The sequence below is a fragment of the Pseudomonas sp. A2 genome, from assembly GCF_023100865.1.
GTDB lineage: Bacteria > Pseudomonadota > Gammaproteobacteria > Pseudomonadales > Pseudomonadaceae > Aquipseudomonas > Aquipseudomonas asiatica.
Window position 1 is genome coordinate 3,136,974 of record NZ_CP039127.1, and the last position, 912,501, is coordinate 4,049,474.

Here is a 912,501-nt window from a genome sequence, read left to right on the forward strand (position 1 = left end):
GTCCGGGGTGGTGCACATCAACGTGGCGGAGGCCAGGTCGGCACAGGCGCGGGTCTTCAACGGCGCACCGCTGCGCCAGGCGCCTTCCGGCGTTCCGACAAAGCGTTCGCCGGTGAACGGCTGGTTCATCAACCCGACCACCGGGCGCGTGCCGTCGTTCAGGGCAATCAGCGTGCCCCACAGCGGCAGGCCCGTGATGAAGGCGCGGGTGCCGTCGATCGGGTCGAGCACCCAGGTCAGCGGGCTGCTGCCGACTGCCACGCCGGCTTCTTCACCGAGGATGCCGTGGTCGGGATAGCGGGCCTGGATCAGCTCGCGCATGGCGTCCTCGGCTGCCTTGTCGGCCACGGTCACCGGGTCGTACAGGCGCCCACCCTTGTCCTCGACGTCCAGGCTGGCGCGAAAGTATGGCTTGATCGCCACGGCAGCGGCATCGGCCAGCTGCTCGGCAAAGGCGCGGAATTCGCCGATCTGTTCAGCACTCAGGGACATGGGGCGGGCCTCGTGAAAATGATGGGGCCCGCATCATACCCGACACGCCGTGCCGCGCCAGCCTCCGCCAGGCTGCTCATGCGCCCTGCGCGGTCTAGACTGAACAAGACCAGATCACCGGGGGGCTGCCACACGTGGAGGTGTGAGATGAGCCAGTTCAAGCGTCTGTTCGTCATGCTCGGCCCGCAGATGCGCCACACGCCAGCGCTGCAACGCGCTGCGGCGCTGGCGGAATCCAGCGGTGCGTTGCTGGATATCAACGTGTTCGTCGACGATGTCGATACCTTCGGTTTGATGAGCGATAGCCGCGAGCGGGAACGGCTGCTCAGTGACAACCGCCAATGGCTGGCGGACGAAGCCGAGCAACTGGCCAACGCCGGCCTGGATGTATCTACCGAACTGCTGCTGACCCGCGACCCGTTGAGCAGTGTGCTGGAACGGGTCGAGCGCCTGGGCTGCGACCTGCTGATCAAGGATGTGCAGCACGAACCGGTGCTCAAGCGCCTGCTGGTAACGCCACTGGACTGGCAGTTGCTGAAGGACAGCCCGGTCGCCGTGCACCTGGTCAGCGATATCCGCCTGCCCCTGCCCCGGCAGATTGCCGCCGCGGTGGACCTGAACAGCCATGGCGCAGGCGAGCATCTGGATGAGCAGGTGATCCGCTGCGCCCATGCCTTGGCCCTGCAGTGCAATGCCGAGTTGCACCTGCTGCATGTGTGCGACGCGGCCAAGACGCACATTGCCGACTTCGGCGCTGGCACGGTGACCATGCCCGGCTTCGATGTCAGCGTGCGCACCGCGCAGCGGGCGGCGTTCAACCGGCTGGGCGACCACCACCAGATCCCGCTGGAACGCAGGCACTTTCTGGAAGGGGCCGCGATCAAGGCGATTGCCCAGTTCGTCGGGCACAGCCGGGCGGATGTGATCGTGATGGGCAGCCACCGGCATGATGCCATGCAGACGTTCCTGGGCGGGACCACGGCGCATGTGCTGGAGCATCCGCTGTGCAATGTGCTGGCGATCAAGGCGGTTCGGTGAGTACTGGTATACCTGCACCGGCTTCTTCGCGGGTGAACCCGCTCTCATTGAACAACACATGACTCATTGGTTCGGCGAGGTTCTGTAGGAGCAGCCTTCTGCTGCGAAGAGGCCGGGGCTGACAAAGCCTGTCTATTGGCTGTACCGGCCTCTTCGCAGCACAAGGCTGCTCCTACAAAGGACGCGTCAGACGAGCGATATTGGTTCTCTGCGCGAAAGCGCAGCCCAAAGGGTTGGGCAATCTCCCACAGGAATTCCACTGACCTCAGGCTTGGTGAAACCCCTGTGGGAGCGGGTTTACCCGCGAAGAAGCCAACACGGATTCTACCCTTGGCATCTGGCACACCAGTTCCACATAAAAAGAATGCATTTGATAATGATTCGTAGTAGTTTCTCGGCGCTTGCCCACCCTACCCTCAGCGCCCTACTCCAGGATCGTACCGTCGATGCGTCGCACGTTCGTTTCGCTTTGTGTGCTTCATGCTGTCTCTCCGCTGGCCTTTGCCGAGCCTGAACCGCTCAGCGAACCCACCCAGATCGAACTCCAGGCCCTGAACATCACCAGCAGCGCCGACAGCGAACGTGCCGATGGCCCGGTCGAGGGTTACAAGGCTACCCGCTCGGCCAGCGCCACTCGCACCGACACTGCCCTGCACGAAACCCCGCAATCGGTCAGCGTGGTGCCCAAGGATGTACTGGAAGACACCGGCGCCACGCGTCTGCAGGACGGCCTGGACTACGCCGGCGGCGTCGGCCGCGCCAACAACTTCGGCGGCCAGGGCCTGACCACCTTCACCGTGCGTGGCTTCACCACCGGCGAGTTCTACCGCAACGGTTTCCCGATCAACCGCGGCTACCCCAACGCCCCCGACGCCAACACCGTCGAACGCCTGGAAGTGATCCGTGGCCCGGCCAGCAGCCTGTACGGCCGTGGCGACCCAGGCGGCACCTTCAACGTGGTCAGCAAGCAGCCGCTGCCAGAGTCGAAAGTCACCCTGGGCAGCCAGTTCGATGACCAGGGCATGCACCGCGCTACCCTGGACGCCACCGGGCCGCTGAACCAGGACGGCTCGCTGGCCTACCGCCTGAACCTGCTGGGTGAAGGCGGCGAAAGCTTCCGTGACGATGTGGAAAGCGAGCGCTATGACGTGGCGCCGGTGCTCAGCTGGCAGGTCAACGATAGTACGAAGATCGTCTTCGAGGGCGACTTCATGCGCAACAACCATCCGCTGGACCGTGGCCTGACCCGCCTGCCCGGCCAGCTCGGCACAGCTTCGCGCGACACCAACATCTGGGAAAAAGGCAGCGACAACCTGCTGCACAACGACAACAACATGGCCCAGTTGCGTTTCGAGCACCTGCTCAACGACAACTGGACGCTGGGCGGTGGCATGCAGTGGCTCGACGGCTCGCTCAAGGGCAACGCCGTGGAGGCCAACGCATTGCAGGCTGACGGTCGCACGCTGGGGCGCAACTTCAACCACCGCAAACTGGAGTGGACCGACCGCGACTACCAGCTCAACCTCACCGGCCACTTCGACACCGGCGGCTACGCTCATACACTGCTGACGGGCATCGAGTACGAAGACTACGACTACAACTCGATCATCCAGCGCTCGGCCAGCGGTGCCGATAAGTACCCGATTGACATCTTCGACCCGGTACTGGGCCAGCCACGCCCTGCCCTGACCCGCACCACCACCCATGACAAGGAAAACCTGAAGACCTGGGCGGCATTCATCCAGGACCAGGTGGCCCTGACCGAGCGACTGAAGGCGCTGGCGGGTGTGCGCTTCGAGCGCTTCGAGCACGATTACGACGACAAGCTGCCGACCAACCGCGACTTCAGCAAGGGCGAAAACGGCGTCACCCCACGCTTCGGCCTGATCTACGACCTGACCGATACGGTTGCGGTCTATGCCAACACCGCGCGCTCGTTCAAGCCCAACACCGGCACGCCAAGCGGAGGCGGAGGCTTCGACCCGGAGAAAGGCAAGTCCTACGAACTGGGTGTGAAATGGGAGGCACTCGACCGCCAGCTGAGCATCGACGCGGCGATCTATCACATCGTCAAAGAGAACGTCCTGGCGCGCGACCCGAACGACTCAACCGGTACCTACAGTATTGCGGCCGGTGAAGTGCGCAGCCGTGGCCTGGACATCAACATCGCCGGCAACCTGACGCCAGAGTGGCGCGTGATCGGTGGCTATGCCTACGTGGACGCCGAAGTCACCCAGGATACGACCCTGCCCAAGGGCACGCGCCTGGCCAACATCCCGCGCAACAGTTTCAGCCTGCTGAACACCTACGAGTTCCAGGATGGCCTGGCCAAGGGGCTGGGGTTGGGGGTCGGGGTGAAGTACGTGGATGATCGCGCCGGCCAGACGGCAGCCACGACCTACACCATGGAGCGCTACAGCGTGGTGGACCTGCTGAGCTTCTACAAGGTCAACGAACACGTGCGGCTTAACCTGGACGTGAAGAACGTGTTCAACAAGGGCTATGACGAGGGCGCGTTCAACAACTACGTCTACCCGGGTGCGCCGCGGACGGTGCAGGCTGGCGTTTCGTATACCTTCTGACCGTTCCTGGGGCTGCTTTGCAGCCCATCGCGGCACAAGGCCGCTCCTACAAGGAAACCGCGATCTCCTGTAGGAGCGGCCTTGTGCCGCGATGGGCCGCAAAGCGGCCCCCGGGGAGTCAGAACCCTTTGCTGTAGAACAGCGAGTACGACTCGATGCCGTCGTTAGGCTGCTTGAGCCCCGCGTTGGAGTAATGCATCGCGCGGATCCCCACCTTCTGCTCCCCCGGCAGTTTCAGGCCGAAGCCGATGCGGTCTTCGAAGTTGACCGACGAGCCCAGGCGCTGGTCGCCCACGTCGGTCTTGGAAAACGCCGCCAAACCAATGCCGGCCTCGATGTACGGGGTGTAGGTAAAACCGCTGAACTCGTAGGTGAACACCGGGCTGAACGACAGCGAGTGTGCGCCACTGGCCTCACCGCCTTCCCAATAGGTGTAGGCCGCATCCCAGTATCCGGTCAGATGACCGGTGCTGCTTTCCAGCCATTTCTTGTCCCAGTCAAACGACAGGCCAATACGGTAGGTCATGTCACCTTGGCCAGTGGCGCCAACGGCACCGCTCACCTGCGCTGCCTGGGCCAGATTCGCCCCGGCAAAGGCCAGCACTGCAGCAGCCAGCGAAGCTGCTAGACGGGTTTTCATCAATGACTTCTCCTGATGGTCTATACGGCAAGCGGGGGCTTGAGCCCCTCGATCTTATGCGGTGACCGGATGCATCCACACCGGTCACAGGAAGTAATACTTTTCTGATTATCGTCCAGATAAACAGAAAGTTGAAAGTGAATTGCCACCATTGGCTAATACCCTGCGCCAGCATCTGCCATGCCGAGCAGCAGCACTCAGTCGTATTCCGCTTCTTCGTGCTCGCCCAACAGGCGCCTTTGCCTGGGTGTGGCCTCCTCCAGTACCTGCGGGTTGAAACGCCAGTTCAGGTATGGCGAAAACTTCTGCGCGACCATGCGCCGGCCATAGTGCACTTGCAGCATGTCGCGCTGGCTTGATTGGGTGCAGTTGGCCCCGCCGCTATGCCAGACATCGCTGCGAAACACCAGCGCGTCCCCGGCCTTGCACAGCACCGGCTGGGCCTTTCGGCCCTGCCAGTGTTGCTCGCCAGCCTGCGGTGGCCGCGCCGCGCGGTGGCTGCCGGGCACAATCCAGGTCGGCCCGATGTGATGGTCGATATCGCTGAGGTACAGCTGCGCAGTCAGGATTTGCGGGGGCTGGGTGAAGTCGCCGCGCTCGCTGAGCCAGTCGGGCAACTGCATGGGCAGATGGTCCAGGTGCAGGGCCATGCCGGGGTAGCCCGGGTGGCTGCGCCAGGCAGTCTGGCCGATCACATGGCAGTCGGCGCCCAGTGCCGCTTCGGCCAGGGCAATCAGCGGCGGCAGGTCGAGAAAGGGTAACCACAGCGGGTTGCGGTTGAATACGCACTTGTAGTGTTCCAGCAGACCCTGGTAATCCCAGTGGATGGGCTGCAGGTCATCGATGGCGCAGCGCAGCAAGGCGATACGCAAGGGTTCGAGCACACCGGGGAGCAAAACATAGCCCCGCTCGCCCAACATCTCCAGCTGAAGATCCAGGCTCATGGCGATGTGCTCCTTTTCAGGCAGGAGCACATCCGTACTCCTGCCCGTTTTTCCATCAACGCCAGTTCAGGTTCACGGTCGCGGGGGTCTTGCCATTCACGGTCACCAATTGCTGCACCGTCTCACCCTGGGCGTTGCCAGTCACTTTGTATTTGCCGGGAGGCAACTGCACGTACAGCAGCGGCCCGGCATCCGTAAGACTGAGCACGGGCTGGCCCTGTGCATTCTGGATGTCGACGGTAGCACCGCTCTGGAACTTGCCTTCCGGGCCGGTGGAGAGTTCTACGTGCAGGTCATAGCCCGGGGTCTTGCGCAGGGCGTTGGCTTCATCCTGGCCGATGCCGCCTTGCAGGTAGCGGACGCCGTTCTGCTCCTGCTGTTGCAGTTGCACGGCCTGCATGTCGATAGGGGCATTGAGGTCGGCGGCGGCCGCCAGGGTCCATGGCAGTGCCAGGGCGATCAGCAGCGCCGCGCCGAGGGCATAGTGATGGTTACGCATGGTACGACCCTCCTTTCGAGGATGGCTTACCTATTATCTGATCCTTCGGGCGTAACGGCGTTCGTGCTGATGCGTGGTCGTGTGGATGAAATTCGCTTCATCGGGGTAAATATTGCGCAGGAACATCATGTTGCACGGCCTTCCTCAAGCAGTTTCACGAACATGCTCAAACTGCGCGAAAAGGTGCCACGTCGCCATACCAGCCAGGTTTTCAGGTAGCGGAAATCCTCCGACATCGGCCAGGCACTGACGGTGCTGCAACCGGGCATGTTGTCGAGCATGCTGCGCGGCATCATGGCCAGGCCGGCGCCGGCGCTGACGCAGGCCAGCATGCCGTGGTACGACTCCATTTCGTGGATCTTGCCCGGTACCGCCTGGTCCTGCACGAACCAGTTCTCGAAGTGATGCCGGTATGAACAGTTGGCGCGGAAGGCGTAGATGCTTTCGCCGTTGACGTCCTGGGCGCGGGTTACCGGGGCGTGGTTGAGCGGCGCGATGACCATCATTTCTTCCTCGAACACCGGCATGCCCTCCAGCGTCGGATGCAGCACCGGGCCGTCGACGAACGCCGCTACCAGGCGCCCCGACAGCACGCCTTCGAGCATGGTCCCGGAAGGCCCCGTGGACAGGTCCAGGTCGACCTTGGGGTAACGCTGGTTATAGGCCGCCAGCAAGGCCGGAATGCGCACCGCCGCCGTGCTTTCCAGCGACCCCAGGGCGAAAGTGCCCTGCGGGTCCTCACCGGCCACTGTCAGCCGCGCCTCGTGCACCAGGTCAAGGATGCGCCGGGTGTACTCGAGGAAGTTCCAGCCTGCGGGGGAAAGACGCAGGCGGCTCTTTTCACGTATGAAAAGCTCCACGCCCAGGTCCTCCTCCAGTTGCTTGATACGCGTGGTCAGGTTCGACGGCACCCGGTGGATATGCTGCGCAGCGGCACTGATGCTGCCCTGCTCTGCCACGGCCTTGAAGATCTCGAGTTGCACCAGGTCCACAGCCATTCTCCAAACGTGAATGTTTCGCTCATTATTATTCAGTTTTCATTAAAGCCATAGCCCACTAGTCTGGCGTCACGGATCAATTACAACGAGAGTGTCCCGCCATGAGTGCGATCAGCAGCCTGACCCACGCCATCTCCCTCGACCCGTACAGCGGCGAGCAGATCGGCGCCTACCCGTTCGACACCGACGCCGCACTGGAAGCGGCGCTGCAACGCGCCAAGGTTGGCTACCGCCAGTGGCGCCAGGTGTCGCTGGGTCAGCGCAGCGAGTACCTGCTTGCCTTGGCCAGCACCCTCGAAACCAAGGCCGAAGCCTTCGCGCAAATGATCAGCCGCGAAATCGGCAAGCCTGTCGCCCAGGCCCGTGGTGAAGTCAGCAAGTGCGTCGGCCTGTGCCGCTGGTACGCCGAACATGGCCCGGCCATGCTCGCCGCTGAGCCGACCCAGGTCGAGAAAGCCCGCATCGAATACCGCCCGCTGGGCCCTATCCTGGCCGTGATGCCTTGGAACTTCCCGGTCTGGCAGGTATTGCGCGGCGCCGTGCCGGCGATCCTGGCCGGCAACACCTACGTACTCAAGCACGCGCCGAACGTGATGGGCAGCGCCTACCTGCTGGGCGAGCTGTTCAAGGATGCCGGCCTGCCGGAAGGCGTGTTCGAAGTGCTGAACCTGACCCCGGACGGCGTCACCCGCGCCATCAATGACCCGCGCATCGCCGCCGTGACCCTGACCGGCAGCGTGCGTGCCGGCATGGCGATTGGTGCGCAAGCCGGTGCGGCGCTGAAGAAGTGCGTGCTGGAACTGGGCGGTTCCGACCCGTTCATCGTGCTGGCCGACGCCGACCTGGATGCCGCCGTGAAAGCTGCCGTGATTGGCCGTTACCAGAACACTGGCCAGGTCTGCGCTGCGGCCAAGCGCCTGATCGTCGAGGAAAGCATCGTTGACGAATTCACCCGCAAGTTCGTCGAGGCCACTCGCGAGCTGAAGGTCGGCAACCCGCTGGAAGAAGGTACCTACATCGGCCCTATGGCCCGTTACGACCTGCGCGACGAGCTGGATGGCCAGGTCCAGGCGACCATCGCCGAAGGCGCCACCCTGCTGCTGGGCGGCCACAAGGTCGATGGCGTGGCCAACTTCTACGCGCCGACCGTGTTCGCCAACGTCACCCCGCAGATGACTGCGTTCAAGCAGGAGCTGTTCGGGCCGGTGGCGGCGATCATCAGCGCACGTGATGCGGAGCATGCGGTGGAGCTGGCCAACGACAGCGAATTCGGCCTGGCCTCGACCATCTACACCGCCGACTACGCGCTGGCCGAACGCATGACCGCGGCGCTGGATACCGGCGGCGTGTTCATCAACGGCTATTGCGCTTCCGACCCCCGCGTAGCGTTTGGCGGGGTGAAGAAGAGCGGCTTCGGGCGTGAACTGTCGCACTTTGGTGTGCGTGAGTTCACCAATGCCCAGACTGTGTGGCTGGACCGTAACTGATTCGATGCTTAGGGGCCGCATTGCGGCCCTGTGGGAGCGGGTTTACCCGCGAATCAGGCGACACGGTGCCCGGCACCGCGTTGGATTTTTCGCGGCTAAAGCCGCTCCCACACGGTACGAGGATCGCTTGCGAATTCAGTTATCTGGGCTGGGCAATCTCCCACAGGGACTTTGAAGGGCTGAAAAAGCAGCCCGAGGGGCCTCAATCCCGAACCTGGTCCTTGACCCAGTCCAGCATCCCCCCCGGCACGATCAGTTCATGCCGCGCCCGCGAACAGGCGGTATACAACCCCGCCAGCATCCGCGCCCGTTCATTGCGGTTCCCCGCCACCTGTGGCGCTACCATCAGCTCCGGCGACACCATCACCCGGGCGAACTCCATGTTCTTCACATCGCGCACCCGCCCCAGGAACAGTTTGGGCGCCTTGTCCCAGCGATAACGGCTCTTGGCCCTGGCAAAGTGCTCTGGCGTGTAGCCCTTGCGCAGCATGTTGGCCACGGCGACGAACGCCTTGTCATCACCCTTGTCCTGCTCCAGCGCCTGCCAGCTGGCATAGCGGAACAGCATCGGGTGACGCGGCCGGGTGCCATGGCGGTACAGCTCGATGCAGTCTTCGACGAACAGCTCGAAGTCCTTGCGCGCGCTTTTCAGCAGCACGAACGGCACGCCCTGGTGGGTCAGGCGCTGGAACCAGCCAAACAGGCCCCACTCATCGTCGACGATCAACGCCGTGGGCTGTTCCGGCACCGTTACCGCATCGAAAAAGCTGACCCGGGTGTAATGCTCGGCGCTGCCGCTGAAGGCTGCCTGGATCGCCGCAGGGTGGGCCTGGATCAGCGGGTTGAGCACGTTGTCCATCGCCGGCCCGGCCCGCAGCGAGTGGTCGATGTAACGCTGGCGGATAAAGCCGCCATGGTGCGCGCTGAGGCCGTTGAGGTTCTGCAGCTCGTCACCCAGGGCAATGATCGACTGCGGGCTGCGGTCGAGCACGGCAAGCATCGGTGCCGACAGCTCGTGGGCCTCGTCGACGATGACATGGGTGTAGCGGCTGTCGATCACATAACCAGTCAGCGACAGCAGCTTGACCCGGTGGTAGTCGCGCACCGGCAACTGGATTTCCCGTGCCGACGGGCGAATCAGCTCCTGCCAGTACAGCCGTGCCTTTTCCAGCAACACTTCCTGGTCCAGTGGCGTGGTCCCCGGCCCGGCCCAGGGCAGGTGGTGCAACTGCAGCTGGGTGTCGGCGCTGTGGCAGAACGTGCGTACCGCGCGGATGCACAAGGCAACCACATCGCGCGCGGCGAGCGGGCCGATGTCGGGAATGGCCAGCCAACGTACCACTTGCGCATCCTGCGGGCGCCACGACAGCTTGGTGCGATACGGGTCGCGCAGGCGCCAGCCATTGCTGGTGAGGTCGCGGTTGAGCAGCTCGTCGGCCAGCTGGCCGAAGGTCAGCGCGGTGTAGGCGGCGGCGTCCTTGACCCGCGCCTGCAGGGCGCGCAACTGGCCTTCGGTCAAGGCCAGCAACAGCGTGCGCTGGGGCTCGAGCAGGCGGGCGAACTGGTGAATCAGGAAGGTCTTGCCGGTGCCGGCAAAGCCCTGCACCGCCACCGACTCATCGATACCACTGAGGAATTCGCGCAGCAGGCGGTTCTGCTGGTCGCTGAGCATCAGGTCGCTGGCCAGGGAAGGCAGGTACACCGGGTGCAGCGGGGTTGCCCGCTGGCGGTAGCTGTCGGCGAACTGGAAATTCCACTGGCCCTCGGCGTCCAGCAGCTCGTCGGCCTGGTACTCCACCTCGGTCGACAGCAGTGCAATCCCGTTTTCGCCCAGCATGCCCAGGCCCATGGCGAAGGCTTCGCGATCGAAGTGCTGCGCCACCTGGCCCTGGAAGCGCCCCGGCGCGGCGCTTTCGACCTCGTTGGCAATGCGCACTATTTCGGCAAAGCGGCGTTCCTGCGCATCCGCCGAGGCGGTGGCGGGCTGGCGCGGCAGGTTCTGCACGAACAGCACGGCGGCGGCGTCGAGGACGCTGGCGGTGGTGAAGAAGTCGGTGGTGGGCTCGCTGGCGAGGCGGTCGGCCTGGTCGCTGGGCAAAGGCAGGTAGAACATCGGCACCTCGGGTGGAATCAGGGCGGCACGATAGCAATTTTTGCTGTGGAATGCTGGGTTGTGTATTGCCTGGGCCGGCCTCTTCGCGGGTGAACCCGCTCCCACAGGGACCTCACAACGCCTGGCACTGAGGTGATCCTGTGGGAGCAGCTACACCACCAAATTCAGCCCCTGCCCCGCTTCAAGGTCTCGCTGGGAAACTCCTTGAACAACTGCCGGTAACTCTCTGAAAACCTTCCCAAATGCCAGAACGACCAACGCATCGCCACCTCGGCCACGGTCACTCCACCGCCATGCAGTAGATCGCGCCGCGCACCGTTCAGCCGGCGCAGGCGCAACCAGTGCGCCGGCGGCATCCCGGTAAACGCCTTGAAGGCCTGTTGCAACTGACGCAAGGAAACCCCGGCAACATCCGCCAGCTCCACCAGGTTCAGCGTCTCCTCCGGGCAGTCGGCCGCCCACTCGCTCACCCGGCGCATGATCGCCCGCTCCTCGTCACGCCGGCCCAACGCCACGCCCTGCAGGCGCTGGCAGGCGTTGTCGAGGATGAACAGGCAGTCCTCCAGCAGCTGCTCCGCCAGGGCCTGCCCCTGCAGCGGGCAATCCGCCTGGCCCAGGCGGGTCAGCGTCGCGCTCAGCCAGCTGCCGAACAGCGCGTTCTGGCCGCTGCCCAGCGGCACCATGAACAACCCTTCCAGGCGCTGCGGGTCCAGCCCATGGCGGGCCAGGAAGGCCTGGTCGAACACGACCGCCACTTCCTGGTAGTTCTCCGGGGTGATCCAGATGTTGCGGCTCTGTTCGTTCAGCAGGTACAGGCTGTTCTCGCTGCGGTCGAAGCAGAACGCCAGCGAACCGCTCGGCGCGCGGAAAAACTGCTCCACCCGGGTGTTCAGCCGCTCCTCGTACACCTCCACCCCGTCCAGCCCCAGGCAACGCAGCTCACCGCTGAAATGCCCGGGCGACATCTGCCGGTACTGCTGCTGCCAGCCAGGGGTGGCACGTACTTGTTCGGTTACGTCGGTGGTGTGGTAAGCCTGGACTTGCAGGGCATTGGCGGTTGTCACGCTCGGTCCTAGTTGCACTCTTTTGGTGCATTCATTGCCGGAGAAAGTGGATAGATCAGCCTTGCGGGCTGCGACCAAGATAGTCTCCAGCGCGTCACCTGGGAAGCGGGACGCCTTCGAAACCGTAGAACGGTTTACGCTGGCACGCTTGCTCCCACACCAAAACCCAACCAAGAGGTCTGTATGAACGCCCCCTTCGATCAGCTGTCCGCCTGGCTGAAAGAACACCGGATCACCGAAGTCGAATGCGTGATCAGCGACCTGACCGGCATCGCCCGCGGCAAGATCGCACCCACCGCCAAGTTTCTCCACGAGCGTGGCATGCGCCTGCCCGAGAGCGTGCTGCTGCAGACGGTCACCGGCGACTATGTCGACGATGACATCTACTACAACCTGCTCGATGCCGCCGACATCGACATGGTCTGCCGCCCAGACCCGAGCGCCGTGTACCAGATCCCGTGGGCGATCGAGCCGACGGCGATCGTTATCCACGACACCTTCGACAAGCAAGGCAACCCCATCGAACTGTCACCGCGCAACGTGCTGAAGAAAGTGCTCAAGCTTTATGCCGACAAAGGCTGGCAGCCGATCGTGGCACCGGAGATGGAGTTCTACCTGACCCAGCGCTGCGAAGACCCGGACTTGCCGCTGCAGGTGCCGCTGGGGCGTTCCGGCCGTGCCGAAAGCGGCCGCCAGTCGTTCTCGATCGATGCCGCCAACGAGTTCGATCCGCTGTTCGAAGACGTCTACGACTGGTGCGAGATCCAGGGCCTGGACCTGGACACGCTGATCCATGAAGACGGCCCGGCGCAGATGGAGATCAACTTCCGCCATGGCGACGCCCTGGACCTGGCCGACCAGATCACCGTGTTCAAGCGCACCATGCGTGAAGCCGCGCTCAAGCACAACGTGGCCGCCACCTTCATGGCCAAGCCGATCACCGATGAGCCCGGCAGTGCCATGCACCTGCACCAGAGCGTGGTCGACATCGCCACCGGCAAGCCGATCTTCGCCAATGAAGACGGCAGCATGAGCCAGCTGTTCCTGTACCACATCGGCGGTTTGCAGAAGTACATCCCCAAGCTGCTGCCGATGTTCGCGCCCAACGTCAACTCGTTCCGCCGCTTCCTGCCGGACACCTCGGCACCGGTGAACGTCGAGTGGGGTGAGGAAAACCGTACCGCCGGGCTGCGCGTACCCACGTCAAGCCCCGAGGCAATGCGCGTGGAAAACCGCCTGCCGGGCGCCGACGCCAACCCGTACCTGGCAATCGCCGCCAGCCTTCTGTGCGGCTACCTGGGCATGGTCGAGCGCATCGAGCCCAGCGCACCTGTGCAGGGCCGTGCCTACGAGCGGCGCAACCTGCGCCTGCCGATCACCATCGAGGACGCGCTGCAGCACATGGAAGACTGCGAGACCGTGCAGCAGTACCTGGGCAAGCAATTCGTCCAGGGTTACGTGGCGGTCAAGCGTGCCGAGCACGAGAACTACAAGCGCGTGATCAGCTCCTGGGAGCGTGAATTCCTGATGTTGAGCGTGTAATCACCTTCCAGGGCATGCACTGGACCTGTAGGAGCAGCCTTGTGCTGCGAAGGGGCCAGTGCCGCCACAGCTGATCTTTTGCCCTACCGGCCTGTTCGCAGCACAAGGCTGCTCCTACAAGGTGATGAGTCACCTGTGGGAGCGGCCGCCATAAACCGAACGCCAAGAACAATACCAACGAGGTGTCCCCATGCGTCATCTGCAAGCCCTGATACCCGCCGCATTCACCCTGCTGTTCGCCACCACTACCCAGGCCACTCCCTCGGTCAGCGTGTACAACTGGACCGACTACATTGGTGACACCACCGTGGCCGACTTCCAGGCCAGCAGCGGGATCAAGGTGGTCTATGACGTGTTCGACTCAAACGAAACACTGGAAGGCAAGCTGCTGGCCGGGCGCACCGGCTATGACGTAGTGGTGCCATCCAACCACTTCCTCGCACGCCAGGCACAGGCGGGTGCCTTCCTGCCGCTGGACCGCAGCAAGCTGCCGAACTGGCAGCACCTGGACCCCAAGCTGCTCAAGCAACTTGAACAGAACGACCCAGGCAACCAGTACGCCGTACCCTACCTGTGGGGTACCAACGGCATCGGCTACAACATCGACAAGGTCAAGGCGGCCCTGGGCGTCGACCATATCGATTCATGGGCGGTGCTGTTCGAGCCCGAGAACCTGAAAAAGCTCAAGCAATGCGGCGTGGCGTTCATGGACTCGCCCGATGAACTGTTCCCGGCCGTGCTCAACTACCTGGGCATGGACCCGCGCAGCGAGAAACCGGCCGACTACGCCAAGGCGGAAGCCCGCCTGCTCGAACTGCGCCCCTACATCACCTACTTCCACTCCTCCAAGTACGTTTCCGACCTGGCCAATGGCAATGTCTGCGTGGCCTTCGGCTACTCCGGCGACGTGTTCCAGGCCGCCAACCGCGCCGTGGAAGCGAAGAACGGGGTAAAGATCGCCTACAGCATTCCCAAGGAAGGCAGCAACCTGTGGTTCGACCTGCTGGCCATCCCCAAGGACGCCAACAACCCCGAACAAGCCCTGGCGTTCATCAACTACCTGCTCGACCCCAAGGTGATCGCCAAGGTCAGCGCCACGGTCGGATATGCCAACGCAAACCCCGATGCCCAGGCCTACATGGACGCATCGCTGGTAAACAACCCCGAGATCTACCCACCCCAGGACGTGCTGGACAAGCTGTACATCTCCAGCACGCCGAGCCCGAAAATCATGCGTGTCATGACTCGCTCCTGGAGCAAGATCAAGTCCAACCGCTGAGTCGAGAACGCCCATGTCTTTCACTACCCAACACACCGCTTCGTACTATGCCGCCACGGCACGCGATGCGGCGCCCTACCCCAGCCTGGACGGCGAGCTGAGCGCCGATGTGTGCGTGGTCGGCGGCGGGCTGACCGGGGTCAATACCGCCCTGGAACTGGCCGAGCGCGGCCTCTCGGTGGTGCTGCTGGAGGGCCGACGCATCGGCTGGGGTGCCAGCGGCCGCAATGGCGGCCAGCTGATTCGCGGCATCGGCCATGACGTCAGCGGCTTTGCCCGGCATGTCGGCCAGGACGGTGTGCACTACCTGAAACAGGCCGGCATCGATTCGGTAGCGCTGGTGGCCAGCCGTATCGCCCGGTACGGCATTGCCTGCGACCTGCGCTGGGGCTTCTGCGAACTGGCCAACACCCCTGCGCAGTTCGCCGCCTTCAAGGACGAACAGGACGATCTCGACGCACTCGGCTATCGCCCTGAAACCCGCCTGGTCAGTGCCGACCGGCTGCATGAAATCGTTGCCAGCGACCAATACGCCGGCGGCCTGGTAGACATGGGCTCGGGCCACCTGCACCCGCTTGACCTGGTTCAGGGCGAAGCCCGCGCCGCCCACGGCCTGGGCGTACGCATCTTCGAGCAGAGCCCGGTGCTGCGCATCGAGCACGGCCCCCGCGTGACACTGCACACCGCCCGTGGCAAGGTGCGGGCAAGCAGCCTGGTGCTGGGCTGCAACGCCCACCTCGATGAACTGGAACCACGCCTGAGCGGCAAGGTGCTGCCGGCCGGCAGCTACGTGGTGGCCACCGAGCCATTGCCCGAAGCGCTGGCCAACAGCCTGATCCCGCAGAACATGGCGCTGTGCGACCAGAAAGTCGGCCTGGACTACTACCGCCTCACGGCAGACCGGCGCCTGCTGTTCGGCGGCGCCTGCCACTATTCCGGCCGCGACCCCAAGGACATCGGCGCCTACATGCGGCCCAAGGTGCTGAAGGTGTTTCCGCAACTGGCCAACGTGCGTATCGAATACCAGTGGGGAGGCATGATCGGCATCACCGCCAACCGCTTCCCCCAAGTCGGGCGCCTCAGCCAGCACCCCAATGTTTACTACGCCCAGGGCTATTCCGGGCATGGGCTGAACGTGACGCACTGGACGGCGAAACTGCTGGCCGAAAGCATCGCCCTCGGCCACAGCCAGGGGCTGGACGTGTTCAGCGCCGTGCCGCACCTGACCTTCCCCGGTGGCAAGGCACTACGCTCACCGCTGCTGGCGCTGGGGATGTTGTGGTATAGACTGCGGGAGGTGCTGGGTTGACCTGGCAGCGGGCTTGCCTGCGAATCGGAAGTTAAAGGAAATTTTTCAAAAAAATTCCGTAATTCACTGTTTTGAAAGAATTTTTCAAAAACCAACCAAAGGACTCAAAGAAGAACCTGTAACCCTTTGTTTTTAATGATATTCAGCAGCTTCAAAGCCGGTCCGGACGGGCGCGTCTCGCCCTGCTCCCATTTGCGCACTGTCGATGCGCTCGTGTGCAAATGCATCGCAAAGACCGGCTGGCTGAAGTTGAGTGCCTCGCGCAAACGGCGTATGTCCAGTGCGCTGAAATCTCGCACCGGTGCAGGGCACAACGCTTCGTAATCCCGAAGCGTGACCTTGCCGATCGCTCCGGCCTCGTGCAGGGCGACAAGGTCCTCGCGTAACGATTCAATCAGTTTGCTGCTCACAACATACCTCCATCAGCACACCCGCCTGCAACGCCCGGCAGAGCGCTAGCGGTGATAAATCCAGAAAGACTTTGCCAGCGAATCGCAGTGCTTTCTGTTCCTCCAAGGTGATATTTGCCCTGCCACTTTTGGCAAAGCCATGCAGGAAAACACATCGATTGCCGATACGGGCGGAAAGAAGGGTTCGATAACCGCCGCGCTTTCCCGCACCATGCGCTGCCACGCGTTTTTTGAACAACTCACCACCCAGGCTCGCATCGACCAGGCCCCTGCACATCTCGTCCACTGCTTTACACAGCACTTCGTCGCTGAGCCTGTGAGCGGCTTGCCAACGCGCGAAATCCTTGCGCTTGAAAATTTCCATCACCGAACCCCAACCATACCCTTAACGGGCATAGTTTTCCAAGAGCGGCAGAAACTCAAAAGCCGGCGAGGTCCCAAGACACTGTAGGAATTTGCGCGCCTGGGAACGTGACCATAGCCACTTCCCACTACAGATTGAACCAGCCCACTGGCCAACTGCCCTGCACCTGCTAGCGTTGTTCTGGCCGACCTATCATGGATGCATCTTCATCATGAAATCATTGCCCCGCATTACCCTGTTGTGCGCCGCACTGCTAACCATGGCCGCCTGCTCCAGCAATCGCGTGGACCCGAAGGACTACTCCGGCTTCCTCAAGGATTACAGCCGGCTGCAGGAAGCCAAGAGCCCGTCTGGTGACCCGGTGATGCGCTGGATCGACCCCAAGGTCAACGTCAACCAGTACAGCCAGGTGTTCATCGAGCCCAGCCAGTTCTACCCCAAGCCGCAGCCGACGCCGGTCATCTCGGCGCAGACGCTGCAGGAAATCACCCGCTACTTCAACGAAGCGCTGCGCCGTGAAATGGGCAGCGTGGTACCGCTGGCCAAGGGCCCCGGCCCGGGCGTGATCGTGGTGCGCCCGGCCATCACTGCGGTGTCCACCAGCAACGAGGGTCTCAAGCCTTATGAGGTCATCCCTATCGCGCTGATTTCAGCCGGTGTGAACACCGCCATGGGCGGCCGTGACCAAGAGGTGGATGTCGGCGTGGAAGCTGCGTTCCTAGATGGTGCCAGCCAGAAAGTGCTGGCCCAGGTCGTGCGCAAGGGCACGGGGCAGGATCTGGAGAACAAGACCACGCAACTGACCCTGAATGACGTCAAGCCGGTGCTGGATGGCTGGGCCAAGGACATGCGCGCGAGCTTCCTGGAAGCGAAGCAGAAAGCCCGCTGATACCGACCGGACACGGAACCTGTGGGAGCGGCCTTGTGTCGCGAAAGGGCCGCAGAGCGGCCCCGGGATCTCAGCTCAGGCGTATGAATGGGGCTGCTTCGCAGCCCTTTCGCGACACAAGGCCGCTCCCACAAGACCGCGCTGACCGTTGCGGTGACTCAGCATTCGACGAAGGCAACGGCCAGGCCGCCGCGCGAAGTCTCCTTGTAGTTTGCATGCATGTCCGCCCCGGTATCACGCATGGTGCGGATCACCCGGTCGAGCGAGATGAAGTGCTCGCCATCCCCCCGCAACGCCATCTGCACGGCGTTGATCGCTTTCACCGCAGCAATCGCGTTGCGCTCGATACACGGCACCTGCACCAGGCCGCCGACAGGGTCGCAGGTCAGGCCAAGGTTATGCTCCAGGGCAATCTCGGCGGCATTTTCCAGCTGCGGCGGCGTAGCGCCCAGCACCTGGGCAAGGCCGGCAGCGGCCATCGAACAGGCCGAACCTACCTCGCCCTGGCAACCAACCTCGGCCCCGGAAATCGACGCATTCTTCTTGCACAGGATACCGACCGCCGCTGCCGCCAGCAGGAAGTCCACCACGTCCGCGTCGCACGCCCCCGGGTTGAACTTCATGTAGTAATGCAGCACCGCCGGAATGATGCCGGCCGCACCATTGGTAGGTGCTGTGACCATGCGCCCGCCGGCGGCATTCTCTTCATTCACCGCAAGGGCGAACAGGTTGACCCATTCCATGGCGCTGAGGGTGGAACCGATCACGTTGGGCTTGCCCAGCTCCTGCAGGCTGCGATGCAGCCGCGCCGCACGGCGCTTGACGTGCAACCCGCCCGGCAGGATGCCTTCATTGCGCAGGCCATTGTCGACGCATTCACGCATGGCACCCCAGATCCGCAGCAGGCCCTCGCGTACCTCGGCCTCCGGGCGCCAGGCGCATTCGTTGGCCATCATCAGCTGCGCCACACTCAAGCCATGGCCCTTGCACAAGGCCAGCAATTGCGCAGCGCAGTCGAACTCGTACGGCAGCACCACCGCGTTCGCTTCGAGCGCTGGCGCATCGATCTCGGCTTGCTCGACGATAAAGCCACCGCCCACCGAATAGTAGGTCTGGCGCAACAGGCTGCCCTGCCCGTCCATGGCTTCCAGGCTCATGGCATTGGGGTGGTACGGCAGGTTCTCGTCGAGCAGCAGCATGTCGCGGCTGTACTCGAACGCTAGCGGGTGGCTGCCATCGAGCATCAGGCAGTGCTCCTGCATCACCTGGCCAATGCGCGACTCGATGGTGGCCGGGTCGATGCGGTCCGGCCACTGGCCCATCAGGCCGAGCAGGCAGGCGCGATCGGTGGCATGGCCAACCCCGGTGGCCGACAGCGACCCGTACAACCGCACCTCGACACGGCTTGCCCGGGCCAGCAGCCCCTGTTCGCGCAGGGCCTGGGCAAAGGTAGCCGCCGCCCGCATCGGGCCGACGGTGTGGGAACTGGACGGCCCGATGCCGATTTTGAAAAGGTCGAAAACACTGATAGCCATGCTAATGCCTGACCGTGCCCGGGTATGAAACCGCAGGACGGTTATCTGGAGAAATTGAGCGATATTGCGATTTTGCGCGATACTGCCGCGCTGGCTCACGGATGACCAACGAAACTTCCTAAGCAAGGCTTTAGTGGTACTAAACGATGCGACGACAACTCAATGGCCAGACGTTCGTCTGGCTACACGTGTTCGCCTGTGCGGCCCGGCACTTGTCCTTCACCCGCTGTGCCGAAGAGCTGCACATTACCCCGGGCGCCGTCAGCCAACAGATGCGCCAGCTGGAGGAACGCCTGGGCTACCAGCTGTTCCTGCGTCGGGCACGTGGTGTGGAACTGACCGCCGAAGGGCAACGCCTGGCACAGACGGTGACCGAAGCCTACGGCAGCATCGAAGCCGAACTGCTGCGCCTGGACGCGGGTGAAATCCGCGGCACCTTGCGCCTGCGCTCGATCCCGTCGTTCCTGGCCAAATGGCTCACGCCTCGCCTTCCGCGCTTTCAACAACGCTACCCGGACATCGAGCTGCGTCTGGTGGCCGAAGACAGTGCCCAGGCGTTGACCCCGGGCGATTTCGACCTGGCCATCGACCTGAACGATGGCAGCTACCCCGGCATGCTCTCGACACCACTGCTGGACGAGCAGATCTTCCCCGTGTGCTCCCCCACCTTGCTGCGCGGGCGCCCGCCGCTGCACGGGCCGGCGGACCTTGTGCACTACCCGCTGCTGCACGACATAACGGCCTGGCGCGGCAGTTCGGAATATGCCGAATGGGAGTTCTACCTGGAGGGCATCGGCGCCGCCGGCCTGGATGTGCGGCGCGGGCATACCTTCAATCGCAACCACCTGACCATCGAGGCGGCGATTGCCGGCATTGGCGTGGCGATTGCCCGGCGCACGCTGCTCAACGACGAACTGGAGCGCGGCGCACTGATCGTGCCGTTCGGGGTGCCTATCGCCAATCACAAGCGCTATGTAGTGCATTACCCGCCGGGCGGGCTGAACCAGCCGGGGGCGCGGGCGGTGCATGACTGGCTGGTGGAGGAAGCGCGGGGGTTCAGGGAGTTGCACCCGCTGAACAAGGACTAGGCCAACCAATTGCGGCTGCACGAAATCGCTCCCACAGAACAGTACATGAATCATTGATTCGGCAGGTCCTGTAGGAGCAGCCTTGTGCTGCGAAGAGGCCGGTACAGGCAACAGATATGTAGTGTCAGTACAGGCCTATTCGCAGCACAAGGCTGCTCCTACAAAGGACGCGCCAAGCGAGCGATATTTGTTCTCCGGCGACAGCGCAGCCACACCTGGGGAGGTCTCAATAAGCCTGCTTGCCGGTAAAGGCGCTAAGTGTGCGCACCAGAATCACGAAATCCAGCCACAGCGACCAGTTGTTGATGTACTCGATGTCCGAGTCCACCCGCTGGATCATCTGTTCGATATCCCTGGTTTCGCCCCTGAACCCACGCACCTGCGCCAGGCCGGTCATGCCAGGCTTGATATTGTGGCGAGCGAAGTAGTCGACGATGTCCTGCGAATACAGCGTGTCATGCTGCAACGCATGCGGCCGCGGCCCTACCAGCGACATCTCCCCGGTCAGCACATTGAACAACTGCGGCAGTTCATCGAGGCTGGTGCGGCGGATAAAGGCGCCGACCCGGGTCAGCCGTGGGTCATCCCTCTGCGCCTGCTTCACCACGCCATCTTCCGGCTGGTGGACATGCATGCTCCTGAACTTCCAGATGCGGAACGCTTCCCCGGTCCAGCCGGTGCGTTCCTGGCGGAAGAACACCGGGCCGCGGCTATCGAGCTTGATGGCCAGCGCAATGGCCAGCAACACCGGCGATGCCAGCAACAGGATCAGCGCCGCCAACACCCTGTCCTCGAGGTTCTTCAAGAACAGGCTCATGCCCGTCAACGGTGTTTCCGACAAGGTCAGCACAGGTATGCCGGCAATTTCCCGCACGCTGTGATTGATCAGGCGCAACGAGAAGATATCCGGTACCCAGTTAACCGCAATGCATTTGTCGAGCAACTTGAGATACACATCGTTGATGACCTCGGAACCGCCCAGCGGGGTCACCAGGTACACCGTGCGAATGCCATGGCGGGCCACGATATCGTCGAGGTCGGCAATAAGCCCGAGCACCGGCATGCGCTGCTTTCCTTCGGCACTTTCGCGCCCCGGCTCATCGGCATTGTCGATCAGCACGCAACCCAGCACGCGTTCGCCGAACCAGGGGTTGTTGCTGATTTTCTGATACAGGAAGTTGGCCAAGTCACCGGCGCCAATGATCAGGGCGTTGTCCAGGCGTGCATGGGCGGTAAAGCGCTTTTGCAATTCGCGCACGGCAAAGTGCAGGAACAACTGGGCGATGTAGCCAATGATGAACAACTGCACGACCAGCAGTCGCGAATAGGTTTCGCTCTGTTTGGCCAGGAAGGCCATGACCACCAGGAAGCAAAAGGTTGCCGACCAGGCCTTGAACAGCCGGAAAGCCTTGATGGAAAGCCCGACGTTGGTACGGTAGATCGCATAGTGATCGTAGATGACTGCCAGTGCGCCAACCAGCAACAGCAGCATGATCACGTAATCGGAAGTGATGTAGCCGAACTGGTCGTAGATCAGGTACCACGCAATACCGGTGACTGCAATTCCATCGAGGCCGGCCTGAATGGCGTTACTTACGCTGCTTCTTCTCTGCAGTAAGGAACGACTGCTTCTGGGCTCTAAGACCATTTCAGACCTCATCAATCTGCGCGCAGCAAATGCCTTCCACCAACAAGCAAGCCTTGACAACGGCTCATGCAAAGCCCGTGGAGCAAAATCCTGCAGCCGCAAGCCATTGATCAAACTGTAGCAGCCATCCGCCATCAGCGTGCCCGGAATCACCGTTCGTGCGGATTCTGGCGCTCATACGGTGTGCCTGGCCGTCCGCCGTCGCGGCGGAACAGCAGGGTACGCACGAGGAACAACGGGTTGCCCACGACATAGCGAATGAACAAACGCTTCGGCTCGCGCAACAGCCGGTACAGCCACTCCCCACCCAACCGCCGCAACCACTCGGGCGCCCGGCTGACCTTGCCGCCGAGAAAATCCAGGATCGCGCCACCGCACACGATCAGGCACGGCCCCCCAGCGGCCGCCAGCCTTGCCGCCACAACCTCCTGCCTGGGCATTCCCATGCCCAGCACGATCAGCTCAGGTTGCGACTCCCTGGCCAGTTGCAGGTAGGTATCGACGCTGGCAAAGCCATCGTGGACCGACACCGGCACCACCCCGAACGTGGCTGTGCTGCGCTGCACGGCCTGGTCCAGGTAAGGCTGTCGGGTGCCCCAGAACGCAACCCGCCGCCCGCGGTAGGCAGCCAGAAGCCGAGGAATGAAGTCGGTGCCATTCATGTTGAGCCCTGGCTCAAGCCCCAGCCGACGATACAGGATCGCCAGGCCGGAACCGTCGCGCAGCAGCACGCCGGCCGCCGACAATGCCTGGTAGCAGGCGCCATCACGAACCACCAGGTTCATTGCATGGGCATTGACGAAACCCAGCACGGTCGTGGCTTCCGGGGCGCTGAGCCTGTCCAGCAGGCGCTGCGCGGCAGTGGCATCCGGCACCACTTCGAGCTTGCCGACAAGGGTGTTCCAGCGTTCTTGCCAATGAGCCATCAGTCTTCATCCCGTTTCGAACGTACCCATTCAACCTGTCGCTTGATCAGGAACCGCAAATACAAGGGGAGCTTCCTTGCAGCGTAGAACGGCGCGTACAGCAGCACGGAGAACGGGATCAGTTCGCGACAGAAACGCGCCCAGGCCACTGCGACGGCAAGGCCGAGCAAGGCCAGCGCGCAAAGGGCGATCCACGCAGGTGCCGCCAGGCCGAACAGCAGGTACGCCAGCCAGGCCACCAGGTTTAGGCCGAGCAAAGCCAGCACCAGCAACGCCAGCGGCGGCACCAGCAGGTCCAGGGTCATGGCCAGCAAGCTGCCGTTACGCTGGGTGATTGCCGCCAGCGCACGCTTGGGCGCATCGGCCAGCATCAGGCTCAGGTGCCCATGTTCCCAGCGGGTGCGCTGGCTGCCCAGGCCTTGCTGGCTGGCAGGGAAACGGCTGCTGACCACGGCCTCGGGGCAGAACACTGGCGGCTTGCCCTGCTGGCACAGGTCCAGGCCCAGCTTCACATCCTCCACCAGGTGCCCGTTGGCCAGGTCGATCAAGGCCAGGTCACGCCAGCCGAATGCCATGCCGGCGCCCATCAGCTGGCATGGCAGGCCCAGCCGCGCCCAACCACGCGGGCGCACCAGGTTCTTGACCCGCCAGGCGAACTCGGCAACCTGCACTGTCAACCCAGCCCCTGCCGGTGCGTACATCAGGTACAGCGCCTGCACCGGGCGAGCGACTTCTCGGTAGCGCCGCGCCAGGCGCTCGATCGCTCCCTCGCCCACCTGGCAGTCGGCATCCACCACGATCACCACCTCGGGCGGCTGGTTGGCCAGGTGACGCACGCCGAAGTCCAAGGCGTAGCCCTTGCCGCGCAACCGTGCATCGTGGCGCTCCACCACTTCGGCGCCCGCCTCGCGCGCCAGTTGCGCGGTGTCGTCAGTGCAGTTGTCCGCCACCACCAGCAAGCGGTCGCCAGGCCGCAACTGCGGGGCAATGCTCGCCAGCGTGGCACCAATTATCGAAGCCTCGTCGTGAGCTGGCACCAGCACTGCCACCTGCGGACGGGCGGTGTTGCCCATCGGCTGCGCGCGCGCAGGCAGGCAGGCCATCAGTACCTGCACCAACAGCAGCAGCACCGGCAACAGGACGATGGCCGCCAGCATGCCCAGTAGCCAAGCCAATACACTCATCATGCGGATGCCTTGAAATAGCTGGCCAGCCTGGCCGCCTCGGTATCGATGTCATGCCGTTGCAGGACACGCTGGCGTGCCGCCTCGCCCATGCGCTGCAGCACTTCGGCAGGTTGTGCCAGGCAATCGGCCATGGCCGCTGCCAGCTCGTCCACGGCGCCGGCAGGGAACAACCAGCCGTTTTCGCCCGGCCGCACCAGCTCGGGAATGCCTGCCACATAGGTGGTCAGCACTGGCCTGCGCAAGGCCATCGCCTCCATGATCACCACCGGCAAACCCTCGGCAAAGCTGGGCAGCACCAGCGCACGCGCCGCCAGGATTTCCTCGCGCACCTGTGCGCTGCTGATCCAGCCGGTGATGCGCACCTGCTGCTGCAAGCCATGCCGTGCAATCAACGCCTCGACCTGGCCACGCATTTCACCGTCGCCGGCCAGCACCAGTTCGAAGGCGATCGACCGGGCGGCCAGTACTCGCGCGGCCTCGAGCAGCAGCAGCTGGCCTTTCTGTTCGCACAGGCGGCCGACGCACACCAGGCGCGGCGCCGTGGGCACGCCAACCGGCGCCACCTCATGGAAACTGCGCTCGAGGCCGCAATGCACTACCTTCACCTTGGCCCAGTGGTCGTGTGCCACCCAGCGAAACAACTGGCTGCGCCCGTACGAGCTGACCGCCGCGACAAATGCGGCACGCCGCACCTTCTCGCCCATGTGCAGAAACTGCGGCTTGTCGAACTCCTCCGGCCCGTGCACGGTAAAGCTGTAGGCCGGCCCGCCCAGCACATTGGCCAGCATCACCACCTCGGTGGAATTGGTGCCGAAATGTGCATGCACATGTCTTGCCTCGCCAGCCTGCAACCATTGCAGTACCTGGCAGGCCTCGGCCAGGTAGACCAGGTGGTAGGGCCAGGCGCGGTCGGCCCGCAAGCCAACGCGCATGGCCAGCTGCAGCGCCTGGAAAAACCGGCGCGGCTGTGCCCGCAGCACTTGCCAGGCCGGTGCCAGCAAACCCTTGATGCCACGCTGCAGCACATAGCGGGTCTTGGCCCGTTCGCTCGCGTCGTCGGCATCCTGCAACTCGGCGTCCCACCCGCGCAGGGCAATACGCTGCACCTCTACCCCCTGGCGCTCCAGCGCCAGGATCTCGCGGCGGATGAAACTGTGGCTGACCTTCGGGTACTGGTTTATGAAGTAAGCAATGCGCATAGAAATCCAGATCAAGACCCGCGTAGTGAACATTCAGACCTGCCGCGGCAGGGCTGGCGATTACTTCAGGCTGTCGACTACCGGCGGCCGGCGCCCCGCCGATGGCACCTCGTCAGATGCATCCCCCTGTTCCCCTTGTAGCCCAAGGTTGTGACCGCTGCCTGGCAACACGGCCTGCAAGCGGGCGAAAACATCGTCGAGCAGCACCTGGCGGCGGCGGTACATTGCCCGTTTCTTCGCCGGAATATCCTGTTCCGCCCGCTGTACAGCAGCCAGCGGAAGGGCGAAGAAGTCAGCATGGTTCGATGCAGTAGCGCCGTGCTCCAGCCAGATCACATCATAATTGGCCGCCAGGTCGTGGCCTTTGTCGTTGCCAAAATACGTGTGCCGATGGTGGCGGCAGGCGTCACTGACGGCATACAGGTGCGCCACGCCCAGGGTCCTGGCCAGGCACTTCAATGCCTCGATCAGCAGGCTGCGAGGGCGCAACCCTTCGAAGTCCTTGGTCAGGTCGCGGTAGATGGCCAGTGAGGTTTCGCTGTCGATCCCCTTGTGGATGCCCTGCACGGCACCGATGAACAGGCAAAGCTCGCCCTGGCTGCGGCATAGGCTGAACGCCAGGGATGCCACGCGCAAGTCGCTCTGGAACAGGTTCAATACCAACTCGCCTTCGCGCTTGAACCAGATCGGCCGGTCCAAAACCAGACGACAACCCGGCGAATGGCTGGACAGCTCGCACAGCGTCAGGCTTTCGTCCCGCCCCAGCAGCAACAGCGCCGGAAACTGCCCGGCCAGCACTTCGAAGTGCGAAGCCACCACCTCCAGGCGCTGCGGGGCTTCCCAGCATTTGCTGAGGTAAGGCCACTGCACGACACCGATGCAATCCACCCCTAGCCGCTGCAAGCCTTGCTGGCCCAACGCCGCCGTCATGCGCTGCAGAAAGGCATTCAGTTCAGGCCATTGCCTGGCAATCTGCAGCGCCAACCTGCACTTGTTGTTCAGCGCCCGCAACGAGTAGCCCGGTTGCAAGGTAAACACGCTTTTGACGATCGTGCCGAGCATCATGGGCCTCTCTCACTTGTACTCGATCAACGTCGATTTGCCGGCCGCGATGCGGTGGCGCAGGAACTTCAGTTGCCCGAGCATTTCCGGGAACTTGCCCAATACCAGAAACACCGCCTGTAACCAGTTCTCCCTCACCGACTTGCCACCACGGCGGGCCAGGCGTACGGCCTGCAGCGGGTAGACCGCCAGCAACAGCAGGCCCCAGCCGCCCAGCAGCAGGCACGCCAGCACGATCACCACGGGGATGCCCAGACCCCACAGCCAAGCGCGGCGCGATTCGCGCAACCAGTGCCGCTCGGGCGGCTGACCATGCAGGTAAGCCCCTTCGGCATAGGCGTGGCCAGCGCGCAGACTACGCCGCCACCACTGGCTGAAACGGGTCATGCCGGCGTCGTGCAGGGTCATCTCGGCGTCCAGGCGCCAGACTTTCCAGCCCTTTGCCCGCAGGCGCACGCACAGCTCGGGCTCCTCTCCGGCAATCAGCTCGGGGCGAAAGCCGCCGACGGCGGCAAAGGCATCTGCTCGCATCAGGGCATCGCCACCACACGCCTTGGCCTCGCCAATGGGGGTGTCCCACTCCAGGTCGCACAACAGGTTGTACACCGACCGCTGGGGGAAGCGCTCGCGTCGGCGGCCACACACCACGGCCACGTCGGGGTGGTCGTCGAGAAACGCCTGCGCCGCGGCCAGCCAGCCGCCATCCACCTCGCAATCGCCATCGACGAACTGCACCCGTTGCAGCGACGGCAACAGCCATTGCAAGGCGAGAAAGCCTTCGTTGCGCGCGCGTGCGGCAGTGAACGGGGTGTCCATGTCCAGCGCCAATACCTCTACCCCCAGGCTGCGAGCCAGGTGCGGTGAACCATCGGTAGAGCCGGAGTCGACGTACATGATCTTGTCCGTACCCTGTAGCAGCGAACGCAGGCAACGCTCCAGGCGCAGGCCTTCGTTGCGGCCAATCACCACCACTCCGATGCCGCTCGCCATGGGCCTCACTCGACGGGCGCCGTGGCGGCCGGTTGCCTGGCCTTGATGATGGCCGGCACCCCCACCGCCAGCGAATTGTCCGGCACATCCACCAGCACCACGGCGTTGGCACCGATGATCACGTCGTTGCCGATACGGATGCTTCCCAGCACCTTGGCCCCGGTGCCAATATCGACGTTGTTGCCGAACACTGGTGCAATCGGCTCATCGACGTTCTTCAGGCCCACCACTACCCCGTTGCGGATGCGGCAGTCATCGCCAAACCGGGCATAGCCGCTGACTACGATGCCGCCAAAATGGTCGATGACGAAGTTGCGGCCGATCACCACCTCGCACGGCAGCTCCACACCCGTGATGATCTGCACGAACTTGAACAGGACCTTGTAGATGAGCGAAAACAGTTTTCGCAGCAGTGCCGGGCGCACCCCATAGCGCCAGCGGCCGAAGCGGTACACCAGCAATACCCAGAAGCCCTGGGCGCCCCAGTCGCCACCATGGGCACGCAGGTCGGCACGTATATTCTCGAACATGGCTCCACCTACCTTGTCGGTTGGCTGGCGTACCGGGTCTTGAACAACAGAGACCAGGTCGCCCGGCAGTGACGCCAGCAGGCCTGTATTGCGCCCCGACCGCGTCGTTTCAACAGCGCCTTGAGTGCCAGTACCAGGTCGCCCAAGGTGACCAGCAGCATGTGCAGGGCAAGGCCCGCCAGCCCATGATGCTTGCGGAAGTACAACAGCTCGCTTTCGATCTGGTATGACGAGATCTGCCGGCTGGCCGCCTCCAGTTCGGCCACCGATCTGGAGCTTTCCCCTCCGATGTGCACCACCGTGGTATGCGGGTAGAACACCACCTTCCAGCCTGCAGCCTTCACCCGCTTGCAGTGGTCGACCTCCTCGTAATAAAGAAAGTAGCGCGGGTCGAACAGGCCCACCTGGTCGAGCACTTCGCGGCGCACCAGGTAGAAGCAGCCAGGCAGCCAGTCGCACTCGCGGACCGAAGCGTGGTCCCAATCCATTTCGTCGACCATTTTCAAGCCCGGGAAGAAACGCCCCAACCCGGTACGCCCGACGAACACGTTGAACGGTGTGGGGAAGTAGCGGCAACTGGGCTGCAGGGCGCCGTCGCGTCCCTCCAGGCGTACCCCCAGCACACCGCACTCCGGGTGGGCTTCCATGTAGTCGAGGGTTTTCTGCAGTGAATCGGCGGCGACAAAGGCGTCGGTGTTCAGCAGCAAGGCGTACTTGCCCTTCAGGTGCGCCAGCAACTGGTTGTTGGCCCGGCCGAACCCCACGTTCTGCTTGTTGCTCAGCAGCAGCGCCTGCGGGCATACCTCGGCCATGCGCTGCAGCGAGTCATCGGCCGAGGCATTGTCCACCACAAGGTAGCTGGCCAGCCGTTCGCTGTCGGCCCGACGCAGTGCATCGAACATCGGCTGCAGCAGCCCGGCCGTGTTGAAGTTGACCACCATGACGTCCACAGGTTTGCTAGCCATTGTTGCCGTCCCCGAAGAAATACTGGCGCCTTTGCGCCGTCAGCTGCGGCTCCAGTTGCGGGTCGTAGGCTCCATTGCGCTGCTTGACCAGGTCGATCCATGGGTAGGCTTCGCAACGTGCCTCAACCCGCTTGATCAACGCCTCGGTGGTGCATATGAACTCTGCAGGGTTGCCACCGAACACCGTGCCCGGCGGCACATCCTTGGTCACCACGGCACCGGCGGCCACGATCGACTCAGGCCCGATGGTGACGCGAGGCATGACGATTGCACCGTGGCCGATGAAGCAGTTGTCCTTGATGTCGATGAAACCGACCGAATCCAGGTGCTTGCCGAAGCGATGTTCGATCAGCAATACCACCCCGTCATGACCGATCAGGGTGCAATCGGACAGCCCCACACTGTTGCCGATGCGAACCAGCGAAGGGTCGAGGAACTTGCAGCCTGTATTGACATAGAAGTTGCTGCCTACCGAGTGGAAGTTGCCCCAACGGGCAAGGTAGGCCCCCCACTCAAGCCCCGAAGGCTTGCAGAACCTCCTGTAGAAGGCGCTTCCTCGCCCCGTTGCATGGACATAGTGCGCCACTGCCTTGCGTATCCATCCCTTCATTCTGCCAGCCTCGCAATCAAAGCCATCTGGACTGTCCCTGAGGCGCATCCGGTCTCGTTCTTGTGGGTGCTGACCGTCGCGCACTCAACCCGTTTACAACATGCATCACCCCACGGCGTCGCTGGCCGCGCTCAGCCTGGCATCGAGGTGGTCGGCCAGGCGTACCGCAAACTGCAGCAGCGGCATGGTCGGATTGCAAGCGCCGCCCGTGGCAAAGATGCTGCTGCCGGCGACATAAAGATTTTCGGTACCGAACACCTTGCAGTTGGTATCGACAACACCAAACTGCGCTGAAGACGCCATGCGCGTGGTACCCATGTGATGGGCATGTGGCGACAACTTCAGCGGTATCGAGGTGTCGTAAACGAAGTCATTGAGCTTGATGTAGCCCAGGTCCATGGCAGCCCACTGCTTGGCCAGCTCGCTTCCGATGCACTTGACGGTGTGCCGGTCATCAGCGGTCAGGGCCCAGTTGACATTGACCTTGGCCACGCCCAGTGCGTCCTTCTCCTCCAGCAGCGAAATGCGGCTTTGCAGGTTGGGAAACTGCTCGATCATGGTGCTGATGACGCCATCACCGGGGCAGTTGAACTTGGCCACGAAGGCGATCTTGCTGGCTACTCCCATGTCGCAGGCCAGGTTCTCCAGAAAATGCTTCACCTCGGCAGTACGACCATAGGTTTGCACATCAGCCAGCAAGGCGGCCCTGACGTTGCCCTTGCCTGCCTTGTACTCCTCAACGAAGGCATCGGTGGTGTAGTACTCGCGCGGGTCAGGGGCCAGCCTCGAATTGAGGATAAAGGTGCCAAGATCAATGTTCAGATGCTCCATGAAGCACCCGCCGACCAGCCCGTCCTTGCTCACGATCCCCGCCGCCGCCAACGACTCGCTGTTGAGCAGTTGCCGGGCATTCTCGATGGCACCTGTAGCGAGTACGAAGTTTCTTGCAACCAGGCGCTGGCGATTGCACTCGTAATCGGAAAGCACGACTGCAGCCAGGTGACCGGAGGCCTGGTCGAACTCCAGGTTCACGCAATTGCAGTTGATGAATACGTCCAGGCCCTGGGTCTGCTCCAGGGCCGTGGCGTACTTCTGCGCAAAGCGCGTTGGCGGGCTGAGCAGAAAGCGGTCCGGTTCGAAGTCACCGCCGTCGAGGCCATCATTCAACGCGCGAAAGTCCGCCCCTGGCGGCAGGTCGACGATATCCATGGCAGCAGGCAGGTAGCCTGCGATCTCCGAATAAGGAATGGGCCAGCCAGGCAAGTCGCCAATGGGGGGAACTGCGAAGTCCGAGGGGCTGAACGGCCGGCAACGGCCGGCCCAATGGTTGGATGTGCCGCCCAGGTAACGCAGGCGAGCTTCCCCGGCATACAGCTCCAGGCCAGTGGATGCACAGGCGTACAAGGCTTGCGAGTTCGCCGAGTACTCGCGCCCGCCACCTTCGGCAAGCAGGACGCTCCAGCCGGCGGCGGCCAGGCGCAGGCCCAGGGTGATACCGGCCGGGCCGGCGCCGATGATGCAGACATCGTAACTGTCGCGCAGCGCCTTCTGCTGCTGATAGTCCCTGATCATGCGTGCTCGTTCCGGAAGTAACGGGACGGCAGTACCCAGCCGTTGATCACCACGAACCCAGGCCTGCCAGCAGGTTGGCTGGCGACGGCTGGCGTAGCAGCGAACACCACACCACCTACACCCAGCAAGACACAACTCTGGAGAAACCCCCTACGACCCAATTGCGCAGTACAAAACGTAAGTTTCCCCATGATCCAATGACCTGCACCTTAGAAAGTTTCACCCGACAAGCCGAATTACAGCCAGTTGAAAAAGGCTGTCAGCAGCGCCCCGCAAAGCGCCCCGACCAGTAGCATCGGCAGTACCACCAGCTCACGCCTCAGGCTGAACATATCCAGCTTGCGATTCACGTACACGATCAACACAAGGGTTGGCACGGTATGCAGGGCAACCCCCCAGATCGCCCAGTCAACGCCACCGATCGCCAGCAACAGTGGCAGCCCCCCCCACAACGAGACCAGGCGGATGATGTTATCCATGGCCTGGTACCTGGTCAGGCCCAGGGCAATCCACACCTGATGAGCCAAGGTATAGCGCAATGTGAGGAACGACAGCGAAAGAATGGCCATCATCGGGCCAGCTTCACGGTAGCGATCGTCGTACAGCCAACCGATCAGCAACGGGCTGGCGGTCAGGAAGCCGCCACAGATGAACAGCACCAGCAGGTCGACCAGCAGGCGGAAGCGGTAATACAGCGCCTTGAGGCGCTCCTTGTCATCGGCCCGTGCCGCTTCGCTGAAGGCGGGCAGCGCCACCGCGCCGAAAACCTTCATCAGCGCGGTCTGCACGGCACCCAGGATCAACACGGCAATCGAGTACACACCCAGTTGTGCCGCCGTCATGCTGGCGCCAAACCACATGCGATCACCGTACATGGCCAGCACGCCGACCATCGACGACAACAGGATCCAGCGGCCGAACACGATCAGTTCGGTCAGCGCGCTGCGGTCCCACTGCAGGCGGTTGTCATGCCCCTCCAGGGCGGTGTGACCGAGCAGGGTCCAGGCCACGGCAGACACCAGGCCGGCGATCACCAGTGCCCACACTGAATGGGTCAGGTAGCCCAGCACCAGCATCACCACCAGGCCGACCGCCTGCGAGGCCAGGTCCACCAGCACCACGCGCTTCTGTTGGAAAGTCCGTACCGCGACATCTATCTTGGTGGACTGGAAGCCCCAGATCACCGCCGACAGCCCGGTTGCCGCCAGCACCATCGGCAACACCGGTGCGGCATAGGTGGAGTCCGCCGGCCACAGCTCGGCGAGCTGGGCGAACCAGGCCCCCAAGGCCAGCAGCAAGGTCAGGGCAAACAGCACGAAGCCGCGGATGATCTGCACGGTCCATGCAGTATTGAGAAAGTCCGGGTCGTCACCGCGATGGCTCTGGATGATGTTCTGCCGCAGGCCGACATCGGACAGTAGATGCAGGAGTACCGAAACGGTGGTGGCGATGACCATCACCCCGAACATTTCCGGCAGCAGCAAGCGGGCCATTATCAGGTTGCCGCCAAGGCGCATCACCTGTGACGCCACTTGTGCAACCAGGTTCCATGACCCGGCCCTCAGGGCCCGCTTGCGCAGGCTCGCGGTGGCAGACACATCAATCGACGGCATGAGAGCAATCTCTGACTGACTGGCTAAAAGGTCACTATAGTTTCAATCAGCCACGACGCTAGCCGTTGCCCACCGATGCAAAGGTGCACATAGCCAATGCCTGAACATTTTCGTGCGTTGATCGTCATCCTTTTTCTGGCGAGCGTGGTCTTCCTGCTGGCGCGGCGGCCTGCCACCGACCTGATTCCGCTGAGCGACTTCAAGCGCCGACGCAACCTGTGGTTCCTGCTTACCCTGCTGGCCTTCTTCTCGCACAGCTTCTGGCTGTACCTGGGTGCTGGCGCCGTCATCCTGTACATCGCCGGGCGCCGCGAACACAACCCCATGGCGCTGTTCTACATGCTGCTGTTCCTGATCCCGCCGGCTTCGGTGCAGGTGCCCGGGTTTGGCGTGGTCAATTACCTGGTCGACCTCAACCATATCCGCCTGCTGGCCCTGTGCGTGCTGTTGCCGGCGGCGCTGGCCCTGCGCCGGCAAGGCGACACCCTGCGCTTCGGCCGCACCTGGCCCGACAGGCTGTTGGCGGCCGGCCTGCTGCTGATGAGCGTGCTGTACCTGCGCGAGACCACCCTGACCGACACCCTGCGCCAGACGCTGTACCTGTTTGTCGACGTGTTACTGCCGTATTACGTGGCCAGCCGTGGCCTGCGCCAGATCAGCGATTTCAAGGACACCCTGCTGGCCTTCGTGCTTGCCTCATTCGTTCTGGCCCTGATCGGCGTGGCCGAGTACGTGCGCCACTGGCTGCTGTACAGTGCCCTGGTCGACGCCATGGGCGTGCCGTGGAGCATGTCCGGCTACCTGAGCCGTGGCGGTTCGCTGCGCGCCAGCGTCACCACCGGGCAGGCGATTGCCCTGGGCTATGTGATGAGCGTGGCCATCGGCCTGTTCCTGTTCGTCCAGGGTTACGTGCGCCGCCCCCTGCAGCGGGCCCTGGGCGCCCTGCTGCTGGCCGCAGGGCTGTTCGCGCCACTGTCCCGCGGCCCGTGGATCGGTGCCGTGGTCATCGTGGTGGTGTTCATCGCCCTGGGCAAAGGTGCGGTCAGGCGCCTGGCGCTGCTCGCTGCGGCCGGCATGCTGGCCCTGCCCTTGCTGACCATCGTGTCCGGTGGCGACAAGGTACTGGACATGCTGCCGTTCATTGGCAACCTCGAGAAAGAGAACATCACTTACCGCGAACGGCTGATGGACAACTCGTGGATCGTCATCCAGCGCAACCCGTTGTTCGGCTCGTTCGACTTCCGCAACACCCCGGAAATGCAATCGATGATCCAGGGTGACGGCATCATCGACATCGTCAACACCTACATAAACCTGGCACTGCGGGTCGGGCTGGTCGGGCTGGGCCTGTTCGTGGCGTTCTTCGCTGCCGTACTGCACGGTATCCGCAAGGCCATGCGCAGTTTCCCCGACAAGGACGACGAGCGACGCCAGCTCGGCCGGGCATTGCTGGCGACACTGATCGGCATCCTGGTGATCATCTTCACCGTCAGCAGCATCACCTTCATCCCGGTGGTGTACTGGACTGTCGCCGGACTGGGCGTGGCCTATGTCCAGATGGTTCGCAAGCTGCACAACAGCCAGGCCATCGCGCTGGCCGACCCCGCCCTTCAACCCAGGTGACACCTATGAACCTGCTCCCCCTGCGCCGCTGGGGTTTTCAAACCCTGCTGCGGGTTTCGGCCATCGCCGGGCTGGCCTCACTGCCGCTCGCCGGCTGGGCCTCAGCGTGGCAAGTCAGTGTCGATGAACAGAACGGCCTGCCCTTGGTGACCCGCGGTGGTGGGCCAGTGATGAAAGCCAAGTTCGACTTCTGGGCGGCCAACTGGAGCTGGACCGGTTTTTCCACCACGTTCAAGGTAGTTGGCCCCGACCACTACATGCTGCAGGGCAAGAACAAGGAACTGGACTTCGATCTGGCGGCGGATATCCGCAAGGAGCAGGCGCAAACCCTGGGCTGGGCCTTCGACCTCGAGGCCCACAGCCGCCAGGCCGGAGTAATGGGCGGTGGCATGGTGTTCGAGTTCGACCCTGCGCAAATTGCCGGGGGCATGGGTGCACCGCAGCTGCTGCCCGGCAACCGTGGCTGGTCATGGGGCAAGGCTGACCAGGGCCGCCGCATCGAAATGCGCTTCGACCCGCCGCTGGCCAAGGTGTATTTCGAGCGCGGCAACCCGTCCGAACTGCGTGCGTTCATTTACAGCGACCCGATCAACGCTGGTCGGCAGCAGATCAAGGCGGTGCTGAACATCACCGGCGACATCGACCTGGGGCCCACGCCCAGCGAACGCTTCGGCCTGGCCGACCCCGCCGGCTGGCCCGACGACCAGCTGGACTGGCGCACCTCGCCCGTGGACCTGTCATTCCTCAACGCCCCGGAAAAGCCTGCCGGCAAGCATGGCTTCGTCAAGGCTGTCGGCGAGCAGCTGATGTTCGAAAACAACACCCCAGTGCGCTTCTGGGGCACCAACCTGTCCGCCTATTCGCTGTTCAAGAGCCCCGACGAAGAAATCCGCCAACAGGCCAAGCGCCTGTCGGCACTGGGGTTCAACCTGGTGCGTTTGCATCACCACGACTCGCCCTGGGTCAGCCCGAACGTGTTCGGCGACGGCACCCTGGTGCGCGATACCCAGCAGCTCAGTGCCGAATCGCTGCGCAAGCTCGACTTGTGGATCAAGGCGCTCAAGGACGAGGGCATCTATATCTGGCTGGACCTGCACGTGCAGCGGGCGCTTACTGCCAATGACAATATCGATGACTTCAAGGAGCTGGCCAAGGGTGAGAGCCATGTCGACCTGAAGGGTTACGCCTATGTGAACCGAAGCATCCAACAGGCGATGACACGCTTTGCCGAGCAGTACCTGACTCATGTGAATGAATACACCGGCCTGGCTTACAAGGACGACCCCGCCATCGCTGCCGTGCTGCTCACCAATGAGAACGACCTCACCCAGCATTACGGTAACGCCCTGATGCCGAACAAGGACGTGCCGCGCCATAGCGAGCGCTACATGGAAGCGGCCAAAGCCTTCGCCAAACAATATGACCTGCCCACCGACCTCACCTGGCGCGCCTGGGAGCATGGCCCTTCGAAGCTTTTTCTCAACGACCTGGAACAGCGCTTCAACACCGACATGATCACTCACCTGCGCGGCCTCGGCGTGAAAGTGCCGATCGCCACCACCAGTACCTGGGGCGGCAATGGCCTGAGCGCGCTGCCGGCACTGACCACAGGCGATGTCATCGATGCCCATGGCTACGGTGCCAATGGCCAACTGGAGAAGAACCCGTTGACCAGCGACGGCGTGATCGACTGGCTCGCTGCCGCCCAGGTAGTCGGCAAGCCGCTGACCGTCACCGAGTGGAACGCCGAACCCTTCCCGCTGCCCGACCGCCACTCGCTGCCGCTGTACGTGGCCGGCACCGCCGCCCACCAGGGCTGGGACGCCATGATGCAGTACGCTTACAGCCAGCAGGCCTTCAACCCTGGCTGGCGCACGGCGGATAACTGGCACGCGTACAACGACCCGGCGATGATCGCCACCCTGCCCGCTGCCGCCCTGCTCTATCGCCGTGCGGATGTGAAGCCGGCCACTACCCGATACGTGTTCGCGCCGACGCCCGCCACCCTGTACAACCAGGAGATCACCCCGCGCAACTCGCCACTGCTGCGCACGGCCATGGAAAAGGGCCAACTGCAAATCGCCCTGCCACAGACGCCGGAGTTGCCCTGGCTGAAACCCGCCGCCATCCCTGCCGGTGCGCAGGTACTGCAGGACCCGGAGCAGTCCTTGCTGCCGGCCGACGCCACGGAAGCGGTCAGCGATACGGGCGAACTCAAGCGCAACTGGCAACAGGGCATCTATACCATCGATACACCGCTGACCCAGGCCGCCACCGGATGGCTGGGAGGTCGCTTGATCAGCCTGGGCGCCATCCAGGTGCAAGCACGAACGCCGTACGCCAGCGTCGTGGTGCAAAGCCTGGACGGCAACCCTCTGGGCCAGTCGCGTGAACTGCTGCTGTCGCTGGGTACCCGGGCCGTGCCGAAGGCCGATGACAAGACACCGTTCAACGTAGAGCCGTTTGCCGGCACCTTGAACATCAAGGCGCCTGCTGGCCTGAAGCTGTTCGCCCGGGATGCACAGGCCCAGTTGAAACCCTTGCCGATGGCTTACCAGGATGGACGCTACAGCATCACGTTCGACGGCAAGTACATGTCCAACTGGCTGTTCTTGAAATAGGGCATATGGCCATCTACCCTCACAACAGTCCTGTAGCTGAAAAGCGCAGCTGTACAACAGCAGAGTCCAGGAGGCATGGATGAAGTTTCTGGTTGTCGGTGGCGCAGGCTACATTGGCTCGCACATGGTCAAGCACCTGCTCGGTACGGGCCATGAGGTGGTGGTGGCGGACCTCGTCTCGCCCGGCCCCGGCGTCCAGTGGGCGAAACTGGACATCGCCGACGAGCCCGCCCTGGATGTGCTGTTCGGTGTTTGCCGCTTCGATGCCGTGTTCCACTTTGCCTCGTTCATCCAGGTGGGCGAGTCGGTCAGCGTGCCCGGCAAGTACTACCAGAACAATGTCGCGGCCACCCTTTCCCTCCTGCAGGCCATGGTGAATGCCGGTATCAGGCACCTGGTTTTTTCTTCCAGCGCAGCCGTCTACGGCAACCCGCAGTACGTGCCGATCGACGAAGCGCATGCCAAGGGGCCGATCAACCCGTATGGGTTGAGCAAATGGATGGTCGAGCAGATTCTCGAGGACTTCGACCGGGCCTATGGCTTGAAGTCGGTATGCCTGCGTTACTTCAACGCAGCGGGCGCAGACCCGGAGGGCCAGCTGGGAGAGCGTCATGACCCGGAAACCCACCTGATCCCGCTGATCCTGCAGGCCGCTTCGGGCCGCCGTGATGCGGTAACGGTATTTGGCCGCGACTACGACACGCCGGATGGCACCTGCATACGCGACTATGTGCATGTGGCCGACCTGGCGGCGGCTCATGCACTGGCGGTGGATTACCTGCTGGCGGGTGGCGAGCGAACCGCGTTCAACCTGGGCAACGGGCTGGGCTTTTCGGTGCAGCAGGTGATCGATACGGCCCGGGCGGTGACTGGCCGGCAGATCCGCACCCTCGACGCCCCCCGCCGCCCCGGCGACCCGCCCCGGTTGGTGGCGGATGCTGGCAAGGCCATGCACATGCTGGGCTGGCGGCCGGAGTTTGCCTCGCTGGAGTCGATTGTGCGGCATGCGTGGCAATGGGAGTTGCAGTACCCCTGGGCTCGCTACCCCACCCGCTGAAAGAGTGCGCCATACCTGTGGCAGCGGCCTTGTGTCGCGATGGGCTGCGAAGCAGCCCCAGAATACCGAGACTCAATAATAGGTTCGAGGCTGCTCGTCAGCTTTGTTCAATACCGTTCCCACCAGGTTCACCCTTGCCAGGTGATGCAGGCAATCCTCGATCTCCTTCCTGTTGTTCATACCGTTGGCCACCACCAGCAGCACACAGTCGAACTTGGGTATCACGGTGATCGCATCGTCAGAACTGAGCAATGGCGGCAAATCGAAAATGCAGATGCGCGACTCGTAGCGGTTGCGTAGTTCGCTGATCAGGTTGTTCACTTTGGGCGACGACAGCATTTCGGTGGACAACGGCACCGGCACCCGCGTGGGCAGCACCACGAACCGAGGCAAGGTCGGGTTGACCAGACAGTCCTGCAACTCGGCCTTGTCCGTCAGAAACTCGTTCAACGCCTGGTCCATGGGCAGGCCCAGGCTGCTGCCGACCTTGGGTCGACGCAGGTCGAAGTCCACCAGCAAAGCGGTCTTGGTGGTGTGGTGGGCGATGCTCATGGCCAGGTTGATCGCCAGCACCGTCTTGCCCGCTTCAGGGGTTGGCGAGGTGATGGCCAGGGTTCGCCAGCCATTCTCGTCCATGGTCCTGAGCACTTGCGTGCGCAGCAGGTCGATCGGCCCGTTCATGTTGGAGTTCTTGTTGTAGGCGACGATACGGTGACGCTCCAGGTGCTCCGCGCGCAACGGCACCACCTTGGTGTTCACGTAGTCGAACTGGCCAGGCACTTCCGCCAGTGCCGTACCAGGGGCGGGTGACAAGGCCTGGGGGGTACCCGGGGTAACCTGGTGAAGATTATTGCCGACAGCCTGCTTGGTCCTGTCCATCACTGCTTCCCTATGCAAACCGAGACATGACTTTGAACAACAGCACATCCAGTGGCATGTAGAACACGTGCACCAGCACTACCATGATAGCCGCCAGCGCCAGTGCCGCCACGATCAGCCAGTTGCGCCAACGCTTGCGCCTGGCCACATCGGCCTTGGTATCGATGTATGGCAGCGCCACCAGCACCCGCCTGCCCAGCAGGTTCTCCAGTGCACCGACGCCGCGAATGCGCTGGTTGAACATCTCCAGCAGCATCACCAGCGCACCGCCACCTGCCGGTGCCAGCACCAGGCCCAGCGCAGCGATCTTCTTGCGGTTGGGCTTGATCGGTTTCTCGGGCATCAGCGGTGGTTCAAGCAGTACAAAGCGCTCGGCCTTGTTCTCCTGTTCCAGGCTTTCGGTAATCTTCGCGCCCATTTCCTTGGCGCGGATTTCCTCGTACTTCTTGCGCGCGTTGTCGTGGTCACGCATCAAGGTAACCAGGCCACGCTCGACCTGCGGCGCCTCGAGGATCTCGGCCTCGTAGCCTTCCATCTTGCGGGTCAACTCGCGCTTTTGCTCGGCCAGCGAAGCAATGCGCTCCTGTGCCGCACTCATCTTGGCGCGCACGCGGGCGACATCGAGGCCGACCGTGGAGGCCGCTGCCGTGCGATTGCCACTGGCTTCGAGCGCCTGGATCCTGCGCTTGACCGCCACCACATCGGGGTGGGCTTCCTTGTAGCGGCTCAACAGCCGGGCATATTCGGCCTTCAGGCTGGGCAGGTCCTGGGGCTGCTCGGCACCGGCCGCCCTGGGGCCTTCGCCGGCCTTGGTTGCCAGCCCGGCATTGGCCGCGGACAGTTCCAGCTCAAGGTAACGCAGTTCTTCCTGGGCGGCCTTGTAATCACGGTCGACCTCGCGGAACTCCAGCTCCGACCGTGACAGCATGTTCATGCGCAAGGTCTGGTGCTCGGGCAAGGCGTTGGCGTGGGCCTGCTTGAAATCCGCCAGCTGGTTTTCCAGGTTGGCCAGCTCGGCACCCAGCTTGTTCGCCTCCTGGGTGAGGAACTCGGTGGTTTCGTTGGCCCGCTCGGTACGCTGCTTGAGGTTCTCGTTGAGGAACAGCGTCACCAACTCGTCGGCGACTTCCTTGGCCACCTCGGGCTGCTTGTGCTCGAAGGACACATTGAACGCCACGGTCGCTTCACCCCGCCCGCGCACGTATGTGGTAAGGGTTTCGACGACGATGGCGCTGCGCATGTGGTCGATCTTGTCGCTATCGCTGAAGCGCTTGTCGGGAAACAGGTTGTACTTGTCGATGATGCGCAGCAGGTTCTCGCGGGTCATCACCCGCTGGCGAATCACTTCGATGCGTTCATCGGCAAAGCTGGTGTTGTTGGTCGACACCAGCTCAGGGGAAATTTGCTGCGATTCCACCAGGATGGTGCCGGTCGATTGGTAGATCGGCGGCACCATCACCGCGACTGCGACGGTCGTGGCCAGGATGACTACGATGCTCACCCCCAATAACAGGGCCCTGTCCTTGATTATGGCAATGTAATCTCTGAGGGAGAGCTCGTAGTCAGACTTCATGGGGCCACCTGCCTGAAGTTCAGATGTCGGGGTACCTGTACGTCAACGTCAAACCCACGATCGTAGCGTTCGCATCAGCTTCGTTATCCTGCTGCCGTTCCTTGTACATCAGCGACAGGCGCAGGTCCCAGTACGGCGAAAACTCGCGGCTGGCCCACACGCTGTAAGTCTGCAGGGTGTTGGGGGTCTGCCCTTTGCTGTCTTGCCAGGCAGCGTCCGCGCCCACCCGGGTCAATTCGCTGACGGCGTAACTCCACACACCGCGCACCTGGTCCAGCTCGGCGAAGCCGCCTTCGGCGCTGGCTACCGTGCTGCGTTCGGCGGTGAAGCTGGCGACGGCGCGCGCACCGGTGTAAAGCAGCGCAACCCCACCCTCCCCGCGTCGGCCACCTTCGTCACCGGAAACCTCGGTGACACCCACATGCGCATCGGCGCTGAGGCTTTCGGAAAACTGGTACTTGACCCCGACCGCGGGGCTGTAGCTGTTGGACGCCGTCGCCGTCTGGTCCTCCTCGGGCTCATAGCGCCGGGCACCAAAGCGGCTGTACAAATCAGCCCGCTCGCTCCAGGCGTAGGTCCAGGTGAACACGTTGCCCAGTTCTTCGTAACCCGTCAGCGTACTGATGTCATAACGGGCACGGTTGTACGTGGTTTCGTTGCTCAAGGTGCTACGCTCGGTAACCGCCTGGCTCCAGTTGCCGGTCAGCGTATACAGCTTTTGCGTGCCATCGGTGGTGACCACACCGGTATCCAGCACCGTTCCCGACAGCGTCGAACTTTCGTTGTAACGCGCCAGCAGGCCAAACCGCCCGCGCTCGGTCTGACGCTGCCAGCCCAGGCTCACGTCAGGGTCCTCACGGTTGTCGACCACCGCCGTGTCGGACGAGCGCAATACATTCATGCCCAGCCCCAACCTCAGTTCGTCCCGGTCGAAGGTACCGATCAGGGTGTAATCCGGCGCGATGATCGTGCGCGTTATGCCCTTTTCACCCGACGACAGCAGCAAGGGGTTGCTGTCATGTTCGACGGATGTCGGTACCACTACCGTAGACTGCCAATTTGCTGCCAAGACCGTGTTCGTAAACGGCAACACCAAGATTGCCGTTGCAATACTAGTTGTTCTGAGAAGAGGCATTAAGTGTTCTTATTAAAGGCAAGATCAAGGGACGACCAGCGTATCGCCAGCCTGAAGTTGGATGTTGGTGGACATATCCCGGCCAGACACCAGGTCTCTATATCGCACGGGCAGGATTTTTTGGGAAGCGCCAGTGCCGCGCACCACTTTGATTTCGCTTTCATCTGCAAACTTGTCCAGGCCGCCAGACATGCTCAGGGCCTGCAACACTGCGGTAGGGCCCGCCATCTGTACCGGCCCGGGCTTTATCACTTTGCCTTGTACATAGACCAGGTTGCCGGCGATGCTCTTGACGACAACGCTGACGTTCGGGTCGGGGAGGAATTTCTCGAGTTTGGCAGCCACTTGTTTTTCAACGGTCGTCACATCCAGCCCGGCAACATCGATGCGACCTGCCAGGGGGAACGTGATACTTCCATCGGGAAGTACGGTGGCTTCCTGGCGCAGGCTATCTTCCTGCCACACCGAAACCATCACCACATCGCCGGGGCTGAGCAGGTAGGTAGCACTGCTCGGGTCGGCCTTACCGGCACCAGACCACACCATCAGCATGCAGAACGCGGCAAACATTGAACGCACCATGAGGGTCCCTCCGGCCGAAAAGGCCCGACAAAGAGCACTGAATGAGAACAGCACACCAACTCTCGCTCCGCTTCGCGGCATACGCCAACCGCGATAACCTCGATCTTTACGAGGCCTTGCCTTGACGCTGTGCAGCCTGGGCTTTGCTGCCTGCAACCGTGGACCTGCACGGGCTACTGGCAATATAGCAACGGCTGGGGAATTGACAAGCGAGGCCCCGGGCCGCTGGCGTCAAGGTTAGAACCCAGGCTGGCGGATTCAGATCTTTCTCCTGTTGGCGACAGCTACAAAGCCAACGACAGCAAATGCAAAGAACCACCCTGCCGTTGAAACAGGGACGATACTGTTCTGATTGATATACATATCCGCGGCACGCGCTGCGCCACTTAACAGCGCCAGCAAAGACATCGATTTGATAATCAGAGCCGTGCGCATACGCCCTCCTGAAGAGGAAAATCAACTGTTTGTTGGCGTGGTGTTCGGGAGTTGTTTCACCGTTGAGATGAGCTTATGAACACAATGACATTGCGTCAACGATTCGACACTATAATAAAATTCAATGGGCGCCGGACAATATAGTCAAAATATCGACGCGCAAATTGAGCATAGGGCGCTGCATTGGTGGCGCCATAGTTTCATCGCTGAGAAAGGCAAGGCCGTGGGGCGCTTTGGCGCCCCGGCATGTTATTCGTCTGTGTGATGCACCACGACCAGCAACTGCGCCGGCAGCGGCCCCACCGACCTTAGCCGGTGTGGTGTCTGGGCATTGAAATGCAAGGCATCGCCTTGCTCCAGCAGTACCCGCTCGCTCATGAAGTCCACTTCCACCTGGCCGGCGTGGACGAACAGGAATTCTTCGCCCAGGTGCTCCTTGAACGTAGGGTCGCTGAACTCGGTCGGCGGCTGGATCAGGAACGGCAGCAGGCTGCGCTGCCCGACCTGGCTGGTGAGGGCCGAGTACCCCGGCCCTGCCCCGTCACCCACCAATGCCTGGCGCTCGCCATGGCGTACCAGGCTGTAGCGGTTCTGGCCGGTCTGCTCTTCGGCGAACAGTTCTTCGACATTGACATTCAGTGCCCGCGCCAGCTTCAGCGCGGCGGCGATCGAGGGGGTGTTCAGGCCACGTTCGACCTTGGACAGGTAGCTCTTGGTCATGCCGGTCTTGTCGGCCAGCAACTCCAGGGTCATCCCCAGTTTCTTTCGCAGCAGTTTCAATCGGATAGACATGTGACGCGGATTTCCCAGGCGAAGGCAGCCTGGTAATGATACGTGGACTGCTCAGGAAATGCTGGGGCTGCTGCGCTGAGTCTTGTAGGAGCGGCCTTGTGTCGCGATGGGGCTGCAGAGCAGCCCCGGCAATTTGTGCACTATTGCTGAAACCCTGGGGCCGCTTTGCGGCCCTATCGCGACACAAGGCCGCTCCTACAAAAAGCCAGCGCAGGCCCAGGGTTACGGCATCACCGGCGGCAGGTACTGCAACGTCGTACCCAATGCCCACAGCAACACCAGCACCAGCGGCACGTGCACCAGCAACTGCACGAACGAGAAGCCGATCAGGTCGCGTGCCTTGAGCCCCAGTACCCCCAGCAGCGGCAGCATGTAGAACGGGTTGATCAGGTTCGGCAAGGCTTCTGCGGCGTTGTAGATCTGCACTGCCCAGCCCAGGTGGTACTGCAGGTCATTGGCCACCAGCATCACGTACGGGGCCTCGATGATCCACTTGCCACCACCCGATGGGATGAAGAAGCCCAGCACCGCCGAGTAGACGCCCATCAGCACGGCATAGGTGTCATGCGTGGCGATCTGGGTGAAGAACAGTGAAATGTGGTGGGCCAAAGTCTGCTCGTCGACGCCCTTCACCTGGGTGAGAATGGCAGCGATCGAACCATACAGCGGGAACTGGATCAGCACCCCGGTGGTGGTCGGAACCGCACGCGCCACCGCATCGAGGAAGCTGCGCGGGCGCCAGTGCAGCAAGGCACCGAGCATGATGAACAACAGGTTGTAGGTGTTCAGCCCGGAAATGGCGGTAATCGCCGGTTTGGTGGCGAACTCCTGGTACAGCCAGCCGGCGGCCAGGGCCACCAGCAACAGGATCAGGATGGGGCTGTGTTCCAGCCACTCGCCCGGGCGGGTACGCTGGGGTGCCGGTGGCGCGGTGAAGCTGGGGTCGACCCCGCAGTCCTGGGCGCTGCGCGCGCTGTTCGGGCCCGGCGCCGTGGCGTAGGCGATCACCAGCGAGACCACTACCAATGCCGCCAGCATCACGCCGGACTGCCAGAGGAAGATGGTCTCGGTGAACGGGATCACCCCGGTAATCGACAGGATCGACGGTGGCAGGCTGGCCGGGTTGGCCTGCAGTTGCGCCGCCGACGAAGACAGGCCCAGCGCCCACACGGCGCCCAGGCCCAGGTAGGCGGCGGCGCCGGCGGCGCGGTAGTCCATCTTCAGTTCGGTGCGTCGGGCCAGGGCGCGCACCAGCAGGCCGCCGAACACCAGCGACAGGCCCCAGTTGAGCAGCGATGCCAGCATCGAGATCAGCGCCACCCAGCACACGGCCGAACGGCCATTGCCGGGGATGCGCGCCAGGCGGTCGATCAGGCGCGCGGCGGGCGGCGAGCTGGCCACCACATAGCCGCCGATGACCACGAAGGCCATCTGCATGGTGAAGGGGATCAGGCTCCAGAAGCCATCGCCAAAGGCCTTGGCAGTGTCGGTCGGCTTGGCGCCCATGGCCAGGGCGCCGATGCACACCAGCAGTACTGCCAGGGCGGCAAACACCCAGGAATCGGGGAACCAGCGTTCGGCCCAGTTGGAGCAGCGCAAGGCAAAGCGCGCGGAACGGCTGTCTTGGATTTCAGCGGCCACAGTTCAATTCCTTTTATTGGTTTTATCGGATACATCAGCAAAAACGCAAAACCCCTGTAGGAGCAGCCTTGTGCTGCGAAGCGGCCAGTACAGACAACACATCTCGTGCATGCCTGCGCTGGCCGCTTCGCAGCACAAGGCTGCTCCTACAGGGGCGTGACGCTAGCGATCTTAGAAGGTCATTTCCTTCACATCATCCGGCACGATCAGCTTGCCGGCGGTTTTCTCGATGATTTCCTCGATGCTCACCCCAGGCGCGGTCTCGCGCAGGATGAAGGCGCCGTCTTCGATTTCCAGGTAGGCCAGGTCGGTCAGCACCTTGCGAATGCAGCCAGCACCGGTCAATGGCAGGCTGCACTGCGGCAGCAGCTTGGACTCGCCGTCCTTGGAAGCGTGGGTCATGGTGACGATGATGTTCTCGGCACCGGCCACCAGGTCCATGGCGCCGCCCATGCCCTTCACCAGCTTGCCCGGGATCATCCACGAAGCGATGTTGCCTTGCACATCCACTTCGAAAGCGCCGAGCACGGTCAGGTCGACGTGGCCGCCACGGATCATGGCGAACGACTGCGCCGAATCGAAGATCGAGGCACCGCGGCGGGCGGTGACGGTCTGCTTGCCGGCGTTGATCATGTCGGCATCGATGGTGCCTTCGGTGGGGAATTCGCCCATGCCGAGCAGGCCGTTTTCCGATTGCAGCATCACATCCATGTCGGCGGGTACGTAGTTGGCCACCAGGGTCGGAATGCCGATGCCCAGGTTTACGTAGTAGCCGTCCTTCAGTTCACGGGCGACGCGTTGCGCCATCTGTTCGCGGGTCAGTGCCATGGTCAGGATCTCTTTGTTGTTCTGGTGGATGGCGCTCAGGCCTTGACGGTGCGCTTTTCGATACGCTTTTCGAAGGTGCCGACGATGACGCGGTCCACGTAGATGCCCGGGGTGTGGATCTCGCTGGGCAGCAGCACGCCAGGTTCGACGATCTCTTCCACTTCGACCACGGTGATCTTGCCGGCGGTGGCCGCCAGCGGGTTGAAGTTTTGCGCGGTGTTGCGGTACACCACGTTGCCGTAGTGGTCGGCCTTCCAGCCCTTGACGATGGCGAAGTCGCCGGTGATGGATTCTTCGAGGATGTACTTGCGGCCGTTGAATTCGCGCACTTCCTTGCCGTCGGCAACCGGGGTGCCGTAGCCGGTGGCGGTGTAGAAGGCCGGGATGCCGGCGCCACCGGCGCGCATTTTCTCGGCGAGAGTGCCTTGCGGGGTCAGCTCCACTTCCAGCTCGCCGCTCAGCAGCTGGCGTTCGAACTCGGCGTTCTCGCCCACGTAGGAAGCGACCATCTTGCGGATCTGCCGGTCTTCCAGCAGCACGCCCAGGCCAAAGCCGTCGACACCGCAGTTGTTGGAGACTACGGTCAGGCCCTTGACGCCACGGCGCTTGATTTCGCTGATAAGGTTTTCAGGGATACCGCACAGGCCGAAACCACCAGCCAGTACCGTCATGTTGTCGGTCAGGCCTTCGAGGGCCTGTTCATAGGTTGCAACGCGCTTGTCCAGTCCGGCCATGCTGATCCGCCTTTTGTAGTTGTTGAACCGACGAGGCTGTCGGTGAGCGTGTGGGGACATCTTCACCGCAAGCGACTGATTTGTTAATTTTGTTTTCATCATCGATTGATAACTTTTGCAAAACAACCAACAGGCCTGTCATGAACGTCAAGCAACTGCGCGCCTTTGTCGCTGTGGCCAAGTACCAGAGCTTCGCCCAGGCCGGTGAACACCTGCATGTCTCGCAACCGGCACTGAGCCTGACCATCAAGGCCCTGGAAGAAAACCTTGGCGGCGCCCTGCTCAGCCGCACCACGCGCAGCGTCAGCCTGACTGCCGAGGGCGAGGTGCTGCTGCCGCTGGCACGGCGCCTGCTGGCCGACTGGGACGACACCGAAGAAATGCTGCGCCAGCGTTTCACCCTGCAACTGGGCCGGGTTTCGGTGGCGGCCATGCCGGCCTTTGCCGGCAACCTGCTGCCCCACTCGCTGAAGGTATTTCGCCAGCGTTACCCGAAGGTCAACGTCACGGTGCACGATGTGATCAACGAACAGGTGCAGGAACTGGTGCGCCATCGCCGCGTCGAACTGGGCATCGGCTTCGAACCGGACAACAACGATGGCCTGGATTTCCACCCGTTGTACATGGACCGTTTCGTCGCCGTGGTGCCCGCCGATTCGCCCTTGGCGCAGCTGCCCCAGGTCAGCTGGGCACAATTGCTGGCCGAAGACTTCGTGGCCCTGCAACGCCCTTCGGCGGTGCGCCTGCTGATGGAGCAGAACGTGGCCGCCCGCCACGGCAAACTCGCGGTGGCTTTCGAGAGCCATCAGTTGTCTACCGTCGGGCGCATGGTCGCCAGTGGGCTGGGGGTCAGTGCCGTGCCGGCACTTTGCATCAATCAGATGCAGGAACTTGGCGCCCGCTGCGTGCCCTTGGTCGAGCCCACGGTCGAGCGCCGCATCGGTGTGATTGCTCTTAGCGAACACAAGCTTTCCACGGCAGCGCAAGCGCTGCTCGAGGTACTGCTTTCCAATACCCGCATCCCGGAGGTGACATGCGTTACGTGAAACTGGCAGGTTCGAGCGTTCCGGCCATCGGCCAGGGCACCTGGTACATGGGTGAAGATCCGGCTCGCAAGGCGGCCGAGGTGGCGGCCCTGCAACAGGGTATCGAACTTGGCCTGAGCCTGATCGATACCGCCGAGATGTATGCCGAAGGTGGCGCGGAAGAAGTGGTTGGCCAGGCCATTGCCGGGCGCCGCGACCAGGTGTTCCTGGTCAGCAAGGTGTATCCGCACAATGCCAGCCTGCGCGCCATGGCCGCCGCCTGCGAGCGCAGCCTCACCCGCCTGGGCACCGACTGCATCGACCTGTACCTGCTGCACTGGCGCGGCCAGCACCCACTGGAAGAAACCGTCGAAGCGTTCGAGCGCTTGCGCGAGCAAGGCAAGATCAAGCGCTGGGGTGTTTCCAATTTCGATGTCGACGACCTGCGCGAACTGCACAACCCCGATTGCGCCACCAACCAGGTGCTGTACAACCCGGCCCAGCGTGGCATCGAGTTCGACCTGTTGCCGTGGTGCGAAAAGCGTGCGCTGCCGACCATGGCCTACTGCCCGCTGGCCCAGGCCGGGCGCCTGCTGCAGCACCCGGTGCTGGCGGAAATCGCCGAGCGCCATGGGGCCACGGTGGCCCAGGTCAGCCTGGCGTGGGTGACACGCAATGACGGGGTGATAGCCATCCCCAAGGCCGTGACGCCCGAGCATGTGCGGCTGAATGCCGCTGCGGGTGCGCTGACCCTGACCGGCGAAGACCTGCGGGCGATCGACCGGGCGTTCCCGGCACCGACGCGCAAGCAGCGGTTGGCGATGGTGTAGCGAAGAGAACTGAATTCGCAAGTAATCCTCGTACCCTGTGGGAGCGGCTTTAGCCGCGAAGAATTCAACGCGGTGCATGGCACCGGCTGCGCCGGTGTTCGCGGCTAAAGCCGCTCCCACAGGGACCGCGCAAAAATCAGGGTTTTGCGTGAGATGCCGGGGATCAATGGAAGTCCCGGCTGCGTACATCCAGCCCTTGCAACAACGGGCTCACATCCTCCAACCGCCGTGCTATCAGGTGGCGCACGCCATTCTCCTGCTCCAGCCGCCCGCTGACCTTGAGCAACTGCGCCCCCACCAGTGCCCGCCGCTGCCGTTCGGCAAGCGCCCGCCACACCACCACATTGACCATGCCGTGCTCGTCCTCAAGGGTGACGAAGGTCACGCCGCTGGCGGTCTGTGGCCGCTGGCGGCCCACCACCAGCCCGGCCACGGCAATGTTGTCACCATGCCCGACATCTTGCAGCTCGCGCGAACTGCGACAGCCCAGGGCCCGCAGGCGTGAGCGCAACAAGGTCAGGGGATGCGGCCCAAGCGTGGTACCCAGGGTCTGGTAATCGGCCATCAGGTCTTCTGCCACACTGGGGACGGGCAGTTCGACGGTACGTTCCGGCAAGGCTTCGATATCGGCGAACAAAGGCAGCTGCGGCTGCACCGCCGCCACCTGCCAGCGCGCCTGGTGCCGGTCGCTGGCCAAGGCGCGCAACGCGCCGGCATCGGCCAGGTGGGCGCGGGCACGCGAATCGAGCCCGGCACGCAGGCACAGGTCTTCGACATCGCGCCATGGCCGCTGCGCCCTCGCCTGCTCCAGGCGCCTGGCATCAGCCTCGGCAAGGCCGCGTACCAGGCGCAAGCCCATGCGAATGGCCAGCACCTCGCCAGGCTCAGGCTCGAGCGTGCAGTCCCAGTCACTGTGGCACACATCGACCGGCCTGACCTCGATACCTTGGCGCCGGGCCTCTTGCAGCAACTGGTCGGGGCTGTAGAAACCCATGGGCCAGCTGTTGACCAGCGCGCAGGTGAAAATCGCCGGTTCATGGCACTTGAGCCAGCTGCTGGCATAGCACAACAAGGCAAAACTGGCCGCGTGCGATTCCGGAAAGCCATAACTGCCAAAGCCCTTGATCTGCTCGAAGATGCGCTCGGCAAACGCCAGGTCATAACCATTGCGCAACATGCCCTGCACCAGCCGCTCGCGGTGCGGTTCCAGGCCGCCGTGACGCTTCCAGGCGGCCATGCTGCGGCGCAACTGGTCGGCCTCGCCCGGGGTGTAGTCGGCCGCGACCATCGCCAGCTCCATCACCTGCTCCTGGAACAGCGGCACACCCAGGGTGCGCTCGAACACTGCCTTCAGTTGCGGCGAGGGATAGGTCACCGGTTCCTGCTTCAGGCGCCGGCGCAGGTAAGGGTGGACCATGTCGCCCTGGATCGGCCCGGGGCGGACGATGGCCACCTCGATGACCAGGTCGTAGAACTTTTCCGGCCGAAGCCGCGGCAACATGGCCATTTGCGCGCGCGACTCGATCTGGAACACGCCCATGGTCTCGGCACGGCTGATCATCGCGTAGGTAGCCGGGTCTTCGGCGGGGATGGTCGCCAGGGTCAGGTGCTGGCCACGGTGGCGTTGCAGCAGGTCGAAGCAACGGCGCAAGGCGCTGAGCATGCCCAGCGCCAGCACGTCGACCTTGAGCAGGCCCACCATGTCCAGGTCGTCCTTGTCCCACTGGATCACCGTGCGCTCCGGCATCGCGGCATTCTCCACCGGCACCAGCTCGTCCAAGGGTTGCTGCGAGATGACGAAGCCGCCCGGGTGCTGTGACAGGTGCCGAGGGAAGCCGATCAGTTCGCCGGCCAGCACCAGCACCCGGCGCAGCGAAGGGCTGCCCGCCTCGAAGCCGGCCTCGGCCAGGCGCTGGTCGTCGGGTATGCGATCGCTCCAGCGGCCACAGCATTTGGCCAGGGCGTCCACCTGGTCGGCGGGCAGCCCCAGCACCCGCGCCACATCCCGCACCGCACCGGCGGCATGGTAGGTGTTGACCACCGCAGTGAGCGCCGCCCGGTGCCGGCCATAGCGGCGGAACACATACTGGATCACCTCCTCGCGCCGGTCGTGCTCGAAGTCCACGTCGATGTCCGGCGGCTCGTTGCGCTCGCGCGACAGGAAGCGCTCGAACAACAGGTGGTGTTGCATGGGGTCGAGCTCGGTGATGCCCAGCACGAAGCACACCACCGAGTTGGCTGCCGAGCCCCGCCCCTGGCACAGAATGCGCTGGCTGCGGGCGAAGGCGACGATGTCGTGCACAGTCAGGAAGTAGCTTTCGTAGCCCAGCTCCTCGATCAGCGCCAGCTCCTTGGCCAGCACATCCCGCACCTTGCTGCTCGGCCCGTTTGGCCAGCGCGACGGCAAACCCTGCTGGCACAACTCGCGCAACCAGCTCGCCGGGGTATGCCCCTGGGGCACTAGTTCGCAGGGGTACTGGTATTTCAATTCGCTCAGCTCGAACTGGCAGCGCGCAGCGATGGCCAGGGTCTCGGCCAGCAAGTCGGCGGGATAGAGTTCGCCCAGTTGCGCCTGGCTGCGCAGGTGCCGCTCGCCATTGGCAAACAGGAAGCGCCCGGCCTCGGCCACCAGGCAATGCTGGCGAATGGCGGTCATGCAATCCTGCAGGGCGCGGCGACCGCGCACGTGCATGTGCACGTCGCCACAGGCCACGGCGCGGATGCCGACCCTGGCCGCCAGGCTACGCAAGCGTTCAAGGCGCAAGGTATCGTCACTGCCGCGGTGCAGGTGCACGGCCAGCCACAGGCGCTCACCGAACACGCCGTGCAGCCACTGCCCGGGGGTGGCATCGCCGCTGTCATCGGCTACCCACAATGCCAGCAGGCCTTGATGGTGCTGCTGCAGGTCATCGCGAAACAGTTGGTACTCGCCCTTCTGCGCCCGCCGCCGGGCCCGGGTGATCAACGCGCACAGGTTCTGGTAGCCGGCCAGGTCCTGCACCAGCAGCACCAGCCTGGGGCCGTCCTGCAACTGCACTTCACTGCCCACGATCAGCCGCAGCTGGTGTTCCTTGGCCGCCTGCCAGGCACGGACGATACCGGCCAGGGTGCATTCGTCGGTGATCGCCAGCGCCTGGTAGCCCTGTTCACGCGCGCGCCGGAACAGCTCGTCGGCGCTCGACGCGCCGCGCTGGAAGCTGAAGTTGGACAGGCAGTGCAGCTCGGCATAACCCGGGGTGTTCATGCGAACCAGCCCTGCAGCCACAACGGGCCGGCCTTGCCCAGGTCGCGGTAGGCCCAGCCGCGCAGGCCGTCACGGGTTTCGATACGGTAATAGTCGCGGCGCACATCGCCGCCATCCCACCAGCCCGATTCGATGCGCTCGGCATGGCCTTGCAGGCGATAGCCGCCTTCGTCCAGCGCCATGGGGGCCGACAGCAGCCAGCCAGGGCGGCTGCCAGGAACGACCGGCATGCTGCCCTGGGCACCCTGCTCTACCGCTTGCCAGGCGCATTCGGGGCGATGATCGGCTGCCGCGCTCAGGCCCTTGACCGCCTCATCCCCCAGGCGGGCGCGTAGCCGTTCGCGCAATTGTTCCCAAGGTTGCGCCTGTTGCGCACGCGGGTCGAACAATGCCTGGTGTTGCGGCACGAAGGGTGGCAGGTCCTCGGCAACCAGCCGCAGGTTGCGCACAGGTGCGGGAATGCGTAGCGGCTCCAGGCGCCCGCGCGCCAGTTCGAACAGCATCGCAGCATCGCGTTCGGCGGCCAGCAGGCCCACCTTCAGCAAGGTATCCGGCCCTTCGGCATGCTCCAGGTGCAGGCAGAAACGCTGCACGCCACAGTCACGCCCGGCGAGGAACGCGGCAAGGTCGTTGAGCATGCGCCGCAGCGGGAACAGCAGGGCCTGGTGTGATTCGACGTCGAAGTTCAGCTCCAGCCGGGTCTCGAAACGGTCCGGGGGATGGTAAAAGCCCAGCCCCAGGTTGCGCAGGCCGAGCAACTGGTCAAGGTGCAGCTGCACCTGGGCCGGAAAGCGCCTGGCCAGGCTGTCGCGGGGCAAGGCCAGCACCTGGCTCAACTGGCGCAGGCCCATGCGGGCAAAGGCCTCGGCAGCCTGCGCAGGCAGGCCGATACGCTCGATGGGCATGCCCAGCAGCGCCGCACGGGTGGCATCGGCATCCATCACGGCCAGGCCATCGTGAGCATTGGCAAGCATGCGCGCCGCCACCGGGTTGCTGGCCAGGACGATGCGTTGGCGCAAGCCCAGCTCCGCCAGCTCCTGGCGCAGACGGGCCTCGAACAGCGGCCAGGGGCCGAACAGCTGCAGGCTGGAGCCCACCTCCAGCAACAGCGCCCGTGGGTAGTGCAGGCTGACCTGGGCACTGAAGCGGTAGGCCCAGGCTGCCAGCAACTGCTGCACCTGGTCGATGCGCCTGGGTTCGGCTTCGACGCAGCTGAAGCCATCGGCCAGCGCACGCGCCGCCGTCAGGGTTTGCCCGGCCCGCAGGCCGAGCGCGGCCGCCGCCGGGTTGACGGCCTGCAGCACGCGTCGCTGGGTCGGCCCGCCAAGCAGCACCAGGGGGGTATCGGGGTCGTCACGCTCACGCAGGACCGTGTCCAGCGCCAGCTGCGGAAGCAGGATGCAGGCCCAGAGCATGTTGCATCAGCCCCGCCCCGGGCAGGCGATGGGCAGCGCCGGTGGCATGCCACCACGGCTTTTCAGCACGCGCCATTGTGCCGGGCGGGTGTCGACGGCAATGCGCAGCGCCGCGGGTGAAGGGTTGTGCGCCGCCTGTTGCGGCCGGCAGGCGAAGGCCAGCGCCTGCCCGGTTTCGGCAGCCACCTGCAAGCGCCGCAGGGCGCGGTCATCGGCACGTTCCGGCCAGCACAGCACCGCCGCGCAACTGCCGGAGCGCAGGCACTGCTCGGCGGCCCACAGGGCATCGGCAGGTTCGGCGTCCACCTGTACCAGCCAGCGCAGGTCCACCCCCGCGGCCTGCCAGGCCGGGGCGTAAGGAATGAATGGCGGTGCCACCAGCACGATTCGGCTGGCTTCAGCGCTCAAGCGGGCCAGGGTCGGCCACAGCAGCTGCAATTCGCCACAGCCGGGGCTGGCCAGCAACAGTTCGCTGAGCGCAGCCGCCGGCCAGCCACCTTCCGGCAGGCATTGGTCAAGGGCGGCATGGCCCGTGGGCTGCAGGCCGAGCGGCCGCGCCTGGGCCTGCCGACCGCGCCATACCCGGCGCTGGTCGAGCAACCTGTCGAGGTCGACCACCGCGCCCATCAGTCACGCCTCAGCAAGCCGCAGAACACGCCTTCGATGAAGAACTCCTGTTCAGGCCGCACATCGATGGGCGCATAGGCCGGGTTGCGTGGCAACAGCCGGTAATTGCCACCCTGGCGCTGCAGGCGCTTGATGGTCACCTCGCCGTCCAGGCGGGCGACCACGATCTGGCCATCGCGGGCGTCGGCCTGCTGGAGGATGCCGACCAGATCGCCATCGAAAATGCCGTCGTCGATCATCGAGTCGCCACGCACCTTCAGCAGGTAGTCGGGGGTACGGCGGAACAGGCTGGGGTCGAGCAGCAACTGCTCGTGAATGTCGAGGTCCGGGCCGATGGGGGCGCCTGCCGCCACCTGGCCCAGCACCGGCACTTCGAGGATTTCCGGGCGGCGCAGCCGTTCGGCCAGGCGTATGCCCCGCGCCTGGTTCGGCGTGACGTCGATGTAGCCGGCCTGGCACAGGGCGGTGATGTGCTTGCGCGCCACGCTGCGCGAGGCAAAACCGAAGCGCGTGGCGATATCGGCCAGGCTCGGCGGCTGGCCGTGGTCGGCGATGCGCTCACGGATGAACTCGAAGATGGCGCGGCGTTTTGGGGTAAGATTGTCCATGGAGCACATTTGTACTCTTTTCGGAGCACGCTGAACAGCCCCCTTCGTCGACGGCTTGGCGGCTGCGTTCAATAGCTGGGCTGATACTCCAGGGAAAAGGCTGATGCGTTTGGATGGCGAAATGGGTTTACCCCTGTTTCACCCAGCCACAGGTGCATGCTCGGCCATCAACTCGATCATCCAGTCGATAAATACCCGCACCTTGGCGCTGACATGGCGATTCGGCGGGAATGCCAGGTACATCGGCATTGGCGCCATCTGCCAGTCTTCAAACAGCGGCAGCAGCTCGCCGCTGGCCAGGTGCGGTCTGGCCATGTACTGCGGTAGCCAGATTATCCCCAGGCCAGCCAAGCCGGCGGCAAGGTACGCATTGCCGTCGTCGACCATCAGTTGCGAGCGGCCTTGGGCTTCCATGCGCTCCTCGCCCCGCTGCATCGCGTAGGGCAAGGCTTTGCCTGTACGAAACCAGAGGAAGCCGACGGTGTTGTGTCGGCTCTCTTCTAGCTCACGGGGATGCACCGGCGTACCGAAGCGCTGCAAATAGCCGGGCGCGGCATAGATGCCGAGTTTCAAATCGCCCACGTGCCTTGCCACCAGGGATTGATCGGTGATCTCGCCGCCACGCACCACGCAGTCGACGTTTTCACCAATGATGTCGACGATACGATCGCTCACGCCCACAGTCAGCTGAATCTCTGGATAGCGTGCAAAGAACCCTGGCAAGGCTGGTATGAGCAGCATTCGCGCCAGTGGGCTGGGGACATCCACTCGCAGCCGCCCGCGTGGTGTCATCGACGCGCTGGACAAACTGGTCTCGGCGTCGTCCATGTCGACCAGCAGCCGGACGACGCGTTCGTAGTAGGCCGCACCGTCGGCGGTGACATTCACCTTGCGTGTGGTGCGGTTGAGCAGGCGCACACGCAGCCTCGCTTCCAGTTGCTGAACGAGCTGCGTCACGGTGGTCTTGCTCATGTGCAGCGTGGCTGCCGCCTTGGTGAAGCTGCCGGTTTCCACCACGCGGACAAATGCCTGCATTGCATCGAAACGGTCCATTCCACGTCTCACTCGCGCCTGGATTGTTTGGATTATACAAACAGTCATGGCCAGCGCTGCCCGTTTATTCAGGCCGGCGGCCTTTCTTATAGTGGCTTCACCCTAATCAACGGGCCGCCAGGGCCCCGAACGAGGTATGCAATGTCCAGCAAACGTGATGTCGTCTTCCCGCCTGATCGCCATGCTTTGTATGAGCTCCACCGCTACTCGCCAGCGCTTCGTTCCAACGGTTTTCTGTTCGTTTCCGGCCAGGTAGGTAGCCGCAAGGACGGCTCGGCCGAGCCGGACCTCGCGGCGCAGGTTCGCATGGCCTTCGCCAACCTCAATGCGATCCTGGCCGAAGCCGGCAGTAGTTTCGAGGATGTGGTTGACACGACCATCTTCATGGTCGACCCCGACTCGAAATTCGAAACCATCTGGGAGGTGGCGGCCGAGTATTGGGGTGAGGCTCCCTACCCGACGGTGACCGCTATCGGCGTGACCTGGCTGTCGGGCTTCGACTTCGAGATCAAGGTGATCGCGAAACTGCCGCAATGATGCTGAAGGCTTATATGGCTGGTCCGGCAACCTGAATGCGGAGGACGTCTGCCAAGGCTGCCGTACTCCAGTACACTCAGGAAGTCGCGTAGGTGACGTGACTCCAAAGGCAAAGAATCTCCCTTCTGGCCCGCCCATGATTTTGGACCTGGATACCCAATGCTGACTGCCCTGCTGTTCGACCTCGACGGAACCCTCACCGACACTGACACCTTGCATCTGCAGGCCTTTCGCCAACTGCTGCGCGAGCATGACGGCCGCGAGCTGAGCCAGGCGCAGTTCGATGCCCAGGTCAGCGGCCGCGCCAACGGCGAGCTGTTCGCCGAGCTGTTTGCCGGTGCCAGTGCCGAGCAGTGCCAGGTGCTGGCCGACCGCAAGGAGGCGCTGTTCCGCGACATGTCGCCGGCTCTTGAGCCGATGCCGGGCCTAGTGCGCCTGCTGGAACATGCCCAGGCTCGTGACATCGGCATGTGCGTGGTGACCAATGCACCGCGGCTGAACGCCGAGCACATGTTGAACGCCATGGGCCTGGGCCAGCGTTTCGCGCACGTGCTGGTGGCCGAGGAACTGGCACGGCCCAAGCCGGACCCGCTGCCTTACCTGACCGGGTTGCAGCGGCTGGGTGCCGAGGCCGGGCAGGCACTGGCCTTCGAGGATTCGCTGCCGGGGGTGGCAGCCGCGAGTGGCGCGGGGATCTTTACCGTGGGCGTGGCCACTACGCAGACGCCGGAGCGGTTGCTGGCGGCGGGGGCCGGATTGGTGATCGATGATTTCAACGACCCGGCGTTGTGGGCGTTGATCGAGCGTCGGGCTTGAGGTATGTGGTGGATTTGAGATCGAGCGCCGCCCGCGCGGCGCTTCGCAGCACAAGGCTGCTCCTACATCTGTTTCGGGCCAGTTATTCCTGAGGCGAAAGCGCGCGGTCCCTTGGCGTCCACCTCGATATCGTGCCGGGCAAACAAGGCGGTCGCGTGCATTGGAACAGGCGATACTGGCCCGAAACAGATGTAGGAGCAGCCTTGTGCTGCGAAGCGCCGCGCGGGCGGCGCTCGATCTCAAATCCACCATAACCCCCAAGCCGCACACCCCAGGCCCCCATGCTGATCGACGAAGAACTGACCCTCAAGAAGCTGGAAACCTTCCTCGCCTTCATGCGCACCGGCAACCTCGGCCGCGCCGCCGCGGAGCTGGCCACCAGTGCTGTCAGCGTGCACCGCGCCATCCACTCGCTGGAAAGCGCACTGCGCTGCCCGTTGTTCAAGCACGAAGGCCGCCAGCTGATCCCGCTGGAAAGCGCCTACGTGCTGGAAAAGAAAGCCCGCCAGCTGATCCAGGACGCCGAGCAGATGGTTCGCCTTACCCGCGAGGCCGCCGGCTTCTACGCCGAGCGCTTCCGCCTGGGTGCGCTGTACTCGCTGACGGTGAAAACCGTACCCAAGCTGGTCATGGGCCTCAAGCTGCGCCGCAGCGAACTCAACATCGACCTGACCCTGGGCTCCAACGTCGACCTGCTGCAGCGCCTGAAGAACCACGAACTGGAGGCCATCCTCGTGTCGCTCGACGAAAGCGTCAGCGACCCGGCCTGCGAGCAGTTGCCGCTGTTCTCCGACGACATCTTCCTTGCCGTCCCCATCGATTCACCCTTCGCCGAGCAGGCCGAGGTGGACCTGGCCGACCTGGCCGACTCCACCTTCATCACCCTGACCCAGGGCTTTGCCACCCACCGCGATGGTGCCCGGGTGTTCCAGCAGGCCGGCTTTGAACCCAAGGTAGCCATGCAGGTGAACGATATCTTCACCCTGCTGAGCATGGTCAGCTCGGGCGTGGGCTTTGCCTTGCTGCCTGGGCGGATCGCAGCGGTGTATGAAAACCGGGTCAGGCTGATTGCCCTGAAGCCGCAATATCGCTTGCAGCAGCATATTGGCGTGGTGTTCCTCAAGGCGCGGGAGCGGGAGCCGAACCTGCTGGCGTTGCTGGCGGAGTGCCGGATGTACAGCCTGGAACGTTGAAGGGCTGCGGACACAGCTTCTTTTGTTGTTTGCTGCACTGGCCTCTTCGCGGGCTCGCCCGCTCCCATAGAACAACACATGACTCATTGGTTCGGCGAGGTTCTGTAGGAGCAGCCTTGTGCTGCGAAGAGGCCGGTACTGACAAAGCCTGTCTGTTGCTTGTACCGGCCTCTTCGCAGCACAAGGCTGCTCCTACAAAGGCCGCGTCAGACGAGCGATATTTGTTCTCTGCGCGACAGCGCAGCCCAAAAGGGCTGGGTTATCTCCCACAGGTACCGAGCAAGCCTCGGGCAATGCACTTTCCCTGTGGGAGCGGGTTTACCCGCGAAGAGGCCGGTACAGGCTGACTCAAACAATCAGGGCCCGCTGCACCTCGCCCACCGTTGTAGCCAGGCTGTTCAGGTGCAGGTTCAACACCCGCTCCACCGGCGCCTGGTCCAGCGGCCAGTGCAAGGCAATGCTCCCGGCCAGGCGCCCTTCGGCATGCACCGGCAGGGCAATGGCGCGGATCAGGAACGGCAAGCGCACCGGATACTCCCAGTGCCCTTCGGTGCGCTGGCCGAACCCCTTGTTCGCTTCCTCCTCGATGTCGCGCAGCACCGTCTCGTCGCCCACCCGCTCATGGGCCGCCAGGCGCTGCACTTCATCGACCGCCAACTCACCCAGGCATGCCCGCCCCATCGCCGAGTGGAACAGGCTGGCATGATGCCCGACGATCTGGCAGGTGTGCGGGTAACGCTTGCGCAATACCTGGGGCACAGCGCTTTCCATCACCTCCAGCCGCTCGCCGTCGAAACACGACAGGTCGGCCACCAGCCCGGTGCGTTCGCTCAATTCCAGTAGCATGGGCGCGGCGTGTTCCACCAGGCGCCGTTTGAAACGCAGCTGGCGGTCACCGAACAGGCGCCGCGCGCACAGCCGGTAACGCCTGTCGCTGAGGCCGCGGTAAACCCAGCCCTGCTCCTGCAAGGTGGCGAGCATGCGCGACACCGTGGCCTTGGGCAGCGCCGTCAGGTAATGCAGTTCTTCCAGGCCCAGCGCCTGGTGTTCGCCAAGCAGGTCGACGATGGCCAGCGCCCGTTCCACCGAACGCACGCCGCCACTGTCTGCCGTGATGCCCATGAGTGTGACCTCCCTGTAACTGGATGGTCAGGATAGCCAGCAAGATCCGCGCCTGCCCAGCGGTTTCATGGCGCTTGCAGGCTCCGGGGTGGGCGCCGCGCTACCCAACGGGTGAGCTGTTCATGGGCATGGGCCAGCTGCAACACCGCATGGTCAGCCTGGGCCGGGCCGATGATCTGCAGGCCCATGGGCAACCCGGCAGCGTTGAAACCGACCGGTACGCTGATGCTAGGCAAGCCGGCCAGGGTCGGCCCAATCACCACTTCCATCCAGCGGTGATAGGTGTCCATCGCCCGCCCACCGACCACCGTTGGCCACGGTTGCCATGCATCGAATGGGAACACCTGGGCCGATGGCAACAGCAGGTAATCGTAACGCTCGAACAGCTTGCCCAGCGCGCGGTACCAGTCGCTGCGGGCCACCGAAGCCTGGTACACCGCTGCCGCGCTCAGTTGCAGGCCACCCTCCACCTCCCACTGCGCCTCGGGCTTGAGCAGCGCGCGCTTGCCCGGGTCGGCATAGGCCGCAGCGAGGTTGCCGTGCACCAGGAAGTGGCGATGGGTCAGCCAGCACTGCCACAAACGCGCCATGTCGAACGCCGGCTGGCAGGCCTCGACCCGGCAGCCAAGTTCGGCGAAGTCTGCCAGGGCCGCTTCGCACAGGCCCAGTACCCCGTCATCCATCGCCAGGTAACCGTCGTAGTCGCCCAGCCAGCCAACCCGCACGCCGCGAAAATCGCGCTGCAACCCGGCGGCAAAATCGCGCCGGCCCTCGCCCAGCGACAACGGCGCCCGCGCATCGAAGCCCGCCTGGGTCGACAACAGCCGCGCCACATCCACCACACTGCGGCCCATCGGCCCCTCGGTGGCCAGCTGCTGCACGAACAGTTCCGGCGCCGGCCCGTGGGGAACGCGGCCCTGCGACGGGCGCAGGCCATACACGTTGTTGAACGCCGCCGGGTTGCGCAGCGAGCCCATCATGTCGCTGCCATCGGCGACCGGCAGCAGGCGCATGGCCAGCGCCGCCGCCGCCCCACCGCTGCTACCCCCGGCCACCTTGCCCGGGTCGTAGGCGTTGGTGGTGGTGCCGAACAGGGTGTTGTAGGTCTGCGAACCAAGGCCGAATTCCGGCACGTTGCTCTTGCCCACGATCAGCGCACCACTGGCCCGCACCCGCGCCACACTGATCGCGTCCTGCTCGGGCACCTGCTCGGCGAACAGCGGCGAGCCCAACGTGGTGCGCAGCCCGGCAGTGGCAGCCAGGTCCTTGATCGCCTGGGGCATGCCATGCATCCAGCCGCGCGAATGGCCACGGGCCAGCTCGCGGTCACGCTCATCGGCCTCGGCCAGCAGTGCCTCGGCCGGGCGCAGCGACACCAGCGCGTTTACCTGCGGGTTGAAGCGTTCGATATGCGCCAGATAAGCCTGCATCACCTCCCGGCACGACATCTGGCGGGCATGGATGGCCCGGGACAATGCCTCGGCATCGAGGGCAACGATGGGGTCGATGGCTAGCGGCATCACGGTTTCACTCCAAGGTTGAAAGCGGCAGGCTTGCCCGCACGTGGGGCTTCTTTCAGGCAATAGGTGCCCAGCAGTGTCAGCAGGCAGGCGAACAGCACATAGAACGATGGCGCCACCGGGGTACCGAGCGCCTTGCTCAGCCAGGTGACGATCAACGGGGCGAAGCCGCCGAACACCATCACCGCCACGTTATAGGCCACCGACACACCGGTAGAACGCACCTCGACCGGGAACTGCTCGGCCAGGGCCGTGGGCGCCGGCCCGAAGAAGCCACCGATGGCGGTGCACAGCAGCAGTTGCATCACCAGCAGGCGCTCCAGCGACGGCGCGGCAGCCACCCACACATACAACGGGTAGACCATGACGAAGAACGCCAGGGTGAAGGCCATCAGCACCGGGCGCCGCCCCAGCCGGTCAGACAACGCCCCGGACAGCGGGATCACCACGGTCATCAGCCCAACCGCAAGCATCTGCACCAGCAGCACCTGGTCCAGCGGCAGGCCGAGGTTCTTGTGGGCGAAGGTCGGCATGTTCACCAGCACCACGTAGAACGACACCGTCGCGCCACAGGCCAGGCCCATCGATACCAACAGGCTGCGCCGATGCTCACGCAGCACCTGCCACAAGCTGGGCGACTGGCCCTTGGCCTGGCGGCGCGCCTCGATGAATTCCTCAGGCTCTTCCATGTGCTTGCGAATCCACAGCCCCACCGGGCCGATCAGCAGGCCGAGCACGAACGGGATACGCCAACCCCAGCTGTCCAGCGCCGCAGGCGTGCACAGGTGGGTGACCAGGGCCACCATCGCCGCCCCGGAGAACACCGCCAGGCACTGCCCCACCAGCTGCCACGAGCCATACAGGCCCTTGCGGTGGGCCGGCGCGCTCTCCACCAGAAAGGCCGTGGCGCTGGCGTACTCGCCGCCGGTGGCAAAACCCTGCAGCATGCGCGCCACCACGATCAGCATCGGCGCGGCCATGCCGATGGCCAGGTAGTCGGGGGCAAAGGCGATCATGGCAATGGAGACGGTTATCAGCCGGATGATCATCTGCATCGCCGCCTTGCGGCCTTTGCGGTCGGAATACATGCCCAGCAGCACGCCGCCCACCGGGCGCATGAAAAAGCCGACGCCGAAGGTGGCCAGGGCCATCAGCAGCGAGGCGTATTCGTCGTCGGAGGGGCAGAACTGACGGGCGATGATGCTGGCCAGAAAGCCGTACACGATAAAGTCATACCACTCCAGGGCGTTGCCGATGACGGCGGCGACCACTTGCCGGGTACGCGACACGCCGGTGCTCGAAGTCTGCATAGGAAACACTCCACACAATGATTGGGTGATCGCCCAGGCGCGGTCGCGCCCGGGTTCCAGCGGCAGTCGTCAAAAGGAAAGGTCAGGCGGGCGCGAGCCAGCGCTCTGCCAGCGCGCCCCAGTAGGCGGCGCCGGTCAGCAGGATGTCATCGTTGAAGTCGTAGGCCGGGTTGTGCACCATCGGCCGCGATACACCATTGCCGATGAACAGGTAGGCGCCGGGGCAGCGTTGCAGCATCCAGGCGAAGTCTTCGCTGCCCATCAGCTTGCGGGTGTTGCCATCCACTGCCTCGGCACCGAGCAATTCCACCCCCACCTGCCGGGCGAAGGCGTTTTCCGCGGCATGGTTGACCAACACCGGGTAGGCCGGGCGGTGTTCTAGGGTGGCGCGGCAACCAAAGCTTTCGGCCTGGCTGACGATAATGGCCCGCACCCGCTCCAGGGTCTGCGCCCGCACCTCGGCGTTCAGCGCGCGCAGGCTCAGGCGCAGCAGCGCCTGCTGCGGAATCACGTTGGCCGCTTCGCCGGCCTGCAAGGCGCCGACGGTAACCACCGCCGCCTCCTGTGCATCGATATTGCGCGCCACCACGGTTTGCAGGGCCATCACCACACTGGCCGCCGCCACCAGCGGGTCGACGGTCAGGTGCGGCATCGAGCCATGGCCGCCAACCCCGTCGAGTGTCACCGTGAGCAGGTCTTGCGAGGCCATCATCGGCCCCTCGCGAAAGCCCAGGTGCCCGGCCGGCAGCCCGGGCATGTTGTGCATGCCGAACAGTGCATCGCAAGGGAAGCGCTCCAGCAGGCCGTCGGCCAGCATCGCCTCGGCGCCACCCTGGCCCTCCTCGGCCGGCTGGAAGATCAGCGTCAGCGTCCCGTCGAACTGCCGGGTGGCCGCCAGGTAGCGCGCGGCGCCAAGCAGCATGGTGGTATGCCCGTCATGGCCGCAGGCGTGCATGCAGCCTTGGTGCTGGCTGCTGTACGCGGCGCCGGTGGCCTCGTGGATGGGCAACGCGTCCATGTCGGCGCGCAGGCCCAGGCGGCGTGGGCTGCTGCCATTGCGCAGTACGCCGACCACGCCGGTCTTGCCGATACCGGTGTGCACTTCATAGCGCCATTCTTCGAGCAGCTGGGCAACCAGCGCCGAAGTGCGGCTTTCTTCGAACCCCAGTTCCGGGTGAGCGTGGATATCGTGACGGATTGCGTGCAGGTCGCTGGCCACATCGTTCAGCCAGGCCAGGATGTGCTGATGTCGGGACATGTAGAGTCTCCTCGCGCGGGTGGTTTCCCGTTCTTGTTGTTCGCCTTGAGGTCACGACGGGTGAGGCAGGTCGTGCTTGGCTGACAGATAAGCGCGAGGAGCGATGAAGCACAATCGAATCTGGTTTCGCACGGTGGAACCGAAACGTGGCTTGCCGGGGAGGCAGTCACTTTGGCGGCCCTACCTGCTGGCCGTAACCATCTCATCCAGACGCACGAGATGGCCGCCAGTGTTCCAGCTGAAGCGCCGCGCCACTTTTGAACCCCCAAGGCATGGGCAATCCAGGGTGTTCCACCACAGGTACTTGGACTTGTAAGTCGCATCGATGATGGTGTGCGGCAGGCCGTCATCGCTGTTCAGGTACTCGGTCATCTGGCCGCGGGCATCGAATTCGGCGAGCAGGTTGCCCTTGTCGTCATAGCGCGCTTGCCAGGTGCTGCCATCCGGTTAGCTGACCTGGGTCACCAACGTGGTCAGGTGGTGATATTCGTAGGTGGTCTTGCGGCCCAGCGGGTCGGTTTCTTCCAGCAGGCGGGCTACCCAATTTGAAATCTGTGCGAATCTCAAACCGGCAAGTAAAAAGTTTAACCAATACCTCGGCAAAGCCCCATTCGAAAAGCCCCAATGCTCAACGAAGCTTGGCAATTAACTCATCACGAGGTTTGGTGTCTTCCAAAAATGTTGCCATCCAAGTATCCATTACCTCAAATATATCAATCCCCAACTCTGGAACCATAGGATCTTCATGCCACCAAATCAAACCCTCTGTATCATTATCCTTGTCACCATCTACCGCGACATAGTCTCCGCCACCGTTTGAAAACACCGTAATCCAACGTTCAGCAAAAGAGTCATCCTCCTCATCAACCAAATTCGAAACACGTGATTGGTCACCAAGACTTTGCGGCCCCATTGAACGAGCAGGAAAAAACGTGTACCCATTGTGCACGTCCCGATAAAAATCTTGAAACCTGGCTGGAAGATGCTTGAACTCTCCATTATCAGTAGCGCCACCCTCCACAGGCACCCCGCCCACGTAATAATAGAAGCCGTTTACATCGTGAAAAACATATACTAATTCAATACTATCACCTAGCATCAATACCGTGCCCAGCAAGCTATCGTTGAGCAGCGAAATTACGGACGGGAATTCACTTGAAAAAGACTTCCAACCTTGAGGATATACAGGCGAACCCTCAAGGGCCAACCCAAACTGCTCCCAGCTTTTAGGCAATGCGACATCTGAGGGAACATCCATGCGACTAAAGCATATTTTATAATCAGAAAAAGTATTACCGACGTCTTGAACAATATCATTAAGCGTAATCATTTCATTCTCCTAGAAGAACCCAGAAATCATTTCCTGCAATTCAACCTCTAATTTCGCAGCCCGCTCCATCATACTACTTCTGAAGCCAAAATGCAGGAAGTGGCCGAGGGCGTTTTCGATGCGTTGCAGTGGCACTTCGCTGTTGGTGTCTGGCACTTCGCCGAAATAGAAGAACAGGTTGTCGAGGGTTTGCAGGATGTAGTGGCCGCCCTCGGTGCATACAGGTACACCTGTTCGTGCGGGTTGTAGATGCGCCCGGCGGCACATGCAGTGAAAGAATATCGGCTCTACCTATACTTTGGCAGAGCCAAATAAACTATTAGTTATTAAAGACCGAATCCTTATTACCATAATACTCACAACAAAAACTTTAAATTAAAAACAACACATAACCGCACATCAAAAATCAGATCCAAACACTAAAAATGTTGACGCAGAGCGCCAATTCCAGGTTCCTCTGGACCTTCGTCGAACTTATTCGCCCTCATATAACCCAATATACTTCAAACCATTATAATTCGACTTTAGCGGTTTGGAAATTTCCGTGCCACCATCAGAGTACCAGAAAATAGCATTAGCCTTAGTAATTCCAAGTCTCAAACACTCCGTCTTTAGATCCTCAATGCAACTGGAATCAACCGCAGATTCAAGCATGATCTCCTCTAAATTCACCTCCTCCGCTTTTCTTGGTATAATCCCTATGAAATCTTCGTCATACCATCTCACACCAATATCTTTGCAAAACCCACAAACCTTATATGCTGGATCATCCAAATCCACAGAATAGTCCAATTCAAAATACTTTAGATATTCATCCTCCGAAGAGAAATTTGCACCTACCCAAACATGAACTTTTTTATACCGATCAATATCATAAGAGTCCATTTAGCATGCTCCTAGCTTCATGTGTTTGCTGTGATGTGAATCGATCACGCTAAGCGCTTGGCTTTGCGCACCATTCAGGTCTTTAATTAAATTATTATGGAACAGCCTTCCAGCCCTACTACCATGGTGCGGACCGTCCGGCACAGGATTACCATATTTGTCTGCCACACCCACAAAAGTAATATCTTTGGTTGGCACTGTCATTTTTTTAAGCTCTTGAGCGGTAAAGCCAAGTTCTTTTGCCTTCGACGCTATAGAGACAGGGAACATCTCATGTTTACCTCCCGGATTTCTAAGGGCGGCTTCTACAGCTTTTTTATTATCAACAATATCTTGAACTGAGGCGCTATTAAACCAGCTATCAAACCCGTTTTTCTCCCAAGGCACCCAACCCAAAGGGTCAACCCAAGTAGTCGGCGCCGGCACATAAACATATAAACTAGCACCGCCTCTGACACCTATTGGATCCTGGGTGACAAATCGCCCAATTTCTGGATCATAGAACCGAAAAGTATTGTAATTCAGGCTCGATTCGCAATCAAAATACTGACCTTGGAACCGTAGGTTTTGCTCGACTTCCTTGACCGGCAGACTATCTATCGCCCCCCAAGAACGATACGTCGCCTGCCAAACGATCTTGCCATTGCTGTCCGTCAACTCCAACGGCGTGCCAATCTGGTCAGTATGGAAGTAATAAACCTTCTGCTCCTCTCCTTCCGCCTGATCGACCCGCGCCAACGGCGCATAGCTGCCCGGCTCGTACAGGTACAAGATGCTCTGCCTAGGCGTCTCCTCACGCAGCATCCGCAAGCCTTGCCAGAGGAAGCGCTTCTGTTCGACTTCGCCGTTGATCTCCGCCTGCTTGGCCACCCGCCGCCCCAGGCTGTCGTAACGGTAGTGCCCGGTACTCTCGAGCTTGCCATTGACCAATGTCTCCGCCCGCACCAGCCGGTTCTCGCAGTCATAGGCAAAGCTCTGCAGCTTGCTGTGCCCCAAGCGCTTTTCGATCAGGTTGCCCCACGGGTCGTAACGGTACTCCTGATCCCGCCACTGCCTGATCCGGTTGTCCTTGACCTTGGCGAACTGTCGCGCATTGAAGCCCAGCCGGTTGGCTGCCGCGTCGTAGCGGAATTCCTCGCTGCCCACCAGCGAGCCGGTATCGCGGCTGCGCAACTGCCCGTTAGCTTCGTACTCCTACTTGATCTCGCCACGCAGCTTGTCCAGCGTGCGTACCAATTCACCCGCCGGGTCGGATCCACCAGCAGCGAGGTATTGATACCGGTGTTGTGCACTTGCGACAGCTTGTCGGCGGGCAGCATCGAGGCGTATTGCCAAGCATTACGCCCCATCGCGTATAACCAAAGCAGTTAGTTAACTTTCTTTGCTCGGCGGACCTCTAGATGCAGTCAAACAATAAAACTAGGCAATTAATCAGAGACATAGGCATGCATTAAAATCAGCCACCTCTTCACTTTTCTCACACCCAGCCGACATCAAATCCTGGAGAATTCATGGCAATAACTTAGCTTTCCTTGAGGGGCGTAAAGGTTTCCAAGAGATCAAAAGACCCTCCCCCCCAAGTTCTTTATTAACATGCTCCAAATTCTTACCCTCAACCATCCAAACCCAAATATCATTTGCACTTAATTTCAGGACACCATGCCGACTATCGCTTAAAATCCAATCTCGGAGACTATAGGAGCCCACCTGCAATTTCAGATGCCCCTCATTTACAACATTTATGGGATATACCATTCTTAGCATTTCATTCTTATATCGCTCTGCCCCCTTGAATCTGCCACCTGTCTCCCTGCTAAACAGAGTAGGATTCTCATAGTCATAGACACTGATTAAGTTTTCGCCGCCTGCGTAATAAAGCCCCTCAGAAACATCATCCACAGAATAAAATATTGCATAATCCAACGAGCCGGACAAACAAACACCATCAATAAACTCTAAAAAACCCTCCTCCCCAAAGCTTGAGGGCAAGCCCTGCGCATCAATATGGTAAAAGCCCCCAAAGTCCGTTGTCGAATATCCAAAAGATGCATCCCAAAGAAAACCATTTTCACTTTCGCAATAGAGCCTGAACGATGTAGCCCTCCCGGACTTAACCTCCCTGCTCAAATCAGCCAAAGAAACTTCCACAAAGTCAATATCTTCTTCCGATCTATCTTTTCGATATTTATAATACCCTGATGCCGTAATGTCCAACCCTATAATTTTAAAGAAAAGCACGCCCAATTCATATACGAATTCGGGAGTGATCTTTTCGATGCCGTAAATTGCCATCGCATTGGCCGCACACATATCATCGCACCTATATGCTATCAGTTAAGCTATCTAGAACACTTTTTATCTTTGAAGCATTATAATGATGCTTCAACACAATAATGTTTCCTTGGTCGAAACTCGGCAGATTACCCATCGCAGTCTGATTCCGCACCGTCAATGAAGGTAACTTTTTCCCCATGTCAGTCTTAGAGGCCAGTTCGATTGCATAAACTTTTCCAGAATTATCAATAGCCATAATATCTGGGCGCCGCCCTGAAACCCCTTTACCATTAGCGAAACTGTACGACCTATTCAAATATATCTCTTTGAACTTACCGCTCATTGCCAGCTTATTAGCAATGGCCTCGGAGAACTGATCATGCCCCGGAGTCCCATCTTTTTGACCTTTGCCGAATATTTTTGCTCCATTAACCTCTCGCATAGGGCATGCAGCGAGCCCAAGGGGGTCAATCCATGTGATCGGGCTCGGAACATAAGCGTAGAGGTTGTTCCCCCCTTCTAACCCGATAGGATCTTGCGTGACGAAACGTCCAACCTCAGGATCGTAATAGCGGAGCGTATTATAATGCAGCCTAGTTTCGTTATCGAAGTACTGTCCCTGGAAGCGCAAATTTTGCTCGACCTCATCGATAACCAGATGCTCAATACCCCCCCACGAACGATACGTAGCCTGCCAAACAATCTTGCCATTGCTGGCCGCCAGCTCCAGCGGCGTGCCAATCTGGTCAGTATGGAAGTAATAGAGCTTCTGCTCTTCCCCCTCCACCTGATCGATCCGCGCCAACGGCGCATAGCTACCCGGCTCATACAGGTACAGAATGCTCTGCCTCGGCGTCTTCTCCCGCAGCATCCGCAACCCTTGCCAGAGGTAGCGCTTCTGCTCAACTTCGCCATTGATTTCCGCCTGCTTGGCTATTCGCCGCCCCAAGCTGTCGTAACGATACTCGCCTCGGCTCTCCAGCTTGCCATTGACCAAAGTCTCAGCACGCACCAGCCGGTTCTCACAGTCATAGTTAAAGCTCTGCAGCTTGCTGTGCCCCGAGCGCTTCTCGATCAGGTTGCCCCACGGATCGTAGCGGTACTCCTGATCCCGCCACTGTTTGATCCGGTTGTCCTTGACCTTGGCAAACTGCCGCGCATTGAAATCCAGCCGGTTGGCTGCTGCGTCGTAGCGAAACTCCTCGCTGCCCACAAGCGAGCCGGTATCACGGCTGCGCAATTGGCCGTTGGCTTCGTACTCGTACTTGATCTCGCCACGCAGCTTGTCCAGCGTGCGCACCAGTTCACCCGCCGGGTCGTACTGATAGCGACGGTGGATCGGGTTATACGCATGCTCCACCAGCAACGAGGTATTGATCCCGGTGTTGTGCACCTGCGAAAGCTTGTCGGCCGGCAAGTTCGAGGCAAACTGCCAGGCCTTGCGCCCCATGGCGTCATAGCCAAAGCAGCTGGTGAGCTTGCCCTGGGTCCGGTACACCTCACGGTGTAGGTCGTCACGCTCCATGTCGCTGATCACCTGGCCGTCCAGGTTCAGCTGGTGCAAATGCCCGCTGCCGTAGTACAGGTGGTTGACCTTGCGGCCATCCGGCAGGGTCAATGTGGTCAGGTTGCTGAGAGCATCATACTTGTAGTCCAGCGCTCCGCTCGGACTCAGTTCCTGTGTCAGTCGACCCAGCAGGTCATAGCTGTAGCAGAGCTTTTCATCGGTGATGCCCAACCGTTTGCCAGTAGCTGTCGGCTGGCGCTGAATGCTCAGCAAGCGGTCAGCATCGTCGTAGGCGAAGTCTTGCCGCGCATCGCGGTTGACCTTGGCCAGTAAACGGACAATTGCGTCGCGCTCGAACAGCGTGCTGCGCTCTGGCCGCTCGCCGTTGTCGCCGTAGCCAATCTCGTCCCGCCAGCGTCGTAGCCGAAGCGCCGGGCCAGGTTGTCGACCCGCACTTCTTCGCTCAGGCGGTCCGAAGCGTCGTAGGCAAAGCTGTAAGTAGTGTTGTTCTCGTTGACAAGCGCCGTCAGGCGCAGCGCCTTGTCGTATTCATAGCGAACCCACTCGCCCTTGGCATCCTGACGGCTGCTTGCGATTGCCCAGTTCGATCAGTTGAAAATGAGACGACTGAGGCACAGCAGGCAGCCATCACAAACCGGAATGTTAAAGAACCTTATGCTATTGAATTGTTATTTGGCCAAGCACTAAAAACCGCAAGAAAAAATACAACCCAACCAAGATTCAGCCCCAAGGGGCATAAATGAAATCGCCATCAATTTTCGTAAACTCTAGCCCTGCAAGATTTCTCTCCAAGTAACCGCGCATGAATTCTGAAGAGCAGACCATTTGTTTTATCTCCTCACAATAAAAAAGATCCTCATCAATACCCCCCCTTATAACGAACTTCTCGATCCTATCATAAACCACAGGCATGCCTTGGCGCTCGCTCTCAGGCCTCAACAGCCCCTCATCCATGAGAGCAAATTTGGATTTTTCCACATCTAGAATTGAACATCTGCTCTGGACAAAAAACAGACTATAACCCTTACTTGCCTCACGCCCTTTGCGCAACTCAATCGCCAAAGGCACACTAAAATATTTGCAATTATACAAATCACAAAGATTCACAAAATCTAAAGACACGATGTATTGTTCAAAGAATGCATCGCCATAAAATACATCCAGATCAATTTTAGCTTGATATGCATCTCCAAACATATCTCTACTGGGATTCTCTAAAACCTGATTAAACTCCGGCAGTTTAGGAGTCCATTCAATATCAAAAAAAAGCGGAACCCCATGACCTTCATCAGCATTAATCATATAAAAATCTTTCATAACACCTCACAACAACCTACCCGAAACAGGATCGACTTTAAATAGACCATTCTGAAGACCTGACCTTGCCCAATCCTGAATATTTTTTATACCCAAAATTAGTTGCGTATCGCTCAATTGAGGAGCCAGTTTGTTAAGCTCAAGTAGCTTTTTACCCACTGCCGTTGTATACGCATCATGATTCGTCCAATGCCCAGGCAAATCAATATACTGAACGTTCTTCTTGTCCGGCAAAAAAATTCCGTTTGATGCGCCGTCACCATCAAAACCCAAACCCTTTAAACGCTTAAACATAGATCCAAATATAGGCTTATTCATCAATTGCTCAGGTATGAGATGGTGATTAGCCATCCCATCACCTGTTCTATGCCCCATATTCTGACCTAGCTTAGTAGAACACCACCCCAGCGGATCAATTTCTAAGGTAGGGTTTGCAGCGTACAAATAAATATTAATTCCACCTGCAAGTCCTATCGGATCTTGCGACAGGAACCGTCCTACCTCTGCGTCGTAGAAACGGAACGTATTGTAGTGCAGCCCTGTTTCAGAATCGAAGTACTGCCCCTGGAAGCGCAGATTCTGCTGGACCTGATCGATTACCAGCCTTTCAATTGTCCCCCACGAGCGATACGTCGCCTGCCAAACAATCGTGCCATCACTGTCCGTCAGCTCCAGCGGCGTACCAATCTGGTCAGTATGGAAATAATAGAGCTTCTGCTCTTCCCCTTCCGCCTGATCAACCCGCACCAACGGCGCATAGCTACCCGGCTCGTACAGATACAAAATGCTCTGCCCAGGCGTCTCCTCACGCAGCATCCGCAAGCCTTGCCAGAGGAAGCGCTTCTGTTCGACTTCGCCGTTGATCTCCGCCTGCTTGGCAACCCGTCGCCCCAGGCTGTCGTAACGGTAGTGCCCGGTACTCTCGAGCTTGCCATTGACCAATGTCTCCGCCCGCACCAGCCGGTTCTCGCAGTCATAGGCAAAGCTCTGCAGCTTGCTGTGCCCCGAGCGCTTTTCGATCAGGTTGCCCCACGGGTCGTAGCGGTACTCCTGATCCCGCCACTGCCTGATCCGGTTGTCCTTGACCTTGGCGAACTGTCGCGCATTGAAGTCCAGGCGGTTGGCTGCCGGGTCGTAACGGAACTCTTCGCTGCCCACCAGCGAGCCGGTATCACGGCTGCGCAACTGCCCGTTGGCTTCGTACTCGTATTTGATCTCACCCCGCAGCTTGTCGAGCGTACGCACCAGTTCACCCGCCGGGTCGTACTGATAACGGCGATGGATCGGGTTGTAGGCATGCTCCACCAGCAGCGAGGTATTGATACCGGTGTTGTGCACCTGCGAGAGCTTGTCGGCCGGCAAGGTCGAGGCAAACTGCCAGGCCTTGCGCCCCATCGCGTCATAACCGAAGCAGCTGGTGAGCTTGCCCTGAGTCCGGTACACCTCGCGGTGCAGGTCATCACGCTCCATATCGCTGATAACCTGGCCATCCAGGTTCAGCTGGTGCAGATGCCCACTGCCGTAGTACAGGTGATTGACCTTGCGGCCATCCGGCAGGGTCAATGTGGTCAGGTTGCCGAGCGGATCGTACTCGTAGCCGAGCGTGCCGTCGGGGATGATTTCTTTGGTCAGCCGCCCCAGCAGATCGTAGGCGTACTCCAGCTTCTCTTCCGTGATCCCAAGCTGCTTGCCGATCCCGGTCGGTTGCCGCTCGATGCTCAGCAACCGGTCGCCGTCATCGTACGCATAGTCTTGACGCGCATCGCGGTTGATCTTGGCGACCAATCGGCCAATGGTGTCACGCTCAAACAGCGTATGCCGCTCCGGCCGCTCGGCATTTTCGCCATAGCCAATCTCATCCAGTCGCGTGAGATGGCCTCCGACGTTGTAGCTGAAACGCCGGGTCAGGTTATCCACCCGCACTTCTTCAGTCAGCCGGTCCGAAGCGTCGTAGGCAAAGCTGTACGTGGCGTTGTTCTCATTGACCAGCGCGATCAGGCGCACGGCCTTGTCGTACTCGTAGCGTACCCGCTGGCCCTTGGCATCCTGGCGGCTGCTCGGCAGGCCACGCGCCGTACGCATCAGGCGTGTGGTCTGGCCCTTGCCGTCGGTGTGGCTGATTACCTGGCCGTAGACGTTGTAGGTGAAGGTTTCCGCGGTACCGTCCGGGTGACTGATGCGCAGCACTTCGCCGTCGGGCTTGCGCTCCAAGGTGGTGGTCTGGTTCAGCGCATCGGTTACCGCGACGAGGTGCTGGCGTTCGTCGTAGCGGTACCAGGTGCTCTTGCCCGAGCAGTCCTGATAACGCTCGACCTGGGCCAGGGTGTTCCACCACAGGTACTTGGACTTGTAAGTCGCATCGATGATGGTATGCGGCAGGCCGTCATCGCTGTTCAGGTACTCGGTCATCTGGCCGAGGGCATCGAATTCGGCGAGCAGGTTGCCCTTGTCGTCGTAGCGCGCTCGCCAGGTGCTGCCGTCCGGATAGCTGACCTGGGTCACCAACGTGGTCAGGTGGTGATATTCGTAGGTGGTCTTGCGGCCCAGCGGGTCGGTTTCTTCCAGCAGGCGGGCGTATTCATCGTACTTGAAGGCGAGCCGGTTGCCGTCCGGCAAATCCAGGCCAACCATGTTGCCCTGCTCGTCCAGCTCGATGGCGTAGCGTTCGCCACCGTAGTCACGGCTGGCGAGCACGCGGTGGTCGGCGTTGTACTGCACTTCCAGCTCGCGGCCGAGCACGTCGGTGGCCCAGCTGGTGCGGGCGTCGAGGTCGTAGCGGAAGTGGTAGTGCTCGCCATCGCTGGTCCAGTGCTCGACCACCCGTGGTTTGCCACCCTGGGTTTCCCAGCGGTAGTGGCAGCCCAGGCCCAGGGCTTTGCTGTGAGTGACCATCAGGCCTTCGGCGTAGCTGAAGTTGCGCACGGTGCGTGCCGTAGCGGTTGATTACCGTCGTCAGCTAGCCGTGCTCGTCGTAGCGGTACTTACCACGCGCTTGATGTCGGTCGGGCCAAGGGCATTCTCGTCGCGGTGCAGCGGTATCTCAGCGTTAATGTCTTGTACTTCGTCAATAGGACTGAGGTTTACGCCTCAGTCCTTGACACTCTGGGTTTTTAAGGAGCATTTGGATACACAATCGCCTTCACGGCGTGAATCAAACTGCTTCAACTTCCTTGAAATCCAAACCTTTCAAGCCTATCCGCTTTGCCGCCTCTAAAAACCTATCAGACACATAAATAGAAAGTGGGTTTTCAGCTACGCGAAAAACGTCGAACCCCTGTACTGCCTGATGATTCAATACTAGCTTGTAAACAACCAGGCCGTTAGGGTACTCATCAAATTCCGACAGTTCTTTATTAAGTGCGCCATCAATTTTCGCATCAACCACTACACCTAAATGATCTGGGTTTGGGGATAGAACATCTACATCCACAAAAGAGTCAGAAGCTATAGATTGAAGAAGGCTTTTAGCCTTGGACGTCAAAACAAGCACGGGACTGAAGAAAGTAAACACATCAGAGCCATCCTTTTTTCTCTTGTCGTCAGAGTTAAACTCTAACTCATACTGCCTGGAAAACACAGCACTGGAATCTTTACCAAAGGCATACTGCTGTGCGGCATCATACAAGGCCAGTTCGTCTCCCTTACCGACAAGTGTTTTAAATTCATCGCTCTGAGTTATATAATAATATTTCATAATCATCCAAAAATGTCTTTCCAGCTGGACTCTCTAGGAGCATTCAATAATTTTTGCCGGATATTTCCTATCGCTTTGAGCACTGCATCCTTACCACCTGCGGCATCGGCATTTGCTATAATTTTATTGACAGATTCAAAGTAACTATTAGGATGCTTCCCGTTGTGCAGTATCCCTGGCACACTGATATCAGTGTTAAATCTATTTGGCAAGAAAACCCCGTTAGCCGCGCCGTCAACGTCAATTCCATGCTTATTCAAAATTGCCCTAGCAGGGGCGGCGAGTTTTGCGCTATCTCCGACAATATGGTGGGCCGCGGTGTTTTGAGGTCGCGCCACACCGCTACTTTCCAGATTTTTCCCCAGCGCTTTTGAGCACCAGCCCAAGGGGTCTATCCAGCCAATAGAATTCGGAGCGTAGCTATATAAGTTTCTCCCACCAGACAAACCAATTGGATCCTGAGTGATAAACCTACCAACTTCCGGATCGAAATACCTAAAGGTGTTGTAATGCAGCTCCGTTTCACAATCTAGATACTGCCCCTGGAAACGTATGTTCTGCATGACCTTGTTGACCGTCAGCTGCTCTATCTCGCCCCATGAGCGATAAGTCGCTTGCCAAACGATCTGCCCGTCGCTATCGGTCAATTCCAGCGGCGTACCAATTTGGTCGGTATGGAAGTAATAAAGCTTCTGCCCTTCCCCTTCCGCCTGATCTACCCTCGCTAACGGCGCATAGCCACCCGGCTCGTACACATACAAGATGCTCTGCCCAGGCGTCTCTTCTCGCAGCATCCTCAAGCCTTGCCACAGGAAGCGCTTCTGTTCAACCTGGCCGTTGATCTCTGCCTGTTTAGCCACCCGCCGTCCAAGACTGTCGTACCGGTATTGCCCAGAGCTCTCTAACTTGCCGTTGACCACCGTTTCAGCCCGAACCAGACGGTTCTCGCAGTCATAGGCAAAGCTCTGCAGCTTGCTGTGCCCCGAGCGCTTCTCGATCAGGTTGCCCCAAGGATCATAGCGGTACTCCTGGTCCCGCCACTGCCTGATCCGGTTGTTCCTGACCTTGTCAAATTGGCGCGCATTGAAGTCCAGACGGTTGGCTGCCGGGTCGTAGCGGAATTCTTCGCTGCCTACCAGCGAGCCGGTATCGCGGCTGCGCAACTGGCCGTTCGCTTCATACTCGTACTTGATCTCGCCCCGCAGCTTGTCGAGGGTTCGCACCAACTCTCCAGCCGGGTCGTACTGGTAACGGCGGTGAATCGGGTTGTAGGCATGCTCCACCAGCAACGAGGTATTGATCCCGGTGTTGTGCACCTGCGAGAGCTTGTCGGCCGGCAAGTTCGAGGCAAACTGCCAGGCCTTGCGCCCCATCGCGTCATAACCGAAGCAGCTGGTGAGCTTGCCCTGAGTCCGATACACCTCGCGGTGCAGGTCATCACGCTCCATATCGCTGATAACCTGGCCATCCAGGTTCAGCTGGTGCAGGTGCCCACTGCCGTAGTACAGGTGGTTGACCTTGCGACCATCCGGCAGGGTCAATGTGGTCAGGTTGCCGAGCGGATCGTACTCGTAGCCGAGCGTGCCGTCGGGGGTAATTTCTTTGGTCAGCCGCCCCAGCAGATCGTAGGCGTACTCCAGCTTCTCTTCCGTGATCCCAAGCTGCTTGCCGATCCCGGTCGGTTGCCGCTCGATGCTCAGCAACCGGTCGCCGTCATCGTACGCATAGTCTTGACGCGCATCGCGGTTGATCTTGGCGACCAATCGGCCAATGGTGTCACGCTCAAACAGCGTATGCCGCTCCGGCCGCTCGGCATTTTCGCCATAGCCAATCTCATCCAGTCGCGTGAGATGGCCTCCGACGTTGTAGCTGAAACGCCGGGTCAGGTTATCCACCCGCACTTCTTCAGTCAGCCGGTCCGAAGCGTCGTAGGCAAAGCTGTACGTGGCGTTGTTCTCATTGACCAGCGCGATCAGGCGCACGGCCTTGTCGTACTCGTAGCGTACCCGCTGGCCCTTGGCATCCTGGCGGCTGCTCGGCAGGCCACGCGCCGTACGCATCAGGCGTGTGGTCTGGCCCTTGCCGTCGGTGTGGCTGATTACCTGGCCGTAGACGTTGTAGGTGAAGGTTTCCGCGGTACCGTCCGGGTGACTGATGCGCAGCACTTCGCCGTCGGGCTTGCGCTCCAGGGTGGTGGTCTGGTTCAGCGCATCGGTTACCGCGACGAGGTGCTGGCGTTCGTCGTAGCGGTACCAGGTGCTCTTGCCCGAGCAGTCCTGATAACGCTCGACCTGGGCCAGGGTGTTCCACCACAGGTACTTGGACTTGTAAGTCGCATCGATGATGGTATGCGGCAGGCCGTCATCGCTGTTCAGGTACTCGGTCATCTGGCCGAGGGCATCGAATTCGGCGAGCAGGTTGCCCTTGTCGTCGTAGCGCGCTCGCCAGGTGCTGCCGTCCGGATAGCTGACCTGGGTCACCAACGTGGTCAGGTGGTGATATTCGTAGGTGGTCTTGCGGCCCAGCGGGTCGGTTTCTTCCAGCAGGCGGGCGTATTCATCGTACTTGAAGGCGAGCCGGTTGCCGTCCGGCAAATCCAGGCCAACCATGTTGCCCTGCTCGTCCAGCTCGATGGCGTAGCGTTCGCCACCGTAGTCACGGCTGGCGACCACGCGGTGGTCGGCGTTGTACTGCACTTCCAGCTCGCGGCCGAGCACGTCGGTGGCCCAGCTGGTGCGGGCGTCTAGGTCGTAGCGGAAGTGGTAGTGCTCGCCATCGCTGGTCCAGTGCTCGACCACGCGCGGCTTGTCGCCGAGGGTTTCCCAACGGTAGTGGCAGCCCAGGCCCAGCGCGTTGCTGTGGGTTACCATCAGGCCTTCGGCGTAGCTGAAGCTGCGCACCGTGTCGCCGTTGCGGTTGATCACCGCGCTCAGCTGGCCGTGTTCGTCATAGCGGTACTGGGTGAGCGTTTCCACCGCTTCGTTGTTCACCACGCGCTTGATGTCGGTCAGGCGACCCAGCGGGTTGTCGTAGTGCAGGTGCACGCGGGTGCCACCAGTGGCGCTGATGTCGGTCAGCGTGCCGTCTGGCGTGCGGGTGAAATGCAGGAAGTGGCCGAGGGCGTTTTCGATGCGTTGCAGCGGCACTTCGCTGTTGGTGTCTGGCACTTCGCCGAAATAGAAGAACAGGTTGTCGAGGGTTTGCAGGATGTAGTGGCCGCCCTCGGTGCATACCAGGTACACCTGTTCGTGCGGGTTGTAGATGCGCTGGCCCGGTTGCAGGGTCACGAACGGGATTTCGCGGCCCTGGTTGTCGGTGAGGTAGATGAACGAGCCCTGGCGGCGCAGGCTCTGCTCCCAGGGCAGCACCCAGCCGCGACCGAGCACGCTATCGACAGTCAGGTCGCTGGCGTAGAAGCGTGACCACTCGATCGGCATCAGGCCAGGCAGGCTGAAGTCGATTTCGTCGGGGATCAGTTTGCGGCCGGTGGTGAGGTCGACCGGGTTGCCGACCAGGCCGCCGATGGCCCTGCGGGCGACGGGTTCGACCACGTAGCGGCTGGCCACCTCGCCGGCGACGAAGCCGGCGGTGAACTTCAGGGCGCAAGGCATGACGGCTTTCATGCCGGCTTGCGTACCGGCCTTGATCAACTGCGCGATACCACCCGCGGCACCGGCGATGGCCATCAGCACATCCACGGTGGTGCGCAGCCACTCCGGGATCTCGTCATCCACTGGCAGATAGCGGTAGGTGCCACCGCCGATGATGACGTTGTCCGACCCACCGGAAATGGTCGCGCCGCAGGTCAGCTTGTCGCCCTTGCGTGCAGCCGCGACGCTGTTGATGAAGACATTGGTCGAGCCTTCGGCGATCTGCACCGGGCCAGGGTGCTTGTCGCAGGCACCGATGCTTTTTTCGACGCGGGCGGCCTTGCGGCTGTTGATGAAAACGTTGGGTGAGGCAGTGGTTATCGTCCCTGAGGGGGACGAGAACATACTGCCTATCGCCTCTCCGGCGGCGGTCAGCAAGCTGCCTCCGATGCCGGCTGCGAGGCCGGCCAGCAAAGCCACGCCGAACCCACAGGTGAAGGTGGCGATGGCCACCGTGGCCACCAGCGCGATGCCCAGGGCTGCCCCGATCAGGAAGCCCCCCAGCGCGCTGGTGTGCGATATCTCGTCGCCGAACCTGGCCGCTTCGAACATGAGGGATTACTCCTGTTCGCCGGACTCGGCGCTGGTTACGGACGGGGCTCGTGGGGTGAAGCTGGCCAGCAAGTTGTCCCAGTCCTGGTTCTGCTGGGCACTGAAGTCGGCCTGTGCGGTGGTGGAAAAGATCAGGGCACGCCCGGGGCTGATGATGAAGGCGGCCTGGCGCTGATACAGCGGGCGGCCCTGGTTCATGTAGTAGGCGTCGATCTGGATGCCGGCAATGGGTGCGGTAGCCGAGAGCGAGACGGCCTTGTTGCCCATGCGGGTGTAACCACGCAGCTTGGAGGTGAGCATCTTCACCTGGCGATCGACATAGGCCTGCAGCGCTTCGTCCGGCAGCAAGGTGTCACGCGAGATGGTGATGCTCAACGGTGCTGGAACACTGGCACCCAAGACGAACATGTTGACCGTGCGGTCCTCGAAACCTGCCGGCAGCGCGATGCCGCCTTCCTGCAACTCGTAATCCATGCGATGAAAATTCCTGATAGCGAAAAAATCGGGTGTCAGCCCTGCGCGAAGCCATCGAGCATGCGGTCGAACTCGGCCAGCCACTGGCTCAGGCCCGGCTTGCTTGGGTCGATCACGCTGGAAATATCCAGCCATTGCAGCGACTCGCTGCCGGCGATGGGCACCAGCGCGCCGACCAGGCGACCGTGCCGGGGCTCGTGGCCAGCATTGAAGTGGAAATCCAGGACCTTGGCCGGGTTACCAGCCAGGTGGGAATCACGTTGACGAATCACGCGCAGTTGCGGGTTCAATTCGCGCAAGGCCTGGATCGCGCCCTCGAACAATTGCTCCAGCGGTTGCCTGGCGCGTACATCACGGCGGCGGATGCTGAGGCTGATCGGCTCGCCTTCATGCTCGATGGTGGTCTGGATGTCGCGAAAGCGAAAGCCGATCGGAAACTGCAGAGTGAAACCTGCGAAGGTGAAACCGCTGCCCACATCCTGCAACGCGGCTGGCACCGGTTCCGGCTCGGGCACAGGCTCAGGCACATGAGCGGCTTCCGCCAACCTGGCCAGCCGCGCAGCCTCCTCTTGCGCTTCGCGCCTGGCAGAGATTCGGTCGTAGATCGAGGGCTTGTACATGAACCTTGCCTCAGTCGTTGATCCGCACTGCAGCGCCAGTGATCTGGGTGGTGTCGGTGCTGGTGGTCACGATGACCTTGCCTTTGATCTCGATGCCTTCCGGGGTCAGCGTGATGCTGCTGTCGCCCACCTGCAGGATGATGTGCTGCTTGGCAGCCACCTGTATGAACTGGTTGTCGACCTGCAGGGTGTAGGAACCTTCGGTCACTTGCACCATGGTGTCTTTCTTGACCGTTTCGGTGTGCGTGCCGCCCACCGTAATCGTGCGGTTGTTCCCCACATCATGGGTCTCATCCAACTCGATCTCGGTATCCATGTTGCGCTCGGCATGCATGATGATCTGCTCGGCGCCAGCCTTGTCCTCGAAGCGGAAGAAGTTGGCGGTACCGCCGTCGCCCTTCATCGACCGGGTCAGGAAACCACTCTGGGTCTTGTTCGCCGGCAGCGACCATGGCGGGGTGTTGGTGCTGTTGTACAGGCTGCCCATGATCAGCGGGCGGTCGGGGTTGCCATCGAGGAACACCACCACCACTTCGTCGCCCACGCGTGGGATCTGGATGCTGCCGAAGCCACCGCTGGCACCAGCTTGGGCGACGCGTACCCAGCAGGAGCTCTGGTCGTTGAACTCGCCGTTGCGGTCCCAGTGGAACTGTAACTTCACCCGGCCCAGTTCATCGGTGTAGATCTCTTCGCCGGGGGGGCCGACGATGATGGCAGTCTGCGGCCCGCTGATGCCCGCCCTAGGCGTGTTCAATGCAGGGCGGAACGGAATTTTCCGGCGAATGCAGCTGAAGCTGTTGCGGTAGCCCGCCTCACCGTCGTTGGTGTAATTGTTCTGCCCCCAGTGGGTAACCGAAAGCAGCAGAAACTGTCGGTCATCCGGGGCGTCATTGTCGTGATCGTAATGCTGACTCAATTCAAAGTAGTAGCCAGGCTCCATGACGCGACAGTTGCTCTCGCCATGGAAGGTCTTGCCGTCCACTTCCATCGCCTCCAGCCGACGCCGCGCCTTGCGCACGCCTTCATCGGCATCGGCGTAGCCGTAGAGACCTTCGTATTCGAAGACTTCATACTGGCCGACCTCGCCCTGCTGGTTGACGGAATTCAACTGCACCAGGTGTGGGTTGCCCGGTTGCTTGTAGTCGAAGGATTTCAAGGCCAGGCGCGTTGGTTGCATCCGCCGCGCCGAAGACCATTTGGTGATCGAGTCTGCGGTTTCGGTGACTGAAGCACTGTGGTAACGAATCAGCGGTTGGCGCTCCAGCTGCGGAAGCATGCTGCTGTCATCGCTGATGATCATGCGATGGCCTTCCTGGGAGTGCTCGAAGGTGAAAAACAGCCCTTCTTGCTCGAGCAGGCGCAACACGAAGTTCAGGTCCGACTCCTGGTACTGGGTGCAGTAGCTGATCGGTTTGAGCGGTTGGCTCAGACGAAACTCGTAATCGGCCAGGGTCAGGTAGTACGCAAAGACGTCCTTGACGATCTGCTCGGTGGTCTTGTCCTGGAATATCCGCGAATCGCGGCGACGGCTGAGGATCCATATCCACGGCACGAGTTCGGCAGTGTAATTGGCAATGCCGCCGTCGGCACCAGCATGGACGAAGTCCGACACGTGCGCGCTGATGTAGCGTGTGCTGCCATCAGCCAGGGCGATCCCTACCGTCACTTTCTTGCCGATGAGCTTCTTGAGCTCGATGCGCGCATCCTGGGAGATAAGCTGCACCTGGAAACTGAACAGCTCCGAAATCCCCTCGCGGCCGCTGAAGCTCAGCAGTTGCAGTTCTTGTTCGGGCGGCAGCGGCGAGTCGAAGGTAAACAGACGTTGATGCTGCGTGAGGATCGATTCGAGGGCGTCCGTAATCATGTCAATGCATCCTGCATCAAGCTGGAAATCTTGCAATGAAAACGCGCTTAAAAGAGGCTGTCAAATGATGGCGATACGCCAGATTCCATCAAGCTGACGTCAAAATGCTTCTACGGGAAGCAGTATCGCGGACTGTAGAGCAGCAGGCGGTTTTTTGGTTAATTGCATCGTATTGTGTCCATCGGTTTGATCAGTCGGTCATCGGGGGTGTACGCTCCTTGCGCTCAGCCGAGAGGCAATACACTGCGAATTTCAGGGAGAAGAATCGCCATGAGCGTGAGTGAAAACCAACTCAGCCAACTGGACCGGGAGATGGACCAGAATCACCGGGAGATGGTGATCATGTCGATCGAGGACTTTCAGGCACAAGCCCAGTTCGCCCAGAGAACTCACGGTGCAACGCAGGCTCCACAAGTGTGCACACGCACCCAGGGCGACATGCTGACCGGCACCTGGCAGAGCGTGAAATCCACCTACAACGGCCTGCCCCACACCTTCGTCAATACGACCTGGGGCGTGCCCACGGCCATGGCCGCATGGGACATGAAAAATACTGCCGGTTTCATTCGCGACATGAACGGGCTGGGCACAAAGGTGCGCTACACCATACGCAACGGCAAGCAGTACGTGATCCTCACCGGCTACCCAGGCCTGCGCAAGACGCTAAATGCTCCCCGTTATGGCATCCAGAACGCCAAGCTGGTCAGCATGGGCATCGGCAAATACGGTGTGCGCGGTTCGTCGATCAAAGGCTTCAAGCTTTCGTGTTATGTGGCGGTAGCCATCGAAGTCGCAGAATGGGTATTTGCCGACGAGCATGTGATGAGCGACCTGTTTGGCGGTATTGGCGTTGAGCTGATCAAAGCCGGTATAGCTTCGGCGATCGGGTATGCTTTCGGGCTGGCCATTGGCTCAATGGCCACTTTCGCCGCCGCACCCGTCATCCTGGGGGCTGCCGTTGTATTCGCAGTTGGCGTTGGGCTTAACGAGCTTGATGTCCGCTATGGAATAAAAAACTCGGTTAAAGCGGGCCTTCGGTATGCCGTGGACCAAATTGAATATTTGGGCCAGCAGGCCATGCAGATTAGTACCAAGGACTTGCAAAAATACGCAGAGAAACAAATCACCAATATTGCTAGCGAGGTGGCAGACACTCTCTATAACGAGGCCAAGCGCTGGGCACTGCAAAAACTTCGGCCAGGAGACCTCAATCTGCCTGGATGGCCTACTGTGCCTGAACTTCCCTCTATGCCCTCACTCCCGACGTTCAACTTTCCAAAGTTTTAACCATGACTATTCAACCTCATGAGCTCCACGAGCGCTCTCCCCACCTGTTTCGTCTCATGGCCCTCGCGACTGGCCTAGCAACTTCGATATTGGGCATTCTGTCAGCTTATTGGCTTGGGAGCAATCTACTCTCCTTGTTCGGAAGGCTCTTAACGAATGCCCCAATCGTGGTGACGCCCTATCTGGTGTTTATGCTCATCGCCATGTGTACGGTCACCCCAATCATAGTTGTTACATCACTGCATGCCTGCTGGCGCGCGAAAAAATTCGACCCGCCCCCCCATTCCCGGATGTTCCGCTTTCAACATAACTCATACAAATTGACACTTTGGTCAATGATCTATATTGCGCCGGCGCTGGCATTACTCGTGACTTTTGGCCTGTGGTCGAAGGGGTACACCCCGTGCCAGAAACTCCTGATTTCAGGGTCGGCCTGGAAGGTGTACTGGGTCAATGATGTGCGATATTGCTTCAAACCTGATTTTTACAACAGCGACGAGCAACCCTGCAAGCGTGTTGGCAATCGAGCTATTTGCACGAAAGCTGATGGACAGCAGTGAGAAACACTAGTACAGCAGGGCTCTATAGATGAAAATTCGATACTCATAAACTTCATCTGTATCATCGCCCCTTAATATCAGACTGCTGGCTGTCGGCATGATCATCGCCATGCTGTTGGTCGCGGCCTTCTCGGTCTACGCCTACATCAACTACCTGTTCCCGCTGTACGGCAGATTACTGCGTGGCGCGCCTGTCGTGGAAACACCTTACCTCGCGTTCGGCCTGCTCATGGCACCGCCGGCGGTGGCAATTCTGCTGGTTGGTTGTGCGATATGTGCCTGGACCGGGAAAAAATTCGACCCGCCCGCAGGCACACGACTGCACCGCTTCCAGGCGCTGATGTTCGGGCTTTCCCTGAAGACGCTGCTCTACGTCGTCCCTGCCGTTATGGTTCTGACGACCCTTGCGCTGCTTGGCAGAGGCTACTCGCCCTGCCCTAAGCTGGTGATATCGGGCTCTGCCTGGCAATTGTTCTGGGTCAACGATGAGCGCATTTCACGCACCAGCAGAACGTCATGACTGTCGCCACTGCCATGGGCACGAAGACAATTTTTGGCGCCACCCCCAGCATGAACACTGAAATCATCAGCAGCAAAAACCAGAACGCCCAAATGCCCCCAAAAAAACGTTCAGTAGTGATCATGGAACTCGACTCTACCCGTCACTTTTCATTAGCCGACGTAGCGTGGCCATCAATGGCTGTCGCAAGCCAGCTCGTCGAGTTCATCCACCTGGCGCGAGGTGGAAAGGCCCACCGCAGACCATGTCACTGACCTGCCCCTGCGCGACCGGAGCAGGCGGCCATCCACCGCGTCGCCTGCTTCGCGGGCGTGCCCGCTCCCATAGTGATCATGCTCGTTTTCAAGGTTATTGACCAGACCGTTGCCTCTGCAGGTACGGCATAGGCCATCCAAACGGATGGACCACGCTTGATAACACCCTTGCGCGCGGCGCATTCCGTCGCGCTGCCATCATCCAGACGTGCTTTGGCAACACCTCCGGAGAATACGATCCGCGCAAAAAATGAGACCGGATTCACTTTTTGCAAAAAACTTTTGCAAAGAAATTTTCTCACGCTCATACCCCTCGCACACCCAAATTTTAGGGCTTGAACTCCCATTTCCCGCGCCCGAAACCCCAGTCAATATCACGACGCCATCATTGCGTCACATCACAAAGCGGGGAAAAAATTGCCTTCCTCGCCGGAACTTCTTCCGCAGCGAGGTGCCCTACTCGGCATTGCTGGCAACACGATATTCATGTGCCAGCACTCAAGTTTGCCGCCGTCGAGAGGCGCAATTTCAGGTCCACGCCATTGGCGTTTCAGGACGATCAAGCAGGCACATGGACGATGCACCGATGACACAGACATTCGATGTCGAAGCACTGATCAAGCTGCGTAGCCAGACGCGGGCGATCTCCGATGCGCTGAAGGCGCAGGCGGCGGATTACCTCGCCACGGTGGCACCGCTGATCCGTCCGCAAACCCTGTTTGGCGAATACCTGCAAGGCGCCCAGCGCAGCAGCGGGCGCGAAACCCAGGGCCACTTCCAGGCCCTGGTCGAACTCTACGAACGTATCGGCTCGGCCGCGCCGTTCCAGCTGGTCACCGAGCTGGAAGTACCGCTGAACCTGATCAGCACCACCCCCGAACTGTTCCCGCTGGAATACGACAAGGCCCTGGAACACAGCGGCCAGGTCATCCGCATCACCAGCCCGACCCGCTGGGTGGTGGGCTTCCACGCCTTCGACCTGGCGCGGTTTCGCAACGTCATCAAAGACCCCAACCGCAGCAGCGCCGAGCTGTACCGCTTCGTGGTGCACTACCTGGTGCTGTTCTACTGCCTGAGCAAGTCGCCTGGCCTTGGCCGGCTGTTCGAGGGCCTGCGCTACAACCTGAGCTTCGAGCGCCTCGAGGGCTTTGGCGACCTGCCGTTCTGCGTCATCAGCTCGCCGGTGCGCTCTGAACTGCCCGACGACTCGGTCATCCGCAGCAGCACGCAAATTGCCGGCAACACCAGCTTCGAAGAGCTGGTGGGCCGCGACAACATCCTGGAAATGAACGACGAAATCCGTCAGCGCCTGCTGCTGACGATCGAAGGACTGTAACGCGCAGCGCCCGGCAACGGGCCGCGCAATGATTCGCAGCGAATTGCTCGCACTGGAGAACACGATGGCGAAGAAGGAAAGCACTCAGCACAAACTCGACCGCGTTCGCGCGCCTCGGGTCCATATCACCTACGACGTGGACATCGGCGATGCCATCGAGAAAAAGGAGCTGCCCTTCGTCGTCGGCGTACTGGGCGACTTCTCCGGCAACCCGCTGGAGCCCCTGCCCAAGCTCAAGGACCGCAAGTTCGTGTTCATCGACCGCGACAACTTCAACGGCGTGCTCAAGGGCATCAAGCCACGCCTGACCTACCGCGTCGACAACACCCTGGCCAAGAACGGCACCCAGCTGGGCGTGGAGCTGAACTTCAACAGCCTCGAAGACTTCGAGCCACAGAACGTGGTCAAGCAGGTCGAACCGCTGCGCAAACTGCTGGAAGTGCGCAACAAGCTGGCCGACCTGCGTAACAAGATGGGCGGCAACGACAAGCTCGAAGAGCTGCTGATGGACGTGCTGCAGAACACCGAGAAGCTCAAGACCCTGGGCAAGGAATTCGGCCGTGAAGCCGAAGTGAAAGACCCATCCAGCAGCGATCGCGCCTGAGCAGGAGCCCGAACATGACCGACAAGCAAACCGCACCGCAACAGGCCGGCGAACTGGTCGAAGTGGAAAACTTCGCGCCACAGGCATCGTTGCTCGACAGCATCATTTCGCAAAGCCGCGTGGCCCGCTCCGACACCGAGCGCAACCGCACCCGCGACCTGATTGGCGAACTGGTGAACCAGGTGCTCGAGGGTGAGATGACCCCGAGCAAGGACCTGATCGCCGTGCTCGATTCGCGTATCGCCGAGATCGACGCGATGCTTTCCGAGCAGATGAACGAAATCATGCACGCCCGTGAATTCCAGCAGCTGGAAGCCTCCTGGCGCGGCCTGAAATACCAGGTAGACCAGACCGAGACCAGCACCACGCTGAAGATCCACCTGCTCAATGCCTCGAAGAAGGACCTGGTACGCGACCTGAAGGCCGCCAGCGAATTCGACCAGAGCGCGCTGTTCAAGAAGGTCTACGAAGAAGAGTACGGCACCTTCGGCGGCGCGCCTTTCGGCATGCTGATCGGTGACTACGAGTTCAACCGCAACCCCGAAGACATGTACCTGCTGGAGGAGATCTCGCACGTCGCCGCGGCCGCCCATGCCCCGTTCATTTCGGCCGCCTCCCCCGAGCTGTTCGGCTGGGACTCCTTCACCGAGATGTCCGGCCCGCGTGACCTGGCAAAGATCTTCGACACCGTCGAATACGCCAAGTGGAAGTCGTTCCGCGCCTCGGAAGACTCGCGCTACGTCGGTCTCACCCTGCCGCACGTGCTCGGTCGCCTGCCGTATGGCCCCGATACCACCCCGGTGGAAGAATTCAACTTCGTCGAAAGCGTCGATGGCCGCGACCACAACAAGTACCTGTGGATGAACGCTGCCTACGCCCTCGGCACCCGCGTTACCGATGCCTTCGCCCGCTACGGCTGGTGCGTGGCCATCCGCGGCGTGGAAGGTGGCGGCCTGGTCGAAGGTTTGCCAACCCACACCTTCAAGACCGACGACGGCGAAATCGCCCTCAAGTGCCCGACCGAAATCGCCATCACCGACCGCCGCGAAAAAGAGCTGTCGGACCTGGGCTTCATTCCCCTGGTGCACTGCAAGGGCACCGACTATGCCGCGTTCTTCGGCACCCAGTCGGCGCAGAAGCAGAAGCAGTACAACACCGACATCGCCAACGCCAACGCGCGCCTGTCGGCCCAGCTGCAGTACATCTTCGCCACTTCGCGCATCGCCCACTACATGAAAGCCATCATGCGCGACAAGATCGGTAGCTTCGCCTCGCGCATGGATGTCGAGCGCTTCCTCAACCAGTGGCTGGCCAGCTACGTGCTGCTCGACGACACCGCCAGCCAGGAAGCCAAGGCCAAGTTCCCGCTGCGCGAAGCCCGCGCCGAGGTGTTCGAAGTGCCGGGCAAGCCAGGTGTGTACAAGGCCGTGACCTACCTGCGCCCGCACTACCAGCTGGATGAGCTGACCGCTTCGCTGCGCCTGGTTGCCGAGCTGCCACAGGGCGCGCGCGGCTGACAGGCCGGTGTGTACAGGGATGACACATGAGTAACCAGGCCCGCCTGCTGCCCTCGCTGCTCGACCGACTGCTGGACGACCGTCCGTACCAGTCGGCCGAGCCAGCCGTGCAACGCACCTGCTCGTTGAGCGAGTACAAGGCCAGCATCGTCCGTGACCTGGAGGTACTGGTGAACACTCGCCAGAGCCTGGTCGCCGAAGAGCTGGAGGGCTACAGCCAGCTCGGTGGCTCCATCCTCGAATACGGCATGCCCGACTTCATCAGCCGCAGCGTGCTCGACCCGCATGATCGGCGCCTGATCCAGCAGCAACTGGAGCGGGCGATCAGCACAGGGGACCGACGTTTTCGCCGGGTCCGCGTGCAGCTGCTGGCCCAGCAGAACGGCCACCGCATGTTGACCTTCCGCGTGGACGCCGTGTTGCGTCTGCAGGACATCAGCCGCCAGGTGTCATTCGACGCCGTGCTGCAGGTCAACACCCAGGAATACAAAGTGCAGAACCTCAACTGATGCTCGACGAACTGCTGCCCTACTACGAAAAGGAACTGTCGCACCTGCGCTTCCTCGGCCAGGAGTTTGCCGCGCAGTACCCGAAAATCGCTTCGCGGCTGTTGATCGAGGGCGACAACTGCGAAGACCCGCACACCGAGCGCCTGATCGAGGCGTTCTCGTTCCTGTCTGCGCGGGTGCACAAGAAGCTCGATGACGAGTTTCCGGAAATCGTCGAATCCTTCCTCGAGGTGCTGTACCCACACTACCTGCGCCCTACCCCATCGATGTCGATTGCCGAGCTGAGCCTGGGCAAGCACGAGAAAGTCACCGAAGCCTACCGGGTGGCGCGCCATACCGAGATGCATGCCAATGCCGTAGAAGGTGTGGTGTGCAAGTTCCGCACCTGCTACCCGGTTGAGCTGTGGCCGATTGCCGTGCAGCAGGCCTCGTTCGCCGAACTGGAGCGTTCGGCCTTCAACGGCCACAGCGCCGACCTGGTCGCACGCCTGCGCATCCGCCTGGCAGCCACCGGCGATGCCCTGTTCGGGCAGATGGAACTGGACCGCCTGCGGTTCTTCCTCGACGGCGAGGCGACCCTGATGCTGCAGCTGTACGAGCTGCTGTTCAACAACCTGGCCAAGGCCACCCTGAGCTTCCAGGACCAGGGCCGCAGCCGCGAAGTGGCCTTGCCGGCCGATGCCCTGAAAGCCGTGGGCTACGCCCGTGACGAAGGCCTGGTGGACTACTCCGAGCGCTCGTTCCTGGGCTACCGCCTGCTGCACGAGTACTTCACCTTCCCCGACAAGTTCATGTTCTTCGACCTGAACGGCTTTGCCCGCATCCTGCAGGGCAAGGCCATCGAGCAGGTCGAGATCAACTTCTATTTCTCCGACTACGACCTCAGCGAGCGCCTGGCGCGGCTGACACAGAACATCGGGCGCAACAACTTCAAGCTCAACTGCACACCGATCATCAACCTGTTCCGCCAGCAAGCCGAACCGATCAAGCTGACCCACACCCAGCACGAATACCCGGTCACTCCCGATACACGGCTGCACAACGCTGCCGAAGTCGTCTCGATCGACCGCGTACGGCGGGTGCGCAAACTCGGCGGCATCGACCAGGTCGCCACCTGCCACCCGTTTTTCGAACCCCGTGGCGAGCAGGACCCGCACAGCAGCTTCTGGGTGGCGCGCCGGCGCATCCAGGGTGACGCCACCGCCATGAGCATCCGCGTGGTCGACCGGGACCTGGAGCTGATCGACGCCAGCAGCGACACCCTCAGCATCGGCCTTACCTGCAGCAACCGAGATGTACCGCTGATGCTGCCGTTCGGGGGCGAACGTGGTGACTTCAACATTCCCGCCAACTCGGTGATCAAGGATATCCGCTGCCTGCGCAAGCCTACCGCCACGGTGCGTGTGCCCCTGGGCAAGGGCCTGATCTGGCGGTTGATCGCCCACCTGTCGCTGAACCATATGTCGCTGGTCAGCCAGGGCCGCGAAGTGCTGCTGGAGCTGTTGTCGCTGTACAACTACCGCAATGTTTCCGCCATTCGCAAACAGATCAACGGCATCAAGGCGATCAGCAGCGAGCCGGTGGTCGCACGCATCGGCCACCCGCGGCCGAACTTCGTACGTGGCGTCGGCATCACGCTGACCCTGGATGAAAGCCAGTTCATCGGCAGTGGCGTGTACCTGTTCGGCATGGTGCTGGACCACTTCTTCGGCCAGTACTGCTCGATGAACAGCTTCACCCAACTGACCCTGCGCACCCAACAACGAGAAAAGAGAGTCGTCCAATGGCCAGCACGCACCGGCGATCAGCCCCTGGTCTGATCGATCAGGCCCGAGCCGAGCCGCACCGATTCGAATTCTTTCAATTGGTGCGCCTGCTCCGCCTGCACTACAGCCGTACCGGGCGCATGGACCTGGCAACCCGGCCGCACGAAGACCCGCTGCGTTTTCGTACCCAGCTGTCGCTGGCGTTCCCGGCCAGCGAGGTCAGCGACCTGCACTTCGAGCGCGAAGGCAAGGTGTCGCCGGCCGGCTTGCCGCTGTCGGAAGTGCAGGTCACCTTCATGGGCCTGGTCGGGCCGTCAGGCGTACTGCCGCGCCCGTATACCGAGCTGCTGCTGGAGCGCCACGTGCAGTATCGCGACGATGCCGCCCACGCGTTTCTCGACATCTTCTCGCACCGCATGACCACGCTGTTCTACGAAGCCTGGCAGAAGTACAAATTTCATATCGAGCACGAGCGCAATGGCACTTCGGGCTTCGATGGCTACCTGCTCAACCTGGTCGGCCTCGGCCCGCGCGCGCAGCAACTCAAGTTCGAGCAGCAACCAACCGCGCTGCGCCGCGAGCTGTTCAGCTACTTTGCCGGCCTGCTCAGCCAGAAGCCGCGCAACGCGCTGAACCTCGAACGCATGCTCGGCTTCTATTTCTCGCTGCCGATCAAGGTCCGCCAGTTCGCCGGGCGCTGGCTGCACCTGCAGCCCGAACAATGCACCCAGCTCGGCCGCCGCAATGCCCAGCTCGGCCACAGCGCCGTAGCCGGCAACCGGGTCTGGGACTACCAGTCGTGCATCCGCATTGAGCTGGGCCCGCTGAGCCTGGCCGATTACCAGCGCTTCCAGCCGGGCACCGCGTGCTACCGCAAGCTGGTCGAGCTGGTGCGCTTCTATATAGGCGCCGAACTGGATTTCGAAATTGCCCCGCGCCTCAAGCGCGAGGCGGTGCCACGCGCCCAGCTGGGCCGCAGTGGCAATGTCGCCCTGGGCTGGCTGGGCTGGCTCAAACGCCCTGGTCGTGACGCGGAGCCTTCGCGTTGCGCCGTCTTCCACATTCCTTACGATGGGGTCGCCTTGTGAACCTGAAGTCTCTGTTCGCCAAGCTCAACGAAACCAGCCGCACGGCCACGGAAAGCGCGGCGGCCCTGTGCCTGTCGGAGCACCATTACGACGTGGAGGTGGAGCACCTGCTGCTGCAGTTGCTCGACAACAGCGACAGCGACCTGGCGCCAATCCTGCGCCACTACGAAGTAGTCGCCGAGCGCCTGCAGGCGCAGTTGGTCACGGCCCTGGGCACCTTCAAGAAAGGTAATACCCGCACCCCGGCGCTGTCGCCGCACATCACCCGCATGATCGAACAGGCCTGGTTGCTGGCGTCGATCGAATACGGCGTCGGCCAGGTGCGCAGCGCTCACCTGCTGCAGGCCCTGCTCGATGATGCCGAACTGCGTCGCGTGGTGATCGCCTCGGCGCCGGAGCTGGAGAAAATCAACGCAGATGACCTGCGCCTGAACCTTGCGGCGCTGGTGGAAGGCAGCGCCGAGTCCCGGCAGGCCAGCCCGCTGGCCAGCCCTGCGGCGCCAGTGAACAGTGCGAGCAAGGCCGGCGGCAAGACTCCGGCGCTGGACCAGTACACGGTCAACCTCACCCAGAGCGCCCGCGAAGGCCGCATCGATCCGGTGCTGGGCCGCGAGTTCGAAGTAAGGCAGATGGTCGACATCCTCACCCGTCGCCGCCAGAACAACCCGATCCTCACCGGCGAAGCCGGGGTCGGCAAAACCGCCGTGGTCGAAGGCCTGGCCCTGCGCATCGCCCAAGGTGACGTGCCGGCGGTGCTCAAGGATGTGGCCCTGCACACCCTCGACCTGGGCCTGCTGCAGGCCGGCGCCGGGGTCAAGGGCGAGTTCGAGAACCGCCTCAAGGCAGTGATCGAAGAGGTCAAACGCAGCCTGCACCCGATCATCCTGTTCATCGACGAAGCCCACACCCTGATCGGTTCCGGTGGCCAGGCCGGGCAGAACGATGCCGCCAACCTGCTCAAGCCGGCCCTTGCCCGTGGCGAGCTGCGCACCATCGCGGCCACTACCTGGGCCGAATACAAGAAGTACTTCGAGAAGGACGCCGCACTCGCCCGCCGCTTCCAGGTGGTCAAGGTGGAGGAACCCGACGAAGACAAGGCCATCCACATGCTGCGCGGCCTGCTCGGCAAGATGCGCGAACACCACAAGGTAGCGGTGATGGACGAAGCGCTGGTGCAGGCCGTGCGCCTGTCCAACCGCTACATCACCGGCCGCCAGCTGCCCGACAAGGCGGTCAGCGTGCTCGACACCGCCTGCGCACGCATCGCCCTGGCGCAATCGTCGCAACCTGGCGCCCTGGAAGACTGCCGACGCCAGATCGACAACCTGCAGGCCGAAATCGCCGTGCTCGGCCACGAAGCAGTCAAAGGCCACGACCACACTCGCCGCCTGGGCGAGCTGCAGGCTGCCCTGCAGGCCGAGCAGCAGCGGGAGCAGCAGTTGAACACGCAGTGGCAACAGGAGCTGGAACTGGTCGAACAGCTCAAGGCGCTGGACGCCGCCAGCGAGGCCGATGCCGAGCAGCTCAACGCCCTGCGTGCCGAACTGGCCCGCGTGCAAGGCGACCAGCCCCTGGTCCATGCCCTGGTCGACAGCGGCGCCATCGCCCAGGTCATCAGCGGCTGGACCGGTATCCCGCTGGGCAAGATGCTGCGTGACGAGATCGACACCGTGCAGCGCCTGCCGGCCCTGCTTGGTGAGCGCGTGCTGGGCCAGGACCACGCCCTGCACGAGATCGGCAAGCGCATCAAGATTTCCCGCGCACGCATGGAAGACCCGAACAAACCGATCGGTGTGTTCCTGCTGCTCGGCCCCAGCGGCGTCGGCAAGACCGAAACCGCGCTGGCCCTGGCCGATACCCTGTACGGCGGTGAACGCAACCTCATCACCATCAACATGTCCGAGTACCAGGAAGCCCACACCGTTTCGAGCCTCAAAGGCTCGCCTCCTGGCTATGTCGGCTATGGCGAAGGCGGCGTGCTGACCGAGGCGGTGCGCCGCAAGCCGTACAGCGTGGTGTTGCTCGACGAGGTGGAAAAAGCCCACCCCGACGTGCTCGAACTGTTCTTCCAGGTATTCGACAAGGGCGTGCTGGACGATGGCGAAGGCCGCGAGATCAATTTCCGCAACACGGTGATCATCCTCACCTCCAATACCGGTACCGAGCGCATCATGCAGACCTGCCTGAACGCCACCGAGCTGCCGACGCCCGCAGCGATCGTCGAAGACCTGCGTGACCAGCTCAACAATGTGTTCAAGCCGGCCTTCCTCGGCCGCCTCAGCATCGTGCCGTTCTACCCGGTGCAGGACCAGATCCTCGAGCGCATCGTCGCCCTCAAGCTCGAACGTATCGCCAAGCGCTTCGCCCGCAACCACCAGGCCGAGCTCAGCTACGACCAGGCGTTGGTCAAGGCCATCGCCGCGCGCTGCACCGAGGTCGACAGCGGTGCGCGCAACATCGACAACATCCTGTCCCAGACCCTGATGCCCGAGCTCGCCCAGCGCGTGCTTGAGCGCATGGCCCAGGACACGCCGATCCAGCGTCTTGCGATCGAGCTGGGCAGCGATGGCGATTTCGCCTATCGCGTGGCCTGACCAGTACACGGAGGTTTTGCCGTCATGCAACACAAGCACACCGCCCTCAAACGCCTGACCACAGCTGCCTTGCTGGTGGCGCTGGCCGGCTGCGGGGTCACCGACCGTATCGGCAAGCGCATGGAAGACAGCTGGGCGGCCGACATGCTGGCCGACAGCGAAAAGGTCATCCTGACCTCCGACGGCGGCAACCAGCTCAACCCCGATGCCGAGGGCAAGCCGCTGTCGGTGGTGATGCGCGTGTACCAGCTGACCGACCTCGAACGCTTCGCCGCGACCGATGCCGAGACCCTGTGGGATACCCCTGAAAAGGCCTTGGGCAACACCCTGGTGGAAGCCCGCGAGATCACCCTGCTGCCGGGCATCGGCCAGATCGACCAGTGGCCACTGGCCAAGAGCGCTCGCTACGTCGGCGTGGCAGCGTTCTTCCGCAACGAACAGGACGCGCGCTGGAAGGTCGCCTTCGACGCCAACTCGCTGCGCAAGGACGGTATCTGGTTCTCTTCCGACGGCCTGCGGGTGCTGGTGGACAACACCGAAATCAGCGCCATGCGTGGCGTCGACGTACTGAACAAACCGCCGACCGCCGACCAGCTGGCAGCCGCGCAGAAGGCCCGGGACAACGCACCGACGCTCACCGACAAGGTGCAGGACGCCGTGCTCGACAAGGCCAGCGATGCCGCCGGCAAATCGGCACAGAACACCATGGATTCAACCTTCAACTCTTTAGTGGATAGCGTCAAATGAGCAAGCAGAGCCGGGTGATGTGGTCGGAAGGCATGTTCCTGCTGCCTCAGCACTTCCAGTACCAGGATGAGTTCCACCAGCACCAGCTGGCCGAGGCGACCTTGCGCACCACCCCATTCCATTGGGGTGTGCAGGTACTGCAGGTGGATGAGGACGCCCTGGCCAACGGTTCGCTGCAGCTCAAGCGCCTCAAGCTGGTGTTCCCTGACGGCAGCCTTTACGACGCACCGCAGCACGACCCGTTGCCGGCCGCCCGCGATCTCAAGGACCTGCTCAAGGCCAACGACCTCAAGGTCCATGCTGCCTTGAAGCTGCCCGAGCCATTCGGCCTGAACTATGTCGAGGACGGCCAGGAACACAAGGCCGCGCGGCGTTTCCGCAAGCAGTTCGATACCCTGCCCGACCTCAATGAAGGCGAGCTGGAAAACGAAATCACCAGCCTGCGCCTGAACGTGGTGCTGCTGGTGGACGGTGACAGCCTGGACGGCTACAGCCACTGCCCGCTGGCCAGGCTGACCCGCAACAGCATGGGCGGTTTCAATCTCGACCCGCATTTCGTCCACCCCACTCTGCATCTGGGCAGCCACGAGACCCTGGCCGGCATCGGCAAGCGCCTGCTCGGCGCCCTGCAGGCCAAGAGCAAGGCCCTGTCCGGCCGACGCCGCGAACGCGCCGACCAGATCGCCGAGTTCGGCTCCAGCGACGTAACCCTGTTCTGGCTGCTGAACACCGTCAACCGCGCCCACCCGCAGCTGGCCCATCTGCTGGCGCACCCGCGCCTGCACCCCGAGCGCCTGTACCTGTTCCTCGCCGACCTGGCAGGCGGCCTGCTGACGTTCACCCTGGACACCCAGCTCAGCGACATCCCCGAATACGACCATCACGACCCGGCCGCGTCGCTGGTCAAGCTCGACGAGATGATCCGGGTGATGCTCGACAACGTCGTGCCCAACCAATGCATCGTCATCAACCTCAACCAGACCAAGCCGTCGTACTGGCAGGGCCAGTTGCACGACCCGCGCCTGACCGAGGCCGACTTCTATATCTCGGTCCATGCCGACATGCCTGGTGCCAGCCTGCTGGAGCTGGTACCGCGGGCATTCAAGGTCGGCTCGCCGGAAGACATCGAGGTGGTGGTCAACAGCGCGATGCCCGGCGTCACGCTCAACCATGCCGCACGGCTGCCCAACGCAATTCCGGTGCGCCTGGACAACCAGTACTTCGCCATCGAGCCGCATGGCCATGTCTACGAGCGAATGATGAATGCCCAGACCATCTGCTTCTACGCGCCCAGCGCCTTTACCAACCTCAAGCTTGAACTGATGGCGGTGCTCAAATGACCGAAGCCGTATTGCAACAGGGCGCCGTCGCGGCCGCCAACGACAAACCAACGCTCAAGGACCTGGTCCAGGACTTCATCAGCATGGCCCTGATCGTGCGGCGTGGTCGTCAGGTCACCTCGGTGCCGGCCTTCGAAGCCAGCGTGGAACGGTTCTTCGCCAACCTGGAACGCGACGCCCGCGCCGCCAACTACAGCGCCGAACAGGTCAAGGACACCCAGTACGCGCTGTGTGCCTTCCTCGACGAGAGCGTGCTGCGCGCGAGCGACAACCAGCTGCGCCAGCACTTCGAGCTGCAGCCGCTGCAGTTCCGCTACTTCGGCGTGCACCTGGCGGGTGAAGGCTTCTTCGAGAAGGTCGATGCGCTGCGTGCCGACGTCAAGCAGAACATCGATGTACTCGAGGTCTACCACCTGTGCCTGGCCTTGGGCTTCGAGGGCAAGTTCAGCCTCGGCCAGAAAGACCAGCTGCGCTACCTGGCCAATACCCTGGGCCAGGATATTGCCCGCTACCGCAAGGCGCCCAAAGCACTGTCACCGGACTGGGCACTGCCCGACCAGGTGTCGCAGATGCTGCGCCACGAGGTGCCGCTGTGGGTTTACCTGGCGCTGATCGCGCTGGTCTGCGTCGCCGTGTACCTGACGCTGGACTGGTTGCTGGACAAGGACGTCGCCGCCCTTTCCGAACAAATCCGCCAGCTGTTCAGTGCCTGAGCAAACGTCAGGTAGCCGAGTCAGGAAGACATGAAAACATTACTGCGCCTTTTGAAGAATTTCTGGTTTCTCCTGCTGCTGCTGTGGCTGGCGAGCCTGTTGACCTGCTGGTTGGTCGCCCCGTTGCTGCCATGGCTGCAACAGCACCTGCCCGAAGCACTGGCAATCATCAGCGCCTGCTTCCTGCTGGTGATCGTGCTGCGCCAATACCAGCGCATTCGCGCCGAGCACAACCTGGAGAACCTGCTGCAGATCGAGGTTGATCGTTCGTGGAATGCCACTGGCGAGTTCCGTGACCAGCAGGTGCTGCGCGAACGCCTCAAGCATGCCATTGCCATGTTGCGCACCGACCGCTCCGCTGGAGGCGGTGGCAAGGCGGCACTGTCCGACTTGCCCTGGTACCTGGTGGTCGGCATGTCGGCAGCCGGCAAGACCTCGCTGCTGACCCATTCCGGCCTGTCGGCCAGCATTGCCACGGCCAACGACAGCGAAAGCGGCACCCAGCACTGCGACTGGTACTTCAGCCCCGACGCGGTAATGATCGACACCGCCGGCCGCTATCTGCGTGATGACCAGTCGGCCAGCGAGTTCTCGGCCTTCCTGCGCATGCTGCGCAAGCAGCGCGGCAAGGCGGCGATCAATGGCCTGGTCATGGTGGTCAGCCTGCCCGAGCTGCTGGCGGCCAACAGCGACGAACGCAATGCCCTGGCGGCCCAGCTGGTGGCGCGGGTGGAAGAATACGCCGAGTGCCTCGACGCCAACCCGCCGGTCTACCTGATGCTGAGCAAGACCGACCAGTTGCCGGGCTTCAGCCAGGCGTTCGACGGCCTTGACCTGCATGAACGCCAGCAACCGCTGGGCATGACCTTCGGCCTGTCGGAAATCCGCAACAACGGCCTGCACGCCGTGCTGCAGACGCGCCTGGGCAACCTGCAGAACCACATTCGCCAGCATGTCGACGCGCAGGTGATCGCCCTCGGTGCCGAAGCCGACAGCACCCTGCTGAACTTCCCGCAATACTTCGCCGCACTCAGCGGTGTCCTCGAGCAGTTCCTGGAGCACTTCACCCGCGGCCATCGCGGCGGTGCCCCGCTGCTGCTGCGCGGCCTGTACTTCACCAGCGCCCTGCAGACCGGGCAGCATTTGGGGCAGGTATACGAAGACGTCATCGCCGACGAATTCGCCCTGCAAGCCGCCTACGATGAGCACACCGAGAACGTCGGCAAGGCCGCGGGCAACCGCAGCTACTTCATCACCGACACCTTCCGCCAGGTGATCTTCCCCGATCGCGACCTGACCCTGTACCAGTCGCGCCTGGGCCGCCAGGCTGCGTTCAGCCCGCTGCTGCTGGGCCTGGCCGCCGCCACCGGGTTGCTGTTCATCGGTTGGCAGGCACTGTCGTTCACCAATAACCGCCAATGGCTGGACAGCCTGCGCGGGCAACTGGCGCAGATCGAGCAGGCAGAAGACCGCGAGCAGCAGCTGGCCGCTGGCAAGGGCCTGGAAGTGCTGCGCGAACAGATGGCCCGCGTCGAAAACCATCGCCTGCAGGGTGTACCCCTGCAGTTGGGGGGTGGCCTGTACCATGGCGAAGCCATCCACCAGGTGACTCGCACCGCCTACCTGGCGCAACTGCGCAGTCAGGCGCTGGAGCCGATCGCACGCAGCCTGCAAGTGCAGATGCGGGCCTTCAACACCTTCGCCAACGGTATCAACCAGGAGCTGGAATTCACCCCGGCCCCGACACCGAAAAAACGCAATGGCAAGCCGCTGGCCCCGGCCATTGCAGCCAAGGCCCAGGCTGCGCTGGGCAACAGCCGCGCCGGTGCCTATGCCGCCAAGGTCAACCTGGCCACCGCCAGCGATGCCGCCGAGCTGTCTGCCACCACCGGTGGCCTGTCACTGTCCGAAGAAATGCTCGGGCGCCTCGACGAACAGCAGGTGGCCTCGATCATCGATGCCTACAACACCCTCAAGCTGTACCTGTTGCTGACCGAGCCCCAAGGCCATCCGGACCCGGCCTTCGTCGCTGCCAACCTGCCCCAGGCCTGGGCCAGCGCCGCCACCGAAGGCACTCCGGCCGACGCAGCCGTGATCGCAGAAAATGCCCCGCTTTACGTACAGTTGCTGGAACAAGGCCAGGCGCCGTCGTTGCCGCGTAACGAACAGCTGATCAACGAAACCCGGCAGAACCTCAAGTCGTTCATGATCTCCAGCTCGCTGGTCGATCGCGAGTACCTGCGCCTGCAACTCGAGTCGAGCCGCCAGTTCCCGGCACTGAGCCTGAACGACCTGGTGCCGCAACCGGGCCGCGCGTTGCTGTATGGCTCTGCTGGCGTACCGGCAATCTATACCCACCAGGGCTGGGACACCTTCGTCAAGCCCGAACTGATCAAGCTGGTGTCGGGCAACCTGCGCAACGAGTCGGACTGGGTGCTGGACGGTGAAGGTGGCGATGCCATCGTGCAAAAGGCCAACTTCGTGCGCGAGTTCATGACCCGCTACAAACGCGACTACACCCAGGCCTGGTACAAGATGGTCAGCAGCGTGGGGGTACGCCACTTCGCCGACCTGGCCTCGGCCACCCAGCAGCTGGGGCTGCTCAGCGATGTGCAGAACTCGCCGGTAAAGAACCTGCTGGCGGCGGTCAATGACAACACCCAGTGGGACCTGCCGGTCAAGCACGCCATCCCGGCCCCCGGTAGTACCCGCGATGACGGCTTCTGGAGCAAGGTCTCCGGCCTGCTCGACACCAAGGACGCCCTGCCCGCCAATGTCGCCCCGGCCCTGCCGGCGGTGGACGACGGCAGCCTGGCCAAGCGCTTCGAACCGGTGGCGCGGGTATTCGCCGAAAACAACGCCGAAGGCGCCGACAGCACCATCATGGACCGCTACCTGGCCGCCTTGCGCAAGCTCAAGGTACGCATGAACAACATCCAGCGTTCGCAGGATGTGGGCAAGAGCAGCAAGCAGCTGATCAGCGAGACCCTGGAAGGCCAGCCGAGCGAGATCACCACCGTGCGCAACTACGTGGAGAGCAGCGTCGACACCAGCCAGGACGGCCTGTCGCGCTCGCTGCAGGGGCTGTTCAGCCTGCCTATCCAGTATGCCTGGGCGACCCTGCGCGACCCGGCCGGCCAGCAAATCGCCAAGGCCTGGGCGCAGCAGATCGCCAAGCCTTGGGAACAGGTCATGGCGCACCGCTACCCGATTGCCGGCAGCAGCCGCAACGAGGCGTCGGTAAAGGACCTGCAGCGCTTCGTCGACCCCGACAGTGGCCTGCTGCCGGCCTTCAAGCGCAACGAAATCGGCAACCTGGCCGGGGGTGAAGGCCTGGGTGTGGGCGACGGCAAGGCACCGGCGCTGGTCAACCCAGGCATGCTCAACAGCATCGACAAGGCCAGCTCCGTGGGCCAGGTGATCGCCAGCCTGTCGGACCGTGACAACGGCTTCGAAATCATGCTGGAACCTTCTGCCAACTTCACCGACATCGTGTTCACCCTCGATGGCCAGGAACAGCACTACCGCAACGGCCGCAGTAGCTGGAACCGCTTCGCCTGGCCGGGCACCAGCAACGCTCCGGGGGCCCGCCTGGATGTGGTCACCCTCAGTGGCGCGCGGGTCACCGTGTTCGACTTCCCCGGGCGCTGGGGCCTGCTGCGCATGAACGAAAGCGCCCGGGTCGAGGACCTGGACGGCATTCAGCAACGCTTCAGCTGGAACACCGCCAGCGGCCGCGTGAGCCTTGTAGTGCGTAACTTCGGTGGGGTGAAACTGACCGACCTGGGTGATGTCAAGGCGCTGAGCGCCCTCAACGACAGGGGCGCCCAATGATCGGTTGCTTCGGCAAGCTGCCGTCGAGCGCAGACTTCGTCAGCCTGCATGGCGCGGCGGAAGAAGTCTGCGAGTTCGACGCCTGGCTGCAGTCTGCGCTGGCGGCCATGCGCCACCGCGAAGACTGGCAGGCATTGTTCGACGCACTGCCGATGTGCTTCTTCAATTACCGCGCGAGCAACGGCAACTGGCTGCTGGGTGGCCTGCTCAGCTCGCGGGATGCCAGCCAGCGACGCTACCCGTTCTTCATCTTCCAGTTGCTCAAGGGCGAGGGAGCCACGATGCTGGTGAACCCGTTCACCCTCGGCGAGCTGTTCAGCGCGCAGATCAAGCCGATGCTGCACCAGGCGGTGCAGGGTGCTGACTGCGCCAGCCTGTTCGAACGCATCAAGGCCCTGCGGCCGCTGCAGGCCCAGGACCTCGACCTGTTCCGCCAGGTGCACGCCAAATTCCTCAAGGATTTCAGCTTGGCCGATGTCGCCCGCGCCCTGCTGCGCTCCTGGCCGGACTTCAAAAGTGACAAGGCGCTTGCGCTACTGCAGGCAAGCCGAGCCGTGCTGCACAACGATTTCGCCGGTGGCATCGAGCTGCCCTTGCCGGCCGAACGCGGGCTGAAAAACCCTACCGCCGACCTCTGGCTGACCTGGCTGACCCGCATGAGCCGGCAGCCCGGCGTGCCGGCGGTGAGCCTGCTGGCCGACGACTTCATGAAACCACGGCTGTACTGCCTGCCGTCGCGCCACGCCAACTGTGCCTACCGCCTGCTCAGTGGTTGCGCCGAAGCAGGTCAGCATCTGGAGCCGCTCGACCCGCTGACGGTAGCGCCACGGCTGCACGATTACGACCGATCTCTTGAACATGTCATCGACCAGTTCGTCGATGCGCTGGATGCGACACCTGTATGAACAAGATCAAGTACTACTGCCTGCGCTACCAACCCTACCTGCTGGGGGTAGCATTCTTCCTGGCGATCTTCCTGGTCTGGGCCATCGGTTGCGCCCTGGGCTTCGCCTCGCTGCATAGCCTGCTGGCCGGGATCGGCGTGTTTCTGCTGCTGTCGGCGGGCTATGTACTGCTGCTGTACCGCGGCGCCGGCCAGCACCACAACCTCGAAGGCCTGCTGCGCGACGACGCCGACCAGGCGGTACTCAACGCCACCCCCGCCGACCGCGAAGAAGTAAGCCTGCTGCGCGAACGCCTGCTGCAGAGCATCGAGCGCCTGCGCAGCAACACGCCTCGCGGCACCTCGGCCAAGGACGCGCTGTACGCCCTGCCCTGGTACCTGGTGATCGGCCAGCCGGCCGCCGGCAAGAGCACGATGATCCTGCAGTCGGGCCTGAACTTCCCCTATGCCGAACGCGAAGGCGCACGGGTTGCGGGGCTTGGCGGCACGCGCAACTGCGACTGGTTCTTCAGCTCCGAAGCCGTGCTGCTGGATACCGCCGGGCGCTACATGAACAGCCCCGAAGAAGCCGGCAAGTGGCGCGGCTTCCTGCAGCTGTTGCGCCAGCATCGCCAACGCCGCCCTCTCAACGGCTTGATCGTCAGCGTCAGCATCGCCGACATCCTGCATGGCTCGGCCGAGGACCAGGACCGCGTGGCCAAGCGCCTGCGTGAACGGATCCAGGAAAGCTGCGCGCTGCTGGAAGTGCGCCTGCCGATCTACCTGGTGTTCACCAAGTGCGACCTGATTCCCGGCTTCACCCCGTTCTATCGCCAGCTGGACGACGCCGCGCGTGGAGAGGTGATGGGCAAGACCTTCTCGCACAAGGGTTACGCGCAGGCCGACTGGGGCCAGCGTTTCGGCAAGGCGATGGACGAGCTGACCGGTTACTGGCAGCAAGTGGCAAACCAGCAACTGGTGCAGCAAGACATTCAGGTAACCCGGCAGAACAATGCGGCCTACCGCTTCCCGCTGGAGCTGGCCGCACTCAAGCCGCGCCTGCAACAATTCGTCGACAGCCTGCTGCGCGCCAACCCGTACCAGAACGCCGAAATGCTGCGCGGTTTCTATTTCACTGCCGCACTGCAGGCCGACGAAGCCCTGTGGGGCAGCCACGGCCAGCATGTGGCCGAACGCTTCGCCCTCGAACATGCCGAAGGCACCGCCACTGCCGTCAGCCAGCCGGCGCCGCTGTTCATCAACAGCCTGTTCCGCAAGGTGATCATCCCCGACCAGCACCTGGTGGCGCTGTACACCAGCAACACGCGGGAGCGCCGGCGCAAGGCGGGCTGGGTTGCCGCCACCGGCCTGGCAGCCCTGGTGCTGTGCAGCCTGTGGGGCTGGTCGTACCTGAACAACCGCGCCACCCTGGCCAACATCGCCGGCGAACTGGCCCAGGCCAAGGCCGACGACCAGGCTGCCCGCGGCCAGTACGCCGCCTGGCATAGCCTTGACCGCTTGCGCTTCTGGGCCGAGCACTACTATCGGCAGCACCGCGAACAGGGCGTGCCGCTGGGCATGCGCCTGGGCCTGTATCAGGGCCACGAGGTCGAGCCGCTGCTGCGCAGCCGTTACTTCGCCACGCTGCAGAACGTGATGCTCAAGCCCACGGCAGACAACCTGACCCGCACCCTGTACCTGCTGACCACGATCAAGGTGTACCAGCGCAACACCCGCGAACTGCAGCCTGTGAGCGGCGTGGACAGCGTCGAGGCCGAGGCGCTGCCACATGACAACCGGGCGCAGTCGATCGCCGACTTCGGCAAGGCGGCGCTGGATACCTACGTGATGCTCTCGCCGGCCCGACGCGAAAACGCCGACCCGGCGTTTCTCAAGGCGCACCTGCCCGACTACTGGTACCCGGCCATCGCTCGCCATACCGGCAAGAGCATGGCCGCGGCCGCCAGCGAGGCCGGCGGCAACCAGGACTACCTGTACGCCAGCCGCCAGATCACCTTCTACAGCGACCAGATTCGTGAGCCGGATGTGCCGCGTATCCTCGACAACGCCTTCCTGATGTCCAGTTCGCGCAATTACATCGACAGCCTGCGCGCCCAGTCGCTGCGTTCGATCGAGACCATCACGCTGGAGTCCGACACCCTGTTCGCCTTCGGCCGCGCAGACTTCCAGAGCCTGAAGAGCGAAGGCCAGAGCCAGCTGAGCGCGATCGCCAGCAAACTGCTGAACACGCCCAACATCGGCAAGATCATCATTTCCGGCCACGCCGACCAGCTCGGCGACAGCCAAGGCAACCTGCAGGTTTCGAAACAGCGGGCGCAGACCATTCGCACCTACCTGGTCGGCAAGGGCGTACCTGCCGAACTGGTGGTCGCCCAGGGCGAAGGCAGCCGCAAGCCGCTGGTCAACTGCGACCTGCAGCAACCGCGGGCGCAACTGATCAAGTGCCTGGAGCCCAACCGCCGGGTGGAAATCGAAGTACGCGGGCTCAACTGAAGCCCTCTGCAAGAACCGGCTACCCGGGCCTCACAGGAGGAGGCCCGGGTAGCGGAAAGCTACCTCTGCCGACAGGTTCGGCGAGGTCAAAACCAAGGGGCGCATGAGCAACCCTTTAAATGTTGTTAATGGAGAGTTTCACAATGGCATTTGACGCGTATATCCAAATCGACGGTATCCCGGGCGAAGTACTGGATGACAAGCACAAGGACTGGATCGAAGTGCTGGGCTACGAGTACGGCGCCACCCAGGCCACCTCGGCTACTGCCAGCTCCTCGGGCGGTGCATCTTCCGAGCGTGTTGCGCTGAGCGACTTCAAGATCCGCAAGGCAGTGGACAAGGCTTCGGCCAAGCTGTTCGAACACTGCTGCACCGGCAAGCACATCGCCAAGCTGAAGCTGAACGTGAACCGTGCCGGTGGTGACAAGGTCACGTACCTGACCATCGACATGGAAGAAGTCGTGGTCTCCTCGGTGCGCTTCATCGCCGGTGGCAACCAGAACGGTGAAGACAAGGCTGTGAGCGACCTGCCGGTCGAAGAAATCAGCTTCAACTTCGCCCGCATCAAGACCACCTACACCCAGCAGAACCGCACCGACGGCCAGGCTGGCGGCAACATCGTCGGCGGCTGGGACCGCACCGCGAACAAAGTGTTTGCCTGATAACCTGCGTACCCGGGGGCCGCTACGGCGGCCCACATCCCACAGCGTGCCAGGTGACCTGGCACGCTGTTCATCTGCCATGACCAGAGTGTTTTATGCCTGAAATCCTCAATGACCTTTCGCTGGCAACGCTGACCGCACCCATCGAGGGTGGCAGTGGCGAAGACTTGAGCTTCTCTGCCTTGTTCGACCAGATCAAGGAGGCGCGCCGGGCAGACCCTGACTACCTGACCCAGGGCGACTGGCAAACTGACCTGAAGACCGCCGACTGGGAGCAGGTGGTCAACCTGTCAGCCCAAGGGCTGGCGCAGCAAAGCAAGGACCTGATGCTGGTAGCCTGGCTCAGCGAAGGGTTGGCCCAGCGTGAACATTTCGAAGGCATCACCTTTGGCCTTCGGCTGACCGAACAGGTACTGGAAGCATTCTGGGACACGCTGTACCCAACACTCGAAGATGGCCTGGACGAACGCGCTGCGCGGCTGTCCTGGCTGAAGACCACGCTCACCGACATTGCCGGTGGCTTGCCCATTACCCAAGGGCAGAATTTTGGCGTGTTGCGCTATGACGAATCACGCTACGTAGAAAACCTTGCCTTGCAGAACCCCAAGGCAATGCAGACCGCGCTGAACGAAGGCAAGATCAACGCCGAAATCTTCCAGCGCTCGGTGGCGCTCAGCGACACCGAACACCTGCGCACCAAGGCCCTGCAGATCGCCGCCAGCCTGGAGGCCTGCAAAGCCCTGCAAGCCAGTGCCGACCGCCTGTTCGGCCATGAGGCGCCCAGCTTTGCCAGCCTTGCCGACATGCTGTCGCGCGCCAGCCAGCTGGCTGAAAAACTGCTCAAGGACCGCGGTGTCGAACTGCACCCCGCCACTGTGGCAGCGGCAGAACCCGAAGCCACTGTTGCCCCCACCAGCGAAGCAGGTGAACCGATGAACACACCCGTCCAGGCCACCACGCCTGCGCCGATGCGCACGACGCCACTGACCCGCGACGAAGCCTTCACCATGCTTGCGGGTATCGCCCAGTTCTTCAAGCAGAGCGAACCGCAAAGCCCGGTGCCTTACCTGATCGAACGCGCCATCAAGTGGGGCAACATGCCGCTGGAAGGCTGGCTGAGCGATGTGATCAAGGACAGCAACGTGGTGGACAACATTCGCGACGTGCTGGGCACCCGCGAGCCAAGATCCTGATGCTGTATCGGCTACACCGGCCTCTTCGCGGGTAAACCCGCTCCCACCCAGGTTGTACGCGGTCCCTTTGGGAGCGGGTTTACCCGCGAAGAGGCCGGTACAGCCACCACAAATACTGCTAACGTGAGTGCTCTCAACCGCCAAGGACCGCTCAGATGCCGCCACGTTCACCCGCCCCCACCGGCTTCATTCGCGTTCGTGGCGCCCGCGAGCACAACCTGAAGAACATCGATGTGGATATCCCTCGCGACGCGCTGGTGGTATTCACGGGGGTGTCCGGCTCGGGCAAGTCCTCGCTGGCCTTCTCCACCCTCTACGCCGAAGCCCAGCGCCGCTACTTCGAATCGGTGGCGCCCTATGCCCGGCGCCTGATCGATCAGGTCGGCGTGCCGGACGTCGACGCCATCGAAGGCTTGCCGCCGGCCGTGGCCCTGCAGCAGCAACGCGGCACGCCGAGTGCACGTTCCTCGGTGGGCAGCGTGACTACCCTGTCCAGTTCGATCCGCATGCTCTACTCCCGCGCCGGCAGCTACCCGGCCGGGCAACCGATGTTGCATGCCGAGGACTTCTCGCCCAACACCCCGCAAGGTGCCTGCCCGGAGTGCCATGGGCTGGGGCGGGTCTATGAAGTGAGTGAAGCGACCATGGTCCCCGACCCGTCGCTGACCATCCGCGAACGGGCCGTAGCGGCCTGGCCGATGGCCTGGCAGGGGCAGAACCTGCGGGACATTCTGGTGACCCTGGGCTATGACGTCGATACCCCTTGGCGCGACCTGCCCCAGCAGCAACGCGACTGGATTCTCTACACCGAAGAAACACCCACGGTGCCGGTGTATGCCGGCCTGACCCCGGCGCAGACCCGCGCTGCGCTCAAGCGCATGCTCGAGCCGAGTTACCAGGGCACCTTCAGCGGTGCCCGGCGCTACGTGCTGCACACCTTCATGCACTCGCAGAGCGCGCAGATGCGCAAGCGTGTGTCGCAGTACATGCGCCCCAGCCCATGCTCGCAGTGCCAGGGCAAGCGCCTCAAGCGTGAGGCGCTGGACGTAACCTTCGCCGGCTGCGACATAGGCGAGCTGTCGCGGTTGTCGTTGCAGGCGCTGGCCGAGGTGTTCCGTCAGGTTGCTGCGCCAGGTTATCTGGAGCAGCACGACGGCAACCTGACCCTGGAAAAACGCCTCGCCGCGCAACGCATCGCCAACGAACTGCTCGAACGCATCGGCCCCCTGCTCGACCTGGGCCTGGGCTACCTGGCCCTGGAGCGCAGCACCCCTACCCTTTCCTCTGGGGAGCTGCAACGCCTGCGCCTGGCCACCCAGCTGAACTCGCAATTGTTCGGTGTGATCTACGTGCTGGACGAGCCGTCGGCCGGCTTGCACCCGGCCGACAGCGAAGCCCTGTTCCAAGCGCTGCAGCGCCTGAAGCAGGCTGGCAATTCGGTGTATGTGGTGGAGCACGACCTGGATACCATGCGTCGCGCCGACTGGCTGGTGGATGTAGGGCCTGCCGCTGGCGAGCATGGCGGCACCATTCTCTACAGCGGGCCGCCCGCCGGCCTGGCCCGGGTCGAGCAGTCATGCACCCGGGCCTACCTGTTCAGTACATCGGCCCAGGCCACGCGCACACCACGCCAGGCCCGCGACTGGCTGAGGCTCGAAGGCATCAGCCGCAACAACCTGCACGACCTCAGTGCCGCATTCCCGCTGGGTTGCTTTACCGCCGTCACCGGTATTTCCGGCTCGGGCAAGTCGAGCCTGGTCAGCCAGGCTCTGCTGGAGCTGGTGGGGGCGCACCTGGGCCATGCCGACCTGCGCAGCGGGCCTGAGGAGCAGAGCCTGGAAGATGAACCCGAACAGGCCAGCGGCGGGTTTGTCAGCGCCGGCCTTGGCAGCATCAAGCGCCTGGTGCAGGTCGACCAGAAACCGATCGGCCGCACGCCTCGTTCCAACCTGGCCACCTACACCGGCCTGTTCGACCATGTACGCAAGCTGTTCGCTGCCACCGAACAGGCCAAGGCACAAGGCTTCGATGCCGGGCGTTTCTCCTTCAACGTTGCCAAGGGGCGCTGCGAGAACTGCGAGGGCGAAGGCTTCGTCAGTGTCGAGTTGCTGTTCATGCCCAGCGTCTATGCGCCCTGCCCGACCTGCCATGGCGCTCGCTACAACCCGGAAACCCTGGCGGTGAGCTGGCAAGGCATGAACATCGCGCAGGTGCTGCAATTGACCGTCGACCAGGCCCTGCAAGTGTTCGCCGAGCAGCCAGCGGCGCGCCGCTGCCTGCAGGTGCTGCAGGACATCGGCCTGGGCTATTTGCGCCTGGGGCAGCCGGCCACCGAACTGTCCGGCGGCGAGGCGCAGCGCATCAAGCTGGCCACCGAGCTTCAGCGCATGGCCCGCGGGGCGACGCTGTATGTACTTGACGAACCTACCAACGGCTTGCATCCGCAAGACATCGACCGGCTGCTGGTGCAGCTCAACCGCCTGGTCGATGGCGGGCACAGCGTGGTGGTGGTCGAGCATGACATGCGGGTGGTCGCGCAGAGCGACTGGGTGATCGACATCGGGCCTGGGGCCGGGGATGCCGGGGGCCAGGTGGTGGTCAGCGGCACGCCACAGGTGGTGGCCGGGTGTGCTGAAAGCCGCACTGCGGCGTTTCTGGCCAAGGCCTTGTAGCGCCTGCACCGGCCTCTTCGCGGGTAAACCCGCTCCTACAGGTACTTACACAGCTTGCAAGATCTGTGGTGACCCTGTGGGAGCGGGTTTACCCGCGAAGAGGCCAGCGAAGCACATGCAGAGATGCCGTCTTGCCATGATTGCGCCGCTCTAGCCCGTAGGTTCTAATCGCGCACGACCCGTTTGCCTTTGTCACTCAAGGAAGTGTCACCATGTACAGGAAGATCGTGCCGCTGGCGCTGTTGGCAACCCTGGCCGGTTGCTCGAACAGCGAGGAAACCAGCGAGGCCAGTTTCCAGAAGGCCGCCCAGGCCTACCTCGATACCCAGTACCCACACTGCTTCGTCATCAGTTCATTCCCCACCAGAACCCAGGACTTCGACGTCCATGGCACCAACAAGGCGTTGCATGCCCTGGCCCAGGTAGGTGTGGTCAGCGAAAAGGAGATCTCGCGCACCGAGGTGCCCGCCCGCCTGTGGCAAGCGGCACGCACGGACATCTACTACGCCTATGACCTCACCGACGAAGGCCGCAAGTATTACAAGGCAGATAACGGGCTGTGCTTCGGCAAGGCTCAGGTCACCGCCATCGAGCAGTTCAGTGAGCCGAGCGAGGTGACCGGGCAGAAGATGTCGAATGTGACCTATGCCTACAAGATCACCGGGTTACCGGCTTGGGCCGGGGATGACGGGGTCAAGGCCAGCATTGCCGAACTGGGCAAGGCGGTGGCCAGCAATGAAGCACCGCTCAAGGAAACCCGGGCGATGGTGCTGACCAGCCAGGGGTGGCGGTTGCAGGAGAAATAGCCGTTTGCCGTGCCGGCCTCTTCGCGGGTAAACCCGCTCCCACAGGTCCATCACAGGCCTTGAGACCTGCGCAGTACCTGTGGGAGCGGGTTTACCCGCGAAAGGGCCGGTACAGACTTACATCCACCAGGCCAGCACCACCGGCAACCAGGCAAACGACAGCACCGTGGAACACATCACCAGGTTCGCCACCTGCTCCGGCTCGCGGTTGGCGCGCACCGCCATCAGGTAATTGAACACCGCCACCGGCATCGCCGACTGCACCACCAGCACCGCACGCTCCAGGTTGCCCATGCCCAGCGCCGCACCTACCGCCCAGCCCACGGCTGCCCCCAGGCCAATGCGCAAGCCGCCCAGCAGCATGCCGCTGCCCACATGGCGCAGGCGAATGCTGGCCAGCGACACGCCCAGTGTCAGCAACATCAGCGGGATGGTAATGCCGCCCAGCAGGTCTGCGGTATTGGCCAGCCAGCGCGGCAACTCGAAATCGAGAAAGATGATCGGCATGGCACCGGCCAGGCTGATCACGATAGGGTTGCGCAGCAGTGCCTTGAACGAAGCCGCAGTACCGGAAATGGCCATGCCGAGGGTGAACTGGACGATCGACAGTGTCAGGAAGAACGCCACGGCCAGGGCCAGCCCGTGTTCGCCAAAGGCATAAAGGCTGATCGGCAGGCCCATGTTACCGGTGTTGGGGAACATGAACGCCGGCAACAGCACACGCCAGTGCATGCCCGAAGCGCGGCACACCAGCAAGCCGGCCAGGGCCATGCCCAAGGTGCACAGCAGGCAGGCCATGGCCATGCTGGTGAAAGCGTTCGGGTCCAGCTCGGTGCGGCTTAGCGTGGACAGCACCAGCGACGGGGTGCCGACGGTCATCACCACCCGGGCGATGAATTCGGTGGGGTAGTCCAGGCCCTTGCGGGCCCAGGCATAGCCGATGCCGGCGACGATGAAAACCGGGGCCAGGACGGCGAACAGCGAAGCGAACATGGGGGGCCTTCCTTGGGGGTGGGCCCCGCATTATGCCGCAGTCTTCGGGATTGCCGGGGCTGCTTTGCGGCCCCGGGATGTCCGCCCAAGACGCATTCGTGTCGCCCACAGGCTGCGGCGTCTCGTCGCACACCCAAGCCCCTTGGGCAAAACCGCGCAAGCCCGTAGAATCGCGCTTCCTTTTCGCCCGTCGCCTTGAACGGTGGCAACCGGCAACGTCGCATCCAGCCCAGGCACATCCGTGCAGCCACTCGGCCCCGTTCGGGTCGAGCCGGTGTGCGCGTCCGAAAAGGCGCTCATTCCGCTCATCCAACTAGAGGTACCTATGTCTCCGCGTTTGCTGGCCATGGCGCTGGCGCCCCTGCTCGGGCTGTTCATCATTGCCCTGGGCAACGGCTTCATGTCTTCCCTTACCACCCTGCGCCTGGGCGCTGCCGGCGAATCAGCCACCACCATCGGTGTGGTCTCCTCGACCTACTTCATCGGCCTGACCCTGGGTGCCATCTTCAACGACCGGCTGATCCTGCGCATCGGCCATATCCGCGCCTACACCAGCTTCGCCTCGCTGATCGCCGTGACCATCCTGCTGCAAGGCCTGTTCTACGACGTCACCTGGTGGTCGGTGCTGCGCCTGATCAACGGCTGGGCGGCAGTGGGCGTGTTCCTGGTGATCGAAAGCTGGCTGCTGCTGGCCGGTGACGCCAAGATCCGCGGCCGCTTGCTGGCGCTGTACATGATCGCCTTCTACGGCGCCGGGGTCATCGCCCAGGCCGGCCTTGGCGAAATCACCCAGATGGGTGACACCGCACCGTTCATGCTGGCCGGCGTACTCGCCGCCCTGTCGGTACTGCCCATCGTGATCCTGCCGCGGGTGTCGCCACTGCTGGACCAGGTCGAACCGCTCAAGCCGCGCCAGTTGCTGGGCGTTGCGCCGTCGGGCCTGGTCGGCTGCTTCGGTTCGGGTGTGGCCATTGCCGGCATCTATGCCCTGCTGCCGCTGTACCTGCAGCGCATCGGCCTGGATGTGGGCGAGGTCGGCAACATGATGGCCTGGGTAATTCTGGGTGCCATGCTGCTGCAATACCCGGTCGGGCGCTGGTCCGACCGCAAGGACCGCCAGGATGTGCTGATCGCCCTGGCCGGGCTGTGCGTGCTGCTGTCGCTGGTCACGGTGTTCCTGCCGTCTGACTCGATCCTGCTGCCGGCGATGCTGTTCCTGCTGGGTGGTGGCGTGTTCACCCTGTACCCGGTGGCGGTCAGCCATGCGGCCGACCGCGCGCCATCGGATGCACTGGTGCCGATGATCCAGGGCCTGCTGCTGATCAACTCGCTGGGTTCGGCCATGGCGCCGGTGGCCATTTCGCCGATGATGACCGAGTTTGGCGAGGCCGGGTTGTTCTGGGCCTTTGCCGTGGTCAACCTGGCCATGGTGTGCTTCTTCATGTGGCGCCGAGGCAAGCGCCCGGCGGCAGAACACCCGGCTCCGTTCACAGCTTCGACCACCTTCTCGCCGACCGGTGCGGAGCTGCGGGTGACCGAAGACCTGATGCACGCGGCGCAGGAGCACCCACCGCTGGAGCCGGTGGAGAGTGCTGTGCCAGCGCAGGCGCAGCGTTCAGAATCGCATTGACTCCGGGGCTGCCCTGCAGCCCTTTCGCGACACAAGGCCGCTCCCACAGAAACCCCACCTGCTGAAGGAATGCGCCATACCTGTGGGAGCCGCGCAGGTTTGTGGACCTGGCTTTAGCCATTCACCAGGTTGGCCGGGCGCTCACCAGCCAGGGCACTGAGCAGGTTGTCCACCGCACAGCGCGCCATGGCCTGGCGGGTTTCCTCGGTCGCCGAGCCGATATGCGGGGTCGCCACCACGTTGTCCAGCTGCAACAACGGCGACTGCGCCGACAGCGGCTCCTGCACGAACACGTCCAGGCCGGCGCCGCGTATGCGCCGGGCACGCAACGCTTCGATAAGCGCTGGCTCATCCACCACGCGCCCGCGGGAAATGTTCACCAGGATTGCCTGGGGCTTCATCAGCGCCAGCTCCCGCGCGCCGATCAGGCCTTCGGTGCTGGCACTCAGCGGTACGGTCAGGCAAACGAAATCCGCCTGCTGCAACAGCTCATCCAGGCTGCATTGACGCGCAGCATGGCGCGCCTCCACCTCTGGCTTGGCACGCTGACTGTGATACAGCACACGCATGCCAAAACCGGCCGCGGCGCGCCGGGCCAGGGCCTCGCCGATGCGGCCCATGCCGACGATGCCCAGCGTCTTACCGTGCACATCACTGCCGAAATGCGCCGGGCCGAGGTTGGCCTGCCAGTTCCCGTCTCGCACCCAGTTCGCCAGCTCCACCACCCGCCTGGCGGTGGCCAGGATCAAGGCGAAGCCCGTGTCGGCGGTGGTTTCGGTCAGCACGTCGGGCGTGTTGGTCAACATCACGCCACGCCGGCTGAGTTCGGCGATGTCGTAGTTGTCGACACCGACCGAAACGCTGGACACCACTTCAAGCTGTGGCGCCAGGTCGAGCAGGCTGGCGTCCAGGCGCAGGCTGGCTCCCAGCAGCCCGTGCGCCCCCGGCAAGGCATCGCGCAGACGGGCCAGGCCATCGGGCTGGGAGGTATCCACCCAGGTCACCTCGACGCGCTCTTGCAGGCGTGCCATCAAGTCGTCGGACAGGCGTTTGTACAGGACGATTCGCTTCTTCATTGCACAGGTTCCTAATGGTTCATGGCCAGACGCGAGTTGCCGCGCTTGGCCCGGCCGGATGTCTGGGAAGTATTGAGTGCGGCGGTAAGCGCCACTGCGGCCAGCAGCGCACCGCACATGAACAGGTAGGAGGCACCAGGCCCGCCGGTGACGCCATTGAGGTAACCCACCAGCCACGAACCGCCGAACGAGCCCAGCGCGCCCATGCTGTTGATCAGTGCCATGGCACCACCGGCGACGTTGGCCGGCAGGATCTCGGGCACGATCGCGAAGAACGGGCCATAGGGTGCGTACATGCAGGCGCCGGCGACCACCAGCAACGCGTACGACAGCCAGAAGTGCTCGCTGCCCAGGGCGTAGGAGCCATAGAACGCAACGGCGGCGATCAGCAGTGGCGGCCAGACGAAACGCTTGCGCTTCTGCAGGCGGTCGGACGCCCACGACACACCCACCATGCCCAGCACCGCCGCCAGGTAAGGTACCGACGACAGCCAGCCGGCCTGCACGATGTCGAGGTTGGCCGCCTGCTTGAGGATCGACGGCAACCACAGCACGAAGCCATACACACCGATGCTCCAGCAGAAGTACTGCAGCGAAAGGATGATCACCTGCGGCGAGCGGAACGCCTCGCGGTAGTTCTTCACCGGCTTGATACCTTGCTGCTCGGCAGCCAGCGCCTGCTCAAGGGCGGCCTTTTCCTGCGCGCTCAGCCAGTTCACCTGGGCCGGGCGGTCATCCACCAGGCGCCACCAGAAGAACGCCCAGATGACGGCGGGCAGGCCTTCGATGATGAACATCCAGCGCCAGTCGTAATGCTTGACCAGGTAGCCCGACACCACCGACATCCACAGGATGGTCACCGGGTTGCCGAGGATCAGGAAGGTATTGGCGCGCGAACGCTCGGCGCGGGTGAACCAGTGGCACAGGTACACCAGCATGGCCGGCATCACCGCCGCCTCCACCACCCCGAGCAGGAAGCGGATGGCGATCAGCATGTAGACGTTGCTGACCACGCCCGTGAGCGTGGCAAGGCCGCCCCAGAGGATCAGGCAGACAAAGATCAGCTTCTTCACACTGCGCTTTTCGGCGTAGATGGCGCCAGGCACCTGGAAGAAGAAGTAACCAAGGAAGAACAGTGCCCCCAGCAGCGAAGACAGTGCGGGGGTGATATGCAGGTCTTCAGCCATGCCGGAAGCGGCGGCGAACCCGTAGTTGGCACGGTCCAGGTACGCCAGGCTATAGGTGAAGAACACGATCGGGATGATGTACCACCAGCGGCGAGGTGCCAGGCTTTGGCTTTGCATGGTTCGTTTCTCCTGAGCTTGTTGTTTTTGTTGCAACAGGTGTTTCGGGGTCAAGTGTTCAGGCGCTTCTGCGCAGGTCGTGGGCTTGCAGCTCATGGCGCAGCGGCAGCCCTTCCATGTCGCCACGCGACTGCACGGCGCGGCTGCCGCACCAGTTGCCACGCGCCACTGCCTCGGCTACCGGGTGGCCCTCCAGCAGCGCACTGAGCACGCCGACGGCAAAGGCATCGCCGGCGCCAACGGTGTCTACCACCTGGCTGACCGGCACTGGCGCCACCTGGCCTTCGCCCTTGGCGGTGCGGAAGTAGGCACCGGCGTCGCCCAGCTTGATCACCACCAGTTCCACCCCTTGGTCGAGGTAGAAAGCGGCGATGTCTGCCGGGGTGTACTGCCCGGTCAGCAGGCGGCCCTCTTCCAGGCCTGGCAGCACCCAGTCGGCCTTGGCCGCCAGGGCATTGACTTCGCGCACCATGCTGTTTTGGTCAGGCCATAGCGAGGGACGCAGGTTGGGGTCGAACGAGGTGCTGCGCCCGGCGGCACGCATGGCGTCCATCAACGCATGGGACAGCGCCCGGCAGCCGTCCGACAGCGCCGGCGGGATGCCGGTGGCGTGCAAGTGGCGGGCCTGCAGAGAACCCGGGCGCAGCAGCGCCGGCGACAGCCGGCTGGCCGCCGAGCCACGGCGGAAGTACTCCACCGCCGGGTCGCTGCCGTCATCGCAGCGGGCCTTGAGCTGGAAGCCGGTGGGGTAGCTGGCATCCACCTCGACGCCGGAGCAGTCCAGCCCTTCGCGGCGCAGGCTGTCGAGCACGAAACGGCCCAGCGAATCGTCGCCCACCCGGCTCAGCCAACGGACCTTGAAGCCCAGCCGCGCCAGGCCGATGGCCACGTTGCTGTCGGCGCCGGCGATGCGCTTGCCGAACTGGCCGACACTGGCCAGGTCGCCGGCCTGCTCGGCGACGAACATGGCCATGGTCTCGCCGAAACACAACACGTCATGCTCATGCATGGCTCAACTCCTCACTCGATACGCCCTGCCCCAGCGCTGCCAGGTCGCGCACCTGGGCTCGGGTCAGCGCCAGCAGATCGTCGCTCACCAGCGGGTACTCGACAGCGCGTACCACGCCAGGGGTGAACTCGGCCATCAGCTCGGCCCACTCCTGCAGGTCCGATGCCTCTGGCGGTACGGCAACCAGGCGCCCATCGGCCCGGCGCTGCACGGCCTTGCAGTGCACATAGCGCACCCAGCGGCCCAGCTGGCGTGCGGCATGTCGGGCAGGCTCGCCCTGCCACTGCCAGTTACCGATGTCGAAGGTCATGCCCAGGGTCAGCCCGAGCTCGTCGGCGCGCTGGAAAAACTGCTGCAGGGGTTCGATCCGTCCACCTTGCGCGGTCTGGTCGTTCTCCACCAGCAGCAATGGCCCATGCGCCGGCAACAGCGTCGCCAAGGCCGCGACGTCACAGCCCGCATGGTAGTGGCCCAGGGAAACCTTGAGCACGACCGCGCCAAGGGCGCGGGCGGTTTCCAGCTTTTGCGCCAATTGCGGGTCAGGCACGCCTTGTGCTGTCCACAGCTCCAGGGGCGAGGAATACAGGCACTCCAGGCGCAGCGCGGCAATGGCTGCAGCCAGCGCTGCAGTGTCCGGCGCACAAGTGAACAGTTCTTCGCGCAGCTCCACGCGGGTAACGCCGGCGGCAGCCAGCAGGTCAAGGAATTGCTCCTGGCCACGCTGCCGGACAAAGTCGGCACCGTAGCTGGAGAGGCTGATGGAAACGGGGTTCGAGTGCATTGTTCTTGTCCTTATGAAACCGGTTTCATTTTTTGATGACAGCAGGCACGCAGGCGCCTGCCTGTGATTACTGTGGCTGGGTTGAACCTCGGATGATCAGCTCGGCCTTGAAGTCGATGCGCCGGGCTGCCCCGCTGTCGCCGCGCAGGCGGCCAAGCAGGCTCTCGAATGCCGCCACGCCGATTCGCTCGGTGGGCTGGGCCAGTGCAGTGATGCCGCTGCCGACCAAGGGGTACCACTCGAGGTCGTCGAGGGCGATCAGCCCGACGTCCACGAACAGATTGCGCCCTGCTTCGTGCAGGGCCCGGGTCACGGCCAGGGTGGCGACACCGTTGAAGGTGAAGATGGCCTGCGGGCCATGACCCCCGCCGGCGAGGAACGAAGCCAGCTGGCCATCCAGCCCGGCGCCGATTTCCAGCACCTGCTGGCGCATGCCGGGGCGACGGCTGACCGAGGTGCCGAACGCCTGTACTCGCTCCAGGCGCGAGCTGGTGCCATCGAGGGGTTCGGTTACCGCCAGGATGTCGCGGTAGCCTTGAGCTTGCAGGTGGTTGAGGGCCTGCTCGACCGCGTCGGCATTGTCCAGGCCCACCAGGTCGACATTCAGTTCGGGCAACTGGCGGTCGACCAGCACCATGGGGATGTCGCGCTGCAGGTTGAGCAATTCGCCGGGGTGATGGCCAAGCGTGTTCACGATCAGCCCTTCGACGTTGTAGGACTGCAGGGCCACCAGATGGTGACGCTCCTGCTCGTCGTCGCGGTTGGTGTTGCACACCACCAGGCTGTAGCCATGCTGGCGGCAGGCTGTTTCCACGCCATGCATCACGGCCACTGAATAGGGGTTGAGGATATCGGCCACCAGCATGCCGATCAGGCGCGTCTGGCCGCGCTTCAGGCCACGGGCCATCTGGTTGGGGCGGTAACCGAGGCGCTCGATGACCTCTTCCAGGCGCTTGGCGGTGGCTTCGGCGAGCAACTGGCGGTCACCGCCGATGTAACGGGAGACGGTGGCCTTGGAAACGCCAGCGACACGCGCTACTTCGCTGATGGTGACCCGTTCGCGGGCATGGGCAGGCGCGTCGGTCATGGGCTGTCCTTATGATTGTTGTGATCGCGATGAAACCGGTTTCAATACAGCAAAAACGCACGCGTTCGTCAACATGCCGTTGGTCGGGAGTGCGATATCCATGCATAGTAAATGTAATAAGAATTCTCTTTAACTAACTGATAAATATAGAAAAGTAAATGCAAAACCCTGTGGGAGCGGGTTCACCCGCGAATGCGATTTTGGATGTGCCGACGCATTCGCGGGTAAACCCGCTCCCACAGTGGATCGGGGGTGCAGACAGAGGGATGCAGTTAACGGAGGGATTTCACGTCACTGGCAGTGACGGCACTGCCCTGGTTACCCCAACTGGTGCGAATGAAGTTCACCACCTCGGCGACCTCCTGGTCACTCAGGCGCCAGCCGAACGCCGGCATGTTGAAGTTCGACGGTGCCGCGTGCGTCGCCGGCACCGTGCCCCCCGCCAATACCACGTGGATCAGCGATGTGGCATCCGCCGTCTGCACCACCGGGTTGCCGGCCAGGGCCGGGAACACGCGGGTATAGCCCTGGCCATCGGTACGGTGGCAGGCCGCGCAATTGTCGATGTACACCACCGCCCCGGGCTTGCTGTCGTCACCCTTCCATAGCGCATCCGCCACCTGTTTGTCGTACACGTGCGGCTGGTCGTCAGGGTTGCTTGGCGGCAACGTCTTCAGGTAGCGGGCGATAGCGGTCAGGTCGGCGTCGCTCATGTGTTGCATGCTGTGCTCGACCACGTCGCTCATGCCACCGAACACGGCGCTGCGGTCGCTACGGCCAGTCTTGAGAAACTGCACCAGCTGCTCTTCGCTCCAGCTACCCAGGCCGTCCTTGTGGTCGCCACGCAGGTTCTTGGCAATCCAGCCTTCCAGCGGTGCACTGCCGGCCAGGAACTGCTCGCCATCCTGTGGGCTCAGTGCCTTTTCCTGCATGGTCAGCGCCCGCGGCGTATGGCACGCACCACAGTGCCCCAGGCCCTCGACCAGGTAGGCACCGCGGTTGACCACCGGGTCGGCTGCCGCCGATGCCTGCCAGGGCTTGGCCTCTGGCGCGAACAACCCGCGCCAGACCGCCAGCGGCCAGCGCATGCTCAGCGGCCAAGGGATATCGGTGGCCTTGTTCGGCTGCTCGACCGGTTCCACGCCCTTCATGAAGTAGGCATACAGCGCCTGCATGTCCTGCTCGTTGACGCGCGCATAGGACGGGTATGGCATGGCGGGATACAGGGTGCTGCCATCCTTGCCGATGCCCTTGCGCACCGCCTGGTCGAAGTCTTCGAAGCTGTACTGGCCGATACCACTGGCCGCCGGGGTGATGTTGGTGGAGTACACCGTGCCGATCGGTGTTTCCATCGGCAGCCCACCGGCGAACGGCTTGCCGCCCTTGGCGGTATGGCAGGCGACGCAGTCGCCGGCGCGGGCCAGGTACTCGCCCTGGCGCACCTGCGCATCATCATTCGGCGCAGCCTGTGCAGCCACGCTGGCACCCAGCAGGGTTGCGATCAACATTGTCTTCATGCGCATCGCTCCTCAAGCCTGAACCAGCGGGCCAGGGTTTCTCAGGTACTGCTCGCGGATGGCGCGGGCCGACCAGTAGGTCAGCGCAGCCACCAGCCCGGTCGGGTTGTAGCCCAGCCCTTGGGGGAACGCCGAGGCCCCCGGAACGAACACGTTGTGCACGTCCCAGCTCTGCAGGTAGCGGTTCAACGCACTGGTTTTCGGGTCGGTGCCCATGATCGCGCCGCCGTTCAGGTGGGTGGTCTGGTAGCTGGCGGTGTTGAAGTGGTCCTTGACCTTCTTGCCCAGCACGGCAATGGTCTTGGGGTTCATCGCCTGGGCGATCTTGCTCAGCTTGTCGACCATGAACTGGTTCATCCTGATGTCGTTTTCCTGCCAGTCGAAGGTCATGCGCAGCAGCGGCTGGCCATAGGCGTCGCGGTAGGTCGGGTCGAGGTCCAGGTAGTTGCCACGGTAGGACTGGTGGGCGCCGTGGGCGTCCATCGACACCTGGTGGGTGTAGTAATCGGCGGTGGCCTTCTTCCAGGCGCTGCCCCAGGCCGGTGTGCCAGGCGGGGTGGCGCCGCCGGCAATCGGCCGTGTGCCGGCCTGGTTCACCCACATCGGCGAGCCACCGACGAAGCCGTGCGGGCCATGGTCGAAGTTGTCGGCGTTGAAGTCATCGATGGCGATGCCGTTGCCACCGGCGCCGATGAAGTTGTTGGTGTAGGTGTCCTTGTCGAAGAACGCCTTGACCGTGCCCATGTTCTGGTAGGCGAAGTTACGCCCGACCACGCCTTCGTTCCTGATGGGGTCGTACGGTTTGCCGATGCCGGACAGCAGCATCAGGCGCACGTTGTTGAACTGGAATGCCGCCAGGATCACCAGGTCGGCCGGCTGTTCCACTTCACGCCCCTGGGCGTCGATGTAGGTGACGCCGGTGGCCTTGCGCTTGCTGTCGTCCAGGTTCACCCGCAGCACATGGGCGTTGGGCCGCAATTCGAAGTTCGGCACCTGCCGCAGCGCCGGCAGGATGTTCACGTTGGGCGAGGCCTTGGAGTACATGTAGCACACGTAGCCGCTGCAGAAACCGCAGAAGTTGCATGGCCCCATCTGCGCCCCGTACGGGTTGGTGTACGAGCCGGAGGTGTTGGCCGAGGGCAGGTTGTAGGGCTTGTAGCCCAGGCTGGCCGCCGCCTTTTCGAACAGCCTGGCCGACACCACGTTTTTCTGCGAAGGCAGCGGGAACGGGCTGGAACGGTCTGGCGCATAGGGGTTGCCGCCCTTCCCTTCGCCAACGACCTGGCCGTTGACGGTCCAGGCTTGGCCAGAGGTACCGAACACCTTCTCGGCGAAGTCGAAGTGCGGTTCCAGTTCTTCATAGCTGACCCCGAAGTCCTGGATAGTCATGTCTTCGGGGATGAACTTGCGCCCGTAGCGTTCTTCGTAGTGGCTGCGCATGCGCAGCTCCATAGGGTCTACCCGGAAATGCACGCCCGACCAGTGCAGGCCTGCGCCACCTACACCTTTGCCCGGCAGGAAGGCACCGAGCTGGCGATTGGGCAGCGCCACGTCGTTCATGCCGTGGCGGATGGTGACGGTCTCTTTCGACACATCGACGAACAGCTTCTTGCGCACGCTGTAGGTCAGCTCGTCGATCACCTGCGGGTAGCTGCCTTCCGGGTAGGTGTCCTGCATCGGCCCCCGCTCCAGGGCCAGCACTTGCAGCCCCGCCTCGGTCAGTTCCTTGGCCATGATCGCGCCGGCCCAGCCGAAGCCCACGATCACCGCGTCCACTTTCTTCATCACGGTCGTCATGCCTCAGGCCCTCTCGCCACGGATCGAAACAGCGGGGAACGGGTAAGGCTCGTTGCGCTCGACCCAATCCATGAAATCGGCACGGGCGCCGGGGAAGCCGATCTGGGTCCAGCCGACCATGCCTTTGTTGCCGCCATGGATCGGGTCGCAGAAGAACCCTTCACGGGTGTTCTGCACCAGCAGGCTGAAGAACACCTTGGCTGGCACGGCGTCGAAAACCAGCTCTCCAGCCTCGACCTTGCTGAGAATGCGGTCTCGGGTAGCGCTATCTTGCGCAGCAAAAACTTGCCCGGAATTGGCCTTGCACCAGCCATCCACGGCGGCGATGCCCAGGCGGTAGATCTGTTGCGGGCTGAGTTGCAGCTGGTACCCCAGTTCGGGCGCGGCGTCGGCCTTGAAAGGGCCTTGCATGTACCACTGCGCGCCAGTTGCGTAGGGGGTGTTCATCTGCCGGTCGATGAATTCGGCAGCGCCGGCTTCAAGTGCGCCAGGGCCAAGTTCGTCGGCCGGGATGATGCGCGAGACGGCAGCCTGCACGAAGGCCCACTCCTCGGCAGTGAAGAAAGTCGGCTGGTAGTTGCCTGCTGGCGGCGTGGCCGGCACTTTGGGCTCGTGTTGCGGGGCCGCAAGCAGCTGACTGGCACCCACGCCAAGCCCCGTGCTGGCCACGGTGACCACAGGGATCAAGGTCAAGGTCTTGCGCAGAAAGTCCCTGCGCGGATTGTCGGGGGCATGCTCAGGCATTGCGAATCCTCATCGGCTGTGTGCGGCCTTGAAAAGCGCCATCTGATTTTCAATATGGGGGGTGGTCTTGATGGGCCATCAAGAAAACAGCCGGATAATCTAGCGCGTTCAGAAATGTTTTGAAACCGGTTTCAGGCTTGATTTCAAAGGGCTGGCGGGCTTTGCGGCCGACCTGCCTTGGCTGGCTACATGGGGTATTCGCCGCAAGACAGCACCTACAGGGCCGCGTTCAATTGATTGGGTCGGTACCACCTGCCCCAGTCCCCAACCTTGGGGACACGGTGCCCAACGCCCCCCCCTGCAATCGCCCTTGCACGAGAATTGGATCCCTTGCCCTGCAAGGGCTGCAGCACATTTTTTCTGCCTTGGCACGCCTATTGCCGATCTCCTGCCAGACGCCCCAAGTCCATGGGCCCGTTTGCAGGAGGAAATGTCTCATGCACCGACCGATACCCCACCCGCTGGCATTGGCCATTTTCGCCGGCATGCTCCAACTCCCGGCGCAGGCTGCCTTGAACGCTGTCGATCCAGGCGCCTATGTTCCCGCCAACGGTGGCTTCCCAGCCTGGTACCAGGACAGTCACGGTCGTACCCTCGACCTGTGCCTGACAAAGGCGGTCAGCTCGCGTGTGCCTGGCGCACCCGGCGCACCTTCGTACATGTGCACGCTGCTGCCCACCCCCGGCGTGTTCGACGATACCCAACCCATTGTCTTCCCCACCAACTTCCCTGACGAGGCGTTCTGGTTCACCGCCGACGCCGCCATCGTCGACGCCACCCGCGGCATCGACCTCAGCTACGGCACCGCGATCGAAGCGGCATTTGCCGCCGAAGAACCGGTCGACGGCGACCAGGTCAGCTTCGCCCGGGTGCGTATCCGGGTCGACGTGCCAACCGCCGGCACCTACGTGGTCACTCACCCCTACGGCGTCGAAGTGTTCGACGTACCTGCGCCCGGGCGCCGGGCGATCAACATGACCCGCGACATCGGCATTGCCGGCGCAGGCGACTTCACCGGCGCCCTGAAAGGCGATGTCGGGCCGTTCCTGCGCAGTGTCAACGGCCCCTACACCGAAGGCAGCGAGCGCTTCATCGGCGACCCGAACCTGGAAGAACGGGTGACCGGCAGCCCCTTCAATACCAACTACGTGCGCATCGAAGGCCCCGGCGGCATCGACCTGCGCACCGAGCTGTTCGCGGTTTCGGGCAAGCTTTCCGAAGTGACCCTGCCAACCCCGCTGATGCCGCAACGCAGTACCTACTCGCGGCATACCGAGAACGGCGACCTGCGCGCCCAGCAGGACATCTTCGTGATGGCCCCGCCGCCACCGGCCAGCGTCACCCTGACCAGCCAGACACCCAACCTGAACCTCACCGAGGCCAACGGTACCGGTGCCTGGTACGCCCAGTCGGTGCTCGACCCGGCCGCCGGGACGATCCTGACGCTGACCGCCGACAACAGCGTGGCGATCCCTGCCAGCAGCCTGACCACCACCAATGTACCGCTGACCGACCTGGTCGTTATCACCCAGGCCCAGTTCCGTCTGTCCACCGGCGAGCTGACCCTGGTGGCCAGCACCAGCGACGAAACCTCGCCGCCAGTGCTCACCGCACACACCGGCAACGGCACGCTGATCGGCAACCTGAGCGGCACAGGCGCCGTGAAGACGCTGAGCACCAGCCTCTCGCCGATCCCGCCGGCCAAGGTGCAGGTCACCAGTACCAACGGCGGTAGCGACACCGAAGACGTGGTGCTGGTGCCATGAACAGACAAAGGCTCAGCCTTCAAGGAGGCAGCATGAACACTTGGTCGCGCCGTGCGCTGTTGGCCGCCGGTTTCTCCCTTACCGTTACCAGCGCCGCGTTTGCCGCGCTGTCCGATGTCGACCCGGGGCCCTACACCTTCGCCACCGGTGGCTATCCGATGTGGTACAAGGACAGCCTCGACCAGTCCCTGGAGCTGTGCCAGTCCCGTGCTACCAGTACGCGTGCGCCAGGCGCGCCGGGGGCACCGGCCTACATGTGTACCTTGTTGCCCGAGCCCGGCATCTATGACGATACCCTGCCGCTGGTGTTCCCGGACAACTGGCCTCCCGAGATGTTCTGGTTCCTGGCGGAAACCACCATTCCGCAGGTCGGCAACAGCGGCTATGAACTGGAGGTTTATGTAGCCGGGGTGGAGGCTGCCTTCGCCGCCGAAAACCCTGTCGATGGTGACCAGCAAAGCTTCGCCCGGATCCGCATCCGTGCTTCGGTTCCAAGTACCGGTACCTACACAATCACCCATCCCTACGGGGTGGAGACGGTCAACGTCACCACGGCGGGGCGTCGGGCGATCAACATCACCCGGGACATTGGCATTGGCGCACCAGGCAACTTCCGGGGAGCGCTGGCGGGGGCGATCGGCCCTTGGCTGAAGGGTGTTGGCGGGCCTTACACCGAGGTCAACCCCGATACCGGCGCCATCGAAACCTACATCGGCGACCCCAATATCACCGAGGCGGTGACCGGTAGCCCCTTCAATACCAACTTCGTGCGCATTCAAGGCCCCGCTGGCACCATCCAGACCAACACCTTCACTGTTTCAGGCAAGGTACTCGACCAACGGGCCCAGACCCCGGTCAGCCTGGAACGCGCCACCTATTCGCGCAATGCCACCGGCACCCGTACGGAAGTGTTCGCCAAGGCGCCCAGCGCAGCCAGCCTGTGCATGCGCAATGGCATTGCCCTGGTCGGCACCCCGCCTTCGCCGTGCCAGTACACCCTCACCGCCGACAACAACGGGCTGTTCTTCCACCAGCAGTTCGGCCAGGAAGCACCGCCTGCTGTGGTGGTGGTCACCGCCAGCGACAGCGCCGGCGGTACCCAGCCAACCGCGCTGTCGAGCAAGCTCACCGACGTGGTCAAGGTCGGCACCGCACGCTACGACTGGGCCAACAAGCGCCTGTTGATCGAGGCCAGCTCCAGTGACGAAGTGGCGGTCCCGGACCTGATCGCCCAAGGCTACGGTCGCCTGTCCAAGGCGGGCACGCTGCAGAGCCTGACCGTCAACGACGTGCCGCAGCCACCAGCCACCATCACGGTGAAGTCGGCACGCGGCGGCAGCGATGTCGAACCGGTAGTCGTGGTCGGCAACGCGCCGGTCGAGGCGGCCAACCAGCCGCCGCTGGCCCAGGCCGATACCGGCAGTACCAGCGTGGGCATCCCGATCACCCTCAACCTGCTGCAGAACGACAGCGACCCGGATGGCAACGTACCGCTGACCATCAGCGACCTTACCCAACCCGGTACCGGTCTTGGCGGCGTGGTGATGAACGGCACCACCTCGGTCACCTACACCCCGCCAGCCGGGGCCACGCAACCCGTGGTGGCCACCTTCAGCTACCGGGCGGTGGACGCCAAGGGCCTGAAGTCGGAACCGGCCACGGTCACCATCAACGTGGCGCCCAACCAGGCCCCGACCGCCAACCCGGAAACGGTCGCCACCCTGGGCGTGCCTTTGACCATCAACGTGCTGGCCAACGACACCGATCCGGAAGGCAACGTACCGCTGAGCGTTGCTGCCGTCACCCAGCCGGCTGCCGGCCGGGGCACCGTCAGTACCGACGGCACCACGGTGACCTACACCCCACCGGCCACGGTGACCACGGCCTTCACCACTACCTTCACCTACCAGGCTCGTGACTCGCTGGGGGCCCTGTCCAACGCCGGCACCGTCACCGTCAACGTATCGCCACGGCCCGCCGCCGAAACCTTCGCGGTCACGGCAGCCACGGTCACGGCGCGCTCCAACAACCGTTACAACTGGGACCTCAGCGGTACCTCGTCGGTCACCACCGGCAATACCGTCACCGTGCGGGTAACCACCACTACCGGCGTGCAGACCCTTGGCACCGCCACGGTGGCGCTGACCGGCCGCTGGCGCCTGGCGGTGAGCAACAGCACCACGATCATCCCGACTGCGGCACCGACGGCGACGATCACCACCAGCCAGGGCACCACACGCACCGTCAACGTAACCGTGCAGTAAAGGCCGGAGGTTGCAATGAGACGCCTGTACTCCCTGCTGCTCGGCCTGGCTGTGGTGGGCCAGGCCTGCTGGGCCGAGGACCTGCTGGACAATGCCGACCTCGCACCCGGCAACGACCTCGGCGAACCGGTGATCATCCGCCTGCTGCCGGCCAGCGCCGGCCAGGCTGCGGTGATCGAGCAGCAAGGCGCGGGCAACCGCGCCGCCCTCGACCAGAACGGCCAGGCCCTGTTGGGCCGCATCGTCCAGGCCGGTGGCGCGCAGGAAGCGTACATCTTGCAGGAAGGCAGTGACCTGATGGCCCTCATCAGCCAACAGGGGAATGGCAACAGCGCGTCGATCCGCCAGACCGGCAGCAGCAACAGTGCGGCCATCGAGCAGATCGGCAACGACAACAGCGCCAGCATCGTGCAGTCCGGCACCGGCCTGAACAGCTCCGTGACCCAGGCCGGCAATGGTCAGCACGTGCAGATAACCCAATACCGATAGACCTGGAGGCACCCCCATGTACAAGCTCGCTCCGTTAAGTGCCGCTATCGTCCTGGCCCTCGCAGGTCAGGCCATGGCTGCTGACAGCACCTCGTCCCAGACCCAGGATGGCAAGGAAAACATCGCTGAAGTCAGCCAGTCCCTGGCGCCATTCGCTTCGGCCACCCAGACCCAGACCGGCAAGGGCAATAACCACCTGGCGGTGCAATCGGATAGCACCAGCGATATCCAGCAGAGCGCCAACGGCCAATACAACGCAGGCTACGCCGACCAGCTGTTCGAGAACGGCAGCCAGGTCACCCAGCACGCAAGCGGCAGCTACAACGATGCCTTCGCCAGCCAGTCACTGGGCTTGGGCAACCAGTCGCTGCAAACCCAGCAAGGCGCGCAAAACGCCTCGACCGTATGGCAGGAAAGCCAGGAAGGCAGCAAGGCCACCACCTGGCAATCCGGCCAGCGCAACGAAGCTTTCATCGAGCAGATCTTTGGTGGCAGCAACAACCGCAGCAGCATCAACCAGACCGGCCAGGAAAACTACGCCGCCGCCGAGCACCTGAGCTACGTCGATGGTGATATCCAGGTCTACCAGGACGGCACGGGCAACTGGGCGTATGGCGACCAGCGCGACGGCACCGGCGGCACCATCGGCATTGGCCAGTACGGTGGCGGCAACTCGGTGGAAGTGTGGCAGGACAACCAGACCGCCAGCCAGGCATCAGTGACCCAGTCCGGCCAGATGAACGAAGGCTATATCGACCAGAGCTTCGGCATGAACAACAAGGTCAGCCTGTCGCAACAGGGCACGGCCAACGCCAGCTGGTCGGACCAGTTCGAGACCAGCAACTCCACCACCACCATCACCCAGACTGGTAGCAACAACGTGCATTTCACCTACCAGAACGGTGAAAACCTCAACCTGACCATCAACACCAAGGGCACTGGCAACAGCGTCACCGCCAGCAACTGGAAAGGCGCCAAGATGGGCGGCCAGTTCGGTACCAACCAGACTGCCACCATCAACCAGAATGGCAATGGCAACGGCGCCAACCTGACCCAGAACGGTGACAACCAGCTGGCCACGCTGACCCAGAAAGGCACCGGCAACCAGATGGAGACCAAGCAGGCCGACATGAACAATGAGCTGTACTTCGAACAGAACGGCACCGACAACATCCTGATCGCCGACCAGCGTGGCACCGACAACTATGCCTACGGCAACAGCCAGGGCAACGGCAACGTCATCAACCTGGACCAGTCCGGGTACAGCAACCAGAGCTACACCAACCAGCTGTACGGTAGCGGCAACGAAGCCAACATCAAGCAGGTTGACAGCTACAACATTGCCTACGTGACCCAGGGAGGCCAGGGCAACAAGGCGTATGTCGACCAGAGCGGTGTGACCCAGACCGCGACCATCAGCCAGCTGGGCAGCGCGAACGTGGCCACTGTGACCCAGCAGTAGATCGCTCCCCCCTTGAACCGCGGTGCTCCTCTCCCTGGTGCCGCGGTTCCTTTTTATTCCTGTCAGAACTTCTTTTCTTGCCGACCTGTTCGCGGGCACGCCCGCGAATAGGCCAAGCCTGCCAAGCACATTACAATGGTCCACACCCCAACCGATGCCTGACCCATGATCCAGTCCGACCTCGACCTGTTCGGCACCCAGCCGCAACGCCTGGCCAGCCACACCGTGCTGCTGCCCGGCTTCGCCCTGGCCGAGATCGAGGCCCTGCTCGATGCCCTGCGCCCGGTGCTGCGTGCCGCGCCGTTCCGGCACATGCACACCCCGGGCGGCCTGCGCATGGCGGTAGGGCTGACCAACTGCGGCACGTTGGGTTGGGTCAGTGACGAACACGGCTACCGCTACAGCCCCTGCGACCCGCTCAGCGGCAAACCTTGGCCCGCCCTGCCCCCCGTGTTGCTCGAACTGGCCGCCCGCGCTGCGAGCATGGCCGGGTTCGACGGTTTCGTGCCGGATGCCTGCCTGGTCAACCATTACCTGCCGGGCACCCGCCTGAGCCTGCACCAGGACCGCGACGAGCGGGACTTCGGCCAGCCGATCGTGTCGGTGTCGCTGGGCTTGCCGGCGGTGTTCCTGTTCGGTGGCCTGCAGCGCACCGACAAGACCCAGCGCATCCCGCTGAGCCATGGCGATGTGCTGGTCTGGGGTGGCGAGGACCGCCTGCGCTTTCACGGCGTGCTTCCGATCAAGCCCGGCGTGCATCCGCGCCTGGGCGAACGGCGGATCAACCTGACCTTGCGCAGGGCAGGCTGAGAACAATCAAGACCGATGATTTCAGGGTAAGCGGGTGAGCGGGCCAATTTATGTATTGAATGCATGCCACAGAACAGCCTATATCGCTAAATTTGCTCCCCTTTCCTGACGCTACGGAGCACGACCCTTGTTTCCATACTATGAATTTTCGCCCTAAAAGTGTTCAAAGCGCTTTTGTCTCCAGGAAACGCTTTTTCAACATAACCGCTTAAATCCCCTGCATTTTCTACCGCATAATACATGGCCTGCCGAAGATGCTCGGTTGTATATTTGGTGGTTCTTTGGGTTGGTGCGGTCACCACGTCGTTCGCGGCAATCAGAAGATCCACCGATTGCTTTGAACTGCGCCATCCTCCCTCTACATATTTCGACCCATCTACAACATTGAACCGAACATTTTGTTTTGGCTGACTTTGAGAGAAAGCGAGTGCACTTCCTCCCTGCTTCCTTGAAGTCCCGGCAACGCTATTTTCAGAACCAATTATCTTCGAGTGCCCAGATATCTCCTTTAATGCATAGGGCTTCGCTGGAACCCATGGAGAATGAGGCACCGGGTTGAATATTCGAGTCCTTGCGCGACCACTCTTATCACTAAAATTCACTGGATCATTTTCACAAAATGCGTATGAGTTCACTCCTCCTTGCGCAAACGGACTCAAACTATCTGGAGAGATGAATCTCATCATGAAGGGACAAAAAGCACGTAAACCATTACCCAGGAGATAGCAGCGTGTAATGAAGTCCTGGCGCTCGCCTTTGAAGCCTATCAGCGAAGCACCAGAGTTGTTACTTCCAACACCATAAGCACTGTAAGCGATAGGCACGACATCATGGGCAAGCGTGGCATCGCGAAAAGTGGCGAGCAACAAGCTGTCGCCCAGCTTACCTGATCGAAGCTGGACAAGTCTCAAAGCTTCGAAGTCCAACCAATTACAACACTCACCGCCACTGCAAACCGATGACAACCAGTTTAATTTGTAGAAAAAACGAGTTATAGACATGTAATCCTCGATATACATAGATTTCGAAGACACTATTAGCATCACGAATGCATCTGCTTCACAACTGGCATTTTTAACAGGCTAACCCTCGAATTGCGGGACGAGTGCTGGCCAGCCAGCTGCACCGTTACCCCACAGTTCCGATTGGAATGAAAAAAAGGATGAACGCACATGAAACACGTTGAACATCTTGGCCAGGCAAGCTTCAAACGATAAGCCACGCCCTCTTCAGCCTGGAGCCCGCCATGCCCTACCAGCCCTGTTACCCGCCCTCTCAAAGCGGAGCCGCGCGCCTATGAAAATGCCCTGCCGCGCGCCCAATGCCTCACTACAGCTCGATTACGTACGCGACACCCTGTTCGGCCCGGTGGCGCAAAGCGTGGAGTGCCAGTGCCAACTCGCCGCCCTCGACCTGCAAGGCCGCCCCGGCCTGCGCCTGCACATTTGCCCGCCCCTGCCCGACAAGGTCGACCGCGCCCACAGCGTGGCCTTCGTCTGGGACGGGCGCAGTTACCACGGAGTGGTCCGCGACCAGGGCAAGTGCGGTGATGGCGGCCTGAACCTGCTGCTGGAACTGCTGTAAGACGATCAACGGCGATCAACCCGGCTGAACCCACCGGGCGCGTCACGTCTCCATAGCAAAAGGGCCCATGCCTGCCGGAGAACGTCAATGAACAGTCCGTTGCTCAAGCTCTTCACTCACCCCGCCGACGCCTGGCTGGAAATCCGCCGGGCCGAGGAAGACCACCCGCAGCAATATCTGCCGCGCCTGTTGGCCCTGGCACTGATCCCCGCTGTGTGCCTGTTCGTCGGCACGACCACCTTCGGCTGGAGCCTGGCGGCCGAGGAACGGGTGCGCCTGAGCATGACCAGCGCCGCCCAACTGGCGGGCTTGCTCTACGCCACAACGGTCGTCGGGGTAATGTTGATGGGCACGATGATCCGCTGGATGTCGCGCGGTTTCGATGCACAGCCCAGCCTCAACCAGTGCATCGGCTTTGCCGCCTACTGCGCCACACCATGGTTCTTTGCCGGGGTGGTCGGCCTGCTACCGATCCGCTGGCTGGCGCTGGCGGCACTGCTGGCTGCCTCGGCGTATGCCAGCGTGTTGCTGTATGGCGGATTGCAGACCTTCCTGCGGCTGAAGAAGGAACAGGCCATGCTGTTCGCGACCTGCGTGTGGGGGGTGGGGTTACTGCTGCTGGTCACCATCCTGGTGGCGATGATCCTGTTCTGGTTCAACGGCCTGATGCCGGAATATGTGCGCCCGGCCAGCGTGGGCTGACCGGGGCGCGGCAGGCGCCTCAGGCAATCGCCTTGAGTGTCGCCGGGTGGCTGTCACGCAGCGCGTGCAGCTGCCCCACCAGGTTGACCAGATCACGGCAACTGTTGAGGCTTTGCAGGGGGACCCCGCTCAGGGTCACGCCCTCGTCGAGGCTCTGGCCCTGACCCAGGCGTATGGTCAGGTTGGCGCCATCCGTGCAGCTGACTTCGCAACGGTCGGGCAGGCAGGCCTGCTCGATCATCTGCCGCATTTCTAGCATCGAAACTCCTATCAACGACATGGTACGACCCTCTCTTTGGGATGGCCTGTTGTGTGAGTACGCCTTTGTCGGGCGAGGTGCCAATTGATATTGCGCATGCCCGGGCAGGCGCTCATGCGCCTGGGCAATGATCATGCAGGGAATCCTCTAGCACCTTAGTGGAAGATTGCCTGCGCGGGCTGCGCGTTCGAACGCAATGGCAGACTTAGCGACGAGCGGTCCCGGCAGGCCCCAGCGATGCCCAAAGGTGCTGTGCCGCATAGGCTCGCCACGGTCGCCATGCAAGGGCTCGTTGCGCAAGTTGGGCGTCCTCGCCTTCGAGCAGGCGCAACGCCTTGATCAACGCCACATCGCCCAGCGGCAAGGCATCGGCCGCGCCGGCCTGGCGCAATGCCAGGTAGTGCGCACTCCAGGGGCCGATACCCTTGAGCTGGCACAGGTTGCGCAGCAGTTCATCCAGCACCTGCCCGCGGCGCAGCAACCTGGGCTCGGCGAGCAATGCATTGGCCAGCGTGCCCAGGGTGGCGGCGCGCGCTCGCGGCATGCCCATGCCATCGAACTTCGCAACTGCCAATACCGGCAACGCCGGGAATACGTGGCTCAGGCCGGGTGCGGGCCAGCGCAAGGGCACGCCATGGCGTTGCACCAGGCGGCCGGCCAGGGTCATGGCCCCGGCCACACTGACTTGCTGGCCCAGCACAGTGCGCATGGCCTGTTCGCAGACGTCCCAGCCTTGTGGCACGCGCAGGCCTGGGCGCTCCTGTAGCAGGCGGGCCATCAGCGGATCGCGGGACAGTTCGGCATTGATGCGCGCGGGGTCGGCATCGAGGTCGAAGACCCGCCTTAGCCTGGCGGTCAGGCCGGGTAGCGCGTGGGCCGGGACGCCTTCAAGGCGGACCCGCAGGTACTGGCTGCCCGAAGGTTTGGCGTGCAAGACGGCGTGGCGGCCGGCAATTACCAGGGTACGGCGGTAGGTGCCGTCGAGGCAGGTCTCGATGCCGGGGATGCAGCGGGCAGCGAGGAAGGCCAGGGTCGAGGGCCAGTGGTAAGGGGCACGGTAGCGCAGCCACAAGGTGTGGTGGCCGGGGGTGGGCAATGATCGGCGTACGGCGTGCAGGGGGGTGAGCTTTGGCATGGCTGCATCATGCCAGCAAATGTAATAGCTGTACCGGCCCTATCGCCGGCAAGCCAGCTCCCACAGGTACAGCGTTGCTCTCGAGATTGTCGCTGTACCTGTGGGAGCTGGCTTGCCGGCGGTAAGGCAGGACAATCCATTCAATCAGCCAGAATCAATGCGCCGCACCGTCCCGCGCTTCCTGCATCTGCCCGAACCGCCCGGCATGGAAGTCATCGAACGACTCGGCAATTTCCGCCTGGCTGTTCATCACGAACGGGCCATAGCCCACGATCGGCTCGTCGATCGGCTCACCGCTTAGCAGCAGAAAGCTGGCACCTTCCAGCGCTTCGACCGCGACGTCCTCGCCGCCCCGGTCAAACAGCACCAGGCTGGATGGGCCGGCTTCTCGCTCGCCGTTGATCCGCACGTTGCCGCGCAACACCACCAGCGCCGCATTGCGCCCGGCGGCAACCGGCAGCTGCAAGGTTGCACCGGCATTCAGGCGCAGGTCCCAGACATCCATCGCAGTAAAGGTCCGCGCCGGCCCCGAATGCCCACGATAGTCACCGGCAATCACTCGCAGACTGCCGCCCTCGCCGTCCAGCGTCACCACCGGGATGTCCTCGGCCAGCAGCGTCTGGTAGCCAGCCGCTGCGCGCTTGTCCCGCGCCGGCAGGTTGACCCACAGCTGTACCATCTCCAGCGTACCGCCAGTACGGGCGAAACCTGGGGAATGGAACTCTTCGTGGATGATGCCATTGGCAGCAGTCATCCACTGCACGTCGCCAGGGCCGATCAAGCCGCCAGCGCCGGTGGAGTCACGGTGTTCCAGTTCGCCCTGGTAGACGATGGTCACGGTCTCGAAGCCGCGGTGCGGGTGCTGGCCAACGCCGCGCCGCGCACTGGTCGGGGTGAAGTCATGAGGGCCGGCATAGTCCAGCAGCAGGAACGGGCTGATCTTGCTGGCCAGGTTGTCGTAGGTGAACAGGCTGCGCACCGGGAAACCATCACCTACCCAGTGGGCGTGGGGGCTGCGGTGAATACCCAGAATCGTTTTCATGAGAAGGCTCCTCTCTTGGTTGAGATAACCTTACCAGTGAGACCAATCAGGCAATAGCCGGCTAAAATGGCATGCATCGTCTCATTAAAAGGACAATCCACAGCCAGCTGTCTGGAAAAACTATCCCGCCGGTCCCTGCAGCAGGAAGGCCTGCACTTGTTCGGCGCACGCCTCAGGATGCTCTTGCATGAAGCAGTGCCCACCTGCAACCTGCCTGCCGCTGACCTTAGGGTTGAGTGCCACCAGGCGATTCACCGAATGCGGTACGAAGGGGTAGGTGTGCTCGCCGTACAGCACCCGCGTGGGCGTACGGATTGCCGCCAGGCTCGCCCACATGCGCTTGGGGAACGAACTGAATATTTCTACTTCGCGGCTGGGCCGGCACTTGAGCACCACCGCTTCGCCACAGTCGCCAATGGCATGCTCCACGTAGGCCCGCAGCGCCGCATCGGTCCACCCCTTGAAGATACCCCGCCCATGCAGTGATGCCAGGGCTGCCTCGCGGTCGGGCCAGTGGCTGCGACGGCTGGCAGCCTTGCGCGCCAGGGCATGGCGCTGGTGCAAGCCGACCAGGGCTGCCATCCCCATCACGCTCAGCATGCGCCGGCTGAACAGTACCGGGTCGAGCAGCACGGCACGCGCGAACAGTTGCGGTTCACTGGCCAGGATCAGGCCGGTGAGCACGCCACCGAAGCTGTGCCCGACGGCAAAGCGCGGTACGTCACCATACTCGCCTACCCCGGCTGCAAAAGCCTCCACCGCCAACGCAGCGGTCCGGTTCCAGCCACGGAACACCCCGCCATGGTCGCTGTCACCATGGCCCTGCACATCGCTGAGCCACAGGTCGAAATGTTCGCCCAGGCGCAGCAGCAATGGCTGGTAGGCCAGGCAGCAGAAGCCGTTGCCGTGCAGAAAATGCAGCAACGGCTTGCCACTGGCCGGGGTTCGCCAGCCCCGCAGGGTGAAGCCTTCGGCGCATTCGTGAGACCAGGGGATCAACTGCATCGGCTTACTGTACTCGCGGGGTCAGGAAAACGCTGATTCTACAAACAGCAGCGGGTACAGTGAAATCACCAGCAACAAGGCCATCAGGACATTGAACAGCATCAGCCAGCGCGGGTTCTGCAACAAGTTGCGCAGGGCGCTGCCGAACATCACCCACACCCCGACGCTCGGCAGGTTGACCAGGGCGAACAAGGCGGCAATGACAATGACGTTGGTCACATAGCCCTGCGCCGGCGTGTAGGTGGTGATTGCCCCGACTGCCATCACCCAGGCCTTGGGGTTGACCCACTGGAATGCCGCTGCTCCCCAGAAGCCCAGCGGTTTGCGGGCACTGGACGAAGCTGTGCCGACCGGCCCGGAGGTGGCGATCTTCCAGGCCAGGTACAGCAGGTAGGCGGCACCGGTGTAACGCAATACCGTATACAGCGCCGGCCAGGCTTTGAACACCTCGCCCAGGCCCAGGCCGACAGCCAGCACCATCACCATGAAACCGACACTGATGCCCAGGGCGTGGGGAATCGAGCGACGCACACCGAAATTCACCCCAGAGGCAAGCAGCATGGTGTTGTTGGGGCCAGGAGTAATGGAAGACACGAAGGCGAACAGCACGAAGGCGGTCAGCAGGTCGGCAGAGGCAAGCATGGCAGGCAATCCACTTTTTTTATGGGTGCTGTCACACTAACGGAGTCGCCCTCCTCTGCGACCGATACAGTTTCACTAAATTGTGTAGATACACATCGCTGTACCGCTACCATCAGATCAAGGAAGCCGTCCCATGAGCCTCACCATCCGTCCTGCCGTTCGCGCCGACGCCGAGCAGATACTTGCCTTCATCACCGAACTGGCAGAGTACGAACGCGCCCGCCACGAGGTAATCGCGAGCGTTGCCGATATCGAGCACAGCCTTTTTGGCGAGGGCAGCACTGTGCATAGCCTGATGTGCGAGCGCGATGGCCGGGCAATCGGCTTTGCCGTGTATTTCTACAGCTACTCGACCTGGCTCGGGCGCAACGGCATCTACCTGGAAGACCTGTACATAACGCCCGAGCAGCGCGGCGACGGTGCCGGGCGGCAATTGCTGCGGCACATCGCCCGCGAGGCGGTGGCGAAGAATTGCGGACGGCTGGAATGGAGCGTACTGGACTGGAACGAGCCGGCTATCGGCTTCTATCAGAAGCTGGGGGCCGAAGCGCAGGATGAGTGGGTGCGCTACCGGCTGGATGGCGAGAAGCTGGCGGCGTTTGCCCGGGGCTGACCGGGTGGATGCTCACGGCATAGACCACTACAGGCCGAACCGGCTTACATGAGGGCTTGAGTGTGCATGCCTTGAGCTTTTCAGCGCCTGTGAGATCGAGCGCCGCCCGCGCGGCGCTTCGCGGCACAAGGCCGCTCCTACATCTGTTTCCGGCCAATTACTCCTGTGCCAAGTGGGTTGCCGCCTTGGTGCTTGGCTGAAGATTGATGAGGAGCAGTCGTGCGCCCTTCGATATCGAATGGAACAAACAAGACGGACAGAGGTGAACTCACAGGAGTAACTGGCCCGAAACAGATGTAGGAGCGGCCTTGTGCCGCGAAGCGCCGCGCGGGCGGCGCTCGATCTCACAGGCACTGCAAAACCAAAGCCCTACCATCAAGGCAATTGACGCCAGCCCCGCCCCATGGTCTCCTTATGCCTCGCGTTCAGGTGCCCCCGATGGGGGTGAAACGGGAAACCGGTGCGTCACAGGCCCTCCAGCAGGGCAGGACAAGGCCGGTGCTGCCCCCGCAACGGTAAGCGAGCGAAGCGTCTGTACCACTGTGCCTGATCCCCGGCATGGGAAGGTGACGCTTTCCAGGAGCCTTGCTCCTCCTCGCAAGCCCGGAGACCGGCCTGGCGTTCATGAACACCCCGCGGTGGGCGGGCGCTGTTGCATTCCCCTGGGCTGCCACGCTCGGGGCTGCCGCGCTTGCCCGTTGCCCACAAAAAGCAGAGGAACGCGTCATGCCCGTCACCAGCGCCAAGCAACACAGCATTACCACCCCCGTCACCCTCAGCCAGCGTGTCGTCATCGCCATCGGCGCCAGCCTGCTGGGCCTGTGTCTGGTGTACTTCGCCGGCTTTTCGCACATCGAGGCCGTGCACAACGCCGCCCACGACACCCGCCACAGCGCCGCATTCCCCTGCCACTGAGTACGCCCGATGATCACACGCATTGCCCGCACCGCGGGCTTCAGCGGGTTGCTGGCGGCCTTGCTGCTGACCCTGCTGCAGAGCTTTTGGGTCGCCCCACTGATTCTCGAGGCAGAAACCTACGAATCCTCGGCCCCCGTCGCCGAGCACGAGCATGCTGGCGAAGTGGCAGCGCATGAACACAGCGCCGAAGCCTGGACACCTGAAGACGGCTGGCAGCGAGTGCTGTCCACCACCGGCGGCAACCTGGTGGTCGCGGTCGGCTTCGCCCTGATTCTCACCGCCCTGTACAGCCTGCGTGAACCCAAGCGAGCCGGCACCGGCGCACTCTGGGGCCTGGCCGGCTTCGCCGTGTTCTGCCTGGCCCCGACCCTGGGCCTGCCGCCGGAACTGCCAGGTACTGCCGCAGCCGACCTGGGGCAACGCCAGGCTTGGTGGATCGGCACCGCCAGTGCCACCGCGCTGGGCCTGGCCCTGCTGGTGTTCGCTCGCCACTGGTTGCTGAAGGCGCTGGGCGCTGTGCTGCTGGTCATTCCCCATGTGATCGGTGCGCCGCAACCCGAAGTGCACGAGAGCCTGGCCCCCGCCGCCTTGGAAACCCAGTTCAAAGTGGCCTCCTGGCTGACCAACGCCGCATTCTGGCTGGCCCTGGGCCTGCTCAGCGCCTGGCTGTTCCGGCGCTCCAGCCAGGCCTGATGCCTGCCTTCTACGCCGGTTTCGGCTGTCGTCGGGGTTGCCCGGCGGATACGCTGGAAATCTTGCTACGCCAGGCCCTGGCCACCCAGGGCCTGGCGTTGGCCGACCTGCAAGGCATCGCCAGCATCAGCCTGAAGGCCGACGAGCCCGGCTTGCAGCAACTGGCCGAACGCCTCGGTCTGCCTTTGGTGTTGTACGATACCGCGCAGTTGCAACCCTACGAACCCCGACTCAGCCACCGCTCCGCCGCTGCCCATGCCCACTGTGGCTGCTGGGGCGTGGCGGAGAGTGCGGCACTGGCCCTGGCCAGCCAGCGAGTTGGCACCGCCAGGTTGCTGCTGACACGCCAGGTACTGGGCCCGGCTACCCTCGCCCTGGCCTGTTGAACGTTTCCCTTCTTTCCTGCAAGGACTTTCCATGACGGTCTACTTCATCGGCGCCGGCCCCGGCGACCCGGAACTGATCACAATCAAGGGCCAACGGCTGATCCGCCAGTGCCCGGTGATTATCTATGCCGGCTCGCTGGTGCCGGCCGCCGTGCTCGAGGGCCACCAGGCCGAGACCGTGATCAACAGTGCCGAACTGCACCTGGAACAGATCGTTGCCGCCATGCGCAGTGCGCATGAGCAAGGCCAGGATGTGGCTCGGGTACACAGTGGCGACCCCAGCCTGTACGGCGCCATCGGCGAGCAGATCCGCCATCTGCAGGCGCTGGGCATCGATTACCAGATCATCCCCGGGGTCACCGCCACGGCGGCCAGCGCCGCCCTGCTCGGCTGCGAACTGACCCTGCCCCAAGTAGCTCAGACCGTTATCCTCACCCGCTATGGTGACAGCTCGCCGATGCCGCCCGGCGAGCAGCTGGGCGAGCTGGCGCGCCATGGCAGCACCCTGGCGATTCACCTGGGGGTCAAGCACCTGTCGCGTATCGTCGAAGAACTGCTGCCGCACTACGGCACGCACTGCCCGGTGGCGGTGGTGCATCGTGCCACCTGGCCGGACCAGGACTGGGTGCGCGGTACCCTCGGCGATATCGTGAAACGCGTCGCGGCCAAGGATTTCCGGCGCACGGCGCTGATCCTTGTGGGCCATGTGCTGGGCGACACACCGTTTGCCGAATCGGCCTTGTATCGCGCCGGGCACGCCCACCTGTATCGCCCTGGCGACTGAGCATTGCCAGGTTCGCCGCAGGCGTAGCAGACTCCGGTTTCCCGCCTGCAAACAGGAGTCATGCCCATGCTGGACCTACGCCCAAACTGCGAGTGCTGCGATACCGACCTGCCGGGTGGCAGCCCCGATGCGCTGATCTGCTCCTTCGAATGCACCTTCTGCCGCACCTGCGCCGAAACCCGTTTCCAGGGCCGCTGCCCGAACTGCACCGGCCAGTTGGTGGCACGCCCGACACGGGTCGGCCAGGCACTGGCCAACAACCCCGCCTCAACCCAGCGCGTGAGCAAATCACACTCCGCCTGCGCATGACGACTACAAAAACAAGCATCGCCGCTTTGCCAGGGTGATGTCTTTCCCTCTTTTTGTAGGACTTTTCAACAACAAGCACGTGGACTTTCAACACTTCTATACTCGGCATTACCAAATTTCGGGAATGGTCGTATCGTGCAGCGCTTCCAATAACCCCACTTGCAGACGTATTCCTGAGTGATCCAGGAAGCGGACCACATCCTGACAGGAGTTTTCTTCATGACTACCGTGCTGATCGTCGACGACCACCCCATCGTCCGGCTGTCCTTGCGCATGTTGCTCGAACGCGAGCGCTTCCGTGTTGTCGGCGAGGTCGGCAATGGCAGCGAGGTGGCGCAGGTGGCCCGCGACCTGCGACCGGATGTGGTAATTCTCGACATCGGCCTGCCCGGCCTGGATGGCATGGAAGTGATAAAGCGCCTGCAATGCCTGGAGCCGGCGCCCAAGATCATGGTGCTGACCGGCCAGGCCACGGATTTGTATGTGCGGCGCTGCCTGGATGCTGGTATCGGCGCTTTTGTCACCAAGGAAGAAGACCACGAGGCGTTGCTGTTTGCCCTTAAAGCGCTGGTCAAGGGCTACTCGACCTTCCCGCAGATGTCGGTCAACAGCAACTCGCTGGAAAGCGAGCCAGTGCGCCTGTCCAGCCTGTCCAACCGGGAAATGGAGGTGCTGCGGCGCCTGGCGCGCGGCGAGAACAACAAGAATATCGGCACCTGCATGAACCTCAGCGCCAAGACCATAAGCACCTACCGGGGCCGCATCATGGAAAAGCTCAAGACCGAATCACTGGTTGAAATGGTCGACCTGGCCAAGCGCAACAGCGTCTACTGAGCGCTCGATGACAATGAAGCGCCTGCTGGCAAGCGCCCTACTGGTCATCGGCCTGGCCGGTTCCGGCGCGCTGCTGGCAAACAGCGAACCTCGCCAGTTGCTGGCACGCTCGGTCAGCGCCGCGGCCCCGCTTGCGCTGTCCACCGAAGAGCGTCATTGGCTACAGCAACGCCAGCACCTGGTACTTGGCAGTTCGCGCCCCGACTACCCACCGCTGGAGATCAATGTCAGCCAGCACGACTACGAAGGCCTCAGCGCCGATTACGCTGGCATCATCGCAGAACAGCTGGGTACCACCATCGAAGTACGACGCTACGACAGCCGCCACGAAGCCATCGCTGCGCTACGCGACGGCCGTATCGACCTGCTAGGCAGCTCCAACGCCTTCGAGGCAGCGGATGCCCAGCTCAGCCTCAGTTCAAGCTACGCCGACGATCTGCCAGTCATCGTCACACGCGAGGGGCGCAGCCTGAAGAACACCCCCGACCTCGCCGGCCTGCGCCTGGCCATGGTCGATCATTACCTGCCGGCCAGCAGCGTCCGCCGCCTGTACCCCAAGGCGCAATTGAGCCTGTATCGCTCGACCCTGGCCGGGTTGGCCGCCGTCGAACTGGGCGAGGCCGACGCCTACCTGGGCGATGCCATCAGTACCGACTTCGCGATTGGCAAGAGTTACCAGGGCACACTGAAGATCGACCACTTCTGTCAGGTTGCCCCTGGCGCGTTTGCCTTTGCCATGGCCAGTGACAACCCGCGCCTGCAACAGTTGGTCAACAAGGCGCTGGCGCGTATCAGCGAAAGCGAACGCCTGAATATCCTGCGCCGCTGGAGCAGTGGCAACACCAGCCTGCTGCTGCAGCGCCACCTCACCGCCCTGACCGCCGAAGAAGAAGCCTGGATAGCTGCCAACCCCAACGTCAGCGTGCTGGTCAACACTTCGCTGGCGCCACTGACCTTCAACGACACCAAGCACCGCCCCAGCGGCATCACCCTCGAGCTGCTCAAGCAGATCTCGCTGCGCACGGGGCTGCATTTCAAGCCGGTCGAAAGCCCGTCGGCGCAAGCAATGATCGAGCGCCTGGCGCGCGGGGATGCGCAGATGATCGGCGCATTGGGTTACGGCACAGACCGTTCGAAACAACTGCGTTATACCCGTCCCTACCTGGTCAGCCCACGCGTGCTGGTCACCCGTGGCGACAATGCATCACCGCCGCAGGCCATGGCGCTTGATGGCATGCGCATCGCCCTGGTACGCGGTTCGCCGCAACGGGCCGTGCTGCAACAACGCTATCCGCAGGCCAGGATGGTCGAGGTGGACAACCCGCTCGGCCTGATGGAGGCCGTGGCCAACGGTGCCGCCGACGTCGCCCTGAGCAGCCATATCAATGCCGCCTACTACATCAGCCATGTGTTCAAGGACCGCCTGCGCATTGCCAGCGTGCTCGACGATGACCCGGCCATCGCCGCCTTCGCCGTGGCCGCGGACCAGCCACAGCTGCAGGCAATCCTCGACAAGGCGCTGCTGAGCATTCCACCCGAAGAGCTGGACCAGCTGATCAACCGCTGGCGCACCACCACCCTGGTCAGTGACAGCCCTTGGCGCGACTACCGCACGCTGGCCTTGCAAGTGCTGGTGCTGTCGGCCTTGCTGCTGGCCGGGGTGGTGTTCTGGAACAGCTACCTGCGCAAGCTGATCAACCAGCGCACCGAGGCCCAGCATGCCCTGCAAGCGCAACTTGCGCTTAGCCGCGGCCTGCTTGAACAGCTGCGCCAGGCCAAGGACGACGCCGAACAGGCCAGCCAGACCAAAAGCACCTTCCTGGCCACCATGAGCCATGAAATCCGTACCCCGATGAATGCCGTGATCGGCCTGCTGGAGTTGGCCCTGGAAGACAGCCGCGGCGGCCGCTGCGACACCCAGACCCTGCAGACCGCCCACGATTCGGCCATTGGCCTGCTTGAGCTGATCGGCGATATTCTCGACATTTCCCGTATCGAATCCGGGCATATCACCCTGCAGCCAGTGCCCACCAACCTGGTAGAACTGGTACGCGCCACCGTGCGGGTGTTCGAAGGCAATGCAAGGGCCAAAGGCCTGCACCTGCACAGCGAACTGCCCGTAGCGCCGGTGTGGGTGCTGGCTGATCCGCTGCGCCTCAAGCAGGTCTTGTCCAACCTTATCAGCAACGCCATCAAGTTCACCGACAGCGGTGAAGTCCAGGCCAGCCTGCTACTGCCCTCGCCCACCGACACTGACAGCCTGACAGTGGAGCTGAGTGTGCGAGACACCGGCATCGGCATCAGCCAAGCCGACCAGGCCCGGCTGTTCAATACGTTCGTCCAGGCCGACGGCCCCCGGGCACGCCAGGGCGCCGGCCTGGGACTGGTCATCAGCCGCACGCTAGCCGAGTTGATGGGCGGTACCTTGAACTTGCAGAGCGTCGAAGGCCTTGGCACCAAGGTGCAGGTCAGCCTGCAGCTGCCCGCCTGCGCTGCACCGGTGCAGGCCGACCAGCACGACCCTGTGCTGGAAACAAGCGGCGGCCCTTTGAACATACTGGTGGTCGACGACTACCCCGCCAACCTGCTGCTGCTGGAGCGGCAACTGCATACCCTGGGGCATCGGGTCACGCTGGCGGAAAACGGGGAAATCGCGCTGGCACGCTGGCAGGCTGCGCGCTTTGACCTGGTAATCACCGACTGCAGCATGCCGGTCATGGACGGCCACGAACTGACCCGCCGTATCCGCAGCCTGGAGGGCGAACGCGGCCTGGCGGCATGCCGCATTCTCGGCGTCACCGCCAACGCCCAGGCCGAGGAGCGTGCCCGCTGCCTGGCCAGCGGCATGGACGAATGCCTGTTCAAACCCATCGGCCTGCGTACGCTCAAGACCCACCTGCCCCACGCCCACCCCCGGCAGCAGCCGACAGCACGGCGCGCCAGCGGGTTCAACCTTGGCGAACTGCGCCACCTGACCCAGGACGACGAACAACTGACGCGGAACTTGCTGCAGCAGTTGTCACAAAGCGTCAGCGAAGACCTGGCCACCTTGCGGGCGTTGCCAGCAGACGCCCCCGGCGAAACTTTGCGCGCCTTGGCTCACCGGATCAAAGGAGGGGCGAAGATGCTCAAGGTACGCACGCTGGTCAAGGATTGCGAAGCCATCGAGCAGGCCCACGACCAAGGCCTGCCGACGGTTGACCTTCGCCTGCAACTACAGGCCAGCCTGGAGACCCTGCTGGACGAGCTGGGCGATGTGCTCAGTGCAATTGCAGCGTCGAACTGATCTGGCTGATAGCGTTTACCACGTGCCGTGAACCCTGCTGGATTTCCATGATCACCGTACCGGCTTCGTTGGCCAGCGCCACACCATGGCCGGTACGCTTCAGGCTCGACTGCATGCTGGCCACGGCCAACAGCGACAGGTCGTGGTTCTGCCGCACCACGTCGACGATTTCCAGGGTAGCCTTGCTGGTGCGCGCCGCCAGGCTGCGCACCTCGTCGGCCACCACGGCAAAACCGCGCCCGTGCTCGCCGGCGCGGGCCGCCTCGATGGCTGCGTTCAAAGCCAACAGGTTGGTCTGGTCGGCAATGCCACGGATGGTCAGCACTATCTGCCCGATCACATCCGACTGCTTGCTCACCGCATCGATACTGCGTGCCGCGTCGTTGAGTTCATGGGAAATCTGCTCGATCACCTGTACCGCCTGCTGTACTACCTCGGTGCCCTTGCGCGCGCAGGCATCGGTCTGTACCGAACTGGCATGGGCAGCATCGGCCGCGCTTTGCTGAGTGCTGACCTGGCGGGTGATGTCGCTGGCGAACTTCACCACCTTGTACAAGCGGCCCTTGCTGTCGAAGATCGGGTTGTAGGAGGCCTCCAGGTAGACCGTCTGGCCATGTTTGTCGACACGCTCGAAACGGTGCGAGTGGTACTCGCCGCGGTTGAGCGATGCCCAGAACTCGCGGTACTCGGCCGATTCGCGCTCGTGCGCCAGGCAGAACAGCCCGTGATGGCGACCGACCACCTCGTCCAGGCGATAGCCCATGGTGTCGAGGAAGTTCTGGTTGGCTTTGATCACCCGGCCTTGCGGGGTGAATTCGATCACCGCCATGGAGCGGCTGATGGCCTTGAGCAGGCTTTCGCTCTCGTGCTCCTCCATCACTCGCTGGCTGATGTCGGATGCCACCTTGATAACGCTGGTGACCTGGCGCTGCTCGTCCAGTACCGGCATGTAGCTGGCTTCCAGCCAGACTTCGCGGCCGGCCTTGTCGATGCGCTCGAAGGTACCGCTGATGGCCTTGCCCTGCCCCAGTTCACGCCACAGTTGCTGGTATTCGGCGCTTTTCGCGTAGCCAGGGTCGCAGAACAGCCGATGATGCTTGCCGCGCAACTCCTCGGCGCTGTAGCCCATGGCTTGGCAGAAGCGCTCATTGGCATCGAGGATCGTGCCGTCGGGGGTGAACTCGATCATTGCCATGGAGCGGCTGATCGCCGCCAGCTTGGCCTGCAAGCTGGCCAATGCCTGATGACTGCGCTGGATTTCGACCAGATCGGACTTGCGGTGGAAATCGAACATGACGCCGGGCTCCTGTATGCGCGGTGTCCTGAGCATAGATCGCCTGGCGTAAGTCGTGGTTTTTGTGGTGCCTGTGAGATCGAGCGCCGCCCGCGCGGCGCTTCGCAGCACAAGGCTGCTCCTACATTTGTTTCGGGCCAATTATTCCTGTGAGGTTTGTGCGCGAACGCTTTGGCGCATGGCTCGATATCGCGTTGTACGAACAAGGCGGTCGCGTGCACTGGCATAGGCATTACTGGCCCGAAACAGATGTAGGAGCAGCCTTGTGCTGCGAAGCGCCGCGCGGGCGGCGCTCGGTCTCGAAACCACCACACCACTCAAGACAAACTCAGGAACTCTCCCGCACCATCAACTCGAAGCCCAGGTCCTGCTGCGCATTCGGCACCCGCTTGCCATCGAGCAACGCCAGCAGCGCCTGCGCAGCACCGCGCCCCACAGCGGCGCGAGGCGTGCGAATCGAGGTCAGCCGCGGCACCATGTGCGCCGAAGCCGGCAGGTCGTTGAAACCGACCATCGCCACCTGCCGCGGCACCTCCACCCCTTGGCGCAATGCCTGCAGCACCGCGCCCTGGGCCAGGTCGTCGTTGCAGAAGAAGATACCGTCGACATCCGGCGCCTGCCGCATCAGTTGGCTGAACAACTCGCTGCCCAAGGCAATGGAAGAAGGCTCCGGCGTCAGCACTTCCAGCTCGGTCGCCTGCAAGCCGGCTTCGGCCAACGCCTGGCGGAACCCTTCGGCACGCTGCATCACTCGTGGGTCCAGCTGTGCGGCAATGAACCCCAGGCGCTTGCGCCCGCGCTCGATCAGGTGGCGGGCGGCGGCGCGCCCGGCCTGCTGCTGCGAGAAGCCGACGGACAATGCACCAGCTTCGCCATTCAGTTCCATCATGTGCACACAAGGTACGCCACTGGCCGCCAGCATCTGCCGCGATGCCTCGCTGCGCTCGAAACCGGTCAGCAGCATGCCGCAGGGCTGATAGGCCAGGTAGTTGCGGATGAGGTTCTCCTCTTCGGCAAGATCGTAGTGATAGTTGCCGATCAGCACCTCGAGCCCGCGCGGGCGCATGACCTCATGAATGGCTTCCAGCGTATCGATGAACAGCTGGTTGGACAGCGACGGGATCAACACCACCACCGACTGGCTGCGCGCCGAAGCCAGGGCACGGGCCGCCGGGTTGGCGACATAACCGAGGCTCGCCGCGGCAGCAACGACCTTTTCCACCAGCTCCGGCGCAACAGTGCTGACCCCGCGCAGGGCGCGCGACGCGGTAATCGGGGAAACCCCGGAAAGCCTGGCAACTTCTGCCAGGGTGGGACGACCTGTGGTACGGGAGCCGGTGCGGGACATGGATGTTGTAATTTTACTACTTGCAAGGAAAGGGAACGGCCACTAAGGTAGCGCTGTCTCAGGACGCAGGCAATGTAATCTTTGGTAGCAGCCAACGCGCGCTCGCCGCCAAGCGTCCATACTGCGTAGGGACAAGACCAATAACACCGGGGAGGTTGCTGTTCGTCGACAACGAGACAGCGCTATCTCACCCGCAGGAGGTACTGATGAATTCTCCCCTGTCCGCCATCGTGGTGATGGGCGTGGCCGGTTGCGGCAAAAGCTGCATCGGCGCTGCCATCGCTGCCAGAAGCGGCGGCCGCCTGATCGAAGGTGACGCTTTCCACCCTGCCGAAAACATCCGCAAGATGAGCGCTGGCATCCCCCTGGACGACAGCGACCGTGCCGGTTGGCTGGTGCGTCTTGGTCAGGAGCTGCAAGCCACGACCCAGGCCGGGGAACGTCCGATCCTGACCTGTTCGGCCCTCAAGCGCCGCTATCGCGACTCCCTGCGCGACGCCATGCCCGGGCTGGTGTTCGTGTTCCTCGAGCTGTCACCCGCCGAGGCGGAGAAACGCGTGCTGGCCCGCCCCGGGCATTTCATGCCGGCGAGCCTCATCGATAGCCAATTCGCTGCCCTGGAGCCGCCACACGGCGAACCCCTGACCCTGGCGCTCGACGCCACCCAGCCCATCGAAGCGCTTGCCGAAGCGGTGGACAGCTGGCTAAAGGGCCGCAGTGAGCCGGGCCTGGCACAAACCGCCTGACCCAGGCGGCTTTCCCGGCCCAACCGAGACAGCGCTACCCTGCCCCTCAAGCGCAAGCAGATTTGCAAAAAAGCTACGCCAAAACAACGATAAGACCGAGGCCTTCAAACCATGTTCGGACTGGCTACTGATACCTTCCTGCTGCTCGACGCGCTGGTTACCATCGTCGGGCTGATCCTGCTGATCACCCACTTCAAAGTCCATCCCTTCGTCGCACTGACCATCGCGGCCGGCTTCCTTGGCCTGACCTCCGGCATGCCGGTGGCCAAGGTCATGAAATCGTTCCAGGACGGTTTTGGCGGTGTTCTGGGCTTCGTCGGCATCGTGCTCGCCCTGGGCACCATGCTTGGCAAGCTGATGGCCGACTCCGGGGGGGCCGATCAGATCGCGCAAACCCTCATCCGCGCCTTCGGCAAGAAGAACGTGCACTGGGCGATGATGTTCGCCGCCTTCCTGGTGGGTATCCCGCTGTTCTTCGAGATCGGCTTCGTGCTGCTGATCCCGCTGGTGTTCATCGTCGCCCGACGCTCCGGCGTATCGCTGATCAAGATCGGTATTCCACTGCTGGCCGGTCTGTCGGTGGTGCACGGCCTGGTGCCCCCGCACCCGGGCCCGCTGCTGGCGATCGGCATCTTCCATGCCGACATCGGCAAGACCATCTTCTATGGCCTGATCGTGGCGCTGCCTACCGCCATCATCGCCGGCCCGCTGTTCGGTAATTTCATTTCCCGCTACATCCCGGGCACCCCGTCCCAGGAGCTGATGGACCAGATCGCCAAGGAGTCCGACCAGGGCAATCTGCCGAGCTTCACCATCACCCTGGTCACCGTGCTGCTGCCGGTGGTGCTGATGCTGCTGAAGACCTTCGCCGACGTGGTGCTGCCTGCCGAGCACATCGTGCGCCAGTGGATGGACCTGATCGGCCACCCCATCACCGCGCTGCTCGCTGCCCTGCTGCTGGCCTTCTATACCTTTGGCTCGGCCCGTGGCTTCAACCGTCAGCAGATCATGAAGATGCTCGACCAGAGCCTGGCCCCGACTGCGGCGATCGTGCTGATCGTGGGTGCCGGCGGCGGCTTCAAGCAGATGCTGGTAGACACCGGCGTGGGCAACGTGATCGGGCAGATGGCCGTACAGGCGGAGATTTCGCCCATCATGCTGGCCTGGCTGGTAGCAGCGGTAATCCGTATCGCCACCGGTTCCGCCACGGTCGCCACCATTACCGGTGCGGGCATCGTTGCACCGGTGATCGACCTGGTGCCGGGGGTCAACCGTGAGCTGCTGGTGCTGGCCACCGGCGCTGGCTCGTTGATTCTGTCCCACGTCAACGACGCAGGCTTCTGGCTGGTGAAGCAGTACTTCAACATGACCGTGGCGGAAACCTTCAAGACCTGGAGCATGATGGAGACCATCCTGTCGATCGTCGGCATCATCTTCATCATGTTGCTTTCGCTGGTGGTGTAACCGTTGATCGGGGTAATGGCACCTTGAAGCTTCGGGTAGGGCCGAAGGGAAGTATCAGCCCTACCAGAAGCAAAGGAGCCTGCCATGCCCCGCTCAAGCATCCTGCTGATTGCCCTGCTCGTCGCGCCGTTGGCCATTGCTGCCGGCACCGGCCCCACCTACCCCGACGACCCGCACAACCCGGCGCCCAAGCCGGGTGCGGACAGCACCCTCAACCCGATCGAAAAGCCCTTGCCGCGGGACACAGACCCACGCATAAAGGGCAACGACCCGGACAGCCCGCCAGCTGAACAGAATGACAACCGGGATTTGCCAGGGATGGATGGCAGTGGCTCGGAAGGTACCGGGCGGCAGGGAGCAGCCGATAATCAGCGTTGATCAATGCGCTCAAATTCTAAAAGTTGCCGCAATCCCTGTAGGAGCGGCCTTGTGTCGCGAAAGGGCTGCAAAGCAGCCCCAGCAATTTCAACTGTTGCGCATCAATCCCGGGGCCGCGTTGCGGCCCTTTCGCGACACAAGGCCGCTCCTACAAACGCCGCTCCCACAAAGGGGGCTCACCACTGGCGCTTGTCCGGCCTGGTCAGCCCCAGCTTCTCGATCCGGTAACGCAGCATGTCCCGCGACAGCCCGAGCATGCGCGCCGACTTGGTCACGTTCCAGTCGGTGCGGTCCAGGGTCTTGCATACCAGGTCACGTTCCATGTCCGGCAGGCTGGTGCCGGGCTCCGGTTCGTGCCGAGGCATTTCGAACACCGCAGGCGCCGCCTGCTGCACCAGCGGCTCGTCGATCAAGGTCATGCACAGGTTGAGCTGGTGCGCCTGCACCACCTCGTTCGGCGCCAGCAGCACGGTCTGCTCCAGCATGTTGCGCAGTTCGCGCACGTTGCCTGGCCAGCTGTAACCGAGCATCAGGCTTTCCGCCTCGGCGGAAAAGCGCAGGTTCGGCTTGCCATAACGCCGGCCATGATGGGCCAGGAAATGCCGCGCCAGCAGCAGCACGTCCTGCCCGCGGGCATACAGGCGCGGTACCTTCAGGGCAATGATACGCAGGCGGAAGAACAGGTCGCGGCGGAACTTGCCCTGCTGCACCATCTGCTCCAGGTTGCAGTTGGTAGCGCTGATCACCCGCAGGTCGACCTTGCGCTCCTTCACCGCGCCAATCCGGCGGATACTGCGGTCTTCCAGCAACTTCAGCAGCTTGGCCTGGAGCACCAGGTCCATCTCGCCAATCTCGTCGAGGAACAAGGTGCCCCCATCGGCAGCCTCCACCAGGCCCACCCTGCGCTCCTTGGCATCGGTAAAGGCGCCCTTCTCGTGGCCGAACAGCTCGGCCTCCAGCAGGTTGGCCGGGATCGAGGCGCAGTTGAACTCGATGAACGGCCCCTTGCTGCGCGAACCATCGAAATGCAGGGCGCGGGCCACCAGCTCCTTGCCGGTACCGGTCTCGCCTTCGATCAGCACCGGTGGCAGGTCGTCGCTGGCCATGCGCCGTTCTGCATCCAGCACTTGGCGCAGGGTGTGCTTGAGGGTGAGCATCGCCGGTGATTCACCGATCAATGCCTGCAACCCGGACTTCTGCGCCTCGCGCTCCTGGTAGAACGACAACGTGCGCTCCATGCGCTCGGCAGCCAGCGCCTTGTCCAGGGTCAGCTTGAGCTCGGCCAGCACCACGGGCTTGGTCAGGTAATGGAAGGCGCCCTCCTTCATTGCCTGCACGGCATCTTCCACGTTGCCATAGCCGGTCATCATGATCACTTTCAGGTCCGGCACCTGCGCCACCAAGGTACGCAGCAGGTCGTGCCCGCTCATGCCCGGCAGCGAGTTGTCGGTCAGCACCGCATCGGGCTGGCCCCGTTTTATCTGCTCCAGCGCCAGCTCCGCGCTGTGGCACACGGTGACCTCGAAGCCCTTGAGGCCGAGGTAGGTGCGAATATTGTCGGCGAGAATTTCATCATCCTCGACTACCAGGATACTGTGCTCCATGGTCCCCTCCCGCTGCGATATTGAATGTGAGGCTGACGCGGGTTCCTTCCTCTTCGCGGCTGCTCAGGCTGACCGAGCCGCCAAAACGCTCCATGATGCGTTTGACCAGGGCCAGGCCTACACCCAGGCCGCCCTGCTTGGTGGTGTAGAACGGCTTGAACACCATCCGTTCCTGCTGTTGGCTCATGCCCTTGCCGGTGTCACAAAGGACGAACTCGGCACGCTGCCCATCCTGCACATTGACCTGGGCGCACAGCATGCCACCTTCAGGCATGGCTTCCAGGGCATTGGAGAACAGGGTGTTGAGAATCTGCGTGAGCTGTAGTGGCTGGCTGGCCACCCATTGTGACCGGGGGCCTTCGTAGCAGAAGTGCACACCGTTGCGTTCGATCTGCTGGGCGAAGGCCAGGTGGGTGTCCTCGATGGCCGTCACCAGGTCCACGGCCTCGGCATCGTCACTGGTCGGGCGCAGCGACACCAGCAGGTCACGCACCCAGCGCGACATGCGGTCGACCTGGCTGATGATGTCGGTGATGTTCTTCTGCGCCGCGGGGTTGGCGATTTCCTGAGCCAGTTCGGCGCTGGAGCGAATGTTGGCCAGCGGGTTGCGCAAGCTATGCGCCACGGCCGAGGACATCTCGCCCAGGGCCACATAGGTTTCACTGGCCACCAGCCGGTCCTGCTGCAGGTGCAGCAGCTGCGCGGCGCGGCGCACGATCCAGAACAGGCCGAAGTAGACCAGCGCCCCGCCCACCAGGGTAGAAGCCCAGATCAGCACATAACCGCGCTGGATGCGCCACACCAGGTCCTGCGGCTCCTTGTAGATTTCCACCATGGCCAGCACCTGTTCGCCCTGGCTGTCGAACAGAGGGATGTAGTTCTCGATGAACAGATAGCGCGGTTCACGCTGGAACTTCTGCTCTTCGCGGTCATCCTCGGCCTGGTGGTAGCTGGCCGATACCGTCTTGCGCGAGCGGAAGGCGCGGTCCAGGTCACCATCGGCCTCGATTCGCTTGCCGATCAGCTCCCGGTTGGTCGACCAGACAATGGTGCGGTCGCGGGCATAGACGTTGGCCAGCAAGGTGTCCGGCAAGTGCTCCACATGGTCGAGGAACTCGACCCGGGTCGATTCGGCCAGCTCCGGGGTGAACTGCAAATGCTGCTGGTCCAGGCGCGGGTCAAGCAACTCGCCCATGGTGGTGCCCGGCGGCAACTGCGAATGACGTACTTCGGCCTGGGCCATGGCCTGGATGAACTGGGCGGTGAGCATGGCATCGCGCTCGACGCTGTCGCGCACCACGAAACGCGTCGACACATAACCCAGCCCGCCCGCCACCGAGGCGATGATCAACAGGCTTATGACCGAAAACCAGCGCAGCAGGTTGAATTCGCGCAATGGCACGGCCACACCATTGGCGGTAGTACTGGCCTTGTCAGAAACTTCTTTATCCAGCATCTGCATCGCGTGCTTCCCGCCCAGGGCGTCCATTCAGAAATGCATCAAGGCGACAAATAGTAGCCAATTGATAGCACTCCACCCGTGCAGCCGCAGCCGCCATTTGTCGTGTGTTGCGCTCTGCCTGTCACATTGCAAGAACCCAGCCAGCCAACATGCCAATTCAATTTATCTTTGATTATCAATAGTTTGAAGACACATCTTAAATTAACTTGGAGGGCTATCCCCCACATTTGGGGGTTTTCACCCAAAAAACCTTAAATCCTTTATAAACAATTAGATACGAGCATTTATTAATGTAAGTCAGGAGCTCTTGACCAGCCGGAAACTCAGCGAAACCCGAGTGCCATGGCCTTCACTGCTGCTGAGGCGGACACCGCCCCCGAAGCGTTCCATGATGCGTTTCACCAACACCAGGCCTACGCCCAACCCACCCTGCTTGGTGGTGAAGAAAGGCCGGAAGGCCATACGCTGCTGCTGTTCGGTCATGCCTTTGCCGTTGTCGGACAGGCGCAGGGTCAGGTTACGCCGGTCATGGCGCACCACCTCGACACGCAACCGCCCACCCTGCTCCATCGACTCCAGGGCATTGGCGATCAGGCTGCTGAAGATCTGCCGCAGTAACACCGGATGCCCCAGCACCTGCACTGCCGGTATCGGTTGCAGGTCAAGGCTCACTCCGCCGCGCGCCAGCGGCACTGCGTAGGTCTGCAGGCTTTCCTGCAATGCCAGCGGCAAATCCACCGCCACGGCCTCATCGTTGAGCGGGCGCAAGGACTGCAACATCTGGCGGATCCACTGCGACATGCGGTCGACCTGGCTGATGATGTCGTTGACGTTGCGCTGCGCCGGGCCATCGTCGAACGCCTGGGCCAACTCGGCACTGGAACGGATGCTGGCCAGCGGGTTGCGCAGGCTATGGGCCACCGCCGAGGACACCTCGCCCAGCGCCACGTAGGTTTCGTTGCTGATCAGCCGCTTCTGCTGCACCGCCAGCAGGCGCGCGGCGCGGTGCATGATGCCGTACAGGCCTACGTAGACCAGCGCGGCACCGATGGTGATCGCCAGCCAGATCAGGATCAGCCCATGCTCGATGCGCACGATCAGGTCATGGGGCTCCTTGTAGATCTCGACCATCGCCGTGACCTGCTCGCCATCGGCATCGAACAGCGGAATATAGTTTTCGATGAACAACTGCTCGGGTGGGATGACGAACTTCTGCTCGACGCGGGCCTGCTCGAAGTTGTGGTAACTGGCCGAGACTCGCATCTTGTACTCGAAAGCCTGCTCCAGGTCCTCGTCGCCTTCGATCAGCTTGCCGACCAGGGCCGGGTTGCTGGACCAGATCACCGTACGGTCCGGGGCATAGATGTTGGCCAGCAGCATGTCGGGCAGGTGCGCGATGTGGTCCAGGAACTCGCCACGCGCCCTGCGCCGGGCGTCCGGGTCGACATCGAGCAGGTTGGCGCGGTCGATGCGCGGGTCAAGCAGTTCACCCATGGTGCGCACATTGGGGATCGACACATGGCGCACTTCGGCATCGGCGATGGAGGTGATGGACTGCGCGGTGAGCAAAGCATCGCGCTCGATGCTCTCGTCGACGATGAAGCGGCTGGAAATCAATCCCAGCCCGACCGCTACCGAGAGGATGATGGCCAGGCTGACCCAGGCGTACCAGCGCAGCAGGTTGAACGGCTTGCGTGGGGTAGCCAGTTCGTTACCGGCGGGTACTTCAAAAGCGTCGGAACGAGGGGCGATGTCCATGGCGGACTCCACAACTGGGCACCTTCAGAAGGTTATAGCCCAGAGTTGGGGAAACCATCGGGTCAGCTTGGTGGCATCCGCCGAAGGGTATTGTCTTGTTTCCCGTATTGAACGCACCTGCCTTGCAAAAATCCTGATGCTCACACGGCCCCTGTGGGAGCGGCTTTAGCCGCGAACACCGGCGCAGCCGGTGCCATGCACCGCGTTGGATTCTTCGCGGCTAAAGCCGCTCCCACAGAGGTCGCACCAGCGTTGAAAGGGGCTACAGCGGCTAATCACCCGTCACCCCCTGCAAGCGGCGGTACTCTCGCAGCACATTCGGCACATAGCGCCGGGTCTCGGCAAACGGCGGTACCGCACCACGGCGCAGCACCGCGTCCGGGCCGGCGTTATAGGCCGCCACGGCCAGGGTGATGTCATTGTCGAACAAGTCGAGCATGCGCTTGAGGTAGCGGGCCCCTCCCTGCACGTTGTCTTCCGGGTCCAGGCGGTTTTCCACGCCCATCTCGCGGGCAGTATCCGGCATCAATTGCATCAGCCCCACCGCGCCCGCTGGCGAACGCGCCTTGGGGTTGTAACCGGACTCGGCCTTGATCACCGCATGCAGCAACGCCGGGGGTACATCGTGGGTGCGCGCCGCGGCGGCGACCAGCTTGGCGTAGGGGCGGCCGGTGATGAGCTGCGCGTTGGCCGGGCCGGCCTGGGCCTTCGGCTCGCTGATCACCGTTTCATAGAGGCGCCCGGGTCGATGGACGTTGGTCAGTATGTAGCTGCCTTTGGCGTCGATGGAAATGTACACATCGGCCTGGGCAGCACCTGCCACCAGCCAGATCAAACCGAGAATGAGTCCACGCATGTCGGTCGCCTCTTCGTGGTCTCCCCCGATGTTGGGGGATATACCCCGGAAAACCCGGAGTCGATGACCACGACGCAAGCACTGTGCCGCTTCGCGTGCCGCATGGTGCAAGGCGCCAGCGCAGGCGTGCACGGCTGTTGCATGGAGCCTGCAAAAGCTTGTCCCCATGCAGCGGAGGGCTTCACCATGCAGCGCAGAACCAACCCTCAACGTGGCTTCACCCTGCTCGAACTTTTGGTGGTGCTGGTGGTGCTCGGCCTGTTGGCCGGTATCGTCGCGCCCAAGTACTTCAGCCAGCTCGGCCGCTCCGAAGCCAAGGTGGCGCGGGCGCAGATAGAGGGGCTGAGCAAGGCCCTGGACCTGTACCGCCTGGAAGTCGGCCACTACCCCAGCAGTGAGCAGGGCCTGCAGGCCCTGGTGGTCGCCCCCAATGGCGAAGCGCGCTGGACCGGCCCGTACCTGCAGAAGGCCGTGCCGCAAGACCCGTGGGGCCGCGCATACATCTACCGGCAACCCGGCGAGAACGGCGGCGAGTACGACCTGCTGTCGATGGGCAAGGACGGCCAGCCCGGTGGCGACGGGGAAAACGCCGAAATCACCAGTTGGCAGTAGGGAGAACGGCCATGCGCTATAGCCTCAAGGCCCTGGGCAGGCAGGGTGTGGTGCAGTTGCAGATCGACGCCGAGGACGCCGACCAGGCCCGCCGCCAGGTCGAGGACCAGGGCTTGCGCGTGCTCAGTCTGCGTGGCCACGGCGGCGCCTTGCGCGGCATGGCCTGGCGCCGCGAAGCAAGCTTTGACCTGGTGCTGTTCAGCCAGGAACTTTCGACACTGCTCAACGCCGGCCTGCCGCTGATCGACGCGCTGGAAAGCCTGGCGGAAAAGGCCCCCGCAGCCGCAGCGCGCAAAGTGCTCGCCGAACTGGTCCGCCAACTGTACGAAGGCCGCTCGCTGTCCCAGGCCCTGGGCCAGCAGCCACGGGTGTTCCCGCCGCTATACGTGGCGCTGGTGCAGTCCAGCGAGCGTACCGGCGCGCTCGGCGACGCCCTCGCCCGCTACATAAGCTACCGCCAGCGCCTGGACCTGGTCCGGCAGAAGCTGGTGGGTGCCTCGGTCTACCCGATGCTGCTATTGCTGGTGGGCGGTGGCGTGGTGCTGTTCCTGCTTGGCTACGTGGTGCCGCGTTTCAGCCAGGTGTTCGAGGGCATGGGCACCGAGTTGCCCTGGCTGTCTCGGCTGCTGATGCAGATCGGGCTGTTCCTGCATGCCCAGCAACTACCGCTGGCATTGGGCGCCCTCGGTGCGGCCACTGCGCTGTGGCTGCTGCGCCGCCAGCCATGGGTACGGCGCTGGGCAGCCTGCCAGCTGCGGCGCCTGCCGGCACTTCACCAACGCCTGATGATGTACGAACTGGCGCGCTTTTATCGCTCATTGGGCATCCTGCTGCAAGGCGGTATCCCCATCCTCACCGCCATGGGCATGGCCCGCGGCCTGCTCGGCAGCGCGGCGGCCGAGGGCCTGGAGCACGCCAGCCAGCGGGTCGCCGAAGGGTTGCCGCTGTCCGATGCACTGGAGGCCGGGCAACTGGTGACGCCGGTATCGTTGCGCCTGCTGCGCGCCGGCGAGCAGTCCGGCAACCTGGGCGAGATGCTGGAGCGCTGCGCCGACTTCCATGACCAGGAAATCGGCCGCTGGGTGGAATGGTTCGTCAAGCTGTTCGAACCGCTGCTGATGACCTTCATCGGCCTGCTGATCGGCCTGATCGTGATCCTGATGTACATGCCGATCTTCGAACTGGCCTCGAGCATTCACTGAAATGTCAGGCCCAGGATGAAAGCCCACGACCGAGCTGGCCATGTCTGCAATCGATGAATGATCTGCTCATATCATTCATCGTGATAATAACCTTCGTCCCGTTCGATTCGTGCCTCACGCGCAAGACACTCACACTCCGCCCACTACTAATACATTGGCGGAGTTCTCCATGGAACAATCATTCAAACCCTTGCGCTTCCCCCTCGCTGCCTTGGCAGTGGTGGTGATCAGCGCTTGTGGCCGAACCCCAGACGCAGTGCAGGCTCCCACCGCGCCGAAGGTCAGCGTGGCCAAGGTGATCGAGCAACCGATCAATGAATGGGACGAGTTCACCGGCCGCCTCGAAGCCCCGGAAACCGTCGAGGTACGCCCACGGGTCTCCGGCCAGATCGACCTGGTCGCCTTCACCGAAGGCGCCCAGGTCAAGAAAGGCGACCTGCTGTTCCAGATCGATCCACGCCCGTTCCAGGCAGAGGTCCGCCGCCTCGAAGCCCAACTGCAGCAGGCCAAGGCCACCGCCATTCGCAGCGCCAACGAAGCCCGCCGTGGCGAACGCCTGCGTGACAGCAACGCCATTTCCGCAGAACTGGCCGAATCGCGTAGCAGCGCCGCCGCCGAAGCCCGCGCCGGGGTCGACGCGATCCAGGCCCAGCTCGACCTAGCACGCCTGAACCTCAGCTTCACCCGTGTCACCGCGCCCATCAGCGGCCGTGTCAGCCGCGCCCAGTTCACCGCCGGCAACATCGTCACCGCCGATGTCACCCCGCTGACCAGCGTGGTCTCCACCGACAAGGTCTACGCCTACTTCGACGCCGACGAGCGCGTGTACCTCAAGTACACCCAGCTGGCCCGCGAAGGCCAGCGCGGCCAGAGCACCCCGGTGTACCTGGGCCTGACCAACGAAACCGGCAACCCGCACCTGGGCCAGATGAACTTCGTCGACAACCAGGTCAACCCGCGCACCGGCACCATCCGTGGCCGTGCGGTGTTCGACAACAGCGACGGCCAGTTCACCCCAGGCCTGTATGCACGCCTGAAGCTGGTGGGCAGCGCCCAGTACCAGGCCGTGCTGATCAACGACGAAGCCGTGGGCACCGACCTTGGCAAGAAGTTCGTGCTGGTCATGGACAAGGACAACAAGGCCGCCTACCGCGCCGTGGAGCTGGGGCCGAAGCTGGAAGGCCTGCGCATCGTGCGCAGCGGCCTGGGCAAGGACGACCGCATCGTGGTCAAGGGCCTGCAGCGTGTGCGACCTGGCTCACCGGTCACCCCGGAAGAGACACCGATGGCCAGCGAACAGACCCTCGCCGCCCTCGCCCAGCAGCGCCAGGCCCTGGAGGCCAGCAACCCGGCGCCGAAGGTGGCGGGCAACAACGTGAAAGTCGCCAGCGCCCAGGCGCCACGCGGTTAAGGGACCACACCGATGAACTTCTCGAAATTCTTCATTACCCGGCCAATTTTCGCCGCGGTGCTGTCGTTGGTGCTGCTGATCGCGGGTTCGATCTCGCTGTTCCAGCTGCCGATCAGCGAATACCCCGAAGTGGTGCCGCCCACCGTGGTGGTGCGCGCCAACTTCCCCGGCGCCAACCCCAAGGTCATCGGCGAAACCGTCGCCGCGCCACTGGAGCAGGCGATTACCGGCGTGGAGAACATGCTGTACATGTCCTCCCAGTCCACCGCTGACGGCAAGCTGACGCTGACCATCACCTTCGCCCTGGGCACCGACCTGGACAACGCCCAGGTGCAGGTGCAGAACCGCGTCACGCGTACCCAGCCCAAGCTGCCCGAGGAAGTGACCCGCATTGGCATCACGGTCGACAAGGCCTCGCCCGACCTGACCATGGTCGTGCACCTGACCTCGCCGGATAACCGCTACGACATGCTCTACCTGTCCAACTACGCCATCCTCAACATCAAGGATGAGCTGGCGCGCCTGGGCGGCGTGGGCGATGTGCAGCTGTTCGGCATGGGCGACTACTCGCTGCGCGTGTGGCTGGACCCGAACAAGACCGCTTCGCGCAACCTCACCGCCAGTGATGTGGTGGCTGCGATCCGCGAGCAGAACCGCCAGGTGGCCGCCGGCCAGCTGGGCGCCCCACCCGCCCCGGGTTCGACCAGCTTCCAGCTGTCGATCAACACCCAGGGTCGCCTGGTGAATGAGGAAGAGTTCGAGAACATCATCATCCGCGCCGGTGCCGATGGCGAAATCACCCGCCTGAAGGACATCGCCCGGGTCGAACTCGGCTCCAGCCAGTACGCCCTGCGTTCGCTGCTGAACAACCAGCCGGCGGTGGCCATTCCGATCTTCCAGCGCCCAGGCTCCAACGCCATCGAGATCTCCGACGAAGTGCGGGCGAAGATGGCCGAGCTGAAGAAGGACTTCCCCGAGGGCATGGACTACAGCATCGTCTATGACCCGACCGTGTTCGTCCGTGGTTCCATCGAAGCCGTGGTACACACCCTGTTCGAAGCGCTGGTGCTGGTGGTGCTGGTCGTCATCCTGTTCCTGCAGACCTGGCGTGCCTCGATCATCCCGCTGATGGCGGTGCCGGTATCGCTGATCGGTACCTTTGCCGTGATGCACCTGTTCGGCTTCTCGCTCAACGCGCTGTCATTGTTCGGCCTGGTCCTGGCCATCGGTATCGTCGTGGACGATGCCATCGTCGTGGTGGAGAACGTCGAGCGCAACATCGGCCTGGGCCTGAAACCGCTGGAAGCCACGCAAAAGGCCATGGGCGAAGTGACCGGGCCGATCATCGCCACCGCCCTGGTGCTGTGCGCGGTGTTCGTACCTGCTGCGTTCATTTCCGGCCTGACCGGGCAGTTCTACAAGCAGTTCGCTCTGACCATCGCGATCTCGACCGTGATCTCGGCGTTCAACTCGCTGACCCTGTCGCCGGCCCTGGCTGCCGTGCTGCTGAAGGACCACCATGCGCCCAAGGACCGTTTCTCGCGGTTCCTGGAAAAACTGCTGGGCAGCTGGCTGTTCGCCCCGTTCAACCGCTTCTTCGACCGCGCTTCCAGCCGCTACGTCGGCGGCGTGCGTCGGGTCATCCGCTCCAGCGGCATCGCCCTGTTCGTCTATGCCGGCCTGATGGGCCTGACCTACCTCGGCTTCTCGTCCACCCCGACCGGTTTCGTGCCGGCCCAGGACAAGCAGTACCTGGTGGCGTTCGCCCAGCTGCCTGACGCGGCCAGCCTCGACCGCACCGAAGCGGTGATCAAGCGCATGAGCGAAATCGCCCTGAAACAGCCTGGCGTGGCCGACTCGGTAGCCTTCCCTGGCCTGTCGATCAACGGCTTCACCAACAGCCCGAACAGCGGCATCGTGTTCACCCCGCTCAAGCCGTTCGACGAGCGCAAGGACCCGAGCCAGTCGGCGGCGGCCATCGCTGCTGCGCTGAATGCCCAGTTCGCCGACATCCAGGACGCCTACATCGCGATCTTCCCGCCACCACCGGTACAAGGCCTGGGCACCATCGGCGGCTTCCGTCTGCAGATCGAAGACCGTGGCAACCTGGGCTACGAGGCGCTGTACAAGGAAACCCAGAACATCATCGCCAAGAGCCACAACGTGCCGGAACTGGCGGGCCTGTTCACCAGCTACCAGGTCAACGTGCCCCAGGTCGATGCCGCCATCGACCGGGAAAAGGCCAAGACCCACGGCGTGGCGATCACCGACATCTTCGACACCCTGCAGGTCTACCTGGGCTCGCTGTACACCAACGACTTCAACCGCTTTGGCCGCACCTATCAGGTCAACGTCCAGGCCGAGCAGCAGTTCCGTCTCGATGCCGAGCAGATCGGCCAGCTGAAGGTGCGCAACAACCTCGGCGAGATGATCCCACTGGCGACCTTCCTCAAGGTCAGCGACACCTCCGGGCCTGACCGGGTGATGCACTACAACGGTTTCATCACCGCCGAGATCAACGGCGCCGCGGCACCGGGCTACAGCTCCGGCCAGGCCGAAGCTGCCATCGAGAAGCTGCTGAAGGAGGAACTGCCCAACGGCATGACCTTCGAGTGGACCGACCTGACCTACCAGCAGATCCTTTCGGGCAACACTGCGCTGTTCGTGTTCCCGCTGTGCGTACTGCTGGCCTTCCTGGTGCTTGCCGCCCAATACGAAAGCTGGAGCCTGCCGCTGGCGGTGATCCTGATCGTGCCGATGACCCTGTTGTCGGCCATCACCGGGGTGATCGTGTCGGGGGGTGACAACAACATCTTCACCCAGATCGGCCTGATCGTACTGGTGGGCCTGGCGTGCAAGAACGCGATCCTGATCGTCGAGTTCGCCAAGGACGAACAGGCCAAGGGGCTCGACCCGCTGGCTGCGGTACTGGAAGCCTGCCGCCTGCGCCTGCGGCCGATCCTGATGACCTCGATCGCCTTCATCATGGGTGTGGTTCCACTGGTGTTCAGCTCCGGTGCCGGTTCTGAAATGCGCCATGCCATGGGCGTGGCGGTGTTCTCGGGAATGATCGGGGTTACCGTGTTCGGCCTGTTCCTGACCCCGGTGTTCTTCTTCCTGATTCGCCGTTTCGTCGAACGTCGCCAGGCCCGCAAGGCCGAACGCGCCCACTCGCTGGAGAGCCATGCATGAACCTGCTCAAACCCTTGACCCCGAGCTTGCTGGCGCTCGCCCTGGCGGCCTGTGCAGTAGGCCCGGACTACCAGGCGCCAGCCACCGAGCCCGCGCAGCTGGCCAGCGACATACAGACCAAGGCCTACGACCGTAGCCGTTTCGAAAGCCTGTGGTGGAAGCAGTTCGACGACCCGGTGCTGAACCAACTGGTGCAGGCTTCGCTGGATGGCAACCGTGACCTGCGCGTGGCCTTCGCCCGCCTGAAGTCGGCCCGTTCGATCCGTGAAGACGCCGAAAACGATCAGTTTCCGGTGGTCACCAGCCGCGCCAGCAGCGACATCGGCAAGGGCCAGATCCCCGGCCAGACCACGCAGCGGGTAAACAGTGAGCGCTACGACCTGGGCCTGGACATGGCCTGGGAGCTTGACCTGTTCGGCCGCATCCAGCGCCAGATCGAAGCCAGCGAAGCCCAGGAAGCCGTAGCCGCGGCCGACCTGCAGCAGCTGCAGGTCAGCCTGATCGCCGAACTGGTGGATGCTTACGGCCAGCTGCGTGGCGCGCAGTTGCGCGAGAAGATCGCCCTGGCCAACCTCAAGACCCAGCAGGAATCGCGGGCCATCACCGAAACCCTGCGCGATGCCGGCGTGGGCAACGACCTTGATGTGGTGCGGGCCGACGCGCGCCTGGCCGGGGTCGAAGCCACCGTACCGCAACTGCAGGCGGAACAGGCACGGGCCCGGCATCGCATCGCCACCCTGCTCGGTCAGCGCCCCGAGGCGCTCAGCGTCGACCTGTCGCCCAAGGCCCTGCCGGCCATCGCCAAGGCGCTACCGGTGGGTGACCCGGGTGAACTGCTGCGCCGCCGCCCGGACATCCGCAGCGCCGAACGCCAGCTGGCGGCTGCCACCGCCAACGTTGGCGTGGCCACGGCCGACTTGTTCCCGCGCGTCAGCCTCAGTGGCTTCCTCGGCTTTACTGCTGCACGTGGTTCGCAGATAGGTTCCTCGGCAGCCAATGCCTGGGCGCTGGGCCCGAGCATAACGTGGGCCGCCTTCGACCTGGGCAGCGTGCGCGCCCGACTGCGCGGTGCCAAGGCCGATGCCGAAGGGGCACTGGCCAACTATGAACAGCAGGTGTTGCTGGCCTTGGAAGAATCGGCCAACGCCTTCAGCGACTACGACAAGACCCAGCAGCGGCTGCTGTCGCTGATGCGCCAGAGCGATGCCAGCCGCAAGGCGGCGGAACTGGCCTCGATTCGTTATCGCGAGGGTACGGTGGACTACCTGGTGCTGCTCGATGCCGAGCGTGAGCGGCTGAGCGCTGAAGATGCGCAGGCCCAGGGTGAAGTCGAGTTGTACCGCGGCATCGTCTCCATCTACAAGGCCCTGGGCGGCGGCTGGCAACCGGAGAGCGTAGCCAGCGCGCGCTGATACACCCGCTTCAACGACTCCTTTGGTTGGCCCCTCCCCCAACCGTTTGCCCCGCAGGCCTTGGTCCGCGGGGCTTTTTTATGTTTTTTGGGGGTGTTTTTGGGGGGCTCGCCACGACATCATCGTTGTCGTCGAGATCGAGCGCCGCCCGCGCGGCGCTTCGCAGCACAAGGCTGCTCCTACATCTGTCTCAGGCCAGTAACGCCTGCGCCAGCGCGCGCGCCCGCCTTGTTTGTCCGACACAATATCGACGTGGACGCCAAGGGGCCGCGCGCCTCTACCTCAGGAATAACTGGCCCGAAACAGATGTAGGAGCAGCCTTGTGCTGCGAAGCGCCGCGCGGGCGGCGCTCGATTTATGCCCCACCGCAAAACCCGAGGCAGGCGCCACGCAACCCACACTCGGTTGCATTTACCCCCCGGCTAGCCCAAGCTCTGCCCTTCCCGCCGCCCCGGATCGTCCGATGCCCAGACGCAACCGCTACCTGATCGCCCTGCTGCTGTTGATCCTGGTATCGGCCCTGTTCGACTACCTGTGGCGCGACGCTCCGCCAGCCCCGCCTACCCTGCCTGCGCACAGCTACGCCAAGGCCCTGCGCCAGGCCCATGAGGGCCAACCCGGCGCTGCACGGGTGCTGTACCAGCAACTGCAGCGCACCGACCTGCCGCCCATTCGCCGTGCCGCCTTGTATGCCGAACTGCCAAACTACCCTTCGCCCCAGGCATTGAAACTCGCCCGTCAGGACCTCGAGCATGCCGACCCGCAGGTGCGCCGTGCAGCCATCGCCGGTATTCGCCGCCTGCTGCCGGCGGCGCAACGCAGCCTGGTACTCGGCCCACTGCTGGACGACGACGAGCAAAGCGTGCGCTTTGCCGCGGTAGATGCCCTGCTCGGCCTTGCTCCGGATGACATCGGCCTTTATTTCGGCCCGCTACAGGTCGCCCTGGAGCAATACCAGCAGGCCCTCGAGCAACAACCCGAAGACGCCGACGCCCAAGTCCACCTGGCACGCCTCTACCTGCACGAAAACGACTACACCCTGGCCGACACCGCCCTGCAGCGAGCCCTGGCGGTAGCGCCAGGCAACCTCGACGCACTGGCGACCCAGGTACGCCTGCTGGAGCGCCAGGGCCATCACGACGCCTCGCGTCAGATACTGGGCAAAGCCCTTGCGCTAAGCCCCGATTCGGCGTTTCTGCAGTTCGAACTGGGGCTCTGGCTTAACCGTCACGAACAGCGCGAATACGCACTGCTGGCCTTGTCCCGCGCCGTCGAACTGGACCCGGACAACGCCGACTACCGCTATACACTGGCAGTCACCCTGCATGAACTGGAACAACTCGACGCCGCGCAAAAGCAACTGGAAATCGTGCTCAACCGCCAGCCGGCCAATCGCCGGGCACGGGTGTTGCTGATTAAGTACTGGAAGGAAACCGGCCAGTTGCAGAACGTGCAGGTGCTGCTGGCCGAGCTGGAGCGGCAGAACCCGGACGACCCAGTGTTGCAACAGGGCCTGTAGGCAACGTCCGAAAATTTGTTGAACCCCAGGGCTGTGCCCAGGGTCCAGTGGATATCGGACCACCCTTCAGGAGAATGTGTTGTGGCCAGTTCGTTGGCGCTGGACGAACGTGCATTGATCCTGGCGCCCCCGCCAATAGCCGCGGATACTGCTCGCCTGCTCGCTTCTGCGGGCATCGACAGCCTGTGCGCGGTCGACCTGGCCAACCTGCAAGCCTGCCTGGCCGAAGGCGCAGGCCTGGCGATCATTGCCGAGCAAGCGTTCAAACAGGGCCCAAGTGCATTGCTGCAAGACTTCATCGACCAGCAACCGTGCTGGTCGGACCTGCCCATCGTGCTGCTCGGTCAAGGGAGCCAAGCGGCCAAGGGCTCGACCAACCTCCCGGTGGGCAACCTGGTCCTGCTGGTCGCACCATACGAAAACGCCCAGCTGCTGCGCATGACCCAGTCCGCCCTGCGCAACCGGCGTCGGCAGTATCTGGCACGCGACCAGTTGCAAGACCTGCAGCAACGCCTTGACGCCAACGCCGCAACTCCCGGCGAAGAGCAGCAACGCAGCGAGTTCGCCCGCCACCAGACGCGCAAGATGGAGGCCATCGGCCAACTGGCCGGGGGGGTCGCCCACGACTTCAACAACCTGCTCACCAGCATTGGTGGCAGCTTCGAGCTGATTGACCGGCGCTTGCGCCAGGGTCGCAGCGATGGCCTGGACACCGTGCTGCGCATGGGCCGCGAGGCGGTGTCACGCGCTGCGCGCCTGACCCACCGCCTGCTGGCCTTCTCTTCTCGGCAATCGCTGCAGACCCAGCAGGTCGACCTGCACGACCTGCTCCAGGCAAAACGCCTGAAGGCCTGCGTGACACCGACCGTGACCCTGCAGGTGCAAATCGCCAAGAACCTGTGGTCGGTCGAAGCCGATGACCAACAGTTACAGGAGGCCCTCGATAACCTGTTGCTCAATGCCTGCGAAGCCATGCCCAATGGCGGCCAGCTGCGCATCGAGGCAAGTAACCAGCACATCGGCGCCGGGCAATTCGCTGGCGGTGCCCTGTGCGCCGGCGACTATGTCCGCCTGCGAGTCATCGATGACGGCCAGGGCATGGCGCAAAGCACGCTGGAGCATGCCTTCGAGCCGTTCTTCAGCACCAAGGCGATCGGCCAGGGCATCGGCCTTGGCCTGTCGATGGTTTACGGCTTCAGCAAGCAATCCCACGGACATGTCACCCTGCACAGCCAGATCGACCAAGGAACCCGGGTGGACCTTTATCTGCCGCGCCACGTCGACCAGGGCCAGGCACCTGTCAAACCCGTACAACCCGTGCGAGGTTACCAGGGCCATCACGTGCTGGTAGTCGAGGACGACCCCCATGTACGCCAATTGCTCTGCCAGGCCCTGCGCGAGGATGGCTTCGCCTGCCACAGTGCTGCCGACGCCAATGAGGGCCTTAAGGTACTGCGTTCGACACAACCGGTGGATCTGCTGATCAGCGATGTCGGCTTGCCCGGCATGAATGGCCGCCAGTTGGCCGAGATTGCCCGCAACCTGCGCCCACGCTTGCCAGTACTGTTCATCACCGGCTATGCAGAAACCGCCATGGCCCGCGAGGGCTTCCTGGAGGTGGGGATGCACCTGATCAGCAAGCCCTTCGAGCTAAAGCAGCTGCAGGCCCAGGTGACCCAGATACTGGGCAAGCCCTGAACCGCTTCACTCCTCGAGCATGCGTAGCGCCTCATCCACCAGGTCCGCCAGCGGGAACGGCTTGTTCATCAATGCCGTGCCCGGCTGCTCGAGCAACTGCGCTTCGATCGGCTGACCCGCATAGCCGGTGATGAACAGGATCTTCTGCAGCGGCAGCTGCATGCGCATGGCCTTGGCCACCTGGCGGCCACTGAAACCACCCGGCAAGCCGATGTCGGTGATCACCAGGTCGAACGGGCCGTCATGGCGGAAGCGCTCCAGTGCGCTATTGGCGTCGCCCACATCAATGACTTCGAACCCACGTTCGGTCAGGTACTCGCACATCACAGCACGCAAGCCGAGCTCGTCATCGACCAGCAACAGGCGCTGCCTCCCGGCCATGCGCTGCGTCCGGTGCACAACCGCAGGCGCCTCGGGTACCGGGTCATGCCACCTTGGAAACAGCATGCAGACCTTGGTGCCCTGGTTCGGCGCCGACTCGATCCAGGCGTAGCCCCCCGACTGGCCGACAAACCCGTATACCATCGACAAACCAAGGCCTGAGCCACGCCCGACCGGCTTGGTGGTGAAGAATGGTTCAAAGGCCCTGGCAATGTCCACGGCCGGCATGCCATGGCCATCATCCTCCACATGCAACGCAACGTAGTCGCCTGGTGGCAGGCCGCTCTCATCCGGGAAACACGTTGTCAGCCGCTGGTTGATGCTGCGCAGCGTGACGTTTCCACGATCAAGGCACGCTTCGCGGGCGTTGGTGCAAAGATTGATCAAGGCATTTTCCAGCTGGGAAACATCAAGGTTCACCGCCCACGGCGTGACATCCAGCTGCCAGTGCAAGCGCATCTCGGCGCCCAGCGTGCTCCGCAGCAGTGGTTCGCTCAAGCGCAACTGCCGGTTGAAGTCCAGTGGCCTGGGCGCCAAAGGTTGATGACGGGAAAACGCCAGCAGGCGATGGGTCAGCTCCATGGCACGCTGCACCGAATCTCGCGCGACCTCGACATACGCCTCCACCCGCTCCAGCCGTCCTTCCTGCACGCGCCGCTGAAGCAGTTCGAGGCTGCCACCGATGCCGGACAACAAGTTGTTCAGTTCATGGCCCATGCCCCCGGCCAACTGGCCAACCACCTCCAAGCGCTCGTTGTTGCGCATCAGCGCTTCGGATTGACGAGCAGCCTCCTCACGTTCCCCGGTGATATCCCGGCCAACGGCAGTCAGCAGGCTGCCATCGAACCGTGCACTCCAGCGAAAACAGTGGTAATGGCCATCGCGGTGGCGCAGGCGCGTCTCTATCTGCTCGGTATCCTGGTACTGCAGGCACCCGGAAACGGTCACCTCAACCTCGGCGCGATCTGCCGGATGTACCAGATCCAGCACCGGAGTGCCCAGTACCTGCTCTTCGGACCAGCCCAGGATGCGATACCAGGCGGGGTTGGCGGCACACACCTTCAGCTCGGGAGTGACCATCATCATCGCATCACGCGACAGCCCCCAGAACTGCTCGCGCTCCACTAGGTGTCGCTCGACCTGCCGCTGGAATGCTTGCGCCTGCTCCCGCCAGTGGCGATGCGCCTCGACGCTGGCCGTGGTTTCGATCACCGCGTGCAGAAACCCTGCCACGTTGCCCAGTTCATCGTGCAACGGTGTGTAGCCGAACGCACACCGCAACGGCTCCCCGCCTTGGCCGCAGCCAATACGCAGTGGTGGGTCTTCGACAAAGCTCGAGCGCCCCTCGAGCGCCTTGAACACCCACGGTCCCATCGCCGGCCACTCATCGCTCCACAGCGCATCGAAGGCCATGCCCAATGCATCCGGGGCAACCCGCCGCAATGCCCGATAGCCTTCATTGTGGACCACGCTGAGGTCTGGTCCCCAGACCACGGCACACGGGAACGGTGACAATTGCATCATGTCGACGGCAATGCGCAACGAAGCCGGCCAGCGCGGCAGCGGCCCGAGCGGTGTACGCCCCCAGTCGAACCGTGCAATCCGTTCGCCCATGAGGTCGACCGGTGCCAGCACAGACGGCTTCAGGATGACCATCGACGCAGGCTCGCGCGGCGTACCATTTGTGACCACTGTCGTGACTCCAGCATGATTCAGAAAAAGTACGGGCGCTGCGTGAATGTGGTTCACGTTAGCACAACACACGCCACGCAATATGGCGTACTGGCACCTGAGAGCTATGCTCATTAGGTTTTCCCTCGGGCCGGGGGAGCAACGGCCCATTCAGGTTGCCGACGGGAGCATGGTCATGAGCAAGAAAATGCTGGTGGTGCTGACCAATACAGCCAAGTATCCGACCCTCAAGCGGGCGACCGGCTTGTGGCTGGGGGAAGCGGTGCACTTTGTCGAAAAAGTCGAAAAAGCCGGTTACGAGGTCGATTATGTCAGCCCGCTGGGCGGCTACGTCCCTGTCGACCCGCATAGCTTGCAGATGGCCCCCGACCTGGACTGGCTGTGGTATGACGACAAGCGCTTCATGACCCGCCTGGGCAACACCTTGAGCCCTGGCCAGGTGAAGCCAGAAGAGTACAGCGTCATCTACTACACCGGCGGGCACGGAGTGATGTATGACTTTCCCGACAACCAGCCGCTGCAAGAGCTGGCCCGCCGGGTGTACGAGCACAAGGGCATTGTCGCGGCGGTTTGCCATGGCGTTGTCGGCCTGCTGAACATCAAGCTCAGCGACAACAGCCTGTTGCTTAAGGACCGTCAGGTGACCGGCTTCTCCAATACCGAGGAGAAACTCGTCGAACTGGACAAGGTGGTCCCCTTCCTGACGGAAACCGAGCTGGGTGCCCGCGGTGGTGCTTACAGCAAGCATGAAGACCCGTGGCAGCCGTTCGTGGTGGCCGATGATCGGCTGATCACCGGGCAGAACCCGGCCTCCACGGCCCAGTTGGCCGAAAAAGTGCTCGCCAGGCTGAAGCGAGGCTGACAACGAGGTTCTGCTTTTCTGTAAAACCGCAACACTTTTGGCCTACAGCCGGAGCATCATCAAGCACATAGGATCAGCGCTGACCTGTTCAACCCGAACAGCAAGGTTCAACGGAGCGGCGGTCCTATGGCAGCAATACCGAGTCTCGGCATCAACTGGCGGAAGTTACTGTTGATATTGTCCATCGGCGCAATACCGGTACTGTCCGGGTTACTTATGATGAACTATCAATTGGACAGAAAACTTGAGGAGAATGCCAAGGTTTCTGTTCAAGAGGCTATTTTCAGCATCGACCAGGCACTGGGCCGCATGGAAGGCGATCTGGACCTGATCCTGCCATTGGCAGGCAAGCCCTGTGACGAAGTGCTCGGTACGCTGGAGCAGAGAGTCGCCAACAGCCAGCACCTTCGCTCACTGATACTCACCCGCGACCAACAAGCGTATTGTGCGACGGACATGGACCCTTTGGCGTATAACTCGGCTTTTGCCCTGTCCGGACGGCAGACAGAGCTGGCATTCGACGCTCCATCGTCGCCTAACGCGGCGATCATCAAAGTCCAGAGACCGAACAGCAACCCTGGAATAATCGCAACAGCGTACGGTCGGCAGCTGCGTGACGAACTGCGTGCTTTCCAGGACGGCCTGATATTGCTTCTGGAATTCGGCGACCTGTATATCTGGAGCGAGGGAGACAGCCGCGACGCACAACGGCCCTCCCAGGTCGAATTCACCGAGCGATCGGTTTCCCAGAAACATGGTTACGTGGTGATCGGCGGTTACCCCAAAGGATACGCCACCCAGGAGTTTCGCCTATCCCTGCATCAGGTACTGCCCTCGCTGGTATTGGTCGGGGTCGCCAGCATGTTCATCATGTACCTGGGCCTGACCATTTCGGGCAAGAGAAGGGTTGATACCGCCGCCATCGAATCGTGACGGCGGTACCCTGGGGTTACTCGGTGCTCAGCACACCACGACGTACCTGGTCGCGCTCGATGGATTCGAACAGGGCCTTGAAGTTGCCTTCGCCAAAGCCGTCATCCCCCTTGCGCTGGATGAACTCGAAGAACACCGGGCCGAGCAGGGTCTCGGAGAAGATCTGCAGCAGCAGGCGCTTGTCGTCAGGCTGGGAGGCACCATCGAGGAGGATACCGCGTGCTTTCAACTGGTCGACCGGCTCGCCATGACCTGGCAGGCGCTCTTCGAGCATCTCGTAGTAGGTTTGCGGCGGTGCAGTCATGAAGCGCATGCCGAAGCCCTTGAGGGCGTCCCAGGTCTTGAGCAGGTCATCGGTCAGGAAGGCGACGTGCTGGATGCCTTCGCCGTTGAACTGCATCAGGAACTCTTCGATCTGCCCGGAGCCCTTGGACGATTCTTCGTTCAGCGGGATGCGGATCATGCCATCCGGTGCGGTCATGGCACGCGAAGTCAGGCCGGTGTACTCACCCTTGATGTCGAAATAGCGGATTTCGCGGAAGTTGAACAGCTTCTCGTAGAAGCCGGCCCAGTACGACATGCGCCCGCGATAAACGTTGTGGGTGAGGTGGTCGATGATCTTCAGGCCAGCACCCACCGGGTTGCGGTCCACACCCTCGATGAACTTGAAGTCGATATCGTAGATCGAGCTGCCTTCCTCGAAACGGTCGATCAGGTACAGCGGCGCACCGCCGATGCCCTTGATCGCCGGCAGGCGCAGTTCCATCGGGCCGGTTTCGATTTCCACCGGCTGGGCTCCCAGTTCCAGGGCGCGGGCATAGGCCTCATGGGCATTACGCACGCGGAACGCCATGCCGCATACCGACGGGCCGTGTTCGGCAGCGAAGTACGAGGCGATGCTCTTGGGTTCGTTGTTCAGGATCAGGTTGATGTCACCCTGGCGATACAGGTGCACATCCTTGGAACGGTGGGTAGCGACCTTGGTGAAGCCCAGCATCTGGAATACCGGCTCGAGCACGCCAGGGGTCGGCGAAGCCAGTTCGATGAATTCAAAGCCCATCAGGCCCATCGGATTGTCGAAGATATCAGCCATGTTCGTGTCCTCATCTGCAGCGAAAGATTATTGATTGCGTGGGATGTGGAACGGAAACGGCGGGGAGCACGGGATACCCCGCACGCTGCGGGCGAGGAAATCACCTATTATCAGCTTGAACCCATGGTATGTCATATGGACCCATTTTCGGCGGGCTTGATCCTTCGGCATCGAAGGACCTTATTGTTGTATTCGTAAATGGATTCTACATTGCGTAAAATGGTTTGTCGCCCTTTAGTTGCTCACCGGTTCCGACAAGCGGCTATCCTCTCGTAATCCTTTATACAGATCAGGTCAGCATGCCCCTTACCGTCAAACGCCGCGCCGGCCTCGGCTGGCGCACCCTGTTGCCCTGGGTCGTCGGCGTGCTGCCCGTGGCATGCGGCCTGGCCGTGATGAACTGGCAGATCGAGCGTGAAATGCACGCCAGCAGCCAGGCTACCACCCGCCAGGTGGTGGAGCACGTCGAGCGCATTCTCGACAACCTGTCCAGCGCTGCCCATGCTCTGCTTCCGCTTGTCGACAGCCCATGCGACGAGGCCCAGCTCATGCTGCGCGCCCAGGTCACGCGCAACGCCTTCGTACGCTCGACCAACCTGTTCCGGCACAACGCCCTTTATTGCACCTCGCTGTTTGGCGCATTCGACGAGCCGGTCAACCCCGGCGACTACATCGACGGCAAGCTGTGGCTGATGGACGGCAACTCGGTCACCCCTGGGCACCCGCTGCTGGTGTATCGGGCCAGCGACGGCGACCGCGGCGCGATCAGTACGGTCGATGGCGAACACCTGCTGACGGCGCTGCGCCTGATCGGCCCCGATGAAGAGCTGCAGATCCGCGTGGGCGATGCCTGGCTGGGCAAGGATGGCATCGTGCACAAGGGCGTGCCACCTGCCGCGGCCAGCGCGAATGTGCAGCTGGGCTCGACCCGTTACCCGTTCAGCGTGCATGGCGGCTACGGCGCCGACAAGCAGGGCCAGCTGTGGCGCAGCCACTATCCCGCCCTGTTCGGTCTGCTGCTGATACTGGGCGCGGTGGCCGGCCTGGTGTGCCGCTGGCAGGTTCGCCGCGCCACCTCGCCCCGTGCCGAACTGCGCCGGGCCCTGGAGGCCGACGAGTTCCTGCCGTACTTCCAGCCGGTAGTGCGCAAGGGCGACTACCGCTGGGCTGGCGCCGAAGTGCTGATGCGCTGGAACCACCCGCGCGAAGGCCTGGTGCGCCCCGACCTGTTCATCCCCTACGCCGAACACAGCGGGCAGATCGTCGCCATGACCCGTGCGCTGATGATGCACACCGCGCAGAGCCTGGCACCCTTTGCCGGGCTGCTGGAGGACGGTTTCCATATCGGCATCAACATCACCGCCGACCACTGCCGCGACTTCAGCCTGCTGGACGATTGCCGAACCTTCCTCCAGCACTTCCCGCCAGGCCGGGTGGTGCTGACCCTGGAGCTGACCGAGCGCAAGCTGATCGAGCCCACGCCGGTGGCCCTGGAACTGTTCGAGAAGCTCGACGCCATGGGTGTGAAGATCGCCCTGGACGACTTCGGCACCGGCCAGTCAAGCCTCAACTACCTGCGCCAGTTCAAGGTCGACTACCTGAAGATCGACCAGAGCTTCGTCGCCATGATCGGTGGCGATGCACTGTCGGTGCACATCCTCGAGACCATCATCGAGCTATCGGCCAAGCTGGGCCTGGGCATCGTTGCCGAAGGCGTGGAAACAGAAGCCCAGCGCGACTACCTGGCCCGTCATGAGGTGGACTTCCAGCAAGGCTACCTGTTCGCCAGGCCCATGCCGGCTGCCCAGTTCCTCGAAGCGCTGGCCGCACGCCCGGCTGCGTCGCGGTTGCCGCAAGCCGCGCCCCCTGAGATCATGCGCGGCTGATCCACCTGCTCAATTCCCTATTCGAGGCATTCGTGTCAAAAGGCATTCTTTCGTCGGTCATGGCGTCCTGTCTGTTCGCCGTGATGTACTTCTATACCTCTCTGCTCACGCCGCTCGATGGCGAGGAGATCTTTGGCTGGCGCACCCTGTTGACGCTGCCCTGCCTGACCCTGTTCATGCTTGTCTCGAAAGACTGGAAACGGGTGGGCGAACTGCTCGCCCGGGTAAAACATGCGCCGCTGCTGTTGCTGGGCATGGTCGGCACATCGTGGCTGATGGGCGTGCAGCTGTGGCTGTTCCTCTGGGCGCCCCTGCACGGGCGCAGCCTGGAAGTGTCGATGGGCTATTTCCTGCTGCCGCTGGCCATGGTCCTGACCGGGCGGCTGGTGTATGGCGAGCGCCTGTCACGGCTGCAGAAGGTGGCCGTGGCCTGCGCTGCTCTGGGCGTGGGCCACGAGCTGTATCAGCATGGCAGTTTCGCCTGGGAAACCCTGGTGGTGACGATCGGCTACCCGATCTATTTCGTGTTGCGCAGGCGCTGCCGCACCGACCATTTGGGCGGCCTGTGGTGCGACATGTGCCTGCTGTTGCCATGGGCGCTGTATTTCGTGATCCAGGGTCCGCTTTCCGCTGCGGATCTGCAGGCGCACCCTGGGCTGTATGCGTTGATCCCGATCCTCGGGGCGATCAGCGCCTCGGCCCTGATCGCCTACGTGCTGGCCAGCCGCCTGCTGCCTTTCAGCCTGTTCGGCCTGCTCAGCTACGTCGAGCCAGTGCTGCTGGTAGGCGTTGCGCTGTTGCTGGGCGAAACCATCGGCCCGGATCAGTGGCTGACCTACCTTCCTATCTGGGCCGCGGTGCTGGTGCTGGTGATCGAGGGTTTCAAGCACCTGCTGCGTCAACGTCGCCGTTCGGTGTAAGCCGAACCTGACGCACCCGCCGCTCCTCGACCGCCTCCACGGTCAGCGTCCAGCCATTCCAGGCCAGGCGGTCACCAACCATAGGCAGGCGGTCGAGCAGGCTCATCACCAGGCCCGCGAGGGTCTGGTAGTCCTCGGTGGCTCGGGCGCAGAAGCCGGTACGCGCCTGCACCTGGCTCAGGTTCAACGCGCCGCTGACCACAAAGCCTTCACCTTCCTGAACGATGCCCGGGCCTTCGACCTCGCTGGCATCCGGTAACTCGCCGGCAATCGACTCCAGGATATCGGTCATGGTCAGCAGGCCGGTAAAGTCACCGAACTCGTTGACGACGAAAGCAATGTGCGTCGACTGGCCTCGCATCTGCTCCAGGGCATTGAGGATGCTGAAGCTCTCCAGCAGGTTCAGCGGTACTCGGGCCATGCCTTCCAGATCGGGCTGGCTGCCCGACAGCAGCTCCTTGAGCAGTTCCTTCTTGTGCACGAAGCCCAGTGGCTCGTCCACGCGGCCATCGCGGATCAGCGGCAGGCGCGAGTACGGCGAATTGGCCAGGGCCTGGGCAATGGCGTCGGCCGGCTGCGCCAGGTCGATCACATCGACCTCGGCGCGGGCGGTCATCACCGTGCGGATAGGCCGCTCGGCCAGGTTCAGCACGCCACTGATCATCACCCGCTCACGGCGGTCGAACAGCACCTGCTCCTCACCGCCTTCGACCAGGTCAGCGATTTCCTCGCCCACCTCGTCAGCCTCGACCCGGCGGCCACCCAGCAGGCGCAGCACGGCATGCGCGGTGCGCTCACGCAGCGGCCGGTGCTGCTGCAGGCTGCGCTTGCGGCGGGCACGGGCCAGCTGGTTGAACAGCTCGATCAGGATCGAGAAGCCGATGGCCGCGTACAGGTAACCTTTGGGGATATGGAAGCCCAGGCCTTCGGCGGTGAGGCTGAAGCCGATCATCATCAGGAAGCCCAGGCACAGCATGATCACCGTGGGGTGGGCGTTGACGAAGCGGGTCAGCGGCTTGCTGGCAACGATCATGATGCCGATCGAGAAGATCACCGCGATCATCATCACCGACAACTGCTCGACCATGCCAACCGCGGTGATCACCGCGTCCAGCGAGAACACCGCATCAAGCACCACGATCTGCGCGACGATCGGCCAGAACGCAGCGTGGCGTACCGTGCCGCTGGCCTGGGCCACGTGGCCTTCCAGGCGTTCGTGCAGCTCCATGGTGGCCTTGAACAGCAGGAACACGCCACCGAACAGCATGATCAGGTCGCGGCCCGAGAAGCTCTTTTCGAACACCTCGAACAACGGCGCGGTCAGGGTGACCATCCACGAGATACTGGCCAACAGGCCAAGGCGCATGATCAACGCCAGGCTCAGGCCAATGACCCGTGCGCGGTCGCGCTGATGCGGCGGCAGTTTGTCGGCGAGGATGGCGATGAACACCAAGTTGTCGATACCCAGCACCAGCTCGAGGACGATAAGCGTCAACAGGCCCAGCCAGGCCGTGGGGTCGGCTAGCCATTCCATTAGCGGGTACTCACGAGGGCAGCGTCACGAGGACGGGTGAAAGAAGGCCGGGAAGACCGGGGACTGGGGGGCTCCGCGAAGGTGCTCATATAGACCTTGTTAGCAAATTGGGAAAATGATCCTACAAGCACAGCAGCTTTCCGTAATAGCGCAAAACTATTACAAAACCTGTAACAACCTTGTAGGAGCGGCCTTGTGTCGCGAACGGGCCGCACAGCGCCCCCCAGGTTTCAGGAGCGCTGCATCAACAGCTGGGGCCGCTCCGCGGCCCGATCGCGACACAAGGCCGCTCCTACACAAAAATGCGCAGGCCGTGCGTGAGGTACTTTTCTTCAATACCGCAGGCTGTCAATGCCCGAGCATGAAGGCCCACCTCAACCAAACGGATCCCCCTCATGAGCCTGTCCCTGTCCATGGCCGCTTTCGCACTTGCGGCCTCGATCTCCCCCGGCCCGGTCAACATCGTTGCGCTGGGCAGCGGTGCCCGCCATGGCCTGCGTGCCAGCCTGGCACATGTGGCTGGCGCCACGCTGGGCTTCTGCCTGCTGCTGGTGCTGGTCGGGCTGGGCCTGCATCAATTGTTGCTGCGCTGGCCTTTGCTGGGCCTGATTTTGCACTGGGGCGGCGTGGGGTTCCTGCTGTACATGGCATGGAAGCTGGCCAGCGACGATGGGCAACTGGGCAGTGCCCATCCCACCCAGGCTCCCTCGGCCTGGCACGGCGCGGCGATGCAATGGCTCAATCCCAAGGCATGGCTGGCAGCGGTGGCCGGGGTTGGTGCCTATACCGGCGGTGAGCAGCAGCTGCTGTGGCTGTTTGCCTGGATCTACGGGCCGATCTGCTTCATTTCAGTGGCCAGCTGGGCGTGGGCCGGGAGCGTGGTTCGCCAGTACCTCGGCAACCCACGGCACATGCGCCTGCTGAATCGGGGCTTGGCGCTGCTGCTCGTGGGCAGCGCGGTCTATCTGGTCATTTGAGCCTGGCTGCACCGGCCCTATCGCTGCCCTCAAGGCCTGCGCAGTATCTGTGGGAGCTGGCTTGCCGGCGATAGGGCCGCCACCGCCAAAAATGGCAATTCAGCCGAATGCATTGCGGTAATGCCCCGGTGTCGCCGCCAAGTGCTGCTTGAAGGCCCGCTGCAGGTGCGCCTGGTCGGCAAACCCGGCCTCCTGCGCAACCTCGGCAATAGCTCGGCCCTGACGCAACTGCGCCCTGGCCAGCTGCACGCGCTGGTCGAGCAGGTAACCATGCGGCGTCAGGCCGAAGCGTTGGCGGAACGCGCGAATCAGGTAGGAACGCGACAGGCCGCACGCCGCGCAGATGTCGTCCAGGCTCAGCGGGTCGCCACGATGGGCGCGAATGAACGCTGCCGCCGTGTCCAGTCGTGGGTTGCCCTCGTCGTTGACGCTGGCATCGCCGCCAAGCAAACCTGGAAGTGCGCCAAACAGCGCCGCCAGGCGCCCTTCCCGGTCTGGCACGCCGGCGTCGAACAGGTCGGCAAAGGCCTGCAACAGGCTCCGGTACAACACCGGCGAGCTACTCCAGGGCCGGGCCGGCAAAGTGAACCCCAGCGCCTGCAACCAGGGCATATCGACGAACATCATCAGGTAGGACCAGTGTTCCCCGTCGATGGGGTTGCAGGCATGCACCACACCTGGGTTCATCAGCACCGTGGTACCAGCAGCCACCTCTATGCACTGGTCACCGTACAGATAGGAGCTGCGCCCACCCGTTATCACTCCGATGGAAAAGCTCTCATGGGAATGCGCGGCGTAGCACACCTGGCGCCCGTCCCCTACCCGCCGGGCCTCGACAAAGGGCAACGACGGGTCGCGCCAGAACCGTGATACCTCGATCATCCCTCACCCCGCTCGCCGCTGCCATGCGCCTGAATACTACACGCCTATCGCGGAAACAGGTCCAGCGTCCGCTCAACTTCGCCGACATCGATCGTGAAACCATCGCCGTCCGGTATCCCGACCACAAAGCCGAAATGCTGGTGGTCTCGGTCCGTCAGGTACTTGTAGTAGCTGACAAACCGATTGGGCGGCTGCAACGTCAGCAGGCAACCACCGGCCTGCAGTACGTTGACCCCATGCACCAGCTGGCTACCCTCCACACCGATTACCACCCTCGCCCCGGCGCAGGCCGCGACGATACTCGGCACATCGGACTTCAGCGGGTTGACGATGCGAAAACCGCGGGTGGCGCGCAAATGCTCCGCCAGCGCCAGCTCATTGCGCAGCAGGCGCAGGTCACCATCGCCACCACGCAGCAGGAACACCCCCGGGTGCGGCGCATGCGGCACATGCGACAGCAACTTGTCGCCCATGGCCCGGTAGCGGGCATGCCGGCTGCGGTTGTTGGCCTGGTCATCGAACAGCACCAGCTCACGGAAAAACGCACTGCGCAGGCGCAGCGGGTTCATTTCCAGCCAGTCTTCATAGGCCGGGGCCTGGGCAAACAGCGGGAATCTGGCCGAGGGCGCGGTGGTTACCGGTATGCCTTCGTTACAGGCCAGCGCATAGGTCGGGCAATCCTCCATCAGCCAGGTACCGAACCACGTGTTGCCGTTTTGCGTGCAATAGATGGCAGCGCGGTCGATTTCGTTTTCCACGACGATGCTCGGAAAGGGGCCCGGCTTCAACGACAGCCATTGGCTGGCCTTGCCCTTGTACAACGCCCCGTCGACCAGCCATACCTCCTTGATCAGGTAGCCCCGGGTTGGCCCTTGCAGCGTGCTGATGCCGCCTTCCATGGTGCGCGCAGGGTGCACGTAGGGATAGAAACGCTTGCCTTCCCACCCCGTTACTCGCTCCAGCTGGCCTGGCAGGAAAACGGCCGGGGGCGAAACCGTGACTTCTCCCGGGGCAATGTCCCAACTTTTGTCCGCCACGCTCTTGAGGTCGATGCCGCTGTTCCTGCCTAGCCGTTTGCGCGCCATGTAGCGGTAGGCGGCCAGGGTCCAGGTGTGCTGCCTGGCCGCAGGCGATGCACTGAACTTCGAGATGTCGCTTCCCATGAAGCGTCCTCCCTTGATGACAAGGTCAAAAGCCTGGCGCAAGGCGCCAGATCAACGCCTCCTGGCAACCGCTCAGCTGCACGTGACCCTTTCCATGGTGGGTGGTGACCGCAGGTTGGCGTAACGGTGACGCAGGCTTTCCACGAACGTTTCGCCCGTACCGTTGCCCCCATAGAAGTAGATCTTGTGCAGGCCGCCAAACACCATTTCCTGGTAGCGGCTGGCAACTTCCTCGTCACTCGCGCCCTCGGGCAACCCCAGGTGCAGCGTGAGCTTGTCGCCTTCGACCGCGAACATCGGTGTATCCCAGAGGAACTTCGCCGTGCCGGTTCTGGGCAAGCGGACAAACAGGTAGGCATGGTTACCCAGCGAGTCGATATCGCCACCGCGGCGGCGCTTCCACTTCAACAAACCGTCATCCGGGCGCGCCAGGCAAAGGCCGATATCGTAATAGTCGAAGCCCTGCGCCAGTGCCCACTCCAGGGCCATGAAGGTGGTGATCGAATTTACCTCGCGCAACTTCCGCGCATCGGTGAACACCGCCTCGCAATAGCCGAAACGCAGGGTGCTCCAATAACGCTTGCCACCGCGCACCACTTCACAGCCCAGGTGGCAGCCGATCACTTCATCACCCCAGGTGATCAAGTCGAGCCGACCGACGCCCCTGGCAATGCGGAACACTTCTTCAGTGGGAAACTGCGCGGCGTGGATACCTTGCCTGGCGCTGGCATAAGGGCGCAGCAGGTTGCGGTCGGCCATGGCGATCTCGTCATCCGACCGGGCCTGGCGCATCTGGTACAGCGGCCGGTTCTTGCGGATGCTGCGCCGCAACTCGCTGTCGTAGCGCGCGGTGATATCCTCCAGCGAGCGCCCCAGCGGCACCACGGCGCTCAGGTAATGCGGTACCGACAATGCCCCCGACGTCGGCATTTCGCTGACCACCACCACGTGATTGGCCGCTACCGTCGCGCTTGCGCTGTCAACAATTGCAGCATTGCCCGAACCCTTGCCGGCAATCAGCAGCTTGGCCATTTCCCGTTGCTGCTTCCGGCCGATATAGATGATTTCGTAGGGGCTTTCCTGCTGCAACCTGAACCTGGCGACTTCCCAGCGCCAGAAACAGGCACGCGCCATCACTTCAGATACCTTGCTGGCCAGGTGTCTGATTTCGTAGCGTATGGAGGGCGAGACGAGTTTCCTCGCCGCTGCCGTCAAGGTCGCTTTCATTTCTTCTTCGACGTCCTTTGAGACACAGCATGGTCAATCGGAAAAGGACAGCAATTCAGTAAAAAGCACGTATCATGTTGATATTCTGAAATTATCCAGAAACCCTCATATCAATTAACAATTTAAGGTGCGCCCAAACACTTTATCAAGTGGCACTTTGATTGCATTTCCTTAAAGCTTCCTCACGCCATGTAAAGTTTCATGACGTCAAATTTCCTGCATGAATGACCGATTCAGACAGCGAATTTCCACCGATATATCCAAGCCGCGTTATCCCATTACCACTCGCCTGTCTGGAATTGACGTTTGATGCCCCCTTTTGCATGAAAGGAGCATCGACATGCCAGCCATCAATCCCCATCAACCCCTGCTTCAGGCGCAGTTGCCGCACTGGGCTCGCCAGGTAACGTCCAATCAGTGGGCCGCGTTGAAGCGAACCCAGGTCGCCCCGTGGAAGAGGCAGGACTGGTTCGCCAATACTGCCCCCGACCTGCGTGAAGCAGCGTGCGCCAGCCAGGCGCGCCTGATGCAGGCGCAAGCAGCCTTGGCCAACTCACTCAAAGGCCTGAAACAAATCACAGAATTCGCCGAGCCATTGCTGCAACGGCGTCTTGCCGAACACGGCTTTCACGCGCAGCTGCGCAATAGCCAGCTATTGCGGGTCGAGCGCAACTGGCACTGGGCCGCCCTGCGCTATCTATTCAGCCATCGACGCGACAACTTGCTGCAGGCCGCGCTGCAGAACTTCGCCAGTGACGAGGTGTTCACTGCTGAAAGTGCCATTGCCCTGGGCGATAACATTCATGTCACGCCGATTCAGATACAAGGCGCCGTCCCTGTCGGCATGCAAGTACCCGTCGCACACTTTCCATTGCAGTCGGAGCACTACCAGGTGGAACGGCTGCCACTCGCACCGGCCGCTTTCGCCACCCTGTGCCGTGACCTGGACCTGGGCAAGGCTTACCAGGCCCACCTGGAACAGCACCTCGCCCAACCCGCCACACGGGGCTTGGCCATCAGGGTGCAGAAAGACCGCCTGCGCCTGGCGGCCGACCTTGCCTATATGCGGCACCTGCTTGATGGCAGCACCCTTGACCAGATCGAACGGCTGTTGCAGGGTGGCACCGTACCGTGCTGGCAACTGGCGCTGTTCGGCACGCCCCTGCACGAGGTCATGCTGATCGATGCCGGCGGTGCGGGGCTGGCGCTGTATCTGCCCGGCCATGACCCGGCCCTGCGCCAATGCAGCAACCTGGACGCGGTACACGACACGCTGGCGACCTTGCTGCTGGAGCCCGATGCCCGCCAAGCCTTCACGGCCTACATCAGGCAGGACCAGCGCACGCACTTTCTCGACCTGTTGCAGCAGAACCTCGACGCAACAGGCAATACTGCCTATGACCGCCCTTGGCAGCGTGCAGCGCAAGCGGACCTGCGTCCCACACGCGTGGCTATCACAGCCGAGCCTTTCGGCCATTACCAGGACCTGCACCTGGCCCGCCTCAAGCACGAAGCCAGCCTGCTCGCGGTCCCCACCGCGATGGCCGATGCCAACGCGCGGGCCAGGCGCCTGGATGAGTGGGAAAACCTTGGCCTGGATGCTCTGAATATTGCTGCGTTCTTCATTCCAGGTGCTGGCACACTGATGCTGGCCGTCACGGCCTGCCAACTGCTCGGCGAGGCCTTCGAAGGCTACCAGGCCTGGCATGAAGGCGACCGTCACCTGGCGCTGCGCCACCTGGAGGCGGTCGGCCTGAACCTGGCCCTGATCGGCGGCTTCGTGGCGGCGGGCAAGGTGGTACCCAAGCTGTTCAACAGCCCGTTGATGGAAAGCCTGCAGCAGGTACGCGGCAGCGACGGGCGCTACCGGCTCTGGAATGAAGACCTCGCGCCCTACCGCAGTGCCGTGACACTGCCGCAAGCCCTGCAGCCCAATGCACTTGGCCAGTACCTGTACCAGGGCCGGTATTTCATCCGCATGGACGGCCAGCTCTTCGAACAACGCTTTGACCACAACCTGCAGCAATGGCGGGCCATTCACCCCGACACGCCCGATGCCTGGCAGCCACCGCTGGCGCACAATGCCCAAGGTGCCTGGCGCGGCCAGCATGAACAGCCCGGCCAGTGGCCATTCGCGAAGCTGGCGCGCCGTCTTGGCGAGGCGTATGCCGCGTTCACACCAGAACAGCTGGCCAAGGCAGGGCGCCTCTGCGGCATCGACACCGCGCGCTTGCGCCGGGTGCACCTGGAAGGCCAACCAACGCCCCCGCTGTTGCTCGATACCCTGCAACGCATGACGGCACAGGCCGAGGTAGAGGCGTTGGCCGACAAAGCCCCGCCAGGCCTGTTCGAGCGGCTCTACAATGGCAGCGCGCCCGCCACCCCGGCAACGCAGAAGCTGCTCGACGCCTATGCGCGGCTGTCCCCAGCCTTGGCCAGACGCTTGCTGGCGCCGCTGAGCGAGGCCGAAACGTTCGCCTGGCAAGAGCACGGTCAGTTGCCCACACAGGTTCGCCAGTTGCTGGAGCAGGTGCACAGCGAGCTGCCGCTGGTACGTGCACTGGAAGGTGTGCTTCAGCCAGCCCGGGCCAGCAGCGACAGCGAACGCTTGCTGTTCAGCGCCCTGGATGCCATGCCCGACTGGCCCGCGGACCTGCGCCTGGAGCTGCACGGTGCAAGCCCCATAGGCCCTTTGCTGGAGCACGTCGGCCGCGAACAGGCCGGTACCCTGCGCCGCGTGATCAAATCGGTCGAAGGCTATGAGGTCGACCGGGGCGAGCGCCCTGCACCTGCACCGCTTGATCCAGACCTCTGCCGCGCCATCGAGCAGGCACTGCCGCGCCCGCATCGCGATACGCTGGGCATCACGACGGCCAATGGCAGCTCGCTACGCCAGCGCGTACTGGGTTGGGTCGACCAGCACAGGGAGGCACTCGCCCAACGGCTCTGGGGGTACCGCGCGCTGTTGCGCAAGCCCATGGGCAGCTTGCGCGGCGGTCGGCCGCTTGACCCCGAACCGCCTCAGCCGCGCCTGGCAAGCTCCCTGGCCGGGGCTTATCGCCGCTTGTTCCCTGACGCCACCGACTGGGAATTCGAAAACTGGCTAGGCAACGACGAGGACAACCTGTACGTCGATGACATTCGCTCACCCACACAGCGCCTGCATGACCTGCAGCAGCGTCTGGAAACTTTGCGCCGCGACCTGCATGAATGGGCGCGGCCCGATCCCCAGCGCCCTCACCAGCGACACCTGGCCATCCGCCCCATCCTCAACGCCTGGCGACGGCTGTCGACAATAGCGCTTGAAGGGGGTGGCCGCCTGCACAGCCTGGACCTTTCCGGCCTGGACCTGGACAACCAGGCCCTGGCCAGCCTGGCCTTGCCGGACGACTTCACCCATGTGCAGCACCTGTCGCTCAGCTACAACCGTTCGCTCAGCCAGTTGCCGGCCGAATTCCACGAACGCTTCCCCAACCTCAATCGCCTGCTGCTGACCGACTGTCGGTTCGACACCGTGCCCCACCTGGGCCGCCCTGAGCAGCTCGCCTGGCTGGACCTGGAAGGCAACCGCATCACCTGGAGTACCCAGGCCCAGCAGGCCCTGGACCGCTACCCCGGGCTCAGCGTGCTGGACCTTTCGGGCAACCCGCTGCTAGAGGCCCCGGACCTGCGCGGGCTGGCCTACCTGAGGACGCTGTTCCTGAACGACTGTGCGCTAAGCGAATTGCCGCAAGGCCTGGACCAGATGATCGAGCCCATCATCCTGGACATTGGCGACAACCAGCTGCTGCGGCTGCCTGACGGTTTCAACGTACCACGGCCAGTCGCAAACGCCCTGCGCCTGGAAAGCGAATGGCTGGGTTCACCAGTGCTTGCGCAGATCGAGGCCTACAACGCGATGCACCAAGTGGACCTGCTGGTGTGCGAAGGCGACTACCTGGAATTCTTCGAACAGACCGGCCCGGCCGAACTGGCCCTGTGGCAGCGATTGCCGCTGCAGTATCGGCGCGACCTCAGGCCCTTGCTTGAACTTGAACCGTTCGTGTCCCACCCACGGCAAGCCCGTGCAGAGTTCTGGCGGCGCCTGGCCCTGATCGACGCAGACCCGGCCCTGCGCCAGCAATGGTTGACGCACCCACCCTATGACCTGTTCAACCTCCCGCTTTGACAGGGATACCGTTGCCTGCCTGTCCAACAGGCAGGCGCGGGTGGGCATGTTAAGCCAGACTGGTGTTTTTCCAGCGAGCGGTGCATGCTCGCTGCTGAAGCGTTTCACCCAGCTCGAAACCCACCCAGCAATGTGAGGTGCAGTACCCATGGACCGTCTGCTCGATTCACTCTTCCCCAGCGCCGAGGACATCCCGGAAACCTGGCGCCTGGAAGCCCCCCTGGAACAACGCGACTACCTGGTGAACGGTGAGCTCAGGCGGTGGGACGGCCCACTGGCCACAGTGCGCAGCCCGGTCTGGCTCAAGGAAGGCGACGATGAGCACCAGGTTGTGTTGGGCAGCGCTCCACTGCTCGATGCCGACACCGCGCTCACCGCCCTCGATGCCGCCGTGCAGGCGTACGACAAAGGCCGTGGCGCCTGGCCGAACATGCGCGTGGCCGAGCGAATCCAGCATGTCGAAACCTTCCTGGCGCGCATGCGCGAGCAGCGCCAGGCCGTGGTCAAGCTGCTGATGTGGGAAATTGGCAAGAACCTCAAGGACTCGGAAAAGGAATTCGACCGCACCTGCGACTACATCGTCGATACCATCAACGCCCTCAAGGACCTCGACCGCCGTTCCAGCCGCTTCGAGCTGGAACAGGGCACGCTCGGCCAGATCCGCCGAGCACCGCTGGGCGTGGCCCTGTGCATGGGCCCATACAACTACCCGCTGAACGAGACCTTCACCACGCTTATCCCGGCGCTGATCATGGGCAACACCGTGGTGTTCAAGCCGGCCAAGTTCGGCGTGCTGCTGATTCGGCCGTTGCTCGAAGCCTTCCGCGACAGCTTCCCGCCGGGGGTGATCAACGTCATCTACGGCCGTGGCCGGGAAACGGTGAGCGCGCTGATGGCCAGCGGCAAGGTCGATGTGTTCGCCTTCATCGGCACGCACAAGGCCGCCAGCGACCTGAAGAAGCTGCATCCGCGCCCGCACCGGCTGCGCGCCGCGCTGGGGCTGGATGCCAAGAACCCGGGCATCGTGCTGCCCCAGGTGGACCTCGACAACGCCGTCGAAGAGGCCGTCACCGGTGCGCTGTCGTTCAATGGCCAACGCTGCACGGCGCTGAAGATCCTGTTCGTGCACGAGGATGTGGTCGATGCGTTCCTCGACAAGTTCCAGCGCAAGCTGGCCGCGCTCAAGCCTGGCATGCCTTGGGAGCCTGGCGTGGCGCTGACACCGCTGCCCGAGCCCGGCAAGGTCGATTACCTCGATGGCCTGGTCGCCGATGCCACCGCCAAGGGCGCACGCGTGCTCAACGAAGGTGGTGGGCACAGCCGTGGCTCGTTCTTCTACCCCGCCGTGCTGTACCCCGTGAAGAGCGACATGCGCGTGTACCACGAGGAGCAGTTCGGCCCGCTGGTGCCGGTAGTGCCCTACCGCGACCTGCAGACGGTGATCGACTATGTGCTGGACTCCGACTACGGCCAGCAACTGAGCCTGTTCGGCAATGACCCGGCGACCATCGGCAGCCTGGTCGACATCTTTGCCAACCAGGTCGGGCGCATCAACATCAATGCGCAATGTCAGCGCGGCCCCGACACCTACCCGTTCAACGGCCGCAAGAACAGCGCCGAAGGCACCCTGTCGGTACACGACGCCCTGCGAGTGTTCTCTATCCGCACGCTGGTCGCGACGCGCTTCCAGGAGGCCAACAAGGAACTGATCAGCGAGATCATTCGCAACCGGCAGTCGACCTTCCTGACCACCGACTACATCTTCTGACCGCCACGCTTATAGAAAATCGATCTATCACCCCTGTCGATTTTCCATCAGCGCAAACGACTCTAAGCAAAAGGGCGCCAACCGGCGCCCACTTCCAAGGAGAGTCGAACATGGCAGCCAAACCCATTCCCGAAGGCCAGCACAGCATTACGCCCTACCTGGCCATCAACGACGCCGCCAAAGCCATCGAGTTCTACAAGAAGGCCTTTGGCGCGGTGGAAATGTTCCGCCTCGATGCCCCTGGCGGCCGCGTTGGCCATGCCGAGCTGAAAATCGGCGATTCGTCGCTGATGCTGGGCGACCCCTGCGACATGGAAGGCGGCCTCACCGCCAGCCAGAAGCTCAGCGGCGCCAGCGTAGGTCTGCACCTGTATGTCGAGGACTGCGACAAGGTCTATGCCCAGGCCCTGACGGCCGGCGCCACCCAGCTGCGTGCAGTGACGGACCAGTTCTACGGCGACCGCAGCGGCACCCTGAAAGACCCCTTCGGCAACATCTGGTTCGTTTCCACCCACAAGGAGGACCTGACCCCCGATGAAATTCGCGCCCGTGCTGCGAAGATGTTTACTGGCACTGCGCAGTAAGTTGAAAGCGGCGCCACTTTGCTTGAAGCTTGGGGCTCGTAGCTGGGAGCTGCTTCATGCGAATCATCGACAAAACCGCCGCACAGGTCCGTAGCCTGACCCCTGCAGAAGAGGAGCTGCTGGTCGGCTTTGCCACCGGCAGCCTCACCGGCCCGCGCCTGCTGCAGGCCAACCAGTTGCTGATGAAGGTGCGCAACGCCAACCAGTGGCTGGCCTGCGATTGCCGCAACGATGCCTTGCCGGTGCTGAATGTCACCCTCAACGGCAGCACCGGTACGCTGTTTCTCAAGAACAACCCGGGAACTGCCGAACACGCGCCTGGCTGCCCGTTCACCAAGGACGAGCGCGAAGCGACCGAGCGCGAGAACGACCCCGCGCCACCTGCTGCCTGGCTACCGCCCGACACACCGTTGCGCCTGATTGGTGATTTCCGCAGCAGCACCACCAGCAGTGGTGGCGACGGCAGCGAACGGCGTGAACAACAGCGCCTGCTGTCACTGTTGCTGACCTGGATCGAGACCAGCGGCCTGAACCTGTATGCCACGCACCTGAAAAAGGACCTGACCGGGCAGTTTGCCGAGTTGCGCAGCGTTGCCAGCCGCTATCCGCTGCTGGAACGGGTGCCCGCAAGCAACTACCTGGAAACCCGCCTGGACATGAAGCACATGATGATGCTCAAGTCCCGCCTGCGTGAAGCCACGGTGTTCGGCAACCACCGCCGCCACGGCCTGCTGCTGGATTGCGTGGACCAGATCAAGGGACGCAAGCTGTTCAATAACCGAAGTGAAGACGGCTTCGACTTCCAGGGGCATCACCTCTACTGGGGCGGCAACCGCACCAGCGGGCCATTGCTGGCGCTGATGCTCTATTCACCGACCAGTGCCGGCAGCCATTACTACGAACTGATCCATGTGGCCAGCGTGCCGGTGCTATCGCGTGCTCATCTGTTCCCTGTTTACCGCGATGAAGAACGCGAGCCGCTCAAGGCCCTGGTGTCGCTGGTCGACTGGATGGCCGGCAAAGGCGTGAAAGTGCAGATGCGCCGGCCGGTGATCGGCGGCCAGGTGATGGACGAACTGGTAATGACCTCGGACCAGGACCGGGTGTTGTCGGTATCGTTGCTGGAGCAGCCCATCGGCCCCGAACCGGATACCGAGAACTTCAAGCGCTACGCCGACTTCAAGAGCCTGGAAACCTTCCGCAAATTCGTTGCCGGCTTCTTCATGCGTGAGCGCTGAGGGCCGTGGGCTCGCCTTGATCTTTGTAGCGCCTGTCAGATCGAGCGCCGCCCGCGCGGCGCATCGCGAGCTGCGCTCGCTCCTACGTTTGTTTCGGGCCAATTATTCCTGTGGGATTTGCGCGCGAACGCCTTGGTGCATGGCTCGATATGGCGTCGTACGAACAAGGCGGTCGCGCGCGCCTGCACAGGCATGACTGGCCCGAAACAAACGTAGGAGCGAGCGCAGCTCGCGATGCGCCGCGCGGGCGGCGCTCGATCTGCCAGGCGCTATAAATCTCGTGGTGCACCGAAATCACCCCAGGAACAGCTTGTAAGCCGGGTTGTCGGTCTCATCCCAGTAGCAATACCCCATCTCATCCAGCGCCAGCGGCAACCCCGCCAACTCATCCCCCGGTACTTCCAGCGCCGCAAATACCCGTGCTTCTGCCGCGCCATGGTTGCGGTAATGGAACAGGCTGATATTCCAGCGCTTGCCAAGCCGCTCCAGAAAGCCCAGCAAAGCCCCCGGGCGCTCGGGGAATTCGAAGCGCAGCACCCGCTCGTCAGCCCCGGGCGCGGCATGGCCGCCAACGGTATGGCGCACATGCAGCTTGGCCAGTTCGTTGTCGGTCAGGTCCAGCACGCTGTAGCCCTGCTCACGCAGGCTGGCCAGCAACTGCTCACGCGGGTCGTGTAGTGGGTGTGTCTGCACCCCAACGAACAGCCGCGCCTCCTTGCCAGGGTAATAGCGGTAGTTGAACTCGGTGATCTGCCGCTTGCCCAGGGCCTGGCAGAAGGCGCGGAAACTGCCCGGCTGCTCCGGAATGGTGACAGCGATGATCGCCTCGCGCTGCTCGCCGAGTTCGGCACGCTCCGCCACATGGCGCAGGCGGTCGAAATTGACGTTGGCCCCGGAGTCGATGGCCACCAGGGTCTGCCCCTGCACGCCGTCGCGCGCCACATATTTCTTGATCCCCGCCACGGCCAGGGCGCCTGACGGCTCGGTGATCGAGCGGGTATCGTCGTAGATGTCCTTGATCGCCGCGCACAGTTCGTCGCTGCTCACGGTCACCACTTCATCAACGAAGTGCCGGCACAACTCGAAGCAATGGGCGCCGATCTGCGCTACCGCCACGCCATCTGCGAAGGTGCCGACCTGCGGCAGGATCACCCGCTCACCGGCCGCCATGGCAGCCTGCAGGCAGTTGGAGTCCTCCGGCTCGACGCCGATCACCTTCACCTCCGGGCGCAGGTACTTCACATAAGCGGCAATACCCGCGATCAGACCACCACCGCCCACTGGCACGAAGATGGCGTCCAGCGCACCCGGGCGCTGGCGCAGGATTTCCATGGCCACGGTGCCCTGCCCGGCGATCACATCCGGGTCGTCGAACGGTGGCACGAAGGTGGCGCCTTCGCTGTCGGCCAGTTTCAGCGCATGGGCCAAGGCATGGGGGAAGCTCTCGCCGTGCAGTACTACATGACCACCGCGCGAGCGTACACCCTCCACCTTCAGCGACGGCGTGGTGGTAGGCATGACGATGGTGGCCTTCATGCCCAGGTGCGATGCCGCCAGGGCCACGCCCTGGGCATGGTTGCCCGCAGAGGCGGTGATCACCCCGCGCTCGCGCTGCACGGTACTCAGCCGTGACAGGCGGGTATACGCACCGCGGATCTTGAACGAAAAGGTAGGCTGCAGGTCTTCCCGCTTCAGCAATACCTGATTGCCCAGGCTGGCAGACAACGCAGGCGCAGCTTGCAAAGGCGTTTCGATGGCCAGGTCGTACACCGGGGCGGCAAGAATGCGCCGCACCTGCTCCGACAGCAGTTGCTGGGGGGTGACGGTAGAACGAGGGCTGACGAAGCTGGTCATCGATGACTCCTTGGCTGTGTTCACGTTGCCCAGGAGTCAGAGAGAAGAAACCCGCCTCCAGGGCGGGTTCGGTGCACGTACGCGCTAGCCCGCCAAACTGATAATGGCGGTAATAATAATGGCGTTGACGTGCTGGAAAGTTTTCATGGGGTAGGAACTTAGCCGGTAGCGCAGCACAAAGTCAACACTTGGCCTGCTGCGCCGAAAGCGGCACATCGAATACCTTGTCGAAGCCCCACTGGAAGACAAACGCATAAACGAAGAAAAACACGAACAACGCCAGGTTGGTCAGCAACGCCGCCCACAGGCTGACATCCAGCCAGTACGCCACCAGCGGCAGCAGGATCAGCACCAGCCCGCCCTCGAAGCCCAGCGCATGCAGCAGGCGCCGCAGGAACGTGCGCTCACGCCGGTGCTGGCGCGCTTCCCAGCGTTCGAACACCCAGTTGTAGGCCATGTTCCAGCTCATCGCGATGCCCGACATCAGCACCGACAGCACGGTCGACTGCGCCATGCCGGCACTGAACGCCAGCTCCAGCGCGGGCGCCACGCAGGCGACGGCGATGGCCTCGTAAAGGATGGCCTGGACGATCTTGCGTGCCTTGCCTTGCATGTTCAGCTCCCTGGGTAAACGACCTGTAAAACTACAAGAAGTGGCCCACAAGAAAAAGCCTGAAATTTGGACAACCCCGCGTTCGGCTGCTTGTATCTATCCAGTACAAACGGCAGCAAGTCGTACAACTTCGTCCAGGGAATCGAACGAGGATAAAGACGATGGCCCACCCCTTCCTGTCGGTGACCGGCAAATGAGCCTGGTATTCATCGACTTCCTCACCTACGTGCTGTTCGGCCTGAAGATCCTCGCGATCATCCTGGCCTCGCTGATGTTCCTGCTGGGTCTGGATGATCTGTTCATCGACCTGTGTTACTGGGGCCGCAAGCTGATCCGGCGCTTTCGCATCTACGACAAGTACGAGAAAGCCGACGAAAAACGCCTGTTCGAGGTACCGGAGAAACCGCTGGCCATCATGGTCCCGGCCTGGAACGAAGTGGGCGTGGTGGGCGAGATGGCGCGCCTGGCTGCCTCGACCATCGACTACGAGAACTACCAGATCTTCGTCGGCACCTACCCCAACGACCCGCAAACCCAGGCCGATGTCGACGCCGTGTGCCTGCACTACCCCAACGTGCACAAGGTGGTCTGCGCCCGCCCCGGCCCCACCAGCAAGGCCGACTGCCTGAACAACATCATCGACGCGCTGCTGCGCTTCCAGCAGGACGCCGGCATCGAGTTTGCCGGTTTCATCCTGCACGACGCCGAAGACGTGATCTCGCCCATGGAGCTGCGCCTGTTCAACTACCTGCTGCCGAACAAGGACATGATCCAGATCCCGGTCTACCCCTACGCACCGGAATGGAAAGGCTTCACCGCCGGCCACTATGTCGATGAGTTCGCCGAAAACCACGGCAAGGACGTGATCGTGCGCGAGGCCCTGACCGGCCAGGTGCCCAGCGCCGGGGTCGGCACCTGCTTCAGCCGCCGCGCCATCAGCGCGCTGCTCGAGGACGGCGACGGCATCGCCTTCGACGTACAGAGCCTCACCGAAGACTACGACATTGGCTTCCGCCTGAAGCAGAAGGGCATGAAGTGCATTTTCGCCCGCTACTCCATCACCGACCCGGCGCTGACCCTGAAGCAGGAATGGCGCCCGGGCATGAGCCGCGAATTTTCCCAGGTGATCTGCGTGCGCGAGCACTTTCCGCGCGACTGGCAGCATGCCATCCGGCAAAAGTCGCGGTGGATCGTCGGCATCGTGTTCCAGGGCACCAGCAACCTCGGCTGGAGTCGCAAGGGGCGCGCTCAACTACTTCCTCTGGCGCGACCGCCGCGGCCTGTTCGCCTACCTGCTGAGTTTCCTGGTCAACCTGTTGCTGCTGGTGTTGCTGGCCATGTGGCTGGTCACGGTGATTGCGCCAGAGTCGTGGCGCTTCATGTCGATCCTCAGCGACAGCTGGCTGCTGACCACCTTGCTGTGGCTGAACGGGCTGATGCTGTTCAACCGCCTGTTCCAGCGCGCCTGGTTCGTCACCCGCTTCTATGGCATCGGCGAAGGGCTGCTGTCGGCACCGCGGATGATGTGGAGCAACTTCGTCAACTTCTTCGCCAACCTGCGTGCCCTGCGCCAGGTGATGGAAATGGGTGACTCGCGGCGCGTGGCCTGGGACAAGACCACCCACGAATTCCCCGCCATCGCTGCCCCCGCCCGCACGCCGCTGGGTCAGCGCCTGGTGGCCAAGGGCCTGATCAGCGACGAACAGCTGCAACAGGCGATCACCAGCCCGGTACGCCGGCGCCTGGGCCGCGAGCTGCTGCTGCGCGGCTGGCTGAACAGCGAACAGCTGGTCGCCACCCTGGCCGAGCAGATGGACCTGCCCTGGGCGCCGCTGAACCCGTTCAAGCTCGACCCGCAGCTGATCGCCAAACTGCCACGCAAGCTGGCTACGCACTACGGCGTGCTGCCCGTGGCCGAAGACGGCGACACGCTGGTGCTGGCCAGCGAAAGCCCGGTGAGCCAGGTGTCGCTAGGGGTAATCAGCCGCCACCTGAAGCGCCCGGTCAGCGCCCGCCTGGCGCCCCAGGGCCGGGTGACCCTGGGCCTGCGCTACCACTACCCAAGCCCCTGGCAGAAGGCGGAAACCCGCGACATGCTGGCCATTCTCGAGCGCCACCAGGACGACGAAGTGCTGCTGGAACAGGTCAGCCATCACCAAGTAATGCTCGGCGCCCTGCTGCAGGTGCGCGGCATGGTCCCGGTCACTTTGTTCAACCAGGCGCTGATCGACTTCGACCCGGAACACCAGAGCCTCGGCGAGCACCTGATCGCCCGCGGCATCATCACCGAGCAGGTGCTGCAGCAGGCCCTGATCGAACAGGCCAGCGAACAGCAGGCCGCCTTTGACCTGACCCGGGAGGTGGCATGAAGCCGCGCTTTTCCCTCACCTTCACTGGCTTGTTGCTGTGTTCCGCCGCACTGCCCTGCGCCGCTTCGGCGCCGATGACCGACTTTCAGCGGTTCACCAGCTACCCGTTCATGGAGCGCAGCTACCGCGAAGCGAAGAAGGACAACTGGCCCGAGGTCGAACGCCTGACCCGCCACGTGCTAGGCCGGGTGCCGAACAACGACGAAGCCCGTGCGCTGCTGGTGGAGGCCCTGGCTCACCAGCGCCGCTACAAGGAGGCCGAAGCCCTCGCCGAACAGTTGGGCGACAGCCCTGAATACGCCAACGCCCTGCTTGAACTGCGCCTGACCTGGATCGAACAAGACCCGCCGCCGGCCAGCCAGGTGGAACAATGGCTGGCCAACAGCGACGGCACCCACCGGGTGCGCCTGTGGCAGGCCTATAGCCTGAGCCTGGCCAAATTTGGTGGTGCCGCCAAGGCGCTGGACTGGCTCAACCATCTGCCGCCTCAGGGGGACGGCCAAGTGCTGCGCCTGGCCCGGGCCAACTTCGCCGAGCAACTACGCAACTGGAAGGAAACCATCGAACAGCTGCAGCCGCTGGCCGACCAAGGCCAGTTACCTGCGCAAGACTGGCAGCGCCTGGCCAATGCCTACATCCAGCAAGTGGATGAAAAAGGGTTGAACGCGCTGCTGCCCAGCGCCCCTTCCCCCGAAGCAGCCAACCAGGCCCGCCTGGCCATGGCCAACCGCGCCATCGCCGTCGGCCAGAACCAGCAGGCCCGGCATTGGCTGCAGGCACTGCCCGCCGAGCAGTTGAACCAGCCCGAGCAGCGCCAGCAACTGTGGGAGCTGGCCCGCGCAGGCGACGAGGCGCCGCTGGTGCAGCGCCTGAGCAACGAACTGCAACGCCCCTGCCTGGAAACCGTCGACTGGCTGTCGCGCCGCGACCCGCAGTTGGCGCGCGAGCAGTTCAAGGGCTGCACAGCCAGCACTGACCCCAAGGCCTACGCCGTGCTCAAGCAACGCCTGTACGGCGACCCGCCCCAGCCCCCGCAACCACGCACCGCCGCCGAGTGGGAGCAACGCTATCGACAGAGCGGCGATATGGCCGCACTGGAGCAAACCACCTTCCTGCTGATGCAGCAAGGCCATGATGAACACGCCCGGCAATTGCTGGAGCAGGCCTACGACCGCCACCAGGGCCGCCTTGCACCGTCGCTGCTGCAGCGCCTTGGCAACCTGTATGCGCGTAACGACGGCCCGCTGGACGCCCGCCGCATGCTCGGCCTAGTCCCTCGGGTCGACGCCACTACCCGGGCCCAGTTGCTCGGCCGCCTTGCCGAGGCTGGCCAGTGCGACGCCGTGCGCCAGGCAGTACCGGCCACCCCGAGCGAACCTGGCCAGTACCGCGCCCTGGGCCGCTGCGCCATGCCCGACCAGCCAGGCGAAGCGGTGGTCTACTACCAGGCCGCCGAGCGCCTGGGCGACAGCGAGAGCCGCCTGCCCCTGGCCTATGCCCTGGAAGCCGCTGGCGACTCCGAAGCGGCCCTGCCCATCTGGCGCACCCAGCCCGACAGCGCCTGGACCGACAACGCCCGCCTCACTGCCGCTCGCGGCGCGTTGAACGCCGGCGACGCACAAGCGGCCCGGCGCTATTGGGACGCCGCCGCACACCATAGCGCCGACGATTGGGCCCTGGGTGCCGCCATCGCCCACCGCCAAGGCGATTACCAGGCGGCGCTGGGCTTCCAGCGCCAGGCCCTGGCACACAACCCGCGGGCCGACCACTACTACGCGGCCTCCAGCACCGCGCAACTGGCTGGCGACAGTGCCCAGAGCAGCGCCTGGCTGGCAGAAGCCGTGCGCCTGGCTCCCGACCAGCCACGCTACCGCGCCGACTACGGCATGCGCCTGGCCGGCTCGACGGACAAGGCCCAGCGCCGCCAGTCGATTTCCTACCTGGAACGCGCCACCCACGACTTCCCCGAGGACTACCGCCTTGGCGAGACGCTGGCCTTGCGCTATGACGAAGCCGAAGACAGCGCTTCGGCGCACCGCGAACTGCGCCGCATCCTCGATGTGGAGCAGGACCTGGTCGACGGCGACGACGAATACGGCAGCCTGGAAGCCCGCAAGTACCGCCAGCGCCGCGCCCACGAAAGCCTGTCGCGGCGCGACACCATCACCCTGGCCAGCACCTGGTCGCCGGCCGGCACCTCGACCAACGACAAGTTCCTCGACAATGGCCAGCGCAGCGGCACTTCGCGCCGCGCGCAATCGCAGAACGTGCAACTGGCCATGTGGGACCACGCCTTGGGCGAAGAGCCCAGCCGCAACGGCAGCACCCTGTCTGTGTATGGCCGCGTGCTGTTCGGTGGGCAAAGCCGCACCGACTACGCGCAAAGCATGGGTACCGGTGTCGGCCTGCGTTACAAACCATTCGGCCAGGCCAACCTCAACCTGTATGCCGAGCTGTACCACCAGCGTCAGATCGACGAGGAACACTACCGCGGGCTGAGCCTGGGCCAACTGCTTAGCCCCGCCAAGGTCGGCGGCAACTGGGGCGACCTGCGTCACCACGCCGAATCGAGCAACGACCTGCTGTTGCGGGCCACCGCTTCTTTCCTCGACCAGGGCGACTGGCGCAACGACTGGCGGGTCGATGAAGACGACTGGAACGAACGCTTCCTCTACCTCGACGCCGCCTGGTGGACCCGTGCCGGCGACCACGCCTGGCTGTCGCGCTACCAGCAAGGCCACGCCTGGAAGCTGCCGGGCAGCTCGCCGCAAACCATCATGCCCTATGGTTTTTTCGAGTTTTCCAGCCAGGACCCGAGCAACGACTGGCGCCAGGACGCCCGGGCCGGGGTGGGCGTGCGCTGGCAGTGGTGGTTCGATGATGACCGCTACAACGCCTACCGCGGTTCGCTGAAAGTGCGTGCCGAGTACCAGCAATCGCTGGGCGGCAATCTATACGAGCGCGCCAATGGCGTGCTGGTCGGTGCGGAGATGACCTTCTGATGCGTACGTTCCTGGCCCTCTGCCTGCTTGCCCTGTGCCTGCCAGCCAGCGCCGACCAGCGCCTGTTCTACCAACCCCTGAACCGCGACGCCAATGTCACCCCCGCCCAATGGCAGCAACTGTGGCACGCCACCGTGGCCCAGGGCGGCAAAACCCTGATCGTGCAGTGGAGCGCCTATGGCGACAGCGATTTCGGCGGTGCCCGGGGGTGGCTGGCCGACAGTCTGCGCAGCGCGCGTGCCCAGGGCCTGCAACTGGTGCTGGGGCTGTACATGGACCCGGCCTATTACCAGCGCATCGACGAGCTGGACGGTGAAGGCCTGAACAGTTACTGGAAGGCGCAGCTGGGGCGCTCGCTCAGCCAGTACCAGCAACTGCGCCAGGCGTGGCAGTTGCCGGTGGACGGCTGGTACCTGCCCATGGAGCTGGACGACCATCACTTTCGCGAGGCCGAGCGCCGGGATGCCCTGTACAGCCAGTTGCAGGCCTTCAACCGGCAACTGGACAAGCCTTTGCACATCAGCGCTTTCAGCGCCGGCAAACTCTCACCGCGGGTCAATGCCGCATGGCTGGATCAACTGGCCGGGTTGGGCTTGACTGTGTGGTGGCAGGATGGCGCCGGGACCGGGCGCTTGCCCGCGTTGGTGCGCCAAGGCTACGAGCAGGCCTTGCCGTGCCGGGTTGGCGTAGTGCGCGAGGCGTTCCGCCAGGTGAGCGCGCCTGGACAGGCGTTTCGGGCTGAGCCTGCCCAGCCGAAGCTGGGCGGCGGGTGCCATGCCGAGGCGGTGTTCGACCTGCGTTACCGGCCATGGGCCCGGGGTGTTCTGCCCACCAATTGAGTCTTCAGGCCTGGCCTCTTCGCGGGTAAACCCGCTCCCACAGGGACCGCACAGATTTCCAGCGCTGTGGAAGACCTGTGGGAGCGGGTTTACCCGCGAAAGGGCCGGGCCTGGCATAGCAGTACTCACAGGAGCCCGCATGTTCAAGACCATCGAAGCCCACGTTCGCAAACAGGTCGCCCCCGCCGCCCTGCGCGCCGAATTCCGCCAGCACGAATTCGAGGTCATGCGCCCGTTCTGCCTGTTGGTATTCTGCGTCAGCATCCTGATCTGGCTGGTGTTCGACCTGATCGTCAGCTTCCTCGGCGGCCAGGGTTTCACCTGGCTGTCCTATCTGTTCATCACCCTGCTCGGCAGCCTCACCGTGGTGCTGCGGTTCACCCGTCGCAGCCATCACTTCGATGTACTCAACCTGCTGTTCATCGCCGCCATCACCCTGGGCATGCGCCTGGTGATCGAAGGCATCCCGGTGGCCCAGCGCCCGGTATGGCTGGTGCTCGGGGTGTCCACCGTGCTGTATGCCGTTTCGGTGCTACCGGTGCGGCGCTGGTCGTTCTTCTGCGCCATGGCCATCACCTGGGTGGTGCTCAACCCGTTCTACCACACCCGTATCGAAGCGGACGCACTCGAAGGCGCCATGCTGTTCAGCTACGCGGTGTTCCTCAGCGGCCTGGTCATCTACAGCTACCTGCAGATGCGCAAGGCCAAGCTGCACAACTTCTACCTGTCCAAGGTGCTGCTGGACCAGGCCTATGTCGATGCCCTGACCGAAATCCCCAACCGCCGTTCGTTCATGGCCCAGGCCGACCGCCAGCTGCGCCTGGCCACGGCCGAGCAGTACCTGGCGATGATCGACATCGACAACTTCAAACGGGTGAATGACCGTTTTGGCCATGACGTGGGCGATGAAGTACTCAAGCGCGTGGCCCTGCATATCAAGGCGAGCATGGCCGGTTACGAGTTTGCCCGACTGGGTGGTGAAGAATTCGCGATCTTTTTCCAGGGGCTGGACCAGCAAGGCGCCGAGCAACGAGTGGCGGCGCTGTGCCAACGAGTACGTGAAGATGTTGGCGAACACCCGGTAACCATCAGCATTGGCCTGGCCCGGGTGGACCAGGGCGACAGCCTGACCACGGCGCTGGTGCGCGCCGACCAGGCGCTGTACGAGGCCAAGCACAGTGGCAAGGACCGGTTTGTGCTGTGGTCTGCCCGGCTGGCAGAAAGTGATTAGCAGGCCCGGCCCTTTCGCGGGTAAACCCGCTCCCACAGGTGCTCCACAGTGTGTGAAATCTGTACGGCCCTTGTAGGAGCGGGTTCACCCGCGAAAGGGCCGGCACAGGCAGCCCATCACCCGGCAGGCAAGCGAATCCGGAACTGCGCGCCACCCAGCGCCGACTGCGCCACGGTCAAGGTGCCACCCTGCCCCTCGATCGCCCGCCGGCTGATCGCCAAGCCCAGGCCAAACCCGCCGGTATTGCGGTCACGGCTACGGTCCAGGCGGTAGAACGGCTGGAAAATCCGCTCGCGCTCCTCCACCGGAATACCGATCCCGTCATCCTCCACCGTCACCAGGCAGGCACCATCGTCTTCCAGGCGCAAGCGCAGCAACAGGCTCTCGTCGCAGTAACGCATGGCATTGCGCACCAGGTTCTGCACCGCCCGTGCCGTCAGCCGTGGGTCCAGCACAAAACGCGGCAAATCTCCCTCGGCCCGCACCTCCCACTGGATACCCCGGCCATCGAGTTCCTCGGCAAAGCCGCCGAGCACGCTGTCGACCAGCTCCAGCAACGACACCTCGACCCGCTCGCGGGCCTGGTCGGCGTTGTACAGCCGGCTGTAGGACAACAGCTCCAGTACCAGCTCATCCAGCTCACGCACATGCCCCACCAGCTCCAGCAGGCGCTTGCGGCTGGCCGGCGGCACTTCGTCGAACAGTAGCACCAGGCCGAAGTCCAGCCGGGTCAACGGCGTGCGCAACTCGTGCGACACCGCATTGAGCAGCTCGCGCTGCTGGTTCACGTGGCGTTCCAGGTCACTGGCCATGGTGTCGAACACCCCGGCCAGTTCACCGATGTTGGAGTGCGGCGAGATGTGCGTACGCTCGGCCATCTGCCCCTGGCCCAGGCGCCGGGCGGTCTCCTTGAGGCGCTCCAGGTCGCGCCAGTGCGGCCATACCCACAGCAACAGGCAACCGAGCATCGCTGCACCGATCAGGACGGTCACGCCCCACGACAGCACGTTGATATCCAGCGGGTCTGGCGGTGAGTGCAGGCGCACCAGCCATTCCTTGTCCAGCGGCGCCAGCACCGTCTCGTAGTAGCCCCATTCGGCGATGCGCACGGCGTACAGGCCGTGCTCCAGGCGCGCCTGCTCGTCCTCGCTCAGGTCAGCCTGGTCCATGCGCAGCAGTTGCAGTTCCAGCGGTGCGAAATCACTGGCCAGCTCTTGCTCCACCGCCGGCCACTGCTCGCGCGGGGCCTGGCGGAACTGGCGCACGATCAGCGACTGCACGCCCTTGGCCTGGTCCAGGTTGTAGGCCATGAAGCGGTCCTGGAACAGGCCGACGATGCTGTCGGGGATGAACAACAGCGCACCGGCATAGGCAACGATGATCACCAGGTACAGCCGCACCAGAATCTTCAGCATGGGCGGTCAACACTCCCACTCGACACGGCTGAACAGGTAGCCCTTGCCCCACACAGTCTTGATCTTGCGCGCTTCGCCGGCGTTATCGTCGAACTTGCGCCGCAGCTTGGAGATGGCCACATCCACCGAGCGGTCGGTGCCGTTGAACTCGATACCCCGCAGTTGCTGCAGGATGCGGTCGCGGTTCAGCACTTCGCCGGCATTGCGCGCCAGTACCACCAGCAGGTTGTACTCGCCGCTGGACAGCTCCACCTCTTCGCCGCGCCAGCTCACAGTGCGCTCGGCCAGGTCGATGCGCAGGCCACCGATCAGGATCAGGTCGTTGTCCAGGCGCGGCTCGTTGACGCTGCTGCGACGCAGCAGGGTACGCACGCGGGCCAGCAGTACGCGCGGTTCGCAGGGTTTGGTCACGTAGTCGTCGGCGCCCATTTCCAGGCCCAGAACCTGGTCGTGGCTGTCGTCGCGGGCGGTCAGCATCAGGATCGGCAGGCCCTGCGACTCCTGGCGCAGCAGGCGGCACAGCTGCAGGCCGTCGATGCCCGGCAGCATCAGGTCGAGGATGACCAGGTCGGGCTTTCGCCGGCGGTACTCGTCAAGCACATGATCGCCACGGGCGATCACCTGGACATGGAAGTCGTTGCGTTGCAGGTAGCTGGCGATCAGTTCGGACAGGGCGCTGTCGTCTTCGACCAGGAAAATATTCGGCATAGGTGCTTGGAAGTCTGGGTTGTGGTAGGCCTTGCCGGCCTCTTCGCGGGTAAACCCGCTCCCACAGGGACTGCACAGGTTCCAGATGCTGTGCGGTCCCTGTGGGAGCGGGTTTACCCGCGAAGAGGCCGGTACAGGTACACGCAGAATATAGAACCCTACAGGTCGAGAGGATTGTTCTTCACACTTTTTCACACTCGTCCTACAGGTATTAACAGCCACGCAAGGAACGCCTGCCGTAGCATACCGGCGGTCATCATCGGAAGATCCGTATGTCTACTACCCTCCCCCCACGCTTGCGCCCGTTGGCGCTTCTGGCGTTCCTGAGCCTGTCCCTGGCCGGCTGCGACGACAGCGCCGAACAGGAAGAACAGGCCCCCACCCCGCAAGTGCGGGTGGAAACCCTGCAACTGCAGCCACTGGCCATCAGCAGTGAGCTCAGCGGCCGTATCCTCGCGCCGCGCACCGCCGAAGTGCGAGCACGTGTCGCGGGCGTTGTGCTCAAGCGGGTGTACCGCGAAGGCAGCGACGTCAAGCAGGGCGATGTGCTGTTCCTGATCGACCCGGCGCCGTTCAAGGCCGACCACGACAGCGCCCGCGCCACCCTGGCCAAGGCCGAGGCCACCCTGTACCAGGCACGTCTGCAGGAGCAGCGCTACCGCGAACTGGTCGACGACAAGGCCGTCAGCCGCCAGGAATACGACAACGCCAAGGCCAGCTACCTGCAGGCCGATGCCGCAGTGGCCGAGGCCAGGGCCGCCCTGGAACGCGCCCGCCTCAACCTCGGCTACGCCACCGTGACCGCGCCGATTTCCGGCCGTATCGGCCGCGCCCAGGTCACCGAAGGTGCGCTGGTCGGGCAGAACGAGACCACGCCCCTGGCGACCATCCAGCAGCTGGACCCGATCCACGCCGATGTCTCCCAGTCGACCCGCGAGCTCAACGCCCTGCGCCGCGCCATGCGTGCCGGCGAGCTGCAGCAGGTGGGCGACGGCCAGGCCCGGGCCACGCTGATCCAGGACGATGGCAGCACCTACCCGTTGCCGGGCAAACTGCTGTTCTCCGACATCAGCGTCGACCCCAGCACCAACCAGATCACCCTGCGCAGCGAGTTCCCCAACCCGGACCTCGACCTGCTGCCCGGCAGCTACGTGCGCGTGCGCCTGGAACAGGCCGTGCAGCCCAGGGGCCTGAGCGTGCCGCAGCGCGCCATCCTGCGCGACAGCGCTGGCGTGCCCAAGGTGCTGGTGGTCGACCCGCAGGCCCGGGTCAGCGACCGCCAGGTAGTACTGGGCAGCGCCCAGGGCGACCGCTGGATCGTCAGCGAAGGCCTGGCCCCCGGCGAGCGGGTGGTGGTGGAAGGCCTGCAACACGTCAAGGCCGGTGACCAGGTGCAGGTCGACAACGCATCAGGGGCATCGCCCATCGCACAGCACACTGGCCAGTGAGGGCCTGATTCATGCCGCAATTCTTCATCGACCGCCCGGTATTCGCCTGGGTGGTCGCCTTGTTCATCCTGCTGGCCGGTGCCCTGGCCATCCCACAACTGCCGGTGGCCCAGTACCCCAACGTGGCCCCGCCGCAGGTGGAAATCTACGCCGTGTATCCGGGCGCTTCGGCGGCGACCATGGACGAGAGCGTGGTCAGCCTGATCGAGCAGGAACTCAACGGCGCCGACAACCTGCTGTACTTCGAGTCGCAGAGCAGCCTGGGCAGCGCCACCATCACCGCCACCTTCGCCCCGGGCACCAACCCGGACCTGGCCCAGGTCGACGTGCAGAACCGCCTGAAGGTGGTCGAGTCGCGCCTGCCGCGCCCGGTAACCCAGCAAGGCCTGCAGGTGGAAAAGGTCTCCACCGGTTTCCTGCTGCTAGCCACCCTCACCTCCGAAGATGGCAAGCTCGACGAAACCGCCCTGTCGGATATCCTTGCGCGCAACGTGATGGACGAAATCCGCCGCCTCAAGGGCGTCGGCAAGGCCCAGCTGTACGGTTCGGAACGCGCCATGCGCATCTGGATCGACCCGCGCAAGCTGATCGGCTTCAACCTCACGCCCAACGACGTGGCCGAGGCCATCGCCGCGCAGAACGCCCAGGTGGCCCCCGGCAGCATTGGTGACCTGCCCACCCGTGGCACCCAGGAAATCACCGCCAACGTGGTGGTCAAGGGCCAGCTGAGCACCCCCGAGGAGTTCGCCGGGATTGTCCTGCGTGCCAACCCGGACGGTTCCACGGTGACCATCGGCGATGTCGCCCGGGTCGAGATCGGTGCCCAGGAATACCAGTACGGCACGCGCCTGAACGGCAAGCCGGCCACCGCCTTCAGCGTGCAGCTGTCGCCGGGCGCCAACGCCATGGAAACCGCCACCCTGGTGCGGGCGAAGATGCAGGACCTGGCGCGCTACTTCCCGGAAGGCGTCAAGTACGACATCCCCTACGACACCTCGCCATTCGTCAAGGTGTCGATCGAGCAGGTCATCAACACCCTGTTCGAAGCCATGCTGCTGGTGTTCGCGGTGATGTTCCTGTTCCTGCAGAACCTGCGCTACACCCTGATCCCGACCCTGGTGGTGCCGGTGGCCCTGATGGGCACCTTCGCCGTAATGCTGGCCATGGGCTTCTCGGTCAACGTGCTGACCCTGTTCGGCATGGTGCTGGCCATCGGCATCCTGGTCGACGATGCCATCGTGGTGGTGGAGAACGTCGAGCGGATCATGGCCGAAGAAGGCCTGCCGCCCAAGGAGGCCACGCGCAAGGCCATGGGCCAGATCAGCGGCGCGATCGTCGGCATTACCCTGGTGCTGGTGGCAGTGTTCCTGCCCATGGCCTTCATGCAAGGCTCGGTGGGGGTGATCTACCAGCAGTTCTCGCTGTCGATGGCAGTGTCGATCCTGTTCTCGGCGTTTCTCGCCCTCAGCCTGACCCCGGCGCTGTGTGCCACCCTGCTCAAGCCGGTGGCCAAGGGCGAGCACCACGAACGCAAGGGCTTCTTCGGCTGGTTCAACCGGCGCTTCGAGGGCATGAGCAACGGTTACCAGCGCTGGGTGGTGCAGGCGCTCAAGCGCAGCGGCCGCTACCTGCTGGTATACGCGCTGTTGCTGGCAGTGCTGGGCTATGGCTTCAGCCAACTGCCCACGGCGTTCCTGCCCACCGAAGACCAGGGCTACACCATCACCGATATCCAGCTGCCGCCAGGCGCCAGCCGCATGCGCACCGAACAGGTGGCGGCACAGATCGAGGCGCACAACGCCGAAGAGCCCGGCGTGGGTAACACCACCTTGATCCTGGGTTTCAGCTTCTCGGGCAGCGGGCAGAACGCGGCACTGGCCTTCACCACGCTCAAGGACTGGTCCGAGCGCGGTGCTGACGACAGCGCCCAGTCGATCGCCGACCGCGCGACCATGGCCTTTACCCAGCTCAAGGACGCCGTGGCCTATTCCGTGCTGCCACCGCCAATCGACGGCCTTGGCGAGTCGACCGGCTTCGAGTTCCGCCTGCAGGACCGCGGCGGCATGGGCCACGCCGAGCTGATGGCCGCCCGCGACGAGCTGCTGGCAAATGCCGGCAAAAGCAAGGTGCTGACCAACGTGCGCGAAGCCTCGCTGGCGGAAAGCCCGCAGGTACAACTGGAAATCGACCGCCGCCAGGCCAACGCCCTGGGCGTATCGTTTGCCGATATCGGTTCGGTGCTGGACGTGGCCGTGGGTTCCAGCTACGTCAACGACTTCCCCAACCAGGGCCGCATGCAGCGGGTGGTGGTGCAGGCCGAAGGCGACCAGCGCAGCCAGGTCGAAGACCTGCTGAAGATCCACGTGCGCAACGACAGCGGCAAGATGGTGCCACTGGGCGCCTTCGTCCAGGCCAGGTGGGTCAGCGGCCCGGTGCAGCTGACCCGCTACAACGGCTACCCGGCGGTGTCGATTTCCGGCGAACCGGCAGCCGGCTACAGTTCGGGCGAAGCCATGGCCGAAATCGAGCGCCTGGTGGCCCAGCTGCCGGCCGGTGCCGGCCTGGAATGGACTGGCCTGTCGCTGCAGGAGCGGCTGTCCGGCAGCCAGGCACCGATGCTGATGGCGCTGTCGTTGCTGGTGGTGTTCCTGTGCCTGGCAGCGCTGTACGAAAGTTGGTCGATCCCCACCGCAGTACTGCTGGTAGTACCGCTGGGCGTGCTCGGTGCGGTGCTGGCGGTGACCCTGCGCGGCATGCCCAACGACGTGTTCTTCAAGGTCGGCCTGATCACGTTGATCGGCCTGTCGGCGAAGAACGCCATCCTGATCATCGAGTTCGCCAAGAGCCTGGTCGACCAGGGCGTCGATGCCGCTGACGCCGCCGTGCAGGCCGCGCGCCTGCGCCTGCGGCCGATCGTGATGACCTCGCTGGCGTTCATCCTCGGCGTGGTGCCGCTGGCCATTGCCAGCGGCGCCAGCTCGGCCAGCCAGAAGGCGATCGGTACCGGGGTGATCGGCGGCATGCTCAGCGCCACCCTGGCCGTGGTGTTCGTGCCGGTGTTCTTCGTGGTGGTGATGCGCCTTGCCGGGCGACGCCAGGCGGGTAATGCCGACACGCAGGCCGTGACCAGCGACAGCTGACTGGACAAGCCCCGCGTGAAATGGGAGGGTTCCCGGCATTGACTGCCCGGAACCCTTTTTCATGCCTGATGCCCTGCCCCCCTGCTCCATCCTCATTCTCGCCGGTGGCCGCGGCCAGCGCATGGGCGGGCGCGACAAGGGCCTGGTCGACTGGCAGGGCGAACCGCTGGTGGCGCATGTGCAGCGCGTGGTACGGCCGCTCAGCGATGACCTGGTGATTTCCTGCAACCGTAACCAGCAGGCCTACCAGGCGTATGCCGACCAGTTGGTGGGCGATGCCGAGGCGGACTACCCCGGGCCGTTGGCGGGGGTGATTGCCGGGCTCAAGGTGGCGCGGCATGAATGGGTGGTGCTGCTGGCCTGTGATGCACCGCTGGTTGACCGGGGGTTGATCGAGGACCTGCTGCACCTGGCAGTGACCAGTGACAGTGCGGCCATGGTGCGCCAGGGTGGGTACTGGCAGCCGATGTTCAGCGTGCTGCCACGCCGGGTGTTGCCGGTGCTGGAACAGGCCTGGGCGGCGGGAGAGCGGAGTTTGCAGAAGGCCTTGCTGCGTGAAGCGGTGCAGGGGCTGGAATGTGCCGACGATGATCGCAGGTTGAGCAACTTCAACAGCCCGGAGTTGTTGCAAGGCTGAGGTCATCTGCTGCCCTTGAGGCCTGTGCAATACCTGTGGGAGCGGGTTTACCCGCGAAGAGGCCAGTACAGGCAGTAGATGCTCCCCACAGGTTCTCCACTGCCCTTGAGGCCTGTGCAGTACCTGTGGGAGCGGGTTTACCCGCAAAGAGGCCGGTACAAGCGACACCTCACCCGGCAGACAGCTCCTCGACACTGATCTCGCGCATGCGGAACTTCTGCACCTTGCCGGTCACCGTCATCGGGAACTCATCGACAAAGCGGAAGTACCGCGGCACCTTGAAGTGCGCGATCCGCGCCTTCGCCCAATCGCACAGTTCCTCCGCGCTGGCCGTATGCCCCGGGTGCAGCCGCACCCAGGCCACGATCTCTTCACCGTACTTGCTGCACGGCACACCAATCACCTGCACATCGGCCACCGCCGGGTGGGTGAAGAAGAACTCCTCCAGCTCGCGCGGGTAGATGTTCTCGCCGCCGCGAATGATCATGTCCTTGCTGCGCCCGACAATACGCACATAGCCCTGCTCGTCCATCACCGCCAGGTCGCCGGTGTGCATCCAGCCGTCCTCATCGATGCTTTCGGCCGTGGCCTTGGGGTTGTTCCAGTAGCCCAGCATCACGCTGTAACCCCGCGTGCACAGCTCGCCGATCTCACCACGCAGCAGCGTGTTGCCATCGGCATCGATCACCTTGTTCTCCAGCCGCGGCTGGGTGCGCCCGACGCTGGTCACGCGGCGTTCCAGGTCGTCGCTGGCGCCGGTCTGCAGCGACACCGGGCTGGTCTCGGTCATGCCGTAGGCAATCTGCACCTCGGCCATGTGCATCTCGCCGATAACCCGGCGCATCACTTCGATCGGGCAGGTGGCGCCGGCCATGATCCCGGTGCGCAGGCTCGACAGGTCGAACTCGCCGCGCTGGGGGTGGTCCAGTTCGGCGATGAACATGGTCGGCACACCATACAACGCAGTGGCCTTTTCTTCCGCCACCGCACGCAGGGTGGCCAATGGGTCGAAGGCGTCGTTGGGGTAGATCAGGGTGCTGCCGTGGGTCATGCAGCCGAGGTTGGCCATGACCATGCCGAAGCAGTGGTACAGCGGCACCGGCACCACCAGCCGGTCATGCTCGGTCAGGCCCAGGCTTTCACCGACCATGTAGCCGTTGTTGAGGATGTTGCTGTGGCTGAGGGTGGCGCCTTTCGGGAAACCGGTGGTGCCCGAGGTGTACTGGATATTGATCGGGTCGTCACAGCGCAGCTGTGCCTGGCGCTCGGCAAGGGCTTCGCGGCTGACGGCCGCGGCACGGGCCTGCAGGTCGTGCCAGGCGAGAAAGCCCGCCGGTGGCGCGACGGCCAGGCTGACCACACCGCGCAGTTCGGGGAAGCGTTCGCAGATCAGGGCGCCCGGCTGGCTGCTGGCCAGGCCCGGAACCAGGCCCAGCAACATGGCGTGATAGTCGGATGTCTTGAACGCGTCGGCGCAGACCACCCAGCGGCAGCCGGACTGGCCGAGGGCGTAGTCCAGTTCGCTGGAGCGGTAGGCCGGGTTGATGTTGACCAGGATCGCGCCCACCTTGGCGCTGGCGAACTGGGTGATACACCACTCTGCGCAGTTGGGTGCCCAGATGCCGAGGCGGTCACCGGGCTGCACGCCCAGGGCCATCAGCGCACGGGCGTGCTGGTCGACGGCGTCGGCCAGCTGCTGCCAGGTGTAGCGCAGGGCCTGGTGGCGGACGACCAGGGCGTCACGGTCGGGGAAGCGGGCGACGGTGGTGTCGAAGGCATCGCCGATGCACTGGGTAAGCAGGGGTTTGTCCTGGTTGCCCTGGGAGTAGCTTGGCTGGGGCATGGGCGGTCTCTTGTTGTTCTTGTGTTGATTGAGCGGGCCTCTTCGCAGCACAAGGCTGCTCCTACATTGGAGTGCAGTAGCCTGTAGGAGCAGCCTTGTGCTGCGAAGAGGCCAGTGAAGCCATCCTGGAGCTAACGGATGAACACCTGCGGCGTGGTGGTGGACATGTCCCCACCCGGCAACTTGATGTTCTTCACTTTCTCCAGCGTATCCGGGTTGAACACCGCCAGGTCGTTGAAGGTGCCGCCCAGGTACAACTTGTCGCCTTTCTTGTCGAAGGCCACGCAGTAGTAAGTGTGGTCCAGATTTGCCGCCTTGATCAGCTTGCGCTGTTTGAGGTCGTACTTGGCCAGGCGGTTGAGCACGCCGTAGATCTGGTTCGGGTCTTTCGGCGAACGCAGCCCGGTGAAGTACAGCTCGGTCAGGTCGGCAAACTCCTGGGTGTGGGTCTTGCCGGTCTTCAGGTCGACGCTCAGGTAGCCATACAGCAGATCGGCGGTCGCCGGGTCCTGCTTGTCATCCTTGAACCTGGCAATGGTGTACAGCATCGAAAACTCGTGGCGCGGGCTCTGGTGCGGCCAGAAGTACAGCACGTCCGGGGCGCTGTAGCCTTTGCGGTTCCAGTTGCGCAGCGGCAAGGCCACCGTGTACTTGCCGGTCTTCACGTCCATCTTGTAGATGTCCGGCCCGGCGACGTACAGGCTGCCATCGTCCGCCGCACGCATCAGGTACACCTGGCGCGGCATCGGGAAGGTGCGCACCGGCTTGGCCTCCAGGCCATCGGCGGTGCTGAACACCTCCAGCCGCGGTGGCTTGACCACGTAGTGGTCGTTTAGGCGCTGGGTCGGGTTGACCGTGGCGTACACTTCCTTGCCGTCCGGGCTGATGGCGAACGAGTACATCGACCGGCCCACCTCACCCGGCACACTGGACAGGTTGGCGTGGAAGGTGTTCTTGCAGGTGTCCAGGTCGATGCCGTAGATGTCGCCGTAGTGGTTGTTGAGCACGTAGGCGGTGCGGTTGTCCGGCGCCATCATCGCGGTGCCGGGGCCGAACTTGTCGGGCATCACGCAGCTCTTGTACACCGTGTCACTGGCCACATCGACCACGTGCAGGTTGTTCGGGTAGTTGGTCACGATCATGTATTCGTGGCCAGCCTTCAGCGCCGGCCCGGTGTCGGCGGCCTGTACCAGCCCGGCACAGGCCGTGGCGGCGATGGTGAGCGCGAGTGACGCGCAGCGTCCAGCTTTCATGCGGTTTCCCCTTGTCATTCTTGTTGGGCCGGTCACTTGTCTTTCGGGAACACGGTGCCGAGGTTGCGCCAGTCTTCCGCCGAGTTGCTCGCCTGGGCGTTCCAGTCCTGGTAGGTGCTCATCATGTCCGGCACCTGGGCCGGCCACCAGCAAGGGTCGGAGCAGCCATACAGGTCGGCCTCCATCGGCTGGCACAGCGAGCTCACGCCACCAAAGGCGTCCACTTCCCAGCCCGGGTCGGTGGTGGCGGTGCAGCCCGCCACTGCGCTCATGGCCATGACTTCTTCGACGCGATCTTCGGCGGCGGCCTGCTCGAGGATGCGCGCCTTGTTGTTCAGGGGCTTCAAGTGCTTCATGTCAGTGCGCCTTCCGCGGGGTGATGTAGCGATCGATGAAGGCCGGGTTGGCGGCCATGATGCGGCTGTAGACTTCGATGCCGAAGTCGACCCAGTCGCGCATCAGTTCGCAATAGTGGTAGGTCGGGTGCTGCGGGTCGCCATAGCGGGCATAGCTTTCGTGGTAGCAGCCGCCGGAGCACAGGTTGCGGATGCGGCAGCTGTCGCAGCCGGTGTTGCTGCGGTCCAGGCGCTGCGACAGGAAGTCGTTGAGCTGCGCCTGCTTCACGCCCTGGTGCACATTGCCGAAGGTCGGCAGGCTGGAGCCGGTGAAGCGGTGGCACAGGTTCAGCTCGCCCTCATGGTCCACGGCCAGCATCTTCAGCCCGGCGCCGCACGGCAGGGCCTTCTTGTGGCCCTCGTGGATGTCGGTGATCAGCTGGTGCAGGTTGGAGAAACCGATGTTGCGGTGCTCCAGCGCAGCCTCCAGGTAGCGCCGGCCCAGCGCCTTCATGTTGGCGAACACCTGCACCAGCTCTTCGCCGGTCAGGTTGAAGTTGGCCATGTCGCCGGAGGTGACCGGGGCAAAGCCGACTTCAGCGAAGCCCAGTTCGTTGAACAGGTGGTTCCAGATGGTCTCGACATCGGTGATGCCACGGGTCAGCGTGACCCGCGCGCCCACCGGGCGGCTGTGGTAGCGCGACAGCAGCATGTCGACCTTGCGCCGCACCACGTCATAGGTGCCCTGCCCGCCCACGGTGATGCGGTTGCGGTCGTGCACGGTCTTGGGGCCGTCGATGCTGATCGACAGGCCGAAGCGATGGGCATTGAGCCAGTCGACGATCTCTTCGTTGAGCAAGGTGGCATTGGTGGTCATGATGAATTCCACCTGCTTGCCCGCCTCGGCGAAGCGCCGCTCGCAGTAGGCGACCATGTGCTCGATCAGTGGCCGGTTGGACAGCGGCTCGCCACCAAAGAACACCACGCTGTAGCGCTGCTCGTCGGGCGACTCCTTGAGCAGCATCTCCACCGAAGCCTCGGCGGTGGCGGTACTCATCTTCTTGCCCGCGGACGGTTTGTCCAGGTCTTCCTTGTAGCAGTAGGTGCAGCTGAGGTTGCAGCCGGTGTTGACGTTGAGCACCACGGTGTTCAGCGCCGTGCGCTCGACCTGCTTGAGGGCGATTTCCGGGGTCAGCGGCGAGCCGTCGCTGACCAGTTCCAGCGCGATCAGCTCGCGCAGGGTGTCCTGGATATCGCTGCCGGCAAACCGCTGGCCAAGGCGCTGCATCAGCTCCTCGGCCGAGCAGCCTTGCTGGCGCAGGGTGTCGATGATGCCGCCGGTCACCGCGTCGGCGGTGAACAGCGAACTGCTGGGGATATGGAACAGCATGCGGTCGGCGTCGACCTGCACTTCATGCAGGTTGCGTTCGACCAGGTTCAGTAGCGCGCCCATGGCGACCTCCCGATAATCGATCCGTTGGAAAACCGTAAGCCCCCTGCCGTTACGGCAGCGGCGGGTTGTTCCAGCGCTGTACGGTGACGATCATGTGCCCCTCGCCAGTCTGGCCACCGTCGGCCAGGGTGGCGATGACCTTCAGGTTGCCGGCGTTGTTGGTCATCATCTTGCGCTCCGGGTTGGGGCCGGCACCGCCTGGCACGAACACGCCATCGGCCTGCATCTTCCCGGCGAACTTGACGTCTTCGTCCTCGACCGCACGCTCGTTGAAGGGCTCGACCTTCCAGCTGGCCGGCAGGTAGCCGATGCGCAGCGGCTGGCCATTGGCGTCCTTGCCCCAGGCTTCGGCCTCGAAGCGGCCCTGCACCTTGGGCACCGAGGCACCGTTTTCGCCGATGCGGGCGATGGAGAACGCCGGCACCACTTTCACTTCCTCGACTTTGTCGTACACCGCCAGGTTGACGCCCTTGAGCGCCCCTACGGCGACTTCGCGCTGGCCAGGCTTGGCATCGGCCGCGGCGCGGGCCTTCACCCGTACCAGGGTCGGGGTCTGCTCCAGCACCTCGGTCACTTCCACGCCAGCGCCCAGGTCCGGTTTGCCGGCCAGGCCGCTGCCGACCAGGGTGATCTCGCTTTCGCCACCGGCCTTGATGAATGCCGGTTGTACCGCCAGCAGGCGCGCCTTGCCCTCCTTCACTGCGGTGAAGTCCAGGCCACGCTCGTCGTGCTCGGCCTCGAACATGCGGCCCTTCATTTCGCCATCCAGCGCGGCGAACACCTGGCGCAGGTTGGCGTCGCCGACCTTGACGTTGCCACGCCATTCATAGCCGTTGTAGAGGATCGCCGAACCGCTGCCATTGAACGGCGTGCCGTCGGCATAAGCGCCCTTGACCTCGACCTTGAAGGTGTCACCCTGGTCAGGCGTGACGCTCATCACCCCGCGTACATCGCCCTTGGCCAGCATGTGGCCGCTGAATGCCCACTGGCCCGGCAGCGCATCGGCCTTGGGCCTGGCTTTCTGCCATTCGGCCCACGCCGCGCTTTCCAGCGGGTAGCGCTTGGCCAGGTCCGGCACCACTTGTTGCAGGGCGATCGGCAGCCAGTCGCGGTCACGCGCCTGGGCCTGGTATTCGAGGGACGGCCACTGGCCGAGATGGAAGTTGACCAGGTGCTCCCACTCCTTGGCCGGGCGCCGCTGCAAGGCGACACGGGCACCGGAGTGGCAACGGCCACAGGTTTCGCTGAGCTGGGTGTCGAACTGCTCGACAGTGTTCAGCCGGCGCTCCATGGCATACCGCACGCCATCGGTTTCGCTGGGCGCCAGGCCCTGCTTGTCGGCCAGGTACTTGACCAGGGTGCGGCGGTCGTCGTCGCTTATCTGCAGGCCGTGCATCACCTGCATGCGGGCGATGCTCATCAGCCAGCCTTCCGGCGTCTTGCGCTGGTGGCTGATGCGGCTGTAGGTGTCGTTGCCTTCGGGGATATGGCACCCCATGCACTTGTTCTGCAACAGGCTCGGGCCCTGCTCGGCCGCCATGGCCTGGGTGCTCAGCAGCGCGGCGGCGACCAGCGCCAGTTTGCCCGCATGCCGCCGGAGTCGAGTCGTCTTCAAGGTCAGACCTCCACGGTTGTTGTTCTTATCGTTTTCGCACGCTTTGGTACAGCAGGTGTGCATGTGACGGTTGTGATACAGGAACTGTGCCAGGTGCTGTAAAAGCGTTTTCTTTCAACCTGTTAGCCGGTTTTTCGGCCTTGGCCAGCAGCAGGTATGGCCAATTGCAGCGTGCCATTTCGCGACAGGGTGTTTCATCCTGAGACAGGGGCCTGCCCGCTCCCACACGCCGGGGCCAGCGCTGTACCGGTGGGAGCGGGCGTGCCCGCGAAGAGGCCGGAACAGCCACTGTTTCACCACCGTCTCACACCGTCTCAATGTGCAACAGCGCAACCCTGCAATCCCAACCTTGCAACAGGACAAAACCCAACCCGTTCAACGGTTTGCAGCCATCTACCGACCTTGGCACGCCCATTGCGCCTATGCCTGTCACATCCAATGACAAGAGGCACCGTCCCATGCTTTCCGAACTGCCCATCCTGCCCGCCACCCGCGCCTTTCTCGAACGCAAGCTGAAGATGCGCATCGGCGCCGACTGGCAGGACGCCGCCAGCGGTCGCACCCTGTCGTTCCGCAACCCGGCCACTGGCGAGGTACTGGGTGAAGTGCCCGCCGCCGAGGCCGAAGATGTCGACCGCGCCGTGCGCGCCGCTCGCCAGGCCTTCGACGATTCGCCGTGGAGCCGCCTGCGCCCACGCGAACGGCAGAACCTGCTGTGGCGCCTGGCCGACCTGATGGAGCGCGACGCCCGCCAGCTGGCCGAACTGGAATGCCTGAACAACGGCAAGAGCGCCGCCGTTGCCCAGGTGATGGACGTGCAACTGGCCATCGACTTCCTGCGCTACATGGCCGGCTGGGCCACCAAGATCGAGGGTAGCACCGTCGAAGCCTCGATGCCGTTGATGCCCAACGACCAGTTCCATGGTTTCGTGCGGCGCGAGGCAGTGGGCGTGGTCGGCGCCATCGTCGCCTGGAACTTCCCGTTGCTGCTGGCCTGCTGGAAGCTCGGCCCGGCCCTGGCTACCGGTTGCACCGTCGTGCTCAAGCCCGCGGACGAAACACCGCTGAGCGTGCTCAAGCTGGCTGAACTGGTGGACGAAGCCGGCTACCCGGCGGGCGTGTTCAACGTGGTCACCGGCACCGGCCTGAGCGCCGGCGCCGCACTCAGCCGCCACCCCGGCGTGGACAAGCTGACCTTTACCGGCTCCACCGAGGTCGGCAAGCTGATCGGCAAGGCAGCCATGGACAACATGACCCGCGTCACCCTGGAACTCGGCGGCAAGTCGCCGACCATCGTCATGCCCGACGCCAACCTGCAGGAAGCCGCCGCCGGCGCCGCCACGGCGATCTTCTTCAACCAGGGCCAGGTGTGCTGCGCCGGGTCCCGCCTGTACGTGCACCGCAAGCACTTCGACAACGTGGTGGCCGACATTGCCGGCATCGCCAACGGCATGAAGCTGGGCAGCGGCCTGGACCCTGCGGTGCAGATGGGCCCGCTGATCTCGGCCAAGCAGCAGGACCGCGTCACCGGCTACATCGAGCTTGGCCGCGAGCTGGGCGCGACCATCGCCTGTGGTGGCGAAGGCTTCGGGCCTGGCTACTTCGTCAAGCCGACAGTTATCGTCGATGTCGACCAGCGCCACCGCCTGGTACAGGAAGAGATCTTCGGGCCGGTGCTGGTGGCGATGCCGTTCGATGACATCGACGAAGTGATCGGCATGGCCAACGACAACCCCTATGGCCTGGGTGCGAGCATCTGGTCCAACGACCTGGCCGCCGTGCACCGGATGATCCCACGCATCAAGTCGGGGTCGGTGTGGGTCAACTGCCACAGCGCCCTCGACCCTGCCTTGCCGTTTGGCGGCTACAAGATGTCCGGCGTCGGCCGTGAGATGGGGGCGGCTGCCATCGAGCACTACACCGAGCTGAAATCGGTGTTGATCAAGCTCTGATCATTTTCCTGTACCGGCCTCTTCGCAGCACAAGGCTGCTCCTACAAAGGTAGCGCGGTCCTTGTAGGAGCAGCCTTGTGCTGCGAAGACGCCGGCACAGGCAACCCGAAAACAACAACAAAAACATGGAGCACACCATGAGGCACAAACTCGCCTGCACATTGGCCCTGCTGTTCGCCGCCCCCATCACCCAGGCCTACGAGCTGTACAACCACGACGGCACCACCCTCAACGCCGACCTCGAAGCCCTGTTCGGCGCCTTCCACAGCGACGAAAGCTTCAACCTGGCCGGCAACCGCAAGCCCGGCAGCACCGCTTGGCAGGAAGGCTACGTCAAGTATGGCCTCAGCGGCAGCCAGGCCCTGGCCGACAGCGGCGCGCTATACGGCGCCTTCAACCTGCTCAGTTCCGCCACCTGGGGCGACGGCGATGCCGCCGGCCTGACCCTGGGTGACGAGCGCCGCACCGCCATCGAAGACCTGTACCTGGGCTGGCGCTCGGCCAACCTGTTCCCGGCCCTGGGCGAAGACGGCGTGGACATTTCCGGCGGCCGCCAGGTGGTGACCCTGGGCGACGGCTTCCTGATCCAGGGCGACCCGGTGAACCTGGGCAAGGTCGACCTGGGCGCCAACTTCGACCGCGGCGGCGCCTACTACCTGGCCGCACGCAAGGCCTTCGACCGCACCGCCGTGCTGCGCCTTGGTGGCAATCAAGGCTGGCGCAGCGACCTGATGTGGCTGAAGTCCGACAACCACTACCAGGCCGACACCTCGCTGGCGGTGGCCAACCTGGAGCACGTCGCCGACGCCGGCACCGTCGGCCTGAGCTGGATCCGCGGCCTCGACGTGGACCAGCGCTACGCGCAGATCATGGGCCTGGAACACCGCGACGGCATGGACACCGCCAGCCTGCGCGGGCGTGGCAGCCTGGGGGTGAAAGACCTGGAGCTGGCCGCCGAGTACGTGACCCAGGACAAAACCGGCGGGCGGGAGAACGCCTGGTACCTGGAAGGCAACTGGACCTTTTCCGAACTGCCCTGGTCCCCCACCGCCACCTACCGCTACAGCCGCTTTTCCGAAGACTTCGACCCGCTGTTCTATGGCCTGAGCCGTGGCTATGGCACCTGGTTCCAGGGTGAGGTGGCGGCGAACTATGCCGGGCCGTTCAACAGCAACAGCCAGGTGCACCACGTGGCACTGAAGGGCAAGCCACGGGACAACCTGACCGTCGGCGCGCTGTACTTCGACTTCGATACGCTGGACACCGACCAGGGCAACCTGGGCGGGCGGGAGCTGGACCTGTATGTGGAATGGATGGTCAACGACCACCTGCTGATCAGCCCGCTGGTAGGGTTCTACAAGCCGGAGCGCGGCGCGGCCAATGGCGGGACGCAGCTGGGTGGGCGGGATACCGGCACCTATATGCAGCTGATCGTCGGGACTTTCTTCTGATTCGAAATCCTGGGGCTGCTACGCAGCCCATCGCGACACAAGGCCGCTCCTACAGGTACCGCACAAGCATCATGGGCATCACCGAACCTGTAGGAGCGGCCTTGTGTCGCGAAAGGGCCGCAAAGCGGCCCCGGCAATCTCAAACCAAGCCCTGCTCCAACAACCACCGCCGCACCATCATCTGCTGCTCCCCTGGCAGGCCTGACAACACTGACTCGAGAGGTCGGCCGCTACGCAGCCCCCGCACCACCGGCGCCAGCTCCACCCCCTGCAAATGCCACACCCCCAACGGCTGATCCGCCGTCACCACCACCTCGGCCTCATCCACCAGCCCGTCACGCAACACCGGCCGCCGCTCGACCCTCACCGCGCTCCAGTCCGCCGCCACGTGCAATGCCTGCATGTCCGGCCAACCCTGCCGCCGCGCCCAGAACGGCTGCCCCACCCGACCCTGCTCTTGCCCATAAAAATCCCGCCCGATCCGGGCAAAACGCAAAAACAGCTGTTCGATCCGCTGCTGGTGAAACTGCCGCGCCAACCCGGCCCGCTCGGGCCTGCGCAGCAAGGTATTGATCACCACCGGCGCCTGCAGCGCCGAAGACAGCGACTGGAAGATCCCGTTACCCGATAGCGGGTCAACGGCCATCGCAGCATCGCCCACGCGTATCCAGTCCTGCCCGACGCACTCACCGGCCAGAATCGCGGTGCTGCTGCGCGCATGCACCTCTGCCGGCGCCAAGGCCCTGGCATCGAACAGCTCGGCCACCAGCACGCTCCCGGCTCGCCGCGCCGCACAGTAATCCGCCAATCCGGCCTTGCCCGGCAGCCCGACGGCGTCCAGGGTGACTTGCCAGTAGCAGCGGCCGTCTTCCAGGCGCGCCATCCACGCCCAGCCATCCGCCAGGCTCTCCACCGCCGACGCGGGCGCCCCGGGGGCGGCCTGCCAGACATTCAGCAAGCTGACCGTCTCCGGCCCGCGCAGGCGGTCGGCGGCCAACGGGGCCTGGCGGCCTCGGGCTTCGACCAGGAAATCGGCCTGCAGTACCTGCCCGTCGTCCAGGCGAATACCATGAACGACTTGGCGAACCACCTCACGCACCCGCCCCTCGACCACGCTCACACCCGCACGCTGAAGGTCGTCGCGCAGCGCCCGGTCAAACCTTTGCCGGTCGAGTAGAAACTCCTGGTTCAGTTGCAGCTGCTGGCCGTTCCAGTGCACTTGCCGAGTCGCCGGCATCGCCGCCTGGCGCAACGCCCCGCCAAGGCCGGCGTGGCGCAGCCCGTCCAGCACCCGCTGCGAAACCCCTTCGACCGCCGCGAACCGGCGCCACTCCGACACGACCGTCACCGCATAACCCAGCCGCCGCAGGCCAATGGCCGTGGCCGCACCCGCAGGGCCTGCCCCCAACACTACAATGCGCGGTTCAGCCATGGCCGACACCTCGTCGCTCTGGGCCGGTAAACGCCGCGTGGTGGCGCAACCAGTCATGAACCTGCTGCTGGCCCATGCCCGGCTCGTCACGCAGCAACGCAGCGATCCTGCCACTCAGGGCCGCGCAGCCCAGGCTCGCGCCTGCCCTGCCGCCCGCCCCCACATAACCGCCAAAGTCCGCCTGCCGGGTACCAAGCCAGGACCACTGGCCAGGCGCACAGCGGGCGTCGCCTGTGACCCGTATCACCCCGGGGTAGCTGGCCGGATACACTGGCCCGCCCTGGGCCGGGCTGGAGGCGCACAACAGCACACCCGCGGCCAAAGCCTCGGCGCAGGCCTGGTGCAGCACAGGCCGGTCCTGCTGCAGGCCAAGGCTGAGGTTGACCAGCGTAACCCCCGCCTCCACCAGCCACAGCAGCGCGGCCGCCACCTGCAAGGCACTGGTGCTGGCCTGGGCGCCGAAAACCTGGGCCAGCAGCACGGGCACCGGCCCGGCCTCCCGCTGCAAGCCGGCGAGCACCGCGCTACCGTGCCCAAGCTGGTCGGGCAGCATGTCACCTTCGCGCAACTGGCCGTCCTCCAGCCAGAAGCGGCGCGCGCCCAGCAAGGCGCTGGCCTGCTCCGGCGTGCAACCACTGTCGATCACGCCAACACGCACGTCAGTGCCCATGCCTGATCACCTCCTCGGGCAGCACCTGCAACTGGCCAGCTTGCAACTGCAGGTGCAGGTCGGCATCGGCCAGGGTCGAAGCACGGTGGCTGATCAGGATGCGCGTGCGGCCGGCGAACAGCTGGTCGATGGCCGCGATCACTTCGCGCTCGGTGGCTTCGTCCACCGCCGAGGTGGCCTCGTCCAGTACCAGGATCGCCGGCGCCTGCAGCACCGCGCGGGCGATGGCTATGCGCTGTTTCTGCCCGCCGGACAACTGCTGGCCACGCTCACCCAGCAGGCCGTCCAGGCCCAGCGGCAGGCTGTCGACCAGGCTGTCCAGCCGCGCCAGGCGCACCACCCGCTCCAGTTCCTCACGGCTGGCCTCGGGCACGCCATAGGCCAGGTTCTGTGCCAGGGTGCCGCGGAACAGCACGATATCCTGGCTGACCACCGCAATGCGCCGGCGCAGCGCGGCCAGGTCCAGTTCGCGCAGGTCGGTGCCGTCCAGCAGGATGCGCCCGGCGTCCGGGTCGTAGAAGCGCTGCAGCAGGTCGATCAGGGTCGACTTGCCCACCCCCGAGGCACCGCTGATGGCCACCTTCAGGCCACCCGGCACGCACACCTGCACGTCGTTCAGCACCGCGCCCTGGCGCCCTTCATGAGCAAAGCTCACCCCCTCGAGGCGCAATTCGCCCGGCCCGTCGGGCACCGGCTGCGGGTTGGCCGCCGGGCGCACGGCCACGGCCTCCTGCTTCAGTTCCATCACCCGCCCCAGGCTCACCGCCATGCGCTGCACCGCCACGTACAGGCCCAGCAGGCTCTGCACCGGCCCTACCGCCATGCCCATGTAGGTGGAAAAGGCGATCAGCGCACCTAGTTGCCAAGTGCCCTGGATTACCCACCAACCGCCGACCAGGAACGCGCAGGCGCGGCACCAGGAGGTCAGCGTGCCGGGGATGGCCTGGGTGAAGAATTCGGTCACCTGCACCTTGAGCAGCTGGCGCATGTAGCCCTGGCCCAGCTGGTCCAGGCGCCCCGCCTCGCGGCCTTGCTGGCCGGCGGCCTGGATGAACTTCATCGCCGGCAGGGTTTCGACCAGGAATGACGACACATCTGCCGAGCGTTCGCGCAGGTTGCGTACTTCGCGCTCCACCTTGCGCCGCATCCAGCGCAGCCACAGCACTTCGATCGGTACCAGCAGCGCCAGCAGCAGCGACAGTTGCCACGAAAGCATCAGCATCAACACCACCGCGCCCACCAGGCCGATCACCGCCGACACCGCCGAAAACAGCGAATCCACGGCAAAGCGCTGGATTTCCGCCACATCGCCATCCAGCCGCGAAAGGATGTCGCCGATGCGCCGCCGCCCGTAGAACGTCGGCGACAGCTGCTGCAGGTGGCGGTAAAGGTTGTCGCGCAGGGCAAACAGGATGCGCCCCGACAAGCGCGTGTGCAGGTAGCGGTTGACCCCGGCCAGCACGGTACCCAGCAGGCCCGCGCCGATCATGATCGCGGCCATGTGCCAGAGGGTCTGGTAGTCCTTGGCCAGCAGCCCCTCGTCGATCAGCGTCTTGACCAGCCAGGGTTGCGCCAGCGCCAGCAACGAGGCGCCCAGCGACAAACCGAGCAACAGGCCGATGGCGCGTCGATGGGGGCGCACGAAACCATACAGCCAGGCCAACGCCTGGCGCATGAGCACAGGGTCGCTGGACTCCACCAGCCGGGCGAACAGGCCGCCCACGTCAGCCGCGCAACTGTTTGAGCTTGCGGTACAGCGTCGCCCGGCTGATACCCAGCGCCTCGGCCGCCGCGGACACGTTGCCCTGATGGCGCGCCAAGGCGCCACGGATCAGCTCCAGCTCGTTGTCCTTGAGGCTGCCGGAAGGCGCCGTGCCACTGGCCAGTTCGTCCAACAGGCAGTCGGTGAGGTGGTCGAGGGTCAGCACCTGCTCGCCGTCCTCGCGCATGGCCAGCGCGGTGCGCACGACCATTTCCAGCTGGCGGATGTTGCCCGGCCAGTCGAAGCCTTCGAGCAACGCGTTCAGGGCCGGGTCCAAGGTCACGCCCCGGGCATCGGACTTGTCCAGCAGCCCCTGGATGATCACCGCCAGGTCATCACGCTCGCGCAGTGCCGGCAGGCGCAGCGACACGCCGTTGACCCGGTAGTAAAGGTCTTCGCGGAAGTGCTGCTCCTGCACCAGGCGCTTGAGGTCGCGGTGCGTGGCACAGATCAATGCCACATCGATGTCCTGCTCGTCGCCCGCCCCCAGCGGTGCCACGCGCCGTTCCTGCAGTACCCGCAACAAGCGCGCCTGCAGCGCTAGCGGCATGTCGCCGATTTCGTCGAGGAACAGCGTGCCGCCGTGGGCCTGCATCAGCCGGCCGACCATGCCGCCCCGGCGCGAGCCGGTGAACGCACCTTCACGGTAGCCGAACAGTTCGGACTCGATCAGCCCTTCGGGGATGGCCGCGCAGTTGACGGCCACGAACGGTTTGTCGGCACGCGGGCTGGCCTGGTGCAGGGCCCGTGCGACGACTTCCTTGCCGGTACCGGTCTCGCCCAGCAGCAGCACCGGCAGGCCATTGCCCAGCCCCTGGCGGGCCATGCGCAGGTTGCGCGCCAGGCGCTGGTCGCCACCGGCCAGGGCGTCGAGGGCGGGTGACTGCTTGCCCGGCGCCAGCTTGCTCACCGGCGTGCTGCCGTTGACCCGGCCATGGCGCGGCAGCTGCAGGGCGCGGAAGTAGAACTCGCCCTTGGCCGTCTGCACACTGCTCACCCCGCCCTGCCACAGGCGGGCGATGAAGGCCGGTGACCGTTCACCCAGCAGGTCGCTGCTGCGCCGGCCCAACAGCTCATGGCGCGGCACCTGCAACAGCTGGCAGGCACTGTCGTTGGCAGCCAGCACTTCACCGTCCAGGCTCAGCGCCAGCAGGCCATGCCAGGCGCTGTTGAGGTATTGCGGGCGGCTGTGGAAGGCCAGCACCAATTGCTCCGGATGGCACAGGCCAAACATACGGCTTTCGATGTTGCCGGCCGCCAGCATCAGCGTCGACAGGCTGTCCTGTGGTTGCGCCATCACCCCTTCACGGGTGATGTCGAGCACGCCGATCACCTCGCCGCGCGGGTCGCGCAGGGGTACCGAAGTGCAGGAGAACGGGCTGAGGCGGTCGAGGTAATGTTCGCCGCAGTTGATCAAGGTCGGCCGGCCTTCCACCACTGCCGTGCCGATCGCGTTGGTGCCACGCAGCGACTCGCTCCAGCAACTGCCCGGGTGCAGGTCGCGCAGGCCCTCGCGCTGCAGCACGTGCGTTTGCCCTTCGATGGCCAGCACGTTGGCCTGGGCGTCGCCGAGGATGACGATGCCGGCCTTGCCCTGACGCGCGACCAGGTAGTCCAGTTCCGGGGTAACGGCGTCGACCAGCAGGCGGTTGCGCTCCAGCAGCATGCGCAGGTCGTGGCCCTGCTCCAGGCCCAGGCCGACCTGCTCGCCCTGCAGGCAATCCAGGCCATGGCCAAGGCTACGCCGCCAGGAGGCATCGATCTCGTCGCGCAGCATGCCCAGTGGCAGCTCGCCTTCGCTGGCCAGCTTCAGGCGGGCCTGGCGGGATTCGTGCAGCGGGTCGTGGGCGTTTGTTATTAGTTGTCGCGCCATTTTCTACTCCGGCTGTACCCCGCAAGGTGGCGGGGAACGGGCTTGGGAATTTTCCGCAGTGTGCGGGAGAAATCCCTGGCCGTCATCAGGCTGCGGTAGAAGGTGGCATATGGTGACGTTTACGTAAAGGGATACGCAGGAGCATCGCCTTGCCCAAGATCTGGAAGCTTGCACAAGCTTTGTGGGAGCGGGCATGCCCGCGAACACCGGCAAAGCCGGTGCCATCCACCGCGTCGCCTGCTTCGCGGGCGCGCCCGCTCCCACAGGGACAGCGCGGGCTTCGAGTTGACGCTGAACCTGTGGGAGCGGGCATCCCCGCGAAGAGGCCCTCAAAGCCAATCACGGCTGCTGATTCTGGCTCAGGTACTTGTCCACCTTAGCCTGCCCTTCCCCGCATCCCCTGCCACTTGCCACAACCGCCGTTCAATCCCCTTCGCCAGTAAATGCCCCACCGCCGCTTCGATCGTCGACAGCATGCACAGCTGTGCCGGTTCGTTGGTGGTGTACCCCACCTCAGCCTCCTGCAACTTCTTGAACTCGATGAATTTGAACACCCCGGAATTGCGGCCGACCGAGTAGATGGTCTTGCTGGTCATCACCTTGACCAGCAGTGGAATCACAACTATCAAAGTAAACTCAGCCTCAAGCGTAATCGACCGCCAAGATCTGCGAGTCGGCCTGTACCGCATAAAATGAATGCGGGATCCAAGAATCAATGAAAATCGAATCTCCAGTCGACAGTACATCAGTGCGGCGGTGCCCCGCTCTGCCGGACCACAGGACGCCAACCACACCTGAAAGGACGTACACAAACTCTTTCACCTGATGGCCGTCGTTTAGCGGGGCATCATCGACTCTGGTGAAGAGTGGAGAGGTTCGGAGCACCATCAGATGCTTGTCTGCCATCGTTTTCATCACATGCCGATACAAGTAGGCAGGCTGATCTTGCACACCCACAACCCTCAGGCGCTCGAACTGCGCCTGTTTGCGACAAATTTTCACTTTGTCCCGTAGGTCATCACCCTCTCCGTCGAGCTCATGAACGGCATGTGCCAAGGGAATATCCAGCATCTTAGCCAGACGAGTGAGTTGGCCAAAACCGATGCGAACCATGCTGCCTGCGTCATGATAAAACTCCTGGGCGTTCTCCAGCGTCATCTTGCGGGTTTGCAACAGCAGGGCCAACGCCTGCCTACTGACCGTTAACGTGGCTTGCATCAGGACTCCTTCAATTCAACGTCGAATGCAACAGTGCCACATCATCAAAGCTCAAAGCGCGCGACTTGATCATCGATACCTCGCGCACTAACTGCAGCAGTCTTGGAAGCTCATCCTCCACATAAGCGACTTGTAGATAATCCAACGCATATTTCAATGAGGCCCGCCCAGAATGCTTGCCCACCACGATCTGCCTATCACGCCCCAATAGCTCCGGCGCGAATGGCTCAAATGCACCACCGTTGTTGATCGTGCCGTTGGCATGAATACCCGACTCGTGGGCGAAGACATTGGCACCCACCACAGGCTGCCAAGGGTAAATGCGAGAATTAGTGGCCTCAGCTACGACCGCGCTCAAATGCTGCAGTTTTTCAAGTTTGATACCGAGATCGACGCCATATTGTACCTTCAAGGACATCAGCACTTGGGCAATATCAGGCATACCTGCCCGCTCGCCGACACCATTGACAGTGACATGGAAGTACCGCGCGCCCGCCAACAACCCAGAAATCGTGTTGCTGACTGCATAACCGAAGTCATTGTGCGCATGACACTGCGTGTCAATAGACGTCTGCGTCGAAACAACCTTGACCACATGATGGTACTGCTGCGGCGTCATCACGCCAACGGTATCGGACAACCGAAGCCTATCAGCCCCGGCCGCCTGAACATGCCCGGCATATTCAACAACGAAGGAAAGATCGGAACGCCCTACATCCTCGGCACTGATCGAGACGAAGGCGCCCCGCTGCTTTGCATAATCGATCAAGTCACAGGCCTGCTGGATCAGCCAGCTTTTTGACTTGTTGATACTGTCCTTGAGGTGGACATCCGAAGTTGGCAGACCGATATGAACGTACTTGTACCCCAGATCCAAAGTTTTCCTGATATCTTCCTTCACCCCTCGATTCCAACCGACCAGGTTGATGTCCGTCGCCTCGGTTCGCTCCAGCATCTCGCGCAGGGTACGAGTCTCACTGCCACCCATAGCGTTTATACCACCCTCAATCCACCTGACCCCCGCGTCCACCAGTGCATCAAAGATTTTCAGCTTAGTTTCTCTGTCGAAAGAAACGCCTGGGGCCTGCTCGCCATCGCGTAACGTAGTATCCTCGATGATCACATCATTGCGAATATTCATGACGCCCTCCTTGCTTTGTTGTTGGATAGAATGAGAAATACTGGCACTGGTCTCCTTGCTCACCGCACACCTGCTTAACCTTGTGAAAGGTCGTCATCGCCAAGTTTGAAAACGGATATTCCTGACCGCTCGGCAATCGCTCCTGCGCCAAGTCTAAGTCCTTGCAGCGCACGGCAAGGCTGACATTACTGGTTGCACCACCCGACAGTGCATAACCTAGCGCGACATCCATATACGCAGACCGCCCTCGACAGGACGTGAAAACTTCTGCCATGGACTTCAGATCTAGTCCTTGGGCCAATCCTTGGCTAATGACCTCTATAGCACCTGCAAGGTTGATGCTTTCAGCCAAGTTATTCAGGATCTTCAGACGCTGCGCCTTACCTGGCTCCGTCACATAGGAGACCGTCGCACAGAAGACCTTGAGTAGCGGCTGCACCAACTCATAAGCCTCTGCCCTGCCCGATACTATGGCACTCAATGTCCCTGCGAGCGCTCCCTCCACACCGCCTGAAACTGGGCACTCGATGTAATCTGCCCCCTGCTCGATAAAAGCAGCATGCAAAGCTTTGGCTGCTTCGGGCGCAAGCGTGCCGATGTCAACTACTACACTGCCAGCTCTCAGACAAGAAAGCAGGCCCAGATCGCGAGCATAGTAAACGTCCTGCACCGCCTCGCTACCGGATGTGCAGATGAACAGGAGTCGTACTTCTCTCACCAGAGCAACCATATCCGTTGCCCAAATTGCACCCTGCCGTATCAGATCAACAGACTTTTCCTTCGTTCGATTATGAATGTGCACGGGCACCTGGTTGGCCAGCAACCGTTGACAGATAGCCTGCCCCATACGCCCCAGTCCGATGAGACCCACTGAGCGATTCATCAGCAATCCCTCAGTAAGGGAATCAGAAATTCCATCAGGGCAGCGGAGACGATGGGCTCTGACTGGTTGGCATCGATAATCGTCCAGCCCATACTCTTCGACCATCGATCCATCAATCCCTTCAGCGCCGTTTGGTGCATGCAGAAAGCCTCTCGGCTCACGGCGTTCCGCCCGCACTCATAAGGGGTATAAGCTTGCTTTCTGACGCTAGTGCGTGAAACATCGACGTTGAAATAGAGCACTTTATCGACAGGCGGCAAGACCGATGCCAGTCCCAGCAGCCATTCTTCGTCATTGCCGTACAATATCTCGGACGCCATGTGTTTCATCCAATAGCCGTCGAGAATGTAAATCTGCTCTGAGTTATCCTCGCACTGCTTCATCACAGTTGCGATTGACCACATCAGAAACAATGCACGGGAAGCCCCCTGCATTTGTGCAATACATGTCCTCAACTGTTCAAGGTCCGACTTTACAAACCGACATTCTGGAAAAGTGTCCTCCTTCAAAATCTCCCACTTATCGATGACTTTGACACGCAACCCCTTGGACACCAGAAGGCGCTCAAGGTGTCGGCATTGCGTGGACTTTCCAGAACCATCAATACCAGCAAGTGCAATTAACATATGGCATCACCCGCTCGAAAATAACGTCCCAAATTGACACAGCCCGCACAGAGACATATCCACCTCTTCAAAAAAATCGAAGGAGAGAACTTCGGACACAACACCCCGACTCGCGAGCAACCGCTGCTGCATAAACTTATTGCGCATACCGCCGGTCAAATCCGTCAAGGACGAGCCACTTACGAACCCCTCAACTTCTGAAGCATTGGAATCATCCACCATGGAAATTAAATTACCAGCCCCATCATAAACGCCAGAAACATCAGAGTAGTACAGCACCCTACGGACCTCAAAGTCCACCGTAAGTAGCGCAGCAATATTGTCACTAGAATAAATTTCCGCCCGCCGCTCACCCTGCAGCAATAAGTCACCTGTTAGCAAAGGTATGTATCCCGCCGCCATAGCAGCAGTTAGCGAGCGCGTGTTAATCATAATTTGACCGCACTCATCAACCCCCAGTAAGGCACCGCTTTGAAATGGATACACACGAAGCGAATGCTCGACAAATATCCGTGTGATATCTAACAACATCGAAAACATCACAGATGTCATCATCGGCAGATTGGCGGAAGGCAACCCTACCTGCTGCTCAAATATTCGATAATCAGTGGGAGCCACATTCCCGAATGACCCTCCTCCAAAAATCAAAATTACCGGCAAATCAATATACGCCAGCTTGGCTTTCAATACCGATGCGATCTTAGAGATCACATCGCACCTCAATACATAGCGCTCCCGCTTTTCCGTTGTAACGCTTCCTCCCAGCTTTATCACATAACAGCGCGGACTCATATAGCTGCCTCCCAAACCGAGCAGCGCTCAACGATAATTGATGGCAATAATCTCGGATTTTTCACCTGCTATATGATTAGTGAAACTATGGGCGACATTTGGCAGGATAAAAATAGAGTCCCCCTCACTCAACACATCTTCTTTAAGCTCATCATTGTCACCCAGCCAGCAAACGCGAACAACGCCCCGTGCCACATAAACGATTTCTTTGGAACAGTGCCCTTCATTCAGACGCAAGGGCTGATCATCGTCACTATGCAAATCCAGACGCAACGCCATCAAACCGGGATCCTGGTTAGTCTTGACCAGATGCTCGTAAGTGTAATAGTGCACACCATCCCTGATTTCCTCGCGCTTGAACGAGCCATTGCGCCTCGCAATTTTTACTCCATCATCCAGATCGCTTTCCGTCTGCCCCACAAAGAACTCACTCAACGGAACAGCCAAATGCTCGGCCACCGCGCTCAAGTGCCCAAAACCACAAAAATAAACATACGTTGCGTCATAACTTAGATCCTGAAAATGTTCAAGCGTCATCTTCCTGGCGGCCAGGATTGCTTCAACATGGGCTTTTCGTACAGGCAGATTGCAAGCATTAAAGTTCATACTATTAACCTATCAGTGATTGACGATATATATTAGACATAGCTACTAAACGCGGAGCCTGCTCGGTATAAAAGTGGCTGGTCTTCTTGCTTGAAATCCATTGCTGTGCTGTGCAACCCCGAACAGTCTCCGGCGCCTCGAAAACGGTGTGGCATGCCCCTACCTGAATGAAAGTATGTGCATCAGACCCGCCCGTGGTGTCGAGCCTGAGCGCCTCGGCAAGCGATACATATTTTTCAACATTCAGAAGATCCTTGGCCGGAACTTCAATAGCATCCACATATTGAGCCAACTCCTTAAGGTCGTCGCACGTCTTACCCGGCCAGAATATGTGGTGAACCACCAATTTAAAGGGCTTCCCCTTCTGCACCAAGGCTGTATGAATACGCTCGAGAGTGTATGCACCCGCCTCACGGTCCAGCACCATCAAAACATCCAAGTCGGCATGCACACCCACATTGCACCTGTTGGCTAACTCAAGTTCTGCACCGGGAAAAATTGCAACCCCCTTATAGGTTAGCCTGCCGTCTTCCCTTGAACTACCTTCCATGCTTTCATCTACGAACAATCCCTCCATCAATGCTTGATAGGCATTGGCCTCGATATGCTCTGTAATACATAACGCATCCAGGCCACTGAGCGCTGCCACATCCAGCACTCGCCTCACCGAATCCCAGTCGGGCACTTTCTGTTTCTTGCTCAACAATAAGTGGACATGCGAATCTACAGATTTTTTTGGCATAATCACCTCATAACTGATACGACGATTGGTTCATACCATAAGTAAGGCGACAGGGTTTCTCCATTGAATGGCACGTCGTCAAACTGTCTGACGAGCAACGCACTTTCAAAATGCTCGGCGCGACGAAATTCAGAGACTTCCTCTGATGTCATCACTCCCCCCTGATTGTTTAGACTCTGCAGGGAGCCAGCCCCAAGACGCTGGCGGTAATCGGCATCGACAGTCACCAGGTAGCGCTTGGCATCGACATGCAGGTCGACTGGGGCGCACACCGCCAGCGGAAACCAGCGAGCCAGCCAGCGCGCCCCTAGCGTCGCGTGTTCGCGATCCCTGTGATAGTCCGCTAACTCTGGATCACCAGCACATAGGTAGTGCCCTAAATCGTGAAACAACGCAGCCACAACAATCTGGCTATCACAGTGTGCGTTCATCGCTTGATGCGCACACCATAACGCGTGATTAAGCACAGTCTCACCGTCACTTAGTTTAATACTCGCACAGCCTTCCATCGCCATGCGAAGCAATTTCAACGTCGACTGAGAATCTGCGCTACTGTCCATATATCCTCTCGGCAGCTTTCAACTCATCGTAATCAAGCAGAGAAAAAACCTCCTCTAGCGAGGAAATGTCCGAGTCTATCGCACTTATGCCATTATCTTTTCTTATCTGTCCGGCCACCTTGCGCATTGCGTGAATAGAGGCCCGCATCATATGATTTGCACAGATATAAATAGAAACACCAGCCTGCTCCAGCAACGCCAATGGCGTGTCCATATAAGTCGTTGGAGCGACGACCAACGGTGATCGTTTCCCCCACTGCCTACCAAATTCCAGAACATCCAACCCATCGACAGCCTTGGAGTGAATAAATATTCCATCAGCCCCTGCCTCGTGATAGCACTCGGCTCTTTTCAACGCGGCCTCGACACCCAGCCCCGCAATCAATGCCTCCGTGCGAGCAATGACCGTGAAATTGCAGTCGCACTTTGAGTCCTGGGCAGCTTTTATCTTCCCACAGTATTCATCCACTGAACTCAGCGCTTGCGCACCAGCAATGAACGAATTCATTTTCGGAAATAGTTTATCCTCAAGCGAGATGCCAGCGATCCCGTAATGCGAAAGCCGCTTGACGACATGCCTGACATTATTAAAGTTCCCAAACCCTGAATCACCATCGAACAGTATAGGAATGCTGACGGCGTCATGAATCGACTGCGCAACTTCAACAATCTGACTCCATGATGCCTCATTGCAATCCCTCACCCCTAGCGCCGAAGCAATGGATAAGCCCGATGCCCATATTGCTGAGAAGCCAGCCTCCTCCACAATGCGTGCTGACATCCCATTGTGCGCTTCCAAAATCAGCTCCAATTTACCATCCAGCAAACTTCGCCGAAACCTCTTTGCGTATGACATGTGGATACCTACCCCGACATCAGCATTGCGACACCCAATTAGTCTTAGCTAACACGAACACGAATTTCAACCCCTTTTTTTCCGCCACCCAACAGCAGCCCTGAGTAACTCCCTCTAGACAACCGCTCACAATTTCCTACAAATATTTCTTACAATGAACACCCCACGAATACTTCCTACATCCCTTTCCTACAAATACGCACACACAAGAAACACCCAAGACTCGAATTGAACTTCTAAAGTTGACAATGACAAATCAAGTTCCTACCCTGACTCCTGCCTATCCCTAGGCGATCTCAATCTCAAGGAAAACTTATGAAAATCGTAATTTCTAGCAGCATTCCCGCCGTGACCTCCAATGGTGTACAAGTTCGCAGCGCTGGCGGAGGCTCAGCACCTTTGAAGTAACAAATAAACCTCAGCCTACGGCGGGGCCCTAACCCCGTCGTAAGCCCAATCACTTCAAGGTAATGACATAGTCATGGAACACGCCATTGAGCTCTATCGTGGGTGGCCAGAATCCCCATTACCCACCCCAGCCCAAATCGATCTGGCAGGGAACATTCCCACCCGGGCGCACCAGTATTGCGAACCCTTTTTGGTGGCTAACAGCATGGGCTACCTACTTTACCCACCAATCGATTTCAATTTGTACTGGGACGGTACGCAGACGCTGATCCAATTTGAAGGAATCAGCGACTGGATCATCGTGGACAAAATTTTCCTGCCCAATTCGATGGCACACTGGTGTGGAAACGTCGACACCGAACTGGTGGACACCCTGCCCGTTTTTTTGGAGTCGTTTCCCGAGCGCGGAATGCTACAGGTATGGTCAGGATATTTTGCAAGCACACCACCTGGCTCCAGTTTGTGGATTCGAAGCCCAATCAATCGCGCATCCTCTTCCGCCTACACGATCATCGAAGGGATTGTGGAAACGGACTGGTGGGCCGGCCCACTGTTCACAAATATCGAAATCACCAAGACAGATGTCCCTATCGCTTTTCGGAAAGACAAGCCATTTTTGCAAGTCTTTTTGATCCCTCGGGAGTTCCACCAACGCGATAAACGTCCCCCCCTTTTGGTCAGCGACCTATCCTCGAGCACCCCTAGACCCTTCCTAGAACGCATGAAGGAAACGGCAACCAGACGGAGCACGCAGAAGCCAGGTTCTTATCGAAAATGCGCAAAGCAAATGAGGAAATAATGGCCAACCCAGAGAATTTAATTACTTTCTTGCCAGGCTTGCTCGATTCGATCGCACTAAATCGCCCCGCCATCATTGAAGGCATGGAAGAAAAGCAACTAGTTGCGATGCTACCAACACTAATTCGCCACAAAGTAGAAAGCATCGCGTTGCTTTCAATGCCTGCAACGGCCGGAATGAACGATTTTTATCTGGAAACATACCGCGCGCAGTTTTCGGCAGTTGAATCCAAGCTCGCTAAAACATTGAAAGTGCACAACTGCATGTTCCTACAGGGGTTTCCGAGATGCTTGGAACACGCGACCTTCTTCACCCCCGGCATGCGCACCGACATTGACATATATGTACCTGTGGCGGCCCACCGCTCTGTGTGTGCCGCAGCGAAACGAGTAGGCTTCGACTACTACGGCTTTGACAGCGAGCGCATATTCATCATCACTGACCAGCAAGCTAATGCACTGACGGCGCGACATTGGGCCAATAAAGACGTTGCATTGACACTGCTCAAGGAAGTCGAGCTCCCAGCAAGCCTACCCATCGAGATCCAAGATTGCTATCTGCCCTACGTTCTACGCAATGGCAAGGTCTACCTATTTGTCTCGCTAGAGATACATCACCTGTATACCGATCACTCAGATATTGCGGTCCTGGAAGCGAACCGCGAGCCTTGGAGAGAAATGGGCGTGGACCGCTGCAATGCCGAAGCCACGCTGTATTTCAATCTCATCAGGCTCCACCGCGGGGTGCTTGCTGGAGAGGCGCGCATGCGCCTGATATTGGACACAGCATGCCTCATTACCAACAAACCTCACCCACTTGACATGGTTCGATTCTGGCAACTGGTCGACACCTCTCCCTGTAAAGCGGCCATCATTGCTGTCTGCAGCGCACTCGCAACGCTTCACACTCTGTTTGAGGCGCTTGCCCCAGCTTACACGGAACACCGCGACAGCTCTCTTAGCCAGCAGTGGCTAAGACAACTGCGGCACAGCTTGCAGGTGGGCTCTGACGATGAGTAAGCTCAACCCGTTACACCTACTGATCTCAGCGTTCGGCATCGAGATCTTCTGTACTCAAGTGCTTTTCATCTACACCCCGCTCTTTTTTATCTTCAACGGCGGTGACGGCGTGCTTGGATCATTTCTTCGCGCACTCGCATACATAGGCCCCGTGCTTTTCGGCTATTGCATTGGCGTTTTGGTAGACCGTTTCGAGAAACGCCTACTCGGTTGCACCATCGCCATCGCACTTTGCGGTGCGTCGGCGTGCTACAGCATGCGACTGCCAGACCAGACGATCGCTGAGACGTTCATCTTTCTCACCGCCATATCAATCGGCACGTACTTCCTCAACAATCTGCGCTCGTCAGTTCTGCCCAATGTCGCCCGGGCCTCACAACTCCCCAGAATGAACGCCACATTACTGGTCACTGAAAACATCGCACTGATTTTTGCCCCTTTGATTGCCTCGCTACTCCTGTCACTGAGCAGTCCCAAGATAGGCTTTTTCGGGATCGCAGGTCTGTTCTGCATCTCTGGACTGATCTACCTGCTCGCACTGCCCAGCAGCCAGTCCACCTCTCACCCGAGACAACGGAGAGGCTCTTTCCTGGAAAGCATCGGCATCCTGACAAGCAACAAACCACTGCTCCGCCTTGTCCTTGTGGTCATGGGTAACAATGCCTTCACCGGAGTGTACTTGCTGAATGTGCTCATCTACGCAGTGGGGACCGGCCATTTCAGCGCCCAGAACGCACCTAATCTCTTGGTGTGGCTCGCCGCAGGCGCAATCATCTCGGGGCTGACAGCATCAAGGGCAATTGCATTTTTTGGCAATCGCAAACTTGCACTCCTGTGCTGCCTGCTAATGGCCGTATCCGGCGCACTACCACTGCTCCTGCCCAACCAAGCTGTGTTTTTCGCCTCGTGCTTTCTCGTCGGTTTTTTCGAGTCCTACGTAGTGATTGCGGTGTGGACACTTCGCCAAACCGTCGTCCCAGCCGACGTGTTGGGCAGGGTCACCGGTATAACCAGCGCGCTTTTCAAAGTGTCAATGGTGATCGCCATTCCTATAGCAGGACTGCTCGCCGAGTATTACACCAGCGCAGTTGCGATCCTGTTCGGCATCGGCACCACTCTCCTCGGCGCCACCCCCTTGGCGCTCAGCCTGCTTCACGACTTCATCAAGAAATACCGGAAAACACCGGCGCCAGACCTGGATACTGCCAGGCGGCGCAAGGCCGCTACAGAGACGAGCAAGCAATGAGGTCATCCCCGCCGCCAAGGGTATCAACAGTGATGAAAATAATGTGTCGCCTGTACCGGCCTCTTCGCGGGCTTGCCCGCTCCCACAGGGATCGCGCCAGGCCTGAGGGCAGCGCAGTACCTGTGGGAGCGGGCGAGCCCGCGAAGAGGCCCTCGTAGCCAATCACGGCTGCTGATTCTGGCTCAGGTACTTGTCCACCGTAGCCTGCCCTTCCCCCGCATCCCCCGCCACCTGCCACAGCCGCCGTTCGATCCCCTGCGCCAGCAAGTGCCCCACCGCCGCCTCGATCGCCGACAGCACGCACAGCTGCGCCGGTTCGTTGGTGGTGTACCCCACCTCGGCCTCGAGCAGCTTCTTGAACTCGATGAACTTGAACACCCCGGCGCTGCGGCCGACCGAATAGATGGTCTTGCTGGTCATCACATTGGCCAGCACCTGCCCGGTGCGCACGTCCACCGCGCGCAGGTTCACGGTCACCTGGTCGACGCGGTACTCGCGGGAGATATCTATCCCCAGGTAGCGGGCACCTTCGCCGCCGCTGCGCACGTTGGTGTCGTAGGCGATGATGCCGCCCTCCAGCATCAGGTTGGCAGCCTGCAGCGGCGGCAGTTCACCCATGATGTTTTCCGGCACATCGGGCTTTTTCTGCGAAGCACGGATGATCTTGCGCTCGGTCAGCAGGTTCTGCAGGCCTTCACGCTCCAGCACCACGAACCAGCCGCTGGCGTTCAGGGCGTCCATCAGCATGCTTGCCGCGCCCTGGGTGACGCTGGTGGAGAACGAGCTGGCCGGGGTCGGCTTGTACTGCCCGGTCTGGTCGCGGAAGCCATATACCACCGCCATCAACCGGCCCTTGGGCCGTGGCATGTTGATCAGGTCGTAGTAGGTCGAGGCACGTGGGGTCAGGGTCGGGGTTTCCGAGTCCTGTTCGGCGGGCATCGGTTCGCGCAGGCCACAACCGTGCAGACCCAGGGCGGTGAGGATCAGCAGCGTGCTCAGCAGACGTTTCATGGTGTTCTCTCCCCAACAAATAGCCTTGCCCCTTCAAGGGTTCAGGCCACTGACCTCAATGATCGAAATTTCTCCTGTGGCGCGATCGGTGACCTTGATACTCAAGGCCCCGGAATCGTCGATGACGTCGATGAGAAACGCATCGGTCGCCATGCTGCCGGTGTTGCCGTTACTGATGTTGTCCAGCAACTGCGACAACATCCGCGACTCCAGCTGGTTGCTGAAGCGCTCCAGGGCCGTGGTGCCGGCAAAGGCCGAGGAGCGGTCCTTGAGGTCGGGGTCGTCGTAGTCGTTCTGCGCCTGCGCATTGTTCAGCAACCAGGTGCCATTGAGCGGGTTGCCGCCAAAGGCCGGGTTGACCGGGGTGTACACCAGCTCGGTGGCCTGGGCGGCACACGCGCTGGCCAACAGGCAGGCGGCGATGCAAAGGGGTATGTGGTGCTTCATAGCTCGTCCCTCTCCAGATCGGTGGTGTCCTGCAGCAGGCGTTGCAACTTGCGTTGGATGATTTGCTGCTTGACCAGGTCGGCTGCTGCAACGGCCTCGTCCTTGAGCTCGGTGGTGTTCGGCGGCAGGAAGCGGCGGTACACCACCTCACGCTCGAACTCCACGGTGACCAGGCTGCCCCAGCGGGCATCCGGGCGTTCGCGCACTACCAGGTTGAAATCCAGCCGGCTGGTGGCGCGCAGGCGGTCGGCGAAGTAGTAGTAAAAGTCGTGGCCGATGTGCGAGATGGTGTTGTCGACGATGAAGCCTTGCATCTCGTCCTCGTCCCCGGCCCTGGCCGAGGTGGCCAGCACTGCCACCAGCAGCAGGCCCAGGCACAACGCGGCCAGGCGGCTCATGGCGTGTCTCCCGGGCCGGCATGGGTCTGCACGCCACCGGCACTTTCGGTAAAGGCCTGTTCGGCGACGAACTGCCAGTCGCTGTAATGTTCCAGCCCGTCGAAACCGCTCCATTCGGCGCTGAAGCCACTGCGCTTGAACGGGGTGGCGTCCGAGCGGCTGTGCACCCCGGTGATGCGGCCATCGATCGAGCGCAGCAGGCCCCAATCGTCACTGTTGGTGATGGGGTCGGGGTACAGCCGGCGAATGTGCCGCCTGGCCTGCGGGAAGCGGTTGTCCTGCAGCAGGTCGGCCAATTCCTGCGGGTACTGGGCCAGCCCCGGCGAGGCGCGGTAGTAGCTGCGCAGGGCCTGGGCATACTGGCTGCCTACCCACAACAGCTGGCGTTCGCGGTCACGCTGGGCAGCACTGGCCCAGAGCGTGCCGGTGGCGGCCAGGGCCACGCTGCTGACCGCAATCAGCAGCAACACGCCCAGGTAGGTGAAGCCGGCGTCGGCCTTACCATTCCGCGAACAGGCTGCCATCGCGCGCCCTCCCTGTGGCACCGCTCTTGATATCGGCCACGCCACCGGCCACGCCTTCAGGCGGTGGCACCAGCTGCCAGGCATCGCTGCGCTCGGTGATCGGGTCTATCGGGGTGTTGCGCAGGTAACGCTGCTCCACCAACTGCTCCAGCGAGTCCGGGTAGTGACCGGTGTCGCCGTAGTAGTGGTCCAGCGCCTCGCGCAGCACCGCCAGGCTCTGGCGCAGGGTGGCTTCGCGGGAGCTTTCCAGGCTGTTGAAGTAGCGCGGCATGGCTATGGTCATCAGCGTGGCGATGATCGCCAGCACCACCAGCAGTTCGATCAGGGTGAAGCCTTTGCTGCGTTTCATGGCTGTCACCATTGCCCGTAGGGGATGTTGTTCAGGCCTTTGCCGCGGGCCTTGGAATACACGTCGAACACGTCTTCGCCTTCGCGCGGGTTGTCGGGGCTGCTGTCGTAGGCGCGCAGCCCCCACCCGCCTTCGTCCTCGCCCTTGGCCGCCACCAGCGGGTCGTGCGGGATGCGCCGCAGGAAGTAGAACTTGGCGCCCTTGGCGCTGCGCACATCACGCACCCCGTCGACCAGCACCTGCAGGTTCGGCGGGTAGCCACTGGCGTCCAGGCGCTTCTCGATGTAGCCGGCATCGAACGCGCGCTTGTAGGCGTCGATGGCGTCGCGAATCTGGTACAGCGCCTCGCGCAGTTGCTGCTCCTTGCCGCGGCGCACCACGGTTTCGGTCAGCGGCGCGGCCATGCTGGCAAGCAGCCCGAGCAGTGCCAGGGTCAGCACCACCTCGATCAGGCTGAAGCCCTGCATGCGGCGCTGCGCGATCATGGCCGCGGGCTCCCTTTGGGTGGGGCGATCGCCATCTGGCTTTCCACCACCGGGGCATCGGTGGCCGGGGCATTGCCAGGCACATCCGCCGGCGGCAACGGCGCCATCTGCCGCACCTGCATGGCCGACTCGGTGCCGGTGGCGAACTCCATGTCCGACGGGCTCTGGTACGGCAGGTTGCGCACGATGCGCGGGGTGATCGCCAGCACCAGCTCCGACTTGCTCATGTCGTCCTTGTTGCTGCCGAACAGCCGGCCCAGGCCAGGGATGTCGCCAAGGCCAGGGATCTTGTTGCCGCTGGCGTTATGGTCGTTGCGCACCAGGCCGGCCAGCACCTGGGTTTCGCCATCGTGCAGGCGCAGGGTGGTCTGGGCGTTGCGGGTATCGACCTGGACCGGAATGGTGCCCTGGCGGGTGGCTTCCAGCGGGGTGGCGTTACTCACCTCCAGGGCTACCTTGATCGCCACTTCGTTGTTCAGGTGCACGGTGGGCTGCACCTCAAGCTTCAGGCCCACGTCCAGGTAGGTGACGCTTTCGGTAATCACCGGGCCCTGGGTGGACGGCACCGAAGTGGCGCTGATGATCGGCACCCGCTGGCCGATGTGGATGCGCGCCTGCTCGCGGTTGCTGACGCGGATCACCGGGCTGGCCAGGGTGTTGATGTCCTTGTCCTGGGCGTTGATCTTGGCCTGGGGTGCCGGCGCGATGCTGATGCGGCTGGAGTCGATGCCCTTGAGCTGGTCGAGCACGCTTACCGGCTGGCCGTCGGAGCTCAGCACGCCGAAGGTGTTGGGCCATTGCAGGCCGAGGTCGAGGATGCGCGAAGTGGCCACTTCCATCACCTCAACTTCCAGCACCACCTCGGGGTTGGACTGGTCCTGCGACTGCAGCAGCTTTTCGGCCATGCGCACGGCATCGGGGGTGTCGCGCATGGTCAGGGTGTTGAGGCGCTCATCGACAAACACGTCGCGGGTCTTGAGCATGGTCTTGACCATGTTCAGCGCGGTGTTGGAGTCGATGCTGGTCAGGTAGAAGGTGCGCATGACCAGTTCCTGGTAATCCTTGGTCTTCTGCGGCGAGTCGGGGTAGATCATCAGGGTGTTCTCGTTGACGATCTTCTGCCGCAGCTGGTTCTGTTCCAGCAGCAGCGCCACGGCGTCCTCGATGCGCAACTCGCGCACGAAGATGGTGGCCTTCATGTCCGGGCGCATGTCCTTGTCGAAGATGAAGTTGATGCCGGCAACCTGGGACAGCACCTCGAAGATGGTCTTCAGGTTGGCATCGCGAAACTCCAGGGTCACCGGCCGCTCCAGTTTGCTGCGCAGTTGCGGGAACGGTTGCGCGGTGCGCGCCTGCACGTTCTCGATGTCGCTGCGCAGGGCAATGCCCTTCTGGTTCTGCGGGTCCAGGCGCAGCACTTCGCGCATGTAGCGCTCGGCACCGAACAGGTCGCCCTGGCGCAGCGCCGCCTGGCCCAGCGCCACGCGCTCGTCGAGGGTGCGGATCAGCTCCAGCTGGCGGATGCCTTCCTGGGCGCGGCGGTTGTTCGGCTCCAGAGTCAGCACCCGGCCATAACCCATGCGGGCGCTGGCGAAGTCGTGGCGGATGCGGTCGGCGTCGGCCTGAGTCAGCAGCGCCTCGACCGCGGCCTGGCGGCTGTGGGCCAGGGCGATGTTCAGCTCGGTGTCACGTGGGTCTTCGCGCAGGGCTTCTTCCAGGCTGGCGATGCCGGCTTCGTACTGGCCCTCCTTCATCAGCTGTTCGCTGTCCTTGCGTACCGCACTGGAGCCGCAGCCGGCAATGGCCACGCACAGCGCCACAAGCAGGAATGGAGCCGGTTTGCACAGCTTTGACGACTTCATGGTGCGCTCCCTACAGACAAAGTCTGCGACTGATGCAAAGGCAGGTAGACCAGGTGCAGCTCGCTGGCCGATACCCGCTCGAGGCGGTAGGTGTCTTCGATCACGTCGCCCTGGCGCACGACGTAGAGTTTTTCGCCGCTCTGCAGGAAGATCTGCAGGTCGTCGCGGTCGCCGATGCGGCCAATGAACTGGAATGGCAGGGCCGGGGCAGTCGGGGCTGCGTCTACGGCGGGTGCGGTGACCACGGGTTGTTCGGTGACGGTGGCCAGGGCTTGGGGTTTGGTCCATTGTTGGGTCGGGAAGAGATCTCTTGAGGCTTGTTCCGGCCCTTTCGCGGGTAAACCCGCTCCCACAGGGACCGTGGATACCGCCGATTTTGTGGGAGTGGGTTTGCCCGCGAAGTGGGCAACACTGTCTTCCTCGCCGAACCAATGACCCGGTGCCCAGGCCAGCGCCGCACTCACGCCGAGGAAGCCAACCCAGATGACAGCACGTTGTGTGTTCATCATGACCTCGACAGGTAAAGGGTCATGCGCAGACGGGCGTTGAGCTCGCTGTCGCCAATGCGTTTGCGTTGCAGCTCCAGGTCTTCCAGCACCAGGGTCGGCAACTGCTTGAGCAGGCCCTTGAGAAAACCGCGAATCTGCGGGTAGCTGCCGCGTACCGGCAGCACGATCTGGTAGCGCGCCAGTTGCGTCCTGGGGTCGATGCCCAGGGCATATTCGCCACGCGCCAGGCTGATATGCTCGGCGCTGGCCAGGTGGTACAGGCGCTCGATCAGCTCACTGGCCCGAGGCTGCCCCGGCAGTTGCTGGCGCAGGCTGTCGAGGGCCTGCTGCTCGGGCTTGATGGCAATCTTCAGCTCGCCACGCCTGACCCGCTCGACCTGCACGCTGGCGTCCGCTTCGGTGGCGCGCAGCTCGCGCAGGTTCTGCCATTGCGGCAACACCCCGGCGCACAGCACGCCCACGGCCAGCAGGCCCACCGCAACCGCAGCCAGGCCGACCGGGCCGACGCGACGCAGGCGCTCCTGGAGGATCAGGCTGTTCAGCGATTCACGGGCGCGCATGGCCGGTCTCCCAGGTAGCGGTGAGGGTGAAGCGCACCGGGTGTTCGGGCTGCGCGGCCAGCACTTCGTGGTTGAGCAACGACACATCGCTGAGCTCGGCACTGGCCTCCAGGCGCTGGTGGTACTGCAGCATCGCTTCCAGGTTGCGCGCCTCGGCGGTGATGCGCAGCTGGCCTTTGCGCGCGTCGGGGGCCAGGCTGAGCAGCGCCACGTCGTCCTGCGGCTGCGCTTCGAGCATGGCGAACAGCTGCTGCCAGGGCCGTTGCAGCTGCTGCGAGACGCTTTGCATCTGCGCCAGGCGCTCGGCCTGTTCGCGGCTGGCGGCGCTGCCCAGCGGCGCGACAGTGGCCGGGCGACGGCCCAGTTGCTGCTCCAGGCTGTGCACGCTGGCCTCCCGTTCGACCTGCTCGGCCTGCAAGCTTTGTTGCAGCAGCACCAGGCCGGCAACGGTGGCGCTCGCCACGGCCAGCAGCGACCAGGCCAACGGGCTGCTGCGCCGGGGCTGAAATTCCAGGTCGAGGCGGCGCATGTCAGGCCACCGCCCGCCACATGGCGCACAGCGGGTCGGCGTCGCTGGCCGGCTGGCACAGCTGCACCGCCGCCAGTTGCGGCACGTCACCCCGGCCCGGGGCATGCAGGTAGACCCGTGGCAGGTGCTCGCCGTACAGCTCGCAGGTACGCTCGATCAGTGCTTGCAGGGCCTGGTCACTGTCGGCACAACCTTGCGTCAGCACTTGCTGCCAGGCCCCGCCGGCGGCCAGCAGCAGCACGCTGCGGCGCGGTTCGGCCAGGACGAACAGGAAGTCGCCCTGCCCCAGCTGCGCCGAGCAGCGGTTGTAGGCGGCCATCAGGTACGGCTGTACCGAGCGCAGGCTCAGGTGGCTCTCCCGGCCCAGCGCCTGCAGCCGCTGCAGCAGGGCTTCGGGCAATGCCGTGGCGATGCGCGCGGCACCGGCCGGCTCGGGCGACAGCACGATGCGCCAGTCGTCCAGCGGCTGCCCGTAGAGGTTTTCGAAACAGGCCCGGGCGTAGGCGTCCAGCTCGCGCGGGTGGCTGATGGCATCACTCCAGGGCACCAGGCAGAAGCGGCTGTACCGGGCCGACAGCAGTACCCGCAACTGGGCACCGCGCACGGCATGCTCGGCCAGCAGCGTGGCCAGGGCGTCGACGGCGGCCTCCCAGGCCGGTTGGGCGGCATCGCAGGTAAAGTCGCGGCTGCCCAGCCATTGGTGGTGATTGGCGTGCCAGCTACCCAGGCCCACACCTTCGGCACCGAGTACGGCACTGTATCTGTAAGCGCCACGATCAGATGAATGTGACACGGTTGATCTCCTCGAGTGTGGTACGGCCATCCCGGACCAGGTCCAGAGCCGAAGCCCGCAGCAGGCGCAGGCCACGCTGGCAGGCGAGGTTCTTGATTTGCGACAGAGGGCGACGCTCGACGATCATCTGCCGCAGGTCGTCGTCCAGGTGCAGCAGTTCGGCGATGGCGCTGCGGCCGCGGTAGCCACTGCCACGGCACTGGCCGCAGCCCTGGGCGCGGACGAACTTCCAGCCGGCCACGCCCTCGCGGGTCAGGCCCGCGCCATACAGGGTGTCGTCATCGACTTCGCACGGCGTGGCGCAGTGCGGGCAGGCCAGGCGGATCAGGCGCTGGGCCAGCACCGCATTGAGCGCGGAGACGAAGCTGTAGGGGTCGACCTGCATCTGGCTGAAACGGCCGATCACATCGAACACGTTGTTGGCGTGGATGGTGGTGAACACCAGGTGGCCGGTGAGCGCCGACTGCACGGCGATTTGCGCGGTGTCCGGATCGCGGATTTCACCGACCAGGATCTTGTCCGGGTCGTGGCGCAGGATCGAGCGCAGGCCGCGGGCGAACGTCAGGCCCTTCTTCTCGTTGACCGGGATCTGCAACACGCCAGGCAGCTGGTATTCGACCGGGTCCTCGATGGTGATGATCTTGTCCACGCCGTGGTTGATCTCGCTGATCATGGCGTACAGGGTGGTGGTCTTGCCGCTGCCGGTGGGGCCGGTGACCAGGATCATGCCGTAGGGTTCGGCGGCCAGGCGGCGCAGGGCGCGCAGGGTTTCCTCGGCAAAGCCCAGGGCCTGCAGCTGCACGCCGCTGACCCGGTCGGACAGGTCCTGCTTGTCGAGCACCCGCAGCACCGCGTCTTCGCCGAAGATGCTGGGCATGATCGATACCCGGAAGTCGATTTGCCGGTCGCCCACGGCAACCTTGAAACGGCCGTCCTGGGGCACGCGTTTTTCGCCGATGTCCAGCTCGGCCATCACCTTGATGCGCGAGATCACCTGGTCGGCAAAGGCGCTGCCGCTGGCCTTGCCGGCGCCATTGAGCACACCGTCGATGCGGTACTTGATGGTCAGGCCCTGGCCGGTCATGCCCAGGTGGATGTCGCTGGCGTGCAGCTTGAGGGCGTCGTACAGGGTGGAGTTGACCAGCTTGACCACGCGGCTCTGGTCTTCGCTGATGCTGGCCAGCGACAGGCGCTGCAGCGGGTCGCTTTCGCTGCTGGTTTCGGCGTCGTGGTCAAGGGCGTCCACGGCGTGGAAGCTTTCTTCGTGGCGGGCCAGGAAGGTGGCCAGGTCGGCGGCGTGGGCCAGGTACAACGGTGCGCCTTGCAGCACGTCGTCGATCCAGGCCAGGCGGGCGTGGTCGAAGGGGTCGGCGAACACGCCCAGCAGTTGGCCACCCTGCTCGATCAGCACGAATTCACGCTTCAGGCACATCGCCAGGTTGACCTTGTCGAAGCGTGGGGTGCTGGCCAGCAGGGTGTGGCTGTCCAGCACCGGGTAATGCAGGGTCAGGCCCAGGCGCTGGGTGAAGGTGTCGGGGGTGTCGCAGGCCAGCTGTTCCAGGCGGGTGAGCAGGCGTTCGTCGCTGGTTTGCAGGCGGGCCTGGGCCAGCAGGTCGCGGGGGTAGGCAGAATATGCTTTTACCTGTGCCGGCCCTTTCGCGGGTAAACCCGCTCCCACAGGATTGCCGATTTCTTCAGAATTGCGGTGCCCCTGTGGGAGCGGGTTTACCCGCGAAGAGGCCGGTGCAGGCGGTGGAGCGTCCTGGGTTGCATCGAATGCTTCTGGCATGGCCTGCGACTCCGCTCAGGGGCGCGTCGCAGGCTGGCTCGGCCAGGGGTGCGGGCGCCGCTATTCCCCTGTGAGCAGTTGATCGTCGTCGGGCCCCGGGGGCTTGGCGCCGTTGCGGCGGCGGTCGGCCAATACCCAGCTTCCATCGTACAACTGCAGGGGGAACGATTCGTTCCTGTTCTGGCGTCGTTCGACAAACCCTTCAGCCGGGGTGTCCGTGGCCCTGCGCCGGCGCTCGATGCCCATCAGGTCGAAGACTGCACGGGCCAGTTCCACCAACGGGAACGGCTTGAACAGGACATGGCTCACACCCAGTTCGGCGGCCCGCTCACGCACCTCGACGGTGGGGTGGGCGGTAATCAGCACGAAGTGGCACTGCCTGTTCCTGCGTACGGTCTCCAGAACCTGAAAACCCTCCATGTCGGGCAAGCGGTAATCCAGCACGATCACTTGCGGTGCCAGGCTTGCAGCCTGCTCGATACCACTGGCACCGTCGTGGGCAACATGAACTTCCAGGCCTTGCGCCTGCAGGTACGCTTGCAGGTTCTGCGCAAGAGTCTGTTCGTCATCGACTACCAATACTCTGTTCACCAAGGTCGACTCCCAAGAACTGCCCGGTAACCCGGTCTGCGAAGTGCGCCCCTGTACAGGCTTGAGCAGGCTTCGTGCCAGGCGTGAAAAATCATGCTGCACCACTGTAGGTCATTGATTTACCAAGGGTACCGATCAAAATCCATAACGCGGGGGGCAGGCGCAACGGCCCGGTTCCCCACATGCGGGGAAACTGATGGCACACTGCCAGATCGTTATTCCCCATGATTGGGGAAACGCCATCAGTCACCTCAGTCGGCAATCTCCACGATAGCGGACGCACGCAAACGTTGGCGCACGGACTGGCGCGCCTGCGCCTCCCGCTGCCCGATGAGCGTGGCCCTGGCTTGAACCAGTCCCTGTTCGCGTATGACCGAAGGTTCGTCATTTTGTTTCTGCACTCCTTGCAGGGTTTCCAGGCTGGCATCGTAGAATGCCTCCACTTCGGCCTGGCTGGGCGCGGCGACAGCGCTGAGCTGGGCATACACCTGCTGCGCGGCCAGCTCGCGCCGGGTGTACTCATTGTACTGTGCCCTATCGAAGCCCGCTTCCGCCAGCCGCCGTTCAAAGATTGCCGGGCTGCCAAGCGCGGCCTCGACCTCGCCCACATGCGCCGACACCTGCTCGTCGCTGATGGCTATGCCGCGGCGCTGGGCCTCCTGCCACAACAGCTCCTTGTCGATCAGTTCATTCAGTGCCTGGTCGCGCAGGCGCTGGTACAGGTTCGGGTTGCGGATGCTGGCCACCGCGCGGCCCTGGGCATCCAGGTATTCGCTGAAATAGCGCTCCAGGCGCATCGTCTCGATCTCCACACCATTGACCCGCGCCGCCGGCATATCGGCCCAGCTTGCCTTGGCCAACACCTGCAACAGGCACAACAACAGAACGCGCATGGCAACCTCCGCTCAAGGGCTGTCCGGCAGTGGCCGGTACGGGGTGACCGCGGTGAAGCGCGGCCCGGGCAGGGCCACCGCCACCACATGGGCACCGGCCATGCCCTGGCGGCGACCGGGGCCGAAGCCCAGGGCCGGGGTCAGGCCGGTGGGCACATCATGCAGGCCTTCCAGCGCGGCAATCAGCTGCTCGCGGCTGGTGTCGCGGCCTGTCTGCTTCAACGCTTCACTCAGCAGGCGCAGCGCGCACAGGGTGTTGACCTGCAACGACGCCTGGCGAGGGTCGAGGCCCTGACGCTGCTGCAGGCCGGCCAGAATCGCCTGGCCCTGTTCGGTCCAGTCCCCAGGCACGTAGGGATAAGCCAGGAACACCCGTTGCGACCAGAACTCGGGCAAGCGCGCCACGGCGCCGGTCACCTGGCTGGAGGCGGCAAACAGGTACGGCTGGCGGCCGGCTGACTGCAGCGCCGAAGCCAGTTCGGCAAAGGCCTGGGCACGGCCGAGGAAGACAATGCCCTGCCCGTCCACGGCCTGGCCAGCAAAGGCCTGGGCCGCAGGTGGTGACCAGCCCTGCTGCTGAAGGCGTTCGCGCACCTGTTCGGCCAACGCCGCTTGTTCATTGCCGGCATACACCACACGCAGGTCGTTGGCAGCCAGCCCCAGCGCCGCGCGGGCGTGGCCGGCCAGGCTCAGCAATTGCGCGGGCAAGCCGGGCAACGGGTCGAAAATCTGTGGGCTGCCGCCGCTGCGTGGGGTACTGCCGATCAGCGGTACATTGTGGGGCGCCAGCAAGGTTGCCAGGCGCTGGTCGAGCATGGGTACCAATGGCGCGATCAGGGCGAACACCTGCTCCTGCTCCAGCAACTGCTTCAGCGCCCCTTCGGCGCTGGCCGGGTCGGATCCCGGGTCGAACACCACCAGCTCCAGGCGTCGCCCGTGGATGCCACCCTGCTGGTTGAGTTGCGTCAGGCCGTCTTCCAGCACCGCACGCACCACCTGCCCGGCCTCGGTCAGCGGGCCGGATGCCGGCAGCAAGGTCCCCAGGCGCAGCACGCCTTCCTCCACGCCGGGGTCGCGCTCCTGGGCCAGGCGCTTGAGGTAAGCCGTGAGGTTGCGCTGGTCGGCCAAGGTGAGTTCGAAGCGCGGCATGGCCGGGTCCAGGCGATTGCCTGCCGGGTCGACGCCGTGCTGAATCGCCCGGGCCAGGCTGCTGTCGGTGTAGGCCGGATAGCGGCGGCCGTTGACCTCGCGTTCGCCCTGGCCTTGCGCCAGGCGCTGCCAGTCGAGGCTGGGCGGGCGTACGCCCCCTTCGGCACGGCCGCGGCCATCGTTGCCGTGGCAGCTGGCGCAGGGCAGCACGCTGGCGGGGACAGTCATGTCGCTGGCGCCGACCCGGGCTTGCAGTTGTGCGTCGCTGCTGGAGACGCCCTGGCGGTAGAGGTGTTTGCCGGCTTGTTCATGTTCGGTCAGGTCCAGGGCGAGTGCACCGCTGCACATGGCAATGCCTAATGCGAATGCCAGATAGCGCAGCACTGCTTCAATACGGACGCGAATCCCTGTAGGAGCGGCCTTGTGTCGCGATCGGGCGCGCAGCGGCCGCAGGACCGGCGAATGTGTTTCATCAGGTACTCCGGGTATGCCGGTTTTACGGCCGCTGCGCGCCCGATCGCGACACAAGGCCGCTCCTACAGGGATTCGCGCCGGGATTCGCGCCAAATTTGGCGTGGGCATTGGCGAAGTACTGCGCATGATACTCACCGCCCTGCCAAAGGCAGTGCCAGCAGCTGCATGCGCTGGGCAATCGCCGCCGGCGGTGCATCCGGGCGGATCTTGCTCCAGCGCTTGCCGGCCACATCGCCGGCAATCAGCTGTGTCGAATGCTGCTCGGGGCTGGGCAGGAACTGGCCGATGCGCCCGAGCACCAAATCGACATTGGCCTTGTCACCGGTCAGGAACAACCAGTTGGGCCCATCCACGCCCTGCTTCCCGGCAAACGCCTTGAGCACTTCGGGGGTGTCATTGAGCGGGTCGCTGCTGATCGACACGAAGGTCACCTGGCTGGCCAGCTGCGGCCCCATGGTCTCGCGCACTTCGCGCAACTTGCGGGTAATCAGCGGGCAGGCGTCGGTGCAATGGGTGAAGATCACGTTGAGCATCACCACCTTGTCCTTGAGCACATCGCTGTAGAAGCGCAGCTCGCGGCCATTCTGGTCCTTGAGCACGGTGTCGGTGAACCAGGCCTGGGCATCGCGGGTACCGCCGCCACTGGTCATCGCCTGCGGTGCCGGCTGCGGTTCTGGCGCCTGCGGGGCATGGCCTTCATGGGCGAACGCCACCGAGGCGAGGATCCACAGGCAGCCACCCAGCATCAGCCAGTCAAAAGCGCGCATGCCTGCGCGGCGGGAGCTTACCTGGCTCATGGTTGCACCTCGTGATGGTCAGCAATCGCCGTGCTTTTGGCATGCACCCGGCGGGCGCCTAGGCGGTTGATTTCGTCGATCAGCACTGCCGGGTCGGTGAAGCCGTAGTAGCGCGTCCAGTGGCCGGTGCGCCCGTCCCCCACCAGAATCAGCGGCGGGTGCTGGCTGAGGTCGGCGCTGAAGCTGCCCAGGCCCTTGAGGGTTTCGCTGATGGCATATGGCGTGCCGGTCAGCCAGCTCCAGCCCGGCCCCTTCTGGAAGGCCTTGGCGTAGTCCTGCAGGCGCTTGGCGTCGTCACGTTGCGGGTCGACGCTGATCGATACCAGGTGAATGTCTTGCCCCACCCGGCCACCCAGTTGCTGCTGGACCTTGCCCATGATCGACGACACCACCGGGCACACCGTGGTGCAACTGGTGTAGATAAAGCCCATGACCACCAGGTGGTCGCCCACCAGGTCTTTTTCCAGGCGTACCGGCATGCCGTCCTGGTTCAGCAGTGAGACATCGGCAAAGCGCACGCTGGCCTTTTCCTGGCGCGCCGCCGGCGGCTGTTCGGCGTGGCCGTTGTGGTCGTGGCCGCCATGGGCCAGGGCCAGGTTGCCGGCAAAAGCCAGGCTCAGGGCCAACAGTGTGCAAGCATGCTTGGCGTTCATCGCAGATTCCTCACGTCATTATCGAAAGCGGTGGACGTTGCGGCCGGCAGCACGCGCAGGCTGGTGTAGTTTTCTTCGGCAAACTTGCGCCCCAGCGACGGCGACTGCACGTGCAGGTACCACGCGCCAGCTTCGGGCAGGGTCAGGGCCGCCTCATAGATGCCCTCGCCCACCTCCTCCAGCTGCAGGTTGCGTGGCATCGACGAAGGCGCCAGGAAGTAGCGCAGGCTCAGGTCGCTCAGACCCAGGCGCGGCAGGCCGTCGTCGCCGACGATGCGCACCCGTGCGGTCACGGCGCTGTGTTGCGACAACGGCCGGTCCAGGCCGATGAACTCGGCATGTGCGCCCTTGCGCTTGCCGGCATTCGGCGCTGCGACCACATCGGTGCTGAAGCAGTGGATGATCTGCGGCTGGTTGAGCAAAAAGGCCACGTCGAACTTGCCGGCGGCGGGCATCTTCACCGTCGAGCCATACACGCCCGGCGCCAGTTCGCGCAGGCTGCGGTCGACGACGATGGCGGCACGGGCCTGGTGGCCACGGTTGTTGTAGCCGGACATCGGTGCGTTCATGCCTTCGGCGTAGAAGTAGGTGGTGTTGTCCACCGGGTTGACCACGAACACCGAATTGTCATCGCGCGACACCGACAGCCCCTGAGCCAGCGGCAGGTCGCCAGCCTGGCGTGGCGCCGCCGGGCCGGCCTCGAAGCCCTGGATGATCGGCGAACGCCCTTCGCCCAGGCTGGCCAGGTTGATCATGCTCACCTTCGGTGAAGCCAGGCCGCGCACGTAGGCATAGCCCTTGGTGAAAGTCAGCTGATACGGTTCGGCCGCCACCGGGATCCGGTGGATCAGCTTGTCGGTACTGGCGTCGATCACCAGGGCCTGGTTCTCCAGGGTGTTGAGCACGATGCCATAGCGGCCATCGCTGCTGAAACGCATCGGCCCCAGGCCCTGCTCGGCCTGGACCGTGTGGCGCAGCTGGTGGTTGCGGGCATCGAACACGCGCACGCTGCCCTCCTCGCCATCGACCACGTACACCGCCTGGGACAACGCCGAATAGCTGACCGACAGCGGGTGCGGGCCAACCTTGATGGTCTTGGCCAGGCGCATTTCCGGGATGTCGATCACGCTCAGGGTGCCGCTGTCGCGGTTGCTGACATAGGCGTAGCGGGAGTCACCACTGAAGGCGATTTCGTGGTGGCCGCCGCCGGTGTTGAAGGTTTTCAGGGTGTTACGCCCCGGTACGTCTATCACCGTTACCCCGCCCTTGGCCGGGTCGCTGCTGTTGTTGCCTACCCAAAGCCGGTGCTGGTCCGGTTGCAGGGCCACGCGCAGCGGCTGGTCGCCAGCGTCCAGGTCGGCCACGCGGGTGAAGGTCTCGGTGTCGATCACCGAGACCTTGCCGCGCTCGGGAATGGACACGAACACCTGCCTGTCGTCAGCGGTGGCTACCCAGTCCATGGGCCGTCCAGGCAGGTCGATGCGGGCCATGGTGCTGGTGACGCCGCCCACCGATACGGTTGGGTCGATCACCGTCAGGCTGGCGTCCTTGTTCATCATCAACAGGAAGTAACTGTTCAGGTCGAGCAAAGGCCGGGCGCCAATGCTGCTTTTGAGGAACAGCGCGACACGGGCCTTGCAGCTCTGGTCGCGGTCGCCCTCCGGGGCCGACTGCGTCGGGTCGAGCCACGCCCCCGGGGCCATGCCCGACAGCGGTTGGCCACTGGCCTGGTCGCTGACCTTGAAACGGATGTTGGCGAAGCTGCCCTCCTGCAACTGATCCCCCGCCAGCGGCCGGGCCTCGAACTCCACGGTCACACCGTCGCGGCTGAGCCGATGCGGGGCCTGCGGGTCGGCAGAGCCCTGCAAATACTCGCGCGGATCGCACCACAGGCTTTCATAGGCCACGCCCAGGCCGATCAGCGCTGCCCCCAGTGCTACCCCCATGCATGCAAGGCGGGTCTTCTTGTTCATTTTCGCGCCCCCATTTACCGTCACTGCGCCGGTGCCGTTGCCGGCGGCGCTTCATTGGTCACCCGCAAGATCCCCCACAGCCCCGAGAGGTTGCCGTAGGCGGCGTAGTCGCGGAACAGGTAGTCACCCGCCACCGCGTTGGCGCCGCCGGCACTGGGCAGCATGAAGCTGAAGTGCGCGGCCGGCAGCACGCTTTCCTGGGCACCGATGTACATGGCCATCGGGTTGTAGCCGAAGCGCACCGAGCCGATGCCAGGCAGGCTCAGCGGGTAGCCGTCCACGTCGTTCTTCTCGGCCTGGTAGTTGTGCAGCGGCCACAAGTGGCCATCCAGCTGGTAAACCATGCCGCGGCTGCCACCACTGGGCATCACGATATGGTTGCGCACCGGCTGGCCGGGTTTGGCGTACAGCACCGGGGTTTGCGGGTCGCCACCGACCAGGGCGTTGGCGTAGGCCATGTGGGCATTGGGCACATCGCCAAAGCCCAGGCCACCGGCGCGGCCGAAGGGTGAGTCGGGGGCCATGCCGAAGCGCAGCCACAGGGGTTCGGTCTTGTAGTTGACCGCCATGTTGCCGTTGTCCTGCGGGTCGCCGGCGGCGCCGTTGCCTTCGGTATTGATGCCCTCCACCGGGCGGCCGTCGGCCCAGCGCATGTTCAGCGCACGCTGCCAGACCGTGACGAAGTCGCGGTAGTCGGGCTGGCCGGTGACCTTGACCGTGGCCTGGGCCCGTGTTGCGCTGTCCTCGGTCCAGGTGGCGGTCTGTGGCAGGATGCTCATGGCACCCACCAGGCCTTTCTGCGGCTGCTTGATGAAGTCCGACGGGGTCAGGTTGAGGCCGCCGAACTCGATGGCCGTGGTGTTGATGTTGTCCACCGTGCGGCCCAGCTGCGACACCGGCTTGCCTTCACGCTCCAGGTGGCCGGCATAGTACTGGTAGGTACGGGTCGGCCAGGCGCCACTGGTGCCGGCACGCGGGGCTACGGTCTGCACCGGGTTGAGGCCGACGTTGGCGCCATCGGACTTGGTGATGTCGTAGGCCAGCAGCTGGGCATGCAGGCCCACGTGGCTGGACGGCCGCATCAGGTTGTTGGCAAAGGCGGTGGCACCCTCGCTGTCGAAGCGGTCACGCTTGACCACGTTGTGCATCACCGCAGTGCTGGGCAGGTCCGGCATCACCAGCGGCAGGCGGTTTTCCAGGGTGATGCTGATGCACTCGCCGGCATTGGCGCGCAGCACCAGTGGCTCCACGGGCACGCCCGCCTTGAGCTTGCCGGTGGTGGCGTCCAGGTCGGCCTTGCGCACGTACAGGATCGCGGTCGGGTCGTGCAGCGGCGCGCTGTGGCCACCAATGGTGAAGGGTTCCCCATCTTCGGGGTCTACCCCACTGACCAGCGGGATGGCGGTCTTGCGGCTGTTGAACACCAGGGTGCCGCCATTGGCCTTGAGCGGGCCGCCGACATGCTGGCCGACACCGGCCGGGTCATTGATGCTGACGCCGTTGCGGTTCTCGAGGATGTCGTTGGCCAGTGCCGCGACGATTTCGTAGCTGCGCTTGACCGTGGAGCGGCTGCCGATGCCGTTGGGGTTGGCCGTGGTTTTCGGGCAGATGCCGTCGAAGTTGACGGTGTTGCGCATGGCCACCGGCTGCGGGTTGTTGGGCAGCGGGAACAGGTCGGCACGCTGCGCGGTGTAGTTGCGCATGATGCCCCAGATGCCGTTCCAGTAGCCCTCCAGGGCCGCGTCCAGGGAATACAGGTAGTCACCGTTGGTGGCCGCCGAACTGGAGATCATCGACACCGGCGCCATGAAGCCCAGTTGCTCGGAAATACCGATCATCTGCGATGACTTCCAGCCCGAGTTGGAGCTGTTGCCGTAGCCGGTGCCGTTCTGCAGCCACTTCACGCCATGCAAGGTGACGTTGTGCTCCTCTTCATGGCCGCCGGCGTGCATGCGCAGGCGTACGTTGTCACCGGAGTAGGTGCGCAGCATCGGGGTAAACGGGTCGCCCGGTTCGCTGCCGGCCGCGTTGATGTGCGGCGGGAACAGCGTGGTGCCGCCGGTGGGGCCCACGGCCGAAGTAATCGCCGACGGAGCCAGGTTCATGGCCGGAATCGCCCGGTCGGTACGGGTTTGCAAGGCATAGCTGAGGTCGCCGGCCAGGCCGTCGGCCTGCATGCCACGCTTGCCGTCCGGGCCGACCTTGTTCGGGTCGTACACACGCAGGGCCAGGGGCTCGTTGCGGTAGTTGACGACGAACATGCCCGGGTCATCCACCGAGATTGCCTGCGGGCAGGGCCGGCTTGGGCAGCCCGGGTTGATGCCACCGCGTTCCTCGACGATGGCCTCCAGCAGGTTCGACGCCTTGCCGCGCACCGGCGGGTTGATGGCGTAGCGGAAGCTGTCGGCGGTGGCCGGGTACGACTGGGCATTGGGGATGCCGTCCGGCCCGGCGCCGACGTACACACCGGCCTCGTAGGCGTGCTGGAAGTCGCTGTATTCCAGGAAGAACTCGCGGTAGCTGTCGTTCTTGCCGTCGCCATCGTGGTCACCGGTCTGGATCACCGCCTGCCACGAGGTCGGGCCACCGTCCTGGCGCGTGGCCGGGTTGTACAGCTTCTCGCCGGTTTCGGCGTGGTACCAGGTGGAGTTGGCTGGTTCGGCCAGTACGGTGGCATACAGCCCAAGCTGCTGGTGGGTCGATGGGCCGAGGTGGTCGTGGGTGAAGATGGTGCCCAGGCCACGGTCGACGTTGTACACGTTCACCAGCGGGTCGGCGAACCAGCGCTGCATGGCCGTGCGTGCGCCCAGCCAGTCGGCCCGGCCGAAGCGGCCGAAGTATGGGTGCTGCCGGGCTTGCGGGCAGGCGGCGGTGCCGTCGCGGCTATCGCCCTGGGTGCAGCCGTTGTAGGCACGAATGGCCTGCACCCGCTCGACCACGCTGCCGGGCGAGAGGATGCCGTCTTCGTAGTTCCAGCCGTTGGCCGAGCCGTCGGCGGCGGTCAGGTCCCACTTGGGCAGGTGGATGTGCTGGCCGATCACGTCGGTCGGGGTGCGCACCTGGTAGTCGTCCATCTCGTAGATGTTCGGGATCAGGTTGGTGTGCTGGTACATGGTGCAGTCGAAGGTGTTCATGCGCATCACCAGTGGCTCTGGCGGGCGCTGCTTGGTGATCACCGGCCAGGCGTCCTCCCACAGGGCGATGATGCGGGCCTGCGGGAAGTGGTAGCCGACCTTGTTGTACACCGCGTCGAACTGGATGTTGGCGCCCTTGTAGATGCGTGGGTGGTCGGCGGTGAAGGCCGAGGAGCCCCGGAAGTTCAGGCCCGAAAGGCTTTCGCCGCTGAAGAACTCGCCTACCCCGGAAGACTGGGTCAGGCGTTTGCCCCGGTCATCCATGCACGGCTCGTAGAACGGCGCGCCGGCAGTCGGCAAGGCGCCGTTGGTGCGGAACGCCTTGGCCACCGGCTGGCTGCCGGGGATCAGGGCAAAGCTTTGGTGTTCGGCCTGGGCATGGAACTGCATGGCCGCCTGCTCGACATCGGTGCCCTCTTCGGGCAGGTAGATGGGCTTGGCCTTTTGTACCACCTTGGTGAAATCGAGCTTGGTGGTGATGGTTTCAGCCTCGCCACCTGCAGATACGCCGTCCAGCGCGTGGCGCCCTAGGCCGCCATCCCAGCCATCGACCTGGTTCGGGTCAAGGTTGGCCCACAGCGCCTTGCCGCTTTCCTTGAGCTGGCGTGCCATGGCCGGGTCGAGCATGTCCAGTGGCGGGGTTGGTGGGCGGTTGCCCACGCTGCTTTCCATGCCGCCGATCCAGAACGGATAGCCAGGGTTTTTCAAGGTGCCGTCGGCGTTGCGGTTGGCGTCACTGCGGTCGACCAGCGCCAGCGAGCCGATGGCCTTGCGAACCGGCTCCTGGTTGGCTGGTTCTTCATCCTCTTCTTCTTCGGGCTCGTCGTCGTCATTGGCGGCAACCAGCTCTTCGGACAGCTTCGGTACAACCACCACCTTGCCTGGCATCGGCGCCATGGCCTTGCCGGGCAGCGGCACGATGGCCGGGATCGGCGTACCCGCAACGATCTCGCCATCGGGCAAGGCCCGCGCGCCAACCGCCGGCTTGCCGCTGCGCAGGGCGAACGGGGTGCTGTGGAAGCCGTTCTCGCCCTGCCCGCTCACTTCCAGGCGGGTGCCTTCCTCGAACACGTCGTGCACCCGCCACATGGCCCACATGCCCTGGGCGAAGTGCGGGTAGAAGTGGCAATGGTAAATGGCATCGCCTGCCACCCGGTTGCGGTTGCCCGCACCGCCGTTGGCGATTTCGTAGGTGTAGCCGACCCCCGCGCCGATGCCCTGGGCATCGATGTAGTCGGAATTGTCGTCATTGGGGTTGAACAGCCACTGGTGGCCGTGCAGGTGGAAGATGTGCTGTTCATGGCCGTTGTGGGTGTTGCGGAACTTGGTGAAGTCACCAATGTAGCTGTGGTGCACGTTGGCCGGTTCCGCCGGGAACAGGGCCATGCTGGCCTTGACCCCGACGGCGCTGGCCGGTGGCACCTCGCCAGGGCGAATGTGCTCCAGGCCGACGTTGGCCGGCACGTCCACCAGGGTACCGACGTCACCGACAGTGTGCGCACTGAGGAAGAACTCCTCGTAGGCGCACGACAGGCAGTCGTGCATCGGCCCCACGCCCAGCCGGTTGGCCACCACTTCCGCGCCCATGCCACCGGAACCGTAGTTGATCATGAACGAGTCGCGGGTGGGTTCCAGTACGTGGCCCATCACCGGGTCGGCCCAGTAGCCCGGGAACGCCTGGGTGCCGGCGACCTCGTCGGCGAACTGCGAGGCGAAGTCACGGAACGCCTCCAGGCGGTTGGGCAGCGCCGGGTTGCGCTTGCCCAGGTTTTCCAGCGGGTAGGTGGATTTGGGGAAGCTGCCATCGGGGTTGGGGCCCATGACGATGGCATCGGTTTCGCTGTTGATGATTTCGTTGCCGTCGACCATGGCAATGATCGGTTTGCCGGCCTTGCCCTCGGCGATCCAGGGTTGCATTTGCGGGTAGCGGGCTTCGTAATCGATTACCGGCTGACCGGTGGCGGTGCGGCCGGTGGTGGCCAGGCGCATTTCTTCTTCGGTGAGGGTATTGCGGTAGGTGCGGCCGAGCTTGGGCACTACCACTACCTGGCCGAACAGGCCGTTGGCAACGTTGCCCGCAGTGCCCTCGCCGCCGAACGTGGCGGCTTTGCTCGTGGCGGCGAAAGCGCCTTCGCGTTCGGCGTACAAGGTATAGCTGCGGGTGCTGCCGGGGCTGACGAAGAAGTTGCCGTTACGCCCGGTGTAGGCCGAAATGTCGGCGATGCTGTTGACCGCCTGCATGCCGTTGACCTGGAAGCCGACCATGCGCTCGGCCACCTGCTCGTCGGCGACGAAGCCTTCGGCGGCTTCATTTTCGAGCTCCGGCCCCTCCCCTTCGCCCTCAGGCTCTTCGGCCTCGATGCCGTCCTTGTTGGGGTTGGCCTTGTAGTCGAGCAGGTTGGTCAGGTTGACGGTAAGGCATTCACCGGCGGCCACCCGCAGCACGATGGGCCGCGGGCGCTTGTCCGGGCGCAGGGTGACCTTGCCCGGTACCGCCGCCCCGCCGCTGCTGAGGGGGACCATCTTGTCGTCCACCACATCCTCGCGCAGGGCGAACATCATGCCGTTGGCGTTTTGCGCGCCAAGGCGGTTGAACATCAGTGGCTGGTCCAGCGCCACAACGTTGGCGACGAGGGTGCGCTGGCACTGCACGGCGGCTTCGCTGGTCGACTCCCAGCCGAGCAAGGCCAGAACGAGTGATGACAGGATGGGGCCTTTGAGTGGCATGGACATGCTGCACCTCCGGGACACAGGATCTCTGCGTGGAGCTGGAGCAAGGTGCATGCCAGGAGCAGATTGCTTTAATTTTCAGTAGGTTGCAGCGGCAAACGAAACAGATTGGGGAGGATTCCCCAGCGGCTTTCCCCGAAACGGGGGGGTGGGTTGCGGGTGTTCGTCATGAGATTTTCAGTGTCTGGGAGATCGAGCGCCGCCCGCGCGGCGCTTCGCAGCACAAGGCTGCTCCTACATCTGTTTCGGGCCAATTATTCCTGAGGCAAAGGCGCGCGGCCCCTTGGCGTCCACCTCGATATCGTGCCGGACAAACAAGGCGGTCGCGCGCGTTGGCACAGGCGTTACTGGCCAGAAACAGATGTAGGAGCAGCCTTGTGCTGCGAAGCGCCGCGCGGGCGGCGCTCGATCTCACAGGCGCTGAAAATGCAGTGCCGGACACATGGCAGCCCTGACCCCAACCTCTCGACCTACACCCCACAGCCAACAAGGCCATCACCTGTAAGACATTTCTGAACATGAAACCAAATACTTCAGAAACGACCCGCTTAGGAATTATCGGGGCCGCGTTGCGGCCCGATCGCGACACAAGGCCGCTCCTGCAAGGGGTCTGCGCAGTCCAGGGGATTGATGTCACCCAACCAGGGCGCGTACGCAGAAGTACAGGATCGACGGGCCCATCAGGCAGCCCAACCCGGTATGGAAGGTGGCTGTCAGGGCCCCGTACGGCACCAGGCGCCGGTCGGTCGCCGCCAGCCCGGCCGTCACCCCCGACACCGTCCCCGCCAACCCGCCGAACACCATCGCCGAACGTGGGTTGTCCAGCGCCAGCAGGCGCGCCGATACCGGGGTGAACACCATCACCAGGATCGCCTTGATCAGCCCGGTGGCAATCGACAGTGCCATCACGTCCGAACTGGCCCCCAACGCTGCCCCGGTCACCGGTCCGACGATATAGGTCACCGCACCCGCACCAATGGTGGTCATGCTCACCGCATCACGGTAACCGAAGGCGTAGGCCACCGCAGCGCCGACAATGAATGGCAGCACCGTGCCGAGCAGCAGCGCCACCGCGCCGATCATCCCGGCCCTGCGCGCCTCGGTGGCCTGCACCTCGAAGGCCGTGGCGACAATGGCGAAGTCGCGCAGCATGGCCCCGCCCATCAGGCCGATGCCGGAGAACAGCGCCATGTCGGCCAGGCCTTTCTGGCCACCGGTAATGGTGCCGCCGACCCAGGCCAGCACCAGGCCGATGACGATGGCGATGGCCGAGCCGTGCACGCGGCCGAAGGTCAGGTACTTCGACAGCACCACCGACAACCACATGATCGCGCCCACCACCGCAAAGGCAGTGATCAAACCGTTATGTTCCAGGGCATTGTCAATGATTGGCCACATGATCAACGCCCTCCTGCAGGGGCGGCCTGCACATTGCTTTCGGGGCCGGCCTCCACTGCCGGCAGGGGTTCGCCGCGGTGGCTGCGGCTGATCAGGGCAATGGTCGCACCGCACACCAGTACCGCACCCACCGCCGCCAGCAACGCCACCGGCCCGCCGTGCAGGGCCGTGACCACGTTCTGCTGGGCAGCCATGGCCACCACCACCGGGATGTACATGGCGCCCCAGAAGCCCACGCCAAACTCGCATTCCTTGCTCATGCCGCCGTTGCGGTGCATGTACAGGCGTGCGCAGATCAGCAGGATCATGGCGATGCCGACCCCGCCCACATTGGATTTGACGCCCAGCAGCACGCCCAGGAAGTCGCCGACGATGACGCCGGCAAGCGTGCAGACCGCCAGCAGTGCCACACCATAGATGATCATTGTTGTTGTCCTCAGGTAGTGTCGAAGTTGCTTGTTGTTGTTCTTCGTAAACACACTTTTGTGCAGCTTTTGCCCCCATGGAACTGAACTCTGTGGGAGCGGCTTTAGCCGCGAACACCGGCGCAGCCGGTGCCATGCACCGCGTTGGATTCTTCGCGGCTAAAGCCGCTTCCACAGGGGTCGCCATCCGCCGCAGTGCCGCTGTCATCGTTCGTCGGCCACCTCCTGGCGCAGCAGCGCATCCAGGGTGTCCCAGCGGGTGCCTTCAACAGCAACCACCCTGCCCTGTTCGAACACCGGCCGGGCCAGCCCGCCGAGCACGTTGCCGGGCGGCAGTTCCAGGTGCAGGCGCACGCCACGCTCATAGGCGTTGCGCAACGTAGCACGCCAGTCGACCACCCGCGCCATGTTGCCGGCCAGGTCGTCGCGCAGACGCTGTGGGTCGAATATCGGTCGAGCGCTGCTGCCGCTGAGGTAGGTGATACGCGGTCGCTGCAGCTCGACCGTGGCGAAGGCACTGGCCAGTTCGGCCGCCGGGCCATCCAGCAACGGGCAATGCGACGGCACGCTGACCGCCAGGCGCCGGGCAACGCCATGGCCCAGGCGGCGTGCCTTGGCGGCAACCGCAGCCATCGCACCATCGCTGCCGGCGATGACGATCTGGTTGTCGCTGTTGAGGTTGGCGACATACACCTCGCCGCCCGTATCGCTCAACAAGCGTTCGACACAGGCCAGGTCCAGGCCGCTGAGTGCGGTCATGCCGTAGCCTTGCGGATAGGCGCGCTGCATCAGTTCGCCACGCAGGGCAACCAGGCGCACGGCATCGGCAAAGCCCAGGGCGCCCGCCGTGACCGCCGCCGGGTAGGCGCCAATCGACAAGCCCGCCACGTAATCCGGCGCGGGGCTGCGCTGCATCAGCCAGCGCGCCCAGGCCACGCCAGCCAGCAGCAGGCACAGCTGCACGGCACGGGTCGTCTGCAGGGCCTGCTGGCTGTCCAGCGCCAGGGCCTGCTGGCCGAGGGTGTCACTGGCCTCTTCCAGCAATTGCCCGGCCCCCTCAGGCAGGCGCTGCAGCATGCCCACCTGCTGGGCGCCCTGGCCGGGGAAGGCGAACAGGCTGCTCATGCGGCACGCTCCATCGCTGCCCATGGGTCGCTGACCAGGCGTGGGCCATGGGCCGACTTGAGCAGCACGCGGCGGGCGAAGCCGGCCCACTCACGCAGGGCGACGGCACCCGCCGGGGTTTCCAGCTGCAGGTCGATACGACAAGGCGCGCAATCGAGGATATCCAGCAGCTCACGCGCCTGCGCCCGGGCCAGCGGTTGTGGCGTGCGCAGCAGCAAGTCCAGGTCGCTGTCGGCGTGTACCACCTCCATACCGGTGGCGATCTGGTACCCCACCCCACCTGTCGGCCCCCAGGCCAGGCCGCTGGCATCCAGTACCGGGGCGACCGAGGCCAGGGCCTGCAATGCAGGCCAAGGGCTCTCAGCTTGCCAGCGCAGCACTTCGGGGCCTTGCTGACACTGGATATCGGCCAGCCGCATCAGTACACCCGACCGCTGCGCCCTGCCCTGGCCACGCAGCCCCACCGCCACCCAGCCATTCGCACAGGTGGCACGGCGCACCACCACCGGCTGGCCGCTCAGCAGCACATCCTGCGCCCAACGCGGCGCATCAGCAGGCAGGCCCGATACGGGCATGCCCCAGAGCAGGTCGTGCGGCCTTGGCGCGTTCATCTCAAGCGCCCTGCCATTGGCGGCGCAGCTGTTCGCGCACCTGGCGCGAGGCGCTGCGGTTTTCGCCCGCCAGCCGCGACGACAGGTCGCTCGAGCTGCCGATGTCGCGCACCGCATCTGCCAGGCAGGCACGTACCTGGGCGATGTCGGCACTGCTCGGCGTCTCGGCGTTGTCCACCGTCAGGCGGCGCCACAGCAGGCCCAGCGAAGCGTAGCTGGCCAGGTCGTAGGCCATCGGCGGCACCTCGGCGGCCAGGGCTTCCAGTTGCTCGACGCTGCGCAGGGTGATGCGCGCTGCCGCCGCCTTGCCCATGGCGTGCACCATGACCCCGGCATCATCCAGGGCGATCAGGCGCTGGGCCTGGTAACCGTGGGCCAGGAAGGCACCAGACATGGCCTTGCCGACCAGCAGGCCGATCACCGGGTGCCCGGCCAGCCGTGCCTGGGCATAGGCCTGCACCGAAGCGGCCAACGCCTGATGAATCCCCAAGGCTTCCTCACGGCGGCCATAGGCCTGACTGGGCACGTCGATCACCGCGACGATGGCGCGCTTCTGACCGTGGCGGTCAGCCTCGACCGCTTCGCTCACAGCCTTGGCCAGGCCCCAGCCTTCCAGCAGGCCGACTTCGCCCGAGCGCGCACGAGGGAACGGGTTGTCGGCGTCCGGCACCACGGCGATGAAACGCGCCAGGCGGTTGTCCAGTTCGCCGTCGATTACCCGCAACGACGCGGGGTAGCCGGGCAAGGCTTGCCCACCGGCGAGGCCCGGCAGCCAGTTCAAGGCACGGTTCATTTGGCTTCTCCTTGGTACAGGTCACGCACGGCAGCGGCATCCAGTTGCGTGCAGTCATCGCCCAGCCGGGCCAGGCGTTCGAGGAACCAGGCGTGTTGACCGGCGCGATCCCTTGAAGGCTCGTCGAGCAATTGCAGCAAGCGTTCGCGCAACGCCTCGATGTCATCGGCCACACAGGCATCGACCAGGCCGCTGGCGTGGCGCTGCTCGCCGCCGGTCAAGCTCCAGATGAAGGGGCGGTCCTTGGCGTCGTATTCACCGATGCCCGCTTCCTGCTCGATCACTTGCGGGCCGTTGAGGCCCAGGCGGGCCTCGCGGGTGACCAGCAAGTGGCTGCAAAGGCCAGCGGCGATGGACATGCCGCCGAAACAGCCGACCGAACCTGCGACTAGGCCGACCACCGGCTGCCAGGCCCGCAGCTCGACAATCGCCGCCTGTATTTCGGCAATCGCCGCCAGCCCCAGGTTGGCTTCCTGCAGGCGTACACCGCCGGTTTCCAGCAGCAGCACGGCGCAGGTGGGGATGCCGTTGCGGTTGTCTTCGATGGCCAGTTCCAGCGCACCGGCGATCTTGGCCCCTCCCACCTCGCCCATGCTGCCGCCCTGGAAACTGCCTTCGATGGCAGCGACCACAGCGTTGCGCCCGTTCAGTAGACCCTTGGCGATGACCACGCCATCATCGGCCTGGGGCACGATGCCCTGGCGCGGCAGCCACGGTGACATCAGCCGGTCGAACGGCCCCAGCAGTTCACGGAAGCTGCCCGGGTCGAGCACGGCGCGGGCGCGCTGGCGGGCGCCCAGTTCGACAAAGCTGCGGCTGTGCAGCAAGCGCGCGATATCAGTCATGGGCGATCTCCTCGAAGCCTTGCTCCAGGCGCAGGCGCACCACGCCTGGGGTGGCGCCGAAATCATGGATGTCGATGTTCACGGCCGGCCAGGTGCGGCCCTCGAACAGGCGTTGGAACAGCTGCGCCCAGCGGGCAGCGCTGCCGTTGACCGAAGTCACCACCTGGATTTGCAGGCTACCGGCGGTGCCGGGTTCGATCAGCACTTCAAGGTCGCCGGAGCTGACGCAGCCCACCAGCGTGCGGCTACGCCCAGGGGCGGCGGCGGGGAATTGAAAGGTCAGGGTCTCCATGTCACAGGCTCCCGGCTTTGTCGAGGAACAGGCAGGCGGCCAGCAGATCGGCGGCGCCGCCCGGTGAGGCATTCAGGTGCAGCAGGTGCTGGTCCAGCCGGCGCAGCTGTCGGCGCCCGGCCAGCGTGGCGCTGCCGCCTTCGCTCAGCACGCTACGGGCGCCGTGCTGGACGGCAGCCAGCCCGGTCGGGCCGCTGCGCCAGAGCACGCAGGTATCGTTGAGCACGGCCATGATCGCCAGCAGCGCGTCGAGCCGGGCGTGGGGCTCGCTGGCACCGGCGGCGCGGCTGCGCTGCAGTTGTGGCAGGCCGTGACCGATAACCGCCGGGAAACCTTGTTGCGCCTGTTCGCGGGCGCCGCCAGTGCCATAGCGGCGGCGTACCTGCAGGCCATGGCTGTCCTGGGTGGTCATGGCGGGGTCGTCGAACAGTGCGATGCGCCCGGCACGGGCAGCCAGGGTGTTGGTATCGGCCTGGGTGTCGAGGGCCTTGGATGCTACCAGCAGGCCGAGGGCCCAGATTGCGCCGCGATGGGTGTTGACCCCACCGGTCGCGGCCAGCATCACAGCCTCGCCTTCGCGGCCGAGCTGGCCCAGGGTGGCGCGCAGGGGCTGGCCGAGGGTGCCGATGGCCTGGGCGGCTTCGGCCATGTTGCGCAGGCATGGCCACAGGGCCAGGGCCGAGGCATGCATCAGGGCCAGGGTCATGTCGTGGTGGGCGCCATTGCCACGGCGGTCGACCAGGCCGGGTTTGGGGGACAGGTCGGCTTCGTCGATCAGGGCTTCCACGGCCAGGTCGGCCAGGTGATCGGCCAGGGGTAATACGGTTGCCTGTGCTGGCCTCTTCGCGGGCACGCCCGCTCCCACAGGGACCGCGCAATCTTCAAGTGCATCACTTTCCCTGTGGGAGCGAGCATGCTCGCGAAGAAGCCCACGCGGTTGCAAGTCAAGTGCTTTCATCACCAGCTCCTGAAGCGTGCAGGCGGGTTGTAGAGGCCGCCGGACCATTCGACCAGGTCGGCGATGCTGCGCGCGGCCAGCAGTTCGCGGCTGGCGTCAGTGCGGCGGATGCCGAGGTCTTCAGGCAAGGCGACCAGGCCCTGCTGGCGCAGGCGCTGCGTGTCCTTGGGGTCGTGCCGCAGGCCGATGGCGGTAACCCCGGCCACGGCGGCGATCATCTGCTGGCGCTCTTCCAGGCTGCGGGCCTTGTACAGGTAGGCAATGCCCTCCTCGGTCAGCAGGTGGGTGACGTCGTCGCCATAGATCATCACCGGCGCCAGCGGCATGCCGGCTTTCCTGGCCACTTCCACGGCATCGAGGGTTTCCACGAAGGTGGGCTTGCCGCCTTCCTGGTAGGTCTCGACCATCTGCACCACCAGCTTGCGACCGCGTTCGAGCATGGTTTCCGGCACGGTCATGTCAAGCCAGGCCGGGGTCGCGTGACGCCGGCCACGGGGGTCGTGGCCCATGTTCGGGGCACCGCCGAAGCCGGCCAGGCGGCCGCGGGTCACGGTCGAGGAATGGCCATCGCCATCTACCTGCAGGGTGGCGCCGATGAACAGGTCGACGGCGTACTGCCCGGCCAGCTGGCACATCATGCGGTTGGAACGCAGCGAACCATCACGGCCGGTGAAGAAAACGTCCGGGCGCTGGGCGATGTAGTCCTCCATGCCCAGCTCGGTGCCGAAGCAGTGCACGCTTTCCACCCAGCCGGTCTCGATGGCCGGGATCAGCGTCGGGTGCGGGTTGAGTGTCCAGTTGCGGCAGATCTTGCCCTTCAGGCCCAGGGACTCGCCATAGGTGGGCAGGATCAGCTCGATGGCGGCGGTGTTGAAGCCAATGCCATGGTTCAGCGACTGCACCTGGTGCTTTTCGTAGATGCCGCGAATGGCCATCATCGCCATCAGCACATGCACCGGCTTGATGTGGCGCGGGTCGCGGGTGAACAGGGGCTCTATATAGAAAGGCTGGTCGGCAACCACCACGAAATCGACCCAGGATGCCGGGATATCGACCCGTGGCAGGTCATCCACGCGGTCCACCAGCTGGTTGACCTGGGCAATGACGATGCCGTCGCTGAACGCAGCCGGCTCCACCAAGGCCGGGGTGTCTTCGGTGCTGGGGCCGGTGAACAGGTTGCCGTCGCGATCGGCCATGAAGCCAGCCACCAGGGTGACGTTGGGGATCAGGTCGACCAGCAGCCGCGAGTACAGCTCGATATAGGTGTGGATGGCACCGACTTCGAGCAGGCCGTCTTCCAGCAGTTGGCCAATGCGCAGGCTCTGCGGGCCGGCGAACGAGAAGTCGAGCTTGCGGGCTATACCACGTTCGAACAGGTCGAGGTGCTCGGCCCGGCTGACGCTGGGCATGATCATGTGCAGTTCGTGCAGGCGCGCAGGGTCGACCTTGGCCAGCGCGCGGGAAAGGAAGTCGGCCTGCTTCTGGTTGTTGCCTTCGAGCACTACCCGGTCGCCGGGAGCCAGCAGCAGTTCCAGGGCTTCGACGATACGCTCGGTGGGCAGCACCACGCCGTCGGCGAGGTGGCGGACCCGGTCAAGGCGGCGCTGCTTTTCGGCGCGCCGCCGCGACCATTGCGGCGGTGGATTCTTGGTTGTTGTCATGGTGACTCCACGGGTTCGCTGTCGTGGGGTCACCTTAGGGCTGGGGTGGTGGGGGGATCAATCAAGCTACTGGCGCTTTCGTTACTGTCAGGTTAATGATTGGAGCGCGCTACCTTCAGGCAGGGCAAAAATGCACGATGCCCTTGCACAATTGTCGATTGTGCAAGGCAAATTCGCATGACAGGATCCTGCGATCCTCCAGCGAACTCCAGACTTCACTTGGAAAATCAATAACAAAGCAGGGAGAACGCAATGACTGCGCACGCTCATACCTCGGCAACCGACCATGTGCTGGCCGAGGTCCGCAACCAGATCGGCCATCTGACCCTGAACCGCCCCGCCGGCCTCAATGCCCTGACCCTGGACATGGTCCGCAGCCTGCGCCAGCACCTCGACCAGTGGGCCGAAGACCCGCACGTGCACGCCGTGGTACTGCGTGGCGAAGGCCCGAAAGGGTTCTGCGCCGGTGGCGATATCCGCTCGCTGCACGACAGCTTCAAGGCCGGCGAAACGCTGCATGAAACCTTCTTCGTCGAGGAATACGCCCTCGACCTGGCCATCCACCGCTACCGCAAGCCGGTGCTGGTGCTGATGGACGGCTTCACCCTCGGTGGCGGCATGGGCCTGGCCCAGGGCTGCGACCTGCGCGTGGTCACCGAACGCAGCCGCCTGGGCATGCCCGAAGTGGCAATCGGCTACTTCCCGGATGTGGGTGGCAGCTACTTCCTGTCGCGCATCCCTGGCGAGCTGGGCACCTACCTGGGGGTCAGCGGCGGCCAGATCCAGGCAGCCGATGCACTGTACTGCGGCCTGGCCGACTGGTACCTGGCCAGCGACCAGCTGGCAGCCCTCGACCAGGGCCTGGACCAGCTGCACTTCGGCGACCAGCCACTCAAGGACCTGCAGAACCTGCTGGCCAGGCTCGGCACCCAGGTGCTCGACGATGCGCCGCTGGAAAAACTGCGCCCGGTCATCGACCACTTCTTCGCCCTGCCCGACGTGCCCGCCATCGTCGAGCAACTGCGTGCGGTGAGCATTGGCGACAGCCATGCCTGGGCGGTAGCCACCGCCGACCAGCTGGAAAGCCGCTCGCCGCTGGCCATGGCGGTTACTCTGGAGATGCTGCGCCGGGGTCGCCACCTGAGCCTTGACGACTGCTTTGCAATGGAGCTGCACCTGGACCGCCAGTGGTTCCAGCACGGCGACATCATCGAAGGCGTGCGCGCGCTGATCATCGACAAGGACAAGCAGCCACGCTGGAACCCGCCGACCCTGGCCGCACTGCAACGCCAGCGGGTCGACCAATTCTTCGAAGGCCTGTGAGCCCGGGAGTACACAGATGCAAGACCTGGAACTGAGCGAAGAACAGATCATGATCCGCGACATGGCCCGGGACTTTGCCCGTGGCGAGATCGCCCCGCATGCCCAGGCCTGGGAAAAGGCCGGCTGGATCGACGATGGCGTGGTGCGCAAGATGGGCGAACTGGGCCTGCTGGGCATGGTGGTGCCGGAAGACTTTGGCGGCAGCTACACCGACTACGTCGCCTACGCCCTGGCGGTGGAAGAGATCGCCGCCGGCTGCGGTGCCACCGGAGCGATGATGAGCATCCACAACTCGGTGGGCTGCGGCCCGCTGCTGGCCTACGGCACGGCCGAACAGCAACAGCAGTGGCTGCCACGCCTGGCCACCGGCGAGGTGATCGGCTGCTTCTGCCTGACCGAGCCACAGGCCGGTTCCGAGGCGCACAACCTGCGCACCCGCGCCGAACTGGTGGATGGCCAGTGGGTGATCAACGGTGCCAAGCAGTTCGTCAGCAACGCTCGCCGCGCCGGCCTGGCCATCGTCTTCGCGGTGACCGACCCGGAGCTGGGCAAAAAGGGCCTGTCGGCGTTCCTGGTGCCCACCGACAATCCGGGCTTCAAGGTCGATCGCAGCGAGCACAAGATGGGTATCCGCGCTTCCGACACCTGCGCGGTCACCTTCGACAACTGCCGCATCCCTGCCGCCAATATCCTCGGTGAGCGTGGCAAGGGCCTGGCCATCGCCCTGTCCAACCTCGAGGGTGGCCGTATCGGCATTGCTGCCCAGGCACTGGGCATTGCCCGCGCCGCGTTCGAGGCGGCGTTGGCCTACTCGCGTGATCGGGTGCAGTTCGGCAAGCCGATCAACGAACACCAGAGCATCGCCAACCTGCTGGCCGACATGCAGGTGCAGGTGAATGCCGCGCGCTTGCTGATCCTGCATGCCGCACGCCTGCGCAGCGCCGGCAAGCCGTGCCTGTCGGAAGCTTCGCAGGCCAAGCTGTTCGCCTCGGAGATGGCCGAGCGGGTGTGTTCGATGGCGATCCAGGTGCATGGCGGGTATGGCTACCTGGAGGATTACCCGGTCGAGCGCTACTACCGCGATGCGCGGATCACGCAGATCTATGAAGGGTCTAGCGAGATCCAGCGGATGCTGATTGCGCGGGAGTTGAAGCACTACCCGCTTTAAAACCTTGCGCGATCCCTGTAGGAGCGGCCTTGTGTCGCGATAGGGCCGCATGGCGGCCCCAGCAATTTGTGCATCGAAGCTGACATCCTGGGGCCGCTTTGCGGCCCTATCGCGACACAAGGCCGCTCCTACAAGGGCCAGCGTTAACCGCCCCGCACTCGGCTATCGCCAATACCGCGAATCATCCACCACCCTGGCATGCCCCTCGAACAGCGCCGGCAGTTGCTCCTTGAGGTAGTCGATCCAGGTGCGCACCTTGGCATCCAGATAATGCCGTGACGGGTAAATCGCATAAAGCGCGCTCTCGCGCAGGCGATACGGCGCCAGCAAGCGGCACAACCGCCCCTGCTCGATCGCCTGGCTGGCGGTGTAGAACGGCAGCAGGCCAATGCCCATGCCCAGCTCGCTGGCCACCAGCATGGCGTCGGCGACGTTGGTGGAAAAACTGTCGTTCGGTGCGATCACGCACTGGTCCACCCCTTGCGGAAACACCCAGTCACCTTCGTACATCGGATAAGCCATGCGCAGGCAACGGTGCTGGTGCAGGTCTTCCGGGCGCTCTGGCACGCCGTGGGCCAACAGGTAGCTCGGCGCCGCGCAGGGGATGCTGAAAATGTTGCCCAGCGGCACAGCGATCAGCTGCGAATCCGGTAACGCACCGTCCACGGTAATCACCACGTCATGCCCTTCGGCCAGCGGGTCGGGGTTGCGCTGGGACAGGGTCAGTTCGATCACCACCTCCGGGCACAATGCGTTGTAGCCGGCCACCAGCGGCATCAGCAACAGGCCCATCCCGTGCGGGCAATGCAAGCGCAGGCGGCCGCGGGGCGTGAGGTGCGCGCCACGGGCTTCACCCACCGCCTCTTCGGTCAGCAACATGATCTGCCGCGCGCGCTCGAGAAACCGCTCGCCCGCCTCGCTCATGCGCAAACGCCGCGTGGTGCGGTGCAGCAGGCGGGTCTGCAGCTGGTTTTCCAGCTCGGCAACGATGCGCGAAACCTGCGCCGCGGAAATATCCAGGGCATTGGCGGCCGCAGCGAAGCTGCCGCATTCCACCACACGGGCGAAGGTACGCATGGCATGCAGCATGTCCATGAAGGTGCTCCTTGTTCGGTCTTATTCTTGCGTTACAGGCAGGAATCTATCACGGGTTAGCCCATTTATTGTGGATGGCCAATGAATGGATCATTAGTCATACATTGAAAAAAGGAGCCTGCCATGAAACGTTCGATCGCTGTCCTTGCCGTTACCGCTGCCCTCGCCTCGTTCGGTGCCCTTGCCGACACCGGCAGCAACCAGCCGGTCAGCAGCAGCAACTACGAATACGGCATGCCGCTGGACGTGGCCAAGGTCATCTCCATCACCCCGCCCAGCAACGCCGCCGACTGCCAGGTTGGTACCGCGCACATGGTGTATGTCGACCACCAGGGGCAGAAGCGCGAAATCGACTACCGGGAAATGGGCAACTGCTCGCAGCAGTGAGTCAGGCCAGTACCTCGGTGATCCAGCCGACCTGTTGCCTGAAGTCGTCGATTTTCGCCTGAGGCACCGCACCGCGGGCCCGCTCGAAGTTTGCCAGGGTCTGCTGCTTCTGCCGCAGCATGCGCCGCCACTTGACCAGAAACGCCTCGCTTTTCTCCTTCACCAGCACCGGGCCGAAGTACAGCTGTTCAGCGGTGTACGCCGCCCTGCCCGGCTCGGCGACGATGATCTCGTAGTCGAAGCGGTTCTCCCGCAGCAGTTCTTCGCTGACGATCCGGTAACCATTGCCCATCAGCCACTGGCGCAGTTCGCGCTCGGCGCCATTGGGCTGCAGCACCAGGCGCGTGACGCCAGCCAGGCGCTGCTTGCCGGCCTTGAGGATCTCGCACATGGTGTCGCCCCCCATGCCGCAGATGCTGATCACCGAGATGCGATCTCCCGGCTCGACCGCTGCCAGGCCATCGGCCAGGCGCACGCTGACCCGTCCTTCCAGGCCGTTCCTGCGGACGTTGCGCTGGGCCGAGGCGAACGGCGTCTGCGCCACCTCGCCCGCTACCGCCGCGTCCAATATGCCGCGCAGCATCAAGGCCACCGGCAGGTAGCCATGGTCCGAGCCGATGTCGGCCAGGCGCGCGCCTTGCGGTACTTGTGCAGCCACGCGCTCCAGGCGCCTGGACAATGTCTGTTCGTTCAACGTAAACCCCTGCTTTGCAATCGGCCGCGATTCTGACGGCGAACGCCACGCATTTCAAACACCGGGGCGCCCTCGACCGGGCCGGCGCGCTCGCGTAGGCTTGCCGCTTTCCTTCCGTAGCAAGGCAAAACACACCATGGCACAAGCAGACATCATCTACACCCCGGACCCGGACGCCGAGTCGATTTCTTCCGACGTTGCCGAATACAACGGCGTGCTGGTCACCACGCAGATCCCGACCCACGCTGATGGCAGCCTGGAGCTGGGCGGCATCGTCGAGCAGAGCGAGTGCACCCTGCAGGCGCTGAAGGTGGCGCTGGAGAAGGCCGGCAGCGGCATGGACCGCGTGCTGCACCTGACCATCTACCTCACCGACATGGCCGACCGCGCGGCATTCAACGAGGTGTACCAGCGCTTCTTCAGCAAGCCCTGGCCGGTACGCGCCGCCGTGGGTGTGGCTGCACTGGCGTTCGAAGGCATGCGCGTGGAAGTGACCGCAATGGCTGCCAAGCGCTGACTTTTGCCTGAGGCACGATCCTTGTAGGAGCGGCCTTGTGTCGCGATGGGGTGCAAAGCACCCCCAGATTCTCAGCTCCGCAGCATATATTGCCGGGGCCGCGTTGCGGCCCTTCGCGACACAAGGCCGCTCCTACAAGCACCCCGATGATGCCGCCAGCCCGTTTCGCCGCTACAATGCCCGCCTAAACCGTGACAGCCCGAACCTATAACGACATGTCCCTTCCAAAGAATCACCTGGAACTGCTCAGCCCTGCCCGTGACGTGGCCATCGCCCGCGAAGCGATCCTGCACGGCGCAGACGCCATCTACATCGGTGGCCCGAGCTTCGGCGCGCGCCATAACGCCTGCAACGAAGTCAGCGATATCGCCGAACTGGTCGAGTTCGCCCATCGCTACCATGCACGCGTGTTCACCACCATCAACACCATCCTCCACGACAACGAGCTGGAGCCCGCGCGCAAGCTGATCCACCAGCTGTACGACGCTGGTGTCGACGCACTGATCGTGCAGGACCTGGGGGTGATGGAGCTGGACATCCCGCCGATCGAGCTGCACGCCAGCACCCAGACCGACATCCGCACCCTGGAACGGGCCAGGTTCCTCGACCAGGCCGGCTTCTCCCAGCTGGTGCTGGCGCGTGAGCTGAACCTGCAGCAGATCCGCGCCATCGCCGCCGAAACCGACGCCGCCATCGAATTCTTCATCCACGGTGCGCTGTGCGTGGCCTTCTCCGGCCAGTGCAACATCTCCCATGCGCAGACCGGCCGCAGCGCCAACCGCGGCGACTGCTCGCAAGCCTGCCGCCTGCCCTACACCCTGAAGGATGACCAGGGCCGCGTGGTCGCGTTCGAGAAGCACCTGCTGTCGATGAAGGACAACAACCAGACTGCCAACCTGGCTGACCTGGTCGACGCCGGCGTGCGCTCGTTCAAGATCGAAGGCCGCTACAAGGACGTGGCCTATGTGAAGAACATCACCGCCCACTACCGCAAGGAACTCGACGCCATCCTCGAAGGCCGCCCGGAGCTGGCCCGTGCCTCCAGCGGCCGCACCCAGCACTTCTTCGTGCCCGACCCGGACAAGACCTTCCACCGCGGCAGCACCGACTACTTCGTCACCGACCGCAAGGTCGACATCGGCGCCTTCGACTCGCCAACCTTCACCGGCCTGCCGGTGGGCGTGGTGGAAAAGGTCGGCAAGCGTGACATGCAGGTGGTCACCGAGGTGCCGCTGACCAACGGCGACGGCCTCAATGTGCTGGTGAAGCGTGAGGTGGTGGGCTTCCGTGCCAACATCGCCGAACTGCGTGGCGAATTCGAGGAAGACGGCCAGAAGCGCTACCGCTACCGCGTCGAGCCCAACGAAATGCCTGAAGGCCTGCACAAGCTGCGGCCCAACCACCCGCTGTCGCGCAACCTCGACCACAACTGGCAGCAGGCCCTGCAACGCACCTCGGCCGAGCGCCGCGTCGGCGTGCAATGGCACGCGGTACTGCGCGAGCAACGCCTGGTGCTGACCGTCACCAGCGAGGAAGGCGTGGGCACGCAAGTGGCACTGGAAGGCCCGTTCGGCCCGGCCAACAAGCCGCAGCAGGCGCTGGACCAGCTGCACGACCTGCTCGGCCAGCTGGGCACCACCATGTACCACGCCGACAGCATCGAGCTGGACGCCCCACAGGCTTACTTCGTCCCCAACTCGCAGCTCAAGGCCCTGCGCCGCGAAGCCATCGAGGCGCTGACGGCAGCACGGGTGCAGGCGCACCCGCGTGGCGGGCGCAAGGCCGAGACCACGCCACCGCCGGTTTACCCGGAGTCGCACCTGTCGTTCCTGGCCAACGTGTACAACCAGAAGGCCCGCGACTTCTACCACCGCCACGGCGTGCAGCTGATCGACGCGGCCTACGAGGCCCATGAAGAGCACGGCGAAGTGCCGGTGATGATCACCAAGCACTGCCTGCGCTTCTCCTTCAACCTGTGCCCCAAGCAGGCCAAGGGCGTGACCGGCGTGCGCACCAAGGTGGCGCCGATGCAGCTGATCCAGGGTGATGAAGTGCTGACCCTGAAGTTCGACTGCAAGCCGTGCGAAATGCACGTGATCGGCAAGATGAAAAGCCACATCATCGACCTGCCGACCCCGGGCAGCGCGGTGGCCCAGGTGGTTGGGCACATCAGCCCGGAAGACCTGCTGAAGACCATTCCGCGCGGGCCGCATTGATCGGTGGCCTGCAAGGGCCCTTTTGCGGCTGAAGCCGCCTGCATGGTGATACTCGAAGGGATGGTGGGACGACTCGGGAAGACCCGACAATGCTCGCCTGCAAAAAACCGTTTGCCCCCGCGCAAACCTGCGCCCGCCAAGCCCTTCTTGTACACTCCTCGCATTAGCCCCCACCTGCACATTTTTTGGTGAACGCATGATCGAGGTAACCGAGGTTTCCATTGCCGAGCTGCGCGATGCGCTCGAGTCGGGCCGCACGACGGCGGTCGAGCTGGTCCAGGCCTACCTGGCGCGCATCGACGCCTACGATGGCGCCGACACCGCCACCGCCCTGAACGCCGTTGTGGTACGCAACCCCGAGGCGCTGAATGAGGCCGCAGCCTCCGACGCCCGTCGCGCCAAAGGCCAGGTCCTGAGCCCGCTGGACGGCATCCCCTACACCGCCAAGGACAGCTACCTGGTCAAAGGCCTGACCGCTGCCTCCGGCAGCCCTGCCTTCAAGGACCTGGTGGCCCAGCGCGACGCCTTCACCATCGAACGCCTGCGCGCCGCCGGCGCCGTATGCCTGGGCAAGACCAACATGCCGCCCATGGCCAACGGCGGCATGCAGCGCGGCGTGTATGGCCGCGCCGAAAGCCCGTACAACGCCAACTACCTGACTGCACCGTTCGCCTCGGGCTCGTCCAACGGTGCCGGCACCGCCACTGCCGCCAGTTTCAGTGCCTTCGGCCTGGCCGAAGAAACCTGGTCCAGCGGCCGTGGCCCGGCCTCCAACAATGGCCTGTGCGCCTATACCCCGTCGCGTGGGGTGATTTCGGTGCGTGGCAACTGGCCGCTGACACCGACCATGGACGTGGTGGTTCCCTATGCCCGTACCATGGCCGACCTGCTGGAAATCCTCGACGTGGTCGTAGCCGACGACGCCGACAAGCGCGGCGACCTGTGGCGCCTGCAACCCTGGGTGCCAATCCCGGCGGCTTCGACGGTGCGCCCGGCTTCGTACCTGGACTTGGCCGTGGATGCCAGCGCGCTCAAGGGCAAGCGCTTTGGCGTGCCACGCATGTACATCAATGCCGATGCCGAAGCCGGCACCTCCGAAAAGCCAGGCATCGGCGGCCCGACTGGCCAGCGCATCCATACCCGCGCCACGGTGATCGACCTGTGGCAGCAGGCCCGCCAGGCACTGGAGGCGGCTGGTGCCGAAGTACTGGAAGTGGACTTCCCGCTGGTATCCAACTGCGAAGGCGACCGCCCTGGCGCACCGACCGTGTACAACCGCGGCATCGTAAGCAAGGAATTCCTGCATGACGAGCTGTGGGAGCTGTCGGGCTGGGCCTTCGACGACTTCCTGCGCGCCAACGATGACCCCAGGCTCAACCGCCTGGCCGATGTCGACGGGCCGCAGATCTTCCCCCACGACCCGGGCACCCTGCCCAACCGTGAGGACGACCTGGCCGCTGGCATGGACGAGTACGTCAACATGGCCAAGCGTGGCCTGAAGACCTGGGACCAGATCGAGACCCTGCCCGACGGCCTGCGCGGCCTGGAGCAGACCCGCAAGATCGACCTGGAAGACTGGATGGACAAGCTGGGCCTGGACGCGGTGCTGTTCCCCACCGTGGCCGACGTGGGCCCGGCGGATGCCGACGTCAACCCGGCGTCGGCGGACATCGCCTGGAGCAACGGTATCTGGGTGGCCAACGGCAACCTGGCAATCCGTCACCTGGGCGTGCCTACCGTGACCGTGCCGATGGGCGTGATGGCCGATATCGGCATGCCGGTGGGGCTGACCTTTGCTGGCCGGGCTTACAGCGACAATGCGCTGCTGAGCTTTGGTGCAGCCTTCGAGGCGACCGGGTCGCGTCGAATGATCCCGCCGCGTACCCCGCCCCTGGGCTGAGGGTTAAAAGGGCCGCTTTGCGGCCCATTCGCGGGTAAACCCGCTCTCATGGAACAACACATGACTCATTGGTTCGGCGAGGTTCTGTAGGAGCAGCCTTGTGCTGCGAAGAGGCCGGTACTGACAAGGCCTGTCTGTTGCTTGTACCGGCCTCTTCGCAGCACAAGGCTGCTCCTACAAAGGCCGCCTCAGACGAGCGATATTTGTTCTCTGCGCGACAGCGCAGCCCAAAAGGGCTGGGTAATCTCCCACAGGGACCCCACAGGTATTGAATACCGTGGGGTCCCTGTAGGAGCGGGTTTACCCGCGAATGGGCCTGGAAAAGCAAATCGCCTAATTCAACTTTATGTGTAAAAATACACAAAACGTTGATTTCGTGATCTGCCATGCCTATTACCCCCAGCGAAGAACGCCAGCTCACTCTCACCGTCCTCAAGGCCGCCATCCAGGCCCTGGGCAGCGTTGCCGCGCGCAACATGGAAATCCTCCTGCACGACCTCGACCACCCGGAACACTCCGTGGTGGCGATCGTCAACGGCCATCTTTCCGGGCGCAGCGTCGGTAGCCCAATCCTCGCCGCCCCGGAACAGGACCAGGGTTTCAAGGCATTGATGCAGGCCTCGGCCGATCAGCACGGCTGCGAGCCGGTGGTGCTGCCCGACTACCCCACCACGCTGAAGGGCCGCACACTGCGCAGCGCCACGGCCATCTTCCGTGACAGCAGCGGCCACCCCTTCGCCAGCCTCTGCGTCAACACCGACGTCACCGGCCTGGATGCAGCCATGAATTTTCTCCGGCAGTTCCAACCAACAGCGGCCGCACCTGCCGTCAGTGAACCCGCCGACATGGAACTGCTGATGAGCGAGATAATCCAGGCATCCCTGCAGCGCAGCGGCCAGGGGCGAATGAACAAGCAGGCCAAGGTAGAAGCCGTAAGAGTGATGCAGGAGCGCGGCCTGTTCATCGTCAAGGGCGGCGTGGAAAAGGCCGCCAGCGCCCTGGGTGTGACCCGCTACACCGTTTACAACTACCTCGAGCAACTGCGCGGAGCCAGCCAATGACCTTGCATATCCATACCCCCCTGATCGAGTCCCGCCCGCTGTCGCTGGCCGCGGGGAGCAACGTCTGGCTCAAGCTCGATGCCCTGCAGCCCTGCGGCTCGTTCAAGCTGCGCGGCGTGGGCCATGCCTGCGAGGTGCACCATGCCCGTGGCGCTCGGCATTTCGTGTCTTCCTCGGGCGGCAACGCCGGCCTGGCTGTAGCTTATGTCGGGCGCAAGCTGGGCGTGCCAGTGACCGTGGTGGTACCCGAGACCACCACCGAGCGGGCCAAGGACCTGCTGCGCCTGGAGGGCGCCGAGGTGGTGGTGCATGGCAGCTCCTGGCAGGAGGCCAACGCCCTGGCGCAGAGCTTGGTCGGCCCGGATGACGCCTTCATCCACCCATTCGATGACCCGCTGCTGTGGGCCGGGCATGCCAGCCTGGTGGATGAAGTCGCCGAGGCCGGCGTGAGGCCGGACGCCGTGGTGTTGTCGGTGGGCGGTGGCGGTTTGCTCAGTGGCGTGGTCGAGGGGCTACAGCGCAACGGCTGGGGCGATGTACCAGTTCTGGCGGTGGAAACCGAAGGCGCGGCATCGCTGCATGCAGCCATGCGGGCAGGGCATTCGATGGAGCTGGAACGTATTGCCTCGGTGGCGACGTCGCTGGGGGCCAAGCGTGTGGCTGACCAGGCGCTGGTGTGCGTGCAGCAGCATCCGGTGCACAGCCACCTGGTCACTGACCGCGCTGCGCTGGAAGCCTGCGAACGGTTCCTGCTGGACCATCGCGTGCTGGTGGAGCCTGCATGTGGGGCGGCTTTGGCGTTGGCCTATGCACCGGGCGCCCTGGCGCAGTACCAGAATGTGCTGGTGGTGGTTTGTGGCGGGGCTACCGCCACGCTGGAGCAGATCCAGGCGTGGTTGCAGCAGGTGGATTGAGGTTACCTGTACCGGCCTCTTCGCGGGCTTGCCCGCACCCACAGATTGGACTGCGCAAGGTCTGAAGCAAGCGCATTCCCTGTGGGAGCGGGTTCACCCGCGAACACCGGCGGAGCCGGTGCCATCCAATACAACACTCATCGGATTCTCCTTGCGGCACCCGGTTGCTGATTACGATAGTCACATGCCGCTGTTCTACTAAGCCCACCGCAACCGGAAAATTCCCGTCGCAACGGCGTCGACCACGACGAAATGCGTAACCCACCCTTTCGGTCTGCGGCAAGTGAAGGCACAATGCGTGTCCTTTTTTTGGCCGGCCTGGCCGGGGGCCTTTAAATGATCAAGACGCCGTACTACCTCATCGATAAAACCAAGCTGCTGGGCAACATGGAGAAGATCGCCTACGTGCGCGAACACTCCGGCGCCAAGGCACTGCTCGCCCTCAAGTGCTTTGCCACCTGGTCAGTCTTCGACCTGATGCAACAGTACATGGACGGCACCACCTCTTCGTCGCTGTACGAGCTCAAGCTCGGCCGCCAGAAGTTCGCCGGCGAAACCCACGCCTACAGCGTGGCCTGGGCCGACGACGAGGTCGAGGAAATGCTCGAGAACTGCGACAAGATCATCTTCAACTCGATCGGCCAGCTGCAGCGCTTCGCCGAACAGTCCGAAGGCAAGGTCCGTGGCCTGCGCGTCAACCCGCAGGTCAGCAGCTCCGACTACCTGCTGGCAGACCCTGCCCGCCCGTTCAGCCGCCTGGGCGAATGGGACCCGGCCAAGGTCGAACAGGTGATCGAGCAGATCTCCGGCTTCATGTTCCACAACAACTGCGAGAACGGCGACTTCGGCCTGTTCGACAAGATGCTCACGCACATCGAAGAGCGCTTCGGCCACCTGCTGCACAAGGTCGAGTGGGTCAGCCTCGGTGGCGGCATCCATTTCACCGGTGAAGACTACGCGCTGGAAGCCTTCTGCGCGCGCCTGAAAGCCTTCTCGGAAAAGTACGGCGTGCAGGTGTACCTGGAGCCGGGCGAAGCGGCCATCACCAACAGCGCCTCGCTGGAAGTGACCGTGCTCGACACCCTGTACAACGGCAAGCACCTGGCCGTGGTCGACAGCTCGATCGAAGCGCACATGCTCGACCTGCTGATCTACCGCCTCAACGCCAAGATGGCCCCCAACGACGGCGCACACACCTACATGGTCTGCGGCAAGTCGTGCCTGGCCGGTGACATCTTCGGCGAATACCAATTCGATCGTCCGCTGGCCATCGGTGATCGCCTGTCGTTCGTCGACGCGGCGGGTTACACCATGGTCAAGAAAAACTGGTTCAACGGTCTGAAAATGCCATCCATCGTGGTCAAGCAACTCGACGGCAGCGTCGAAGTGGTGCGCGAGTTCGGTTTCGAAGACTACGTTTCCAGCCTGTCGTAAGACCGGCTTTCAGTAAGGAGCAAGGGATAAATTGAAGAAGAACGTTCTTATCATTGGTGCAGGAGGTGTCGCCAAGGTGGTGGCCCACAAGTGCGCGCAGCATAACGACGAACTGGGTCGTATCGCTATCGCGTCACGGAACATCTCCAAATGCCAGGCCATCATCGACAGCGTCAAGGCCAAGGGTAGCCTCAAGGTACCCGCCGACATCCAGGCCTTCTCGCTCAATGCCCTCGATGTCGAGGCTACCAAGGCGCTGATTCGCGAGACCGAATCGCAGATCGTGATCAACGTTGGTTCCGCCTTCCTCAACATGTCGGTGCTGCGTGCCTGCATCGATACCGGTGTCGCCTACCTGGACACCGCCATCCACGAAGAGCCGGGCAAGATCTGCGAGACCCCGCCGTGGTACGGCAACTACGAGTGGAAACACCTCGAAGAGTGCCAGGCAAAGAACATTACCGCCATTCTCGGCGTCGGTTTCGACCCGGGTGTGGTGAACAGCTACGCCAAGCTGGCGCAGCAACAGTATTTCGACAGCATTGACTCGATCGACATCCTCGACGTCAATGCCGGTTCGCATGGCAAGTACTTCGCCACCAACTTCGACCCGGAAATCAACTTCCGTGAGTTCACCGGGCAAGTGTGGAGCTGGCAGAACAGCCAGTGGACCAGCAACACCATGTTCGAGGTCAAGCGTACGGACGACCTGCCGGTGGTGGGTTCGCAGAACCTGTACCTGACCGGCCACGATGAGGTTCACTCGATTTCGAAGAACCTCAACGTGCCGAACGTGCGTTTCTGGATGAGCTTCGGCGAGCACTACATCAACGTGTTCACCGTGCTGAAGAACCTGGGCCTGCTCTCCGAGCAACCGGTGAAAACCGCCGAAGGCCTGGAAGTGGTACCGCTGAAAGTAGTCAAGGCCGTGCTGCCGGACCCAGCCTCTCTGGCCCCGGGCTACACCGGCAAGACCTGCATCGGTGACCTGGTCAAGGGCACCAAGGATGGCCAGCCGCGCGAAGTGTTCATCTACAACGTGGCCGACCACGAAGAAGCCTACGCCGAGACCGACAGCCAGGGTATTTCCTACACCGCCGGTGTACCGCCAGTGGCTGCCGCCCTGCTGGTCGCCCGTGGCGAGTGGGATGCCAAGCGCATGGTCAACGTCGAGGAGCTGCCAGCCGAGCCGTTCCTCAAGGCACTGGACGTCATGGGCCTGCCGACCCGCGTCAAGGATGAAAAAGGCGATCGTCCTTGGGACGCTGAAGCCTAAGCAGCAAAGCAGAGGGGGCGCCATCAAGGCGCCCCCTCTGCTTTTACAGGCCACGTGTAAGTCTAGATGCCCTGGCCAGAGGGCTTTGCCTGCTCAGCCAGCTTTTCCAGCAATACCTTGGCCAGCGCCTTGTCCGAGAACGGGTTCTGCCCGGTGATGAGTTCGCGGTCCACCACCACATTGGGTTGCCAGGCCTTGGCGTAGCCCATGTCGCCCCCTGCCATTGCCATGGCGTTGGCCGGGTAGAACAGCAGCCGCTGGTCCTTGAGCGAACCTTCGAATACCTGCTCCTCCGGGTCGGAGAAAATGGTCATCTTGTAACCCTTGTACAACCAGTCGGTGGCTGCCGGCTTTTCACCACGCGCCAGCGCCGACTGGTAGCTGGCCGGGTCCTGCTGGGCCGAGAGCAAGGCGATGGGGCCGTGGCAGATCGCGGCTGTAGGCTTGCCGGCTTGATGGAAATGCCGCAGCAAGGCGCCCACGTCCGGGTTGTTGGCCAGGTCGATCAACGGCGCATGGCCGCCGGGGATGAACAGCCCGGCATAGCGGCCCAGGTCACCTGCCAGTACTTCTTTCACCGACAGGGTATCGTCAATGCCCGGCAGGCCTTGCACGACCTTCTCGATCCGGCGCATCTCCACCGCATCGCCGGCAAAGTAGCTCGGGTCGATCGAACGCTGGTCGACACTCGGGGCATTACCCTTGGGGGTAACCAGCACCAGCTTGTAGCCAGCCTTGAGCAACTGGTCGGCAGGCACGCCGAATTCGTTCAGGTAGTAGCCGGTGGCGTAGCGCTTTCCGTCCTGCAGGGGCAGCTGGTGCTCGCTGGACAACAGCACCAGCACCTCTCCCTTGGGCGCAGCGTGGGCGCCGGTGGCAAGCAGGGTGCTGGCAACAGCCAGGGCAAGCCGGGACATCTTGGTCATGCAACAATCTCCTGATCAGGCAAATAGAGCTGTCCGCTCATGTTGGCGGGGATGCGTTCATGCTAACGGCGAGGCTATGATTCGATAATTCGAAAGCTCTCATGCCTGTGATCCAGAAAATGAATATCTCCAGCAAGGACTTCAACCTGCTGTACCTGTTCCATGTGCTGTACCAGGAACGCAACGCCACCCTCGCCGCCCAGCGCATGGCGCTGAGCCAGCCGGCCCTAAGCCACAAGCTCAACAAGCTGCGCCATCAGTTTGGCGACCCGCTGTTCGTGCGCGCGCCCAGGGGCCTGACCCCGACACCACGCGCCCACGAACTGGCGCCTGAGGTAGAACGCCTGGTAGTGGGCCTGGAAGGTTTTTATGAGCGCTGCGAAGGGCAGGACTTCCTCGCCCGCCCTGCCCGACTGCACCTGTACAGCACCGATTATGTGGAGCAGACCCTGTTGCCCAGACTGCTGCCGATCCTGCGTAGCCAGGCACCGAACCTGACGCTGGTCACCTGCAACACCCGCGGTCTGCTGCCTCGCGAAGAACTGGAGAAAGGCACCTGTGACCTGGCCGTTGCCGGGTTCTACACCGACCTGCCGGAAACCTTCCACCAACAGCGCCTGCTCAGTGAACACTTGGTAGTGCTGGCCTCGCGCAGCCATCCAGGCCTGGAAAACGGCCTGGACCTCGATACCTTCCTTGCCAGCGACCACCTGCTTACCACCCTCACCGGCGACCTCGATGGCCTGGTCGACCGCGCCTTGCGCAGCCTGGGCATGCAACGGCGGGTCGTGGCTGGCCTGTCGAGTTTCCTGGCCCCCATGCGCCTGCTGCGCGGCACCGATCTGCTGCTCACCTGCCTGCGCTCGCTGGCCACCGAAGCCGTCGAACGTGACGACGACCTGCTCATGTACCCGCTGCCGCTGACATTGCCAGCGATCGAGGTGATGCAGATCTGGCACGAACGCACCCACGCCGACCCCTTGCGCCGCTGGTTTCGCCAACAGCTGTGGAACGTCGCCCAAGAGGCAGCCGACTGCGCGAGTAACAATTTCTAAACAACGATGTGACATTTTTTTTCAGCTTTCTCGCCAAGGAGCTGTCAGATGAAGGTCACGGTTTTCGGTACCGGCTATGTCGGCCTCACCCAGGCAGTGTGCCTGGCACAGGTGGGCCATTCGGTGTTGTGCATGGATGTCGACGCCGAGCGGGTCGCCAGCCTCAATGCAGGCCATTGCCCGATCTTCGAGCCCGGCCTTGCGCCGATGCTGGAGAAGAACCTGGCCTGCGGACGCCTTCGCTTCACCACCGACGCCAGCGAAGCGGCCAACTACGCAAAGGTGCAGTTCATTGCCGTCGGCACCCCGCCTCAGGCCGATGGCAGCGCCGACCTGAAGCACGTGTTCGCCGTGGTCGACAGCATCCTCGAACATGCCGATGGCCCCAAGCTGATCGTCAACAAATCCACCGCGCCGGTTGGTACGGTGCACCGCATCAAGGCGCGCATCGCCCAGGCCGTGGCCGATACCAGCCGCTTGCGCGTCGTCAGCAACCCCGAGTTCCTCAAGGAAGGCTCGGCGGTCGATGACTGCATGCGCCCGGAGCGCATCATCATCGGTGGCGCGGAGCCCGCCGAAGTAGAGCTGCTGCGCGAGCTGTACCTGCCGTTCAGCCGCAACCGCGAAAAACTGATGGTGATGGACGCGCGCAGCGCCGAGCTGACCAAGTACGCGGCCAACTGCATGCTGGCGACCAAGATCTCGTTCATCAACGAAATCGCCAACCTGGCCGAGCATCTGGGCGCCGACATCGAACTGGTGCGCCGCGGCATCGGCTCGGACCCGCGCATCGGCTACGACTTCATCTATGCCGGCTGCGGCTTTGGCGGCTCATGCTTCCCCAAGGACCTGCAAGCCCTGCGCCGCAGCGCCGAGGCCGAGGGCTTCGAACCACAGTTGCTGCGTGCGGTGGAATCGGTCAACGAGCAGCAAAAGAACCGGCTGTTCGGCAAGATCCAACGCCACTACCCACGCGGCCTGCGAGGCAAGGTCTTCGCCGTGTGGGGGTTGTCGTTCAAGCCCAATACCAACGACATTCGTGAGGCCTCCAGCCGAGTCCTGCTGGAAGCGCTGTGGGCCGCCGGCGCGCGGGTGCAGGCCCATGACCCGCAGGCCATGGAGGAAATCCAGCGGCACTATGGCGCCCGCGCCGACCTGCAACTGGTACCGTGCAAGGACGACGCGCTGCGCGGCGCCGATGCCCTGGTGATCGTCACCGAATGGCAGGAATACCGCGTCCTCAACCTGGACAAGGTGCCGCAACAACTGGCCGACCGGGTGGTGTTCGACGGGCGCAACCTGTTCGAACCCGAGCAAATGGCCGCCGCCGGCCTGACTTACTACGGCATCGGCCGCGGCCAGGTGCAGCCAGCATGCCCGTACTGATTACCGGCGTGGCCGGCTTCACCGGCGACCACATTGCACGGCGCCTGCGCGAAGCAGGCATCGAGCTGGTCGCCGCATGGTACTTTGCTACGGCGTAACGGCGCCCTCGGGAGGATTCAGTTGCAACACCTCGTTGGTGTATGCCCACTCCTTCTGCACCTGGTCCGGGTGGTCGTTAAGGCGGATGCCGTAGGACGGGATGATCTGCCTGATCTTCGCCTGCCACTGCGGCGATGCCATCTTGTCCTTGAACACCTTGCTCAGCACATCGAGCATGATCGGCGGCGCGGTCGAGGCGCCAGGCGAGGCACCCAGCAATCCTGCAATGCTGCCATCCTTGGACGTCACCACTTCAGTGCCGAGCTTGAGCACACCACCCAATGCTTCGTCCTTCTTGATGATCTGCACCCGCTGGCCCGCCTGCCACAGCCGCCAGTCCTCTTTCTTCGCCTCGGGGAAGTAGGTGCGCAACGCTTCGAAACGGTCATCGTCAGATTGCAGTACCTGGCCGATCAAGTACTGCACCAGGTCGAACTCGCGCACCCCGACTCTTACCATCGGCCAGGCATTGTGCACACTGGCGCTGGCGAACAGGTCAAGCAGCGAGCCCTGCTTGAGGAACTTGGTCGAGAAGGTGGCGAACGGCCCGAACAGGATCATGCGCTTGCCATCGAGCACACGGGTGTCCAGGTGCGGCACCGACATCGGTGGTGCGCCGGTGGCGGCGATACCGTAGGCCTTGGCCATGTGACGCTGGGCGATGGCCGGGTTGTCGGTGACCAGGAACGAACCACCGACCGGGAAACCGGCATAGTCCTTGGCCTCCTCGATACCCGACTTCTGCAGCAGTGGCAGCGCTGCACCACCTGCGCCGATGAACAGGAACCTGGCGTCGGTGGCCGCGTTGCTGCCGTCCTTGAGGTTCTTGTATTCGACATGCCAGGAGCCGTCGTCGTTGCGGGTTATCGCCTGCACTTCGGTCGACAGCTTGAGGTCGAAGTTCGGCCGGGTCTGCAGATAGCCCACGTATTGCCGGGTGATCTCGCCAAAGTTGACGTCGGTGCCGATCGGCGTCCAGGTCACGGCCAGTTTCTGGTTGGGGTCGCGGCCCTCCATCATCAACGGTACCCACTTGCGAATCTGCTCGTGGTCCTCGGAGTACTGCATGGGCTTGAACAACGGGCTGGCCTGCAGCGCCTCGTAGCGCTTCTTCAGGAAGCGAATGTTGTCGTCACCCCAGACGAAGCTCATGTGCGGAGTAGTGTTGATGAAGGAATGCGGGTTCTTCAGCACGCCCTGTTTGACCTGCCAGGCGAGGAACTGACGGGTGACCTGGAACGACTCGTTGATCTCCACCGCCTTGCTGATATCGACCTTGCCGTCCTTCTCCGGGGTGTAGTTCAGTTCGGCCAGGGCCGAGTGGCCGGTACCAGCGTTGTTCCAGCCGTTGGAGCTTTCTTCGGCGACCTTGTCCAGGCGCTCGACCATTTCCATCGACCAACCCGGCTCCAGCTCATTGAGCCAGACGGCCAGGGTTGAACTCATGATGCCGCCGCCCACCAGCATGACATCGACCCTTCTGGTTTCCGCGGCCTGGGCATCGAGCATGCCGAATGCCAAGGCCAGCCCGGTCAGCGCCAGTACCGGCTTGATGGTGATCCTCATAACCGCCCCCTTGCCTCGTTGCTATCCCTAAGTCAGCCACAAGCTTAGATGACGGATTTGGTCGGGCGTGGCTGGTGCACAATCACTTGCAATCCATCACGTCTCAAAATACTGTATGAATATTCAGTATCACAGGTCAGGCCCATGCAACTCATCGCCAAACTCGGCATCCTTGCCGATGCTGCCAAGTACGACGCTTCCTGCGCCAGCAGCGGCGCGCCCAAACGCAACTCGCGCGGGGCTGATGGGCTGGGTGCTACCAATGGCATGGGCATCTGTCACAGCTACACCCCTGATGGGCGCTGCGTATCGCTGCTCAAGGTGCTGCTGACCAACTTTTGCCTCTACGACTGCCAGTACTGCGTCAACCGCCGATCCAGCAACGTGCCACGCGCACGCTTCAGCCCCGAGGAAGTGGTCCGGCTGACCCTGGACTTCTACCGGCGCAACTGCATAAGCGGCCTGTTCCTCAGCTCCGGCATCATCCGTTCGGCGGACTACACCATGGAGCAGCTGGTCCGCGTGGCGCGGCTGTTGCGCGAAGAGCACGAGTTCCGCGGCTACATCCACCTCAAGACCATCCCCGATGCCGACCCGCTGCTGATCGAGGAGGCCGGGCGCCTGGCAGACCGGCTCAGCGTCAACATCGAGCTGCCGACCGACGCCAGCCTGAAACGCCTGGCACCGGAAAAACAGGCGCACACGATTCGCCAGGCCATGGGCGTGATCCACCAGGGCCAGCAAGCTGTGGCCCACGAACCCAAGGCGCCGCGCTTTACCCCGGCCGGGCAAAGCACCCAGGTGATCGTCGGGGCCGACAGCACCGACGACAGCACACTGCTGCGCAATGCCGAAGCGCTGTACCAAGGCTACGGCCTCAAGCGTGTGTACTACTCCGCCTTCAGCCCCATCCCTGACAGCCCCGGCAGCGTCCCCCTGGCCGCACCACCACTGCTGCGCGAGCACCGTCTGTACCAGGCTGACTTCCTGTTGCGTGGCTATGGCTACAAGGCCGGCGAGCTGCTGGGCCAGAGCGGCAATCTGGCACTGGACATCGACCCCAAGCTGGCCTGGGCGCTGGCCAACCGCGACGTGTTCCCGCTGGATGTGAACCGTGCCGAGCCGGCGCTACTGGCGCGCATCCCCGGCATCGGCCTGCGCAGCGTGCAGCGCCTGGTAGCCCTGCGACGCGAACGGCGCATTCGCTACGATGACCTGATCCAGTTGCGCTGCGTGCTGGACAAGGCGCGGCCATTCATTGTCACCAGCGACTACCGCCCGTCCCAGGCCGAACTGCGCAGCGGCCTGCTGAGGGCGCGCTTGCGTGAGCCGCAGGCGCCGGTGCAGATGGGCTTGTGGGGATGATCGCGCTCGATTGCGACGGCCTGTTCGCCACCTGGCGTGACCAGGCCCGGGTGTTGCTGGGGCATGGCATCGACCCGTCGGAGGTCACCTGGGCGCAAGGGCCGGTGGCTGATTTGCTGGCCGTACCGACAGCGCTGCCGGAAGGCTCCGGTCCCTTTCGCGCCAAAGTGCCTGCGGCGCTGCTCGGCCAGCTGGAACAGGCGGCCCGCTACCGTGGCGAGCACCGCTGGAACCTGCTTTACGAGGTACTTTGGCGGGTGGCCCATGGCGACCGCACTGCAATGCTGCCGGGTGACCGATTGGGCAGTGAGCTGCATAGACGGATCAAGCAGGTCAATCGCGAAGCACACCACCTGCATGCGTTCGTACGCTTCGTGCCACTACCCGAAGTATTGGCTGAACAGCTGCAACTCGACCTGGTGGCCTATCACGAGCCGGCGCATGACATTCTGGAAAGTGCCAGTGGGCATTTCGCCGACCGCCTGGGGCGTTTGCGCTGGATGATTGCCACGGCCCACGACGGCATACGCTTCGATGGCCAGGCATTCGACTACCAGCGACAGTGCCCCGAACCCTGGCGCCAATGGGCCCGCAACGCCGAAGACCCTGGTGCCGAATTATGGCGCACCTACTATCGTCATACCTTCAACCCCGCCCGCCTCAACCCCGACGCCTTGCGCTTGCACATGCCCGGGCGGTTCTGGCGTCATTTGCCGGAGGGCATGCTGATTCCGCAGCTCGAAGGCCTGGCTCGGCAAGGCAAGCAACGGGACGGCCAAGCACTGGAGGTCGCCTCTCAGGCTGGCAAACAAATCAACAAGCCCATACGGTAGTTGCCTATTCGCAAACCTTGATCAGTGGGAATTTCTTCGCGGGCATGCCCGCCCCCGCAGGTATTGCACAGTTCTCGAAGTGTGTAGAGATCCGGTGGGAGCGGGCGCGCCCGCGAAACAGCCAAAAGCAATCTCAAGCCGAACGATCAGCCGCCACAGCCGTCATAACCTGAGCCGCTGCCGACACGCAAAGAGGACGCGAAATGACCCAACCCGACCCGTCATACGTCAAATGGCTCGAAGACCGCGCCATGCTCAAGGCCTCCCAGCAACGCACCCACCTGTACTCGGGCCAGTCGCGCCTGTGGCAACAGCCCTACGCCGAAGCGCAGCCCCGCCGCGCCACTGAAATCGCTTCGGTCTGGCTGACCGTCTACCCCGATGCCATCATCGCCCCCGAAGGTTGTTCGGTGCTTGGCGCCTTGGGCCACGAGGCGCTGTGGAAGCGTTTGTCGGAAATCGGCATTCAGGGCCTGCACACCGGCCCGATCAAGTTGTCCGGCGGCATTCGTAGCCGTGAACTCACCCCCAGCGTGGACGGCAACTTCGACCGCATCAGTTTCGACATCGACCCGCTGTACGGCAGCGAGCAGGAGCTGATCCAGATGAGCCGCATGGCCGCCGCGCACAACGCCGTGACCATCGACGACCTGATCCCCTCGCACACGGGCAAGGGCGCCGACTTTCGCCTGGCCGAGCTGGCCTACGGTCCCTATCCGGGGCTGTACCACATGGTCGAAATCCGCGAGGAAGACTGGCCGCTGCTGCCCGAAGTGCCTGCCGGGCGCGACGCGGTCAACCTGCTGCCGGCCCAGTGCGACGAGCTCAAGGCCCGCCATTACATCGTCGGCCAGCTGCAACGGGTTATCTTCTTCGAACCAGGTGTGAAGGAAACCGACTGGAGCGCCACGCCGCCGGTGACCGGTGTGGATGGCAAGACACGGCGCTGGGTGTACCTGCACTACTTCAAGGAAGGCCAGCCATCGCTGAACTGGCTGGACCCGACCTTCGCCGCCCAGCAGATGATCATTGGCGATGCCCTGCACGCCCTGGACTGCCTGGGTGCACGTGGCCTGCGCCTGGATGCCAACGGTTTTCTCGGTGTGGAGACCCGCGCCAGCTGCACTGCCTGGTCGGAAAGCCACCCGCTGTCGATCGTCGGCAACCAACTGATCGGCGGCATGATCCGCAAGGCCGGCGGTTTCAGCTTCCAGGAGCTGAACCTGACCCTCGACGACATCGCGCAGATGTCCAGGGGTGGTGCCGACCTGTCCTACGATTTCATTACCCGACCGGCCTACCAGCATGCGCTGCTGACTGGCGACACCGAGTTCCTGCGCCTGATGCTCAAGGAGATGCATGCTTTCGGCATCGACCCGGCCTCGCTGATCCATGCCTTGCAGAACCACGACGAGCTGACCGTGGAGCTGGTGCATTTCTGGACCCTGCATGCCCACGACATGTACCTGTACAAAGGCCAGACCTTGCCCGGCGGCATCCTGCGCGAGCACATCCGCGAAGAGATCTACGAACGGCTGTCGGGCGAGCATGCGCCATACAACCTGCGCTTCGTCACCAATGGCATAGCCTGTACCACGGCCAGCCTGATCGCTGCCGCGCTGGGTATCCGCGACCTTGGGCAGATCGGGGTGGCAGAAATCGAGCTGATCCAGAAGGTGCACCTGCTGCTGGTCATGTACAACGCCATGCAGCCGGGTGTGGTGGCGCTGTCCGGCTGGGACCTGGTAGGCGCCCTGCCCTTGCCCGCCGAAGCGGTCGCCCAGCGGATGCTGGATGGCGATACCCGCTGGATTCACCGCGGCGGCTACGACCTGGCCGGGCTGGAGCCACAGGCCCAGACGTCTGTGCGTGGCATGCCCCGAGCCCGGGCGCTGTATGGCAGCCTGGACAGCCAGCTGGAGAATGGCGATTCGTTTGCCTGCAAGGTGAAGAAGCTGCTGGCGGTGCGCCAGGCCTATGGCATTGCCACCAGCCGCCAGGTGCTGGTGCCCGAAGTCAGCAGCCCCGGCTTGCTGGTGATGGTGCATGAGCTGCCGGCCGGGCGTGGCATCCAGATCACTGCGCTGAACTTTGGCCAGGAAGTGATTGCCGAGGAGCTGCAACTGACCGGGTTCACGCCGGGGCCGGTGGTGGACATGATCAATGAAACGGTCGAAGGGGATTTGACCGAGGATGGGCGGCTGATGGTGAACCTGGACCCGTATGAGGCGCTGTGCCTGCGGATCGTCAACAGCAGCGGCCATGTCTGAATTGTATTTGCCCCATTGCCTTCGCCGGTGAAGCTCTGAACGGCAGCCACGCGATTCCTGTAGGAGCGGGTTCACCCGCGAACACCGGCGCAGCCGGTGCCATCCACCGCGTCGCCTGCTTCGCGGGCATGCCCGCCCCCACAGGGGCCCCACCACCTGAACGAATGCACCATACCTGTGGGAGCGGGTTCACCCGCGAACACCGGCGCAGCCGGTGCCATCCACCGCATCGCCTGCTTCGCGGGCATGCCCGCTCCCACAGGGGCCCCACCACCTGAACGAATGCACCATACCTGTGGGAGCGGGTTCACCCGCGAACACCGGCGCAGCCGGTGCCATCCACCGCGTCGCCTGCTTCGCGGGTTCACCCGCGAACACCGGCGCAGCCGGTGCCATCTACCGCGTCGCCTGCTTCGCGGGTGAACCCGCTCCCACAGGGTCACCTCCAGCTGACAAAGTGCGCCGTGCCTGTGGGTTTCCAGTGTCCAGACCAATGGCTGGCTTGCTTTTACCGCTCCACGGGCATAGCGTTCGGAGGTTTTCTTTTCCGTGCCCAGGAGCAACTCCATGTACACCGGCATCGTCCAGGCCGTCCGCCCTCTGCTTGATGTGACCACCTACCCGGGCCACAACCAGTTCACCATCGACCTCACCCCCGAACTGCTCGACGAGTTGAAGATCGGCGCCAGCGTCAGTGTCGAAGGCACCTGTCTGTCGGTCACCGAGATCAACGGCACCCAGGTCAGGTTCGACGCCATGACCGCCACCCTCGAGCGCACCAACCTGCGCAACTTCAAGGCCGGCCAGGGCGTCAACATCGAACGCTCGGCGAAGATGAACGCCGAAGTCGGCGGCCACCTGATGGCCGGCCACATCGCCACCACCGCCGAAATCGTCGAGCTGTCGATCAAGGAAACCGGCGCCTACATCAAGTTCCGCATGCCACCGGAATGGGGCAAGTACGTATTCCCGCGCGGTTTTATCGGGGTCAACGGCTGCAGCCTGACCGTAGCCGATGTCGAGGACAATGTGATCACCATCAACCTGATCCCGGAAACCCTGCGCCAGACCACCTTCCCCAGCTACAAGGCCGGCGAGCTGCTCAATATCGAAGTGGACCATCAGACAATGGTGCTGGTCGATGTAGTGGAGCGCACCATCAAGAGCACCCTGGCCCGCGAAATGCCTCGCTGAGTTCCCGAGGATGCTGCCCAACACCCTCCCCGCGCGCACAGCCAAGCGGCTGCGCCTGCAGATTCTGCGTGGTCGTGTCGGCCTCGGCCTGGTCGCCGGCCTGTCCGTACTGGCCGGCATGACCGATGCCATCGGCCTGCTGGCGCTGGGCGACTTCGTGTCATTCATGAGTGGCAACACCACGCGTCTGGCCGTCGCCATCAGCGATGCGGACCTTGCCCTGGTGCTGCGCCTGAGTGCTGCCGTGCTGAGCTTCGTCATCGGCAACGCCCTGGGCGTGCTGCTGGCGCGCGCGTTCCGCCGTCGGGCCTGGCCGGTGCTGCTGGTGGTCGCCGCCCTGCTGGGCTTTGCAGCCGCATGGCCCTTGGCAGCGACCTTGCCCGCGCTGCTCGCCGCCACACTGGCCATGGGCATGATCAACGCCGTGGTCGAACAGGTGAACGGCCTGCCCATCGGCCTGACCTACGTCACCGGTGCCCTGTCACGCTTCGGTCGTGGGCTGGGGCGCTGGCTGCTGGGCGAGCGGCGCAATGGCTGGCGGGTGCAACTGGTGCCTTGGGCCGGCATGCTGCTGGGCGCCGCGCTGGGTGCCTGGCTGCAGCACCACCTGGGCCTGCAGGCGCTAGCCGGCAGCTGCTCGCTGGCCTGCGTGCTGGCCCTGGTGTCGCGGTTCATTCCACGAACATGGCAGCGTGGCTACATGCCACACTGATCACTCGATGCGCGGGTGCTGCTGCACCAGCAACTTGCGCTTGGCCTCCAGTTCGGCAATCTGCGCATCGATGTCCTCTATCCTTTGCTCGATGTTGTCGTGGTGCTCCTGCAGCAGCTCACGCGCTTCCTCGATATCCGATGCTGCCGGTGCCGCGCCGCGCAGCGGCTTGTTGGCGGTTTCCTTCATGGTCAGGCCGGTGACCAGCCCCACGGCGGCGATCACCATCAGGTAATAGGCCGGCATGTACAGGTTGCCAGTACTTTCCACCAGCCAGGCGGCGATGGTCGGGGTGAGGCCGGCGATCAGCACCGAGATGTTGAAGGCGCTGGCGAGGGCGCTGTAGCGGATATGCGTGGGGAACATTGCCGGTAGCGTCGAGGCCATCACGCCGATGAAGAAGTTCAGCAGCACGGCAATGATCAGCAGCCCGGCAAAGATCACCCCCAGTACGCCGCTGTTGATGAGCATGAATGCCGGAATGGCCAGCGCAAACAGGCCGACGCTGCCGACGATGATGAACGGTCGGCGGCCGAACTTGTCGCTGAGCAGCCCGATCATCGGTTGCACGAACAGCATGCCGACCATGATCGCGATGATGATCAGCACGCCATGGTCTTCGCTGTAGTGCAGGTTGTGCGACAGGTAACTGGGCATGTACGTGAGCAGCATGTAGTAGGTGACGTTGGTGGCGATCACTACACCGATACAGGTCACCAGGCTGCGCCAGTGTTGGGTGGCGACCTCCTTGAAGGACACCTTGGGCCCGGACGCCAGGCCTTCGCGGTCGCCCTGCTCCAGCTTGTCGACATGCTGCTGGAAAGCCGGCGTTTCCTCCAGGGCATGGCGCAGGTACAGGCCGATGATGCCCAGCGGCAAGGCGAGGAAGAATGGCAGGCGCCAACCCCATTCGAGGAACTTGTCCTCACCCAGCACCGTAGAGATCAACACCACCACACCGGCACCCAGCACGAATCCGGCAATCGAGCCGAAGTCCAGCCAACTGCCGAGAAAGCCCCGTTTTCGGTCCGGGGCATATTCGGCGACGAAGATCGACGCGCCGGTGTACTCGCCCCCCACCGAGAAGCCCTGGGCCATCTTGGCCAGCAGCAACAGGATCGGCGCCCAGATACCGATGCTGGCATAGGACGGTATCAGGCCGATGGCAAAGGTGCTGAGCGACATGATCACGATGGTCGCAGCGAGGATTTTCTGCCGCCCGAACCGGTCGCCCAAGGCGCCGAAGAACAGCCCGCCCAGAGGCCTGATCAGAAACGGCACCGAGAACGTGGCCAACGCCGCGATCATCTGCACGCTGGGGTCGGCATTGGGGAAGAAAACCTTGCCCAGGGCGTAGGCGACGAAGCCGTAGACGCCGAAGTCGAACCACTCCATGGCATTGCCCAGTGCCGCCGCGGTGATTGCCTTGCGCATCTTGCCGTCGTCGACGATGGTGATGTCCTTCAGGCCGATTGGCTGGATGCTTTTCTTGCGAGGTTTCATGTCCGTATCCCTGTCGATGAATGCTCTAAGGGATGAGATACGACGGGACACTAAATAATTCAGCGCTTACGGGTTTTTTGTATTTTTCCTCACCGGTTGCGGCGCAGGCAAAGAAAAGCCGCTGCGATGGCAGCGGCTTGCATGGGCAACGGCTCGCGGTCAGATGCCTTCGCGGGCCAGGTCCATGGCGAAGTAGGTGAGGATCAGGTCGGCACCGGCACGCTTGATCGCGCCAATGCTTTCACGCACCACCCGGCCTTCATCGATGGCGCCAGCCAGGCCACCGAACTTGATCATCGCGTACTCGCCGCTCACCTGGTACGCCGCCAGCGGCAGGCGCGAGGCGGCACGGATATCGGCGATCACGTCGAGGTAGGCACCGGCCGGCTTGACCATCAGTACATCGGCGCCTTCCTGCTCGTCGAGCAGCGACTCGCGCACGGCTTCGCGGCGGTTCATCGGGTTCATCTGGTAGCTCTTGCGGTCGCCCTTCAGCGCGGTACCACCGGCTTCACGGAACGGGCCATACAGCGACGAGGCGAACTTGGTGGAATAGGCCATGATCGCGGTGTCGTGGAAGCCGGCACCATCCAGCGCGCTGCGGATGGCCTGGACCTGGCCGTCCATCGCCGCTGACGGGGCAATGAAATCGGCACCTGCAGCAGCGGCGATGACCGCCTGCTTGCCCAGGTTGGCCAGGGTGGCGTCGTTGTCCACACCGTGGTCGTGCAGAACGCCGCAGTGGCCGTGGCTGGTGTATTCGCAGAAGCAGGTGTCGGACATCACCACCATTTCCGGCACGGTGTCCTTGCAGATGCGTGACATGCGCGCGACCAGGCCGTTTTCGTTCCAGGTGTCGCTGCCGACGGCGTCCAGGTTGTGCGAAACGCCAAAGGTCATCACCGACTTGATACCAGCGCGGGCATAGCGCTCGATTTCCTGGGCCAGCAGCTTCTCGGGAATGCGGTTGACGCCCGGCATGCTGGTGATCGGCACGAAGTCATCGATACCCTCTTCGACGAAGATCGGCAGGATCAGGTCTTCAAGGCGGAACTCGGTTTCCTGGAAGATCGTGCGCAGGGACTCGTTCTGGCGCAGGCGGCGTGGACGAACGGACGGGAATTGGTTGGACATGACAGCTCCAGGGAATTTGAACGGCGTATACCTTATGCCTGTCGCGCGCCAGTGAAAAGGCCGGATGACGAGATATTGTCTTGCGTCAACAGCAACAAGCCTGCAATGGCCCTATCGCTGGCAAGCCCTGGCCTTGCCTTCAAGGCATGCGCAGGTCCTGTAGGAGCAGCCTTGTGCTGCGAAGGGGCCATTACAGCCGAAGGTGATGTGTTGCCTTGCGGGCCTCTTCGCAGCACAAGGCTGCTCCTACAGAGAACTGTACAGCCCTCAAGGCAACATTTTACTGCAGCCAGGGCGGCGCAGGCTCCTCTGCCCTGGCCACCCCTGCCTCAGCCTCGGCCCGCGCGGCGCGCCGGCGCGCATCATCCAGCCGGGCGGCATCGATCTCGCGCATCACCCCGGCCACGTCAGCCGCATGCTCGTCATCCTCGAACAACCCCGTCAGCGGGCTGTCCGGGCGCAGTTCGCCCGCCTCGTACAAGGCCCACATTTCCTGCGCATACCGGGTACTTTTCAGCTCCGGCGCAAAGCGCCCGAAATAATGGGCCATGTTGGCCACATCGCGCTGCAGCATGCTGAAGGCATGGTTGTTGGCTGCCGCATCCACCGCTTGCGGCAAGTCGATGATCACCGGCCCGTCCGGGCCAAGCAGCACGTTGAACTCCGACAGGTCGCCATGCACCAGCCCGGCACACAGCATCAGCACGATCTGGCGAATGACAAAGGCATGGTACGCCCGGGCTTCCTCGGCTTCGAGGTGTACGTCGTTCAGGCGCGGGGCCGCGTCACCGTCGGCATCGGTCACCAGCTCCATCAACAGCACGCCGTCCTGGAAATCGTAGGGCCTGGGAACCCTCACGCCAGCGCCGGCCAGGCGGAACAGCGCCGCCACTTCGGCGTTCTGCCAGGCGTCTTCGGCTTCCTTGCGGCCGTACTTGCTGCCCTTGGCCATGGCCCGGGCCTGACGGCTGTTGCGAACCTTGCGGCCCTCCTGGTACTCGGCAGCCTGGCGGAAACTGCGCTTGTTGGCTTCTTTATAAACCTTGGCACAGCGCACCTGGCTGCCACAGCGCACCACATACACGGCGGCTTCCTTGCCACTCATCAACGGCCGCAGTACTTCGTCGACCAGGCCGTCTTCGATCAGGGGTTCGATTCTTTTGGGTGTCTTCATCAGGCTGCGTTCGGGGTCCTGGCTGTGATGGCGGACATCCTCTCACAGCCTGATGCGACTTGCTCGTCTGTCTTCAGGCCGGGCGACTCAAGCGCCCTGCCCTACGCTGCCAACCACCGCCTCGCGCGCCCGGCGCCGTGTGACCAGAAGGCCCGAACACACCACCAGTACCGCCAGCACCATGGTCGATACCACTTCCAGACGGTGATCCGGGCGGAACAGCATCAGTACCAGCACGCCGCTGATGAACAGGATCACACCCCAGGTCAGCCATGGGAACAGCCACATGCGGTAGCCCAACGTCTTGCCCTGTGCAGTCAGGCGCTGGCGCAGGCGCAGCTGGGAAACGGCGATCACCAGGTACACCAGCAGGGCAATGGCGCCGGAGCTTGCCATAAGGAAGCCGAACACCTTGGCCGGGACCAGGTAATTGGCAATCACCGCCAGGAAAGCTGCGCCTGTGGACAGCAGCACAGCCACCACGGGGGTGCCGCTGCGGCTGGTCACCTGGGCACAGGCCGGCGCATCACCGCGGCGGCTCAGCGAGTAGACCATGCGCGAAGCGGTATACAGCGACGAGTTGAGGCAACTGGTCACCGACGTCAGCACCACGAAGTCGATGATGGCCTTGGCATTCGGCACGCCCAGGGTGTCCAGCACCGTGACATAGGACCCTTCGGTGGCCAGGCGCGGGTCAGTCCACGGCACCAGCGCGATGACGATGAAGATCGACAGGATATAGAACAGCGTGATCCGCCAGATCACCGAGTTGGTGGCCTTGGAAATATGTTTGCCCGCTTCATCCGATTCGGCTGCGGCAATGGTCACCACTTCGGCGCCGAGGAACGAGAACATGGTAATCAGCATGGCGCTCAGCACCGCACCAAAACCGTTTGGCATGAACCCGCCACTGTCCCACAGGCGCGACACGCCGCTGACACCGGAGCCTGGCAGCAGGCCCAAGATGGCGCATACCCCCAGCGCAATGAAGCCGACAATGGCCACCACCTTGACCAACGCCAGCCAGAACTCGAACTCACCGTAGTTCTTCACGCTGAACAGGTTGGTGGCGGTCAGCAACAGGGTAATCACCAACGACAAGACCCAGATCTCCAGCTGCGGGACCCAGGAATTGATGATGGTGGCGGCGATATTGGCCTCAATGGGGATGATCAGTACCCAGAACCACCAATACAGCCAGCCGATGGTGTAGCCGGCCCACTTACCGATGGCGAGGTCGGCATAGGTAGAGAACGAACCGGTGTCCGGTGAAGCAACGGCCATTTCGGCCAGCATGCGCATCACCAGCACCACCAGCGCGCCGGCCAGGATATAGGCCAGGATGGTGGCGGGCCCTGCCTCGGCAATCGCACGGCCGGAGCCGACGAACAGGCCGGCACCGATCACGCCGGCAATGGACAGCATGGTGACATGCCGGGATTTCAATCCGTGACTCAAATTGTTCTTGTGGGTTTGCATGGCGCTACCTTGTTGTTTTTGTCATGCCCACGCTGGGGCCGCCGGCTTGCACGTCACCGACGCAGGCGCGAAAAAGCCCGCCCTGCCCCAGATGGTGAGTAGGGCAGTACGGGTTGAGGAAAACGAAACCGCAGGGCGTATTACGGGTAGGTCAGCCGGCAGCCCGCTGACGAGGCGCCAGGTCGGCCTTGGGGAAACTGCCGCCCTGGCGACCGACCTGCTCGCATACCTTGTCGACGATGTACGCGCCGATCGGGATGGCGGAGGTGGCGGCCGGTGACGGTGCGTTGCACACGTTGACGCTGCGAGCGGTGTTGACGAACAGGAAGTCGTCGATCAGCTTGCCGTCACGCGATACGGCCTGGGCACGCACACCGGCCGGATAAGGCGTGAGGTCGGCCTTGGTGATGCTCGGGCAGTATTTCTGGACCTGCTTGAGGTAGCCACCCTTGAACAGCGAGTTCTTCATCTCTATCAGGCCTGGGCGGAAGTTCTTCGCCAGCACCTTGAGGATGCCGGGGGTGGTCAGGGTCTGGAACAGGTCGGCTGGGCTGACATCGCGCTTGCGGTAGCCCTCGCGCTTCATTGCCAGCACGGCGTTGGGGCCAACGGTCACGGTGCCGTCGATCATGCGAGTCAGGTGCACACCCAGGAACGGCATGGACGGGTCGGGAATCGGGTAGATCAGGTGGTTGACGATCTGGTTGTGCTGCTTGGGCAGCAGATAGTACTCGCCGCGGAACGGGCAGATGACGAACTCGGTCCGCAGGCCCAGCATGCTCACCACGCGGTCGGCCATCAGGCCCGAGCAGGTCACCAGGAAACGGCTGCGCAACTCATCGTCATGATGGTCGCCACGCGTGCGCACGACCACTTCGCTGGCCAGCTCCTGCAGGCCGACCACCTCGGCGCCATAGCGGATCTCACCGCCGGCGCGCTGGAACTCGGCGCCCATGGCCGCAGTCACTTCGGCGTAATTGACGATACCGCTGGAGGGCACGAAGATGCCGCCCATGCCAACGATATTGGGCTCGCGCTCGCGCAGTTCGGCCGCCGAAAGCCAGTAGCGCTCCAGGCCATTGGCCGCGGTGCGCTCCCACAGCGCCTTCATGCGCTGCATTTCCAGGTCGTTGGTAGCCACCAGCAGCTTGCCGCATTCATCGAAGCGGATACCGTGCTGGGTGCAGAAAGCCTTGGTGGCCTTGTTGCCTTCCAGGCAGAAGCGCGCCTTGAGGCTGCCGGGGGTGTAATACACGCCGGCGTGGATCACGCCGCTGTTGTGGCCGGTCTGGTGGCGGGCCGGGCCGGACTCTTTCTCCAGCAGGAGAATCTTCGCATCCGGGTAGACCTTGATCAGGTGCATGGCCGTGGACATGCCCACAATGCCACCGCCAATGATGATGAAATCGTACACAGCCTTACCTCACACGCAGGCATTGCCTGACTGGCTCACCAAGGCCCGCGCGGGCCCTGGTGGCATCGTTTTGTGCAAAGACGCGTGGGCGGGCGCCCGCCCCGCGCCCTGTCATTATTGCCCGCGCTGGTACAGCGGTTTGGGGAAGGCCACGTAACCGCGCTGGCGCATCAGCTCGCGGCGCAGGCCTTCGTGCGGCGTGAAGCGGTCGCGGCCATGCAGCCAGAACAGGTTGTTGATCAGCAGGAAGCTACCCACGCCGACCGGTACCGAAAGCTTCTTCTCGCTGCCTTCCAGCGATTCGGACAAGGCGTTCAGCCAGATGCCCTCCTCGTAGTTTTCCGGCTGCACGAACTGGTCGATGTAGCGCATGGTCGGGCGGCCTTCGGCATCGGTGTCGAATACCGAGTGGAACACATCTTCGGACACCTTCTTGCTCGGCGGTGCGGTCCAGCGCATTTGGCGACGGGCCAGCGGGTGGCGGAAGAATTCGTCGCACTGCTCCCAGTCGTCCAGGTGCAGCAGCAGCGAGTTGCCGCCTTCCATGTTCTTTTCGTCAATCTTCAGCATCAGCACGTAGTCGGTGATCTGGTTGACGAAGGTGCCGTCGTTGTGCAGCTCCATGACCCGGTGCGGCTGGCGCAGGTAGCTGTCGGAGTTGTCGGTGTTGACCACCACGAAGCGGGCATAGAACTGGCCGCTCATGGCGTCGTAGTTGGAGCGGCCGATCAGGTGTGCGCAGGCGGTGGTGAACTTGACCATGTCCTCGGCCTGGCTCACGTCATCCAGGCCGACCGGGGTGATCAGCATGCCGCCGCTGGCGCGGTTGAGGATGGTATTGAGCAGCACCGGCCGCAGGGTGCCCTGGCACAGGTCGTCGAGGATCTCGCCAACCCGGAAGCGCAGGAACGACTTGTACTCCAGCGCCTGCACCGGCCACTGGCCAACAGCCTGGACGAACGCTTCGACCGTTTCGCGGGCAAAGGTGAGCTCAAGCAGGCGCGGCGACTGTTTCGAAGGGGCGATGGTGTAACCACGCGGCTCGAGCGGCAGTGGCATCACAAGTTCGTCGATCTGCGTAAAAGCGTTCATGGCAGTGTCCTGGCAGAAAAAATGAGTAGCGCCGTCCGGTCATGACCTGGATCAGTGCGGGCGAGCTAAAATTATCGCCATAAACGCAAAATGTCTACATTTTTATTTTTCAAAGACAGAATGTGTTTTTGTCCATTGTTTTTCGCCGGCGAACGCTTTCGGTATGATCGTCAAAACCGTTTGAGGAACAGGACCTTGGAAGCGCTCGCCCCCCGACAAAACTCAGCATTCAGCGGGTATGAGAGGCTCAAGAAGGACATCATCCGCGGCGTGTTCAAACCCGGCGAAAAGCTGCTGATGAGCACCCTGAAGGAGCGCTACGACCTGGGCGTGGGCCCGCTGCGCGAAGCACTGTCGCAGTTGGTGGCCGAGCACCTGGTCAACGCGATCAGCCAGAAGGGCTACCGTGTGGCGCCCATGTCGCTGGACGAGATGAACGACATCTACGATGCCCGCGCCAACCTGGAGGCGATGATCATCACCCTGGCCATCGAGCGTGGCGACGACGCCTGGGAGGCGTCGGTACTGGCCCACTCGCATACCCTGGCCAAGGTGGTGGAAGTGAAGACCCGCGAGCAGCGCCTGGATGTGTGGGACGAACGGCACAAGGCATTCCACACGGCCATTGCCTCGGGCTGCGGCTCCAAGCACCTGCTGCAGGCGCGCACTTACCTGTTCGACCAGGCCGAGCGCTACCGGCACCTGTGGCTGACCCAGACGGTGTTTTCCGAACAGGCCCTGGAGCTCAAGCGCCAGGAGCATGCGGCTCTGGTGGAAGTGATTCTGGCCCGGGACGCCAAGCGCGCCAGCGCCATGATGCGCTCGCACCTGATGACTCCGGTGCCGATCATTGCGCAGATCATGCATGCCGAGGGTATTGGCGCACGTTGAAAGACCGCGGCGCCTGCTTCGCGGGTAAACCCGCTCCCACAGGGATGTCACCGCCCTTGGGGGTGACGCTGCACCTGTGGGAGCGGGTTTACCCGCGAAGAGGCCAGTGCAGGCAAAACACGCCAGATGAATTTTTCTTAAATCGCCGTTTGGCTATTCTTTGGCACAATCAAGTCTCCATTAGATGCCCGGGAACCAGCATGCCTCGCGTACTGACCATCGAAGACGACGCCGTCACCGGCCAGGAAATCGTCGCCGAACTTACCAGCCACGGCCTTGAGGTGGATTGGGCCGACAATGGCCGTGAAGGCCTGGCCAAGGCCATTGCCGGCGGCTACGACCTGATCACTCTGGACCGCATGCTGCCCGAGGTCGATGGCCTGACCATCGTCACCACGCTGCGCAACCTCAAGATTGCCACGCCCATCCTGATGATCAGCGCCCTCTCCGACGTCGACGAGCGGGTGCGCGGCCTGCGTGCCGGGGGTGACGACTACCTGACCAAACCGTTCGCCTCCGACGAGATGGCCGCGCGGGTCGAAGTGCTGCTGCGCCGCAACAGCGTACCCATGACCCAGACCCGCCTGCAGGTCGCCGACCTGCAACTGGACCTGATCAGCCACGAAGCCCGCCGTGGCGAACAGACCCTCAACCTGCTGCCCACCGAGTACAAGCTGCTGGAGTACCTGATGCGCCATAGCGGCCAGGTGATCACGCGGATGATGATTTTCGAGGAAGTCTGGGGCTACCACTTCGACCCGGGCACCAACCTGATCGACGTACACATCGGTCGCCTGCGCAAGAAAATCGACTCGCCCGGCCAGTCGCCGCTGATCCGTACGGTACGGGGCTCCGGCTATGCCATTGCTGAACCCGTCTAAGGGCTGGAGCTCCTCGACCAGCCGCCTGCTGGCGCTGTACAGCTTTCTGTTCGTGGCCTGGAGCAGCATCCTCATGGGGGTGCTGTACTTCGAGGTGTCCAGCTACCTGAACAAACTCACCCGCCATTCGATGCTGCAGCGTCAGCACCTGTTCGCGCACATGAGCGGCAAACAGCTGGACGACGCCCTGGTCGCCAGCCAGGCCTTCGAGGAACGCAGCTTCGACGCCTACGGCCTGTTCGACAACCAGCTCAACCCGATCGGCGGGCGCATTCGCGCCATCCCGCCAGAGCTGGGGCTGGACGGCAAGGTTCACGAACTCAAGCGCTGCCTGGACGCCGACGACCCGCACATGCCGCGTGACAGCTGCGACGCGGTGGCGATCAAGGTGCAGGATGGCCGCTGGCTGGTGCTGGTGCGCGACAACGGCTCGCTGTTCGTGGTCACCCGGATCATCCTGCATGCCCTGCTTTGGGGGATATCGCTGACCCTGATCCCGGGCTTTGCCGGTTGGTACCTGCTGAGGCGCCGCCCACTCAAGCGCATCCGCGCGATCCAGGCCCAGGCCGAACTGATCGTCGCCGGTGACCTTACCCACCGCCTGCCGCTGTCGGCCCGGCGCGACGAGCTGGACATGCTGGCAGCCATCGTCAACGCCATGCTCGACCGCATCGAGCGGCTGATGCACGAGGTCAAGGGCGTGTGTGACAACATCGCCCACGACCTGCGCACCCCGCTCACGCGCCTGCGCGCCCAGCTGTACCGCATTCGCCAGCAAAGTGACGCTGACTCCACCCAGGCCGAGGCACTGGACCAGGCCATCAGCGAAACCGACACCCTGATGGCGCGTTTTCGCGGGTTGTTGCGCATCAGCGAACTGGAAGACCGCCAGCGGCGGGCCGGTTTCGTCCAGCTTGACCCGCACGAGTTGCTGGTCGAGCTGCACGACTTCTACCTGCCGTTGGCAGAAGATGGCGGCATCCGCCTGGAACTTCAGCAGCCGGCCGAACTGCCGGCATTGCATGGTGACCGCGAACTGCTGTTCGAGGCACTGGCCAACCTGGTGGGCAACGGCATCAAGTTCACGCCCGAGGGTGGGCTGGTGCGGATAACGGCGACGCAGGACGACAACGGCCTGCACCTGGCCATCGAGGACAGCGGGCCGGGTATTCCGGAAGAGGAACGGGCGGCAGTGCTGAAGCGCTTCTACCGTAGCGATGAAGGCCACCGCCATGCGGGATTCGGGCTGGGGTTGTCGATCGTTGCGGCGATCGTCGACCTGCATGGGTTCGGGCTGGAGGTGGGGGAAAGCGAGCTGGGTGGGGCCAGGTTGGTGTTGCACTGCCCGCTTGCGGGCCTGGTCAAGTAAAGGCCGGGGGCCGCCATGCGGCCCATTCGCAGCACAAGGCTGCTCCTACAAGGATACGCGTTCCCTTTGTAGGAGCAGCCTTGTGCTGCGAATGGGCTGCAAAGCAGCCCCAACTGCACCGATCAGTCGGCCAGACGCCAGGTAGTCCCACCCTTGCTGTCTTCCAGCACCACACCCATGGCGGTCAGCTGGTCGCGAATGCGGTCGGACTCGGCCCAGTTCTTGTCCGCACGCGCCTGCAGGCGCGCCTGGATCAAGCCCTCGACCTCAGCGGCATCCACCTTGCCTTCGGCCCCTGCACGCAGGAAGTCATCGGCTTCCAGTTGCAGCACACCCAGCACGTCACCCAGCTCGCGCAGGCGACCGGCCAGGCCGGCAGCAGCCTCCACGTCGCTTTCGCGCAGGCGGTTGATCTCGCGTACCAGGTCGAACAGCACGGCGCAGGCTTCGGGGGTGCCGAAGTCGTCGTTCATGGCCACGCTGAAGCGCTCGACAAACTCTTCGCCACCCTTGGCCGCTACCCGTGGCAAGCCACGCAGGGCGTGGTAGAAGCGCTCCAGCGCGCCCTTGGCATCGCGCAGGCTGTCTTCCGAGTAGTTGATCGCACTGCGGTAGTGGCTGGCCACCAGCAGGTAGCGCACCACTTCCGGGTGATACTTCTCGAGCACGTCGCGAATGGTGAAGAAGTTGTTCAACGACTTGGACATCTTCTCGCCATTGATACGAATCATGCCGCAGTGCATCCAGGCGTTTGCGTACTGCTTGCCGGTGGCCGCCTCGCTCTGGGCGATCTCGTTCTCGTGGTGCGGGAACTCCAGGTCGCTGCCGCCGCCGTGGATGTCGAAGCTTTCACCCAGGCAGCAGGTGGACATCACCGAGCACTCGATGTGCCAGCCCGGACGCCCCGGGCCCCATGGCGAGTCCCAGCTCGGCTCGCCCGGCTTGACGCCCTTCCACAGCACGAAGTCCAGCGGGTCCTGCTTGGCTTCGTCGACCTCGATACGGGCACCGATGCGCAGGTCTTCGATCTTCTTGCGCGACAGCTTGCCGTAGCCGACGAACTTGCCGACGCGGTAGTACACGTCACCATTGCCCGGGGCATAGGCATAACCCTTGTCGATCAGGGTCTGGATCATCGCGTGCATGCCGGCGATATGGTCGGTGGCACGCGGCTCCTGGTCCGGCGGCAGGATGTTCAGGCGGCGCTCGTCTTCGTGCATCGCGTCGATCATGCGGGCGGTCAGGGCATCGAAGCTTTCGCCGTTCTCGTTGGCCCGGTTGATGATCTTGTCATCGATGTCGGTGATGTTGCGCACATAGGTCAGCTCGTAGCCGCTCTTGCGCAGCCAGCGGGTGACCAGGTCGAAGGCCACCATGCTGCGGCCATGGCCCAGGTGGCAGTAGTCGTACACGGTCATGCCGCACACGTACATGCGCACCTTGTTGCCATCCAGCGGCTTGAAGGTTTCCTTCGTTTTGCTCAGCGTGTTGTAGATGGTAAGCACGGCGGTTCCTCAGCTGCCCCAGGAGTCACGCAGGGTGACAGTGCGGTTGAACACCGGGCGGCCCGGCTGGCTGTCCTTAAGGTCGGCGCAGAAGTAGCCTTCGCGTTCGAACTGGAAACGGTCCTCGGGCTGCGCCTGGGCCAGCGACGGCTCGGCGCGGCAGCCGCTGAGCACCTGCAGCGAGCCTGGGTTGATGTTGTCCAGGAAGCTGCCGCCCTCCTCGGTCTTTTCCGGGTTCGGCGAGCGGAACAGGCGGTCGTACAGGCGCACTTCGCACTCGACGCTGCCCTCGGCCGGCACCCAGTGGATCACGCCCTTGACCTTGCGGCCTTCCGGGTTCTTGCCCAGGGTGTCCGGGTCGTACGAGCAGCGCAGCTCGACGATGTTGCCGTCGGCATCCTTGATCGCCTCGTCGGCGCGGATCACGTAGCTGCCGCGCAGGCGCACTTCACCGGCCGGTTCCAGGCGCTTGTAGCCCTTCGGCGGCTCTTCCATGAAGTCGTCACGGTCGATGTACAGCTCGCGGGCGAACGGCAGCACGCGCACGCCCATGTCTTCCTTGGGGTGGCGCGGCAGTTCGAGCTGCTCGACCTGGCCTTCCGGATAGTTGGTGATGACCACTTTCAGCGGGCGCAGCACGCACATGGCGCGCGGTGCGGTGCGGTCCAGGTCGTCACGGATGCTGAACTCGAGCATCGACATGTCGACCACGCCGTCGGAACGGTTGGTGCCGATCATTTCGCAGAAGTTGCGGATCGAAGCCGGGGTGTAGCCACGGCGACGGAAGCCGGACAGGGTCGACATGCGTGGGTCGTCCCAGCCTTCGACGTGCTTTTCGTCGACCAGCTGCTTGAGCTTGCGCTTGGACGTGATGGTGTAGTTCAGGTTCAGGCGGCTGAACTCGTACTGGCGCGGGTGCGCTGGCACCGGCAGGTTGTCGAGGAACCAGTCGTACAGCGGACGATGGCCTTCGAACTCCAGGGTGCAGATCGAATGGGTGATGCCCTCGATGGCGTCCGACTGGCCGTGGGTGAAGTCGTAGTTCGGGTAGATGCACCACTTGTCACCGGTCTGGTGGTGGTGGGCATGGCGGATACGGTACAGGATCGGGTCGCGCAGGTTCATGTTCGGCGAGGCCATGTCGATCTTGGCCCGCAGCACGCGCTCGCCATCCTTGAACTCGCCGGCCTTCATGCGCGCGAACAGGTCGAGGTTCTCGTCAACGCTGCGCTCGCGGAACGGGCTGTTCTTGCCCGGCTCCTTGAGGTTGCCACGGTATTCCTTGGCCTGCTCGGGGGTAAGGTCGCAGACGTAGGCCTTGCCACGCTTGATCAGCTCGACCGCCCAGTCGTGCAACTGGTCGAAGTAGTCGGAGGCGTAGCGCACATCGCCGGCCCAGTCGAAGCCCAGCCACTTGACATCGCTCTGGATGGCGTCGATGTACTCCTGGTCTTCCTTGGCCGGGTTGGTATCGTCGAAACGCAGGTGGCAGACGCCCCCGAATTCCTTGGCCAGGCCGAAGTTGACGCAGATCGACTTGGCGTGACCGATGTGCAGGTAGCCATTGGGCTCCGGCGGGAAACGGGTGACGATGCTGCTGTGCTTGCCCGAGTCCAGGTCGGCCTGGATGATCGGCCGCAGGAAATTCGCAGGGACAGCGGGGGCGCCTTTGGCAGCGGCGTTGGGCGCGTTGTCGGCAGTGGGCTTGCTCATAGGATCCTTGAATGCACGTGTCCGGCCTGGGTAGGCCGATTGAATCAAAGGGCCTATCATAGCCGAAGCAGTCAAGCTGCTGACAGTCGGGCCCGGACAAACTGGCGTGATTTATCACGGCTTTTTGCCGCAGCCTGGCAAAATGGCCAGTGCGCGCCATGTGTCGCGATCGCCTGATCCTGCGTCAGGTGATGACCCGCGCCCTGCGCACCCTAATTCCGATTGCCTTGAAAGAGCGAGTTTCAGCATGTCCAAAGTCAAACTGAGCACCAACCACGGCGACATCGTCCTGCAACTGGACGCCGAGAAAGCGCCGCTGACTACCGAAAACTTCGTTCAGTACGTCAAGGACGGCCACTACAATGGCACCGTGTTCCACCGCGTGATCAAGGGCTTCATGATCCAGGGCGGCGGCTTCGAGCCTGGCATGAGCCAGAAGAAGACCCGCGCCAGCATCCAGAACGAAGCCGACAACGGCCTGAAGAACAAGAAGTACAGCATCGCCATGGCCCGTACCATGGAGCCGCACTCCGCCTCGGCGCAGTTCTTCATCAACTCGTCCGACAACGACTTCCTCAACCACAGCGGCAAGAACGTTCAGGGCTGGGGCTACGCGGTATTCGGCGAAGTGATCGAAGGCCGTGAAATCGTCGACGCCATCGAAAAGGTCGCCACCGGTTCCAAGGCTGGCCACCAGGACGTGCCGAAGGACGACGTGATCATCGAGAAAGCCGAGATCGTTGAGTGATCCTGCTGATCTCCGATCTGCACCTGCAAGAAGAACGCCCGGACATTACCCGGGCGTTTCTTGATCTGCTCGATGGCCGTGCCCGCCACGCCAAGGCGTTGTACATCCTTGGCGACTTTTTCGAAGCCTGGATCGGCGACGATGCCATGACGCCCTTCCAGCAGTCGGTCTGCCAGGCCATGCGTCGGCTGAGCGACAGCGGCACGGCCATCTATCTGATGCATGGCAACCGTGATTTCCTGATCGGCCAAGCCTTCTGCGACGCTGCGGGTTGCACGTTGCTGCCCGACCCCAGCGTGATCGAGCTGGGTGGCGAGCAGGTGCTGCTGATGCATGGCGATACCTTGTGCACCCGCGACCTGGCCTACATGAAAATGCGCCGCTTGCTGCGCAACCCGCTGAGCCTGTGGGTGTTGCGGCACCTGCCGCTGTCGGCCCGCTACAAGCTGGCGCGCAAGCTACGCAGCGAAAGCCGCTCGCAAACGCGGATGAAGTCCACCGAGATCGTCGATGTCACGCCAGAGGAAGTGCCGAAGGTAATGGCAGCGCATGGTGTACGTACCTTGGTGCATGGGCATACCCATCGGCCGGCGATACACAAGCTGGTGGTCGATGGGCAACCGGCACGGCGTATCGTGCTGGGCGACTGGGACCGCCGTGGCTGGGCCTTGCAGGTTGACGAGCAAGGCTTTCAGCTGGCGCCGTTCGAGTTTTCCTGACCGACCAAGGCGCCTTCTTCGCGGGTAAACCCGCTCCCACAGGTATCGTGCCGCTTGCAGCCCTGGTGCAGTACCTGTGGGAGCGGGTTTACCCGCGAAGAGGCAGGCACAGGCTAACGCCTCAAGGCCTGCTGACCACCGCCCCCTTGTCCCCCTCACTGATCACCACTTCCCGGTACTCCGGGTCAGCCTTGATCTGCGCCTCGGTAAACGGAATCACCGCCAGTTGACCAGCTGCAAACGCCTTGGTCTGGTCACTGGCATGCACCGAAGCCGCTTCACTGGACTGGGAAAACGCCAGCAGCCCGCGGGCCTCTGGCCCCTGGTCGGTAAAACTGACCAGTTGCAGGTAGCTGGTACCACTGACCACCAACCGCTTACCCTGCCCATGCGGCACACTGTAGATCGCGTTGTACACGCCCAACGCCTGCGGGCCACCCGGCACCGGCGTACCATCGCCCGCCTGTTGCACCTGCCCCCAGCGCACCTCCCCTGCCATACCGCTGTCACGCACCTGCTCGAGCGACGCCAATGCGGCCTGATGCAACAGCTTGCGCACGGCCGCCTGCTCGACTGCCAACCCGCGCGGGGTGTGCTGCGGATCGGCAGGGTCAAAGGCCACCCGCCAGCTTTGCGGGTGCTCGGCCAGGGCATCGTACAGGTTCTGGAAATGTATCAGCCCAATGCCACTGTCCAGGTCAGCCTTGCCATTCCAGGCCGCCAGGCTGCTGCATACGGCCCGCACATCCGCGTCGGCGCCCTTGCACCACTGCAGCAGGTCAGGCAGTAGCAGGCTGGCCAGGTAGACCTCGTCATCGGTCACCATGCGCTGCAGGTCGTCAGCGCCCAGGCGGGCCGTACCCTGCAGGCGTTGCAGGGCAAAGCGGCCACGCATGCCCAGCGGCTGGTCACTGCGGCTGACCAGCGGCGAATAACCGGTCAGCGGCTGCGCCGGGTTGGCCATCCAGGCCGGGTCGTTGGAGTTCTGCACGAAATCTTCGCGTTCCAGGCTCGGTAGAAGCCGCGCAGGGAAAATCCCCGGCTGTGCGGCCTGCGCATCGACCTTCCACTGGCACGCACTGCGGGAGCCATCCAGTACTACCAGGCGCCCTTGTGCCTGCGGGTTGCTGCACGTGCTCAGCAGTTGCTGATCCACATAAGGCACCACTGACTGGTTCAGGTACAGGGCCTTGCCAGCCTGGTCCACCGACAGTGTGTTGACCCAGGGGATGCCCTGCAGCTGTTCGATCGAGCCTTTCAACGCCACCAGGCTGTCGGCATGGTTGATCTGGTACCACTGCTGCAACACCCGGGTGTTCTCAAGGTTGGCGTCGCGCAGGCTGTAGGCAGCATGTGCATCCCAGTCCAGGCGCCCCGGCCATTGCACCACCGGGCCGAATTGCGAGCTGTAGACCTGGCGCTGCACCTGGCTCAGGCTGCCATCCTCGGCCTTTACCGCAACACTGACGGTTTGCCGGGCCAGCGGCAGCGACTTGCCATCGAGCAGGTAGCGGGTCGGGTCCTTGGGGTCGAGTTGCAGGCGGTACAGGGTGAAGTGATTCGACGTATCGACGGTGTGCGTCCAGGCCAGATGCTGGTTGAAGCCAATGTTGACCACCGGCAGGCCCGGCAATGCCGCCCCCATGACATCGAGCTGGCCGGGAATGGTCAGTTGCATCTGGTAGAAACGCATGCCGCCCATCCACGGGAAGTGCGGGTTGGCCAGCAACAGACCGCGGCCATTGGCCGAACGCCGGGCCCCGACAGCCACCGCATTGCTACCGCGCTCCGTGGCAAAACGCTGCTGCCTGGCCAGCGCCGCGGCAAACCCTGCCGGCGCCGGCTGGCTGGCCTGCGTTGGCGGTTGCACCCCGGCCAGCGCTTCGACGAACTGCCCGACACCGCCTTCGGCGAGCAGCCGACGGGTCAGCCTGACCAGGTCCTCGCTGCTGATCGGCCGCAGCCACTCGCCGGTGCCACATTCGGCGGGCAACCCTTGGCTGCGGCGCTCGGCCAGCGCCCGGTTGAACCCGCTGGCATAACCTGCCAGCAGCGCCCGTACCGGTGCCGGCTGCGCCTGCAAGAACGCATCGACTGCCGCCGGAGTGTTGAGCCAGGTGAAGAATACGTCGCTGGCCAGATTGTCACGCTGCTCAAGGGTCTTGCCCTTGGTACCGAAGTAGCGTGAACGCTCGCCACTCACGGTCAGCACTTCATTGGCTAGCAGGCACAAGTTGTCCTGGGCGTAGGCGTAGCCGATGCCATAACCCAGGCCGCGCTCGTCCTTGGCCACGATGTGCGGCACACCGTAAGTGGTTCGGCGAATCTGCGCACTGGCATCGGCTGCGGCGGACTGCACCGGCACTGCGCCAACGCTGAAGGCTACCAGGGCGGCGGCCAGGCCAGCGCAAGTCATGGGACGGGAAAGTGGAAACACAGGCACTCCTCGGCTTCGGGGATCATCCCGATCAGACGAATGGCCAAATGAAAATTTTACGTATTACAAGGCAATGGAACGTCTTGAACAGAACCAGATTTTTTTTGCGAGTGGGCTGCAGTTTTTCCGTTCTCATTCGTCCTAGTAAGTGAGGCACCCAAATTTCGGGTTCGTCCACGAAAAGGAGCATTCACATGTACAACCCGCAACCCTCGATCCAGGCTGGGCGCGTCCCAGGCAAAGCGCCCAGGGAACAGGACGTTTTTGCTGAGGAACGCATCGGCAACGAACAGATCCGCGAGCTGTTGCGCAGTTTCGGCCTGCGTACCAGCCTGATCCGCCTCAAGGTCATCGATGCCTTGCACGCCGCCGACCGCAATGGCCGCAGCATTGGCGTGCGCGGCGTTCACGCGCAGCTGGAACAGCTGGATATCCCGCTGTCGTTCCTCAGCGTGCGCGAAGTGCTCAAGCGGCTGTGCAGCGAGGGCGTCATCCAGCTGGGCAGCGACAAATGCTACAGCCTCGACCCCCAGGCGCGCGCCGTGCTGGAACGAACGCCTTTGCGCTGAGCGCATGGCCGGCCATACCTGGCCGGCCCGCCAAAGTCAGGGTTTGACCTTGCGCCGCAGGATGCCGTTGATCACCACGACCACCACGGCGATGGCGATGGCCAGCATCTGGAAGGTCTGCTCACTGATCGTGCCCTGCTTCTGCAGGTGGGACAGGCCCAGCATCAGGCCCAGTACCACCAGGATGATCAGAAGGGAATATTTGAGGCGCTGCACGTGTGTCATCGAAGGTTCCTTGCAACATCAGGGGCAAATGGCTCGCAACGAGCCGCGGCAATGATACAACGGCCACCGGCCCCGGCGCTGCATTTCCTGCTGGGTGGGGCGGCGCCTGCCTGAAAGCATGGGGCTCCCAAGCACCCATGCCGGAGGCACCATGTACAAACCCCTTCTGTTCGCGTCGCTATTGCTGACCCCCTTTTCCCTTCATGCGCTGGACACCCGCCAGACCTCGGCCGAGCAACTGCTCGAACTGGGCCGCGAACTGGCTGCCCACGCCGGCGCCAGCCAATGGCAACAACTGTGGCAGCGCGTGCGCCAGGCCGGTTACCTGCAGGCAAAAGGTGCGTCGGTGCATTTCACTGCCCCACAGGCGCAACTGCCAGAGTTGGCCCGGCAAACCCTGGCCCAGGCCGACCGGGTACAAGCGCAACAGCAGACCCAGGCACTGTATCGCCGCAGCTTTGCCGACCAGGTCATCGGCCAGCGTGACGGGCAGCCGCTGCATGCCCTGTGCCTGCTGGTCGATTGGCGCACGCTGCCGCAAGGCATGCGCGACTCCCCTCAGGCCTACCTGCGCAGCGCCAGCTTGTTGAGCAGCTATCCGTGTGATTGATGGTTATCACACCCATCGCGCAACACAAGGAGTGAGGTGATGGGAAATCACCCGCTACAGCCAGATGTTGAAGCCATGTCCTACAACGCCGGATATCGCTGCCTGCAAAACCTGTTCACGGAAGCTACAACCCCCAACCCATATGCCGCCTAGCGACATGCCTCGGCTGTCACAGAAAATCCAGTCACACCTTCGACATAACGCCGCTGGTGATCGGGTAGCACAGCCCATCCGTCCCGAAGGAGCGCCATATGCAAACGCCAGACTTGAGCCACATCGATATCAGCCAACTGCCCCACTCGCTGCAGGCCCTGATCGACTGCATCGGCATCGACAACGCCTACCAGCTGACCTGCGCCTACGGCGGCAGGCCCAAGTACATCCCCAAGCACCGCGAGCGCACCAAGCTTGCCGATGTGCTGCCGGCCGAAGCGCTCGACGCGCTGATCAAGCGCTTTGCCGGTGTCGCCCTGGAAATCCCCAAGGCTGACCATTTCATGCGCCAGTTGCGCAACCTGCAGATCCAGAAGGAAAGCGCCAGCGGCCTGTCGCGCAGCCTGCTCGCCGACAAGTACGGCCTGAGCCTGCGCCAGATTGGCAACATCCGCCGGCAGGAGCATTGCGCGCGCTGACGCCCCGGCATCGTCACCACCACTGACGGCCACGTTTTGAACCCAACCAGAAGAGAACCCAGCAATGTCGATAGATAACAGCCTCATCGGTTCCGTAATCAATGCCTTGCCGATGGACCGCATGATCGCAGGCCCACTGCAGGCCATGGTCCAGGCCCAGGTCACCGCCAGCAAATCCTACGCCGACTTCCTGATGCAGGTGTGCGTCCAGGACGGCAAGGCCGTGGCCATCCAGTTCGACTACGACGAAACCATCGTCGACGAACAAGGCGAGTACAAGGGCGTGGTCAGCAAGACCATGAAAGTGCCGCTGGTGGCAGCCATCACCCACCCGAACATTTCCATCGAAGAAGGTAATGTCGAGTTCGAGCTGGTCATCAACCAGATGTCGGAAGACGTTTCCAGCAAGGACATGAGCGCCGAGGCAAGCGGTTCGCTGGGCTGGGGGCCGTTCAGGCTCAACGTGAAAGGCAGCGTCAGCCACAAGTCCACGCAAACCCGCAAGACTGACACCCGTGCCCGCTACGCCTTCAACACGACCTTGAAGCGCCAGGACCCGCCTGAAGCGATGATGCGGGTGATCGACTTCCTGACCGACGCCGCGACAAAGCCGACCGTGGTCAAAACCGCCACACTGGAAAGCCAGGACTTGATTTCCCAGGCCGATACCTTGAACCCTGCCGCCGACGGCGCTCCGGCCCTCGCCGCCGCCACCTCTTGAGACGCATCTCCCTGCCCCGAACAGCCCCCCTGACCAGCAATAGGGGGGCACCACCTGGCCTGAGGAGTCGAAGCATTGGATAAATCCCCCGCCCCCATGACTTCCATCGACCTGCGCGAAATCACCCGTGGCCTGCAGGAAGCCGCCAGTGCTACCAACAGCCTGATCGCGCAGCAGTACATCGACCTGTTCGACCAGTTCTTCGAATGCGACACCGAAGCGTTGGGCGCGCCCATGAAAGCCAAAATGGTCGAAGTGGCCATGGACGGCCAGCACATCATGCGCGTACCGCTGTTCGCGCTGGTGTCGCCAAAAGGCCTGGCCCTCGAGCGCATGCAGGTCGACCTTTCGGTAAGGGTCAAAGGCACCGAAGCACAGCAGGCACTGCTGACTGCAGGCGAAAACAAGGCGGCCAGCTTCAAGGTCACCATCGGCGGCCAAAGCCGTCAGGGCGACAGCCGTGACCCCGATGAAGTGCAGATCCGCATGCAGTTCCAGGCCAGCGAACCGCCGGAAGCCCTCAACCGGTTGATCGAGGAATACACCAGCCTGATCATCCCGGTTCGCGCCCCCAGCCCGCCGCCATCGCCCGATACCAATGAGTTCATCGAAGCGGCCACTGTCCGTTGACGGCCGCCCCGCGCCAGCTCAGAAGTCGCGCTTGTAGAAGATGTCCAGTGAACTGGCCAGCCCGCTGGCAGCTTCGAGGTACACCTTCTTGCTCAGCTTGTAGCGCAATGCAATGGTGTTGGCGGGCTCGAACACCCCCACCCCGTAACGCAGGCTCAGTTTCTCGGTGAGGTTGCCGCTGGCGACCACGCTGGTGGTATTGCCCGAACCTTCGGTATCCAGCTGGAAGTCGTCGATGCCCAGGCTCGAGGCCAGGCTGCCGGTGATGCCGGCGCTACCCGCCAGGCCCAGGCCCAAGGCCGCCTCGGCGAGCATGTTGTTGTCTTCACCGGACGTGCCCAACGGCCGCCCCAGTACCAGGTACGACAGCGCCTGCTCCTGGCTCATGGCCGGTTCCGAGAACACCTTGCTTGTGGGCTGCTCGGCACTGCCGCTCAGGCGGATACCGGCAATCACATCGTCGACCTTGCGGATCGCTTCAATGTCCAGGTATGGCTGGTCGATCGGGCCTGCGAACAATAACCGTGCACGGCGGATGGTCAGGCGCTGCCCGTAGGCGCGGTAGCGGCCATCGGCCAGGTTCAGCTCGCCACGGGTGTCGAGGTTGTCGCCGATGTGCACATGGCCGAGCAGGTTGGCCGTGAGACCAAAGCCGCTGAACGAAAGCTTGTCGCGACCCACTTCGACATCGATGTCCATGGCCATCGCCATGGGCGGTTTGCCCTCTTCGGTCTGGTGGCCGACGATCACCGTGTCATCCGAGACCTTGACGGTGGACGGTGGCAGCTCGCGCACAGTGATCGCACCCTTGGGCACCTGTACCTTGCCGGTCACCGCCAGCTTGTCGTCGATCAGGCGCAAGGTCAGGTCCGGGGCGACCTCCAGCGTCGCATAGGGCTCGACCGTGACGGGCAGTTGCTGGCCCTGCAGACGCAGGTCCATGCCCAGTGCCTGGCCCCAGGTCAGGTTGCCATTGAGCTGGCCACGCCCCGCCTCGCCACTGCGCCAGCCGCCGTTGAGCTGTACCTGCTCGCCGGTAATCAACGCCTGCAATGACAGGTCCTCGAGACTGACCGGCAGCTCGGCACCACTGACTTCGCCGCCACTGAGCATCAGGTTGCCGTTGACCTGCGGCGCCAGCAAGGTGCCCGACAACCTGCCACTGCCATTGAGCTGCCCGGCCAGACGCTCGACCATCGGCACGAACGGGCGTGCCACCGAAAGGTCGAGGCCTGCCAGCTGGAAATCACCCGACAGCGGTTTGTTCTTGCCCAGTGGATCGAGGCGGGTGTTGACGTTCAGCTCGCCCAGGCGCTCGCCGCGGAACGCCAGGCGGGTATCGATGCGCCTTGGCGCCAGCGTGCTGTCCAGGCGCAGGGCCTGGTACGGGAAGTCGACCCAGCGGTCTTTGTCACGCACGCGCAGGGTACCGCCACTGGCGTCGACGACGATGTTGCCCTTGGGGCCGCTGGCCGGGATGTCCAGATTGATGTCGGCATTGAGCAGGCCCTGCCAGGCGAAGTCCTTCGGCAGCCACTGGGCCAGGCTGTCCAGCGGGAACTGCTTGAGGTGGTAGCGCAAGCGTGGCTCGGGGGCCAGACGCTGGTCGTCGCCGCACAAGCTGGCCTGGCCGGAGCGCCAGCAGTGCGCAGCAAAGTCCAGCTGGCCGCTGGCCAGCCGCTGCAGGCGCGCCGGTGCCTGCAGCCGCCAGTCCTGGCCACCGGCCTGGATCCGCCCACTGGCCAGGCGCCCGCGCCAGTCACCCTTGTTCAACTGGCCATCCAGGCCGAGGTCGAGTTTGAGCTGCGGGCCGTCCAGCGCCAAGGTCAAAGCTTGCTGGCGAATGTCGCCCTTGCCGTTGGCCTGCAAGGTGCCCAATGCCGTGTCACCCAGGTGAATGCCGCTGGCCTTCAGTTCGATCACGCCACGCTGGGCGTTGTCCAGGCGGGCATCCAGGCCCAGCTGCTGCACGCGGTTTTCCGCCTGGGCAAGCCGCTGGCCCTGCAGGGCCAGCGTACCTTGCGGGGCCTGCAAGGTGCCGGCGACGTCAAGCCGGCCCTTGACCTGGCCCTGCAACCTTGGCCACAACTGGCCCAGGCGCGGCAGGTCGAGGTCGAGCCGCCCGGCCAGGCGTTGCTGCAGGCTGCCACTGCCATTGATGCGGTTATCCCCCAGCTGGACTGCCAGGGTACCCAAGGTCCAGCTCTGCCCTGCCCCCTGGGCCTCGACCTTAAGCACTGCCGGTTGGCCGCGCAGGCGGCCTTTCAGGTCTAGCCGGGCATCGAGGCTCAAGGCGTCGCCTTTCATCTCGCCTTTGCTGCGCAGCGGACCCGCCAGGTTACCCGGCAGCTCGGCCAGCCAATAAGCTGGGTCGAGCGCCGACAACTGCAGGTCGACATCCCATGCCAAGGTGTCGGCAAAGCGCACAGCGACACTGCCGGCAGCCTTGCCTTGCCCGGCGGTCAGCGCCAACTGCGGCAGCTTCACCTGGCTCAGGTCACCTTCGAAGGGGCTGGCCAGGCTGAACGCGCCAGCCGGGCCATCCAGGTCGCCATTGAAGGTGCCCTGGTAGTTGCCATCGCGATAATGCACCTGGGCCATGAGCCGCTTGAGGGTGACCTCAGGGGGCGTCTCCAGCGGGTACAGGCGCAGCCACGGAAAGTCCTGCCAGTCCAACTGGGCGTCGGCGACCAGGCCTTGCTGCCAGTCAGCCGTGGCTTGCATCTTGACCCGCTGGGTATCGCTGGCGCTCAGGTCCAGGGCATCAAGCCTGGCGCCTTTGCTGTCGACCAGCCCTGACAACAGCAAGGCGATCGGCGACTGCTCGGCCGGCAGGCTGGCCGACCCCGACAGTTGATAGCCCTTGAGCAGGTCGCCCCGGGCGTCGAGCTTGAGCTGGTTGAACTGCACGGTGTCGGGCAACGAGGCGGCCGGCTTGAATGCCTCGGAGCGGATCTGCAAGGTCGCCGGCAGGTGCTCGGCCAACGCCTGCAATTGCCCGTTCAGCGTGGCGTCGAGGTAACCGCTGCTGGTGCCGGCGAGTTTCAGGGTTTTCTGCAACTCGCCGGTGGCGGTCAATGCCAGCTGCCAGGGTTTGCCACCTACCGTTGGCAGTTGCAGCTGCGCCTGGAGTTGTACCGGCCAGTCAGCTTCGGGCTGCAGGTCGCCCTGCAGGCTCAATTGCAGGTCGTCACGCTTCAGCTGCAGGCTGTCGATGCGCAGCCCGGTATTGGTCCAGTGCGCCGCCAGTTGCAAGTCGCCAAGCAGGTCACTGCCATCCAGGCGCAACTGGCCAACCTTGACCTCACCCAGTTCGATGGCCAGCGGCAAGCGCAGGGCCGGCAACTGCAGCGGGCCACTGTCGGCCGATTCGGCGCTGGGCGCAAAGGCCATGTCGATACGTTGCGCCTGCAACTGGTCAATGCACAAGGTAGAGCGCAGCAGGCATGCCGGCGACCAGGCCAGCAGCGGTGCCTGCACATCTACCGTGCTGCCGGCATCGGCCCAGATAAGCCGGCTGGCTTGCCAGCTACCGGCCAGGCGGCCCTGGAAGTCAGCCACCTCAAGCCCGGGCACCTTGCCCAGCACCCAGCGGCTGCCGGCTTCGGTCCCCAGCAACAGGCCGAGTACCAGGCCCAGGCTTGCGGTTACCCCCAGCAGGCCCGCCAGAATGTACTTGATCACGCGTTTCACAGCTCAGGCCCCATGGAAAAGTGCAGGCGAATTCCCCCTTCATCATCCAGCGCCTTGGCCAGGTCCAGGCGCAGCGGCCCGACCGGCGACACCCAGCGCACGCCAAAACCGACACCGGTCTTGAGGCTTGGCAGCTCCAGGTCGTTGAACGAGTTGCCCTGGTCGACGAAGGTTGCCAGCCGCCACTTCTCGGTCAGTGAATACTGGTACTCGACACTGCCGGCGACCAGATAGCGCCCGCCAATGCGGTCGCCGTCGCTGTTCTTCGGCGACAAGGTCTGGTAGTCATAGCCACGCACGCTCTGGTCGCCACCGGCGAAGAAGCGCAGCGACGGCGGGATGTTGTTCTTGAAGCCATTGGTCGCGCTGCCACCGAACTGCACCCGGCCGAGCAAGCGATGGTCATGGCCAAGCGTGGTCAGGCCCTTGAGCAGCATGTTGCCATGCAGCAGGTTGGTGTCCGAGACCAGCCCTTCCTTGGCTACCTGTACATCGAACTGCAGGCGGTAGCCGTTATGCGGGTCGATGCGGTTGTCACTGCGCAGGAAGGAGTAACTCACCCCCGGCATCAACAGGTTGCTCAGCCCAGAGTCATCACCCAGACGGTACTCCTCGCGCTGGTACTTGAGGGAAATCACCCGCTGCCAGCCGCTTGGCAGCTTGCTGTGCCACTCGGGGCCCACCGTCAGCAGTTTGCTGAGGGTGTCGGTGCCGGCAATCTCTTCGTTCTGGTAGCCGCCGGCAAAGCGCAACTTGTCGGTCAGCGGCGGGTCGAGGGGGATGTCGTACCAAAGGCCGACGTTCTGCCGGGGTGCCGACAGTTCGGTTTCCCAGCCGTAGCTATGGCCTTGCGGGTTGACCCAGTGGCGGGTCCAGTTGGCCTTGCCGCGGGGCCCGACGTCGGTCGAGAAGCCCAGGCCCAGGCCCATGGTGCGCGGTTTGCGGGTTTGCAGGCGGACATCCACGGGGATTTCTTCGCCCACGGCGGCGGTGGGCGCCGCATCCACGCGCACGCCTTCGAAGTAGCCGCTCGATTGCAGGTCATTGTTCAGCTCGGCGATCAGTTCCGAGTCGTAAGGTGTACCCGGCTTGAACGAGACCATACGCTGCAGCAGGTCGTCGTCCAGCGGTGTGTCGCCACCGAAGGTGACCGCACCCAAGTGATAGCGCGGGCCGCTCTGGTAGACCAGTTCGATATCGGCCACACCGGCCTGGGGGTCTACCGCCAGGCGCTGGCGGCTGAAGCGCCCACTGAAGAAGCCGTAGCGCGACGCCTGGTTCTGGATCAGCCGCTTGGCATCTTCGTAATGGCCGTGGTTGAGTTGTTCACCCGCGCGCAGGGCCTTGCTGTCGGGCACGCGGAAAGCCTTCATCTCACTGGCGGGGCCTTCGATGCGTATGGTCACGTTGCGCAGGCGAATCGGCTCGCCAGGGTCGATGGTGATGATCAGTTGCGGGGAACGGTCAGCCTCGCTGGCGGGCTTGACCTCTGTGTCGATCTGCGCCTGGTAGTAGCCAAGTGCCTGCGCGGCTTTGCGCGCCTGCTCCTGGGCGCCGCGACTGAAGCGCAGCAGCGCTTCTTCATCGCGGTCGCCAAGGGTACCGATATAGCCTTCGACATTGGCCTTGAGCGCCTTGTTGGCCGGTTTGACCTTCACCAGCAACTCACTCTGGCCCCATGCTGCGAAACTGGCGACCCAGATAACCAGGCCCCAGGTCAATCTTCCTGAATACGTCATGCGGCGCATGCTACCAGAGCCGGGCGCTCAAGGGAGCCGTCGCGCGGTCCGCTCAGGCAAAAGCAGAATTGGAAGAGACCGGGTTGGGATGGAAGAACACCCTCTCACGGATTGGTCCTACAGCCACCTCGCCAATTTCCTCATAGCCCTGGCGCTGGTAAAAGGCCAGGTAGTGCTCGTTGCCGGTGTCCAGCACCACTCCCTGCGTACCAGGGTCGTCTGCACACCAGTCATGCACAGCTTGTAACAATTGCTCGCCGTAGTGCTTGCCCTGGAACTGCGGGTGCACGCCCAGCAGCGGCAGCACATGCACCTCGTCGGTGGGCAGGCAGGTGGCCAGGGCGGCCTGGTAGTCCATGTAGCGGCGCGTACAGCGCAGGCCGGTGCCCATTATCATGCGCAGGCGCCAGGCCCAACTGTCGGCCACGCCCAGCCGGCGCATCGGCGGTACGATCAGGGCCATGGCGATCAGGCGGTCTTCCACCAGCAGGCCGATGGCGGGCAGTTGCAGGTAGAAGTGCTGGCGTACCCACTCGCGCACCATCACCCGCAGACGCCGCTCGTAGCCTGGGCGCTGGGCCTCGAAGATATAGGCGAAGGTAGGTTCGTGACGGTAGGCGTTGTACAGAAGCGAACGCGCCTCACGGCTGTAGCCGTCATCGAGCAGGCAGACACGGGCCGGAGCGGCAGTGGTTTCGGGCATTGCGGGCAGTCCTCCTGGAATGGGCTCATGGGTGCCTTGGAAAGGACGTTAGCAGCAGGCTGCCGAAGCCGCCATGCTGGTGATGGCAAGCGATGTCGGCTAGCATCGCGCCTTTTACCGGGATCATCTTTCCATGAAGATCGTCTGTTTCAACATCAACGGCCTGAGGGCCCGCCCGCACCAGCTGGCGGCGCTGATCGAAAAGCACCAGCCGGACGTGATCGGCCTGCAGGAAACCAAGGTCAGCGACGATCAGTTCCCGCTGGCCGACGTGCAGGCGCTGGGCTATCACGTGCATTACCACGGCCAGAAAGGCCACTATGGCGTGGCCCTGCTGTCCCGCCAGGCACCGCTGAGCCTGCACAAGGGTTTTGCCAGCGATGAGGAAGACGCTCAGCGCCGCTTCATCTGGGGCACCTTCGCCGATGCCGATGGCAACCCGATCACCATCATGAACGGCTATTTCCCTCAGGGTGAAAGCCGCGACCACCCCACCAAGTTCCCGGCCAAGCAGCGCTTCTACAGCGACCTGCAGGCGCTGCTGGAGGGCCAGTTCCGCAACGACCAGCCACTGCTGGTGATGGGCGACATGAATATCTCGCCGCAGGACTGCGACATCGGCATCGGCCCGGACAATGCCAAGCGCTGGCTCAAGACTGGCAAGTGCAGTTTCCTGCCGGAAGAGCGCGAGTGGATGGAACGCTTGAAGGGCTGGGGCCTGGTGGACAGTTTCCGCCACCTTTACCCGGAAGTGGCCGACCGCTTCAGCTGGTTCGACTACCGCAGCCGCGGTTTCGAGGACGAGCCCAAGCGCGGCCTGCGCATCGACCTGATCATGGCCTCCCAGCACCTGGTGCCGCGGATCAAGGATGCAGGTGTGGACTACGAACTGCGCGGGATGGAAAAGCCGTCGGACCATGCGCCGATCTGGCTGGAATTGAGCTGATCGCCGGGGGCTGCTACGCGGCCCATCGCCGGCAAGCCAGTTCTTGCACCCGTGGGCTGGCTTGCCGGCAAAGGAGCCGGCCCAGCCGCTGGAGAATTTTCAGGGGCGGTGCTCGGTCTGGATATACCGCAACACAGCATCACAGATCATGGCCTTGTGACGCAGCTTGACCTGCTCATCGGACAGGTCGATCTGGAAGATCTCGCCAAAGGTGTGCCGGTTCGAAACCCGGTAGAAGCAGAACGAGCTCATCAGCATGTGCAGGTCGATGACCTCGATGCCGGTGCGGAACACACCTTCCTGCACCCCACGGCGCAAGGTATTGCCCAGAGCCTCGAGCACCAGGCTGCTCATTTCGCGAATCGCCGGCGACTGCTTGACGTACTCGCCATAGTGGATGTTTTCGGTGCAGATGATCCGCACGAAATCGACGTTGCGGTCGTGGTGATCGAAGGTGAACTCCACCAGCCGGCGGATCGCCTGCTCGGCCGGCAGCGACTCAAGGTCCAGGCTTTGCTCGGTCTTGCGGATGTCGCCGTACAGCTTGATCAGGCACTCGCAGTACAGCTGCTCCTTGCTGCCGAAGTAGTAGTAGATCATGCGCTTGGAGGTGGCGGTGCGCTCGGCGATGGCGTCGACGCGGGCACCGGCCAGCCCTTGCTGGACGAACTCGTTGATGGCGGCCTGGAGGATGTCCTCGCGCGTTTTCTCGGGGTTGTTCTTGCGCGTCTTGCGCCCCCCTTCGGTTTCAGGCTGGCCGAGGCTGACTACGGAATCACTCATACCCACTCACAGGCTGTTTATTGGAATGAGGGGGATTATCCGCGAGCGCGGCCATGCAGGGAAGCGCGCTGTTGGTCGGGTAGCCACACCCCACGGCTGCTGCCTACCCGCAAACGATGCCTGCCCTGGCCAAGAGCGACGCTGGCCGCAGAACAGGAAGGTCGGAGTGCGAAGGCCCTCCACGCTCTCGTCATCGAATGGCCTGCCGGCAGCCTGGCAAGTGAATGTGAAATGGACCAGACGTGACAAAACAAAAGGATATAAAAATAACAAAACAATCTAACAAAAAGAGATATAAAAATTGAATGCCAAACGCCACCTCCCTAGTCTGGGCGCATCGCTTCCCTCCCCGTTCAAGGAGCAATGCCCATGCCCGCCCGTGCCTTTTCCCCCCTGCGCCGCCTGTTGATCGGCGGCTTGCTGGCCAGTGTCGCCAGTACCCTGTTGCCCTGGTCCCAAGCCCTTGCCGACGAGGCCAGGACCCTGCGCATCGGTTACCAGAAGTTCAACAGCATCAACATCCTCAAGGGCAGCGGTGCCCTGGAGAAGGCCCTGGCGCCGCAAGGCGTGAAAGTCAGCTGGCACGAGTTCGCCGCCGGCCCGCAGTTGCTCGAAGCCTTGAGCACCGGCGCCATCGACCTCGGCCATGCCGCCGACGCACCCTCGGTGTTCGCCCAGGCCGCAGGCAAGCCGGTGGTGTACCTGGCCGCCGAGCAGCCCTACCCACGTGGCATCGGCCTGGTGGTACGTGAGCAGGACCACCTGGCCAGCGTGCAAGACCTCAAGGGCAAGCGCGTGGCCACCGGCCGCGGCTGGAACGCCCAGTACCTGCTGGCCGTTGCCCTGGAACAGGCCGGCCTCAGCTACCAGGACATCACCCCGGCCTACGTCAACAACGCCGCCGATGCCGTGGCTGCCCTGCAATCGGGCAGTGTCCAGGCCGTGACCCTGTGGGACCCGTTCCTCGCCGCGGCAGAAAGCCAGCCGGGCCTGAAGAACCTGCGCGACGGCAGCGGCCTGTCCAACAACCGTACCTTCTACCTGTCCACCGCCAGCTTCGCCGACCAGCATCGCGCCTTGCTGAAGACCTTCTTCGCAGAACTGGCCAAGGTCAGCCAATGGGCCAACGCCAAGCCTGCGGAAGTCGCCGCACTGCTGGCCCCGCAACTCGGGATCAACGCCAACGTGCTGCAAGCGGCCAGCGAGCGGCGCAACTACAATGCCGTGGCCATCACCCCAGAGATCGTTGCCGAGCAACAAAAGCTGGCCGACACCTTCCAGGGCCTGGGCCTGATTCCACGCAAGCTGCAGGTGGCCGACGCGGTCTACCCGGCTTCCGTATTGCCTTGAGCGGAGCGCGCCCACCATGCCCCGCCCGATTCGCTTCAACGCCTTCAGCATGAATGCCGCCAGCCACCAGTCCCCCGGCCTGTGGCGCCACCCGCGCAACACCAGCGTGGCCTTCAACCGCCTGGGCTACTGGACCGACCTGGCCCGCCTGCTCGAACGCGGCTTGTTCGATGCCCTGTTCATCGCCGATGTGCTGGGCATCTACGACGTCTACCAGGGCGGCCCCGAAGCCGCCCTGCGCGGTGGCGTGCAGGTTCCGGTCAACGACCCGCTGCTGCTGGTGCCGGCCATGGCCGGGGTTACCGAGCACCTGGGCTTCGGCGTCACCTTCTCGCTCACCTACGAACACCCCTACCCGTTCGCCCGGCGCATGTCGACGCTCGACCACCTGAGCAATGGCCGGGTCGGCTGGAACATCGTCACCGGCTACCTCGACAGCGCCGCGCGCAACCTGGGCCTGGCGCGCCAGTTGGGCCACGACCAGCGCTATGACCTGGCCGAGGAATACCTGCAGGTGCTGTACAAGCTATGGGAGAAAAGCTGGGACGACGATGCGGTGCTGCTGGAGCGTGACAGCGGGCGCTATATCGAACCCGCCCGGGTGCACTCCATCAACCATGTGGGCGAGCACTTCCAGGTGCCGGGGATGCACCTGTGCCAACCTTCTCCGCAACGCACGCCTGTGCTGTTCCAGGCCGGTGCTTCGGCACGCGGCCAGCAGTTCGCGGCGCGGCACGCCGAATGCGTGTTCATCAGCGGGCCGACGCCCACAGTACTGCGCCGCTACGCCGACGGCATCCGCCAGGCCAGCGAGGTGGCCGGGCGTGGCCGGGACGAGGTGCTGATCTACGCCCAGGCGCTGTTGATCGTCGCCCCCACCCGGGAGGAGGCCGAAGCGCGCTTCGCCGAATACCGCCGTTATGTCGACCTGAACGCCGCCCTGGCGCTGTTGTCAGGCTGGACCGGCATCGACTTTGCCGGCCTCGACCCCGATGCGCCCATCAAATACGTCGAGAACGATGCCGGCCGCGCAGCCCTGGCCGCCTTCACCGCCGCCGACCCGAACCGCCGCTGGACCGTGCGCGAGGCTGCCGAGTTCGTCGGCCTGGGCGGCCGTGGCCCGGTGCTGGTGGGTGCTGCCAGCGAGGTGGCCGACCAGCTGGAAAGCTGGCTGGACCAGACCGGCATCGATGGCTTCAACCTGACCTACGCAGTGCAACCAGACGACCTGGCAAATGTGGTCGAGCTGCTGGTGCCGGAGTTGCAACGCCGTGGCCGCTACCCGCTGAGTTATGCCGAAGGCACCTTGCGCCACAAGCTGTTCGGCCAGGGCGACCGCTTGCCGGAAGGGCACGCTGGCCGGCAGATTCGCATTCAGCCTGCAAATACCGGGTATTCCAACATTTAATTTGTGGATGGCACGCACTCGACCCTATTCTGTCGCCACATCCCCTGCGCCGCACCGGCCGGTGCGGTTCACGGCATGGGGAGAAAACAACAAGTCGAGATCGTCCATGTCGAACCATTCGTACTTCGCCCCCCACGGTGGGCACCCGGCTCAGACCGAGCTGCTGACTGACCGTGCCATGTTCACCGAAGCCTATGCCGTCATCCCCAAGGGCGTGATGCGTGACATCGTCACCAGCCACCTGCCGTTCTGGGACAAGATGCGCATGTGGGTCATCGCCCGCCCGCTGACCGGTTTTGCCGAAACCTTCTCCCAGTACATCGTCGAAGTGGCCCCGGAAGGCGGCAGCGAACGCCCTGAGCTGGACCCGAACGCTGAAGCCGTGGTGTTCATCGTCGAAGGCGAACTGGACATCACCGTCGAAGGCAAGCACCACACCCTGGTACCGGGCGGCTACGCCTTCCTGGCCCCGGGCGCCGAGTGGAGCCTGCGCAACAACAGCAAGTCCAACGTCACCTTCCACTGGCTGCGCAAGCACTACCAGAAGGTCGAAGGCCTGGACGTTCCCGAGTCGTTCGTCACCCACCGTGACAACGCCACCGTCATCGAGATGCCGGGCACCGAAGGCCGCTGGGTCACCACCCGCTTCGTCGACATGGCCGACATGCGCCACGACATGCACGTGAACATCGTCACCTTCCAGCCGGGCGGCGTGATCCCGTTCGCCGAGACCCACGTGATGGAACACGGCCTGTACGTGCTGGAAGGCAAGGCGGTGTACCGCCTGAACCAGGACTGGGTCGAAGTGGAAGCCGGCGACTTCATGTGGCTGCGCGCCTTCTGCCCGCAAGCCTGCTACGCCGGCGGCCCAGGCAAGTTCAGCTACCTGCTGTACAAGGACGTGAACCGTCATGTGCACCTGACGCTCAACCCTAAGCGTTGATGCATTGGGGGCGCTCTGCGCCCCTTTCGCGACACAAGGCCGCTCCCACAAAAGTACGGTGTACCCCGAACCCTGTGGCAGCGGCCTTGTGTCGCGAAAGGGCTGCAAGGCAGCCCCAGTAGCCGCATACTGAAAATCCTGCCCCCGTGCGGTACCAGCCATGAACCGCTGCCTGCTGCTCACCGCCCTGCTGTTCTGCACCCCCGCCCCAGCCGCCGATGACTGGAACCTGGCCTACGACCGCGAAGGCATCCGCGTTTACCTGAGCGCCGCCCCCGACTCGCCCTACCAGCAATTCCGTGGTGTCAGCACCATGAAAGCCAGCGTTCGCACGCTCACCGACCTGCAGGAGAACCTGCGGGTGGCCTGCAAGTGGCTGTACGCCTGTGCCGAGATGCGCTTGCTGGATGTGCAGGGCGAAAACACCTGGGTGTACCTGACCACCAACCTGCCGTGGCCGACGATGCCGCGGGACATCGTGCTGAAGGTCACCACCGAACGCCTGGACGACGGCACGCTGCTGCGCCACCTGAGCGCCGAGCCAGACAGGATCCCCAAGGTAGATGGGCTGATCCGTGTGCAGCAGCTCAACGGCGAGTGGCGGATGAAACCGCTGGGTGAGCGCAGGACCGAGGTGACTTACCAGCTGCAAGCCGACCCTGCCGGGGATGTGCCGGGGTGGCTGGCCAACCGGTTTGTGGTGGATGCGCCAGTGGTGACGTTGCGGACCCTGCGAGCGGTGGCCGAGCGCCAGCCCTAGAGGGCATTGAAAACCTGCACCGGCCTCAACCCTGTCAGATCCCGCCACCCGCAAGCAATTGCGTCATCACCTCGGCCAGCGCCTTGACCATCACATCCGCCGTCGGCCGGTGGACGATGACGATTTCATAGCTGTCGACCTCAGGTAGCCCCTGCTCCGCACCGAGCACCCGATGCTCGCCGGTCGCCGCCCGTGGCGGCAGCAGGCTGATGCCCATACCATCGGCGACCGCTGCCTGGATGCCGCTGAGGCTGGAACTGGTGAAGCTGATGCGCCAACGCCGGCCCATGCCTTCGATGGCGGTAATCATGTCGTCGCGGTACAGGCCGCGGGGCGGGAAGGTCACCAGCGGGATCGGGTCCAGTTCGAAGGCGGGCGTGCGCGCGCTGTCGATCCACTGCAGGCGCTCGGGCCAGCAGGCCACGCCTTCGCGGCTGTTGCGCCGCTGCTTGAGCAACACCAGGTCGAGCTCACCGTTGTCGTAGGCCTGGCTGAGGTCGCGGCACAGGCCGCTGGTCACTTCCAGCTTCACCTGCGGGTGCAGCCGGCTGAACGCCGACAACGCATTGGTGGTACGCCCGCCCACGAAGTCCTCGGGCACGCCAAGGCGCACGGTCATACCAACCATCGCCCCGGCCAAGGCTTCGAGCATCTGGTCGTTGAGGGCCAGCATGTGCCGGGCATAGCCGAGCAGTGTCTGCCCGGCGTCGGTCGGCAGCACGTCGCGATTGCCACGCACCAGCAGCCGGTGGCCAACCATATCCTCCAGGCGGCGCACCTTCTGGCTGATGGTCGATTGGGTGGAGTGCAGGCGCGCAGCAGCCGTGGTGAAGCTGCCGCAATCGGCCACCACGACAATGGCACGCAGCAGGTCGAGGTCGAACAGGGCCCTATTCGATTTCACGCTGATTGACATCTTGGTATTCAACTTTTGAATGGCTAGACTGACTTCTATCACGCCACCTGCTGCACCGCAACGCACACCGCTAGTCGCCGACTGCCACGCCTTCGCGCCGAGGGTCGGCACCACCCGACCAACCCTCGCCACTGCGCTGGATGATCTGCATGCCACTGGTCATGATCATCGGCGTCACCTCATGCCCCCAGGCTGCCAACTGCCGGATCAGTGCAGGGCTGGCCAAACCCGCCTCTACTTCGGTGCCGGCATTGCGGCTGCCGAAGTTGGGCAGGCCGGCGGCCTGCTGCGGGTCGAGCTGCCAATCCAGCAGGCCGATCAGCGCCTTGTTCACGTAGCCGATGATCTGCGAGCCGCCGGGCGAGCCCAGGCTGGCCACCAGCTCTCCGGAAGCTTGCGAGAACACCAGGGTCGGCGCCATGGCCGACAGCGGCCGCTTGCCCGGTTGCACCCGGTTGGCCACGGGCTTGCCTTGTTCCCGGGGGATGAACGAGAAGTCGGTCAGGTGGTTGTTGAGCAAGAAGCCCTTGACCATCAGGTGCGAGCCGAACGCTGCTTCCACCGAAGTGGTCATGGCCAGGGCCTGGCCGCGGTCATCCACCGCGCTGAGGTGCGAGGTGGAAATGCGCAGCGGCGAGCGGTCAGGCGCCAGGGCCAGGTCGGCCCCCTGCGGCTGGCCGGGGCGGGCGCGTTTCATGCTGTACTCGCCGACCTGCGCCGCGCGGCTGGCCAGGTATGTGGAGTCGGTCAGGGCCTTGAGCGGCACCGGCACGTAATCGCTGTCGGCCAGGTACTGGGCGCGGTCGGCATAGGCCAGGCGCTCGGCCTCGGCAACCAGATGCACGGCCAGCGGCGGGGCTTCCAGCCCGGCAACGGTCGAAGTGCGCAGCGGCCGCATGGCGGCAAGGTCGCGCTGGGGCGAAGCCCGCTGCAGCGCTTCGAGGATGCCCAGGGTCTGCAGCACCGTCACCCCGCCCGACGATGGCGGTGGCATGCCACAGATGCGCCAGGCCTTGTAGGGGCCACACAGCGGCTCGCGCACTTTGGCTCGGTACTGCTGCATATCCTGCAGCGACAGGTAGCCGGCATTGGCATGGCTGCGCACCTTGGCGACGATGGCTTCGGCGATCTCGCCGCTGTAGAACACCTCGGGGCCCTGCTCGGCAATCTGCTCGAAGGTTTGCGCAAGCTCGGGGTTGCGCAAGGTAGTCCCCACCGCCAGTGGCTTGCCCTGTTCATCCAGGAAGTAGCGGGCCATGGCGGGTGAGCGGGCAATGAACGGGTCGCCCGCCACCAGGGTGTGAAGGCGTTCGGAAACCGCGAAACCGTTGCGCGCCAGCGCAATGGCCGGGGCGAACAGGTCGCGCCAGGGCAGCTTGCCGTGCTGCTCATGGGCCAGCTTCAGGGCACGCAGAACCCCTGGTACGCCCACCGAACGCCCGCCGATCTGCGCCGTCCTGAACGGCATCGGTGAACCATCGGCTTGCAGGAACAGGTTTTCCGTTACCGTCGCCGGGGCTGCCTCGCGGCCATCGAAGGCCTGCACGCGCTGGCCGTCCCAGTAGAGGATGAACGCCCCGCCGCCAATGCCGCTGGATTGCGGTTCGACCAGGGTCAGCACCATCTGCATGGCGATGGCCGCGTCGATGGCGCTGCCACCGGCACGCAGCATCGCCCGCCCCGCTTCGCTGGCCAGCGGGTTGGCAGCTGCGGCCATGTGCCGGCTGGCATGCACCGGCTGCAGGCCAGTGCGGTAGCCGGAGGCCAGTTCCGGTGGCGCGGGCAGCACCTGGTCGGCACAGGCCCAGCCACTGGCAGCTACCAGGCACAAGGCGCCCATCAGGGGGGTGGAGAATTTCATCGTCGTGCTTCCTGCCACTACCTGTTCAGCAAGGCACTGTCAGTCATGCGCAGACTTAACTCAAGCCCTGGCGCGTTTGGCAAGGGTGCATGGCACGGGCTACGCCCGTGATCGCCGGCAAGCCAGCTCCCACCTCGACCGCATCGACCTCAAGCGTTGCGCGGTCCCTGGAACTCAGGCCACTTCTTCGAACGGCAGCCCTACATAGTTCTCGGCAATGTTCACCAGCCCCGCCGGCGAGGTCAGGAAGTACTCGCGGTCGGCCTCCTGCATCTTCTGGTCCCAGGCGTCCTTGTGGCTGCCGAAGTCATGCAGCAGCTGGGTCATGAACCAGCTGAAGCGCTCGCCTTTCCACACTCGGCGCAGGGCCAGCGGCGAATACTGCTGCAACAGGTCGGTGCGCCCTTCGCGATACACCTTGACCAGGATCCGGTACAGGTAGTTGACATCCGATGCCGCCAGGTTCAGGCCCTTGGCGCCGGTCGGCGGGACGATATGTGCGGCGTCACCGACCAGGAACAGGTGGCCATACTGCATCGGCTCGACCACCAGGCTGCGCAGCGGCGCGATGCTCTTTTCCAGGGCCGGGCCGGTGACCAGGCGCGCAGCCACGTCTTCGGGCAAGCGTGCCTTCAGCTCCGCCCAGAAGCGCTCGTCGGGCCACGCCTCCACCTGCTCGTCCAGCGGCACCTGCAGGTAGTAGCGGCTACGGGTGTGCGAACGCTGGCTGCACAGCACGAAACCGCGTTCGTGGTGGGCGTAAATAAGTTCGTGGTTGACCGGTGGCGTGTCTGACAGCATGCCCAGCCAGCCAAACGGGTAGACCCGCTCGTACTGCTTGAGGATGCCCTCGGGGATGCTTTGCCGCGAGACACCGTGGAAGCCGTCACAACCGGCAATGTAGTCGCAGTCCACGCGGTGCATCTGGCCGTCTTTTTCGTAGGTCAGGTAGGGCTGTTCGCCCTTGAGTTCGTGCGGCTGGACATTGCTTGCCGAATAGATGATCGGCGCGCCGCTGGCTTCACGTGCTTGCATCAGGTCACGGGTGACTTCGGTCTGGCCGTATACCATCACCGTCTTGCCACCGGTCAGGGCCTTGAGGTCCAGGCGTTGGCGGCGCCCGCCGACCAGCAGTTCGACACCCTCGTGTACCAGGCCTTCACGGTCCATGCGCTCGGCCACACCGGCTTCACGCAGCAGGTCGACCGTGCCTTGCTCCAGTACCCCGGCACGGATGCGGCCAAGCACGTATTCGGGCGTCTGGCGTTCGACGATGACGGTATCGATACCGGCCTTGTGCAGCAGTTGGCCCAGCAGCAGGCCAGACGGACCTGCACCAATAATTGCGACCTGAGTTTTCATTGTTGTTGTCTCTGTGCGGACGATGCCGGCCCTGGACTGGCAGTGGGGCGGCATCTGCTGTTAGGGTTTGCCTTTGCATTTTTACTGGCAAAAACAGCCATTGAAGTGTGCTATTCCATGCATAACCTGCACTTTTACAAAAAACGTTCGATTAACGGACAGGCCTGCACGCATGAAATCCACCCTCCCCGGCGTCCCCTTGTTCAAGCTGTATGGCGAAAACCAGGCCTGGCCCGGCACCGACCTGCTGCATTGCGAGTCGATCCCGGCGCGTAGCCGTTTGCATCACTGGGAAATCAAGCCGCACCAGCACGCCGAGCTGTTCCAGTTGCTGTATGTGCAACGCGGCCGGGCCGAGGTGGAGATCGAGGGGGTGCGCAGCGCCATCAGCGAAGCGGCAATCCAGGTGGTACCGCCGATGACCGTGCACGGCTTTCGCTTCAGCGCCGATATCCAGGGGCATGTGCTGACCTTTGGCACGGCACTGGTGGCAAACCTGGAGCAGCGCCTGGGCGCGCCGCTGGCGGTACTGGCGAAGGCGGCGTGTTACCCGCTGGGCCGGGACCGGGTGCATCTGCGCAGCCTGATCGACACCCTGCAGCAGGAGTACCAGGGCAACGCCCCGGCGCGGGCGGCCTTGCTCGAAGCACTGGTGACGGCGCTGATGGTGTGGATCAGCCGCCGCCAGCAGCTGGTGCAGGTACCGCGCAACCGCGATGAACGTGACCGCCAGTTGCTGGGGCAGTACCTGCGCCTGGTCGAGGCGCATTACCGTGAGCACCTGTCGGTGGAGGATTTTGCCGCGCGGTTGAATATTCCGAGTTTGCAGTTGAACCAGCTGTGCCGGGCACTGAGTGGGCAGACCGCGCTGCAGGTGGTGCACCAGCGGTTGCTGCTGGAGGCTCGGCGCAACCTGATCTATACGCGGATGAGCATCGGGCAGTTGTCGGATAGCCTGGGGTTTACCGACCCGACGTATTTTGCCCGGTGGTTCAAGCGGTTGACTGGGCAGACGCCGAATGGGTATCGCAGGTCGGGGTTGTCTGAGTAATTTTTTCGCCTGTGCAGGCCTCTTCGCGGGTAAACCCGCTCCTACAGGGGAGCGGGTTTACCCGCGAAGAGGCCTGCACAGGCAACACACATTCCGCGCCTCTTGCTTGACGTATACGTCAACCTGCCCTCAGGATACCCGCATACCCCACGCCGAGCCCCAGCATGAGCACCCAGACCTACAGCATCTCCGACCTGTCCCGCGAACTGGACATCACCACCCGCGCCATCCGCTTCTATGAGGAACAGGGCCTGCTGAGCCCCGAGCGCCGTGGCCTGGAGCGTATCTATTCAGCGCGTGACAAGGTCAGCCTGAAGCTCATCCTGCGCGGCAAGCGCATCGGCTTTTCGCTGGCCGAATGCCGCGAGCTGATCGAGCTGTACGATCCCTCCAGCGGCAACCTCAAGCAGCTCAACAGCATGCTGGCGAAAATCGCCGAGCGCCGCGCCCAGCTGGAACAGCAGATGCTCGACATCCACCAGATGCAGCTGGAGCTGGACACCGCCCAGGAGCGCTGCGAACAAGCCCTGGCCGCCACCCTGAACAACAAAGACAACCGCTGAACGCCACAGGAAACCCGCCATGTCCTTGCCCAAACACGTCCGCCTGGTCGAAGTAGGCCCCCGCGACGGCCTGCAGAACGAAGCCCAGCCCATCAGCGTCGCCGACAAGGTGCGCCTGGTGGACGACCTCACCGAAGCGGGCCTGGCCTATATCGAAGTGGGCAGTTTCGTCTCGCCCAAGTGGGTACCACAGATGGCCGGCTCCGCCGAAGTGTTCGCCGGCATCCAGCAGCGCCCGGGTGTCACCTATGCGGCGCTGGCCCCCAACCTGCGCGGTTTCGAGGACGCCCTGGCCGCCGGCGTGAAGGAAGTGGCGGTGTTCGCGGCCGCCTCCGAAGCCTTCTCGCAACGCAACATCAACTGCTCGATCAGCGACAGCCTCAAGCGCTTCGAGCCGATCATGGAAGCCGCGCGCAACCACGGTGTGCGCGTGCGCGGCTATGTGTCGTGCGTGCTCGGCTGCCCCTATGAAGGCAAGGTCAGCGCCGAGCAGGTCGCCCCGGTGGCCCGTGCCCTGCACGACATGGGCTGCTACGAGGTATCGCTGGGCGACACCATCGGCACCGGCACCGCCGGCGAAACCCGGCGCCTGTTCGAGGTGGTCGCGGCGCAGGTACCGCGCGAGCAACTGGCCGGGCACTTCCACGATACCTATGGCCAGGCCCTGGCCAACGTGTATGCCAGCCTGCTCGAAGGCATCAGCGTGTTCGACAGCTCGGTGGCCGGGCTGGGCGGCTGCCCCTATGCCAAAGGCGCTACCGGCAATATCGCCAGTGAAGACGTGGTGTACCTGCTGCAGGGGCTGGGCATTGAAACCGGCATCGACCTGGACCTGCTGATCGCCGCCGGCCGCCGCATCAGCAGCGTGCTGGGCCGCGACAACGGGTCGCGGGTAGCGCGGGCGCGCAGCGCGCAATAGGTCATACAGGTGTCACATTGGTGTGGGTGGAGTGTTACCGCCCCACGTTTTGCAGCAAAAAATCGGGTAACAGGGAAACAAATCGGCAGAATTTCAGGCCGTTCGATTTCGACTGAAATCGCCAAGTGCTTGATTTTAAAGGTTTTTCAAAAGTTGGCACGCACCCTGCTATATCTCTGGCACAACAACAAAAAGAATGTGACACCCAATAAAAACAACAGGTAACGGCTCTGACATAACAAGAACAACACGGCAGAGGCGTAGCAAGCAGATTTTTTTGGAGTCGACACGCTTTTCAGGGGTACGCCCCGCGGTCTGGCACAGAACAATAAAACTACCTCCAGGTAGCGGCAGCCAGGTTAGGATCAGCAATGATGAAGGCAGGTCAGCGCTCAAAAAAATACGTTTGCTCTTGACCCCGCATGGGGGTCGCCCGCAACACCAGGACAGGCTGACAAAAACAACAACAGGCCGGTCCCAATAATAAAAAAAGAGCAGGCAACAACGCTTTGAGGGGAGCTTCGGCTCCCCTCAGTGCTTCCTGCCCTCTTCCTCCTCCTGCTTTCCCTCATCCTGCCCTTCGAGCTTGTCCACCAGCAACGGCATCGTGCCCAGCACCAGCAGGGCCAGTATCGTGCTGATCAACGCCGTGGCTTCGCGGCCCATGCCGGCTGCCGTACCGATGGCGGCGGTCATCCACAACCCGGCGGCAGTGGTCAGCCCCTTCACATGGCTGGCGTCCTGGCCGTTGCCCTTGAGAATGGTGCCGGCACCCAGAAAACCGATACCGGCGACAATGCCCTGGATAACGCGACTCAGCGCTTGCTCGTCGGCCCCGGCCATGCTCGGTGCCAGCACGAACAGCGCGGCGCCCAGCGAAACCAGCATATGCGTACGCACCCCGGCGGCCTTGCCCTTGTGCTCGCGCTCGAAGCCCAGCACAGCGCCAAGCAGGGCTGCCATCAGCAGGCGTACGAGGATTTGCGTGACCTCGCGCTCGTCAGTGATATCGGCGAATTCGGCCTGAATTGCTTGCCAGATGAGGTCCATTGCTTTCTTCCCATGCTGAGCATTGTGTTGTCAGGCCCGGCCTCTTCGCGGGTAAAACCGCTCCCACAGGGTTTGCACAGGTTTCAATGCAGTGCAGTACCTGTAGGAGCGGGTTTACCCGCGAAGAGGCCGGGCCTGCCATCTGCAAGGGTTGACCTCCGGGTAAATGACAAAGTGCCGCTCAGCTTCCGGATGCAGCAACCCGCCCCGCCCTGTGGTCCACCCCTGTAACCCCCAGGAGGACCACTCCATGCCCATTGAAATCGACGAAACCACCCGCCGCTGCACCCTGATCGCCGAAGACCTGCGCCTCGAGGGTGATGGCCCGTCCATCGAAATCGTCACCGACGAACAGCTGCGCATGTCCGTGGCCCTGCTCGCCGGCCAGCGTGTGCCCATCACCGAAGCCGAGGCCGATGCACTGACCGTGGCGGGTGCGGTGGATAGCCGCAGGCATCTGAAGACAAGCACGCCAGGCTCGGTAATCTGAGGCCTGGCGGGGCCTGCCGGGAAATCTGATACGGTTTTTATCGCAAAATCTGAGCCTGTGCTGATAACAGCCTCAGGGCCATAGTGCTCATGCCTGATCGAGGCCTGATGAGCACCGAGCCATGAACGATAGAATCCCTTTTACAGAGATCGCCACCGCCCCAGCCAGCCCCCAGCCACGCCGCGCCGACAATGGCATCCATACCCGCAGCTTCACCGGGCTGTACCGCAACCTGCGCATCGGCTTCGCCGGCACCCTGTTCGTGCTGTTCTTCGGCACCGCCTGGCTGAACTGGAACGGCCGCCAGGCCGTGCTGTGGGACCTGGGCAACAGCAAATTCCACATCTTCGGCGCCACCTTCTGGCCGCAGGACTTCATCCTGCTGTCGGCGCTGCTGATCATCTGCGCCTTCGGCCTGTTCGCCATCACCGTGTATGCCGGCCGCGTGTGGTGCGGCTACAGCTGCCCGCAAAGCACCTGGACCTGGCTGTTCATGTGGTGTGAAAAGGTCACCGAGGGCGACCGCAACCAGCGCATCAAGCTGGCCGCCGCGCCCTGGAGCCTGAACAAACTGGCCCGGCGCACGCTGAAGCACAGCCTGTGGCTGGCCATTGGCGTGCTCACCGGGTTGACCTTCGTCGGCTACTTCACCCCGATCCGCCCACTGGCCGCGGAACTGTTCACCTTGCAACTGGGCGGCGTGGCGCTGTTCTGGGTGCTGTTCTTTACCGCCGCCACCTACATCAATGCCGGCCTGCTGCGCGAAGCGGTGTGCCTGCACATGTGCCCTTATGCACGCTTCCAGAGCGTGATGTTCGACAAGGACACCCTGGCAGTCGCCTATGACCCGCGTCGCGGCGAAGCCCGTGGCCCGCGCAAGAAAGGCAGCGACCTCCGCGCCCAGGGCCTGGGCGACTGCATCGACTGCACCTTGTGCGTGCAGGTGTGCCCCACCGGCATCGATATCCGCGACGGCCTGCAAATGGCGTGCATCGGTTGTGCGGCGTGCATCGATGCCTGTGACGGGGTAATGGACAAGATGGGCTACGCCCGTGGCCTGATCGGCTACAAGTCCGAACGCAGCCTGCAAGGTGGCACCACCCATTGGCTGCGCCCGCGCCTGCTGGGCTACGCCGCCGCGCTTGGGGTGATGATCGCGGCACTGGTGGTGGCCTTGCAGCTGCGCCCGATGGTGTCGCTGGACGTGATCAAGGACCGCGGCCTGTTCCGCGAGAATGCCCAGGGCCAGATCGAGAACATCTACCTGCTCAAGGTCATCAACAAGACCGAAAGCACCCGGCACTATGAGCTGCGCCTGCTGGACGCCGACGGCTTCAGCCTGCAGGGCAAGACCTCCTTCGTGATCCCGGCCGGTGAAATGAGTGAACTGCCGGTGTCGGTGGCGATGCTCGCCGAGCGCCCGGCCAGCAGCTCGCAGACGCTGAGCTTCGAAATCAGCGAGCGCGACGACCCCGCCATCCGCAGCGTGGCCCACAGCCGCTTCGTCGCGCCGATGAACCGTTGATCCCTTACACTGATTCCACCTTGCCTGCCAGGCTTCGACAGAAGGCCAGAATGAAACGCTACGAACGCTTTGCCGACGACATCGCCGAACTGATCCGCTCCGGGGTGCTGGGCCCCGGCCAGCGCGTGCCCTCGGTGCGCTATGCCAGCCAGACCCACGGGGTCAGCCCGTCCACCGTGTTCCAGGCCTACTACCTGCTGGAGCGGCGCGGGCTGATCCGCGCCCGGCCGCGCTCGGGCTATTTCGTCAATGCCCACGCCCCGCGCCAGTTCAGCGAGCCGCAGGCATTGCAGCCGGTCAGCGAGTCCACCGATGTCGACGTCAGCGCGCTGGTGTTCTCGATTCTCGACTCGATCAAGGACCCCAACACCGTGCCGTTCGGCTCGGCCTTCCCCAGCCCCGAGCTGTTTCCGCTGCAACGCCTGTCGCGCTCGCTGGCCAGCGCCAGCCGCAGCATGGACCCGCGCATGGTGGTGACCGACCTGTCACCCGGCAACCCGCAGCTGCGGCGGCAGATTGCCCTGCGCTACATGGTTGGCGGGCTGATGCTGCCGATGGAGGAGCTGCTGATCACCAACGGCGCGCTGGAAGCCCTGAACCTGTGCCTGCAGGCCGTCACCCAGCCCGGTGACCTGGTGGCCATCGAAGCCCCCGCGTTCTATGCCTGCCTGCAGGTACTGGAGCGTCTCAAGCTAAAGGCCGTGGAAATTCCTGTGCACCCGCGCGAAGGCATGGACCTGGGCGTGCTGGCGCAAACGCTGGAGAAACACCCGGTCAAGGCCGTGTGGTGCATGACCAACTTCCAGAACCCGGTGGGCGCCAGCATGCCGGAGGCGAAAAAGCAGGCACTGGTGGAGCTGCTGGCGCGTCATCAGGTGCCATTGATCGAAGACGACGTGTACGCCGAACTGTACTACGCGCAACAGGCACCCAAACCGGCCAAGGCCTTCGACACCCAGGGGCTGGTGATGCACTGCGGCTCGTTCGCCAAGAGCCTGGCACCTGGCTACCGCATCGGCTGGGTGGCAGCCGGGCGCTTTGCACAGAAGATCGAGCGGCTCAAGCTGATGACCTCGCTGTGCGCCTCGATGCCGGCGCAGGCGGCCATCGCCGACTACCTGCAGCACGGCGGCTACGACCGCCACCTGCGCAAGCTGCGCTATGCCCTGGAAGGCCAGCAGGCCAACATGCTGGCGGCCATCGCCCGGCACTTTCCGGCGCAGACGCGGGTCAGCCAACCGTCCGGCGGCTACTTCCTGTGGCTGGAGCTGCCCGAACAGATGGACGCCCTCAAGCTGTTCCACATGGCCTTGGCCCAAGGCATCAGCATCGCCCCCGGGCCGATCTTCTCGCCCACCCGGCGCTTCGGCAACTGCATCCGCCTGAACTACGGCAGCCCCTGGCATGAGGATGCCGAACGGGCCATGGAAACCCTGGGGCGGATCATCCGCTCGTTCTGATGACTGGCGCCCCGGCAGGCGGCTATAGTTGCTTGATCCGCTCACCGGGCCCTCGCCATGCAAGCAGACTCGCTCCCGTCATTGGCACAACTGCAAGCGCGTGTCGCAGAACTGGAAGCTCGCCTGGCAGAGCGCGACGACACTGCACAGGCCCACATCCAGCTACTGGGCGAACTGCTCGACAACAGCCGGGCCAACGTGTTTGCCGCCGACAGCGAGATGCGCCTGGTCGCGATCAACCGCACGGCCCGGGAAACCTTCGAGCATTACCGGGGCTTCGTGCCGCAGATCGGCGATTACGTGCCACAAATTCTGCTCAACCACCCTGACATCATGGGCCGCCTGGCACCGGTGTGGCCACGCGTGCTGGCCGGCGAAGCCTTCATCGACACTATCTCACTCGGCCCCTCCGATGCCCCCCGCCATTACGAAATCCGCTATCACCCATTGCTCGATGCACAACAGCAAGTCCAGGGCGGGTACCTGTTCGCCTATGACATCACCGAGCGCATGGCCGAGCAGGAACGCCTGCGCCAGGCCGAAGAGGCCCTGCGCAAGTCGCAGAAAATGGAGGCGGTCGGCCAGTTGACCGGCGGCATCGCCCACGACTTCAACAACTTGCTGGGTAGCCTGCTTGGCGCGCTGGAGCTTGCAGAGCAGCGCCTGGGCGAGCAACGCCTTGCCGACACCGCCCGCATGCTCGGGCTCGGCCACAGCAACGCAATGCGCGCCGCAGCCCTGGTGCAGCGGTTGCTGGCCTTTTCGCGCCAACAGACGCTGATGCCACAAGCGGTGGATGTGCACCGCCTGGTCGCCGACATGCATGACCTGATCCGCAGCTCGACCGGCCCGCACATTGACTTCCAGGACCGCACGCTGGCCGCGCAATGGTCGATCCGCATCGATCCGCAGCAGCTGGAGAACGCTCTGCTCAACCTGTGCATCAATGCCCGTGACGCCATGCCGCTGGGCGGCACCTTGCGCATCGGTTGTGAAAACGCCGATCTCGCAGCGGCCGAGGCCAAGCGCCTGGACCTGCCGACGGGGCACTATCTGCACATTCGTGTCGAGGACACCGGCGTGGGCATGCCCAGTGAGGTGCTGCAACACGCTTTCGAGCCCTTCTTCACCACCAAGCCGCTGGGCCAGGGCACTGGCTTGGGATTGTCCATGGCCTATGGTTTTGTTCGCCAGTCCGGGGGGCAGTTGCTGATCGACAGCGTCACCGGGCAAGGCACTCGCGTTCACCTGTACCTGCCCCGTGACCAGAGCGCTTGCGCAACCGGCCACGGCGAGCCAGCCACATCCGCCACCGCGACGTTGCAGCCGCGGATGCACCGGATCATGCTGGTGGCGGACCAACCGGCCCTGCGCCTGGTACTGGTCGAAGTGCTGACGGAACTGGGCTATCAGGTGCAGGCTTTCGAGAGTGGCCACCGGGCTCTGGAATCGTTGCAGAAAGGGCCGCCACCGGACCTGCTGATCACCGATGTCGGCCTGCCTGGGCGACTCGACGGTTACCAGCTTGCAGAGGCCTGCCAGGACCTTGTGGCGGATGCCCCGGTATTGCTGATTACCGGCTACGAAACTGCCGAAACGGTGCATTGTGCCCGGCCCGGCAGGCGCACCGAACTGCTGCACAAACCCCTCGACCTGAACACCCTCGGCGAACGGATCGAGCGCCTGTTGGGCATTGCGTCACACCCGCGTTGACTGGCTATTCGCCTGTTGCCGAACACGCTAAAGTCTGGGCTTCATCCACTGTCGGACGTCGGCATGCCCTCCCGCGACCTGCTTTCACTGCGCCAACAAGTCGAAGCCCTGCAGCAACAGAACGCGCTGCTGGAAGCCCGCCTGGCAAGCCATCAGCAACACGATCAGGACTTCTACCGCTCGCTCTTCGACACCATGGACGAAGGCTTCTGCATCATCGAGTTCTTCGACGGCCCGCACGGCCCACTGAGCGACTATGTGCATGTGCTGGCCAATGCGGCCTATGCCAAGCACGCCGGCATCCCCAACGTGGTCGGGCAGAAACTGCGCGAGATGGTGCCCGATGAGGCCGACGATTGGGTCGCCCGTTATGGCGCGGTGCTGCGCACGGGCGAGCCGCTGCATTTCGAGCAGGAACTGGTCGCCACCGGCCATGTGTTGTCGGTGACCACCTTCCGCGTAGAGCCTGCCGAAAAGCGCCAGGTGGCGGTACTGTTCAAGGACGTCACTGCACGCCGACGGGCAGAGCAGGCCCTGCAGCGCCTGAACGAGGAACTGGAACAACGGGTGAATGCGGCACTGGCAGAACAGGCCAAGGCCGAGGAAGCCCTGCGCCAGGCACAGAAGATGGAAGCGGTCGGCCAGCTCAGTGGCGGCATCGCCCACGACTTCAACAACCTGCTGGGCGGCATCCTCAGTGCCCAGGAGCTGATGCGCCAGCGCCTGGAGCAATCCCGTTTCGACGCCCTGGAGCCATTGCTGAAGCTGTCCAACGGCTCGGCGCAGCGGGCCTCTTCGCTGGTACACCGGCTGCTGGCATTTTCCCGTCAGCAGACCCTGCAGCCCTGCTCCACGCAGGTGGCCACGCTGGTGGGCGGCATGGAAGAGCTGCTGCGCCGCACCATCGGCCCCTCCATCACCCTGACCAGCCAATTCCCCTGCCAGCTGTGGCCGACCTTCATCGACCCGCCGCAACTGGAAAGCGCCCTGCTCAACGTGTGCCTCAATGCCCGCGATGCCATGCCCACTGGCGGCGTGATCGATATCCTCGGTGACAACCTGCTGCTCGACGACCAGCAAGCCCGCGCACTGGAACTGCCAGCTGGCGAATACGTACGGCTGAGCATCAGCGACAACGGCAAGGGCATGTCGGCGGAGGTGGCCGAGCGCGCCGTCGACCCGTTCTTCACCACCAAGCCCATGGGCCAGGGCACTGGGCTGGGCTTGTCGATGACCTATGGTTTCGTGCGCCAGTCGGGCGGGCAGCTACGGGTGTTGTCGACACCTGGCGAAGGCACCCGCATCGAGCTGCTGCTCCCCCGCCACCACCAGCACCCCGAAGCCCCGGCACCCAGGCCACTGCGCACACTGCTGGAAAAAAGCAGCAGCGCCACGCAGCGTATCCTGCTGGTCGAAGACCAGGCCGCCTTGCGCGTGGTCGTCTGCGAGGTGCTGGAAGAACTGGGTTATCGGGTCGATGCATTCGAGAACGGCCCGGCTGCCCTCGCCCATCTGCAAGCTGGCGAGCGGCCAGACCTGCTGTTGAGCGATATCGGCCTGCCCGGCGGCCTGAATGGCCGCCAGTTGGCTGAACGTTGCCGCGAGCGCCACCCCGACCTCAGGGTGCTGTTCATCACTGGCTACGACGAAAGCGCGGCGCTCAGTGACGGCCAGTTGCTGCAAGGCACTGAGGTGCTGACCAAGCCGTTCGAGCTGGCAGTGCTGGCCGAACGGGTACGCACGCTGTTGGAGGATTGACCGGCGCGTTCAGCGCCCGCCGCCCAGCTCGATGAAGCTGCCGGTGGAGTACGAGGCTTTGTCCGAGAGCAGCCAGAGGATGGCCTCGGCCACTTCCTCCGGGCGCCCGCCGCGGCCCATGGGCAAGCCGGGCTCGAGCTTGCTGACCCGGTCGGGGTCGCCCGACAGCGCGTGGAACCCGGTATGGATGTAGCCTGGCCGCACACCATTTACCCGCACGCCCTCGCCTGCCACTTCCTTTGCCAGGCCAATGGTGAAGGTGTCGAGGGCGCCCTTGGAAGCGGCATAGTCCACGTATTCGTTGGGCGAGCCCAGGCGGGCGGCCACCGACGACACGTTGACGATGGCCCCGCCCTGCCCGCCGTACCGGCGTGCCATGCGCTTCAGTGCGTGCTTGGCGCAGAGCATGGGGCCGACGACGTTGGTCTTCATGACCTTGAGCAGGCGGAACTCGGACATGTCCTCGACCCGGCTTTGCTGGCCAATGGTGCCTGCGTTGTTGACCAGCGCGGTGACCGGGCCGAGTTCTTCGTCAACGCGCTGGAACAGCTGGATGACCTCATCCTCGACACTGGCGTCGGCGCGCACGGTGATGGCCTTGGCGCCCAGGGCTCGGACCTGGCCGAGGATGTCTTCGGCGGCCTGGTCGTCGGCGTGGTAGTTGATGCAGATGCGGTAGCCCTGACGGGCGGCCAGCAGCGCCGTGGCGGCGCCGATGCCGCGGCTGGCACCGGTGATGACTATGACTTGCTCCATGGGTCTGCCAATCGTTTGGAAAGGGAGCATCGACAATAGGGGAAAAGGCAGCGCGTGGGAATGACCTTTCCTTCTGCTACTGCGTGGGTTTGCCTTGCCCGGGAAACAACGTCTCGAACCGCGGCGTCGCCCGCGCAACGAAACCCAGCCCCTGGTGCATGATGAAGTAGGCAGCGATTTCATTCCGCTCGGCGAAGGCATAGCCTTCCTCCGGGCCCAGCACCATCAACAGTGTGTCCAGGGCATCGGCACGCAACACCGAAGGGTCGACCACCGACACTGCCGCCAGCGCGTGCTTGACCGGCCTGCCGACCCGGGGATCGAAGGTGTGCGAATAACGCTGGCCACCTTCCTCGAAATAGTTGCGGTAATCGCCGGCGGTGGCAACGCCGTAGCCATCCAGGGCGATGGCGCGCTCCACTTGCTGTTCGCCCCCACCACTCGGTACCTCGAGGGCGATGCGCCAGGGCGAGCCATCCGGCTTGCGGCCGACGCCCTTGAGTTCACCGGTGATCTCGACCAGATAGGCCTGGATACCCAGGGCCGCAAGCCTGTCGCCCACCCGATCCACTGCATAACCGGCGAGCATGCTGTCGAAATCCAGCTGCGCCGCCACATCCTTGCACAGCTTTTCTCCATCCAGGTGCAAGTGCTGCAGCCCTACCCGTGCCTGCTCCCGTGCCAGCGTGCTGGCGTCCGGCACCTGCCTACCGCGTGACTGCGGGCCGAAGCCCCAGAGGTTCATCAATGGCAAGACCGTCAGGTCGAAAGCCCCGCCACTCTCGCGGAACAGAGAAACACCGTACGCCAGCAATTGCTGCATCTCTTGCGGCACTGCCTGACAGGCGCCGGCCGGCAGGTTGTTGAAGCGGGAAACCACGGAATCGCCGCGCCAGTTGGAGAACTGCTTGTCGAGGGCCTGGAGAACAAGCTCGACTTCGGCCTTTACTTGTCGCGAATCGGGCGTCTGTGCAGTGGGTATGTACTGGATCGAATACGTACTCCCCATGGTCGGCCCGCCAAAGCGTTCAATCCTGTCGCCGCAGCCATACAGCAACGTCACCAGCATCACCAGCAGGCTTGCGCGCATCATTGGACACCTCGCAGACTCTGGCCGCCCGTTCGCGGCGCAGGCTATTTCACCAGAGTTGCGAGATGGCAATTGGCCTACCGTTCATCAGCAAACCTGGTCAAAAACCGAACAAACTCCTCGTCGAACACTCTGATCTGCGCGGGTGATCATTCATCCCCCTCCCTTTCCGCTTAACGTCCCGGAAGCAATAAAACAACCATGTGCATAAGCGCACAGGGGCGTTCTTTGCCCAAAAATTGGAGGACATTACATGTCTAGCCATTCGTTGCAGAGCGTCGAACGCCTGCAGAGCCGCATCCGCGCCCAGCGTCAGCCGCAACAGAAACCTTTCTGGCGCCGTCTGCTGGCCATCGCCTCATCCTCTCAGCGTAGTTGGCACGGAGGGATCGAGCTCAGGGGATACAAGGAACTATCCAACGCTACGCCGGTTGCCCCGGTCGTGGTCGGTAAAATCCAGCTGGCGATTCCCCTCGGGCGGGGTCGTCGGTTTGTCCAGCCTTGCGTGCAGCCGGGGCAGCATGTGCGCAAGGGCGAAGTGATCGGTATTGGCGACAACACCACCGCTTGGGTGCATGCCAGTACCTCCGGCATCGTGGACCGGATCGATCACGTCTTCGCGGCCGACTCGGCCGAGCCAGTCATGGCCGTCATCCTGAACGCAGATGGCCTGGATGAGTGGTTCGAACGCCCGGCACCGGGCCTGCCGCAAACGCCAGAGGCGCTGGTCGAGCGCGCATTGCAGATGGGCATAGTCGGCCTTGGTGGTGCGGGTTTCCCCACGGCCCTCAAGCTGGCCGACGCACAACAGCCCGACCTGCTGCTGATCAACGGTGCCGAATGCGAGCCCTTCCTTACCTGCGATGACCGCCTCATGCGTGAAAATGCCGAAGCGTTGATCGAGGCCGCCGACTATGTCGCCGCGCTGCTGGGAATAACGGCAACCCGTTTCGGCATCGAAACCAACAAACCGGAGGCGATGGCCACGTTACGTGCCGCCGCACGCCAGGCGCGCACCCAGGTCAAGATTTGTCCACTTCCGGAGCGTTACCCAGCAGGTGGGCAGCCGTTGATGATCAAGAGCCTCAGTGGCCGCAACCTGGCCCCGGGGAGCCGCCCCGCCGATATCGGCGTCCTCGCCCTGAATGTCGCAACGCTCTACGCGCTGGGCCGGGCCGTCTTCCAGGACGAACCACTGACCAGCCGCGTGCTGACGCTGACAGGTGACTGCGAGCGCCCCGGCAATGTGCGGGTGCCGGTGGGTTACCCGGTCAGCGAACTGCGCGCGATTGCTGGCGCGTCCCCCACAGGGCAACTGACCCAGGTCGGTGGCCCGATGATGGGGCAGCCGCTACCGGACGCCAACGCCTTCGTCAGCAAGACCAGCAGTTGCCTGATTTTCGGCGCCGAGCGCTACCTGCCGGCTGCTCGCCCCGCCAGCAGTTGCATTCGCTGCACGCGCTGCGTGGATGTCTGCCCGATGTCGCTGCGGCCGCTGGACCTCTACGCTGCCGCCGAGCGCCTGGACAAGACCAGCCTGCAGGAACTGCGCCTGGACGCCTGCATCGAATGCGGCAGCTGCAGCAGCATCTGCCCAAGCAATATCCCGCTGCGCGAACGGTTCCGCCAAAGCAAGACGGAGGTCCGCGCATGAGCCTGATACGCCACCCCATCCCGCAACGACTGCGCACGGTGATGCTGCTGGTCGTCCTGTGCCTGCTGCCGGGCACCGTCCTGTATGCCTGGCAATTCGGCGTCGTGGTCTGGTTGCAGGTGTTCTGGTGCGTGCTGTTCGCCCTGGGCTTCGAAGCCGCCCTGCTGCGCCTGCGCGGGCATGACGTACGCAAGGGTTTGAGCGACTTCAGCTGGCTGGTGCTGGGCCTGATACTGGCTCGGGCATTGCCGCTGATGGTGCCGTTGTGGATGATCGCCCTGGCCAGTTTTGCTGCTCTGGCACTATGCAAGCACGCCAGTGGAGGCCTTGGTCGCAACCGTCTCAACCCTGCCATGGTTGGCCTGGGGGTCGTTGCCATCTGCTTCTATCAGCAGCTGTACCCCGCGCCATCGAACCATGCCCCCTGGACCGCAACCCTGGACGCCAAGGCGGTTCTGCTCCAACAACTACAGTTGGTGCCACGCCTGGAGCTCGATGCGTTCGCCGGCGCCACTCAACTGGCGCAGAACGAGTTCACCCATGTTACCCACAATCTGTCGGGGTTCGGCTACATTGCCGGCGGTTTGCTGCTGGCTTCGCTGCGGGTGATCCGCATCGAGATTCCGCTGGCGATGATCGCGAGCACAGTATTGCTGTGCATGGCTGCCGGCCACAGCCTGCAGGAAGCCGTTTACAACCTCAGCCTCGGCGGCTATCTCTTCACCGCCTTCTTCATCGCCACCGATCCGGTCACCAGCCCCGATACCCGCGCCGGTCGCATCTTCTTCGGCGTGACCGTCGGCACGCTGACCGAGCTGATTCGCGAGTTCGGGCTTTACGCCGATGGCCTCTGCTTCGCCGTGCTGGCCGGCAACCTGCTGGTGCCGCAAATCGACCGGTTGGTGCTGCGCATGCAGCGGCCCTGGTACGCAGCAGCGAGTGCCTGACATGGCATTTGGCAATGAGCCTGGGCCTTGTTCTGGCCCGGCTCAGTGCCCTGCCGACGCCGGCCCCGCCTTTGCGGTAAAGGGCGGTTTGGCGAACCACACCAGCAGGATCAACCCGGCAAACACCCAGGTCATCAGGGTGAAGTAGTCCACCGTCGACATCATGTACGCCTGCCCGTTGAGTATCTGCTCCAGCTGCGCATAGCTCTGCGGGCTGGCCCCGCCCAGCTGCTCCAGGGTATGCCGCGTGGCCGGGTCGAACTGGCTGATGTGCTCGCTCAGGTAGGCATGGTGCTGGTCCGCCCGGCGAATCCAGATCCAGGTGGTCAGCGACGCCGCGAAACTGCCGCCCAAGGTACGCAGGAAGGTCGCCAGGCCCGAGCCATCGGCGATCTGCTGCGGTGGCAGGTCGGACAGCAGGATGCTCAAGGTCGGCATGAAGAACAGCGCAACGCCAATACCCATGAACAACTGCACCAGCGCCACATGCTGGAAGTCCACCTCGCTGGTGAACCCGGCACGCATGTAGCAGCTGCTGCCGATCGCCAGGAACGCCAGCCCGGCCAGCACACGCAGGTCGAAGCGGTGCGCGTACTTGCCCACGAACGGCGACATCAGCACCGGCAACAGGCCGATCGGCGCCACCGCCAGGCCGGCCCAGGTAGCGGTATAGCCCATCTGCGTCTGCAGCCACTGCGGCAGGATCAGGTTGATGCCGAAGAACCCGGCATAGCCCCCTACCAGCACGATGGTGCCCACGCGGAAGTTGCGGTGCGCGAACAGGCGCAGGTTGACCACCGGGTGACGGTCGGTCAGTTCCCAGATCACGAACACCGCCAGGAACACCAGCGAGACCAGGCTTCCGGCAATGATGAACGACGATTCGAACCAGTCCAGGTCGTTGCCTTTGTCCAGCACCACCTGCAAGGCGCCAACGCCGATGACCAGCGTCAGCAGGCCGATGTAGTCCATCGGCTGGCGGCTGGTGACCACCGGCCGGGTGCGCATCTGCTGGCGCACCACGGCGGCGGCGAACAGGCCGATGGGCACGTTGATGAAGAAGATCCACGGCCAGCTGTAGCTGTCGGTTATCCAGCCGCCGAGAATCGGCCCGGCAATCGGCGCCACCACCGTCACCATCGCCAACAGCGCCAGGGCCATGCCGCGTTTGGCCGGCGGGTAAACGGCGATCAGCAAGGTCTGGGTCATCGGGTACAACGGCCCGGCCACCACACCCTGCAACACGCGAAAACCGACCAGCTCCGGCATCGACTGGGCAATACCGCACAGGAACGAGGCCAGCACGAACAGCAGCGTGGCCCAGATGAACAGCTTCACCTCGCCAAACCGTCGGCTGAGCCAGCCGGTGAGCGGCAAGGCGATGGCGTTGCTCACCGCAAACGAGGTGATGACCCAGGTGCCCTGTTCGTAGCTCACCCCCAGGTTGCCGGAAATGGTCGGCAAGGCCACGTTGGCGATGGTGGTGTCGAGCACCTGCATGAACGTCGCCAGCGACAGGCCGATGGTGGTCAGCAGCAGGCTCGGCGGCGTGAACTGGGCAGCAGCGTTGTTGCTCATCGCTGGGCCGTCTTGCCGGTTGCGCTGTTTTCGTGGATCAGCCGGGCGATCAGGTTGTCGGCTTCGACCAGCTGGCGGTCATACACCTGGGTGGTATAGCTGGCCTGCTGCGGTGGCTGCTGGGCCAAGGTCGGGCCGCTCTGGTCGTGCAGGTCGACCTCGACCACGGTGGACAGCCCGATACGCAGCGGGTGGTCCTTGAGCTGGTCGGGGCTGAGGTGGATGCGTACCGGCACGCGCTGGACGATCTTGATCCAGTTACCGGTGGCATTCTGCGCCGGCAACAGGGCGAAGGCGCTGCCGGTACCAGCGCCAAGGCTGTCGACCGTGCCGCTGTACCTGACCTCGCTGCCGTACAGGTCGGCGCTGATCTGCACCGGCTGGCCGATACGCATGTCGCGCAGCTGGGTTTCCTTGAAGTTGGCATCGATCCACACCTGGTCCAGCGGGATCACCGCCATGGTCGCGGTACCCGGTTGCAGGCGCTGGCCCAGCTGCACGGTACGCTTGGCAACGTAGCCGGTTACCGGTGCCACCAGGGTGGTGCGGGCATGGTCGAGGTAGGCCTGGCGCAGGTCGGCGGCGGCGGCCATCACCTCGGGGTGCGAGGACACCACGGTGTCGTCGACCAGTGCGCTGCTGGTGCTGAGCTGCTGGCGTGCACTGTTGACGGCGGCCTCGGCCACGCTCAGGTCGTCGCGGGCATGGGACAATTCTTCCGCAGCTATCGCGCCGCTGTCGGCCAGTACCTTGCGCCGGTTGAAGTCCTGGCGGGCCTTGCGCAGCTCGGCCTGGCGGGTTTCCAGCTGGGCCTTGAGCGCGTCGACGTTGCTGTACAACCCGCGCACCTGGCGCACGCTGCGCGCCAGCCTGGCTTCGGCGGCCTGCAAGGCCACCTGGCTGTCGGCCGGGTCGAATTGCAGCAATACCTGGCCGGCGTGGACCAGGTCGCCGTCATCGGCACCGATGCTGGTGACAGTGCCGGTGACCAGCGGGGTGATCTCTACCACGTTGCCGTTGACGTAGGCATCGTCGGTGCTTTCGTGCCAGCGCCCGACCAGGCTGTACCAGGCCCAGGCTCCGACGCCGGCAAGAATCAGCAGCAACACCAGGCCAAGCAGCCAGGCCTTGCGCTTGCGCGACGGTTCGGGCGCGGCGGAGGGAGTCGGGGTGTCTGCGGGAGTGGCCATGGCAATACCTTGGATAATTCGTGACAGGGATCAACGATCGCCGAAGCGGCGGATCGTCAACGGGTCGCCGGCAGCGAGCAGGACCTTGGCCAGCAGGCCTTCCAGGGTCGCGAGCTCTTCGGGTGCCAGCGCGCCGCACAGCTCGTTCATGGCCGCCGCGCCGATTTCCGGCAGGCGGTCAGCCAGGCGCTGGCCATCGGCGGTAAGCGCCAGGCGCACCTGGCGACGGTCGTCGGCGCAACGATTGCGCACGATCAGTTCCTTCTGCTCGAGGCGGTCGAGCATGCGGGTCATCGATCCGCTGTCCAGGCCCAGGTACCGGCACAGCTCGGCCGGGGTGTCCACCTGGTACTGGGTGACGATGATCAGCACCTTGAACTGCGCGGCGGTGACGCCTTCGGATTCGAGGTGCCAGTCGAGAATGCGGTCCTTCAGGATCGCCGCCCGGCCAAGCAGCATGCCGATGGCGCAGGTCTGGAAGTTTTCGGGAGAGAAATGGGCCATCGGAGGCTGCTCGGGTAATTGTGTAGAAATATTACTGCCTAGGCAGTGAATGTCAAAGCTTTGATTAGGTAGCTATTTAAAATTTCATGATTTGGCGCCCTCTGTGGGAGCGGGCATGCCCGCGAACACGGGCGAAGCCCGTGCCATCCTCCGCAGTGCCTGCTTCGCGGGCACGCCCGCTCCCACAGGGAACTGTGACTGCTGTCACTACCGCAATCGCAGGCCCAGTGCCTCCACCGCCCCGCAGGCAATGGCCATGCCCACCAACTCCGCCAGGCTATCGGCCTGCAACCGCTTCATCACCCGCCCGCGGTACAGGTCCACGGTCTTCACGCTGACGCCCAGCCGCTCGGCAATTTCGCGGTTGCTCAACCCCTGGGCCAACGGCACGAACACGTCGCGCTCGCGTGGGGTCAGGCCATCGATGCGCGCCTGCACCCGGGCCAGCGCCTGGTCGTCCTGGCGTGCCCGCCCGGCGCTTTCCAACGCGGCCTGCACGCTGTCGAGCAGCAACTGGTCGTTGTAGGGTTTCTCGATGAAGTCGCAGGCGCCGGCCTTGAATGCCCGCACCACGATCGGCACATCGGCATGGCCGCTGACGAAAATCACCGGCAAACCCAGGCCACGCTCGCGCATCGCCTGCTGCACCGCCAACCCGCCCAGCCCCGGCATGCGCACATCCAGCAGCACACAGGCCGGCCCATCGTCGACGCAGGCGTCGAGAAACGCCTGCCCGCCGGCGAACGGCAAGGCCTGCAAACCCACCGACTGCAACAGCCACACCGTCGAGTCGCGCATACCCTGGTCGTCGTCGACCACATACACTTTCGCTTGCACCGCCATCTCCCCTTATCCCCTGCTGACCGCCAGGCGGCAGCACAGTACCAGACCGCCATTGTCACCGGCTCGCGCCCACAGGCTGCCGCCAAAGCCCTCGATCAGGCTGCGGCTCATGCTCAGGCCAAGGCCCAGGCCGTCGGCCTTGCTGGTGGTGAACGGCGTGAAGATTTCATCCAGGCGCTCGGGCGCCACGCCCGGGCCCTGGTCGGCCACCTCGACCAGCACGCCATCACCATCGCGCGCAGCGCCCAGCAGGATACGTGACGGCCGCTCGCCATGCTGCTCGCGGTTGGCATCGATGGCGTTGCGCAACAGGTTCAACAGCACCTGCTCCAGCAGTACCCGGTCGGCATACACCAAGGGTAGCTGCGCGCTCATGCGCAACTCGACCACCACCTGATCACGCGCGGCTTCCCAGGCGCACAGGCGCATGGCTTCGCCGGCCACCTCGGCCACGTCCAGCGCCTGCAGGCGGCGCGGCCCCTTGCGCAGGAAGGCGCGCAGGCGGCGGATCACTTCGGCGGCATGGGTGGCCTGTTCGCTGATGCGCTGCAGGCCCTGCCCTACCCGCTCTCGGGCCTGCGGGTCGCGCTCCAGGCCCTGCAGGTAACGCTGGCTGGCGTTGGCATAGTTGACCACCGCGGCCAACGGCTGGTTGATCTCGTGGGCAATGCCCGAAGCCAGCTCGCCCAAGGTGGCCAGCCGGGCACTGTGCGCCAGGCTTTCCTGGGCCTCGATGCGCAGGGTGATGTCGCGAGACACGCTGACCACCTCCACCACCGCGCCGGTGTAGGTTTCGCGGATGGCCCGGCTGGCGATTTCGAACCAGCGGTAGCCGCCTGCGGCCTGGCGCACTCGGCAGGTCATGGTGTGGTAGCCGTCCTGGTCCAGGGCAGCGGCGGCCTGGCGCAGCACCTGGCGGCGCTCGCGCGGGTGCAGCAGGGTATGTACGGCCATGCCGCGCAGTTGCTCGGGCCACAGGCCAAGCAGGCGGAATGCTGCCGGCGAGGCATCGAGAAAACGGCCATCGGGGCTATGCCGGGAGATCAGGTCGGTGGTGTTCTCGATGATCAGCCGGTACAGGCGCCGGGCGCGGCTGGCCTCGCGGGCGCCATGGCGCTCGTCGCTGGCGTCGCGGCCACGCGCCAGCACCTGCTGGCCCTGGTCGTCAGGGATGAAGCTCCACAGCACGATGCGTTCACCGACCTGCACCTCGACATCGGCGATCGCCCGGCGCTGGCGCAGGCAGGCGCGCACCAGGGCGGCGCAGTTGCCCGGCAGCCAGCTGGCCAGTGCCGGGCCTTCATCGACCCAGGCCTGCAGCGCCGGGTTGAGTGCCAGCGGCCTGGCGTCGCCGGCCAGCATCAGGCTGGGTTGCGGGTCCTTGGCGAGCAAGGGATAGGCAGTGTTGTCCACGGTAGGCGGCTCGTTGCTATAGTAGTTTTACTATATTGCTATAGTCGATATTCCTAATACCATAGCGACTCGCGTAAAACTACGACAAGGGGAGCGGCCCACCGTCCGCCTCCCTGCACCCTGAACAGAGCTAACAATCAGCCACCGGGGGTCAAGCGCACAGGTTGTGCCTGCCTCCCCTACAGGATTACCGCATGTCGATCTATGCCCAGGGCCTGATGCCCGCTGCCGTCAACCATGTCGCCCTCACCCCGCTGAGTTTCATCGAACGCACCGCTGCCGTATATGGCGATTATCCGGCGGTGATCCACGGTGCCATCCGCCGTAACTGGCAGCAGACCTACCAACGCTGTCGGCGCCTGGCCAGCGCCCTGGTGGGCCGGGGTATCGGCCGTGGCGACACCGTAGCGGTGATGTTGCCCAACATTCCGGCCATGCTCGAAGCCCATTTTGGCGTGCCCATGACCGGCGCCGTGCTCAATACCCTGAACGTACGCCTGGACGCCGAGGCCATCGCCTTCATGCTGCAGCATGGCGAGGCCAAGGTGCTGATCACCGACCGCGAGTTCCACACGGTCATCGAGGCTGCCCTGGCCTTGCTCGAGCACCCGCCATTGGTGGTGGATGTGGATGACCCGGAGTACGGCGAAGGCCGTGCGGTCAGCGAACTGGATTATGAAGCGTTCCTAGCCGAAGGCGACCCGGACTTTGCCTGGGAATGGCCCGATGACGAGTGGCAGGCGATCTCGCTCAACTACACCTCCGGCACCACCGGCAACCCCAAGGGCGTGGTCTACCACCACCGTGGCGCTTACCTGAACGCCCTGGGCAACCAGATGGTCTGGGGCATGGGCCATCGCCCGGTGTACCTGTGGACCCTGCCGATGTTCCACTGCAATGGCTGGTGCTACCCATGGACCATCACCGCGCTGGCCGGCACCCATGTGTTCCTGCGCCGGGTCGACCCGCAGAAGATCCTGACCCTGATCCGCGAGCACCGGGTCAGCCACCTGTGCGGCGCGCCGATCGTGCTCAACGCCCTGGTCAACATGCCCGAGGCGGCCAAGGCGGCCATCGAGCACCCGGTGCAGGCCATGGTCGCCGGCGCCGCGCCACCCGCCAAGGTCATCGGCGCAGTGGAAGAGATGGGCATACAGGTCACCCACACCTACGGCCTGACCGAAGTCTACGGCCCGGTGACCGTGTGTGCCTGGCATGACGAATGGGATGACCTGTCGCTGGAAGAGCGGGCACGGATCAAGTCCCGCCAGGGCGTGCGCTACCCGACCCTCGACGGCCTGATGGTCGCCGACCCGCAAACCCTCGAGCCGGTACCGCGCGACGGCAACACCCTGGGCGAGATCTTCATGCGTGGCAACACGGTGATGAAGGGCTACCTGAAGAACCCCGAGGCTACCGCCGAAGCCTTCCGTGGCGGCTGGTTCCATACCGGTGACCTGGCCGTGTGGCATACCGACGGCTATGTCGAGATCAAGGACCGGCTCAAGGACATCATCATTTCCGGTGGCGAGAACATTTCCACCATCGAGGTCGAAGACGCCCTGTACAAGCACCCGGCGGTGCTGGAGGCCGCGGTGGTGGCACGCCCGGATGAAAAATGGGGGGAAACCCCGTGCGCCTTCATTGCCCTCAAGCCGGGCCGCGAAGACACCCGCGAAGCCGACATCACCAGCTGGTGCCGCGAGCACCTGGCCGGGTTCAAGGTGCCGAAGACCGTGGTGTTCGGCGAACTGCCCAAGACCTCCACCGGCAAAATCCAGAAGTACGTGCTGCGCGACCGGGCCAAAGCCCTCTGAACCCGTAGCGGCCTCGCTCCGCTGTGCAGGAGCAGCCTTGTGCTGCGAAGAGGCCGGTACTGCCATGAGTCTTCTTCAGACATACCGGCCCTTTCGCAGCACAAGGCTGCTCCTACAGGTACAGCGCATGCTTCGAAGATATCCTTGACATTCCGAGAGCCCAGATGACCACCTACTCCGCCCCCCTGCGCGACATGCGCTTCGTCCTGCATGACGTGTTCAACGCCCCGGCCCTGTGGGCCCGCCTGCCCGCCCTGGCCGAGCGCATCGACGCCGATACCGCCGATGCCATCCTCGAGGAAGCAGCCAAAGTCACCGGCCAGCTGATTGCCCCGCTCAGCCGCAACGGTGACGAGCAAGGCGTGCGCTTTGCCGCAGGCGAAGTCACTACCCCTGACGGCTTCCGCGAGGCCTGGCACACCTACCGCGAAGGCGGTTGGGTCGGCCTGGGCGGCAACCCCGAACATGGCGGCATGGGCATGCCGAAAATGCTCGGTGTGCTGTTCGAAGAAATGCTCTATGCCGCCGACTGCAGCTTCAGCCTGTATTCGGCATTGAGCGCCGGCAGCTGCCTGGCGATCGATGCCCACGCCAGCGAAACGCTCAAGGCCACCTACCTGCCGCCCCTGTACGAAGGCCGCTGGGCTGGCACCATGTGCCTCACCGAACCCCATGCCGGCACCGACCTTGGGCTGATCCGCAGCCGCGCCGAGCCCCAGGCCGACGGCAGCTATCGCATCAGCGGCAGCAAGATCTTCATCACCGGCGGCGAACAGGACCTGACCGAGAACATCGTCCACCTGGTGCTGGCCAAACTGCCGGATGCGCCCACCGGCGCCAAGGGCATCTCGCTGTTCCTGGTGCCCAAGTACCTGGTCGAGGCCGATGGCCGCCTGGGGGCGCGCAACGCAGCCCATTGCGGCTCGATCGAACACAAGATGGGCATCAAGGCCTCGGCCACCTGTGTGATGAACTTCGATGGTGCCGTCGGCTACCTGGTCGGCGAGCCGAACAAGGGCCTGGCGGCGATGTTCACCATGATGAACTACGAGCGCCTGTCCATCGGCATCCAGGGCATCGGCTGTGCCGAGGCGTCCTACCAGAGCGCCGCCCGCTACGCCAACGAGCGCCTGCAAAGCCGCGCCGCCAGCGGCCCGCAGGCACAGGACAAGGTTGCCGACCCGATCATCCACCATGGCGATGTGCGGCGCATGTTGCTGACCATGCGCACCCTCACCGAAGGTGGCCGGGCGTTTGCCGCCTACGTCGGCCAGCAGCTGGACCTGGCGCGCTACGCCGAAGACGCCGGCGAGCGCGAACATGCGCAGCGCCTGGTGGCGCTGCTGACGCCGGTGGCCAAGGCGTTCTTCACCGACAACGGCCTGGAAAGCTGTGTGCTCGGCCAGCAGGTGTATGGCGGCCATGGCTACATTCGCGAATGGGGCCAGGAGCAGCGTGTGCGCGATGTGCGCATCGCGCAGATCTATGAAGGCACCAACGGCATACAGGCCCTCGACCTGCTCGGGCGCAAGGTGCTGGCCGACGGTGGCCAGGCGCTGGCCGGCTTTGCCGCCGAGGTGCGGGCCTTCAGCGTGGATGCGCCGCTGCACCGTGAAGCCCTGCAAGCGAGCCTGGCGCGGCTGGAGGCGACCAGCGCCTGGCTGCGGTCGCGTGCCGGCGAGGATGCCAACCTGGTCAGCGCGGTGGCGGTGGAATACCTGCAGCTGTTCGGGCTGACTGCGTATGCCTACATGTGGGCGCGTATGGCGGCGGTGGCGTTGGCCAAGCGTGACGAGGATGCCGCGTTTCATGGGGCCAAGCTTGCGTGTGCGGAGTTCTTCTTCCAGCGGGTCTTGCCGCGCGGGTTGGGGCTGGAGGCCAGTATCCGGGCGGGTAGTGGCAGCCTTTATGGTTTGGAGGCGGCGCAGTTCTGAGAGACCATGGGGGCGCTTTGCGCCCCATCGCGACACAAGGCCGCTCCTACAGAGGAACGCGATTCCATGTAGGAGCGGCCTTGTGTCGCGATGGGCTGCAAGGCAGCCCCAACGATTTCAGCCTGAATTTACCTGCGCGAAGGGTTCTCAAACGCTGAAAAACCATCACCAATCCGACGAAAACCGGCACAACTGATAGTCATTCGCCATTACCTCGGTTCTCGGGAGCCCTCCAGCAAGGGTAGAATGCGCAAAACCCGGAGCCGCAATGAACCACGACCGCCTCAACCCCAGCCCAGACGATGCCATCACCGACGCCGCCGCGCACTGGTGCATGCGCCTGCACGCCGAAGATTGCACGGCGGGCGAGCGCGAGGCGTTCGCCCGCTGGCTGGCGGCCGACCCGCGGCATGCCGAGGAATACCAGGCGATGCTGGAAATCTGGCAAACCGCCGACCTGCTACCGCGCAATGCCACCGTCATCGACTTCAACCCGCCCGTGCAACAGGCCGCATGCCCGCGCAACTGGCGGCCGCTGGCATCCGCTGCCGCGATCGCCCTGGCGGTGCTGCCGCTGGCCGGCTGGGTGGGCTGGGAACAAGGCTGGCTGCCCAACCACTACCAGCACTTCGAAGCCGGCGCGCACATGCAGACCGTGCAGCTGAGCGACGGCAGCACGGTGCAGCTCAACCTCAACACCGAGCTCACCTACCTCAACTACAAGGACCAGCGCCAGGTCACGCTCAAGCGTGGCGAGGCGTTCTTCAAGGTGCAGCACGACAGCAGCCACCCGTTCATCGTGCATGCCGGTCGCGGCCAGACCCGCGTCACCGGCACCCAGTTCAACGTGTGGAAGTACCAGGACCAGGTCAAGGTCACCCTGGTGGAAGGTTCGGTACTGGTATCCAGCGACGGCAGCGCCGGTGGCTACCGCCTGGGCCCGGGGATGCAGGCCAGCTATCACAAGGGCGACTTCGAGCCGCAACTGGAGCAGAGCGACGACTACGGCAACAGCCTGGCCTGGCGCGACGGCAAGCTGGTGCTCGACAACCTGAGCCTGGAACAGGCCCTGCCGATTATCAACCGCTACCTCGACGCACCGCTGTTGCTGGCCGACGCCAGCACCGGCCGCATCCGCATCAGTGGCATCTACAACACCCGTGAGGTGGGGCGCCTGGTCAACAACCTGCCCAAGGTGCTGCCGGTCTACCTGACCCGCAGCAAGGACGGCAGCACCGTGCTCAACCGCATCTCGCCGCCGCCCGACAAGGGCTGACGCCCTCCCCGTCTTACAGCGTCATCGCCGCCAACCAGCCGAACGCCAGCAGTGGCAGGTTGTAGTGGATGAAGGTGGGCACCACGGTGTCCCAGATATGGTGGTGCTGGCCATCCACGTTCAAGCCCGAGGTCGGGCCCAGGGTCGAGTCCGAGGCAGGCGAGCCGGCGTCGCCCAGCGCACCAGCGGTACCAACGATGCACACGGTGGCCAGCGGGTCGAAGCCCAGCTGCACGCACAGCGGCACGAAGATCGCGGCCAGGATCGGCACGGTGGAGAACGACGAGCCGATGCCCATGGTCACCAGCAGGCCCACCAGCAGCATCAGCAAGGCACCGATGCCCTTGCTGTGGTCGATCCACTGCGCCGAGGTTTCCACCAGGCTCTTCACCTCACCGGTGGCCTTCATCACGTCGGCAAAGCCCGAGGCGGCAATCATGATGAAGCCGATCATGGCCATCATCTTCATGCCTTCGGTGAACAGGTCGTCAGTGTCCTTCCAGCGCACGATGCCCGACAGCGAGAAGATCAGGAAGCCGACCATGGCGCCGATGATCATCGAGTCCAGCCACAACTGGACGATGAACGCCGAGGCAATCGCCAGCCCGGCCACCAGCAGGGTCAGCGGGTTGTACTGCACGCTCACCTGCTCCACCTGCTCGATGCGCGCCAGGTCGTAGTCACGCTTCTTGCGGTAACTGATGAATACCGCCAGCAACAGGCCAGCCAGCATGCCGGCTGCCGGGATGGCCATGGCGTGGGTGACATTCACGCCACTCACGTCGACACCCGCGCGGGCAACGTTGGCCAGCAGGATTTCGTTGAGGAAGATGTTGCCAAAGCCCACCGGCAGGAACATGTACGGGGTGATCAGGCCGAAGGTGATCACGCAGGCGATCAGCCGGCGGTCGATGCGCAGGCGGGTCAGCACGTACAGCAGCGGCGGCACCAGCAAGGGGATGAAGGCGATGTGGATAGGCAGGATGTTCTGCGACGACACCGCCACCACCAGCATCAGGCCGACCAGCAACCATTTGACCTTGCCGCCACTGGCATGGCCCTGGCGGTCGATCATGGCCAGGGCGCGGTCGGCCAGGGCATGGGCCAGGCCGGACTTGGCGATGGCCACGGCAAAGGCGCCCAGCAGTGCATAGGACAGGGCTACCGTGGCCCCGCCGCCGAGACCGCCGTTGAAGGCCTTGAGCGTACCTTCGATGCCCAGCCCCCCCACCAGTCCACCGGCCAGGGCCCCGACGATCAGGGCGATGACCACGTGCACGCGGGACAGGCTGAGTATCAGCATGATGCCGACCGCGGCGATCACTGCATTCATGGTTGGCTTACCTCATTGCGACAGAAAAAAAGCGCGCACTCTGAAGCAGTGGGCAGCAGATGTCAAAAGCGCCATGTTGCGGCGGATTACACGGAGGGCTGAAATTTAAATTGAATGTTTGAATAAAGAAAAAATGGGATGGGCCGATATGGTGGGAAGGCTGGGAGATGCCTGGCTGGAGATTTCTGTCGCCTGTGAGATCGAGCGCCGCCCGCGCGGCGCTTCGCAGCACAAGGCTGCTCCTACATCTGTTTCGGGCCAGTTATTCCTGAGGTGGAGGCGCGCGGCCCCTTGGCGTCCATCTCGATATCGTGTCGGACAAACAAGGCGGTCGCACGCGCTGGCGCAGGCGTTACTGGCCCGAAACTGATGTAGGAGCAGCCTTGTGCTGCGACGCGCCGCGCGGGCGGCGCTCGATCTCACAGACGACACACATCTCCAGCCAGGCACCTCTCAACCCCGCCCAGCCCCAAAGCCATAACCCTTACTGTCCAAAAAAAGGGATACGCCCCATGCCTTTGCGACAACTTTCCATCCAGTGGAAGATCACCCTGCTCGCCGGTCTCTGCCTGGCCGGCATCGTCACCCTGCTCGTCGGCCTGTCGCTGTATCGCATGGACCACAGCTCGGACCTGGTCAAGGCCAGCAGCATGCAGATGCTGACCGAATCGGCCCAGTCGCGCATCGAGTCGCAGGGCGAGGTGCAGGCGCTGAACATCCGCCGCCAGTTCATGGACGCCTACCAATACGGCGCCGGTTTCGCCCGCCAGGTGCTGTTCCTGCGCGAGCAGGCGGAAAAGCGCTTTCTCGATGCCTTCGACCTGCGCGAGGACATGACCCGCCAGGTGCGCGCCGCCCTGCAGGCCAACCCTGAGCTGCTCGGCCTGTCGCTGGTATTCGAGCCCAACGCCCTGGACAACAAGGACAGCCTGTTCGCCGGCAAGGCAGAACTGGGCAGCAACGAAACCGGGCGCTTCGCCCTGTACTGGTCGCAGCCGCGTGTCGGCCAGCTGACGGCCATGGCCCTGCCCGAACATGACATGGCCAACACCGAGATCGGCCCCAGCGGCCAGCCAGCCAATACCTGGTGGGTGTGCCCGCGCACATCCGGCAAGGTGTGCGTGGTGGAGCCCTACTTCTACGACATCGATGGCCAGCAGGTGCTGATGACCAGCATCGTCTTCCCGCTGGCAGTCGACGGCAAGGTGATCGCCACCCTGTCCATCGACATCAACCTCAACAGCCTGCAGGCCCTGAGCCAGGAGGCCAGCCGCAGCCTGTACGAAGGCCGCACCACGGTCGGCATCCTCAGCCCGGTCGGCCTGCTGGCCGGCTACAGCGCCGACGCCAGCAAGCTGGCCCAGCGCTTCGACCAGGTCGACACCGCCAAGGGTGCTGAACTGGTGCGCAAGCTGGCCGACGGCAAGATGACCATCGTGCACGACCAGCAGCGCCTGAAGGTGCTGGCCGCCTTCCAGCCGATTCCGGATGCCCAGCCTTGGGGCGTGCTGCTGGATGTGCCGGAAAACGCCCTGACCGGGCCGGCCGAAGCGCTGAAACAGGAACTGGACGCGCTGAACACCAGCGGCACCCTGCTGGAACTTGGCCTGGGCCTGGCGGCGGCGATTGCCGGCCTGCTGATGGTGTGGCTGATGGCCCGGGGCGTTACCCGGCCGATCCTCGGCGTGGCAAGCATGCTCAAGGACATTGCCAGCGGCGAAGGTGACCTGACCCGCCGCCTGACCTACCAGAAGCAGGACGAACTGGGCGAACTGGCCGGCTGGTTCAACCGCTTCCTCGACAAGCTGCAGCCGACCATCGCCGAGGTCAAACGCTCGGTGCAGGCCGCCCGTGGCACCGCCGACCAGTCTTCGGCAATTGCCACCCAGACCAGCGCCGGCATGGAGCAGCAGTACCGCCAGGTCGACCAGGTGGCCACTGCCTCGCACGAGATGAGTGCCACCGCCCAGGACGTCGCCCGCAGCGCCGCCCAGGCCGCGCAGGCCGCCCGCGATGCCGACCAGGCCACCCGCGAAGGCCTGGCGGTGATCGACCGCACCACCCACAGCATCGATGCCCTGGCTGCCGACATGAGCAACGCCATGAGCGAAGTGGAGGGCCTGGCGCAGAACAGCGAGAAGATCGGTTCGGTGCTGGAGGTGATCCGCTCGATCGCCGAACAGACCAACTTGCTGGCGCTCAACGCCGCCATCGAGGCGGCCCGCGCCGGGGAAGCCGGCCGTGGCTTTGCCGTGGTCGCGGACGAGGTACGCAACCTGGCCCAGCGTACCCAGGAATCGGTGGAAGAAACGCGCCAGGTGATCGAGGCCTTGCAGAACGGCACTCGCGAGGTGGTCGGGGCCATGGACAACAGCCACCGCCAGGCCCAGAGCGGCGTGCAGCAGGTTGGCCAGGCAGTCACCGCGCTGCAGCGCATCGGCCAGGCAGTGACGGTGATCACCGACATGAACCTGCAGATCGCCTCGGCCGCCGAGGAGCAAAGCGCAGTGGCCGAGGAAATCAACAGCAACGTGGCAACCATCCGTGATGTCACCGAATCGCTGTCGGGGCAGGCCAACGAGTCGGCGCGGGTAAGCCAGTCGCTGAACAGCCTGGCCAACCAGCAACAGGCGCTGATGGACCAGTTCCGCGTCTGAGTCACTTGCAGGCCGCTGCCAATCGCGTGCAGCGGCCTTCCTGCCGGGCCTGGAGCCGGTCGTCTACACTTGCGGCAACTCAGTAGCGCCACTCCAAGAGGCCCCATGAAAAAGATTCCGACGTTGCTGGCCGGCCTGCTGCTCGCCGTCGGCCTGGCCAGCACCGACAGCGCCGCCTCCGCAGAACGCACCACGCCCATCCGCTTTGGCGCCATCGGCTGGGAAAGCGGTGCCCTCACCACCGAGATCCTGCGGCTGATCGTGGAGCGTGGCTACGGCTACACCACCGACACCCTGCCCGGCAGCACCGTCAGCATGGAAGTGGCCCTGGCGCGCAACGACCTGCAAGTAATCGCCGAGGAATGGGCCGGGCGCAGCCCTGCCTGGGTCAAGGCAGAACAGGCCGGCCAGGTGTTTGCCTTGGGCGACACGGTCAAGAACGCCGAAGAAGGCTGGTGGGTGCCGGCCTACGTGATCGAAGGCGATGCCGCGCGCAAGCTGAAACCCGTGGCGCCGCAATTGCGCAGCGTCGAGGACCTAAAGCGTTACCCGCAGGTGTTCCGCGACCCCGAGTCACCCGGCAAAGGGCGCTTTCTGAATAGCCCCAGCGGCTGGACATCCGAAACCGTCAACAGCCAGAAACTCAAGGCCTACGGGCTGAATGATCTCTATACCAACTTCCGCAGTGGCTCCGGGGCTGCAATGGATGCCGAAATCGGCTCGGCCATCCGCCGTGGCCAACCGGTGTTGTTCTACTACTGGAACCCGACCCCTTTGATGGGGCGTTACAAGCTCATACGCCTGCAAGAGCCGCCGTTCGATGCCCAGGCATGGGCCACCCTCACCGATGCCGGCAACCCCGAGCCCAAGGGCAGCAGCTCGCTGCCGGCCAAATTGTCGATTGGCGTGTCCAAGGCCTTTCGCGAGGGCTACCCGGAACTGGTGAGCATGTTCGAGCGGGTCGACCTGCCCATCGACCGACTGAACAAGGCACTGGCCGACATGAGCGAAAAGCGAACGCCGCCCCGCGACGCTGCCCTCACCTTCCTGCGCGATAACCGCGAGGTGTGGAAAGCCTGGTTGCCTGCGGACATTGCCACCAAGGTCGAGGCCAGCCTGTGAGCGGCGGCTTCCCCGAGGCCCTGCAATTCTCCTTTGCCGACAGCGTCAACCGCCTGGTCGACTGGCTGGTACTGCATTACGGCGATCACCTGCGCAGCGTCTCGGACCAGTTGCTGCAACTGCTGGTCGGCCTGGAAACCCTGCTGCGCCTGCTGCCGTGGTGGCTGCTGCTGTTGCTGATCGGCCTGCTGGCCTGGCATGCCTGCCGCAGCGTGCTGCGCAGCGCGGTACTGGTGGCGCTGCTGGCGCTGATCGGCATGCTCGGGTTGTGGGACAAACTGCTGCAGACCATGGCGTTGGTGCTGGTCAGTACCGGCCTCTGCGTGCTGGTGGGCGTGCCGCTGGGCATCCTGCTGGCTGCCCGGCCACTGGCGAAGCGCTTGCTGTTGCCGGTACTGGATGTGATGCAGACCTTGCCGGCCTTCGTTTACCTGATCCCGGTGCTGATGCTGTTCGGCCTGGGCAAGGTGCCCGCCGTGTTCGCCACACTGATCTATGCCCTGCCACCGCTGGTGCGGCTGACCGAACTGGGCCTGAGCCAGATCGACCCTTCGCTGCTGCAAGCCGCCCATGGCCTGGGGGCCAGCCGCTGGCAGCGGTTGCGGCGCATCGCCCTGCCGCTGGCGCTGCCGAGCATCATGGCCGGGCTCAACCAGTCGGTGATGATGGCCCTGTCGATGGTGGTGGTGGCTTCGATGATTGGTGCCCGCGGGCTGGGCGAGGACGTGCTGTCGGGGATCCAGACGCTGAATGTCGGCCAAGGCGTCGAGGCCGGGCTGGCGATCGTCGCCCTGGCCATGGTGATCGATCGGATCAGCCAGGCCTATGGGCGTGGTGGGCGCTGAGAAATACTGCCTCTACCAGTCTTGACTCGCTGTAGGGGCAGCCTTGTGCTGCGAAAGGGCCGGGCCTGACAATGCATCTCTGTCAGCTTGAAACCGGACCACACCCGCATGTCCCTCAAAGCCTTGCGCACCCTGGTGACCATCGCCCGCCACGGCACCTTCGCCCGTGCCGCCGACCTGCTCAGCCTCACCCCTTCGGCGGTAAGCCTGCACATCAAGACCCTCGAAGACGAACTGCAGGTGACCTTGTTCGACCGCAGCCGCAGGCAGGTGTCGCTGACCGAAGCCGGCCAGTTGGCGGTGGCCCGCGCCGAGACCATCCTGGCTAGCTATGACGAACTGGCCGACGCCCTGGCCAGCGGCCCGAGCCTGCGCGGCCGCCTGCGCCTGGGGGCGATCCACACCGTGCTGGCGCGGCGCCTGCCCAAAGCGCTGGTGTGGATCAAGGCGCACCATCCGCAGCTGCATGTCAGCGTGGCCTCCGGCATGTCGGCGGAACTGGCGCGACGGGTTGAAGACGGCGAGCTCGATGCGGCAATCACCACCGAGCCGGTCAGCCCCTACCCGCAAAGCCTGGACTTCACGCCGTTGTTCGAAGACCGCTTCTGGGCGATCGCCAGCCCCGACCTGGCCGGGCTAAGCGTGCCGCAGTTGCTGGCCAGCCAGCCGTTCCTGCGCTTCGACAAGCGTGCCTGGGCCGGGCGGCAGATCGAGCAGGAGCTGCGCCGCCAGCATCTGCAGGTGAGCGAGCAGATGGAGCTGGACAGCCAGGAAGCGCTGGCGCGCATGGCGGTGATGGGCCTGGGCGTGGCAATCATCCCCATGGCCGATGACGACCTGCAACGCTTGCTACCGGCTACCTGCCTGCCATTTGGCGAACCGCAGCTGACCCGGCGCGTGGTGTTGCTGGAGCATGAGAAGAGCCAGCGGCGGCATTTGAGCGCGGTGCTGAAGACTGCGCTGGAGGCGTGAAGGTTCGCAGGGCCTTGTAGGAGCGGCCTTGTGTCGCGAAAGGGCCGCAAAGCGGCCCCGGCAATTTTGTAGCGATGCCGATATCCTGGGGGCGCTTCGCTCCCCTTTCGCGACACAAGGCCGCTCCTACAAGAGCCAGTGTCGACTTCAACCATGCATTTTTCCTCAATGGTCAGTGCAGAAAACAACGTTTTTACAGATCGATCCGCACCAGTAGTCTGTGCCCCGTACCCGACCACGGAACGTCGATCATGCTCCACTTGCTGCTGACTACCCTGCTGCCGATCATCCTGCTGATTGCCCTGGGTACTTTCCTGCGCCTGCGTGGCTTTCTCGCCGATAACTTCTGGCCCGGCGCCGAGCGCCTGAGCTATTACGTACTGCTGCCGTCGCTGTTCCTCCATGGCCTGGCCACCGCCAACCTCGATGGCGTACCGGTGCTGGGCATGGTCGGCGTGCTGATGCTCTCGACCCTGGCCGGGGCCGTGCTGCTGGTGCTGTACCAGGGCGCCATGAACCACGACGGTGCCGACTTCACCTCGGTGTTCCAGGGCGGCATCCGCTTCAACAACTACATCGGCGCCACCCTTGCAGCGGGTATCTACGGCAGCGCCGGCATTGCCCTGGCAGCGGTGGCCAACGCCGCCATCGTGCCACTGGTCAACCTGCTTTGCGTGTTGGTGTTCGCCCGCTTCAGCGCCCGCCATAGCTCACCGGCCACGGTGCTGCGGGCCATCTTCGCCAACCCCTTGATCGTCGGTTGCGCCGGCGGGTTGCTGCTGCGCGCCAGCGGGCTGGGTTTGCCAGCGGGTATCGAACCCACGGTCAAGGCCCTGGGCCAGGCCGCCCTGCCGCTGGGCCTGCTGTGCGTCGGCGCAGCCCTGGGTGGTGCCCGCCCGGGCCAGCAGGTGCGCCCGCTGATGGCGGCGTCGGCATTCAAGTTCCTGGTCATGCCGCTGACCACTTGGGGCTTGTGCCGCCTGCTTGGCCTGGGTGGCCAGGCAGCGGTTGTCGCGGTGCTGTTCCAGGCACTGCCGACCGCATCATCTTCCTATGTAATGGCCCGGCAAATGGGCGGTAACGCACCGCTGATGGCCACCATCATCGCCCTGCAGACTGTGTTGGCCGCCGCCACCCTGCCTTTGGTGCTAATGCTTGCGCTTGGCTAGACTGTGAACCAGCCCACAGTTCGGGAGCTTGCATCATGCGCCTTTCGTGGATGGTGATCGGCCTGGTTTCGGCCCTGCTCGCAGGCCCCTTGCACGCGGCCGACCCGGCCAAGGCTGCCGTTGCCGAGGACAAGGCCGAGGTGCTCGAGGAAAAAGTGGTGAATGACACGCCACCCCCGAAAAAGGCCGAGACCCTCACACCGGGCGAAGCACAGGCAGTGGACCCGGCCGGCCAGGCGCCGCTGGATGACAGCATCACCTGCCTGGCCCGCACCATTTACTGGGAGGCCAAGGGTGCCGACGCCGAAGACATGGCCGCCGTGGCCAACGTCGTGCTCAACCGCCTGGGCCACGATGGCTTTCCGGATACCATCTGCGGCGTGGTCAAGCAGGGTGTGGAAAGCAAAGCCTGCCAGTTCTCCTGGTGGTGCGACGGGCGCCCGGACCAGGTCGAAGAAGCGCAACGCTACGACATTGCCAAGGAAATCGCGCGCAAGGCGCTCAACCAGCAGTTGAAAGACCGCACCGGGGGTGCCTTGTACTTCCATGACCGCAATGTGCACCCGGACTGGGCCAAAGCCTACCGCCGGACGGCGCAGACCAGGCATTTTCTGTTCTATAAACCGAACCAGGCGGTGGCGCGCTGATAGACGCCGGGCGCCAGCAAATCGGCAGACAGGCGTGGTTCGATAGGAATGATTACCAACTATTCGCACTTTTCAGATGATCAGTGGTCTACTTCCTCTTTTACCGCCAGCAACGAATGCCGGCGTTTTCATTGCTTTGCACGATCCCGGGCCAAAAGCCCCGGGCTTGTGTAGGATGAGCAGCGCAAACCACGACGCTGCCAGTCATAGGGAGATCCACATGCGCGTCCTGTCATCCGTTGCCGCCTTGTCGCTGGGCCTGCTCGTCTCGGCCGGGGCCATGGCTGCCACCGGCGAAGAAGCGCAACTGATCGATTCGATCAATGTCTACCGCAGCAAGGCCCAGCCCTGCGGTGGCGAAGCGTCGTTGGAGCTGCCACCGCTCAACAGCGATACCCGCCTGGCGCTGTCGCCAGAGGGTACCCGCGACCTGCAGCAGGCCATGACCCGCGCCGCCTACCCGATGGTCAATGTGCAGGCCATCAGCCTGTCGGGGCCACGTGATGCGCGCGCTGCCATGCATGCCATCGAAGAGAGCTTCTGCCAGGTGGTGCTGGACCCGCAGTTCGTCGATATCGGCGTCAGCCAGGAAGGCCGCGACTGGCGCATCGTGCTGGCCCGGCCGCTGCTCAGTGGCCGCCTGGGTGACTGGCAGGCCGAGGGACAGAAGGTGCTGCAGGAGATCAACGCCGCGCGCAAGGTGCCGCGCCAATGCGGTGGCCAGCCCTTTGCCGCCGCCCCCGCACTGAGCTGGAGCACGGTGCTGGCCGGGGTTGCCGCCAACCACACCCGGGCCATGGCCAACCAGAACTTCTTCGACCACATCGACAAGGATGGCCGCACCCCCGGTGACCGGGCAGAGCTGGCCGGCTACCTGTACCAGCAGATCGGCGAAAACATCGCCGCCGGGCGTGACACCGCGCGCAAGGTGGTCGATGGCTGGCTGGATAGCCCGGGGCATTGCGCGACGCTGATGAACCCGGACTTCCGTGAGCTGGGCGCTGCGTATGCAGTGGACCCGAAGAGTGATGCGGGGATTTACTGGACAGGGTTGTTCGGGACGCCGCAGTAGGCCGGCTCCCACAGGACTCATTCAAATAGCAGGGACCCTGTGGAAGCGGCTTTAGCCGCGAACACCGGCGCAGCCGGTGCCATGCACCGCGGTGGCTTCTTCGCGGGTAAACCCGCTCCCACAGGGTACGTGGACCGCTTGTGAATTCAGTTCTCTACGTGACAGCGCAGCTCAAGGGCCGTGCATCCAAACCGTCGCCACACGCACTTGCCCAGGTAACTGGCATCGCCCAGGCCCACTTCATCGGCAATCTGCGCCAGGCTGTGGCTGGAATTGAGCAGGCGCCAACGCGCCTGTTGCAGGCGCATCTCCAGCCACCAGGCCTTGGCGCTCATGCCATGGCTGGCGTGAAACTGCCGGTCCAGCTGGCGCCGGCTGATGCCCAGCTCAGCCGCCAGCTGCTCCGCGGTCAACGGCGTACCCAGGTGATGACGCATCAATGCCTGCGCGCGCTGCACCTGCCGCCCCTGCCCGGCCCCCAGCTCCAACGAGCGCAAGGCATGGCGGCTGTCACGGGTTTCATCCACCAGCATGTCGGCCAGGCCCTTCAGCGCCCTGGCCCTCCCGCAGGCGCGTGACAACAGCGCGACGGCCAGGTCGATGGCCGCGGTGCCGCCGGCGCAGGTGATGCGGCTACCGTCGATGCAATACAGCTGCTCACTCAGTACCTGCAAATGCGGGAAGGCTGCACGGAATTCGGCTTCGTGGCGCCAGTGCACCACTACCTTGTGCCCTTGCAGCAACCCGCAGGCAGCCAACAGGAAAGCACCGTTGTCGACCGCCACCAGCTTGACGCCGGCCTTGCCAGCCTGCCTGAGCAAGGCCCGGTAGCGAGGCGCCAGCGCGGCAGTGGCCAGCGCGTTGCGCCCGCCGAACACCACCAGGTAGTCGAAACTGGCCAGCTCGAGCTGGCCAGCGACGGCCTCGACCTGCACCACCGCGCCACTGCTCGAAGGCACCGGGTCGAGTGTCAGCCCTGCAACGGTCCAGCTGCAGTAGCGCTGCTGGCTGTAGTCCTCGTCGTCGGCGCTGAAACGCAACTTGTCGAGAAAGGCACCGAACGGCAGCAGGGCAAAATCCGGTAACGGCAAGATCAGCAAGCGGATGTCGGGCTGCATTGGCTTCGCGTCCAGAAACGACCATTCAATGTCCGGATCATACTCTTGCCGGCCAAGGTCGGCGCCATAGACTGACGCCCTCTCCATCAACAAGGCATTTCCCACCATGGCACTCGACACCTGGCTCATCTATCTGCTGGCCAGCATCGGCCTGTCGCTGACCCCAGGCCCCAACAGCCTGCTGGCCCTGACCCACGGTGCCCTGTATGGCGCACGCCGGACGTTGTTCACCATCATCGGCGGGGTGTTTGGCTTTAGCGCCCTGATTGCCTTGGCCATGTTCGGCCTCAGCGCATTGCTGCAGGCCTCGGCCTCGGCCTCGGTGCTGAGCGTGCTCAAGTGGGTGGGTGGCGCTTATCTGGTCTGGCTGGGTATCCAGCTGTGGCGCAGCCCGGGCCTGCACCTGGAACTGACCGCGCAAAGTGCGCGGCTGGGCAATGCCGGCCTGTTCCGCCAGGGCCTGCTGTCGGCCATGGCCAACCCCAAGGTGCTGCTGTTCTACGGCGCTTTCCTGCCGCAGTTCATCGACCCGCAGCGTGGGTTGCTGCTGCAGTTCGTGGTGATGGCGGCGACCTTTGCCAGTGTCGAGTTCCTGGTCGAATACCTGTTGGCACGCCTGGCGTTTCGCATCCGGCCATGGCTGGCCAAGGGCGGCAAGGGCTTCAACCGCTGCTGCGGCAGCCTGTTTGCCTTGATTGGTGTGGCGTTGCCGCTTGGGCGGTAGCACTATGCAAAGACTGTCGCGATCGTACAGGGATCGCGACAACCTGCGGGCTCGCATTCAACCCCGGCGTGCTTTGGCCAGGAAGATGATCAAGGCCACGCCCGGCAACCCCGCCCCCACCAGCGCCACACCGTGCCAGCCGAACTGGCTGAACACCGCGCTGGCCACCGCCGAACCCAGCGCCCCACCCAGGAAGATGCTGGTCATGTACACCGCGTTCAGCCGCCCGCGGCTGGCCGGGTCCAGCGCGTACACTTCACGCTGGCCGATGACCATGTTCATCTGCACCGCAAAATCCAGCAGCACGCCAGTCAGCCCCAGGCCGATCACGCTGTAGCCCGGCACGGTCAGCCCCAGCAACAGTACCGCCGGTGCCAGTAACAACGCCAACAGCGAACCGGCCCGGGCATGCCCGGCATCGGCCAGGCGGCCGGCCATGGGTGCGGCGACGGCGCCTACCGCGCCTACCAGGGCGAATACTGCGATCTGGCTCTGCGACAGGCCATGCTCGGTTGCCAGGGCCATCGGCACCGCCGTCCAGTACAGGCTGAACGCCGCGAACATCAACGCCTGGTACAGCGAGCGCTGGCGCAGCAAGGGATAACGGCGCAGCAGCGTGAGCAGCGACAGCATCAGCCCGGCATAGCTGGCCTTGTGCTCGGGCACCCGCCGCGGCAAGGTCAGGGCCAGCAGCAGGATGATCGCCAGCATCACCCCGGCAGCGCCAATGAACACCGCCCGCCAGCCGAAGTAGTCGGCCACCAGGCTGGACAACGGCCGCGCCAGCAGGATACCCAGCAGCAGGCCGCCCATGATGTTGCCGACCACCCGCCCACGCTGCTGCTCCGGCGCCAGGTGCGCCGCCAGCGGAATGAGCATCTGCACCGCCACGGAACTGAAACCGATCAGCAGTGCATAGCCGAGGAACAGCTGGCCCTGGCCGCTGCTGCTGGTGCCCGCCAGCAGCAGGCTGACGCAGGCCAGCACGGCGGTAGACACCATCAAGCGGCGGTTTTCCAACAGGTCGGCCAGCGGTACCAGCAACAGCAGGCCCAAGGCATAGCCAAGCTGCGTGAGCGAAACGATGAGGCTGGCATGCTCGGTGGACAGCCCCAGGTCCGGGGCGATCAGGCCGACGATGGGCTGGGCATAGTAGATATTGGCGACGATCGCGCCGCAGCAGAACGCCAGCAGGGCGACCAGGGCCCGGCTGAGGCCGGTGGCGGCAGGCTGCGCGGCGGCAAGGGAGGGATTCATGCGAGTGTCCTCGGCGATGGCTGGAATATGCCGGCCACCTTACCCAGACGCACTCCTGGCGAGAATCCAGCGCTGGCGCAACAGGGCTTTGCGCACTGCGCAACACTAGGTGCTGCGCTGCAACAGGTTTTCGCAAAAGTCGATGAACGCATTCACCCGCCGTGAACCACGATGATTGGGCAGATACAAGGCGTTGATGCTGTCATTGGCAGCGCCGGGGCTGGCCTGCCAATCGGGGAACAGCCGCTGCAGGCGCCCGGCCGCCACATCCTCACGCACCAGCCAGTCGGCCAGCAGCGCGATGCCGCTGCCCGCCAGCGCGGTTTCGCGCAGCATGTCGGCATTGGCACTGCGCAACGGCCCGCTCACGTCCAGTTCCAGACTGTCCTGCCCACGGGCCAGGCGCCAGGGGCGGCCTTTCTGCCCGTAGCGAAAGCGCAGGCAGGCGTGCTCGAGCAGCTGCCGCGGATGCTCCAGCGCGTCACGCCCGGCCAGGTAGCCCGGGCTGGCTACCAGCCAGCGCTGGAAGCGACCCAGCTGGCGGCATACCAGCTCGTCATTGGGCGAGGGGTCGCCCAGGCGGATCGACAGGTCATAGCGCCCGTCAAGCAGGTCATCCAGACGGTCGCTGAGGTCGATGTCCAGCTCCAGAGCCGGATGTTGCGCCAGGAACGGCCCCAAGTGCGGGGCGATGACCCGCCTGCCGAACTCCACCGGCAAGCACAGGCGCAACACGCCAACCGGTTCTTCACCCCGGTCGGCGACACTGGCATCGGCCTCGTCCAAGGCCTCGAAAATACCCCGCGCGCGCTCGTAATAACGGGCGCCGGCCTCGGTCAGGCTGACCTGGCGCGTGGAGCGGTTGAGCAAGGTGGCGCCCAACGCCGCTTCCAGGGCATCGACCAGGCGCGTCACCGACGATGTCGCCAGCCCAAGCTGGCGTGCGGCGGCAGAAAAGCCCTGGGCATCGACGGTGGCCACGAACATTTTCATCGCCAGGAGTTTGTCCATTTGTTGCCCGTCTTCCAAATCCCGGAAAGTTCTTACAAACAGCCGGGCCGGTCAAGAAGCGCGGCGCACGGCAATTGCGTCCATAGTGGAACTACCCCCTTCCAAGCGAGGTTTTCCATGATCCCGACCAACCTGCTGACTGCCCTGCCCCCTTGCGACCCCACCAGCTCCGAACGGGTCGACCAACTGCTCAGCCGCCCGGGTGTGCGTGTGGAGCGTATCGTTTCCAGCGGCCAGGCCAGCCCGCCCGGTTTCTGGTACGACCAGGCCGAAGGCGAATGGATCGTGCTGCTCAGTGGCGCCGCCGGCCTGCGCTTCGAGCACGAGAGCCATACCCGCCTGCTGGCGCCGGGCGATTGCCTGGACATCCCGCCGCATTACCGCCACCGCGTGGAATGGACCGCCCCCGGCACCGCCACCATCTGGCTCGCGGTGTTCTACAGCAGCGGCGCACCGTGGCCAACATGAAACGGTGGCCGCCTGTAGGAGCAGCCTTGTGCTGCGAAGGGGCCAGTCCTGCCGACACACCCGCTGCACTCGTAGCGGCCTCTTCGCAGCACAAGGCTGCTCCTACACAGAGCACACCGCCCACCTTCACACTCAAACAAAGCCTGAGTTCCCGTTACATGAATCAGCACGAACACCTCATAAAATGCAATTTTAAGCGCATGATCTAGACTTTTATCCACACCTTGCAGAGTTCAACCCTGCGACAATCCGCCCCACAAAATTATGTACCAACTTGTTAATTAGCAAGCTAAGAGATTACACTGCGCGCATTCCACCTGCTGAGATCCCTGGCATGAAAGAAACACCGCGCGCCTCTGGCGCCACAAACATCATCCTGGTCGGCCTGGGCGTGATCATCGCCCTGCTCGGCCTCCTCCTGGCTGCGGGCGGCGTCAAGCTGGCCGGCCTGGGAGGTTCCTGGTACTTCCTGATCGGCGGCCTGGCCATGGCCATCGCCGGCGTTCTCATCGCTCGCCGCAAGCCGGCTGGCGCCTGGCTGTACGCGGCGTTCCTGGTCGGCACTGCCATCTGGGCGCTGATCGACGCAGGCCTGGTGTTCTGGCCGCTGTTCTCGCGCCTGTTCATGTTCGGCGCAATCGGCATGGTGGTGGCACTGGTCTACCCGCTGCTGGCCCGTGCCAATGGCACCAGCGCCGGCCGCGGTGCCTATGGCGTTGCCGGGGTGATGGCCGTGCTGCTGGTGGTCGCCGCCGGCAACATGTTCGTCGCCCACCCAAGCGTCGCCCCCACCGGTAAAGGCCCGGGCATGACCCCGGTCGAGGCCGGCAAGGCGCAGACGGACTGGGCTCACTACGGCAACACCGAAGGTGGCAGCCGCTTCGCCGCGCTGGACCAGATCAACCGCGACAACGTCAACAAGCTGAAAGTGGCCTGGACCTACCGCACCGGTGACGTGGCGCTCAGCGACGGCAACGGCGCCGAAGACCAGCTGACCCCGCTGCAGGTCGGCAACAAGGTGTTCATCTGCACCCCGCACAACAACCTGATCGCCCTCGATGCCGACACCGGCAAAGAGCTGTGGAAGAACGCGATCAACGCCCAGTCCAAGGTCTGGCAGCGTTGCCGTGGCATGGCCTACTTCGACGCCACTGCCGCCATCGCCCAGCCGACCCAGCCGAACAGCTCGCCAATCACCGCGGCCAGCGTACCGGCCGGTGCCAACTGCCAGCGTCGCCTGCTGACCAACACCATCGATGGCCGCCTGATTGCCGTCGACGCCGACACCGGCGAGTTCTGCCAGGGCTTCGGCAACAACGGCCAGGTCGACCTCAAGGCCGGCCTGGGCGATGTGCCGGACTCCTACTACCAGCTGTCCTCGGCCCCACTGATGGCCGGCACCACCGTGGTGGTCGGCGGCCGCGTCGCCGACAACGTCCAGACCGACATGCCAGGCGGCGTGATCCGTGGTTTCGACGTGATCACGGGTGAAATGCGCTGGGCCTTCGACCCCGGCAACCCGGAAGATCGCCAGGCGCCGCAGGGCGACAGCACCTATGTGCGCAGCACCCCGAACAGCTGGGCCCCGATGTCCTACGACCCGGCGATGAATACCGTGTTCCTGCCGATGGGCTCGTCGTCCACCGACATCTACGGTGTCGAACGCAGCAAGCTGGACCACACTTATGGCGCTTCGGTACTGGCGCTGGACGCCACCACCGGCAACCAGAAGTGGGTGTTCCAGACCGTGCACAACGACCTGTGGGACTTCGATCTGCCGATGCAGCCGAGCCTGATCGATTTCACCAAGGACGACGGCCAGTCGGTACCTGCAGTGGTAATCGGCACCAAGGCCGGGCAGATCTACGTGCTCGACCGCGCCACCGGCAAGCCGCTGACCCAGGTCGACGAAGTACCGGTCAAGCCAAGCAACATCCCCAACGAGCCGTACTCGCCAACCCAGCCGAAGTCGGTGGGCATGCCGCAGATCGGCGCGCAGACCCTGACCGAATCGGACATGTGGGGCGCAACCCCGTACGACCAGCTGCTGTGCCGCATCGACTTCAAGAAAATGCGCTACGACGGCCTGTACACCGCGCCGGGCACCGACCTGTCGCTGAGCTTCCCGGGTTCGCTGGGCGGCATGAACTGGGGCAGCATTTCCACCGACCCGGTACATGGTTTCATCTTCGTCAACGACATGCGCCTGGGCCTGTGGATCCAGATGATCCCGTCGCAGAACAAGGGCGGTGCCGCTTCCGGTGGCGAAGCGCTGAACACCGGCATGGGTGCAGTACCGCTCAAGGGCACCCCGTATGCAGTGAACAAGAACCGCTTCCTGTCGGTGGCCGGCATTCCGTGCCAGGCGCCGCCATTCGGCACCCTGACCGCTATCGACATGAAGACCCGCCAGGTGGCGTGGCAGGTACCTGTGGGTACCGTCGAGGACACCGGCCCGCTCGGCATCCGCATGCACCTGCCTATCAAGATCGGCCTGCCGACCCTCGGCGGCACCCTGTCCACCCAGGGCGGCCTGGTGTTCATCGCCGGCACCCAGGACTTCTACCTGCGCGCCTACGACAGCAGCAACGGCAACGAAATCTGGAAGGCTCGCCTGCCAGTGGGCAGCCAGGGCGGCCCGATGACCTACGTTTCGCCGAAAACCGGCAAGCAGTACGTGGTGGTCACGGCTGGCGGCGCGCGCCAGTCGACTGACCGTGGCGACTACGTGATTTCTTACGCCTTGCCGTAACACCGCGTCGCCCCCTTCGCGGGTAAACCCGCTCCCACAGGAACTGCACAGTTTGCAAGGGCAGTGAAAATCCTGTGGGAGCGGGTTCACCCGCGAAGAGGCCTTAGAAGACAACCCGAGATTCAGCAATGCCATCCGCAATTCGCATCACCCCCACCCTGTTGCTGGCCCTCGCCAGCAGCACCGCCCTGGCCGACGGCGACCTGATGACCCGCAGCACCCTGACCGGTGACTGGGGCGGCCTGCGTCACCAGCTGGAAGAAGACGGCGTCAGGTTCACAGGCGACTACAGCGGCGAAACCGCCTACAACGCCCACGGTGGCCTGCACCGCTCGGCGCGCTACTCGCAAAACCTGAAACTGGGCGTGCAGTTCGACCTGTCGAAACTGTATGGCCTGGACAACGGCGGCAAGGTCCAGCTGACCATCAACGACCGCCGCGGCAACAGCGCCTCGGAAGACCTGGTGGGCAACCGCCTGCCGATCCAGGAAAACTTCGGTGGCCTGTACACCCGCCTGACCGAGCTGAGCTACGAGCGTACCCTGTTCACCCCGGCACTCAACGTCAAGCTCGGCTACATGGCCATGGGCAACGACCTGGGCGGCCTGGACAGTGGCATCCTGTGCAATTTCATGAACGCCGGCTTCTGCGGCCACCCGCTTAACATGTCTGGCGGCAGTGGCTGGACCAATTACCCCAATGCCCACCTGGGCGTGCGGGTGAAGTACGACCTGTCGCCGTCCTGGAAGTTGCGTGTGGCGGCGTTTAACGTCGACCCGGAAAGCAACGGCAACTCCAGCCGCGCCTGGCACCTGGGCCCCAAGCACACCACCGGCACCGTGGTACCGGTAGAGCTGGTGTACAAGCTGCAGGGCGAGCTGCCTGGCGAGTACAAACTGGGCTACTACTACGACAGCTCCGATGTGAAGCGCATCGGCAGCGACGAGGAAGTGTCCGGCCGCGGCGGCCACTATCTGCTGGTCGACCAGGCCGTGTGGAACGACCAGGGCTTGCCGGGCCGCAGCCTGCATGCCTTCGGCCAGTACTCGGCGTCGAGCAAGGCCGCATCGCCATTCACCAAGTGGTATGGCGCCGGCGTGGTGCTGTACAAGCCGTTCGCAGGCCGCGCGAAGGATACTGTGGCCCTGGGCTATGGCCGTGCCGTACCCAACCCGCGTAGCCGCGAGGTGCTGGAAGATGCCGCGTTCGATGCCGGGCAGCAGTTCCCCGATATCGACAGCGCCGAGCAGCTGGTCGAGCTGAGCTATGGCTACCAGGCCACGCCGTGGCTGAATCTGCGCCCGGATGTGCAGTACATCATCGAGCCGGGCGCGTTCTCCGGGAAGGACATCGACAACGCGCTGGTGGTTGGCCTGCAGGTCAAGGCTACCTTCTGAAACCTTGACTGGGGCTGCTCTGCAGCCCTTCGCGGGCACGCCCGCGCTCATAGAACAACACATGACTCATTGGTTCGGCGAGGTTCTGTAGGAGCAGCCTTGTGCTGCGAAGAGGCCGGGGCTGACAAAGCCTGTCTATTGGCTGTACCGGCCTCTTCGCAGCACAAGGCTGCTCCTACAAAGGACGCGTCAGACGAGCGATATTGGTTCTCTGCGCGAAAGCGCAGCCCAAAGGGCTGGGCAATCTCCCACAGGTATATCGCCGGCTGGCCTGGCGGTGCTGTACCTGTGGGAGCGGGCGTGCCCGCGAAGAGGCCAGCGCAATCAACCCTGCCTGAGGTAATCCACCAGCCTCAGCAACATGGCATCACACCCCCGCAACTGCTCGACACTGACGAACTCATCCGGCTTGTGCCCCTGGTCCATGCTCCCAGGCCCACACACCACAGTCGGGATGCCCGCCTGGTCGAACAGCCCTCCTTCGGTACCAAACGCCACCGTACCGAACTCATCCGAACCACTGAGCAACGCCACCAGGCCTGCCGCCTCGCTATCCGCTGGCGTGGCCAGCCCCGGATATGCACTCAACGGCTGCAGGCGAATGGCGCTGGCGGCATTGACCTTGCGCATGCGCGGCAGCAGTTCGGCCTCGGCATAGGTTTGCAGCTGGTCGGCCACTGCCTGCGCCTCGAACCCCGGCAAAGCCCGTACTTCGAAATCGAATTCGCATTCCGCCGGCACGATGTTCAGCGCCCTGCCCCCTTTGATCACACCGGTCTGCACAGTGGAGAACGGTGGGTCGAAGCGCTCGTCGTGATGCTCCGGCAACGCCAGGGCATCACCGATATCACCCAGCTTGCCGATCAGCTTCGCCGCATACTCGATGGCATTCACCCCATACGGCGCGTACGCCGAGTGGCAGGCCGCGCCATGTACCTGGCAACGCATCGCCAGCTTGCCCTTGTGCCCCAGCACCGGCTTGAGTTCGGTGGGTTCGCCAATCAGGCACAACCGTGGCTTGTGCGGGCGCTGCTCCAGCGCGGCCAGCATCGAGCGCACCCCCAGGCAGCCGACTTCCTCGTCGTAGGAGAACGCCAGGTGCACCGGCATGCGCAACGGCTGTGCGAGAAACGCCGGTACAGCCGCCAGCACCGAAGCGATGAAGCCTTTCATGTCGGCCGTACCACGGCCATACAGCCGCCCGTCGCGCTCACTCAGGGCAAACGGCTCGACTGTCCAGGCCTGGCCGTCCACCGGCACCACATCGGTATGCCCGGACAACACCACGCCGCCAACGTCCCGGGGGCCGATGGTGGCGAACAGGTTGGCCTTGGTGCCTTCCGGGTTATGGAACAGTTCGCTTTCCACCCCCAGCTCGGCCAGGTAGTCGCGGATGAAGCTGATCAGTTCGAGGTTGGAATCCCGGCTGACCGTGGCAAAGCCGATCAGCCTGGCCAGCAGCGCGCGACTGGCAAATTCACTCATCGCCCGGCACCCCGTAGCTTGGCGCGGCAGTCGGGTTGAGGGCGCGGGTGACGTAGTCCTGCATCTGCGGCCGATACGCCTGCCACAGGCCATCTAGCACACCAATCGGGTCTGCTTCGGCCCAGTCCACACGCAGGTCTACCAGTGGCCAGGTCAGTTCGCCGGCAATCTTCAACGCCGCCGAGTGCACAGGCCCCGCCTCGCCACCTGCGGCCATCGCCGCGTGCATGGCCGCCAGCAGGCGGTCGGCCAGATGCCCGCCGGCTTGTTCAAAGGCCTGCACCATCGCCTCGATCACCTGGGTCGAGGCCAACAGGTTGCCTGCCGCCGCACATTGCTCACCGGCCACGGCGTGGTGGGTGCCAAGGGCTTCCTTGCCGGTGAACAGCGCCACCTGGCCATGGCTGTCGATTACGGTGACCTGGCGGTACTCGCTCCAGCCATTGGCGCTCAGCACCCGGTCCAGCGCAGCGGCAGGCGGCAACTGGCCCTGTTCCAGGGCATCGAGAATCTGCGGGCCCAGCGCCGGCAAGGTGATGTTCTGGGTGGCGACCGCACCCACACCGGCACGCACCCACGGGCAGCGGGCGCCCACGGCGATGCTCGAAGAGCTGATGGCGATACCGACCTGGCCGGTTTCCTGGCAACGACCGATGATGGAAAAAGTCATGTCATGCTTCCTGTTGTGCTGTGCGATACACGGCATTCTGGGTTGAACCTTTCGGCCGGCGAAACGACCTTTTTCCGAGGGGTTAGGCAGGAAAAAACTTTGCTCTGGCTGAGATCGAGCGCCGCCCGCGCGGCGCTTCGCAGCACAAGGCTGCTCCTACATCTGTTTCGGGCCAATTATTCCTGTCGGCACAGCGCGCGGCCCCTTGGCGTCCAACTCGCAAGCCGCAGAATCCAGGGCCTTCGCCGTTTTATCGGCAAGCCCCAGCTAAATACTATTTTCGCCATTTCCACGGCATCCCTAGTCTGACCCCAGGCAACGGCGGTCCTCCAAACCGACCTGACAAAAACCGCCTGAACAAGGGCTCGGACATGACACTGAACAACCTCGAAATCGACACCCTCGTCGTCGGCGCCGGCCAGGCCGGCGTGGCCATGAGCGAACACCTGAGCAAGCTTGGCGTGCCGCACCTGGTGCTGGAGCGCAAGCGTATCGCCGAGGCCTGGCGCACCGGCCGCTGGGACTCGCTGGTGGCCAACGGCCCGGTATGGCACGACCGCTTCCCGGGGCTGGAATTCAACCTCGACGCCGACGCCTTCGCCGGCAAGGACCAGGTGGCCGACTACTTCGAGCAGTACGTACGCAAGTACAACCTGCCAGTACGCACCGGCATCGAAGTGAAGAAAGTGCTGCGCAACAGCGACCGCCCCGGTTTTACCATCGAAACCAATGAAGGCGTGATTCGCGCCAACCGTGTGGTCGCCGCCACCGGCCCGTTCCAGAAACCGGTAATCCCGGCCATCGCGCCGAAAGACAGCAACCTGCACCAGATCCACTCCGCTGCCTATTACAACCCCGAGCAGTTGCCAGAAGGCGCTGTGCTGGTGGTCGGCGCCGGCTCCTCGGGCGTGCAGATCGCCGAAGAACTGATGCGTGCCGGGCGCCAGGTGTACCTCTCGGTCGGCGCCCACGATCGCCCGCCACGCGCTTACCGCAACCGCGACTTCTGCTGGTGGCTGGGCGTGCTGGGTGAGTGGGATGCGGAAATCGCCAAGCCTGGCCGCGAGCACGTGACCATTGCCGTCAGTGGCGCCCGTGGCGGCCACACCGTGGACTTCCGCGCCCTCGCCCACCAGGGCATGACCCTGGTCGGCCTGACCCAGTCGTTCGAGAACGGCGTAGCGCGCTTCCAGGACAACCTGGTCGAGAACATCAACCGCGGCGACGAAAACTACCTGGCCCTGCTGGATGCCGCCGATGCCTACATCGAACGCAACGGCCTGGACCTGCCGGAAGAGCCCGACGCCCGCAAACGCCTGGCCGACCCGGAGTGCATGCGCAACCCGCTGCAGCAGCTGGACCTGGCCAAGGCCGGCGTCACCAGCATCATCTGGGCTACCGGTTACGGTGTCGACTTCAGCTGGCTGCAGGTAGACACCTTCGACGCCAACGGCAAGCCCCAGCACCAACGCGGCGTGGCCCGCGAGCCGGGTGTGTACTTCCTTGGCCTGCCGTGGCTGTCGCGTCGTGGCTCGTCGTTCATCTGGGGCGTGTGGCACGACGCCAAGCACGTCGCCGGCCACATCGCCACGCAACGCACCTATGCCGCCTACCGCGACCGCGAACAACGCGCAGCGGATGAGCAGCAACAACCCAAGATCAGCAACGTCAGCACCCTCGGAGCCCACTGATGCCTACTCATACCCGCATCCGCATGTTCAACACCAAGGCCACCTACCCCAACCAGACCCTGGACAACGACCTGTGCCAGGCGGTACGCGCCGGCAACACCATCTACGTGCGCGGCCAGGTCGGCACCGACTTCGAAGGCAACCTGGTGGGCCTGGGTGACCCACGGGCGCAGGCCGAGCAGGCGATGAAGAACGTCAAGCAACTGCTCGAAGAAGCCGGCTCGGACCTGTCGCACATCGTCAAGACCACCACCTACATCACCGACCCGCGCTTCCGCGAGCCGGTGTACAAGGAGGTAGGCAAGTGGCTCAAGGGCGTGTTCCCGATTTCCACCGGGCTGGTGGTGGCCGGGTTGGCCCAGGCCGAGTGGCTGATGGAGATCGATGTGATCGCCGTGGTGCCAGATTCGGTCTGATCGATCGGTTCAACCTGTAGGAGCGGCCTTGTGTCGCGAAAGGGCCGCAACGCGGCCCCAGGATTGATGCGCAACACTTGAAATTGCTGGGGCTGCTTTGCAGCCCTTTCGCGACACAAGGCCGCTCCTACAGGGAACGCGCCCACTTTTGAAATGGGCTAGAAACCCACTGTCGCCGACAGCAGGTAGGTACGCGGCGTAGACAGCGTCAGCCCCGGCTCGCTGTCATCCGAAGCTCCGGCCGAACTCCAGTAGCGGTCGCCCAGCACGTTCTCGACACTGGCGCGCAAGGTAACCTGGGTGGCATCCACCTTGAACGCATAACGCGCCCCCACGTCGTAACGCTCCCAACCGTCGATCTGCTTGCTGTTGTTCTGGTCCAGGTACTGCGAGCTCGAGTGGATGCCCCGCGCCGTCAGGGTCAGGCCGTTCACCCCAGGCACATCCCATTCTGCGCCGAGGTTGACGTTGTACTCGGGCGTGGCCGGCGCGCGGTTGCCATCGTAGGCGCCACCGATGGTGTCGGTCAGTTCGCTGTCGATATACATCACCCCGCCCAGCACACGCACGCCTTGCACGGGCTCGCCGAACACGCTCAGTTCGATACCGCGGTTGTCGCGCTTGCCATTGGGGCCGAACACCCGCGATGTGGGGTTGGTTTCATAGGCGGGCTGGCGGATGCGGAAGGCACTGGCGGTAAAGGCGACCTGGCCCAGGTCGTACTTGGCCCCCACCTCGACCTGGCGGCTGGTGAACGGCGGGAAGATCTGGTCTTCGTTGACCGATGTCGACGGCGCAATCTTTCCTTGGCTCAGGCCCTCCATGTAGTTGGCATACAACGACAGCTGGTCGGTAACCTTGAGCAGCACGCCGCCCGAGGGCGACACCTTCTCTTCATCGTAGGCGGTATCCCCCTTGATGCCGTCGCTCCAGTCATCCACCTGCACCCGCTGCCAACGCGCGCCCAGGGTCAGCAGCAGGCGGTCATCGAAGAAGCCCAGGGTGTCGGCCAGGGCCACGCCGGAAAAGCGGTTTTCCGTGTACACCTCAGGGTCGATGCGGGTTGGCGTGCCCGGTGTCGGCGTGGCCACCGGGTGGTAGAGGTTACTGGGCGCCGAGGCATAGCGGGCGCCGCCGTTGGTGAAGTCCATGTAGAAGTAGGTGGCGGCCAGGTTCAGTTCGTGGCTGACCGGCCCGGTATGGAACCAGTTGCGCACGCCGGCCATGGCGGTACGCACGCTTTCATCCCGGGTGAAGTCGCGCGGCTGCACGGTGAAGTCGCCGGCATCGTTGCTGATGGACACGTTGTGGCGCAGGAAGTCATGGTTGCTCTTGCGCGCGCCGACCGCGCCATAGGCCAGCAGCGACTCGCTGATATCGTACTCGGCATGCAGCGCACCGAAGGTGTCGTTGGTGCGCGCCTTGCTCCAGGCCTGGGCGTAGTTGTGGCGTACGTCGTTGGCGTCCGGCACCTTGGCATTGGCACCGACCAGCACCCGCTCCTGCGGTGCATCGGTATCGCGCTCGGTATGGCCAAGGTCCGCCGAAAGCCGCAGGCGCTCGCCACGAAAGTCCAGGCCCAACACCGCCATTTCACGTTCGACTCGCTGGTGGTCCCATTCGGTATCGCCCGCCTGTTTCACGCCATTGAAGCGCACGCCGAACTGCTGGCCTTCGCCAAAGCGCCGACCAACGTCCACCGCACCGCCTGCCTGACCGGCCGAGGCATAGCTGCCGGTAAACTCGGTGAGCGGCTGGTCGCCGGCCCGCTTGGGCTGCACATTGATGCCGCCGCCGACACTGCCTCGCGGCGAAATGCCGTTGATCAGCTGGCTGGGGCCTTTGATGATGTCGACCCGGTCAGCCATTTCCATGTCGATCGAGTAGGTCGGCAGGATGCCGTACAGGCCGTTGTAGGCCACATCACTGTTGAACAGGCTGAAGCCGCGAATGGTGAACTGCTCGAAGCGCCCACCCGCCGGGTTGGTGGCGCGCACCGATGGGTCGCTGGCGATCAGTTCGCCCAAGGTTCGCGCCTGCTGGTTCTTCACCAGTTCGCTGGTGTAGCTGGTGATGCTGAACGGGGTTTCCATGAAATCGCGCGTGCCGAGCAGGCCCTGTGAACCCTGACGTGCTACCTGGCCACCGGCGTATGGTTGCGTTTCGTTGCCTGCGGCCAGGCCGCCGACGATGCTGGTCGGGGCGATTTCCAGCGCACCATTCGCCTGGCGGGCCGGCATCAACGTGAAAGCACCCTCGCCCACCGGCAGCAACTGCAGGCCGCTGCCGCGCAGCAGCTGGGTGAAGCCTTCGTCGACACTGTAGCTGCCGGACAAGCCATTGCTCTGCCGGCCGTTGACCAGCGCCGGGTCCAGCGACAGGCTCACCCCGGCCTGGTCGGCAAACTGGGTAAGTGCCGCACCCAGGCTGGCGGCCGGCACCTGATAGCTGCGCCGGGCAGGTTCATCGGCCCAGGCCGGTGCACACAACAACAGGCTCATGGCGAACAACGGATGTGCCGCACGCGCCAGTGGGCGCAGGCGGCAGGACATGACAACAGGCATTGAACAAGGCTCCCCTTTATTTGCTCCTACCGGTAATGACCGGTGAGCGGAAAAAAGGGGACAGCCTCATGCGCGATTTTCTCGCGCGGCCAGGCTTACCCAGTAACGCGTGCGCGTGTGCACCTGCAACGGCAGGCTGGCGGCGAGCAAGGCCAGCACCCGGTCGGTGTCGTCGAGGCGGAACGTACCGGTCACGCGCAGTGCCTCCAGTTCGGGCGCCCAGCGCAGCACGCCGGGGCGGTACCTGCGCAGCTCGTGCAGCAGCTCGCCCAAGGGGCGGTCCTCCAGGCGCAGCACGCCTTCGCGCCAGCCCAGCGGCCAGGCGTCCAGGCCGGTGACAGGGCCAACCCCGGCCACTTGCAGGCTGGCCTGCTGCCCGGCCTGCAGCAACAGTGCCGGGCCTTGCCGCGGCTGCAGGTTGGCCGTGCCCTTGAGCACCGATACCCGGCAGGCCTGATCGACCAGGCGCAGGCACACCTCGCCGGCATCCAGCGCGACCTGGCCATAGGGCACCTGCAACGTCAGGCTCAGGTTGCCGGGCAACCTGATTGCCACTTCGCCACGCAGCAATGTCAGGCGACGCGCGCCCAGGTCGATATCCACCGCACTGTCGGTGTTCAACTGCACGAATGTGCCATCGCTCAGCAGCACCTGCCGGCGCTCCCCGACCGCGGTGCGCATGTCGGCGACCCAGGCCTCCAGCGGCAGTTCGCGGCTTGCCAGCCAGGCCGCCGGCAACAATGCAGCCACGCCCAGGGCCTGCTTGAGCAGCGCCCGGCGGCCGGTATCCGGGCGGTCCAGGGTGGCCATGGCCAATGCGCCGGGTAGCGCGGAAAAGCGCTGGCGCAACAGCAGTGCCTTTTGCCAGGCGTGTTCGTGCAAGGTGCTGCTGGTGCGCCATTGTTCCAGGCGCTGCAGGTCACCCTCGCTGGCAGCGCCAGAGTCCACCAGTGCCAGCCAGCGCGCGGCGGCCTGCAGTGCCTCGCGGGTTTCGGGGGAATGGCTGGTCATTGCAGTTCGGCCAGCAGGCAATGCTCGTAGGCCTGCGCCATGTAGCGTTTGACCGAGCGCTCGCAAACGCCCAGGCGCTTGCCGATCTCGGCATAGCCCAGGCCCTCCAGCTGGCTCCAGAGAAAGGCCTTGCGTACCGGCACCTTGAGGCCGTCGAGCAACTCGTCGAGGGCTTGCAGGGTTTCCAGCAGTACCCAACGCTGCTCTGGCGAGGGCACATGCTGCTCGGGCAACTGCGCCAGTGCATCGAGGTAGGCTTGTTCCAGGCTACGCCGCTGGTGGAAGTTGCTCAGCAGGCGCTTGCCCACGGTCAGCAGGTAGGCACGCGGTTCGCGAATGTCTGCCAGCGGCTGGGCGCTGGCCAAGATACGCAGGAAGGTATCCTGGCTGAGGTCGGCGGCATCCCAGGCATTGCCCATGCGCCGCCGCAGCCAGGTTTCCAGCCAGCCGCGGTGTTCCCGGTGCAGGGCAGGCAGGCTATGCTCCGGTGGCGGCGCGGCGTCGATCATGGGGAAGGCCCTGCGGTAGTGTAAATAAGATTAATTCTAATTTACAGCGCACCACAGAACCAAGCGGTTTGTTACCAGTCAGGCAATCGCCGCATCCACCAGCACTTGCGCTTCCTGCACCAGGCGCTGCAGGTGCGCCTCGTCGATGAAGCTTTCGGCGTAGATCTTGTAGATATCCTCGGTGCCCGACGGGCGTGCGGCGAACCAGCCATTGGCGGTCATCACCTTCAGCCCGCCGATCGCCTGGCCGTTGCCCGGCGCATGGCTGAGGATCTGCACGATCGGCTCACCCGCCAGCTCGGTCGACTTCACCTGCTCCGGCGCCAGCTTGCTCAGCAAAGCCTTCTGCCGGGCATCGGCCTTGGCTTCGACACGGGTGGCGAACGGCTTGCCCAGCGCCTCGGTCAGGTCGGCGTAGGCCTGGCTCGGGTTGCGCCCGGTGCGGGCGGTCATCTCGGCAGCCAGCAAGGCCGGGATCAGCCCGTCCTTGTCGGTGGCCCAGACCGAGCCATCGCGGCGCAGGAACGAAGCCCCCGCGCTTTCCTCGCCACCAAAGCCCAGCGTGCCGTCGAACAGGCCCTGGGCGAAGAACTTGAAGCCCACCGGTACTTCGTACAGTTCACGGCCCAGGCGCTGGGTGACGCGATCGATCAGGCCACTGGACACCACGGTCTTGCCGACGGCGGCATCGCTGCGCCATTGCGGGCGGTGGCGGTACAGGTAGTCGATGGCCACGGCCAGGTAGTTGTTCGGCTGCAGCAGGCCATCGGGGGTGACGATGCCATGGCGATCGTGGTCCGGGTCGCAGGCGAAGGCCACGTCGAAGCGTTCGCGCAGGCCGATCAGGCCCTGCATGGCATAGGGCGAAGACGGGTCCATGCGGATCTGGCCGTCCCAGTCGACAGTCATGAAGCGGAAGGTCGGGTCGACCTCGGTGTTCACCACTTCCAGGTCGAGCTGGTAATGCTTGGCGATCGCCGACCAGTAGCGCACCCCTGCCCCGCCCAGCGGGTCGACGCCCAGGCGCAGCTTGGCAGCGCGGATGACGTCGAAGTCGATGACGTTTTCCAGGTCGGCCACGTAGTTGCTCACGTAGTCGTGACGCTGGGTGGTGGATGCCTGCAGCGCCTGGGCATGGTCCATGCGCTTGACGCCCGCCAGGTCAGCAGCCAGCAGTTCGTTGGCCTTGGCCTCGATCCACTTGGTCACGTCACTGTCGGCCGGGCCGCCATTGGGCGGGTTGTATTTGAAGCCACCGCTTTGCGGCGGGTTGTGCGACGGGGTGATGACGATGCCGTCGGCCAGGCCCTGCTCGCGGCCACGGTTATGGCAGAGGATGGCATGGGAAACCGCTGGTGTTGGCGTGTATTCGTCGTCCTTGGACAGCATTACCTGCACGCCATTGGCAGCCAGCACTTCCAGGGCGCTGGCGGTAGCCGGTGCCGACAGTGCGTGGGTGTCGGCGCCGATGAACAGCGGGCCATCGATGCCCTTCTCCTGGCGATACAGGCAGATGGCCTGGGTAATGGCCAGGACGTGGTACTCGTTGAAGCTCAATTCAAGCGAAGTGCCACGGTGCCCCGAGGTGCCGAAGGCCACCCGCTGGGCCGCCACGGCAGCGTCGGGGCGGCCGGTGTAGTAGGCGGTGAGCAGTCGGGGAATATCGACCAGCACGCTGGCCGGAGCCGGCTTGCCTGCCAAAGGACTGAGCGTCATGCAGAAACCTCGAGTTCAACGGATGTTGGTGTTGGAGCGTGCAGTGTACTGAGAGTTGCAATGCCGTGCGATGGGCGGCAGCAAAGAAACATCAGGCCATGCAGCCCGCTTTTTTGTAGGAGCGGCCTCGTGTCGCGATAGGGGTGCGAAGCGCCCCCAGGATCTTCGCACCTTCAGGAATTGTCGGGGCCGCTTTGCGGCCCTTTCGCGGCACAAGGCCGCTCCTACATGGGCCAGCGCATGCCGCTCATCTGCCTCATGACGGTCTAGAGTAGAAACCATGCCCCCCGCAAAAGAGACCCCATGGCTTTCCACCGCCTGACCCACACCCACCCGCGCCTGAGCATCGCCACTGTGGTCGGCCTGCTCGGCGCCTGGCTGATCCCCGCCAGCGACAGCGTGCAGCACATCCTCGCCGGCTGGAACCTTGGCGTATGGCTGTACCTGCTGCTGGTGCTCTACCTGACCTTGAGCGCCAATGCGGAAAAGGTACGCAAGGTCGCCCGCGTCGAAGACGAAAACGCCGGCCTGGTCCTGCTCACCGTGTGCATCGCCGCCATCGCCAGCCTCGCCGCCGTCACCCTGCAACTGGTGTCCAGCCGTGGCCTGCAAGGCACGGCGCTGGTCGTGCACTACCTCTACACCGGCCTGACCGTGGCCGGTTCCTGGCTGTTGATCGGCTGCATTTTCAGCCTGCACTACGCGCGGCTGTTCTATACCGGACAAAACCACGAACCGCCGCTGCGCTTCGCCGATGGCGAACGCAACCCCGATTACTGGGACTTCCACTATTTCTCGTTCACCATCAGCGTGGCGGTACAAACCTCCGACGTGGGCATCGCCGGGCGGGAGTTGCGGCGGGTAGTGCTGGCACATTCACTAGTGGGATTCGTATTCAACACGGCGATCCTGGGATTCACCATCAATATCGCTGCCGGGTTGCTCGGCTGATCACACCGCTCGTCCGAAAACATCGCGCGGCAAATTCGATCAAATTGGCAGCACCTGGCGGGTTATCTGCCGTCAACATGCCAGGAAAACGTTTGCCTTGCGGGCCTGCGCAAAATGCCGTCCATGACAAAGATGTGACCTCTGTCATGCATCAGTGAATTTGTCTTATTGGCCGCCGAGAATAGTGCGTGACAGGTGCTATGGTTACTTTCCCGGCGGCCGCATCGATGTGGCCACCCGCTCACCACGTCCAGGTACGAACAAGGAGGCTGGCATGAACAAGATGACGTTCCCCAACGCCTGCCAGGTGATGCGCTGGCATTTCCACCCACTGGGCTTCGAAGCCAGCATGGATGCGCCGCGCAGCATGGTCGCGCGGCTGTTCGACCGCGCCACCGGCGAAACCCTGCTGGCGATTGCCGGCATCCCCTGCTCGGCAATCATGGCCGCCGCCGACGTAGAGCGCATCATCGAGGCCGTCGAGGCGGAGATGGATACCTTCATGCCCGCCTTCACCCTGCGCGACGCGGTCTAACCCGCTGCCGTGCTTTCCTGGCGCATGGCCTGCAACTTGCCCATGAACTGCTCGGCCGGCACCGGCTGGCCCAGCAGGTAGCCTTGCAGCGAATCGCAGCCCAGGCGGGTCAGGAAGTCCTGCTGCCTGTCGGTCTCCACCCCTTCGGCAACGATGCGCAGCCCCAGCGCCTGGCCCAGCGCCACGATTGCCGAAACGATCGCCGCATCGTCGCTGTCCTGCTCCAGGTCGCGCACGAAACCGCGGTCGATCTTCAGCTCGTTGGCCGGCAGGCGCTTGAGGTACATCAGGCTGGAATAGCCGGTGCCGAAGTCATCGATGGACAGGTCCACGCCCATGTCGGACAACCGTTGCAGCACCGTCAGGCTGGCATCGGCGTCGTGCATGGCGGTGGTTTCGGTAATTTCCAGGGTCAGGCAGTTGGCCGGCAGGCTGTTCTGCTGCAGGGCTCGGGCCACGCTCTCGACCAGCCCGGCATGGCAGAACTGGATAGCCGACAGGTTCACCGCCATGCGCCAGCCGTGGTGCCCCTGGTCCAGCCACTGGCGCATCTGCCGGCAGGCCTCGATGAGCACCCATTCGCCAATGGGGATGATCAGGCCGGTCTTTTCCGCCAGGCCGATGAAATGGTCGGGCAGCAACAGGCCCTGCTGCGGGTGCTCCCAGCGCAGCAAGGCCTCGGCACCGATCGGCTGGCAATTCTGGGCGTCGAACTTGGGCTGGTAGTGCAGGCGGAACTGGCGCTGCTCCAGGGCCTGGCGCAGGTCCTGCAGTAGCTGCAATTGCTGGCGGGCGTTGCTGTTCATCGACGCGTCGAAGAAGCTGTAGCCATTCTTGCCGGCGCTCTTGGCGTGATACATGGCAGCGTCGGCATTGCGCAGCAGCTCATGCTGGTCCAGGCCATTGCCCGGGTACAGGACGATGCCCAGGCTCGCCGTCAGCTGCAGGTCATGCTCGGCCACGCGGAATGGCCGTGACACCAGGTTGACCTGCTTGACCGCCACATCCATGGCATCGTTCGGCTCGCGCAGCTCCACCAGCAGCACGAATTCGTCGCCGCCGATGCGCGCCAGCGTGTCCTGGCTGTGCAGGTGCCCGCGCAGGCGCGCCGCCACGGCCTTGAGCAGCAAGTCGCCGATGTGGTGGCCGAAAGCATCGTTGACGGGCTTGAAGCCGTCCAGGTCGATGAACATCAGGGCAAAGCAGCCGCCCTGCTCCGCTACCTTGGCAATGGCCTGCTCGATGCGGTCGGCCAGCAACGTACGGTTGGGCAGGTCGGTGAGCGTGTCGTGCAGGGCCAGCTGGGTCAGTTCCTGGTTGGCCAGGGTCAGCGAACGGGCCAGCTCGGCGGTGCGTGCCTCCAGGCGGGCATCCAGTACCGAGGTGAGCAAGGCCACCGCCAGTACCGCCAGCGTGGTGATCAGTACCAGGTAGACCAGGCCGTCGCCTTGCAGGCCTCCCGCTGCCAGCGCACCGCAGAAGCTGCCTTCGGGGAAATTCGCCGCGGCCATGCCGGTGTAGTGCATGCCAACGATGGCAAAGCCCATCACCACCGCCGCCAGGCCGCGAATCTGCCTCACATAAGGAGTATGCGCGCGCAGACGGAAGGCGATCCACAACGCCGCTGCCGAGGCGGCCACGGCAATCAGCAGCGAGACCCCGAACAGCGTCGGGTCATAGTCGATGCCCGGCAGCATGCGCAGCGCGGCCATACCGGTGTAGTGCATGCAGGCAATGCCGGTGCCCATGATCAGTGCGCCAAATGCCAATTGCTGCCACGGCAGGCTCGGCTGGCTGACCAGCCACAAGGCAAAGCCCGAGGACAACACCGCAATCAGCAGCGAGAACGCGGTCAGGGCAAGGTCGTAGCCCAGGTCGATGGGCAGGCTGAAGGCGAGCATGCCGATGAAGTGCATCGACCACACGCCGATGCCCATGGCCAACGCGCCACCCCCCATCCAAAGGCAGGCAGCCCGGCCTTTGGCCGTGGCGATGCGGCCGGTCAGGTCAAGGGCGGTATAGGACGCCAGAACCGCCACGCACAGCGAAATCAACACCAGCGAAGAGGAATAGCTACCGATCAGCATCGAGAGTTCCAGCGGGGCGGGAGGCCCGGAAAAAGCTGACGATTGTACTCAAGGTCAGGCGAAACGCACGGGGTTTTTGCGAATGGGAATGGATCCAAAGACTGCGAGGGCCTGGACGCATGCGCGGTAGCTGTAGGAGCGGCCTTGTGTCGCGATCGGGCTGCGAAGCGGCCCCAGCGATCTGTGCTTGTACACAAAGTTCTGGGGCCGCTCTGCGGCCCGATCGCGACACAAGGCCGCTCCTACAGAGGTACGCGTCTGCGGGTCGCTTCAATCCTGCTCGGCGAAGGCTTGCCCGGCATCCCAACCACCACCCAGGGCAGCAACCAGCTGCACGCTGGCCACCAGGCGCCCTTGCAGCAGGTTCAACACACTGCGCTCGTTGCTCAGCGCCGTGGTCTGCACGTTGACCACATCCAGGTAGCCGATCAGCCCGGCGCGGTACTGGTTCTCGGTCAGGCGCAGCGACTCGCGGGCAGCATCCAGTGCCTCCTGGCGCACCACCGCCTCATCGCCATACACCTTCAACTGCACCAGCAGGTTTTCCACTTCCTTGAAGCCGTCGAGCACGGTCTGGCGGTACTGCGCCACGGTCTGGTCATACACCGCCACCGTGCGGTCCACCTCGGCACTGCGCTTGCCGGCGTCGAACAAGGTCAGCGCCAGTTGCGGGCCCACCGACCAGTAGCGGTTGGGCAGTTCGATCCAGTTGCTGAAGCTGCTGCTGGAGTAACCGCCACTCATGCTCAGGCTCAGGTCCGGGAAATACGCCGCCCGCGACACGCCGATGTTGGCGTTGGCAGCCATCACGTTGCGCTCGGCCGCAGCGATGTCCGGGCGTCGCTCCAGCAACTGCGAAGGCAAGGCCACCGGAATTTGCGGCAGCGCCGGAATGGATTTGCTGTCGGCCAGGGCGAAGTCCGCCGGGGCCTTGCCCAGCAACACGGCAATGGCATTCTCGAACTGTGCGCGCTGCCAGACCAGGTCGATCAGGTCGGCCTGGGTGCTCTTGAGCTGGGTACGCGCCTGGGCCACTGCATCAGGGCCGGCGACGCCAGCGCGATACTGGTTTTCGTTCATCCGCAGGGAACGTTCATAAGCTGCCACGGTGGCTTCCAACAGGCGTTTCTGCTCGTCGATCACCCGCAACTGCAGGTAGTTCTGCACCAGTTCCGACTGCTGGCTGAGGCGGATCGAGGCCAGGTCGGCCAGACTGGCTTCGGCACTGGCTTCGTTGGCGTTCAGGGTCTCGCGCAGCTTGCCCCACAGGTCGATTTCCCAGCTGACGCCGAGCTGGGCATTGTAGGTGTTGCGAATGCCACTGCTGTTGTTGGACAGGCTCGAGCTGGAGCTGCCGGTACCCTGGGCCGAGCGGGTCTTGCCGACGCTCAGGTCCAGGCTGGGGAACAGCGCCGCCCGGCTGCTGCGCACCAGCGCCTGGGCCTGGCGATACTGGGCCTCCGATTGGGCCACGGTCTGGTTGCTGCGGTTGAGCTCTTCGACCAGTGCATTGAGCCCGGCATCGCCGTAGATTTCCCACCAGGCGCCGCGGGCGATGGCATCGGACGGCGTGGCCTGGGTCCAGCCTTCGGCGTGCTTGAACTGCGCCGTGCTGCTCAGTTCCGGGCGGTGGTAGTCCGGGCTCAGGGTGCAGGCGCTGAGCAAGGCGACGCACAACCCGGCGCCGAGCAGGCGCGAGCCACGCCCACGGGTCAACGTCTGCAGGGCACGGTGAAGTGGGGTCTGGGCAAAAGTCATAGCGGGGTTTCCAGGGCGGCGTCGGTGCGCACGCCACGCCAACGGTTGAAACGGTGACGCAGGCGGTCCAGGTACAGGTAGACCACCGGTGTCGTGTAAAGAGTGAGGACCTGGCTGAACACCAGGCCGCCAATGATGGTCAGGCCCAGAGGCTGGCGCATTTCCGCGCCTTCGGCGCGGCTCAGCAGCAGCGGCAAGGCACCGAGGATGGCCGCCAGGGTAGTCATCAGGATCGGCCGCAGGCGCAGCAGGCAAGCCCGGCGGATCGACTCTTCCGGTGTCAGGCCCTGGTGGCGCTCCAGCTGCAAGGCCAGGTCGATCATCAGGATGGCGTTCTTCTTCACCACGCCGATCAGCAGGAACAGCCCCAGCAGCGAGATCAGGCTGAACTCGCCGCCGGTGACGTACAGCGCCAGCAAGGCACCGACGCCGGCCGAGGGCAGTGTCGAGAGGATGGTCAGCGGGTGAATGTAGCTTTCGTAGAGAATGCCCAGCACCAGGTAGACCAGCACCAGCGCGCCAAGGATCATCAGCGGCTGGCCTTCCTGGGTCTTGGCAAAGGCATCGGCGGTACCGCCGAGCTTGGCGATCACTTCCTCGGGCAAGCCCAGCTTGGCCACCGCACGCTCCAGCGCCGCCATGGCCTGGTCGGGGCTGTAGCCTTCGGCGACGTCGAAGGCGATGCTTTCGGCGGCGAACTGGCCTTCGTGGCTGACCCGGTCGTTGGCCAGGCTGTTCTCGTAGTGGGCGATGGTCGACAGCGGTACCCGGGCACCGTCGGCGGTAATCACCTGCACCTGCTCGAGGGTGCTTGGGTCCCAGGCGTACTTCGGGTTGATCTCGAGCACTACCTGGTACTGGTTGAGGCTGTCGTAGATGGTGGATATCTGCCGCTGGCTATAGGCGTTGTTCAGCACCGAGGTGACCATGTCCATGTCGATGCCCAGGCGCTTGGCCTGGTCACGGTCGACCACCAGGGTCACCTGCTGGGTGCCGGCACCGTCGCGGGCGTCGATGGCAGTCAGTTGCGGCAGTGCACGCAGCGCCGCCACCACTTTCGGGAACCATTCGCGCAGGGCCGCCAGGTCTCCGCTCTGCAGGGAGTACAGGTACTGCGAAGAGGTCTGGTCACGGCCACCACCGCCCAGTTGCAGGTCCTGGTCGGCCATCAGGAACAGGCGTCCGCCGGGTACCTTGGGCATTTCCTTGCGCAGGCGTTCGATCACCTTCTGGGCGTCGAGCTTGCGCTCGCTGATCGGCTTCAGGCGCACCAGCACAAAGGCATTGTTGGTCCCGCTGTTGCCACCGATGAAGCCGGCAACGCTCTGCACTGCCGGGTCGGCCAGCAAGGCGCGGCGGTAGATTTCCATTTTCGGTTGCATGACGCTGAACGACAGGCCATCGTCGCCACGGATGAAGCCTATCAGCTGGCCGGTATCCTGCTGCGGCATCAGCGTTTTCGGCACCACCACGTACAGGGCGATGTTGATGCCGATGGTGGCCAGCAGGCTGATCAGCGTCAGGCGTTTGTGGCGCAAGGCCCAGCCCAGGCTGCGGTCATAGGCATCGACCATGCGCTGGTGCAACTGTTCGCTCCAGCGCTGCAGACGTGTCGGCTCGGCCTGGTGCGGTTTGAGCCAGCGGGCGCACAGCATCGGCGTGAGGGTCAGCGACACCGCCAGCGACACGATGATCGCCGCCGCCAGGGTGATGGAGAACTCCTGGAACAGGTTGCGCACGATGCCCCCCATGAACAGGATGGAGACGAATACCGCCACCAGCGACACGTTCATCGACAGCAAGGTGAAACCCACTTCCTTGGCGCCCAGAAAGGCCGCCTTCATGGGCGGTTGGCCGTCCTCGATGTGCCGGGATATGTTCTCCAGCACCACGATGGCATCGTCCACCACCAGGCCAGTGGCGAGGATCAGCGCCATCAGCGACAGGTTGTTGAGCGAGAAGCCGCACAGGTACATGACCGCGAAGGTGCCCACCAGTGAGACCGGCACCGCCAGGCTGGGGATCAGCGAAGCACGCAGGCTGCCGAGGAACAGGTAGACCACCAGGATCACCAGCACCACGGCGATCAGCAGGGTGTGCTCGGCTTCCTTGAGGGTTGCCTTGATCACTGGCGAACGGTCCATGGCCACGTTCAGTTGCACGCTGGCCGGCAGCAGCGACTGCAGGGCCGGCAACTGCGCCTTGATCTGGTCGACCGTTTCAATGATGTTGGCGCCTGTCTGGCGGTTGACCACCAGCAGCACCGCGCTCTGGTCATTGAAGAAGCCGCTGTTGTAGCGGTTCTCGACGCCGTCGGTGATGGTCGCCACGTCGGAAAGGCGCAGGATGGTGCCGTTCTGCTGGCGGATCACCAGCGGCTCGTAGTCCTTGGCGCTTTCCAGCTGGTCATTGGCGCGCACCTGCCAGTTGCGCTCGGCGTCCTCGACAAAGCCCATCGGCCGGCGCTGGTTGGCGTTGGACACGGCAGTACGTACTTCATCCAGCGACAGGCCGTACTGGTTGAGCAATTGCGGCTCGACGGCAATGCGCACCGCCGGCAGCGAACTGCCGCCGATCTGCACTTCCCCTACCCCGGGCACCTGGGCCAGGCTCTGCGACAGGATGGTGTCGGCCAGGTCGTACAGCTGGCCCTTCTGCAGCACGTCCGAAGTCAGCGACAGCACCATGATCGGTGCCTGCGACGGGTTGATCTTCTTGTAGGTGGGCATGCTGCGCATACCGCTGGGCAACAGGTTGCGGGTGGCGTTGATCGCCGCCTGCACCTCGCGCGCCGCACCGTCGATGTCGCGGCCCATCTCGAAGCCGATGATCACCCGTGTGGAGCCCTGGTTGGAGCTGCTGGTCAGGGTGGTCACGCCGGCAATGCTGCCAAGCTTGTGCTCCAGCGGCGTGGCCACGGTGGACGCCATCACTTCCGGGCTGGCGCCTGACAGGTTGGCCGACACCACGATTACCGGGAAGTCCATCTGTGGCAGCGGTGCCACCGGCAGCAGGCCGAAGCTGACCCCGCCCAGCAGCATGATCGCCAGGCTCAACAGCATCGTCGCAACCGGGCGACGGATGAAAGGACCGGACAGGTTCATGCCTCGGCCTGCTTCACGTCAGTGGCCGGGCGCCAGCGGCGGGCCAGGCGGTCGAAGTACAGGTAGATGACCGGGGTGGTGAACAGCGTCAGCACCTGGCTGACCAGCAACCCGCCGACCATCACCAGGCCCAGCGGCTGGCGCAGCTCGGCACCGGAACCGGTTGCGAGCATCAGCGGCACGGCGCCGAACAGCGCGGCCAGGGTAGTCATCAGGATCGGCCGGAAGCGCAGCAGCGCCGCCTGGTAGATGGCATCGCGCGGGCTCATTCCCTGCTGGCGCTCGGCCTCGAGGGCGAAGTCGATCATCATGATCGCGTTCTTCTTGACGATGCCGATCAGCAGGATGATGCCGATGATGGCGATCATGCCAAGGTCGTTGCCGCTGATGAGCAAGGCCAGCAAGGCGCCGACCGCTGCCGACGGCAGGGTCGAAAGAATGGTCACCGGGTGGATGTAGCTCTCGTACAGCACGCCCAGCACGATGTACATGGTCACCACCGCCGCCAGGATCAACAGCAAGGTGCTCGACAGCGAAGCCTGGAAGGCCTCCGCCGCGCCCTGGAAGCGGGTCTGCACGCCCAGCGGCATGCCGATGTCCTTCTGCACCTGCTCGATCACCTGCACCGCCTTGCCCAGCGAAGCGCCGTGGGCCAGGTTGAACGACAAGGTCACCGCCGGGAACTGACCGATGTGGGAAATGGCCAGCTGGGCCTGGCGCTGCTCGATGCGCGCCAGCGCCGACAGGCGCACCTGGCCGCCATCGGTGGCCTTGACGTGGATCGACTCCAGCGCCTGCGGGCCGATCACCGCCGCATCCTGCGACTGCAGCACCACGCGGTACTGGCTGGCCTGGGTGTAGATGGTCGAGATCTGACGCTGGCCGAAGGCGTCATACAGGGCGTTGGTGATTTGCGACACGCTGATGCCCAGGCGGCCGGCCATGTCGCGGTCGATCACCAGGTAAACCTGCAGGCCCTTGTCCTGCAGGTCGCTGGCCACGTCGGCCAGTTCCGGGCGTTGCTGCAACGCCTGCACCAGCTTGCCGCTCCACTGCGCCAGCAGGTCGGCGTCGGGCGACGAGAGGCTGAACTGGTACTGGGTCCGGCTGACCCGGTCCTCGATGCTCAGGTCCTGCACCGGCTGCATGAACAGGCGGATGCCCACCAGCCGATCGACTTGTGGCTGCAGGCGGTTGATCACCTCGCTGGCAGTGACATCACGCTCGCCATGGGGTTTGAGGTTGATCAGCAGGCGGCCGCTGTTGAGCGTGGCGTTGTCGCCATCGACACCAATGTAGGACGACAGGCTCTGCACCGCTGGGTCCTGCAGGATCACCTTGCTCAGCGCCTGCTGGCGTTCGCTCATGGCGGCGAACGAGGTGGACTGCGGCGCTTCGGAAATGCCCTGGATCACCCCGGTGTCCTGTACCGGGAAGAAGCCCTTGGGCACCACCATGTACAGGAATACGGTGAGCGCCAGGCTGGCCACGGCCACCAGCAGCGTCAACGGCTGGCGCTTGAGGACCCACTGCAGGGCGCTACCGTAGTGCCTGATCAGCCAGTCGATCCAGGCGCCACTGGCGCGGTAGAAACGGCCCTGCTCCTCTTCCCTGGGCTCGCGCTTGAGCAGGCGCGCGCACATCATCGGCGTGAGGGTCAGCGATACCACCAGGGAAATCAGGATGGCCACCGCCAGGGTGATGGCAAACTCGCGGAACAGGCGGCCGACCACATCGGCCATGAACAGCAGCGGGATCAGTACCGCAATCAGCGAGAAGGTCAGCGAGATCAGGGTGAAGCCGATTTGCCGGGCGCCCTTGAGCGCCGCCTGCATGGGCGTCTCGCCCTCCTCGATGTGCCGGGAGATGTTCTCCAGCATGACGATGGCGTCGTCGACCACGAAACCGGTGGCGATGGTCAGGGCCATCAGGGTCAGGTTGTTGACCGAGAAACCGGCCAGGTACATCACGCCGAAGGTGCCGATCAGCGACAACGGCACGGCGATCGACGGGATGAGTGTGGCGCTGAAACGGCGCAGGAAGACGAACGTGACCATCACCACCAGGGCGATGGCGATCAGCAGTTCGTGCTGCACGTCCTTGACCGCGGCGCGGATGGTCTGGGTGCGGTCGGTGAGTACCGACACATCGAGGCCGGCCGGCAGGTTGTCGGTGATCGACGGCAGCAAGGCCTTGATGCGGTCGACCACTTCGATGACGTTGGCGCCCGGCTGGCGCTGGATGTTCAGCAGCACGGCGTGGTTTTCGTTGGCCCAGGCAGCCAGGCGCTCGTTTTCGGCGCCGTCGACGATTTCTGCAACATCCTTCAGACGCAGAGGCGCGCCATTGTTGTAGGCCAGGATCAGGTTGGCGTATTCCTCAGGGGAACGCAGCTGGTCGTTGGCGTCGAGCATCGACACCCGGGTCGGGCCGTCGAAGTTGCCCTTGGGCTGATTGACGTTGGAAGCGCCGATCAGGGTGCGTACGTCCTCCAGGTTCAGGCCGTTGGCGGCCAGGGCATCGACGTTGACCTTGATCCGCACCGCCTGGCGCTGGCCACCGGCGATGCTGACCATGCCCACACCGCTGATCTGTGCGAGCTTCTGTGCCACACGGGTATCGACCAGGTCGTTGAGCTTGGGCAGCGGCATGGTCTTGCTGGAGATGGCCAGGGTCAGCACCGGGGTGTCGGCCGGGTTGACCTTGTTGTACACCGGCGGCGCCGGAAGGTCGCTGGGCAGCAGGTTGCTGGCGGCGTTGATCGCGGCCTGCACCTGTTGCTCGGCAACGTCCATGTTCATGTCGAGGTTGAAGCGCAAGGTCAGCACCGAGGCGCCGCCAGAGCTGGTCGAGGCCATCTGCTCCAGGCCTGGCATCTGGCCGAACTGACGTTCGAGCGGCGCGGTAACCGCGCTGGTCATGACCTGCGGGCTGGCGCCTGGGTACAGGGTCATGACCCGGATGGTCGGGTAATCCACCTGCGGCAATGCGGAAACCGGCAGCAGCTTGTAGGCGATCAGGCCGGCCAGGACGATGGCCAGCATGCTCAGCGTGGTGGCAACCGGCCGCAGGATGAACAGACGCGAGAGGTTCATGCGCCCGCCTTGCCTGCTGCGCTACCAGGCTGTGCTTGACCGGGCTGCACATCGCCAGTGCTTGCCGAACCCTTGGCTTCCTGGCCTTGCAGGTGCTGGCCCGGGGTGGTCGGCACTTGCGAGCTGTCTTCGACAACTTCCACCTTGGTGCCTTCGCGCAGGCGGTCGGTGCCTTCCAGCACCAGGCGGTCGCCGGCCTTGAGGCCCTCGAGAATGACGCTGTTCTCGCCGTCGCTGGCGCCGACCTTGAGCTTGCGGATGTTGACCGTGTTCTGGTCATTGACCACGTAGGCGAACGAGCCGTCATTGCCGAACTGGATGGCCGCCGCCGGGGCCATGGTCACCTGCTTGAGGGTGTCGGCCAGCAGGCGCACGTTGACGAACTGGTTGGGGAACAGGGCCAGGTCCTTGTTCTCGAAGCGGCCCTTGAACTTGAGCGTGCCGGTGGTGGTGTCGATCTGGTTGTCGATGCTGCCCAGCACGCCGGTGGACTGCAGCTTGCTGTCACTGCGGTCCCAGGCTTCGACCGGCAGGCTGGCGCCGCTGCGGTAGCGCTCCAGCACGGTGCTCAACTCGGTTTCCGGCAGGGTGAAGGCAACACTGATCGGCTCGGTCTGGGTGATCACCACCAGCGCGGTGGTGTCGTTGGCCGCCACCAGGTTGCCCAGGTCGAGCTGGCGCAGGCCTACGCGGCCGTTGATCGGCGCGCGGATCTGGGTGAAATCGAGGTTCAGGCGGGCGTCGTTGACCTGCGCCTGGTTGGTCTTCACCAGCCCCTGGAACTGTGCCACCTGCGCTTCGGCGGTGTCGAGGGTTTGCTTGGCGATGCTGTCTTCGGCGTACAGGCCTTTATAGCGGGCCAGGTCGACCTGGGCGTTCTTCAGTTGCGCCTGGTTCTGCGCCAGGGTGCCCTCGGCCTGCTGCAGGGCAATGCGGTACGGGCGCGGGTCGATTTCGGCGAGCAGGTCGCCGGCCTTGACCTGCTGGCCTTCCTTGAAGTGGATCTTGACCAGCTCGCCAGCCACGCGGCTGCGCACGTTGACGGTGTTGGTCGCGGTGACTGTGCCCAGGGCCTTGTAGTACAGCGGGAAGTCGCCCACCCGCACCGGCTCGACGCGCACCGGCACCGGGTCGCTGGAGCCGCCGAAGCCCGGGCGACCGCCCATCATGCCCATGCCCTTGCCACCGCGCCCGCCACCGGCTTCTTTATGCGCAGGCGTCGCTGCGGGCCACAGCCACCAGGCCAGTGCAGCAACCAGCAGCAGGATCAGCAGGCCGACGAGCCAGCGACGAGGGGAGCGGGAATTGGACACTTGCATGGGTTGAACGAACCTTGTTCGGAATGACGGCTTGGGGAGAATGAACGATAAGCACTGGCATCGTTTTAGCAAAGCGCCTTTACCAGAGGTTTACCTTTGCCTGACGTTGCCAAGGGGTTGAACTTTAAATGAAAACGGCCCGGAAAGCGTTCCGGGCCGTTTACAGGGTGTTGCCTGGAGCGGTGGCGGGCTGAAAGGTTTCGGTTGCCTGTGCCGGCCCCTTCGCGGGTAAACCCGCTCCCACAGGTGCAGTGCACTACCTGTAGGAGCAGCCTTGTGCTGCGAAGGGGCCGGCACGGCAAAAGAGACTCTGTGGCAGTAATGGCCTCTTCGCAGCACAAGGCTGCTCCTACATAGGTACCGCGCAGTCCTGAAGCATTGTGCAGTATCGGTGGGAGCGGGTTTACCTGCGAAGAGGCCGGCACAGGCGATCGACGCCCGCCCTGCCCCACACAACTCTTACTTCAGCACAGCCAGAGCTGCGTCGTAGTTTGGCTCATCAGCGATTTCGCCAACCAGCTCGCTGTGCAGCACCTTGTCGTTTTCGTCCAGCACCACCACGGCACGGGCAGCCAGGCCGGCCAGCGGGCCATCGGCGATGGCCACGCCGTAGTTTTCGAGGAACTCGCGGCCACGCAGGGTCGACAGGTTCTTCACGTTGTCCAGGCCTTCGGCGCCGCAGAAGCGTGCCTGGGCGAACGGCAGGTCGGCGGAGATGCACAGCACCACGGTGTTGGCCACATCGTTGGCCTGGGCATTGAACTTGCGCACGGAGGTAGCGCAGGTCGGGGTGTCGACGCTCGGGAAGATGTTCAGCACCTTGCGCTTGCCGGCGTAGTCAGTCAGCGACTTGTCAGCCAGGCCTTCACCTACCAGGGAGAAAGCCGGAGCCTGGGCGCCGGCTTTCGGCAGCTCGCCGTTGACCTGAACCGGGTTGCCTTTGAGAGTCACTTGAGCCATGACGAAATCCTTATGCGGGTTTGAAAAGGACACTGAGTTAAGCATGAAGGCGGCCGGGTGCCTATGGGGGCAGTGAAATTGTTCTATTACCGGACAATTCTTGTGGACAAAAAAATGCCCGGGTGGCTACAAGCGCCCCGGGCATAACTTTTGCGGATGGCGTATCAGCCCAGCAGGCCGTATACCACCGAGGTCAGCGCAACCAGGCCGACCACTACCACGAACACGTTGGAGGCAGCACCGCTGTACTTGCGCATGGATGGCACGCGGCGAATGGCGTACATCGGCATCAGGAACAGCAACACCGCGAGGATCGGGCCACCGAGCGACTCGATCATGCCGAGGATGCTCGGGTTGAGGGTGGCGACAATCCAGCACACCACCAGCATCAGCGCGGCAACCACCCGGTCCAGGGTCTTGCCCGCCGGGCGTGCACCGGCCTTGGTGATGATGCCCTTCAGGCCTTCGCTGGCGCCGATGTAGTGGCCGAGGAACGACTTGGCAATGGCCACGAAGGCGATCAGCGGTGCAGCGAACGCGATGGTCGGGTTGCTGAAGTGGTTGGCCAGGTACGACAGGATCGACAGGTTCTGCGCCTTGGCCTCGGCCAGCTGGGCGCTGCTCAGGGTGAGCACGCAGCTGAACACGAAGAACAGCACCATCACCACCATCAGCAGGTGGGCACGGCGCAGGATCTGGCCGCTACGCTCATCGGCATGCTCGCCGTAGCGGCGCTTCTGGTCGACGGCAAAGGCGGAGATGATCGGCGAGTGGTTGAACGAGAACACCATCACCGGAATCGCCAGCCACAGGGTGTGCAGGAAGGCCGAAGCTGGTGGTACCTGGGTGGCGCTGTCGAGAATGCCACCGGTCCAGTGCGGCACCAGGTACAGGCCCAGCAATGCCAGGGCGACGATGAACGGGTAGACCAGCAGGCTCATGACCTTGACCGTGGCCTGCTCCCCGCAGCGCACGATGGCCAGCAGGCCGAGGATCAGCACGAACGACAGGATGGCCCGTGGCGGCGGCTGCATGTGCAGCTGGTGCTCCATGAAGCTGGACACGGTGTTGGTCAGCGCCACGCTATAGATAAGCAGGATCGGGAAGATCGCGAAGAAGTACAGCACGGTGATCGAGGCGCCGGCGGTAATGCCGAAGTGCTCCTTGACCACTTCGGTGATATCGCCGTCATTGCGCCCGGAAAGGACGAAACGGGTCAGCCCGCGGTGAGCGAAATAGGTCATCGGGAAGGCCAGCATGGCCAGGATCAGCAACGGCCAGAAGCCGCCAAGGCCGGCGTTGATCGGCAGGAACAGGGTTCCGGCGCCGATCGCTGTGCCGAACAGGCCCAGCATCCAGGTGGTGTCGTGACGCGACCAGCTGCCGAGGGTGGCGGGGGTCGATTCTGCAAAGCGTTGTTCAACGCTTGGGGCCTGCTCATTCATTCCGGGTGAAGCTCCACTCGCAAGACTGCAACAGGCTGAGAATGGCGAAATAGACGTTTCGCCCAACTCAACCGAAAAAGGGAGCGCGATTGTGCACGGAAAGGTTTCACTTGCGAAGCCCTTTTCCGAGGAGCGGTTGCACTTGTCTTTACAAGCGGGTTGTGCCCGTGGACTGCAGGAGGGATTTGACAGGTGTAGGAGCGGCCTTGTGTCGCGAAAGGGCCGCAAAGCGGCCCCGGCAATATTCGCGGCGAAGTTGCAAACGTTGGGGGCGCTGCGCACCCCTTTCGCGACACAAGGCCGCTCCTACAAAGGCCGCGCCCCACAGAAGCGGCCTGGTACGGTGTTACTTCTGGACGGCGGCGAAGGCTTCGGCAACCCGTTGCAGGTTGGCCGGGCGCAGGCCGGACATGCATACGCGGCCGCTGTCGATCAGGTACACGCCGAACTCGTCACGCAGGCGGCGCACCTGCTCGACGCTGAAGCCGGTGTAGCTGAACATGCCGCGCTGGCGCAGGAAGAACTGGAAGTCCTGGCCTGGCAGCAGCACGGCCAGGGCATCGACCAGCGCCTGGCGCATGTCGAGGATACGTTTGCGCATCACTTCGACTTCCTCGGCCCACTGGGCATTGAGGGCCGCATCGCCGAGCACGCCAGCGACCAGCTGGGCGCCGAAGTTGGGCGGGCTGGAGTAGTTGCGGCGCACGGTAGCCTTCAGCTGGCCGAGCACGCTCTGGGCAGTGGCTTCATCGTCGCAGACCACCGACAGGCCGCCGACACGCTCGCCGTACAGCGAGAAGATCTTCGAGAACGAGTTGCTGACCAGGCACGGCACGCCGGCGCGGGCCATTTCGCGGATGGCGTAGGCGTCTTCCACCAGGCCTTCGGCGAAGCCCTGGTAGGCGATGTCGAGGAACGGGATCAGTTGGCGTGCCTTGACCACTTCAACCACCTGTTGCCACTGGTGCTGTTCCAGGTCGGCGCCGGTGGGGTTGTGGCAGCACGGGTGCAGCAGCACCACGCTGTTGGCCGGCAGGGTCTGCAGGGTGGCCAGCATGCCGTCGAAGTCCACGCCACGGGTGGCCTGGTCGAAGTACGGGTAGGTGTGCACCTTGAAGCCGGCGCCTTCGAAGATGGCGCGGTGGTTGTCCCAGGTCGGGTTGCTGACCCAGACTTCGGACTGCGGGAAGTAGCGCTTGAGGAAGTCGGCGCCAACTTTGAGGGCGCCGGAACCGCCTACGGTCTGCACGGTGGCCACACGCCCGCCGGTAACAGCCGGGTGATCGGCACCGAACAGCAGCGCCTGGATCGCCTGGCGGTAGCTGGCCAGGCCTTCCATCGGCAGGTACAGAGAGGCTTCGTGGTCCTGGCCGGCGATGCGTTTCTCCACCGCATCCACAGCCGCCAGTTGCGGCACCACGCCGGCCTCATCGTAGTACAGGCCGATACTCAGGTTGACCTTGTCGGCGCGCGGGTCGGCCTTGAAGGTTTCCATCAACGAGAGGATCGGGTCGCCGGCATAGGCATCGACATGTTTGAACACAGCGTGCAGCTCCTTGGATCAGGACAGTTCGAAAAGGCAGCCCTGAGCATACCCGGAGTGCGGGCTCAGGAACATCAACTATTGTGCAAGGTTGTCTATGCAACATTGCATGGCTGAGGATTGGCGCAGGCAGTGAGGGCCTCATCGCCGGCAAGCCAGCTCCCACAGGTACACCACAGGCCTTAAGGTTTGTGGTGTACCTGTGGGAGCTGGCTTGCCGGCGATAGGGCCGGGTCAGCCAAGCAGCTCGTTCAGGCCTTGCAATTCCTGCTCGGTCACCGCCACCCCCTCCTCCTCGGCCACCTCGCGCTCGCGGTAACGCCGCTCGCCCGGCATGCGCGTCAGCCCTACCGCCTGCATCTGCTCGACCAGCTCGCGGCTGCGCTGGGCAAAACGTTCGCCCTCGGCCTTGTTCGGGTCGATGACGATGATCAGTTGCCCGGTCCACGGCGTCTTCGCCCCCGGGTGCCCCGACCAGTCGAACTCCCAGGAGAAATGCCCGCCGGTCAGCGCCGCCGCCAGCAACTCGACCATCATCGACAAGGCCGAGCCCTTGTGCCCGCCAAATGGCAGCAAGGCGCCGCCTTCCAGAATCGCCTTGGGGTCGGTGGTCGGCTCGCCATTGGAATCCACACCCATGCCCTGCGGCAATTGCTGGCCAGCACGCGCGGCAATCTGCACGTCGCCATGGGCCATGGCGCTGGTGGCCATGTCGAAGACGATCGGGTCATGTTCGGCGCAGGGTGCGGCAAAGGCGATGGGGTTGGTGCCGAACAGCGGCTTGCGGGCGCCGTGCGGCACCACGCAGGTCATGCTGTTGACCACGCTCAGGGCTACCAGGCCTTCGTCGGCGAAAGGCTCCACATCCGGCCACAGCGCGGCGAAGTGGTGCGAGTTGTGGATCGCCAGCACGGCGATGCCAGCGTTGCGCGCCTTCGCCACCAGAAGTTCGCGGGCCGCCGCCAGCGCCGGCTGGGCGAAGCCGCCTGCGGCATCGACGCGAACATAACCGGGCGCCACGTCGCTGACCTTCGGCGTGGCCTGGCCATCGACCCAGCCACTGGCCAATGTCGAAACATAGCCGGGCATGCGGAACACCCCATGGCTATGGGCACCATCGCGCTGGGCGCTGGCGCAATTGTGGGCCAGCACCCGGGCCACGCTTTCGCTGCAGCCATGGCGCTGGAAAATGCTCTGCAACAGGCCCTGCAGCTCGGTAAAAGGCACACGCACGACGGTGCTGGTGGAAGGTGCGGACATCTGAAGCTCCTTGTTGGAATTGGAATGGCTACAGCGTTGCAACGACAAAAACTTTCCTGCATGTGACAGCTATCTGTCAAATGTTGACTTGATGACAGAAAACAGCCATTTTCTTTCGCAAGCCTTACCCCTGGAGCCGCAGCATGAGCCAACCGATCAAGCAACGCCTGGAAAACAGCCTCGAAGGGGCCGCTGCTTCGGGCCGCAAGATCGCCACCTACATGCTCGCCAACCTGCATGAACTGCCGTTCCAGACCTCGGCCAGCATTGCCGTCAAGCTGGGCGTCAGCGAATCCAGCGTCGGCCGTTTCTGCCGTTCATTGGGTTATGCCCATCTCAAGGCGTTGAAGCAAGACCTGCAGAACGACCTGGGCGATGGCCCGTGGCTGGTGGGCGACCGCCTGCAAGATTACCGCCAGAACCAGGACGCCAGCGACAACGCCGGCAGCCTGGAGCTGGAAATCGCCGCCCTGGTGCGCGTGCACGAGTATCGCCAGAGCAGCGCCTGGCACAGCGTCGCGCAGCGCCTGGCAAGCAAGCAGCGGGTGTTCATTGCCGGCTTCCAGACCGAGCGCGGCATCGCCATGTGCATGAGCCACCTGCTGCAGTACCTGCGCGATGGCGTGCAGCTGGTGGATATGAGTGCCGGGCACTTTGGCGAAGTATTGCTGGGCCGCGCCGAAGACAGCGCCCTGGTGGTGTTCGAAGCCCGCCGTTATTCCCGCCATGCCCTGCTGTTGTGCCAGAAGGCGCGCGAGGCTGGCATAGCGGTCACCCTGGTGACCGACACCTTCTGTGACTGGGCCGATGCCAACGCCGACGAGGTGTTCCGCATCCCCACCGAGTTCAACCTGTTCTGGGAGTCCACCTCGACCATGCTGTCGTGGGTGCACCTGATGGTCAACGAGGTCTGCAAGAAGCTCGGGCCGGATGTTGAAAAGCGCTTGGAAGCAACTGCCGCTCTACATAACGAATTCGTCGGCTACACCTCGTGGTCGACGGGAAAACAACAATAGCAAGAGTGCAATGAGGTGCGAGATGAAAAAGACCATGGCCTTGGTGGGTGCGTGCGCCCTGCTGCTGTCGGGTGCCGCCAGTGCCGAAACCCTGCGCTTCGCCACCGAGGGCGCCTACCCGCCCTTCAACTATGTCGACGCCAATAACCAGTTGCACGGCTTCGACGTCGACATCACCCACGCCCTGTGCGAGCAGATGAAAGTCGAGTGCACGCTGGTGGCCCAGGACTGGGAAGGCATCATCCCGGCGCTGATGGCACGCAAGTACGACGCAGTGGTCGCGTCGATGATCAATACCGAAGAACGGCGCAAGAAAATCGCCTTCACCGACCACTACTACCGCACCCCGCTGACTGTCGCCGTGGCCAAGGACAGCAAGATCACCGACGCCCAGACCAACTTCGACGGCTACACCGTTGGCGCCCAGTCGTCCTCCACCCAGGCCATCTATGCCGAAGACGTCTACGCCAAGGCCGGTGCGGATGTGAAGCTGTACCCGACCATGGACGAAGCCAACGCCGACCTGGCCGCGGGCCGCCTGGATGGCGTAATTGCCGACAAATTCCCACTGAACGAGTGGATGACCAAGAACGGCGGGGACTGCTGCAAGATCCTCGGCGACGTGGCCGACACCAAGGCCGATGCCGCCATTGCCGTGCGCAAGGACGACGAAGCCCTGCGCCAGCGCCTGAACACCGCGCTGCAACAGATCGTGGCCAACGGCACCTACCAGAAGATCGCCAGCAAGTACTTCGCTTTCGATATCTACAACTGATCTTCAAGCCCTCATTGCCTGACTGGGCCCTATCGCCGGCAAGCCAGCTCCCACAGGTTGCTCACTGACCTGAAGAACAGCGGTGTACCTGTGGGAGCTGGCTTGCCGGCGATGAGGCCGGTGAGGTCAACACAAGGTGTTCGTCATGCTCGATCAATTATCCTTGCTGTCCTTCGCCAGTGGAGGCTGGGGCCAGGCGCTGCTGGCCGGCGCCCTGGTCACCGTTTCCCTGGCCCTGGCCTGCCTGCCCATCGGCCTGCCGCTGGGCCTGGTCGTCGCCCTTGCAGCACGCTCGCGCAAGCGCTTGCCGCGCGCCTGGGCCACCACCTTCTCTACCGTGTTCCGTGGCCTGCCCGAACTGCTGACGCTGCTGATCATCTATTACGGCTGCCAGATCGCTGCACAGAAGATCCTCGCAGCCATGGGCTACCAGGGTGAGTTCCTGATCAATACCTTCCTCGCCGCGATGATCGCCTTCAGCCTGGTGTTCGCCGCGTTCTCCAGCGAGATCTGGCTGGCAGCCTTCAAGACCCTGCCCAAGGGCCAGCTGGAAGCCTGCTCGGCGCTGGGCCTGAGCAAGCGCACCGGCTTCTTCAAGGTGCTGCTGCCGCAACTGACCCGCATCGCCCTGCCCGGCCTGTCCAACAACTGGCTGTCGCTGCTCAAGGACACCTCGCTGGTCTCGACCATCTCGCTGGTCGACCTGATGCGCCAGACCAACCTGGCCGTCAGCGTGACCAAGGAGCCGATGTTCTTCTATGGCGTCGCCTGCCTGGGCTACCTGCTGTTCGCCGCCATTTCCGGGCGCGTGTTCGCCTTCATCGAACGGCGCAGCAACCGCCACCTGCAAGGAGCACGCGCATGAGCTTCGAACAACTGCTGGCGCTGGTCCTCGACCCCGACCTGCTGGACCGCTACGGCCCGCGCTTCCTCGATGGCCTGCTGGTAACGGCCAAGCTGGTGGCGATTTCCTTCAGCCTGGGTGCCGTGCTCGGCCTGTTGCTGGCCCTGGCGCGCATGTCGCGCAGCCTGCTGCTGCAGCGCATGGCCGCCGGCTACGTGTACTTCTTCCGCGGCTCGCCGCTGCTGGCCCAGCTGTTCCTGCTGTATTACGGCCTGGGCTCGCTCAAGGGCTTCTGGCAGGACGTCGGCCTGTGGTGGTTCTTCCGCGAGGCGTGGTTCTGCACCCTGCTGGCGTTCACCCTGAACACCGCCGCCTACCAGGCAGAAATCTTCCGCGGCAGCCTGATGGCCGTCGCCCCCGGCCAGCATGAGGCGGCGCGGGCGCTGAACCTGAAGCGCTCGACCACCTTCTTCAAGGTGATCCTGCCGCAGTCGCTGCTGGTGGCCATCGGCCCGCTGGGCAACGAACTGATCCTGATGATCAAGGCCAGCGCGATCGCCTCGCTGGTGACCATCTACGACCTGATGGGCGTGACCAAACTGGCCTTCTCGCGCAGTTTCGACTTCCAGATCTACCTGTGGGCCGCCGTGCTCTACCTGCTGATCGTCGAACTGGTGCGGCGCCTGCTGAAACACCTGGAAGCCCGCCTGGGCCGCCACCTGAACTGACCGAAGGATACGTTCCATGCATTGCCAGACCCTTGTCCTCGGCGCCGGCATCGTCGGCGTCAGCACCGCGCTGCACCTGCAGGCCCGCGGGCGCCAGGTGATCCTGATCGACCGCGACGAACCGGGCAGCGGCACCAGCCACGGCAATGCCGGGCTGATCGAGCGCTCCAGCGTGATCCCCTATGCCTTCCCGCGACAACTGGGCGCGCTGCTGCGCTACGGCCTGAACCGCCAGCCCGATGTGCGCTACAGCCTGCTGCACCTGCCCAAGGCCGCACCCTGGCTGTGGCGCTACTGGCGCCAGTCGGCCCCCGGGCGCCTGGCCGGGGCCGCCGCCGACATGCTGCCGCTGGTGCAACGCTGCGTCGAGGAGCACGACGCACTGATCGCTGCCGCCGGCCTGGAAGGGCTGGTGCAGGCCAAAGGCTGGATCGAAGTGTTCCGTGACCCGGCGCTGTTCGAGCAGGCCAAGGCCGACGCCAAGGGCCTGAGCCGTTATGGCCTGCAGTTCGAAATCCTCGAATGCGGGCAGTTGCAGGCCCGCGAGCACCAGCTGGACGCCAGCGTGGTCGGCGGCATTCACTGGCTCGACCCCAAGACCGTGAACAACCCCGGCGCCCTCACCCGCGGCTACGCCACCCTGTTCACGCAGCGCGGCGGGCAGTTCCTGCATGGCGATGCGCGCAGCCTGCGCCAGGTCGACGGCCAATGGCAGGTAGACAGCCGCCGCGGCCCGATCACCGCCAACGAGGTAGTGGCCTGCCTCGGCCCGCAGTCAGCCGACCTGTTCAGTGGCCTGGGCTACCAGATACCGCTGGCGATCAAGCGTGGCTACCACATGCACTACAGCACCCGTGACGGCGCGCAACTGGAGCATTCCATCTGCGACACCCAGGGCGGCTACGTGCTGGCGCCGATGGCCCGCGGCGTGCGCCTGACCACCGGCATCGAGTTCGACGCCAGCAGCGCGCCGGGCAACCAGATCCAGCTGGGCCGTTGCGAAGCCCTGGCGCGCAAGCTGTTCCCGGCCCTGGGTGAGCGCCTGGACGACACCCCGTGGCTGGGCCGCCGCCCGTGCCTGCCCGACATGCGCCCGGTGATCGGCCCGGCGCCGCGCCACCCGGGGCTGTGGTTCAACTTCGGCCACGCCCACCACGGCCTCACCCTGGGCCCGGTCAGCGGCCGGCTAGTGGCCGAACTGGTCACCGGCGAACGCCCCTTCACCGACCCCGCGCCCTACAGCGCGACCCGTTTCGACTGAACCCCTGCGGGAGAACAACAAGATGACCGCACCACTGAGCCTTGCCACCCTTGCCCCCGAACCCGACCCACGCCCGGTGCTGATCCGCATCGAAGGCCTGAACAAGCACTACGGCGCGTTCCACGTGCTGCGCGACATCGACCTGCAGGTGCGCGAAGGCGAACGCATCGTGCTGTGCGGGCCGTCCGGCTCGGGCAAGTCGACCCTGATCCGCTGCATCAACCGCCTGGAAGTGGCCCAGCAGGGCAGCATCAAGGTGGATGGCATCGACCTGGCGGCCACCACCCGCGAAGCGACGCAGGTGCGCAGCGACATCGGCATGGTGTTCCAGCACTTCAACCTGTTCCCGCACATGAGCGTGCTCGACAACTGCCTGCTGGCCCCCACCAGCGTGCGCGGCCTGTCGCGCAAGGACGCCGAGGAGCGGGCGCGCATGTACCTGAGCAAGGTCGGCATCGAAAGCCAGGCGCACAAGTACCCCAGCCAGCTGTCCGGCGGCCAGCAGCAGCGCGTGGCGATTGCCCGGGCGCTGTGCATGAAGCCGCGGATCATGCTGTTCGACGAGCCCACCTCGGCGCTTGACCCGGAGATGGTCGCCGAGGTGCTGGATGTGCTGGTGCAACTGGCCGGCACTGGCATGACCATGCTTTGCGTCACCCATGAAATGGGCTTTGCCCGCCAGGTAGCCGAGCGGGTGCTGTTCCTCGAGGGCGGGCAGATCATCGAAGACAGCCCGCCGCAGGTGTTCTTCAACCAGCCGCGTACCGAGCGGGCCAAGGGGTTCCTGGCGCAAATACTGCACTGACACCTGTTCCGGCCTCTTCGCGGGCTCGCCCGCTCTCATAGAACAACACATGACTCATTGGTTCGGCGAGGTTCTGTAGGAGCAGCCTTGTGCTGCGAAGAGGCCGGGGCTGACAAAGCCTGTCTATCGGCTGTACCGGCCTCTTCGCAGCACAAGGCTGCTCCTACAAAGGACGCGTCAGACGAGCGATATTGGTTCTCTGCGCGAAAGCGCAGCCCAAAGGGCTGGGCAATCTCCCACAGGATCACCTCGGCCTTCGAGACCGGTGATCAACCTGTGGGAGCGGGCATGCCCGCGAAGAAGCCGGAACAGGCGATACCTTCATTGCACCGCTGCAAAGACCCAACTGCATCGTTAAATATTATTGACCTTAACCCCCGCCAAACCCACGCCACTACAGGCCCGCATCGGTTTAAGAGCCCAAAATCCGGCGCATTCCCTGCCATCAAGCCCTGCTCCGTCGTTTGACATATCGAACGGCTCTGGCAAGCTATCTACAAGCCCCGACCGGAATCGTCGCCTCCGACGAGCCGGCAGTGCTCGGGGCTACAGGTTGCACCCATGGCCCCGCGCCGTGCACCTGCACAACAACGACAGGCCGAACCTGTCCCAAGGTGACATATGTCCAACAGCAACATTGGCAACAAGCAACCCTCCCTGCGCAAACCCGTCGTCCTGATGACCATGGGCAGCCAAGAGCGCAAAGGCCATGACTATCAGGTCATGACCCACAAATACATCACCCCGCTGGTCGAGTTTTCCGATTGCGTCCCGGTGCTGGTGCCCACCTGCTGCGGCATCGAAGATCTCGAGACCTATCTGGACATGGCCGACGGCGTGTACCTGACCGGCGCCGGCAGCAACATCGACCCGGCCCTGTACGGCCAGGAAAACGAGACCCCCGGCAAAGGCCAGGACCAGAACCGCGACCTGTTCGACATCCCGCTGGTCAAGGCCGCGATCAAGCGTGGCCTGCCGATCTTCGGCATCTGCCGTGGCATGCAGGAAATCAACGTGGCCCTGGGTGGCGACATCTACCAGAAGGTGTACGCCGAGCCAGGCTTCAACGACCACCGGGAAAACCCGGAAGACCCGGTCGAGGTGCAATACGCCCAGGTGCACGGCGTGAAGATCAAGCCGGACAGCTGGCTGCGTGACACCCTGGGTAGCGACGAGATTCGCGTCAACTCGCTGCATGGCCAAGGCCTGCGCAAGCTCGGCGCCGGCATCGAGGCCATCGCCCACGCCGAAGACGGCCTGGTCGAGGCGATCCATGCCCCGAGCATCTCGCCATTCCTGTTCGCCGTGCAGTGGCACCCGGAATGGCAAGCAGCGAAGAACCCGGATTCGATCAAGATTTTCCAGGCTTTCGGCGACGCTTGCCGGGCCCAGGTACGCAAGGCGCAGATCAAGCGTCAGCACGCTGCCTGACCCCAGTTTCCTCTGCTTTGATCGCGGGGCGGCGCAAGGTCGCCCCCGTTTTCCCCGGTCACCCTCTGCTGGTCCCAGAACACTTCCTGTGGAAACGGGCGGCGGGCTTGTGCCTGTCTCCGCGATCGTTTTTTCCTGCCCCATAAAGAGATACGATGACTGATCGCGATGAATCTGCCATCTGCGTCTCGTGCATCTGTTGTTGTCGCCTGTTCTGGCCTCTTCGCGGGTAAACCCGCTCCCACAGGGATCTCCGAAAATTTCAAGCGCGAAGCGGTGCCTGTGGGAGCGGGTTTACCCGCGAAGAGGCCGGCACAGGCAATAACATTCCTTCCTCCCCTCCACAAAAAAATCTCCCAGAGGGACTAGTCATCGTACAGGTTGTACGATAACTTACCTCCAACGCAAAACAACACCCTTCACCCAAGCGCCACAGGATGCCAACAACAATGACTCCACAAGAACTCAAATCCATCCTCTCCCACGGCCTGCTGTCCTTCCCGGTCACCGACTTCAACGCCCAGGGCGACTTCAACCCGGCTGGCTACGTCAAGCGTCTGGAATGGTTGGCCCCGTACGGCGCCAGCGCCCTGTTCGCCGCCGGTGGCACCGGTGAGTTCTTCTCGCTGGTAGCCAGCGAATACAGCCAGGTGATCAAGACCGCCGTCGACACCTGCGCCAAGTCGGTCCCTATCCTCGCCGGCGTCGGTGGCTCCACCCGCCAGGCCATCGAATACGCGCAAGAAGCCGAGCGCCTGGGTGCCAAGGGCCTGCTGCTGCTGCCGCACTACCTGACCGAAGCCAGCCAGGAAGGCGTCGCCGCCCACGTCGAAGCCGTGTGCAAATCGGTAAACATCGGCGTAGTCGTCTACAACCGCAACGTCTGCCGCCTGAACGCCGACCTGCTGGAAAAACTGGCCGAGCGCTGCCCGAACCTGATCGGCTACAAGGACGGCCTGGGTGACATCGAGCTGATGGTGTCGATCCGTCGCCGCCTGGGCGACCGCTTCAGCTACCTGGGTGGCCTGCCGACCGCCGAGGTGTATGCGGCCGCCTACAAGGCCCTGGGCGTGCCGGTGTACTCCTCCGCCGTGTTCAACTTCGTGCCTAAGACCGCCATGGACTTCTACAACGCCATCGCCCGTGACGACCACGCCACCGTGGCCAAGCTGATCGACGACTTCTTCCTGCCGTACCTGGACATCCGCAACCGCAAGGCCGGTTATGCCGTGAGCATCGTCAAGGCCGGCGCCAAAATCGCCGGTTACGACGCCGGCCCGGTGCGTACTCCGCTTACCGACCTCACCGCCGACGAGTACCAAAAACTCGCCGCGCTGATGGACAAGATGGGCCCGCAGTAAGCGCCGCCCGCGGCCTGCCAGATGCCGCACCCGGAGTGGGCCAACCCCACTCCGGTTACAATTCGTGAGCCCGCACAAAAATAACTAGTGGGAGTACTACCAGCATGCAAGCGACGAAGAAGACGCATGTGCGCTACCTGATCCTGTTCATGCTGTTCCTGGTGACCACGATCAACTACGCCGACCGCGCCACCATTGCCATCGCGGGCTCCAGCCTGCAGAAAGACCTCGGCATCGATGCCGTGACCCTCGGCTACATCTTCTCCGCCTTCGGATGGGCATACGTGGCTGGCCAGATTCCTGGTGGCTGGCTGCTCGACCGCTTCGGTTCCAAGAACGTCTACGCCTTCAGCATCTTCACCTGGTCGCTGTTCACCCTGCTGCAGGGCTTTGTCGGTGGCCTGCCAGTGGCCTGGGCGGTGGTGACACTGTTCACCCTGCGCTTTCTGGTCGGTTTTGCCGAAGCCCCGTCGTTCCCCGGCAATGCGCGCATCGTCGCGGCCTGGTTCCCGACCCAGGAACGCGGCACCGCCTCGGCCATCTTCAACTCGGCGCAGTACTTCGCCACCGCATTGTTCGCACCGATCATGGGCTGGATCGTGTTCAGCTTCGGCTGGGAGCACGTGTTCGTGGTGATGGGCGCACTGGGCATCGTGTTCTCCATGGTGTGGCTGAAGACCATCTACAACCCGCGCCAACACCCACGCATCAGCCCAGGTGAACTCGAACACATCGAGCAGAATGGCGGGCTGGTGGACATGGACCAGAAGCGCGGCAACGACGGCCCGAAATGGGGCTACATCAAGCAACTGCTGACCAGCCGCATGCTGCTGGGCGTGTACCTGGGCCAGTACTGCATCAACGCCATCACCTACTTCTTCCTCACCTGGTTCCCGGTGTACCTGGTACAGGAGCGCGGCATGACCATCCTCAAGGCCGGCTTCATCGCCTCGCTGCCGGCGGTCTGCGGCTTCATCGGTGGTGTGCTGGGCGGGGTGATCTCCGACTGGCTGCTGCGCCGCGGCAACTCGCTGACCTTCTCGCGCAAGCTGCCGATCGTCTGCGGCCTGCTGCTGTCGACCACCATGGTGTTCTGCAACTACGTCGACGCCGAGTGGATGGTGGTCGGCTTCATGACCCTGGCGTTCTTCGGCAAAGGCATCGGCGCGCTGGGCTGGGCGGTGGTCGCCGACACCTCGCCGAAACAGATCGCCGGGCTGTCGGGCGGGCTGTTCAACACCTTCGGCAACATCGCCTCGATCACCACGCCAATCGTGATCGGCTACATCATCAGCGCCACGGGTTCGTTCAAGTGGGCCCTGGTGTACGTCGGCGCCAACGCCCTGGTGGCGGTGTTCAGCTACCTGGTGATCGTCGGCCCGATCAAGCGCATCGAGCTGCGTGAAAGCCCAAAGCCTGACGCCGAGCCAGCGACCGGCAGCGAACTGGCCGGCTCGCGCCACTGAGTGAACACGCCCGCGGCGGCCACCCCGCCGCGGGCGGATGTACAAAAGCCTGAGAACCTGACAAGTAGGGCCCGAACATGCAGTTGATCGAACATTCCGACTCGCCCCGCTACGTCCGCCTGCACGACGACGACAATGTCGTGGTGGTGGTCAATGATGGCGGCCTGGGCGAAGGCGCCCGCTTCGCCGACGGCCTGACCCTGGTCGAAGGCGTGCCACAGAGCCACAAGGTGGCCACCGTAGCCATCGCCAAGGGCGAACCGGTGCGCCGCTACGGGCAGATCATCGGCTACGCGCTGGAAGACCTGCGCCAGGGCAGCTGGGTGCAGGAAAGCCAGCTGGCCATGCCGGCCGCGCCGGAGCTGGACAGCCTGCCACGCTGCGACGCCGTCCCGCAGCCGCTGCCGCCGCTCGAAGGCTTCACCTTCGAAGGCTACCGCAACGCCGACGGCACCGTCGGCACCCGCAACATCCTCGGCATCACCACCACCGTGCAGTGCGTGGCCGGCGTGCTGGAGCATGCGGTCAAGCGCATTCGCAGCGAGTTGCTGCCCAAGTACCCCAATGTCGATGACGTGGTGGCCATCACACACAGCTACGGCTGCGGTGTGGCGATCAACGCGCGCGATGCCTACATCCCGATCCGCACGGTGCGCAACCTGGCGCGCAACCCCAACCTGGGCGGCGAGGCCCTGGTCATCAGCCTGGGCTGCGAGAAGCTGCAGGCCGGCCAGGTGATGCACGACAACGACCCGTCGGTGGACCTCAGCGACCCGTGGCTGTACCGCCTGCAGGACGCCAGCCTGGGCTTTGTGGAAATGATCGAGCAGATCATGCAACTGGCCGAGACCCGCCTGAAGAAACTCGACCAGCGCCGCCGCGAAAGCGTGCCGGCCAGCGAACTGATCCTGGGTATGCAGTGCGGGGGCAGCGATGCCTTCTCAGGCATCACCGCCAACCCGGCGCTGGGCTACGCCGCCGACCTGCTGGTACGCGTCGGCGCCACCGTGCTGTTCTCGGAGGTGACCGAAGTGCGCGACGCCATCTACATGCTCACCTCGCGGGCGGAAAACCAGGAGGTCGCAGACGCCCTGGTGCGCGAAATGGACTGGTACGACCGCTACCTGCAGCAAGGCGCCGCCGACCGCAGCGCCAACACCACGCCGGGCAACAAGAAAGGCGGCCTGTCGAATATCGTCGAGAAGTCGCTGGGGTCGATCGTCAAGTCCGGTAGCGGCGCCATCCAGGGCGTGCTCGGCCCGGGCGAGCGGGTCAACCGCAAAGGCCTGATCTTCTGCGCCACCCCGGCCAGCGACTTTGTCTGCGGCACCCTGCAACTGGCTGCCGGCATGAACCTGCATGTATTCACCACCGGCCGCGGCACCCCGTACGGCCTGGCCATGGCGCCGGTGGTCAAGGTATGCACCCGCAGCGAGCTGGCCCAACGCTGGCCCGACCTGATCGACATCGACGCCGGGCGCATCGCCAGCGGCCGCTCGACCATCGAGGAGCTGGGCTGGGAGCTGTTCCACTACTACCTGGACGTGGCCAGCGGCCGCAAGCAGACCTGGGCCGAACAGCATCGCCTGCACAACGACATCACCCTGTTCAACCCGGCACCGATTACCTGATGCCAAGGGCTTGCCCAATTCAACATTGCAACGCGGTCCCTGTGGGAGCGGGTTCACCCGCGAACACCGGCAAAGCCGGTGCCATACACCGAGTTGCCTGCTTCGCGGGTGAACCCGCTCCCACAGGGTCCGAGTAAACGCCTCAAGCACGTTCTCTTCATTCACTACTCTCTACAGGAGCACCCCATGCCTGAAATCCTCGGCCACAACTTCATCGCCGGCCAGCGCAGCGCCGCTGGCCCGCAGCGCCTGCAGAGCCTGGACGCCAGCACCGGCGAGGCTCTGCCCTACAGCTTCGCCCAGGCCACCGAAAGCGAAGTGGACCAGGCCGCCAAGGCCGCGGCCGCCGCTTTCGCCGAATTCCGCCAGCTGGCCCCGGCGCGGCGCGCCGAATTCCTCGACGCCATCGCCGCCGAACTGGACGAACTGGACGACGCCTTCGTCGCTATCGTCTGCCGTGAAACCGCCCTGCCCCCCGCCCGTATCCAGGGCGAACGCGGCCGCACCAGCAGCCAGATGCGCCTGTTCGCCCAGGTATTGCGCCGTGGTGACTTCCTCGGTGCACGCATCGACCTGGCCCTGCCCGAGCGCCAGCCCCTGCCACGCGTGGACCTGCGCCAGATGCGCATCGGCGTCGGCCCGGTCGCCGTGTTCGGCGCCAGCAACTTCCCGCTGGCCTTCTCCACCGCCGGTGGCGATACCGCTGCGGCCCTGGCCGCCGGTTGCCCGGTGGTGTTCAAGGCCCACAGCGGCCACATGGCCACCGCCGACCTGGTCGGCTGTGCCATCCAGCGCGCCGCCGAGCGCACCGGCATGCCCAAGGGCGTGTTCAACATGGTGTTCGGTGGCGGCGTCGGCGAGTGGCTGGTCAAGCACCCGGCCATCCAGGCGGTCGGCTTCACCGGCTCGCTGAAAGGCGGTGACGCCCTGTGCCGCATGGCCGCCGAGCGCCCGCAGCCGATCCCGGTGTTCGCCGAGATGTCCAGCATCAACCCGGTCATCATCCTGCCGGGCGCCCTGGCCAAGCGTGGCGAAGCCATCGCCCGAGAACTGGCCGGTTCGGTGTGCCTGGGCGCAGGCCAGTTCTGCACCAACCCGGGCCTGGTGATCGGCCTGCAGTCGCCGCAGTACAGCCAACTGCTGGCCGAGCTTGGCCAGCACCTGGGCCAGCAGGCCGGCCAGACCATGCTCAACGCAGGTGGCCTGCGCAGCTACGTCGGTGGCCTGGAGCACCTGCACGCCCATGCCGGTATCGAGCACCTGGCCGGCCAGGCGCAGGCAGGCAGCCAGGCGCGCGCCCAACTGTTCAAGGCCGATGCCCGCCTGCTGGTGGAGTCTGACCCGCTACTGCAGGAAGAAGTGTTCGGCCCGACCACTGTTGCCGTGGAAGTGCAGGACAACGATCAGTTGCGCGCCGCCCTGCTCGGCCTGCGCGGCCAGCTGACCGCGACCCTGATTGGTGAGCCGGAAGACCTGCAGGCCTTCGCCTGGCTGGTACCGCTGCTGGAAGAGAAGGTCGGGCGGATCCTGGTCAACGGCTACCCGACCGGTGTCGAGGTGTGTGATGCGATGGTGCACGGCGGGCCTTACCCGGCCACGTCGGATGCGCGCGGCACATCGGTAGGCACCCTGGCCATCGACCGCTTCCTGCGCCCGGTGTGCTACCAGAACTACCCGCAGCCACTGTTGCCTGAGGCACTGCGCGACGGCAACCCGCTGGGGCTGCGCCGGCTGGTGAATGGCCAGTGGAGTGAGGGCGCGATCTGATCGCCCCTTGAAACCAGAAAGCCCCGCGCATGGCGGGGCTTTTCTTTTGCCGGTACCGGCCTCTTCGCGGGTAAACCCGCTCCTACAGGGACCGCGCCGTACTTACAGGTAATGGATAACCTTGTGGGAGCGGGTTTACCCGCGAAGAGGCCAGGTCAGGCAACAGAGAAGCCTCAGGCCCCCTGCGCCTCGGCCTCTTCATGCGCCTGGCGCAAGCGCTCGCGGCTGTTGCTCAGGTGCATGCGCATGGCCATCTTCGCCCCTTCGCTATCACGCCGGGCGATGGCTTCGTAGATCGCCTCGTGCTCATGCATCAGCCGGCTCATGTAGTGCGCCTGGTCATCATGGGCCAGCCGCGCCGAGTTCAACCGGGTACGCGGGATGATGCTGGTGCCCAGGTGGTTGATGATGTCGGCGAAGTAGTGGTTGCCGCTGGCCTGGGCAATGCGCAGGTGGAACTGGAAATCCGCCGACACCGCATCCGTGGCGTGAGCAGCCCCTTCGTTGAGTTCGTCCAGCGCCGCACGCATGCCGGTCAGCTCTTCATCGCTGCGCCGCTGCGCCGCCAGGCCCGCCGATTCGGTCTCCAGGGCAATGCGCAACTCCAGCACTGCCAACACTTCGCGCAGGGTGACCACGGTCGCCGGGTCGATACGGAAACCACCCGTGGCTGGCGCGTCCAGCACGAAGGTGCCGATGCCGTGGCGGGTCTCGACCTGCCCGGCAGCCTGCAGCCGCGAGATCGCTTCACGCACCACCGTGCGGCTGACACCCTCTTCGGCCATGATCTGCGATTCGGTCGGCAGCTTGTCGCCGCGCTTGAGCTGGCCGCTGCGAATGCGCTCGGTCAGCACCGTGACCAGTTCCTGGGCCAGACTGCGCGGCTTGCGCCGGGTCTTTGCCTGTACCTGCTGCTCTGTCATTGCCCTGTATTTCACCTTGAAAGACAGCGCTCATCATAGCGCAAGCAGTTGTACGATCACATACACGCAGTGCGGCATTTCTCGGCGTCCGCAGGCGACACGCAGCCCTTAACGCAACACTGGAAATGCTGGCCCCTCGCAGGTGCAAGCCTGTACTGTGCGGTTTCACGCTCATCCATGGAAGGAAAACACCGCATGAAACCCCTCGACCGCTTGTTGCTAGCCAGTGGCCTGTTGATCCCCTTCTGGCTGCTGGCAGGCGTATGGTTCACCGCCCTGGCCTACCCCGGCTACGACCACCTGCAACAGGCCATGAGCCAGCTCGGCGCCGTCGGTTCGCCGACCCAGAACTGGTCGCCGTTGGTCAACAACTTCCCCCTTGCCATGCTGTTCACCCTGTTTGCCTGGGGCCTGGCGCGGCGCTGGCGTGGTTCGAAGCTGGCATTGCTGAGTGCGGCGCTGGTGCTGTTGCATGGTCTGGGCAGCCTGGGTACCGGCTGGTTTCCCTGCGACCAAGGTTGCGCTCCGGCGCAGCCTTCCCCTTCACAGCAGCTACACAACCTGTCCGGCTTGCTGATGTTCCTTTCGCTGACCCTTGCAAGCGCACTGTGGGCCTGGTTGGGCAATCGCATTGCCGGCTCCAGGGCACTGGGGCTGTTTTCCCTGGCTTGCGTGGTGCTGGCGACCGTGACCGTCGTACTCATGGGCAAGGCAGCGCAAAGCGGCCAATGGTTCGGCCTGTACCAGCGCCTGAACTACGGCGTATCGGTGATCTGGGTCGCCAGCCTGGCCTGGACCAGCCTGCGCACACTCCGCGCCAGCCCGTTGCGGATGGCAACAACCTGACGGCAATTTGCTGGCCCCCGGTAACTGCTTGTGAAGGCAAACTTCGTTTTCCTTCAGATGCTTAGGACAGCAACATGCGAGTACTTCTAGCAACGATGGCCGGCTGTCTGCTAGCCACGCTCGCTTTCGGCGCCCAGGCACGGGCGCTGAGCCAGAACGATCGCCACACTTGCGGCTGGGGCGCGCAGATAGCCGCCGAGGCGCAGCAGGCCAAGCTTTCCGGGGTAACCCTGTATGCCACGCGCAAGAAGCTGCAGGCGCGCAAATTCCCCAAACCGTGGATGCGCATGACCGCCTTCGGCATTACCGAACAGACCTACAACAGCCGCTCGCGGCTAAAGCCTGCAGCGATCAAGCAGACCTATTACGAGCAGTGCGTGCAGCATGCTGTAGCAAGGCGATAAAGCTCTGGCTCTTTGGGCAGCGCTGTCGCGCAGAGAACAAATATCGCTCATTTGAAGCGTCCTCTGTAGGAGCAGCCTTGTGCTGCGAAGAGGGCCGGTACAAGCAATAGACAGGCTTTGTCAGTGCCGGCCTCTTCGCAGCACAAGGCTGCTCCTACAGAATCTCACTAAACCAATGAGGCATGTGTAGTTCTATGAGAGCGGCCTTGGGCATTTGTTAAACTGATGAAAACTGTCGGACGCAACCAAGACCATTCGCAACATGGATGAACTACGCAAGATCGACCTCAACCTGCTGCTCGCCCTGCACGCCCTGCTGAGCGAAAAGCACGTCACCCGCGCCGCCCTGCGCCTGCACCGCAGCCAACCGGCGGTAAGCCACGCACTGGCGCAGTTGCGCAAGCACTTCGACGACCCCTTGCTGGTGCGCCAGAACGGCAGCATGACCTTGACCGCCCGCGCCCAATCGCTGGCCAAACCGCTGCACGACGCCCTGGGCAACCTCAACGGCCTGCTGGCCGCCCCACAGTTCGAACCGGCCAAGGCCCAGCGTCGCTTCAGGCTCTCGCTGTCCGACTATTCCTCGCGGATCATCCTGCCACCCCTGCTGCGCCACCTGCGCCAGGTCGCGCCCGGGGTGGACCTGGCCATCAGCCAGGCCAGCCGCGAAACCATGCTGGCCCAGTTGCTCGATGGTGAACTGGACCTGGCCCTGGGCATCTTCCCGGACCTGCCCCAGGCCATCACGGCGCAGCCGCTGTTCACCGACAGCTTCATCAGCGTTGCCGACCGCCAGGTGCTACCGGCCAGCGGCGGCCTGGCCCTGGACGACTGGCTGGCCCGCCCGCATGTGCTGATGGCCATGCACCCGGATGCCTTCGATGAAATCGAACGCGCCCTGGCCGCGCAAGGCCTGCGTCGGCGGATTGCCCTGGCCTTGCCGCATTGGAGTGCGGCGGTCGAGGTACTGGCCGGCACCGACCTGATCCTCACCGTGGCCAGCCGCGCGGTGGGCTCGCTGCACCAGCACGAGACATTGCGCCAGTTCGAGCCGCCACTGGCGATTCCTTCGTTCGATTACCAGCAAGCCTGGCATAGCCGCAAGGACGACGACCCCGGGCATCGCTGGCTGCGGGAAACCGTGTGGGCGTGCAGCCAGCCGGGGCGCTGATCAGCCTTCCGACTGTTTCTCCACGGCAGGGGCATTGGCCGACGAGCCTGCTGCCCAGGTGCCCTGCACCAGCAGCACGCCGCAGAGGATCAGCACCACACCTGCCAACCTGGCCAGGTTGAGCGGCTTGCCCCCCAACCCCATCACCCCGAAGTGGTCTGCGACCACCGCCGTGATGATCTGCCCCGCCACCACCAGCACCAGGAACCCCGCCGCCCCAAGCCGGGGGGTGAGCGCAGCAGCACCGGCCACATACAGCGCCCCCAGCACACCACCAACCCACAGCCACCAGGGCCCCTGCAAGGCCTTGCCCATGTCCGGCGCCGGCACCCTGAGGACCAGCAGCGCGGCGATCACTACCAGCGAACTTACCGTCAATGACGTGAACGCACCCCACAACCAGTGCCCCAGCGCCCGGCCGACGGCGGCATTACCCGCAGCCTGGAACGGCAGCACGGCACCGGCAAGCAACGCCAGGGCAAAGGGAAGCACCAGAAGGCACAAGGTCTTGCTGAACATGGCAGTCCTCATTCGTGACAGATGTTCAGGCGATGATCGGGAAATTCCCTTCATCCATGGAAATCGAAAGTGTGCACGTACTTTATTCACCACATGGATACACGATCACGCAGCCCATTACCGGCAAGCCAGCGCCCATAGGTACCGCGCAGTCCTGAAGCCTGAGCCGTACCTATGAGAGCAACTGTCTTGCTCAAATTCTAAAAGTTGGCGCGATCTCTGTGGGAGATCGCCCAGTCCTTTGGGCTGCGCTGTCGCGTAAAGAACTGAATTCGCAAGCGGTACGCGTACCCTGTGGGAGCGGCTTTAGCCGCGAAGAAGCCAACGCGGTGCATGGCACCGGCTGCGCCGGTGTTCGCGGCTAAAGCCGCTCCCACAAAGTCCCTGGCTTGCCGGCGATGGGCCGCACAGCGGCCCCAATCGATTAGCTGAAAGGGCATCAATGCAAGGCGATCCCATAGGCGGGCAACCCACAGCCTGCCCCAATCGATGGTCAGCGCGAGGTTTCGACGCGCAGCACTTCGGTGTAGATCGCGTCGACCGTCTGGCCGACCTTGAGGTTCTTCATGCGTGCCTGCAGGTCAGGGTTCTCGACCTTGACCACCTGCAGCTTGCCCTCCGGCGGCAACAGGCTCACTTCATGCGTCTTGAGGTCGATCTTCTTGATCTGCGAGGTCACCCTGACCTGGCGGAACGCCTCGCCGCCCGGGTTGGGGTTGTCTGCCGTGGCGCGAATGGTACCGGACTCTTCAGTCGCCTTCGGTGCACCGCCCACCTCGGGGTTGAGCACATAGGCCACTGCACGGGTCACGTAGATGTCGACCTGGTCACCCACCTTGAGGTTGGGCAGCGCCTTGGCCTTTTCAGTGAGCTGGAAGGTCACATCCTTCTTGGCGTCAGGGCCTTTCACCGTGACCTGCCGGTTAGCCAGGTCGATGGCCGTGACCTGCGTGGTGACGTGGCTTTCCAGCGCCTCGCTACCAATGGGAATACCGGCAGCCTGCACCGTGAAGCTGAAGGCAGACGCCAGGGTGGCAACGGCAATGGCACGAGCGAGAGAGCGAATTGGATTCATAGGCCTGCTTCCATGTAATCGAGACCGGGTAGGGACGTGAAATGTTCACGCGCCAACAAGCATAGCCCTTGCCTGACACATTGCCGGCCCTTCCCCCTCACGACGCGTTTTGTCGCTTTTTCTGCCAGCTGCATTCTTGCAATAGCAAATACGAACTCTTTACACTTGCTTTACATTTGCAAATCATTACTATTCGTGACCTTCAAATACAACAAAGAGTCACCTGTAATGGCAAAAAAGTCTGTTGTCCCAGCATCCATTTCCGTGCTGGGCATTCTGGTTGTACCTGCTGTTCACGCGGTCCAATCTGAATCGCAGGGTTCCCTCGCCTTGCCCGCCACTGCGGTCACCAGCGCCTACGAGCAGCAAAGCTACAAGGCCAGCGAAAGCCGCAGCGCCATGAAGATCGACGCCCCGCTGCGCGACATCCCGCAAACCGTCAACGTCGTGCCCGAAAGCGTGATCAAGGACCAGGGTGCGCAGTCTATGGAAGACGTGCTGAAGAACGTGCCCGGCGTCGGCCTGTCCAACGGCGACGGCCAGCGTGACCAGGTGACCATTCGCGGCTTCAGCGCCATTGGCGACATGTACATCGACGGCGTGCGCGACGATGCGCTGTACTTCCGCGACCTGTCCAACATCGAGCGGGTCGAGGTGATCAAGGGCCCTGCCGCCGTGCTGTATGGCCGCGGCTCTTCGGGCGGCCTGATCAACAGCATCAGCAAGAAGCCGAGCTTCACGCCCAAGCGCGAAGTCGGCATGAGCTTCGACAGCGAAGGCAAGCGCCGCACCCAGTTCGACACCGGCTGGGCCGACCCGCAAAGCAACCAGGCCTACCGCGTGACCGGCGCCTTCGAAGACAGCGACACCTTCCGCGACGATGGCTATATCGACCGCAAGGCCATCGCGCCATCGGCCTACTTCCGCCTCTCCGACGACCTGGAACTGAACCTGGGCGCCACCTACCTGTACGACAAGCGCCTGATCGACTTCGGCATCCCGGCGCTGGGCAACCGCCCGGTAGATGTGGACCGCGACAAGCGCTTCGGCTCCGGCGATGCCGACCAGGACTACGCCCGCAGCGAAGTGTTCTCGCTGACTGCCAGCCTGGACTACCGCATCAACGACGACTTCACCCTGACCAACACCAGCCGGTACTACCGCTACGACCTGGACCGCAACAACACCTTGGCCGACAGCAGCCCGACGCGCTTCGTCACCGCGCCTGACGGCGAACTGCTGGTCAAGCTCAACCGTGGCAACGTCGCCCGCGACGAGTACGGCATGTTCAACCAGACCGAACTCAAGCAACAGGCGCAGCTTGCCGGCATGCAGCACAACCTGCTGTATGGCGTTGAAGTGGGCTTCCAGGACAAGCACCAGCGGGTGCGGAGCCAGAACAACGTGGCCCAGGTGCCGGTGTACCGCGACGCCCTGGTGCCGGTGCCGGAGCACGCCGCCAACCTGTCGTCCAAGGGCACCAACTTCCAGCAGACCGCCGGCCTGTATGTGCAGGACATGATCGAGCTGAACGAGCACTGGAAGGCCCTGGTCGGTGTGCGTTATGACATCTTCGGCCAGGAGTACGACGACGACCGCGCGCAGAACGTAGACCTCGACCGTACCGACAAGACCTGGAGCCCACGTGCCGGCCTGGTGTACCAGCCGGATAACATCCAGTCCTACTATGTGTCGGTCAGCCGCAGTTACCAGCCTTCGGGCGAAGTGTTCGCGGTCAGCCCGACCAACCAGCATCTGGAGCCGGAAGAAACCACCAACTACGAAATCGGCGCCAAGTGGGACCTGCTCGACAGCCGCCTGTCGGTGACCGCAGCGGTATTCCGCCTCGAGCGCACCAACATGAAGACCGCCGACCCGGCCAACCCCAACCTGACTGTGCTGGCCGGCGAACAGCGCACCGACGGTTTCGAAGCCACCGTCAGCGGGCAGCTCACGGACAAGTGGCAGATCTACGCCGGCTACGCCTACCTGGATGCCGAGATCACCAAGTCCAACAGCAAGACCAATGGCGTGGCCAACGAAGGCCAGACTCCTACCCTGACGCCGCGTAACAGCGCCAACGTCTGGCTGGTGCGCACGCTGACCCCGGAATGGCGCGTGGCCGCCGGCGCCAACTACGTCGACGAGCGCTACACCGCACTCGACAACGTGGTGGTGATGCCGGGCTACACCACCTTCGACGCCGCGCTGCTGTACAGCGTGCCGCAGTGGGATGCCGCGCTGCGCCTCAAGAACGTGTTCGACCGCGACTACTATGCTTCCGCGCACGGTTCGGTTGACCTGATCACCCCGGGTGCACCGCGCACGCTGGAAGCCAGCTTCAACTACCGGTTCTGATCGTTGCCCCAGGCGCAAGGCCTTGCCATGGTGCGAGGCCTGATGCAACGCAAGCGTTCACCGCTTCGCTTGAATGCAATATCCTGTGCAGTGGATGGCACCGGCCTTGCCAGTGTTCGCGGCGCTTCGACGCCTCGGTAAACCCACTCCCACAGGGGCAGCACCTTGCTTGCGATCGCAGAGTCCTGCGCCTCGGTAAGGAGAGCATATGAGCAGTAAACCGATTCGCCCCTCCACGTTCTGGGCGCTGACCACCCTGCTCGCCTTCAGCCTGGCACTCACCGCAGGCTGCTCCAGCAAAGCCAGCAAGGCCAGGTACGCGACGCCGGCAACGGGCTCCAACTGCTTCGCCAAGGCCGTCCCCACCACCGGCGAAGGCGGCCTCGCGTGGGGCAATACGCTGAGCATTGCCCGACAGAAATCGCTGAACAACTGCGTGCGTTATGCAAGCCGGTCAGGAGGCACACCGAAGACTTGCCAGGTGGTGATGGCCAAGTGCAAGAACTGAGCGCTTGGCCCGTGGGCTCAACCTCGAATGATCACCACTTCAAGGTACTCGCTCGGCACCACCAACGACGACGAGCCGCCCACATTGCTTTCATTCAGCAATTGGGTCAGATCCCGCTCCAGCGCCCCGGCCGCTTCAGGCTCCAGCGAGGCAAACGCTTTGTGCACCGGCCCGTACCAGGTGCGGAACACCTCGATGAAATGCGCCGCCGAGCGATAGCGGAAGTTGAAGTGCTGGCGGCTGACCTTCAATTCGCCCAGCGCCCCCTCGAACATCACGCGCAACTGTTCTTCATCACCCCAGCGTGAAGGCGGCAGAGCCCCGGCTGGTGGCGGCACATGCCGCCCGAGGGTCTTGAACATCTGCCCGACGAACCCTTGCGGGGTCCAGTTGGCCAGACCGATCCGGCCACCGGGCCGGCACACCCGGCTCAGTTCGCGTGCGGCCTGGGCCTGGTCGGGGGCGAACATCACGCCGAAAGTGGACAGCACGGCATCGAAGGTGCCATCGGCAAACGGCAGCGCTTCGGCATCGGCGACCTGGAACACCACATTGAGGTGCTCGGCCCGCGCGCGTTCTTCACCGCGCTTGAGCAGCTCGGGCACATAGTCGGTGGAGGTGACACGGCAGCCGCGCCGGGCAGCAGCCAGGGTGGCATTGCCGTTGCCGGCGGCGACATCCAGCACCTGCTCGTCCCAGCGCAGGTCACAGGCTTCGGCCAGGCGTTCGCCAACCAGTTGCAGGGTGGTGCCGATTACCGCGTAGTCGCCACTGGCCCACGCGGCTTGCTGGCGGGCTTTGAGGGCATTGGTATCCAAAGGGGTGCTCATGGTCTGCGCCTTCTTGTTGTGCGCGGCCGAGGTCCTTCTGGCGGTCAACGCGCCATGGATCGAGGGGATGGGAGCAAAACGCTACGCGCCTGGCAGGCGAAGCGGCAAGACAGATTGGGGATAGCGGTTATTTGAAACCGATATATGAAGGCGATCGACGTCGCTGTAGGAGCGGCCTTGTGTCGCGATGGGCCGCAAAGCGGCCCCCGTTTTGGCATTGAAGCTGATATTGCGGGGGCCGCTTTGCGGCCCATCGCGACACAAGGCCGCTCCTACAGGAGTCAGGCGAACTTGGCCCGGGCCGCGTGCAGCTTCTTGTAGCTTTCGATCAGGCGCAGGTGGCGATCGAGGCCTTCGAGCTTCATGCTGGTCGGGGTCAGGCCATGGAAGCGCACGCTGCCGTCCACCGAACCCAGCACCGCGTCCATGCGCGGGTTACCGAACATACGGCGGAAGTTGGCTTCGTAGTCGTCCATTTCCAGTTCGTCGTCCAGCAGCACTTCCAGCACCACGTTCAGCGCCTGGTAGAACAGGCCGCGCTCGACGGTGTTGTCGTTGAACTGCAGGAACGCCTCCACCAGTTCCTTGGCATCCTCGAAGCGCTGCACAGCCAGGCAGATCAGCAGCTTCAGCTCGAGAATGGTCAACTGGCCCCACACCGTGTTCTCGTCGAACTCCACGCCGATCAGCGTGGTGATGGTGGTGTAGTCATCCACATCGCAGTTGTCCAGGCGCTTGAGCAGCAGCTTGAGGGAACGGTTGTCCAGGCTGTGGAGGTTGAGGATGTCGGCGCGGAACGACAAGGCGCGGTTGGTGTTGTCCCAGATCAGGTCCTCGACCGGGTAGATCTCCGAATAACCCGGCACCAGGATGCGGCAGGCGGTAGCGCCAAGGTTGTCGTACACCGCCATGTACACCTCCTTGCCAAGGTCCTCGAGGATGCCGAACAAGGTCGCGGCCTCCTGCACGTTGGAATCCTCGCCGTGGCCGGAGAAGTCCCACTCGACGAACTCGAAGTCAGCCTTGGCACTGAAGAAGCGCCACGACACCACGCCACTGGAGTCGATGAAGTGCTCGACGAAGTTGTTCGGCTCGGTCAGCGCGTGGCTTTCGAAGGTCGGTTGCGGCAGGTCATTCAAGCCTTCGAAGCTGCGGCCCTGCAGCAGTTCGGTGAGGCTGCGCTCCAGCGCCACTTCCAGGCTCGGGTGGGCGCCGAACGAAGCGAACACGCCGCCGGTGCGCGGGTTCATCAAGGTCACGCACATCACCGGGAACTCACCGCCCAGCGACGCATCCTTGACCAGCACCGGGAAGCCCTGCTCTTCCAGGCCCTGGATGCCGGCGACGATGGCCGGGTACTTGGCCAGTACCTCCTGCGGCACATCCGGCAGGCACAGCTCGCCTTCGAGGATTTCGCGCTTCACGGCGCGCTCGAAGATTTCCGACAGGCACTGCACCTGCGCCTCGGCCAGGGTGTTGCCGGCGCTCATGCCGTTGCTGAGGAACAGGTTCTCGATCAGGTTGGACGGGAAGTACACCACCTGCTGGTCGGACTGGCGCACGAACGGCAACGAGCAGATGCCGCGCGCGGTGTTGCCCGAGTTGGTGTCGTACAGGTGCGAGCCACGCAGCTCGCCGTCCGGGTTGTAGATTGCCAGGCAGTGCTCGTCGAGGATCTCGGCCGGCAGCGCATCGCGCGGGCCGGGTTTGAACCACTGCTCGTTCGGGTAGTGCACGAACGGCGCGTTGGCCAGGTCCTCGCCCCAGAACTGGTCGTTATAGAAGAAGTTGCAGTTCAGCCGCTCGATGAACTCGCCCAGCGCCGAGGCCAGCGCAGCCTCCTTGGTCGCGCCCTTGCCGTTGGTGAAGCACATCGGCGACTGGGCGTCGCGCACATGCAGCGACCACACGTTAGGCACGATGTTGCGCCACGAGGCGATCTCGATCTTCATCCCCAGCCCGGCGAGGATGCCCGACATGTTGGCGATGGTCTGTTCCAGCGGCAGGTCCTTGCCGGGGATGTAGGTGCTGGTGTCCGCCACCGGCATCAGCAAGCCCTGGGCATCGGCATCGAGGTTGTCGACCACTTCGATCACGAACTCGGGGCCGGTCTGCACCACCTTCTTCACCGTGCAGCGGTCGATGGAGCGCAGGATGCCCTGGCGGTCCTTCTCGGAAATGTCCTCGGGCAGTTCGACCTGGATCTTGAAGACCTGGTTGTAGCGGTTTTCCGGGTCGACGATGTTGTTCTGCGACAGGCGAATGTTTTCGGTGGGAATGTCGCGGGTCTGGCAGTACAGCTTGACGAAGTAAGCCGCGCACAAGGCCGAAGACGCCAGGAAATAGTCGAACGGCCCTGGGGCCGAGCCATCACCCTTGTAGCGGATCGGTTGGTCGGCGATCACCGTGAAGTCGTCGAACTTGGCTTCGAGACGGAGATTGTCGAGAAAATTGACCTTGATTTCCATGCGGGATTACCGTGATTTAAACGTGCAAAACGAAATTGGCCGGCATTATCCGGGTTTTCGTTGCGGAAGTCCTCCTCACCTCCAAATGCGCTTTCTTGTAGGAGCGGCCTTGTGTCGCGATGGGCCGCAAAGCGGCCCCTTACAATACTGCATGCTGCCAAGATCCCAGGGCCGCTGCGCGCCCCATCGCGACACAAGGCCGCTCCTACAGGCGATAGCGCACATCGCCGCTTGCGCATTCCACCGAATTGCTTGCCTGATCCTCTGAACCTGCCCCCGTCAGCAGACCGGCGGTCACCCCGCTGTGCTAGCGTTTCTGCACTGGGGAGCACCGTATTCCCCGATCACAAGAAACCAAGCGACAGCAACCGTTGACGGGCAGGTGAACCATGGAACTACGCATCAACCAGAAGACCTACCAGGTCGAGGCAGACGCCGACACGCCCCTGCTATGGGTGATCCGCGACGACCTGGGGCTAACCGGCACCAAGTATGGCTGCGGCCTGGCCCAGTGCGGCGCCTGTTCGGTGCTGGTGGACGGCAACGTGGTGCGCGCCTGCGTCACCCCGGTGGCCGGCGTGGTCGGGCGCGAGGTGACCACCATCGAGGCGATCGAGGCCGATGCCGTCGGCAAACGGGTGGTCGCGGCCTGGGTCGAGCACCAGGTGGCCCAGTGCGGCTACTGCCAGTCCGGCCAGGTAATGGCGGCCACGGCGCTGCTCAAGCACACGCCCAAGCCCAGTGACGCACAGATCGAGGCAGCCATGGTCAACCTGTGCCGCTGCGGCACCTACAACGCCATCCATGCTGCCGTGCATGAGCTGGCCCAAGGGGAGAAGGCCTGATGAACACACCAGTCGATACCCCCGCCGAACTGCTCAAGCTGCAACTGGGCGAAACCGTCAACCTGTCGCGTCGGCGCTTTCTTGCCGGCACGGCTGTCGGTGCCCTGGTGCTGGGTTTCGGCCTGCCCATGGGCTCGGCCCGCGTGCAGGCAGCTGCCGCGGCAACCCCGGAGCGCGGCACCCAGGTGCCGGCGTTTCTGGAGATCCGCCCGGACGGCAAAGTACGCCTGCTCAGCCCGTTCATGGAAGGTGGCCAAGGCCCCTTCACCGCCATGGCGCAGATCGTGGGTGAAGAGCTGGACGTCGACCCGGCCAATTTCATGGTCGACAGCGCGCCGCCCGGCGAAGCCTATGTAGTGATGGAAAACGGCATGCGCATCACCGGCGGCAGCATGTCGGTGCGCATGAGCTACCCGACCATGCGCCGCCTGGGCGCCCTCGCCCGGGCCATGCTGCTGCAGGCGGGTGCCGAGCAGCTGGGCGTGCCGGTCGAAGAACTCTCCACCACGCCGGGTCACGTGGTACATACCACGACTGGCCGCTCCATCCCCTACGGAGAACTGGCCGGGCGGGCCATGGACCTGCCGGTGCCGGACCCGGCCAGCGTCAAGCTGCGCGACCCCAGCCAGTTTCGCTGGATCGGCAAGCCGGTACGTCGCCTGGATGCCTACGACAAGTCCACCGGCAAGGCGGTGTACAGCATCGACATCAAGGTCGACGGCATGCTCCACGCTGCCGTGCAGCACGCGCCACGCCTGGGCATGACCGTCGGCAGCCTGCGCAACGAAGACCAGGTCAAGGCCATGAAGGGCGTGCATTCGGTGCATAAGCTGCCGGGCGCCGTGGCCGTGGTAGCCGAACGCTGGTGGCATGCCAAGCGCGCGGTCGAGGCCATCCAGGTTGACTGGAAGGAGCCTGCGGCTGACAGCCCGGTACGGCCGATGCCGGCCGACTTCTCCAGCGATGGCTGGCGCGAGCACCTGGCCACGGTCACGGGCCCGGCGCGCGACGACGAAAACCAGGGCGACGTGGCCGGCATGCTGGCCAGTGCCAAGACCCGGGTCGAGGCAACCTACCATAACCAGTACCTCAACCACGCCCAGCTGGAGCCGCCGTCGGCACTGGCGCGCTTCAACCCGGACGGCACCCTGGAGGTATGGCTGCCCAACCAGGCGCCGGACATGTTCCGTGACGACATTGCCAAGCGCACCGGCCTGGCCCCGGCACAGATCACCCTGCATTCGCCGTTGCTGGGCGGTTTCTTTGGCCGCCACTTCCTGTACGACTCGGCCAACCCCTACCCACAGGCCATTGCCTTGGCCAAGGCGGTCGGCCGGCCGGTGAAACTCATCTGGAGCCGCGAGGAAGAATTCCTCCGCGATGTGCTGCGCCCGGTCGCCGTGGTGAAGTTCCGTGCCGGGCTGGATGCCGACGGCCTGCCGGTGGCCCTCGAAGCCGTGAGCGCCACCGAAGGCCCGACCGAGGCCCTCGCAGGCAAGCAAGGCGAAAAGCTCGACCCGACCGCGCTCGAAGGCCTGTCGGGCAAGTCCTACGCCATCGCCAACAAGCGTATCGCGCAGATCTACGTGAAAGGCCCGGCCATGCTCGGCTACTGGCGCTCGGTGGGCAACTCGCTGAATGACTTCTTCTATGAGTCGTTCCTCGACGAACTGGCCGACAAAGGCGGCAAGGACCCGTTCGAACTGCGCCTGCACCTGCTGCGCGACAACCCGCGCCTGACCAACCTGCTGCAGGCCGTCGCCGAGCTTTCCGGCGGCTGGAAGCGCGGGCCGTTCACCGCCGAGGATGGCAGCAAGCGGGCGCGTGGCGTGGCCATGGCCTCGCCGTTCGGCTCGGAGGCAGCGGTCATTGCCGAGGTGTCGATTGAGAACGGCCAGGTCAAGGTGCACGACATCTGGCAGGCCATCGACCCGGGCAGCATCGTCAACCCGGCGATCATCGAGCATCAGGTCAACGGCGCCGTCGCCCTGGGCCTGTCGCAGACGCTGCTGGAAGAAGCGGTGTACGTGGATGGCAAGCCGCGCGCGCGCAACTACGACCTGTACCCGATCCTGCCGCCGTCGCGCATGGCCAGGGTGCATGTGCGCATTGTCGAAAGCGGGGCGAAGATGGGCGGCATCGGCGAGCCACCGTTGCCCGCGGTGGCACCGGCGGTAGCCAACGCAGTCGCGCAGCTGACCGGCCAGCGCGTGCGCAGCCTGCCATTGAGCCGCCATACCTTCAGCTGAGCACACAAGGACGCCCCATGACCCATCGTTTCGCAAGAACCGCTGGCTGGCTGGCGCTGCCGTGCCTGGTCGCGGCAGGCCTGCTGGCCTGGTACGTCACCCGTGAGCCCGCCTCGCCATTTGCCGGTACGCAAGCCACCGCTGCCGACCCGGCGCTGGTCAGCCGTGGCGAATACGTGGCCCGCCTCAGCGACTGCGTGGCCTGCCACAGCCTGGCGGACGGCAAACCGTTCGCCGGCGGGCTGGAAATGGCCACCCCGCTGGGGGCGATCCACGCCACCAACATCACCCCCGACCGCGACACCGGCATCGGTGGCTACAGCCTGGCCGACTTCGACCGTGCCGTGCGCCACGGCGTCGCACCCGGTGGCCGACGGCTGTACCCGGCCATGCCCTACCCGTCCTACGCCAAGCTCAGCGATGACGATGTAAAGGCGCTGTATGCCTTTTTCATGCAAGGCGTGCAGCCGGTGCAACAGGCCAACCTGGCCAGCGACATTCCCTGGCCGCTGAACCTGCGTTGGCCCATCGCCTTGTGGAACGGCCTGTTCGCCGCCACCACGCCCTACACCAACCAGGCCGGGCAGGATGCCCAGTGGAACCGCGGCGCCTACATCGTCCAGGGCCCAGGCCACTGTGGCAGCTGCCATACGCCGCGCGGCCTGGCCTTCAACGAAAAGGCCCTGGATGACAGCGGCAAGCCGTTCCTCGCTGGTGCCCTGCTCGATGGCTGGTATGCACCGAGCCTGCGTGCCGACCCCAACACCGGGCTGGGGCGCTGGAGCGAAGCCGAGATCGCGCAGTTCCTCAAGACCGGGCGCAACCGGCATGCGGTGGTATTCGGCTCGATGACCGAGGCCTTCAACAACTCCACGCAGTTCATGAGTGACGACGACCTGGCCGCCATCGCCCGCTACCTGAAGTCGCTGCCCGGCGACCCGCAACGCGACGGTGCGCCGTGGCAATACCAGGCCGAAACGACGGCGGCGCGGCTCGACAGCCCTGGGGCGCATACCTATGTAACCCGCTGTGCGTCGTGCCACGGCCTGGACGGCAAGGGCCAGGCCGAATGGATGCCGCCTTTGGCCGGCGCTACTTCGGCACTGGCCAAGGAAGACGCCTCGGCGATCAATATCACCCTCAATGGTTCGCAGCGGGTGGTGACGGCCGGGTTGCCCGATGCCTATCGCATGCCGGCCTTCCGTGAGCAACTGAGTGACCAGGAAATTGCTGATGTGCTGGGTTTCGTGCGCAGTGCCTGGGGGAACAATGGTGGCGCGGTGAATGCGCAGGCGGTGGGCAAGTTGCGTGGGCATACCGACCCGGCCAGCAGTAGCCCGATCATTTTGCATATGCGATGAATTTGGTGGCTGTACCGGCCTCTTCGCGGGTGAACCCGCTCCCACAGGATTTGCACCACCCCTAAGACCTGTGCAATACCTGTGGGAGCGGGTTCACCCGCGAAGAGGCCGGTACAGCCACCCTTGAACACCAGGCTTTACCGGAGTACCCATGGAAAGCATCGACCTGCTGGTCCTTCGCACCACCCGTGACTGGCTCGCCGCCGGCCACCGCACCCTGCTCGCCACGGTCGCCCGCACCTGGGGCTCCTCCCCCCGCCCGGTGGGCTCGATGATGGCCCTGCGCAGCGACGGCCGTGTGGTCGGCAGTGTCTCTGGCGGCTGCATCGAGGACGACCTCATTCACCGCTACACCGGTGCCTACGGCGGCCCCGGCATGCCCAGCGGCCTGCCCCAGGTGGTGCGCTATGGCGTCAGTGCCGACGAGGCCCACCGCTTCGGCCTGCCCTGTGGCGGCACCCTCGAACTGGTGCTGGAATTCGCCCCGTCGCTGCCACACCTCGAACAATTGCTCGCCGGCCTCGACGGCGGCAGCCTGGTACGGCGTGGGCTCGACCTGCGCAGCGGCAAAGCCAGCCTCAGCGCCACCACCACGCCCGAACTGTTCAGCTTCGATGGCCGGCACATGCTCAGCACTCTGGGCCCCGGCTACCGCCTGCTGCTGATCGGTGCCGGCGCGCTGGCCGAATACCTGGCGACCATGGCCCTGTTCAATGGCTTCAGCGTTTCACTGTGCGACCCGCGCCCCGAGTACACAGCAGGCTGGAACGTTGCCGGCGTCAACCACCTTGCCGGCATGCCGGACGACGTGGTCCGCGCCTTCGCCCCGGACCTGCGCAGCGCCATCGTCGCTGTCAGCCACGACCCCAAGCTGGACGACCTGGCCCTGCTCGAAGCGTTGCACAGCCCGGCGTTTTATATCGGTGCCATCGGCTCACGGCGCAACAGCCAGCTGCGCCGCGAGCGGCTGATCGAACACTTTGGCGAAAGCGAAGCGTCGTTGCAGCGCCTGCACGGCCCTATCGGCATTTATATCGGTAGCAAGACCCCAGCCGAGATTGCCGTCAGCGTCATGGCCGAGATCCTAGCGGCGAAGAACGATGTCACCCTGCCCAGCGCAGTCAGCGTGATCCGGGCCAAGGAAGCCGAGCAGTTGGCCCGAGCCCTGTAGGAGCGCATGCCAGGCTGCTATTTATTGCCAACGCTCCAGGTTTTGCTGCACCAGTTGCTCCGGCAATGCCCCGGCAACGATCTTTTCCATCTCCCTTGTCAGTGCCTCACGCAGCTTCGGCTGATTGCAGGGCGAGTCATGCGAAAGCGCCAGGTACAGCCCTTCGCTGGATACCGGTGGTTCCAGCACCTGTAAATTGTCGGCAATCCCCAAGGTGCGTGCCAGCGCCAAGCCGGGATACTGCTCGTACACCACGTAATCGCTGCGCTTGTGCATCAACTTCTCGAATGCCTGCCTGGCACCGGGTACCGCTTCGAGGGTGAGGTTGGTTCTGGCGTAGTCGTCGAACTGCTGGCCGTGGCTGTTGTTGACCAGCGTGCCGCCTTTGCGGCCCTTCAGGTCGGCCCATTGCTGGTAGGCAAAGGTATTGTCCTGGCGCACCCAGATAACACTTGGGGTATACAGGAATGCCGGGGTAATGAAGTCCATCTGCTGCTGACGGGGCTTGGTCAGGAAGTACCCGGCCATCAGGTCGATCCGGCCCGTGCGCACTTCTTCCTGGGCGCGCGACCACGGCCCGCCGTAGACCACCTCGATTTCCAGCCCCAGTTGTTTGCCCAGGTACTTGAGCAGGTCGGCATTGGCACCGATCAGTTGCTGGGGGTTTTGCGGGTCGCGCCACAGGTAGGGGGGGTATTCCGGGTTGCCGGTGGCAGTCAGCCGCCGGCATTCCTCATGCGCTACCGCCGCCAGCGGCAGCAGCAGGCACGGCAACAGCAGCAAGGCGTGGCGAAAGCAGCGCTCGATCATCGACAACCCTCGGCACATGTGACATCCGCAGACCCGGAGCGGCGGCCAATGGTTGCCACGTCCTGTGGTCGACTGCAGCACCCATCTGTGCGTGCTGCAGACAGTCTGGACCATGTATGGCCATCAGGTTGGCCTTTTATCGGCCAGATGGAGCGCCCCTCGTACTTCAGGCCCCCTGTCGGCGCATCGCCAGGATTGCCGCGCCAAAACCGATAAAGGTAGTGCCCACCACCCGGCTCACCCAGCGCGACAGGGACGGCCGGGTCAGCACGCCCTTGGCCCGCGCCGCCAGTGCGGCATACAGGCTCAGCGAAACCAGCGACAACGCTACGAATATCCCGGTCAGGATCAGGAACTGCGGCAACAGCGCCGCCCCCTGGTCGATGAACTGCGGGAACAGCGCGGTGAAGAACATGGTCGCCTTGGGGTTGGTCACTGCCGTGAGGAAGGCCGACTTGTATAGCTTCAGCGGCGTGGGCCGAACCTTGGCCACACCCTCTGCATCGCCCTGCGCCAGCATCGGGCTCTTTTTCAGCAATTGCCGCGCGCCCAAATAGAACAGGTAGCCCGCCCCCAGGATCTTCACGGCGTTGAACAGCATTTCGGAACTGGCCAGCAACGCGCCCAGCCCCAGCATGGCGGCTGCCGACAGGCAGAACAGGCCCGAGCCATTGCCCAGCGACGACCAGATCGCGCTGCGCTGGCCATGGGCAAGGCTGTTGTTGATGGCCATCAGGGTGGCAGGGCCGGGGCTGGCGATCGCGATGGCAGCGACCAGGGTAAAGGCAAACAGCGAGTGAGAATCCATTTTCAGGCTCGTCAGACAATCAGGAAAAATTGCGCCCAGGGTGCGCAGGTTCAGTCGCCATTCTGCCGCTTGGCCGCCTTCTTGGCGATAGCCTTCATCCGCGTTGCCGCCCGCTGCACGGTGGCCATCTTCTCGGGGCGCTTCATGCCCCGCCATTTGCGGATTTCGTCACGGCTGCGACCGCAGCTCACGCACAGCTCGCTATTGAGCTGGCACAGCGAGACGCAGGGGTTGTCGATGTCTTTGGCCATGCCGCCACTCAGCCGGGCATTTCAGCCTGCGCGCGCTCGGCGGCAGCGTGGAACACCTGGCGTACTTCTTCGGCCTTGACCTTGGTGACCGACCTGGCAGCCAGCAGCTCGTCGACCACGCGCAAGCCCTGTTCCAGGGCGGTGGCCAGTTGCTCGCGGTCGGAGGCGTCAGCGATATCACCCAGATAAGGAGCGATGAGATACACGTAACGGTCCTGCAGCTTGAGCGCTTCCAGCGCGTCGAGGGCTTTCTGGAACCGATCGGCAGCGGCAGGGCTCATGCTCAATTTATCGAAATGAATCAGGCTCACACGGTCAGTGGCCATCTGGACGAATCTCCGTTTCCTGGTACGGCCAGGCCCACAAGCGGCAGCGCTTCTACGATGCCCGGATGTGCAGGCCTGGGTAATGCCCACAGGGTACCAGAACCCGAGGCAGAAAGGGCCATCGCCCCCAGAACTAAAAGTATCTGGCAGGTCGCGTAATGGACGTCCCGGGGCGTTATCGGGACAGGAGCCGCCGTTTAGTGCGCAGGATAATCCCGCCAGCAATCTCCCCGCCGAGGCAGTCATCGAACTCGGTAGCCCACACAAAACTACAAGCCTGCACCAGCCGGTAAGCCAGAAAGGGGCCTCATCATTCATGGCAAAGGAACACATCACCGAAACGCTCGACCTTGGCGTGACGGATCCCTCGAAAACCGCGGAAGCACGCCAGGACCGGCGTTTCGAGGGCAAGCTCGACTGGATCGTCTTTGGTTTCACCAGCCTCCTGGCCATCGCTTTCGTCCTCTGGGGCTTCCTCAACCAGGCCAGCCTCGCCAGCAGCGCCTCCAGCGCGCAATCCTGGGTCATTCTCAACTTCGGCTGGTTCTTCGTGCTTACCTCCACGCTGTTCGTGGTGTTCGTGCTGTGGCTCGCCGCCAGCCGGTACGGTCGGGTCCCGCTGGGCCGTGATGGCGAACAGCCAGAATTCCGCACGGTGTCGTGGGTGGCGATGATGTTCAGCGCCGGCATGGGCATTGGCCTGATGTTCTTCGGCGTTGCCGAACCGCTGTCGCACTATGTATCGCCACCACCAGGGACGGCCACCGGGCAGTCCAGCGAAGCGATGCAGGTGGCCATGGCCACAACGTTGTTCCACTGGACCCTGCACCCCTGGGCCATGTACGCCATCGTCGGCCTGGTGATTGCCTATGGCACCTTCCGCCGCGGCCGCTCGCAGCTGATTTCAGCCGCCTTCCGGCCGTTGATCGGCAAGCATGCCAACGGCCCGCTCGGCCGCCTGATCGACATGATGGCGATCTTCGCCACGCTGTTCGGCTCGGCGGCCTCGCTGGGCCTGGGCGCGCTGCAGATCGCCGGCGGCCTGGAATACAACGGCTGGATCGAAAGCCCCGGCAAACTGTTCTACATCTCGATCATCACCCTGCTGACCATTGCCTTCGTTACCTCGGCGGTGTCGGGCATCGGCAAGGGCATCCAGTGGCTGTCCAACACCAACATGGTGCTGGCGCTGGTGCTGGCGGTGTTCGTGTTCATGGTTGGCCCGACCCTGCTGATGCTCAACCTGCTGCCAACCTCGATCGGCATCTACGTCAAGATGCTGCCGGAAATGATGGCCCGCACCAACGCCAGCGGCGGTGAGCAGATGAACAACTGGCTGGCCGGCTGGACCGTGTTCTACTGGGCCTGGTGGATTTCCTGGACGCCGTTCGTGGGCATGTTCATCGCCCGCATCAGCCGCGGCCGCACCATCCGCCAGTTCGTTACCGGGGTGCTGCTGGTACCGAGCCTGGTCAGCCTGGTGTGGTTCACCATCTTTGGCGGCGCGGGTATCGACGCCCTGCGTGAAGGCGCCTTCCAGCTGGCCAATGGTGCGGTCAACAGCAACCACGCGCTGTATCAGTTGCTGGACAGCTACCCGCTGGCCTCGGCGACATCAGTGCTGGTGATGGTTCTGGTGGGTATCTTCTTCGTCTCCGGTGCCGACGCGGCCTCGCTGGTGATGGGCACGCTGTCGGAACACGGCACCACCACGCCATCGCGGCGTACGGTGATCTTCTGGGGCGCGCTGACCGGTACGGTGGCGGCGATCATGCTGGCAATCGGTGACCCGCGCGACCCCGGCGAGGCACTGACCGGCCTGCAGAACCTGACCATCGTCGTGGCCCTGCCGTTCGTGGTGGTGATGGTGCTGCTATGCCTGGCGCTGTACCGCGACCTGCGCAAGGACCCGATGATGCTGCGCCACCTGCGCGGCAACGAACTGATCGAGAAGGCAGTGCTGTATGGCGCGGTGAAGCATGGCGAAGAGTTCTACATCGTGGTGCAGGAGAAGAAGGCTTCGACCAAGCCGGCGTCGGCAGAGGCCGAAGTGACCGGCAACTGACCTGGCAACTTTGTGGAATCGGGGCTGCTGCGCAGCCCCCGATCAAGATGCCTTCACTGCCGTGATCAGCCCTTCAACGCCGCCTCTATCCTGGCCACATCGATCTTGCCCATCTGCATCATGGCATCAAACGCCCGCTTGGCCGCCGCCCGGTCGGGGTGGCCGATGGCTTCGATGAGGATGCGCGGGGTGATCTGCCACGAAATCCCCCATTTATCCTTGCACCAGCCGCAGACACTGGCCTCCCCGCCGTTGCCGACAATGGCATCCCACAAGCGGTCGGTCTCGGCCTGGTCCTCGGTGCTGACCTGGAATGAAAACGCCTCGCAATGCGTGAAGGCCTTGCCTCCGTTGAGCCCCACGCAGGGAATACCCATGACGCTGAACTCCACGGTAATCACGTCACCCTGTTTCCCGGATGGATAATCAGCAGGTGCCTGATGCACCGCTATCACTGTCGTGTCAGGGAAGACGCTGGCGTAAAAATTCGCGGCCTCCTCGGCGTCGTTGTCGTACCAGAGGCAGATTGTGTTCTTGGCTGTCATGGTCTTGTTCCAAGAATGGGTGTGAGCCTTTGAGTCTAGTCTCACAGTCGCCGGTTGAAGTCCTGCAACATCCTGCAGACATTTCCGACATCAGGTAGTGAACCTGCTGACAAAAAAACGGTCTTTCGCTGACGGTCAACCCACCGACCGGTTCATCGGCCCAGTCACCGGGCCTACTTTTTGTCCTGTTTCAGCGAAGACCCAACATGCCCGATTCCCGCCCAACTGCTTCCGCCCTCACTGCCCTGCGCGGCGGCCTGATCGCCACCCTGGTGGCCCTTGCCGCACCCGCGCACGCCGAAGAGCCTGCCAGCGATGCACGCTGGGTCAGCGACAGCCTGAGCACCTACGTGCGCAGCGGCCCCACCGATGGCCACCGCATTGTCGGTACGCTCAAGTCCGGGCAGAAGCTGACCCTGATCGGCAGCCAGGGCAACTACAGCCAGGTGCGCGGGCAGAACGGCGATGTGGTGTGGATCCTCAGCAACGACCTGCAGTCGGTGCCAGGCCAGGGCGAGCGCCTGCCGCAGCTCGATGCCCAGGTCGCGGACCTGACCGGGCAGTTGAAGAACATCGACGACAGCTGGAAGAACCGCGTACAGGGCATGCAGGAAACCCTCGATTCACGCAAGAAGCTGATCGACGAACTTGAAGCACGCAACAAGGCGCTGAATGAACAGCTCGACCAGAGCCAGTCGCAGCTGCGCGATACCCAGGCCCGCCTGGGGGACGAGAACAAGCAGGTGATGATGCGCTACATGGTGTATGGCGGCAGCATTGCCGGCGCGGGCTTGCTGGCGGGGCTGATCCTGCCGGCTCTGACCCGTGGGCGCAGGAAGAACGATCGCTGGTTCTGAAGACGGCGCCAGCCTGCGCTGGCCTCTTCGCGGGTAAACCCGCTCCCACAGCCTTGAGCCTGTTGGAGACACTGTAGGAGCGGGTTTACCCGCGAAGAGGCCAGCAAGGGCTTACTTGCTACGTGCCTTGTTGTAGATAGTCTTGGCTTGGTCCGCCGAGGCCTGACACTGAGTCATATCGCCCTTGCTCTGAGCATCCTTGGCATTTTGCAAGTGGACTTTGAAGTCATGGGCCATGCCGCCATGCATTGCCTGGCCACTGGCCTTTTCGAAATCCTCAAGCTCCTTGATCTTGGCCGCACAGTTGCTCGCCGGGTCTGCGTGTGCGGCAAAACTGAGGACCGAGGCAATCACCAGCAAAGGTATGCATTTAGTGGATTTCATGGAGCGTTCTCCTGGAAAACCTGAAGGGTCGTCGAGATGACACTGGCTCGACGCAGCAAACAGCATAGTCGGCCATACGCCCCGGCGCCTCGGCTCAGCCCGGGGGCTATGCCCCCTCGGCAAACAGGAAATCGATGAACACCCGCACCCGCAGCGGCATGTGCCGGGCCTGGGGGTAGATCAGCATGAACGGCCGCGAAGTGCCGCCAAACTCGGCGAGCACTTCCACCAGTTCGCCACTGGCCAGTGCGTCCTGCACGGTAAAGCGGTAAGCCTGCATCAGCCCGCCGCCGTGGCGCACCAGCGTGGCGGTGGCGAGGAAGTCGCCCAGGCAGGTGAACCCACCCTGGGTTTCGATCTCCACCTGCTGGCCATCCTGAAGGAAGCTCCACGGCGGGCGGCGGCCACTGCTGGGCAGTTCGAACTGGATGCACTCATGTTGCAGCAAGTCGTGCGGTGTTCGTGGCGTGCCAGCACGGGCCAGGTAACCCGGCGTGGCCACCACCACCAGTTCGGCATCTTCCAGGCGACGCGCCACCAGCCGCGAATCGGCCGGCTCGCGGCCACGAATGGCCAGGTCGAACGGTTCCTCGGCAAAGTCGACGTTGCGGTTGCTGACATGCACATCCACCTGCACCTTGGGGTAGCGCTGGCGAAACCGAGGCAGCAGCGGCAACAGCCGGTGATGAGCATAGGGCGTGGGTGCACTGATACGCAGCCGACCGCTCGGCTCGACCTGCCCGCCCGTGACCTGGCGCTCGGCCTCCACCAACTGCCCCAATGCCTGCCGGCATTGCTGGTAATAGGCCTGGCCGGCTGCGGACAGGCGCATCTGCCGGGTGGTGCGGACGAACAAGCGCACGCCCAGGCGCTCTTCCAGGCGCGCCACGCTGCGGCTGACCGCCGCCGGGGTAACGCCGGCTTCCGTGGCCGCAGCGGTGAAGCTGCCGCTGTCGGCGGCCAGGCAGAACAGTTCCAGGCTGCCCAGTTGCAGGTCATCGAAATGGCGGGTCATGTCGGCTCGATTGATTACATGATGTATCGATTGAAATGCCCAGCGCCTCATTTTTCAAGTGCTGATTGCAACCTACAGTGGCTTCACACCGAGCCCATGGCTCACTTCACTGGAGATCATGCACATGAACACGCCACGCACCGTCATCATTACCGGGGCCTCGAGCGGCCTGGGTTTCGCCCTGGCCGAGGCCTTCCTCGAACGCGGCGACAACGTGGTCGGCAACGCCCGCAGCCAGACCCGCCTTGAGCAAGCCGCCGCCCGCCTCGGCAACCCATCGCGCTTCATCGGCGTGGCTGGCGACATCGCCGAGCCGGGCACGGCCCAGCGCCTGTTCGCCAGCGCCGAGCAAGCCTTTGGCGGGGTCGACCTGCTGATCAACAACGCCGGCATCTTCATTGCCAAGCCGTTTGCCGAGTACAGCGAAGCGGATGTCGACGCCCTGGTCGGCACCAACCTCAAGGGGTTCTTCTACCCGGCCCAGGAAGCGGCGCGGATCATGACCAGGCAAGGGCATGGCCAGATCATCGCCATCACCGCCTCCATCGCCTTGCAACCGGACACCCGCGTGCCGGCCCTGCTGCCGGTACTGGTCAAGGGTGGCCTGAACCAGGCGGTGAAAGGCCTGGCACTTGAACTGGCAGCCAGCGGCGTGCAGGTGAATGCGGTGGCACCGGGGATCATCGATACACCGCTGCATGGCGGCAACACACAAGGCATGGGCGCGCTGTCACCCAGTGGCCGCACCGGCTTGCCACAGGATGTCGTGGATGCAGTGTTGTACCTGGCCGACTCACGCTTCGTCAGCGGCGTGATCCTGCCGGTGGATGGCGGTAGCACCGCTGGCACCTGGCATTAACAGAGGAGCGAGCAACCATGCCTTATGTCCATATTCGCGTGACCGATGAAGGCGTCAGTGCTGAGCACAAGCGCCAGTTGATCGAACAGACGACCCGCATGCTGCAGCAGGTGCTGGGCAAGCCGCCGGCCAGTACCTTTGTGGTGATCGAGGAGGTGCCGACCGATAACTGGGGGGTTGGCGGGGAGACAGTGACTGCGGTGCGGGCCCGAGAGCGAGGGTGAAGCCAGCTTGCATCTGAATTGCTGCTTTGGCAGGGACCTGTAGGAGCAGCCTTGTGCTGCGAAGAGGCCGGTACAGGCAACGGAGAAGCATTGTCAGTACCGGCCTCCTCACAGGACAAGGCTGCTCCTACAAAGGGCTTGCCGGCGATTGGGCTGCACAGCAGCCCCTACTGGCGCAACCGCTCCAACGCCTGCAACACATACCCCGTGGCCCGCTCCACCTGCCCTTCCCGGCAGGCAATGCCCAGTTGCCGCCACAACCCCGGCCGCAGCGGCCGGCGGGCAATGCGCCGGTCCAGCTCGGCCGACTCCCCCTCCTGCGGCAGCAATGTCGCCCCATACCCGGCCCCGACCAGGCTCTTGATCGCATCGTTGTAGTTCAGCTCGATTCGCGGCTCAGGGTACAACCCCGCTGCCGCGAACCACTCGCCGGTCACCCGCGAAAGCTGGGTGCTGCTGTCGTTGAGGATCAACGCCCGCTGCGCCAGCCAGGCCGGCGTGACCTTGGCCGGTGGCTGCCAGTCGGCCGGCACGTAGGCCAGGATCGGGTCGCGCCGCCAGGGCGTAACCGCAAGCCCTTTACCGGCCACCTGTGGCAAGGCCACCAGGCCGATATCCAGCGTGCCCTCGCGCAAGCGCGCCAGCGAGGCCTGGGAGGTCAGCACCTGGACCTGCACATCGATCCCTGGGTGCACTGTACGCAGGTGCTCCAGCGCCTGCGGCAGCAAGTGGGCGATGGCACCGGTGGAGGCGCCCAGGCGCACCCGGCCGGTCAGGCCCTCGACCTGCCGGCGCACTTCATCCAGCGCCAGGTCGGCGTCGGCCAACAGGCGGCGGGCACGGGCCAGCAGGGTTTCGCCGATGACCGTGGGCCGCACCTGGCCGCGGGTGCGGGTGAGCAACGGTGCGCCAATGCGCGCTTCCAGCTCGGCAACGTGCAGGCTGATGGTGGGCGGTGCCAGGTTGAGCTGGCGGGCGGCTTCGGCAAACGAGCCCAGGTCGGAGATGACCACCAAGGTGCGGAGGCGATCGAGGCTGATTTCGCGCATGGGCCAATCTCGTTCAGAAAGGATGAATATATCGATCATCATATTCAAATTTTCTTTACCAGAGCCACAAGCGAGCATAGGCCATCCCTACCCGACCGGACTTTGACCATGCACACACCTGTTGTCTTCATCGACGGTGACCAAGGCACCACCGGCCTGCAGATCCATGCCCGGCTGCAAGGCCGCAGCGATCTGCGCCTGCTGACCCTGCCCGAAGCCGAACGCAAAGACCCGCAACGCCGCCGCGAGGCAATCAACAGCGCCGACATCGCCCTGCTGTGCCTGCCCGACGATGCCGCCCGCGAGGCCGTGGCGGCGATCCACAACCCGCAAGTGCGGGTGATCGACGCAAGCTCCGCGCACCGCACCAGCCCAGGCTGGGTCTATGGCCTGCCGGAGCTCGACGAGCAGCAAGCCGAGCGCATCGCGCACAGCAAGCGCGTCAGCAACCCCGGCTGCTACCCCACCGGCGCCATCGCCCTGTTGCGCCCACTGGTCAAGGCCGGCCTGCTGCCAGCGGACTACCCGCTGAACATCCACGCCATCTCCGGCTATTCCGGTGGTGGCCGCGCCGCAGTCGAACGGCATGAACAGCCCGCCGCCGGCAAAACCCCGGCCCTGCAACTGTACGGCCTGGAACTGGCGCACAAGCATGTGCCGGAAATCCAGCAGCACGCCGGGCTGTCGGCGCGGCCGATGTTCATGCCCGGTTACGGTGCCTACCGCCAGGGCATCGTGCTGAGCATCCCGCTGCAGTTGCGCCTGCTGCCCGGCCAGGTCAGTGCCGAACAGCTGCAGGCCTGCCTGCAGCAGCACTACCAGGGTGCCCGCCACGTCCAGCTGATGCCCCTGCACCAGCACGGCGCGGCGCCGAACCTCGACCCCGAGGCGTTGAACGACAGCAACGACCTGCGCCTGGCGCTTTACGCCAACCCTGAGCATGGCCAGGTGCTGCTGACCGCAGTGTTCGACAACCTCGGCAAAGGTGCCTCCGGTGCGGCGGTGCAGAACCTCGACCTGATGCTCGGTGCATTGCAGGTACAAGGCTGATCGGCAAAACCGGTTAGACTGTACAGCCCGCGCCCGCATGGCGCGGGCCGTCCATCTACCCGCCGGAGCCCGCCCCCCGATGTTCATCCTGAGCCGCCTCGACAGCGTGCCGCCTGAATCCTTCCAGAACCAGATCCGCGAACTGGTGATCCACCACGTCGGCGAACTGAGCAGTGTCGCCATCAGCGCCGACAACCCGCTGTACCCGCTGTACCAATACGGCGTCGGCATGGAGGTGCACCAGTACCTGCAAGCACTGGACGGCACCCGCGGCCTGGCCGTGACGCTGACCCTGGCGCTGGATGCCGAAGAGCCGGACCAATTGCTGGGGTTTGCCCTGTCGCTGCCGGCCGAGGACGATGAACAGGCGTGCGCCCTGGCGTTCCTGGCCGTGCGCGCCAGCCATCGACGCCAAGGCATCGCCCGCGCCCTGCTGGGCGACCTGCAGGCACGCCATGCCTGCGTCGAGCTGAATGCGTTTGCCAGCCAGGTACCGTGGTTCGAGGCGATGGGCATGCAGGTGGTGGCCGCCAATGGGCCGCAGGTACTGATGAGCAGTACCGGGCGGGCTAGCGGCGCGCTGATCGGGCGACTGGATATTGCGCCGATCTACCAGACGGCGGAAGTAATGCAGATCCATACCTACCTGCTCAACCAGCAGGGTGAGGATGCGATGATCGAAGCGGAACAGATGCGGGATGAGCGCCTGGACGAACTGACCGCTCAGGCCCGGGAGTGTGTACGGCAGCGCAAGACCGTGCATTGATCCAAGGGCCTGTGGGAGATTGCCCAGCCCTTTGGGCTGCGCTGTCGCACAGATAACTGAATTCGCAAGCGATCCTCGTACCCTGTGGGAGCGGCTTTAGCCGCGAAGAATCCAACGCGGTGCATGGCACCGGCTGCGCCGGTGTTCGCGGCTAAAGCCGCTCCCACAGGGTCCCTGCTAATTCAATGAGTTATGTGCAGTTCTATGAGAGGCCCGGGAGTGTGTACGGCAGCGCAAGACCGTGCATTGACCCAAGGACCTGTGGGAGATTGCCCAGCCCTTTGGGCTGCGCTGTCGCACAGATAACTGAATTCGCAAGCGATCCTCGTACCCTGTGGGAGCGGCTTTAGCCGCGAAGAATCCAACGCGGTGCATGGCACCGGCTGCGCCGGTGTTCGCGGCTAAAGCCGCTCCCACAGGGTCCCTGCTAATTCAATGAGTTATGTGCAGTTCTATGAGAGGCCCGGGAGTGTGTACGGCAGCGCAAGACCGTGCATTGACCCAAGGACCTGTGGGAGATTGCCCAGCCCTTTGGGCTGCGCTGTCGCACAGATAACTGAATTCGCAAGCGATCCTCGTACCCTGTGGGAGCGGCTTTAGCCGCGAAGAATCCAACGCGGTGCATGGCACCGGCTGCGCCGGTGTTCGCGGCTAAAGCCGCTCCCACAGGGTCCCTGCTAATTCAATGAGTTATGTGCAGTTCTATGAGAGCGGGTTTACCCGCGAAGAAGCCACACTGGCCTGTCAGCCATGCACCCAGCGCCGATGCAGCCCACGCGCCAGGGCATCCAGCACAAACCCCAGCACCCCGATCAGCAGTACCATCGCCATCAGCTCGGAATACGCCAACCGGTCGCGGGTATCGAGAATGAAGTACCCCAGCCCCGCACTGACCCCGAGCATTTCGCACGGCACCAGCACGATCCACAGGATACCGATGGCCAGGCGCACGCCGGTCAGCACATGGCCGATCACCCCCGGCACGATCACCTTGCACAAAGTTTCCCGGCGCGTGGCACTCAAACTGCGGCTCAACTGCAACCAGCGCGGGTCCAGCTGCCTTACCCCGGCCGCCGTGTTCAACAAGATCGGCCACAATGCAGCAAACGCCAGCAGGAAGTAGACAGGCTGGTCCCCCACGCCCATCAGCATCACCACCACCGGCATCCACGACAGCGGCGAGATCATGCGCAGGAACTGGAACGCCGGTGTGGTCGCCGCCTCCAGGTGCCGGTAGCTGCCCACCAGCAAGCCCAGCGGCACGCCGATCAGCAGCGCCAGCAGCAGCCCGACCAGGATACGTTTGAGGCTGACCCAGATATGCCCGTACACCTCGCCCTGCCCCAGCAACTCGACCAGGCTGGCCAGGGTCGCTGCCGGCGAAAAGCGCGCCGAAAGCACATCGGCCTGGCCGAACAGCGCGACACCGGCCCACCACAACAGCAACAGACCCAGCAACCCTGCCAGCCCCAGGGCGGCATGAACGACATGCGTGCGCATCAGACCGCGAACTCCTCGCTACGCTCGAAGTTATCGGCGATGCCGAACACCGACGGCCCGCCAACGGTAGCAATGGCGTTGCGCACGAAGCGGTCGTCGACCAGGTCGCGGGCGGTCTGTGCAGGGTCAAGGCCGGCCAGGAACGCGCTGTCGCCCTCGATCAGGGTGGTTTTCAGGCGCTTGACCAGTTCTTCGGTGTAGCTGGGGAACGGGTAAGGCTGGAAATCGATGCGCTTTTCGTCCCACTGCTGGTGGCGAATGGCGCCACTGGCAATGTAACCGGCACGGTCCTCGGCGGCCGGGGCCAGCACTTTGCCGAGCACCGCTGGTTCATGCGGGGTGTACTTGTTGGGGCCGGCCTTGGACAACAGTGCGGCGGCCTCGGCGCGGTGGTCACGGGTCCAGTGCTGGGCCTTGACGATGGCGTTGACCACCTTCTGCGACCACTCCGGGCGGTTGTTCAGGTCGTGCTCGTGCATGAACACCACGCAGCAGGCGTGGTTGCGCCACACATCGCCGGTAAAGCGCTGCACGCGGCCAACCTTGAGGTTCTCGGCCAGGGCGTTGAAGGGCTCGGCGACGATATAGCCAGCGATGCGCTTGCTGGCCAGTGCAGGCGGCATGTCGGACGGCGGCAGCACCAGCAGGTTGACTTCGTTGCCGGCCAGTGGCGCATTGGCCGGCTTCGACACCGGGGTCAGGCCGTTGTCGTCGAGCATCTGTTGCAGCACCACGTTGTGGATCGAGTACCAGAACGGGATGGCCACGGTCTTGCCGCCCAGCTGTTTCATGTCGCTGATGTCCGGGGCCACGGTCAGGCCCGAACCACCCACGTGATTCCAGGCCACCACCTTGGCCGGCACCTTGCTGGCGTAGCGGGCCCATACGGTCATCGGCGACAGCAGGTGGATGACGTTGACCTGGCCGGAGATGAACGCCTCGATCACCTGCGCCCAGCTGCGCAGCAGCACCGGGCGCTCGGCCTTGATGCCTTCGGCCTCGAACAGGCCGTTGTTGTGTGCCACCAGCAGCGGCGTGGCGTCGGTGATCGGCAGGTAGCCGATACGCACCGGCGCGTCCGGCTCGGCGGCGGCCCGGGCCTGCAGGCTCGACAGCAACGGCAGTGCTCCGGCGGCCGTGAGCATGGCGCCGAGCTTGAGGAAATCGCGACGCGAAGAAGAGGAACAGCAGTCATCCATGCACATGGACAGCCTCCGAGGGCAATGGGGTTGGGGTAGGTTCGACTGTGCGGCTTGCCTGCCGAAGGGTTTTGAGGATTTCGATGCGCAAGGCGCCCAGTTCCTCGACCCGCTGCGTCCGTGGTTGCGGCAGGTCGATGTGCCACTGGCCGAGGGTGTGCGCTGGGTGGTTGCCCAGTAGCAGGACCCGGTCGGACAGCAGCAGGGCTTCGTCGATATCGTGGGTGATCAGCACCGCCGCCGTGTTGTGGGTGGCGATCAGTTGCAGCAGCAGTTGCTGCATGTCGGCCCGGGTCACTTCATCCAGCGCGCCGAACGGCTCGTCGAGCAACAGCACTTCGGGCTGGCGGGCCAGGCAGCGAGCCAGCGCGGTGCGCTGGGCCATGCCGCCGGACAACTGCGCCGGGTACTGGCCACGGGCATGGGCCAGGCCCACGGCGGCAATCGCATGGTCGATGCGTGCGCGCCGTTCGGCGGCGGCAAGTTTTGTCTGGCGGGCGAAGTCCAGGCCGAAGGCAACGTTCTTCTCCAGGCTCAACCAGGGCAACAGGCTCGGGTCCTGGAAGGCCACCGCCAGGCGTGGGTGCGGGCCCTGCAGCGGCTGGCCGTGCAGGGTCACGCTGCCACCGCGGGGCTGCTGCAGGCCCGCCAGCACCCGCAGCAAGCTGGACTTGCCGACCCCGCTGGGGCCGAGGATGGTCACCACTTCGCCGGGGGTCAGCTGCAGGTCGAACTGCGCCAGCACCGCTTGCCAGCCACCCTCGCGCGGGTAGCCCAGGCTGATGTCACGGGCTTCGAGCAACATTTTGCTCATGCCGCGCCCGCCTGACGTTGCAGTTCGGCGCGCAGTTGCACCAGGCTGGGCGTGACGATCGGCACGAAGGCCGACTCGCGCCAGCGGCGGGCAAAGCCTTCACCGTACTCGCTGAGGTAGGCCTTGCCACCACTGGCCTGCAACTCCAGCTGTACGGCGTCGGCAGCGCTTTCGGCCAGGGTGATGCGCAGCTTGAACAAGGCTGCCGGCTGCTGCTGGAAGCGGCCATCGAGCAGGCCCTGGTTGAGCTCGTTCACGGTGTTTTCCAGGCGCTCGCTGAGCACCTGACGTGCTTCGTCGAGGAACGAGGCACGGCCATGCAGGTGAGCCTGCACTTCCGCCAGCGCCCGCCGCGCCAGGCCAATAGCCATGCCGCACTGCAACGCCAGGAACGCCGGGCGTACCCGGGGCAGGAACTCACGGGCATTTTCGTGCAGCAACCAGCCACGCTGCAATTGCACCTGGTGGAAGGCCAGTGCCGCGGTGTTGCTCGACTGCAGGCCCATCAGTTGCAGGTCGTCGGAGCGCTCCAGGCCCTGCGCGTCGGACGGGATGGCCAGCACGAACGGTGCACCACCGGCTTCGTCTTCGATAGCCGCAGCCACCACGAAGCCACTCTTGCGCAGGTTGGTCACCCAGTGCAGGCGCCCTTCCAGCTGCCAGCCATCGGCTTGCGGGCGCCCGCGCACCTGCAGCGCTTCGATGCCGGACAGGAACTTCATGGCGTTGGACAGCCCGGTGGCGCCGGCCAGTTCGCCAGTCAGCAGGCGCGGCAACAGGTGCTCGCGCAGGGGCTGGTTGGGGCTGTGCAACAGGTATTCGATGAAAGCGCGCTGGCCCCAGCAGACGAACGCCGCTGCCAGCGAGCGGCTGGCGATTGCGGCGATGGCCTCGACCGCGTCGGTCACCTGCCCGCCCGTGCCGCCCTGGGCGGGGTCGACACCGACGCGCAGCAGCTGCGACTCGGCGATTTGCGCCAGCACCAGCTGCGGCTCGCACTGGCCCCGGTCAATGGCCTCGGCATTGGCATCCAGCCAGTGTCGAAATGCACAATCTTGCATGGTCTTGCTCCTTTGAAAACGCCGGGGCCGCTTGGCGGCCCATTCGCGGCACAGGGCCGCTCCTACAACGATCGCGGTACGACCGGTGTCACGCGCGGATCATGCAGAAGGTTGCCAGCGGTACTTGCCGAGCTCGTCATTGAGCGGCGTCTGGGCGAACACATTAGCAAAGTTGCACAGGGTTGCGAGGCTCACGCCCAGAATCACCTCCAGGGCGTTGCCTTCGCTGAAACCGGCTGCGCGGAAGGCCTGGTAAGTGGCCTCGCTGACATTGCCGCGGGTGGCGATTACTTCGCGGGCGAACGCGGCCAGGGTTTCATACCGGGCATCGGGCAGCTCGCCACGGGCACGCAGGGCATCGACCACTTCCTGCGGCAGCTTGGCCTTGTTCAGGGCCACGGCCGTGTGGCCAGCCACGCAGAAGTCGCAGCCATGCTGGGTGGCGGCAATCAGCTGCACCACTTCACGCTCGGCCAGGCTCAGTTCGGCTTTGCCGTTGAGTGCAGAAACGGTCACGTAGGTTTCCAGCGCAGCCGGGGCATTGGCCAGTACGCCCAGCAGGTTGGGGATGAAGCCGGAATTCTTCTGGGCGTTCTCGAGGAACGGACGGGCCGCTTCCGGGGCGCTCTGCAGCGTGTGTAAAGTAATGCGCGAGGACATGGAGTGGTCTCCTTTGATGAGTGTCACTACAGTCTGTTGGTTATAAGAACTACCCTCCATATTCATCAGTCGCCTTTCCTTGCTCTTGAGTCTTTGCATTAGATGATTTCGTCCAGCCACCTTGTCGATTGGTTATTAGAGGGCCTGGAGCTCGATGCCAGCCTGTTCCATGTGGGCCGCTACTGCGGCGGCTGGCACGCCAGCACCGAAGGCATGGGCCGGGCCAGCTTCCACCTGGTGGTGCAAGGGCATTGCTGGCTGCACATCGATGGCCAGCCCGAGGCACTGCGCCTGGAGGCGGGCGATGCGGTGTTCCTGCTGCGCGACCTCGGCTATCGCCTGGCCAGCGACCAGGACCCGGCCAGTGCCTGCGCCCAGCCACGCCAGCACATGCAGCACATGGACGCCGATGCGGTCGATGGCGTGGGCCTGGTATGTGGTTTCTTCCACTTCAGGCCGGGGTTGTCGGCGCTGATCGTCGACGGCCTGGCCGACTGGATATTGCTGCGCGCCGATGAACCGGCCGGGCATGCGGCGCGGGCGTTGTTCGAGCTGATCCTGGAGGAGTGCCGGCGCGCCGCCGGGCCGTCGCAGACGTTGCTGGAGCGGCTGACGCACTTGCTGTTCCTGTATGTGCTACGCCAGCAGGTGCATGCCGGGCAGACGCTGGGCGGGCTGGTCGCCCTCGCCCGGCAACCGGCGTTTGCCGGTTTGCTGGAGCAGTTGATCGAGCAACCGGGGCAAGCGTGGACGCTGGAAAGCATGGCCGCCTGTACCGGGTTGTCGCGGTCGGCGTTTTTCAAGCGTTTCAATGAACTGGCCGGACAGTCGCCGGGGCAAGTACTGCTGGCGCTGCGCATGCGCCTTGCAAGCCAGTTGCTGCGGGCGGGGCATACCGTGGAGCAGGTGGGGGCACAGGTGGGGTATCAGTCAGTGGCGGCGTTTACCCGGGCGTTTGCCAAGGCGGTGGGGGTGCAGCCGGGGGCGTATCGGCGGCAGCATGAGGGGCGTTAGCCTGCACTGGCCTCTTTGCGGGTAAACCCGCTCCCACAGGGATATCAGAATCTCTGGAACTTGTGAGGTACCTGTGGGAGCGGGTTTACCCGCGAAGAGGCCGGTGCAGGCAGCAGATTCAGACCTGACTGACCGGAATATCCCCTGCCCCTTTGCCCTCCCGCCGCTCACCCATCCAGGCATTGACCTTCTGCCCGAACTCGGCCGGCGCCTTGCGCCCGAACCGCCGCGCCAGATCAAGGATGGTCTGCTGCGCCAGGGCCTCTTCCATGCGCTTCTGCGCACCCAGCATCACCGCGTGGATCGCGCAGGTGCCCTCGGTCGCCCAACCCGGCGGCGAACCCTCGAACAGGCTGCAACGCTCGCGAACTTCGCGGCAGTCGAAGATCTTCTTCGGCCCGTCGATGGCATTGACGATATCCAGCACGGTGATTTCATCCGACGGCCGCGCCAGCCGGAAGCCGCCACGCACGCCCTCGGTGGCGGCCACCAGACCGGCACGGGCCAGCTTGGTGAATACCTTGGCCAGGTACTCCTGGGGTACACCCTGCAACTCCGCCAGGTCGCGCACGCTGGACTCGCGCGAGTCGCCCCGCTCGTCCACCAGGAACAGCAGGCAATGGATACCGTATTCGACGCCAGCACTGTAGAGCGACATATCTATCTCCGACCAATCTTGTCGCAAATAATACGCCTATAGCATCCGCACCGCAAAGCGCAAAGCTGCCGTCTGTCGGCCTTGTTTATCCCTTAAGCCCAGTAAATACAGCTATTCGAGCCGTGAAATGGTCATGCGGAGTGTCGGCATGTGGGAAAAAAGACTTGCACGCACTAACTACGATCAATACAGTCGTAGTTATTCGAGAGGTACACAACCCGCCCTCGAAGCCCCTTTCGAACCTTGCGGAGCACCTTCATGAAATCGAACATCCTCATCATCGGTGCCGGCTTTGCCGGTGTATGGAGCGCCCTGAGCGCTGCGCGCCTGCTCGATCAGGCCCAGCGCGCCGACATCAACGTCAGCGTCCTCGCTCCACAGCCTGAACTGCGCATCCGCCCGCGCTTCTACGAGGCCGACGTGCACGGCATGAAGGCCCCGCTGGGCGAGCTGTTCGATGCAGTGGGCATTCATTTCATCCCGGGCAACGCCGACAGCATCGATACCGAAGGGCGCAGCGTCAGCTACACCGACGCCCACGGGCACCGGCAACAGATCGCCTACGACCGCCTGATCCTCGCCGCCGGCAGCCAGGTCGCACGCCCGGCAGTGCCTGGCTTGGCCGAACATGCATTCGATGTCGACCAGATGGAATCGGCCATGCGCCTGGAACAGCACCTGGTCGGTCTGGCCACCCTGCCAGCTTCGCCTGCACGCAACACTGTGGTGGTCTGTGGCGGTGGCTTCACGGGTATTGAAACCGCCACGGAAATGCCTGCCCGCCTGCGTGCCATCCTCGGTGCCAGTGCAGCGGTGCGGGTGGTGGTGGTCGACCGCGGTGCGCAAGTTGGTGCGGCGCTGGGCGCCGGTATCACGCCGTCGATCATCGCCGCCTGCGAACAGGTCGGGGTCGAGTGGAAGGCCGGGGCCTCGGTAGTGGCTGTCGATGCCGGTGGCGTTACCCTGGACAACGGCGACCATATCGCCAGCAACACCGTGATCTGGACCGTTGGCGTGAAGGCCAGCCCGTTGACCGCACAGGTTGCCGGCGAGCGTGACCACTTCGGCCGGCTGAAAGTGGACGGCCACCTGAAGGTGCTCGGCCAGGACCATGTGTACGCCACGGGCGACACCGCCTGGGCCGCTGTGGACGAGCTGGGCAACCACGCCCTGATGACCTGCCAGCACGCCATCCCCATGGGCCGCCACTCCGGCAACAACGCCGCGGCCGACCTGCTCGGCCAGCAGCCGGTGGTGTACCGCCAGCCAAAGTACGTCACCTGCCTGGACCTGGGCGAATGGGGCGCGACGTTCAGCGAGGGTTGGGAGCGCGAACTGAAGCTGCACGGCCAGGAAGGCAAAGACCTCAAGCGCCAGATCAACTCGGTGTGGATCTACCCGCCAGCGGCTGATCGCGCCCTGGCACTGGCCGCTGCCGACCCGCTGATCGCGATCGTCTGACCGCAGCGAGGTGCGAGCTGAAATAACTGGGGCCGCGTTGCGGCCCATTCGCAGCGCAAGGCTGCTCCTACATGCAACGCGATTCCTTTGTAGGAGCAGCCTTGCGCTGCGAATGGGCTGCAACGCAGCCCCTGTTACAGCAACGCCAATCTATCAGTCATTCACAGTCACAACCCGCCCCGCCTTCTCGGCAGCCTTGCCCCGGGTCGCCAGGCAGTAATACAGCGGCACCGTCACCAGCAAGCCGAACAGCCACGACAGATCAGCCCCTTCGACGATATTGGAATACGGCCCCACATACAGCGACGTGTTGGCAAACGGCAACTGCACCAGGATGCCGCAGGCATAGGCAATGATCGCGTGGTGGTTGAAGCGGCCATAGATGCCGCCGTCAGCACTGAAGATCGAGGCGATGTCGTACTGGCCCTTCTTGATCAGGTAGAAGTCGATCAGGTTGATCGACGCCCACGGCACCAGCACCAGCAGCAGTGCCAGGATCAGGCCGATGAACTGGCCGATGAAGTCCGCCGAGGCATTCAGCGCTACCAGGCCGCAGCCCACCAGAATCACCGAAGCCAGCACCACCCGCACCTTGATGCTCGGCGTCCACTCGGCGACGAAGGTCTGGATCGCGGTGACGATCGACAGCACCGCGCCATACAGGTTGAGGGCGTTGTGGCTGATGATGTTGAGCAGGAACAGCACCATCAGGATCGGGCCCAGCCAGCCGGTGGCCTGCTTGACCGCATCCATTGCATCGGTGCCTTCCGGCACGCAAAGCACCGCCACCGCACCAAAGCTGAAGCACAGGATAGTGCCCAGGGTAGCGCCGAAGTAGGTGGCCCAGAACGGCTTGGCAATGCCCACTTCACGCGGCAGGTAGCGCGAATAGTCGGAGGTATACGGCGAGAAGCTGATCTGCCAGATGGTGCCCAGCGACACGGTGGCGATGAAGCCCGACAGGTTGAACGCGCCACGGCTGATGAAGTCGGCCGGCAGTTCCTGGGCGAACATCATGATGAAGCCGGCCAGCAGCGCCGAACCCATCACCCAGGTACCGATGCGGTTGAGGATGTGAATGAAACGGTAGCCGATCACGCCAATGGCGGTGGCACTCAGCGCACCGATCACGATCGCGCCGGGCATCGGCACGCTCGGGGTGATGCCGTGGATGGTCTTGCCCGCCAGGACGATGTTGGAAATGAAGAAGCCGACATAGATCAGCGCGGTGAAGAACACGATCAGCAAGGCGCCGTAGCGGCCGAACTGGCCACGGCTCTGCACCATTTGCGGAATGCCCAGCTGCGGTCCCTGCGCAGAGGCAAGGGCAATGACCACGCCCCCGACCAGATGGCCCAGCACGATGGCGACCAGCCCCCATAACAGGTTCAGGTGGAATACCTGGACCACCATGGCGCCGGTGACGATGGGCAGTGGCGCGATGTTGGTACTGAACCAGAGGGTGAACAGGTCGCGCGCCTTCCCGTGGCGCTCGGCAGGTGGAACGTAATCGACCGTGTGATTCTCGACAAACTGGTGTTGCGACGACGGTTGGGACATAGGATTTCAGCTCGAAAGGTCGTTTTTATCTTTGTAAGGAAACCGCATCTAGGCGGCCTCTCAGCTGCGGACCATATTATGGTATTCCAAACTTTTACAACACTGATCCGTAGGAAAAAACGCCCACTGATCCGCTCGCGCAACCCCTGCGGCAAACAGCCTCACCGCTCAAGCCCACGGTATACGCGGGCTTGAGCCGTTCATCGCGCAACACCCCTGCTTGAAAATTCCGCTTGCAAAATAGGTATTACGGTATACCATCAGACACATCAACGATAAAAACCGCGGACCACCGCAGCCCTATAGAGGTACACCAGATGATCGACGCAACCGTCTACAAGCATGTCCTGGGCTCCTTCCCGTCCGGCGTTACCGTCATCACCACCCTGGACGACGATGGCTCGGTCGTCGGCCTGACCGCCAGCGCCTTCTCCTCCCTGTCGATGGACCCGCCGCTGGTGCTGTTTTGCCCCAACTACACCTCCGACTCCTACCCCGTGCTGATCAGGCAGAAGCGCTTCGCCATTCATCTGTTGTCCGGTGAACAGCAGGCCGAAGCCTATGCGTTCGCCAAGAAGGGCAAGGACAAGGCCAGCGGTATCGAGTGGTCCCTGAGCGAACTGGGCAACCCGATCTTGGCCGGTGCCACCGCAGTCATCGAATGCGAACTGTGGCGCGAATACGAAGGTGGCGACCACGCCATCATGGTCGGCAAGGTGCACAACCTGATCGTCCCTGAAGAGGCGCCACGGCCGATGGTGTACTGCCGCGGCAAGATGGCCAGCCTGCCGGCCTTTGCCTGAAGCCTATTCTGAATCGAGACCGCTGGTGCCAACCCTGCCAGGCGCCAGCCCCTTTCAAGCGTTGAGGAAAGCCCCATGAAATTTTCGTTGTTCGTGCACATGGAACGTTGGGATGAACAGGTCAGCCACCGCCAGCTGTTCGAAGACCTGACCGAACTGACCCTGATGGCCGAGCACGGCGGTTTCAGCACCGTGTGGATCGGCGAACACCACGCCATGGAATACACCATTTCGCCAAGCCCGATGCCGCTGCTGGCCTACCTGGCTGCGCGCACCGACAAGATCCGCCTGGGCGCCGGCACCATCATCGCGCCGTTCTGGAACCCGATCCGCGTGGCGGGCGAATGCGCCCTGCTCGACGTGATCAGCAAGGGCCGCATGGAGGTGGGCCTGGCCCGTGGCGCCTACCAGTTCGAATTCGACCGCATGGCAGGTGGCATGCCGGCCACCGACGGCGGCAAGGCTCTGCGTGAAATGGTGCCGGTGGTGCGCAAGCTGTGGGAAGGCGACTACGCCCATGACGGCGAAGTGTACAAGTTCCCCACGTCCACCAGCGTGCCGAAGCCCTACAACGCCGTACCGCCGATGTGGATCGCCGCCCGCGACCCGGACTCGCACAACTTCGCCGTGGCCAATGGTTGCAACGTCATGGTCACCCCGCTGATGAAGGGTGACGAGGAAGTGCTGGACCTGAAGAACAAGTTCCAGGCCGCCCTGGACAACAACCCGGGCGTGCCACGCCCGCAACTGATGGTGCTGCGCCACACCCACGTGCACAGCCCGGCCGAGCCGGAAGGCTGGAAAGTTGGCGCCCAGGCCATCTCGCGCTTCTACCGCACCTTCGATGCCTGGTTCGGCAACAAGACCACCCCGGTCAACGGCTTCCTAGAGCCGAGCCCGGAATCGAAGTTCGCCGAAGTGCCGGCGTTCGAGCTGGAGAACATCCGCAAGAACACCATGATCGGCACGCCGGAAGAGATCATCGCGCGTATCAAGTACTACCAGGAACTCGGCGTCGACGAGTTCAGCTTCTGGTGCGACAACAGCCTGCCCCACGCCGAGAAGAAGAAATCGCTGGAGCTGTTCATCAAGGAAGTGGTGCCGGCGTTCGCCTGAATTCCCATTGCCTGAAACATTGCGGGACGCGCCCGCTCACGTGGGCCCCTGTGGCCCGCGTGAGCGGGCTTTTTTTTGGGGATTGATCCGTTGCCTGTACCGGCCTCTTCGCGGGTGAACCCGCTCCCACAGGTATGGCGCAGACCATGAACCCTGTGGGGTACCTGTGGGAGCGGGTTCACCCGCGAAGAGGCCGGTACAGAACGCCACAAAAACCCCGATACACAGCGCCTTTCGTCCCCTCGCAAGAGAAATTTCCAGCCACCTCTTGCACAACAAATATTATGGTATACCATCAGACAACAAGAGCTGATAACCCTCACCAGGAGCCACCCATGAGTTTCGAAATCCGCAAGATCGTCACCTACTCCGAAGAGACCCGCATCGAAGGCGGCAAGGCCACCGACAAACCGGTGACCATGGTCGGCCTGGCCGTCGTGATCAAGAACCCATGGGCCGGTCGCGGTTTCGTTGAAGATCTGAAGCCGGAAATCCGTGCCAACTGCTCGGACCTGGGTGCCCTGATGGTCGAGCGCCTGACTGCCGCCATCGGCGGCGCCGACAAGATCGAAGCCTACGGCAAGGCCGCAGTCGTCGGTGCCGACGGCGAAATCGAACACGCCTCGGCGGTGATCCACACCCTGCGCTTCGGCAACCACTACCGTGAAGCGGTACAGGCCAAGAGCTACCTGAGCTTCACCAACAAGCGCGGCGGCCCGGGCACCTCGATCCAGATCCCGATGATGCAGAAGGACGACGAAGGCCTGCGTTCGCACTACATCACCCTGGAAATGCAGATCGAAGATGCCCCGCGTGCCGATGAGATCGTCGTGGTCCTGGGCGCCTCCGACGGTGGCCGCCTGCACCCGCGCATCGGCAACCGCTACATCGACCTGGAAGAACTGGCTGCCGAAAAAGCCAACGCTCAATAACAACAACCAAGACGGGCCGGGGCGTGGCGTGCTTACCCGCCGCGCCCGACCTTCAAGGAGCGCCCTCCATGATTCAGCCTGTCGCTGAACGCACACCCGCCGGCACCAGCTACCTGTCCGTCGGCCAGGGCCAACCCGTGGTACTGATCCACGGCGTGGGCCTGAACAAGGAAATGTGGGGCGGTCAGTTCGTTGGCCTGGCCAACGACTACCGCGTCATCGCCTACGACATGCTCGGCCACGGCCAGAGCGCGCTGCCAGCCGCCGACATCGGCCTGGAAGGTTATGCCGCGCAACTCGCCGAACTGCTCGACCACCTGCAGATCGCGCAAGCCACCGTGATCGGCTTTTCCATGGGCGGCCTGGTCGCCCGGGCGTTTGCCCTCGAATACCCACAGCGCCTGGCTGCACTGGTAGTGCTCAACAGCGTGTTCAACCGCACCCCCGAGCAGAGCGCCGGCGTTATCGCCCGCGCCGCCCAGGCTGCGCAGCTTGGCCCCGACGCCAACGTCGACGCCGCGCTCGACCGCTGGTTCAGCCGTGAATACAAGGCTGCCAACCCGGCGCAGGTCGCCGCCATTCGCCAGGTGCTGGCGAGCAACGACCCGCAGGGCTACCACACCACTTATTCGCTGTTCGCCACCCAGGACATGTACCGCGCCGCCGACCTGGCCAGCATCCAGGTGCCGACGCTGATCGCCACCGGCGAACTCGACTCGGGCTCCACCCCGGCCATGACCCGCCAGCTTGCTGCCAGCATTCCTGGCGCACACAGCGTGGTCCTCGCCGAGCAACGGCATATGATGCCGGTGGAAGCACCGCGTGAAGTCAACAAGATGCTGCTGGACTTCCTCGCGCAAGCCCGCACCCTCACCGAATCCGCCAAGGGGATTGTTGCATGACCCTCGTTCGTTTCCAGATGTGCATCGACGGCCAATGGCGCGATGCCCAGAGCGGCAAGACCTTCGACAGCCTCAACCCGGCCACCGCCCAGGCCTGGGCGCAACTGCCCGACGCCGACGAGGCCGATGTGGAGCTGGCCGTGCAGGCCGCCCAGCGCGCCTTCGACAGCAAGGAGTGGCGCAGCATCACCGCCACCGCGCGCGGCAAGCTGCTGCGTCGCCTGGGTGACCTGATTGCCGAAAACAAGGAACACCTGGCCCAGCTGGAAAGCCGTGACAACGGCAAGCTGATCCGCGAAACCCGCGGCCAGGTCGGCTACCTGCCAGAGTTCTTCCACTACACCGCAGGCCTTGCCGACAAGCTTGAAGGCGGCACCCTGCCGCTGGACAAGCCCGACCTGTTCGCCTACACCGTGCACGAGCCGATCGGCGTGGTGGCCGGGATCATCCCGTGGAACAGCCCGCTGTACCTCACCGCCATCAAGCTGGCCCCGGCCCTGGCCGCCGGCAACACCATCGTGCTCAAGCCGTCCGAGCACGCCTCGGCGACCATCCTCGAGCTGGCCCGCCTGGCCCTCGAGGCCGGCTTCCCGGCTGGTGTGGTCAACGTGGTCACCGGCTACGGTCCCAGCACCGGCGCGGCGCTGACCCGCCACCCGCTGGTGCGCAAGATCGCCTTCACCGGCGGCGCCGCCACCGCCCGCCACGTGGTGCGCAGCAGCGCCGAGAACTTCGCCAAGCTGTCGCTGGAGCTGGGCGGCAAGTCGCCGAACATCATCTTCGCCGATGCCGACCTGGACAGCGCCATCAACGGCGCCGTGGCAGGCATTTATGCCGCCTCCGGGCAAAGCTGCGTGGCCGGCTCGCGTCTGCTGGTGCAGGACGAGATCTTCGACGAGTTCGTCGAACGCCTGATCGCCCGCGCCAGGCGCATCCGCATCGGCAACCCGCAGGACGATGCCAGCGAAATGGGCCCCATGGCCACCGCGCAACAGCTGGCCGTGGTCGAAGGCCTGGTGGCCGCTGCCAAGGCCGAAGGCGCCAAGCTGCACATGGGCGGCAAGCGTGCCGAGGTCGAGGGTGACGGCTGGTTCTACGAGCCGACCCTGTTCGAGTGCGACAGCAACTCGATGACCATCATGCAGGAAGAGGTATTCGGCCCGGTTGCCGCGGTAATCCGCTTCAAGACCGAGGAAGAGGCCCTGGCCATCGCCAACGACTCGCAGTTCGGCCTGGCCGCCGGCATCTGGACCCGCGACCTGGGCCGTGCCCACCGCCTGGCCCGCGACGTGCGTTCGGGGATCATCTGGGTCAACACCTACCGTGCCGTGTCGGCCATGGCGCCGATCGGCGGGTTCAAGAACAGCGGCTACGGCCGTGAGAGCGGCATCGATTCGGTGCTGGCCTATACCGAGCTGAAGACGGTGTGGATCAACCTGTCCACGGCGCCGATGCCCGACCCGTTTGTGATGCGCTAAGAGGTAGCACGAGATGATCGAACCAGGCATCTACAAAGACGTGATGGGCTCGTTCCCGTCCGGCGTCACGGTGGTCACCACCCTTGACGCCGACGGTGGCATTGTCGGCATCACTGCCAGCGCGTTCAGCGCGCTGTCGATCGACCCGGCGCTGGTGCTGTTCTGCCCCAACTACGCCTCCGACACCTACCCCATCCTGCGTGACAGCAAGCAGTTCGCGATTCACCTGCTGTCCGCCGACCAGACCGCCGAGGCCTATGCCTTCGCCGGCAAGGGCAAGGACAAGGCCAAAGGCATCGACTGGCACCTGAGCGAGCTGGGCAACCCGCTGCTGGCCAAGGCCACGGCGATCATCGAATGCGAGCTGTGGCGCGAGTACGACGGCGGTGACCACGCGATCATCGTCGGTGCGGTGAAGAACCTGGTGCTGCCGGCCGAGCCGGTAACGCCGATGGTGTACCACAAGGGCAAGCTGGGCGCCCTGCCGCCCCTGGGCTGATGGACCTTGAGCTCGGCGTTGGCTTCTTCGCGGGTAAACCCGCTCCCACAGGGATCGCACAGATGCTGAAACCTGTGCAGTACCTGTGGGAGCGGGTTCACCCGCGAAGAAGCCAACGCAAATGACCCTGTTTAAATCCGGAGTACTGCACATGAGCAATGAAAAGTACGAAAAAGGCCTGCAGATCCGCACCCAGGTACTGGGCGAGGACTACGTCAACCGCTCGATCCAGAACGCCGACGACTTCACCAAGCCGTTGCAGGAGCTGGTCACCGAATACTGCTGGGGCCACGTCTGGGGCCGCGAAGGCTTGTCGCTCAAAGAGCGCAGCATGATAAACTTGGCCATGATTTCCGCGCTCAACCGGCCCCACGAGCTCAAGCTGCACATTCGCGGCGCCTTGCGTAATGGCCTGAGCCGTGAACAGATTCGCGAGATCCTGCTCCAGGTCGGCATTTATTGCGGCGTGCCCGCGGCGGTGGACAGTTTCCGCCTGGCCCGCGAAGCGTTCGCTGAAGCCGATGCGGAGTCAACCCGTTAACACCGGGCTGTTCGAACCCACGCAAGGAGCACCCAAGGTTCGTGGTGCTGTTGCGGTTGCGGCCGGGCAGCCTCTTTAAGAGCGCACTTGATGAAACGCCAGCCACTCGACGACAGCTTCAAGGTCAATCGCAACCCCGTTACCCTGCGCGAAATCGTGCTCGACAAGCTGCGCGCCGCGATCATGAACTTCCACCTGCTGCCAGGCGATCGCCTGGTCGAGCGCGACCTCTGCGACCGCCTCGGCGTCAGCCGCACCTCGGTGCGTGAAGCCCTGCGCCACCTGGAATCCGAAGGCCTGGTGGAATTCGCCGACGCCAAGGGCCCGCGCGTGGCCATCATCACCCTGGAAGACGCCCGCGATATCTACGAGCTGCGCTGCGTGCTCGAAGGCCTGATCGTGCAGCTGTTCACCCTGAACGCAAAGGCCAAGGACATCCGCGCCCTGGAACGCGCGCTGGAGGTCAACCGCGAAGCCCTCGAGGAAGGCGAACTGCAACAGGTGCTGGACTCGGTACAAGGCTTCTACGATGTGCTGCTGGAAGGCTCCGGCAACCAGGTGGCAGCCCAGCAGCTGCGCCAGTTGCAGGCGCGCATCAGCTACCTGCGCGCCACCTCGGTGTCGCAGGAGAACCGCCGCGGCGCCAGCAACCGCGAAATGGAAAAGATCGTCGAGGCAATCAAGAGCGGCGACCCGCTGGTTGCCCACCAGGCCTCGGTCGACCACGTCCGCGCCGCCGCCAAGGTGGCCCTGGACTACCTGCGCCAGAAGCAGGATGACAACGTCAAGGTGCGCGAGATGGTCGAGCCCCTGGCCTTGAAGGATCCCCGCATATAAGCAACCCACAGGCCACCGATCATGCCCAACGCCCCGCGCTACTGCCCGCACTGCACCACGGAACTGGCCCGGGGCGTTCCCACAGGCGACACCCACGAACGCCTGCACTGCACCGGCTGCGGCTACATCCACTACATCAACCCGAAGATCATCGCCGGCTGCATCATCGAGCGTGATGGCAAGTACCTGCTGTGCCAGCGCGCCATCCCGCCGCGCCCCGGCACCTGGACCTTGCCGGCCGGGTTCATGGAGGCCGGCGAGACCACAGAGCAGGCGGCTCTGCGCGAGGTCTGGGAAGAAAGCGGCGTACGCGCCGAAATCGTCTCGCCGTACTCGATCTTCAGCGTCCCGAAGATAAGCGAGGTCTACATCATCTTCCGCGCCATCGCCACCGAGGAAACCGGGCAGTACGGGGCGGAAACGCTGGCCTACAGGTTCTTTGAGCCCGACGAGATCCCGTGGGATGAAATCTACTATCCGGCAATCCGGCAGATTCTCGAGCGCTATATCCTCGAGCGGCAGGCCGGGGTTTATGGCATCTACATGGGCAATGACGACACTGGCAAGGTGCACTTCATTCGCTAGCTTGTACCGGCCCTATCGCCGGCAAGCCAGCTCCCACCTGGACCGCATCGACTTCAAGTCATGTGCAGTCCTGTGGGAGCTGGCTTGCCGGCGATAGGGCCGGTACAGCCACCAAAAATTCTCGCCAAACGTCTATTCTGGATGCACCCTTAAGGCCTTACGCAAAAGGACCAGCAGAGCACATGGCAAAATGGCTAGACGGCGGCGGTCTGATGGCCGAGCGCATCCGCAACCACGATTGGGCCGCCACCCCGCTGGGCCCGCTGGAGCACTGGCCCGACCCGCTGAAAACCAGCCTGGCCCTGTGCCTGGCCTCGCGCTTTCCGCAAGCCGTGCTCTGGGGCCCTGACCTGCTCACCCTGCACAACGACGCCTTCTCGCAGATACTCGGGCAAAAGCCCTCGGCATTGGGCATTCCCTTCCGCGCCGTGTGGCAGGAGGCCTGGGCCGACATCGGCCACATGGCCAACCGCGCCCTGGCCGGCGAGGCGGTGTACATCGAAGACTTCCCGCTCGTCATCGACCGCAACGGCGGCCCCGAACGGGCCTATTTCACCTTCTGCTACAGCCCCATCCGCGACCACGACGGCAAGGTCCTTGGCATGCTGGATACAGTCACCGAAACCACCGCCAGCGTGCTCGCCAACCAGCGCCTGAGGTTCCTCGACGACCTGGGCCGTGCCGTGGCCGACGCTACCGACCCGAACCAGATCCTTGCCACTACCACGCGCATGCTGGTCGAGCACCTGCAACTGTCAAGTTGTGCCTACGCGGTGATGGAGCCAGACGAAGACGGTTTCACCATCTGCGGTGACGCCGTGGCGCCCGGCTCGCCGCATCTGTTGGGCCGCTATCGGTTGCAGGATTTTGGCAAGCTGGCGCTCGGCCGCCTGCGCAATGGCCTGCCGTTGGTCATCCAGGACAACCTGAGCGAGCTGTCCCCGGAGGAAGCTGCCACCTTCCAGGCCATCGGCATTACCGCGACCATTTGCATGCCCCTGATCAAAGGCGGCCGACTGACCGCGCTGATGGCCATCCACGACAAGGTGCCACGGGAGTGGACCCACTATGAACAGACGTTGATCAGTGAAGTCACCGAGCGCTGCTGGGCGCATATCCAGCGGGTACAGGCCCACGCCGAGGTCCGCAAAGCCATGGCGGCACTGGAGGCGCTGAATGCCACCCTCGAACAGCGCGTGGATGAACGCACCAGCCAGTTGCTGCACACAGAAGCCGTGCTGCGCCAGACCCAGAAACTCGAAGCCATTGGCCAACTTACCGGTGGCGTGGCTCATGACTTCAACAACCTGCTGACCATCATTCGCTCGTCGCTGCATTTTCTGCAGCGCCCCAACCTCGATGCACAGCGTCGCGAACGCTATCTCAAGACCATGTCCGACACTGTCGACCGCGGTACCAAGCTGACCGGCCAGTTACTGGCCTTCGCCCGCCGCCAGGCCTTGAGCCCGCAAGTGTTCGAGGCAGGGCCACGGCTGGAGGCCATGGCCGACATGCTCGACACTGCCACCGGTGCGCGGATCCAGATCGAGCTGCAGTTGCCACAGGCGCCTTGCCATATCCGCGCCGACCTCAATCAACTGGAAACCGCGGTAATCAACCTGATGCTCAACGGCCGCGACGCCATGGCCGGCGAAGGCACCTTGCAGCTGCGCCTGCAGGCTGACCAGTCACTGCCCGCCCTGCGCGGCCAGGCGCCACAGCCGGGCCCGTTCGCGGCGATTTCGGTGAGCGACAGCGGTGTCGGCATTGCCACCGAACTGCTGGAGCGTATCTTCGACCCGTTCTTCACTACCAAGGCACCGGGTGAAGGCACCGGGCTCGGGCTGTCGCAGGTGTTCGGTTTTGCCAGGCAGTCCGGGGGCGATGTGCAGGTGAAGAGTATGCCGGGCCAGGGCACCACCTTCACCTTGTACCTGCCCCAGGAGCCGCCGCCTGGGGCCTAGCGATCAACGCTGCCCTTCGGCCAGCAAGTTAACGCGGCAACCTATAGGAACGCTGGCAAGTGAGTCAGCTGATCTGGCCGGCTATCAAGCCCAGGGCCACCGTAATCATCGCCACCCCCGATACCCGGCCAACCAGTTTCGCCGCCCCAGGCCGGGTGCTCAGCACGGCTTTGGCGCCAAAACCGACCAGCGAATAGATCACCAGCGAGCTGCACAGGTGCACCAGGCCCAGCAGCAAGATCTGCAACGGCACCGGCCAGCTCGACTGCGGGTCGGTGAACTGCGGCAACAGGGCCAGGAACAGCAAAAACACTTTCGGGTTCAGGCCACTGACGCAAAACCCTTTCAATGCCCAGCGAGACCCCGACTCCCCCGCACCATCCTGCCCGGCCGCCGGCAAGGCCGGGCTCAGCAGCAGGTTGCCACCCAGCCACAGCAGGTAGCTGCACCCCGCCAGGGTCAGCAAGGTCAGCGCCAGCGGGTGGCCGGCCAGCAGGCTGCCGACCCCTGCCGCCACCACCAGGGTCGCGAGGAAATGCCCCGACAACATCCCCGCCACCGCAGGCATCACCCAGCGCCCCCGCATGCCCGCCGAAATGGCGTAGGCCCAGTCCGCGCCCGGGGTAATCACGAACAGCATCGACACGGCCCAGAACGCCGTCAGAACACTGAGAGCCACTTGAATCTTCCTTTTTCCACTGCTTTGGGATGACGAAAGATTACGGATTCCGCCGAGGGATTTTCTTTCGTATATTCCCCAACAGCCCTCAATTACTGGAAGATCCTTCTCAATGGACAGGACTGATCGAAAAATCCTTGCCGAACTGCAAAAAGATGGTCGGCTATCGGTGACCGAACTGGCCGACCGTGTGGGGCTCAGCCTGTCGCCCTGCCATCGGCGCTTGAAGGCGCTGGAGGAGTCCGGGGCGATTCTTGGCTATCACGCCCGCCTGGCGCCGAGCGCCCTGGGGCTGAACTTTGCCGCGCTGGTGTTCGTGACCTTGCGCGAAGTCACTCGCCAGCCGGTAGCGGACTTTGAAGCGGCGCTGGCCGAAATCCCGCAGATCGTCGAGGCGCAGCGGCTGTTTGGCGACCCGGATTATCTGCTGCATGTGGTGGCCAAGGATTTGCCGGCGTTCCAGAAGCTGTATGACGAGCAGCTGACCAGCATTCCCAATGTAAAGCGATTGAGTTCGACGCTGGTGATGAAAGAGGTGATTCAGGATCGGTTGTTGCCAATGTAGCGTTGTTGCCTGTGCCGGCCCTTTCGCGGGTAAACCCGCTCCCACCTTGACCGCATTGATTTCAAGTCATGCGCATTACCTGTGGGAGCGGTTTCACCCGCGAAAGGGCCGACACGGGCGACATTTTTATCTGCCCTGCAAACGCGCACGGCGCCCCAGAAAAGCACACCGCTTCTTACCTCCATATTGCCCAAACCCCTCTAGCCCAAGCCCTCCCGCACCCTGGCACCCTCCTTGCTACTGTCCCCCGCTTAACCTTTTGTCAGCCTTAGGTTTTTTAAGGTTTATGGGCACATATTTACTAATTTCTCGTTATCCCCGCGCCCCGCATCATCGCTCCAACAAGAACGCGTCGCCCTTCGCCGGCACGCCCCCGGGCAGCTCCCGATGCCCTACCTTGCCTTGGAGTCAGTCATGACCAGTGCAGCCAATTCGGCACCCCTCATAGAAAAACACACGATCGGCTACGTGCCCCCGCAAGACCGCCATGGAAAGGTAAGGGATCTGTTCACACTGTGGTTCGGCGGCAACATCGCGCCGCTGCCCATCGTCACAGGCGCGCTGGGCGTGCAACTGTTCCACCTGAACCTGGTGTGGGGCATCGTCGCCATCCTGGTCGGCCACCTGGTCGGTGGCGTACTGATGGCGCTGCACTCGGCCCAGGGCCCGCAGATGGGCATCCCGCAGATGATCCAGAGCCGCGCCCAGTTCGGCTCGCTCGGCGCGCTGCTGGTGGTGGTGATCGCCGGGGTCATGTACATCGGCTTCTTCGCCTCCAACATCGTCCTCGCCGGCAAGTCGCTGCACGGCGTGGTCGATGCCGTGCCGGTACCGGTGGGCATCGTCATCGGTGCGCTGGGCTCGGGCATCATCGGCATCATCGGCTACCGCTTCATCCACGTGCTCAACCGCATCGGCACCTGGGTGCTGGGTATCGGCATCGTGGTCGGCTTCGGCTACATCTTCAGCCACGTGCAAAGCGACGACTTCCTCACCCGCGGCGGCTTCAACCTGGCCGGCTGGCTGGCCACCGTGTCACTGGCGGCGCTGTGGCAGATCGCCTTTGCACCCTACGTGTCGGACTACTCGCGCTACCTGCCGGCGGACGTGAAGGTCAGCTCGACGTTCTGGACTACCTACCTGGGCTCGGCCCTGGGTTCGAGCCTGTCGTTCATCTTCGGCGCCGTGGCGGTGCTGGCGATCCCGGCCGGCATGGACACCATGGATGCAGTCAAGCTGGCCACCGGTACCCTCGGCCCGATCATGCTGGTGCTGTTCCTGCTCAGCGTGATCAGCCACAACGCACTCAACCTGTATGGCGCAGTGCTGTCGATCATCACCCTGGTGCAAACCTTCGCCCACCGCTGGATCCCCACCGCCAAGAGCCGCGCCGTGCTGTCGCTGGTAGTACTGACGGCCTGCTGCGTGGTGGCGGTGTTCGCCTCGGCGGACTTCATCGGCCACTTCGTCGACATGGTGCTGGTGCTGCTGGTGGTGCTGGTGCCGTGGACAGCGATCAACCTGATCGACTTCTATGCCATCCACAAGGGTGACTACGATATCCAGTCGATCTTCCAGGTCGATGGCGGTATCTACGGGCGCTACAACCCGCAAGCGCTGATCGCCTATGCCGTGGGTATCGTGGTGCAGATCCCGTTCATGAACACGCCGCTGTATGTCGGGCCGATTTCCGAGCATATCAACGGAGCGGACCTGTCGTGGCTGGTGGGGCTGGCGGTTACTTCGCCGCTGTACTGGTGGCTGGCCAGCCGTGATAGCGCCTACCGTCGCCGGCAGATGAGTGCCAAGGTGGCCATGGGGCACTGATTCGAACTGTCCTGGCCTCTTCGCGGGTGAACCCGCTCCTACAGGGATATCGCACGTCTCAGGATCTGTGCTTTCCCTGTGGGAGCGGGTTTACCCGCGAATAGGCCGATACAGGCAACACATCAATCAGAGGTTGTAGGCCCGCTCATTGTGCTCCGCCAGGTCCAGCCCCTGTTCTTCCTCTTCCCGGCTGGCCCGCAGCCCGATGGTCAGCTTGATCGCCCCCAGAATCGCCCAACTCACCACAAAGCAATACACGAAGGTGAACGCCACCCCCTTTAACTGCACCAATGCCTGCCCGACCGGTGATGCACCCTCCACATAACCGCCCAACGCAGGCGCGGCAAAGACCCCGGTAAGGATCGCGCCGACCATTCCGCCCACGCCATGCAGGCCGAACACATCCAGGCTGTCGTCGTAGCCCAGCGCCTGCTTCAACCGGGTCACGGCAAAGAAACAGATGGCCCCGGTCAACAACCCGATCACCAGCGCGCCCAGCGGCCCGACGAATGCACAGGCCGGGGTAATCCCGACCAACCCTGCCAAAGCCCCTGAAGCCGCACCCAAGGCCGTCGGCCGACCATGCGCCACCTTCTCGCTCAGCAACCAGCCGACAATCCCCGCACAGGCCGCCACCATGGTCGCCAGCATCACCACCCCTGCCGCCTGGTTGGCCGCGAGCCCCGAGCCGACGTTGAAGCCGAACCAGCCCACCCACAGCAACCCGGCACCCACCAGGGTGAAACCGAGGTTGTGCGGCGGCATGGCCACCTGCGGGTAGCCCTTGCGCTTGCCCAGCATCAACGCCGCAGCCAGCGCTGCCACGCCGGAGTTGATATGCACGGCGGTACCGCCGGCAAAGTCCAGCACACCCCAGTTGACCATCAACGCCCCCGGCCCGCCCCAGACCATGTGCGCGATCGGCGCGTACACCAGCACGAACCAGGCGGCCATGAACAGCAACGAAGCACTGAACTTCATGCGCTCGGCAAAACCACCGGCAATCAGCGCCGGGGTAATGATGGCGAAGGTCAGCTGGAACACTGCGAACACGCCTTCGGGGATGGTGCCGACCAGGCTGTCATGGCCGATGTCCAGCATCAGCGCCTTGCCCAGCCCGCCAATGAAGCTGTTGAGGGTCAGCTGGCCCTCGACCATGCCGGTGGTGTCTACCACCAGGCTGTAGCCGAACAGCACCCAGAGAATGCCGATCACCCCGGCAACCGCGAACAACTGGGTGAATACCGAGAGGAAGTTCTTGGCCCGCACCATGCCACCGTAGAACAGTGCCAGGCCCGGGATGCACATCATCAGCACGAACATCGCGGCGCAGATCATCCAGGCGGTATTGCCGGTGTCCAGGGTGGGGTCGGCGGCGTGGGCCCGGGTGGTCAGGGCTAACAACATTACAGCGAGGGTGAGATGCTTCATGGAGTCACTCCTGTGTGAATGGTGGGGGTGCCCTGGGGCCGCAAAGCGGCCCCCGACGCTCAACTCAATACTGCGCCTGCCCCGGCACCCAGGCAGTCCCCGCCAACGGCACCCGTGCCATCGCCGCAGCCTCCACAGTCAACGCCACCAGGTCCTCCGGGTCGAGGTTGTGCAAGTGCGACTTGCCACACGCCCGCGCCATGGTCTGCGCCTCCAGCACAAGCACCCGCAAGTAGTTGGCCAGCCGGCGTCCGGCCTCCTCCGGGTTCAGGCGCCTGGCCAGCTCCGGGTCCTGGGTGGTAATGCCGGCCGGGTCGCGGCCGTTCTGCCAGTCGTCATAGAAACCGGCCGCCGAGCCGATCTTCTCCAGTTCGGCATCCAGCCGCGGGTGGTTGTCACCCAGCGCGATCAGCGCCGCAGTGCCAATGGCCACCGCATCAGCCCCGAGGGCCATGGCCTTGGCCACGTCGGCACCATTGCGAATACCCCCGGAGACGATCAGCTGCACCTTGCGGTGCATGCCCATTTCCTGCAGCGCCTGCACTGCCTGCGGAATGGCCGGCAGGATCGGGATGCCGACGTGCTCGATGAACACTTCCTGAGTCGCGGCGGTACCGCCCTGCATGCCGTCGAGCACGATCACATCGGCACCGGCCTTCACCGCCAGCTTCACGTCGTAGTACGGGCGGCTGGCGCCGATCTTCACGTAGATGGGTTTTTCCCAGTCGGTGATCTCGCGGATCTCGGCAATCTTGATCGCCAGGTCATCCGGCCCGGTCCAGTCCGGGTGGCGACAGGCGCTACGCTGGTCGACGCCGATCGGCAAGGTGCGCATGCCCGCCACCCGCTCGGTCACCTTCATGCCGAGCAGCATGCCGCCACCGCCCGGCTTGGCACCCTGGCCGAGGACGATCTCGATGGCATCGGCCTTGCGCAGGTCGTCGGGGTTCATGCCGTAGCGCGACGGCAGGTACTGGTACACCAGGTGCTGCGACTGGCCGCGCTCCTCCGGGGTCATGCCGCCGTCGCCAGTGGTGGTGCTGGTGCCGGCGATGGTCGCACCACGGCCCAAGGCCTCTTTGGCGTTGGCCGACAGCGCGCCAAAGCTCATGCCGGCAATGGTCACCGGAATTTTCAGATGGATCGGCTTCTTGGCGAAGCGGGTGCCCAGCAGCACATCGGTGCCGCATTTCTCGCGGTAGCCTTCCAGCGGGTAGCGCGACACGCTGGCACCGAGCAGCAGCAGGTCGTCGAAGTGCGGCACGCGGCGCTTGGTGCCGCCGCCGCGGATGTCGTAGATGCCGGTTTCGGCGGCACGCTGGATTTCCTGGATGGTCAGGCGGTCGAAGGTGGCCGACTCACGCAGTACCGGGGGGAATTGCTCGCTCATGGGAATGCTCCTGGATCAGTACGCGCTGGCGTTGTCGACTTTGAAGTTGTACAGCTGGCGAGCCGAGCCGTAGCGTTTGAAATCGGCAGCCTTGTGGTCCAGGCCGGCCTTGTTCAGCAGCTCCTGCAGCTCTTGCAGGTGCTCGGCGCGCATCTCTTTCTCGATGCAGTCCGAACCCAGTGACTGCACCGAACCCTTTACGTAGATGCGCACCTCGTACAGCGAATCGCCCAGCGCATCGCCGGCATCGCCACACACCACCAAACGCCCGGCCTGGCCCATGAAGCAGCTCATGTGGCCGATGCTGCCGCCGACGACGATATCCACGCCCTTCATGGAAATACCGCAGCGCGCGCCGGCATCACCCTCGATCACCAGCAGCCCGCCATGGGCTGTGGCGCCGGCGGCCTGGGAGGCGCTGCCCTTGACCCGCACCGTGCCGGACATCATGTTCTCGGCCACGCCGACACCGACGTTGCCATGCACGGTGACGCTGGCCAGCTGGTTCATGCCGGCGCAGTAGTAGCCGGCGTGGCCTTCGATATTCACGGCCACGGCGGCGTTGATGCCCACGGCCAGGTTGTGCTTGCCGTCGGGGTGGGTCACCCGCCATTCGTGGTCCTGCACCTCACCGTGCAGGGACTGGTTGAGGACACGCACCGAGGTGCTGGAAAGGTCGATCGTATTCATGTGGTTCTCCAGTGGTTCGGTGGCAGGTCAGGCGCTTTCGCGTTCCCAGACGTACAGGGTGGCCGGGGCCGGTTCCCAGACCTTGGCGTTCTCGATGCCCGGCAGGCTGGCCAGCGCCTGGTACTCCGAGGCCATGGCCACGTAGTCGTCGGTCTCGGCCAGCACGGCGGGCTTGCAGGCGATCGGGTCGCGGATCACGGCAAAGCCATTGCGGGTGCCGATGGCAAAGGTGAAGAAGCCGTCCAGGTCTTCCAGGGCGCCATCCAGGGCCTGGGCCAGGCTGTCGCCCTGCTGCAGGCGCCAGGTCAGGTAGCCGGCGGCCACTTCGGTGTCGTTGTCGGTCTCGAAGCTGATGCCTTCGCGCTTGAGCTCCTGGCGCAGGCGGAAGTGGTTGGACAGCGAGCCGTTGTGCACCAGGCACAGGTCGGCGCCGGTGGAGAACGGGTGGCTGCCCTCCATGGTCACGGCGCTTTCGGTGGCCATGCGGGTATGGCCGATGATGTGGCTGCCTTTCATGCCGGCCAGGCCGAAGCGGCTGGAGATTTCCGCCGGCAGGCCCATGCCCTTGAGGATCTCGATGCTCTGCCCGGCGCTCATGATGCGCACGTCAGGGGCCAGTTCGCTCAGGGCCTGGCGGGCCGACGCCTCGCGGGTGTGTACCTTGAGCACGGCAGCGCTGGCGTTCTGGAACCAGTCCAGCGAGCAGCCCAGGCGCCCTTCCAGCTGGCCCATCAGGGCCGCCCAGGGGTAGTTGACGTCAGTGGCCTGCAGGGTCAGCTTGACCCAGCCATCGGCCACTTCGTCGCCGTAGATGGCAAAGCCGGCGCTGTCCGGGCCACGGTCGGTCATGGCTTCGAGCATGGGTTCGAAGAGCTTGCCGAGCTGGGCTTCCAGCTCGGGTTTTTTCAGGTACAGACCTACGATTCCACACATGATGATGCTCCTTACTAGGCAGTGGGCGACCGCTTTCGTGCTGGCTGCCCAAGGATTGGGGGCGCTCAGAAGAATTCGGTGTAACGCTGGATTTCCCAGTCGGAGACGTGGCGGCAGTACTCCACCCACTCCATGCGCTTGAGCTTGATGAACTCGCCGACGATTTCGGCGCCCAGCACTTCGCGGAACAGCGGGTCGGCCTCCAGGGCGTCGGCGGCTTCCTTCAACGACTGCGGCAAGGTCTTGATGCCACGTGCGGCAATCTCTTCCAGGCTCAGGTTGTAGAGGTTCTCGTTGCACATCTCACCCGGCTCCAGTTGGCGGTCGATGCCATCGAGGCCGGCGGCAATGATCGCGGCGGTGACCAGGTACGGGTTGCAGCCAGCGTCCGGCAGGCGGAACTCCAGGCGGCCATAGGGGATGCGCACCATCGCCGAGCGGTTGTTGGCGCCGTAGGCGACAAACGCCGGGGCCCAGGTGGCGCCGGAAAGCGAGCGGCCTACCACCAGGCGCTTGTACGAGTTGACCGTGGGCGCGGCGAAGGCGCACAGCGCCGGGCCATGGGCCAGCAGGCCTGCAGCAAAGTGGTAGGCCAGCTTCGACAGGCCCATGCCGCTGCTGTCGGACGGGTCATGGAACAGGTTCTTGTTGGTACTGCTGGCCAGCGACAGGTGGAAGTGCATGCCATTGCCGGCGCGCTTGGGGTCGGGCTTGGGCATGAACGAACAGATCATGCCCAGGTCGTTGGCGATCTCGCCGGCGGCCATGCGGAAGAAGGTGAAGCGGTCGGCCGACTCCATGGCGTCGCTGTAGGTGTAGTTGATCTCGAACTGGCCGTTGGCGTCCTCGTGGTCGATCTGGTAGATGTCGAAGCCCACCGGCTGCAAGGCCTCGGTCAGGCGCTCGAGGAACAGCCGCGAACGCGACAGGCCCTTGTAGTCGTAGCACGGCTTGTCGAGGTTGTCGGAGGCATCCACCAGTTGCAGCTTGCCATCCTCGTCGCGGCGGAACAGGCTGAATTCGGGTTCCAGGCCGGTGTTCAGGGTCCAGCCCTTGTCGGCCAGGCGCTGCACCTGCTGCTGCAACACATAACGGCTGTCGTAGGGCCAGGGTTGGCCGTTCACGTGGCCTACGCACACCACCCGGCCGTAGCCGGGCTGCCACGGTACCGGGATCAAGGTGGAAAGGTCGCCGCGGGCCATGAAGTCGGGGCCGTGCGGCTCCATGCCCATGCCGCAGATGGCGAACCCGGCAAAGCCGGCGCCCTCCTCGGCCACCATCTTCAGGCCCGAGACCGGCACCGATTTGGTCTTCGCCGAGCCATGAATATCGACGAACTGTGCCAGCACGTACTTGATACCGTGCTGATCGAGGGTGCGCTGGGTTTCTGCTGGCAACATGGGTTGAACACTCCTGGGCAAGGGGCAATGATTCCACACGGGAAACTTACTTTCCTCACAGGAATGCAACGTGCTTGCCAACTTTGTTCAGGGTGCAACCTTGTGTGCCTGTTCGGGTCTCTTCGCGCGCCTGTGGGAGCGGGTTCACCCGCGAAGAGGCCCGCACCGGCAACCCAAAACCCAAGCAGATTTCCATGCTCCATTTATGGGAAACTTGTTTTCACCCGAGGAAAGATGCAGCCACCGTAGCTGCATTTCGCACTTTCCCAGTGCGAAAACTTTATTCTTGAACTGAAACCGTGCAGGACATTCGATGCCAACCGAAACCGAACCGCGCCTTCGCCTGGAGCAGTACCTGGGCCTGCAGATCAAGCGCCAGCGCCAGGCCCAGTCCCTCAAGCTCGCCGACGTGGCGCGCATCGCCGGCATCAGCCAAGGCATGCTCAGCAAGATCGAGAACGCCCAGGTATCCACCAGCCTCGACACCCTCAGCCGCCTGTGCGACGTGCTGGGCATGCCGATGGCCAAGCTGTTCAGCCAATATGACCAGCCCGACGGCAATGCCTTGTTGGTGAAAGCCGGTGAAGGGCTGGAGGTGGTGCGCCGCGGTACCGAGAAAGGCCACACCTACCATTTGCTCAATCACGCCAGGGGACCGAAGAAAAATTTCGAGGCGTACATGGTGAGCATGGACGACGCCAGCGAAGAGTTCCCGACCTTCGCCCACCCCGGCACCGAGTTCCTCCACTTGCTGGAGGGTGAACTGGTGTACCGGCACGGCAACCAGCTCTATCACATGCAGGCCGGTGACAGCCTGACCTTCGACGGCGAGACCCCGCACGGCCCCGAGCAGTTGGTGCAAGTACCCATCCGCCTGTTGTCGATCATGAACTACAGCGACGAGTGACGCGGCGCGCCAGGCACCCGCGGAGAACAGGATGCCAACCGCTGCGCACACTGATGCAAGCGACTAAGCGCCCTCAGGCAGCAGACTGCGATCGAACATGAACGCCCGCTCCCCCTGTGGCGTGTATTGATACAACTGCTGCGGCCGGCCCAGCCTGGGCTGGTTCTTCTCCCCGGTGTCCCTCACCCACCCCAGCTCGCGCAAGCGCTCCAGGCGTTTGCGCAGCGAAGTGTTGTTCACCGCCTGCCCCAGGCACGCCTGCACCGCGCCTAGCGCATCCAGCACAGTGAACTTCTCCGCCAGCAGGTACAGCGGCAGGCTGCTGTACACCGTCTTCGCCGCCAGCCGCTCACGGGCGCGCTCCACCAACAGGTTGTGATCAAAGGGCAACAGCACCTTGCGCGCCAATACGCTGTCCAAGTCGAAAAACGCCAGTTGCTCGCCCTCGACGGCCTGCCCGGGTTCGAGCAAAGCCAGGTAATAGGTGCTGAGTGACCATCCACGCGGGTCGCGAAAGGCATTGCCCTCGGTACCTACCTGTTCCATGTAGCACGGTACAACCTGGGTTTTCTCGCGCAGTGCACGCTCGGCAGCAGCTTCCAGGCTGGTGTCGGGGGTGCGGCCATTGACGATCACCCCGGGCAAGGCCCACTGGCCGGCATGCGGTTCACGCTCACGACGGTGCAACAGCACCTGCAGATGCTGAGCTTCGGGGGCCATGCGCAGGGCGACGATATCGACGCTGGCCAGGACTTCGACTGCATTCACCGGGGGACTCCTTGTTCAAGGCCTTCATAATCCACCAGGGTTTATAAGTAAGGCAACAACAAATCCCGAACAAGATGGCACTTGACATACTTAATACACCAGGTGAACTATATAGCCATGTCAGCAAGGAGAACCGCCATGAAGATCGCCAGTTTCGATGTCGACGCCCAGAACGGCTTCACCAACAACGTGCCACAAGAACTGCCGGTTCCTGAGGGCGATGAAATCGCGGTAGATCTTAATACCATGGCGTTACGCGCCGACCTGCGCCTGGGCAGCAAGGACGCCCACCCGGCCAACGCCGCCTGGGTAGTCGCCGACCCCGCGCACATGCTGCAGCCCCTGCAGCTGGCCAACGCCGACCTGACCTGGGTCAGCCACTGCGTGCCCGGCACACCCGGCTTCGAGTTGCTGCCCGGCCTGCCGGCCCCCATCGACTATGACTATTTCGTATGGAAAGGCGTCGAGCCCGACCTGCACCCCTACGGCGCCTGCTACCACGACCTGGCCGAACGCCGCTCCACCGGGGTGATCGAGTACCTCAAGGTGCAGCAGGTGGGCGCGGTGATCGTCGGTGGCCTGGCCCTGGACTATTGCGTCAGGACCACTGCGCGCCAATTGCGCCAGGCAGGTTTCCAGGTGCTGTTGTACCTGCCGGCCTGCCGCGCCCTCACCCAGGCAGGCGCCATCGAAGCATGTGGCGCCCTGGCCGCCGAGGGCGTGCTCCTCTGCGGCGACGAAGCCGCGCTCGACTACCAGCTCTCTCTGATCAAGGAAGACCGCCCATGAGCGACAGCGTTTTCGGCCCACGCATCATCCAGAACCTGCTGGACACCGATTTCTACAAGATCACCATGATGCAGGCGGTGCTGCACAACTACCCCAATGCCGAGGTGGAATGGGAGTTTCGCTGCCGTAACGGCGAGAACCTCGCACCTTACCTGGCGGAAATCCGGTATCAGGTCGAGCAACTGGCCGATGTCAGCGTCACGCATGACCAGCTCGCCTACCTGGAGAAGATCCCGTTCATCAAACCGGATTTCATCCGTTTTCTCAGCCTGTTCCGCTTCAACCTGCGTTATGTGCAGGTGGGGCTGGATGATGCCGGGCAACTGGCGATTCGCGTGCGCGGGCCGTGGTTGCACGTGATTCTCTACGAGATCCCGCTGCTGGCGATCATCAGCGAGGTGCGCAACCGCTACCGTTATCGCGAGGTGGTGATCGAGCAGGTCCGCGAGCGCCTGTATCAGAACCTCGACTGGCTGAAGGCCGAGGCCAGCGCCGAAGAACTGGCCGGTTTCCAACTGGCCGACTTCGGCACCCGGCGGCGCTTCTCCTACCGGGTGCAGGAAGAGGTGGTGCACATTCTGAAGCGTGACTTCCCGGGTCGCTTTGTCGGTACCAGCAACGTGCACCTGGCCCGCGAATACCAGCTCAAGCCGATCGGCACCATGGCCCACGAGTGGTTCATGGCTCACCAGCAACTCGGCCCGCGCCTGGTCGACAGCCAGGCTGCCGCCCTGGAATGCTGGGTGCGGGAGTACCGGGGGCTGCTGGGCATCGCCCTGACCGACTGCATTACCATGGACGCGTTCCTGCGCGACTTCGACCTGTACTTCGCCAAGCTGTTCGATGGCCTGCGGCACGATTCGGGCGATCCGCTGGCCTGGGCGGAAAAGGCCATTGCCCACTATGAGCGGCTGGGGATCGACCCGAAGAGCAAGACCCTGATCTTTTCCGACGGGCTGGACCTTGCCAAGGCGCTGGGGTTGTACCGGGCGTTGCATGAGCGGATCAATGTGAGCTTTGGCATTGGTACCAGGCTGACCTGCGATATCCCGGGCGTGGAGCCGATGAATATCGTGATCAAGATGACGGCCTGCAATGGGGCACCAGTGGCCAAGATTTCCGACAGCCCGGGCAAGACACAGTGCCGGGATGAAAACTTCGTGGCGTACCTCAAACATGTTTTCAATTGCTGAAGGGTGGCACCCTTCTTCGAGTGGAAGCGCACACGCATGTTGTAATTAAACGTTTCCACTCCTCGCCCTTTGTACTGCGATAAATCAGAGCTGGTTGCACATCACAAAAGCAGGGCTTGCTGTACTTGGCTCGATATCTACCGTATATGGCACTACTTCCATTTGGAATAACGCGGGCGACGGATTGCATTGCCCAATCGTCCTGTACGCGCCAAACTCACTGGTCATATGGCCGGTCAGCGATCCCCCCATTGGCGGGCCGAGCAAGGAGGCGGCTCTAAAGTACCGGGCGCTACTACCGGACATACCGTCCATTCATGACCTTGCCAGTCGTGGCGTGTTCAGCGCACTAGCGTTATGCCCGACCACGACGCGAGACAATGCTTGGCAGAGGCAGATTCGGCTCCCGAATCCGGTGAACCGAATGTAGTCGCGATAATCGACGCGTATGCCTATCGCAGGGACAACTAGAGAAGCGTCCGCGCCATCCCCAAAACGTACTCAATGTACAGGGAGGCGCCATGCATACCACCCGTAACGCCCTGGTGGTGTTGGCCCAACACCAGCACGATGACCTGGCCCTGACCAAGGCCAAGCAGATTGCCGACCTTACCCACGCCCACTTGCATCTACTGCTCTGTGCCAAACCAAATGGGCATTCGACGTATCTGAAGCTGATGCAGGAGCAACTGGTGCAGGAGGGATACGATGTCAGTGCTCAGCAGGCTTGGCACGACAATCCCTGCAAGACGGTGTTCGCCGTACAGCAGGCTGAAGGTTGCGACCTGGTGATCAAGCAGCATCGAGCGGACAGCGCACTAAAAAAGGCGCTACTCACTCCTGAAGACTGGCACCTGCTGCGCCAGTGCCCGAGCCCGGTGCTGATGGTCAAGCATGCCAATCCTTGGACAGAGCGCCCCATCCTTACGGCCATTGACGCCGGCAGCGACGACCTCAAGCATCGTGTGCTGCAGGTTGGCATCCTCAGCCACGGCCACGACATCGCCCACCTCAGTCATGCCAGCCTGCACATGATGAGCGCCTACCCTTACCCGATGCTGTCGGCAGCCGACCCCATATTCCAGCTCAAGGAAAGCATCCTGACCTTCTACCATGAGCAGTGCCAGGGCTATCAGGACGAGTTCGATATCGACGACCAACACCTGCACCTTGCGGAAGGCCCTGCCGACCAGCTGATTCCGCATGTCGCCCATCAGCTAGGCGCCGCCCTCACGGTTCTCGGCAGCGTGGCGCGCAGAGGCCTGAGTGGCGTACTGCTAGGTAACACCGCCGAATTAGTACTTGATGCCATGGAAAGTGATGTGCTGGTGCTCAAACCCTGGGATGTCATCCGTGAATTGGAAGCGCTGGCCGCTCACCACTGAGCAGACGCCTGATAGCCGCTCCCGGGCATGAGCCCGGGAGCAAACGGCAGAGTCAACTTGAATGACGAAAATGCAACTATGCTCGGTCTGAATACCGAAACTGATTGAAAGGCAGGTCTGCCGGAGGTCTAAAGTTGCGAATCGCTTTTCTGGTGAACCGGGACGTTGAGAGCAACCTCACTCTCAATTTACTGTTGCCCGAGATTCACGAGAGCACAGTGGGAATATTCCTCTCGGAGAGAGTGGGATCGGCCAGGAACGTGCCACGCATGCTCGGGCAACTGGCATTGATCGAGCAGGACTTCTTCAATGCCTTGGCCCCTGGATTAATCGAATCGAGCGACCAGGTCAGCAGCGGGCATCGATTCGGTTTTGCAGAACTGCAGCAACGCTTTGGGGTTCCTGTACGGGTATTGCCCAGCTTGAGTGATCCTGCGGGCCTGCAAATGCTGCGGGACGCGGGAGCAGATCTGTTCATCTCAATCCGCTTTGGTCAAATCCTGAAGAATGAAGCGCTGGCAATTCCGTCACGTGGCGTCCTCAATCTTCACTCTGGCCTCTTGCCTCAGTATCGAGGTGTTCTGGCGACCTTCCGGGCGCTGCTGAACGGGGACACGGAGATCGGCTGTACGCTCCATTGGATCGACAGTCCCGGCATTGATGTTGGTCGCATCATTGAGACTGCCAGGGTGGCAGTCGAAAAGGAGCGCTCCTTGCTGTGGCACATCCTTTCACTTTATCAACCAGGCGCGCGTCTCATCCTGAACGCAATCAGGCGCCTGGAGCGCGATGAGCCTATGACGGGAACGTCTCAAGATCGATCTGCCGGGGCCTACTACTCCTTTCCCAGCGAGGATGACCTGACGCGGTTCACGGCATTGGGGTGGCGGCTCTTCGATCGCGAGGACGTATGGGATCTTTTCGAATCGTACGGATTTCCGTTACGGATAAACACGCTTTGAGAGCTGAGCGGCGGGGTACCGCACCGCATTCAAGAACCGTGAGAAACCTGTGGGAGCGGGCAAGCCCGCGAAGAAGCCAGCACAGTCACCCCACCTCTTGCAGGCCAACACACAACTCCAGAAACCGCGCCGCAGCCCGCGACGGGGTGGCTGCATGCGGCACCAGAATGGAAAACCGGCGCACCAACGCCTGCGGCATAACCTGCAACCGCTGCAACGCCCCGTCCTCATGTCGGATCGACATCGCCGACACAAAGCCAATCCCCATCCCGGCTCGCACTGCCTCCTTCACCCCTTCCACGCCAGCAATTTCCAGCGCCACGCGCATCGCCACGCCGCTGCGGGCAAATGCCCGCTCGACGATCTGCCGCACACCCGAGCCGCTCTCGCGCAGCACCAACGGGTAAGCCCCCAGCGACGCCAGCGTCTGCCGGTCACTGCCGGCCAGCGGATGACCACGTGGCACGATGGCCACGATCTCGTCTTCCCGCCACGCCGTCACCGCCGTGCCCAATGGCAGCTCCTGCCCAGGCGGCCCTTCGATCAGGGCGATATCGACGCTGTCCAGCGCAGCGACGATTTCTGCCGTATTGCCGTTGGAAGTGCTCACCAACACCTCCGGGTAGCGGGCATGGAAATCGGCAATCAGGTAAGGCAGCAGGTAGCTGGCCGGCGTGGTACTGGCGCCGATGCGCAAGGTACCGCGCTCCAACCCGCGCATGGCCTCGCGTAGTGCCTGGGCCTGACGGAAGGTTTCACGCAGGCGCTCGGCATGGGCCAGCAATTGCTCGCCAGCTGCTGTAAGCCGCACACCACGGCCGGCGCGCTGATACAGCGGCTCGCCAAAGGCCTCCTGCAGCAGTTTGAGCTGGCCAGACACCGCCGGCTGCGACAAGTGCAGGGCCTGGGCCGCATGGCTGATGTTGCCGTGCTCGGCGACGGTGGCGAACGTTATCAGTTGTTCTGGGGTCATGAATCAAAAATATCAGCTAAATGGATATTTGCCATCCTAAATTACGATTTTTTATAAGCTTATAACCAGATTAACGTAGTCCATGTCGAAACACCTTTCCGGAGGACTCACATGGCCACGGCTCCGTCCAACCCCGCCTTTGCACCTACCCTTTCTACCCGAGGGCGGCTCAATGGCATTCTGTTCGTCGCGCTGTTCGCGCTTGCGGTCACCCAGTTGGCCGCCCTGCCCGCCATCGCCAACCTGGGTATCAGCCCGCTGATCGTCGGTATCGTCGCCGGTGCGCTTTACGGCAATGCACTGCGTGACGGCGTTCCCGCCAGCTGGGCGGCGGGTATCAACTTTTCCGCCCGCGGCCTGCTGCGCATTGCCGTGGCCTTCTTCGGCCTGCGGGTGAGCCTGCAGGAAATAGCCGAAGTCGGCTGGTCCGGGCTCATCGTGTCGTTGCTGGTGGTGTCCAGCACCCTGCTGATCGGCCTGTGGTGCGGCATGAAGCTGTTCAAGCTGGACCGCGATACCGCCTTGCTGACCGCGGCCGGCAGCGCCATCTGCGGCGCCGCCGCGGTTCTGGCCTTCGAGTCGGCCCTGCGCAGCGCACCGCATAAAAGCGCCATGGCGGTTGGTAGCGTGGTGCTGTTCGGCACCCTGTCGATGTTCCTCTACCCATTGGCGATCAATGCCGGCTGGCTGCACCTGGATACCATGGGCGCCGGGCTGTTCCTGGGTGGCACCATTCACGAGGTGGCCCAGGTGGTCGGTGCCGCCAGCAACGTCAGCCCAGAGGCCACGCATATCGCCACCATCGTCAAGATGACCCGGGTGATGCTGCTGGTACCGGTGCTGCTGGTGGTGGGCCTCTGGATCAGCCGCGCGCGCCAGCCGGGCCAGGCACAGGGCAACGGGCGCATCGCCATGCCCTGGTTCGCCTTCGGCTTCCTCGCGCTGGTGCTGGTGAATTCGCTGCAGGTGTTGCCAGGCAGCGTGACCCAGGCGGTCAACAGCCTGGATACCTTCGCCCTGACCATGGCCATGACCGCGTTGGGGATGGAGACACGCCTCAGCCAGATTCGCCAGGCCGGGCCGCGGGCGCTGGCAACCGGGGCGATTCTCAACCTCTGGCTGGTGTCTGGTGGCGTGGCGATTACCCTGGGTGTGCAGAAGCTGTTGGGATGACTTGAGAGCGAGTCGCCTGCTTCGCGGGTAAACCCGCTCCCACAGGTATCGCGCTGCTTTCGGAACCTGCGCCGTACCTGTGGGAGCGGGTTTACCCGCGAAGCAGGCGGCTCGGTCTGATGAGGTTTTTGTTGCCCCCCCTCGTTGCCGTCCACATTTCTCGGTATGGTGTTGTCAAAGAAGGATGTTTTACCCGCACAGGAAAGACTTAGATGCCTCAACGCCATGTCATCAATGCATCCGTCAGCCCCAAAGGCAGCCTGGAGACGCTGTCACAACGTGAAGTGCAGCAACTGAGTGAAGTCGGTACCGGTAGCCTTTACACCCTGTTCCGCCAGTGCGCCCTGGCCATCCTCAACACCGGCGCCCATGTCGACAATGCCAAGACCATCCTCGAGGCCTATCAGGACTTCGAGGTGCGTATTCATCAACAGGACCGCGGCGTGCGCCTGGAGCTGCTGAATGCCCCGGCCGACGCTTTCGTCGATGGCGAAATGATAGCCAGCACCCGTGAAATGCTGTTCAGCGCCCTGCGCGACATCGTCTACACCGAAAGCGAGCTGGCCAGCCAGCGCATCGACCTGGAAAGCTCCCAAGGCATCACTGATTACGTGTTCCACCTGCTGCGCAACGCTCGCACCCTGCGCCCGGGCGTGGAGCCGAAGATGGTGGTGTGCTGGGGTGGCCATTCGATCAGCAGCGAGGAGTACCAGTACACCAAGAAGGTCGGCCACGAGCTGGGCCTGCGCAAGCTGGACGTGTGCACTGGCTGCGGCCCAGGAGTGATGAAAGGCCCGATGAAGGGCGCCACCATTGCCCACGCCAAGCAACGCATGCACGGCAGCCGCTACCTGGGCCTGACCGAGCCCGGCATCATCGCCGCCGAAGCGCCCAACCCGATCGTCAACGAACTGGTGATCCTGCCGGACATCGAGAAGCGCCTGGAAGCCTTCGTCCGTGTCGGCCACGGCATCATCATCTTCCCGGGCGGTGCCGGCACGGCCGAGGAGTTCCTCTACCTGCTGGGCATCCTCATGCACCCGGACAACCAGGAGCTGCCGTTCCCGGTGGTACTCACCGGGCCGCGCAGCGCCGAGCCGTACCTGCAACAGCTGCACGCATTCGTCGGCGCCACCCTGGGTGAGGCGGCGCATCGCTTGTACGAGATCATCATCGATGACCCGGCGGAAGTTGCCCGATACATGGTCGAAGGGCTCAAGGCGGTGAAGCAGTTCCGCCGCGAGCGCAACGATGCCTTCCACTTCAACTGGCTGCTGAAGATCGAGGAGAGCTTCCAGCGCCCGTTCGACCCGACTCACCAGGCCATGGCCGACCTCGATCTGCGCCGCGAGCTGCCGGCCCACGAACTGGCTGCCAACTTGCGCCGGGCGTTTTCCGGCATCGTCGCCGGCAACGTGAAGGACAAGGGCATCCGCCTGATCGAGGAACACGGGCCGTATCAGATCCGTGGCGACAGCGCCGTGCTGGACCCACTGGGACGGCTGTTGCAGGCGTTCGTCGACCAGCACCGGATGAAGCTGCCGGGCGGCGCGGCGTATGTACCGTGCTACCAGGTGGTGACCTGATTCGCCATTCTTGCTGACTTGCTGAGGCCCCATGGATGGGGCCTGCAGCTATTTGGCTTTTTGGGTGTGGGCCTTCACATCTAGTAGACATTCATTCGCGATGGTGGCGCTTAATCACCTTTCCGCCCTTACGGCGGGCCCCTTTTTGTCGTGGCAAAAAGGAACCAAAAACCGTCGGCTCCCATCATCCGGCCCCTACGCTTCGCTCCGGGGTTCCCTCGCTACGGGCCTGCTCCCGGGAGTACGCGCTGCAGGCCCCATCCATGGGGCCTCAGCGCTTGACGGGCATCCATGCCCGTCACCTCCCTCCGCAGTCCCTTCGCTCGGCCTCCTGAAGTCGCAATCGGCGGCGCCTGAACTATCGCGCGCTTAGAAGCAAAAGCAAAAAGCAAAGGCAAAGGCAAAAGCAGAAGCAAAGGCAAAACTGCTACTGGCTGAGGTCGGCCATCGGCCGTTCGACGAAGCGGATGCTGTCGCGCCCACCGCGCTTGGACTGGTACAAGGCGACATCCCCTTGCTCGATCAAGGCTGCCAGGCTCGTCGGCGGTTGGTCGAACAGGTTGGCGCCGATGCTCAAGGTGACCGGCTGCGGCGTAGGCACCGTCTTGCTTGCATACTGCTGGAACTGCTCGCGCAGCAGTCCACCCAGCTCCATGACCCGTTCGCTGCTCGCACCACACAGCAGAATGACGAACTCATCACCGCCCAGCCGCGCCGCCAGCGAGCGCTCGGGCAGCACCGTGCGAATCATCTCGCTCAGGGCAATCAGCAAGCGGTCCCCTGCAACATGCCCGTGCAGGTCGTTCACCAGCTTGAAGTTGTCGATGTCGATCAGTAGCAAGGCCCCGGGCTGCGTTGAATCCACTGCCTTGAAGAAAGGCCCCGCCCGAACCTCCAGTGCGCGCCGGTTGTACAGCGCCGTCAACGGATCACGGGCCGCCAGACGGGCAATCCGCTCCTCTCGGCGGTAGCGCACGGTGCCGGTCATCGACAAGGCAATCAGCATGATCGCCATCGCACCTTCGACCAACGAAACCTGAATGATCAACCCACCGAAGGTGGCCAGGTCAATCAGCGTACCCGGTGTAATCGCAATGATCGCCTTGGCCACATAGAACAACCCATGAACCAGCAACACATAGCGCAACTGCACCGCGCCGACACTCAGCGACTTGCCATGCGGCCGCAACAGCCAGCTGGCCTTGAGCGTCAACAGCGCCACCAGCAACGAGTTGACCATCAGCATCACCTTCGACCACTGCGGTCCCACAGGCAACAGCAGCAAGGCGAACCACACCAGCACCACCAATAACCAGATACGCGACAGCCGCACCTGGGTGAAGCGCAACACGCCCATCAGGAAGAACCAGTGCGCCACCACCAGCAAGCCGTTGGCGAACCAGATACCGATTAGCAACAAACCGATGCCGCGCAGCAAGGCCAGGGTGGAACCAATCGTGATGGTGGCAAAGCCTGCGCTCCAGAACAGCAGCGACGGCTCGCGAACGCTGCGCCACTCGATCGCCAGGTACAACGCAGCCGCGGCAGCCAGGGCGATCGAGATAGTCAGCATCGTGGGTGGATCAAGCGCCATAAACGGATTGGCCTATCTGGTTAACGAGAAAAAGGCCCGATTGTATGCGCTCGTGATGACTTTTCAGAGGAGCCTTGCACCACCAGCCTGCAAATGATAGCCCAGCCCTGGCCAATACCCGTGCGGGTGAAATGTCATATTGACATCAGCGTGTCGTTTGCACCACACCACACAAGGCCGCTTCCGCAAAAAGCGCGCAAACGCCCTTAAAGCACCCGCTTGATCAGCGGCTCCAGTCGGCTATAGCGCAGCCGCCGCAGGAACCTGCGCACATCCTTGGGGTGCTCGGCCTTGGCGCCCAACTCCTCTGCCGAGCCGATCTTCGGCGCATGCCGGCGCAGCTCGGCCAGCTCTGCTTCCCGTGGCCCCAGCCATTGCCCTTGCGGGTCATCGATCAGCAGGCCGTTCTCCAGGTCCAGATTGAAGCCGCGCGGATTCAGGTTGTTACCGGTCAGCAACGAATAGCGTTGGTCGACCCACACGCCCTTGGCATGAAAGGTATGCCCGGGGTCGTTCCAGATCCGCACCTGCAGCTGGCCGCTGGCAATCGCAGCGTGGCGACGTCGGGTGAAGGCACGCAGGTTGTCTTCGTACAGGTAGGGCAACGCGCCGCTGGCACTGAACGGCTCGCCGGGGGCGATATAGAAGTCGTTGGCCGTGCGATCACCAACGATCAGTTCCACCCGCACGCCACGCGCCAGGGCATGGTCAAGTTCGCGCATCAGCACCCGGGGTGGGTTGAAATACGGCGTGCTGATGATGACCTGCGTGCGTGCCGCCGCCAGCAAGGCGCACACTGCACGGTTCAGCGGGTTGCCACGGCCCACACCCAACAGCGGGATAACCCGCAGGCCCTGCCCCGCCCCGCTGGCCGGAGCCTCATAGGCCATGCGCCGCAGCCGCGCGCGCAAGCGCCGGATGTCGCCGCGCAGGCTGCGGGTGGAGGGTGGCGCCGGCAGGTCGAGGCGCGGTGTGGCGGTGTGGTGCAGCAGGCGACGCACCAACCCGACCATGGCGTCGGCCAGCTCTGGTGACTGGAACAGGTGGTAGCGGTCCAGGCGGTAACGGTCGAAACGGTGCAGGTACACGTTGTTAAGGCTGGCGCCGGTGTAGATCACGCAGTCGTCGATGATGCTGCCCTTCAGGTGCAACACGCCAAACAGCTCGCGGGTCTGCACAGGTACGCCATGTATGACGATATCCAGCCCATGGTGCTGGCGCTGGGCCTGGTACCAGGCGGCGTTACCCGGCTGGCGCCCGGCGCCCAACAGACCGCGGCGAGCACGGAACCAGTCGACCACGATGGTGATTTCCAGCCCGGGCCGCGCGGCCTTGGCCTGGTACAAGGCATCCAGCACTTCCTGGCCAGCCTCATCTTCCTGCAGGTACAGCGCAACGATGACGATACGCCGGGTTGCGGCGCGGATGCGCTCGAGCAGGCAGGCGCGGTAGGCCTTGGCATCGGGCAGCACCTGGATCGACTCGGCCGACATGGCGTAGCCTGGCAATGCCGCCAGCATGGATTCGGGGTTCAAGAACGATCACCTTCTGTGTGCAATCACTGTCGTGCATCAGCTTGCACAGGAAGTTTGAAATGGTCCAGCCCCCGGATAGCATGGGGCTGCTTTGCAGCCCTGTCGCGACACAAGGCCGCTCCTACAAGCCAGCGCCGAATCCACATGCGGCGCCGAACCTGTGGGAGCGGCCTTGTGTCGCGACAGGGGCGCAAAGCGCCCCCATTTCTGACGAAGCTATTTCAGGTCAAAACGATCCAGCTCCATGACCTTCTCCCAGGCCGCGACAAAGTCCCGCACGAACTTGTCCCGGCCATCACTGCTGCCGTACACCTCGCTCAATGCCCGCAACTGGGCATGGGAGCCGAACACCAGGTCAACCCGGCTACCGGTCCACTTCACCTGGCCGGTCTTGCGATCACGCCCTTCGAAGGTTTCGTTATCCGCCGAGGTCGGCTTCCACTCAACGCCCATGTCCAGCAAGTTGCGGAAGAAGTCGTTGCTCAGGGTACCGACCTTGTCGGTGAACACGCCCTGTTGGCTGCCGCCATGGTTGGCGCCGAGCACACGCAGGCCGCCGATCAGCACGGTCAGTTCCGGCGCGGTCAGGGTCAGCAATTGGGCCTTGTCCAGCAGTAGCTTCTCGGCCTTGACGCTGTAGCGGGCCTTCGTGAAGTTGCGGAAGCCATCGGCCAGCGGTTCCAGCACGGCGAACGACTCGACGTCGGTCTGCGCCTGGGAGGCATCAACACGCCCAGGGCGGAACGCCACGCTGACGTTGTGCCCGGCGTCCTTGGCAGCCTTTTCCACTGCGGCGCCACCCGCCAGAACGATCAGGTCGGCCAGGGAGATTTTCTTGCCACCGGCATTGAACTCGGCCTGGATTTTCTCCAGCGCCGCCAGCACCTTGCCTGTGCCCTGGTTCGCCGCCCAATCCTTCTGCGGCGCCAGGCGCAGGCGGCCACCATTGGCCCCGCCACGCTTGTCCGAACCGCGGAAGGTCGACGCCGCTGCCCAGGCAGTGGCCACCAGCTCGCCAACGCTCAGGCCCGCCGCCAGCACCTTGGCCTTGAGCGCGGCAATGTCCTGCTCGCCTACCAGCGGGTGATCCACTTTTGGCAGCGGGTCTTGCCACAGCAGCTCTTCGTTGGGCATTTCCGGGCCCAGATAGCGCGCCAATGGGCCCATGTCGCGGTGGATCAGCTTGTACCAGGCGCGGGCGAAGGCGTCCGCCAGCTGGTCAGGGTTATCCTTGAAGCGGCGGGCGATCGGCTCGTAGATCGGGTCGAAACGCAGCGCCAGGTCGGAGGTGAGCATGGAAGGCGCGTGGCGCTTGGCCGGGTCATGGGCATCCGGCACGGTGCCTGCCCCCTTGCCCTCCTTCGGCCGCCACTGGTGGGCACCAGCCGGGCTCTTGGTCAGTTCCCAGTCGAAGTTGAACAGGTTGTTGAGGTATTCGTTGCTCCATCGGGTGGGGGTGGAAGTCCAGGTCACTTCCAGGCCGCTGGTGATGGTATCGCTACCCTTGCCGCTGCCGAACTTGTTGGCCCAGCCCAACCCCTGCAGCTCCAGGCCTGCTGCTTCCGGCTCGGGGCCGACGTTGTCGGCAGGGCCGGCACCGTGGGTCTTGCCAAAGGCGTGGCCACCGGCGATCAACGCCACGGTTTCTTCATCGTTCATGGCCATGCGGCCGAAGGTGTCACGGATGTCCTTGCCCGAGGCTACCGGGTCGGGGTTGCCTTCCGGGCCTTCCGGGTTCACATAGATCAGGCCCATCTGCACGGCGGCCAGCGGGTTTTCCAGGTTGCGCTCGCCCTCCAGGGTACGTCCCTGCTCCTCGGGGCGCTTGGCCGGTTCCGCCACCAGGTCGCCCTTGCCGGGCGGCTGGGCCTTGCCGTAGCGGGTGTCACCGCCCAGCCAGACCTTTTCCGAGCCCCAGTACACATCTTCGTCCGGCTCCCACACATCGGCACGACCGCCAGAGAAGCCGAAGGTCTTGAAGCCCATGGACTCGAGGGCGACGTTGCCGGTGAGCACGATCAGGTCGGCCCAGGAGATCTTGTTGCCGTACTTCTGCTTGATCGGCCACAGTAGCCGCCGGGCCTTGTCCAGGCTGACGTTGTCCGGCCAACTGTTGAGCGGGGCGAAGCGCTGCTGGCCAGAGCCCGCACCACCCCGGCCATCGCCAATGCGGTAGGTACCGGCGCTGTGCCAGGCCATGCGGATGAACAACGGGCCATAATGGCCGAAGTCGGCGGGCCACCAGTCCTGGGAGTCGGTCATCAAGGCGGTCAGGTCTTTCTTCAGCGCCTGGAAGTCGAGGCTCTTGAACGCCTTGGCATAATCGAAATCCGGGTCCATCGGGTCGGATTTGGAGGAATGTTGATGAAGAATTCTCAGGTTGAGCTGGTCAGGCCACCAGTCACGGTTGGTGGTGCCGCCACCTGCGGTTTGATGGAACGGGCATTTCGATTCGTTCGACATCTGCGGGTACCTTTGGGTCGGTTATCCAGATTTCCGGTCTATGCCAGGTGTTCTTTCAGCCGAGCGCGTGGGCTCGTGCTACCCCTCATCAGGTCTACACGGGGCTTGCGAAGCTGTCATGACGGGGTTGGCGTGGTCTTGCACACAGGTGCTGACATGCCGCCCGCTGGCAGAATTCGCGGGGCCAGGGGAAAGACTAGCCGAGCTTGGGCAGAGTTCTAATAGAGTGCCTATTGAGGGGTGATAGCTTGGCTCTGTCAGGTTCGTGCCAGCGAACAGGCCGGCACATCCATACAAGGCAACCAAGCTGTCCGCATGCTCCAATACAACGCCAACCCTTCCAACCCGGAACCCGTACCCTCATGAATCGCAACGACCTGCGCCGCGTCGACATGAACCTGCTGGTACTGTTCGAAGCCCTGATGATCGAACGCAACCTGACCCGGGTCGGCGAAAAGCTGTTCATTACCCAGTCCACCGTCAGCGCCGCCCTCGCCCGCCTGCGTGAGCTGTTCGACGACCCGCTGCTGATCCGCAACGGCCGAGCCATGGAGCCCACGCCACGGGCCATGCAGATCTTCGCCGAGCTGGGGCCGGCCATGGATGTGATTTCCGCCGCCATCAGCCGCGCCCGCGAGTTCGACCCGGTCAACAGCTGCAACGTGTTCCGCCTGGGCCTGTCGGACGATGCCGAATTCGGCCTGTTCCCGGCCCTGCTGCAGGCGCTGCGCGAAGAGGCCCCAAATATCAGTGTGGTGGTGCGCCGAGCCAACTTCCTGCTGATGCCGGGGCTGCTGGCCAGCGGCGAAATTTCGGTGGGAGTGAGCTATACCACGGACCTGCCGGCCACCGCCAAGCGCCGCAAGCTGCGCAACATCGGCGTGCGGGTGCTGCGCGCCGATGACCGCCCGGGCCCGCTGACCCTCGACGAATACTGCGCCCGCCCGCATGTGATGGTGTCGTTCTCCGGCGACATGAGCGGCAATATCGACCTCGACCTGGCGCGCATCGGCCGCTGCCGCAAGGTGGTGCTGGCAGTGCCGCAGTTCGGCAGCCTGCGTGCCCTGCTGCGCAACACCGAGCTGATCGCCACGGTGCCGGACTATGCCGCCTGCGCCCTGGCCGACGACGGCAGCCTGCGCGCCGATCCGGCGCCGTTCGACATCACCGAGGCCGAACTGTCGATGGTCTGGAGCGGTGCCCAGGACAATGACCCGGCCGAGCGCTGGCTGCGCGAGCGCATCCTGCAGTTCATGGCCACGCAGTGATGCATCGACCTCATCGATAGCCACCATGAATGCCATCAAGTTCCGCTGCGGCCAGCCCGGGCGGAAGATGGCGGCATTCACCGATTGATGAGGCCTCCCATGAAAACCGGCATGATCGCTGCCCTGCTCGCCTTGCTGGCCGCCCTTGGTGGTTGTGCCAGCCCGGCAGCTACCGACACGCAGCCTTACGGGCACTTCTATTCGGCCACGGCCATTTCCAGTGTCGCCATGGCCCCTGGCCAACGGGTGGCGGTACTGCTGGGGCGTGATGCCGAAGCGACCCTCGAATACCTCGGCAGCCATCGCACCCAGGCAGGCGCACCGGCCCATGGCCAACGTGTCCCTGTTGCGACCCTGAGCAGCGAAAGCCAGGCGTATGACTGGCTGGCGCGGTCACTGGCGCAGCAGTTTGCCGAAGTGACTTTCTATGACGACCTGGACACACTGCTGGGCGACCACCCGGACGTGATCGTGCTGCTGGACACCGAGAGCCGTTTGGCCAGTGCGGAGATCGAAAGCCGGGTGGTAGCGCGCTTTTTCGATGACCAGCTGACCTATATCGGCCGCGCTGAGGGGCGGGCAAGCAAGAGTCTGGGCGATGTGGCGAGGGTGGTCGAGGATGAGCGGGCGGTGCAGGCGGATGCGCTGCGGGACTTTGACGATTCGTTGCAGGCGCTGTTGAAGGGTCGCGTTTGAGGCCCCCTTCACTGATATAGCGCAAATGCTCGGGCACAGCACCGGCCAGTAGGAGCAGCCTTGTGCTGCGAAGAGGCCAGTACCGCCACAGAATTTCTTTTGCCACACCGGCCCTTTCGCAGCACAAGGCTGCTCCTACAGGTCAGTGCTGTAGCTGTAATAACAGCGGTAAAGCTTCTACTTACCCCGCTGCATCCACGCCGCCCCCAGCCCGCTGAGGCAGATCACCGAGATTCCCACCAGGCTCAGAGTGTCCGGCACCTGGCTGTAGACAACCAACCCAAGCAACCCGGCGAACACGATCTGGCAATAGCTGAACGGCGCCAGCAAGGCAGGTGCCGCATGGCGGAAGGCCTGGGTCAGCAGCAGGTGCGCCGTCATGCCAAAGCCCCCCAGCGCCAGCATCAGCAGCGCATGGTCCCAACGCGGCATCTCCCAGAAGAACGGCACCAATGCACTCATCGCCAGGGTGTTGCACAACCCCGCATAGAAATTGCTGGTGGTCGGGCTGTCGTGCGCGGCCAGGATGCGCGTCAGCAACTGATAGAAGCAGAAGCCCAGCGCCGAACCAAACGGATACAGGATGGCCGGAGTGAACATCGCCCCGCCCGGGTGCACCACCACCAGCACGCCGATGAAGCCCATCACCACCGCCACCCACTGCCCCACCGTCACCCGCTCCTTCAGCAGTGGCGCCGACAGCGCAGTGACCAGCACCGGGGCAAGGAAGTTGACCGCCGTGGCCTCGGCCAGTGGCAGGTACTGCAGGCCTGTGGTGAACAGCAGGCTGGTACTCAGCAGGCTCAGGGCGCGTAACGTCTGCAACAGAGGGCGGCGAGTGCGCAGCACGTTGAGGCCGGCCTTGGGCAGGAAGATGCCGGCCATCAGCAGCGTGTGCACCACATACCGCGCCCACACCACCATGATGATCGGGTACAGACCGCCCAGGAACTTGGACAGGGCATCGTGACTGGCGAACAGGAACGTCGCCACCACCACCAGGGCGATGCCGCGCAGGGGTTGGTTGACTCCGGACAGCGGTGTGCTGGAACTCATGGCACTCTCGATGACGGCGCGGCTGGATGCGGCGCCCAGGGAAGGCCGCGCAGGCATAGCCTGGCGGATGCAACAGCTCGAATTTTAGAAGAGATGCCGAAGAATAAGGAAGTTCAATCGCCGCCAGCCAAGGCCGACTGCAATTTCTGTTCGCTGATCGACCACTTTCCGCCCCACGCGCATGGCCCGTGCCGTGCTGATCGCCGACCATCGAATGCGAACCCTGCACACCCTACAAGGAATTTACATGCAAAGGCTCACCACCCGTAACGGCCTGGCCCTGCCCGCGATCGGCCTGGGCACCTGGCCAATGACCGGCAGCGAGTGCACCCAGGCCGTGCGCCAGGCGCTTGAATTGGGTTACCGGCACATAGACACTGCCACTGCCTATGACAACGAAACCGCCGTCGGCCAGGCACTGCGCGAAAGCGATGTAACGCGCGAGCAGATTCACCTGACCACCAAGGTATGGTGGGATCGCCTGACGCCCAAGGCCATGCGCCAGTCGCTGGAGGACAGCCTGCGCGCCCTGGGTACCGAGCAGGTCGACCTGTTCCACATCCACTGGCCCAGCCAGGACTGGGACCTGGCCCGCAGCATCGAAACCCTGGTGGCCCTGCGTGACGAGGGCAAGGCGCGCAGCATCGGCGTGGCCAACTTCCCGCTGGGGCTGCTGCGCCAGGTGGTGGAAACCCTGGGCGCGCCATTGTCGGCAATCCAGGTGGAATACCACGTGCTGCTCGGCCAGCAACCGCTGCTGGACTATGCCCGCCGCCACGACCTGCTGCTCACCGCCTACACCCCGCTGGCCCGTGGGCAGGCGGCGGCGCAGCCGGTGATCCAGGCGATCGCCCGCAAGCATGGCGTACTGCCCAGCCAGGTGGCGCTGAAGTGGTTGCTGGATCAGGACGGCGTGGCGGTGATCCCCAAGGCCGGCAGCCGCGAGAACCAGCTGGCCAACCTGGCAGCGTCGAACGTGCAACTGGATGACGAGGACCGCGCGGCGATCGCCGGGTTGCCGAAGGACCAGCGGGTGGTGAGCCCGGCGTTTGCGCCAGACTGGAACAGCTAAGCCTTGATCAAGCCTTGAAAGCTTGCACGGCCCATGTGGGAGCGGGTTCACCCGCGAACATCGGCGCAGCCGGTGCCAGCCACCGTGTCGCCTGCTTCGCGGGTGAACCCGCTCCCACAGGTACTGCGCCGGGCCGATCGGCTGCGGTGATTCTGCAGGCCCGCGCAAGGGCACTATGCCGGCGTCACGACTTGCTTCAACCGCTCGTTCGCCGGTGCCGGTCGCCCATACAGGTAGCCCTGGAAGTGCGAGCACCCCTCCGCCACCAACCGGCGCATCTGCTCCTCCGACTCCACCCCCTCGGCCGTGGTCTTGATCATCAGGCTGTTGGACAGGTCGGTAATGGCGCGAATGATCGACATCGCCTCGCGGCTGTCGCACATGTCATGCACGAACGACTTGTCGATCTTGATCCGGTCGAACGGGAACGAACGCAGGTAACCCAGCGAGGAGTATCCGGTGCCGAAATCGTCCAGCGAAATGGACACGCCCAGGTCCTTCAGTGCACGCAGGGTACGCACGTTTTCCTCGCTGTTGCCCAGCAGCACCGACTCGGTGACCTCCAGTTCCAACCGCTGTGGCGGCAGGCCGGAGTCGGCCAGGGCCAGGGCCACGGTGTGCACCAGGTTGGCATTCTTGAACTGCACCGCCGACAGGTTGACCGACACCGTCTGCTCGCTGTCCCAGCTGGCCGCCTCCTGGCAGGCCAGGTTCAGCGCCCGGGTGCCCAGTTCGTGGATCAGCCCGGTTTCCTCGGCGATGGGGATGAAGTCCATGGGCATGACCATGCCACGGGTCGGGTGCTCCCAGCGCAGCAACGCCTCGTAGCCGGTAACGCTGCTGGTCTGCTGGTCGACCACCGGCTGGTAGTGCAGCTGCAACTGGCCCAGGTGCAGCGCAGTGCGCAGGTCGGTTTCCACCAGGCGGCGCTGGCGGGCGGCGACGTCCAGTTCGACGCTGAAGCACTCGTAGCGGTTGCGACCGTTGCGCTTGGCCTCGTACAGCGCCATGTCGGCGTAGCCCAGCAGTTGCTCGGCCTGGTCGCTGTCTTCCGGCGCAATGGCAATGCCGATGCTCACCCCCACCGTGAACTGGTGCCCCTCGATCTGGAACGGTGGGCAGATCGCGTTGATCAGGCGCTGCGCAGTGTTGCATGCGGCCTCCCGGCCTTCCAGGCCGGTCAGCACCACGGCAAACTCGTCGCCGCCCAGGCGGGCCAGGGTGTCGTGCTCGCGCAGCTCGCGGCGCAGGCGCTTGCCCAGCGCGCGCAGCAGCTTGTCGCCAAAGGCGTGGCCCAGCGAATCGTTGATGTTCTTGAAGTTGTCCAGGTCCAGGCACAGTGCGGCGGTCAGCTTGGCGTGCTCGCTGTCACGCACCAGGGCCTGGCGCAGGCGTTCGTTGAACAGGGTGCGGTTGGGCAGCCCGGTCAACGCATCGTGGTGCGCCATGTGGTGGATCTGCGCGTGGGCGGCCAGCTCTTCGGTGGCATCTTCGGCAACGAACAACACATAGTCGGCCTGGCCTTCACGGTTCTGGCTAAGCAAGGTGCGGCTGCGCAGGGTGCGTGGGCCACAGGCCGTGTCGACCCGGGTTTCGGCAGCATGCCCCTTGGTGCTGCGGGCGCCACGGGCCAGTTGCTGTTCCAGGTAACCGGCAACGCCCGGTGCCAGGCACTCGCCGGGCAACTGCCCGATCATGCTGCGCTGCGGCCCGCCGAACAGGCGTTCGGCCTGCTGGTTGGCCAGCAGGATGCGCTGGCTCTCCAGGTCCTGGACAATGACGCTGGCGGGGATGTTGGCAATCACCGAATCAAGGAACTGCGACAGCTTGGCCATTTCCTGGCTGTACTGCTCGGCCAGCTCCTTGGCCTGCAGCAGTTCCAGCTCTTGCCGGTGACGCTCGGAAATGTCGCGGGTGACCTTGGCAAAACCCACCAGTTGCCCGGCATCGTCGTACACCGCGTCGATCACCACATGGGCATGGAAGACCGTGCCGTCCTTGCGCAGGCGCGAACCGATCTCTTCGAAGCGCCCGGTGCTGCGGGCCTGCTCAAGGTTCAGCGCCGGCAGCCCGGCGGCGCGCTCGGCATCGGTGTAGAACAACGAGTAGTGCTTGCCGACGATTTCCTCGGCCAGGTAGCCCTTGGCGCGCTGGGCGCCGGGGTTCCAGTTGGCGACGATACCTTCGGGGGTGAGCAGGTAGAAGGCATAGTCCACCACACTCTGGATCAACAGCCGGTACATGATGTCGGGGCTTGCGACTAGCGACATGACTTTTACCTGGGCCTTCGAAAGGCATGAAAAGGATTGGTGGCATTATGCCTTCGACGACGACTTTGTGAAGTAGCTCACAAAAAGCCACGATCCCTTCAATTAGCGAACGAAGGCTTGCAACCCCCTCAATGGCGGGCGCCCGTGACCAGGAAATTGAGCAAGCCCGGTTCGTCATCCAGGGCTATGGGCTGCGCCGGGCGCGACAGCTCGGCCAGCACGGCATTGCAGAAGGCCACGGCAGGCATGTCCTGTGCGTAACAGCGCATCAGCCAGTCGCCCTCGCCGCCCAGCAGTTGCAATGCCACCGCCCGGCCGATGCCCTGTCGGCGGTACTTTTTCAGGATGAACAGGTCAGCCAGTTCGAACGCGTCGATGCCCGGCAGCTCGCTGCGTTCGACCAGCACGAAACCGGCGATGAAACCGTCTGCCAGCACCAGGTACGCGCCCCAGCCATCGGCCCCCCAGTAACGTTGCAGGTGCTCGTCATGGATATAGAAGCGACCGTCCACTTCGACGTCTTCCTGCTCCCAGTCCGAGGACTCGTAGGCGTAGAACTGATAGAGGTTGCGAATCAGCGGGGCCTGGTCGGCAGTGGTTGCCAACAATTCGATGGGCAGCATGGTGAGGGGCTCGGGTAAAAAGGCGGATTCTAGATCAACCGCCCCTGGCAGCAAAAAGCCCAGGCCCTCCCCGCACGGAAAGGCCCAGGCAAAAACCAGTCATCGATTGATAGGGCTCAACTGTTTTGCAACGCACGCGGGCGGTGGCTGCGCGCCTCGGCGTCTGGCGCCTTGGCCGCCTGCAGATGGAAGTCGAACGCCAGCTCGGCAAAGCGCTCACCCTCTACGCCGCGAGCACGCGCTGCCGCAGCATCCTCGACAAAGCGCAGCTCGCCGACCAGCCCGTCACGGGTGGCATAGGCAAAGTCATCCCACAAGTACTTGTCGCCGGCCAGGTTTATCTGCGTGGTCAGGTGGCGGTGCCCAGGCGCAGAGATGAAGAAGTGCACATGCGCCGGGCGCTGGCCGTGGCGACCGAGCAGGTCCAGGCATTCCTGGGTTGGCCCCTGCGGGTCGCAACCGTACCCCGACGGCACGATGGAGCGTGCGCGGTAGCGCCCTTCGGCATCGGTGATGATGCGCCGGCGCAGGTTGTACTCGGACTGGGTAGTGTCGAAGTACGAATAGGTGCCCTGGGTGTTGGCGTGCCACAGGTCGACGGTGGCGCCGGCCAACGGCTTGCCTTCGGCATCGAACACCTGGCCCTGGAGGAACATCACCACGCCCGGGTCGCTGCCGTCATCCATGCGCGTTTCACCGTGCGCCAGCGGCGCGCCTGCCACATACAGCGGGCCTTCGATGGTGCGCGGGGTGCCGCCAGTCAGGCCGGCCTCGGCGTCCTTGGCGTCCTGCAACAGGTCGAGGAAGTGCTCGATGCCCAGGCCCGCCGCCAGCAGGCCGGCTTCGTTACGGCCACCCAGGCGGTTGAGGTAGTCGACGGCATGCCAGAACTCGTCTTCGGTGATTTCCAGGTCCTCGACCAGGCGTGCAGTGTCCTGCAGCACACGCAGGATGATCTGCTTGAAGCGTGGGTTGCCTTCGGCATGGCCCAGGCCGGCCACTTCCTTGAAGAACGCCTGAACATCGGCAGTGTGGGAAATTTTAACGGTCATCGTGCTTGCCTCATCTTGTTCTTGTCAGGTAGACAGGTGCGACTCAGCGGTCGTCGCTGTGAATCGACGAGGGGTGCCGGCACAGGCCGTTTACCTCGATGTCCATGTACGGGAACAGCGGCAGCTGCATCAGGGTGTCGTGCAGCGCCTCGACGCTGGATACATCGAACACGCTGTAGTTGGCGTAGTGCCCGGCAATGCGCCACAGGTGGCGCCAGGTGCCTTCGCGCTGCAGGCGCTGGGCCAGTTCCTTTTCGTCGGCCTTGAGCCGGGCGGCCTTGGCCGGGTCCATGTCGACCGGCAGTTTCACGGTCATCTTCACGTGGAACAGCATGCTGGTATCTCCTTTCTCTGATTTGGCGCCAACACTGTGGGAGCGGGTTTACCCGCGAACACGGGCGAAGCCCGTGCCATCCACCGCGTCGCCTGCTTCGCGGCTAAAGCCGCTCCCACAGGGGTTGTGTGTTCTTTCAGCCAGCGTGACTCAGCGGCGGGCGAAGCGCGCCAGGCGCTGTTCGTCCAGGGTCAGGCCCAGGCCTGGGGTACGTGGAATGTGCAGCTGGAAGTCGCGGTATTGCGGCGGCTCGTTGACGATTTCTTCGGTCAGCAGCAGCGGCCCGAACAGCTCGGTGCCCCAGGTGAGCTGGCGCAGGGTCAGGAAGGCATGAGCCGAAGCCAGGGTGCCGATCGAGCCTTCGAGCATGGTCCCGCCATACAAGGCGATGCCGGCAGCCTCGGCGATTTGCGCGGTACGCAGTACGGCGCGCGGTCCGCCGTTCTTGGCTATTTTCAGGGCGAAGATGCTGGCCGCGCCGTCGGCAGCCAGGCTGAAGGCGTCCTCGACGCTTTCGATCGACTCGTCGGCCATGATCGGTGCCGGGCTGCGCTGGTTCAGGCGCACCTGGCCGCTGCGGTTGATACGCGAAATCGGTTGCTCGATCAGGTCGATGCCGTTGTCGCCAAGCACCTGGCAGGCACGGATGGCCTGGGATTCGTCCCAGTACTGGTTGACGTCGACCCGCACGCTGGCGCTGTCGCCCAGCTCGCGCTTGATCGCCACCACGTGCTTGAGGTCCTGGGCCAACGGGTTGGCGCCGATCTTCAGCTTGAACACCCGATGCCGACGAATCTCCAGCATGTGCTGGGCTTCGGCGATGTCGCGGGCGGTATCGCCGCTGGCCAAGGTCCAGGCCACTTCCAGGCTGTCGCGCACGCGGCCACCCAGCAGTTCGCTGACCGGCAGGCCCAGGCGTTTGCCCTGAGCATCGAGCAAGGCGCTTTCGATACCCGACTTGGCAAAGGTATTGCCCTTGGCCAGCTTGTCCAGCTTGAGCATGGCGGCGTTGATGTTGTCAGCCGGCAAGCCAACCAGCGCCGGCGCCAGGTGCGCATCGATGTTGGCCTTGATGCCCTCCGGGCTTTCGTAGCCATAGGCCAGGCCGCCGATGGTGGTGGCCTCGCCGATGCCTTCCACGCCATCACTGCAGCGAACACGCAATACCACAAGGGTCTGCTGCTGCATGGTGTGCATCGCCAGCTTGTGCGGGCGAATGGTCGGCAGGTCGACGATAATTGCCTCGATACGTTCAATCAGCACGCTTGTCATTGTTGCCAGGTCCCGTTGTTTCGGGCTGCCAGCCGCAGGCCCGAGTGGTGCATTTACTTGCTTGTTCAAGGATTGCGCGAGACCCTGATAGCCGTCCAATATCGAATGAATCTCCCACCATACCCTGGAGGTCTGATGGAGCTGCGCCACTTGCGTTACTTCAAGGTCCTGGCCGAAACCCTGAACTTCACTCGCGCCGCCGAGCTGCTGCACATTGCCCAGCCGCCGCTGAGCCGGCAGATCAGCCAACTCGAGGACCAGCTCGGTACCTTGCTGGTAGTGCGCGAGCGCCCGCTGCGGCTGACAGAGGCGGGTCGCTTCTTCTACGAACAGAGCTGCACCGTGCTGCAGCAGCTGCAGAACATCAGCGACAACACCCGTCGCATCGGCCAGGGCCAGCGCCAGTGGCTGGGGATCGGCTTCGCCCCGTCGACCCTGTACAAGGTGCTGCCGGAGCTGATCCGCGAGCTGCGCCAGGACAGCGAGCTGGAACTGGGCCTCAACGAGATGACCACGCTGCAGCAGGTGGAGGCGCTGAAAAGCGGGCGCATCGACATCGCCTTCGGGCGCATTCGCATCGATGACCCGGCGATTCACCAACAAGTGCTGTGCGAGGACCCGCTGGTGGCGGTATTGCCCAAGGATCACCCGCTGGCGAGCAGCCCGCTTACACTTGCCCAGCTGGCTGGCGAGGCGTTCATCCTCTACCCGGCCAACCCGCGGCCCAGCTATGCCGACCATGTGCTGGCACTGTTCGCCCACCACGGCATGAGCATCCGCGTCAGCCAATGGGCCAACGAACTGCAGACCGCCATCGGTCTGGTGGCCGTCGGCGTGGGCGTGACCCTGGTGCCGGCGTCGGTGCAACAGCAGCACCGCACCGATATCGAATATGTAAGCCTGCTCGACAGCGGCGCCGTCAGCCCGATCATCCTCAGCCGACGCAAGGGCGATGTGAGCCCGATCGTGCAGCGCTGCCTGACATTGATTGCACAACAGGCCGAATGAGCACGCGCTCCCTGACCTCAACGGTCTGGCTAAACACCTGCCCCCTGTGGGAGCGGGTTCACCCGCGAACACGGGCGAAGCCCGTGCCATGCACCGAGTTGAATTCTTCGCGGGTAAACCCGCTCCCACAGGGTCCGCGTCTGTCTGTAGGCGCACTTTTGTGTCACACCCCGGCCATCATCAACCAACAGGAATACCCAGCATGATTCACGGCAAGACACTGCAAGCATGGTGCAGCTCCCACCCCCTGATCGACGACCTGGTGGCCCTGCGCGAAACCCGTTGGTTCAACCCGCACATTGCCCCGGCCGCCCAGGCCCTGGCCGACGTCGGTTTGAGCGCCGCCGATGTCAGTGCTGCCAGTGCCCGCCTGGCACGCTTTGCCCCCTACCTGGCGAGCGTGTTCCCGGATACCGCCGCCACCGGCGGCATCATCGAGTCACCACTGCGCCCGCTGCCCAAACTGCATGCCACCTTGCTGCAGGCAGCGGGCCTGCCTGCCAGCGGTTCACTTTGGCTCAAGGCCGACAGCGAGCTGCCGATCTCTGGCTCGATCAAGGCCCGCGGCGGTATTCATGAAGTGCTCAAGCATGCCGAAGACCTTGCCCTGGCAGCCGGCCTGATCAGCCTCGACAGCGATTACCGGGAACTGGCCAGCGACCAGGCCCGGCAATTCTTCAGCCAGTACAAGGTTGCGGTCGGCTCGACCGGCAACCTCGGCCTGTCGATCGGCATCATGAGCGCCAGACTGGGCTTTCAGGCGACCGTGCACATGTCGGCCGATGCCCGCCAGTGGAAGAAGGACAAACTGCGCGCCCATGGCGTGAACGTGGTCGAGTACGAAAGCGACTACAGCGTGGCGGTGGAGCAAGGGCGCCAGCAGGCGGCGGCGGACCCGGGCTGCTACTTCGTCGACGACGAGAACTCGCCACACCTGTTCCTCGGCTATGCCGTGGCGGCCGAGCGGCTGGCCGCCCAGTTCGAAGCCGCGGGCATCAAGGTAGATGCCGAGCACCCCTTGTTCGTCTACCTGCCCTGTGGGGTCGGCGGTGGCCCCGGTGGCGTGGCGTTCGGCCTGAAGCTGATCTGGGGCGACCATGTGCACTGCATCTTCGCCGAGCCCACCCACTCGCCCTGCATGTTCCTGGGGGTGTACAGCGGTTTGCATGACGCCACCAGCGTGCAGGATTTCGGCATCGACAACCTGACCGCCGCCGACGGCCTGGCGGTGGGCCGCCCTTCCGGCTTTGTCGGCAAGGCGATGCAGCGTTTGCTCGATGGCTATTACACAGTCAGCGACGAGGCGCTGTACCGGCTGTTGGTATTGGCCCATGACCAGGAGAATGCGCGGCTGGAGCCTTCGGCGCTGGCAGGGATGCCGGGCATGGTCAGGGTGCTTGAAGCGCCTGAGTACCTGGCGCGCATGGGCCTGTCGGCCGGGCGCATGGGCCGGGCTACGCATATGGTGTGGGGGACCGGTGGCAGCATGGTGCCCGAGGCGGAGTTTGCGGCCTATCTGGCCAAAGGGAGGGGCTGAGGATTATTGGGGGGGCAGCGCTGTACCTGTGGGAGCGGGTTTACCCGCGAACACCGGCGAAGCCGGTGCCATGCACCGCGTCGTATCCTTCGCGGGTGAACCCGCTCCCACAGGGATTGCGCCAGCTTTCAAATAGTGAGTAAGGCAGTTGCTCCTTTGCTGCTAGACCGCCAGGCGATCACCGCGCAGCCAGTCGATAAACCGCGCAAACAACTCCGACTGCGAGTTGATCTCCAGCTTCAGGTACAGGTTCTTGCGGTGCATGCGCACGGTTTCCGGCGAGATGCCCAGCTCCAGCGCGGTGGACTTCACCGAATGCCCACGCAAGATCATGTGCGCCACCTCCCGCTCACGGTCGGTCAGCACCTGGCAGCCGAAACTGTCGAACGCCGCCTGCAGGCTGCCACGCTCCGCCGAAGCGGGGCCGGGCTCCAGATGGTGCCGGGCGTAGCGCCCCAGCAGCTCGCGTACCATCGGCTCCAGCGCGCGCAGCAGGTCGATCTGCCCCGTACTCAGCCGTGTGCCGCTGCAGCCCTGGAACAGGCTCAGCGACAACTTGCGGCCAGCGCTGAGGTCGACGATGTAGTAGCTGTCTTCACTGCAACCGGTACCCAGGTAGTAGGCCTTGTAGTAGTCGCTGTCGAAGAAGTTGTCCGGGGCGATTTCCTGCAGGTGGTAGAAGCCCTCGGCCAGGCCGCTCTGCACGGCCAGGCAGAACGGGTCGAGCAGGTAGCCGGCAGTGAAGTAGCGCTCCAGCACGGCGGCGCGGTGCAGGTCGGGGATGCCTTGCTGGTACAACAGTTGCGGTGCCCGCCCCTGGCACTCGAGGCTGATCATCATCGATTCCACCCGCACCAGCTGGCCGATGGCGGCTGCCACATGCGCCAGCGCCTCGGGCGTTTCGCTGTGGGCCAGTGCGCGCTGCAGCGCCGCATGCCATTGCTGCAGCGCGCCCAGTGAAAGGGTAAGCGGGGTGTCGGGAGAGGCCTGGGTCATGCCCGGCAGTCTAGCCTGCCAGGCACGCCCGCGCACAGCCCTTTGCGCCAGGTTCATCGGCCCTGGTACAGGCCAAGCGCCGTGAGTTCGCGCGCGGTTTCGATGATGCACTGGCGCAGGGTTTCGACGATCTCGTCCACTTGCGCATGGGTAATGATCAACGGCGGCGACATCACGTTCAGGTGCATGATCGGCCGCACCAGCAGCCCTTTGGCCTGGGCCTTGCTGTGGATGCGTTCGCCAATGTTCACCTCGTCCGCAAACAGCGCCTTGCTGGCCTTGTCGGCAACGAACTCGACACAGGCCATCAGCTTCATGCAGCGCACATCCCCCACCAGCGGCAGCTCGCGCAGGCTTTGCAGGCGCTGTTCCAGGTAGCCGCCAACGTCCTTGACGTGCTCCAGCAAATGCTCGCGTTCGATGATCTCGATGTTCTTCAGCGCCGCGGTGCAGCACACCGGGTGGCCACTGTAGGTGAAGCCGTGGGTGAAGCAGCGGCCCTTGCCCGGCTCGGCGATCACCTGCCAGATGCGCTCGGAGAAGATGCACGCCCCCAGCGGCAGGTAGGCCGAGGTCAGGCCCTTGGCGGTAGTGATGATGTCGGGGGTTACGCCGAACAGTTCCTCGCTGGCGAAGAAGGTGCCCAGGCGCCCGAACGAAGTCACCACTTCGTCGGCGACGAACAGGATGTCGTAGGTCTGGCACAGCTGCCACATGCGCTGGAAGTAACCCTTGGGCGGAATGATCACCCCGCCCGAGCCCATGATCGGCTCGGCGAAGAACGCCGCCACGTTGTCGGCCCCCAGCGAAAGGATCTTGTCCTCGAACTCGGCCACCAGGAAGTCGAGGAACTCGGCCTCGTCCATGTCGTGCGGGGCGCGATACGGGTTGGGGTTGGACACGTGGTGGATCAGGTCGTGGTGATAATCGAACTCCGGCACCCGGTCAGCGGCCTTGTTGCCAATCGACATGGTCAGCGTGGTGGAGCCGTGGTAGGCGTTGTAGCGGGCGATGATGTGCTTCTTGTGCGGCTTGCCACGGCAGTTCTGGTAGTACTGGATCAGCCTGTAGGCAGTGTCGACCGCGGTCGAGCCGCCGGTGGTGAGGAACACATGGTTCAGGTCACCCGGCGCCAGCTGCGCAAGCTTCCGGCACAGCTCGATGGCCACGTCGTTGGCCATGTCGGAGAACGGGTTGGAATAGGCCAGCTGGCGTACCTGGTCGGCGATGGCCAGGGCCATTTCCTCGCGGCCCAGACCAATGTTGGTGCACCACATGCCGCCGACGGCATCGAGGAAGCGGTTGCCGTGGGTATCGCGGATGTAGGCGCCCTCGCCGGCAACGATGTTCAGCGCGCCTTGCTCGCGGTGCTCGTCGAACACGTGGTAGCCGTGCATGTAGTGGGCCTTGTCGGCTTCCACCAGGGGATCGTGGGCAATGGCGAATGCTTTGCGTGGGGTGGCCATGGGCAGCTCCTTGGCAGTGATCGTTGGGCAGTGTTCAGAAACCGGTCTTGACCGTGCTCCAGACCCGGGTGATGGCGCGCATGTCCTTCGGGCTCTGGGTTTTCTGCGCGAACAGGCGCTCGCGGGTTTGCGCGTCGGGGTAGATGGCCGGGTCCTGGCGGATCTCGTCGCGCACCAGCGCCGTGGCGGCGGCGTTGCTGTTGGCGTAGTGGATGTAGTCGGTGACCTTGGCCATGGTCTGCGGCTGCAGCAGGAACTCGATGAAGCGGTGGGCGTTGGCCGCGTGCGGCGCATCCTTGGGGATGTACAGATTGTCGAACCAGATCAGCGAGCCTTCCTGGGGGATGAAGAACGACAGCTTGATGTCCTTCTTCGCTTCCACCGCGCGGGCCTGGGCGGTGGCGTAGTCGCCGGACCAGGTCAGGGCCAGGCAGACATCGCCGTTGGGCAGGCTGGTGAGGTAGTTGACCGAATCGAACTTGCGAATGTAGGGGCGAATGCCCAACAGCAGTTGTTCGGCCGCCTTGAGGTCGGCCGGTGATGCGCTGCGTGGGTCCTTGCCCAGGTATTGCAGGGCCAGCGGGATGACTTCGGTCGGCGCATCCATCAAGGTGACGCCACAGTCGGCGAAGCGCGAGACGATCCTGGGGTCGAACAGCATGGCCAGCGAGCCGATGGGGGCATCGGGCATGCGCGCGGTGATCTTGTCGACGTTGTAGGTTACCCCCGAGCTGCCCCAAGTGTAGGGCGCCGAGTATTTCAGGCCGGGGTCGTAGCCTTGCAGGTTGTTCACCACCTGCTGGTCGAGGTTGTGCCAGCTGGGCAGTTGCCGCTTGTCCAGCGCCTGGAACACCCCGGCGCTGATCAGCGGGGGAACCAGGGAAGCGTTGAGCATGACCAGGTCGTAGCCGGAGCGGCCGGTGAGCAGTTTGGTCTGCACCGTTTCGTAGCCGTCGAAGGTGTCGTAGATGACCTTGATGCCGGTGGCCTTCTCGAAATCGGCCAGGGTGGTTTCGCCGATATAGTCGGTCCAGTTGTACAACCGCAACGTGTTACCGCTGTCCACCTCTTCTGCCTGGGCCAGGCTGGCGCCAGACGCCAGCAGCAGACCGCCAATCACCTTCAGTACCTTGCGCATGGCAACTCCATCGTGTGAATGCTCGGGATCGAGCCGATGGGGGCACTATCGAGGGATTTGCCGAAGGGGGACATACCCCGAATGTGTGGGTGGTCGCTTTTTTTTGCCGGTGAATTTTGTATGAAGGCCACAGGCCCAATCGCCGGCAAGCCAGCTCCCACAGGTCCTCCACAGTCCTGAAGCCCTGTGATTTCCCTGTGGGAGATTGCCCAGCCCTTTGGGCTGCGCTGTCGCGCAGAGAACCAATATCGCTCGTCTGACGCGTCCTTTGTAGGAGCAGCCTTGTGCTGCGAAGAGGCCGGTACAAGCAACAGATAGGCTTTGTCAGTACCGGCCTCTTCGCAGCACAAGGCTGCTCCTACAGAACCTCGCCGAACCAATGAGTCATGTGTTGTTCTATGAGAGCTGGCTTGCCGGCGATTGGGCCAGAACAGTCAATCACGCCAGCGGGTAAAGCGCCTCATCAAACTGCTCCAGGCGCGGGAACACCAGTGGCTGGTCGTCCGGGAGCTGCTCCAGGCGCTGCCGGTACTGCTGCAAGAACGCCTGCCGCGCCTCGTCACTGATGTACGGCACATGCCAGGCCACGAACGGCGGCAGCACCTCGAACCCCACGTAGGCCAGCGTGCCGCGCAAGATCGGCCGCAGCATGTCCTCCAGCGGCCCATGAATCGCCCCGTCGCCAAACATGTGCTCGCGCCCGCCCAGGGTCACGGTCACCAGCGCTTTCTTGCCCGCCAAACCGCCCTGGTCGTAGAAGCGCTTGCCGCCATAGCACACCCCCGACACCAGCACGCGGTCGATCCAGCCCTTGAGCATGGCCGGCGCCGAGAACCAGAAGATCGGGAAGTTCAGCACCAGCAAGTCGGCCCACAGCAGCTTGTCCAGCTCCTGCCGGATATCCGCGGCAATGGCGCCACGCTTGACCCCTTGGCGCTGCTCCAGGGCATACACCAGGTACTCGGGGTTCTCGCGCTGGCTGAAGTCATCGGCGCTGGCCACCGGGTTCCAGCCCATGGCGTACAGGTCGCTGACCTGCACCTGGTGGCCCTGGGCGCGGAAGGTTTCCACGGCCTGGTCACGCAGGGCAGCGGTGAACGATTGCGGCTCGGGGTGAGCGTGGACGATCAGTACATTCACAAACATTCTCCTCACACAAAACAGGTTGTCTTCCAGCTGTGGCTCAGCACTGCACCGCTTTCACCTCGACGAACTCCGCCAGGCCCTCCTCACCCCACTCACGCCCGTTGCCCGACTGCTTGTAGCCACCGAACGGTGCCTGGTAGTTGAACCCGCCACCGTTGATGAAGCACTGCCCGGCGCGTATCTGCCGCGCCAGGGCCAGGCCGTGCTCGCGGCTGCCGGCCCACACCGCGCTGGACAGGCCGAACGGCGAATCGTTGGCCAGGGCCAGCGCCTGGGCCTCGTCGGCATAGGGGATCAGGCACAGCACCGGGCCGAAGATTTCCTCCTGGGCGATGCGCATGCGGTTGTCGACATCGGCGAACAACGTCGGCGCCACGTAGAACCCGCGCTCGAAGCCGGCTGGCGTATCACCGCCGCACAGCAGGCGCGCGCCCTCTTCCTGGCCCAGGCGAATGTAGTCGAGCACGGTGCGCCGCTGGCCTGCCGAACACATCGGCCCGAGGAAGCTGGCCGGGTCACGCGGGTCGCCCATGACCAGCGCACGGGTCTCGGCCTCGGCAATCTCCAGCGCCTCGGCGTAGCGGCTGGCCGGCAGCAGCATGCGGGTCAGGGCCGTGCAGGTCTGCCCCGAGTTGATCATCACATCCTGCACGCCATGGCGCACCGCCGCGTGCAGGTCGGCGTCGGCGGTGATCAGCAGCGGCGACTTGCCACCCAGCTCCAGGCACACCCGCTTCACCGTCGGCGCGGCCGCCTGGGCCACGCGCACCCCGGCGCCGGTGGAGCCGGTGAACGACACCATGTCCACCTGCGGGTGCCGGGCCAGGGCCTCGCCAACCTTGGCCCCCGGCCCGCTGACCAGGTTGAACACCCCGGCCGGCAGGCCGATGGCCTCGATCATCTCGGCCAGCAGGAACGCATGCAGCGGTGTTTCCTGGCTGGGCTTGACCACCACCGTGCAGCCGGCGGCCAGGGCCGGCGCCAGCTTGCCGATCATCTGGTGCAGCGGGTAGTTCCACGGGTTGATGAACGCGCACACGCCAACGGCTTCGCGGTACACCAGCGAGTTGCCGACTTCGCGCACCTCATCCATCAGCCCGGCCAGTTCGGCGTACTGCTCCAGCCCGGCAATCGGGCCCTCCACCTGTACCGCCTGGCACCACTGCACCGGCATGCCCAACTCGTCGGTGATGACCGAGGCCATTTCCGCCGCGCGGCTCTTCAGCTGTGCGGCCAGCGCCGTTATGAACCCGGCACGCACGCTGGACGGCGTGCGCGACCAGCCATCGAAGGCCCGCCGCGCAGCCATCACCGCCCGTTCGACATCGGCCTCGGCGCCCAGCGGCACCCGGCCGATGGCCTGTTCGGTGGCCGGGTCGATCACCTCGGCCATGCCCTGCCCGCTCGGTACCTGCCAGGCGCCGTCGATGTACAGCCGCGCATATTCACGCATGGGCCTGCCCCTGCATCAGTGCGGCGGCGCAGCGGGCGATGCGCCGGCAAGCGTCGGCCAAGGCCTCGTCACCCAATACCAGGCCCAGGCGGATATGCCCGGCAGCGCTGGGGCCGAAGGCTTCGCCAGCGAGCACCGACACACCCTGGCTGTCGAGCAGGCGATCGGCGAAGGCCTGGGCGCTGAGGCCGGTCTCGCGGATGTCGACCATCACGAACATGCCGCCATCGGGCTTGAGCACCTTGATGCCCGGGCAGTCGGCCAACTGCTCGCACACCAGGTCGCGACGCTGGCGATAGGCTTCGCGCATGACATCCAGTTCCGGCAGCTGCTGCTCCAGTGCCACCACGGCGGCGTCCTGGATGAAGTCCGGCGAACCGTACAGCATGCACAGGGCGAGGTTTTCCAGGTGGGTGGCAAGTTCGGTCGAACCGACCACCCAGCCCACCCGCCAACCGGTCATGGCATGCGACTTCGACAGGCTGTTGAGGGTGGCGGTGCGCTCGGCCATGCCCGGCAGGCTGCCAGGGCTGACATGCTCGCCGTCGTACAACAGCTCGCTATACACCTCGTCAGAGATCAACCACAGATCGTGGGCGATGCACAGCTCGGCCAGCGCCTCCCAGGTGGCGCGCGGCAGGCTCGCCCCCGAGGGGTTGTGCGGGCTGTTCAGGGCCAGGGCGCGGGTGCGCGGGGTGATGCGCGCGGCCACGTCACGCGGGCACACGCGAAAGCCGTTCTCCGGCTTGACCGGCACCGGCACCACCTTGGCGCCACAAGCCCCGAACACCGCCTCGTAGGTCACGTACATGGGCTCGGCGACAATTACCTCGTCACCCGGGTCGAGCACGCACTGGGCCACGCAGTACAACGCGCACTGGGCCCCCGCCAGCACCGTCACCTGGTCGGCATCGACGGCCTGGCCGCTGCGCTGGCGGTGGCGGTTGGCGATGGCCTGGCGCAGCGCCAGCTTGCCGCGCACATCGGCGTAATGGGTGTGGCCCGAACGCAGGCTGTCGATGGCCGCCTCGACGATCGGCGCGGGGGTGTCGAAGTCCGGGTCACCCACCGAAAGCAGCAGGATATCCCTACCCTCGGCCTGCAGCGCCAGGGCGCGATAGTGGATGTCCCAGGCCGCAGCCCCGTCGCCGGCGATGCGTTGAGTGAGCTTGGCGTAGCGCATGGCAATCTCCCTTCATTGGCAGTTCAGTCGACGAGAATCTTCGGGTTGGAACTGCCCCATACGGTGTAGAGGTCGGCGAGCAACGCGCCGTTGATTTCTTCTATCTCGGCCTGGGTGATCTCCCCCCCGGCCTGTTTGCCGAACAGCACCACTTCGTTGCCCCCCTTCACATCGGGGAAGTCGGTGACATCGACCATCAAGGTGTTCATCGACACCTTGCCCACCACGGGCACTCGGTGGCCGTTGATCAGCACATGGCCCTTGTTGGTGAACACCCGGCGGTAGCCATCGGAGTAACCCACGGTGATGTTGGCCAGGCGCGAATCACGCGCCAGGGTGAAGGTGCGGTCGTAGCCGACGGTGTTGCCTGCCGGGTAGCTGTGCACCGCCGCCACGTGCGACTTGAACTGCATGACACGTTGGTATTCGGTGCGCGTCGGCACGGTGTCGCCGAACAGCGCGCCACCGGTACGCACCATGTCCAGGTGCGCTTCCGGCACTTCCAGCGTAGCGAAGGAGTTGGCGGCATGCAGGGTGAGCTTGCTGCGATCAAGTTTCGCGTGCTTGATCAGCCAGTCGGTCTGTTCGTTGAACGCTGCCAGGCCTTTGCGCACATCGTCCTTGTCTTCCACGGCGAAGTGAGTCATCAGCGCGACCAGCTGGAGGTGCTTCTGGTCAGTGATCTGCAGCGCTTCACCCCGGCCGGACCAGGTGGTCATTTCCACGCCGTTGCGGCTCATGCCGCTGGAATTGAGCGCCATGTGAATGCGCAGGGTCTTGCCGTGGCGTTCGGCGATGGTATCGAGCTGGCGGGCGAACTCGGCGCTGCCAACCAGCTCTTCCATGTCGTACTGCAAGGCATCTTCCACTTCGCCGAGGCTGGCCAGGCGTACCCGCACCAGTTGCCCGGTGAAGCCGCTGGCGCGGACCACGCGGGCCTCCTCGTTGCTGGCTACCGCCACGCAAGGCACGCCCTGGGCGATGATCGACGGCATGACCAGGCCGATACCGTGGCCATAGGCGTCGGCCTTGAGCACGGCGCACAGCTTGGACTTGCCGCCCAGCTCGGCCTGCAAGGTACGGATGTTGTGTTGCAGTGCGCCGGCACTGATTTCGACCCAGGCGTTGCTGTTCTGCGCGGTCAGGGCGGCGGTGCCGTTGTCCATCGACAGGGGCGGTGCGGCGTACAGCGGGGCCTGGCCAGTGATCAGCAGAGCGAGGGATGCAGCCAGGAGGGTACGGCTGAATTGCATGGTGATTTCTCTTGTTGTTCGTTGTGTCTGCCGCTTAGCAGACGCAGGTGTGTTTGAGTTCGATGAAGGTGACGCCGGGGGTGGCGAAACCGCTGGCCAGATCGGCCTGCAGCGCGTCCAGATCACGCGGCTGGCGCACCGTGCAACCAAAGGCGCGGGCCAGGCCGACGAAGTCCGGGTTGCGTGGCAGTACGCCGACCGGCTCGATGTCCAGGCCGAGCATGTCGTCGCGGATCTGGCCAAGGGCGTCATTGTTCCATAACAACACGACCAGTGGCCGGTCCAGTTCTTCGACTGCCGTGGCCAGTTCCTGGGCGGTGTAGAGGAAGCCGCCGTCGCCCACCAGCACCAGGCCTGGCCGGTGGTCGCTGGCGAACATGCCGCCGATGCCGGCCGGCAGGCCATAGCCGAGGGTGCCGTAGCCGGTGGGGTGCAGCCAGCTGCGCGGCGCCCGGCTGGCGAAGGCGTAGTTGCCGGTATAGGCCAGTTGGGTCATGTCGCTGCTGACGAAGGCATCGTCGGGCAGCACGGCGGCAATGCGGTCGAGGATTGCCTGGTGCACGGCCTGCAGCGGAGCATGCCCGCTGCGAATGGCCTGGCGCAGGTTGGCCACGGCTTCGCTGGACTGGGCCGGGTCACGGTCCAGCGCTGGCAGGTGCTCGAGCAGGCCGGCCAGGGTTTGCCGGGCATCGCCGTGCAGGGCAATGGCACAGGGGTAGAAGTCGTTGAACTTGCGCGGGTCGATGTCCACGCGCAGCAGCTCGCCGCTGATCGGCAGGCGCTCGCGCCAGAAGTCGGTGTCGGCCATTTCGGTACCCACTGCCAGCACCACGTCGGCCTGGCTGATCAGCTGCCAGCCGGGCTCGACGCACAGGCTGGCGCCGGCATTCAGTGGTGCGTCCGCTGGCAGCAGGCCCTTGCCGGCCACGCTGGTGAACAATGGCGCTGCCAGTCGGGTGCTCAGCTGCTGCAACTGCTCGGCCGCGTGCAGTGCCCCACCGCCGGCAATGATCATCGGCCGCTTGGCGGCGACCAGCTTCACGGCGGCCTGGTCAAGGATGTCGCGGCAAGGCTGGCCGCGCCCGGGGCGGTGCACCACCTCATTGCTCCAGTCACGGCTGACCGGCGCGGCCAGTACGTCCAGCGGCACCGAGATGTGCACCGGGCGCGGCCGTTCGCTGTCGAACACAGCCCATGCGCGGGCGATCAGCTCGGGCAGGTCGTCGCCGCGCAGGGCCACGGCGGAGAACGCGGTAATCGGCGCGGTCATGGCGCGCTGGTCCTGGGTTTCGTGCAGGCAGCCCCAGCCCTTGCCCAGGCTGGCAGTGTGGTTGACGCTGGAAATCACCAGCATCGGGATGGAGTCGGCGTAGGCCTGGCCGATGGCGGTGGCGGCATTGGTCACGCCCGGGCCGGTGATGACGAAGCACACCCCCGGTTTGCCGCTTACCCGTGCATAGCCGTCGGCCATGAAGCCGGCACCCTGCTCGTGGCGGGTCAGCACATGGCGGATGCCGCTGCCCGGCAGGCCGCGGTACAGCTCCAGGGTGTGCACGCCGGGGATGCCGAATACCGTCTCCACGCCGTAGTTGGCCAGCAGGCGCACCAACGCCTGGCCGGCGGTCGGGGTGTGCTTATTCATGTCGTTCTCCTTGCGCCTGGCCGAGGCGGATCAGCGCGTCGACCGCGGTGGTGCCGTGGGCACCGACCATCAATGGGTTCACATCCAGCTCCAGCAGTTGCCCGGCGTTCTCGCAGGCGTAGTCGGCCACCGCGCGGATAGCCGCAACCAGTGCGTCGAGGTCGGCGGCCGGGCGGCCACGGAAGCCTTGCAGCAGGCTGGCACTGCGCAGGCCGAGCAGCGCGCTGCGGATGGCATCGTCGGTGGTCGGCAGCAACAGGCTGACGCTGTCCTTGAGCAGCTCGACCAGCACGCCACCGGCACCGATCACCAGGGCCAGGGCGAAGTCATGCTCGCGCTTGATGCCGACGATCAGTTCGGCCAGCGGCGCCTCGGCCATCGGTTCGAGCAGCACCTGGTCGAACGCTACCTGCGGGGCGTAGGCGGCGATGCGCTGGCGCATCTGCACCAGCGCAACCTCGAGGGCGGCGGCATCGCGCAGGTTCAGCGCCACCGCACCGGCTTCGGTCTTGTGCGGCAGTTGCGCGCTGACCGCCTTCAATACCAGCGGATAGCCGACGCGGGCGGCATCTGCCACAGCGCGCTCGGGTGTGCTCAGCACCCCTGCCGGAACCGGCAGGCCAAAGGCACGCAGGGCTTGCTTGGATTGCCATTCGTCCAGCAGCTGGCCCTCGCCCTCAAGGGCCTGCGGGCACAGCGGCACCCGCGTGGCCTCACCCTGTTCCAGCAGCCGCTGGCGGTTGCGCTGGTAGGCGACGATGCGCCCCCAGGCTGCCAGGCCATCCTCCACGCCCTGCAGGGCGGCGATGCCACGCGCGTGCAAACGCTGGCGCGCGCAGGCGGGCAACAGCTCCGGGAATGCCGAGGTGACGAAGCCGATCTTGCCGTGGCGCTCCAGTGCATCGCAGTACAGCGCCAGCAGCAGGTCGCATTCCTTGCGTTCGCCGGTGAACGCCGCCGGGTAGTCCAGCACCAGCATGGCCGCGTCGGCTGCGCCGCTCAGGGTGCTGTCGAGCATGCGTTGCAAGGCCGCTGCATCACCCCAGATGGCCGTGGTGAAGTCCAGCGGGTTGACCAGGTTGGCATAGGCTGGCAGCACCTCGGCCAACTGCGCCACCTGCCCTTGTGCGAGCTTCGGCAGGACCAGCTGATTGCGCTCGGCATAGTCGGCGATCAAACCGGCATCGCCACCCGAGCAGGCCAGGGCGATCAGCTCGCCATTCACCGGCAGGCGCCCACAGGCGGCGGCCTTGAGGGTTTCAACGAAGCTCACCGGGCCACTGACGCGGATCACGCCCAGGCGCTGGAACAGGCTGTCGTACAAGGCATCGGAGCCGGACAGCGAGCTGGTGTGACTGAGCGCCAGTTCGGCGCCGATCTGCGACACGCCAGTCTTCAGCGCAATGATCGGCGTGCCCTGCTGCAATGCCTTGCAGGCAGCACGGGCAAAGCCCGGCACGTTCTTCAGGCCTTCCAGGTGCAGGCCGATGGCGGTTACCCGTGGGTCGTCGAGCAGCACGTCCATCAGCTCGGCCACGCCCAGTTGTGCCTGGTTGCCGACCGAGGCCATGTAGGCCACCGGCAGCGAGCGGTCGCTCATCGACAGGTTGTAGGCGAAGTTGCCGCTCTGGGTGAGGATCGCCACGCCCTTCTCCACCTGCTGGCCACCATGGGCCACCGGCCACAGGGCAGCGCCGTGCAGGTAGTCGAGCAGGCCGTAGCAGTTGGGGCCGAGCAAGGCCATGTTGCCGGCGGCGGTGAGCAGGCGCTGCTGCAGCTGGCGGCCCTCTTCGCCGCTTTCGGCAAAGCCCGAGGCATAGCAGATGGCGCCACCGGCGCCGCGTGCGGCCAGCTCGGCAACGCACTGCAGGGTCAGTTCGCGGTTGGTGGCGATGAACACCGCATCCGGGGCATGGGGCAAGTCGGCCACCCGTGCCACACAGGGAATGCCTTCGAGGCTGTCATGCTGCGGGTTGACCAGCCACAGCTCGCCACCAAAGCCACCTTCGGCGCAGCGCTTGAGCGCCCGCGCCATGCTGCGCCCGCCGACGAAGGCCAGGTGCCGGGGTGCCAGCAGGCGCTTGAGGTTGTCACGAATCGAATGCGACATGGGTGTTCTCCTGGCGCTCAGCGCAGCAGCGGGCGCAGCAGTTCGCGGGCGATGATGTGCCGCTGGATTTCCGAGGTGCCTTCCCAGATGCGCTCGATGCGTGCGTTGCGCCAGATGCGCTCGACCGGCCCTTCATCCATCAGGCCCATGCCGCCGAAGATCTGCACGGCTTCGTCGGCAACCTTGCCCAGCACCTCGCTGGCGAACAGCTTGGCCATGCCGGCCTCGCCGTCGGTCATGCTGCCCTGGTCCATCTTCCAGGCGGTGTGCAGGGTGAGCATTTCCGCAGCACGAATCTGCGTGGCCATGTCGGCCAGCTTGAACGACACGCCCTGATAACTGCCGATGGCCTGGCCGAACTGCTTGCGGTCGGCGGCCCATTGCAGCGACAGGTCGAGGGCACGCTGGGCCTGGCCCACGCAGTTGGCGGCGACCATCACGCGGCCGGCGGTGAGCCAGGCGTTGGCCACCTCCCAGCCCTTGCCGACCTCGCCCAGCACCTTGCTGGCCGGCACCCGGCAGTCGTCGAAGAACAGCTCGTAGGTGTGGTAGCCACGATTGCTCACGCACTTGGGGCCACGGCGGATGGTCATGCCCGGCGTGCCCCGGTCGACCAGGAAGGCCGTTACCGCGTTACGCTTGCGCCCGTTGTGCTCGTAGGTGTCGGTGACGGCGAAGACGATGGCGAAATCGGCGTGGCCGGCATGGCTGATGAAGTGCTTGCTGCCGTTGATGACGAAGTCGTCACCCTGGCGCACGGCACGGGTCTTGATGGCGTTGGCATCGGAGCCGGCGCCCGGCTCGGTGAGGGCGAAGCAGTCGATCTTCTCGCCCTGCACGCAGGGCAACAGGTAGTCGTTGATCTGCTCGTCCTTGCAGGCCATGAGGATTTTCGATGGCCGCGCGACGAACACGTGCAGGGCCCAGGACACCTTGGACAGTTCGCGCTCGATAAGCGCCTGGGACAGATAGTCCAGGCCACCGCCGCCGACCTCCTCGGGCATGTTGAAGGCATAGAACCCGGCGGCGATGGCCTTGCCGCGGATCTGCGCAGCCAGCTCGGGCGACACGGCATCGGCACGGTCCACCGCCTCCTCATGGGGCAGCAGCTCCTTGGCGACAAAACTGCGTACCGCTTCCACCAACATTTCTTGTTCTTGGGTCAGTTGGAAATTCATCTGCGAAGGTCCTGGTGAGGGTCGGTTATCGGGTTACTGGCCGGTGAAACGGGGGGCGCGGCGCTCCACCGAGGCTTGCAGCGCCTCGGCACCGTCCTGGCTGCGACCGCACAGCAGGCCGGCCTGGCGCTCGGCCTCCAGCTGCTCGGCCAGGGTGCGCCGGGCGCCATCGCGGATCAGCCGCTTGGTCTGCGCGTAGGCGAAGGTGGGGCCGTTGGCCAGGCGCCCGGCCAGCTCGGCCGCCACGGCGGGCAGTTGCTCGTCGGCGCAGACTTCGCTGACCAGCCCCGCCGCCAGGGCACGTTCGGCACCCCACAGCTCATCGAGGAACAACAGGCGCTTGGCCTGCTCGCTGCCGATCAGCCGTGGCAGATGCCAGCTGGCACCCGCGTCGGGGCTGTAGCCCATGCTGGTGTAGCCGGCCTTGAAGCGCGCCGAGGCCGCGGCGATGCGCAGGTCGCAGCACAGGCTGAGGTCCATGCCACCGCCCACGGCGGTGCCGTTGATAGCAGCGATGGTGGGCTTGTCGAGGCTGTGCAGGCGCAACATCAGGGCGTGGGCGGTTTCGGTCCAGCCGTAGCTTTCCAGGGTGCCCTGGGCCTCGGCCGCGGCCCATTCGGCCAGGTCGGCACCGGCGCAGAAGCTTCGCCCGCTGCCGGTCAGCACCACCACGCGCACGGCCGGGTCGCTGTTGCAAGTTTCCAGCAGGGCGTGCAGTTGCTTGAGGGTGGGGATGTCCAGCGCATTGCGCTGCTCGGGGCGGTTGAGGGTGATCCAGGCAACGCCGGCTTCGACCTTGCTCAACAGTGACGACGACGGGGTGGTCATGGGGGGGCCTCGGTGTTGTTGTGATGGTTTGAGAGGGCTTGATGAGGGAGATACTAAACGAGTGTTCAACAAGGCGGGATGGGCTGTTACAACTTCGCACAACTCGGTTTTTGTTGTTACGCGGTTTTCTTTTGGCATGGCATTTTCGTTGCCTGGGAGATCGAGCGCCGCCCGCGCGGCGCTTCGCGGGTATACGCCTTGACACTTTCTGCGCCTGTGAGATCGAGCGCCGCCCGCGCGGCGCTTCGCGGGACAAGCCCGCTCCCACATTTGTTGCAACGTGGCCATGCCTGTGGGAGAGGCGTTGCCCGCTTTGGCGCATTGTTTGAGGCCGGTGAGGCGGCGGTAGCGCCAGCCGGAAAACCGCGTCAAGGCAACAAGGCTGACAACCATGGCCTGTCAGGTTCGGCACGTTGCAACAAATGTGGGAGCGGGCTTGTCCCGCGAAGCGCCGCGCGGGCGGCGCTCGATCTCACAGGCAATAAAAATGCTTCGACGAACACTTACAACCAACGACCCACAACATCAAACCCCTGGCACGCTCGGCTCGAAGGCCCCCTGCCGACGGCGGTTGACGAAGAAGTACGCCGCGTAGCACAGGGCAATGAAGCCAAAGCCCCAGTACAACGACGGCCGCTGGGTTTCATCCAGCGCCAGGAACACGAACAGCGAGCTGCACAGGGTGATGCACAGCAGCGGCACCAGCGGGTACAGCGGCGCCTTGTACTTCAGGTCCTGCAGTTGCCCACCATCTCGCAGGTAGGCCTTGCGGAAGCGGTATTGCGCCAGGGCGATGACGATCCAGGTCACGGTGCCGGACATGCCACTCACCGCCATCAACACCATGAACAGGGTGTCGGCGGCAATGAAACTGGTCATCAGCGAGATCAGCGCAAAGCACAGGGTGATGCTCAGCGCCCGCAACGGCACGCCACGCTTGCTCAGCGGCGACAGGCTTTTCGGCGCCATGCCGCTCTTGGACATGGCCCAGAGGATGCGCGTGGAGGCATACAGCCCGGAGTTGCCCACCGAAAGGATGGCGGTGAGGATGACGAAGTTCATCAGGTCGGCGGCAAAGGGAATGCCAACCATGTCGAACACCTGCACGAACGGGCTTTCCATCAGCCCGGCCTGCTCGAACGGCACGATGGCCGAGAGCACGGCAATCGCCAGCACGTAGAAGATCAGCACGCGGAACACCACGTTGCGCACGGCCCGCGGGATGCTCTTTTCCGGGTGCTCGGTCTCGCCGGCCGCCACCCCCATGATTTCACAGCCCTGGAAGGCATAGACCACGGTCATCATCACCGCGAACACCGCCGACAGGCCATGGGGGAACAGCGACTCGCCCACCAGGTTGTCCAGCATCGGTGCCGGCGCCCCGCTGCTCAGCGGGATGGCGCCGAAGATCACCAACAGGCCGATGATGATGAAGCCGAGGATGGTCGCCACCTTGATCCCCGAGAACCAGTACTCCGCCTCGCCGAAGGCACGGGTGGCCAGGGCGTTGAGGCCGAACAGCACGACCACGAACAGCGCCGACCAATACCAGATCGGCACCTCGGGGAACCAGCGGGTCATCAGCATGCCGGCGGCGGTGAACTCCAGGCCCACGGTGGTGGCCCAGCTCATCCAGTACACCCAGCCGATCATGAAGCCGGTGGCTGGGCCGATGAACTTGGTGGCGTGGGCCTGGAACGAACCAGACACCGGCATCTGCACCGACAGCTCGCCCAGGCAGACCATCACCAGGTACATCAGCAAACCCGCGACCAGGTAGGCCAGGATCGCGCCTATCGGGCCGCCCTGGTTGATGGTGACGCCCGAACCCATGAACAGCCCGGTGCCGATCACCCCGCCCAGCGACAGCATGAAGATGTGCCGGCTTTTCAGCGCGCGGGTGAGCTGGATCTTTTCGCGGTTGTCAGTCATGGCGCACCTCGCCTTTGCGGCCGGTGCCATACCACGCGGGGGTGCCGCACGGTGTGTTGGGAAGGAGGGGCTGAGCGCTACGGCATGTCATTATTCTTGTCTCCAATAAGCCTCATGGACCGCGTGCAACACGGTTGCCTTGGATTATTGGAAACGGATGTAAGGTGCCGTTGAACGAACGGATCGAAGATGTAAAAAGTCGTAAGGTTTTTGTACGTCAGCTCTGGATCAACTGTTCCAGGGTGGCGCGGGCCTGGGCAAGCTCGGTGGCCAGCGGCGCGGAGAGCGCTTTCAATGCCTGTTCGTCATGCTGCCGGGCAGCGTCCTCAAGGCGACGCAACAGCGCAGCCAGCCCACAAAAGCCCAGGGAATCGCAACTGCCGGCCAGGCGGTGGGCCAGGTGCAGCACTTCGGTAAAGTCCTGGGCCGGCAGCGCCTCGGCCAACGCCGTGGCGTGATGTTCCAGCGACTGGCGCAGCACCTTCAACAGGCCTTGCAGCTTCTGTTCACCCAGCAGCGAGCGGTGGGTGTCCAGCAATGACCAGTCCATTGTCGAGTCGACGCCAGCCACTTCAGCAGGCGCCGCTTCGGCCAGCGCCTGGCGCAGGTTGTCCAGCCGCAGGGGCTTGGCCAGCACTCCCTGCATGCCGGCATCCAGGTAGCCTGGGACTTGCCCCGGCTGCACGCCAGCCGTCAGTGCCAGGACCCGGCTATGGCGGTTCGGCCCGGGCGTGGCACGCAATTGCCGGCACAGCTCCACCCCGCTCATGCCGGGCAGATGCACGTCGAGCAGGATCAGGTCGAAGCGCCGCTGTGCGCAGGCCTGCAAGGCTTGCACGGCGTCTTCTGCAAAGCTCACCCGGTGGCCATCGCGCAACAGCAACCCACCGGCCACCTCGCGGTTCAATGCCACGTCCTCGACTACCAGGATATCCAGGCTTGCCATGGGCGACGGGGCTGGTGAACTGGCCAGCACTGGCTGCCCGCGGGCCATGTCGAGCTCGAACCAGAAGCGACTGCCCTGCCCCTGCACGCTGTCCAGGCCAATGCAGCCCCCCAGTTTTTCCACCAGGTGCTTGCAGATCGCCAGGCCCAGGCCGGTGCCGCCGTAGCGCCGGGCCACCGCCTCGCTGGCCTGGACGAAGCGGTCGAAGACCCTGGCCTGCACAGCCGGCTCGATGCCGATGCCATTGTCGCTGACCGACACCCGCAGGCGCTGCGAGCCCTGATCACTGGCCAGTACCTGCACCGCAAGCCGCACTTGCCCCTGTTCGGTGAACTTGATGGCATTGGCCAGCAGGTTGCTGAGCACCTGGCGCAGGTACTGTTCGGCACCGTGCTGGTAATCGGCCAATTGCTCGTCGATATCCAGCTGCAGGGTGTCGCCATTGTCCCGGGCCATGGGTTCGAGCAGCGCCAGCACTTCCTGGCACAACTGGCGTAGCGAAAAACCGACCAGCTCGGCGCGGCTCTCGCCCTCCTCGAGCCGGGCGAAATACAGCACCTCGTTGAGAATCGCCAGCAACCCCTCGCCGGCCTTGTACAAGGCCTCGACGCGCTGGCGGTCGGCCGCCTCCAGCCGGCCGCCGCGCAGCAGCTCGGCCATGCCGAGAATGCCGTTGAGCGGGGTACGCAGCTCATGGCTCATGGTCGCCAGGAAGCGTGACTTGGCCAGGTTGGCGGCTTCGGCCTCGTCCTTGGCCCGGGCCAGGCTGGCGGTACGCCGCTCGACCATGGCCTGCAGTTCGTCGCGCTTGTCCTGCAGCGCCAGGCGGTCGCGCTCGCGTCGTTCGATGTCACTGAGGATGGCGCGGCGCATGTCATCCAGGGCATTGGCCACGGTGTCGATCTCGTCCGGGCGCGTCGACGGGCGGCGCCCCAGGCGCAATGGTTCCTGCCATTGGCCGGCGCCAATACGCCGGGCGAACTCGGCCATCACTTGCAGGTGGCGGGTGACCAGGCGGTAGAACAGCCCCGACAGCGCCACCGCCAGGCCACACAGGAACACGCCCATCCACAGCAGGCTGGCAAGGCCAGTGGCATACAGCCGTCGGTGCACCGCGCCCAGGTCGATGCTCACTTCCAGCTCGCCCAGATGCCTGGCCGGCCCCGAGGGCGGCTGGTAATCAAGGGCGAAGCGTTCGATGCGCAGCGGCCCCTTGGGCTCGGCGAGGCCGCGCAACATCTGGACATCGTCACTGACCAGACGCACCCGGGCGACATCGGAAAAGTCCACCAGGCCGCGCAGTTGTGTATCCAGCTGTGCCTCGTCCAGGTCCCACAGGCTGCGCTCCAGGCTGGCCAGGTAACCGGCGCGGATCAGCGCCATGCGCGCCTCGATATCGCGCATCTCGCGGCGGTACTCGAAATACAGCTGCACCGAGCTGGCCAGCACGGTAAAGCACAGGCTGAACAGCAGGATGAACAGCAGCAGGCGGCGCAGCAAGCCATCGGTGCGCAGGCGGATCATCGGGAGTCCGCCGGCAGGTTGACCATGTCGCGGTAGATCACTTCGCTCTGCTCCAGCCAGCGCTCGATCTCGCCCGCCTGGTTCATGCGCAGCAACTGCGCGTCGATTTCGTCCATATGCTGGCTCAAGGGCGATTGCCGTGATACCGCGACGCGCAGGTAGTCCACGCTCAGGGCCGTGGGCAATACGCGGATGTCCTGCGCCCCGGGCAGGTTTTCGATGAACAGCTGGCCGGTGCGCCGCTCCTGGATCAGGTAGTCGATACGCCCACGGATCAGCTTGCCGAAGTTCTGCAGGCTGGACGACACACGCTCGATGTTCTGGTGGCGGGCGACGAAGCGGTCGAAGTCGGCGCCGTAGCTTTCGCCGTACAACAGGCCGCCGCGGTAACTGGCCAGGTCTTCCAGGCGCTGGAACTGCACCGGCCGCAGGCGGTTGTAGAACACCGCCACTTCCTCGCGCACCACCGGCACCGTGGAAAAGCGCATGCGTTGGTCACGCTGGTCGCTGTTGTAGGCCAGCACCACGTCCACCCGCCCGGCGGCGGCGTCCATCAGGCAGCGCTTCCAGTTGCCCAGCACCACGGTCTGCACTTCGTAGCCCATGCGCGCGAACAGCTCTCGCACCACGGTGGGGGCCAGGCCACGCACCTGGTGGCCGTCACTCCAGGAAGTCGGCGGGTACACCGGGTAGTCGCAATAGCGCACCGGCTGCCTTGCACTGGCTTGCACGGCGAACAATGCCAAGGCCAGCACCCAGGCGCTGCGGGTCATGCCGCCACGCTGGCGGTGAACAGGTAGCCGGTGCCGTGGATGGTGATGATCAGCTGGGGCTCGGCCGGGTCGTCGTGCAGCTTGCGCCGCAGGCGGCCGACCAGCACGTCGATGGAGCGGTCGTTGGGCACCCACTCGCGGTTGCGGATCTGGTCCATCAACTGGTCGCGGCTGAGGGTGTGGCCGCTGTTGCGCAGGAACACGCTGAGCAACTGGAACTCGCCATGGGTCAGCAGGGTTTGCCCGCCACGGGCGTCGATCAGGCGCCGGCGGTCGGTGTCCAGCGCCCAGTCGGCGAACTGCTTCAGCGATTGCGCGCAGGCCGGCGTCGGGTGCACCTCGCGGGCATGGCGCACACGGCGGACCAGGTTCTTGGCGCGGGATACCAGTTCGCGGGGGTTGAGCGGTTTGATCACGTAGTCGTCGGCGCCGCATTCCAGGCCGACGATACGGTCGATGTCGTCGTTGCGGCCGGTGATGAGGATGATGCCGACCTCCGAACGTACCCGCAGCTCACGGGTCAGGGTGAGGCCGTCTTTGCCGGGCAGGCGGATGTCCAGCAGCACCAGGTCGACATCCTGGCTGCCGAGCAGTGCTTCGGCCTTTTCCGCGGTGTCGGCGCAGTGCACGTCATAGCCTTCCTGGGACAGATAGGCCTGCAGCAAGTCACGAATAAGCGGATCGTCATCGACGATCAATACCCGAGGCGTCATTGCGTGTCGTCTCTTTTTTTTATTGGTTTGTTCTACACACTCGCGACAGCAGCCTACTCGTTACTGAACAGGCGATCAACAGCCCTCCGGCGGGCTGAAGCGACGCCGGCCACCGGCCTGCAGGCCATCGACCCAGGCCTCGCAGATCAGCACGCCCTGCTCGGGGGTGAAGGTACCGGGGTTGAGCCCCGACTCCAGCCACAGGCCATCGAGCAAAGCGCTCAGGCTGATGGCCGCGAGGTCGGCATCGAAGCCCTGCCAGCCCTCCTCCCCGGCCAGCGTGGCCAGCAGCCCGCTCAGTTCATTGCGGTATTCGCCATAGGAATGGTCATGCACCTGGTTGATCGCATCGGCGGTCTTCACCGCCCCCCAGAACGCCAGCCAGGCGTCGAGCAATTGCGGGTCGAGCAGCTCGGCGCAGAACGAGGCGCGGAAGAACGCCGACAACCGCTCGCGGGCATTGGGCGCGGCCTGGGCCATGGCCTCGCGCAGCAGGCCCATCACCCGGCCGGTGACCGCCATGTAGGCTTCGGCCACGAGCTCATCCTTGCCGGCGTAGTGATGGCTGATCAACCCGACCGAGACCCCGGCCTCGGCCGAAATCTTGCGGATCGACGCGCCCTGGAAGCCATGGCGCTTGAGGCATACCAGGGTCGCCTCGACCAGGTTGGCTTTGCGCAATTCCGGCAGCATGCGGTGGTAGCGGGCTTCCTGGTTCATCGGCGGCTCTCGGGCTGGGGCTGGACTGAACGACTGTACAACAAGCCGGACTGCGTGATAAACCCTTGGCACCGATGCCCACAACAACAAAAGCGGCTGCCATGAACGACCTGATCACACGTGACCTGGACCAGGGCCTGCTGACCCTGGCCTTCAACCGCCCCGACAAGCTCAACGCCTTGAACACCGCCATGTACCAACAGCTGGGCGACCTGCTGCTGGCGGCAGGTGAAGACCCTGATGTCGAAGCCATCATCATCACCGGTGGGCCGCACTGCTTCAGCGCCGGCAATGACTTGCGCGACTTCCTCGACAACCCGCCCGCCGACCTGGACAGCCCGGTGTTCCGCCTGATGCGGGTGGTGATGGGCCTGGACAAACCGCTGATTGCCGCGGTCAGTGGCGCGGCGATCGGCATCGGTGCCACCTTGCTGTTGCATTGCGACCAGGTGCTGGTCAGCCGAACGACCAAGCTGCGCATCCCTTTCGCGCCGTTGGGCGTGTGCCCGGAGTTTGGTTCCAGCCTGCTGCTGCCGCGTTTGCTTGGCCATGCCCGGGCGGCTCGCCTGCTGCTGGCAAACGAGTTGCTTGATGGCGAACGGATGGTGGCCTGGGGGCTGGCCAATGAACTGCATGAAGACGGTGAACAGTGCCTTGCAGCTGCCCGGCGCCTGGCGCGGCAGCTGCTAGGTTACCCGCAGGCGGCGCTGCGCATCAGCAAGCGGCTGCTCAAGGACGGCCAGCGGGCCGAGCTCGAGGCGACAGTGGCGCGGGAGGCCCGGTTGTTCATCGAGTGCTTGCGCACTGAAGAAGCGCGAGCGGTGTTGCGAGGGTTGATCAAAGATTGAAACCCAGGGGCCGCGTTGCGGCCCATCGCCGGCAAGCCAGCTCCCACCTCGACTGCATCGACCTCAAGCCTTGTGCAGTATCTGCAGGAGATTGCCCAGCCCTTTTGGGCTGCGCTGTCGCGCAGAGAACAAATACCGCTCGTTTGACGCGTCCTTTGTAGGAGCAGCCTTGTGCTGCGAAGAGGCCGGCACGAGCAACAGACAGGCTTTGTCAGTACCGGCCTCTTCGCAGCACAAGGCTGCTCCTACAGAACCTCACTGAACCGAGGAGTCATGTGTTGTTCCATGACAGCTGGCTTGCCGGCGATGGGCTGCAAAGCAGCCCCAGGAAAACTCAGAAACCCCAGGATTGCTAATAGCCGGTCATCTCCAGATACCCACGGCCACCCGCACTCCCGGTCAAGCGCACTGGCCCCTCCCAATACGGGAACCGTGTCTCCATCCAGGCCTGCGATTCCACAGCCTCGACCTGCACATCCACGCCATGCCCCGGCACCTGCACCCGCCATCGCGTCGGCACCTGCTTGCCGTTCTTCTGCCGAGCCCAGGCCAGCGCCTGTAGCTGGATCTGCGCACCCTGCAGCACCACCACTTCACCCTGCGGGCCAACCCAGGTCCCGGCGCGATACGCCTCCCCCTGCACTTCGCGCACCTGGAACAGCATCAGCCTGGCGCCACTGTCCAGGTGCAGGGAAAACCAGTCCCAACCCGTCTGCCCGGCAGCCAGCGGCTGGCTGCTCCATTCCCGGTCCAGCCAGGCCTGGCCGGTGACGGCAATGCACTGGCCGTCACGCTGCACTTCCCCACTCACCCGATAGAACGGCTGACTGTAATAGTACGAAGCCTGCCCCTTGCCGGACTTCTCGCTGTAGCCCTGCTCCCCGTGCAGCACCAAGGGCCGATCGCTGTGCAGTTGCAGGTCATAGCGAAAGCCGTCACCACCGGCGACCATCTGCAGGTGCTCGATGCCACTGCTGCCCTGCAACGACCAGTCATTGATCCACGCCCGGAACGGCTGGGCCTGCACACCGGCCTGGCCGATACCCCCGCGCGCCAAGGTTTCGCCAGACCTATGCCCTCCGGGGCCGGTCAGCGCCGCGTGCCCCATCCACAGGTTCGGGCTGTTCCAGCCGGCAGTCTCGGGGCCTGGGCGCAGGGCCGAGCGAAACAGCGTCCACTGCGCGCCCCAGTCCCGCCCCTGGAAGTCCTGGAGGTTGGCGGTGACATACCACCATTCGATGCGAAAGCCATCGTGGGCCCCATGGTCACGCGGAAATTCCAGGCGATGGCCGCGGCTTACCTGGCTGAATTCACCCGCCTGCTGCCCGAGCCCGGCATAGCTTTGCTCGGCGGGCTGGTCACAGCCGCCCAGCAACCCACACAGCAACAGCCAGGCGCTACGCTTCATCGGCAAACGGCCTCAACAGTTCGCGCGGCTGGCGACGCGCCAGCTGCCACAAGGGCCACGCGCTGGCCAACAGGCTGGTAAGCATGCCCAGCACGGCCAGGTGCAGCAGTTGCGCAGGGAACACGTAGAGCGGCAAACGCCAGCCGAATGCCTGCACGTTCACCACCGCGACCAGGCACCAGGCCAGCAGGATGCCCAGCGGGATCGCCAGCAGCACGGTAAGGCTGCTCAGCAGCAGTGTCTGCCCGAGGCTCAGCCACACCAGATGCGTGCGCCGCACACCCAGTGCCCACAGCGGCGCCAGCTGGCCCAGGCGGGTGTGGCCCAAGGTCAGCAGGTTGATGAACAGCGCCACCCCTGCCACGCCAAGGGTAAGGCTGTTGAGCGCGGCGGTGGCGGCGAAGGTGCGGTTGAACACGTCGGTCGACCAGCGTTTGAGACGCGCCTGCTCGACCACCCGGCTGTCGTCCAGGGCGAAGCGCTGTTGCAATGCAGCCTCGAGCGCCGACGCCTGATCGCCCACCAGATCGACACTCAACCCGGTCAGGGTTGCCTGTGCCCAGTGCCCGCGCAGCCAGCCGGCATTGACCAGCATGTGCCCTTTGGGGTTGCCGTAATCGGCATAGATGCCCACAACGCTCAGGGCTGGCGAAGTGTCTGCGGGCAGCCTCAGGCGATCGCCCAGCTGCAGCTTCAGTCGCCTGGCCAGCTGTTCACTGAGCATCACGGCCTGCCCGGCGGCCAGTTGTTGCCAGGCCTGCTTTTGCTGCGCCAGCAATGGCCAGCGAGTGCGATAGACGGGATGATCGACGATGCCCTGGAGCTGCACCGGCCAGCCCTGCAGCTGTGTTTCCACACGCCAGCCGGGCAACACCACACTCACCGAAGGTTGCTGCCCAAGCCACTCGGCTATCTGCAAGCCCTGGGCGGTGTCCCTTGGGGTGACATACAGGTCGGCGGACAGGCGCAGGTCAAGCCAGCCGACAAAGGTCTTGCGAAAGCCCTCGGTCATGCTGCCCACGCCGACACTGGCCGCCAGCGCCAGCAACAGTGCCATCAACGCCAGGCTCAGGGCCGGCAGTTGCTGGCGGCTGTCGGCGACGAACCATTGCGACAAAGGCCGCCGGCAATGGCGCGCCAGCCAGGCCAGCACCCGGTCGAGCAAGGCCGGCAGCAGCAGCGCCGCAGCCAGCAGCAAGCCTGCCAGCAGGCCGAACGCGCTGGGCAGGCTGTCGCCCAGCACGCCACAGCCCAGGGCCAGCAAAAGCAACAGGCCGGCCACCAGGGCCTGGCGCCGCAACCAGGGCCCCTGGGCCAACCGCCATGCCTGAGGTTGCGCCAGCGCCAGCAACGGCAACCGCGCCGCACGCAGTACACTGCCCAAACCCGCCAGCAGCGCCCCCAGCACGCTCACCAGCACGCCCATCAGCCACCACCCTGCGGGCAGGCTCAGCGCCCCGGCGACCTGGGCGCCATACAGCCCGCGCAAGCTGGCGGCCACATCGGGCAGCAACCACGCGGCCAGCCCGTAACCACTGACCACGCCGGCCAGGCCGCCCAGCACCGCGAACAGCCCCAGCTCCAGCACCAAGGCGCACAGCAGGGTTTGCAAGCTGATGCCACAGGCGCGCAGGTTGCGAATCAGGCCGCGCCGCTGTTCCAGTGCCAAACCGATTGCGGCATGGGCAATGAACAGGCCGACGACAAACGCCAGCAGGCCAAGAGCTGTCAGGTTGAGGTGGAAACTGTCGGTCAGCCGCTGCAAGCCGCCATCGTCCTGCCGGGGTTGCAGCTCAAGGTAAGGCGCGATGTCCGCCGGCAACGGCCCCGGCGTAGCAGGCACCAGCAAGCGCGACAACTGCCCGGGTGCATGCAGCAACGCCTGGGCGTGGCCGATATCGACCACGATCACCCCTGGGGCCAGCGCTGGCTGTAGAACCAACGGCGGCAGCAGCTGCCCTTCGCTGTCGCGTGCTGAGGCCCCGGGGCCGGCATGCAGCTGGCGCAAGGTGTCCGGCCCGACCCAGGCTTGCCCGGGCATGCCGACAAAGGCCTGCAGATCGAACGTTCCGGACTGCACACCGGCGATACTGCTGGCCGGCGGCAGGCTCAACGGCTCGATGCCGATCAACCGCACGCTGCGCGCCGGCTCACCAGCAAAGCGCAAGCGCCCTTCCAGTACCGGCGTCACCGCCCAGCCCAGCCTGCGCAACTGCACGTACAGTGCCTGGTCGAAGCGCTCGCCACGGCGCGGCACCAGTTGCGCCTGCAACGGCCCGGCCAGCACCGCGCTGGCCCGGGCATAGTCGCTGCGTGCCTGGCTGTTCAGCGCCTGCACGCCGGTCCACAGCGCCGTGGCCAGCCACAGGCCGGTGAAGATGCTGAAAAACTGCACGCGATGGCGCCGCCAGTGGCTGAGCAGCGCCAGCAGGGCCAGCGATAGAAGTCTCATCCGCCCGGCTCGGGCCGTACACGGCCCGCCTGCAGGTAACAACGCTGCTGCAAGCGCGCCGCCAGCCGCGGGCTGTGGGTCACCATCAGCACCCCACTGCCAGCCTCGGCGACCAGCTGCAACAGCAGGCTCAACACCTCATCGCTGCTGGTTTCATCGAGGCTGCCGGTGGGTTCGTCGGCCAGCAACCAGGCCGGGCGCCCGGCCAGGGCGCGGCCGATGGCGACCCGCTGTTGCTGGCCGCCAGACAATTGCTCCGGGTAACGCGCCAGCAAGTCCGCCAAACCCAGGCGCTGCGCCAGGTAGGCCAGCCAATCGGGATCATGCCGACCGGCCAGCCGGGCCTGGAACGCAAGATTGGCCCCCACGTCCAGGCTGCTGATCAGGTTGTATTGCTGGAACACCAGGCCGATGCCCTCCCGCCGCCACAACGCCAGCGACGCCTCGGAACGGCTGTCGAGCGGGGTGTCGTCGATCAGGATGCGGCCACTGTCGGCACGGTCCAGGCCGGCCACCAGGTGCAGCAAGGTACTCTTTCCGCTGCCCGACTCGCCCATCAGCGCCAGGCTGCTGCCGCGCGCCAGGCGCAGGTCGACGCCCTGCAGCACGGGGAGCGGGCCCTGGGGGGTGGGGAATGATTTGTGCAGTTGCTCGATGACCAGCATCGACGGGCCTTGGTGCGTTCAGGGGTCTTCTTAGGAATAGCAGGTTCATCGCGGCGTGAACGAACACTCGTCGTTTTCCTCGATAAAGCAATTTCCGGCTCTATTCGAAAAGCGGTTTCCAACTTCAACCCTCGATGAACTTATTAAATCCACGCCCCTGAAAGCCTTACCGAAAAGTCAACATAAACAGCCCCGCACCAATAAAAAAAGACACTTCCTACAGAAAGTTCTTTTTATTGGTCGATATCCACTTTCGGACGAGAAAACAATGACCTGAATCAGAAACCATCGACTACGATCAGCATTCACTTTGCACCCGTTAGTTACGGCAAGAGACTCAACCATGGAAAAACCAGTAGTTCTGCACGCCGCTGGCCAGGTCGATATCGCTTTGGAAAGCGCCCACCAGTACGCCTATTTCCAGCTACTGGAATTGCTGTATCACGTACACGACGACGATCTGGAACAACGCCCACTTGCTCGAGAGACGCGACGCCGATTACGGCTGGAAGTGTCCCCCAGCCTGTCTTTCCCTGTTGCCGACGTGTTGCGCGCCGATCGCTTGACGGACGACCGCTACCGCATCCAGGCAAGTTTTCTGGGCCTGCATGGCACAGACTCGCCACTGCCCACTTACTACCTTGACGAGATCGCCTACGAAAACGCACACGGCATCGGTTTACGCCCGGCTTTCCTCAATTTCTTCAACCATCGCCTTCATACCCTGCTCCATCAAGCGTGGCGCAAGTACCGCTACTACGTACGCTTCCAACCGGGCGCGAAGGACGGTTTCTCCCGCTATGTCTTCGCCCTGATCGGCCTGGACGACTCAGCACTACGCGGCGCTACGCCGCTGCCCTGGAGCCGCTTGCTCAGTTTCGTGGGAATGATCGCCAGCCGCAGCCGCTCCCCCGGCATGGTAGCCGGCATGATCGCGCATTGCTTCGACCTCCAGCAGGTTGCCATCCGCGAATTCGAAAAGCGCACCGTCTCGATTCCCACTTCCCAACGCAACTGCCTGGGGGGCAGAAACTACCAACTCGGCAACAACTTCCTGGTTGGCGACAGCGTCGAGTCACGCAGCAGCAAGTTCACCATTGTGATCGCAGGCCTGGATCAGCAACAGTTCCGCCAATTCCTGCCCAGCGGTGACAACTACCAGAAGCTGGCGCGGCTGGTGGATTTTCTGCTCCGTGATGTCGGGGCCTATGACCTGGAGTTACGCATGTGCGCCGAGCAAGCCCCTCCCTTCAGCCTACGGGCCGAGCATGGCACCCACCTGGGTTGGACAAGCTTCATCGCCAACCGCAATGACCCCACGCCTCCCCCTGTTCGCATCACGGTACGCACATGAGTACAAATGTTCTCTCCTCCAGCGTCACGCTCACCGTCCTCAACCCGGAAAAACTCTTGCACGGCAGCGAACCGCGGCATCGCTTCGATCGGGCTGGCGGCTCCATCGGCAGTCAAGGTGCCTGGCGCCTGCATGATCGCGGCGTTCGCATCCTGCCGGTGCACTGCGAAATCAGCTGGCATGAAGGCCATTTCTGCATCGTTGACCACAGCGGCAAGAGTTTCATGAATGGCAGTGACACCCAGTTGCTTTCGGGTACGCCTGTCCGCCTCAGGCACAACGACAGACTGCAGCTGGGTGACTACCAGATTGCCATACACCTGGGCGAGCACGAGGAAGAGCCGCAGCCGCATACCGGCAGGGACCCGCTCTCCGAGCTGGGGGTTGATCAGCAGATGTGCCCGCTGCAGGTACTTGGCGTACCGATAACGGATATCGCCGGATTTTTCCGGGCCTCAATGCCTGGTCCCGTGGATGAGCTTGATCCGTTGGCGTATCTGGACAGGGCCGCACAAGCCCGGGTTGACCCGGCCATAGTCGAAATCTTCGGCAAGGAGGTGCAATGAACAAGCCTGTAGGTTTGCTACTGGCCTGCCTGGCGATCAGTGGCTGTACTTCGATCAGCAAGATCTACCAGGTGGCGATGGATCCGGCTCTGCCTGTCGGTGGCCCCAACAATGACATCAGCCACCTGGCACTAAGCCTCTACGCCGCAGACCCGCCTGCGCCTGTCAGCCTCGAACCGACAGATTCAGGCACACACGTACCGCTGCATGACCACCCGGAACAGCTGGCGGCCAACCTCAGCGCCACAAGTCCTGTCGAGCTGACTGACAAGCTGAGCTCACTGGCGGAGCAGCTGCACCGCAACTACCCCACTTCTGTCGAGGGCGAGCAAGCCATCGTCGGGCCGAAGGCGCCTGCGGCATTGGCCAGTTACGCAACGCCCCAAACTGCTTTGCCTGAGGAACTCGACCTGCAACCACAGCAACAGGCCCCGTCATCCATCGTTTTCAAGGTACTTCAGCTCCGGGACGATTCGTTGTTGCTGGATGCCACTTATGAGCAAGTCGAAGAAGACCTGGATAAAGCGCTGGGCACCACGCTGATCAGCGTCGATGACTACCGTCTGACCCCTGGCCAGTTCAAGTTCATCGAACACGAAGAAATCAACGAGCGCACCCGCTACATCGCCGTCGTTGCTCGCCTGGGCGATAACCCCAAGGGCCGCTGGAAAGATGCAGTACGCATCCAGGCACGCGGTTACAACCATACCGTACACGTTCACTTCGAGAACAACGCCGTTGAACTCAGGCAAGACAGTGAATACCGCCGTGACAAATGATCCGTCCAATAAAAAAATGAGCATCCTGTGAAGGCCGGACCAGGCACCGGAACAAACAGACAACGAATCCCGACCCAGGCCACTGGTATCGGGATTCTTGGGTGGCCTGCGCCGTGCCCTATCGCCCGGCCACTTCGCTGGCCGTGCCGTCACGCAACAACCGCTGCGGCAGGGCGAACCCTGCAAAGAGCTGGCGGGTGAAGGGGTTGTTTGCGCCCGGGGTGTGAACCTTGTAGCGCGCCGTATCGCCGGCAATCATGAAAGCGAGATCGATACTGGTGGATGTACGGGCATTCAGCCCACCGCGGCTGAGCAGGCGGTAGAGCGACCAGGGGCCGTGATAGCCCAGGCTGACAGTGGTACCCGCAACCTGCACCAGGGTGACACGGCTATGCCCACTCTCCCCGGCAGGGCCCGGCCAGGTCATGCCGATCGGCTCCTTGCCCCGGTCCGCAAACGCATGCAGCTGCCCATCCAGGTCGAAGACGCTGCCGCGCAAGCCACCGCTGATCGCCAAAGGCTCCAGGCCAAAGCTCACGTTCAGCTCCCCGCGATTGTCGAAAAACGCGTTGCGTATGGCTTCAGCCTGCTTGAGCTGCACCATGACTTCGGGGCGGACCAGGTAACCTTCATCCGCACGGGAGTACAGCGCATCGAGGTTGTCTTCGAGAAACACCGCAAGGTACTGGTCCTGGAAGCGCTTGAGCTGGCCTTGCGGGCCAAAGAAGGCTTCAAAATCCTTGAGCGACACATCCGGCCCGGCCGGGTCGATGGGATAGCGTGAGGCCAGTCGCTCCTGGTAGACGCTGTAAACCTCGGCATCCCAACGCTGCTCCAGCTCCCGTAACGCCATGACCATCAACACCTGCGAAGTCTGCTCCGCCAGCTGGCGAACATGCCGATTGAGGGGTTCCGGCAGGCCCGTGGCAATGCGCTGAAGGTTGCGAATGGGGTCGGGCGCCGTTTCCGAAAAACGGCTCAACACTAGCGCCAGGGCGGCCTTGCCCCGGTCAGGGCTGTCCTGCACCGCCTTCAGGTAGTCATGTACAGCGCTGATCGCCTGGAGTGTTTCGTCATGGTAGGACGGTTTGTCACCCCGCACGTCGAGCATCCCCGAAAGCCCCGCGAAAGACCGATAGATGCCCATGGCCTGCATGCGAACCTGCGGATCGGCGTTCGATTCCTTCTCGCTGTCCGCGGCCTGCGGATAGATCAGCGTATTGCTGCGCACGGTTTCCAGCAGCCGGCGTATTGGCGCTGCCGGGCCGCTGACTTGTTCCAGAACACCCAAGGCATGCGCAAGATCGCTGAATTCGGCAACCGAAAACTGGTTCAGCACACGCCGCCAACTGTCGATGTAGTCGGCGCTGTACAGGGCTCGCAGACGCTCCGCCAGGGCCTGGCGGTCCATGTCGGAGTAGTCGAGGCTACGCCGCTCTCCTAGCACCCACTGGTCGACCAGGGCGAGGTCGGCCACGTTCTGGCTATGCTGGTCGAAATAGTCGCGAAAGCCCGTCGCCGTCAGCAAAGGTGGCAGGGACAAATTGGCGTCGACGGTCGCCTGGTGATCGCGCTCGGCCAGTGGCCTGTAGACGATATCGAACGCTGGGCCGATCTCGTTGCGCAAATCCAGCTCACCGTGCAATTGCTCCCGAGCCTGCTGCCTCAAGCCGATGTAGACACGCTCGGCCAGCGGCAACTTGCGCAACTGCTGCTGCGCTTGGACAACGACCTTCCGATACTCCGGCAGCTCGACATCTGCGTAGGCCAAAGCGTACCTGAGGTGGCGCATCAGCGCGGCCTGCAGCTGGCCCTGGCCCGGATACGCTCTTTGCCACTCGCGAGCCATCCATTGCTCGACCATCTCCGCCCGACGATTACCGCGATCCTCGATCATGCGATACACGCGCAATGCCGCCAACTGCTCGTCGCTACCGGGGGCGGCTTGCTTGACAGACGCTGCCACGCCGCCCGCAATCACCGGTAGAAAGCGCTGGGCCAGGGCATTCAGGTACGCCTGGTCCACTTGCGGGCCAATGGCTTTGCCCTGGTACAGCCCCATATCCGTGAACACGCTCCAACCAGAGCGATAATCGCCGTACAGGCTCACGGCATCACGGATCTCATTCAACGGCAGCAGCAGGCTGCGCCCGGTCAAATCATCCTTGGCTTCCGTGCTGGTGTTGCTGAACGCAAGGCTTTTCTCCAGTACCTGCTCCGCCTTGTCGCGGTTGACGCTGTAGAAGTACGCCCAACCACCGGCCATGGCCAACCCGCACACACTCGCCGCCACGGCGCCGCCCTTCAACAGGCGGCCCTTGCGCCGGGCGACCTTGCGGTTGTCGCCCGCCAGGCCGGCCTCGGGGTAGACCACGCGTCGCAACAGCCGCTGCGCGAAATACACCACGGAGGTGCCTTGCGGCTTGGTCGACAAAGCCGGGGTAGCGAAGGCAAAGGCGCGGGCAGAAGCATCCGCAAGCAGGTTGCGCACTTCGCCTCGCTGGTAGACCGAGGAAAAGTACAGGCCACGCACCAGGGGTGGGGTGCTGTAGCGGTCACTGACCAGTACATCACCAAGGAAATTCAGCAACATCTCCTGCGCCCCGCTCAGCTCCCGAAGCAGCGAGCAGGCGCTCTTGCCCGTGGTGCCAGGCGCGCCCACGGTAGCGCTCATCAGTTGCCTGGCGAGGCGCCCCAGGAAGCCCTGATAGGCTCCCTCCAGCTCCTGCAGCCAGGCATCGAAGTCCTTTACCGAACCCAGCGTGAAGGTAAAGCCCTGCACCTCTTCCCGCTCACGGGCCGGGAGCGCGGCGAACAGTTCCTCGAAACCGTCCAGCAAGTCGAACTTGCTCATCACCACGTACAGCGGCAAGCGCGTACCCAGCTCACCGCCCAGCTCCGTCAGGCGCGCGCGCAGCATGAAGGCCAGGTCACGTCGCGCCTTCGCCGATCGCCCGAACAGGTTGACCATATCCACCAGCAAGACCACGCCATTGAGTGGCCGTCGGCTGCGGTTCTGGGCAAGCCAGCCAATCATGTGCCGCCACAGGCGTTGCTCGACGCTCGCCGGCAGGCCTGTGGGCTCGGCCGGTGCTCTCGCCGTCAGTGCAGCCTCCTGCACTGCTGGCAGCGTGTTGTTATCGCCCCCCTCCTCCTTGATGGGCTTGACCACACGCGCCGGGCGCTCAGGCTGGCTGATGAACTCGCCCGGCGGATCGATCAGCACCGCGTCGTCACCTACCCACCAGTCGATGCCAAAAGCCAGGTCCGGATCCGTGCTGGCCCGCTGGGTGGCGCCATCGGTGCGGGCGAGTGCAAAACGCTGATCCGAACGGCTGACGAAGCTCGACTTGCCCGCATTCTGTTCGCCAAGGATGAGGTACCACGGCACATCGTAACGGTGCCCGCGGCCACCTTGGCTGTCGCGCAAGCGGGCCAGGCTGCTGTCGAGGGAGCGCTGCTGGGCCTGCAGATACACCAGGCACGGGTCTTCCACTTCGCGCCGCTGCCGTTGCTGTTCGCGTACGATCGAGCGGTTGCGCCGATGCACCCACGCGCTCCATGCCAGCAATGGCAGCATCACCAGCAGCACGGTTGCCGCAATCCGCACCGGCAGGTCAACCAACGGTTGCTGCTCACGCCAACGCCATTCAGGCCCCAACCACCATAGCCAGACCACTGCGGCAGCAACGCCGAGCAGTACCACACCAACAACTACCGGCATTGCCTGACGCTGCACCAGCAATACACCGCGCAGCAGACTGTCCTTGTTCACTTTCATAGCGGCAAACCTTACCGACTGCATATCCGAATGATTTAAGGCACCTCACAGTGCACACTGGCAAAAACAGTAGCAGCATTGAAAAACACTATTCAATGATATCAAGCAAGAAATACCAGCTAACACTTTTCTTGCAGACGCCGGCGACTTACCTGAATTATGAAATAAAAAGCACTTGCTTCAGGAAAGTTAACAGCCCAGCAACTTGTGGGAACTTTCCTACAAATAAGCCATGCGCACTTTTCATCAACCCCGGCACATGCCACCAGATAGAGCGTCCAACGCGATAAACATGAAGTTCAAAGACTGGTTCATGCAGGAGCAGCAGACCCTACGGGAACTGGGTGACGACTTTGTCGAGGACGACCCGCGTCTGGCGCCTGTCCTCGGTCGCACCGCCTCGGACCCGGCCAGCGAGTACCTGATGGAACACTTCGCCTTCCTGACCGCTCGCCTGGTCATGAAGATCGAAGACCATCTGCCCGAGCTGACCCACCCGTTGCTGCAGCTGCTCTACCCCAATTTTCTGCGCCCGCTGCCGAGCATGACACTGATGCAGTTCCAGCCTGTCGACCACGCGCTGAGCGAGACCCAGGTGCTGCCCAAAGGCACCCCTGTGTTCAGCCGCGCCGTTGACGGCGTGAGCTGCGAGTTCCGCACCTGCGTGGACCTGGCTATCGCGCCGCTGGAAATTCGCAGCATCACCACGCAACCCAGTGCCGAAGCACCGGTAGTGCGCATCGACCTGGGCGCCTTGTCCGAGCAGCCGCTGCGGCAGATGAAGTGCGACCAGCTGCGGTTTCATCTGGCTGGCAGTAAACGCAATGCACTCACCCTCTACCAGTGGCTGGCGCGGCACCTGAACAAGCTTGATCTGCATATCGGCCAGCACCGCTTTGCGCTCCCCCCCTCAGTGGCCTTCGTCGGTTTCGAGGCAAATGAAGCGCTGCTGCCCAGCCCCGGCGAGCAGATGGATGGCTACCGCATCCTGCACGAATTCTTCTGCTTCCCGGAGCGCTTTCATGGGTTTCGCATCGACGGGCTAGGCAGCTACTGGCCTGACGAGGCCGCCGTTCATATCCAGCTGGAGTTCGGTTTCAGTGCGCCCCTCCCGCCCGACATACAGATCGACCAGACAACGATCCTGCTCAACTGCATCCCTGCCATCAACCTGTTCAGTTGTACGGCAGAGCCCATCCCGTTGAATGGGCAGGCGCTGTGTGAAACCGTGCGAATGGGGCGCCAGGGCGGCAAGAAAGGTGAAATTTTCAGCATTGATCGGGTCAGCAGCCAACGCCAGAAATCCAGCGATCACGTACAGGACTTCAAACCCTTCGAGGCCCTGGACCGCGACTTCCCGTTGGCCGAGCCGACGCCCGCCCGCTACTACAAGCTGGACATCGAGCAGGAACCCGTCAATGACAAGGTGCAACACAGGATACGCCTGGTGCATCACAACCTTGCGCCCTACCTTGGCCTGCACGAAGAACTGAACATCGACCTTACCTGCAGCAACGGGCCCCTTGCGCAGCAGCTCAGGGTTGGCGAAATCGATGTGACCACCCAGGACACCCCCTCGTTCGTCACCTATCGCAACCTCACCCGCCCCACCCGCAGCTACCCGCCGATGCTGCAGAGCGGTGGCCAAGGTGAACGCCACTGGGCGCTGGTCTCCAACCTTGCGCTGAACAACCTGTCGCTGTCTTCTCCTGCAACCCTTGCCGCGGTACTGCGGGTTTACGACTTTGTCGCCGCCCATGACCTGCAGCAGGAGCGCAATACCACCCAGCGCCTCGACGCCATCAGACAGGTGGACAACGAGCCATGCGATTGGCTGGTCAAGGGCGTGCCGGTTCGGGGCATGCGCACCACTCTGCACATCGACCCTGCCGGCTTCGAATGCGAGGGTGAGGTGCAGCTGTTTGGCAACGTGCTGTCCCACTTCATGACGTTGTACGCCAACGGCAACTCCTTCCATCAACTGCAGATCATCAACACCGCCAACGCAACCCGCCAGCTATGGCCCGCCCGGACCGGGCGGCAGCCGGTGATGTGACCAGGAGGTCCGAGCATGAACAACGCGCCCGAGAAAGACTTCGAGAACACCCGGGTAGACGCCCGCACCGCTCCCCCACTCAGCGAACTGTTCCCTCATGTCGACGCGCTGGGGTTCGACACCCGCTCGAACACCACATTCCCCCTCTTCGACATCGCCTCTCCCCTGTTCGGCCTGGTCATCCGCCTGGAAGGCACCGAACACTATGACCACGTCGAGCAGTTGCATGCCCACGTCAAGAACATGATCCACGGCATGGTCGAGCAGGTACGCCAGCTTGAACACTGTGACGAAGGCGACCGCGTGGTGTTTTCCTACTGCTTGTGTTGCGTGGTCGATGAAGCCGTGATGACTACGTCCTGGGGGCGCGACTCGTCCTGGAAGGCCCAATCCTTGCTCAGCGCCATCCATCAGGAAACCTGGGGCGGCGAGAAATTCTTCAGCGTGCTCGAACGCTTGCTGGAAGCCCCCGAACAGCGCTACGACCTGTTTGTGTTCCTGTTCTGGTGCCTGGCACTGGGCTACCGCGGCAAGTACGCCAACCAGACCAATGGCGATGAGCAACTGGCCGCCTGGCTCAAGCGGGTCCATGACCGGATCGTTGAACTGCATGGCCCCGAAGCCGAATCGCAACCCCTGACCGACCCGCTGGCCAATGTCGCGCCCCGGCATTACCGCATGAGCCGCCAACTGCCCTGGTGGACGCCCTGGGCCGTGATGGGCGTGTTCTGCACAGGCCTGTATTTCTACTTCGCCACCAAACTTGACAGCATTACCCAGCAAGTATTTGCATCACTGCAGGCGATGCTGCAGCCATGAACTCGACAACCTCGAACTGACATGACGCAACAGTCACTGTGCCGATGGGCGCAGCAAGTAAAACTTTGCCCGAAACAAGATAGATCCTGCATTTAGCGAAACTTCCTACAAGTTTGTAGGAAGCAACTTTCACGACCAGGAACGGATTCCTCATTACGGTCGTGAGCACAACTAATGCCTCGCGTCCTATGACGCGTCCGGTTTCATGAACCTGCCCGATGGGACGAACCGCAGGAGTACGCATGAGCAACCTGAATGATGTGCGCTTTACCTTCAGCACCCCAGCCGACGAAGCCATTCAGTTTGATGTCGTGTCATTCGAGCTGACCGAAGGCGTCAGCCAGTTGTATCGCCTGGAAGTCGAACTGGTGAGTTTCGCCGACGATGCCGACTTCGCCACCCTGCTCGACCACCCCGCGCTGCTGACCATCTGGCAGCAGGAGCAACCGGTGCGTCACGTGCATGGCCTGATCAGCAGCTTCGAACAGGGCAAGACCGGCCACCGCCGCACCCGCTACCGCGCCATTGTCGAACCGCAGCTGGCCCGCGCCGGCCTGCAGTCGGACTGGCGCATCTTCCAGCACCGCCCCGTGCCGCAGTTGCTCGAAGAACTGTTCCGCGAGCGCCGATGGGGAACGCTGACCCAGTACCTGGTCAACCCGCACCAGACGCGTGAGTTCTGCGTACAGGCCGGTGATCTGGACCTGAATTTCTTCTGGCGGCTATCGGCAGAAGAAGGCCTGATCTCGGTCTTCGAGCACAGCCAAGGCAGCCATGGCGTGGTCCAGGCGGACCAGATCAGCCAGTTCGGCAGCCTGGAAGGCGACCCGGTGTTGTACGTGGCCAACCGGGGTGGCATGGCGCGCCAGCCCTGCCTGCATGACTTCCGCTATCGCGAGCAGGTACGCACCAGTATCCAGGTCCAGCGCGACTACACCTTCACCCACCCGCGCTACAACCTGGAACACACCCTGTACCCCAGGGACATGGGCAACCAGGGCAACGAGTACGAGCGCTACGACTACCCCGGCCGCTACAAGCACGACAACGCCGGCAAGCCGTTTACCCAGACCCGTATCAACGCCTTGTTCGGCGATGCCCGGGTGGCCCAGGTCAAAGGCGACGACGCGCGCCTGCAGCCGGGCATTGCCTTCCAGCTGGCCGGCCATGCCCGTGAGGACCTGAACATCCTCTGGCGGCCGATGCAGATCACGCACAAGGGGCAGCAGTTCACAGCGCTGGAAGAGGATGCTGCCGACGCCGAAGTCGGCACCTCCTACACCCTCACCGCCACCTTGATTCCAGCCCGGGTCGAATGGCATGCCCCTGCGTGCCCCAAGCCCGTGATCGACGGCCCGCAGATGGCCAAGGTGGTCGGCCCGCCCGGCGAGGAAATCTACTGCGACGAGCACGGCCGCGTGCGCGTGCAGTTCCCCTGGGACCGCCTGGGCCAGGACGACGACAAGAGCTCGTGCTGGGTGCGGGTGACCCAGGCCTGGGCCGGTGCCACCTGGGGCCATATGGCCATACCCCGCATTGGCCAGGAAGTGGTGGTCAGTTTCCTCGACGGCGACCCTGACCAACCGATGATCACCGGGCGTAGCTACCACATCGTCAACCGCCCGCCGTATCGCCTGCCCGAGTTCAAGGCGTTGAGTCCGATCCGCAGCAAGGAGCACCAAGGCAAGCGGCATAACGAACTACGCCTGGACGACACCACCGGGCAGATCAGCGCGGCGCTGATGAGTGACCACGACCACACCGCGCTGCACCTGGGTTACCTGACCCATCCGCGTCACTTCGGTGGCCAGCCCCGTGGGCAAGGTTTCGAGCTGCGCACCGATACCCACGGGGTGATCCGCGCAGGCGGCGGGCTGCTGCTGACCACCGAGCTGCGCGCCCGCGCCGTCCAGCACCACACCGACCTGGCCGAAACCGCCGAACGCCTGCAGACCGCACAGCAGTACCACACCACCTTCGCCAGGGTCGCCCGCGACCACCTGGCCCAGGAAGGTGGCGATCAGGATGAGGTCGGTGAAGCGCTCAAGGCACAGCACGACGCCATCTGCGGCTACGGTGGCAACCCTGAAGCCAACCGGTTTCCGGAACTGGCCGACCCGCAGCTGGTGCTCGCCAGCCCGACCGGCATTGCGACCACCACCCCGGAATCCACCCATATCGCCAGCGGCGAACATCTGGGCCTGAGCACGGGTGGCCACACCAGCCTGGCCATCGGCAAGCGCCTGCTGATCAGTGCCAGCCGAGGGGTACGCCAGTTCGTCCAGAGCATGGGCTGGCGACTGGTCGCGGCCACCGGCGACATCGACCTGAAGGCGCTCAAGGACAACATCAACCTGCTGGCCAAGCTCAAGGTCAGCGTCACCGCCGAACGCATCACCCTCAGCGCCAAGGAAGAACTGGTCATCCAGGGGGGCGGCAGCAGTACCACCTACACCGCAGGGGGAATCCTGCATGCCACCGCTGGCCAGTACACCGCGCACGCGACCGGCTTCTTCTACAAAAGTGCACAAAGCCAGACGGCCACGTTCCCGGACGCTCCCAAAACCGACAAAGGCAACCTCGACCTTTTCCGCAACTATGCCAACAACCGCCCCTTGAAAGGCTCCGGGTACCAGGTAGAGGACGCGCTGGGCCAGGTCCTCAAAGGCACGCTGGACGAACAAGGCTTTGCGGCGGTAGCAGCTGTAAGCCCGGGCCCCACTGCCGTTGATTTCGAGAAAGACCCAGCCGACCCATGGGTAGCCGGCAGCTACTTCGGCAACCTGAGTAAGGACTTTTCAGGCCCGGCTGCAGCGCTGACGCTACCTTCCGCCCTGCAAGGCACCGAAAACCTCGCGAAGCATGCGGCACAAGCGTTCAAGGCCCCGCTCGACGCCATCGCCCCCTCGGCACCTCCCCCTTCCCGGCTTGGCACTGCCAGTGCCTTGGCTACCTCACTCATCCGGGAAGGGAATTGAAACGATGACCCCACAAGAAAAGAAAGAAATCGAAGAACGCGAAATCGCACTGGTCCCGTTGAACAACCTGGTCGCTCAGGATATCGCCCAGGGTGAAGCCACGGTAAACGCCTGGCTGCTGGAACTCAGCGGCAACACCATCGACCTGGCCACCGTCAAGGCCTGGGCCGGTGCAGTGCCGGTGGTGGGCAACATCGTCGCCTTGTTCGACGCCTTGGGCGACATCATCCATCTGGTCAAGACCGGCTCGAATGACCCGCTGGACTGGGTAAGCCTGGGCATCAACCTGATCGGCGTAGTACCCGTCCCGCCGACCATGGCAGCCGCACGGATGACGTTGCGCCCGGTGCTGTTCCTGGCCCGACAGCAACTGAAAAAAAACAAAGGTGACTTTGCCCAAGCCGTCATGAACATCATGGTCGGCCACCTCAGTGCCACGCTGATGGGCGAAATCGAAACCTTCGTCGAGCGGGCCGAAACCGAACTGCCTGGCATCTTGAACAATGCCGCCAACACCGGCTTCCAGACACTCAACAGCCTGGCGGATGCCATCGAGCGCATCGCCAAGGGCGAGATCGACACTACCCAGCAGCGCAAGGCGATCATCAACAGCGCAAAGGCAATCTACGCCCCCATCGAAGAACCGTCCCTCTGGGACCTGCTGACCCGGGCCGAAGCGGTCATCAGCGCCACCGCTGGTGCGGTTCAGTACGGTGCGACCGAGGGGTACAAAGCTGCAGCGGGCAACACTGGCTGGGTCTTGAAGCTCGTCCAGCCACACACCAATGTGCTCAGGGGCCTGGCCCAGCTGATCCGGCAGATGCTGACCGCCCTGGCCAACCCGGCCACGCAAAACAGCATTGCCTGGCTCCTCGCCCAGCTCAACGCAGGCCTGCGCAAGCGCAAACCCGCGCGCCGGGTATCGGCCAATACCCCGGCGCACGGCTCGGGTGTGGCAAAGGACAAGGGCACCGAAAGCCGCGTGGAAGCCACCCGCAACGAGGCCCGACCTAAAAACGACCCACGCTGCGACCTGAACGGCACCTGCCCCGGCACCAGCAAGAGCATCAGCTATGCACGCGGTACCGAAACCCTGGTGCATGTCGACTTCAACCTGCCAGGCGTGTTTCCTGTCGCCTGGGCACGCACCTACCGTTCCAGCCTGGACGCCTACGATGACAGCGAGTTCGGTGCCCGCTGGATCACGCCATTCTCGATGCGCTTCGATGTGGTTGACGAGGGTGTGCTGTACCACGCCGACGATGGCCGCACCCACAGCTACGCCCTGCCCAAGGTTGGCAAGCCGCATTACGACCCGGTAGAGAAGACGGTACTCATCCGGGTCGACGAAAACCACCTGAGCCTGGCACACGGCCACCAGCGCCAGGAACACTACCAGCGCGTCGGCGATCACTTCCGCCTGGTCGGCATCATCCGGCGCGGCGGCGCGCGCATCGCGCTGCATTACGAGCACCAGCATGCCGGCAAGGCAGTGCTCTCCGACCTGGTCACCTACCAGGATGAAGACCAGCACCAGCATGTGCATACCCAGCTCGATGAACATGGGCGCATCAAGGCACTCTGGCTGATGCGGGACGGCCGGCAAACCCGACAGCTGGCCAGCTACGACCATGACGACCAGGGCGACCTTCGCGCGGCACGCGATGAACACGGGGCGCAGTGGACCTACCAGTACCAGCACCACCTGGTCACGCGCTACACCGACCGCACCGGGCGGGGTACCAGCCTTGAATGGCAGGGCGAAGGCCCGGACGCGAAAGCCGTGCGCGAATGGGCGGATGACGGCAGCTTCGACACGCGCCTGAAATGGAACAAGCATATCCGCCTGACCACCGTCACAGATGCGCTTGGCCAGGAAACCCGCCACTACTACGACTACCTCGGCTACACCTACCGCATCATCTACCCGGACAGCAACGAAGAGTGGCTGTTCCGCGACGATGCCAAGAACGTCATCCAGCATGTGCACACCGACGGCAGTATCGACCGCTATGTCTACGACGAGCGCAGCAACTTGCTGCAGCACACCCGCCCCGATGGCTCCGCGGTGCACCACGCCTATGACGACCTCGACCAGCGCTTCAAGACCTGCGACGCCGAGGGCGGCCTGTGGAAGTACGACTACGACCAGCGCGGCAACATCATCGAAACGCTCGACCCGCTGGAGAACAAGACCCAGTACACCTACAACAGCGATAACCTGCCCATCTCCATCATCGACGCCAACGGTGGCGAGAAGAAGCTCGGCTACACCCGCGAAGGCCAGCTGGCCAGCTACACCGATTGCTCGGGCAAGACCACGCTGTGGAAGTACGACGGGTTCGGGCAACTGAGCAAGGCGATCAACGCAGCGGGGGAAACCACCGAGTATCAGTACCAGGCCGGTCAACTGACCCGCCTGGTATACCCCGACAAGACCCAGGACCGCTTCGAACACGATGCCGAAGGCCGCCTGCTCAGCTATACCGACGCGTTGAACCGTCGTACCGCCTGGGCCTACAACGAGGCCGGCCTGATTCGCCAACGCCACAACCCCGACGACAGCACCCTAACCTACCACTGGAACAAGCTCGGCCAGTTGCTGCGCCTGCGCAACGAGAACAACAGCGAGGCCAGCTTCAAGTACGACCCGGCCGGGCGATTGATCATGGAGACCGGCTTCGACAAGCAGGTCACCGATTACCTCTACGATCAAAGCAGCAACCAGCCCACCCGCCGCATCGATGGCGACCGCATCACCCGCTTCGAATACGACGCCATGGGCCGCCTGGTGAAAAGCCATGCAGGCCAGCGCGGTGGCAAGGAGTGGGAAAGCGAAACCTTCGCCTACGACGGCAACGGCAACCTGCTACTTGCCGAGAACGAGGCCTGCAAGCTGCAGTGGTTCTACGACCTGGCGGGCAACAACACCCGCGAGCACCAGCACTTCAAGTACATGAAGGAAGCGAAGGTCGCTGTCTTCAAGCATGAGTACGACGCCCTCAACCTGCGCATCGCGACCACCCGCCCTGATGGCCACCGGGTCAGTTGGCTCACCTATGGCAGCGGCCACTTGCTCAGCCTCAAGCTCGACGAGCACGAACTGCTCAGCTACCAGCGCGACGACCTGCATCGGGAAATTGGCCGCGAGCAAGGCAACGGCCTGGTTCAACGCCAGACCTGGACCCCGAATGGCCAGTTGCAGCAGCAGACCCTGGCCCGACGCGGCGCCACCCGGCGCATCGCGGTGCGCGACTACGAGTACGACCTCAGCGGCCAGCTAACCCGAGTGGATGACCTGAACCGTGGTGACACCTATTACCGTTACGACCCGGTCGGCCGCCTGCTGGAAGCGGGCGATTTCGACAAGAAAGAGCTCTTCGCCTTCGACCCGGCGAGCAACCTGCTCGACCCACAAGCCCCGCCCGGCCCCAACCCACACTCACCCCGGCGGATCAACGACAACGTACTGCGCAGCTACTGCGGCACGCAATACCGCTATGACGAACGCGGCAACCTGGCGGAGCGCACCACGGGCAGCAAGAAAGGCCACTTTGACTGGGACCTCTACAACCGCCTGCGGCGGTACGAGGATGACCGACTGATTGTCACCTTTGCCTACGACGCGCTCGGGCGGCGGTTGTACAAGCACTCACGCGCCAAGTACCGCGACCGACCGCAGGCCGGCCCGGTGTGGAACCAGAATGCCCGGCGGCAGCGGGATGAAGAGTTGGGTTGTGGGTACACCTGGTATGTGTGGGAAGGCGACACGCTGGCATTCGAGTGCCGGGACCGGGAAGGCAAAGGCCACACCACTCACTATGTGTTCGAGCCCGGGACCTTTGTGCCGGTGGCACAGGCGGTGTCCAACCATGTCGTCGAGTTGTTGCGCCAGCCGGTGTATGTGTTCCCGTATGACATCGACAAGGATCCGGTGTGGCTGCATAAGCCGATGCCGAAAGCGTTTGATGCAATGGCTTGGTACCAGTGCGATCAGCTAGGGACGCCGATGGAGTTGACCGGTGAAGATGGGGAGATTGCCTGGAGCGGGAGGTACAAGGCCTGGGGTTTGGCGGAGGAGCAGCGGAGTGACGGGGCGAAGTGGGCGGAGATTCGTAATCCGCTACGCTTTCAGGGGCAGTATTGGGATGTTGAGACGGGGCTGCATTATAACCGGTATCGGTATTACGCACCTGAAATTGGTCGTTTTATTGTTAGAGATCCCATTAGTTTTATTGGCGGACTAAACACTTACGCATATGCCTCAAACCCTATCGAATGGATAGATCCGTTTGGCTTGGCAGGCAACAGAGCAAACAGACGCGCTGGAGCTATACTTCAAGAGATTGATAGTAAAGGAGGAGGACACGCTAATTCTCGACACGGCGCAGGAACTACATTGGCTCAACAAGAGCATCGAGCGCTCACAGGCATACCACCTGATTGCCCCTGTATCAAAAACCCAAAACCGACAGACTCGACACGTTTCTTGAGCAACATTGATCAACTGGATGCAATACAACGCGGCAACGCCAAGATGAATTCTACTGGAAGCAACAGCACCATGCTAAATATGAATCGCATTATTGGCGAGGGTTACCGTGCGGGTGGCGGTAATCGTGAAGAGACCTCAAGAGCCGTCATAGTTCGCAAAAACAACCAACTACTAACAGCGTACCCAAAACTCTAATGAAAATCGCAAACATAAACTACATTCACTATTTGTATTATCCACTAATCTCGATGACAGACGAGGAAATTAGCAACTTCGAAATAAATAACAAGAAAGACAGGACTAGACTCTTTCAACTAATGAGTACACTATTGAAAACATTTGGACCAAATGCCGCTAAAAATATTTCAGATTGCCTCGAGCACGTAATCTCTATGCGGAGCTACGAAGATTACTGGCGAGATCTAATACCGCACGAAATACCTTTAGATGAAGTAGACAACAAGGAGGAATACATAAACGAGCTATTTTTTGCGCTTTTCCAGCGCACACCATCATTCCAAAAAGGTAGAAGCATAACGATCTCGCAACAAATACCACCTCAAGGCTTGAATACGAACGAATAGAGGCCTATCACTCGTTCATATAAACAATCACTAGCAGTTTGAAATTGCGGTCGCCATCGATGCGGCGGGTGGACTGGTTTGGCGGTGGAGCAGCGGAGTGACGGGGCGAAGTGGGCGGAGATTCGTAATCCGCTACGCTTTCAAGGGCAGTATTTTGATATTGGGACCGCGCTGCACTATGGGTAGACCCTCTAGGCCTTTCCGCTGTATCCGACCTACCAAAAATGAAAGGGCACAGTGTAGTCAAAGCCGGTTCAAAACTAACTCAAGCTAGCTTCTTGAGGACGAAAGATAATGGCATTAATGAGACCTGGAGACACCTTGACGGCTCGGAAGTTAGAATCCATAAATATGAAAACAAATGTCCATGCGCTTATGAATCTGGAAATAACGCACACATTCACAAAGAAGATCTTGGGGGCAACCAACTTAATGACCATGGGTTCACCTCCCCAGACCCGAATCAGCCCTATTTCGGCATATGCAACCCAGCAGACCTACCAATTGTACGAGGAAGGCCACACGGATCATGAGCTACGAATACAAACTTGTTTTTGAAGAACCTAAAACATTGCAGAATTTATTTGACAAACTGTTAGAGAGCGGAGCATGCACCAAAAGAAGCGATTACGAGATTCATATAAAAGACCCTAAATTCAACTCGATTGGCAGCTATGATGCGAGACTCCAAAAATGCGACGACACACGTGCATGGTTAGAGATTTTGTTCCCCACCCCCTATTTATATGGCTTATTTTCAACATTTTTGTCCGATGCGAAATTTAGGTGCCTTGAGGATGGAGACGAAGACGATGAAGTCTCGTTGAAACAGGCCTTTCGCGTAAGAAACATCTGATGAATACGTAGAGCGTTTCCTTTCAAAGCCGGGCGATTGATTATGGGAACCGGCTTCGACAAGCAGGTCACCGATCCTCTACGATCAAAGCAGCAACCAGCCCACCCATCGTATCGATGGCGACCGCATCACCCGCTTCGAATTCGACGCCATGGGTTGCCTGGTGAAAAGCCATGGCGACCAGTTAAACGATCACGGATGGAGCATTAAAAATGAACATACGAAAAACGTTTGATACTTTAGTAGAGAATGAGCCTTACATTGATCTCGATGTATTTCTGGATACTTACGAAACATTCGAAGAATTCCCACTGATCTCAAGATACATAAAACTAGTAAAGCTAGGGGCTGACTTAAAGGAAATCGAAGCCTCAAACATCCTTATAAGAACAGCATTCTTTGTACTCAACTCTGCATTACTACATATGCGAAACAAAGGCTACGACCTCAGGGAGCGCTTTCTGGCTATCTCCTACACGAACTTTGACTTTTCAAGCAGAACCGAACCTCCAATACCTAATTTTTTTGTTAACTCAAACTCCACAATGGATGACTTTTCAAATAAATTTAAGTCAAAACAAAAATCAGACGCATCATTGGAAACAAAATTGGTTCAAGGGCAGTTCGAGTCATGTGGACTTAGCCCGTTATTCACATTTTATGAAAGCCGTTTTTTTGATCCTACCTGCAATGAGGACATTGTCAGAGTTTATGCGATTCTAAATTAACACCTTAAACAGGCCTCACCTCACTTCGACGATGAAAACACCACCATGACAACTAAAAAAGAATTTGACATCGCTACAAATGTTTTTCTTGAAAATGAAATTTTCAATTTAAAAGCAGACCAAACACGCTCCAACATTGTATTGTCCGGGGCACTCTCACTCCATCATCTAACACCTCTAACGCTGGCTCACGCCACAGCAATGAAAAAACTTTACAAGCGGATAATTGAGACATGCCCCGCACACGAAGCTTGGTTGTTAGCAAGTAACGGAGGAATGGTGAAGTCCAACAAAATAATTGAATACTATGGACTTTGGAAAGGGTTGCAAAAAAACGGAGTCAGTATCCCATCGGGAATACGCTCCGAGGAGTTTCAATTACGCGAAGATGATAACGTCCAATTTTTTGGATCTGTACAAATCTTCAATCCTGACTTTTCTAAAATCGCACACATATTACAACTTAGACCAAAGTTCCACCTATTAATATCAGACAACAGAGAAACCATAAAAAATCTTCTTGAACGTGGATGGAAATACAATAGCCATAGGAACCCACTTGAATTATTGCCTACAAGCGAGAATAGCACAAATATTCTTATACTTCCTGTCGGAGAGTTTGATGACCCTGAAGGAGGTGCAATCGCCTTGGGCAACCCGGAACTCATAAATAAAATATTCAGTTAAATTCGCGAACAATCGAGTTGCCACCTAGATAAAGCTCACTGGTAGGCAGGAACGGGTAAGCACGAGCACCCACGTATTCAGCATGAAAAGGCAAAGCACTTTATGCAAAGGAGTGCCACCAATGAAAGTCGATAACTATAAAAAAGAATTGCTTTACAGAAAAGCACAGAAAAGTAAGCACCTAGATAAGTTCAGGTCAAAAATGGAGAACCTGATCTCAAACGCAAAAAATTGCACCACGCAACTAGATCTACAAGAAACTGACAAGTTGATCCGAGCAATCGGGGCAACACACTGGCCTTCATCTACCAATGAAGACTTCTCCTCCACCGCCGATTTCTTTAACCACATCAAAAATGAATTACTCCAACAAGAATGCTACATACTAATTGATGACGACTGGAGATATTGCGGAGCAATACTTACAAAAAACAATTGTGAATTAAATATAAAATACAGCTTTGACGAGAACCACAGTGATGAAATTAGATTTATCTCTGCTGATCTCTCCATCTTTGCCTCAATAGACTACATACATAACCACTACCCCCCCACTATGAGTATTTAATTAAACGGCGCTAAGGTAGATCAGTTGACGACACCGATAGAGGTCACACACGACTTTGAAGAAATTACCTGAGGCGGAAACTTCAGAAGCGAGCAACCATGATTGCATTCGAATTTACACGCACAGATGAATATTCAAAATGCACGTAGAACACAAACTAATCATTAAAAAATTGCACGATATCACCGACCTGCTTGCATCGGCGGACTATGAGTCATTATCAAACATGTGCAATGGAGTCAGACTCAATGCTGAAGAAATAGAACATGCCATTGAAGAATACGGAGAAACACTGATACCAGTACCCTGGAGCGAATTAACATCTGCAATTATTATAGAAATTATAAACTCAATACCTAAGGCATGGTCCGTCACCTGCCCTCTATGGTCTAAAGCCGAAGGCAAATCGGACCTTACGTTAGAGCTCACAATGATCGCTACTCCATCCGGAGAGTTGACCGTAGAGCTCGACAATATACATGTACTTTGACAAGCATCAAACGGCTTTGCTTCTCGCGATCGCCGGATAGTACTTAGAGAATACGAGATAGTACTGATCTTTAAAAACTCACACATTGGCTAATAAAGTTTGAAAAACAAGGCACATTACACCTACAACAGCGATAACCTGCCCATCGCTATCATCGATGCCAACGGTGGCTCACCTGATATGTGTGGGAAGGCGACACGCCGGCATTCGAAAACCTAGTACCTAAACAGGGCCCTCTAAAAATTATCAGAGAACCATAAAATGACGAAAGACCCACTAATTTGGGGCACCATCAAATCTGAAGCTCAACGGTATCAGACCTTCAATGAACACAATGAGCTTGTCCCGGACCTGCCAAGCCAAGAAATAGCCATACGACTTTTAACGACCCTGCGGCTCTTCTTTCTAGAGGAAGGCCTACTAACTAAAACCATACTCGACCAGGAAAACAAATTTATCGACACCGAACTTCGAATGAGTGACCTCACGCAAGAAGGGATAGAACTCATAAAGTCAAAAGTTTCTTCTTGGGTGAGTTCACAGAGCGCAAGAAAAAACCCGCCAGACTTAAGAGCACTGCAAAAACACTTGAAGGAAATTAGATCAAGAAATAATCCGACCTGACGGTGCAACCATCATGAATAGAGCTGAAATTCTTGCCACGCTAGAAAACAAATCATCCTCGTTGACCTGTACGGTGCCCAGACAGGTCTACCATTGATACTTCTAGATAAGGCAATGCAGATATTGGAACAAAACGCAATTTCTTTGCCAGCACTGACTAAGCAATACAAAGGATTGCTACGGCAACACTCTACTCTGCCAGAAGCAACTACCTCTACATCTTTATCTCCGAAATTGCAAGAGAGTTGTACATCCAAATCAACCGCTCAGAAATCTTACGAACGTGTCGACATCGAGATTAGATCAGACAAGGCTTACACGGAGCAATGAAATGCACACAGACTATCTAACAAACCCAGAAAGCTACAAGCAACTAGAAGAGTATTTTTTTGAAATTTTCAACAACGAACTTCAGAAGCGGCGCTCTATAGCCAAAGACTTTACGAGCCCTCATTACAGCGCTCATTTTGCCGACGGCACTCCATTCATGGATGCAAATCCGATATTTTCAGCAAAGAACACAAGAACAGGAAACATCTTGAGAGTTGTCATCACTGAAGATGTCAGCGAATACGCTATAAACCACAACTCAATTGACGATTTCGAAGAGCTTTGTTTGATCATGAAGATTTCAGATATCAGCCTAGCGCAGCAGGACATTTCTTCATGGATCGCCGATCAAAAAGAATGACGACCTCAAAAAATTAAAAACCTAACCAACGACAACTACACCGATATTTTTTTGCTCATTAAAAAATAACCTGAAGCACTCTCCAGCAAGTGCCAAATTCATCCTGACGGAGTAAATATTTTCAGCGATAGAAACCCAAAAAAAGCCTAGCGAGCGCATTAGGAGAAACTACGAAATGCCCATAACGAAGCCGAATGCTATTAAAATCATGGACACTCAGAACATGTGCATTGGTAGCGTTGAGAACCCTGCTATAGCCGAGAAAGTCATTTCCGGGACATTTCTCCCAACTCAGCACTATAAAAAATATGAAAAATATTTTTCCGACCTAGAACAGACTGCAAATAAACAATTGCTTACACACGCAGATCAATTAGAGCGACAAATACAAGCACTCGCATTCTACGCAGCAACCTTGAGCAACAGAAAAATCAGCATTAAAAACCTGCAAATAATGGAAAATCAAATAGTATTCACCATTACCTATACAGAGGACGCCGAAGCTATTCAATACGCTGAATTTTTCTTAGTTCGATGACCTAAGACCGCCGGCCTGAATGCTAATGAGGATGTATAGATTATCTGCAACGCGAATTATATGGCCTTAGGATTAGCGGAGGAGAAACCCGCGACCAAACGAAGTTGGCGGAGATCCAGTACTCGCGGCATTTTCGATATCAACGACAGCAATAGAACCATTACTGTTCACCCAGTCAGAAGCGAGTAACCATGATTGCATTCGAATTTACACGCATAGATGAGTCTCTTTTTGCAAACGAATTCGACCAAGGCGACATTTCCCTCATCTCAGAAAATCTCTGCATAACCTCAAAACTGAACCCCAAACATTCAAACATGATATACCTCTCAATCATATCATTGATTGACGGACTAACCAGGAACAATAAATATTTTGAGTTTATCGCGGCCGACTCTTCATTTCGCATCAAATTTAAACAGCAACGGGAGACAATCTTAATAAACCATGAGGGAATCTTAAAAATCAAGGTAAACCGCTTTGAACTTCTCAAGGCTCTTGAAGAAGGCGTAGAGCGTTTCCTTTCGAGTCCTAGAAACAGCATACCGATTTCCAGCGCAGTTTATTTAGACCTCTCAACAAGCAGAACACTACTTAACCAGAAAATAAATAATCACAGAAAGCTTTAGATCTGCTTCGTTCTATAAATTCAAAGCACAGCGACCACATCCAGCTTCGAGTCAGCTAGAGACATTTCTGGGCTTTTTATCCTGAGATAGGAGTGCAGATACCGCCCCCTAAATCGACCAAGAGAATTGAGCCATGCCCCCTAAAGTAAAATATTCAATCTCCGTATTTGACAAATATACTGAAAAATACATTGGAGAGTTCGAATTTATCAACCATATTGAGGTAAACGAACTACGCTCAATACTCAGAATAGGGGAAGACTCAGATCAACTCTACGATGAACACCCTATTGATTTGCAAGCTGCAAAAAAAATCGAAAAAAAGACGAATGGATTATTTGACCTTAGCAAGTTCGAGTACTTCCTTTCCTGTGAAAGAACGGACTAAGAATGAGCTTTCTTTGCGACGCAATAAGGCTATTTCAACGCCTAGAGCCAAGTACTCATAGTACGCTGCACTACATCATGCTGCCTGCCGGGGGCCTAGCTCACCGTCATGGACCATCACATGTATCGCTGATTCAGGAAGGCTCCTGATTACCAAGCCAACATCGCGGTAGATGGCACGGGCTGTGCCCGTGTTCGCGAGATCGCCCGCTCTCGTAGAACAACACATGACTTATTGGGTTTAGTGAGGTTCTGTAGGAGCAGCCTTGTGCTGCGAAGAGGCCGGTACAGACAATAGACAGGCTTTGTCAGTACCGGCCTCTTCGCAGCACAAGGCTGCTCCTACAAAGAGCGATATTTGTTCTCTGCGCGACAGCGCAGCCCAAAAGGGCTGGGCAATCTCCCACATTGCGCCCGACAGTTTCTCCCGCAGAGGCACGCACAAGCTTTCTAGCGCTTGACCAATACCTCCGTTCAATCACGTCCGGCTTTCAGCCAACCCCACCAACGCACTCCCGCCATGAACAAATCTTCATTTTGCTGGCGAGCGCCCTGATTGCGGGCGTGGCAGCCCTCTTCGCTTCTGCTGCCGCAGGCCTTCACCTTGAGGGGGCTCACTACCTTGCGTAGCATCACCGCCCCCCGGGGCCGCTGCGCAGCCCATTCGCGGGCACGCCCGCTCCCACAGCGCTCACACCTCACCCAGCCACACCATCAGCAGACAGAACCCCGATGCCGCAACCCATACCCCTCAAGGACCACGAAAAGGAAAAGCACCTGGTCAACCGCCGGCTTCTGGCCTGCGCCGCCCTGGTCTTCAGCCTGGTCGCCGTCCTGGTGGGCCGGCTCTATGTGCTGCAGGTGCTGCAACACGACCAGCAGACCGCCGTATCGGAAAACAACCGCGTGCACGTGCTGCCCATCGCCCCCGAGCGCGGGCTGATCTACGACCGCAACGGCGTGGTGCTGGCCGACAACAAGCCCAGCTTCGACCTGACCATGACCCGCGAGCGGGCCGGCGGCGACACGGCCAAGGTGCTCGATACCCTGGCCCAGGTGCTGAACCTGAGCGAGGATGACCGCAAGCAGTTCGACAAGGACCTGCGCCGTGGCCGCAAGCCGTTCGAGCCGGTGACGCTGATGGTCGGCCTGAGCGAAGAGCAGATAGCCCTGGTGGCGGTGAACCAGTTCCGCCTGCCAGGCCTGGAGGTGGAACCACAGTTCATCCGCGAGTACCCGCTGGCCGAGCATTTCGCCCACTCGGTGGGCTATGTGGGGCGCATCAACGAGAAAGAGGCCAAGACCCTCGACAGCACCGAGTACCGGGGCACCCAGTCGATCGGCAAGACCGGCATCGAGCACTTCTACGAAAGCCAGCTGCATGGCCACGTGGGCTACGAGGAGGTCGAGACCAACGCCCAGGGCCGAGTGATGCGCGTGCTCAACCACAAGGACCCGATCCCGGGCCAGGACATCGTCCTGACCCTGGACGCCCACCTGCAACTGGCCGCGGAAAAGGCCCTGGGCGACCGCCGCGGCTCGGTGGTGGTGCTCGACCCGGCCAATGGCGACGTGCTGGCGATGGTCAGCAACCCCAGCTTCGACCCCAACCTGTTCGTCAAGGGCATCAGCTTCAAACAATACGCCGCCCTGCGCGATTCCATCGACCGCCCGCTGTTCAACCGCGTGCTGCGCGGCCTGTATGCCCCCGGTTCGACGGTGAAGCCGGAGGTGGCCATCGCCGGCCTCGACAGCGGCGTGATCACCCCGGGCAGCCGGGTGTTCGACCCGGGCTACTACGAGCTGCCCAACTACGACCACAAGTACCGCAACTGGAACCGCAGCGGCGATGGCTGGGTGGATATGTACACCGCCATCATGCGTTCCAACGACACCTACTTCTATGACCTGGCGCACAAGCTGGGCATCGACCGCCTGCACGACTACATGGCCGAGTTCGGCCTGGGCCAGAAGGTGTCGCTGGACATGTTCGAGGAAGCGTCCGGGCTGATGCCGTCGGCCGAGTGGAAGCGCGCCACCCGGCGCCAGGCCTGGTTCCCGGGCGAGACGCTGATCCTGGGCATCGGCCAGGGCTACATGCAGGTCACCCCGCTGCAGCTGGCCCAGGCCACCAGCCTGCTGGCGAGCAAGGGCGTGTGGCACCGCCCGCACCTGGCCATGACCGTGGGCGGCGATACGCCGGTAGATCCCAACCCGATGCCCAATATCGTGCTGCACGACAGGCACGCCTGGGACCAGGTCAGCCAGGGCATGCAGATGGTCATGCACGACCCGCGCGGCATCGCCCGCGCTGCCGCAGCCGGTGCGCAATACCGGATTGCCGGCAAGAGCGGCACCGCGCAGGTGGTGGCGATCAAGCAGGGCGAACGCTACAACCGCGACAAGACCCTGGAGCGGCACCGCGACAACGCCCTGTTCGTAGGCTTTGCCCCGGCTGATCACCCGAGTGTCGTGGTGGCGGTTATGATCGAGAACGGCGAAGCCGGCGGGCGGGTGGCAGGGCCGGTTGTGCGGGAGGTGATGGATGCCTATCTGCTGGATGAGCAGGGGCATCTGAAGCCGCAGTATGCAGGTGGGGTAGTGCCTCGGAGCGTGCCGCATGCTTGAGACCGCTGGAAGCCGCTCTATGGCCTGTTCGGGCCTCTTCGCGGGCACGCCCGCTCCCACAGGTGCTGCGCCAACCTTGAAAGCGGCGCGATACCTGTGGGAGCGGGCGTGCCCGCGAAGAGGCCGACACAGACACCCAAATTGCTAGTTCCGGTCGCCTCCGCGATCGTCCCCAACGTCATGCTCAGCCCCATCGTCGGCGCCATGCCCTACACCGTGGGGCTCGCCCACATCGTGATTCGCCTCATGATTGGCTTCGTGGTTGGCCTCGTGGTCGGCACCATCATCTGCACCATTGCGTCCGCTGCCATCATGCCCACCACCATCGCCACTGTGCCCGCTGCCACTGCCGCCGTGGCCACCACCCGAGCCACCACCGCCGCTACCGCCACCTCCACCGCCATGGCCACCGCCGCCGCCACTACCACCGCCGCCACCATGGCCACCACCACTACCACCACCTCCGCCGCCATGGCCACCGCCACCACCACTACCGCCGCCGCCACCATCCTTCGCATACGCGCTGGAGGTACCGCCAATGGAGTCCGGCACCAACACGGCTGAAGCCGACAACACTGTACCGATAGCCAAAGCCAACAAGCATTTCCTGAGCATCATGATGCCTCCGCTTGGAGTAGCACCGGGTTGCACGACGCACCCTGTGATTTCCGGCCCCCCATGGGGCGACTTGCTAACCAGCGCGGCCTTCCATCTGCAGCGGTTGAACGAGATCCTTCAGGGCCTGCCGGCCAAATATTTCGGGATGTTTCTTGATTTTTGAGCGTAGCCACGCCGCTGCGCTTGTCACCGACCGGCCATCAGAATGGCTGGCTCGCCAAAGGCCCACTGCACCATGGCCCGGCGAGCCGGATTGCTCAGGATGCCGCGCGGGGCATCAGTTCATACGGGTGCTTCCACCCTGGCAACGCCTGGATTCGCGCTTTCCATGCCTCGATGTGGGTGAACTGCGCCAACGCAATGCCAGTGTCCTCCGGCATGAACACATACCCGGCCAGCGACAGGTCAGCGATCGTCAGCCGGCCACCGACCATGAACGGTGTCTTCGCCAGGTGCGCGTCGACGATACGGTAGGCCGCCATGGCACGTTCACGCAGGAACCGGGTCACATCCGTTTCACCGGTTTTCTTCAGGCAGAAAAGAAAACGCAGCGCCGCGTAGTAGCTGGTGAACTTATGGTTATCGAACAGCATCCAGCGCCAGATCTCGCGCTTTTCGTCTTCGTCGCTGGGGCCGAACTGCCCGGTTTTCTCCGCGAGGTAGTCGAGGATCAGCGCAGACTGGGTAAAGGATTTGCCGGCGTGTTCCAGCACCGGCACCTCGCCCTGTTCGTTCACGTCGTCGCGCCAGGCTTGTTCGCGAGTCTGGCCATTGAAGAAATCGACAAACACCGGCTGCCAGTCCTGGCCTGTGAGTTCAAGCATCAGGGCGGCCTTGTAGGCGTTACCGGATTCGGCGAAGCAATGCAGCTTGTAGTCGGGCATGGGGAGAACCTTCATCCATTGAATGATTGGGCCAGCAGCCCGAGCAGATCACGCCTGGCTCAACAGGGTCAATGCCTGTTTCCGATACGAAGGGAACTACCTCCCCACCTGCGCTTTCTTAATCACTGAGTGGTTCAATTACTTGGGCTTCACGCTACTGGAGAACACACCATGCGCCACCTACTCCTCGCCCCTGCGCTGCTGCTCCTGCTGCCTGCCGGTGCTGCCCTGGCTGACGTCGACGCAGGCGACGTCGCAACCTCGGCCGGTGTTTCCGCTTCGCTTTACTCGACCTTCAAGGACGACAAACGGATCATCCCGGCGCGTGACGAGCTTTCGGCCTACGTCGCCAGCGGTGGTGCAATCCGTGGCGCCTATGTGGAGTCGGCGCTGGAACAGGCCCGCAAGGACAACCCAGGCCTGCAGGCCAATGATGAAGAGCTGGCCCGGGCCCTCCTCTCGCAGGATGACCGCATAGCCGATCATTGATTGAGCTAATCCTGCACCGGCCTCTTCGCGGGCTTGCCCGCGAAGAGGCCGGCACAGGCATACATTCACCCCCAGCCATCCATGCGCATGGTAGCCCTTACCAGCCGCTGCTCTTCCTGCTCGATCTCCCGCAAACTGTCGCGGATCCCGTTGATATGCTCGCGCGCCGCGCGCTGCGCCTGCTCGGGCAACTGCTCCATCACCGCGTGATACAACCGCGCATGCTGGCGGTCGATCTGGCGCTTCTGCGCCGGCCGGCAATACAGGTTGTTGACCGAGGCGAACACCGTGCTCAAGGTCAGGTCACTGAGCGATTGCAAGGTATGCACCAGCACCGGGTTGTGCGAAGCCTCGCTGATCGCCCGGTGAAAGGCATGGTCGCGGCGGGCATGTTCACGGGCATCGATCGCTTCGGGGGCTTCGTGCGCAGCCAGCATCTCTTCATAGCGCCGGCGGATCAGCAAACGGTCGACCTCGGTTGCCCGCAGTGCCGCCAGGCGCGCCGATTCGGCTTCCAGCAACGCCCGCACTTCCAGCAGGTCGAACAGCGTACGCGGCTGCGAGCCGAACAGGTGCATCAACGGCGTGGCGCCCGCATGGCCCGTCAGGTCGGCAACGAACGAGCCCCGCCCCTGCTCGGTGTCGATGATGCCGCGCCCGCGCAGGATGCGCAGGCCCTCACGCAGCGCCGAGCGCGAGCAGCCCAGCTTGTCCACCAGGCGCCGCTCCGACGGCAGGGCCTGGCCCACCTTGAGCACGCCGTCGACGATCAACCGCTCGACCCGTTCGGCAACCTGGTCGGCGACCTTGGCCTTGCCTTCAGTACCCACTGCGTACCCTCCTGCTGGTAGGACCACTTCGATCACCTGCTTCAATCTAGCCGGGCAAAGCCGTCAATAACCAGTACCCGTCGCAAAAACTGGTAGGACCAGTTCACCCCGTGCTCGACCGCGGCGGCTGCCACGCGCAGGCTGCAAGGGTGAACGCTTTGCCAACAACAACAAAAACCGTTGCCGAGTGAGCCGATGAATATCCTTTACGACGAACGCGTCGATGGCGCGCTGCCCGACGTGGATCGGGCGGCGCTGCTGCAAGCGCTGCGCGCTGCCCTGCCGGACCTCGAGATCCTGCACCGCGAGGAAGACCTCAAGCCCTATGAATGCGACGGCCTCTCAGCCTACCGCACGGTGCCGCTGCTGGTGGTGCTGCCCGAGCGCCTGGAGCAGGTGCAGGCGCTGCTCAGGCTTTGCCACCAGCGTGGCGTGCCGGTGGTGGCACGCGGCGCCGGTACCGGCCTGTCGGGTGGCGCCCTGCCACTGGCCAAAGGCATCCTGCTGGTGATGGCGCGGTTCAACCGCATTCTCGAAGTCAACCCGCAGGGCCGCTTCGCCCGTGTGCAGCCCGGCGTGCGCAACCTGGCCATCTCCCAGGCGGCCGCGCCCCACGGCCTGTACTATGCGCCGGACCCGTCCTCGCAGATTGCCTGCTCCATCGGCGGCAATGTCGCCGAGAACGCCGGTGGCGTGCACTGCCTCAAGTACGGCCTGACCGTGCACAACCTGCTCAAGGTGGAAATCCTCACGGTCGAGGGCGAACGCCTGACCCTCGGCAGCGATGCCCTGGACAGCCCCGGTTTCGACCTGCTGGCACTGTTCACCGGCTCTGAAGGCATGCTCGGCATCGTCACCGAAGTTACCGTCAAGCTACTGCCCAAGCCCCAGGTGGCGCGAGTGCTGCTGGCCAGCTTCGACAGCGTCGAGGACGCCGGCCGGGCAGTGGCCGAGATCATCGCTGCCGGGATCATCCCCGGCGGCCTGGAGATGATGGACAACCTGGCGATCCGCGCAGCGGAGGACTTCATCCACGCCGGCTACCCGGTTGACGCTGCGGCCATCCTGCTGTGCGAACTGGATGGCGTCGAAGCCGATGTGCACGATGACTGCGAACGGGTCGCCGCCGTGCTGGCCCAGGCCGGTGCGCGTGATGTGCGACTGGCCTGCGATGAGGCCGAGCGCGTGCGCTTCTGGGCCGGGCGCAAGAACGCCTTCCCGGCGGTGGGGCGTATCTCCCCGGACTACTACTGCATGGACGGCACCATCCCGCGCCGCGAACTGCCACGGGTGCTCAAGGGCATCAGCGACCTGTCCGCCGAATACGGCCTGCGCGTGGCCAACGTGTTCCATGCCGGCGACGGTAACATGCACCCGCTGATCCTGTTCGATGCCAACCTGCCAGGCGAGCTGGAACGTGCCGAAGCCATCGGCGGCAAGATCCTCGAGCTGTGCGTGGCCGTAGGCGGCAGCATCACCGGCGAACACGGCGTGGGGCGCGAGAAGATCAACCAGATGTGCGCACAGTTCAACAGCGACGAAATCACCCTGTTCCATGCGATCAAGGCTGCCTTCGACCCGCAAGGCCTGCTCAACCCCGGCAAGAACATCCCCACCCTGCACCGCTGCGCCGAATTCGGCGCCATGCACGTGCACCATGGGCAATTGCCCTTCCCCGAACTGGAGCGTTTCTGATGAGCATGGACCGCGACATCAGCCAGGCCCTGCTGGAGCAGGTCAACCAGGCGCTGAGCCAGGCCACGCCGCTGCGTATCCAGGGTGGCAACAGCAAGGCCATGCTCGGCTGCCCGGTGACCGGCGAGGTGCTGGACACCCGCAGCCACCGCGGCATCGTCAGCTACGACCCGACCGAACTGGTGCTCACCGCCCGCGCCGGCACGCCGCTGCGCGAGATCGAGGCGGCACTGCACGAAGCTGGCCAGATGCTGCCCTGCGAACCACCGCACCTGGGCCCCGACGCCACCCTGGGTGGCATGGTCGCGGCCGGGCTGTCCGGTCCCAGGCGGCCGTGGGCCGGGTCGGTGCGCGACTATGTGCTGGGCACACGGGTAATCACCGGCCACGGCAAGCTGTTGCGCTTTGGTGGCGAAGTGATGAAGAACGTTGCCGGCTACGACGTGTCGCGGCTGATGGCGGGCAGCTTCGGCTGCCTCGGGCTGCTGACCGAGGTGTCGCTGAAAGTGCTGCCACGCCCGCGCCAGTGCCTCAGCCTGCGCCTGCCGATGGGCCGCCACCAGGCGCTGGCGGAGCTGGCTGAATGGGGCCAGCAGCCGCTGCCGATCAGCGCGGCCTGCCATGACGGTGACGCGCTGTACCTGCGCCTGGAAGGCGGCGAAGGCTCGGTGCAGTCGGCACGCCAGCGCCTGGGCGGCGAGGCACTGGACAGCAGCTTCTGGAGCGACCTGCGCGAGCAGCGCCTGGCGTTCTTTACTGGCCCCGCGCCGCTGTGGCGCTTGTCCGTGCCCAACACCACCGGCGAGCTGGACCTGCCCGGCCAGCAGCTGATCGACTGGGGTGGCGCGCAGCGTTGGCTCAAGTCCACGGCACCGGCGCAGCACATCCGCGAGCAGGTCGCCAAGGTCGGTGGCCACGCCACCTGCCATGTCCCTGGCGCTGCCAGCAGCCCACCGCTGCCCGCCGCGCTGATGCGCTACCACCGAGCGCTCAAGCAGCAACTCGACCCCCAGGGTGTGTTCAACCCTGGCCGCCTGTACCCGGACCTGTGAGGCCAGACCATGCAAACCAACTTGAGCGAAACCGCCCGGCACCTGGCCCGCGCCGACGAGGCCGAAAGCATCCTGCGCTCCTGCGTGCACTGTGGCTTCTGTACCGCCACGTGCCCCACCTACCAGCTGCTGGGCGATGAACTGGACGGCCCACGCGGGCGCATCTACCTGATCAAGCAGATGCTCGAAGGCGCGCCGATCACCGCCAGTACCCAACTGCACCTGGATCGCTGCCTGACCTGCCGCAACTGTGAAACCACCTGCCCGTCCGGGGTGAAGTACCACGACCTGCTGGACATTGGCCGCGCCGTGGTCGAACAGCAGGTGCCACGCCCGCTCGGCCAGCGCCTGCTGCGCCAGGGCCTGCGTGCAGTGGTGCCACGCCCGGCGCTGTTCAAGGCCCTGACCCGAAGCGGCCAGGCCCTGCGCCCACTGCTACCGGCCACGCTCAAGCGCAAGCTGCCGGCGCGGGTCACCGCCCCCGGCCAACGCCCCGCACCGCGCCATGCGCGGCGGGTGCTGATGCTGGAAGGCTGCGTGCAACCGGCCCTGTCGCCCAACACCAACGCAGCCGCCGCACGCCTGCTGGACCGCCTGGGCATCAGCGTGGTGCCAATCCGGCAGGCCGGCTGCTGTGGCGCGGTGGACTACCACCTCAATGCCCAGGAACAAGGCCTGCAACGGGCGCGGCGCAATATCGATGCCTGGTGGCCTGCCATCGAAGCCGGCGCCGAGGCCATCGTGCAAACCGCCAGCGGCTGCGGCGCGTTCGTGCGCGATTACGGCCACCTGTTGGAAAAGGACCCGCGCTACGCCGCCAAGGCCGCACGGGTCAGCGCCCTGTCCCGCGACCTGGTGGAGGTGCTGCGCGACGAGCCGGTCGAGCAACTGGGCGTGTGCGTCGAACAGCGCCTGGCCTTCCATTGCCCATGCACCCTGCAGCACGCGCTGAAGCTGGGGGGGGCGGTGGAGGCATTGCTGACACGCCTTGGCTTCACCTTGACCCCGGTACCGGACGGCCACCTGTGCTGCGGCTCGGCCGGCACCTATTCGCTGACTCAACCCGAGCTGTCGCTACAACTGCGCGACAACCGCCTCAACGCCCTTGAAAGCGGCAAACCGCAAGTCATCGCCACCGCCAACATCGGCTGCCAGGCCCACCTCGACGGGGCCGGGCGCACACCGGTGCGGCACTGGATCGAAATCGTCGAAGCAGCCTTGAACCCGGAGAACCACCATGCATAGCAAGTCCGTGATCGGCCAGGCCGAAGTCGCCAAAGTGCTGACCGCCGCCCGCCAGGAAGCCCAGGCACAACAATGGAACGTGACCATTGCCGTGGTCGACGACGGCGGCCACCCGCTGGCCCTGGAGCGCCTGGACGGCTGCGCGCCGGCCAGCGCCTACATCGCGATGGAAAAGGCCCGCACTGCCGCGCTGGGGCGCAAGGAGACGCGGGATTACGAGGAAATGGTCAATGGTGGCCGTACCGCTTTCGTTACCGCGCCGCTGCTGACCAGCCTGGAAGGTGGCGTACCGCTGCGAGTGGATGGCCAGGTGGTGGGGGCGATCGGCGTGTCCGGGGTCAAGGCCGAGCAGGATGCCCAGGTGGCCAAGGCCGGGGCGGCTGCCCTCTGAATCCTGTGCCGGCCTCTTCGCGGGTAAACCCGCTCCCACAGGTGCTGCACAGGCCTCAGGCCTTGTGAAAGCCCTGTGGGAGCGGGTTCACCCGCGAAAGGGCCAGCAAAAGCAACATTTACCCAGAAGACTGAACATCGAGCGAACAGACAATGCCAAACCATCCACTCCAGATCGCCCCCACCCTGCAGCGCTTCATCGAAGATGAGGTCCTCCCCGGCACCGGCATCGAAGCCCGCACCTTCTGGCAAGGCTTCAGCACCTTGATCCACGACCTCGCACCACAAAACCGCGCCCTGCTCGCCGAACGCGAGCGCCTGCAGACAGAACTCGACAACTGGCACCGCCGGCACCCCGGCCCGATCCGTGACATGGCCGCCTACCAGCATTTCCTGCAAGGCATCGGCTACCTTGTAGAGCCCCCGGCAAGCGTGCAGGTCAGCACCCGCAACGTTGACCGCGAGATCGCCGTGCAGGCCGGCCCGCAACTGGTGGTGCCACTGAGCAACGCCCGCTACGCCCTCAACGCCGCCAACGCCCGCTGGGGCTCGCTGTACGATGCCCTGTACGGCACCGATGCCATCGCCGAAACCGAGGGCGCCGAGCGTGGCCAGGGCTACAACCCGCAACGCGGCGCCAAGGTGATCGCCTATGGCCGGCAGTTCCTCGACACCGCGGCCCCTCTCGACGGTGCGTCGCACAACGACGCCAAGGCCTACGCGATCAGCCAGGGCACGCTGCAGGTAACCCTGGCCGATGGCCGCCAGGTCGGCCTCAGGCACCCCGCGCAATTGCGTGGCTACCAAGGTGAGCCGAACACGCCAACAGCGATCCTGTTGCAGCATCACCAGTTGCATTTCGAAATCCAGGTTGACCCAGCCAACGCCATCGGCCGGCAGGACCCGGCCGGGGTCAAGGACATCCTGCTGGAGGCCGCGCTCACCACCATCATCGACTGCGAAGACTCGGTAGCCGCCGTGGACGCCGACGACAAGGTCAACGTCTACCGCAACTGGCTCGGCCTGATGAAGGGCGACCTCAGCGAACAGGTCAGCAAGGGCGGCAAGACCTTCGAACGCACCCTGGCCGAAGACCGCCACTACCACGGCGCAGACGGCCAGCCCCTGACTCTGCCGGGCCGTTCGCTGCTGTTCATCCGCAACGTCGGCCACCTGATGACCAACCCGGCCATCCACGACCGCGATGGCCGGGAAATCCCGGAAGGCATCCTCGATGCCGTGGTCACCAGCCTGATCGGCCTGCATGACCTCAAGCGCCGTGGCAATTCCCGCGAGGGCAGCCTGTACATCGTCAAGCCGAAGATGCACGGGCCGGCCGAGGTGGCCTTTGCCGACCAGCTGTTCGGCCGCGTCGAAGCCCTGTTGGGCCTGCCCGCACACACGCTGAAGATGGGCATCATGGACGAGGAGCGGCGTACCAGCGTCAACCTCAAAGCCTGCATCGCCAGCGCCGCGTCACGGGTGGTGTTCATCAACACCGGCTTCCTCGACCGCACCGGTGACGAGATGCACACGGCCATGGAAGCCGGCGCCATGCTGCGCAAGGGCGACATGAAAGGCAGTGCCTGGATCCAGGCCTACGAGCGCAGCAACGTGCTGGTGGGGCTGGCCTGTGGCCTGCGCGGCAAGGCGCAGATCGGCAAGGGCATGTGGGCCATGCCCGACCTGATGGCGGCCATGCTGGAACAGAAAGTCGCCCAGCCCAGGGCCGGCGCCAACACGGCCTGGGTGCCCTCGCCCACAGCCGCGACACTGCATGCGCTGCACTACCACCAGGTGGATGTGACGGCCGTGCAGCAAACGCTGGAACAGGTTGACCTGAATGCCCAGCGCGCCGAGTTGCTGCATGACTTGCTCAGTGTCCCGGTCAGCCCCGAGCGGCCCTGGAGCGCAGCCGAAATCCAGGCCGAGCTGGACAACAACTGCCAGGGTATCCTCGGTTACGTGGTGCGCTGGGTCGAGCAAGGGGTGGGCTGTTCCAAGGTGCCGGATATCCATGATGTGGGCTTGATGGAAGACCGTGCGACCTTGCGGATTTCGGCGCAGCACATTGCCAACTGGCTGCACCACGGGGTGGTCGATGCCGAGCAGGTCGAGGCGACCTTGCAACGCATGGCCGGCGTAGTCGACCAGCAGAATGCCGGGGACCCGGCGTACCGGCCGATGACGGCGGGCTTCGAGGCATCGCATGCCTTCCGCGCTGCGCGGGAGCTGGTGTTCAAGGGGCGGCAGCAGCCCAGTGGCTATACCGAACCGTTGCTGCATGGCTGGCGCTTGCGTTTCAAGCAGGAGGTTGGGCGCTGATGCTGACAGGGGCCGCCATGCGGTCCAGCCGTATAAAAATGCTTGGCGTGGGTTTTGTGGCGCCGGTGAGGTCGAGCGCCGCCCGCGCGGCGCATCGCGAGCTACGCTCGCTCCTACGTTTGTTTCGGGCCAATTAATCCTATGGGATTTGCGCGCGAACGCCTTGGCGCATGGCTCATTATCGCGTCGTACAAACAAGGCGGTCGCGCGCAGATGGCGCAGGCATGACTGGCCTGAAACAAACGTAGGAGCGAGCGTAGCTCGCGATGCGCCGCGCGGGCGGCGCTCGATTTACGCACCACCTCAAAACTCAAGACAGGCACTTGATAGCCTTAACCCCATCTCCAGGCGAGCACATCGCCGGTTGCTCACTCCCCCCATTTCGTGATGAACCATGCGCCGTCCTCTCGCCAGCTTGCGGTGTCACTCCTGCATCTTCAGAAAACTCCTACGCGCTGCTCGGATGCGTCCTACTTGTTGCCCCCTGCCCACTGAAAACATGATCGGCACTGGATGACGCAAGGTCGCGATCCAGAGGAGGTTCCGCATGCACCTGTACGCCCACCCCACTGCCGAATTGCGCAGCACCCTGCGCGAATTGCTGGCCCATGACATGAACAACCCGGACGAAGACCCCCACCTGTCGGGGGTGATGTTCTTCTGCGCCACCGATGAACGCTCCCGCCAACTGATCGAGCGTATCGAGTTGCTGGCCAGCGAGTTGTTCTTCGACCCGAACGGGCGGGCCATCACCGAGCATATGAAAGCGGCGGCGGTGGAAGGCGTGCGCATCAAGCGCAACCGCAAGGCGCCGGCGGACGAGACGGTGATACGTATCGCGCTGGCAGACAAGGGCTACATCACGGTGAGTACTGCCCGGTTCTGAGCATCAGCTTGCGGTCTCGCTCTTGTAGGAGCGGCCTTGTGTCGCGAAAGGGCTGCGCAGCAGCCCCGGGAATTCAGCCTCAACGCAGATATCGCCGGGGCTGCTGCGCAGCCCTTTCGCGACACAAGGCCGCTCCTACACAGCCAATCCGCTATCCTGAGCACTTCCCCGCTCCGGACCGCTCCATGGAACTGCACATTCGCCTGGAAGGCCGCAAAGGCCTGGCCGACCAGCTTTACCAGCAATTGCGCGCCGGCATCGACAGCGGCCACCTGGCCGCCGGCACCCAACTGCCGCCAAGCCGCCTGCTGGCAGAGCAGCTGGGCGTGTCGCGCAAGACCGTGGCCGAGGCCTATTCCCGGCTGACCTACGACAACCTGCTGAGCGGCGTGGTCGGCCGGGGCACCTTCGTCACCCCGCGCCAGTCGCTGCGCAGCAGCGAATCGCCCGCCATTCCCCTGGCTGGTGCCGCGTCGCTCGAGCGCTGGCAGCAGCGCGCCACCGTGCTTAGCCGACGCCAGCTGGAGGCTCCGTCGCGTTACGACTTCATCGGCGGGGCCTCGAGCAAGGCGCAGTTCCCGTTCGACCAGTGGCGCAGTTGCCTGAACTATGCCCTGCGCCGCAGCCAGCGCCATCCCGAACGGCAGTTCCCTGCCCAGGGCCTGCCGGAGCTGCGCGAGGCCATTGCCCATCATGTCGCCTATGCCCGCGGCGTGCACTGCAGCGCCGCTGACCTGCTGGTGTGCAACGGCGCCCAGCAGGCACTGGACCTGATCGCACGGGTACTGGTCGAGCCGGGTTGCCAGGTAGCCATGGAAGACCCGGGCTACCCGCCAGCGCGGCAACTGTTCCTGGCCCTCGGCGCGCGCCTGCAATCGGTACCGGTGGACGATGAAGGGCTGTGCGTGGAGCAGATCGCCGACGGCACCCGGCTGATCTATGTGACGCCCTCGCACCAATTCCCGCTGGGCATGCCGATGAGCGAGCCACGCCGGCACGCCCTGCTGGCACGGGCCGCCGAGCTGGGTGCGTTGATCATCGAAGACGACTACGACTGCGAGTTCCGCTACCACGGCCCAGCCGCCGACGCTCTGCAGCGCCTCGACCGCCATGGCCTGGTGGCCTATGTGGGGACCTTTTCCAAGACCTTGCTGCCCGAGTTGCGCCTGGGCTACGCCGTACTGCCGCCCGACGTGCTGAAGGCCGCCTGCGTGGCCAAGCACCTCAGCGACTGGCACAGCCCGACCCTGTTGCAGTGGGCACTGGCGCGCTTTCTCGGCGAAGGCCACCTGAACAAGCACATCCGCCGTTGCCACGAGGTCTACAGCGCCCGTCGCGAACGCATCCTCGCACGGCTGGGCGGCGACCTGGCACCGTGGTTCAGCGCCATCCCCGCCAGTGCCGGGTTCCACCTCAGCGCCCTGGCCAAACCTGGGGTCGATGTCGAGTTGCTGGCCAACCTCGCACGCAAGGTGGAAGTCGGCCTGTACTCGCTGGCGCCGTTCTTCAGCGAAGCGCCAGTGCGCCCGGGGCTGTTGCTGGGCTTCGGCGCCATCGAGCTGCTGGACATCGACCCGGCGCTGGACCGGGTGCGCGACACCCTGCAGCGCCTCAGTTGACCGGTGCGGCCTTGCCCGCGACTACCGGGCGGGCAATCGCCGCGGCATAACCGCGTGGGTTGAACCACGTGGTAACCAACAGCATTGCCACCACGGTCACGGTCAGCAGCGTCCACGAGGCCTGGAAATCACCGCTCATGTCGCGCAACCAGCCGGTGACGTAAGGCACGATGCCGGTGATGATGAAGCCGATGCCCTGCACGAACGCCGCCAGGCTGCCAGCCTCGGCAGGCGTCTTCAGGTGCTCCAGGGTCAGCGTCAGGCTCTGGCTGAAGCAGGCGCCCAGGCCGAAACCGATCATCGCCACCCACAGCCCCGAGGCCAGCGTGGGTGCCAGCAGCAGGCCGAGAAAACCCACCAGCTGGATCGCCAAGGCCAGCCACAGGCCCGGGCGTCGGTCTGCCCAGCGCCGCAGCAACAGCGGCAAGCCCAATGCACCGGCCACCTGGAAGATGGTCATCAGGCCAACCAGGTCGGCACCGCCCTGGGCGCTGCCACCATGCTCGATGTGATAGGCCGGCAACCAGGCCACCATGCTGGTGTAGCCACCGTTGATCAAGCCAAAGTACAGCGCCAGCAACCAGGCCCGACGCGTACCGAACCAATGACCGCCGGCGGCACCGGCCAGTTTCGGCGCCTCCTGGCGTGGCCGCAGCACGGCCCAGGCCAGCACCGCCAGCACAGCCGGGATCGCCCACACGCCCAGGCCGACCTGCCAGTGGCCGAAGTAGCCACTGATGTGCGGCCCAAGCACGGCGGCCAGGCCGCCGCCGCTCATCAGCGCAGCCGAATACAGGCCCATCGCCCCTGCCAGGCGGCCGGGAAACCAGCGGTTGACCAGCCCCGGCATCATGCCCTGCACTACCGCCACCCCCAGGCCGGCGACCACCGCACTGGCAATCAGCGCCCAGGCACTGCCCAGTTGCAGGCGCCACAGGCAGGCCAGGGCGATGGCAGACAGGCCAGCGAGCATGCCGCCATGTTCGCTGATCCAGCGCCGCAACCAGGTTTGCAGCAAGGGCACCAGGCCCATGCACAGCACCGGCAACGCCGTCAGCAAGGCCGCCTGCTGGTAACCCAGGCCAGTACTTGCGCGCATGGGTTCGAGCAACGGGCCGATGCTGGTCAGGATCGGCCGCAGGTTCAGTGCCAGCAGCATGACCAGCAGCAGGTTCAGTGCCGCTCTCATTGTGCGTTGGCCTGTTTCCACTCAAGGTAAAGACCGGCTTCGCCGCTGGGCTTCAGGGCGCGCAGCGGCAGGCTCTGTTGCTGGGGCGGGCGAGCCATCTGCGCGTATACCGCCGCGGTGGACAAGCCGTAGGGCTCGCCCTCGGCGTTGTCGTAGGCAAACCAGGCCCGCTCGATGCCACACAGGTGCATGGCCGCCAGGCACATCGGGCATGGGTGGCCGCTGGCGTAGATTTCGGCGCCGTCCAGGCGTGCCTGACCCAGGGCATGGCTGGCCTTGCGGATGGCCTGCATCTCGGCGTGGGCGGTCGGGTCCTGGGTGCTGTGGATCTCGTTGACCGCACGCGCCAGCACCTGCCCCTGGTACACCAGCACGGCGCCGAAGGGCCGGCCACCGGCCTGAATGTTGGCGCGGGCCAGGTCGAGCGCTTCGCGCATGTAGCGTTCTTCGGACATGAATCGGTTCCCCTGTTGCAAGACCTGATCATTATCCGGGCTTCGGCGGCCTGGCAGAAATGAAGAGATTGGATGCCTGTCAGTGGCCTCCCGAATGGCCGATTGGCCTCCCGTTTATGCGCGTGATTGGCTATCGGGGAGGACCTGGGCCGGCGCTACCATCAGCTCACTTTCAACCAGCAACGCATTTCCCTGTAGGAGCAGGCTTGCGCTGCGAAAGCGCCATGCGCCAAATCGGCACTGCCCGCACGGGCGCTTTCGCAGCGCAAGGCTGCTCCTACAGGGACGATGCCAGCCTCGAATACTGGAGATAAACATGCACAACCGTATCGAATGGGCCAAGCACGCGCCCGAAGCCTACAAAGCCATGGTCGGCCTGGAGCAGGCCTTGGCCAAGAGTGGCCTGGAGAATTCCCTGCTGGAACTGGTGCGCCTGCGGGCTTCGCAGATCAACGGCTGCGCCTACTGCGTCAACCTGCACGCCAACGATGCGCGCAAGGCCGGTGAGACCGAGGCACGCCTGCAGACCTTGTGCGTCTGGCAGGAAACCGCCTACTTCACCCCGCGCGAACGTGCTGCGCTGGCCTGGGTGGAGAGCCTGACCAGGCTGCCCGAGCACGGCGCGCCGCAGGGCGAATATGAAGCCTTGCAGGAACACTTCGAGCCGGCCGAGGTGGCCAACCTGACCCTGGCAATTGCCGCCATCAATGCCTGGAACCGCTTCGGGGTCGGGTTTGCCATGGTGCCGGCCTGATCACTCTTGACTGCCTGTGCCGGCCTCTTCGCGGGTAAACCCGCTCCCACAGGTACAGCACATTTTTCAGATTCTGTGAGTCCCCTGTGGGAGCGGGTTCACCCGCGAAGAGGCCGGCACAGGCAACATCTCAACGCCCGGCCAACCGCGCCCGGTAGCTGCCGGGGCTCTGCCCGGTCCACTTCTTGAATGCCCGGTGAAACGCACTGGGCTCCTGGAACCCGGTCTGCTCGGCAATCTCGGCAATGCTCAACTCCCCTTCGCGCAACCGCTCGAAGGCCATTGCCCGGCGCACCTCATCCTTGATCTGCTGGTACGAACGCCCTTCCCGCTCCAGCTGCCGACGGAAAGTACTGGCACTGACCCCCTGCTGCTGCGCCAGCGCCGCCAGCGTCGGCCACTGCCCATAACGCCGCGCCCGCAGGTGCCGGTACACTTCGGCCACCAGCCCGTTCTGGTTGCGAAAGCGAATCACCAGCCCCTGCGGCGCACTGCGCAGGAAGGTTTTCAGGGCCGCCATATCCTGCACCACCGGCAGGCGCAGGTAGGCGCTGTCGAACTCCACCTCGGTGCGCCCGCTGCCCAGGCGCAGGTCCGGCCCCCACAGCAGCAGGTCGTCTTCCTGGGCCGGGCGCGACACCGCCAGCTCGGTGCGGTCGATGGCGATCCGCCGCCCGGCCAGCCAGCACAGCATGCCGATCATCAGCACCAGGTAGGTTTCCTCGGCATACACCCGGGTCAGCGGGTCGGCGATGCTCGACTGCACGCTGATCAGCGCCCGCCCGCCACGCACCGTCAGGCTGCCGCGCAGATCGCGCAGGAACAGGCCAAAACCGCCCATGCACTGGCGCAAGGCCTTCTCCAGGTTCGGCTCCAGGATCAGGCCCCGGCAGATCAGGGCGAAACTGCCCGGCGGCATGCCGTGGCTGTCGAGGCGGAAGAACTCATCGTCCAGGCGCTGGATCAGCGCCAGCCACAGCTGGGCGAAGGCCTTGGCCGGTACACGCGCCTGGGGCTGCTCGAGCAGTTGTGGGTCGATGCCCACCGCACGCAGCTGCGCATCGCGTTCGGCGGGGCAGTCGCGCAGGGCATGGAGCATGGCATTGAGGAAGTACACGGCGACCGAATCGCTATCGCGCATGGCGGTTTTCGCTGTCTATGCTGAGTGGCAAAAAGTGCCAGGTTGTCTGAACAGTTCCGGCATAGGCTGCAACAGAGCCTTTGCCTAGACTCGGTCCCACTCCGGGATCGTCGGCCATTCTCGCAGAGCCTGGCCCGGTCCCGCCATGCCTTCGCAATCGGAGCCCCTATGAGCAGCGCAGAAATCTACGTCGTCAGTGCCGTCCGTTCAGCCATTGGTGGTTTTGGCGGTTCCCTCAAGGACCTGCCGCTGGCCGACCTGGCCAGCGCCATCACCCGCGCCGCCATCGAGCGCTCGGGCGTGGCCGCCGAGCAAGTCGGCCACCTGGTGATGGGCACGGTGATCCCCACCGAACCGCGTGACGCCTACCTGGCCCGCGTAGCGGCAATGAACGCCGGCATCCCCAAGGAAACCCCGGCATTCAACGTCAACCGCCTGTGCGGCTCGGGCCTGCAGGCCATCGTCTCGGCAGCCCAATGCCTGCTGCTGGGCGACACCGATGTGGCCGTGGCGGCGGGCGCCGAATCCATGAGCCGTGGCCCGTACCTGCTGCCGCAGGCACGCTGGGGCGCTCGCATGGGTGACCTGCAAGGCATCGACTACACCGTCGGCGTGCTGCAGGACCCGTTCGAACACTTCCATATGGGCATCACCGCCGAGAACGTTGCGGCCAAGCACGGCATCACCCGCGAAATGCAGGATGAACTGGCCCTGACCAGCCAGCGCCGCGCTGCCCGCGCCATCGCCGAAGGCCGCTTCAACAGCCAGATCGTTCCGCTGGAACTGAAAACCCGCAAGGGCAGCGTGCAGTTCAGCACTGACGAGCATGTGCGTGGCGAGGTGACCGCCGAGCAACTGGCAGGGATGAAGGCGGTGTTCAAGAAAGACGGTACCGTCACCGCCGGCAACGCCAGTGGCATCAACGACGGCGCTGGCGGCCTGGTACTGGCCACTGGTGATGCGGTGCGCCGCCTGGGCCTGAAGCCCCTGGCCCGCCTGGTGGGCTATGCCCATGCCGGCGTCGAGCCTGAACTGATGGGCCTTGGCCCGATCCCGGCCACCCGCAAGGTGCTGGAGAAGACCGGCCTGAGTGTGCAGGACCTGGACGTGATCGAGTCCAACGAAGCCTTCGCTGCCCAGGCCTGCGCCGTGGCTCGCGAACTGGGCTTCGACCCGGAAAAGGTCAACCCCAACGGTTCGGGCATTTCCCTGGGTCACCCGGTGGGCGCCACCGGCGCGATCATCGCCACCAAGGCCATCCATGAGCTGCAGCGCATCCAGGGCCGCTATGCCCTGGCCACCATGTGCATCGGTGGTGGCCAAGGCATCGCCTTGGTCTTCGAGCGCGTCTGAGGGAGCCTGACACATGAGCATTGAACAGATTGCCGTGATCGGCGCAGGCACCATGGGCAACGGCATTGCCCAGGTGTGTGCGGTGGCCGGCTACCAGGTGCTGCTGGTGGACGTGTCCGACGCTGCGCTGGAGCGCGGCGTGGCCACCTTGAGCAAGAACCTCGAGCGCCAGGTCGCCAAGGGTACCCTCGACGCCGACAAGGCGGCAGCTGCCCGCACCCGCATTCGCACCAGCACCGACTACACCCAGCTCAGCAGCGCGCAAATGGTGATCGAAGCCGCCACCGAGAACCTGCAGCTCAAGCAGCGCATCCTGCAGCAGGTGGCCGCCAACGTCGCCGCCGACTGCCTGATCGCCACCAACACCTCGTCGCTGTCGGTCACCCAGCTGGCGGCCAGCATCGAGCACCCCGAACGCTTCATCGGCGTGCATTTCTTCAACCCGGTGCCGATGATGGCGCTGGTCGAGATCATTCGCGGCCTGCAGACCAGCGACAGCACCTACGCCCAAGCGCTGGTGGTGACCGAAAAGGTCGGCAAGACCCCGATCACCGCCGGCAACCGCCCTGGGTTCGTGGTCAACCGCATCCTGGTGCCGATGATCAACGAAGCGATCTTCGTGCGCCAGGAAGGCCTGGCCAGTGCCGAGGACATCGACACCGGTATGCGCCTGGGCTGCAACCAGCCGATCGGCCCGCTGGCCCTGGCCGACCTGATCGGCCTGGACACCCTGCTGGCGATCATGGAGGCCTTCCATGAAGGCTTCAACGACAGCAAGTACCGCCCTGCCCCGCTGCTCAAGGAAATGGTCGCGGCCGGTTGGCTGGGGCGCAAGAGCGGCCGCGGTTTCTTCACCTACTGAGGAGCGAACACCATGCCCCCGGTCAATGCCGCGATGCGCTGTGCCAACTTTGAAGAGCGACGTGACCGGGCCATGGCGCTGTTTGCCGAAAAGGGCTTCGGCCAGGTCAGCATGCGCGAGCTGGCGGCCCATGTGGGGCTTACCGCAGGCTCGCTGTATCACCACTTCCCCAGCAAGCAGGACCTGCTGTACGACCTGATCGAGGAGTTGTACGAGGAATTGCAGGCCACCCTGGACCAGGGGCGCCGGGCAATGGCTCGCGGGTCGTCGGCGCTGAGTTGCCTGATTGCCGCGCACTGGCAGCTGCATGCCGAGCGGCCCATGCAGTTTCGCCTGGCGGAGCGCGACTTCTGTTGCCTGAGCGACGACCAGCAGGCGCGCCTGGCCTTGTTGCGCAAGCGCTATGAGGCGGGGTTGCTGAGGTTGATCGCACCGCAGGCGAAGTTGCAGGGGGAGGCCTTGATGGCCACGGCGCATGTTGTGGCGACACTGCTTAACCAGTTGCCAGGGTTGTTGAAGGCCTTGCCCGAAGAACAGGGGTTGGGGTTGATGGAAAGCATGCTGGTGGGTGGGCTGGAGCGGACACTGCGCTAGCCTGTTCCGGCCCTTTCGCGGGTAAACCCGCTCCCACAGGATCTGTGCAAGTCTCAAGGTTTGCACAGTTCCTGTGGGAGCGGGTTTACCCGCGAAAGGGCCAGTGCAGGCTAGCGCAGGAGCGACTGGATCTGCTCGTGCAAGGTATCCAGGTCGAACGGCTTGGCCAGGATCGGTGCCTTGCGGGTGATCGGGCTGCCGGACTCGAGAATCTCCGCCGGATAGCCGCTGATGAAGATCACCTTCAGGTCCGGCCGCAACTTCACTGCCGGCTCGGCAATGTCCACCCCGGAAATCCCGCCCGGCAAGCGGAAGTCCGTTACCATCAGGTCGAGGTGCGGCTTGCTCGCCAGGATCGCGAACGCCTGCTCGCCATCCTCGGCCACCAGCACGTGGTAGCCCTCGCCTGCCAGATAGTCACGCAGGATCATGCGAATCGCCGGTTCGTCCTCGACCACCAGTACTACATCTTGTGCATCTTCACTCATGTCAACGCCTTGAAATACTTACAGCTGGCCATCAGACCCCAGGCTCACGCAGAGGTTGCCCTTGCCTGGTCGTTTTGTTGTTCGCAGGTTGCCAGTGGCAATTGCAAGGTGAAGGTGGCGCCTTTGCCCTCTTCACTCTCCACCAATATGCGCCCGCCATGGGCCTTGACGATCTGCTCCGATATGTACAGCCCCAGGCCCAACCCACCACTGGCCTGCTGGGTGGCGACCCGCTCGAACTGCTGGAATATGCGCTGCTGGTTGGCCACGCATATACCAATGCCATGGTCCTGCACCTGCACGCAGGCCTGGCCGTCCTGCTCGAACACCCGCACCTGCACCGGTTTGCGCTCACCATAACGCAAGGCATTGGACAACAGGTTGGCCAGCACCTGCTCGATGCGGAACTCGTCCCACTCACCCTGCAGCGGTTCGCAGCGTTGCAACTCGATATGGGTCTCCAGTGCGCTGGCCTGGGCGGCAAAGTTCTCCACCAGGCCACGCACCAGCAGGCCCAGGTCGAACGCCTTGGGCCGCAGCGACAGTTTGCCGGTGCGGATGCGCGATACATCGAGCATGTCTTCAACCAGGCGGATAAGGCTGTTGATCTGCCGCTCGTCGCGCTCGACCATGGCCTGCAGCTTGTCGACGCTGAAGGCGGCAAGGTTGCCGCGTGCCAGGTGCAGCTTGCGCAGCTGGGTTTCCAGAATCAGGCCATTGAGCGGGGTGCGCACCTCGTGGGACACGATCGACATGAAGTCATCGCGCATGCGCACGGCATGCTCCAGTTCACCCCGCGCCGTCTGCAGCTGGGCCAGCAGCAGCTCCTGCTCCTGGCGGCTGCGTTCCAGGGCCTGCAATTGGCGGTCGAGCACCTTGCGCTGGCGGTACAGGTCGACGAACACCGACACCTTGCTCTTCACCGCCAGGGTGTCGAGCGGCTTGTGCAGAAAGTCCACCGCGCCGCTTTCATAGCCTTTGAACGCGTAGTTCATCTCACGCCCGGCGGCAGTGACGAACACGATGGGGATGTTGCGGGTCTTTTCCGTGCCGCGCATCAGCTCGGCCAGCTCGAAACCGTTCATGCCCGGCATCTGCACGTCGAGAATGGCCAGGGCGAACTCGTGCTCGAGCAACAGTGACAACGCTGCCTCGGCCGACTGGGCCTGGTGCACCTCGCGGTCTTGGCCCTGAATCAGGGCGTCGAGGGCCAGCAGGTTTTCTGGCAGGTCGTCGACGATCAGCAGTTTGGCGATGGTGTGGCTTAGCATGCGCTGGGTTCCAGGGCGGCGAGCAATCGCTCGATGCCACTCAGAGAAAGAATATGGTCGGGCTGGTGCAGGGCCAGTGCGGCCTCCGGCATCAGCGCCACCTGTGCGTCGCAAGGGTCCTGGACCACGGTCCGGCCCCCGTTGCGCTTGATATAGGCAAGGCCTTCTGCGCCATCCTCGTTGGCCCCGGTGAGCAACATGCCCAGCAGGCCGGCACCATAGGCATCGGCCGCCGACATGAACAGGTAGTCGATCGCCGGCCGGGAAAAATGCACCGGCGGCTCCTGGCTCAGCGACAGGGTCAGGTCACGCTCCACCGACAGGTGATAACCCGGCCCGGCCACGTAGATCTGCCCGGGGCGCAGCGGCTGTTTGTCACAGGCCTCGCACACTGGCCGCCGCAGGCGACGTTGCAGCACCTCGGCCAGCTGGCTGTGGCGGTCATCCGGCAGGTGCAGCACGCATATCACCGGAATGGCGAAGCCGGCCGGCAACGCGCCCAGCACACTGAATAGCGCTGTAACGCCGCCGGCCGAGGCGCCGATCACCATCGCGCGTACGCCTTTCATGACTTGCGGTAGATCCGTTCGGGCTTGACCAGCGGCTCGAAGCGCTCGCTGTAGGCGGAGAAATCCACCGATTCCTTGCTGCCCAGCACCAGGAAGCCGCGGTGGCACAGGGACTCGTGGAACAGGCCCAGGGCGCGGTCCTGCAGTTCCTTGTTGAAGTAGATGAGCACGTTGCGGCACGACACCAGCTGGGTTTCGGAAAACACGCTGTCGGTGGCCAGGCTGTGGTCGGCGAAAGTCACGTTGTCCCGCAGGGTGCTGTCCATGATGGCGTTGCCGTAGGCTGCCGTGTAGTACTCGGCAAAGTCCCGTCGGCCACCGGCGATGCGATAGTTTTCGGCGTACTCGCGCATGCTCTGCATCGAGTAGATACCCTGCTTGGCCTTGTCCAGCGAATGCGGGTTGATGTCGGTGGCATAGATGATGGTGCGCTCCAGCAGGCCCTCCTCGCGTAGCAGGATGGCCATCGAATACACCTCCTCGCCCGTGCTGCAGCCGGCAATCCACACCTTGATCGACGGCCAGGTGCGCAGCAGCGGCACCACTTCGTTGCGCAGCGCCAGGTAGTGCCCCGGGTCGCGGAACATCTCGCTGACCGGGATCGTCAGGTACTGCAGCAACTGCATGAACATGCCAGGGTCGTGCAGCACGCGCTCCTGCAGCGCCGACACCGTCAGGCAGTCGAACTGGCGCAGCGCATGCAGGATCCGGCGCTTGATCGACGCGCCGGAATAGTTGCGGAAATCGTAGCTGTACTTGAGGTAGATGGCCTCGATCAGCAAGCGGATTTCGATATCGGTGTTACGTTCGCTAGTCAAATTCGCTCCAGTTGCGGCAGCCACACACGGATCAGCGAGAACAAGCGGTCCAGGTCGATCGGTTTGGCCAGGTAATCGTTGGCGCCAGCCTGCAGGCAACGCTGCTGGTCATCCTTCATCGCCTTGGCGGTCACGGCAATGATCGGCAGCTTGCGCCAGCGTGGTTGCTGGCGGATCAGCCGGGTAGCCTCGAAGCCGTCCATTTCCGGCATCATCACATCCATCAACACCAGGTCGATGTCGTCATGCTGCTCCAGGCGCTCGATGGCCTCGCGGCCGTTGCGGCCGATTTCGACGATCGCGCCCTTGTGCTCCAGCGCGCTGGTCAGGGCAAAGATGTTGCGCACGTCGTCGTCCACCAGCAGCACCTTGCGGCCTTCGAAAACCTTGTCGCGGCTGCGCGCGGTCTTGAGCATGCGCTGGCGTTCGTTGGACAGCTGCGACTCGACCTTGTGCAGGAACAGCGTCACTTCGTCGAGCAGGCGCTCCGGCGAGCGGGCGCCCTTGATGATGATCGAGCGCGAATACTTGAGCAGGTCGGCTTCTTCTTCGCGGGTCAGGTTGCGCCCGGTATACACGATCACCGGCGGGAAGGCACGGATGTCTTCGGCGGTCATGCGCTTGAGCAGCTCGTTGCCGAGCATGTCGGGCAGCTTGAGGTCGATGATCATGCAGTCGTAGATGTTCTCGCGCAGCAACGCCAGGGCATCCTGGGCCATGGCCACGGCGGTGATCTCGACATCGTCGTCGCCGATCAGGCGGGCAATGCTCTCGCGCTGCAGGTCGTCGTCTTCCACCAGCAGGATGTGCTTGAGCTTCTGGGTCAGCTTGGCCTCCAGCCGGGCGAAAACTTCCTTGAGTTGTTCACGGCTGGTGGGTTTGACCGCGTAGCCGACGGCACCCATGTGCATGGCGGCCTCGACGCGGTCCTCAACGGAAATGATATGCACCGGGATGTGCCGGGTGCTCGCTTGCTCCTTCAGGCGTTGCAGCACGGTCAGGCCGGAATGGTCGGGCAGGCGCATGTCCAGCAGGATGGCATCGGGGATGTACTGCACGGCCAGTTCGAAGCCCTCGTCGGCGCCCTGCGCCACCAGGCAGCTGTAACCCAGCTCGTGGGCCAGGTCGAAGAGGATGCGGGCGAAGTTCGGTTCGTCTTCGATCACCAGGATGCAGCGGTTGCCGAACGGCGCGCGCTCACGGTCATCGGCAAACACTGGTGTCGGGCGTTTCGGTGCCGCCACCACTGGCGCCTGCGGCGCGGGTGGCAGGCTATCGACCGCAGGGCGCAGGCTGAGCGGCTCGATATCCTGCGCCACGCGCTCATAGCGCTCCGGCAGGATCAGGCTGAATACACTGCCCTGGCCGGGGCTGCTGTCGACGCTGATCTGCCCACCCAGCAGGTGCGCCAGGTCGCGGGAAATGGACAGGCCCAGGCCGGTGCCGCCATAACGGCGGTTGCTGGTGCCATCCACCTGGTGGAAGGCGCCGAAGATCGCCTGCTGCTGGTCGGCGGCGATGCCGATGCCGGTATCGCGCACGGCAAAGACGATGCCGGTGCCAGGCTGGTAACCGATGTTCAGGCTGACCTGGCCGCGCTCGGTGAACTTGATGGCGTTGGACAGCAGGTTCTTGAGAATCTGCTCCAGGCGCTGGCGGTCGGTGAACAGCGTGGCCGGCACCTGCGCCTCGGTGGTCACCTCGAAGGCAAGGCCCTTGTGCCCGGCCAACGGCTCGAACATGCCACGCAGGCCTTCGACCAGGCGTTCCAACTGGGTGCTTTCGGGGCGCACTTCGAGCTTGCCTGCTTCCACCTTGGCGATGTCGAGAATGTCGTTGATCAGGTTGAGCAGGTCGTTGCCGGCCGAATAGATGGATTCGGCGAACTTGACCTGCTCGTCGCTGAGGTTGCCCTCGCCGTTTTCCGCCAGCAGCTTGGCCAGGATCAGCGAGCTGTTCAGCGGCGTGCGCAACTCGTGGGACATGTTGGCGAGGAATTCGGACTTGTACTTGCTCGAACGCTGCAGTTCCTCGGCGCGCGCCTGCAGCTCGTCCTGGGCCTGGAGCAGTTCGTCGTTCTTGCGGTCCAGCGCCTCGGTGCGCTCCGACAGCTGCTCGTTGGTCTGCTCAAGCTCCGCCTGCTGGGTTTCCAGGTGGGCCTGGGACTCCTTGAGCACGCGGGATTGCTCTTCGAGCTCTTCGTTGGCGGTTTTAAGTTCTTCCTGCTGCACTTGCAGCTCTTCGTTCAGTTGCTGGGTTTCGGCCAGCACCTCCTGCAGGCGCTGCCGGTAACGGGCGCTTTCGATGGAAATACCGACGTTGCCACGGACCCGCTGCAGCATCTCTTCGTCACGCTCCTGCAACGGCCGCAGGAAGCCCAGCTCCAGCACGCCGTTGATCTGCCCGTCATCACTGCAGGGCATCAGCATGGCACTGCGCGGCAGGCCTCGGCCCAGGCCGGAGCTGAGTTGGAAATAGTCTTCGGGCAAGTCGTCCAGGCGCAGCAACCGCGCTTCGCGCACGGCCTGGGCCAGCAGCCCCTCGTGGTCACCCAGTACTTGCTCGCGCGCCTGCTCCTCGGCATCCAGGCCATAGCTGGCAACACGCACCAGGCGGCCATGTTCGTCACGCACGTACAAGGCGCCTACCACGCTGCCCAGGTAGCTGGCGAAGAAACGCAGGATGTTGTCACCGAGCATGGGCAGGGTCAGCTGGCCGAGCACCTGTTCGGACAGTTGCGTCTGCCCGTTGCGCAGCCAGGCCTGATGCTCCAGGCGCTCGGCGGCGCGCTGCTGGGCCTGGAAGTTTTCGTCATAGGTAGCGGACAGCGCCAGCAGGTCGCGCCGCCCGAGGTAGGCCAGCAAGGCGCTGAGGCCGACGATGAACAGCACGAAGGACGACATGACCGTGACGGTCACACTGTTGACCCGCTCGTTGCGCGCCATGCGCAATTGTTGTTCGCTGCCGATGAGGTTGTCGAACTCCTTGCGGATCTCATCGGTCAGGCGCTTGCCGCGGCCGTTGCCGATCAAGGCGCGGTAATCACCCTGGCTGCGGCGCAAGTTGATCATCTCGCTGCCAAAGGTGTTCCACGCTTGCTGCAGGGCGATCAGCCGGTCGATGCGTTCGACCTGTTGCGGGTTGTCCTCGACCATGCCGCGCAGGCTCTGCAGGCTGCCGAAAATGCGTGGCTTGGCCACCTCGTAGGGGTCGAGGAAACGCTCATCGCCGGTGATCAGGAAGCCACGCATGCCGGTTTCCATGTCGATCGACAGTTTGACCGCTTCGTTGGCATTGCCGATCACCCGGTCGGTGTGCTCGACCCACTGCAAGGCCGAAAGCAGGTAGTTGATCACCGCAACGAAGGCTACGGCCCCCAGCAGGCCAACCCCCAGGGGTAGGCCGACGTTGCGGCTCAACAGCTTGCGGAAGCTTCGCTGGTCCATCGAGGCTGCTTGAATCATGTGAAAACGCCCGAGCTAAAAGTCCATTGAAAAGTGTGGCGGATCTGTCTTTGTCATTATCTGCCACTGCGCCGTCCTGTTAAGCGAGTCTAACCAGCTTTGCCGGGTCTGGCAGGGCATTTAGCCAGTATTTGAAGGCAGCGTGCGCCAAACGTTCCATCTGATTGCAGTGCCCGGTATCCTCGGGAACTTCTGCTGCCATCTGGAGCACAGATTAAAGACATTCATTAGCACAGGATCCGAACCATGCACCTTCTGGTAGTCGAAGACGACGACATCGTACGCATGCTGATGGTCGAAGTGCTCGACGAACTGGGCTACACGGTCATCGAGGCGGACAGTGCCGGCGCGGCGCTGCGCATTATCGAGGACCCGGGCCAGGAGTTGGCGCTGATGCTGACCGACGTGGGGTTGCCAGACATGGGTGGCGAAGAGCTGGCCGGCAAGGCGCGCGACCTGCGGCCGCTGTTGCCGGTGCTGTTCGCCAGTGGTTATGCCGAGAACGTCAATGTACCGGAGGGCATGCATCTGATCGGCAAGCCGTTCAGCATCGACCAGTTGCGCGACAAGGTACAGGCCATTCTGGGTAACCCTTGAAATCGGTGTCGCCTGGTTCGCGGGCTTGTCCGCTCCCACAGGGTCAGCACAAGTTTGAGTGCAGTGGAATAACTGTGGCAGCGGGCTAGCCCGCGAAGAGGCCGGCACAGGCTGTAGCTGACTACAGCTCCCTGCGTAACAGGTAGCTATCCATGATCCACCCCTTGCGCGCCCGCTCCCGCTCACGCACCTCCAGTATCTGTGCCTTCACCGTTTGCAACGGCCCGGCAATCAGCACCTCATCAGCAGTCCCAAGGTACGCGCCCCAGTAGATCATCAACGCCGGGTCATCGAGCCGGGCAAACGCGCACTGCCCGTCGAGCATCACCAGCACATTGTCGATCTGCCCCTGCCCAGCCAGGCGCCGCCCTGGCAATACGGTCAACGGCTCACCGATGCGGTTGAGCGGCACCTGATGGCGCGCAGCCAACGCCTGCACGCTGCTGATGCCCGGAATGACCTGCAGGCGCAGCGCCACACCACGCTCGCGGACCAGGCCAAGGATGCGCAGGGTGCTGTCGTACAGCGTCGGCTCGCCCCACAGCAGAAAGGCGCCGGTTTCACCCTCGCCTATCTCCTGTTCGATCAGTTGGGCATACAGCGCCGCACGCTGCCGGTGCCAGTCCTGCACCGCGCGCAGGTAGTCATCGGCCTGGCCATCGCGTGCAGGGTCGGCCACCTGCACCAGGCGGTAGCCGCCCTCGGGCCGGTAGCGTTGCAGGATGGCCTTGCGCAGGCGCAGCAGTTCGTCCTTGTCGCCGCCTTTGTCGAGCACGAAGAACACACTGGCCTGGCGCAGTGCATCGACCGCCTCGTAGGTGACCTGGCGCGGGTCACCCGGGCCGATGCCGATCAACAACAGGTCTTTCATTGCCCTGCCCTTTGCGGGAACCAGCAGCCATTGTCAGGTGGCTGCCGGTATTTGGCAAAGCGCCCCGTCAGAAGATGGAGAAGTTGTAGCTGACGATGACCCGTGTCTCGTCCATGTCACGCGCCCATTTTTCATAATTGCTGCGGTAAGTGGAATTACGCAGGCGCACGCTTACGTCCTTGAACGTGCCACTTTGCACCTGGTACTTGAACTCGGTGTCGCGTTCCCACTCTTTGCCTTCGGCCGTACTGCCCGGCACCTTGATATTGTCACCGTTGATGTAACGGGTGAAGAAGGTCAGGCCAGGCACGCCCAGGGCCTTGAAGTCATAGTCATAACGCACCTGCCAGGAACGCTCCTGGGCGGCGGCGAAGTCGTTGACCTGGGCATAGTTGACCAGGTACGGGTTGCTGCCATCCAGGTATGGCATGGCACTGTCGCCATACATGCGCTGCCAACCGGCACTGAGCTTGTGGCCACCCAGGCTGTAGCCGAGCATGCCGCTGAACGCGCGATGGTCGATTTCGCCGGCGCGGGCATTGCCGATGTCATCACTCTTGATCAAGCGCAGGTCTGCCGACAGGCTGCCCACCGCCAATGGCTGGCTGGCGACCAGGCCGAGGAAGTGCTGGCGGTAGATGTTCTCCAGCTTGGCCACCTGGTACTGGGCGCTGAAGCGTTCGTTGAAACGGTAATCGACACCAGCCAGGTCAAAGTGATCAGCCTCGATATCGCAGGCATAGCGCTTGTTCTTGCAATGCACGCGAATGTCCTGGCGGTCGGTGGAATCCCGTGCGGTGTACTTGTCCAGGCGGGCCAGGGTGAACTTCAGGTCGCGCACTTCTTCGGAAGTGAGCATGGCGCCATGGAACATGGTCGGCAGCAGGCGGCCATCGTTGTACTTGAGCAACGGTACATCCGGCATCATCGAACCGTACTTGAGCACGGTACTGGAAACCTTGACCTTGGCCGCCAGGCCCATCTTCGCGTACTGGTCGGCCGAGTGGCGCGGGTCGTGACCGGAAGACGGCAACAGGCCGCTGTTACTGTCCGCCGGGCTGGAGTCAAGTTTGAAGCCGAACATGCCCAGCGCATCCACGCCAAAACCTACCGGGCCCTGGGTATAACCCGACTGCACATTGAGGATGAAACCTTGTGCCCATTCTTCGCGTTTGGACGCACCCTGGCTGGAACTGCTGTGGCCGTCACGAAAATCCCGGTTGAAATAGACATTGCGTGCTTCGACCTTTGCACTGCTGTCTTCAAGAAAACCGGCGGCCTGGGCATTGACGCCGGCACACAACAGGAACAAGCCGGCAACACGACGCCCGGGGGCGAGGGGGAAAGGGGCAAACATGGGAGAAAACATCCAGAATCAAGGCGAGTAAACAACCTGTGGCACGTGCTGGCCACGGTACTGCGAGGGGGCCGAACAATTGCCGGCCATCATCTGAAATGATCGCGCGAAGGCTCTGGCACGGGCCATTGGACCATGGTCTAAGCGCGCCACAAGACAACCACGGAAAAACCGGACAATACCGCACGCAAAACTAGGAAAGTTCCCTGCTTACTTACAAAAAGTTTGCAGTTTACCCAGTACCCATGAATGACTACACTCGATATCAGCGAACAGCGGAACCCACCCGCGTGGCCGGCGTTTTTATTCTTCTTCAATGTTCGTCACGCCCTGCCACGACCGACGTACAGGAGTGATTACAGTGTCCAGACTTGCAGAGTTTCGTGCTGCCGAAAAAGCGCTCCAGGAACAGATGGCGCAACTGGAAGCGTTGAAAAAGGATGCCGGCCTCAAACGCGAAATCGAATTCGAGCAGAAACTAGTCGGCCTGATGAAAAGCTACGACAAGAGCCTGCGCGATATCATCGCCATCCTCGACCCGAAGGCAGTGGCCCGGGTTTCCAGTGCAGCACCCAAGCAACAGCGCCGCGCGCGCGTGGTGAAGGTTTACACCAACCCGCATACCGGCGAGCGAATCGAGACCAAAGGCGGCAACCACCGTGGGCTCAAGGCCTGGAAAGAGCAATACGGCGCCGCCACGGTAGAAAGCTGGGTACGCTGATGAAACGTCCACACGCACTTCACACTTTTTTCACAAGGGCTGGCTCAGTATCGAGACAGCTAAAGGACTAGCGACCCCATCACGCGCCCGCACATGCGGGCCTCTAATTCCAGCGCCCTGCCTTGTGCAGGGCGCTTTCATTTGCGCAATCGGCACACTGCCGTATCATGGCCAGCCTGTCTGTTTTGCCGGTGCCCTGCGCCCGGCCCCGTCTCAGGAGTTCCCATGAGCCTGCACGATCTGCAAACCCTGCCTGGCGTCACCGCCCAACCGGATGCCGCCACCGCCCAGTTCGTCTTCAACCACACCATGCTGCGGGTCAAGGACATCGAGAAGTCCCTGGACTTCTACACCCGCGTGCTGGGCTTCCGCCTGGTGGACAAGCGCGACTTCCCCGAAGCTGCCTTCAGCCTGTACTTCCTGGCCCTGGTCGACCCGGCGCAGATCCCGGCCGATGACAACGAACGCCACCAGTGGATGAAGTCTATTCCGGGCGTGCTGGAACTGACCCACAACCACGGCACCGAAAACGATGCCAAGTTCGCCTACCACAACGGCAACACCGACCCGCGCGGCTTTGGCCACATCTGCGTCTCGGTACCGGACGTACGCGCCGCCTGCGCACGCTTCGAGGCACTGGGTGTACCGTTCCAGAAACGCCTGCAGGACGGGCGCATGAACCACCTGGCCTTCGTCAAGGACCCGGACGGTTACTGGGTCGAAGTCATCCAGCCGACCGAACTCAAAGGCTGAGCATTCATCGCTGTTCGCTCGTCGGGCCGGGAACTCCCGGCCCTTTGCTGTGGTATATGAAGGTAACTGCTTCACATGCCACAGCGAGGTAAGGACGATGCAATCTCTTCACTGTGAATATCGCAAGCACACCATCACCGCCAGCGTGATGCCCCACCCCGATTCCCCCCTGCCCTACGCCGCCGGGTGCCTGATTACCGACCCCGAAGGGCACACCAGCAGGCGCATGTCGATGCCGATGAAGTTCTTCTCCGACCTCGAGAACGCACAGCATGTGTCGCTGGCCCATGGCCGGGCGCTGGTCGACCAGCAGCTGGATGAGGGGCACAAGGTATTTTGACCTTGTTTATGCCTGTTCCGGCCTCTTCGCGGGCTTGCCCGCTCCCACAGGTACTGCACAGATTTCAGATCCTGTGAGGTCCCTGTGGGAGCGGGCAAGCACGCGAAAGGGCCGGCACAGGAATAATCAGATATCCCGGGCGTACGCCACCGCCGCCTCCACCTGCGCCAGGGTGGGTCGCACCCCGGTGTAAAGCACGAACTGCTCCAGCGCCTGCAGCGCAATCACCTCCAGCCCGGTGATCACTGGCTTATCCAACGCCCGCGCTCGGCGGATCAACGGAGTACTCTCCGGCATCGCCACAACATCGAACACCCGCGCCGCCGCGGCGATGGCGTTCTCGGAAAACGCCAGCTCCTCGGCCTCGGGCCCGCCCGCCATGCCGATCGGTGTCACGTTCACCAGCATGGGTGGGCACAGGTCGCCCAGCTCCGGCACCCAGCGATAACCACACACATCCGCCAGCTGCCGCCCCGCCTGCTCGTTGCGCGCAACGATGATGCCTTCGGCGAACCCGGCATCGCGCAAGGCACTGGCTACCGCCTTGGCCATGCCGCCACTGCCGCGCAGGGCAAACGCCGTGGACGGGTCGACCTTGTGCTGCGCCAGCAATTGGCGCACGGCCAGGTAATCGGTGTTGTAGGCCTTCAGGTGGCCATTGGTATTGACCAGGGTATTGACCGACTCGATGGCCGCAGCCGATGGGTCGATCTCGTCGACCAGGGCCATGCAGGCTTCCTTGTACGGCATCGATACCCCGCAACCGCGGATACCCAAAGCGCGAATGCCCGCCACCGCCGCCGGCAGGTCATCGGTGCGCATGGCCTTGTAGTAGAAGTCCAGGCCCAGCTGCTGGTAAAGGTGGTTGTGGAACCGTACACCGAAGGTGCCGGGGCGGCCGGCCAGGGAGATGCACAGCACGGTGTCTCTGCTTGGAGTTGCCGACATAACCTGCTCCTTTGTCATAACTGAAACGTTTGTTCAGCGTAACAGAGGTAACCGCTGGTCGTCCCTTACACAACCTTTACCGTTCCCCCGTGCTCAGCTGACGAAGAGTGGAGTCATAGTAATAGGACCCCACACTTGGGGTGTCCTTGCGAGGGTTTCTTCATGAACCGTCACATTCCCGGAATCGCCCTGCTGGTCGGTGCCCTGGCCATCAGTGCGCCCGCTGTCGCCCACGGCGGCCATGGCCATGGCGGTTGGTATGGCCCCGGCCCGCTGCTGGGTGCGGCCGTGGTTGGCGCCGTGGTCGGGGCGACGGTTTATGGCGGGCGTGACCGTACCGTGTACGTCGAGCGCCAGCCGGTCTACTACGGGCCGCCCCCGGTGTACGTGCAACCACCGCCACCGCCGGTGTACTACCAGCCGTACTACGTGCCAGCACCACCGCCCCCAGGCTACCGCACCTACTACGGCCCGCCACCGGTGTATTACGGCCCGCCGCGCTGGTAAATGTTGATGGAACCAATGACCACTATCGAGGAAGTTAATTTCAAACCGCCCCGGCTGCTGCGTAAGGTAGGGCCATGTTTTACAGGAGGTCCACATGGCCACTATCCAGATCATGTCCGTCGTCGGCAGTGCCGTCCCCGCTTCGCTGCGTGAGCAGGGCCTGCTCGCATGCTGGTACCTGGTGCGCAACGGCGAAGCCGTAAGCGGCCCGATGCCGACCCGCGCCTCGGCCCAGGCCTTGGTCGAACAGTTGCAACCAGGCACCTTGGTCGCCTGACCCGTATTTGTTGTGCGTTGCTCCCTACGCCCTTCTGGCCCGCTTACCTGGCGGGTCTTTTTTTGCCTGGGCGTTACGCCTGCACCTCCCCGCCGCAGGCTATGAACATTGCCAACAATGCGGCCAACTGGTGCTCACGCTGACCGTATCCCGCGCCAGGCAAGCTGGCCCAGATAGGCGCGGCCTTGGCGATCGCCTGGGCAATGCGGCCAGCCTTGATCAGCGCCAAGGCACCGCGTTCGCTCAGCAACTTGATTGCCGCCAGGTCCTGGGCCTCAGGGGTAAAGCGGCCATTGAAGCCATAGGTGCTCACGATGGCATCCCAGGTACCGGCCAGAATCTGGTACCGCCCAGCCGCAGAACTGTGGATGCCGTAGCTGGGCAACCACACCCTCTGCTTCGGGTGCCCGCTGTAGTCATTGAACAGTTGGCCGCCGACCAGGACGTTGTAGCCATCGTCGCTGGCAGCGATGGTCGAGGTACCTTCGGACCAGGCCAGCATGTCCAGGAACGCGAGCACGTTCGCACCGCCGACAGCGGCAGAATCCAATCGAGCCATGTTGTCTCCATGCAGAAGAAGCCCATACGCATGGGCGTGAACAGAATTTGTCTTGCGGGCCGCCTCACTCACCCTGCTTCCCGCGCAGGCGGGCGACGCCCTCGCCCTGGACGGTGACCTGCCGGGGTGGATGCCCACCTCGACTGGTCAGCGCTTCGATCTTGCCTTCCAGGCGCCCTACAGTGATCACCAGTTCATTGCGTTCCTTTGCAAACTGATCGGCCCTGGCCTGTGCTTCTCTTCGGGCATCACGCTCGATATCGAGCAACTCGTTCAGGCGCCGGACCACGCCAATATCAGCGTTGTCCATGGCACGGTCAGCCGCATCCCTGGACAGCCACTTGCGCAGCCAGAGGAATGCACCCAGCAACACGGTGCCTGTTCCGCCCAGCCAGGTGATGGTGCCTGGGCCGAGGTCAGTCGGATCCATGAAAACCTCATTACCAATGGTGATGTCGTAAGCCTTGGAGAACAGCTTCTCGGTGGCTTTCCTTGCTTGCATGGTAAATTTAGCCTACAGCTAATTTCATGACAAGGAAAATTTAGCTATGAGCATATTTAGCAGCAAGCTAAACACTGGCATGCTTCGCTCCATGGACATCTACGAAATTCGCAAGCACAACCTGGTCAAGCTGATCGGCAGCCAGAGAAAGGGATCCTGCGCGGAGCGCTGGGGGATGGCGCCCGCGCACCTGAGCCAGATCCTTTCGGACAAGACAGCGAAGAACCTGGGCGATGACGTGGCCCGCAGGATCGAGGGCATCGAAGGCTTGCCGCGGGGGTGGTTCGACGCGATGGCAGCGGGCGACCAGCCGCAGTCGCCGGCCGAGGCTGGCGACAGCAAGCTTTCCGCAGCCGACCTGGTCAAGCAGATGCTTGCCAGAAGCGGCAGAGGCATCCCTGAAGAAACCCGGCAAAGGCTGCTGGCCGCCGCCGAGGAGCCGGCAGATTCGACACTGGTGGCCGCTGAACCTGCTCGGCCAGGCCTGGTGGGCGACGAAGTGTGGATTGCCCACTACGACGTCCGCGCAGCCATGGGTGGCGGGCAGATCCCCCACGACTACCCCGAGATGTTCAAGGATGTTCGCGTCAGCCCAAGCCACCTGCGCGAGCTGGGCGTGGAGTTCAGCGAGCACCACCACCTGAAGATGGTGACCGGTTGGGGCCAGTCGATGGAGCCGACCATCAAGCACCGCGACCCGCTGATCGTGGACGTCAGCATCCGCGAGTTCGTCGGCGATGGAATCTACTTCTTCTCCTGGGGCGACCACATCTACATCAAGCGGCTGCAAATTGCCGACGAAGAGCATTTCGAGATGATTTCCGACAACTCGCGGCACAAGGACCGCATGATTCGCCGGGAAGAGACCTACATCCAGGCCAGGGTGCTGCTGGTGTGGAATGCGCACCTTGTGTAAAGCGAAGCCCACCACCCCGGCGTAATGCTGTCCCTTCGCGGGCAAGCCCGCTCCCACAGCCAAGCGGTACGCGTACTCTGTGGGAGCGGCTTTAGCCGCGAAGAATCCAACGTGGTGCATGGCACCGGCTTCGCCGGTGTTCGCGGCTAAAGCCGCTCCCACAGAGCCCCTGCTAATTCAATGAGTTATGTGCAGTTCTGTGGGAACGGGCTTGCCCGCGAAGGGCTGCAAGGCAGCCCCAATCGATGCCACATCAGACTGGAGTGAGCAGCATTACGTTACCCCGCAGGCTCTTTCTGACCTTCAGAAAGGTGCCGCCTCCTCGGCCTGCTGCTCGCTGTCCTGCTCGACAATAAAGTCGTCGCGCTCCTCCACGCTGCTGCGCTCCCAGCGCACCGTCACGCTCTCGTCGTCGTTGAAGGTCAGTTCCAACTCGGGCGTCTCGGCCAGCAGGCCCATCACCTCCTCCCACTCGGCATCACCGTCGGTATCCAGCCGATGCACCGTCACCCAGCGCTGCGTCTGCGCGAGCGGGTGGTTGATCATCGCTGACACGCGCAAGCTCAGCCGCTCCATTCCGGTCATTTCCTGGCGCTGATGGGGCGTCGACTTCATGTGCTTAGACATATTCTTATCCTGACATCTGTATATTCGTACAGTATTCAAGGGAAGCTTATCTCACCGCCAAATCAAGCGTAAAGCCCCGTTGCGGAAAATTTTCGCCAACAGGTAATTTGTCGCCCGGCGAAATAATTTTAGCCATAAGCTATTGACGATGATTTAGCGCAAGGCTAAATTTCACTCCAGCAGCCGCCACCGTGCTGCTGCGGCACCAACCGACATTTCCATTCCGGAGTTCCCCCCATGAGCGTAGATATCAGCAACCTCACCATCGCCGTTCCGGTAGCCGAATCGTCGATCAGCACCGTAGCGGTCGAACTCACCGGCAGCGAAGCGATTGCCCTGTACCCGAACTACGTGAAAGTGCTCAGCGATGGTTCGGTCCAATTGTCTGCCCCCACCAAAGGCGCTTCGAGCAAAAGCACCCGCAGGACCCGCTGCGAGTGGTCGGAGCCGGAATACTGGAGCCTGGGCGGCGCCTTGGATCACTGGAATCGCCAGGAAATGACACTGACCAAGGTCAACTGGGCGCAGAAGGTGGTCATCGCGCAGATGCACGTCTACGGGGACGACAGCCCGCCCGTGAAGGTGTTCTGGAAAAAGGGCGACATCACCCTGGGGTTTCGGCGGACCTACAACCAGGCGGATCCTGTGAATTCGACGGTGCTCAAGGGGGTACCGCTGGGGGCGAAGTTCGAGGTGAGCATCCACGCTACCTCGGCGGGCGTGATCAACGTTACGGCCAAGTGCAATGGAGTGACCGGCTGGTCCGGCGATCTGCAGTTCGACAGCACCTGGGCTTCTCGGCTATTCGAGTTCCACGGCGGGGTGTACAACCAGGTGGACTACTCCGACACGACGCCCGCCGATGACGGCTCGATCTGCATCATCAGCGACCTCTCGCTGATCCATACCTGAACCCAGGCACCCGGCGAGACATCCCGATGCCCCTGCATCCAAGCACAGGTTGCATCGGGATCGCCCTGCATTTAGCGTTCAGCTCGAATGGCTGCCGCCCAAACTTCCTGATTCCCGGATGAACTAAGCTTTTCGGGTCTCTTTTTTCCAGACAGGGTTAGGCCCCATGAGACTGTTCGATTTCATTGATAGCAGTATGGAACCCATTCTCCAGGCTTGGGAAAACTACGCCCGCTCGGTTGAAACAGAGCTGCCGAAGCAGGACTCCTCCGGCTTGCGCGATCATGCCGAAAAGATGCTCCGCACCGTGGCCAAAGACATGAGAACGCCTCAGAGCAGGCAACAACAGTCCGAGAAGACACAAGGCAGAGGCCCCAGGAGTTCAAGCGAAACCGCAGCGCAGACCCACGCGGTTGCTCGCTTGATAGCTGGGTTCTCGATGGACCAGATGGTGTCCGAATACCGGGCATTGCGCGCCAGCGTTCTGTCACTCTGGCTTACCCAGGAGTCGTTCGCAGACGCGCATCATGTTCAGGACATGATCCGGTTCAATGAAGCGATTGACCAGGCGCTCGCAGAGTCGATCGCTGCCTACGGAACGGCAGTCGAGGCGACCCGGAAAATGGTGCTAGCCGTGCTCGGTCATGATTTGCGTTCGCCCTTGGGCGCGATACTCATGGCTGGCGGGCTGATCCAGCGGCAGGCCGGTCTGGATGAAAAGGGAAAGTTACTTGCGACCCAGGTTTGTGCCAGTGCACATCGGGCAAATGTCATGATCAACGATCTGCTGGATCTGGCCCGCTGCAATCTGGGGACTGGCATTCCAGTGGATTTGCGGAAAATGGATTTGAATCCAATCTGCAAGGCTGTCATTGACGAACTGCGCACGGCGTTCCCGCTCGCGCGCATCATCCTGGATGAGCAGGCGCACATCACGGGCCAATTCGACCCTGACCGCATCTCTCAGGTTTTCTCCAACCTGATAGGCAATGCCCTGCGCCATGGCGATGCAACGGCCCCTATCAAGGTCACGCTGGCCAAGGTGAATGGTGTTCCACGGGGCAGTGTCCAGAATTCCGGAGAACCTATTCCGCCCGAGGTGATGCCCTACATCTTCAAGCCGGAAGGGAGATATTCGAGCTATTCATCCGGAGAGCGGGGCTCCGCAGCGGGGCTCGGCCTTGGCCTGTTCATCGCGTCGGAGATCGTGGCGAACCACGGTGGCAGAATTGAGGTGGAGTCGACTGAAGAGGAAGGGACGACCTTCGAGGTTGTTCTGCTGTCTTCGGCAGAGTGATGATGGGTACAGAATTGGTACAGGATTAAATTTCGTTCACGTTGCGCCCTTTAGTCATAAGGCATTCGACAGCAAATCAGCCATACTCCAGAATGCAGCGGTTTTTTGGGGGAAAACCCTTGCACAGCCAACGACATACCAACTTTTAGTGAGCCTCAACGTGAAAACATCCCTGTCCATCCTCAGCCTGCTGCTGTTGCTCACAGGTACTGCGACCCTTCCGTCGACCGCTGCTGCACAACCCCCGGCCCAGGTTCAACGTGACCCATCCAAGCTGCACCTCGCCTCGGGCAGCGCCCTGCTGATCGACCTGAACACCAACCAGGAGCTGTATTCGAGCCACGCCGACCGCGTGGTGCCGATTGCCTCGGTGACCAAACTGATGACGGCGATGGTAGTGCTGGATGCCAAGCAGCCCATGGATGAGATGCTCACCATGACCATTGCCAACAACCCGGAAATGAAAGGCGTGTATTCGCGTGTGCGCCTAGGCAGCCAGCTCGACCGCCGCGAAACCTTGCTGATTACCCTGATGTCATCGGAAAACCGTGCGGCCAACACCCTGGCCAACCATTACCCTGGCGGCTACCCGGCGTTCATCAAGGCGATGAACGCCAAGGCCCGCAGCCTGGGCATGGCGCACACCCGCTACGTCGAGCCGACCGGCCTGTCGACGCAGAACGTGTCCACGGCCCGTGACCTGGCCAAGCTGCTGATGGCGTCGCGCAAGTACCCGATGCTGAGCGAGCTGTCGACCACTCGCGAGAAGACCGTGGCCTTCCGCAAGCCCAACTACACCCTGGGCTTCCGCAACACCGACCACCTGGTGAACAAGAGCAACTGGGACATCAAGCTGACCAAGACCGGCTTCACCAATGAAGCCGGGCACTGCCTGGTGCTGCTGACCCGCATGGACAACCGCCCGGTGGCCATGGTGATCCTCGACGCCTTTGGCAAGTACACCCACTTCGCCGATGCCAGCCGCATGCGTCAGTGGCTGGAAACCGGTGCTGCCAAGCCGGCGCCGGCGGTGGCCATGCAGTACAAGGCAGAGCGGCAGAACAAGGGGCGCCTGGCGGCCGAATGACCGAAGCCGGAATGATGGGGCCTGCACCGGCCCTATCGCCGGCAAGCCAGCTCCCACAGTGACAGCACCAGGCCTGCGAGAGCAACTGCCCTGCGCGGTCCATGTGGGAGCCGGCTTGCCGGCGATGGGCTGCACAGCAGCCCCAAGTTCGTCAGGCCGTGGTGCTGACCATCCCGCCCGCGCTGCTGCCACCCGTTTTCTGTAACGCTTCGAGCAACTGCGCGGTGGCCTGCAGGATTTCACCATTGATGGTGGCGATGCTCGCCTGCTTGGCGGCCACGGCTGCCAGCTTGGTGGTTTCGTCCATCTTCTGCGCCATCAACTGGGCCAGTTGCTTCTGCTCCTCGGCCAATTGCTTCTGCAGCTTCTTGATCATCTCGCGCAATTGCCTGATGTGCGCAGGCTCCGAACTTTCACTGCTGCTCTGGGCACCTTGAGTCTGGCCACCACCGTTCACCTTCGACGTGTCGGCCTGAGTGCCGACCCCATTCTCTTCAGTCTTTTGCGCATCCTGGCTGTCGGCGGCCTGGGTTGTGCTCAGCGCCTGGCTCGTGGTGCTGATGCTGACTGCTGCAATACCTGTCATGTCTTTCTCCCTGCGTTGCAAATGGTCCTTGGGTTGTTCTGCCTATCGGCCGACAGGCGCAGGCCTTTAGCCCCCTGCTGCAAGTGGCCGATCGGCCGCCAGTAAATTCCCCATCGTTTGGCTCGTTCCACCCAATGTACAAACGCAGGCGCCGGTCTCTCCCGGCGAGCGTCAACATTCGACCATTATGGAACCGCAGCCATGAGCCAGTCTGCAAAACCGGAAACCATCAAGGACCTGATCGGCGTGGGCTTCGGCCCTTCCAACCTGGCCCTGGCCATCGCCCTGGAAGAACTCGCCGAGTCCCACGGCCATGCCCTCGACGCGCTGTTCATCGACAAGCAGCAGGACTATCGCTGGCATGGCGAAACCCTGGCCACCCAGAGCGAGCTGCAGATCTCGTTCCTCAAGGACCTGGTGTCGCTGCGCAACCCCACCAGCCCCTACAGTTTCGTCAACTACCTGCACCAGAAGCAGCGCCTGGCCGACTTCATCAACCTCGGCACCTTCTACCCCTGCCGCCTCGAGTACAACGACTACCTGCGCTGGGCCGCCGAGCACTTCGCCACCCAGGCGGTATATGGCGAAGAAGTGCTGCGCATCGAGCCGGACGTGCAGGCCGGCCGGGTCGAGCACCTGCGCCTGGTCTCGCGCGACGCCCAAGGCCGCGAATACAGCCGCCGCACCCGTTCGGTGGTGGTCGGCAGCGGCGGCACGCCGAAAATCCCGGAAAAGTTCGGTGCCTTCAAGGACGACCCGCGGGTATTCCACCACTCCCAGTACCTGAGCAGCCTGAACAAGCTGCCATGCACTGCCGGCAAGCCGATGCGCATTGCCGTGATCGGCTCGGGCCAGAGCGCCGCCGAGGCGTTCATCGACCTCAACGATAGCTATCCGTCGGTCAAGGTCGACATGATCCTGCGCGGTTCGGCGCTCAAGCCTGCCGATGACAGCCCGTTCGTCAACGAGATCTTCTCGCCGGACTACACCGACCTGGTCTACAACGAACCGGCCGACCAGCGCAGCAAGCTGCTGGGCGAATACCACAACACCAACTATTCGGTGGTCGACCTCAACCTGATAGAACGCATCTACGGCATTCTCTACCGGCAGAAGGTCGCCCACCAGTACCGCCACAACGTACTGTGCCGGCGCCAGGTCGAAGCCGTGGTGGCCACCCGCGAAGGCCTGGAGCTGACACTGCGCGACCTCGCCACCGGCCAGCAGCAGACCCACCGCTACGACGCGGTGATACTCGCCACCGGTTACGAGCGCCGCTCGCACCGTGAGCTGCTGGCGCCCCTGGCCGGCTACCTGGACGATTTCAACGTCGACCGCAACTACCGCGTGCTGACCAGCCCCGACCTGCAGGCCACGGTGTACCTGCAGGGCTTCTGCGAAAACAGCCACGGCCTGAGTGACACCCTGCTCTCGGTGCTGCCGGCGCGCGCTGCGGAAATTGGCCGCGCGCTGTACCAGGACCTGGCGCAGCTGCACGGCAAGCCGCAACCGGCAGTGGCCCTGACCCGCGCCTGATCCCCTGCAAGACCAGCACTGCCCTCCAGGCATGTACAGGTCCTGTAGGAGCGGCCTTGTGTCGCGAAAGGGCTGCAAAGCAGCCCCGGCAATTTGTGCGTCTGCGCTGAAACCCTGGGGCTGCTGCGCAGCCCTTTCGCGACACAAGGCCGCTCCTACAGCGGTCGCGCCAGCTTTCAGGTTTCTTTGCCCGAAACATTTGCTTGCATTTAAAACGGCAGGTTTTCGATTCTCATTCGTCCTTATCAATACAGCCCCTCTTTGGCTGGGCACACGCTCGACTCCCCATTGCAGAAGACCGTCAGATGGCCAAATCACCGAAAAAATCCAAATCCAGGCTGTGGTTCCTGGTCCACAGCTGGCTCGCCTTGCCGATCTGGTTCTTTGTCCTGATCGTCTGCTTCACCGGCATGCTCGCGGTGGTCAGCCAGGAAATCGTCTGGCTGGCCGACCCCGCCGTGCGCGCCAACAAGCCCGGCGCCGACGCCGAGCGCCTGAGCTTCCAGCAGGTACTGGACGCCCTGCACAAGGCCGAGCCGGACATGGTGGTGGAGCGACTGATCCAGCCCGATGGTTCGCACTTCGCGGTCAAGGCCAATGTCACCCTGCCTGACGGCACCAGCCCGACACTGTATGTAAACCCCTACACCGGGGCCATCCAGGGCAAGACCCCGGACTTCAACTTCGAAGCCTTCACCCGCGCCCTGCACGGCTGGTGGCTGGTTCCGTTCACCAGCGGTTTCAGCTGGGGCTGGTACCTGGTGTCGCTGCTCGGCCTGCCCATGCTGGCTTCACTGGTCACCGGCCTGGTGGTGTACAAGAAGTTCTGGAAGGGGTTCTTCAAGCCGGTGCGCACCGGCCATGGTTCGCGAATTTTCTGGGGCGACCTGCACCGCCTGGCCGGGGTCTGGTCGATCTGGTTCATCGCGGTCATTTCCATCACCGGCACCTGGTTCCTGATCCAGGCGATCCTGGCCGACAACCACATCACCATTTCCAGCCGGCCCATCGTGCCGGTGATCGCCCGTGAGGACGTGCCGCAAACCCCGAATGGCAGCCCGGCAGCGCGCATCGACCTGGATGAAGCGGCACGCATCGCCGGCCTGGCGGTCCCGGGGCTGGAGATCAGCTTCATCTCGCTGCCGGCTACCGCCTACAGCCACATCACCCTGGCCGGACCAGGCTGGTACCCGCTGATGTTCCAGAGCGCCTCGGTGAACCCGTACACGCGTAATGTCGACAGTCAGTTCCTGATCAGCGACCGCTCCGCCCTGGAGTTCGTCACCGAGTCGATGCGCCCGCTGCACACCGGCGATTTCGGCGGCCTGCCGATCAAGTTGGTGTGGTTCTTCTTCGGCCTGGTCCTCACCCTGATGGTGTTCAGCGGTTTGCTGATCTGGACCAAACGCACCGCCCAGGCCACCGCCGCCGCCCTCAAGCGCAGCGAGCGCGCACCGCGCATGGCGCGCCATGAACCCACCGCGGAGATCCGCCCATGAGCCAGGCCCAAGCCGTGCCCGTCAGCCCGCTGAAGCAACTGTGGCTGAAGTGGCGTTTTCACCTGAACATCCTGCTGATCCTTATCCCGCTGGGCTTCATGCCCAAGTACTTCGCCGACGCCAAGCTGTTCCGCGGCGAAGCGGGGCTCGGCGCCAATGTGATCAACGACATCCAGGTCGGTCCCTATACCCTGGACCTGGCCGAGATGCGTGACGAGGCGCCCCGCGCCGACGGCCCTGCCGGCCACTTCAAGGTCTTCAATGCATCGCTGTGCAAGGCCTGCGTCAACGGCGTCAAGGCGGCCTACCTGCGCATCGGCAAACCGCGCAGCCTGCGCGCCGCCGGCACGATTTTCTTCGGTGCGCCGTACAACATGGGCACCTCGTTGCCGATCCCGCCACGCACCAAGCCCGACGCGCAGATCTGGATCACCCTGGAAGGCTGGGACGGCAGCATGCACCAGGCGTCGGTCCCCCTGGCCAAGGCATCGCCAGCCACCGTGGCCTGGCTCGAGAAACAAGGAGGCAATAAATGAAACACCTGATGCGCACCCTCGCCCTGCCCTTGCTGGTGCTGGCCGCCGGCCCGGCCCTGGCGCACAACCCGATGTGCGAGTGCGAAGAACTGCCTGGCGGCCAGGTCAAGTGCACCGGCGGCTTCTCGGATGGCAGCGGTGCCCCCGGGGTAACCCTGGACGTGATCGCCTACGACGAACAGGTGCTGGTCGGCGGCAAGCTCGGTGATGATTCGACCCTGACCTTCAAGCGCCCGGACGGCGAATTCTACGTGCTGTTCGATGCCGGCCCCGGGCACGTGGTGGAAGTCGACCACGCCGATATCGCCCAGCCATGAGCCGCGCCCAAGTGATTCGCCCGGCCGGTGCCGGGCACGAAACCCTGTACGTGCTGCTGGTCAGCCTGCTGATCGTGGTACTCGCCACCAGCGTGGTGCTGCTGCGCGGCGAACGCGAGGATGAACAGGCCATCGCCAGCCACCAGATCGACGCCCGTCGCAACCTCACCGCCGCCGAGCAAGGCCTGTACACCGACCTGCGGGTGGCCTTCGACGAAATCCAGCTGCTGCGTGAAGAAAACGCCGCCGCGCCCAGCGTGCAGGCCCTGGCCGAGGAAGGCCTGCCGCCGTTCGTGGTCGATGCCGGCAGCCAGGGCCGCGGCAACCACCAATGGTCGTGGCTGGAACCCGGGGCCTACCTTGGCCGCAGTCAGACCCCGGAAGTGGCCGGCAGCCTGCTGCTGATCCTGCCGGCCGACAGCACCGGCCAGGCCGATGTCTGGCTGCGCCGCGACAGCGCCGCCGTGCCCCCTGACGACCTTGGCCAGGCCGCCCTGATCGCCGTCGGCTGGCAGCAGGTGGTCAGCCATTACGACGCCGGGGTCACCCGCGAACACCGTCACTGAACCCAAGGACTCCCCCATGCTCCGCTCCGCCCTCGCCCTGCTCCTGGCCCTTGCCCTGCCGGCACAGGCCCTGGCCGATAACGGCAAGCCCCTGCGTATCGGCATTACCCTGCACCCCTACTACAGCTATGTGAGCAACATCGTCGGCGACAAGGCCGAAGTGGTGCCGCTGATTCCGGCGGGGTTCAACCCCCATGCCTACGAGCCACGGGCCGAGGACATAAAGCGCATCGGCACCCTGGACGTGGTGGTGCTCAACGGCGTTGGCCATGACGATTTCGCCGACCGCATGATCGCCGCCAGCGAAAAGCCCGGCATCAACACCATCGAGGCCAACCAGAACGTACCCTTGCTGGCGGCCACCGGCATTGCCGCCCGTGGCGCCGGCAAGGTGGTCAACCCGCACACCTTCCTGTCGATCAGCACCACCATCGCCCAGGTCAACAACATCGCCCGCGAACTGGGCAAGCTCGACCCGAACAACGCCAAGCTGTACACGCAAAACGCCCGCGCCTATGCCAAGCGCCTGCGAGCACTGCGTGCCGAAGCACTGGCCAAGGTCACCGAGGCGCCCAGCGCCACCTTCCGGGTCGCCACCATCCATGCCGCCTACGACTACCTGGTACGTGACTTCGGCCTGGAGGTGACTGCGGTGGTCGAGCCAGCCCATGGCATCGAACCCAGCCCGGCCCAGCTGAAGAAGACCATCGACCAGCTCAAGACGCTGGACGTGCGGGTGATCTTCTCGGAAATGGACTTCCCGTCGGCCTATGTCGAAACCATCCAGCGTGAATCCGGCGTGCGCCTGTACCCGCTTACGCACATCTCCTACGGCGAATACACCAAGGACAAGTACGAAGTGGAGATGAAGCGCAACCTCGACACCGTGGTCCGCGCCATCCAGGAGAACCGCGCATGACCGCCGCCGCCAACCTGGTGACAGCCTGCGGGCCGCGCATCGAGTTCGCCGGCATCGACCTCACCCTGGGCCGCACCCGCATCCTCGAACAGGTCAGCTTCAACATCGCCGCCGGCAACGTGCATGCCATCGTCGGCCCCAACGGCGGCGGCAAGAGTTCGCTGATCAAGACCCTGCTCGGGCAGATGCCGCACCAGGGCCAGCTGACCCTGCACTGGCCCGGCGAACGCGAAGTGATCGGCTATGTGCCGCAGGCGCTGGAGTTCGACCGTGGCCTGCCGATGACCGTGGACGATTTCATGGCTGCCATGTGCCAGCGCCGCCCTGCCTTCCTCGGCCTGTCGCGCCGTGTGCAGCCGGCCATCGACGCAGCCTTGGCGCGGGTCGGCATGCTCGACAAGCGCAAACGGCGCATGGGCGCACTTTCCGGTGGCGAACGCCAACGCGTGCTGCTGGCCCAGGGCCTGATCCCCGAGCCGCAACTGTTGGTGCTGGACGAACCGATGTCGGCCCTGGATGAAGCCGGCATCCAGGTGTTCGAACAACTGCTGCAGGGTTGGCGCCAGGCCGGCACCACCGTGCTGTGGATCGAACATGACCTGGAAGCCGTGATGCGTCTGGCCGACCGAGTTACCGGCCTGAGCCGCCAGGTACTGTTCGACGCCCCGCCCGCCCAGGCCCTGACCCCGGAGCGCCTGCTCGGCCTGTTCTCCGTTCACCCGCGTAGCGAGAGCCTTGCCTGATGAGTTTCGAAATCTTTCGGCAAACGGTCCAGGACTGGGCCACTGCCGGCTACCTGCCCGAGGCGCTGGCCTACGGCTTCGTGGTCAACGCTTTGCTGGCCAGTTTGATGATCGGCCCGGTGCTGGGCGGCCTGGGTACCCTGGTGGTGGTCAAGCGCTTTGCCTTCTTCTCCGAAGCGGTCGGCCATGCCGCACTGACCGGCGTGGCCATCGGCATCCTGCTGGGCGAGCCCTACACCGGCCCCTACGGCAGCCTGTTCGGCTACTGCCTGCTGTTCGGCATCTTGCTCAACTTCCTGCGCAACCGCACCGGGCTGTCGCCGGACACGCTGATCGGCGTATTCCTCTCTGTTTCGCTGGCGCTGGGTGCCAGCCTGCTGCTGATGCTGGCGGGCAAGATCAACGTGCACATCCTCGAGAACGTGCTGTTCGGCTCGGTGCTGACCGTCAGCGGCCAGGACCTGGTGGTGCTGGGCATCGTCGCGGTGCTGGTGCTGGCATTGGCAGTGCCGCTGTACAACCGCATCATGCTGGCCAGTTTCAACCCACAGCTGGCAGCCGTGCGCGGGGTGGCGGTGAAAACCCTGGACTACCTGTTCGTGATGCTGGTGACCCTGGTCACCGTGGCCTCGGTGAAGGTGATCGGGGCCATCCTGGTCGGGGCGCTGCTGGTGATCCCCGCTGCCGCCGCACGCCTGGTCAGCCAGTCGCTGAAGGGCTTTTTCTTCCTGTCGGTGCTGATCGCCACGCTGAGCACGCTGCTGGGCATCCTGCTGCCGATCGTTTTCGACCTGCCGGTGCCGTCCGGCGCCGCGATCATCCTGGTCGCCGGCATCTGCTTCGCCCTGGCGGCGCTGGCCCGCGCCCTCGTCCCCCGCCTGCAAGGAAACCCGGCATGAACCTGAAACGCCTGACCCTGGCGCTGGCCCTGGCCGGCCTGCCGTCGCTGTCTTTCGCCACGCAAGTGCTGACCACCCTGCCCGTCACCCACAGCCTGGCCAGCGCCTTGCTCGAAGGCACCAAGGTGCAGCTCAAGCGTGCAGCACCCGCCAACCTGCCTGCCAGCCGCCAGCCTTCCTATTTCAGCGGTCGCGGTGGCGCCAGCCTGCACAAGGCCGCGCAGCAGGCCGACGCGGTGATCGGCGTGCGCTCGATCTGGCGTGACGACCCGCTGTACCCGATGGCCCGGCGTAGCAATATCCGGATCGTCGAAATCGACGCCGCACGGCCAGTGGATGGCGCGCTGCCGGGCATAGCGGTGAGTGGCGACGAGGCCTATGGCGCATACCCCTGGCTCAACCCGACCAACTTCGGGCGCATGGCCGATGTGGTAGCCAATGACCTGGAGCGGTTGGCGCCGGGCGACAAGGCGCAGATCCAGGGCAACCTGGCCGGGCTCAAACGCCAGTTGCTGGAGCTTTCGGCCAGCAGCCAGACACGCTTGGCCAAGGTCGACAACCTGACGGTGGTGAGCCTGTCGGAACGGCTGGGTTATCTGGCCAGCGGGTTGAACCTGGACATGGTCGAGCAGCCGCTGCCAGCCGAGTGGGATGCGACTGCGCTGAAGGCGCTGGGGGACAACCTGAAAGCGCAGGATGTGGCGCTGGTGCTGGACCATCGGCAGCCGGAAGCGGCTGTGGCCGAGGTGATCAAGGCGTCCGGGGCGAAGCTGGTGGTGGTGGAGAGTGACCCTGAGGATGCACTTGCCGGATTGAAGGCCAGTGTGGATCAGGTAGTTGCCGCCCTGGGCGAAAGCTGATGTTCTCCTAACAGTCCCACAGGCCTGCACGGTCCCTGTGTAGGAGCGGCCTTGTGTCGCGATGGGCTGCGCAGCAGCCCCAAGGGTTCAGCGGTGATGCACAATCTTGGGGCTGCTGCGCAGCCCATCGCGACACAAGGCCGCTCCTACAGGACCGCGCTCGACAGCCAGGCCACCATTAACGCTTCATGCACCGCTGATAACGCTCATCCACCCGCCCGGCAAACCACGCCGTGGTCAGCTTGCGGGTGATCTTCGGGCTTTTCAGCTGAATCCCCGGCAGCACCGCCCGTGGCATCGGCTTGCCAGCTGCGGCATCTGCCAGGGCAAACACCCCGCTGTACAGCTCGCTGTCCTCGAAGGCCAAGCTATCGCCCTCCTCCAGCTGGCTGCGAATCTGCGGGTTGCGCAGGCCCAACTTTCCTCCCAGTTTGCGTGCCGCCTTTTCAGTGGTCCCGGGCATGATCGAGCCCGGCGCCACCAGGTCGCCATCCAGCGCCAGCGTCACCCCCGTCACCTTGCTCAGTGCCGCCTGAAATGCCGCATTGCGGCTGGCGTACCAGCCCGCGTTGAAATCGGCAAAGCGGTACAGCTGGCGATCGTAGTTGGCCGAATAGCCCAGCAAGTGGGCGATACCGAAATACATGCCGCCGCGCCGGGTGAACACTTCCTGGCGAATGCTGCCGTCGTGGCTGTAGGGGTAATCCCGCGCATGCTTTTCGGCAAAGTCGATGCTGACCTGCATCGGCCCACCGGTATGCACCGGGTTCAGCCCGCCCAGCAAGGTCTTGCCCAGCGGTACGCGAGCGATGACTTCGTCGTACAGTTCGCTCAGCTGCTTCTCGCTGCGCACCGCCTGCAAACGTTGCTGGTAGCTCTTGCCATTACCCGACGGCGCCTTCAGTGCACCGTCGACCAGCAGCTTGGGGATGTGCAGGCGCGCAGCGCGGCGGTCGATTTCCTCTCGGGCGATACGCCCCAGGTTGGGCACTTGCGGGTCGGCATTGAAGGTCGACTCCTGCTCGGTCACCGCCAGCACCGCGCACAGGTTGCTCTTGCTGGGGGCAATTCGCTGGGCCTCGAACGCCACCTGAATGTCCCGGGCCCAGCCCTCGCGGTTCTTGGCCTGGGCGGGTAACAGCCGCAGCAGTTGGGCGCGGACCTTGGCCGGGTCCGTCTCGGGCGCTTCCTCACGACGCCCGGCGCAACCTTGCAGCAGCGCCAGGGCCATCAACCCGGCAGCCAGTAACCGGCCGTTCAGGGCTGTTCACCGACCAGGTAGGTCTTGCTGATGTGCCGGAACAGCGGGTGGCTGGCACTGCCCATGAGCTCGAACAGAACCATTTCGCGGGTCACCACCTGCGCCCCCGCGGCCCGCATGCGCGCCAGCCCTGCGGCCTTGCTCGCCGGGGTACGGCTGTCGCAGGCATCCTCGACCACGAACACCTGCTTGCCCAGCGCCAGCAGGCCGAGCACGGTCTGCAGCACACACACGTGGGTTTCCATGCCACAGACAATCACTTGCTCACGCGCCATCAAACTTGCTGGCAGGCACTCGGCGGCCACGCAGGAAAAATGGCTTTTCTCCACCACCTCGGCGGCCGGCGCTGCGGCCAGCAGTTCGGCCAGGGTATGGCCCAGGCCTTTGGGGTACTGCTCGGAAATCACCGTCGGCAGTTCCAGCTCGTTCGTCGCTGCCAGCAGCCATCGGGCCCGCGCGCGGGTGCCTTCAGGGTCGCTCATGGCGCCGATGAGTTTTTCCTGGATGTCGACGACCAGCAGCGTGGCCTTGTGGGGATCGATCAGCATTGTCTGCCTCTTGCCTGGGAAAAGGCCTAGCCTCCCCCAGGCAAGCGGTGACGTCAATCAGGCGGACAGCCGAAGCGGTTGCAGCGACGCGGTGAGTGCAGCGAGCACCCGGTCCTCATGCTCATGGATGAAGAAGTGGCCGCCTGGGAACATCTGCAGCGAGAACGCCCCGAGGGTTTCCTTGCGCCAGGCTTGCAGCTGCTCGTCACTGGCGCGGTCCTGCATGCCGCCCAACACGTGCAGCGGGCACTGCAACGCCGGCCGCTGGCGGTAGGCGTAGGTACCACACAGCAGGAAGTCGGCGCGCAGGGTGGGCAAGGTCAGGCTCATCAGCTCGGCGTTGGCCAGCACTTCCTCGGGCGTGCCCTGAAGCTCGCGCAACTCGCCGATCAACTCGGCGTCGCTCTTGGGCTCGCGCCAGTTCTTGCCATCGTAGTCCTCGCGCCGGGTCGGTGCTGCGGTGCCGCAGGCGAACAGGGCCAGTGGCGCCGGGCAGCCCAGCGCTTGCAGCTCATGGGCCAACTCGAAGGCCAGCAAGGCGCCCAGGCTATGGCCGAGCAGCGCGTAGGGGGTGCTGGCCGCCAGGCGCTGTTCGGCGGCCAGTTGCCGGGCCAGGGCCTGCATGTCGGTGTGCAGTGGCTCGGCCATGCGCGCACCACGCCCGGGAAGTTCCACCGGGCGTACCTGCAGCCACGTCGGCAGCTTGCGCCGCCAGCGGCTGTAGACCATGGCGCTGGCCCCGGAATACGGCAGGCACAGCAGGTTCAATGCAGTCACTGGGCGGCGGCTTCGGCCATTTTCTGGCGCAGGCTCAGCGGGCGCATGTCGGTCCAGACTTCATCGATGTAGGCCAGGCAGTCCTTCTTCAGGCCGCTCTTGCCCACGGCACGCCAGCCGTTGGGGATGGCTTTGTAGTCGGGCCAGATCGAGTATTGCTCTTCGTGGTTGACCACTACCTGGAACTGGATATCGTCGCGGTCGAAAACGGAAGTCATTGCCTGTCTCCTTGAGTGATGGGTGCTGCTGCGCGCCTGGCGCAGGGGGGCCTTCAAGTAGACGTGGCGTGCGACGAAAAAATTAGTGGGGCTGACGCGGTCTTCAGGTATCCCGCAACAGGTCGTGGGTATCGAGCAAGCGGAAGGCCACCTGCGGATTGCGCTCCAGCCCACGGCGGATCGCCGCCGGGATCGACTGCCGGGTCTTGCGGCATAGGCCGGGCTGGTCGTCCAGTTCGATGACGATGCCGCGCATGGTTCGCACTTCGTTGAAACCGGGGGCAATGTGCACGCGAATGCCGAGGTTTTCATACATCCGCTGCTGCAGGCGTTGCAGGTCTTCCAGGTCCTTGAGGTTTTCCAGGCGGTCGAGCAGGCGTTTCTCCTCCTGGCGGGTCAGCAGGAGGATGCGCTGAGCGGCCTGCGGGTGATCGACCAAGTGTTCGCGGCCGCAGTCGCAGGCGCCAGGGGGGCAAGGTTGGCGCAGAGGCGGTGTAGTGCTCATGGAGCAATCATAGCCTGTACCGGCCTATTCGCGGGTGAACCCGCTCCTACAGGTCCCGGCTAAAACTTTCCTGTCAGGCAAAAAAAATTCACAAACTTCTAGACCGTCACCCGCCTCTTCGCCTATAAATCGCCTAAAGGAAATTTATATTCCTAACAAGAAATATTTCTTCGCCTCCACGCGAATCCTCTTTTGCCCTTGTGCCCGACCTGCCCCACTCCATCACGAGGCCTATCCGACATGCATCCCGCTCCCGATCACTTCATCCTGCGCGTCAGTTGCCCGGCCGTGTCCGGCATCGTCGCCGCGGTGACCACCTACCTGGCCGAGCACGGTTGCTACATCAGCGAGATGGCGCAGTTCGACGACGAGGACAACGGGCGCTTCTTCATGCGCGCGGTGTTCCGCTACAACACCGGTGTCACGGGTGACACACCGCAGCTGGAAGCCGGCTTTGCCGATGTCGCCCAGCGCTTCGACATGCAGTGGAGCCTGCACAGCAGTGCCCGGCCGATGCGCGTGCTGCTGATGGTGAGCAAGTTCGACCACTGCCTGTCCGACCTGCTGTACCGCCATGCCAAGGGCGAGCTGGACATGCAGATCACCGCCGTGGTCTCCAACCACCTGGACCTGCGCCCGATGGCCGAGCGCCAGGGCATCCGTTTCGTCTACCTGCCGGTCAGCAAGGACACCAAGGCCGAACAGGAAGCCGCGCTGCTGCGCATCGTCGAGGACACCGGTACCGAACTGGTGGTGCTGGCGCGCTACATGCAGATCCTCTCCGACGACCTGTGCCGCCAGCTGTCGGGCCGGGCGATCAACATCCACCATTCGTTCCTGCCCGGTTTCAAAGGCGCCAAGCCTTATCACCAGGCCTACCAGCGCGGGGTGAAGCTGATCGGTGCCACCGCCCACTACGTCACCAGCGACCTCGACGAAGGCCCGATCATCGAGCAGGAAGTGCAGCGCGTGGACCATGCCTACGCACCGGATGACCTGGTGGCCATCGGCCGCGACACCGAGACCATCGCCCTGTCCCGCGCCGTGAAATACCACCTGGAGCATCGGGTGTTCCTGAACCACGACCGCACGGTGATCTTCAAATGAACGCCACTCCCGGTATCAAGCTGATCGACGGCAAGGCCACCGCGACGCGGGTGCTGGCCGAGGTACGCGAGCAGGTGCAGGAGCTGCGCCAGGGCGGCGTGCAACCGGGCCTGGCGGTGGTGCTGGTCGGCGCCGACGCTGCCAGCCAGGTGTACGTGCGCAACAAGGTGCTGCGTGCCGAAGAGGTGGGCATCCGCTCGCTGGAGCATCGCCTGCCCGCAGACACCAGCCAGGCCGAGCTGCTGACCCTGATCGACCGCCTCAACCGCGACACCGAGGTCAACGGCATCCTCGTGCAACTGCCGTTGCCGGCCCATATCGACGAACACCGCATGCTCCAGGCGATCAGCCCACTGAAGGATGTGGACGGCTTCCACAGCGAGAACGTCGGCGGCCTGGCCCAGGGCCGCGATGTGCTCACCCCGTGCACGCCCAGCGGCTGCATGCGCCTGCTGCGCGATGCCTGTGGCGAACTGCGTGGCAAGCATGCGGTGGTGGTCGGCCGCTCGAACATCGTCGGCAAGCCCATGGCCGCCCTGCTGCTGCAGGCCGACTGCACGGTGACCGTGGTGCATTCGCGCAGCCGCGACCTGCCGGCCTTGTGTCGCCAGGCAGACATCCTGGTGGCCGCAGTGGGCAAGCCACGGCTGATCGGTGCCGACTGGCTCAAGCCTGGCGCGGTGGTGATCGATGTCGGTATCAACCGCATCGACGAAGGCGGCCACAGCCGCCTGGTCGGCGATGTCGACTTCGCCGCCGCCCTGCCCCAGGTGGCCGGCATCACCCCGGTACCCGGCGGCGTCGGCCCGATGACCATCGCCTACCTGATGAAAAACACCCTGCTCGCCCTCGACCTGCAACAACAGGCCGCCCACCAGGAGCGCACCGCATGCCTTTCGCCCTGCTGAAATACGGCCTGAGCGCCGACTACCCGGTGGAGGTCGACCTGCCACCACCGTGCGAACTCAAGCCACGCTATGACGTGGTGATCATCGGCGGCGGCGGCCACGGCGTGGCCATCGCCTACTACCTGGCCAAGTACCATGGCATCACCAATGTCGCCGTGCTGGAGAAGGCCTACCTGGGCGGCGGCAATACTGCGCGCAACACAGCGGTCATCCGCTCCAACTACCTCACCAGTGAGGGTGTGCGCTTCTACGCAGAATCGGTGCGCATGTTCCAGAATCTGTCGAACGAGTTCGACTTCAACATCATGTATTCCGAGCGCGGTCAGCTCACCCTCGCGCACACCGACGCCACCGTGCGCGCCTTTCGCCAGCGCGCCGAGGTCAACAAGCACTTTGGCGGGCGCACTGAAATGATCGACCGCCAGCAGATCCGCGAGCTGGTGCCGAGCCTAAACCTCGACCCCGGTCACCTGCCGGTACTCGCCGGCCTTTGGCACATCGATGGTGCCACCGCCCGCCACGACGCGGTGGCCTGGGGCTACGCCAAGCAGGCTGCCAAGCGCGGCGTCGAGATCCACCAGCTGACCGAAGTGCAGGACCTGCTGATCCGAAATGGCCGCATCGAGGCGGTGAAGACCAACCGTGGCACCGTGCAGTGCGGTTGCGTGGTACAGGCCGTGGCCGGGGCCAGTTCGCTGCTGATGGCCAAGGCCGGCATTCGTGCGCCGATCCACACCTACCCGCTGCAGGCCATGGTCACCCAGCCGTTCAAGCCGTTTCTCGACCCACTGGTGAGCTCCTCGGCGCTGCACTGCTACGTGCAGCAGACCAGCCGCGGCGAGATCGTCTTTGGCGGCGGCTCCGACCCCTACCCGCTGTACAACACCCGCTCCACCCTCGACCTCAAGGAGAGCCTGCTGGCACACGCCATCGAGATGTTCCCGTTCATGGCCAACGCCAAGCTGATGCGCCAGTGGGCCGGGATCACCGACATGACCCCGGACTACAGCCCGATCATGGGCCTGTCGCCGGTGCACAACTATTACCTGGACGCCGGCTGGGGCACCTGGGGTTTCAAGGCCACGCCGATCTGCGGCAAGACCATGGCCGAGCTGGTCGCCAGTGGCGGCAAGGTGCCGGAACTGATCGCACCCTTTGCCCTGGAGCGCTTCAGCCGCTTCCAGCAAGTCAACGAAATGGGCGCTACCGCGGCCAGCCACTAAGGAGCGACGACGATGAAGATCCTGACCTGCCCCTTGAACGGCCCGCGCAATATCAGCGAGTTCACCTACGGCGGCGAATTCAGGCACATGCCCGACCCGGCCAGCTGCAGCGATGCGCAATGGGCCGACTATGTGTTCAACAGCGACAACCTGGCCGGGGTGGTGACCGAGTGGTGGCTGCACAACGCCTCCAGCTACTGGTTCCTGGCCGAACGCCACACCGTGAGCGACCAGGTGCTGCGCACCTTCGACCCGAAAGAACTGTTCGACCGCCGCGTCGACTTCACCCCCGCCGCCACCCCGGAGATTGCCGGATGAACAGCCACACTCGCCTCCCCGCGCCCATGGGCCTGCTGATCGACCGCGAGCGGCCCCTGCACTTCCAGTTCGACGGCCAGGCCTGCCAGGGCTTTGCCGGTGACAGCATCGCCAGCGCCCTGCTCGGCAGTGGCCGCTGGCTGCTGTCGCGCTCGTTCAAGTACCACCGCCCGCGCGGCCCGCTGAGCATGGCCGGGCAGGATGCCAACACCCTGGTGCAGCTGCCGGACGAGCCCAATGTGCTGGCCGACCTGGAAGCCGCCCGCGATGGCCAGGTAGTCGAAGGGCAAAACTTCAACGGTAGCCTGGCGCACGATCGCGACGCCTACCTGGGCAAGTTTTCGCGCTTCATGCCGGTGGGCTTCTATTACCGCTCGTTCTACAAGCCCAAGGGCATGTGGAAGGTGTGGGAGCCGCTGATCCGCAAGAAGGCCGGCCTGGGCGTGCTCGACCTAGGCTTCAGGCCGCAGTACTACGACAAGGCCTATCTGTTCGTCGATCTGGCCGTGATCGGCGCTGGCCCGGCTGGCCTGCGTGCGGCACTGGACGCGGCCAATGCCGGGGCCAAGGTGTTGCTTGTCGAGCAACAGCCGGTGCTTGGCGGCTCGCTCACCTACGCCCGCTTCGACATTGCCGGCACCCGCGCCACCAGCCTGCGCCAGGAACTGCTGGCTGCCGTCGAGGGCCACCCGAACATCCAGGTGCTGCTGGACGCCACCTGCAACGGCTGGTTCACCGACAACTACCTGCCGGTGATCCAGCACAAGCGCCTGTACAAGGTGCGCGCCAGCCGCTGCCTGGTGGCGGCCGGTTCGTTCGACCAGCCAGTTGTGTTCCGCAACAACGACCTGCCGGGGGTCATGCTGACCAGCGCCGTGCAGCGGCTGATGAAGCTGTACGCGGTAAAACCCGGCCAGCGCGCGGTAGTCCTCACCGGCCACGATGACGGCTACCTCGCCGCCCTCGACCTGCAGGAGCAAGGCGTGGCCGTGGCCGCGGTGGTCGACATGCGCGCTGCGCCAGCCGATGCCGCAGTGGCCGCCGAACTGAAGCGCCGCGATATACCCGTGCACCTGGGCAGCACCGTGTACGAAGCCCTGCACAAAGCGGGCATGCGCCACGTGAGTGGCGTGGATATTCGCCCGATCACCGGCCAGGGCAAGGTCGGCCCGCATGGCCTGCGCCTGGCCTGCGACCTGCTGTGCATGTCGGCAGGCTACATGCCGGTGTACCAGTTGCCGTGCCAGGCTGGCGGCAAGCTGGCCTACGACGTCAACCGCGACGAGTTCGCCATCAGCAACCTGCCGGCCGGGCTGGACATCGCCGGCTCGGTGAACGGCCGTCACGCTCTGGGTAATGTACTGGCCGACGCCACTCGCGGGGCTGCCGATGCGCTGGCAGCGCTGGGCCTGGAAGCGCCGGTGCAGCCAGTGTTCAGCGCCGAAGCCAAGGTCAACTTCACCTGGCCGATCTTCCCCCACCCCAAGGGCAAGGATTTCGTCGACTTCGACGAAGACCTGCAAGTTCGCGACATCGTCAACGCCACGCGCAGCGGTTACCGCGATGTGCAACTGGTCAAGCGCTTCTCCACGGTCGGCATGGGCCCGTCCCAGGGCCGCCACTCGGCGCTGCCGACCGCCCGCCTGGTGGCCCACGCCACCGGGCGCAGCATCAGCGAAACCGGGGTGACCACCGCCCGGCCACCGTTCCAGGCGGAAAAACTGGCCCACGTCGCCGGCCGCGCCTTCGACCCGTACCGGCAAACGCCCATGCACCGCCGCCACCTGGAAGCCGGGGCGAAGATGATGCCGGCCGGCATCTGGCAGCGCCCGGCCTATTATGGCAAGCCCGAGGACCGCGAACGCTGCATGCAGGAGGAAGCCCGCCATGTGCGCGAGAAGGTCGGCCTGATCGACGTTTCCACCCTCGGTGGCCTGGATGTGCGCGGCCCCGACGCCGCCGAACTGCTGGAGCGCCTTTACACCTTCGGCTTCGCCAAGCTGGCCATCGGCCGCACCCGCTACGCGCTGATGACCAACGAGCATGGCGTGGTGATCGATGACGGCGTGTGCGCCCGGCTGGGCGAGCAGCACTTCTACGTCACCGCCACCACCAGCGGCGTCGACCGCATCTACCAGCAGATGCTGAAGTGGAATGCGCAATGGCGTCTGGATGTGGACATTACCAACGTCACCGCCGCGCTGGCCGCGGTCAACCTGGCCGGGCCGCTGTCACGCCAGGTGCTGGCCAAGGTGTGTGACGATGTGGACCTGTCGGCCGAGGCCTTCCCTTACCTCGGCGTACGCCAGGGCACAGTGGCCGGCATTGCCGCGCGCATCCTGCGGGTGGGCTTTGTGGGTGAACTGGGCTACGAAGTGCACGTGCCGGCGCGCCACGCCGAGCGCCTGTGGGATACCTTGATGCAGGCTGGCGCGGGGTTGGGCATTCGCCCGTTCGGCGTCGAGACCCAACGCCTGCTGCGCCTGGAAAAGGGCCACGTGATCATCAGCCAGGACACCGACGGCATGACCCACCCGGCGGAGATCGACATGCAGTGGGCCATCGGCCGCAAGAAGCCATTCTTCGTCGGCAAACGCTCGATCGAGATCCTCGAAGCGCAGCCGCTCAAGCGCAAACTGGTCGGCTTCACCCTGCCCAAGGGCAGCCCGCAGCCGCTGGAGGGGCATCTGGTGCTGGACGGGGCGGACATCAGCGGCAACGTCACATCCTGCGAATACTCGCAAACCCTGGGGCAGATCATTGGCCTGGCTTACGCCGGTGCCCATCAGGCCACGCCTGGCATGCACATCCCGATCCGCGTTGAGGGCGGTGTGATGGTCAATGCCAAAGTGGTGCCACTGCCGTTCCACGATCCCGACAACCTGCGCCAGGAGCTCTGAGCGATGACCAGTTTGCAAGCCAAAGCTTTTATTTCACCCGGCCCGCAGGCCGAACTGCTGCATACCTGCGCGTTGACTGACCTGACCGATCTGGCACGGGTCGGGTTTCGCGGGGGCGACAGTGCCGCTTGCCTGCAGGCGCGTGGCTACCGCTTGCCGTCGCTACCCAACCAGGCCGTACGCCAGGAAGACGGTGGCTGGATAGCGCGCTTGTCACAGACCGAGTACCTGTTGCTGGGCAGCCTGGCCGACGGCGGTGCACGGGTGGCTGCCGAAGAGGCCGGGTGGGTGCAGGATACCCGGCGCAACTACCTGCTGCCGCGCCAGGATAGCCATGCCTGGCTGCAGCTCTCGGGGGTGCATTGCAGCGCGGTGATGGCCAAGTTGTGCGGGGTGGACTTGCGCGCCCGGGCGTTTCCCGTTGGGGCGGTGGCGCAGACCTCGGCGGCGCGGATCAACGTGATCGTGCTGAATGTGGGGAGCGATGAGAGGCCGGCGCTGCAGTTGCTGTTTGATCGGGCATCGCTGGCGTATTTCCGTGAAGCGGTGCTGGATGCCATGGATGAGTTCGATGGTGGGTGGGTCAGGGTAGATGAACTGATGCGTTGACCTGCACCGGCCTCTTCGCGGGTAAACCCGCTCTCATAGAACAACACATGATTCATTGGTTCGGCGAGGTCCTGTAGGAGCAGCCTTGTGCTGCGAAGAGGCCGGGGCTGACAAAGCCTGTCTATTGGCTGTACCGGCCTCTTCGCAGCACAAGGCTGCTCCTACAAAGGACGCGTCAGACGAGCGATATTGGTTCTCTGCGCGACAGCGCAGCCCAAAGGGCTGGGCAATCTCCCGAAGGTCAGAGCTGCACCAAGCGCTCACGCAGGAAGTTCACAAACCCCTGAACCGGCCGCGCCACCTGCCGGTGCTGGGGGTACACCGCCGACAACTGCAGTGCTGGCGGCCGCCACTCATCCAGCACTTTCACCAGTCGCCCATCCGCCAACGCCTGTCCCACGATGAAGGTTGGCAGATAAGTCACCCCCATCCCGGCAATCGCCGCATCCCTGAGCAGCTCGCCATTGTTAGCCCGCATCCGCCCGACTACTTGGATCGCCTGTACCTTGCCGCCCTGGCGGAACTGCCACTGCACCTGCCGCGAATGACCATACGGCAGGCAATCATGCCCAGCCAGTTGCTCCGGCCTGGCCGGCACGCCCCGAGCCTTCAGGTACGCCGGGCTAGCGCAATACACCCGCTCGACACTGGCAATGCGCCGCGCAATCAGGCTGGAATCCTCCAGCGCACCAATCCGTAGCGCCAGGTCATAGCCCTCGCCGATCAGGTCCACTGCGCGGTCGCTCAAATCCACCTCCACATCCACCTGCGGGTGCAACTGCAGGAACTCGGTCAGCAGGCACCCCAGGTGCGCCATGGCGAACGACAGCGGCGCACTCAGACGCAGGGTGCCACGCAAAGCCTGAGCCTGGCCGCTGATGTCGTGCTCCACCTGCTGCACTTCGCCGAGCAGGCGCAACGCCGACTGGTAGTAGTGCTGGCCCAGCGGCGTGGCATCCAGGCGCCGGGTGGAGCGGTTGAGCAGGCGCACGCCCAGGCGCTCCTCAAGCTGCATCAGGCGCCGGCTGACCGATTGCTTGGACATCCCCAGGCGGTCGGCAGCCGCAGTGAAACTGCCAGCTTCCATGACCTGGGCAAAGATCCGCATGTCTTCGTAAGGGTTCATTGTCTCGCTCTTGGTGACAGTCAAACGCTTTATAGCGGCTTTTTCCCATCAGCGCATCTCCCTAATCTACGCACAAGTCGCAGCGATGGCCCTGAAGGCCAGGCAAGACGCCCACTACCAACATTCAACAGAAAAGGATTCGCTCATGAACATTGTCCACAAAACCCTTACCGCTTCCCTTCTGGCCCTGTCCGTTTCCAGCGCCTTCGCTGCTGGCAGCCCGGGTATCGAACAGCACACCCAGGCCTTCCTCGAAGCCCTGGAACAAGGCGGCGGCAAGCCACTGGAGCAGCTCAGCCCGAAAGACGCCCGCGCGGTGCTGACCGGTGCCCAGGCCTCGGTCAAGGTCGATCTCTCGGGTATCGAGGTGAAGGAACGCACCATCCAGGCCAACGGCGAGTCGATCAAACTGCAAGTGGTGCGCCCGGCCAACGTGAAGGGTGACCTGCCGGTGTTCATGTTCTTCCACGGTGGCGGCTGGGTGCTCGGCGATTTCCCGACCCACCAGCGGCTGATCCGCGACCTGGTGGTTGGCTCTGGCGCAGTGGCGGTCTACGTCGACTACACCCCATCGCCGGAAGCGCACTACCCGACCGCGATCAACCAGGCCTACGCCGCCACCCGCTGGGTGGCCGAGCATGGCAAGGAAATTGGCGTGGACGGCAAGCGCCTGGCCGTGGCCGGCAACAGCGTCGGCGGCAACATGGCGGCAGTAGTGGCCTTGAAAGCCAAAGAGGCCGGCACCCCGGCCCTGCGTTTCCAGCTGCTGCTGTGGCCGGTGACCGATGCCAGCTTCGAAACTGCGTCGTACAAGCAGTTTGCCGAGGGGCACTTCCTGACCACCGGGATGATGAAGTGGTTCTGGGACAACTACACCACCGATGCCAAGGCGCGGGAACAGATCTACGCCTCGCCGCTGCGGGCCAGCAGTGAACAGCTCAAGGGCCTGCCGCCGGCCCTGGTGCAAACGGCCGAGTTCGACGTGCTGCGCGATGAAGGTGAGGCTTATGCTCGTAAGCTGAATGCTGCCGGGGTAACCGTTACCTCGGTGCGCTACAACGGCATGATCCATGACTACGGGCTGCTCAACCCGCTGCATCAGGTGCCGGCCGTGCAAGCGGCCATGCGCCAGGCCGCCGGCGAGCTGAAAGTGCACCTGCAGTAACCTCATCCACGCATGCGGCAGGGCCTGGTGCCCTGCCGGTTCAGGAGACCCGTCATGCTCACCGTACGCAACGCCAAAGACCGCGGCCTGGCCTTCCATGGCTGGCTGAAATCGTTCCACACCTTCTCCTTCGGCCACTACCGCAACCCGGACGAGCAAGGGTTCTCGGACCTGCTGGTGATCAACGACGACCGCGTCATCCCCGGCAAGGGCTTTGGTCAACACCCGCACCGCGACATGGAGATTTTCTCCTACGTGCTGGAAGGCGCGCTGGAGCACAAGGACACGCTGGGCACCGGCTCGGTGATCCGCCCGGGCGATGTGCAGCTGATGAGCGCTGGCCACGGCGTGGCCCACAGCGAGTTCAACCACAGCCAGGTGCAGCCGGTGCACTTCCTGCAGATCTGGATCGTACCGAACGTGCAGGGGGCAACGCCGCGTTACCAGCAACAGCATTTCAGTGCCGAGGAAAAGCGCGGCAAGCTGCGCCTGGTCATCTCGCCGGATGGCGCCGAGGGGTCATTGCAGGTACGGCAGAATGCGCGGGTGTATGCCGGCCTGTTCGACGGTGACGAGCGTGCCATCCTGACCTTGCCGGAAAACCGCCATGCCTATGTGCATGTGGCCCGGGGCAGCATCGAGCTAAATGGGCAAGTGCTGAATGAAGGGGATGGGGTGCGAGTGAGGCAGGAACAGGTGCTGGAGCTGGGCAACGGGGTGGATGCCGAGGTGCTGGTATTCGACCTGCGGCCGCATGAGTTGCCTGGCATGCCTTGAGGCAGGTCCGGCCCTTTCGCGGGTAAACCCGCTCCCACAGGTACGCCACAGACTTCGAAATCTGTGGCGTACCTGTGGGAGCGGGTTTACCCGCGAAGAGGCCGCAAATCCAACTCAGGGCTCGACCCCTTCGACGATGATCACCTCAGCCTTCGCCCCCCCCTGGCGATGGCTGCAAGCCTCCTGGTACAGCTCGGACCGGTAACACGCCAGCGCCTGCTCGTACGAATCGAACTCGATCACCACGCTACGCTGAGGGGTAGGCCGCCCTTCCATCGCCTCGCTACGCCCGCCACGGGCCAGGAAACGGCCGCCGAATGCCTTGAAGGCAGCCGGGGCGCGCTGGGTGTACTGCTGGTATTGCTCGGGGTCGGTCACGTCCACATGGGCGATCCAATAGGCCTTCATGCGCTGTTCTCCTGTTACGGCGATATTTGTGTATGATGGTATACCATAATAATCACCCCACCACAGTGAGCGTGCAACATGGCTTTCAACAGCATCGAAGAACTTCTCGAGGACTACCGGCAAGGCAAGATGGTCCTGCTGGTGGATGACGAGGACCGGGAAAACGAAGGCGATCTGCTGATCGCCGCCGAGCGTTGCGACGCCCAGGCCGTCAACTTCATGGCCCGTGAAGCGCGCGGGCTGATCTGCCTGACGCTGACCGACGATCACTGCCAACGCCTGGGCCTGGAGCAGATGGTGCCGGCCAACGGCAGCGTTTTCAGCACCGCCTTCACCGTGTCGATCGAGGCTGCCACGGGCGTTACCACCGGTATTTCCGCTGCTGATCGGGCACGTACAGTGGCAGCGGCGATGGCCCCCGACGCCCGCCCGGAAGACCTGGTGCAACCCGGCCACATCTTCCCCCTGCGCGCCCGCGAAGGCGGTGTACTGACGCGCGCCGGCCACACCGAAGCCGGCTGCGATCTGGCGCGCCTGGCCGGGTTCACCCCGGCGTCGGTTATCGTCGAAGTACTCAACGATGACGGCACCATGGCCCGCCGCCCGGACCTGGAGGTGTTCGCTGCCCGGCACGGCATCAAGATAGGCACCATTGCCGACCTCATTCACTACCGCCTGAGCACCGAGCAGACCATCAAGCGCATCGGCGAACGCGAACTGCCGACCGTGCATGGCACCTTCCGCCTGGTCACCTACGAAGACCGCATCGAAGGTGGCGTACACATGGCCATGGTCATGGGCGATATCCGCCGCGAGCAGCCGACCCTGGTGCGAGTGCACGTGATCGACCCGCTGCGCGACCTGGTCGGCGCCGAATACGCCGGCCCCGCCAACTGGACGCTTTGGGCGGCGCTGCAGAAGGTGGCCGAGGAAGGCGCCGGCGTGGTGGTGATCCTGGCCAACCATGAGTCCTCGCAGGCGCTGCTGGAGCGCGTGCCGCAGCTGACCCAGCCGGTGCGGCCTTACCAGCGTGGGCAATCGAAGGTGTACTCGGAGGTGGGTACAGGCGCGCAGATTCTGCAGGATCTGGGCGTGGGCAAGCTGCGCCACCTGGGCCCGCCGCTGAAATACGCGGGGCTGGCAGGGTATGAGCTGGAGGTGGTGCAGAGCATCCCCTTCGAGCCGGACATGGTCGGCTAAAACACCGAAGCAACTGACTTGGCAGGGCCCTGTGGGAGCGGGTTCACCCGCGAATGCGATGGTGAAGCCACCAACGCATTCGCGGGTGAACCCGCTCCCACAGGGCCCGCGCTGTTTCTGAAAGGGACGGAGTGATGGCCGGTAGCCTCATACCTCTTGCCAAAAGTTTGGAATACCATAATATGATATCCCGTAGACCTTGAATCTGCAGGCCGGCACCTACAATCAAAAACGGCCAAAAAACACTTTGTTTTAGCTGCTCCCCGAACACTGTTGGCGGGCGCACCACAAGCCCCGCCTCGAATAACAAAAGCAACGAGGGCGTAACCATGCTGTTGAGCAAACGTGTAACCGCAGTGCTGTCCGCCAGCCTGCTGACCCTGGCATGTCAGGCCGCCCAGGCCGCCGACAGCCTGAACTTCGTCAGCTGGGGCGGTACCACCCAGGACGCCCAGAAAGAAGCATGGGCCGTACCTTTCACCAAAGCCACCGACATCAAAGTCGTCCAGGACGGCCCCACCGACTATGGCAAGCTCAAGGCCATGGTCGAGAGCGGCAACGTGCAGTGGGACGTGGTCGACGTCGAAGCCGACTTCGCCCTGCGTGCCGCCAGCGAAGGCCTGCTAGAACCCCTCGATTTCACCCAGATCAAGCGCGACAAGATCGACCCGCGGTTCGTCTCCGACCATGGCGTCGGCTCGTTCTTCTTCTCCTTCGTGCTCGGCTACAACGAAGGCAAGCTCGGTGCCAACAAACCGGTGGACTGGACCGCACTGTTCGATACCAAGACCTACCCCGGCAAGCGCGCCCTGTACAAATGGCCCAGCCCAGGCGTACTGGAACTGGCGCTGCTGGCCGACGGCGTAGCCCCCGACAAGCTGTACCCGCTGGACCTGGACCGCGCCTTCAAGAAGCTCGACACCATCAAGAAAGACATCGTCTGGTGGGGCGGTGGCGCCCAGTCGCAGCAACTGCTGGCCTCGGGTGAAGCCTCGCTCGGCCAGTTCTGGAACGGCCGCGTCTATGCTCTGCAGCAAGACGGTGCACCGGTGGGCGTGAGCTGGAAGCAGAACCTGGTCATGGCCGACTTCCTGGTCATCCCCAAAGGTGCCAAGAACAAGGACGCGGCCATGAAGTTCCTGGCCAACGCCAGCAGCGCCGAAGGCCAGGCCGAGTTCGCCAACAAGACCGCCTACGCGCCGGTGAACGTCGACAGCGTGGCCAAGCTGGACAAAGACCTCGCGCAGAACCTGCCGACCGCCTACGCCCAGGACCAGGTCACCCTCGACTTCGCCTACTGGGCCAAGAACGGCCAGGCCATCGCAGCCCGCTGGAATGAGTGGTTGGTCAAATGAAAGTCGCCATCAACGCCCTGCATAACGCGCAAGGTGCCCCCACGGGCACCGGCGCCCCGGGAACGGCCCCCCGCCGCATCAGCCTGAGCCAACGCTGGAAAGGCAGCCGCAATCTGCTGCCGGCGCTGCTGTTCCTTGGCCTGTTCTTCTTCGCCCCGCTGGCCGGCCTGTTGCTGCGCGGGGTGCTGGAGCCAACGCCGGGCCTGGGCAACTACGAGCAGCTGTTCGCCAACTCGGCCTATGCGCGGGTGCTGTTCAACACCTTCTCGGTGGCCGGCGTGGTCACCCTGATCAGCGTGCTGCTGGGCTTCCCGCTGGCCTGGGCAATTACCCTGGTGCCCAAGGGCTGGGGCCGCTGGTTGCTGAACATCGTGCTGCTGTCGATGTGGACCAGCCTGCTGGCGCGCACCTACTCGTGGCTGGTGTTGCTGCAGAGCTCGGGGGTGATCAACAAGGCGTTGATGGCCATGGGTATCATCGATGCCCCGCTGGAAATGGTGCACAACCTGACCGGCGTGGTGATCGGCATGAGCTACATCATGATCCCGTTCATCGTGCTGCCGCTGCAGGCGACCATGCACGCCATCGACCCGATGGTGCTGCAGGCCGGCTCGATCTGTGGCGCCAGCCCGTGGACCAATTTCTGGAAAGTGTTCCTGCCGCTGTGCCGCTCGGGGCTGTTCTCCGGGGCACTGATGGTGTTCGTGATGTCGCTCGGTTACTACGTCACCCCGGCCCTGCTGGGCGGTGCGCAGAACATGATGCTGCCCGAATTCATCATCCAGCAGGTGCAGTCGTTCCTCAACTGGGGCCTGGCCAGCGCCGCCGCCGCACTGCTGGTGGTGATCACCCTGGTGCTTTTCTACCTGTACCTGAAGCTGCAGCCGGAATCCCCGGTTGGCAACGCGAGGTAAACCGCCATGCTCCTGTCTCCCAATGCCATGGGCCGCCCGCTGCGTACGGGCCTGTACCTGACCACCGGGGTCATCGCGGCCTTCCTGCTGTTGCCGGTGGTGTTCATCGTGTTGCTGTCGTTCGGCTCGTCGCAGTGGCTGGTGTTCCCGCCGCCGGGCTGGACCTTCAAGTGGTACGGCCAGTTCTTCTCCAACCCGGAGTGGATGGACGCCGCGCTGGCCAGCCTGAAGGTGGCCGTGCTGACCACCATCGCCGCCGTGCTGCTCGGCCTGCCCACCGCGTTTGCCCTGGTGCGTGGCCGCTTCCCGGGCCGCGAGCTGCTGTACGGGCTGTTCACCATGCCGATGATCGTGCCGCTGGTGATCATTGCCGTGGCGGTGTACGCGCTGTTCCTCAAGCTCGGCTACACCGGCACGCTGTTCGCCTTCGTGGTCAGCCACGTGATCGTCGCCCTGCCCTTCACCATCATCTCGATCATCAATTCGCTGAAGCTGTTCGACCAATCCATCGAGGATGCCGCGGTGATCTGCGGCGCCTCCCGCCTGCAGGCGATCTTCAAGGTAACCTTCCCGGCGATTCGCCCGGGGATGATCGCCGGCGGCCTGTTCGCCTTCCTGGTGTCGTGGGATGAAGTGGTGCTGAGCGTGATGATGGCCAGCCCCGACCTGCAGACCCTGCCGGTAAAGATGTGGACCACCCTGCGCCAGGACCTCAGCCCGGTCATCGCCGTGGCCTCGACCCTGCTGATCGGCCTGTCGCTGCTTGTCATGTTCATTGCCGCCGCCTTGCGCCGGCGCACCGAAGCCAACGCCTGAGCGCGCGGAGAAAACAACAATGAGTGCAGTGATCAAAGACAACGCGCACGGCAAGACCCTGGTCAGCCTGCGCGGCCTGAACAAGCACTACGGCGACTTCACCGCCGTGGACAACCTCGACCTGGAAATCCAGGACGGCGAGTTCCTGACCTTCCTCGGCTCCAGCGGCTCGGGCAAGTCCACCACCCTGTCGATGCTGGCCGGCTTCGAAACGCCGAGCAGCGGCGAGATCCTGGTCGATGGCCAGTCACTGGTCAACGTGCCGCCGCACAAGCGTGACATCGGCATGGTGTTCCAGCGCTATTCGCTGTTCCCGCACCTGAACGTGCGCGACAACATCGGCTTTCCGCTGGCCATTCGCAAGCTCAGTGCCAGCGAAACCAGCAAGCGCGTCGATGCCATGCTCAAGCTGGTGCAGTTGGAGAAGTTCGCCCACCGCAAGCCGTCGCAGATGTCCGGTGGCCAGCAGCAGCGCGTGGCTATCGCCCGGGCGCTGGTGTACGAACCGCGCATCCTGCTGATGGACGAACCGCTCGGCGCGCTGGACAAGAAGCTGCGCGAAGACCTGCAGGATGAACTGCGCCAGTTGCACCGGCGCCTGGGCATCACCATCGTCTACGTCACCCACGACCAGGAAGAAGCCATGCGCCTGTCCCAGCGCATCGCCATCTTCAGCCATGGCAAGATCGTCGGCCTGGGCACCGGTTACGACCTGTACCAGAACCCGCCGAATGCCTTCGTCGCCTCGTTCCTGGGCAACTCCAACTTCCTGCGGATCAAGGCCAGCAGCAATGGCGCGGGCAGCTTCGAGGGCCAGCCGGTAGCCATCCGCCTGACCCCGGGCCTGGCCGCCTCGCAGGATGCACTAATCATGGTACGCCCGGAAAAGGCCCTGGCCCTGACCGCCGAACAGGCCGCGCGCGAGCCGCTGCCGGCGGGGTGGAACCAGGTCAGCGCCAAGGTTGGCGAAGTGCTGTTCCTGGGCGAGAGCCAGACCTGCCATGTAGTGACCGCGGGCGGTACCGAGCTGACGGTCAAGGCGTTGTCGGCGGCGGGCATGCCGATGCAGCCAGGGGATACCGTGAAGGTGCGCTGGGCGGTGGCGGATGCGTGCATCTATACCGAGTGGGCGGAAAGTGACCTGAGCAAGTCTGCCGGGGCGCATTGAAACCGCTGGGGCCGCTTTGCGGCCCTTTCGCGACACAAGGCCGCTCCTACAGGGGCGGCCTTTCACTGCCCCATGGACTGTCACATTATCATCACGCCACTGTCGTAATCTGCCGGCCATCTCTATGCCATAGGCCTTCCGGCATGCCCCGCCTGCTTGTCTTGCTGCTCACCCTGCTGCCGCTGGCGACCCTGGCCGAGCCCGCTCACCTGCGCGTGCAAGGCTCCAACACCATCGGCGCGGCCTTGCTGCCAGCGCTGGTGCAAGGGCAATTGCGCGCACAGCAAGCTACCGCCATCGAACAATACCCAGGCAAGCTGGCCAACGAGACTGTCATCACCGCTCGCGATAAGCATGGCCAGCCTTTGCGCATCGACATCGCCGCACACGGTTCCAGCACCGGCTTCGTCGCCCTGGGCCATGGCGAGGCCGACCTGGCCGCCGCGTCGCGGCCTATCAACGACAACGAAGCAAGCCAACTGCAGGCTTTGGGCGACCTGCGCGCCGCTGCCGCCGAACAAGTCATCGGCCTGGATGGCGTCGCGGTCATCGTTCACCCCGACAACCCGCTACCACAGCTCACCACGGAGCAACTGGCACAGATCTTTGCCGGGCAGATCCAGCGCTGGGAGCAATTGGGTGTTGCCGGCGGGGCCATCCACCTGTACGCCCGTGACGACCGCTCCGGTACCTTCGAGACCTTCAAGGCCCTGGTGCTCGAACCCCAGCAAAGCGAGCTTTCGCCCAAGGCCCAACGCTTCGAGTCCAGCGACGAGCTGGCCGCGCGAGTGGGCGCCGACCGCCAGGCCATCGGCTTCAGCAGCCTGGCGGCGGTGCATGGAGCCAAGGTGCTGGCGGTGGCCGAAGGTGACGCGCCGGCCATGCTGCCGGAGCGTGCACTGGTGGCCAGCGAGGACTACCCGCTGTCACGGCGCCTGTACTTCTACCTGCCGGCCAACCCCAAGCCCCAGGCCAAGGCGCTGGCCGATTTCACCCAGAGTCCCGCGGGCCAGGCGATCGTCGCCCAACAGGGTTTCGTTTCGCAGCAGATCAAGGCCCAACCTGTGCCCCTTCAGGCCGACATGCCGCCGCGCTATCGCACCCTCGCCCTACAGGCGCAACGGTTGAGCGTGAATTTCCGCTTCCAGGAAGGCAGCGCCAGCCTCGACAACAAGGCCCTGCGCGATGTCCAGCGGGTTGTCGACTACCTGCGCCAAGCGGGCAAGTTGCAGCGCAAGGCGGTGCTGGTGGGCTTTGGCGACCCCAAGGAGACACCCGGTCGCGCCGCTCTGCTCTCCCGCCTAAGGGCCCAGGCGGTGCGCCGCGAGCTGGCGCGCGATGGCGTGGAGGTGCTGGAGGTGACCGGGATGGGAGATGAATTGCCAGTGGCAGGGAACGAGCTGGAGCAAGGGCGACTGCGTAATCGCCGGGTAGAAGTGTGGGTGCATTGATCTGAAAGCAGCACACACCCTGTAGGAGCAGCCTTGTGCTGCGAAGAGGCCAGTATGGCCAACACATTTGTGCAAGGTTGACCGGCCTCTTCGCAGCACAAGGCTGCTCCTACAAGAAGCGTGCTTAAGTGTGTGCCGTGCTTGGCAAAGAAATGTAACAGCTCCCCATTCGGCATCACCGGCAAACGGGTCTAGGCTCAAGCCCATGTGATACCGGGCCCCTCTGACGGCTGCCAGGCCGCCATGTCGGATCACTGTTGCCATGCAACGTCGACATTCAAGGAGGGGCTCATGACAGCTCTACACACATTCCTCACCACCCCGTTCCTCGGTACCAGCACCTGGTTGTGGCTGGTGTTCATGGCCATCGTCATCGGTTTGCTGGTACTCGACCTGGGCGTGCTGCACCGTCACGACCGGGAAATCGAAATGCGCGAGAGCCTGCTGCTGTATTCGGGCTATTTCAGCGTCGGCGTGCTGTTCGGCGTCGGTGTCTGGTACCAGTTGGGCGCGCAGTCGGCGCTGGAGTTCTACACCGGGTTCCTGGTCGAACAGTCGCTGTCGATGGACAACGTGTTCGTCATGGCGATGATCTTCAGCTATTTCGCCATCCCCCGCCGCTACCAGCACCGCGTGCTGTTCTGGGGCATCCTCGGGGTGGTGTTCCTGCGGGCGATCATGATCGGCGTGGGCGCGGCGCTGGTGCAGAACTTCGCCTGGGTACTGTATATCTTCGGTGCCTTCCTGCTGTTTACCGGGGTGAAGATGGCGCTGTCGAAGGAAGATAGCCGCCCCGACCTGGCCAACAACCCGATCCTCAAGTTCGTGCGCCGGCACATGCGGGTCACCGAGCAGATCCACGGCTCGCACTTCTTCGTGCAGCAGACCCCGCCCGGGCAGCACAAGGCGCTACGCCATGCCACCCCGCTGTTCATGGCGCTGGTGCTGATCGAACTGGCCGACCTGGTGTTCGCCGTCGACAGTGTCCCGGCAATCTTCGCCATCACCCAGGACCCGTTCATCGTCTACACCTCGAACATCTTCGCCATCCTCGGCTTGCGCTCGTTGTATTTTGCGCTGGCGGCGCTGATGCACCGGTTCGTTTACCTCAAGTACGCGCTCGCGTTGGTGCTGATCTTCATTGGCTGCAAGATCTTCTACCACGGCATGGTGGGCAAGGTGCCAGCATTGCTGTCGCTGGGGGTGACGTTCGGGTTGTTGCTGGGTGGGGTGGTGGTTTCGTTGGTCAAGACGCGGGGGGATAAGCCGGAAATCAAGGGTGCTCAATCCAGACAGCCTTCAAATGCCGATCGCACACTCAGCGAGAAGGAGGAAGACCCGCAGATGCGGGTCTGACCATCCAGAGAACCAGTGAGCCTTCAAGGGCCTCTTAGCGGGCAAGCCCGCTCCTACAGATATTGTGCACAGCTTGGAGGCAGCACAGTACCTGTGCGCTGTCGCACAGAGAACTGAACTCGCAAGCGATCCTCGTACCCTGTGGGAGCGGCTTTAGCCGCGAAGAATCCAACGCAGTGCATGGCACCGGCTGCGCCGGTGTTCGCGGCTAAAGCCGCTCCCACAGGGTCCCTGCTAATTCAATGAGTTATGTGCAGTTCTATGAGAGCGGGCAAGCCCGCGAAGAGGCCGGAACAAGCCGGTAAATCACCGCCCGCTACGCATCATCTCCGCCGGCACGTACTTGCCGATCTCATACTTGCCGATCGCCGCCCGGTGCACTTCATCTGGCCCGTCGGCCAGGCGCAAGGTGCGTTGCATAGCGTACATGTAAGCCAGCGGGAAATCGCCACTCACCCCTGCCCCGCCATGAATCTGGATCGCCCGGTCGATCACCTTCAGTGCCACGTTCGGCGCCACTACCTTGATTTGCGCAATCTCGCTGCGGGCCACCTTGTTGCCGACCGTGTCCATCATGTAGGCCGCTTTCAACGTCAGCAGCCGGGCCATGTCGATCTCCATGCGCGAGTCGGCAATCTTGTCGACGTTGCCGCCCAGACGCGCCAGTGGCCGGCCGAAGGCGGTACGCTCCACCGAGCGCTTGCACATCAGTTCCAGCGCTCGCTCGGCCATGCCGATCGAGCGCATGCAGTGGTGGATACGGCCAGGGCCAAGGCGCCCCTGGGCAATTTCGAAGCCACGGCCTTCACCCAGGATCACGTTCTCATACGGTACCCGCACGTTCTCGAAGAGCACCTCGGCGTGGCCATGGGGAGCATCGTCATAGCCGAACACCGGCAGAGGGCGGACAATCTTCACCCCAGGTGCATCGGTGGGCACCAGCACCATCGAGTGCTGCTGGTGGCGTGGCCCTTCAGGGTCGGACAGGCCCATGAAGATCATTACCTTGCAGCGCGGGTCGCACGCGCCGGAGGTCCACCACTTGCGGCCGTTGATTACCCATTGGTCACCGTCACGCACGGCGGTGGCGGCCATGTTGGTGGCATCCGAGGAGGCCACGTCCGGTTCGGTCATGGCGAACGCCGAACGGATCTCGCCACGCAGCAGCGGCTCCAGCCACTGGCGCTTCTGCGCTTCACTGCCATAGCGCACCAGCACTTCCATGTTGCCGGTGTCCGGCGCCGAGCAGTTGAACGGCTCCGGGCCGAGCAACGAACGGCCCATGATTTCCGCCAGCGGGGCGTATTCCAGGTTGCTCAGGCCGGCACCGTATTCCGATTCGGGCAGGAACAGGTTCCACAGCCCTTCAGCACGGGCCTTGGCCTTGAGTTCTTCCATGATCGCGGTGGGCTGCCAGCGGTCACCCTCGGCGACCTGGCGCTCGAACACCGCCTCGGCGGGGTAGACATAGGCGTCCATGAACGCGCTGACGCGCTCACGCAGTGCCTGGACCTTGGGCGAATAGGCGAAATCCATCGGGGCTACCTTCACGGTTCGGAGTACATGGGCCAGAGCCTAGAGCAGCATGGCCTCATCCACCTAGCCTATTTTCCGCGTGTATAAACATTCATAACCGATATATGATCGGCCAATAATTCCAACAAAGAGCGGCGCCCATGAACCTCAGCAAGGTCGACCTCAACCTGTTCATCGTGTTCGATGCGATCTACACCGAAGCCAACCTGACCCGCGCCGGGCAGATCGTCGGCATCACCCAGCCGGCAGTGTCCAACGCCCTTTCGCGGCTGCGCGAAACCTTCAATGACCCGCTGTTCGTGCGCACCGCGCAAGGCATGGTGCCAACGCCCATGGCGCAGAACATCATCGGCCCGGTGCGCAATGCCTTGGCACTGTTGCGCACCTCGGTGCAGGAAAGCCGCATCTTCAACCCGCAACAGGCCAACAAGACTTTCCGCATCAGCATGACCGACCTGACCGAAGCGGTCATCCTGCCGCCGCTGTTCCAGCGCTTGCGCCGCCTGGCGCCGGCGGTGCTGATCGAAAGCTTTTTGTGCAAGCGCCGCGAGACCACCAAGGAACTTGCCGCCGGCCGCCTGGACTTCGCCATCGACGCACCGTTGAACACCGACCCGCAGGTACGCCACGTCAAACTGATGCAAGACCGCTATGTCTGCGCCCTGCGCCAGGGCCACCCGCTGGCCGACAGCAAGCTGACCCTCGACAACTACCTGGGCATGACCCACATCCATATTTCCAGCCGCCGCAACGGCCTGGGCTATGTCGACCTGGCCCTGGGCAAGATGGGCGTGCAGCGCAAGGTTGCCTTGCGCTCGCAGCATTACCTGATGGCCTCGCAGGTGTTGCAGCAGACCGACATGGCGATGACCGTCCCCGAGCGCTTCGCCCGCCGCCATCAGTTGCGTTACCAGCCACTGCCGGTGGAGGTGCCTGCGCTGGAAACGCACCTGTACTGGCATGAAAGCACCGATCAGGACCCGGCCAACCGCTGGATGCGCGAGCAGATCACCGAGTTGTGCGAACGTGTGGTGGCCGAGGAAGAGAGGGCCTTGGAACCAGCCTGAACAGAATGGCGGGATGCGGAGAAAAAAATTCCAAGAAAAACTCGATAGATAGAAATTTTTCTTGATAGTTTCCAGAATAGAGCCGCTGGAAGTGAAAAATATCTCCGAAGTAGCGGGTACGCTTGCTCCAACGTTTGCCGATTTCACGGCGACAGACACGGACCCGCCCTCATGCCCAGCGCCCCGCTCTATTTCGATTACGCCGCCACCACTCCGGTCGACGACCGGGTCATCGAAACCATGCTCGCCTGCCTTGGCAGCCAGGGCAACTTCGGCAACCCGGCGTCCAGTGGCCATGCCTTCGGCCAGGCAGCCCGCCACGCCGTGGAGCAGGCCCGTCAGCAAGTGGCCGAACGCGTCGGCGCACAGGCCGATGCACTGGTCTGGACCTCAGGTGCGACCGAGTCCAACAACCTGGCGCTCAAGGGCATTGCCCAGGGCCTCGGCCAGCCCGGGCACCTGATCACCAGCCAACTGGAACACAAGGCCGTGCTGGACACGGTGGCCGAACTGGAGCGCCAGGGCTGGGCCGTTACCCGCCTGGCACCGGATGCTGCCGGCCTGATTCAGCCTGCGGCGGTGCAGGCAGCGTTGCGCGCCGACACACGCCTGGTATCGCTGATGGCAGTGAACAATGAACTGGGCACGATCACCGACTTTGCCGCGATTGGCGAACAGGTACGTGCCCACGGTGCCCTGCTGCACGTGGATGCGGCGCAGGCGGTGGGCAAACTGGCCATCGACCTGAACGCCATGGCCGTGGACTTGATGTCGTTCTCGGCGCACAAGGTGTATGGGCCCAAGGGCATCGGTGCGCTCTACGTGGGGCCACGCGCCCGCACGCTGATGCGTGCGCAGATGCACGGCGGCGGCCATGAGCAAGGCCTGCGCTCCGGCACCCTGGCGACCCACCAGATTGCCGGCATGGGCAGTGCCTTTGCCCTGGCCGGCCAGCCCGGCGACAGCGAACACCTGCGCCTCGAACAACTGGCCAGGCGCCTGCGTGAAGGCCTGCTGGCCCTGCCCGGCGTCACCCTCAACGGCTGCGCCAAACAACGCATTCCCCATACGCTGAACCTGTGTATCGACAGCAAGGGCTTCAACAGCGCGGCGCTGGCCAGCGAGCTGGCGTTGTCGACCACCTCGGCCTGCAATTCGGCGAGCAATGCGGCCTCGCATGTGCTGCTCGCGTTGGGGCTGGATGAACGCCAGGCACGTAACAGCGTGCGCCTGAGCATCGGGCGCTTCAGCAACGAGGCCGAAGTGGACAAGGCCCTCGAAGTGTTTGGCCGGGTGCTGACAGCGGCGTCAGCGGCACTTTGGTGAAACTTCCCTAAAACAGCCGGCTGTCCGGGGTGAAGTCCTCGACCTCGAGCCTGGCGCTGTTTGCCTGCGGATGGCGCGGGTTGAACAGGTAATTGGTGGTGCTGGGCATGATCGCGCTCGGCACCGGCAGCAGCAACGCCGAACACTCATCCAGAAAACGGTTGCCCAGGCCCCGGGTCAGTTCGGTCTGGCTCGACCAGCCAGGCTGCAAGGCGGGCAACTGCGCTTGCGAAACGGTGTCGGGCAACTCGATACGCAGCAGCCGCATGGTGGTGGGGAAATCCTCAGGGTCGATCTCCAGGTGCACCAGCACCTCCAGCATCGCCCCGGCCGGGCTGGTGGCGGCATACACCACTGGCCGGCCCGCCTGGTGCCAGCGGCCGCTGACACGCAAGCCGCCCGTTCCGCTCAAGTCTGCATAGGCGCTGATACGCCACAGAATCACAGGCCGAAGCCCTCGGCGATCTGCAGCAACATCTCTTCGACCTGGGTGGTGCCCTGCTGGGTGGTGAGCATCTGCATCGGCGTCAGCCCCGAGAAGCGCTCCTTGGGCTTGGACAGCCAGCGTTTTGCCTTGCTCGCTTCACCGAACACGGCTTCGGCCATGGCGGTGATATGGGCCGAGCGGAACAGCCGGTCGCTTTCTTCCACGGTCAGCGGCTGGTCACGTTCGATGCGGGTTTTCAGCGTGCGCAAGGGAATGATCTGGTCACGCTCCACAGGGGTGAACACGCCGAGTTCGGTCAGTTTCACCAGCCAGGTGGCAGCGAAGCCATGGGTGATGCGGGTGTGGATTTCGAAGTCACTGGCGAGTTCGGGGATTTCCAGCAGTGCATGCAGGCGCGCCCGGTACTCGTGGTAACCGTTGTCGCGAAGCACTTCGGCAAGCATGGCTCTCTCCTTTCCGGCGTTTGCCGACAAGTATGCGGCATATGCCGGATTTTGCAAGCCGACCGGAAAGACGGGGCCGCAGAGCGGCCCCGGCAACCTCACAGGAAGGTGAACACCTGCGAAGCCGGCAACCGCGACTTGTTCAGCCCGGCATTGAAGTCCGCATCGCTGCGATAGCCCAGGCTGAGAATGACCACACTGCTGTATCCACGCTCACGCAAGCCCAGCTCGGCATCGAGAATCTTGCTGTCGAAGCCTTCGATCGGGGTGGCATCCAGCCCATGTGCCGCAGCCCCCAGCAAGGCAGTACCCAACGCCAGGTAGGTCTGCTTTTCCATCCAGTGCTGCAGGTCTTTCTGGTCGAAACGGTGTAGGTCGACGTAGTGCCGGCGGCTCTGGTTCTGCCCGGCACGCGCCTGCTCATCGCGGAAGCGGCCATCGGCGGCTTCCTGGTGGAGCACGGCATCCAGGTGCGCTTCGGTCATCTCGGTTCGGGTGCAGAACACGATCACATGCGAGGCATCGAGGATCTTCGGCGAATTGTAGGCATAGCGTTCTGCGGTGCTTTTGGCCAGGCGAGCCTTGCCTTCGGCGCTGTCGGCAACGATGAAATGCCACGGCTGCGAGTTGACCGAGGAAGGGCTATGGCGCAGTTGCTCGAGCAGGGCATCGACAGTCGCCTGGGGAATGCGGCGCGAGGCATCGTAGGCTTTGGTGGTGTAGCGGCGCTTGGCCAGAGAGACGGTATCCATGCAACAACTCCGGGAATGAACAGAGGATTTGCCGGGCATCTTATCTTTCCTGCAGAAAAGAAAAACCGGCACAATGCAGCAACACTTTCATCCTTGGAGTGAAAATGCTGCGCATCGCCGACCTCGAACTGTTCGTCCGCAGCAGCGTGCTGGGCAGCTTCACCGCCGCCGCCCATGAGGCCGAACTGCTGCCGGGGCAGGTGGCCGCCGCGATCAAGCGCCTGGAGCGCGACCTGGATGTGCGCCTGTTCGCCCGCACTACCCGCAGCCTGCGCCTGACCGCCGAAGGCGAGTTGTACCTGCCGACTGCCCTGAATGTGCTGGAGAGCCTGCGCCAGGGGCGTGAAGACCTGCATGGCAACGCCAACACCCTGCGCGGTACCCTGCAGGTTTCGGCACCGTCCGACCTGGGCCGCAACATGTTGCTGCCGTGGCTGAGCGCCTTCCGCCGCGAGCACCCGGCCCTGCACCTTCGCTTCTTCCTGTCTGACCAGATTGCCGACCTCAACCGCGACCCGGTAGATGTGGCGATCCGCTACGGCCTCAACCAGGACGCCAACTACATTGCCCTGCCGCTGGCAGACTGGAACCGCCGGGTGCTGGTGGCGGCGCCCGACTACCTGGCCCGTCACGGCCGCCCCCTCACGCCCGACGCCCTGCAGCAGCATGCGTGCCTGCTGTACATGCAGCACAACCGGGTCTACGACAAGTGGCGGGTGGGCAACCGCACCGTGCAGGTGCGTGGGCCGCTGGTCAGCGACGATGCCGACGTGATCCGCCGCCTGGCCTTGCAGGGCGAAGGCATCGTCTACAAGTCGTGGCTGGATGTAAGCGCCAACATCGCGGCCGGCGAACTGGAAATCATCCTGCCCGAGCACTTTGGTGAACCCGCCCCGGTCACCCTGGTGTGCCCGCACCGCAAGCAGCTCACGCCCGCAGTTGCACAACTGCATCTGTGGCTGCGCGAACGCTTCGAGGCCTTGCGTAACCGGGCGCTGGCCAACGGCTGCACAATCGTTCCAGACTGAGCCTGGCCGTTGCGCTAAGGTAGCGATTTCTGCCACGGCACGCCCCCATGAGCAACTGGATCGACCTCAAGCAAGACGCCGACACCGGCATCGAGTCGGTCCGCGCGCATTTCGTCGGGCATGCCTACGACCCGCACTGGCACGACAGCTTCCTGGTTGGCGTTACCGAGCAGGGCGTGCAGCAATTCGATTGCCGGCGAGTGCGCCATCGCAGCACGCCGGGGAACGTATTCCTGCTGGAGCCAGGTGAAATCCATAACGGCCATGCGCCCACCGAGGACGGCTTCACCTATTCGACCCTGTACCTGGAACCCACCTGGGTGGACAGCCAACTGCGGGCACTTTTCGAACACGCGCCGGGCGACAGCCTGCCCAGCTTCGCCGATACCTTGTGCCACGATGAGCACCTGGCGCGTGCCACTGCCCTCGCCTTCCAGGCCGTGCATACCCAGGATTTGCGCATTGTCCGGCAGACGGCCATGGACGACCTGCTGGCCTGCCTGACCCGCCACCTGCACTGGCGCCGGCGCCTGAACCCGGACCCGCGCCTGCCGCTGACCGCGCAGCGCGCGCGGGATTACCTGCACGCCAACCTTGAGCGCGACATCGGCCTGGAAGACCTGGCCCAGGCCTGTGGCATCGACCGCTTCCGCCTCACCCGCGCATTCAAGGCCGCATTCGGCCTGGCGCCGCATGCCTATCTGATCCAGCTGCGCCTGGCCCGGGCGCGGCGCCTGCTCGCCCAGGGCCAGACTCCCACCGAAGTGGCCATGGCCCTGGGCTTTGCCGACCAGAGCCACCTGGGGCGCTGGTTCCGCCGTGCCTACCAGCTGACCCCGGCCGACTACCGCAAGCGCTGCTCAAACCTTCCAGACTGAAAGGCGGCGGGCAGCGAGCATGGTGCTTCGTTTATCCGGAGCCCTTGATCATGTCGCAGTCGTTGTTGCCCTTCATCCTGTTTGCCTTGGTATCCAGCATCAGCCCGGGGCCGACCAACCTGTTGATTCTTGCCCATGGGGCCCGCTTTGGCCTGTGCTCGAGCCTGGCGCCGGTCGTTGCGGCCTGCGGTGCCGCAGCGGCGATCGTGCTGATGGTGGGCCTGGGGCTGGGTGAACTGCTGCTGCGCCACCCGCTGGCCCAGCAGTTGATGAGCTGGGCCGGGGTTTTGTGGTTGAGCTGGCTGGCGTGGAAGATGCTGCGCAGTGCCGCCGCCCCGCTGCAGTCGGCCACGGCGCAAGGCTTCAGTGCACTCAGCGCAGCCTCGTTGCAGGTAGTGAACCCCAAGGTGTGGTTGATGGCCGTGGCGGTGGTCGGGGTGTTTGCCTCGCCGTCGTTGCCGGTATGGCAGCTGGCGCTGGTGTTCTGGCTGATTGCCCTGCCATGCATGGCGGCGTGGGCGCTGCTGGGGGTGGGCAGCGCGCGATGGTTGCAGGCACCGCGGCGGTTGCGGGTGTTCAACCAGGTGTTGGCGGGGCTGCTGTTGATTTCTGCATGGGCTGCCGTACTGGCTTGAGCCCGCTATTGCCAGTACCGGCCTCTTCGCGGGCGTGCCCGCGAAAAAAACAGCACGGTCATTCAGGAATGCCCTGCCCCCCGCCCAGCGCCTCGCGGAACTGCCGGGTGCTGGCCACAGCCAGCAGCAACCCGGCCACTGCCACGCTACCGCCCACCAGGCCGATATCCGCCACATCCAGCTGGCTGCTGACGATACTGCCCAGCAACGCGCCACCGCCAATACCGATGTTGTAGATACCCGAGAACAGCGCCATGGCCACATCGGTGGCATCGGACGCCAGTTTCAGGGTCTTGGACTGCAGCGACAGGCTGAAGCTGAGGATCGCCACACCCCAGAACATGCTCAACGCGGCAAAAACATAGAAGTTGCCCGACAGCGGCAACAGCAGCAACAGGCACGCCGCCAGCAGGCCGATCGAACCTACCAGGAAGCCATGCGGGAAGCGGTCGCTGTAACGGCTGAACAGCACCGAGCCGAACACCCCGGCGCCGCCGAACAGCAGCAGCAATAGCGTGGTGCGCTCTGCGCCTATCTGCGCCACGTGCAGGGCGAACGGCTCGATATAGCTGTAGGCGGTGAACTGCGCGGTAATCACCAGCGTCACCAGCACATAGGTGATCACCAGCGCCGGGCGCTTGAACAGGATCGGCAGGCTGCGCAGCGAGCCCGAGTTCTGGCTAGGCAGCAGCGGCAGCGACTTCATCAGGCACAGCATGGTCGCCAGCGCCACCCCGGCAATGCTCAGGAAGGTGATGCGCCAGCCCAGCGCTTCGCCCACCACGCGGCCCAGCGGGATGCCCAGGACCATGGCCAGGGTGGTGCCAGTGGCCAAAAGGCCCAGCGCCTTGGCCTGCTGCCCTGGCGGCGCCACGCGCACCGCCAGGGAAGCCGTGATGGCCCAGAACACCGCATGCGCCAAGGCAATACCGATACGGCTGACCAGCAACATGGCAAAGCTCTGTGACATCCACGACAGCAAGTGGCTGACGATGAACACCAGGAACACGAACAGCAACAGCCGCCGCCGCTCGATGTTGCGCGTCAGCAGCATCATCGGCAGCGAGGCCAGCGCCACCACCCAAGCGTAGATGGTCAGCATCAGGCCGACTTGCGCGGTGCTCATGTCGAAGCTGCGGCCAATGTCGCTGAGCAGCGCCACCGGGACGAACTCGGTGGTGTTGAAGATGAAGGCCGCCAGGGCCAGGGCAATGACGCTCAGCCAGCTGCCGCTACCCGCCGTGGGTGGCATGTTGGTGGGTATGGGTCCATTCATGGGTACAAACCGCTTCTCCGCAGGCAAGGCAACAGGACGCAAGTCAGCCACCCTCTTGCCGGGGTGTCGACGCACGCTTTGTTATTGGAAGGAATGCCCGGCATGGTACGCGTCAAGCCGGGGGCTCACAACCGCGAGGCGGGCAGAAGGAGTAACATGCGCGCTTTGTGCGAACGCATATGCAACAAGGAGCCCGATCCGCTCATGGACCAGCAGCACTCCCAGCAGCAACAGTGGCAGCAGGCGGTCACCGCCTATGCCCAGGCCGTCAACGACTATGTCGCGCAGGGCCGCGCGCAAGGCTGGGATGACCTCGAAGAGCCCCTGCCGCAGGCCACCGAGCATTTGCTCGATGCCTGGCTGCAGGCCCTGCAAGCAGCCAACCGGCCCGGCGTCGAAGCCTTTGAGCAGCAAGCCTTCCGCGAAGCCTGGCCGCCCGCCCACCACCCCTTGCTGCCGCTGATCAAGGAGCACGGGCAAGGTATCGGCAACGTCCTGCTGCTGGAGGATGGCAGCCTGCTGGCACGTATCGGCATGCCGCATGACAAAGGCCAGGTGGTGCGCATTGACCCTCTCGGGGTGACCCCGGTGATCGGCGTCGATCACTTCGGCCGCTGCCCGGCCCGCCGCTATTTCGCCCTGGCCAATGCCGAGGGCATACGCGTGACAGATGGCTGGGGCGGCCCGCAGGTGCTGCGTCTGGCCTGGCCCACGGGGTTGGAGGGGTTGCCGCCGGGTTACCCGTTCGAGCCCTTCGACCTGCCGCCCACGCCGACCACGCTGATCCCCTTCCCGGATGGCCAGCGGGTGCTGCTGGTAAGCGCCGAGGGTATCTTCCTGCTGACCCGCCACGGTGCGACCCGCCTGCTGCCGCACCAGGCGCGGGTGCTCGACGAACTGGACGAAGGCACCGACCCGGACGACATCAGCCTGGGGCTGAGCATGGAGCACGGTGCGGTATCGGCGGATGGTCGGTTGATCGTGGTTGGCGAGCAAGGCAGCCGCCACGTGGTGCTGGATGACCAGCTCCGGCCCGTGGCGGCCATCGGCCCGGCCAGCGAGTATCCGCACTTTGCGCTGTTCAATCGTGCAGGTGACCAGTTGATAGTCAATGCCTGCCATTTCCATAGCGGTGCCACGCTGGCCGTCAGGGTGGCCGACTTGCCGGGGCTGGATACCGACTACTACAGCCAGGACCCGCGTACCCCGCTGGTACAGGATGGCGCACGGGTGTATGCCGGCGTGGCGCGCGAGGGCGAATATATCGTGGGGGATGCCTATGGTTACCTGCGGGCATTTGGCGAAGATGGCACGGAGCATTGGCAGCATTACCTGGGGTCGACCATCAGTGCCCTGGATATCAGTGCCGACGGGCGTACGCTGGTAGCGGCGAGCCATGCCGGGTTCGTTTCGGTGATTGCCCTGGACAACGGGCGGCCAGCCTGGCAGATCGGTACCGGGGCGCATGGCGAGGTACGGCGGTGGTTGTTCTGGAAAGGCTGGGACAGGGCATTGGCCTGGTAACAGTTGCAGCATCTTCATTGCCTGTACCGGCCTTTTCGCGGGCTCGCCCGCTCCCACAGGTAGATCACAGCTTACGAAACCTGTGCAGTACCTGTGGGAGCGGGCGAGCCCGCGAAGGGGCCGGGACAGGCAACCAATCAGCCCTGCAAAGTGGCCATATCGATCACGAACCGGTACTTCACGTCCCCGGCAATCATCCGCTCATACGCCTGGTTGATGTTGCGGATATCCAGCAACTCGATATCACAACGAATCGCGTGCTCGGCGCAGAAATCCAGCACTTCCTGCGTCTCGGCAATACCACCGATCAACGACCCTGCCAGCACCCGGCGCTTCATCACCAGATTGGCCGCATGCACTGCCGGGTCGATCGGCTCGATCAGGCCGACCAGGATGTGCACGCCATCGAATTTCAGGGTTTCCAGGTACGGGTTGAGGTCGTGCTGCACCGGGATGGTGTCGAGCAGGAAGTCGAAACGGCCTGCTGCTGCTCGCATCTGCTCGGCATCGGTGGACACGATCACATGGTCGGCACCCTGGCGGCGGGCTTCGTCGGCCTTGGCCTGGGAACGGGTGAACAGGGTCACTTCGGCGCCCAGCGCCTTGGCCAGCTTGATGGCCATGTGGCCCAGGCCGCCCATGCCGAGGATGCCGATCTTGTGACCAGGGCCGACGCCGTGGTGCTTGAGTGGCGAATAGGTTGTGATGCCGGCGCAGAGGATTGGCGCGGCGCTGGGCAGGTCCATGCCGGCCGGGATGCGCACCACGAAGTGCTCGCTGACCACGATGCTGCTGGAGTAACCGCCCATGGTGTTGCTACCGTCGACCCGGTCCGGGGTGGCGTAGGTCATGGTCGGCCCTTCCAGGCAGTATTGCTCCAGGTCCTTGGCACAGGCTTCGCAGTGGCGGCACGAGTCGACCATGCAGCCAACGCCGACCAGGTCGCCGACCTTGTGTTTGGTCACTTTGTCGCCCACGGCAGTGACGCGGCCGATGATCTCGTGGCCAGGCATCAGCGGGTACACGGCAATGCCCCATTCGTTGCGCGCCTGGTGGATGTCGGAGTGGCATACGCCGCAGTAAAGGATGTCGATGGCGACGTCGTCAGGGCGCGGGCTGCGACGCTCGAAGGTCATGGGAGCCAGAGGGCTGGTGGGGGTCTGGGCGGCGTAACCGATTGCGGTATACATGCAGGGCCTCGCTATGAAGTGAAACGATTCAGGCTGCGCATTCTGCGCGCCATGCGTCGCTTCGCCCACGACTGATTCTCCGGTATCGATGCCTGATTCTCCGAAGATGCCATGCAGCATCTGGCGCCGAGCGTTCATTCTGCGATGATCAAACTGTCTGATTCTCTGCCCAGGTCCATCATGCAACTGACCCGCCACGTCGACGCCAATGCGCCGCTTTGCACACTGATCCGCAGCCTTGCCACGCGCCCAGGCTTCGTGCCCACGCACCTGCCCCAGGTGCAGGTGCTGAGCTGGGACCACTATGTGGCCAGCAGCCCGCAGATCTACGAACCCAGCTTGATGATCCTGGCCCAAGGCAGCAAGCTGGCGCGCCTGGGGCCGCGTACCCTGGAATATGGCGCCGGGCATTACCTGGTGCAGGCACTGTCGGTGCCGTTCATGTGCGAAACCTTTGCCACCCCCGAAGCACCGTTGCTGGGCGTGGCGGTGGACATCGACCGCGGCGTGCTGGGTGAACTGGTGCAAAGCATGGCCCTGGCGCCGGATGCCGCGGTGCAGGCGCAAACCCCGCATTCAATGACCTCGGCTGCACTCGATGCGCCGATGCGCGAATGCGTGGAACGGCTGCTGCGCTGCCTGCAGGACCCGGTGGACGCCAAGGTGCTGGGCCCGGCGCGGGTACGCGAGGTGCTGTACACCGCCTTGCGCGGCCCACAGGCGGGCGTGTTGCGGGCGCTGGTGGAGCAACAAGGGCACTTCGCCCGCATCGGCGCCGCCCTTGCCCACCTGCGCGAACACTACACCGAGCCGCTGAGCGTTGAAGCGCTGGCCGCACGCGCCAACATGAGCGTTTCGACCTTCCACGAGCACTTCAAGCGCTGCACCGACATGGCGCCGATGCAGTACCTCAAGCGCCTGCGGCTGCTGAAGGCGCAGCAGATGCTGATCGGCGAAGGCCTGGGGGTGGCGCAGACCGCGCACCGGGTGGGGTACCAGAGCACCTCGCAGTTCAGCCGCGAGTACAAGCGCCAGTTCGACCGCAGCCCGGGGGATGAATTGCCGTACCAGAGCCTGCCGGTGTAATCGCCTGCCCTGGCCCCATCGCCGGCAAGCCGGCTCTCATGGAACAACACATGACTTATTGGTTCAGCAAGGTTCTGTAGGAGCAGCCTTGTGCTGCGAAGAGGCCGATACTGCCAAAGCCAGTCTATTGCTTGTGCCGGCCTCTTCGCAGCACAAGGCTGCTCCTACAAAGGACGCGGCAAACGAGAGATAGTTGTTCTCTGCGCGACAGCGCAGCCCAAAAGGGCTGGGCAATCTCCCGCAGATACTGCACAAGGCTTGAGGTCGATGCAGTCGAGGTGGTGCTTGCCGGCGATGGGCTGCAGAGCAGCCGCGGCACTCTCAAGGCTTCATTGCCGCTCGACCATCGCCACTATTGCTGCCTGCAATTCGGCCTTGGCCTGCCCCACCTCCAGTTCCCCCGCAGCAGCCGCCTGCGACAAGGCATCCGCCGCCCCTACCAGCAAGCGCATGCCCGCCACCCCGATGTTGCCACTGGGCGAAAACCCGGCCAACGCCTCACGGCATTTGTCCAGAAACGGCTGCTCATAGGCTCGCTTCAGCGCTTCCATTTCCGGCGAGCCGGCCAATGCCGCCGACACTCCGGGTATCTCCAGCCCCTGGCTCATCACACAGTCCACATACGCCTCGGCAATCACCCCGGCGCGGCTGGCCAGGCTAGCGTCACAACGCGCCAGCGCCTGCTCCAGCATCCGCGACTGCCGTGCATCGTATTGCTGGTACAGCGCCACCAACAACCCGGTCCGGGTCTCGAAATGGTCATAGACCACCGGCTTGGTCACCCCCGCCTGCTCGGCCAAACGCCCCAGGCTCAAGGCATCGGTGCCCTCCTCCCGTACCAGCTGCCAGGCCACATCGAGCAACTGCAGACGGCGCTCTTCGCGGCTCAGGCGCTTGCGCGAGCGGCCTTGATCATCGCTTGACATCGTTTACCTACCAAAAGTAACTTACTAAAAGTAACTTACCTTGAGTATATAGCGCTCTGGGTAACCCTGCATCCCAATCTTGGAGAGCCAACCATGCATGCCCTGATCGTCGTCGGTCATCACGACCCGCAATCCCTCACCCATGCCCTGGCCCGACAGATCGCCGCCGGCCTGACCAACGCCGGCCACGGCAGCGAAATCGCCGACCTGGCCAGTGAAGGTTTCGACCCGCGTTTCGGCCTGGCCGACCATGCGGTGCACCGCAGGCTGGCAGCCCCGCCGGCGGATGTACTCAGGGAGCAGGCGCGTATTGATCGCGCCGATGCGCTGGTGCTGGTCTACCCCATCTATTGGTGGTCGCTGCCGGCCTTGCTCAAAGGCTGGGTCGAGCGGGTGTTCAGCAATGGCTGGGCCTTCGATTATGAAGGGGGCATCACCGTCAAGAAGCTGCGCGGCATGAAGGTGCACCTGGTCGGTGTCGCCGGTGCCGACAGCGGCACTTTCGAACGTCACGGCTATGGCGAGGCGATGCGCGTGCAGATCGAGCACGGCATCTTCGACTACTGCGGCGCCGAGGTACTCAGCTCCACCCTGCTGGACGACAGCGAAGGCGCAGCCCCGGCACTGCACCTGCACACTGCACGCACGCTGGGCGAGCAGATGTTCGCAGACTGCGAGGCCATGGCCTGAATCAGCCTGAAAGCGGCCATTGCGCCAATGGCCAGTAAGCGCCCTTGCGCGACTCGTACAGTGTGAAATGGCGGGCGGCGAGGTAGAAATCCGGCGCGCTGCTGGCCTCTGGCGGCTGGCCGCGGTAATCCCTGGCCAGCGTCAGGTGCGGGCGATACTCACGGTCGGCCGCGGCCACCCCCAACGGCAGCAGCGCCTGCTGCAAGCTGTACACCAGTTGCAACAGGGCCGGTGGGGTCTGCTGCGCCTCCAGCACCAGGGCGCTGGCCCGCTGCCATACCTGCAGGCGGTCCAGCAACAGCCTTGGTGCCGTGGCCGGTAGCGCCAGCTGGTCGACCGCCGCGCAAATAGCAGGCACATGGGCGGTATCCACATCGCCGAGAAACAGCAGTGTCACATGGAAGTTGGCGGCCGGCACCGGTCTTCCGCTGCGCAGGTTCAGGCCACGTCGCCACTGGGCCAGGGCGCGGCGCTGGGCATCGCTGACCGGCAAGGCGAAGAACAGGCGCTTGAATGGTTTTTCGATACGTCCGCTGACCGGTGTCATCGTGCCGCTCCTCAAGATGGCAAAGCACGTACTGATGCGTTGGGAAACCCGCAGGTCTGTCAGTTTCGCGGGCAGGCACCCAAACCATACGCTGAGTCCTCAATTCAATCACATAGATACGGCCATGAAACAGCACCAGCAAACACGGAATACCCAGCCTGCCATGCAAGCGAAACTGAAGTGGGGCAACCAGCGTGAGCGCGAGTTCACGACTGATGTCATAGATACAGATGTCAGTAATGGCAACCGCTCATTTTTCGCCATTCAGTACACGGAGGGATCAGATACCGCTTATAGCTATATATTCCTGAATATCCCGGAACGTTATCTGGTGGCGGGCGCATCCCTCAAGATCGGTGCAGGTGAGAAAGCCGAGATCAACGCCTATTTCGGTTCGACTTCGATTGGTCGCTCAGGTTGGGCGACCGGGGGCTCAATCGATATTACCGAGATGGATGAGGCTTCCAAGGCATTTGCCGCAACGTTCCACTACACCATTGAACACACCATGGGCATGGTCGAGATCGTGGATGGCTCGTTGTCCTTGTCACTGGCCGACGATGCAAAGACCAACGGCACCGGCCGGGTCACCGCCAACCTCGACCCCACTATTTTCCCCTCGCTGGGCAACCTTGACGCTCAAACCATCAAATCCAAGGTACTTCAAGACGGGCGCATCCAACTCTCCGCCAGGCAGCAAGTGGACAACGCTTCCCAAGGCATCCTGATGCTGTTCAATGAGCAACATGCACGCCTGCTTTTCTTGATTGGCAGTTTGGGCTTTCCCATGACTGGGGGCTGCGTGAAACATGAGTGGAACGTGGAGAACAGGACCCTGACCGCCGAATTCACTGATTATGTAATCAGCTACCAAGGCAAGGACCATCACATCACCGGTGGCAGCATCGAGGTGACTCTGGCCTGATGCATCGCCTGCAGACCTTGGTACAGCGGTGACGCTTGTACCAAGGTCTGCCACTGTTGCGTCACATTCTTCTATAAAGCATCGACTCGATTGTTTATGCTGGCGGGCTTAGCCATCACGCGTGGCCATTACTTGACGTATCCGCCCATGAAAATCGCCTTAGTCCTCATCTTCATCCTCTCTATCGCCTATGTTCACCTGCGCGGTCGCGTTCGCCACAAGCTGACCCGTCAGCTGGGCGACCACTCCAGTTTCCTGGCCCCGGTCAACAGCTTCCTGTACCTGTTTTCCCGGCACCCGGCCAAGCCTTACCTGCCGGTGGAGGCCTTCCCTGAACTGCAGACGCTGCAGGACCATTGGCAGGAAATCCGCGAGGAAGCCCAGCAACTGCTGCATGTGGGCGAAATCAAGAAGTCCGACAATTACGATGATGTCGGTTTCAACTCATTCTTCAAGACCGGCTGGAAGCGCTTCTACCTGAAGTGGTACGGCGAAAGCCACCCGTCGGCGATGACCCTGTGCCCACGCACCACCGAGTTGCTCAAAGGCATCGGCACGGTCAAGGCCGCCATGTTCGCCACCCTGCCACCGGGCGCCAAGCTGGTGCGCCACCGCGACCCGTATGCCGGCTCGTACCGCTACCACCTGGGCCTGGACACGCCGAACGACGATGGCTGCTACATCGATGTGGACGGTGAGAAGTATTCCTGGCGCGATGGCGAGGGCGTGATCTTCGACGAGACCTACATCCACTACGCGGCCAATACCACCGAGCACAACCGCATCATCCTGTTCTGCGACGTGGAACGCCCGCTCAAGTACCGCTGGGCAACCGCGTTCAACCGCTGGTTCAGCCGCAACGTCATGGCCGCTGCCGCCGCCCCCAACGATGCCGGCGACAAGACCGGTGGCATCAACCGGCTGTTCACTCGTATCTACAAGATCCGCGAACGTGGCAAGGCGCTGAAGAAGCGCAACCGCACGCGCTACTACCTGGAGAAGTGGGCGTTCGTCGCAGCGTTGGTGCTGGTGTTCATCTATATCTGATCGATGTGGGAGCGCGCAGTCCAAAGGCCTGCGCGCAACCAACCAAAGTACAAGCCACACACTTTCCACTCTTCGACTAGCCTGAAAGCTCCACTCGCAACCTCCCCAAGGTGAAGACGATGAGCATGATGGACTGGGACGCCTACCGTAAGCAGTTGATGGCCGGCATCGGCGATCTCAAGCAGCTATCCCCTGACACCGTGGCCGGCTACATGACCGCCAGCGGCGCAGGGGCCAAGACCAACCACCTGGACGCCAAGACCCGCGAGCTGATCTCCCTCGCCGTGGCCGTGACCACACGCTGCGATGGCTGCATCGCGGTGCATTCGCAGCAGGCCGTCAAGCACGGTGCCAGCCGCGAGGAAATCGCCGAGGCCCTCGGCGTGGCCGTGGCGATGAACGCTGGTGCCGCGCTGGTTTACTCGGCACGTGCCATGGATGCGGTGGGCAAGGCCAACGGCTGAACGCAAATGGCGTCGCCGCCCTTGCGCGACGGCGCCGCGCCACCCAGACTGGGCGGCCCAGCCCTTGCAGGAACCCGCATGATCCACATCCGCCCCATGACACCGGAAGACTTCGAACACTTCTGGCCCACCTTCCAGGCCGTCGTACAGGCCCGTGAAACCTACGCATTCGACCCGGCCCTCAGCTTCGAACAGGCCCGCCAGCTGTGGCTGGAACTGCCCATGCGCACATTCGTGGCCGAGGAAGACGGCGCGATGCTGGGGTCGTATTACCTCAAGGCCAATGCCGCCGGGCCCGGTGAGCACGTGGGCAATTGCGGCTACATGGTCTGTGAAACGGCACGCGGCCGCGGCGTCGCGCGGTTGATGTGCGAGCACTCCCAGAAACAGGCACGCCAGGAGGGCTTTCTGGCCCTGCAGTTCAACTCGGTGGTGGCCACCAACGAGGTGGCAGTGGCGCTGTGGCACAAGCTGGGCTTCGAAACCGTTGGCCGCTTGCCCAAGGCCTACCGCCATGCCCGCCTGGGGCTGGTGGACTGCCTGGTGATGTACAAGTGGCTGGCGGACGAGCCGGTAGTGGAGAAGCCGCCACTGCTGATCGGGCGCAAGAACATCGAGGCGCGGGTGTCGCGGCGGCGCGGGCGCTGACTTCTTCAGGCCGCCCTGCTCGACGAAGGTCTATGGTAAAGTCGCGCCCTTTTTGAACATGCTGGGATATCGTTGCACATGACCCCCGTCCTCCGCTTCCTCAACCGCACCAGCCTGGTGACGCAGATCGTCATCGGCCTGATCGCCGGCATCGCCCTGGCCCTGCTTGCGCCCGCCATCGCCCGCGACATGGCCTTCCTCGGGAAAGTCTTCGTCAGCGCCCTCAAGGCGGTGGCGCCCGTGCTGGTGTTCATTCTGGTCATGGCATCGATCGCCAACCACCGTCACGGCCAGGAAACCCATATTCGCCCGATCCTCTGGCTGTACCTGCTGGGCACCTTCAGCGCAGCGGTAGTCGCCGTGGTCGCCAGCATGCTGTTCCCGTCCAACCTGGTGTTGACTACCAGCGACGCTGCGCTGAGCGCGCCGGGGGGCATTACCGAGGTGCTGCAGAACCTGCTGCTGAGTGCGGTCGACAACCCGATCAACGCCCTGCTCAACGCCAACTTCATCGGCGTACTGACCTGGGCCATCGGCCTGGGCGTAGCCCTGCGCCATGCCGGCGAAACCACCCGCACCGTGGTAGAGGACCTGTCCAATGGCGTGACCCTGATCGTACGCGTGGTCATCCGCTTCGCCCCGGTGGGCATCTTTGGCCTGGTCAGCGCCACGCTGGCCCAATCGGGCCTGGACGCCCTCCTTGGCTACCTGCACCTGCTGGCGGTGCTGATCGGCTGCATGCTGTTCGTGGCGCTGGTGATGAACCCGCTGATCGTATATTGGAAAATCCGCCGCAACCCCTACCCGCTGACCCTGCTCTGCCTGCGCGAAAGCGGTATCACTGCTTTCTTCACTCGCAGCTCGGCAGCCAACATCCCGGTCAACCTGGCCCTGTCGGAGCGCCTTGGCCTGCATGAGGACACCTATTCGGTGTCGATCCCGCTGGGTGCGACCATCAACATGGCCGGTGCCGCCATCACCATTACCGTGCTGACCCTGGCGGCAGTGCATACTCTGGGTATTATGGTGGACCTGCCGACCGCCGTGCTGCTCAGCGTGGTGGCGGCGGTCTGTGCCTGCGGCGCCTCGGGCGTGGCCGGTGGCTCGCTGCTGCTGATTCCACTGGCGTGCAGCCTGTTTGGTATCCCTAGCGAAATTGCCATGCAGGTGGTGGCGGTGGGCTTCATCATCGGCGTGCTGCAGGATTCGGCCGAGACGGCGCTGAATTCTTCGACCGATGTGCTGTTTACCGCAGCGGCGTGCCAGGCTGAAGAGCGTAAAGCCTGAGTTTGCAGGGCCCCTGTGGGAGCGGGTTCACCCGCGAATCAGGCGACGCGGTGCATGGCACCGGCTGCGCCGGTGTTCGCGGGTGAACCCGCTCCCACAGGGGCCAATTGCCTAACACGATGGCATTACCTACCCTAGTGGCCTTTCCCCAGCAATGAGACAGGGCCATGTCAGAACACGAAACCGCCGGCGAAGGCCGCTTCAACAGCATCGAGATCCGTATTCTCGGCTCGCTGATCGAGAAGCAGGCCACCAGCCCGGAAAGCTACCCGCTGACCCTCAACGCCCTGGTCCTGGCCTGCAACCAGAAGACCAGTCGCGAGCCGGTCATGAACCTCACCCAAGGCCAGGTCGGCCAAGCCCTGCGCGCCCTCGAAGGGCAGGACATGACCCGTCTGCAGATGGGCAGCCGCGCCGACCGTTGGGAACAACGGGTGGACAAGGCACTTGAGCTGGTGCCGGCGCAACTGGTGCTGATGGGCCTGATGTTCCTGCGCGGGCCGCAAACCCTCAACGAACTGCTGACCCGCAGCAACCGCCTGCACGACTTCGACGACACCGAGCAGATCCAGCACCAGCTGGAGCGCCTGATATCGCGCGGCCTGGCCTTGCACCTGCCGCGTCAGGCCGGCCAGCGCGAAGACCGTTACACCCATGCTTTGGGCGACCCTGCCGAAATCGAGGCAATCCTGGCTGCCCGGCAGCAGGAAGGCGGGGCACGCAGCAGCGGCGGCAATGTGTCGGAAGAACGCATCGAAGCCCTCGAAGCCCGCATCGCGGCGCTGGAGGCACGCCTGGCCGAACTGGAAGGCTGAGCCGTCACGGCTCGGGGTCGGGGAAGTTGCGGCAGCTCTTGCGCTCGGCCAGCTCCCGGTCACTGGGGCGCTGGTCGACGAACACGGTGCGGCCGTCGGCGTAGATTTCCAGGTAGCCCCAATGCAGGTCCTGCTCTTGCTGCCCGGGCTTTGGGGGGACTAGCCACCAGGGTTCGCGGCTGATCAGGGTCATGGGTGTGATTCCTGAGGGTGTCTGCAGTAATCATAGACATCCTCGGTTATTTCTTTGCTTTTGCCGGCCCTTTCGCGGCTAAAGCCGCTCCTACAGGGATCTGTACAGTTTTCAAAATCTGCGCAGTACCTGTGGGAGCGGCTTTAGCCGCGAAGAGGCCAGTACGGGCTTACGCCGGTGCCGAAGTGCGGATCAGGTGGTCAAAGGCCGCCAGCGATGCCTTGGCCCCCTCACCCACCGCAATCACGATCTGCTTGTACGGCACAGTCGTCACGTCACCCGCCGCAAACACACCAGGGATGCTGGTCTGGCCCTTGGCATCGACAATGATCTCGCCACGCGGCGACAGCTCGACGGTGCCTTTCAGCCAGTCGGTGTTCGGCAGCAGGCCGATCTGCACGAAGATGCCTTCCAGCGCCACTTCATGCTGCTGGTCGGTGGTGCGGTCCTTGTAACGCAGGCCGGTCACCTTTTCGCCATTGCCCAGCACTTCGGTGGTCAGCGCACTGGTGATCACCTTGACGTTCGGCAGGCTGTGCAACTTGCGCTGCAGTACCGCATCGGCACGCAGCTGGCTGTCGAACTCGATCAGCGTTACCTGGGCGACGATACCCGCCAGGTCGATGGCCGCTTCCACGCCCGAGTTGCCTCCACCGATCACCGCCACGCGCTTGCCCTTGAACAGTGGGCCGTCACAGTGCGGGCAGTAAGCCACGCCACGGGCGCGGTATTCCTGTTCGCCCGGCACGTTCATCTCACGCCAGCGGGCACCGGTAGCCAGGATAACGGTCTTGGCCTTGAGCGAGGCACCGCCGGCAAGGCGTACTTCGTGCAGGCCGCCATCGGTGGCCGGGATCAGCGCTTCACCGCGCTGCAGGTTCATGATGTCCACGTCGTACTGCTTGACGTGCTCTTCCAGCGCCGTGGCCAGCTTCGGCCCTTCGGTTTCCTGTACCGAGATGAAGTTCTCGATGGCCAGGGTGTCGAGCACCTGGCCGCCGAAACGCTCGGCCGCAATACCAGTGCGTATGCCTTTACGCGCGGCATAGATGGCTGCCGAAGCGCCGGCTGGGCCACCACCGACCACCAGCACATCGAAGGCGCCCTTGGCGTTGATCTTTTCGGCCTGGCGGCTGCCTGCGCTGGTGTCGATCTTGCCGAGGATTTCTTCCAGGCCCATGCGGCCCTGGCCAAACACTTCGCCGTTCAGGTAAATGCTCGGCACCGCCATGATCTTGCGCGATTCCACCTCCGCCTGGAACAGCGCGCCATCGATGGCCACGTGGCGCACGTTGGGGTTGAGGACCGCCATCAGGTTCAGCGCCTGGACCACGTCCGGGCAGTTCTGGCACGACAGCGAGAAGTAGGTCTCGAAGGTGAACTCGCCTTCCAGCGCCTGGATCTGTTCGATCACTTCGGCACTGGCCTTGGACGGGTGGCCCCCGACCTGCAGGAGTGCCAGCACCAGCGAGGTAAATTCGTGGCCCATGGGGATGCCGGCGAAGCGCAGGTTTATGTCGGCTCCCGGGCGGTTCAGCGAGAACGATGGACGACGGGCATCGCTGCCGTCCGCGCTGAAGGTAATAAGGTTCGACAGGCTGGCAATTTCCACCAGCAGGTCGTGCAACTCGCGGGATTTCGCGCCGTCGTCGAGGGAGGCAACGATCTCGATCGGCTGGGTGACCCGCTCCAGGTAGGTTTTCAGTTGCGATTTAAGCGTGGCGTCCAACATACGGGCGATTCCTTTTTCAAAACTCGGATACAAAAACGCCCAGGCGAACTCGCCCGGGCGCTTTACGGGGCGGTAGGAACTTCAGCTTTGGCGGCTGGCTACCGCCCGCGACATACACATCGGCTTAGATCTTGCCGACGAGGTCCAGCGACGGGGCCAGGGTGGCTTCGCCTTCTTTCCACTTGGCCGGGCAAACTTCGCCTGGGTGAGCGGCAACGTACTGGGCAGCCTTCACCTTGCGCAGCAGTTCGGCAGCATCGCGACCTACACCACCGTCGTTCAGTTCGACGATCTTGATCTGACCTTCCGGGTTGATCACGAAGGTACCGCGATCGGCCAGGCCGGCTTCTTCGATCAGCACGTCGAAGTTGCGCGAGATGACGTGGGTCGGGTCACCGATCAGTGGGTACTGGATCTTGCCGATGGTGTCCGAAGTGTCGTGCCAGGCTTTGTGGGTGAAGTGGGTGTCGGTGGACACACCGTAGATTTCCACGCCCAGCTTCTGGAACTCGGCGTAGTTGTCAGCAAGGTCACCCAGCTCGGTCGGGCAGACGAAGGTGAAGTCGGCCGGGTAGAAGAACACGACAGACCACTTGCCTTTCAGGTCGGCTTCGCTGACCTGGACGAACTCGCCTTTGTGGTAGGCGGTGGCGTTGAACGGTTTGACCTGGCTGTTGATGATTGGCATGAGAGACGCTCCTTCATGGGGTTGGAATCAGTTGATGGAGAGAATCCTAACCGCTGGTCCCGATAAAGGCTCATTGGCAAAGCTCATGCTTTTGATTGGTTTTGGCTATAACCGGTAGTAACTAATAGAAGGGAATGGGCTGAGCAAAGGATTGCGGGGTCATACCCCTGACTCCATGGTCGTGTCACTCCTGTAGGAGCGGCCTTGTGTCGCGATGGGCTGCGAAGCAGCCCCTGTGTATCTCACGATTGCAGAAATACTGGGGGCTGCTTCGCAGCCCATCGCGACACAAGGCCGCTCCTACAACGGTATGCGTTCCGTTGAGTCAGCGCGTCGCGGTGCGCATGGTCACGAACTCTTCGGCCGCCGTCGGGTGCACGCCGATGGTTTCGTCGAACTGTTGCTTGGTCGCACCGGCCTTCAGGGCAATGCCCAGGCCCTGGATGATCTCGCCGGCGTCGGGGCCAACCATGTGGCAGCCCAGCACCTTGTCGGTCTCGGCATCGACCACCAGCTTCATCAGGGTCTTTTCCTGGATGTCGGTCAGGGTCAGTTTCATCGCACGGAAGCGGCTCTCGAATACCTGCACCTTGTGCCCGGCCTCCAGCGCCTGCTCTTCGGTCAGGCCCACGGTACCGATGGGAGGCTGGCTGAAGACTGCGGTGGGGATGTTCTGGTAGTCCACCGGGCGGTATTGCTCAGGCTTGAACAGGCGCCGGGCCACGGCCATGCCCTCGGCCAGAGCCACCGGGGTCAGTTGCACGCGGCCAATCACGTCGCCAATGGCCAGGATCGACGGCGCGGTCGTCTGGTACTGCTGGTCAACGCGAATGTAACCGCGTGCATCCAGCTCGACGCCGGTGTTTTCCAGGCCCAGGTTGTCCAGCATAGGGCGCCGGCCGGTGGCATAGAACACGCAATCGGTGACCAGCTCGCGGCCATCCTTGAGGGTGGCCTTGAGGCTGCCGTCCTCGAGCTTGTCGATGCGCTGGATGTCGGCATTGAACTGCAGGTCGAGGCCGCGCTTTTCCAGTTCTTCCTTCAAGTGCGTGCGCACCGAACCGTCGAAGCCACGCAGGAACAGGTCGCCACGGTACAGCAGTGTGGTAGCCGACCCCAGGCCCTGGAAGATGCCGGCGAACTCGACGGCAATGTAGCCACCGCCCACCACCAGCACCCGGCGTGGCAGGTCCTTGAGGTAGAAGGCCTCGTTGGAGGTGATGGCCAGTTCCTTGCCCGGAATGTCCGGCACCTGTGGCCAGCCACCGGTGGCGATGAGGATGTGCTCGGCGGTGTAGCGCTGGCCTTCCACTTCCACTTCATTGGCACCGGTCAGACGCGCATGCCCCTGCAGCAAGGTAACCCCGCTGTTGACCAGCAGGTTGCGGTAGATGCCGTTGAGGCGCTCGATTTCCCGGTTCTTGTTGGCAATCAGGGTGCCCCAGTCGAAGTGCCCTTCTTCCAAGGTCCAGCCGAAGCCTGCGGCCTGCTCCAGTTCGTCGGCGACGTGTGCGCCGTACACCAGCAGCTTTTTCGGCACGCAGCCGACGTTGACGCAGGTGCCGCCCAGGTAGCGGCTCTCTGCCACTGCCACCTTTGCCCCGAAGCCGGCGGCAAACCGCGCCGCGCGCACACCGCCGGACCCGGCACCAATCACGAACAGATCAAAATCGTAGGCCATGTATTCACTCTCCTAGGCAGGCGGCCAGCATAACGCACTGGGGCCGCTTTGCGACCCTTCGCGGGCCCGCCCGCTCCCACAGTACCGGCGCAACCTTGAAGGCCTGCACAATACCTGTAGGAGCGGGCGCGCCCGCGAAGGGCTGCAAAGCAGCCCCAGTTATCAGCTTTGATACAAGTAGCGGCTTATCAGTAAGCCTTGCCAGTCTTGTAGTAGTTCTCGAAGCAGAAGTTGGTCGCGTCGATGTAACCCTCGGCGCCACCGCAGTCGAAACGCTTGCCTTTGAACTTGTAGGCGATCACGCAGCCGTTCTGCGCCTGTTGCATCAGGGCGTCGGTGATCTGGATCTCCCCACCTTTGCCCGGCTCGGTGTTGGCGATGATGTCGAAGATATCCGGGGTCAGGATGTAGCGACCAATGATCGCCAGGTTCGACGGGGCGTCTTCCGGCTTTGGCTTCTCGACCATGTTGGTGACACGGAAAATGTCGTCACGGATCATGTCGCCGGCGATCACGCCGTACTTGTTGGTTTCCTGCGGATCGACTTCCTGGATGGCGACGATCGAGCAACGGAACTGGTTGTACAGCTTGACCATCTGGGTCAGTACGCCGTCACCTTCCGGGTTCACGCACAGGTCGTCCGCCAGCACCACGGCGAACGGCTCGTCGCCGATCAGCGGGCGGCCAGTCAGGATGGCGTGGCCCAGGCCTTTCATTTCGGTCTGGCGGGTGTAGGAGAACGAGCACTCGTCGAGCAGGCGACGGATACCAACCAGGTATTTTTCCTTGTCGGTGCCCTTGATCTGGTTTTCCAGCTCGTAGCTGATGTCGAAGTGGTCTTCCAAAGCACGCTTGCCGCGCCCGGTGACGATGGAGATCTCGTTCAGACCGGCATCCAGTGCCTCTTCAACGCCATACTGGATCAGTGGCTTGTTGACCACCGGCAGCATTTCCTTGGGCATGGCTTTGGTAGCGGGCAGGAAGCGGGTGCCGTAACCGGCTGCCGGGAACAAGCATTTTTTGATCATATACGTCCTTACAAAAGGCTAGGCCAGTGGAATTCGGCGCAGTCTAATCAGGCGGCAGTCACCTTACAATGCCCTACCTGTGGCCGATCGATGGGAAGATAGAGATAACCCAGTGTAGATAGTTCCGGGGGATCGTAAATATTGCTGTCATCCATGACAGATGGATGACAGGAAATCGGGGTTTCCTGTACTGGCCTCTTCGCGGACAAGCCCGCGAGGAGGCCAGTACAGGCAATACATCAGCTACCGGTGCCCTGCCCTATGAGCACACCATCGACCTTCTGCCCATACAGGTTCACCCCGTCATTGGCATGGAACTTCACCCGCGTTTTCTCGATGGAACCCTCCACCAGCCGCGGATCCTGCGGCCGTTCATGGCGATTGACCCAGGCCGCCACATCCCAGGCCTGCTGATCGCTAAGGCTGCCCGGCTTGCCCAGCGGCATGTTGTACTTGATGAACGACGCCGCGGTATTGATCCGGTGCATGCCGGCGCCCCAGTTGTAGGAGTCCTTGCCCCACAACGGCGGCATCACGTACTCGCCCGCCACCTTCTGCCCTTCGCCATTGTCGCCGTGACAAATCGCACACTGCTCACGATAAACCTGCTGACCGCGCTTGAAGTCGTATCCGCCCTTTGGCTGCGGCACCTCCGGGTACCCGCGCCCGGCAATCTCGACGCCGGTCGGCGCCTTGGTCGACAGCCAGTACGAATACACCGCCAGCGCCGTCATCTGCGGGCTATCGGCCGCAGGCGGCTTGCCGTTCATGCTGAACTGGAAGCAGCCCTGGATGCGCTCGGCATAGGTGTTGACCTTGTCATTTTTCTTGCGGTAGGCGGGGTACATCGGGTACGCCCCCCACATCGGCGCGGAATGCGCCAGCCGCCCCTGGTCAAGGTGGCAGTTGCTGCAGTTCATGCCGTTGCCCACAGCCTCGGGCATCAACCTGCGGGTGTCGACGAACAAGGCATGCCCCTCGCGTACCATCTGGCCAAAGGCATTGTCAGGCAACTCGCTTTCCGCTGGTGGCACGAACTGCGGCGCGGCCTGCACGCCAGGCACTTTCAACTGCGACTGGTCTTCCATGGCAATCTGGGCGGCGTGTGCGCTGCCCATGGCCAGCAGCAGCAGGGCTGGAATCATCGGTTTCATGGCTTGACCTCCTGGCTGGCGGGGCGGGCGAAGAACTCGGCAACGGCCTTGATCTCGTCATCGGTCATGGCCTTGGCCACGCCGACCATCAGCTGGTTGGGGTCATTGCTGCGCGTGCCGTCACGCCAGGCATTGAGCTGCGCCACCAGGTAACTGGCGGGCTGGCCGGCCAAGGGCGGGAAGTGTTCGCCAACCCCGCCACCGCCCGCGCCATGGCATTGCACGCAACCAGGAATCTGCCGGCTCCAGTCACCGTACAGGGCCATGCGGGTGGTGGGGTCATCGGCGATCTGCTGGCGACGCAGGTCGCCGGCAGGGTCTGCCGGCAGGCTGGCCAGATAGGTGCTGACCGCCTCGATCTCATTCTCGCTCAGGGCATTGGCAAGCGGCTCCATCACCGGCTGCTTGCGGCTGCCGTTGCGCCAATCATGCAATTGCTTGCTGAGGTAAGCGGCCGGCAGCCCGGCCAGGCGTGGGAAGCCGGCAGCGGCAATGCCTTTGCCGTCCGGGCCATGGCAACCCAGGCAAGCCATGGCGGCGGGGTTGGCCCCACCCTGGGTGAAGACTTTCTGGCCATCGGCGGCATGCGCCGTGGGCCAGGCCAGGATCAGCAGGCTGCCGACCAAGGCGCGACTCAACGGTGTCATCACGAATCTCCTTTTCTATTGTTATAAGCTTAGGCCTAAAACATATAAGTAAAAGGAGCGTGATCAGTTGCCCTGGATCAACTACCGGAAATGCATTGGGTGGCTGCGGTGCGCACGTCGCCCAGGCGCAGCGGGAAATTGTTCAGCCGCTCGTGCAGCTTGATGCTGCTGCCGCTGCCACGCTTGTCGATATCCACCAGCGCCGCCGGGCCCACGCCCGAGCTGATTTTTTGCGGCACGATCAGCCGCAGGCCATCGCCACGCTGCTCTTCCACAAGCGGGTCCCGGGTATCGGCCAGCTTCTGCTTGACGCAATCGGCATACGCGCGTGGGGACTTGCCCGAGATTACATCCAGCGTTTCATGCGACTGTTCCAGTTCCGTAACACTCACACAGCCACCCAGCGTCATCGCCAACGCCGCCACCATCCACTTCATTTGCAGCACCTCTGCCTTCAAGAATCCGCTTTGACCACAGCCAGGCTGTTTTGCTCCCTGCTTTGGCAGATTTATCTATGCCTGGCGGAACAGCGCGGCAGTGTAACCCGACATCGTGGTATCTTTCGCCTTTGCAGAACCAATCCTTGCGGAGCATCACATGAAATTCGTACACCAGCGCGAGCACCTGAACGAGGACGATATCGTCGTCATCGAGTGCTCCCAGCGCTGCAATATCCGCCTGATGAACGACGCCAACTTCCGCAGCTTCAAGAACGGCGGCCGTCATACCTACCACGGTGGCCATTTCGACAAGTTCCCGGCGAAGATCACCGTGCCAAGCACCGGTTTCTGGAACATCACCATCGATACCGTGACCACCCGCCCGATCTCGGTTACCCGCAAGCCAACCTTGACCCACAAGATCAAGATCGTCCGTCGTTCATCGTCGAAACTCAGATAAGGCCACCATGACCCAGACCACCAAGTACGTCATCAAGTACAAGCTCGACGGCCAGCGCCGCTGGGACTTCGCGCTGATGCCCGACGCCTCCCTCGAACAAGCCCTGGAAGCCCTGCGCAAGATTCACGGCGAAGACGCCGAGAAGATCAGCGACATCCAGGTCAGCAAAGCCTTGTAAATACCCGCCCCACCGTACCGCCCGCCCGCGCAAGGAGAATCGCATGAGCCACTGGCCCGACCGCCGCATCCTCGACCTGCTGGGCATCGAGTTGCCCATTCTGCAGGCCCCCATGGCCGGTGCGACGGGCTCGGGCATGGCCATTGCCGTGGGCCTGGCGGGCGGTTTGGGCGCCCTGCCCTGCGCCATGCTCACGGGCGACCAGGTGCGCACCGAGATCGCTGCCTTCCGCGCCGGCTGCCCGGGCCGCCCGTTGAACCTGAACTTCTTCTGCCACCAGCCGCCAGCGCCCGATGCCGAGCGCGATGCACGCTGGAAGCAGGCGCTACAGCCCTATTACAGCGAAGTGGGAGCCGACTTCACGGCGCCCACGCCGGTGTCCAACCGGGCGCCTTTCGACGAACATAGCTGCCAGCTGGTCGAGCAACTGCGCCCGGAGGTGGTGAGCTTCCACTTCGGCCTGCCACATGCCGGCCTGCTGCAACGGGTAAAGGCCAGTGGTGCCAAGGTGCTGTCCAGCGCCACTACAGTAGAGGAAGCCGTGTGGCTGGAGCATCACGGCTGTGATGCGATCATTGCCATGGGCTATGAGGCGGGCGGTCATCGCGGCATGTTCCTCAGCGACGATATCACCAGCCAGATCGGCACCTTCGCGCTGGTGCCGCAGGTGGCCGATGCGGTCAGCGTCCCGGTGATTGCCGCTGGCGGCATTGCTGACCACCGCGGCCTATTGGCGGCATTGGCCTTGGGTGCTTCGGCAGTGCAGATCGGAACTGCGTACCTGTTCTGCCCCGAGGCCAAGGTGTCGCCGGCGCATCGCCAGGCCCTGGACAGCGCCCCGGCCAGCGACACGGCGCTGACCAACCTGTTCACCGGCCGACCGGCGCGTGGCATCAACAACCGCATCATGCGCGAGCTGGGGCCGATGAGCGATTTGGCCCCGCGCTTCCCGCTGGCCGGCGGGGCCTTGATGCCTTTGCGGGCGATTACGGATCCGCAGGGCAATAGCGATTTCAGCAACCTCTGGTCGGGGCAGGCGTTGCGGCTGGGCAGGCACATGCCGGCGGGTGAGTTGACCCGGGAGATTGCCGAAAAGGCGCTGGCAGTGATCGGCCGCCAGGCGTCTGCATAAGCAGGTTCGGCCTCTTCGCGGGCTTGCCCGCTCCCACAGGCCCACCACTGATTTTGAATGCTGCGCAGTACTGTGGGAGCGGGCAAGCCCGCGAAGGGGCCGGACCTGGCCATGCATCATCCTGCCCCCTTCCCGGCCCATGGCCTATCGCTATATAGTTAAGGATATAACGATAAGCCCCAAGGAGCTGTCTTCATGCGTATCCGCCCGCCCCACTTGGCTGCCACTGCCCTGACCAGCCTGCTTGCCTTCAGCACTGCCTGGGCCGATGAAGTCCAGGTCGCGGTCGCAGCGAACTTCACAGCCCCTATCCAGGCCATTGCCAAGGACTTCGAGAAAGACACTGGCCACAAGCTGATTGCTGCCTATGGCGCCACCGGCCAGTTCTACGCACAAATCAAGAATGGCGCGCCGTTCGAGGTATTTCTCGCTGCCGACGACAGCACCCCCGCCAAGCTCGAGCAGGAAAACGCGATTGCCCCGGGCTCACGCTTCACCTACGCCATCGGCACCCTGGCGCTGTGGTCGGCCAAACCCGGCTATGTCGACGCCAACGGCGAAGTGCTGAAGAACAACCAGTTCAAGCACCTGTCCATTGCCAACCCGAAAACCGCGCCCTACGGTCTGGCCGCCACCCAGGTGCTGGACAAGCTGAAGCTGACCGAAGCCACCCGGCCCAAGCTGGTCGAAGGGCAGAACATTACCCAGGCGTTCCAGTTCGTATCCACCGGCAACGCCGAGCTGGGCTTTGTCGCCCTTTCGCAAATCTACAAGAACGGCAAGGTCGAAAGCGGTTCGGCCTGGATCGTTCCCTCGTCCCTGCACGAACCCATCCGCCAGGACGCGGTAATCCTCGAAAAAGGCAAGGACAACCCCGCCGCCAAGGCCCTGGTCGACTACCTGAAAGGCCCGAAAGCCGCGGCAGTGATCAAATCCTACGGTTATGAAATCTGATGCCACTGGATGCCAGTGACCTGGGTGCCATCTGGCTGACCGTGAAACTGGCCAGCATGACCACCCTCATCCTGCTGATCGTCGGCACGCCCATCGCCTGGTGGCTGGCGCGCACGCGCTCGTGGCTGCGCGGGCCGGTGGGCGCGGTGGTAGCCTTGCCGCTGGTGCTGCCACCCACAGTGATCGGTTTCTACCTGCTGATCGCCCTCGGCCCAAATGGCTGGCTGGGCCAGGCGACCCAGGCGCTGGGCCTGGGCAGCGTGGTGTTCAGTTTTACCGGCCTGGTGATAGGCTCGGTGATCTACTCCATGCCGTTCGTGGTCCAGCCGCTGCAGAATGCCTTCGGCGCCATTGGCCAGCGCCCGCTGGAAGTGGCCGCGACGCTGCGCGCCAGCCCCTGGGACACCTTCGTCCACGTGGTGCTGCCGTTGGCCCGTCCGGGCTTCATCACCGCCAGCATCCTCGGTTTCGCCCACACGGTGGGCGAGTTCGGCGTGGTGTTGATGATTGGCGGCAACATTCCCGACAAGACACGCGTGGTCTCGGTGCAGATCTTCGACCATGTCGAGGCCATGGCCTATTCGCAAGCACACTGGCTGGCAGGTGCCATGCTGGTGTTCTCGTTCCTGGTGCTGCTCTTGCTTTACGCAGGACGCCGCGGCAAGGCTGGCTGGAGCTGAAATGAGCGCATCGATTGTGGCGCGCCTGCAACTGGCACGCGACGACTTCACCCTGGACGTAGACCTGCACCTGCCCGGCCGTGGCATCAGTGCGTTGTTCGGCCACTCCGGTTCTGGCAAGACCAGCTGCCTGCGTTGCCTGGCGGGGCTGGAACGGGCCGCCAGCGCCTACATCGAGGTCAACGGCGAAGTCTGGGAAGACAGCGCCCGCGGATTCTTTCTGGCACCACACCTGCGCCCGGTAGGCTACGTGTTCCAGGAGGCCAGCCTGTTCCCGCACCTGTCGGTACGCGGCAACCTGGAGTTCGGCTGGCGCCGGGTGGTCGCTGCCGAGCGCAAGGTCAGCCTAGACCTGGCCTGCCAGCTGCTGGGTATCGGCCACTTGCTGGCACGCTGGCCGGCGACCTTGTCCGGTGGCGAGGCGCAGCGGGTGGGCATTGCCCGCGCCCTGCTCAGCAGCCCGCGCCTGCTGTTGATGGACGAGCCACTGGCTGCACTGGACGGGCCGCGCAAGCGCGAGATCCTGCCCTACCTGGAGCGCCTGCATGGCGAACTGGACATCCCGCTGGTATATGTCAGCCATGCCCAGGAGGAAGTGGCGCGGCTGGCCGACCACCTGGTGTTGCTGGAGCAAGGCCAGGCAGTGGCCAGCGGCCCGATCGGCGAAACCCTGGCCCGCCTCGACTTGCCGCTGGCCCAAGGCGAGGATGCCGGCGTGGTGTTCGAAGGCCTGGTGGTGGCGCATGACGCGCATTACGACCTGCTCGACCTGCGCCTGCCCGGCAACGACGGGCCGCTGTTGCGTATCACCCACCCTGCCCAGGTGATGGGCAGCACCTTGCGGGTCAAGGTGCAGGCGCGTGACGTCAGCCTGGCCCTGGCAGCCGACAGCACTTCGAGCATTCTCAACCGCTTGCCGGTGCGCGTGCGCGAAAGCCGCCCGGCCGCCAACCCGGCCCATGTACTGGTCAGCCTGGATGCTGGCGGCAATGCCTTGCTCGCGCGCATCACCCGCTTCTCGGCAGACCAGCTCGGCCTGCACCCGGGCCAGGTGCTGTTTGCCCAGATCAAGTCGGTGGCACTGCTGGGCTGAGCATCGGCCACGTCGCTGGTGTCCATTGATCAGTGACCTGATCGAGGCCTGCCAACCATGCTTGACTGCCCCCTGCCGCGCACCCTGCACTACGTCGACGACAGCCAGCCGGGCCTGACCCGGCGGCGCTGGAGAGGGCGCTTCATCTACCTGGATGCCGACGGCCAGCGGGTGCGCGACAGCGATACCCTCGCCCGTATCGCTGCACTGGTAATCCCCCCTGCCTATACCGAGGTGTGGATCTGCGCCGACCCGCAGGGCCACCTGCAGGCGACAGGTCGCGATGCCCGTGGCCGCAAGCAATACCGCTACCACGCGCAGTGGCGCGAAATACGCGACCAGCACAAGTACGGGCGCATGCTGGCGTTTGCCCAGGCCCTGCCGAAATTGCGCGCACAGCTGCACGACCACCTTGCCCGGCCAGGCCTGGACCGGGAAAAGGTGATGGCGCTGGTGATCAGCCTGCTGGACCACACCCTGATCCGCATCGGCAACCAGCGCTACCTGCGTGACAACCAGTCCTATGGACTGACCACCCTGCGCAACCGCCATGTCGAGGTGAAGGGCAGCAGCATCCGCTTCCAGTTCCGCGGCAAGCGCGGCGTCGAGCACAACGTCAGCCTCAACGATCGGCGCCTGGCCAACCTGCTCAAGCGCTGCATGGAACTGCCCGGCCAAGCGCTGTTCCAGTACCTGGACGACGACGGCCAGCGCCATAGCGTCGGCTCCAGCGAGGTCAACCAGTTTCTGCAGCAGCTGACCGGGGCCGACTTCACCGCCAAGGACTACCGCACCTGGGCCGGTAGCAGCCTCGCCCTGGATCTGCTGAGGCCCTTGGCCTGGGAGCCCGAGAGCGAAGCCAAGCGCCAGGTCGCCGCCATCGTCCGCCAGGTAGCATCACGCCTGGGCAATACACCGGCAGTGTGCAGGCGCTGCTACATTCACCCGGCTGTACTTGAACACTATGCCCTGGGGCGCCTGGCCAACTTGCCGAAGAACCGTGTGCGCAAAGGCCTGGACCGTGAAGAAGTAGCCTTGCTGTTATTTCTTCAGGCACTCGAGGAACAGGATGACCATTAACCCGGTCTATTCAGACCATGATGCGAAGAAATTTCCCATTGGCCGCCAAGCCCCCTATTCTTGCCACCGAGCACCTTGGCCGACAAACCGCTGGCGGTTTGCTTCGGCACCTGCGACTGAAGACACGCAACAGAATTTGTCTGTCGGGGAATTACTATCCGCCGAAAGCGTCTTTAATGAGAAGGAAGAGGGACAAGCTCCCGCCGCCGTGGCAACTAGCCCGACGGACTTTTACATCACCAAGGAGAACTACATGCTGATACTCACCCGCAAGGTTGGCGAAAGCATCGTCATCAACGATGACATCAAAGTCACCATTCTGGGCGTCAAAGGGATGCAGGTGAGGATCGGTATCGATGCACCGAAAGACGTCCAGGTCCATCGAGAAGAGATTTTCAAGCGTATCCAGGCCGGCAGCCCGGCCCCGGAAAAGCACGACGACTCGCACTGAGCGACCTGCCTCAAGCCGCACGGACGCGCCTGATCGCCCCGCGCTTCAGGTGCCTAGCAGTTCGTGCACCTTGGCGATCATACAGTCCATGTCGAACGGTTTGTCGAACACTGCGGCGAACAGTTCCGGGCATCCCTGGTTGGCCTGCGCGCCACTCATGAGGATGACCGGCAACTCGCTCAAGGCCGGGTCCTCACGCATCGAGCGCACCAGTTCCTCACCGTTGAGCAGTGGCATCATGTAGTCGGTGATAACGAGCTGAACGCGCTTTTCCTTCAGTGCCTCCAGCGCCTTGCAGCCGTTGCTCGCCTTTTCCACCAGAAAACCCTCGTCCTCCAGGGCAAAACCGAGAATGTCGGCAATCAGGTACTCGTCATCGACGATCAGGATGGTGTTCATCGCCCGCCCCGTCACCCGCTCCCCTGCGGCACCGGCGTTCCCGAAAGCACACCGCAAGCGCCTTCGAACGCCTTGCGCAGGGTAATGCCCTGCGGCCCGATCAGCAGCTCGTGCAAGGCAGGGTCATGGTGGCTGTCACGCACCTTGAGGATCGACAGCATGCGCCGCAGCTGCGAATCCAGCTCGACGAAGCGCATCAGCATCAGGTTGTCGACGATGCTCGACAGGTCCGGGGCTGGCGCGCTGATTTCCGCGCCGAATATGTCGCGCATTTCCCAGGTCAGCATCACGCTGACATCGCGCGCGCGCAGTTCGCCGACCAAGGCGCGGAAAAACGCATTGAGCCGCGCAGGGTCGATGGCCAGGCGGCTGAACGCCCCCAGGCTGTCGATCAGCACGCGCTTGCTGCCTTGCGCTTCGACCCGCTCGAGCAGGCGCGCACCGACCTGGTCCAGCAGGCCCTCGGTAGTCGGTTGCCAGCAAAGCTGCAGGATGCCAGCCTGCTCCATGGCTGCAAAATCGTAACCCAGCGACGCGGCCTTGATACGCAGGCGCTCCGGCGTTTCGTAAAAGCCGAAATGCAGCCCCGGCGCCTGCAGGCTGCTGGCACCGAGAAATGCCAGGCCCAATGACGTCTTGCCAATACCCGAGGGCCCGATCAGCAGGCTGACCGAGCCCGTGGCCAGGCCGCCACCGAGCATTTCATCCAGGGTCGCCACCCCGCTGCGGATGCGCTCCAAGGTGGCGCTGCCCGCCTGGCTGGGGTGGCTGAACAGTGACTCCAGGCGCGGGTATACATGCATGCCGGTTTCATCGATGAGGCATTCATGGCGCCCCGACAACGCCGCACTGCCCCGCGTCTTGCGCAGCTGGATATGACGCACGGCGCGGCTGCCAAACAGTTGCTCGCCCAGTTCGATCACCCCGTCGACCATGGTGTGCTCCGGGCTGCCCTCTTCCAGCCGGGCGCTGGTCAGCAGCAGCACGGTACAACCGGCAAAGGCCGCATGGCCCTGTAGTTCGGAGACGAATTTCTTGGTGTCCAGCGCGGTTTCCGCACGCACCCGGGCATTGAGCACGCCATCGACGATCAGCAGGCTGGCCTGCTGGCGGGCGATTTCCTGGCGCAGCAGCCGTACCACGGCGTCCAGGCCTTCCTGCTCCAGGGTATCGAAGGCACTGACGAACTGGATCGGATCACCTACCAGCGCCGGGTCGAAGAACTCCAAAGTCGCCAGGTACTGGAACAGCCGCTCGTGCGACTCGCTGAGCAAGGTGGCCACCAGCACCCGGCCACCACCGCGCACATGCCCGCAGGCCAGCTGATTGGCGAGGATGGTCTTGCCCGCCCCCGGCGGGCCCTGAATGATGTAGGACGCGCCAGCCACCAGGCCACCCTGGAGCAACGCATCGAGCCCATCGATCCCCGTCACCAGCCGCCTGAGTGCCTGTGCCATGGTGTTCTACCTGTCGAGTTGGCTGTCCGTGTGCTGATAGATTGGCAAGTAAAGCTGCATGCAAGTTCCCCGGCCGGGCTTACTGTCGACGCAAATGGCACCACCGCTCTGCCTGGCAAAACCATACACCTGGCTGAGGCCCAGGCCAGTCCCCTTGCCAAAGGGCTTGGTAGTGAAAAACGGTTCGAAGATCCGCGGCAGTACCGCTGGCGCGATGCCCTCGCCGCTGTCTTCGACCTCAAATCGCACAAACCCGCCGTGCAGGCCCTCCACCTCACCGGTCAGTTCGACCACCTCGACTGTCAAGCCGATCCGGCCCTGCCCCGTGATGGCATCGCGGGCATTGAACAACAGGTTGAGCAGTACCATCTGCAATTGCCCGGCATCCACCTCGATCAGGGGCAGGTCCGGTTGCAGCACCACCTCCAGGTCAATCGATCCAGGCAGCGCATGCTCCAGTAGACCACGGGTGGCGGCAACAAGGTTCGCCGGGGCGACGCAAGCCACATCAAGCTTGCGGTGGCGGGCAAAGCTGAGCAACTGCTGGGTCAGCTCGGTGCCCCGCTGCCCGGCATCGAGAATGTGCTGCAACATGCGCTGGGCGCGTGCCGGGTCCTGGGTGGCCAGCGCCAAGCGCGCCGAGCTGATGATGATGGTCAGCATGTTGTTGAAGTCATGCGCCAGGCCACCGGTCAACTGGCCGAGGGCCTCCAGCTTCTGTGCCTGGAACAGCTGGGCGCGCACCGCGTCCAGTTGCAGCGCCGTCTCGCGACGGTCGGTGATGTCCCGGGTCACCTTGGCCAGGCCGACAATCTGGCCCTGGTCATCGCGAATCACATCCAGGGCGGCCAGCGCCCAGAACTGCGTGCCATCCTTGCGTACGCGCCAACCCTCATCCTGCGCCACGCCCTGCTCCAGCGCCTGGCGCAGCAAGCGCTCCGGGCGGCCCTCGGTGCAATCCTGCGGGGTGAAGAACAACGAGAAATGCTGGCCGATCACTTCATCGGCACGGTACCCCTTGATACGTTGCGCGCCTGCGTTCCACGACACCACATGGCCGGAAGGATCGAGCATGTAAATGGCGTAATCCACCACCGACTGAACCAGCTGTTCATAGCGGTGGGCAGGCATGACAGGGTGGTCGAGACAGTCAGCTGAAACCATGCGAACTCCACCGGCACAGCAGGAGGGAAAACATTGCGAGGTTCAACGCCCAGGCTCAACCAGCACAAGGCTGATGCGCCGAGGCATTGCCACTTTCAGCAGCCACAAGCCGACCAGCAGGATAAGCCCGCCACCGGCCAGGGCCATCAGCCGCTGCGGTTGAGAGTGTTCGGCATCGAACCCCAGCATAAGCAGATAACCGCCCAGGCTGATCAGGCTCAGGTAGAGAAATGCCGCCAGCACGACGACCAGCACGAACAAAAGTCGCCACAACAGCCGTGGGTGCACGATACGCTCGGAAGTATCGGACAGAGTCATGACCGCACACTCTTTGGATCCAATAAAAGGGCAACAGTGGCGTAATGACAGCAAGGTGTCAATTGCCCATTCGATCGACCCTTCATTCTGTTGATCATAGGCGCTGTGGTTGACTCAACTATAACAATGGGTTATAAAGCGCGCTTGATTGCGAGGCCCTTCTGCTTAGAAGCGAGCTGGTCGTTACGGCCCCTTCAAGCGTGCGAGTGTGGTGGAATTGGTATACACAGCAGACTTAAAATCTGTCGGCGTGAGCCTTGCGGGTTCGAGTCCCGCCACTCGCACCAAATTTCTTCGCAAAAGGCGCCCTCGCGGCGCCTTTTTGCTACCCGCCTGCAAGGTGTTGCGCAGCTGCTAGAGTGGAGCTTGAACCCGTCCACTGGAACGCCGCCATGCGCTACTCCCTGTTCGATGGTCAACGCGACATCATTATCCTGATTGCCCGTGTGCTGCTGATGATCCTGTTCGTCTTGTCTGGCTGGGGCAAGCTGACCGGGTTCGAAGGCACGGTCGGCTACATGACTTCACTGGGCGCTCCTGCCCCCATGCTGGCAGCGGCAGTAGCCGTGCTCATGGAATTCGCCGTCGGCATCCTGCTGATCCTCGGATTCTACACCCGGCCGCTGGCCTTCCTGTTTGCGTTGTTCGTACTGGGCACGGCGCTGCTGGGCCACCCGTTCTGGAACATGGTCGACCCTGAGCGCAGCGCCAACATGACCCAGTTCCTGAAAAACCTCAGCATCATGGGCGGCATGTTGTTACTGGCGGTTAGCGGCCCCGGGCGTTTTTCGGTGGACGGGCGCTGAGTCAGTCGTCTTCGCAGTCGTCGAACCAGGCTGGGTGATCACGCTCTTCTTCATCAAGGTCATCCAGCGTTTCTTCGTCTTCCTCGATGTCATCCTCGACGCCTCGGGCATCGGCTTCTTCTTCAGTGTCGTCGTAGAGGAATTCGTGATCAAGCAGGTGATCATGTTCGGGTTCGTGCAGGTCATCTTCGTCGCGCATGCTGACTCCTGGGCTGGTGGCAGGCCTGTATAGGCGGATCGGCTGCACAGGTCAATGCATTACCGCTTAATGCTGAGTTAACCGGCCGGACCCAAGCTGCAGGCTCTCCCTTCAAACGTTGCTTGCCCGCCATAACCGGCGGGCTTTTTTTTATTGCTGCCACTCCCCCTCCGTCCAGTGCAGTGAAATCACAGGGAACCCGGCCCATGCTGGCCACCCTCGAGCTGAGCCATGCATGACAAGTCCATCACCTGAGCTTCACAAAATGCTGACATCCCGCTGGGCACACTGCCCCTGCTCCCTATGTTCTTACAGCCCGCCGCATCGTTGCCGCGGGCTTTTCTTTTTGTGGCATGCACAGTGCCTCTGACCATGACCTGAGGCAGTTTTACCGTATCGGCCCAGGGCTATGCTTAGCCGGCGATAAGCAAGCCCATTCGGAACAGGATACGGAGGCTCGTATGAAAGCTGCTATTGTTGCACCAGGCCGTCGCGTGGAAGTGGTGGAGAAAACCCTGCGCCCCCTCGAGCACGGTGAAGCGTTGCTGAAGATGCAATGCTGCGGTGTGTGCCACACCGACCTGCATGTGAAAAATGGCGACTTCGGTGACAAGACCGGTGTGGTGCTAGGTCACGAAGGCATCGGCGTGGTCCAGGCAGTAGGGCCAGGCGTCACCTCGCTCAAACCGGGCGACCGCGCCAGCGTGGCCTGGTTCTACCAGGGTTGCGGGCATTGCGAGTATTGCAACAGCGGCAACGAAACCCTGTGCCGCGAAGTGAAGAACTCCGGCTACACCGTGGACGGCGGCATGGCCGAAGCCTGCATCGTCAAGGCCGACTACTCGGTCAAAGTGCCCGACGGGCTCGACTCCGCTGCCGCCAGCAGTATTACCTGCGCCGGCGTGACCACCTACAAGGCGGTGAAGATCTCCAACATCCGCCCCGGCCAATGGATCGCCATCTACGGCCTCGGCGGCCTGGGCAATCTTGCCCTGCAATATGCCAAGAACGTCTTCAACGCCAAAGTGATCGCCATCGACGTCAACGAAGAGCAACTGCGCTTCGCCAGCGAGATGGGCGCTGACCTGGTCATAAACTCACGCACCGAGGATGCCGCCAAGGTCATCCAGGCCAAGACCGGTGGCGCCCATGCCGCCGTGGTTACCGCCGTTGCCAAGGCTGCCTTCAACTCGGCCGTTGACGCCCTGCGTGCGGGTGGCCGCCTGGTTGCGGTCGGCCTGCCGTCGGAAGCCATGAACCTGAACATCCCTCGCCTGGTGCTGGACGGTATCGAAGTGATCGGCTCGCTGGTCGGTACCCGCCAGGACTTGCAGGAAGCTTTCCAGTTTGCGGCGGAAGGGAAAGTGGTGCCGAAGGTGACCCTGCGACCGATCGAGGATATCAACCAGATCTTCGATGAGATGCTGGAGGGCAAGATCAAAGGGCGGATGGTGATTCAGTTCGAGGGGTGATGCCCCATGTGCGCTGGCTGTTGGTGCAGCGCACACTACCCTAAAATGGGCGCGCCTTAGGTCCTGGTTTCAGGTAAGCGCTATGCTTGATACACGATTTTATCCAAGTCGTGGTTTGTAGTCGGTTCGCAAGCAGAAGACTGGCTAGCACATCGGAGTGAACGTATGGGCATCCGCAGCTTGGCGAAAAACCTGCCACCCGACCCGGACAATGACGGCTGGGTACTTGGATGGGGCGTACTGAGAGACCGGCATCCCTGGCATTTCGTCGATGTGTTTGCCGACCAGAGGGCCGCCAGGGCCGAGGCGGTGCGCCGCGGGGCAGGCTATGTTGTGGAGTTCGGCTCGCACCGCCTGGGATCGGATGAATTCGTTTGTGGGATATCCCCGCCTGAAGGCTAGCCTGTGAGTGGGTTCATTATTGGTCTAAACGCCGCCGCGTCAGAAACAGTACCACGCCCAACGGTACGGCCAGCAACGCCAGCAGCTCTAAGTCAAAACCCAGGACCTGCTGCTGGCCGACGTTGAGGATTCCAACCAATCCCGCTGCCAGTAAAACCAAACCCAGCCACTTGCGTAGTAGGTATGGTTTTAGAAACTGAACGACGATCGCGCCTAGAATCAGTAGGGCGACCGTTTGCATGATGTAGGGCATGTGCAATTCCTCAGATCTTAATGACCAGCATCACGCCAGAGTGTTCTGGGCACCCACCTACCCGGCAGCACTACCTGAAGCCACAGCTATCTGCTTGGCCCTGACCGGCGTCAACCCTTGGTCAGATCAACCAATGGCGCCTGCAGTACCTCGGTTTCGCGCCCTCCTTGTATCTCGCCAACCTGCTTCAAGGCCTTGTCCACTGCAACCTTGTCCACCAGCAAGCTGTAGCTGATGTGGAACTGCCTGTTTTCCTTCGGTCCGATTGTCGGCACAAGGTTCAGAGGCCGCTGATAACGGCGATTGTAGGAAAAGCTCGTCCCTGGTTCCAGCCCCGTTACATAACCCTGGCCTTGTGTATCGGTATTTTTCCACAGGGAGAATACAGGCAGTGTCCGCGTATTGAAGCCGACCGAAACGCCCAGATTGCCAGCCTTGTCATGCAACACGGTCAACGTATTGCCCTGGTCATCGGCATACGGCACCACGTTGTAAACCGTTTCGTCATAGTCCTTGGTCGGCGCTCGGTAGGTTTGCCAGTCGGGCAGATCTGCCCTTGCCTTGTCGTTGAATGGCGACACTTGCTTCACTGGCGCGGCAAAACGAGCGCCCTGCTCCAGAATCGGGGTGCTGAAGTTACTGTGATAAAGCGCCTGGTATTCCTTCGGATAGTCGCCGTTGTTGGTCAGGGTGTCGTTGAGGGCGAACTTCACGCTGCCGGGTTCGGTGACCAGTTCGGTCACGACGGAGAAGTCGACTTTCTTGAATGCCTGCTCTTTCAGTACACCACGCAAGGTAATGGCGTAAGGGGGCTTCTCATCAATGTGCAGGGTGACTTGGTTCGCAGGAATGTTGGCAGCCCGACCGTGCAGGGTCAGCAGTTCGCCGTTGTCGATGCCAGGGTGGCCGACCCATTCGTAACCGCAGCGGGTGACCAGCTCATTGAAACCTTCCAGCCAGCCCAGGCCATTGCGCCCGTTGAGGTCGATGAAGGACGGGTTGACCACTTCCTTGACCGGCGAATCCCAGCCCATGCGCACATTGCCGACCGACGCCTGCAAGACGTTCATTCCACGGGTCGGCACGACCGAAAGTTTCATCGTACCGTTATCGATGTCGACGATGCTGACACCCTCTTGCCGACCGCCGTGCAAGGTGCGCAAGGTAACGCTGAAGGGCTTGTCGGTTTTTACACCAAGTTGCTGGCTGGTGATCTGCCAGTTCTGGGCGGCTTTGTCGGTGTCGAGCAGAACGTAATCCCAGGCCATGGTGTTGGAAGCCGCAGTCAGGGCGCCAAGTGCAACGAAGAATTTGAGGAGGGGCATAACAGGTTGCCTTTCTTGGAGTTGTTCCCCTTTATAGACACGAAGAAACGTTTCAGCAAGCTAGCCAAGCGATGCTTTCGATTGGCACGGGTTTCTTTAGCTATTTTCGGGGAGTAGCCTCGACACAGTGAATCTTTCGAGCCCGATCAGGTTATCAACCTTGTGAAGGCATCAGAGAAACAGAAAAACTGCACAACTCGATAGAATTTTCATTGCCATGCCAGACGGTTTCCCTGATTTGCCCTCGCTGAACGCGTTGCGTGTTTTTGAAGTGGTGGCTCGCCGCTTGAACTTCCGTGTGGCTGCCGAGGAACTGGGTGTGACCCAGGCGGCAGTTGCCCAGCAGATACGTGGGTTGGAGGCGAGCCTGGATCTGCGTTTGTTTGAACGCCTGCCCCGTGGCTTGGCGTTGACTGATGCGGGCCTGGGCTACAGCGGAAGCATTCGCAGTGCACTGGCCATGATCGACGAGGCAACACGCCTGCTTCGGCCACAGACCTCTCACCTGACAGTCAGCGTTACACCTACCTTCGCCTCAAAATGGCTGATTCCCAGGCTCGGCAATTTTGCGCAGAGTCATCCAGACATCGATTTGCGTGTGCTGGCAACCGATCGGCTGTCGCACTTCAGCACCGATGGTGTGGATATCGCTGTCCGTTATGGCAAGCCCGAGTTCGGAGCGGGCTTGAATAGCGAACTGCTGATGGAGCAGCTAATCGTTGCGGTGGCCAGCCCAAGGCTGTTCGAAGGCAGCGAAATACCTGCAAGCTTTGCTCAATTGCAGGATTTCGTCATGTTGCACGATGCCCATAATTTCTGGCCTCAGTTCCTTGCAGAGCTGTTCCCACAACACATGCAGCCCACAGCCAGAAACCTGCGTTTCAATCAGACCTCATTAGCCATTGAAGCGGCAATCAGCGGCCAAGGCATTGCCCTGGCCAGCCCTGCGTTCGTCGGTGATGACATTGCCGCAGGCCGGCTGATGCAGGTTTTTACCCAGCAACTCAGGATCGACAAGTCGTTCTATCTGGTCTGGCCACGCAAGATGAAACAGCCAGACTCGTTGAGCATGGTCCAACGCTGGCTCAAGCAACAAGCTGCCGATAGTTAATCTATCGTAATAGTGAAGTTTAGCTGTCTCCCTCACCAATGGGGCTGCTGCTAAGGTGAATGCACCTGTAAAATCAGCATTGAGAGATTGGAGGCAGCATGTCAGTAGAAAAAGTTGCGATTATCACGGCCGGTGGCAGCGGCATGGGCGCTGCGGCAGCACGACGCCTGGCCGCCGAAGGCTTCAAGGTTGGGATTCTCTCCTCTTCGGGCAAGGGCGAGGCGTTGGCTGCCGAACTCGGCGGTATTGGTGTAACCGGTAGCAACCAGTCGGTTGAAGACCTGCAACGCCTGGTCGACGCTGTCGTGGAGAAGTGGGGCCGTATCGATGTGCTGGTCAATAGCGCCGGCCATGGTCCACGCGCGCCAATCCTGGAAATCAGCGACGAGGATTGGCACAAGGGCATGGATACTTACCTGCTCAATGTCATTCGCCCGACTCGCCTGGTGACGCCTTACATGCAGCGTCAGAAGAGCGGAGTGATCATCAACATCTCCACTGCCTGGGCGTTCGAACCCAGCGAACTGTTCCCGACTTCTGCGGTATTCCGCTCGGGCCTTGCCGCGTTCACCAAGATCTTCGCCGACAATTTCGCCGGCGATAACGTGCGCATCAACAACGTCCTCCCTGGCTGGATCGACAGCTTGCCGAGCACCGAGCAACGCCGCGACAGCGTGCCGCTCAAGCGCTACGGCACCAGCGAAGAAATCGCTGCGACCATTGCGTTCCTTGCTAGCGAAGGCGCGGCCTACATCACTGGGCAGAACATCAGGGTCGATGGCGGCGTAACACGCAGCATTTGATCGTCCTTGGCCGCAGCATTGCTGCGGCCCTCGTTTCATGGAACATGGTTTATTTCATGCTGGACGATCTGTTTCAGACCATATGGGCGCAACTGGCGATCCCGGTCGGCCCCGTGCGCAACCCTTATCGGCTCATGCAACTGTCCACCTTGGACGAGCAAGGATGGCCCGCCTCCAGAACAGTTGTGCTGCGAGATGCCAATGCCCGTGCAGGCGCGCTGTACTTTTACGCGGACAGGCGCTCGGCAAAATGCACGCAGATTGCCGTTGATCCACGCGTTGCACTAACGGCACTGAGCCCTTGCGGCCTGACCCAGGTGCGCATGGAGGGGCTTGCCACCCTGGTCGAGGATATCGGGCATCGACGACGCTGCTGGTCGGCGGCGCGTGACAAGACACAGGCATTGTTCCGTCATGGCGCTGTGCCGGGGCAGGTGATTGAAAGCCCTGAAGTCGCCTACGAACGCATCCAGGGCGGTTTCGAGCACTTCGCAATCCTATGCATCGAACCGCGAGCGCTGGAGTGGCTGGATCTCACACGACCCGTTCAGCAACGGGCTCGCTTCCTGCGCCATGAAGGATTGTGGCAATCCTCCTGGCTGGCTCCCTGAGGCAGGCTTCTCGTACAGAACATGCAAACAGGAGTAATTGATGAAAGGTTACTGGATCATTCTGGGGACTGCTGTTACCGACACGCAGGCGCAGCAGGAATATGGCCGGTTGTGGGCGCCAATCGCCGAGCAGTATGGCGCCAGGCTCAAGGTTCTCGATTCGACAGCGCTGGTCGAGTCGCATACCAGCACGCGGGCGCTGGCGGTCGAGTTCGACAGTTATGCCCAGGCCAAGGCGTGCTATGCCGATCCCGCCTATTCGGAAGCAAAGGCGATGGCGTTACGCGCCTATCGTCGTGAGTTGCTCATCGTTGGGGGGGATATAGGCTGATCAAGGGTTCGATGATACGGATGCATGGGACGAAAGCGTCCGACATCGTTCCCCTCCTCCAGTGCAATACTGAATAGCTCTGCCAAAAGAAAAGGCACCCGCAGGTGCCCTCTCAATACCGTTTACGGAATGAATCGAGTGCCACAAGCGTGGCACATCCAAGTGCGGCGCCACTCTTCCAATTTGTCGTACTGTGCGACGTTGAATTTCCAGTGGCGAACGAATCCAATTACACCGACGGTGATAAATATCGCGCCTATGAAGAACCTTGACCAATCAACGCCCCAGAACGTGTTCATAAGCTTGAGGCCATCGTACAAGATGATTGCGCCAACCCCTGTAAGGATGACCGGGCCAAGCAAGCGCTTACCTGGAGGTGGACCGACGCTTGCCGCCAAATTGGTCTGATGCCGACCTGAAGTTTCAACGGTCACGCTTGGTCCGAATCCGGATTGGGATTGCGCTTGGTGGGTTGCTTGTATGTGAGAAGTGCCAGCAGCATGGATGATAGACAGAAGCTGGACGTTTTGACCTTGGCATTGCGGGCAGCAGATTGCGTTATTGCTCACCACGTATTCATTCCTTTGAGGGGTGAAAGGCGAGCATTCTAAGGCAATTGCATACATCAGCGCACTACGCGACTTTATCCGAGCGCTATTCACGACTTACCAGGCCCACAAACAACCCGACCCTCCATCCCATCTGTGTGCCTTACACCCGCCCAACTACTCACATGAAGGGTGCGAATGCCCGATGATGAGAAGCGGAGATATGCCAAGGGGCTGGAGCACTGGGCTGGTGCTTCTACGGCATACAAAACGCTCATGCACATTACCGACTGCGCTTACCGTCGCGTCGGCGCGATCACCAAGCACTCGAAAGTCTGCAGTTTCGGAACTCGTAGTTTTTCCGACCCGCAAAGAAAAACCCCGCAGACGTTAATCTGCGGGGCTTTCGAATGGTGGAGGCCGAGGTCGGAATCGAACCGGCGTAGACGGATTTGCAATCCGGTCTCAACCTGCTATTTTATTGGGGGAAATCGATCAACCCCTTGTATCTATTGGGGTTTCCCTCATTTTCCTGCATCTTGATTCATCATCATTTGGGACATTCGATGTCCCAGATTTGTCCCACGCTTCCTGACACCCCTCTCCGGCGTTCTGCCGACCGTTCCCCTTCCTTTATATAGCTCCTAGCAGACCACTACCTCACCTTCCCCTTCCGCAGGATCTCATGCACGTAGTGGTCAGGCTCTGGCTCGCGGCAACTGAACAGGCCGATAGCATAAGCTTCCTCGTGCTCGCTCAGGCCGAACCACCTGGCCGCCTCGGCCATCTCCAGCATATCGGACAGCTGCAGGTCGTCGACCTGGTTCCGGCGCCGGCACTCGAAGGCCATGCTCACCAGCTTGGCCGCGTGCTTCTCGGGATCGGCGGCCAGATCGCACTGGTTGTCGAGCGCGTCGACCCACTCGCGCGGCAGCTGGCTCATCATTCCAGACGGCACCACCAGGACTGCGCATAGACCACGCCGTCCACCTCTTCGAAGCCGGTGATGTTCATCCCGAGCGTGGCCATGCCGTTCACGCAGGCATCGTGCAGGCGCGGGATGATGTCGCCGCTGGGTGTCGGGTTGAAGACCCAGGCCTCGATGCACGGGCGGCCCAGCACCTTGCTGTTCCCGTACTCAATGTGGATGTCTGCCCGTATCGGCTTGATTTTCTTGAGCTTGTCGCTCGGGATGGCCATGCCGCGCTCACGGCGGCGCACGAGGAGGAAGTACATTGGATACCAATACTGTATATAGATACAGTATTTCAGCATCAGGAAACGCAAGCGCGCCAGTACCGCTCGGCGGACTATGCGTGGTTGCTCAGGAAAGGATGTCGACACATGCGGCCCGATCAGTGAATCGGGCCAGCAGTGCCGCCTAACGCTTTGAGCTGGTAGTCGGTGACCGCCTGGAATTGCGAAGCGGCAATCAGCCGCAGACGCTCCACCTCTTCCGCCGGCTCACCCGAAGCCTGGGCTTCGTGATAACGCGTCATGGCGTCCACGGCATCGGTCTACATGGGATGGTCAGGGTAAAGAATCGGCGGCTTACACTTCATCGGGCTCCATCCTGAGAAGGCCATAACTGAATGGTAGCCGGTGCCCGACCTGCTTGGATTAACTGGTAATCGAGAACCGCTTGGTATAGCGAATGCGCCAATAGGCGTAGACGTTCGACCTCTTCAGGCGGCGCGCCACCTGTTTCCGCATCACGATGGGCCCGGACCGCTTCCAGAGCTTTCAGTAGCAAGGGCTCACCAGCGAGCGCCATCCCCTCCAGCATTCTTTTCACGGATTAATCCTTTGGTGGAAGTCAGTGCATTATAGGCCGCTTCGCCCCAGTGCCCGCTATTCAGTGGATCGAGGCGATGCGGCTACAATTGACCCTGACTTCACACCCCGATAAGGCGGAAAACCGAGCTCCACCTTAGCGACTTCCTTCGCAGGGTTAGGCGGTTGACAGCTACCCCTTCGCGGCAGGCTTGAGTCTGAACGTAACCCCCATCCTGTTGAAAGCGTTCATTGCAGCAATCGTGGCAGTCAAATCTACCAAGTCTCGCTCGTTGAAGACCGCGGAGGCGGCAGCGTAGGCCTCGTCCGAAACATGGGTTTCTCCCACATTGGTCACCTCTTCTGCCCACTTCAATGCAGCGCGCTCTAGATCAGAGAATAAGTGTTCCGCCTCATGCCAAACCGCGACTAGCAGCACCTTGTCAACTGACATGCGGCCTTTGATCAAGTCGCGAGAGTGAAGATCGATGCAGAACGCGCAACCATTGATCTGTGATACCCGAAGGAAGACCAGATGTATCAACTCCGGAGGTAGATTCGTTCCGGTGGTTACATAGTGGTGTAACCCGGTCAGCGCTTTTGCTGCACCGGGAGACTTTTCAAACCAATTCATACGAGTCATACATACTCCATAAGCGCTTTCGTAAACACAGACGCATTTTATTGCGTACGCGGCTCGGCTCATGGGTCCAATCCGCTGTAATTTCTGGGTTCCAATAGGTGGCTAGGGCGCTTTTCTGCCTCCCTGCTTCCTTGCTATGGAGAGAACTTTCCAAAACCGTCGATCACCGCCTCGCATGCCAGGCCGGCTATTCGGCTTCGCTCAAGCGCTGTCGCGAGCTCTCCCGCCATTCGGTCAGACTCTTCAAGCAATCCCCCGAGCACCACGACGGCAGAGGTTCCTGCCTTGCGCTGCTGGGCAGCGATGGTGTCGCAGGTGGCTCGGTGGCCGGCCCGCAGTCTGGCGATCTCGCCACGCAGCCCGTCAGCAGCAGACTCAGCATCAGCGGCGCGGCCTTGGGCCAGTTCCAGTTTCTTGCGTGCACTCTCGCCCTCCTCGTCCGCCACGGTTTGGCCTGTGAAACGCCGTGGAACGAAACGGCGTAGACGCCACCCGGAGCCTGGGTCGAATGACCATCTTCCAGCGGCTCCGCGTACGGCAGGTTGTTCTGGATGTAGACCACGGCGTATGCCTCGACCGACTGGAGCACGGCCCCACCGTTGCTGATTGTGGTCGCGCCAGATGGATCCACGGTGTCGAGCTGCGCGTAGCTGGGAGTGCCTACAGTGACGATATTGTTGGCCCTGAACCGCCCGCCAACATAGCCCTGGCCCGCGGCGACCTGACCAACGAAGAAGTTCTGCTCCCGCTCGCGCTTCGTCAGCTTCTTGTTGCCAAACTGCGCCGCCTTGGCGTCGTAGGAGTCGGCCATGGCGACGTTCCGGGCCTTGAGTTCCTGATTTACCTTCCAGAGGCTGGGGTTGCCCACAGGAGAGCGCAGCACGACCTCCTGCAGCATGGCCATGGCAATGACGCGAGTTCGGGTAGCTACAGCTTCGTCGATCTCCTCGCGGAACATCGTCGGTGGCGTGCTCCACCCCCTGCCCTTGCCTTTGGCCATGGTCACTTCCTCAGCTGGATCTCGTAGTGGGCCTTGGCCGGGTCGATGCCTGGACTGACAATGCGGTACGTGGCCGGCTCGCCGGTGATAAGGTCGGGCGCCGTGATCTGGTGCCCAACAGCCGGCTTGTCGGTGACCTCGTTGGTCACCTTGGCCTTCAGGCCGGTGACATCCTCCTGCTGCGGAAGGCCATCGATGTCCAGGACAAACTTGCCGTCCTTCTCGACGTACAGGGCTGCTACCGATTCTTCGACGCCTTCGAGGCTGTCCAGTTGGAATTTCAAGGTCATTGCTGTCTCCCAGAGACGTTGAGCAGGCCCTGCCTGCAAGTAAAAAAGCTTGAAATGAATCTACGTCGTAGTTATATTGCAACAACTACAAAGCACAATGGAGTCACCCAATGAGTTCTGTACAGTTCATTCATGGCGATAATGGCGAGGCTGTTTTTGCTGTGTTGCCTATCGAGATGTACCGCTCTCTCCTCACAGGCGGCGCTGGATCAGAGGCCTCTGCCTCATCACATCCGCTTTTGAATGAGGATCAAACGATGATCAAACTGCCTTACGGTGGCCCTGATGCTTATCTCCACATCCCGGACCTTCTGAAGTACTTGAAGGACAATGGAATCAAGCACCTCGCTATCAACCAGCGCGCTCAGATTTTGGATAACTTTCCGCCTGAGCAAGCGATGACGCTCGACCCAATCATCCGCCGCGAGTTTCTTGGCGACCTTCGGTACAGAAACACGATGCAGGCAACCACCGAGGTGGTAGATGCTCTAGTCGCATCGGGGCACTTCCGGCGCGTTAAGAAGCGCTACGAAGGCGTGTTTGGCCGTTCTGTGAATGCACTGGAAGTAGTCGAGTAAGAAATACGTACGCCGGCCTCAATCGAGGCCGGCTCTTTGGAATGCCATCGGCTCCCGCTCTCGCAGCTGCTTGAGGGTCAGGGTCCGGCCGTCGTCGTCGACAAACCGGTCGATGGTGAGCTGGCCCTTGCTGAACAGCTTGTAGCGAGCCGGGCCAAGCACATCCTCTTGGAACGCTGCAGGCTGGCGTGCGAGCCATTCGCCGTAGCTGGTCTTGCTGCTGACCTGCTCGGCGCCATCCGGGCCGACTGGGCGGAGCATGTCGGTACCGGCGATGTTTCCAGCAAGGTCGAGGCCGCTTTCACCCAGCTGCACAACGACCTACATGAGGCCAGCGAGAAGCTGGCTGAGCGGGATGCGCTGCTGCGCGAACTGGCGGACGCGCCGCCAGCCGCTATGGAGTTTAGGTTGCAGCAGAAGGTGAAAGCGGCCCTATCCGCCAGCGCAGAGCCGGAGGCAACGTGAGGACGCACTTCGCACCATTCACCGACCTCGAAGACATTGAGCAGGCGCCTTGCGGAACTTGGCTAGGGGAATCCTCCGAGCTGTCAGCCGACTGGGCCGAAGTCGATTGCCTGCTCTGCCAGAAACGCAAGGACAGGATCATCGCAGCCGCAGCAGACGAAGAGCGCTTCATCGTCGAGCAGATGGGCGACATGGCCGCATTCATGCGCGCCGAGGCCTAATCCCCTCAAGAGAACATCTGTACTCCCAAGCTTTAACCCCTCTCCCCTCTATTCACTGCCGCGATATGGCGGCCAAGGAATCGTCATGCCCGAAAAAAATGAGTTGGACCTCGACGCGATCGAGGCGGCGGCCAAGGCTGCAACCCCGCAAGACTTCGTCAGCGCCCAAGTCGGTGGTGCCTAAGAAGGATGGATGGAATGCCCTGGGTGTGGCGGTGAAGGCTCTGTCGAGCTGACGGCCGACTACCTGAACTACGACGGCGTGGCATTGGGTGTGCAGTTCTATGGCATTGGTGAGCCGCACGTTCATGCTGAGGCGTACTACCGTGCCGCGCGGCCTGCCGTCATGTTGGCCCTGATTGCAGAAGTCCGCGCTCTCAGGACTGACGCAGAGCGGTACCGCTGGTTGCGCGACCCCGACGGACAGGAGGACTTGGGCAGCGAATACAACATGCCTCCCATCATCTGCGGCTATGCCGAACATGAGGACATTTTTGCCAACGCCGCGCTAGACCGCGCGATCGACCAGGGCATGGAGGCGCTCAAGTCATGACCCGCCTCGCCCTCTGCCTCCTGCTGCTGGCCACCGGCGCCAGCGCAACCGAGAACGTCATCGACGTGCAGCACGACAGCCAGCGCGGCGTCACCTGCTACCTACTGAACGGGGTCGGCATCAGCTGCATCCCCGACAGCCAGCTGCAGGCCGGCAACGAGCGCCAGCTCTCCCCGCACGAAACCCAACCCGAACCTACACCCGCTCTGGCGCCTGGGCGCTGGATTGATGAGAGGTATCAGCTGTGAGTCGACCAGTCACAGAGCAAGATTTCCGCCGGCCCGAGTTCCGCGACGCCAAAGTCGAGGACTACGAGTTCCGCAGGGACGGCGCCCTCGTCCGCAAGGATCGCTGGGAGCAAGGCATTCACCGGATCCACAGCATCGTCGGCCGGCGCGGCCGAGATTTCGAGATATCCGAAGTGGTCGAGGCAGTGGAGCAGCTGAAGGGCCAATGGCTCACCGCCAGCCACGACAACGACCCCGAATCCGAACGGATTGATGTGCGCCTGCGCTGCGGCAGTGTGCTGGCCGGATGCGTCCGAACTGGAGCCTTCGCCTACCGCTGGCCGTTCGGCCAGTTCAACTTCACCAGCAAGGACTTCGGCAGCGACATCGTCGCATTTCAGCCGATACCCAATCCAAAGCCCAGCCCGGAGGCCCAGCCATGATCGCCCTCACCTACATGGCCTACCTGATCTGCAGGGGCCGCGATGAGCGAAGTCAGCCTGTACCACGGCGAATGCCTGGAGGTGATGAAGTCGATCCCAGATGCCAGCGTTGACCTGGTCCTGGCTGACTTACCCTACGGCACCACGCAGTGCGCCTGGGATGTGGTGATCCCCTTCGTCCCGCTCTGGGAGCAGTACTTGAGAATCGCCAAGCCTGAGGCGGCCATCGTCCTCTGCGCAGCCCAGCCTTTCAGCTCGCTGGTGGTCGCCAGTAACCCCCGCGACTATCGCTACGAGTGGATCTGGGAGAAAGGCAACGCCACCGGCTTCCTCAACGCCAAGAAGCAGCCGCTGCGGGCACACGAAAGCGCCCAGGTCTTCTACAGGCGCCAGCCGGTGTACAACCCGCAGATGACCACCGGGCACGAGCGGCGCACGGCAAAGCGGAAGACGGTCAATTCGGAGTGCTACGGCAAAGCCTTGTCACTCACCGAGTACGACTCGACGGACCGGTACCCGCGCTCGGTGCAGTTCTTCTCGAGCGACAAGCAGACTGCCAACTTCCACCCGACGCAGAAGCCAGTCAGCTGGATGCGATTTCTGATCGCCACCTACACCAACCCTGGCCAGGTGGTGCTCGATAACGCGATGGGCAGCGGCACGACCGGCGTTGCCTGTATCCAGCAGGGTCGGCGATTCATCGGCATCGAGCAGGACGAGGCGCACTTCGGTATCGCTCAGCAGCGCATTGCCGATGCCATAACCATTCGCGACACCCCGGCAGCGCAGATCGAGCTGTTCGAAGCGCGAGCCTAACCCATCCCCCTACTACTCAAGCCCGCCGACATGCGCGGGCATGGAGAGCTATTGCCATGATCATCGACGATGTGATGACCGACAAGATCACGCTCCACGGCCTGGGCTTCATTCAGGTGCAGCTGCAGGGCGACCAGCGCCTACACGTGTGGCACCCAGAACTGCCCCGCCGCAGCTGCTTCGAGCACTCGGCGATCCACGACCACCGCTTCAGCTTCGTATCCCGTGTGCTTGTCGGCAAACAGATCAACCATCGATACGAGCCTGTGCGGCACGCCGAGGGCGAGTTCGTGTTGTACCTGCATGAAGGCAAGCGCCAGCAGGGCGGCGGCCGACCTTGGACGCCAGATTGCCGGGCCGACATGGTTCACCAAGGCACTGATCTGATTTACGCGGGCGGTGAGTACCGGACAGGCGCGTATGACTACCACCGCACCGAGCCAGGCGGAGACAGCCGAGTCGCCACCATCATGCAGAAGCGCGACGAATACCCGCACGGCGCCCACTCCACCTGCCGCTACGGCGTGCAGCCGGACACCTACTTCGACCGTTACCAATGGCCCGCCGCCCGACTCTGGGAAGTCGTGCGCGATGTGCTGCTGGCCTGACCACCAACCTGGCGCCACCGGCGGCGTGGAGACCATCCCATGGAACATGCAAGCGAGTTTCTCGACGAGGAAGAGGTGATCCGCATCACCGGCTACCAGATCCCGAGCAAACAAATCGCCTGGCTGGCCAACAACGGCTGGCAGTACACGCTTACCCGGGCCAAGCGGCCCATTGTGGGGCGGGTATACGCCCGCCTGAAAATGGCTGGTGTGAAGCCAAATGCGACGAATGCAACAACTGAAACCTGGACTTTGGATTTATCGCGCGTGGGGTAACGGATGCGCAACAGGAAGGCATCGAACAAGGACCTGCCGCCGCGGATGTTGCGGCGGGTCCGCAAGTTGAAAAGCGGCAAGTTGTGGGTTGGGTACTACTACGACGGGAGGGATGCAGGCGGGAAGCGGCAGGAAGTGCCGCTGGGGACTGACCTCGCAGAGGCCAAGTTGGAATGGGCGCGCCTGGAGCATAAGGCGAAGCCGAAAGTGATGGCGACGATGGGCGAGCTGTTTGACCGGTACGAGCGGGACATCATCCCGGGCAAGTCGCCACGCACGCAGAAGGACAACAAGTACGAGCTGGAGCGCCTGCGCAAGGCGTTCGCTGACGCGCCCATCGAGGCCATCAGCCCGCCGGTAATTGCCCAGTACCGGGACGCCCGCAGCGCAAAAACCTGGGCAAACCGGGAGATCGCCCTGCTCTCGCACGTTTTTACCATGGCCATGGAATGGGGGTTTGCCGAGCGCAACCCATGCCTGGCGGTTCGCCGCAACAAAGAGAAGGTGCGCGACTTCTACGCGGCTGACGAAATCTGGGATGCGGTGTATGCCGAAGGCGATCAGGGCCTGAAGGATGCCATGGACCTAGCCTACCTGGCCGGCCAGCGCCCTGCGGACACCCTGAAGTTCAGCACCGTCGACCTGGACGAGGACTACCTGTGGGTCGACCAGAACAAGACCGACAAGAAGTTGCGCATCCGGCGGCACGTCAACGGCGAACTGACCGGCCTTGGCCTGTTCATCGAGGCGCTACTGGAGCGGCGAAAGCTGCAGGGTGTACGCAACTCACGCCTCATCACCAACGACTCAGGCCTGCGTATGAGCTGGGAGATGCTGAGGAACCGCTTCAGCGAAGCGCGGGACAGGGCTGCCCGCAAGCTGACTGCTGATGGCAACACAGACCTGGCCATCAAAGTTCGCCAGTTCCAGTTCCGTGATATCCGACCGAAGGCGGCGTCGGAGATTGAGGACATCAGCCACGCCAGCCGGCTGCTTGGGCACTCCAAGGAGGAAATCACCAAGCGGGTTTATCGCCGTGTCGGCGAGGTGGTCAGCCCGACCAAATAAAGGGCTGATGCGGAAACGATGCCAAATGATGCGGAAACGATCCGGTTTTTCTGCGCACAAAGAAAAACCCCGCAGACGTTAATCTGCGGGGTTTTCGAATGGTGGAGGCCGAGGTCGGAATCGAACCGGCGTAGACGGATTTGCAATCCGGAGCATAACCACTTTGCTACTCGGCCTCAAAGGTCGGATCTAGCAGCTTGCGCTTCGCTATCTCCTTGAAACGCTGAACCTTTTTCAAAGTTTGCTGCGTTTCGATGGGCGCCATTATGTCTTCATTCCTTTAACCTTGCAACCCCCTGAACGAAAAAAAATTTCAACGGGTTCAAGGTGTTAGCGCAGGCGGCCGAGTTTACTCCACAAGCCCACCACTGTGTTCTCCACGGTGCCACTGGCAGCCATGCCGATTCGCTCCTGCAGGCTCTTGCGTTCGGCGTAGTGCAGGTGGAACAGGTTGGCGTTGCGCGCGCGTTCGCTGAGGTACTCGTCGCTGGTCTGCAACTCGTCCACCAGCTTGCGGTTGAGTGCCGCGACGCCCAGCCAGACTTCGCCGGTGGCCACTTCGTCGATGTGCAGCTGCGGGCGATAGCGGGCAACGAAGTCCTTGAACAGCTGGTGGGTGATGTCCAGGTCTTCCTGGAACTTCTCCCGGCCTTTCTCGGTGTTCTCGCCGAACACGGTCAGGGTGCGCTTGTATTCACCGGCGGTCAGCACTTCGAAATCGATGTCGTGCTTCTTCAGCAGGCGGTTGACGTTGGGCAGCTGCGCCACCACGCCGATGGAACCCAATACGGCGAACGGTGCGCTGACGATCTTCTCGCCGATACAGGCCATCATGTAGCCGCCGCTGGCGGCCACCTTGTCGATGCACACGGTCAACGGGATGCCGGCTTGGCGAATGCGCGCCAGCTGCGATGCGGCCAGGCCGTAGCTGTGCACCAGGCCACCACCGCTTTCAAGGCGTAGCACCACCTCGTCGCGCGGGGTGGCGAGGGTGAGCAGCGCGGTGATTTCGTTGCGCAGGCTTTCGGTGGCAGAAGCTTTGATGTCGCCATCGAAATCCAGCACGAAGACCCGGCCCTTTTCCTCGGCCTTGCCCTTCTTCTGCCGCTTTTCCGCCTTGGCCTGCTGCTTGCGCAGGGCCTTGAGCTGGGCCTTGTCCAGCAGGCCGGATTCCAGGCGCTCGCGCAGGTCCTTGTAGAACTCGTTCAGGCGGGTGACCTGCAATTGCCCACCCGATTTGCGCCGCCCCTTGCCGCGCAGCCCGGCGATGGCCGACAGCACTATCAGGATGGCGATGACCAGGGTGGCGGTTTTGGCGAGAAAGCTTGCGTATTCAGCAAGAAACTCCACGTTGACTCCTTAAAGACTTGCGCCACTACGGCGCGTAACTGTAGCAAGCATACCGTTGCGCCTGAGGTGCTGCCAGCCATGGCAAACGCTGGCAACACCTTTCAAACAACCTTTTCAAACGCTTGTATGTTTTTTCGTTGACAGCCCGTGTGCCGCATCCTAACCTCGCAGCAACCTCCAACAGGCCGGAACCTTTCGTGGGCAACCTCTACCTGATCCGACATGGCCAAGCCTCCTTCGGCGCCGATGACTACGATGTCCTCTCGCCCGTGGGTGTGCGCCAGAGCCAGGCCCTGGGTGAGCACCTGGCACAGCTCGGTGTAAGGCTGGACCGCTGCGTGGCAGGCGACCTGCGCCGCCAGCAGGATACCGCGCGCCTGGCCCTGGATGCATTGCACGCCAATGGCTGCCCGGTGCCGGCTGTTGAGACCGATGCAGCATTCAATGAGTTCGATGCCGATGGTGTGATCCGCGCCTTGTTGCCCGGGCTGCTGCCTCAGGAGCCCGACGCCCTGCACGTCCTGCGCAATGGCGCGCAGCACCGCAGCGAGTTCCAGCGCCTGTTCGCACTGATGGTGCAGCGTTGGCACGATGGCGAACATGCCGACGATGGCCTGGAGACCTGGCAGGCGTTCACCGCCCGCGTGCAAGGCGGCCTGCAGCGCGTACTGGATGCCGCCGGTAGCGGCGACAATATCGCCATCTTCACCTCGGGCGGTACCATTGCCGCCCTGCTCCACCTGGTTACCTGTATTACCCCCGGACAGGCGTTCGCGCTGAACTGGCAGATCATCAACACGTCGCTCAGCCAGCTGAAGTTCCGCGGCCGCGACGTGGCACTGGCTTCCTTCAACAGCCAGGCCCATGTGCAGCTGTTGAGGGCGCCGGAGCTTGTCACCTATCGATGAGCCCGGCTTGTTGTGTCCCTGCGGGGACGTGTAAATCACTCTATAAGGAATGCGCCATGACCTCCGTAGCTGATGCCGTCAAAAAGATGCAAGAGAAGTTCAACCCATCCGCTGCCGCCGGCCTGGACCTGGTGTTCGGCTTCAACATCACCGACGAAGACAAGCACTACGCGCTGATCGTCAAGGACGGCACCTGCGACCTGCAGGAAGGCGAAAACCCGGATGCCAACTGCACCCTGGTGATGGATAGCGAAACCCTGAAGGGTATCGTCAGCGGCGAAACCGACGGCATGCAGGCATTCATGGGCGGCAAGCTGCGCGTTGAAGGCGACATGATGCTGTCGATGAAGCTCAGCGAGCTGTTCCCGTCCTGAGGGCTGGAAATAGCGGATGATCGAAAAACCGAAGCCTGACCGGCTTCGGTTTTTTTTTGCCCGTGCCCAACAGCCCGCACAAGGCCGCCTGGCTTGTGGGCACTTCCACAAAAACAAGTGAGCGCTATCAAGGCAGTTGATCAAACAGCAACACCCTCACCTATATGGCATCTGGCACGCTTGTCCCATCCTCGGCGGACCATTAGATTAGCCAATAGTCCTTGCGATCGAGAATAAGGAAAACGCATGACGCTCACCGACCAGTCCACCCAGGTACGCCCCGGCGAAGAACTCGACGCGGCTGTCATCGCCCCTTACCTCAAGGCAAACATCCCCGGCCTGGATGGCCTGCCGAGCATCAGCCAGTTCCCTGGCGGCGCCTCCAACCTCACGTATCTGCTCAGCTACCCGGGCCGCGACTTCGTGCTGCGCCGCCCACCGTTCGGGCAGAAGGCCAAGTCGGCCCACGACATGGGCCGCGAGTTTCGCATCCTCAACCAGCTGAACAGCGGCTTCCCCTACTGCCCCAAGGCCTATGTGCACTGCACCGACAGCAGCCTGATCGGCGGAGAGTTCTATGTGATGGAGCGGGTCAAGGGCGTTATCCTGCGCTCGGACATCCCGGCCGAGCTGGGCCTCGACGCCAACCGCACCGAGGCCCTGTGCAAGAGCTTCATCGACCGCCTGGTGGAACTGCACCAGGTGGACTACAACGCCTGCGGCCTGGCCGACCTGGGCAAACCGGAAGGCTATGTGCAGCGCCAGATCGAGGGCTGGACCAGCCGCTATGAAAAGGCCCTGACCCCCGACGCCCCGCGCTGGGAACAGGTGACTGCCTGGCTGCACGAGAAAATGCCCGCCGACCACCCGAGGCCCGGCATCGTGCACAACGACTACCGTTTCGACAACGTGATCCTCGATGCCGACAACCCTATGCGCATCATCGGCGTGCTGGACTGGGAAATGGCCACCTTGGGCGACCCGCTGATGGACCTGGGCAACAGCCTGGCCTACTGGATCGAGGCCGACGACCCGGCGCCGGTGCAGCTGATGCGTCGCCAGCCGAGCAACGCGCCGGGCATGCTCACCCGCCGCCAGTTCGTCGATTACTACGCCGAGCGCGCCGGCATCCGCCTGGACAACTTCGATTACTACTATTGCTATGGCCTGTTCCGCCTGGCCGGCATCGTCCAGCAGATTTACTACCGCTATTACCACGGCCAGACCCAGGACAAGCGCTTTGCCCAGTTCATCCACATGAACCGCTTGCTGGAGCAGATGACCTTGCAGGTCATCGCCAAGTCCAGCCTCTGAGCCCCGACCTAGACGACGGATAACAAGGAAAACAGCATGTCCAAGACCCACCTGTTCGACCTCGACGGCAAGATTGCCTTCGTTTCCGGCGCCAGCCGTGGCATCGGCGAGGCCATCGCCCACCTGTTGGCCCAGCAAGGTGCCCATGTGATCGTGTCCAGCCGCAAGCTCGACGGTTGCCAGCAGGTGGCTGACGCCATCATCGCCGCCGGTGGCAAGGCAACGGCGGTGGCCTGCCACATCGGTGAACTGGAGCAGATCCAGCAGGTGTTTGCCGGCATCCGCGAACAATTCGGGCGGCTGGACATCCTGATCAACAATGCGGCGACCAACCCGCAGTTCTGCAACGTGCTGGATACCGACCCGGGTGCTTTCCAGAAGACCGTGGACGTGAACATCCGGGGCTACTTCTTCATGTCGGTCGAGGCCGGCAAGCTGATGCGCGAGCAAGGTGGCGGCAGCATCATCAACGTGGCGTCGATCAACGGGGTTTCACCCGGCCTGTTCCAGGGCATCTATTCAGTGACCAAGGCGGCGGTCATCAACATGACCAAGGTGTTCGCCAAGGAGTGCGCGCAGTTCGGGATCCGCTGCAACGCCCTGCTACCAGGCCTGACCGACACCAAGTTCGCCTCGGCACTGGTGAAGAACGACGCCATCCTCAATGCCGCGCTGCAGCAGATCCCGCTCAAGCGCGTGGCCGACCCCAAGGAAATGGCCGGCGCCGTGTTGTACCTGGCCAGCGATGCCTCCAGCTACACCACCGGTACCGCGCTCAATGTCGACGGTGGTTACCTGTCCTGATCAGGCTTTTACTGCAACCAGGGTGTAGCTCAGGGGCAGGCGTGCGGGCTGCTCGCGCAGGCGATATTCACCGTCGTCGCCCTTGACCATCTGCCCCGGCAGCGCCTCCCAGGGGATGCTCTGGTGCTCGACCAGGGCGGTCAGCTGCAGACCGTGGGCCAGCAAGGCGCTGATCACCTCGCCCAGGCCGTGGTTCCACTCGTGGGTTTCGGTGTGGGAAAGGCGCTGCTCGGTTTCGACGTAGGTTTGGTCGTTGTGCCACACCGTCGGCTCTTCGTGTTCGAAATACGGGTATTCGAGTTGCAGGCGGTCCTGGTGGTCCTCGTTGACTGCCATCAGCATCGGGTGCCCGTCGCGCAGGAACAACCGCCCACCCGGCTTCAGCAGGGCCGCGACAGTACGCGCCCACGGCTCGATGCGAGGCAGCCAGCAGAACGCGCCGATGCCGGTGTAGACCAAGTCGAACGTGCCGGCCGGCAACACCTTGTCGGCGGCGTAGACGTCGGACTCGACATACCCGATGGGTGCCGCACAGCGCTGGGCCAACGCACGCGCCTCGGCCAGCGAAGCCGCGGAATAGTCCAGGCCACAGACCTTGGCACCAAGGCGCGCCAGCGAGAGGGTATCGGTACCGATGTGGCACTGCAGGTGGACGACGTTGAGCCCGTCGATATTGCCAAGCAATGGCAGGTCGAAGCGTACGGTTTCGGAAAGGTGTTCGGGATGCTGGACGAGCCGTTCGACTTCGTAGTCGTTGGAAGCAGCGTGCAGCGGGGCACGTTCATCCCAGCTGGCGCGGTTGAGTTGCAGTGAGCGGTCCATGGTGTCTTCCTTGATTCGTGGGGGCTCATGCTAGCCTCCACCAATCTCCCTGCGACAGGACAGCCTTGCTAAAAATTGTAAAGCTGGTGCGGTCACTGTGGGAGCGGGCGTGCCCGCGAAGAAACAACGCGGTGGCTGGCACCGGCTACGCCGGTGTTCGCGGGCGCGCCCGCTCCCACCCGACCACACAGAGCCCCTGCCAAGTCAGCCAGCCGTTACAGGCAGGTCGCCGCCGCCGCCCGGCGCTGCAGGGCCACACCGTCGTTCTTCTGCGCGTAGTAATCCACCCGCGCCCCACCCACCTGCGGGTACACGTCCACGAACGCCTCGGCCTCACGGGTATACACGGTGAAGCCACCTTGCTTGCGTGGTTCCAGATAACCACTGGCGTCGTCGCCGAATACCTTCTCTTCCTGCCAGCTGAACTGGATGCACTGGGCCACCAGTTCCGGCGCCTTGTGCGAGTCGAGCTGCGCGGTCGGCTTGCCGCCTCGGGCCGTTTCCATGGTCGCAGAAGCACAACCGACCAGCATCAACGCCGCGGCCATCGGCAGAATCGCACGCATGTTCCATCCTCAGGATAAAAAAGAAGGCGACTCTAGCACTGGCAAGCATCGCGAGTGAATTGTCGCGCTCAGGTGGCTGTCGCAGATAAGGCATTCCTTCACAAGGAGATAACCATGAAACTACACCACCTGCTGTTCGCCGTCCTTGCCAGCCTGCCCCTGGCTGCCACCGCAGCCCCCTCCAGCGAAGAAAGCGTCACCGCACCAGAAACCCACAACCGCGAGCTCAAGGTCGGCGACAAGGCACCCGACCAGTACAAACGCGATGACCAGGCTATCAAGGACTGGAAAGCCAAGGGCCTGCCAGCACCGGAAAAGGAAAGCCACTGGGTAGACATGGGTGGGCGCTACGTGCTGGTGCAGATCACCAACGGTGTGGTGCTGGCGATCCAGTCAGCCCGCTGATTCAACACTCTTCACTCCCGCCGCTCTCGCTGGCACGACAATTTTTTGCCTGCCAGCGAAACCAAATGGATCCTTTCCAGTCTCAGGAGGTGTGCCGTAAACCTTTGCGGATCAAGGACCTATATCGTGATGACCCGTCTTGCAAGCCTTTCGCTGATTGCTGTTGTCCTGCTGACTGCCGGGTGCCATAGCCATCGCTACCATGACGGCGACGATGGCTGGCGTGACCGTGACCGTGACCATCGCCACCACCATCGGCATGACCGCGACGACGATGATGACGACTATCGTCGATATCGTGGTGACCGCTACTACCGCTGAAACGTCTTTTTCAACCCTGGCCCGTCGCCCATTGCGCGGCACCTTAACCTGATGATTCCTTTGAGGTTCGTATCATGCGTCTGACTCTGCCTTCCCTTGCCCTCGGCCTGCTGCTGTGCCAGGGCGCTTTCGCCGGTGACGGTACCGCCGCCATTGGCGGTGGCCTGGGTGGTGTTCTGGGTAACGTTGTCGGTCAACAGATCGGCGGCAAAACGGGGGCGGCCATCGGCGCCGGCCTCGGCGGCGCAGCCGGCAGTGCGGTAGGTGCACGCAAGGGCAACCGTACCGAAGCCGCGATTGGCGGTGGCCTGGGCTCGGCGGGCGGTTCGCTGCTGGGCGGCGCGGTGGGCGGCAAGACCGGCTCCACCGTGGGTGCCGGCCTGGGTGGTGCGGCCGGTGGTGCCATCGGCAACCACCTGGGCGACAACAACGGCAAGCACCACCGTCACCGTCACTGATTCCAGTGACAAAGGGGCCGCAATGCGGCCCCCTTTTGTTTTGCAAACCCTGCAGTACATCAACACCCCCTTCAGCACAATCCGGCACACTGGCTGCTACTGTCTATCGTGCCCCCGTGTGAAGGAACACCCCCTCCCCATGAACCAAGAGCTGCTATGGGTCCTTGGCCTGCTGGCCATCGTCATCACCCTGTTCGTCATCAACCGCCCACGCATGGACGTGGTCGCGCTACTGGTGATCCTTGCCCTGCCGCTGTCGGGCATCCTCACCGTGGAGCAGGCGCTGGCCGGTTTCAGTGACCCCAACGTGGTGTTGATCGCCGCCTTGTTCGTGATCGGTGAAGGCCTGGTGCGCACCGGCATTGCCTACCGTATCGGCGAATGGATGAGCGAGCGGGCCGGCAACAGCGAGGCGCGCCTGCTGGTGTTGCTTATGGTAGCCGTGGCGGGGCTGGGTTCGATGATGAGCTCCACCGGCGTGGTGGCCATTTTCATTCCGGTGGTGCTGAGCATCGCTGCACGCCTGCAGCTTTCGCCCGCCCGCCTGATGATGCCGCTGGCTTTCGCCGGCCTGATCAGCGGCATGCTCAGCCTGGTGGCCACACCGCCCAACGTGGTGGTACATAGCGAACTGGTACGCCATGGCGAAGCGGGCTTCAGCTTCTTCAGCTTCACCCCGTTCGGCCTGGTGGTGCTGGTGCTGGGCATCGGCTACATGCTGCTGACCCGGCACTGGCTGAATGGCGAAGTGCGCAAGGACGGCCGCGTGGAAAGCCGCCGCACCCTGCTGGACCTGGTGCTGGATTACAAGCTCAATGGCCGTGAACGGCGCCTGCGCATCCGCCCCCATTCACCGCTGATCGGTCATACCCTGGGCGAGCTGGAGCTGCGCACCCGACATGGCGCCAACGTGATCGGCATCGAGCGCCAGCACAAGTTCACCACGCGGGTGATCGCCGCCGACTCCAGCACCGTGCTGCACCAGGGCGATGTGCTGCTGCTCGACCTGTTCGCCAACCGCGACGACCTGCGCAGCCTGTGCCAGACCATGCAGCTGGAGCCGCTGCACTTCAAGGCCGCCTACTTCATCGACCAGTCCCAGGAGCTGGGCATGGCCGAGGTATTGCTGCCACCGGGTTCGAAACTGCTCGGCAAGAGCATCCTCGAACTGGCCTTCCGCACGCGCTTCGACCTCAACGTTGTCGGCTTGCGCCGCGAGCAGGTGGCGATCGAAGAACAGCTGGTGGAAGAAAAGCTGCGCCTGGGCGACACCCTGCTGGTAGTCGGCCCGTGGAAAGCCGTGCGCCAGTTGCAAAGCAAGCCCAAGGACTTCCTGGTACTGAGCCTGCCCGCGGAAATCGACCTGGTCGCGCCCGCCCGCACCCGCGCACCACAGGCGTTGCTGAGCCTGGCGGTGATGGTCGGGCTGATGGTCAGCGGCGCGGTCCCCAATGTCATTGCCGCGCTGATCGGCTGCCTGCTGATGGGCGCAGGCCGCTGCATCGACATGAACAGCGCCTACCGGGCCATCCACTGGCAAAGCCTGGTGCTGATCGTCGGTATGCTGCCCTTTGCCCAGGCGCTGCAGAAAACCGGCGGCATCGACCTGGCAGTGGGCGGCCTGGTCAGCGTGCTGGGCGGTGCCGGCCCCAGTGCCATCCTTGCCTGCCTGTTCGCGGTCACGGCGGTGATCGGCCTGTTCATCTCCAACACGGCCACTGCGGTACTGATGGCCCCCGTGGCCGTCAGCACCGCCACGCAGCTGGGCATGTCGCCCTACCCTTTTGCCATGACCGTGGCGCTGGCTGCCTCGGCGGCCTTCATGACGCCGGTGTCATCGCCGGTGAACACCCTGGTACTTGGCCCGGGGCAATACCGCTTCGCCGACTTCGTCAAAGTTGGCGTGCCGTTCACCATACTGGTGATGCTGGTGACCGTGTTGATGGTGCCGTGGTTCTTTGGGCTGTAGGGCTTGGCTACGAATGAAGGCGATTTGGCATTATCTCGACCGATCGCGGCAGATTGACATCAAGTCCCCTGACGAAACACACTTATGCGCAATTGCCCCAGGTGGTTCAAGCCGTTGTCCTGGATTTCGTTTCCGCCTTGCCGGTCGAGCCCATGGTTTTTCCAGCCCAATCGCGCTTGTTGCACTACGTCGTTCTACTCGGCCTGACCTTCGCCCTGACGCTGGGCGGCATCCTGGCCCGCCCGATCGAATCCCTGTCGCTGTTCTGGCCGGTCAATGTGGTCCTGGCTGGGGTGCTACTGCGCTACCCCCGCCAAGCCACGCTGACGGGCTTTACCCTGGTCTGGCTGGCCATGGTCGGCGCCGACCTGCTGTGCGGCAGCGCCTGGGTGCCTGCCCTGTGGTTCAACCTGTGCAACCTGGGCGTGGTGGTCACACTCTGGCTGATGCTCTCGCGCTTGCCACGCCTGCACCGACGGATGCGTACTCCCCACGGCGTCCTCAGCGTGTTCGGCGCCAGTGCCGCCGGGGCAATAGTGGCTGCCAGCATGGCGGCGGCAGTGGCCGCGCCGTGGTTCGAACAGTCGTTGCGCGCTACCTGGCTGGCCTGGTTCAGTGAACAGTTCTCGACCAGCGTGCTGGTGCTGCCAGTGCTGCTGACAGCCCCTTCGGCACGAGCGCTGGTGCGCGGTGGCGCCCAGGCCATCCGCCTGGCGCCGTTGCTGGTGCTGCTGGCCTCGCTGGCGTTCAGCATTGCCTTCGGCGGCCCCGGGGCCATTGCCTTCCCGATTGCCGCGCTGCTGTGGTGCGCCTGGACTTACTCACCGTTCCTGGTTTCTCTGCTGACACTCACCGCTGGCAGCACGCTGATCGTGGCGGTGGCGCAAAACCTCATGCATTTCAGCGTGCCGCAAAGCGAGCCCGGAGTGACCACACTGATGTCGGCGCGCCTGGGCATCGCCATGCTGGTGCTCGGGCCGCTGGTGGTGGCCTGCGTCAGCCAGGCCAACCGCAGCCTGATGGCCCGCCTGGCGCATCAGGCCAGCATCGACCACCTCACAGGTGTGCTCACCCGCAGCGCCTTCACCCGCCGCGCCAACGCGCTGCTGGAAAGCCGCCAGCAACACGCCCAGGCGCTGCCGCTGACCCTGATGATGCTAGACATCGACCACTTCAAGTCGATCAATGATGTCCATGGCCATGCGGTCGGTGACCAGGTGCTGCGCCAGTTCGCCAGCACCCTGCAGGACCAGTTGCACGATGGTGAACTGTTCGCTCGCCTGGGCGGCGAGGAATTTGTCGTGGTCCTACCGGGCCTCGCGCCAGATCGGGCCAAGTTCACTGCCGAGCGCCTGCGCCGTGCGGTGCAGGACCTGCATGTGATGCAGGCCGGCCAGTCCCTGCAGATTACCGTCAGTATCGGCCTGGCCGGTTGTGCCGCCGACATGCCGGCCCCCTCCCTTGATGAACTGCTGGCACGCGCCGACCAGGCGCTGTACCGCGCCAAGGCCCATGGCCGCAATCGCGTCGAACAGGCCGAGCCACAACGCCAGGCGATGTGAACTAGCCACCCAGCAGGTCCCACGTCAACTTGGCGATCAGCACGCACAAGAGCACCAGGAACAACCCACGCACAAAGCCCGCGCCCTTGCGCACCGCCAGCCAGGTACCGGTCAGCGCGCCGAGGATGTTGCACACCGCCATGGGCAAGGCGATGGCGTACAGCACATTGCCTGATGGCACGAAGAACACCAGCGCCGCCAGGTTGGTGGCGATGTTCACCACCTTGGCCGACGCCGAGGCGTGCAGGAAGTCCAAGGCGAAGAAGCGGATGAACAGGAAGATCAGGAAGCTGCCGGTACCCGGCCCGAACAGGCCATCGTAAAAGCCGATCGCACCACCGATCAGTACCGCCAGGCACTGCTCCTTGCGGCCGATCCTTGTGGGTTTGTGCAGCGTGCCGAAGTCCTTCTTGCAGAAGGTGTAGATGGCCATCAGCACGATCAGCACCAGCACCGCCGGGCGCATCACGCTGGGCGGCACCAGCGACACCGTGGCGGCACCGGCGAACGACATTACGAACGCACTGAGCGCTGCCGGCACGATCAATCCCCAGTCCAGCGTCACCCTGCGGAAGAACGAACGCGCAGCGAAGGCCGTGCCACACACCGACGCCAGCTTGTTGCTACCGAGCAGTGCCGCCGGTTGCGCGGTGGGCAGCACGTTGAACAAGGCCGGAATCTGGATCAGCCCACCGCCACCCACGGCGGCGTCGATCAGCCCAGCGGCGAAGGCGAACACGGAAAGCACAGCGATATCCATCATGACGCGGTTCCAGGCAGTTAAGACGCCTGCAAGGCTAATCAAAGTGCCGCGCTTGTGTTGAAATGCCATATTGCGAAAACTGCAACGAGGAGCAGGCAATGGCGTTGGACATGCTGCGGGAAATACAGGCGTTCGTCAGCGTGGCGCACAAGCGCAGCTTCGTCGCCGCCGCCCGCGCCCTGGGGCGCTCACCCAGCGCGGTTACCCGCGCGGTGCAAACCCTGGAAGACAACGCCGGGAGCAAACTGCTCAACCGCAACGCCAATGCCGTGACCCTGACCGAAGCCGGCGAGCGCCTGCTGCCACACGCCGAACGCTTGCTGGATGTGCAACGTGATGCCGCCGACGAACTGGCCGCGCTCAGCGGCAGTGCACAAGGCTGGATCCGCTTCGCCGTGCCGCAGGTACTGGGTGAACATGTACTGCCCCAGGTGCTTGCCGAGTTTTCCCGCTGCCACCCCCGGGTAACCCTGGATGTGCAGTACAGCGACGGGGCCCTGGACCCGCTGCAAGGCAAGTTCGATTTCGTGGTGCGCGGTGCCTTCCCGCAGTCGAGCGAGCTGATCGGCTACCCACTGTGGGATTACCAGCGCCACCTGTATGCAAGCCCTGAATACCTGGCCCTGGCCGGCACGCCACAACAACCCGAGGACCTCGAAGGCCACGCGCTGATCCTGCACACCGCCCCGCGCATCCTCAAGGCCTGGCACTTCTGCCGCGACGGCCAGATTACCAGCCTGCGCCCCAGGCCCAGGCTGCGCCTGGACTCAGGTGACGCGGTGTACCACAGCACCTTGGCCGGCGCCGGTATCGCCCGCCTGGCCGCCTGGGTCGGCGAAGCACAGGTCAAGGCCGGGCGGCTGGTGCGGGTATGCCCGCAGTACCGCCTGACCTCCAGCAACGGCCAGGACCCGCAGATGCATGCCGTGTACCCCGCCGGCGAGCTGCCGGCGCGGGTACGCGACCTGCTGGCAGCCCTGCGCCGCACCGGCCTGGCCTACTGAAACAACGCCCTGAAACGGCTGTTCAATTTCTGCTCAATTTAACAGAGCCCGCCGCGGGCCTGGCTTGCAGCACTTTATCCACAGACCTACCCACGTTTTTTGTGGACAGTTTTCCCAGTGCAAAGAATGACTTATCGTACAAATCGGTAGGGTGAATCGGCCAACAACGAAGAGGAATGAGCCCGCCCGAAGGAGAGGCAGGCCGCGAGGGATAACGGTGGTGAACGTCAGCTTGGCGGAATGGTGCCAAGAATACCGATCAGAATGGTCAGCAGCAGAAAACCACCCAGGAATAGTGCGAGCTTGCCCATTGGAACCTCTACAAGTGTGATGCGGGAATGGGCATATTGTCGGGCTTGGGCTGATACCGTTACAGATTCAGGTTTATGGAAAAAAAGCGGATCAGATGTGAGACACCGGTGCTTTTGTGGGAGCGGCCTTGCGTCGCGAAAGGGCCGCAGGGCGGCCCCGGCACTCTTGAGGGATGCAAATCTGGGGCCGCTGCGGCCCCTTTCGCGACACAAGGCGCCGCTCCCATAGAACTGCACATAACTCATTGAATTAGCAGGGGCCCTGTGGGAGCGGCTTCAGCCGCGAACACCGGCGCAGCCGGTGCCATGCACCGCGTTGGATTCTGCGCGGCTAAAGCCGCTCCCACCGGGTACGCGGATTGCTTGCAATTTCAGTTATCTACGCGACAGCGCAGCCCAAAGGGCTGGGCCATCTCCCACAAGAGCAGCGCATCTGGCACTTACGCGTGACAGCAATTTTTGCAGTCATCCACGCTGTGCTAGGGTCAAGCGCTCGAACCTGCCCAGGAGTGCCATCCCTTCATGACCGCTTTCGCGACCAACGCTGCCTTGTTGTTGATCGACCTACAGATTGGCATCCACCACCCGCGCCTGGGCCGGCGCAACAACCCTGAGGCCGAACTGCGTATAGGCGATCTGCTGGCTGCGTGGCGTCGGTCAGGACGCCGGGTGATCCATGTGCGCCACCTGTCCCGCTCGGTAGACTCGGTGTTCTGGCCGGGCCAGTCCGGTTGCGAATTCCAGCCCGCATTTACCCCACTGGCCAGCGAAACCGTGTTCGACAAACATGTGCCCGATGCCTTCGCCAACTCCGGCCTGGAGCGCTGGCTGCATGCGCGCAGCATCAACGCACTGGTCATCGCCGGGGTAATTACCAACAACTCCGTGGAATCCACCGCACGCTCGGCGGGCAATCTCGGTTTCGATGTGGTGGTGGTGGAAGATGCCTGCTTCACCTTTGACCAGCACGACCTGCAAGGCCGGCTTTGGCCGGCGGAGGATGTACATGCGCTGTCGTTGAGCAACCTGGCTCTGGATTACGCGCGCATCCTGCGCACGGAGCAGGTTCTGATTGCTGACTCGCTTCAGGTCAACCGCTGAAGCTTCTGCGCAGGCAACCAGCCAACTCGTCATTGCCATGGCGGCGACACCAGACCCAGCCATTGAGCGGGCGCACCATCTGCACCTGCTCTTGGCGAAGCGGATGGGCGCAGATGCCCGATGTCTACCCGCCACTCGACCACCACCCTGCCACACCGTTTCAGCCGTACACTGCTCGCCTGTACCCTGCTGCCACCTGGCCTGCTGACGGCGGACATCACCACGGCTGCAGCACAGCAGCCCCAGCCAGCCGCTACAGCGGCGGATGACTTCGACCCGCTTAACAACTTGCCGCAGGAAGCGCCTCAGACATTCACCTAGGCGGTGATGGATGCGGACCACCTGTAGCGCGCGGGGCGGCAATTGCTACATAAGGTTTCGAAAAGCACTGCAGCCTCTGGATCAATCCGCCTTGAGGGCCTGCATTGCCAAACACCTATCATCGCCACCTACCATGCGGGCTCAGGAGGGTTTGAAAGACATGATTTGAAACGCTGACTGTAGGATCTTTTACCGCGCAATGTAGGAAGAATCTATGTAGTGGGATTTGCCTGTATGAAACATCAGTTTCTCCAGCAAATTCGAACTGCTACGGTCCAGTTTTCCTACAGCGGCACGGAAGCCTACAGCATGAGAAAAGCATGGATCCGTTCAATACCTCGGCCCTGAAACTACAGAAGAATTTGCTTAACCTGCGCCTTGAGCGTGACCGCCTGAGAAGGGAGGGCAAGGACAAGGAGGCGGACGAACTTGCGGCAGCCGTCGCGCGGATGGAGGCAGCCATTCAAAAGCTGCCGGATGGCATGAAGCCGGTGACCCTGCAGTAAAACCTGCAGGAGTTGGCTTGCCCGCGAATAATGCTCTGCGGCACATCGCCTGATCCTCACGCCGTTCACCGAACCAAGCCACAGAGCGAACCCCGCGGCGGCCTGGCGACTGCCGCAGGGTATGGCTCATTGCTGGGAATGGTCGATCTTGATGGTTGGATCGCCACCACTGACCAGCGAACTGACTGTGGTATTCGACCAGTTCACACCTTCGAGCTTGATCGACACATCAGCGCTGCTGGTGTCACCGTCGGGTGTGAACTTGCCCTGGGTGCTGACCTGCAAGGTCGACTCGCCATTGACCGTGGTAATTTTCAAATAGTTGTCGATGGTCGACAGCGATTCCCCCTGCAGCAGCGCACTCAGGTCCAGGCGGTCGCCTTCATCAGCATTGAAGTTCCTGATCACGTCATGGCCGGTATCACCTGCCGTCCACACGAAGGACTCGGCGATGCCGCTGCTGCCGGTGACGGTGCTGTCCCCTGCCCCCACGAACAGGATGTGGTCCTCGCTGCCAAGCAGGGACGTGGAGGCGCTGTCCGATGTGTCGCTCGCCATCAGCGACATCGTGCTCATCGACGTCGACGAGGCTGCGTCACCATGGGATGTCACCACGAACGAGCTGCTTGCCGAATCACCATCGTGGTCGGTGCCGATGACATGGACCGTGAAGTTCAGGTCGCTGGCAGGTTTCTCCTCTACATAGGTAAGTTTGGTGAAGGTGGTGTCAAGCGTACTATTGCTCGGTGCAGCCAGGGTAATCGTGTCGAAGGCGTGCCCGGCAAGGCCCGTAAAGTCACTGGCCAGAATCTTTATGGCCTCGGAGCCAGAAGTGATGGTGTACGTCTTCGTCGCTTCATGCACAACACCATTGGCGTCCTTGTAGGAGGCAATGATATTGACGTCACCGCTGACCTGAAGCCGCGCAATGCCTAGCGTGACCTCTTTCATCGAGACGGCGTGCTGCTGGGCATCGGTGAACGCCAAGGAGAACTTTTCGTTGGCAGAGAAGTGGTTGTTACCCACCCCCAACCCATTGCCGACGTTGATCGTCGGCTTCCCTGTAGCACTGGCCAAGGCTTCGAAGGTGGCTGTCAAGCCGCTGTTGAAAGTGACGGACAGGGTTGAGGTATTCCCGGATTTCAAACCTTCAAGGTTGAACGTATCTCGGCTACCTTCGCGCACGGCGTTCTGGGTGACGGTGTATTGCCCATCCGCTCCCAAGGCAAGCGTGAACACCTTCGTGGTACCGTCGAAGACTTCCACCGTGGTGCCGCTTGCATCCGTTGCCTTGCTGCTCCAGCCCGAAGGCAGGCCAACGATGCTGCCGAACTTCAGCGTCCCCACGCCATCACCACCCGCCAGGAAGTGCGTGTCGCCGACCGCCGTGTACCCGACAGTGTTCCACATGCCGGCATTGTCACTGATGGCGAAGGTCGGGCTGTCGTCCTCGACGCTGATTGTCAGCGTGCCGGTCGATGAGGTGCTGCCGTCGGAAACGCTGACACCAACGTTGAGGGACAGTACATCCTCGGCCGCCGGGTTCGGATGGTCGAGCGGCCCCTTCAGTTCCACGGTGTAGTTGCCAGCGTTGTCGATCCTGATTTCGATCACGTCCTTGCCACCGGCCGTGCCGGTCAGGGTCTTGCCGCCATTGGACAACGCCCATTGCACACTCTGGCCAGAGGATGTCAGCGCTGTCGATGGTGCTGCCAGGCTGACCGAAAGGTTGGCCGACGGCGTATCGATATCGCTGACCGTCAGCTTGCCAGCGAACGACTTGCTGTCGCTTTGGTCGGCTGGTGAACCGACGGTGTCTTTGTTCCCGCCGATCAGCCCCTCCTCGGACACCAGCGCGGCACCCGAAGTGATGGTTGGCGTGGCATTGGTCATGCCCACGGCAACGCTGGCGCCCGGGACCAGGTTCTCGAACACCTTGCTACCCGTGCCATTCTGCGTGATCTGGTCGATGCCCACGGACACGCTGCCACCACCCACGAAGACATTGTCGGGAATGGCACCTTTCACCGTGCCGGTGGTGCTGCCCGCCGCCACCATGATGGTCAGGCCATTGTCCAGCTTGATGGTCAGGCCGCCATGGTTGCTTGCGCTCATGCCAGCCGGCGCTTCCAGATTGACCGTGTAGGTCACCTCCTGGCCCTTGGCTGCCGGGTTGGGCGAAGCGCTCAGCACGACCGTCACGGTGTTGATGGTATCGGTGACCGTGAGGGTCGTGGTGGCGCTGGTGTTCAGGTTTTCGAAGTTGTGGTTGCCTGCATTCGTCACGCTGATGGTCTGGGTTTCGCCGTCACGGAACACGTCATCGCTCTGCGCCACGAACGGTGCGGTGGTGGCGGTGGTGGCGTCCTTGGCGAAGCTCAGGGTCTGGCCGTTGCTCAAGGTGACGGTAAAGGCCTGGCCTGCCGGATGGCTCAGGGTGCCGGTGATGGTCGTGGTGTTGCCTTCCTGCACGGCATTGCCGGTGAGGGTCAACGTCACTTCATCGCCACCATTCGGCGTGCCCGGGGTACCAGGGTTGCCTGGGGTGCCCGGCTCGTCGGTGATCTGCAGGGTGACCGGGTTACCTTTGACCAGGTTTTCAAAGACCTGTTTGCCGGTGCCTTGCTCGGTGATCCCGTTGATGGCGATGCTTGGGGCACTGCTGCCGACATAGACGTTGTCCGCCAGAACACCCGACTGCGAGCCACTGATCTGCCCGGCTGTAATGTGCACCACTTTGCCATTGCTCAGCTCGATATCCAGACCGCCATGCTGGGTCAGGTCGGCACCGGCAGGACCGGTCAGGGTGATGGTGTAGGTCACCGTCTGGCCTTCCACCGCCGGGTTCGGCGAGATGCTCAGCTCAGCCTTCACGGTGTCGACGGTGTCGCTCACGGTGACGGTCGTGGTGGCACTGGTGTTCAGGTTCTCGAAATTATGGCTACCAGCATCGATCACACTGATGGTCTGGGTTTCGCCGTCACGGAAAACGTCATCGCTCTGTGCCACGAACGGTGCGGTGGTCGCCGTGGTGGCGTCCTTGGCGAAGGTCAGGGTCTGGCCGTTGCTCAGGGTGACGGCGAAGGTCTGGCCTGCCGGGTGGCTCAGGGTGCCGGTGATGGTCGTGGTGTTGCCTTCCTGCACGGCATTGCCGGTGAGGGTCAGCGTCACTTCATCGCCACCATTCGGTGTGCCCGGGGTGCCAGGGTTGCCTGGCGTGCCCGGTTCGTCGGTGATCTGCAGGGTGACCGGATCGCCTTTGACCAGGTTCTCAAAGACCTGTTTGCCCGTGCCTTGCTCGGTGATCCCGTTGATGGCGATGCTTGGAGCACTGCTGCCGATATAGACGTTGTCCGCCAGAACACCCGACTGCGAGCCACTGATCTGCCCGGCTGCGATGTGAACCACCTTACCGTTGCTCAGCTCGATATCTAGGCCGCCATGCTGGGTCAAATCGGCACCGGCCGGCCCGGTCAGGGTAATGGTGTAAGTCACCGCCTGGCCTTCGACGGCCGGGTTCGGCGAGATGCTCAGCTCAGCCTTCACGGTGTCGACGGTGTCGCTCACGGTGACGGTCGTGGTGGCGCTGGTGTTCAGGTTTTCGAAGTTGTGGCTACCGGCATCGATCACGCTGACGGTCTGGGTTTCGCCGTCACGGAACACGTCATCGCCCTGTGCCACAAACGGCGCGGTGGTGGCGGTGGTGGCGTCCTTGGCAAAGCTCAGGGTCTGGCCGTTGCTCAGGGTGACGGTAAAGGCCTGGCCTGCCGGGTGGCTCAGGGTGCCGGTGATGGTTGTGGTGTTGCCTTCCTGCACGGCATTGCCGGTGAGGGTCAGCGTCACTTCATCGCCACCATTCGGTGTGCCCGGGGTGCCAGGGTTGCCTGGCGTGCCCGGTTCGTCGGTGATCTGCAGGGTGACCGGATCGCCTTTGACCAGGTTCTCAAAGACCTGTTTGCCCGTGCCTTGCTCGGTGATCCCGTTGATGGCGATGCTTGGAGCACTGCTGCCGATATAGACGTTGTCCGCCAGAACACCCGACTGCGAGCCACTGATCTGCCCGGCTGCGATGTGAACCACCTTACCGTTGCTCAGCTCGATATCTAGGCCGCCATGCTGGGTCAAATCGGCACCGGCCGGCCCGGTCAGGGTAATGGTGTAAGTCACCGCCTGGCCTTCGACGGCCGGGTTCGGCGAGATGCTCAGCTCAGCCTTCACGGTGTCGACGGTGTCGCTCACCGTAACGGTCGTGGTGGCACTGGTGTTCAGATTCTCGAAATTGTGGCTGCCCGCATTCGTCACGCTGATGGTCTGAGTTTCGCCGTCACGGTACACATCATCGCTCTGCGCCACGAACGGTGCGGTGGTAGCGGTGGTGGCGTCCTTGGCAAAGCTCAGGGCCTGGCCGTTACTCAGGGTGACGGTGAAGGCTTGGCCTGCCGGGTGGCTCAGGGTACCGGTAATAGTGGTCTGCCCCCCTTCCTGCACGGCATTGCCGGTGAGGGTCAGCGTCACTTCATCGCCACCATTCGGCGTGCCCGGGGTACCAGGGTTGCCTGGGGTGCCTGGTTCGTCGGTGATCTGCAGGGTGACCGGGTCGCCTTTGACCAGGTTCTCAAAGACCTGTTTGCCAGTGCCTTGCTCGGTAATTCCGTTGATGGCGATGCTTGAGGTACTGCTGCCGACATAGACGTTGTCCGCCAGGACGCCCGACTGCGAGCCACTGATCTGCCCAGCGGCGATGTGCACCACTTTGCCATTGCTCAGCTCGATATCCAGACCGCCATGCTGGGTCAGGTCGGCACCGGCAGGACCGGTCAGGGTGATGGTGTAGGTCACCGCCTGGCCTTCCACGGCCGGGTTCGGCGAGATGCTCAACTCGGCCTTCACGGTGTCGACGGTGTCGCTCACGGTGATCGTCGTGGTGGCGCTGGTGTTCAGGTTCTCGAAGTTATGGCTACCGGCATCGATCACGCTGACGGTCTGGGTTTCGCCGTCACGGAACACGTCATCGCTCTGCGCCACGAACGGTGCGGTGGTAGCGGTGGTGGCGTCCTTGGCAAAGCTCAGGGTCTGGCCGTTGCTCAGGGTGACGGTGAAGGCCTGGCCCGCTGGGTGACTTAGGGTGCCGGTGATGGTCGTGGTGGTGCCTTCCTGCACGGCATTGCCGGTCAGGGTCAACGTCACTTCATCGCCACCATTCGGTGTACCCGGGGTGCCAGGGTTGCCTGGCGTGCCCGGTTCGTCGGTGATCTGCAGGGTGACCGGATCGCCTTTGACCAGGTTCTCAAAGACCTGTTTGCCAGTGCCTTGCTCGGTAATTCCGTTGATGGAGATGCTTGAGGTACTGCTGCCGACATAGACGTTGTCCGCCAGGACGCCCGACTGCGAGCCACTGATCTGCCCAGCGGCGATGTGCACCACTTTGCCATTGCTCAGCTCGATATCCAGACCGCCATGCTGGGTCAGGTCGGCACCGGCAGGACCGGTCAGGGTGATGGTGTAGGTCACCGCCTGGCCTTCCACGGCCGGGTTCGGCGAGATGCTCAACTCGGCCTTCACGGTGTCGACGGTGTCGCTCACGGTGATCGTCGTGGTGGCGCTGGTGTTCAGGTTCTCGAAGTTATGGCTACCGGCATCGATCACGCTGACGGTCTGGGTTTCGCCGTCACGGAACACGTCATCGCTCTGTGCCACGAACGGTGCGGTGGTCGCCGTGGTGGCGTCCTTGGCGAAGGTCAGGGTCTGGCCGTTGCTCAGGGTGACGGTGAAGGTCTGGCCTGCCGGGTGGCTCAGGGTGCCGGTGATGGTCGTGGTGTTGCCTTCCTGCACGGCATTGCCGGTGAGGGTCAGCGTCACTTCATCGCCACCATTCGGTGTGCCCGGGGTGCCAGGGTTGCCTGGCGTGCCCGGTTCGTCGGTGATCTGCAGGGTGACCGGATCGCCTTTGACCAGGTTCTCAAAGACCTGTTTGCCCGTGCCTTGCTCGGTGATCCCGTTGATGGCGATGCTTGGAGCACTGCTGCCGATATAGACGTTGTCCGCCAGAACACCCGACTGCGAGCCACTGATCTGCCCGGCTGCGATGTGAACCACCTTACCGTTGCTCAGCTCGATATCCAGACCGCCATGCTGGGTCAGGTCGGCACCGGCAGGACCGGTCAGGGTGATGGTGTAGGTCACCGCCTGGCCTTCCACGGCCGGGTTCGGCGAGATGCTCAACTCGGCCTTCACGGTGTCGACGGTGTCGCTCACGGTGATCGTCGTGGTGGCGCTGGTGTTCAGGTTCTCGAAGTTATGGCTACCGGCATCGATCACGCTGACGGTCTGGGTTTCGCCGTCACGGAACACGTCATCGCTCTGCGCCACGAACGGTGCGGTGGTAGCGGTGGTGGCGTCCTTGGCAAAGCTCAGGGTCTGGCCGTTGCTCAGGGTGACGGTGAAGGCCTGGCCCGCTGGGTGACTTAGGGTGCCGGTGATGGTCGTGGTGGTGCCTTCCTGCACGGCATTGCCGGTCAGGGTCAACGTCACTTCATCGCCACCATTCGGTGTACCCGGGGTGCCAGGGTTGCCTGGCGTGCCCGGTTCGTCGGTGATCTGCAGGGTGACCGGATCGCCTTTGACCAGGTTCTCAAAGACCTGTTTGCCAGTGCCTTGCTCGGTAATTCCGTTGATGGCGATGCTTGAGGTACTGCTGCCGACATAGACGTTGTCCGCCAGGACGCCCGACTGCGAGCCACTGATCTGCCCAGCGGCGATGTGCACCACTTTGCCATTGCTCAGCTCGATATCCAGACCGCCATGCTGGGTCAGGTCGGCACCGGCAGGACCGGTCAGGGTGATGGTGTAGGTCACCGCCTGGCCTTCCACGGCCGGGTTCGGCGAGATGCTCAACTCGGCCTTCACGGTGTCGACGGTGTCGCTCACGGTGATCGTCGTGGTGGCGCTGGTGTTCAGGTTCTCGAAGTTATGGCTACCGGCATCGATCACGCTGACGGTCTGGGTTTCGCCGTCACGGAACACGTCATCGCTCTGTGCCACGAACGGTGCGGTGGTGGCGGTGGTGGCGTCCTTGGCGAAGGTCAGGGTCTGGCCGTTGCTCAAGGTGACGGTAAAGGCCTGGCCTGCCGGATGGCTCAGGGTGCCGGTGATGGTCGTGGTGTTGCCTTCCTGCACGGTATTACCGGTGAGGGTCAGCGTCACTTCATCGCCGCCATTCGGTGTACCCGGGGTGCCAGGATTGCCTGGGGTGCCCGGTTCGTCGGCGATCTGCAGGGTGACCGGGTCGCCTTTGACCAGGTTCTCAAAGACCTGTTTGCCCGTGCCTTGCTCGGTGATCCCGGAGATTGCGATGCTCGGAGCACTGCTGCCGACATAGACGTTGTCCGCCAGAACACCCGACTGCGAGCCACTGATCTGCCCGGCTGCGATGTGAACCACCTTACCGTTGCTCAGCTCGATATCTAGGCCGCCATGCTGGGTCAAATCGGCACCGGCCGGCCCGGTCAGGGTAATGGTGTAAGTCACCGCCTGGCCTTCGACGGCCGGGTTCGGCGAGATGCTCAGCTCAGCCTTCACGGTGTCGACGGTGTCGCTCACGGTGACGGTCGTGGTGGCGCTGGTGTTCAGGTTTTCGAAGTTGTGGCTACCGGCATCGATCACGCTGACGGTCTGGGTTTCGCCATCCTTGAATACGTCATCGCTCTGGGCTACGAACGGATTGGTGGTCGCAGTAAGCGCGCCCTCGGCAAAGCTCAGGGCCTGGCCGTTACTCAGGGTGACGGTAAAGGCCTGGCCTGCCGGGTGGCTCAGGGTACCGGTAATAGTGGTCTGCCCCCCTTCCTGCACGGCATTGCCGGTGAGGGTCAGCGTCACTTCATCGCCACCATTCGGCGTGCCCGGCGTACCAGGGTTACCTGGGGTGCCCGGTTCGTCAGTGATCTGCAGGGTGACCGGGTCGCCTTTGACCAGATTCTCAAAGACCTGTTTGCCTGTACCTTGCTCGGTGATCCCGGAGATAGCGATGCTCGGAGCACTACTGCCCACATAGAAGTCGTTCGCCAGGTTAGCGGTTTGCGAACCGCTGACCTGGCCCGCAGGGATGTTGATCACCTCGCCATTGCTCAGGGTGATGGACAGACCACCGTGCTGAGTCAAATCGGCACCGGCAGGACCGGTCAGGGTAATGGTGTAAGTCACCGCCTGCCCTTCCACTGCTGGGTTCGGCGAGATACTCAGCTCGGCCCTCACGGTATCGACGGTATCGGTGACAGTGAGGGTAGAAGTTGCACCGGTATTGAGGCTGCCAAAGCCATGGTCGCCCGCATTGGTGACGGTGATGTTCTGGATTTCACCGTCCTGGAACACATCATCACTCTGGGCAGCGAACTCACCGGTCGTTGCGACCGTTTCACCGGCCTTGAACGACAAAGTCTGGCCATTGCTCAGGGTCACCGTGAAATCCCTTCCTGCCGGCTGGCTCAGGGTACCGGTGATGCTGGTTAGCCCCCCTTCCTGCACATTGTTGCTGCTCAGGGTCAGCGTGGCCGCAATCGGCTGGGGCTCGGGTGGTACTTCAGGTACTAGCACCGCTGCCTGCTGTGCCGGTGTTGCATTGCCCACGAACTCTCGCGCTTGCTCGACAGCAACGCCAAGTGGCCCAGTGGGGAAACCAATGGTAGGGGCGACCGACCCGCCCACTGCTTCAAGCATCACAAACGAGTGGCCGCCCCCGATGCCACCAGGGTTCGCACCTGCCCCGGTTGGGCCTGCTGCGGTCGCTTCGAGTGCGGTTGTCGGGTCAGCACCGGCGGCGATGGCTTGTTGCAGCTCCTCAACGGATGGTGCGGCCTGAGCAGTGGCTGCGCTCAGGTCGACCACGCTATCTGGAGCATCGGCGCTCCACTGGGTATCGCGCCCCAGGTCGAGGATGCGTCCATCGGCCAGCTCCAAGCTCACCGCACCACCAGGGCCGGTCTGGATCTGTTCACCCGCGAACACTCGGTCCCCTTCCACAAGCACACGCTGGGTGCCCTCTGGGGAAATGGCAATTACCTGGCCAACAATACTTTTGACTATGGCGATGCTCAAGGGGGCTCTCCCGGGTAACGTGTGCATTTGGCTTCCATGGTCGCCATGCTTCGAGTCTTCGGCTGGCTACAAGGATGTTTGTTCTTATTGGCGTTTGTTTTTTGGCGTCAACTACTAGTCCTCCTAATTCAACTAGCTTATGACGTAGCCATTGTTCCTAGTTACTCAATAATAAGCAATAACGCAAATAATGGCCTAATGACATTTCGACATTAAAGGCAACATTTCTTGCTTCTACCTGCGAGCTCAGCCACCCTGCTCGCATTCTGGAACACCGGTAAAAGCCCCATTAAGCAACGCTAGATGCGAGTGTTACTCGTTTCCTTCATTCCGACCGTGCTCGCCCGCTCCGGGCCTGCAGGAAGCCTGCCCGTAGTGTCAGGATTTGAAACAGGTCCATCTTTTAAGTTAAGCCGACGGAACCAAAAAACGTTCAGCATTGGGCTCTTTGACTTTAGAGTCATAGCGAGGCTGCCATCTGCCGAAGATTCAACTTTCGTAATGCGACAAGATATTGGCTTGTTCAGAGTGCAAAATATTGACGCGCATAAAATTACACGCCGATTTAAGAAACCCATCGACAGTGCCGGGATCCGACACGTGTAGTTATCGTAAAAAGGTCAAGGCACCCGAATTCATTATCAATCGTCTACAGATTGGTTTTCCGGCCAATGGGTCTATGCGAATCTGTGAGGAAGCAATTCGTCAGGCTCTTTAAATCCAAGCGCGAGCAGATGCCAGAGGCCTGCAATCGTGAACTAGTGGCAAGCTTGGCGGCCGCACCATTCTGCGGTTGGCACGCTGGTCGAGCGTTCAACTCGACTCTTCCTGCTCGCTCCTCTGCCTCGCGACGGAGGCCTGGGGTTTGCCCCCAGATAAAGAACGGGGCCGTGAAAACCAAAAAAGCCCTGAATAATCAGGGCTTTAATGAGGAATGATGGCGGAAGCGTAGAGATTCGAACTCTAGGATAGTTGCCCATCGACGGTTTTCAAGACCGTGTGATAACCCCCCAATTCATGCATCCTGCAAGGCAAAATCGATTCCAAAACAAAGACGAAACGGCACGGCTATAGGCCGCATACTGCAAGGGTCGCCATTTCAGTTTTGGAATCGATTTTCGCACTCCTCCGGCGCTCTGCCGACCTACTCCCAACCCCTCTCGGATTCATCAAGGGCCCACAGCCTGGCCGACTCGACGATCTCCAGCATGTCGACCAGGTCGCCGTCATCGACCTCTCGCCGCCGGCGTGCGGCATAGGCCATCTCATCGAGCACTGCTGCGCGCCCATCGGGATCAGCCATCAGGGCAACTTGGTCGTTCAGCTCGACCAACCAGGCCTGCGGAAGCTCAGTTGCCATAATCACCCACCGCTCGGCACCACCATGACTGGGCGTAAAGGGTGCCGTCGATTTCCTCAACCCCGTTGATGTTGAGGCCGAGCTGAGCCATGCCATTAAGCTTGGCGTCGTGCAACCGGGGGATGATGTCGGGCCCGGGAGACGGATTGAATACCCAGGCCTGGGTCGATACCCGGCCTAGCGGCTCACTGTGGTGGTCACCTATATGGATGTCAGCCCGCAGGGGCTGGACCTTCCTCAGCTGATCTGAAGGGATGGCTACACCATTCACGCGCCGGCGAACGAGGAGGAAGTACATGCTGCACCGAATACTGTATATTGATACAGTATTTCAGCATCAGGCAAAGCACCCGCGCCAGTACCGCTCGGCGGACTGTGCTCATTTGCTCAGGCAGGAGGTCGAGGCATGTGGCCCAATTAGTGAACCGGGCCAGCAGGGCCGCCTAACGCTTTGAGCTGGTAGTCGGTGACCGCCTGGAACTGCGACTCGGCAATTAACCGCAAACGCTCAACCTTTTCGGCAGATTCGCCTGCCGTCTGAGCTTCGTGGTACCGCTTCATCGCAGCCACAGCATCGCCATACATGGGATGATCGGGTAACAGGGGTGGCGGTTTGTCGCTCATTTGTATCCCCCGTGGCGGCTGTCATTGGATAGTGGTTGGTGGCTGAGCAGCTGCGACCAGCTGGTAGTCAATGGCCGCGTTGTAAAGCGAATCGGCGAGCAGACGTAGACGCTCAACTTCTTCAATGGGCGAACCATTCTCCTCGGCTGCTCGATGTGCACGTATGGCCTCCAAGGCTTGACGAAGCAGTGGTTCGCCGGCGAGAGCTATGCCTGCCAACGTTCTTTTCATTGTCTAATCCTGCTATGGAACCAGAGCATTATAGGACGATTCACAAAGCTGCCCCGCTATTCGGGCTCGGTCATAAGCTTTTGCCAGCTCTCCCGCTCGTGCATCAGCCCGGTCGCGCAGTTCGGAGAGCACCATGGCGGCGCGGGTGGCTGCTTGGCCTCGGGCGATAGCGGCGGTATCCGTGCCGGAGCAACTGACGGCGGCGGCAAGCTTGGCACCTTGGTCGCGCAGCCGCTGGCCAGCAGCATCGGCGCCAGCATTGCCAGCGTCAGCAGTCGTTCTTTCTTCTTGGGCATGGGCTCTTGCCTCCTCCTGCGCCTGGGCGCGTCGCTGTTCTTCCTTTCGGGCGCCCTGTTCGCCGATCACCTCGGCCAGACGGTCGCTGCTGTCACGTTCTGCTGATGCACGGGCGGCTTCGGCGCGTTCCACCGCCCTGCCATGCAGGTAGACGCCCCAGTGGGACGCTACGCCCAGCACCAGTATCAGCAGTGCCAAGCGCGGTCTAGGGCCGGTCATACGCCCAGCACCTTGCGAGCCTTCTCCCACAGCGCCATGCGGTCGGCGATGCCGTTGACTCCGCCATTGATCCTGCGGGTGATGCCGACGAAGTCGCCGCGATCCGCCAGCGTGTTCAGGCCACGCGACTGCCAGAACCAGGCCGCCGACGCGGCCGCGTGCTGCGGCAGCTCCAGCAGCTCAGGTTGGTTGATCAGGTCGAGGCCCAGCGCCTCGCCACAGGCCTGGTAATTATCGTGGCCGGTAATCTGGATCAGGCCCCGGCCGCGATACTTCTGGCCATCGCCATCGGCCGCCGGCGTGTTGCCCAGGCGCGCCGCCAGCGTGCCGGTGTCGTACTTGGCCAGGTACTTGTCATTGCCCAGCTCGCGCACATAACGGAACTGGCCCGACTCATGGCCGATTTGCGCGATAAACGCCGCCTGCCGCGCCGGCGTGACGATGCCGCGCGCGCCCATGGCGGCATTGAGGGCAGGTGCAAAAACGCCGGCTTTGGGGCCGGCGTTCGGGAGAATCTGCAACAGCTGCTGCGGGGTAATGCTCATGCTTGCTTACTCCTAGGTGTGTTTGCTCACGCGGGACCTACGTCCACGGTCTTGAGCGTCTTGGTTTCTTTTTTCTTCCTGCCTTTGGCGGTGGCCTTGCCCTTCTTGCCGCCGTTGCACTCGACGGTCGTGGTCCAGCCCGAGGCGGTAAACACCTGTTCCACGCTGTCCACCAGGTATTCGCCATCGAGCCCGCTCTTGAAGCCCTGGGCGCTGATGGTCCGCTCGGCAAACAGATCGGTACGCCCGGCCATTTGCAGGCGCACGGCGGCGGTGCTGCGGTTGAACGCAGCCAGCCGCGCCTTGGCCGCCTGCTCGGCGGCGCTCTTGTTGGGGTAGATATGGCGGTCGGTGTGCACGCCCGGCAGGCCGGCCGGGGCGTCGTCGTTGCCCAGCTCCACCACGCTCAGCTTGCCGGTGGCCTTGTCCTGGTGCTGGGTCTTCACCGCCTTCTGCGTGCCACGATCGCCCAGGCGGAACGAATAGCGGCTCACATCGGCGCGGCTGATGGTGACGGTACTGATTGCCTTGCCGCTCGCGCTCTGCCCGCCCTGGCGCGGCAGCACCACCAGCTTGCCGCTGGCCACCTTGGCGGTGCAGTCGTACTGCTTGGCCAGGCGCGTGATGAAATTGAAGTCGGATTCGTTGCGCTGGTCGACGCGTGGCACCTTGGTTTGCACCGTACAGCCCGCCTCCCAGCCATTGCGGGCGGCAACGTCACTGACGATCTTGGCCAGCGCCACATCCTCCCAGCTGCCGCTGCGGGTGGTCTTGCCACTGCCGCGCATGTCGCTGGCCTTGCCGCGCACGCTGATGGTGTCCGGCGGGCCGGTGACTTCGATCTCATCGACCGTGTAGCTACCCAGGCGCGCCAGGGCTCGCCCCTCATAGCCCAGGAATATCTCGACCCGGCCACCGCGCCCCGGCAAGCCGACAGCCTGGTCGCGGTCGTCAATGCGCAGCTCGAATTCGTCCGACTCCATGCCGGGCTTGTCCGAGGTGCGCAGCAACAGCAGGCGGTCATTGATCAGCGCGGTAATGTCCTTGCCATCCGCGACAATTTGAAACGTGGGCTTCATGGGGTTGCTCCAGAAAAGAAAAACCCCGCACAGGGCGGGGTTCGTTACGCGTAACGCGGGATCAATCCCACAAGGTGACTTGCTCGGTCTCGGCCGCTGCCAGGTCAGGCAGGTAGATCAGCACGCCGGCGCGGTACGGCTGCGCTTCCTCGGCCAGACCCTGGTTGGCCTGCAACACGGCCTCGACGGTGCCCACCAGGGTGCCGTAGTAGGCGTGGCACAGGCTGTCGAGCAAGTCGCCCTCAGACGTTCTGCATGTCATTGCCATAGGCGACAAACTCCAAGTTAAAGCCCTGCTTGCGCGGGATGCCGCCGGCGAGCAGCGCCCCCTGTTCCTCGTCCACGCTCAATAGGCACCAGGTGCCCAGCACCTCGCCGTAACCCGTGGTCAGGGTCAGTGGCTGCAGGCGCCGGCCGATGCTGCGCAATTCGTTCAACTGGCCGATGCCGCCCCGGAACAGCGGGAAGATCGCGCCCTTGATCGTCAGCCTGTCCTCACCCTGCCCCACCGCCTGCTGCGCGATATCGCGCGTCAGACGCTCCTGCCCAGCCCAGCGGAACGCGGTTTTGCGTGTCAGCTCGTCAAACGCGGCCGTGTCCAGGTTGAAGTGGTAGGGCTTAAGCTTCGGGTCTTGCGGCTGGATGATCAGCAGATGCGGGAACGGCTTCACCGCCTCGGCCGCCGGCGTCATGTCGGCGCCCAGCGCACTGCTCGGAAAGATATTGCCCAGGCTTGGGCTGAGCTTCCCGGCCATGCGATTGATCGCCGCCCCCGCCTTGGACGCCTGTTCCTTGAGCGTGCCCAGGCGCTCCTGTACCTGCGAGGCCGCCGAAACGGCCTGGCTGTACTTCGCCGCCACCTGCCCCACTGCGGACTGGGCCGCATTGATCTGCCGCATGGTGCGCTGCAACTTTTCACCCACCATCGGGCCAACGATCGGCAGGCTTTCCAGCTCCGAGGCGGCGCCCGTCATGTCACGGACGGCCCCATTCAACGGGCCTAGCATGCCGTCGAGGCTGGTACGGCCGGCCTGGCCAGCCGCCACCAGAGACGACAGCGTCGACCCCATCAGTTCCATGTAGGCCATGGCACCTCCTTAAGCGACATCCGCCGCATCAAACAAGCTAACCGAGGCCAGGCGGGCCGTCGTCTCGCGCTGGAACCCTTCAAACATCACGCGCAGCGCCTGCTCGGCTTCGCGCACGATCTGGTTGGGGTCTTTCACATCACCATGCACGGTAATGGGCATGACCGGCGCGAAGGTAAACGCCTGGTCGACCTTCGCCGGCTCGGACTTGGCCTTCTCGACGGCCCTGGTCGCCGGGAGGGCCGCCGCCGGCTGCGCCGAGGCCACCAGCGAGCGCACCACATCGCCCATGGCGCCAGGCTCACCGCCACCCTTGACCACCTGCGAAACCACCGGGGCAATCGACGGCGGCAGCTGCGGCACCTTCTGCAGCTCGCGCACAGCCATGCCGAGTGCCTGGGTCTGATCCACCGGCGGCGGCTCAGGGCGTGGCTTGGCGGACTTGGCATCCAGCGTCAAGGTCGGGGCGAAGTCCTCGCCCAGGCCCGCGCCGGTACCACCGAACCCACCCACGCCATCGAACAGATCGCGCTGGGCGGACTTCGGCAGCTTGGCGTAGGCCTGCTCGACCTCGGCGTCAGTCATCTGGTCGACCGGCTTGGACGGCGCGGCCGGCCGGGTGGTGACCGCCGCCGGCGCCAGGTCCTTGACCACCGGTGCCGGCATCGCTCCCGCAACCGGCAGGGCCGGCACAGACGCGGGCTCATTGACCGTCGGCGCCGCTGGTTCGGCGCTTGCCACCTGATCCGACTCGGGCTTTTCCTCACCGAACCATTTTTTGCCCAGCCAGCCGCCGACGGATTCGCCGCCCAGGCCGCCCAGTGCCGCGCCAATGGCGCCGCCCACGGCCGTACCAATGACCGGCACAACCGAGCCAATCGTCGCACCCGCCATCGCACCCGCCATCGCGCCGGCCATACCACCGGCCACGCCGCCGTAACCCTCGGCCTTTTCGTCCTGGGTTTGAGCGTTCAGCGCCACATCGAGCACGCCCGGTACCGCATCGAGCAGCTGCCCGCCCGGCAGCTTGCCGGCCATCTTCGTGACGCCGCGCACGTTGCGCACCATGCGCCCGAGGTTGTTGGCACCGCCGGCGCTACCGGCACCGGCGAACGCGGCAACGCCCGCCACCGGCGCAGCGCTCGGCGCCACCGGCGCGCGGCGTGCATCGGCCATGGTTCCCGCACGCCGCCGGCGACGGCGGCGCGCACGGCGGCTACCAGGCTCTGCGGGGGCTGAATTGGCCGCTGCGCCTCCCATCCGGCCGATGGCATCGGCATTGACCACAAACACGCGCTGCGGCTCGCTGGTGACGCCTGGGGCCGGGTCGTTGCTGGCCTCGACGCCGAACACCTTACCCAGCGCGCCCACGCCGGCGCTAAGCACGCGGCTACGGGTCTTGGGAGCCGTCCCCTCGCCCAGGGCATCCTCGGCCTTGCCACCGCGCCCAGCGCTCCAGGCGCGGCCGCGCGCAACGTTGAACGCACCACGCGCTACCCTGGCACTGCTGCGCACGGCCAACAGGGCGCTAATGCCCGCCGCCAGGCCCGACAGCCCCATGATCGCGGCGGGAAACTTGTCCGACAGCGTGGTGATGCCCTGGGCCACCGCCGTCAGCCCTTTCGCCGCCATGTCGGTGGCCGGGCGGATGGCATCGCCAATGCTGCGCATGGCGTCGTCGACCGCCTGGAGGGTCTCAGCCCAGGCCTGTTTAGAAGTCTCGCGGCGCTCGGCCAGGTTCTTATCCAGAATGCCCGTCGCCTTCTGCGAATCGGCTTTCAGGTCGGCATACAGCCCCCGGTTTTGCGCATAGGCGGTCAGCGCCGCCTTGACCTGCATGTCGGCGAACAGGTCGCCAGTGCGCAGGGTCTTCTCCAGGGCCTCCAGCGCCGCCCTGGCCTTCTCCGGGTCAACTTCCTTGTCGATGTTGGCCTGGGCCTCTTTCATCTTCTTGGCTTTCGCCGGGTCTGTCGCTTCGACGTACTTCATGGCCAGGTCCATGGAAGACTCGATAACGTTCATGCCCTTCTGCAGGCCGGTATTCAGCGAGGCCTGATAGTCGATACCTGCATCCTTGTAGGCCTTGACCACATCGCTGGAACCGATCTTCTCCATCCAGTTCTTGAAGTTGTTCGCCGCTTCATCCGAACTGCCGGCGGTTTTCATCTGCACCTGCAGCATCGCGCCCAGGGACGCGACCGAATCCATGCCGGTGATGCCGTTCTTTTCCATGCCGGCGAGCAATTGCGGGAACCACTTGGCCATGTCGCTGGCCTCGAAGCTGCCCGCCTGGCCCTGGTAGGCGATGGCCTCCAGCGCCTGCTCCATGACCTTGGGATCGCTGATCTTGGCGTTTTGCTGTAGCGCCATGATCATGCTGGCCGTGTCGACGCCCGAGGCGCCTTGGCCGACTGCGAACTTGGCCGCTGTCGGCGCATAGGCCATGGCCTTGTCCAGCTCCATGCCGGCGCCGACCAGCTGGTTGATCAGGTCAGCCACATCATTGCGGCCCATGCCAGTGTCTTTGGCCGTCTGAATCACGGTGCGGCTGAGCTGCACTTCTTCGGGCTTGTTGACCGCATCAGCCTTGATCGCAATGTCGCGGATGATCGCCTGATAGTCGGCGCTGATCTTGGTCGGCACAGCCGCCAGGCCTACGCCCACAGCGGCCGCCGCCGCGTTGGACTTGAGCCCCGAGCGGCCGGTGTCGATTTGCTGGTGACCCTTAAGCTGCAGGTCGGCGCCCTTCGCCTCGCGGGCCAGGCGCTGATATTCGCGGCTTAGGCGGCCAACCTCGATGCCCTGCTTGCGCAGCGAATCCAGATTGCCATTGAGCTTGCGCAGCAGCTTGTCGGCGCCGGCGGCCCCGGCGTCGTGCGCCCGCTTCCACTCGGCCTGCAGCTTCATGGTCTCGCCAATGGTGCTCTTGAGCACCTTGGCCTTGTTGCCCTTCTGTTCGAGCTTGGAAATGCGCCCTTCGACGTTCTTGAACGCGGCGCCGACCGACGATGCGACGGCGCCCCCGATCACCAGGGCTAACTGCATTTTTGCCATCGGTTACCCCCTGCTCAATCCGAGAGCCACCACAGCATGTCCGCGAAGGACATGCCGGATATCTCAGCGGCCGAGAAATTCAGCTCGGCGGCCAGCCGCTTGGCCAGCCGCTTCTGCGTGACCGCATCAAACGTCGTCGTCTTGCACCAGGCGAAAATATGCGGTCTGCAGGCGGGTGTAGTCCTTGAGGGCCATGCCCTCCAGGTCCTTGGCGCTGACCTCGGCCAGCGAGGCGAACAGGTTCAGCTCGCGCTGCTCGTCATCGTCGCCGGTGCCACGCTGCGCCGCGCGAATGTCGCGCACGGTTGGCGAGCGCAGGCTGATGGCGTCGACCATCACGCTATTGAGTTCGGTGGGCTTGCTCAGCGTTACGGTAACGCGATCAGCCGAGACGGTCAGCCAAGCCGGGGTTTTCTGGGTATTCATGCGGGTACATCCTTAAATTCGGGGAAAAGGGATTACAGGCCGAGCGCGGTGCGCTGCTCGGCCAGCTGGTCGACGCCATCAATGACGCGCTTCATGCCCAGGGCGTCGATTTCGTAGACCAGGCGGTTGTCGACCTCCAGCTTGTAGTAGGTCAGGCTGACGGCGTGCTTGATCTCGGCCTTGTCGCCGGCCGTCCAGTCGCCCATGTCGACCTCTTTGAGACTGCCGCGCAGGGTGACGATCACCGGGGTAATTCGGCCCTTGAGGCCCTTGAAGGCGCCCCGGAACACGCCGTTGAAGGCGGTACCGTCGGCCAGGCCAAAGATTTTCAGCGACTCGCGGCGCACCCCGGTAGTGGTGAAGCTGGCTTCCTGCTTCTCCATGCCCTGGTCCATCTCAATCGGCATATCCATGCCGCCGGGGCGGTGCTCCTCCATCTTGAGGGTGAGCTTGGGCAGGGTCAGGCTGGGAACATCACCCTGAAAGCTGATGCCGTCCACGAACAGGTTCATGTTGGCCAGGGTTTCGGGAATCATTGCCATGTAAAACGCTCCTTATGCAGCCGAGTCGATAACTTCGGTCAGCCATTGATTGGTAACTTCGACGCGGAAATTCGGGTTCTCCGCCGGCGGCACATCGGTGAAACGGATGTTCCAGTACACCTTGCCCTGCTCCAGCTGGCTGGCGGTGTTCAGCTCGGTGTCCGCATACACCTCGAAATTGATGATCGCGCCCTGGTTCTTGAGGTCGCGCATGAAGGCCTGCAGGCCCTCGGTCACATCCTTGACGTAAGTCGCGGTAATCGAGCGGTCGACCGCCCACTTGTGGCCGTACTGGATCGCGTCCATGACGATATCCATGGTCCGCACGCGGGTGACAAAGGCCCATTTCGGATCACTCGACAGCGTGCGGTTGCCCCACAGGCGGTACCCGTCATCGCGAATGATGGTCGCGATCTTGGCGTTATTGAGCAGGTTGGCCCGGCAGGTCTCGTCGCCGTCCAGGTACTCCACCGAGCGGGTGGTGCCGGTGACACCGACGTATTCCTTGTTCGATGGCGATGCCCAAAAACCGTATTCGGCATCGGTCCAGGCGAACAGGCCGGCGGTCCAGGCCGAGGCCGGCGCATCCACCGTTGCGGAAACGGTCGTATCCCAGTACTTGACGCCGGGGTCGACCATGAACGCGCGCCTGGCACCAAACTCGGCGCCGTAGGCCTGGGCGGCCTCGTCGGTAGTGCCAGGGCCGTCGAGGATGGCGAGGCCGCGCAGCTTGTCAGCCAGGCCCACCAGCGCAGTGCCCACCGCCAGGGTGGCGCTGTGCTTGGGCGCCACCAACAGCCGCGGCTTGGCGTTGAAGCGGCTTTTACCATCGAGCAGCGCCTGCAGGCCGGTACGGGTGCCATCGGCCAGCACACCGCCGATGATCGCGGAGGTCTGCGCGGCCGCATCCTCCACCTTGGTCACACCACAGGCGACGATCACCGCCTTGGCGCGGGTGTAGATCGCCTCGCAGGCCTTGGTGATGGCCGAATCAGCCCCCCAAGCCGCGACGGCTTCGCGCAAGCTGGTGACCAGCACCAGTTCGTTCGCCTTGGCGGTCGGGGTGCTATCCACACCAGGGCCGGGGGTGAAGGTGTCGACCAGGCCAATGATCGAGGTCGACGGGATGGCGATGGTGCGTGCGCCCTTGTCGACGTTCGTTACGGTAACGCCGTGAAAGAATCCAGCCATGTTTACTCCAGATGTGAAAAGGCCCCGCACAGCAGGGCCAGGTGGTACAGCGGAAAAGAAAACGCCCCGTCAGTGCGGGGCGTCAGTCATCGACCGGGGCGTCTTCGGGGCTCGGCGGCCAATCGACAGCCATGGGGAAGCCTTCTTGCTGCTCGATCCGGCCGAGGTCGACGCGGTAATGCTTCCAGGCGAGTAACAGCGCTTGCTCGGCCTCGGTGGCGCGCCCCAGCTCCACGGCATCCAGCAGCGGCGCAATGCGCACACTGGCCACCGCCAGGCGCTCGTCGCGGGCCGTCAGCACCTCTTGCCGGCGCCCCTCCCGCTGGGCCGCTGTATCCAACAGCCAATCCTCGCCCGTCCAGGTGTAATAGCGCCCCGGGCAAGGCGTCAGGGTCAGCTCGTCAGGCAGCGGCCCGAGCGCCGAATAGGTCAGGGCTTCGCCGGTGGCCTTCACGTACACCGGCCCCCGGTGGTCCTCGACCAGCTCCCAAGCGGTCTGGTCGGCATTGCGCACAATCGCAAACCCGGCGACCGGCTCGGGCGGCGCATCGAGGTAGGCGCGCGCCGGAATCAGCCAGTTGTCGGGCACCCGTGGGTCAGGATCAGGCACGCCGGTGCCGCACAGCTCCCAGGTAACGGGGGCCGCGTGATAGATAGTTGGAGCGTCCATAGGATTCTCGTCAGAATTTGATATAGGCCATCAAGGCCACGTTTCGGCCGCGCGTCTCGCTGCCACCGCTTGCGCTGATCTGCAGGGTGTGGGAGTGCGCGCCCGCTGTATCGGAAGTGCCGTAGATGCTGTGGGAGTGGTCACCACCACCAAACCCACCGTCAATCACGCCAGGACTCGCACCCGGCGCGCTGACCGCCGGCCGCGAGCCGGCGATATCGTTCAGGCCCATGTTCATCGTGTGGCTGTGCGAACCGCTGGAAGTCGTGGAGCCTGTCACCGTATGCGCATGCGCGCCTTGCGTGTCGGTGGTACCCACGTGGTTGTGCGATGCGTACAGATGATTCTGCCAGCTACCCAGCACCCGCCCAGGGTCCACGCCTCGGCCATCGTCCAGGCCCCGGACGAATTCGCCGCGTATGTCGGGCACGTTGAACGTGGTCGTGCCATTGCCAGCCCCGTAGGTGGTACCGATGGCGGCGAACAGCTCCGGGTAGGCCGTCCGGCTCACCGCAGCGCCGTTTGCCTTGATGTACCCGCGCGGTGCGGCGGCACCGGCAAAGAAACTGATTTCCCCAGGCTGGACACCCTCCTGAATGACGACGTTTCGAACGAACGCCGTACTTGCCAGCTGCCCGTTATTGGTCGCTGTCGGCGCGGTCGGGCAGGTTGGCACGCCGCTAAACGCCGGACTGACCAAAGGCGCCAGTTCCATAGGCGCGCGCCATGTGCCGTCACCGTTACTGGACCGTAAGAAAACACGGTCCGTGTAAGGAATGTTGGCAATCTCAAACCCCCGATCATTGCTGTATACCATCCGCATCACGAAGGTAAAGGCAGGGTAAGGAGAAATGGCGGTCGGGTAGTAATAATTGCCCGCTGGCCAGGCCGACAGTTCTTCGGCGGTAGCCGGCACGGGCCCCGAAATTCCGCCTCCTAACCCATATTGGTTCAGCGTACTGCGCAGGTGCTGCAGGTTCACCAGACCCAGCGCATTGCCACCCAAGGGCAACGTCGGCGCCGTCGGCGTACCGGTAAACGCCGGGCTTGCCAGCGGCGCCTTGGTCGCCAACGAGTTGGTCATGGTGGTGGCAAAGTTCGGGTCGTTGGCCAGCGCATTAGCCAGCTCGCGCAACGTGTCCAGCGCCCCCGGCGACGAATCGACCAGGGTGGCAATCGCGTCCTGTACAAACTCGGTGGTAGCCAGCTGCTTGGACTTGGTCCCCTTGAGCGCGGTGGGCGCTGTAGGCGCCCCGGAAAACGTCGGGCTATCCAGGGTGGCGATATCATTCCAGGCCTGCCAAACGCTCGCCGTGCGTCGACGCCACAACAGCCGATCCGTGCCGACCGGGAACAGCAATTGGAAACCAATCGACCCGAGCACCTTGTGCACCACCGCACCGCCAGCGCTCCCAAAGGGCAAATTGAGCGTCGAGCTGTTCACGTAGTAAATGCCCGCCGGCACGGTGGCATCGTCAAAGTCCGGCATGGTCAGGCCGGTCCCTACCCCACCCAGGCCCAACTGAGCCAACAGGCCATAAACGAACGCCGTGTTGGCCAGCTGCTGGTTGTTGGTGGCCAGCGGTGCTGTAGGCCCCTGCGGCGTGCCGGTAAAGACCGGCGAATGCAGCCGACCGAGTTCCGACCACGCCGACCAGGTGCCGGAATAGCAGGTACGGCTAAACGTGCGGTTGCTCGGCTGATACAACGTGTAGAACTGGGTAAAGATGCTCAGCCCAGCCGCCTGCACCAGCAACGTGCCGGCGTATGGCTCGGGGTAGTTCAGCTCAAGCGTTGCCTGGGCATTGGACGGCTGGCCATAAGAGCCTGGCGTCACCACGTTGTTCAGGTTGGTGCCGTTCGGGAGATTGGAACCTTGGACGCCGCCCGCGCCCCACCCAATGCCGCCCAGCAACGACTGCACAAACTGGGTCGTTGCCAGCGTGGTGTCGTTGACCGTCAGCGCTTGCGTGGGGGCCTTAGGCGACCCGGTAAAGGTCGGGCTGGCCAAGGGCGCCTTGGCCGCCAAGGCATTGGTGATGGTGGTGGCAAAGTTCGGGTCGTCACCAATCGCCGCCGCCAGCTCGTTCAGGGTATCCAGAGCGCCCGGCGCCGCTGCGACCAGGGCCGCCAGAGCGGTCTGCACGAACGCGGTATTGGCGATCTGCTGGGAGCTGTTGCCCGTCGGCGCCGTCGGCGCTGTCGGCACCCCGCTCAGGGCCGGGCTGGCCAGCGGCGCCTTGGCCGCCAAAGCGCTGTCGACTTCCGTCTTGGTGTACACATCGGTCAGGCCGTAACCCGCCACCGTGGTCGGGTTGGTGGCACCTACGACACGCCCGTACTTGTCGACCGTCACGCTGCGGTAGGTGCCGGCAGTCACGCCGGTGCGACCAAACGCCATGTCGAAAGTCAGCCCCGAAACCCCCAGGCTGATCAGCGCGTCGGTGACCAACTGCCATGCACTGTCACCGTTGACCGTGCCTTTCTCGACCAGCACCAGCAGCCCCGGCGTTACCTTGGCGCTGGTGTCGGCATCCTTGGTGCGGGTCCAGGTGCCGGTCGACACCTCGTAGAGACCATTGTCCTTGGCCACTGTCTGGTTCTTCACCAGTACCCGGTTGCCGGCCAGCAGCGCCACCCCGTCAATGGTCTGCAGGCCAGTCAGCGCGATGTTGGCGGTGGTGGCCACGACCACCGAATGCTTGAAGTCCTGGCGGGCCAGTTCCTCGGTCACCCATTCGCGGGTGCCCAGCACAACGCTGGGGTCGATTTTCAGCTGCACGTTGCTGGAGCTGCTGACAATCAGGCTCATGCGCACCACCTGAGTGCGGCCCGAGCCCTGGCTTAGCAGCGGCTTGTAGGTCGGCGCGCAGTTGGCCACCGCGACCAGATCGCCGTCGGCGTCGTACAGGCCAATCTCGCGAATCCACTTACCGCCCACCTCGGCCGGTATGACCTGCTCGGCCACGATGATGGCCGAATCAGTGTCGTCGACTTTCAACTGGTTCAGCGGCGCGCGGCGCCATTCGTTGATCAGCTTCGTCTGCGTGGCATTGGGCGTCGGGTCGGTGCCGTTGGCATCACCCACGCCCATTTGTGTGATTTTCCAAGCGATGCCCAGGGCATCCGCGTTGGCCTGTTTCGCCGCCCCCACGTTCGTGAGGATGGCGTAGAACTGGGTGTTTTGATCAACCATTTGCAATGTCCAAGGTATCAATGGTGTGTTCGCGGCCGCCTCGGCCAATGCGGCCGACAACCTCGATATCGCGCTGCGGCAGTGGGTAAACGTCCAGAACGTCGCCCTCTGTCAGCAAGCCGCCGACGTAGAAACCGCCGACCGTCTCCAGGCTGATCGCCAGGGCCGTCATGTGGCGGGAAACGGGCCGGGCGTCATCCAAGAGCGCCGTCAGTTCCTTGTAAGTGCCTTCGTCAATGCCCGCGTCGGAGACGCCGACCTTCAAGGCGAAGGTGCCGGGAACCCCCTCGGGGACCATGTTCCACCACTCGACCACCTCAATCAGGTACCCGAACGGCTCGACCACGCGGCGCAGCGCGCCAATGGTTCCCTTGTGCGAGTGGATGTAGAACGACGACCGAATGACCGAGCGCTTGACCGCCTCCGACCACCGGTCGTCCCAGCGGTCGACCGACCACGCCCAGGCCAGCAGGTACAGCATTTCGGCCGGGCAGGTGTCGGGGTTGTAGAGGCGGCGCAGCATGGTCGCCAGGTCTTCCTCGGCGGCCGCGTCTATGGCGGCCTCCAGGGGTGTGCGGTTGTGCGGCAACAAACTGGCCATCACTCACCCCGCTCGACGGTAAACCCCGAGCACCAGGCCGCTTGGGCTTTGGTCGGCCTGATATCCGTCCAGCCGGCCAGCTCCACGCGACCCACCCCGTCGAGATGCAACTGGGCATCAACCGCCGAACGTGACACCTCCACCCCCAGCCGGCGGCGGGGGTTGATCCATGCAGCCAGGCGCGCCCTGCACTCAGCCAGTACGCCCTCGCTTTCCGGTCCGGTGCTGGCCATGTACAGCTTGGCGTCGATCCGATACGGCAGGATTTGAGCCCCCTGCACCACCAGCCTATCCGCCACCGGCCGCACATCGTCGTCATTCAGGTAGGCGGCCACTGTTGCCAGCAGCTCGGCCGAGGCCGTGCCGTCCCCTTCCAGGGCCAGCACCGTCACCTCGACCACCGCCGGCGACGGGCTTTCGGCCGTGGCATCCGCCACCAGGCCCGAGGCGTTGCGCGCGTGCAGGATGTAACTGTTACGCGGGCCGGCCGTGGTCAGCCCCTCGTAGACCAGCTGCACCCGCTCGCGCAGGGCGTCATCCGCCTCGAGCACTTCGGCTTGCGGCGGTACCACCGTCAGGTCCTCGGCCTGGACCACCAGGCGCGACAGGTTGACGTTGGCCGCCAGCTGGTCGAGGTCGGCCCCCACGGCATAAGCCAGCATCAGCGCCTTGGCCGCGTCGTTGACGCGCGAGCGGTTGAGCAGCTTGCGGTAGGCCCCGACCTCCAGCAGCTTGGTGACTGGGTCGCTTTCCAAAGCCGCGCTCCAGTTTTCCCCCATGTGTGCACGGAAGGTCGCCAGGTCGGCCTGATACAGCTCCTCATAATCCAGGTCTTCCAGCACCTGGGGTGCCGGCAACTGGGATAGGTCGATTGCGCTCATGCACTCACCTCAAATACAACGCTGTCACCGAGATAGGCGCCCGACAGCGACAGCGTGATTTGCCCGCCGACCACCGCCACCACACGCACGCGCTCCAGCTTCAAGCGCGGCTCCCAGCGCCCCAGGGCGCGCGCCACCTCGGCCTGCACTGAGCTTTTCCAACCGTCGTTAACCGGCAGGTCGACGTAACGGCGCAGGTTGCTGCCGTATTCCGGGCGCATGCGCCGGCTACCGATAGGCGTTGTCAGAATGTCCTCAATGGACTGTTTCAGGTGGGCAACGCCGGAAAGCGGCTGCCCGGTGTGACGATCCAGCCCGATCATGGCGCTTACTCCGCCGGCGGCAGGCGCTCGAAGTCGGCGTGCGCTTCCAGGTAGGCCAGCGCCTCGGCGTCGGCCTCGTCGACCTGCAGCTTGCCAGCGGCCACATTCAGCTGCCGCTCACCCACGATCAGCACGCGGGATGTGAAAACGGTGTCGCGGTAGGTCACCGACGCCGGCGTGCGGGGCTCGGCGTCCGTGGGTTTCTTGGTAGCCATAGGCCCTCCAGAAATGACAAAGCCCGCAAAAGCGGGCCTTTAGGGGTTGATGGTGGGGTTACAGGGTCGCCGCCGGGCCACCGGCCAGCGCGCTCTTGAGCGTGCTGGCCAGCACCTCGGGGTCGACGCTGCCCGATATGTTCAGCGTGACCTGCGGCGCCGCCTGTTTGCGCGTGAAACCGCCGTGCGAAAGGGCCATACACATCCCCTCGGCCATTTCGGTCGGATCGATGTTGACCACCACGCGCTCCCAGGCCTGGCGCATGCGAAAGCGGTCATACACCTGATCAATTTGATGCTCGATCAGCTTGGCCACCGTGAAGCGGTCAGGCTTCGCCGGCAGCGTTTCAAGTTGGCTCATGACGTTCTCAGTGCTTGTGATTGGCCGTGTTACCGGCCGTGTCGATGATTCGGCCGCCACCATTGATATCGCCCGTTACTAGTAACGTGCCATTGATGGTGACGGGTCCGTTGATGGTGACAGCGCCGGACTTGGCGACAATCGCGTTATCCGTAACAACCACCTCGCTGCCGCCAACCTTGACCGTGGCCGTGCCACTGGGGAGCGTGATGGTGTAGCTCTTGGCCTGCCAGTCGTAGACCAGCGATCCGCCATCATCGAAGCGCCACGCCTCGACATGGTCGCGGTTGTCCGGCGGCGGGCCGGCGTTGCCATACAGGCCCGACACGAACGTGCCCTGTGCCGGCTCGCCGCTCGGGCTGATCAGCACGCCCTGCTCGTCCAGGCTTGGCGCACGCCAGTGGCGAGCCTTGCCGGCGGCCAGGGCATGCCAGCGCACCCAGGCGCTGGTCCAGTCGCCGCCGTCGGAGACGCGCACGCGAGCGGCCACCAGGTCGACGGCCACCACATAGCAAGGAATCACCATGCCGGCCAAAATGCGGTCGTGCTGCCCTGCCACATAGCTCATGCCATGGCCTCCGGCGACTGGTACTGATCTTCACTGCCAGGCCCGCTGTCAGGGTCGAAGGCGAACACCAGCGAGCCCGGCGGCTCGTCGGCCCAAGGCCAGGTGGTATCACCCAGATAAACGTCCTGCTGCCATTGCAGCGCCCACCCCACGCACCGCACCAACTCGGGCAGCGCCTCGGCCGGCATGGCTTGGATGCTCTCGACGCCCCCGACAAAGTCGAGGTCCCAATATTGATCATCAAGCAGCTGCATGACCTTGGCCGCCAGAATGGCCGCCTGCAGCGGCGCTAGCGCCCGGCTGGACTCCAGCAGCACCACCGCCTCGAACGTCACCTTGATGCACAGCCGGCCATCGCCAGGCTTGATGCCTGGGGCAAAGTTCGTCGCCGCGTACAGCAGTGCGGGCAGCTTCATGCCCTCTTTGAGCTTCGGGTAGGCCTCGACCACCTGGAACAGCGGCAAGCGCTCTCGCATGGTCGCGGTCATTACGTCGTGCAGCTCTTTCAACTCGCTGGGGATCACCGGCGGGTCGTCAGAAGATATCGGCGGTTCGTGCATGCTCTTGCTCCAGTACCAGGGCGACCATGCCGTCGCCGGTTGGCTCATGGCGCACCACCGTATAGCGACCGCCACCCTCGGCCGGCGGCAGCTCGATGGTCAGCGCCGCCCCCTCGGGCAAGCGCTGGGCAACATCAGCCAGCACCGAGAAACGCGGCTCGCCCAGCTCAGCCGCGTCGACCTGGGTAGCCAGGCCGCGACCTTTGCCGCCACTCTTGCCGCCAAACTGCGGATCAAGAAACGGGTTGTCGAAGGTGCCCATGATCGCGGTACCGCCCTCCAAGGTCGCGCGGTCGCCCACACGATCAAGGATTCGGGCACTCATTACGGCCATGCGCTCGCGAAAGCTCGGCCTGCGCATCACTGCACAATCAACACATCGGCGAAGCCGTCGACGGTGTCGCTCAACAGCTTGCCGTAGGGCAGCGAGTCGGCGGTGCCATCAGCGACCAATACCCCAGCCAGCACGCTGACCTTGGCGCCGGCCTTGAGACCTGCAGTCGACGGCACGCGCCAGGCATCGCAGGTGCGATAGGTAATGAGGGTGTCTTTCGGGCCGCTCTGCAGCGGAATCACTGCCAGGGCGCCGATCACCTGGGGCACACCCGCGACCGAGCCACCGGTGGGCGCCCGCAAGGTGATGCTGCTGCCGGTGCTGACATAGTTCTTGGCCATGGCCATTTTCTCCTGTCCAGAAACAACAAACCCCGCCTAAGCGGGGTGTTTGAGTGGGGTCTGCGGTTACGCGCCGACAGACTTGTTGAGGCCGCGAGAATCCAGCGCGGCAACGCCGGCGTCGATCCGCACCTTGGTGGCCACGCCGTCGACGGTGAAGCCTTCTTGCTGCTCCATGTACGGCTTGTCGACGCCATCCAGGTAGGAGACTTCGATAGTGTCGCGGCCTTGCGCGGCGGCCAGATACCACGACTTCGCGTTGTCGTCGTCCAGCCGCGGCTCAGCGATCACCTCGGCGAAATTGCGGATCGGGTTATCAACGCCGGCGTTTACGTCGGCGCCTGGTACCGAGGCCGAGCGGATCAGCTGCTTGGCCTTGTCTTCCAGGGCCACCGGGCACAGCAGGAAGGCTGGGCGAATGTTCAGGGTGCGGGCCTTGCCACCTTCAACCTGCGATTTCTGCAGCGCCATGGCGTTCTTGGCGGCAATCATCGCCTCGATCGACAGCGCCGAGCCGGCGCCAGTGAACAGGTTCTTGCGGGTTGCATCGAACAGCGGCTTGTTGTCGCTCATCTTGGCATTGGTGGTCAGCACCGCGTAGACCAGGTCACCGATGGTGCCGCGCGCAGCCAGCCCCATGTTGTAGGGAATGGTGCTCAGCAGGTCGAGGTCATCGTTGATGATCGCCTGGCGGGTAATCGAGAACAGCTCGCCGTAGGTGGCCAGGCTGATGGTCTCGCCACGGTCGCCGGTGGTGATGTACTGGTACTCGGCACCTGGGCGAACCTCACGCAGGGACGGGAAGGCCCCCATGCCGACACGCTTGGCGACGCGGAAATCGCTCAGGCGACCACGGCGGGTCCACTGGTCGAACGTCTCGGGCGCCTCGTCCCAGCCGGCCAACACCGACACGGCGGCGGTGTCGATCAGGATATTGCCAAAGTCGCTGGTGTCGTGGGTGAAGGCCAGGCCAACCATCTGCATCGGGTTGAGCGAGGCGGTCAAAATGCCACGGTCATTCAGCGAAGCACGGGCCAGCTCGCGCAGGCTCATGTGGTTGTAGGCGTTGTCGGCCTCGTTGGCCGCATGGCCGATACGCCCCGCCAGGGCGGCCCGCACCGAGTCACCGACCAGGTTGCCGTTGGTAATGTGGCCATGCTGGCCAGGCACTTGGCTGCCGGTCGGAGTGGTCGACTTGCCCATGTGGGCCAGCAGCTTGGCGTTGGCCGACTCCACGGTGCAGCTGGTGTCGTTCAGGCACTCGTCGCGCAGCGCTACAGAGCCCTCAACACTGGCGAACATGGCGAACGCGGCGGTGATCGCGGTGCGGCGAGTAGCGTCAGCGGCCAGCACGCGCGCCTGAATCTGTTCGGGGGTTTCGTTAGCCGGCGGCTGGGTCGGCTGGTTGACCGGCGGGGTCGGCTGGTTCACCGGCGCCGGTGGCTGGGTCTGACCGCGCGGGGCGAACATCGGTTGTGCAGCGGTGGGCATGTTGGTGTACTCCTGCATGCGTTGAGAGTTGAGTGCGGCGAAGGCTTCCAGGGCCCCCACCAATTCATCGGCAAAGCCCAGCTCGACAGCCTCGGCCCCGGTCATCCAGGTCTCAGCAGAGAGCAGCGACTTGATTTCGTCGGCGGTCTTGCCGGTCTTGTTGGTGTATGCCGCCACCAGGGAATCCTCGACCTTGTCGAGCAAGTCGGCGTAACGGCGCATTTCGTCAGCGTCACCGCCCTGGATGCCCCAGGGCTTGTGCACCATGATCATGGCGTTTTCGGGAATGCGAATAACGTCGGCGGCCATCAGGATCACGCTGCCCATGGACGCGGCCAGGCCGTCCACGGTGCCCTCCACGCGCGCCGGGTGGTTGCGCAGGAGGTTGTACATGGCCATGCCCTCGAACACATCGCCACCGGGGGAATGCACATGCAAATTGATCTGTGACACGTCACCGAGGGCTTTCAGATCGCGGGCGAACTGGTTAGCCGAGATACCCCAGGCGCCAATCTCGCCGTACAGCATCAGGTCGACCACGCCGCGCTGGCTCGATGCGCGCAGCGTGTACCAGGTCTGTGCAGCCGGGTCAGCCGTCGTCGCCACCGCCGCGCGCGGCCCCAGTACGGGCGGCCTTTCCCGCCTTCTTCGTTTGCTCATTGGGTTGGTTTCTCCCGTAATACTCGTGGTAGGCATCCGAACTGAACACCAGATCGTCTGCCCGGTTGGCGGCAATCTCGGACTTGCGAGACGCCTTAAGCTCAGACGGGTTGCGGCCACGCGAGCGAGCCATTTCCGCCTCGTCGCCGCCGCCGGCCTTGATGATTTTTTCCCAGGCGTCGGCCTCATGAACCGGGTTAATCCACGGCATCACCGGGCCCTGGTAGAAGGCGCCATAGATGGTCCGTTGATCCACATCGGCGGGCACCTTGAGTTGGCCGCTCAGGATCGCCATGCGCAGCCAGTTGCGGTACACGCGGCGGCACCAGTAGTCGATAAACTCATGCTGCAGCAGGTCGTAACCCAGCTGGCCCTCGACCAGTTCCTGGCGCTGCGCCGAATAGGTGCCGTCGTAACTGCGCGCCACACTTGAATAGGTGCTTCGCGTACCGGCGGCCACCGCCTTGAGCTGCCCGTTGCGGAACCCCTCAAGGAACGGGTTGGGCCGATTACTTTCGATCATCCCAACGTCTTCACCCGGCAACAGGGTGTCGACCACGATGCCCGGCGCAATCGGGAAAGTGCGCTCGGCGCGCGTCTCGCCAGGCCCCGCCGGCACGTAATCGTCGGGGGTGCCTTTCTTGATGTACATGGCCAGTGCCGCACTGATCCGCGCAGCCACCCGCTCGCTTTCCTCGTAGTCCTTGATATCCGCCAGGCGCATCAGCACGGCATGCAGTAGCGGCTGGCCACGGCTCTGACCGATGCGCTTGCGGTAGGCAATGTGAATCACCTGCTCGGCGGGCACGCGCTTGGTGTTCTGCACCAGGCTGCCGCGTAGGCCAGCCGGGTGCGCCTTGTACAGGTGGTAAGCCAGCACGCGGCGCCAGCCGTTGCGCTCAATGCCTTGGACAATGCCCTTGGACAAGTCCGTGTACTCGACCGGCAGATAGTCCGCCTCCAGCAGCTCCAGCGCATACGGCACGCCGTGCAGGTGCTGATAGTTCGGCACAACACCCATCAACTCTTGGGCCAGGGCCTCGCCGTCGCGCAACCAGCTACGGCACACCAGGCGTTCCATCTGCGGCCGGCTCAGCTCTCCCGAGGCCTCAGGCCTTAACGACCATTCACCCCACAGCGCGTTAATGGCGGCGGCGAATTCGCGGTGCACGGTACCATCCAGGTGAAGCGGGATCGGCTCCACGGAGATACCCGAGCCACCCACCACACGCTCCTCCAGGCGATCGAACACGCCGGTAACGATGTCGTGGTTTTCGTCCAGATTGCGGCTCTGCTCGCGCAGAGGCTTGATCGCGTTATTCAACGCACGATCCGCGCTGCCGGTCTGTTTCTTGGCCTTGTGCGTCCGCGAAGGCTTGGCCGCTTCAAACGCCATGATCACGTTCCGCGCCCTCAAGCGCTCGGCCACCATGCCCGGAAACAGCGGCGCAAGCGCCCTGTCCAGCAGGTTCATGCCGCTCATCAGAAGGCCGCCAGGGAATAACCCGGACGCCCCGCGCGCGCTTGAGCGGCCACACGGCGCTCCCAGTACAGTCGGCCGTCACGAATCTGGTTCAGCTCGGCATACACGAAACGGCGACCATTCAAGGTCACATCCTTTCCGCCTGCCACCAGATCGGCCTCGGCCTGCATGTACAGCGCGACCATCTGCTGGGGGGTCAAGGTTTCTACGGCATTTACGTCAGCCATCCGCTTGCTCCTGTTTCAACCCAGCCGCCGGCGGCAGGCTGGTGGTCTGGTTGCGGCGCCACCGGCGCCGGCGACGGCGGAAGTGCCGGCGCTGGTGGTTCGTCCGGCTCGTCCGTTGGTGGTGGTTCTGCTGGCACCTCCCACTCCCCCGTTTCCGGGTTCTGGCTGGCCAGCAGGTCGAGGTCGAGACCGAACTTCTCTTGACTGATCCGCAGCGCCGCCAGGGCGTACACAAAGCAGTCGAGCGCTTCGTTACGTTTCTTGCTGGCATCCCAGCGCAGCACGCGCCGCCCTTTCACCAGCACCCACTTTTTGGTTTCGCTGGTCAGCTGCTTAAGCTCGTCGTCGTCGCAAATCGAATCGTCGGCCGGGAAGTGGATCAGGCCCGGCACCGGACGATTGCCGTCCGGCTGAAGCTTGAGGCGGTTGTAAATGACCTCTTTGGCGTTGTCGGTGCCGACCTCGGTCAGGTAGGTTTTCGACGCCTTGTGTTTCTTCTTGGGCCAGTTGGCAATGGGCTTGCCGTAGGTGCTGGCCCCGAAAATCGGGATTACCCAGTGCAAGCCATGCGTGCGACTTTGCGCCCGTACCGTTTCCGAGTGGTGACCACCGGAGTCCCAGCACCAGCGCATGACGCCCATCTTGGTGCCGTCGGCACGGGTGAGTTGCCGGTGCAGCTCGCGCTTGACCCGCTCCAACAGCACTGCACTGGCCGGGTCTCCGTAGAGGATGAACCGATAGACCAGCCAGCTTTCCTCGCCCGCACCCCAGGCCCATACCCGACCCTCATAACGGTCGTCCTGGGTGTCAATACTCCCGGTAAGCGCAACAGCACGGCCTGGCACTTGCGATCCGTAGACCTCACGGCGGTCGCGCAACTGCTCCCAGTCGACTTTCTCGGTAAGGTCTTCTTCCCACGGCTCGCCGAGTGTGGTGTTGACGAAGGTCTTTAGCTTGCCTCGGTCCTTGCCGGCCTTGACGCGCTCGTCGGCAATCTTCACCCAGGTGGTGAAGGTCGAATAGATCGTCCAGATATGGAACGTGACGCGGCGCGGCGTGCGCATCGGCGTATCATCAGCCCCAAACCACTCCATGCTGTCGCGCGTCCAGATGCCGGTCCGCTCGCAGATGTAGCGACCGAACTGTGAGGCCGCCATCATTTCGTGGTGCTCAAAGGTGCAGCCGTTACCGGACTCGCATAGGTACCACGCCTTGTCGACCTGCCCCAGGGCGTCCTTGGTCCACTTGAGCCCGTAAGGCTCATCCGGCCCACCAAATTTCAAGGTTTGTTCGGTCTTGCAGTGCGGACAGCGAATGTGGAAGCGCAGCAGGTAGGGCGACTCCTCCGCCGCCCGCGTGATCTGGCAACTACCGGCCAGCTTAGGCGTGGACCCGCGAATCGACTTCGGGAAGGTCGCGCCCTCTAGACGCTTATCACCCAGGAACGTGGGCGAGCCCTCGCCCTGGATATCCGCATCGAAACTCGAAAGCTCGTCATAGCCGACTTCATCGGGGCTTTTCTCCCGGTAGTTGCCGGCCGCCTTGCCGCCCATCCACCACAGCACCTTGCGGTTCTCGAAAGTCTTTTGGTCCTCGGTGTTGTCCTTGTGCTTTTTGCCGAACCAGGGCGCCATGGCTTTGATCACCGGCACATCACGAATCATCGTGTCGATGTGCTTTTTCATGATGCCCTTGGCGTCGTCGTCCGTCGGGCTCCACATGCACACGCTGCGTTTCTTGTGCTTGAGCTTGTAGGCGATGTTCGCCACCAGCATCTTGGTGTAGCCAACCCGCGCCGACTTCGGCAGGTTCAGCTCATGAATCAGGTCGTTGCCCATGGCGTTGAGCAACGCTACCTGGAACCACTCAGTGGTCCATTTGCCCTCGCCGTATGAGGACTCGGAGGACATGTAGAAATATTCGTCGGCCCATTCGACAGCTGTCATGGGCGGGTCGACTTCTAGGTTCTTCAGTCCACGCCGGACAGCCTCAACCAGGTCCCTCATCCAGGGAGGCGATGTATTCATCCAAAAGCTCCGGTATGCGGTCAGCCAAACCAGCAGCAGCGTTACGCGTAACGGCAATCTCGGTTTCGACCGCCTCCAAGTGGCGCACACTGATATCGGGGTGCGCGCGCTTGACGTTCTTGTGCACGGTGTTGAGGGTCGAGGCCAGTTGCGCCGACAGACTTGCCAGGGCAAACACCATGAAACCGACCGGGACCAGCTCCTTGTCGCCCACCCGGTTTTTGCGGGCTTGGGCGTCCGCTTGTTCCTTGGTCAGGCGCAGCCGCTCCAGATCAATCTTGTAACCAATGAGCGGGTCGACCTCGTCGGCTCCGGGTTGGTGTTTGCCGCTGTGATGCTGCAGCCGGTTCGCCAGGACGCACTTGGTGTCAAAGAACACCTCTTTGCCGATCTTGCCGACGGGCTGGACGCCCCATTTATCAAAGGCCTGGACGGAAATTCCGAGGCTCGCGGCCATGCGCGACTTGTTGAGCCAGTACGGCTCACGGGTAATGGATTGATTAGCCATAGTCGAAACAACAACCAACCTCTGAATTTGGGTCATACGTAGCGAAAGAGCGGGGCCCGAATTACCCCCTAGCCCTGGTGGGTCCGGGAGGACCCGTTGGCCGGGGGTGGGGGTGGGCCAGGCACGGGGCCGGCGGCCGCCCCAAGGGGGTGGCTGGGGCCTGTCGCGCCTCGCGCGACCTCACTTCGCGGTCAGGATCGCCTCACGCAGCGCGCTGGCCAGCTCGGCCTGCCCGTGCGCCTTGGCGATGTTCTCGGCGATCTTGAAGAAGGGGAACATCACCCGGTAATGCGGCGCGCTATCGGTGTAGAGGAACACCGGCGCGACCTGCTTACGCGCCTTGCGCTCCCATACACCGGTGTCTTCGCCGACCGTACCAACAAAGTAGCGCTCGGCATTGCCCTTGCGCTTACTGCGCTTGCTGCCCGTGGCGTTGGCCTGGTGGCCGCGCCGACTCTCGGCAGCGCCAAGGCCCGACAGGATGCGGGTCATCACACCGCGCGAGACGTTGCCGTACTGGTTCAACAGGTCAGGATTGGGCACGGCGTACTGCCCGGCCTTCATCAGGGCGTGCGCAATCAGCGACTTCTCGAAGCGCTTGTGCGGCCGTTGCCCGCCCTGCACCGCCTGCTGCAGGTAGGTGTCTGCGGGTATGCCCGTGGTCCATTGATCCTTGAACCAGACTTTCGCGCCGCGACTCTTGGTCGCCGCCTGGGCAAACAGGCTGCGCATGGTTGTCGGCGTAGGCCGATCCAGGCGTTTGCCCATGACCTCGGTAATTCCAGGTTTGATGCGCTTGGTGGCTAACCGCGTCTGCGCGAGCATCAGGGCGAAGGGCAGCTGCTTCCGCTGAATGTCCGAAATTTCACGCGCTAGAGGCGCACTGTCGATATCCAATTTCAGATCGATCATTCCGCCCTCCGGCTTACTTCTCGGGCTGAACACCAGCGCGCTTGGCCAGGAACTGTGTATACAGCCCGCCCGCCACGTCTGCACCAATCACTGCGATAACGATGCCCAACCCTGCAGCGAGATAAAGGTTGCTCCAAAGGGCCATCGCAAGCAGTAGAGTTGCCATACCGAGCAAGCCAGACGCAAGAAAGCGAAGTGCGACCCGCTGCAGAATCTGACGCAGACTCAATTCGGCCCCCGAGGCCCGCAGCATTTCCCCGGACAGTCCGGCCATGCTCAATAACACCAATAGCCACAGGGGCACATCAGCAAGCGCCTGATGCTCATTGTTCATCTGCATTCCTCAATTTAGGTCGACCCCTACGTCACTGTCATCCGCTGAGAGCTAGGAGCAGGCATGGGGCCGAAAACGAGAAAGCCCAGCACGATGGCTGGGCTTGAAAAAAGGTACAAAAAAACCGGCTCAATGGCCGGCTTTTGAAATGCGTCGCGCTGCGTACACAGCAACACACGCTGCTATAAAAACATATTTATTCCGCACGGAAAAGCTTTGTCACTCAAATTCTGCTTTTGCGCCACTCCGTCCAGCTTTTTCAAAAGCTGTAAATCCTAGCTGGCCCTTTTCAGCCCAACATCTTCCTTCATCTTTAACCAAGCCGTGTCGAGAACCTCGTTTGCTTTCTCATTCAACTTATTGACTTCAGAGGTAAGCCCAGCCATCTTTCCGGACTTAAGAATTGTGTCGCATGCCACCATCAGCTCGACCAATTCCCTTTCCAGTTTTTTCTTATGATTCAACATTAGACTTATAGAAGCCTGAACCCTTATAACCTCACCATAAACGGAGTCAGATTCAGCCGAGTTCAAGTAACCGGAATCCCTATCCACCTTGTAGTGAATTATTGCAATCTTTGAAATATATTCAGAAACCTTTTCTCTCAGCTCGCTTCGCCACTCATGCCTAAAATTAGCAGCAGTAGCCTTTATTTGATTTTGCTGAACTTTATATGCAAAATACCCCACAAGAAACGTGGCGCAAATACTTGCAATACCAATTAAAGCTGTAGCAACTACAACGGGCCAATCTGTTTCAGACTCGAGTTTAACAGAAAGTACGCTAGGCGATTTTATGACTTCAGCTTTCGTCTCTGCTCGATAAAAATCCTGGACTGGAAGCAGGCCAGAGTAAAACTGTATTTTGCCTTCGTATCCGGCGCCTACAGAGGCCGTATCACCCGCAGTACTCAACATCTGTTGCGACATATTCTCAACCATTAAATCAAGCATGATGACGTATTGGCATTATCATGCCACAGGTTACTCAAATAGCAACGGGTGACCGCCTCGGCTTAGGCCGCAGATCGCGTCGACTCGGTAGCGCAATCTATCCAGGCGACACCCGCTCTAGCCAGTTCCCTCGCCTTACCTTCACTCATACCATAGTGTTTTCCGATTCGTAGCATTGGCCATTTGGCACCGTAGTAGAGCCAAATGATGTCGCCCATCTGCTGGTCTCGCCGGGTAAGTCTCGCAACAGCAGCGTCGATCGCGATGGCCCACTCATCGGTGATGCAGTAGTTATTGCTTACCGATGGCTGTGGCACAGCTTGCCGCATGAGCGCAAAAGTAGGCGAAATGTAGTTCGGCACTCCGCTTCCATCCATCCGCCACCACCCCCATTGTTCCAGTAAATACTCGGTATCCCCCAATGGCCGACCCGCTGGCTTTCTAATCATCATGTTCTCAATCCCCTGTGTAATTTGTGCCGCCCGCCCCCAGGCGGTTCGATTCTTGGTATTGCTGTTGCGGGCCGGCTACTTTGACTGGCCCAACCAGCGCCTCAATTTGTCTCTGCGCCTGCTGCAATTTAAAACTCAGCTGAGTCACCAGCTCCTCAAGCGGAAGCACCAACTTGGACCCCTCAATAACCCAACCTGAACCATTGCAGTCGGCGCACACCAGCTCATAAAACACCCCCTTCACGACCGCCCTGCCCTTGCATACCGGACATTGAACTAGGTCAAAGCGCGGTCGTTTAAAGCCATCCTGAAGACGGTTTTTCACGTTCTGCATTCTCCCCTGTAACTAATTCTCTGATTGGGCTGCGCGCCTTGCGCGGTTTGGCCTGCGGGCCTTCGTGAGGAATTGCGGATTGCACGCCCGTCAACCCGTGAACCGACGCAAACCCAATCCCGTCTAACCACTCATGCCATTGTTCCAGGGCCTCTCGTCGCAGGCCGTTGCCCTTCGTTTTGATGTAGGTATCAGCAACTTTCCCGAGCGAGTGGTTGAGCAGCATTTCGCCAATAAACCCGTCCACCCCCATGTCGAGCCAAGCGGTGCGCGCCACCTTCCGCAGGTCGTGGCTTGACCATTCGCGACTGGCCAAGCGACGGAATACCGACGAGGCCTTGCTGGCACTCATGGGCTGCCCTTTGCGGCCTGGGAACAGGTACTTGCCGGCATACCCGCTTTCGAGCTGGATGGCACGGTACCGGCGCAGTAGAGCACACACTTGCGGAGTCAGCGGCAATCGGTGCTCGGTGCGCGTCTTGGTGCGTTTGGCTGGAATGAACCACTCTGCGTGCCCCAGGGCGAAGTCAGCCCATTCTGCTTGTCGGCTCTCGCCCACCCGGGTGCCGTGGCAGATCATCAGCAGTGCCAGCATGGCGTCGACGGGCGAGGAGCCGAATAGGGCTCCCAGCGCAGGCATAACCTCTCGTAGGTGGTCGGCGCGGAGTCGGCCGTCCTTTGGCGAAATCTTGGTCTTGATGAAGTTCGTGAATTTCATCTCAGCCATGGGATTGCTGGGGATCAGCCCAAGCGCCCGCGCCGTGCTCACAGCCAGGCTCAACACCCTGAAAATCTGCCGAACGTAGGACGTGGAGCATTCAGCCTGGAGCGGCCACATCAGCGACTTGTCCAGCACTGCTGGGGTCAGAGCGAGTATCGGCAACTCGCCAAGGCGGGGCTGCAAGTGCTTATCGACCACCGTGCGAACGGTGCTCTTCCACGAATCGGACAGCGAGGCGTCACTTGCAACTCGGTCCTTGAACCAGGCCAGCAGGTCGCTGAACGTCACCAGGCCAGCCAATGCAACCATCTCATCCGGGCGGCCAAGCAAGCGCTGCCGCAGGCCAGGCAACTCGGCGAGGATGGCCGCAGGACCATACTCAGGGAAGCGTGCGAGCCGATTCCACTTGCGGCGAACAACCAGGAACCACGTTCCAGCCTGTCGGCTCTGGTCAAATCGAAACCTCAAGCCCGGGTGGCGCGGGTCTCGTAGGTCGCGCACTCCGAGCACTGAGGACTGCCGTCGGATCTCGGCATCGGACAGCTTCACCGCCACAGTTGCACTCATGCCGAAACCAGCCCCTCACGCAGCAGCAGGGCCTGGGTACGCATGACGCCCTCGGCGTGGTACTGCCTGGCCTGGTCGCGACCGATGTCGCTACGGCGACCATCACAAGCATCGTGGCAGGCGCTGCAGGCCCAGGCGCCCTGCAGGTCGTTCGGCTTGTATCCAACACCGCAGGTGCCGGCCATGCGGTAGTGCGCCAGGACGGTGGTTTCCGGGTTGCCGTTGCACACGCCCGGGATGCGCACCTGGCACTCCCGGCCGCGCGCGGCCTTGGTCAGCTTGGTTTGCCGCATGGTCAGGCCACCTCCTTGCCGCGGTGCGATTCCCACTCGAAGGGCACAATCACCCCGCCACCTTCGCGCAGGCGGTCGTAGCACCGTTCGCCCATCGCGTGACGCAGCTGGCTCGCATCCAGGTTGGAAATTACCACCGTGGGGCGCATTTGCTCGTAGCGCCCGTTGATGATTGAAAACAGGGTGGTCAGCTCGAATTCACTGGGCTGCTCCTTGCTGACCCCTACCTCGTCCAGGACCAGCAGCGACGGCTCGATCAGGCTGGACAGGATGTCGGCCTCTGACTGCTCGCTATGCCGGTCGTAGGTCGCCCGGATGGATTGCAGGACGGCGCCGACTGTGCGGTACACGGCCGTTGCCGAGGTGTTGCGCATCAGCTCGTTGGCCATGCCGGCGCCCAGATGGGTCTTGCCGGTACCGACCTTGCCCAGCAGCATCAGGCAACGACCGGTGCGCTCAATTTCCGAGAAAGCTGCCACGTAGCGGGTGCAGTAGGCCAAGGCTTTGCGCTGCCCTTCGTGCTCGACGCGGTAATTGGCCAGGGTGCGGTCGGCGAAGCGCTTGGGGATCAGCGCCGAACCCAGCTTGCGGGTCATCGCCTCACGCTTCAGGCGGGTGTCCTCTGCCAGCTGTTTGGCTTCGCGCTCGGCAACGGCCGCTTTCTCGCACACAGGGCAGCGCCCGACGATTTCGCGGCCCATCAGCATGGTTACACGCTGCTCGAAGTCGCCGTGATGCTCGCAGTGCGCGGGCTGGACGCGGAAACCCGCGGCGTTTCTCACCTCGGACATGGTGATCACCGATTCAGATCGCATAGGTACCGTCCTCTCGCTCGGCCAGGCCGGCGGTGTAGTCGCGGTCGTCGAAGCCGTGGTGACGGCTGTGGGGTTTAGCCTGGGCAGGCAACTGCGCACTGATGCGCTTGGTGACCCATTCCACCTCGAAGCCGCGCCATCCGTTCTCGACGGCGACTTCCAGGGCTTGGGCGGGCTGGATGCCGAACGCCTTGCACTGCTCCAGCTTGAGATTGAGGCCTGCCCAAATGCGGGCCGTCACTGGGGCCTTGGCGGCCTTGCGAACCGTCAGGTAGTCAGCGATCAGCGACTCATCCAGGCCGTGTGGATTGTCGGCCAGCATGGCGACCTTCCCGAACGGCGCTTTGCGGTCAGCTTTGGCCGGCGCCGGCAGCTCATCGCTGGGGGGGCATGTATTTTCTTCCGAAGGAAGAAATACATAGGGGGTTAGATTCTTAGAATAAAGAAGGGAGTCGGCGGTTTTGGTCTGTTTCGACTCGGAGCCGATTCGGACCACTTCAGCCGAGTCGGCTGTTTTGGTCTGTTTCGGATCAACGTATATCCAGTCCTTCGGTTCATTCACGCCGATGTCGCCCCGGGCACCACCCTCACGGAACAGCACGCGCCGACGCAGCAGGCTTGAGACCGCCTTGGAGACCGTGTCAGGATGAGCGTTGATGGCTTTGGCGATATCGGTCGCAGGGATGCGTTGAGCACCTGCCCCGAAGTTGATCGTGGCCTTGGCCACGTACAGCACAATCTTCATCTCCCGGGCCGGGAGATCGATAGCCAGCAGGCCATCCATGAGCTGGTTGTCCATCCGGGTGAACCCCCTGGACTTGTCAAGTGGGACGATGTTTGTCATGCTCTAATCTCGTTTGAAGCTGTAGAAAGAGCCGCCCCGCCAGGCGGCTTTTTTATGCCTGCAATTCAGGCGTTATGGGTGTCCGGCACATCCGTGGTAGCTTTTTGCTTCCACACGAAAAGGTCCAAGGAGACCGGACATGAAAGTTGAAGGGACTATTGCCGCGGCGAATCTGAACATCGGTCGATATGTTGTGAGGTCGCCTGCGGGCTACCTGGTGATGGATTTGATGCACGGGGTACTAAACCTCCGAGACGTTGTGAGTTTCGATCCCACACATCTCGGTCCGGCTTGGTTGATAAACCGCACCACCGGAGAGCCCGTCGAAGTCTGCGTCGAAGCACTTCTTTCAACCCTACGAGCAGCAGCAGCTCTAGCGGAGAGTAGATAACCCCGTTCTGGAAGTGCCCCCCAAACCAGGCTCGCTTAGCGAAGCGCCAAATTATCTTCATCGCCACCCTCCTACTGGTTAAATTCACAGCTGGTTCAGATCACTACTAGCGGAATGCCAGTCCTCGCATACTTCACGCAGACGACTTGGCCGGAGCGATGTCAGCCAGTAGTTGTTTGGCCTTGAATGGCTTGCCGTTTGTTTTTGCCAATTCGGCGATTTTTTCCGCGTAGCGGGTCTCGCCCGTGTATTCGGTGCGTGGTAGGCAGCCAGAGGCCAGCCATTTGTAAACAGCACGCGGGGTTTTCTCGCAGACGACCGACACAGCGAAGACTCCGCCGGCATCGTCGATCGCCTTCTTGAGTGCCGTCATAGGGCCTCCAGGTGAAATATGAACTGTCAGTACATACTATGTCGGAACTGAAAGTACATGCAAGCGCATGCGATATTGAACCCATGGTTCATATCGAAGAAATCAGGGCGGCCTTCGCGACTCGCCTCAAGCAAGCGCTTGCCGCCAGCGACATCCCTGCATGGGGTGCAGGTGCGCGTCTTGCTTCAATCGCTAGCGTCACCCCGAAGGCGGCCAGCAAATGGCTTAATGGGGAATCCATGCCTGGCGGCGTGAAGATGCTTGCACTCGCCACCGCGCTCAAAGTGCGCCTTGAGTGGCTGGAGTACGGAAAGGGCGAGATGGTCGATGAAAGGCCAGCGTTCGACGCTAACGTTGAGCCGTCTGCGGGTCCGGTGCGTTATTACAAATACCCTGAAATCAGCTGGGTACAGGCCGGGATGCCTATGGAAGCTATTGAGCTATCGAACGTAGCCTCCTGCGAGGTGCACCCTTCCGACGCCTGGGCGGGCCCTAATGGCTTCTGGCTAAAGGTTAAAGGTCCATCGATGACGTCCCCGAACGGCATGTCCTTCTCTGAAGGCATGGTCATCCTAGTGGCTCCCGGCTTCGATGTAGAGCACGGCCAATATGTGGTCGCGAAGCTCATTGACTCCAACGAGGCAACATTCAAGCAGTTCATATGGGATTCAGGGAAGGCATACCTGAAGCCCTTAAATCCCGCATTCCCAACAGTCGAGATGGACGGCGAATGGTGCCTAGTGGGGCGCGTGGTTGACGCCAAGTGGCCGCGTTCCGCCCTCTAGTCAACTTTTAGCAAGACTTCGAGAGCCCGCTTCTGGCGGGCTTTTTTTCGCTCAAAAGAAATTTATGTACTTTTGGTACTTGACCAATGTGAACCATAGGTACATATTTGCCTCGTCGCCGGATCGACACCGGCCAGCAACGAAGGCAGCGATGGACAGGCCTCAACGGTCCAGAGGGGTGGCAACTGCCCCGGGCGTGCAGCGTAAAGCGCCAATGCAGTTTCCCAGCGGGTGAGCGCCGCGGCTGGGTAGAACAAAACGAGTGCGAACTGGACTAGGGCCAGGTGGTAATCAAGGCGCACATAAGTTTTCGGTCGACGCCAGTAGCGGACCGACAACGGAAAGCATCACTGAAGCGCCCGGCGCGTCCGGGCGCTTTGGGATGCGGACCATATTCAATCAGCGTCGCTTGCCCAGGCTTGGAGCCCCACCCCTGACGAAGTGGACGCTAGCAAATGGGGTTGAGTGATCAGGGCCTGACGGCAAGTAGGTCTGATCCAGATCCTTTGCGCAAACCTTGCAAAGGGTTGGAGGGCGTTCCCAATCTGCGTGAATTTTGAATTTTGACTTGCACCGCCAGCACACTTTCTCGATCCATTTCGAAGCGACAGCAGGCTGTTTCACCTTAGGCGCCTTCAGAGACCAGGGCCCCTTTCCGGCCTGCTTGTTGGCCTTTATAGCCGCCTTTGCGGCAGCCTTAGACGCCTTGCGGCTCTGCTTGGCGTTTGGATGGCCTTTGGCGAGCTTCTGCAGCTCAATGATTTTATCGAGCAGAGCAAACTCGTCGCGAAGCTGCAGAGTTACCTCATCCAGTTCTGGCTTGAGCTGCTCCTTTCGATCTTCGGCGTCCATATGGAACCCCTCCCCCTGATCATCCCGCGAGGGTAGCAATTTGCCTCCATCTCGCGCCAGCTCATACCCAACGAGATCACATCATGGACACGATCACTACCGGCGCATGGATAGGCCATCTTGGCCGTGGCCTGGCGCCTCGCGAACTGCAATGCCTTCTTGACGTTGCCCAAGGATTCACGACGAAGGAAATCGCCAGGCACTTCGGCATCAGCGAAAGCGGCGTCGAGAAGCGCATCTGCGATGCCATGTTCAAGCTCGGCGTTGCCCGCCGGGCTGCTGCAGTGGCCGAAGCCATGCGCCGCAACATTATCAGCCCGCTCTGCATCCTGCTCGCCAGCCTCATCGCCATGCATGCGGTGATCGACGACAGCGACCCCATGCGCCGTGACCGCCGGGCTCCGGAGCGCCGCACCGCCCAAGTTCGAATCGTTCGCAAGGCCGAGACCTTCGGATATCACGCCTGACCCACCCGAGGATCATCCATGCAGACAGCAATGCACCCTGCTTTCGAGCAGAAGCTTGCCGTGCTCGCGGCCCTGCTCGAGCGCAGTAAGTCAGTTAGGGCCGAGGCGCACGCCAAGGCCAGCCAATCAGCCCCGCGCTACCAGGCTTCTGGCAACGGCGCGACGTGGGATGTGGTGGAGATCGCAACCGGGAGGAAGCAAGGCTTCGCCTACAGCTACCGGACGGCGATGCTGTTTGTGGATGCCATGGAAGCAGGCGCAGCAAGCAAGGTGGCCCGCAATGATCGGCCTGCCAGTTCCAGGCAGCCGGGCCGCAATTCTGGCCCAGCTCAATGCCAGCATCGACGGCTTCGGCGGAGGCAGTGCTGTTCAAACCTTGCCCAAGTTCGAGTATGTGCCGCATCGACCACACTATGCCCTTGAGCCAGTTCGCGCCTCAGCAGGCGCACAGGTAAGCAAACGTGCCGCGGCACGGATGCAGCGCATCGGGGCCATCTGATCTACATGCCACGCTTTGGCAGCCTATCTTTCAACCTACTTTCTTTAGCTTCCGAAGTAGGAATAACTTTTTCTTTAGCATCTATAAACCTCTGAAGTCTCAGATACCACATCTGCACACCAAATACGAATAGACCCAAGAACAAACCACTAAACAGCTTATAGCGCGTTAGAAGTTCATCCAACCTCTTCGAGCGTTCTGAGCGTGCTTTAACCGTGGCAGTGATGACCCCCAGCGCAACTTCAAAACCCTGAACTTTACTCATGTGAGCATCGTATTCCTTCAATAGTCTTTCTCGGCGCGTCGCTTGGCTTTCATCAAGACTCTTCAGAGTGCGCTCCAAGTACTCCTTTTGGTTTGTATATGATTTGACTGTTGCGCTAAGCTCAGCAATCTTAATCTGATCATCTTCGACCTTCGCATACAACTCATCGTATCGTCTGTGCGAATCGAAGTAGATAAATATAAACCCTATAAGTCCCGATATCGCGATGAACTTGTAAAGACTATCAGTAGGCGCTTGCATTGATTTACCATTTATTTTGGAGTCACCTTATGGTAACAGCAATCGATCTATTTGCCGGGCTCGGCGGATGGAGCACCGGCGCGCGCGCCGCAGGCGTCCAGGTTCTCTGGGCGGCAAATCACTGGCCGGTGGCCGTTGAATGGCACAGCGCCAACCATCCCGACACGCAGCACGTTTGCCAAGACTTGCACCAGGCACGCTGGGAGCAGGTGCCGGCACACGACATCCTGCTCGCCTCGCCCTGCTGCCAGGGTCATGCCAAGGCCCGCGGCAAGAAGTCAGGCAACCCTGAGCACGACGCCTCGCGCTCCACGGCCTGGGCGCCAGTGTCGGCACTTGAGTTCCACCGGCCACAGGCGGCAGTGATCGAGAACGTTCCGGAGTTCACCGACTGGCTGCTCTACCCGGCTTGGCTGCAGGCCATCCAAGCGATGGGCTATCAGTGTGCGCCACACATCGTGGACTGCGCGGACCTCGGCGTGCCGCAGCACCGGGTGCGCCTGTTCATGGTCCTGACGCGCAGCAGGGCCCCGCTGATGCTTCAACTGCAGCGCGAGCGGCATGTGCCGGCAAGCAGCTTCCTCGACTTCGACGCCGGCCGCTGGTCGCCGATCGAGAAACCAGGCCGGGCCCAGGCCACCCTCGACCGGGTGCGCAACGGGCGCCAGCGCTTCGGCGACCGGTTCATCATGCCCTACTACGGCAAAGGCTCCGGCACCACCGGCCGCGACATCAACCGGCCGATCGGCACCATCACCACCCTGGACCGCTGGGCCCTAGTCGACGGTGACCGCATGCGAATGCTAAGCGCCAGCGAGGCCCTGGCCGCGATGTCGTTCCCGGCTGACACCCTGCGGCCGGACAACCACCGGCTGACCATGCATATGGCCGGCAACGCGGTACCGCCGCTGGCCGGGCAGCGAGTGATCGAGGCATTACTTAGGGCAGGATAACCCCCTTGCTTACGCGTCTCAATATTGGCGTTAGTTTAGGCTGATACCGACTCCACAATTATGGAGGCTACACAACGTAAATTCAGACCAGTTGCTGCCGTCAGTGGATACCGAAAGTGTATCTTCATTGCCTTTCAGAAAATAGCCTTCAAACTGCATATCAACCCGCTCAATAACTAGCGCATGGGGCGGACATACCTTTAACTGCAACGCAATGTCACCAAGACCACGACGAATTGTCACTCTTGCGCCCTCGACCTCTACGTCCCAATTTTCATCGCCAGCATACCAAACATTGTCAACGATCTTCAGGGTGGTCGCTCCGGTGACATCAGATAACAGGCCAGACAAAAGTACCGGACCACCCTCCTCTACAGGAGGGCGGAAGGAAAGGACGTCTACACCATGGATTTGAATCAACACGCCGCAATTAAAAAAACTTACGCCTGCAAATTTTACATCAATAGGTTCTGGCCCAAAGTCAAATAATTCAGAAGCAAATCCTTGCTGCTTGCACTTCGGTTTTTTGTTTGCTCTAGCGACAGTATCCGCTGAAAGTGTCCCGCGCGCCCGCTTCTGGTTGCACTGCATACATAACAGCGTCATCCCTTTAGGATTGTGCTCTCTGGCATCTTTGAAGTCCGGATCAAAATGCTCGTAGTCATAATAAGCCAACCCACATATAACGCATCCAAATCCACATCTACTCCGAATTTCGCGGCGGACATCCTGCGGGACATAGCGTCCGAGGCCGTACTGATTTCGCTCTCCCATCCCAGCCCCCAAACTGCCCAAATAAAACCGAAATATAGACCGCGAGGTATCCCCATGCCCACAGAAAACCGATCCAGCAACACCGACCCACGCGATGTGTTCATCAGGCTCAACCCGCTCGGCCTTTGCGAGGCGGAGCTGCGCAAGGACAGCACCGGATTCGAAGACCAGCGCACCCACAGCGACTACCTGCTGTTCCTGGCGGGCTACCGCGAAACGCATGCAGAGCCGCAGCCCCACCCCGAGCCTATAGCCTGGATGGTTGGTACTGCCTTCTGGTGGATCAAAGAAGAGGCAGAGCGGGATGCGGCGGCGACTGGGCTGCCAGTTGTCCCTGTTGGGCCGTCGGTATCCATCTCTGACGGATACTGCCTGATGCCCAAGCGACTCACGGCCGAGAACGGCGCCAAAGCCCTGCTGCTCGGTGAGTTCAAGCTGGAGGTCACCCGCGAATGCCCTGAATGCCTGGAACTTCAAGATTCAGCAGAAGGCTGCGAGATCTGCGATGGAGAGGGTGAATACGCCCAGCGGCACATGATTCCATGGGGTCTAATCAAGTTTATTTACAGCAAGGCCGTGACGGGTCTCGCTCTCCAGCCGCATTCCAGACCGCAGGAAAAATCCTGACAGGAGAACACTTGTACTCCGCCTTACGCCGCTGGTCCGCGCATAAACGAAACGTAGTGCCGCACCAAGCCCTGCGCCGCCTCAACAGCTTCTTCGACCGATCCATAGTTCGATGACACCTTCATGGTGTGCGCCCAGCTATCACTGAACCGGATGGTAATGGTCATTTGATCCGGGCCTGGTGCTTCAGGGGTCATGCAGGTCATCTCGATGGTGGCGATATATCCGTGATACTCGTACTTGACTGTTCTTGGATGAGGGTCGACGTACAACTCTCTAGCCTCCTGCTTCGGTGCATTGACTGTAGACCATCGGTCAAGGGCAACTATTTAGCTCAACCCCGCATAACCCCTACCCCCTCTATTCAGAGCAGGCAACCTGGTCGAATTTTGGGTGGGTGTCTGTGGCAATGCGGCGAGCCCGTCCTACGCCCCAGGCTAAAGCCCTGGTCATTGATTCACCGGGACGGGAGTCGAACGCCTCTTCATGAAGGGCCATGCCACTCGCGGCATATACCCCGATGAACATCTGCGTGTTACCTGCCCGCGACAGTCGCACCTGGACATCTATGTGCGTTCCATCGCTGAGGGTCTCGTCATGAGTGCGGTGGTGAAGCGAAGGGTCAGCCCATTTCCAGAAAACTTCACCGCGAATCCTCATGTCGACCTCCTACGACTTTAGTTGTATGCCACGGGTGAACTCTCACCATAGCTAAGGCCAGGTGGCACGCAACCGCGGAATCCTAGTTTGAGAACTGAATCGGACCACCGGCCGACTTTCTTGAACCGAACCCAACCCCTTGTACAACTGACTGCCGCGATATGGCGGCCAAGGACGAAGTCATGCCTGAAGAAAAGCAACTGATCCAGCCGCTGCAGGTTGAGCGCGATGAATACGGCTTCTGGACCCACCCGGCCTGGCCGGACGACGGCGACGAATGCGCGCTTCCGTTTAGCTGGTTCGGTGAACACGGCCTGGAGTACTGCGTGGTCGAGATGGAAAACGACGGCCCGGAAGAACTGAATGCGGAATGGCTCGACGCCAGCGGCGACTATGACTGCACGCCCTGGCAGCCAAGCAAGCCGGTCGGTGATGGCTGGTTCACCTTCTCGATCCACGACACCGAAGACGGCCCCGTTTGCGTGTGGGTCCGCCACAAGGTGGTGGCATGACCCGCCTCGCCCTCTGTCTCCTGCTGCTGGCCACCGGCGCCAGCGCAACCGAGAACGTCATCGACGTGCAGCACGACAGCCAGCGCGACGTCACCTGCTACCTGCTCAATGGGGTCGGCACCAGCTGCATCCCCGACAGCCAGCTGCAGGCCTGCAACGAGCGCCAGCTCTCCCCGCAAGAAACCCAACCCGAACCCACACCCGCTCTGGCGCCTGGGCGCTGGATTGATGAGAGGTATCAGCTGTGACAGAAGACGACATCATCAAGCTGTCGGCGAAGGCCATGGGCTTCGAGCTGGAGTACCGGCGCGGCAGTGACGCCTTCTACTACGACGACCCCGAGACGGGCCGCGAGGTTTGGCTGCCAATGCAGGATGACCGGCAGACGATGCTCATCATCGCAAAGCTCAGGATGGACATCTGCTGCTTGCACCACCTCGCTCGCGCCACAGCGCATGTGCCGTATGTCGGCTTCAAACAAAGTGAGGTGTCGCATGCAGACGAACCCGGTGGCCGGAGGAGTGCGCTGCGCTTGGCAGTGGCAACAGTGGCAGCCAAGTATGGCCAGGGAATGCTCGACGGCGGGACAGACGAGCGAGTTCTGGGGCATTTGCTTGGCATCGAAGGCTCAACCGCCCACGCCATGCGCGGCGCGATCCGAGAGTCTCGCGAGGAGATCAGCAAGGCGTGCCAGCGCCTGAAGCGAAAGGGGCTGGTGACCAACAAAGGGCCTTTCTGGCAGGCGGTGCAGCGATGACCGAACTGATCGAAGTGAAGACAGCCAACCTTGTAGGCGAGCAGCTGGCATGGGCTGTCGGCAAGGCGGAAGGTCTGGACGTTAGGCTGGCACCACCAGGCTATAACGGGGTGCCTTGGCGCGTATTCGTCCGCTACACAGGCGAGGTGACCGTGCACGATGCTCGCTTCGACCCGTACGAAAACTGGGCGGTGGGCGGCCCGCTGATCGACAAGCACCACGGTAGCGCCCAGCACTTCCACGGACTGGCCGAGGACGCCTGCTACAGCGGCGGGCCAGCGGGCGCAGAGGCCTGGAGCTACGGCCCTACCGCGCTTGTCGCGTTCTGCCGCGGCCTCGTCCACTACAAGCTCGGCGATACGGTCCAGGTGCCGAAGGAGCTGATGCCATGAGCAAGCGCGCCGTTCACATGTACGAGTGGGATGGCGGTACCGAGTCCGATCAAGACCCTCCAGAGGACGTGCTGTGCGGTACCGATGGCGAAATGCAAGACGAGCAGTTGGCAAGCGACTGGCAACACGTCACCTGCAAGCGCTGCCTCAGGCTCCGGGCAAAGCAGCTGGCCAGGTGGGCTGCCGAGGAGCGAGACCAGAAGGTCAAGCTGTTCGACGAGGCCCAGGCCATCACCATCGAGCTCGGCTATCGCAACATCTCCACTGCCATCAAGGCGCTGCGGAAGGACGCCGAGCGTTACCGAGTTCTCCGGCAGGCCGACGTAGACACCATTCACAACGGAGGCCTGTTCGCCGGCCTGACGCCCGACAACGTGGTGATCAACGGCCTCGATCTGGACATTCACACAGACGCAGTGATCGCATCACGAAAGGAGGCACGCCCATGATCCCGCCCCTGATGTACATGGCCTACTTGATCTACGGGGGCCGCAATGAGTGACGAACTGAAACCCTGCCCGAAGTGCGGAAGTGAAAACCTGGAGCTCGACAGTAGCTCCTACCTCAGCCTGAGCTGGGTCATCTGCAACGATTGCGAATTCAAGCTCCAGAAGAAGGTTCCTGAGGAGAACATCTGGCGGCACTGGAACAAGATCAAGCCTGACGCGAACACCTAACCCCTCCCCCAACTACTCAAGCCCGCCGACATGCGCGGTCGAGGATGACCTATGTCCGACATCACCGTGAAGTGCTCCCGGTGCCGCAATCAGCACAAGGAGAGCGAGCGTGTGCTCGCGCCCTGCAAATGGCTCAAAGGCGCCAGCACCATGGTGTGCCCGCGCTGCAGGGCAACCAGCTACTACCGCGTCGAGCCTGCGCCAGCAGCCTGAACACCAACCTGCCGCCACCGGCGGCGTGGAGACCATCCCATGGAAATCGAGATCCTTTCGGACGAAGAGCTGGCCGACCTGACCGGTTACAAGGCCAGGGGCTGGCAGCGCCGCTGGCTCAACGAGCGCGGCTGGCACTTCGTCGAGAGCCGCGGCGGCCGGCCCCTGGTGGGTCGCCAATATGCCCGCATGAAACTGGGCGTAACCCTTGAAGTGGTGCCGCTGGCACCGCCGCCCCCTCCACCCGTACCAGCTTGGACGCCAGATTTTTCAAAGGTGAGGTGATATGCGCCCCCGTAGCACAGAGAACAGGGATTTGCCGCCGGGCGTGTACCGGCGCAAGCGCACCAGCAAGAGCAAGAAGAACCCGAACAAGGCGTGGATCAGCTACTACTACCGTGACAAGGACGGCAAGGAAATCGCCCTAGGCACGGACCTCAGTCTGGCCCGGATGAAATGGGCCGAGCTGGAGGCCCGGGAAAAACCGCGTGACTTGCTGCTGATGGGAGCGATCTTTGATCGCTATGAGCGAGACATTATCCCCAAGAAGGGCGAGCGCACGCAGAAAGACAACCTTGCAGAGCTCCGGCAGCTGCGGCCGTTTTTCGAAAAAGCACCCATCGAGGCCATTACGCCAGCGCTTGTCGCCCAGTACCGAGATGCACGCTCGGCGCCGGTGCGTGCAAATAGGGAGATCGCCCTTCTATCGCACGTGTACAACATGGCGCGGGAATGGGGGCTCACCTCCAAAGAGAACCCATGTCAGGGCGTTCGCAAGAACAAGGAAGTGCCCAGGGACTTCTATGCGAACGATGCGATCTGGAAAGCGGTTTACGCAAAAGCGGTGGGTGAGCTGAAGGACGCCATGGACCTGGCTTATTTGACGGGCCAGCGTCCGGCGGACGTGCTGGTGATGAGAAAGGATGACATCGAGGATAAAGCCCTCGGCGTGAAACAGAAGAAGACCCACAAGAAGCTGAGGATCATGCTCGAGGTGGACGGGGTCGAAAGCGGCCTGGGCGCCCTGATCCGCAAGATACTGGAGCGGAACGCGCCGCACGGCTCACCGTATCTCCTGCTGACCGAGTCGGGAAAACGTGTTACAGCCGCCATGCTCCGTCATCGCTGGGACGATGCCCGGGAGGAAGCCGTGAAAGAAGCGGTAGCGGCAGGCGATCAGGTGCTGGCTGGCCGTATTAGCCAGTTCCAGTTCCGTGACATCCGCCCGAAAGCTGCATCCGAAATCGTCGATGTCGACCACGCCAGCCTGCTGCTGGGCCACACCAAGGGCGACATCACCGAGCGGGTATATCGCCGAGTTGGGGCCCTGGCGAAACCGACCAAGTAAGAAAGTATCGGAAGCGCTTCCGAAATAAACCATTCCCAAGGGTGTTCCCACGGATAGTTTTTCTATGTCCCAGAAACGCAAAAAGCCCTGAATAATCAGGGCTTTGAATATGGCGGAAGCGTAGAGATTCGAACTCTAGGATAGTTGCCCATCGACGGTTTTCAAGACCGTTGCCTTAAACCACTCGGCCACGCTTCCAGCTCGTTTTGCGGCCGCCATAATACCGTAATGAAACAAGCTGTCAAACTCTCTGTGTCGCGGGTTGCGGGAGCTCTGATAGACTCCTAGCATCTGAACGTTTGAAAACCACAGGTTTACCAAGGAGTGTCGCCATGCGCGAACAGGATTACGCCGTACACCACGGCCAGCAGGTCGAGCAGCAGGAGATCAGCAAGGTCCTGCGCAACACATACAGCCTGCTGGCGCTCACCCTCGCCTTCAGCGGTGTCATGGCCTTCGTGGCCCAGCAGATGCGCGTCGGCTACCCGAACGTGTTCGTGGTGCTGATCGGCTTCTACGGGTTGTTCTTCCTTACCAACAAGCTTCGTGATTCGGCCTGGGGGCTGGTGTCCACCTTCGCCCTCACCGGTTTCATGGGCTTTATCCTCGGCCCCATCCTCAACCGTTACCTGGGCATGGCCGGTGGCGCCGAGGTGGTCAGCTCGGCATTTGCCATGACTGCCTTGGTGTTCGGCGGCCTGTCGGCTTATGTGCTGATTACCCGCAAGGACATGAGCTTCCTCAGCGGCTTCATCACTGCGGGCTTCTTTGTCCTGCTCGGTGCTGTCGTGGCCAGCTTCTTCTTCCAGATCAGCGGCCTGCAACTGGCGATCAGCGCTGGCTTCGTGCTGTTCTCGTCGGTCTGCATCCTGTTCCAGACCAGCGCGATCATTCACGGTGGCGAGCGTAACTACATCATGGCGACCATCAGCCTGTATGTGTCGATCTACAACCTGTTTGTCAGCCTGCTGCAGCTGTTTGGCATCATGGGTCGTGATGACTGATTGATTGCTGCAAGAGAAAGCCCGCTTCGGCGGGCTTTTTTTGTGGGAGCGGGTTCACCCGCGAACACCGGCGCAGCCGGTGCCAGGCACCGCGTTGGTTTCTTCGCGGGTGAACCCGCTCCCACAGGGTCCGCGCAGGATTCAGGCCAAAAGCACCAATAATTGACCATAAAGTCAGATAACCGGGCGAATGGTCGTCGATCATGCCGCCATCGTGCTTTTCTCTACCCCAATTCGCCATCACCCCGTAGAATGCGCTCCTTTTTTCTTCCGGGGCAGCTTTTCGCAATGAGCTCACACGAACACAGCCCAGGCGCGGCGGCGCCTGCCAATGAACTGGTGCTTGGCCTGGAGGACAAGCCACGGCTGTTGATCGGCCTGCTGGCAGCACTGCAGCACCTGCTGGCGATCATCGTGCCGATCGTCACCCCTGGCCTGCTGATTTGCCAGGCGCTGGGGGTTTCCGCACGTGATACCAACCTGATCGTCTCCATGTCGCTGGTCATCTCGGGTATCGCCACCTTCGTCCAGTGCAAACGCTTCGGGCCGTTCGGTGCCGGGCTGCTGATCGTCCAGGGCACCAGCTTCAACTTCGTCGGCCCGCTGATCGCCGGCGGGGCGCTTATGGTCAAGCAAGGTACGCCGGTAGAAGGCGTGATGGCGGCCATCTTTGGCGTGGTAATCGCCGGCTCGTTCGTCGAGATGGGCGTGTCGCGCATCCTGCCCTTCGTCAAACGCCTGATTACCCCGCTGGTAACCGGCATCGTGGTGCTGATGATCGGCCTGACCCTGATCAAGGTCGGCCTGATCAGCATGGGTGGCGGCTTCGGCGCCATGGCCAATGGCACCTTCGCCAATGGCGAGAACCTGCTGCTGTCGGGCGTGGTGCTGGCGATCATCGTCATCCTCAACCGCATCCCGGTGGTGTGGATGCGCAGCTGCGCCATCGTTATCGCCCTGGCGGTCGGTTATGCGCTGGCCGGCTACCTGGGCCGCCTGGATTTCACCGGCATGCACGAAGCCGCGCTGTTCCAAGTGCCGACGCCGCTGCACTTCGGCCTGGGTTTCTCCTGGGCACTGTTCATCCCGATGCTGGTGATCTACCTGGTAACTTCGCTGGAAGCCATCGGTGACGTCACCGCCACCAGCAAGGTGTCGCGCCAGCCGGTCGAAGGGCCGGTGTGGATGCAGCGGATCAAGGGCGGTGTGCTGGTGAACGGGGCCAACTCGCTGCTGGCCGGTTTGTTCAACACCTTCCCGAGCTCGATCTTTGCCCAGAACAATGGCGTGATTCAGCTGACGGGGATCGCCAGCCGCCATATCGGTATGTGGATTGCCGTGATGCTGGTGCTGCTGGGGCTGTTCCCGAGCGTTGCCGGGGTGATCCAGGCGGTGCCGGAGCCGGTGCTGGGTGGTGCGGCCATGGTCATGTTCGGGGCGGTTGCGGCTTCGGGGATCAATATCCTGGCCAGCACTCGCCTGGACCGTCGCGCCCTGCTGATCATCGCTGTATCCCTGGCCCTGGGCCTGGGTGTGGCGCAGGTGCCGGAGTTCCTGGCGCACATGCCGGCGGCGATTCGCAATGTGCTGGAGTCGGGCGTGGCTACCGGGGGTATCTGTGCCCTGGTGTTGAACTGGTTCTTGCCGGAGAGCAAGGAACAGGCTTGAGCCTGGAGTCCTTCTGTCAGGGCCATGGGGCTGCTTTGCAGCCCGTCGCGACACAAGGCCGCTCCTACACGAAGCCGCGTAGACCTGAAGATTGGTGCAAGACCAAAAGCCCGCCCCGCCATGCACAAGCGGGCGCGGGCTTTTTTGCTTTATCATGGCACCATTCCTTTTGCATGAGTTATCCATGAAATTCGCTATCGCGGTGTTCTCCCCGGCCCATGCGCCCTCCTCGCGGCGCGCCCTGCGCTACGCCGAGGCGGTACTGGCCGGCGGGCATGAGATTGCCCGGCTGTTCTTCTACCAGGACGGGGTACACAGTGCCTCGGCCAACGTGGTCGCCCCCCAGGACGAGCTGGATGTTGCCAGCCAATGGCGCGAGTTCATTGCAGCCCACCAGCTGGACGCAGTGGTGTGCATCGCCGCCGCCCTGCGCCGTGGCGTGCTCGACGAGGCCGAGGCCAACCGCTACCAGCGCCCGGCCGTGAACCTGCCCAAGCCTTGGGAGCTGTCGGGGCTTGGCCAGCTGCATGAGGCGGCGCAAGTTGCCGATCGCCTTGTCTGCTTCGGAGGCGACTGAAATGGCCAAATCCTTGTTGATCATCAGCCGCCAGGCGCCCTGGAACGGCCCATCGGCCCGTGAAGCACTGGACATCGCCCTGGCTGGCGGCGCGTTCGATCTGCCGCTGGGCATGCTGTTCCTCGATGACGGCGTGTTCCAGCTCGCCGCAGACCAGCAGCCCACCGCCGTGCAACAGAAGAACCTGGCCGCCAACTTGCAGGCGCTGCCAATGTTCGGCGTCGAGGACCTGTTCGCCTGTAGCCACAGCCTCACTCGCCGCGGCCTGGCAGCCGACACTCTGACGCTGCCGGTGCAAGTGCTGGACGACGCGGCCCTGACCGCACTGATCGCCCGTTTCGACCAGGTGGTAACGCTCTGATGACGACCCTGCATGTAATTGCCCACTCCCCGTTTGGCGACGAGCGCCTGGCCACCTGCCTGCGCCTGCTCGGCACCGACGACGCCCTGCTGCTGTGCGGCGATGCTGTATATGCCCTGCGCAGCGGCAGCGAACCGCACCGCCAGCTGCAAGCCGCCGGCCTGGCCCAGCGCCTGTTCGCCCTGGATGAAGACGTGCAGGCCCGCGCGGTCGGCAACGAGCTGGCCAAGGCCGTGGACTACGCCGGGTTCGTCGAACTGTCGCTGCATTACGACAAGGTCAACAGCTGGCTATGAATACCCTCAACGTTGGCGATCAGGCGATCGCCCTGGACAAGGACGGCTTCCTGGTCGACCTGCAAGACTGGTCGCATGCCGCCGCCGAGGCTTTGGCCGCGCGCGAGGGCATCCCTTTGACGGCGGACCACTGGGAAATCCTCGAACTGCTGCGCCAGTTCTATCAGGAATTCCAGCTGTCCCCGGCCACGCGCCCGCTGATCAAGTACACGGCCCTCAAACTGGGCCCGGAAAAGGGCAACAGCCCGCACCTCAACCGCCTGTTCAACGGCACTCCCGCCAAACTGGCCGCCAAGCTGGCGGGCCTGCCCAAGCCGACCAACTGCATATGACAGAACCTCGCCCGCTTACCCTGGAAACCCCTGCCGAACACCCGTTCGCCGAGTTCGTGCGCATTCTTGGCAAAGGCAAGCGCGGCGCGCGTGGCCTGACCCGTGAAGAAGCCCGCACGGCCATGACCCTGCTGCTGGAAGGCAAGGTCGAAGATGCCCAGCTCGGTGCCTTTCTCATGCTGCTGCGGCACAAGGAAGAAAGCGCCGAAGAACTGGCCGGCTTCACCGAGGCCCTGCGCGCCCACTTGCAGTCGCCGCGCATCGCCGTGGACCTGGACTGGCCCACCTACGCCGGCAAGAAGCGCCACCTGCCCTGGTACCTGCTGGCTGCCAAATGCCTGGCCAACAATGGCGTGCGCATCCTCATGCACGGTGGCGGTGCGCATACCGCCGGGCGCATGTACACCGAGCAGTTGCTGTCCTTGCTGGAAATTCCGTTGTGCCGTGACTGGGCTGCGGTCAGCCGGGCCCTGGACCAGCAACGCCTGGCCTTCTTCCCGCTGCAGGACTGGGCACCGCAGTTGCAGCGCATGATCGACCTGCGCAACACCCTGGGCCTGCGTTCGCCCATCCATTCGCTGGCCCGGGTGCTCAACCCACTGGCTGCGCGTTGTGGCCTGCAGAGCATCTTCCACCCCGGCTACCAGGCAGTACACCGCGAGGCCAGCCGCCTGCTGGGCGACCATGCCGTGGTAATCAAGGGTGATGGCGGCGAGATCGAGGTCAACCCCGATGTCATCAGCCATCTGTACGGCACCACCGCCGGCAAAGCCTGGGACGAGGAATGGCCTGCGCTGAGCGAACGCCGCCACGTGAAGCCGCCAAGCCTGCAGCCCGAGCAATTGCTGGCGGTCTGGCGCGGCGAGGCCGAGGACAGCTACGGTGAAATGGCCGTGGTCGCGACCATCGCCCTTGCCCTGCGCGGCCTGGGCCAAGACCGTGAGCAGGCTTTCGCCACGGCACGCGGTTACTGGGGCGCACGCAACCAATCTAATAACTAGATAGTAAGAGTGCAGTCTTTGCGCTAGTTATTCGAACGTTTTTCCCTAGACTGGGCTCCAACGACAAACAACTTTGTTCCGAGGAGCTCACCATGGGCCTTTTGATCGACGGCCGCTGGCATGACCAGTGGTATGAAAACGGCAAGGACGGCACGTTCAAACGCGAAAACGCCCAACGCCGCAATCAGCTGCCCGCTCCCGAAGCTGGCCGTTACCACCTGTACGTCTCGCTGGCCTGCCCATGGGCGCACCGCACCCTGATCTTCCGTGCCCTCAAGGGCCTGGAGCCACTGATCGACGTGTCGGTGGTCAGCTGGCTGATGCAGGACCATGGCTGGACTTTCGACCAGCAGCAAGGTTCCAGCGGCGACCACCTCGACGCGCTGCAGTACCTCCACCAGCGCTACACCCAGGATGACCCGCACTACACTGGCCGCGTGACTGTACCGGTGCTGTGGGACAAGAAAGAGAAACGCATCGTCAACAACGAGTCGTCGGAGATCATCCGCATCTTCAACAGCGCGTTCAACGAACTGACCGGCAATACACTGGACCTGTATCCAGAGCCGCTGCGCCCGACCATCGAGGCACTGAACGAGCGCATCTACCCGGCGGTGAACAACGGCGTTTATCGCGCAGGCTTTGCCACTACGCAGGAAGCCTACGAGGCTGCGTTTGACGAAGTGTTCAACGAACTGGACTACCTGGAAGACTTGCTGAGCCGCAACCGCTACCTGGCCGGGGAATACCTGACCGAGGCCGATGTGCGACTGTTCACCACCCTGGTGCGCTTCGATGCGGTGTACCACGGGCACTTCAAGTGCAACCTGCGCCGCCTGAGCGACTATCACAACCTGTCGAACTGGCTGCGTGAGCTGTACCAGTGGCCGGGGGTGGCGGGCACAGTGGACATGGAGCATATCCAGAAGCACTACTACATGAGCCACAAGACCATCAACCCGAACGGGATCGTGCCCAAGGGGCCGATGCAGGACTTCAACCTGCCGCATGATCGGGAGCAGTTGGCAGGCAAGGGGATTTGGCAGGTTTGAGGCTGTCGGGGCTGCTTTGCAGCCCGTTCGCAGCACAAGGCTGCTACTACAGGAAACGCGATTCCCTGTAGGAGCAGCCTTGTGCTGCGAACGGGCCGCAAAGCGGCCCCAACGATTTCAGCTGTTCTGCGAGCCTTCGAACCAGGCCAGCTTGTCACGCAACTGCACCACCTCCCCGACAATCACCAGGGTCGGCGCATGCACTTCATGCTGCGCCACCAGGTCCGGCAAGTCCGCCAGGGTGCCGGTGAACACCCGCTGATTACGCGTAGTCCCCTGCTGCACCAGCGCCGCAGGGGTACTGGCCGCGCGGCCATGGCGAATCAGCTCGGCACAGATGGTCGGCAACCCCACCAAGCCCATGTAGAACACCAGGGTCTGCGCCGGCGCTACCAGGTCATGCCACGGCAGATTGCTGGTGCCATCTTTCAGGTGCCCGGTCACGAAACGCACCGATTGGGCATAGTCGCGGTGAGTCAGCGGAATCCCGCCATAAGCGGAACAACCGCTGGCTGCGGTAATGCCCGGCACCACCTGGAACGGGATGCCGTGCTCGGCCAGCTCTTCGATCTCTTCGCCGCCCCGGCCGAAGATGAACGGGTCGCCGCCCTTCAGGCGCAGCACACGCTTGCCCTGCCGGGCCAGGTCGACCAGCAGGCGGTTGATCTGGTCCTGAGGCACGGCATGGTCGGCGCGACGCTTGCCCACGTAGATACGCTCGGCATCACGTCGGCACATCTCGATAATCGCCGGCGCCACCAGGCGGTCGTACAGCACCACGTCGGCCTGCTGCATCAGGCGCAAGGCGCGGAAGGTCAGCAAGTCCGGATCGCCTGGGCCAGCCCCCACCAGGTACACCTCACCGCCCTGCTGCACCGGTGCACCGTCGACCATCGCCTGCAACAGGCGCTCGGCCTCGGCGCCCTGCCCGGCCAGCTGACGCTCGGCAATCGGCCCCTGGAACACGGTTTCCCAGAAGCCTCGGCGCTGGTTGACGTCCGGGTACAAGGCCTTGACCTCGTCGCGGAAGCGTGCGGCCAGGCCGGCCAGTTCGCCGTAGGCGGACGGGATCCAGGCCTCCAGCTTGGCGCGAATCAAACGCGCCAGCACCGGAGCATCACCGCCACTGGACACCGCAACCACCAACGGCGAACGGTCGACGATCGCCGGGAAGATCACCGTGCACAGGGCCGGCGCATCCACCACGTTGACCGGCAGGCTGAGGGCCTGCGCATCCGCCGACACCTGGGCATTGAGCCCAGGGTCGTCGGTGGCCGCAATCACCAGCCGGCAACCGACCAGGTCGGCTGCCTGATAGCCGCGCACCAGCACCTCGCCGCCACCTTCCCGGGCCAGCGCGGCCAACTGGCCGTCGACATCCGGTGCAACCACGCGCAGCGCGGCGCCGGCGTCGGCCAGCAGGCGCGCTTTGCGCAAAGCGATCTCACCGCCGCCAACGACCAGCACGCGGCCGCCCTGCAGCTTGTGGAACAGCGGCAGGTAATCCATTTAGCGGATGACCTCGACGCCGCCCATGTAAGGCTTCAGCACTTCCGGCACACGGATGGAACCATCGGCCTGCTGGTAGTTTTCCAGTACGGCAACCAAGGTACGGCCTACGGCCAGGCCGGAGCCGTTGAGGGTATGCACCAGCTCTGGCTTGCCGGTTTCCGGGTTGCGCCAGCGGGCCTGCATGCGGCGCGCCTGGAAATCGCCGCAGTTGGAGCACGAGCTGATTTCACGGTACTTGTCCTGGCTTGGTACCCACACTTCCAGGTCGTAGGTCTTCACCGCGCCAAAGCCCATGTCGCCGGTGCACAGGGCCAGCACGCGGTACGGCAGCTCCAGCAGCTGCAGCACGCGCTCGGCGTTGGCAGTCAGGCCTTCCAGGGCTTCCATCGACTTGGACGGCTCGACCACCTGCACCATCTCGACCTTGTCGAACTGGTGCTGGCGGATCATGCCGCGGGTGTCACGGCCGGAAGCACCGGCTTCGCTGCGGAAGCACGGGGTGTGGGCAACCAGCTTCAGCGGCAGCTGCTTGGCATCGAGGATTTCACCGGCCACCAGGTTGGTCAGCGACACTTCGGCGGTCGGGATAAGGTAGAAGTCGGCCTCGCCTTCGCGGCTGATCTTGAACAGGTCTTCCTCGAACTTCGGCAGCTGGCCGGTACCCTGCAGGGCCGGGGCCTGGACCAGGTACGGGGTGTAGTGCTCCTCGTAACCGTGCTCGCCGGTGTGCAGGTTGATCATGAACTGCGCCAGGGCGCGGTGCAGGCGGGCAACTGGACCACGCAGCACGGCAAAACGCGCGCCAGACAGCTTGGCGGCAGCTTCGAAGTCCAGGCCACCGCTGACTTCGCCGAGGGCGACATGGTCCTTGATTTCGAAGTCGAAAGCCTTCGGCGTACCCCAACGGCGCACTTCGACGTTGTCGTCTTCGCTGGCACCAACCGGTACGCTGGCGTCCGGCAGGTTGGGGATGGTCAGCAGGATGCCATCCAGTTCGGCCTGGATGCCGTCCAGTTCGGTCTTGCCGGCAGCCAGTTCGTTGGCCATGCGCTCGACGTCAGCCATCAGCGGCGCAATATCTTCGCCCTTGGCCTTGGCCTGGCCGATGGACTTGGAACGGGCGTTACGCTCGGCCTGCAGCTGCTCGGTGCGGGTCTGCACCGCCTTGCGGCGCTCTTCCAGTGATTCGATGCGCGCGACATCCAGGCTGAAGCCACGGGAGGCCAGGCGATCCGCCACTTCCTGAAGTTGGCCGCGTAACAGTTTGGAATCGAGCATATCGTTCTCTCGTTATGTGTAGGTGTTGGTTCAGAATCGGGTCAGGGACAGGCCGGCCCAGGTCGCGAGCAGCCCGCCCACCACGCTGATACCGGTATAGCCCAAAGCCAGGGGCACTTGCCCGCTTTCCAGCAGGCGTACGGTATCCAGCGAAAAGGAGGAAAAAGTCGTCAGGCCGCCGAGGAAGCCGACGATCAGCCCGGCGCGCAGCTCGACCGGCACGATCGGCTTGTGCAAGAACAGACCATAAAGCAGGCCGATCAGCAGGCAGCCAACCAGGTTGACCGCCAGCGTACCGAGATAGAAGTGCCGTGGCCAGTGGGCAGACACCCAGTTGGTGGTGGCAAAGCGCAACAAGGTACCGGCAATACCGCCAGCGCTGACGGCGGCAATCAGTGCAATCACGGCTTTCTCCGCTGGCGGGGGCTGTTGCGGTCAAGGTCGGCAAGGTGGCGCAGCTTCTCGCCAATCTTCAGTTCCAGGCCACGGGGCACCGGCTGGTAGTACTGGCGCGGCTCGAGCTCCTCGGGGAAGTAGTCTTCGCCGGCGGCATAGGCGTCGGGTTCATCGTGGGCATAGCGGTACTCGTCGCCGTAGCCCAGTTGCTTCATCAGCTTGGTCGGGGCGTTGCGCAGGTGCAACGGCACTTCCAGCGAGCCATGCTCCGCGGCCTCGCGCAGGGCGGTCTTGAAGCCCATGTACACCGCGTTGCTCTTCGGCGCGCAGGCAAGGTAGGTGATGGCCTGGGCCACCGCCAGTTCGCCCTCGGGGCTGCCCAGGCGCTCTTGCACATCCCAAGCCGCCAGGCACAGGCTGAGCGCGCGCGGGTCGGCGTTGCCGATGTCTTCGCTGGCCATGCGCACCACGCGGCGGGCAATGTACAGCGGATCGCAGCCGCCATCGAGCATGCGCGCGAACCAGTACAGGGCGCCATCGGGATTGGAGCCACGCACTGACTTGTGCAGCGCAGAAATCTGGTCGTAGAACGCCTCGCCCCCCTTGTCGAAGCGGCGGCGGCTGTCGCCGAGCAGGCTCTGCAACATCTCGACATCGATCTCGCTGCCGTCTTCAGCCAGGTCCGAGGCGTTTTCCAGGAAGTTGAGCATGCGCCGGCCATCGCCGTCGGCGGCGGCCATCAGCATCTTGAAGGCGTCGTCGCCAACCCGCAGGTTGCGCTTGCCCAGGCCGCGCTCTTCAGTCAACGCGCGGTTGACCAGCTTGCGCAGCGCCGCCTCGTCCAGGCTCTTGAGCACATACACCCGCGCCCGCGACAGCAGTGCGTTGTTCAGCTCGAAGGACGGGTTTTCGGTGGTGGCGCCAATGAACAGCAGGGTGCCGTCTTCCACATAGGGCAGGAAGGCATCCTGCTGCGACTTGTTGAAGCGGTGCACTTCGTCGACGAACAGGATGGTTCGGCGGCCGTACTGGCCAGCCTGCTGCTTGGCCACCTCGACCGCCTGGCGAATCTCCTTCACCCCGGCCAATACCGCCGATACCGTTTCGAAGTGCGCGTCGCAGAACTGCGCCAGCAGCCGCGCGAGGGTGGTCTTGCCCACCCCCGGCGGTCCCCAGAAGATCATCGAGTGCAGCGCACCCTGCTCCAGCGCTTCGCGCAGCGGTTTGCCGCGCGCCAGCAGGTGCTCCTGGCCGACGTACTCGTCCAGGTTGGACGGGCGCAGGCGAGCGGCCAGGGGCTGGGCGACGGGTTCGCTTCGAAACAGGTCCATGGCGAGCTCTGGTTACTCCTTGATGATGTCCGCGCCTTTGGGGATGTCGAACTTGAACTTGCTGTCCGGCACCGCCTGGTTGGTTTTCACGCCATTGAACAGGATGTTGGTGCGCTGGCCGACACTGTCGATCAGTTGCATGTCGTTGATCAGGCCCTTGCGGAACGACACGCGCAGCGAGTCGAACAGGGTGTCCTTGGTCTTCGGCTTGAGGGTGAAGTCCATCACTTCGCCCTGCTCCTTCGAGCTGATGTCGAAGCTCTGGCTGATCTTCGACACGTCACCGGACAGCAGCAGCGCCGGGGTCTGGTTCAGGCGCTGGTCCAGCTTCTTGATGGTCGCCTGTTCCAGGTCCGGGTCCCACAGGGTGACGTTCTTGCCGTCGGATACCACCACCTGCTCCTGCGGCGCATCGGTGTGCCAGTAGAACAGGCCCGGGCGCTTGACGGTCATCTTGCCGGATGTTTCCTGCAGGCTGGTGCCGCCGGCGTCCAGGGTCAGCTGGGAAAAGTTGGCCTCGATGGTCTGCGACTTTTCCAGCAATTGGGTCAGGCGTTGTACGTCTTGCTCACCGGCAAAAGCCGATACGGTGGCCGACACAGAAGCCGCGGCCAGGGCAGAAACCAACAGCATGCGAATCGCGCGCATGGGAGTCCTCATCGAGCATTGAAAAGGCCGGGCGCCACCGTTGGCGCCCGGCAAGGTGTTCGTCAGTCGCGCGGGCCGCCCGGGGCTATCACTTCCCGCGAGCCGTTGCTGTTCATGGGGGTGACCACGCCGGCCATTTCCATGGCTTCGATCATGCGGGCGGCGCGGTTGTAGCCGATCTTCAGTTTGCGCTGCACAGCCGAGATGGACGCGCGGCGGCTTTCCAGCACGAACTGCACGGCCTCATCATACAGGGCGTCGCTTTCCGAATCTTCGCCATCGCCACCACCACCGCCGCCTTCGAAGCCGCTGCCGGCCTCCTCGACGCCGTTGAGGATGTCGTCGTTATAGTCCGGGGCGCCGCGCAGCTTCCACGCTTCGACCACGCGGTGCACCTCGTCGTCGGAGACGAACGCGCCGTGCACACGAATCGGCAGGCTGGTGCCCGGCGGCATGTACAGCATGTCACCGTGGCCCAGCAGCTGCTCGGCACCACCCTGGTCAATGATGGTCCGCGAGTCGATCTTGCTCGATACCTGGAACGCCATGCGGGTCGGGATGTTGGCCTTGATCAGGCCGGTAATCACGTCCACCGACGGGCGCTGGGTGGCGAGGATCAGGTGGATACCGGCGGCCCGCGCCTTCTGGGCGATACGGGCGATCAGCTCTTCGACCTTCTTGCCGACGATCATCATCATGTCGGCGAATTCGTCGACCACCACCACGATGGTCGGCAGGGTTTTCAGCGCAGGCGGCTCGTCGTCCATGCTCTCGCGGCGGTACAGCGGGTCATGGATGATCTCGCCGGCTTCCTGGGCGTCCTTGATCTTGCGGTTGAAGCCGGCCAGGTTACGCACGCCCATGGCCGCCATCAGCTTGTAGCGCCGCTCCATCTCGGCCACGCTCCAGCGCAAGGCGTTGGCGGCGTCCTTCATGTCGGTGACCACCGGGCACAGCAGGTGCGGGATGCCCTCGTAGATCGACAGTTCGAGCATTTTCGGGTCGATCATGATCAGCCGCGCGTCTTCCGGGCTGGACTTGAACAGGATCGACAGGATCATCGCGTTCACACCCACCGACTTACCGGAACCGGTAGTACCGGCCACCAGCAGGTGCGGCATCTTGGCCAGGTCGGTGATCACCGGCTTGCCGCCGATGTCGTGGCCCAGGGCCAGGGTGACCGGCGATTTCTGCTCGTCGTACTGCGGCGTGGCCAGCACTTCGGAGAAACGCACCATCTGCCGGTTCTCGTTGGGGATCTCGATACCCACGGTGGTCTTGCCGGGGATGACCTCGACCACACGCACACTGGTCACTGCCAGCGAACGCGCCAGGTCCTTGGCCAGGTTGGCGATACGGCTGACCTTCACACCGGCGGCCGGCTGGATTTCGTAACGGGTAATCACCGGGCCCGGGTGGATCGAGTCCACCGCCACTTCCACGCCGAATTCCTTGAGTTTGATTTCCAGCAGCTGGCCGACACCGGCCAGGGATTCCGGCGAGTACTCGATCTTCTTCTGTTCGGCCGGGTCGAGGATGGAGATCGACGGCAAGGTGCCTTCCACCGCGCTGTCGACGAACAGCGGCGCCTGCTTCTCCTTCATCACCCGCTTGCTCGGCTCCGGCGCCCTGGCGGGTGTCGGCGGCACGATCATCGGGGCCGCGGCAGGTGGTTCGCGAGAGATTACCGGCTCACGAGGTGCCGGCGACTCGCGTGGCACCACAGGCTCGCGCGACAGGGTTGGCTCACGTGGTTCGACCGGATGGGCAGGTGCTTCTTCACGTTTGAAAATGCGCTCGCGCAGCGCCGGCTTGGCCGGTTCGCGCTTGTCGGCGGCCATTGGCGCGGCCTTGACCACCGGTTCATCCTCGCGCAGCTGCGCCTCCAGGCGCTTGCGCTCGTTGCGCGCTTCCCACCAACGGTTGGCGGCGCCCTGCACCAGCTCGAACAGGTCGAGAGTGATCTTGCCGGTCAGGTCCATCACCTTGAACCACGACAGGTCGGTGAACACGGTCAGGCCGAACAGGAACAGGGCAATGAACATCAGCGTGCTGCCCTGCACGTTCAGCAGGTTGCGCGCCAGGTCGCCGAGGCTCTCGCCCAATGCACCACCGGCGGAGAACGGCATGCTCGCAGGCGGGTGGAAATGGATATGGGCCAGCGCCGCACCAGACAGCACCAGGAACACCAGGCCGATCAGCCGCCAGGAGAACAGCCAGCCGCTCCACTCCCAGGGCTGGTGGCGTTCGCGGAAGATCTGCCAGGTCTTTATCGCCAGCAGCAGCGGGAAGATGTAGGCGAAGTACCCCAGCACCATGAACAGGATGTCGGCGAAGTAGGCACCGGCACGCCCGGCGGCGTTCTGCACCTGGTCGACGTTGCTGGTGTGGCTGAAGCCCGGGTCCGACGTATCGTAGGTCAGCAGCGCCATCCACAGGTACAGGCACAGGGCGCCGACAGCGATCAACGCACCTTCCTTGAGGCGATAATGCAGCTGCTGCCGCCACAGAGGGACGGGCAAGGGAGCTGGAGTTGCGGTGGATTTCTTCAAAACGCGTCTATTCCTGCGCGTGCTGCGCGTCCAATAGTGATCGGCCGACGGTGCGGCCAATGAACCACTACTTTTAACATTACTGCCCGCCAGCCGCCATGGCGGCACGCCAGATGGGGTTTGGCCGGGGGCGACTTTCATATAGCTGCAATTTGAGCATGCATTTTCTTTTGTGACAAAGGCTTATGCTGTGTTTTTGCACAGGTGTGACAGCAAATGTAGCGGATGGTGCCTGCGGTTTCATGAATGTGTAGGAAATTGCCTATTTTCATCACCTGTGCCGGCCTCTTCGCGGGCTTGCCCGCTCCCACAGGCACCCCGCAGGCTTCAGAGCCTGCATATGGCCTATGGGAGCGGGCGCGCCCGCGAAGAAGCCAAAGAGATTGACCCTGCTTTTCACCCGCGCCATGCTGCCCTCTCCCCTCCCCCACCGCACGATAGACCATGCTCACCTGGCTGACTCGCGACTCGCTGACCTTCCCGCCCCTGGAAAAGGCCCTGCACGACCCCAACGGCCTGCTCGCTGCCGGCGGCGACCTGAGCCCCGAGCGCCTGGTGCAGGCCTATCGCCATGGCTGCTTCCCATGGTATCAGGACGGCCAGCCGATCCTCTGGTGGTCACCCGACCCGCGCACGGTGCTGCTCCCGGACCAGCTGCACGTGTCGCGCTCGCTGGCCAAGCTGATGCGCCAGGGCCGTTACCAGGTCAGCTTCGACACAGACTTCCCCGCGGTGATCGCCGCCTGCGCCGCGCCACGTGACTACGCCGACGGCACCTGGATCACCGACACCATGCGTGCCGCCTACTGCGAGCTGCACCGACGCGGCATCGCCCATTCGGTGGAGGTGCGCCAGGACGGCAAGCTGGTCGGTGGTCTGTATGGCTTGGCCATGGGCCAGCTGTTCTTCGGTGAATCGATGTTCAGCCGCGCCGACAACGCTTCCAAGGTCGGCTTCGTGACTTTGGTCAACCACCTGCGCCAGGCCGGTTTCGTCCTCATCGACTGCCAGATGCCAACCAACCATTTGCACAGCCTGGGAGCCCACGCCATTAGCCGCGCCGAGTTTGCCGACTACCTGGCACGCCACCTCGACCAGCCCAACAGCGCCACATGGCTTCCCTAGGCGAGTTCCCGTAGCTGGCTTACACTTAAACAAAGTCTCACCGAGGGGGTTGATCATGACAGAGTTGGCGCGGTTGAAGTTCTATGCCACTCAACCCCACTCCTGCAGCTACCTGCCCGACGAACAGGCAACTACGCTGTTCCTCGACCCCAGCCAGCCGATGGACGTGCACGTGTACGCCGATTTGTCGGAAATGGGCTTCCGCCGCAGTGGCGACCATCTGTACCGCCCGCACTGCCAGAACTGCAATGCCTGTGTGCCGGCACGCATCCCGGCGGCGCGCTTCATCCCAAACCGCCAGCAACGGCGCATCCTCAAGCGCAACGCCGACCTGACCGTGACCGCCGCACGTCCAGCGTTCAAGGAAGAGTACTTCGAACTGTACCGGCGCTATATCGAAACGCGCCATGCCGACGGTGACATGTACCCGCCCAGCCGCGATCAGTTCTCCACCTTCCTGGTGCGCGACCTGCCGTTCTGCTGGTTCTATGAGTTCCGCCTGGATGGCCGCTTGATGGCGGTGGCGGTGTGCGACCTGCTGCCCAACGGCCTGTCGGCTGTGTACACCTTCTACGAGCCGGACGAAGAACGCCGGAGCCTGGGCCGCTTTGCCATTCTCTGGCAGATCACCGAAGCCCTGCGCCAGGACCTGGAAGCGGTTTACCTGGGTTACTGGATCAAGAACTGCAAGAAAATGAACTACAAGACACAGTATCGGCCTATCGAATTGCTGATAAACCAGCGCTGGGTCACCCTCAACTGAAAGGCATTGGCTTGACACACAATTTTCGGGCATAATCCACGCCACTTTTTTGCCCGGTGCGGTTATGCGTCGGGCCAACACTGGATCCGAGGGCTCTACTGCATGTCGAAAGAAGACAGCTTCGAAATGGAAGGTACTGTCGTCGACACCCTGCCCAACACCATGTTCCGCGTGGAGTTGGAAAACGGGCACGTCGTAACCGCGCACATCTCCGGAAAGATGCGCAAGAACTACATCCGTATTCTCACTGGCGACAAGGTCCGCGTCGAACTGACGCCCTACGACCTGAGCAAGGGCCGCATCACCTACCGTGCGCGCTAAGCTCAAGCCATGAAAAAGCCCGGCCATGTGCCGGGCTTTTTTGTGCCTGTCAGATTGCAGGGGGCTGCTCCTACAAGGGGAGCGTGCATTCCCTGTAGGAGCAGCCTTGTGCTGCGAATGGGCCGCAACGCGGCCCCCGCTGTCACGCAACCTCAGCCGTGGTCTCGAAGTCGAACACCAGTTCGCCATCGCGCAGGTCGACGTGCACCACGCCACCATGCTCGGCCAGTTCGCCAAACAGGATCTCCTCGGCCAGCGGCCGCTTGATCTTGTCCTGGATCAGCCGCGCCATCGGCCGCGCACCCATCTGCACGTCGTAGCCCGAGGCCGCCAGCCAACCGCGCGCATCATCGCTGACCTCCAGCAGAACACGCTTGTCTTCCAGCTGCGCCTGCAGTTCGATAAGGAACTTGTCGACGATGCTCTTGATCGTCTCGTGGCTCAGGCGGCCGAACTGGATGATGGTGTCCAGGCGGTTGCGGAACTCCGGCGTGAAGCTCTTGCGGATGACTTCCATGGCATCGGACGCATGGTCCTGATGGGTAAAGCCGATCGAGGCCCGCGCGGCGGTTTCAGCGCCAGCGTTGGTGGTCATGATCAGGATCACGTTGCGGAAGTCGGCCTTGCGCCCGTTGTTGTCGGTCAGGGTGCCGTGGTCCATCACCTGCAGCAGCAGGTTGAAGACTTCCGGGTGGGCCTTCTCGATTTCGTCGAGCAGCAATACGCAGTGCGGTTGCTTGGTGATCGCCTCGGTCAGCAAACCACCCTGATCGAAGCCAACATAGCCAGGAGGCGCACCGATCAGGCGCGACACGGTGTGGCGCTCCATGTACTCGGACATGTCGAAGCGCACCAGCTCGACACCCAGCGCCTTGGCCAGCTGCCGTGCTGCTTCGGTCTTGCCGACGCCGGTCGGGCCGGCGAACAGGAACGAACCGACAGGCTTGTCCGGCGACTTGAGGCCGGCGCGGGACAGCTTGATAGCGGTGGCCAGCGAATCGATCGCCTGGTCCTGACCAAATACGGTCAACTTCAGGTCACGCTCGAGGTTGCGCAGCAGTTCCTTGTCGGAACTGGTGACGTGCTTCGGCGGAATGCGCGCAATCTTGGCGACGATGTCTTCGACCTGCGGAACGTCGATGCGCTTGACGCGGTTGGCCTCCGGCTGCAGGCGCTGGTAGGCACCGGCTTCGTCGATCACGTCGATGGCCTTGTCCGGCATGTGCCGGTCATTGATGTAGCGCGAGGCCAGTTCAGCGGCGGCGCGCAAGGCTTCGTCGCTGTACTCGATGTTGTGGTGGCTTTCGAAGCGCCCTTTCAGGCCACGCAGGATGCCCACGGTGTCTTCGACCGACGGCTCGCTGACATCAACCTTCTGGAAGCGCCGTGCCAGGGCACGGTCCTTCTCGAAAATGCCGCGGAATTCCTGGAAGGTGGTCGAACCGATGCAACGGATCTCACCGGACGACAGCAGTGGCTTGAGCAGGTTGGACGCATCCATCACCCCGCCCGACGCCGCGCCGGCACCAATGATGGTGTGGATTTCATCGATGAACAGGATCGCCTGCGGGCGTTTGCGCAGCTCGCCGAGCAGCGCCTTGAAACGCTTCTCGAAATCGCCACGGTATTTGGTACCAGCCAGCAGTGCGCCGAGGTCGAGGGAATACACCACGCTCTGCGCCAGCAGGTCGGGCACCTGGCCATCGACGATGCGCTTGGCCAGGCCTTCGGCGATGGCGGTCTTGCCCACGCCTGCCTCACCCACCAGCAGCGGGTTGTTCTTGCGCCGACGGGCAAGGATTTGCGCCACGCGCTCCACTTCCTGCTCGCGGCCTACCAGCGGGTCGATACGGCCGGCACGGGCCAGCTCGTTCAGGTTGCTGGCATAGGCATCCAGCGGGTTGCTCGAAGAGGCGGTATCGCCGCCCTCTTCGTCCTGCATTTCCTGGTCGCTTTCGGAATGCGAACCATGGCCCGGCACCTTGGAGATGCCATGGGCGATGTAGTTGACCACGTCGATGCGGGCCACGCTCTGCTGCTTGAGCAGGAACACGGCCTGGCTTTCCTGTTCGCTGAAGATCGCAACCAGCACGTTGGCGCCAGTGACTTCACGCTTGCCGGAGCTTTGCACGTGGAACACTGCACGCTGCAGCACACGCTGGAAGCCCAGGGTCGGCTGGGTTTCACGATCTTCGTCGTTGACCGGAATCAGGGGTGTGGTGGAATCGATGAACTCTTGCAGGTCGTGCTTGAGTTTGTCGAGATTGGCGCCACAGGCGCGCAGAACGGTCGCGGCAGCCTCATTGTCAAGGAGTGCCAGCAGCAGATGTTCGACGGTCATGAACTCATGACGCTTCGAACGAGCCTCCTTGAAGGCAAGATTGAGGGTGACTTCGAGCTCGCGGTTTAACATAGCTTCACCTCATACCCAAGTGGTCGGCGATTAACCGTCCTTCTCGATTTCACAGAGTAGCGGATGCTGGCTTTCCCTGGCGTATTGGTTGACCTGCATAGCCTTTGTTTCGGCGATGTCACGGGTAAACAATCCGCACACTGCCCGCCCTTCGGTATGGACGGTCAGCATGATCTTGGTCGCCAGCTCGCGGTTCAGATTGAAGAACGTCTCGAGCACTTCGACGACGAAATCCATCGGCGTGTAGTCATCGTTGAACAAAACCACCTTGTACATAGGTGGCGCCTGCAGGATCGGCTTGGCTTCCTGAACCGCAAGACCTGAGCCGTCGTCCTCATTCGATTGCGGGCGATCCTGATTGAATGTTAGTCGAATCTCACTAGGTGCATGCATGGAAAGAATTTCATCATGAGCGACAGGTTAAGGTTGTGGGTTGACTGCGAAGGGCACGGCCAGCGCAGGCGCCGGGCGACCTTGACTATCGGCAAAACGGTGTTACAACCAATAAGAACCCACCGTGGTCGATAAAGATCCGCGCAGTCAACCAGATTTTTCGCATGGTTCGTATGCGGATGAGTGGATGATACTCCAGTGATGGAGTCCTTTGCAGAGGGACATAGGGATGGCAAGCGGTAAAGTCAAGTGGTTCAACAATGCCAAGGGCTACGGATTCATCAATGAAGAGGGCAAGGATGAAGACTTGTTCGCTCATTACTCAGCCATCCAGATGGACGGATACAAGACGCTCAAGGCCGGCCAGGCCGTGAGTTTCGACATCGTCCAGGGCCCCAAAGGCTTGCACGCGGTGAATATCAGCAGCGCCACTGCCGCCACGGTCGCCAGGGCTCCGCAAACCAGCAGCACTGCCGACGCCTGAACTGCCGCGCCGCCTGCCGGTACACTTAAAAACCGGCCGCCTCCTGACTGGAAGCGGCCGGTTTTCCGTTGCCTTACATATGCTTGATCATTTCATCGCCAAAGCCTGAACTGCTCACCAGTGTGGCGCCGTCCATCAGGCGCTCGAAGTCATAGGTCACTGTCTTGGCGGCAATCGCGCCGTTGGTACCCTTGATGATCAGGTCTGCCGCCTCGGTCCAGCCCATGTGCCGCAGCATCATCTCCGCCGACAGGATCACCGAACCCGGGTTGACCTTGTCCTGCCCGGCATACTTGGGCGCGGTGCCGTGGGTGGCCTCGAACATGGCCACGGTGTCGGACAGGTTGGCACCCGGCGCAATGCCGATACCACCCACTTCCGCCGCCAGGGCATCGGACAGGTAGTCACCGTTGAGGTTGAGGGTGGCGATCACGTCGTACTCGGCCGGGCGCAGCAGGATCTGCTGCAGCATGGCATCGGCGATGGCGTCCTTGACGATGACCTCGCGCCCACTCTTGGGGTTCTTGAACTTCATCCACGGGCCACCATCGAGCAACTCGGCCCCGAACTCGTCGCGCGCCACTTCATAGCCCCAGTCCTTGAAGGCACCCTCGGTGAACTTCATGATGTTGCCCTTGTGCACCAGGGTCAGCGACTCGCGGTCGTTATCCACCACGTACTGCAGGGCCTTGCGCACCAAGCGCTTGGTGCCCTCGCGAGACACCGGCTTGACGCCAATGCCGCAGTCCTGGTCGAAGCGGATCTTGGTAACGCCCATTTCCTCCTTGAGGAACTTGATCACCTTGTTCGCCTCTGGCGAGCCGGCCTTCCACTCGATGCCGGCATAGATGTCCTCGGAGTTCTCACGGAAGATCACCATGTCCACATCGCCTGGCTTCTTCACCGGGCTGGGCACGCCCTGGAACCACAGCACCGGACGCAGGCACACGTACAAGTCCAACTGCTGGCGCAAGGCCACGTTGAGCGACCGGATGCCACCGCCCACCGGGGTGGTCAGCGGCCCTTTGATCGACACCACGTAATCACGTACGGCATCGAGGGTTTCCTGGGGGAGCCAGGTGTCCTGGTCGTACACCTGGGTGGCTTTCTCGCCAGCGTACACCTCCATCCAGGCGATCTTGCGTTTGCCGCCGTAGGCCTTCTGCACGGCGGCGTCGACCACCTTGATCATTACCGGCGAGACATCGACGCCAATCCCGTCGCCCTCGATATAGGGAATGATCGGGTTGTCAGGAACGTTGAGCGAATGGTCGGCATTGACGGTGATCTTGGTGCCGTCGGTCGGAACCTTGATTTTCTGGTATCCCATGCTTGCACTACTCCGCTGTCGGGTGTGATTGGACATCATTGCGATCCACTGAGCCTAAACCACATCTGCCGACCTGCAAGGCATGCGACAACCCGCCACATTGCCGCTTAGTCTTTGGTCTTATAAATGGGCCGATATCACTTGGCCTTGCTGATTAGCCCGAATGGTTTGGTATACTCCGCCGCGACCGAAGGGTCATCGGGGCGATCCCTTGGAAAAATGCGGACCGCCCTTGGCCATGAATGGACACAAAGCCTGGCCATAAAAGCCTGGGTTGTTACCGCAGCTCAGCACTTGACGCTCGACTGATGCATCCACCATCACCGCTCGCAGCCTCTCGACTTTCCGCTCATGGCGCTGCCAGGGCGATGCGCCTACCCTGCGCACCACGAGACTCGAGCACGCTCAGCACACAGAGAGTTAACCCGCATGCCCACCCGTTCCAAGATCATCTATACCTTCACCGACGAAGCCCCCGCCCTCGCCACTTACTCGCTGCTGCCAATCATCGAAGCCTTCACCGCTTCGGCTGACATCGCCGTCGAAACCCGCGACATCTCCCTGGCTGGCCGCATCCTCGCCGCCTTCCCGGAGCAACTGGGCGCAGAGAAGCAAGTAGGCGATCACCTGGCGGAACTGGGCCAGCTGGCTACCACCCCTGAAGCCAACATCATCAAGCTGCCGAACATCAGCGCCTCGGTACCGCAGCTGAAAGCCGCGATCAAGGAACTGCAAGGCAAGGGCTTCAATATCCCTGACTACGCCGACGAGCCGGCCACCGCGGAAGAGAAAGAATCCCGCGCCCGCTACGACCGCATCAAAGGTTCCGCCGTGAACCCGGTCCTGCGCGAAGGCAACTCCGACCGCCGCGCGCCGCTGTCGGTCAAGAACTACGCCCGCAAGCACCCACACAAGATGGGCGCCTGGGCTGCCGACTCCAAGTCGCACGTTGCCCACATGACCCAGGGCGACTTCTACGGCAGCGAGAAAGCCGCACTGATCGAAGCTGACGACAGCCTGCGCATCGAGCTGGTCGGCAAAGACGGCAACACCACCGTACTGAAAGAAAAGACTGCGGTAAAAGCTGCCGAAGTCATCGACTGCGCCACCATGAGCCGCAAGGCCCTGAAAGCCTTCATCGCCGAGCAGATCGCCGATGCCAAGGCTTCCGGCGTGCTGCTGTCGGTACACCTGAAAGCCACCATGATGAAGGTCTCCGACCCGATCATGTTCGGCGTCATCGTCGAAGAGTTCTACAACGACGTGCTGGCCAAGCACGCCGCCGCCCTGGCTGAAGTAGGCTTCAACGCCAACAACGGCATCGGCGACCTGTACGCCCGCATCAAGGACCTGCCAGCCGAGAAGCAGGCCGAGATCGAAGCCGACATCCAGGCCCTGTACGCCCAGCGTCCGGCCCTGGCCATGGTCAACTCCGACAAAGGCATCACCAACCTGCACGTGCCGAGCGACGTCATCGTCGACGCCTCGATGCCAGCCATGATCCGTGACTCGGGCAAGATGTGGAACGCCGCCGGCGAACTGCAGGATGCCAAGGCGATCATCCCGGACCGCTGCTACGCCGGCATCTACCAGGCCACCATCGAAGACTGCAAGGCCAACGGCGCCTTCGACCCGACCACCATGGGCAGCGTACCGAACGTCGGCCTGATGGCACAGAAGGCCGAAGAATACGGCTCCCACGACAAGACCTTCCAGATCAAGGCCGACGGCGTCGTGCGCGTGGTCGACAGCAAAGGCCAGGTCGTTCTCGAGCAGAACGTCGAAGCCGGCGACATCTTCCGCATGTGCCAGGTCAAGGACGCGCCGATCCAGGACTGGGTCAAGCTGGCCGTCAACCGTGCCCGCCTGAGCAACACCCCTGCAGTGTTCTGGCTGGACCCGGCCCGCGCCCACGACGGCGTGATGATCGAGAAGGTGCAGAAGTACCTGAAGGATCACGACACCACCGGCCTGGACATCCGCATCCTGGCACCGGTCGACGCCATCAAGTTCTCCCTGGCCCGCATCCGCGAAGGCAAGGACACCATCTCGGTGACCGGCAACGTGCTGCGTGACTACCTGACCGACCTGTTCCCGATCATGGAACTGGGCACCAGCGCCAAGATGCTGTCGATCGTGCCACTGATGAACGGCGGTGGCCTGTTCGAAACCGGCGCCGGCGGTTCGGCACCGAAGCACGTGCAGCAGCTGGTGGAAGAGAACTTCCTGCGTTGGGACTCGCTGGGTGAATTCCTGGCCCTGGCCGCTTCCCTGGAGCACCTGGGCAACACCTACGACAACCCGCGCGCCAAAGTGCTGGCCAATACCCTGGACCAGGCCACCGGCAAGTTCCTCGACACCAACAAGTCGCCTTCGCGCAAAGTTGGCGGTATCGACAACCGCGGCAGCCACTTCTACCTGACCCTGTACTGGGCCCAGGCCCTGGCTGCGCAGAACGACGACGCTGCCCTGCAGGCACGCTTCGCACCACTGGCCAAGACCCTGACCGAGAACGAGGAGACCATCGTCGCCGAGCTCAACGCCGTCCAGGGCAAGCCGGCCGACATCGGTGGCTACTACGCTCCGGATGCCGAGCTGACTGCCAAGGTGATGCGCCCAAGCCAGACCCTGAACAGCGCTATTGCCGCCCTGTAAGGTTCGCTTGAAGTAACAGCACAAACCCCGGCCACGCACCGGGGTTTGTGCTTTCTGGAAAAACGATTTCTGGCCGCCAGCGCGGACTCTGTAGGAGCGGGTTTACCCGCGAATGCGATGGCGAATCCACTGACGCACTCGCGGGTAAACCCGCTCCCACAAGGGCTGTGCAGGCCTCTAAGGAGCTGTTCATGACCTGGCAACCCCACATCACTGTCGCCACCATCGTCGAACACGAAGGCAAGTTCCTTTTCGTCGAAGAGTTCAAAGCCAACCAGCACGTCTTCAACCAGCCCGCCGGCCACCTCGAACCCAACGAGACCCTGCCCCAGGCCGCCCTGCGCGAAACCCTCGAAGAAACCGCCTGGGAAGTCGAGCTCACCGGCGTGGTCGGCATCTACCTGTACACCGCCCCAAGCAACGGCGTGACCTACCAGCGCGTCTGCTTCGCCGCCCGCCCCGTGCGCCATCACGCCGACCTGGCACTGGACAGCGACATCGTCCGCGCCGTGTGGCTGACCCGCGACGAACTGCTGGCCGACCCCGCCCGCTGGCGCAGCGAACTGGTGCCACGCTGTCTCGACGATTACCTCAAAGGCCCCTTGCACAGCCTCGACCTGCTGCGCGACTGACGCGCCGCCGCAGGTTTGATAGAATTGGCGTTTTTCCCCCTTTGATACACACCGGTACCCATGACCAGCCCAGCACTCAAAGACCCCGCCAAGACCCGCGTCATCGTCGGCATGTCCGGCGGCGTGGACTCTTCCGTCTCCGCCCTTCTGCTCATGGAGCAGGGCTACCAGGTGGAAGGGCTGTTCATGAAGAACTGGGAAGAAGACGACGGCACCGAATACTGCACCGCCCGTGAAGACCTGGCCGACGCCCAGGCCGTGTGCGACCGCATCGGCATCAAGCTGCACACCGCCAACTTCGCCGCCGAATACTGGGACAACGTGTTCGAGCACTTCCTCGAAGAGTACAAGGCCGGCCGCACGCCCAACCCGGACATCCTCTGCAACCGCGAAATCAAGTTCAAGGCGTTCCTCGACTACGCCCTGTCGCTGGGTGCCGACCTGATCGCCACCGGCCACTACGTGCGCCGCCGCGACACCGGTGAACTCACCGAGCTGCTCAAGGGCCTGGACCCGAACAAGGACCAGAGCTACTTCCTGCACGCCGTCGGCGGCAAGGAAATCGCACGTACCCTGTTCCCGGTTGGCGAGCTGGAAAAGCCCGAAGTACGCGCCATTGCCGAAAAGCACGGCCTGGCCACCGCCAAGAAAAAGGATTCCACCGGCATCTGCTTCATCGGCGAGCGCCGCTTCAGCGACTTCCTCAAGCAATACCTGCCGGCCCAGCCGGGCAACATCGAGACCACCGACGGTGAAGTGATCGGCCGCCACCACGGCCTGATGTACCACACCATCGGCCAACGCCAGGGCCTGGGCATTGGCGGCCTGAAGGACGCCGGTGACGAGCCGTGGTACGTGCTGCACAAGGACCTGGCCCGCAACGTGCTGGTGGTCGGCCAGGGTAATGAACACCCGTGGTTGTTCTCCCGTGCCCTGCTCGCTTCGGAAATTTTCTGGGTCAACCCGGTCGACCTCAGCAACCCGCGCCAGCTCACCGCCAAGGTGCGTTACCGCCAAAGCGACCAGCAGTGCACCCTGGAGCTGACCGAAAGCGGCTACCGCGCAGTGTTCGACGAACCGCAACGCGCCGTCACCCCGGGCCAGTCGGTGGTGTTCTACGACGGCGAAGTGTGCCTGGGCGGCGGCGTGATCGAAGCTGCCGAGCCGTGGAGCCCGCGCGCATGAGCAACCTGCAGGAGCAGCTGATTGCGTTGGGCGGTGTGTTCCAGGCCGCCGTACTGGTCGACCGCATCGCCCGCACCGGCCAGGCCAGCGAGGCCAACATCGGCTGCATGCTGGGCAGCCTGCTGGTACGTGACCCCAAGGACACCCTGGAGGTGTTCGGCGGTGACGACCTGAACCTGCGCGACGGCTATCGCGCGCTGGTCGGTGCGCTGGAGCGCGACCCCAGCAGCCTGCAGCGCGAGCCACTGCGCTACGCCCTGTCGATGCTGGGCCTTGAACGCCAGTTGAACAAGCGCGGCGACCTGCTCGACACCATCGGCAACCGCCTGCCGCAAATCCAGTCCCAGGCCGAGCATTTTGGCCTGGTTCATGAAAACGTCATCGCTTCCAGCGGAGCCTTGTACCAGGACACCCTGAGCACCTTGCGCCAGCGCATCCAGGTGCATGGCGACATGCGCTTCCTGCAGCAGGCCAGCAATGCCTCGAAAATCCGCGCCCTGTTGCTGGCCGGCATCCGCGCCGCACGCCTGTGGCGCCAGCTGGGCGGGCACCGCTGGCAGCTGGTATTCAGCCGGCGCAAGCTGTTGAACGAACTGTACGACATGATGCGTTCGCCCTCCTGAAAAAGCGACGCCGAACCCAATGTAGGAGCAGCCTTGTGCTGCGAATGGGCAGCGCAGCGGCCCCAGGATTTGGGCTCTTGCACAGATTGCCAGGGCTGCTGCGCAGCCCATTCGCAGCACAAGGCTGCTCCTACACAGAGCCTGTGACATATTTTTATAGGCCCGACCTTTGGTCAGCCACCCGACCTGAGCGCATTTTTCATGTATGATATGCGCCCTTCCAAAAGCCTGACTGTCCGAGAACACCCCATGCAGCTCTCTTCGCTCACTGCGGTTTCCCCTGTAGACGGCCGTTATGCCGGCAAAACCCAGGCCTTGCGCCCCATTTTCAGCGAATTCGGCCTGATCCGTTTCCGCGCCCTGGTCGAAGTGCGCTGGCTGCAGCGCCTGGCCGCCCACCCGCAGATCGGCGAAGTGCCGGCGTTCTCCGCCGAAGCCAACGCCCTGCTGGACAGCCTGGCCACCGACTTCAAGCTCGAGCACGCCGAACGCGTCAAGGAAATCGAGCGCACCACCAACCACGACGTCAAGGCGATCGAATACCTCCTCAAGGAGCAGGCCGCCAAGCTGCCTGAGCTGGCCAAGGTCAGCGAGTTCATCCACTTCGCCTGCACCAGCGAGGACATCAACAACCTGTCCCACGCCCTGATGCTGCGCGCTGGCCGTGACGAAGTGCTGCTGCCGCTGATGCGCCAGATCGCCGACGCCATCCGCGCCCTGGCCCACGCCCACGCCGACGTGCCGATGCTGTCGCGCACCCACGGCCAGCCGGCTTCGCCGACCACCCTGGGCAAGGAACTGGCCAACGTCGTGTACCGCCTGGAGCGCCAGATCGCCCAGGTTGCCGCCGTACCGCTGCTGGGCAAGATCAACGGTGCCGTGGGCAACTACAACGCCCACCTGTCGGCCTACTCGCAGATCGACTGGGAGCAGAACGCCCGCGCCTTCATCGAAGACGAGCTGGGCCTGCAGTTCAACCCGTACACCACCCAGATCGAGCCGCACGACTACATCGCCGAGCTGTTTGACGCCATCGCCCGCTTCAACACCATCCTGATCGACTTCGACCGCGATGTGTGGGGCTACATCTCGCTGGGCTACTTCAAGCAGAAGACCGTTGCCGGTGAAATCGGCTCGTCGACCATGCCGCACAAGGTCAACCCGATCGACTTCGAAAACTCCGAAGGCAACCTGGGTATCGCCAACGCGCTGTTCCAGCACCTGGCCAGCAAGCTGCCGATCTCGCGCTGGCAGCGTGACCTGACCGACTCTACGGTGCTGCGCAACCTGGGCGTGGGCTTTGCCCACAGCGTCATCGCCTACGAAGCCAGCCTGAAAGGCATCGGCAAGCTGGAAGTCAACGAAGCCCGCATTGCCGCCGACCTGGACGCCTGCTGGGAAGTGCTGGCCGAGCCGATCCAGACCGTGATGCGCCGCTTCAACATCGAGAACCCCTACGAGAAGCTCAAGGAGCTGACCCGTGGCAAGGGCATCACCCCGGAAGCGCTGCTGACCTTCATCGACGGCCTGGACATGCCAGCCGAAGCCAAGGCCGAGCTCAAGCAGCTGACCCCTGCTACCTACATCGGCAACGCGGCAGCACAGGCCAAACGCATCTAAGCTGACCGTCGCGTTCAACGCCCGGCCTGGCCGGGCGTTTTTATTCCCGGACGAAAATTACATTTTTTCAATAGGTTGAACATGAATCCTGATACTCCACTGCAGCTGCTCGGCGGCATCTCGGCCCGCGAATTCATGCGCGACTACTGGCAGAAGAAGCCACTGCTGGTGCGCCAGGCATTCCCGGACTTCATCAGCCCGATCGACCCCGACGAGCTGGCCGGCCTGGCCCTGGAAGAGGAAGTAGAGTCGCGTATCGTGCTCGAGCATGGCGCGCACCCGTGGGAGCTGCGCCGCGGCCCGTTCACCGAAGACACCTTCGCCGAGCTGCCGGAAAAGGACTGGACCCTGCTGGTGCAGGCCGTGGACCAGTTCGTCCCGGAAGTAGCCGAACTGCTGGAAAACTTCCGCTTCCTGCCCAGCTGGCGCATCGATGACGTGATGATCAGCTTCGCTGCCCCTGGTGGCAGTGTCGGCCCGCACTTTGACAACTACGACGTGTTCCTGCTGCAGGGCCACGGCCAGCGCAACTGGAAAATCGGCCAGATGTGCAGCAGCGACAGCTCGCTGCTGGAGCACGCCGACCTGCGCATCCTCGCCGATTTCGAGCAGAGCGATGAGTGGACCCTGGAGCCGGGCGACATGCTCTACCTGCCACCACGCCTGGCCCACTACGGCGTGGCCGTGGATGACTGCCTGACCTACTCGGTAGGCTTCCGCGCGCCAAGCGCCGCCGAAGTGCTGACCCACTTCACCGATTTCCTCGGCCAGTTCCTGCCCGATGAAGAACGCTACAGCGACGCCGACGCCCAGCCGGTCAGTGACCCGCACCAGATCCAGCACGATGCCCTCGACCGCCTCAAGGCGCTGCTCGACAAGCACATGGGCGACAAGGACCTGCTGCTGACCTGGTTCGGCCAGTTCATGACCGAGCCGCGCTACCCCGAGCAGATCGTCGGTGAAGAGCTGTCCGAGGAAGAGCTGATCGATGCCCTGGAACAAGGCGCCATCCTGATCCGCAACCCGAGCGCGCGCCTGGCCTGGTCGGAGTTCGAACAAGACCTGCTGCTGTTCGCCAGCGGCCGCAGCTGCCCACTGCCGGGCAAACTGCGCGAGCTGCTGAAGCTGGTTTGCGCGGCCGACGCCCTGCACATCGACAACCTGGGCGAATGGCTGCAGGATGAAGATGGCCTTATGCTGGTACAGCAGCTGGTCAAACAAGGAAGCCTGGGATTCGCCAATGAATAAGATTCGTGTGCGCCTCGCCGACTGGCACAAGGACAACGCCGACATCCGCCGCATCCGCGAAGCGGTGTTCATTGCCGAACAGCACGTTCCACCAGAACTGGAGTGGGATTCGGATGACCCGACCGCCGCGCACTTCCTGGCCCTGGAAGGCGACTACCCGATCGGCACAGCGCGCCTGCTGCCTGACGGCACCATCGGCCGGGTCTCGGTGCTGAAGGACTGGCGCGGGCTGAAGGTGGGTGACGCGCTGATGAACGCGGTGATTGTCGAAGCACAGAACCGCGACCTGAAGCAGCAGATGCTCAGTGCCCAGGTGCACGCCACGCCGTTCTACGAGCGGCTGGGCTTTCGCGTAGTCAGCGAAGAGTTCCTCGAAGCCGGCATCCCGCACGTGGACATGGTGCGCGACTCGCGCGCCTGATCCACGACCTTCGCAGAGGCCCCCCACAAATTCTGAAGATTGTGGGGAGCCTGTGGGAGCGGGTTCACCCGCGAAGAGGCCGGCACAGCCAAGACATCCCCTCTGACAAAAAACCTGTACATCCATCCAGATAAAACTTGCCTCCGCGCCTTCGCTTGCGCATCCTATCGCCCATCACCCCCGATGAAGCGTCCCCGGCCATGCGCCTGTTCCTCTGCGAAAAACCCTCCCAGGCAAAAGACATCGCCAAAGTGCTCGGCGCCAACCGCAAGGGCGATGGCTGCTGGCAAGGCACCGACGTCTGCGTGACCTGGTGCATCGGCCACCTGCTGGAAACCGCCCCGCCCGACAGCTACGACGAACGCTACAAGCGCTGGAACCTGGCCGACCTGCCGATCATCCCGGAAAAGTGGAAAATGCTGGTCAAGCCCAAGACCGCCAGCCAGTTCAAGGCAGTCAAGCGCCTGCTCGGCGAAGCACGCGAACTGGTGATCGCCACCGACGCCGACCGCGAAGGCGAAATGATCGCCCGCGAACTGGTCGAGCATTGCCGCTACCGCGGCCCGGTGCAGCGCCTGTGGCTGTCGGCACTGGACGATGCCTCCATTCGCAAGGCCCTGGCGCGGCTGCTGCCGGGCCACGAAACCTTCAACCTGTACCACTCGGCGCTGGGCCGTTCGCGCGCAGACTGGCTGATCGGCATGAACATGAGCCGGCTGTTCACCCTGCTGGGCCGCCAGTCGGGGTATCAGGGCGTGCTGCCGGTGGGCCGGGTGCAAACGCCCACCTTGCGCCTGGTGGTCGACCGCGACCGCAGCATCGCCGACTTTGTGCCGGTACCGTTCTGGGCCATCGACGTGCAGCTCGAACACGCAGGCTTTGGCTTCAACGCCCAGTGGCGCGCCCCCGAGGACGCCTGCGACGACCAGGGCCGCTGCCTGAACCAGGCCCTGGCGCAGCAGGCTGCCGCCGACATCGGCAATGCGGGTAGTGCCCGGGCCGTGAAGGTTACCACCGAACGCGTGCGTGAAGCGGCACCCCTGCCCTTCGACCTTGGCACCCTGCAGGAGCTGTGCTCGAAAAAGTTCGGCCTCGGCGCCCAGGAAACCCTCGACATCGCCCAGGCCCTGTACGAAACCCACAAGCTGATCACCTACCCGCGCAGCGACTGCGGCTACTTGCCGCAAAGCCAGCACGCCGAAGCGCCAGCCATCCTCGCCGCCCTGCAACGTTCCGATGCCAGCCTGGCGCCGCTGCAGCCCTACCTGGAGCCGCAACGCCGCTCACGGGCGTGGAACGACGCCAAGGTCAGCGCCCACCACGGCATCATCCCCACTGCCGCCGCCAGCGACCCGTCGCGCCTGCCGGCCAAGCACAAGGCGGTGTACACCCTGATCCGCGCCCGCTACCTGGCGCAGTTCCTGCCCAACCACGAGTACGACCGCACCCAGGCCGACTTCGACTGCGCCGGCCATGCCCTGCGTGCCGTAGGCAAGCAGATCGTCGAACCCGGCTGGCGCCGTGCGCTGCCCGAGGCGCTGACCCCGGCCAAGGGCCGCGAGGCACCACCGGCCCAGGTGCTGCCGGCGCTGCGCGAAGGCCAGGACTGCACGGTGCAGGGCCTGCAACTGAAAGACCTGTGGACCCAGCCGCCCAAGCCGTTTACCGAAGGCGACCTGATCAAGGCAATGAAGAACGTTGCCAAGCTGGTGGACGACCCGCGGCTGAAGCAGAAGCTCAAGGAAACCACCGGTATCGGCACCGAAGCCACCCGCGCCAGCATCATCCAGGGCCTGCTTGACCGCGGCTACCTGGTGAAGAACGGCAAGGCGCTATCCGCCACCCCTGCGGCCTTCAGCCTGATCGACGCCGTACCTCGCGCCATTGCCGACCCTGGTACCACAGCTATCTGGGAGCAGGCGCTGGACATGGTGCAGAGTGGCGAGATGACGCTGGAAGAGTTCGTCGCCCGGCAGTCGGCATGGATGGGCAAGCTGGTCGAACGGTGCAGCGGCATGCGCATGAACATCAGCGGGCCGGCAGCCGGGGCTGCGCCGCCGTGGAAGAAAAAGCGGAGGGGTGGCGGGAAAGGCAAAGCGGCCGCAGGCAAGCCAAGACAGCCTCGAAAAAAGGCGACAACCTGAAGATTTTGCACTCTCAGGTCAGGCCCCTTCGCGGGTAAACCCGCTCCCACAGTTACAGCGCCGACCTCGAGACCGTTGATGACTCTGTGGGAGCGGGTTTACCCGCGAAAGGGCCAGGACAGGCAACACAACAACCCGAGGTAAGCCACAAACCCGGCCAATGCATTGGCGCCATGAAATTTACCTGCTAAGTTTTCATGAAAATAAACACAATAATTTTCATGAGACCCCTGCATGTTCAAACAATCCGCCCAGCACGTCGCCAGCTACTACGCCCAGACCTACCCCGCCAGCATTCCCCTGCACCCTACCCTGCAAGGCAGCCACGACACCGAGGTCCTGATCATCGGCGCCGGCTTCAGCGGTCTGCACACCGCCTTGCGCCTGACCCAGGCCGGCAAGCGTGTAACGCTGCTGGAAGCCAGCCGCGTGGCCTGGGCCGCGTCCGGCCGCAACGGCGGCCAGGCACTGCTCGGCTGGTCGTGCGACATGCCGCCGCTGGAAAAGGCCTTGGGCACCGAACGCACCCAACGCCTGTGGGCCAGCATGTGCTGGGCCGCCGATGAAATGCGCGAACTGCCCGAGCGCCACGGCTTCGACATCGACTACCGGCTGGGCAGCCTGTTGACCGCCGTACTGCCGCGCCGGGTAAAGATGCTGGAAGAAGCCCTGCATGAGGCCGAACACAAATGGGGCTACGACGCCCTGCGCCTGATCGGCCGCGACGAGCTGCCTCAATGGATCGACAGCCCGCGCTACCAGGCCGCGCTATACGACGCCAAAGGCGCCCACCTCAACCCGCTGAAGCTGACCCAGGGCCTGGCCAGCACCATCGAAGCTGCCGGTGGGCTCATCTTCGAACAAAGCCAGGTGCTCGACTATCAACGGACCGGCAGCGGCTACACCGCCCGCACCGAGCGTGGCGAAGTGCGCAGCGACCTGCTGGTACTGGCCTGCAACGCCTACATCGACCGCCTCGACCGCGGCCTGTCCCGCCGCCTGTTGCCCGTCGGTTCATACCAGGTGGCCACCGCGCCACTGGACGCCGACTTTGCCCGCTCGCTGCTGCCACGCAACAGCTGCGTGATCGACAACCAGTTCGTGCCCGACTATTTCCGCCTCACACCGGACCATCGCCTGCTGTTCGGCGGCGGCTGCACCTATCTGGGTGGTATTCCCAAGGACGTCGCAAGCGCCACCCGCCCCTACCTGGAGCGGGTGTTCCCGCAGCTGGCCGGGGTGGCCATCGACTATGCCTGGGGCGGCCATATCGACTGCAGCATCCAGCGCACCCCGGATGTCGGTCGCGAGGGCCAGCGCTACTGGCTGCAGGGGTTCTCGGGCCACGGTGTACTACCTACACTGGCGGCGGCGCGGGCGGTAAGCGATGCCATTCTTGGCGACGACGACCTGCTGGCGCTGTACCAAGGCATCGACAACGGCCGCTTCCCCGGCGGCGACCTGCTGGCAGCACCGCTGGAAGCTTCAGCCAAGGCCTGGTACCGGATGCGCGACCGCGTCTAATCGGTTGACACAGCCCGTTGTAGGAGCGGCCTTGTGTCGCGAAAGGGCTGCAAAGCAGCCCCAGGGTTTCAGCACAGATGCACACATTGCCGGGGCTGCTTTGCAGCCCTTTCGCGACACAAGGCCGCTCCTACATGGAACCGCGCAGGGCCGGAAGTGCTCCACAAATTCCAGTACCAGCCAAATTCCCTCCTATTCTCAATAGCTCCCTTCGCTTCCTGTACACAGGAGACCCGACCATGAGCTATGTAACTACAAAGGACGGCGTGCAGATCTTCTACAAGGACTGGGGCCCGCGCGATGCACCGGTTATCCACTTCCATCACGGCTGGCCGCTCAGCGCCGACGACTGGGATGCCCAGTTGCTGTTCTTCCTCGCCCATGGTTACCGCGTGGTTGCCCACGACCGCCGCGGCCATGGCCGCTCCAGCCAGGTATGGGACGGCCACGACATGGACCATTACGCCGACGATGTGGCGGCGGTCGTCGCTCACCTGGGCATCCAGGGCGCCGTGCATGTCGGCCACTCGACCGGTGGCGGTGAAGTGGTGCGCTACATGGCCCGGCACCCTGAAGACAAGGTGGTCAAGGCCGTGCTGATCGCCGCCGTACCGCCACTGATGGTGCAGACCCCCGGTAATCCCGGCGGCTTGCCCAAATCAGTATTCGACGGCTTCCAGGCCCAGGTCGCCAGCAACCGCGCGCAGTTCTACCGGGATGTGCCAGCCGGGCCGTTCTACGGCTACAACCGCCCTGGTGTAGAAGCGAGTGAGGGCATCATTGGTAACTGGTGGCGCCAGGGCATGATCGGCAGCGCCAAGGCCCATTACGATGGCATCGTGGCATTTTCCCAGACCGATTTTACCGAGGACCTGAAGGGCATCCAGCAACCTGTGCTGGTGATGCACGGCGATGATGACCAGATCGTGCCGTATGAGAACTCCGGAGTGCTGTCGGCGAAGCTGCTGCCCAATGGCGCGTTGAAGACTTACAAAGGCTACCCGCATGGCATGCCGACCACCCATGCCGATGTGATCAATGCGGATTTGCTGGCGTTCATACGTAGCTGATGTAGTCGCCTGCACCGGCCTCTTCGCGGGCACGCCCGCTCCCACAGGTACTGCATAGGTCTTGAGATATACATATAACCTGTGGGAGCGGGCGAGCCCGCGAAAGGGCCGGCACTGTCAACATACTTATTTCATGAGTGTATGCAACTGGCAAAACTGCCAGTTGCGCGCCTGTCTATTTTGCATGAAGGTAATTTAAATTCAGTACTTCTCGCACCAGCAGGCTGACCATGGCACAGAACTGGAAGCAGCGTTTATTCTACAAGAATGGCCAACTGTCTTTGGAGATCGGCAGCGATCGTTCCGTCACAGTCTTTTCAATCTCAAACCTTTCTCTAGCGCAACGCTCGACAGAGACACTACTACTGGCGGCAGACTCTCAGAGTTCCATAATCAACCGTTCTCATCGCGAAGGCATTCACAACCTGGCCTACACCGCTTACGGATACAGCTCCACAGCTCATATGATGGGCTTCACCGGACAACGCTCCGATAGCGTCACAAACTGCTACCTCCTTGGCAACGGCTATCGTGCCTTTAGTACTAGGCTGGCGCGATTTTACTCAGCGGACAGCCTCAGCCCGTTTAAGAAACACACACATAACGCCTACGCCTATTGCTTGGGAGACCCCGTGAACCATCACGACCCTTCAGGGCATATGTTACGTCGCGCCAGGACAATGTGGAATAACGTAAAGGATAAGTTTGTAAAACCCAGAATCCATTACATCAATAAAGCAAGGGAAGCAATTACCGAGAATCCGAATCTCGAAAAGTATTCCGCTGTCATTGATGACGAGAACGTAACCATAAAAACCCTCAAGGCGATTTACAAGCTTCCGAAGGGTGATGCCATGCTCAGCGATCTCAAGGATACAGCAGTCCGCAACTGGCGCTTAAAGCATGGCAACATTGAAGGCCCCATCACTCATGACTTTAACCACGAAAAATACCTGTACATGGACGAGCAGCTTAATTACATAGCCCTAGAGGCAAAAATCCTTGAGTACAGAACCCTACTGAGCAACTTGGCGTCACATGAACCCACTACAATGAATTCGAGCAGTCAGTTGTCACCTGCGTCACCTGAGGCATCACGCCCTACAACTGCCAGATCAGCGATACGTGGTACCTAGATACCCCTGCAGGGTTGGTTTGAAACAAGTAAGCGGCCGGAAACACTGTCAGCCTTAGGGACGTGGGATTATCATGCCCGTTTATTTCTCCATTAGCCGCAAACCGACCCTCCAGCCTGAAGCCTCCCATGCCCTTCGAACTCACCGTAGAACCCCTCACCCTGCTGATCCTGGCCCTGGTCGCCTTCGTCGCCGGTTTCATCGATGCCATCGCCGGCGGTGGCGGCTTGCTCACCACCCCCGCGCTACTCACCGCGGGCATGCCGCCGCACCTGGTACTGGGCACCAACAAGCTCAGCTCTACCTTCGGCTCGGCCACCGCCAGCTTCACCTACTACAGGCGCAAACTGTTCCACCCGGCGCAGTGGCGCCCGGCATTGTTCGCCACTTTGGTCGGCGCTTTGCTCGGTGCAGTGATCGCCCACTACATGCCGGCCGAATGGCTGAACAAAATGCTGCCGGTAATCGTCTTCGCCTGTGGCGTCTATCTGCTGTTCGGTGGCACGCCCAAGGCGCCGCTCGATGCCGATGCACCCATCAAGAAGAAATGGCAAATGCCGCAAGGCTTCACCCTGGGCTTCTATGACGGCGTCGCCGGCCCGGGCACCGGGGCGTTCTGGACGGTCAGCACCCTGCTGCTCTACCCCATCGACCTGGTCCGTGCCAGCGGCGTGGCGCGCAGCATGAACTTCGTCAGCAACATCGCAGCGCTGACGGTGTTCATCATTTCCGGGCAGGTGGACTACATCGTCGGCCTGTGCATGGGCCTGTCAGTGATGGTTGGCGCCTTCTTCGGCGCACGCACGGCGATCAGTGGCGGCAGCAAGTTCATCCGCCCGGTGTTCATCACCGTGGTGCTGGCATTGACCGTGCGCCTAGCGTGGCAGCACTGGTTCGGCCAAGCCTGATGGGCTGTGATACCCCTGCTTTCCCGCCCTATCTGCGCGAGAAATGTCCTCCGCCGTCGTTGCAGGACTTGGCAATGGAATGACCATTGCCTGCGCCCTGCGCCTAGTCGGAGAACATTTCTCACTGCAGCTAGGACGGGAAAGCAGGGATATCACAGCCCAGCCGCCGTGCAACATACAGGTCGATCAGATACCGGGCGATGGACCGCCCGGCCGGCAGCGGCGGCAGGTCGTGAACGCTGAACCACTTGGCGTCCTCGATCTCGTCCGGCTGCATGACGATCTCGCCGCCAGCGTATTCGGCGTGAAAGCCCAGCATCATCGAGTGGGGGAACGGCCAGCACTGGCTGCCGATGTACTGGATGTTCTGCACCTCCACCGCCACTTCTTCACGCACTTCGCGCACCAGGCAGTCCTCGGCCGACTCGCCCGGCTCGGCAAAGCCTGCCAGTGTGCTGTACACCCCGGTGACGAAGCGTGGCGAACGCGCCAGCAGGATTTCGTCGCCACGGGTCACCAGCACGATCATGCTTGGCGAAATGCGCGGGTAGCTGCGCAGGTCGCACGGCTGGCAGTACATTGCCCGTTCCCAGCGAATTTGCGTCATCACCTGGCCACAGCTGCCGCAGAATCGGTGCTCGCGGGCCCAGGTGCCGATCTGCGCGGCATAGCCCAGCACCTTGTATGTGTCGGAGTCACCTTCGAGCATGAACGCGCGAAGGCCGCGCCAGGAGCAGCCGGGCACATCGGTGGCGCTGCGCAGCTCCAGCAGGAACACCGGCTGGCCGTCGAAGTGGCCGATGCCGTGCTCGCACAGTACGTCGAGGTCCTGGCGCTTGAGCCAGTCGCGAGGGAACAGCGCGCCGTTGTCGTCCACCAGGAACCCTTCCGGGCTGCGGGCCACGGCCAGCCCCCCGGTGATCTGCGGGTCGAGTACTGCGGTAGTCCAGCGTGCTGACATGTCGGGGGTTCCCTTACTTCGCGTCCCCCGGCCTGATCAGTCGGCGAACGTCGGTTTCTGTTTGCTCATGTGCGCCGCCACCGCCACGCGCAGGTCTTCGGACTGCAGCATCGCGGCGTTCCAGGTGGCGATGTACTCCAGGCCATCATCGATGCGATGGTCACGCATGTAGCTGAGCATTTCCTTGGTGCCGGCCACGGCGATCGGCGATTTTGCGGCAATCTCGCCAGCGATGGCAAAGACCCCGTCCATCAGCGCGGCCTGATCATCATAAACCCGGTTGACCAGGCCGATGCGCAGCGCCTCTTCGGCCTCGACATTGCGCCCGGTGAAAGCCAGCTCACGCATCATGCCGTCACCGATGATACGAGGCAAACGTTGCAGTGTGCCGACATCGGCGGCCATGCCCATGTCGATTTCCTTGATCGAGAACTGCGCGTCGCTGCTGCAGTAGCGCATGTCGCAAGCCGAGATGAGGTCGATGGCGCCGCCAATGCAGTAACCCTGCACCGCGGCCAGTACCGGCTTGCGGCATTTGTCCACGGCATTGAACGATGCCTGCAGGCGCAGGATGGTGCTGCGCAGGAAGCGCGCGTTACGCCCCACGTCCTTGCCCATCTGCCCGGCCAGCGAAGCCAGCATCATCAGGTCGATACCGGCGGAAAAATGCTTGCCGGCACCGCTGATCACTACCGCTCGCACTGCATCGGTGTCGTCGACCCACTGGAAGATGTCGATGATCTCCTCCCAGAAGGCAGCGTTCATCGCATTGCGCTTGTCCGGGCGGTTGATCTGAACGTGGGCGATGCTGTTGGTAAGTTCGACCTTGAACGCGCTGTACTCGGTCACGGGCGGCACTCCTGCGGATAAAGGGTTCATGGCACGGATGTTAACCCAGCCCGATGACCGCACTTGTGCCAAAAACGGGACTTTACGCCTTGCCTAAGAGGCGCTGATCCGGCACCGTGCGCCATCGCCGAATCATAAGGATACAAATTCATGTCGCGCTCCCTGACCGGCGCCCTCGCCCACAGCTTTCTGGGCCAGTCGCCGCTTTGGTACAAGGCAGTCATCTGCCTGTTCCTGGTGCTCAACCCACTGCTGCTGGTGACCGTCGGCCCGGTCGCTGTTGGCTGGGCACTGGTGCTCGAATTCATCTTCACCCTGGGCATGGCCCTGAAGTGCTACCCGCTCATGCCTGGCGGCCTGCTGTTGGTCGAAGCCCTGCTGTTGCAGATGACTACCCCGCAAGCCCTGTACGAAGAGCTGCAGCACAACTTCCCGGTGATCCTGCTGCTGATGTTCATGGTCGCGGGCATCCACTTCATGAAGGAACTGCTGCTGTTCCTGTTCTCGCGCATCCTGCTGGGGGTGCGTTCGAAGGCGATCCTGGCGTTGCTGTTCTGCGTGCTGTCGGCATTCCTCTCGGCGTTTCTCGATGCGCTGACCGTGACCGCCGTGATCATCAGCGCCGCGGTCGGTTTCTATGCGGTGTACCACCGCGTTGCCTCCGGGGCCAACCCGCGCGAAGACAGTGCGCTGGACAGCGACCAGCAGGTCGCACAGTTGCACCGTGAAGACCTCGACCAGTTCCGCGCCTTCCTGCGCAGCCTGCTGATGCATGGCGCGGTGGGTACCGCCCTGGGCGGCGTGTGCACGCTGGTGGGCGAGCCGCAGAACCTGCTGATCGGCCACGAAATGGGCTGGCACTTTGCCGATTTCTTCCTGAAGGTGGCACCGGTGTCACTGCCGGTGCTGGGCGCCGGCCTGCTGACCTGCGTGCTGCTGGAGAAGCTGCGCCTGTTCGGCTACGGCACGTTGATGCCCGAGCCGGTGCGTCAGGTACTGGCCGCCTACGCCGCCGAGGACGATGCTGCACGCACCACTGCCCAGCGCATCGCACTGTGGGTGCAAGGGTTCGCCGCACTGATCCTGATCGTCTGCCTGGGGCTGCACGTTGCCGAGGTCGGCCTGATCGGCCTGATGGTGATCGTGCTGATCACGGCATTCACCGGCATTACCGACGAACACCGCCTGGGCCGTGCCTTCCAGGACGCCATGCCGTTCACCGCTTTGCTGGTGGTGTTCTTCGCCGTGGTGGCGGTGATTCATCAGCAGCAACTGTTCAGCCCATTGATTGCCTGGGTGCTGGCGCTGCCGGCGGAGCAGCAACCGGGCATGCTGTACCTGGCCAACGGCCTGCTGTCGGCGATCAGCGACAACGTGTTCGTTGCCACCATCTACATCACCGAGGTGAAGCAGGCGTTCCTCAATGGCAGCATGAGCCGCGAGCATTTCGAGACGCTGGCGGTGGCGATCAACACCGGCACCAACCTGCCGAGCGTGGCGACGCCGAATGGGCAGGCGGCGTTCCTGTTCCTGCTGACTTCGGCGATTGCGCCGCTGATCCGGCTGTCGTATGGGCGAATGGTGTGGATGGCCTTGCCCTATACCGTAGTGATGGGTGGGCTGGGGTGGTGGGCGGTGACCTACTGGCTTTGAGGTAGCCTGCATCGGCCTCTTCGCAGCACAAGGCTGCTCCTACAGGCACTGCACCGCTTTCTGGAGCTGTGGTGATCCTGTGGGAGCGGGCATGCCCGCGAAAGGGCCGGCACAGGTTTGTGTTGTCGATTCTGTCCGCCGCCATTCGACTATCCCATGCCCCCAGCCACCCCGGCTGCACACAGGAGAGTCCCCATGCGCAAACTCATCGTAGCCGCCTTCATCAGCCTCGACGGTGTCATGCAGGCCCCCGGTGGTCCGCAGGAAGACACCAGCGGCGGCTTCACCTACGGCGGCTGGATCGTACCTTACGCCGAGGAAGTCTTCGGCCAAGCCATGCAAGCCCTGTTCAGCCAGCCCTTCGAACTGCTGTTGGGCCGGCGCACCTACGACATCTTCGCCGGCTACTGGCCAAAGGTAAAAGGCAGCTCGGAAGACTTCTCGATCGCCAACCTGTTCAACAGCGTGCCCAAGCACGTGGCCACCCACACCCCCGCAACCCTCGACTGGCACAACAGCCATGCACTGGGCGCAGACATCACCGCAGCGGTCCACGCGCTGAAACAACAGGACGGCGCCAACCTGCTGACCCAGGGCAGCAGCGATCTGGTGCAGCAACTGCTGGCGGCGGGCCTGGTCGATGAACTGCAACTGCTGATCCACCCGTTGCTGCTCGGCCACGGCAAGCGCCTTTTCGGCGACGATGCGGCAGCGGCGGCCTTCACACTGCAGCATTCGCAGGTTTCGCCCACGGGCGTGCTCATCGCCCGTTACGTGCGTGCAGGCGATGTGCAGACCGGTTCGTTCTGAAAGGCATAATCCTGTACAACTTTTGCCTCTCGCTCGCATCGAAACCCAAGTAAGCCCCGTCCGTATCAAGGAGGTTCACCATGGCGCTACGCACCACGTTGCTGCTTTCCTGCATGACCTTGGCCCTGCTCGGCTGCGCCGGCAACGATCACCCGGCACCGCCGCGTACCCAGCAGGTCGACCTGCAACGTTACCAGGGCACCTGGTACGAACTCGCCCGGCTGCCGATGTTCTTCCAGCGCAACTGCGTGCAGTCCGAGGCGCAGTATGGCCTGCGAGAGGATGGTCGCCTCGACGTGACCAACCGCTGCCAGGAAAAGGACGGCCAGTGGAACCAGGCCAAGGGCATCGCCGAAGCCCAGCAACCGGGCAGCACCGACAAGCTCTGGGTGCGCTTCGACAACTGGTTCAGCCGCCTCGCGCCCGGCCTTACCAAGGGCGAGTACTGGGTGCTGTACCACGACCAGGACTACCGCGTAGCCTTGGTCGGCCACCCGAACCGCGAATACCTGTGGCTGCTTTCACGCACGCCTGCAGTCACGGACCAGATGCGCGAGCAACTGCTGACGATCGCCCGGGAGCAAGGCTATGACACCAGCAAGCTCATCTGGCGGCAGGCCGAGTAGGCAAGACCTGGCGGGCCATCGACGACATGCGGCAATCCGGCTAAGGTGTGCGCCCTTGCTACCTCGAAGGAACGAGCCCGTTGAGTACCACGCCGCCACCAGCACCTTGCGTCCGCCCGACACCCATCGGCTGGCTGGTGCAGACGTTACTGCTGGGCTGAAACAAGGAGCCAGACCATGGATTTGCTGTTCCTGGGCACCTCCGCCGGCGTGCCGACCAAGGCACGCAATGTGAGCGGTACCGCAGTGATCGAGGCCAGTGGCAGCCACTGGTACCTGGTCGACTGTGGCGAAGGCACCCAGCACCGGCTGCTGTACACACCGCTGTCGATCCGCGACCTGCGCGCCATCTTCATTACCCACGTGCACGGCGACCATTGCTTCGGCCTGCCGGGCCTGCTGGCCAGCGCCGGCATGAGCGGGCGCACCCAGCCGCTGGACCTTGTCCTGCCGGCCGCCCTGCACGACTGGGTGCGCCAGGGGCTGGTGGCCAGCGATACCTTCCTGCCGTTCGAACTGCGCCTGCTGGCCGTGGAGGAGCTGGTGGAATGGCACAGTGACGCCCTGGAAGTGACCAGCGTGCAGCTGTCGCACCGGGTGCCGAGCGTCGGCTTCGTGTTCACCGAGCTCAACCCCGAACCGCGACTGAACATCCCGCGCCTGGAAGCCGAAGGTATCCCCCGCGGCCCGCTGTGGGGCGAGCTGGCCAAGGGTTTGACGGTGCAGCATGGCGGGCGGCGGCTGCACGGCAAGGATTACCTGCGCCCTTCGCGCCCGCCGCGGCGGGTGATCGTGTGCGGCGACAACGACAACCCCGAGCTGTTGGCCGACGCCGCCAAGGGCGCGGACGTGCTGGTGCACGAGGCCACGTTCACCCAGGCGGTGGTCGAGCGCACGGGGGTCACCTTCGGCCACAGCACCGCAGCTGCGGTGGCGCGCTTTGCCGAAACTGCGGGCGTGCGCAACTTGGTGCTGACGCATTTCAGCGCCCGCTACCAGCACGACCCACGGCGCAGCCCGAGCATCGACGATGTGCGCGACGAAGCCCTCGCCCACTACAGTGGGCAGCTTACCCTGGCGCAGGACCTGCAGCGCTATCACATCGGGCGCGATGGCTGTCTTGAGCCCGCGGGATGAATTGTGGAGATTCGCAGGTGCTCGCCACAACCCGCCGCTCCACTATGCCGCCAACCGCCCACTGGCAATCGCCTCCGACGCCGCCAGCATCGCGCGCAGCAACACTGCGCAGCCCGCAGCCAGGTCCTCGGGCGTGGCGTTCTCGATCTCGTTATGGCTGATACCGTTCTCGCAAGGCACGAATATCATCCCCGCCGGCCCCAGTTCGGCCAGGAAGATCGCGTCGTGCCCCGCGCCGCTGACGATGTCCATGTGCGGCAGGCCCAGCGCCTGCGCCGATTCGCGCACGGCATCGACACACCCTTTATCGAAGTACAACGCCGGGAAATCAGCCGTAGGCACCAATTCGTGGCTCAGGCCATGCCTGGCACAGGTCGCCTCGATCACCGCACGCACATCGGCAATCATCGCATTCAGCTGCTCACCCTCCAGGTGGCGGAAATCCAGGGTCATGCGCACTTCGCCCGGGATCACGTTGCGCGAGCCCGGGTAGGCCTGCAGGCACCCCACCGTCCCACAGGCATGGGGCTGGTGGCCAAGGGCGGTGCGGTTGACTGCCTCCACCACTGCCGCCGCGCCGACCAGGGCGTCCTTGCGCAGGTGCATGGGCGTAGGGCCGGCGTGGGCCTCGACACCGCGCAGGGTCAGGTCGAACCACTTCTGGCCCAGCGCGCCCAGCACCACGCCGATGGTCTTGGCCTGATCTTCGAGGATCGGGCCTTGCTCGATATGCGCTTCGAAATAGGCCCCCACCGGGTGGCCTGATACAGCACGCGGGCCGGCGTAGCCGATGGCGTTCAACGCCTCACCAACGCTGACACCCTGGGCGTCGCGCTTGGCCAGGGTTTCCTCCAGGGTGAACTTGCCGGCGAACACCCCGGAGCCCATCATGCACGGCGCAAAGCGCGAGCCTTCCTCGTTTGTCCACACCACAACTTCCAGCGGTGCTTCGGTTTCCACACCGAGATCGTTGAGGGTACGAATTACCTCCAGCCCGGCCATCACCCCGAAGCAACCGTCGAACTTGCCACCGGTGGGCTGGGTGTCGATATGGCTGCCGGTCATCACCGGAGGCAGCTTGGGGTTACGCCCAGGGCGACGGGCGAAGATGTTGCCGACGGCGTCGATGGTGACCGTGCAACCGGCGGCCTCGCACCACTGCACGAACAGGTCGCGGGCCTGGCGGTCGAGGTCGGTCAGGGCCAGGCGGCACACGCCGCCCTTGGCGGTAGCACCGAGGCGGGCCAGGTCCATCAGGGACTGCCACAGGCGGGTGCTGTCGATGTGGTGGGCGGTGGTCTTCAGGATATCTTTGACTGGGGTCACGGGTTTCTCCTTCAGGCTTTTTGTTGTCTGTGCCGGCCTCTTCGCGGGCATGCCCGCTCCCACAGGTACAGCGTTGGCCTCAGGACCTGCGCTGTACCTGTGGGAGCGGGTTTACCCGCGAAGAAGCCGGCGCGGTCTCACGGCAAAGGCTTGACCACCCGCGCCGGGCTGCGCGCGACCACGCGGGCCAAGAGGTAATACAGCGCCCCACCCAGCAGCGAACCGGTGAACCAACCGTAGTCGTAGAACCAGCTGAAACTGCTGTTGCCAATCGCCATGACGGTCAGCGCCACCGGCAACGCAAAGGCGGCAAAACCGGCCCAGTTCCATGCCGGGTACACGTCGTCACGGTACAGCCCGGCCAGGTCCAGCTCCTGCCGGCGGATCAGGAAGTAGTCCACCACCATGATCCCGGCGATCGGCCCCAGCAGGCTCGAATAGCCCAGCAGCCAGTTGGAGTACACGCTCTCCAGGCTCAGGTCGGAAACGATCCAGCCCAGCTTCTTCAGCAACTCATGGCCCATCAGCGCCAGGCCGATGAAACCGGTCAACCACACCGCGCGGCTGCGCCCGATCAGGCGTGGGGCGATGTTCTGGAAGTCGTTGGTCGGCGACACGATATTCGCTGCAGTATTGGTCGACAGCGTGGCGATCACGATCAGCGCCATGGCCAGGGCCACCCAGAACGGGCTGTGGATCTTGCCGATCAGGCTGACCGGGTCGGACACGGTCTCGCCAACCAGCGATGCCGAGGCAGCAGTCAGCACCACGCCCAGCGAGGCGAACAGGAACATGGTCAGCGGCAAGCCGAAGATCTGCCCGAGAATCTGGTCCTTCTGGCTGCGGGCGTAGCGGCTGAAGTCGGGGATGTTCAGCGATAGCGTGGCCCAGAAACCGACCATGGCGGTAAGCCCGGCGCAGAAGTAGCCGAGCATGTTCGCCCCTTCCGGGCGCTTGGGCGGCTGGGCCAGCAGTTCGGTCATCGACATGTGCGGCAAGGCCCAGAACAGCAGGCCGACGCCGACCGCCACCAGCAGCGGTGCCGACAGCGTTTCGAGCCACTTGATCGACTCGGCGCCACGCAGCACCACCCACAGGTTCAGGCACCAGAAGATCATGAAGCCGATCACCTCGCCGGTGCCGCCCAGGGCCTTCCAGCCGTCGAACACCGAGCCAAGGAACAGGTGGATGGCCAGGCCACCGAACATGATCTGGATGCCGAACCAGCCACAGGCGACCACCGCCCGGATCAGGCATGGCACGTTTGAGCCGAGTATGCCGAACGACGAACGCAGCAGCACCGGGAACGGAATGCCATACTTGGTGCCAGGGAAGGCGTTGAGGGTGAGCGGGATCAGCACGATCAGGTTGGCCAGCAGAATAGCCAGCAAGGCCTCGCCCACGCTGAGGCCGAAGTAGGCGGTCAGCACGCCACCGAGGGTGTAGGTGGGCACGCAGATGGACATGCCCACCCACAGGGCGGTGATGTGCCATTTGTTCCAGGTGCGCTGGTGCACCTTGGTCGGGGCGATGTCGTGGTTGTAGCGCGGGCTGTCGAGGACATCGCTACCTTCGGACAGCTCGAACAGGCCATCGCGCTCGACCACTTCCGATCTGCTCTGCTGCATGGGGGCTCTCTCCAGATTTTCTTCTAGTTGTTGCCCATCGGGCTGATGCGATGGCCGGAGTACTCACGGTTCATGTGCTTGAAAATCTCGACCAGATTTTCATCTTGTCAAGTAAGTCAAAGCATCAGAAAGCTACGCAGCCAGCGCCAATAATTAAATTAACCCTTTAATTTCAATTAGTTAAAAACCACAAAATTAATGGGAAAATTTTCTTGCCGAATCGCGGATCAGCATCTAGCCTCGAATCTTGTCAGGCCTGACAGGATTAACCGCCCTGCCCGCCCTGCATGAAGAAAACTCCAAGAACCGGCCCAGACCGGTCAGCCTGCGAGGAAAACGGCATGTCTCTGTTGATCCGTGGCGCCACCGTGGTCACCCACGAAGAGAGTTACCCCGCTGATGTCCTGTGTGCCGATGGCCTGATCCGTGCCATTGGGCAAAACCTCGAACCGCCCACCGACTGCGAGATCCTCGACGGCAGTGGCCAGTACCTGATGCCCGGCGGCATCGACCCGCACACCCACATGCAGCTGCCGTTCATGGGCACGGTGGCCAGCGAGGATTTCTTCAGCGGCACCGCCGCGGGCCTGGCCGGTGGCACCACCTCGATCATCGACTTCGTCATCCCCAACCCGCAGCAGTCGTTGCTTGAGGCCTTCCACACCTGGCGCGGCTGGGCGCAGAAAAGCGCCAGCGACTACGGCTTCCATGTCGCCATCACCTGGTGGAGCGAGCAGGTAGCCGAAGAGATGGGCGAACTGGTGGCCAAACATGGGGTGAACAGCTTCAAGCACTTCATGGCCTACAAGAATGCGATCATGGCCGCCGACGACACCCTGGTGGCCAGCTTCGAGCGCTGCCTGCAACTGGGTGCGGTGCCCACCGTGCATGCCGAGAACGGCGAACTGGTGTACCACCTGCAGAAAAAACTGCTGGCCCAGGGCCTGACCGGGCCGGAAGCCCACCCGCTGTCACGCCCATCCCAGGTCGAGGGTGAAGCGGCCAGCCGAGCCATCCGCATTGCCGAGACGCTGGGCACACCACTGTATCTGGTGCACGTTTCCAGCCGCGAAGCGCTGGATGAAATCGCCTATGCCAGAGGCAAGGGCCAGCCGGTCTACGGCGAAGTCCTGCCCGGCCATCTGCTGCTGGATGACAGCGTCTACCGTGACCCTGACTGGGCCACCGCCGCAGGCTACGTGATGAGTCCCCCTTTCCGTCCGCGTGAACACCAGGAGGCGCTGTGGCGCGGGCTGCAATCGGGCAACCTGCACACCACCGCCACCGACCACTGCTGCTTCTGCGCCGAGCAGAAAGCCATGGGGCGCGACGATTTCAGCCGTATCCCCAACGGCACTGCCGGCATCGAGGACCGCATGGCGGTGCTGTGGGATGCCGGGGTCAACAACGGGCGCCTGTCGATGCATGAGTTCGTTGCGCTGACCTCCACCAACACCGCGAAAATCTTCAACCTTTTCCCTCGCAAGGGTGCCATTCGTGTTGGTGCCGACGCCGACCTGGTGCTGTGGGACCCGCAAGGCACCCGCACCATCTCGGCCAAGACCCACCACCAGCAGGTGGACTTCAACATCTTCGAAGGCCGTACCGTGCGCGGCATCCCCAGCCATACCATCAGCCAGGGCAAGGTGCTCTGGGCCGATGGCGACCTGCGTGCGGAAAAAGGCGCGGGCCGGTATGTGGAACGGCCGGCGTATCCGTCGGTGTACGAGGTGCTGGGGCGCAGGGCCGAAGTGCAGCGGCCGACGCCCGTGCAGCGTTAAGGCCATTGGGGCTGCTGCGCAGCCCATCGCGACACAAGGCCGCTCCTACAGGAGTGCGCGGTTCCTTGTAGGAGCGGCCTTGTGTCGCGATGGGGCGCGCAGCGGCCCCAGAAACCACCGCAATGCTTGTCGCCTGCATCCAAAAATAGAGAGGCTACAACCGTGATCGACGCCCTGAACCACTTGCCGCGCCCACGGGCCGGCGCCGACCAGCTGGCCGAGCGCTTCAGCGACCTGGCCCCACCCCTCACCGCCCGCCAGGCCGCCGTCGAAAGCGCACGCTGCCTGTATTGCTATGACGCCCCCTGCGTCAACGCTTGCCCCAGCGACATCGACATCCCGTCGTTCATCCACCGCATCAGCGACGAAAACCTGCAAGGCGCCGCCGAGCGCATCCTCTCGGCCAACATCCTCGGCGGCAGTTGCGCCCGCGTCTGCCCCACCGAAATCCTTTGCCAGCAAGCCTGCGTGCGCAACAACGCGCAGGAATGCGCACCGGTTCTGATCGGCCAGCTGCAGCGCTATGCTCTGGACAATGCCCACTTCACCGAGCACCCGTTCCAGCGCTCGCCAGCCACCGGCAAGCGCATCGCCGTGGTCGGTGCCGGCCCTGCCGGCCTGTCGTGTGCCCACCGCCTGGCCATGCACGGGCATGATGTGGTGGTGTTCGAGGCCAGCGACAAGGCCGGTGGCCTCAACGAGTACGGCATCGCCCGCTACAAGCTGGTGGACGACTATGCCCAGCGTGAAGTGGAATTCCTGCTCGGCATCGGCGGCATCGAGATCCGCCATGGCCAGCGCCTGGGCAGCAACTTTGGCCTGGGCGAGCTGCGCGACCAGTTCGACGCAGTGTTCCTCGGCCTGGGCCTGAATGCCGTGCGCCAGCTCGGCCTGCCTGATGAAGAAGCCCCCGGCCTGCTCGCCGCCACCGCCTACATCCGCGAACTGCGCCAGGCCGACGACCTGAGCCAGTTGCCCCTGGCCGACCGCTGCCTGGTGATCGGCGCCGGCAACACCGCGATCGACATGGCCGTGCAGATGAGCCGCCTGGGTGCCCGCGACGTCAACCTGGTGTACCGCCGTGGCCATGCCGACATGGGCGCCACCGGCCACGAGCAGGACATCGCCAAGGCCAACCAGGTGCGCCTGCATACCTGGGCCCGCCCCGATGCCGTGTTGCTGGACGACAGCGGCAAGGTGCGCGGTATGCGCTTTGCCCGCACCGAGCTGGCAGACGGCCGCCTGCGCGACACCGGCGAAACCTTCGAACTGGCTGCCGATGCCATCTTCAAGGCCATCGGCCAACGCTTCGACGATACCAGCCTCGTCGACCCGGTGGCCGCACAACTGGCGCGCGACGGCGAGCGCATCCGCGTCGACGAAACGATGCAGACCAGCCTGCCGGGCGTCTATGCCGGCGGCGACTGCACCGCCCTGGGCCAGGACCTTACCGTCCAGGCCGTGCAACACGGCAAGCTGGCCGCCGAAGCCATCCATGCCCAACTCATGCTCAACGTGGAGGCTGCGTAAATGGCCGACCTGTCCATCGAATTTGCCGGCATCAAGGCACCCAACCCCTTCTGGCTGGCCTCCGCTCCGCCAACCGACAAGGCCTACAACGTGGTCCGCGCCTTCGAGGCCGGCTGGGGTGGCGTAGTGTGGAAAACACTCGGTGAAGACCCGGCGGCAGTCAATGTGTCGTCGCGCTACTCGGCGCATTACGGCCCCAACCGCCAGGTGCAGGGCATCAACAACATCGAGCTCATCACCGACCGCTCACTGGACATCAACCTGCGCGAAATCACCCAGGTGAAGAAGGACTGGCCCGACCGCGCACTGATCGTGTCGCTGATGGTGCCCTGCGTGGAAGACTCGTGGAAGTTCATACTGCCGCTGGTGGAAGCCACCGGGGCCGATGGCATCGAACTGAATTTCGGCTGCCCGCACGGCATGCCGGAGCGCGGCATGGGCGCGGCGGTCGGCCAGGTGCCGGAGTACGTAGAGATGGTCACCCGCTGGTGCAAGACGTACTGCTCGCTGCCGGTGATCGTCAAACTTACGCCGAACATCACCGATATCCGCCAGTCGGCCCGCGCCGCGCACCGTGGCGGGGCGGATGCGGTGTCGTTGATCAATACCATCAACTCGATAACCAGCGTCGACCTGGATCGCATGGTCGCCCACCCCATCGTTGGCGACCAGAGCACCCATGGTGGTTATTGCGGATCGGCGGTGAAGCCGATTGCCCTGAACATGGTCGCGGAAATCGCCCGCGACCCGCAGACGCGCGGCTTGCCGATCTGTGGTATTGGCGGCATCGGCAGTTGGCGTGACGCAGCCGAGTTCATGGCCCTGGGCAGTGGCGCTGTACAGGTGTGCACGGCAGCGATGCTGCACGGCTTCCGCATCGTCGAGGACATGAAGGACGGCCTGGCGCGCTGGATGGACCAGCACGGGCACCCCAACATCGAAGCGTTCCGCGGCCAGGCGGTGGGGCATACCACCGACTGGAAGTACCTGGACATGAACTACAAGTCGGTGGCGCACATCGACCAGCAAGCATGCATTGGCTGCGGGCGCTGCCACATTGCCTGTGAGGACACTTCGCACCAGGCGATTGCCAGTACGTTGCAGGCCGATGGCACGCATGCCTACAGCGTGATCGAAGAGGAATGCGTGGGCTGCAACCTGTGCCAGATCACCTGCCCGGTGGAGAGCTGCATCGAGATGGTGGCCCAGGATACCGGCAAGCCGTACCTGAACTGGACGCAGGACCCGCGCAATCCCTACCGCGAGGCCAGTTGAGGCAATTGGGGCTGCCTTGCAGCCCTTCGCGGGCACGCCCGCTCCCACAGGGATCGCGCCGCTTGGGAGGGCAGCGGAACACCTGTGGGAGCGGGCGTGCCCGCGAAGGGCCGCAAAGCGGCCCCAATCGCTCAGCGTACACCGACCTCAAGGCTCCAGCCCGATCCCCCGCAAGATCACGCTGGTCACCGTCTGCACGGCATTTTCAAAGGCCATGTCCGACAACGCCTCCCCGCCATTGAGCAACGTCACCTGATAACCAAAGTCGGCATAGTGCTGGGTCGAGGCCCAGATCATGTACAAAAGTGCCGACGGCTCCACCGGCAGGATGCGCCCCTCCTCCACCCAGCGGCGGATCTTGGCTTCCTTCAGCTTGGCCCAGGGCACCAGGCTTTCATCCAGGTTCACCCCCAACACCGGCGCCCCGTGCAGCATCTCTTCGGCCCAGATCTTCGAGCCCAGCGGCCGCGAGCGCGAGTGGCCCATCTTCGCCCGGATGTAACTGGTCAGCACCACCCGCGGGTCGTCGAAGTTCTCGAAGCACAGCGCGTCCTGCTTCCAAACATCCAGCAAGTCCTGCAGCACTGCGCGGAACAGATCGTCCTTGGTGCTGAAGTAATAATGCAGGTTGGAACGCGGCAGCTCGGCCTGCTCGGCGATATCACCCATCGACGTGGCGCCGTAGCCCTTCTCGGCGAACACCTTTTCCGCCGCCTGCAGGATCTTCTCGATATTGCGCCGGCGTATTTCGATCTTGTGATTGGCCATCAGGCTTGGGCCGTCCACACCGCCAGCTCATAACCGTCTGGGTAGATGAAATTGAACTCGATGTTGTCGATCTGCCGATCAGTACCGCGAATGCCCATGTGTGCTCCGTGCCGAAGGGGTATGCCCTAGTCTACCCCGGTCGTTTCACACTTTTATATCAGGCGGCCTGAAACAACCGGGTAATCACAGGTTGCTGTCGGTGACGAGCCTGCCAGATATCGTAATCAGCCTGAATGGCCAACCACAACCGTGCGGTACTGATTCCAGCCATCTCCAGGCGTATTGCCAAGTCTGGAGACATCGCAGCGCGACCATGCAATACCCGCGAAAGCGCTTCTCGAGAGAACCCAAGATGCGATGCGAAGGCTTTCACCGTCAGACCTAACGCGGGCAGGACATCTTCACGCAAGGTTTCGCCTGGATGTGGCGGATTGTGCAAAGGCATGCTCAGCTCTCCTTTTCAGTGGTAATCAAGGTAATCGACCAGTTCGACATCCGAACCCACGAAGCGAAAGATCAGGCGCCAGTTACCAGACACACTGACTGACCAGAAGTCCGATAACTCCCCTTTGAGCGGATGCAACTGCCAGCCTGGAACGCTCAAATCTTGCGCAGACATGGCGCAATCAAGAAACTGGAGTTGCCGCTTCAAGCGCTTTGCGTGGGAGGCCTGAATCCCTCGGATGTTGCCCGTTTCATGAAAAATTCGCAGTCCCTTGTGTCGAAAACTGATGATCATGGGTAGCTCGCCGTGTCCATTTGGGAGACGAGCCCAGTGTGACCCCATGCATCACACGAAGCAAAGTATCATGTGTGACTCAATGCGTCACACATTAATTACCGAAGGATGCGACTCTATCCGCAACTCGCCCGATCACGCACCGGGCACTGTGCGCGGTGCAGGTTCAGTGCGGTGTTGATGATGCCGATATGGCTGAACGCCTGGGGGAAGTTGCCGAGCATGCGCTGGCCCGCCGGGTCGTACTGTTCGGCCAGCAGGCCGAGGTCGTTGCACAGGCCGGTCAGGCGTTCGTACAGTGCCTGCGCTTCTGCCTGGCGACCTAGCAGAACATATACGTCGGCCAGCCAGAACGAACACACCAGGAAGGTGCCCTCCCCTGGAGTCAGGCCATCGCTACAGCTGTCGCTGTCATAGCGCAGCAGAAGACCGTTTTTCATCAGGCGCTGTTCGACCTGTTCGAGCGTGCGCAAGAAGCGTGGGTCATCCGCCGGCAGGAAGCCGGTAAGGGCGATGTGTAACAAACTGGCGTCCATCTCGGTCGAGCCATAGGCCTGGACGAAAAAACGGCCGCTGGGGTCCAGGCCCCGCGCGCATACTTCACGACGAATCTCGTCAGCCACCTGGCGGTAATGCTGACCACGCTCGCGGCCTTCCTCGGTGGTGTCGGCCAGCCCTGCGGCACGGTCGAAGGCAACCCAGGCCATGACCTTGGAGTGCACGAACTGCTGCCGGCCGCCGCGCACTTCCCAGATGCCTTCGTCCGGCTGGCGCCAGATGCGCTCGACGTAAGGCAGGATCAGACGTGAGATGGCGGCGCTACGTGGATGGCGAGGCAATCCACCCTTGATTGCCTGGGTCATGGCATCGGCGAGTTCACCGTAGATGTCCAGTTGCATCTGCGCCGACGCTGCATTGCCCACCCGCACCGGTTGCGAGTGCTCGTAGCCGGCCAGCCACGGCAAGGTGTATTCCTGCAGGTCGCGCTCACCGGCCAGGCCGTACATGATCTGCATCTGCTCGGGGTTGCCGGCCACCGAGCGCAACAGCCACTCGCGCCAGGCCTGGGCTTCGTCGAAGTAGCCGAGGTTCATGAAGGCCAGCAGGGTCATGGTCGCGTCGCGTAGCCAACAGAAGCGGTAGTCCCAGTTGCGCTCGTGGCCGATGCGCTCGGGCAGCGAGGTGGTGACGGCGGCAACGATGCCGCCGGTGGGCGCGTAGGTCATGGCCTTGAGGGTCAGCAGCGAGCGGCGCACCAGGGCGGAGTATGGGCCCACCTGTGGGCAGCGGGCGGCGAAGGCCTGCCATTGGTCGATGGTCTGCGCCAGCGCTTGGTCGATATCACAGCCGGGCTGCACCGGCAGGTGCGAGGGCTGGTGGCGCAGGCTGAACACCTGGCGTTCGCCCGCGCCAACGCGAAAGCGGGCGACCGTGTGCTGGTCGCGGGCATGCGGGGGGACGGTGCTGCACAGGATCAGCCGGTCGGGGCCGGCGACGGCGCTGAGGGTCCGCGGGTCCAGGCGTTCTACCCAGGGCACGCTGCGGCCATAGTCGAAGCGCATCACCAGGTCCATCTCGAAGTTGGTTTCGCCTGCGAGGCCCTCGACGATACGCACCAGCGAGTTGACCTCGCCCAGCGGCATGAAGTCGAGCACACGGGCGCGGCCGGTGGCAGTGACCCAGGTGGTTTCCAGCACCAGGGTGTCGTCCAGGTATTGGCGGCTACTGTATTCGACCGGGTCGCAGGGGGCCAGGCGCCAGCGGCCGTTTTCCTCGTTGCCCAGCAGTGCGGCGAATACCGCGGGGGCGTCGAAGCGTGGCAGGCACAGCCAGTCGAGCGAGCCATCGCGGCTGACCAGGGCGGCGCTGCGGCAGTTGCCCAGCAGGGCATAGTCTTCGATGTGGGCAGGCATTGGGGCTCCTTTGTGTGGTTGCCTGTGACGGCCTCTTCGCGGGTAAACCCGCTCCCACAGGTACATCACAGGCCTTGAAACCATCGATATCCCTGTGGGAGCGGGTTTACCCGCGAAAGGGCCGGCACAGGCCTTACAGAAACCTCACCCCAAGCGATGCCACTCGCGCTTGTCCCGCGCCAGCAATTCATTGCCGGCCTCGGGCCCGTCTTCACCGGCCGGGTACTCATGCACCTCGCCGCCCTGGGCCCAGGCATCGATGAACGGCTGCACCGCGCGCCAGCCGTTCTCGATGTTGTCAGCCCGCTGGAACAAGGTCTGGTCACCGGTCAGGCAGTCGTAGATCAGCGTCTCGTAGCCGGTCGCCGGGGTCATCTTGAAGAAGTCCTTGTAGGCAAAGCCCAGCTCGACATTCTCCATCACCAGCTCCGGCCCGGGGCGCTTGGCCTGCAGGTCGAACCACATGCCTTCGTTGGGCTGGATCTGGATCTTCAGGTAATTGGGCTTGGGCCGCTCCAGCTCCGACTCGCGGAACTGCGCATAGGGCGCAGGCTTGAAGCAGATGGCGATTTCGGTATCACGCACGCTCATGCGCTTGCCAGTACGCAGGTAGAACGGCACGCCGGCCCAGCGCCAGTTGTCGATCATCACCTTGAGCGCCACATAGGTCTCGGTCTGGCTATCCGCCGCGACGTTGGGCTCGTGGCGGTAGCCAGGCAACTGCTTGCGCCCCTGTTTGCCGGCGCCGTACTGGCCACGCACGGAATTTTTCAGGGCCATCTTCGCCGACCATGGGCGGATGGCGCCGACCACCTTGGCCTTTTCGCTGCGCACGGCATCGGCGGCGAACGCGGCCGGGGGTTCCATGGCCACCATCGCCAGCAACTGGAACAGGTGGTTGGGCACCATGTCGCGCAGCGCTCCGGTGCTGTCATAGAACGCACCACGGGTCTCGACGCCGACGGTTTCCGCGGCGGTGATCTGCACATGGTCGATGTAGTGGTTGTTCCAGAACGATTCGAACAAGCCGTTGGAGAACCGGCTGACCAGGATGTTCTGCACCGTCTCTTTGCCCAGGTAATGGTCGATGCGGTAGATCTGCCGCTCGCCCATCACCTTCAGCAGGCAGGCGTTGAGCGCCTCGGCGCTGGCCAGGTCGGTGCCAAAGGGCTTTTCCACCACGACCCGGCGAAAGCCGCCGGCCGATTCGTCGAGCAGCCCGGCCTGCCCCAGGCGCTGCGCCACCTCGGGGAAGAAGCGCGGCGAGGTCGCCAGGTAGAAGATGGCGTTGCCATGGCGGGTTGTGTCGATGCGCTTGGCAAGGGCCTGGTAGGTGGCCGGGTCGAGGAAGTCGCCGGTCTGGTAATCCAGGCGCTTGGCCAGGCGTGCCCAGAGCTTCTCATCCAGGCACTTGGCCTTGCCCTCGCCGCCTTTGTCACGCTCGACCATGAACGCGTGCAGGCGTTCGGCGAATTCCTCGGCAGTGGCCGGGTTGTGGTCGACGCCAACAATGCGCAGGTTGCGGTCCAGCAGACCGTCACGGCTGAGGTTGTAAAGCGCCGGCATCAGCAGGCGCTTTACCAGGTCGCCATTGGCGCCGAACAGGAACAGGGTGCATGGCGGAGCAGCCGGAATGCTCTGTTTGGTCATTCGGCTTTTTTCTCGACGTGGCCACCGAAGCCCAGGCGCATGGCCGAGAGAATCTTGTCACCATAGGTGCCTTGCTGCTGGCGCGAGCGGAAGCGGGCGAACAGCGCGCTGGACAGCACCGGCACCGGCACCGCCTGCTCGACGGCGGCGTCGATGGTCCAGCGGCCCTCACCACTGTCGGACACCGAGCCACTGAATTGCGACAGCTGCGGGTCGGCCACCAGCGCATCGGCGGTGAGGTCGAGCAGCCACGAGGTGACCACGCTACCGCGCCGCCACACTTCGGCGATTTCTGCAACGTTCAGGTCGAAACGCTGGTCTTCCGGCAGTTCGTTGCCGCCCTTGCTGCGCAGCAGGTCGAAGCCTTCGGCGTATGCCTGCATCAGGCCGTATTCGATGCCGTTGTGCACCATTTTCACGTAGTGCCCGGCACCGGGTGGGCCGGCATGGATGTAGCCGTGCTCGGCACGCTGGTGCTCGCCGCTGCGGCCATGGGTACGCGGGATGTCACCCACGCCCGGGGCCAGCGCCTTGAACAGCGGCTCCAGGCGCTCGAACACGTCCTTTTCGCCACCGATCATCATGCAGTAGCCACGGTCCAGGCCCCACACACCGCCCGAGGTGCCGACATCCAGGTAATGCAGCCCGCGCTTGGCCAGTTCGGCGGCGCGGCGCATGTCGTCCTTGTAGAAGGTGTTGCCGCCATCGATGATCGCATCGCCCGGCTCCAGCAGTTCGGCCAGTTGGGCGATGGTCTGCTCGGTGGGCTCGCCGGCGGGCAACATGACCCACACCGCGCGCGGCGCTTTCAGCTTCTGTACCAGCGCACCGAGGTCGTGCGCACCCTGGGCGCCCTCGCCCTCCAGACCGGTGATGGCCTCACGGTTGCGGTCATGCACCACAGTACGGTGGCCGGCGCGCATCAGGCGCCTTGCGATATTGCCGCCCATGCGGCCCAGCCCGATGATTCCCAGTTGCATGAGCCGATGCTCCCCTTTCGAAATAAATGACAACACAATCCAGCTTTTCAGATTAGTCCAGCGTACCGCTCGAGGGTTCAGCGACGAACGGCGGGACCACGATAAACAAAAAAGTTCCCAAGACCTGCGAAAGAATTCAGAATGCGCCCGCGTGAAGCGTCTACGCTTTAACTTGTCACCAGCCAAAACCGCGAGGTGTGTCCATGGGTACTTTGATGCCTGCAACCCCAACCCAGACCCTCTATGTCTCCGTGCGCCGTGATGAGCTGCGTAAACTGAAGGACGAACGTGACCAGCTGCGCCAGCAGGTCGCCCAACTGAACCTGCTGCTGGCGCAACAACGCGCTGAAGACAAAGCTGTCAGCCTCTGATTCTACCTTCTTCTCGTGGGAGCTGAACGGCTCCCACCCTGCTTGTCTCTCTCTGATTCCTCTTTTCCAGGCCCGGCTTCTTCGCGGGCAAGCCCGCTCCCACGAAGAATGCGAAAGAATCCAACATCTGCCTTGCGCCCCACTCTGGTGCATTAGCACCTGAAAGCCACAATTTGGCGCACCATCCCCATACCCCCGCCCGCACCTATTCACATTCGGTCACAAACGCCAACGTTTGCGTCTATTCCGCGGCATGACAATAGTGACCAGCGGGTCACCTTTTCATCTATTTCTCTCCTACACTCGGGTTTCGGCCCGCCATTTGCTCAACGGAAGAGTGACGAAAAAAAGTCGAACTTTCCGGAACGCGGGCAGGTCAGGAACTAAGTAGGCCAAACGCAAAGGGGCTTCCCAGCATCGGCCCACATACCCCACCAGCCCAATCGCCTTCGGCCGGAATGCCGATCGCGCCGTGCCTGCGTGCACGACCCTGGGGCATGGAACGCACTACGCAGAATCCAGAATCAGAGAGAACCAACACGAAACATCGCCACGGGTGCCAGCACCCGGCCAAGCATAGGGACGGAGAGAAGTATGATCAGTGCCGCTGTCGAGCCTCACGTAGATTCATTCAACCCGGACAACCGCGAACCGCTAACCCCGGACGTCGCCACGACAGGCAAGGCACCCGGCGCCCAGCGCCAGCACAACCGCAACAAGCGCAAGATTTTGTTCGTGACCTCGGAAATCGCCGACCTGGTGAAAACCGGTGGCCTGGGAGACGTGTCCGCAGCCCTGCCACGTGCCCTGGCGCACCTGCACGATGTGCGGGTGCTGATCCCCGGCTACCGGCAGGTGATGGAAAGCGACAACCCCATCCACATCGTCGGTGAACTGGGTGGCCACGCCGCACTGCCGCCGTGCAAGATCGGGCGCATGGACATGGCCGACGGCCTGGTCATCTATGTGCTGATCTGCCCGGAGCTGTACCAGCGTGACGGCACTCCCTACGGTGCCAACAACGGCCGCGACTGGCCCGACAACCACATCCGCTTCGCCCGCCTGGGCCTGGCCGCCGCCGAAATCGCCGCCGGCGAAGGCAGGATCCACTGGAAGCCCGAAGTGGTGCACGCCCACGACTGGCCCGCCGGCCTGGCACCGGCCTACATGCACTGGCGCGGGCTGAGCACGCCAACCCTGTTCACCATCCACAACCTGGCCTACCAAGGTGTGTACAGCCGCGGCTGCAGCCCGGAACTGGCAATCCCCGAACACGCCATGCAGCAGGAAGGCATGGAGTTCTACGGCAAGCTGTCGTTCCTCAAGGCTGGCCTGGCCTACGCCAGCCACATCACCACGGTCAGCGCCACCTATGCCCGGGAAATCACTACCCCGGAATTTGGCTGCGGCCTGGACGGTTTCCTCGCCAGCAAGGCCCAGCAAGGCCTGCTCGGCGGCATTCCCAACGGCATCGACGAAAGCTGGGACTCGGCCACCGACAAGCACCTGCAGCACAACTTCAGCATCAACGACTGGGAAGGCAAGGCGCGCAATGCCCAGGAAGTACGCGCGCTGTTCGAACTGCAACCCTCCGAAGGGCCCTTGTTCGCAGTGGTTTCGCGCCTGGTCTACCAGAAAGGCCTGGACCTGACCCTGGGTGTGGCCGACTACATCGTCGAGCAAGGCGGGCAAATCGCGATCATCGGCCGTGGCGAGCCGGAAGAAGAGCAGGCTATGCGCGAACTGGCGCTACGCCACCCGGGCCGTATCGGCGTGCGCATCGGCTTCAACGAAACCGATGCCCGGCGCATGTTCGCCGGCAGCGACTTCCTGCTGATGCCGTCTCGCTACGAGCCATGCGGCCTCAGCCAGATGTACGCGCAGCGCTTCGGCTCGCTGCCGGTAGCGCGCAAGACCGGTGGCCTGGCCGACACCATCGAGTGCGGCGTTACCGGCTTCCTGTTCAACGAGTCCACCGTCGAGAGCTATCGCGAGGCACTCAGCCGCGCCTTCTATGTATATGGCAAGAAGGACCTGCTGAACGCCATGCGCTGCCTGTCGATGACCCAACCGTTCAACTGGTGCCAGGCCGTGGAGCCCTATGCACGTCTGTACGAGGACCTGGTCAAGCAGGCACAGCACAGCCACTACTGAACGGGGAATCGAAGATGCACAGACATGGCGCACACCTGCTGGACGCCACGTCGGCGCGCTTCGCCCTCTGGGCCCCGGATGCGCGCAGCGTGAGCGTGGAACTGGAGCAGCAGCCGGCCATCGAGCTGTTGCCCGACGATGATGGCTGGTTCACCGGCGTGGCCCCGTGCCAGGCCGGTGACCGTTACCACTACCGTATCGACGGTGCACTGAAGGTGGCCGACCCGGCCTCGCGCTATCAGCCCGATGGTGTGCAGGGGCCGAGCCAGGTGGTGAATGTGGCCAGCTATGCCTGGCGACACCCCTGGCAAGGCCGGCCCTGGCACGAGGCGGTCATACAGGAGCTGCATGTCGGCCTGCTCGATGGCTACGCCGGGGTCGCCCGGCAACTGCCGCGGCTGGCCGAACTGGGCATCAGTGCCGTCGAACTGATGCCGCTGGGGCAGTTCCCCGGCGAGCGCAACTGGGGTTACGACGGCGTGTTACCCTATGCGCCGCAAAATACCTATGGCAGCCCCGAGCAGCTGTGTGCGCTGGTCGACCAGGCACATGGCCACGGGCTGATGGTGCTGGTCGATGTGGTGTACAACCACTTCGGCCCTGACGGCAATTACCTGCACCAGTACGCTAGCCCGTTCTTCCGCGAAGACCGGCAGACCCCCTGGGGCGCAGCCATCGACTTCCGTCGCCCGCAGGTGCGCGAATTCTTCATCCAGAACGCCCTGATGTGGCTGTGCGACTACCGCTTTGACGGCCTGCGCCTGGATGCCGTGCACGCCATCGACCAGCCCGACTTTCTGGTCGAGCTGGCGCAAAGGGTACGCGCTGCGGTGGAACCGGGCCGCCACGTATGGCTGGTACTTGAGAACGAACACAACCAGGCCTTCCTGCTGGAGCAAGGCTTCGACGCCCAGTGGAACGACGACGGCCACAATGCCCTGCATGTGCTGCTGACCGGCGAAACCGAAGGCTACTACGCCGACTACCAGCAGCGTCCCATCGACCAGCTGGCCCGCTGCCTTGCCGAAGGTTTCGTGTTCCAGGGCCAGGCCAACCGCCATGGCACGCCCCGCGGCGAGCCCAGCGCGCACCTGCCACCCAGCGCTTTCGTGCTGTTCCTGCAGAACCATGACCAGGTCGGCAACCGCGCCCTGGGCGAGCGCCTGACCCGCCTGTGCCCACCGCAGGCGCTGCGGGCAGCCACCGGGCTGTTGCTGCTGGCGCCGATGATTCCGCTGCTGTTCATGGGCGACGACGATGGCAGCTGCCGGCCGTTCCTGTTCTTCACCGACTTCCATGACCAGCTGGCCGACGCCGTGCGCGAAGGCCGGCGCGGCGAGTTCGCCCATTTCGCCGCCTTCGCCGACCCCGAGCAGCGCCAACGCATCCCCGACCCCAACGCCGAACAGACCTTCGAGGCCTCCCGCCCGCAAGGCAAGGAAGTGATCGCCGGCTGGCACGGCCTGTACCAGCACCTGCTCGAACTGCGCCGCCGCCATGTGATCCCGCACCTGCCCGGCAGCCGCGCGCTGGGCGCCGAAGTACACGGCGACAAGGCCCTGACCGCACGCTGGTGCCTGGGCAATGGCACCACCCTGCGCATCGACCTGAACCTGGCCGCCACCCCGCAGGTGGTCGAGTTGCCCGCGCCGGCCAACCGCCTGTTCGACAGCAGCGACACCCGGCACCCCGATACCCATCTGGCCGCATACAGCTGCGTGGTCAGCCTGCTTCCCCCTGCCCAGGAGCGCCCATGAGCGAAACCGCCCTGCACCGTCTGGCGAGCCGCGTCGGGCTGAGCCGCGACTGGATCGACGCCAATGCCCGGCCCCAGCGTGTCAGCGACGAGGTACTGCGCAACATACTTGAAGGCCTTGGCCACCCTGCCAACGATGACGCCGCCATCGCCGCCAGCCTGCGCGCCGTGGACGCTGCCGAAGACAGTGAGCACCTGCCGCCGCTGCTGACCGCCGACCTAGGCCAGCCATTGGCACTGGCGCGCTACTTCAGCGCCGCCAGCGTCGCGCACTGCACCCTGGAGGACCACAGCGCCCTCACCCTCAGCCTCGACGACCAGGCCCGCCTGCCCGGCGCGCTGCCCATCGGCTACCACCAGGTGGAAATCGACAGCCGCCGCTTCACCGTGGCCGTGGCCCCGCTGCGCTGCCACAGCCTTGAAGACCAGGTGCAACAGCCGCCACCGCGCTGCTGGGGCCTGGCAGTGCAGCTGTACAGCTTGCGCCGCCCCGGCGATGGCGGCTATGGCGACTGCCTGGCCCTGGAACAACTGGCCCGCGCGGCTGCCGAACGCGGCGCCGATGCCTTGGCCATCAGCCCGATCCACGCCCTGTCGGCCATCGACCAGACGCACTACAGCCCCTACTCGCCCTCCAGCCGCCTGCTGCTCAATACCCTGTACGCCAGCCCAGCCGCGCTGCTCGGCGAGCGGGAGGTGCGCGTGGCCATCGAAGCCTGCGGCCTGGAGCAACAGCTCGAAGACCTTGAGCAAGGCCCGCTGGTAGACTGGCCGCGTGCCGCCAGCGCCCGACAGCGCCTGCTCGAAGCCCTGTACCAGGGCTTCAGCCAGGGCGACCACCCGCTGCGCAAGGATTTCGACAGCTTCCGCGAAGCCGGTGGCCAGGCCCTGGAGCACCATTGCCGCTTCGAGGTGCTGCAGGCCCAGGCCGTGGAGCATGGCCTGGGCGCCGACTGGCGCCACTGGCCCAAGGCCTGGCACGACCCATACCACCCGGAAGTGGAGGCCTTCGCCAACGCCTACCCGGCCAAGATCGAGTTCCATGCCTTCTGCCAATGGCTGACCGAACGGGGCCTGCAACGCGCCCAGGAAGCAGCGCGCGGCAACGGCATGGCGGTCGGCCTGATCGCTGACCTGGCGGTGGGCGCCGACGGTGCCGGCAGCCAGGCCTGGAGCCGCCAGGACGAGCTGCTGGCAGGCCTGAAGGTGGGTGCACCGCCTGACATCCTCAACCGTGCCGGCCAGGACTGGGGCATCTGCGCCTTCTCGCCTGAAGGGCTCAAGCGCAACGGCTACCGCGCTTTCATCGAAATGCTCCGGGCCAACCTCGCCCACGCCGGCGGCCTGCGCATCGACCATGTCATGGGCCTGCGCCGGCTGTGGCTGATCCCGCAGGGGGCCAAGCCCAGCGAAGGCGCCTACCTCAACTACCCGCTGGATGATCTGTTACGCCTGCTGGCCCTGGAGTCGGTGCGCCACCAGGCAATCATCCTCGGCGAAGACCTGGGCACCGTGCCGGACGGCCTGCGCGAGCAACTGGCGGCCAAGGCCGTGCTGGGCATGCGCGTGCTGCCCTTCGAGCAGACCCAGCCCGGCCATTTCAAGCCGATTCTCGACTGGCCGGACAACGCCCTGGCCACCACCGGCACCCACGACCTGGCGCCGCTGGCCGGCTGGCTGGAAAACCGCGACATCGACTGGAGCCACCGCCTGCAACTGATCGATGCTGCCACCGAACTGCACTGGCGCCACGAGCGGCAGAAGGAGCACGATGGTTTGCGCCGCACCCTGGAGGCCAACTACGGCACGCTGCCGAACAACGACGCGCTGATCGACGCTGCCATCCGTTACGTTGGCCACACCCGCGCACCGCTGGTGCTGGTTCCATTGGAAGACCTGCTGGGTTGCGACGAGCAACCCAACCTGCCGGGCACCACCGCCGGCCACCCCAACTGGCGCCGACGCTTTGCCCGGCCGGTACGTGAACTGCTCGACGACGAAGACGCTGCGCGGCGCCTGGAACTGCTGGCCCAGGCCCGCGAACAGGCTTGGGAGCGTGACCGATGAAAGCGCTGACCGCGACCCTGCGCCTGCAGTTTCACAGTGACTTCACCCTCGATCAGGCCGTGCCGCTGGTGCCGTACTTCGCCCAATTGGGCATCAGCCACCTGTATGCCTCGCCCATCCTCAAGGCCCGCGCCGGCTCGCGCCATGGCTACGACGTGGTCGACCCGACCTGCGTCAACCCCGAGCTGGGCGGCGAAGCGGCGCTGCAACGGCTGGTCGCCGCCCTGCGTCAGCACGGCATGGGGCTGATCCTCGACACGGTGTCCAACCACATGGCCGTGGGCGGTGCCGACAACCCCTGGTGGCAGAGCCTGCTGGCCTGGGGTCGGCGCAGCCCGTATGCAGAGTTCTTCGACATCCAGTGGCACTCCAGCGACCCACTGCTGGCCGGCCAGTTGCTGTTGCCGTTCCTCGCCAGCGACTATGGCGTGGCGCTGAAAAATGGCGAGATACCGCTCGAGTTCGACAAGCACCATGGGCTGCTGCAGGTCGCCCATTACCAACACCGCTTCCCGATCTGCCCGGTCGATTATGGCTGGATTCTCGCCCTCAGCCCGGAGCCGGCGCTCAAGGCCCTGGCCGAACGCTTCACCGCGTTGAACTCATCGGCCACGCCGCTGGCCGACGCCCTGCCCCTGCAAGCTGAACTGGCGCGCCTGGCGGGCGAAGGCGCTGACCTCGAATCGGCTCTGGTGGCGTTCGACAGCCGCAGCGAGAGTGGCTTCAAGCGCCTGCACCTGCTGCTGGAACGCCAGACCTACCGCCTGGCCAGCTGGCGCACCGCCGCCGACGACATCAACTGGCGGCGCTTCTTCGACATCAACGAGCTGGGCGGCCTGCGGGTGGAACGCGCGGTGGTGTTCGAGGCCACCCACGCCAAGCTGTTCGAACTGATCGAGCGCGGCCTGGTGGACGGCCTGCGCATCGACCATATCGACGGCCTGGCCGACCCGCGCGGTTACTGCCGCAAGCTGCGCCGACGGGTCGATGGCCTGCTGGCACGGCGGCCGTTGAATGCCGCCCTGGAGCATTTCCCGATCTACGTGGAGAAGATCCTCGGCGCCAACGAGCACCTGCACCGCGACTGGCTTACCGATGGCACTACCGGCTATGAATTCATGAACCAGGTTTCGCTGCTGCAGCACGATCCGGCAGGCGAAGCAGCGCTGACCGAGCTGTGGGCCAATGTGAGCGAACGCCCCGACTTCCCCGAAGAAGTACGTCAGGCCCGCCACCTGGTACTCAATGCCAGCCTGGCCGGCGACTGCGAGTCGGTGGCCCAGGCACTGTTGCAGGTGGCGCGCAACGACCTGATGACCCGCGACCTGACCCTGGGCGCGATTCGCCGTGCCTTGCAGGCGCTGGTGGCGCATTACCCGGTGTATCGCACCTACTTCAATGCCTGCGGGCGCCCGGCAGAAGACGAAAGGTTTTTCCAGCAGGCCCTGACCAATGCCCGCCTCGACCTCGGCGAAGCCGACTGGCCACTGCTCGAGCACCTGCAACAATGGCTGGGCGGGCAAGCCTGGCGCCGCCTGCCAGCAGGCCGGGCGCGCAAGCAGCTACGCCACGCCTGCGTGCGCTTCCAGCAACTGACCGCGCCCAGCGCCGCCAAGGCCGTGGAAGACACCGCCTTCTACCGCAGCGCGCGGCTGCTGTCGCGCAACGATGTGGGCTTCGACGCCGAGCGTTTCAGCGCCCCGCTCGAGCACTTCCACAACGAGGCCCAGCGGCGCCTGCGCGACTTCCCCGACAACCTGCTGGCAAGCGCCACCCATGACCACAAGCGCGGCGAAGACACTCGTGCACGCCTGGCCGTGCTCAGCGAGCGCGGCCCGTGGCTGGCCAGCCGAATGGAACACTGGCGCGAACTGGCCACGCCGTTGCGCACGCAACTGGATGACGGCCCGGCGCCCAGCCCCGGCGACGAGCTGATGCTGTTGCAGACCTTGCTGGGCAGCTGGCCGCTGGACCTCGACCTGCACGATGTCAACGCCCTTGGCCAGTACGCCGAACGCATTCGCCAGTGGCAGCAGAAAGCCCTGCGCGAGGCCAAGCTGCGCAGCAGCTGGAGCGCGCCGAACGAAGCCTACGAAAGCGCCTGTGCCCGCTACATCGATGGCCTGCTGCTGGACGGCGAGAACCAGCAGCTGCGCAAGTCGCTGGCCGACGCCGCACAGCTGCTGGCCTGCCCCGGTGCCCTCAACGGCCTGGTACAGGCCCTGCTGCGCATGACCACGCCGGGCGTACCGGACCTGTACCAGGGCAACGAATACTGGGATTTCAGCCTGGTCGACCCGGATAACCGGCGCGCCGTGGACTACGCGTGCCGGCGTCGCACCCTGGACGATGCAACGCCGGTTGCCGAACTGCTGGAACACTGGCGCGATGGCCGCCTCAAGCAGGCGCTGATCGCCCGGGTGCTGGACTGCCGCCAGGCCCATGCCGAGCTGTTCCGTCGTGGCGCCTACCTGCCCCTGACCGTGCAGGGTCGGCATGCCGACAAGGTGATCGCGTTCGCTCGCCTTGGCGAGGGCGAACGGGCCGTCATCATCGCGCCACGCCTGGCCAGTACCCTGCTGGCAGGTGCACCGATACCCCTGATCCCGGCACAGAACTGGGACGACACCCGGGTAAACCTGCCGTTTGCCTTGTCGCCTGCCAACTCGACGGGACTTTTCCCCAGTGCCGCGGTCAGCTCTTGCAGGGAGCTGATGTTGAGCGCCGTGCTGGCGGAGTTTCCGGTCAACCTGCTGATACAACAATCTTGAACATCAGGAGCGTCATGATGAGTGTTGATGAAAAACGTATCCGCGAATTTGCCTACCAGATCTGGGAGTCCGAGGGTAAGCCCGCCGGCCAGGAAGACCGCCATTGGGACATGGCTCGCAAGCTGGCCGAAGCCGAGGCACTGGCACCCAAGGCGGCGCCGCGCAAACGGGCCCCGGCCAAGCCCAAGGTAGCGGCTGAACCGGTTGAGAAGGCCGTGGCTGTGAAGAAACCCCGGGCGGTGAAAAAGCCGGCTGCCGGTTGAGCCTGCACCGGCCTCTTCGCGGGTAAACCCGCTCCCACAGGTACCCCGTCATCCTCAAGCCTGGCGCTATCCCTGTAGGAGCGGGTTCACCCGCGAAGAGGCCGGTACAGGCCTACGCAGCTCCCTCCACCACCACGGCCACAGAGGACCGCCATGAGCCCCCGCACCCCGAAGAAAACCCGCTCGGTAGCCCCGTCGCGTATCCGCGAAGGCCTGCCCTTCCCCCTCGGCGCCACCTGGGATGGCCTTGGGGTCAACTTTGCCCTGTTCTCGGCCAATGCCACCAAGGTCGAGCTGTGCCTGTTCGACTCCACCGGCGAGCACGAAATCGAACGCATCGAGCTCCCCGAATACACCGACGAGATCTACCACGGCTACCTGCCTGACGCTCACCCAGGGCTGGTCTACGGCTACCGCGTGCACGGCCCCTACGAGCCGGAGAACGGCCACCGCTTCAACCCCAACAAACTGCTGATCGACCCGTATGCCAAGCAACTGGTCGGCAGCCTGCAATGGTCCGAAGCACTGTTCGGCTACACCATCGGCCACCCCGACGGCGATCTGTCGTTCGACGAGCGCGACAGCGCGCCCTTCGTGCCCAAGTGCAAGGTGATCGACCCTGCATTCACCTGGGGCCGCGACCAGCGCGTGCAGATCCCCTGGGAGCGTACGATCATTTATGAGGCCCACACCCGTGGCATCAGCATGCGCCACCCAGCGGTGCCGGAAGAACTGCGCGGCACCTTCGCCGGCCTGGCCAATGACGAGTTGCTCAAGCACATCAAGGAGCTGGGCGTTTCCAGCATCGAGCTGCTGCCGATTCACGCCTTCGTCAACGACCAGCACCTGCTGGACAAGGGCCTGAACAACTACTGGGGCTACAACAGCATCGCCTTCTTTGCGCCCCACCCGCGTTACCTGGCCAGCGGCAAGATCGCCGAGTTCAAGGAAATGGTCGCACACCTGCACGACGCCGGGCTGGAGGTGATCCTGGATGTGGTCTACAACCACACCGCCGAAGGCAACGAGCGCGGCCCCACGCTGTCGATGCGCGGTATCGACAACGCCTCGTACTACCGCCTGATGCCGGACGACAAGCGCTATTACATCAACGATTCCGGCACCGGCAACACCCTGGACCTGAGCCACCCCTGCGTGCTGCAGCTGGTCACCGACTCGCTGCGCTACTGGGCCGGCGAAATGCACGTGGACGGCTTCCGCTTCGACCTGGCGACCATCCTTGGCCGCTACCACGACGGCTACAGCGAACGCCACGGCTTCCTCGTCGCCTGCCGCCAGGACCCGATGCTGAGCCAGGTGAAGCTGATTGCCGAACCATGGGACTGCGGCCCGGGCGGCTACCAGGTGGGCAACTTTGCCCCGGGCTGGGCAGAGTGGAACGACCGCTTCCGCGACACCGTGCGCGCCTTCTGGAAAGGCGACGAAGGCCAACTGGCCGACTTTGCCTCGCGCATGACAGCCTCGGGGGACATGTTCAACAACCGTGGCCGGCGTCCCTATGCCTCGGTCAACTTCGTCACCGCCCACGACGGCTTCACCTTGCGCGACCTGGTGTCGTACAACCACAAGCACAACGAGGACAACGACGAGAACAACCAGGACGGCACAGATAACAACCTGTCATGGAACTGCGGTGTCGAGGGGCCAACCGACGACCCGGCCGTGAATGCCCTGCGCATGCGCCAGATGCGCAACTATTTCGCAACCCTGCTGCTGGCCCAAGGCACGCCGATGATCGTCGCCGGTGACGAGTTCAGCCGTACCCAGCACGGCAACAACAATGCCTATTGCCAGGACAGCGAGATCGGCTGGGTGAACTGGGACCTGGACCAGGAGGGCAAAGAGCTGCTGGCTTTCGTCAAGCGCCTCACCCGCCTGCGCCTGGCCTACCCGGTACTGCGCCGCTCGCGCTTCCTGGTTGGCGACTACAATGAGGCGATCGGTGTCAAGGATGTGACCTGGCTGGCACCGGATGGCAACGAGATGAGCGTGGAACAATGGGAAGACCCGCACGGGCGTTGCCTGGGCATGTTGATCGATGGCCGTGCCCAGGTCAGCGGCATTGCCAGGCCAGGCGCCGAGGCCACCGTGCTGCTGATCGTCAATGCCCACCATGACATCGTGCCGTTCCAGCTGCCAACCGTGCCCGAGGGGGATTACTGGAGTTGCCTGGTCGATACCGACCGGCCAGAGCTGCGCAAGGGGCAGCATCTGCAGTTCGACAGCACCTTCGAGGTGAAGGGGCGGTCGTTGCTGCTGATGGTGTTGCAGCGTGATGAGGAGTGAACCTGACAGGTTGGTACCTGTCCCTTGTAGGAGCAGCCTTGTGCTGCGAAGAGGCCTTCACCGGCACAGCAAGTGGTTTGCCTTATCGGCCCTTTCGCAGCACAAGGCTGCTCCTACAAGGATCCGCGCAAACCCGTTGACCGAGGAGTAACCGTGAACCCCGAAGCCGGCAGTAAAGGTTTCGCCAGTGTCAACCAGGCCCCGGCCGTGAAGCGGCTGCGGGTGCTGACGGTGAATACCCACAAGGGCTTCACCGCCTTCAACCGGCGCTTCATCCTGCCGGAACTGCGCGAGGCGGTGCGCAGCACCCAGGCCGACATCGTCTTTCTCCAGGAGGTGCTCGGCAGCCACGACCGCCACGCCGCGCGCTACCCCGGCTGGCCGCAGACCTCGCAGTACGAGTTCCTCGCCGACAGCATGTGGAGCGACTTCGCCTACGGGCGCAACGCGGTCTACCCCGACGGCCACCACGGCAACGCGCTGCTGTCCAAATACCCGATCATCGAACATCGCAACCTCGACGTGTCGATCACCGGCCCCGAACGACGTGGCCTGCTGCACTGCGTCCTCGACGTGCCTGGCCAGCATCAGGTGCATGCCATCTGCGTGCACCTGTCGTTACTGGAAAGCCACCGCCAGAAGCAGCTGCAACTGCTGCGCAAGCTGCTCGAATCCTTGCCCGCCGACGCCCCGGTGATCATCGCTGGCGACTTCAACGACTGGAAATCCCACGGCAACCGCACCTTGGGCCTGCAGCGTGACCTGCACGAGGCCTTCGAACGCCACCATGGCCACCTGGCCCGCACCTATCCTGCGCGGCTGCCGCTGTTGCGACTGGACCGTGTCTACCTGCGCAACGCCGAAAGCCACGGGCCGCGGATTCTGGGGCACAAACCTTGGTCGCACCTGTCGGACCACCTGCCGTTGTCGGTCGAAGTCAGGCTTAGCAATCATTCTTCATAGCCGCAGCACGGCAAATAGCGAACCTGGCTATACCTAGCCGAATTATCTTGTGATTCAACAAGTTGAACAAAGCCACGGAACCTGAACACATCCTTCACGCTTTCTTGACGCAAGCGGCGCCCTCTCCTTAGCTGAACATATCTAGCAGTAATGATCTCGCGCAGGGCCTCTAGCTCGCGCCTTCGTGCGCGCTGCGAAAAGCCAGGCGTGCTGGTTTGGGTCGCCCACTGTTTTTGCCGTACAGCTCGTGACAACAGGCCAGGTCCTAGGGCTGTAACACAAAAACAAAGGAGATCCGCCATGAAAAGCACCTCGAACCCCTTGCGCTTCGAAAGCATTTTCTACGCGGTTTCCACGTCGCTGCTTCTGGCAACCCCGGTGGAAACTATCGCGTATGAACTGCAGGACGACCCGACCTCGCCCGGCTTCCTGCACCAACCGGCAGTACCACAGCTTACGCTCGACCCGGTCAGCGCCAGTGGCTTGAGTATCGGTACCTTGAACGCGTTCTCGCAAAAGATGAGCGAACGCCATGGGCAGCCTGCACCGGACCTGGTCGCCAGCCAGTGGGCGCAGTTCTTCCCCACCACCGCGCGCAGTGGCGCGCAGCCTCCAGACCAGCTGGAGGCCCCCAGCCAGCAACTGATGATCGGCCCGGACCTGTTCGTGCGTGAAACTGCAGCGGGCAATGTGCACCGCGCGGGGATCTTCGTGGGGCAAAACAACCTGCAGACCAACTTCAACGGCATGCGCCAGCTGTTGGGCGACAAGCAACGCAACGCCGTGAACCTCAGCGGCGAAAGCCTGGGGGTGTACTGGAGCATGACCCATGAACAGGGCTGGCACCTGGATGCCGTGGCCATGGGTTCACGCATCGACGTCAACGGTCGAGGCGAAAACGGCCAGCGACTGGACGACAGCGGCCACGCGATGACCTTTTCGCTGGAAGGCGGCATCCCCATCGGCCTGGGTGGCGGCTGGGTGATCGAGCCACAGGCACAGTTGATCAACCAGCAGTTCTTCCCCGGCAGCCGGGCGCAGGAAGAGACCTTGCAGGCCTTCGACAGCCAGCCGAGCTGGAGCGGTCGGGTCGGCGCCAGGCTGTCCGGGCGTTATGAAGTACGCGGCATGCCGATCGAACCCTATGTGCGGACCAACGTGTGGTATGACTTCAGCAATGCCGATGAGGTGAAGCTGGACCAGGTCGACAAGATCTCCAGTTCGCGCTACTCGACCACGGTGGAACTGGGGTTGGGGCTGGTAGCGCGGGTGACACCCACGGTGGCGCTGTTTGTCAGTGCCGATTACAGCAGTGACGTGGACGATAATGATCTGAATGGGTTGATTGGCAGCCTTGGGGTGCGGATGCGGTGGTAGGCAGGGTCGGCCCTTTCGCGGGTGAACCCGCTCCCACAAGGACCGCACAGGGTCTGAAGCTTGTGCAATACCTGTGGGAGCGGGTTTACCCGCGAAGAGGCCAGTACTGGCAAAACATCAGGCTGGTTTCATTATCAGAACACCCAGCGGCGGCAGGTTCAGGGCCAGCGACTGCGGCTGCCCATGGCTGGCTATCTCGTCACTTTGCACGACCCCCAGGTTGCCGACATTGGACCCGGCATACAGCTCCGCATCACTGTTCAACAGCTCCTGCCAGCGTTCGCCGAACGGCACGCCAATGCGATACCCCTCGCGCGGCACCGGGGTGAAGTTGGCCACCACCAGCACCGGCTCGCCACTGCTGCTCCAGCGCAACCAGGCGTAAACGCTATTCTGCGCATCGTCACCAATCAGCCACTGGAACCCCTGCGGCTGGCAATCCTGCTCATGCAACGCCGGCACCTCGCGGTACAGGCGGTTGAGGTCGCCTACCAGGCGCTGTACACCCTGGTGCTCAGGGTACTGCAGCAGGTACCAGTCCAGCTCGCTATCGTGGTCCCACTCACGCCACTGGCCGAACTCGCAGCCCATGAACAGCAGCTTCTTGCCCGGATGCGCCCACATGAAGGTGAGGTAGGCACGCAGGTTGGCGAACTTCTGCCAGCGGTCGCCGGGCATCTTGTCGATCAGCGAATGCTTGCCGTGCACCACCTCGTCGTGGGAGATGGGCAGGATGAAGTGCTCGGAATAGGCATAGATCAGCCCGAAGCTCATCTCGTTGTGATGATAAGTGCGGTGCACCGGGTCGTTCTGAATGTAATGCAAGGTGTCGTGCATCCAGCCCATGTTCCACTTGTAGGCAAAGCCCAGGCCACCCTGCTGGGTCGGCTGGCTGACGCCGGGCCAGGCGGTGGACTCCTCGGCGATGATCAGCGCGCCCGGGGCCTCGTGGGCCGCCACGCCGTTGAGGTGGCGGATGAAGTCGATGGCCTCCAGGTTCTCGCGCCCGCCGTGGCGGTTGGGCACCCATTCGCCGGCCTTGCGCGAGTAGTCGCGGTACAGCATCGAGGCCACTGCATCGACACGCAGGCCATCGATGTGGAAGTGCTTCAGCCAGTGCAGCGCCGAGGCCATCATGAAGCCGCGCACTTCGTTGCGGCCAAGGTTGTAGATCAGCGTGTTCCAGTCCTGGTGGTAGCCCTCCAGGGGGTTGTCGTATTCGTACAGGGCGGTGCCGTCGAAACGCGCCAGGCCGTGTTCGTCGGTGGGGAAATGCGCCGGTACCCAGTCCAGCAGTACACCAATGCCCCCTTGGTGGCAGGCGTCGATGAACGCGGCGAAGTCCTCGGCGCTGCCGTAGCGCGAGGTGGGGGCGAACAGCGACAGCGGCTGGTAGCCCCAGGAGCCGCCGAAGGGGTGCTCCATGATCGGCAGCAGTTCGATGTGGGTGAAGCCCAGTTCCTGAACGTACGGCACCAGGCGCTCGGCCAGCTCGCGCCAGTTGTAATAGCGCCCGACCTCGCCCGCCTCATCCAGCTCGCAGCGCCACGACCCCGGGTGCAGTTCGTAGATCGACAGCGGCGCGCTGTAGGCATGGCGTTGCGCGCGTTGCGCCATCCAGTCGTGGTCTTGCCAGTCGTGGCTGAGCGCCCCTGCCACCTTGGATGCGGTGCTCGGCGGCAGTTCGGTGGCGCGCGCCAGCGGGTCGGCCTTCAGGGGCAGTATGCCGTCCTTGCCCAGCACCTCGAACTTGTAGGTTTCGCCCACGCCCAGGCGCGGCACGAACAGCTCCCACACCCCGGCGCTGTGGCGCAGGCGCATGGGGTGGCGGCGGCCATCCCAGTTGTTGAAGTCACCCACCACCGACACCCGCCGGGCGTTCGGTGCCCACACCGAGAAACACACGCCATCGACGCCATCGACCTGTATGGGTTGGGCGCCGAAGCGCCCGGACAGGTCGCGGTGGTTGCCTTCGGCGAACAGGTACAGGTCCATGTCGCCCAGTTGCGGGCCGAAGCTGTAGGGGTCTTCGGTAATCTGCTCGCCACCGGCCCAACCGATCTGCAGCAGGTACGGGTGTGCCTCATCGAGGTGCGCGGTGAACAACCCTGGCAGGCTGCCCTGCTCCATTTCGGCGAGGATGCGCCCGTCATGCCGGGCCAGGATGCGCACATTCAGGGCGTTGGGCAGGAAGGCGCGGACCACCTGCCCGCCGGCGCCGTCGCCATGGGGGCCGAGTACCGCAAATGGATCGGCGTGCTCGGCGCGGGCCAGGGCGTCGAGGTCCCGTTGCCGAAGGCCGCCGTTTTCACGCGTGGTTGCATTCATCTATGACTCTCCCCAGGTACTGATCAGTCCATGCAGGCCATGCAAAGGCACGGCCAGCCAGCTCGGACGGTTCTCGGCTTCGTATGTGATTTCGTAGGCGGCTTTTTCCAGGCAGAACAGCTCCAGTGCAGCACGCTCGCCCTCGGCCTGTTGCCAGGCGTGAGGCATGGCCGCGGTGGCCAGGCCATAGGCTTCGACAAAGGCATGCCGCGACTGGTGCAGGTACTGCCTGGCAACCCGTTGCCGGGCTTGGCGCGCCGGGTCGGAAAGGTCGACCGCAGACGCGCTGCGCAAGATCATGGCAGCAGCATAGTCGAAGGATCGCAGCACGCCGCTGACATCTTTGTACGGGCTGTGTTTTGCCCGACGCTCTTGCAGCGGCCGGGCCGGTTCACCTTCGAAATCGATGATGTAGGCGTCGCCCTGCACCACCAGCACCTGGCCCAGGTGCAGGTCGCCGTGCACGCGCATCAGCAGGCCGCCCTGGGCCTGGCGGGTCAGGTTGGCGATGTGCTGGGCCAGGCCGTCGCGCTGTTGCTGCAAATCGTCGACCAGCGCCTGGCTTTCGCTGTCTAGGCTGTCGCGGTGCTGGGCCAGCAGGTCGAGGGCATGGGTGAGTTCGGCGCTGATCTGCGCACTCCAGCGTTCGCTGTCGTCGGCATCGCTTGGGCGCGGCTGGAAGGCTTCGTCATTGGTCGGTGCGGCCAGCAGCAGGTGCATCTCGCCCAGGCGCTGGCCGAGCAAGGCGGCAAAGCCGGTGAGTTCGGCCAGTGCATCGGTGTGCGCATCGGCGTCGAGGCTGGAGGGCTCCATCTGGTCGCGGATGGCCCGTTCCAGTGTGTTCTGAGTCCAGGCCCAGGCGTCACCCTGGTTGCTCAGGTAGCCCTGGGCGATCATCAGCAGGTGTGGCGCGCCCTGCTCGTCCACCCGGCTGACCCAGGCCAGCAGCGGCGAAATGTTGGCAAAGCCTGCGGCGGTCAGGTAGGCACTCATTTCCAGCTCGGGGTGCACGCCCGGGTTGACCCGGCGAATCAGCTTGAGCACCACCTGGTCGCCAATCACCACCGAGCTGTTGGACTGCTCGGCGCTGAGGTAGCGCACGCTGCTTTCGTCGTTCAACGCCAGGCTCGCCAACTGCTGCGTGCTTTCGAAACGCAGCTCGCCCTCGCCGTTGCCACAAGGCAGATGCATGCCGCCCTCACAGGCACGCAGCACCGCGCGGATGAATGGCTCGAGGACGAAGGCATCGGTGATCAGGCCAACCTGATGGGCACGGCGCACCCGCGCCAGGGCCAGCTGCTGCGGCAACGCGGTACTGATCTGCTCTTCGGGCAGCAGGCCGAACGGCAGCTGGTAGCGGGTAGCCACACCCTCGCTGAGCACTTCGATTTCACCGAGCAGCACCGGTGTGGTGGCGGTGCCGAAACGCACGCCGTAGCACAGGCGCACCTGGTCGATCGGCTCTTCCTTGCCGGCGAACCAGCGCCGCTTGGGCAGGTACTGCGGCAGGATGGCGCTTTGCAGGGTATCGCTGGAGGGGGCCTCCAGCAGTTCTTCCATGCGCTTTCGCAATACCAGTGTGGTCAATTCGGGTAACCCCTCGGTGGCCTGGATGTGCCAGCTGGGCATGCGGTCGTGGCTGGCCAGCAGGAACCAGTAGAAGGCGTAGGGTGGCAATGTCAGCAGGAACGGCAGTTGCCCGATTGGCGGGAAGGCACTGCCGCCGAGCATCTCCACCGGTACTTTGTCGGCGTATTGTGACAATTCCAGTTCAGCTGCCTGGGCGGCGCGGGAAACGTTGGCCACGCACAGGATGACTTCAGTGTTGCCATCGGCGTCGGTGTACTCGCGCAAGTAGGCGAGGATGCGCCGGTTGTTCGGCGTGAGGGTGCGCAGGCTGCCGCGGCCGAAGGCCTTCTGCTGCTTGCGCACCGCCAGCATGCGCCGGGTCCAGTTCAGCAGCGAATGCGGGTCGTTGGCCTGGGCTTCGACGTTGACGGTCTGGTAACCATACAGCGGGTCCATGATCGGCGGCAGTACCAGGCGCTGCGGGTCTGCACGGGAGAAACCGCCGTTGCGGTCCGGCGACCATTGCATGGGCGTGCGCACGCCGTCGCGGTCGCCCAGGTAGATGTTGTCGCCCATGCCCAGTTCGTCGCCGTAATACAGGGTGGGCGTGCCGGGCATCGACAGCAGCAGGCTGGTGAGCAGTTCGATGCGCCGGCGGTCGCGCTGCAGCAGCGGCGCGAGGCGGCGGCGGATGCCCAGGTTGATGCGGGCGCGGCGGTCTTCGGCGTAGTAGTTCCACAAGTAGTCGCGCTCGCGGTCGGTAACCATTTCCAGGGTCAGCTCATCGTGGTTGCGCAGGAAAATCGCCCATTGGCAGTTGGCGGGGATTTCCGGAGTCTGGCGCAGGATGTCGGTGATCGGGAAACGGTCTTCCATGGCCAGGGCCATGTACATGCGCGGCATCAACGGGAAGTGGAAGGCCATGTGGCATTCGTCGCCCTCGCCTTCGCCAAAGTACGGGCGGGTGTCCTCGGGCCATTGGTTGGCCTCGGCCAGCAGCATGCGGTCGGGGTAGTTGGCGTCGATTTCGGCGCGGATCGCCTTGAGCACGTCGTGGGTTTCGGCAAGGTTCTCGTTGTTGGTGCCGTCGCGCTCGATCAGGTAAGGGATGGCGTCCAGGCGCAGGCCATCGACACCCAGGTCCAGCCAGAAGCGCATCACCCCGATCACAGCCTTGAGCACTTGCGGGTTGTCGAAGTTGAGGTCGGGCTGGTGCGAGTAGAAGCGGTGCCAGAAGTACTGGCCGGCGACCGGGTCCCAGGTCCAGTTGGACTTCTCGGTGTCGAGGAAGATGATGCGCGTGCCGTCGTACTTCTGGTCATCATCCGACCACACGTAGAAGTCCCGTGCCTTGCTGCCGCGCTTGGCATGGCGGGCGCGCTGGAACCAGGGGTGCTGGTCGCTGGTGTGGTTGATGACTAGCTCGGTGATTACCCGCAGGCCGCGTTTGTGCGCCTCGGCGATGAAGCGGCGGGCATCGGCCAGGTTGCCGTAGTCGGGGTGAACGGCCTTGTATTCGGCGATGTCGTAGCCGTCGTCGCGGCGTGGCGAGGGATAGAACGGTAGCAGCCACAGGGTGTTGACGCCCAGCTCGGCGATGTAGTCGAGCTTGCTGATCAGGCCGGCGAAATCGCCGATGCCGTCGTTGTTCGAATCGAAGAACGACTTGATGTGCAGCTGGTAGATGACGGCGTCCTTGTACCACAGCGGGTCGTCGATGAAGGCTGCCGGGCGGGAACGCTTGGCCATGTGCGACTCCTTTCAATTTCTGGTTGCTCTGGCCCTGATGCACAAGCAACTGACTTGACACGATCCCTGTGGGAGCGGGTTTACCCGCGAACACTGGCGAAGCCGGTGCCATGCTCCGCGGCGCCTGCTTCGCGGGTAAACCCGCTCCCACAGGGGATGGCGTATCCCGTCGCTAACGGGCCTTTTCGATGCGCCAGATACCGAAAGGCAGATGCCAGGGTTCGATGCGCATCCATTGGGTCTTGCCGTACCACGACCAGCGATGTCCGTTCATCAAGTCCTCACCATGGGTTTCGGCGTTGTCATCCAGCCCCAGCTCCCAAAGCGGCAGCTCGAAATGCGCCTCCTGGGCGTTGTGCGGGTCGAGGCTGATTGCCACCAGGATGTAGTTGTCGCGCTCGGGCGTGCGCTTGGCGAAGTACAGGATGTTGTCGTTCCAGCAGTTGAAGAACGCCACGCCCAGGTGGGTCTGCAAGGCGCGGTTCTGCCGGCGGATGCGGTTGAGCTGGGCGATCTCGGCAATGATGTTGCCGGGTTGGCTGAAATCGCGTGGGCGGATTTCGTACTTCTCCGAATCCAGGTACTCCTCCTTGCCCGGCAGCGGTGTGCCTTCGCACAGTTCGAAGCCCGAATACATGCCCCACAGCCCCGACCCCATGGTGGCCAGTGCAGCGCGTATGAGGAAGCCGGCACGGCCGGAGCTATGCAGGAAGTACGGGTTGATGTCGGGCGTGTTGACGAAGAAGTTGGGCCGGTAGCACTGGCTCCATGGCGGCTGGTTGAGCTGCTCGAAGTATTCGCGCAGTTCCTGTTTGTGATTGCGCCAGGTGAAGTAGGTATAGCTCTGCGCGTACCCGACCTTGCCCAGGCGGGCCATCATCGCCGGTTTGGTGAAGGCTTCGGCGAGGAAGATGACCTCCGGGTGCCGGCTGCGCACATTGGCGATCAGCCATTGCCAGAATGGCAGTGGTTTGGTGTGCGGGTTGTCGACGCGGAAGGTCTTCACACCCTCCTCGACCCAGCCGACCACTACATCACGCAAAGCCAGCCACAGCGAGGGCACGGCCTCGGGCGCGTAGAAATCGACGTTGACGATGTCCTGGTATTTCTTCGGCGGGTTCTCGGCATAGCGGATAGTGCCATCCGGTCGCCAGCTGAACCAGCCGGGGTGCTCCTTGAGCCAGGGGTGGTCCTGGGAGCACTGGATCGCGAAGTCGAGGGCGATTTCCAGGCCATGCTCGGCCGCTGCGGCCACCAGGCGACGGAAGTCGTCGCGGCTGCCCAGTTGTGGGTGAATCGCCTCGTGACCACCTTCTGCGCTGCCGATGGCATACGGGCTGCCCGGGTCGCCGGGCTCCGCGGTGAGGGCGTTGTTGCGGCCCTTGCGGTGCTGCATGCCGATGGGATGGATCGGCGGAAAATACAGTACGTCGAAGCCCATGTCGCGGATCATCGGCAGGCGCTCGTGCACATCGTTGAACGTGCCGTGGCGCTCGGGGCTGTCGGTGACCGAACGCGGGAACAGCTCGTACCAGCTGGCGAACTGCGCGGCCGGGCGGTCGACATCGACGGGGAATTCGCGGCTGCGGGCCAGGTAGCTGCGGTGCTCGGCGTCGCTCATCAGGCGGGCGGTAGCGGGGTCGAGAAACAGTGCCACCTGGTCGTCGGCATTCAGCGTGGGCAGGCGCTGCTGCAACGCCTGGAGCTCCTCGCGCAGGGCACCGTTGCACAGCTCGATGCCCTTGCCCAGCATCAATCGGCCTTCCTCCAGCTCCAACCGGACCTCGACACCGGCGTGGTACTTCTTCTCCAGGTCGTGGCAGTAGGTAGCGAACGGGTCGATCCAGGCCTCGATGCTGAACAGGTGCGGGCCCAGTTCGGTGGGGGTGAACTCGGCCAGCCACAGGTCGTTGCCCGGCGATTGCATGGGTACGCAATGCCAGCGCCGGCTGTGGGCCTGGCGCCAGTTGAGCATCACGGCCAGGCGGTCGTGGCCGTCGCTGTAGACCTTGCTGCTGACCGCCACCGGCTGGCCACTGATGGCCTTGGCGGCGAAGGTGCCGGCCTCGAGCACGGGTTGGGTGTCTTCGATCACGATGCGCGGCGCCAGCAGCGCCTGGGACAGGCTGATGGCCTGGTCCGGGTGATCGTTGGCCATGGGCACGCTTTCGAAGGGCTCGTTTCGTGACATCGGACCTTGCTCCCTCAGGCTGGTGGCGGTAAGGGTTCAGAGCCGGGCACAGGCGTGGGGTTCAAAAAAATTGAGCGAACGGCAGCTGCGAGGGGTCGAAGCCTGCAGCACCTCTTCATTTACCCAAGCGAGGTCAGGCCATGAACATTCCCATTCCACCGGAGACTCCCGATCCCAACATCGACGACCCGAGCCTGCCGCCGCCCGTGCCGGAGGAAGAGCCGGACGAGCTGCCGATCAAACCGACCGTGCCGCCGACAGTGGGCGACCCGCCGAGCCAGGAACCACCGGTGAAGGCTTAAGGGTAGACCAGGATCTACGCAGGCAGGACCGGCCCTTTCGCGGGTGAACCCGCTCTCATAGAACAACACATGACTCATTGGTTCGGCGAGGTCCTGTAGGAGCAGCCTTGTGCTGCGAAGAGGCCGGGGCTGACAAAGCCTGTCTGTTGGCTGTACCGGCCTCTTCGCAGCACAAGGCTGCTCCTACAAAGGACGCATCAGACGAGCGATATTGGTTCTCTGCGCGAAAGCGCAGCCCAAAGGACTGGGCAATCTCCCACAGGGACCGCGCCGATTTCGAACGCGGCGCTGTACCTGCAGGAGCGGGTTTACCCGCGAAAGGGCCGGCAGCATCAATACATCAACCAGCAGTTAAAGCCGATATCTCCGCCACACTGATCTCCCGCATGCGGAACTTCTGCACCTTGCCGGTCACCGTCATCGGATACTCGTCGACAAAGCGGATATGCCGCGGCACCTTGAAGTGTGCAATGCGCGCCTTGCACCAGCCCTGTAACTCTTCGACCGTGGCACTGTGCCCCGGGTGCAGCTTGATCCAGGCGACGATCTCCTCGCCATACCGGTTGCACGGGATGCCGATCACCTGCGCATCGGCCACCGCCGGGTGGGTGTAGAAGAACTCTTCCAGTTCACGCGGGTAGATGTTCTCGCCGCCGCGAATGATCATGTCCTTGTTGCGCCCCACAATGCGCACGTAGCCGTGCTCGTCCATCACCGCCAGGTCGCCAGAATGCATCCAGCCGGCCGGGTCGATGGCATCTGCCGTGGCCTGGGGGTTGTCCCAGTAGCCGAGCATCACGCTGTAGCCGCGGGTGCACAGCTCGCCGATCTCGCCGCGCGGGACGATGCAGCCGTCGGCGTCCACCAGCTTGTTCTCCAGCTGCGGCTGGGTGCGGCCGACGGTGGTCACGCGCAGCTCCAGGTCGTCGTCCGGGCCGGTCTGCAGCGACACCGGGCTGGTCTCGGTCATGCCGTAGGCGATCTGCACTTCAGCCATGTGCATCTGGTCGATGACCCGGCGCATCACCTCGATCGGGCAGGTGGCGCCGGCCATGATGCCGCTGCGCAGGGTCGACAGGTCCATTTGCCCGCGCGCGGGGTGGTCGAGCATGGCGATGAACATGGTCGGCACGCCATAGAGGATGCTGGCGCGCTCTTCGGCCACGGCGCGCAGGGTGAGCTCGGCGTCGAAGGCGTCGTTGGGGTAGATCATGGTGCTGCCATGGGTGATGCAGCCGAGGTTGGCCATGACCATGCCGAAGCAGTGGTACAGCGGTACCGGGATCACCATGCGGTCGCGTGCGGTCAGGCCCAGGCTTTCGCCGACCATGAAGCCGTTGTTGAGGATGTTGTAGTGGCTGAGCGTGGCGCCCTTCGGTGCGCCGGTGGTGCCGGAGGTGTACTGGATGTTCACCGGCTGGTCGAACTGCAGGCTTTGCTGGCGCGCCGCATAGGCCTCGGTCGAGGTCTGCCCTGCCCGCTCGGCCAGCGCTTGCCAAGGCAGGAAGCCTGCCGGCGGGTTGGCGGCCAGGCTGACCACACCGCGCAGGTCGGGCAGGCGTTCACTGGCCATTTCACCGGGGGCGGCGCTGGCCAGCTCCGGCACCAGTTCCTGGACCATGGCGTGGTAGTCGGACGTCTTGAAGGCATCGGCACACACCAGCCAGCGGCAACCGGACTGGCGCAGCACGTATTCCAGCTCGCCCACGCGGTAGGCCGGGTTGATGTTGACCAGAATCGCACCGACCTTGGCGCTGGCCAGCTGCAGGATGCACCACTGGGCGCAGTTGGGCGACCAGATGCCGACCCGATCGCCGGTGTTCACGCCCAGGGCCATCAGGGCACGAGCATGCACCTCGACCTGCTCGGCCAACTGCCGCCAGCTGTAGCGCAGGCCCTGATGGCGCGACACCAGGGCCTCGCCGTCGGCACAACGGGCCACGGTGGCGTCGAAGGCCTGGCCGATGGTCTGGGTCAGCAAGGCTTGGTCCTGACGACCGCGGGTATAGCTTGGTTGACTCATGGGTGTCCCTTCTTGTGGTTGTTCTGGGCACGACTGAAGCAAGCGGGAATACTCTGGCGCAGATTTACGTTTACGTAAAGGTGATGAGTCGATTGACAGTGAGCGCATGCAGGTTTACGTTAACGTAAAGGTGAAAACGACATCGGGTTTGTCGGCCCACCACCGACCTTGTGGGAGCGGGTTTACCCGCGAATGCGATCATCCAGGCAATGACGGTGGCCCTGCTGACGCATTCGCGGGTAAACCCGCTCCCACAGGGCCGGTGGATAGCCCTTGAGCTACGGTGTTACCCAATTTCAAGAACAAGAAGGTGCCCCAGCATGCATTACCCCACCCTGAACTTCGCCCTGGGCGAAACCATCGACATGCTCCGCGACCAGGTGCGCACCTTCGTCGCCGCCGAACTGGCCCCACGCGCCGCGCAAATCGACCACGACAACCTGTTCCCTGCCGACATGTGGCGCAAGTTCGGCGACATGGGCCTGCTGGGCATCACCGTGCCGGAAGAATACGGCGGTGCCGGCCTGGGCTACTTGGCCCACGTGGTTTCGATGGAAGAAATCAGCCGTGGCTCGGCCTCGGTGGCCCTGTCCTACGGTGCCCACTCCAACCTCTGCGTCAACCAGATCAACCGCAACGGCAGCCACGAGCAGAAGCTCAAGTACCTGCCCAAGCTGATCAGCGGCGAGCACATCGGCGCCCTGGCCATGAGCGAGCCCAACGCCGGTTCCGACGTGGTATCGATGAAGCTGCGCGCAGAAAAGCGCGGCGACCACTACGTGCTCAACGGCAGCAAGACCTGGATCACCAACGGCCCGGACGCCAACACCTACGTGATCTACGCCAAGACCGACCTGGACAAGGGCGCGCACGGCATCACCGCGTTCATCGTCGAGCGTGACTGGAAAGGCTTCAGCCGCAGCAACAAGTTCGACAAGCTGGGCATGCGTGGCTCCAACACCTGCGAGCTGTTCTTCGACGGCGTCGAAGTGCCGGAAGAAAACATCCTCGGCCAGCTAAACGGTGGCGTGCGCGTGCTGATGAGCGGCCTGGACTACGAGCGCGTGGTGCTGTCCGGCGGCCCGACCGGCATCATGCAGAGCTGCATGGACCTGGTAGTGCCCTACATTCACGACCGCAAGCAGTTCGGCCAGAGCATCGGCGAGTTTCAGCTGATCCAGGGCAAGATCGCCGACATGTACACCCAGCTCAACGCCAGCCGCGCCTACCTGTATGCCGTGGCCCAGGCCTGCGACCGTGGCGAAACCACCCGCAAGGACGCCGCCGGGGTGATCCTGTACACCGCCGAGCGCGCCACGCAAATGGCCCTGGAGGCGATCCAGATTCTCGGCGGCAACGGCTATATCAACGAATTCCCGGCAGGCCGCCTGCTGCGCGACGCCAAGCTGTACGAGATCGGTGCCGGCACCAGCGAAATCCGCCGGATGCTGATTGGCCGCGAACTGTTCAACGAAACCCGCTGAGCACAAGGGACGGGCGCACATGGCTACCTTGCACACCCAGATCAACCCGCGTTCGGCAGAGTTCGCCAGCAACAGCGCGGCCATGCTCGAACAGGTCCAGGCCCTGCGCGGCCTGCTCGCCCAGGTGGCCCAGGGCGGTGGGCCCAAGGCTCAGGAGCGGCACACTTCGCGTGGCAAGCTGTTGCCACGCGAGCGTATCGACCGCCTGCTGGACCCGGGCTCGCCGTTCCTCGAAATCGGCCAACTGGCTGCCCATGAGGTGTATGGCGAAGACGTGCCCGCTGCGGGCGTGATCGCCGGCATCGGCCGCGTCGAAGGCGTGGAATGCATGATCGTGGCCAACGACGCCACGGTCAAAGGCGGTTCCTACTACCCGCTGACGGTGAAGAAGCACCTGCGTGCGCAGACCATCGCCCTGCAGAACCGCCTGCCGTGCATCTACCTGGTGGACTCCGGCGGCGCCAACCTGCCACGCCAGGACGAAGTGTTTCCCGACCGCGAGCACTTCGGGCGGATCTTCTTCAACCAGGCCAACATGAGCGCGCTGGGCATTCCGCAGATTGCCGTGGTGATGGGCTCGTGCACTGCCGGCGGTGCCTACGTGCCCGCGATGGCCGACGAAGCGATCATGGTGCGCCAGCAGGCGACCATCTTCCTCGCCGGCCCGCCACTGGTGAAGGCGGCCACCGGCGAGGTGGTTAGCGCCGAAGACCTTGGCGGTGCCGATGTGCACTGCCGCACCAGCGGCGTGGCCGACCACTATGCCGACAACGACGAACATGCCCTGGCCCTGGCCCGACGCAGCGTGGCCAACCTCAACTGGCACAAGCTGGGCAAGCTGCAGCGCCTGGCCCCGGTGGCACCGCTGTACGCCGCCGATGAGCTGTATGGCGTGGTGCCGGCCGATGCCAAGCAACCGTTCGACGTGCGCGAGGTTATCGCGCGTCTGGTCGACGGCTCGGTGTTCGACGAGTTCAAGGCGCTGTTCGGTACCACCCTGGTGTGCGGCTTCGCCCACCTGCACGGCTACCCGGTGGCGATCCTCGCCAACAACGGCATCCTGTTCGCCGAAGCGGCGCAAAAAGGCGCGCACTTCATCGAACTGGCCTGCCAGCGCGGCATCCCGCTGCTGTTCCTGCAGAACATCACCGGCTTCATGGTCGGCAAGAAGTACGAAGAAGGCGGCATCGCCAAGCACGGCGCCAAGCTGGTCACTGCCGTGGCCTGCGCCCAGGTGCCGAAGTTCACGGTGATCATTGGCGGCAGCTTTGGCGCCGGCAACTACGGCATGTGCGGCCGTGCCTACGACCCGCGCTTCCTGTGGATGTGGCCCAATGCGCGGATCGGCGTGATGGGGGCCGAACAGGCCGCCGGCGTGCTGGCCCAGGTCAAGCGCGAACAGAGCGAGCGCAGTGGCCACCCGTTCAGCGCCGAAGACGAAGCCCGGCTCAAACAGCCGATCCTTGACCAGTACGAGCACCAGGGCCACCCCTACTACTCCAGCGCCCGCCTGTGGGACGACGGTGTCATCGACCCGGCACAGACCCGCGACGTGCTCGGCCTGGCGTTGTCCGCCGCGCTGAACGCACCGATCGAACAGAGCCGCTTCGGCATTTTCCGGATGTGACCCATGAGCGATTTCAGCACCCTCGAAGTGATCCGCGACCCGCGCGGCTTCGCCACCCTGTGGCTGAGCCGCGAGGACAAGAACAACGCCTTCAACGCCTTGATGATCCGCGAGCTGATCGTCGCCCTCGACCAGTTGGCCGAGGACGCCAGCCTGCGCTTCGTGCTGCTGCGCGGCCGCGGCCGGCACTTCAGCGCCGGCGCCGATCTGGCCTGGATGCAGCAGTCGGCGCAGCTGGACTTCAACACCAACCTGGATGATGCCCGCGAGCTGGGCGAGCTGATGTATGCCCTGCACCGCCTCAAGGCGCCGACCCTGGCCGTGGTGCAAGGCGCGGCCTTTGGCGGCGCGCTGGGCCTGATCAGTTGCTGCGACATGGCCATCGGTGCCGAAGACGCTCAGCTGTGCCTGTCGGAAGTGCGCATCGGCCTGGCCCCGGCAGTGATCAGCCCGTTCGTGGTCAAGGCCATCGGCGAGCGTGCCGCGCGCCGCTATGCCCTTACCGCCGAGCGTTTCAGCGGCGTGCGGGCCCGCGAGCTGGGCCTGCTGGCCGAGGTCTACCCGGCCAGCGAACTGGACGCCCAGGTCGAAGCCTGGGTGAGCAACCTGCTGCAGAACAGCCCGCAAGCGCTGCGCGCCACCAAGGACCTGCTGCGTGAAGTGGACGACGGTGAACTCAGCCCGGCCTTGCGCCGCTACTGCGAAAACACCATCGCCCGCATCCGAGTCAGCGCCGAAGGCCAGGAGGGCCTGCGCGCCTTCCTGGAAAAACGCCGCCCCGCCTGGCAAACCGACGACAAGAAGGAGCCGCGCCCATGAGCCGCCCCGCTTTGACCACCCTGCTGGTCGCCAACCGCGGCGAAATCGCCTGCCGGGTGATGCGCACCGCCAAGGCCATGGGCCTGACCACCGTGGCCGTGCACAGTGCCACCGACCGTGATGCCCGGCACAGCCGCGAAGCCGATATCCGCGTCGACCTCGGCGGCACCAAGGCTGCCGAAAGCTACCTGCTGGTCGACAAGCTGCTGGCCGCAGCCAAGGCCAGCGGCGCCCAGGCCATCCACCCGGGCTATGGCTTCCTGTCCGAGAACGCAGGCTTCGCCCGTGCCATCGAAGAGGCCGGGCTGATCTTCCTCGGCCCACCGGCCAGCGCCATCGATGCCATGGGCAGCAAGTCGGCGGCCAAGGCACTGATGGAAGCCGCTGGCGTGCCACTGGTGCCGGGCTACCATGGCGAAGCCCAGGACCTGGACACCTTCCGCGCCGCAGCCGAACGCATCGGCTACCCGGTGCTGCTCAAGGCCAGCGCCGGCGGCGGTGGCAAGGGCATGAAAGTGGTCGAGGAAGAAAGCCAGCTGGCCGACGCCCTGGCCTCGGCCCAGCGTGAGGCGCAGTCGTCGTTCGGCGATGCGCGCATGCTGGTGGAAAAATACGTGCTCAAGCCGCGCCATGTGGAAATCCAGGTATTCGCCGACCAGCACGGCAACTGCCTGTACCTCAACGAGCGTGACTGCTCGATACAGCGCCGTCACCAGAAGGTGGTGGAAGAAGCCCCAGCGCCAGGCCTGTCAGCCGAATTGCGCCGTGCCATGGGTGAGGCGGCGGTACGCGCGGCCCAGGCCATCGGCTACGTGGGCGCCGGCACCGTGGAGTTTTTGCTCGATGCCCGTGGCGAATTCTTCTTCATGGAGATGAACACCCGCCTGCAGGTGGAGCACCCGGTCACCGAGGCCATTACCGGGCTCGACCTGGTGGCCTGGCAGATTCGCGTGGCCTGCGGCGAGGCCCTGCCGATCACCCAGGAACAGGTGCCGCTGATCGGCCATGCCATCGAAGTGCGCCTGTATGCCGAGGACCCGACCAACGAATTCCTGCCCGCGACCGGCAAGCTGGCGCTGTACCGCGAGTCGACAGCCGGCGAAGGGCGACGGGTGGACAGCGGGGTCAGCGAGGGTGACGTGGTGTCGCCGTTCTACGACCCGATGCTGGGCAAGCTGATCGCCTGGGGCGAAGACCGCGAGCAGGCGCGCTTGCGTTTGCTGGCCATGCTCGACGAATTTGCCATTGGCGGGTTGAAGACCAACATCGCCTTCCTGCGGCGCATTCTCGCCCACCCGGCGTTTGCTGCAGCGGAGTTGGATACTGGCTTCATTCCGCGTCACCAGGAGGTTTTGCTGCCCGCGCCGCAAGCGCTGCCGGCAGGCTTCTGGGAAGCCGCGGCCGAGGCCTGGTTGCAGGGCCAGGCCGCACACCAGCGGGAGGACGACCGCAGTTCGCCGTGGGCCGAGCGCAACGGCCTGCGCCTGGGCCTGCCGGCGCGCAGCAGCCTGCACCTGGTCAGTGGCGGGCAGGACCAGGCAGTTGCCCTGGAGCGCAGCGCTGCGTCTACCTGGCAACTGGTGGGCGAGCAGTTGGTGCATGACCAGGCGGGTGTGCGACGCCAGCATCTGGCGATCCGCCGCGGTGGCACGTTGTACTTGCAGTGGGATGGCGAGATGCATGCCATCGAAGCCTTCGACCCGATTGCCGAGGCCGAGGCCAGCCACAGCCACCAGGGCGGCCTGGGCGCGCCCATGAACGGCAGCATCGTGCGGGTGCTGGTGGAGCCTGGGCAGGTGGTGGAAGCAGGTACGGCGCTGGTAGTGCTGGAGGCCATGAAGATGGAGCACAGCATTCGCGCGCCGCATGGCGGCACAGTGAAGGCGTTGTTCTGCCAGGAAGGGGATATGGTCAGCGAAGGGACGGTGCTGGTCGAACTGGCGGAATAATGTAACCATCGCTGACAGCCGTGCCGCAGCCCTGTAGGAGCAGCCTTGTGCTGCGAAAGGGTCGGCATGACTGAAGAGGTTGTGTGTCAGTAATGGCGTCTTCGCAGCACAAGGCTGCTCCTACAGGATTGTGCGTTACCTGTAGGAGCGGCCTTGTGTCGCTGCAATCTAGAAGGAGCCATGCACTCGCACGACCACACCCAGAAACTCGCAGCCTTCCTCACACAACAGCGCCGGGTAGTTGCTGTTGAGTGCCTTCAGGTACCGTTGCCCACCTTCCTCCGCCAACTCTCGGAAGATCGCCGGTTTGCCCGGCTGACGAGCGATAACCAGACGCCCTGGCTCGGCATCTACCCCAGGATCCACCAACATCCGCATGCCCTGCGGCACACTGCGGCCACTGGCGGCACTCATCGCATCATTCTCGACAGTCAGCCAGAACGCCTTGCCTTGGGCCAGGTAGTCCGTCTGCTCGAACACACCTGGCTCCGCCCCCTCTGCGATACCTAACTCATCCCAGCCCAGCACCGGGTAGCGGAAGCACACGATGTATTGCATGAGGTCCAGGTCATCATCGGAGTCATCGACCTCGTAAATGCTCCGCTTCCCGTCAACCTGCCCCTGAATGCGCAGCTGCAAGCTGACGATATAGTGCGGCATGCCAATTTCGATGAGGGTGCGATTCATCGACTCGATCTTCGGCTGCCGCCGCTTGTTCACCCAATGCCCCACGCTGCCTTGAGACACGCCAACGCGCTCGGCAAGCTGCTCTTGAGTGAGCCCTAGCTCCTCCATCCGGTCACGGACCAGGGCAATCCATCTATCCATATTCATCGCTGCCATCAGCCTCCTGCAAAGGCGCGCATCTCGATCTCGCTGCGGCCGCTGTAGGGGCGGCCTTGTGTCGCGACAGGGCTACACAGCAGCCCCGGCAAGCTAGAAGACCCCGTGCCCCCGCACGACCACACCCAGAAATTCGCAGCCCTCTTCACACAGAACTGTCGGATAGCGGGTATTCAGCGGTTTGAGCATCCTGTCTCCGCCCTCCTCGACCAACTGCCGCAACACTGCCGGCCGCCCGGGCTGCCGCGCAATCACCAACCGGCCTGGCTCTGCCGGCAGGCCAGTATCCACCAGCACACGCATACCCTCAGGTATGCTCCTGCCACTGGCGGCATTCATCGAGTCGTTTTCCACCACCAGCCAGAACGCATTGCCGGCGGGCATGTAGTCAGTCTGTTCGTGGGCCTTGCTTGTTTCTGGCAAGGGCCCCTGCAAGTCAGCCCAACTCAGCACCGGGAAGCGAAAGCTCGCGTAAAGCAGAGCTTGTGCCGAAACCGGCTGCTCGGCCGCATAGTGACCAGGCGATTCGCGCACGATATCGCGCTCCACCACCATGACTTGGGCTTCCAGAAACACCAGCCCAAGCTTTTCGAGCTTTTCGTTGATGGTTTCCAGCGTCGGCCGCCGCGTGCCACGCAGCCAATGCCCCACGCCCCCCTGAGTCATGCCCAGGCGCTCGGCCAGCTTGAGCTGGCTGAGATTGTGTTCGCGCTTGTAGCGCTTGAGAAATGCGTTCCAGTTTTCCATGAGCGGCAACAATACGGACTGTATTAACCGCAGCAATACACAATCTGAATTATTTATTTTTAGATAGATAGTACAGACTGACCTATCCTCTGATTCCTGTGTGTTTGAAGGGAAATCAGAAGGTATCGCGATGAAACCACCGAAAAACGACGAAACAGATCTCGACAGCGAAGCCGCCCGCCGCGCCCTCGACTACTACCTCAACCCCAACCCGCCGCGTCCCACCCTGGACAACAGGATCTGGACCCTGCACGAAGGTGTAACCGGCGACCAGGCCCAGGAACACGCTATCGCCCTGCTGCGCTGCGCCGCCGCCACCGCGCAGGAAACCGCCACCCACCAGCACGGCAGCCAGCGCGAACTGACCTTTGCCCTGATGCACATGATGGACATGGCGCGCGCACTGCTCGAGCACAAACGCACCGTGGAATCGGGTTTGTAAGCAAGAAAGAAGGGAGAGAACGTGATGGCCGGGTAACGGCGAAGGCCCCGATTGCCGTGACAAGGAAGCGCACCGGTAAAACTTTTTTACCGGATTAGCGAAAATTCATTTGACTGGCAAATGATAACGATTATTATTGCACTCAGCTGATCGCGAGATCTGCTGGATAACCTGGAGCTTAGGTCGCTCCCAGATTATCTCCTCATCAGGCTAATCACGGTTTTTGACCCAGCTTTTTGCTGGGTCTTTTTTTTTTGGCTCTTCAGGCTAATGAAGATCGTGATGGCGCGCATGATAGCAAAGGTGTTTCAGGGCGTGAATGCTCATTACAAAACTTTGCGGAATCAGCACTTGAGAATCAATATCGTTTAACCTACGCTGATCACGCATCACGGAAGATGCCCCCATCCCTCCCCCTCCACAGAGCAAGGAGCTGTCCATGACCCGTCTGCTGCTGCCCCTTGAGTACCCAACCCCTGCTGCCGAACATCATGCCGACGACGCCCTGCTGCACGCACTGAAACGCCTGCCACGGCGTGTCCAACAAGTATTCCTGCTCAACCGCCTCGACCAACTGGACTTCTCCAGCATCGCCGCCCGCCTCGACCTGCCATTGGCGAGCATCGAGCGGCACATGGCCCAGGCACTGCAGGCTGGTCGTTCGCGCCGGGATGTGCTGGCGAGTGTTGCCGGGCAATGGTATGTGCGCTTGCAGAGCCCACAGGTGACGGCGTGCGAGCGGATCGATTTTCGCCGTTGGCTGGATGCGGACATGGCGAACTTGCAGGCGTTTCATGACACGGAAATGCACTGGCGCAGCCTGTTGGCACCGGCACGGCAATTGGGCCAGGATGGTTGGTACCGGCAAGGTCGGGCGGCACTGTCGTTGGGCGGCTGTTCGGTTGCGGTCGGGCTTGGCGTGGCGGCGTTGGTGCTGTTTGGTTTCTGGGCCTGATCAACACCTGCGCTACACCGTTATCGTTTTCACCGCGGATGGCTCGGTCGTTATCAAGTTCGAGTGCTGGTCAGCGTTTCCGTCAGGCATGCAAGCAGTAGCCATCCGCACAAACTGACACCCAGGAACAGAAGCCCCAGGCTCATCGGCAGCTCGCTTTCGACGCTAGCAACAAGACTGCCGGCCAAACCACCACCTGCGAACAACAATGTCGTATTGAGCGACGCTGCCGCACCGGCTTGCTGCGGGTAACGCGCCAAGGCTTGGGTCGTCGCAGCAGGACGCACCAGCGTTGTCCCCGTCGTGCAGATGATCATCGGCAGCATAAGACTCGCCACCGTCAACCCTGCAACCTGCTCCCAGATCAACAGTGTGATGCCCCCGGCAGCTATGAGCAGGAATCCCGTCTTGATCTGAACCTGCGGGCTTACGCGGTTGTTCAAATAGGTCGCGGCTACTCCGCCAGCGATATACGCAAGCCCATAGGCGATAAATACCACCGAGAATTGATATGGCGTCAGCCCCAGGCTGTCCATCAACGCCAATGGCGCGACAACGATGAAGGAAAAATGGCAGGCAAACGCGAGGCTGGACAACAGGGAGTGCGCAAGATAGGTCGTATCACGCAGCATGATCCAATAGCTGTGCATGCCCGACGTACGGCTTCGCGATGCAGGCGTGTCCTGCAGCAATGCATATGACAGGCATGAAACGATCACGGCTATGAAAGCGAATACCGTAAAACTGCCCTTCCAGCCAAAGGATTGTTGGAGAAAAGCGCCTGCGACCGGTGACAACGAAATGAACAGCCCACTTGCGCTGGTCAGCAGGATACGCATGGCATTGCGTTGTCTACCGCTGTACAGATCCTGCACGAGCGCCTGGCCCAGCACGAAACTCCCGCAACCCAGGGCCTGCAGCAAACGGAACGCCATGAACGTCTCATAGCGGGTTGAAAGTACACAACCCACTGCCCCTGCAATGGACACTCCCAACCCAGCGAGCAACAACCGCTTGCGCCCCATGCCATCCGACAATGGCCCGATCACGATTTGCGCCAAGGCGACACCAAACGCAAAGAAGCTCACCGAGTAGGCTATCTGCTTTGGCTCGACGTGAAACTCGTCTGCGAGCGCCGGGAATGATGGCAGGATCACATCCAGAGGGAATACGCCCAATAGACACAACAGAATCACCAAGGCCGAGCGCAGAAAGCTAGTGAACGAACCCAAGGGCTGATGCACGCTACCAACCCCGCCTTCTTGTATTGCCGGAAGTAGTCACTGGAATCTCCATGGAAGCGCCGAGCCCTGATGGTAGCGACACCCTGAAGATGTACAACCCGAACCGGGCAGCGAAACTTCCGATAGGGTTGTAGGGCTTTTCCCTTGTTGCTTATTACCGTTGAGTTCTGGTGCTATCCAGCCTTCTGCTGACTTGATAGCCGGCCCCTAGCGCAGTTCATCTGTTGTGCAAACGGCTCTCAGTAATTGAAGTCATGACCGAGCTGGCCCTGAACCCATTCAAGGAACTGGCGAACCCTGGGAGCTTCAGCATGGCCTCGAGGAAAAACCAGGTGGTGGGCACTGACGGGCGTCGCCAGGTCTTCTGTAAATACCGGTACCAACTCGCCTCGGGCAATGTAGTCCTGCGCCAGCAGGGAACTCTCCAAGGCCACCCCATACCCGTGGCTGGCGGCCTCCAGGCTCATGTAGGAGCGATCGAAGCTCAGGGCGTAGGGGGTTTGAGGCAACGTCACACCTTGCTGGGCGAACCATTGGGGCCACTGCACCAATGCGGCTTCCGACAGGATCAGGTTCTGCCCCAGCAGATCGCCCGGCTGCCTGATAGGCGTACGCTCGAGAAGCTGTGGCGAGGCCAGCACAGTTGCACGTTCATGCCGGATGGTACGCACTTCCAGGCTGGGCCAGTTGGGGTAGCCATGACGGATATCCAGATCGATCTGATGGCGGCCGAAGTGCAGCGACTCGTAGGAGCACGACAGGTTGATCTGGATCTGCGGATGACTGTTACGAAAATGGTCCAGGCGCGGCAGCAACCAGAGCAGGCCAAAGCTGGGCGCGGAATGAAGCCGCAAGCAATCGAAGCCCACCGAGTTGCCGGCGCGCTCGGTGGCCGTAGCCAGGCTTTGCAATATGCCTGACACCTCGCGCAGGTACTGCTCTCCGGCCGGGGTCAATGCAACACCGCGCGCTTCGCGAATGAACAACGGACGACCGATCAAGGCTTCCAGATTGGCGATCTGGTGGCTCACCGCAGAGGGTGTGAGGTTCAACTGCTCTGCGGCCCGTGCAACGTTGGCGAAGCGAGCGACTTGCTCGAAGGCCTGAATTGCTTTCAGGGAAGGGATCTGAGGCGATTTTCTGAGGATGTCCAGGCTCATGACCATTTCCTGAAGGATTCGAAGCGACACCAAGGCTTTTACCTTCCTGTAAGCCCAAGGCACAAGTCGAGGGCTGAATTTTTTTCAGCACCGGGTGAAGGAGGCAGCGTTGCTCGGGGTGCTGTCCGGGACGAAGCTGTGCCTATCGGTTCTGCCTGGAACCGCCGCTCACAACAACAACCATCTGGAGCACCTTCGATGCTGTTAACAGGAAAATTTGCCGTGATCACTGGCGCGGCCTCTGCCCGCGGCATCGGCCGCGCAACAGCCCAGGCGTTTGCCGCTCAGGGCGCCAAAGTCGCGATCCTGGACCTGGACGCCTCCGCCGCGACCGAGGCTGCCGCTTCACTGGGCGAAGGCCACCTCGGCTTGGCTGCCAACGTTGCCGATGAAGCACAAGTGCGTGATGCCATCGCTCAAGTGCTCGCGCAATTCGGTCGGATCGACGTGCTGGTAAACAATGCCGGCATCACTCAACCGGTGAAAACCCTGGAAATCACAGGGTCTGACTATGACCGGATTCTCAACGTGAACCTGCGTGGCACATTGTTGATGTCCCAGGCGGTGATCCCAACCATGCGTGCGCAACGCGCCGGCAGCATCATCTGCATGTCCTCTGTGTCTGCCCAGCGTGGTGGCGGCATCTTTGGTGGCCCTCACTACAGCGCGGCGAAGGCTGGCGTGCTTGGATTGGGCAAGGCGATGGCCCGCGAGCTGGGGCCGGACAATATTCGCGTCAACTCGATCACGCCAGGCCTGATTCACACTGACATCACCGGTGGCCTCATGCAGGATGAGCGCCGTCACGCCATCATCGAAGGCATCCCCTTGGGCCGCCTGGGCGAGGCGCGCGATGTCGCCAATGCGGCCTTGTTCCTGGCCAGTGACCTGTCCAGCTACCTGACGGGCATTACCCTGGATGTCAACGGCGGGATGCTGATCCACTGAGCACCCGGTGCATCGTGACCTGCACCCGAGCCCGGCGCAGGCCACGCGTTCGATAACAACAAGAGATCAGAACGAATGACCACATTAGCGCTCGATGCGGTATCCGCCGCACGCAGCAGTGCCTACCGTAAAACGGCCTGGCGACTGATGCCTTTTCTCATGCTCTGCTACCTGTGCGCCTATCTGGACAGGGTCAATGTCGGCTTTGCGAAGCTGCAGATGATGGACGACCTGGCCCTTTCCGAAGCGGTCTACGGACTGGGCGCTGGCATGTTCTTCATTGGCTACTTTCTCTGCGAGGTGCCCAGCAACATCATTCTGCACAAAGTGGGCGCTCGACGCTGGATCGCTCGCATCATGATCACCTGGGGCATCATCTCGGCGATGTTCGCCCTGGTGGAGACAGCCTGGCAATTCTATACCCTGCGCTTTTTGCTGGGGATCGCTGAAGCAGGCCTGGCACCGGGACTTCTGCTGTACCTGACCTATTGGTTCCCGTCTTACCGCCGGGCGAAGATGACCGCGCTGTGGTTCATCGCGATTCCGCTGTCGGGCATGATCGGCGGCCCCTTGTCGGGTTGGATCATGGAGCGCTTTGCCGGCGTTCACGGCTGGGCGGGCTGGCAGTGGATGTTCCTGCTCGAAGCCATCCCCACGGTACTGGTGGGCGTCCTGGTGCTGAGCTACCTGAAGGATGGCGTCGATCAGGCTCACTGGTTGAGCGACGAAGAAAAAGCCCTGGTGCGCAAGGAGCTGGCTGAAGACGAACAACACAAGGTAAACCACGGCTCGGTGGCCGACTTCATCCGCGACCGTCGGCTCTGGTTGCTGGCGGGCATCTACTTCTGCGTAGTGATGGGCCAGTACGCAATCACGTTCTGGCTACCCACACTGGTACGCAATGCCGGCGTCAGCGAACCTTTGCACATCGGCCTGCTGACCAGCCTGCCGTACCTGTGTGCCATCGTCGCGATGCTGTGGGCCGGGCGCAGCGGCGACCGTCACCGTGAACGCCGCTGGCATCTGGCGATCCCCATGCTGATCGGCGCTCTGGGCCTGAGCCTCGCCGCAGCACTGGGCAGCAGCCTGACGCTGTCGATCCTCAGCCTGTGCCTCGCTGCGGCTGGAGTGCTATCCGCCTCTTCACTGTTCTGGATGCTGCCCACCACGCTGTTGGGAGGTGTATCGGCGGCGGCAGGCATCGCGGCGGTGAACAGTTTCGCCAACCTCGCCGGCTTCTGCTCGCCCTACCTGATCGGCTGGGTCACTACCACCTTGGGCAGCAATGCCATCGGCATGTATCTCATCACGGCCGTACTCATGTTTGGCGCCTTCCTGGTGTCGCGAGTACCGGCTCATCTGGTCAATCGTTGATTCGATAAAAGGAGTCACTTCAATGACTGCTGTGCCTACCTACACCGAGGCGCTGCCGCTGGCTGTGCGCGCTCGCAATATCCGCCGCCACGCATTGCGCATGGGGCAAGTCCAGGGCCAGGGCTATGTCGGCCAGGCGCTGGGCGCCGCCGACCTGCTGGCGGTCGCGTATTTCCATGCGCTGCGCCTCGACCCCGGCAACCCCGAATGGGAGCAGCGCGACCGCTTCTATCTGTCCATCGGGCACTACGCGATCGCCCTCTATGCCGCACTGATCGAGGCCGGCGTAATCCCCGAGGAGGAGCTTGAAACCTACGGTAGCGACGACAGCCGCTTGCCCATGTCCGGTATGGCTGCCTACACCCCAGGCATGGAGATCACCGGTGGCTCGCTCGGCCACGGCTTGGGCATCGCCGTCGGCGCTTGCCTCGGGCTCAAACGCAAGGGTTCGGACAGCTGGGTCTACAACCTGCTGTCCGATGGCGAGCTCAACGAGGGCTCGACCTGGGAGGCCGCCATGTCGGCCAGCCATTGGCGCCTGGACAACCTGATCGCCATCATCGATGTGAACAACCAGCAGGCGGATGGCCATTCCAGCGAGGTACTGGCCTTCGAGCCAATCGTCGACCGTTGGCAAGCCTTTGGCTGGTTCGTTCAACGCGTGGACGGCAATGACCTGGATGCGCTGGCCGGCGCCTTCGACCAGGCCCGTGCCCACGCCGGGGCGCAACCGCGCGTGATCATCTGCGATACCCGCATGGGCAAAGGTGTGCCTTTCCTGGAAAACCGCGACAAGACGCACTTCATTCGCGTCGATGAAAACGAATGGGACCTCGCCCTGAAAGCGCTGGACGCCGGGAGCCAAGCATGAGCATTGTGAACTCACCCAAGAAACGCCTGACCACCTCGGCCATGATCGCCTCGATTGCCGCCGACGGCCAGCCGACCCGCCCTGCCCCGTTCGGCCATGCCCTGGCAGGCCTTGCCGAGCAACGTCAGGATATAGTTGGCCTAAGTGCCGATCTGTCCAAGTACACCGACCTGCACATATTCGCCAAAGCCCACCCCGAGCGCTTCTATCAAATGGGCATGGCCGAACAATTGCTGATGAGCGCCGCTGCCGGCATGGCACGAGAGGGCATGACCCCCTTTGCCACCACCTATGCGGTGTTCGCCTCCCGTCGGGCCTATGACTTCATCTGCATGGCGATCGCAGAAGAGAACCTCAACGTCAAGATCGTCTGTGGGCTACCTGGCCTGACCACCGGTTATGGTCCTAGCCACCAGGCCACGGATGACCTGGCCATCTTCCGGGCGATGCCCAACCTGATGATCGTCGACCCCTGCGATGCGCTGGAGATCGAACAGGCTGTGCCAGCGATCGCCGCCCATCAGGGGCCGGTCTACATGAGGCTGCTGCGCGGCAACGTACCCTTGGTGCTCGATCGCTACGATTACCAGTTCCAGCTGGGCAAGGCGCAGGTGTTGCGCGGTGGCCGGGACGTGCTGTTGATAGCCAGCGGCCTCATGACCATGCGCGCGCTGGAGGCTGCCGAGCAGTTGCAAAAGGACGGAGTGGACGTGTCGGTACTGCACGTGCCTACCATCAAACCGCTCGATGAACAGACCATCCTCGCCGAGGCACGCAAGCCTGGTCGCCTGGTGGTCACTGCGGAAAACCACTCGATCATAGGGGGCCTGGGGGAAGCTGTGGCCGGCGTACTGCTGCGCAACGGGGTCACACCAACCTTCCGCCAGATCGCGCTACCGGATGCGTTTCTCGATGCAGGGGCACTGCCGACTTTGCATGACCGTTACGGGATCTCCACTGACGCTGTGTCGAGGCAGATCAAGGCATGGCTTTGACCGTAACCGTGGGTCAAACCTGAAGCGCGGCGGATGCAAGCGTGATGGATACCTGGCCCATGACAAAGGCACACCGCAGCCCCTGGGATCCAGGCAATGATGAAAAATGCTCCGTAACATTCGATACGGAGCATTTTTTGGGGCGACGAAACCTGCAGACGCCACCTAACCTCCTGCCACGCTACCGATGAAATTCGCCAGCTCAGCTGTTCGGGGCGCCGCAAAAACCTCGCGTGGATGGCCAGTCTCGTGGACCTTGCCTTGATGCATGAAGACCAGCTTGTCACCGACTTCCCGGGCAAAACGCATTTCGTGGGTGACCATGATCAGGGTCATGCCTTCACTGGCCAGTTGGCGCACCACTCCGAGCACTTCGTTGACCAACTCGGGGTCGAGCGCCGAGGTGATCTCGTCGCACAGCAACACCTTTGGCGACATGGCAAGCGCCCGGGCAATCGCCACCCGCTGCTGCTGGCCGCCGGAAAGGCGGTCCGGGTAGGCGTCGAACTTGTCGCCCAGTCCAACCCTGGCGAGCATCTGCTCGGCCAACTGGCGGGCCTCGGCCTTGCCGGCCTTCTTCACCACCTGGGGCGCAAGCATCACGTTCTGGCCCACTGTCAGGTGAGGGAAGAGGTTGAACTGCTGGAACACCATGCCAACCTTCTGCCGCAGCGAGCGCAAGTCGGCGCGGCCGGCATCCAGGTATTCGCCGTCCACCTCGATCACCCCATCGCTGATCGACTCCAGGCCGTTGAGGGTACGCAGGAAGGTACTCTTGCCGGAACCGCTACGGCCGATGATGGCGACCACCTCGCCCTCCTCGATCGCCAGGTCGACACCCTTGAGCACATGATTGTCGCCGTAGTACTTGTGCAATGCAGACACTCTAAGCAGGGGCATGCAGCCTCCTCTCCAGGTAACGGGCGCTCAGCGAGAGCGGGTAGCAAAGGACGAAGTAACCCACGGCCACCAGACCGTAGATCAGGAACGGTTCGAAAGTGGCGTTGGCCAACATGCCGCCGGTCTTGGTCAGCTCGGTGAAACCGATGATCGAGGTCACCGCCGTGCCCTTGACCACCTGCACCGAGAACCCGACAGTCGGCGCGACGGCAATGCGCAGGGCCTGGGGCAGGATGACGTGGCGCAACTGCTCCAGACGGCTCATGGCCAGGCTGCCGGAGGCCTCCCACTGGCCATGTGGTATGGACTCGACGCAGCCTCGCCAGATCTCGGCGAGAAAGGCACTGGTGAACAACGTCAAGGCGATGGCCGCCGCCATCCAGGCCGAAACATCGATGCCGAACAGGGCGATGCCGAAAAACACCATGAACAGCTGCATCAGCAGCGGCGTCCCCTGGAACAGCTCGATGTAGCTCCTGGCCGCGCCACGCAGCATCCGGCTATCGGAGATTCGCGCCAATAGCAGCAACAGCCCGGCAATACCACCGCATACGAACGCCACCAGCGACAGCAGCAAGGTCCATTGCAAACCTGCGAGCAGGTTGCGCACGATGTCCCACAAGGTGAAATCCATTCAGCGTCTCCCCGTCAAAGCGCGCCGGCCTATCCATGCCAGCAGTTGGCGCACCAGGATGGCCATGACCAGGTACAGAGCCGTGGTCAGCAGGTATGTCTCGAAAGCCCGGAAGTTGCGCGACTGGATGAAGTTGGCAGCGAACGACAGTTCTTCTGTGGCGATCTGCGAGCACACCGCCGACCCGAGCATTACGATCACGATCTGGCTCGACAGGGCCGGCCAGACCTTGGCCAGTGCAGGTTGCAGCACCACATGGCGAAAAGCCTCGAAACGACTCATGGCCAATGCCGCCGCAGCCTCCAGTTGCCCTCTGGGAATGGCCTGGATACCCGCCCGAATGATTTCGGTGGAATAGGCCCCAAGGTTGATCACCATGGCCAGTACCGCCGCCTGCCATTCCGTCAACCGAACGCCAAGCGAGGGCAGGCCAAAGAAGATGAAGAACAACTGGACGATGAAGGGCGTGTTGCGGATCAGCTCCACGTAAAGGCCGAACAGCGCATCGAACGGCCGTAGTCGCCAGGCGCGCACCACCGCACCCAGCACACCGATGGCCACCCCGAACAGGGTGCCGATCAACGTCAGCTCTAGCGTGAACACAGCCCCTTCGAGCAGCAGGCCGCCTTGGGCCAGCACAGGGGAAAAGTCAAATTGATAGGCCATGGGTCGGCGACTCCAGGGCCGTTCAAAGGTCGGCCGGCAATGGCTGCTTCAGCCACTTTTCGGCATTGCGGTCGAGGCTGCCGTCGGCCTTGGCCGCATTCAGAGTGGCGTTGACCTTCTCGAGCAAGGCCGGCTCCTGCTTGGCCAGCCCCACGTACACTGGCGAGTTCTTGAGCTTGACCTTCATGACCGGCACCTTGTTCGGGTTCTTCTCGGCAATGACAGCCATTACCACGCTGCCGCTGGCGATCAGCTCGACCTGGCCCGACAGGTAGGCGGCGATGGTCGAGTTGTTGTCCTCGAAGCGCTTGATGACCGCACCCTGAGGGGCGACCGCGGATAACTCCATGTCCTCGATCGAGCCACGCGTGACACTGATGGTCTTGCCGGCAACGGCACCGATATTGTCGATCGACGTCTCGGCCGGCCCGAACACTGCCAGGTAGAACGGTGCGTAGGGGCGGGAAAAATCGATCACCGCTTCCCGCTCCGGGTTCTTGCCCAGGCTGGAAATCACCAGGTCGACCTTTCCGGTAGTGAGGAACGGAATGCGGTTGGTGCTGTTGACCGGGGTCAGCGCCAGCTTGACGCCGAGCCTGTCAGCCAGTAGCTGCGCGGTGTCGATGTCCAGGCCGCGAGGTTTGAGGTCCGGCCCCACCGAGCCGAAGGGAGGGAAGTCCTGGGGTACGGCTACCTTGAGCACGCCCCGGGCAGTGATGTCGGCCAGCGCATCGGCCTGGGCGTGGGAAACGCTCATGACGCCGCCACAAACCAGGGCGGCCAGAAGCAAGGAACGGATGTTTTTCATGGAAAATGCCTCGGGTGCATGCGAAGAAGTTGCCTAGCCCGAAAAGCACAGGCCGTGCCAGTGTTGCCCGGCAGCCCCGGAATACGCTTTCGCCCCTTGGCATCACGCGGTCTTACTGGTCTGAACAGCTAGCGCCTACCCTCTGCCATCGCCCCCCTTTCGTGCAGCCACCTGCCCCGCTGCGTCAGCATGGGGCGATACTTGCCAGGCAACCGGTAAAGCCTTTAAAAAGCGCAGACCCCTTGCCAGCTGGTCTGAACAGATGCTCGAGACACTCCCCCGCGCAGTTCCGGAAATCGCCTTGCAGGCTATCCGCAAACTGATCCAGGAAGGCGACTACCAGCCCGGTGATGCCCTGCCCTCCCAACGTGACCTGGCAGAGCAGTTGGGTGTAAGCCGCGCGTCCCTGCGCGAGGCGCTGTCCTCCTTGAGCGCCTTGGGGCTGGTGAGCGTACAACCGGGCAAGGGGGTATTCGTCCAGGCGCCGCCATCCGCCACCGGCTTCTCCTGGCCCTATGCCGAACAGGTATCCGCCGTCGATACCTTCCAACTGCGCTATGCACTCGAAGGGTTTGCCGCCGGCTTGGCGGCGCTGTACCTGACGGCAGCAGACATCGATGCGCTCGAAGCCAATGTCGAGTCGATGCGCCAGGAGCTGCGTGCCGGCAATTTCGAGGCCGCAGCGCGCCTGGACTTCGCCTTTCACCGCCGCCTGCTGGAAGCAAGTGGCAACCACGCCATGCTGCAGGTGATCACCACCAGCCAGGACATTTTCCTGGAGAGCCAGAAGCTGCCTTTCATTCGCCCTGAACGCGCCATGGAGACCTGGCAGGAACACCGCAAGATCCTGCGCCAGCTTGCCCGTGGCAACCAGGCCGGGGCACAGCGTGCAATGCAGGAGCATATCCGCAACGCGGCATCGCGCACGAACGTGGTGTTCCCATGTTGACTGGTCAGCCAAACACCGGAATACCAGGCCAGCGACCCCGTGCATGACAACACACGGCAACATCACCCTCACAGGGTAAGTGGAAAGGCTTCAGCATTGACCTGAATCAGTCAAACGCCATGGGCGGTGTTGTAAACAGCACACCAAACATATGGGAATGCAGTTTGATGAGCGAGTCCAACCAGGCAACCAGAATTATCTGCAACAATCTTGAGCTGGCCGATCAATTGCGCCAGTTGTTGGCGCCTGTAGCACCCGATTGCGAGGTGCTGAGTACGCCTGGCAATTGCAGCGTCGCCCCGCTTTGCCGCTGGCTCGGTGAAACCCAGTTGGGCTCGGCTGGGCAGATACAGGCTGCCTTGCTGGATGCCACCGAGGTTCTCGAACAGACCCGACACGCCTTCAAATCCCGCGAACTGGGGCTGCTGCGGCGACGCCTGGTTGCATTGCTGGATAAATTGTCGGAAGATCCCCAGTGATGTGAATGTGCCATCACCAGGTTCCGCCCTGCGGGAACCGGCTTTGCCGAGCAGGATAATAGGCCTGAAAGACGAAGCGCCGTGACAACAAGTTCTTGAGCAGAACTTGTTGTCACGGCGCTTTTTTTTGTTCAGCAAAAAGGAATCTTCTCCAACACCGGGGGGATGTGAATGAAGGTGACAAAAGACCTCGAGGAATTACTCAAGCGTATCCGTCTCGACCATGCGGAGATTGTCGAACGCTTTCGCTTTCTCGACTGGAGCGCCGAAGATGCCAGACGACTAGGCGTAGCAGCTCAGTACATGGCCCCGTCCCAGCAAGCTTTCGTCGACCATCTGTACCGTCACCTGGCGGAATTTTCCACGCCGTCCGCGTTGCTTCGCACGCCGGAAGTCACCGCCCGTTTGAAGCAGAGCCAGGCTGAGTATTACCAGCGCTTGTGGAGCGGCCCCTACGATGAAACCTACGTCAACGGCCGCCTGCGCATCGGTGTGATCCATCAGCAGATCGGCCTGGAGCTGAAGTGGTATCTCGGCAGCTATCGGCTTTACCTCGACGACATGCTTGAAAGCGTGTTCGGCGACAGCCCGGATGCCACGCTGTATTCCAGCCTGTTGAAGGCAGTGTTCTTCGACATGACGCTGGCCATCGATACCTACAGTGCGGCCCAGCACAAGGCGCTGGAAGATAGTGAGGCGCGCTGCGCGGTGCCAACGACGGGCTGTGGGACTGGCATGTAGATCAGGACCGGCTTTACGTTTCAGAGCGTTGGGCCAGCATGCTTGGCCTCAGCCGCGACAGCATCGGCGAGAGCAGTTCCAGTTGGTTCGGTCGCGTGCACCCGGACGACCTGCCCGATTTTCGCCATGCCATCGATGCCCATCTTCAAGGGCAGACATCATCCGTTCACCACGAGTACCGTATCCGCAAGCACAACGGCGACTACATCTGGGTCCTCGTGCGAGGGGTCGCCGAAATGACCAACCCTGGCGAGCTACGCATGGCTGGCTCGCAGTCTGATATCAGTGCACGCAAGGATGCCGAGCAGCGCCTCCAGCATACCGCCCAGCATGACCCGTTGACCGGCCTGGCCAACCGCATCCGGCTTGACGAGCAAATGCAGAAGACCTTCAGGAAGCAGCGCAAGGGCGGTGACTACGAAGCGCTGCTGTTCATCGATCTGGACCGCTTCAAGTTGATCAACGATAGCCTCGGCCACAACGTCGGTGATCGCGTGCTGGTGGAAGTGGCAAGGCGCTTGAAAGAGTCACTGCGCCCCACTGACCAACTGTTCCGCTTCGGCGGAGACGAATTCATCGTTTTGCTTCACGACCTCACCTGCGACCGCGACGCCGAGCAGATATCCCAACGCATCCTCGACAACCTGCACCAACCGCTGCACATGGACGGTCGAACCCTGGTGGTCAGCGCCAGCATCGGCATCGCTCCGTTGCACGACAATGGCAAAGCCCTGGATGTGCTGCAGGCTGCCGACCTTGCCCTCTACCGAGCCAAGTCTGCCGGCAAGGCGCGGTACGCCCACTACGACGAAACATTGCAAGATACCGCGCAGCAGCATCTGGAACTGGAATCCGCGCTAGGCCAGGCACTGCAACAGAATGAATTCGAACTGTACTACCAACCGATCTATCACCTGGACCAAGGGACACCTCTGGTGACCGGGGTCGAGGCGCTGTTGCGGTGGCGCCATGGCGAACGCCTGATCTCGCCACTGGAGTTCATCCCTGCGCTGGAGGAATCGGGAGAGATCATCCGCGTCGGCGAATGGGTACTGCGCCAGGCCTGTCGGCAGGCCCGGGCCTGGCAACTGGCCGGGCATGAGCGCCTGCGCTGCTCGGTGAACATTTCCAGCACGCAATTGCAACAAGCCGACTTCACCCTCCGGCTGATCGATATCCTCCAGGAAAGCGGCCTGCCTCCCGCCAGCCTGATCCTGGAGATCACCGAAAGCCAACTGATGCACGACGACATGGACACGCTGGCCTGTCTGCATGAGCTGACCAGCCTTGGTGTTCTGCTGGCGCTGGACGATTTTGGCACGGGTTACTCCTCGCTCGGCTACCTCACGCGCTTTCCGCTGCACATCCTCAAGCTCGACAAGAGCTTCATCACCGGCGTTCCTTACGAGAACAAACAGAGCGCGATCAGCCAGGCGATCATCGTTCTCGGCCGTAGCCTCGGCCTGGAAGTAGTGGCCGAAGGCATCGAGAGTTCGGCGCAACTCGAATTCGTGGTCGGTGAAGGCTGCCACTACGCCCAAGGCTACTGGTTCAGCCGGCCACAACCCGCCGCTCAGATACAACACCTGCTCAGCACAGAAGACCGTTTCGAAGGAAGCGCAGTTACCCGGCGCGTACCTGTCAGTTCAGGAGAAAAACAATGAAAACCAATCTTCCGGTCAGTGGTCGTGCCGTCGAATTCAGCGCAAACGCGAACATTCTTTCAACAACCAACCCAAAGGGCGCCATCACTTACGTCAATCCCGACTTCATCAACATCAGCGGGTTCAGTGAAGCCGAATTGCTCGGCGTCAATCACAACATCGTGCGCCACCCGGACATGCCGCCAGAAGCTTTTGCGCATATGTGGCAGACACTCAAGGATGGGCGCTCGTGGATGGGGCTGGTAAAAAATCGCTGCAAGAACGGTGACCACTACTGGGTCAGCGCCTATGTCACGCCGATGCAGCGCAATGGCGAAACAGTGGAATACCAATCGGTTCGCACGCTACCGGCCAAAGCGCTGGTGGAGGCTGCTGAACATCTCTATGCACAGTTGCGTAGTGGTAAAAAGACCAACTGCCTGCGTATGTCACGGCTGTCCGTCGGCATGCGCCTGGCACTTGCCAGCACTGGCGTGAACCTGCTGTGCTTTGCTGCCTTGGGCTTGCTGGGTGCGTTGCCCTGGAGCCATGCCGCTTTCTCCATGACGCTATCGAGCTTGCTGCTTGGCGGCGTGTTGCGCTTCAGCCTGCGCCCCCTCGACGCCCTTGCCCGAAAAGCCAGGAAGATCGCCGACAATCCGCTGAGCCAGATTCTCTACAGCGGCCGCCGCGACCAGTTTGGCCAGATCGATTTCACCCTGCAAATGCTCGAAGCCGAGACCCGGGCAATAGTCGGACGCATTGCCGATTCGTCCCGCCAGTTGAGCAAGGAAGCCGAAGAGCTTCTTTCTGCAGTGGACAACAACAATTGCGCGACCCTCCGCCAGCAGGGGGAAACTGCCCAGGTTGCCAGCGCAATAACCCAGATGGCCAGCAGTGTGCAGGAAGTGGCGCGCAACGCTCAGCTCACCGCCAGCGCCGCGAACCTGGCCAACCAGGAATCCGACCGCGGCCACCAACTGGTTGAGCAGACCCGCCAGCACATTGATAGCCTCGCCAGCGAAGTGCAACAGACCAGCATGGTGATTCATCAACTGGAACAGCATGGCAATGAAATTGACCGCGTACTCGAGGTCATTCAAAGCATCGCCGAACAGACCAACCTGCTTGCCCTCAACGCCGCCATCGAGGCTGCCCGCGCTGGAGAGGCGGGCCGGGGTTTCGCGGTGGTCGCCGACGAGGTGCGCGGGTTGGCTTCGCGGACTCAGCAATCCACTGCTCACATCCAGGGCACCATCGACACCCTGCGGCGTTCCACGGGGGATGCCGTGCTTGCGATGCAGCGCAGTCACAGCAAGGCCGGTGTCAGTGTAGAACAGGCACTGCTGGCTGCCCGGGCGCTGGACGGGATCACCCAGCGCGTAGATGAAATAAGCGGCATGAGCGTGCAGATCGCTGCCGCCGTAGAGGAGCAGAGCGCGGTGGGTGACAGCATCCAGTGCAACCTGGCCGATATCAGTCAAACCACCCAGAAAAGCGTGCACGCCAGCAACCAGAGTCGAACCACTGCCGCCCATGTCGCCAAGCTGGCCGAGCGCCTTCAACTGCTGTCGGCGCAACTTTGGGGGCGCCAGCGCAATGGGTGACCGGTTCGCACCGTACTCCCAAGCCAACCCTCACAAGCCGGCCTGCGTGGTCGGCCCCAGCTTGGGCGACTTCTGCAACAACCCTCGTGGCAACTGGAAACCTTTGAAAGGCTCTTGGGTTATAGGGTTGAAGGCTTTCTGCGCGTTAAGCCTGTAGCGCATCACGCCATCGCCGGTCCTGAAGCTCAGGTCCACGCTGGTCGCCGTGCGCCCATTGAGCGAGCCACGGCTGAGCAAGCGGAACATCGACCAGGGGCCACGGTACTCAAGGCTGCTGCTGTTGCCGTTCTGCCGGAGCAAGGTCAGGTTACTGCGCACCTGCTGCCCCAAGGTATTGGGCCAGACGATACCGGTGATCTGGCTCGGGCCATGGGTGTAGGGAATCAATTGGCCGTCCAGGTCCAGCAAGCTCGTGCGTTGGTTGGCACTCAGGCCCAACGGCTCGATGCTGAACTGCACACTCAGGTTGCCGCGCTGATCAAAGAAGGTCTCGCGGATACGATCTGCCCGCTCCAGCTGTTCGAGCACATCACTGCGGATCAGCGACTGCCCCTGCTGGCCGGCCTGCAGGGCTTCGAGGTTATCCCTCAGGAAGACCTTCAGGTATTGATCATGGAACCGCTGCAGCCGCCCCTTCGGCCCGAAGAAGGCCTCAAAGTCGTCCAGCGAGGCGTCGGGAGCCTTCACGACAAAGGGGTAGCGCCCTGCCAGGCGCTGCTGGAAGAAGCTGTATACCTCGGCGTCCCAGCGTCGCTCCAATTCGCGCAAGGCTTCGACATTCAGCACCTGTGCTGTTTGATCGGCCATCTTTCTGACCTGGTGGTTGATCGGTTCCGGTAAGCCGGTGGCCACCCGCTGCAGGGTGCCGATGGGGTCTTGCCCTGTCATCGAGAATCGCTGATGCACGGCCTGCAGGGCAGCCTTGCCTCGGTCGGGGCTGTCCTGCACCGCCTTGGCATAGTCGTGCACGGCCGCGATGGCACCAAGAGTTTCATCGTAGTAGCTGGGTTTCTCACCGGTTGCCTGCAGCATGGCACTCAGCCCGGCAAAGGCCCGCTGAATGGCCCAGGCCTGTTGTTGATCAGGCCTGCCACTTGTCGGTCGCAACGCTTCGACCTCCCCGGGTGCCTCAGCGACAACGGCTGATGAAAGCGATGTGTTGTCCCTCACTGTGTCCAGCAACCGATGCAGGGGCGCTGCTGGCCCGGTCAACTGCCCCAGGATCGCTACGCCATGATCCAGGTCGTGGAAGTCAGCCACCGAAAAGGCATTCAAGGCACGACGCCAACTGTCAATGAAATCGGCGCTGTACAAGTTACGTAGCCGTTCGCCCAGCGCCTCCCGGTCGGCATCCGAGTAATCGAGCTGGCCGCGCTCGCCCAGTGCCCACTGGTCGATCATCGCCATATCTGCAAACCGCTGGCTACGTGGCTCGAAGTACTCTTTGAAGCCCTTGGCGGTGAGCATTGGCGCTATCAGGACACCCTCCCCCTGCCTGAGGCCTGGAGAGGACTGATACACCACATCGAACGCTGGCCCCACCTGATGACGCAGGTCCAGGCCGGCATTCAACTGCTCTCCAGCCTGCTGTTTCAGGCTCGCGTACACCCGCTCTGGCAAAGGTACCTTGCGCAGGACCTGCTGCACCTCTGCAATACGCTGGCGATACTGCGGCAGATCGGTATCGGCATAGGCCAAGGCATACTTCAGGTGCCGCATGAGGTCGCCTTGCAATTGCCCCTGCCCGGGGAACTTCTGTTGCCACTGGCGGGCCATCCAGTCCTCGACCCATTCGGGGCGGCGGCTCTGGCGGTCCTCCAGCATTCGATAAACCCGAAGCGCAGCCATCTGCTGTTCGCTGCCCGGCGGCGCAGCGTCCATGGCATCGATCACACCGCTGGCCAAGGCTGGCAGGAAGCGCCTGGAGAGCAAGCTCAGGTAGGCCTCGTCGACGCGAGGGCCAATGGCGCGCCCCTGATACAAGCCAAGGTCGGAAACACCCGGCCACGCGGCACGATAGTCGCCAAACACCGACACGGCATCGCGTATCTGGTCCAGCGGTTCCAGCAGGTTGCGCCCGGTGGGGTCCAGACGCTGGTCCACTTCGTGATGACTGTACTCTCTGCTCTTGGCGAGCACGTTGGCGGCCTTGGCGCCATTGATGTCAAAGTAGCGTTGCCAACTGGCGATGGCGACACTGAAGGCCAGCACGCCTACTGCAGACCCCACCCAGAGCAACCGACGTTTGCTGCGCGCTACCTTGATGTTGTCCCCGGCAAGGCCGGCCTCCTGGTAGATGACTCGCCGGAAGGCGTGCTGAATGAAGTAGACCAGCGCCTGCCCCTGCGCCTTGCCTTCACGCAGCGGAAACTCGGTCTTGTACGGCTGTGCCGCCTCACGCACGAACGCATTGAGCATGTCGCCCTGCTGCAAGACCGAAGACCAGTACACGCCACGTACCAAGGCAGGCGTGGTGAAACGGTCACTTGCGAGGGTTTCTTTCAGGAAGGCCAACAGTATCGGACGCAGCCCGATCAACTGGGCATGCAACGAAAACAAGCGAACTCGCGACGGCGCACCGGCCAATACATCGAGCCGGTCCACTACCTGTTCAAACAATTGCCTTATCAACCGATCATAATGATCGCCATATTCATCCAGCCAGGCATCGAACGTGCCGACCGCATCCAGTTTGAAGGTGAAGCCCAGCATGTTTTCCCGCATGGCGGCAGGAAGCCCAGCGTACAGCTGGTCGAAACCGTCCAGCAGATCGAATTTGGCCAGTACCACATACAGCGGCAGGCGCGAGCCCGACTGACTGCTAACTTCATACAGCCGCGTGCGTAGCACATGCGCCAAGGCGACACGTTGCTCAGGCGTGCCATGCAGTAGCGCAGGCAGGTCAACGACCAACAGCAAGCCATTTAGTGCTCTCTGGCTTCGGTTACGTACCAGCCAGCCCAGCATGTGTTCCCACAACCTGGCCGAAGTGGCGGGTGGTGCTTTCGACGTGTCTGACTCCTCGGCTGATGAACCTGCCAACGATTCCTGACGGACGAAAGCGCCCGGCGGGTCGATGATCACCGCATCGTTACTGACCCACCAGCCTATCGGATAAGCCAGCACCTGCGCTTGCCTGCCTCGCGCTTGTGCCTTGTCGATGCGGGTCAGGGAAAAACTCTGTTCGGTACGGTCGATGAAGCTGGTCTTGCCGGCCTGTTGGTCGCCCACCACCAGATACCACGGCAGTCGGTACAAGGCACGCCTGCCACCCGCATTGTCCAGATAGCGTGCCAGCCCTTGGTCCAAGGCTTTTTCCTGTGCCTGGACGAAAGGCAACACATTGTCCAGTTCAGCGTCCACCGCCTGCTTGCGTTCGGCCTGCAAACGGCAATAACGCCTGCGCAGCACCACAAGCCAGCAGAGTAGCGGCACCAACACCAGCGCCAGGCTGGCCAAACCGCGATGCGCCACGCTAGCCAGCGGCTGCTGCTCGCGCCAGACCCATTGCGGGCCGAGCCACCAGATTGCAACCAGCATCAATGCGGCACCCAGCCCGAGCAGCAGCGGCATGGCCAGGCCGATACGGGCCACCAGGGGCAAGCCCCAACGTTTAAGATGCTTCCACAGTTGATTCATCCTGACTCCCGTTCCTTGTTCCAATCAGCCCGTGATGGACCGTGCACGCGTACTGCTGAAGGCGTTGAAACACCGCAGGCTCCCAGGCGCTGGCGGTGGTTTCCTGCATCGTTCGGGCAACGCCTGCGCACAAGTCCTGGGCCAGCCAGGACACGCCCCGAGCAGCCAGCAGATCAGCCGCGATCACCGTGGTATGGCAGCGCTCACGCAGGCTGCGGAAGTCCGCCTGCATGCCCTGCAGCCTGAGCAACACCGCTTCCACGCCGCTGGTTTCCAGTTGGCAGGCCAGCTCCTCTCGCAACGTGGCGAATTCCTGTGAGGCTGCGTCCGAATCGGATTGCCCTTGTGCCCCCCTGAGCCACGCCAGACATTGGTCATCGACAAATACCTTGCCGTCGCTGAAGCACAACTGCTGCAGCGCGGGCATGCGCTGCACGAACCGCGCGGTCGCAGCGCGAATGGCCTCAGCCACCTCGCCCATCGCCAGCCGCGTGGCAGCGCTCGCTGCCAGAAAGCTGCCGCGAATCCAGTAAGGGCAAGCCGTCACGCTCTTTTCGATCCGCTGCAGCAGGGCCGCGTCGATTGCAGTAGCGGCAATGGCATCTTCATAGTCCCCGGCAATGTCCTGCGGCACCGCCATCAGCTCCGTGCGGTTGCCCTGCCTGGTTTGAGGCGGCGTCTGGATGTGCGCCCACAAGCCGAACCGACGCAATTGGTAGCCAGCAGGATCGTAAGGGTCCTGTTGATTGATCAGCTCGGCCATGGTCAGCATGGCCCTTCGTGATTCCCGCTCGTTGCCCAACGACACACGGGGCATTGGTGTGGCGATGACCTCGGCCAGTGGCGCAGCCTTGATGCCTTTTGCAGGGGGCTTGTCCGTGGTGGGCTCGGCAAGGCCGTTTGAAAGTTCCGTGTGCTTGCGTAGCAGGCGCTCCAGTTCGCCAAGGGCCGCTTCATCGAGCTGCGCTGCTTCCCGCTGCTGTTGCAGGCGTTGCAACGCGCCCTGAGCCGCCGCGGCGTGCGCGGGGCTGAACGTGAAACGGTCCAGGCGCGGCAACGCCACGAGCAAACGGTTGATCATCAGGCCAACCAGCTTGCGCTTGCCGAGGAACCCTTTGGGGCCCGGTTTCGGGTATGCGCTTTCCCAATAGGCTTCGACCATGCCGGCCAGCAGTGCGAGGGTAAAACCCCAGCGCTCCCAGCATTGGCTGCGCAGCCAAGCGACACCCAGGTGCGCGACGATGCGCAGGTGCTTGCACTCCTGGCCCAGGTACTGGCGGGACGCTTCTTCGATATAGGCCCAGTCGATGGAAGGCTCCTGCAGCCCACCCAGCTTGACCATTTCCTGGTCAATGGCCTGGTAGGTTTCGTTCTCCACATCGAACAGGCCGGCAGGGTTCTGCGCGTCGATGGGGGCAAGCAACCGGGCAATTTCCTGTGCGGTGACCTCTGCTACCAGCGACATGCCTTGCGCGCCTCATCGATGAGTGGGTCCAGCCCCTGAGCGTCGAAAACCAGCCCATCAACGGCTGGGTTGTCGCTCTCGACCTGAATGCGATGGGCCCCGATCAGGGGCTTGATCTGCTCGATGCCCGGCAAGCCCCTGCCAGCGTCAAGCACCTGGCCGTTCTCCGTCACCTGCCAGGGTGTAGCGAGGGTGGAGCCACGCTCCCCCTGCAATCGCACCATCACCCGGCCGGCATCGATGGGTTGTGCGGTAACCAGTTGCAACCTGGAAATGTTCTGCACACAACTGATCACCAGGTAGGGGTGCGGTGCGACCGAAGCGATTGCGGGCGCCGATATCATCAGCCCGTCATCCCCTTTTTCGAGGCGAAACGTCAGCTCCTCCGGCGACCGCCCCGCCTCATGGGTCATCACACGACGCAGCGTGGGCGAATCCTGCTCCGGCGCGGACCATTGCAGTTTCGTCACATGTGCCGGGGTGCCAGCGGCCTGGTCGAAACAAGCCAAGCGCTCGACGTTGGAGACGATCTGCGGGCAGTCCCTGGTCTGGCTTGCCAAACTTGGCGCCAGGGAGAGCAACATCGAAAGGCCAACGCCATATGCATAGCGAAGCATCATATTGGCTTTACTCACTCGTAAAATATCGCAACAGTGCTACCCGACTGGCCAGTCACGATTTAATAGCAGTCATCCACACAACTACCGAATAGTGGAGCACCGAAACGAAACAAAGGCTAGTACAGAAAAAATCATATTCACAACCAAATATTTCCTTACACTTTCACGCTCGACGCACAATATTTTTTCGGTGCATGGTTTTTTACACGCACATAGCGAGACTCCAATTACGTTTAAATTTAAACATAACTTTGTAGGACGCTTCCTACATATATCAAAACTTTACGAAGGCTGACATCCATGAATAAAAGCTCAGGCTCCGTTGCACCCAAAGAACGCATAAACATCAAGTACGTACCGGCCACCGACGGCGAACAAGCCGAGGTAGAGCTGCCGCACAAGATGTTGGTACTAGGCGATTTCGGCCTGGATGATGCCCGCGCGCTGGAAGACCGTTCGATCATGCGAATCGACAAACACAGTTTCAACAATGTGTTGAACGACGCCGATGTCAGCCTCGCCATGTCCGTGCCATCCATGCTCAGCACTGCCCCCGACGCAGAGCTGGCGGTCAACCTGCAGTTCAAGTCCATCAACGATTTCGGGCCAGACAGCATCGCCCGCCAGGTACCGGAGCTGAACAAGCTGCTGGAGCTTCGCGAGGCATTGGTCGCACTGAAAGGCCCACTGGGCAACGTGCCCACGTTCCGCAAGCAACTGCAGCACCTGCTGAACAACGAACAGGCACGCAAACAACTGGCAGAAGAACTTGACCTGGTGCTCGAGGCGCCAAAAGAAGACTGAGACAACGGAGCGTCCCCATGCCAAAGCAAAACAGCACGACCGTCGCGGTTGAAACAACAACCGAAACACTGAGCAACGCCACCCTGCTCGACCAGATCATGGCAGAAACCAAGTTGGTACCTACTCAAGAGGGCTATCAAGTCGCTCGCCAGGGTGTATCTGCTTTTATCGCCGAAATCCTTAAAAGCCATGACCCTGATCAACTTATCAACAAACATCGCGTCGACCAGATGATCGCTGAGCTGGATCGGGTGCTCAGCAGGCAGATGGATGCAATCCTGCATCAGCCCGAGTTCCAGCAACTTGAATCCGCGTGGCGCAGCCTCAAACTTTTGGTCGACCGAACCGACTTCCGCGAGAACATCAAGCTCGAAGTCTTGCATGTCAGCAAAGATGACTTGCTCGATGACTTCGAGAATGCCGCCGATATCACTTGCAGCGGCATCTACAAGCATGTTTACACCGCAGGTTATGGCCAATTTGGTGGTGAACCCGTTGCTGCGATGGTTGGCAACTACAGCTTCGGCCCCTCTTCTCCCGATATAAAGCTGCTGAGTTACATGGCCTCGGTCGGTGCCATGGCACACGCCCCTTTTCTCGCGGCGCCCTCTCCTGAGTTCTTCAACCTGAGCAGCTTTGAAGAGCTGCCCAATCTGAAGGAGATCAAGGACATTTTCGCCGGCCCCCGGCATGCCAAGTGGCGTGCGTTCCGTGAAAGCGAGGATGCCCGTCATACCGGGCTGACCGGGCCGCGATTCATGCTCCGCTCTGCCTATCACCCGCAAGAAAACCCGGTCCAGAGCTTCACCTACGACGAGGACATCGCCGGGCGGCACGACAACTATCTGTGGGGCAACTCCGCCTTCCTGCTGGCCAGCTGCATTGTTGCCGCTGACCGAAAACTGACCCAGTAGAGGCTGTTCTGCCGACTGAAAACTGACCCAGGTGTTCAACTGCTTCTGCTCAATTTTTGAGCAGGAGAACACAGGGTGATCAGTATGGAAATGATGGGCAAAATTCGCCGGATGTATTTCCGCGACAAGCTGTCGCTGCATGAGATAGCCAAGCGCACCGGGTTGGCGCGCAACACGATTCGCAAGTGGGTCAGAGCACCTGAGGCCAAGCCGCCGGTCTACCAACGCCGCGCGATCTTCAACAAACTCAGCCCTTTTCACGCCACGCTGGAGCAGGCGCTAAAAGCCGATTCGCTGCGGCCCAAGCAACAGCGGCGCAGTGCCAAGGCGCTGTTGGCGCAAATCAAAGCCGAAGGTTATGACGGTGGCTACAGCCAGCTCACCGCGTTTATCCGTGCCTGGCGAGGGGGACAGGGCAAGGCGTCGCAGGCCTTTGTGCCGCTGACCTTTGCTCTTGGCGAGGCGTTTCAGTTTGACTGGAGCGAGGAAGGCTTGCTGGTCGGCGGCATTTACCGGCGTATGCAGGTGGCACATCTGAAGCTGTGTGCCAGCCGTGCGTTCTGGCTTGTGGCGTATCCGAGCCAGGGCCATGAGATGTTATTTGACGCCCATACACGCTCGTTCGGCTCCTTGGGCGGCGTGCCGCGCCGGGGCATCTACGACAACATGAAGACCGCCGTCGACAAGGTCAATAAGGGCAAAGGCCGGGCGGTGAATGCGCGCTTTGCGGTGATGTGCGCGCATTACCTGTTCGATCCGGACTTCTGCAACGTCGCCGCTGGTTGGGAAAAGGGCATCGTTGAAAAGAACGTGCAAGACAGCCGCAGGCGTATCTGGCTAGACGCCCAGGACTGCCAGTTTCACTCCTTCGAGGAACTCAATGCCTGGCTGGGCCAGCGCTGCCGCGCGCTTTGGAACGAGCTGACGCACCCTCAATACAGCGGGCTGAGTGTGGCCGAAGTGCTGGAGTTGGAGCGCGCTGAACTGATGCCTGTGCCAGCGCCATTCGACGGTTACGTCGAGCGGCCTGCGCGGGTCTCCAGCACCTGCCTGGTCAGCGTCGGGCGCAACCGCTACTCGGTGCCGTGTGAGTATGCGGGTAAGTGGGTCAGCAGCCGTTTGTATCCGACGCGAATCGAGGTGGTGGCTGACGACGCGCTGATCGCCAGCCATGTCCGCTTGCTGGATCGCGACCAGGTCAGCTATGACTGGCAGCACTACCTCCCGCTGATCGAACGCAAGCCCGGTGCGCTGCGCAACGGCGCGCCCTTTGCTGATCTGCCGGCGCCGCTGCGTCAGCTTAAGCACGGTCTGGGGCGTCATGCCGGCGGTGACCGGATCATGGCGCAAGTTCTGGCTGCCGTACCGGTCGCCGGGCTCGATGCGGTGCTGGTGGCTGTTGAGCTGGTACTGGAAAGCGGCAGCCTGAGCGCCGAACACATCCTCAATGTCGTGGCGCGCCTGGCCGCGACCGAACCACCACCCAGCGTCGAAACCCACTTGTCGCTCAAGGAAGCCCCCGTCGCTAACACGGCGCGCTACGACCGCCTGCGTGGCCAGACCGAGGAGATCGGTCATGCGTGATTTGATGGCGGAACTCAAGGAGCTGCGCCTGCACGGCATGGCCACGGCCTGGGCGGAGTTGACTGCGCAGGGTGAGTCGAACACAGCCTCGTCCAAGTGGCTGCTCGAACACCTGCTGGAACAAGAGCACACAGATCGCGCCATGCGCTCGGTGAGCCACCAGATGAACATGGCCAAGCTGCCGATGCACCGCGACCTGGCCGGCTTCGACTTCAGCGCCTCCAGCGCAGACGCTCGTTTGATCAGCGAACTGGCCAGTCTGGCCTTTACCGACACCGCGCAGAACGTGGTGCTGATCGGTGGGCCTGGCACCGGTAAAACCCACCTGGCCACTGCGCTGGCCGTGTCCGGCATCACCCGGCACGGCAAGCGCGTGCGCTTCTACTCCACGGTCGATCTGGTCAATCTGCTGGAGCGCGAAAAGCACGACGGCAAAGCCGGGCGGATCGCCCAAGCTCTGCTGCGCATGGATCTGGTCATCCTCGACGAACTGGGTTATCTGCCCTTCAGCCAGGCCGGCGGTGCGTTGCTGTTTCACCTGCTATCCAAGCTGTACGAACACACCAGCGTGGTGATCACCACCAACCTGAGCTTCGCCGAATGGTCGAGCGTGTTCGGCGACGCCAAGATGACCACCGCCCTGCTGGATCGGCTGACCCACCACTGCCACATCGTCGAAACCGGTAACGAGTCCTATCGCCTGCAACACAGTAGCTTGGCGGCCCAGGCCAAGATCAAATCACGGGAGCGAAAGCGTAAGGGCGGCCAGGAACCGGAGGACGATGAGCCGTTCTGATTTCATGGCGACGACGGCCTGCTACATGGCTGCGTGTGGCAGGTCTTAAACAACTGAACTGGGCTAGCGAAGGAGTGGGGGCAACAGCAGCTGCGCTGGTAGACTTATCCACAGTTGCTGGTAACAAAATCAGCAATCCGCCCTGGGTCAAATTTCAATCGGCAGGGTGGGTCAATTTTCCATCAGCGCCAACACAGCTGCATCAATGACAGCTTTGCCCGCTACCGCTGGTGCCCGAACATTATCGGCCCGCAGTCGGGTGGTGCCGTCGAAGATCTGCCGGTGCACCTGTACGAGTCACTGGGTCAGCTGCAGGCCAAGATTCCGACCGAAGTCCTGATCTCCGACCGCAAGGAGTTCGAGCTCGCCGAAGAGGGCTTCATCGCCCTGACCATGCGCAAGGACAGCGACAACGCCGCGTTCTTCTCGGCCAACTCGGTACAGAAGCCGAAGAACTTCCCCAAGACCCCGGAAGGCCTGCAAGCGCAAACCAACTACAAGCTCGGCACCCAGCTGCCCTACCTGTTCATCGTCAACCGGCTGGCCCACTACATCAAGGTGCTGCAGCGCGAACAGATCGGTAGCTGGAAAGAGCGCAAGGACCTTGAGTCCGAACTGAACAAATGGATCAGGCAGTACGTCGCCGACCAGGAGAACCCGTCAGCCGATGTGCGCAGCCGCCGCCCATTGCGTGCTGCAAGGGTCGAGGTGTCGGACGTTGCCGGTGACCCGGGCTGGTATCAGGTCTCGCTCGCCGTGCGCCCGCACTTCAAGTACATGGGGGCAAATTTCGAGATCTCCCTGGTCGGCCGGCTTGATACCCAATGAGTGGATTTTTCGACCGTTTGGTAACGGATCAACTCGCAAGCCGGGTGCCGTCCAGGCAAGAGAACGCTACCCAGAAGTTCGCCGCCATCAAGCGCCACCTGGAAACGCTGCTCAATGCTCGCCAGGGTTGCTCGCAAAGCAGCCCTGAGCTGGGCCTGAGTGACTTCAACGGGCACGACGCAAGCAGTGGCGACCTGCTGAAACAGGTGAGCGCGGACATCCGCCGCACCATTCAGCGCTTTGAGCCGCGTGTGCACGTGCGCGCGCTCAAGGCCGTCCCCGATTGCCATGCCCCGCTGGAACTGCATTTCAGGCTGGACTGCCACGTGCAGGTCAACAACCACACGGAGCAGCTGCAACTGGAGCTGCTGGTCAATGGCCATAACCGCCACACCCGAGTGAGGTGACCTATGTCACTCAAGGACCGATTCAGCGAAGAGTTGCGTTACCTCCATGAACTGGGGAACGACTTCGCCCAGGACAACCCACAACTTGCCCGCCTGCTCGGCAAGGGTGGCAGCGACCCGGATGTCGAACGCCTGATGGAAGCCTTTGCATTCCTCACGGCCAAACTGCGGCTCAAGCTGGAGGACGACCTGCCCGAGCTGACGCACCCCATGCTGCAGTTGCTGTGGCCCAACTACCTGCGGCCCCTGCCGAGCGCCACGATCATCCAGTTCACGCCGCGCAAGCAAGCGCTCAGCCAGTCGCAACCCATCGCCAAAGGCTCGCGGTTGTTCTCCAGCCCCGTGGATGGGGTGCCCTGCGAATTCCGCACCTGCACGGCGGTGGACATTCACCCGTTCGAGATCGAGTCGGTGAATGCAACCCAGACACTCGACAGTTCGGTGGTTCGCATCGGCCTGCAAACCTTGGTCGAGCGGCCGCTGAACACCCTGGGCTGCGCCAGCCTCGACTTTCACCTGAGCGGTGATACCCAAACTGCCCGCACGCTGTACCTGTGGATCGCTCAATACCTCAAGCATGTCTGCGTGACAGTCAATGGTGGGGTACGCCGGCTGCCGGCCAGCAGCATCGTGTTCCCAGGCTTCAGCCCGGACGAAGCGCTGCTGCCTTACCCACAGAACGTCTTTGACGGTTACCGGATCCTGCAGGAGTACTTCGTATTTCCCGAGCGTTTCCACTTCGTCAGCATCACCGGCCTGGAGAAAATCTGGCCTGATCAAGCGACTCAGCGGGTCGGCCTCGAATTTCACTTCACCCGACAGCTACCGGATTCGCTGCGTGTCGGCAAAGCAGACTTCAGCCTGTTCTGCACCCCGGCAGTGAACCTGCTCAGCCACAGCGCCGAGCCCATCGACCTGTCCAGCCGGCCCGCCCAGGTCGAGCTTGTGCCCAGAGGCAAGGAGCGGCACGCCTATGAAATCTTCAGTGTCGATCGGGTCATCAGCACCCGCACCACGACTGACGGAAGTACCGGTGAGCACCTGAGAACCTTCCGCCCCTTCGAGTCGTTCGCCCATGAGATCGAACATGTGCAAGGGCGCACGGCGTTGTACTACCGCTACACACTCGAGGACTCCCTGCGCGGCGATGGCGTCACCCACCGCATCGCTTTCGTGCGCGCCGATGCCAACGCCTACATCGGCGAACTGGAAACAGCGTCCATCGACCTGACCTGCACCAACCGCGACCTGCCGCTGGCGTTGGGTATCGATGACATCAACGTGCTCACCGAGATCACGCCGCCTCTGGCCACCTATACCAACATCCGTGCCCCCACCCGCCCCTACCGGCCGGTGCTGGATGGCCAGTTGCAGTGGGCCCTGATCTCCAACATGTCGCTCAACTACCTGTCGCTGCTCTCGGCCGAGCCACTGAAAGCGGTCATCCGCGCTTACGACTTCGCGGCCTTGCACGACATCCAGCAGACACGCACCACCCGCAAACGCCTCGATGGCATCCGTGATGTGCAAACAGAGCCGCTGGACTGGCTGATCAAGGGCCAGCCCATTCGTGGCTTGCGCACGCGGCTGAAGCTGGATCAAAGCGCATTCCTCTGCGAAGGCGACCTGTACCTGTTCGGTTGCGTGCTCGCGCACTTCTTCGCCCTGTACGCCAGCATCAATTCCTTCCACCAACTGGAAGTGATCAACACCACCAACAACGAGCACTACACATGGCCAATCCAGACCGGCAAACAACCGCTGATCTAGCCGACAGGCTGTTCGCCGAGGCGCACCAGTACAACTTCTTCCAGTTGCTGGAACGCCTGCACGGCTTGCATGGGGATGACCTGGAACCACGCTGGCCAGATCAGGCCACCCGGTTGAGGGTGCGGCTTGCCAGTGACCCGCGGCTGAGTTTCCCGGTTTCCGACATATACAAGGTCGAACGCATGCCCGGGGAAGCTGACCGCTACCGCGTGTGCACCACCTTCATGGGTTTGCATGGCACCGACTCGCCGCTGCCCACCTATTACCTGGAGCAGGTGGCATACGAGCATGCACAGGGCATCGGTGTGCGGCCGGCGTTCTTCGATTTCTTCAACCACTACCTGCTCAGCCTGCTGCATCGTATCTGGCGTAAATATCGCTACTACATCCGCTTTCAGCCGGGAGCTACCGATGGGTTCTCCCAGTACATCTTTGCCCTGCTCGGGTTGAATGACAGACAGTTGCGCGGGGACACGGCACTGCCGTGGAGCCGGCTGCTCAGTTTCGCCGGCGTCATTGCCAGCCGCAGCCGTGCGCCGGGCACGGTCGCCGGCATCATCGCCCACTGCTTCGACTTGAAGCAGGTACAGATCCGCGAGTTCGAAACCCGCTCGGTCCCCACTGCCGCCAAGCAACTGGTCAGCCTTGGCCGCAGCAACGGCGAGCTGGGCAGCACCTTCATGGTGGGCAGCCGCACGCGAACACGCAGCAGCAAGTTCACCATCGTGATCAGCGAACTCGACCCAGCGCAATTGCGTGACCTGCTGCCCAGCGGCATCAACTTCGGCCGGTTACGGGCACTGATCGACTTCCTGCTGCGGGATGGCCTGGCCTATGACCTGGAGCTGCGCCTGAAGCAGAACGCACTGCCGCCCTTCTGCCTGCACCATAGCCTGGGTGCCTACCTGGGCTGGACCAGCTTCGTCGATGACCGTCACCGCCAGAGCAGCCCTGTCGTGCGGTTCCGGGGGCGCTCATGAGCACTTTGACCTTGAGCATCACCAACCTGGATCAGTTGCAACACAACGTCACTGCCCGACATCAGTTCGACTGCACAGGCGGCACCATCGGCAGCGCGAAGGCCACCTGGCAGATCAACGACCGTGACCAGACCGTTGCACCGATCCATTGCGAGATCCGCTGGATCGAGGGCAGCTTCTGCGTCATCGATCGCTGTCAGCGTACCTACCTGAACGACAGCCTCCACAGCCTGGGGTCGCTTACCGCCAGGCGGCTGCTCGAGGGTGACCAGTTGCGCATCGGCGCCTATCGGCTGCAGGCCCAGCTTGCGCAGGCCGATGCACGCTCACTGGAGGACCTGTTCAGCCCTGAACAGACAACCCTTGATCACTGGTTGCTGGATGTTCCACCCGAGGCTTGTCATGCCGCTGCAACCGCCCCCCAAGCTGTCGCGGACATCTGCTCGGCATTCGAACCGGGTATAGGCAACGACCCCTTGGCGGCACTGGACACCGAGGCAGCGCCAGCGCAGCAGAGCCCACTGGAACGGCTGATTGCAGGAGAACGCCCATGATGCGTCCAACATGCGTGGCCGGCCTGCTGACGGCGCTGATCGGGCTCTCGGGTTGCACGTCCCTGAGCAAGATTGGCCAGGTGGTGATGGACCCGTCATTGCCCATCGGACCGCCCGGGGAACACCCCACCCAGGTCGCGTTCAGCATCAACGCCAGCCCAACGCTCAATGGCAACCCGAACAGCCTTGAGGTGGCGCCCGAGCCCGGGCCGGTTGTGGAGCCCAGCCCTTACGCGGTCAGCCTGAGTGCAGGCGACCCCTACGTGCTGACCGAGAAAGTCGGGGCCCTGTTCGAGTACCTGCAGGAACAATTCCCGGCCATGTCGCCCGTCGATTCGCCAGTTGACGATGGCGAGGATCCGGCGCGCTCCCCCATGGAAGAAAGTACCCCGGGCAGCTACGACGACCCGACCGTGGTGCTGACCTTGCCGCGCACCACCACCGTGGCCGCCGAGCCCGTCGCTACGCCCATGGCCGTGAAGATCCTGCAACTGCGCGACGACTCTCTCTTGCGCAACAGCGTTTACGAACTGCTGGACAAGGACCCTGCCGAGGCACTGCGCAGCACCTACATACGCGATGACGATTACCTGCTGCGCCCTGGCCAGTTCAAGTTCATCCCCTTTGCGCCCATCGAGGCCGAAACGCGCTTCGTCGCGGTGATCGCCGACTACCGGAACCAGGAAAACGCCACCTGGAGCCAGGTGCTGCGCATTCCGCCCCGCGGGCACCAGATCATCCTGTCGGTGTTGCTCAACGACACGCAGCTCCTGCTCAAGGAGGAAGACTGATGGCGCCTGTAACCCTGCCCTTCTCGCTTACTCACGCTGACATGGAGCGCTCATGAGTTCACGTAACCCTGTCCTGTGGCCGGAAGGCCTGTTCGTCAAACCGCAGCATTTCCAACAGGCCGCCCGTGCCGCCGAAGCGGCCCTGCATCAACGTCTTGGCAGCCTGAACGCAGCCTTCTATGGCTTCAGCGAATTGCAGTTGAACGACGAGTATCTGAGCCTGGGCAAGGTCGCCATCACTCGTGCGCGGGGCATCATGCCGGACGGCACGGTGTTCGATATCCCTGCAGACCTGCCACCACCGCCACCGCTGGAAATCGAAGACGACGGCGCGAAAGACAGCGAGATCTACCTGTGCCTGCCGCTGCGCACCGAAGGTGGCCGTGAAGTAAGCTGGCCCGATAACCCCGCCAACTTCCGTTACAGCGCCCAGGCCCTGGAAATCAAGGACACGCACAGCGCCGACGGTGACCTGGTGCAGGTTGACCTGGCGGTGCCCAACCTGCAGCTCAAACGCAAGGCCGACGACAGCAGCGCCTACACCCGCCTGGCCGTGACGCGCATTCTGGAACGGCGCCCCGATGGCAGCCTGCAACTGGATGAAGGCTTCTATCCCACCAGCGTTTCAGTGCGCGCCGTACCCGCGCTGCAACGGTATCTGGAAGAAATCACCAACTCCCTGCGCGAACGTGCGCGCAACCTCGCCGCCCGCATTGGCGCCTCAGGGCAGTCCGGCATCGCCGACATTCGCGACTTCAACCTGCTGCAGGCCATGAACCGCTGGTGGCCATGCTTCCAGCATCTGGCCAGGCAAGGGCAGACCCACCCCGAACAGTTGTACCTGTGCATGAGCCAGGCCTGTGGCGAGTTCGTGACGTTTACCGACGAGAGCCGGCTGCCGCAGGAATACCCCGCCTATCACCATACCGCGCTGCGCACCTCCTTCAAGCCGCTGGAAGACACGCTACGCCGGGCACTGAGCACGGTGCTGCAACCCCGCGCCGTTTCGCTGCCGCTGGAGACGCTGGAGTACGGCTTGCTGACAACCACGCTGGAGGATCGCCGCCTGATCGACGAGGCCGACTTCATTCTGGCAGTGCGAGCCCACATGCCGCCTCAGACATTGCGTCGAATGTTCGTGCAGAAGGCAAAGGTCGTCTCGCTGGAGTCGTTGAACGAGGTCGTGCCGCTGCAGCTTCCAGGTATTCCACTGGTGCCGCTGCCCGTGGCACCTCGGGATCTGCCCTTCCATGCAGGCTTCACCTACTTCGAGCTGGACCGTCGTTCCCCGGCCTGGGCGGGCATGGAGGCATCCAGTGGCTTCGGTATCCATGTCGCGGGGGAGTTCCCGGGGCTGGAACTGCAGTTCTGGGCGATCAGGCGTGAATGAAATGAAAGAAGAAAACAGCCCCCCAACTGATGCCGAACAGGTCGAAAGCGAGCAACTGCACGCGATGCTCGAGGCGTCGTTGTCCAACGACTCACCCGCACCGACAGCGGCTGATGGCGCTGAGCGAAAGCCGAAGGCAGAACCAGTGTATGAAGGCTACCCGGCAGACCCAGACTTCCAGCTACGTGGCGGCTACGACAACCTGATGCTGGATGCAGCCGCGCCGCTGTTCGGCCTGGTGATACGCCTGCGCACACTGGATGCGCTGCCCAACATCAAGGAGGTGCACCAGCAGGTGCGCAACCAGATCGAAAACGTGCGGGAAGAGATGCGCCAGCACGGCTACGAGCCCGCTCAGTTGCTGGCGTACTCATACGGTCTTTGCCTTTTCATCGATGAAGCTGTCATGGACAGGCCTTGGGGTAAAACCAGCTGCTGGAGCCAGGAGCCCCTGCTCAGCATCTTCCACGACGAAACCTGGGGTGGAGAGAAAGTCTTCACCGTACTGTCGCGCCTCATGCAGGAACCCAAACGTTATCAGGACGCGCTGGAGTTCATGTACTTCGCGCTTTGCCTCGGTTTGAAGGGCAAGTACGCCATCGCCCCGAAGGGCGAAGAATCCCTCAACGCACTGATACATCAACTGCACGGGATCATTCGCGAGCTGCGCGGCCCTACGCCGGAGACCGTCTGCGATCCGTACACCAACGTCGCCCCAAGCAACTTCCGCATGAACCGGCAATGGCCGTGGTGGAGCCCATTGGTCATTTCCGCCCTCGCCATGGCGGTGGCCTACGGCATCTACAGCTACCGGCTGCACCTCATTACCACCGAGGTGCTGGAGTCGCTGAACGGCATCTTGCAGCAGTAGCGAGCCCACACACGGCTCAACTGATTTCAAGGAATTAGCGAAGCGTTTGCTTCGTTGACAAGCCCATCGTTCCCGATGGCCACGCCACCCTGGGTGCGCGTGTTTATATCCACATGGACGCAGGAGAAACTGCCATGGCTACACCCGCATACATCAAGATGATTGGTCAAACTCAAGGCAACATCACGGCCGGGGCCTTCACCGCTGACTCTGTCGGCAACGTTTACCAGCAAGGCCACGAGGATGAAATCCTGGTTCAGGAGATCAAGCATGAAGTGACCACACCCACAGACCCACAGAGCGGCCAGCCCACCGGACAACGCGTACACAAACCATTTGTCTTCACCAGCTCTTTAAACAAGGCGACGCCGCTGATGTATCAGGCCTTGGCTACCGGCGAAATGTTGCCTAGCGTCCAAGTCAATTGGTATCGCACCTCAGTGGAAGGCAAACAGGAGCACTTCTTCACGACCAAGCTCGAAGACGCCACCATCGTCAGCATCAACACCGTCCTACCGCATGCCCAAGACAAGGAGAACGAAAACTACACCCAGCTGATCGAGGTAGCGCTGGCCTATCGGAAGATCTCCTGGACACACGATGCCGCAAAAACCGAAGGGTCTGACGACTGGCGCGCACCGGCCGCCTGATATCTGCACATGCTCCGGGTGGGTGCTCCTGCCCGGACTTGGTATCACCTCAGACGGCGGACAAGGATTGCTTATGCCTAGCCAATCTGACTTGCGTTACAGCTTCCAGCCTTTAGTTGGAAAAGCTGAATTCGAAGTGGTGTCGTTCGAACTCCGAGAGGGGATCAGCATGCCCTTCGAGTTGGAGCTGAAACTGATCAGCTTCGAAAACGATATCGACTTCGGCCACCTGCTCGACAAGCCCGTACTTTTTACCATCTGGGACGGCGAACGCCCGGTGCGCTACGTGCACGGCCTTGTCAGCCGCTTCAGCCAGGCTGAAAGTGGCTTCTACCGCACCTACTATCACGCGCTGGTCGAGCCCCAGCTGGCCCGGGCCGACCTGCGCTCGAACTGGCGCATCTTCCAGCAAAAGACCGTTCCGCAAATTCTTGAGCTGATGCTCCAGCGCCAGGGCATCAACCAGTACGAACTGCGCGCCAGCATGGACCATCAGGTCCGCGAGTTCTGCGTTCAGGCCGGTGAGACGGACCTGGCGTTCATCGCCCGCCTGGCTGCCGAAGAAGGCTTCGTCTACCGCTTTGCGCACAGTGAAAAGCTGCACAAGCTGATCATTACCGATCGGCTGCAATCATTCGGCTTGATCAGCCATGGGACCATCAAGGCCGATAATGACGACGAGGGCTTCTTTGATGCCGACGAGCCTGTAGACCCCAACAGCGTGCTGTACCAAGCCACCGGCGGTGGCGATCAAGCCATGCCGTGCCTTCGCCGCTTGCGCTACAGCGAACAGGTGCGCACCGCTCGCCAGGTTCAGCGCGACTACACCTTTACCAACCCGGCCTACCGCCAGGAACACAGAGCTGCCGGGCCCTTCCTGGAGCATCAGTCCAACGAGTACGAATTCTTCGATTATCCAGGCCGTTACAAACGCGATGCGGTTGGCAAGCCGTTCACTGAGAACCGCATCACTGCGCTGCGCCACGATGTGCGTATTGCCGAAGTTGAGGGTGACGATGTTCGCCTGCAACCGGGCCTGAGCTTCACCCTCACAGGTCACCCACGTGACGACCTCAACGCGCACTGGCGGGTGAACACGGTTACCCACAAAGGCATCCAGTTCACCAGCCTGCAAGAAGAAGCCGCAGGTGTGGAACAAGGCACGCGCTACGAGCAGACCGCCGTGCTGGTCCCCGGTCGGACCGAATGGCGCCCTGCCCCACTATCAAAACCACGCGTTGATGGCCCGCACATGGCTACCGTGGTCGGCCCGAAGGGAGAAGAAATCTATTGCGATGAGTGGGGCCGGGTGAAGGTCAGCTTTCCCTGGGACCGTGAAAGCCAGAACAACGAGTTCAGTTCCTGCTGGGTGCGTGTGTCGCAAGGCTGGGCCGGTGGCAGCTGGGGCTCGATGGCGATCCCGCGCATCGGCCAGGACGTGATCATCCAGTACGTCAATAGCGACCCCGACCAGCCGATGATTACCGGGCGTACCTACTGTGGTGATCAGCTCCCGCCCTACGACCTGCCCGACCACAAGACCCGCATGACCATCAAAAGCCAGACCCACAAGGGGGATGGTTTCAATGAACTGCGCTTTGAGGACGAACTGGGCAAGGAAGAGGTGTTCATCCATGCCCAGAAGGACCAGAACACCCAGGTCAACAGCAACCAGTCTCTCACCGTCGGTGTTGATCGCACCCAGAGCATTGGCCAGGACGAGTCCGTTGCCATCGGCCGCAATCGCCTGCGCGTGGTGAAAGCCAATGACACCCTGAAAGTCGGCGGCGGCAAAAACGACCTCATCGCCGGCGACTACGAGATCGAAGCAGGCAACACCCTGCGCCTCAAGTGCGGCAAGACACTGATCGAGATGCAGGCCAACGGCACGCTCAATATCACCTGCGAGACCTTCAACCTCACCGGGCAACAGACCGGACAGATCAACACGCCCGCAGCGAAGCTCGACCTCAACCCTGAGGGCGGAGCGGCGGGTGCCGCAGCGGATGGACGCGATAGCAGTGCACTGAAAGCCGATGTGGATGGGCATTTCAAGTAGCTGCTTGCACTTGCCCGTACGTAAAGACCTCCTGAAAGGACTCCCGCAATGACGGAATACCTGACTCACGACCTGATCCTCAATCTAGGCGAGGAAGCACCTGAAGACCTCACGCTCAACATGCTGCGCTTTCGTGCCCGAGACACCACGTTGGTTATGGCGCGCAGCCCCGTCGGCAACGACAAGACCCTGGACCAAGCCATCGATGACCAACTGCGGATGCTGCGAAAAAAGTCCGGGGCAATGACCATCACACCCACGAAGATCGCGCGTTTGGGGGGCGGTGAACACTCCGTCGAAGCCCGCGAAATGGCCATTGAATTCAAGGTGGGGGACAAGCCCAATTTCCAGCTCCAGGCCGCCTGCATGATTCCAGGCCAGCACCGGCTGCTGGTGATCAACTACAGCAAGCCAAGCCCTTTGAGCAGCGACGACATCGAGCACTGGCGCGCAATCAAACAACAGCTCCGGTTCACCTGACCCCTTCACCACCCAGGTCAACCTCATTCAGAACTTTTGGAGCTTGCAAGCCATGGCGCAGATCGTTCACGCCGCCCGCATGGGCGATGAAATACTGCATCCGTCCCTGATCGCCGAGATGGTCAGTGCAGTTGCAGAGGCCGTCATTTATGCCGCAGCCACCGCCGCCGTGGCTGCCGCTATCAGCCTGGCCGTTGTCGGTACTGTCGCGACGGGGGGCGCAGCTGGCATCGCCATCGCCGCCGTTGCGGGAGTGGCGGTCGGTGCGATGAGCACCCTTTCGGTCGGTGAAGACCAGACTGTCGGCGATGCCATCTCCCGCTTTTGCGACAGCCTTGGCAACAGCGTGGATGCACCCGACCCCTACGGAAAGATCGAAAGCGGGTCACACAACGTGTTCGTCAACAGCAAGCCCGCCGCTCGCGCAGCCGGTATCACAGGGCCGCCAGGAGGGGGAGCGGCCGACGCAGAGCAAGCAGAGCCTTCGATTCTGGAGAACGTGGGCTCCATGGCCATGGCGGCGGTGCCCTACCTGCTCCCGGTGGTGGGGCTGGGCATGGCGATACGCGACATCTTCAACCCGCCCGTCACCACGCCAAAGGACCCCGGCGCGGAATCCAAAGAGCAGGACAAGATTTCATGCAGCCGCCACCCGCCTTTGCCCGAAAACCATATTGCGCAAGGGTCGGACAAGGTCTTCATCAACGGCCAGCCTGCAGCGCGATCGGGTGACAGGACCACCTGCGATGCCACGATCGATGTGAATGAGAAAGTATCGCCGAATGTGCGCATTGGCGGCGGGACAGCGACGGTTCGGGATATTCGCAATGGCAAGAGCAAGGTTGCGATGTTTACCGGGATTATTGCGGGGATACTTATTTCACGACGTTTTGGGCGCATTAAAGGTTGCAAGGCTGGCAACCCTGTTGCTGTAGCCACGGGTAGCAAATTCCAGGACGGTCCCGAGGACACTGACTTCAGTCTCCCTGGCCTGCTCGGTATCGAATGGGCTCGCCGCTACGATAGCAGGGACACTCGCAATGGTGGCCTGTTCGGAAAGGGCTGGAGTGTTCCTTATGAAGTTGAACTGGTCCGCGTCCCGCATCCTGAAGGCGGCGAGTTGTGGATTTACGTCGATGAAGAAGGCAATCGCCTGGAACTCGGGCGCCTGCGCGCCGGCGATGCCTTTGTCAGTGTTGTGGACGGCTTGGCGTTCTTCCAGTTGGAGGATGGCCAAACAGTTGTCGAGGACATTCATGAGGGACGCTACAAGGTTTTTGATGTCGACCCGCACGAGCCCAGTCGTTCAAGACTCATCAGGCTAAGCGACCGCAATCTCAATTACGTAGATGTGCTTTACGACAAACAAGGTCGCCTGCAAGCACTCTATGACAAGTACGGCCAGACGGTTGTCCAGCTTCACTATGATGCTGCGCATGCAAGGCGCGTATGCAAGGTGTCGCGGCTCTTCCTGTCAAACAACGGTGAGCCCGCTATCGAGCGGAACGAGCTGCTGGTCAGCTACAGCTATACCGACAGTGGGCAGTTGCAAGAAGTTCTGGATGCAACGGGCCAGGTGGTGCGTAACTTCGGTTATACCGGAGAGGGCTATCTGAAGCGTCACCAACTGGCCAGCGGCGCCGTCCGCGAGTACGAGTGGGCACGCTACACCATTCCTGAAAAACGTCCTACACCAAGACGGGCGGACGGAACACCCTATCGCCTGCCGCCTTTGCTTGAGCCGCAACCTGACCACGAATGGCGGGTGGTTCGTCACTGGGGTAGCGATGGGGAGGAGTACAAGTTCGAGTACAACCTCGAAGAAGGCGAAACCCTCGTAACAGACGGACTGGGACGTATAGACCGCTATTTCTGGGGCCCGCTGTACGACGTTTACAAGCATGTCGATGCACTTGGGAACTGCTGGCAAGCAGAGATCGTCGCCGGCCAGTTGGTCAAACGAACTGATCCGCAGGGCGGCGAGTGGGGATACAGCTATGACGATATCGGGCGTCTGATCGAGACACGTGACCCGCTTGGGCGAAGCGAACGCATAAGCTATCTGCGCCACTGGGCTTTGCCCGTTCAGGTCACAGACGGAGCAGGACGTACCCGGCGCTATGGCTACGATGCTCATGGCAATTTACTGTGGGAGCAGGACCCACTGGGCCGGAGCACAGAGTATCAATACAACCCGGAAGGTCGTGTTACCCGCGTCACCGATGCCCTCGAAAAGACCAAGCACCTGGGTTGGAACACCCGTGGCCAGTTGCTCAGCTATCGCGACTGCAGCAACAACCAGACGCTGTACCACTACGACTTGCATGGCCGCCTGAGCGAAAGCATCAATGCCCGCGGAGAGCAGACCCACTTCCGCTATGACGCTCGCGGCTATCTCATAGAAAGCGAACGACCCGATGGTCGTATCGACCGCTACGAAGTTGATACCGCCGGCCAGCTGACGCGCTACATCGATCCCGCGCAAAAGATCTTGCAGTTTCGCTATGACCGCAGCGGCCGCCTGGTAAAACGCACCGATGCCATGGGGTACAGCGTGAAGTTTCGCTACGACGCCTATGGTCGCCTGCTGCAACTCACCAACGAGAATGAAGAGTCCTACACGTTTGGCTGGGACAAACTTGACCGCCTGGTGGCACAACAAGATCTGGATGGAAGTGGCCGGATATACGAGTACGACACACTCGACGGTGTCACCAGCCTAACCCATGTCCCCTCTTCATACGAACAGCCACCCCTCTCCGGCAACGCCCCGCCGACACGGGCCACTTCGATTCGCCATGATTTCCAACGTGATGCCGTTGGCCGTCTGCTGAGCAAACGCACCGAGGATGGCATCACCGACTACAGCTACGACACCGCCGACAACCTGTTGTCCATCACGTTCACGGACAACCAGGGTGAGCAACAGCAGCTTGATTACACCTATGACGCGAACGGGCAGTTGCTCAGCGAAACCAACAGTGCCGGGCTGCTGCAATACCGCTATGACGAACTGGGCAATCTGCAGACGTTGACACTGCCTGACCAGCGACAACTGAACTACCTGCACTACGGCAGTGGGCACCTTCATCAGATCAACCTGAACGGCCGGGTCATCAGTGACTTCGAGCGCGATGCGGTGCACGACGAAGTGCTACGTACTCAGGGAAGTCTCATCACTCGCACCCGCTATGACCAGAGCGGCCGTCTGGGTAGCAAGACCATCCACTATCGCGATGCCCCGGTTGAAATGCTGCCGTTACTTGAGAAGAGCTACCGCTACGATGCTAGTGACAACCTGATTGCTGAGATTCTGACCCAAACCCAGCGTCGTGGTGTTGCCGACGTTGCAACTGAAGACGCCGCACACCTTGAACAGATCATCGGCCATTTTCATCGCTCCTCACACACCGGCAAGAGTTACACCGGTAGCAACCGGTATGGCTACGATCCGAACGAGCAGTTGCAGAGTACTCAGCAGTCTCGCCCCAACTGGCAAGCGACACAGGTTGAGGATTTCAAATATGACAAGGCCGGCAACCTGTTCGACGGGCCGAAGCTCAACGGCCTGATCAAACACAACCGTGTACTGGTCTATCAGGACAAACGCTATCGCTATGATCGATTTGGGCGATTGTGCGAGAAAAGGATTGGGAGTAACTGGGTACAGTACTTCGAGTACGACGCTGAACAACGTCTGATTTGCGTAGACCAGTATCGCAGCGGTGAGCGCGAACGTGTTGTGTTTCGTTACGATCCACTGGGAAGACGAATCAGCAAGGAGGTTTACCAAGGCGGACACTCAGAACCACGCCAACAGGTAGTGTTCTACTGGCAAGGGTTCCGCCTGCTGCAGGAGATACAGAGTGGTATGTACAGTCTTTTCATCTATGCCAACACGAACGGCTATGAGCCATTGGCGCGAATAGATGGAAGTCCTAGCCAAGAGGATATCCACTATTTTCACACCAACTTGGCAGGACTTCCTGAACAACTAACTGATAGCAATGGGGATATCACGTGGCGAAGTGACTATCATGGCTGGGGCAAGACACATGGCGAGTGGCACCGCTTAGCAGAAAGACGACAACAAAATCTTCGACATCAAGGCCAGTACGCAGATATTGAAATATCTTTTTATTACAATATTTTCAGACTCTACGACCCAGATCTTGGTCGCTTCACACAGCCGGATCCTATCGGGCTCATGGGTAACACCAATCTTTATCCATACCCACCGAATCCGACTACCTATACCGACCCACTTGGTCTGGACTGGAACTACGTCCTAGTCGACAGTAGTGGCCCATATTACCATGGGCGCGCATCTGATAAAGAAACCCTAAAGACCGTAGCGCGGCGCCATAGTAAGAACAAAGGTATCGATGGATACCGCTTCCAAGCTGGAGATACAATTCACCAGGTCACACCAGTCGGCACGAGAAGAGACATTGTCCGGGGGATAGAAGATATTGGTAGTCGCGAGAATGGCGTACTTGGCCGTGGAACAGGTAGAGTTAGAGGAAACGTGGATCCTGGCATCTCAGACAAAAACCGTAACCGTCCAGCATATCTTGCTCAAGCAGGGGCGTATTTAGAAAGCAAAGGGGTCACATCACCAACCAAACTTCCCTCTCTTAACAACATGGCTCACCCACACACCCCACCCACTCAGAAAATCCCAAGTATTTGCAAATAGCAGAGCACTCCATCATGAAAATCCCAGCCAGAACCAAAAAAGCGTTAAAGAATTACTCTATAGGTATAGACAGCCATGACGAAGATATCAGCATCTTGATTGAATCAGAGCTATACATCCCCCCAAAAACAATGTCTCACGACGAGTGCTTGAGGTGGCTTGACCATTCACTCAAATCAACATCCAAAAAACTTGTTACAGATCACTTCCTCTACGGGGTTCAAAACTTCAAACCTGAATACAGAGCCGCTTTTTCGGCCTTTTCAGTTGCATCAAAGTTACCGCGCCACACTTACCAAGGACTCGACGTTTACTGCAAAACTTGCGGAGCCTTCGAGACTCAAACCATAGACCTGACACTTATCAACTGCTCCAGATATCTCTACGGCTCATTAAGAAGCATGACTCCTGCAGATCTAGCTCTCTATTTACAACTAGACACTAATCTACCAGCACCAAAAAAATTCACAAACGAGAGATTCATAGTTCTTTTAAGCGAACTAGCCATCTCTCCAATAAACGAGACCCCCACATCGCTACTTAAAAGACTAAGCAACAATAAGCACTTAAATTTTCCAAAAGAAGAAATCAGAGGCCTACTAGAAACTCTCGGATTTACCGGAATCTTGCAATCCCCTTTGCACCCAGGCTATATCTATGAATACACACCTCCCTTTTCAAAATCCGCAAAAACATCAAAATCTGATTGGCGATACCCCATTGACTTCTGGACAGGCACAAACGGAATTAATGAATCAGCTATAAAATTTTGGTTTTCCGAACAGCAAGATATCATGGACAAAATATAAAAACTCACAGCAATTGGAGTGAGCGAACAATAGAAACCAATATAGATGTAAATCTATTGCTGCCGCTCCTGCCCTTGGGACTCTCCGATCAAGTCAGCACAACCAGAGCCATGGAACGCGGTGAAGGCATGGATATGATGAATGTCGAGCTGACCATTCACTAAGCGAAAAGGGCGATCAACAGACATCCAGCAGTATGTCTGTTGCCACCAAATAAAACCACTTGCCCACAGGAGAAAAACATGGAACTCCCTTTCGCAAAATTCCAAGCCCAATACACCAACATGCAAAGTGGTGCCATTAATAAAAATCCACTTTACGCAAAGGTTAAGACAAATGGACAAAAAAAAGCTATTTGCCCATAATGACATCACGCTCAACGACTCACTGCCAGGATTGAGCATTAACTCATTAAAACACATATTCCCTAACAATTTCCCTGGAAGAGACAGCCTAATATCATTTTACTCCACCTATAATGGAGGATACTTTGATGGCGGCGCCTATATCTACAGAGAAGACATTTACACCTTAAAGCCAGACGACTACAACCTCCTAGAAATCGAAGCGTTCAACTTTATACCCGCGCACCCAAACCAGACACACTCAAGATTAATGTCGACAACAGAAAAACTAGACTTAAGAATAATTCATCACAAAGCTAACTCCTGTTTTCTTTCAAAAAACATCCCTTTCGCGGGTGACGCTGGCGCCAACGACTTTTGGATTGACACAGCAACCGGAGTTATTAGATACACGAGATCAGAGCACCTATCCGATCCCTCGCGCGCAATACTTGTCGCTCCCAATTTTCGCACTTTCCTCGACGCCATAAGAGGATCGAGAAAACCATAATTATATAAATATCACCATCTGCGTGGCGTTATAAACACTGACGGCGATTGCAGATAGATCTGCAACCACCGTCAAATCAATACTACTTTATGGTCAACCAAAGCAGGCGAACAACAGACATCTCAGCAGTATCTGTTGCCGCCGCTTCCGACCTAGGCGAGGAAGCACCTGAAGACCTGACGCTCAACATGCTGCGCTTTCGTGCTCGAGACACCACGTTGGTAATGGCGCGCAGCCCCGTCGCCAACGACAAGACTCTGGACCAAGCCATCGATGACCAACTGCGGATGCTGCGAAAAAAGTCCGGGGCAATGACCATCACACCCACGAAGATCGCGCGTTTGGGGGGAGGTGAGCACTCCGTCGAAGCTCGAGAAATGGCCATTGAATTCAAGGTGGGGGACAAGCCCAACTTCCAGCTCCAGGCCGCCTGCATGATTCTAGGTCAGCACCGGCTGCTGGTGATCAACTACAGCAAGTCAACATGCCACTCAACATCAATTAAGCCAACAAGAACAGAAAAAATTGGAGCTTGCCCATGAAAGAACTAAAAACCTTGAAGTGGAAAGATAAAGAGAGAACAATACTGAGAAAAATCTCTCCCGGAGATATATTCTGCCTCACCAAAGACAACAGCAACTATCATTTCGGTAAAATCTTGTCAAAAATGATTGTAGGCCACGCAGTCGAAATATTAAATATCACTAAAGACAGCCCATCAATCACCCAGCAAGAACTTGAACAATCATCCTTAGCAGGCCGACCGCTGCTGCTAGATAGTTACGCTTTATTCGACAAGAAAATTGACAAAGGTGGCGACTGGAGAATAATTGGCCATCAAGAGATATCATCACCAGAATCTTATCGAAACTACTACTTCCTGTACGGAACACACAACAACTGGAAAAAAGTCAACATCCTCAATGAGGAAGTTGAAATATCAAATACAGAGGCCCTAACGCTCCCCTTGCTTAAAGCTCTTAGCAATCACAGATTCTGGGAAACAATAAACGAAGAACTAAAGCTAAACTGGTAAAACCATAATTTCACCAGCATAAGTGTACGCAACCGGACTTGTCGACCAATGAGATGTCCATGCAGTTCATGCACGAAAAACACCATGGACCTCATCGTCACATCGGCGCAGCACACGAGGCTACCGTGGTCGGCCCGAAGGGAGAAGAGATCTATTGCGATGAGTGGGGCCGAGTAAAGGTCAGCTTTCCCTGGGACCGTGAAAGCCAGAACAACGAGTTCAGCTCCTGTTGGGGCGGGTATCCTAAGGCTAGGCCGGTAACTGCTGGGGCTTGATGACGAGCTCGGAGACCACACCCCACACCTCGTCCGAGTATTCGTAACGCCTAGCCATCACAGAATGCCTTTCCGTCGATGCGGGGGGACTCTGCAAAGTTTCAGCGTTCGAGGGGCGGTGATTGGGTTTCTTGGGATTTCGTACAAAGCCTGGAAAGGCCCGAATGCCCATGGATCCTGATGGATCTGACTGAAACGAAAAAAGACGCCGAAGCGTCTTTTTTCAATGATTTACAGACTTCCATGGAACCCTGTAAATCTATATTTGGAGCGGGAAACGAGACTCGAACTCGCGACCCCGACCTTGGCAAGGTCGTGCTCTACCAACTGAGCTATTCCCGCGTCGTGATGGGTGCCATTCTAGCGATTTCTAAAACAGCGTCAACCCCTTGATTCAAAAAAACTTTTATTTCTGCTCAGAGCCTTCGCGCAGGTGCGGCCAGGCGGCCAGCAGGTAGTGCACCATCGACCACAGGGTCAGCCCCGCCGCCACCAGCAGCAGCGCGTAGCCGAGGATTACCCAGAAGGTGACCGCTGGCGGGTTGGCCAGCAGGATCACCAGCGCCAGCATCTGCGCCGCGGTTTTCCACTTGCCGAGGTTGGACACCGCCACATGCGCCCGCGCACCCAGCTCGGCCATCCACTCGCGCAGCGCCGAAACCACGATCTCGCGGCCGATGATCACCGCGGCCGGCAGGGTCAGCCAGAAGTTGGCATGGGTCTGCACCAGCAGCACCAGGGCCACCGCCACCATCAGCTTGTCGGCCACTGGGTCTAGGAAGGCACCGAACGGCGTGCTCTGCTGAAGACGACGCGCAAGGTAGCCATCCAGCCAGTCAGTGGCGGCGGCAACGGCGAACACACTGCTGGCGGCCATGTAGCTCCAGTGGTAGGGCATATAGAACAGCAGGATGAAAATCGGGATGAGCAGGACGCGTAGAACGGTGAGCAGGTTTGGAATATTCATCGGTACGACTGGCCGCAAGTTGAGCCCGCATTCTACTCGCTATGCAGGCTGGCATAAATCGACTCGGCAAGCTTTTTACTGATGCCGGGTGCTTTGGCGATTTCATCGACACTGGCGCGGTTGAGCTCCTGCAGGCCGCCGAAATGTTTCAGCAGGTCGCGCCGGCGCTTGGGCCCTACCCCGGCCACATCCTCCAGGCTGGACACCCGGCGGGCCTTGCCGCGGCGGGCGCGGTGGCCGGTGATGGCGAAACGGTGGGCCTCGTCGCGGATCTGCTGGATCAGGTGCAAGGCCGGTGAGTCGCCCTTGAGGGTGAACTCATGGTGCACGTCGTTCAGGTACAGGGTTTCGAAACCGGCCTTGCGCGTCACGCCCTTGGCCACGCCAAGCAGGGTCAGGTCGCTGAAGCCAAGCTCCTGCATCACGTCACGGGCCATGTTCAGCTGGCCTTTGCCGCCGTCCACCAGCAGCACGTCGGGCAGCTTGCCCTCGCCATCCTTGATGCGCCCGTATCGGCGGGTCAGGGCCTGGTGCATGGCGGCGTAGTCGTCACCAGCGGTGACGCCTTCGATGTTGAAGCGGCGGTAGTCGGACTTGAGCGGGCCTTCGGGGCCGAACACCACGCAGCTGGCCACGGTGGCTTCGCCGCTGGAATGGCTGATGTCGTAGCACTCCAGGCGCTGCGGCACCTCGTCCAGGCCCAGCACCTCGGCCAGGGCCTCGAAACGTGCGGCCATGTGCTGGCGGTTGGCCAGGCGCGCATTGAGCGCCTGCTCGGCGTTGGTCACCGCCAGCTGCTGCCAGCGGGCGCGGGTACCGCGTACCCGATGGCTGATGGTCAGCTCGCGGCCGCGCAAGGTCTGCAGGGCTTCGCTGATGGCTGCGAAATCTTCGTGCACCACGTTGACGATCAGTTCGCCCGGCAATTCGCGCTCGGCATTGCCCAGGTAATACTGGGAGAGGAAAGCGGCCATCACTTCGGCCACCTCCTCCTCGATGCCCACCTGCGGGAAGAAGTTCTTGCTGCCCAGCACCCGCCCGCCACGCACGCTGATCAGGTGCACGCAGGCGCCACCGGGGTTGACGAAGGCGGCGATAACGTCGACGTCGCCGCTGCCGCCTTCGATGTACTGCTGGTCCTGGACGCGGCGCAGCAAGGCGATCTGATCGCGCAGCTCGGCGGCCTTCTCGAAATTGAGGGCCATGGCGGCCTTCTCCATCTCGGCATTGAGCTCGTTGCCCAGTTGCTGGCTACGCCCTTCGAGGAACATCACCGAGTGGCGCACGTCCTCGGCATATTCCTCAGCGGTCACCAGGCCCGTGCAGGGCCCTTTGCAGCGTTTGATCTGGTACTGCAGGCATGGCCGGGTGCGGTTGGCGTAGTAGCTGTCTTCGCACTGGCGCACCGAAAAGGCCTTTTGCAGCAGGCTGAGGCTTTCGCGAATGGCGCCTGCGCTGGGATACGGGCCAAAGTAGCGGCCCTTGGCCTTCTTCGCCCCACGGTGAATGCCCAGCCGCGGGAACTCGCCGTCGGAAAGGAACACGTAGGGGTAGGATTTGTCATCGCGCAGCAGGATGTTGTACGGCGGCCGCCACTCCTTGATCAGGTTCTGCTCCAGCAGCAGCGCCTCGGTTTCGTTGGCGGTGATGGTGGTTTCGACCTGGGCGATGCGGGCCACCAGCGCGGCGGTCTTGGGCGCCAGGCCGGTCTTGCGGAAATAGCTGGCCAGGCGCTTCTTGAGGTTCTTGGCCTTGCCCACATAAAGCAGCCGGGCTTCGCCGTCGAACATCCGGTAGACGCCCGGGCGACCACTGCAGGTAGCCAGGAATGCGCTGGCATCGAAAACTTGGGACATGAGGTTTTACAGGCTTGCGTCGACCATGCCGTGGCGAACGGCCAGCAAGGTCAGTTCGACGTCGCTGGTGACCGAGAGTTTTTCAAAGATCCGATAACGGTAAGTATTGACGGTCTTGGGCGAGAGGCACAACTTGTCGGAGATGATCTGCACTTTCTGGCAGCCGACGATCATCAGGGCAATCTGGATTTCCCGTTCCGACAAGGCATCGAACGGCGAGCCCTGTGGCTGGAATGGCTTCAGCGCCATCTGCTGGGCAATCTGCGGGCTGATGTAGCGCTGGCCGGCGAAGGCCAGGCGGATGGCCTGGACCATTTCGTCAAGGCCGGCGCCTTTGGTCAGGTAGCCAGCAGCGCCGGCCTGCAGCAGGCGCGTGGGGAACGGGTCTTCCTCGCACACGGTCACGGCAACCACCTTGATGTCCGGGTGGCTGCGCAGCAGCTTGCGGGTGGCCTCCAGGCCGCCGATGCCGGGCATTTTCACGTCCATCAGCACCACATCCGGCTTCAGTTCACGGGCCAGCCTGAGCGCCGACTCGCCCGAATCGCCCTCACCCACCACCTGCAGGCCATCGATGTCGGCCAGCATGCGTGTAATACCGGTTCGTACCAGATCGTGATCGTCGACCACTAAGACCCTAATCAAGCACACACCTCGTCAGCAGGGCGATTGGATCCCGCCACCTTAACAAAATTTTTCACGGCGGACCTAACGCATTCCTTCCGTAAGAAACGCCTGACGTTCAACCGTAAGCGGCCTCACTGCCTGCCGGGATTTGTCGTTGTTGGTCAAACGCCGCAACAAGTGCCAGAGTGCTGCCTGATCGTCGCACGACAACTGCCGGAAAGCCCCCAGCAAACCGGACTCATCGGCGCTCAGCCCCTCGAGCGGTGCCGGGGTGCGGATACCGCTGAGCACATAGAGTGCATCCACGCCCCGGGTTGCCAATGCCGCCAGGTAATCGACCCGCGGGGAGCGTTCACCACTCTCGTATTTGCCCTGGGCATTGGGTTCGACCCCACCGATATCGCCAAACACGCGCTGGGTCATCCCCAGACGCTCACGCTCTTCCCGCAGCCGCGGACCGATTCCATTCATGGGGGGCTCCTTATCCCTGATCACACTCATGTACGGCCTACCCGCCTGCAGGCGGCCGTGAACGCCTGAGGTCACTATGCCGATGCTCACCAGTCGCGACAAGCCATCATTGAGCTATTAGTCGATCGCGCGCTGCATGCGCACAAAGCATTCGTCCTCACCCATTTCGACGAAGCCGTGGCGCTGGTAGAGCACACGCGCCGGGTTGCTGCGAAACACCATCAGCCGCAGCAGCGGCAGGTGCCGCTGGCGGGCCCACAGTGCCAACTGCTCCAGCACCCAGCTGCCGACCCCGCGCCCACGGTGTTCGGGTAGCAGGTGCAACTCGCGAATGAACAACGCCTGGCGGTCCTGGCTGAGGCTGCAGAAGCCGAGTACCGCGTCGCCATCGGTCACCAGCCACTGCTCGCGCCAGCCCCAGGCTTCGTCGAAGGCTTCCTCTAGCCACAGCAGGTCGTATTCGCGGTAGTACGGCAGCATCGCGCGGCGCGTGAGGTCGCGGGCGAAGGTGCGGTGGGAGTCGTTGGCGGGGGTCAGTTTTAGAGGCATGGGTTCTCTGGTCTGGCAGCTCTTGCACTGTCGTTTGTAGGAGCGGCCTTGTGTCGCGACAGGGCTGCACAGCAGCCCCGGGATTTCGGCATGGAGCCATTATTGCCGGGGCCGCTCTGCGGCCCTGTCGCGACACAAGGCCGCTCCTACAGGGGTCAGCACAGTCCCGATAAATCATTATCGCTCATTGGGCGTAGCACACGGGCGAACTGCCGGGCCCACGGCGATCCAGTTCGTCCTCCAGCCATTCAGCCAGCACCCGGGCATTGTTGTGCTCGGTATCCTTGCCCGCATAAAGCAATGTCAGCGTGCCCTTTCCGGCCAGGTCCAGCAGCGGATACCAGTGCTCGGGGTGGGCCGCCAGCTCTTGCTGGTAACGCTCGGTGAAGCCGGCGAAATCCACTTCACCCTGGTGAAACGCCTTGCGCAACTCATCCGAGGGTGCAACTTCGCGCAACCACTGCCCGTGCAGGTCTTCCTTGCGCTTGTTACGCGGCCACAGGCGATCGACCAGCACGCGCTGGCCGTCGTCTTGCTCAACCGCATCGTAGACACGCTTGCAGCGAATCATGGGTTTCTCCTGCCACTACCGTCCGTCTTGAGCCTAGATAAATCATTGATCGAGGTCACGGCCGGGTTACGAATTGTTTCTATGCTCAAGGCCTTCGGCACCCTTGCCCCACCCCGACCGGAGCCACCATGGCAACCCCCTCACTGGCCAGCCTGCCGCAACTGGCCCAACGCGATGCCCGCCCGCAACTTGCCCACAAGCCCGGGCGAGCCACCCTGGTGTTGTTCTTCGGCCTGCTGCTGGCCGGTATCGCCTACACCGCCTGGAGCCTGAAGCAGGATGTGACGGCCAGCGGCACGGTAATCACCACGGTCACGCCATTCCTGCTGCTGGGCCTGGCATTGCTGATTGCACTGGGCTTCGAGTTCGTCAATGGCTTCCATGACACCGCCAACGCAGTGGCCACCGTCATCTACACCCACTCGTTGCCTGCCCCCGTCGCCGTAGTCTGGTCCGGGCTGTGCAACTTCCTCGGCGTGCTGCTTTCCAGTGGCGCGGTGGCGTTCGGCATCATCGCCCTGCTGCCGGTGGAGCTGATTCTGCAGGTCGGCTCTTCGGCCGGTTTCGCCATGGTCTTCGCCCTGCTGCTGGCAGCGATCATCTGGAACCTCGGCACCTGGTGGCTGGGCCTGCCGGCCTCATCCTCGCACACCCTGATCGGTTCGATCATCGGCGTGGGCGTGGCCAATGCCCTGATGCATGGGCGCGACGGCACCAGTGGTGTGGACTGGGCCCAGGCCAGCAAGGTCGGTTATGCCCTGCTGTTCTCGCCACTGCTCGGCTTTGCCTGTGCCGCCCTGTTGCTGCTGGCCCTGCGCGCGCTGGTCAAGCGCAAGGCGCTGTACCAGGCGCCGGAAGGCCAGACACCACCACCATGGTGGATTCGCGGTGTACTGATCCTGACCTGCACCGGGGTGTCCTTTGCTCATGGCTCCAACGACGGCCAGAAAGGCATGGGCCTGATCATGCTGATCCTGGTTGGCACCCTGCCGATGGCTTACGCATTGAACAAGACCATGCCCAATGAACAGGCCCTGCAGTTTTCCGCGGTCGCCGAGGTAACCCGCCAGGCACTGGTGCGCGGCGCCCCGCAAGAAGCACCAGCCGACCCACGCCAGGTGCTGACCACGTTCATTGCCGAGCCCAGGGCCAACCCGCAACTGATACCGGCGCTGGCGGCGCTGACCGGCATGATCGGCGAAGAGGTCAAAGGTTATGGCTCGCTCAAACGAGTACCGGCCGAAGCCATGGCCAACGTGCGCAACGACATGTACCTGACCAGCGAAGCCATCCGCCTGATCGAGAAGAACCAGCTGGTGGCATTCGATGCAGGTACACGCAGCCAGGTGCTGCTGTTCAAGACCCAGCTGGATGATGCCACCCGCTACATCCCGCTGTGGGTGAAAGTGGCCGTGGCCATCGCACTGGGGCTGGGCACCATGGTCGGCTGGCGGCGCATCGTGGTGACGGTAGGCGAGAAGATCGGCAAGACCCACCTCAGCTATGCCCAGGGGGCTTCGGCCGAAGTGGTGGCAATGTGTACCATTGGTGCGGCGGACATGTTCGGGTTGCCGGTGTCGACTACCCATGTGCTGAGTTCCGGGGTGGCCGGGACCATGGTGGCCAACGGGTCGGGGATTCAGAAGCGCACGCTGGTCAACCTGCTGATGGCCTGGGTGCTGACCTTGCCAGCAGCAATGCTGTTGGCCGGCAGCCTGTACTGGCTGCTGCACCACATTTTCTGAGCCTGAAAACAGTTTCGCCTTCACTGGCCCTATCGCCGGCAAGCCAGCTCCCACAGGAACACCACAGACCTCAAGCCCTGTGCATTACCTGTGGGAGCCGGCTTGCCGGCGATAGGGCCCTTACAGCCAACCTCAACCTGGAATTTTCAGCCCGCGTTGCACGGCCGGCCGCTCGAGGAACGCCGCCAGCACCCGCTGCACTTCCTTGAACTGATCGAAGCCTACCAAATCTCGGGCGTTGTAACGCTCAACCAGGTTACGCACCCACGGGAAGATCGCGATATCGGCAATGCTGTACTCGTCGACCATCCATTCCCGGCCTTTCAGATGCCGGTCCAGAACACCGAGCAGGCGCTTGGACTCGTTGACATAACGGTCCCGCGGGCGCTTGTCCTCGTATTCCTTGCCAGCAAAGAAATGGAAGAACCCGACCTGGCCAAACATCGGCCCGATGCCACCCATCTGGAACATCAGCCACTGCAAGGTCTGGTAACGCTGGGCCGGGTCCTGGCTGAGCAACTGGCCGCTCTTCTCTGCCAGGTACTGCAGGATCGCCCCCGACTCGAACAGCGGCAGCGGCCGGCCGCCAGGGCCATTGGGGTCGAGGATGGCGGGGATCTTGTTGTTGGCGCTGAGCGAGATGAACTCGGGGCTCAGCTGGTCATCGTTGTCGAAGCTGACCTTGTGCGGCTCATAGGCCAGGCCGATCTCTTCGAGCATGATCGACACCTTGACGCCGTTGGGCGTCGGCAACGAATACAGCTGCAGGCGCTCGGGGTGTCTGGCGGGCCACTTGCGGGTAATGGGGAAAGCACTGAGATCGGTCATGATCAACCTTGCCTGGGGAATGAACCTCTCACTCTAGAGACATCCCCGGCCGCTGACCATCACCGACCACTCATCAGCACCGGCGGCTCAGGCCTGGCCGTGGGCCTTGAGCTTGAGCTTTTCGGTATCGACGCGAACGAACACCGAGTCGGCAGTCACTGTCAGCACATCGTCGGCCCAGACTTCGCAAATCACCCGGGTCTTGCGCCCTACCTCACCTTCCACACGCGCCTTGAGCAACAATTCGACACCCATGGGCGTGGGCTTGAGATAGTTCAGGCCAAGGCTGCCAGTGACACAGTCGATGCGCGGCAGGCTGCCCGCTTCGCGACCTTCGTTGCGGTAGTGGTAAGCCATTGCCGTCCAGTTGGAGTGGCAGTCGACCAGCATCGCCAGCAGCCCGCCATAGACCAGGCCGGGCCAGCCGATGAAGGTGCTGTCGGGCGCGTGCCGGCACACCAGGTGGATGCCGTCGGCGTCCCAATGGCTTTGCAGGTGCAGGCCGCTGGGGTGGGAACAACCGCAGCCGTAGCAAGTGCCGTCGGGTGCGGCGAGGGCCTGGAGGGAAAGGGAGTGGTCGTTCATACGCTTCCTGTGCTTATTGATATGGGGGGGCGCGCAACGCCCCCACATTAAAACAGAAACATCAGGCCGTCTGGGCAACCACCCTGGCGCGCCGCTGGGTCAGCGAAACCAGCAGGATGAACGCGGTCACCCCGGCGGTCATCAGCGTCTCGTAGCGGTAGGCATCGCTGAACAGCATGTAGCCCAGCACCATGACGATGGTGCCGATCACCAGCCAGGTCAGCCATGGGAACAGCCACATCTTCAGCTCCAGCGTCCGCCCTTCGCGCTCGGCACGGGCCCGCATGCGCAGCTGCGAAACGGCAATCACCAGGTACACCAGCAAGGCGATGGCGCCGGTGGTGGACAGCAGGAAGCCGAATACCTTGCCCGGGAACACATAGTTGACGAAGCACCCGGCAAAGCCGGCCAGGGTCGAGAAGATGACCGCCACGGTCGGTACGCCCGAGCCGGAGATACGCTTGGTAACGCTCAGCGCCTGGCCACGGGCGCCCAGCGAATAGAGCATGCGCGACGCAGTGTACAGGCCCGAGTTCATGCAACTGGTCACGGCAACCAGCACCACGATATCTACCAGCAGCTTGGCGCCCGGCACGTTCAGCACTTCCAGCACGCGCTGGAACGAACCTACCGCTTTGAGGCCCGGGTCGTTCCACGCCACAAGCGACACCACAAGGAAGATCGACGCCAGGTAGAAGATGGCGATGCGGTACACAACAAGGTTGGTAGCGCGGCGGATCTTGTCTTTCGGGTTGGCGGTTTCGTCAGCGGCAATGGTGACAATTTCGGCGCCGAAGAACGAGAAGATGGTGATCAGCACGCCACCGAGCACGGTGCCGAAACCGTTGGGCATGAAGCCGCCGTTGTCCCACAACCGGCTGACCCCGGACACCTCGGCCAGCGGCCAGACGCCGAACACCGCCAGGCTGCTGACCACGATGAAGGCGATGATCGCCACCACCTTGACCAGCGCGAACCAGTACTCGAAGGCACCGAAGTTCTTCACGCTGATCAGGTTGGTACCCGACAGCACCAGCATGATCAGGAAGGCGAACAGCCACGACGGCACGCCAGGGAAGTAGGCATGCAGGATGTCGGCGCCGGCAATGGCCTCGACCGGAATGATCAGTACCCAGAACCACCAGTACAGCCAGCCGATGGTAAAGCCCGCCCAAGGGCCGATGGCTTCGGAGGCATAGGTGGAAAACGAGCCGCTGTTGGGGTTGGCGATGGCCATTTCACCCAGCATGCGCATCACCAGCAAGACCAGCAGGCCAGTCATGGCGTAGGAGATGAGGATGGCCGGGCCGGCGGTGGCGATGGCGTTGGAAGAACCGATGAACAGGCCGGCGCCGATGATGCCGGCGATGGAGATCATGGATACCTGACGGGACGTCAGGCCGTGCTGCAGGGAGCGCTGTTTGTTGTTGTTTGGCGAAGCCATGAAGAACCCTCGAATGGGTCGGCCGCAGCGGGGCGGCTGAAGACTGGAGCAGAATTCTTATAAATTTCTGATGTTCGTTTTTGTTGTTTTGCAGATGCCGGAAGCGGGTACTGACCTCCTCTTCGCACGACCGGTTGTAATCGTTGATCCAGGTCAGTATTAATCTATAGGCCGAGGTCAACAAACGACCTTTTCGAAACACATGATTCCGTTATGGAATGAACTCCTTCCTTTTTTGCTCGGTATTTGCCCGTCATGTCCAAACGCCTGATGCCTTCGACCACCGCCCTTCAGTGCTTCGAAGCGGCCGCCCGCCACCTCAGCTTCACCCGCGCGGCCCAGGAACTGCACCTGACCCAGAGCGCCGTCAGCAAGCAGGTGGCGCAGCTCGAGGACATGCTGTCGCACTCGCTGTTCCAGCGCATTCGCCGGCGCCTGCACCTGACCCCGGCTGGCGCGCTGTACCTCACCGAAGTGAACAAGATCCTCACCCAGATCGACATTTCCAGCCGCTACATCCTCAGCTACGGCGACGAGACCGAAGTGCTGCGCATCGCCACCCAGCCCACCTTCGGCGCGCGCTGGCTGGTACCCCGGCTGAAGGGTTTTGGCGACCGCTACCCGCGCATTCACCTGGATATCCGCAATGAGCTGGAGCCGTTCGACCTGGTGCAGGCCAAGGCCGACATTGCGTTTTTCTTCGGCCAGGGCACCTGGCCCGGGGCAACCTGCATCGAACTGTTCAGCGAGGAAGTCGTGCCGGTGTGCAGTCCGCAGCTGCTGGCCAACCACCGGTTCGACAGCGCCCAGGCGCTGACCGAACACCGCCTGTTGCAGTGCGTGTCGCGCCCGGAGGCCTGGCATGAATGGTTCCTGGGGCTGGGGCTGCATAGCCAGAACAGCTACCACGGGCCCCGCTTCGACACGTTCTACCTGTGCATTCGCGCAGCCATTGCCGGCTGCGGCATCGCCCTGATCCCGCGCTACCTGGTGGCCGAAGAGTTGAGCGAGGGCAAGCTGGTGGTGGCCTGGGACCACCCGGTGGCGAGCAATGGCCGGCACTTCATCGCCCATGCCGAGCATGCGGCCGAAGTGCCCAAGGTCAGGGCCTTCGTGCAGTGGATTCGGGAGCGGGTGGCCGAGGGGGACTGATATCACCTGGGCGGGCCTCTTCGCGGGTAAACCCGCTCCCACAGGGATCGCACACCTTTCAAGCGTGGCGCCGTACCTGTGGGAGCGGGTTCACCCCCGAAGAGGCCAGTGCTAGCAATACAAAATCAGCCAACATCAAGAATCCAGGGAATGACCGCAATCGAATAATTCGTTTGCGGAATAACCTGCCAACACGCTTGGATAATAAGAAATTCGAACAAAGGTCCGCGTGCCCATGAACCAGGAAAGTATCAGCCAATCCATTGCCATCGTTCACCCGATCACACTTTCCCATGGCCGTAATGCCGAAGTCTGGGACACCGACGGCAAACGTTACATCGACTTCGTCGGTGGTATCGGTGTACTCAACCTGGGCCACTGCAACCCGGCCGTGGTCGAGGCGATCCAGGCCCAGGCCGCTCGCCTTACCCACTACGCCTTCAACGCAGCCCCCCACGGCCCATACCTGGCGCTGATGGAGCAACTGAGCCAGTTCGTACCGGTCAGCTACCCATTGGCCGGCATGCTCACCAACAGCGGCGCGGAAGCTGCAGAAAACGCCCTGAAAGTGGCCCGCGGTGCCACCGGCAAACGCGCCATCATCGCCTTCGACGGCGGCTTCCACGGTCGCACCCTGGCCACCCTGAACCTCAACGGCAAGGTCGCCCCGTACAAGCAGCGGGTCGGTGAACTGCCGGGGCCGGTGTACCACCTGCCCTACCCCAGCGCCGACACCGGGGTTACCTGCGAACAGGCCCTCAAGGCCATGGACCGCCTGTTCAGCGTCGAGCTGGCAGTGGAGGACGTGGCGGCGTTCATCTTCGAGCCGGTGCAGGGCGAAGGCGGCTTCCTCGCCCTTGACCCAGCCTTCGCCCAGGCCCTGCGGCGCTTCTGCGACGAGCGCGGCATCCTGATCATCATCGACGAGATCCAGTCAGGTTTCGGCCGCACCGGCCAGCGCTTCGCCTTCCCGCGCCTGGGTATCGAGCCCGACCTGCTGCTGCTGGCCAAGAGCATTGCTGGCGGCATGCCGCTGGGTGCGGTGGTTGGGCGCAAGGAGGTGATGGCAGCGCTGCCCAAGGGCGGCCTGGGTGGCACCTACTCAGGCAACCCGATCGCCTGCGCAGCGGCCCTGGCCAGCCTGGCGCAGATGACCGACGAGAACATCGCTACCTGGGGTGAACGCCAGGAACAGGCAATCGTGCGCCGCTTCGAGCATTGGAAGGCCTCGGGACTGAGCCCGTTCATCGGCCGCCTCACCGGCGTCGGCGCGATGCGGGGGATCGAGTTCGTCAATGCCGACGGCAGCCCGGCACCGGCGCAACTGGCCAAGGTGATGGAAGCGGCGCGGGCCAAGGGCCTGTTGCTGATGCCCAGCGGCAAGGCGCGGCACATCATCCGCCTGCTGGCACCGCTGACCATCGAAGCTGAAGTGCTCGAGGAAGGCCTGGATATCCTCGAGCAGTGCCTGGCGGAGCTGGGCTCCTGAGAAGAACGGGGCTTAAAGACCCAGTTCCTGCGGGGTGAGCATGTCGGACTCGAAGGCAATCCAGCCGCCTTCGAGTTCGGCGTGGCCGTTGACGATCGGGCCGTAGTAGGTCAGGCCGTTCTCCAGGGTCACGCAGATGTGCGTGGCGTTCTTTTCGGGGGCTGCGAGCGTACCGACGAAATGCACCTTCTTCAGCGTTTCGGTCACCGCTTCCAGGCCAACGCGCATATTGGGGTTTTCCGAGGCCTCGGCGTCGCCGCCACGGTCTTCGGCGCTGACGGTGATGGTGGCGATGTACGGGTACTTGGTGCTCAAGCGGGTTACCTCTGTGGGTGTGTAGGCGTATGGGCGCGTAGAGTACGGCAGGTGATCTCTATTGTCTCTACTGGCCTCTTCGCGGGTAAACCCGCTCCTACAGTGACCGCACATTGCCCAAGGCCTGCGCAGTACCTGTGGGAGCGGGTTTACCCGCGAAGAGGCCGGGCCTGCAAAAGGTGATCTGAATGCCCCGATCTGTTAGGGTGCCCGCCGATGCACGCCACACCACACGAGGATCCCGAGTGAGCGCCGAAGAACCCCTGATCGCCGACCTGTTCGAAGTCGACAAACGCCTGTCCCTCAAGCCCGTGGTGGACTTCAACAGCTACCTGCGCAACGCCTTCGGCGAAGGCCCGTGCCGTTGCCATCGCTGCACCGAAGGGGGCGACCAAGGCACCTACAGTCACGCCCACACCTTCACCCTCGACGGCCGCCAATGGCACCGCCGCTTTGCCAGCACCTCCGGCAGCGACGTCGCCCAGGCCCTGAAAAAGGCCTGGCTTTCGTACACCAAGGCCGATCTCAACCTGATCGGCGCACTGGACCTGGCCACTCTCAAGACCTTCACCGAAGCCGCCCTGCACACGCGCCTGCTGGCCCTGCTGCCAGCCAGCGGCCTGGCCCGCGAAGTGGATGGCCAGTGGCTGCTGCAAGCCCAGGCCGACTGACGGCCCGGCGGTAAAGCAGGATTCTCCCGTTCTGCTACCGTGGGAGAATCCGCTCATCCGCAGGTAGTCCGCCATGGCCCGTACAACGCCCATCGAGCTGTATCGCAATATCGGTATCGTCGCCCACGTGGACGCCGGCAAGACCACGACCACCGAGCGGATCCTGTTCTACACCGGGGTCAACCACAAGATGGGCGAAGTGCACGATGGTGCCGCGACCATGGACTGGATGGCCCAGGAGCAGGAGCGCGGCATCACCATCACCTCGGCGGCGACCACTGCCTTCTGGCAGGGCTCGACCAAGCAGTTCGCCCACAAGTACCGCTTCAACATCATCGACACCCCAGGCCACGTCGACTTCACCATCGAGGTGGAGCGCTCGCTGCGCGTGCTCGATGGCGCGGTAGTGGTGTTCAGCGGCGCGGACGGGGTCGAACCGCAGTCCGAGACCGTATGGCGCCAGGCCAACAAGTACCACGTGCCGCGCCTGGCCTACATCAACAAGATGGACCGCCAGGGCGCCGACTTCCTGCGCGTGGTCAAGCAGATCGACCAGCGCCTGGGCCACCACCCGGTGCCGATCCAGCTGGCCATCGGCAGTGAAGAGAACTTCATCGGCCAGATCGACCTGGTGAAGATGAAGGCCATCTACTGGAACGATGCCGACCAGGGCACCAGCTACCGCGAAGAAGACATCCCTGCCGAGCTGCAGGCGCTGGCCGACGAGTGGCGCGCGCACATGGTCGAGGCAGCGGCCGAGGCCAATGACGAGCTCACCATGAAGTTTCTCGAAGGTCAGGAACTGAGCGTCGACGAAATCAAGGCAGCACTGCGCCAACGCACCATCGCCAACGAAATCGTACCGACCATCCTCGGCTCGTCATTCAAGAACAAGGGCGTGCCACTGATGCTCGATGCGGTCATCGACTACCTGCCCGCCCCGTCGGAGATTCCGGCCATCAAGGGCACCGACCCGGATGACGAAGAAAAGCACCTGGAGCGCCACGCCGACGACAGCGAGCCGTTCTCGGCCCTGGCATTCAAGATCGCCACCGACCCGTTCGTCGGCACCCTGACCTTCGCCCGGGTCTACTCCGGCGTGCTCAGCTCCGGCAACGCGGTGCTCAACTCGGTCAAGGGCAAGAAGGAACGCATCGGCCGCATGGTGCAGATGCATGCCAACCAGCGGGCTGAAATCAAGGATGTGTGTGCCGGCGACATCGCCGCGCTGATCGGCATGAAGGACGTGACCACCGGCGACACCCTGTGCGACATGGACAAGCCGATCATCCTCGAGCGCATGGACTTCCCCGACCCGGTAATTTCCGTGGCGGTGGAGCCAAAGACCAAGGCCGATCAGGAAAAAATGGGCATCGCCCTGGGCAAGCTGGCCCAGGAGGACCCGTCATTCCGCGTGCGCACCGACGAGGAGACCGGCCAGACCATTATCTCGGGCATGGGCGAGTTGCACCTGGACATCATCGTCGACCGCATGCGCCGCGAGTTCAACGTCGAAGCCAACATCGGCAAGCCACAGGTGGCCTACCGAGAGAAAATCCGCAACACCTGCGAGATCGAGGGCCGCTTCGTCCGCCAGTCCGGCGGCCGGGGCCAGTACGGCCACTGCTGGATCCGCTTCGCCCCCGGCGACGAGGGCAAGGAAGGCCTGGAGTTCATCAACGAGATCGTTGGCGGCGTGGTACCACGCGAATACATCCCGGCTATACAGAAAGGCATCGAGGAGCAGATGAAGAACGGCGTGCTGGCCGGCTACCCGCTGATCAACCTGAAGGCGGCGGTGTACGACGGCTCGTACCACGATGTCGATTCGAACGAAATGGCCTACAAGATCGCCGCCTCGATGGCCACCAAGCAGCTGTCGCAGAAAGGTGGGGCGGTGTTGCTGGAGCCGGTGATGAAGGTGGAAGTGGTGACCCCGGAGGAGTACCAGGGTGACATCCTCGGCGACCTGAGCCGGCGCCGCGGGATGATCCAGGACGGTGACGAAACGCCGGCCGGCAAGGTGATCCGTGCCGAGGTGCCGCTGGGCGAGATGTTCGGCTACGCCACCTCGATGCGCTCCATGACCCAGGGCCGGGCCAGCTTCTCGATGGAGTTCACCCGTTATGCCGAGGCACCGGCGAGCATTGCCGATGCCATCGTCAAGAAGAACCGCGGGGAGTGATTCGTTCGCCTGTGCTGGCCTCTTCGCGGCTAAAGCCGCTCCTACAGGGGATATGCGTTCCCTGTGGGAGCGGCTTTAGCCGCGAAGAGGCCAGCACAGGCAAAAACCCTTCTCAGTGCTGCTCCCCAGCCCGCTTCAGCAGCTTCTTGCAGCGCTCGGACAAATGCACCACCCGCAGTTGCTTGCCCGCCCTCGCATACCGCTCCCGCAAGGTCTTCAACGCCGCAATCGCCGAATAATCGACAAAGCTCAAATGCTGGCAATCCAGGGTCACCTTGTCCGGGTCGTTAGCCGGGTCGAACTGGTTCAGGAACACCGTAGTCGAGGCAAAGAACAGCGTGCCATGCACCTGGTAATGCTTGCCCTCCTCTGCATCCTCATGGCTGTCGGCATACAGCTCCCGCGCATGCTGCCAGGCAAAGTTCACCGCCGCGATGACGATGCCGAACAGCACCGCCACGGCCAGGTCGGTGAACACGGTGACCACGGTCACCGCGATGATCGTCAGTACATCGCTCAGCGGCACCTTGTGCAGCACCCGCAAAGACGCCCAGGCAAAGGTCTGCTGCGCCACCACGAACATCACCCCGACCAGCGCCGCCAGCGGAATACGCTCGATCAACGGCGACAGGAACAACACGAACAGCAAGACCATAATCCCGGCCACCACCCCCGATAGCCGACCACGGCCATTGGAGCTGAGGTTGATCATGGTCTGGCCGATCATCGCGCAACCACCCATGCCACCGCACAGGCCGGAAACCATGTTGGCCGCGCCCAGCGCCACGCACTCGCGGTCCGGGTAGCCACGGCTCTCGGTGATTTCATCGGTCAGGTTGAGCGTAAGCAGGGTCTCAAGCAGGCCGACCATGGCCATCAGCACCGCATAGGGGGCGATGATCTTGAGGGTCTCGAGGTTCCACGGCACGTCCGGCAGGGCCAGCTGCGGCAGGCCACCGGCGATGCGCGCCATATCGCCCAGGGTGCGTGTGGGCAGGCCAAGCAGGTACACCAGCAAACCAACGCCAAGGATCGCCACCAGCGCTGGCGGCACCGTACGGGTCAACTTCGGCAGCACGTAGACCACCGCCATGGTCAGCGCCACCAGTCCAATCATCAGGTACAGCGGCGTACCGCTGAGCCAGTGCCCGCCCTCCTTGAAGTGTTCCAGTTGGGCCAAGGCGATAACGATCGCCAGGCCGTTGACGAAGCCGAGCATCACCGGGTACGGCACCAACCGCACCAGCTTGCCCAGGCGCAGCAAGCCGAACAGGATCATCACTACGCCGCCCAGCAAAACCGTGGCCAGCAGGTACCGCGCACCGTGCTGCACCACCAGCGCAACGATCACTACCGCCATCGAGCCGGCGGCACCGGAAATCATCCCCGGTCGACCACCGAAAAGCGCCGTCAGGGTGCAGATGATGAAGGCGCCATACAGGCCCATCAGCGGGTTCAGGTGAGCCACCAGGGCAAAGGCGATGCACTCGGGCACCAAGGCGAACGAGGTGGTCAGGCCGGCGAGCACGTCGGCGCGAAGTCGGGCGGGTTTCATGGGCATCCTGTGAGGCAATCCGGGCGGACGGTACAAAAACAAGGGGCGCGATGTTACGGAATTTGTCTGACAGCGGCCACCGCTCAAGGGGTTCTGTAACGTGAAACCAGCAGAAGCTGGGCAAATTTGCCATCATGAACATTCCACCTGCGGAGATCATGGACATGCCGCTACGCCCCCTATTCGCCGCCTTGCTGCTGGCCGCCAGCCTCACCGCCCAGGCCGCCACCGAGGTATTGCCGCTACAACACCGCAGCAGCGCCGAACTGCTGCCCGCCGCCCAGGCATTCATCGGCAAGGACGGCACGGTCAGCGCCTTCGAGAACAAGCTGATCGTCAACGCCAGCCCCGAACGCATCGACGACCTGCGCACCCTGCTGCAACAACTGGATACCGCACCCAAGCGCCTGCTGATCAGCGTCGACAACAACGACAGCAACTTCCAGGACAACCGTGGCAACGCGCGCGTCATCCACTATGGCACCAGCAACCGTGACGGCGGCATGCAGCAGATTCAGGCCAGCGAAGGCCAGCCGGCGCTGATCCAGATTGGCCAGAGCATCCCGATCACCAGCACCAGCACCGACGGCTACGGGCGCATTCAGAGCAATACCGAATACCGCAACGTGACCCAGGGTTTCTACGTCACCCCCAGCTTGAGTGGCGATACGGTTCGTCTGCAAATAAGCACCAATAATGACCGTATCAGCCAGGAACGTGCTGATGTAGTGAAAGTGCAAAGCACCGACACGACAATCACCGGCAAGCTCGGAGAATGGATCACCCTGGCCGGCTACAACCAGCAGAGCCAAGCCGACCGTAGCGCCTCAAGCCACAGTTACAGCACCCAACGGGGTGAAAACATGACTTTACGCGTCAAAGTCGACCTTCTCGACTGATCCCAGGCAATTCAAGGTCTCGACCAAAGGCCTTGAAACTGACTGCCAAGTCGTATTAGACCAAAGATGTAGTAAGTGAAAAAAAGCACTACAAAACATTTGACAGGGTCTTTTTCCCAAGGGCATGATGGCCTCGCTCCCGCTAATCAGGGGCCCTGGCAAGGGCCTTCGAGGCGCGCTCCTCCCACCCCTGGAGGCGTCTCGTGTCTATACGGCCCACAAGGCGGTTCGACGGGATTGCGACTGCAACGAAGAAGTTGTCCCGAGGGACGGAAGCGCATCACCGCAGTACTGGCAATCGCGTAGCACCGCAGCAAGGCAACCACGAGCCGACCTGCCGGAGCACCCTTTCGCCTGGCCTGCACACCCTTCCCCTTCGAGCCTTCGCGTTCGCCGCCGCACTCCTGCGAACAGGACAGCCGCCAGCTCCTGATCTGCTCCGAGCATCAGCACAATTACCCCAAGATCGATGCGACGAGGTTTATTTCCATGGCACTGACACGCGAACAGCAAATTGCAGCCCTCGAGAAAGACTGGGCCGAGAACCCGCGCTGGAAAGGCGTGACCCGTACCTACACCGCCGCTGATGTCGTTCGCCTGCGTGGCTCCCTGCAGCCGGAGCACACCCTGGCCCGCCTGGGTGCAGAAAAACTGTGGAAGCTGGTCACCGAAGGTGCCCACCCGTCCTTCCGCCCAGAAAAAGATTTCGTCAACTGCATGGGCGCCCTGACCGGCGGCCAGGCAGTGCAGCAGGTCAAGGCCGGCATCCAGGCCATCTACCTGTCCGGCTGGCAGGTTGCCGCCGACAACAACTCGGCCGAGTCCATGTACCCTGACCAGTCGCTGTACCCGGTCGACTCGGTACCGACCGTGGTCAAGCGCATCAACAACGCCTTCCGCCGCGCCGACCAGATTCAGTGGAAAGCCGGCAAGAACCCGGGCGACGATGGCTACATCGACTACTTCGCACCGATCGTGGCCGACGCCGAAGCCGGTTTCGGTGGCGTGCTGAACGCCTACGAACTGATGAAGAACATGATCGAAGCAGGCGCCGCCGGTGTGCACTTCGAAGACCAGCTGGCCTCGGTGAAAAAATGCGGCCACATGGGTGGCAAGGTACTGGTACCGACCCAGGAAGCCGTGCAAAAGCTGGTGGCCGCGCGCCTGGCAGCTGACGTATCGGGCGTGCCGACCATCATCCTGGCCCGCACCGACGCCAACGCCGCCGACCTGCTGACCAGCGACTGCGACCCGTACGACCAGCCGTTCGTGATTGGCGAGCGCACCCGTGAAGGCTTCTACAAGGTACGCGCCGGCCTCGACCAGGCCATCGCCCGCGGCCTGGCCTACGCGCCGTACGCCGACCTGATCTGGTGCGAAACCGCCAAGCCGGACCTGGACGAAGCCCGCCGCTTCGCCGAAGCGATCAAGAAGGAGTATCCGGACCAGATCCTGTCGTACAACTGCTCGCCTTCCTTCAACTGGAAGAAGAACCTGGACGACGCGACCATCGCCAAGTTCCAGCGGGAGCTGTCGGCAATGGGCTACAAGCACCAGTTCATCACCCTGGCCGGCATCCACAACATGTGGCACGGCATGTTCAACCTGGCGCACGACTACGCCCGCAACGACATGACCGCCTACGTGAAGCTGCAGGAGCAGGAATTCGCTGACGCCAACAAAGGCTACACCTTCGTGGCGCACCAGCAAGAAGTGGGCACTGGCTACTTCGACGACATGACCACCGTGATTCAGGGTGGCGCATCGTCGGTGACTGCACTGACCGGTTCGACCGAGGAAGAGCAGTTCCACTGATAGTGGGTTGCTGTTGAAGAAAGGCCCGAGGCTTGTTAAAGCCCCGGGCCTTTGTTTTTTCCTGCACCACCACTTTCACGAACAACAGGTTAGCGCCGAACAGCGGCGAGGTGCCTGCCTTGGTTTTTGCGGTGCTGCGTAGATCGAGCGCCGCCCGCGCGGCGCTTCGCAGCACAAGGCTGCTCCTACATCTGTTTCTGGCCAGTAACGCCTGTGCCAGAGCACGCGAACGCCTTGTTTGTCCGACACAATATCGAGGTGGACGCCAAGGGGCCGCGCGCCTTTGCTTCAGGATAAATTGGCCCGAAACAAATGTAGGAGCAGCCTTGTGCTGCGAAGCGCCGCGCGGGCGGCGCTCGATCCCACAGGCGCTGCATTCCTTTCGCCATACCCATGGCAGCCCTCACACAATACAAAACCATCACCAACAACCCCCACGATCAGGTCTATGCTTGAGGCAGCACAGCCGCAAGGACTGCCCATGCTTCGTCCAAACCACCTGATGATTCTCGCCCTGACCGCCGCCGCACTCTATATATATGCACTGGCCAGCGACAGTACCCTGCTTGCCCTCCTGGCCAAACCGATCCCGGTACTGACCCTGATCGCCTGGCTGCGCAGCACCTCTGCCACACCTTATCGCCAGTGGATCACCCTCGGCCTGGCACTCTCGGGACTCGGCGACATCCTGTTGGCCATCCCCGCCGACCTGTTCGTGTTCGGCCTGGCTGCCTTCCTTTGCGCCCACCTGGCCTACCTGAGCGCCTATTGCAGCCAGACCCTGCGCCCAGCCCTGCCCGCACTGCTGCTGAGTGGCATCACCGGCATCACTCTGCTCGGCGTACTGGCCAGCCACGGCCTCGGCCCACTGCTGATCCCGGTCGTGCTCTATGCCTTGGCCATCAGCGCCATGCTCTGGCGCGCCCTGGCCTGTGGCGGGCTCGCCGCGCTCGGCGCCTGCCTGTTCGTGCTCTCCGACAGCCTGATCGGTATCGACCGCTTTGTCAGCCCGTTCGCCGCCGCACCGTACCTGATCATCCTTACCTACTGGCTCGGCCAGTGGGCGATCGCTTCATCAGCCAGTCATAGCTCAATCGGTAAAGTATTGACCCAGGGCGGGGCAAGCGGCGTCAGAAGCTGCTAGAACAGGCGTTTTTCGCATTTGCAAGTAGGGGGAATCGCCAGATGAACTTTACAAGACACAGAACAACGGAAATATCAGACATCAGACCAAATGATATTAATTATCATTTCTAAACTTGCAATTCGTTACCATTCGCAGGAAACATAATTAACAAAACCGCACGCAATGCCCGAATCTCAAGGCTTTCAGCCAGTTACAAGCGGCTTTTGTACTTAATCCTACGAATAAATTTGCTACAGAAATTTTACTTGCACGGGGTTTACCCATAAAATCAGCGCGATTGATTCAGCTGCGACATTTGGTCACTGCATGTGCGACACCAGGTCGCCGCTCTACACTTATTTCAGACTGCAGAGCTGGGTCTCTGTATAAGGATCTCTAGCATGTCCGATTCGGCAGGACTCATCGCCCACAACTGGGGCTTTGCCATCTTCCTCCTGGGTGTCGTCGGCCTGTGCGCCTTCATGCTCGGCCTTTCCAGCCTGCTCGGCAGCAAGGCCTGGGGCCGCGCCAAGAACGAACCCTTCGAATCCGGCATGCTGCCCGTCGGCAGCGCCCGCCTGCGCCTGTCCGCCAAATTCTATCTGGTCGCGATGCTGTTCGTGATCTTCGATATCGAAGCCCTCTTTCTCTTTGCATGGTCTGTGTCCGTCCGCGAAAGCGGCTGGACCGGATTCGTCGAAGCACTCGTTTTCATAGCAATTCTGTTGGCTGGTCTTGTCTACCTATGGCGCGTCGGGGCACTTGATTGGGCTCCCGAAGGTCGCCGCAAGCGGCAAGCGAAGCTGAAACAATGAGGCTTTGGCATGCAATACAATCTCACCAGAATCGATCCGGATGCGCCCAACGAGCAGTACCCGGTCGGTGAACGGGAAACCGTCACCGATCAACTGCTGGAGGACCAGGTCCACAAGAACATCTTCATGGGCAAGCTTGAAGATGTGCTGCGTGGCGCGGTCAACTGGGGTCGCAAGAACTCCCTCTGGCCGTACAACTTCGGCCTGTCCTGCTGCTACGTGGAAATGACCACGGCCTTCACGGCACCCCACGACATCGCCCGCTTCGGCGCCGAAGTCATCCGGGCATCGCCGCGTCAGGCCGACTTCATGGTCATCGCCGGTACCTGCTTCGTCAAAATGGCGCCGATCATCCAGCGCCTGTACGAGCAGATGCTCGAGCCGAAATGGGTAATTTCCATGGGTTCGTGCGCCAACTCCGGCGGCATGTACGACATCTACTCGGTCGTTCAGGGGGTCGACAAGTTCCTCCCCGTGGACGTCTATGTGCCCGGCTGCCCGCCACGCCCTGAGGCTTTCCTGCAAGGCTTGATGCTGCTGCAGGAGTCGATCGGCCAAGAACGACGCCCGCTTTCCTGGGTTGTTGGTGATCAAGGTATTTACCGTGCCGAGATGCCAGCCCAGAAAGACCTGCGTCGTGAGCAGCGCATTGCAGTAACCAACCTGCGCAGCCCCGACGAAGTCTGATCCAGCGACCTGCCGCCCGCTCCCCTGGAGCCGGCGGCCTGGCTTCATTCTTAACGTTGACCCAAAGCGACCGAGACCATGACAGCGGACAACGCTATTTTCATTCCGCCCTACAAGGCTGACGACCAGGATGTGGTCGTCGAACTGCACAATCGTTTTGGCGCCGAAGCATTCGTCGCCCAGGAAACCCGCACCGGCATGCCCGTGCTGTGGGTCAAGCGCGAGCAGCTCAAGGAAGTGCTCAGCTTCCTGCGCGGCGTGGCCAAACCGTACAGCATGCTGTACGACCTGCACGGCGTCGACGAGCGCCTGCGCACCCAGCGCCGCGGCCTGCCAGCCGCCGACTTCAGCGTGTTCTACCACCTGCTGTCGATCGAGCGTAACAGCGATGTGATGATCAAGGTGTCGCTCAGCGAAGGCGACCTGAACCTGCCGACCGTGACCGGTATCTGGCCGAACGCCAACTGGTACGAGCGCGAAGTCTGGGACATGTTCGGCATCGACTTTGCCGGCCATCCGCACCTCAGCCGCATCATGATGCCGCCCACCTGGGAAGGCCACCCGCTGCGCAAGGACTACCCGGCCCGTGCCACCGAGTTCGATCCCTACAGCCTGACCCTGGCCAAGCAGCAGCTTGAAGAGGAATCGGCACGCTTCAACCCTGAAGCCTGGGGCATGAAGCGCCAGGGCGCCAACGAGGACTACATGTTCCTCAACCTCGGCCCCAACCACCCTTCCGCGCACGGTGCCTTCCGTATCGTCCTGCAGCTGGACGGTGAAGAGATCGTCGACTGCGTACCGGACATCGGCTACCACCACCGTGGCGCCGAAAAAATGGCCGAACGCCAGTCCTGGCACAGCTTCATCCCCTACACCGACCGTATCGACTACCTCGGCGGGGTAATGAACAACCTGCCGTACGTGCTCGCGGTCGAGAAGCTGGCCGGCATCAAGGTGCCACAGAAGGTCGACACCATCCGCGTGATGCTGGCCGAGTTCTTCCGTATCACCAGCCACCTGCTGTTCCTGGGTACCTACATCCAGGACGTCGGCGCCATGACCCCGGTGTTCTTCACCTTCACCGACCGCCAGCGCGCGTACACCGTGATCGAAGCGATCACCGGTTTCCGCCTGCACCCGGCCTGGTACCGCATCGGTGGCGTTGCCCACGACCTGCCGCGCGGCTGGGACAAGCTGGTCAAGGACTTCGTCGAATGGCTGCCCAAGCGCCTCGACGAGTACGAAAAGGCCGCCCTGCAGAACAGCATCCTCAAGGGCAGGACCATCGGCGTTGCCGCGTACAACACCAAGGAAGCCCTGGCCTGGGGTACCACCGGTGCCGGCCTGCGTGCCACCGGTTGCGACTTCGACTTGCGTAAAGCCCGCCCCTACTCCGGTTACGAGAACTTCGAGTTCGAAGTACCGCTGGCCCACAACGGCGATGCCTACGATCGCTGCATGGTCCGTGTCGAGGAGATGCGCCAGAGTATCCGCATCATCGACCAGTGCCTGCGCAACATGCCGGAAGGCCCGTACAAGGCGGATCACCCGCTGACCACGCCGCCGCCGAAAGAGCGCACCCTGCAGCACATCGAAACCCTGATCACGCACTTCCTGCAAGTCTCGTGGGGCCCGGTCATGCCGGCCAACGAGTCGTTCCAGATGATCGAGGCGACCAAGGGCATCAACAGTTACTACCTGACGAGCGACGGCGGCACCATGAGCTACCGCACCCGGATCCGTACCCCGAGCTACCCGCACCTGCAGCAGATCCCTTCGGTGATCAAAGGCAGCATGGTCGCCGACCTCATTGCGTACCTGGGCAGTATCGACTTCGTTATGGCTGACGTGGACCGCTAAGCATGAACAGCACGCTTATCCAGACAGACCGTTTCGCCCTGAGCGAAACCGAGCGCTCGGCCATCGAGCACGAAATGCATCACTACGAGGACCCGCGCGCGGCGTCCATCGAAGCCCTGAAGATCGTCCAGAAGGAACGTGGCTGGGTGCCGGACGGCGCCATCCACGCCATCGGCGAAGTACTGGGCATCCCGGCCAGCGACGTCGAAGGTGTCGCCACCTTCTACAGCCAGATCTTCCGTCAGCCCGTCGGCCGCCACATCATCCGCGTGTGCGACAGCATGGTCTGCTACATCGGCGGCCATGAATCCGTGGTCAGCCAGATTCAAAGCGAACTGGGCATCGGCCTGGGCCAGACCACCGCCGACGGCCGCTTCACCCTGCTGCCGGTATGCTGCCTGGGCAACTGCGACAAGGCCCCGGCGCTGATGATCGACGACGACACCTTCGGTGACGTACAGCCGGCTGGCGTTTCCAAATTGCTGGAGGGTTACGTATGACCATTACTTCCTTCGGCCCGGCCAACCGCATCGCGCGCACGGCCGAAACCCACCCGCTGACCTGGCGCCTGCGTGACGACGGCGAGCCGGTCTGGCTTGCCGAGTACGAATCGAAGAACGGCTACGCTGCCGCCCGCAAGGCGCTGGCGCAGATGTCGGCCGACGACATCGTGCAAAGCGTCAAGGACTCCGGCCTCAAGGGCCGCGGTGGTGCAGGCTTCCCCACTGGCGTGAAGTGGGGCCTGATGCCCAAAGACGAATCCATGAACATCCGCTACCTGCTGTGCAACGCGGACGAAATGGAGCCGAATACCTGGAAAGACCGCATGCTGATGGAGCAACAGCCCCATCTGCTGGTCGAGGGTATGCTGATCAGCGCCCGCGCCCTGAAGGCCTACCGTGGCTACATCTTCCTGCGTGGCGAATACACCACCGCAGCGAAGAACCTGAACCGCGCCATCGAGGAAGCCAAGGCCGCCGGCCTGCTGGGCAAGAACATCCTCGGCAGCGGTTTCGATTTCGAGCTGTTCGTGCACACCGGTGCCGGCCGCTACATCTGCGGTGAAGAAACCGCACTGATCAACTCGCTGGAAGGCCGCCGCGCCAACCCGCGCTCCAAGCCGCCCTTCCCTGCCGCCGTGGGCGTGTGGGGCAAGCCGACTTGCGTGAACAACGTCGAAACCCTGTGCAACGTCCCGGCCATCGTCGCCAACGGCAACGACTGGTACAAGTCGCTGGCCCGTGAAGGCAGCGAAGACCATGGCACCAAGCTGATGGGCTTCTCCGGCAAGGTGAAGAACCCGGGCCTGTGGGAACTGCCTTTCGGCGTCACCGCCCGCGAACTGTTCGAAGACTACGCCGGCGGCATGCGCGACGGCTTCAAGCTCAAGTGCTGGCAGCCAGGTGGCGCCGGTACCGGCTTCCTGCTGCCCGAGCACCTCGACGCGCAGATGTACGCCGGCGGCATCGCCAAGGTCGGCACCCGTATGGGTACCGGTCTGGCAATGGCGGTGGACGACAGCATCAACATGGTTTCGCTGCTGCGCAACATGGAAGAGTTCTTCGCCCGCGAATCGTGCGGCTGGTGCACTCCATGCCGTGACGGCCTGCCGTGGAGCGTGAAGATGCTGCGCGCACTGGAAAAAGGCCAGGGCCGCGCCGAAGACATCGAGACGCTCCTGGGCCTGGTCAACTTCCTCGGCCCTGGCCGTACCTTCTGTGCTCACGCACCAGGTGCCGTCGAGCCGCTGGGCAGTGCCATCAAATACTTCCGCTCGGAATTCGAGGCAGGTGTCGCTCCAGCTGGTGCCGGCGATGCGCTGCGTCCGAACCTGGCGAAGCCGATCGTGGTCGGCGCATAACAAGATGATTAAGGCGGGTGGTCCGTGCCACTCGCCAGCTTGCCGGCAGGCCCGAGAAATCGTGGCGTGTCGCAAGCTCACCGATTTCCATTAGCCACGCCCGCTCACGCGGGCCAACGAAGAACTTTGAACAATGGCCACTATCCACGTAGACGGCAAAGCGCTCGAAGTCAACGGTGCAGACAACCTGTTACAGGCCTGTCTGTCGCTCGGCCTCGACATCCCTTATTTCTGCTGGCACCCGGCGCTTGGTAGCGTTGGCGCCTGCCGGCAGTGCGCGGTCAAGCAGTACACCGACGAGAACGACACCCGCGGTCGTATCGTCATGTCCTGCATGACCCCTGCCTCCGACGGCACCTGGATCTCCATCGACGATGAAGAGTCCAAGGCGTTCCGCGCCAGCGTCGTCGAATGGCTGATGACCAACCACCCGCACGACTGCCCGGTGTGCGAGGAAGGCGGTCACTGCCACCTGCAGGACATGACGGTAATGACCGGCCACAACGAGCGCCGCTACCGTTTCACCAAGCGTACCCACCAGAACCAGGACCTCGGCCCGTTCATCGCCCATGAGATGAACCGCTGCATCGCCTGCTACCGCTGCGTGCGCTACTACAAGGACTATGCCGGTGGTACCGACCTGGGCGTTTACGGCGCCCACGACAACGTGTACTTCGGCCGCGTCGAAGACGGCGTGCTGGAAAGCGAATTCTCCGGCAACCTGACCGAGGTCTGCCCGACCGGCGTGTTCACCGACAAGACCCACTCCGAGCGCTACAACCGCAAGTGGGACATGCAGTTTGCCCCGAGCATCTGCCACGGCTGCTCCAGCGGCTGCAACATCAGCCCGGGCGAGCGCTACGGCGAACTGCGTCGGGTGGAAAACCGCTTCAACGGCTCGGTAAACCAGTACTTCCTGTGCGACCGTGGCCGCTTCGGCTATGGCTACGTCAACCGCAAGGATCGCCCACGCCAGCCACACCTGGCCGACGGCACCAAGCTGGGCCTGGACGCCGCCCTGGACAAGGCCGCCGACCTGCTGCGCGGCCGTACCATCGTCGGTATCGGCTCGCCACGCGCCAGCCTGGAAAGCAACTACGGCCTGCGTGAGCTGGTCGGTGCCGAGTACTTCTACTCGGGTATGGAAGCCGGCGAACTGGCCCGCGTACGCCTGGCCCTGAACGTGCTGAACAACAGCCCGCTGCCGGTCCCGACCCTGCGCGACATCGAAGACCACGACGCCGTGTTCGTGCTCGGTGAAGACCTGACCCAGACCGCTGCCCGCGTCGCCCTGGCCGTGCGCCAGGCCACCAAGGGCAAGGCCGAGGCCATGGCCGAAGCGATGAAGGTGCAGCCGTGGCTCGACGCCGCCGTGAAGAACATCGGCCAGCACGCGCTGTACCCGCTGTTCATCGCTTCGCTGGCTGAAACCAAGCTGGACGACGTCGCCGAAGAATGCGTGCACGCCGCCCCGGCCGACCTGGCCCGCATCGGTTTTGCCGTGGCCCACGCCATCGACCCGAGCGCCCCTGCCGTCGGAGGCCTGGACGCCGAAGCGAAAGCCCTGGCCCAGCGCATCGCCGACGCCCTGGTCGCGGCCAAGCGCCCACTGGTCGTAGCCGGTACTTCGCTGGCCGACCCGGCGCTGATCGAAGCCGCCGCCAACATCGCCAAGGCGCTGAAACTGCGCGAGAAGAACGGCTCGCTGAGCCTGGTGGTGCCTGAAGCCAACAGCCTCGGCCTGGCCATGCTCGGTGGCGAGTCGGTCGATGCCGCGCTGGACGCGGTCATCAGCGGCAAGGCCGACGCCATCGTCGTGCTGGAAAACGACCTGTACGCCCGCGTACCGGCCGCCAAGGTCGATGCAGCCCTGGCCGCGGCCAAGGTAGTGATCGTTGCCGACCACTCGAAAACCCCGACTGTCGACCGCGCCCACCTGGTGCTGCCGGCCGCCTCGTTCGCCGAAGGCGACGGTACCCTGGTCAGCCAGGAAGGCCGTGCCCAGCGCTTCTTCCAGGTCTTCGACCCGCAATACCTGGACAGCAGCATCCAGATCCACGAAGGCTGGCGCTGGATGCACGCCCTGCGTGCCACCCTGCTGAACAAGCCGGTCGACTGGACCCAGCTGGATCACGTCACCAGCGCCTGCGCCGAAGCCGCCCCGCAACTGGCCGGTATCGTCAACGCCGCGCCAAGCGCCGCGTTCCGCATCAAGGGCATGAAACTGGCCCGTGAGCCGCTGCGCTACTCCGGCCGTACCGCCATGCGCGCCAACATCAGCGTGCACGAACCGCGTACCCCGCAAGACAAGGACACCGCGTTCGCCTTCTCCATGGAAGGCTATTCGGGTTCGGCCGAACCGCGCCAGCAGGTGCCGTTCGCCTGGTCGCCGGGCTGGAACTCGCCGCAAGCCTGGAACAAGTTCCAGGACGAGGTCGGTGGCCACCTGCGTGCCGGTGACCCGGGCGTACGCCTGATCGAACCGCAAGGCGACCGCCTGCACTGGTTCAATACCATTCCGGGCGCCTTCAACCCGGCCCGTGGCACCTGGACTGCCGTACCGTTCTTCCACCTGTTCGGCAGCGAAGAAAGCTCCTCGCGCGCCGCCCCGGTGCAAGAGCGCATCCCGGCAGCCTACGTGGCCCTGGCCAAGTCCGAAGCCGACCGCCTGGGCGTCAACGACGGTGCCCTGCTGAGCCTGAACGTTGCCGGTGTGACCCTGCGCCTGCCGCTGCGTATCAATGAAGAGCTGGGCGCTGGCCTGGTCGCGTTGCCGAAAGGCCTGGCCGGCATTCCGCCTGCCATCTTCGGTGCATCCGTCGAAGGTCTGCAGGAGGCAGCACAATGAGCTGGTTCACCCCCGAAGTGATCGATGTGATCCTGACCGTACTGCGGGCCATCGTGGTCCTGCTGGCGGTGGTGGTATGCGGCGCGCTGCTCAGCTTCGTCGAGCGCCGCCTGCTGGGCTGGTGGCAGGACCGTTACGGTCCGAACCGCGTCGGCCCGTTCGGCATGTTCCAGATCGCTGCAGACATGCTGAAGATGTTCTTCAAGGAAGACTGGAACCCGCCCTTCGTCGACCGCGTGATCTTCACCCTGGCACCGGTAGTGGCCATGAGCGCCCTGCTGATCGCCTTCGTGGTCATCCCGATCACCCCGACCTGGGGCGTCGCCGACCTGAACATCGGCCTGCTGTTCTTCTTCGCCATGGCCGGCCTGTCGGTCTACGCGGTGCTGTTCGCCGGCTGGTCGTCGAACAACAAGTACGCCCTGCTGGGCAGCTTGCGTGCCTCGGCACAGACCGTGTCGTACGAAGTGTTCCTGGGCCTGGCGCTGATGGGCGTGGTGGTGCAGGTGGGTTCGTTCAACATGCGCGACATCGTTGAATACCAGGCCCAGAACCTGTGGTTCATCATTCCGCAGTTCTTCGGCTTCTGCACCTTCTTCATCGCTGGCGTCGCCGTGACTCACCGTCACCCGTTCGACCAGCCCGAAGCGGAACAGGAACTGGCCGACGGCTACCACATCGAGTATGCCGGCATGAAATGGGGCATGTTCTTCGTCGGTGAGTACATCGGCATCATCCTCATCTCGGCGCTGCTGGTAACCCTGTTCTTCGGCGGCTGGCACGGCCCGTTCGGCATCCTGCCGCAACTGTCGTTCCTGTGGTTCGCGCTGAAGACCGCGTTCTTCATCATGCTGTTCATCCTGCTGCGCGCCTCGATCCCGCGCCCACGCTATGACCAGGTGATGGACTTCAGCTGGAAGTTCTGCCTGCCGCTGACCCTGATCAATTTGCTGGTGACCGCTGCGATCGTGCTCTACAACACGCCAGCCGTCGCGGCCCAGTGAGGATTTGACCCATGTTCAAGTATATCGGCGACATCGTTAAGGGCACCGGCACCCAGCTGCGCAGCCTGGCAATGGTGTTCTCCCACGGGTTCCGCAAGCGCGACACCCTGCAGTACCCCGAAGAACCCGTGTACCTGCCGCCGCGCTACCGCGGCCGCATCGTCCTCACCCGCGACCCCGATGGCGAGGAGCGCTGCGTAGCGTGCAACCTCTGCGCGGTGGCCTGCCCGGTCGGCTGCATCTCGCTGCAGAAGGCCGAGACCGAGGACGGCCGCTGGTACCCGGAGTTCTTCCGCATCAACTTCTCGCGCTGCATCTTCTGCGGCCTGTGTGAAGAAGCGTGCCCGACCACCGCGATCCAGCTGACTCCGGATTTCGAAATGGCCGAGTTCAAGCGTCAGGACCTGGTGTACGAGAAAGAAGATCTGCTGATCTCCGGCCCCGGCAAGAACCCTGACTACAACTTCTACCGTGTTGCCGGCATGGCAATCGCTGGCAAGCCGAAGGGCTCTGCACAGAACGAAGCCGAGCCGATCAACGTGAAGAGCTTGCTCCCATAAGGACAGAAAGATGGAATTCGCTTTCTACTTCGCATCCGGGATCGCCGTGGTCTCCACCCTTCGGGTGGTGACCGGCACCAACCCCGTGCACGCCTTGCTTTACCTGATCATTTCGCTGATTTCCGTGGCCATGATCTTCTTCGCCCTGGGTGCGCCGTTCGCCGGCGCCCTGGAAGTGATCGCCTACGCCGGCGCCATCATGGTGCTGTTCGTGTTCGTGGTGATGATGCTCAACCTCGGGCCGGCTTCGGTCGCCCAGGAACGGGGCTGGCTCAAGCCCGGTATCTGGGCCGGGCCGGTGATCCTCGCCGCCCTGCTGCTGCTGGAGCTGCTGTACGTGCTGTTCGTCACCCCGAGCGGCGCCGGCATCAGCGGCACCACCGTGGGCCCGAAAGAAGTCGGCATCAGCCTGTTCGGCCCTTACCTGCTGGTGGTCGAACTGGCTTCGATGCTGCTGCTGGCCGCGGCCGTCACCGCCTTCCACCTGGGCCGCAACGAGGCGAAGGAGTAAATCATGGGTGCTATCCCTCTCGAGCATGGTCTGGCAGTCGCCGGCATCCTGTTCTGCTTAGGTCTGGTTGGCCTGATGGTCCGCCGCAACATCCTCTTCGTGCTCATGAGCCTGGAAGTCATGATGAACGCCTCTGCCCTGGCGTTCGTCGTCGCCGGTGCCCGTTGGGTCCAGCCCGACGGCCAGGTGATGTTCATTCTGGTGATCAGCCTGGCAGCCGCCGAGGCCAGTATTGGCCTGGCCATCCTGCTGCAGCTGTATCGCCGCTTCCACACTCTCGACATCGATGCTGCCAGTGAGATGCGCGGATGAACCTTCTCTTCCTGACTTTCGTCTTCCCCCTCGTCGGCTTCCTGCTGCTGTCGTTCTCGCGCGGGCGGTTCTCGGAGAACCTGTCCGCCCTGATCGGCGTCGGCTCGGTAGGCCTTTCGGCCGCCACCGCCGCCTACGTCATCTGGCAATTCAACGTCGCCCCGCCTGAGGGCGGCGCGTACAGCCAGCTGCTGTGGCAGTGGATGTCGGTGGACGGCTTTGCGCCGAACTTCACCCTGTACCTGGACGGCCTGTCGGTCACCATGCTCGGCGTGGTCACCGGTGTCGGCTTCCTGATCCACCTGTTCGCTTCCTGGTACATGCGTGGCGAAGCCGGTTACTCGCGCTTCTTCGCGTACACCAATCTGTTCATCGCCAGCATGCTGTTCCTGGTGCTGGGCGACAACCTGCTGTTCATCTACTTCGGCTGGGAAGGCGTGGGCCTGTGCTCCTACCTGTTGATCGGTTTCTACTACAGCAACCGCAACAACGGTAACGCGGCACTCAAGGCATTCATCGTCACCCGTATCGGCGACGTGTTCATGGCCATCGGCCTGTTCATCCTGTTCGTCCAGCTGGGCACCCTGAACGTGCAGGAACTGCTGGTGCTGGCACCGCAGAAGTTCCAGGCTGGCGACACCTGGATGGTGCTGGCAACCCTGATGCTGCTGGGTGGTGCGGTCGGTAAATCGGCCCAGCTGCCACTGCAGACCTGGCTGGCCGACGCGATGGCCGGCCCTACTCCGGTCTCCGCGCTGATCCACGCGGCAACCATGGTGACCGCGGGCGTGTACCTGATCGCCCGTACCAACGGCCTGTTCCTGCTGGCGCCGGACATCCTGCACCTGGTAGGCGTGGTCGGTGGCGTGACCTTGGTACTGGCCGGCTTCGCCGCGCTGGTGCAGACCGACATCAAGCGTATCCTCGCCTACTCGACCATGAGCCAGATCGGCTACATGTTCCTGGCCCTTGGCGTTGGCGCCTGGGACGCGGCGATCTTCCACCTGATGACCCACGCCTTCTTCAAGGCCCTGCTGTTCCTTGCCTCCGGTGCGGTGATCGTTGCCTGCCACCACGAGCAGGACATCTTCAAGATGGGCGGCCTGTGGAAGAAACTGCCGCTGGCCTACGCCAGCTTCGTGGTCGGTGGTGCTGCCCTGGCTGCCCTGCCGATCGTGACCGTGGGCTTCTACTCCAAGGACGAGATCCTCTGGGAAGCCTTCGCCAGCGGCAACACCGGCCTGCTGTACGCCGGCCTGGTCGGTGCGTTCATGACCTCGCTGTACACCTTCCGCCTGATCTTCATCGCCTTCCACGGCGAAGCCAAGACCGAAGCCCACGCTGGCCACGGCATCAGCCACTGGCTGCCGCTGGGCGTGCTGATCGTGCTGTCGACCTTCGTCGGCGCCTGGATCACCCCGCCGCTGGCAGGTGTGCTGCCTGAAAGCGCCGGCCACGCCGGTGGCGAAGCCAAGCACGCGCTGGAGCTCACTTCGGGCGCCATCGCCATCGCCGGTATCCTGCTGTCGGCCCTGCTGTTCCTTGGCAAGCGCCGCTTCGTCAGCGCCGTCGCCAACAGCGGTATCGGTCGTGTCCTGTCGGCCTGGTGGTTCGCCGCCTGGGGCTTCGACTGGATCTACGACAAGCTGTTCGTCAAACCTTACCTGCTGATCAGCCACATCCTGCGCAAGGACCCGGTTGACCGCAGCATCGGCCTGATTCCTCGCCTGGCTCGCGGCGGCCACGTCGCCATGAGCAAGACCGAGACCGGCCAGCTGCGCTGGTACACCGCTTCGATCGCCGTTGGCGCAGTGCTGGTACTCGGCGCTGTGGTAGTGGCCGCGGTATGACCATGAACCTTGTGAACCTTGCGACCCTGCAAAAGGAAACGAACCCGTCATGATTTTGCCTTGGCTGATCCTGATCCCCTTCATCGGCGGCTTCCTGTGCTGGCTGGGTGAGCGCTTCGGCGCCACCCTGCCGCGCTGGATCGCGCTGCTGACCATGTCCCTGCTGCTCGGCATCGGCCTGTGGCTGTGGGGTAACGGCGACTACACCCTGGCCCCCGCTCCGGGCGCCGAGCCTGCCTGGGCCCTGGAATACAAAGTCCAGTGGATCCAGCGCTTCGGCATCAGCATCCACCTGGCCCTCGACGGCCTGTCGCTGCTGATGATCCTGCTCACCGGCCTGCTCGGTGTGCTGTCGGTACTGTGCTCCTGGAAAGAGATCCAGCGTCACGTCGGCTTCTTCCACCTCAACCTGATGTGGATCCTCGGCGGCGTGGTCGGTGTGTTCCTGGCCCTGGACCTGTTCCTGTTCTTCTTCTTCTGGGAAATGATGCTGGTGCCGATGTACTTCCTCATCGCGCTCTGGGGTCACAGCTCGTCGGACGGCAAGAAGACCCGGATCTACGCGGCGACCAAGTTCTTCATCTTCACCCAGGCCAGCGGCCTGATCATGCTGGTGGCGATCCTCGGCCTGGTGCTGGTCAACTACACCAACACCGGCGTGATCACCTTCAACTACAGCGACCTGCTCAAGGCCGAACTGCCAGCCGGTACCGAGTACCTGCTGATGCTGGGCTTCTTCATCGCCTTCGCGGTGAAGCTGCCGGTGGTGCCGTTCCACTCCTGGCTGCCTGACGCTCACGCCCAGGCACCGACCGCAGGCTCCGTGGACCTGGCCGGTATCTTGCTGAAGACTGCGGCCTACGGCCTGCTGCGCTTCGCCCTGCCGCTGTTCCCGAACGCCTCGGCCGAGTTCGCGCCAATCGCCATGACCCTGGGCCTGATCGGTATCTTCTACGGTGCCTTCCTGGCCTTTGCGCAAACCGACATCAAGCGCCTGGTCGCCTTCTCCAGCGTTTCGCACATGGGCTTCGTGCTGATCGGTATCTATTCCGGCAGCCAGCAGGCCCTGCAAGGCGCGGTGATCCAGATGCTGGCCCACGGCCTGTCCGCTGCCGCGCTGTTCATCCTGGCCGGCCAGCTGTACGAGCGCCTGCACACCCGTGACATGCGCCAGATGGGTGGCCTGTGGCACCGCATCGCCTACCTGCCGGCCATCAGCCTGTTCTTCGCCGCCGCCTCCCTGGGCCTGCCCGGTACCGGCAACTTCGTCGGCGAGTTCCTGATCCTGATCGGCAGCTTCGCCAGCGTGCCTTGGATCACCGTGATCGCCACCACTGGCCTGGTGTTCGGTTCGGTGTACTCGCTGATCATGATCCACCGCGCCTACTTCGGCCCGGCCAAGACCGACACCGTGCTGGCCGGCATGGACGGACGCGAACTGATCATGGTCCTGGGTCTGGCGGTACTGCTGATCCTGCTGGGCGTGTATCCGCAGCCGTTCCTCGACACCTCTGCCGCCACCATGAGTGGTGTGCAGCAGTGGCTCGGTTCCGCTTTCACTCAACTCGCTTCGGCCCGGTAAGAGCGCTATGGAATTCACCACTCAACACTTCATCGCATTGGCGCCGATGCTGATCACCACCATCACCACGGTGGTGGTGATGCTGGCGATCGCCTGGAAGCGCAACCACTCGCAGACCTTCCTGCTGTCCACCGTGGGCCTCAACCTGGCCCTGCTGTCGATCCTGCCGGCGCTGAAGGTTGCGCCGCTGGCGGTCACCCCGCTGATCACCATCGACAAGTTCGCCTGCCTGTACATGGCGATCATCCTGGTGGCGACGCTAGCCTGCGTCACCCTTGCCCACGCCTACCTCGGCGAAGGCTCCAAGGGTTTCCCGGGCAACCGTGAAGAACTGTACCTGCTGCTGCTGATGTCGGCCCTCGGTGGCCTGGTGCTGGTCAGCGCCAACCACCTGGCCGGCCTGTTCATCGGCCTGGAGCTGCTGTCGGTACCGGTCTATGGCCTGGTGGCGTATGCCTTCTTCAACAAGCGCTCGCTGGAAGCCGGCATCAAGTACATGGTGCTGTCGGCCGCAGGCTCGGCCTTCCTGCTGTTCGGCATGGCCTTGCTGTACGCCGACGCCGGCAGCCTGAGCTTCGACCAGATCGGCAAGGCCCTGGCCGCCACCAGCATGCCAAGCCTGGTGGCCCAGCTGGGCCTGGGCATGATGCTGGTCGGCCTGGCCTTCAAACTGTCGCTGGTACCGTTCCACCTGTGGACCCCGGACGTGTACGAAGGCGCCCCGGCACCGGTCGCCGCCTTCCTGGCAACCGCCAGCAAGGTTGCGGTGTTCGCCGTTGTCGTGCGTCTGTTCATGCTCTCCCCTGCTGCCAGCAGCGGCGCGCTGAGCACCGTACTGGCGGTCATTGCCGTGGCCTCGATCCTGATCGGCAACCTGCTGGCACTGACCCAGAGCAACCTCAAGCGCCTGCTCGGTTACTCGTCCATCGCCCACTTCGGTTACCTGGTCATCGCCCTGGTCGCCAGCAAGGGCCTGGCCCTGGAAGCCATGGGCGTGTACCTGGTCACCTACGTGATCACCAGCCTGGGCGCCTTCGGTGTCATCACCCTGATGTCCTCGCCTTACGGCGGCCGTGACGCCGATGCACTGTACGAGTACCGTGGCCTGTTCTGGCGCCGTCCGTACCTGACTGCGGTACTGACCGTGATGATGCTGTCGCTGGCGGGTATCCCGCTGACCGCCGGCTTCATCGGCAAGTTCTACATCATCGCCACTGGCGTCGAGTCGCACCTGTGGTGGCTGGTCGGTGCCCTGGTGATCGGTAGCGCCATCGGCGTCTACTACTACCTGCGCGTCATGGTCACCCTGTACCTGGTCGAGCCGAACCTGCGTCGCCACGACGCCCCGCTGAAATGGGAACAGCGCACCGGCGGCGTCATGCTGCTGGCCATCGCCATTCTCGCCTTCGTGCTGGGCGTGTACCCGCAACCGCTGCTGGAAATGGTCCAGCAAGCCGGCCTGCAACTGATCGGCTGATCGCCCCGGCAAAACAAGACACCCCGCTTATGCGGGGTGTTTTTTTATCTGCACGCTTTTATCCGTGAGCATCAAGGCTTATTCACCAGGATTGTCCTGGACGGCCCCCGGCAGCGCTGCCTTGCGTAAATCACCGTTGGCCGAAGGCAGGTACACTTCCGGGTTGGGCATGCCGCTGGGCGAGAGCTCATGGGTCATCTCGAACTCGGCACGCACCGACCAGCCACACGCCTCGTTGGTGCATTGCAAATAGGCGATCCGCAGGAAAATATGACGCCCTTCACTGGTGCGTATACGCATCCGGCTGTGGCAATGCGGGCAAACCAGCTTGTATGTACTCACGGCAAGTACCTGCAAGCATTGTTCGGGCTTACCTTCTGTGAGAATAGTCGTCCGGTTTTGTCAGTATTGGCTGCATATATAGGTGTATTCTTCAGTTTGATGCTTCTCATTGCAGGAATGCTCCTTAAAACGCAGGGCTGTATTCATAACGAGTAGTTTAAGCCCATGGAATATCATTAAACCAGTCATGGATATTAGTTATGAGTACCCACGTACTTGCTTCGGTGCTGACCAGGCTGAAGCTTCTGACCGCTACGGAATCTGACGCCGAGCTGTCCAGAGCGCTCTCGATCAGCCCGCAGACATTGAGCAGCTGGAAGGTGCGCGACAGCATTCCTTATTCACTTTGCATAGACATCGCCAGGCAGTATGCATGCTCACTGGACTGGCTTCTGCTGGGTGAACCCGAACGACATCGCGCAGGCCTGGACGACGAAGGCTGGGAACAGGACATGCTCGCGCGCCTGCGCACCCTGTCGCTTGCCGATCGCCAAGCCGTTCTCCTGCTGGTTCAGGACAAGCAACGCATCCAGCAGCTTGAGCGGCAATTGAACGCGCTGACCAGTCGCTCGCCCAATGCCGCCAGCGGCTAGCCCCGGCGGCGCCAGCGCTGGATGAGTTCGCGCGGGTCCAGCGTATCCAGCCAGACCATCACCTTGAGGCTGATGGGGATCACCACCACGGCAGCCACGAACCCCGCCATGCCACGGCTCAGCAAGGGTACCAGTGACGAAACCAGCGGCTCGAACAGGTGGCCAACCCCCACGGTCACGAACACCAGCAAGAGTTTCTTGCCCAGCGTCAGGCGCCTGGCCGTGTTGGTGATCAAGCGGTCGCGCGCCGCACTCACCAGCAAAGCCCCCAGCAGCGCAGCGAACAGGACATTGCCATCCACGCCCAGCAACTCCACCAGCGCCGGGGCCAGGCTGTCGACAACAGATTTTTCAGTCATGGGCAGCCCCTCGGTGTGCGGCGGGCAGGTAGGCGGTCGAGCCCAGGTAATGCATGACCGCGGCTTCGACAAAGCGGATATAGCACACCCGCAATGCACGCCCGTGGTCATGCCCGGCCACATCCTCGAGGCGCTTGTAGCCCCGTTCTCGCAACACCGCGCGCCAGCGCGCGAATTCGCGTGCAGCGTCGATGGCAGCGCAGCGTGCGGCCACTTCCAGCACAGCCTCACTGACAGGCCGCTGCAGGTTCAGGCGCTCACGCAGCCTGTTCAGTTCCACCCGTGGCCAGAAGGGGTCATGGCAATCGGCAAAACGCCGTAACCGAGGATCGTTGCCCATGCTTCACCCCCTCACTGCTCGGCCAGCATGCCGTAACGAATGGCCTTGATCACTGCAGCCACCCGCGTGGGCACATCGAATTTGCGCAGGATGTTCGACACATGGAAGTTCACCGTCGATTCCTTGCATTCCAGGATCTGGCCAATCTCCCACGAGCTCTTGCCGTAGGCACACCACAACAGCACTTGCCGTTCACGTGGCGTCAGGCGAACCGGGGCGTCCGCCAGGGGTTGCTGCGAGTGTCGTGCGTTGTCAGTCATGTTTGAACTCCACGGGTGATTGAGCGAGGCATCGCTGCCGGTCTGCAATCACCTTACGAAGCGCAGGTCGCACTGCTCCATCGCTGCGGCTTGTAAAGAACTTTCGTACAAAACCGTCTGACGAAGGTTGCGCGATATTTGTCGACTTTCCTCGTGCTCCAAGCGGCATTTCGCTCGTCTCAACGCCGTTGTCCATTCGCCTTTCGCCTGGAGTCGTACAATGCGTTGCGTTTTGCCCCCACCATCCTGCCTCGGCCTGCTGGCTGCTTTCGCTGCCTCCCAGCCCGCCCTGGCGGCACCTTCGGTCGAGTTGGGCCAGGTGCTGATCACCGATGAGGAGCAGAACGACCTGACCGCAGCCAGCGAACGCCTGCACGAAGTGCCGGGCGCAAGCAACCTGGTGGACATGCAGCGTGTAGGGCAAGGCCGGGTTGCCAGCAACCAAGATGTACTGGCCTACCAGCCCGGGGTGTTCGCGCAATCGGCGGGCAACGATGGCATCAAACTGTCGATCCGCGGTTCGGGCATCAACCGCGCACCGGGGGCCCACGGCTCCGGGGTCTACACGATGTTCGACGGCCTGCCCCTGACCGGCCCGGGCGGTACGCCCTACGAGCTGTTCGAGCCGCTGTGGCTGAGCCGTGCCGAAGTGCTGCGCGGCGCCAACGGCTTCGACCAGGGTTCCCTCGCCCTTGGCGGTGCGATCAACTACGTCACCCACACCGGCTACGACGCCGCGCCGCTGCAGGTGCGCTACGAAGTCGGCAGCCGCGGCTACCAGCATCGGCACATCAGCTCGGGGCAGGTGCTGGGCAACCTCGACTACTACGTGGCCCTGACCGATTCGGAATATGACGGCTACCAGGCGCACAGCAGCGGCAGTGCCAAGGGTGTGGCGGCCAATGTCGGCTACCGCTTCAACCCGAACCTGGAAACCCGCTTCTACCTGCGCTACCGGAAAACCGAGAACGAGTTGGCCGGGCGCCTGACCAAGGAGCAGATCAAGCATCACCCACGCGCGGCCAACCCGGCCTACCTGGCCCGCGACGACAGCCGCCCGCAACCGGGCAGCACTTGGGTAGGCAACAAGACCACCTTCTACCTCGATGACGATGCGCGCCTGGAGGCCGGCCTGGTCTACCACGACTACCCGATGGACCTGCGCGAAGGCCCGATGCGCCTGAAGGTGGCCTATACCGATGTGAGCGGCACCTTGAACTACTTCCGCCGCGACACCCTGTTCGGCCACGAGAGCAAGACCACCGTCGGCTGGCGCACCACCAAGCACCTGCCCAACAGCGGTGCTTCACAGTTCACCCGCAATGGCGACGTGTTCGGTGAGCGCACCCGTGACTTCAGCTACCAGGGTTCGGACACCGTGCTGCATGTGGGCAATGACCTGGAGCTGGTACCGAACCTGTGGCTGACCACTGGCCTGGCGATGATCTATACCCGCCGTGAAAGTGATGTCACTTACCACCCTGCCGGGGGCGGCAAAGTGAGCCAGCATGACTGGGACTATGCACCACGCCTGGGGCTGCGCTATGACATCAGCCCGGACTTGCAGGTGTACGGCAACCTGAGCCGCTCGGTAGAGCCGCCCCATCCCTGGGCCCTGATCTGGAGTGCGCCTACAGCCAACCAACCGATCGAGATGCAAAACCAGACGGCCACCACACTGGAATTGGGTGCACGCGGCGAATCGGCATTGGGGCATTGGGACCTGGCGTGGTACTACTCGCAGGTTCGCCATGAATTGCTGGCGGTGGAGATCGTGCAAGGCGCTCCGGCCAAGGAATTCAACGCCAGCGCCACCGTGCACCAGGGCGTGGAAGCCGGCCTCGACAGTACCCTGTGGGAACGCGCCGGTACTGGCAGGCTGAGCTTGCGCCAGGCCTACACCCTCAGTGACTTCCACTACCGCGATGACGACAAGTTCGGCGACAACCGCCTGCCGGGCATCCCCATGCACTACTACCAGGCCGAGTTGCGCTATGACTGGCCGAGCGGCTTCTATGCCGGGGTGAATACGCAGATGGCGTCGAAGGTGCAGGTTGACTACGCCAACAGCTACCACGCCGATGAATATGCCTTGCTCGGCGCACGCCTGGGCTGGGATTCACCGAAGCAGGACTGGCAGACCTGGCTGGACCTGCGCAACCTGACCAACAAGCGTTATGCGGCGACGGTGACACCTGGCTACAACGATGCTGGAAAGGATGAGGCCCGTTCGACGCCAGGCGAAGGCTTTGGTGTGTATGCCGGGGTTTCCTACAGCTTCCGCTAGAACATGCCGCGCTCCGCTTCTGTAGGAGCAGCCTTGTGCTGCGAAGAGGCCGGTACAGATCCTATTGATGTGTGATTTGTACCGGCCTCTTCGCAGCACAAGGCTGCTCCTACAAAGAGACCGTCCATTCAACGATCGCGAATCAAACCGCCCTGTTCAACTTCACCCAGGAAGCGAACTTGTCGATAAACGCCTGCAAGAACGGCCGGGTCTTGTCATTGAGCTTGCCCGAATCCTCGAACAGGCTAGCCGCACCACCGATGTAGGCCTCGGGCATCTGCATGCATGGCATGTCCAGAAACACCAGCGACTGGCGCACGGCATGGTTGGCGCCAAAGCCACCAATGCCCCCAGGCGACACACTGACCACCGCCGCCGGCTTGCCACTCCAGGCGCTTTGCCCATAGGGCCGCGAGCCCACGTCGATGGCATTCTTCAGGCCGCCAGGTACCGAGCGGTTGTACTCCGGGGTGACGAACAGCACCGCATCACTGCGGCGGATCTCGTCGCGAAAACGCTTCCACGCTTCCGGCGCTGCTTCGGCCTCGACATCCTCGTTGTACAGCGGCAAATCGCCAATCTCGACGATCTTCAGGGCAAGGCTGGACGGCGCCAGCTCCGAGAGTGCGCGGGCGATCTTGCGGTTGTAGGAGTCCTTGCGCAAGCTACCGACGACAACCGCTACCGAATACACCTGGCTCATGGCAATTCCAACCTTTGCTGAGTAAAGGGACGTTGTAGTTATAGATGACCGTTCCTCGGCGCTTTGGTTTTTTTTCCGCGGGGCGAAAACTTCCGACGCTGTTCCACGGTCTATGCCTGCAGACATTTCCCACGTAATTCAGAGGTTTCCACCCAAATGGCAGCAGTAATGGTCGGCCAATTCCACGCCCGTGACGCCGAAGGCCGCATCTACCCCGTGCACGAGTTCCAGGAGTCGACCCTGCAAACCGACGGCAGCACGCTGGGCGCGCCCATAACCACCTATCGCCTGGCCATCGGCGACAAGGTCAACCATCTGGGTGAAAACCGCTTCGAACTGGCACGCAGCGGCGTCGAGATCATTCGCATTCCTTGATGCAGTCCACCGTGTAGCGGCCGCTTTCATTCTGCAGGCCGTGCACGTCGGCGACGAAACCTGGGAAGCCCTGGTTGAACGCCCGGGCGAAGGCCAGGTAATCGACTATCGAGCGGGTCGCCTCGGTAAACCGCTCCCCCGGCATGATCAATGGAATACCAGGCGGGTACGGCACCAGCATCACCGCTGCCACCCGCCCCAGCAGCGCCTCGATCGGCACCGCCTCCACCTCACCGCGCACCATCTGGTCATAGGCCCGGGCCGGGCTCACGGCTACATCCGGCAAGCGCGTGAACAACCGTTTCAGTTGCTTGGCCGTGGCATTGGCGCGGTAGCAGCCATGCAACTGGTCGCACAGGTCGCGCAGGCCCATGCCCTGATAGCGCGAGGCATCGGCAGCCACCACGCTCGGCAGGCAGTTGCTCAGGGCGGTATTGCCGTCATAGTGGCGCTTGAACTCCAGCAACTCGGTGAGCAAGGTGCTCCACTTGCCCTTGGTGATGCCCATGGAGAACAGCACCAGGAAGCTGTACAGGCCGGTTTTCTCCACCACCAGCCCCCGCTCCCAGAGAAACTTGCTGACCACTGCCGCCGGGATGCCATGCTCGCCCAGTGCACCGCCCGCGCTCAGGCCCGGCATCACCAGGGTCACCTTCAGCGGGTCGAGCAGCACATAGTCGTCCGCCACTTCGCCAAAGCCGTGCCACTCCGCCCCCGGCTGCAGCAGCCAGTCCTGCGCCGCCAGGCGGTGGATGCCTTCGGCGCTCGGCGGCTGCCAGATGCTGAACCACCAGTCGTCGGCGGCGATGTGCTCGCGCAGGTTGGCCAGGGCACGGCGAAAGCTCAGCGCCTCGTCGAACATTTCTTGCAGCAGCGAACGCCCGGCCGGCCCTTCCATCATGGTCGAGGCCACGTCCAGCGAAGCAAGGATGCTGTACTGCGGCGAGGTCGAGATGTGCATCATGAACGCTTCGTTGAAGCGGTCACGGTCCAGCTGGCGCCTGGCCCCGTCCTGCACATGAATCATCGAGGCCTGGCTGAACGCGGCCAGCAGCTTGTGGGTGGAATGGGTGCTGATCACCAGCGGGCTGTCTGCCGCGCAGGCCGTGCCCATGGCATAGCGCCCGGTAAAGAACTCGTGGAATGCCGCATAGGCGAACCAGGCCTCGTCGAAGTGCAGCACCTCGACACTGGCGCCCAGGGTCTGCTTGATCAGCCCGGCGTGGTAGCACAGGCCGTCGTAGGTGGAGTTGGTCACCACCGCCAGCTTGATGCGCTGCCCGCGATCGCGAGCAAGAGGGTTGGCCTGGATCTTCGCCTGGATCGCCTCGGGGCTGAACTCGCTGAGCGGGATCGGGCCGATGATCCCGAGTTCGTTGCGCTCCGGGCACAAATAGAGGGGAATGGCACCGGTCATGATGATCGCATGCACCACCGACTTGTGGCAGTTGCGGTCCACCAGCACCAGGTCGTCGCGGCCGACCATGGCGTGCCAGACGATCTTGTTGGCCGTGGAGGTGCCGTTGATGACGAAAAAGGTGTGGTCGGCGCCAAAGTTGCGCGCAGCCCTGGCTTCGGCTTCGGCCAAGGGGCCGGTGTGATCGAGCAGCGAGCCCAGCTCGGGCACGGAAACGGACAGGTCCGAGCGTAGGGTGTTTTCCCCGAAGAACTGGTGAAAGGCCTGGCCCACTGGGCTTTTGCGATAGGCCACGCCGCCGCCGTGGCCCGGGGTGTGCCAGGAATAATTGGACTGCGCGGTGTGCTGCACCAGGGCCTTGAAGAACGGCGGCAGCAGGCCGTCCAGGTAGATATGTGCGGCACGCGCCACCTGGCGCGCAAGAAACGGCACGGTGTCTTCGAACAGGTAGAGGATGCCCCGCAGCTGGTTGAGCTCGCTCATGGCTTCGGCGGGGGCGTTTTCCAGGGTTACCTGTTCGCCCAGGGCGAAAATCGGCAGGCTGGGGGCGCGCAGGCGGGCCAGGCGGATCAGCTCGGCCATGTTCTGCAGCAGGTGGGTATTCTCGCCGACGCCCTCGGCGGCAATCAGCATGCAGGCCAGGCCATGGTGGGTGGCAGCGACCAGGCAGGCCTCGGCATGGTCGGCGGCGGCGAGGATGGCAAAGCCGTCCTGGCGCAGTTCCTCGGCGATGCCCCGCACACGCTCGCCAGCGACGCTGTCAACCTTGATGGCGCGGTGCACGATGAGGATGGGGAACTTGAGGTCCTTGTACATCAGGTGGCTACCTCCGAAGGACATGGCGTCCATTTCAGGGTAGTAGAACCTGTGTGGTCAGGACCGGTATCGCCTTCAAGACATGCGCAGGATCTGTAGGAGCAGCCTTGTGCTGCGAAGAGGCCGGTAAGGCAACAGATCTTCTTCAGCAGAAATGGCCTCTTCGCAGCACAAGGCTGCTCCTACAGGTACATCACCGGCTTCGGAACTTGTGATGAACCTGTGGGAGCGGGTTCACCCGCGAAAGGGCCGGAGCAGGCGAAAGATCAGCCAGCAGGTGTCTCGGTCAGAGCCTGCCACATGGATGGCCCACCCGCCGACTTGGCAATGGCCGCCAGGCGCTCGGCATGCGCCTCCAGCTCCTCGGCACTGGCCATGATCACCCGCCCGGGCACACGCCCGGTAATACGGCGAATCTCGCTGCCACCAGCACCCGTCCCTTCATCCCCGGCTTCTGCCCCATGCGCGGCCAGCGACAGGCTGGTCTGGCCACCGGTCATTGCCAGGTAGACGTCAGCCAGCAATTCCGAGTCGAGCAATGCGCCGTGCAGCTCACGGCCCGAGTTGTCGATATCGTAGCGTTTGCACAGCGCATCCAGGCTGTTGCGCTGCCCCGGGTGGCGCGCGCGCGCCAGCAGCAGGGTGTCGAGGATGGTGCAGTGCTGCGAAATGTCCGCGCGGTCCTGCTGGCCCAGCAAGGCAAATTCGTTGTTGATGAAGCCAACGTCGAACGCCGCGTTGTGGATGACCAGCGTGGCGCCCTGGATGAACTCGAAGAACTCCTCTGCGACATCGCCAAAGCGTGGCTTGCCGACCAGGAAGGCATCGGTGATGCCGTGGACGTTGATGGCGCCCTCGTCACTCTCGCGGTCCGGCTGCAGGTAGACGTGGAAGTGCCGCCCGGTCAGGCGCCGGCCGATGACCTCGACACAGCCGATCTCGATGATCCGGTGGCCTTCGCTGACCGGCATACCCGTGGTTTCGGTATCGAGAATGACGAACCGTTTATCTTGCTGCTGCTCCACGCGGGGCGCTCCAACTTGCATCAGTTACAAAGGCCGGATTGTACCCCAGCTCAGCGCTTGGCGCGCACCTCATCGACCCCACGGTTGGCCAGCTGGTCGGCGCGTTCGTTGCCGGGGTGGCCGATATGCCCGCGCACCCACTTCCAGGTCACCTTGTGGCGGTTGACCTGCTCATCCAGCTGCTGCCACAGGTCGGCATTTTTCACCGGCTCCTTGGCCGCGGTTTTCCAGCCGCGCTTCTTCCAGTTGGTCATCCATTCGTTGATGCCCTTCATCACGTACTGCGAGTCGGTGGTCAGCACCACTTCGCATTCGCGCTTCAGCGCCATCAAGCCCTGGATCGCGGCCATCAGTTCCATGCGGTTGTTGGTGGTTTCGCGTTCGCCGCCCCACAGTTCCTTCTCGACGCCCTTGTAGATCATAAGGACGCCCCAACCCCCAGGGCCAGGGTTGCCCTTGCAGGCACCATCGGTAAACATCTCGACGCTTTCGCTCATGTACCACTCATGTTCAGTGCTTTTCAGTATCCGGGTTGGCCGCCGTGCGGTTGACCTTGGCCAGGGGCAGCGGCAGCAGCTTGCCCATCGGCTCGCGACGTTCCTGGCGCAACGGCCGCAGGCCCACCACCATCTTGCGTGCTACCAGCAGGTACACACCGCCACCGGAACTCTGCCAGCCGCCAGCCACCCGTTCCCAGCCCGCCAGGCGTTGCTGCCAGGCCGGTGAGGCAAGCGGCGGACGATAGCACCCGAAGCGGCGTTTCTCCAGCGCGAAGCCCAGCAGGTTGAGCCAGTCGCCCACCCGTGACGGCGAGATGCAACGGGCCTTGCGCAAGGCGCCGTGGCTGAAGAAATGGCGCATGCCCCAGCTGCTCCAGGGGTTGATCCCGACGATCAGCAGGTGCCCGCCAGGGCGCACGGCGCTGGCCGCCTCACGCAGCAGGCCGTGGGGCGAAAGGCAGAAATCCAGGCCATGCTGCAGCACCACCACGTCGGCGGCGTGCTCGCTCAGCGGCCAGGCCTGCTCCTCGCAGACAATCTCCACCCCCGGCAGCGGCGCACCGAGGCGTACGTTGCGCTGCACCTGGGGCGCGCTGGGCGGTGGCTCGGCGCAGGGCCCGTAGTGCACAAGGTAACCCCCGAAGAAGCGCCCGAGCTCTTCTTCCAGCAGTTTTTCCTCCTCCCTGAGCATCAGTTGGCCGAGTGGGCCGTTGAACCACTCACGGGCCAGGCTGATCAGCTTGACCCAGTCCGGGTCGGCCTGGGCAAAGGCTTGGTCGGTCATTGCGCTCTCCCTCGAAGGTTCTCGCACCGCGCCATCGCGGATAAGATGCCTTCATGTGCCACGCTAGGCGAATCGGATCCGCACCATGATACAGATCGATGCTCTCCCCGCTTTCTCCGACAACTACATCTGGTTGTTACAGGATACTGCCAAACGCCGCTGCGCGGTGGTCGATCCGGGTGACGCCGGCCCAGTGGAACGCTGGCTGTCGGCCAACCCCGGCTGGGTACTGAGTGACATCCTGGTCACCCACCACCACAACGATCACGTCGGCGGCGTGGAACGGCTCAAGCAACTTACCGGCGCCCGGGTCTGCGGACCGGCCCACGAGCGCATTCCCTGCCGTGACCTGGCGCTGGATGAAGGTGACCAGGTGACCGTGCTGGGCGTGACCTTCCAGGTGCTGGCCGTGCCCGGCCATACCCTGGGGCACATCGCCTTGTTCAGCGACCAGCCGGCAACGCCGGTGCTGTTCAGTGGCGACACGCTGTTCGCCGCCGGTTGCGGGCGCATGTTCGAAGGCACTCCCGAACAGATGCAGCCAGCCCTCGCCCGCCTGGCAGCCCTGCCAGAGCAGACCGAGGTGTACTGCGCCCACGAATACACCCTGAGCAACCTGCGTTTCGCCAAGGCGGTGGAACCCGATAACCCGCACGTTCAGCAGCGGTTCGAGGACGTTACCCGTTTGCGTGCCGAAAATCGCATCACATTGCCATCAACGATCGGTCTGGAGCGCCTGACCAACCCCTTCCTGCGCACCTCTGAAACATTAGTTAAACAAAAAGCAGACGAATGGAAGGGACATTCAAACCCCTCGCATGTCGCTGTTTTTGCTGCCTTGAGGTCTTGGAAGGACACCTTCTGATAACCTCAAGATATATCGCAAGCGATGGTCAAAGGTTGACCAGGCCCGGAGCGGTTTCTAGAATCGCCGAAATTTTTCGCCCGGAAACCTGTGTCAGCCGATGTCTTCACGTAGCCGCAGAACCTCTCATTCCGTCGCCCTGACGCGCCTGGCACAAATCAGTGCGCTGGCCCTGGCCGCCACTTTGGTGGGCTGCCAGAGCACCCGTCAGCTCGACGAATCCGATAGCGTTCGCGCGCACAACTACCAGGCGCGGATCAAGCACAAGCCTTCACCGCTGCTGGTAAAGCCGGCCGAACAGGCACCGCAGGACGTGTGGGAACGCATGCGCCAGGGCTTCGCCCTGCAGGACAACATCGACGTCAACCCGCGTATCGAGCAGCAGCGCCTGTGGTTCGCCAGCAATCCAAGCTTCATCGAAAGCGCCGGCGAGCGTGGCAGCCTCTACCTGCACTACATCGTCGAGCGCCTCGAAGAACGCGACATGCCGCTGGAGCTGGCCCTGCTGCCAGCCATTGAAAGCGCCTACAACCCGATGGCCTACTCGCGCGCCCATGCCGCGGGCATGTGGCAGTTCATTCCGTCCACCGGTCGTCACTTCAACCTGCGCCAGACCAACTTCTACGATGGCCGTCGCGACGTGACCGCCTCGACCAACGCCGCACTGGACTACCTCAGCCGCCTGCACGACATGTTCAACGGCGACTGGTTACTGGCCCTGGCTGCCTACAACGCCGGCGAAGGCACGGTCAGCCGCGCCATCGAGCGCAACGAACGGCTCGGCCTGCCCACCGACTACTGGAACCTGCCGCTGCCGCAGGAAACCCGCGACTACGTGCCCAAGCTGCTGGCCCTGTCGCAGGTGGTACTCACGCCGCAAGCCTATGGCGTGAACCTGAACCCGATCGCCAACGAACCCTACTTCGAGGCGGTGGCCATCAACGACCGCCTGGACCTGTCGCGGGTAGCGGCCTTCGCCAACATCGACGAGGACGAGCTGATCCAGCTCAACCCGGCATTCAAGAAGCGCATGACCGTGGACGGCCCGCAGCAGCTACTGGTACCCACCGCCAAGGCGCAGCTGCTGAGCGACAGCCTGTCCAACCTCAAGCCCGAGCAGCTGGTCAGCCTGCAGCCGAACAAGGCCGTGTTCGCCCGCGCCGTGGCCGAAGCCAAGGCCCCAGTGGCGGCGCGCAGCTACCGGGTCAAGCGCGGCGACAACCTGGGCGCCATCGCCAAGGCCAACCGCGTTTCGGTCAAGGACATCAAGCGCTGGAACCGCCTCTCCGGCAACAACGTGCGCGCTGGCCAGGTCCTGGCCCTGCGCGGTGGCAGCGCGCCGAGCGCTGCTGGCAATCGGGTAGCCGCCTCCGGGCAGCGCTCCACGCAGTACAAGGTACGCAAAGGCGATTCGCTGTACCTGGTGGCCAAGCGCTTCAACGTGGAAATGAAACACCTCAAGCGCTGGAACCCGCGCAGCGGCCATGCCCTGAAGCCAGGCCAGACCCTGACCGTCTACCTCTCGCATTGATACGAAGCCCGGGGTCTTTGCGCGGCCCTGTGGGAGCGGCCTTGTGTCGCGAAAGGGGCGCGAAGCGGCCCCAGGATTTCAGCTTCGCCGCGTAAACTGCCGGGGCTGCCATGCAGCCCTTTCGCGACGCAAGGCCGCTCCCACAGGTACCGCGTCACCCGCAGCGACCGGCAACTGGCTGAACCACTTGCCCCACCTTCAAAACCTCTCTTTTTCCAACCCCACCAAGCTGTTACTGTACCCCGATCAAAGCCCAACGCCTCTGGATCGGATGCCGACTTGATACGTCCCCTCCTGCTGTCTCTCAGCCTGGCCTTGAGCTTTCCCGCAGCCGCGATGGTGAGCGAAAGCCACGGATACGCGCAGTTCGGCACGCTCAAGTACCCAGCCACATTCACCCATTTCGACTGGGTCAACCCGCAAGCGCCCAAGGGCGGCACCTTGCGGGCGATGGCTTTCGGAACCTTCGACACCCTCAACCCCTACACCTTCAAGGGGTCGAGCCCGATTACCACGCCCAATTTCCAGCAGTACGGCATCAGCGAGCTGAACGAGCCGCTGATGGTCGGCACCGGCCAGTACGACCCGTCCGGCGACGAACCGA

At 63.1% G+C, this 912,501-nt stretch carries 815 protein-coding genes, 5 tRNA genes, 14 pseudogenes and 1 riboswitch (2 of these 835 running past the window's edge); of the genes and pseudogenes, 432 read left to right on the forward strand and 402 right to left on the reverse strand.

Translation table 11 applies throughout. From position 1 onward, the window contains the following. A protein-coding gene (gene hisN / locus E5221_RS14655) for a histidinol-phosphatase (RefSeq protein ID WP_247845867.1) crosses the window boundary here: on the reverse strand, nt 1-492 show its 5' portion. Its footprint begins 300 nt before the window's first position; only the first 492 of its 792 coding nucleotides appear in the window; its start codon is at nt 490-492; its stop codon lies off the left edge, out of view. A gap of 147 nt (nt 493-639) precedes the next feature. On the opposite strand from hisN, the gene E5221_RS14660 reads away from it, so the two are divergent. Both E5221_RS14660 and E5221_RS14665 read left to right on the forward strand, forming a co-directional pair. Further along, nucleotides 640-1,530, forward strand: a complete 891-nt coding sequence (locus E5221_RS14660; protein WP_013972683.1) for a universal stress protein — start codon at nt 640-642, stop codon at nt 1,528-1,530. Between the two features lie 446 nt (nt 1,531-1,976). Continuing rightward, a complete protein-coding gene (locus E5221_RS14665) occupies nt 1,977-4,112 on the forward strand; it encodes a TonB-dependent siderophore receptor (protein WP_100413657.1) in 2,136 nt (711 codons plus the stop codon). Between the two features lie 118 nt (nt 4,113-4,230). Here the strand turns inward: E5221_RS14665 and E5221_RS14670 are convergent, their stop codons facing one another. The 4 genes from E5221_RS14670 to E5221_RS14685 all read right to left on the reverse strand — a co-directional run bounded on the left by E5221_RS14670 (nt 4,231) and on the right by E5221_RS14685 (nt 7,187). Continuing rightward, a complete protein-coding gene (locus E5221_RS14670; protein WP_015270391.1) occupies nt 4,231-4,752 on the reverse strand; it encodes an acyloxyacyl hydrolase in 522 nt (173 codons plus the stop codon). Nucleotides 4,753-4,949: 197 nt separating this feature from the next. After that, nucleotides 4,950-5,696, reverse strand: coding sequence for a phytanoyl-CoA dioxygenase family protein (locus E5221_RS14675; protein ID WP_247845868.1), 747 nt, complete (start codon nt 5,694-5,696; stop codon nt 4,950-4,952). Nucleotides 5,697-5,751: 55 nt separating this feature from the next. Beyond that, the gene (locus E5221_RS14680; RefSeq protein WP_085720241.1) at nt 5,752-6,195 is read right to left on the reverse strand and encodes a hypothetical protein; all 444 of its coding nucleotides are present in this window, start codon (nt 6,193-6,195) and stop codon (nt 5,752-5,754) included. 125 nt (nt 6,196-6,320) lie between these two features. Next, a complete protein-coding gene (locus E5221_RS14685) occupies nt 6,321-7,187 on the reverse strand; it encodes a LysR family transcriptional regulator (RefSeq protein WP_085720423.1) in 867 nt (288 codons plus the stop codon). 107 nt (nt 7,188-7,294) lie between these two features. On the opposite strand from E5221_RS14685, the gene E5221_RS14690 reads away from it, so the two are divergent. Continuing rightward, nucleotides 7,295-8,680, forward strand: coding sequence for an aldehyde dehydrogenase family protein (locus E5221_RS14690; protein WP_247845869.1), 1,386 nt, complete (start codon nt 7,295-7,297; stop codon nt 8,678-8,680). 202 nt (nt 8,681-8,882) lie between these two features. On the opposite strand, the gene E5221_RS14695 is transcribed toward E5221_RS14690, so the two are convergent. Further along, a complete protein-coding gene (locus tag E5221_RS14695) occupies nt 8,883-10,793 on the reverse strand; it encodes an AAA family ATPase (RefSeq protein ID WP_247845870.1) in 1,911 nt (636 codons plus the stop codon). 164 nt (nt 10,794-10,957) lie between these two features. Continuing rightward, entirely contained in the window at nt 10,958-11,857 is a 900-nt protein-coding gene (locus E5221_RS14700) for a helix-turn-helix domain-containing protein (protein ID WP_247845871.1), read from the reverse strand. Between the two features lie 183 nt (nt 11,858-12,040). Here E5221_RS14700 and E5221_RS14705 point away from each other — a divergent pair, with 183 nt between their 5' ends. The 3 genes from E5221_RS14705 to E5221_RS14715 all read left to right on the forward strand — a co-directional run bounded on the left by E5221_RS14705 (nt 12,041) and on the right by E5221_RS14715 (nt 15,987). Further along, nucleotides 12,041-13,399, forward strand: coding sequence for a glutamine synthetase family protein (locus E5221_RS14705; RefSeq protein WP_013972693.1), 1,359 nt, complete (start codon nt 12,041-12,043; stop codon nt 13,397-13,399). 190 nt (nt 13,400-13,589) lie between these two features. Continuing rightward, complete coding sequence (locus tag E5221_RS14710) at nt 13,590-14,678, forward strand: polyamine ABC transporter substrate-binding protein (protein WP_085720245.1); 1,089 nt, start codon at nt 13,590-13,592, stop codon at nt 14,676-14,678. 13 nt (nt 14,679-14,691) lie between these two features. Beyond that, a complete protein-coding gene (locus tag E5221_RS14715) occupies nt 14,692-15,987 on the forward strand; it encodes an FAD-binding oxidoreductase (RefSeq protein WP_085720246.1) in 1,296 nt (431 codons plus the stop codon). 104 nt (nt 15,988-16,091) lie between these two features. Here E5221_RS14715 and E5221_RS14720 read toward each other — a convergent pair whose 3' ends face one another. After that, complete coding sequence (locus tag E5221_RS14720) at nt 16,092-16,397, reverse strand: DNA-binding transcriptional regulator (RefSeq protein WP_003260255.1); 306 nt, start codon at nt 16,395-16,397, stop codon at nt 16,092-16,094. Further along, nucleotides 16,378-16,761, reverse strand: a complete 384-nt coding sequence (locus E5221_RS14725; RefSeq protein ID WP_348984748.1) for a type II toxin-antitoxin system RelE/ParE family toxin — start codon at nt 16,759-16,761, stop codon at nt 16,378-16,380. Before E5221_RS14725 ends, E5221_RS14720 begins: the two co-directional genes overlap by 20 nt. A 211-nt stretch (nt 16,762-16,972) precedes the next feature. On the opposite strand from E5221_RS14725, the gene E5221_RS14730 reads away from it, so the two are divergent. Further along, on the forward strand, nt 16,973-17,650 hold the full coding sequence (locus tag E5221_RS14730) for a DUF3313 domain-containing protein (RefSeq protein WP_024087157.1): 678 nt from the start codon (nt 16,973-16,975) through the stop codon (nt 17,648-17,650). A gap of 158 nt (nt 17,651-17,808) precedes the next feature. Here E5221_RS14730 and E5221_RS14735 read toward each other — a convergent pair whose 3' ends face one another. Further along, complete coding sequence (locus E5221_RS14735) at nt 17,809-19,185, reverse strand: L-serine ammonia-lyase (RefSeq protein WP_247845873.1); 1,377 nt, start codon at nt 19,183-19,185, stop codon at nt 17,809-17,811. A 146-nt stretch (nt 19,186-19,331) separates the two neighbouring features. Between E5221_RS14735 and E5221_RS14740 the strand changes: the two genes are divergently transcribed. Then, nucleotides 19,332-20,273 carry a LysR substrate-binding domain-containing protein gene (locus tag E5221_RS14740; RefSeq protein WP_247845874.1) on the forward strand — a complete coding sequence of 314 codons (942 nt, stop codon included), beginning with the start codon at nt 19,332-19,334 and terminating at the stop codon, nt 20,271-20,273. Nucleotides 20,274-20,499: 226 nt separating this feature from the next. On the opposite strand, the gene E5221_RS14745 is transcribed toward E5221_RS14740, so the two are convergent. The 11 genes from E5221_RS14745 to E5221_RS14795 all read right to left on the reverse strand — a co-directional run bounded on the left by E5221_RS14745 (nt 20,500) and on the right by E5221_RS14795 (nt 32,575). Continuing rightward, complete coding sequence (locus tag E5221_RS14745) at nt 20,500-21,921, reverse strand: undecaprenyl-phosphate glucose phosphotransferase (RefSeq protein ID WP_247845875.1); 1,422 nt, start codon at nt 21,919-21,921, stop codon at nt 20,500-20,502. Between the two features lie 149 nt (nt 21,922-22,070). Then, on the reverse strand, nt 22,071-22,847 hold the full coding sequence (locus tag E5221_RS14750) for a WecB/TagA/CpsF family glycosyltransferase (protein WP_061551830.1): 777 nt from the start codon (nt 22,845-22,847) through the stop codon (nt 22,071-22,073). Continuing rightward, complete coding sequence (locus E5221_RS14755) at nt 22,847-24,034, reverse strand: glycosyltransferase family 2 protein (protein WP_061551829.1); 1,188 nt, start codon at nt 24,032-24,034, stop codon at nt 22,847-22,849. Before E5221_RS14755 ends, E5221_RS14750 begins: the two co-directional genes overlap by 1 nt. After that, a complete protein-coding gene (locus E5221_RS14760) occupies nt 24,031-25,233 on the reverse strand; it encodes a glycosyltransferase (RefSeq protein ID WP_061551828.1) in 1,203 nt (400 codons plus the stop codon). The genes E5221_RS14755 and E5221_RS14760 overlap by 4 nt, the downstream gene beginning before the upstream one ends. A gap of 60 nt (nt 25,234-25,293) precedes the next feature. Then, on the reverse strand, nt 25,294-26,298 hold the full coding sequence (locus E5221_RS14765; protein WP_061551827.1) for a VirK/YbjX family protein: 1,005 nt from the start codon (nt 26,296-26,298) through the stop codon (nt 25,294-25,296). A 9-nt stretch (nt 26,299-26,307) separates the two neighbouring features. Further along, complete coding sequence (locus tag E5221_RS14770; RefSeq protein WP_247845876.1) at nt 26,308-27,285, reverse strand: glycosyltransferase; 978 nt, start codon at nt 27,283-27,285, stop codon at nt 26,308-26,310. Nucleotides 27,286-27,290: 5 nt separating this feature from the next. After that, nucleotides 27,291-27,815, reverse strand: a complete 525-nt coding sequence (locus E5221_RS14775; protein WP_013972705.1) for a serine acetyltransferase — start codon at nt 27,813-27,815, stop codon at nt 27,291-27,293. Nucleotides 27,816-27,823: 8 nt separating this feature from the next. Then, nucleotides 27,824-28,780: a glycosyltransferase family 2 protein gene (locus tag E5221_RS14780; protein WP_039613634.1), complete on the reverse strand. Its 957-nt coding sequence runs from the start codon at nt 28,778-28,780 to the stop codon at nt 27,824-27,826. After that, nucleotides 28,773-29,390: an acyltransferase gene (locus E5221_RS14785; protein ID WP_247845877.1), complete on the reverse strand. Its 618-nt coding sequence runs from the start codon at nt 29,388-29,390 to the stop codon at nt 28,773-28,775. The genes E5221_RS14780 and E5221_RS14785 overlap by 8 nt, the downstream gene beginning before the upstream one ends. 105 nt (nt 29,391-29,495) lie before the next feature. Further along, entirely contained in the window at nt 29,496-30,962 is a 1,467-nt protein-coding gene (locus E5221_RS14790) for a GMC family oxidoreductase (protein WP_247845878.1), read from the reverse strand. A 236-nt stretch (nt 30,963-31,198) separates the two neighbouring features. Then, the gene (locus E5221_RS14795; RefSeq protein WP_247845879.1) at nt 31,199-32,575 is read right to left on the reverse strand and encodes an oligosaccharide flippase family protein; all 1,377 of its coding nucleotides are present in this window, start codon (nt 32,573-32,575) and stop codon (nt 31,199-31,201) included. A 96-nt stretch (nt 32,576-32,671) separates the two neighbouring features. Between E5221_RS14795 and E5221_RS14800 the strand changes: the two genes are divergently transcribed. The 3 genes from E5221_RS14800 (at nt 32,672) to galE (ending at nt 37,876) form a co-directional block, all read left to right on the forward strand. Then, nucleotides 32,672-34,198, forward strand: a complete 1,527-nt coding sequence (locus E5221_RS14800; protein WP_247845880.1) for an O-antigen ligase family protein — start codon at nt 32,672-32,674, stop codon at nt 34,196-34,198. 5 nt (nt 34,199-34,203) lie between these two features. Beyond that, complete coding sequence (locus E5221_RS14805) at nt 34,204-36,819, forward strand: cellulase family glycosylhydrolase (protein ID WP_247845881.1); 2,616 nt, start codon at nt 34,204-34,206, stop codon at nt 36,817-36,819. Nucleotides 36,820-36,898: 79 nt separating this feature from the next. Then, entirely contained in the window at nt 36,899-37,876 is a 978-nt protein-coding gene (gene galE / locus E5221_RS14810; RefSeq protein WP_061551820.1) for a UDP-glucose 4-epimerase GalE, read from the forward strand. Nucleotides 37,877-37,948: 72 nt separating this feature from the next. On the opposite strand, the gene E5221_RS14815 is transcribed toward galE, so the two are convergent. From E5221_RS14815 to E5221_RS14855, 9 genes are all read right to left on the reverse strand, one after another. Further along, a complete protein-coding gene (locus E5221_RS14815; RefSeq protein ID WP_061551819.1) occupies nt 37,949-38,755 on the reverse strand; it encodes a CpsD/CapB family tyrosine-protein kinase in 807 nt (268 codons plus the stop codon). Between the two features lie 10 nt (nt 38,756-38,765). After that, nucleotides 38,766-40,328 carry a Wzz/FepE/Etk N-terminal domain-containing protein gene (locus tag E5221_RS14820; protein WP_061551818.1) on the reverse strand — a complete coding sequence of 521 codons (1,563 nt, stop codon included), beginning with the start codon at nt 40,326-40,328 and terminating at the stop codon, nt 38,766-38,768. Between the two features lie 19 nt (nt 40,329-40,347). Beyond that, nucleotides 40,348-41,463, reverse strand: coding sequence for a hypothetical protein (locus tag E5221_RS14825; protein ID WP_024087164.1), 1,116 nt, complete (start codon nt 41,461-41,463; stop codon nt 40,348-40,350). A gap of 24 nt (nt 41,464-41,487) precedes the next feature. Then, the gene (locus E5221_RS14830) at nt 41,488-42,045 is read right to left on the reverse strand and encodes a polysaccharide biosynthesis/export family protein (protein WP_015270418.1); all 558 of its coding nucleotides are present in this window, start codon (nt 42,043-42,045) and stop codon (nt 41,488-41,490) included. Nucleotides 42,046-42,303: 258 nt separating this feature from the next. Further along, complete coding sequence (locus E5221_RS14835; protein ID WP_013972718.1) at nt 42,304-42,480, reverse strand: hypothetical protein; 177 nt, start codon at nt 42,478-42,480, stop codon at nt 42,304-42,306. 249 nt (nt 42,481-42,729) lie between these two features. Further along, complete coding sequence (locus E5221_RS14840; RefSeq protein WP_015270419.1) at nt 42,730-43,272, reverse strand: XRE family transcriptional regulator; 543 nt, start codon at nt 43,270-43,272, stop codon at nt 42,730-42,732. A gap of 222 nt (nt 43,273-43,494) precedes the next feature. After that, complete coding sequence (locus tag E5221_RS14845) at nt 43,495-44,913, reverse strand: TIGR00366 family protein (protein WP_013972720.1); 1,419 nt, start codon at nt 44,911-44,913, stop codon at nt 43,495-43,497. 171 nt (nt 44,914-45,084) lie between these two features. Continuing rightward, on the reverse strand, nt 45,085-45,741 hold the full coding sequence (locus E5221_RS14850) for a CoA transferase subunit B (protein ID WP_003260585.1): 657 nt from the start codon (nt 45,739-45,741) through the stop codon (nt 45,085-45,087). A 35-nt stretch (nt 45,742-45,776) separates the two neighbouring features. Then, nucleotides 45,777-46,475, reverse strand: coding sequence for a CoA transferase subunit A (locus tag E5221_RS14855; RefSeq protein ID WP_015270421.1), 699 nt, complete (start codon nt 46,473-46,475; stop codon nt 45,777-45,779). Between the two features lie 140 nt (nt 46,476-46,615). Between E5221_RS14855 and E5221_RS14860 the strand changes: the two genes are divergently transcribed. Together E5221_RS14860 and E5221_RS14865 are read left to right on the forward strand one after the other, a co-directional pair. Beyond that, on the forward strand, nt 46,616-47,521 hold the full coding sequence (locus tag E5221_RS14860; protein WP_013972722.1) for a LysR family transcriptional regulator: 906 nt from the start codon (nt 46,616-46,618) through the stop codon (nt 47,519-47,521). Next, nucleotides 47,509-48,330: an aldo/keto reductase gene (locus tag E5221_RS14865; RefSeq protein WP_013972723.1), complete on the forward strand. Its 822-nt coding sequence runs from the start codon at nt 47,509-47,511 to the stop codon at nt 48,328-48,330. The genes E5221_RS14860 and E5221_RS14865 overlap by 13 nt, the downstream gene beginning before the upstream one ends. Before the next feature lie 163 nt (nt 48,331-48,493). On the opposite strand, the gene E5221_RS14870 is transcribed toward E5221_RS14865, so the two are convergent. From E5221_RS14870 to E5221_RS14890, 5 genes are all read right to left on the reverse strand, one after another. Then, entirely contained in the window at nt 48,494-51,574 is a 3,081-nt protein-coding gene (locus tag E5221_RS14870; RefSeq protein ID WP_247845882.1) for an error-prone DNA polymerase, read from the reverse strand. Further along, nucleotides 51,571-52,989, reverse strand: coding sequence for a DNA polymerase Y family protein (locus E5221_RS14875; RefSeq protein WP_061551815.1), 1,419 nt, complete (start codon nt 52,987-52,989; stop codon nt 51,571-51,573). The genes E5221_RS14870 and E5221_RS14875 overlap by 4 nt, the downstream gene beginning before the upstream one ends. 6 nt (nt 52,990-52,995) lie before the next feature. Beyond that, on the reverse strand, nt 52,996-53,616 hold the full coding sequence (imuA, locus tag E5221_RS14880; protein ID WP_041505915.1) for a translesion DNA synthesis-associated protein ImuA: 621 nt from the start codon (nt 53,614-53,616) through the stop codon (nt 52,996-52,998). Beyond that, on the reverse strand, nt 53,616-54,233 hold the full coding sequence (gene lexA, locus E5221_RS14885; protein WP_025339260.1) for a transcriptional repressor LexA: 618 nt from the start codon (nt 54,231-54,233) through the stop codon (nt 53,616-53,618). The genes imuA and lexA overlap by 1 nt, the downstream gene beginning before the upstream one ends. Nucleotides 54,234-54,362: 129 nt before the next feature. Then, nucleotides 54,363-55,277 (reverse strand): LysR family transcriptional regulator, encoded by a 915-nt coding sequence (locus E5221_RS14890; RefSeq protein WP_061551814.1) that lies wholly within the window; start codon nt 55,275-55,277, stop codon nt 54,363-54,365. A gap of 141 nt (nt 55,278-55,418) precedes the next feature. Between E5221_RS14890 and E5221_RS14895 the strand changes: the two genes are divergently transcribed. The 3 genes from E5221_RS14895 to E5221_RS14905 all read left to right on the forward strand — a co-directional run bounded on the left by E5221_RS14895 (nt 55,419) and on the right by E5221_RS14905 (nt 57,823). Beyond that, complete coding sequence (locus E5221_RS14895) at nt 55,419-55,814, forward strand: RidA family protein (RefSeq protein WP_061551813.1); 396 nt, start codon at nt 55,419-55,421, stop codon at nt 55,812-55,814. A gap of 159 nt (nt 55,815-55,973) precedes the next feature. Next, nucleotides 55,974-56,630 carry an HAD family phosphatase gene (locus E5221_RS14900; protein ID WP_061551812.1) on the forward strand — a complete coding sequence of 219 codons (657 nt, stop codon included), beginning with the start codon at nt 55,974-55,976 and terminating at the stop codon, nt 56,628-56,630. Nucleotides 56,631-56,911: 281 nt separating this feature from the next. Continuing rightward, nucleotides 56,912-57,823 carry a LysR substrate-binding domain-containing protein gene (locus tag E5221_RS14905; RefSeq protein WP_003260483.1) on the forward strand — a complete coding sequence of 304 codons (912 nt, stop codon included), beginning with the start codon at nt 56,912-56,914 and terminating at the stop codon, nt 57,821-57,823. Nucleotides 57,824-58,171: 348 nt separating this feature from the next. On the opposite strand, the gene E5221_RS14910 is transcribed toward E5221_RS14905, so the two are convergent. From E5221_RS14910 to tssI (E5221_RS15000), 19 genes and pseudogenes are all read right to left on the reverse strand, one after another. Beyond that, complete coding sequence (locus tag E5221_RS14910) at nt 58,172-58,945, reverse strand: helix-turn-helix domain-containing protein (RefSeq protein ID WP_013972733.1); 774 nt, start codon at nt 58,943-58,945, stop codon at nt 58,172-58,174. A gap of 65 nt (nt 58,946-59,010) precedes the next feature. After that, nucleotides 59,011-60,465, reverse strand: coding sequence for an amidase (locus E5221_RS14915; RefSeq protein WP_247847744.1), 1,455 nt, complete (start codon nt 60,463-60,465; stop codon nt 59,011-59,013). Then, on the reverse strand, nt 60,465-61,775 hold the full coding sequence (locus tag E5221_RS14920) for a citrate-proton symporter (protein ID WP_247845883.1): 1,311 nt from the start codon (nt 61,773-61,775) through the stop codon (nt 60,465-60,467). Before E5221_RS14920 ends, E5221_RS14915 begins: the two co-directional genes overlap by 1 nt. A gap of 82 nt (nt 61,776-61,857) precedes the next feature. Next, the gene (locus tag E5221_RS14925; RefSeq protein ID WP_247845884.1) at nt 61,858-63,033 is read right to left on the reverse strand and encodes a M20 aminoacylase family protein; all 1,176 of its coding nucleotides are present in this window, start codon (nt 63,031-63,033) and stop codon (nt 61,858-61,860) included. 180 nt (nt 63,034-63,213) lie between these two features. After that, nucleotides 63,214-63,405, reverse strand: coding sequence for a hypothetical protein (locus E5221_RS14930; RefSeq protein ID WP_023662900.1), 192 nt, complete (start codon nt 63,403-63,405; stop codon nt 63,214-63,216). After that, a pseudogene (locus tag E5221_RS28810) lies at nt 63,406-63,468 on the reverse strand (hypothetical protein); the annotation flags it as partial. It lies immediately after the preceding gene. Between the two features lie 12 nt (nt 63,469-63,480). Next, entirely contained in the window at nt 63,481-63,600 is a 120-nt protein-coding gene (locus E5221_RS14940; RefSeq protein ID WP_023662901.1) for an RHS repeat domain-containing protein, read from the reverse strand. Between the two features lie 61 nt (nt 63,601-63,661). Further along, nucleotides 63,662-64,363, reverse strand: coding sequence for an SMI1/KNR4 family protein (locus tag E5221_RS14945; RefSeq protein ID WP_247845885.1), 702 nt, complete (start codon nt 64,361-64,363; stop codon nt 63,662-63,664). A gap of 474 nt (nt 64,364-64,837) precedes the next feature. Beyond that, nucleotides 64,838-65,248 (reverse strand): immunity 22 family protein, encoded by a 411-nt coding sequence (locus E5221_RS14950; RefSeq protein ID WP_247845886.1) that lies wholly within the window; start codon nt 65,246-65,248, stop codon nt 64,838-64,840. A 390-nt stretch (nt 65,249-65,638) separates the two neighbouring features. Beyond that, nucleotides 65,639-66,632: pseudogene (locus E5221_RS14955) on the reverse strand (RHS repeat-associated core domain-containing protein); the annotation flags it as partial. A gap of 125 nt (nt 66,633-66,757) precedes the next feature. Beyond that, complete coding sequence (locus E5221_RS14960) at nt 66,758-67,558, reverse strand: hypothetical protein (RefSeq protein ID WP_247845887.1); 801 nt, start codon at nt 67,556-67,558, stop codon at nt 66,758-66,760. Between the two features lie 10 nt (nt 67,559-67,568). Next, nucleotides 67,569-69,619, reverse strand: a pseudogene (locus tag E5221_RS14965) (RHS repeat-associated core domain-containing protein); the annotation flags it as partial. 151 nt (nt 69,620-69,770) lie between these two features. After that, nucleotides 69,771-70,367 carry a hypothetical protein gene (locus tag E5221_RS14970; protein ID WP_247845888.1) on the reverse strand — a complete coding sequence of 199 codons (597 nt, stop codon included), beginning with the start codon at nt 70,365-70,367 and terminating at the stop codon, nt 69,771-69,773. 6 nt (nt 70,368-70,373) lie between these two features. Next, a pseudogene (locus tag E5221_RS14975) lies at nt 70,374-73,430 on the reverse strand (RHS repeat-associated core domain-containing protein); the annotation flags it as partial. An 88-nt stretch (nt 73,431-73,518) separates the two neighbouring features. Further along, nucleotides 73,519-74,067: a DUF1629 domain-containing protein gene (locus tag E5221_RS14980; RefSeq protein WP_087503438.1), complete on the reverse strand. Its 549-nt coding sequence runs from the start codon at nt 74,065-74,067 to the stop codon at nt 73,519-73,521. Next, a complete protein-coding gene (locus tag E5221_RS14985; RefSeq protein WP_247845889.1) occupies nt 74,064-78,263 on the reverse strand; it encodes an RHS repeat-associated core domain-containing protein in 4,200 nt (1,399 codons plus the stop codon). Before E5221_RS14985 ends, E5221_RS14980 begins: the two co-directional genes overlap by 4 nt. Before the next feature lie 6 nt (nt 78,264-78,269). Next, on the reverse strand, nt 78,270-78,737 hold the full coding sequence (locus tag E5221_RS14990; protein ID WP_003260502.1) for a DUF1795 domain-containing protein: 468 nt from the start codon (nt 78,735-78,737) through the stop codon (nt 78,270-78,272). A gap of 35 nt (nt 78,738-78,772) precedes the next feature. Continuing rightward, nucleotides 78,773-79,357, reverse strand: coding sequence for a hypothetical protein (locus E5221_RS14995; protein ID WP_207832673.1), 585 nt, complete (start codon nt 79,355-79,357; stop codon nt 78,773-78,775). Between the two features lie 10 nt (nt 79,358-79,367). After that, nucleotides 79,368-81,221 carry a type VI secretion system Vgr family protein gene (gene tssI, locus E5221_RS15000; protein ID WP_061552518.1) on the reverse strand — a complete coding sequence of 618 codons (1,854 nt, stop codon included), beginning with the start codon at nt 81,219-81,221 and terminating at the stop codon, nt 79,368-79,370. 270 nt (nt 81,222-81,491) lie between these two features. On the opposite strand from tssI (E5221_RS15000), the gene E5221_RS15005 reads away from it, so the two are divergent. The 4 genes from E5221_RS15005 (at nt 81,492) to E5221_RS15020 (ending at nt 83,842) form a co-directional block, all read left to right on the forward strand. Beyond that, nucleotides 81,492-82,508, forward strand: coding sequence for a hypothetical protein (locus E5221_RS15005; RefSeq protein ID WP_061552519.1), 1,017 nt, complete (start codon nt 81,492-81,494; stop codon nt 82,506-82,508). A 2-nt stretch (nt 82,509-82,510) separates the two neighbouring features. Further along, nucleotides 82,511-83,068 (forward strand): hypothetical protein, encoded by a 558-nt coding sequence (locus tag E5221_RS15010; RefSeq protein ID WP_061552520.1) that lies wholly within the window; start codon nt 82,511-82,513, stop codon nt 83,066-83,068. A 97-nt stretch (nt 83,069-83,165) separates the two neighbouring features. Further along, nucleotides 83,166-83,588, forward strand: coding sequence for a hypothetical protein (locus E5221_RS15015; RefSeq protein ID WP_233694840.1), 423 nt, complete (start codon nt 83,166-83,168; stop codon nt 83,586-83,588). Beyond that, nucleotides 83,585-83,842, forward strand: a complete 258-nt coding sequence (locus E5221_RS15020) for a hypothetical protein (RefSeq protein ID WP_061552521.1) — start codon at nt 83,585-83,587, stop codon at nt 83,840-83,842. Before E5221_RS15015 ends, E5221_RS15020 begins: the two co-directional genes overlap by 4 nt. Here E5221_RS15020 and E5221_RS15025 read toward each other — a convergent pair. Next, complete coding sequence (locus E5221_RS15025) at nt 83,836-84,144, reverse strand: hypothetical protein (protein WP_177342437.1); 309 nt, start codon at nt 84,142-84,144, stop codon at nt 83,836-83,838. The two genes, E5221_RS15020 and E5221_RS15025, sit on opposite strands and share 7 nt — an antisense overlap. Before the next feature lie 284 nt (nt 84,145-84,428). On the opposite strand from E5221_RS15025, the gene E5221_RS15030 reads away from it, so the two are divergent. From E5221_RS15030 to E5221_RS15110, 17 genes are all read left to right on the forward strand, one after another. Continuing rightward, nucleotides 84,429-85,178 carry a hypothetical protein gene (locus E5221_RS15030; RefSeq protein WP_247845890.1) on the forward strand — a complete coding sequence of 250 codons (750 nt, stop codon included), beginning with the start codon at nt 84,429-84,431 and terminating at the stop codon, nt 85,176-85,178. Nucleotides 85,179-85,242: 64 nt separating this feature from the next. After that, nucleotides 85,243-85,782 (forward strand): type VI secretion system contractile sheath small subunit, encoded by a 540-nt coding sequence (gene tssB, locus E5221_RS15035; RefSeq protein ID WP_012272397.1) that lies wholly within the window; start codon nt 85,243-85,245, stop codon nt 85,780-85,782. A 14-nt stretch (nt 85,783-85,796) separates the two neighbouring features. Beyond that, complete coding sequence (tssC, locus tag E5221_RS15040; protein ID WP_039613672.1) at nt 85,797-87,299, forward strand: type VI secretion system contractile sheath large subunit; 1,503 nt, start codon at nt 85,797-85,799, stop codon at nt 87,297-87,299. A 26-nt stretch (nt 87,300-87,325) separates the two neighbouring features. Beyond that, on the forward strand, nt 87,326-87,808 hold the full coding sequence (gene tssE / locus E5221_RS15045; protein WP_013972749.1) for a type VI secretion system baseplate subunit TssE: 483 nt from the start codon (nt 87,326-87,328) through the stop codon (nt 87,806-87,808). Beyond that, complete coding sequence (tssF, locus tag E5221_RS15050; protein ID WP_013972750.1) at nt 87,808-89,628, forward strand: type VI secretion system baseplate subunit TssF; 1,821 nt, start codon at nt 87,808-87,810, stop codon at nt 89,626-89,628. The genes tssE (E5221_RS15045) and tssF (E5221_RS15050) overlap by 1 nt, the downstream gene beginning before the upstream one ends. Beyond that, nucleotides 89,592-90,662, forward strand: coding sequence for a type VI secretion system baseplate subunit TssG (gene tssG, locus E5221_RS15055; protein WP_015270493.1), 1,071 nt, complete (start codon nt 89,592-89,594; stop codon nt 90,660-90,662). Before tssF (E5221_RS15050) ends, tssG (E5221_RS15055) begins: the two co-directional genes overlap by 37 nt. After that, nucleotides 90,659-93,256 carry a type VI secretion system ATPase TssH gene (gene tssH / locus E5221_RS15060; protein ID WP_247845891.1) on the forward strand — a complete coding sequence of 866 codons (2,598 nt, stop codon included), beginning with the start codon at nt 90,659-90,661 and terminating at the stop codon, nt 93,254-93,256. The genes tssG (E5221_RS15055) and tssH overlap by 4 nt, the downstream gene beginning before the upstream one ends. 24 nt (nt 93,257-93,280) lie before the next feature. After that, the gene (gene tssJ / locus E5221_RS15065) at nt 93,281-94,003 is read left to right on the forward strand and encodes a type VI secretion system lipoprotein TssJ (RefSeq protein ID WP_013972753.1); all 723 of its coding nucleotides are present in this window, start codon (nt 93,281-93,283) and stop codon (nt 94,001-94,003) included. After that, nucleotides 94,000-95,343, forward strand: a complete 1,344-nt coding sequence (gene tssK, locus E5221_RS15070; RefSeq protein WP_013972754.1) for a type VI secretion system baseplate subunit TssK — start codon at nt 94,000-94,002, stop codon at nt 95,341-95,343. Before tssJ (E5221_RS15065) ends, tssK (E5221_RS15070) begins: the two co-directional genes overlap by 4 nt. Then, on the forward strand, nt 95,340-96,056 hold the full coding sequence (gene icmH / locus E5221_RS15075) for a type IVB secretion system protein IcmH/DotU (RefSeq protein WP_023661181.1): 717 nt from the start codon (nt 95,340-95,342) through the stop codon (nt 96,054-96,056). The genes tssK (E5221_RS15070) and icmH (E5221_RS15075) overlap by 4 nt, the downstream gene beginning before the upstream one ends. Nucleotides 96,057-96,086: 30 nt before the next feature. Continuing rightward, entirely contained in the window at nt 96,087-99,890 is a 3,804-nt protein-coding gene (locus E5221_RS15080) for a type VI secretion protein IcmF/TssM N-terminal domain-containing protein (protein ID WP_247845892.1), read from the forward strand. After that, nucleotides 99,887-100,795: a type VI secretion system-associated protein TagF gene (gene tagF / locus E5221_RS15085; protein ID WP_039613677.1), complete on the forward strand. Its 909-nt coding sequence runs from the start codon at nt 99,887-99,889 to the stop codon at nt 100,793-100,795. Before E5221_RS15080 ends, tagF begins: the two co-directional genes overlap by 4 nt. Continuing rightward, nucleotides 100,792-103,287, forward strand: a complete 2,496-nt coding sequence (gene tssM, locus E5221_RS15090; protein WP_182330203.1) for a type VI secretion system membrane subunit TssM — start codon at nt 100,792-100,794, stop codon at nt 103,285-103,287. Before tagF ends, tssM (E5221_RS15090) begins: the two co-directional genes overlap by 4 nt. Nucleotides 103,288-103,430: 143 nt before the next feature. Next, nucleotides 103,431-103,949 (forward strand): type VI secretion system tube protein Hcp, encoded by a 519-nt coding sequence (locus tag E5221_RS15095; RefSeq protein ID WP_039613679.1) that lies wholly within the window; start codon nt 103,431-103,433, stop codon nt 103,947-103,949. 95 nt (nt 103,950-104,044) lie between these two features. Beyond that, nucleotides 104,045-105,142 (forward strand): type VI secretion system protein TssA, encoded by a 1,098-nt coding sequence (gene tssA / locus E5221_RS15100; RefSeq protein WP_003260519.1) that lies wholly within the window; start codon nt 104,045-104,047, stop codon nt 105,140-105,142. 155 nt (nt 105,143-105,297) lie between these two features. Continuing rightward, nucleotides 105,298-107,814: an excinuclease ABC subunit UvrA gene (gene uvrA, locus E5221_RS15105; protein WP_247845893.1), complete on the forward strand. Its 2,517-nt coding sequence runs from the start codon at nt 105,298-105,300 to the stop codon at nt 107,812-107,814. A gap of 212 nt (nt 107,815-108,026) precedes the next feature. Then, complete coding sequence (locus E5221_RS15110; protein ID WP_061552529.1) at nt 108,027-108,620, forward strand: hypothetical protein; 594 nt, start codon at nt 108,027-108,029, stop codon at nt 108,618-108,620. Between the two features lie 117 nt (nt 108,621-108,737). On the opposite strand, the gene E5221_RS15115 is transcribed toward E5221_RS15110, so the two are convergent. Continuing rightward, entirely contained in the window at nt 108,738-109,613 is an 876-nt protein-coding gene (locus E5221_RS15115) for an AEC family transporter (protein ID WP_247845894.1), read from the reverse strand. A 325-nt stretch (nt 109,614-109,938) separates the two neighbouring features. Here E5221_RS15115 and E5221_RS15120 point away from each other — a divergent pair, with 325 nt between their 5' ends. Then, entirely contained in the window at nt 109,939-111,243 is a 1,305-nt protein-coding gene (locus tag E5221_RS15120; protein WP_247845895.1) for an MFS transporter, read from the forward strand. Nucleotides 111,244-111,356: 113 nt separating this feature from the next. Here the strand turns inward: E5221_RS15120 and E5221_RS15125 are convergent, their stop codons facing one another. The 8 genes from E5221_RS15125 to E5221_RS15160 all read right to left on the reverse strand — a co-directional run bounded on the left by E5221_RS15125 (nt 111,357) and on the right by E5221_RS15160 (nt 120,558). Next, nucleotides 111,357-112,319 (reverse strand): D-glycerate dehydrogenase, encoded by a 963-nt coding sequence (locus E5221_RS15125; protein ID WP_061552530.1) that lies wholly within the window; start codon nt 112,317-112,319, stop codon nt 111,357-111,359. A gap of 11 nt (nt 112,320-112,330) precedes the next feature. Next, nucleotides 112,331-113,623: an MFS transporter gene (locus E5221_RS15130; RefSeq protein WP_039613684.1), complete on the reverse strand. Its 1,293-nt coding sequence runs from the start codon at nt 113,621-113,623 to the stop codon at nt 112,331-112,333. A gap of 58 nt (nt 113,624-113,681) precedes the next feature. Beyond that, a complete protein-coding gene (locus E5221_RS15135) occupies nt 113,682-114,632 on the reverse strand; it encodes a sugar kinase (protein ID WP_247845896.1) in 951 nt (316 codons plus the stop codon). Beyond that, on the reverse strand, nt 114,625-115,413 hold the full coding sequence (locus tag E5221_RS15140) for an AP endonuclease (protein ID WP_247845897.1): 789 nt from the start codon (nt 115,411-115,413) through the stop codon (nt 114,625-114,627). The genes E5221_RS15135 and E5221_RS15140 overlap by 8 nt, the downstream gene beginning before the upstream one ends. Nucleotides 115,414-115,480: 67 nt before the next feature. Next, nucleotides 115,481-116,500 (reverse strand): transcriptional regulator PtxS, encoded by a 1,020-nt coding sequence (ptxS, locus tag E5221_RS15145; RefSeq protein ID WP_247845898.1) that lies wholly within the window; start codon nt 116,498-116,500, stop codon nt 115,481-115,483. A 272-nt stretch (nt 116,501-116,772) separates the two neighbouring features. Further along, on the reverse strand, nt 116,773-118,017 hold the full coding sequence (locus E5221_RS15150) for a cytochrome c (RefSeq protein ID WP_247845899.1): 1,245 nt from the start codon (nt 118,015-118,017) through the stop codon (nt 116,773-116,775). A 12-nt stretch (nt 118,018-118,029) separates the two neighbouring features. Further along, nucleotides 118,030-119,814 carry a GMC family oxidoreductase gene (locus E5221_RS15155; protein ID WP_247845900.1) on the reverse strand — a complete coding sequence of 595 codons (1,785 nt, stop codon included), beginning with the start codon at nt 119,812-119,814 and terminating at the stop codon, nt 118,030-118,032. 3 nt (nt 119,815-119,817) lie between these two features. Next, nucleotides 119,818-120,558: a gluconate 2-dehydrogenase subunit 3 family protein gene (locus tag E5221_RS15160; RefSeq protein ID WP_061552536.1), complete on the reverse strand. Its 741-nt coding sequence runs from the start codon at nt 120,556-120,558 to the stop codon at nt 119,818-119,820. A 437-nt stretch (nt 120,559-120,995) separates the two neighbouring features. On the opposite strand from E5221_RS15160, the gene E5221_RS15165 reads away from it, so the two are divergent. The 5 genes from E5221_RS15165 (at nt 120,996) to alkB (ending at nt 127,349) form a co-directional block, all read left to right on the forward strand. After that, the gene (locus tag E5221_RS15165) at nt 120,996-122,324 is read left to right on the forward strand and encodes a hypothetical protein (RefSeq protein ID WP_061552537.1); all 1,329 of its coding nucleotides are present in this window, start codon (nt 120,996-120,998) and stop codon (nt 122,322-122,324) included. Between the two features lie 32 nt (nt 122,325-122,356). Continuing rightward, nucleotides 122,357-124,588 (forward strand): Ig-like domain-containing protein, encoded by a 2,232-nt coding sequence (locus E5221_RS15170; RefSeq protein WP_247845901.1) that lies wholly within the window; start codon nt 122,357-122,359, stop codon nt 124,586-124,588. Between the two features lie 15 nt (nt 124,589-124,603). Beyond that, nucleotides 124,604-125,077 carry a curlin-associated protein gene (locus E5221_RS15175; RefSeq protein WP_015270514.1) on the forward strand — a complete coding sequence of 158 codons (474 nt, stop codon included), beginning with the start codon at nt 124,604-124,606 and terminating at the stop codon, nt 125,075-125,077. A gap of 16 nt (nt 125,078-125,093) precedes the next feature. Further along, nucleotides 125,094-126,539 (forward strand): curlin, encoded by a 1,446-nt coding sequence (locus tag E5221_RS15180; RefSeq protein ID WP_061552540.1) that lies wholly within the window; start codon nt 125,094-125,096, stop codon nt 126,537-126,539. A 165-nt stretch (nt 126,540-126,704) separates the two neighbouring features. Further along, nucleotides 126,705-127,349 (forward strand): DNA oxidative demethylase AlkB, encoded by a 645-nt coding sequence (alkB, locus tag E5221_RS15185; protein WP_247845902.1) that lies wholly within the window; start codon nt 126,705-126,707, stop codon nt 127,347-127,349. A gap of 86 nt (nt 127,350-127,435) precedes the next feature. Here alkB and E5221_RS15190 read toward each other — a convergent pair whose 3' ends face one another. Further along, nucleotides 127,436-128,350 (reverse strand): RHS repeat-associated core domain-containing protein, encoded by a 915-nt coding sequence (locus tag E5221_RS15190; RefSeq protein WP_247845903.1) that lies wholly within the window; start codon nt 128,348-128,350, stop codon nt 127,436-127,438. A 295-nt stretch (nt 128,351-128,645) separates the two neighbouring features. On the opposite strand from E5221_RS15190, the gene E5221_RS15195 reads away from it, so the two are divergent. Both E5221_RS15195 and E5221_RS15200 read left to right on the forward strand, forming a co-directional pair. Continuing rightward, nucleotides 128,646-128,933 (forward strand): hypothetical protein, encoded by a 288-nt coding sequence (locus E5221_RS15195; RefSeq protein ID WP_013972780.1) that lies wholly within the window; start codon nt 128,646-128,648, stop codon nt 128,931-128,933. Between the two features lie 87 nt (nt 128,934-129,020). Beyond that, a complete protein-coding gene (locus tag E5221_RS15200) occupies nt 129,021-129,635 on the forward strand; it encodes a Yip1 family protein (protein ID WP_015270517.1) in 615 nt (204 codons plus the stop codon). Nucleotides 129,636-129,654: 19 nt separating this feature from the next. Here the strand turns inward: E5221_RS15200 and E5221_RS15205 are convergent, their stop codons facing one another. The 5 genes from E5221_RS15205 to E5221_RS15225 form a co-directional block, all read right to left on the reverse strand. After that, complete coding sequence (locus E5221_RS15205; protein ID WP_024087193.1) at nt 129,655-129,915, reverse strand: DUF1652 domain-containing protein; 261 nt, start codon at nt 129,913-129,915, stop codon at nt 129,655-129,657. Nucleotides 129,916-130,099: 184 nt separating this feature from the next. Continuing rightward, a complete protein-coding gene (locus E5221_RS15210; protein WP_247845904.1) occupies nt 130,100-131,029 on the reverse strand; it encodes an AlkA N-terminal domain-containing protein in 930 nt (309 codons plus the stop codon). Between the two features lie 154 nt (nt 131,030-131,183). Next, the gene (locus E5221_RS15215; RefSeq protein ID WP_247845905.1) at nt 131,184-132,071 is read right to left on the reverse strand and encodes a pirin family protein; all 888 of its coding nucleotides are present in this window, start codon (nt 132,069-132,071) and stop codon (nt 131,184-131,186) included. A gap of 120 nt (nt 132,072-132,191) precedes the next feature. After that, nucleotides 132,192-133,076: an alpha/beta hydrolase gene (locus tag E5221_RS15220; protein WP_247845906.1), complete on the reverse strand. Its 885-nt coding sequence runs from the start codon at nt 133,074-133,076 to the stop codon at nt 132,192-132,194. Nucleotides 133,077-133,097: 21 nt separating this feature from the next. Beyond that, nucleotides 133,098-133,718, reverse strand: coding sequence for a LysE family translocator (locus tag E5221_RS15225; RefSeq protein WP_015270522.1), 621 nt, complete (start codon nt 133,716-133,718; stop codon nt 133,098-133,100). A gap of 133 nt (nt 133,719-133,851) precedes the next feature. Here E5221_RS15225 and E5221_RS15230 point away from each other — a divergent pair, with 133 nt between their 5' ends. The 8 genes from E5221_RS15230 (at nt 133,852) to E5221_RS15265 (ending at nt 141,541) form a co-directional block, all read left to right on the forward strand. Further along, entirely contained in the window at nt 133,852-134,331 is a 480-nt protein-coding gene (locus E5221_RS15230) for a GNAT family N-acetyltransferase (protein ID WP_003260330.1), read from the forward strand. A 410-nt stretch (nt 134,332-134,741) separates the two neighbouring features. After that, nucleotides 134,742-134,965: riboswitch (cobalamin riboswitch) on the forward strand. Nucleotides 134,966-135,057: 92 nt separating this feature from the next. Then, nucleotides 135,058-135,246, forward strand: coding sequence for a CbtB domain-containing protein (locus tag E5221_RS15235; RefSeq protein ID WP_003258255.1), 189 nt, complete (start codon nt 135,058-135,060; stop codon nt 135,244-135,246). Nucleotides 135,247-135,255: 9 nt separating this feature from the next. Beyond that, nucleotides 135,256-135,942: a CbtA family protein gene (locus E5221_RS15240; RefSeq protein WP_061552544.1), complete on the forward strand. Its 687-nt coding sequence runs from the start codon at nt 135,256-135,258 to the stop codon at nt 135,940-135,942. Further along, entirely contained in the window at nt 135,942-136,328 is a 387-nt protein-coding gene (locus E5221_RS15245) for a cobalamin biosynthesis protein (RefSeq protein ID WP_247845907.1), read from the forward strand. The genes E5221_RS15240 and E5221_RS15245 overlap by 1 nt, the downstream gene beginning before the upstream one ends. 31 nt (nt 136,329-136,359) lie before the next feature. Further along, nucleotides 136,360-137,112, forward strand: coding sequence for a precorrin-4 C(11)-methyltransferase (cobM, locus tag E5221_RS15250; protein WP_247845908.1), 753 nt, complete (start codon nt 136,360-136,362; stop codon nt 137,110-137,112). A 66-nt stretch (nt 137,113-137,178) separates the two neighbouring features. Next, nucleotides 137,179-137,421 (forward strand): DUF1272 domain-containing protein, encoded by a 243-nt coding sequence (locus E5221_RS15255; RefSeq protein ID WP_247845909.1) that lies wholly within the window; start codon nt 137,179-137,181, stop codon nt 137,419-137,421. A gap of 219 nt (nt 137,422-137,640) precedes the next feature. Then, nucleotides 137,641-138,255 carry a response regulator transcription factor gene (locus E5221_RS15260; RefSeq protein WP_015270527.1) on the forward strand — a complete coding sequence of 205 codons (615 nt, stop codon included), beginning with the start codon at nt 137,641-137,643 and terminating at the stop codon, nt 138,253-138,255. Nucleotides 138,256-138,268: 13 nt separating this feature from the next. Next, nucleotides 138,269-141,541 carry a transporter substrate-binding domain-containing protein gene (locus E5221_RS15265; RefSeq protein ID WP_247847745.1) on the forward strand — a complete coding sequence of 1,091 codons (3,273 nt, stop codon included), beginning with the start codon at nt 138,269-138,271 and terminating at the stop codon, nt 141,539-141,541. Here the strand turns inward: E5221_RS15265 and E5221_RS28815 are convergent. Together E5221_RS28815 and E5221_RS15280 are read right to left on the reverse strand one after the other, a co-directional pair. Further along, entirely contained in the window at nt 141,516-142,835 is a 1,320-nt protein-coding gene (locus E5221_RS28815; RefSeq protein WP_024087199.1) for a PAS domain-containing methyl-accepting chemotaxis protein, read from the reverse strand. The genes E5221_RS15265 and E5221_RS28815 overlap by 26 nt on opposite strands. Before the next feature lie 328 nt (nt 142,836-143,163). Beyond that, nucleotides 143,164-144,183 (reverse strand): LacI family DNA-binding transcriptional regulator, encoded by a 1,020-nt coding sequence (locus tag E5221_RS15280; protein WP_024087200.1) that lies wholly within the window; start codon nt 144,181-144,183, stop codon nt 143,164-143,166. Nucleotides 144,184-144,389: 206 nt separating this feature from the next. On the opposite strand from E5221_RS15280, the gene E5221_RS15285 reads away from it, so the two are divergent. The 3 genes from E5221_RS15285 to E5221_RS15295 all read left to right on the forward strand — a co-directional run bounded on the left by E5221_RS15285 (nt 144,390) and on the right by E5221_RS15295 (nt 146,771). Next, entirely contained in the window at nt 144,390-144,929 is a 540-nt protein-coding gene (locus E5221_RS15285; RefSeq protein WP_015270531.1) for a gluconokinase, read from the forward strand. A 111-nt stretch (nt 144,930-145,040) separates the two neighbouring features. Further along, complete coding sequence (locus E5221_RS15290) at nt 145,041-146,393, forward strand: GntP family permease (protein ID WP_015270532.1); 1,353 nt, start codon at nt 145,041-145,043, stop codon at nt 146,391-146,393. Nucleotides 146,394-146,477: 84 nt separating this feature from the next. After that, nucleotides 146,478-146,771 (forward strand): hypothetical protein, encoded by a 294-nt coding sequence (locus tag E5221_RS15295; RefSeq protein WP_182329556.1) that lies wholly within the window; start codon nt 146,478-146,480, stop codon nt 146,769-146,771. A gap of 176 nt (nt 146,772-146,947) precedes the next feature. On the opposite strand, the gene E5221_RS15300 is transcribed toward E5221_RS15295, so the two are convergent. The 4 genes from E5221_RS15300 to E5221_RS15315 form a co-directional block, all read right to left on the reverse strand. Further along, entirely contained in the window at nt 146,948-148,375 is a 1,428-nt protein-coding gene (locus E5221_RS15300; protein WP_015270534.1) for a sigma-54 dependent transcriptional regulator, read from the reverse strand. Then, nucleotides 148,344-149,837: a HAMP domain-containing sensor histidine kinase gene (locus E5221_RS15305; RefSeq protein ID WP_247847746.1), complete on the reverse strand. Its 1,494-nt coding sequence runs from the start codon at nt 149,835-149,837 to the stop codon at nt 148,344-148,346. The genes E5221_RS15300 and E5221_RS15305 overlap by 32 nt, the downstream gene beginning before the upstream one ends. Nucleotides 149,838-150,134: 297 nt before the next feature. Then, entirely contained in the window at nt 150,135-151,595 is a 1,461-nt protein-coding gene (locus tag E5221_RS15310) for a HAMP domain-containing sensor histidine kinase (RefSeq protein WP_247845910.1), read from the reverse strand. 271 nt (nt 151,596-151,866) lie between these two features. Further along, nucleotides 151,867-152,451: a lytic transglycosylase domain-containing protein gene (locus tag E5221_RS15315; protein ID WP_061552568.1), complete on the reverse strand. Its 585-nt coding sequence runs from the start codon at nt 152,449-152,451 to the stop codon at nt 151,867-151,869. 186 nt (nt 152,452-152,637) lie between these two features. On the opposite strand from E5221_RS15315, the gene gspG reads away from it, so the two are divergent. From gspG to E5221_RS15350, 7 genes are all read left to right on the forward strand, one after another. Further along, entirely contained in the window at nt 152,638-153,063 is a 426-nt protein-coding gene (gene gspG / locus E5221_RS15320) for a type II secretion system major pseudopilin GspG (RefSeq protein ID WP_003258264.1), read from the forward strand. Between the two features lie 11 nt (nt 153,064-153,074). Next, on the forward strand, nt 153,075-154,265 hold the full coding sequence (locus E5221_RS15325; protein WP_061552569.1) for a type II secretion system F family protein: 1,191 nt from the start codon (nt 153,075-153,077) through the stop codon (nt 154,263-154,265). Nucleotides 154,266-154,434: 169 nt separating this feature from the next. Then, nucleotides 154,435-155,676 carry a multidrug efflux RND transporter periplasmic adaptor subunit MexE gene (gene mexE / locus E5221_RS15330; RefSeq protein WP_015270540.1) on the forward strand — a complete coding sequence of 414 codons (1,242 nt, stop codon included), beginning with the start codon at nt 154,435-154,437 and terminating at the stop codon, nt 155,674-155,676. A gap of 12 nt (nt 155,677-155,688) precedes the next feature. Beyond that, nucleotides 155,689-158,868, forward strand: a complete 3,180-nt coding sequence (locus tag E5221_RS15335) for an efflux RND transporter permease subunit (RefSeq protein ID WP_247845911.1) — start codon at nt 155,689-155,691, stop codon at nt 158,866-158,868. Further along, complete coding sequence (locus tag E5221_RS15340) at nt 158,865-160,280, forward strand: TolC family protein (protein WP_247845912.1); 1,416 nt, start codon at nt 158,865-158,867, stop codon at nt 160,278-160,280. The genes E5221_RS15335 and E5221_RS15340 overlap by 4 nt, the downstream gene beginning before the upstream one ends. A 463-nt stretch (nt 160,281-160,743) precedes the next feature. Next, a complete protein-coding gene (locus E5221_RS15345) occupies nt 160,744-161,799 on the forward strand; it encodes a tetratricopeptide repeat protein (RefSeq protein ID WP_247845913.1) in 1,056 nt (351 codons plus the stop codon). A gap of 81 nt (nt 161,800-161,880) precedes the next feature. Then, nucleotides 161,881-163,497, forward strand: coding sequence for a response regulator (locus E5221_RS15350; RefSeq protein WP_247845914.1), 1,617 nt, complete (start codon nt 161,881-161,883; stop codon nt 163,495-163,497). Between the two features lie 6 nt (nt 163,498-163,503). On the opposite strand, the gene E5221_RS15355 is transcribed toward E5221_RS15350, so the two are convergent. Continuing rightward, nucleotides 163,504-165,534 carry a PAS domain-containing sensor histidine kinase gene (locus E5221_RS15355; protein WP_247847747.1) on the reverse strand — a complete coding sequence of 677 codons (2,031 nt, stop codon included), beginning with the start codon at nt 165,532-165,534 and terminating at the stop codon, nt 163,504-163,506. Between the two features lie 211 nt (nt 165,535-165,745). Here E5221_RS15355 and E5221_RS15360 point away from each other — a divergent pair, with 211 nt between their 5' ends. After that, on the forward strand, nt 165,746-166,432 hold the full coding sequence (locus tag E5221_RS15360) for a type 1 glutamine amidotransferase domain-containing protein (protein ID WP_247845915.1): 687 nt from the start codon (nt 165,746-165,748) through the stop codon (nt 166,430-166,432). A gap of 126 nt (nt 166,433-166,558) precedes the next feature. Beyond that, nucleotides 166,559-167,365, forward strand: coding sequence for a CSS-motif domain-containing protein (locus E5221_RS15365; RefSeq protein WP_182329566.1), 807 nt, complete (start codon nt 166,559-166,561; stop codon nt 167,363-167,365). 16 nt (nt 167,366-167,381) lie between these two features. Here the strand turns inward: E5221_RS15365 and hppD are convergent, their stop codons facing one another. Next, nucleotides 167,382-168,458: a 4-hydroxyphenylpyruvate dioxygenase gene (gene hppD / locus E5221_RS15370; protein ID WP_013972820.1), complete on the reverse strand. Its 1,077-nt coding sequence runs from the start codon at nt 168,456-168,458 to the stop codon at nt 167,382-167,384. A 299-nt stretch (nt 168,459-168,757) separates the two neighbouring features. Here hppD and E5221_RS15375 point away from each other — a divergent pair, with 299 nt between their 5' ends. Together E5221_RS15375 and rarD are read left to right on the forward strand one after the other, a co-directional pair. After that, nucleotides 168,758-170,344 (forward strand): cyclic diguanylate phosphodiesterase, encoded by a 1,587-nt coding sequence (locus E5221_RS15375; protein ID WP_039614702.1) that lies wholly within the window; start codon nt 168,758-168,760, stop codon nt 170,342-170,344. A 32-nt stretch (nt 170,345-170,376) separates the two neighbouring features. After that, nucleotides 170,377-171,264 carry an EamA family transporter RarD gene (gene rarD, locus E5221_RS15380; RefSeq protein WP_247845916.1) on the forward strand — a complete coding sequence of 296 codons (888 nt, stop codon included), beginning with the start codon at nt 170,377-170,379 and terminating at the stop codon, nt 171,262-171,264. Here rarD and E5221_RS15385 read toward each other — a convergent pair. Continuing rightward, nucleotides 171,227-172,798 (reverse strand): TerC family protein, encoded by a 1,572-nt coding sequence (locus E5221_RS15385; RefSeq protein WP_061552577.1) that lies wholly within the window; start codon nt 172,796-172,798, stop codon nt 171,227-171,229. The genes rarD and E5221_RS15385 overlap by 38 nt on opposite strands. A gap of 395 nt (nt 172,799-173,193) precedes the next feature. Here E5221_RS15385 and E5221_RS15390 point away from each other — a divergent pair, with 395 nt between their 5' ends. Beyond that, entirely contained in the window at nt 173,194-173,775 is a 582-nt protein-coding gene (locus E5221_RS15390; protein ID WP_039614699.1) for a LysE family translocator, read from the forward strand. A 99-nt stretch (nt 173,776-173,874) separates the two neighbouring features. On the opposite strand, the gene E5221_RS15395 is transcribed toward E5221_RS15390, so the two are convergent. From E5221_RS15395 to E5221_RS15405, 3 genes are all read right to left on the reverse strand, one after another. Then, nucleotides 173,875-174,657 (reverse strand): AraC family transcriptional regulator, encoded by a 783-nt coding sequence (locus E5221_RS15395; RefSeq protein ID WP_061552578.1) that lies wholly within the window; start codon nt 174,655-174,657, stop codon nt 173,875-173,877. 44 nt (nt 174,658-174,701) lie between these two features. Beyond that, nucleotides 174,702-175,820: a glycosyltransferase family 61 protein gene (locus tag E5221_RS15400; protein ID WP_061552579.1), complete on the reverse strand. Its 1,119-nt coding sequence runs from the start codon at nt 175,818-175,820 to the stop codon at nt 174,702-174,704. A 72-nt stretch (nt 175,821-175,892) separates the two neighbouring features. Further along, nucleotides 175,893-177,047 carry a hypothetical protein gene (locus E5221_RS15405; protein ID WP_061552580.1) on the reverse strand — a complete coding sequence of 385 codons (1,155 nt, stop codon included), beginning with the start codon at nt 177,045-177,047 and terminating at the stop codon, nt 175,893-175,895. A 340-nt stretch (nt 177,048-177,387) separates the two neighbouring features. On the opposite strand from E5221_RS15405, the gene E5221_RS15410 reads away from it, so the two are divergent. The 4 genes from E5221_RS15410 (at nt 177,388) to E5221_RS15425 (ending at nt 184,805) form a co-directional block, all read left to right on the forward strand. Further along, nucleotides 177,388-181,215 carry a DUF6543 domain-containing protein gene (locus E5221_RS15410; RefSeq protein ID WP_247845917.1) on the forward strand — a complete coding sequence of 1,276 codons (3,828 nt, stop codon included), beginning with the start codon at nt 177,388-177,390 and terminating at the stop codon, nt 181,213-181,215. A gap of 148 nt (nt 181,216-181,363) precedes the next feature. Next, entirely contained in the window at nt 181,364-182,983 is a 1,620-nt protein-coding gene (locus E5221_RS15415; protein ID WP_247845918.1) for an NADP-dependent glyceraldehyde-3-phosphate dehydrogenase, read from the forward strand. Nucleotides 182,984-183,093: 110 nt separating this feature from the next. Further along, nucleotides 183,094-183,567 (forward strand): VOC family protein, encoded by a 474-nt coding sequence (locus E5221_RS15420; RefSeq protein WP_061552582.1) that lies wholly within the window; start codon nt 183,094-183,096, stop codon nt 183,565-183,567. Nucleotides 183,568-183,623: 56 nt separating this feature from the next. Next, nucleotides 183,624-184,805, forward strand: coding sequence for a hypothetical protein (locus E5221_RS15425; protein ID WP_039614693.1), 1,182 nt, complete (start codon nt 183,624-183,626; stop codon nt 184,803-184,805). A gap of 294 nt (nt 184,806-185,099) precedes the next feature. On the opposite strand, the gene ilvA is transcribed toward E5221_RS15425, so the two are convergent. Both ilvA and E5221_RS15435 read right to left on the reverse strand, forming a co-directional pair. Beyond that, nucleotides 185,100-186,659 (reverse strand): threonine ammonia-lyase, biosynthetic, encoded by a 1,560-nt coding sequence (gene ilvA, locus E5221_RS15430; RefSeq protein WP_247845919.1) that lies wholly within the window; start codon nt 186,657-186,659, stop codon nt 185,100-185,102. A gap of 181 nt (nt 186,660-186,840) precedes the next feature. Continuing rightward, complete coding sequence (locus E5221_RS15435) at nt 186,841-187,272, reverse strand: PACE efflux transporter (RefSeq protein WP_047934137.1); 432 nt, start codon at nt 187,270-187,272, stop codon at nt 186,841-186,843. A 193-nt stretch (nt 187,273-187,465) separates the two neighbouring features. Between E5221_RS15435 and nrfB the strand changes: the two are divergent. From nrfB to E5221_RS15455, 4 genes and pseudogenes are all read left to right on the forward strand, one after another. Further along, a pseudogene (gene nrfB, locus E5221_RS15440) lies at nt 187,466-189,641 on the forward strand (cyclic di-3',5'-guanylate-activated glycosyltransferase NrfB). Beyond that, on the forward strand, nt 189,638-192,643 hold the full coding sequence (locus E5221_RS15445) for a phage receptor (RefSeq protein WP_247845920.1): 3,006 nt from the start codon (nt 189,638-189,640) through the stop codon (nt 192,641-192,643). The pseudogene nrfB and the gene E5221_RS15445 overlap by 4 nt, the downstream one beginning before the upstream one ends. Next, entirely contained in the window at nt 192,643-193,482 is an 840-nt protein-coding gene (locus E5221_RS15450; protein ID WP_182329580.1) for a DUF4434 family protein, read from the forward strand. The genes E5221_RS15445 and E5221_RS15450 overlap by 1 nt, the downstream gene beginning before the upstream one ends. Before the next feature lie 139 nt (nt 193,483-193,621). After that, on the forward strand, nt 193,622-194,713 hold the full coding sequence (locus E5221_RS15455) for a GGDEF domain-containing protein (protein ID WP_247845921.1): 1,092 nt from the start codon (nt 193,622-193,624) through the stop codon (nt 194,711-194,713). 116 nt (nt 194,714-194,829) lie between these two features. Here the strand turns inward: E5221_RS15455 and E5221_RS15460 are convergent, their stop codons facing one another. Together E5221_RS15460 and E5221_RS15465 are read right to left on the reverse strand one after the other, a co-directional pair. Further along, complete coding sequence (locus E5221_RS15460; protein ID WP_061304558.1) at nt 194,830-196,128, reverse strand: ATP-binding protein; 1,299 nt, start codon at nt 196,126-196,128, stop codon at nt 194,830-194,832. Nucleotides 196,129-196,134: 6 nt separating this feature from the next. After that, complete coding sequence (locus E5221_RS15465; RefSeq protein ID WP_061552588.1) at nt 196,135-196,836, reverse strand: response regulator transcription factor; 702 nt, start codon at nt 196,834-196,836, stop codon at nt 196,135-196,137. Nucleotides 196,837-197,108: 272 nt separating this feature from the next. Between E5221_RS15465 and E5221_RS15470 the strand changes: the two genes are divergently transcribed. The 3 genes from E5221_RS15470 to mobA all read left to right on the forward strand — a co-directional run bounded on the left by E5221_RS15470 (nt 197,109) and on the right by mobA (nt 202,061). After that, entirely contained in the window at nt 197,109-198,284 is a 1,176-nt protein-coding gene (locus tag E5221_RS15470) for an efflux RND transporter periplasmic adaptor subunit (protein WP_247845922.1), read from the forward strand. 11 nt (nt 198,285-198,295) lie between these two features. Then, nucleotides 198,296-201,424, forward strand: a complete 3,129-nt coding sequence (locus tag E5221_RS15475) for an efflux RND transporter permease subunit (protein ID WP_015270564.1) — start codon at nt 198,296-198,298, stop codon at nt 201,422-201,424. Between the two features lie 61 nt (nt 201,425-201,485). Further along, nucleotides 201,486-202,061: a molybdenum cofactor guanylyltransferase MobA gene (gene mobA, locus E5221_RS15480; protein WP_039614687.1), complete on the forward strand. Its 576-nt coding sequence runs from the start codon at nt 201,486-201,488 to the stop codon at nt 202,059-202,061. Nucleotides 202,062-202,230: 169 nt separating this feature from the next. Here the strand turns inward: mobA and E5221_RS15485 are convergent, their stop codons facing one another. The 5 genes from E5221_RS15485 to peaA all read right to left on the reverse strand — a co-directional run bounded on the left by E5221_RS15485 (nt 202,231) and on the right by peaA (nt 208,560). Then, nucleotides 202,231-203,904 (reverse strand): fatty acid CoA ligase family protein, encoded by a 1,674-nt coding sequence (locus tag E5221_RS15485; RefSeq protein ID WP_247845923.1) that lies wholly within the window; start codon nt 203,902-203,904, stop codon nt 202,231-202,233. Between the two features lie 131 nt (nt 203,905-204,035). Then, nucleotides 204,036-205,157: a quinohemoprotein amine dehydrogenase subunit beta gene (gene peaD, locus E5221_RS15490; protein WP_015270567.1), complete on the reverse strand. Its 1,122-nt coding sequence runs from the start codon at nt 205,155-205,157 to the stop codon at nt 204,036-204,038. Nucleotides 205,158-205,189: 32 nt separating this feature from the next. After that, nucleotides 205,190-205,513, reverse strand: coding sequence for a quinohemoprotein amine dehydrogenase subunit gamma (gene qhpC, locus E5221_RS15495; protein WP_004375838.1), 324 nt, complete (start codon nt 205,511-205,513; stop codon nt 205,190-205,192). Between the two features lies 1 nt (nt 205,514). Then, a complete protein-coding gene (peaB, locus tag E5221_RS15500) occupies nt 205,515-206,945 on the reverse strand; it encodes a quinohemoprotein amine dehydrogenase maturation protein (RefSeq protein WP_015270568.1) in 1,431 nt (476 codons plus the stop codon). 49 nt (nt 206,946-206,994) lie between these two features. Beyond that, complete coding sequence (gene peaA / locus E5221_RS15505; protein ID WP_047934355.1) at nt 206,995-208,560, reverse strand: quinohemoprotein amine dehydrogenase subunit alpha; 1,566 nt, start codon at nt 208,558-208,560, stop codon at nt 206,995-206,997. A 458-nt stretch (nt 208,561-209,018) separates the two neighbouring features. Here peaA and E5221_RS15510 point away from each other — a divergent pair, with 458 nt between their 5' ends. After that, complete coding sequence (locus tag E5221_RS15510; RefSeq protein ID WP_061552594.1) at nt 209,019-210,512, forward strand: aldehyde dehydrogenase family protein; 1,494 nt, start codon at nt 209,019-209,021, stop codon at nt 210,510-210,512. Nucleotides 210,513-210,649: 137 nt separating this feature from the next. Continuing rightward, on the forward strand, nt 210,650-211,963 hold the full coding sequence (locus E5221_RS15515) for an alginate export family protein (protein ID WP_247845924.1): 1,314 nt from the start codon (nt 210,650-210,652) through the stop codon (nt 211,961-211,963). 139 nt (nt 211,964-212,102) lie between these two features. On the opposite strand, the gene E5221_RS15520 is transcribed toward E5221_RS15515, so the two are convergent. From E5221_RS15520 to aepX, 14 genes and pseudogenes are all read right to left on the reverse strand, one after another. Then, nucleotides 212,103-213,395: a tryptophan 7-halogenase gene (locus tag E5221_RS15520; protein WP_247845925.1), complete on the reverse strand. Its 1,293-nt coding sequence runs from the start codon at nt 213,393-213,395 to the stop codon at nt 212,103-212,105. Then, on the reverse strand, nt 213,388-214,065 hold the full coding sequence (locus E5221_RS15525; protein ID WP_061552597.1) for a hypothetical protein: 678 nt from the start codon (nt 214,063-214,065) through the stop codon (nt 213,388-213,390). The genes E5221_RS15520 and E5221_RS15525 overlap by 8 nt, the downstream gene beginning before the upstream one ends. Continuing rightward, entirely contained in the window at nt 214,055-215,788 is a 1,734-nt protein-coding gene (locus E5221_RS15530) for an ABC transporter ATP-binding protein (protein WP_247845926.1), read from the reverse strand. Before E5221_RS15530 ends, E5221_RS15525 begins: the two co-directional genes overlap by 11 nt. A 1-nt stretch (nt 215,789) precedes the next feature. Beyond that, complete coding sequence (locus tag E5221_RS15535; RefSeq protein ID WP_247845927.1) at nt 215,790-217,700, reverse strand: sigma-54-dependent Fis family transcriptional regulator; 1,911 nt, start codon at nt 217,698-217,700, stop codon at nt 215,790-215,792. 339 nt (nt 217,701-218,039) lie between these two features. Beyond that, a pseudogene (locus E5221_RS15540) lies at nt 218,040-218,299 on the reverse strand (CsgG/HfaB family protein); the annotation flags it as partial. Between the two features lie 43 nt (nt 218,300-218,342). Beyond that, entirely contained in the window at nt 218,343-218,918 is a 576-nt protein-coding gene (locus tag E5221_RS15545; protein WP_247845928.1) for a cupin domain-containing protein, read from the reverse strand. 10 nt (nt 218,919-218,928) lie between these two features. Next, nucleotides 218,929-220,059, reverse strand: coding sequence for a hypothetical protein (locus E5221_RS15550; protein ID WP_247845929.1), 1,131 nt, complete (start codon nt 220,057-220,059; stop codon nt 218,929-218,931). Then, nucleotides 220,043-220,942, reverse strand: coding sequence for an NAD(P)-dependent oxidoreductase (locus E5221_RS15555; RefSeq protein ID WP_247845930.1), 900 nt, complete (start codon nt 220,940-220,942; stop codon nt 220,043-220,045). Before E5221_RS15555 ends, E5221_RS15550 begins: the two co-directional genes overlap by 17 nt. Continuing rightward, entirely contained in the window at nt 220,942-221,568 is a 627-nt protein-coding gene (locus E5221_RS15560; protein ID WP_247845931.1) for a hypothetical protein, read from the reverse strand. The genes E5221_RS15555 and E5221_RS15560 overlap by 1 nt, the downstream gene beginning before the upstream one ends. A 6-nt stretch (nt 221,569-221,574) precedes the next feature. Continuing rightward, nucleotides 221,575-222,360, reverse strand: coding sequence for a hypothetical protein (locus E5221_RS15565; protein ID WP_247845932.1), 786 nt, complete (start codon nt 222,358-222,360; stop codon nt 221,575-221,577). A gap of 27 nt (nt 222,361-222,387) precedes the next feature. Further along, nucleotides 222,388-222,966: a hypothetical protein gene (locus E5221_RS15570; RefSeq protein WP_247845933.1), complete on the reverse strand. Its 579-nt coding sequence runs from the start codon at nt 222,964-222,966 to the stop codon at nt 222,388-222,390. 4 nt (nt 222,967-222,970) lie between these two features. Further along, entirely contained in the window at nt 222,971-223,651 is a 681-nt protein-coding gene (locus E5221_RS15575; protein WP_247845934.1) for a PHP domain-containing protein, read from the reverse strand. 59 nt (nt 223,652-223,710) lie between these two features. Continuing rightward, nucleotides 223,711-224,268, reverse strand: a complete 558-nt coding sequence (locus tag E5221_RS15580; RefSeq protein ID WP_247845935.1) for an HD domain-containing protein — start codon at nt 224,266-224,268, stop codon at nt 223,711-223,713. Then, nucleotides 224,258-225,124 carry a phosphoenolpyruvate mutase gene (gene aepX / locus E5221_RS15585; RefSeq protein WP_282189713.1) on the reverse strand — a complete coding sequence of 289 codons (867 nt, stop codon included), beginning with the start codon at nt 225,122-225,124 and terminating at the stop codon, nt 224,258-224,260. Before aepX ends, E5221_RS15580 begins: the two co-directional genes overlap by 11 nt. A 481-nt stretch (nt 225,125-225,605) precedes the next feature. On the opposite strand from aepX, the gene E5221_RS15590 reads away from it, so the two are divergent. The 3 genes from E5221_RS15590 to E5221_RS15600 are packed head-to-tail and all read left to right on the forward strand — an operon-like array spanning nt 225,606 to nt 228,596. Beyond that, nucleotides 225,606-226,331 (forward strand): DUF6065 family protein, encoded by a 726-nt coding sequence (locus E5221_RS15590; RefSeq protein ID WP_247845937.1) that lies wholly within the window; start codon nt 225,606-225,608, stop codon nt 226,329-226,331. Next, nucleotides 226,331-227,350, forward strand: a complete 1,020-nt coding sequence (locus E5221_RS15595) for a hypothetical protein (RefSeq protein ID WP_247845938.1) — start codon at nt 226,331-226,333, stop codon at nt 227,348-227,350. Before E5221_RS15590 ends, E5221_RS15595 begins: the two co-directional genes overlap by 1 nt. Next, a complete protein-coding gene (locus tag E5221_RS15600) occupies nt 227,343-228,596 on the forward strand; it encodes an MFS transporter (protein ID WP_247845939.1) in 1,254 nt (417 codons plus the stop codon). Before E5221_RS15595 ends, E5221_RS15600 begins: the two co-directional genes overlap by 8 nt. A 162-nt stretch (nt 228,597-228,758) precedes the next feature. Here E5221_RS15600 and E5221_RS15605 read toward each other — a convergent pair whose 3' ends face one another. From E5221_RS15605 to mdcA, 28 genes are all read right to left on the reverse strand, one after another. Next, nucleotides 228,759-229,607 carry a CsgG/HfaB family protein gene (locus E5221_RS15605; RefSeq protein ID WP_015270587.1) on the reverse strand — a complete coding sequence of 283 codons (849 nt, stop codon included), beginning with the start codon at nt 229,605-229,607 and terminating at the stop codon, nt 228,759-228,761. Nucleotides 229,608-229,640: 33 nt separating this feature from the next. Then, nucleotides 229,641-230,054 carry a curli assembly protein CsgF gene (locus E5221_RS15610; protein WP_247845940.1) on the reverse strand — a complete coding sequence of 138 codons (414 nt, stop codon included), beginning with the start codon at nt 230,052-230,054 and terminating at the stop codon, nt 229,641-229,643. Beyond that, nucleotides 230,051-230,452, reverse strand: coding sequence for a curli production assembly/transport protein CsgE (csgE, locus tag E5221_RS15615; RefSeq protein ID WP_013972855.1), 402 nt, complete (start codon nt 230,450-230,452; stop codon nt 230,051-230,053). Before csgE ends, E5221_RS15610 begins: the two co-directional genes overlap by 4 nt. Continuing rightward, entirely contained in the window at nt 230,449-230,976 is a 528-nt protein-coding gene (locus E5221_RS15620; RefSeq protein ID WP_013972856.1) for a type II secretion system protein, read from the reverse strand. Before E5221_RS15620 ends, csgE begins: the two co-directional genes overlap by 4 nt. Next, a complete protein-coding gene (locus E5221_RS15625; RefSeq protein WP_024087221.1) occupies nt 230,951-231,325 on the reverse strand; it encodes a type II secretion system protein in 375 nt (124 codons plus the stop codon). The genes E5221_RS15620 and E5221_RS15625 overlap by 26 nt, the downstream gene beginning before the upstream one ends. Nucleotides 231,326-231,330: 5 nt before the next feature. Further along, nucleotides 231,331-231,810, reverse strand: coding sequence for a type II secretion system protein (locus E5221_RS15630; RefSeq protein ID WP_015270589.1), 480 nt, complete (start codon nt 231,808-231,810; stop codon nt 231,331-231,333). Then, nucleotides 231,807-233,672, reverse strand: a complete 1,866-nt coding sequence (locus E5221_RS15635; RefSeq protein WP_015270590.1) for a secretin N-terminal domain-containing protein — start codon at nt 233,670-233,672, stop codon at nt 231,807-231,809. The genes E5221_RS15630 and E5221_RS15635 overlap by 4 nt, the downstream gene beginning before the upstream one ends. Beyond that, the gene (locus tag E5221_RS15640) at nt 233,669-234,178 is read right to left on the reverse strand and encodes a hypothetical protein (RefSeq protein WP_247845941.1); all 510 of its coding nucleotides are present in this window, start codon (nt 234,176-234,178) and stop codon (nt 233,669-233,671) included. Before E5221_RS15640 ends, E5221_RS15635 begins: the two co-directional genes overlap by 4 nt. Further along, on the reverse strand, nt 234,178-234,741 hold the full coding sequence (locus E5221_RS15645; RefSeq protein WP_247845942.1) for a GspMb/PilO family protein: 564 nt from the start codon (nt 234,739-234,741) through the stop codon (nt 234,178-234,180). Before E5221_RS15645 ends, E5221_RS15640 begins: the two co-directional genes overlap by 1 nt. Further along, on the reverse strand, nt 234,728-235,270 hold the full coding sequence (locus E5221_RS15650) for a PilN domain-containing protein (protein ID WP_061552604.1): 543 nt from the start codon (nt 235,268-235,270) through the stop codon (nt 234,728-234,730). The genes E5221_RS15645 and E5221_RS15650 overlap by 14 nt, the downstream gene beginning before the upstream one ends. Nucleotide 235,271: 1 nt before the next feature. After that, nucleotides 235,272-236,063 (reverse strand): hypothetical protein, encoded by a 792-nt coding sequence (locus E5221_RS15655; RefSeq protein WP_024087223.1) that lies wholly within the window; start codon nt 236,061-236,063, stop codon nt 235,272-235,274. After that, nucleotides 236,047-237,852: a GspE/PulE family protein gene (locus tag E5221_RS15660; RefSeq protein WP_247845943.1), complete on the reverse strand. Its 1,806-nt coding sequence runs from the start codon at nt 237,850-237,852 to the stop codon at nt 236,047-236,049. Before E5221_RS15660 ends, E5221_RS15655 begins: the two co-directional genes overlap by 17 nt. Nucleotides 237,853-237,912: 60 nt before the next feature. Next, nucleotides 237,913-238,446 carry a response regulator gene (locus tag E5221_RS15665; RefSeq protein WP_061552626.1) on the reverse strand — a complete coding sequence of 178 codons (534 nt, stop codon included), beginning with the start codon at nt 238,444-238,446 and terminating at the stop codon, nt 237,913-237,915. A 248-nt stretch (nt 238,447-238,694) separates the two neighbouring features. Then, on the reverse strand, nt 238,695-239,336 hold the full coding sequence (locus E5221_RS15670) for a SurA N-terminal domain-containing protein (RefSeq protein WP_013972866.1): 642 nt from the start codon (nt 239,334-239,336) through the stop codon (nt 238,695-238,697). A gap of 12 nt (nt 239,337-239,348) precedes the next feature. Beyond that, nucleotides 239,349-240,833: an ABC transporter substrate-binding protein gene (locus tag E5221_RS15675; protein WP_348984749.1), complete on the reverse strand. Its 1,485-nt coding sequence runs from the start codon at nt 240,831-240,833 to the stop codon at nt 239,349-239,351. Between the two features lie 257 nt (nt 240,834-241,090). Then, a complete protein-coding gene (locus E5221_RS15680) occupies nt 241,091-241,756 on the reverse strand; it encodes an SCO family protein (protein ID WP_061552606.1) in 666 nt (221 codons plus the stop codon). After that, complete coding sequence (locus E5221_RS15685; protein ID WP_015270598.1) at nt 241,753-242,409, reverse strand: SCO family protein; 657 nt, start codon at nt 242,407-242,409, stop codon at nt 241,753-241,755. Before E5221_RS15685 ends, E5221_RS15680 begins: the two co-directional genes overlap by 4 nt. Continuing rightward, entirely contained in the window at nt 242,406-244,382 is a 1,977-nt protein-coding gene (locus tag E5221_RS15690) for a YncE family protein (RefSeq protein WP_061552607.1), read from the reverse strand. Before E5221_RS15690 ends, E5221_RS15685 begins: the two co-directional genes overlap by 4 nt. 20 nt (nt 244,383-244,402) lie before the next feature. Next, a complete protein-coding gene (mnxG, locus tag E5221_RS15695; protein ID WP_247845944.1) occupies nt 244,403-250,249 on the reverse strand; it encodes a manganese-oxidizing multicopper oxidase MnxG in 5,847 nt (1,948 codons plus the stop codon). 630 nt (nt 250,250-250,879) lie between these two features. Next, nucleotides 250,880-251,644 carry a malonate transporter subunit MadM gene (gene madM / locus E5221_RS15700; protein ID WP_024087229.1) on the reverse strand — a complete coding sequence of 255 codons (765 nt, stop codon included), beginning with the start codon at nt 251,642-251,644 and terminating at the stop codon, nt 250,880-250,882. 2 nt (nt 251,645-251,646) lie between these two features. Next, nucleotides 251,647-252,069, reverse strand: a complete 423-nt coding sequence (madL, locus tag E5221_RS15705; protein ID WP_003258591.1) for a malonate transporter subunit MadL — start codon at nt 252,067-252,069, stop codon at nt 251,647-251,649. Nucleotides 252,070-252,273: 204 nt separating this feature from the next. Then, on the reverse strand, nt 252,274-253,194 hold the full coding sequence (gene mdcH, locus E5221_RS15710; RefSeq protein WP_247845945.1) for a malonate decarboxylase subunit epsilon: 921 nt from the start codon (nt 253,192-253,194) through the stop codon (nt 252,274-252,276). Further along, nucleotides 253,191-253,805, reverse strand: a complete 615-nt coding sequence (locus tag E5221_RS15715) for a malonate decarboxylase holo-ACP synthase (protein ID WP_061552610.1) — start codon at nt 253,803-253,805, stop codon at nt 253,191-253,193. Before E5221_RS15715 ends, mdcH begins: the two co-directional genes overlap by 4 nt. A gap of 1 nt (nt 253,806) precedes the next feature. Further along, nucleotides 253,807-254,598, reverse strand: a complete 792-nt coding sequence (mdcE, locus tag E5221_RS15720; RefSeq protein WP_013972875.1) for a biotin-independent malonate decarboxylase subunit gamma — start codon at nt 254,596-254,598, stop codon at nt 253,807-253,809. Next, nucleotides 254,595-255,443 (reverse strand): biotin-independent malonate decarboxylase subunit beta, encoded by an 849-nt coding sequence (locus E5221_RS15725; RefSeq protein ID WP_039615228.1) that lies wholly within the window; start codon nt 255,441-255,443, stop codon nt 254,595-254,597. The genes mdcE and E5221_RS15725 overlap by 4 nt, the downstream gene beginning before the upstream one ends. Further along, nucleotides 255,436-255,735: a malonate decarboxylase subunit delta gene (locus E5221_RS15730; protein WP_247845946.1), complete on the reverse strand. Its 300-nt coding sequence runs from the start codon at nt 255,733-255,735 to the stop codon at nt 255,436-255,438. Before E5221_RS15730 ends, E5221_RS15725 begins: the two co-directional genes overlap by 8 nt. Before the next feature lies 1 nt (nt 255,736). Continuing rightward, a complete protein-coding gene (locus tag E5221_RS15735; RefSeq protein WP_247845947.1) occupies nt 255,737-256,693 on the reverse strand; it encodes a triphosphoribosyl-dephospho-CoA synthase in 957 nt (318 codons plus the stop codon). Next, on the reverse strand, nt 256,693-258,354 hold the full coding sequence (gene mdcA, locus E5221_RS15740) for a malonate decarboxylase subunit alpha (RefSeq protein WP_061552613.1): 1,662 nt from the start codon (nt 258,352-258,354) through the stop codon (nt 256,693-256,695). Before mdcA ends, E5221_RS15735 begins: the two co-directional genes overlap by 1 nt. A 252-nt stretch (nt 258,355-258,606) precedes the next feature. On the opposite strand from mdcA, the gene E5221_RS15745 reads away from it, so the two are divergent. Continuing rightward, nucleotides 258,607-259,677: an enoyl-CoA hydratase/isomerase family protein gene (locus E5221_RS15745; protein WP_061552614.1), complete on the forward strand. Its 1,071-nt coding sequence runs from the start codon at nt 258,607-258,609 to the stop codon at nt 259,675-259,677. A 16-nt stretch (nt 259,678-259,693) separates the two neighbouring features. After that, nucleotides 259,694-260,845 (forward strand): acyl-CoA dehydrogenase family protein, encoded by a 1,152-nt coding sequence (locus E5221_RS15750; protein WP_003258582.1) that lies wholly within the window; start codon nt 259,694-259,696, stop codon nt 260,843-260,845. Nucleotides 260,846-261,007: 162 nt separating this feature from the next. Here E5221_RS15750 and E5221_RS15755 read toward each other — a convergent pair whose 3' ends face one another. After that, nucleotides 261,008-261,940, reverse strand: a complete 933-nt coding sequence (locus E5221_RS15755; RefSeq protein ID WP_013972881.1) for a LysR family transcriptional regulator — start codon at nt 261,938-261,940, stop codon at nt 261,008-261,010. Between the two features lie 123 nt (nt 261,941-262,063). Between E5221_RS15755 and E5221_RS15760 the strand changes: the two genes are divergently transcribed. Beyond that, the gene (locus E5221_RS15760) at nt 262,064-262,327 is read left to right on the forward strand and encodes a DUF2790 domain-containing protein (protein WP_015270611.1); all 264 of its coding nucleotides are present in this window, start codon (nt 262,064-262,066) and stop codon (nt 262,325-262,327) included. A 1-nt stretch (nt 262,328) separates the two neighbouring features. On the opposite strand, the gene E5221_RS15765 is transcribed toward E5221_RS15760, so the two are convergent. Beyond that, entirely contained in the window at nt 262,329-263,021 is a 693-nt protein-coding gene (locus E5221_RS15765) for a tRNA (adenine(22)-N(1))-methyltransferase TrmK (RefSeq protein ID WP_247845948.1), read from the reverse strand. 136 nt (nt 263,022-263,157) lie between these two features. Here E5221_RS15765 and E5221_RS15770 point away from each other — a divergent pair, with 136 nt between their 5' ends. The 7 genes from E5221_RS15770 to E5221_RS15800 all read left to right on the forward strand — a co-directional run bounded on the left by E5221_RS15770 (nt 263,158) and on the right by E5221_RS15800 (nt 272,339). Further along, entirely contained in the window at nt 263,158-263,538 is a 381-nt protein-coding gene (locus E5221_RS15770) for a RidA family protein (protein ID WP_015270613.1), read from the forward strand. A gap of 215 nt (nt 263,539-263,753) precedes the next feature. After that, a complete protein-coding gene (locus tag E5221_RS15775) occupies nt 263,754-265,754 on the forward strand; it encodes a U32 family peptidase (RefSeq protein ID WP_247845949.1) in 2,001 nt (666 codons plus the stop codon). A 196-nt stretch (nt 265,755-265,950) separates the two neighbouring features. Next, nucleotides 265,951-267,654 carry an amidase gene (locus tag E5221_RS15780; RefSeq protein WP_061304581.1) on the forward strand — a complete coding sequence of 568 codons (1,704 nt, stop codon included), beginning with the start codon at nt 265,951-265,953 and terminating at the stop codon, nt 267,652-267,654. A gap of 386 nt (nt 267,655-268,040) precedes the next feature. Continuing rightward, nucleotides 268,041-268,715: a PAS domain-containing protein gene (locus E5221_RS15785; protein ID WP_039615221.1), complete on the forward strand. Its 675-nt coding sequence runs from the start codon at nt 268,041-268,043 to the stop codon at nt 268,713-268,715. Further along, nucleotides 268,712-269,629, forward strand: coding sequence for a pyridoxal-phosphate dependent enzyme (locus E5221_RS15790; protein WP_247845950.1), 918 nt, complete (start codon nt 268,712-268,714; stop codon nt 269,627-269,629). The genes E5221_RS15785 and E5221_RS15790 overlap by 4 nt, the downstream gene beginning before the upstream one ends. Before the next feature lie 336 nt (nt 269,630-269,965). Further along, on the forward strand, nt 269,966-271,063 hold the full coding sequence (nspC, locus tag E5221_RS15795; protein WP_123085038.1) for a carboxynorspermidine decarboxylase: 1,098 nt from the start codon (nt 269,966-269,968) through the stop codon (nt 271,061-271,063). 31 nt (nt 271,064-271,094) lie between these two features. Further along, complete coding sequence (locus tag E5221_RS15800; RefSeq protein ID WP_003248123.1) at nt 271,095-272,339, forward strand: saccharopine dehydrogenase family protein; 1,245 nt, start codon at nt 271,095-271,097, stop codon at nt 272,337-272,339. A gap of 62 nt (nt 272,340-272,401) precedes the next feature. Here E5221_RS15800 and E5221_RS15805 read toward each other — a convergent pair whose 3' ends face one another. Beyond that, nucleotides 272,402-273,265: a type 1 glutamine amidotransferase domain-containing protein gene (locus E5221_RS15805; RefSeq protein ID WP_013972890.1), complete on the reverse strand. Its 864-nt coding sequence runs from the start codon at nt 273,263-273,265 to the stop codon at nt 272,402-272,404. 119 nt (nt 273,266-273,384) lie between these two features. Between E5221_RS15805 and E5221_RS15810 the strand changes: the two genes are divergently transcribed. From E5221_RS15810 to E5221_RS15820, 3 genes are read left to right on the forward strand one after another with little or no spacing between them, the layout of a single operon-like run. Then, nucleotides 273,385-274,320, forward strand: a complete 936-nt coding sequence (locus E5221_RS15810; RefSeq protein WP_123085061.1) for a LysR family transcriptional regulator — start codon at nt 273,385-273,387, stop codon at nt 274,318-274,320. Nucleotides 274,321-274,368: 48 nt separating this feature from the next. Further along, on the forward strand, nt 274,369-275,706 hold the full coding sequence (locus E5221_RS15815; RefSeq protein ID WP_003258572.1) for a UDP-glucose/GDP-mannose dehydrogenase family protein: 1,338 nt from the start codon (nt 274,369-274,371) through the stop codon (nt 275,704-275,706). Then, nucleotides 275,694-275,804 (forward strand): NAD-dependent epimerase/dehydratase family protein, encoded by a 111-nt coding sequence (locus tag E5221_RS15820; protein ID WP_247845951.1) that lies wholly within the window; start codon nt 275,694-275,696, stop codon nt 275,802-275,804. The genes E5221_RS15815 and E5221_RS15820 overlap by 13 nt, the downstream gene beginning before the upstream one ends. Here E5221_RS15820 and mqo read toward each other — a convergent pair. After that, a complete protein-coding gene (gene mqo, locus E5221_RS15825) occupies nt 275,794-277,371 on the reverse strand; it encodes a malate dehydrogenase (quinone) (RefSeq protein WP_023660582.1) in 1,578 nt (525 codons plus the stop codon). The genes E5221_RS15820 and mqo overlap by 11 nt on opposite strands. 144 nt (nt 277,372-277,515) lie before the next feature. Between mqo and E5221_RS15830 the strand changes: the two genes are divergently transcribed. The 5 genes from E5221_RS15830 to E5221_RS15850 all read left to right on the forward strand — a co-directional run bounded on the left by E5221_RS15830 (nt 277,516) and on the right by E5221_RS15850 (nt 283,745). Then, nucleotides 277,516-278,736, forward strand: a complete 1,221-nt coding sequence (locus tag E5221_RS15830) for a putative DNA modification/repair radical SAM protein (RefSeq protein WP_247845952.1) — start codon at nt 277,516-277,518, stop codon at nt 278,734-278,736. After that, nucleotides 278,727-279,569: a TIGR03915 family putative DNA repair protein gene (locus tag E5221_RS15835; RefSeq protein ID WP_247845953.1), complete on the forward strand. Its 843-nt coding sequence runs from the start codon at nt 278,727-278,729 to the stop codon at nt 279,567-279,569. The genes E5221_RS15830 and E5221_RS15835 overlap by 10 nt, the downstream gene beginning before the upstream one ends. 203 nt (nt 279,570-279,772) lie before the next feature. Continuing rightward, the gene (treS, locus tag E5221_RS15840; RefSeq protein WP_247845954.1) at nt 279,773-281,839 is read left to right on the forward strand and encodes a maltose alpha-D-glucosyltransferase; all 2,067 of its coding nucleotides are present in this window, start codon (nt 279,773-279,775) and stop codon (nt 281,837-281,839) included. 567 nt (nt 281,840-282,406) lie between these two features. After that, entirely contained in the window at nt 282,407-283,033 is a 627-nt protein-coding gene (locus tag E5221_RS15845) for a riboflavin synthase (RefSeq protein WP_039614236.1), read from the forward strand. Between the two features lie 10 nt (nt 283,034-283,043). Further along, nucleotides 283,044-283,745: a YoaK family protein gene (locus tag E5221_RS15850; protein ID WP_013972898.1), complete on the forward strand. Its 702-nt coding sequence runs from the start codon at nt 283,044-283,046 to the stop codon at nt 283,743-283,745. On the opposite strand, the gene proP is transcribed toward E5221_RS15850, so the two are convergent. From proP to glaH, 6 genes are all read right to left on the reverse strand, one after another. Further along, entirely contained in the window at nt 283,746-285,248 is a 1,503-nt protein-coding gene (gene proP, locus E5221_RS15855) for a glycine betaine/L-proline transporter ProP (RefSeq protein WP_015270626.1), read from the reverse strand. A 159-nt stretch (nt 285,249-285,407) separates the two neighbouring features. After that, nucleotides 285,408-286,382: a porphobilinogen synthase gene (hemB, locus tag E5221_RS15860; RefSeq protein ID WP_013972900.1), complete on the reverse strand. Its 975-nt coding sequence runs from the start codon at nt 286,380-286,382 to the stop codon at nt 285,408-285,410. A 280-nt stretch (nt 286,383-286,662) separates the two neighbouring features. After that, nucleotides 286,663-287,556 carry a PA4780 family RIO1-like protein kinase gene (locus tag E5221_RS15865; RefSeq protein WP_013972901.1) on the reverse strand — a complete coding sequence of 298 codons (894 nt, stop codon included), beginning with the start codon at nt 287,554-287,556 and terminating at the stop codon, nt 286,663-286,665. A gap of 87 nt (nt 287,557-287,643) precedes the next feature. After that, nucleotides 287,644-289,035 (reverse strand): GABA permease, encoded by a 1,392-nt coding sequence (gene gabP, locus E5221_RS15870; RefSeq protein WP_247845955.1) that lies wholly within the window; start codon nt 289,033-289,035, stop codon nt 287,644-287,646. 151 nt (nt 289,036-289,186) lie between these two features. After that, nucleotides 289,187-290,449: an L-2-hydroxyglutarate oxidase gene (lhgO, locus tag E5221_RS15875; RefSeq protein ID WP_003260140.1), complete on the reverse strand. Its 1,263-nt coding sequence runs from the start codon at nt 290,447-290,449 to the stop codon at nt 289,187-289,189. 114 nt (nt 290,450-290,563) lie between these two features. Continuing rightward, nucleotides 290,564-291,541 (reverse strand): glutarate dioxygenase GlaH, encoded by a 978-nt coding sequence (gene glaH, locus E5221_RS15880; RefSeq protein WP_247845956.1) that lies wholly within the window; start codon nt 291,539-291,541, stop codon nt 290,564-290,566. Nucleotides 291,542-291,736: 195 nt separating this feature from the next. Between glaH and csiR the strand changes: the two genes are divergently transcribed. The 3 genes from csiR to E5221_RS15895 all read left to right on the forward strand — a co-directional run bounded on the left by csiR (nt 291,737) and on the right by E5221_RS15895 (nt 294,682). Further along, a complete protein-coding gene (gene csiR / locus E5221_RS15885) occupies nt 291,737-292,432 on the forward strand; it encodes a DNA-binding transcriptional regulator CsiR (RefSeq protein WP_015270630.1) in 696 nt (231 codons plus the stop codon). A gap of 200 nt (nt 292,433-292,632) precedes the next feature. Beyond that, nucleotides 292,633-293,313: a response regulator transcription factor gene (locus E5221_RS15890; RefSeq protein ID WP_013972905.1), complete on the forward strand. Its 681-nt coding sequence runs from the start codon at nt 292,633-292,635 to the stop codon at nt 293,311-293,313. Continuing rightward, entirely contained in the window at nt 293,291-294,682 is a 1,392-nt protein-coding gene (locus E5221_RS15895; RefSeq protein ID WP_061551584.1) for a HAMP domain-containing sensor histidine kinase, read from the forward strand. The genes E5221_RS15890 and E5221_RS15895 overlap by 23 nt, the downstream gene beginning before the upstream one ends. A gap of 122 nt (nt 294,683-294,804) precedes the next feature. Here E5221_RS15895 and cysS read toward each other — a convergent pair whose 3' ends face one another. Continuing rightward, nucleotides 294,805-296,187, reverse strand: a complete 1,383-nt coding sequence (gene cysS / locus E5221_RS15900; RefSeq protein WP_061551585.1) for a cysteine--tRNA ligase — start codon at nt 296,185-296,187, stop codon at nt 294,805-294,807. Between the two features lie 9 nt (nt 296,188-296,196). Next, nucleotides 296,197-297,900: a glutamine--tRNA ligase/YqeY domain fusion protein gene (locus E5221_RS15905; protein WP_039614230.1), complete on the reverse strand. Its 1,704-nt coding sequence runs from the start codon at nt 297,898-297,900 to the stop codon at nt 296,197-296,199. Nucleotides 297,901-298,147: 247 nt separating this feature from the next. Between E5221_RS15905 and E5221_RS15910 the strand changes: the two genes are divergently transcribed. Together E5221_RS15910 and lpxH are read left to right on the forward strand one after the other, a co-directional pair. After that, a complete protein-coding gene (locus tag E5221_RS15910; RefSeq protein ID WP_003259195.1) occupies nt 298,148-298,648 on the forward strand; it encodes a peptidylprolyl isomerase in 501 nt (166 codons plus the stop codon). Next, nucleotides 298,645-299,367, forward strand: a complete 723-nt coding sequence (gene lpxH, locus E5221_RS15915; protein ID WP_247845957.1) for a UDP-2,3-diacylglucosamine diphosphatase — start codon at nt 298,645-298,647, stop codon at nt 299,365-299,367. Before E5221_RS15910 ends, lpxH begins: the two co-directional genes overlap by 4 nt. Before the next feature lie 121 nt (nt 299,368-299,488). On the opposite strand, the gene E5221_RS15920 is transcribed toward lpxH, so the two are convergent. Next, entirely contained in the window at nt 299,489-301,783 is a 2,295-nt protein-coding gene (locus E5221_RS15920) for an acylase (RefSeq protein ID WP_247847749.1), read from the reverse strand. 215 nt (nt 301,784-301,998) lie between these two features. On the opposite strand from E5221_RS15920, the gene E5221_RS15925 reads away from it, so the two are divergent. Continuing rightward, nucleotides 301,999-302,373, forward strand: a complete 375-nt coding sequence (locus tag E5221_RS15925; protein ID WP_182329634.1) for a fe2+ zn2+ uptake regulation protein — start codon at nt 301,999-302,001, stop codon at nt 302,371-302,373. Between the two features lie 36 nt (nt 302,374-302,409). On the opposite strand, the gene E5221_RS15930 is transcribed toward E5221_RS15925, so the two are convergent. Then, entirely contained in the window at nt 302,410-302,598 is a 189-nt protein-coding gene (locus E5221_RS15930) for a hypothetical protein (protein ID WP_003248064.1), read from the reverse strand. A 151-nt stretch (nt 302,599-302,749) separates the two neighbouring features. On the opposite strand from E5221_RS15930, the gene E5221_RS15935 reads away from it, so the two are divergent. The 4 genes from E5221_RS15935 to E5221_RS15950 all read left to right on the forward strand — a co-directional run bounded on the left by E5221_RS15935 (nt 302,750) and on the right by E5221_RS15950 (nt 305,191). Next, the gene (locus E5221_RS15935) at nt 302,750-303,208 is read left to right on the forward strand and encodes a hypothetical protein (protein WP_044047073.1); all 459 of its coding nucleotides are present in this window, start codon (nt 302,750-302,752) and stop codon (nt 303,206-303,208) included. Between the two features lie 251 nt (nt 303,209-303,459). Then, nucleotides 303,460-303,840, forward strand: coding sequence for a Mor transcription activator family protein (locus E5221_RS15940; protein ID WP_013972914.1), 381 nt, complete (start codon nt 303,460-303,462; stop codon nt 303,838-303,840). Between the two features lie 64 nt (nt 303,841-303,904). Then, the gene (locus tag E5221_RS15945; RefSeq protein WP_061551588.1) at nt 303,905-304,561 is read left to right on the forward strand and encodes a DUF2589 domain-containing protein; all 657 of its coding nucleotides are present in this window, start codon (nt 303,905-303,907) and stop codon (nt 304,559-304,561) included. Between the two features lie 75 nt (nt 304,562-304,636). Next, nucleotides 304,637-305,191 carry a DUF2589 domain-containing protein gene (locus tag E5221_RS15950; protein ID WP_061304603.1) on the forward strand — a complete coding sequence of 185 codons (555 nt, stop codon included), beginning with the start codon at nt 304,637-304,639 and terminating at the stop codon, nt 305,189-305,191. A gap of 18 nt (nt 305,192-305,209) precedes the next feature. Here the strand turns inward: E5221_RS15950 and E5221_RS15955 are convergent, their stop codons facing one another. The 3 genes from E5221_RS15955 to E5221_RS15965 are packed head-to-tail and all read right to left on the reverse strand — an operon-like array spanning nt 305,210 to nt 311,326. Further along, on the reverse strand, nt 305,210-308,884 hold the full coding sequence (locus E5221_RS15955; protein WP_247845958.1) for a translocation/assembly module TamB domain-containing protein: 3,675 nt from the start codon (nt 308,882-308,884) through the stop codon (nt 305,210-305,212). Further along, complete coding sequence (locus E5221_RS15960; RefSeq protein ID WP_247845959.1) at nt 308,881-310,623, reverse strand: autotransporter assembly complex family protein; 1,743 nt, start codon at nt 310,621-310,623, stop codon at nt 308,881-308,883. The genes E5221_RS15955 and E5221_RS15960 overlap by 4 nt, the downstream gene beginning before the upstream one ends. A gap of 52 nt (nt 310,624-310,675) precedes the next feature. Further along, nucleotides 310,676-311,326, reverse strand: a complete 651-nt coding sequence (locus tag E5221_RS15965; RefSeq protein WP_013972919.1) for a GNAT family N-acetyltransferase — start codon at nt 311,324-311,326, stop codon at nt 310,676-310,678. 133 nt (nt 311,327-311,459) lie between these two features. Here E5221_RS15965 and xthA point away from each other — a divergent pair, with 133 nt between their 5' ends. Beyond that, nucleotides 311,460-312,272: an exodeoxyribonuclease III gene (gene xthA / locus E5221_RS15970; protein WP_013972920.1), complete on the forward strand. Its 813-nt coding sequence runs from the start codon at nt 311,460-311,462 to the stop codon at nt 312,270-312,272. 99 nt (nt 312,273-312,371) lie between these two features. On the opposite strand, the gene E5221_RS15975 is transcribed toward xthA, so the two are convergent. Then, a complete protein-coding gene (locus E5221_RS15975; RefSeq protein ID WP_015270640.1) occupies nt 312,372-313,055 on the reverse strand; it encodes a TetR/AcrR family transcriptional regulator in 684 nt (227 codons plus the stop codon). A gap of 369 nt (nt 313,056-313,424) precedes the next feature. On the opposite strand from E5221_RS15975, the gene E5221_RS15980 reads away from it, so the two are divergent. The 4 genes from E5221_RS15980 (at nt 313,425) to E5221_RS15995 (ending at nt 317,516) form a co-directional block, all read left to right on the forward strand. Then, nucleotides 313,425-314,405, forward strand: a complete 981-nt coding sequence (locus E5221_RS15980) for an aliphatic sulfonate ABC transporter substrate-binding protein (protein WP_039614223.1) — start codon at nt 313,425-313,427, stop codon at nt 314,403-314,405. 16 nt (nt 314,406-314,421) lie between these two features. Further along, complete coding sequence (locus E5221_RS15985; RefSeq protein WP_247845960.1) at nt 314,422-315,813, forward strand: LLM class flavin-dependent oxidoreductase; 1,392 nt, start codon at nt 314,422-314,424, stop codon at nt 315,811-315,813. A gap of 106 nt (nt 315,814-315,919) precedes the next feature. Continuing rightward, complete coding sequence (locus E5221_RS15990) at nt 315,920-316,756, forward strand: bifunctional allantoicase/(S)-ureidoglycine aminohydrolase (protein WP_013972924.1); 837 nt, start codon at nt 315,920-315,922, stop codon at nt 316,754-316,756. 160 nt (nt 316,757-316,916) lie between these two features. Continuing rightward, nucleotides 316,917-317,516 (forward strand): START domain-containing protein, encoded by a 600-nt coding sequence (locus E5221_RS15995; protein ID WP_003257236.1) that lies wholly within the window; start codon nt 316,917-316,919, stop codon nt 317,514-317,516. 34 nt (nt 317,517-317,550) lie between these two features. On the opposite strand, the gene E5221_RS16000 is transcribed toward E5221_RS15995, so the two are convergent. The 3 genes from E5221_RS16000 to pobA form a co-directional block, all read right to left on the reverse strand. Then, a complete protein-coding gene (locus E5221_RS16000; RefSeq protein ID WP_015270644.1) occupies nt 317,551-318,432 on the reverse strand; it encodes a LysR substrate-binding domain-containing protein in 882 nt (293 codons plus the stop codon). A gap of 70 nt (nt 318,433-318,502) precedes the next feature. Next, complete coding sequence (gene ggt / locus E5221_RS16005) at nt 318,503-320,293, reverse strand: gamma-glutamyltransferase (protein ID WP_247845961.1); 1,791 nt, start codon at nt 320,291-320,293, stop codon at nt 318,503-318,505. Nucleotides 320,294-320,467: 174 nt separating this feature from the next. Then, nucleotides 320,468-321,655: a 4-hydroxybenzoate 3-monooxygenase gene (gene pobA / locus E5221_RS16010; RefSeq protein WP_024087256.1), complete on the reverse strand. Its 1,188-nt coding sequence runs from the start codon at nt 321,653-321,655 to the stop codon at nt 320,468-320,470. A 172-nt stretch (nt 321,656-321,827) separates the two neighbouring features. Here pobA and E5221_RS16015 point away from each other — a divergent pair, with 172 nt between their 5' ends. The 3 genes from E5221_RS16015 to E5221_RS16025 all read left to right on the forward strand — a co-directional run bounded on the left by E5221_RS16015 (nt 321,828) and on the right by E5221_RS16025 (nt 324,188). After that, complete coding sequence (locus E5221_RS16015) at nt 321,828-322,706, forward strand: helix-turn-helix domain-containing protein (protein WP_061551594.1); 879 nt, start codon at nt 321,828-321,830, stop codon at nt 322,704-322,706. A gap of 164 nt (nt 322,707-322,870) precedes the next feature. Beyond that, complete coding sequence (locus tag E5221_RS16020; RefSeq protein ID WP_013972930.1) at nt 322,871-323,269, forward strand: MerR family DNA-binding transcriptional regulator; 399 nt, start codon at nt 322,871-322,873, stop codon at nt 323,267-323,269. Between the two features lie 19 nt (nt 323,270-323,288). Continuing rightward, nucleotides 323,289-324,188 carry a hydroxymethylglutaryl-CoA lyase gene (locus tag E5221_RS16025; protein ID WP_061551595.1) on the forward strand — a complete coding sequence of 300 codons (900 nt, stop codon included), beginning with the start codon at nt 323,289-323,291 and terminating at the stop codon, nt 324,186-324,188. Nucleotides 324,189-324,719: 531 nt separating this feature from the next. Here the strand turns inward: E5221_RS16025 and E5221_RS16030 are convergent. Further along, the gene (locus E5221_RS16030; RefSeq protein ID WP_013972932.1) at nt 324,720-325,238 is read right to left on the reverse strand and encodes an MgtC/SapB family protein; all 519 of its coding nucleotides are present in this window, start codon (nt 325,236-325,238) and stop codon (nt 324,720-324,722) included. A 250-nt stretch (nt 325,239-325,488) separates the two neighbouring features. On the opposite strand from E5221_RS16030, the gene E5221_RS16035 reads away from it, so the two are divergent. The 5 genes from E5221_RS16035 to E5221_RS16055 all read left to right on the forward strand — a co-directional run bounded on the left by E5221_RS16035 (nt 325,489) and on the right by E5221_RS16055 (nt 332,184). Next, complete coding sequence (locus tag E5221_RS16035) at nt 325,489-325,728, forward strand: DUF3203 family protein (RefSeq protein WP_247845962.1); 240 nt, start codon at nt 325,489-325,491, stop codon at nt 325,726-325,728. 121 nt (nt 325,729-325,849) lie between these two features. Continuing rightward, entirely contained in the window at nt 325,850-327,253 is a 1,404-nt protein-coding gene (gene ccoG, locus E5221_RS16040; RefSeq protein ID WP_061551596.1) for a cytochrome c oxidase accessory protein CcoG, read from the forward strand. Between the two features lie 50 nt (nt 327,254-327,303). Continuing rightward, a complete protein-coding gene (mapR, locus tag E5221_RS16045) occupies nt 327,304-328,713 on the forward strand; it encodes a GntR family transcriptional regulator MpaR (RefSeq protein WP_013972935.1) in 1,410 nt (469 codons plus the stop codon). A gap of 57 nt (nt 328,714-328,770) precedes the next feature. Continuing rightward, nucleotides 328,771-330,426, forward strand: coding sequence for a PAS domain-containing sensor histidine kinase (locus E5221_RS16050; RefSeq protein ID WP_247845963.1), 1,656 nt, complete (start codon nt 328,771-328,773; stop codon nt 330,424-330,426). Between the two features lie 63 nt (nt 330,427-330,489). After that, complete coding sequence (locus tag E5221_RS16055; RefSeq protein WP_247845964.1) at nt 330,490-332,184, forward strand: response regulator; 1,695 nt, start codon at nt 330,490-330,492, stop codon at nt 332,182-332,184. Between the two features lie 9 nt (nt 332,185-332,193). Here the strand turns inward: E5221_RS16055 and E5221_RS16060 are convergent, their stop codons facing one another. Further along, nucleotides 332,194-332,940, reverse strand: coding sequence for an SDR family oxidoreductase (locus E5221_RS16060; protein ID WP_039614214.1), 747 nt, complete (start codon nt 332,938-332,940; stop codon nt 332,194-332,196). 76 nt (nt 332,941-333,016) lie between these two features. Continuing rightward, entirely contained in the window at nt 333,017-334,033 is a 1,017-nt protein-coding gene (locus tag E5221_RS16065) for an FAD:protein FMN transferase (protein ID WP_003260284.1), read from the reverse strand. Nucleotides 334,034-334,283: 250 nt separating this feature from the next. Here E5221_RS16065 and rsxC point away from each other — a divergent pair, with 250 nt between their 5' ends. After that, nucleotides 334,284-335,684, forward strand: coding sequence for an electron transport complex subunit RsxC (gene rsxC / locus E5221_RS16070; protein WP_039614213.1), 1,401 nt, complete (start codon nt 334,284-334,286; stop codon nt 335,682-335,684). Beyond that, nucleotides 335,681-336,631, forward strand: coding sequence for an RnfABCDGE type electron transport complex subunit D (locus E5221_RS16075; protein WP_247845965.1), 951 nt, complete (start codon nt 335,681-335,683; stop codon nt 336,629-336,631). Before rsxC ends, E5221_RS16075 begins: the two co-directional genes overlap by 4 nt. Nucleotides 336,632-336,673: 42 nt before the next feature. Here the strand turns inward: E5221_RS16075 and E5221_RS16080 are convergent, their stop codons facing one another. From E5221_RS16080 to E5221_RS16100, 5 genes are all read right to left on the reverse strand, one after another. Beyond that, nucleotides 336,674-338,209, reverse strand: coding sequence for a DHA2 family efflux MFS transporter permease subunit (locus tag E5221_RS16080; RefSeq protein WP_023663084.1), 1,536 nt, complete (start codon nt 338,207-338,209; stop codon nt 336,674-336,676). Continuing rightward, nucleotides 338,206-339,399, reverse strand: a complete 1,194-nt coding sequence (locus E5221_RS16085; RefSeq protein WP_039614211.1) for an HlyD family efflux transporter periplasmic adaptor subunit — start codon at nt 339,397-339,399, stop codon at nt 338,206-338,208. Before E5221_RS16085 ends, E5221_RS16080 begins: the two co-directional genes overlap by 4 nt. Before the next feature lie 30 nt (nt 339,400-339,429). Then, a complete protein-coding gene (locus E5221_RS16090) occupies nt 339,430-339,903 on the reverse strand; it encodes a MarR family transcriptional regulator (RefSeq protein WP_003260288.1) in 474 nt (157 codons plus the stop codon). A gap of 207 nt (nt 339,904-340,110) precedes the next feature. Beyond that, nucleotides 340,111-340,746: a response regulator gene (locus tag E5221_RS16095; RefSeq protein WP_247845966.1), complete on the reverse strand. Its 636-nt coding sequence runs from the start codon at nt 340,744-340,746 to the stop codon at nt 340,111-340,113. A 6-nt stretch (nt 340,747-340,752) separates the two neighbouring features. Beyond that, nucleotides 340,753-342,159: an ATP-binding protein gene (locus E5221_RS16100; RefSeq protein ID WP_013972946.1), complete on the reverse strand. Its 1,407-nt coding sequence runs from the start codon at nt 342,157-342,159 to the stop codon at nt 340,753-340,755. Nucleotides 342,160-342,353: 194 nt separating this feature from the next. Between E5221_RS16100 and E5221_RS16105 the strand changes: the two genes are divergently transcribed. The 3 genes from E5221_RS16105 (at nt 342,354) to E5221_RS16115 (ending at nt 347,186) form a co-directional block, all read left to right on the forward strand. Next, nucleotides 342,354-343,976 (forward strand): acyl-CoA synthetase, encoded by a 1,623-nt coding sequence (locus E5221_RS16105; RefSeq protein WP_047933861.1) that lies wholly within the window; start codon nt 342,354-342,356, stop codon nt 343,974-343,976. 164 nt (nt 343,977-344,140) lie between these two features. Further along, the gene (locus E5221_RS16110) at nt 344,141-345,910 is read left to right on the forward strand and encodes an acyl-CoA dehydrogenase C-terminal domain-containing protein (RefSeq protein WP_247845967.1); all 1,770 of its coding nucleotides are present in this window, start codon (nt 344,141-344,143) and stop codon (nt 345,908-345,910) included. 268 nt (nt 345,911-346,178) lie between these two features. Next, nucleotides 346,179-347,186, forward strand: a complete 1,008-nt coding sequence (locus E5221_RS16115; protein ID WP_247845968.1) for a FecR family protein — start codon at nt 346,179-346,181, stop codon at nt 347,184-347,186. A gap of 13 nt (nt 347,187-347,199) precedes the next feature. Here E5221_RS16115 and E5221_RS16120 read toward each other — a convergent pair whose 3' ends face one another. Beyond that, nucleotides 347,200-348,519: a Na+/H+ antiporter family protein gene (locus E5221_RS16120; protein WP_102083630.1), complete on the reverse strand. Its 1,320-nt coding sequence runs from the start codon at nt 348,517-348,519 to the stop codon at nt 347,200-347,202. 512 nt (nt 348,520-349,031) lie between these two features. Here E5221_RS16120 and E5221_RS16125 point away from each other — a divergent pair. The 7 genes from E5221_RS16125 (at nt 349,032) to E5221_RS16155 (ending at nt 357,003) form a co-directional block, all read left to right on the forward strand. Continuing rightward, entirely contained in the window at nt 349,032-351,176 is a 2,145-nt protein-coding gene (locus E5221_RS16125) for a methyl-accepting chemotaxis protein (RefSeq protein ID WP_013972951.1), read from the forward strand. Nucleotides 351,177-351,281: 105 nt separating this feature from the next. Continuing rightward, nucleotides 351,282-352,298 (forward strand): ABC transporter substrate-binding protein, encoded by a 1,017-nt coding sequence (locus tag E5221_RS16130; RefSeq protein ID WP_061551607.1) that lies wholly within the window; start codon nt 351,282-351,284, stop codon nt 352,296-352,298. Beyond that, nucleotides 352,295-353,143, forward strand: a complete 849-nt coding sequence (locus E5221_RS16135) for an ABC transporter permease subunit (protein WP_247845969.1) — start codon at nt 352,295-352,297, stop codon at nt 353,141-353,143. Before E5221_RS16130 ends, E5221_RS16135 begins: the two co-directional genes overlap by 4 nt. A 108-nt stretch (nt 353,144-353,251) precedes the next feature. Beyond that, complete coding sequence (locus E5221_RS16140; protein ID WP_182329654.1) at nt 353,252-354,115, forward strand: LysR family transcriptional regulator; 864 nt, start codon at nt 353,252-353,254, stop codon at nt 354,113-354,115. Between the two features lie 251 nt (nt 354,116-354,366). Continuing rightward, the gene (locus E5221_RS16145) at nt 354,367-355,284 is read left to right on the forward strand and encodes an AEC family transporter (RefSeq protein ID WP_247845970.1); all 918 of its coding nucleotides are present in this window, start codon (nt 354,367-354,369) and stop codon (nt 355,282-355,284) included. A gap of 35 nt (nt 355,285-355,319) precedes the next feature. Further along, complete coding sequence (locus tag E5221_RS16150) at nt 355,320-355,931, forward strand: cell wall hydrolase (RefSeq protein ID WP_039614203.1); 612 nt, start codon at nt 355,320-355,322, stop codon at nt 355,929-355,931. 220 nt (nt 355,932-356,151) lie between these two features. Continuing rightward, the gene (locus E5221_RS16155; RefSeq protein ID WP_061551610.1) at nt 356,152-357,003 is read left to right on the forward strand and encodes a CAP domain-containing protein; all 852 of its coding nucleotides are present in this window, start codon (nt 356,152-356,154) and stop codon (nt 357,001-357,003) included. A 146-nt stretch (nt 357,004-357,149) separates the two neighbouring features. Here the strand turns inward: E5221_RS16155 and E5221_RS16160 are convergent, their stop codons facing one another. Next, complete coding sequence (locus E5221_RS16160) at nt 357,150-358,121, reverse strand: helix-turn-helix domain-containing protein (RefSeq protein WP_247845971.1); 972 nt, start codon at nt 358,119-358,121, stop codon at nt 357,150-357,152. Between the two features lie 106 nt (nt 358,122-358,227). On the opposite strand from E5221_RS16160, the gene E5221_RS16165 reads away from it, so the two are divergent. Beyond that, nucleotides 358,228-358,845, forward strand: coding sequence for a LysE family transporter (locus E5221_RS16165; RefSeq protein WP_247845972.1), 618 nt, complete (start codon nt 358,228-358,230; stop codon nt 358,843-358,845). 57 nt (nt 358,846-358,902) lie between these two features. On the opposite strand, the gene E5221_RS16170 is transcribed toward E5221_RS16165, so the two are convergent. Further along, nucleotides 358,903-360,102: an MFS transporter gene (locus tag E5221_RS16170; RefSeq protein WP_182329658.1), complete on the reverse strand. Its 1,200-nt coding sequence runs from the start codon at nt 360,100-360,102 to the stop codon at nt 358,903-358,905. A 105-nt stretch (nt 360,103-360,207) separates the two neighbouring features. Beyond that, nucleotides 360,208-361,113 carry a LysR family transcriptional regulator gene (locus E5221_RS16175; protein WP_039614199.1) on the reverse strand — a complete coding sequence of 302 codons (906 nt, stop codon included), beginning with the start codon at nt 361,111-361,113 and terminating at the stop codon, nt 360,208-360,210. Nucleotides 361,114-361,230: 117 nt separating this feature from the next. Between E5221_RS16175 and E5221_RS16180 the strand changes: the two genes are divergently transcribed. From E5221_RS16180 to E5221_RS16190, 3 genes are all read left to right on the forward strand, one after another. Continuing rightward, complete coding sequence (locus E5221_RS16180) at nt 361,231-361,581, forward strand: cupin (RefSeq protein WP_061551615.1); 351 nt, start codon at nt 361,231-361,233, stop codon at nt 361,579-361,581. Between the two features lie 334 nt (nt 361,582-361,915). Next, on the forward strand, nt 361,916-364,333 hold the full coding sequence (locus E5221_RS16185) for a glucose/quinate/shikimate family membrane-bound PQQ-dependent dehydrogenase (RefSeq protein ID WP_247845973.1): 2,418 nt from the start codon (nt 361,916-361,918) through the stop codon (nt 364,331-364,333). Between the two features lie 128 nt (nt 364,334-364,461). After that, the gene (locus E5221_RS16190; protein WP_247845974.1) at nt 364,462-365,730 is read left to right on the forward strand and encodes a carbohydrate porin; all 1,269 of its coding nucleotides are present in this window, start codon (nt 364,462-364,464) and stop codon (nt 365,728-365,730) included. Nucleotides 365,731-366,054: 324 nt separating this feature from the next. On the opposite strand, the gene argE is transcribed toward E5221_RS16190, so the two are convergent. Next, nucleotides 366,055-367,215 (reverse strand): acetylornithine deacetylase, encoded by a 1,161-nt coding sequence (argE, locus tag E5221_RS16195; protein ID WP_039614196.1) that lies wholly within the window; start codon nt 367,213-367,215, stop codon nt 366,055-366,057. After that, entirely contained in the window at nt 367,208-367,885 is a 678-nt protein-coding gene (locus tag E5221_RS16200; protein WP_085720659.1) for a DUF1028 domain-containing protein, read from the reverse strand. Before E5221_RS16200 ends, argE begins: the two co-directional genes overlap by 8 nt. Before the next feature lie 371 nt (nt 367,886-368,256). Between E5221_RS16200 and E5221_RS16205 the strand changes: the two genes are divergently transcribed. Beyond that, nucleotides 368,257-369,576 (forward strand): NAD(P)/FAD-dependent oxidoreductase, encoded by a 1,320-nt coding sequence (locus E5221_RS16205; RefSeq protein ID WP_247845975.1) that lies wholly within the window; start codon nt 368,257-368,259, stop codon nt 369,574-369,576. After that, nucleotides 369,576-369,992: a RidA family protein gene (locus tag E5221_RS16210; RefSeq protein ID WP_015270679.1), complete on the forward strand. Its 417-nt coding sequence runs from the start codon at nt 369,576-369,578 to the stop codon at nt 369,990-369,992. The genes E5221_RS16205 and E5221_RS16210 overlap by 1 nt, the downstream gene beginning before the upstream one ends. Before the next feature lie 158 nt (nt 369,993-370,150). Here the strand turns inward: E5221_RS16210 and E5221_RS16215 are convergent, their stop codons facing one another. The 4 genes from E5221_RS16215 to pgm all read right to left on the reverse strand — a co-directional run bounded on the left by E5221_RS16215 (nt 370,151) and on the right by pgm (nt 375,792). Beyond that, on the reverse strand, nt 370,151-372,556 hold the full coding sequence (locus E5221_RS16215) for a TonB-dependent receptor (RefSeq protein WP_247845976.1): 2,406 nt from the start codon (nt 372,554-372,556) through the stop codon (nt 370,151-370,153). A gap of 66 nt (nt 372,557-372,622) precedes the next feature. Then, complete coding sequence (locus E5221_RS16220; RefSeq protein ID WP_182329679.1) at nt 372,623-373,567, reverse strand: FecR domain-containing protein; 945 nt, start codon at nt 373,565-373,567, stop codon at nt 372,623-372,625. Continuing rightward, nucleotides 373,564-374,076, reverse strand: a complete 513-nt coding sequence (locus E5221_RS16225; RefSeq protein WP_247845977.1) for a sigma-70 family RNA polymerase sigma factor — start codon at nt 374,074-374,076, stop codon at nt 373,564-373,566. Before E5221_RS16225 ends, E5221_RS16220 begins: the two co-directional genes overlap by 4 nt. Before the next feature lie 78 nt (nt 374,077-374,154). Then, nucleotides 374,155-375,792, reverse strand: a complete 1,638-nt coding sequence (gene pgm / locus E5221_RS16230) for a phosphoglucomutase (alpha-D-glucose-1,6-bisphosphate-dependent) (RefSeq protein ID WP_015270683.1) — start codon at nt 375,790-375,792, stop codon at nt 374,155-374,157. A 303-nt stretch (nt 375,793-376,095) separates the two neighbouring features. Between pgm and E5221_RS16235 the strand changes: the two genes are divergently transcribed. Both E5221_RS16235 and E5221_RS16240 read left to right on the forward strand, forming a co-directional pair. Further along, nucleotides 376,096-376,743 carry a DUF1345 domain-containing protein gene (locus E5221_RS16235; RefSeq protein WP_061304991.1) on the forward strand — a complete coding sequence of 216 codons (648 nt, stop codon included), beginning with the start codon at nt 376,096-376,098 and terminating at the stop codon, nt 376,741-376,743. Nucleotides 376,744-377,017: 274 nt separating this feature from the next. Continuing rightward, on the forward strand, nt 377,018-377,278 hold the full coding sequence (locus E5221_RS16240) for a DUF1652 domain-containing protein (protein WP_013972974.1): 261 nt from the start codon (nt 377,018-377,020) through the stop codon (nt 377,276-377,278). Here E5221_RS16240 and E5221_RS16245 read toward each other — a convergent pair. From E5221_RS16245 to E5221_RS16285, 9 genes are all read right to left on the reverse strand, one after another. Continuing rightward, the gene (locus E5221_RS16245; RefSeq protein ID WP_247845978.1) at nt 377,275-379,365 is read right to left on the reverse strand and encodes an EAL domain-containing protein; all 2,091 of its coding nucleotides are present in this window, start codon (nt 379,363-379,365) and stop codon (nt 377,275-377,277) included. The genes E5221_RS16240 and E5221_RS16245 overlap by 4 nt on opposite strands. 270 nt (nt 379,366-379,635) lie before the next feature. Further along, nucleotides 379,636-381,123, reverse strand: coding sequence for an efflux transporter outer membrane subunit (locus E5221_RS16250; protein ID WP_061551624.1), 1,488 nt, complete (start codon nt 381,121-381,123; stop codon nt 379,636-379,638). After that, nucleotides 381,120-384,227: an efflux RND transporter permease subunit gene (locus E5221_RS16255; RefSeq protein WP_247845979.1), complete on the reverse strand. Its 3,108-nt coding sequence runs from the start codon at nt 384,225-384,227 to the stop codon at nt 381,120-381,122. The genes E5221_RS16250 and E5221_RS16255 overlap by 4 nt, the downstream gene beginning before the upstream one ends. After that, nucleotides 384,224-387,322: an MdtB/MuxB family multidrug efflux RND transporter permease subunit gene (locus E5221_RS16260; RefSeq protein WP_013972978.1), complete on the reverse strand. Its 3,099-nt coding sequence runs from the start codon at nt 387,320-387,322 to the stop codon at nt 384,224-384,226. Before E5221_RS16260 ends, E5221_RS16255 begins: the two co-directional genes overlap by 4 nt. Further along, nucleotides 387,319-388,641, reverse strand: coding sequence for an MdtA/MuxA family multidrug efflux RND transporter periplasmic adaptor subunit (locus E5221_RS16265; protein WP_039614184.1), 1,323 nt, complete (start codon nt 388,639-388,641; stop codon nt 387,319-387,321). The genes E5221_RS16260 and E5221_RS16265 overlap by 4 nt, the downstream gene beginning before the upstream one ends. 459 nt (nt 388,642-389,100) lie before the next feature. Then, nucleotides 389,101-389,601, reverse strand: a complete 501-nt coding sequence (gene tpx / locus E5221_RS16270; RefSeq protein ID WP_039614183.1) for a thiol peroxidase — start codon at nt 389,599-389,601, stop codon at nt 389,101-389,103. Nucleotides 389,602-389,765: 164 nt separating this feature from the next. Then, nucleotides 389,766-391,046, reverse strand: coding sequence for a serine/threonine transporter (locus E5221_RS16275; RefSeq protein ID WP_061304985.1), 1,281 nt, complete (start codon nt 391,044-391,046; stop codon nt 389,766-389,768). 346 nt (nt 391,047-391,392) lie between these two features. After that, nucleotides 391,393-392,589: an amino acid aminotransferase gene (locus E5221_RS16280; protein WP_015270691.1), complete on the reverse strand. Its 1,197-nt coding sequence runs from the start codon at nt 392,587-392,589 to the stop codon at nt 391,393-391,395. A gap of 234 nt (nt 392,590-392,823) precedes the next feature. Beyond that, nucleotides 392,824-393,849: an Ldh family oxidoreductase gene (locus E5221_RS16285; protein WP_061551627.1), complete on the reverse strand. Its 1,026-nt coding sequence runs from the start codon at nt 393,847-393,849 to the stop codon at nt 392,824-392,826. Between the two features lie 143 nt (nt 393,850-393,992). Here E5221_RS16285 and E5221_RS16290 point away from each other — a divergent pair, with 143 nt between their 5' ends. From E5221_RS16290 to E5221_RS16340, 11 genes are all read left to right on the forward strand, one after another. Then, nucleotides 393,993-394,865: a MurR/RpiR family transcriptional regulator gene (locus tag E5221_RS16290; RefSeq protein ID WP_024087285.1), complete on the forward strand. Its 873-nt coding sequence runs from the start codon at nt 393,993-393,995 to the stop codon at nt 394,863-394,865. A gap of 22 nt (nt 394,866-394,887) precedes the next feature. Then, nucleotides 394,888-395,640 (forward strand): transporter substrate-binding domain-containing protein, encoded by a 753-nt coding sequence (locus tag E5221_RS16295; RefSeq protein WP_004376261.1) that lies wholly within the window; start codon nt 394,888-394,890, stop codon nt 395,638-395,640. A gap of 145 nt (nt 395,641-395,785) precedes the next feature. Then, nucleotides 395,786-396,505 (forward strand): ABC transporter permease subunit, encoded by a 720-nt coding sequence (locus E5221_RS16300; protein WP_004376260.1) that lies wholly within the window; start codon nt 395,786-395,788, stop codon nt 396,503-396,505. Next, on the forward strand, nt 396,502-397,212 hold the full coding sequence (locus E5221_RS16305) for an ABC transporter permease subunit (RefSeq protein WP_025338833.1): 711 nt from the start codon (nt 396,502-396,504) through the stop codon (nt 397,210-397,212). Before E5221_RS16300 ends, E5221_RS16305 begins: the two co-directional genes overlap by 4 nt. Before the next feature lie 16 nt (nt 397,213-397,228). Then, nucleotides 397,229-398,473: an FAD-binding oxidoreductase gene (locus E5221_RS16310; protein ID WP_247845980.1), complete on the forward strand. Its 1,245-nt coding sequence runs from the start codon at nt 397,229-397,231 to the stop codon at nt 398,471-398,473. A 22-nt stretch (nt 398,474-398,495) separates the two neighbouring features. Continuing rightward, nucleotides 398,496-399,278, forward strand: coding sequence for an amino acid ABC transporter ATP-binding protein (locus E5221_RS16315; RefSeq protein WP_061551629.1), 783 nt, complete (start codon nt 398,496-398,498; stop codon nt 399,276-399,278). Between the two features lie 621 nt (nt 399,279-399,899). Further along, on the forward strand, nt 399,900-400,709 hold the full coding sequence (locus E5221_RS16320) for a type 1 glutamine amidotransferase (RefSeq protein WP_061551630.1): 810 nt from the start codon (nt 399,900-399,902) through the stop codon (nt 400,707-400,709). Between the two features lie 449 nt (nt 400,710-401,158). Then, nucleotides 401,159-402,070 carry a 5-dehydro-4-deoxyglucarate dehydratase gene (kdgD, locus tag E5221_RS16325; protein ID WP_247845981.1) on the forward strand — a complete coding sequence of 304 codons (912 nt, stop codon included), beginning with the start codon at nt 401,159-401,161 and terminating at the stop codon, nt 402,068-402,070. 104 nt (nt 402,071-402,174) lie between these two features. After that, complete coding sequence (locus tag E5221_RS16330) at nt 402,175-403,536, forward strand: MFS transporter (protein ID WP_075044995.1); 1,362 nt, start codon at nt 402,175-402,177, stop codon at nt 403,534-403,536. A gap of 77 nt (nt 403,537-403,613) precedes the next feature. Next, entirely contained in the window at nt 403,614-405,167 is a 1,554-nt protein-coding gene (garD, locus tag E5221_RS16335) for a galactarate dehydratase (protein ID WP_247845982.1), read from the forward strand. Between the two features lie 186 nt (nt 405,168-405,353). Further along, the gene (locus E5221_RS16340; protein WP_247845983.1) at nt 405,354-406,934 is read left to right on the forward strand and encodes an aldehyde dehydrogenase (NADP(+)); all 1,581 of its coding nucleotides are present in this window, start codon (nt 405,354-405,356) and stop codon (nt 406,932-406,934) included. Between the two features lie 173 nt (nt 406,935-407,107). On the opposite strand, the gene E5221_RS16345 is transcribed toward E5221_RS16340, so the two are convergent. Then, nucleotides 407,108-407,857 (reverse strand): FadR/GntR family transcriptional regulator, encoded by a 750-nt coding sequence (locus tag E5221_RS16345; RefSeq protein ID WP_247845984.1) that lies wholly within the window; start codon nt 407,855-407,857, stop codon nt 407,108-407,110. Nucleotides 407,858-408,052: 195 nt separating this feature from the next. Here E5221_RS16345 and E5221_RS16350 point away from each other — a divergent pair, with 195 nt between their 5' ends. The 3 genes from E5221_RS16350 (at nt 408,053) to E5221_RS16360 (ending at nt 410,278) form a co-directional block, all read left to right on the forward strand. Then, on the forward strand, nt 408,053-408,703 hold the full coding sequence (locus E5221_RS16350) for a DUF998 domain-containing protein (RefSeq protein ID WP_247845985.1): 651 nt from the start codon (nt 408,053-408,055) through the stop codon (nt 408,701-408,703). 74 nt (nt 408,704-408,777) lie between these two features. Then, nucleotides 408,778-409,107 (forward strand): hypothetical protein, encoded by a 330-nt coding sequence (locus tag E5221_RS16355; RefSeq protein WP_023660807.1) that lies wholly within the window; start codon nt 408,778-408,780, stop codon nt 409,105-409,107. A 262-nt stretch (nt 409,108-409,369) separates the two neighbouring features. Next, a complete protein-coding gene (locus E5221_RS16360) occupies nt 409,370-410,278 on the forward strand; it encodes a LysR family transcriptional regulator (RefSeq protein ID WP_208209121.1) in 909 nt (302 codons plus the stop codon). Here the strand turns inward: E5221_RS16360 and E5221_RS16365 are convergent, their stop codons facing one another. Together E5221_RS16365 and E5221_RS16370 are read right to left on the reverse strand one after the other, a co-directional pair. Continuing rightward, complete coding sequence (locus E5221_RS16365; RefSeq protein WP_247845986.1) at nt 410,279-410,797, reverse strand: DMT family transporter; 519 nt, start codon at nt 410,795-410,797, stop codon at nt 410,279-410,281. Nucleotides 410,798-411,290: 493 nt separating this feature from the next. Then, entirely contained in the window at nt 411,291-411,872 is a 582-nt protein-coding gene (locus E5221_RS16370; RefSeq protein WP_013973000.1) for a hypothetical protein, read from the reverse strand. Between the two features lie 228 nt (nt 411,873-412,100). On the opposite strand from E5221_RS16370, the gene E5221_RS16375 reads away from it, so the two are divergent. Both E5221_RS16375 and E5221_RS16380 read left to right on the forward strand, forming a co-directional pair. Beyond that, nucleotides 412,101-414,230, forward strand: coding sequence for a TonB-dependent siderophore receptor (locus tag E5221_RS16375; protein ID WP_247845987.1), 2,130 nt, complete (start codon nt 412,101-412,103; stop codon nt 414,228-414,230). A 208-nt stretch (nt 414,231-414,438) separates the two neighbouring features. Beyond that, the gene (locus tag E5221_RS16380; RefSeq protein WP_247845988.1) at nt 414,439-414,738 is read left to right on the forward strand and encodes a hypothetical protein; all 300 of its coding nucleotides are present in this window, start codon (nt 414,439-414,441) and stop codon (nt 414,736-414,738) included. A 17-nt stretch (nt 414,739-414,755) separates the two neighbouring features. Here the strand turns inward: E5221_RS16380 and E5221_RS16385 are convergent, their stop codons facing one another. Both E5221_RS16385 and E5221_RS16390 read right to left on the reverse strand, forming a co-directional pair. Then, a complete protein-coding gene (locus E5221_RS16385; RefSeq protein ID WP_039615268.1) occupies nt 414,756-415,568 on the reverse strand; it encodes a class I SAM-dependent methyltransferase in 813 nt (270 codons plus the stop codon). A 281-nt stretch (nt 415,569-415,849) separates the two neighbouring features. After that, nucleotides 415,850-418,036 (reverse strand): OsmC domain/YcaO domain-containing protein, encoded by a 2,187-nt coding sequence (locus tag E5221_RS16390; RefSeq protein WP_013973003.1) that lies wholly within the window; start codon nt 418,034-418,036, stop codon nt 415,850-415,852. Between the two features lie 389 nt (nt 418,037-418,425). Between E5221_RS16390 and E5221_RS16395 the strand changes: the two genes are divergently transcribed. The 4 genes from E5221_RS16395 (at nt 418,426) to E5221_RS16410 (ending at nt 423,662) form a co-directional block, all read left to right on the forward strand. Beyond that, nucleotides 418,426-418,881: a (2Fe-2S)-binding protein gene (locus E5221_RS16395; protein WP_003259224.1), complete on the forward strand. Its 456-nt coding sequence runs from the start codon at nt 418,426-418,428 to the stop codon at nt 418,879-418,881. Then, entirely contained in the window at nt 418,881-421,130 is a 2,250-nt protein-coding gene (locus E5221_RS16400) for a molybdopterin cofactor-binding domain-containing protein (protein ID WP_247845989.1), read from the forward strand. Before E5221_RS16395 ends, E5221_RS16400 begins: the two co-directional genes overlap by 1 nt. A gap of 17 nt (nt 421,131-421,147) precedes the next feature. Beyond that, nucleotides 421,148-422,491, forward strand: a complete 1,344-nt coding sequence (locus E5221_RS16405) for a cytochrome c (protein WP_247845990.1) — start codon at nt 421,148-421,150, stop codon at nt 422,489-422,491. A gap of 151 nt (nt 422,492-422,642) precedes the next feature. Then, the gene (locus E5221_RS16410) at nt 422,643-423,662 is read left to right on the forward strand and encodes an XdhC family protein (protein WP_247845991.1); all 1,020 of its coding nucleotides are present in this window, start codon (nt 422,643-422,645) and stop codon (nt 423,660-423,662) included. Nucleotides 423,663-423,683: 21 nt separating this feature from the next. Here E5221_RS16410 and E5221_RS16415 read toward each other — a convergent pair whose 3' ends face one another. The 4 genes from E5221_RS16415 to E5221_RS16430 all read right to left on the reverse strand — a co-directional run bounded on the left by E5221_RS16415 (nt 423,684) and on the right by E5221_RS16430 (nt 425,857). Continuing rightward, a complete protein-coding gene (locus E5221_RS16415) occupies nt 423,684-424,472 on the reverse strand; it encodes a transporter substrate-binding domain-containing protein (protein WP_247845992.1) in 789 nt (262 codons plus the stop codon). A gap of 166 nt (nt 424,473-424,638) precedes the next feature. Next, nucleotides 424,639-425,280 (reverse strand): LysE family translocator, encoded by a 642-nt coding sequence (locus E5221_RS16420; RefSeq protein WP_015270713.1) that lies wholly within the window; start codon nt 425,278-425,280, stop codon nt 424,639-424,641. Nucleotides 425,281-425,330: 50 nt separating this feature from the next. Continuing rightward, complete coding sequence (locus tag E5221_RS16425) at nt 425,331-425,531, reverse strand: DUF1289 domain-containing protein (RefSeq protein ID WP_003259230.1); 201 nt, start codon at nt 425,529-425,531, stop codon at nt 425,331-425,333. Between the two features lie 8 nt (nt 425,532-425,539). Continuing rightward, nucleotides 425,540-425,857: a hypothetical protein gene (locus E5221_RS16430; RefSeq protein WP_003259233.1), complete on the reverse strand. Its 318-nt coding sequence runs from the start codon at nt 425,855-425,857 to the stop codon at nt 425,540-425,542. Between the two features lie 316 nt (nt 425,858-426,173). Between E5221_RS16430 and E5221_RS16435 the strand changes: the two genes are divergently transcribed. Beyond that, nucleotides 426,174-427,922 carry a BCCT family transporter gene (locus E5221_RS16435; protein WP_247845993.1) on the forward strand — a complete coding sequence of 583 codons (1,749 nt, stop codon included), beginning with the start codon at nt 426,174-426,176 and terminating at the stop codon, nt 427,920-427,922. 65 nt (nt 427,923-427,987) lie between these two features. Here E5221_RS16435 and E5221_RS16440 read toward each other — a convergent pair whose 3' ends face one another. Next, nucleotides 427,988-428,467: a VOC family protein gene (locus tag E5221_RS16440; protein ID WP_015270715.1), complete on the reverse strand. Its 480-nt coding sequence runs from the start codon at nt 428,465-428,467 to the stop codon at nt 427,988-427,990. Nucleotides 428,468-428,673: 206 nt separating this feature from the next. Here E5221_RS16440 and E5221_RS16445 point away from each other — a divergent pair, with 206 nt between their 5' ends. Next, nucleotides 428,674-429,324 (forward strand): TIGR04211 family SH3 domain-containing protein, encoded by a 651-nt coding sequence (locus E5221_RS16445; protein WP_061551647.1) that lies wholly within the window; start codon nt 428,674-428,676, stop codon nt 429,322-429,324. A 111-nt stretch (nt 429,325-429,435) separates the two neighbouring features. On the opposite strand, the gene E5221_RS16450 is transcribed toward E5221_RS16445, so the two are convergent. Both E5221_RS16450 and E5221_RS16455 read right to left on the reverse strand, forming a co-directional pair. After that, on the reverse strand, nt 429,436-429,708 hold the full coding sequence (locus E5221_RS16450; RefSeq protein ID WP_013973013.1) for a hypothetical protein: 273 nt from the start codon (nt 429,706-429,708) through the stop codon (nt 429,436-429,438). A gap of 106 nt (nt 429,709-429,814) precedes the next feature. Further along, nucleotides 429,815-430,723, reverse strand: coding sequence for a LysR family transcriptional regulator (locus tag E5221_RS16455; RefSeq protein WP_003259239.1), 909 nt, complete (start codon nt 430,721-430,723; stop codon nt 429,815-429,817). Between the two features lie 124 nt (nt 430,724-430,847). Here E5221_RS16455 and E5221_RS16460 point away from each other — a divergent pair, with 124 nt between their 5' ends. Beyond that, the gene (locus tag E5221_RS16460) at nt 430,848-431,582 is read left to right on the forward strand and encodes an SDR family oxidoreductase (protein ID WP_247845994.1); all 735 of its coding nucleotides are present in this window, start codon (nt 430,848-430,850) and stop codon (nt 431,580-431,582) included. Nucleotides 431,583-431,599: 17 nt separating this feature from the next. Then, the gene (locus E5221_RS16465; protein ID WP_061551649.1) at nt 431,600-431,806 is read left to right on the forward strand and encodes a 4-oxalocrotonate tautomerase family protein; all 207 of its coding nucleotides are present in this window, start codon (nt 431,600-431,602) and stop codon (nt 431,804-431,806) included. Between the two features lie 167 nt (nt 431,807-431,973). On the opposite strand, the gene E5221_RS16470 is transcribed toward E5221_RS16465, so the two are convergent. Next, on the reverse strand, nt 431,974-432,855 hold the full coding sequence (locus E5221_RS16470; RefSeq protein WP_025338802.1) for a LysR family transcriptional regulator: 882 nt from the start codon (nt 432,853-432,855) through the stop codon (nt 431,974-431,976). 108 nt (nt 432,856-432,963) lie between these two features. On the opposite strand from E5221_RS16470, the gene argC reads away from it, so the two are divergent. Together argC and E5221_RS16480 are read left to right on the forward strand one after the other, a co-directional pair. Continuing rightward, on the forward strand, nt 432,964-433,905 hold the full coding sequence (gene argC, locus E5221_RS16475) for an N-acetyl-gamma-glutamyl-phosphate reductase (protein WP_013973018.1): 942 nt from the start codon (nt 432,964-432,966) through the stop codon (nt 433,903-433,905). 79 nt (nt 433,906-433,984) lie between these two features. Next, a complete protein-coding gene (locus tag E5221_RS16480; protein WP_061551651.1) occupies nt 433,985-434,671 on the forward strand; it encodes a GNAT family N-acetyltransferase in 687 nt (228 codons plus the stop codon). A 744-nt stretch (nt 434,672-435,415) separates the two neighbouring features. Here the strand turns inward: E5221_RS16480 and E5221_RS16485 are convergent. From E5221_RS16485 to E5221_RS16505, 5 genes are all read right to left on the reverse strand, one after another. Next, a complete protein-coding gene (locus tag E5221_RS16485; RefSeq protein ID WP_247845995.1) occupies nt 435,416-436,171 on the reverse strand; it encodes an ABC transporter permease in 756 nt (251 codons plus the stop codon). Continuing rightward, nucleotides 436,171-437,376 (reverse strand): ABC transporter substrate-binding protein, encoded by a 1,206-nt coding sequence (locus tag E5221_RS16490; protein WP_003259241.1) that lies wholly within the window; start codon nt 437,374-437,376, stop codon nt 436,171-436,173. The genes E5221_RS16485 and E5221_RS16490 overlap by 1 nt, the downstream gene beginning before the upstream one ends. After that, a complete protein-coding gene (locus E5221_RS16495) occupies nt 437,363-438,184 on the reverse strand; it encodes an ABC transporter ATP-binding protein (protein WP_247845996.1) in 822 nt (273 codons plus the stop codon). The genes E5221_RS16490 and E5221_RS16495 overlap by 14 nt, the downstream gene beginning before the upstream one ends. Then, complete coding sequence (locus tag E5221_RS16500; protein WP_182329479.1) at nt 438,181-439,245, reverse strand: acyl-CoA dehydrogenase family protein; 1,065 nt, start codon at nt 439,243-439,245, stop codon at nt 438,181-438,183. Before E5221_RS16500 ends, E5221_RS16495 begins: the two co-directional genes overlap by 4 nt. A gap of 99 nt (nt 439,246-439,344) precedes the next feature. After that, nucleotides 439,345-439,905, reverse strand: coding sequence for a carboxymuconolactone decarboxylase family protein (locus E5221_RS16505; protein WP_003259243.1), 561 nt, complete (start codon nt 439,903-439,905; stop codon nt 439,345-439,347). Nucleotides 439,906-440,007: 102 nt separating this feature from the next. Here E5221_RS16505 and E5221_RS16510 point away from each other — a divergent pair, with 102 nt between their 5' ends. Next, nucleotides 440,008-440,919 carry an AraC family transcriptional regulator gene (locus tag E5221_RS16510; RefSeq protein ID WP_061551656.1) on the forward strand — a complete coding sequence of 304 codons (912 nt, stop codon included), beginning with the start codon at nt 440,008-440,010 and terminating at the stop codon, nt 440,917-440,919. A 118-nt stretch (nt 440,920-441,037) separates the two neighbouring features. On the opposite strand, the gene E5221_RS16515 is transcribed toward E5221_RS16510, so the two are convergent. Further along, nucleotides 441,038-441,577, reverse strand: a complete 540-nt coding sequence (locus E5221_RS16515; RefSeq protein WP_003259245.1) for an Rrf2 family transcriptional regulator — start codon at nt 441,575-441,577, stop codon at nt 441,038-441,040. A gap of 258 nt (nt 441,578-441,835) precedes the next feature. Between E5221_RS16515 and E5221_RS16520 the strand changes: the two genes are divergently transcribed. After that, the gene (locus E5221_RS16520) at nt 441,836-443,038 is read left to right on the forward strand and encodes an FAD-dependent oxidoreductase (protein ID WP_247845997.1); all 1,203 of its coding nucleotides are present in this window, start codon (nt 441,836-441,838) and stop codon (nt 443,036-443,038) included. A 153-nt stretch (nt 443,039-443,191) separates the two neighbouring features. Here the strand turns inward: E5221_RS16520 and E5221_RS16525 are convergent, their stop codons facing one another. Further along, nucleotides 443,192-444,598 (reverse strand): cytosine permease, encoded by a 1,407-nt coding sequence (locus E5221_RS16525; RefSeq protein WP_247845998.1) that lies wholly within the window; start codon nt 444,596-444,598, stop codon nt 443,192-443,194. 317 nt (nt 444,599-444,915) lie between these two features. Here E5221_RS16525 and E5221_RS16530 point away from each other — a divergent pair, with 317 nt between their 5' ends. The 10 genes from E5221_RS16530 to E5221_RS16575 all read left to right on the forward strand — a co-directional run bounded on the left by E5221_RS16530 (nt 444,916) and on the right by E5221_RS16575 (nt 454,255). Further along, nucleotides 444,916-445,401 carry a flavin reductase family protein gene (locus E5221_RS16530; RefSeq protein ID WP_003259250.1) on the forward strand — a complete coding sequence of 162 codons (486 nt, stop codon included), beginning with the start codon at nt 444,916-444,918 and terminating at the stop codon, nt 445,399-445,401. A gap of 75 nt (nt 445,402-445,476) precedes the next feature. Continuing rightward, nucleotides 445,477-446,517 carry an LLM class flavin-dependent oxidoreductase gene (locus tag E5221_RS16535; protein WP_054572566.1) on the forward strand — a complete coding sequence of 347 codons (1,041 nt, stop codon included), beginning with the start codon at nt 445,477-445,479 and terminating at the stop codon, nt 446,515-446,517. Between the two features lie 335 nt (nt 446,518-446,852). Beyond that, nucleotides 446,853-447,449, forward strand: a complete 597-nt coding sequence (locus tag E5221_RS16540; protein ID WP_003258678.1) for an amino acid synthesis family protein — start codon at nt 446,853-446,855, stop codon at nt 447,447-447,449. A 68-nt stretch (nt 447,450-447,517) separates the two neighbouring features. Further along, complete coding sequence (locus E5221_RS16545) at nt 447,518-448,351, forward strand: alpha/beta fold hydrolase (RefSeq protein ID WP_013973028.1); 834 nt, start codon at nt 447,518-447,520, stop codon at nt 448,349-448,351. Further along, nucleotides 448,348-449,829 (forward strand): aldehyde dehydrogenase, encoded by a 1,482-nt coding sequence (locus E5221_RS16550; protein ID WP_024087305.1) that lies wholly within the window; start codon nt 448,348-448,350, stop codon nt 449,827-449,829. Before E5221_RS16545 ends, E5221_RS16550 begins: the two co-directional genes overlap by 4 nt. A 13-nt stretch (nt 449,830-449,842) precedes the next feature. Beyond that, the gene (locus tag E5221_RS16555) at nt 449,843-450,328 is read left to right on the forward strand and encodes a flavin reductase family protein (RefSeq protein WP_003258675.1); all 486 of its coding nucleotides are present in this window, start codon (nt 449,843-449,845) and stop codon (nt 450,326-450,328) included. A gap of 151 nt (nt 450,329-450,479) precedes the next feature. Then, a complete protein-coding gene (locus E5221_RS16560; protein WP_008100863.1) occupies nt 450,480-450,869 on the forward strand; it encodes a carboxymuconolactone decarboxylase family protein in 390 nt (129 codons plus the stop codon). Nucleotides 450,870-450,959: 90 nt separating this feature from the next. Then, nucleotides 450,960-451,706, forward strand: a complete 747-nt coding sequence (locus tag E5221_RS16565; RefSeq protein WP_013973031.1) for a GntR family transcriptional regulator — start codon at nt 450,960-450,962, stop codon at nt 451,704-451,706. Nucleotides 451,707-451,727: 21 nt separating this feature from the next. Then, a complete protein-coding gene (locus tag E5221_RS16570) occupies nt 451,728-452,291 on the forward strand; it encodes an NUDIX hydrolase (RefSeq protein WP_013973032.1) in 564 nt (187 codons plus the stop codon). Nucleotides 452,292-452,473: 182 nt separating this feature from the next. Continuing rightward, nucleotides 452,474-454,255: an ATP-binding protein gene (locus E5221_RS16575; RefSeq protein WP_247845999.1), complete on the forward strand. Its 1,782-nt coding sequence runs from the start codon at nt 452,474-452,476 to the stop codon at nt 454,253-454,255. Nucleotides 454,256-454,319: 64 nt separating this feature from the next. On the opposite strand, the gene E5221_RS16580 is transcribed toward E5221_RS16575, so the two are convergent. Further along, nucleotides 454,320-454,934, reverse strand: coding sequence for a LysE family translocator (locus E5221_RS16580; RefSeq protein WP_061551660.1), 615 nt, complete (start codon nt 454,932-454,934; stop codon nt 454,320-454,322). 112 nt (nt 454,935-455,046) lie between these two features. Between E5221_RS16580 and E5221_RS16585 the strand changes: the two genes are divergently transcribed. Beyond that, nucleotides 455,047-455,499, forward strand: a complete 453-nt coding sequence (locus E5221_RS16585; protein WP_015270735.1) for an Lrp/AsnC family transcriptional regulator — start codon at nt 455,047-455,049, stop codon at nt 455,497-455,499. A 414-nt stretch (nt 455,500-455,913) separates the two neighbouring features. Then, nucleotides 455,914-457,326, forward strand: coding sequence for a cytosine permease (locus tag E5221_RS16590; RefSeq protein WP_025338785.1), 1,413 nt, complete (start codon nt 455,914-455,916; stop codon nt 457,324-457,326). A 126-nt stretch (nt 457,327-457,452) separates the two neighbouring features. Here the strand turns inward: E5221_RS16590 and E5221_RS16595 are convergent, their stop codons facing one another. The 5 genes from E5221_RS16595 to glnT all read right to left on the reverse strand — a co-directional run bounded on the left by E5221_RS16595 (nt 457,453) and on the right by glnT (nt 463,170). Beyond that, a complete protein-coding gene (locus tag E5221_RS16595) occupies nt 457,453-458,757 on the reverse strand; it encodes an ammonium transporter (protein ID WP_247846000.1) in 1,305 nt (434 codons plus the stop codon). Between the two features lie 64 nt (nt 458,758-458,821). Next, nucleotides 458,822-460,147, reverse strand: a complete 1,326-nt coding sequence (locus tag E5221_RS16600; RefSeq protein ID WP_247846001.1) for an FMN-binding glutamate synthase family protein — start codon at nt 460,145-460,147, stop codon at nt 458,822-458,824. 15 nt (nt 460,148-460,162) lie between these two features. Then, nucleotides 460,163-460,837, reverse strand: a complete 675-nt coding sequence (locus E5221_RS16605; RefSeq protein ID WP_061551662.1) for a protein glxC — start codon at nt 460,835-460,837, stop codon at nt 460,163-460,165. Between the two features lie 27 nt (nt 460,838-460,864). Further along, entirely contained in the window at nt 460,865-461,770 is a 906-nt protein-coding gene (locus E5221_RS16610) for a glutamine amidotransferase family protein (protein WP_247846002.1), read from the reverse strand. Nucleotides 461,771-461,835: 65 nt separating this feature from the next. Continuing rightward, complete coding sequence (glnT, locus tag E5221_RS16615; RefSeq protein ID WP_061551664.1) at nt 461,836-463,170, reverse strand: type III glutamate--ammonia ligase; 1,335 nt, start codon at nt 463,168-463,170, stop codon at nt 461,836-461,838. 313 nt (nt 463,171-463,483) lie between these two features. Here glnT and E5221_RS16620 point away from each other — a divergent pair, with 313 nt between their 5' ends. Then, complete coding sequence (locus tag E5221_RS16620) at nt 463,484-464,077, forward strand: helix-turn-helix domain-containing protein (RefSeq protein ID WP_061551665.1); 594 nt, start codon at nt 463,484-463,486, stop codon at nt 464,075-464,077. A 63-nt stretch (nt 464,078-464,140) separates the two neighbouring features. Here E5221_RS16620 and E5221_RS16625 read toward each other — a convergent pair whose 3' ends face one another. Then, nucleotides 464,141-464,845 carry an NUDIX domain-containing protein gene (locus E5221_RS16625; protein WP_123084878.1) on the reverse strand — a complete coding sequence of 235 codons (705 nt, stop codon included), beginning with the start codon at nt 464,843-464,845 and terminating at the stop codon, nt 464,141-464,143. Between the two features lie 138 nt (nt 464,846-464,983). Here E5221_RS16625 and E5221_RS16630 point away from each other — a divergent pair, with 138 nt between their 5' ends. The 4 genes from E5221_RS16630 (at nt 464,984) to E5221_RS16645 (ending at nt 469,174) form a co-directional block, all read left to right on the forward strand. Next, nucleotides 464,984-465,634 carry an isochorismatase family protein gene (locus E5221_RS16630; protein ID WP_247846003.1) on the forward strand — a complete coding sequence of 217 codons (651 nt, stop codon included), beginning with the start codon at nt 464,984-464,986 and terminating at the stop codon, nt 465,632-465,634. Continuing rightward, on the forward strand, nt 465,631-466,827 hold the full coding sequence (gene pncB / locus E5221_RS16635) for a nicotinate phosphoribosyltransferase (protein ID WP_039613873.1): 1,197 nt from the start codon (nt 465,631-465,633) through the stop codon (nt 466,825-466,827). The genes E5221_RS16630 and pncB overlap by 4 nt, the downstream gene beginning before the upstream one ends. A gap of 521 nt (nt 466,828-467,348) precedes the next feature. After that, on the forward strand, nt 467,349-468,212 hold the full coding sequence (locus E5221_RS16640; RefSeq protein ID WP_247846004.1) for a universal stress protein: 864 nt from the start codon (nt 467,349-467,351) through the stop codon (nt 468,210-468,212). Nucleotides 468,213-468,481: 269 nt separating this feature from the next. After that, nucleotides 468,482-469,174 (forward strand): formyl transferase, encoded by a 693-nt coding sequence (locus E5221_RS16645; RefSeq protein WP_247846005.1) that lies wholly within the window; start codon nt 468,482-468,484, stop codon nt 469,172-469,174. 85 nt (nt 469,175-469,259) lie between these two features. On the opposite strand, the gene E5221_RS16650 is transcribed toward E5221_RS16645, so the two are convergent. Further along, nucleotides 469,260-470,147 (reverse strand): LysR family transcriptional regulator, encoded by an 888-nt coding sequence (locus E5221_RS16650; protein WP_075044953.1) that lies wholly within the window; start codon nt 470,145-470,147, stop codon nt 469,260-469,262. Nucleotides 470,148-470,258: 111 nt separating this feature from the next. Between E5221_RS16650 and E5221_RS16655 the strand changes: the two genes are divergently transcribed. Together E5221_RS16655 and ppnN are read left to right on the forward strand one after the other, a co-directional pair. Beyond that, entirely contained in the window at nt 470,259-471,320 is a 1,062-nt protein-coding gene (locus E5221_RS16655; RefSeq protein ID WP_247846007.1) for a YeiH family protein, read from the forward strand. 212 nt (nt 471,321-471,532) lie between these two features. After that, entirely contained in the window at nt 471,533-472,906 is a 1,374-nt protein-coding gene (ppnN, locus tag E5221_RS16660; RefSeq protein ID WP_015270745.1) for a nucleotide 5'-monophosphate nucleosidase PpnN, read from the forward strand. 427 nt (nt 472,907-473,333) lie between these two features. Here the strand turns inward: ppnN and E5221_RS16665 are convergent, their stop codons facing one another. From E5221_RS16665 to katG, 3 genes are all read right to left on the reverse strand, one after another. After that, the gene (locus E5221_RS16665; RefSeq protein WP_038409787.1) at nt 473,334-474,479 is read right to left on the reverse strand and encodes a GGDEF domain-containing protein; all 1,146 of its coding nucleotides are present in this window, start codon (nt 474,477-474,479) and stop codon (nt 473,334-473,336) included. A 227-nt stretch (nt 474,480-474,706) separates the two neighbouring features. After that, complete coding sequence (pssA, locus tag E5221_RS16670) at nt 474,707-476,035, reverse strand: CDP-diacylglycerol--serine O-phosphatidyltransferase (protein ID WP_015270750.1); 1,329 nt, start codon at nt 476,033-476,035, stop codon at nt 474,707-474,709. A 216-nt stretch (nt 476,036-476,251) separates the two neighbouring features. Next, nucleotides 476,252-478,498 (reverse strand): catalase/peroxidase HPI, encoded by a 2,247-nt coding sequence (gene katG, locus E5221_RS16675; protein ID WP_247846008.1) that lies wholly within the window; start codon nt 478,496-478,498, stop codon nt 476,252-476,254. Nucleotides 478,499-478,860: 362 nt separating this feature from the next. Here katG and E5221_RS16680 point away from each other — a divergent pair, with 362 nt between their 5' ends. Together E5221_RS16680 and E5221_RS16685 are read left to right on the forward strand one after the other, a co-directional pair. Beyond that, nucleotides 478,861-479,766 carry a LysR family transcriptional regulator gene (locus E5221_RS16680; RefSeq protein WP_013973059.1) on the forward strand — a complete coding sequence of 302 codons (906 nt, stop codon included), beginning with the start codon at nt 478,861-478,863 and terminating at the stop codon, nt 479,764-479,766. A 99-nt stretch (nt 479,767-479,865) separates the two neighbouring features. After that, nucleotides 479,866-480,462 carry a hypothetical protein gene (locus E5221_RS16685; RefSeq protein WP_247846009.1) on the forward strand — a complete coding sequence of 199 codons (597 nt, stop codon included), beginning with the start codon at nt 479,866-479,868 and terminating at the stop codon, nt 480,460-480,462. 177 nt (nt 480,463-480,639) lie between these two features. Here the strand turns inward: E5221_RS16685 and E5221_RS16690 are convergent, their stop codons facing one another. Beyond that, nucleotides 480,640-481,518 (reverse strand): DMT family transporter, encoded by an 879-nt coding sequence (locus tag E5221_RS16690; RefSeq protein ID WP_015270753.1) that lies wholly within the window; start codon nt 481,516-481,518, stop codon nt 480,640-480,642. Nucleotides 481,519-481,765: 247 nt separating this feature from the next. Here E5221_RS16690 and E5221_RS16695 point away from each other — a divergent pair, with 247 nt between their 5' ends. After that, on the forward strand, nt 481,766-482,590 hold the full coding sequence (locus tag E5221_RS16695) for an aldo/keto reductase (RefSeq protein ID WP_247846011.1): 825 nt from the start codon (nt 481,766-481,768) through the stop codon (nt 482,588-482,590). Between the two features lie 173 nt (nt 482,591-482,763). Here E5221_RS16695 and E5221_RS16700 read toward each other — a convergent pair whose 3' ends face one another. The 5 genes from E5221_RS16700 to E5221_RS16720 all read right to left on the reverse strand — a co-directional run bounded on the left by E5221_RS16700 (nt 482,764) and on the right by E5221_RS16720 (nt 488,141). Beyond that, entirely contained in the window at nt 482,764-484,860 is a 2,097-nt protein-coding gene (locus E5221_RS16700; RefSeq protein ID WP_039613884.1) for an EAL domain-containing protein, read from the reverse strand. Nucleotides 484,861-484,988: 128 nt separating this feature from the next. Next, nucleotides 484,989-485,483 carry a GNAT family N-acetyltransferase gene (locus E5221_RS16705; protein ID WP_015270756.1) on the reverse strand — a complete coding sequence of 165 codons (495 nt, stop codon included), beginning with the start codon at nt 485,481-485,483 and terminating at the stop codon, nt 484,989-484,991. A gap of 116 nt (nt 485,484-485,599) precedes the next feature. After that, nucleotides 485,600-486,535 (reverse strand): catechol 1,2-dioxygenase, encoded by a 936-nt coding sequence (catA, locus tag E5221_RS16710; protein WP_247846013.1) that lies wholly within the window; start codon nt 486,533-486,535, stop codon nt 485,600-485,602. 43 nt (nt 486,536-486,578) lie between these two features. Beyond that, entirely contained in the window at nt 486,579-486,869 is a 291-nt protein-coding gene (catC, locus tag E5221_RS16715; RefSeq protein ID WP_247846014.1) for a muconolactone Delta-isomerase, read from the reverse strand. 150 nt (nt 486,870-487,019) lie between these two features. Further along, nucleotides 487,020-488,141, reverse strand: a complete 1,122-nt coding sequence (locus E5221_RS16720) for a muconate cycloisomerase family protein (RefSeq protein WP_039613887.1) — start codon at nt 488,139-488,141, stop codon at nt 487,020-487,022. A 135-nt stretch (nt 488,142-488,276) separates the two neighbouring features. On the opposite strand from E5221_RS16720, the gene catR reads away from it, so the two are divergent. Beyond that, nucleotides 488,277-489,149 carry an HTH-type transcriptional regulator CatR gene (catR, locus tag E5221_RS16725; RefSeq protein ID WP_039613888.1) on the forward strand — a complete coding sequence of 291 codons (873 nt, stop codon included), beginning with the start codon at nt 488,277-488,279 and terminating at the stop codon, nt 489,147-489,149. 202 nt (nt 489,150-489,351) lie between these two features. Further along, the gene (locus E5221_RS16730) at nt 489,352-490,686 is read left to right on the forward strand and encodes a D-serine ammonia-lyase (RefSeq protein WP_247846015.1); all 1,335 of its coding nucleotides are present in this window, start codon (nt 489,352-489,354) and stop codon (nt 490,684-490,686) included. A gap of 162 nt (nt 490,687-490,848) precedes the next feature. Here E5221_RS16730 and E5221_RS16735 read toward each other — a convergent pair whose 3' ends face one another. The 16 genes from E5221_RS16735 to E5221_RS16810 form a co-directional block, all read right to left on the reverse strand. Continuing rightward, nucleotides 490,849-491,739, reverse strand: coding sequence for a helix-turn-helix transcriptional regulator (locus E5221_RS16735; protein WP_024087321.1), 891 nt, complete (start codon nt 491,737-491,739; stop codon nt 490,849-490,851). After that, nucleotides 491,736-493,148 (reverse strand): aminotransferase, encoded by a 1,413-nt coding sequence (locus tag E5221_RS16740; RefSeq protein WP_061551680.1) that lies wholly within the window; start codon nt 493,146-493,148, stop codon nt 491,736-491,738. Before E5221_RS16740 ends, E5221_RS16735 begins: the two co-directional genes overlap by 4 nt. 34 nt (nt 493,149-493,182) lie before the next feature. Beyond that, nucleotides 493,183-494,286 carry a polyamine ABC transporter substrate-binding protein gene (locus E5221_RS16745; RefSeq protein WP_061551681.1) on the reverse strand — a complete coding sequence of 368 codons (1,104 nt, stop codon included), beginning with the start codon at nt 494,284-494,286 and terminating at the stop codon, nt 493,183-493,185. A 438-nt stretch (nt 494,287-494,724) separates the two neighbouring features. Further along, complete coding sequence (locus E5221_RS16750) at nt 494,725-495,426, reverse strand: NAD(P)H-dependent oxidoreductase (RefSeq protein WP_061551774.1); 702 nt, start codon at nt 495,424-495,426, stop codon at nt 494,725-494,727. 43 nt (nt 495,427-495,469) lie between these two features. Continuing rightward, nucleotides 495,470-496,885 (reverse strand): aldehyde dehydrogenase family protein, encoded by a 1,416-nt coding sequence (locus E5221_RS16755; RefSeq protein WP_247846017.1) that lies wholly within the window; start codon nt 496,883-496,885, stop codon nt 495,470-495,472. After that, entirely contained in the window at nt 496,878-498,068 is a 1,191-nt protein-coding gene (locus E5221_RS16760) for a pyridoxal phosphate-dependent aminotransferase (protein ID WP_015270765.1), read from the reverse strand. Before E5221_RS16760 ends, E5221_RS16755 begins: the two co-directional genes overlap by 8 nt. A 23-nt stretch (nt 498,069-498,091) precedes the next feature. Next, on the reverse strand, nt 498,092-499,321 hold the full coding sequence (gene alr / locus E5221_RS16765) for an alanine racemase (RefSeq protein ID WP_015270766.1): 1,230 nt from the start codon (nt 499,319-499,321) through the stop codon (nt 498,092-498,094). Between the two features lie 34 nt (nt 499,322-499,355). Then, nucleotides 499,356-500,963 (reverse strand): 5-guanidino-2-oxopentanoate decarboxylase, encoded by a 1,608-nt coding sequence (locus E5221_RS16770; RefSeq protein ID WP_137137570.1) that lies wholly within the window; start codon nt 500,961-500,963, stop codon nt 499,356-499,358. After that, nucleotides 500,956-503,073: an acetate--CoA ligase family protein gene (locus E5221_RS16775; protein ID WP_247846019.1), complete on the reverse strand. Its 2,118-nt coding sequence runs from the start codon at nt 503,071-503,073 to the stop codon at nt 500,956-500,958. Before E5221_RS16775 ends, E5221_RS16770 begins: the two co-directional genes overlap by 8 nt. A 17-nt stretch (nt 503,074-503,090) precedes the next feature. After that, on the reverse strand, nt 503,091-504,251 hold the full coding sequence (locus E5221_RS16780) for an acyl-CoA dehydrogenase family protein (protein ID WP_015270769.1): 1,161 nt from the start codon (nt 504,249-504,251) through the stop codon (nt 503,091-503,093). Nucleotides 504,252-504,284: 33 nt separating this feature from the next. Then, the gene (locus E5221_RS16785) at nt 504,285-505,079 is read right to left on the reverse strand and encodes an enoyl-CoA hydratase-related protein (RefSeq protein WP_015270770.1); all 795 of its coding nucleotides are present in this window, start codon (nt 505,077-505,079) and stop codon (nt 504,285-504,287) included. A 525-nt stretch (nt 505,080-505,604) separates the two neighbouring features. Further along, nucleotides 505,605-507,011, reverse strand: coding sequence for an amino acid permease (locus tag E5221_RS16790; protein WP_013973081.1), 1,407 nt, complete (start codon nt 507,009-507,011; stop codon nt 505,605-505,607). A gap of 217 nt (nt 507,012-507,228) precedes the next feature. Then, entirely contained in the window at nt 507,229-509,481 is a 2,253-nt protein-coding gene (locus E5221_RS16795) for an ATP-binding protein (RefSeq protein ID WP_247846021.1), read from the reverse strand. After that, nucleotides 509,478-510,254 carry a transporter substrate-binding domain-containing protein gene (locus E5221_RS16800; protein ID WP_247846022.1) on the reverse strand — a complete coding sequence of 259 codons (777 nt, stop codon included), beginning with the start codon at nt 510,252-510,254 and terminating at the stop codon, nt 509,478-509,480. The genes E5221_RS16795 and E5221_RS16800 overlap by 4 nt, the downstream gene beginning before the upstream one ends. After that, a complete protein-coding gene (locus tag E5221_RS16805; protein WP_013973084.1) occupies nt 510,251-510,967 on the reverse strand; it encodes a response regulator in 717 nt (238 codons plus the stop codon). The genes E5221_RS16800 and E5221_RS16805 overlap by 4 nt, the downstream gene beginning before the upstream one ends. 75 nt (nt 510,968-511,042) lie before the next feature. Further along, nucleotides 511,043-511,687 (reverse strand): TetR family transcriptional regulator C-terminal domain-containing protein, encoded by a 645-nt coding sequence (locus E5221_RS16810; RefSeq protein ID WP_061551687.1) that lies wholly within the window; start codon nt 511,685-511,687, stop codon nt 511,043-511,045. Nucleotides 511,688-511,788: 101 nt separating this feature from the next. On the opposite strand from E5221_RS16810, the gene E5221_RS16815 reads away from it, so the two are divergent. Next, nucleotides 511,789-512,535, forward strand: coding sequence for an enoyl-CoA hydratase (locus tag E5221_RS16815; RefSeq protein WP_061551688.1), 747 nt, complete (start codon nt 511,789-511,791; stop codon nt 512,533-512,535). 352 nt (nt 512,536-512,887) lie between these two features. Here the strand turns inward: E5221_RS16815 and E5221_RS16820 are convergent, their stop codons facing one another. Genes E5221_RS16820 through E5221_RS16830 form a run of 3 tightly spaced genes read right to left on the reverse strand, consistent with a single transcriptional unit; the run spans nt 512,888 to nt 517,060 of the window. Next, complete coding sequence (locus tag E5221_RS16820) at nt 512,888-513,943, reverse strand: lipocalin-like domain-containing protein (RefSeq protein ID WP_247846024.1); 1,056 nt, start codon at nt 513,941-513,943, stop codon at nt 512,888-512,890. Further along, complete coding sequence (locus tag E5221_RS16825; protein WP_247846025.1) at nt 513,933-516,395, reverse strand: ABC transporter permease; 2,463 nt, start codon at nt 516,393-516,395, stop codon at nt 513,933-513,935. The genes E5221_RS16820 and E5221_RS16825 overlap by 11 nt, the downstream gene beginning before the upstream one ends. After that, nucleotides 516,392-517,060 (reverse strand): ABC transporter ATP-binding protein, encoded by a 669-nt coding sequence (locus E5221_RS16830; RefSeq protein ID WP_061551691.1) that lies wholly within the window; start codon nt 517,058-517,060, stop codon nt 516,392-516,394. The genes E5221_RS16825 and E5221_RS16830 overlap by 4 nt, the downstream gene beginning before the upstream one ends. A 343-nt stretch (nt 517,061-517,403) precedes the next feature. On the opposite strand from E5221_RS16830, the gene tssG (E5221_RS16835) reads away from it, so the two are divergent. From tssG (E5221_RS16835) to tssJ (E5221_RS16845), 3 genes are read left to right on the forward strand one after another with little or no spacing between them, the layout of a single operon-like run. Then, complete coding sequence (gene tssG / locus E5221_RS16835; protein ID WP_247846026.1) at nt 517,404-518,414, forward strand: type VI secretion system baseplate subunit TssG; 1,011 nt, start codon at nt 517,404-517,406, stop codon at nt 518,412-518,414. Beyond that, complete coding sequence (locus tag E5221_RS16840) at nt 518,411-518,980, forward strand: FHA domain-containing protein (protein WP_247846027.1); 570 nt, start codon at nt 518,411-518,413, stop codon at nt 518,978-518,980. Before tssG (E5221_RS16835) ends, E5221_RS16840 begins: the two co-directional genes overlap by 4 nt. After that, a complete protein-coding gene (tssJ, locus tag E5221_RS16845; RefSeq protein WP_061551694.1) occupies nt 518,977-519,759 on the forward strand; it encodes a type VI secretion system lipoprotein TssJ in 783 nt (260 codons plus the stop codon). The genes E5221_RS16840 and tssJ (E5221_RS16845) overlap by 4 nt, the downstream gene beginning before the upstream one ends. A 118-nt stretch (nt 519,760-519,877) precedes the next feature. On the opposite strand, the gene tssM (E5221_RS16850) is transcribed toward tssJ (E5221_RS16845), so the two are convergent. Then, complete coding sequence (gene tssM / locus E5221_RS16850; protein ID WP_247846028.1) at nt 519,878-523,540, reverse strand: type VI secretion system membrane subunit TssM; 3,663 nt, start codon at nt 523,538-523,540, stop codon at nt 519,878-519,880. 292 nt (nt 523,541-523,832) lie between these two features. Here tssM (E5221_RS16850) and tssF (E5221_RS16855) point away from each other — a divergent pair, with 292 nt between their 5' ends. From tssF (E5221_RS16855) to E5221_RS16930, 16 genes are all read left to right on the forward strand, one after another. Next, nucleotides 523,833-525,596, forward strand: coding sequence for a type VI secretion system baseplate subunit TssF (gene tssF / locus E5221_RS16855; RefSeq protein ID WP_247846030.1), 1,764 nt, complete (start codon nt 523,833-523,835; stop codon nt 525,594-525,596). Nucleotides 525,597-525,611: 15 nt separating this feature from the next. Further along, nucleotides 525,612-526,415 (forward strand): type IVB secretion system protein IcmH/DotU, encoded by an 804-nt coding sequence (icmH, locus tag E5221_RS16860; protein WP_247846031.1) that lies wholly within the window; start codon nt 525,612-525,614, stop codon nt 526,413-526,415. 242 nt (nt 526,416-526,657) lie between these two features. Beyond that, on the forward strand, nt 526,658-529,393 hold the full coding sequence (tssI, locus tag E5221_RS16865; protein ID WP_247846032.1) for a type VI secretion system Vgr family protein: 2,736 nt from the start codon (nt 526,658-526,660) through the stop codon (nt 529,391-529,393). 4 nt (nt 529,394-529,397) lie between these two features. Next, nucleotides 529,398-534,083, forward strand: coding sequence for an RHS repeat-associated core domain-containing protein (locus tag E5221_RS16870; RefSeq protein ID WP_247846033.1), 4,686 nt, complete (start codon nt 529,398-529,400; stop codon nt 534,081-534,083). Nucleotides 534,084-535,001: 918 nt separating this feature from the next. Next, complete coding sequence (locus E5221_RS16875; protein ID WP_015270782.1) at nt 535,002-535,328, forward strand: hypothetical protein; 327 nt, start codon at nt 535,002-535,004, stop codon at nt 535,326-535,328. A gap of 212 nt (nt 535,329-535,540) precedes the next feature. Continuing rightward, nucleotides 535,541-536,056, forward strand: coding sequence for an Imm15 family immunity protein (locus E5221_RS16880; protein WP_247846034.1), 516 nt, complete (start codon nt 535,541-535,543; stop codon nt 536,054-536,056). 45 nt (nt 536,057-536,101) lie between these two features. Beyond that, nucleotides 536,102-536,743, forward strand: coding sequence for a hypothetical protein (locus tag E5221_RS16885; protein WP_144050976.1), 642 nt, complete (start codon nt 536,102-536,104; stop codon nt 536,741-536,743). 121 nt (nt 536,744-536,864) lie between these two features. Continuing rightward, a complete protein-coding gene (locus E5221_RS16890) occupies nt 536,865-537,311 on the forward strand; it encodes a hypothetical protein (protein ID WP_247846036.1) in 447 nt (148 codons plus the stop codon). A gap of 139 nt (nt 537,312-537,450) precedes the next feature. Then, nucleotides 537,451-537,801, forward strand: a complete 351-nt coding sequence (locus tag E5221_RS16895; RefSeq protein ID WP_137188577.1) for a hypothetical protein — start codon at nt 537,451-537,453, stop codon at nt 537,799-537,801. A gap of 261 nt (nt 537,802-538,062) precedes the next feature. Next, nucleotides 538,063-538,425, forward strand: a complete 363-nt coding sequence (locus E5221_RS16900) for a hypothetical protein (protein ID WP_247846038.1) — start codon at nt 538,063-538,065, stop codon at nt 538,423-538,425. A gap of 331 nt (nt 538,426-538,756) precedes the next feature. Beyond that, complete coding sequence (locus tag E5221_RS16905; protein ID WP_247846039.1) at nt 538,757-539,116, forward strand: hypothetical protein; 360 nt, start codon at nt 538,757-538,759, stop codon at nt 539,114-539,116. Nucleotides 539,117-539,291: 175 nt separating this feature from the next. Then, entirely contained in the window at nt 539,292-539,654 is a 363-nt protein-coding gene (locus E5221_RS16910; RefSeq protein WP_191472521.1) for a hypothetical protein, read from the forward strand. 191 nt (nt 539,655-539,845) lie between these two features. After that, nucleotides 539,846-540,283, forward strand: a complete 438-nt coding sequence (locus E5221_RS16915) for a hypothetical protein (protein WP_247846040.1) — start codon at nt 539,846-539,848, stop codon at nt 540,281-540,283. A 1,119-nt stretch (nt 540,284-541,402) separates the two neighbouring features. Then, nucleotides 541,403-543,298 (forward strand): penicillin-binding protein 2, encoded by a 1,896-nt coding sequence (gene mrdA / locus E5221_RS16920; RefSeq protein WP_247846041.1) that lies wholly within the window; start codon nt 541,403-541,405, stop codon nt 543,296-543,298. A gap of 180 nt (nt 543,299-543,478) precedes the next feature. Beyond that, nucleotides 543,479-543,862 carry a hypothetical protein gene (locus E5221_RS16925; protein WP_247846042.1) on the forward strand — a complete coding sequence of 128 codons (384 nt, stop codon included), beginning with the start codon at nt 543,479-543,481 and terminating at the stop codon, nt 543,860-543,862. Then, nucleotides 543,837-544,079: a hypothetical protein gene (locus tag E5221_RS16930; protein WP_052261066.1), complete on the forward strand. Its 243-nt coding sequence runs from the start codon at nt 543,837-543,839 to the stop codon at nt 544,077-544,079. Before E5221_RS16925 ends, E5221_RS16930 begins: the two co-directional genes overlap by 26 nt. Before the next feature lie 94 nt (nt 544,080-544,173). Here the strand turns inward: E5221_RS16930 and E5221_RS16935 are convergent, their stop codons facing one another. Then, nucleotides 544,174-544,800, reverse strand: a complete 627-nt coding sequence (locus tag E5221_RS16935) for a glutathione S-transferase (RefSeq protein WP_061305479.1) — start codon at nt 544,798-544,800, stop codon at nt 544,174-544,176. Nucleotides 544,801-544,971: 171 nt separating this feature from the next. On the opposite strand from E5221_RS16935, the gene E5221_RS16940 reads away from it, so the two are divergent. Beyond that, nucleotides 544,972-545,289, forward strand: coding sequence for a DUF2388 domain-containing protein (locus tag E5221_RS16940; RefSeq protein ID WP_003260922.1), 318 nt, complete (start codon nt 544,972-544,974; stop codon nt 545,287-545,289). A gap of 65 nt (nt 545,290-545,354) precedes the next feature. Here E5221_RS16940 and glcC read toward each other — a convergent pair whose 3' ends face one another. Further along, nucleotides 545,355-546,119 (reverse strand): transcriptional regulator GlcC, encoded by a 765-nt coding sequence (gene glcC / locus E5221_RS16945; RefSeq protein WP_061551702.1) that lies wholly within the window; start codon nt 546,117-546,119, stop codon nt 545,355-545,357. Nucleotides 546,120-546,314: 195 nt separating this feature from the next. Between glcC and glcD the strand changes: the two genes are divergently transcribed. From glcD to E5221_RS16980, 7 genes are all read left to right on the forward strand, one after another. Further along, complete coding sequence (glcD, locus tag E5221_RS16950; RefSeq protein ID WP_054572628.1) at nt 546,315-547,814, forward strand: glycolate oxidase subunit GlcD; 1,500 nt, start codon at nt 546,315-546,317, stop codon at nt 547,812-547,814. After that, on the forward strand, nt 547,814-548,866 hold the full coding sequence (gene glcE, locus E5221_RS16955) for a glycolate oxidase subunit GlcE (RefSeq protein ID WP_247846044.1): 1,053 nt from the start codon (nt 547,814-547,816) through the stop codon (nt 548,864-548,866). The genes glcD and glcE overlap by 1 nt, the downstream gene beginning before the upstream one ends. Before the next feature lie 9 nt (nt 548,867-548,875). After that, nucleotides 548,876-550,111, forward strand: coding sequence for a glycolate oxidase subunit GlcF (gene glcF, locus E5221_RS16960; protein ID WP_054572626.1), 1,236 nt, complete (start codon nt 548,876-548,878; stop codon nt 550,109-550,111). Next, nucleotides 550,104-550,502: a heme-binding protein gene (locus E5221_RS16965; protein WP_003260918.1), complete on the forward strand. Its 399-nt coding sequence runs from the start codon at nt 550,104-550,106 to the stop codon at nt 550,500-550,502. Before glcF ends, E5221_RS16965 begins: the two co-directional genes overlap by 8 nt. Nucleotides 550,503-550,654: 152 nt before the next feature. Next, the gene (locus E5221_RS16970) at nt 550,655-552,826 is read left to right on the forward strand and encodes a malate synthase G (protein ID WP_247846046.1); all 2,172 of its coding nucleotides are present in this window, start codon (nt 550,655-550,657) and stop codon (nt 552,824-552,826) included. Between the two features lie 547 nt (nt 552,827-553,373). Further along, complete coding sequence (locus tag E5221_RS16975) at nt 553,374-553,712, forward strand: hypothetical protein (protein ID WP_061551706.1); 339 nt, start codon at nt 553,374-553,376, stop codon at nt 553,710-553,712. Between the two features lie 185 nt (nt 553,713-553,897). Then, nucleotides 553,898-555,331, forward strand: coding sequence for a PLP-dependent aminotransferase family protein (locus E5221_RS16980; protein ID WP_182329451.1), 1,434 nt, complete (start codon nt 553,898-553,900; stop codon nt 555,329-555,331). On the opposite strand, the gene E5221_RS16985 is transcribed toward E5221_RS16980, so the two are convergent. After that, nucleotides 555,324-556,520, reverse strand: coding sequence for a CynX/NimT family MFS transporter (locus tag E5221_RS16985; protein ID WP_182329450.1), 1,197 nt, complete (start codon nt 556,518-556,520; stop codon nt 555,324-555,326). The two genes, E5221_RS16980 and E5221_RS16985, sit on opposite strands and share 8 nt — an antisense overlap. Beyond that, nucleotides 556,517-556,975 (reverse strand): nucleoside deaminase, encoded by a 459-nt coding sequence (locus E5221_RS16990; protein ID WP_039613922.1) that lies wholly within the window; start codon nt 556,973-556,975, stop codon nt 556,517-556,519. Before E5221_RS16990 ends, E5221_RS16985 begins: the two co-directional genes overlap by 4 nt. Before the next feature lie 316 nt (nt 556,976-557,291). Between E5221_RS16990 and E5221_RS16995 the strand changes: the two genes are divergently transcribed. Then, nucleotides 557,292-557,729 carry a carboxymuconolactone decarboxylase family protein gene (locus E5221_RS16995; RefSeq protein ID WP_023661771.1) on the forward strand — a complete coding sequence of 146 codons (438 nt, stop codon included), beginning with the start codon at nt 557,292-557,294 and terminating at the stop codon, nt 557,727-557,729. Between the two features lie 130 nt (nt 557,730-557,859). On the opposite strand, the gene E5221_RS17000 is transcribed toward E5221_RS16995, so the two are convergent. Further along, nucleotides 557,860-558,870: an AraC family transcriptional regulator gene (locus E5221_RS17000; RefSeq protein WP_182329449.1), complete on the reverse strand. Its 1,011-nt coding sequence runs from the start codon at nt 558,868-558,870 to the stop codon at nt 557,860-557,862. A gap of 168 nt (nt 558,871-559,038) precedes the next feature. Here E5221_RS17000 and E5221_RS17005 point away from each other — a divergent pair, with 168 nt between their 5' ends. The 3 genes from E5221_RS17005 to E5221_RS17015 are packed head-to-tail and all read left to right on the forward strand — an operon-like array spanning nt 559,039 to nt 561,679. Continuing rightward, a complete protein-coding gene (locus tag E5221_RS17005; protein ID WP_061551710.1) occupies nt 559,039-560,223 on the forward strand; it encodes an acetyl-CoA C-acyltransferase family protein in 1,185 nt (394 codons plus the stop codon). 13 nt (nt 560,224-560,236) lie between these two features. Then, nucleotides 560,237-561,085 carry a 3-hydroxybutyryl-CoA dehydrogenase gene (locus tag E5221_RS17010; RefSeq protein WP_013973109.1) on the forward strand — a complete coding sequence of 283 codons (849 nt, stop codon included), beginning with the start codon at nt 560,237-560,239 and terminating at the stop codon, nt 561,083-561,085. Nucleotides 561,086-561,097: 12 nt separating this feature from the next. Continuing rightward, complete coding sequence (locus tag E5221_RS17015) at nt 561,098-561,679, forward strand: TetR/AcrR family transcriptional regulator (RefSeq protein ID WP_061551712.1); 582 nt, start codon at nt 561,098-561,100, stop codon at nt 561,677-561,679. A 110-nt stretch (nt 561,680-561,789) separates the two neighbouring features. Here E5221_RS17015 and E5221_RS17020 read toward each other — a convergent pair whose 3' ends face one another. From E5221_RS17020 to E5221_RS17040, 5 genes are read right to left on the reverse strand one after another with little or no spacing between them, the layout of a single operon-like run. After that, nucleotides 561,790-562,167 (reverse strand): response regulator, encoded by a 378-nt coding sequence (locus E5221_RS17020; RefSeq protein ID WP_003256176.1) that lies wholly within the window; start codon nt 562,165-562,167, stop codon nt 561,790-561,792. 44 nt (nt 562,168-562,211) lie between these two features. Beyond that, complete coding sequence (locus E5221_RS17025; RefSeq protein ID WP_247846048.1) at nt 562,212-563,438, reverse strand: hybrid sensor histidine kinase/response regulator; 1,227 nt, start codon at nt 563,436-563,438, stop codon at nt 562,212-562,214. Further along, complete coding sequence (locus E5221_RS17030) at nt 563,432-564,007, reverse strand: chemotaxis protein CheB (protein ID WP_013973112.1); 576 nt, start codon at nt 564,005-564,007, stop codon at nt 563,432-563,434. Before E5221_RS17030 ends, E5221_RS17025 begins: the two co-directional genes overlap by 7 nt. Next, nucleotides 564,004-564,825, reverse strand: a complete 822-nt coding sequence (locus tag E5221_RS17035) for a protein-glutamate O-methyltransferase CheR (protein WP_003259474.1) — start codon at nt 564,823-564,825, stop codon at nt 564,004-564,006. Before E5221_RS17035 ends, E5221_RS17030 begins: the two co-directional genes overlap by 4 nt. Next, nucleotides 564,822-568,289, reverse strand: a complete 3,468-nt coding sequence (locus E5221_RS17040; RefSeq protein WP_247846049.1) for a response regulator — start codon at nt 568,287-568,289, stop codon at nt 564,822-564,824. Before E5221_RS17040 ends, E5221_RS17035 begins: the two co-directional genes overlap by 4 nt. A 246-nt stretch (nt 568,290-568,535) precedes the next feature. On the opposite strand from E5221_RS17040, the gene E5221_RS17045 reads away from it, so the two are divergent. Then, nucleotides 568,536-568,886 (forward strand): response regulator, encoded by a 351-nt coding sequence (locus E5221_RS17045; RefSeq protein ID WP_039613928.1) that lies wholly within the window; start codon nt 568,536-568,538, stop codon nt 568,884-568,886. A gap of 121 nt (nt 568,887-569,007) precedes the next feature. Here E5221_RS17045 and cobF read toward each other — a convergent pair whose 3' ends face one another. Beyond that, nucleotides 569,008-569,757 carry a precorrin-6A synthase (deacetylating) gene (cobF, locus tag E5221_RS17050; protein ID WP_247846050.1) on the reverse strand — a complete coding sequence of 250 codons (750 nt, stop codon included), beginning with the start codon at nt 569,755-569,757 and terminating at the stop codon, nt 569,008-569,010. 67 nt (nt 569,758-569,824) lie between these two features. Next, entirely contained in the window at nt 569,825-571,114 is a 1,290-nt protein-coding gene (locus E5221_RS17055; protein WP_039613930.1) for an OprD family porin, read from the reverse strand. A 361-nt stretch (nt 571,115-571,475) separates the two neighbouring features. Between E5221_RS17055 and E5221_RS17060 the strand changes: the two genes are divergently transcribed. The 3 genes from E5221_RS17060 (at nt 571,476) to E5221_RS17070 (ending at nt 572,928) form a co-directional block, all read left to right on the forward strand. After that, entirely contained in the window at nt 571,476-571,835 is a 360-nt protein-coding gene (locus E5221_RS17060; protein ID WP_015270810.1) for a histone-like nucleoid-structuring protein, MvaT/MvaU family, read from the forward strand. Between the two features lie 225 nt (nt 571,836-572,060). Next, a complete protein-coding gene (gloA, locus tag E5221_RS17065; RefSeq protein ID WP_247846051.1) occupies nt 572,061-572,588 on the forward strand; it encodes a lactoylglutathione lyase in 528 nt (175 codons plus the stop codon). A gap of 97 nt (nt 572,589-572,685) precedes the next feature. Further along, nucleotides 572,686-572,928: a hypothetical protein gene (locus tag E5221_RS17070; RefSeq protein ID WP_023660829.1), complete on the forward strand. Its 243-nt coding sequence runs from the start codon at nt 572,686-572,688 to the stop codon at nt 572,926-572,928. Nucleotides 572,929-573,054: 126 nt separating this feature from the next. On the opposite strand, the gene E5221_RS17075 is transcribed toward E5221_RS17070, so the two are convergent. Then, nucleotides 573,055-573,876: a shikimate 5-dehydrogenase gene (locus E5221_RS17075; RefSeq protein WP_061304033.1), complete on the reverse strand. Its 822-nt coding sequence runs from the start codon at nt 573,874-573,876 to the stop codon at nt 573,055-573,057. Nucleotides 573,877-574,038: 162 nt separating this feature from the next. Here E5221_RS17075 and E5221_RS17080 point away from each other — a divergent pair, with 162 nt between their 5' ends. Then, nucleotides 574,039-574,383, forward strand: a complete 345-nt coding sequence (locus E5221_RS17080) for a hypothetical protein (RefSeq protein ID WP_025338687.1) — start codon at nt 574,039-574,041, stop codon at nt 574,381-574,383. A 94-nt stretch (nt 574,384-574,477) separates the two neighbouring features. After that, on the forward strand, nt 574,478-574,660 hold the full coding sequence (locus E5221_RS17085) for a hypothetical protein (RefSeq protein ID WP_014590513.1): 183 nt from the start codon (nt 574,478-574,480) through the stop codon (nt 574,658-574,660). Between the two features lie 73 nt (nt 574,661-574,733). Here E5221_RS17085 and E5221_RS17090 read toward each other — a convergent pair whose 3' ends face one another. Together E5221_RS17090 and E5221_RS17095 are read right to left on the reverse strand one after the other, a co-directional pair. Continuing rightward, nucleotides 574,734-575,219 carry a glycoside hydrolase family 104 protein gene (locus tag E5221_RS17090; protein ID WP_061551719.1) on the reverse strand — a complete coding sequence of 162 codons (486 nt, stop codon included), beginning with the start codon at nt 575,217-575,219 and terminating at the stop codon, nt 574,734-574,736. Nucleotides 575,220-575,283: 64 nt separating this feature from the next. Beyond that, nucleotides 575,284-575,649 (reverse strand): hypothetical protein, encoded by a 366-nt coding sequence (locus tag E5221_RS17095; RefSeq protein WP_013973123.1) that lies wholly within the window; start codon nt 575,647-575,649, stop codon nt 575,284-575,286. A gap of 163 nt (nt 575,650-575,812) precedes the next feature. On the opposite strand from E5221_RS17095, the gene E5221_RS17100 reads away from it, so the two are divergent. Beyond that, on the forward strand, nt 575,813-576,637 hold the full coding sequence (locus E5221_RS17100) for a S24 family peptidase (protein ID WP_247847750.1): 825 nt from the start codon (nt 575,813-575,815) through the stop codon (nt 576,635-576,637). Nucleotides 576,638-576,940: 303 nt separating this feature from the next. On the opposite strand, the gene E5221_RS17105 is transcribed toward E5221_RS17100, so the two are convergent. After that, a complete protein-coding gene (locus E5221_RS17105) occupies nt 576,941-577,264 on the reverse strand; it encodes a DUF1654 domain-containing protein (RefSeq protein WP_061551720.1) in 324 nt (107 codons plus the stop codon). Nucleotides 577,265-577,501: 237 nt separating this feature from the next. Between E5221_RS17105 and E5221_RS17110 the strand changes: the two genes are divergently transcribed. The 3 genes from E5221_RS17110 (at nt 577,502) to pbpG (ending at nt 580,560) form a co-directional block, all read left to right on the forward strand. Then, nucleotides 577,502-578,176: a polysaccharide lyase family 7 protein gene (locus tag E5221_RS17110; protein WP_247846053.1), complete on the forward strand. Its 675-nt coding sequence runs from the start codon at nt 577,502-577,504 to the stop codon at nt 578,174-578,176. Nucleotides 578,177-578,342: 166 nt separating this feature from the next. Continuing rightward, nucleotides 578,343-579,473 carry a HAMP domain-containing sensor histidine kinase gene (locus E5221_RS17115; protein ID WP_247846054.1) on the forward strand — a complete coding sequence of 377 codons (1,131 nt, stop codon included), beginning with the start codon at nt 578,343-578,345 and terminating at the stop codon, nt 579,471-579,473. 160 nt (nt 579,474-579,633) lie between these two features. Continuing rightward, nucleotides 579,634-580,560 carry a D-alanyl-D-alanine endopeptidase gene (gene pbpG, locus E5221_RS17120; RefSeq protein WP_023662495.1) on the forward strand — a complete coding sequence of 309 codons (927 nt, stop codon included), beginning with the start codon at nt 579,634-579,636 and terminating at the stop codon, nt 580,558-580,560. A gap of 151 nt (nt 580,561-580,711) precedes the next feature. Here the strand turns inward: pbpG and E5221_RS17125 are convergent, their stop codons facing one another. Then, entirely contained in the window at nt 580,712-581,146 is a 435-nt protein-coding gene (locus E5221_RS17125; RefSeq protein WP_039614848.1) for a hypothetical protein, read from the reverse strand. Nucleotides 581,147-581,347: 201 nt separating this feature from the next. Between E5221_RS17125 and E5221_RS17130 the strand changes: the two genes are divergently transcribed. The 9 genes from E5221_RS17130 (at nt 581,348) to E5221_RS17170 (ending at nt 589,021) form a co-directional block, all read left to right on the forward strand. Next, nucleotides 581,348-582,682: a SidA/IucD/PvdA family monooxygenase gene (locus E5221_RS17130; protein ID WP_061551724.1), complete on the forward strand. Its 1,335-nt coding sequence runs from the start codon at nt 581,348-581,350 to the stop codon at nt 582,680-582,682. A 305-nt stretch (nt 582,683-582,987) separates the two neighbouring features. Next, the gene (locus E5221_RS17135) at nt 582,988-584,181 is read left to right on the forward strand and encodes a PepSY domain-containing protein (protein ID WP_247846055.1); all 1,194 of its coding nucleotides are present in this window, start codon (nt 582,988-582,990) and stop codon (nt 584,179-584,181) included. Next, entirely contained in the window at nt 584,178-584,717 is a 540-nt protein-coding gene (locus E5221_RS17140) for a hypothetical protein (protein WP_025338676.1), read from the forward strand. The genes E5221_RS17135 and E5221_RS17140 overlap by 4 nt, the downstream gene beginning before the upstream one ends. Then, the gene (locus E5221_RS17145) at nt 584,714-585,034 is read left to right on the forward strand and encodes a hypothetical protein (protein ID WP_025338675.1); all 321 of its coding nucleotides are present in this window, start codon (nt 584,714-584,716) and stop codon (nt 585,032-585,034) included. The genes E5221_RS17140 and E5221_RS17145 overlap by 4 nt, the downstream gene beginning before the upstream one ends. Then, nucleotides 585,031-585,600 (forward strand): DUF6162 family protein, encoded by a 570-nt coding sequence (locus E5221_RS17150; RefSeq protein ID WP_247846056.1) that lies wholly within the window; start codon nt 585,031-585,033, stop codon nt 585,598-585,600. The genes E5221_RS17145 and E5221_RS17150 overlap by 4 nt, the downstream gene beginning before the upstream one ends. A 16-nt stretch (nt 585,601-585,616) precedes the next feature. Further along, nucleotides 585,617-586,519: a metal ABC transporter substrate-binding protein gene (locus tag E5221_RS17155; RefSeq protein ID WP_061551728.1), complete on the forward strand. Its 903-nt coding sequence runs from the start codon at nt 585,617-585,619 to the stop codon at nt 586,517-586,519. After that, nucleotides 586,516-587,262, forward strand: a complete 747-nt coding sequence (locus E5221_RS17160) for a metal ABC transporter ATP-binding protein (RefSeq protein WP_061551729.1) — start codon at nt 586,516-586,518, stop codon at nt 587,260-587,262. The genes E5221_RS17155 and E5221_RS17160 overlap by 4 nt, the downstream gene beginning before the upstream one ends. Next, on the forward strand, nt 587,262-588,161 hold the full coding sequence (locus tag E5221_RS17165; RefSeq protein ID WP_247846058.1) for a metal ABC transporter permease: 900 nt from the start codon (nt 587,262-587,264) through the stop codon (nt 588,159-588,161). The genes E5221_RS17160 and E5221_RS17165 overlap by 1 nt, the downstream gene beginning before the upstream one ends. Beyond that, nucleotides 588,158-589,021: a zinc ABC transporter substrate-binding protein gene (locus E5221_RS17170; RefSeq protein WP_061551731.1), complete on the forward strand. Its 864-nt coding sequence runs from the start codon at nt 588,158-588,160 to the stop codon at nt 589,019-589,021. The genes E5221_RS17165 and E5221_RS17170 overlap by 4 nt, the downstream gene beginning before the upstream one ends. A 178-nt stretch (nt 589,022-589,199) precedes the next feature. On the opposite strand, the gene E5221_RS17175 is transcribed toward E5221_RS17170, so the two are convergent. The 5 genes from E5221_RS17175 to E5221_RS17195 form a co-directional block, all read right to left on the reverse strand. Beyond that, on the reverse strand, nt 589,200-590,252 hold the full coding sequence (locus E5221_RS17175; RefSeq protein ID WP_247846060.1) for a DUF1615 domain-containing protein: 1,053 nt from the start codon (nt 590,250-590,252) through the stop codon (nt 589,200-589,202). A gap of 26 nt (nt 590,253-590,278) precedes the next feature. Beyond that, nucleotides 590,279-590,830, reverse strand: a complete 552-nt coding sequence (locus tag E5221_RS17180; protein WP_015270830.1) for a hydrolase — start codon at nt 590,828-590,830, stop codon at nt 590,279-590,281. Nucleotides 590,831-590,887: 57 nt separating this feature from the next. Further along, nucleotides 590,888-591,607 carry an alpha/beta fold hydrolase gene (locus E5221_RS17185; protein ID WP_025338668.1) on the reverse strand — a complete coding sequence of 240 codons (720 nt, stop codon included), beginning with the start codon at nt 591,605-591,607 and terminating at the stop codon, nt 590,888-590,890. Further along, nucleotides 591,604-591,825, reverse strand: a complete 222-nt coding sequence (locus tag E5221_RS17190) for an MbtH family protein (protein ID WP_003256222.1) — start codon at nt 591,823-591,825, stop codon at nt 591,604-591,606. Before E5221_RS17190 ends, E5221_RS17185 begins: the two co-directional genes overlap by 4 nt. A gap of 103 nt (nt 591,826-591,928) precedes the next feature. Continuing rightward, the gene (locus tag E5221_RS17195) at nt 591,929-592,330 is read right to left on the reverse strand and encodes a hypothetical protein (protein ID WP_015270832.1); all 402 of its coding nucleotides are present in this window, start codon (nt 592,328-592,330) and stop codon (nt 591,929-591,931) included. A 240-nt stretch (nt 592,331-592,570) separates the two neighbouring features. Here E5221_RS17195 and purU point away from each other — a divergent pair, with 240 nt between their 5' ends. The 6 genes from purU to E5221_RS17225 are packed head-to-tail and all read left to right on the forward strand — an operon-like array spanning nt 592,571 to nt 599,395. Then, nucleotides 592,571-593,437 (forward strand): formyltetrahydrofolate deformylase, encoded by an 867-nt coding sequence (gene purU, locus E5221_RS17200; RefSeq protein WP_013973142.1) that lies wholly within the window; start codon nt 592,571-592,573, stop codon nt 593,435-593,437. Next, a complete protein-coding gene (gene folD / locus E5221_RS17205) occupies nt 593,434-594,345 on the forward strand; it encodes a bifunctional methylenetetrahydrofolate dehydrogenase/methenyltetrahydrofolate cyclohydrolase FolD (protein WP_061551733.1) in 912 nt (303 codons plus the stop codon). Before purU ends, folD begins: the two co-directional genes overlap by 4 nt. Then, on the forward strand, nt 594,327-595,568 hold the full coding sequence (locus E5221_RS17210) for an FAD-dependent oxidoreductase (protein WP_013973144.1): 1,242 nt from the start codon (nt 594,327-594,329) through the stop codon (nt 595,566-595,568). The genes folD and E5221_RS17210 overlap by 19 nt, the downstream gene beginning before the upstream one ends. A gap of 12 nt (nt 595,569-595,580) precedes the next feature. Then, entirely contained in the window at nt 595,581-595,886 is a 306-nt protein-coding gene (locus E5221_RS17215) for a sarcosine oxidase subunit delta (RefSeq protein ID WP_013973145.1), read from the forward strand. Next, entirely contained in the window at nt 595,883-598,786 is a 2,904-nt protein-coding gene (locus E5221_RS17220) for a 2Fe-2S iron-sulfur cluster-binding protein (protein WP_247846062.1), read from the forward strand. The genes E5221_RS17215 and E5221_RS17220 overlap by 4 nt, the downstream gene beginning before the upstream one ends. Nucleotides 598,787-598,789: 3 nt before the next feature. Next, on the forward strand, nt 598,790-599,395 hold the full coding sequence (locus E5221_RS17225; RefSeq protein WP_061551736.1) for a sarcosine oxidase: 606 nt from the start codon (nt 598,790-598,792) through the stop codon (nt 599,393-599,395). A 241-nt stretch (nt 599,396-599,636) separates the two neighbouring features. On the opposite strand, the gene E5221_RS17230 is transcribed toward E5221_RS17225, so the two are convergent. Continuing rightward, on the reverse strand, nt 599,637-600,521 hold the full coding sequence (locus tag E5221_RS17230) for a LysR family transcriptional regulator (protein WP_247846064.1): 885 nt from the start codon (nt 600,519-600,521) through the stop codon (nt 599,637-599,639). A 145-nt stretch (nt 600,522-600,666) separates the two neighbouring features. On the opposite strand from E5221_RS17230, the gene E5221_RS17235 reads away from it, so the two are divergent. Both E5221_RS17235 and E5221_RS17240 read left to right on the forward strand, forming a co-directional pair. Then, on the forward strand, nt 600,667-601,686 hold the full coding sequence (locus E5221_RS17235) for an alpha/beta hydrolase (protein WP_024087356.1): 1,020 nt from the start codon (nt 600,667-600,669) through the stop codon (nt 601,684-601,686). A gap of 54 nt (nt 601,687-601,740) precedes the next feature. Next, on the forward strand, nt 601,741-602,463 hold the full coding sequence (locus tag E5221_RS17240; RefSeq protein WP_061551741.1) for a pirin family protein: 723 nt from the start codon (nt 601,741-601,743) through the stop codon (nt 602,461-602,463). Between the two features lie 114 nt (nt 602,464-602,577). Here E5221_RS17240 and E5221_RS17245 read toward each other — a convergent pair whose 3' ends face one another. After that, nucleotides 602,578-602,871 (reverse strand): DUF1330 domain-containing protein, encoded by a 294-nt coding sequence (locus E5221_RS17245; RefSeq protein WP_061551742.1) that lies wholly within the window; start codon nt 602,869-602,871, stop codon nt 602,578-602,580. Nucleotides 602,872-602,949: 78 nt separating this feature from the next. Between E5221_RS17245 and ribBA the strand changes: the two genes are divergently transcribed. The 7 genes from ribBA to E5221_RS17280 all read left to right on the forward strand — a co-directional run bounded on the left by ribBA (nt 602,950) and on the right by E5221_RS17280 (nt 611,131). Next, complete coding sequence (ribBA, locus tag E5221_RS17250; RefSeq protein ID WP_182329425.1) at nt 602,950-604,071, forward strand: bifunctional 3,4-dihydroxy-2-butanone-4-phosphate synthase/GTP cyclohydrolase II; 1,122 nt, start codon at nt 602,950-602,952, stop codon at nt 604,069-604,071. 329 nt (nt 604,072-604,400) lie between these two features. Further along, nucleotides 604,401-605,426, forward strand: a complete 1,026-nt coding sequence (locus tag E5221_RS17255) for an ABC transporter substrate-binding protein (protein ID WP_013973153.1) — start codon at nt 604,401-604,403, stop codon at nt 605,424-605,426. Continuing rightward, a complete protein-coding gene (locus E5221_RS17260) occupies nt 605,423-606,340 on the forward strand; it encodes an ABC transporter permease (RefSeq protein WP_247846065.1) in 918 nt (305 codons plus the stop codon). Before E5221_RS17255 ends, E5221_RS17260 begins: the two co-directional genes overlap by 4 nt. Before the next feature lie 6 nt (nt 606,341-606,346). After that, the gene (locus E5221_RS17265) at nt 606,347-607,156 is read left to right on the forward strand and encodes an ABC transporter permease (protein ID WP_015270845.1); all 810 of its coding nucleotides are present in this window, start codon (nt 606,347-606,349) and stop codon (nt 607,154-607,156) included. 19 nt (nt 607,157-607,175) lie between these two features. After that, nucleotides 607,176-608,324: an ABC transporter ATP-binding protein gene (locus tag E5221_RS17270; RefSeq protein ID WP_061304049.1), complete on the forward strand. Its 1,149-nt coding sequence runs from the start codon at nt 607,176-607,178 to the stop codon at nt 608,322-608,324. Between the two features lie 143 nt (nt 608,325-608,467). Beyond that, entirely contained in the window at nt 608,468-609,775 is a 1,308-nt protein-coding gene (locus E5221_RS17275; protein ID WP_247846066.1) for a substrate-binding domain-containing protein, read from the forward strand. Nucleotides 609,776-610,066: 291 nt separating this feature from the next. Next, nucleotides 610,067-611,131, forward strand: coding sequence for a TerC family protein (locus E5221_RS17280; protein ID WP_247846067.1), 1,065 nt, complete (start codon nt 610,067-610,069; stop codon nt 611,129-611,131). A 306-nt stretch (nt 611,132-611,437) separates the two neighbouring features. Here the strand turns inward: E5221_RS17280 and E5221_RS17285 are convergent, their stop codons facing one another. Further along, on the reverse strand, nt 611,438-612,667 hold the full coding sequence (locus tag E5221_RS17285; RefSeq protein ID WP_013973159.1) for an acyl-CoA dehydrogenase: 1,230 nt from the start codon (nt 612,665-612,667) through the stop codon (nt 611,438-611,440). Between the two features lie 140 nt (nt 612,668-612,807). Between E5221_RS17285 and E5221_RS17290 the strand changes: the two genes are divergently transcribed. Both E5221_RS17290 and E5221_RS17295 read left to right on the forward strand, forming a co-directional pair. Continuing rightward, nucleotides 612,808-613,734, forward strand: a complete 927-nt coding sequence (locus E5221_RS17290) for a LysR family transcriptional regulator (RefSeq protein ID WP_013973160.1) — start codon at nt 612,808-612,810, stop codon at nt 613,732-613,734. Between the two features lie 171 nt (nt 613,735-613,905). Next, on the forward strand, nt 613,906-615,060 hold the full coding sequence (locus tag E5221_RS17295) for an aminotransferase class V-fold PLP-dependent enzyme (protein WP_054572084.1): 1,155 nt from the start codon (nt 613,906-613,908) through the stop codon (nt 615,058-615,060). A 7-nt stretch (nt 615,061-615,067) separates the two neighbouring features. On the opposite strand, the gene E5221_RS17300 is transcribed toward E5221_RS17295, so the two are convergent. The 3 genes from E5221_RS17300 to nfsB all read right to left on the reverse strand — a co-directional run bounded on the left by E5221_RS17300 (nt 615,068) and on the right by nfsB (nt 616,703). Further along, a complete protein-coding gene (locus E5221_RS17300; protein ID WP_015270851.1) occupies nt 615,068-615,505 on the reverse strand; it encodes an RES family NAD+ phosphorylase in 438 nt (145 codons plus the stop codon). Next, nucleotides 615,502-615,951 (reverse strand): antitoxin Xre/MbcA/ParS toxin-binding domain-containing protein, encoded by a 450-nt coding sequence (locus E5221_RS17305; protein WP_182329420.1) that lies wholly within the window; start codon nt 615,949-615,951, stop codon nt 615,502-615,504. The genes E5221_RS17300 and E5221_RS17305 overlap by 4 nt, the downstream gene beginning before the upstream one ends. Nucleotides 615,952-616,049: 98 nt before the next feature. Next, complete coding sequence (nfsB, locus tag E5221_RS17310) at nt 616,050-616,703, reverse strand: oxygen-insensitive NAD(P)H nitroreductase (protein WP_182329419.1); 654 nt, start codon at nt 616,701-616,703, stop codon at nt 616,050-616,052. Between the two features lie 104 nt (nt 616,704-616,807). On the opposite strand from nfsB, the gene E5221_RS17315 reads away from it, so the two are divergent. The 3 genes from E5221_RS17315 to E5221_RS17325 are packed head-to-tail and all read left to right on the forward strand — an operon-like array spanning nt 616,808 to nt 619,244. Continuing rightward, nucleotides 616,808-617,731, forward strand: a complete 924-nt coding sequence (locus E5221_RS17315) for a LysR family transcriptional regulator (protein ID WP_015270853.1) — start codon at nt 616,808-616,810, stop codon at nt 617,729-617,731. Between the two features lie 47 nt (nt 617,732-617,778). Beyond that, on the forward strand, nt 617,779-618,609 hold the full coding sequence (locus tag E5221_RS17320) for an AraC family transcriptional regulator (protein ID WP_247846068.1): 831 nt from the start codon (nt 617,779-617,781) through the stop codon (nt 618,607-618,609). Nucleotides 618,610-618,659: 50 nt separating this feature from the next. Next, nucleotides 618,660-619,244: a LysE family translocator gene (locus E5221_RS17325; RefSeq protein ID WP_061551750.1), complete on the forward strand. Its 585-nt coding sequence runs from the start codon at nt 618,660-618,662 to the stop codon at nt 619,242-619,244. A gap of 58 nt (nt 619,245-619,302) precedes the next feature. Here the strand turns inward: E5221_RS17325 and E5221_RS17330 are convergent, their stop codons facing one another. Continuing rightward, entirely contained in the window at nt 619,303-620,520 is a 1,218-nt protein-coding gene (locus E5221_RS17330; RefSeq protein WP_247846069.1) for a sugar transporter, read from the reverse strand. A gap of 204 nt (nt 620,521-620,724) precedes the next feature. Between E5221_RS17330 and E5221_RS17335 the strand changes: the two genes are divergently transcribed. Further along, nucleotides 620,725-622,044 (forward strand): hypothetical protein, encoded by a 1,320-nt coding sequence (locus E5221_RS17335; protein ID WP_182329415.1) that lies wholly within the window; start codon nt 620,725-620,727, stop codon nt 622,042-622,044. 137 nt (nt 622,045-622,181) lie between these two features. On the opposite strand, the gene calA is transcribed toward E5221_RS17335, so the two are convergent. After that, nucleotides 622,182-623,234: a vanillin reductase gene (gene calA, locus E5221_RS17340; RefSeq protein WP_247846071.1), complete on the reverse strand. Its 1,053-nt coding sequence runs from the start codon at nt 623,232-623,234 to the stop codon at nt 622,182-622,184. A 180-nt stretch (nt 623,235-623,414) separates the two neighbouring features. Between calA and E5221_RS17345 the strand changes: the two genes are divergently transcribed. Then, nucleotides 623,415-624,320: an AraC family transcriptional regulator gene (locus E5221_RS17345; protein WP_024087366.1), complete on the forward strand. Its 906-nt coding sequence runs from the start codon at nt 623,415-623,417 to the stop codon at nt 624,318-624,320. A gap of 329 nt (nt 624,321-624,649) precedes the next feature. On the opposite strand, the gene E5221_RS17350 is transcribed toward E5221_RS17345, so the two are convergent. Beyond that, the gene (locus E5221_RS17350) at nt 624,650-625,246 is read right to left on the reverse strand and encodes a TetR/AcrR family transcriptional regulator (protein WP_100412870.1); all 597 of its coding nucleotides are present in this window, start codon (nt 625,244-625,246) and stop codon (nt 624,650-624,652) included. A gap of 93 nt (nt 625,247-625,339) precedes the next feature. Here E5221_RS17350 and E5221_RS17355 point away from each other — a divergent pair, with 93 nt between their 5' ends. Next, on the forward strand, nt 625,340-625,936 hold the full coding sequence (locus E5221_RS17355; RefSeq protein WP_039614470.1) for an NAD(P)H-dependent oxidoreductase: 597 nt from the start codon (nt 625,340-625,342) through the stop codon (nt 625,934-625,936). A 1-nt stretch (nt 625,937) separates the two neighbouring features. On the opposite strand, the gene thpR is transcribed toward E5221_RS17355, so the two are convergent. After that, on the reverse strand, nt 625,938-626,483 hold the full coding sequence (thpR, locus tag E5221_RS17360) for an RNA 2',3'-cyclic phosphodiesterase (protein ID WP_247846073.1): 546 nt from the start codon (nt 626,481-626,483) through the stop codon (nt 625,938-625,940). Nucleotides 626,484-626,607: 124 nt separating this feature from the next. Here thpR and E5221_RS17365 point away from each other — a divergent pair, with 124 nt between their 5' ends. The 6 genes from E5221_RS17365 (at nt 626,608) to E5221_RS17390 (ending at nt 631,669) form a co-directional block, all read left to right on the forward strand. Next, nucleotides 626,608-627,408 carry a hypothetical protein gene (locus E5221_RS17365; RefSeq protein WP_123084499.1) on the forward strand — a complete coding sequence of 267 codons (801 nt, stop codon included), beginning with the start codon at nt 626,608-626,610 and terminating at the stop codon, nt 627,406-627,408. Between the two features lie 147 nt (nt 627,409-627,555). Beyond that, nucleotides 627,556-628,455: a lipid A hydroxylase LpxO gene (gene lpxO / locus E5221_RS17370; protein WP_123084498.1), complete on the forward strand. Its 900-nt coding sequence runs from the start codon at nt 627,556-627,558 to the stop codon at nt 628,453-628,455. Between the two features lie 119 nt (nt 628,456-628,574). After that, nucleotides 628,575-628,919 carry a carboxymuconolactone decarboxylase family protein gene (locus E5221_RS17375; protein ID WP_013973174.1) on the forward strand — a complete coding sequence of 115 codons (345 nt, stop codon included), beginning with the start codon at nt 628,575-628,577 and terminating at the stop codon, nt 628,917-628,919. A gap of 78 nt (nt 628,920-628,997) precedes the next feature. After that, a complete protein-coding gene (locus tag E5221_RS17380; protein ID WP_061551754.1) occupies nt 628,998-629,567 on the forward strand; it encodes a GNAT family N-acetyltransferase in 570 nt (189 codons plus the stop codon). Nucleotides 629,568-629,645: 78 nt separating this feature from the next. Further along, the gene (sstT, locus tag E5221_RS17385; protein WP_247846074.1) at nt 629,646-630,854 is read left to right on the forward strand and encodes a serine/threonine transporter SstT; all 1,209 of its coding nucleotides are present in this window, start codon (nt 629,646-629,648) and stop codon (nt 630,852-630,854) included. Nucleotides 630,855-631,021: 167 nt separating this feature from the next. Next, nucleotides 631,022-631,669 carry a DUF480 domain-containing protein gene (locus tag E5221_RS17390; protein ID WP_025339663.1) on the forward strand — a complete coding sequence of 216 codons (648 nt, stop codon included), beginning with the start codon at nt 631,022-631,024 and terminating at the stop codon, nt 631,667-631,669. A gap of 4 nt (nt 631,670-631,673) precedes the next feature. On the opposite strand, the gene E5221_RS17395 is transcribed toward E5221_RS17390, so the two are convergent. The 8 genes from E5221_RS17395 to E5221_RS17430 all read right to left on the reverse strand — a co-directional run bounded on the left by E5221_RS17395 (nt 631,674) and on the right by E5221_RS17430 (nt 639,229). Continuing rightward, nucleotides 631,674-631,862: a hypothetical protein gene (locus tag E5221_RS17395; protein WP_013973178.1), complete on the reverse strand. Its 189-nt coding sequence runs from the start codon at nt 631,860-631,862 to the stop codon at nt 631,674-631,676. Nucleotides 631,863-632,031: 169 nt separating this feature from the next. Beyond that, complete coding sequence (gene ahpF, locus E5221_RS17400; RefSeq protein ID WP_061551757.1) at nt 632,032-633,594, reverse strand: alkyl hydroperoxide reductase subunit F; 1,563 nt, start codon at nt 633,592-633,594, stop codon at nt 632,032-632,034. 124 nt (nt 633,595-633,718) lie between these two features. Beyond that, complete coding sequence (gene ahpC / locus E5221_RS17405) at nt 633,719-634,282, reverse strand: alkyl hydroperoxide reductase subunit C (RefSeq protein WP_004375926.1); 564 nt, start codon at nt 634,280-634,282, stop codon at nt 633,719-633,721. A 325-nt stretch (nt 634,283-634,607) separates the two neighbouring features. After that, a complete protein-coding gene (gorA, locus tag E5221_RS17410) occupies nt 634,608-635,963 on the reverse strand; it encodes a glutathione-disulfide reductase (protein ID WP_015270869.1) in 1,356 nt (451 codons plus the stop codon). 188 nt (nt 635,964-636,151) lie between these two features. After that, nucleotides 636,152-636,991 carry a UTP--glucose-1-phosphate uridylyltransferase GalU gene (gene galU, locus E5221_RS17415; RefSeq protein WP_013973181.1) on the reverse strand — a complete coding sequence of 280 codons (840 nt, stop codon included), beginning with the start codon at nt 636,989-636,991 and terminating at the stop codon, nt 636,152-636,154. 239 nt (nt 636,992-637,230) lie between these two features. Next, entirely contained in the window at nt 637,231-638,145 is a 915-nt protein-coding gene (locus E5221_RS17420; protein ID WP_061551759.1) for a c-type cytochrome, read from the reverse strand. Further along, nucleotides 638,142-638,792: a c-type cytochrome gene (locus E5221_RS17425; protein ID WP_247846075.1), complete on the reverse strand. Its 651-nt coding sequence runs from the start codon at nt 638,790-638,792 to the stop codon at nt 638,142-638,144. The genes E5221_RS17420 and E5221_RS17425 overlap by 4 nt, the downstream gene beginning before the upstream one ends. Nucleotides 638,793-638,869: 77 nt before the next feature. Next, nucleotides 638,870-639,229 carry a hypothetical protein gene (locus E5221_RS17430; protein WP_015270872.1) on the reverse strand — a complete coding sequence of 120 codons (360 nt, stop codon included), beginning with the start codon at nt 639,227-639,229 and terminating at the stop codon, nt 638,870-638,872. Nucleotides 639,230-639,389: 160 nt separating this feature from the next. On the opposite strand from E5221_RS17430, the gene E5221_RS17435 reads away from it, so the two are divergent. From E5221_RS17435 to csrA, 8 genes are all read left to right on the forward strand, one after another. Next, on the forward strand, nt 639,390-639,692 hold the full coding sequence (locus E5221_RS17435; RefSeq protein WP_004375922.1) for a DUF1883 domain-containing protein: 303 nt from the start codon (nt 639,390-639,392) through the stop codon (nt 639,690-639,692). A gap of 7 nt (nt 639,693-639,699) precedes the next feature. Next, entirely contained in the window at nt 639,700-639,870 is a 171-nt protein-coding gene (locus E5221_RS17440; protein ID WP_013973186.1) for a hypothetical protein, read from the forward strand. Between the two features lie 43 nt (nt 639,871-639,913). Continuing rightward, the gene (locus E5221_RS17445; RefSeq protein ID WP_061551760.1) at nt 639,914-641,002 is read left to right on the forward strand and encodes a nitronate monooxygenase family protein; all 1,089 of its coding nucleotides are present in this window, start codon (nt 639,914-639,916) and stop codon (nt 641,000-641,002) included. A 195-nt stretch (nt 641,003-641,197) separates the two neighbouring features. Next, nucleotides 641,198-641,956, forward strand: a complete 759-nt coding sequence (gene modA / locus E5221_RS17450) for a molybdate ABC transporter substrate-binding protein (protein WP_061551761.1) — start codon at nt 641,198-641,200, stop codon at nt 641,954-641,956. Beyond that, the gene (gene modB, locus E5221_RS17455; RefSeq protein ID WP_061551762.1) at nt 641,956-642,636 is read left to right on the forward strand and encodes a molybdate ABC transporter permease subunit; all 681 of its coding nucleotides are present in this window, start codon (nt 641,956-641,958) and stop codon (nt 642,634-642,636) included. Before modA ends, modB begins: the two co-directional genes overlap by 1 nt. A 1-nt stretch (nt 642,637) precedes the next feature. Next, entirely contained in the window at nt 642,638-643,729 is a 1,092-nt protein-coding gene (gene modC / locus E5221_RS17460) for a molybdenum ABC transporter ATP-binding protein (protein WP_061551763.1), read from the forward strand. 57 nt (nt 643,730-643,786) lie between these two features. Next, entirely contained in the window at nt 643,787-644,809 is a 1,023-nt protein-coding gene (locus tag E5221_RS17465) for a DNA topoisomerase IB (RefSeq protein ID WP_039614484.1), read from the forward strand. Between the two features lie 253 nt (nt 644,810-645,062). After that, nucleotides 645,063-645,260 (forward strand): carbon storage regulator CsrA, encoded by a 198-nt coding sequence (csrA, locus tag E5221_RS17470; RefSeq protein ID WP_004375914.1) that lies wholly within the window; start codon nt 645,063-645,065, stop codon nt 645,258-645,260. A gap of 45 nt (nt 645,261-645,305) precedes the next feature. Here the strand turns inward: csrA and E5221_RS17475 are convergent, their stop codons facing one another. The 4 genes from E5221_RS17475 to E5221_RS17490 are packed head-to-tail and all read right to left on the reverse strand — an operon-like array spanning nt 645,306 to nt 648,598. Beyond that, entirely contained in the window at nt 645,306-645,659 is a 354-nt protein-coding gene (locus E5221_RS17475; protein ID WP_013973192.1) for a response regulator, read from the reverse strand. 11 nt (nt 645,660-645,670) lie between these two features. After that, nucleotides 645,671-647,116 carry an ATPase domain-containing protein gene (locus E5221_RS17480; RefSeq protein WP_061551764.1) on the reverse strand — a complete coding sequence of 482 codons (1,446 nt, stop codon included), beginning with the start codon at nt 647,114-647,116 and terminating at the stop codon, nt 645,671-645,673. Nucleotides 647,117-647,122: 6 nt separating this feature from the next. Further along, nucleotides 647,123-648,280, reverse strand: coding sequence for an ATP-binding protein (locus E5221_RS17485; RefSeq protein ID WP_061551765.1), 1,158 nt, complete (start codon nt 648,278-648,280; stop codon nt 647,123-647,125). Nucleotides 648,281-648,322: 42 nt separating this feature from the next. Then, nucleotides 648,323-648,598 carry a hypothetical protein gene (locus tag E5221_RS17490; RefSeq protein WP_247846077.1) on the reverse strand — a complete coding sequence of 92 codons (276 nt, stop codon included), beginning with the start codon at nt 648,596-648,598 and terminating at the stop codon, nt 648,323-648,325. 202 nt (nt 648,599-648,800) lie between these two features. Here E5221_RS17490 and E5221_RS17495 point away from each other — a divergent pair. Then, nucleotides 648,801-648,885: transfer RNA gene (locus E5221_RS17495), tRNA-Leu, on the forward strand. Nucleotides 648,886-648,990: 105 nt separating this feature from the next. Beyond that, entirely contained in the window at nt 648,991-649,404 is a 414-nt protein-coding gene (locus E5221_RS17500; protein ID WP_015270882.1) for a DoxX family protein, read from the forward strand. Between the two features lies 1 nt (nt 649,405). On the opposite strand, the gene E5221_RS17505 is transcribed toward E5221_RS17500, so the two are convergent. Beyond that, the gene (locus tag E5221_RS17505; RefSeq protein WP_003257414.1) at nt 649,406-649,603 is read right to left on the reverse strand and encodes a hypothetical protein; all 198 of its coding nucleotides are present in this window, start codon (nt 649,601-649,603) and stop codon (nt 649,406-649,408) included. Nucleotides 649,604-650,064: 461 nt separating this feature from the next. Between E5221_RS17505 and adhP the strand changes: the two genes are divergently transcribed. Both adhP and E5221_RS17515 read left to right on the forward strand, forming a co-directional pair. Then, entirely contained in the window at nt 650,065-651,075 is a 1,011-nt protein-coding gene (gene adhP, locus E5221_RS17510) for an alcohol dehydrogenase AdhP (RefSeq protein ID WP_247846078.1), read from the forward strand. Between the two features lie 165 nt (nt 651,076-651,240). After that, the gene (locus tag E5221_RS17515; protein WP_247846079.1) at nt 651,241-651,477 is read left to right on the forward strand and encodes a hypothetical protein; all 237 of its coding nucleotides are present in this window, start codon (nt 651,241-651,243) and stop codon (nt 651,475-651,477) included. A gap of 16 nt (nt 651,478-651,493) precedes the next feature. Here E5221_RS17515 and E5221_RS17520 read toward each other — a convergent pair whose 3' ends face one another. Further along, nucleotides 651,494-651,730, reverse strand: coding sequence for a hypothetical protein (locus tag E5221_RS17520; protein WP_061304085.1), 237 nt, complete (start codon nt 651,728-651,730; stop codon nt 651,494-651,496). A 110-nt stretch (nt 651,731-651,840) separates the two neighbouring features. After that, complete coding sequence (locus E5221_RS17525; protein ID WP_247846080.1) at nt 651,841-653,055, reverse strand: aldose 1-epimerase family protein; 1,215 nt, start codon at nt 653,053-653,055, stop codon at nt 651,841-651,843. Between the two features lie 217 nt (nt 653,056-653,272). On the opposite strand from E5221_RS17525, the gene E5221_RS17530 reads away from it, so the two are divergent. From E5221_RS17530 to E5221_RS17545, 4 genes are all read left to right on the forward strand, one after another. Continuing rightward, complete coding sequence (locus E5221_RS17530) at nt 653,273-654,166, forward strand: LysR substrate-binding domain-containing protein (RefSeq protein ID WP_247846081.1); 894 nt, start codon at nt 653,273-653,275, stop codon at nt 654,164-654,166. A gap of 98 nt (nt 654,167-654,264) precedes the next feature. Further along, a complete protein-coding gene (locus E5221_RS17535) occupies nt 654,265-654,969 on the forward strand; it encodes an SDR family oxidoreductase (RefSeq protein WP_039614491.1) in 705 nt (234 codons plus the stop codon). 56 nt (nt 654,970-655,025) lie between these two features. Continuing rightward, nucleotides 655,026-655,580 carry a pyridoxamine 5'-phosphate oxidase family protein gene (locus E5221_RS17540; protein WP_247846082.1) on the forward strand — a complete coding sequence of 185 codons (555 nt, stop codon included), beginning with the start codon at nt 655,026-655,028 and terminating at the stop codon, nt 655,578-655,580. 40 nt (nt 655,581-655,620) lie between these two features. Further along, on the forward strand, nt 655,621-655,911 hold the full coding sequence (locus E5221_RS17545) for a DUF1330 domain-containing protein (protein ID WP_061551770.1): 291 nt from the start codon (nt 655,621-655,623) through the stop codon (nt 655,909-655,911). 1,203 nt (nt 655,912-657,114) lie between these two features. Here the strand turns inward: E5221_RS17545 and E5221_RS17550 are convergent. The 7 genes and pseudogenes from E5221_RS17550 to E5221_RS28885 form a co-directional block, all read right to left on the reverse strand. Continuing rightward, nucleotides 657,115-657,405: a hypothetical protein gene (locus E5221_RS17550; RefSeq protein ID WP_247846083.1), complete on the reverse strand. Its 291-nt coding sequence runs from the start codon at nt 657,403-657,405 to the stop codon at nt 657,115-657,117. Next, the gene (locus E5221_RS17555) at nt 657,402-657,695 is read right to left on the reverse strand and encodes a hypothetical protein (RefSeq protein WP_247846084.1); all 294 of its coding nucleotides are present in this window, start codon (nt 657,693-657,695) and stop codon (nt 657,402-657,404) included. Before E5221_RS17555 ends, E5221_RS17550 begins: the two co-directional genes overlap by 4 nt. A 119-nt stretch (nt 657,696-657,814) precedes the next feature. Next, entirely contained in the window at nt 657,815-657,958 is a 144-nt protein-coding gene (locus E5221_RS17560) for a hypothetical protein (protein WP_247846085.1), read from the reverse strand. Between the two features lie 59 nt (nt 657,959-658,017). Then, the gene (locus tag E5221_RS17565) at nt 658,018-658,254 is read right to left on the reverse strand and encodes a hypothetical protein (protein ID WP_247846086.1); all 237 of its coding nucleotides are present in this window, start codon (nt 658,252-658,254) and stop codon (nt 658,018-658,020) included. A 171-nt stretch (nt 658,255-658,425) separates the two neighbouring features. Continuing rightward, nucleotides 658,426-658,875: a carboxymuconolactone decarboxylase family protein gene (locus E5221_RS17570; protein ID WP_217191372.1), complete on the reverse strand. Its 450-nt coding sequence runs from the start codon at nt 658,873-658,875 to the stop codon at nt 658,426-658,428. A 134-nt stretch (nt 658,876-659,009) separates the two neighbouring features. Then, nucleotides 659,010-659,327 (reverse strand): annotated as a pseudogene (locus E5221_RS17575) (DUF2514 family protein); the annotation flags it as partial. A 550-nt stretch (nt 659,328-659,877) separates the two neighbouring features. After that, nucleotides 659,878-660,018, reverse strand: a pseudogene (locus E5221_RS28885) (glutamate 5-kinase); the annotation flags it as partial. Nucleotides 660,019-660,275: 257 nt separating this feature from the next. On the opposite strand from E5221_RS28885, the gene E5221_RS17585 reads away from it, so the two are divergent. Then, complete coding sequence (locus tag E5221_RS17585; RefSeq protein WP_181126834.1) at nt 660,276-660,743, forward strand: hypothetical protein; 468 nt, start codon at nt 660,276-660,278, stop codon at nt 660,741-660,743. A gap of 18 nt (nt 660,744-660,761) precedes the next feature. Here E5221_RS17585 and E5221_RS17590 read toward each other — a convergent pair. Further along, nucleotides 660,762-660,998: pseudogene (locus tag E5221_RS17590) on the reverse strand (phage head morphogenesis protein); the annotation flags it as partial. A gap of 206 nt (nt 660,999-661,204) precedes the next feature. Between E5221_RS17590 and E5221_RS17595 the strand changes: the two are divergent. The 8 genes from E5221_RS17595 (at nt 661,205) to E5221_RS17630 (ending at nt 665,420) form a co-directional block, all read left to right on the forward strand. Then, nucleotides 661,205-661,429: a hypothetical protein gene (locus E5221_RS17595; protein WP_247846087.1), complete on the forward strand. Its 225-nt coding sequence runs from the start codon at nt 661,205-661,207 to the stop codon at nt 661,427-661,429. Between the two features lie 193 nt (nt 661,430-661,622). Further along, entirely contained in the window at nt 661,623-661,982 is a 360-nt protein-coding gene (locus E5221_RS17600; protein ID WP_247846089.1) for a hypothetical protein, read from the forward strand. Beyond that, nucleotides 661,979-662,230: a hypothetical protein gene (locus tag E5221_RS17605; protein ID WP_024086938.1), complete on the forward strand. Its 252-nt coding sequence runs from the start codon at nt 661,979-661,981 to the stop codon at nt 662,228-662,230. Before E5221_RS17600 ends, E5221_RS17605 begins: the two co-directional genes overlap by 4 nt. Continuing rightward, nucleotides 662,227-662,652, forward strand: coding sequence for a hypothetical protein (locus E5221_RS17610; protein WP_247846090.1), 426 nt, complete (start codon nt 662,227-662,229; stop codon nt 662,650-662,652). The genes E5221_RS17605 and E5221_RS17610 overlap by 4 nt, the downstream gene beginning before the upstream one ends. A 42-nt stretch (nt 662,653-662,694) precedes the next feature. Continuing rightward, nucleotides 662,695-663,468 carry a site-specific DNA-methyltransferase gene (locus E5221_RS17615; RefSeq protein WP_247846091.1) on the forward strand — a complete coding sequence of 258 codons (774 nt, stop codon included), beginning with the start codon at nt 662,695-662,697 and terminating at the stop codon, nt 663,466-663,468. Between the two features lie 56 nt (nt 663,469-663,524). Then, nucleotides 663,525-664,076 (forward strand): hypothetical protein, encoded by a 552-nt coding sequence (locus E5221_RS17620; RefSeq protein ID WP_247846093.1) that lies wholly within the window; start codon nt 663,525-663,527, stop codon nt 664,074-664,076. Nucleotides 664,077-664,115: 39 nt separating this feature from the next. Then, on the forward strand, nt 664,116-664,352 hold the full coding sequence (locus E5221_RS17625; protein ID WP_247846094.1) for a DUF4224 domain-containing protein: 237 nt from the start codon (nt 664,116-664,118) through the stop codon (nt 664,350-664,352). Nucleotides 664,353-664,355: 3 nt separating this feature from the next. Beyond that, complete coding sequence (locus tag E5221_RS17630) at nt 664,356-665,420, forward strand: integrase (RefSeq protein WP_247846095.1); 1,065 nt, start codon at nt 664,356-664,358, stop codon at nt 665,418-665,420. A gap of 102 nt (nt 665,421-665,522) precedes the next feature. Here the strand turns inward: E5221_RS17630 and E5221_RS17635 are convergent. Both E5221_RS17635 and sohB read right to left on the reverse strand, forming a co-directional pair. After that, nucleotides 665,523-665,596, reverse strand: a tRNA-Cys gene (locus E5221_RS17635). 154 nt (nt 665,597-665,750) lie between these two features. After that, nucleotides 665,751-666,770 (reverse strand): protease SohB, encoded by a 1,020-nt coding sequence (sohB, locus tag E5221_RS17640; protein ID WP_023662815.1) that lies wholly within the window; start codon nt 666,768-666,770, stop codon nt 665,751-665,753. A gap of 197 nt (nt 666,771-666,967) precedes the next feature. Here sohB and E5221_RS17645 point away from each other — a divergent pair, with 197 nt between their 5' ends. The 4 genes from E5221_RS17645 (at nt 666,968) to E5221_RS17660 (ending at nt 670,170) form a co-directional block, all read left to right on the forward strand. Next, nucleotides 666,968-667,678 carry a histidine phosphatase family protein gene (locus E5221_RS17645; RefSeq protein WP_247846096.1) on the forward strand — a complete coding sequence of 237 codons (711 nt, stop codon included), beginning with the start codon at nt 666,968-666,970 and terminating at the stop codon, nt 667,676-667,678. Between the two features lie 56 nt (nt 667,679-667,734). After that, nucleotides 667,735-668,052, forward strand: coding sequence for an SCP2 sterol-binding domain-containing protein (locus E5221_RS17650; RefSeq protein WP_003257405.1), 318 nt, complete (start codon nt 667,735-667,737; stop codon nt 668,050-668,052). 246 nt (nt 668,053-668,298) lie between these two features. Further along, on the forward strand, nt 668,299-669,366 hold the full coding sequence (locus E5221_RS17655) for a phosphotransferase family protein (protein ID WP_061551182.1): 1,068 nt from the start codon (nt 668,299-668,301) through the stop codon (nt 669,364-669,366). Nucleotides 669,367-669,402: 36 nt separating this feature from the next. Continuing rightward, nucleotides 669,403-670,170: an SDR family oxidoreductase gene (locus E5221_RS17660; protein WP_061551181.1), complete on the forward strand. Its 768-nt coding sequence runs from the start codon at nt 669,403-669,405 to the stop codon at nt 670,168-670,170. Here the strand turns inward: E5221_RS17660 and E5221_RS17665 are convergent, their stop codons facing one another. Both E5221_RS17665 and E5221_RS17670 read right to left on the reverse strand, forming a co-directional pair. Continuing rightward, nucleotides 670,171-670,992, reverse strand: a complete 822-nt coding sequence (locus tag E5221_RS17665; RefSeq protein WP_247846097.1) for a class I SAM-dependent methyltransferase — start codon at nt 670,990-670,992, stop codon at nt 670,171-670,173. It abuts the gene before it with no gap. Nucleotides 670,993-671,207: 215 nt separating this feature from the next. Continuing rightward, entirely contained in the window at nt 671,208-671,558 is a 351-nt protein-coding gene (locus E5221_RS17670; protein ID WP_015270907.1) for a hypothetical protein, read from the reverse strand. 114 nt (nt 671,559-671,672) lie between these two features. On the opposite strand from E5221_RS17670, the gene E5221_RS17675 reads away from it, so the two are divergent. The 5 genes from E5221_RS17675 (at nt 671,673) to E5221_RS17695 (ending at nt 676,273) form a co-directional block, all read left to right on the forward strand. Continuing rightward, the gene (locus tag E5221_RS17675) at nt 671,673-671,963 is read left to right on the forward strand and encodes an RcnB family protein (protein WP_003257402.1); all 291 of its coding nucleotides are present in this window, start codon (nt 671,673-671,675) and stop codon (nt 671,961-671,963) included. A 129-nt stretch (nt 671,964-672,092) separates the two neighbouring features. Continuing rightward, nucleotides 672,093-672,284: a hypothetical protein gene (locus E5221_RS17680; RefSeq protein WP_247846099.1), complete on the forward strand. Its 192-nt coding sequence runs from the start codon at nt 672,093-672,095 to the stop codon at nt 672,282-672,284. A gap of 74 nt (nt 672,285-672,358) precedes the next feature. Next, nucleotides 672,359-672,742: a glycine zipper domain-containing protein gene (locus E5221_RS17685; protein ID WP_013973215.1), complete on the forward strand. Its 384-nt coding sequence runs from the start codon at nt 672,359-672,361 to the stop codon at nt 672,740-672,742. 139 nt (nt 672,743-672,881) lie between these two features. Further along, nucleotides 672,882-674,711: an SLC13 family permease gene (locus E5221_RS17690; RefSeq protein WP_039614496.1), complete on the forward strand. Its 1,830-nt coding sequence runs from the start codon at nt 672,882-672,884 to the stop codon at nt 674,709-674,711. Between the two features lie 137 nt (nt 674,712-674,848). Next, complete coding sequence (locus E5221_RS17695) at nt 674,849-676,273, forward strand: GGDEF domain-containing protein (protein WP_247847751.1); 1,425 nt, start codon at nt 674,849-674,851, stop codon at nt 676,271-676,273. 1 nt (nt 676,274) lies between these two features. Here E5221_RS17695 and E5221_RS17700 read toward each other — a convergent pair whose 3' ends face one another. After that, nucleotides 676,275-677,036, reverse strand: a complete 762-nt coding sequence (locus E5221_RS17700) for a TSUP family transporter (RefSeq protein ID WP_247846100.1) — start codon at nt 677,034-677,036, stop codon at nt 676,275-676,277. A gap of 98 nt (nt 677,037-677,134) precedes the next feature. Between E5221_RS17700 and E5221_RS17705 the strand changes: the two genes are divergently transcribed. The 4 genes from E5221_RS17705 to E5221_RS17720 all read left to right on the forward strand — a co-directional run bounded on the left by E5221_RS17705 (nt 677,135) and on the right by E5221_RS17720 (nt 680,279). Beyond that, nucleotides 677,135-678,040: a LysR family transcriptional regulator gene (locus tag E5221_RS17705; RefSeq protein WP_247846102.1), complete on the forward strand. Its 906-nt coding sequence runs from the start codon at nt 677,135-677,137 to the stop codon at nt 678,038-678,040. Between the two features lie 833 nt (nt 678,041-678,873). Further along, entirely contained in the window at nt 678,874-679,452 is a 579-nt protein-coding gene (locus tag E5221_RS17710; RefSeq protein ID WP_182329394.1) for a cysteine hydrolase family protein, read from the forward strand. Between the two features lie 120 nt (nt 679,453-679,572). Continuing rightward, a complete protein-coding gene (locus tag E5221_RS17715) occupies nt 679,573-679,773 on the forward strand; it encodes a hypothetical protein (RefSeq protein ID WP_013973221.1) in 201 nt (66 codons plus the stop codon). Nucleotides 679,774-680,093: 320 nt separating this feature from the next. Beyond that, nucleotides 680,094-680,279: a hypothetical protein gene (locus E5221_RS17720; RefSeq protein ID WP_003257393.1), complete on the forward strand. Its 186-nt coding sequence runs from the start codon at nt 680,094-680,096 to the stop codon at nt 680,277-680,279. Between the two features lie 126 nt (nt 680,280-680,405). Here the strand turns inward: E5221_RS17720 and E5221_RS17725 are convergent, their stop codons facing one another. The 42 genes and pseudogenes from E5221_RS17725 to E5221_RS17930 form a co-directional block, all read right to left on the reverse strand. Next, complete coding sequence (locus tag E5221_RS17725; RefSeq protein ID WP_247846103.1) at nt 680,406-689,369, reverse strand: retention module-containing protein; 8,964 nt, start codon at nt 689,367-689,369, stop codon at nt 680,406-680,408. A 938-nt stretch (nt 689,370-690,307) separates the two neighbouring features. Then, nucleotides 690,308-690,394, reverse strand: a tRNA-OTHER gene (locus E5221_RS17730). A 119-nt stretch (nt 690,395-690,513) separates the two neighbouring features. Then, a complete protein-coding gene (locus E5221_RS17735) occupies nt 690,514-690,729 on the reverse strand; it encodes a hypothetical protein (RefSeq protein ID WP_247846104.1) in 216 nt (71 codons plus the stop codon). Beyond that, entirely contained in the window at nt 690,719-691,027 is a 309-nt protein-coding gene (locus tag E5221_RS17740) for a hypothetical protein (RefSeq protein ID WP_247846106.1), read from the reverse strand. The genes E5221_RS17735 and E5221_RS17740 overlap by 11 nt, the downstream gene beginning before the upstream one ends. Before the next feature lie 119 nt (nt 691,028-691,146). Next, complete coding sequence (locus E5221_RS17745) at nt 691,147-691,353, reverse strand: hypothetical protein (RefSeq protein WP_247846108.1); 207 nt, start codon at nt 691,351-691,353, stop codon at nt 691,147-691,149. Nucleotides 691,354-691,374: 21 nt separating this feature from the next. Beyond that, nucleotides 691,375-691,584, reverse strand: a complete 210-nt coding sequence (locus E5221_RS17750) for a hypothetical protein (RefSeq protein ID WP_247846109.1) — start codon at nt 691,582-691,584, stop codon at nt 691,375-691,377. A 12-nt stretch (nt 691,585-691,596) separates the two neighbouring features. Continuing rightward, complete coding sequence (locus tag E5221_RS17755; protein WP_247846111.1) at nt 691,597-692,100, reverse strand: DUF2514 domain-containing protein; 504 nt, start codon at nt 692,098-692,100, stop codon at nt 691,597-691,599. Beyond that, nucleotides 692,097-692,645, reverse strand: coding sequence for a glycoside hydrolase family 19 protein (locus E5221_RS17760; RefSeq protein ID WP_247846112.1), 549 nt, complete (start codon nt 692,643-692,645; stop codon nt 692,097-692,099). Before E5221_RS17760 ends, E5221_RS17755 begins: the two co-directional genes overlap by 4 nt. Nucleotides 692,646-692,671: 26 nt before the next feature. After that, nucleotides 692,672-693,724, reverse strand: coding sequence for a contractile injection system protein, VgrG/Pvc8 family (locus E5221_RS17765; RefSeq protein ID WP_247846113.1), 1,053 nt, complete (start codon nt 693,722-693,724; stop codon nt 692,672-692,674). Nucleotides 693,725-693,785: 61 nt separating this feature from the next. Next, complete coding sequence (locus E5221_RS17770; RefSeq protein WP_031322913.1) at nt 693,786-693,992, reverse strand: tail protein X; 207 nt, start codon at nt 693,990-693,992, stop codon at nt 693,786-693,788. Then, nucleotides 693,967-694,812, reverse strand: a complete 846-nt coding sequence (locus tag E5221_RS17775; protein WP_247846115.1) for a phage tail protein — start codon at nt 694,810-694,812, stop codon at nt 693,967-693,969. The genes E5221_RS17770 and E5221_RS17775 overlap by 26 nt, the downstream gene beginning before the upstream one ends. A gap of 9 nt (nt 694,813-694,821) precedes the next feature. Then, nucleotides 694,822-697,866 carry a phage tail tape measure protein gene (locus tag E5221_RS17780; RefSeq protein WP_247846117.1) on the reverse strand — a complete coding sequence of 1,015 codons (3,045 nt, stop codon included), beginning with the start codon at nt 697,864-697,866 and terminating at the stop codon, nt 694,822-694,824. Nucleotides 697,867-697,992: 126 nt separating this feature from the next. Continuing rightward, nucleotides 697,993-698,292 carry a phage tail assembly protein gene (locus E5221_RS17785; RefSeq protein ID WP_247846119.1) on the reverse strand — a complete coding sequence of 100 codons (300 nt, stop codon included), beginning with the start codon at nt 698,290-698,292 and terminating at the stop codon, nt 697,993-697,995. A 32-nt stretch (nt 698,293-698,324) separates the two neighbouring features. Then, nucleotides 698,325-698,834, reverse strand: coding sequence for a phage major tail tube protein (locus E5221_RS17790; protein WP_247846120.1), 510 nt, complete (start codon nt 698,832-698,834; stop codon nt 698,325-698,327). A 12-nt stretch (nt 698,835-698,846) separates the two neighbouring features. Next, the gene (locus E5221_RS17795; protein ID WP_247846121.1) at nt 698,847-700,025 is read right to left on the reverse strand and encodes a phage tail sheath family protein; all 1,179 of its coding nucleotides are present in this window, start codon (nt 700,023-700,025) and stop codon (nt 698,847-698,849) included. An 82-nt stretch (nt 700,026-700,107) separates the two neighbouring features. After that, on the reverse strand, nt 700,108-700,695 hold the full coding sequence (locus E5221_RS17800; RefSeq protein WP_247846122.1) for a tail fiber assembly protein: 588 nt from the start codon (nt 700,693-700,695) through the stop codon (nt 700,108-700,110). Between the two features lie 10 nt (nt 700,696-700,705). Then, nucleotides 700,706-702,184, reverse strand: a complete 1,479-nt coding sequence (locus tag E5221_RS28890; protein ID WP_348984761.1) for a tail fiber protein — start codon at nt 702,182-702,184, stop codon at nt 700,706-700,708. 774 nt (nt 702,185-702,958) lie between these two features. After that, a pseudogene (locus E5221_RS17810) lies at nt 702,959-703,891 on the reverse strand (phage tail protein); the annotation flags it as partial. Then, the gene (locus E5221_RS17815; protein ID WP_247846123.1) at nt 703,884-704,492 is read right to left on the reverse strand and encodes a phage tail protein I; all 609 of its coding nucleotides are present in this window, start codon (nt 704,490-704,492) and stop codon (nt 703,884-703,886) included. The pseudogene E5221_RS17810 and the gene E5221_RS17815, both read right to left, overlap by 8 nt. After that, a complete protein-coding gene (locus tag E5221_RS17820) occupies nt 704,492-705,373 on the reverse strand; it encodes a baseplate J/gp47 family protein (RefSeq protein WP_247846124.1) in 882 nt (293 codons plus the stop codon). The genes E5221_RS17815 and E5221_RS17820 overlap by 1 nt, the downstream gene beginning before the upstream one ends. After that, complete coding sequence (locus E5221_RS17825; protein ID WP_247846125.1) at nt 705,370-705,696, reverse strand: GPW/gp25 family protein; 327 nt, start codon at nt 705,694-705,696, stop codon at nt 705,370-705,372. Before E5221_RS17825 ends, E5221_RS17820 begins: the two co-directional genes overlap by 4 nt. A gap of 5 nt (nt 705,697-705,701) precedes the next feature. Then, the gene (locus E5221_RS17830; RefSeq protein WP_247846126.1) at nt 705,702-705,911 is read right to left on the reverse strand and encodes a hypothetical protein; all 210 of its coding nucleotides are present in this window, start codon (nt 705,909-705,911) and stop codon (nt 705,702-705,704) included. Nucleotides 705,912-705,969: 58 nt separating this feature from the next. Beyond that, nucleotides 705,970-706,272 (reverse strand): hypothetical protein, encoded by a 303-nt coding sequence (locus tag E5221_RS17835; protein WP_247846127.1) that lies wholly within the window; start codon nt 706,270-706,272, stop codon nt 705,970-705,972. A gap of 7 nt (nt 706,273-706,279) precedes the next feature. Next, entirely contained in the window at nt 706,280-706,840 is a 561-nt protein-coding gene (locus E5221_RS17840; RefSeq protein ID WP_247846128.1) for a phage baseplate assembly protein V, read from the reverse strand. Then, nucleotides 706,837-707,400 (reverse strand): hypothetical protein, encoded by a 564-nt coding sequence (locus E5221_RS17845; RefSeq protein ID WP_085590872.1) that lies wholly within the window; start codon nt 707,398-707,400, stop codon nt 706,837-706,839. The genes E5221_RS17840 and E5221_RS17845 overlap by 4 nt, the downstream gene beginning before the upstream one ends. Beyond that, entirely contained in the window at nt 707,375-707,725 is a 351-nt protein-coding gene (locus tag E5221_RS17850; RefSeq protein ID WP_247846129.1) for a hypothetical protein, read from the reverse strand. Before E5221_RS17850 ends, E5221_RS17845 begins: the two co-directional genes overlap by 26 nt. A gap of 35 nt (nt 707,726-707,760) precedes the next feature. Further along, nucleotides 707,761-708,075, reverse strand: a complete 315-nt coding sequence (locus E5221_RS17855; protein ID WP_085720006.1) for a DUF2190 family protein — start codon at nt 708,073-708,075, stop codon at nt 707,761-707,763. 66 nt (nt 708,076-708,141) lie between these two features. Continuing rightward, a complete protein-coding gene (locus E5221_RS17860; RefSeq protein WP_247846131.1) occupies nt 708,142-710,226 on the reverse strand; it encodes a ClpP-like prohead protease/major capsid protein fusion protein in 2,085 nt (694 codons plus the stop codon). Then, nucleotides 710,156-711,700, reverse strand: a complete 1,545-nt coding sequence (locus E5221_RS17865; protein WP_085720417.1) for a phage portal protein — start codon at nt 711,698-711,700, stop codon at nt 710,156-710,158. Before E5221_RS17865 ends, E5221_RS17860 begins: the two co-directional genes overlap by 71 nt. Nucleotides 711,701-711,708: 8 nt before the next feature. Then, complete coding sequence (locus E5221_RS17870) at nt 711,709-711,936, reverse strand: primosomal replication protein PriB/PriC domain protein (RefSeq protein ID WP_085720418.1); 228 nt, start codon at nt 711,934-711,936, stop codon at nt 711,709-711,711. Continuing rightward, nucleotides 711,924-713,963 (reverse strand): terminase gpA endonuclease subunit, encoded by a 2,040-nt coding sequence (locus tag E5221_RS17875; protein ID WP_247846132.1) that lies wholly within the window; start codon nt 713,961-713,963, stop codon nt 711,924-711,926. Before E5221_RS17875 ends, E5221_RS17870 begins: the two co-directional genes overlap by 13 nt. After that, on the reverse strand, nt 713,926-714,471 hold the full coding sequence (locus E5221_RS17880) for a terminase small subunit (protein ID WP_247846134.1): 546 nt from the start codon (nt 714,469-714,471) through the stop codon (nt 713,926-713,928). The genes E5221_RS17875 and E5221_RS17880 overlap by 38 nt, the downstream gene beginning before the upstream one ends. Before the next feature lie 180 nt (nt 714,472-714,651). Further along, on the reverse strand, nt 714,652-715,383 hold the full coding sequence (locus E5221_RS17885) for a hypothetical protein (protein WP_247846136.1): 732 nt from the start codon (nt 715,381-715,383) through the stop codon (nt 714,652-714,654). A gap of 13 nt (nt 715,384-715,396) precedes the next feature. Further along, complete coding sequence (locus tag E5221_RS17890; RefSeq protein WP_247846138.1) at nt 715,397-715,717, reverse strand: phage holin family protein; 321 nt, start codon at nt 715,715-715,717, stop codon at nt 715,397-715,399. Nucleotides 715,718-715,992: 275 nt separating this feature from the next. Continuing rightward, a complete protein-coding gene (locus E5221_RS17895) occupies nt 715,993-716,670 on the reverse strand; it encodes a hypothetical protein (RefSeq protein WP_247846140.1) in 678 nt (225 codons plus the stop codon). 62 nt (nt 716,671-716,732) lie between these two features. Beyond that, on the reverse strand, nt 716,733-717,122 hold the full coding sequence (locus E5221_RS17900; protein ID WP_247846141.1) for an antiterminator Q family protein: 390 nt from the start codon (nt 717,120-717,122) through the stop codon (nt 716,733-716,735). 4 nt (nt 717,123-717,126) lie between these two features. Next, nucleotides 717,127-717,456, reverse strand: a complete 330-nt coding sequence (locus E5221_RS17905) for a hypothetical protein (protein ID WP_247846143.1) — start codon at nt 717,454-717,456, stop codon at nt 717,127-717,129. Then, nucleotides 717,419-718,744 (reverse strand): site-specific integrase, encoded by a 1,326-nt coding sequence (locus E5221_RS17910; RefSeq protein ID WP_247846145.1) that lies wholly within the window; start codon nt 718,742-718,744, stop codon nt 717,419-717,421. Before E5221_RS17910 ends, E5221_RS17905 begins: the two co-directional genes overlap by 38 nt. Beyond that, a complete protein-coding gene (locus tag E5221_RS17915) occupies nt 718,741-719,037 on the reverse strand; it encodes a DUF1364 domain-containing protein (RefSeq protein ID WP_247846146.1) in 297 nt (98 codons plus the stop codon). Before E5221_RS17915 ends, E5221_RS17910 begins: the two co-directional genes overlap by 4 nt. Nucleotides 719,038-719,039: 2 nt before the next feature. Beyond that, nucleotides 719,040-719,852 (reverse strand): ATP-binding protein, encoded by an 813-nt coding sequence (locus E5221_RS17920; RefSeq protein WP_247846148.1) that lies wholly within the window; start codon nt 719,850-719,852, stop codon nt 719,040-719,042. Continuing rightward, nucleotides 719,842-720,696 (reverse strand): replication protein, encoded by an 855-nt coding sequence (locus tag E5221_RS17925; RefSeq protein ID WP_247846149.1) that lies wholly within the window; start codon nt 720,694-720,696, stop codon nt 719,842-719,844. The genes E5221_RS17920 and E5221_RS17925 overlap by 11 nt, the downstream gene beginning before the upstream one ends. Before the next feature lie 524 nt (nt 720,697-721,220). Continuing rightward, a complete protein-coding gene (locus E5221_RS17930; protein ID WP_061305822.1) occupies nt 721,221-721,460 on the reverse strand; it encodes a hypothetical protein in 240 nt (79 codons plus the stop codon). A gap of 11 nt (nt 721,461-721,471) precedes the next feature. On the opposite strand from E5221_RS17930, the gene E5221_RS17935 reads away from it, so the two are divergent. Next, entirely contained in the window at nt 721,472-722,245 is a 774-nt protein-coding gene (locus E5221_RS17935; protein WP_247846151.1) for a S24 family peptidase, read from the forward strand. Between the two features lie 399 nt (nt 722,246-722,644). Here the strand turns inward: E5221_RS17935 and E5221_RS17940 are convergent, their stop codons facing one another. Then, on the reverse strand, nt 722,645-723,097 hold the full coding sequence (locus E5221_RS17940) for a hypothetical protein (protein ID WP_247846152.1): 453 nt from the start codon (nt 723,095-723,097) through the stop codon (nt 722,645-722,647). Nucleotides 723,098-723,180: 83 nt separating this feature from the next. Between E5221_RS17940 and E5221_RS17945 the strand changes: the two genes are divergently transcribed. From E5221_RS17945 to E5221_RS17955, 3 genes and pseudogenes are all read left to right on the forward strand, one after another. Next, nucleotides 723,181-723,564 (forward strand): helix-turn-helix transcriptional regulator, encoded by a 384-nt coding sequence (locus tag E5221_RS17945; protein WP_247846153.1) that lies wholly within the window; start codon nt 723,181-723,183, stop codon nt 723,562-723,564. Between the two features lie 18 nt (nt 723,565-723,582). Next, nucleotides 723,583-723,834, forward strand: a pseudogene (locus E5221_RS17950) (hypothetical protein); the annotation flags it as partial. A gap of 10 nt (nt 723,835-723,844) precedes the next feature. Beyond that, nucleotides 723,845-724,063, forward strand: coding sequence for a hypothetical protein (locus tag E5221_RS17955; protein ID WP_247847771.1), 219 nt, complete (start codon nt 723,845-723,847; stop codon nt 724,061-724,063). Between the two features lies 1 nt (nt 724,064). Here the strand turns inward: E5221_RS17955 and E5221_RS17960 are convergent, their stop codons facing one another. Beyond that, on the reverse strand, nt 724,065-724,589 hold the full coding sequence (locus E5221_RS17960) for a hypothetical protein (RefSeq protein ID WP_247846154.1): 525 nt from the start codon (nt 724,587-724,589) through the stop codon (nt 724,065-724,067). Between the two features lie 29 nt (nt 724,590-724,618). Here E5221_RS17960 and E5221_RS17965 point away from each other — a divergent pair, with 29 nt between their 5' ends. Next, the gene (locus tag E5221_RS17965; RefSeq protein WP_247846155.1) at nt 724,619-725,542 is read left to right on the forward strand and encodes a DNA cytosine methyltransferase; all 924 of its coding nucleotides are present in this window, start codon (nt 724,619-724,621) and stop codon (nt 725,540-725,542) included. A 30-nt stretch (nt 725,543-725,572) separates the two neighbouring features. Here E5221_RS17965 and E5221_RS17970 read toward each other — a convergent pair whose 3' ends face one another. After that, nucleotides 725,573-726,217, reverse strand: a complete 645-nt coding sequence (locus tag E5221_RS17970; protein WP_247846156.1) for a hypothetical protein — start codon at nt 726,215-726,217, stop codon at nt 725,573-725,575. A 153-nt stretch (nt 726,218-726,370) separates the two neighbouring features. Here E5221_RS17970 and E5221_RS17975 point away from each other — a divergent pair, with 153 nt between their 5' ends. Continuing rightward, nucleotides 726,371-726,943, forward strand: coding sequence for a hypothetical protein (locus E5221_RS17975; protein WP_247846157.1), 573 nt, complete (start codon nt 726,371-726,373; stop codon nt 726,941-726,943). 23 nt (nt 726,944-726,966) lie between these two features. On the opposite strand, the gene E5221_RS17980 is transcribed toward E5221_RS17975, so the two are convergent. Beyond that, the gene (locus E5221_RS17980) at nt 726,967-727,215 is read right to left on the reverse strand and encodes a hypothetical protein (protein ID WP_247846158.1); all 249 of its coding nucleotides are present in this window, start codon (nt 727,213-727,215) and stop codon (nt 726,967-726,969) included. A gap of 88 nt (nt 727,216-727,303) precedes the next feature. Further along, nucleotides 727,304-727,603 carry a hypothetical protein gene (locus E5221_RS17985; protein ID WP_247846160.1) on the reverse strand — a complete coding sequence of 100 codons (300 nt, stop codon included), beginning with the start codon at nt 727,601-727,603 and terminating at the stop codon, nt 727,304-727,306. A 182-nt stretch (nt 727,604-727,785) separates the two neighbouring features. Here E5221_RS17985 and E5221_RS17990 point away from each other — a divergent pair, with 182 nt between their 5' ends. From E5221_RS17990 to E5221_RS18030, 9 genes are read left to right on the forward strand one after another with little or no spacing between them, the layout of a single operon-like run. Then, on the forward strand, nt 727,786-728,115 hold the full coding sequence (locus tag E5221_RS17990) for a hypothetical protein (RefSeq protein WP_247846162.1): 330 nt from the start codon (nt 727,786-727,788) through the stop codon (nt 728,113-728,115). Next, entirely contained in the window at nt 728,112-728,363 is a 252-nt protein-coding gene (locus tag E5221_RS17995) for a hypothetical protein (RefSeq protein WP_247846163.1), read from the forward strand. Before E5221_RS17990 ends, E5221_RS17995 begins: the two co-directional genes overlap by 4 nt. Continuing rightward, on the forward strand, nt 728,360-728,872 hold the full coding sequence (locus tag E5221_RS18000; RefSeq protein ID WP_247846165.1) for a hypothetical protein: 513 nt from the start codon (nt 728,360-728,362) through the stop codon (nt 728,870-728,872). Before E5221_RS17995 ends, E5221_RS18000 begins: the two co-directional genes overlap by 4 nt. After that, nucleotides 728,869-729,264, forward strand: a complete 396-nt coding sequence (locus E5221_RS18005) for a phage protein NinX family protein (RefSeq protein WP_247846166.1) — start codon at nt 728,869-728,871, stop codon at nt 729,262-729,264. Before E5221_RS18000 ends, E5221_RS18005 begins: the two co-directional genes overlap by 4 nt. Next, complete coding sequence (locus tag E5221_RS18010; protein ID WP_247846167.1) at nt 729,261-729,713, forward strand: hypothetical protein; 453 nt, start codon at nt 729,261-729,263, stop codon at nt 729,711-729,713. Before E5221_RS18005 ends, E5221_RS18010 begins: the two co-directional genes overlap by 4 nt. Before the next feature lie 45 nt (nt 729,714-729,758). Beyond that, nucleotides 729,759-729,941, forward strand: a complete 183-nt coding sequence (locus tag E5221_RS18015) for a Lar family restriction alleviation protein (protein ID WP_247846169.1) — start codon at nt 729,759-729,761, stop codon at nt 729,939-729,941. A gap of 51 nt (nt 729,942-729,992) precedes the next feature. After that, the gene (locus tag E5221_RS18020) at nt 729,993-730,154 is read left to right on the forward strand and encodes a hypothetical protein (RefSeq protein WP_247846171.1); all 162 of its coding nucleotides are present in this window, start codon (nt 729,993-729,995) and stop codon (nt 730,152-730,154) included. Between the two features lie 39 nt (nt 730,155-730,193). After that, nucleotides 730,194-730,439, forward strand: a complete 246-nt coding sequence (locus tag E5221_RS18025) for a DUF4224 domain-containing protein (protein WP_247846172.1) — start codon at nt 730,194-730,196, stop codon at nt 730,437-730,439. A gap of 1 nt (nt 730,440) precedes the next feature. Beyond that, entirely contained in the window at nt 730,441-731,502 is a 1,062-nt protein-coding gene (locus E5221_RS18030; RefSeq protein ID WP_247846173.1) for a tyrosine-type recombinase/integrase, read from the forward strand. A 110-nt stretch (nt 731,503-731,612) separates the two neighbouring features. Here E5221_RS18030 and E5221_RS18035 read toward each other — a convergent pair. After that, nucleotides 731,613-731,700 (reverse strand) — tRNA-Ser (locus E5221_RS18035). 134 nt (nt 731,701-731,834) lie between these two features. Here E5221_RS18035 and E5221_RS18040 point away from each other — a divergent pair. After that, nucleotides 731,835-732,506, forward strand: coding sequence for a Bax inhibitor-1/YccA family protein (locus tag E5221_RS18040; RefSeq protein ID WP_003251184.1), 672 nt, complete (start codon nt 731,835-731,837; stop codon nt 732,504-732,506). On the opposite strand, the gene E5221_RS18045 is transcribed toward E5221_RS18040, so the two are convergent. Then, nucleotides 732,487-732,711, reverse strand: coding sequence for a hypothetical protein (locus E5221_RS18045; RefSeq protein ID WP_167506576.1), 225 nt, complete (start codon nt 732,709-732,711; stop codon nt 732,487-732,489). The two genes, E5221_RS18040 and E5221_RS18045, sit on opposite strands and share 20 nt — an antisense overlap. Nucleotides 732,712-732,794: 83 nt before the next feature. Here E5221_RS18045 and E5221_RS18050 point away from each other — a divergent pair, with 83 nt between their 5' ends. The 7 genes from E5221_RS18050 (at nt 732,795) to E5221_RS18080 (ending at nt 737,793) form a co-directional block, all read left to right on the forward strand. Next, a complete protein-coding gene (locus tag E5221_RS18050; RefSeq protein WP_013973275.1) occupies nt 732,795-734,174 on the forward strand; it encodes a uracil-xanthine permease family protein in 1,380 nt (459 codons plus the stop codon). A gap of 184 nt (nt 734,175-734,358) precedes the next feature. Then, nucleotides 734,359-734,751 carry a sulfurtransferase complex subunit TusD gene (tusD, locus tag E5221_RS18055; RefSeq protein WP_061551162.1) on the forward strand — a complete coding sequence of 131 codons (393 nt, stop codon included), beginning with the start codon at nt 734,359-734,361 and terminating at the stop codon, nt 734,749-734,751. A 1-nt stretch (nt 734,752) separates the two neighbouring features. Continuing rightward, entirely contained in the window at nt 734,753-735,112 is a 360-nt protein-coding gene (tusC, locus tag E5221_RS18060) for a sulfurtransferase complex subunit TusC (protein WP_061551161.1), read from the forward strand. Beyond that, nucleotides 735,112-735,408, forward strand: a complete 297-nt coding sequence (tusB, locus tag E5221_RS18065) for a sulfurtransferase complex subunit TusB (RefSeq protein ID WP_061551160.1) — start codon at nt 735,112-735,114, stop codon at nt 735,406-735,408. The genes tusC and tusB overlap by 1 nt, the downstream gene beginning before the upstream one ends. Continuing rightward, nucleotides 735,405-735,740, forward strand: a complete 336-nt coding sequence (locus E5221_RS18070; protein WP_061551159.1) for a TusE/DsrC/DsvC family sulfur relay protein — start codon at nt 735,405-735,407, stop codon at nt 735,738-735,740. The genes tusB and E5221_RS18070 overlap by 4 nt, the downstream gene beginning before the upstream one ends. Then, nucleotides 735,737-736,741, forward strand: a complete 1,005-nt coding sequence (locus E5221_RS18075; RefSeq protein WP_061551158.1) for a glycosyl transferase family protein — start codon at nt 735,737-735,739, stop codon at nt 736,739-736,741. The genes E5221_RS18070 and E5221_RS18075 overlap by 4 nt, the downstream gene beginning before the upstream one ends. Nucleotides 736,742-736,833: 92 nt before the next feature. Then, nucleotides 736,834-737,793: a glutathione S-transferase family protein gene (locus E5221_RS18080; protein ID WP_061551157.1), complete on the forward strand. Its 960-nt coding sequence runs from the start codon at nt 736,834-736,836 to the stop codon at nt 737,791-737,793. 117 nt (nt 737,794-737,910) lie between these two features. Here the strand turns inward: E5221_RS18080 and cysG are convergent, their stop codons facing one another. From cysG to E5221_RS18110, 6 genes are all read right to left on the reverse strand, one after another. After that, complete coding sequence (gene cysG / locus E5221_RS18085) at nt 737,911-739,302, reverse strand: siroheme synthase CysG (RefSeq protein ID WP_247846174.1); 1,392 nt, start codon at nt 739,300-739,302, stop codon at nt 737,911-737,913. After that, nucleotides 739,303-740,583, reverse strand: coding sequence for a serine--tRNA ligase (gene serS, locus E5221_RS18090; RefSeq protein ID WP_003258877.1), 1,281 nt, complete (start codon nt 740,581-740,583; stop codon nt 739,303-739,305). 30 nt (nt 740,584-740,613) lie between these two features. Beyond that, nucleotides 740,614-740,988: a fluoride efflux transporter CrcB gene (crcB, locus tag E5221_RS18095; RefSeq protein WP_015270966.1), complete on the reverse strand. Its 375-nt coding sequence runs from the start codon at nt 740,986-740,988 to the stop codon at nt 740,614-740,616. Next, nucleotides 740,985-742,310, reverse strand: a complete 1,326-nt coding sequence (locus E5221_RS18100) for a replication-associated recombination protein A (protein WP_013973284.1) — start codon at nt 742,308-742,310, stop codon at nt 740,985-740,987. The genes crcB and E5221_RS18100 overlap by 4 nt, the downstream gene beginning before the upstream one ends. A gap of 12 nt (nt 742,311-742,322) precedes the next feature. Next, nucleotides 742,323-742,958: an outer membrane lipoprotein chaperone LolA gene (gene lolA / locus E5221_RS18105; RefSeq protein ID WP_247846176.1), complete on the reverse strand. Its 636-nt coding sequence runs from the start codon at nt 742,956-742,958 to the stop codon at nt 742,323-742,325. A gap of 62 nt (nt 742,959-743,020) precedes the next feature. After that, nucleotides 743,021-745,510, reverse strand: coding sequence for a DNA translocase FtsK (locus tag E5221_RS18110; RefSeq protein ID WP_247846178.1), 2,490 nt, complete (start codon nt 745,508-745,510; stop codon nt 743,021-743,023). Nucleotides 745,511-745,954: 444 nt separating this feature from the next. On the opposite strand from E5221_RS18110, the gene aat reads away from it, so the two are divergent. The 3 genes from aat (at nt 745,955) to infA (ending at nt 747,719) form a co-directional block, all read left to right on the forward strand. Then, nucleotides 745,955-746,635: a leucyl/phenylalanyl-tRNA--protein transferase gene (gene aat, locus E5221_RS18115; RefSeq protein WP_061551155.1), complete on the forward strand. Its 681-nt coding sequence runs from the start codon at nt 745,955-745,957 to the stop codon at nt 746,633-746,635. A 55-nt stretch (nt 746,636-746,690) separates the two neighbouring features. After that, a complete protein-coding gene (locus E5221_RS18120; protein WP_061551154.1) occupies nt 746,691-747,398 on the forward strand; it encodes an arginyltransferase in 708 nt (235 codons plus the stop codon). Nucleotides 747,399-747,500: 102 nt separating this feature from the next. Beyond that, the gene (infA, locus tag E5221_RS18125) at nt 747,501-747,719 is read left to right on the forward strand and encodes a translation initiation factor IF-1 (protein ID WP_002553999.1); all 219 of its coding nucleotides are present in this window, start codon (nt 747,501-747,503) and stop codon (nt 747,717-747,719) included. 142 nt (nt 747,720-747,861) lie between these two features. Here infA and clpA read toward each other — a convergent pair whose 3' ends face one another. Both clpA and clpS read right to left on the reverse strand, forming a co-directional pair. Further along, nucleotides 747,862-750,132 carry an ATP-dependent Clp protease ATP-binding subunit ClpA gene (gene clpA, locus E5221_RS18130; RefSeq protein ID WP_013973289.1) on the reverse strand — a complete coding sequence of 757 codons (2,271 nt, stop codon included), beginning with the start codon at nt 750,130-750,132 and terminating at the stop codon, nt 747,862-747,864. 30 nt (nt 750,133-750,162) lie between these two features. After that, nucleotides 750,163-750,525, reverse strand: a complete 363-nt coding sequence (gene clpS / locus E5221_RS18135) for an ATP-dependent Clp protease adapter ClpS (protein WP_013973290.1) — start codon at nt 750,523-750,525, stop codon at nt 750,163-750,165. 229 nt (nt 750,526-750,754) lie between these two features. On the opposite strand from clpS, the gene cspD reads away from it, so the two are divergent. Further along, nucleotides 750,755-751,009: a cold shock domain-containing protein CspD gene (cspD, locus tag E5221_RS18140; protein WP_061551153.1), complete on the forward strand. Its 255-nt coding sequence runs from the start codon at nt 750,755-750,757 to the stop codon at nt 751,007-751,009. Nucleotides 751,010-751,082: 73 nt separating this feature from the next. On the opposite strand, the gene icd is transcribed toward cspD, so the two are convergent. After that, nucleotides 751,083-752,339 (reverse strand): NADP-dependent isocitrate dehydrogenase, encoded by a 1,257-nt coding sequence (gene icd, locus E5221_RS18145; protein WP_013973292.1) that lies wholly within the window; start codon nt 752,337-752,339, stop codon nt 751,083-751,085. 429 nt (nt 752,340-752,768) lie between these two features. Between icd and E5221_RS18150 the strand changes: the two genes are divergently transcribed. The 12 genes from E5221_RS18150 (at nt 752,769) to E5221_RS18205 (ending at nt 767,505) form a co-directional block, all read left to right on the forward strand. Continuing rightward, on the forward strand, nt 752,769-754,994 hold the full coding sequence (locus E5221_RS18150; protein WP_013973293.1) for an NADP-dependent isocitrate dehydrogenase: 2,226 nt from the start codon (nt 752,769-752,771) through the stop codon (nt 754,992-754,994). Nucleotides 754,995-755,185: 191 nt separating this feature from the next. After that, nucleotides 755,186-755,626, forward strand: a complete 441-nt coding sequence (locus E5221_RS18155; protein ID WP_023662388.1) for an NUDIX hydrolase — start codon at nt 755,186-755,188, stop codon at nt 755,624-755,626. A 60-nt stretch (nt 755,627-755,686) separates the two neighbouring features. After that, nucleotides 755,687-756,811 (forward strand): tRNA 2-thiouridine(34) synthase MnmA, encoded by a 1,125-nt coding sequence (gene mnmA / locus E5221_RS18160; protein WP_247846179.1) that lies wholly within the window; start codon nt 755,687-755,689, stop codon nt 756,809-756,811. Next, nucleotides 756,808-757,434, forward strand: coding sequence for a high frequency lysogenization protein HflD (gene hflD, locus E5221_RS18165; protein WP_015270973.1), 627 nt, complete (start codon nt 756,808-756,810; stop codon nt 757,432-757,434). The genes mnmA and hflD overlap by 4 nt, the downstream gene beginning before the upstream one ends. A gap of 249 nt (nt 757,435-757,683) precedes the next feature. After that, nucleotides 757,684-759,054 (forward strand): adenylosuccinate lyase, encoded by a 1,371-nt coding sequence (gene purB / locus E5221_RS18170; protein ID WP_013973297.1) that lies wholly within the window; start codon nt 757,684-757,686, stop codon nt 759,052-759,054. An 81-nt stretch (nt 759,055-759,135) separates the two neighbouring features. Beyond that, complete coding sequence (locus E5221_RS18175) at nt 759,136-760,302, forward strand: cupin domain-containing protein (RefSeq protein WP_123084457.1); 1,167 nt, start codon at nt 759,136-759,138, stop codon at nt 760,300-760,302. Further along, nucleotides 760,295-760,723 carry a GNAT family N-acetyltransferase gene (locus E5221_RS18180; protein WP_003258855.1) on the forward strand — a complete coding sequence of 143 codons (429 nt, stop codon included), beginning with the start codon at nt 760,295-760,297 and terminating at the stop codon, nt 760,721-760,723. The genes E5221_RS18175 and E5221_RS18180 overlap by 8 nt, the downstream gene beginning before the upstream one ends. 200 nt (nt 760,724-760,923) lie before the next feature. Then, a complete protein-coding gene (locus E5221_RS18185; RefSeq protein WP_247846181.1) occupies nt 760,924-762,867 on the forward strand; it encodes a DNA topoisomerase III in 1,944 nt (647 codons plus the stop codon). A gap of 234 nt (nt 762,868-763,101) precedes the next feature. Then, on the forward strand, nt 763,102-764,391 hold the full coding sequence (locus tag E5221_RS18190) for an FAD-binding oxidoreductase (protein ID WP_247846182.1): 1,290 nt from the start codon (nt 763,102-763,104) through the stop codon (nt 764,389-764,391). Between the two features lie 239 nt (nt 764,392-764,630). Then, the gene (locus tag E5221_RS18195) at nt 764,631-765,461 is read left to right on the forward strand and encodes an alpha/beta hydrolase (protein ID WP_247846184.1); all 831 of its coding nucleotides are present in this window, start codon (nt 764,631-764,633) and stop codon (nt 765,459-765,461) included. 230 nt (nt 765,462-765,691) lie between these two features. Next, entirely contained in the window at nt 765,692-766,597 is a 906-nt protein-coding gene (locus tag E5221_RS18200; RefSeq protein WP_247846186.1) for an RHS repeat-associated core domain-containing protein, read from the forward strand. Nucleotides 766,598-766,725: 128 nt separating this feature from the next. Further along, on the forward strand, nt 766,726-767,505 hold the full coding sequence (locus E5221_RS18205) for a TSUP family transporter (RefSeq protein ID WP_039613166.1): 780 nt from the start codon (nt 766,726-766,728) through the stop codon (nt 767,503-767,505). Between the two features lie 130 nt (nt 767,506-767,635). On the opposite strand, the gene nudC is transcribed toward E5221_RS18205, so the two are convergent. Further along, the gene (gene nudC / locus E5221_RS18210) at nt 767,636-768,466 is read right to left on the reverse strand and encodes an NAD(+) diphosphatase (RefSeq protein ID WP_247846187.1); all 831 of its coding nucleotides are present in this window, start codon (nt 768,464-768,466) and stop codon (nt 767,636-767,638) included. A 36-nt stretch (nt 768,467-768,502) separates the two neighbouring features. After that, the gene (locus E5221_RS18215; protein WP_013973305.1) at nt 768,503-769,315 is read right to left on the reverse strand and encodes a crotonase/enoyl-CoA hydratase family protein; all 813 of its coding nucleotides are present in this window, start codon (nt 769,313-769,315) and stop codon (nt 768,503-768,505) included. 150 nt (nt 769,316-769,465) lie between these two features. Here E5221_RS18215 and nhaB point away from each other — a divergent pair, with 150 nt between their 5' ends. The 4 genes from nhaB (at nt 769,466) to E5221_RS18235 (ending at nt 773,541) form a co-directional block, all read left to right on the forward strand. Further along, on the forward strand, nt 769,466-770,968 hold the full coding sequence (nhaB, locus tag E5221_RS18220; protein ID WP_247846188.1) for a sodium/proton antiporter NhaB: 1,503 nt from the start codon (nt 769,466-769,468) through the stop codon (nt 770,966-770,968). 195 nt (nt 770,969-771,163) lie between these two features. Then, nucleotides 771,164-771,778 (forward strand): dihydrofolate reductase family protein, encoded by a 615-nt coding sequence (locus E5221_RS18225; protein ID WP_003260296.1) that lies wholly within the window; start codon nt 771,164-771,166, stop codon nt 771,776-771,778. Nucleotides 771,779-771,858: 80 nt separating this feature from the next. Then, nucleotides 771,859-772,404 (forward strand): lipocalin family protein, encoded by a 546-nt coding sequence (locus E5221_RS18230; protein ID WP_013973308.1) that lies wholly within the window; start codon nt 771,859-771,861, stop codon nt 772,402-772,404. A 177-nt stretch (nt 772,405-772,581) separates the two neighbouring features. Beyond that, nucleotides 772,582-773,541: a ribonuclease Z gene (locus E5221_RS18235; protein WP_247846189.1), complete on the forward strand. Its 960-nt coding sequence runs from the start codon at nt 772,582-772,584 to the stop codon at nt 773,539-773,541. Nucleotides 773,542-773,583: 42 nt separating this feature from the next. Here E5221_RS18235 and E5221_RS18240 read toward each other — a convergent pair whose 3' ends face one another. Next, nucleotides 773,584-774,867 carry a Zn-dependent hydrolase gene (locus tag E5221_RS18240; RefSeq protein WP_247846191.1) on the reverse strand — a complete coding sequence of 428 codons (1,284 nt, stop codon included), beginning with the start codon at nt 774,865-774,867 and terminating at the stop codon, nt 773,584-773,586. A gap of 137 nt (nt 774,868-775,004) precedes the next feature. Next, a complete protein-coding gene (locus tag E5221_RS18245) occupies nt 775,005-776,495 on the reverse strand; it encodes an NCS1 family nucleobase:cation symporter-1 (RefSeq protein ID WP_247846193.1) in 1,491 nt (496 codons plus the stop codon). A gap of 341 nt (nt 776,496-776,836) precedes the next feature. On the opposite strand from E5221_RS18245, the gene hydA reads away from it, so the two are divergent. From hydA to preA, 3 genes are all read left to right on the forward strand, one after another. Beyond that, nucleotides 776,837-778,276: a dihydropyrimidinase gene (hydA, locus tag E5221_RS18250; protein WP_247846194.1), complete on the forward strand. Its 1,440-nt coding sequence runs from the start codon at nt 776,837-776,839 to the stop codon at nt 778,274-778,276. Nucleotides 778,277-778,438: 162 nt separating this feature from the next. Beyond that, nucleotides 778,439-779,806, forward strand: coding sequence for an NAD(P)-dependent oxidoreductase (locus E5221_RS18255; protein ID WP_061551140.1), 1,368 nt, complete (start codon nt 778,439-778,441; stop codon nt 779,804-779,806). After that, nucleotides 779,807-781,081: an NAD-dependent dihydropyrimidine dehydrogenase subunit PreA gene (gene preA, locus E5221_RS18260; RefSeq protein ID WP_247846196.1), complete on the forward strand. Its 1,275-nt coding sequence runs from the start codon at nt 779,807-779,809 to the stop codon at nt 781,079-781,081. A 147-nt stretch (nt 781,082-781,228) separates the two neighbouring features. Here the strand turns inward: preA and E5221_RS18265 are convergent, their stop codons facing one another. The 6 genes from E5221_RS18265 to gnd all read right to left on the reverse strand — a co-directional run bounded on the left by E5221_RS18265 (nt 781,229) and on the right by gnd (nt 787,182). Then, nucleotides 781,229-781,849 carry a TetR/AcrR family transcriptional regulator gene (locus E5221_RS18265; protein WP_015270992.1) on the reverse strand — a complete coding sequence of 207 codons (621 nt, stop codon included), beginning with the start codon at nt 781,847-781,849 and terminating at the stop codon, nt 781,229-781,231. 157 nt (nt 781,850-782,006) lie between these two features. Continuing rightward, a complete protein-coding gene (locus tag E5221_RS18270; protein WP_025339798.1) occupies nt 782,007-782,294 on the reverse strand; it encodes a HigA family addiction module antitoxin in 288 nt (95 codons plus the stop codon). 15 nt (nt 782,295-782,309) lie between these two features. Further along, nucleotides 782,310-782,588 (reverse strand): type II toxin-antitoxin system RelE/ParE family toxin, encoded by a 279-nt coding sequence (locus tag E5221_RS18275; protein ID WP_039613156.1) that lies wholly within the window; start codon nt 782,586-782,588, stop codon nt 782,310-782,312. A 116-nt stretch (nt 782,589-782,704) separates the two neighbouring features. Continuing rightward, nucleotides 782,705-784,501, reverse strand: coding sequence for a glycoside hydrolase family 15 protein (locus tag E5221_RS18280; RefSeq protein ID WP_061551138.1), 1,797 nt, complete (start codon nt 784,499-784,501; stop codon nt 782,705-782,707). A gap of 144 nt (nt 784,502-784,645) precedes the next feature. Then, complete coding sequence (zwf, locus tag E5221_RS18285) at nt 784,646-786,151, reverse strand: glucose-6-phosphate dehydrogenase (RefSeq protein WP_061551137.1); 1,506 nt, start codon at nt 786,149-786,151, stop codon at nt 784,646-784,648. Beyond that, a complete protein-coding gene (gene gnd / locus E5221_RS18290; protein WP_123085144.1) occupies nt 786,148-787,182 on the reverse strand; it encodes a phosphogluconate dehydrogenase (NAD(+)-dependent, decarboxylating) in 1,035 nt (344 codons plus the stop codon). Before gnd ends, zwf begins: the two co-directional genes overlap by 4 nt. 152 nt (nt 787,183-787,334) lie before the next feature. Between gnd and E5221_RS18295 the strand changes: the two genes are divergently transcribed. The 9 genes from E5221_RS18295 (at nt 787,335) to E5221_RS18335 (ending at nt 801,160) form a co-directional block, all read left to right on the forward strand. Further along, entirely contained in the window at nt 787,335-787,502 is a 168-nt protein-coding gene (locus E5221_RS18295) for a DUF6026 family protein (RefSeq protein WP_015270996.1), read from the forward strand. Nucleotides 787,503-788,096: 594 nt separating this feature from the next. Further along, on the forward strand, nt 788,097-789,656 hold the full coding sequence (gene glgA, locus E5221_RS18300) for a glycogen synthase GlgA (protein WP_061551136.1): 1,560 nt from the start codon (nt 788,097-788,099) through the stop codon (nt 789,654-789,656). Between the two features lie 14 nt (nt 789,657-789,670). Further along, nucleotides 789,671-791,413, forward strand: coding sequence for a malto-oligosyltrehalose trehalohydrolase (gene treZ, locus E5221_RS18305; protein ID WP_038409969.1), 1,743 nt, complete (start codon nt 789,671-789,673; stop codon nt 791,411-791,413). Next, on the forward strand, nt 791,410-793,479 hold the full coding sequence (gene malQ, locus E5221_RS18310; protein ID WP_061551135.1) for a 4-alpha-glucanotransferase: 2,070 nt from the start codon (nt 791,410-791,412) through the stop codon (nt 793,477-793,479). Before treZ ends, malQ begins: the two co-directional genes overlap by 4 nt. Next, nucleotides 793,476-796,250: a malto-oligosyltrehalose synthase gene (locus E5221_RS18315; RefSeq protein WP_247846198.1), complete on the forward strand. Its 2,775-nt coding sequence runs from the start codon at nt 793,476-793,478 to the stop codon at nt 796,248-796,250. The genes malQ and E5221_RS18315 overlap by 4 nt, the downstream gene beginning before the upstream one ends. Before the next feature lie 14 nt (nt 796,251-796,264). Further along, on the forward strand, nt 796,265-796,513 hold the full coding sequence (locus E5221_RS18320; protein WP_061551133.1) for a DUF2934 domain-containing protein: 249 nt from the start codon (nt 796,265-796,267) through the stop codon (nt 796,511-796,513). 153 nt (nt 796,514-796,666) lie between these two features. Further along, nucleotides 796,667-798,820: a glycogen debranching protein GlgX gene (gene glgX / locus E5221_RS18325; protein ID WP_013973331.1), complete on the forward strand. Its 2,154-nt coding sequence runs from the start codon at nt 796,667-796,669 to the stop codon at nt 798,818-798,820. Between the two features lie 153 nt (nt 798,821-798,973). Continuing rightward, nucleotides 798,974-799,783, forward strand: a complete 810-nt coding sequence (locus E5221_RS18330; protein ID WP_015271002.1) for an endonuclease/exonuclease/phosphatase family protein — start codon at nt 798,974-798,976, stop codon at nt 799,781-799,783. Nucleotides 799,784-800,083: 300 nt separating this feature from the next. After that, entirely contained in the window at nt 800,084-801,160 is a 1,077-nt protein-coding gene (locus tag E5221_RS18335) for an autotransporter outer membrane beta-barrel domain-containing protein (RefSeq protein WP_013973333.1), read from the forward strand. A 117-nt stretch (nt 801,161-801,277) separates the two neighbouring features. Here the strand turns inward: E5221_RS18335 and glgB are convergent, their stop codons facing one another. From glgB to E5221_RS18350, 3 genes are all read right to left on the reverse strand, one after another. Next, nucleotides 801,278-803,488 carry a 1,4-alpha-glucan branching protein GlgB gene (gene glgB, locus E5221_RS18340; protein ID WP_061551132.1) on the reverse strand — a complete coding sequence of 737 codons (2,211 nt, stop codon included), beginning with the start codon at nt 803,486-803,488 and terminating at the stop codon, nt 801,278-801,280. After that, on the reverse strand, nt 803,489-806,806 hold the full coding sequence (gene treS, locus E5221_RS18345; protein WP_247846201.1) for a maltose alpha-D-glucosyltransferase: 3,318 nt from the start codon (nt 806,804-806,806) through the stop codon (nt 803,489-803,491). Between the two features lie 172 nt (nt 806,807-806,978). After that, nucleotides 806,979-808,997 carry an alpha-1,4-glucan--maltose-1-phosphate maltosyltransferase gene (locus E5221_RS18350; protein ID WP_061551130.1) on the reverse strand — a complete coding sequence of 673 codons (2,019 nt, stop codon included), beginning with the start codon at nt 808,995-808,997 and terminating at the stop codon, nt 806,979-806,981. Between the two features lie 140 nt (nt 808,998-809,137). On the opposite strand from E5221_RS18350, the gene E5221_RS18355 reads away from it, so the two are divergent. Further along, entirely contained in the window at nt 809,138-809,299 is a 162-nt protein-coding gene (locus tag E5221_RS18355; protein ID WP_015271006.1) for a hypothetical protein, read from the forward strand. Between the two features lie 340 nt (nt 809,300-809,639). Here the strand turns inward: E5221_RS18355 and E5221_RS18360 are convergent, their stop codons facing one another. Beyond that, nucleotides 809,640-811,322, reverse strand: a complete 1,683-nt coding sequence (locus E5221_RS18360) for an AMP-binding protein (RefSeq protein WP_247846202.1) — start codon at nt 811,320-811,322, stop codon at nt 809,640-809,642. A gap of 320 nt (nt 811,323-811,642) precedes the next feature. On the opposite strand from E5221_RS18360, the gene E5221_RS18365 reads away from it, so the two are divergent. Genes E5221_RS18365 through E5221_RS18380 form a run of 4 tightly spaced genes read left to right on the forward strand, consistent with a single transcriptional unit; the run spans nt 811,643 to nt 817,201 of the window. Then, nucleotides 811,643-812,806 (forward strand): isovaleryl-CoA dehydrogenase, encoded by a 1,164-nt coding sequence (locus tag E5221_RS18365; protein ID WP_025339821.1) that lies wholly within the window; start codon nt 811,643-811,645, stop codon nt 812,804-812,806. 19 nt (nt 812,807-812,825) lie between these two features. After that, nucleotides 812,826-814,433 (forward strand): carboxyl transferase domain-containing protein, encoded by a 1,608-nt coding sequence (locus tag E5221_RS18370; RefSeq protein ID WP_046615628.1) that lies wholly within the window; start codon nt 812,826-812,828, stop codon nt 814,431-814,433. Between the two features lie 3 nt (nt 814,434-814,436). Then, on the forward strand, nt 814,437-815,252 hold the full coding sequence (locus E5221_RS18375; protein ID WP_039613144.1) for a gamma-carboxygeranoyl-CoA hydratase: 816 nt from the start codon (nt 814,437-814,439) through the stop codon (nt 815,250-815,252). Then, nucleotides 815,249-817,201, forward strand: a complete 1,953-nt coding sequence (locus E5221_RS18380) for an acetyl/propionyl/methylcrotonyl-CoA carboxylase subunit alpha (protein WP_247846203.1) — start codon at nt 815,249-815,251, stop codon at nt 817,199-817,201. Before E5221_RS18375 ends, E5221_RS18380 begins: the two co-directional genes overlap by 4 nt. Before the next feature lie 168 nt (nt 817,202-817,369). On the opposite strand, the gene E5221_RS18385 is transcribed toward E5221_RS18380, so the two are convergent. Then, nucleotides 817,370-818,044 carry a LexA family transcriptional regulator gene (locus E5221_RS18385; RefSeq protein ID WP_182328442.1) on the reverse strand — a complete coding sequence of 225 codons (675 nt, stop codon included), beginning with the start codon at nt 818,042-818,044 and terminating at the stop codon, nt 817,370-817,372. A gap of 93 nt (nt 818,045-818,137) precedes the next feature. Beyond that, nucleotides 818,138-818,791, reverse strand: coding sequence for an XRE family transcriptional regulator (locus E5221_RS18390; protein ID WP_061551126.1), 654 nt, complete (start codon nt 818,789-818,791; stop codon nt 818,138-818,140). 130 nt (nt 818,792-818,921) lie between these two features. On the opposite strand from E5221_RS18390, the gene E5221_RS18395 reads away from it, so the two are divergent. Continuing rightward, nucleotides 818,922-819,233 (forward strand): hypothetical protein, encoded by a 312-nt coding sequence (locus tag E5221_RS18395; protein WP_025339827.1) that lies wholly within the window; start codon nt 818,922-818,924, stop codon nt 819,231-819,233. Nucleotides 819,234-819,672: 439 nt separating this feature from the next. Further along, nucleotides 819,673-820,188, forward strand: a complete 516-nt coding sequence (locus tag E5221_RS18400) for a DUF4880 domain-containing protein (RefSeq protein ID WP_247846204.1) — start codon at nt 819,673-819,675, stop codon at nt 820,186-820,188. A gap of 53 nt (nt 820,189-820,241) precedes the next feature. Here E5221_RS18400 and E5221_RS18405 read toward each other — a convergent pair whose 3' ends face one another. Both E5221_RS18405 and E5221_RS18410 read right to left on the reverse strand, forming a co-directional pair. Next, nucleotides 820,242-821,432: a Bcr/CflA family efflux MFS transporter gene (locus E5221_RS18405; RefSeq protein WP_247846205.1), complete on the reverse strand. Its 1,191-nt coding sequence runs from the start codon at nt 821,430-821,432 to the stop codon at nt 820,242-820,244. Between the two features lie 239 nt (nt 821,433-821,671). After that, the gene (locus tag E5221_RS18410; RefSeq protein WP_061551124.1) at nt 821,672-822,592 is read right to left on the reverse strand and encodes a LysR substrate-binding domain-containing protein; all 921 of its coding nucleotides are present in this window, start codon (nt 822,590-822,592) and stop codon (nt 821,672-821,674) included. Nucleotides 822,593-822,790: 198 nt separating this feature from the next. On the opposite strand from E5221_RS18410, the gene E5221_RS18415 reads away from it, so the two are divergent. The 4 genes from E5221_RS18415 to E5221_RS18430 all read left to right on the forward strand — a co-directional run bounded on the left by E5221_RS18415 (nt 822,791) and on the right by E5221_RS18430 (nt 826,780). Next, a complete protein-coding gene (locus E5221_RS18415; protein ID WP_003258380.1) occupies nt 822,791-823,540 on the forward strand; it encodes an SDR family NAD(P)-dependent oxidoreductase in 750 nt (249 codons plus the stop codon). Between the two features lie 75 nt (nt 823,541-823,615). Continuing rightward, the gene (locus E5221_RS18420) at nt 823,616-824,914 is read left to right on the forward strand and encodes an MFS transporter (protein WP_013973350.1); all 1,299 of its coding nucleotides are present in this window, start codon (nt 823,616-823,618) and stop codon (nt 824,912-824,914) included. Nucleotides 824,915-824,936: 22 nt separating this feature from the next. Continuing rightward, complete coding sequence (locus E5221_RS18425; RefSeq protein ID WP_247846206.1) at nt 824,937-825,785, forward strand: transketolase; 849 nt, start codon at nt 824,937-824,939, stop codon at nt 825,783-825,785. Then, nucleotides 825,782-826,780, forward strand: coding sequence for a transketolase family protein (locus E5221_RS18430; RefSeq protein WP_247846207.1), 999 nt, complete (start codon nt 825,782-825,784; stop codon nt 826,778-826,780). The genes E5221_RS18425 and E5221_RS18430 overlap by 4 nt, the downstream gene beginning before the upstream one ends. Before the next feature lie 165 nt (nt 826,781-826,945). Here E5221_RS18430 and E5221_RS18435 read toward each other — a convergent pair whose 3' ends face one another. From E5221_RS18435 to E5221_RS18450, 4 genes are read right to left on the reverse strand one after another with little or no spacing between them, the layout of a single operon-like run. Beyond that, a complete protein-coding gene (locus tag E5221_RS18435) occupies nt 826,946-827,680 on the reverse strand; it encodes an amino acid ABC transporter ATP-binding protein (RefSeq protein WP_015271020.1) in 735 nt (244 codons plus the stop codon). After that, nucleotides 827,667-828,314 carry an amino acid ABC transporter permease gene (locus tag E5221_RS18440; RefSeq protein ID WP_013973354.1) on the reverse strand — a complete coding sequence of 216 codons (648 nt, stop codon included), beginning with the start codon at nt 828,312-828,314 and terminating at the stop codon, nt 827,667-827,669. The genes E5221_RS18435 and E5221_RS18440 overlap by 14 nt, the downstream gene beginning before the upstream one ends. Next, the gene (locus E5221_RS18445; protein ID WP_003258372.1) at nt 828,315-828,980 is read right to left on the reverse strand and encodes an amino acid ABC transporter permease; all 666 of its coding nucleotides are present in this window, start codon (nt 828,978-828,980) and stop codon (nt 828,315-828,317) included. It lies immediately after the preceding gene. Nucleotides 828,981-829,002: 22 nt separating this feature from the next. Next, complete coding sequence (locus E5221_RS18450; protein ID WP_247846208.1) at nt 829,003-829,788, reverse strand: transporter substrate-binding domain-containing protein; 786 nt, start codon at nt 829,786-829,788, stop codon at nt 829,003-829,005. Between the two features lie 262 nt (nt 829,789-830,050). Here E5221_RS18450 and E5221_RS18455 point away from each other — a divergent pair, with 262 nt between their 5' ends. The 4 genes and pseudogenes from E5221_RS18455 (at nt 830,051) to E5221_RS18470 (ending at nt 835,207) form a co-directional block, all read left to right on the forward strand. Then, nucleotides 830,051-830,737 (forward strand): FadR/GntR family transcriptional regulator, encoded by a 687-nt coding sequence (locus E5221_RS18455; protein ID WP_061551121.1) that lies wholly within the window; start codon nt 830,051-830,053, stop codon nt 830,735-830,737. Nucleotides 830,738-830,904: 167 nt separating this feature from the next. Then, a complete protein-coding gene (locus E5221_RS18460; protein ID WP_061551120.1) occupies nt 830,905-831,216 on the forward strand; it encodes a hypothetical protein in 312 nt (103 codons plus the stop codon). A 171-nt stretch (nt 831,217-831,387) separates the two neighbouring features. Then, a pseudogene (locus E5221_RS18465) lies at nt 831,388-833,621 on the forward strand (EAL domain-containing protein). Further along, complete coding sequence (locus E5221_RS18470) at nt 833,618-835,207, forward strand: PAS domain-containing methyl-accepting chemotaxis protein (protein ID WP_061551118.1); 1,590 nt, start codon at nt 833,618-833,620, stop codon at nt 835,205-835,207. The pseudogene E5221_RS18465 and the gene E5221_RS18470 overlap by 4 nt, the downstream one beginning before the upstream one ends. A 30-nt stretch (nt 835,208-835,237) precedes the next feature. On the opposite strand, the gene tssM (E5221_RS18475) is transcribed toward E5221_RS18470, so the two are convergent. Genes tssM (E5221_RS18475) through vasI form a run of 3 tightly spaced genes read right to left on the reverse strand, consistent with a single transcriptional unit; the run spans nt 835,238 to nt 840,895 of the window. Next, entirely contained in the window at nt 835,238-838,846 is a 3,609-nt protein-coding gene (gene tssM, locus E5221_RS18475) for a type VI secretion system membrane subunit TssM (protein ID WP_247846209.1), read from the reverse strand. Continuing rightward, nucleotides 838,821-840,311 (reverse strand): type VI secretion system protein TssA, encoded by a 1,491-nt coding sequence (tssA, locus tag E5221_RS18480; RefSeq protein ID WP_247846210.1) that lies wholly within the window; start codon nt 840,309-840,311, stop codon nt 838,821-838,823. Before tssA (E5221_RS18480) ends, tssM (E5221_RS18475) begins: the two co-directional genes overlap by 26 nt. After that, nucleotides 840,299-840,895 (reverse strand): type VI secretion system-associated protein VasI, encoded by a 597-nt coding sequence (gene vasI / locus E5221_RS18485; protein ID WP_082041824.1) that lies wholly within the window; start codon nt 840,893-840,895, stop codon nt 840,299-840,301. The genes tssA (E5221_RS18480) and vasI overlap by 13 nt, the downstream gene beginning before the upstream one ends. Nucleotides 840,896-841,231: 336 nt before the next feature. Between vasI and tssB (E5221_RS18490) the strand changes: the two genes are divergently transcribed. The 20 genes and pseudogenes from tssB (E5221_RS18490) (at nt 841,232) to E5221_RS18580 (ending at nt 863,208) form a co-directional block, all read left to right on the forward strand. Beyond that, complete coding sequence (gene tssB / locus E5221_RS18490) at nt 841,232-841,735, forward strand: type VI secretion system contractile sheath small subunit (protein WP_003258364.1); 504 nt, start codon at nt 841,232-841,234, stop codon at nt 841,733-841,735. A 17-nt stretch (nt 841,736-841,752) separates the two neighbouring features. Next, nucleotides 841,753-842,619, forward strand: a pseudogene (tssC, locus tag E5221_RS18495) (type VI secretion system contractile sheath large subunit); the annotation flags it as partial. A gap of 114 nt (nt 842,620-842,733) precedes the next feature. Then, on the forward strand, nt 842,734-844,233 hold the full coding sequence (gene istA, locus E5221_RS18500) for an IS21-like element ISPst3 family transposase (RefSeq protein ID WP_024012635.1): 1,500 nt from the start codon (nt 842,734-842,736) through the stop codon (nt 844,231-844,233). Continuing rightward, nucleotides 844,226-845,029: an IS21-like element ISPst3 family helper ATPase IstB gene (gene istB / locus E5221_RS18505; protein WP_010454871.1), complete on the forward strand. Its 804-nt coding sequence runs from the start codon at nt 844,226-844,228 to the stop codon at nt 845,027-845,029. Before istA ends, istB begins: the two co-directional genes overlap by 8 nt. 207 nt (nt 845,030-845,236) lie before the next feature. Next, nucleotides 845,237-845,857 (forward strand): annotated as a pseudogene (gene tssC, locus E5221_RS18510) (type VI secretion system contractile sheath large subunit); the annotation flags it as partial. Then, nucleotides 845,854-846,264, forward strand: coding sequence for a type VI secretion system baseplate subunit TssE (gene tssE / locus E5221_RS18515; RefSeq protein WP_025339895.1), 411 nt, complete (start codon nt 845,854-845,856; stop codon nt 846,262-846,264). The pseudogene tssC (E5221_RS18510) and the gene tssE (E5221_RS18515), both read left to right, overlap by 4 nt. Nucleotides 846,265-846,267: 3 nt before the next feature. Further along, the gene (gene tssF, locus E5221_RS18520) at nt 846,268-848,034 is read left to right on the forward strand and encodes a type VI secretion system baseplate subunit TssF (RefSeq protein WP_039613129.1); all 1,767 of its coding nucleotides are present in this window, start codon (nt 846,268-846,270) and stop codon (nt 848,032-848,034) included. Beyond that, nucleotides 847,998-849,014, forward strand: a complete 1,017-nt coding sequence (gene tssG, locus E5221_RS18525) for a type VI secretion system baseplate subunit TssG (RefSeq protein ID WP_247846211.1) — start codon at nt 847,998-848,000, stop codon at nt 849,012-849,014. Before tssF (E5221_RS18520) ends, tssG (E5221_RS18525) begins: the two co-directional genes overlap by 37 nt. Continuing rightward, nucleotides 849,011-849,568: an FHA domain-containing protein gene (locus E5221_RS18530; RefSeq protein ID WP_247846212.1), complete on the forward strand. Its 558-nt coding sequence runs from the start codon at nt 849,011-849,013 to the stop codon at nt 849,566-849,568. The genes tssG (E5221_RS18525) and E5221_RS18530 overlap by 4 nt, the downstream gene beginning before the upstream one ends. After that, nucleotides 849,565-850,359 carry a type VI secretion system lipoprotein TssJ gene (gene tssJ / locus E5221_RS18535; protein WP_247846213.1) on the forward strand — a complete coding sequence of 265 codons (795 nt, stop codon included), beginning with the start codon at nt 849,565-849,567 and terminating at the stop codon, nt 850,357-850,359. Before E5221_RS18530 ends, tssJ (E5221_RS18535) begins: the two co-directional genes overlap by 4 nt. A 52-nt stretch (nt 850,360-850,411) precedes the next feature. Next, nucleotides 850,412-851,749, forward strand: coding sequence for a type VI secretion system baseplate subunit TssK (gene tssK, locus E5221_RS18540; protein WP_247846214.1), 1,338 nt, complete (start codon nt 850,412-850,414; stop codon nt 851,747-851,749). A 1-nt stretch (nt 851,750) separates the two neighbouring features. Beyond that, a complete protein-coding gene (icmH, locus tag E5221_RS18545; RefSeq protein WP_085614397.1) occupies nt 851,751-852,620 on the forward strand; it encodes a type IVB secretion system protein IcmH/DotU in 870 nt (289 codons plus the stop codon). A gap of 134 nt (nt 852,621-852,754) precedes the next feature. Beyond that, nucleotides 852,755-853,270: an Hcp family type VI secretion system effector gene (locus E5221_RS18550; RefSeq protein WP_247846215.1), complete on the forward strand. Its 516-nt coding sequence runs from the start codon at nt 852,755-852,757 to the stop codon at nt 853,268-853,270. Between the two features lie 73 nt (nt 853,271-853,343). Further along, nucleotides 853,344-855,329, forward strand: coding sequence for a type VI secretion system tip protein TssI/VgrG (gene tssI, locus E5221_RS18555; RefSeq protein ID WP_247846216.1), 1,986 nt, complete (start codon nt 853,344-853,346; stop codon nt 855,327-855,329). 48 nt (nt 855,330-855,377) lie between these two features. Beyond that, nucleotides 855,378-855,809 carry a DcrB-related protein gene (locus E5221_RS18560; RefSeq protein ID WP_247846217.1) on the forward strand — a complete coding sequence of 144 codons (432 nt, stop codon included), beginning with the start codon at nt 855,378-855,380 and terminating at the stop codon, nt 855,807-855,809. A gap of 52 nt (nt 855,810-855,861) precedes the next feature. Then, nucleotides 855,862-860,508, forward strand: coding sequence for an RHS repeat-associated core domain-containing protein (locus E5221_RS18565; RefSeq protein ID WP_247846218.1), 4,647 nt, complete (start codon nt 855,862-855,864; stop codon nt 860,506-860,508). Between the two features lie 14 nt (nt 860,509-860,522). After that, nucleotides 860,523-861,317 carry a hypothetical protein gene (locus tag E5221_RS18570; RefSeq protein ID WP_247846219.1) on the forward strand — a complete coding sequence of 265 codons (795 nt, stop codon included), beginning with the start codon at nt 860,523-860,525 and terminating at the stop codon, nt 861,315-861,317. Nucleotides 861,318-861,559: 242 nt separating this feature from the next. Then, nucleotides 861,560-861,682 carry a hypothetical protein gene (locus tag E5221_RS28820; RefSeq protein WP_282189714.1) on the forward strand — a complete coding sequence of 41 codons (123 nt, stop codon included), beginning with the start codon at nt 861,560-861,562 and terminating at the stop codon, nt 861,680-861,682. Nucleotides 861,683-862,219: 537 nt separating this feature from the next. Continuing rightward, entirely contained in the window at nt 862,220-862,714 is a 495-nt protein-coding gene (locus E5221_RS18575; RefSeq protein WP_247846220.1) for a DcrB-related protein, read from the forward strand. Next, nucleotides 862,711-863,208 (forward strand): Imm26 family immunity protein, encoded by a 498-nt coding sequence (locus E5221_RS18580; RefSeq protein WP_247846221.1) that lies wholly within the window; start codon nt 862,711-862,713, stop codon nt 863,206-863,208. The genes E5221_RS18575 and E5221_RS18580 overlap by 4 nt, the downstream gene beginning before the upstream one ends. Nucleotides 863,209-863,749: 541 nt before the next feature. Here E5221_RS18580 and E5221_RS18585 read toward each other — a convergent pair. The 7 genes from E5221_RS18585 to E5221_RS18615 form a co-directional block, all read right to left on the reverse strand. Further along, nucleotides 863,750-863,825: transfer RNA gene (locus E5221_RS18585), tRNA-Gly, on the reverse strand. Nucleotides 863,826-863,889: 64 nt separating this feature from the next. Beyond that, on the reverse strand, nt 863,890-864,450 hold the full coding sequence (gene pgsA, locus E5221_RS18590; protein ID WP_015271035.1) for a CDP-diacylglycerol--glycerol-3-phosphate 3-phosphatidyltransferase: 561 nt from the start codon (nt 864,448-864,450) through the stop codon (nt 863,890-863,892). A 32-nt stretch (nt 864,451-864,482) separates the two neighbouring features. Beyond that, entirely contained in the window at nt 864,483-866,306 is a 1,824-nt protein-coding gene (gene uvrC, locus E5221_RS18595; RefSeq protein WP_013973365.1) for an excinuclease ABC subunit UvrC, read from the reverse strand. A gap of 6 nt (nt 866,307-866,312) precedes the next feature. Beyond that, complete coding sequence (gene uvrY, locus E5221_RS18600) at nt 866,313-866,951, reverse strand: UvrY/SirA/GacA family response regulator transcription factor (protein ID WP_015271036.1); 639 nt, start codon at nt 866,949-866,951, stop codon at nt 866,313-866,315. Between the two features lie 63 nt (nt 866,952-867,014). Beyond that, the gene (locus E5221_RS18605) at nt 867,015-867,404 is read right to left on the reverse strand and encodes a helix-turn-helix domain-containing protein (RefSeq protein WP_247846222.1); all 390 of its coding nucleotides are present in this window, start codon (nt 867,402-867,404) and stop codon (nt 867,015-867,017) included. A 117-nt stretch (nt 867,405-867,521) separates the two neighbouring features. After that, complete coding sequence (locus E5221_RS18610; protein WP_247846223.1) at nt 867,522-867,953, reverse strand: GNAT family N-acetyltransferase; 432 nt, start codon at nt 867,951-867,953, stop codon at nt 867,522-867,524. A gap of 184 nt (nt 867,954-868,137) precedes the next feature. After that, nucleotides 868,138-868,524, reverse strand: coding sequence for a DUF488 family protein (locus E5221_RS18615; RefSeq protein ID WP_061551113.1), 387 nt, complete (start codon nt 868,522-868,524; stop codon nt 868,138-868,140). Nucleotides 868,525-868,652: 128 nt separating this feature from the next. Here E5221_RS18615 and E5221_RS18620 point away from each other — a divergent pair, with 128 nt between their 5' ends. Beyond that, nucleotides 868,653-870,269 carry an inorganic phosphate transporter gene (locus tag E5221_RS18620; protein ID WP_247846224.1) on the forward strand — a complete coding sequence of 539 codons (1,617 nt, stop codon included), beginning with the start codon at nt 868,653-868,655 and terminating at the stop codon, nt 870,267-870,269. A 132-nt stretch (nt 870,270-870,401) separates the two neighbouring features. On the opposite strand, the gene E5221_RS18625 is transcribed toward E5221_RS18620, so the two are convergent. The 3 genes from E5221_RS18625 to E5221_RS18635 all read right to left on the reverse strand — a co-directional run bounded on the left by E5221_RS18625 (nt 870,402) and on the right by E5221_RS18635 (nt 873,126). Next, a complete protein-coding gene (locus E5221_RS18625) occupies nt 870,402-871,097 on the reverse strand; it encodes a glutathione S-transferase N-terminal domain-containing protein (RefSeq protein ID WP_015271041.1) in 696 nt (231 codons plus the stop codon). An 87-nt stretch (nt 871,098-871,184) separates the two neighbouring features. Continuing rightward, nucleotides 871,185-871,682, reverse strand: coding sequence for a PaaI family thioesterase (locus tag E5221_RS18630; RefSeq protein ID WP_061551111.1), 498 nt, complete (start codon nt 871,680-871,682; stop codon nt 871,185-871,187). A 61-nt stretch (nt 871,683-871,743) separates the two neighbouring features. Further along, nucleotides 871,744-873,126: an amino acid permease gene (locus E5221_RS18635; protein ID WP_085720497.1), complete on the reverse strand. Its 1,383-nt coding sequence runs from the start codon at nt 873,124-873,126 to the stop codon at nt 871,744-871,746. Nucleotides 873,127-873,381: 255 nt separating this feature from the next. Between E5221_RS18635 and gcvA the strand changes: the two genes are divergently transcribed. Next, nucleotides 873,382-874,278: a transcriptional regulator GcvA gene (gcvA, locus tag E5221_RS18640; RefSeq protein ID WP_015271044.1), complete on the forward strand. Its 897-nt coding sequence runs from the start codon at nt 873,382-873,384 to the stop codon at nt 874,276-874,278. Between the two features lie 235 nt (nt 874,279-874,513). After that, nucleotides 874,514-875,767: an aspartate aminotransferase family protein gene (locus E5221_RS18645; RefSeq protein WP_247846225.1), complete on the forward strand. Its 1,254-nt coding sequence runs from the start codon at nt 874,514-874,516 to the stop codon at nt 875,765-875,767. 12 nt (nt 875,768-875,779) lie between these two features. Here the strand turns inward: E5221_RS18645 and E5221_RS18650 are convergent, their stop codons facing one another. Then, nucleotides 875,780-876,082 (reverse strand): hypothetical protein, encoded by a 303-nt coding sequence (locus E5221_RS18650; protein WP_013973376.1) that lies wholly within the window; start codon nt 876,080-876,082, stop codon nt 875,780-875,782. Nucleotides 876,083-876,327: 245 nt separating this feature from the next. On the opposite strand from E5221_RS18650, the gene E5221_RS18655 reads away from it, so the two are divergent. Both E5221_RS18655 and fusA read left to right on the forward strand, forming a co-directional pair. Beyond that, nucleotides 876,328-876,753 (forward strand): hypothetical protein, encoded by a 426-nt coding sequence (locus E5221_RS18655; RefSeq protein ID WP_182328454.1) that lies wholly within the window; start codon nt 876,328-876,330, stop codon nt 876,751-876,753. A 73-nt stretch (nt 876,754-876,826) separates the two neighbouring features. Then, nucleotides 876,827-878,938, forward strand: coding sequence for an elongation factor G (fusA, locus tag E5221_RS18660; RefSeq protein ID WP_100413758.1), 2,112 nt, complete (start codon nt 876,827-876,829; stop codon nt 878,936-878,938). A gap of 112 nt (nt 878,939-879,050) precedes the next feature. On the opposite strand, the gene E5221_RS18665 is transcribed toward fusA, so the two are convergent. Beyond that, the gene (locus E5221_RS18665) at nt 879,051-880,493 is read right to left on the reverse strand and encodes a SulP family inorganic anion transporter (protein WP_247846226.1); all 1,443 of its coding nucleotides are present in this window, start codon (nt 880,491-880,493) and stop codon (nt 879,051-879,053) included. 164 nt (nt 880,494-880,657) lie between these two features. Between E5221_RS18665 and E5221_RS18670 the strand changes: the two genes are divergently transcribed. The 16 genes from E5221_RS18670 to nuoN all read left to right on the forward strand — a co-directional run bounded on the left by E5221_RS18670 (nt 880,658) and on the right by nuoN (nt 899,700). After that, the gene (locus E5221_RS18670; RefSeq protein WP_024087406.1) at nt 880,658-881,392 is read left to right on the forward strand and encodes a secretin N-terminal domain-containing protein; all 735 of its coding nucleotides are present in this window, start codon (nt 880,658-880,660) and stop codon (nt 881,390-881,392) included. 489 nt (nt 881,393-881,881) lie between these two features. After that, nucleotides 881,882-883,207 (forward strand): isocitrate lyase, encoded by a 1,326-nt coding sequence (gene aceA / locus E5221_RS18675; protein ID WP_013973380.1) that lies wholly within the window; start codon nt 881,882-881,884, stop codon nt 883,205-883,207. 481 nt (nt 883,208-883,688) lie between these two features. Next, a complete protein-coding gene (locus tag E5221_RS18680) occupies nt 883,689-884,351 on the forward strand; it encodes a lysoplasmalogenase (protein ID WP_247846227.1) in 663 nt (220 codons plus the stop codon). A gap of 383 nt (nt 884,352-884,734) precedes the next feature. Next, nucleotides 884,735-885,148, forward strand: coding sequence for an NADH-quinone oxidoreductase subunit A (locus tag E5221_RS18685; RefSeq protein WP_003251427.1), 414 nt, complete (start codon nt 884,735-884,737; stop codon nt 885,146-885,148). A 9-nt stretch (nt 885,149-885,157) separates the two neighbouring features. After that, nucleotides 885,158-885,835: an NADH-quinone oxidoreductase subunit B gene (locus E5221_RS18690; RefSeq protein WP_003251429.1), complete on the forward strand. Its 678-nt coding sequence runs from the start codon at nt 885,158-885,160 to the stop codon at nt 885,833-885,835. Between the two features lie 78 nt (nt 885,836-885,913). Next, nucleotides 885,914-887,695, forward strand: coding sequence for an NADH-quinone oxidoreductase subunit C/D (nuoC, locus tag E5221_RS18695; RefSeq protein WP_013973384.1), 1,782 nt, complete (start codon nt 885,914-885,916; stop codon nt 887,693-887,695). 2 nt (nt 887,696-887,697) lie between these two features. Then, a complete protein-coding gene (nuoE, locus tag E5221_RS18700; RefSeq protein WP_003251433.1) occupies nt 887,698-888,195 on the forward strand; it encodes an NADH-quinone oxidoreductase subunit NuoE in 498 nt (165 codons plus the stop codon). After that, the gene (nuoF, locus tag E5221_RS18705; protein ID WP_025339923.1) at nt 888,192-889,556 is read left to right on the forward strand and encodes an NADH-quinone oxidoreductase subunit NuoF; all 1,365 of its coding nucleotides are present in this window, start codon (nt 888,192-888,194) and stop codon (nt 889,554-889,556) included. Before nuoE ends, nuoF begins: the two co-directional genes overlap by 4 nt. Before the next feature lie 133 nt (nt 889,557-889,689). Then, nucleotides 889,690-892,404: an NADH-quinone oxidoreductase subunit NuoG gene (nuoG, locus tag E5221_RS18710; protein ID WP_247846228.1), complete on the forward strand. Its 2,715-nt coding sequence runs from the start codon at nt 889,690-889,692 to the stop codon at nt 892,402-892,404. Continuing rightward, nucleotides 892,401-893,408: an NADH-quinone oxidoreductase subunit NuoH gene (gene nuoH, locus E5221_RS18715; RefSeq protein ID WP_003251440.1), complete on the forward strand. Its 1,008-nt coding sequence runs from the start codon at nt 892,401-892,403 to the stop codon at nt 893,406-893,408. Before nuoG ends, nuoH begins: the two co-directional genes overlap by 4 nt. A gap of 11 nt (nt 893,409-893,419) precedes the next feature. Then, nucleotides 893,420-893,968 carry an NADH-quinone oxidoreductase subunit NuoI gene (gene nuoI, locus E5221_RS18720; protein WP_003251442.1) on the forward strand — a complete coding sequence of 183 codons (549 nt, stop codon included), beginning with the start codon at nt 893,420-893,422 and terminating at the stop codon, nt 893,966-893,968. Between the two features lie 10 nt (nt 893,969-893,978). Beyond that, nucleotides 893,979-894,479 carry an NADH-quinone oxidoreductase subunit J gene (nuoJ, locus tag E5221_RS18725; protein WP_003261007.1) on the forward strand — a complete coding sequence of 167 codons (501 nt, stop codon included), beginning with the start codon at nt 893,979-893,981 and terminating at the stop codon, nt 894,477-894,479. Nucleotides 894,480-894,482: 3 nt separating this feature from the next. After that, nucleotides 894,483-894,791 carry an NADH-quinone oxidoreductase subunit NuoK gene (gene nuoK / locus E5221_RS18730; protein ID WP_003251446.1) on the forward strand — a complete coding sequence of 103 codons (309 nt, stop codon included), beginning with the start codon at nt 894,483-894,485 and terminating at the stop codon, nt 894,789-894,791. Next, nucleotides 894,788-896,641, forward strand: coding sequence for an NADH-quinone oxidoreductase subunit L (nuoL, locus tag E5221_RS18735; protein WP_025339925.1), 1,854 nt, complete (start codon nt 894,788-894,790; stop codon nt 896,639-896,641). The genes nuoK and nuoL overlap by 4 nt, the downstream gene beginning before the upstream one ends. A 49-nt stretch (nt 896,642-896,690) precedes the next feature. Continuing rightward, a complete protein-coding gene (nuoM, locus tag E5221_RS18740; RefSeq protein ID WP_015271056.1) occupies nt 896,691-898,223 on the forward strand; it encodes an NADH-quinone oxidoreductase subunit M in 1,533 nt (510 codons plus the stop codon). A 7-nt stretch (nt 898,224-898,230) separates the two neighbouring features. After that, a complete protein-coding gene (gene nuoN, locus E5221_RS18745; protein ID WP_013973390.1) occupies nt 898,231-899,700 on the forward strand; it encodes an NADH-quinone oxidoreductase subunit NuoN in 1,470 nt (489 codons plus the stop codon). 78 nt (nt 899,701-899,778) lie between these two features. Here the strand turns inward: nuoN and E5221_RS18750 are convergent, their stop codons facing one another. After that, on the reverse strand, nt 899,779-900,042 hold the full coding sequence (locus E5221_RS18750; protein ID WP_023662582.1) for an ogr/Delta-like zinc finger family protein: 264 nt from the start codon (nt 900,040-900,042) through the stop codon (nt 899,779-899,781). A 200-nt stretch (nt 900,043-900,242) separates the two neighbouring features. Here E5221_RS18750 and E5221_RS18755 point away from each other — a divergent pair, with 200 nt between their 5' ends. Beyond that, entirely contained in the window at nt 900,243-900,635 is a 393-nt protein-coding gene (locus E5221_RS18755) for a helix-turn-helix domain-containing protein (RefSeq protein ID WP_182328456.1), read from the forward strand. On the opposite strand, the gene E5221_RS18760 is transcribed toward E5221_RS18755, so the two are convergent. From E5221_RS18760 to E5221_RS18770, 3 genes are read right to left on the reverse strand one after another with little or no spacing between them, the layout of a single operon-like run. Next, a complete protein-coding gene (locus E5221_RS18760) occupies nt 900,632-900,994 on the reverse strand; it encodes a hypothetical protein (RefSeq protein ID WP_015271057.1) in 363 nt (120 codons plus the stop codon). The genes E5221_RS18755 and E5221_RS18760 overlap by 4 nt on opposite strands. Beyond that, on the reverse strand, nt 900,987-901,334 hold the full coding sequence (locus E5221_RS18765; RefSeq protein ID WP_061551104.1) for a head completion/stabilization protein: 348 nt from the start codon (nt 901,332-901,334) through the stop codon (nt 900,987-900,989). The genes E5221_RS18760 and E5221_RS18765 overlap by 8 nt, the downstream gene beginning before the upstream one ends. A gap of 11 nt (nt 901,335-901,345) precedes the next feature. Next, nucleotides 901,346-901,594 carry a helix-turn-helix domain-containing protein gene (locus E5221_RS18770; protein WP_003261017.1) on the reverse strand — a complete coding sequence of 83 codons (249 nt, stop codon included), beginning with the start codon at nt 901,592-901,594 and terminating at the stop codon, nt 901,346-901,348. Nucleotides 901,595-901,814: 220 nt separating this feature from the next. Here E5221_RS18770 and E5221_RS18775 point away from each other — a divergent pair, with 220 nt between their 5' ends. Further along, nucleotides 901,815-903,881 (forward strand): TonB-dependent receptor, encoded by a 2,067-nt coding sequence (locus tag E5221_RS18775; protein ID WP_247846229.1) that lies wholly within the window; start codon nt 901,815-901,817, stop codon nt 903,879-903,881. Between the two features lie 142 nt (nt 903,882-904,023). Here the strand turns inward: E5221_RS18775 and chrR are convergent, their stop codons facing one another. Continuing rightward, nucleotides 904,024-904,584: a class I chromate reductase ChrR gene (chrR, locus tag E5221_RS18780; protein WP_061551102.1), complete on the reverse strand. Its 561-nt coding sequence runs from the start codon at nt 904,582-904,584 to the stop codon at nt 904,024-904,026. Nucleotides 904,585-904,740: 156 nt separating this feature from the next. Here chrR and E5221_RS18785 point away from each other — a divergent pair, with 156 nt between their 5' ends. After that, nucleotides 904,741-904,959: a hypothetical protein gene (locus E5221_RS18785; protein ID WP_003261019.1), complete on the forward strand. Its 219-nt coding sequence runs from the start codon at nt 904,741-904,743 to the stop codon at nt 904,957-904,959. Here the strand turns inward: E5221_RS18785 and E5221_RS18790 are convergent. The 4 genes from E5221_RS18790 to E5221_RS18805 all read right to left on the reverse strand — a co-directional run bounded on the left by E5221_RS18790 (nt 904,943) and on the right by E5221_RS18805 (nt 909,501). After that, nucleotides 904,943-907,192, reverse strand: a complete 2,250-nt coding sequence (locus tag E5221_RS18790; protein ID WP_247847753.1) for an Orn/Lys/Arg decarboxylase N-terminal domain-containing protein — start codon at nt 907,190-907,192, stop codon at nt 904,943-904,945. The two genes, E5221_RS18785 and E5221_RS18790, sit on opposite strands and share 17 nt — an antisense overlap. Nucleotides 907,193-907,458: 266 nt before the next feature. Next, nucleotides 907,459-908,217 carry a DNA polymerase III subunit epsilon gene (gene dnaQ, locus E5221_RS18795; protein WP_039613097.1) on the reverse strand — a complete coding sequence of 253 codons (759 nt, stop codon included), beginning with the start codon at nt 908,215-908,217 and terminating at the stop codon, nt 907,459-907,461. A gap of 50 nt (nt 908,218-908,267) precedes the next feature. Further along, nucleotides 908,268-908,714, reverse strand: a complete 447-nt coding sequence (gene rnhA / locus E5221_RS18800) for a ribonuclease HI (protein ID WP_003261021.1) — start codon at nt 908,712-908,714, stop codon at nt 908,268-908,270. A gap of 13 nt (nt 908,715-908,727) precedes the next feature. Further along, the gene (locus E5221_RS18805; protein ID WP_013973399.1) at nt 908,728-909,501 is read right to left on the reverse strand and encodes a methyltransferase domain-containing protein; all 774 of its coding nucleotides are present in this window, start codon (nt 909,499-909,501) and stop codon (nt 908,728-908,730) included. A gap of 85 nt (nt 909,502-909,586) precedes the next feature. Between E5221_RS18805 and gloB the strand changes: the two genes are divergently transcribed. The 3 genes from gloB to E5221_RS18820 form a co-directional block, all read left to right on the forward strand. After that, nucleotides 909,587-910,366, forward strand: coding sequence for a hydroxyacylglutathione hydrolase (gloB, locus tag E5221_RS18810; RefSeq protein ID WP_061551101.1), 780 nt, complete (start codon nt 909,587-909,589; stop codon nt 910,364-910,366). A gap of 100 nt (nt 910,367-910,466) precedes the next feature. Next, complete coding sequence (locus E5221_RS18815) at nt 910,467-911,897, forward strand: lytic transglycosylase domain-containing protein (protein ID WP_013973401.1); 1,431 nt, start codon at nt 910,467-910,469, stop codon at nt 911,895-911,897. 279 nt (nt 911,898-912,176) lie between these two features. Next, a protein-coding gene (locus tag E5221_RS18820) for an extracellular solute-binding protein (RefSeq protein WP_024087409.1) crosses the window boundary here: on the forward strand, nt 912,177-912,501 show its 5' end (the start). It continues 1,505 nt past the right edge of the window; 325 of the gene's 1,830 nt are visible here — the first part of the coding sequence; it begins with the start codon at nt 912,177-912,179; its stop codon lies off the right edge, out of view.

Excerpts from the sequence above, each read along its gene's own strand:
- E5221_RS14660 (WP_013972683.1), top strand. The coding sequence starts at position 640 with ATGAGCCAGTTCAAGCGTCTGTTCGTCATGCTCGGCCCGCAGATGCGC.
- E5221_RS14665 (WP_100413657.1), top strand. The coding sequence starts at position 1,977 with ATGCGTCGCACGTTCGTTTCGCTTTGTGTGCTTCATGCTGTCTCTCCG.
- E5221_RS14670 (WP_015270391.1), bottom strand. The coding sequence starts at position 4,752 with ATGAAAACCCGTCTAGCAGCTTCGCTGGCTGCTGCAGTGCTGGCCTTT.
- E5221_RS14675 (WP_247845868.1), bottom strand. The coding sequence starts at position 5,696 with ATGAGCCTGGATCTTCAGCTGGAGATGTTGGGCGAGCGGGGCTATGTT.
- E5221_RS14680 (WP_085720241.1), bottom strand. The coding sequence starts at position 6,195 with ATGCGTAACCATCACTATGCCCTCGGCGCGGCGCTGCTGATCGCCCTG.
- E5221_RS14690 (WP_247845869.1), top strand. The coding sequence starts at position 7,295 with ATGAGTGCGATCAGCAGCCTGACCCACGCCATCTCCCTCGACCCGTAC.
- E5221_RS14695 (WP_247845870.1), bottom strand. The coding sequence starts at position 10,793 with ATGTTCTACCTGCCTTTGCCCAGCGACCAGGCCGACCGCCTCGCCAGC.
- E5221_RS14705 (WP_013972693.1), top strand. The coding sequence starts at position 12,041 with ATGAACGCCCCCTTCGATCAGCTGTCCGCCTGGCTGAAAGAACACCGG.
- E5221_RS14710 (WP_085720245.1), top strand. The coding sequence starts at position 13,590 with ATGCGTCATCTGCAAGCCCTGATACCCGCCGCATTCACCCTGCTGTTC.
- E5221_RS14715 (WP_085720246.1), top strand. The coding sequence starts at position 14,692 with ATGTCTTTCACTACCCAACACACCGCTTCGTACTATGCCGCCACGGCA.
- E5221_RS14725 (WP_348984748.1), bottom strand. The coding sequence starts at position 16,761 with ATGGAAATTTTCAAGCGCAAGGATTTCGCGCGTTGGCAAGCCGCTCAC.
- E5221_RS14730 (WP_024087157.1), top strand. The coding sequence starts at position 16,973 with ATGAAATCATTGCCCCGCATTACCCTGTTGTGCGCCGCACTGCTAACC.
- E5221_RS14735 (WP_247845873.1), bottom strand. The coding sequence starts at position 19,185 with ATGGCTATCAGTGTTTTCGACCTTTTCAAAATCGGCATCGGGCCGTCC.
- E5221_RS14740 (WP_247845874.1), top strand. The coding sequence starts at position 19,332 with ATGCGACGACAACTCAATGGCCAGACGTTCGTCTGGCTACACGTGTTC.
- E5221_RS14745 (WP_247845875.1), bottom strand. The coding sequence starts at position 21,921 with ATGGTCTTAGAGCCCAGAAGCAGTCGTTCCTTACTGCAGAGAAGAAGC.
- E5221_RS14750 (WP_061551830.1), bottom strand. The coding sequence starts at position 22,847 with ATGGCTCATTGGCAAGAACGCTGGAACACCCTTGTCGGCAAGCTCGAA.
- E5221_RS14755 (WP_061551829.1), bottom strand. The coding sequence starts at position 24,034 with ATGATGAGTGTATTGGCTTGGCTACTGGGCATGCTGGCGGCCATCGTC.
- E5221_RS14760 (WP_061551828.1), bottom strand. The coding sequence starts at position 25,233 with ATGCGCATTGCTTACTTCATAAACCAGTACCCGAAGGTCAGCCACAGT.
- E5221_RS14765 (WP_061551827.1), bottom strand. The coding sequence starts at position 26,298 with ATGATGCTCGGCACGATCGTCAAAAGCGTGTTTACCTTGCAACCGGGC.
- E5221_RS14770 (WP_247845876.1), bottom strand. The coding sequence starts at position 27,285 with ATGGCGAGCGGCATCGGAGTGGTGGTGATTGGCCGCAACGAAGGCCTG.
- E5221_RS14775 (WP_013972705.1), bottom strand. The coding sequence starts at position 27,815 with ATGTTCGAGAATATACGTGCCGACCTGCGTGCCCATGGTGGCGACTGG.
- E5221_RS14780 (WP_039613634.1), bottom strand. The coding sequence starts at position 28,780 with ATGGCTAGCAAACCTGTGGACGTCATGGTGGTCAACTTCAACACGGCC.
- E5221_RS14785 (WP_247845877.1), bottom strand. The coding sequence starts at position 29,390 with ATGAAGGGATGGATACGCAAGGCAGTGGCGCACTATGTCCATGCAACG.
- E5221_RS14790 (WP_247845878.1), bottom strand. The coding sequence starts at position 30,962 with ATGATCAGGGACTATCAGCAGCAGAAGGCGCTGCGCGACAGTTACGAT.
- E5221_RS14795 (WP_247845879.1), bottom strand. The coding sequence starts at position 32,575 with ATGCCGTCGATTGATGTGTCTGCCACCGCGAGCCTGCGCAAGCGGGCC.
- E5221_RS14800 (WP_247845880.1), top strand. The coding sequence starts at position 32,672 with ATGCCTGAACATTTTCGTGCGTTGATCGTCATCCTTTTTCTGGCGAGC.
- E5221_RS14805 (WP_247845881.1), top strand. The coding sequence starts at position 34,204 with ATGAACCTGCTCCCCCTGCGCCGCTGGGGTTTTCAAACCCTGCTGCGG.
- galE (WP_061551820.1), top strand. The coding sequence starts at position 36,899 with ATGAAGTTTCTGGTTGTCGGTGGCGCAGGCTACATTGGCTCGCACATG.
- E5221_RS14815 (WP_061551819.1), bottom strand. The coding sequence starts at position 38,755 with ATGGACAGGACCAAGCAGGCTGTCGGCAATAATCTTCACCAGGTTACC.
- E5221_RS14820 (WP_061551818.1), bottom strand. The coding sequence starts at position 40,328 with ATGAAGTCTGACTACGAGCTCTCCCTCAGAGATTACATTGCCATAATC.
- E5221_RS14825 (WP_024087164.1), bottom strand. The coding sequence starts at position 41,463 with ATGCCTCTTCTCAGAACAACTAGTATTGCAACGGCAATCTTGGTGTTG.
- E5221_RS14830 (WP_015270418.1), bottom strand. The coding sequence starts at position 42,045 with ATGGTGCGTTCAATGTTTGCCGCGTTCTGCATGCTGATGGTGTGGTCT.
- E5221_RS14835 (WP_013972718.1), bottom strand. The coding sequence starts at position 42,480 with ATGCGCACGGCTCTGATTATCAAATCGATGTCTTTGCTGGCGCTGTTA.
- E5221_RS14840 (WP_015270419.1), bottom strand. The coding sequence starts at position 43,272 with ATGTCTATCCGATTGAAACTGCTGCGAAAGAAACTGGGGATGACCCTG.
- E5221_RS14850 (WP_003260585.1), bottom strand. The coding sequence starts at position 45,741 with ATGGCACTGACCCGCGAACAGATGGCGCAACGCGTCGCCCGTGAACTG.
- E5221_RS14855 (WP_015270421.1), bottom strand. The coding sequence starts at position 46,475 with ATGGCCGGACTGGACAAGCGCGTTGCAACCTATGAACAGGCCCTCGAA.
- E5221_RS14860 (WP_013972722.1), top strand. The coding sequence starts at position 46,616 with ATGAACGTCAAGCAACTGCGCGCCTTTGTCGCTGTGGCCAAGTACCAG.
- E5221_RS14865 (WP_013972723.1), top strand. The coding sequence starts at position 47,509 with ATGCGTTACGTGAAACTGGCAGGTTCGAGCGTTCCGGCCATCGGCCAG.
- E5221_RS14870 (WP_247845882.1), bottom strand. The coding sequence starts at position 51,574 with ATGAACACCCCGGGTTATGCCGAGCTGCACTGCCTGTCCAACTTCAGC.
- E5221_RS14875 (WP_061551815.1), bottom strand. The coding sequence starts at position 52,989 with ATGCTCTGGGCCTGCATCCTGCTTCCGCAGCTGGCGCTGGACACGGTC.
- imuA (WP_041505915.1), bottom strand. The coding sequence starts at position 53,616 with ATGGGCGCGGTGGTCGACCTCGACAGGTTGCTCGACCAGCGCCGGGTA.
- lexA (WP_025339260.1), bottom strand. The coding sequence starts at position 54,233 with ATGTGCTCCATGGACAATCTTACCCCAAAACGCCGCGCCATCTTCGAG.
- E5221_RS14890 (WP_061551814.1), bottom strand. The coding sequence starts at position 55,277 with ATGGACCGTTTCGATGCAATGCAGGCATTTGTCCGCGTGGTGGAAACC.
- E5221_RS14895 (WP_061551813.1), top strand. The coding sequence starts at position 55,419 with ATGTCCAGCAAACGTGATGTCGTCTTCCCGCCTGATCGCCATGCTTTG.
- E5221_RS14900 (WP_061551812.1), top strand. The coding sequence starts at position 55,974 with ATGCTGACTGCCCTGCTGTTCGACCTCGACGGAACCCTCACCGACACT.
- E5221_RS14905 (WP_003260483.1), top strand. The coding sequence starts at position 56,912 with ATGCTGATCGACGAAGAACTGACCCTCAAGAAGCTGGAAACCTTCCTC.
- E5221_RS14910 (WP_013972733.1), bottom strand. The coding sequence starts at position 58,945 with ATGGGCATCACGGCAGACAGTGGCGGCGTGCGTTCGGTGGAACGGGCG.
- E5221_RS14915 (WP_247847744.1), bottom strand. The coding sequence starts at position 60,465 with ATGCCGCTAGCCATCGACCCCATCGTTGCCCTCGATGCCGAGGCATTG.
- E5221_RS14920 (WP_247845883.1), bottom strand. The coding sequence starts at position 61,775 with ATGCAGACTTCGAGCACCGGCGTGTCGCGTACCCGGCAAGTGGTCGCC.
- E5221_RS14925 (WP_247845884.1), bottom strand. The coding sequence starts at position 63,033 with ATGTCCCGACATCAGCACATCCTGGCCTGGCTGAACGATGTGGCCAGC.
- E5221_RS14930 (WP_023662900.1), bottom strand. The coding sequence starts at position 63,405 with ATGACCGAGTACCTGAACAGCGATGACGGCCTGCCGCACACCATCATC.
- E5221_RS14945 (WP_247845885.1), bottom strand. The coding sequence starts at position 64,363 with ATGATTACGCTTAATGATATTGTTCAAGACGTCGGTAATACTTTTTCT.
- E5221_RS14950 (WP_247845886.1), bottom strand. The coding sequence starts at position 65,248 with ATGGACTCTTATGATATTGATCGGTATAAAAAAGTTCATGTTTGGGTA.
- E5221_RS14960 (WP_247845887.1), bottom strand. The coding sequence starts at position 67,558 with ATGTGTGCGGCCAATGCGATGGCAATTTACGGCATCGAAAAGATCACT.
- E5221_RS14970 (WP_247845888.1), bottom strand. The coding sequence starts at position 70,367 with ATGAAAGATTTTTATATGATTAATGCTGATGAAGGTCATGGGGTTCCG.
- E5221_RS14980 (WP_087503438.1), bottom strand. The coding sequence starts at position 74,067 with ATGATTATGAAATATTATTATATAACTCAGAGCGATGAATTTAAAACA.
- E5221_RS14985 (WP_247845889.1), bottom strand. The coding sequence starts at position 78,263 with ATGTTCGAAGCGGCCAGGTTCGGCGACGAGATATCGCACACCAGCGCG.
- E5221_RS14990 (WP_003260502.1), bottom strand. The coding sequence starts at position 78,737 with ATGGATTACGAGTTGCAGGAAGGCGGCATCGCGCTGCCGGCAGGTTTC.
- E5221_RS14995 (WP_207832673.1), bottom strand. The coding sequence starts at position 79,357 with ATGTACAAGCCCTCGATCTACGACCGAATCTCTGCCAGGCGCGAAGCG.
- tssI (WP_061552518.1), bottom strand. The coding sequence starts at position 81,221 with ATGATTACGGACGCCCTCGAATCGATCCTCACGCAGCATCAACGTCTG.
- E5221_RS15005 (WP_061552519.1), top strand. The coding sequence starts at position 81,492 with ATGAGCGTGAGTGAAAACCAACTCAGCCAACTGGACCGGGAGATGGAC.
- E5221_RS15010 (WP_061552520.1), top strand. The coding sequence starts at position 82,511 with ATGACTATTCAACCTCATGAGCTCCACGAGCGCTCTCCCCACCTGTTT.
- E5221_RS15015 (WP_233694840.1), top strand. The coding sequence starts at position 83,166 with ATGATCATCGCCATGCTGTTGGTCGCGGCCTTCTCGGTCTACGCCTAC.
- E5221_RS15020 (WP_061552521.1), top strand. The coding sequence starts at position 83,585 with ATGACTGTCGCCACTGCCATGGGCACGAAGACAATTTTTGGCGCCACC.
- E5221_RS15030 (WP_247845890.1), top strand. The coding sequence starts at position 84,429 with ATGACACAGACATTCGATGTCGAAGCACTGATCAAGCTGCGTAGCCAG.
- tssB (WP_012272397.1), top strand. The coding sequence starts at position 85,243 with ATGGCGAAGAAGGAAAGCACTCAGCACAAACTCGACCGCGTTCGCGCG.
- tssC (WP_039613672.1), top strand. The coding sequence starts at position 85,797 with ATGACCGACAAGCAAACCGCACCGCAACAGGCCGGCGAACTGGTCGAA.
- tssE (WP_013972749.1), top strand. The coding sequence starts at position 87,326 with ATGAGTAACCAGGCCCGCCTGCTGCCCTCGCTGCTCGACCGACTGCTG.
- tssF (WP_013972750.1), top strand. The coding sequence starts at position 87,808 with ATGCTCGACGAACTGCTGCCCTACTACGAAAAGGAACTGTCGCACCTG.
- tssG (WP_015270493.1), top strand. The coding sequence starts at position 89,592 with ATGGCCAGCACGCACCGGCGATCAGCCCCTGGTCTGATCGATCAGGCC.
- tssJ (WP_013972753.1), top strand. The coding sequence starts at position 93,281 with ATGCAACACAAGCACACCGCCCTCAAACGCCTGACCACAGCTGCCTTG.
- tssK (WP_013972754.1), top strand. The coding sequence starts at position 94,000 with ATGAGCAAGCAGAGCCGGGTGATGTGGTCGGAAGGCATGTTCCTGCTG.
- icmH (WP_023661181.1), top strand. The coding sequence starts at position 95,340 with ATGACCGAAGCCGTATTGCAACAGGGCGCCGTCGCGGCCGCCAACGAC.
- E5221_RS15080 (WP_247845892.1), top strand. The coding sequence starts at position 96,087 with ATGAAAACATTACTGCGCCTTTTGAAGAATTTCTGGTTTCTCCTGCTG.
- tagF (WP_039613677.1), top strand. The coding sequence starts at position 99,887 with ATGATCGGTTGCTTCGGCAAGCTGCCGTCGAGCGCAGACTTCGTCAGC.
- tssM (WP_182330203.1), top strand. The coding sequence starts at position 100,792 with ATGAACAAGATCAAGTACTACTGCCTGCGCTACCAACCCTACCTGCTG.
- E5221_RS15095 (WP_039613679.1), top strand. The coding sequence starts at position 103,431 with ATGGCATTTGACGCGTATATCCAAATCGACGGTATCCCGGGCGAAGTA.
- tssA (WP_003260519.1), top strand. The coding sequence starts at position 104,045 with ATGCCTGAAATCCTCAATGACCTTTCGCTGGCAACGCTGACCGCACCC.
- uvrA (WP_247845893.1), top strand. The coding sequence starts at position 105,298 with ATGCCGCCACGTTCACCCGCCCCCACCGGCTTCATTCGCGTTCGTGGC.
- E5221_RS15110 (WP_061552529.1), top strand. The coding sequence starts at position 108,027 with ATGTACAGGAAGATCGTGCCGCTGGCGCTGTTGGCAACCCTGGCCGGT.
- E5221_RS15115 (WP_247845894.1), bottom strand. The coding sequence starts at position 109,613 with ATGTTCGCTTCGCTGTTCGCCGTCCTGGCCCCGGTTTTCATCGTCGCC.
- E5221_RS15120 (WP_247845895.1), top strand. The coding sequence starts at position 109,939 with ATGTCTCCGCGTTTGCTGGCCATGGCGCTGGCGCCCCTGCTCGGGCTG.
- E5221_RS15125 (WP_061552530.1), bottom strand. The coding sequence starts at position 112,319 with ATGAAGAAGCGAATCGTCCTGTACAAACGCCTGTCCGACGACTTGATG.
- E5221_RS15130 (WP_039613684.1), bottom strand. The coding sequence starts at position 113,623 with ATGCAAAGCCAAAGCCTGGCACCTCGCCGCTGGTGGTACATCATCCCG.
- E5221_RS15135 (WP_247845896.1), bottom strand. The coding sequence starts at position 114,632 with ATGCATGAGCATGACGTGTTGTGTTTCGGCGAGACCATGGCCATGTTC.
- E5221_RS15140 (WP_247845897.1), bottom strand. The coding sequence starts at position 115,413 with ATGCACTCGAACCCCGTTTCCATCAGCCTCTCCAGCTACGGTGCCGAC.
- ptxS (WP_247845898.1), bottom strand. The coding sequence starts at position 116,500 with ATGACCGACGCGCCTGCCCATGCCCGCGAACGGGTCACCATCAGCGAA.
- E5221_RS15150 (WP_247845899.1), bottom strand. The coding sequence starts at position 118,017 with ATGAAGACAATGTTGATCGCAACCCTGCTGGGTGCCAGCGTGGCTGCA.
- E5221_RS15155 (WP_247845900.1), bottom strand. The coding sequence starts at position 119,814 with ATGACGACCGTGATGAAGAAAGTGGACGCGGTGATCGTGGGCTTCGGC.
- E5221_RS15160 (WP_061552536.1), bottom strand. The coding sequence starts at position 120,558 with ATGCCTGAGCATGCCCCCGACAATCCGCGCAGGGACTTTCTGCGCAAG.
- E5221_RS15165 (WP_061552537.1), top strand. The coding sequence starts at position 120,996 with ATGCACCGACCGATACCCCACCCGCTGGCATTGGCCATTTTCGCCGGC.
- E5221_RS15170 (WP_247845901.1), top strand. The coding sequence starts at position 122,357 with ATGAACACTTGGTCGCGCCGTGCGCTGTTGGCCGCCGGTTTCTCCCTT.
- E5221_RS15175 (WP_015270514.1), top strand. The coding sequence starts at position 124,604 with ATGAGACGCCTGTACTCCCTGCTGCTCGGCCTGGCTGTGGTGGGCCAG.
- E5221_RS15180 (WP_061552540.1), top strand. The coding sequence starts at position 125,094 with ATGTACAAGCTCGCTCCGTTAAGTGCCGCTATCGTCCTGGCCCTCGCA.
- alkB (WP_247845902.1), top strand. The coding sequence starts at position 126,705 with ATGATCCAGTCCGACCTCGACCTGTTCGGCACCCAGCCGCAACGCCTG.
- E5221_RS15190 (WP_247845903.1), bottom strand. The coding sequence starts at position 128,350 with ATGTCTATAACTCGTTTTTTCTACAAATTAAACTGGTTGTCATCGGTT.
- E5221_RS15195 (WP_013972780.1), top strand. The coding sequence starts at position 128,646 with ATGAAAATGCCCTGCCGCGCGCCCAATGCCTCACTACAGCTCGATTAC.
- E5221_RS15200 (WP_015270517.1), top strand. The coding sequence starts at position 129,021 with ATGAACAGTCCGTTGCTCAAGCTCTTCACTCACCCCGCCGACGCCTGG.
- E5221_RS15205 (WP_024087193.1), bottom strand. The coding sequence starts at position 129,915 with ATGTCGTTGATAGGAGTTTCGATGCTAGAAATGCGGCAGATGATCGAG.
- E5221_RS15210 (WP_247845904.1), bottom strand. The coding sequence starts at position 131,029 with ATGCCAAAGCTCACCCCCCTGCACGCCGTACGCCGATCATTGCCCACC.
- E5221_RS15215 (WP_247845905.1), bottom strand. The coding sequence starts at position 132,071 with ATGAAAACGATTCTGGGTATTCACCGCAGCCCCCACGCCCACTGGGTA.
- E5221_RS15220 (WP_247845906.1), bottom strand. The coding sequence starts at position 133,076 with ATGCAGTTGATCCCCTGGTCTCACGAATGCGCCGAAGGCTTCACCCTG.
- E5221_RS15225 (WP_015270522.1), bottom strand. The coding sequence starts at position 133,718 with ATGCTTGCCTCTGCCGACCTGCTGACCGCCTTCGTGCTGTTCGCCTTC.
- E5221_RS15230 (WP_003260330.1), top strand. The coding sequence starts at position 133,852 with ATGAGCCTCACCATCCGTCCTGCCGTTCGCGCCGACGCCGAGCAGATA.
- E5221_RS15235 (WP_003258255.1), top strand. The coding sequence starts at position 135,058 with ATGCCCGTCACCAGCGCCAAGCAACACAGCATTACCACCCCCGTCACC.
- E5221_RS15240 (WP_061552544.1), top strand. The coding sequence starts at position 135,256 with ATGATCACACGCATTGCCCGCACCGCGGGCTTCAGCGGGTTGCTGGCG.
- E5221_RS15245 (WP_247845907.1), top strand. The coding sequence starts at position 135,942 with ATGCCTGCCTTCTACGCCGGTTTCGGCTGTCGTCGGGGTTGCCCGGCG.
- cobM (WP_247845908.1), top strand. The coding sequence starts at position 136,360 with ATGACGGTCTACTTCATCGGCGCCGGCCCCGGCGACCCGGAACTGATC.
- E5221_RS15255 (WP_247845909.1), top strand. The coding sequence starts at position 137,179 with ATGCTGGACCTACGCCCAAACTGCGAGTGCTGCGATACCGACCTGCCG.
- E5221_RS15260 (WP_015270527.1), top strand. The coding sequence starts at position 137,641 with ATGACTACCGTGCTGATCGTCGACGACCACCCCATCGTCCGGCTGTCC.
- E5221_RS15265 (WP_247847745.1), top strand. The coding sequence starts at position 138,269 with ATGAAGCGCCTGCTGGCAAGCGCCCTACTGGTCATCGGCCTGGCCGGT.
- E5221_RS28815 (WP_024087199.1), bottom strand. The coding sequence starts at position 142,835 with ATGTTCGATTTCCACCGCAAGTCCGATCTGGTCGAAATCCAGCGCAGT.
- E5221_RS15280 (WP_024087200.1), bottom strand. The coding sequence starts at position 144,183 with ATGTCCCGCACCGGCTCCCGTACCACAGGTCGTCCCACCCTGGCAGAA.
- E5221_RS15285 (WP_015270531.1), top strand. The coding sequence starts at position 144,390 with ATGAATTCTCCCCTGTCCGCCATCGTGGTGATGGGCGTGGCCGGTTGC.
- E5221_RS15290 (WP_015270532.1), top strand. The coding sequence starts at position 145,041 with ATGTTCGGACTGGCTACTGATACCTTCCTGCTGCTCGACGCGCTGGTT.
- E5221_RS15295 (WP_182329556.1), top strand. The coding sequence starts at position 146,478 with ATGCCCCGCTCAAGCATCCTGCTGATTGCCCTGCTCGTCGCGCCGTTG.
- E5221_RS15300 (WP_015270534.1), bottom strand. The coding sequence starts at position 148,375 with ATGGAGCACAGTATCCTGGTAGTCGAGGATGATGAAATTCTCGCCGAC.
- E5221_RS15305 (WP_247847746.1), bottom strand. The coding sequence starts at position 149,837 with ATGCAGATGCTGGATAAAGAAGTTTCTGACAAGGCCAGTACTACCGCC.
- E5221_RS15310 (WP_247845910.1), bottom strand. The coding sequence starts at position 151,595 with ATGGACATCGCCCCTCGTTCCGACGCTTTTGAAGTACCCGCCGGTAAC.
- E5221_RS15315 (WP_061552568.1), bottom strand. The coding sequence starts at position 152,451 with ATGCGTGGACTCATTCTCGGTTTGATCTGGCTGGTGGCAGGTGCTGCC.
- gspG (WP_003258264.1), top strand. The coding sequence starts at position 152,638 with ATGCAGCGCAGAACCAACCCTCAACGTGGCTTCACCCTGCTCGAACTT.
- E5221_RS15325 (WP_061552569.1), top strand. The coding sequence starts at position 153,075 with ATGCGCTATAGCCTCAAGGCCCTGGGCAGGCAGGGTGTGGTGCAGTTG.
- mexE (WP_015270540.1), top strand. The coding sequence starts at position 154,435 with ATGGAACAATCATTCAAACCCTTGCGCTTCCCCCTCGCTGCCTTGGCA.
- E5221_RS15335 (WP_247845911.1), top strand. The coding sequence starts at position 155,689 with ATGAACTTCTCGAAATTCTTCATTACCCGGCCAATTTTCGCCGCGGTG.
- E5221_RS15340 (WP_247845912.1), top strand. The coding sequence starts at position 158,865 with ATGAACCTGCTCAAACCCTTGACCCCGAGCTTGCTGGCGCTCGCCCTG.
- E5221_RS15345 (WP_247845913.1), top strand. The coding sequence starts at position 160,744 with ATGCCCAGACGCAACCGCTACCTGATCGCCCTGCTGCTGTTGATCCTG.
- E5221_RS15355 (WP_247847747.1), bottom strand. The coding sequence starts at position 165,534 with ATGGTCATCCTGAAGCCGTCTGTGCTGGCACCGGTCGACCTCATGGGC.
- E5221_RS15360 (WP_247845915.1), top strand. The coding sequence starts at position 165,746 with ATGAGCAAGAAAATGCTGGTGGTGCTGACCAATACAGCCAAGTATCCG.
- E5221_RS15365 (WP_182329566.1), top strand. The coding sequence starts at position 166,559 with ATGGCAGCAATACCGAGTCTCGGCATCAACTGGCGGAAGTTACTGTTG.
- hppD (WP_013972820.1), bottom strand. The coding sequence starts at position 168,458 with ATGGCTGATATCTTCGACAATCCGATGGGCCTGATGGGCTTTGAATTC.
- E5221_RS15375 (WP_039614702.1), top strand. The coding sequence starts at position 168,758 with ATGCCCCTTACCGTCAAACGCCGCGCCGGCCTCGGCTGGCGCACCCTG.
- E5221_RS15385 (WP_061552577.1), bottom strand. The coding sequence starts at position 172,798 with ATGGAATGGCTAGCCGACCCCACGGCCTGGCTGGGCCTGTTGACGCTT.
- E5221_RS15390 (WP_039614699.1), top strand. The coding sequence starts at position 173,194 with ATGAGCCTGTCCCTGTCCATGGCCGCTTTCGCACTTGCGGCCTCGATC.
- E5221_RS15395 (WP_061552578.1), bottom strand. The coding sequence starts at position 174,657 with ATGATCGAGGTATCACGGTTCTGGCGCGACCCGTCGTTGCCCTTTGTC.
- E5221_RS15400 (WP_061552579.1), bottom strand. The coding sequence starts at position 175,820 with ATGGGAAGCGACATCTCGAAGTTCAGTGCATCGCCTGCGGCCAGGCAG.
- E5221_RS15405 (WP_061552580.1), bottom strand. The coding sequence starts at position 177,047 with ATGAAAGCGACCTTGACGGCAGCGGCGAGGAAACTCGTCTCGCCCTCC.
- E5221_RS15410 (WP_247845917.1), top strand. The coding sequence starts at position 177,388 with ATGCCAGCCATCAATCCCCATCAACCCCTGCTTCAGGCGCAGTTGCCG.
- E5221_RS15415 (WP_247845918.1), top strand. The coding sequence starts at position 181,364 with ATGGACCGTCTGCTCGATTCACTCTTCCCCAGCGCCGAGGACATCCCG.
- E5221_RS15420 (WP_061552582.1), top strand. The coding sequence starts at position 183,094 with ATGGCAGCCAAACCCATTCCCGAAGGCCAGCACAGCATTACGCCCTAC.
- E5221_RS15425 (WP_039614693.1), top strand. The coding sequence starts at position 183,624 with ATGCGAATCATCGACAAAACCGCCGCACAGGTCCGTAGCCTGACCCCT.
- ilvA (WP_247845919.1), bottom strand. The coding sequence starts at position 186,659 with ATGACCAGCTTCGTCAGCCCTCGTTCTACCGTCACCCCCCAGCAACTG.
- E5221_RS15435 (WP_047934137.1), bottom strand. The coding sequence starts at position 187,272 with ATGCAAGGCAAGGCACGCAAGATCGTCCAGGCCATCCTTTACGAGGCC.
- E5221_RS15445 (WP_247845920.1), top strand. The coding sequence starts at position 189,638 with ATGAAGCCGCGCTTTTCCCTCACCTTCACTGGCTTGTTGCTGTGTTCC.
- E5221_RS15450 (WP_182329580.1), top strand. The coding sequence starts at position 192,643 with ATGCGTACGTTCCTGGCCCTCTGCCTGCTTGCCCTGTGCCTGCCAGCC.
- E5221_RS15455 (WP_247845921.1), top strand. The coding sequence starts at position 193,622 with ATGTTCAAGACCATCGAAGCCCACGTTCGCAAACAGGTCGCCCCCGCC.
- E5221_RS15460 (WP_061304558.1), bottom strand. The coding sequence starts at position 196,128 with ATGCTGAAGATTCTGGTGCGGCTGTACCTGGTGATCATCGTTGCCTAT.
- E5221_RS15465 (WP_061552588.1), bottom strand. The coding sequence starts at position 196,836 with ATGCCGAATATTTTCCTGGTCGAAGACGACAGCGCCCTGTCCGAACTG.
- E5221_RS15470 (WP_247845922.1), top strand. The coding sequence starts at position 197,109 with ATGTCTACTACCCTCCCCCCACGCTTGCGCCCGTTGGCGCTTCTGGCG.
- E5221_RS15475 (WP_015270564.1), top strand. The coding sequence starts at position 198,296 with ATGCCGCAATTCTTCATCGACCGCCCGGTATTCGCCTGGGTGGTCGCC.
- mobA (WP_039614687.1), top strand. The coding sequence starts at position 201,486 with ATGCCTGATGCCCTGCCCCCCTGCTCCATCCTCATTCTCGCCGGTGGC.
- E5221_RS15485 (WP_247845923.1), bottom strand. The coding sequence starts at position 203,904 with ATGCCCCAGCCAAGCTACTCCCAGGGCAACCAGGACAAACCCCTGCTT.
- peaD (WP_015270567.1), bottom strand. The coding sequence starts at position 205,157 with ATGAAAGCTGGACGCTGCGCGTCACTCGCGCTCACCATCGCCGCCACG.
- qhpC (WP_004375838.1), bottom strand. The coding sequence starts at position 205,513 with ATGAAGCACTTGAAGCCCCTGAACAACAAGGCGCGCATCCTCGAGCAG.
- peaB (WP_015270568.1), bottom strand. The coding sequence starts at position 206,945 with ATGGGCGCGCTACTGAACCTGGTCGAACGCAACCTGCATGAAGTGCAG.
- E5221_RS15510 (WP_061552594.1), top strand. The coding sequence starts at position 209,019 with ATGCTTTCCGAACTGCCCATCCTGCCCGCCACCCGCGCCTTTCTCGAA.
- E5221_RS15515 (WP_247845924.1), top strand. The coding sequence starts at position 210,650 with ATGAGGCACAAACTCGCCTGCACATTGGCCCTGCTGTTCGCCGCCCCC.
- E5221_RS15520 (WP_247845925.1), bottom strand. The coding sequence starts at position 213,395 with ATGGCTGAACCGCGCATTGTAGTGTTGGGGGCAGGCCCTGCGGGTGCG.
- E5221_RS15525 (WP_061552597.1), bottom strand. The coding sequence starts at position 214,065 with ATGGGCACTGACGTGCGTGTTGGCGTGATCGACAGTGGTTGCACGCCG.
- E5221_RS15535 (WP_247845927.1), bottom strand. The coding sequence starts at position 217,700 with ATGGCGCGACAACTAATAACAAACGCCCACGACCCGCTGCACGAATCC.
- E5221_RS15545 (WP_247845928.1), bottom strand. The coding sequence starts at position 218,918 with ATGCAAGCCACGTTAACGGTCAGTAGGCAGGCGTTGGCCCTGCTGTTG.
- E5221_RS15550 (WP_247845929.1), bottom strand. The coding sequence starts at position 220,059 with ATGAATATTCGCAATGATGTGATCATCGAGGATACTACGTTACGCGAT.
- E5221_RS15555 (WP_247845930.1), bottom strand. The coding sequence starts at position 220,942 with ATGAATCGCTCAGTGGGTCTCATCGGACTGGGGCGTATGGGGCAGGCT.
- E5221_RS15560 (WP_247845931.1), bottom strand. The coding sequence starts at position 221,568 with ATGTTAATTGCACTTGCTGGTATTGATGGTTCTGGAAAGTCCACGCAA.
- E5221_RS15565 (WP_247845932.1), bottom strand. The coding sequence starts at position 222,360 with ATGAGTCCGCGCTGTTATGTGATAAAGCTGGGAGGAAGCGTTACAACG.
- E5221_RS15570 (WP_247845933.1), bottom strand. The coding sequence starts at position 222,966 with ATGAACTTTAATGCTTGCAATCTGCCTGTACGAAAAGCCCATGTTGAA.
- E5221_RS15580 (WP_247845935.1), bottom strand. The coding sequence starts at position 224,268 with ATGGACAGTAGCGCAGATTCTCAGTCGACGTTGAAATTGCTTCGCATG.
- aepX (WP_282189713.1), bottom strand. The coding sequence starts at position 225,124 with ATGTCATACGCAAAGAGGTTTCGGCGAAGTTTGCTGGATGGTAAATTG.
- E5221_RS15590 (WP_247845937.1), top strand. The coding sequence starts at position 225,606 with ATGGAACACGCCATTGAGCTCTATCGTGGGTGGCCAGAATCCCCATTA.
- E5221_RS15595 (WP_247845938.1), top strand. The coding sequence starts at position 226,331 with ATGGCCAACCCAGAGAATTTAATTACTTTCTTGCCAGGCTTGCTCGAT.
- E5221_RS15600 (WP_247845939.1), top strand. The coding sequence starts at position 227,343 with ATGAGTAAGCTCAACCCGTTACACCTACTGATCTCAGCGTTCGGCATC.
- E5221_RS15605 (WP_015270587.1), bottom strand. The coding sequence starts at position 229,607 with ATGAAACGTCTGCTGAGCACGCTGCTGATCCTCACCGCCCTGGGTCTG.
- E5221_RS15610 (WP_247845940.1), bottom strand. The coding sequence starts at position 230,054 with ATGAAGCACCACATACCCCTTTGCATCGCCGCCTGCCTGTTGGCCAGC.
- csgE (WP_013972855.1), bottom strand. The coding sequence starts at position 230,452 with ATGAGCCGCCTGGCCGCGTTGTGCCTGGGCCTGCTGCTGGTGGCAGTG.
- E5221_RS15620 (WP_013972856.1), bottom strand. The coding sequence starts at position 230,976 with ATGGCAGCCTGTTCGCGGAATGGTAAGGCCGACGCCGGCTTCACCTAC.
- E5221_RS15625 (WP_024087221.1), bottom strand. The coding sequence starts at position 231,325 with ATGAAACGCAGCAAAGGCTTCACCCTGATCGAACTGCTGGTGGTGCTG.
- E5221_RS15630 (WP_015270589.1), bottom strand. The coding sequence starts at position 231,810 with ATGATCGCGCAGCGCCGCATGCAGGGCTTCAGCCTGATCGAGGTGGTG.
- E5221_RS15635 (WP_015270590.1), bottom strand. The coding sequence starts at position 233,672 with ATGAAGTCGTCAAAGCTGTGCAAACCGGCTCCATTCCTGCTTGTGGCG.
- E5221_RS15640 (WP_247845941.1), bottom strand. The coding sequence starts at position 234,178 with ATGAACACACAACGTGCTGTCATCTGGGTTGGCTTCCTCGGCGTGAGT.
- E5221_RS15645 (WP_247845942.1), bottom strand. The coding sequence starts at position 234,741 with ATGCGCGCCCGTGAATCGCTGAACAGCCTGATCCTCCAGGAGCGCCTG.
- E5221_RS15650 (WP_061552604.1), bottom strand. The coding sequence starts at position 235,270 with ATGCGCCGCCTCGACCTGGAATTTCAGCCCCGGCGCAGCAGCCCGTTG.
- E5221_RS15660 (WP_247845943.1), bottom strand. The coding sequence starts at position 237,852 with ATGCCAGAAGCATTCGATGCAACCCAGGACGCTCCACCGCCTGCACCG.
- E5221_RS15670 (WP_013972866.1), bottom strand. The coding sequence starts at position 239,336 with ATGCGCGTTCTGTTGTTGTGCCTGTTGCAGGTGTTGGCCAAGGCAAGC.
- E5221_RS15675 (WP_348984749.1), bottom strand. The coding sequence starts at position 240,833 with ATGTGCAGCGGTGCACTCGCCCTGGACCTGACCGAACATGAACAAGCC.
- E5221_RS15680 (WP_061552606.1), bottom strand. The coding sequence starts at position 241,756 with ATGAGCCAGGTAAGCTCCCGCCGCGCAGGCATGCGCGCTTTTGACTGG.
- E5221_RS15685 (WP_015270598.1), bottom strand. The coding sequence starts at position 242,409 with ATGAACGCCAAGCATGCTTGCACACTGTTGGCCCTGAGCCTGGCTTTT.
- E5221_RS15690 (WP_061552607.1), bottom strand. The coding sequence starts at position 244,382 with ATGAACAAGAAGACCCGCCTTGCATGCATGGGGGTAGCACTGGGGGCA.
- mnxG (WP_247845944.1), bottom strand. The coding sequence starts at position 250,249 with ATGTCCATGCCACTCAAAGGCCCCATCCTGTCATCACTCGTTCTGGCC.
- madM (WP_024087229.1), bottom strand. The coding sequence starts at position 251,644 with ATGTGGCCAATCATTGACAATGCCCTGGAACATAACGGTTTGATCACT.
- madL (WP_003258591.1), bottom strand. The coding sequence starts at position 252,069 with ATGATCATCTATGGTGTGGCACTGCTGGCGGTCTGCACGCTTGCCGGC.
- mdcH (WP_247845945.1), bottom strand. The coding sequence starts at position 253,194 with ATGAGCAGCCTGTTCGCCTTCCCCGGCCAGGGCGCCCAGCAGGTGGGC.
- E5221_RS15715 (WP_061552610.1), bottom strand. The coding sequence starts at position 253,805 with ATGAACGCGCCAAGGCCGCACGACCTGCTCTGGGGCATGCCCGTATCG.
- mdcE (WP_013972875.1), bottom strand. The coding sequence starts at position 254,598 with ATGAACCGTGCCTTGAACTGGCTGCCGGGCCTCGCCGGTGGGCAAGCC.
- E5221_RS15725 (WP_039615228.1), bottom strand. The coding sequence starts at position 255,443 with ATGACTGATATCGCGCGCTTGCTGCACAGCCGCAGCTTTGTCGAACTG.
- E5221_RS15730 (WP_247845946.1), bottom strand. The coding sequence starts at position 255,735 with ATGGAGACCCTGACCTTTCAATTCCCCGCCGCCGCCCCTGGGCGTAGC.
- E5221_RS15735 (WP_247845947.1), bottom strand. The coding sequence starts at position 256,693 with ATGAAAGCACTTGACTTGCAACCGCGTGGGCTTCTTCGCGAGCATGCT.
- mdcA (WP_061552613.1), bottom strand. The coding sequence starts at position 258,354 with ATGACAACAACCAAGAATCCACCGCCGCAATGGTCGCGGCGGCGCGCC.
- E5221_RS15745 (WP_061552614.1), top strand. The coding sequence starts at position 258,607 with ATGACTGCGCACGCTCATACCTCGGCAACCGACCATGTGCTGGCCGAG.
- E5221_RS15750 (WP_003258582.1), top strand. The coding sequence starts at position 259,694 with ATGCAAGACCTGGAACTGAGCGAAGAACAGATCATGATCCGCGACATG.
- E5221_RS15755 (WP_013972881.1), bottom strand. The coding sequence starts at position 261,940 with ATGGACATGCTGCATGCCATGCGTACCTTCGCCCGTGTGGTGGAATGC.
- E5221_RS15760 (WP_015270611.1), top strand. The coding sequence starts at position 262,064 with ATGAAACGTTCGATCGCTGTCCTTGCCGTTACCGCTGCCCTCGCCTCG.
- E5221_RS15770 (WP_015270613.1), top strand. The coding sequence starts at position 263,158 with ATGGCACAAGCAGACATCATCTACACCCCGGACCCGGACGCCGAGTCG.
- E5221_RS15775 (WP_247845949.1), top strand. The coding sequence starts at position 263,754 with ATGTCCCTTCCAAAGAATCACCTGGAACTGCTCAGCCCTGCCCGTGAC.
- E5221_RS15780 (WP_061304581.1), top strand. The coding sequence starts at position 265,951 with ATGATCGAGGTAACCGAGGTTTCCATTGCCGAGCTGCGCGATGCGCTC.
- E5221_RS15785 (WP_039615221.1), top strand. The coding sequence starts at position 268,041 with ATGCCTATTACCCCCAGCGAAGAACGCCAGCTCACTCTCACCGTCCTC.
- E5221_RS15790 (WP_247845950.1), top strand. The coding sequence starts at position 268,712 with ATGACCTTGCATATCCATACCCCCCTGATCGAGTCCCGCCCGCTGTCG.
- nspC (WP_123085038.1), top strand. The coding sequence starts at position 269,966 with ATGATCAAGACGCCGTACTACCTCATCGATAAAACCAAGCTGCTGGGC.
- E5221_RS15805 (WP_013972890.1), bottom strand. The coding sequence starts at position 273,265 with ATGACCAAGATGTCCCGGCTTGCCCTGGCTGTTGCCAGCACCCTGCTT.
- E5221_RS15810 (WP_123085061.1), top strand. The coding sequence starts at position 273,385 with ATGAATATCTCCAGCAAGGACTTCAACCTGCTGTACCTGTTCCATGTG.
- E5221_RS15815 (WP_003258572.1), top strand. The coding sequence starts at position 274,369 with ATGAAGGTCACGGTTTTCGGTACCGGCTATGTCGGCCTCACCCAGGCA.
- E5221_RS15820 (WP_247845951.1), top strand. The coding sequence starts at position 275,694 with ATGCCCGTACTGATTACCGGCGTGGCCGGCTTCACCGGCGACCACATT.
- mqo (WP_023660582.1), bottom strand. The coding sequence starts at position 277,371 with ATGAGGATCACCATCAAGCCGGTACTGGCGCTGACCGGGCTGGCCTTG.
- E5221_RS15830 (WP_247845952.1), top strand. The coding sequence starts at position 277,516 with ATGCAACTCATCGCCAAACTCGGCATCCTTGCCGATGCTGCCAAGTAC.
- treS (WP_247845954.1), top strand. The coding sequence starts at position 279,773 with ATGACCCAACCCGACCCGTCATACGTCAAATGGCTCGAAGACCGCGCC.
- E5221_RS15845 (WP_039614236.1), top strand. The coding sequence starts at position 282,407 with ATGTACACCGGCATCGTCCAGGCCGTCCGCCCTCTGCTTGATGTGACC.
- E5221_RS15850 (WP_013972898.1), top strand. The coding sequence starts at position 283,044 with ATGCTGCCCAACACCCTCCCCGCGCGCACAGCCAAGCGGCTGCGCCTG.
- proP (WP_015270626.1), bottom strand. The coding sequence starts at position 285,248 with ATGAAACCTCGCAAGAAAAGCATCCAGCCAATCGGCCTGAAGGACATC.
- hemB (WP_013972900.1), bottom strand. The coding sequence starts at position 286,382 with ATGTCCAACCAATTCCCGTCCGTTCGTCCACGCCGCCTGCGCCAGAAC.
- E5221_RS15865 (WP_013972901.1), bottom strand. The coding sequence starts at position 287,556 with ATGAAGACACCCAAAAGAATCGAACCCCTGATCGAAGACGGCCTGGTC.
- gabP (WP_247845955.1), bottom strand. The coding sequence starts at position 289,035 with ATGCAAACCCACAAGAACAATTTGAGTCACGGATTGAAATCCCGGCAT.
- glaH (WP_247845956.1), bottom strand. The coding sequence starts at position 291,541 with ATGAACGCTTTTACGCAGATCGACGAACTTGTGATGCCACTGCCGCTC.
- E5221_RS15890 (WP_013972905.1), top strand. The coding sequence starts at position 292,633 with ATGCCTCGCGTACTGACCATCGAAGACGACGCCGTCACCGGCCAGGAA.
- E5221_RS15895 (WP_061551584.1), top strand. The coding sequence starts at position 293,291 with ATGCCATTGCTGAACCCGTCTAAGGGCTGGAGCTCCTCGACCAGCCGC.
- E5221_RS15905 (WP_039614230.1), bottom strand. The coding sequence starts at position 297,900 with ATGAGCAAGCCCACTGCCGACAACGCGCCCAACGCCGCTGCCAAAGGC.
- E5221_RS15910 (WP_003259195.1), top strand. The coding sequence starts at position 298,148 with ATGTCCAAAGTCAAACTGAGCACCAACCACGGCGACATCGTCCTGCAA.
- E5221_RS15920 (WP_247847749.1), bottom strand. The coding sequence starts at position 301,783 with ATGACTTGCGCTGGCCTGGCCGCCGCCCTGGTAGCCTTCAGCGTTGGC.
- E5221_RS15925 (WP_182329634.1), top strand. The coding sequence starts at position 301,999 with ATGTACAACCCGCAACCCTCGATCCAGGCTGGGCGCGTCCCAGGCAAA.
- E5221_RS15930 (WP_003248064.1), bottom strand. The coding sequence starts at position 302,598 with ATGACACACGTGCAGCGCCTCAAATATTCCCTTCTGATCATCCTGGTG.
- E5221_RS15935 (WP_044047073.1), top strand. The coding sequence starts at position 302,750 with ATGTACAAACCCCTTCTGTTCGCGTCGCTATTGCTGACCCCCTTTTCC.
- E5221_RS15940 (WP_013972914.1), top strand. The coding sequence starts at position 303,460 with ATGCAAACGCCAGACTTGAGCCACATCGATATCAGCCAACTGCCCCAC.
- E5221_RS15945 (WP_061551588.1), top strand. The coding sequence starts at position 303,905 with ATGTCGATAGATAACAGCCTCATCGGTTCCGTAATCAATGCCTTGCCG.
- E5221_RS15960 (WP_247845959.1), bottom strand. The coding sequence starts at position 310,623 with ATGACGTATTCAGGAAGATTGACCTGGGGCCTGGTTATCTGGGTCGCC.
- E5221_RS15965 (WP_013972919.1), bottom strand. The coding sequence starts at position 311,326 with ATGCCCGAAACCACTGCCGCTCCGGCCCGTGTCTGCCTGCTCGATGAC.
- xthA (WP_013972920.1), top strand. The coding sequence starts at position 311,460 with ATGAAGATCGTCTGTTTCAACATCAACGGCCTGAGGGCCCGCCCGCAC.
- E5221_RS15975 (WP_015270640.1), bottom strand. The coding sequence starts at position 313,055 with ATGAGTGATTCCGTAGTCAGCCTCGGCCAGCCTGAAACCGAAGGGGGG.
- E5221_RS15980 (WP_039614223.1), top strand. The coding sequence starts at position 313,425 with ATGCCCGCCCGTGCCTTTTCCCCCCTGCGCCGCCTGTTGATCGGCGGC.
- E5221_RS15985 (WP_247845960.1), top strand. The coding sequence starts at position 314,422 with ATGCCCCGCCCGATTCGCTTCAACGCCTTCAGCATGAATGCCGCCAGC.
- E5221_RS15990 (WP_013972924.1), top strand. The coding sequence starts at position 315,920 with ATGTCGAACCATTCGTACTTCGCCCCCCACGGTGGGCACCCGGCTCAG.
- E5221_RS15995 (WP_003257236.1), top strand. The coding sequence starts at position 316,917 with ATGAACCGCTGCCTGCTGCTCACCGCCCTGCTGTTCTGCACCCCCGCC.
- E5221_RS16000 (WP_015270644.1), bottom strand. The coding sequence starts at position 318,432 with ATGTCAATCAGCGTGAAATCGAATAGGGCCCTGTTCGACCTCGACCTG.
- ggt (WP_247845961.1), bottom strand. The coding sequence starts at position 320,293 with ATGAAATTCTCCACCCCCCTGATGGGCGCCTTGTGCCTGGTAGCTGCC.
- pobA (WP_024087256.1), bottom strand. The coding sequence starts at position 321,655 with ATGAAAACTCAGGTCGCAATTATTGGTGCAGGTCCGTCTGGCCTGCTG.
- E5221_RS16015 (WP_061551594.1), top strand. The coding sequence starts at position 321,828 with ATGAAATCCACCCTCCCCGGCGTCCCCTTGTTCAAGCTGTATGGCGAA.
- E5221_RS16020 (WP_013972930.1), top strand. The coding sequence starts at position 322,871 with ATGAGCACCCAGACCTACAGCATCTCCGACCTGTCCCGCGAACTGGAC.
- E5221_RS16025 (WP_061551595.1), top strand. The coding sequence starts at position 323,289 with ATGTCCTTGCCCAAACACGTCCGCCTGGTCGAAGTAGGCCCCCGCGAC.
- E5221_RS16030 (WP_013972932.1), bottom strand. The coding sequence starts at position 325,238 with ATGGACCTCATCTGGCAAGCAATTCAGGCCGAATTCGCCGATATCACT.
- E5221_RS16035 (WP_247845962.1), top strand. The coding sequence starts at position 325,489 with ATGCCCATTGAAATCGACGAAACCACCCGCCGCTGCACCCTGATCGCC.
- ccoG (WP_061551596.1), top strand. The coding sequence starts at position 325,850 with ATGAACGATAGAATCCCTTTTACAGAGATCGCCACCGCCCCAGCCAGC.
- mapR (WP_013972935.1), top strand. The coding sequence starts at position 327,304 with ATGAAACGCTACGAACGCTTTGCCGACGACATCGCCGAACTGATCCGC.
- E5221_RS16050 (WP_247845963.1), top strand. The coding sequence starts at position 328,771 with ATGCAAGCAGACTCGCTCCCGTCATTGGCACAACTGCAAGCGCGTGTC.
- E5221_RS16055 (WP_247845964.1), top strand. The coding sequence starts at position 330,490 with ATGCCCTCCCGCGACCTGCTTTCACTGCGCCAACAAGTCGAAGCCCTG.
- E5221_RS16060 (WP_039614214.1), bottom strand. The coding sequence starts at position 332,940 with ATGGAGCAAGTCATAGTCATCACCGGTGCCAGCCGCGGCATCGGCGCC.
- E5221_RS16065 (WP_003260284.1), bottom strand. The coding sequence starts at position 334,033 with ATGATGCGCGCAAGCCTGCTGGTGATGCTGGTGACGTTGCTGTATGGC.
- rsxC (WP_039614213.1), top strand. The coding sequence starts at position 334,284 with ATGTCTAGCCATTCGTTGCAGAGCGTCGAACGCCTGCAGAGCCGCATC.
- E5221_RS16075 (WP_247845965.1), top strand. The coding sequence starts at position 335,681 with ATGAGCCTGATACGCCACCCCATCCCGCAACGACTGCGCACGGTGATG.
- E5221_RS16080 (WP_023663084.1), bottom strand. The coding sequence starts at position 338,209 with ATGAGCAACAACGCTGCTGCCCAGTTCACGCCGCCGAGCCTGCTGCTG.
- E5221_RS16085 (WP_039614211.1), bottom strand. The coding sequence starts at position 339,399 with ATGGCCACTCCCGCAGACACCCCGACTCCCTCCGCCGCGCCCGAACCG.
- E5221_RS16090 (WP_003260288.1), bottom strand. The coding sequence starts at position 339,903 with ATGGCCCATTTCTCTCCCGAAAACTTCCAGACCTGCGCCATCGGCATG.
- E5221_RS16095 (WP_247845966.1), bottom strand. The coding sequence starts at position 340,746 with ATGGCGGTGCAAGCGAAAGTGTATGTGGTCGACGACGACCAGGGTATG.
- E5221_RS16105 (WP_047933861.1), top strand. The coding sequence starts at position 342,354 with ATGTCGATCTATGCCCAGGGCCTGATGCCCGCTGCCGTCAACCATGTC.
- E5221_RS16110 (WP_247845967.1), top strand. The coding sequence starts at position 344,141 with ATGACCACCTACTCCGCCCCCCTGCGCGACATGCGCTTCGTCCTGCAT.
- E5221_RS16115 (WP_247845968.1), top strand. The coding sequence starts at position 346,179 with ATGAACCACGACCGCCTCAACCCCAGCCCAGACGATGCCATCACCGAC.
- E5221_RS16120 (WP_102083630.1), bottom strand. The coding sequence starts at position 348,519 with ATGAATGCAGTGATCGCCGCGGTCGGCATCATGCTGATACTCAGCCTG.
- E5221_RS16125 (WP_013972951.1), top strand. The coding sequence starts at position 349,032 with ATGCCTTTGCGACAACTTTCCATCCAGTGGAAGATCACCCTGCTCGCC.
- E5221_RS16130 (WP_061551607.1), top strand. The coding sequence starts at position 351,282 with ATGAAAAAGATTCCGACGTTGCTGGCCGGCCTGCTGCTCGCCGTCGGC.
- E5221_RS16140 (WP_182329654.1), top strand. The coding sequence starts at position 353,252 with ATGTCCCTCAAAGCCTTGCGCACCCTGGTGACCATCGCCCGCCACGGC.
- E5221_RS16145 (WP_247845970.1), top strand. The coding sequence starts at position 354,367 with ATGCTCCACTTGCTGCTGACTACCCTGCTGCCGATCATCCTGCTGATT.
- E5221_RS16150 (WP_039614203.1), top strand. The coding sequence starts at position 355,320 with ATGCGCCTTTCGTGGATGGTGATCGGCCTGGTTTCGGCCCTGCTCGCA.
- E5221_RS16155 (WP_061551610.1), top strand. The coding sequence starts at position 356,152 with ATGCGCGTCCTGTCATCCGTTGCCGCCTTGTCGCTGGGCCTGCTCGTC.
- E5221_RS16160 (WP_247845971.1), bottom strand. The coding sequence starts at position 358,121 with ATGCAGCCCGACATCCGCTTGCTGATCTTGCCGTTACCGGATTTTGCC.
- E5221_RS16165 (WP_247845972.1), top strand. The coding sequence starts at position 358,228 with ATGGCACTCGACACCTGGCTCATCTATCTGCTGGCCAGCATCGGCCTG.
- E5221_RS16170 (WP_182329658.1), bottom strand. The coding sequence starts at position 360,102 with ATGAATCCCTCCCTTGCCGCCGCGCAGCCTGCCGCCACCGGCCTCAGC.
- E5221_RS16175 (WP_039614199.1), bottom strand. The coding sequence starts at position 361,113 with ATGGACAAACTCCTGGCGATGAAAATGTTCGTGGCCACCGTCGATGCC.
- E5221_RS16180 (WP_061551615.1), top strand. The coding sequence starts at position 361,231 with ATGATCCCGACCAACCTGCTGACTGCCCTGCCCCCTTGCGACCCCACC.
- E5221_RS16185 (WP_247845973.1), top strand. The coding sequence starts at position 361,916 with ATGAAAGAAACACCGCGCGCCTCTGGCGCCACAAACATCATCCTGGTC.
- E5221_RS16190 (WP_247845974.1), top strand. The coding sequence starts at position 364,462 with ATGCCATCCGCAATTCGCATCACCCCCACCCTGTTGCTGGCCCTCGCC.
- argE (WP_039614196.1), bottom strand. The coding sequence starts at position 367,215 with ATGAGTGAATTTGCCAGTCGCGCGCTGCTGGCCAGGCTGATCGGCTTT.
- E5221_RS16200 (WP_085720659.1), bottom strand. The coding sequence starts at position 367,885 with ATGACTTTTTCCATCATCGGTCGTTGCCAGGAAACCGGCCAGGTCGGT.
- E5221_RS16205 (WP_247845975.1), top strand. The coding sequence starts at position 368,257 with ATGACACTGAACAACCTCGAAATCGACACCCTCGTCGTCGGCGCCGGC.
- E5221_RS16210 (WP_015270679.1), top strand. The coding sequence starts at position 369,576 with ATGCCTACTCATACCCGCATCCGCATGTTCAACACCAAGGCCACCTAC.
- E5221_RS16215 (WP_247845976.1), bottom strand. The coding sequence starts at position 372,556 with ATGCCTGTTGTCATGTCCTGCCGCCTGCGCCCACTGGCGCGTGCGGCA.
- E5221_RS16220 (WP_182329679.1), bottom strand. The coding sequence starts at position 373,567 with ATGACCAGCCATTCCCCCGAAACCCGCGAGGCACTGCAGGCCGCCGCG.
- E5221_RS16225 (WP_247845977.1), bottom strand. The coding sequence starts at position 374,076 with ATGATCGACGCCGCGCCGCCACCGGAGCATAGCCTGCCTGCCCTGCAC.
- pgm (WP_015270683.1), bottom strand. The coding sequence starts at position 375,792 with ATGACGCTCAGTCCTTTGGCAGGCAAGCCGGCTCCGGCCAGCGTGCTG.
- E5221_RS16235 (WP_061304991.1), top strand. The coding sequence starts at position 376,096 with ATGGCTTTCCACCGCCTGACCCACACCCACCCGCGCCTGAGCATCGCC.
- E5221_RS16240 (WP_013972974.1), top strand. The coding sequence starts at position 377,018 with ATGAACAAGATGACGTTCCCCAACGCCTGCCAGGTGATGCGCTGGCAT.
- E5221_RS16245 (WP_247845978.1), bottom strand. The coding sequence starts at position 379,365 with ATGCTGATCGGTAGCTATTCCTCTTCGCTGGTGTTGATTTCGCTGTGC.
- E5221_RS16250 (WP_061551624.1), bottom strand. The coding sequence starts at position 381,123 with ATGACTTTTGCCCAGACCCCACTTCACCGTGCCCTGCAGACGTTGACC.
- E5221_RS16255 (WP_247845979.1), bottom strand. The coding sequence starts at position 384,227 with ATGAACCTGTCCGGTCCTTTCATCCGTCGCCCGGTTGCGACGATGCTG.
- E5221_RS16260 (WP_013972978.1), bottom strand. The coding sequence starts at position 387,322 with ATGAACCTCTCGCGTCTGTTCATCCTGCGGCCGGTTGCCACCACGCTG.
- E5221_RS16265 (WP_039614184.1), bottom strand. The coding sequence starts at position 388,641 with ATGCAAGTGTCCAATTCCCGCTCCCCTCGTCGCTGGCTCGTCGGCCTG.
- tpx (WP_039614183.1), bottom strand. The coding sequence starts at position 389,601 with ATGGCTCAAGTGACTCTCAAAGGCAACCCGGTTCAGGTCAACGGCGAG.
- E5221_RS16275 (WP_061304985.1), bottom strand. The coding sequence starts at position 391,046 with ATGAATGAGCAGGCCCCAAGCGTTGAACAACGCTTTGCAGAATCGACC.
- E5221_RS16285 (WP_061551627.1), bottom strand. The coding sequence starts at position 393,849 with ATGTCCGCACCTTCCACCAGCACCGTCGTGCGTGTGCCTTTTACCGAG.
- E5221_RS16290 (WP_024087285.1), top strand. The coding sequence starts at position 393,993 with ATGAGCCAACCGATCAAGCAACGCCTGGAAAACAGCCTCGAAGGGGCC.
- E5221_RS16295 (WP_004376261.1), top strand. The coding sequence starts at position 394,888 with ATGAAAAAGACCATGGCCTTGGTGGGTGCGTGCGCCCTGCTGCTGTCG.
- E5221_RS16300 (WP_004376260.1), top strand. The coding sequence starts at position 395,786 with ATGCTCGATCAATTATCCTTGCTGTCCTTCGCCAGTGGAGGCTGGGGC.
- E5221_RS16305 (WP_025338833.1), top strand. The coding sequence starts at position 396,502 with ATGAGCTTCGAACAACTGCTGGCGCTGGTCCTCGACCCCGACCTGCTG.
- E5221_RS16310 (WP_247845980.1), top strand. The coding sequence starts at position 397,229 with ATGCATTGCCAGACCCTTGTCCTCGGCGCCGGCATCGTCGGCGTCAGC.
- E5221_RS16315 (WP_061551629.1), top strand. The coding sequence starts at position 398,496 with ATGACCGCACCACTGAGCCTTGCCACCCTTGCCCCCGAACCCGACCCA.
- E5221_RS16320 (WP_061551630.1), top strand. The coding sequence starts at position 399,900 with ATGTCCAACAGCAACATTGGCAACAAGCAACCCTCCCTGCGCAAACCC.
- kdgD (WP_247845981.1), top strand. The coding sequence starts at position 401,159 with ATGACTCCACAAGAACTCAAATCCATCCTCTCCCACGGCCTGCTGTCC.
- E5221_RS16330 (WP_075044995.1), top strand. The coding sequence starts at position 402,175 with ATGCAAGCGACGAAGAAGACGCATGTGCGCTACCTGATCCTGTTCATG.
- garD (WP_247845982.1), top strand. The coding sequence starts at position 403,614 with ATGCAGTTGATCGAACATTCCGACTCGCCCCGCTACGTCCGCCTGCAC.
- E5221_RS16340 (WP_247845983.1), top strand. The coding sequence starts at position 405,354 with ATGCCTGAAATCCTCGGCCACAACTTCATCGCCGGCCAGCGCAGCGCC.
- E5221_RS16345 (WP_247845984.1), bottom strand. The coding sequence starts at position 407,857 with ATGACAGAGCAGCAGGTACAGGCAAAGACCCGGCGCAAGCCGCGCAGT.
- E5221_RS16350 (WP_247845985.1), top strand. The coding sequence starts at position 408,053 with ATGAAACCCCTCGACCGCTTGTTGCTAGCCAGTGGCCTGTTGATCCCC.
- E5221_RS16355 (WP_023660807.1), top strand. The coding sequence starts at position 408,778 with ATGCGAGTACTTCTAGCAACGATGGCCGGCTGTCTGCTAGCCACGCTC.
- E5221_RS16360 (WP_208209121.1), top strand. The coding sequence starts at position 409,370 with ATGGATGAACTACGCAAGATCGACCTCAACCTGCTGCTCGCCCTGCAC.
- E5221_RS16365 (WP_247845986.1), bottom strand. The coding sequence starts at position 410,797 with ATGTTCAGCAAGACCTTGTGCCTTCTGGTGCTTCCCTTTGCCCTGGCG.
- E5221_RS16370 (WP_013973000.1), bottom strand. The coding sequence starts at position 411,872 with ATGAATCCAATTCGCTCTCTCGCTCGTGCCATTGCCGTTGCCACCCTG.
- E5221_RS16375 (WP_247845987.1), top strand. The coding sequence starts at position 412,101 with ATGGCAAAAAAGTCTGTTGTCCCAGCATCCATTTCCGTGCTGGGCATT.
- E5221_RS16380 (WP_247845988.1), top strand. The coding sequence starts at position 414,439 with ATGAGCAGTAAACCGATTCGCCCCTCCACGTTCTGGGCGCTGACCACC.
- E5221_RS16385 (WP_039615268.1), bottom strand. The coding sequence starts at position 415,568 with ATGAGCACCCCTTTGGATACCAATGCCCTCAAAGCCCGCCAGCAAGCC.
- E5221_RS16390 (WP_013973003.1), bottom strand. The coding sequence starts at position 418,036 with ATGGAAATCAAGGTCAATTTTCTCGACAATCTCCGTCTCGAAGCCAAG.
- E5221_RS16395 (WP_003259224.1), top strand. The coding sequence starts at position 418,426 with ATGGAACTACGCATCAACCAGAAGACCTACCAGGTCGAGGCAGACGCC.
- E5221_RS16400 (WP_247845989.1), top strand. The coding sequence starts at position 418,881 with ATGAACACACCAGTCGATACCCCCGCCGAACTGCTCAAGCTGCAACTG.
- E5221_RS16405 (WP_247845990.1), top strand. The coding sequence starts at position 421,148 with ATGACCCATCGTTTCGCAAGAACCGCTGGCTGGCTGGCGCTGCCGTGC.
- E5221_RS16410 (WP_247845991.1), top strand. The coding sequence starts at position 422,643 with ATGGAAAGCATCGACCTGCTGGTCCTTCGCACCACCCGTGACTGGCTC.
- E5221_RS16415 (WP_247845992.1), bottom strand. The coding sequence starts at position 424,472 with ATGATCGAGCGCTGCTTTCGCCACGCCTTGCTGCTGTTGCCGTGCCTG.
- E5221_RS16420 (WP_015270713.1), bottom strand. The coding sequence starts at position 425,280 with ATGGATTCTCACTCGCTGTTTGCCTTTACCCTGGTCGCTGCCATCGCG.
- E5221_RS16425 (WP_003259230.1), bottom strand. The coding sequence starts at position 425,531 with ATGGCCAAAGACATCGACAACCCCTGCGTCTCGCTGTGCCAGCTCAAT.
- E5221_RS16430 (WP_003259233.1), bottom strand. The coding sequence starts at position 425,857 with ATGGCCACTGACCGTGTGAGCCTGATTCATTTCGATAAATTGAGCATG.
- E5221_RS16435 (WP_247845993.1), top strand. The coding sequence starts at position 426,174 with ATGGCAAAGGAACACATCACCGAAACGCTCGACCTTGGCGTGACGGAT.
- E5221_RS16440 (WP_015270715.1), bottom strand. The coding sequence starts at position 428,467 with ATGACAGCCAAGAACACAATCTGCCTCTGGTACGACAACGACGCCGAG.
- E5221_RS16445 (WP_061551647.1), top strand. The coding sequence starts at position 428,674 with ATGCCCGATTCCCGCCCAACTGCTTCCGCCCTCACTGCCCTGCGCGGC.
- E5221_RS16450 (WP_013973013.1), bottom strand. The coding sequence starts at position 429,708 with ATGAAATCCACTAAATGCATACCTTTGCTGGTGATTGCCTCGGTCCTC.
- E5221_RS16455 (WP_003259239.1), bottom strand. The coding sequence starts at position 430,723 with ATGACCCGCCATTTCGATGACCTGCAACTGGGCAGCCTGGAACTGTTC.
- E5221_RS16460 (WP_247845994.1), top strand. The coding sequence starts at position 430,848 with ATGAACACGCCACGCACCGTCATCATTACCGGGGCCTCGAGCGGCCTG.
- E5221_RS16465 (WP_061551649.1), top strand. The coding sequence starts at position 431,600 with ATGCCTTATGTCCATATTCGCGTGACCGATGAAGGCGTCAGTGCTGAG.
- E5221_RS16470 (WP_025338802.1), bottom strand. The coding sequence starts at position 432,855 with ATGCGCGAAATCAGCCTCGATCGCCTCCGCACCTTGGTGGTCATCTCC.
- argC (WP_013973018.1), top strand. The coding sequence starts at position 432,964 with ATGCACACACCTGTTGTCTTCATCGACGGTGACCAAGGCACCACCGGC.
- E5221_RS16480 (WP_061551651.1), top strand. The coding sequence starts at position 433,985 with ATGTTCATCCTGAGCCGCCTCGACAGCGTGCCGCCTGAATCCTTCCAG.
- E5221_RS16485 (WP_247845995.1), bottom strand. The coding sequence starts at position 436,171 with ATGCGCACGCATGTCGTTCATGCCGCCCTGGGGCTGGCAGGGTTGCTG.
- E5221_RS16490 (WP_003259241.1), bottom strand. The coding sequence starts at position 437,376 with ATGTGCATGGATGACTGCTGTTCCTCTTCTTCGCGTCGCGATTTCCTC.
- E5221_RS16495 (WP_247845996.1), bottom strand. The coding sequence starts at position 438,184 with ATGAGCAAAATGTTGCTCGAAGCCCGTGACATCAGCCTGGGCTACCCG.
- E5221_RS16500 (WP_182329479.1), bottom strand. The coding sequence starts at position 439,245 with ATGCAAGATTGTGCATTTCGACACTGGCTGGATGCCAATGCCGAGGCC.
- E5221_RS16505 (WP_003259243.1), bottom strand. The coding sequence starts at position 439,905 with ATGTCCTCGCGCATTACTTTACACACGCTGCAGAGCGCCCCGGAAGCG.
- E5221_RS16510 (WP_061551656.1), top strand. The coding sequence starts at position 440,008 with ATGATTTCGTCCAGCCACCTTGTCGATTGGTTATTAGAGGGCCTGGAG.
- E5221_RS16515 (WP_003259245.1), bottom strand. The coding sequence starts at position 441,577 with ATGTCGCTCTACAGTGCTGGCGTCGAATACGGTATCCATTGCCTGCTG.
- E5221_RS16520 (WP_247845997.1), top strand. The coding sequence starts at position 441,836 with ATGAAATCGAACATCCTCATCATCGGTGCCGGCTTTGCCGGTGTATGG.
- E5221_RS16525 (WP_247845998.1), bottom strand. The coding sequence starts at position 444,598 with ATGTCCCAACCGTCGTCGCAACACCAGTTTGTCGAGAATCACACGGTC.
- E5221_RS16530 (WP_003259250.1), top strand. The coding sequence starts at position 444,916 with ATGATCGACGCAACCGTCTACAAGCATGTCCTGGGCTCCTTCCCGTCC.
- E5221_RS16535 (WP_054572566.1), top strand. The coding sequence starts at position 445,477 with ATGAAATTTTCGTTGTTCGTGCACATGGAACGTTGGGATGAACAGGTC.
- E5221_RS16540 (WP_003258678.1), top strand. The coding sequence starts at position 446,853 with ATGAGTTTCGAAATCCGCAAGATCGTCACCTACTCCGAAGAGACCCGC.
- E5221_RS16545 (WP_013973028.1), top strand. The coding sequence starts at position 447,518 with ATGATTCAGCCTGTCGCTGAACGCACACCCGCCGGCACCAGCTACCTG.
- E5221_RS16550 (WP_024087305.1), top strand. The coding sequence starts at position 448,348 with ATGACCCTCGTTCGTTTCCAGATGTGCATCGACGGCCAATGGCGCGAT.
- E5221_RS16555 (WP_003258675.1), top strand. The coding sequence starts at position 449,843 with ATGATCGAACCAGGCATCTACAAAGACGTGATGGGCTCGTTCCCGTCC.
- E5221_RS16560 (WP_008100863.1), top strand. The coding sequence starts at position 450,480 with ATGAGCAATGAAAAGTACGAAAAAGGCCTGCAGATCCGCACCCAGGTA.
- E5221_RS16565 (WP_013973031.1), top strand. The coding sequence starts at position 450,960 with ATGAAACGCCAGCCACTCGACGACAGCTTCAAGGTCAATCGCAACCCC.
- E5221_RS16570 (WP_013973032.1), top strand. The coding sequence starts at position 451,728 with ATGCCCAACGCCCCGCGCTACTGCCCGCACTGCACCACGGAACTGGCC.
- E5221_RS16575 (WP_247845999.1), top strand. The coding sequence starts at position 452,474 with ATGGCAAAATGGCTAGACGGCGGCGGTCTGATGGCCGAGCGCATCCGC.
- E5221_RS16585 (WP_015270735.1), top strand. The coding sequence starts at position 455,047 with ATGGACAGGACTGATCGAAAAATCCTTGCCGAACTGCAAAAAGATGGT.
- E5221_RS16590 (WP_025338785.1), top strand. The coding sequence starts at position 455,914 with ATGACCAGTGCAGCCAATTCGGCACCCCTCATAGAAAAACACACGATC.
- E5221_RS16595 (WP_247846000.1), bottom strand. The coding sequence starts at position 458,757 with ATGAAGCATCTCACCCTCGCTGTAATGTTGTTAGCCCTGACCACCCGG.
- E5221_RS16600 (WP_247846001.1), bottom strand. The coding sequence starts at position 460,147 with ATGAGCGAGCAATTCCCCCCGGTACTGCGTGAGTCGGCCACCTTCGAC.
- E5221_RS16605 (WP_061551662.1), bottom strand. The coding sequence starts at position 460,837 with ATGAATACGATCGACCTTTCCAGCACCTCGGTGCGTGTCCTCAACCAG.
- E5221_RS16610 (WP_247846002.1), bottom strand. The coding sequence starts at position 461,770 with ATGTGTGGAATCGTAGGTCTGTACCTGAAAAAACCCGAGCTGGAAGCC.
- glnT (WP_061551664.1), bottom strand. The coding sequence starts at position 463,170 with ATGTTGCCAGCAGAAACCCAGCGCACCCTCGATCAGCACGGTATCAAG.
- E5221_RS16620 (WP_061551665.1), top strand. The coding sequence starts at position 463,484 with ATGCCAACCGAAACCGAACCGCGCCTTCGCCTGGAGCAGTACCTGGGC.
- E5221_RS16630 (WP_247846003.1), top strand. The coding sequence starts at position 464,984 with ATGAAGATCGCCAGTTTCGATGTCGACGCCCAGAACGGCTTCACCAAC.
- pncB (WP_039613873.1), top strand. The coding sequence starts at position 465,631 with ATGAGCGACAGCGTTTTCGGCCCACGCATCATCCAGAACCTGCTGGAC.
- E5221_RS16640 (WP_247846004.1), top strand. The coding sequence starts at position 467,349 with ATGCATACCACCCGTAACGCCCTGGTGGTGTTGGCCCAACACCAGCAC.
- E5221_RS16645 (WP_247846005.1), top strand. The coding sequence starts at position 468,482 with ATGCTCGGGCAACTGGCATTGATCGAGCAGGACTTCTTCAATGCCTTG.
- E5221_RS16650 (WP_075044953.1), bottom strand. The coding sequence starts at position 470,147 with ATGACCCCAGAACAACTGATAACGTTCGCCACCGTCGCCGAGCACGGC.
- E5221_RS16655 (WP_247846007.1), top strand. The coding sequence starts at position 470,259 with ATGGCCACGGCTCCGTCCAACCCCGCCTTTGCACCTACCCTTTCTACC.
- ppnN (WP_015270745.1), top strand. The coding sequence starts at position 471,533 with ATGCCTCAACGCCATGTCATCAATGCATCCGTCAGCCCCAAAGGCAGC.
- E5221_RS16665 (WP_038409787.1), bottom strand. The coding sequence starts at position 474,479 with ATGCTGACTATCTCGATCGCCCTGGCTGCCGCGGCTGCGTTGTACCTG.
- katG (WP_247846008.1), bottom strand. The coding sequence starts at position 478,498 with ATGTCGAACGAATCGAAATGCCCGTTCCATCAAACCGCAGGTGGCGGC.
- E5221_RS16680 (WP_013973059.1), top strand. The coding sequence starts at position 478,861 with ATGAATCGCAACGACCTGCGCCGCGTCGACATGAACCTGCTGGTACTG.
- E5221_RS16685 (WP_247846009.1), top strand. The coding sequence starts at position 479,866 with ATGAAAACCGGCATGATCGCTGCCCTGCTCGCCTTGCTGGCCGCCCTT.
- E5221_RS16690 (WP_015270753.1), bottom strand. The coding sequence starts at position 481,518 with ATGAGTTCCAGCACACCGCTGTCCGGAGTCAACCAACCCCTGCGCGGC.
- E5221_RS16695 (WP_247846011.1), top strand. The coding sequence starts at position 481,766 with ATGCAAAGGCTCACCACCCGTAACGGCCTGGCCCTGCCCGCGATCGGC.
- E5221_RS16700 (WP_039613884.1), bottom strand. The coding sequence starts at position 484,860 with ATGTCGCTAGTCGCAAGCCCCGACATCATGTACCGGCTGTTGATCCAG.
- E5221_RS16705 (WP_015270756.1), bottom strand. The coding sequence starts at position 485,483 with ATGCTGCCCATCGAATTGTTGGCAACCACTGCCGACCAGGCCCCGCTG.
- catA (WP_247846013.1), bottom strand. The coding sequence starts at position 486,535 with ATGACCGTTAAAATTTCCCACACTGCCGATGTTCAGGCGTTCTTCAAG.
- catC (WP_247846014.1), bottom strand. The coding sequence starts at position 486,869 with ATGCTGTTCCACGTGAAGATGACCGTGAAACTGCCGGTCGACATGGAC.
- E5221_RS16720 (WP_039613887.1), bottom strand. The coding sequence starts at position 488,141 with ATGACAAGCGTGCTGATTGAACGTATCGAGGCAATTATCGTCGACCTG.
- catR (WP_039613888.1), top strand. The coding sequence starts at position 488,277 with ATGGAGCTGCGCCACTTGCGTTACTTCAAGGTCCTGGCCGAAACCCTG.
- E5221_RS16730 (WP_247846015.1), top strand. The coding sequence starts at position 489,352 with ATGATTCACGGCAAGACACTGCAAGCATGGTGCAGCTCCCACCCCCTG.
- E5221_RS16735 (WP_024087321.1), bottom strand. The coding sequence starts at position 491,739 with ATGAACCTGGCGCAAAGGGCTGTGCGCGGGCGTGCCTGGCAGGCTAGA.
- E5221_RS16740 (WP_061551680.1), bottom strand. The coding sequence starts at position 493,148 with ATGGCCACCCCACGCAAAGCATTCGCCATTGCCCACGATCCCCTGGTG.
- E5221_RS16745 (WP_061551681.1), bottom strand. The coding sequence starts at position 494,286 with ATGCGCAAGGTACTGAAGGTGATTGGCGGTCTGCTGCTGGCGTCTGGC.
- E5221_RS16755 (WP_247846017.1), bottom strand. The coding sequence starts at position 496,885 with ATGCGTGAATATGCGCGGCTGTACATCGACGGCGCCTGGCAGGTACCG.
- E5221_RS16760 (WP_015270765.1), bottom strand. The coding sequence starts at position 498,068 with ATGCGCTACGCCAAGCTCACTCAACGCATCGCCGGCGACGGGGCTGCG.
- alr (WP_015270766.1), bottom strand. The coding sequence starts at position 499,321 with ATGCAATTCAGCCGTACCCTCCTGGCTGCATCCCTCGCTCTGCTGATC.
- E5221_RS16770 (WP_137137570.1), bottom strand. The coding sequence starts at position 500,963 with ATGAATAAGCACACCCCGACCGCCGGCCAGGCGTTGGTGCGCCTGCTG.
- E5221_RS16775 (WP_247846019.1), bottom strand. The coding sequence starts at position 503,073 with ATGTCGCATTCGATTCGTGACAACCTCAAGCGCCTGCTGGCACCCCGG.
- E5221_RS16780 (WP_015270769.1), bottom strand. The coding sequence starts at position 504,251 with ATGAATTTCCAACTGACCCAAGAACAAGAAATGTTGGTGGAAGCGGTA.
- E5221_RS16785 (WP_015270770.1), bottom strand. The coding sequence starts at position 505,079 with ATGACCACCCCGTCGTCGTCACTGTTGAGCAAGGTCGAAGCCGGCGTT.
- E5221_RS16790 (WP_013973081.1), bottom strand. The coding sequence starts at position 507,011 with ATGACTGACAACCGCGAAAAGATCCAGCTCACCCGCGCGCTGAAAAGC.
- E5221_RS16795 (WP_247846021.1), bottom strand. The coding sequence starts at position 509,481 with ATGATCCGCCTGCGCACCGATGGCTTGCTGCGCCGCCTGCTGCTGTTC.
- E5221_RS16800 (WP_247846022.1), bottom strand. The coding sequence starts at position 510,254 with ATGACCCGCAGCGCCTGGGTGCTGGCCTTGGCATTGTTCGCCGTGCAA.
- E5221_RS16805 (WP_013973084.1), bottom strand. The coding sequence starts at position 510,967 with ATGACGCCTCGGGTATTGATCGTCGATGACGATCCGCTTATTCGTGAC.
- E5221_RS16810 (WP_061551687.1), bottom strand. The coding sequence starts at position 511,687 with ATGAACCAGGAAGCCCGCTACCACCGCATGCTGCCGGAATTGCGCAAA.
- E5221_RS16815 (WP_061551688.1), top strand. The coding sequence starts at position 511,789 with ATGAACGACCTGATCACACGTGACCTGGACCAGGGCCTGCTGACCCTG.
- E5221_RS16820 (WP_247846024.1), bottom strand. The coding sequence starts at position 513,943 with ATGAAGCGTAGCGCCTGGCTGTTGCTGTGTGGGTTGCTGGGCGGCTGT.
- E5221_RS16825 (WP_247846025.1), bottom strand. The coding sequence starts at position 516,395 with ATGAGACTTCTATCGCTGGCCCTGCTGGCGCTGCTCAGCCACTGGCGG.
- E5221_RS16830 (WP_061551691.1), bottom strand. The coding sequence starts at position 517,060 with ATGCTGGTCATCGAGCAACTGCACAAATCATTCCCCACCCCCCAGGGC.
- tssG (WP_247846026.1), top strand. The coding sequence starts at position 517,404 with ATGGAAAAACCAGTAGTTCTGCACGCCGCTGGCCAGGTCGATATCGCT.
- E5221_RS16840 (WP_247846027.1), top strand. The coding sequence starts at position 518,411 with ATGAGTACAAATGTTCTCTCCTCCAGCGTCACGCTCACCGTCCTCAAC.
- tssJ (WP_061551694.1), top strand. The coding sequence starts at position 518,977 with ATGAACAAGCCTGTAGGTTTGCTACTGGCCTGCCTGGCGATCAGTGGC.
- tssM (WP_247846028.1), bottom strand. The coding sequence starts at position 523,540 with ATGAAAGTGAACAAGGACAGTCTGCTGCGCGGTGTATTGCTGGTGCAG.
- tssF (WP_247846030.1), top strand. The coding sequence starts at position 523,833 with ATGAAGTTCAAAGACTGGTTCATGCAGGAGCAGCAGACCCTACGGGAA.
- icmH (WP_247846031.1), top strand. The coding sequence starts at position 525,612 with ATGAACAACGCGCCCGAGAAAGACTTCGAGAACACCCGGGTAGACGCC.
- tssI (WP_247846032.1), top strand. The coding sequence starts at position 526,658 with ATGAGCAACCTGAATGATGTGCGCTTTACCTTCAGCACCCCAGCCGAC.
- E5221_RS16870 (WP_247846033.1), top strand. The coding sequence starts at position 529,398 with ATGACCCCACAAGAAAAGAAAGAAATCGAAGAACGCGAAATCGCACTG.
- E5221_RS16875 (WP_015270782.1), top strand. The coding sequence starts at position 535,002 with ATGAGCTACGAATACAAACTTGTTTTTGAAGAACCTAAAACATTGCAG.
- E5221_RS16880 (WP_247846034.1), top strand. The coding sequence starts at position 535,541 with ATGAACATACGAAAAACGTTTGATACTTTAGTAGAGAATGAGCCTTAC.
- E5221_RS16885 (WP_144050976.1), top strand. The coding sequence starts at position 536,102 with ATGACAACTAAAAAAGAATTTGACATCGCTACAAATGTTTTTCTTGAA.
- E5221_RS16890 (WP_247846036.1), top strand. The coding sequence starts at position 536,865 with ATGAAAGTCGATAACTATAAAAAAGAATTGCTTTACAGAAAAGCACAG.
- E5221_RS16895 (WP_137188577.1), top strand. The coding sequence starts at position 537,451 with ATGCACGTAGAACACAAACTAATCATTAAAAAATTGCACGATATCACC.
- E5221_RS16900 (WP_247846038.1), top strand. The coding sequence starts at position 538,063 with ATGACGAAAGACCCACTAATTTGGGGCACCATCAAATCTGAAGCTCAA.
- E5221_RS16905 (WP_247846039.1), top strand. The coding sequence starts at position 538,757 with ATGCACACAGACTATCTAACAAACCCAGAAAGCTACAAGCAACTAGAA.
- E5221_RS16910 (WP_191472521.1), top strand. The coding sequence starts at position 539,292 with ATGCCCATAACGAAGCCGAATGCTATTAAAATCATGGACACTCAGAAC.
- E5221_RS16915 (WP_247846040.1), top strand. The coding sequence starts at position 539,846 with ATGATTGCATTCGAATTTACACGCATAGATGAGTCTCTTTTTGCAAAC.
- mrdA (WP_247846041.1), top strand. The coding sequence starts at position 541,403 with ATGCCGCAACCCATACCCCTCAAGGACCACGAAAAGGAAAAGCACCTG.
- E5221_RS16925 (WP_247846042.1), top strand. The coding sequence starts at position 543,479 with ATGCTCAGCCCCATCGTCGGCGCCATGCCCTACACCGTGGGGCTCGCC.
- E5221_RS16930 (WP_052261066.1), top strand. The coding sequence starts at position 543,837 with ATGGAGTCCGGCACCAACACGGCTGAAGCCGACAACACTGTACCGATA.
- E5221_RS16935 (WP_061305479.1), bottom strand. The coding sequence starts at position 544,800 with ATGCCCGACTACAAGCTGCATTGCTTCGCCGAATCCGGTAACGCCTAC.
- E5221_RS16940 (WP_003260922.1), top strand. The coding sequence starts at position 544,972 with ATGCGCCACCTACTCCTCGCCCCTGCGCTGCTGCTCCTGCTGCCTGCC.
- glcD (WP_054572628.1), top strand. The coding sequence starts at position 546,315 with ATGAATATCCTTTACGACGAACGCGTCGATGGCGCGCTGCCCGACGTG.
- glcE (WP_247846044.1), top strand. The coding sequence starts at position 547,814 with ATGAGCATGGACCGCGACATCAGCCAGGCCCTGCTGGAGCAGGTCAAC.
- glcF (WP_054572626.1), top strand. The coding sequence starts at position 548,876 with ATGCAAACCAACTTGAGCGAAACCGCCCGGCACCTGGCCCGCGCCGAC.
- E5221_RS16965 (WP_003260918.1), top strand. The coding sequence starts at position 550,104 with ATGCATAGCAAGTCCGTGATCGGCCAGGCCGAAGTCGCCAAAGTGCTG.
- E5221_RS16970 (WP_247846046.1), top strand. The coding sequence starts at position 550,655 with ATGCCAAACCATCCACTCCAGATCGCCCCCACCCTGCAGCGCTTCATC.
- E5221_RS16975 (WP_061551706.1), top strand. The coding sequence starts at position 553,374 with ATGCACCTGTACGCCCACCCCACTGCCGAATTGCGCAGCACCCTGCGC.
- E5221_RS16980 (WP_182329451.1), top strand. The coding sequence starts at position 553,898 with ATGGAACTGCACATTCGCCTGGAAGGCCGCAAAGGCCTGGCCGACCAG.
- E5221_RS16985 (WP_182329450.1), bottom strand. The coding sequence starts at position 556,520 with ATGAGAGCGGCACTGAACCTGCTGCTGGTCATGCTGCTGGCACTGAAC.
- E5221_RS16990 (WP_039613922.1), bottom strand. The coding sequence starts at position 556,975 with ATGTCCGAAGAACGCTACATGCGCGAAGCGCTCGACCTGGCCCGCGCC.
- E5221_RS16995 (WP_023661771.1), top strand. The coding sequence starts at position 557,292 with ATGCACAACCGTATCGAATGGGCCAAGCACGCGCCCGAAGCCTACAAA.
- E5221_RS17000 (WP_182329449.1), bottom strand. The coding sequence starts at position 558,870 with ATGCGCGATAGCGATTCGGTCGCCGTGTACTTCCTCAATGCCATGCTC.
- E5221_RS17005 (WP_061551710.1), top strand. The coding sequence starts at position 559,039 with ATGAGCAGCGCAGAAATCTACGTCGTCAGTGCCGTCCGTTCAGCCATT.
- E5221_RS17010 (WP_013973109.1), top strand. The coding sequence starts at position 560,237 with ATGAGCATTGAACAGATTGCCGTGATCGGCGCAGGCACCATGGGCAAC.
- E5221_RS17015 (WP_061551712.1), top strand. The coding sequence starts at position 561,098 with ATGCCCCCGGTCAATGCCGCGATGCGCTGTGCCAACTTTGAAGAGCGA.
- E5221_RS17020 (WP_003256176.1), bottom strand. The coding sequence starts at position 562,167 with ATGAGTGAAGATGCACAAGATGTAGTACTGGTGGTCGAGGACGAACCG.
- E5221_RS17025 (WP_247846048.1), bottom strand. The coding sequence starts at position 563,438 with ATGCTAAGCCACACCATCGCCAAACTGCTGATCGTCGACGACCTGCCA.
- E5221_RS17030 (WP_013973112.1), bottom strand. The coding sequence starts at position 564,007 with ATGAAAGGCGTACGCGCGATGGTGATCGGCGCCTCGGCCGGCGGCGTT.
- E5221_RS17040 (WP_247846049.1), bottom strand. The coding sequence starts at position 568,289 with ATGATTCAAGCAGCCTCGATGGACCAGCGAAGCTTCCGCAAGCTGTTG.
- E5221_RS17045 (WP_039613928.1), top strand. The coding sequence starts at position 568,536 with ATGCACCTTCTGGTAGTCGAAGACGACGACATCGTACGCATGCTGATG.
- cobF (WP_247846050.1), bottom strand. The coding sequence starts at position 569,757 with ATGAAAGACCTGTTGTTGATCGGCATCGGCCCGGGTGACCCGCGCCAG.
- E5221_RS17055 (WP_039613930.1), bottom strand. The coding sequence starts at position 571,114 with ATGTTTGCCCCTTTCCCCCTCGCCCCCGGGCGTCGTGTTGCCGGCTTG.
- gloA (WP_247846051.1), top strand. The coding sequence starts at position 572,061 with ATGAGCCTGCACGATCTGCAAACCCTGCCTGGCGTCACCGCCCAACCG.
- E5221_RS17070 (WP_023660829.1), top strand. The coding sequence starts at position 572,686 with ATGCAATCTCTTCACTGTGAATATCGCAAGCACACCATCACCGCCAGC.
- E5221_RS17075 (WP_061304033.1), bottom strand. The coding sequence starts at position 573,876 with ATGTCGGCAACTCCAAGCAGAGACACCGTGCTGTGCATCTCCCTGGCC.
- E5221_RS17080 (WP_025338687.1), top strand. The coding sequence starts at position 574,039 with ATGAACCGTCACATTCCCGGAATCGCCCTGCTGGTCGGTGCCCTGGCC.
- E5221_RS17085 (WP_014590513.1), top strand. The coding sequence starts at position 574,478 with ATGGCCACTATCCAGATCATGTCCGTCGTCGGCAGTGCCGTCCCCGCT.
- E5221_RS17090 (WP_061551719.1), bottom strand. The coding sequence starts at position 575,219 with ATGGCTCGATTGGATTCTGCCGCTGTCGGCGGTGCGAACGTGCTCGCG.
- E5221_RS17095 (WP_013973123.1), bottom strand. The coding sequence starts at position 575,649 with ATGGATCCGACTGACCTCGGCCCAGGCACCATCACCTGGCTGGGCGGA.
- E5221_RS17100 (WP_247847750.1), top strand. The coding sequence starts at position 575,813 with ATGGACATCTACGAAATTCGCAAGCACAACCTGGTCAAGCTGATCGGC.
- E5221_RS17105 (WP_061551720.1), bottom strand. The coding sequence starts at position 577,264 with ATGTCTAAGCACATGAAGTCGACGCCCCATCAGCGCCAGGAAATGACC.
- E5221_RS17110 (WP_247846053.1), top strand. The coding sequence starts at position 577,502 with ATGAGCGTAGATATCAGCAACCTCACCATCGCCGTTCCGGTAGCCGAA.
- E5221_RS17115 (WP_247846054.1), top strand. The coding sequence starts at position 578,343 with ATGAGACTGTTCGATTTCATTGATAGCAGTATGGAACCCATTCTCCAG.
- E5221_RS17125 (WP_039614848.1), bottom strand. The coding sequence starts at position 581,146 with ATGACAGGTATTGCAGCAGTCAGCATCAGCACCACGAGCCAGGCGCTG.
- E5221_RS17130 (WP_061551724.1), top strand. The coding sequence starts at position 581,348 with ATGAGCCAGTCTGCAAAACCGGAAACCATCAAGGACCTGATCGGCGTG.
- E5221_RS17135 (WP_247846055.1), top strand. The coding sequence starts at position 582,988 with ATGGCCAAATCACCGAAAAAATCCAAATCCAGGCTGTGGTTCCTGGTC.
- E5221_RS17140 (WP_025338676.1), top strand. The coding sequence starts at position 584,178 with ATGAGCCAGGCCCAAGCCGTGCCCGTCAGCCCGCTGAAGCAACTGTGG.
- E5221_RS17145 (WP_025338675.1), top strand. The coding sequence starts at position 584,714 with ATGAAACACCTGATGCGCACCCTCGCCCTGCCCTTGCTGGTGCTGGCC.
- E5221_RS17150 (WP_247846056.1), top strand. The coding sequence starts at position 585,031 with ATGAGCCGCGCCCAAGTGATTCGCCCGGCCGGTGCCGGGCACGAAACC.
- E5221_RS17155 (WP_061551728.1), top strand. The coding sequence starts at position 585,617 with ATGCTCCGCTCCGCCCTCGCCCTGCTCCTGGCCCTTGCCCTGCCGGCA.
- E5221_RS17160 (WP_061551729.1), top strand. The coding sequence starts at position 586,516 with ATGACCGCCGCCGCCAACCTGGTGACAGCCTGCGGGCCGCGCATCGAG.
- E5221_RS17165 (WP_247846058.1), top strand. The coding sequence starts at position 587,262 with ATGAGTTTCGAAATCTTTCGGCAAACGGTCCAGGACTGGGCCACTGCC.
- E5221_RS17170 (WP_061551731.1), top strand. The coding sequence starts at position 588,158 with ATGAACCTGAAACGCCTGACCCTGGCGCTGGCCCTGGCCGGCCTGCCG.
- E5221_RS17175 (WP_247846060.1), bottom strand. The coding sequence starts at position 590,252 with ATGGCCCTGGCGCTGCTGCAAGGTTGCGCCGGGCGTCGTGAGGAAGCG.
- E5221_RS17180 (WP_015270830.1), bottom strand. The coding sequence starts at position 590,830 with ATGCTGATCGATCCCCACAAGGCCACGCTGCTGGTCGTCGACATCCAG.
- E5221_RS17190 (WP_003256222.1), bottom strand. The coding sequence starts at position 591,825 with ATGACTTCCGTTTTCGACCGCGACGATATCCAGTTCCAGGTAGTGGTC.
- E5221_RS17195 (WP_015270832.1), bottom strand. The coding sequence starts at position 592,330 with ATGAGCACTACACCGCCTCTGCGCCAACCTTGCCCCCCTGGCGCCTGC.
- purU (WP_013973142.1), top strand. The coding sequence starts at position 592,571 with ATGCATCCCGCTCCCGATCACTTCATCCTGCGCGTCAGTTGCCCGGCC.
- folD (WP_061551733.1), top strand. The coding sequence starts at position 593,434 with ATGAACGCCACTCCCGGTATCAAGCTGATCGACGGCAAGGCCACCGCG.
- E5221_RS17210 (WP_013973144.1), top strand. The coding sequence starts at position 594,327 with ATGCCTTTCGCCCTGCTGAAATACGGCCTGAGCGCCGACTACCCGGTG.
- E5221_RS17215 (WP_013973145.1), top strand. The coding sequence starts at position 595,581 with ATGAAGATCCTGACCTGCCCCTTGAACGGCCCGCGCAATATCAGCGAG.
- E5221_RS17220 (WP_247846062.1), top strand. The coding sequence starts at position 595,883 with ATGAACAGCCACACTCGCCTCCCCGCGCCCATGGGCCTGCTGATCGAC.
- E5221_RS17225 (WP_061551736.1), top strand. The coding sequence starts at position 598,790 with ATGACCAGTTTGCAAGCCAAAGCTTTTATTTCACCCGGCCCGCAGGCC.
- E5221_RS17230 (WP_247846064.1), bottom strand. The coding sequence starts at position 600,521 with ATGAACCCTTACGAAGACATGCGGATCTTTGCCCAGGTCATGGAAGCT.
- E5221_RS17235 (WP_024087356.1), top strand. The coding sequence starts at position 600,667 with ATGAACATTGTCCACAAAACCCTTACCGCTTCCCTTCTGGCCCTGTCC.
- E5221_RS17240 (WP_061551741.1), top strand. The coding sequence starts at position 601,741 with ATGCTCACCGTACGCAACGCCAAAGACCGCGGCCTGGCCTTCCATGGC.
- E5221_RS17245 (WP_061551742.1), bottom strand. The coding sequence starts at position 602,871 with ATGAAGGCCTATTGGATCGCCCATGTGGACGTGACCGACCCCGAGCAA.
- ribBA (WP_182329425.1), top strand. The coding sequence starts at position 602,950 with ATGGCTTTCAACAGCATCGAAGAACTTCTCGAGGACTACCGGCAAGGC.
- E5221_RS17255 (WP_013973153.1), top strand. The coding sequence starts at position 604,401 with ATGCTGTTGAGCAAACGTGTAACCGCAGTGCTGTCCGCCAGCCTGCTG.
- E5221_RS17260 (WP_247846065.1), top strand. The coding sequence starts at position 605,423 with ATGAAAGTCGCCATCAACGCCCTGCATAACGCGCAAGGTGCCCCCACG.
- E5221_RS17265 (WP_015270845.1), top strand. The coding sequence starts at position 606,347 with ATGCTCCTGTCTCCCAATGCCATGGGCCGCCCGCTGCGTACGGGCCTG.
- E5221_RS17270 (WP_061304049.1), top strand. The coding sequence starts at position 607,176 with ATGAGTGCAGTGATCAAAGACAACGCGCACGGCAAGACCCTGGTCAGC.
- E5221_RS17275 (WP_247846066.1), top strand. The coding sequence starts at position 608,468 with ATGCCCCGCCTGCTTGTCTTGCTGCTCACCCTGCTGCCGCTGGCGACC.
- E5221_RS17280 (WP_247846067.1), top strand. The coding sequence starts at position 610,067 with ATGACAGCTCTACACACATTCCTCACCACCCCGTTCCTCGGTACCAGC.
- E5221_RS17285 (WP_013973159.1), bottom strand. The coding sequence starts at position 612,667 with ATGGATTTCGCCTATTCGCCCAAGGTCCAGGCACTGCGTGAGCGCGTC.
- E5221_RS17290 (WP_013973160.1), top strand. The coding sequence starts at position 612,808 with ATGAACCTCAGCAAGGTCGACCTCAACCTGTTCATCGTGTTCGATGCG.
- E5221_RS17295 (WP_054572084.1), top strand. The coding sequence starts at position 613,906 with ATGCCCAGCGCCCCGCTCTATTTCGATTACGCCGCCACCACTCCGGTC.
- E5221_RS17305 (WP_182329420.1), bottom strand. The coding sequence starts at position 615,951 with ATGCTTGCCGAAGTGCTTCGCGACAACGGTTACCACGAGTACCGGGCG.
- nfsB (WP_182329419.1), bottom strand. The coding sequence starts at position 616,703 with ATGGATACCGTCTCTCTGGCCAAGCGCCGCTACACCACCAAAGCCTAC.
- E5221_RS17315 (WP_015270853.1), top strand. The coding sequence starts at position 616,808 with ATGCTGCGCATCGCCGACCTCGAACTGTTCGTCCGCAGCAGCGTGCTG.
- E5221_RS17320 (WP_247846068.1), top strand. The coding sequence starts at position 617,779 with ATGAGCAACTGGATCGACCTCAAGCAAGACGCCGACACCGGCATCGAG.
- E5221_RS17325 (WP_061551750.1), top strand. The coding sequence starts at position 618,660 with ATGTCGCAGTCGTTGTTGCCCTTCATCCTGTTTGCCTTGGTATCCAGC.
- E5221_RS17330 (WP_247846069.1), bottom strand. The coding sequence starts at position 620,520 with ATGAATGGACCCATACCCACCAACATGCCACCCACGGCGGGTAGCGGC.
- E5221_RS17335 (WP_182329415.1), top strand. The coding sequence starts at position 620,725 with ATGGACCAGCAGCACTCCCAGCAGCAACAGTGGCAGCAGGCGGTCACC.
- calA (WP_247846071.1), bottom strand. The coding sequence starts at position 623,234 with ATGTATACCGCAATCGGTTACGCCGCCCAGACCCCCACCAGCCCTCTG.
- E5221_RS17345 (WP_024087366.1), top strand. The coding sequence starts at position 623,415 with ATGCAACTGACCCGCCACGTCGACGCCAATGCGCCGCTTTGCACACTG.
- E5221_RS17350 (WP_100412870.1), bottom strand. The coding sequence starts at position 625,246 with ATGTCAAGCGATGATCAAGGCCGCTCGCGCAAGCGCCTGAGCCGCGAA.
- E5221_RS17355 (WP_039614470.1), top strand. The coding sequence starts at position 625,340 with ATGCATGCCCTGATCGTCGTCGGTCATCACGACCCGCAATCCCTCACC.
- thpR (WP_247846073.1), bottom strand. The coding sequence starts at position 626,483 with ATGACACCGGTCAGCGGACGTATCGAAAAACCATTCAAGCGCCTGTTC.
- E5221_RS17365 (WP_123084499.1), top strand. The coding sequence starts at position 626,608 with ATGAAACAGCACCAGCAAACACGGAATACCCAGCCTGCCATGCAAGCG.
- lpxO (WP_123084498.1), top strand. The coding sequence starts at position 627,556 with ATGAAAATCGCCTTAGTCCTCATCTTCATCCTCTCTATCGCCTATGTT.
- E5221_RS17375 (WP_013973174.1), top strand. The coding sequence starts at position 628,575 with ATGAGCATGATGGACTGGGACGCCTACCGTAAGCAGTTGATGGCCGGC.
- E5221_RS17380 (WP_061551754.1), top strand. The coding sequence starts at position 628,998 with ATGATCCACATCCGCCCCATGACACCGGAAGACTTCGAACACTTCTGG.
- sstT (WP_247846074.1), top strand. The coding sequence starts at position 629,646 with ATGACCCCCGTCCTCCGCTTCCTCAACCGCACCAGCCTGGTGACGCAG.
- E5221_RS17390 (WP_025339663.1), top strand. The coding sequence starts at position 631,022 with ATGTCAGAACACGAAACCGCCGGCGAAGGCCGCTTCAACAGCATCGAG.
- E5221_RS17395 (WP_013973178.1), bottom strand. The coding sequence starts at position 631,862 with ATGACCCTGATCAGCCGCGAACCCTGGTGGCTAGTCCCCCCAAAGCCC.
- ahpF (WP_061551757.1), bottom strand. The coding sequence starts at position 633,594 with ATGTTGGACGCCACGCTTAAATCGCAACTGAAAACCTACCTGGAGCGG.
- ahpC (WP_004375926.1), bottom strand. The coding sequence starts at position 634,282 with ATGCCAATCATCAACAGCCAGGTCAAACCGTTCAACGCCACCGCCTAC.
- gorA (WP_015270869.1), bottom strand. The coding sequence starts at position 635,963 with ATGGCCTACGATTTTGATCTGTTCGTGATTGGTGCCGGGTCCGGCGGT.
- galU (WP_013973181.1), bottom strand. The coding sequence starts at position 636,991 with ATGATCAAAAAATGCTTGTTCCCGGCAGCCGGTTACGGCACCCGCTTC.
- E5221_RS17420 (WP_061551759.1), bottom strand. The coding sequence starts at position 638,145 with ATGAAACCGATGATTCCAGCCCTGCTGCTGCTGGCCATGGGCAGCGCA.
- E5221_RS17425 (WP_247846075.1), bottom strand. The coding sequence starts at position 638,792 with ATGACACCGTTGAGTCGCGCCTTGGTCGGCAGCCTGCTGATCCTGGCC.
- E5221_RS17430 (WP_015270872.1), bottom strand. The coding sequence starts at position 639,229 with ATGAAGTGGATGGTGGCGGCGTTGGCGATGACGCTGGGTGGCTGTGTG.
- E5221_RS17435 (WP_004375922.1), top strand. The coding sequence starts at position 639,390 with ATGAAATTCGTACACCAGCGCGAGCACCTGAACGAGGACGATATCGTC.
- E5221_RS17440 (WP_013973186.1), top strand. The coding sequence starts at position 639,700 with ATGACCCAGACCACCAAGTACGTCATCAAGTACAAGCTCGACGGCCAG.
- E5221_RS17445 (WP_061551760.1), top strand. The coding sequence starts at position 639,914 with ATGAGCCACTGGCCCGACCGCCGCATCCTCGACCTGCTGGGCATCGAG.
- modA (WP_061551761.1), top strand. The coding sequence starts at position 641,198 with ATGCGTATCCGCCCGCCCCACTTGGCTGCCACTGCCCTGACCAGCCTG.
- modB (WP_061551762.1), top strand. The coding sequence starts at position 641,956 with ATGCCACTGGATGCCAGTGACCTGGGTGCCATCTGGCTGACCGTGAAA.
- modC (WP_061551763.1), top strand. The coding sequence starts at position 642,638 with ATGAGCGCATCGATTGTGGCGCGCCTGCAACTGGCACGCGACGACTTC.
- E5221_RS17465 (WP_039614484.1), top strand. The coding sequence starts at position 643,787 with ATGCTTGACTGCCCCCTGCCGCGCACCCTGCACTACGTCGACGACAGC.
- csrA (WP_004375914.1), top strand. The coding sequence starts at position 645,063 with ATGCTGATACTCACCCGCAAGGTTGGCGAAAGCATCGTCATCAACGAT.
- E5221_RS17475 (WP_013973192.1), bottom strand. The coding sequence starts at position 645,659 with ATGAACACCATCCTGATCGTCGATGACGAGTACCTGATTGCCGACATT.
- E5221_RS17480 (WP_061551764.1), bottom strand. The coding sequence starts at position 647,116 with ATGGCACAGGCACTCAGGCGGCTGGTGACGGGGATCGATGGGCTCGAT.
- E5221_RS17485 (WP_061551765.1), bottom strand. The coding sequence starts at position 648,280 with ATGGTTTCAGCTGACTGTCTCGACCACCCTGTCATGCCTGCCCACCGC.
- E5221_RS17490 (WP_247846077.1), bottom strand. The coding sequence starts at position 648,598 with ATGACTCTGTCCGATACTTCCGAGCGTATCGTGCACCCACGGCTGTTG.
- E5221_RS17500 (WP_015270882.1), top strand. The coding sequence starts at position 648,991 with ATGCGCTACTCCCTGTTCGATGGTCAACGCGACATCATTATCCTGATT.
- E5221_RS17505 (WP_003257414.1), bottom strand. The coding sequence starts at position 649,603 with ATGCGCGACGAAGATGACCTGCACGAACCCGAACATGATCACCTGCTT.
- adhP (WP_247846078.1), top strand. The coding sequence starts at position 650,065 with ATGAAAGCTGCTATTGTTGCACCAGGCCGTCGCGTGGAAGTGGTGGAG.
- E5221_RS17515 (WP_247846079.1), top strand. The coding sequence starts at position 651,241 with ATGGGCATCCGCAGCTTGGCGAAAAACCTGCCACCCGACCCGGACAAT.
- E5221_RS17520 (WP_061304085.1), bottom strand. The coding sequence starts at position 651,730 with ATGCCCTACATCATGCAAACGGTCGCCCTACTGATTCTAGGCGCGATC.
- E5221_RS17525 (WP_247846080.1), bottom strand. The coding sequence starts at position 653,055 with ATGCCCCTCCTCAAATTCTTCGTTGCACTTGGCGCCCTGACTGCGGCT.
- E5221_RS17530 (WP_247846081.1), top strand. The coding sequence starts at position 653,273 with ATGCCAGACGGTTTCCCTGATTTGCCCTCGCTGAACGCGTTGCGTGTT.
- E5221_RS17535 (WP_039614491.1), top strand. The coding sequence starts at position 654,265 with ATGTCAGTAGAAAAAGTTGCGATTATCACGGCCGGTGGCAGCGGCATG.
- E5221_RS17540 (WP_247846082.1), top strand. The coding sequence starts at position 655,026 with ATGCTGGACGATCTGTTTCAGACCATATGGGCGCAACTGGCGATCCCG.
- E5221_RS17545 (WP_061551770.1), top strand. The coding sequence starts at position 655,621 with ATGAAAGGTTACTGGATCATTCTGGGGACTGCTGTTACCGACACGCAG.
- E5221_RS17550 (WP_247846083.1), bottom strand. The coding sequence starts at position 657,405 with ATGATGAGCCAGCTGCCGCGCGAGTGGGTCGACGCGCTCGACAACCAG.
- E5221_RS17555 (WP_247846084.1), bottom strand. The coding sequence starts at position 657,695 with ATGTACTTCCTCCTCGTGCGCCGCCGTGAGCGCGGCATGGCCATCCCG.
- E5221_RS17560 (WP_247846085.1), bottom strand. The coding sequence starts at position 657,958 with ATGACGCGTTATCACGAAGCCCAGGCTTCGGGTGAGCCGGCGGAAGAG.
- E5221_RS17570 (WP_217191372.1), bottom strand. The coding sequence starts at position 658,875 with ATGACTCGTATGAATTGGTTTGAAAAGTCTCCCGGTGCAGCAAAAGCG.
- E5221_RS17585 (WP_181126834.1), top strand. The coding sequence starts at position 660,276 with ATGAGTTCTGTACAGTTCATTCATGGCGATAATGGCGAGGCTGTTTTT.
- E5221_RS17600 (WP_247846089.1), top strand. The coding sequence starts at position 661,623 with ATGGAATGCCCTGGGTGTGGCGGTGAAGGCTCTGTCGAGCTGACGGCC.
- E5221_RS17605 (WP_024086938.1), top strand. The coding sequence starts at position 661,979 with ATGACCCGCCTCGCCCTCTGCCTCCTGCTGCTGGCCACCGGCGCCAGC.
- E5221_RS17615 (WP_247846091.1), top strand. The coding sequence starts at position 662,695 with ATGAGCGAAGTCAGCCTGTACCACGGCGAATGCCTGGAGGTGATGAAG.
- E5221_RS17620 (WP_247846093.1), top strand. The coding sequence starts at position 663,525 with ATGATCATCGACGATGTGATGACCGACAAGATCACGCTCCACGGCCTG.
- E5221_RS17625 (WP_247846094.1), top strand. The coding sequence starts at position 664,116 with ATGGAACATGCAAGCGAGTTTCTCGACGAGGAAGAGGTGATCCGCATC.
- E5221_RS17630 (WP_247846095.1), top strand. The coding sequence starts at position 664,356 with ATGCGCAACAGGAAGGCATCGAACAAGGACCTGCCGCCGCGGATGTTG.
- E5221_RS17650 (WP_003257405.1), top strand. The coding sequence starts at position 667,735 with ATGACCTCCGTAGCTGATGCCGTCAAAAAGATGCAAGAGAAGTTCAAC.
- E5221_RS17655 (WP_061551182.1), top strand. The coding sequence starts at position 668,299 with ATGACGCTCACCGACCAGTCCACCCAGGTACGCCCCGGCGAAGAACTC.
- E5221_RS17660 (WP_061551181.1), top strand. The coding sequence starts at position 669,403 with ATGTCCAAGACCCACCTGTTCGACCTCGACGGCAAGATTGCCTTCGTT.
- E5221_RS17665 (WP_247846097.1), bottom strand. The coding sequence starts at position 670,992 with ATGGACCGCTCACTGCAACTCAACCGCGCCAGCTGGGATGAACGTGCC.
- E5221_RS17670 (WP_015270907.1), bottom strand. The coding sequence starts at position 671,558 with ATGCGTGCGATTCTGCCGATGGCCGCGGCGTTGATGCTGGTCGGTTGT.
- E5221_RS17675 (WP_003257402.1), top strand. The coding sequence starts at position 671,673 with ATGAAACTACACCACCTGCTGTTCGCCGTCCTTGCCAGCCTGCCCCTG.
- E5221_RS17680 (WP_247846099.1), top strand. The coding sequence starts at position 672,093 with ATGACCCGTCTTGCAAGCCTTTCGCTGATTGCTGTTGTCCTGCTGACT.
- E5221_RS17685 (WP_013973215.1), top strand. The coding sequence starts at position 672,359 with ATGCGTCTGACTCTGCCTTCCCTTGCCCTCGGCCTGCTGCTGTGCCAG.
- E5221_RS17690 (WP_039614496.1), top strand. The coding sequence starts at position 672,882 with ATGAACCAAGAGCTGCTATGGGTCCTTGGCCTGCTGGCCATCGTCATC.
- E5221_RS17700 (WP_247846100.1), bottom strand. The coding sequence starts at position 677,036 with ATGATGGATATCGCTGTGCTTTCCGTGTTCGCCTTCGCCGCTGGGCTG.
- E5221_RS17705 (WP_247846102.1), top strand. The coding sequence starts at position 677,135 with ATGGCGTTGGACATGCTGCGGGAAATACAGGCGTTCGTCAGCGTGGCG.
- E5221_RS17710 (WP_182329394.1), top strand. The coding sequence starts at position 678,874 with ATGACCGCTTTCGCGACCAACGCTGCCTTGTTGTTGATCGACCTACAG.
- E5221_RS17715 (WP_013973221.1), top strand. The coding sequence starts at position 679,573 with ATGTCTACCCGCCACTCGACCACCACCCTGCCACACCGTTTCAGCCGT.
- E5221_RS17720 (WP_003257393.1), top strand. The coding sequence starts at position 680,094 with ATGGATCCGTTCAATACCTCGGCCCTGAAACTACAGAAGAATTTGCTT.
- E5221_RS17735 (WP_247846104.1), bottom strand. The coding sequence starts at position 690,729 with ATGGCAACTGAGCTTCCGCAGGCCTGGTTGGTCGAGCTGAACGACCAA.
- E5221_RS17740 (WP_247846106.1), bottom strand. The coding sequence starts at position 691,027 with ATGTACTTCCTCCTCGTTCGCCGGCGCGTGAATGGTGTAGCCATCCCT.
- E5221_RS17745 (WP_247846108.1), bottom strand. The coding sequence starts at position 691,353 with ATGAGCGACAAACCGCCACCCCTGTTACCCGATCATCCCATGTATGGC.
- E5221_RS17750 (WP_247846109.1), bottom strand. The coding sequence starts at position 691,584 with ATGAAAAGAACGTTGGCAGGCATAGCTCTCGCCGGCGAACCACTGCTT.
- E5221_RS17755 (WP_247846111.1), bottom strand. The coding sequence starts at position 692,100 with ATGACCGGCCCTAGACCGCGCTTGGCACTGCTGATACTGGTGCTGGGC.
- E5221_RS17760 (WP_247846112.1), bottom strand. The coding sequence starts at position 692,645 with ATGAGCATTACCCCGCAGCAGCTGTTGCAGATTCTCCCGAACGCCGGC.
- E5221_RS17765 (WP_247846113.1), bottom strand. The coding sequence starts at position 693,724 with ATGAAGCCCACGTTTCAAATTGTCGCGGATGGCAAGGACATTACCGCG.
- E5221_RS17770 (WP_031322913.1), bottom strand. The coding sequence starts at position 693,992 with ATGGCAATGACATGCAGAACGTCTGAGGGCGACTTGCTCGACAGCCTG.
- E5221_RS17775 (WP_247846115.1), bottom strand. The coding sequence starts at position 694,812 with ATGGCCTACATGGAACTGATGGGGTCGACGCTGTCGTCTCTGGTGGCG.
- E5221_RS17780 (WP_247846117.1), bottom strand. The coding sequence starts at position 697,866 with ATGGCAAAAATGCAGTTAGCCCTGGTGATCGGGGGCGCCGTCGCATCG.
- E5221_RS17785 (WP_247846119.1), bottom strand. The coding sequence starts at position 698,292 with ATGAATACCCAGAAAACCCCGGCTTGGCTGACCGTCTCGGCTGATCGC.
- E5221_RS17790 (WP_247846120.1), bottom strand. The coding sequence starts at position 698,834 with ATGGCAATGATTCCCGAAACCCTGGCCAACATGAACCTGTTCGTGGAC.
- E5221_RS17795 (WP_247846121.1), bottom strand. The coding sequence starts at position 700,025 with ATGGCTGGATTCTTTCACGGCGTTACCGTAACGAACGTCGACAAGGGC.
- E5221_RS17800 (WP_247846122.1), bottom strand. The coding sequence starts at position 700,695 with ATGGACGCTCCAACTATCTATCACGCGGCCCCCGTTACCTGGGAGCTG.
- E5221_RS28890 (WP_348984761.1), bottom strand. The coding sequence starts at position 702,184 with ATGCCGGACTTTGACGATGCCACCGTGCCGGCGGGCATTTACTACGTG.
- E5221_RS17815 (WP_247846123.1), bottom strand. The coding sequence starts at position 704,492 with ATGGCCAGTTTGTTGCCGCACAACCGCACACCCCTGGAGGCCGCCATA.
- E5221_RS17820 (WP_247846124.1), bottom strand. The coding sequence starts at position 705,373 with ATGAGCGCAATCGACCTATCCCAGTTGCCGGCACCCCAGGTGCTGGAA.
- E5221_RS17825 (WP_247846125.1), bottom strand. The coding sequence starts at position 705,696 with ATGATCGGGCTGGATCGTCACACCGGGCAGCCGCTTTCCGGCGTTGCC.
- E5221_RS17830 (WP_247846126.1), bottom strand. The coding sequence starts at position 705,911 with ATGGCTACCAAGAAACCCACGGACGCCGAGCCCCGCACGCCGGCGTCG.
- E5221_RS17835 (WP_247846127.1), bottom strand. The coding sequence starts at position 706,272 with ATGAGCCAACTTGAAACGCTGCCGGCGAAGCCTGACCGCTTCACGGTG.
- E5221_RS17840 (WP_247846128.1), bottom strand. The coding sequence starts at position 706,840 with ATGAGCTATGTGGCAGGGCAGCACGACCGCATTTTGGCCGGCATGGTG.
- E5221_RS17845 (WP_085590872.1), bottom strand. The coding sequence starts at position 707,400 with ATGCACGAACCGCCGATATCTTCTGACGACCCGCCGGTGATCCCCAGC.
- E5221_RS17850 (WP_247846129.1), bottom strand. The coding sequence starts at position 707,725 with ATGAGTGCCCGAATCCTTGATCGTGTGGGCGACCGCGCGACCTTGGAG.
- E5221_RS17855 (WP_085720006.1), bottom strand. The coding sequence starts at position 708,075 with ATGGCCAAGAACTATGTCAGCACCGGCAGCAGCATCACCTTGCGGGCG.
- E5221_RS17860 (WP_247846131.1), bottom strand. The coding sequence starts at position 710,226 with ATGAGCAAACGAAGAAGGCGGGAAAGGCCGCCCGTACTGGGGCCGCGC.
- E5221_RS17865 (WP_085720417.1), bottom strand. The coding sequence starts at position 711,700 with ATGAACCTGCTGGACAGGGCGCTTGCGCCGCTGTTTCCGGGCATGGTG.
- E5221_RS17870 (WP_085720418.1), bottom strand. The coding sequence starts at position 711,936 with ATGGCTGACGTAAATGCCGTAGAAACCTTGACCCCCCAGCAGATGGTC.
- E5221_RS17875 (WP_247846132.1), bottom strand. The coding sequence starts at position 713,963 with ATGAATACATCGCCTCCCTGGATGAGGGACCTGGTTGAGGCTGTCCGG.
- E5221_RS17880 (WP_247846134.1), bottom strand. The coding sequence starts at position 714,471 with ATGGCTAATCAATCCATTACCCGTGAGCCGTACTGGCTCAACAAGTCG.
- E5221_RS17885 (WP_247846136.1), bottom strand. The coding sequence starts at position 715,383 with ATGATCGATCTGAAATTGGATATCGACAGTGCGCCTCTAGCGCGTGAA.
- E5221_RS17890 (WP_247846138.1), bottom strand. The coding sequence starts at position 715,717 with ATGAACAATGAGCATCAGGCGCTTGCTGATGTGCCCCTGTGGCTATTG.
- E5221_RS17895 (WP_247846140.1), bottom strand. The coding sequence starts at position 716,670 with ATGCTTGATTTAATGGTTGAGAATATGTCGCAACAGATGTTGAGTACT.
- E5221_RS17900 (WP_247846141.1), bottom strand. The coding sequence starts at position 717,122 with ATGATGATTAGAAAGCCAGCGGGTCGGCCATTGGGGGATACCGAGTAT.
- E5221_RS17905 (WP_247846143.1), bottom strand. The coding sequence starts at position 717,456 with ATGCAGAACGTGAAAAACCGTCTTCAGGATGGCTTTAAACGACCGCGC.
- E5221_RS17910 (WP_247846145.1), bottom strand. The coding sequence starts at position 718,744 with ATGAGTGCAACTGTGGCGGTGAAGCTGTCCGATGCCGAGATCCGACGG.
- E5221_RS17915 (WP_247846146.1), bottom strand. The coding sequence starts at position 719,037 with ATGCGGCAAACCAAGCTGACCAAGGCCGCGCGCGGCCGGGAGTGCCAG.
- E5221_RS17920 (WP_247846148.1), bottom strand. The coding sequence starts at position 719,852 with ATGCGATCTGAATCGGTGATCACCATGTCCGAGGTGAGAAACGCCGCG.
- E5221_RS17925 (WP_247846149.1), bottom strand. The coding sequence starts at position 720,696 with ATGACAAACATCGTCCCACTTGACAAGTCCAGGGGGTTCACCCGGATG.
- E5221_RS17930 (WP_061305822.1), bottom strand. The coding sequence starts at position 721,460 with ATGACGGCACTCAAGAAGGCGATCGACGATGCCGGCGGAGTCTTCGCT.
- E5221_RS17940 (WP_247846152.1), bottom strand. The coding sequence starts at position 723,097 with ATGGACGCCGAAGATCGAAAGGAGCAGCTCAAGCCAGAACTGGATGAG.
- E5221_RS17945 (WP_247846153.1), top strand. The coding sequence starts at position 723,181 with ATGGACACGATCACTACCGGCGCATGGATAGGCCATCTTGGCCGTGGC.
- E5221_RS17955 (WP_247847771.1), top strand. The coding sequence starts at position 723,845 with ATGATCGGCCTGCCAGTTCCAGGCAGCCGGGCCGCAATTCTGGCCCAG.
- E5221_RS17960 (WP_247846154.1), bottom strand. The coding sequence starts at position 724,589 with ATGCAAGCGCCTACTGATAGTCTTTACAAGTTCATCGCGATATCGGGA.
- E5221_RS17965 (WP_247846155.1), top strand. The coding sequence starts at position 724,619 with ATGGTAACAGCAATCGATCTATTTGCCGGGCTCGGCGGATGGAGCACC.
- E5221_RS17975 (WP_247846157.1), top strand. The coding sequence starts at position 726,371 with ATGCCCACAGAAAACCGATCCAGCAACACCGACCCACGCGATGTGTTC.
- E5221_RS17985 (WP_247846160.1), bottom strand. The coding sequence starts at position 727,603 with ATGAGGATTCGCGGTGAAGTTTTCTGGAAATGGGCTGACCCTTCGCTT.
- E5221_RS17990 (WP_247846162.1), top strand. The coding sequence starts at position 727,786 with ATGCCTGAAGAAAAGCAACTGATCCAGCCGCTGCAGGTTGAGCGCGAT.
- E5221_RS17995 (WP_247846163.1), top strand. The coding sequence starts at position 728,112 with ATGACCCGCCTCGCCCTCTGTCTCCTGCTGCTGGCCACCGGCGCCAGC.
- E5221_RS18005 (WP_247846166.1), top strand. The coding sequence starts at position 728,869 with ATGACCGAACTGATCGAAGTGAAGACAGCCAACCTTGTAGGCGAGCAG.
- E5221_RS18010 (WP_247846167.1), top strand. The coding sequence starts at position 729,261 with ATGAGCAAGCGCGCCGTTCACATGTACGAGTGGGATGGCGGTACCGAG.
- E5221_RS18015 (WP_247846169.1), top strand. The coding sequence starts at position 729,759 with ATGAGTGACGAACTGAAACCCTGCCCGAAGTGCGGAAGTGAAAACCTG.
- E5221_RS18020 (WP_247846171.1), top strand. The coding sequence starts at position 729,993 with ATGTCCGACATCACCGTGAAGTGCTCCCGGTGCCGCAATCAGCACAAG.
- E5221_RS18025 (WP_247846172.1), top strand. The coding sequence starts at position 730,194 with ATGGAAATCGAGATCCTTTCGGACGAAGAGCTGGCCGACCTGACCGGT.
- E5221_RS18030 (WP_247846173.1), top strand. The coding sequence starts at position 730,441 with ATGCGCCCCCGTAGCACAGAGAACAGGGATTTGCCGCCGGGCGTGTAC.
- E5221_RS18040 (WP_003251184.1), top strand. The coding sequence starts at position 731,835 with ATGCGCGAACAGGATTACGCCGTACACCACGGCCAGCAGGTCGAGCAG.
- E5221_RS18045 (WP_167506576.1), bottom strand. The coding sequence starts at position 732,711 with ATGATCGACGACCATTCGCCCGGTTATCTGACTTTATGGTCAATTATT.
- E5221_RS18050 (WP_013973275.1), top strand. The coding sequence starts at position 732,795 with ATGAGCTCACACGAACACAGCCCAGGCGCGGCGGCGCCTGCCAATGAA.
- tusD (WP_061551162.1), top strand. The coding sequence starts at position 734,359 with ATGAAATTCGCTATCGCGGTGTTCTCCCCGGCCCATGCGCCCTCCTCG.
- tusC (WP_061551161.1), top strand. The coding sequence starts at position 734,753 with ATGGCCAAATCCTTGTTGATCATCAGCCGCCAGGCGCCCTGGAACGGC.
- tusB (WP_061551160.1), top strand. The coding sequence starts at position 735,112 with ATGACGACCCTGCATGTAATTGCCCACTCCCCGTTTGGCGACGAGCGC.
- E5221_RS18070 (WP_061551159.1), top strand. The coding sequence starts at position 735,405 with ATGAATACCCTCAACGTTGGCGATCAGGCGATCGCCCTGGACAAGGAC.
- E5221_RS18075 (WP_061551158.1), top strand. The coding sequence starts at position 735,737 with ATGACAGAACCTCGCCCGCTTACCCTGGAAACCCCTGCCGAACACCCG.
- E5221_RS18080 (WP_061551157.1), top strand. The coding sequence starts at position 736,834 with ATGGGCCTTTTGATCGACGGCCGCTGGCATGACCAGTGGTATGAAAAC.
- cysG (WP_247846174.1), bottom strand. The coding sequence starts at position 739,302 with ATGGATTACCTGCCGCTGTTCCACAAGCTGCAGGGCGGCCGCGTGCTG.
- serS (WP_003258877.1), bottom strand. The coding sequence starts at position 740,583 with ATGCTCGATTCCAAACTGTTACGCGGCCAACTTCAGGAAGTGGCGGAT.
- E5221_RS18100 (WP_013973284.1), bottom strand. The coding sequence starts at position 742,310 with ATGGACCTGTTTCGAAGCGAACCCGTCGCCCAGCCCCTGGCCGCTCGC.
- lolA (WP_247846176.1), bottom strand. The coding sequence starts at position 742,958 with ATGCGCGCGATTCGCATGCTGTTGGTTTCTGCCCTGGCCGCGGCTTCT.
- aat (WP_061551155.1), top strand. The coding sequence starts at position 745,955 with ATGCTCACCTGGCTGACTCGCGACTCGCTGACCTTCCCGCCCCTGGAA.
- E5221_RS18120 (WP_061551154.1), top strand. The coding sequence starts at position 746,691 with ATGACAGAGTTGGCGCGGTTGAAGTTCTATGCCACTCAACCCCACTCC.
- infA (WP_002553999.1), top strand. The coding sequence starts at position 747,501 with ATGTCGAAAGAAGACAGCTTCGAAATGGAAGGTACTGTCGTCGACACC.
- clpA (WP_013973289.1), bottom strand. The coding sequence starts at position 750,132 with ATGTTAAACCGCGAGCTCGAAGTCACCCTCAATCTTGCCTTCAAGGAG.
- clpS (WP_013973290.1), bottom strand. The coding sequence starts at position 750,525 with ATGCATGCACCTAGTGAGATTCGACTAACATTCAATCAGGATCGCCCG.
- cspD (WP_061551153.1), top strand. The coding sequence starts at position 750,755 with ATGGCAAGCGGTAAAGTCAAGTGGTTCAACAATGCCAAGGGCTACGGA.
- icd (WP_013973292.1), bottom strand. The coding sequence starts at position 752,339 with ATGGGATACCAGAAAATCAAGGTTCCGACCGACGGCACCAAGATCACC.
- E5221_RS18150 (WP_013973293.1), top strand. The coding sequence starts at position 752,769 with ATGCCCACCCGTTCCAAGATCATCTATACCTTCACCGACGAAGCCCCC.
- E5221_RS18155 (WP_023662388.1), top strand. The coding sequence starts at position 755,186 with ATGACCTGGCAACCCCACATCACTGTCGCCACCATCGTCGAACACGAA.
- mnmA (WP_247846179.1), top strand. The coding sequence starts at position 755,687 with ATGACCAGCCCAGCACTCAAAGACCCCGCCAAGACCCGCGTCATCGTC.
- hflD (WP_015270973.1), top strand. The coding sequence starts at position 756,808 with ATGAGCAACCTGCAGGAGCAGCTGATTGCGTTGGGCGGTGTGTTCCAG.
- purB (WP_013973297.1), top strand. The coding sequence starts at position 757,684 with ATGCAGCTCTCTTCGCTCACTGCGGTTTCCCCTGTAGACGGCCGTTAT.
- E5221_RS18175 (WP_123084457.1), top strand. The coding sequence starts at position 759,136 with ATGAATCCTGATACTCCACTGCAGCTGCTCGGCGGCATCTCGGCCCGC.
- E5221_RS18180 (WP_003258855.1), top strand. The coding sequence starts at position 760,295 with ATGAATAAGATTCGTGTGCGCCTCGCCGACTGGCACAAGGACAACGCC.
- E5221_RS18185 (WP_247846181.1), top strand. The coding sequence starts at position 760,924 with ATGCGCCTGTTCCTCTGCGAAAAACCCTCCCAGGCAAAAGACATCGCC.
- E5221_RS18190 (WP_247846182.1), top strand. The coding sequence starts at position 763,102 with ATGTTCAAACAATCCGCCCAGCACGTCGCCAGCTACTACGCCCAGACC.
- E5221_RS18195 (WP_247846184.1), top strand. The coding sequence starts at position 764,631 with ATGAGCTATGTAACTACAAAGGACGGCGTGCAGATCTTCTACAAGGAC.
- E5221_RS18200 (WP_247846186.1), top strand. The coding sequence starts at position 765,692 with ATGGCACAGAACTGGAAGCAGCGTTTATTCTACAAGAATGGCCAACTG.
- E5221_RS18205 (WP_039613166.1), top strand. The coding sequence starts at position 766,726 with ATGCCCTTCGAACTCACCGTAGAACCCCTCACCCTGCTGATCCTGGCC.
- nudC (WP_247846187.1), bottom strand. The coding sequence starts at position 768,466 with ATGTCAGCACGCTGGACTACCGCAGTACTCGACCCGCAGATCACCGGG.
- nhaB (WP_247846188.1), top strand. The coding sequence starts at position 769,466 with ATGTCGCGCTCCCTGACCGGCGCCCTCGCCCACAGCTTTCTGGGCCAG.
- E5221_RS18225 (WP_003260296.1), top strand. The coding sequence starts at position 771,164 with ATGCGCAAACTCATCGTAGCCGCCTTCATCAGCCTCGACGGTGTCATG.
- E5221_RS18230 (WP_013973308.1), top strand. The coding sequence starts at position 771,859 with ATGGCGCTACGCACCACGTTGCTGCTTTCCTGCATGACCTTGGCCCTG.
- E5221_RS18235 (WP_247846189.1), top strand. The coding sequence starts at position 772,582 with ATGGATTTGCTGTTCCTGGGCACCTCCGCCGGCGTGCCGACCAAGGCA.
- E5221_RS18245 (WP_247846193.1), bottom strand. The coding sequence starts at position 776,495 with ATGCAGCAGAGCAGATCGGAAGTGGTCGAGCGCGATGGCCTGTTCGAG.
- hydA (WP_247846194.1), top strand. The coding sequence starts at position 776,837 with ATGTCTCTGTTGATCCGTGGCGCCACCGTGGTCACCCACGAAGAGAGT.
- preA (WP_247846196.1), top strand. The coding sequence starts at position 779,807 with ATGGCCGACCTGTCCATCGAATTTGCCGGCATCAAGGCACCCAACCCC.
- E5221_RS18265 (WP_015270992.1), bottom strand. The coding sequence starts at position 781,849 with ATGGCCAATCACAAGATCGAAATACGCCGGCGCAATATCGAGAAGATC.
- E5221_RS18270 (WP_025339798.1), bottom strand. The coding sequence starts at position 782,294 with ATGCCTTTGCACAATCCGCCACATCCAGGCGAAACCTTGCGTGAAGAT.
- E5221_RS18275 (WP_039613156.1), bottom strand. The coding sequence starts at position 782,588 with ATGATCATCAGTTTTCGACACAAGGGACTGCGAATTTTTCATGAAACG.
- E5221_RS18280 (WP_061551138.1), bottom strand. The coding sequence starts at position 784,501 with ATGCCTGCCCACATCGAAGACTATGCCCTGCTGGGCAACTGCCGCAGC.
- zwf (WP_061551137.1), bottom strand. The coding sequence starts at position 786,151 with ATGACCAAACAGAGCATTCCGGCTGCTCCGCCATGCACCCTGTTCCTG.
- E5221_RS18295 (WP_015270996.1), top strand. The coding sequence starts at position 787,335 with ATGGGTACTTTGATGCCTGCAACCCCAACCCAGACCCTCTATGTCTCC.
- glgA (WP_061551136.1), top strand. The coding sequence starts at position 788,097 with ATGATCAGTGCCGCTGTCGAGCCTCACGTAGATTCATTCAACCCGGAC.
- treZ (WP_038409969.1), top strand. The coding sequence starts at position 789,671 with ATGCACAGACATGGCGCACACCTGCTGGACGCCACGTCGGCGCGCTTC.
- malQ (WP_061551135.1), top strand. The coding sequence starts at position 791,410 with ATGAGCGAAACCGCCCTGCACCGTCTGGCGAGCCGCGTCGGGCTGAGC.
- E5221_RS18315 (WP_247846198.1), top strand. The coding sequence starts at position 793,476 with ATGAAAGCGCTGACCGCGACCCTGCGCCTGCAGTTTCACAGTGACTTC.
- E5221_RS18320 (WP_061551133.1), top strand. The coding sequence starts at position 796,265 with ATGATGAGTGTTGATGAAAAACGTATCCGCGAATTTGCCTACCAGATC.
- glgX (WP_013973331.1), top strand. The coding sequence starts at position 796,667 with ATGAGCCCCCGCACCCCGAAGAAAACCCGCTCGGTAGCCCCGTCGCGT.
- E5221_RS18335 (WP_013973333.1), top strand. The coding sequence starts at position 800,084 with ATGAAAAGCACCTCGAACCCCTTGCGCTTCGAAAGCATTTTCTACGCG.
- glgB (WP_061551132.1), bottom strand. The coding sequence starts at position 803,488 with ATGAATGCAACCACGCGTGAAAACGGCGGCCTTCGGCAACGGGACCTC.
- treS (WP_247846201.1), bottom strand. The coding sequence starts at position 806,806 with ATGGCCAAGCGTTCCCGCCCGGCAGCCTTCATCGACGACCCGCTGTGG.
- E5221_RS18350 (WP_061551130.1), bottom strand. The coding sequence starts at position 808,997 with ATGTCACGAAACGAGCCCTTCGAAAGCGTGCCCATGGCCAACGATCAC.
- E5221_RS18355 (WP_015271006.1), top strand. The coding sequence starts at position 809,138 with ATGAACATTCCCATTCCACCGGAGACTCCCGATCCCAACATCGACGAC.
- E5221_RS18360 (WP_247846202.1), bottom strand. The coding sequence starts at position 811,322 with ATGAGTCAACCAAGCTATACCCGCGGTCGTCAGGACCAAGCCTTGCTG.
- E5221_RS18365 (WP_025339821.1), top strand. The coding sequence starts at position 811,643 with ATGCATTACCCCACCCTGAACTTCGCCCTGGGCGAAACCATCGACATG.
- E5221_RS18370 (WP_046615628.1), top strand. The coding sequence starts at position 812,826 with ATGGCTACCTTGCACACCCAGATCAACCCGCGTTCGGCAGAGTTCGCC.
- E5221_RS18375 (WP_039613144.1), top strand. The coding sequence starts at position 814,437 with ATGAGCGATTTCAGCACCCTCGAAGTGATCCGCGACCCGCGCGGCTTC.
- E5221_RS18380 (WP_247846203.1), top strand. The coding sequence starts at position 815,249 with ATGAGCCGCCCCGCTTTGACCACCCTGCTGGTCGCCAACCGCGGCGAA.
- E5221_RS18385 (WP_182328442.1), bottom strand. The coding sequence starts at position 818,044 with ATGGCAGCGATGAATATGGATAGATGGATTGCCCTGGTCCGTGACCGG.
- E5221_RS18390 (WP_061551126.1), bottom strand. The coding sequence starts at position 818,791 with ATGGAAAACTGGAACGCATTTCTCAAGCGCTACAAGCGCGAACACAAT.
- E5221_RS18395 (WP_025339827.1), top strand. The coding sequence starts at position 818,922 with ATGAAACCACCGAAAAACGACGAAACAGATCTCGACAGCGAAGCCGCC.
- E5221_RS18400 (WP_247846204.1), top strand. The coding sequence starts at position 819,673 with ATGACCCGTCTGCTGCTGCCCCTTGAGTACCCAACCCCTGCTGCCGAA.
- E5221_RS18410 (WP_061551124.1), bottom strand. The coding sequence starts at position 822,592 with ATGAGCCTGGACATCCTCAGAAAATCGCCTCAGATCCCTTCCCTGAAA.
- E5221_RS18415 (WP_003258380.1), top strand. The coding sequence starts at position 822,791 with ATGCTGTTAACAGGAAAATTTGCCGTGATCACTGGCGCGGCCTCTGCC.
- E5221_RS18420 (WP_013973350.1), top strand. The coding sequence starts at position 823,616 with ATGACCACATTAGCGCTCGATGCGGTATCCGCCGCACGCAGCAGTGCC.
- E5221_RS18425 (WP_247846206.1), top strand. The coding sequence starts at position 824,937 with ATGACTGCTGTGCCTACCTACACCGAGGCGCTGCCGCTGGCTGTGCGC.
- E5221_RS18430 (WP_247846207.1), top strand. The coding sequence starts at position 825,782 with ATGAGCATTGTGAACTCACCCAAGAAACGCCTGACCACCTCGGCCATG.
- E5221_RS18435 (WP_015271020.1), bottom strand. The coding sequence starts at position 827,680 with ATGCCCCTGCTTAGAGTGTCTGCATTGCACAAGTACTACGGCGACAAT.
- E5221_RS18440 (WP_013973354.1), bottom strand. The coding sequence starts at position 828,314 with ATGGATTTCACCTTGTGGGACATCGTGCGCAACCTGCTCGCAGGTTTG.
- E5221_RS18445 (WP_003258372.1), bottom strand. The coding sequence starts at position 828,980 with ATGGCCTATCAATTTGACTTTTCCCCTGTGCTGGCCCAAGGCGGCCTG.
- E5221_RS18450 (WP_247846208.1), bottom strand. The coding sequence starts at position 829,788 with ATGAAAAACATCCGTTCCTTGCTTCTGGCCGCCCTGGTTTGTGGCGGC.
- E5221_RS18455 (WP_061551121.1), top strand. The coding sequence starts at position 830,051 with ATGCTCGAGACACTCCCCCGCGCAGTTCCGGAAATCGCCTTGCAGGCT.
- E5221_RS18460 (WP_061551120.1), top strand. The coding sequence starts at position 830,905 with ATGAGCGAGTCCAACCAGGCAACCAGAATTATCTGCAACAATCTTGAG.
- E5221_RS18470 (WP_061551118.1), top strand. The coding sequence starts at position 833,618 with ATGAAAACCAATCTTCCGGTCAGTGGTCGTGCCGTCGAATTCAGCGCA.
- tssM (WP_247846209.1), bottom strand. The coding sequence starts at position 838,846 with ATGAATCAACTGTGGAAGCATCTTAAACGTTGGGGCTTGCCCCTGGTG.
- tssA (WP_247846210.1), bottom strand. The coding sequence starts at position 840,311 with ATGTCGCTGGTAGCAGAGGTCACCGCACAGGAAATTGCCCGGTTGCTT.
- vasI (WP_082041824.1), bottom strand. The coding sequence starts at position 840,895 with ATGTTGCTCTCCCTGGCGCCAAGTTTGGCAAGCCAGACCAGGGACTGC.
- tssB (WP_003258364.1), top strand. The coding sequence starts at position 841,232 with ATGAATAAAAGCTCAGGCTCCGTTGCACCCAAAGAACGCATAAACATC.
- istA (WP_024012635.1), top strand. The coding sequence starts at position 842,734 with ATGGAAATGATGGGCAAAATTCGCCGGATGTATTTCCGCGACAAGCTG.
- istB (WP_010454871.1), top strand. The coding sequence starts at position 844,226 with ATGCGTGATTTGATGGCGGAACTCAAGGAGCTGCGCCTGCACGGCATG.
- tssE (WP_025339895.1), top strand. The coding sequence starts at position 845,854 with ATGAGTGGATTTTTCGACCGTTTGGTAACGGATCAACTCGCAAGCCGG.
- tssF (WP_039613129.1), top strand. The coding sequence starts at position 846,268 with ATGTCACTCAAGGACCGATTCAGCGAAGAGTTGCGTTACCTCCATGAA.
- tssG (WP_247846211.1), top strand. The coding sequence starts at position 847,998 with ATGGCCAATCCAGACCGGCAAACAACCGCTGATCTAGCCGACAGGCTG.
- E5221_RS18530 (WP_247846212.1), top strand. The coding sequence starts at position 849,011 with ATGAGCACTTTGACCTTGAGCATCACCAACCTGGATCAGTTGCAACAC.
- tssJ (WP_247846213.1), top strand. The coding sequence starts at position 849,565 with ATGATGCGTCCAACATGCGTGGCCGGCCTGCTGACGGCGCTGATCGGG.
- tssK (WP_247846214.1), top strand. The coding sequence starts at position 850,412 with ATGAGTTCACGTAACCCTGTCCTGTGGCCGGAAGGCCTGTTCGTCAAA.
- icmH (WP_085614397.1), top strand. The coding sequence starts at position 851,751 with ATGAAAGAAGAAAACAGCCCCCCAACTGATGCCGAACAGGTCGAAAGC.
- E5221_RS18550 (WP_247846215.1), top strand. The coding sequence starts at position 852,755 with ATGGCTACACCCGCATACATCAAGATGATTGGTCAAACTCAAGGCAAC.
- tssI (WP_247846216.1), top strand. The coding sequence starts at position 853,344 with ATGCCTAGCCAATCTGACTTGCGTTACAGCTTCCAGCCTTTAGTTGGA.
- E5221_RS18560 (WP_247846217.1), top strand. The coding sequence starts at position 855,378 with ATGACGGAATACCTGACTCACGACCTGATCCTCAATCTAGGCGAGGAA.
- E5221_RS18565 (WP_247846218.1), top strand. The coding sequence starts at position 855,862 with ATGGCGCAGATCGTTCACGCCGCCCGCATGGGCGATGAAATACTGCAT.
- E5221_RS18570 (WP_247846219.1), top strand. The coding sequence starts at position 860,523 with ATGAAAATCCCAGCCAGAACCAAAAAAGCGTTAAAGAATTACTCTATA.
- E5221_RS28820 (WP_282189714.1), top strand. The coding sequence starts at position 861,560 with ATGGAACTCCCTTTCGCAAAATTCCAAGCCCAATACACCAACATGCAA.
- E5221_RS18580 (WP_247846221.1), top strand. The coding sequence starts at position 862,711 with ATGAAAGAACTAAAAACCTTGAAGTGGAAAGATAAAGAGAGAACAATA.
- pgsA (WP_015271035.1), bottom strand. The coding sequence starts at position 864,450 with ATGAATATTCCAAACCTGCTCACCGTTCTACGCGTCCTGCTCATCCCG.
- uvrC (WP_013973365.1), bottom strand. The coding sequence starts at position 866,306 with ATGTCCCAAGTTTTCGATGCCAGCGCATTCCTGGCTACCTGCAGTGGT.
- E5221_RS18605 (WP_247846222.1), bottom strand. The coding sequence starts at position 867,404 with ATGAATGGAATCGGTCCGCGGCTGCGGGAAGAGCGTGAGCGTCTGGGG.
- E5221_RS18610 (WP_247846223.1), bottom strand. The coding sequence starts at position 867,953 with ATGCCTCTAAAACTGACCCCCGCCAACGACTCCCACCGCACCTTCGCC.
- E5221_RS18615 (WP_061551113.1), bottom strand. The coding sequence starts at position 868,524 with ATGATTCGCTGCAAGCGTGTCTACGATGCGGTTGAGCAAGACGACGGC.
- E5221_RS18620 (WP_247846224.1), top strand. The coding sequence starts at position 868,653 with ATGGCAACCCCCTCACTGGCCAGCCTGCCGCAACTGGCCCAACGCGAT.
- E5221_RS18625 (WP_015271041.1), bottom strand. The coding sequence starts at position 871,097 with ATGACCGATCTCAGTGCTTTCCCCATTACCCGCAAGTGGCCCGCCAGA.
- E5221_RS18630 (WP_061551111.1), bottom strand. The coding sequence starts at position 871,682 with ATGAACGACCACTCCCTTTCCCTCCAGGCCCTCGCCGCACCCGACGGC.
- E5221_RS18635 (WP_085720497.1), bottom strand. The coding sequence starts at position 873,126 with ATGGCTTCGCCAAACAACAACAAACAGCGCTCCCTGCAGCACGGCCTG.
- gcvA (WP_015271044.1), top strand. The coding sequence starts at position 873,382 with ATGTCCAAACGCCTGATGCCTTCGACCACCGCCCTTCAGTGCTTCGAA.
- E5221_RS18645 (WP_247846225.1), top strand. The coding sequence starts at position 874,514 with ATGAACCAGGAAAGTATCAGCCAATCCATTGCCATCGTTCACCCGATC.
- fusA (WP_100413758.1), top strand. The coding sequence starts at position 876,827 with ATGGCCCGTACAACGCCCATCGAGCTGTATCGCAATATCGGTATCGTC.
- E5221_RS18665 (WP_247846226.1), bottom strand. The coding sequence starts at position 880,493 with ATGAAACCCGCCCGACTTCGCGCCGACGTGCTCGCCGGCCTGACCACC.
- E5221_RS18670 (WP_024087406.1), top strand. The coding sequence starts at position 880,658 with ATGCCGCTACGCCCCCTATTCGCCGCCTTGCTGCTGGCCGCCAGCCTC.
- aceA (WP_013973380.1), top strand. The coding sequence starts at position 881,882 with ATGGCACTGACACGCGAACAGCAAATTGCAGCCCTCGAGAAAGACTGG.
- E5221_RS18680 (WP_247846227.1), top strand. The coding sequence starts at position 883,689 with ATGCTTCGTCCAAACCACCTGATGATTCTCGCCCTGACCGCCGCCGCA.
- E5221_RS18685 (WP_003251427.1), top strand. The coding sequence starts at position 884,735 with ATGTCCGATTCGGCAGGACTCATCGCCCACAACTGGGGCTTTGCCATC.
- E5221_RS18690 (WP_003251429.1), top strand. The coding sequence starts at position 885,158 with ATGCAATACAATCTCACCAGAATCGATCCGGATGCGCCCAACGAGCAG.
- nuoC (WP_013973384.1), top strand. The coding sequence starts at position 885,914 with ATGACAGCGGACAACGCTATTTTCATTCCGCCCTACAAGGCTGACGAC.
- nuoE (WP_003251433.1), top strand. The coding sequence starts at position 887,698 with ATGAACAGCACGCTTATCCAGACAGACCGTTTCGCCCTGAGCGAAACC.
- nuoF (WP_025339923.1), top strand. The coding sequence starts at position 888,192 with ATGACCATTACTTCCTTCGGCCCGGCCAACCGCATCGCGCGCACGGCC.
- nuoG (WP_247846228.1), top strand. The coding sequence starts at position 889,690 with ATGGCCACTATCCACGTAGACGGCAAAGCGCTCGAAGTCAACGGTGCA.
- nuoH (WP_003251440.1), top strand. The coding sequence starts at position 892,401 with ATGAGCTGGTTCACCCCCGAAGTGATCGATGTGATCCTGACCGTACTG.
- nuoI (WP_003251442.1), top strand. The coding sequence starts at position 893,420 with ATGTTCAAGTATATCGGCGACATCGTTAAGGGCACCGGCACCCAGCTG.
- nuoJ (WP_003261007.1), top strand. The coding sequence starts at position 893,979 with ATGGAATTCGCTTTCTACTTCGCATCCGGGATCGCCGTGGTCTCCACC.
- nuoK (WP_003251446.1), top strand. The coding sequence starts at position 894,483 with ATGGGTGCTATCCCTCTCGAGCATGGTCTGGCAGTCGCCGGCATCCTG.
- nuoL (WP_025339925.1), top strand. The coding sequence starts at position 894,788 with ATGAACCTTCTCTTCCTGACTTTCGTCTTCCCCCTCGTCGGCTTCCTG.
- nuoM (WP_015271056.1), top strand. The coding sequence starts at position 896,691 with ATGATTTTGCCTTGGCTGATCCTGATCCCCTTCATCGGCGGCTTCCTG.
- nuoN (WP_013973390.1), top strand. The coding sequence starts at position 898,231 with ATGGAATTCACCACTCAACACTTCATCGCATTGGCGCCGATGCTGATC.
- E5221_RS18755 (WP_182328456.1), top strand. The coding sequence starts at position 900,243 with ATGAGTACCCACGTACTTGCTTCGGTGCTGACCAGGCTGAAGCTTCTG.
- E5221_RS18760 (WP_015271057.1), bottom strand. The coding sequence starts at position 900,994 with ATGACTGAAAAATCTGTTGTCGACAGCCTGGCCCCGGCGCTGGTGGAG.
- E5221_RS18765 (WP_061551104.1), bottom strand. The coding sequence starts at position 901,334 with ATGGGCAACGATCCTCGGTTACGGCGTTTTGCCGATTGCCATGACCCC.
- E5221_RS18770 (WP_003261017.1), bottom strand. The coding sequence starts at position 901,594 with ATGACTGACAACGCACGACACTCGCAGCAACCCCTGGCGGACGCCCCG.
- E5221_RS18775 (WP_247846229.1), top strand. The coding sequence starts at position 901,815 with ATGCGTTGCGTTTTGCCCCCACCATCCTGCCTCGGCCTGCTGGCTGCT.
- chrR (WP_061551102.1), bottom strand. The coding sequence starts at position 904,584 with ATGAGCCAGGTGTATTCGGTAGCGGTTGTCGTCGGTAGCTTGCGCAAG.
- E5221_RS18785 (WP_003261019.1), top strand. The coding sequence starts at position 904,741 with ATGGCAGCAGTAATGGTCGGCCAATTCCACGCCCGTGACGCCGAAGGC.
- E5221_RS18790 (WP_247847753.1), bottom strand. The coding sequence starts at position 907,192 with ATGTACAAGGACCTCAAGTTCCCCATCCTCATCGTGCACCGCGCCATC.
- rnhA (WP_003261021.1), bottom strand. The coding sequence starts at position 908,714 with ATGAGCGAAAGCGTCGAGATGTTTACCGATGGTGCCTGCAAGGGCAAC.
- E5221_RS18805 (WP_013973399.1), bottom strand. The coding sequence starts at position 909,501 with ATGACCGACCAAGCCTTTGCCCAGGCCGACCCGGACTGGGTCAAGCTG.
- gloB (WP_061551101.1), top strand. The coding sequence starts at position 909,587 with ATGATACAGATCGATGCTCTCCCCGCTTTCTCCGACAACTACATCTGG.
- E5221_RS18815 (WP_013973401.1), top strand. The coding sequence starts at position 910,467 with ATGTCTTCACGTAGCCGCAGAACCTCTCATTCCGTCGCCCTGACGCGC.